Origin of the sequence: Streptomyces sp. NPDC029674 (assembly GCF_044903205.1) — a bacterium.
Taxonomy (GTDB): domain Bacteria; phylum Actinomycetota; class Actinomycetes; order Streptomycetales; family Streptomycetaceae; genus Streptomyces.
Genome location: NZ_JBJDPY010000001.1, coordinates 186,253 through 874,841, shown reverse-complemented (window position 1 = coordinate 874,841; position 688,589 = coordinate 186,253). Strand labels below are relative to the sequence as shown.

The 688,589-nt window shown below is 71.4% G+C and carries 606 protein-coding genes, 15 tRNA genes, 2 pseudogenes and 2 riboswitches (1 of these 625 running past the window's edge); of the genes and pseudogenes, 318 read left to right on the top strand and 305 right to left on the bottom strand.

All coding sequences use genetic code 11. The annotated features are described in order from the left end of the window. From ACI2L3_RS03900 to ACI2L3_RS03890, 3 genes are all read right to left on the bottom strand, one after another. Positions 1 to 1,314 (bottom strand): S8 family serine peptidase (locus ACI2L3_RS03900; protein WP_404750715.1); only part of this gene is annotated, 1,314 nt, incomplete at its 3' end. A 278-nt stretch (positions 1,315 to 1,592) separates the two neighbouring features. Then, positions 1,593 to 1,664 (bottom strand) — tRNA-Cys (locus ACI2L3_RS03895). 105 nt (positions 1,665 to 1,769) lie between these two features. Next, complete coding sequence (locus ACI2L3_RS03890; protein ID WP_404750666.1) at positions 1,770 to 3,197, bottom strand: FAD/NAD(P)-binding protein; 1,428 nt, start codon at positions 3,195 to 3,197, stop codon at positions 1,770 to 1,772. 173 nt (positions 3,198 to 3,370) lie between these two features. On the opposite strand from ACI2L3_RS03890, the gene ACI2L3_RS03885 reads away from it, so the two are divergent. Both ACI2L3_RS03885 and ACI2L3_RS03880 read left to right on the top strand, forming a co-directional pair. Next, positions 3,371 to 4,465: a LuxR C-terminal-related transcriptional regulator gene (locus ACI2L3_RS03885; RefSeq protein ID WP_404750665.1), complete on the top strand. Its 1,095-nt coding sequence runs from the start codon at positions 3,371 to 3,373 to the stop codon at positions 4,463 to 4,465. A gap of 190 nt (positions 4,466 to 4,655) precedes the next feature. Next, positions 4,656 to 5,390, top strand: coding sequence for a dienelactone hydrolase family protein (locus tag ACI2L3_RS03880; RefSeq protein ID WP_404750664.1), 735 nt, complete (start codon positions 4,656 to 4,658; stop codon positions 5,388 to 5,390). A 16-nt stretch (positions 5,391 to 5,406) separates the two neighbouring features. On the opposite strand, the gene ACI2L3_RS03875 is transcribed toward ACI2L3_RS03880, so the two are convergent. Then, positions 5,407 to 5,610 carry a hypothetical protein gene (locus ACI2L3_RS03875; RefSeq protein ID WP_404750663.1) on the bottom strand — a complete coding sequence of 68 codons (204 nt, stop codon included), beginning with the start codon at positions 5,608 to 5,610 and terminating at the stop codon, positions 5,407 to 5,409. Positions 5,611 to 5,725: 115 nt separating this feature from the next. On the opposite strand from ACI2L3_RS03875, the gene ACI2L3_RS03870 reads away from it, so the two are divergent. Then, the gene (locus ACI2L3_RS03870) at positions 5,726 to 6,271 is read left to right on the top strand and encodes a DinB family protein (protein ID WP_404750662.1); all 546 of its coding nucleotides are present in this window, start codon (positions 5,726 to 5,728) and stop codon (positions 6,269 to 6,271) included. On the opposite strand, the gene ACI2L3_RS03865 is transcribed toward ACI2L3_RS03870, so the two are convergent. Continuing rightward, the gene (locus tag ACI2L3_RS03865) at positions 6,258 to 6,818 is read right to left on the bottom strand and encodes a TetR/AcrR family transcriptional regulator (RefSeq protein WP_404750661.1); all 561 of its coding nucleotides are present in this window, start codon (positions 6,816 to 6,818) and stop codon (positions 6,258 to 6,260) included. The genes ACI2L3_RS03870 and ACI2L3_RS03865 overlap by 14 nt on opposite strands. A 128-nt stretch (positions 6,819 to 6,946) precedes the next feature. On the opposite strand from ACI2L3_RS03865, the gene ACI2L3_RS03860 reads away from it, so the two are divergent. Beyond that, positions 6,947 to 7,969 carry an NADP-dependent oxidoreductase gene (locus ACI2L3_RS03860; protein ID WP_404750660.1) on the top strand — a complete coding sequence of 341 codons (1,023 nt, stop codon included), beginning with the start codon at positions 6,947 to 6,949 and terminating at the stop codon, positions 7,967 to 7,969. A 137-nt stretch (positions 7,970 to 8,106) separates the two neighbouring features. Here ACI2L3_RS03860 and ACI2L3_RS03855 read toward each other — a convergent pair whose 3' ends face one another. The 5 genes from ACI2L3_RS03855 to ACI2L3_RS03835 form a co-directional block, all read right to left on the bottom strand. Beyond that, positions 8,107 to 8,748 (bottom strand): helix-turn-helix domain-containing protein, encoded by a 642-nt coding sequence (locus tag ACI2L3_RS03855; protein ID WP_362987159.1) that lies wholly within the window; start codon positions 8,746 to 8,748, stop codon positions 8,107 to 8,109. 347 nt (positions 8,749 to 9,095) lie between these two features. After that, positions 9,096 to 10,895, bottom strand: a complete 1,800-nt coding sequence (locus ACI2L3_RS03850; RefSeq protein ID WP_404750659.1) for a DEAD/DEAH box helicase — start codon at positions 10,893 to 10,895, stop codon at positions 9,096 to 9,098. Between the two features lie 449 nt (positions 10,896 to 11,344). Then, complete coding sequence (locus ACI2L3_RS03845) at positions 11,345 to 12,895, bottom strand: MFS transporter (protein WP_404750658.1); 1,551 nt, start codon at positions 12,893 to 12,895, stop codon at positions 11,345 to 11,347. A gap of 80 nt (positions 12,896 to 12,975) precedes the next feature. After that, complete coding sequence (locus tag ACI2L3_RS03840) at positions 12,976 to 13,185, bottom strand: DUF397 domain-containing protein (RefSeq protein ID WP_404750657.1); 210 nt, start codon at positions 13,183 to 13,185, stop codon at positions 12,976 to 12,978. Further along, the gene (locus ACI2L3_RS03835; RefSeq protein WP_404750656.1) at positions 13,182 to 14,036 is read right to left on the bottom strand and encodes a helix-turn-helix transcriptional regulator; all 855 of its coding nucleotides are present in this window, start codon (positions 14,034 to 14,036) and stop codon (positions 13,182 to 13,184) included. The genes ACI2L3_RS03840 and ACI2L3_RS03835 overlap by 4 nt, the downstream gene beginning before the upstream one ends. A gap of 157 nt (positions 14,037 to 14,193) precedes the next feature. Between ACI2L3_RS03835 and ACI2L3_RS03830 the strand changes: the two genes are divergently transcribed. After that, entirely contained in the window at positions 14,194 to 14,640 is a 447-nt protein-coding gene (locus ACI2L3_RS03830; RefSeq protein ID WP_404750655.1) for an ATP-binding protein, read from the top strand. Positions 14,641 to 15,504: 864 nt separating this feature from the next. Further along, the gene (locus ACI2L3_RS03825) at positions 15,505 to 16,260 is read left to right on the top strand and encodes a S16 family serine protease (RefSeq protein ID WP_404750654.1); all 756 of its coding nucleotides are present in this window, start codon (positions 15,505 to 15,507) and stop codon (positions 16,258 to 16,260) included. Between the two features lie 152 nt (positions 16,261 to 16,412). Here the strand turns inward: ACI2L3_RS03825 and ACI2L3_RS03820 are convergent, their stop codons facing one another. The 6 genes from ACI2L3_RS03820 to ACI2L3_RS03795 all read right to left on the bottom strand — a co-directional run bounded on the left by ACI2L3_RS03820 (position 16,413) and on the right by ACI2L3_RS03795 (position 21,406). Continuing rightward, positions 16,413 to 17,018: an ArsR/SmtB family transcription factor gene (locus ACI2L3_RS03820; protein WP_404750653.1), complete on the bottom strand. Its 606-nt coding sequence runs from the start codon at positions 17,016 to 17,018 to the stop codon at positions 16,413 to 16,415. 75 nt (positions 17,019 to 17,093) lie between these two features. Further along, positions 17,094 to 18,062 carry a glycine betaine ABC transporter substrate-binding protein gene (locus ACI2L3_RS03815; protein ID WP_404750652.1) on the bottom strand — a complete coding sequence of 323 codons (969 nt, stop codon included), beginning with the start codon at positions 18,060 to 18,062 and terminating at the stop codon, positions 17,094 to 17,096. Beyond that, positions 18,059 to 18,931 (bottom strand): ABC transporter permease, encoded by an 873-nt coding sequence (locus tag ACI2L3_RS03810; RefSeq protein ID WP_404750714.1) that lies wholly within the window; start codon positions 18,929 to 18,931, stop codon positions 18,059 to 18,061. The genes ACI2L3_RS03815 and ACI2L3_RS03810 overlap by 4 nt, the downstream gene beginning before the upstream one ends. Positions 18,932 to 18,957: 26 nt before the next feature. Then, the gene (locus ACI2L3_RS03805) at positions 18,958 to 20,235 is read right to left on the bottom strand and encodes a betaine/proline/choline family ABC transporter ATP-binding protein (RefSeq protein ID WP_404750651.1); all 1,278 of its coding nucleotides are present in this window, start codon (positions 20,233 to 20,235) and stop codon (positions 18,958 to 18,960) included. Beyond that, positions 20,228 to 20,875 (bottom strand): ABC transporter permease, encoded by a 648-nt coding sequence (locus ACI2L3_RS03800; RefSeq protein ID WP_404750713.1) that lies wholly within the window; start codon positions 20,873 to 20,875, stop codon positions 20,228 to 20,230. The genes ACI2L3_RS03805 and ACI2L3_RS03800 overlap by 8 nt, the downstream gene beginning before the upstream one ends. Before the next feature lie 60 nt (positions 20,876 to 20,935). Next, entirely contained in the window at positions 20,936 to 21,406 is a 471-nt protein-coding gene (locus tag ACI2L3_RS03795) for an Lrp/AsnC family transcriptional regulator (protein WP_030794967.1), read from the bottom strand. A 121-nt stretch (positions 21,407 to 21,527) separates the two neighbouring features. Between ACI2L3_RS03795 and hppD the strand changes: the two genes are divergently transcribed. Then, positions 21,528 to 22,676: a 4-hydroxyphenylpyruvate dioxygenase gene (gene hppD / locus ACI2L3_RS03790; protein ID WP_404750650.1), complete on the top strand. Its 1,149-nt coding sequence runs from the start codon at positions 21,528 to 21,530 to the stop codon at positions 22,674 to 22,676. 128 nt (positions 22,677 to 22,804) lie between these two features. Here hppD and ACI2L3_RS03785 read toward each other — a convergent pair whose 3' ends face one another. Together ACI2L3_RS03785 and ACI2L3_RS03780 are read right to left on the bottom strand one after the other, a co-directional pair. Beyond that, positions 22,805 to 23,692, bottom strand: coding sequence for an alpha/beta hydrolase fold domain-containing protein (locus ACI2L3_RS03785; RefSeq protein ID WP_404750649.1), 888 nt, complete (start codon positions 23,690 to 23,692; stop codon positions 22,805 to 22,807). After that, the gene (locus tag ACI2L3_RS03780; protein ID WP_404750648.1) at positions 23,689 to 24,246 is read right to left on the bottom strand and encodes a quercetin 2,3-dioxygenase; all 558 of its coding nucleotides are present in this window, start codon (positions 24,244 to 24,246) and stop codon (positions 23,689 to 23,691) included. Before ACI2L3_RS03780 ends, ACI2L3_RS03785 begins: the two co-directional genes overlap by 4 nt. 80 nt (positions 24,247 to 24,326) lie before the next feature. On the opposite strand from ACI2L3_RS03780, the gene ACI2L3_RS03775 reads away from it, so the two are divergent. Continuing rightward, positions 24,327 to 24,782, top strand: coding sequence for a MarR family winged helix-turn-helix transcriptional regulator (locus tag ACI2L3_RS03775; protein ID WP_404750647.1), 456 nt, complete (start codon positions 24,327 to 24,329; stop codon positions 24,780 to 24,782). On the opposite strand, the gene ACI2L3_RS03770 is transcribed toward ACI2L3_RS03775, so the two are convergent. Further along, positions 24,768 to 26,237, bottom strand: a complete 1,470-nt coding sequence (locus ACI2L3_RS03770; RefSeq protein WP_404750646.1) for a tetratricopeptide repeat protein — start codon at positions 26,235 to 26,237, stop codon at positions 24,768 to 24,770. The genes ACI2L3_RS03775 and ACI2L3_RS03770 overlap by 15 nt on opposite strands. A gap of 108 nt (positions 26,238 to 26,345) precedes the next feature. On the opposite strand from ACI2L3_RS03770, the gene ACI2L3_RS03765 reads away from it, so the two are divergent. After that, positions 26,346 to 27,716 carry an FAD-binding oxidoreductase gene (locus ACI2L3_RS03765; RefSeq protein ID WP_404750645.1) on the top strand — a complete coding sequence of 457 codons (1,371 nt, stop codon included), beginning with the start codon at positions 26,346 to 26,348 and terminating at the stop codon, positions 27,714 to 27,716. Positions 27,717 to 27,758: 42 nt separating this feature from the next. Here the strand turns inward: ACI2L3_RS03765 and ACI2L3_RS03760 are convergent, their stop codons facing one another. Then, complete coding sequence (locus tag ACI2L3_RS03760; protein ID WP_404750644.1) at positions 27,759 to 28,244, bottom strand: SsgA family sporulation/cell division regulator; 486 nt, start codon at positions 28,242 to 28,244, stop codon at positions 27,759 to 27,761. Positions 28,245 to 28,500: 256 nt separating this feature from the next. On the opposite strand from ACI2L3_RS03760, the gene ACI2L3_RS03755 reads away from it, so the two are divergent. Together ACI2L3_RS03755 and ACI2L3_RS03750 are read left to right on the top strand one after the other, a co-directional pair. Next, positions 28,501 to 30,324 (top strand): RDD family protein, encoded by a 1,824-nt coding sequence (locus ACI2L3_RS03755; RefSeq protein WP_404750643.1) that lies wholly within the window; start codon positions 28,501 to 28,503, stop codon positions 30,322 to 30,324. Between the two features lie 69 nt (positions 30,325 to 30,393). Further along, positions 30,394 to 31,044, top strand: a complete 651-nt coding sequence (locus ACI2L3_RS03750) for an RDD family protein (protein ID WP_404750642.1) — start codon at positions 30,394 to 30,396, stop codon at positions 31,042 to 31,044. Here the strand turns inward: ACI2L3_RS03750 and ACI2L3_RS03745 are convergent. Next, complete coding sequence (locus ACI2L3_RS03745; RefSeq protein ID WP_404750641.1) at positions 31,034 to 31,306, bottom strand: hypothetical protein; 273 nt, start codon at positions 31,304 to 31,306, stop codon at positions 31,034 to 31,036. The two genes, ACI2L3_RS03750 and ACI2L3_RS03745, sit on opposite strands and share 11 nt — an antisense overlap. A gap of 540 nt (positions 31,307 to 31,846) precedes the next feature. Here ACI2L3_RS03745 and ACI2L3_RS03740 point away from each other — a divergent pair. Together ACI2L3_RS03740 and ACI2L3_RS03735 are read left to right on the top strand one after the other, a co-directional pair. Then, positions 31,847 to 34,222, top strand: a complete 2,376-nt coding sequence (locus ACI2L3_RS03740; protein WP_404750712.1) for an immune inhibitor A domain-containing protein — start codon at positions 31,847 to 31,849, stop codon at positions 34,220 to 34,222. A 135-nt stretch (positions 34,223 to 34,357) separates the two neighbouring features. Next, complete coding sequence (locus ACI2L3_RS03735; protein WP_404750640.1) at positions 34,358 to 34,702, top strand: hypothetical protein; 345 nt, start codon at positions 34,358 to 34,360, stop codon at positions 34,700 to 34,702. 129 nt (positions 34,703 to 34,831) lie between these two features. Here ACI2L3_RS03735 and ACI2L3_RS03730 read toward each other — a convergent pair whose 3' ends face one another. Both ACI2L3_RS03730 and ACI2L3_RS03725 read right to left on the bottom strand, forming a co-directional pair. Then, the gene (locus ACI2L3_RS03730; protein ID WP_404750639.1) at positions 34,832 to 35,416 is read right to left on the bottom strand and encodes an isochorismatase family protein; all 585 of its coding nucleotides are present in this window, start codon (positions 35,414 to 35,416) and stop codon (positions 34,832 to 34,834) included. A gap of 89 nt (positions 35,417 to 35,505) precedes the next feature. After that, the gene (locus ACI2L3_RS03725) at positions 35,506 to 36,834 is read right to left on the bottom strand and encodes a nicotinate phosphoribosyltransferase (RefSeq protein WP_404750638.1); all 1,329 of its coding nucleotides are present in this window, start codon (positions 36,832 to 36,834) and stop codon (positions 35,506 to 35,508) included. Positions 36,835 to 36,926: 92 nt separating this feature from the next. Between ACI2L3_RS03725 and clpS the strand changes: the two genes are divergently transcribed. The 10 genes from clpS to ACI2L3_RS03675 all read left to right on the top strand — a co-directional run bounded on the left by clpS (position 36,927) and on the right by ACI2L3_RS03675 (position 44,784). After that, a complete protein-coding gene (clpS, locus tag ACI2L3_RS03720) occupies positions 36,927 to 37,241 on the top strand; it encodes an ATP-dependent Clp protease adapter ClpS (RefSeq protein WP_404750637.1) in 315 nt (104 codons plus the stop codon). Positions 37,242 to 37,280: 39 nt separating this feature from the next. Beyond that, positions 37,281 to 37,883, top strand: coding sequence for a DUF2017 domain-containing protein (locus tag ACI2L3_RS03715; protein WP_404750636.1), 603 nt, complete (start codon positions 37,281 to 37,283; stop codon positions 37,881 to 37,883). A gap of 372 nt (positions 37,884 to 38,255) precedes the next feature. Then, complete coding sequence (locus ACI2L3_RS03710; protein WP_404750635.1) at positions 38,256 to 39,749, top strand: amino acid permease; 1,494 nt, start codon at positions 38,256 to 38,258, stop codon at positions 39,747 to 39,749. An 86-nt stretch (positions 39,750 to 39,835) separates the two neighbouring features. Further along, positions 39,836 to 40,258 carry a M67 family metallopeptidase gene (locus ACI2L3_RS03705; protein ID WP_362987207.1) on the top strand — a complete coding sequence of 141 codons (423 nt, stop codon included), beginning with the start codon at positions 39,836 to 39,838 and terminating at the stop codon, positions 40,256 to 40,258. Next, positions 40,231 to 40,381: riboswitch (cobalamin riboswitch) on the top strand. It overlaps the preceding gene by 28 nt. A gap of 43 nt (positions 40,382 to 40,424) precedes the next feature. After that, positions 40,425 to 41,387 carry an ABC transporter substrate-binding protein gene (locus ACI2L3_RS03700; protein WP_404750634.1) on the top strand — a complete coding sequence of 321 codons (963 nt, stop codon included), beginning with the start codon at positions 40,425 to 40,427 and terminating at the stop codon, positions 41,385 to 41,387. Then, on the top strand, positions 41,384 to 42,415 hold the full coding sequence (locus ACI2L3_RS03695) for a FecCD family ABC transporter permease (RefSeq protein WP_404750633.1): 1,032 nt from the start codon (positions 41,384 to 41,386) through the stop codon (positions 42,413 to 42,415). Before ACI2L3_RS03700 ends, ACI2L3_RS03695 begins: the two co-directional genes overlap by 4 nt. Next, positions 42,412 to 43,218 (top strand): ABC transporter ATP-binding protein, encoded by an 807-nt coding sequence (locus ACI2L3_RS03690; protein WP_404750632.1) that lies wholly within the window; start codon positions 42,412 to 42,414, stop codon positions 43,216 to 43,218. The genes ACI2L3_RS03695 and ACI2L3_RS03690 overlap by 4 nt, the downstream gene beginning before the upstream one ends. A gap of 66 nt (positions 43,219 to 43,284) precedes the next feature. Continuing rightward, on the top strand, positions 43,285 to 43,395 hold the full coding sequence (locus ACI2L3_RS03685) for a putative leader peptide (protein WP_362987213.1): 111 nt from the start codon (positions 43,285 to 43,287) through the stop codon (positions 43,393 to 43,395). Between the two features lie 144 nt (positions 43,396 to 43,539). Beyond that, a complete protein-coding gene (locus ACI2L3_RS03680) occupies positions 43,540 to 43,818 on the top strand; it encodes a MoaD/ThiS family protein (RefSeq protein WP_404750631.1) in 279 nt (92 codons plus the stop codon). A 12-nt stretch (positions 43,819 to 43,830) separates the two neighbouring features. Then, the gene (locus ACI2L3_RS03675) at positions 43,831 to 44,784 is read left to right on the top strand and encodes a PLP-dependent cysteine synthase family protein (protein WP_404750630.1); all 954 of its coding nucleotides are present in this window, start codon (positions 43,831 to 43,833) and stop codon (positions 44,782 to 44,784) included. 84 nt (positions 44,785 to 44,868) lie between these two features. Here the strand turns inward: ACI2L3_RS03675 and ACI2L3_RS03670 are convergent, their stop codons facing one another. Beyond that, positions 44,869 to 45,330 (bottom strand): type II toxin-antitoxin system PemK/MazF family toxin, encoded by a 462-nt coding sequence (locus ACI2L3_RS03670; RefSeq protein WP_404750629.1) that lies wholly within the window; start codon positions 45,328 to 45,330, stop codon positions 44,869 to 44,871. Positions 45,331 to 45,526: 196 nt separating this feature from the next. On the opposite strand from ACI2L3_RS03670, the gene ACI2L3_RS03665 reads away from it, so the two are divergent. Further along, a complete protein-coding gene (locus tag ACI2L3_RS03665; RefSeq protein WP_404750628.1) occupies positions 45,527 to 46,279 on the top strand; it encodes an MBL fold metallo-hydrolase in 753 nt (250 codons plus the stop codon). Between the two features lie 54 nt (positions 46,280 to 46,333). Here the strand turns inward: ACI2L3_RS03665 and ACI2L3_RS03660 are convergent, their stop codons facing one another. Then, entirely contained in the window at positions 46,334 to 47,611 is a 1,278-nt protein-coding gene (locus ACI2L3_RS03660; protein ID WP_404750627.1) for a PTS transporter subunit EIIC, read from the bottom strand. A 223-nt stretch (positions 47,612 to 47,834) separates the two neighbouring features. Next, positions 47,835 to 49,148: a PTS transporter subunit EIIC gene (locus ACI2L3_RS03655; protein WP_404750626.1), complete on the bottom strand. Its 1,314-nt coding sequence runs from the start codon at positions 49,146 to 49,148 to the stop codon at positions 47,835 to 47,837. Between the two features lie 145 nt (positions 49,149 to 49,293). Here ACI2L3_RS03655 and ACI2L3_RS03650 point away from each other — a divergent pair, with 145 nt between their 5' ends. From ACI2L3_RS03650 to rdgB, 4 genes are all read left to right on the top strand, one after another. After that, positions 49,294 to 49,593, top strand: a complete 300-nt coding sequence (locus ACI2L3_RS03650; protein ID WP_268771441.1) for a PTS glucose/sucrose transporter subunit IIB — start codon at positions 49,294 to 49,296, stop codon at positions 49,591 to 49,593. A gap of 84 nt (positions 49,594 to 49,677) precedes the next feature. Beyond that, positions 49,678 to 50,409, top strand: coding sequence for a ribonuclease PH (gene rph / locus ACI2L3_RS03645; RefSeq protein WP_404750625.1), 732 nt, complete (start codon positions 49,678 to 49,680; stop codon positions 50,407 to 50,409). A gap of 136 nt (positions 50,410 to 50,545) precedes the next feature. Beyond that, on the top strand, positions 50,546 to 50,941 hold the full coding sequence (locus tag ACI2L3_RS03640) for a hypothetical protein (protein WP_404750624.1): 396 nt from the start codon (positions 50,546 to 50,548) through the stop codon (positions 50,939 to 50,941). A gap of 59 nt (positions 50,942 to 51,000) precedes the next feature. Beyond that, positions 51,001 to 51,603, top strand: a complete 603-nt coding sequence (rdgB, locus tag ACI2L3_RS03635) for an RdgB/HAM1 family non-canonical purine NTP pyrophosphatase (protein ID WP_404750623.1) — start codon at positions 51,001 to 51,003, stop codon at positions 51,601 to 51,603. A gap of 51 nt (positions 51,604 to 51,654) precedes the next feature. Here rdgB and ACI2L3_RS03630 read toward each other — a convergent pair. The 5 genes from ACI2L3_RS03630 to bcp form a co-directional block, all read right to left on the bottom strand. Next, positions 51,655 to 51,730: transfer RNA gene (locus tag ACI2L3_RS03630), tRNA-Leu, on the bottom strand. An 11-nt stretch (positions 51,731 to 51,741) separates the two neighbouring features. Further along, positions 51,742 to 52,584 carry an HNH endonuclease signature motif containing protein gene (locus ACI2L3_RS03625; protein WP_404750622.1) on the bottom strand — a complete coding sequence of 281 codons (843 nt, stop codon included), beginning with the start codon at positions 52,582 to 52,584 and terminating at the stop codon, positions 51,742 to 51,744. After that, positions 52,581 to 53,201 carry an HNH endonuclease gene (locus ACI2L3_RS03620; RefSeq protein ID WP_404750621.1) on the bottom strand — a complete coding sequence of 207 codons (621 nt, stop codon included), beginning with the start codon at positions 53,199 to 53,201 and terminating at the stop codon, positions 52,581 to 52,583. The genes ACI2L3_RS03625 and ACI2L3_RS03620 overlap by 4 nt, the downstream gene beginning before the upstream one ends. A 141-nt stretch (positions 53,202 to 53,342) precedes the next feature. Further along, entirely contained in the window at positions 53,343 to 54,845 is a 1,503-nt protein-coding gene (proP, locus tag ACI2L3_RS03615; protein ID WP_404750620.1) for a glycine betaine/L-proline transporter ProP, read from the bottom strand. A 152-nt stretch (positions 54,846 to 54,997) separates the two neighbouring features. Continuing rightward, complete coding sequence (gene bcp, locus ACI2L3_RS03610) at positions 54,998 to 55,465, bottom strand: thioredoxin-dependent thiol peroxidase (RefSeq protein ID WP_362987235.1); 468 nt, start codon at positions 55,463 to 55,465, stop codon at positions 54,998 to 55,000. Between the two features lie 155 nt (positions 55,466 to 55,620). Between bcp and ACI2L3_RS03605 the strand changes: the two genes are divergently transcribed. From ACI2L3_RS03605 to ACI2L3_RS03595, 3 genes are all read left to right on the top strand, one after another. Beyond that, the gene (locus tag ACI2L3_RS03605) at positions 55,621 to 55,938 is read left to right on the top strand and encodes a DUF3618 domain-containing protein (RefSeq protein ID WP_398298213.1); all 318 of its coding nucleotides are present in this window, start codon (positions 55,621 to 55,623) and stop codon (positions 55,936 to 55,938) included. Positions 55,939 to 56,040: 102 nt separating this feature from the next. Beyond that, entirely contained in the window at positions 56,041 to 56,343 is a 303-nt protein-coding gene (locus tag ACI2L3_RS03600) for a co-chaperone GroES (protein ID WP_055568690.1), read from the top strand. A 74-nt stretch (positions 56,344 to 56,417) separates the two neighbouring features. Further along, a riboswitch (guanidine-III (ykkC-III) riboswitch) is annotated at positions 56,418 to 56,479 on the top strand. 47 nt (positions 56,480 to 56,526) lie between these two features. Then, positions 56,527 to 56,847, top strand: a complete 321-nt coding sequence (locus ACI2L3_RS03595) for a multidrug efflux SMR transporter (RefSeq protein WP_361166116.1) — start codon at positions 56,527 to 56,529, stop codon at positions 56,845 to 56,847. A 29-nt stretch (positions 56,848 to 56,876) separates the two neighbouring features. Here the strand turns inward: ACI2L3_RS03595 and ACI2L3_RS03590 are convergent, their stop codons facing one another. After that, positions 56,877 to 59,438: a transglycosylase domain-containing protein gene (locus tag ACI2L3_RS03590; RefSeq protein WP_404750619.1), complete on the bottom strand. Its 2,562-nt coding sequence runs from the start codon at positions 59,436 to 59,438 to the stop codon at positions 56,877 to 56,879. Between the two features lie 208 nt (positions 59,439 to 59,646). On the opposite strand from ACI2L3_RS03590, the gene ACI2L3_RS03585 reads away from it, so the two are divergent. From ACI2L3_RS03585 to ACI2L3_RS03570, 4 genes are read left to right on the top strand one after another with little or no spacing between them, the layout of a single operon-like run. Further along, positions 59,647 to 60,468, top strand: coding sequence for an ABC transporter permease (locus ACI2L3_RS03585; RefSeq protein ID WP_404750618.1), 822 nt, complete (start codon positions 59,647 to 59,649; stop codon positions 60,466 to 60,468). Positions 60,469 to 60,517: 49 nt separating this feature from the next. After that, a complete protein-coding gene (locus ACI2L3_RS03580) occupies positions 60,518 to 61,282 on the top strand; it encodes an ABC transporter permease (protein WP_404750711.1) in 765 nt (254 codons plus the stop codon). 8 nt (positions 61,283 to 61,290) lie between these two features. Further along, positions 61,291 to 62,262 (top strand): ATP-binding cassette domain-containing protein, encoded by a 972-nt coding sequence (locus ACI2L3_RS03575; protein WP_404750617.1) that lies wholly within the window; start codon positions 61,291 to 61,293, stop codon positions 62,260 to 62,262. A gap of 9 nt (positions 62,263 to 62,271) precedes the next feature. After that, entirely contained in the window at positions 62,272 to 63,000 is a 729-nt protein-coding gene (locus ACI2L3_RS03570; RefSeq protein WP_404750616.1) for a DUF1707 domain-containing protein, read from the top strand. A gap of 146 nt (positions 63,001 to 63,146) precedes the next feature. On the opposite strand, the gene ACI2L3_RS03565 is transcribed toward ACI2L3_RS03570, so the two are convergent. Beyond that, positions 63,147 to 64,469 (bottom strand): SGNH/GDSL hydrolase family protein, encoded by a 1,323-nt coding sequence (locus ACI2L3_RS03565; protein ID WP_404750615.1) that lies wholly within the window; start codon positions 64,467 to 64,469, stop codon positions 63,147 to 63,149. Positions 64,470 to 64,772: 303 nt separating this feature from the next. On the opposite strand from ACI2L3_RS03565, the gene ACI2L3_RS03560 reads away from it, so the two are divergent. The 4 genes from ACI2L3_RS03560 to ACI2L3_RS03545 all read left to right on the top strand — a co-directional run bounded on the left by ACI2L3_RS03560 (position 64,773) and on the right by ACI2L3_RS03545 (position 69,167). Further along, on the top strand, positions 64,773 to 66,044 hold the full coding sequence (locus ACI2L3_RS03560) for a DUF445 domain-containing protein (protein ID WP_404750614.1): 1,272 nt from the start codon (positions 64,773 to 64,775) through the stop codon (positions 66,042 to 66,044). A gap of 190 nt (positions 66,045 to 66,234) precedes the next feature. Beyond that, the gene (locus ACI2L3_RS03555; RefSeq protein WP_404750613.1) at positions 66,235 to 67,701 is read left to right on the top strand and encodes an MFS transporter; all 1,467 of its coding nucleotides are present in this window, start codon (positions 66,235 to 66,237) and stop codon (positions 67,699 to 67,701) included. A gap of 50 nt (positions 67,702 to 67,751) precedes the next feature. Then, positions 67,752 to 68,684 carry a GlxA family transcriptional regulator gene (locus ACI2L3_RS03550; protein WP_404750710.1) on the top strand — a complete coding sequence of 311 codons (933 nt, stop codon included), beginning with the start codon at positions 67,752 to 67,754 and terminating at the stop codon, positions 68,682 to 68,684. A 51-nt stretch (positions 68,685 to 68,735) separates the two neighbouring features. Then, on the top strand, positions 68,736 to 69,167 hold the full coding sequence (locus ACI2L3_RS03545; RefSeq protein ID WP_404750612.1) for a hypothetical protein: 432 nt from the start codon (positions 68,736 to 68,738) through the stop codon (positions 69,165 to 69,167). Positions 69,168 to 69,225: 58 nt separating this feature from the next. Here the strand turns inward: ACI2L3_RS03545 and ACI2L3_RS03540 are convergent, their stop codons facing one another. The 4 genes from ACI2L3_RS03540 to ACI2L3_RS03525 all read right to left on the bottom strand — a co-directional run bounded on the left by ACI2L3_RS03540 (position 69,226) and on the right by ACI2L3_RS03525 (position 71,314). Next, positions 69,226 to 69,528, bottom strand: coding sequence for a hypothetical protein (locus tag ACI2L3_RS03540; protein ID WP_404750611.1), 303 nt, complete (start codon positions 69,526 to 69,528; stop codon positions 69,226 to 69,228). 85 nt (positions 69,529 to 69,613) lie between these two features. Continuing rightward, positions 69,614 to 70,129, bottom strand: coding sequence for a nucleoside deaminase (locus ACI2L3_RS03535; protein ID WP_404750610.1), 516 nt, complete (start codon positions 70,127 to 70,129; stop codon positions 69,614 to 69,616). 133 nt (positions 70,130 to 70,262) lie between these two features. Then, complete coding sequence (locus ACI2L3_RS03530) at positions 70,263 to 70,469, bottom strand: DUF397 domain-containing protein (protein WP_404750609.1); 207 nt, start codon at positions 70,467 to 70,469, stop codon at positions 70,263 to 70,265. Continuing rightward, on the bottom strand, positions 70,469 to 71,314 hold the full coding sequence (locus tag ACI2L3_RS03525; protein ID WP_404750608.1) for a helix-turn-helix domain-containing protein: 846 nt from the start codon (positions 71,312 to 71,314) through the stop codon (positions 70,469 to 70,471). The genes ACI2L3_RS03530 and ACI2L3_RS03525 overlap by 1 nt, the downstream gene beginning before the upstream one ends. Positions 71,315 to 71,527: 213 nt before the next feature. Here ACI2L3_RS03525 and ACI2L3_RS03520 point away from each other — a divergent pair, with 213 nt between their 5' ends. Continuing rightward, positions 71,528 to 72,157 carry an ATP-binding protein gene (locus ACI2L3_RS03520; protein ID WP_404750607.1) on the top strand — a complete coding sequence of 210 codons (630 nt, stop codon included), beginning with the start codon at positions 71,528 to 71,530 and terminating at the stop codon, positions 72,155 to 72,157. Here the strand turns inward: ACI2L3_RS03520 and ACI2L3_RS03515 are convergent. Continuing rightward, positions 72,130 to 72,900 carry an HNH endonuclease gene (locus tag ACI2L3_RS03515; protein WP_404750606.1) on the bottom strand — a complete coding sequence of 257 codons (771 nt, stop codon included), beginning with the start codon at positions 72,898 to 72,900 and terminating at the stop codon, positions 72,130 to 72,132. The genes ACI2L3_RS03520 and ACI2L3_RS03515 overlap by 28 nt on opposite strands. 161 nt (positions 72,901 to 73,061) lie before the next feature. Between ACI2L3_RS03515 and ACI2L3_RS03510 the strand changes: the two genes are divergently transcribed. Further along, positions 73,062 to 74,252: a DNA cytosine methyltransferase gene (locus tag ACI2L3_RS03510; protein ID WP_404750605.1), complete on the top strand. Its 1,191-nt coding sequence runs from the start codon at positions 73,062 to 73,064 to the stop codon at positions 74,250 to 74,252. On the opposite strand, the gene ACI2L3_RS03505 is transcribed toward ACI2L3_RS03510, so the two are convergent. The 8 genes from ACI2L3_RS03505 to ACI2L3_RS03470 form a co-directional block, all read right to left on the bottom strand. Next, positions 74,253 to 74,723, bottom strand: coding sequence for a very short patch repair endonuclease (locus tag ACI2L3_RS03505; protein WP_404750604.1), 471 nt, complete (start codon positions 74,721 to 74,723; stop codon positions 74,253 to 74,255). It abuts the gene before it with no gap. Positions 74,724 to 74,742: 19 nt separating this feature from the next. Next, positions 74,743 to 75,720 (bottom strand): hypothetical protein, encoded by a 978-nt coding sequence (locus tag ACI2L3_RS03500; protein WP_404750603.1) that lies wholly within the window; start codon positions 75,718 to 75,720, stop codon positions 74,743 to 74,745. A gap of 48 nt (positions 75,721 to 75,768) precedes the next feature. Continuing rightward, positions 75,769 to 76,737 (bottom strand): NaeI family type II restriction endonuclease, encoded by a 969-nt coding sequence (locus ACI2L3_RS03495; RefSeq protein WP_404750602.1) that lies wholly within the window; start codon positions 76,735 to 76,737, stop codon positions 75,769 to 75,771. Positions 76,738 to 76,770: 33 nt separating this feature from the next. Continuing rightward, a complete protein-coding gene (locus tag ACI2L3_RS03490) occupies positions 76,771 to 79,728 on the bottom strand; it encodes a Z1 domain-containing protein (RefSeq protein ID WP_404750601.1) in 2,958 nt (985 codons plus the stop codon). A gap of 16 nt (positions 79,729 to 79,744) precedes the next feature. Continuing rightward, a complete protein-coding gene (locus ACI2L3_RS03485; RefSeq protein ID WP_404750600.1) occupies positions 79,745 to 80,719 on the bottom strand; it encodes a PD-(D/E)XK motif protein in 975 nt (324 codons plus the stop codon). Further along, positions 80,712 to 82,244, bottom strand: coding sequence for an ATP-binding protein (locus ACI2L3_RS03480; protein ID WP_404750599.1), 1,533 nt, complete (start codon positions 82,242 to 82,244; stop codon positions 80,712 to 80,714). Before ACI2L3_RS03480 ends, ACI2L3_RS03485 begins: the two co-directional genes overlap by 8 nt. A gap of 123 nt (positions 82,245 to 82,367) precedes the next feature. Further along, complete coding sequence (locus tag ACI2L3_RS03475; protein WP_404750709.1) at positions 82,368 to 82,790, bottom strand: very short patch repair endonuclease; 423 nt, start codon at positions 82,788 to 82,790, stop codon at positions 82,368 to 82,370. 96 nt (positions 82,791 to 82,886) lie between these two features. Continuing rightward, the gene (locus tag ACI2L3_RS03470; protein WP_404750598.1) at positions 82,887 to 83,924 is read right to left on the bottom strand and encodes a hypothetical protein; all 1,038 of its coding nucleotides are present in this window, start codon (positions 83,922 to 83,924) and stop codon (positions 82,887 to 82,889) included. 257 nt (positions 83,925 to 84,181) lie between these two features. Between ACI2L3_RS03470 and ACI2L3_RS03465 the strand changes: the two genes are divergently transcribed. The 9 genes from ACI2L3_RS03465 (at position 84,182) to ACI2L3_RS03425 (ending at position 92,529) form a co-directional block, all read left to right on the top strand. Further along, positions 84,182 to 85,027, top strand: a complete 846-nt coding sequence (locus ACI2L3_RS03465; protein WP_404750597.1) for a class E sortase — start codon at positions 84,182 to 84,184, stop codon at positions 85,025 to 85,027. A gap of 11 nt (positions 85,028 to 85,038) precedes the next feature. Continuing rightward, entirely contained in the window at positions 85,039 to 85,290 is a 252-nt protein-coding gene (locus ACI2L3_RS03460; protein ID WP_404750596.1) for a DUF3311 domain-containing protein, read from the top strand. Further along, complete coding sequence (locus tag ACI2L3_RS03455; protein WP_404750595.1) at positions 85,283 to 86,782, top strand: sodium:solute symporter; 1,500 nt, start codon at positions 85,283 to 85,285, stop codon at positions 86,780 to 86,782. Before ACI2L3_RS03460 ends, ACI2L3_RS03455 begins: the two co-directional genes overlap by 8 nt. 80 nt (positions 86,783 to 86,862) lie before the next feature. Next, positions 86,863 to 87,174: a DUF6412 domain-containing protein gene (locus ACI2L3_RS03450; RefSeq protein ID WP_404750594.1), complete on the top strand. Its 312-nt coding sequence runs from the start codon at positions 86,863 to 86,865 to the stop codon at positions 87,172 to 87,174. Positions 87,175 to 87,311: 137 nt separating this feature from the next. Then, positions 87,312 to 88,073, top strand: a complete 762-nt coding sequence (locus ACI2L3_RS03445) for a YidC/Oxa1 family membrane protein insertase (RefSeq protein WP_404750708.1) — start codon at positions 87,312 to 87,314, stop codon at positions 88,071 to 88,073. A 125-nt stretch (positions 88,074 to 88,198) separates the two neighbouring features. Further along, on the top strand, positions 88,199 to 89,056 hold the full coding sequence (locus tag ACI2L3_RS03440; protein ID WP_404750593.1) for a fumarylacetoacetate hydrolase family protein: 858 nt from the start codon (positions 88,199 to 88,201) through the stop codon (positions 89,054 to 89,056). 115 nt (positions 89,057 to 89,171) lie between these two features. Further along, positions 89,172 to 89,774, top strand: a complete 603-nt coding sequence (locus tag ACI2L3_RS03435) for a hypothetical protein (RefSeq protein WP_404750592.1) — start codon at positions 89,172 to 89,174, stop codon at positions 89,772 to 89,774. 128 nt (positions 89,775 to 89,902) lie between these two features. Beyond that, positions 89,903 to 90,736 (top strand): hypothetical protein, encoded by an 834-nt coding sequence (locus tag ACI2L3_RS03430; RefSeq protein ID WP_404750591.1) that lies wholly within the window; start codon positions 89,903 to 89,905, stop codon positions 90,734 to 90,736. Positions 90,737 to 90,831: 95 nt separating this feature from the next. Next, entirely contained in the window at positions 90,832 to 92,529 is a 1,698-nt protein-coding gene (locus ACI2L3_RS03425; protein WP_404750590.1) for a hypothetical protein, read from the top strand. Positions 92,530 to 92,542: 13 nt separating this feature from the next. Here the strand turns inward: ACI2L3_RS03425 and ACI2L3_RS03420 are convergent, their stop codons facing one another. From ACI2L3_RS03420 to ACI2L3_RS03405, 4 genes are all read right to left on the bottom strand, one after another. Then, on the bottom strand, positions 92,543 to 92,953 hold the full coding sequence (locus ACI2L3_RS03420; protein WP_404750589.1) for an NUDIX hydrolase: 411 nt from the start codon (positions 92,951 to 92,953) through the stop codon (positions 92,543 to 92,545). A gap of 10 nt (positions 92,954 to 92,963) precedes the next feature. Next, a complete protein-coding gene (locus ACI2L3_RS03415; protein WP_404750588.1) occupies positions 92,964 to 93,851 on the bottom strand; it encodes a radical SAM protein in 888 nt (295 codons plus the stop codon). Between the two features lie 91 nt (positions 93,852 to 93,942). Further along, the gene (locus ACI2L3_RS03410; RefSeq protein WP_404750587.1) at positions 93,943 to 94,422 is read right to left on the bottom strand and encodes a heme-degrading domain-containing protein; all 480 of its coding nucleotides are present in this window, start codon (positions 94,420 to 94,422) and stop codon (positions 93,943 to 93,945) included. Next, positions 94,419 to 95,516, bottom strand: a complete 1,098-nt coding sequence (locus ACI2L3_RS03405; RefSeq protein WP_404750707.1) for a Gfo/Idh/MocA family oxidoreductase — start codon at positions 95,514 to 95,516, stop codon at positions 94,419 to 94,421. The genes ACI2L3_RS03410 and ACI2L3_RS03405 overlap by 4 nt, the downstream gene beginning before the upstream one ends. 80 nt (positions 95,517 to 95,596) lie before the next feature. On the opposite strand from ACI2L3_RS03405, the gene ACI2L3_RS03400 reads away from it, so the two are divergent. From ACI2L3_RS03400 to ACI2L3_RS03345, 12 genes are all read left to right on the top strand, one after another. Then, complete coding sequence (locus ACI2L3_RS03400; RefSeq protein ID WP_404750586.1) at positions 95,597 to 97,063, top strand: ROK family protein; 1,467 nt, start codon at positions 95,597 to 95,599, stop codon at positions 97,061 to 97,063. 237 nt (positions 97,064 to 97,300) lie between these two features. Next, positions 97,301 to 98,128, top strand: coding sequence for a hypothetical protein (locus ACI2L3_RS03395; protein WP_404750585.1), 828 nt, complete (start codon positions 97,301 to 97,303; stop codon positions 98,126 to 98,128). A gap of 54 nt (positions 98,129 to 98,182) precedes the next feature. Beyond that, on the top strand, positions 98,183 to 98,968 hold the full coding sequence (locus tag ACI2L3_RS03390) for a GntR family transcriptional regulator (protein WP_404750584.1): 786 nt from the start codon (positions 98,183 to 98,185) through the stop codon (positions 98,966 to 98,968). A gap of 133 nt (positions 98,969 to 99,101) precedes the next feature. Continuing rightward, positions 99,102 to 100,226, top strand: a complete 1,125-nt coding sequence (locus ACI2L3_RS03385) for a TIGR03364 family FAD-dependent oxidoreductase (RefSeq protein WP_404750583.1) — start codon at positions 99,102 to 99,104, stop codon at positions 100,224 to 100,226. 23 nt (positions 100,227 to 100,249) lie between these two features. Then, positions 100,250 to 100,945: an HAD family hydrolase gene (locus ACI2L3_RS03380; protein ID WP_404750582.1), complete on the top strand. Its 696-nt coding sequence runs from the start codon at positions 100,250 to 100,252 to the stop codon at positions 100,943 to 100,945. Next, positions 100,945 to 101,997, top strand: coding sequence for an ABC transporter ATP-binding protein (locus ACI2L3_RS03375; protein ID WP_404750581.1), 1,053 nt, complete (start codon positions 100,945 to 100,947; stop codon positions 101,995 to 101,997). Before ACI2L3_RS03380 ends, ACI2L3_RS03375 begins: the two co-directional genes overlap by 1 nt. 100 nt (positions 101,998 to 102,097) lie before the next feature. After that, positions 102,098 to 102,973, top strand: coding sequence for a 2-aminoethylphosphonate ABC transporter permease subunit (locus ACI2L3_RS03370; RefSeq protein WP_404750580.1), 876 nt, complete (start codon positions 102,098 to 102,100; stop codon positions 102,971 to 102,973). Beyond that, positions 102,960 to 103,757: an ABC transporter permease gene (locus ACI2L3_RS03365; RefSeq protein WP_404750579.1), complete on the top strand. Its 798-nt coding sequence runs from the start codon at positions 102,960 to 102,962 to the stop codon at positions 103,755 to 103,757. The genes ACI2L3_RS03370 and ACI2L3_RS03365 overlap by 14 nt, the downstream gene beginning before the upstream one ends. 37 nt (positions 103,758 to 103,794) lie before the next feature. Continuing rightward, positions 103,795 to 104,877 (top strand): 2-aminoethylphosphonate ABC transporter substrate-binding protein, encoded by a 1,083-nt coding sequence (locus ACI2L3_RS03360; protein ID WP_404750578.1) that lies wholly within the window; start codon positions 103,795 to 103,797, stop codon positions 104,875 to 104,877. Between the two features lie 140 nt (positions 104,878 to 105,017). Further along, positions 105,018 to 105,797 carry an HAD-IIA family hydrolase gene (locus ACI2L3_RS03355; RefSeq protein WP_404750577.1) on the top strand — a complete coding sequence of 260 codons (780 nt, stop codon included), beginning with the start codon at positions 105,018 to 105,020 and terminating at the stop codon, positions 105,795 to 105,797. Between the two features lie 68 nt (positions 105,798 to 105,865). Further along, the gene (locus tag ACI2L3_RS03350; RefSeq protein WP_404750576.1) at positions 105,866 to 106,408 is read left to right on the top strand and encodes a hypothetical protein; all 543 of its coding nucleotides are present in this window, start codon (positions 105,866 to 105,868) and stop codon (positions 106,406 to 106,408) included. Positions 106,409 to 106,423: 15 nt separating this feature from the next. Next, entirely contained in the window at positions 106,424 to 107,089 is a 666-nt protein-coding gene (locus tag ACI2L3_RS03345) for a class F sortase (RefSeq protein ID WP_404750575.1), read from the top strand. Between the two features lie 308 nt (positions 107,090 to 107,397). Here ACI2L3_RS03345 and ACI2L3_RS03340 read toward each other — a convergent pair whose 3' ends face one another. Beyond that, positions 107,398 to 108,171 (bottom strand): ANTAR domain-containing protein, encoded by a 774-nt coding sequence (locus tag ACI2L3_RS03340; protein ID WP_404750574.1) that lies wholly within the window; start codon positions 108,169 to 108,171, stop codon positions 107,398 to 107,400. Positions 108,172 to 108,328: 157 nt separating this feature from the next. Between ACI2L3_RS03340 and ACI2L3_RS03335 the strand changes: the two genes are divergently transcribed. Continuing rightward, entirely contained in the window at positions 108,329 to 109,357 is a 1,029-nt protein-coding gene (locus ACI2L3_RS03335; RefSeq protein WP_404750573.1) for a glycoside hydrolase family 6 protein, read from the top strand. A 162-nt stretch (positions 109,358 to 109,519) separates the two neighbouring features. On the opposite strand, the gene ACI2L3_RS03330 is transcribed toward ACI2L3_RS03335, so the two are convergent. The 4 genes from ACI2L3_RS03330 to ACI2L3_RS03315 all read right to left on the bottom strand — a co-directional run bounded on the left by ACI2L3_RS03330 (position 109,520) and on the right by ACI2L3_RS03315 (position 114,584). Next, positions 109,520 to 111,460 carry a galactose oxidase-like domain-containing protein gene (locus tag ACI2L3_RS03330; RefSeq protein ID WP_404750572.1) on the bottom strand — a complete coding sequence of 647 codons (1,941 nt, stop codon included), beginning with the start codon at positions 111,458 to 111,460 and terminating at the stop codon, positions 109,520 to 109,522. Next, positions 111,457 to 113,424 (bottom strand): glycosyltransferase family 2 protein, encoded by a 1,968-nt coding sequence (locus tag ACI2L3_RS03325; protein ID WP_404750571.1) that lies wholly within the window; start codon positions 113,422 to 113,424, stop codon positions 111,457 to 111,459. Before ACI2L3_RS03325 ends, ACI2L3_RS03330 begins: the two co-directional genes overlap by 4 nt. A gap of 304 nt (positions 113,425 to 113,728) precedes the next feature. After that, positions 113,729 to 114,442: a FadR/GntR family transcriptional regulator gene (locus ACI2L3_RS03320; protein WP_404750570.1), complete on the bottom strand. Its 714-nt coding sequence runs from the start codon at positions 114,440 to 114,442 to the stop codon at positions 113,729 to 113,731. Between the two features lie 68 nt (positions 114,443 to 114,510). Beyond that, positions 114,511 to 114,584, bottom strand: a tRNA-Lys gene (locus ACI2L3_RS03315). A 165-nt stretch (positions 114,585 to 114,749) separates the two neighbouring features. Here ACI2L3_RS03315 and ACI2L3_RS03310 point away from each other — a divergent pair. The 6 genes from ACI2L3_RS03310 to ACI2L3_RS03285 all read left to right on the top strand — a co-directional run bounded on the left by ACI2L3_RS03310 (position 114,750) and on the right by ACI2L3_RS03285 (position 121,332). Then, positions 114,750 to 115,853: an SPFH domain-containing protein gene (locus ACI2L3_RS03310; protein WP_404750569.1), complete on the top strand. Its 1,104-nt coding sequence runs from the start codon at positions 114,750 to 114,752 to the stop codon at positions 115,851 to 115,853. Between the two features lie 197 nt (positions 115,854 to 116,050). Next, positions 116,051 to 116,653: a lytic polysaccharide monooxygenase gene (locus ACI2L3_RS03305; RefSeq protein ID WP_404750568.1), complete on the top strand. Its 603-nt coding sequence runs from the start codon at positions 116,051 to 116,053 to the stop codon at positions 116,651 to 116,653. A 114-nt stretch (positions 116,654 to 116,767) separates the two neighbouring features. Beyond that, positions 116,768 to 118,429: an AMP-binding protein gene (locus ACI2L3_RS03300; RefSeq protein ID WP_404750567.1), complete on the top strand. Its 1,662-nt coding sequence runs from the start codon at positions 116,768 to 116,770 to the stop codon at positions 118,427 to 118,429. A 558-nt stretch (positions 118,430 to 118,987) separates the two neighbouring features. Next, positions 118,988 to 120,286: a sensor histidine kinase gene (locus ACI2L3_RS03295; RefSeq protein ID WP_404750566.1), complete on the top strand. Its 1,299-nt coding sequence runs from the start codon at positions 118,988 to 118,990 to the stop codon at positions 120,284 to 120,286. Further along, entirely contained in the window at positions 120,268 to 120,924 is a 657-nt protein-coding gene (locus tag ACI2L3_RS03290) for a LuxR C-terminal-related transcriptional regulator (protein ID WP_404750565.1), read from the top strand. Before ACI2L3_RS03295 ends, ACI2L3_RS03290 begins: the two co-directional genes overlap by 19 nt. Before the next feature lie 93 nt (positions 120,925 to 121,017). Then, complete coding sequence (locus ACI2L3_RS03285; RefSeq protein WP_404750564.1) at positions 121,018 to 121,332, top strand: hypothetical protein; 315 nt, start codon at positions 121,018 to 121,020, stop codon at positions 121,330 to 121,332. On the opposite strand, the gene ACI2L3_RS03280 is transcribed toward ACI2L3_RS03285, so the two are convergent. The 12 genes from ACI2L3_RS03280 to ehuB all read right to left on the bottom strand — a co-directional run bounded on the left by ACI2L3_RS03280 (position 121,307) and on the right by ehuB (position 132,382). Beyond that, positions 121,307 to 123,415 carry an MMPL family transporter gene (locus ACI2L3_RS03280; RefSeq protein ID WP_404750563.1) on the bottom strand — a complete coding sequence of 703 codons (2,109 nt, stop codon included), beginning with the start codon at positions 123,413 to 123,415 and terminating at the stop codon, positions 121,307 to 121,309. The two genes, ACI2L3_RS03285 and ACI2L3_RS03280, sit on opposite strands and share 26 nt — an antisense overlap. 166 nt (positions 123,416 to 123,581) lie before the next feature. Beyond that, positions 123,582 to 124,289: a response regulator gene (locus ACI2L3_RS03275; RefSeq protein ID WP_404750562.1), complete on the bottom strand. Its 708-nt coding sequence runs from the start codon at positions 124,287 to 124,289 to the stop codon at positions 123,582 to 123,584. Continuing rightward, entirely contained in the window at positions 124,183 to 125,463 is a 1,281-nt protein-coding gene (locus ACI2L3_RS03270; protein ID WP_404750706.1) for a sensor histidine kinase, read from the bottom strand. Before ACI2L3_RS03270 ends, ACI2L3_RS03275 begins: the two co-directional genes overlap by 107 nt. A gap of 106 nt (positions 125,464 to 125,569) precedes the next feature. Continuing rightward, on the bottom strand, positions 125,570 to 126,214 hold the full coding sequence (locus tag ACI2L3_RS03265) for a response regulator (protein WP_398298080.1): 645 nt from the start codon (positions 126,212 to 126,214) through the stop codon (positions 125,570 to 125,572). Further along, positions 126,205 to 127,347 carry a sensor histidine kinase gene (locus ACI2L3_RS03260; protein ID WP_404750561.1) on the bottom strand — a complete coding sequence of 381 codons (1,143 nt, stop codon included), beginning with the start codon at positions 127,345 to 127,347 and terminating at the stop codon, positions 126,205 to 126,207. Before ACI2L3_RS03260 ends, ACI2L3_RS03265 begins: the two co-directional genes overlap by 10 nt. A 22-nt stretch (positions 127,348 to 127,369) precedes the next feature. Next, positions 127,370 to 128,056, bottom strand: coding sequence for a DedA family protein (locus ACI2L3_RS03255; protein WP_404750560.1), 687 nt, complete (start codon positions 128,054 to 128,056; stop codon positions 127,370 to 127,372). 141 nt (positions 128,057 to 128,197) lie between these two features. Continuing rightward, positions 128,198 to 128,271: transfer RNA gene (locus ACI2L3_RS03250), tRNA-Lys, on the bottom strand. Positions 128,272 to 128,332: 61 nt separating this feature from the next. Beyond that, complete coding sequence (locus ACI2L3_RS03245; RefSeq protein ID WP_404750559.1) at positions 128,333 to 129,100, bottom strand: IclR family transcriptional regulator; 768 nt, start codon at positions 129,098 to 129,100, stop codon at positions 128,333 to 128,335. A gap of 169 nt (positions 129,101 to 129,269) precedes the next feature. Beyond that, positions 129,270 to 130,085 carry an ectoine/hydroxyectoine ABC transporter ATP-binding protein EhuA gene (gene ehuA / locus ACI2L3_RS03240; RefSeq protein WP_404750558.1) on the bottom strand — a complete coding sequence of 272 codons (816 nt, stop codon included), beginning with the start codon at positions 130,083 to 130,085 and terminating at the stop codon, positions 129,270 to 129,272. Then, positions 130,075 to 130,722 carry an ectoine/hydroxyectoine ABC transporter permease subunit EhuD gene (gene ehuD / locus ACI2L3_RS03235; RefSeq protein WP_404750557.1) on the bottom strand — a complete coding sequence of 216 codons (648 nt, stop codon included), beginning with the start codon at positions 130,720 to 130,722 and terminating at the stop codon, positions 130,075 to 130,077. The genes ehuA and ehuD overlap by 11 nt, the downstream gene beginning before the upstream one ends. Further along, positions 130,719 to 131,450 carry an ectoine/hydroxyectoine ABC transporter permease subunit EhuC gene (gene ehuC, locus ACI2L3_RS03230; RefSeq protein ID WP_404750705.1) on the bottom strand — a complete coding sequence of 244 codons (732 nt, stop codon included), beginning with the start codon at positions 131,448 to 131,450 and terminating at the stop codon, positions 130,719 to 130,721. The genes ehuD and ehuC overlap by 4 nt, the downstream gene beginning before the upstream one ends. Continuing rightward, positions 131,450 to 132,382, bottom strand: a complete 933-nt coding sequence (gene ehuB / locus ACI2L3_RS03225; protein WP_404750556.1) for an ectoine/hydroxyectoine ABC transporter substrate-binding protein EhuB — start codon at positions 132,380 to 132,382, stop codon at positions 131,450 to 131,452. Before ehuB ends, ehuC begins: the two co-directional genes overlap by 1 nt. A gap of 109 nt (positions 132,383 to 132,491) precedes the next feature. Here ehuB and ACI2L3_RS03220 point away from each other — a divergent pair, with 109 nt between their 5' ends. Then, positions 132,492 to 132,992, top strand: a complete 501-nt coding sequence (locus ACI2L3_RS03220) for a DUF3830 family protein (RefSeq protein WP_404750555.1) — start codon at positions 132,492 to 132,494, stop codon at positions 132,990 to 132,992. Here the strand turns inward: ACI2L3_RS03220 and ACI2L3_RS03215 are convergent. Together ACI2L3_RS03215 and ACI2L3_RS03210 are read right to left on the bottom strand one after the other, a co-directional pair. Then, positions 132,979 to 134,397: an amidase gene (locus ACI2L3_RS03215; RefSeq protein ID WP_404750554.1), complete on the bottom strand. Its 1,419-nt coding sequence runs from the start codon at positions 134,395 to 134,397 to the stop codon at positions 132,979 to 132,981. The two genes, ACI2L3_RS03220 and ACI2L3_RS03215, sit on opposite strands and share 14 nt — an antisense overlap. Positions 134,398 to 134,467: 70 nt before the next feature. After that, positions 134,468 to 135,445 (bottom strand): D-2-hydroxyacid dehydrogenase, encoded by a 978-nt coding sequence (locus tag ACI2L3_RS03210; RefSeq protein ID WP_404750553.1) that lies wholly within the window; start codon positions 135,443 to 135,445, stop codon positions 134,468 to 134,470. Positions 135,446 to 135,731: 286 nt separating this feature from the next. On the opposite strand from ACI2L3_RS03210, the gene ACI2L3_RS03205 reads away from it, so the two are divergent. Continuing rightward, the gene (locus tag ACI2L3_RS03205; protein WP_404750552.1) at positions 135,732 to 136,565 is read left to right on the top strand and encodes a decarboxylase; all 834 of its coding nucleotides are present in this window, start codon (positions 135,732 to 135,734) and stop codon (positions 136,563 to 136,565) included. Next, entirely contained in the window at positions 136,562 to 137,299 is a 738-nt protein-coding gene (locus ACI2L3_RS03200) for an aspartate/glutamate racemase family protein (RefSeq protein ID WP_404750551.1), read from the top strand. The genes ACI2L3_RS03205 and ACI2L3_RS03200 overlap by 4 nt, the downstream gene beginning before the upstream one ends. On the opposite strand, the gene ACI2L3_RS03195 is transcribed toward ACI2L3_RS03200, so the two are convergent. Both ACI2L3_RS03195 and ACI2L3_RS03190 read right to left on the bottom strand, forming a co-directional pair. Further along, entirely contained in the window at positions 137,289 to 137,480 is a 192-nt protein-coding gene (locus tag ACI2L3_RS03195; protein ID WP_362987714.1) for a hypothetical protein, read from the bottom strand. The two genes, ACI2L3_RS03200 and ACI2L3_RS03195, sit on opposite strands and share 11 nt — an antisense overlap. Positions 137,481 to 137,545: 65 nt before the next feature. Then, entirely contained in the window at positions 137,546 to 137,794 is a 249-nt protein-coding gene (locus ACI2L3_RS03190) for a hypothetical protein (protein WP_404750550.1), read from the bottom strand. Between the two features lie 94 nt (positions 137,795 to 137,888). Here ACI2L3_RS03190 and ACI2L3_RS03185 point away from each other — a divergent pair, with 94 nt between their 5' ends. Further along, positions 137,889 to 139,004: an LLM class flavin-dependent oxidoreductase gene (locus tag ACI2L3_RS03185; protein WP_404750549.1), complete on the top strand. Its 1,116-nt coding sequence runs from the start codon at positions 137,889 to 137,891 to the stop codon at positions 139,002 to 139,004. A gap of 19 nt (positions 139,005 to 139,023) precedes the next feature. Here ACI2L3_RS03185 and ACI2L3_RS03180 read toward each other — a convergent pair whose 3' ends face one another. The 4 genes from ACI2L3_RS03180 to ACI2L3_RS03165 all read right to left on the bottom strand — a co-directional run bounded on the left by ACI2L3_RS03180 (position 139,024) and on the right by ACI2L3_RS03165 (position 145,562). Further along, positions 139,024 to 140,502: an APC family permease gene (locus tag ACI2L3_RS03180; protein WP_404750548.1), complete on the bottom strand. Its 1,479-nt coding sequence runs from the start codon at positions 140,500 to 140,502 to the stop codon at positions 139,024 to 139,026. Then, a complete protein-coding gene (locus tag ACI2L3_RS03175) occupies positions 140,499 to 142,067 on the bottom strand; it encodes a GMC family oxidoreductase (protein ID WP_404750547.1) in 1,569 nt (522 codons plus the stop codon). The genes ACI2L3_RS03180 and ACI2L3_RS03175 overlap by 4 nt, the downstream gene beginning before the upstream one ends. Before the next feature lie 39 nt (positions 142,068 to 142,106). Continuing rightward, on the bottom strand, positions 142,107 to 143,573 hold the full coding sequence (locus tag ACI2L3_RS03170) for an aldehyde dehydrogenase family protein (RefSeq protein WP_404750546.1): 1,467 nt from the start codon (positions 143,571 to 143,573) through the stop codon (positions 142,107 to 142,109). A 174-nt stretch (positions 143,574 to 143,747) separates the two neighbouring features. Then, positions 143,748 to 145,562 (bottom strand): putative bifunctional diguanylate cyclase/phosphodiesterase, encoded by a 1,815-nt coding sequence (locus ACI2L3_RS03165; RefSeq protein WP_404750545.1) that lies wholly within the window; start codon positions 145,560 to 145,562, stop codon positions 143,748 to 143,750. A gap of 328 nt (positions 145,563 to 145,890) precedes the next feature. Between ACI2L3_RS03165 and ACI2L3_RS03160 the strand changes: the two genes are divergently transcribed. Then, positions 145,891 to 147,171, top strand: a complete 1,281-nt coding sequence (locus ACI2L3_RS03160; RefSeq protein WP_404750544.1) for a M6 family metalloprotease domain-containing protein — start codon at positions 145,891 to 145,893, stop codon at positions 147,169 to 147,171. Positions 147,172 to 147,228: 57 nt separating this feature from the next. Here the strand turns inward: ACI2L3_RS03160 and ACI2L3_RS03155 are convergent. From ACI2L3_RS03155 to ACI2L3_RS03125, 7 genes and pseudogenes are all read right to left on the bottom strand, one after another. Further along, positions 147,229 to 147,302: transfer RNA gene (locus ACI2L3_RS03155), tRNA-Lys, on the bottom strand. Beyond that, a pseudogene (locus ACI2L3_RS03150) lies at positions 147,293 to 147,929 on the bottom strand (bifunctional DNA primase/polymerase). The gene ACI2L3_RS03155 and the pseudogene ACI2L3_RS03150 overlap by 10 nt, the downstream one beginning before the upstream one ends. Before the next feature lie 147 nt (positions 147,930 to 148,076). Next, positions 148,077 to 148,451, bottom strand: a complete 375-nt coding sequence (locus tag ACI2L3_RS03145; protein WP_404750543.1) for a hypothetical protein — start codon at positions 148,449 to 148,451, stop codon at positions 148,077 to 148,079. Between the two features lie 629 nt (positions 148,452 to 149,080). Further along, positions 149,081 to 150,442 (bottom strand): AAA domain-containing protein, encoded by a 1,362-nt coding sequence (locus ACI2L3_RS03140; protein ID WP_404750542.1) that lies wholly within the window; start codon positions 150,440 to 150,442, stop codon positions 149,081 to 149,083. Beyond that, complete coding sequence (locus ACI2L3_RS03135) at positions 150,442 to 152,043, bottom strand: hypothetical protein (protein WP_404750541.1); 1,602 nt, start codon at positions 152,041 to 152,043, stop codon at positions 150,442 to 150,444. Before ACI2L3_RS03135 ends, ACI2L3_RS03140 begins: the two co-directional genes overlap by 1 nt. Before the next feature lie 382 nt (positions 152,044 to 152,425). After that, on the bottom strand, positions 152,426 to 153,544 hold the full coding sequence (locus ACI2L3_RS03130; protein WP_404750704.1) for a hypothetical protein: 1,119 nt from the start codon (positions 153,542 to 153,544) through the stop codon (positions 152,426 to 152,428). After that, a complete protein-coding gene (locus ACI2L3_RS03125) occupies positions 153,516 to 154,526 on the bottom strand; it encodes a phosphatase PAP2 family protein (protein ID WP_404750540.1) in 1,011 nt (336 codons plus the stop codon). The genes ACI2L3_RS03130 and ACI2L3_RS03125 overlap by 29 nt, the downstream gene beginning before the upstream one ends. Positions 154,527 to 154,781: 255 nt before the next feature. On the opposite strand from ACI2L3_RS03125, the gene ACI2L3_RS03120 reads away from it, so the two are divergent. Next, complete coding sequence (locus tag ACI2L3_RS03120; RefSeq protein ID WP_404750539.1) at positions 154,782 to 155,375, top strand: histidine phosphatase family protein; 594 nt, start codon at positions 154,782 to 154,784, stop codon at positions 155,373 to 155,375. A gap of 17 nt (positions 155,376 to 155,392) precedes the next feature. Here the strand turns inward: ACI2L3_RS03120 and ACI2L3_RS03115 are convergent, their stop codons facing one another. Further along, positions 155,393 to 156,817: a tetratricopeptide repeat protein gene (locus tag ACI2L3_RS03115; RefSeq protein WP_404750538.1), complete on the bottom strand. Its 1,425-nt coding sequence runs from the start codon at positions 156,815 to 156,817 to the stop codon at positions 155,393 to 155,395. Positions 156,818 to 157,108: 291 nt separating this feature from the next. Between ACI2L3_RS03115 and ACI2L3_RS03110 the strand changes: the two genes are divergently transcribed. Both ACI2L3_RS03110 and ACI2L3_RS03105 read left to right on the top strand, forming a co-directional pair. After that, the gene (locus ACI2L3_RS03110) at positions 157,109 to 157,636 is read left to right on the top strand and encodes a hypothetical protein (RefSeq protein WP_404750537.1); all 528 of its coding nucleotides are present in this window, start codon (positions 157,109 to 157,111) and stop codon (positions 157,634 to 157,636) included. A gap of 62 nt (positions 157,637 to 157,698) precedes the next feature. Continuing rightward, complete coding sequence (locus ACI2L3_RS03105; RefSeq protein ID WP_404750536.1) at positions 157,699 to 158,559, top strand: spermidine synthase; 861 nt, start codon at positions 157,699 to 157,701, stop codon at positions 158,557 to 158,559. A gap of 28 nt (positions 158,560 to 158,587) precedes the next feature. Here ACI2L3_RS03105 and ACI2L3_RS03100 read toward each other — a convergent pair whose 3' ends face one another. Continuing rightward, positions 158,588 to 159,151 (bottom strand): hypothetical protein, encoded by a 564-nt coding sequence (locus ACI2L3_RS03100; RefSeq protein WP_404750535.1) that lies wholly within the window; start codon positions 159,149 to 159,151, stop codon positions 158,588 to 158,590. A gap of 99 nt (positions 159,152 to 159,250) precedes the next feature. Between ACI2L3_RS03100 and ACI2L3_RS03095 the strand changes: the two genes are divergently transcribed. Next, positions 159,251 to 159,955 carry a response regulator transcription factor gene (locus ACI2L3_RS03095; RefSeq protein WP_404750534.1) on the top strand — a complete coding sequence of 235 codons (705 nt, stop codon included), beginning with the start codon at positions 159,251 to 159,253 and terminating at the stop codon, positions 159,953 to 159,955. Beyond that, positions 159,952 to 161,349, top strand: a complete 1,398-nt coding sequence (locus tag ACI2L3_RS03090; RefSeq protein ID WP_404750533.1) for a sensor histidine kinase — start codon at positions 159,952 to 159,954, stop codon at positions 161,347 to 161,349. Before ACI2L3_RS03095 ends, ACI2L3_RS03090 begins: the two co-directional genes overlap by 4 nt. 32 nt (positions 161,350 to 161,381) lie before the next feature. Here ACI2L3_RS03090 and ACI2L3_RS03085 read toward each other — a convergent pair whose 3' ends face one another. Further along, positions 161,382 to 161,600 (bottom strand): hypothetical protein, encoded by a 219-nt coding sequence (locus tag ACI2L3_RS03085; protein WP_404750532.1) that lies wholly within the window; start codon positions 161,598 to 161,600, stop codon positions 161,382 to 161,384. A 272-nt stretch (positions 161,601 to 161,872) separates the two neighbouring features. On the opposite strand from ACI2L3_RS03085, the gene ACI2L3_RS03080 reads away from it, so the two are divergent. After that, positions 161,873 to 162,886, top strand: a complete 1,014-nt coding sequence (locus ACI2L3_RS03080; protein ID WP_404750531.1) for a hypothetical protein — start codon at positions 161,873 to 161,875, stop codon at positions 162,884 to 162,886. A 2-nt stretch (positions 162,887 to 162,888) separates the two neighbouring features. Here the strand turns inward: ACI2L3_RS03080 and ACI2L3_RS03075 are convergent, their stop codons facing one another. Then, on the bottom strand, positions 162,889 to 163,365 hold the full coding sequence (locus tag ACI2L3_RS03075) for a CAP domain-containing protein (protein ID WP_404750530.1): 477 nt from the start codon (positions 163,363 to 163,365) through the stop codon (positions 162,889 to 162,891). A 196-nt stretch (positions 163,366 to 163,561) separates the two neighbouring features. Here ACI2L3_RS03075 and ACI2L3_RS03070 point away from each other — a divergent pair, with 196 nt between their 5' ends. Next, entirely contained in the window at positions 163,562 to 163,804 is a 243-nt protein-coding gene (locus ACI2L3_RS03070) for a hypothetical protein (protein WP_404750529.1), read from the top strand. Between the two features lie 59 nt (positions 163,805 to 163,863). Here ACI2L3_RS03070 and ACI2L3_RS03065 read toward each other — a convergent pair whose 3' ends face one another. The 3 genes from ACI2L3_RS03065 to ACI2L3_RS03055 all read right to left on the bottom strand — a co-directional run bounded on the left by ACI2L3_RS03065 (position 163,864) and on the right by ACI2L3_RS03055 (position 166,680). Beyond that, entirely contained in the window at positions 163,864 to 164,625 is a 762-nt protein-coding gene (locus ACI2L3_RS03065; protein ID WP_404750528.1) for an ABC transporter permease, read from the bottom strand. Then, on the bottom strand, positions 164,622 to 165,527 hold the full coding sequence (locus tag ACI2L3_RS03060; RefSeq protein ID WP_404750527.1) for an ABC transporter ATP-binding protein: 906 nt from the start codon (positions 165,525 to 165,527) through the stop codon (positions 164,622 to 164,624). Before ACI2L3_RS03060 ends, ACI2L3_RS03065 begins: the two co-directional genes overlap by 4 nt. 109 nt (positions 165,528 to 165,636) lie before the next feature. After that, positions 165,637 to 166,680 (bottom strand): polyprenyl synthetase family protein, encoded by a 1,044-nt coding sequence (locus ACI2L3_RS03055; protein WP_404750526.1) that lies wholly within the window; start codon positions 166,678 to 166,680, stop codon positions 165,637 to 165,639. A gap of 343 nt (positions 166,681 to 167,023) precedes the next feature. Between ACI2L3_RS03055 and ACI2L3_RS03050 the strand changes: the two genes are divergently transcribed. Further along, entirely contained in the window at positions 167,024 to 168,076 is a 1,053-nt protein-coding gene (locus ACI2L3_RS03050; RefSeq protein WP_404750525.1) for a chitinase, read from the top strand. Positions 168,077 to 168,088: 12 nt separating this feature from the next. Here ACI2L3_RS03050 and ACI2L3_RS03045 read toward each other — a convergent pair whose 3' ends face one another. The 4 genes from ACI2L3_RS03045 to ACI2L3_RS03030 form a co-directional block, all read right to left on the bottom strand. Further along, positions 168,089 to 169,510 carry a GH1 family beta-glucosidase gene (locus tag ACI2L3_RS03045; RefSeq protein WP_404750524.1) on the bottom strand — a complete coding sequence of 474 codons (1,422 nt, stop codon included), beginning with the start codon at positions 169,508 to 169,510 and terminating at the stop codon, positions 168,089 to 168,091. 132 nt (positions 169,511 to 169,642) lie between these two features. Then, the gene (locus ACI2L3_RS03040; protein ID WP_404750703.1) at positions 169,643 to 170,455 is read right to left on the bottom strand and encodes a carbohydrate ABC transporter permease; all 813 of its coding nucleotides are present in this window, start codon (positions 170,453 to 170,455) and stop codon (positions 169,643 to 169,645) included. A 119-nt stretch (positions 170,456 to 170,574) separates the two neighbouring features. Further along, positions 170,575 to 171,579: a carbohydrate ABC transporter permease gene (locus ACI2L3_RS03035; RefSeq protein ID WP_404750523.1), complete on the bottom strand. Its 1,005-nt coding sequence runs from the start codon at positions 171,577 to 171,579 to the stop codon at positions 170,575 to 170,577. 5 nt (positions 171,580 to 171,584) lie between these two features. Then, positions 171,585 to 172,898: an extracellular solute-binding protein gene (locus ACI2L3_RS03030; RefSeq protein WP_404750522.1), complete on the bottom strand. Its 1,314-nt coding sequence runs from the start codon at positions 172,896 to 172,898 to the stop codon at positions 171,585 to 171,587. A 323-nt stretch (positions 172,899 to 173,221) separates the two neighbouring features. On the opposite strand from ACI2L3_RS03030, the gene ACI2L3_RS03025 reads away from it, so the two are divergent. After that, positions 173,222 to 174,277 (top strand): LacI family DNA-binding transcriptional regulator, encoded by a 1,056-nt coding sequence (locus tag ACI2L3_RS03025; RefSeq protein WP_404750521.1) that lies wholly within the window; start codon positions 173,222 to 173,224, stop codon positions 174,275 to 174,277. Between the two features lie 79 nt (positions 174,278 to 174,356). Here the strand turns inward: ACI2L3_RS03025 and ACI2L3_RS03020 are convergent. From ACI2L3_RS03020 to ACI2L3_RS03005, 4 genes are all read right to left on the bottom strand, one after another. After that, positions 174,357 to 174,429: transfer RNA gene (locus ACI2L3_RS03020), tRNA-His, on the bottom strand. Positions 174,430 to 174,540: 111 nt separating this feature from the next. Next, positions 174,541 to 175,143, bottom strand: a complete 603-nt coding sequence (orn, locus tag ACI2L3_RS03015; RefSeq protein WP_404750520.1) for an oligoribonuclease — start codon at positions 175,141 to 175,143, stop codon at positions 174,541 to 174,543. 10 nt (positions 175,144 to 175,153) lie between these two features. Continuing rightward, positions 175,154 to 176,383 carry a helix-turn-helix domain-containing protein gene (locus ACI2L3_RS03010; protein WP_404750519.1) on the bottom strand — a complete coding sequence of 410 codons (1,230 nt, stop codon included), beginning with the start codon at positions 176,381 to 176,383 and terminating at the stop codon, positions 175,154 to 175,156. Between the two features lie 414 nt (positions 176,384 to 176,797). Next, positions 176,798 to 177,217 carry a hypothetical protein gene (locus tag ACI2L3_RS03005; protein ID WP_404750518.1) on the bottom strand — a complete coding sequence of 140 codons (420 nt, stop codon included), beginning with the start codon at positions 177,215 to 177,217 and terminating at the stop codon, positions 176,798 to 176,800. Positions 177,218 to 177,596: 379 nt separating this feature from the next. Between ACI2L3_RS03005 and ACI2L3_RS03000 the strand changes: the two genes are divergently transcribed. Further along, entirely contained in the window at positions 177,597 to 178,121 is a 525-nt protein-coding gene (locus tag ACI2L3_RS03000; protein WP_404750517.1) for a universal stress protein, read from the top strand. A gap of 174 nt (positions 178,122 to 178,295) precedes the next feature. Here ACI2L3_RS03000 and glmS read toward each other — a convergent pair whose 3' ends face one another. The 3 genes from glmS to ACI2L3_RS02985 form a co-directional block, all read right to left on the bottom strand. Beyond that, positions 178,296 to 180,113: a glutamine--fructose-6-phosphate transaminase (isomerizing) gene (gene glmS, locus ACI2L3_RS02995; RefSeq protein WP_404750516.1), complete on the bottom strand. Its 1,818-nt coding sequence runs from the start codon at positions 180,111 to 180,113 to the stop codon at positions 178,296 to 178,298. A gap of 10 nt (positions 180,114 to 180,123) precedes the next feature. Then, positions 180,124 to 180,381, bottom strand: a complete 258-nt coding sequence (locus ACI2L3_RS02990; RefSeq protein WP_404750515.1) for a hypothetical protein — start codon at positions 180,379 to 180,381, stop codon at positions 180,124 to 180,126. Between the two features lie 66 nt (positions 180,382 to 180,447). Continuing rightward, the gene (locus ACI2L3_RS02985; RefSeq protein WP_404750514.1) at positions 180,448 to 181,329 is read right to left on the bottom strand and encodes a DUF4429 domain-containing protein; all 882 of its coding nucleotides are present in this window, start codon (positions 181,327 to 181,329) and stop codon (positions 180,448 to 180,450) included. Positions 181,330 to 181,411: 82 nt separating this feature from the next. Between ACI2L3_RS02985 and ACI2L3_RS02980 the strand changes: the two genes are divergently transcribed. Next, positions 181,412 to 183,088, top strand: a complete 1,677-nt coding sequence (locus ACI2L3_RS02980) for a beta-N-acetylhexosaminidase (RefSeq protein WP_404750513.1) — start codon at positions 181,412 to 181,414, stop codon at positions 183,086 to 183,088. Between the two features lie 21 nt (positions 183,089 to 183,109). Here ACI2L3_RS02980 and ACI2L3_RS02975 read toward each other — a convergent pair whose 3' ends face one another. The 7 genes from ACI2L3_RS02975 to ACI2L3_RS02945 all read right to left on the bottom strand — a co-directional run bounded on the left by ACI2L3_RS02975 (position 183,110) and on the right by ACI2L3_RS02945 (position 191,847). Beyond that, positions 183,110 to 183,400 (bottom strand): GNAT family N-acetyltransferase, encoded by a 291-nt coding sequence (locus tag ACI2L3_RS02975; RefSeq protein ID WP_404750512.1) that lies wholly within the window; start codon positions 183,398 to 183,400, stop codon positions 183,110 to 183,112. Beyond that, positions 183,384 to 184,751: a pyridoxal phosphate-dependent decarboxylase family protein gene (locus ACI2L3_RS02970; protein ID WP_404750511.1), complete on the bottom strand. Its 1,368-nt coding sequence runs from the start codon at positions 184,749 to 184,751 to the stop codon at positions 183,384 to 183,386. The genes ACI2L3_RS02975 and ACI2L3_RS02970 overlap by 17 nt, the downstream gene beginning before the upstream one ends. 154 nt (positions 184,752 to 184,905) lie before the next feature. Next, a complete protein-coding gene (locus ACI2L3_RS02965; protein WP_404750510.1) occupies positions 184,906 to 185,955 on the bottom strand; it encodes an ABC transporter substrate-binding protein in 1,050 nt (349 codons plus the stop codon). A gap of 129 nt (positions 185,956 to 186,084) precedes the next feature. Further along, positions 186,085 to 187,239 (bottom strand): acyl-CoA dehydrogenase family protein, encoded by a 1,155-nt coding sequence (locus ACI2L3_RS02960; protein WP_404750509.1) that lies wholly within the window; start codon positions 187,237 to 187,239, stop codon positions 186,085 to 186,087. A 6-nt stretch (positions 187,240 to 187,245) separates the two neighbouring features. Continuing rightward, positions 187,246 to 188,268, bottom strand: a complete 1,023-nt coding sequence (locus ACI2L3_RS02955; RefSeq protein WP_404750508.1) for a hydroxymethylglutaryl-CoA lyase — start codon at positions 188,266 to 188,268, stop codon at positions 187,246 to 187,248. Next, positions 188,265 to 190,202: an acetyl/propionyl/methylcrotonyl-CoA carboxylase subunit alpha gene (locus ACI2L3_RS02950; RefSeq protein ID WP_404750702.1), complete on the bottom strand. Its 1,938-nt coding sequence runs from the start codon at positions 190,200 to 190,202 to the stop codon at positions 188,265 to 188,267. Before ACI2L3_RS02950 ends, ACI2L3_RS02955 begins: the two co-directional genes overlap by 4 nt. Positions 190,203 to 190,215: 13 nt before the next feature. Then, positions 190,216 to 191,847, bottom strand: coding sequence for a carboxyl transferase domain-containing protein (locus ACI2L3_RS02945; RefSeq protein ID WP_404750507.1), 1,632 nt, complete (start codon positions 191,845 to 191,847; stop codon positions 190,216 to 190,218). 120 nt (positions 191,848 to 191,967) lie between these two features. Between ACI2L3_RS02945 and ACI2L3_RS02940 the strand changes: the two genes are divergently transcribed. The 4 genes from ACI2L3_RS02940 to ACI2L3_RS02925 all read left to right on the top strand — a co-directional run bounded on the left by ACI2L3_RS02940 (position 191,968) and on the right by ACI2L3_RS02925 (position 195,714). Next, positions 191,968 to 192,558: a TetR/AcrR family transcriptional regulator gene (locus ACI2L3_RS02940; protein WP_404750506.1), complete on the top strand. Its 591-nt coding sequence runs from the start codon at positions 191,968 to 191,970 to the stop codon at positions 192,556 to 192,558. A 94-nt stretch (positions 192,559 to 192,652) separates the two neighbouring features. Further along, positions 192,653 to 193,810: an acyl-CoA dehydrogenase family protein gene (locus tag ACI2L3_RS02935; protein WP_404750505.1), complete on the top strand. Its 1,158-nt coding sequence runs from the start codon at positions 192,653 to 192,655 to the stop codon at positions 193,808 to 193,810. 21 nt (positions 193,811 to 193,831) lie between these two features. After that, complete coding sequence (locus ACI2L3_RS02930) at positions 193,832 to 194,692, top strand: acyl-CoA thioesterase (protein ID WP_404750504.1); 861 nt, start codon at positions 193,832 to 193,834, stop codon at positions 194,690 to 194,692. Between the two features lie 20 nt (positions 194,693 to 194,712). Continuing rightward, complete coding sequence (locus ACI2L3_RS02925; protein ID WP_404750503.1) at positions 194,713 to 195,714, top strand: cation diffusion facilitator family transporter; 1,002 nt, start codon at positions 194,713 to 194,715, stop codon at positions 195,712 to 195,714. On the opposite strand, the gene ACI2L3_RS02920 is transcribed toward ACI2L3_RS02925, so the two are convergent. Continuing rightward, the gene (locus ACI2L3_RS02920; protein WP_404750502.1) at positions 195,675 to 196,463 is read right to left on the bottom strand and encodes a phosphatase; all 789 of its coding nucleotides are present in this window, start codon (positions 196,461 to 196,463) and stop codon (positions 195,675 to 195,677) included. The two genes, ACI2L3_RS02925 and ACI2L3_RS02920, sit on opposite strands and share 40 nt — an antisense overlap. A 79-nt stretch (positions 196,464 to 196,542) precedes the next feature. Then, positions 196,543 to 198,030, bottom strand: a complete 1,488-nt coding sequence (locus ACI2L3_RS02915) for a PucR family transcriptional regulator (protein WP_404750501.1) — start codon at positions 198,028 to 198,030, stop codon at positions 196,543 to 196,545. Between the two features lie 178 nt (positions 198,031 to 198,208). Between ACI2L3_RS02915 and ACI2L3_RS02910 the strand changes: the two genes are divergently transcribed. The 7 genes from ACI2L3_RS02910 to ACI2L3_RS02880 all read left to right on the top strand — a co-directional run bounded on the left by ACI2L3_RS02910 (position 198,209) and on the right by ACI2L3_RS02880 (position 209,374). Continuing rightward, the gene (locus ACI2L3_RS02910) at positions 198,209 to 199,678 is read left to right on the top strand and encodes a sodium:solute symporter (protein ID WP_404750500.1); all 1,470 of its coding nucleotides are present in this window, start codon (positions 198,209 to 198,211) and stop codon (positions 199,676 to 199,678) included. Positions 199,679 to 199,734: 56 nt separating this feature from the next. Continuing rightward, the gene (speB, locus tag ACI2L3_RS02905; protein ID WP_404750499.1) at positions 199,735 to 200,727 is read left to right on the top strand and encodes an agmatinase; all 993 of its coding nucleotides are present in this window, start codon (positions 199,735 to 199,737) and stop codon (positions 200,725 to 200,727) included. Next, positions 200,724 to 202,412: a thiamine pyrophosphate-binding protein gene (locus ACI2L3_RS02900; protein ID WP_404750498.1), complete on the top strand. Its 1,689-nt coding sequence runs from the start codon at positions 200,724 to 200,726 to the stop codon at positions 202,410 to 202,412. The genes speB and ACI2L3_RS02900 overlap by 4 nt, the downstream gene beginning before the upstream one ends. A 122-nt stretch (positions 202,413 to 202,534) precedes the next feature. After that, on the top strand, positions 202,535 to 203,473 hold the full coding sequence (locus ACI2L3_RS02895; protein ID WP_404750497.1) for a serine hydrolase: 939 nt from the start codon (positions 202,535 to 202,537) through the stop codon (positions 203,471 to 203,473). Positions 203,474 to 203,550: 77 nt separating this feature from the next. After that, positions 203,551 to 207,312, top strand: a complete 3,762-nt coding sequence (locus ACI2L3_RS02890; protein ID WP_404750496.1) for an ABC transporter ATP-binding protein — start codon at positions 203,551 to 203,553, stop codon at positions 207,310 to 207,312. 107 nt (positions 207,313 to 207,419) lie between these two features. After that, a complete protein-coding gene (locus tag ACI2L3_RS02885) occupies positions 207,420 to 207,839 on the top strand; it encodes a hypothetical protein (RefSeq protein WP_404750495.1) in 420 nt (139 codons plus the stop codon). An 86-nt stretch (positions 207,840 to 207,925) separates the two neighbouring features. Beyond that, complete coding sequence (locus ACI2L3_RS02880) at positions 207,926 to 209,374, top strand: aminopeptidase (RefSeq protein WP_404750494.1); 1,449 nt, start codon at positions 207,926 to 207,928, stop codon at positions 209,372 to 209,374. 54 nt (positions 209,375 to 209,428) lie between these two features. Here ACI2L3_RS02880 and ACI2L3_RS02875 read toward each other — a convergent pair whose 3' ends face one another. The 3 genes from ACI2L3_RS02875 to ACI2L3_RS02865 all read right to left on the bottom strand — a co-directional run bounded on the left by ACI2L3_RS02875 (position 209,429) and on the right by ACI2L3_RS02865 (position 213,200). Beyond that, a complete protein-coding gene (locus ACI2L3_RS02875) occupies positions 209,429 to 210,082 on the bottom strand; it encodes a hypothetical protein (RefSeq protein WP_404750493.1) in 654 nt (217 codons plus the stop codon). 114 nt (positions 210,083 to 210,196) lie between these two features. Further along, complete coding sequence (locus ACI2L3_RS02870) at positions 210,197 to 211,963, bottom strand: glycoside hydrolase family 3 protein (RefSeq protein ID WP_404750701.1); 1,767 nt, start codon at positions 211,961 to 211,963, stop codon at positions 210,197 to 210,199. 316 nt (positions 211,964 to 212,279) lie between these two features. Beyond that, positions 212,280 to 213,200: a LysR family transcriptional regulator gene (locus tag ACI2L3_RS02865; protein ID WP_404750492.1), complete on the bottom strand. Its 921-nt coding sequence runs from the start codon at positions 213,198 to 213,200 to the stop codon at positions 212,280 to 212,282. A gap of 100 nt (positions 213,201 to 213,300) precedes the next feature. On the opposite strand from ACI2L3_RS02865, the gene ACI2L3_RS02860 reads away from it, so the two are divergent. Beyond that, positions 213,301 to 214,308 (top strand): EamA family transporter, encoded by a 1,008-nt coding sequence (locus ACI2L3_RS02860; RefSeq protein WP_404750491.1) that lies wholly within the window; start codon positions 213,301 to 213,303, stop codon positions 214,306 to 214,308. Here ACI2L3_RS02860 and ACI2L3_RS02855 read toward each other — a convergent pair. From ACI2L3_RS02855 to ACI2L3_RS02845, 3 genes and pseudogenes are all read right to left on the bottom strand, one after another. Continuing rightward, positions 214,289 to 214,975, bottom strand: a pseudogene (locus ACI2L3_RS02855) (sugar phosphate isomerase/epimerase family protein); the annotation flags it as partial. The gene ACI2L3_RS02860 and the pseudogene ACI2L3_RS02855 sit on opposite strands and share 20 nt — an antisense overlap. Before the next feature lie 54 nt (positions 214,976 to 215,029). Continuing rightward, a complete protein-coding gene (locus ACI2L3_RS02850) occupies positions 215,030 to 216,022 on the bottom strand; it encodes a GNAT family N-acetyltransferase (RefSeq protein WP_404750490.1) in 993 nt (330 codons plus the stop codon). A gap of 121 nt (positions 216,023 to 216,143) precedes the next feature. Beyond that, on the bottom strand, positions 216,144 to 216,743 hold the full coding sequence (locus ACI2L3_RS02845) for a LysE family translocator (protein WP_404750489.1): 600 nt from the start codon (positions 216,741 to 216,743) through the stop codon (positions 216,144 to 216,146). A gap of 28 nt (positions 216,744 to 216,771) precedes the next feature. Here ACI2L3_RS02845 and ACI2L3_RS02840 point away from each other — a divergent pair, with 28 nt between their 5' ends. Then, positions 216,772 to 218,295 (top strand): PLP-dependent aminotransferase family protein, encoded by a 1,524-nt coding sequence (locus ACI2L3_RS02840; protein ID WP_404750488.1) that lies wholly within the window; start codon positions 216,772 to 216,774, stop codon positions 218,293 to 218,295. A gap of 253 nt (positions 218,296 to 218,548) precedes the next feature. Here the strand turns inward: ACI2L3_RS02840 and ACI2L3_RS02835 are convergent, their stop codons facing one another. Further along, entirely contained in the window at positions 218,549 to 219,595 is a 1,047-nt protein-coding gene (locus tag ACI2L3_RS02835; RefSeq protein ID WP_404750487.1) for a LacI family DNA-binding transcriptional regulator, read from the bottom strand. Positions 219,596 to 219,889: 294 nt separating this feature from the next. Between ACI2L3_RS02835 and ACI2L3_RS02830 the strand changes: the two genes are divergently transcribed. The 3 genes from ACI2L3_RS02830 to ACI2L3_RS02820 are packed head-to-tail and all read left to right on the top strand — an operon-like array spanning position 219,890 to position 223,079. After that, a complete protein-coding gene (locus ACI2L3_RS02830; RefSeq protein ID WP_404750486.1) occupies positions 219,890 to 221,047 on the top strand; it encodes a Gfo/Idh/MocA family protein in 1,158 nt (385 codons plus the stop codon). Next, entirely contained in the window at positions 221,044 to 222,225 is a 1,182-nt protein-coding gene (locus ACI2L3_RS02825) for a dihydrodipicolinate synthase family protein (RefSeq protein WP_404750485.1), read from the top strand. Before ACI2L3_RS02830 ends, ACI2L3_RS02825 begins: the two co-directional genes overlap by 4 nt. Continuing rightward, the gene (locus tag ACI2L3_RS02820) at positions 222,222 to 223,079 is read left to right on the top strand and encodes a sugar phosphate isomerase/epimerase family protein (RefSeq protein WP_404750484.1); all 858 of its coding nucleotides are present in this window, start codon (positions 222,222 to 222,224) and stop codon (positions 223,077 to 223,079) included. The genes ACI2L3_RS02825 and ACI2L3_RS02820 overlap by 4 nt, the downstream gene beginning before the upstream one ends. A 24-nt stretch (positions 223,080 to 223,103) precedes the next feature. Here the strand turns inward: ACI2L3_RS02820 and ACI2L3_RS02815 are convergent, their stop codons facing one another. Continuing rightward, on the bottom strand, positions 223,104 to 223,301 hold the full coding sequence (locus ACI2L3_RS02815) for a hypothetical protein (protein WP_404750483.1): 198 nt from the start codon (positions 223,299 to 223,301) through the stop codon (positions 223,104 to 223,106). A 352-nt stretch (positions 223,302 to 223,653) separates the two neighbouring features. On the opposite strand from ACI2L3_RS02815, the gene ACI2L3_RS02810 reads away from it, so the two are divergent. Beyond that, on the top strand, positions 223,654 to 225,885 hold the full coding sequence (locus tag ACI2L3_RS02810; RefSeq protein ID WP_404750700.1) for an ATP-dependent RecD-like DNA helicase: 2,232 nt from the start codon (positions 223,654 to 223,656) through the stop codon (positions 225,883 to 225,885). A gap of 197 nt (positions 225,886 to 226,082) precedes the next feature. Next, positions 226,083 to 227,381: a citrate synthase gene (locus ACI2L3_RS02805; protein WP_191094959.1), complete on the top strand. Its 1,299-nt coding sequence runs from the start codon at positions 226,083 to 226,085 to the stop codon at positions 227,379 to 227,381. Between the two features lie 414 nt (positions 227,382 to 227,795). Here the strand turns inward: ACI2L3_RS02805 and ACI2L3_RS02800 are convergent, their stop codons facing one another. From ACI2L3_RS02800 to ACI2L3_RS02785, 4 genes are all read right to left on the bottom strand, one after another. Next, positions 227,796 to 230,060 (bottom strand): heavy metal translocating P-type ATPase, encoded by a 2,265-nt coding sequence (locus tag ACI2L3_RS02800; protein ID WP_404750482.1) that lies wholly within the window; start codon positions 230,058 to 230,060, stop codon positions 227,796 to 227,798. A 91-nt stretch (positions 230,061 to 230,151) separates the two neighbouring features. Beyond that, positions 230,152 to 230,475, bottom strand: a complete 324-nt coding sequence (locus ACI2L3_RS02795; RefSeq protein WP_404750481.1) for a heavy-metal-associated domain-containing protein — start codon at positions 230,473 to 230,475, stop codon at positions 230,152 to 230,154. 155 nt (positions 230,476 to 230,630) lie between these two features. Beyond that, the gene (locus tag ACI2L3_RS02790) at positions 230,631 to 230,828 is read right to left on the bottom strand and encodes a MarR family transcriptional regulator (protein ID WP_404750480.1); all 198 of its coding nucleotides are present in this window, start codon (positions 230,826 to 230,828) and stop codon (positions 230,631 to 230,633) included. A 216-nt stretch (positions 230,829 to 231,044) separates the two neighbouring features. After that, entirely contained in the window at positions 231,045 to 231,944 is a 900-nt protein-coding gene (locus tag ACI2L3_RS02785) for a sugar phosphate isomerase/epimerase family protein (protein WP_404750479.1), read from the bottom strand. Positions 231,945 to 232,108: 164 nt separating this feature from the next. Between ACI2L3_RS02785 and iolC the strand changes: the two genes are divergently transcribed. The 7 genes from iolC to ACI2L3_RS02750 all read left to right on the top strand — a co-directional run bounded on the left by iolC (position 232,109) and on the right by ACI2L3_RS02750 (position 240,494). Beyond that, the gene (iolC, locus tag ACI2L3_RS02780) at positions 232,109 to 233,038 is read left to right on the top strand and encodes a 5-dehydro-2-deoxygluconokinase (protein WP_404750699.1); all 930 of its coding nucleotides are present in this window, start codon (positions 232,109 to 232,111) and stop codon (positions 233,036 to 233,038) included. A 65-nt stretch (positions 233,039 to 233,103) separates the two neighbouring features. After that, positions 233,104 to 233,991 carry a deoxyribose-phosphate aldolase gene (locus ACI2L3_RS02775; protein WP_404750698.1) on the top strand — a complete coding sequence of 296 codons (888 nt, stop codon included), beginning with the start codon at positions 233,104 to 233,106 and terminating at the stop codon, positions 233,989 to 233,991. 49 nt (positions 233,992 to 234,040) lie between these two features. Continuing rightward, the gene (iolB, locus tag ACI2L3_RS02770; protein WP_404750478.1) at positions 234,041 to 234,853 is read left to right on the top strand and encodes a 5-deoxy-glucuronate isomerase; all 813 of its coding nucleotides are present in this window, start codon (positions 234,041 to 234,043) and stop codon (positions 234,851 to 234,853) included. Next, complete coding sequence (gene iolD / locus ACI2L3_RS02765; protein WP_404750477.1) at positions 234,850 to 236,727, top strand: 3D-(3,5/4)-trihydroxycyclohexane-1,2-dione acylhydrolase (decyclizing); 1,878 nt, start codon at positions 234,850 to 234,852, stop codon at positions 236,725 to 236,727. Before iolB ends, iolD begins: the two co-directional genes overlap by 4 nt. A gap of 17 nt (positions 236,728 to 236,744) precedes the next feature. Further along, a complete protein-coding gene (mmsA, locus tag ACI2L3_RS02760) occupies positions 236,745 to 238,247 on the top strand; it encodes a CoA-acylating methylmalonate-semialdehyde dehydrogenase (RefSeq protein ID WP_404750476.1) in 1,503 nt (500 codons plus the stop codon). 68 nt (positions 238,248 to 238,315) lie between these two features. Then, positions 238,316 to 238,660 (top strand): 5-carboxymethyl-2-hydroxymuconate delta isomerase, encoded by a 345-nt coding sequence (locus tag ACI2L3_RS02755; RefSeq protein WP_404750697.1) that lies wholly within the window; start codon positions 238,316 to 238,318, stop codon positions 238,658 to 238,660. A gap of 400 nt (positions 238,661 to 239,060) precedes the next feature. Then, the gene (locus tag ACI2L3_RS02750; RefSeq protein ID WP_404750475.1) at positions 239,061 to 240,494 is read left to right on the top strand and encodes an APC family permease; all 1,434 of its coding nucleotides are present in this window, start codon (positions 239,061 to 239,063) and stop codon (positions 240,492 to 240,494) included. 22 nt (positions 240,495 to 240,516) lie between these two features. Here the strand turns inward: ACI2L3_RS02750 and ACI2L3_RS02745 are convergent, their stop codons facing one another. The 3 genes from ACI2L3_RS02745 to ACI2L3_RS02735 are packed head-to-tail and all read right to left on the bottom strand — an operon-like array spanning position 240,517 to position 243,674. After that, entirely contained in the window at positions 240,517 to 241,746 is a 1,230-nt protein-coding gene (locus ACI2L3_RS02745; RefSeq protein WP_404750474.1) for a pyridoxal-phosphate dependent enzyme, read from the bottom strand. Between the two features lie 15 nt (positions 241,747 to 241,761). Next, a complete protein-coding gene (locus ACI2L3_RS02740) occupies positions 241,762 to 242,421 on the bottom strand; it encodes a response regulator (protein WP_404750473.1) in 660 nt (219 codons plus the stop codon). Continuing rightward, positions 242,406 to 243,674 (bottom strand): sensor histidine kinase, encoded by a 1,269-nt coding sequence (locus tag ACI2L3_RS02735; RefSeq protein WP_404750472.1) that lies wholly within the window; start codon positions 243,672 to 243,674, stop codon positions 242,406 to 242,408. The genes ACI2L3_RS02740 and ACI2L3_RS02735 overlap by 16 nt, the downstream gene beginning before the upstream one ends. A 150-nt stretch (positions 243,675 to 243,824) precedes the next feature. Here ACI2L3_RS02735 and ACI2L3_RS02730 point away from each other — a divergent pair, with 150 nt between their 5' ends. The 3 genes from ACI2L3_RS02730 to ACI2L3_RS02720 all read left to right on the top strand — a co-directional run bounded on the left by ACI2L3_RS02730 (position 243,825) and on the right by ACI2L3_RS02720 (position 247,835). Continuing rightward, positions 243,825 to 244,205 carry a hypothetical protein gene (locus tag ACI2L3_RS02730; RefSeq protein WP_404750471.1) on the top strand — a complete coding sequence of 127 codons (381 nt, stop codon included), beginning with the start codon at positions 243,825 to 243,827 and terminating at the stop codon, positions 244,203 to 244,205. A 115-nt stretch (positions 244,206 to 244,320) separates the two neighbouring features. Beyond that, complete coding sequence (locus tag ACI2L3_RS02725) at positions 244,321 to 246,972, top strand: alpha/beta fold hydrolase (protein ID WP_404750470.1); 2,652 nt, start codon at positions 244,321 to 244,323, stop codon at positions 246,970 to 246,972. Beyond that, complete coding sequence (locus ACI2L3_RS02720) at positions 246,969 to 247,835, top strand: ABC transporter permease (RefSeq protein ID WP_404750469.1); 867 nt, start codon at positions 246,969 to 246,971, stop codon at positions 247,833 to 247,835. The genes ACI2L3_RS02725 and ACI2L3_RS02720 overlap by 4 nt, the downstream gene beginning before the upstream one ends. Before the next feature lie 53 nt (positions 247,836 to 247,888). On the opposite strand, the gene ACI2L3_RS02715 is transcribed toward ACI2L3_RS02720, so the two are convergent. Together ACI2L3_RS02715 and ACI2L3_RS02710 are read right to left on the bottom strand one after the other, a co-directional pair. Next, positions 247,889 to 248,083, bottom strand: a complete 195-nt coding sequence (locus ACI2L3_RS02715; protein ID WP_404750468.1) for a DUF397 domain-containing protein — start codon at positions 248,081 to 248,083, stop codon at positions 247,889 to 247,891. A gap of 11 nt (positions 248,084 to 248,094) precedes the next feature. Further along, entirely contained in the window at positions 248,095 to 248,946 is an 852-nt protein-coding gene (locus ACI2L3_RS02710; protein WP_404750467.1) for a helix-turn-helix domain-containing protein, read from the bottom strand. Positions 248,947 to 249,167: 221 nt separating this feature from the next. Between ACI2L3_RS02710 and ACI2L3_RS02705 the strand changes: the two genes are divergently transcribed. Further along, a complete protein-coding gene (locus tag ACI2L3_RS02705; RefSeq protein ID WP_404750466.1) occupies positions 249,168 to 249,641 on the top strand; it encodes an ATP-binding protein in 474 nt (157 codons plus the stop codon). A 103-nt stretch (positions 249,642 to 249,744) separates the two neighbouring features. Next, complete coding sequence (locus ACI2L3_RS02700; RefSeq protein WP_404750465.1) at positions 249,745 to 251,391, top strand: von Willebrand factor type A domain-containing protein; 1,647 nt, start codon at positions 249,745 to 249,747, stop codon at positions 251,389 to 251,391. Between the two features lie 37 nt (positions 251,392 to 251,428). On the opposite strand, the gene ACI2L3_RS02695 is transcribed toward ACI2L3_RS02700, so the two are convergent. Both ACI2L3_RS02695 and ACI2L3_RS02690 read right to left on the bottom strand, forming a co-directional pair. Continuing rightward, positions 251,429 to 253,171, bottom strand: a complete 1,743-nt coding sequence (locus ACI2L3_RS02695; RefSeq protein ID WP_404750464.1) for a hypothetical protein — start codon at positions 253,169 to 253,171, stop codon at positions 251,429 to 251,431. 70 nt (positions 253,172 to 253,241) lie between these two features. Next, a complete protein-coding gene (locus tag ACI2L3_RS02690; RefSeq protein ID WP_404750463.1) occupies positions 253,242 to 253,712 on the bottom strand; it encodes an SCP2 sterol-binding domain-containing protein in 471 nt (156 codons plus the stop codon). Between the two features lie 159 nt (positions 253,713 to 253,871). Here ACI2L3_RS02690 and ACI2L3_RS02685 point away from each other — a divergent pair, with 159 nt between their 5' ends. Beyond that, positions 253,872 to 255,794 (top strand): AMP-dependent synthetase/ligase, encoded by a 1,923-nt coding sequence (locus ACI2L3_RS02685; protein WP_404750462.1) that lies wholly within the window; start codon positions 253,872 to 253,874, stop codon positions 255,792 to 255,794. A gap of 656 nt (positions 255,795 to 256,450) precedes the next feature. Continuing rightward, entirely contained in the window at positions 256,451 to 256,786 is a 336-nt protein-coding gene (locus ACI2L3_RS02680) for a MerR family transcriptional regulator (RefSeq protein ID WP_404750461.1), read from the top strand. A 205-nt stretch (positions 256,787 to 256,991) separates the two neighbouring features. On the opposite strand, the gene ACI2L3_RS02675 is transcribed toward ACI2L3_RS02680, so the two are convergent. From ACI2L3_RS02675 to ACI2L3_RS02655, 5 genes are all read right to left on the bottom strand, one after another. Then, the gene (locus ACI2L3_RS02675) at positions 256,992 to 257,333 is read right to left on the bottom strand and encodes an SCO5918 family protein (protein WP_404750460.1); all 342 of its coding nucleotides are present in this window, start codon (positions 257,331 to 257,333) and stop codon (positions 256,992 to 256,994) included. Positions 257,334 to 257,391: 58 nt separating this feature from the next. Beyond that, the gene (locus ACI2L3_RS02670; protein ID WP_404750459.1) at positions 257,392 to 257,640 is read right to left on the bottom strand and encodes a CBS domain-containing protein; all 249 of its coding nucleotides are present in this window, start codon (positions 257,638 to 257,640) and stop codon (positions 257,392 to 257,394) included. A 54-nt stretch (positions 257,641 to 257,694) separates the two neighbouring features. Continuing rightward, positions 257,695 to 259,167, bottom strand: a complete 1,473-nt coding sequence (locus ACI2L3_RS02665; protein WP_404750458.1) for a DEAD/DEAH box helicase — start codon at positions 259,165 to 259,167, stop codon at positions 257,695 to 257,697. A gap of 323 nt (positions 259,168 to 259,490) precedes the next feature. After that, on the bottom strand, positions 259,491 to 259,694 hold the full coding sequence (locus tag ACI2L3_RS02660) for a cold-shock protein (RefSeq protein WP_404750457.1): 204 nt from the start codon (positions 259,692 to 259,694) through the stop codon (positions 259,491 to 259,493). 407 nt (positions 259,695 to 260,101) lie between these two features. Further along, a tRNA-Arg gene (locus ACI2L3_RS02655) sits at positions 260,102 to 260,174 on the bottom strand. A 270-nt stretch (positions 260,175 to 260,444) separates the two neighbouring features. Here ACI2L3_RS02655 and ACI2L3_RS02650 point away from each other — a divergent pair. From ACI2L3_RS02650 to ACI2L3_RS02620, 7 genes are all read left to right on the top strand, one after another. Continuing rightward, positions 260,445 to 262,136 carry a dynamin family protein gene (locus ACI2L3_RS02650; protein WP_404750456.1) on the top strand — a complete coding sequence of 564 codons (1,692 nt, stop codon included), beginning with the start codon at positions 260,445 to 260,447 and terminating at the stop codon, positions 262,134 to 262,136. A 5-nt stretch (positions 262,137 to 262,141) separates the two neighbouring features. After that, positions 262,142 to 264,037: a GTPase gene (locus ACI2L3_RS02645; protein ID WP_404750455.1), complete on the top strand. Its 1,896-nt coding sequence runs from the start codon at positions 262,142 to 262,144 to the stop codon at positions 264,035 to 264,037. A gap of 182 nt (positions 264,038 to 264,219) precedes the next feature. After that, complete coding sequence (locus tag ACI2L3_RS02640; protein WP_404750454.1) at positions 264,220 to 264,663, top strand: single-stranded DNA-binding protein; 444 nt, start codon at positions 264,220 to 264,222, stop codon at positions 264,661 to 264,663. Positions 264,664 to 264,983: 320 nt separating this feature from the next. Beyond that, positions 264,984 to 266,387 carry a Cys-Gln thioester bond-forming surface protein gene (locus ACI2L3_RS02635; protein WP_404750696.1) on the top strand — a complete coding sequence of 468 codons (1,404 nt, stop codon included), beginning with the start codon at positions 264,984 to 264,986 and terminating at the stop codon, positions 266,385 to 266,387. A gap of 147 nt (positions 266,388 to 266,534) precedes the next feature. After that, positions 266,535 to 268,199 (top strand): energy-dependent translational throttle protein EttA, encoded by a 1,665-nt coding sequence (ettA, locus tag ACI2L3_RS02630; protein ID WP_404750453.1) that lies wholly within the window; start codon positions 266,535 to 266,537, stop codon positions 268,197 to 268,199. 7 nt (positions 268,200 to 268,206) lie between these two features. Further along, positions 268,207 to 268,656 (top strand): acyl-CoA thioesterase, encoded by a 450-nt coding sequence (locus ACI2L3_RS02625; RefSeq protein ID WP_404750452.1) that lies wholly within the window; start codon positions 268,207 to 268,209, stop codon positions 268,654 to 268,656. Further along, the gene (locus ACI2L3_RS02620) at positions 268,653 to 269,339 is read left to right on the top strand and encodes a hypothetical protein (RefSeq protein ID WP_404750451.1); all 687 of its coding nucleotides are present in this window, start codon (positions 268,653 to 268,655) and stop codon (positions 269,337 to 269,339) included. Before ACI2L3_RS02625 ends, ACI2L3_RS02620 begins: the two co-directional genes overlap by 4 nt. Positions 269,340 to 269,387: 48 nt before the next feature. Here ACI2L3_RS02620 and ACI2L3_RS02615 read toward each other — a convergent pair whose 3' ends face one another. Further along, on the bottom strand, positions 269,388 to 269,801 hold the full coding sequence (locus tag ACI2L3_RS02615; protein ID WP_404750450.1) for a globin: 414 nt from the start codon (positions 269,799 to 269,801) through the stop codon (positions 269,388 to 269,390). 81 nt (positions 269,802 to 269,882) lie between these two features. Between ACI2L3_RS02615 and ACI2L3_RS02610 the strand changes: the two genes are divergently transcribed. Beyond that, entirely contained in the window at positions 269,883 to 270,842 is a 960-nt protein-coding gene (locus tag ACI2L3_RS02610; protein WP_404750449.1) for a methyltransferase domain-containing protein, read from the top strand. 33 nt (positions 270,843 to 270,875) lie between these two features. Here ACI2L3_RS02610 and ACI2L3_RS02605 read toward each other — a convergent pair whose 3' ends face one another. From ACI2L3_RS02605 to ACI2L3_RS02540, 14 genes are all read right to left on the bottom strand, one after another. Then, complete coding sequence (locus ACI2L3_RS02605; RefSeq protein ID WP_404750448.1) at positions 270,876 to 272,297, bottom strand: FHA domain-containing protein; 1,422 nt, start codon at positions 272,295 to 272,297, stop codon at positions 270,876 to 270,878. A gap of 78 nt (positions 272,298 to 272,375) precedes the next feature. Then, complete coding sequence (locus ACI2L3_RS02600) at positions 272,376 to 273,731, bottom strand: VWA domain-containing protein (RefSeq protein WP_404750447.1); 1,356 nt, start codon at positions 273,729 to 273,731, stop codon at positions 272,376 to 272,378. Positions 273,732 to 273,821: 90 nt separating this feature from the next. Beyond that, the gene (locus ACI2L3_RS02595; protein WP_404750446.1) at positions 273,822 to 275,102 is read right to left on the bottom strand and encodes a PP2C family protein-serine/threonine phosphatase; all 1,281 of its coding nucleotides are present in this window, start codon (positions 275,100 to 275,102) and stop codon (positions 273,822 to 273,824) included. A 2-nt stretch (positions 275,103 to 275,104) separates the two neighbouring features. Then, positions 275,105 to 277,654: a tetratricopeptide repeat protein gene (locus ACI2L3_RS02590; protein WP_404750445.1), complete on the bottom strand. Its 2,550-nt coding sequence runs from the start codon at positions 277,652 to 277,654 to the stop codon at positions 275,105 to 275,107. Beyond that, positions 277,651 to 278,970, bottom strand: coding sequence for a hypothetical protein (locus ACI2L3_RS02585; RefSeq protein WP_404750444.1), 1,320 nt, complete (start codon positions 278,968 to 278,970; stop codon positions 277,651 to 277,653). Before ACI2L3_RS02585 ends, ACI2L3_RS02590 begins: the two co-directional genes overlap by 4 nt. A gap of 76 nt (positions 278,971 to 279,046) precedes the next feature. Then, positions 279,047 to 280,057, bottom strand: coding sequence for a glutamate ABC transporter substrate-binding protein (locus ACI2L3_RS02580; protein WP_404750443.1), 1,011 nt, complete (start codon positions 280,055 to 280,057; stop codon positions 279,047 to 279,049). A 32-nt stretch (positions 280,058 to 280,089) separates the two neighbouring features. Next, positions 280,090 to 281,619 carry a hypothetical protein gene (locus ACI2L3_RS02575; RefSeq protein WP_404750442.1) on the bottom strand — a complete coding sequence of 510 codons (1,530 nt, stop codon included), beginning with the start codon at positions 281,617 to 281,619 and terminating at the stop codon, positions 280,090 to 280,092. Between the two features lie 195 nt (positions 281,620 to 281,814). Further along, on the bottom strand, positions 281,815 to 282,810 hold the full coding sequence (locus ACI2L3_RS02570) for an N-acetylglucosamine kinase (RefSeq protein WP_404750441.1): 996 nt from the start codon (positions 282,808 to 282,810) through the stop codon (positions 281,815 to 281,817). Beyond that, complete coding sequence (locus ACI2L3_RS02565; RefSeq protein ID WP_404750440.1) at positions 282,801 to 284,066, bottom strand: 6-phospho-beta-glucosidase; 1,266 nt, start codon at positions 284,064 to 284,066, stop codon at positions 282,801 to 282,803. The genes ACI2L3_RS02570 and ACI2L3_RS02565 overlap by 10 nt, the downstream gene beginning before the upstream one ends. An 8-nt stretch (positions 284,067 to 284,074) precedes the next feature. Beyond that, entirely contained in the window at positions 284,075 to 284,986 is a 912-nt protein-coding gene (locus tag ACI2L3_RS02560; RefSeq protein WP_404750439.1) for a carbohydrate ABC transporter permease, read from the bottom strand. A gap of 22 nt (positions 284,987 to 285,008) precedes the next feature. Continuing rightward, on the bottom strand, positions 285,009 to 285,944 hold the full coding sequence (locus tag ACI2L3_RS02555) for a carbohydrate ABC transporter permease (RefSeq protein ID WP_404750438.1): 936 nt from the start codon (positions 285,942 to 285,944) through the stop codon (positions 285,009 to 285,011). Positions 285,945 to 285,971: 27 nt separating this feature from the next. Then, positions 285,972 to 287,321 carry an extracellular solute-binding protein gene (locus ACI2L3_RS02550; protein ID WP_404750437.1) on the bottom strand — a complete coding sequence of 450 codons (1,350 nt, stop codon included), beginning with the start codon at positions 287,319 to 287,321 and terminating at the stop codon, positions 285,972 to 285,974. Positions 287,322 to 287,376: 55 nt separating this feature from the next. Further along, positions 287,377 to 288,555, bottom strand: a complete 1,179-nt coding sequence (locus ACI2L3_RS02545) for an ROK family protein (protein WP_404750436.1) — start codon at positions 288,553 to 288,555, stop codon at positions 287,377 to 287,379. Between the two features lie 811 nt (positions 288,556 to 289,366). Then, positions 289,367 to 290,503 (bottom strand): mechanosensitive ion channel family protein, encoded by a 1,137-nt coding sequence (locus tag ACI2L3_RS02540; RefSeq protein WP_404750435.1) that lies wholly within the window; start codon positions 290,501 to 290,503, stop codon positions 289,367 to 289,369. A 274-nt stretch (positions 290,504 to 290,777) separates the two neighbouring features. On the opposite strand from ACI2L3_RS02540, the gene ACI2L3_RS02535 reads away from it, so the two are divergent. Then, the gene (locus ACI2L3_RS02535; RefSeq protein ID WP_150184145.1) at positions 290,778 to 291,314 is read left to right on the top strand and encodes an HNH endonuclease; all 537 of its coding nucleotides are present in this window, start codon (positions 290,778 to 290,780) and stop codon (positions 291,312 to 291,314) included. 48 nt (positions 291,315 to 291,362) lie between these two features. Here the strand turns inward: ACI2L3_RS02535 and ACI2L3_RS02530 are convergent, their stop codons facing one another. After that, the gene (locus ACI2L3_RS02530) at positions 291,363 to 294,335 is read right to left on the bottom strand and encodes a beta-N-acetylglucosaminidase domain-containing protein (RefSeq protein WP_404750434.1); all 2,973 of its coding nucleotides are present in this window, start codon (positions 294,333 to 294,335) and stop codon (positions 291,363 to 291,365) included. 355 nt (positions 294,336 to 294,690) lie between these two features. Between ACI2L3_RS02530 and ACI2L3_RS02525 the strand changes: the two genes are divergently transcribed. Genes ACI2L3_RS02525 through ACI2L3_RS02515 form a run of 3 tightly spaced genes read left to right on the top strand, consistent with a single transcriptional unit; the run spans position 294,691 to position 297,331 of the window. Beyond that, positions 294,691 to 294,927: a hypothetical protein gene (locus ACI2L3_RS02525; protein ID WP_404750433.1), complete on the top strand. Its 237-nt coding sequence runs from the start codon at positions 294,691 to 294,693 to the stop codon at positions 294,925 to 294,927. Next, positions 294,927 to 297,071, top strand: a complete 2,145-nt coding sequence (malQ, locus tag ACI2L3_RS02520) for a 4-alpha-glucanotransferase (protein ID WP_404750432.1) — start codon at positions 294,927 to 294,929, stop codon at positions 297,069 to 297,071. The genes ACI2L3_RS02525 and malQ overlap by 1 nt, the downstream gene beginning before the upstream one ends. 20 nt (positions 297,072 to 297,091) lie before the next feature. Continuing rightward, positions 297,092 to 297,331, top strand: coding sequence for a hypothetical protein (locus tag ACI2L3_RS02515; RefSeq protein WP_150167792.1), 240 nt, complete (start codon positions 297,092 to 297,094; stop codon positions 297,329 to 297,331). Positions 297,332 to 297,413: 82 nt separating this feature from the next. Here the strand turns inward: ACI2L3_RS02515 and ACI2L3_RS02510 are convergent, their stop codons facing one another. After that, positions 297,414 to 297,983: a TetR family transcriptional regulator gene (locus ACI2L3_RS02510; RefSeq protein ID WP_404750431.1), complete on the bottom strand. Its 570-nt coding sequence runs from the start codon at positions 297,981 to 297,983 to the stop codon at positions 297,414 to 297,416. Between the two features lie 99 nt (positions 297,984 to 298,082). On the opposite strand from ACI2L3_RS02510, the gene ACI2L3_RS02505 reads away from it, so the two are divergent. From ACI2L3_RS02505 to ACI2L3_RS02495, 3 genes are all read left to right on the top strand, one after another. After that, complete coding sequence (locus ACI2L3_RS02505; protein WP_404750430.1) at positions 298,083 to 299,579, top strand: FAD-dependent monooxygenase; 1,497 nt, start codon at positions 298,083 to 298,085, stop codon at positions 299,577 to 299,579. A gap of 166 nt (positions 299,580 to 299,745) precedes the next feature. After that, entirely contained in the window at positions 299,746 to 300,675 is a 930-nt protein-coding gene (locus tag ACI2L3_RS02500) for a DMT family transporter (RefSeq protein ID WP_404750429.1), read from the top strand. 29 nt (positions 300,676 to 300,704) lie between these two features. Beyond that, positions 300,705 to 301,616: a LysR substrate-binding domain-containing protein gene (locus tag ACI2L3_RS02495; protein ID WP_404750428.1), complete on the top strand. Its 912-nt coding sequence runs from the start codon at positions 300,705 to 300,707 to the stop codon at positions 301,614 to 301,616. A 309-nt stretch (positions 301,617 to 301,925) separates the two neighbouring features. On the opposite strand, the gene pepN (ACI2L3_RS02490) is transcribed toward ACI2L3_RS02495, so the two are convergent. Further along, positions 301,926 to 304,493, bottom strand: coding sequence for an aminopeptidase N (gene pepN / locus ACI2L3_RS02490; protein ID WP_404750427.1), 2,568 nt, complete (start codon positions 304,491 to 304,493; stop codon positions 301,926 to 301,928). Positions 304,494 to 304,747: 254 nt separating this feature from the next. On the opposite strand from pepN (ACI2L3_RS02490), the gene ACI2L3_RS02485 reads away from it, so the two are divergent. Next, positions 304,748 to 306,046 (top strand): flavin-dependent oxidoreductase, encoded by a 1,299-nt coding sequence (locus ACI2L3_RS02485; RefSeq protein ID WP_404750426.1) that lies wholly within the window; start codon positions 304,748 to 304,750, stop codon positions 306,044 to 306,046. 103 nt (positions 306,047 to 306,149) lie between these two features. Continuing rightward, on the top strand, positions 306,150 to 306,686 hold the full coding sequence (locus ACI2L3_RS02480) for a DUF1203 domain-containing protein (protein ID WP_404750425.1): 537 nt from the start codon (positions 306,150 to 306,152) through the stop codon (positions 306,684 to 306,686). A 19-nt stretch (positions 306,687 to 306,705) separates the two neighbouring features. On the opposite strand, the gene ACI2L3_RS02475 is transcribed toward ACI2L3_RS02480, so the two are convergent. Further along, on the bottom strand, positions 306,706 to 307,584 hold the full coding sequence (locus ACI2L3_RS02475) for a LysR family transcriptional regulator (protein WP_404750424.1): 879 nt from the start codon (positions 307,582 to 307,584) through the stop codon (positions 306,706 to 306,708). A 124-nt stretch (positions 307,585 to 307,708) separates the two neighbouring features. Between ACI2L3_RS02475 and ACI2L3_RS02470 the strand changes: the two genes are divergently transcribed. After that, complete coding sequence (locus tag ACI2L3_RS02470) at positions 307,709 to 308,938, top strand: MFS transporter (protein ID WP_404750423.1); 1,230 nt, start codon at positions 307,709 to 307,711, stop codon at positions 308,936 to 308,938. Between the two features lie 26 nt (positions 308,939 to 308,964). Here the strand turns inward: ACI2L3_RS02470 and ACI2L3_RS02465 are convergent, their stop codons facing one another. After that, positions 308,965 to 309,981: an aspartate-semialdehyde dehydrogenase gene (locus ACI2L3_RS02465; RefSeq protein WP_404750422.1), complete on the bottom strand. Its 1,017-nt coding sequence runs from the start codon at positions 309,979 to 309,981 to the stop codon at positions 308,965 to 308,967. Positions 309,982 to 310,178: 197 nt separating this feature from the next. Between ACI2L3_RS02465 and ACI2L3_RS02460 the strand changes: the two genes are divergently transcribed. Then, on the top strand, positions 310,179 to 310,712 hold the full coding sequence (locus tag ACI2L3_RS02460) for an RNA polymerase sigma factor (RefSeq protein ID WP_404750421.1): 534 nt from the start codon (positions 310,179 to 310,181) through the stop codon (positions 310,710 to 310,712). A gap of 2 nt (positions 310,713 to 310,714) precedes the next feature. Continuing rightward, the gene (locus ACI2L3_RS02455; protein ID WP_404750420.1) at positions 310,715 to 311,410 is read left to right on the top strand and encodes a hypothetical protein; all 696 of its coding nucleotides are present in this window, start codon (positions 310,715 to 310,717) and stop codon (positions 311,408 to 311,410) included. Positions 311,411 to 311,465: 55 nt separating this feature from the next. Here the strand turns inward: ACI2L3_RS02455 and ACI2L3_RS02450 are convergent, their stop codons facing one another. Beyond that, a complete protein-coding gene (locus ACI2L3_RS02450; protein WP_404750419.1) occupies positions 311,466 to 314,765 on the bottom strand; it encodes a S8 family serine peptidase in 3,300 nt (1,099 codons plus the stop codon). Between the two features lie 220 nt (positions 314,766 to 314,985). Next, positions 314,986 to 315,525: a CGNR zinc finger domain-containing protein gene (locus tag ACI2L3_RS02445; protein ID WP_404750418.1), complete on the bottom strand. Its 540-nt coding sequence runs from the start codon at positions 315,523 to 315,525 to the stop codon at positions 314,986 to 314,988. 146 nt (positions 315,526 to 315,671) lie between these two features. Here ACI2L3_RS02445 and ACI2L3_RS02440 point away from each other — a divergent pair, with 146 nt between their 5' ends. The 5 genes from ACI2L3_RS02440 (at position 315,672) to ACI2L3_RS02420 (ending at position 321,000) form a co-directional block, all read left to right on the top strand. Further along, positions 315,672 to 316,127 carry a VOC family protein gene (locus ACI2L3_RS02440; protein WP_404750417.1) on the top strand — a complete coding sequence of 152 codons (456 nt, stop codon included), beginning with the start codon at positions 315,672 to 315,674 and terminating at the stop codon, positions 316,125 to 316,127. 13 nt (positions 316,128 to 316,140) lie between these two features. Beyond that, positions 316,141 to 317,040 (top strand): pyridoxamine 5'-phosphate oxidase family protein, encoded by a 900-nt coding sequence (locus ACI2L3_RS02435; protein ID WP_404750416.1) that lies wholly within the window; start codon positions 316,141 to 316,143, stop codon positions 317,038 to 317,040. A gap of 9 nt (positions 317,041 to 317,049) precedes the next feature. After that, positions 317,050 to 317,514 carry an NUDIX hydrolase gene (locus ACI2L3_RS02430; protein WP_404750415.1) on the top strand — a complete coding sequence of 155 codons (465 nt, stop codon included), beginning with the start codon at positions 317,050 to 317,052 and terminating at the stop codon, positions 317,512 to 317,514. Between the two features lie 253 nt (positions 317,515 to 317,767). Continuing rightward, on the top strand, positions 317,768 to 319,630 hold the full coding sequence (locus ACI2L3_RS02425) for a TIGR03767 family metallophosphoesterase (protein ID WP_404750414.1): 1,863 nt from the start codon (positions 317,768 to 317,770) through the stop codon (positions 319,628 to 319,630). A gap of 104 nt (positions 319,631 to 319,734) precedes the next feature. Beyond that, positions 319,735 to 321,000, top strand: a complete 1,266-nt coding sequence (locus tag ACI2L3_RS02420; RefSeq protein ID WP_404750413.1) for a serine hydrolase domain-containing protein — start codon at positions 319,735 to 319,737, stop codon at positions 320,998 to 321,000. A gap of 3 nt (positions 321,001 to 321,003) precedes the next feature. Here the strand turns inward: ACI2L3_RS02420 and ACI2L3_RS02415 are convergent, their stop codons facing one another. Together ACI2L3_RS02415 and pepN (ACI2L3_RS02410) are read right to left on the bottom strand one after the other, a co-directional pair. Continuing rightward, on the bottom strand, positions 321,004 to 322,059 hold the full coding sequence (locus ACI2L3_RS02415) for a hypothetical protein (protein WP_404750412.1): 1,056 nt from the start codon (positions 322,057 to 322,059) through the stop codon (positions 321,004 to 321,006). 146 nt (positions 322,060 to 322,205) lie between these two features. Continuing rightward, positions 322,206 to 324,782: an aminopeptidase N gene (gene pepN / locus ACI2L3_RS02410; protein ID WP_404750411.1), complete on the bottom strand. Its 2,577-nt coding sequence runs from the start codon at positions 324,780 to 324,782 to the stop codon at positions 322,206 to 322,208. Positions 324,783 to 324,941: 159 nt separating this feature from the next. Here pepN (ACI2L3_RS02410) and ACI2L3_RS02405 point away from each other — a divergent pair, with 159 nt between their 5' ends. Beyond that, complete coding sequence (locus ACI2L3_RS02405; RefSeq protein WP_404750410.1) at positions 324,942 to 325,583, top strand: DsbA family protein; 642 nt, start codon at positions 324,942 to 324,944, stop codon at positions 325,581 to 325,583. Positions 325,584 to 325,594: 11 nt separating this feature from the next. Here the strand turns inward: ACI2L3_RS02405 and ACI2L3_RS02400 are convergent, their stop codons facing one another. From ACI2L3_RS02400 to ACI2L3_RS02385, 4 genes are all read right to left on the bottom strand, one after another. Further along, positions 325,595 to 325,801, bottom strand: coding sequence for a hypothetical protein (locus tag ACI2L3_RS02400; RefSeq protein WP_404750409.1), 207 nt, complete (start codon positions 325,799 to 325,801; stop codon positions 325,595 to 325,597). Between the two features lie 162 nt (positions 325,802 to 325,963). Beyond that, the gene (locus ACI2L3_RS02395; protein WP_362339562.1) at positions 325,964 to 326,614 is read right to left on the bottom strand and encodes a superoxide dismutase; all 651 of its coding nucleotides are present in this window, start codon (positions 326,612 to 326,614) and stop codon (positions 325,964 to 325,966) included. Between the two features lie 214 nt (positions 326,615 to 326,828). After that, positions 326,829 to 328,253: an amino acid permease gene (locus ACI2L3_RS02390; RefSeq protein ID WP_404750408.1), complete on the bottom strand. Its 1,425-nt coding sequence runs from the start codon at positions 328,251 to 328,253 to the stop codon at positions 326,829 to 326,831. Positions 328,254 to 328,388: 135 nt separating this feature from the next. After that, positions 328,389 to 329,705 carry an amino acid permease gene (locus ACI2L3_RS02385; protein WP_404750407.1) on the bottom strand — a complete coding sequence of 439 codons (1,317 nt, stop codon included), beginning with the start codon at positions 329,703 to 329,705 and terminating at the stop codon, positions 328,389 to 328,391. Positions 329,706 to 330,150: 445 nt separating this feature from the next. On the opposite strand from ACI2L3_RS02385, the gene ACI2L3_RS02380 reads away from it, so the two are divergent. Then, complete coding sequence (locus ACI2L3_RS02380; RefSeq protein WP_362987642.1) at positions 330,151 to 330,729, top strand: biotin transporter BioY; 579 nt, start codon at positions 330,151 to 330,153, stop codon at positions 330,727 to 330,729. 112 nt (positions 330,730 to 330,841) lie between these two features. Here ACI2L3_RS02380 and ACI2L3_RS02375 read toward each other — a convergent pair whose 3' ends face one another. Further along, positions 330,842 to 332,287 (bottom strand): amino acid permease, encoded by a 1,446-nt coding sequence (locus tag ACI2L3_RS02375; protein WP_404750406.1) that lies wholly within the window; start codon positions 332,285 to 332,287, stop codon positions 330,842 to 330,844. Between the two features lie 180 nt (positions 332,288 to 332,467). Between ACI2L3_RS02375 and ACI2L3_RS02370 the strand changes: the two genes are divergently transcribed. From ACI2L3_RS02370 to ACI2L3_RS02360, 3 genes are all read left to right on the top strand, one after another. Then, entirely contained in the window at positions 332,468 to 332,953 is a 486-nt protein-coding gene (locus ACI2L3_RS02370) for a ribose-5-phosphate isomerase (RefSeq protein WP_404750405.1), read from the top strand. Between the two features lie 98 nt (positions 332,954 to 333,051). Beyond that, positions 333,052 to 333,864, top strand: coding sequence for an Fpg/Nei family DNA glycosylase (locus ACI2L3_RS02365; RefSeq protein ID WP_404750404.1), 813 nt, complete (start codon positions 333,052 to 333,054; stop codon positions 333,862 to 333,864). 62 nt (positions 333,865 to 333,926) lie between these two features. Next, complete coding sequence (locus ACI2L3_RS02360) at positions 333,927 to 334,154, top strand: superinfection immunity protein (protein ID WP_404750403.1); 228 nt, start codon at positions 333,927 to 333,929, stop codon at positions 334,152 to 334,154. 261 nt (positions 334,155 to 334,415) lie between these two features. Here the strand turns inward: ACI2L3_RS02360 and ACI2L3_RS02355 are convergent, their stop codons facing one another. Beyond that, positions 334,416 to 335,645, bottom strand: coding sequence for a GNAT family N-acetyltransferase (locus ACI2L3_RS02355; protein WP_404750402.1), 1,230 nt, complete (start codon positions 335,643 to 335,645; stop codon positions 334,416 to 334,418). Between the two features lie 129 nt (positions 335,646 to 335,774). Here ACI2L3_RS02355 and ACI2L3_RS02350 point away from each other — a divergent pair, with 129 nt between their 5' ends. Next, on the top strand, positions 335,775 to 336,959 hold the full coding sequence (locus ACI2L3_RS02350) for a PP2C family protein-serine/threonine phosphatase (RefSeq protein WP_404750401.1): 1,185 nt from the start codon (positions 335,775 to 335,777) through the stop codon (positions 336,957 to 336,959). A 19-nt stretch (positions 336,960 to 336,978) separates the two neighbouring features. On the opposite strand, the gene ACI2L3_RS02345 is transcribed toward ACI2L3_RS02350, so the two are convergent. Continuing rightward, positions 336,979 to 338,154 carry a cation:proton antiporter gene (locus ACI2L3_RS02345; RefSeq protein WP_404750400.1) on the bottom strand — a complete coding sequence of 392 codons (1,176 nt, stop codon included), beginning with the start codon at positions 338,152 to 338,154 and terminating at the stop codon, positions 336,979 to 336,981. A 235-nt stretch (positions 338,155 to 338,389) separates the two neighbouring features. Here ACI2L3_RS02345 and ACI2L3_RS02340 point away from each other — a divergent pair, with 235 nt between their 5' ends. The 3 genes from ACI2L3_RS02340 to ACI2L3_RS02330 are packed head-to-tail and all read left to right on the top strand — an operon-like array spanning position 338,390 to position 342,101. Further along, the gene (locus ACI2L3_RS02340; RefSeq protein ID WP_404750399.1) at positions 338,390 to 339,208 is read left to right on the top strand and encodes an ABC transporter ATP-binding protein; all 819 of its coding nucleotides are present in this window, start codon (positions 338,390 to 338,392) and stop codon (positions 339,206 to 339,208) included. Continuing rightward, positions 339,208 to 341,667: an ABC transporter permease gene (locus ACI2L3_RS02335; RefSeq protein WP_404750398.1), complete on the top strand. Its 2,460-nt coding sequence runs from the start codon at positions 339,208 to 339,210 to the stop codon at positions 341,665 to 341,667. The genes ACI2L3_RS02340 and ACI2L3_RS02335 overlap by 1 nt, the downstream gene beginning before the upstream one ends. Continuing rightward, positions 341,667 to 342,101 (top strand): HD domain-containing protein, encoded by a 435-nt coding sequence (locus tag ACI2L3_RS02330; protein ID WP_404750695.1) that lies wholly within the window; start codon positions 341,667 to 341,669, stop codon positions 342,099 to 342,101. The genes ACI2L3_RS02335 and ACI2L3_RS02330 overlap by 1 nt, the downstream gene beginning before the upstream one ends. Positions 342,102 to 342,108: 7 nt before the next feature. Here ACI2L3_RS02330 and ACI2L3_RS02325 read toward each other — a convergent pair whose 3' ends face one another. Further along, positions 342,109 to 343,317, bottom strand: coding sequence for an acyltransferase family protein (locus ACI2L3_RS02325; protein ID WP_404750397.1), 1,209 nt, complete (start codon positions 343,315 to 343,317; stop codon positions 342,109 to 342,111). 554 nt (positions 343,318 to 343,871) lie between these two features. On the opposite strand from ACI2L3_RS02325, the gene ACI2L3_RS02320 reads away from it, so the two are divergent. Then, on the top strand, positions 343,872 to 344,066 hold the full coding sequence (locus ACI2L3_RS02320) for a hypothetical protein (RefSeq protein WP_055570088.1): 195 nt from the start codon (positions 343,872 to 343,874) through the stop codon (positions 344,064 to 344,066). A 62-nt stretch (positions 344,067 to 344,128) separates the two neighbouring features. Here ACI2L3_RS02320 and ACI2L3_RS02315 read toward each other — a convergent pair. Beyond that, positions 344,129 to 344,199 (bottom strand) — tRNA-Gly (locus tag ACI2L3_RS02315). Between the two features lie 164 nt (positions 344,200 to 344,363). Between ACI2L3_RS02315 and ACI2L3_RS02310 the strand changes: the two genes are divergently transcribed. From ACI2L3_RS02310 to clpX, 5 genes are all read left to right on the top strand, one after another. Further along, a tRNA-Pro gene (locus ACI2L3_RS02310) sits at positions 344,364 to 344,440 on the top strand. 138 nt (positions 344,441 to 344,578) lie between these two features. Beyond that, positions 344,579 to 345,955 carry a trigger factor gene (gene tig, locus ACI2L3_RS02305; RefSeq protein WP_404750396.1) on the top strand — a complete coding sequence of 459 codons (1,377 nt, stop codon included), beginning with the start codon at positions 344,579 to 344,581 and terminating at the stop codon, positions 345,953 to 345,955. A 426-nt stretch (positions 345,956 to 346,381) separates the two neighbouring features. After that, a complete protein-coding gene (locus tag ACI2L3_RS02300; protein WP_190329594.1) occupies positions 346,382 to 346,987 on the top strand; it encodes an ATP-dependent Clp protease proteolytic subunit in 606 nt (201 codons plus the stop codon). Between the two features lie 61 nt (positions 346,988 to 347,048). Beyond that, positions 347,049 to 347,744, top strand: a complete 696-nt coding sequence (locus ACI2L3_RS02295) for an ATP-dependent Clp protease proteolytic subunit (protein WP_362987667.1) — start codon at positions 347,049 to 347,051, stop codon at positions 347,742 to 347,744. A 167-nt stretch (positions 347,745 to 347,911) separates the two neighbouring features. Continuing rightward, the gene (gene clpX, locus ACI2L3_RS02290) at positions 347,912 to 349,198 is read left to right on the top strand and encodes an ATP-dependent Clp protease ATP-binding subunit ClpX (RefSeq protein WP_404750395.1); all 1,287 of its coding nucleotides are present in this window, start codon (positions 347,912 to 347,914) and stop codon (positions 349,196 to 349,198) included. Between the two features lie 78 nt (positions 349,199 to 349,276). On the opposite strand, the gene ACI2L3_RS02285 is transcribed toward clpX, so the two are convergent. The 4 genes from ACI2L3_RS02285 to ACI2L3_RS02270 form a co-directional block, all read right to left on the bottom strand. Further along, positions 349,277 to 350,137, bottom strand: coding sequence for a hypothetical protein (locus ACI2L3_RS02285; protein ID WP_404750394.1), 861 nt, complete (start codon positions 350,135 to 350,137; stop codon positions 349,277 to 349,279). 67 nt (positions 350,138 to 350,204) lie between these two features. Then, complete coding sequence (locus tag ACI2L3_RS02280; protein ID WP_404750393.1) at positions 350,205 to 351,227, bottom strand: hypothetical protein; 1,023 nt, start codon at positions 351,225 to 351,227, stop codon at positions 350,205 to 350,207. 92 nt (positions 351,228 to 351,319) lie between these two features. Beyond that, on the bottom strand, positions 351,320 to 352,336 hold the full coding sequence (locus ACI2L3_RS02275) for a hypothetical protein (protein ID WP_404750392.1): 1,017 nt from the start codon (positions 352,334 to 352,336) through the stop codon (positions 351,320 to 351,322). A 202-nt stretch (positions 352,337 to 352,538) separates the two neighbouring features. Next, positions 352,539 to 353,531: a hypothetical protein gene (locus ACI2L3_RS02270; protein ID WP_404750391.1), complete on the bottom strand. Its 993-nt coding sequence runs from the start codon at positions 353,529 to 353,531 to the stop codon at positions 352,539 to 352,541. 136 nt (positions 353,532 to 353,667) lie between these two features. On the opposite strand from ACI2L3_RS02270, the gene ACI2L3_RS02265 reads away from it, so the two are divergent. Then, positions 353,668 to 356,292: a valine--tRNA ligase gene (locus tag ACI2L3_RS02265; protein WP_404750390.1), complete on the top strand. Its 2,625-nt coding sequence runs from the start codon at positions 353,668 to 353,670 to the stop codon at positions 356,290 to 356,292. Between the two features lie 67 nt (positions 356,293 to 356,359). Here ACI2L3_RS02265 and ACI2L3_RS02260 read toward each other — a convergent pair whose 3' ends face one another. Next, the gene (locus ACI2L3_RS02260; protein ID WP_404750389.1) at positions 356,360 to 357,028 is read right to left on the bottom strand and encodes a hypothetical protein; all 669 of its coding nucleotides are present in this window, start codon (positions 357,026 to 357,028) and stop codon (positions 356,360 to 356,362) included. A 146-nt stretch (positions 357,029 to 357,174) separates the two neighbouring features. Here ACI2L3_RS02260 and ACI2L3_RS02255 point away from each other — a divergent pair, with 146 nt between their 5' ends. Beyond that, positions 357,175 to 358,338, top strand: coding sequence for a histidine kinase (locus tag ACI2L3_RS02255; RefSeq protein ID WP_404750388.1), 1,164 nt, complete (start codon positions 357,175 to 357,177; stop codon positions 358,336 to 358,338). 171 nt (positions 358,339 to 358,509) lie between these two features. On the opposite strand, the gene ACI2L3_RS02250 is transcribed toward ACI2L3_RS02255, so the two are convergent. Then, entirely contained in the window at positions 358,510 to 359,526 is a 1,017-nt protein-coding gene (locus ACI2L3_RS02250) for a rod shape-determining protein (RefSeq protein ID WP_404750387.1), read from the bottom strand. A gap of 144 nt (positions 359,527 to 359,670) precedes the next feature. Here ACI2L3_RS02250 and ACI2L3_RS02245 point away from each other — a divergent pair, with 144 nt between their 5' ends. From ACI2L3_RS02245 to obgE, 18 genes are all read left to right on the top strand, one after another. Beyond that, positions 359,671 to 361,200 (top strand): bifunctional folylpolyglutamate synthase/dihydrofolate synthase, encoded by a 1,530-nt coding sequence (locus tag ACI2L3_RS02245; RefSeq protein WP_404750386.1) that lies wholly within the window; start codon positions 359,671 to 359,673, stop codon positions 361,198 to 361,200. 6 nt (positions 361,201 to 361,206) lie between these two features. Next, positions 361,207 to 361,584, top strand: a complete 378-nt coding sequence (locus tag ACI2L3_RS02240; RefSeq protein WP_404750385.1) for a DUF4233 domain-containing protein — start codon at positions 361,207 to 361,209, stop codon at positions 361,582 to 361,584. Between the two features lie 61 nt (positions 361,585 to 361,645). Then, on the top strand, positions 361,646 to 362,059 hold the full coding sequence (gene ndk, locus ACI2L3_RS02235) for a nucleoside-diphosphate kinase (RefSeq protein WP_127911807.1): 414 nt from the start codon (positions 361,646 to 361,648) through the stop codon (positions 362,057 to 362,059). A gap of 305 nt (positions 362,060 to 362,364) precedes the next feature. Then, positions 362,365 to 363,384: a rod shape-determining protein gene (locus tag ACI2L3_RS02230; protein WP_365364984.1), complete on the top strand. Its 1,020-nt coding sequence runs from the start codon at positions 362,365 to 362,367 to the stop codon at positions 363,382 to 363,384. A 163-nt stretch (positions 363,385 to 363,547) separates the two neighbouring features. Next, positions 363,548 to 364,498, top strand: coding sequence for a rod shape-determining protein MreC (gene mreC, locus ACI2L3_RS02225; RefSeq protein ID WP_404750384.1), 951 nt, complete (start codon positions 363,548 to 363,550; stop codon positions 364,496 to 364,498). Positions 364,499 to 364,510: 12 nt separating this feature from the next. Beyond that, the gene (mreD, locus tag ACI2L3_RS02220) at positions 364,511 to 365,185 is read left to right on the top strand and encodes a rod shape-determining protein MreD (protein ID WP_404750383.1); all 675 of its coding nucleotides are present in this window, start codon (positions 364,511 to 364,513) and stop codon (positions 365,183 to 365,185) included. Beyond that, positions 365,182 to 367,359, top strand: a complete 2,178-nt coding sequence (mrdA, locus tag ACI2L3_RS02215; RefSeq protein WP_404750382.1) for a penicillin-binding protein 2 — start codon at positions 365,182 to 365,184, stop codon at positions 367,357 to 367,359. Before mreD ends, mrdA begins: the two co-directional genes overlap by 4 nt. Further along, positions 367,359 to 368,552 carry a rod shape-determining protein RodA gene (gene rodA / locus ACI2L3_RS02210; protein WP_404750381.1) on the top strand — a complete coding sequence of 398 codons (1,194 nt, stop codon included), beginning with the start codon at positions 367,359 to 367,361 and terminating at the stop codon, positions 368,550 to 368,552. The genes mrdA and rodA overlap by 1 nt, the downstream gene beginning before the upstream one ends. Before the next feature lie 63 nt (positions 368,553 to 368,615). Further along, a complete protein-coding gene (locus tag ACI2L3_RS02205; protein ID WP_404750380.1) occupies positions 368,616 to 370,223 on the top strand; it encodes a CHAD domain-containing protein in 1,608 nt (535 codons plus the stop codon). Positions 370,224 to 370,273: 50 nt separating this feature from the next. Continuing rightward, complete coding sequence (locus ACI2L3_RS02200; protein ID WP_404750379.1) at positions 370,274 to 372,199, top strand: TIGR03960 family B12-binding radical SAM protein; 1,926 nt, start codon at positions 370,274 to 370,276, stop codon at positions 372,197 to 372,199. Between the two features lie 6 nt (positions 372,200 to 372,205). Beyond that, positions 372,206 to 372,751: a GNAT family N-acetyltransferase gene (locus tag ACI2L3_RS02195; RefSeq protein ID WP_404750378.1), complete on the top strand. Its 546-nt coding sequence runs from the start codon at positions 372,206 to 372,208 to the stop codon at positions 372,749 to 372,751. A 6-nt stretch (positions 372,752 to 372,757) separates the two neighbouring features. Then, complete coding sequence (locus ACI2L3_RS02190; RefSeq protein WP_404750377.1) at positions 372,758 to 373,948, top strand: hypothetical protein; 1,191 nt, start codon at positions 372,758 to 372,760, stop codon at positions 373,946 to 373,948. Positions 373,949 to 373,995: 47 nt separating this feature from the next. Then, a complete protein-coding gene (locus tag ACI2L3_RS02185) occupies positions 373,996 to 374,793 on the top strand; it encodes a TIGR03936 family radical SAM-associated protein (protein WP_404750376.1) in 798 nt (265 codons plus the stop codon). A 232-nt stretch (positions 374,794 to 375,025) separates the two neighbouring features. Further along, entirely contained in the window at positions 375,026 to 379,621 is a 4,596-nt protein-coding gene (locus ACI2L3_RS02180; RefSeq protein ID WP_404750375.1) for a ribonuclease E/G, read from the top strand. A gap of 220 nt (positions 379,622 to 379,841) precedes the next feature. Beyond that, on the top strand, positions 379,842 to 381,194 hold the full coding sequence (locus ACI2L3_RS02175) for a phospholipase D-like domain-containing protein (RefSeq protein ID WP_404750374.1): 1,353 nt from the start codon (positions 379,842 to 379,844) through the stop codon (positions 381,192 to 381,194). A 194-nt stretch (positions 381,195 to 381,388) separates the two neighbouring features. Further along, positions 381,389 to 381,709 (top strand): 50S ribosomal protein L21, encoded by a 321-nt coding sequence (gene rplU / locus ACI2L3_RS02170; RefSeq protein ID WP_055566950.1) that lies wholly within the window; start codon positions 381,389 to 381,391, stop codon positions 381,707 to 381,709. A gap of 14 nt (positions 381,710 to 381,723) precedes the next feature. Then, the gene (rpmA, locus tag ACI2L3_RS02165; RefSeq protein WP_362995775.1) at positions 381,724 to 381,978 is read left to right on the top strand and encodes a 50S ribosomal protein L27; all 255 of its coding nucleotides are present in this window, start codon (positions 381,724 to 381,726) and stop codon (positions 381,976 to 381,978) included. 122 nt (positions 381,979 to 382,100) lie between these two features. Continuing rightward, entirely contained in the window at positions 382,101 to 383,549 is a 1,449-nt protein-coding gene (gene obgE / locus ACI2L3_RS02160) for a GTPase ObgE (RefSeq protein WP_404750373.1), read from the top strand. 84 nt (positions 383,550 to 383,633) lie between these two features. Here obgE and ACI2L3_RS02155 read toward each other — a convergent pair whose 3' ends face one another. Beyond that, positions 383,634 to 385,733 (bottom strand): hypothetical protein, encoded by a 2,100-nt coding sequence (locus tag ACI2L3_RS02155; protein ID WP_404750372.1) that lies wholly within the window; start codon positions 385,731 to 385,733, stop codon positions 383,634 to 383,636. Between the two features lie 270 nt (positions 385,734 to 386,003). Here ACI2L3_RS02155 and proB point away from each other — a divergent pair, with 270 nt between their 5' ends. The 5 genes from proB to ACI2L3_RS02130 all read left to right on the top strand — a co-directional run bounded on the left by proB (position 386,004) and on the right by ACI2L3_RS02130 (position 391,015). Further along, a complete protein-coding gene (gene proB, locus ACI2L3_RS02150; RefSeq protein WP_404750371.1) occupies positions 386,004 to 387,110 on the top strand; it encodes a glutamate 5-kinase in 1,107 nt (368 codons plus the stop codon). A 224-nt stretch (positions 387,111 to 387,334) separates the two neighbouring features. Further along, entirely contained in the window at positions 387,335 to 387,814 is a 480-nt protein-coding gene (locus tag ACI2L3_RS02145; RefSeq protein ID WP_404750694.1) for a hypothetical protein, read from the top strand. Between the two features lie 91 nt (positions 387,815 to 387,905). Continuing rightward, entirely contained in the window at positions 387,906 to 389,198 is a 1,293-nt protein-coding gene (locus ACI2L3_RS02140) for a glutamate-5-semialdehyde dehydrogenase (RefSeq protein ID WP_404750370.1), read from the top strand. Between the two features lie 50 nt (positions 389,199 to 389,248). Next, positions 389,249 to 389,863, top strand: a complete 615-nt coding sequence (locus ACI2L3_RS02135; protein WP_404750369.1) for a hypothetical protein — start codon at positions 389,249 to 389,251, stop codon at positions 389,861 to 389,863. 66 nt (positions 389,864 to 389,929) lie between these two features. Continuing rightward, positions 389,930 to 391,015, top strand: coding sequence for a hypothetical protein (locus ACI2L3_RS02130; RefSeq protein WP_404750368.1), 1,086 nt, complete (start codon positions 389,930 to 389,932; stop codon positions 391,013 to 391,015). Positions 391,016 to 391,024: 9 nt separating this feature from the next. Here ACI2L3_RS02130 and ACI2L3_RS02125 read toward each other — a convergent pair whose 3' ends face one another. Continuing rightward, positions 391,025 to 392,134, bottom strand: a complete 1,110-nt coding sequence (locus tag ACI2L3_RS02125) for a M48 family metallopeptidase (RefSeq protein WP_404750367.1) — start codon at positions 392,132 to 392,134, stop codon at positions 391,025 to 391,027. 99 nt (positions 392,135 to 392,233) lie between these two features. Here ACI2L3_RS02125 and ACI2L3_RS02120 point away from each other — a divergent pair, with 99 nt between their 5' ends. From ACI2L3_RS02120 to ACI2L3_RS02090, 7 genes are all read left to right on the top strand, one after another. After that, positions 392,234 to 392,488, top strand: a complete 255-nt coding sequence (locus ACI2L3_RS02120) for a hypothetical protein (RefSeq protein ID WP_404750716.1) — start codon at positions 392,234 to 392,236, stop codon at positions 392,486 to 392,488. A gap of 86 nt (positions 392,489 to 392,574) precedes the next feature. Next, the gene (locus ACI2L3_RS02115) at positions 392,575 to 392,739 is read left to right on the top strand and encodes a hypothetical protein (RefSeq protein ID WP_404750366.1); all 165 of its coding nucleotides are present in this window, start codon (positions 392,575 to 392,577) and stop codon (positions 392,737 to 392,739) included. A gap of 56 nt (positions 392,740 to 392,795) precedes the next feature. Further along, positions 392,796 to 393,422, top strand: a complete 627-nt coding sequence (nadD, locus tag ACI2L3_RS02110) for a nicotinate-nucleotide adenylyltransferase (protein ID WP_356262450.1) — start codon at positions 392,796 to 392,798, stop codon at positions 393,420 to 393,422. Between the two features lie 16 nt (positions 393,423 to 393,438). Next, on the top strand, positions 393,439 to 395,103 hold the full coding sequence (locus ACI2L3_RS02105; RefSeq protein ID WP_404750365.1) for an LCP family protein: 1,665 nt from the start codon (positions 393,439 to 393,441) through the stop codon (positions 395,101 to 395,103). 132 nt (positions 395,104 to 395,235) lie between these two features. After that, positions 395,236 to 395,679 (top strand): ribosome silencing factor, encoded by a 444-nt coding sequence (rsfS, locus tag ACI2L3_RS02100; protein WP_404750364.1) that lies wholly within the window; start codon positions 395,236 to 395,238, stop codon positions 395,677 to 395,679. Next, complete coding sequence (locus tag ACI2L3_RS02095) at positions 395,676 to 396,317, top strand: histidine phosphatase family protein (RefSeq protein ID WP_404750363.1); 642 nt, start codon at positions 395,676 to 395,678, stop codon at positions 396,315 to 396,317. Before rsfS ends, ACI2L3_RS02095 begins: the two co-directional genes overlap by 4 nt. A 93-nt stretch (positions 396,318 to 396,410) precedes the next feature. Continuing rightward, positions 396,411 to 396,483 (top strand) — tRNA-Ala (locus ACI2L3_RS02090). A 23-nt stretch (positions 396,484 to 396,506) separates the two neighbouring features. Here ACI2L3_RS02090 and ACI2L3_RS02085 read toward each other — a convergent pair. After that, entirely contained in the window at positions 396,507 to 397,424 is a 918-nt protein-coding gene (locus ACI2L3_RS02085; RefSeq protein ID WP_404750693.1) for a helix-turn-helix transcriptional regulator, read from the bottom strand. 110 nt (positions 397,425 to 397,534) lie between these two features. Between ACI2L3_RS02085 and ACI2L3_RS02080 the strand changes: the two genes are divergently transcribed. The 3 genes from ACI2L3_RS02080 to ACI2L3_RS02070 all read left to right on the top strand — a co-directional run bounded on the left by ACI2L3_RS02080 (position 397,535) and on the right by ACI2L3_RS02070 (position 399,491). After that, a complete protein-coding gene (locus ACI2L3_RS02080) occupies positions 397,535 to 399,001 on the top strand; it encodes an MFS transporter (protein ID WP_404750362.1) in 1,467 nt (488 codons plus the stop codon). Positions 399,002 to 399,071: 70 nt separating this feature from the next. After that, positions 399,072 to 399,254, top strand: a complete 183-nt coding sequence (locus ACI2L3_RS02075; protein WP_404750361.1) for a hypothetical protein — start codon at positions 399,072 to 399,074, stop codon at positions 399,252 to 399,254. 3 nt (positions 399,255 to 399,257) lie between these two features. Beyond that, entirely contained in the window at positions 399,258 to 399,491 is a 234-nt protein-coding gene (locus tag ACI2L3_RS02070; RefSeq protein WP_306334254.1) for a hypothetical protein, read from the top strand. Here ACI2L3_RS02070 and ACI2L3_RS02065 read toward each other — a convergent pair. Beyond that, the gene (locus ACI2L3_RS02065; RefSeq protein WP_404750360.1) at positions 399,460 to 400,683 is read right to left on the bottom strand and encodes a glycosyltransferase 87 family protein; all 1,224 of its coding nucleotides are present in this window, start codon (positions 400,681 to 400,683) and stop codon (positions 399,460 to 399,462) included. The genes ACI2L3_RS02070 and ACI2L3_RS02065 overlap by 32 nt on opposite strands. 121 nt (positions 400,684 to 400,804) lie before the next feature. Here ACI2L3_RS02065 and ACI2L3_RS02060 point away from each other — a divergent pair. Further along, positions 400,805 to 400,877: transfer RNA gene (locus tag ACI2L3_RS02060), tRNA-Ala, on the top strand. Positions 400,878 to 400,925: 48 nt separating this feature from the next. Here ACI2L3_RS02060 and ACI2L3_RS02055 read toward each other — a convergent pair. Both ACI2L3_RS02055 and ACI2L3_RS02050 read right to left on the bottom strand, forming a co-directional pair. Further along, positions 400,926 to 402,518: a ferredoxin gene (locus ACI2L3_RS02055; RefSeq protein WP_404750359.1), complete on the bottom strand. Its 1,593-nt coding sequence runs from the start codon at positions 402,516 to 402,518 to the stop codon at positions 400,926 to 400,928. Next, the gene (locus ACI2L3_RS02050) at positions 402,515 to 403,561 is read right to left on the bottom strand and encodes a hypothetical protein (RefSeq protein ID WP_404750358.1); all 1,047 of its coding nucleotides are present in this window, start codon (positions 403,559 to 403,561) and stop codon (positions 402,515 to 402,517) included. The genes ACI2L3_RS02055 and ACI2L3_RS02050 overlap by 4 nt, the downstream gene beginning before the upstream one ends. 407 nt (positions 403,562 to 403,968) lie before the next feature. Here ACI2L3_RS02050 and leuS point away from each other — a divergent pair, with 407 nt between their 5' ends. From leuS to ACI2L3_RS02020, 6 genes are all read left to right on the top strand, one after another. Next, positions 403,969 to 406,869 (top strand): leucine--tRNA ligase, encoded by a 2,901-nt coding sequence (gene leuS / locus ACI2L3_RS02045; RefSeq protein WP_404750357.1) that lies wholly within the window; start codon positions 403,969 to 403,971, stop codon positions 406,867 to 406,869. Positions 406,870 to 406,985: 116 nt separating this feature from the next. Continuing rightward, positions 406,986 to 407,675: a hypothetical protein gene (locus tag ACI2L3_RS02040; protein ID WP_404750356.1), complete on the top strand. Its 690-nt coding sequence runs from the start codon at positions 406,986 to 406,988 to the stop codon at positions 407,673 to 407,675. Between the two features lie 89 nt (positions 407,676 to 407,764). Continuing rightward, positions 407,765 to 408,610 (top strand): DegV family protein, encoded by an 846-nt coding sequence (locus ACI2L3_RS02035; protein WP_404750355.1) that lies wholly within the window; start codon positions 407,765 to 407,767, stop codon positions 408,608 to 408,610. Between the two features lie 121 nt (positions 408,611 to 408,731). Beyond that, entirely contained in the window at positions 408,732 to 409,796 is a 1,065-nt protein-coding gene (locus ACI2L3_RS02030) for a helix-hairpin-helix domain-containing protein (protein WP_404750354.1), read from the top strand. After that, positions 409,793 to 412,393 carry a ComEC/Rec2 family competence protein gene (locus tag ACI2L3_RS02025; protein WP_404750353.1) on the top strand — a complete coding sequence of 867 codons (2,601 nt, stop codon included), beginning with the start codon at positions 409,793 to 409,795 and terminating at the stop codon, positions 412,391 to 412,393. Before ACI2L3_RS02030 ends, ACI2L3_RS02025 begins: the two co-directional genes overlap by 4 nt. Positions 412,394 to 412,653: 260 nt before the next feature. Then, positions 412,654 to 413,538: a YceI family protein gene (locus ACI2L3_RS02020; RefSeq protein ID WP_404750692.1), complete on the top strand. Its 885-nt coding sequence runs from the start codon at positions 412,654 to 412,656 to the stop codon at positions 413,536 to 413,538. Positions 413,539 to 413,566: 28 nt separating this feature from the next. Here the strand turns inward: ACI2L3_RS02020 and ACI2L3_RS02015 are convergent, their stop codons facing one another. Continuing rightward, on the bottom strand, positions 413,567 to 413,812 hold the full coding sequence (locus ACI2L3_RS02015) for a hypothetical protein (RefSeq protein WP_398297690.1): 246 nt from the start codon (positions 413,810 to 413,812) through the stop codon (positions 413,567 to 413,569). Between the two features lie 71 nt (positions 413,813 to 413,883). Between ACI2L3_RS02015 and holA the strand changes: the two genes are divergently transcribed. Next, entirely contained in the window at positions 413,884 to 414,879 is a 996-nt protein-coding gene (gene holA, locus ACI2L3_RS02010; RefSeq protein ID WP_404750352.1) for a DNA polymerase III subunit delta, read from the top strand. Between the two features lie 378 nt (positions 414,880 to 415,257). Here holA and rpsT read toward each other — a convergent pair whose 3' ends face one another. Next, positions 415,258 to 415,524: a 30S ribosomal protein S20 gene (gene rpsT, locus ACI2L3_RS02005; RefSeq protein WP_362995727.1), complete on the bottom strand. Its 267-nt coding sequence runs from the start codon at positions 415,522 to 415,524 to the stop codon at positions 415,258 to 415,260. 217 nt (positions 415,525 to 415,741) lie between these two features. On the opposite strand from rpsT, the gene lepA reads away from it, so the two are divergent. Then, complete coding sequence (gene lepA / locus ACI2L3_RS02000; protein WP_362995725.1) at positions 415,742 to 417,613, top strand: translation elongation factor 4; 1,872 nt, start codon at positions 415,742 to 415,744, stop codon at positions 417,611 to 417,613. 261 nt (positions 417,614 to 417,874) lie between these two features. Then, complete coding sequence (locus ACI2L3_RS01995) at positions 417,875 to 419,764, top strand: AMP-dependent synthetase/ligase (protein ID WP_404750351.1); 1,890 nt, start codon at positions 417,875 to 417,877, stop codon at positions 419,762 to 419,764. A gap of 57 nt (positions 419,765 to 419,821) precedes the next feature. Here the strand turns inward: ACI2L3_RS01995 and ACI2L3_RS01990 are convergent, their stop codons facing one another. Both ACI2L3_RS01990 and ACI2L3_RS01985 read right to left on the bottom strand, forming a co-directional pair. Further along, complete coding sequence (locus tag ACI2L3_RS01990) at positions 419,822 to 420,406, bottom strand: two-component system response regulator (protein ID WP_404750350.1); 585 nt, start codon at positions 420,404 to 420,406, stop codon at positions 419,822 to 419,824. 12 nt (positions 420,407 to 420,418) lie between these two features. Then, on the bottom strand, positions 420,419 to 424,513 hold the full coding sequence (locus ACI2L3_RS01985) for a HAMP domain-containing protein (protein WP_404750691.1): 4,095 nt from the start codon (positions 424,511 to 424,513) through the stop codon (positions 420,419 to 420,421). A gap of 219 nt (positions 424,514 to 424,732) precedes the next feature. On the opposite strand from ACI2L3_RS01985, the gene ACI2L3_RS01980 reads away from it, so the two are divergent. Then, positions 424,733 to 426,691, top strand: coding sequence for a SpoIIE family protein phosphatase (locus ACI2L3_RS01980; RefSeq protein WP_404750349.1), 1,959 nt, complete (start codon positions 424,733 to 424,735; stop codon positions 426,689 to 426,691). 97 nt (positions 426,692 to 426,788) lie between these two features. Next, positions 426,789 to 428,021, top strand: coding sequence for a radical SAM family heme chaperone HemW (gene hemW / locus ACI2L3_RS01975; RefSeq protein WP_404750348.1), 1,233 nt, complete (start codon positions 426,789 to 426,791; stop codon positions 428,019 to 428,021). Between the two features lie 287 nt (positions 428,022 to 428,308). On the opposite strand, the gene ACI2L3_RS01970 is transcribed toward hemW, so the two are convergent. Next, the gene (locus ACI2L3_RS01970; protein WP_404750347.1) at positions 428,309 to 429,127 is read right to left on the bottom strand and encodes a DUF3097 domain-containing protein; all 819 of its coding nucleotides are present in this window, start codon (positions 429,125 to 429,127) and stop codon (positions 428,309 to 428,311) included. A 35-nt stretch (positions 429,128 to 429,162) separates the two neighbouring features. Further along, positions 429,163 to 429,897 carry an MBL fold metallo-hydrolase gene (locus tag ACI2L3_RS01965; RefSeq protein ID WP_404750690.1) on the bottom strand — a complete coding sequence of 245 codons (735 nt, stop codon included), beginning with the start codon at positions 429,895 to 429,897 and terminating at the stop codon, positions 429,163 to 429,165. A 155-nt stretch (positions 429,898 to 430,052) separates the two neighbouring features. On the opposite strand from ACI2L3_RS01965, the gene hrcA reads away from it, so the two are divergent. The 16 genes from hrcA (at position 430,053) to ACI2L3_RS01885 (ending at position 447,939) form a co-directional block, all read left to right on the top strand. Then, positions 430,053 to 431,069: a heat-inducible transcriptional repressor HrcA gene (gene hrcA / locus ACI2L3_RS01960; RefSeq protein ID WP_362995715.1), complete on the top strand. Its 1,017-nt coding sequence runs from the start codon at positions 430,053 to 430,055 to the stop codon at positions 431,067 to 431,069. Further along, positions 431,070 to 432,209, top strand: coding sequence for a molecular chaperone DnaJ (dnaJ, locus tag ACI2L3_RS01955; protein WP_362995713.1), 1,140 nt, complete (start codon positions 431,070 to 431,072; stop codon positions 432,207 to 432,209). It begins immediately after the preceding gene. A 231-nt stretch (positions 432,210 to 432,440) separates the two neighbouring features. Beyond that, complete coding sequence (locus ACI2L3_RS01950) at positions 432,441 to 433,514, top strand: nitronate monooxygenase (protein ID WP_404750346.1); 1,074 nt, start codon at positions 432,441 to 432,443, stop codon at positions 433,512 to 433,514. After that, entirely contained in the window at positions 433,511 to 434,251 is a 741-nt protein-coding gene (locus tag ACI2L3_RS01945; protein ID WP_404750345.1) for a 16S rRNA (uracil(1498)-N(3))-methyltransferase, read from the top strand. Before ACI2L3_RS01950 ends, ACI2L3_RS01945 begins: the two co-directional genes overlap by 4 nt. 96 nt (positions 434,252 to 434,347) lie before the next feature. Further along, positions 434,348 to 434,959 carry a hypothetical protein gene (locus tag ACI2L3_RS01940; RefSeq protein WP_404750344.1) on the top strand — a complete coding sequence of 204 codons (612 nt, stop codon included), beginning with the start codon at positions 434,348 to 434,350 and terminating at the stop codon, positions 434,957 to 434,959. Between the two features lie 46 nt (positions 434,960 to 435,005). After that, positions 435,006 to 438,248 carry a S41 family peptidase gene (locus ACI2L3_RS01935; protein WP_404750343.1) on the top strand — a complete coding sequence of 1,081 codons (3,243 nt, stop codon included), beginning with the start codon at positions 435,006 to 435,008 and terminating at the stop codon, positions 438,246 to 438,248. A 74-nt stretch (positions 438,249 to 438,322) separates the two neighbouring features. Next, positions 438,323 to 438,676, top strand: coding sequence for a histidine triad nucleotide-binding protein (locus ACI2L3_RS01930; RefSeq protein WP_404750342.1), 354 nt, complete (start codon positions 438,323 to 438,325; stop codon positions 438,674 to 438,676). A gap of 15 nt (positions 438,677 to 438,691) precedes the next feature. Beyond that, positions 438,692 to 439,597, top strand: coding sequence for a ribonuclease Z (locus ACI2L3_RS01925; protein WP_404750341.1), 906 nt, complete (start codon positions 438,692 to 438,694; stop codon positions 439,595 to 439,597). A 29-nt stretch (positions 439,598 to 439,626) separates the two neighbouring features. Continuing rightward, a complete protein-coding gene (locus tag ACI2L3_RS01920) occupies positions 439,627 to 440,628 on the top strand; it encodes an adenosine deaminase (RefSeq protein ID WP_404750340.1) in 1,002 nt (333 codons plus the stop codon). Between the two features lie 157 nt (positions 440,629 to 440,785). Next, a complete protein-coding gene (locus tag ACI2L3_RS01915) occupies positions 440,786 to 441,976 on the top strand; it encodes a macrolide family glycosyltransferase (protein ID WP_404750339.1) in 1,191 nt (396 codons plus the stop codon). A gap of 179 nt (positions 441,977 to 442,155) precedes the next feature. After that, the gene (locus tag ACI2L3_RS01910) at positions 442,156 to 443,469 is read left to right on the top strand and encodes a glucarate dehydratase family protein (protein ID WP_404750338.1); all 1,314 of its coding nucleotides are present in this window, start codon (positions 442,156 to 442,158) and stop codon (positions 443,467 to 443,469) included. Positions 443,470 to 443,493: 24 nt separating this feature from the next. After that, a complete protein-coding gene (locus ACI2L3_RS01905) occupies positions 443,494 to 444,597 on the top strand; it encodes a carbohydrate kinase family protein (protein ID WP_404750337.1) in 1,104 nt (367 codons plus the stop codon). Positions 444,598 to 444,741: 144 nt separating this feature from the next. Beyond that, entirely contained in the window at positions 444,742 to 445,758 is a 1,017-nt protein-coding gene (locus tag ACI2L3_RS01900) for a PhoH family protein (RefSeq protein ID WP_404750336.1), read from the top strand. 12 nt (positions 445,759 to 445,770) lie between these two features. Then, positions 445,771 to 446,268 (top strand): rRNA maturation RNase YbeY, encoded by a 498-nt coding sequence (gene ybeY / locus ACI2L3_RS01895; protein ID WP_362995691.1) that lies wholly within the window; start codon positions 445,771 to 445,773, stop codon positions 446,266 to 446,268. A gap of 4 nt (positions 446,269 to 446,272) precedes the next feature. Continuing rightward, a complete protein-coding gene (locus ACI2L3_RS01890) occupies positions 446,273 to 447,586 on the top strand; it encodes a hemolysin family protein (protein ID WP_404750335.1) in 1,314 nt (437 codons plus the stop codon). Continuing rightward, a complete protein-coding gene (locus tag ACI2L3_RS01885) occupies positions 447,583 to 447,939 on the top strand; it encodes an MmcQ/YjbR family DNA-binding protein (protein ID WP_404750334.1) in 357 nt (118 codons plus the stop codon). Before ACI2L3_RS01890 ends, ACI2L3_RS01885 begins: the two co-directional genes overlap by 4 nt. 208 nt (positions 447,940 to 448,147) lie before the next feature. Here the strand turns inward: ACI2L3_RS01885 and ACI2L3_RS01880 are convergent, their stop codons facing one another. Then, on the bottom strand, positions 448,148 to 448,276 hold the full coding sequence (locus ACI2L3_RS01880) for a hypothetical protein (protein ID WP_404750333.1): 129 nt from the start codon (positions 448,274 to 448,276) through the stop codon (positions 448,148 to 448,150). A 466-nt stretch (positions 448,277 to 448,742) separates the two neighbouring features. Between ACI2L3_RS01880 and ACI2L3_RS01875 the strand changes: the two genes are divergently transcribed. Beyond that, positions 448,743 to 449,654: a helix-turn-helix domain-containing protein gene (locus tag ACI2L3_RS01875; protein WP_404750332.1), complete on the top strand. Its 912-nt coding sequence runs from the start codon at positions 448,743 to 448,745 to the stop codon at positions 449,652 to 449,654. Between the two features lie 168 nt (positions 449,655 to 449,822). Further along, positions 449,823 to 450,020: a DUF397 domain-containing protein gene (locus ACI2L3_RS01870; protein WP_404750331.1), complete on the top strand. Its 198-nt coding sequence runs from the start codon at positions 449,823 to 449,825 to the stop codon at positions 450,018 to 450,020. Positions 450,021 to 450,044: 24 nt separating this feature from the next. Here ACI2L3_RS01870 and ACI2L3_RS01865 read toward each other — a convergent pair whose 3' ends face one another. Beyond that, entirely contained in the window at positions 450,045 to 451,478 is a 1,434-nt protein-coding gene (locus ACI2L3_RS01865) for an MFS transporter (RefSeq protein WP_404750330.1), read from the bottom strand. A gap of 91 nt (positions 451,479 to 451,569) precedes the next feature. Here ACI2L3_RS01865 and ACI2L3_RS01860 point away from each other — a divergent pair, with 91 nt between their 5' ends. The 3 genes from ACI2L3_RS01860 (at position 451,570) to era (ending at position 453,903) form a co-directional block, all read left to right on the top strand. Then, on the top strand, positions 451,570 to 452,475 hold the full coding sequence (locus ACI2L3_RS01860; protein ID WP_404750329.1) for a helix-turn-helix transcriptional regulator: 906 nt from the start codon (positions 451,570 to 451,572) through the stop codon (positions 452,473 to 452,475). Between the two features lie 50 nt (positions 452,476 to 452,525). Then, on the top strand, positions 452,526 to 452,879 hold the full coding sequence (locus tag ACI2L3_RS01855; protein WP_404750328.1) for a cytidine deaminase: 354 nt from the start codon (positions 452,526 to 452,528) through the stop codon (positions 452,877 to 452,879). A gap of 61 nt (positions 452,880 to 452,940) precedes the next feature. Beyond that, positions 452,941 to 453,903, top strand: a complete 963-nt coding sequence (era, locus tag ACI2L3_RS01850) for a GTPase Era (protein ID WP_404750327.1) — start codon at positions 452,941 to 452,943, stop codon at positions 453,901 to 453,903. A gap of 12 nt (positions 453,904 to 453,915) precedes the next feature. Here the strand turns inward: era and ACI2L3_RS01845 are convergent, their stop codons facing one another. The 4 genes from ACI2L3_RS01845 to ACI2L3_RS01830 all read right to left on the bottom strand — a co-directional run bounded on the left by ACI2L3_RS01845 (position 453,916) and on the right by ACI2L3_RS01830 (position 457,999). Beyond that, the gene (locus ACI2L3_RS01845; protein WP_404750326.1) at positions 453,916 to 455,154 is read right to left on the bottom strand and encodes an MFS transporter; all 1,239 of its coding nucleotides are present in this window, start codon (positions 455,152 to 455,154) and stop codon (positions 453,916 to 453,918) included. Continuing rightward, positions 455,151 to 456,518: a GH1 family beta-glucosidase gene (locus ACI2L3_RS01840; protein ID WP_404750325.1), complete on the bottom strand. Its 1,368-nt coding sequence runs from the start codon at positions 456,516 to 456,518 to the stop codon at positions 455,151 to 455,153. The genes ACI2L3_RS01845 and ACI2L3_RS01840 overlap by 4 nt, the downstream gene beginning before the upstream one ends. A gap of 86 nt (positions 456,519 to 456,604) precedes the next feature. Further along, positions 456,605 to 456,871 carry a protealysin inhibitor emfourin gene (locus tag ACI2L3_RS01835; RefSeq protein ID WP_404750324.1) on the bottom strand — a complete coding sequence of 89 codons (267 nt, stop codon included), beginning with the start codon at positions 456,869 to 456,871 and terminating at the stop codon, positions 456,605 to 456,607. A gap of 51 nt (positions 456,872 to 456,922) precedes the next feature. Then, the gene (locus tag ACI2L3_RS01830; RefSeq protein WP_404750323.1) at positions 456,923 to 457,999 is read right to left on the bottom strand and encodes a M4 family metallopeptidase; all 1,077 of its coding nucleotides are present in this window, start codon (positions 457,997 to 457,999) and stop codon (positions 456,923 to 456,925) included. Positions 458,000 to 458,290: 291 nt separating this feature from the next. Here ACI2L3_RS01830 and leuA point away from each other — a divergent pair, with 291 nt between their 5' ends. From leuA to ACI2L3_RS01800, 6 genes are all read left to right on the top strand, one after another. Then, positions 458,291 to 460,012 carry a 2-isopropylmalate synthase gene (gene leuA, locus ACI2L3_RS01825; RefSeq protein WP_404750322.1) on the top strand — a complete coding sequence of 574 codons (1,722 nt, stop codon included), beginning with the start codon at positions 458,291 to 458,293 and terminating at the stop codon, positions 460,010 to 460,012. A 171-nt stretch (positions 460,013 to 460,183) separates the two neighbouring features. Further along, on the top strand, positions 460,184 to 460,936 hold the full coding sequence (locus ACI2L3_RS01820) for a TerB family tellurite resistance protein (RefSeq protein WP_404750321.1): 753 nt from the start codon (positions 460,184 to 460,186) through the stop codon (positions 460,934 to 460,936). 79 nt (positions 460,937 to 461,015) lie between these two features. Further along, positions 461,016 to 465,026, top strand: coding sequence for an FxSxx-COOH system tetratricopeptide repeat protein (gene fxsT / locus ACI2L3_RS01815; protein WP_404750320.1), 4,011 nt, complete (start codon positions 461,016 to 461,018; stop codon positions 465,024 to 465,026). A 120-nt stretch (positions 465,027 to 465,146) separates the two neighbouring features. Continuing rightward, the gene (locus ACI2L3_RS01810; protein WP_404750319.1) at positions 465,147 to 467,246 is read left to right on the top strand and encodes an MMPL family transporter; all 2,100 of its coding nucleotides are present in this window, start codon (positions 465,147 to 465,149) and stop codon (positions 467,244 to 467,246) included. 62 nt (positions 467,247 to 467,308) lie between these two features. Next, positions 467,309 to 468,565, top strand: coding sequence for a sensor histidine kinase (locus ACI2L3_RS01805; RefSeq protein WP_404750318.1), 1,257 nt, complete (start codon positions 467,309 to 467,311; stop codon positions 468,563 to 468,565). Then, complete coding sequence (locus ACI2L3_RS01800; protein ID WP_404750317.1) at positions 468,562 to 469,254, top strand: response regulator; 693 nt, start codon at positions 468,562 to 468,564, stop codon at positions 469,252 to 469,254. Before ACI2L3_RS01805 ends, ACI2L3_RS01800 begins: the two co-directional genes overlap by 4 nt. A gap of 11 nt (positions 469,255 to 469,265) precedes the next feature. Here the strand turns inward: ACI2L3_RS01800 and ACI2L3_RS01795 are convergent, their stop codons facing one another. The 6 genes from ACI2L3_RS01795 to ACI2L3_RS01770 form a co-directional block, all read right to left on the bottom strand. Further along, positions 469,266 to 470,201, bottom strand: coding sequence for a dihydrodipicolinate synthase family protein (locus ACI2L3_RS01795; protein ID WP_404750316.1), 936 nt, complete (start codon positions 470,199 to 470,201; stop codon positions 469,266 to 469,268). Beyond that, the gene (locus ACI2L3_RS01790; protein ID WP_404750315.1) at positions 470,198 to 471,235 is read right to left on the bottom strand and encodes an oligopeptide/dipeptide ABC transporter ATP-binding protein; all 1,038 of its coding nucleotides are present in this window, start codon (positions 471,233 to 471,235) and stop codon (positions 470,198 to 470,200) included. The genes ACI2L3_RS01795 and ACI2L3_RS01790 overlap by 4 nt, the downstream gene beginning before the upstream one ends. Positions 471,236 to 471,241: 6 nt before the next feature. Next, positions 471,242 to 473,263 carry a dipeptide/oligopeptide/nickel ABC transporter permease/ATP-binding protein gene (locus ACI2L3_RS01785; protein ID WP_404750314.1) on the bottom strand — a complete coding sequence of 674 codons (2,022 nt, stop codon included), beginning with the start codon at positions 473,261 to 473,263 and terminating at the stop codon, positions 471,242 to 471,244. Further along, a complete protein-coding gene (locus ACI2L3_RS01780; protein WP_404750313.1) occupies positions 473,263 to 474,222 on the bottom strand; it encodes an ABC transporter permease in 960 nt (319 codons plus the stop codon). Before ACI2L3_RS01780 ends, ACI2L3_RS01785 begins: the two co-directional genes overlap by 1 nt. 28 nt (positions 474,223 to 474,250) lie before the next feature. Continuing rightward, on the bottom strand, positions 474,251 to 475,891 hold the full coding sequence (locus ACI2L3_RS01775) for an ABC transporter substrate-binding protein (protein WP_404750312.1): 1,641 nt from the start codon (positions 475,889 to 475,891) through the stop codon (positions 474,251 to 474,253). Between the two features lie 142 nt (positions 475,892 to 476,033). After that, positions 476,034 to 476,993, bottom strand: coding sequence for a LysR substrate-binding domain-containing protein (locus ACI2L3_RS01770; RefSeq protein WP_404750311.1), 960 nt, complete (start codon positions 476,991 to 476,993; stop codon positions 476,034 to 476,036). A 102-nt stretch (positions 476,994 to 477,095) separates the two neighbouring features. Here ACI2L3_RS01770 and ACI2L3_RS01765 point away from each other — a divergent pair, with 102 nt between their 5' ends. Both ACI2L3_RS01765 and ACI2L3_RS01760 read left to right on the top strand, forming a co-directional pair. Continuing rightward, complete coding sequence (locus tag ACI2L3_RS01765; RefSeq protein WP_404750310.1) at positions 477,096 to 478,388, top strand: MFS transporter; 1,293 nt, start codon at positions 477,096 to 477,098, stop codon at positions 478,386 to 478,388. Between the two features lie 262 nt (positions 478,389 to 478,650). Continuing rightward, on the top strand, positions 478,651 to 479,949 hold the full coding sequence (locus ACI2L3_RS01760; RefSeq protein WP_404750309.1) for an aminotransferase class I/II-fold pyridoxal phosphate-dependent enzyme: 1,299 nt from the start codon (positions 478,651 to 478,653) through the stop codon (positions 479,947 to 479,949). Between the two features lie 3 nt (positions 479,950 to 479,952). Here the strand turns inward: ACI2L3_RS01760 and ACI2L3_RS01755 are convergent, their stop codons facing one another. From ACI2L3_RS01755 to ACI2L3_RS01745, 3 genes are all read right to left on the bottom strand, one after another. Further along, complete coding sequence (locus tag ACI2L3_RS01755; protein WP_404750689.1) at positions 479,953 to 481,437, bottom strand: PH domain-containing protein; 1,485 nt, start codon at positions 481,435 to 481,437, stop codon at positions 479,953 to 479,955. 71 nt (positions 481,438 to 481,508) lie between these two features. After that, positions 481,509 to 482,024, bottom strand: coding sequence for a PH domain-containing protein (locus ACI2L3_RS01750; RefSeq protein WP_404750308.1), 516 nt, complete (start codon positions 482,022 to 482,024; stop codon positions 481,509 to 481,511). A gap of 76 nt (positions 482,025 to 482,100) precedes the next feature. Next, positions 482,101 to 482,778, bottom strand: coding sequence for an AIM24 family protein (locus tag ACI2L3_RS01745; protein ID WP_404750307.1), 678 nt, complete (start codon positions 482,776 to 482,778; stop codon positions 482,101 to 482,103). A 53-nt stretch (positions 482,779 to 482,831) separates the two neighbouring features. Here ACI2L3_RS01745 and ACI2L3_RS01740 point away from each other — a divergent pair, with 53 nt between their 5' ends. Continuing rightward, positions 482,832 to 483,617, top strand: a complete 786-nt coding sequence (locus tag ACI2L3_RS01740; protein WP_404750306.1) for an isocitrate lyase/phosphoenolpyruvate mutase family protein — start codon at positions 482,832 to 482,834, stop codon at positions 483,615 to 483,617. 10 nt (positions 483,618 to 483,627) lie between these two features. Then, a complete protein-coding gene (locus ACI2L3_RS01735; RefSeq protein WP_404750305.1) occupies positions 483,628 to 485,100 on the top strand; it encodes a membrane-associated oxidoreductase in 1,473 nt (490 codons plus the stop codon). On the opposite strand, the gene ACI2L3_RS01730 is transcribed toward ACI2L3_RS01735, so the two are convergent. Together ACI2L3_RS01730 and ACI2L3_RS01725 are read right to left on the bottom strand one after the other, a co-directional pair. Next, positions 485,087 to 485,368 (bottom strand): DUF397 domain-containing protein, encoded by a 282-nt coding sequence (locus tag ACI2L3_RS01730; protein ID WP_404750304.1) that lies wholly within the window; start codon positions 485,366 to 485,368, stop codon positions 485,087 to 485,089. The genes ACI2L3_RS01735 and ACI2L3_RS01730 overlap by 14 nt on opposite strands. Next, positions 485,350 to 486,183, bottom strand: coding sequence for a helix-turn-helix domain-containing protein (locus ACI2L3_RS01725; RefSeq protein ID WP_404750303.1), 834 nt, complete (start codon positions 486,181 to 486,183; stop codon positions 485,350 to 485,352). Before ACI2L3_RS01725 ends, ACI2L3_RS01730 begins: the two co-directional genes overlap by 19 nt. Positions 486,184 to 486,519: 336 nt before the next feature. On the opposite strand from ACI2L3_RS01725, the gene ACI2L3_RS01720 reads away from it, so the two are divergent. Then, positions 486,520 to 486,747 (top strand): hypothetical protein, encoded by a 228-nt coding sequence (locus ACI2L3_RS01720; RefSeq protein ID WP_404750302.1) that lies wholly within the window; start codon positions 486,520 to 486,522, stop codon positions 486,745 to 486,747. A gap of 65 nt (positions 486,748 to 486,812) precedes the next feature. Here the strand turns inward: ACI2L3_RS01720 and ACI2L3_RS01715 are convergent, their stop codons facing one another. Then, positions 486,813 to 487,160, bottom strand: coding sequence for a hypothetical protein (locus ACI2L3_RS01715; protein WP_404750301.1), 348 nt, complete (start codon positions 487,158 to 487,160; stop codon positions 486,813 to 486,815). Between the two features lie 137 nt (positions 487,161 to 487,297). Between ACI2L3_RS01715 and recO the strand changes: the two genes are divergently transcribed. Continuing rightward, positions 487,298 to 488,050: a DNA repair protein RecO gene (recO, locus tag ACI2L3_RS01710; protein WP_404750300.1), complete on the top strand. Its 753-nt coding sequence runs from the start codon at positions 487,298 to 487,300 to the stop codon at positions 488,048 to 488,050. A gap of 41 nt (positions 488,051 to 488,091) precedes the next feature. Next, positions 488,092 to 488,913, top strand: a complete 822-nt coding sequence (locus tag ACI2L3_RS01705; protein WP_404750299.1) for an isoprenyl transferase — start codon at positions 488,092 to 488,094, stop codon at positions 488,911 to 488,913. A 94-nt stretch (positions 488,914 to 489,007) separates the two neighbouring features. Here the strand turns inward: ACI2L3_RS01705 and ACI2L3_RS01700 are convergent, their stop codons facing one another. The 4 genes from ACI2L3_RS01700 to ACI2L3_RS01685 form a co-directional block, all read right to left on the bottom strand. After that, entirely contained in the window at positions 489,008 to 489,409 is a 402-nt protein-coding gene (locus ACI2L3_RS01700) for a Fur family transcriptional regulator (protein WP_404750298.1), read from the bottom strand. 71 nt (positions 489,410 to 489,480) lie between these two features. Beyond that, the gene (locus tag ACI2L3_RS01695; protein ID WP_404750297.1) at positions 489,481 to 490,371 is read right to left on the bottom strand and encodes a metal ABC transporter permease; all 891 of its coding nucleotides are present in this window, start codon (positions 490,369 to 490,371) and stop codon (positions 489,481 to 489,483) included. Positions 490,372 to 490,384: 13 nt separating this feature from the next. Then, the gene (locus tag ACI2L3_RS01690; RefSeq protein WP_404750296.1) at positions 490,385 to 491,167 is read right to left on the bottom strand and encodes a metal ABC transporter ATP-binding protein; all 783 of its coding nucleotides are present in this window, start codon (positions 491,165 to 491,167) and stop codon (positions 490,385 to 490,387) included. A 29-nt stretch (positions 491,168 to 491,196) separates the two neighbouring features. Then, the gene (locus tag ACI2L3_RS01685; protein WP_404750295.1) at positions 491,197 to 492,174 is read right to left on the bottom strand and encodes a metal ABC transporter substrate-binding protein; all 978 of its coding nucleotides are present in this window, start codon (positions 492,172 to 492,174) and stop codon (positions 491,197 to 491,199) included. 174 nt (positions 492,175 to 492,348) lie between these two features. Here ACI2L3_RS01685 and ACI2L3_RS01680 point away from each other — a divergent pair, with 174 nt between their 5' ends. Together ACI2L3_RS01680 and ACI2L3_RS01675 are read left to right on the top strand one after the other, a co-directional pair. After that, positions 492,349 to 493,731 carry a glycine--tRNA ligase gene (locus tag ACI2L3_RS01680; RefSeq protein WP_362999753.1) on the top strand — a complete coding sequence of 461 codons (1,383 nt, stop codon included), beginning with the start codon at positions 492,349 to 492,351 and terminating at the stop codon, positions 493,729 to 493,731. 92 nt (positions 493,732 to 493,823) lie between these two features. Further along, positions 493,824 to 494,039, top strand: a complete 216-nt coding sequence (locus ACI2L3_RS01675) for a hypothetical protein (RefSeq protein WP_404750294.1) — start codon at positions 493,824 to 493,826, stop codon at positions 494,037 to 494,039. Here the strand turns inward: ACI2L3_RS01675 and ACI2L3_RS01670 are convergent. Beyond that, positions 493,972 to 494,871 carry a helix-turn-helix domain-containing protein gene (locus ACI2L3_RS01670; protein WP_404750293.1) on the bottom strand — a complete coding sequence of 300 codons (900 nt, stop codon included), beginning with the start codon at positions 494,869 to 494,871 and terminating at the stop codon, positions 493,972 to 493,974. The genes ACI2L3_RS01675 and ACI2L3_RS01670 overlap by 68 nt on opposite strands. 78 nt (positions 494,872 to 494,949) lie before the next feature. Here ACI2L3_RS01670 and ACI2L3_RS01665 point away from each other — a divergent pair, with 78 nt between their 5' ends. Then, positions 494,950 to 495,378 carry a hypothetical protein gene (locus ACI2L3_RS01665; RefSeq protein ID WP_404750292.1) on the top strand — a complete coding sequence of 143 codons (429 nt, stop codon included), beginning with the start codon at positions 494,950 to 494,952 and terminating at the stop codon, positions 495,376 to 495,378. On the opposite strand, the gene ACI2L3_RS01660 is transcribed toward ACI2L3_RS01665, so the two are convergent. After that, positions 495,335 to 495,958 carry a TetR/AcrR family transcriptional regulator gene (locus ACI2L3_RS01660; protein ID WP_404750291.1) on the bottom strand — a complete coding sequence of 208 codons (624 nt, stop codon included), beginning with the start codon at positions 495,956 to 495,958 and terminating at the stop codon, positions 495,335 to 495,337. The two genes, ACI2L3_RS01665 and ACI2L3_RS01660, sit on opposite strands and share 44 nt — an antisense overlap. A gap of 104 nt (positions 495,959 to 496,062) precedes the next feature. On the opposite strand from ACI2L3_RS01660, the gene ACI2L3_RS01655 reads away from it, so the two are divergent. Further along, positions 496,063 to 496,755 carry a nitroreductase gene (locus tag ACI2L3_RS01655; protein WP_404750290.1) on the top strand — a complete coding sequence of 231 codons (693 nt, stop codon included), beginning with the start codon at positions 496,063 to 496,065 and terminating at the stop codon, positions 496,753 to 496,755. Between the two features lie 55 nt (positions 496,756 to 496,810). Next, positions 496,811 to 497,452, top strand: coding sequence for a class I SAM-dependent DNA methyltransferase (locus tag ACI2L3_RS01650; protein WP_404750289.1), 642 nt, complete (start codon positions 496,811 to 496,813; stop codon positions 497,450 to 497,452). Between the two features lie 94 nt (positions 497,453 to 497,546). Here the strand turns inward: ACI2L3_RS01650 and ACI2L3_RS01645 are convergent, their stop codons facing one another. The 6 genes from ACI2L3_RS01645 to ACI2L3_RS01620 all read right to left on the bottom strand — a co-directional run bounded on the left by ACI2L3_RS01645 (position 497,547) and on the right by ACI2L3_RS01620 (position 504,742). After that, positions 497,547 to 498,893, bottom strand: coding sequence for a VanZ family protein (locus tag ACI2L3_RS01645; protein ID WP_404750288.1), 1,347 nt, complete (start codon positions 498,891 to 498,893; stop codon positions 497,547 to 497,549). Between the two features lie 81 nt (positions 498,894 to 498,974). After that, positions 498,975 to 499,490: a hypothetical protein gene (locus ACI2L3_RS01640; protein ID WP_404750287.1), complete on the bottom strand. Its 516-nt coding sequence runs from the start codon at positions 499,488 to 499,490 to the stop codon at positions 498,975 to 498,977. Positions 499,491 to 500,023: 533 nt separating this feature from the next. Further along, positions 500,024 to 500,611: a TetR family transcriptional regulator gene (locus ACI2L3_RS01635; RefSeq protein WP_404750286.1), complete on the bottom strand. Its 588-nt coding sequence runs from the start codon at positions 500,609 to 500,611 to the stop codon at positions 500,024 to 500,026. Positions 500,612 to 500,635: 24 nt separating this feature from the next. Then, positions 500,636 to 501,652, bottom strand: coding sequence for an aldo/keto reductase (locus ACI2L3_RS01630; RefSeq protein WP_404750285.1), 1,017 nt, complete (start codon positions 501,650 to 501,652; stop codon positions 500,636 to 500,638). An 81-nt stretch (positions 501,653 to 501,733) separates the two neighbouring features. Beyond that, on the bottom strand, positions 501,734 to 503,209 hold the full coding sequence (locus ACI2L3_RS01625; protein ID WP_404750284.1) for an MFS transporter: 1,476 nt from the start codon (positions 503,207 to 503,209) through the stop codon (positions 501,734 to 501,736). A gap of 78 nt (positions 503,210 to 503,287) precedes the next feature. Next, positions 503,288 to 504,742, bottom strand: coding sequence for an MFS transporter (locus tag ACI2L3_RS01620; RefSeq protein ID WP_404750283.1), 1,455 nt, complete (start codon positions 504,740 to 504,742; stop codon positions 503,288 to 503,290). A 101-nt stretch (positions 504,743 to 504,843) separates the two neighbouring features. Here ACI2L3_RS01620 and ACI2L3_RS01615 point away from each other — a divergent pair, with 101 nt between their 5' ends. After that, positions 504,844 to 505,734, top strand: a complete 891-nt coding sequence (locus tag ACI2L3_RS01615; protein ID WP_404750282.1) for a helix-turn-helix transcriptional regulator — start codon at positions 504,844 to 504,846, stop codon at positions 505,732 to 505,734. Between the two features lie 72 nt (positions 505,735 to 505,806). Continuing rightward, positions 505,807 to 506,946 carry a tRNA dihydrouridine synthase DusB gene (dusB, locus tag ACI2L3_RS01610; RefSeq protein WP_404750281.1) on the top strand — a complete coding sequence of 380 codons (1,140 nt, stop codon included), beginning with the start codon at positions 505,807 to 505,809 and terminating at the stop codon, positions 506,944 to 506,946. A gap of 6 nt (positions 506,947 to 506,952) precedes the next feature. Here the strand turns inward: dusB and ACI2L3_RS01605 are convergent, their stop codons facing one another. After that, positions 506,953 to 508,290, bottom strand: coding sequence for a cytochrome P450 (locus tag ACI2L3_RS01605; RefSeq protein ID WP_404750280.1), 1,338 nt, complete (start codon positions 508,288 to 508,290; stop codon positions 506,953 to 506,955). Next, a complete protein-coding gene (locus tag ACI2L3_RS01600; RefSeq protein WP_404750279.1) occupies positions 508,274 to 509,659 on the bottom strand; it encodes a glutamine synthetase family protein in 1,386 nt (461 codons plus the stop codon). The genes ACI2L3_RS01605 and ACI2L3_RS01600 overlap by 17 nt, the downstream gene beginning before the upstream one ends. Before the next feature lie 561 nt (positions 509,660 to 510,220). Here ACI2L3_RS01600 and ACI2L3_RS01595 point away from each other — a divergent pair. Together ACI2L3_RS01595 and ACI2L3_RS01590 are read left to right on the top strand one after the other, a co-directional pair. After that, on the top strand, positions 510,221 to 511,015 hold the full coding sequence (locus ACI2L3_RS01595; RefSeq protein ID WP_404750278.1) for an acetoacetate decarboxylase family protein: 795 nt from the start codon (positions 510,221 to 510,223) through the stop codon (positions 511,013 to 511,015). Between the two features lie 57 nt (positions 511,016 to 511,072). After that, positions 511,073 to 511,657, top strand: a complete 585-nt coding sequence (locus tag ACI2L3_RS01590; RefSeq protein ID WP_404750277.1) for a MarR family winged helix-turn-helix transcriptional regulator — start codon at positions 511,073 to 511,075, stop codon at positions 511,655 to 511,657. Positions 511,658 to 511,927: 270 nt separating this feature from the next. On the opposite strand, the gene ACI2L3_RS01585 is transcribed toward ACI2L3_RS01590, so the two are convergent. Next, positions 511,928 to 512,695: a gamma-glutamyl-gamma-aminobutyrate hydrolase family protein gene (locus ACI2L3_RS01585; RefSeq protein ID WP_404750276.1), complete on the bottom strand. Its 768-nt coding sequence runs from the start codon at positions 512,693 to 512,695 to the stop codon at positions 511,928 to 511,930. A 160-nt stretch (positions 512,696 to 512,855) separates the two neighbouring features. Here ACI2L3_RS01585 and ACI2L3_RS01580 point away from each other — a divergent pair, with 160 nt between their 5' ends. Genes ACI2L3_RS01580 through ACI2L3_RS01560 form a run of 5 tightly spaced genes read left to right on the top strand, consistent with a single transcriptional unit; the run spans position 512,856 to position 517,677 of the window. Continuing rightward, positions 512,856 to 514,394 carry an aldehyde dehydrogenase gene (locus tag ACI2L3_RS01580; RefSeq protein ID WP_404750275.1) on the top strand — a complete coding sequence of 513 codons (1,539 nt, stop codon included), beginning with the start codon at positions 512,856 to 512,858 and terminating at the stop codon, positions 514,392 to 514,394. A 19-nt stretch (positions 514,395 to 514,413) separates the two neighbouring features. Beyond that, positions 514,414 to 515,370, top strand: a complete 957-nt coding sequence (locus ACI2L3_RS01575; protein WP_404750274.1) for a 3,4-dihydroxyphenylacetate 2,3-dioxygenase — start codon at positions 514,414 to 514,416, stop codon at positions 515,368 to 515,370. Continuing rightward, the gene (locus tag ACI2L3_RS01570) at positions 515,367 to 516,227 is read left to right on the top strand and encodes a fumarylacetoacetate hydrolase family protein (protein ID WP_404750273.1); all 861 of its coding nucleotides are present in this window, start codon (positions 515,367 to 515,369) and stop codon (positions 516,225 to 516,227) included. Before ACI2L3_RS01575 ends, ACI2L3_RS01570 begins: the two co-directional genes overlap by 4 nt. Before the next feature lie 27 nt (positions 516,228 to 516,254). Beyond that, on the top strand, positions 516,255 to 516,446 hold the full coding sequence (locus ACI2L3_RS01565; protein WP_404750272.1) for a ferredoxin: 192 nt from the start codon (positions 516,255 to 516,257) through the stop codon (positions 516,444 to 516,446). A gap of 10 nt (positions 516,447 to 516,456) precedes the next feature. Next, positions 516,457 to 517,677 carry an NAD(P)/FAD-dependent oxidoreductase gene (locus ACI2L3_RS01560; RefSeq protein ID WP_404750271.1) on the top strand — a complete coding sequence of 407 codons (1,221 nt, stop codon included), beginning with the start codon at positions 516,457 to 516,459 and terminating at the stop codon, positions 517,675 to 517,677. Positions 517,678 to 517,732: 55 nt separating this feature from the next. Here the strand turns inward: ACI2L3_RS01560 and ACI2L3_RS01555 are convergent, their stop codons facing one another. Continuing rightward, a complete protein-coding gene (locus ACI2L3_RS01555; RefSeq protein WP_404750270.1) occupies positions 517,733 to 518,998 on the bottom strand; it encodes a PucR family transcriptional regulator in 1,266 nt (421 codons plus the stop codon). Positions 518,999 to 519,288: 290 nt separating this feature from the next. On the opposite strand from ACI2L3_RS01555, the gene ACI2L3_RS01550 reads away from it, so the two are divergent. After that, positions 519,289 to 520,167 (top strand): DUF4394 domain-containing protein, encoded by an 879-nt coding sequence (locus ACI2L3_RS01550; RefSeq protein WP_404750269.1) that lies wholly within the window; start codon positions 519,289 to 519,291, stop codon positions 520,165 to 520,167. Between the two features lie 163 nt (positions 520,168 to 520,330). Here ACI2L3_RS01550 and ppdK read toward each other — a convergent pair whose 3' ends face one another. From ppdK to ACI2L3_RS01525, 5 genes are all read right to left on the bottom strand, one after another. After that, a complete protein-coding gene (gene ppdK, locus ACI2L3_RS01545; RefSeq protein WP_404750268.1) occupies positions 520,331 to 523,069 on the bottom strand; it encodes a pyruvate, phosphate dikinase in 2,739 nt (912 codons plus the stop codon). Between the two features lie 637 nt (positions 523,070 to 523,706). Next, positions 523,707 to 523,922: a hypothetical protein gene (locus tag ACI2L3_RS01540; RefSeq protein ID WP_404750267.1), complete on the bottom strand. Its 216-nt coding sequence runs from the start codon at positions 523,920 to 523,922 to the stop codon at positions 523,707 to 523,709. A gap of 65 nt (positions 523,923 to 523,987) precedes the next feature. Beyond that, on the bottom strand, positions 523,988 to 524,824 hold the full coding sequence (locus ACI2L3_RS01535) for a carbohydrate ABC transporter permease (protein WP_404750688.1): 837 nt from the start codon (positions 524,822 to 524,824) through the stop codon (positions 523,988 to 523,990). Positions 524,825 to 524,853: 29 nt separating this feature from the next. Continuing rightward, on the bottom strand, positions 524,854 to 525,813 hold the full coding sequence (locus tag ACI2L3_RS01530; RefSeq protein WP_404750266.1) for a carbohydrate ABC transporter permease: 960 nt from the start codon (positions 525,811 to 525,813) through the stop codon (positions 524,854 to 524,856). Next, on the bottom strand, positions 525,810 to 527,075 hold the full coding sequence (locus ACI2L3_RS01525) for an ABC transporter substrate-binding protein (RefSeq protein ID WP_404750265.1): 1,266 nt from the start codon (positions 527,073 to 527,075) through the stop codon (positions 525,810 to 525,812). The genes ACI2L3_RS01530 and ACI2L3_RS01525 overlap by 4 nt, the downstream gene beginning before the upstream one ends. A 229-nt stretch (positions 527,076 to 527,304) precedes the next feature. Between ACI2L3_RS01525 and ACI2L3_RS01520 the strand changes: the two genes are divergently transcribed. Further along, complete coding sequence (locus tag ACI2L3_RS01520; protein ID WP_404750264.1) at positions 527,305 to 527,913, top strand: hypothetical protein; 609 nt, start codon at positions 527,305 to 527,307, stop codon at positions 527,911 to 527,913. 61 nt (positions 527,914 to 527,974) lie between these two features. Then, positions 527,975 to 528,412: a group III truncated hemoglobin gene (locus ACI2L3_RS01515; protein WP_404750263.1), complete on the top strand. Its 438-nt coding sequence runs from the start codon at positions 527,975 to 527,977 to the stop codon at positions 528,410 to 528,412. Positions 528,413 to 528,424: 12 nt separating this feature from the next. Here ACI2L3_RS01515 and ACI2L3_RS01510 read toward each other — a convergent pair whose 3' ends face one another. From ACI2L3_RS01510 to ACI2L3_RS01490, 5 genes are all read right to left on the bottom strand, one after another. Continuing rightward, complete coding sequence (locus ACI2L3_RS01510; protein WP_404750262.1) at positions 528,425 to 529,204, bottom strand: SDR family NAD(P)-dependent oxidoreductase; 780 nt, start codon at positions 529,202 to 529,204, stop codon at positions 528,425 to 528,427. An 89-nt stretch (positions 529,205 to 529,293) separates the two neighbouring features. Continuing rightward, the gene (locus ACI2L3_RS01505) at positions 529,294 to 529,878 is read right to left on the bottom strand and encodes a TetR/AcrR family transcriptional regulator (RefSeq protein WP_404750261.1); all 585 of its coding nucleotides are present in this window, start codon (positions 529,876 to 529,878) and stop codon (positions 529,294 to 529,296) included. A 41-nt stretch (positions 529,879 to 529,919) separates the two neighbouring features. Then, positions 529,920 to 530,261 (bottom strand): nitrite reductase small subunit NirD, encoded by a 342-nt coding sequence (nirD, locus tag ACI2L3_RS01500; RefSeq protein WP_404750260.1) that lies wholly within the window; start codon positions 530,259 to 530,261, stop codon positions 529,920 to 529,922. Next, complete coding sequence (nirB, locus tag ACI2L3_RS01495) at positions 530,258 to 532,819, bottom strand: nitrite reductase large subunit NirB (protein WP_404750259.1); 2,562 nt, start codon at positions 532,817 to 532,819, stop codon at positions 530,258 to 530,260. Before nirB ends, nirD begins: the two co-directional genes overlap by 4 nt. Position 532,820: 1 nt before the next feature. Beyond that, the gene (locus tag ACI2L3_RS01490) at positions 532,821 to 534,062 is read right to left on the bottom strand and encodes an NAD(P)/FAD-dependent oxidoreductase (protein WP_404750258.1); all 1,242 of its coding nucleotides are present in this window, start codon (positions 534,060 to 534,062) and stop codon (positions 532,821 to 532,823) included. Positions 534,063 to 534,345: 283 nt separating this feature from the next. On the opposite strand from ACI2L3_RS01490, the gene ACI2L3_RS01485 reads away from it, so the two are divergent. Further along, positions 534,346 to 535,677, top strand: coding sequence for a ferric reductase-like transmembrane domain-containing protein (locus ACI2L3_RS01485; protein WP_404750257.1), 1,332 nt, complete (start codon positions 534,346 to 534,348; stop codon positions 535,675 to 535,677). A gap of 71 nt (positions 535,678 to 535,748) precedes the next feature. Beyond that, entirely contained in the window at positions 535,749 to 535,958 is a 210-nt protein-coding gene (locus tag ACI2L3_RS01480) for a hypothetical protein (protein ID WP_404750256.1), read from the top strand. On the opposite strand, the gene ACI2L3_RS01475 is transcribed toward ACI2L3_RS01480, so the two are convergent. The 3 genes from ACI2L3_RS01475 to ACI2L3_RS01465 are packed head-to-tail and all read right to left on the bottom strand — an operon-like array spanning position 535,942 to position 537,773. Continuing rightward, positions 535,942 to 536,598 carry a hypothetical protein gene (locus ACI2L3_RS01475; protein WP_404750255.1) on the bottom strand — a complete coding sequence of 219 codons (657 nt, stop codon included), beginning with the start codon at positions 536,596 to 536,598 and terminating at the stop codon, positions 535,942 to 535,944. The genes ACI2L3_RS01480 and ACI2L3_RS01475 overlap by 17 nt on opposite strands. A 31-nt stretch (positions 536,599 to 536,629) precedes the next feature. Continuing rightward, the gene (locus tag ACI2L3_RS01470; RefSeq protein ID WP_404750254.1) at positions 536,630 to 537,181 is read right to left on the bottom strand and encodes an RICIN domain-containing protein; all 552 of its coding nucleotides are present in this window, start codon (positions 537,179 to 537,181) and stop codon (positions 536,630 to 536,632) included. A gap of 22 nt (positions 537,182 to 537,203) precedes the next feature. Continuing rightward, positions 537,204 to 537,773 (bottom strand): RICIN domain-containing protein, encoded by a 570-nt coding sequence (locus ACI2L3_RS01465; RefSeq protein ID WP_404750253.1) that lies wholly within the window; start codon positions 537,771 to 537,773, stop codon positions 537,204 to 537,206. A 307-nt stretch (positions 537,774 to 538,080) separates the two neighbouring features. On the opposite strand from ACI2L3_RS01465, the gene ACI2L3_RS01460 reads away from it, so the two are divergent. Next, positions 538,081 to 542,004, top strand: coding sequence for a helix-turn-helix domain-containing protein (locus ACI2L3_RS01460; protein WP_404750252.1), 3,924 nt, complete (start codon positions 538,081 to 538,083; stop codon positions 542,002 to 542,004). Between the two features lie 68 nt (positions 542,005 to 542,072). Then, positions 542,073 to 542,855: a sulfite exporter TauE/SafE family protein gene (locus ACI2L3_RS01455; RefSeq protein ID WP_404750251.1), complete on the top strand. Its 783-nt coding sequence runs from the start codon at positions 542,073 to 542,075 to the stop codon at positions 542,853 to 542,855. 26 nt (positions 542,856 to 542,881) lie between these two features. Here ACI2L3_RS01455 and ACI2L3_RS01450 read toward each other — a convergent pair whose 3' ends face one another. The 3 genes from ACI2L3_RS01450 to soxR form a co-directional block, all read right to left on the bottom strand. After that, complete coding sequence (locus ACI2L3_RS01450) at positions 542,882 to 543,622, bottom strand: class F sortase (RefSeq protein WP_404750250.1); 741 nt, start codon at positions 543,620 to 543,622, stop codon at positions 542,882 to 542,884. 117 nt (positions 543,623 to 543,739) lie between these two features. Further along, positions 543,740 to 544,309, bottom strand: a complete 570-nt coding sequence (locus tag ACI2L3_RS01445) for a hypothetical protein (RefSeq protein WP_404750249.1) — start codon at positions 544,307 to 544,309, stop codon at positions 543,740 to 543,742. 318 nt (positions 544,310 to 544,627) lie between these two features. Further along, positions 544,628 to 545,155 (bottom strand): redox-sensitive transcriptional activator SoxR, encoded by a 528-nt coding sequence (gene soxR, locus ACI2L3_RS01440; protein ID WP_404750248.1) that lies wholly within the window; start codon positions 545,153 to 545,155, stop codon positions 544,628 to 544,630. A gap of 87 nt (positions 545,156 to 545,242) precedes the next feature. Here soxR and cutA point away from each other — a divergent pair, with 87 nt between their 5' ends. The 3 genes from cutA (at position 545,243) to ACI2L3_RS01425 (ending at position 546,508) form a co-directional block, all read left to right on the top strand. Continuing rightward, the gene (cutA, locus tag ACI2L3_RS01435) at positions 545,243 to 545,578 is read left to right on the top strand and encodes a divalent-cation tolerance protein CutA (RefSeq protein ID WP_404750247.1); all 336 of its coding nucleotides are present in this window, start codon (positions 545,243 to 545,245) and stop codon (positions 545,576 to 545,578) included. Next, positions 545,575 to 546,018 (top strand): gamma-glutamylcyclotransferase family protein, encoded by a 444-nt coding sequence (locus ACI2L3_RS01430; RefSeq protein WP_404750246.1) that lies wholly within the window; start codon positions 545,575 to 545,577, stop codon positions 546,016 to 546,018. Before cutA ends, ACI2L3_RS01430 begins: the two co-directional genes overlap by 4 nt. 199 nt (positions 546,019 to 546,217) lie before the next feature. Next, complete coding sequence (locus tag ACI2L3_RS01425) at positions 546,218 to 546,508, top strand: DUF6355 family natural product biosynthesis protein (protein WP_404750245.1); 291 nt, start codon at positions 546,218 to 546,220, stop codon at positions 546,506 to 546,508. 60 nt (positions 546,509 to 546,568) lie between these two features. On the opposite strand, the gene ACI2L3_RS01420 is transcribed toward ACI2L3_RS01425, so the two are convergent. Both ACI2L3_RS01420 and ACI2L3_RS01415 read right to left on the bottom strand, forming a co-directional pair. Continuing rightward, complete coding sequence (locus ACI2L3_RS01420; protein ID WP_404750244.1) at positions 546,569 to 548,656, bottom strand: molybdopterin oxidoreductase family protein; 2,088 nt, start codon at positions 548,654 to 548,656, stop codon at positions 546,569 to 546,571. Between the two features lie 197 nt (positions 548,657 to 548,853). Next, positions 548,854 to 549,465, bottom strand: a complete 612-nt coding sequence (locus tag ACI2L3_RS01415; protein WP_404750687.1) for a vancomycin high temperature exclusion protein — start codon at positions 549,463 to 549,465, stop codon at positions 548,854 to 548,856. A 366-nt stretch (positions 549,466 to 549,831) separates the two neighbouring features. Here ACI2L3_RS01415 and ACI2L3_RS01410 point away from each other — a divergent pair, with 366 nt between their 5' ends. From ACI2L3_RS01410 to ACI2L3_RS01390, 5 genes are all read left to right on the top strand, one after another. Then, positions 549,832 to 550,758, top strand: a complete 927-nt coding sequence (locus ACI2L3_RS01410) for a sirohydrochlorin chelatase (protein ID WP_404750243.1) — start codon at positions 549,832 to 549,834, stop codon at positions 550,756 to 550,758. Positions 550,759 to 550,844: 86 nt separating this feature from the next. Continuing rightward, positions 550,845 to 552,182, top strand: coding sequence for a deoxyguanosinetriphosphate triphosphohydrolase (locus tag ACI2L3_RS01405; RefSeq protein WP_404750242.1), 1,338 nt, complete (start codon positions 550,845 to 550,847; stop codon positions 552,180 to 552,182). A gap of 180 nt (positions 552,183 to 552,362) precedes the next feature. Continuing rightward, the gene (locus ACI2L3_RS01400) at positions 552,363 to 553,625 is read left to right on the top strand and encodes an NAD(P)/FAD-dependent oxidoreductase (protein WP_404750241.1); all 1,263 of its coding nucleotides are present in this window, start codon (positions 552,363 to 552,365) and stop codon (positions 553,623 to 553,625) included. A gap of 43 nt (positions 553,626 to 553,668) precedes the next feature. After that, the gene (dnaG, locus tag ACI2L3_RS01395; RefSeq protein WP_404750240.1) at positions 553,669 to 555,567 is read left to right on the top strand and encodes a DNA primase; all 1,899 of its coding nucleotides are present in this window, start codon (positions 553,669 to 553,671) and stop codon (positions 555,565 to 555,567) included. Positions 555,568 to 555,707: 140 nt separating this feature from the next. Then, positions 555,708 to 557,000, top strand: coding sequence for an RNA polymerase sigma factor (locus ACI2L3_RS01390; protein ID WP_404750239.1), 1,293 nt, complete (start codon positions 555,708 to 555,710; stop codon positions 556,998 to 557,000). A 31-nt stretch (positions 557,001 to 557,031) separates the two neighbouring features. Here ACI2L3_RS01390 and ACI2L3_RS01385 read toward each other — a convergent pair whose 3' ends face one another. The 4 genes from ACI2L3_RS01385 to ACI2L3_RS01370 form a co-directional block, all read right to left on the bottom strand. Beyond that, positions 557,032 to 558,930: an ABC transporter ATP-binding protein gene (locus ACI2L3_RS01385; RefSeq protein ID WP_404750238.1), complete on the bottom strand. Its 1,899-nt coding sequence runs from the start codon at positions 558,928 to 558,930 to the stop codon at positions 557,032 to 557,034. Between the two features lie 26 nt (positions 558,931 to 558,956). After that, positions 558,957 to 560,690 carry an ABC transporter ATP-binding protein gene (locus tag ACI2L3_RS01380; protein WP_404750237.1) on the bottom strand — a complete coding sequence of 578 codons (1,734 nt, stop codon included), beginning with the start codon at positions 560,688 to 560,690 and terminating at the stop codon, positions 558,957 to 558,959. A gap of 183 nt (positions 560,691 to 560,873) precedes the next feature. Further along, on the bottom strand, positions 560,874 to 562,301 hold the full coding sequence (locus ACI2L3_RS01375; protein ID WP_404750236.1) for an FGGY-family carbohydrate kinase: 1,428 nt from the start codon (positions 562,299 to 562,301) through the stop codon (positions 560,874 to 560,876). Between the two features lie 66 nt (positions 562,302 to 562,367). Then, positions 562,368 to 562,670, bottom strand: coding sequence for a YtxH domain-containing protein (locus ACI2L3_RS01370; RefSeq protein ID WP_404750235.1), 303 nt, complete (start codon positions 562,668 to 562,670; stop codon positions 562,368 to 562,370). A gap of 182 nt (positions 562,671 to 562,852) precedes the next feature. Between ACI2L3_RS01370 and ACI2L3_RS01365 the strand changes: the two genes are divergently transcribed. The 3 genes from ACI2L3_RS01365 to ACI2L3_RS01355 all read left to right on the top strand — a co-directional run bounded on the left by ACI2L3_RS01365 (position 562,853) and on the right by ACI2L3_RS01355 (position 563,264). After that, positions 562,853 to 562,925 (top strand) — tRNA-Asn (locus ACI2L3_RS01365). A 5-nt stretch (positions 562,926 to 562,930) separates the two neighbouring features. Beyond that, a tRNA-Asn gene (locus tag ACI2L3_RS01360) sits at positions 562,931 to 563,003 on the top strand. Between the two features lie 187 nt (positions 563,004 to 563,190). Then, positions 563,191 to 563,264 (top strand) — tRNA-Ile (locus ACI2L3_RS01355). Between the two features lie 83 nt (positions 563,265 to 563,347). On the opposite strand, the gene ACI2L3_RS01350 is transcribed toward ACI2L3_RS01355, so the two are convergent. Continuing rightward, positions 563,348 to 564,475, bottom strand: a complete 1,128-nt coding sequence (locus tag ACI2L3_RS01350; protein ID WP_404750234.1) for a YihY/virulence factor BrkB family protein — start codon at positions 564,473 to 564,475, stop codon at positions 563,348 to 563,350. Between the two features lie 171 nt (positions 564,476 to 564,646). On the opposite strand from ACI2L3_RS01350, the gene ACI2L3_RS01345 reads away from it, so the two are divergent. The 3 genes from ACI2L3_RS01345 to ACI2L3_RS01335 all read left to right on the top strand — a co-directional run bounded on the left by ACI2L3_RS01345 (position 564,647) and on the right by ACI2L3_RS01335 (position 567,988). After that, positions 564,647 to 565,048 carry a molybdopterin-binding protein gene (locus tag ACI2L3_RS01345; protein WP_404750233.1) on the top strand — a complete coding sequence of 134 codons (402 nt, stop codon included), beginning with the start codon at positions 564,647 to 564,649 and terminating at the stop codon, positions 565,046 to 565,048. Between the two features lie 109 nt (positions 565,049 to 565,157). Beyond that, positions 565,158 to 565,958: a molybdate ABC transporter substrate-binding protein gene (gene modA, locus ACI2L3_RS01340; RefSeq protein WP_404750232.1), complete on the top strand. Its 801-nt coding sequence runs from the start codon at positions 565,158 to 565,160 to the stop codon at positions 565,956 to 565,958. 17 nt (positions 565,959 to 565,975) lie between these two features. Beyond that, positions 565,976 to 567,988 (top strand): ABC transporter permease, encoded by a 2,013-nt coding sequence (locus ACI2L3_RS01335; protein ID WP_404750231.1) that lies wholly within the window; start codon positions 565,976 to 565,978, stop codon positions 567,986 to 567,988. 21 nt (positions 567,989 to 568,009) lie between these two features. On the opposite strand, the gene ACI2L3_RS01330 is transcribed toward ACI2L3_RS01335, so the two are convergent. Further along, complete coding sequence (locus ACI2L3_RS01330; RefSeq protein ID WP_404750686.1) at positions 568,010 to 570,013, bottom strand: GAF domain-containing protein; 2,004 nt, start codon at positions 570,011 to 570,013, stop codon at positions 568,010 to 568,012. A gap of 85 nt (positions 570,014 to 570,098) precedes the next feature. After that, positions 570,099 to 571,136, bottom strand: coding sequence for a rod shape-determining protein (locus ACI2L3_RS01325; RefSeq protein ID WP_404750230.1), 1,038 nt, complete (start codon positions 571,134 to 571,136; stop codon positions 570,099 to 570,101). 373 nt (positions 571,137 to 571,509) lie between these two features. Between ACI2L3_RS01325 and ACI2L3_RS01320 the strand changes: the two genes are divergently transcribed. After that, positions 571,510 to 575,205 (top strand): S8 family serine peptidase, encoded by a 3,696-nt coding sequence (locus ACI2L3_RS01320; RefSeq protein ID WP_404750229.1) that lies wholly within the window; start codon positions 571,510 to 571,512, stop codon positions 575,203 to 575,205. Between the two features lie 7 nt (positions 575,206 to 575,212). On the opposite strand, the gene ACI2L3_RS01315 is transcribed toward ACI2L3_RS01320, so the two are convergent. Next, positions 575,213 to 575,683, bottom strand: coding sequence for a nitroreductase family deazaflavin-dependent oxidoreductase (locus ACI2L3_RS01315; protein ID WP_404750228.1), 471 nt, complete (start codon positions 575,681 to 575,683; stop codon positions 575,213 to 575,215). 112 nt (positions 575,684 to 575,795) lie between these two features. Next, entirely contained in the window at positions 575,796 to 577,247 is a 1,452-nt protein-coding gene (locus ACI2L3_RS01310) for an acyl-CoA synthetase (protein WP_404750227.1), read from the bottom strand. Positions 577,248 to 577,553: 306 nt separating this feature from the next. Between ACI2L3_RS01310 and ACI2L3_RS01305 the strand changes: the two genes are divergently transcribed. The 3 genes from ACI2L3_RS01305 to ACI2L3_RS01295 all read left to right on the top strand — a co-directional run bounded on the left by ACI2L3_RS01305 (position 577,554) and on the right by ACI2L3_RS01295 (position 582,611). Beyond that, positions 577,554 to 579,869 (top strand): glycosyltransferase, encoded by a 2,316-nt coding sequence (locus ACI2L3_RS01305; RefSeq protein WP_404750226.1) that lies wholly within the window; start codon positions 577,554 to 577,556, stop codon positions 579,867 to 579,869. Further along, entirely contained in the window at positions 579,866 to 581,110 is a 1,245-nt protein-coding gene (locus ACI2L3_RS01300) for an acyltransferase family protein (protein WP_404750225.1), read from the top strand. The genes ACI2L3_RS01305 and ACI2L3_RS01300 overlap by 4 nt, the downstream gene beginning before the upstream one ends. Positions 581,111 to 581,546: 436 nt before the next feature. Continuing rightward, positions 581,547 to 582,611 (top strand): esterase-like activity of phytase family protein, encoded by a 1,065-nt coding sequence (locus ACI2L3_RS01295; RefSeq protein WP_404750224.1) that lies wholly within the window; start codon positions 581,547 to 581,549, stop codon positions 582,609 to 582,611. 10 nt (positions 582,612 to 582,621) lie between these two features. Here ACI2L3_RS01295 and ACI2L3_RS01290 read toward each other — a convergent pair whose 3' ends face one another. The 3 genes from ACI2L3_RS01290 to ACI2L3_RS01280 form a co-directional block, all read right to left on the bottom strand. Further along, positions 582,622 to 583,710 carry a YeiH family protein gene (locus ACI2L3_RS01290; protein WP_404750223.1) on the bottom strand — a complete coding sequence of 363 codons (1,089 nt, stop codon included), beginning with the start codon at positions 583,708 to 583,710 and terminating at the stop codon, positions 582,622 to 582,624. Then, positions 583,710 to 584,279, bottom strand: coding sequence for a cysteine dioxygenase (locus tag ACI2L3_RS01285; protein WP_404750222.1), 570 nt, complete (start codon positions 584,277 to 584,279; stop codon positions 583,710 to 583,712). The genes ACI2L3_RS01290 and ACI2L3_RS01285 overlap by 1 nt, the downstream gene beginning before the upstream one ends. A 101-nt stretch (positions 584,280 to 584,380) precedes the next feature. Further along, complete coding sequence (locus ACI2L3_RS01280) at positions 584,381 to 585,286, bottom strand: LysR family transcriptional regulator (protein WP_404750221.1); 906 nt, start codon at positions 585,284 to 585,286, stop codon at positions 584,381 to 584,383. A gap of 148 nt (positions 585,287 to 585,434) precedes the next feature. Here ACI2L3_RS01280 and ACI2L3_RS01275 point away from each other — a divergent pair, with 148 nt between their 5' ends. After that, positions 585,435 to 586,307, top strand: coding sequence for a RimK family alpha-L-glutamate ligase (locus ACI2L3_RS01275; protein WP_404750220.1), 873 nt, complete (start codon positions 585,435 to 585,437; stop codon positions 586,305 to 586,307). Positions 586,308 to 586,326: 19 nt separating this feature from the next. Here ACI2L3_RS01275 and ACI2L3_RS01270 read toward each other — a convergent pair whose 3' ends face one another. The 13 genes from ACI2L3_RS01270 to ACI2L3_RS01210 form a co-directional block, all read right to left on the bottom strand. Beyond that, a complete protein-coding gene (locus ACI2L3_RS01270; RefSeq protein ID WP_404750219.1) occupies positions 586,327 to 587,166 on the bottom strand; it encodes an alpha/beta fold hydrolase in 840 nt (279 codons plus the stop codon). 28 nt (positions 587,167 to 587,194) lie between these two features. Then, a complete protein-coding gene (locus ACI2L3_RS01265; RefSeq protein ID WP_404750218.1) occupies positions 587,195 to 588,436 on the bottom strand; it encodes a beta-ketoacyl-[acyl-carrier-protein] synthase family protein in 1,242 nt (413 codons plus the stop codon). Then, positions 588,433 to 588,669, bottom strand: coding sequence for a phosphopantetheine-binding protein (locus tag ACI2L3_RS01260; RefSeq protein ID WP_404750217.1), 237 nt, complete (start codon positions 588,667 to 588,669; stop codon positions 588,433 to 588,435). Before ACI2L3_RS01260 ends, ACI2L3_RS01265 begins: the two co-directional genes overlap by 4 nt. A 117-nt stretch (positions 588,670 to 588,786) precedes the next feature. Next, positions 588,787 to 589,386, bottom strand: a complete 600-nt coding sequence (locus tag ACI2L3_RS01255; protein WP_404750216.1) for a hypothetical protein — start codon at positions 589,384 to 589,386, stop codon at positions 588,787 to 588,789. Next, positions 589,367 to 590,179, bottom strand: coding sequence for an FkbM family methyltransferase (locus tag ACI2L3_RS01250; protein ID WP_404750215.1), 813 nt, complete (start codon positions 590,177 to 590,179; stop codon positions 589,367 to 589,369). Before ACI2L3_RS01250 ends, ACI2L3_RS01255 begins: the two co-directional genes overlap by 20 nt. Positions 590,180 to 590,192: 13 nt before the next feature. Further along, a complete protein-coding gene (locus tag ACI2L3_RS01245) occupies positions 590,193 to 590,420 on the bottom strand; it encodes a Trm112 family protein (RefSeq protein WP_404750214.1) in 228 nt (75 codons plus the stop codon). Next, positions 590,417 to 591,325: a hypothetical protein gene (locus tag ACI2L3_RS01240; protein WP_404750213.1), complete on the bottom strand. Its 909-nt coding sequence runs from the start codon at positions 591,323 to 591,325 to the stop codon at positions 590,417 to 590,419. Before ACI2L3_RS01240 ends, ACI2L3_RS01245 begins: the two co-directional genes overlap by 4 nt. A 14-nt stretch (positions 591,326 to 591,339) precedes the next feature. Beyond that, positions 591,340 to 592,077 (bottom strand): class I SAM-dependent methyltransferase, encoded by a 738-nt coding sequence (locus tag ACI2L3_RS01235; protein WP_404750212.1) that lies wholly within the window; start codon positions 592,075 to 592,077, stop codon positions 591,340 to 591,342. Beyond that, positions 592,074 to 593,471, bottom strand: coding sequence for a condensation protein (locus ACI2L3_RS01230; protein ID WP_404750211.1), 1,398 nt, complete (start codon positions 593,469 to 593,471; stop codon positions 592,074 to 592,076). The genes ACI2L3_RS01235 and ACI2L3_RS01230 overlap by 4 nt, the downstream gene beginning before the upstream one ends. Further along, positions 593,468 to 597,859 carry a DUF3367 domain-containing protein gene (locus ACI2L3_RS01225; protein WP_404750210.1) on the bottom strand — a complete coding sequence of 1,464 codons (4,392 nt, stop codon included), beginning with the start codon at positions 597,857 to 597,859 and terminating at the stop codon, positions 593,468 to 593,470. Before ACI2L3_RS01225 ends, ACI2L3_RS01230 begins: the two co-directional genes overlap by 4 nt. Then, the gene (locus ACI2L3_RS01220) at positions 597,856 to 598,575 is read right to left on the bottom strand and encodes a class I SAM-dependent methyltransferase (RefSeq protein WP_404750209.1); all 720 of its coding nucleotides are present in this window, start codon (positions 598,573 to 598,575) and stop codon (positions 597,856 to 597,858) included. Before ACI2L3_RS01220 ends, ACI2L3_RS01225 begins: the two co-directional genes overlap by 4 nt. Then, the gene (locus tag ACI2L3_RS01215) at positions 598,572 to 599,771 is read right to left on the bottom strand and encodes a glycosyltransferase family 4 protein (protein WP_404750208.1); all 1,200 of its coding nucleotides are present in this window, start codon (positions 599,769 to 599,771) and stop codon (positions 598,572 to 598,574) included. The genes ACI2L3_RS01220 and ACI2L3_RS01215 overlap by 4 nt, the downstream gene beginning before the upstream one ends. A gap of 226 nt (positions 599,772 to 599,997) precedes the next feature. Beyond that, the gene (locus ACI2L3_RS01210) at positions 599,998 to 601,032 is read right to left on the bottom strand and encodes a DUF3068 domain-containing protein (RefSeq protein ID WP_404750207.1); all 1,035 of its coding nucleotides are present in this window, start codon (positions 601,030 to 601,032) and stop codon (positions 599,998 to 600,000) included. A 226-nt stretch (positions 601,033 to 601,258) separates the two neighbouring features. Between ACI2L3_RS01210 and ACI2L3_RS01205 the strand changes: the two genes are divergently transcribed. The 3 genes from ACI2L3_RS01205 to ACI2L3_RS01195 all read left to right on the top strand — a co-directional run bounded on the left by ACI2L3_RS01205 (position 601,259) and on the right by ACI2L3_RS01195 (position 603,820). Then, a complete protein-coding gene (locus ACI2L3_RS01205; RefSeq protein ID WP_404750206.1) occupies positions 601,259 to 601,411 on the top strand; it encodes a hypothetical protein in 153 nt (50 codons plus the stop codon). 216 nt (positions 601,412 to 601,627) lie between these two features. Continuing rightward, positions 601,628 to 602,869, top strand: a complete 1,242-nt coding sequence (locus tag ACI2L3_RS01200; RefSeq protein ID WP_404750685.1) for a helix-turn-helix domain-containing protein — start codon at positions 601,628 to 601,630, stop codon at positions 602,867 to 602,869. A 201-nt stretch (positions 602,870 to 603,070) separates the two neighbouring features. Beyond that, positions 603,071 to 603,820 (top strand): hypothetical protein, encoded by a 750-nt coding sequence (locus ACI2L3_RS01195; protein ID WP_404750205.1) that lies wholly within the window; start codon positions 603,071 to 603,073, stop codon positions 603,818 to 603,820. Positions 603,821 to 603,893: 73 nt separating this feature from the next. Here the strand turns inward: ACI2L3_RS01195 and ACI2L3_RS01190 are convergent, their stop codons facing one another. Continuing rightward, complete coding sequence (locus ACI2L3_RS01190; RefSeq protein WP_404750204.1) at positions 603,894 to 604,355, bottom strand: ATP-binding protein; 462 nt, start codon at positions 604,353 to 604,355, stop codon at positions 603,894 to 603,896. 339 nt (positions 604,356 to 604,694) lie between these two features. Between ACI2L3_RS01190 and ACI2L3_RS01185 the strand changes: the two genes are divergently transcribed. Next, complete coding sequence (locus ACI2L3_RS01185; protein WP_404750203.1) at positions 604,695 to 605,486, top strand: DUF5753 domain-containing protein; 792 nt, start codon at positions 604,695 to 604,697, stop codon at positions 605,484 to 605,486. Between the two features lie 11 nt (positions 605,487 to 605,497). Then, positions 605,498 to 605,707: a DUF397 domain-containing protein gene (locus tag ACI2L3_RS01180; RefSeq protein WP_404750202.1), complete on the top strand. Its 210-nt coding sequence runs from the start codon at positions 605,498 to 605,500 to the stop codon at positions 605,705 to 605,707. A 6-nt stretch (positions 605,708 to 605,713) separates the two neighbouring features. On the opposite strand, the gene ACI2L3_RS01175 is transcribed toward ACI2L3_RS01180, so the two are convergent. Next, complete coding sequence (locus ACI2L3_RS01175; protein ID WP_404750201.1) at positions 605,714 to 606,166, bottom strand: MarR family winged helix-turn-helix transcriptional regulator; 453 nt, start codon at positions 606,164 to 606,166, stop codon at positions 605,714 to 605,716. A gap of 130 nt (positions 606,167 to 606,296) precedes the next feature. Between ACI2L3_RS01175 and ACI2L3_RS01170 the strand changes: the two genes are divergently transcribed. Together ACI2L3_RS01170 and ACI2L3_RS01165 are read left to right on the top strand one after the other, a co-directional pair. Further along, positions 606,297 to 607,328: an NADP-dependent oxidoreductase gene (locus ACI2L3_RS01170; protein ID WP_404750200.1), complete on the top strand. Its 1,032-nt coding sequence runs from the start codon at positions 606,297 to 606,299 to the stop codon at positions 607,326 to 607,328. A gap of 81 nt (positions 607,329 to 607,409) precedes the next feature. Next, entirely contained in the window at positions 607,410 to 607,838 is a 429-nt protein-coding gene (locus ACI2L3_RS01165) for an organic hydroperoxide resistance protein (protein ID WP_404750199.1), read from the top strand. Between the two features lie 66 nt (positions 607,839 to 607,904). On the opposite strand, the gene ACI2L3_RS01160 is transcribed toward ACI2L3_RS01165, so the two are convergent. After that, positions 607,905 to 609,065 carry a serine hydrolase domain-containing protein gene (locus tag ACI2L3_RS01160; protein WP_404750198.1) on the bottom strand — a complete coding sequence of 387 codons (1,161 nt, stop codon included), beginning with the start codon at positions 609,063 to 609,065 and terminating at the stop codon, positions 607,905 to 607,907. Positions 609,066 to 609,152: 87 nt separating this feature from the next. Further along, a complete protein-coding gene (locus ACI2L3_RS01155) occupies positions 609,153 to 611,741 on the bottom strand; it encodes a M14 family zinc carboxypeptidase (protein ID WP_404750197.1) in 2,589 nt (862 codons plus the stop codon). Between the two features lie 150 nt (positions 611,742 to 611,891). Here ACI2L3_RS01155 and ACI2L3_RS01150 point away from each other — a divergent pair, with 150 nt between their 5' ends. After that, a complete protein-coding gene (locus tag ACI2L3_RS01150) occupies positions 611,892 to 612,713 on the top strand; it encodes an EI24 domain-containing protein (RefSeq protein WP_404750196.1) in 822 nt (273 codons plus the stop codon). On the opposite strand, the gene ACI2L3_RS01145 is transcribed toward ACI2L3_RS01150, so the two are convergent. Beyond that, the gene (locus tag ACI2L3_RS01145; RefSeq protein ID WP_404750195.1) at positions 612,671 to 613,930 is read right to left on the bottom strand and encodes a pyroglutamyl peptidase; all 1,260 of its coding nucleotides are present in this window, start codon (positions 613,928 to 613,930) and stop codon (positions 612,671 to 612,673) included. The genes ACI2L3_RS01150 and ACI2L3_RS01145 overlap by 43 nt on opposite strands. A gap of 68 nt (positions 613,931 to 613,998) precedes the next feature. Then, positions 613,999 to 614,280 (bottom strand): hypothetical protein, encoded by a 282-nt coding sequence (locus ACI2L3_RS01140; RefSeq protein WP_404750194.1) that lies wholly within the window; start codon positions 614,278 to 614,280, stop codon positions 613,999 to 614,001. A 126-nt stretch (positions 614,281 to 614,406) separates the two neighbouring features. Here ACI2L3_RS01140 and ACI2L3_RS01135 point away from each other — a divergent pair, with 126 nt between their 5' ends. Continuing rightward, positions 614,407 to 615,003 (top strand): TetR/AcrR family transcriptional regulator, encoded by a 597-nt coding sequence (locus tag ACI2L3_RS01135; protein WP_404750193.1) that lies wholly within the window; start codon positions 614,407 to 614,409, stop codon positions 615,001 to 615,003. 222 nt (positions 615,004 to 615,225) lie between these two features. Here ACI2L3_RS01135 and ACI2L3_RS01130 read toward each other — a convergent pair whose 3' ends face one another. The 3 genes from ACI2L3_RS01130 to ACI2L3_RS01120 all read right to left on the bottom strand — a co-directional run bounded on the left by ACI2L3_RS01130 (position 615,226) and on the right by ACI2L3_RS01120 (position 620,201). After that, positions 615,226 to 616,107, bottom strand: coding sequence for an aminoglycoside phosphotransferase family protein (locus ACI2L3_RS01130; RefSeq protein ID WP_404750684.1), 882 nt, complete (start codon positions 616,105 to 616,107; stop codon positions 615,226 to 615,228). Positions 616,108 to 616,201: 94 nt separating this feature from the next. Further along, positions 616,202 to 619,063 carry a beta-L-arabinofuranosidase domain-containing protein gene (locus tag ACI2L3_RS01125; protein WP_404750192.1) on the bottom strand — a complete coding sequence of 954 codons (2,862 nt, stop codon included), beginning with the start codon at positions 619,061 to 619,063 and terminating at the stop codon, positions 616,202 to 616,204. A 145-nt stretch (positions 619,064 to 619,208) separates the two neighbouring features. Next, positions 619,209 to 620,201, bottom strand: a complete 993-nt coding sequence (locus ACI2L3_RS01120) for a LysR family transcriptional regulator (protein ID WP_404750191.1) — start codon at positions 620,199 to 620,201, stop codon at positions 619,209 to 619,211. A gap of 58 nt (positions 620,202 to 620,259) precedes the next feature. Here ACI2L3_RS01120 and ACI2L3_RS01115 point away from each other — a divergent pair, with 58 nt between their 5' ends. Both ACI2L3_RS01115 and ACI2L3_RS01110 read left to right on the top strand, forming a co-directional pair. Beyond that, positions 620,260 to 621,078, top strand: coding sequence for an NAD(P)-dependent oxidoreductase (locus tag ACI2L3_RS01115; RefSeq protein ID WP_404750190.1), 819 nt, complete (start codon positions 620,260 to 620,262; stop codon positions 621,076 to 621,078). 46 nt (positions 621,079 to 621,124) lie between these two features. Next, a complete protein-coding gene (locus ACI2L3_RS01110) occupies positions 621,125 to 621,514 on the top strand; it encodes a RidA family protein (RefSeq protein ID WP_404750189.1) in 390 nt (129 codons plus the stop codon). 134 nt (positions 621,515 to 621,648) lie between these two features. Here ACI2L3_RS01110 and ACI2L3_RS01105 read toward each other — a convergent pair whose 3' ends face one another. Then, the gene (locus tag ACI2L3_RS01105; protein WP_404750188.1) at positions 621,649 to 622,638 is read right to left on the bottom strand and encodes an aldose epimerase family protein; all 990 of its coding nucleotides are present in this window, start codon (positions 622,636 to 622,638) and stop codon (positions 621,649 to 621,651) included. A 24-nt stretch (positions 622,639 to 622,662) separates the two neighbouring features. Beyond that, positions 622,663 to 623,571 (bottom strand): SGNH/GDSL hydrolase family protein, encoded by a 909-nt coding sequence (locus ACI2L3_RS01100; protein ID WP_404750187.1) that lies wholly within the window; start codon positions 623,569 to 623,571, stop codon positions 622,663 to 622,665. 341 nt (positions 623,572 to 623,912) lie between these two features. Between ACI2L3_RS01100 and ACI2L3_RS01095 the strand changes: the two genes are divergently transcribed. After that, the gene (locus ACI2L3_RS01095; RefSeq protein WP_404750186.1) at positions 623,913 to 624,407 is read left to right on the top strand and encodes a DUF3145 domain-containing protein; all 495 of its coding nucleotides are present in this window, start codon (positions 623,913 to 623,915) and stop codon (positions 624,405 to 624,407) included. Between the two features lie 65 nt (positions 624,408 to 624,472). Here the strand turns inward: ACI2L3_RS01095 and fabF are convergent, their stop codons facing one another. From fabF to fasR, 5 genes are all read right to left on the bottom strand, one after another. After that, positions 624,473 to 625,735: a beta-ketoacyl-ACP synthase II gene (fabF, locus tag ACI2L3_RS01090; RefSeq protein WP_404750185.1), complete on the bottom strand. Its 1,263-nt coding sequence runs from the start codon at positions 625,733 to 625,735 to the stop codon at positions 624,473 to 624,475. Positions 625,736 to 625,805: 70 nt separating this feature from the next. Next, positions 625,806 to 626,054, bottom strand: coding sequence for an acyl carrier protein (locus tag ACI2L3_RS01085; RefSeq protein WP_361714808.1), 249 nt, complete (start codon positions 626,052 to 626,054; stop codon positions 625,806 to 625,808). A gap of 71 nt (positions 626,055 to 626,125) precedes the next feature. Beyond that, positions 626,126 to 627,130, bottom strand: a complete 1,005-nt coding sequence (locus ACI2L3_RS01080; RefSeq protein ID WP_404750184.1) for a ketoacyl-ACP synthase III — start codon at positions 627,128 to 627,130, stop codon at positions 626,126 to 626,128. 28 nt (positions 627,131 to 627,158) lie between these two features. After that, positions 627,159 to 628,070 carry an ACP S-malonyltransferase gene (locus ACI2L3_RS01075; protein ID WP_404750183.1) on the bottom strand — a complete coding sequence of 304 codons (912 nt, stop codon included), beginning with the start codon at positions 628,068 to 628,070 and terminating at the stop codon, positions 627,159 to 627,161. Between the two features lie 89 nt (positions 628,071 to 628,159). Continuing rightward, complete coding sequence (gene fasR, locus ACI2L3_RS01070; RefSeq protein ID WP_404750683.1) at positions 628,160 to 629,299, bottom strand: fatty acid biosynthesis transcriptional regulator FasR; 1,140 nt, start codon at positions 629,297 to 629,299, stop codon at positions 628,160 to 628,162. Positions 629,300 to 629,462: 163 nt separating this feature from the next. Between fasR and ACI2L3_RS01065 the strand changes: the two genes are divergently transcribed. Then, positions 629,463 to 630,125 (top strand): pirin family protein, encoded by a 663-nt coding sequence (locus ACI2L3_RS01065; protein ID WP_404750182.1) that lies wholly within the window; start codon positions 629,463 to 629,465, stop codon positions 630,123 to 630,125. A 23-nt stretch (positions 630,126 to 630,148) separates the two neighbouring features. Here the strand turns inward: ACI2L3_RS01065 and ACI2L3_RS01060 are convergent, their stop codons facing one another. Both ACI2L3_RS01060 and ACI2L3_RS01055 read right to left on the bottom strand, forming a co-directional pair. Continuing rightward, positions 630,149 to 630,964 (bottom strand): serine hydrolase domain-containing protein, encoded by an 816-nt coding sequence (locus ACI2L3_RS01060; protein WP_404750181.1) that lies wholly within the window; start codon positions 630,962 to 630,964, stop codon positions 630,149 to 630,151. 18 nt (positions 630,965 to 630,982) lie between these two features. Continuing rightward, on the bottom strand, positions 630,983 to 631,480 hold the full coding sequence (locus ACI2L3_RS01055; protein WP_404750180.1) for a GNAT family N-acetyltransferase: 498 nt from the start codon (positions 631,478 to 631,480) through the stop codon (positions 630,983 to 630,985). A gap of 109 nt (positions 631,481 to 631,589) precedes the next feature. Here ACI2L3_RS01055 and ACI2L3_RS01050 point away from each other — a divergent pair, with 109 nt between their 5' ends. Both ACI2L3_RS01050 and ACI2L3_RS01045 read left to right on the top strand, forming a co-directional pair. Beyond that, on the top strand, positions 631,590 to 632,012 hold the full coding sequence (locus ACI2L3_RS01050; RefSeq protein ID WP_404750179.1) for a MerR family transcriptional regulator: 423 nt from the start codon (positions 631,590 to 631,592) through the stop codon (positions 632,010 to 632,012). 14 nt (positions 632,013 to 632,026) lie between these two features. Further along, positions 632,027 to 633,061, top strand: a complete 1,035-nt coding sequence (locus ACI2L3_RS01045) for an aldo/keto reductase (protein WP_404750682.1) — start codon at positions 632,027 to 632,029, stop codon at positions 633,059 to 633,061. Positions 633,062 to 633,090: 29 nt separating this feature from the next. Here ACI2L3_RS01045 and ACI2L3_RS01040 read toward each other — a convergent pair whose 3' ends face one another. From ACI2L3_RS01040 to ACI2L3_RS01030, 3 genes are all read right to left on the bottom strand, one after another. Further along, complete coding sequence (locus tag ACI2L3_RS01040; RefSeq protein ID WP_404750178.1) at positions 633,091 to 633,972, bottom strand: DUF4429 domain-containing protein; 882 nt, start codon at positions 633,970 to 633,972, stop codon at positions 633,091 to 633,093. Positions 633,973 to 634,047: 75 nt separating this feature from the next. Then, positions 634,048 to 635,262: an alpha/beta hydrolase gene (locus tag ACI2L3_RS01035; RefSeq protein WP_404750177.1), complete on the bottom strand. Its 1,215-nt coding sequence runs from the start codon at positions 635,260 to 635,262 to the stop codon at positions 634,048 to 634,050. A gap of 192 nt (positions 635,263 to 635,454) precedes the next feature. After that, complete coding sequence (locus ACI2L3_RS01030; protein WP_404750176.1) at positions 635,455 to 636,105, bottom strand: TetR/AcrR family transcriptional regulator; 651 nt, start codon at positions 636,103 to 636,105, stop codon at positions 635,455 to 635,457. A gap of 116 nt (positions 636,106 to 636,221) precedes the next feature. On the opposite strand from ACI2L3_RS01030, the gene ACI2L3_RS01025 reads away from it, so the two are divergent. From ACI2L3_RS01025 to ACI2L3_RS01015, 3 genes are all read left to right on the top strand, one after another. Continuing rightward, positions 636,222 to 637,832, top strand: coding sequence for an MFS transporter (locus ACI2L3_RS01025; RefSeq protein ID WP_404750175.1), 1,611 nt, complete (start codon positions 636,222 to 636,224; stop codon positions 637,830 to 637,832). A 157-nt stretch (positions 637,833 to 637,989) separates the two neighbouring features. Then, positions 637,990 to 638,388, top strand: coding sequence for a peptidase inhibitor family I36 protein (locus tag ACI2L3_RS01020; protein WP_404750174.1), 399 nt, complete (start codon positions 637,990 to 637,992; stop codon positions 638,386 to 638,388). Between the two features lie 48 nt (positions 638,389 to 638,436). Continuing rightward, positions 638,437 to 638,742, top strand: coding sequence for a small hydrophobic protein (locus ACI2L3_RS01015; RefSeq protein WP_404750681.1), 306 nt, complete (start codon positions 638,437 to 638,439; stop codon positions 638,740 to 638,742). A gap of 51 nt (positions 638,743 to 638,793) precedes the next feature. On the opposite strand, the gene ACI2L3_RS01010 is transcribed toward ACI2L3_RS01015, so the two are convergent. Further along, positions 638,794 to 639,564 (bottom strand): potassium channel family protein, encoded by a 771-nt coding sequence (locus ACI2L3_RS01010; protein WP_404750173.1) that lies wholly within the window; start codon positions 639,562 to 639,564, stop codon positions 638,794 to 638,796. A gap of 83 nt (positions 639,565 to 639,647) precedes the next feature. Beyond that, the gene (aceE, locus tag ACI2L3_RS01005; protein WP_404750172.1) at positions 639,648 to 642,380 is read right to left on the bottom strand and encodes a pyruvate dehydrogenase (acetyl-transferring), homodimeric type; all 2,733 of its coding nucleotides are present in this window, start codon (positions 642,378 to 642,380) and stop codon (positions 639,648 to 639,650) included. 368 nt (positions 642,381 to 642,748) lie between these two features. Between aceE and ACI2L3_RS01000 the strand changes: the two genes are divergently transcribed. From ACI2L3_RS01000 to ACI2L3_RS00975, 6 genes are all read left to right on the top strand, one after another. Further along, positions 642,749 to 643,180 (top strand): DUF3052 domain-containing protein, encoded by a 432-nt coding sequence (locus ACI2L3_RS01000; protein ID WP_404750171.1) that lies wholly within the window; start codon positions 642,749 to 642,751, stop codon positions 643,178 to 643,180. A 147-nt stretch (positions 643,181 to 643,327) separates the two neighbouring features. After that, positions 643,328 to 643,786, top strand: a complete 459-nt coding sequence (locus tag ACI2L3_RS00995) for a peroxiredoxin (RefSeq protein WP_404750170.1) — start codon at positions 643,328 to 643,330, stop codon at positions 643,784 to 643,786. A 113-nt stretch (positions 643,787 to 643,899) separates the two neighbouring features. Next, on the top strand, positions 643,900 to 644,475 hold the full coding sequence (locus tag ACI2L3_RS00990) for a TerD family protein (protein ID WP_362994506.1): 576 nt from the start codon (positions 643,900 to 643,902) through the stop codon (positions 644,473 to 644,475). Between the two features lie 131 nt (positions 644,476 to 644,606). Continuing rightward, positions 644,607 to 645,182 carry a TerD family protein gene (locus ACI2L3_RS00985; RefSeq protein ID WP_404750169.1) on the top strand — a complete coding sequence of 192 codons (576 nt, stop codon included), beginning with the start codon at positions 644,607 to 644,609 and terminating at the stop codon, positions 645,180 to 645,182. Between the two features lie 64 nt (positions 645,183 to 645,246). After that, on the top strand, positions 645,247 to 646,389 hold the full coding sequence (locus ACI2L3_RS00980) for a DUF475 domain-containing protein (RefSeq protein WP_404750168.1): 1,143 nt from the start codon (positions 645,247 to 645,249) through the stop codon (positions 646,387 to 646,389). A 186-nt stretch (positions 646,390 to 646,575) separates the two neighbouring features. After that, on the top strand, positions 646,576 to 647,316 hold the full coding sequence (locus tag ACI2L3_RS00975) for a Tellurium resistance (RefSeq protein ID WP_404750167.1): 741 nt from the start codon (positions 646,576 to 646,578) through the stop codon (positions 647,314 to 647,316). Between the two features lie 53 nt (positions 647,317 to 647,369). On the opposite strand, the gene ACI2L3_RS00970 is transcribed toward ACI2L3_RS00975, so the two are convergent. Beyond that, complete coding sequence (locus ACI2L3_RS00970; protein ID WP_404750166.1) at positions 647,370 to 648,257, bottom strand: TerD family protein; 888 nt, start codon at positions 648,255 to 648,257, stop codon at positions 647,370 to 647,372. Positions 648,258 to 648,504: 247 nt separating this feature from the next. Between ACI2L3_RS00970 and ACI2L3_RS00965 the strand changes: the two genes are divergently transcribed. The 4 genes from ACI2L3_RS00965 to ACI2L3_RS00950 are packed head-to-tail and all read left to right on the top strand — an operon-like array spanning position 648,505 to position 653,376. Further along, positions 648,505 to 649,689 carry an HpcH/HpaI aldolase/citrate lyase family protein gene (locus ACI2L3_RS00965; protein ID WP_404750165.1) on the top strand — a complete coding sequence of 395 codons (1,185 nt, stop codon included), beginning with the start codon at positions 648,505 to 648,507 and terminating at the stop codon, positions 649,687 to 649,689. 54 nt (positions 649,690 to 649,743) lie between these two features. Beyond that, on the top strand, positions 649,744 to 652,326 hold the full coding sequence (locus tag ACI2L3_RS00960) for a phosphoribosyltransferase (protein ID WP_404750164.1): 2,583 nt from the start codon (positions 649,744 to 649,746) through the stop codon (positions 652,324 to 652,326). Between the two features lie 5 nt (positions 652,327 to 652,331). Then, positions 652,332 to 653,135, top strand: a complete 804-nt coding sequence (locus ACI2L3_RS00955; protein ID WP_404750680.1) for an HAD family hydrolase — start codon at positions 652,332 to 652,334, stop codon at positions 653,133 to 653,135. Positions 653,136 to 653,151: 16 nt separating this feature from the next. Next, the gene (locus ACI2L3_RS00950) at positions 653,152 to 653,376 is read left to right on the top strand and encodes a zinc ribbon domain-containing protein (RefSeq protein ID WP_404750163.1); all 225 of its coding nucleotides are present in this window, start codon (positions 653,152 to 653,154) and stop codon (positions 653,374 to 653,376) included. Positions 653,377 to 653,679: 303 nt separating this feature from the next. Here the strand turns inward: ACI2L3_RS00950 and ACI2L3_RS00945 are convergent, their stop codons facing one another. The 4 genes from ACI2L3_RS00945 to ACI2L3_RS00930 form a co-directional block, all read right to left on the bottom strand. Beyond that, positions 653,680 to 654,651, bottom strand: a complete 972-nt coding sequence (locus ACI2L3_RS00945) for a sugar kinase (protein WP_404750162.1) — start codon at positions 654,649 to 654,651, stop codon at positions 653,680 to 653,682. After that, positions 654,648 to 655,292: a bifunctional 4-hydroxy-2-oxoglutarate aldolase/2-dehydro-3-deoxy-phosphogluconate aldolase gene (locus ACI2L3_RS00940; RefSeq protein WP_404750161.1), complete on the bottom strand. Its 645-nt coding sequence runs from the start codon at positions 655,290 to 655,292 to the stop codon at positions 654,648 to 654,650. The genes ACI2L3_RS00945 and ACI2L3_RS00940 overlap by 4 nt, the downstream gene beginning before the upstream one ends. Positions 655,293 to 655,329: 37 nt before the next feature. Further along, positions 655,330 to 656,826 carry a hypothetical protein gene (locus ACI2L3_RS00935; protein ID WP_404750160.1) on the bottom strand — a complete coding sequence of 499 codons (1,497 nt, stop codon included), beginning with the start codon at positions 656,824 to 656,826 and terminating at the stop codon, positions 655,330 to 655,332. 77 nt (positions 656,827 to 656,903) lie between these two features. Then, positions 656,904 to 657,707, bottom strand: a complete 804-nt coding sequence (locus tag ACI2L3_RS00930) for a DUF4097 family beta strand repeat-containing protein (protein ID WP_404750159.1) — start codon at positions 657,705 to 657,707, stop codon at positions 656,904 to 656,906. A 175-nt stretch (positions 657,708 to 657,882) separates the two neighbouring features. Between ACI2L3_RS00930 and ACI2L3_RS00925 the strand changes: the two genes are divergently transcribed. The 3 genes from ACI2L3_RS00925 (at position 657,883) to ACI2L3_RS00915 (ending at position 659,591) form a co-directional block, all read left to right on the top strand. After that, a tRNA-Val gene (locus ACI2L3_RS00925) sits at positions 657,883 to 657,954 on the top strand. A gap of 213 nt (positions 657,955 to 658,167) precedes the next feature. Beyond that, complete coding sequence (locus ACI2L3_RS00920; protein WP_404750158.1) at positions 658,168 to 658,410, top strand: chaplin; 243 nt, start codon at positions 658,168 to 658,170, stop codon at positions 658,408 to 658,410. Between the two features lie 299 nt (positions 658,411 to 658,709). Next, positions 658,710 to 659,591, top strand: a complete 882-nt coding sequence (locus ACI2L3_RS00915; protein WP_404750157.1) for a DUF2382 domain-containing protein — start codon at positions 658,710 to 658,712, stop codon at positions 659,589 to 659,591. Between the two features lie 161 nt (positions 659,592 to 659,752). Here ACI2L3_RS00915 and ACI2L3_RS00910 read toward each other — a convergent pair whose 3' ends face one another. Together ACI2L3_RS00910 and ACI2L3_RS00905 are read right to left on the bottom strand one after the other, a co-directional pair. Further along, entirely contained in the window at positions 659,753 to 660,052 is a 300-nt protein-coding gene (locus ACI2L3_RS00910; protein ID WP_404750156.1) for a hypothetical protein, read from the bottom strand. A 74-nt stretch (positions 660,053 to 660,126) separates the two neighbouring features. Then, positions 660,127 to 660,486 (bottom strand): hypothetical protein, encoded by a 360-nt coding sequence (locus ACI2L3_RS00905; protein ID WP_404750155.1) that lies wholly within the window; start codon positions 660,484 to 660,486, stop codon positions 660,127 to 660,129. A 105-nt stretch (positions 660,487 to 660,591) separates the two neighbouring features. On the opposite strand from ACI2L3_RS00905, the gene ACI2L3_RS00900 reads away from it, so the two are divergent. Then, positions 660,592 to 660,813, top strand: a complete 222-nt coding sequence (locus tag ACI2L3_RS00900) for a DUF2277 domain-containing protein (protein ID WP_404750154.1) — start codon at positions 660,592 to 660,594, stop codon at positions 660,811 to 660,813. Positions 660,814 to 661,251: 438 nt separating this feature from the next. Here ACI2L3_RS00900 and ACI2L3_RS00895 read toward each other — a convergent pair whose 3' ends face one another. Then, positions 661,252 to 661,875: a DedA family protein gene (locus ACI2L3_RS00895; RefSeq protein ID WP_404750153.1), complete on the bottom strand. Its 624-nt coding sequence runs from the start codon at positions 661,873 to 661,875 to the stop codon at positions 661,252 to 661,254. A gap of 283 nt (positions 661,876 to 662,158) precedes the next feature. On the opposite strand from ACI2L3_RS00895, the gene ACI2L3_RS00890 reads away from it, so the two are divergent. Beyond that, the gene (locus tag ACI2L3_RS00890; protein ID WP_404750152.1) at positions 662,159 to 662,755 is read left to right on the top strand and encodes a superoxide dismutase family protein; all 597 of its coding nucleotides are present in this window, start codon (positions 662,159 to 662,161) and stop codon (positions 662,753 to 662,755) included. Between the two features lie 103 nt (positions 662,756 to 662,858). On the opposite strand, the gene ACI2L3_RS00885 is transcribed toward ACI2L3_RS00890, so the two are convergent. The 4 genes from ACI2L3_RS00885 to ACI2L3_RS00870 form a co-directional block, all read right to left on the bottom strand. Next, positions 662,859 to 663,326, bottom strand: a complete 468-nt coding sequence (locus tag ACI2L3_RS00885; RefSeq protein WP_404750151.1) for a DoxX family protein — start codon at positions 663,324 to 663,326, stop codon at positions 662,859 to 662,861. 79 nt (positions 663,327 to 663,405) lie between these two features. Beyond that, entirely contained in the window at positions 663,406 to 665,364 is a 1,959-nt protein-coding gene (locus tag ACI2L3_RS00880) for an FAD/NAD(P)-binding protein (protein WP_404750150.1), read from the bottom strand. Positions 665,365 to 665,470: 106 nt separating this feature from the next. Then, positions 665,471 to 667,123, bottom strand: coding sequence for an alkaline phosphatase D family protein (locus ACI2L3_RS00875; protein WP_404750149.1), 1,653 nt, complete (start codon positions 667,121 to 667,123; stop codon positions 665,471 to 665,473). A gap of 112 nt (positions 667,124 to 667,235) precedes the next feature. Further along, complete coding sequence (locus tag ACI2L3_RS00870; RefSeq protein ID WP_404750148.1) at positions 667,236 to 667,889, bottom strand: HNH endonuclease family protein; 654 nt, start codon at positions 667,887 to 667,889, stop codon at positions 667,236 to 667,238. Positions 667,890 to 668,398: 509 nt separating this feature from the next. Here ACI2L3_RS00870 and ACI2L3_RS00865 point away from each other — a divergent pair. After that, the gene (locus ACI2L3_RS00865; protein ID WP_404750147.1) at positions 668,399 to 668,977 is read left to right on the top strand and encodes a TMEM165/GDT1 family protein; all 579 of its coding nucleotides are present in this window, start codon (positions 668,399 to 668,401) and stop codon (positions 668,975 to 668,977) included. Between the two features lie 209 nt (positions 668,978 to 669,186). Then, positions 669,187 to 669,873, top strand: coding sequence for an HAD-IA family hydrolase (locus ACI2L3_RS00860; RefSeq protein WP_404750146.1), 687 nt, complete (start codon positions 669,187 to 669,189; stop codon positions 669,871 to 669,873). 63 nt (positions 669,874 to 669,936) lie between these two features. Here ACI2L3_RS00860 and ACI2L3_RS00855 read toward each other — a convergent pair whose 3' ends face one another. Next, on the bottom strand, positions 669,937 to 670,704 hold the full coding sequence (locus tag ACI2L3_RS00855; protein WP_404750145.1) for a peptidoglycan-binding protein: 768 nt from the start codon (positions 670,702 to 670,704) through the stop codon (positions 669,937 to 669,939). Positions 670,705 to 671,107: 403 nt separating this feature from the next. Here ACI2L3_RS00855 and ACI2L3_RS00850 point away from each other — a divergent pair, with 403 nt between their 5' ends. Next, positions 671,108 to 673,174 carry a DHA2 family efflux MFS transporter permease subunit gene (locus tag ACI2L3_RS00850; RefSeq protein ID WP_404750144.1) on the top strand — a complete coding sequence of 689 codons (2,067 nt, stop codon included), beginning with the start codon at positions 671,108 to 671,110 and terminating at the stop codon, positions 673,172 to 673,174. Between the two features lie 27 nt (positions 673,175 to 673,201). Here ACI2L3_RS00850 and ACI2L3_RS00845 read toward each other — a convergent pair whose 3' ends face one another. The 4 genes from ACI2L3_RS00845 to ACI2L3_RS00830 all read right to left on the bottom strand — a co-directional run bounded on the left by ACI2L3_RS00845 (position 673,202) and on the right by ACI2L3_RS00830 (position 677,522). Next, positions 673,202 to 676,000, bottom strand: a complete 2,799-nt coding sequence (locus ACI2L3_RS00845) for a hypothetical protein (protein ID WP_404750143.1) — start codon at positions 675,998 to 676,000, stop codon at positions 673,202 to 673,204. A 108-nt stretch (positions 676,001 to 676,108) separates the two neighbouring features. After that, the gene (locus ACI2L3_RS00840) at positions 676,109 to 676,426 is read right to left on the bottom strand and encodes an antibiotic biosynthesis monooxygenase family protein (protein ID WP_404750142.1); all 318 of its coding nucleotides are present in this window, start codon (positions 676,424 to 676,426) and stop codon (positions 676,109 to 676,111) included. Between the two features lie 30 nt (positions 676,427 to 676,456). Beyond that, positions 676,457 to 676,867 carry a hypothetical protein gene (locus ACI2L3_RS00835; protein WP_404750141.1) on the bottom strand — a complete coding sequence of 137 codons (411 nt, stop codon included), beginning with the start codon at positions 676,865 to 676,867 and terminating at the stop codon, positions 676,457 to 676,459. Next, on the bottom strand, positions 676,860 to 677,522 hold the full coding sequence (locus ACI2L3_RS00830; RefSeq protein ID WP_404750140.1) for a hypothetical protein: 663 nt from the start codon (positions 677,520 to 677,522) through the stop codon (positions 676,860 to 676,862). The genes ACI2L3_RS00835 and ACI2L3_RS00830 overlap by 8 nt, the downstream gene beginning before the upstream one ends. A 263-nt stretch (positions 677,523 to 677,785) precedes the next feature. Between ACI2L3_RS00830 and ACI2L3_RS00825 the strand changes: the two genes are divergently transcribed. Then, positions 677,786 to 678,178 (top strand): hypothetical protein, encoded by a 393-nt coding sequence (locus ACI2L3_RS00825; protein ID WP_404750139.1) that lies wholly within the window; start codon positions 677,786 to 677,788, stop codon positions 678,176 to 678,178. 17 nt (positions 678,179 to 678,195) lie between these two features. Here the strand turns inward: ACI2L3_RS00825 and ACI2L3_RS00820 are convergent, their stop codons facing one another. Continuing rightward, positions 678,196 to 678,861 (bottom strand): O-methyltransferase, encoded by a 666-nt coding sequence (locus ACI2L3_RS00820; RefSeq protein WP_404750138.1) that lies wholly within the window; start codon positions 678,859 to 678,861, stop codon positions 678,196 to 678,198. Between the two features lie 74 nt (positions 678,862 to 678,935). Here ACI2L3_RS00820 and ACI2L3_RS00815 point away from each other — a divergent pair, with 74 nt between their 5' ends. Further along, positions 678,936 to 680,138 (top strand): serpin family protein, encoded by a 1,203-nt coding sequence (locus ACI2L3_RS00815; protein WP_404750137.1) that lies wholly within the window; start codon positions 678,936 to 678,938, stop codon positions 680,136 to 680,138. Positions 680,139 to 680,492: 354 nt separating this feature from the next. Here ACI2L3_RS00815 and proP (ACI2L3_RS00810) read toward each other — a convergent pair whose 3' ends face one another. Beyond that, positions 680,493 to 681,890, bottom strand: a complete 1,398-nt coding sequence (gene proP, locus ACI2L3_RS00810; RefSeq protein WP_404750679.1) for a glycine betaine/L-proline transporter ProP — start codon at positions 681,888 to 681,890, stop codon at positions 680,493 to 680,495. Positions 681,891 to 682,356: 466 nt separating this feature from the next. On the opposite strand from proP (ACI2L3_RS00810), the gene ACI2L3_RS00805 reads away from it, so the two are divergent. Further along, on the top strand, positions 682,357 to 684,417 hold the full coding sequence (locus ACI2L3_RS00805) for a bifunctional glycosyltransferase 87/phosphatase PAP2 family protein (RefSeq protein ID WP_404750136.1): 2,061 nt from the start codon (positions 682,357 to 682,359) through the stop codon (positions 684,415 to 684,417). On the opposite strand, the gene ACI2L3_RS00800 is transcribed toward ACI2L3_RS00805, so the two are convergent. Next, positions 684,368 to 685,999: a hypothetical protein gene (locus ACI2L3_RS00800; RefSeq protein ID WP_404750135.1), complete on the bottom strand. Its 1,632-nt coding sequence runs from the start codon at positions 685,997 to 685,999 to the stop codon at positions 684,368 to 684,370. The genes ACI2L3_RS00805 and ACI2L3_RS00800 overlap by 50 nt on opposite strands. A 118-nt stretch (positions 686,000 to 686,117) precedes the next feature. Beyond that, positions 686,118 to 687,377 (bottom strand): cytochrome P450, encoded by a 1,260-nt coding sequence (locus tag ACI2L3_RS00795; protein WP_404750134.1) that lies wholly within the window; start codon positions 687,375 to 687,377, stop codon positions 686,118 to 686,120. A gap of 265 nt (positions 687,378 to 687,642) precedes the next feature. Between ACI2L3_RS00795 and ACI2L3_RS00790 the strand changes: the two genes are divergently transcribed. Further along, positions 687,643 to 688,589, top strand: partial view of a steroid 3-ketoacyl-CoA thiolase gene (locus ACI2L3_RS00790; protein WP_404750133.1) — the 5' portion only. 223 nt of this gene lie beyond the right edge of the window; 947 of the gene's 1,170 nt are visible here — the first part of the coding sequence; it begins with the start codon at positions 687,643 to 687,645; the stop codon falls past the right edge of the window.

Sequence of the window (688,589 nt, the reverse complement as noted above, 5' to 3'; positions counted from 1 at the left end):
CAGGGCGGCGGCGCCCGCGACGTGCGGGGCGGCCATCGACGTACCGGAGATCGTCAGATAGCCCTCGGGGCTCTGGCCGACCTCCTTCTCGATGATGGAGCCGGGCGCGGCGGCGGCCGTGATGTCCACGCCGGGCGCGGTCACGTCGGGCTTGATCGCACCGTCGCCGACCCGCGGGCCCTGGCTGGAGAAGTCCGCCAGCTTGTCGTTGTCGTCGACCGCGCCGACGGTCAGCGCGGCGTCCGCGGTGCCCGGCGAACCGACCGTCTCCGGTGCGCCCTCGTTCCCCGCCGAGATGGCGAAGAGGATGCCTTTGCCGGCGGAGAGTTTGTTCACGGTGGCTTCGAGGGGGTCGACGCCGGGGCTGTCGTAACCGCCGAGGCTGAGGTTGACGACATCGGCCCCCTCGGCGGCCGCCCACTCCATGCCGGCGATGACCCCGGAGTCCTCGCCCTCACCCTCGTCGCCGAGGACCTTGCCGTTGAGGAGCTTGGCGCCGGGTGCGACGCCCTTGAGCTTCCCGCCGGACTTGGCGCCCGTGCCCGCCGCGGTGGACGCGACGTGCGTGCCGTGGCCGTAGCGGTCCTCGGCGTCCGGAGAGCCCGAGAAGTTCTTCTCGGCGAGGATCTGCCCCTTGAGGTCGGGATGATCCGCGTCCACGCCCGAGTCGAGCACGGCGATCTTGACGCCCTTGCCGTCGTATCCGGCGGCCCAGGCCTTGTCGGCGCCGATCTGCTTGACGCTCTTGTCGAGGGTCGCCTTGCGGATGCCGTCCAGCCAGACGTGGCTGATGCCGGAGGCCGCGGTGCGGGCGCCGTCCTTGCCGCTGGTGAGGGCGGCCCACAGGTCGACCGCGTCCTGCTTGGGCGTGCTGACGGCGTCGGCGTTCAGCGACTTCAGCGTCCTGCGGACGGTGGTGTCACCGGCGCCGCGGACCTCGGCCTTGGCGGCGGAGGCGGCTCCCTTGTAGCCGACGATGAGCCTGAGACCCTTCTGCTGGGCGGCCGTACGGTACGCCTGCTCCTTCAACTCCACGACGTCGAACAACCGTTGGTCCACCGTGCCGTCGGCTATCAGGCGCTGGGCGTCGGCGGGCAGGACGAGGGTGTGGCCGTTGGGCAGGCGCTGGGTCCGTACGGGTATGCGTTCACGGCCCTTCGCGGGCCGGAATCCGGTGACGCGGCCGTCGCGGTCGACGGTGACGCGGTCGCCGGTGAGGAGCGTGAGATGGGTGACGCGGGTGTCGGCCCCGGCCGGGGCCCGGGTCGGTGGCGTGGCCGACGCGGGGCCGGTCGAGCCCGCTGCGAGGGCCATGGCGGCGGCCGCGGCGACGGTGGCCGCGCCCGCTCTTCTGGCGTGGTGGCGCAAGTCTTCCCCCTGGAGTCGTGGTCCGAGGTGCTGTCCGGCGAGTATGCAGACCGCCGGGGCGCGGGCTGAACTCCGTTACCTGATCGGGTAGTTGGGGTTACATGGCTGTGTGGTTCCCATGAGATTTTGAGAGATGGTTCACGGGAACCCCCCCCCACCCGGAACCCGCCGGGAACGCGAAAGGGGTGGTCCCCTTGAGGACCACCCCTTCGGTTGGGCGAAAGAGGCCGTGGCGGGAATCGAACCCGCGTTACTGGATTTGCAGTCCAGCCCCTCAGCCACTCGGGCACACGGCCAAGTCGTCGATGTGACTTCTTCGACCTGACTTCTCGAACGTAGCCGTGCCCGGTCGACGGCCTCAAGGGATCACGGGGTGGTGCAACGGGACTGCCATATGGCGTTCATGAAAGGCGGGCACACAGGGCCTGGGCCGTGCGGGAAGACTGGGCCGCGATGCCGGGGATGCCCGAGGTGATGAACGGGCCACCACCGGCCAGGTCGCCGACCACGTGCACGCGCGGGTCGGTGGGGACCAGCCCGCCTGCGGGGTGGAGCGCGGCCAGGCCGGTGGCGACCAGGGAGTCGACCAGGTGCCGGGCGGTGGCGGGTATCGCTTGCGGGGGTGGGTTCACGGCGTTGATGACGTACCGTCCGTCGACCCGCTCGATCCGTTGGACGCCGGAAGTGATGGTGAGCTGACCGGTGTCCAGCAGCCGCATCAGGACGGACGCATTCACCGGGACCATGGGCGAGGCCATGGCGGTGACCGTGCGGAGGTGGCGCCGCAGGCGCGCGCGGTCGGATTCGGGCAGCAGCCGCCACGCGTACGGGCCGACGGTGTGCGCCGCCTCCTGGAGCATGCGGCGGCCGATCCGGGGGTCGTCGACGGCGTCGAGCTGCTGCCGGAGCCGCCGGGCCGGGTCGGCGGCCACGGTCCCCAGGAGCTCGGCCGCGAGCCCGTCGAAGTCCTCCCCGGCGTCGGTGAGTTCCCGGCGCGACAGGTCGACGAGGTCGTCGAGGGTGACGGTTCCGTGCGCGGTGTGCAGGGCCGCCACGCGTTCGGCGGTCAGGTGGAGCGGGCGCCGGTCGACGGGGCGCTGCCAGACGTACGGCAGCACGCCGGTTCGGGAGAGCAGTGTGATCGGGCCCCGGTGGCCGCGTGCGGCGAGTGACACGACGACGTCCACGGCGGTCAGGCCGCTCCCGATGACGGCCACCTCGCTTCCGGCCGGGATGCGGTCGAGCGTGCCGGCCAGCGGGTAGGGGTCGGCCGTGTACTCCGAACTGCCCGCGAGGCCGTACAGGTCCGGAGGGCTGCCCGCACCGACGCACAGCGCCACCCGCGTCGCGGCGTGCTCCCGGCCCTCGTCGGTGCGCAGGATCAGGTGGGCACCGGAGCGGTCGGTCCCGGTCACGCGGTCGGCCCCGGTCACGCGGTCGGGCACGACGCGGACGGACCACCCCCGTTCGGCCAGCGCGGCCATCGCCTTCTCGGCGGTGTGGGTCAGGTACTCGCCGTAGAGCGCCCGGGGGACGAGGGGGCGGCCGAGGAGTTCGTCCAGGTGGTCGGTGGCCCGTTCGCCGAGCCAGGTCGCGTAGTGGTCCAGGTCGCCGTGGCGGATGGACATGATGGCGGGCGGCGCGTTCACCAGGACCGAGTCGAGGTCCGGGCCGTACGGCCGGCCCCGCCACAGGTTCGGCGACGGCTCGAAGACGGTGATGGTGCCGGGGCCGGCAGGGCCGACGGGGCCGGCGGGGCTGGGGGCGGTGGTCAGGGCGTCCAGCAGGCCGACGGCTGCGGCGCCCCCTCCGACGATGGCGATGTCCATGCTCAACCTCCGAGGTGTCCGGGTGGGATCGCCGTCGACTCTCGTCGGGTGCGCCCGAGAACCCCATCCCCCGCCTGTGGGTGATCGGACAGGGCCGACCCCCTCGGATGAGGGGTTGGTGCCGCGCGTGGGACCGTGCAAGCTGAGCGGGGCAAGGAGGGGGAGAGCCGCGCATGAACGATCCACGCCGACGGGTGCTCGCCGGGGCCGAACGCGCCGCGAGCGCGGTCGAGTTGTTCGAGCGGGCGTCGGCCGGCCTGCGCCGCCTCGTGCCGTTCGACTCGGCCGTGTGGCGGGCCACGGACCCGGAGACGGGGTTGATCACGGCGCCGATGCTGGTGGAGAACCTGGGCCGGGGCGAGGGCTGTGCCGCGTACTGGGAGAACGAGCTCCTGGAGGAGACCGTCCTGCCGTACCGCGAGCTGGCCCGCGCGGCCGTCCCCGCGGCCGGACTGCGCGACGCCACCGGCGACCTGCCCGCCCGCAGCACCCGCTACCGGCGCCTCCTGCGCGGGTGGGGCGTGCACGACGAACTGCGGGCCGTGCTGCGGGTCGGCGACCGGCCATGGGGCCTGGTCAGCCTGTTCCGCCACGAGGAGGCGTTCCGCCCGGACGAGATCGCGCTGGTCGCCGACCAGTCCCGCCCGCTGGCGACGCTGCTACGAGGGTTCGCCCGGCCGCCCGCGCCCGTACCCCGGGCCGGCGCGCCCGCGCCCGGCCTGATCCTCTTCGACGGTTCCGGCGAGGCGATGTCGATCAACGAGGAGGCGCGGCAGCACCTCGCGTCGCTCCCCACGGGCCCCTCCTTCCCGTCCCCTCTGGGCGTGCGGCTGCCGATCTGGGTGATCGGCACGGCACTCCAGGCGCGGGCGGTCGCCGACGGCCACGACCACGGCGACGCCCGCGTGCGCATCCGGACCACCGAGGGCAGGTGGCTGGTCTGTCACGCGTCGTGCCTCACGGGCCCCGGCGGGCAGCCGGGCCCGGTGGCTCTCGTCATCGAGCCGCCGGCCCCCGCCGACCTGGCGGTCCTGATCGCGGAGTCGTACGGGCTGACGCCGCGCGAGCTGGAGGTCACCCAGCTCATCGCGCGCGGGACGACGACCGCGGAGATCGCCTCGACGCTGTTCATCACCCCGCACACGGTCCGCGACCGCATCAAGACCCTCTTCGCCAAGGTGGGCGTCTCCAGCCGGGGAGAACTGGTGGCCCGCCTCTTCACCGAGCACTACTGGGCGGCCTCGCACCCGCCCGGCCGGGCCCGGTGACGTGCCGGTGTGCGGATATCCGTTGGCGGCGCGGTTGCGGCCCCTGCTACGTTTCCGTCGGCCGTGCAGGAGAGCGAGGAGGTGGTACCCGTGAACGTATCGACGTGGGTGCTCCCCTCCGGGGTCACGGTCGGGCGATAGACAGGTCGCCCGGGAGCGCCGTTCAAGCGCACTCCCGAAAGGCACGACCATGGCCCTTCACTTCACTTCCGAAAAGCGCCTCGACGACGGCATCCTCGAACGCGAATTCACCCTCGGTCAGATCCCCGGCATCCTGTGGACGCCCGCATCCGCACCGGCGCCGCTGATCCTGCTCGGTCACCCCCCGCTCGGACTGCACAAGATGTACCCCCGACTGGTGGCCCGAGCTCGGGCCTGCTCAGCGGCCGGCTTCGCCACGGCCACCATCGAGCTCCCCGGAAGCGGCGACCGGCCCCGTTGGCCCGCCGCCGAGGAGGCCCGCGCTGACCTGCGCCGGGCGATGGAGGCCGGCGAGCCGGTCAGCGACGAGATCGTCGACGCCCTCATCCTCCCACTGGTCGACAAGGCGGTTCCCGAATGGCAGGCCGCCCTGGACGCCCTCCTGTCGCTGCCCGGGGTCGGCGGTCCGGTCGGGTACTCGGGTGGAGTGATCTCCATCGGGACCCGGCTGGCGGTGGTCGAGCCGCGGATATCGGCCGCCGTTCTGTTCGCCGGGAGTTTCGTCCCCCGGGCCATGTTCGAGGAGGCCCGCCGGGTCACCATCCCGCTGCACGTCCTGCTGCAGTGGGACGACGAAGGGAACGACCGGCAGGCGGCCCTGGACCTGTTCGACGCCTTCGGGTCCGAGGAGAAGACGCTGCACGCCAGCATGGGCGGGCACACCGGCGTCCCGCAGTCCGCAGGCGACGAAGCAGGCCGATTTCTTGCCCGGCACCTGAAGTGACGCCGGGCTTACCGGGTCAGGCCGTGGGCGCGCGGCTTCCGTCGCGCGCCTCGGCGCGTCGTCCGGACCGCTGCTCGGCTCGCCGCTCCGCGCGTCGGGCGAGCGTTTCGACGATGCGCTGCCAGGCCGGGGACGCCTCGGAGACCCGGGACGCGACCAGCTTCACGTACCGCGGACGGGCGCCGTCCAGGTTCCAACCCTGACGCAGGGGCAGGGTCAACCCGGGCCGGGGAGGCGGCCGTTCTGTCGCTCCGCCAACTAGGTCACGATCCGGCCTAGTTGGCGCCTAACGTCGTCCACGACCGACAGAGCGGTACCTACGGAAGGCGGCGGCCATGCCCGACATCACCACCCACGACGAGACGACGACCGTCACCGGCGAGCGCGCCGACCTGCTCGACACGCTCGCCCAGCACCGGACGATGCTGCGCTACACCACCCGCGACCTCACCGACGAGCAGGCGGGTCTGCGCACCACCGAGAGCGCGCTGTGCCTGGGCGGCATCATCAAGCACGTCACCTCGGTCGAGAGGGTGTGGGCCGCGTTCATCGTGGACGGCCTCGCGGCCCTGGGGGACGTGACCGACATGACCGACGAGGACTGGGCCGAGCGCGCCGAGGAGTTCCGGATGCTGCCCGGTGAGACGCTCGCGGGGGTACTGGACCGGTACGCCGAAGTCGCGCGCGCCACCGACGCGTTGATGCGCGGGCTGCCCGACCTCGACGTCTCCCACCCGCTCCCGGAGGCGCCGTGGTTCGAGGCCGGCGGGCGGTGGACGGCCCGCCGGACCCTGCTGCACATCATCGGCGAGACCGCCCAGCACGCGGGCCACGCGGACATCATCCGGGAGTCCCTGGACGGCGCCCTCAGTATGGGCTGACCGTGCTCGTCAGGACCGCGCTGGAGACGACGTCGAGGAGGTGGTCGGCGCGTGGCGCGAGCGAGGGCTGATCGCCGGCCCAGGCGACCATGGCCACCAGCGCGAACAGGTCGGCGCCGTCGATGTCGCCGCGCGCCGCGCCCGCTTCCTGGGCGCGGGCGAGGAGCCGCGCCCCGGCCGCGCGCAGGGTCACGCACGACGCGTGGAGCGCGGACTCGGTGTCCTCGATGGCGGCCGCCATCAGCACGGTCGCGCCCCGGTACTCCGTCGTCCACGCGACGGCGTCACGCAGCCACGAGACGAGCGCGTCCCCCGGCGCGCCCGACGTCTCCAGCGCGCACGCCTTCGCCGTCAGTTCGTCGAAGCCCGTGCGGAGCAGGGCGTCGAGCAGCGCCTCGCGCGTGGGGAAGTGCCGCAGCAGCGTGGCGAGCCCGACATCGGCTCTGCGCGCGATGTCGCGCAGGGCCACGTCGACGCCCTGCTCGGCGATGGCGGTGCCCGCTACGGCGAGCAGGTGGTCGCGGTTCTTCCTGGCGTCGGCCCGCATTCGTCCCTCTTGCTTGCTTACTTGATTGACTAACCGGATCGCTGATCCGTATATTCGGATCAGTGATCCGCTTATGTGGATCGCTGGTCCGGATGAGCGTAACCCGCGGCGCGAGCAGGAGAGAAGCGATGGCAATCCCCACGATGAAGGCGATCCGGCTGCACGAGTTCGGCGGCCCGGAAGCCCTGCGCCACGAGGACGTGCCGATTCCCGAGCCGGGGCCGGGGGAGGTGCTCGTCCGTGTGCATGCCGTCGGGCTCAATCCGCCCGACTGGTACGCGCGTGAAGGGATGCCCGACGTACCTCCCGAGCTCAAGCCCCCGTTCCACCTCCCCCTCATCCCCGGGACCGACGTCTCGGGCGTCGTGGAAGCCCTCGGCCCCGGCACCGCCGCCGACCGCTTCTCGGTCGGGGACGAGGTGATCGGCCTGCTGCGCTTCCCGGCGGCCCTCCAGGGCAGCGCGTACGCCGAGTACGTCACCGCTCCGGCGGCCGACCTCGCCCGCAAGCCGGCCACCGTCGACCACGCGCACGCCGCCGGCCTCCCCATGTCCGGGCTGACGGCGTGGCAGTACCTGATCGAGCTGGGGCACGACCATCCCTCGCCGTTCCAGGAAGCCCGGCACCGCCCGGTCGCTCTCGACAGCGACACCACGGTTCTCGTGAACGGCGCCGCGGGCGGCGTGGGGCACCTCGCCCTCCAGCTGGCCAAGTGGAAGGGCGCCCGAGTCATCGCCGTCGCCTCGGGCACCCACGAGGCCTTCCTGCGCGACCTCGGCGCCGACGAGTTCATCGACTACACCAAGGAGCGGCCCGAGGACGTCGTCCGTGACGTCGACCTCGTCCTGGACACGGTCGGAGGCCCCCACAGCAGGCGCTTCCTGCGCACACTCAAGCGCGGCGGCTCCCTCTTCCCTGTGTACTTCGGCGACTTCGACGACGCGGAGAACGCGGAGCTCGGCATCACGGTCACGCTCACCCAGGTCCGGTCGAGCGGCGCGCAACTCGCCGAGCTCGTCCGGCTGGTCGACGCGGGTGCGGTACGGGTGGCGCTCGACGGTACGTATCCGCTTGCGGGTGCGCGGGCGGCGCATGAGCGGGCCGCCCGGGGGCACATCCAGGGCAAGCTCGTGCTTACGGTCGCGCGCTGAACACGAGCACAGGCATATCCAGCCCGTCCGGCACTGGAGGGCGAGCGCAGGCATATCCAGCCCGTCCGGCGTTTGAGGACGAGCTCGGCGCAGCCGGCGATCGACCGCGCCCCGTGACTCCGCTCGCCCGCGCGGCCTCAGCGCAACGCATCGGAGACCTCCCGAGCCGCATCCACCACCCGGGGCCCCACCCTCTCCGGCACCGAATCCGCGAGCATGACCACACCCACGCTGCCCTCGAGACCGGTGACGCCCACCAGGGGGGCCGCCGCCCCGCTGGCCCCCGCCTCCAGTTCCCCGTGCGTGAGCGCGTACCCGGGGTCCGTCACGAGCCCCTGCCGCGCCGCGAGTATCGCTCGGCCCGCCGCACCCCGGTCGAGCGGGTGCCGGAACCCCGTGCGGTACGCGACGTGGTAGTCCGTCCACGTGGGCTCGACCACCGCGACCGCGAGGGCCTCCGAGCCGTCGACGAGGGTGAGGTGGGCCGTCGCGCCTATGTCCTCCGCGAGGGAGCGCAGCGCGGGCAGCGCGGCCTCCCGTACCAGCGGATGCACCTGGCGGCCGAGCCGGAGCACGCCGAGGCCGACGCGGGCCCGGCCGCCCAGGTCCCGTCGTACCAGCGCATGCTGTTCGAGCGTGGCGAGCAGGCGGTACACCACGGTGCGGTTCACGCCGAGCTTGTTGGAGAGCTCGGTGACCGTGAGGCCATGGTCGGTGTCGGCCAGCAGCTTGAGGACGCGCAGTCCTCTGTCGAGCGTCTGGGAAGTCTCCGCGGTCACGACGCCCACTCCTTAGGTGAGGGTCGGCGGCCCCCTTACGCGGCGGTTGCGCCGCCGGTCCCGTGGGCGACGCGCGTCAGAGGCCGCCGGTCGGAACACCGGCTGCGCTCCGCGGCGGCGCTGCCACGGGGCGTGTGCGTTGCGGGGACAGTAGCGAGGCCGTCCCGCTCAGCGGAAGACTTCGTCCAGAATCCGGGCACCGGGGCGCCCCTAGCGCCCGCATCTGCCCCGTTACGCGGGGCGCCCCCGGCGAGCCGCGCGCGCGACATTCACACAAGCCCTCCGCACTCGGAACGCCCCGCTCCTTACTCGAACGTCACCTCATGACGTACTCGCGTACTCGAACGTCACTTCATGCGGGTGGCCCACTCCTGGACCTTCTCGATCCGCTGCCGCAGCTGCCCGGCCGTGGCCTCCGCGCTGGGCGGCCCGCCGCAGGTGCGCCGCAGCTCGGTGTGGATCACGCCGTGCGGCTTCCCGCTCTGATGGACGTACGCGCCGACCATCGTGTTGAGCTGCTTCCGCAGCCCGAGCAGCTCCTTGTGGGAGACCACGGGCCGCCGCTCGGCGGGCAGTTCGAGGAGGTCGGCCTCCTCGTCGGGCTTCTTCCTGCTGTGGGCGATCTGCCGGGCCTGCCGCTTCTGGAGCAGCATCTGCACCTGATCGGGTTCGAGGAGGCCGGGGATGCCCAGATAGTCCTGCTCCTCCTCGCTCCCCGGGTGCGCCTGCATGCCGAACTCGGCGCCGTCGAAGAGCACCCGGTCGAAGACGGCCTCCGACTCCAGTGCCTCGAAGGAGAACTGCTCCTGCTCCCCGGTGTCCTCGTCCTCCTGCTTGTTCGCCTCGTCCATCTCCTTCTCGGACTCGGCGTAGGGGTCTTCCTCCCCCTCCTTCTTCGGCTTGTCGAGGGCGTGGTCGCGCTCGACCTCCATCTCGTTGGCGAAGGTGAGCAGGTCGGGGACGGTGGGCAGGAAGACGGACGCGGTCTCGCCGCGCCGCCGGGACCGTACGAAACGGCCGACGGCCTGCGCGAAGAAGAGCGGCGTGGAGATCGTGGTCGCGTACACGCCCACCGCGAGGCGCGGCACGTCGACGCCTTCGGACACCATGCGGACCGCGACCATCCAGCGGTCGGTACTGGCACTGAAGTCGTCGATCCGCTGGGACGCCCCGGTGTCGTCGGAGAGGACGACGGTCGCCTTCGCGCCCGTGATCTCCCGGATCAGCTTGGCGTAGGCGCGGGCGGAGTCCTGGTCGGAGGCGATGACGAGGCCGCCCGCGTCGGGGATGGCCTTCCTGACCTCGGTGAGCCGCTTGTCGGCGGCCTTGAGGACGTTCGGCATCCACTCGCCGCGCGGGTCGAGCGCGGTTCGCCAGGCCTGGCTGACGGCGTCCTTGGTCATCGGCTCACCGAGCCGCGCGGCGATCTCGTCGCCCGCCTTCGTGCGCCACCGCATGTTGCCGGAGTACGAGAGGAAGATGACGGGCCGCACGACGCCGTCGCCGAGCGCGCTGCCGTAGCCGTACGTGTAGTCGGCGGAGGAGCGCCGGATGCCGTCGTTCCCCTCCTCGTACGTGACGAAGGGGATCGGGTTCGTGTCGGACCGGAACGGCGTACCGGTGAGCGCGAGGCGCCGCGTGGCCGGCTCGAAGGCTTCGAGGCACGCCTCACCCCAGGACTTGCTGTCTCCCGCGTGGTGGATCTCGTCGAGGATCACGAGGGTCTTGCGCTGCTCGGAGCGGTTGCGGTGCAGCATCGGGCGTACGCCGACGCCCGCGTACGTCACGGCGACGCCGTGGTACTCCTTGCTGAGCGGTCCTGCGCTGTACTCGGGGTCCAGCTTGATGCCTATACGGGCGGCGGCCTCCGCCCACTGCTTCTTCAGGTGCTCGGTGGGCGCGACCACGGTGACCTGCTGCACGACATGGTGGTGCAGCAGCCAGGACGCGAGCGTGAGCGCGAAGGTCGTCTTGCCGGCGCCGGGGGTGGCGACGGCCAGGAAGTCTCGCGGCTGCTCCTGGATGTACTTCTCCATCGCACCCTGCTGCCAGGCTCGCAGCTTGTTGGCGGTGCCCCAGGGGGCGCGGCCGGGGAAGGCGGGAGAGAGGTGGTGGGAGGAGTTGGCGGCGGCGCTGGTGGTAGTCACGGTCTCCGGGTTCGCAAGGTCGGCGGCACGTATGACAACCGGGCCACCTTACCGGTGATGCGGGGGCGTTCCACTGGGGGCGAGGCGGGGTGGGGGTCGGGTGGGACGGGTCTCACACGAGCGCGCGGGGCGCGGGGGTGCCGGTACGCGCGTCCCCCTGCACGTTGCCGCGCAGGTCCCCGTGTCTTGCCCCACCGGGCCCCCGTGGGGTACCCCGCACGTCCGCCCGCGGGGCCGAGGCGGAGACCGCCCGGCTGGCCGCCGCAGGCTGAGGTGCCGCTCGCCTTGCCGTCCGTCCGTGGGGCCGAGGCGGTGCCCGCCCGGCCGTCCCCCGCAGGACCGAGCGGTGCCGCCCAGCCGCCCGTCCGCCCGTAGGACCGGGGCCGCCCCAGCCGCCCGCCCGCAGGACCGGGGCCGCCCCAGCCGTGCGCCCGTAGGACCGAGGCCGCCTAGCCGTCCGCCCGTGCGTCCGATGTCGTCTCCGGAGCGGCGTCCGACAGGACGTCCATGCGTACGTCCGTCACCACGTCGGTGACCACGACCCCCGTCTCGTCCGCCGCCGGAACCGGTGCCGGATTCCCTTCCGGCACCTTCGGGCCCTGCAGGCGCGTCGCCACCCAAGCCCCGGCCAGGGCGACCGCCGCCATCGGCAGGAAGACGGCGACGAAGGCCGCCGGATGGGACCCGCCGGCCCCGGCCGCCGCCCCGTGCGCTTCGCCCACCGCGCCCCCGCCGAGCGCGGCGAACGCGGCGCCCCCGGCGGCGAGGAGGATGACGTTCGAGAGGCCGTCGGATATCTGCAGCGCCGCCGAGTTCGAGCCCGCGTCCGCGGGCGGCGAGAGCCGCAGCAGCAGCACGCTGGTCGAGGCGATGACCGTGCCCATGCCGTAGCACCCGAAGGCCCACGCGACGGCGACGACCCACACGGGCACGGACTCGATGAGGACGGTGGGCGCCGCGAGGATCGCGGCAGCGACGATCACCATGCCGCCTGCTGCGAGCCGCGTGCGGTGGGGCTCCATGCGGGGACGCGACTGGACGTACGAGCCGAGCGCCCAGGTCGCCCCGCCCACGGCGAGCGAGAGCCCCGCCATGGTGGGGCTCAGCCCGCGCTGCGTGACCAGCATCAGCGGCACGAACGACTCGGCCGCGATGAACGACCCCGCCGCGACGCCGCGCAGCAGCACGACAGAGGGCAGCCCCCGGGCCGCCCGGTACGTCCCCTTGGGCAGCAGCCCGAGCACCGCCGGCACGAGGATCGCCGCGCCGAGCGTGGCGGGTACGAGTGAGAGCCAGCGCAGGTCCTGGCCCGCGTACTGGAGGAGTCCCGCCCCCGACGAGATCCCCAGCGCGAGGCGGATGCGGCGGCGGTCGAAGGCGGCCACCGGCGCCTCCGGGTCCACCGGCCCGGACGCCGTCCGCCGTATCGCGGGCAGCGCGAGGGCGAGCGGCGCGACGACGAGGACGGGGATGCCGACGAACACCCACCGCCACCCGAGGTGCTCGGTGACCGTCCCCGCGACCAGCGGCCCCACCACGGACGGCACGACCCAGCTCGCCGCGAACGCCGCCATGATCGACGGCCGCAGGTGCTCCGGGTAGGCCCGGCTCACGACGACGTACAACGCGACGATGACCAGTCCGCCGCCGAGCCCCTGCACGGCCCGCCCCGCGATGAACAGCCACATGCCCCCGGCGGTGCCGCTCAGCAGCAGCCCCGCCGCGAAGAGCGCGATGCCGGTGGCGAGCGGGCCCAGCGGGCCGCGCCGGTCGGCCCACTGACCGCTCAGCACCATGCCGAAGAGGCTCGTCGTGAAGTACGCGGAGAAGGCGAAGGCGTACAGTTCCACGCCGTCCAGCTCCCGGGCCGCGACGGGCATCGCCGTGCCGACGGCGGTCGCCTCGAAGGCGATGAGCAGGACGACGGAGACGATGCCGATGCTCAGGGCGCGGTAGGGGGCGCGCAGGACTCCGCCGGTGCCGGGGGCGATGTTGGTCATGCCCGTCAGGGTAAGAGGCGTGGTGTTGTTATGCCCCTGTCCCTGGGTGGGGAATTAGTGGGTCCTTGGTCGTACGTCTCTCAGGCGCGTGAGGCGTATGTGAGGAAGTCGGACCAGGCGGTGGGGGTGAGGTCGAGGTGGGGGCCGTCGGTGACCTTTGAGTCGCGGATGTGGATGGTGTGGGGGGTGGCGGCTATCTCGACACAGTCCTCGCCGTTACTGCTGTCGCTGTAGCTGCTCTTGAACCACTCCAGCCTGGAGGCGTCCCCGGCAGAAGCCTTGCGGATCATGTCTCTCCCAGCACTTGCTCGATGAAGGCCCGAGACTCCCGTGGCGAGAGAGCCTGGGCCCGGATGATGCCATACCGCAGTTCGAGAATACGGAGCTGCCTCGGGTCGGAGACCGGACGGCCTGCGAACTCGTCGTCGGTACGTCCCATAGCTGTACCGTCTCCGAACTTCAGCACCTGGATCCGACCGCCCATCCCGGGGTGATCGCTACAGGCCGTCGGCATCACCTGGACCTCGACGTTCCGCAACTCCCCCAACTCCAACAGGCGTTCGAGCTGTCGACGCAAGGCCATTGTCCCCCCGATGGGCCGCCGCAGCGTCACCTCTTCTTGGACGAAGCTGAACTCCGGCGCCGGCATACGCTCGAAGACCGACCGCCGCGCCAAACGTGCCGATACCAGGCGCTCCAGCGCCTCATCCGTGTAGGCGGGCCGTCGGGTTCCGAGCAACGCCCGCGCGTACTCCTCCGTCTGCAGCAGGCCGTGAATGTTGTGGTTGCTGTACATCCCCAGCTCGACCGCCCGCTCCTCCAACTTCGCCAGTTCCCGAACCCGCTTCGGATACCGTGCCTCCCTCATCTCCTTCTTCATCGCGGAGACGAGCCCGCGTGCGTCGACCACCTCCTCCACTTTGTCCAGGTACTCGGGGCGGGGGATGCGCGCCCCGCGCTCGATCTTGCGGATCAAGTCCTCCCCGTACCCGATCGCTTCCCCGAACTCCGCCACCCGGAAGCCCGCGGCCTCGCGCCACCGCTTCAGCTGATGGCCGACCATCTCGACCACCGCACTGATCTCGTCCTCGGGGTCGACGTCCCAACCGGGTTCGTCCACACCATCGTTACGTTCTTCCACCGCGCCCACCTCCGACGTACCGTCCAAGCCCAACGCGCACACGTACCCGGACGTCACCCAAGACAGGCGGGACAAGCCGGGACAACGACCGGACAGACTCCGTACGCACAGCGCGCCCCGCTACCCACGCCACGCACGGGCGGCCACGCTGAGTGACGTGAACCAAGAAACCACCCGGGCTCAAACCCCCACACCCGTACAGCAGTTCACGATCCTGCTCTCCGCGACGCGCAGAGGCGCACGACTGGCCCGGCTCCTCACGAGGGAGCAACTGCACAGCTGGGGACGGCCGACCGAGACGGCCGAGCAGATCGTCGCCGAGCTGGCGAACAACGCCGTGCTGCACGGCCACGTGCCCGGCAGAAGCTTCCGGCTGGGGCTGACGATCACCGTCGCGAAAACACTCCGTATCGAAGTGACAGACGCGCGGGCGGACCGCAGCCCGCCGCTCCACCCGCGCCGCCCCTCCCCCGAGGCGGAGTCGGGGCGGGGCCTGCTCCTGATCGAGGCGCTCGCGGACCGCTGGGGCACGGATCTGGGACCGCTCCCGCTCCGCCCGTGCAAAACGATCTGGGCGGAGCTTGACGCGCCGCGCGAGCCGTAGCCGCGGCTTTGGTGGGCCGGTGCCTTTGATGGGTACCGGGGCCGCCCGGTTTTTTGCGGAGTGTGGCGGTTCCGGGCCGCCAGTAAAGGGCGCTCCTGCGTCGCGTCGGCTCCGCCGATTCCGCTTCGCTCCACCCTTGACTGCCGTCCCTCCACCGCACGCAGACGTTGACCCGGACGGCCAGGGGTGGGGTCTACGGGGACCTGGGGATGGGGCATCCCCTTTCACTGCCGGGTGCGGACCGGCTCATCGTGAGTCCCCGTCACGGTCGAAGCGGCGCCCCGGCTTCTCCGCTCGGGCCACCCCCTCTCGCGGCCGCGTGCGGACCGGCCCAACGTGAGCGCCCGCTACGGTCAAGGCGCCCCCGCTTCTCCGCTCGGGTCATCAGCTCTCGCCGCCGAGTGCAGACCGGTGGCCCATCATGGGTGCCCGTTACGGTCTGGGCTCGGCCAGCCGCCCCGGTCGGGGACCTACTTTGGGAAAGTTGCGAATCGGGTCGGCGCGCGCCCCCTTGCCGCGCCCCGCGCGCCGTCGCGCATGCCTGTCCGGCCCGGGAATGGGGCATAGCGGGCCCGCGTGCCGGGGGCGTACTGGTCGTGTAGGGGGGCGTGCGGCGCACGCATTCGCAACTTTCCCGAAGTAGGTGCCGCCGAGCGGCGAAGGCGGGGCGGCCGGCCGAGCCCGGACCGTAACGGGCACCCACGAGGGGCCGGATATGCCTGTGCTCGCCCTTGGGTGACGGACGGCTTGCGATCCGGTACTCCTCCGCTCAGGCCAGGGGCCCGCTCACGTTAGATTGATCCCGTGTTCTCGTTTTCTCGTCTCACGCGCCCCCAGGCCCTCGCCGTCTGCGCTCTGCCCGTCGTGGCCCTGCTCGCCGTCGCGGGGCTCGCGCCGTTGCCGTTTGCCGTGGCGCAGCCGGGGGGGACGGCCAACGTGCTCGGGGAGCATGAGGGGAAGCCCGTCCTGACGGTTTCCGGCGTGCCTACGCGGGAGACCAAGGGGGAGCTTCGGATGACCACGATTGTCGCGACCGGGCCACAGATGGATGTCTATCTGGGTGACGTTGTCGACGGGTGGTTCCGGAGTGATCGGGCCGTGATGCCCAAGGAAGCCGTCTATCCCGTCGGGGACGACGTGAAGGAAGTCGAGAAGCACAATCTCGGTGACATGAAGAAGTCGCAGGACGCCGCCACGGACGCCGCGCTGCGGTATCTGAAGGCGAACGGCGTGGACGGTACCGACAAGGTGAAGGTCAAGGCCGACCTCGGCAAGATCGGTGGGCCGAGCGCCGGGCTGTTCCTCACGCTCGGCATCATCGACAAGGTGGACGGCAACGGCAGCGGCGGTGACCTCACCGGTGGCCGCAAGATCGCCGGCACCGGCACGATCACGGCCGACGGCAAGGTCGGGCCGGTCGGCGGCGTCGCCCTGAAGACGCAGGCCGCCGCGCGCGACGGCGCCACCGTCTTCCTCGTGCCGAAGGACGAGTGCTCGGACGCCGAGGCGGAGCTGCCGAAGGGGCTGCGGCTCGTTCCGATCACGACGCTGACGGGAACGGTCGACGCGTTGCGTGCCCTGGAAAAGGGCGGGAAGGGCGCGAAGGTTCCGAGCTGCTGATCAGGCGTAGGCCCAATTCGACTAGAGTCCAGCCGAGTTGAGCGCGGAGTTGGGGGCGCGGGTCTCGTGCGGGGGCTGCTGCTCGCCGTAATTCCTCGGCGCGGGCGTTGTGCAGGATCAGGTGTACGTCGGGGTGCATGGGCTCGTTCCTCTCAGGCGGTGTCGCTGTCGCCGATCGGTCGGGTCGGGAAGATGGTGGAGTGGATGCGCACCTTTGCCGCGTTCGGGGTGCCTTCCTCCGGCGCCAACGGCCGGTAGCCCTCCACGAGTTCGTGGATCTTTCGGCTCAGCTCGGAAGCCTGCGCCGGTGTCAGGTCCAGGGCGAAGTCGCTGAGGTCCGAGGCCTCCTGCCAGTCCTGCGGCCACTCGTTCCGCGTGGCGATCCAGGTGGACACCTCTTGTGCGCGCTGCGTCGCGTACTCGTGCAGGATGGTGCTCAACGCCCCCCGCACTTCCGGGTTCTCGTCGAGCATGAGGGCCGCATCGGTGTGGATGCCCTGCTGAGCGGGGCGCCACCAGCGTTCCCGCCCCTTGCCGCGGTCGGGATCGTCCTCCACGAACCCGTACTCCGCGAGCTGGCGCAGGTGGTAGCTGGTCGCGCCGCTCGACTCGCCCAGGCGTGCCGCGAGTTGGGAGGCGGTCGCCGGTCCGTCGATGCCCAGCGAGGAGAGCAGCCGCATCCGCAAGGGGTGAGCGAGGCCGCGCAGTGTGCGCGCGTCGAGCTTGCGGACCTTGTGCGGCTTCGGCTGTTCCGTCATGCAGCGAGCGTAGAGGTGCAAAGACTCCGTTGCAACGGGTTCTTTGCAACGGAGTCTTTGTAACTATGGCCGAACCTACTCCTTGACGAAGCCCTCCTCGATCAGCCAGTCCTTCGCCACCTCATGCGGGTCCTGACCCTCCACGTCCACCTTGGAGTTGAGCTCCCGCGCCACCTTGTTATTCAGCCTCTTGGTGATGGGGGACAGCACTTCCGCCATCTCCGGGTGTTCCTTCAAGGACTTGCTGTTGATTTCGGGGGCCGCGTTGTAGTTGGGGAAGAAGTGCTTGTCGTCCTCCATCGTCGTCAGGTTCATCGCCTTGATGCGGCCGTCCGTCGTGAAGACCTCGCCGTACGTGCACGTCCCCTTGGACGCCTGGGTGTAAATGATCCCGGTGTCCATCTTGGTGATGCTGGAGGAGGGGACGTGCATCCCGTACTTCTTCTGCATGCCGGGCAGTCCGTCCTCCCGCGACGCGAACTCGCTCTCCACGCAGAGCGATACGGCCTTCGGGTTCGACTTCGACAGCTTCGCCACGTCCGAGAGGGTTTTCGTCTTGTACTTCGCGGCGTTCCGACGGTTCATCGCCAGGGCGTACGTGTTGTTGAGGGTGGCGGGCGGCAGCCACGTGACGCCATTCTTCAGGTCCGCGTCGTGCACCGCCTGCCACTGCTTCCGCGGGTCGGTGATCGGTTCGGTGTTGCCCTGGTACGTGATCCAGGCCGTGCCCGTGTACTCGTACATGGCGTCCGCGTCGCCGCCCTTGACCGCCTCACGTGCGCCGATCGAGCCCTGGATGCCCGTGCGGTCGAGCACGTCCGCGCCGGCCGCCTGGAACGCGATGCCCATGATCGCGCCGAGGATGAGCTGCTCGGTGAACTCCTTGGACGTGACGGTGAGGTCGGCGCCCTTCAGGGGCAGGCCCTTGCCGATGGAGCCGGGCTTGACGTCGTCGACCATCGGGCTGCCGCTGGTCAGGCCGCAGCCGGCGAGCAGTGACCCGCCCAGGACGGCGACGACGGTGGTGCGAGCCGTGATCCTCATGCGTCCACCTCCAGGCCCCTCGGGCGCATGAACAGTTCGGCCAGCGACGCCAGCCAGTCCACGAGGAGCGCCAGCGCGATCGTCAGGATCGAGCCGAGCATGAGGACCGGCATCCGCTGGTTGGTCATGCCCGTCGTGATCAGGTCGCCTAGGCCGCCGCCACCGCCGAACGTGGCGAGGGTCGCCGTGCCGACGTTGAGGACGAGCGCCGTGCGGACGCCCGCGAGGATCAGCGGGACGGCGAGGGGGAGTTCGACCTTCGACAGGACGCCGAGCGGTGACATGCCGATGCCGCGCGCCGCCTCCAGGAGCGTCGGGTCGTTCGCCTTCAGGCCCGCGATCGTGTTGGAGAGGACCGGCAGGACGGCATAGATGATGATGCCGATCAGCGCGGCCTTCTCGCCGATGCCGAGCCAGATCACCAGGAGCGCGAGGAGGCCGATCGCGGGGGTCGCCTGGCCGATGTTGGCCAGGGCCATCGCGACCGGGGCGCCTTTGCGCAGCCGCTTGCGGGTCAGCAGGATGCCGAGCGGGATGGCGATGATGAGGACGAAGAACGTCGAGATCGCCGTGAGCTCGATGTGCTGGCGCAGCCGGAGCCAGACGTTTCCGTCGGCCAGCGCGTTCTTGGAGATCGAGTCGAGGTCGGCCTGCTGGAACCACACCCAAGTGGCCAGCAGGATCACGGCGAGGACGGCGGGCAGGAAGGTCAGCTTCTGCCAGGTGACCTTGCGCGGCTGCCGGGCGGCCAGTGCGGTGGGCGGGGCCTCCAGTTCGGCCTCTCCCTCGTCGCGGAAGGCGAGGCCCTTCACCTCGTGCTCGCCCTCGGGGCGGGATGCTTCCCTGGGTGACGGCTTGTGGTCAGGGATGCGGGGCGTACCCCCGGGGACTCCGTTCACGCCTTCGCCTCCCCGCCGGCGCCCTCCTGCTCGAAGCGGGTCAGCTGCGCCCGCTTCTCCAGCAGTTCGTGCTGGTGCTCGACGGCTTCCAGGCGGTCGGCCTCCAGCATCTCGTGGACGGAGTTCATCAGCGTCTCCATGTCGACGACGCCCGTGTACTCGCCGCGCCGCCCCGTCACCGCGACCCGGCCGGAGCTGTCCGTGAGGACCGCTTCGAGCGCGTCGCGCAGGGTGGCGTCGCGGGTCACCGTGTCGTGGACGAGGGTGCCCGCGCGGGCCAGCGAACCCTTGGCGCGCATCAGGTCGCCGCGCCGCAGCCACTTGTAGGGTCGGCGGCGCTTGTCGAGCAGGAGCAGTTCGTTGGTGCCGCTGTCGCGCAGCTTGTCGAAGATGTCCTGGAGCGGGTCGTCGACGGTCACCGTCGGGATGTCGGCGATCTCGACGTCGCGTACGCGGGTCAGGTTGAGGCGCTTCAGCGCCGCGCCCGCCCCGACGAAGCCCGACACGAAGTCGTCCGCCGGGTTGGTGAGGATGGCTTCCGGGGTGTCGAACTGCGCGATGTGGGACCGCTCCCGCAGGACGGCGATGCGGTCGCCGAGCTTGATGGCCTCGTCGAAGTCGTGCGTCACGAAGACGATCGTCTTGTGCAGCTCGTGCTGGAGCCTGATCAGCTCGTCCTGGAGGTGGTCGCGGGTGATCGGGTCGACGGCACCGAACGGCTCATCCATGAGGAGGACGGGCGGGTCCGCCGCCAACGCCCGCGCGACGCCGACGCGTTGCTGCTGGCCGCCGGAGAGCTGGCGCGGGTAGCGGTTGTGGAACTCGCCCGGGTCGAGCCCCACCAGGTCGAGCATCTCCTCGACCCGGGACTTGACCCGCGACTTGCCCCAGCCGACCATCTTCGGCACCAACGCGATGTTCTGGGCGACGGTCATGTGCGGGAAGAGGCCGGAGGACTGGATCGCGTAACCGACCTTGCGGCGCAGCTTCACCGGGTCGATGTCGGTGACGTCCTCGCCGTTGATGCGGATGCGTCCGCCGGTCGGCTCGATGAGCCGGTTGATCATCTTCAGGGTGGTCGACTTGCCGCAGCCGGAGGGCCCCACGAAGATGACGGTCTCGCCCGCCTTGATCTCCATGTTCACGCTGTCCACGGCCGGTTCGCCGCTGCCCGCGTAGCGCTTGGTGAGGTTCTCCAGCTCGATCGTCGCCCCGGAGGTGGCGCTCGCCCCGGATGTGGCGCTCGCTCCGGAGGTTGCGGTGGTCTCAGACACGGATCCCCCTCGAAATGGTCAGCCTGCCGATCACGACGTACGCGGCGTCGAAGAGCAGCGCCAGGATGACGATCCCGAGCGTGCCCGCGAGTACCTGGTTGAGCGCGTTCTTGCTGCCGAGCGAGCCGATGCCGCGGAAGATCTCGTTGCCGAGCCCCGGGCCTGAGGCGTACGCGGCGATGGCCGCGATGCCCATCAGCATCTGTGTGGAGACCCGGATGCCGGTGAGGATGGGCGGCCAGGCGATCGGCAGCTCCACCTTGAAGAGCCGGGCGAGCCGGGACATCCCGATGCCCTTCGCGGCGTCGACCAGCGACGGGTCGACGCCGCGCAGCCCGACGATGGCGTTGCGCACGATCGGCAGCAGCCCGTACAGGGTCAGCGCGACCACGGTCGGCGCGACGCCCAGCCCCACGACGGGGATCAGCAGGCCGATCATGGCGAGGGAGGGGACGGTGAGGATGGTGGACGTGACGGTCGTGGCGAGGTTGCCCGCCCATTCGCTGCGGTACGTGAGGACGCCGATCAGTACGCCGATGACGGTGGCGACGACCATGCACTGGAAGACGGCGCTCGCGTGTTGATACGCGTCCGTCAGCAGTTGCTGGTGGCGGTTGCCGAGGTAGTCCCAGAAATTCACTGAAGTGCTCACCTCGTCTTTCCGAAGGAACTCACGGTCGGTGACTCTTGGGTCGGTGACTCAGGGGTCTTCGGACGCCTGCTCCACCAGCGGGATGATCCGCAGCGGAACGGGGTTTTCCATGACGATCGCCGTGGAAGCCCGGACGATGCCATCAAAGCCCACGACCCGGTCGATCACACGTTGGAGATCGGCGTTCGAGCGGGCCACGAGGCGGCAGAGCATATCGCCGTGGCCCGTGATGGTGTGCAGCTCCAGCACCTCGGCGACGGTCGCCAGATGCGCCCGTACGTCCGCGCCCTGGCCCTGTTTGATCTCCAGCGTCGCGAACGCCGTGACGGGGTAGCCGAGCGCCGCCGGATCGACCTCGGGACCGAAGCCGCGGATGACTCCATTGGACTGAAGCCGGTCCATCCGCGCCTGCACCGTGCCGCGCGCGACGCCGAGCCTGCGGGACGCCTCAAGAACCCCGATACGCGGCTCCCGTGCCAGCAGCACGATGAGTCTGCCGTCCAGATGATCGATCGCCATGACGCCTCCACGGTGGTCACGATGTACAGATAGCCCGCCCATCCTGGCCAGTCACTGGACAGATTGACCACTGAAAACGCGAACTATTGCGCACCTTGCGGTTCGGCGGGAGCCTCAGCACATGACTGAGACCACCACTCACACCAGCCCCGAAACCGCGCGCGAGGCCGACCCCTTCCCGGTCAAGGGAATGGACGCGGTCGTCTTCGCCGTGGGCAACGCCAAGCAGGCCGCGCACTACTACTCCACGGCGTTCGGCATGAAGCTGGTCGCCTACTCCGGACCGGAGAACGGCAGCCGCGAGACCGCGAGTTACGTGCTCACCAACGGCGGTGCGCGTTTCGTCTTCACCTCCGTCATCAAGCCCTCCACGGACTGGGGACAGTTCCTCACCTCCCACGTGGCCGAGCACGGCGACGGCGTCATCGACCTCGCCATCGAGGTGCCGGACGCGCGCGCCGCGTACGCCTACGCCGTCGAGCACGGCGCGCGCGGCATCACGGAGCCGTACGAGGTCAAGGACGAGAACGGCAAGGTCGTCCTCGCCGCCATCGCCACCTACGGCAAGACGCGCCACACCCTGGTGGAGCGCGTCGACTACGACGGCCCGTACCTGCCCGGTTTCGTCGCCGCGAACCCGATCGTCGAGCCGCCGGCCAAGCGCACCTTCCAGGCGATCGACCACTGCGTCGGCAACGTCGAGCTCGGCAGGATGAACGAGTGGGTCGGCTTCTACAACAAGGTCATGGGCTTCACGAACATGAAGGAGTTCGTGGGCGACGACATCGCGACCGAGTACTCGGCGCTGATGTCCAAGGTGGTCGCGGACGGCACCCTCAAGGTGAAGTTCCCGATCAACGAGCCCGCCATCGCCAAGAAGAAGTCGCAGATCGACGAGTACCTGGAGTTCTACGGCGGCGCGGGCGTCCAGCACATCGCGCTCGCCACGAACGACATCGTGGAGACCGTGCGCACGATGCGCGCGGCGGGCGTCCAGTTCCTCGACACGCCGGACTCGTACTACGACACGCTCGGCGAGTGGGCCGGTGAGACCCGCGTCCCCGTCGAGACCCTGCGCGAGCTGAAGATCCTCGTCGACCGCGACGAGGACGGCTACCTGCTCCAGATCTTCACCAAGCCGGTCCAGGACCGCCCGACCGTCTTCTTCGAGATGATCGAGCGGCACGGCTCGATGGGCTTCGGCAAGGGCAACTTCAAGGCGCTCTTCGAGGCGATCGAGCGGGAGCAGGAGAAGCGGGGCAATCTTTAGGCGCCGTCTGTCGCGGGCTGCGCCCGGCTCGTCCTCGATCGCCGGACGGGCTCCATCACCTCGGCCCGGCTCGTGACCGCTCGCCGGACAGGCCCGCATTCCGCGGGCCCGTCCGGCGAGCGCGTTTCTCAGAGCCCCGCGCTGCCGCGCGCGAACTCCAGCGAGCGCCTGAACACGCGCTCGACCTCCGCGTCGGCCACGCCGTGCCAGCCGTGGTCCGCGCCCGGCACCGTCCACAGCTCCGCCGGTACCCCGGCCGCCGTCAGGGCGGCGGCGAGGGACGCGCTGTGGGGGTGGTCCACCATCGTGTCCGCGTCGCCGTGCACGAGGAGGAACGGCGGTGCGTCCGGGTGTACTTGGGACAGCGGGCTGCCCGCCCGCGCCCGCTCCGGGACGGTCGCCGGGGCCGCGCCGAGCAGGAGGGCCTCAGGGGTGGCGGGGTCATCCGGGGTGAAGTGGCCGCGCGCGGCGGTCAGATCGCTCGGGCCGTACCAGATCACGGCGCCGGCGAGAGGCCGCTCCTCCTCGGTCAGGGCGAGCAGCGAGGCGAGGTGGCCGCCCGCCGACTCGCCCCACACCACGGTCCGTTCGGTGTCGACGCCCAGCTCCGCGCCGCGCAGGGTGAGCCAGTGCAGCGCCGACCGCACGTCGTCGAGCGGGGCGGGGAAGGCCGCCTCGCCGCTGAGCCGGTAGTCGACGCAGGCCACGGCGAGACCTTCGGCGGCGATCCGCGCGAACGGGCCCGGCGACCAGTGCCGGGTGCGCATGCCCATGTCGTCGCGGCGTCCCTGGAGCCAGGCGCCGCCGTGCACGAAGAGCACCAGTGGCGCCGGGCCTGCCTCGGGAGTGGTCCCTGGCAGCCACAGGTCGAGTTCCAGAGGGCGGCTGCCCGGCTCCTGACGGTAGGGCACGCCGCGCAGTTCGCGTACGCCGGGCGCGCGCACCGCTGCGGGCGGCAGGGGAGCGACGTCGGGGTGGGGCGAGGCGATCAGCTCGCGGAGCGCGGGCCCCGTCACCGGGTGCGCCACTGGTGGTCGGGCAGGAAGTTCACGTCGTACTGCTGGGGGACGGTGCCGAACTTGTGGGGTTCGGGGATCAGCGGCCGGTGCGGCAGGCCGTGCTCCTCCGCGGGCGCGCCCAGGTTCTCGAAGAAGCGCTCGAACGTGCCGCCGGGGCCCGCGGCGACGCCGACGACCTGGCTGTGGTGGCGCTCCATGCGGTAGGCGTGCGTGCAGTTCTTCGGTACGAAGCCGAAGTCGCCGGGGGTGAGCAGCTTCTCCTGCTGGAGGCCCTCGGTGTCCTCGACGAAGAGGCGGACCGCGCCCTGGGTGACGTAGAAGACCTCGTGCGTGTCGGCGTGCACGTGGGCCGGTATGAGGTCGCCCTTGGGGCCCTCGACGGTGAAGAAGTTGAAGGTGTTCTCGGTCTGCTCGCCGCCCGCGTAGACGGTGATCAGGTCACCGAACAGGTGGGCGCGGTCGCCCTCGCCCTTCTCGATGAAGTAGGGCTTGCCCGGCTCCGGGGGGATGTGGGAGGCGCGGCGGTAGCGGGTGGCGTACTCGATGGTCATGGGCGGGGGCTCCCAGGGACTCGTGTCGGCTGCCGAACGGCAGGTGCCGTGTCGGGAGAGTGTCAGGTAGCCTGACATTCATGACCGAGAGTACCGCTCGACGCAATTTGCCCCAACTCCTCGGCGAAGCCCGCCGCTGGTTCGAGGAAGGGCTCCTCGCCGCCATGGAGGCGGCCGGCACGCCGGCCGTCTCCCCGACCCAGGTGCAGCTCTTCGCCGTCCTCGACGAAGGCGGCACCACCACCTCCGAACTCGCGCGCCGCATGGGTGTCACCCGGCAGACCGCGCACCAGGCCGTGCACGGCCTCGTCGGGGTCGGGCTCCTGGAACAGGTCCCCGACCCCGCCTCCGCCCGGCAGCTGCTCATCCGCCGCACTCCGCAGGGCGAGCGCGCCCACCGCGACGCCGGCGCCGCCCTCGCACGCCTGGAGGACCTGCTCGCCGAGCGCATCGGCGCGGCACAGGCTGACGCCCTGCGCGCGGCCCTCGAAGCGCCGTGGGGGCCGGTGCCGGGGCCGGACTCAGTCGCGGGGTGACGGCTGGGCCTGCGGCTGCTTGCGCGGCGTCGTCTGCCGGGGCCGGGGCCGGGGCCGGGGCAGCGGCGGGGCCACCTCCCCGATCGGCGCGTACACCTGCTCGGGCCCGCCCTCCGGCGGCTCGCCCAGCGCCTCCAGCGCCCTCTTCGCCGCGGGCACGCCGAGCGGCGAGAAGTACGGGTTGACGCGCATCGCCTCCTGCAAGTGGCGGCGCGCGGCGCCGTAGTAACCCAGCTCCCGCTCGATCTGCCCCCGGTGGAAGGCGAAGAGGGCGCTGCGGGGCCCCTTGTCCATCGCCTTCGTGACCAGCTTCAGACCCGCCTCGCCGTCCCCCGACTTGTGCAGCGCCCAGCCCAGCGCGTCCGCCGTCTCGGGGCTGCCGTGCCGCTTGTACTCCGCGGTGAGCCGCCTCACCGCCGCGTCCGCGTCACCGTGGTCCGCCTCGAAGAGCCCCAGGATCCGCTGGTTGTTGACGCCGTCCGTGCTCGCCTCCTTCACCCGGGCCCGCAGCACGTCGTACTGCGCACGCGCCGCCGGACGCAGCTTCAGCGACTCGTACAACTCACCCAGCTCCAGGGCGTACTCGGGCAGCGGCTGCTTCATGAGCGCCGACCGGTAGGCCTGCAGCGCCTCCGAGGGGCGGCCCAGCGCGGCAAGCGCGCGGCCCCGGCCCGCGAGCGACGGATGGTGGTCGGTCTCGGCGGCGAGCGCCGCGTCGTAGTAGCGCAGCGCCACCGCCGGCTCGCCCCGCTCCCACGCGAGCTCCCCGACGCGGTGCAGCGCCGCCGCCTTCTCCGCCGGAGCCTCCGCGAGCGCCGCCGCGTCGGTCAGCGCGGAGTTCGCGTCCTCGCGCCAGCCGCGGTTGCGGTAGACCTGCCCGGTCCGCGTCAGGACCGCGGCGCCCGAACCCAGCTTCTGCAAGGACTCCAGGGCCTTCTGCGCGCCCTTCGTGTCCCCGAGACCGCTGTACGCGTCGATCAGCGGGGGATACGACGTCCACCGCTTCGGCGCCTGCTTCACCGCGAGCTCGCCCCACTTCCGGGCGGCGCGGAAGTCGCGCCGGGCGTTCGCCAGCGCGGCAAGACCCGTCAGCGCCTCCGGGTTCCCCTCGGGCCGCGTCCTGAGCGACGTGCGCAGCGCGCTCTCCGCCTTCGGATAGTTCGCGAAGTCCGCCGTCCGCACGCCCTGCGCCACATACGCCGAGCCGAGCACCGCCCAGGACTGCTCGTCACCCGGATGGGCCCGCAGATGCGCCTCACGCTCACCGATCAACGCCGCCAGATCCGGCAGTGCGGCGGGCGTCCCCGCCCCCACGGCCACCATCGCCCGCCCGGCCGGGCCGAGCGCGGGCGGCGCCGGTTTCCCGCCGTCCTGCGGCACCAGCACGTACGCACCGCCGATCACCACGCTCCCCGCGACCGCGCCGACCAGCACACGCTTCACCGAAGGCTTCATGACGCTCACTCTGCGCCACTGCCGTCCATACGAAGAGCACATCCCGGGCCCGCGGAACGGCGTCGCACACGGGTTCACACCGATGGCCCCGAGTGCGAGGCTGTGATCATGAGCCGCACCCTCATCGACCTCCTTCAGGAGGGTCTCCCGGCCGAGGCGGTCCTCACCGACCCGGACGTGACCTCCTCGTACTCCCACGACATGGCGAGCTTCTGCGACGCGGGCACCCCGGCCGTCGTGGTCCTGCCGCGCACCGTCGAGCAGGTCCAGCACGTCATGCGCACCGCCACCGAACTGCGCGTCCCCGTCGTCCCGCAGGGCGCCCGCACCGGCCTGTCCGGCGCCGCCAACGCCCACGACGGCTGCATCGTCCTGTCCCTCGTCAAGATGGACCGCATCCTGGAGATCAGCCCCGTCGACCGCATCGCCGTCGTCGAGCCGGGCGTCATCAACGCCACGCTGTCCCGCGCGGTCGGCGAACACGGCCTGTACTACCCGCCGGACCCCTCCAGCTGGGAGATGTGCACCATCGGCGGGAACATCGGCACCGCCTCCGGCGGTCTGTGCTGCGTGAAGTACGGCGTCACCGCGGAGTACGTCCTCGGGCTCGACGTCGTCCTCGCCGACGGGCGGCTCATGAGCACCGGCCGCCGCACCGCCAAGGGCGTCGCCGGATACGACCTGACGCGGCTCTTCGTCGGCTCCGAGGGCAGCCTAGGCATCGTCGTCCGCGCCGTCCTCGCCCTGCGCCCCCAGCCGCCCCAACAGCTCGTCCTCGCCGCCGAGTTCCCCTCGACGCGGGCCGCCTGCGACGCCGTCTGCACGATCATGGAGGGCGGCCACGGCCCCTCGCTCCTCGAGCTGATGGACCGTACGACGGTGAAGGCCGTCAACGCGCTCGCCCACATGGGCCTGCCCGAGACCACCGAGGCGCTCCTCCTCGCCGCCTTCGACACCCCGGACCCGGCGGCCGACCTCGCCGCGGTCGGCGCGCTCTGCGAGGCCGCGGGCGCCACCCAGGTCGTCCCGGCCGAGGACGCCGCCGAGTCCGAACTCCTCCTGCAGGCACGGCGGTTGTCCCTCACCGCGCTCGAAGCCGTCAAGGGCACCACGATGATCGACGACGTGTGCGTGCCCCGCTCCCGGCTCGCCGAGATGCTCGACGGCGTCGAGCGCATCGGCGAGAAGTACGGCCTCACCATCGGGGTCTGCGCGCACGCGGGCGACGGCAACACCCACCCCACCGTCTGCTTCGACGCGGCGGACCCCGACGAGGGCCGGCGCGCCCGCGAGTCCTTCGACGAGATCATGGCCCTCGGCCTCGAACTCGGCGGCACCATCACCGGCGAGCACGGCGTCGGCATCCTGAAGAAGGAGTGGCTGGCGCGGGAGATCGGCCCGGTGGGAGTGGAGATGCAGCGGGCCGTCAAGGCGGCCTTCGACCCGCACGCACTCCTCAACCCGGGCAAGTTGTTCTGACTTTGTGGCGGCTCCACTGCCCCCTCCCCGTGGCGGCGGAGCTCACTCACCGTCCTTGGACTCGTCCGACGGCCACGGGTCGCGCAGCCACAGCTCGTCGAGGCGGCCGCGGCCCGAGGCGGGCGCCAGCAGCTCGGCGAGGCCGTCGTCGATGCCGAGCCGCTCGGCCTCGGAGCCGGGCGGGACCGCCCGCAGCGTCCGCTCCAGCCAGGCCGACACGGCCGCGGCCGGCGCCTCCAGGAGTGCGTCGCCGTCCGGCGAACTGAGCGCCATCAGGACGACGCTGCGGCCCTCCACCTTCGTCGGCCACACCCGCACGTCGCCGTGCCCGCATGCCCTGAACACCCCCTCCACCATCAGCTCCCGGGCGAACGTCCAGTGCACCGGGTGGTCCGAGCCGATGTGGAAGGCGATGTGGACGGCGTAGGGGTCGTCGGTGCGGTAGGTGAGGCGGGCCGGGACGGGGACGGCCCGCTCCGGCGAGAGAACCAGTTTGAGCTCCAGCTCGCGTTCCACCACGGAGTGCATGTCGATGCCCTTCTCTCCTCGTAGGGGTCCTGGGAGCGGACCCGTACGAGTGGAGAGCGCGAGATCCCCCGAGCATTACGCGGGTTACGGAAACTTTCTTCTCACGCGGCGGATGTGCGGGGGGATGTGACGGGGGATATGTGGGGGGAGCGTGCCCGGAAAGTGGTCCGTAGGGCGGGAGCCGCCCGGTGGGACACGGAGGTCTGATAGATGTGGAGCCCCCAAAAGACCCCCGAGCAGATACGGGACGACGGACATGAGCGCCCCAACTCCGGCCCCAGGCGACGAACGGCCACGCGAAGGCTACTATCCCGACCCGTCCATTCCCGGATATGTCCGGTACTGGAACGGTGCGGCCTGGGTGCCCGGTACGAGCCGCCCCGCCCCGTCCGACGGCGAGCCCCTCCCGCCTCCGCCCGGGGTGTCCCCCGCGCCCGCGCCCGCCCCCGCCCCCGCGTCCGCGTCCGCGTCCGCGGAGGAGACCGGCCCGGTCTTCTTCGACGAGAACCCGCAGGCGGGCCAGTCGGAGCCGGGGCCGGCCGAGACGGGAGCGATCGGGACGGGGGTGTCGGCGTGGGGCCGGTCCGAGTCGCAGGAGTCTCCTGGCGCGGATCAGCACGGGGCCCGGCCCGAGCCCGCGTCCGCCTGGCAGGCCGATGCCGGACGGCAGACCGGGCTCGGCGGCGAGCCGGATCGCAGGGTGTCCTGGGGCGGTGGCCCGGGACAGAGCGATCCGCGCGTGCCGAGTGAGGGCGCACCCCGCGCGGAGGGCACGGGTGATGACGGCCGGTCCGCGCAGGCGCAGCCACAGGTACAGCCCGACGCGTCGCACGACGACAGCAATCCCGGCACCGTCACGATCCGGGCCGTCAAGCCGGGTGCAGCCAAGCCGACCGCGGGCGAGGGCACGGTGACGTTCCGCCGGCCGACCGGGCCCGTGCCGCCCGCTCCGTCGCCCGGTACCGACGGGACCATGGCGATCCGCGCGATCCGCCCCAAGTCCGGTCGACGGAACGACGCCACGACGGGCGCTCCGCAGCCCTCCGTACCGCAGCAGGGAACGGCGTCCCCGCAGTCGGCCACGCCTCAGCAGGCCTCGCAGGCACAGTCGGTCCAGCCGGCGCAGTCCCCCGTACCGCAGCAGGGGACGGCGAATCCGCAGGCAGCTACGCCGCAACAGGCCCCGCATGCCCCGCAGGCACAGTCGGTCCAGCCGGCGCAGCCCCCCGTACCGCAGCAGGGGACGGCGTCTCCGCAGGCGGCTACGCCGCAACAGGCCCCGCACGCCCCGCAGGCGCAGTCGGCTCAGCCGAACCAGTCCTCCGTACCGCAGCAGGGGACCGCGTCCCCGCAGTCGGCCACGCCTCAGCAGGCCCACCAGTCCCCGCAGGCCCAGCCGGCCCAGGCCTCCGTGCCGCAGCAGGCCGCCGTGCCCACGCCCGTCACCTCCGGGGACGGTGGCGGCTCGCCGTCCTGGGCTCAGCAGGTGCACCAGCTCGCGCAGGCGCCGGCCGTCCAGCAGGACGAGGGGCAGCCCGTCGTGCCGTGGAAGCCCGTGGCGGCGGACCCGTTCCTGGCGGTCGCGCAGGCGCAGGCCGCGGCACGGCCCGCGGGGCTTGGGAGGCGTTTCGCGGCGCGGCTCGTCGACACCGCCGTCCTCGCCGTCGTCACCGGCGCCGCCGCGCTGCCGCTCGGCACCAAGGCCGCCGACCACATCGACAGCAAGATCGACGCGGCGAAGCTCTCCGGCGAGAAGACCACGGTGTGGCTGCTCGACGGCACCACCGCGGGCTACCTCGGCATGATCCTCGCCGTCCTGCTGCTCTTCGGCGTCGTGTACGAGGCGCTGCCCACCGCCAAGTGGGGCCGCACCCTCGGCAAGAAGGTGTGCGGCATCGAGGTGCGGGACATCGAGGAGCACGAGGCGCCGACGTTCGGGGCGGCGCTGAAGCGCTGGCTGGTGTACAGCGTGCCGGGGGTGCTGGTGATCGGGGTCGTGGGCGTGCTGTGGTGCCTCTTCGACCGGCCGTGGCGCCAGTGCTGGCACGACAAGGCGGCGAACACCTTCGTAGCGGGGTGAGAACCGGGGCATAACCCGGTCGGCCGCTCGCCGGATGCGGAGCCGGGACCGGCACGGTCGACTCGGGCCATGAGCACCGAACCGCCGCAGTACCCGTCACCGGACGACGACCCGTTCAAGAAGCGGCCGCCGCAGGAGCCGGGGCCGCCGCCGCCGGGAGCGGGCGGCGGTTCGCCCTACGGCGCGCCGCCCCCGCCGTACGACGGAGACCCGTACGGCGGCGACCCGTACGGTGGCGGATCCGGTGGCTACGGCGGGCAGGACCCCCTCGCCGGAATGCCTCCGCTCGCCGACAGCGGCAAGCGTGTGCTCGCCCGCATCATCGACATGGTTCTGGTGGGCATCGTCGTCGGCCTGCTGTCGTGGCTCTTCGGCACGGCGGAGTACGACATCGACCCGGACGAGGTGAACACGGGCAAGTCGTTCGGCCAGTCGCTGCTGGCCGCCGTGCTCTACATCGCGTACGACACCTTCATGATCTCCAAGACGGGGCAGACCCTGGGCAAGAAGTGGCTGGGGATGCGGGTCGCCAACCTCAACGACGGTGCCACGCCGACCGTGCAGACCGCACTGGCCCGCGCGGCCGTCCTCTGGCTGCCGTTCGCGTTCTGCTGCGCCTGCGTCTGGACGGTGATCTGCGGCGGCTGGAGCTTCTTCGACAAGCCCTACAAGCAGGGCCTGCACGACAAGGCCGCCAAGACGGTGGTGGTCAGCGCCTAGGCACCGCGGCCTGCCGCGCCGGTACACACGCCTCGGCGGGGGCGGGTGCCGGCGCCGTGCGCGTGAGGGGCGCCGAAGGTTTCTCGGGACGCCTCGGCAGCGGGACCGTCATGGCGACCAGTAAGCCGAGGCCGAGCGCGGCCATGGCTATCACCGCGACGCCGATTCCCGAGGAGGTCCGGGAGAGCAGCAGCATCGCGAGGGTCGAGAAGACGACGGTCACCGAACCGTAGGTGATCTGTGCGGTGGTCGGACGTGGCATGGGACGAGGCATGACGTGATCCGTCCTCGGCAGTGATCCCCCCACGTCTTTTGGCCATGGGGGCGGATGCGGGTGTGTGAACGGCTGTTTACGAATCAAAGGGGGCCCGACGGCGGCGACTTGGGTTGTGCCGCCTCGCGCGGTAGCGCACCGTCGATTGACTCTATGACGCTCCATGCCCGACGGGAACGGGCGGTAAGCGTGACCTAACCCACGGTGCCGCAGCACAGGGGGCGCACGGGTTCATGGCGTCCATCAAGTGGACGGTGCGGCGCGCCCGTTGATATTTCGCGTGGAGCAGTGCCCCGTGTCCGGATAGCGGTGCCCGGCGTCTGCATAGTGCACTTGGCCTGTTCAAGTCAAGGTCTGTCTTTTCTCCCGTACTTCCGGTCGAATGTCGTCACTTGTGACGCGTACATCGCGCGCGGACCCCCTCCGACCGGGAATTTCGGTCCGCCATTTTCGCGCGGGCGCGGGGGAGGACAACATCAAGTGACAGTCAGGACACGGACGTTCAGAGCCACCGCGGTGGCCGTGGCGATGGCCGCGGCCGCCGCGACGTTCTCGGCGGTGACGGCGGCGACGGCTTCGGCCGAGGACGGCACCTCGGGCGGGGCGCCGGCCATCGACCGGCAGGACCCGTCGCACCCGAAGGCACACGTCGACCACGATCTGGACGGACCGTTCAGCAAGCAGCAGGCGCAGCAGCGCAAGGCCGCCCTGCAGCAGGTCGTCGAGGGCGACGCCAAGGTCCAGAAGCGGGGCGCCTCCAAGGTCGTCAAGCTCGACGACAAGAAGTACGTCGAGCTGGGCCGCGAGAAGACCGACAAGATCTTCACGATCCTGGTGGAGTTCGGGGACAAGGTCGACGACACGACCATGTACGACCCGGACGGCCCCGAGGGTCCGGAGCAGCCCGTCAAGAAGTACGGGGGCAAGCCAGGACCGCTGCACAACAAGATAGCCAAGCCGGACCGTGCGAAGGACAACAGCACGGCCTGGCAGAAGGACTACGACAAGAAGCACTTCGAGGACCTCTACTTCGGTGAGGGCAAGGACTCGAAGGGCAAGACCAAGCACTCGCTGAAGACCTACTACGAGAAGACCTCCTCGGGCCGTTACTCGGTCGACGGCGCGGTCTCCGACTGGGTCAAGGTCGACTACAACGAGGCCCGTTACGGCTCGAACTACTGCGGCGACACCAACTGCGCCAACGTCTGGGACGCGGTCAAGGACGGCGTGACCGCCTGGACCAAGGCGCAGAAGGCCCAGGGTCGCACGGACGCGCAGATCAAGGCGGACCTGGCCAAGTACGACCTCTGGGACCGCTACGACTTCGACAACGACGGCGACTTCAACGAGTCCGACGGTTACATCGACCACTTCCAGATCGTCCACGCGGGCGAGGACGAGTCGGCCGGCGGCGGCGCCGAGGGCGAGAACGCCCTGTGGGCGCACCGCTGGTACGCGTACGGCAACGACGCGGGCAACACCGGTCCGGCCAACAACAAGGCCGGCGGCACCCAGATCGGCGACTCGGGCATCTGGGTCGGCGACTACACGATGCAGCCGGAGAACGGCGGCCTCGGCGTCTTCGCCCACGAGTACGGCCACGACCTCGGTCTGCCGGACCTGTACGACACCACGGGCAAGGGCGAGAACTCGGTCGGCTTCTGGTCGCTGATGTCGGCCGGTTCCTGGCTCGGCACCGGCAAGGACTCGATCGGTGACCTGCCGGGCGACATGACCGCCTGGGACAAGTTCCAGCTGGGCTGGCTCGACTACGCCAAGGCCAAGGCGGCCACGACCTCCGAGCACAAGCTGGGCGTCGCCGAGTACAACACCCGGCACCGCCAGGCGCTCCTCGTCGACCTGCCGAAGAAGGCCGTGAAGACCACCGTCGTGAAGCCCGCCGAGGGCTCCAAGCAGTGGTGGAGCGACCAGGGCGACGACCTCAAGAACACCCTGACGCGCTCCGTCGACCTGACCGGCAAGTCCAAGGCCGAGCTCTCGCTGAACGGCTGGTGGGACATCGAGGCCAACTACGACTACCTCTACACCGAGGTGTCGACGGACGGCGGCGCCAACTACACGCCGGTCGACGGCACCGCGGACGGCAAGCCGATCACCCGTGACGCCGGCGACAAGCCCGCGCTGACCGGTGTCTCCGGCGCGTACAAGAAGCTCGTCTTCCCGCTCGACGCCTACGCCGGCAAGAAGATCGACATCCGCTTCCGCTACGCCACGGACGGCGGCGCGGGCGGCAAGGGCTTCGCGGCCGACGCGCTCGCCGTCACCGCGGACGGCGCCAAGCTGTTCGAGGACGGCGCCGAGGGCGACGACAACGGCTGGACGTCGAAGGGCTTCTCGCGCATCGGTGAGTCCTTCACCAAGAAGTACGACCAGTACTACCTCGCCGAGAACCGCCAGTACGTGTCGTACGACAAGACCCTGAAGGTCGGCCCGTACAACTTCGGCTTCTCGCAGTCCCGTCCCGACTGGGTCGAGCACTACCCGTACCAGACCGGCCTGATGGTCTGGCAGTGGGACACCTCGCAGAAGGACAACAACACCAGCCAGCACCCCGGCCAGGGCCTGATCCTGCCGGTCGACGCGCACGCCAAGCCGCTGAAGTGGAAGAACGGCGACGTCCTGCGCAACAAGATCCAGCCGTTCGACGCGCCCTTCAGCAAGTACGCGACCGACAAGCTCACGCTGCACAACGCGGACGTCGCGCTGAAGATCAAGTCCCAGAAGGGCGTCTCGGTCTTCGACGACCGCAAGGGCACCTACTGGTACGCCTCGAACCCGACGGGAAGTGTCAAGGTCACTGACACCAACACCAAGATCAAGATCATCAAGCAGCCCAAGGATGGCTCGACGATCACGGTCCAGGTCGGTCCCTCGACGAAGTAATTAGCGTTTCCGCAGGTCAAGCCATGATCGGCCGTCGCCCCCTAGCGGGCGGCGGCCGATCGTGTTTAGGTGCGTCCTGTGGTTGTCTTATTGACGCGAGTGTTGACGCGATGTTTCACGGGGGTGTGACAGAGCATGTCCGCAGGTGGTTTCTGCAAGCTGCCCAACGGCAGCGTGGTGGTGGCGCTGACCCTGCCGAGCCCGACGCCGGGCGGTGGCACGGTCAGGATGATCGTGCACGCCGTGAACCGCGCGAGGGCCCTGACGCGGCTGCGGAACCTCGGCCTGCGGGCGGTCTACCTCCGGGGCAACGCGGAGCCGCCCACGCCGGACGAGGTCACGGCGGTCCTGCACCATCCGGACGGCCTCATATGGCGCACGGCGCCCGACACGCTGAACGAGCTCTGGCACCCGATCAGAGCCCTCCGCAGACAGAGCCGGGGCGCGCCGCGCTCCAGCGGGTCCGGGGTCCCGACCTGATCTTGTCTGCGGGCGCGTCGTGGCTGGTCGCGCAGTTCCCCGCGCCCCTGACGGCACCTCCGGCCGGGCGCGAGATGGACTACCCAGGGGCGCGGGGAACTGCGCGACCAGCCCCCACCGGGCGGTCCGTCACACGACGGGCTTGCCGATGAGTTCCACGTCGGCCGAGCGCAGCTCGGCGATCGCCGCCTCCGTGGTCGCGCCGCCGACCCCCGCGGTGAGGTCGAGGAGCACCGTCGTCCGGAAGCCCTCCCGCGCCGCGTCCAGCGCCGTCGCCCGCACGCAGTGGTCCGTCGCGATGCCGACCACGTCGACCTCCGTGATGCCCCGCTCCCGCAGCCAGTCCGCCAGCGCGACCCCGTTCTCGTCGACGCCCTCGAAGCCGCTGTACGCCGCGGAGTAGGCGCCCTTGTCGAAGACCGCGTCGATGCCGCCGGAGGCGACCGCGGGCGCGAAGTTCGGGTGGAAGCCGATGCCCTCCGTGCCGGCCACGCAGTGCGGCGGCCAGGAGTCGACGTAGTCCGGCCGGTCGGAGAAGTGGGCGCCGGGATCGATGTGGTGGTCGCGGGTGGCGACCACGTGGCGGTACCCCGCCGGGGCCTGGCCGATCAGCTCGGTGATCCCGGCGGCCACGTCCGCGCCGCCGGCGACCGCGAGGCTGCCGCCTTCGCAGAAGTCGTTCTGCACGTCTACGACGATCAGTGCGCGGCGCATGGCGGGTGTCCTTCTGCTGGGGGACTACGAGCGTAGAGACTTCGGTCGAGTTGTGGGAGGGGGCAGCCCCCGAAGCACGGGACGCGACGTCACGCGTACTCGGTCGGAATGACCGCTTCGCCCCGCGACAGCTGCGTCGCCGACAGGGGAAGCCCGGCGCGCGCGGCGGCATGCCGGTCGCGGACCGCGTCCAGCGGCTCGCGGGCCACCACCTGGCCGCCCTTGACCAGCTCGACCAGGAGCTGCCGGTCGACGAGCTCGGTCGGCACGGGACCGGTGCCGACGACCTCGGCCTCGGCGACCCCGTACTCGTCGAGGCGCCGCGCGGCCCACTTGCGGCCGCCCACCGACGACTTGGCGCCGAGCGACTTCTTCGCCACCGGCTCCAGCGGGGCCTTCGGGTCCGCCGAGTGGGCGCGGGCCACCAGTTTGTAGACCATCGAGGCGGTGGGGTGCCCGGAGCCGGTGACGAGCTGCGTGCCCACCCCGTACGCGTCGACGGGCGCCGCCCGCAGCGAGGCGATGGCGTACTCGTCGAGGTCGGAGGTCACAACGATCTTCGTGTCGGTCGCGCCGAGCTCGTCCAGCTGCTGCCGCACCCGGTGCGCGACGAGCAGCAGGTCGCCGGAGTCGATGCGGACGGCGCCGAGCTCGGGCCCGGCGACCTCGACGGCCATCCGGACGGCCTCGGTCACGTCGTAGGTGTCCACGAGGAGGGTCGTGCCGCGGCCGAGGGAGTCGACCTGGGCGCGGAAGGCGTCGCGCTCGCTGTCGTGCAGCAGGGTGAAGGCGTGGGCGCTGGTGCCGACGGTCGGGATGCCGTAGCGGAAGCCGGCGGCCAGGTCCGAGGTGGTCGCGAAGCCGCCGACGTACGCGGCGCGGGACGCGGCGACGGCGGCCAGCTCGTGGGTGCGGCGGGCGCCCATCTCGATCAGCGGGCGCTCACCGGCGGCCGAGGACATCCGGGAGGCGGCGGCCGCGATGGCCGAGTCGTGGTTGAGGATGGAGAGGATCACGGTCTCCAGGAGCACGCACTCCGCGAAGGAGCCCTCGACGCGCAGGATCGGCGAGCCGGGGAAGTAGACCTCGCCCTCGGGGTAGCCCCAGATGTCGCCCTGGAAGCGGTAGCCGGAGAGCCATTCGAGGGTCGCCTCGTCGACGATGGCGCGCTCGCGCAGGAAGCCGAGGACGTCGGCGTCGAAGCGGAAGTTCTCCACGGCGTCCAGGACGCGGCCGGTGCCGGCCACCACGCCGTAGCGCCGCCCCTCGGGCAGTCTGCGGGTGAACACCTCGAAGACCGAACGCCGGTCGCCGGTGCCGGCCCGCAACGCGGCCTGCAGCATCGTCAGCTCGTACTGGTCCGTGAAGAGCGCCGTCGACGGAACATCCACCGGCAGCCCAAGGTCCGCTGTGTTCATATGACGGATGCTACCCCCAATCTCGTCACTCTGACGATTTCAAAGCCCGGGCGGGGAGGCCATTTGTGCGAGGGCCCGTCAGGGGTGGCAGCATGGGGCAGGTGAGTACGGCTCCCGCAGAAATCACACGCCCGGAATCGGCCGAGGAGACATTCGTCGTCCCCGAACCGGACGTCCCCTGGATCACGCTCGTCCACAACGACCCGGTCAACCTGATGAGCTACGTGACGTACGTGTTCCAGACGTACTTCGGGTACTCGAAGGAGAAGGCCACGAAGCTGATGATGGACGTGCACCAGAAGGGCCGCGCGGTCGTCTCCAGTGGCACTCGCGAGGAGATGGAGCGCGACGTACAGGCCATGCACGGGTACGGGCTGTGGGCCACCCTCCAGCAGGACCGCAAGTAGCGGACCGGACGCAGCGGACCGGAAGTAGCGACGCATCTGATGCCAGGACAATTCGAAGCGATTCCAGGGGGCGGCGCCGCCGTCGCGCTCGACGAGGTCGAGATCTCCATCATCCGCTCCCTCGCCGTGCAGCTCCTGGAGCTCATCGGTCCGGGGCCGGGCGGCGAGGTCTCCGACGACCCGCTCGCGGAGCTCTTCGCCGAGGGGCCCAGCGAGCCGCCGTCCGACCCGGTGATGCAGCGGCTGCTGCCCGACGCGTACGGCGGCCCGGGGAGCGAGGACAGCGCGGCCGACGCGGACGAACTCCGGGCGTATTCGGCGGAATTCCGCCGCTTCACGGAGAACGACCTGCGGGCCAAGAAGCGCGACGACGCCCTGGCCGTGATCCGTTCGCTCGACTCGATGACGTCGTCCGGCGAGGGCGGAGCTGTCCTGAAACTGTCGGTCGAGGAGTCCCGGCACTGGCTGGGAGCCCTCAACGACCTCCGCCTGGCGATCGGCACGCGCCTGGAGGTCAGCGACGAAGACGACGCCGATCTGCTCTACCGGCTGCCGGACTCCGACCCCCGCAAGCCGATGGTGATGGCCTACCTCTGGCTCGGCGGACTGCAGGAGACGCTGGTCGGGACGTTGCTGGACTGATTCCGGGCAGAAATCCGTGCAGACGACAGCGAAATTTGTTGTAGTGGACAGGTTCTGTTCATCCGACGGACTGTTCGCTCAGCGGATCCTCAAATCCGGATAACGATCCCGTCACTTCATTGTCCGCTTTTGCGGCTTCGGGTGAAGTTTGTCCGCTTCTTCTTGTGGCGTGTGCCACAGGTGGCTCATTCCCTCACTGTTGCCACCGTGATAAATCTTCACGACCACTCGGCTACGCCACCCATGTCGCCGAGGGCGCTCGAGCCGGCAGACCGCCGGTAGCACTCCATTCGTATCCGGGGGGATCAGGACCTGATCCGCAGCCACAACGCAGATGTGCGGGCGCGGATCAGCATGGAGAAAGGCGTCACCATGACCTCAGTGCAGGTCGAAGAGCACCACGACGAGCACGGCGGCAACGGTGTCGCGCAGGACGGCTCGTCCGGCGAGGGCTACCAGCGCGGGCTCGGAGCCCGGCAGATCCAGATGATCGCGATCGGCGGTGCCATCGGCACCGGCCTGTTCCTCGGCGCGGGCAAGGCCATTCACAAGGCCGGCCCCAGCCTCATCCTGGCGTACGCCATCGCGGGCCTCGTCATCTTCTTCATCATGCGGGCGCTCGGCGAGCTCCTCATGTACCGGCCCGTGTCCGGCTCCTTCTCGGAGTACGCCCGTGAGTTCATGGGCCCCTTCTTCGGGTTCGTGACCGGCTGGACGTACTGGCTCTTCTGGGTCGTCACCGGCATCACGGAAGTGACAGCGGCCGCCCAGTACATGCAGTACTGGACACACGGCTCCGTACCGCAATGGGCGTACGCGCTGGTCTTCACCGTCATCCTGTACGGCGCGAACCTCATCTCCGTGAAGCTCTTCGGTGAGCTGGAGTTCTGGTTCTCGATGGTCAAGGTCACCGCCATCATCGGCATGATCCTGATCTGCGTCGGCATCCTCACCATCGGCTTCTCCGACGCCGGTGACACCGCCACCGTGGCCCACCTGTGGAACCAGGGCGGCTTCTTCCCGAACGGCATCGGCTCCACGCTGATGACGCTCCAGATCGTGATGTTCGCCTTCCTCGCCGTCGAGCTCGTCGGCGTCACCGCGGGCGAGTCCAAGGACCCGAAGACCGTCCTGCCCAAGGCCATCAACACCGTGCCGTGGCGCATCGCCGTCTTCTACGTCGGCGCGCTGATCATGATCCTGTCGGTCGTGCCGTGGACGCACTTCCAGCCCGGCGTCTCGCCGTTCGTCGCCGCCTTCGAGAAGATGGGCCTCGGCGTCGGCGCCGCGATCGTCAACTTCGTGGTCCTCACCGCCGCCCTCTCCTCCTGCAACTCCGGCATGTACTCCACCGGCCGCATGCTGCGCGACCTCGCGCTCAACGGCCAGGGCCCGAAGTTCTTCACCAAGCTCACGAAGAACGGCCTGCCGCTGATCGGCACCACGGCCTCCGCCGCGTTCATGCTGGTCGGCGTCTGGATCAACTACCAGTGGCCGGGCGAGGCGTTCAACTACGTCGTCTCCTTCGCCACCATCTCCGGCATGTGGGCCTGGATCATGATCCTGGCCTGCCAGATCCGCTACCGCCGCAAGGCCGACCGCGGCGAGCTGCCGCAGTCCACCTTCCGGGCCCCGGGCGCCCCGTACACCAGCTGGTTCGCCCTGCTCTTCATCGGCATGGTCATCGTGATGATGGGCGTCGACAAGGACGCGCGGATCTCGCTGTACGCCGCTCCGGTGTGGGCCGCGATCCTCGGTATCTCCTACCTGGTCCTGAAGAGCCGCAACCCGCAGGCCGCGGCCTTCAACAAGCGGAAGATCGGCCTCTCCGAGGAGAGCGCCGGCGACCGCGTCTCCAAGGACTGACCGGCTCCCCAAGGCCGCTGTCCAGCATTCGGGCACGTACGTACCACATTCCGGTACGTACGTGCCCCTCTGCTTATCCTGACGCCATGCTGACCATCACCCAGGCCCTCCACGACCAGATCGTCGCGCACGCGCGCCAGGACCACCCCGACGAGGCGTGCGGCATGGTCGCGGGCCCGGCGGGCACCGGCCGCCCCGAGCGGTTCATCCCGATGCTGAACGCCGCGCGCTCGCCCACGTTCTACGAGTTCGACTCGGGCGACCTGCTCAAGCTCTACCGCGATCTCGACGACCGCGACGAGGAGCCGGTGATCATCTACCACTCGCACACCGCGACCGAGGCCTACCCCTCGCGCACCGACATCACGTACGCCAACGAGCCCGGCGCCCACTACGTCCTGGTCTCCACGGCCGACACCGACGACGCGGGCCCCTTCCAGTTCCGCTCGTACCGGATCGTCGACGGCGAGGTCACCGAGGAAGAGGTAAAGGTCGTACAGGCATACTGAGCTTTACTCATGAAGGCGGCAGGACCCAGGAAGCCGGTGCGAACCCGGCACGGTCCCGCCACTGTGACCCCACCCCGGCCGGGGCGGGGGAGTCAGGAACTGACCTGCCGCCTTCCTCCACACGACGCAGGGGACGCGGAAATCCCCTGGAGGAGGCAGCTCAGCCATGTCCCGCCCGATACGTGTCCTGGCCGCCGCGGCCCTGCTCGTCCCGCTCGCCGCGTGCTCCTCGACGGACTCCGGCGGTGACGCGAAGCCCGCCGCCAAGGCCGCCGGATTCCCGTACACCGTCACCAACTGCGGCGTGAAGACGACGTACGACGCACCGCCGAAGCGCGCCGTCACCATGAACCAGCACACCACCGAAGTGATGCTGGAACTCGGCCTCAAGGACCACATCGCGGGCACCGCCTACCTCGACGACAAGGTCCTCCCGAAGTATGAGAAGGCCTACGACTCGATCCCCGTGCTCGCCAAGGAGTACCCCTCCTACGAGAAGCTGCTCTCCGCCAACCCCGACTTCGTCTACGGCGGATACGCCAGCGCCTTCCTCGCCGGCGACGGCCGCAGCCGCTCCGCGCTCGCCAAGTCCGGCATCGACAGCCGCCTCAACGTAGAGGGCTGCGCCAAGAAGTCCGTCTCCATGGACGACGTCTACCGGGAGGTCCGCGAGGTCGGCTCCACCTTCGGCGTGCGCGGGCGCGCCGAGAAGTGGGTGAGCGGGGCGAAGCGCGAACTGGCCGCCACAGCGAAGAAGGCGAAGGGCCGGAAGCCGCTCTCCGTCTTCGTCTACGACAGCGGCGACAAGACGGCCTTCACGGCGGGCGGCCGCGGCATCGGCAACGACATCATCGCGCGGGCGGGCGGCCGCAACGTCTTCGGCGACGTGGACAAGTCCTTCAGCGACGCGTCCTGGGAGAAGGTCGTCGAGCGCAAGCCCGACACCATCCTGATCCTCGACTACGGCGCCACGACGGTCGCCCAGAAGAAGAAGCGCCTCCTGGAGGACCCGGCCCTCCAGGACGTCCCGGCCGTCAAGAACAAGCGCTTCGCGGTCCTGCCGCTCTCCGACATGGTCACGGGAGTACGAGCACCCGAGGCGGTGAGGAAGCTGGCGGCGCAGCTGTGAAGCGCCTGCGCCGCGCCACGCTCGTGGCCACGCTCTGTGCGGCACTCGCGGTCGCGCTCGTGGCCGGTCTCGCCCTCGGCTCCGTCCGCATCCCCACGGCCGACGTCCTGCAGATCCTGACGGGGCGGGCGGAACCCTCCCCGTTCCGGACGATCGTCCTCGACGTCCGCCTGCCCAGGGTCCTGCTCGGGGCGACCGTGGGGGCCGGACTCGCGGTCATCGGCACCGTCCTCCAGGCCCTCGTCCGCAACCCCCTCGCCGACCCGTTCCTCCTCGGCGTCTCCTCGGGCGCCTCCGTCGGCGCGGTCTGCGCGATCGTCCTCGGCGGCGTCTTCGGCCTCGGCGCGGCCCTGTCCACCACCGTCACGATCCCGGCCGCCTCCTTCGCGGGCGCGCTGCTCTCCCTGATCCTCGTCTACACCCTGGCCCGCAGCGGTGGCGGCGGTTTCGCCACCGGGCGCCTGATCCTCGCGGGCGTCGCCGTCTCGTACATCCTGACCGCGCTGACCAGCCTCATCCTGGTCACCGCCGACAGCGCGGACCACCTCCAAGAAGTCCTCTACTGGACGCTCGGCGGCCTCGGCAGCGCCCGCTGGGACATGCTCGCCCTGCCCTGCGCCACCCTCGTCCTCGGCACGGCCCTCCTGATGACCATGGCCCGCCCCCTCGACCTGCTCCTCGCCGGCGAGGAGGGCGCCACCGTCCTCGGCCTGGACGCCACGCGTTTCCGCGCCGGCGTCTTCGTCCTCGCCTCGCTCCTGACCGGCGTCCTCGTCGCGTACAGCGGAGCCATCGGCTTCGTCGGCCTGATGGTGCCGCACGCCGCCCGCATGCTCGTCGGCGCCGCGCACCGGGCGCTGCTCCCCGTGGTGGCGCTGATGGGAGCGGTGTTCCTGGTCGTCGCCGACCTCGCCGCACGCACCGTCGCCGCGCCGCAGGACATCCCCGTCGGCGTGCTCACCGCGCTGACCGGCGGCCCGTTCTTCCTGTGGCTGCTGCGGCGGCGCACCGAAGGAGTATCCGCGTGAACCCTCGCGTGAACCCCGCCCCTCCCGTCGGCGAGCTGCGCACGGAAGGCCTCTCGTACGAGGTCGACGGCAGGCTCCTCGTGGACGCCGTCGACCTCACCGCCGCCCCCGGCGAGACCGTCGGCGTCGTCGGCCCCAACGGCAGCGGCAAGACGACGCTGCTCCGCTGCGTGTACGGCACGCTGCGCCCCACCGCGGGCCGCGCCCTCCTCGACGGCGACGATCTGCACGCCATGACCCCGAAGGCGCGTGCCCGGCGCCTCGCCACGGTCCCGCAGGACGGGCAGGCGGCGTTCGAGCTGACCGTCCGGCAGGTCGTCGCGATGGGCCGCTCCCCGCACAAGCGGTTCTGGGAGGCGGACACGGCGGCCGACGAGGAGCTCGTCACGGCGGCCCTCGCCCGGGTCGGCGTCGAAGGGCTGGCCGACCGCGCGTTCCCCTCCCTCTCCGGCGGCGAGCGCCAGCGCGCCCTGGTGGCCCGCGCCCTCGTGCAGCAGCCCACCCTCGTCGTCCTCGACGAGCCCACCAACCACCTCGACATTCGCTACCAGCTCGAAATCCTCTCCTTCGTACGGGACTTGGGCACGACCAACCTCCTTGCCCTGCACGACCTGAACCTCGCCGCGTACTACTGCGACCGCCTCCACGTCCTCGACGGCGGCCGCCTCGTCGCCTCCGGGGCGCCGAAGGAGGTCCTCACCGCCGAGCTGTTCGCCACCGTGTACGGCGTGACGGCCGAGGTCAGCACGCATCCGGTGACCGGCGCCCCGACCGTGATCTATCTGCCGCCGCCCGCATCCTGAACGGATTCCGTCCACCAGGTGAGATCACATTCCGGGATCCGGACCGGGAATCGATACGATGACCGCATGGTTCCCCATGACGTGAGCGAAGAGACGCCGAGCGCACCCCCCGTGCTGCTTGTCGCGCGGCTGCACGTCGACCTGTGCCGCCTCGCCAGCGCGATCTGTTCCCGCTGAACCGATCCGCCGCCCGGCCGTGGGCCGCGGCGCCGCACCCCGTACCCGGGCGCACCCCGCGTACGCCGACGCACCACACTCAGCACAGCGCCGCCGCGCGCGCCCACCACCCGCACTTCTCGAACCCGACAGGAGCCCTCAGCCATGGCCATCGAGGTCCGCATCCCGACCATCCTCCGCACCTACACCGACGACGCCAAGGCCGTCGAAGGCAGCGGGGACACCCTCGCCGAGCTCTTCACGGACCTCGACTCGCGGCACCCGGGCATCGCCGACCGCATCGTCGACGACGGCAAGCTCCGCCGCTTCGTGAACGTGTACCTGAACGACGAGGACGTCCGTTTCCTCGACGGCATCTCCACGAAGCTCGCCGACGGCGACAGCGTCACGATCCTGCCGGCCGTCGCCGGCGGCATGGTCTAGGCCCGATCCCGGATGCCTCGCTACGACTCCCCGCTCGCCGCGGTCGGCAACACACCGCTCGTACGCCTGCCGCGCCTGTCACCCTCCGACGAGGTCCGCATCTGGGCCAAGCTCGAGGACCGCAACCCGACCGGCTCCATCAAGGACCGGCCGGCCCTGCACATGGTCGAACAGGCCGAGAAGGACGGCCGGTTGACGCCCGGCTGCACGATCCTGGAGCCGACCTCCGGCAACACCGGCATCTCGCTCGCCATGGCGGCCAGGCTCAAGGGCTACCGCATCGTGTGCGTCATGCCGGAGAACACCTCGCAGGAGCGGCGGGATCTGCTCGCCATGTGGGGCGCCGAGATCATCTCCTCCCCGGCCGCGGGCGGCTCCAACACCGCCGTCCGCGTCGCCAAGGAACTGGCCGCCGAGCACCCGGACTGGGTCATGCTCTACCAGTACGGCAACCCGGACAACGCGGGCGCCCACTACGCCACGACGGGCCCCGAGGTCCTCGCCGACCTCCCCTCGATCACCCACTTCGTGGCGGGCCTCGGCACCACCGGCACCCTCATGGGCGTCGGCCGCTACCTGCGTGAGCAGAAGCCCGACATCAAGATCGTCGCCGCCGAGCCGCGCTACGACGACCTCGTCTACGGCCTCCGCAACCTCGACGAGGGCTTCGTCCCCGAGCTCTACGACGCCTCCGTCCTCACCACCCGCTTCTCCGTCGGCTCGGCCGACGCGGTGACCCGCACCCGGGAGCTCCTCCAGCAGGAGGGCATCTTCGCGGGCGTCTCCACCGGCGCGGCGCTGCACGCGGCGATCGGCGTCGGCAAGAAGGCGGTCGCCGCGGGGGAGCAGGCCGACATCGTCTTCGTCGTCGCCGACGGCGGCTGGAAGTACCTGTCGACGGGCGTCTACACGGCCCCGACCACGGAGGCGGCGATCGAGACGCTGCAGGGGCAGCTCTGGGCGTAGACTTCAAACGCCGGAGGGGGAAAACCCAGCCCCTCCGGCGTTTGAGGAGCGGGGTCCGGGGCGGAGCCCCGTGGGAACGGCGGGTCAGCCCGCCAAGTACTTCACCTGATCCCACAGCACCGGGTCCACCATCCCGGCCCGCCTTCGAAAGTCCCCGAGGGATACGTCCCGCAGCTCATCGGTCTCCAGGAAACTGGGCCGCCCGTGCGCGTCACCCACCGAACCCGGCGGCAGCGGAATCACGCCCGCCCGCTCCTCGTGGTACTTGCTGGTGATCTTCGCGACCCGGGCCCGCCGCCCCCGCACGGACAGCACCAGACACGGCCGGTCCTTGCCGCCGGGCCCGTCCTCGTACGGCACCCGCGCCCACCAGATCTCGGCCGGCCGCGGCGCGGGCAGCCGCTGCCGCGGACCCCTCGGCGGCCGCGCCGGACCCGCCGGCCGGCTGCTCCGCTTCCGCGGCCCGCGACCCCAGGCGTCCACCAGCGTGACGACGAGCGCCAGCACCACCACGGCTGCCAGCGCCAGCCACCACGACGTGTCCATACGCACGACGGTACCGGCGGTGATCCCGCACCGCCTACCGCTTCCCCCCGGTCCCACAAGCCCCCCGAACCGGTGACAGCGCAGGTGAGTTCCCCCACAACGGCCGGTGACGGAGGAGCGACCAGGGCTTTTGCGCCTTACGCTCGATCCACCGCACACTCCCCAGCTCTCCTGCCAGCGCGGAGGTTCCAGCTTCATGAAGCTCACCGTCGTCGGCTGCTCGGGGTCGTTTCCGTCCGCGGACTCGGCCTGCTCGAGCTACCTCGTCGAGGCCGACGGCTTCCGGTTGCTGCTCGACATGGGCAACGGCGCCCTCGGCGAGCTGCAGCGCCACATCGGTCTGTACGACCTCGACGCGGTCTTCCTCAGCCATCTGCACGCCGATCACTGCATCGACATGTGCGCGTATTTCGTGGCCCGCTACTACCGGCACGAGGGCGGCCGCTGCGCCCCCATCCCGGTCTTCGGCCCCGAAGGCACCGAGCAGCGGCTGACCACCGCGTACGCCGACACGCCCTCCGCCTCCTCGATGAGCGAGGTCTTCGACTTCCACACGGTCAAGCCGGGCTCCTTCGACATCGGCCCGTTCGCCGTGCGCACCGAGAAGATGTGCCACCCCGTGGAGGCGTACGCCATCCGGGTCGAGCACGCCGGGAAGTCCCTCACATACTCCGGGGACACCGGACCCTGCGAACCCCTGGACGAACTCGCCGCGGGCACCGACCTGTTCCTGTGCGAGGCGGCCTTCACGTACGGCAAGGAGAACATCCCCGACCTGCACCTGAACGGCCGCGAGGCGGGCGAGTCCGCCCGGCGCGCGGGTGCAGGAAGGTTGCTGCTCACCCACATCCCGCCGTGGACGGACCCCCAGGTGAACCTCGCGGACGCGCGCGCGGTGTACGAGGGGCCGACGGCGCTGGCGGCGCCGGGGGCGACGTACGAGATCTGAAAGAGCCCCCGCCGTCGGTGACGGCGGGGGCTCTCTGCTCAAGCCGGGCGGAGGCTACTTCCCCTCGGCCTTCTGGAGCTCGGCGAGCTCCTCGTCGGACTCGCGGCCCGGCGTCGGCAGGTTGAACTTGGTGATCGCGAAGCGGAAGATCACGTAGTAGACCGCCGCGAAGCAGAGGCCGACCAGGGCCAGGCCCCACGGGTTCTTCGCGATGCCCAGGTTGAGCAGGAAGTCGACCGCGCCGGCCGAGAAGCCGAAGCCGTCCTTCATGCCGAGCGCCCAGGTCAGCGCCATGGAGACACCGGTGAGCACCGCGTGGATCGCGTACAGGACCGGCGCGATGAACATGAAGGTGAACTCGATCGGCTCGGTCACACCGGTCACGAAGGCGGTGAGCGCGAGCGAGAACATCATGCCGCCGACGACCTTGCGGCGCTCGGGACGGGCGCAGTGCACGATCGCGAGGCAGGCCGCCGGGAGGGCGAACATCATGATCGGGAAGAAGCCGGTCATGAACTGGCCCGCGGAGGGGTCGTGGTGCAGGAAGCGCGCGATGTCGCCGTGGTAGTCCACGCCGCCGTCGTTGTACGTGCCCGCCTGGAACCAGGGGAAGGAGTTCAGGAGGTGGTGCATGCCCACGGGGATCAGCGCGCGGTTGGCGACACCGAAGACACCCGCGCCCACGGCGCCCGAACCGACCAGCCACTCACTGAAGTTGTGGATGCCGGTGCCGAGGACCGGCCAGATCAGACCGAAGACGATGCCGGCGACCAGACCCGCGAAGGCGGACAGGATCGGCACGAGACGGCGGCCACCGAAGAAGCCCGCCCAGTCGGGCAGCTTGGTCCGGTAGAACTTCTGGTAGAGCAGCGCGACGATGATGCCCATGACGACGCCGCCGAGCACACCGGCGTTGACCGGCGCCTCGTTCATGACGATCTTGCCGTCGACGACGGAGGCGACCTTCGGCAGGTTCTTGTCCGTGAAGGTGGCGAGCACCTTCTGGAAGACGAGGTAGCCCGTCACGGCCGCGAGGGCCGTCGAGCCGTCCGACTTCTTCGCGAAGCCGATCGCGATGCCGACGCAGAACAGCAGCGCCATGTTGTCGAGCAGTGCGCCACCGCCGGCCGCCATGTAGCTCGCGAGCTTGTTGACGAAGGTCGGGAAGGACTCCTTGCCGAGCATGTCGTCCTGGCCGAAACGGACCAGGAGGGCTGCTGCGGGCAGCACGGCGACCGGCAGCATGAGGCTGCGGCCGATGCGCTGCATGACAGCCATCACGCCGGCGCCCTTCTTCTTCTCGGCCGCGGGAGCGGAACTGGCCGTGGACACAACTTCCTCCAGTGGGCAAGGCGCCGCCTGGGGACATGGAAGTGGGGGACGGCGGCGTCTCCGGGGGACGCGGCCAGAACGGCCGCGTGGTCTACACCATTAGTGGTGTAGACCTGTTGTAGCACGGTGAAGGTGGCGTAAGGAACCTGCGATTCCTGTTACCTGGGCCATATCCGGAAATGCCGGAGGAAAGCGCCGCCCGCGGGGAGTCACACCCTGGTGGTCACGCCTTGGTCTGCTCCCTGTCCTGCGCCTCCGCCTCCTCCTCCGGTTCACGCCCGGGAGTATGCAGATCGAACTTCGTGATGACGAAGCGGAACAGCGCGTAGTACACGACGGCGAAGCAGAGACCGATCGGAATGATCAGCCACGGCTTCGTCGCCAGACTCCAGTTGATCACGTAGTCGATCAGCCCCGCGGAGAAGCTGAAGCCGTCCTTCACGCCCAGCGCCCACGTCACCGCCATCGAGACACCGGTGAGCACCGCGTGGATCGCGTACAGCACCGGCGCGATGAAGAGGAACGAGTACTCGATGGGCTCGGTGATGCCCGTGACGAACGACGTCAGACCGACCGAGAGCATCAGGCCTCCGACCACCTTGCGGCGCTCGGGGCGCGCGCAGTGGGTGATCGCGAGAGCCGCCGCGGGCAGCGCGAACATCATGATCGGGAAGAAGCCCGAGGTGAACTGGCCCGCCGTCGGATCGCCCGCGAGGAACCGGTTGATGTCACCGTGCACCATCGTGCCGTCCGGCTTCTCGTAGTCGCCGAACTGGAACCACACGAAGGTGTTCAGGAACTGGTGCAGGCCCACGGTGAGCAGCGCGCGGTTGGCGACGCCGAAGATGCCCGAGCCCAGCCAGCCGAGGTCGACGAGCCATTTGGAGAAGCTGGTCAGCGCGTCCCCGATGGGCGGCCAGATCCAGACGCAGAGACCGGCGAAGACCAGCCCGACGAAGGCCATGATGATCGGCACGAGACGGCGGCCGTTGAAGAAGCCGAGCCAGTCGACCAGCTTCACGCGGTGGTAGCGCTGCCAGAACCAGGCGGCGAGCAGGCCCATCACGATGCCGCCGAAGACCCCCGGATTCTGGTACGCGGCCTGCGCCACCGTCCCGTCCTCCGCCACGCACACCCCGCTCCACATGCCCGCGGCGCCGAAGGTGGTGTCCGTGGGGCAGTCGTCGGGGAAGGCGCGCAGCACCCCGTAGTAGACGAGGAACCCGGCAACCGCGGCGAGCGCCGTGGAGCCGTCCGCCTTCTTCGCCATGCCGATCGCGACACCGATGCAGAACAGCAGCGGCAGGCCGAGCGTGGAGTCGAGCAGCGAGCCGCCCGCCGCCGCGAAGACCTTGGCGACGTTCGTCCAGCCGAGGCCCTCGTCGCCGAACACGTCGGGCTGCCCGAGGCGGTTCAGGATGCCGGCGGCGGGCAGCACCGCGATGGGCAGCTGGAGGCTGCGGCCCATCTTCTGCAGGCCCTGGAACAGGCCGTTCCACCACTTCTTCTGCGGCACCGCCGCGGCTGCGGAACTCATCGGCGTCCCTCCCGGAACAAGCCAGGTTTGGCGGTCGTTGGAAACTGGTGTAGACCAGTCGCGGAACGTGTGGGAGCGCCGCCCGGCGAGGGATCGGCACCTTGATCGTCATCATTGGGCACGACCGACGTAACCGCCCAAGAAGATGGTCCAACCGTGCGTTACCGTGGCAAAGCGGTCCCCCGGCCGCGAGAAACACAGGGAGAAACACATGGCCAGCAAGGCTGAGAAGATCGTCGCCGGGCTCGGCGGCATCGACAACATCGAAGAGGTCGAGGGCTGCATCACCCGTCTGCGCACCGAGGTCAAGGACCCGGCCCTGGTCGACGACGCCGCCCTCAAGGCCGCCGGCGCCCACGGCGTCGTCAAGATGGGCACCGCGATCCAGGTCGTCATCGGCACCGACGCGGACCCGATCGCCGCGGACATCGAAGACATGATGTGAGTTCCTGAACCCACCGCCGAGGGCCCCGTCCGGACGACCGGACGGGGCCCTCGCGCATGGCCGCTCTGCGGCTAGGCTCCTCACATGTCTCGAATCGACGGCCGCACCCCCGAACAGCTCCGCCCCGTCACCATCGAACGTGGCTGGAGCAAGCACGCCGAGGGCTCCGTCCTCATCTCCTTCGGCGACACCAAGGTCTTCTGCACCGCCTCCGTCACCGAAGGCGTCCCCCGCTGGCGCAAGGGCAGCGGCGAGGGCTGGGTGACCGCCGAGTACTCCATGCTTCCCCGCTCCACCAACACCCGCGGCGACCGCGAGTCCGTCCGCGGCAAGATCGGCGGCCGCACCCACGAGATCAGCCGCCTCATCGGCCGCTCGCTCCGCGCCGTCATCGACTACAAGGCCCTCGGCGAGAACACCATCGTCCTCGACTGCGACGTCCTCCAGGCCGACGGCGGCACCCGTACCGCCGCCATCACCGGCGCGTACGTGGCGCTGGCCGACGCCGTCGCCTGGGCCCAGGGCAAGAAGATCGTCAAGGCCGGCCGCAAGCCCCTCACCGACACCGTCTCCGCCGTCTCCGTCGGCATCGTCGGCGGCGTACCGCTCCTCGACCTCTGCTACGAGGAGGACGTCAAGGCCGACACCGACATGAACGTCGTCTGCACCGGCGACGGACGCTTCGTCGAGGTCCAGGGCACCGCCGAGGCCGAGCCCTTCGCCCGCAAGGAGCTCAACGCGCTCCTCGACCTCGCGGTCGGCGGCTGCGAGGACCTCGCCGCCTTCCAGCGCGAGGCGCTCGAGGCGACGCGCTAGACGCCGTACTGGCGACGACGCGCAGGCGAGTTGTCGGTCACGCAAGCAACCAACAACCCCCTGCCGGGCGTTGTTACGAGTACGGGCGCGCGGGCAAAGCCGCGCGCCCGTCCACACCCTGGGGAGGGACCGAACCATGGCCGCGCGCCACCGACGTATCGCCACCGCCGTCGTCACAGCCCTGATCGTCATCCCGGCCGGTGCCGGCCTCGTCGGCTGCGACGCCGTCTCGAAGGCACTGGACTGCGTCCAGACCGCCGACACGATCGCCGACAGCGTCACCGACCTGCAGACGGCCGTCGAGAACGCCGGGGACAACCCGGCCGAGGCGGACAAGGCACTCGACGACATCGGCAAGAACCTCGACAAGATCGGCGACAAGACCGACAACACCGACGTCAACAAGGCCGTCGACGACCTCGACAAGGCGGTCGACAACGTCCGCGACGCCATCGACAAGGGCGACGCCACGCCCGACGTCTCCGGGGTCACCGACGCGGCCGGCGAACTGACGAAGGTCTGCACGCCGTAAGGGGGACCGGGCGCTCCCCGAGAGACTCCGGCTACCGGAGACTCGGGATACTGGGGAGCATGACCCGCCTCATCCTCGCCACCCGCAACACCGGCAAGATCACGGAACTCAGGGCGATCCTCGCCGACGCAGGCCTCACTCACGAGCTCGTCGGCGCGGACGCCTACCCGGAGATCCCCGACGTCAAGGAAACCGGCGTCACCTTCGCCGAGAACGCCCTCCTCAAGGCCCACGCCCTCGCCAAGGCCACCGGCCTGCCCGCCGTCGCCGACGACTCCGGCCTCTGCGTCGACGTCCTCGGCGGCGCCCCCGGCATCTTCTCCGCCCGCTGGGCAGGCCGCCACGGCGACGACACCGCGAACCTGAACCTGCTCCTGGCCCAGCTCTCCGACATCTCCGCCCCCCACCGCACCGCCCACTTCGCCTGCGCGGCGGCACTCGCCCTCCCCGACGGCACGGAACGAGTGGTCGAGGGCCAACTCCGCGGAACCCTCCGCACGACTCCCGCCGGTTCCGGTGGCTTCGGCTACGACCCGATCCTCCAGCCGGACGGCGAGACCCGCACGTGCGCGGAACTGACGGCGGCAGAGAAGAACGCGATCAGCCATCGGGGGAAAGCGTTCCGGGCGTTGGCGCCGGTGGTGGGGGAGTTGCTGGGCTGAGGCTGGGTACGGCAAAGGGCGCGACATGATGTGTCGCGCCCTTTCGTCGCGTGGGCCCGGTGGGACTCGAACCCACGACACACCGGACCTAAACCGGCGCCCTCTAGGCCAGCTGGGGTACGGACCCGCCGGATCACTCTACTGTGTCGTCCGGCGTCGGTTCGAGAAGGTTCCGGTCTGGCTGTGGCAGGAAGGACAGAGGTACCGCAGGTTCTCCCGGCGGTTGTCCAGACGGTCGCCGTTGATGTGGTCGATCTCCAGGACGAGGCGTTTACCCTGCCAGAGCTCACCCAACCCGCATGCTCCGCACGCGCGTGGCGTGCGGACCTCGTCGAGAGCCCGGCGCAGCAGGACGGTACGGGTACGGCATGCGTCCGAACCGAGCAGGACCAGGATGTCGGCAGCACTCTTGCGGTTCGCTCCGGGACGCCCCGCGTTGTGGCCCTGCCCGACGAAGTGAGCGGTCGAGAGCCCGTATGCCTTGATGCTGCGCAGCGCCCTGGCACGCCCGGCCCCGCCGAACGGTGGCAGGCCCAGGGCCCGCAGCACCGCGGCGAGTCCACGCGACTCGGCGACGGCACGCGTGAGCTCCTCGCGTGGGAAGAGGGCATCCGTGGCTTTGCCTCGCTGCCACGTGAAGTGACTCGTGTCGATCCCGAATCGGTCCAGCTTCTTCCTGACGTGCCAGTACGGGCCGTCCTCCGGTGGGATACCCATGTGCACGAACATGTCCCGGATGCTGAAGGAGTGGGCGGCGGCATCCGCCAGGATTTCCTTCGTGTAGGAACGGGCGGGGCGTTCCGGCAGCGGTTCCTCACGGAAATGAGTGGTGTCGATGCCGTAGTGCCGAAGACGATCACGCAGATATCGGCGCGGTCCCGAACCCATTGGCGTCCCCAGGCGACGCATCATGTCCACCAGACTGGAGCAAGAGGGGGCCATGCGGGCCAGTGTCTCCCGCGGATACTTGATCCTGCTCATGCCGCGCTCCGCTTGCGGCCGCGGTAAGTGTCCGTCACCGCGTGGCAGTTGGGGCACATGAGCCGAAGATTTTCGGGGCGGTTGTCCCACCACTCGCCGTTGATGTGGTCGACCTCGAGCCGGAGCGGTTTCCCGTTCCATTCGGTCCCGGTACCGCATTCCGCACACACCTCGGGCACGCCTGTCTGAAGCAGTGCTCGGCGGAGTCGCGTGCCAGGGGTTCTTCCGCCCTCCGGAGATCTCAGCGCGAGCACGGGCCCCAGAGACCCTTTGGGGCCGCCACGTGGAGTGACGAAGTGCGAGGTGTCGATGCCGAGAGCGGCGATCCGGCGGCTGATGTGCGCGTGATTGCCGCCCACGTTGCTGATGCCGAGATGCCGTACCACTTCCCTGAAGTTGGTGGACTGCGCCACGGCCGCACGGAGTCGCTGCTCGGTGTGACGCACTCCCGGCCGAGGGAAGTGAGACGTATCGATTCCCTCCGAGGCCATCTTCCGGCGCAGGTAGTACTGGCTTGCCGACGTCGGCTCACCCCCACACCACCGCACCGCCTCATCCCACGTCCCGGTCTCCCGCGCCGCTTCCTCAAGCAGCTCACGTGTGTAGCGAATCGCCATGTCACCCCTCCGTTCCCGGCCACGCGTTCGCAGCCCATACAGCCCAACGAACCGAAAATCGGACCGTCACGCCCGATATGCGGAACGGCCCGCCCCACTTGGAGTGGAGCGGGCCGTTCCGAAAAGGAGGGGGAGCGGAGGTCAGAACCTCGGCGCCGTAGCCTGTGCCTCCACCATTTCCGCTGCCTCCTCCTTCGTCTCCACCGAAGGCGGGGAGCCCGACAGCGGTTTCTGGGCCGTTTCCTTCATGCAGGCCACCGCGATGACACCGACCAGGGCCGCCGCCATCGAGTAGTACGCCGGGACCATGTCCGTGCCCGTGATGCTGATCAGGGACGTGATCACCAGGGGGGCCGTGCCGCCGAAGAGGGAGGCGGAGAGGTTGTAGCCGACGGAGAGGGAGCCGTAGCGGACCGAGGTGGGGAAGAGGGCGGGCAGGGTCGCCGACATCGTGCCGAGGAGGCAGACCAGGGAGAGGCCGAGCAGGAGCATGCCCGCGGAGACCGCCAGGAGGCTGCCCTGCTTGATGAGCAGGAACGCCGGGACCGACAGGACCAGGAAGCTCAGCATGCCCGTCATGAGGAGGGGCTTGCGGCCGAAGCGGTCCGAGAGTTTGCCGACCTGGTTCATGATCAGCATCAGGATGATCATCGTGCCGATGAGGATCAGCAGGCCGTGCGAGTCGTCGTAGCCCAGCTCGTCGGAGAGGTACGTCGGCATGTAGGACAGGAGCATGTAGTCCGTGACGTTGTACGCGCCGACCAGCGCGATGCAGAGGATCAGCGTCGGCCAGTAGTCGCGGAAGATCTTCGCCAGGTCGCCCTTGGCCGTGGTCTCCACCGTGGAGGCGCCCTCCGATGCCGCGTGGAAGGTCGCGTCCTCCATCTTCTGGAAGGCCGGGGTCTCGTCGAGCTTCAGCCGGAGGTAGAGGCCGACGAGGCCGAGCGGGCCCGCGACGAGGAACGGGATGCGCCAGCCCCACGACTCCATGGCGTCCGAGCCGAGGGTGGTATTGAGGATGAGGACCAGGCCCGCCGCGCCCGTGTAGCCGGCGAGCGTGCCGAGCTCCAGGAAGCTGCCGAAGTAGCCGCGCCGCTTGTCGGGGGCGTACTCGGCGATGAAGGTCGAGGCGCCGCCGTACTCGCCGCCCGTCGAGAAGCCCTGGACCAGGCGGAAGAAGATCAGCAGGACCGGCGCCCAGAAGCCGATCGTCGCGTAGGACGGGATCAGGCCGATGGCGAGCGTGCCGATCGCCATCATGATCATCGTCAGCGCGAGGACCTTCTTGCGGCCGATCTTGTCGCCCATCGGGCCGAAGACCATGCCGCCGATGGGGCGGACCAGGAAGGAGACCGCGAAGGTGGCGAAGGACGAGATCAGCTGGGCCGTGTCGTTCCCGGAAGGGAAGAACACGTGGCCGATGGTGACGGCCAGGTAGCTGTAGATGCCGAAGTCGAACCATTCCATGGCGTTGCCGAGCGAGGCCGCTTTGACGGCCCGCTTGACCGCTGCTTCGTCCGTGACCGTGATGTCGGTACGGCGCAGAGGAGGGTTCCTGCGGCGTTTCACGGCCCGGAACAGGGTCCGGTGGCGTCTCATCGCCTCGGGGTCGGCCTCGGCTTCGAGCTCTTCGTGGGCCGCCATGGAGTGGTTCCTTTCGTTCTTCGTACAAGTCCCCCGGGAGATCACTTGCTCGAAGATGGCCGTTGCAAACGGAAGCCCCCCGCGAACGCGTAGGGGGGCTTCGTCACATCAGGCCGGTCACATCAGGCCCAGGAGACCGGAGCGGCTCAGGCTCAGACGCCGAGATCCTTGATGATCTTGGCCACGTGGCCCGTCGCCTTCACGTTGTAGAACGCGTGCTCGACCTTCCCCTGCTCGTCGACCACCACGGTCGAGCGGATCACGCCGGTCACCGTCTTGCCGTACAGCTTCTTCTCGCCGAAGGCGCCGTACGCCTCCAGGGTCTCCTTGGACGGGTCGCCGACCAGCGTGACCTTGAGGTTCTCCTGCTCGCGGAACTTCGCGAGCTTCTCCGGCTTGTCCGGCGACACGCCGATCACGTCGTAACCGGCGGCGGCCAGCACGTCGAGGTTGTCCGTGAAGTCGCAGGCCTGCTTGGTGCAGCCGGGGGTCAGGGCGGCCGGGTAGAAGTAGACGATGACCTTGCGGCCCTTGTGGTCGGCCAGCGAGACGTCCTTGCCGTCGGCGTCCGGCAGGGTGAAGGCGGGGGCGGTGTCGCCGGGCTGCAGTCGCTCGCTCATGGTCGTCTCCTCGTACGGGTGCTTCACAAAGGGTGTGGTGACGGAGTCGAGCGTAATAGGGGTGCCGTGGGGTGCGGTGAGCGCGAAGCTGACAGACTGTGGTCAGAGCTTCAGAGTTCACGTCCCATCATCGATACGACCACGGAGGCAGCGCGGTGTCGGATGCCAGGACCCCTGCGCAGATCGAGGCGGACATCAAGCGCCGGCGCGACCAGCTGGCCGAGACCCTCGACGAGATCGGGGTGCGCGTCCACCCGAAGACGATCGTCGGCGACGCCAAGGCGAAGGTCGTCTCGAGCGTGGACAACTCCCTCGGCCGGGCGTACGTCGGGGCGAACCGCATCGTCTCGGACGTGCGGGGCCAGCTCGTCTCGGCGGACGGTTCGCCGCGCATCGAGCGGATCGTGCCGGTCGCCCTGGTGGCGGTGGGCCTCGTCGGGCTGCTCGTGGTGAGCTCGCGCCGCCGTAAGTGAGTACGGACCCGGGAGCCCATGGCGGCCACCGGGCCAGGTAGGTTCGGGGGCGTGAGCGAGAAGACCTCCCAGAGCCCCCACGACGACAAGCTGCCCATTCGCATGCTGCACGACCGCGTGCTCGTGCGGCAGGACACCAGCGAGGGCGAGCGGCGCTCCGGCGGCGGCATCCTGATCCCCGCGACCGCTGCCGTGGGCAAGCGGCTCGCCTGGGCCGAGGTGGTCGCGGTCGGGCAGAACGTCCGGACGGTCGAGCCGGGCGACCGGGTCCTGTACGACCCGGAGGACCGCGCCGAGGTCGAGGTGCGGGGCGTGGCCTACGTCCTGATGCGGGAGCGCGACCTGCACGCGGTGGCCGCCGACCGGTTCGAGGGGTCGGAGGACTCGACGGGCCTTTACCTGTAGCCCGGTTACCTGTAGCCAGGTATATGTGCCCAGAGGGCTGGTGACCATCGTCACCAGCCCTTATCCATGGGTTTTGCTACCTTGGAAGGACCCCGACGAGACGCGCCGTACCGGGTTATCGCAAAGACGACGCACCCCCATCAGGTAACGCGCTGAGCGTTTCTACTCGTCGGAGGTGCCGTCATGGCCTGGGTTCTGTTGATCGTCGCCGGTCTGCTCGAAGTGGGCTGGTCGATCGGGATGAAGTACACGGACGGTTTCACGCGACTGTGGCCCAGCCTGTTCACGGGCGTGGGCATCGTCGCGAGCATGATGCTCCTGTCGCAGGCCGCCAAGACGCTGCCCATCGGTACGGCGTACGGCGTGTGGGTCGGCATCGGCGCGGCCGGTGCGGCGGTGCTCGGCATGGTGATCCTGGGTGAGCCGGTCACCGCCGCCCGGATCTTCTTCGTCTGTCTGCTGCTGGTGGCCGTGGTCGGCCTGAAGGCGACCTCGGGGCACTAAGCCGCCGCACCGATCCAAAAGACAGGGCCCTAGCCCTCCGGGAAGCCGATCCCGCCCCCGTCGTCCATGCCGCCGTCGACCACCCCTCCGCCCGCGTCGGTGCCGCCGTCCGTCGGCCCGCCCTGGACGCCGCCGTCGGTCGGTCCGCCGTCGGCGGCGCCCCCGTCGGCGGCTCCGCCCGGGTCCTGGCCGCCGGCCGGTTCACCCGTCTGGCCGCCGTCCTGGCCGCCGGTCTGGCCGCCCGTCTGGCCGCCCCCGGTGTCCTGGTTCCCCGTGGTGGCGCCGCCGCCGGTGTCCTGGCCGCCGGTCTCGGTGCCGCCGCCGTCCTGTCCGCCGCCGGTCTCGGTGCCGCCGTCCGTGGTGGTGGCGGTGCCGGGCTCGTCGACGCCGCCCGTCGTCGGGTCGGGCACCTCGGGCACGTCGGCGCCCTGCTCGAGCTCCAGGTCGAAGTCCTTGACGGGCTTGCCCTCCAGGGCGTCCTTGGTGAACTCGGCCCAGACGCGGGCCGGGTAGCCGCCGCCGTTGATGCGGGCCTCGCCGAGCGCGCCGTACAGCGGGGTGTGGGCCCCGGTGTCGGGGTCCTGGCCCATCACCGCGACGACCGTGGCGAGGTCGGGGGTGTAGCCGGCGAACCAGGCCGCCGTGTCGTTCTCCGCGGTGCCCGTCTTGCCCGCGGCCGGGCGGCCCGCGCCCTGCGCCGCCGTGCCGGTGCCGCCCTGGACGACGCTCTGCAGGATCGAGGTGGTGGTGTCGGCGGCCTCGCGGGACACGGCCTGCCCGGTCTTCGGCTCGGGCAGCGTGATCTCGTCGCCGCCCTTGGTGATCTTCTCGACGAGCGTGTACGTGGCCTGCTTGCCGTGGTTCGCCAGCGTCGCGTACGCCTCGGTCATGTCGAGGACGCTCGCGGTGGACGGGCCGAGCGCGATCGACGGGGACGCGGTCAGGTCGGGCGTGTTCTCGGGGACGCCGAGGGCGACGGCGGTGTCCTTGACCTTGTCGGAGCCGACGTCGACGGCCATCTGCGCGTACACCGAGTTCACGGACTTGTCGGTGGCGGTGCGGACGGTGATGTCGCCGTAGTTGACGTGGTCCTCGTTCTCGGGGGCGTACGTGCCGCCGCTCCAGCCCTGCACGGGGCGCTTGTTGGTGCCGTCGTAGACGGTGTTCGGGGTGATCGGGCGGCCGTCCTGGGTGACCGAGCCGTTCTCCACCGCGGAGGTGAAGACGAACGGCTTGAACGTGGAGCCGACCTGGTAGTCGCGCCGCGTGGCGTTGTTGACGTACTGCTTGGTGTAGTCGATGCCGCCGTACATCGCGACGACCTTGCCGGTGGCCGGGTCGATGGAGGCGCCGCCCGCGCGGACGTTCCGGTCGACCTTGCGGGCGCCCTTGTCGACCTTCGACATGACCTCCTCGTCGACGGCCTTCTTGAAGGCGTCCTGACGGTCCTTCTGGAGGGTCGTGGTGATGCGGTAGCCGCCCTTGGCGAGGGTGTCCTCATCGATGATCTTGTTGGCCGTGAGGTAGTCCTCGACGGCCTTGACGACATAGCCGCGCTGCCCGGACAGGCCCGCCGCGCCCTTCGCCTCGTCGGGCATCGGGAACTTCGTCTTCGCCCGCTCGGACCGGCTCAGCCAGCCCTCCTTGACCATGCCGTCCAGGACGTAGTTCCAGCGGCCGGCGGCGCGCTGCTTGTTCTCCGGGTGCGTGGCGACGTCGTACGCGTTGGGGGAGTTGAGGAGGGTCGCGAGGTAGGCGCCCTGGGCCACGGAGAGGTCCTCGACGTCCTCGCCGTAGTACGCCTGGGCGGCGGCCTGCACGCCGTACGCGTTGCGGCCGAAGTAGCTGGTGTTGAGGTAGCCCTCGAGGATGTCGTTCTTGCTCACCTCGCGGTCCAGCTTGATCGAGATGAAGAACTCCTTCACCTTGCGGGTGACCGTCTGCTCCTGGCCCAGGTAGTAGTTCTTCACGTACTGCTGGGTGATCGTGGAGCCGGACTGCTTGCCCTTGCCGGTGACGGTGTTCCAGGCGGCGCGGATCATCGCCTTCGGGTCGACCGCGGACTCGCCGTAGAAGTCGCGGTCCTCGGCGGCGAGCACGGCGTGCTGGACGGTGAGCGGGACCTGCTTGAGCGGTACCTTCTCGCGGTTGACCTCGCCGTCGCGGGCGATCTGGGTGCCGTCGGAGTACAGGTAGACGTTGCTCTGCTTGGTGGCCGCGGCGTTCGCCGGCGGGATGTCGACCAGCATGTAGCCCGCCATGAAGCCGCCGACACACAGCAGGACGATCAGGATGAACCCGCCGAGGACCATGCGCCAGGTCGGGAAGATCCGCCGCCAGCCCTTGCGCTTGGGCCGCTTGGGCTTCTTGCCCTTCTTGCCGCCCGCGGAAGCCTCCGGAGCATCCGCGGCCGCCCCTGAAGTGACCGCGGCCGCTTCCGGAGCGTCCGCCGCCGCCCCCGGGGCCTCCTCGGCGGGACCCGAAGCCTTCCCGGCCGGGCCGGCCGGGGTGCCGGCGGGCGGGTCCTGCGGCTCCCTGGGCTCCCAGCCCTGGCGTCCGGCAGGACCCTGCTGCTGCGGCTCGTCACTCATGTCTTGCGGAACTCCCGGTTAGCGTCGTACATCCAGCACGCCTCTTAAACCCCATGGCAACCCCATTGCAACCCCATTGCACACCCTCGTCACACGCGTTCGTGACCAGGCACGCGCCCCCACGCCGAAAATGCCTGGCACGAGCGACCCCGATCGCACTAGGCTCCAGCGCTTTGGCCCGGTAAGGGCGAAGCTCACTCTGGAAGGGATGCACGTGCGTACAGGACGGTTCCGTATGTACGCGGTCGTTACCAGGGGAAGCTTCCGCAGGTACGCCACGTACCGGGTGGCGACCGCGGCCGGAGTCTTCACCAACACCGTCTTCGGTCTGATCCTCGCCTACACCTACCTGGCGCTCTGGGACGAGCGGCCGGGCCTCGGCGGCTACGACCAGTCGCAGGCGCTCACCTACGTCTGGCTTGGCCAGGGGATGTTGACCGCGATGGCGCTGATGGGCGGCGGCTTCGAGAACGAGCTGATCGAGCGGATCCGCACCGGGGACATCGCCGTCGACCTCTACCGGCCCGCTGACCTCCAGGCCTGGTGGCTCGCCACCGACCTGGGCCGGGCCGCGTTCCAGCTGCTCGGACGCGGGATCGTGCCGATGATCTTCGGGGCGCTGGTCTTCGATCTGACGCTGCCGCCGGACGCGGGGCGCTGGCTGGCGTTCCTCGTCGCCGTCGTGCTCGGCACGGTGGTGAGCTTCGCGATCCGCTTCCTGGTGGCGCTCTCCGCGTTCTGGCTCCTCGACGGCGCGGGCACCACCCAGGTGGCGATGCTCGCGGGCACCTTCTTCTCCGGGATGCTGCTCCCGCTGAACGTCTTCCCCGGCGCGCTCGGCGACTTCGCCAGGGCGCTGCCCTGGTCGGCGCTGCTGCAGCTGCCCGCCGACGTGTTCCTCGGGGAGTCCTCGGGCACCGGGCTGCTGCGGACGTACGCGTTCCAGGTCGGCTGGGCGGCGGCGCTGCTCACGGCGGGACGGCTGCTGCAGGGCGCGGCGACGCGCAGGGTGGTGGTGCAGGGTGGCTGACCTGCGACAGGTGGGCGAGGGACTGCGCGCCTACCGGCTGATCTCCGCCATGTGGATCCGCTCCCTCATGGCCTACCGTGTGTCGTTCGCGTTGACGGCGCTCGGCAACTTCGCGGTGACCGCGTTCGACTTCGTCGCCATCCTCCTGATGTTCTCGCAGGTGGACCGGCTCGGCGGGTACTCGCTCGCCGAGATCGCCTTCCTGTACGGCGCCTCGTGCACCGCGTTCGGCCTGGCCGACCTCGCGCTCGGCTCCATGGACCGGCTCGGCAGGCGGGTGCGGGACGGCACGCTCGACACGCTCCTGGTGCGGCCCGCCCCGGTCATCGCGCAGGTCGCCGCCGACCGCTTCGGGCTGCACAGGATCGGCCGGCTCACGCAGGGCGCGCTCGTCCTCACGTACGCGCTGGTGGTCCTGGACATCGACTGGACGCCGCTGAAGGTCCTGATGGTGCCGCTGATGCTGCTGTGCGGGGCGGCCATCTTCGGGGCGGTGTTCGTGGTGGGCGGGGCCTTCCAGTTCCTGGCGCAGGACGCCGCCGAGGTGCAGAACGCCTTCACGTACGGCGGTACGACGCTGCTCCAGTACCCGCCGACGGTGTTCGCCAAGGACCTGGTGCGCGGCGTCACCTTCGTCCTGCCGCTCGCCTTCGTGAACTGGCTGCCCGCGCTGTACGTCCTCGGGCGGCCCTATCCGCTGGACCTGCCGACGTGGGTGGCGTTCACGCCACCGCTGGTCGCCGCGGGGTGCCTCGCGCTCGCGGGCCTCGTCTGGCGCGCCGGTCTCCGTTCGTACCGCAGCACAGGGAGCTGAACCGAAACATGGCGGAACCCCTCATCGAGCTGGACGGCGTGGAGAAGGTCTTCGACGTCCGCAGGAAGACCGGCTTCCTGCGGCGCGAACGGCACGAGGTGCGCGCCGTCGACGGGATCTCCTTCACCGTGCCGCGCGGCGAGATGGTCGGCTACATCGGCCCGAACGGCGCGGGCAAGTCGACGACGATCAAGATGCTGACGGGCATCCTCACCCCGAGCGGCGGCCGGCTGCGGGTGGCGGGCATCGACCCCGCACGGGAGCGGACGAAACTCGCCCGCCGCATCGGCGTGGTCTTCGGCCAGCGCACGACGCTCTGGTGGGACCTGCCGCTGATCGACTCGTACCGTCTGATGCACCGCATGTACCGCATCCCGGACGCCCGCTTCCGCGACAACCTGGACCGCTGCGTCGAACTCCTCGAACTGGCCGACCTGTTGCCCGTCCCCGTGCGCCAGCTCTCCCTCGGCCAGCGGATGCGCGGCGACATCGCGGCGGCGCTGCTGCACGATCCCGAGGTGCTGTACCTGGACGAGCCGACGATCGGCCTGGACGTGATCAGCAAGGCGAAGGTCCGTGGTTTCCTGCGGGACTTGAACCAGGAGGCGGGGACGACGGTCCTCCTCACCACCCACGACCTGACCGACATCGAGCAGCTCTGCAAGCGGGTGATGGTGATCGACCACGGGCGCCTGATGTACGACGGGGCGCTCGCGGGCCTGCACGAGGTGGGCGAGAGCGAGCGCACGCTGGTGGTCGACTTCGACCGCGAACTCCCCCCGGTCGACCCGGGCTTCGGGTCGGCGCGGGTGGTGAAGGTGGAGGGGCCGCGGCAGTGGCTCGCCTTCCCGGCGGCTGAGTCGGCGGCGCCGCTCGTCGCGCGGATCGCGGACCGTTACCCGCTGGCCGACCTCTCGGTCAGGGAGCCGGACATCGAGGCGGTCATCGCGAAGATGTACGCGGAGAAGCCGACCTCGTAGGCTTTGGGCATGAGTGACGAACTCCCCGACCTCACCCGCCTCCCCGAGAGCCCCGCCCTCCCCGACCTGCGGGCATCGGACGCCGACCGGGAGCGGGTCGCCGAGCAGCTCAGGGACGCGATGGCCGAGGGCCGCCTCGACATGACGGAGTTCGAGGAGCGCCTCGACGCGACGTACAAGGCCCGTACGTACGGGGAGTTGGAGCCCCTCACCCGTGACCTGCCGTCGCACGGCGCGAAGGTGTCGATGGTGAAGCGGCCGGTGAGCGACAACCCCGCCGCCATCGACTGGGACGAGCGGATGACGACCGGCGAACCGTCGTCGACCGTCGGCGTCGCCATCTGGAGCGGGTTCAGCCGCAAGGGCGGCTGGGTGGTCGGCCGGCAGTTCACCGGCTTCGCGCTGTGGGGCGGCGGCGAGATCGACCTGCGCGAGGCGCGGTTCACCTCGCGGGACGTCGAGATCCGCTGCTTCACGATCATGGGCGGCATGCAGGTCACGGTGCCCCCCGAAATGACCGTCGTCGTCAAGGGCTTCGGCATCATGGGCGGCTTCGACGACCGCGCGACGGGCGAGGGCACGGTGGACTCCCCGCGCGTCGTGGTCAAGGGCTTCGCCCTCATGGGCGGCGTGGGCGTGGACCGCAAGATCCGCAAAATGGAGAAACTCCGCCTCAAGGAGGAACGCCGCCGCGAAAAGCTGGAACGCAGAGAGTCCCGCCGGGAGGGCTCCGGATAGCCCCAGGGGCGCGGGGAACTGCGCAAAACTCCAGCCCCGGGGGACCCGCAGGGCAGGTGCGGGCGGGCCCCGGGTAGCCCAGGGGCGCGGGGAACTGCGCAGAACCTCAGCCACGGGCGACCCGCAGGGGAACGCGAGGCACAGGATCAGAGCTCGGCCGCGGCCGACCCCTTGAGGTGGGAGAGGTTGAACGTCTCCGCCATCCGGCGATACCCCGCGTCAGAGGGGTGCAGATGGTCCCCCGAGTCGTACAGCCCCCGCAGCTTCCGCGGATCGTAAGGATCCCGAAGCGCCCGGTCGAAGTCGACGACCTCGTCGAAGACCGCCCCGGAGCGGATCTCCTCGTTGACGGCCTGCCGGACGTCCTCGAGCCCGGGCTCGTACCCCCGGTGCCCCCCGAACGGCATGAGCGTCGCCCCGACCACCCGCAGCCCGCGCGTATGCGCCTGCCGGGTGAGCTCGCGGAGCCCTTCGACGATGCGGTCGGGATCGTTCTGGTGCGGGTTGCGCAGGATGTCGTTGACGCCGAGCGCGATGACCACGGCCTTGACGCCCGTCCGGTCCAGCACGTCCCGGTCGAACCGGGAGAGCCCGCTGGGGTTCACGGCGGGGTTGCCGTTGCCGTCGGAGAGGATGCGGTTGCCGCTGATGCCCTGGTTGACGACGCCGTAGCGGGGCGCGCCCGACTCGGTGCGCAGCCGGTCGGCGAGGACGTCGGTCCAGCGCCGGTTGGCGCCCATCGTGGACGAGATGCCGTCGGTGATGGAGTCGCCGAAGACGACGACCGTGCCGTCGGTCTCGTTGCTGAGGACGTCCACCGCGGAGAGGTAGCGCCAGTACGGGCTCTGCTCCGTGTACGCGTCGCCGAGCTGGTCCTCGGTGCGGTCACCCTCGGCGACGTAGTTGATCTGGCGCGCGTGCGGGTGGTACGTGACCGGGCCCGACGGCGTCGGCGAGTACGTCGTGACCAGCAGGTCCGCGTCGTGCGGCACGCGCAGCCGCGCCGCGTCGCTCATCACCTGGGCGCCCGGCGGGATCACCACCGACGTGTTGCCGCTGAAGGTGAGCCTGCGCAGCGTGCCGGCCGCCGCGGCGGGGCTGTTCGACGCGGAGGCGAGGGCGATCGAGGCGTGCGTGATGCTGAGCGGCGTGGTGCCGTACAGGTTGGAGAGGGTGATGCGGGCGCTGGTGCCGCCGACACTCGTGTGCACGACGTTGCGGATCGAGCGGCCGGCGAACCCCTTCTGTGCCGTGCCGGGTTCGGACCCGGCGGGCGAGGCGGACCAGGAGCCGACCCAGACGCCGGAGGAGGCGGGGGCGGCGGAGTTGCGGGGGTTGCGGCCACCGGCGCTGATGGTGTCGTGCGAACCGTCGTCCGTGCCGGAGACGCCGATGTATATGGCGCCTGAAATCACCACTATGACCGCGAGAACCGCGGCGAGAAGGGCATAACCGTGTCGCTTGGTCATGCGGGCTCTTTCTCCTCGGGCAGGGGGAGCCCCGAGGCTCCGGTGTGATCACCCCATGATGCGGCATGGGCCGGGAGACGGCCGACACTGCCCCCCTCCGCTCTTATCAGACGCCGGGAACTTGTCGTCCGTTCCAGGAGTAGGTGAGAAGGGACGGAGAACACAGGGCATGGGGACAATCAGGGCAGGACACGAACGGGCCGGGTGGAGTGAGTGGAACGCGCACATGCGGAGGATTCGACTGAGGCGGGCGGCGCTTTGAGTGCCGACAGCCCCACGAACGGCCCAAAGGGGGCAGGGCCCATGAGGGGCGGTCTGGCCTTCAGCCCCGCCGACGAGGAGAAGCGCCGCGGCGTCCGCCGCATGAAGATCACGGCGACGGGACTCCTCGTCCTGGTCGCCGTCGTCTACGTACTGGCGAAGTGGGCGCAGCACTCCGGCGCAGGACCCTGGGCGGGGTATGTCGCCGCGGCCGCCGAGGCGGGCATGGTCGGCGCGCTCGCCGACTGGTTCGCGGTGACGGCGCTCTTCCGTCACCCGCTCGGCCTGCCCATCCCGCACACGGCGATCATCCCGAACAAGAAGGATCAGCTGGGCGCCTCCCTGGGCGACTTCGTGGGGGAGAACTTCCTCTCCGCCGATGTCGTACGGGGCCGCCTGCACGCGGTCGGCATCGGTAGCCGCCTCGGCAGCTGGCTCGCCGACCCCGAACACGCCGACCGGGTGACGGCCGAGCTCGCCACGGCCCTGCGCGGCGCCCTCACCGTGCTGCGCGACTCCGACGTGCAGGCCGTCGTCGGCGAGGCCATCACGCGGCGGGCCGACGCCCAGGAGATCGCCCCGGGCATGGGCAAGATGCTGGAGAAGGTCGTCGCGGACGGCGGCCACAAGCGGGTCGTGGACCTCGTCTGCGTACGCGCGCACGACTGGCTCGTCGAGCACGGCGACTCGGTGATGGACGCGGTGCAGGGCGGGGCGCCCGGCTGGACCCCGCGCTTCGTCGACAAGCGGGTCGGCGAGCGGGTCTACAAGGAACTGCTCCGCTTCGTCACCGAGATGCGGGACATGCCCGCACACCCCGCGCGGGGCGCCGTCGACCGGTTCCTCGCCGACTTCGCCGCCGACCTCCAGTCCGACTCGGACACGCGGGAGCGCGTGGAGCGCCTGAAGCGGGACATCCTCGCGCGCGGCGAGGTGCAGGACCTCATCGCCTCCGCCTGGTCGGCCGTGCGGGCGATGATCGTGGCCGCGGCGGAGGACGAGCGCAGCGAGCTGCGGCTGCGCGTGCGGGCCTCGCTGCTTTCGCTCGGCGCGCGGATGGCGAAGGACGGGCGGCTCCAGCAGAAGGTCGACGGCTGGGTGGAGGGCGCGGCGGTGTACGTGGTGACGACGTACCGCGACGAGATCACCTCGCTCATCACCGACACGGTGGCGGGCTGGGACGCCGAGCACACCTCGAAGAAGATCGAGGCGCACATCGGCCGTGACCTGCAGTTCATCCGGATCAACGGCACGGTGGTCGGCTCCCTGGCGGGGCTCGCGATCTATACGGTGTCGCGGCTGCTGGGGGCGTAGGGGCGCCGCGTACGGGTTTCTTCGTACGGGTTTCTTCGTACGGGGTTCTTCGGTGTGAGTGGCACCGCGGGGCGGCGCTCCGGCACGCAGCCGCCCCGCGTACGGCTGTCTTCGGCGGGCGTGAGTGCCCGTGGGCTGGGCACTCTGGAGTAACCCCTGGTGAGGTGCCACGGGGATGCCGGGAGGTGTCATGACCGCTGCCGATGATGCGACCGTCACCACGGCCGTGCCCGCCCGCCTGGACCGGCTGCCCTGGTCCCGCTGGCACTGGATGATCGTGATCGGCCTCGGCACGGTCTGGATCCTGGACGGCCTCGAGGTCACCACCGTCGGCAACATCGCGAGCCGCCTCTCCGAGGAAGGCAGCGGCCTGGCGATCAGTTCGGCCCAGGTCACCGGCCTGGCGGCGGCCCTCTACGTGGCGGGCGCCTGCGCCGGCGCGCTGTTCTTCGGCCGCCTCACCGACAAGTACGGCCGCAAGAAGCTCTTCATGGTGACCCTCGCCGTCTACCTCGGCGCCACCGCCCTGACGGCCCTCTCCTTCGACGCCTGGTGGTTCTTCCTCTTCCGGTTCCTGACCGGTTTCGGCATCGGCGGGGAGTACGCGGCCATCAACTCGGCGATCGACGAGCTGATCCCGTCCAAGTACCGCGGCCGCGTCGACCTGATCATCAACGGCAGCTACTGGCTGGGCGCGATCGGCGGCTCGCTGCTCTCCGTCCTCATGCTCAACACGAGCATCTTCCCGAAGGACCTGGGCTGGCGCCTCACCTTCGCCCTCGGCGTCGTCCTCGGCCTGGCGATCCTGCTCGTACGCCGCCACGTACCGGAGAGCCCGCGCTGGCAGTTCATCCACGGCCACGAGGAGGCGGCGGAGCGACTGGTCACGTCGGTGGAACGCGAGATCGAGGAGGAGAAGGGCGAACGCCTCCCACCCCCCGACCGCGAGATCACCATCCACCAGCGCAAGAGCATCGGCTTCGGCCTGATCGCCAAGACGGTGTTCCGCGACTACCCGAAGCGCGCGACCCTCGGCCTGTCCCTCTTCATCGGCCAGGCGTTCCTCTACAACGCGATCACGTTCGGCTTCGGCGCGATCCTCACCAAGTTCTTCGACGTCCCGTCGGGCAGCACGGGCTACTACTTCGCCGTCATCGCGGCGGGCAACTTCCTCGGCCCGCTCTTCCTCGGCAAGCTCTTCGACACGGTCGGCCGCCGCATCATGATCTCCTCGACGTACATCGTGTCGGGTGTTCTGCTCTTCGCCACGGCCTGGCTCTTCGACCGCGGCTCGCTCAGCGCCGTGACGCTCACGGCCTGCTGGTGCGTGGTCCTGTTCTTCGCGTCGGCGGGCGCGAGCAGCGCGTACCTCACGGTCTCGGAGATCTTCCCAATGGAGACGCGCGCCATGGCCATCGCCTTCTTCTACGCGGTGGGCACGGCGGCCGGCGGCATCAGCGGCCCGCTGATCTTCGCCGAGCTGACCGAGTCGGGCGTCGTCGGGGACACGGTCCTGGCCTTCCAGATCGGCGCGGGCCTGATGTGCGCGGCGGGCCTGGTCGCGGCGGCGCTGGTGGTGAAGGCGGAGCGGAGGTCGCTGGAGGACATCGCGACACCGCTTTCATCGACGGCGGCGACGACGGCGACGGCGAAGTGAGGGACAGCTCACACGGGGTGGCGGTACTCGTACGGGACGGCGTCCTGCCGATGGAACTGGGCCTGGTGCACCAGTTGTTCGGCGGCGCGCGGGGCCCGGCGGGGGAGCGGCTGTACGAGGTGCGGACGTGCGCGGTGACGGGTCCGGGCATGATCCGCACGGACGCGGACTTCCCGATCGGCGCGCCGCACGGCCCGGAGGCGCTGGCCTGGGCGGACACGGTGATCGTGCCCGCCTCGCACGAGGAGGACGAGTCACTCACCCCGGACGGCCTGCCGCCCTCGCTGGCGCGGGCGCTGGAATCCGCCGGGGCCGCCCGCCTGGCCTCAATCTGCACCGGAGCCTTCGTACTGGCGGCGGCGGGCCTGCTCGACGGCCGCAGGGCGACGACGCACTGGCTGTCGACGGACCTGTTCGCCCGTACGTTCCCCTCCGTGACGGTCGACCCCGACGTCCTGTACGTGGACGAGGGCACGATCCTGACGTCGGCGGGCGAGGCGGCGGGCGTGGACCTGTGCTTGCACCTGATCCGCAGGGACCACGGAGCGGCGGTGGCGGCGGACGTGGCACGCCGCACGGTGGTGCCGCCGCACAGGGAGGGCGGCCAGTCCCAATACATCCAACGCCCGGTGCCAGTCGATCAGTTGACGTCGACGGGCGCGGCACGCTCCTGGGCGGAAGCCCGCCTGCATGAACCCCTCACACTCCGCCAGCTGGCCGACCGGGCATCGATGAGCGTCCGCACGTTCAGCCGCCGCTTCCGCGAGGAGACGGGCCTGACGCCGATGCAGTGGCTGACGCAGCGCCGCGTGGACCGCGCCCGCGAACTCCTCGAATCGACGGACCACACGGTGGACAGGGTGGCGACGGAGACGGGCTTCGGCACGGCCACGTCGCTGAGGGCGCACTTCGCGGCGGGGGTGGGGGTGTCGCCGGCGGCGTACCGGACGACGTTCCGCGGCTCGGGCCCGCCGCCCCGGTAATGAGTACGCGTACTCTGTCGGGCCGCCCCACCGGACGGCACCGTCGTACACATGAAGGTGACGCTGATACCGCTACGGCAGACCGCACCGCTCCCCAGGTACGCGACCCGCCTCCTGGGCGCGGCGCTCGCGGCCACGGCATACGTGACGTGCCTCCCCTGGGACCTGCGCAACCGCCCGGAGACCCCGGACGCGCTCCACGTGACCTCACCGGTGACGACGTCAGGTGTGGCACTCCTGGCCCTGGCTCTCCTGTCCCTCTCCGCCTACTTCGGCATAAGGGACCGCCTGGCATGGACGCTGCTGGTGGTCGCGGCCCCACCGTCGACGCTGATGTACGTCTCCTTCGACTCACACCCCGCGCAGGACGGACAGATATTTCCTTTTCCTCTGGTGTGGGCGTTCTTCACGCTGGTGATGGGTGTGGGGGCCTTGGCGGCGGCGGTGGTGGCGAGGGGCGCGACGCGGCGCAGCGACGCGTGACGTGACCGGGCGGAGCTGCGTCCGCGACCCCGCGCCCCGCTTCCCTTCCTCGCCCCAGCTACCTACGGCGGTCGGCGAGGACCCAGGACGCGACCCCGACCCCACCCGCGACGCTGAAGACGGCGGGCCAGGCGCCCACCTTCTTGGCGAGGGGATGCGACCCGGCGAACCCGGCGACGTAAGCCGCGCTGAGCGCGGCCGCGGTCTTCCCACCGGCCGCCTCCCGCCACTGCCGAGCCGCAACGACCCCGGCAGCGGCGAGCACGACCCCGCCGAGGGGCCGCTTCTTGGTGACCCGCGCGGTGGCATAGCCCCCGACCAGCCCGCTCGCGGCCACCATTGCCGCCGGAATCCTCGCCATGATTGCTCCACCTCTCGGTGATACGTCCCGGTTATGTCCTTTGGCCCGAGGCTAACGCGCGGCAATCACGGCCCAACGCCCGGGCTCAGAGTTTGGCCTCCACGGGCTCAGGCTGCGCATCGGCCCACGCGGCAAGAACACGCACCGCGGCCGCCCGCGTCTCCCCTCCGACAGGCACCTCATCGAGCAACCGCCGCTCGGCGTTCGGCAGGGCCAGCTCCCGATAGAACTGCAAATCCTCATGCCCATGGACGGCGGCGTCACGACTGTTCGCGCCATACACAAGCCGCGGAATCCCGGCCCAGTAACAGGCGACGAGACACATGGGACAGGGCTCACTGCTCGAATACAGCGTGCAGTCGTCCAGGAGATAGGTCCCGAGCCGCCGCCCCGCGTCGCGCAGGGCGACGACCTCGGCATGAGCGGTCGGATCACACGCCTCAACGACGGAGTTGCTCCCGGACCCCACGACTTCCCCACCACGTACGACGACGGCGCCGAAGGGCTTCTTGGTACTGCCGTCTTCGAGTGAGCACCGGGAGTTGGCGACGGCCATCTCGAGAAACGTACGGTCGTGGTCCTGCTCGGGGGCGTAAGGCAAGGGGTCCTCCTCCTACGGTGTCGCGGCGTGCCGCCCATGTGGGTACATGGTTGACGGCTGAGCCGGTCTCACACACGACCGTGCCGCACGAGGGCCGAGAACTGTGTCACCGCCACGGACCGACCACCGACCATCAGAGCCGCTCGGCGGTGCCCGCGACGAACCGGGCCCAGGCAGTGGACGAGACGAGGAGGCGAGGCCCGTCGGCGCGCTTGGAGTCGCGTATGAGGACACCGCCGGGGAGAAAAGCGGTCTCCACGCACTCGGTGGTGTTGCCTCCGCTATAGGAGGACTTGTACCAGGTGAGGACCGGGGCAGAACAGGGCGTAACGGCAGACATTACAACTCCTTGCGGACGCGTTGAATCATGGAGGAGGAGGCTTCCATGTCCAACGCTTGTGCGCGGAGGTAGTCGAACGCAAGCCGGTATCGCTCCAGTTCCTCGTCCTTCTCCAGGAAGAGCGACCCGGTGTGGAGGTCGACGTACACGACGTCCAGCGTGGGTTCGGTGCCGCCGAGGATCACGAAGCTGCCCAGGGCGGCGCAGTGGGCCCCTTTGGAGAAGGGCAGGACTTGAAGCGTGATGCCAGGTGACTCGTTCGCTTCGAGGAGACGGCCGAGTTGTTCTTTCATGGCCGCCGGAGAGCCGACGACGCGCCGGATGACGGACTCGTCGAGGACCGCCCACAGGTGCGGGGCGGTCGGGCGGGTCAGGACTTCCTGGCGCTTCATGCGGATGTCTACGAGGCGCTCGATCTCAGCCGGGGCGAGGCGTACCTCGTTGGCTTGCTGGACTGCGGTGCTGTAGGCGCGGGTCTGCAGCAGTCCGGGGACGTAGACGCATGAGAAGTGGTCTTCACGTACCGCCTCGTCCTCCAGTGTGAGCAGAAGGTTCATGCTCTCGGGGATCGAGTCGGTGAAGGAGCTCCACCACCCTTGCTGCTTGGCATCCCTGGCGAGCGCCACAACCGCCCGGCGCTCGGCATCGGTTGCCGCGTACTCCCGGCAGAGGGCGTCGACCACGAGCCACTTGACCGGCCCGGCCTGCGTCTCGTACCGGCTGACCGTCGCCTTGGACACCCCGACGAGGGTGCCGGCCTCCTCAAGAGTCATGCCCCTCCGGGCACGTAGCTTCCGCATCATGGCGCCGAGCTGGCGTCGGCGAGTGGTGGTCCGTAGTGACATGTGGCTCCTCCTCGGAGGCCGGGCGTCCGGCCTGGGGCCGCAATCAGGCTATGCGGCCGGGCAGTTGGCCTTCCAGCGCGTTCACTCGAAGGATTCCCGTGAGAAGTTACACAGCGAGACTTCTCTGTGCCATGCTCGCAGCAGTTCACTACGCGGTGTAGCCGTACGGACACGGCAGGCGCAGCGCTGCGTGGCCTGAGAGGGAGTCTCTCCATGCCTGTTTACGACGAGGGCGAACGGCGGCTGCGCTGCGTCCTGCCATTTGAGGCCGCGCCGGCCGAACTACACCTGCTCCGCAAGGCGGTGAAGCACAACTTGGAGCACTGGGGTGCGCTGGGCGTCACCGATGAGGTTGCACTGATCGCGACAGAGCTGGCGACGAACGTCATCCAGCACGTCGGTGAGGGCGCGCCGGCGACGCTGGTACTCGAACCCCGCGGCGACCGCCTCCGCGTGGAGGTACACGACGGAAGCCGTGCCGTGCCGACGCTGAGCGCCGTGTGCGCCGAGGAGGAATGCGGGCGGGGCCTTCACCTCCTGGCTTCCCTGTGCGAGGAGTGGGGGACGCTCCTGACGGGGGCCGGGAAGGCGGTGTGGTGCGAGATCTCGCTGGGCCCTGCTCAGCAGTGCGCGCGAATCCAGCGTGCAACAGCGGTACTGGATGAGTACTGCAGGCTGGCCGGTCCTGGCCTGATGGCCGGGCCGGGGCGGGTGGTTCCGGAGGCGCTGGCTCCAGAGGTCATCGCTGACCTCCTGCACTGGCTCGCAGCGCAGGGCGGGGACCCGGATGAAGTGCTCGATCAGGCGCTGGTCCGCTATGAGTCGGCGGCAGGGGCGGCGTGAGGGCCGAGAGATGCCGTACTGCGAATCAGGGTCCTCAGCGCGTCGGGAGTGCGCCAGGATTCCCCCCGGCGGTTCTTGTGGCACATGCGGTGACAGTTGGCGCACAAGCAGGCAAGGTCGTCGAGCCTGGTGTTTCTGGGACCGGATATGTGGAGGGGGGTGACGTGGTGCACCTCGATGTATCCCTCGCCAAGTGCGCCGTATGTGCGCGCGAAGTCGAAGTCGCAGACTTCACAGCGCAACGGACGACCGTTCTGCCGCGCTTGCTTGATCTTCAGCTTGCGGAGTTTCGGGTCCCGCTCGCGGGCGAGCGCCTGACGGACGAGAAGCCGGCCCTCGATGGCTGTGGAGCCGGAGTCGTCGATCTCACCGGGCTGAGGTGGGATGAGCTGCAGCTGCCCCGAGCCGATTCCGTCCTCGATCGACCGGGCGGCCTCGAGCATCTCGGCCTCCCGGTCGATGAAAGCCTTGATCATCAAGCGCGTGGGCTCCCCGCATCGGGTGCCTCTACCGCTGTAGGCGGGGTGGTTCGTCGCGAAGTCGCTGGTCTTGCGGCTGACGCTGTCTGGAGACCGGAACCCAGGGATGGCATGGGCTTCCGCGGGATGAATGGGCAGCGACTGGAGCAACTCGGAAAGTTCTTGGACCTCTGGATCTCCGGTTCGCAGCTCACGCCAGCCGTTCTTTACGACGCGCGCTCCGGCCAGCACCAGCTCATCCTCAGTCCACGCAGGGATCCGCATGGGCAATATCGTATGAGTGTTCGTCGTGACGGAGGGTGTGTTCAGCGAACTATGGAACGTGCTGCACACTTGGGTAGGTCTCGTTGTCAGTGGGGTCTGTCACCCTCTGTGATGGTGGTGCGCGCTGTGTGCCCGCCGCTGCGCATCGGTAAGGAGGGGGCATGACCCACATGAATGAGCTTGAGTACACCTCTGTGGAGATCTGTGCTGGAGCAGGTGGGCAGGCCATCGGTCTGCATCAGGCTGGTTTCAGACATCTCGCGTTGGTGGAGATCGACCCGCATGCGGCCAAGACGCTCCGCGAGAACGTCACCAAGCGCGACGGATGGGACTGGGAGAGAGAGCACTGCGACGTCCTCTCGGCAGATGTCAAGGACTTCAAGCCCTTCGAGGACCTGGAGAAGAGCGGCGGGCTGCTCCGAACCCAGGGTCTTGACCTCCTTGCGGGCGGTGTCCCGTGTCCCCCCTTCTCCCACGCCGGTAAGCAACTCGGCAGAGACGATGAGCGTGACCTCTTCCCGCGCATGCTGGAACTGGTCAAGGAGCTCAACCCGCGTGCGGTGATGATCGAGAACGTCCGCGGGATCATGGACCCGAAGTTCGCTGACTACCGGGACTGGATCAAGGCCAGGCTTCAGGGAGGCACGTACCTGGAGGAGAACGGCGAGCAGGCTCACGACCAGGGACTCGGCTACACCGTCTGCAAGTGGGGTGTCCTGGAGGCCAGCGACTTCGGCGTCCCTCAGCTCCGCCCGCGCGCCGTCCTCGTAGCCATCCGGAACGATGTGCTGAAGGACGTCAAGTACGAATGGCCGACGCCGACACACGAGGACCCGGTCAGTGTCGCCGTAAGCCTCCAGCCGACCATGCACGAGCGGTACGAGCGGTACTTCGAGGGGGAGCACGCAGAGCGAGCCCGGGCTGCCTACGAACGGTGGCTGAAGAAGGCCGAAGAGCGTGACGCCGAACTCAAGGGCAAGGGCGGCGGCATCGCCCCTACTCTCGTCGGCGGATCGAAGAAGCATGGCGGAGCGGACCTGGGGCCCAGCCGGGCAAAAGCCGCCTGGAAGCAACTGGGTGTCTCGGGGCTTGGCGTCGCCAATGATGCCGACAAATGCAAGGAGAAGGGGACCGAGGACCGGGACCTCTTTGGACCGGACGGCCCTATGCTCACGGTGGAGCAGGCTGCAATCATCCAGGGGTTCCCGCGAAAATGGGATTTCACTGGTGGTAAGACTGCGCAGTACCGGCAGGTGGGAAATGCATTCCCGCCTCCCGTGGCGAAGGCGGTCGGGGAATCGATTCTGGACGTCCTTAAGGCTGCGCGCGAGCGCGACCGGAAGAAGAGCTGATCAGACGTCCTGACCGTCACCCGGGCTTCGGTTCCGGCGCCTCTCGACCTCTGCGGTGATCCGCGCCGCGCAATCCTCGGCTGGCTCGTGCTCCCAGAATCGGAGCACGAGCCAGCCTGCGTCGGTGAGGCGCTGGTCGGTGTCCCGGTCGCGGGTCACATTCCGGAGAACTTTGTCCGACCAGTAGCCGGAATTCGTCTTCGGCGGCACGTAGTGCTCAGGGCAGCCATGCCAATAACACCCATCGATGAACACGGCGATCCGTGCCGGACGGAATACCATGTCCGCGGTCCGACGCAGGCCTGGAAGAGGCTTGGCGGCAACCCGATAGCGCAATCCTTGCGCGTGCACGAGTCGCCGGATCAGCCTTTCAGGTTTCGTGTCTCGGCTCCGGATGGCCTGCATATTCCGGCGGCGCGCGGCGGATGAGGCCCACGAACCGACAGGTGGTTCCCAATCATCATCGGGCACGGTGTGCTCCCCGGTCTTGCTACAGGATGTCGCCACTGTTTTTCAGGTCGCTCACCAGCACGTCGAGTCCATGCAGGGTGAGAGCTTCCGCTCGGAAAATCCCTTCCTGGCGCAGTGAAGCCAGGTCCGGCCAGCGATCTTGGGCCAGGGTGCCTGCTGGCAGTTCGTTTACGGACATCCATGCACCAGCCCAACCAGGGCACAAATGATAGGTCCGGTCCTCGATGCTCTCGCGGGCAACGCTTGCAGCACGCGGGAACTCGGCAGTCGCCATTGCGTACGGAACATCTGGCCTGTACCGCGTAAGGGGAACCATCTGGGCGGCTTCGGTACCTCGATCGGAACGCCAGGTCCACTTGGACGAGAGAGCCGCGACGAGCCGGTTGCCACTGTCGATGATGAGAATGTCGCTCTTGCGGTCTCCCACATCCCTGCGCATGTGCAGGCCGCGGATATGCGTGAGAGGGACCTCGTGGCGGACCTGCCAGCCGGAAGGAAGGCTACGCTCCAAAAAGTAGATCAGCAGGTCCCTGAAGAGAGCTCCTCGTGTCCCTCCAGACTGGTGAGGCGGTCTGGCGATGTGGATCTCCCTGGTGGCCACCACATCCGTCCAGATGGCGAGCACGGCGAGTTCGGCCGAGGTGCGGCGTCGGAAGCCGTGACCGTGGGCTGTATCGGAAACCTTGTCATCCAAGCGGCACGTCCGCACCACAGGACTCCACCTGACGGGCCCGGCCGTGTGGGCTCCGGCATCTTCCAGCGCCGTGCCGGCGGAGTCATATGCAGTGAAGCCTGCGTCGGTAAGCCAAGTGGGATTCCAGCCTAGTTCAAGACGCTCGCTGGCTTGAACTAGGGTCTCAGACTGCTTGATTTCGATATTCGCAGAGTGGGCGAGCGCAGACTCGTTCCAGCACAGCCCCATGAGAACCGCACTGATGGCTTCATGGTCACTCAAGTGCTGTTCGACTAGGGACTTATGGTCATCATTCAGCGGCATTGGTTCTCTCGGTGCTTTCGAAGCGCATTGTTGCTGGGCGAAGTTGGCCTAGGCGCGGGAGGCAGGTGACGGTAGCGTCGGAGCCATCTCCGGCGGATCTTCAGCCGTCGCAATCACCCAGTCCTGGCCGTCAATGGATGCTCTAGGTAGATTGCTGTGGTGTGACTGGGCGGTCGCGACGCGTACGCTTACGAACTCGCCTTCGCGAGATGGAGGGAGGCCCAACCTCTCAGCGATTCTCCGGTGGCTTTCGTAGTCCCCCATGATGATGATGCCTGCAGGCCGGAGGGCCGAGCGTGAACCCCCGTTACCGCGGACGCGTTTCATGTAGTCCTTCTGCTGCGCGACCGTTCGTACAACATTGCGCCCTATGCGTCGCCGCTGCACTCGCCGGAAGAGCTCATTCAGGCGCTGTTGCCCGGACTTGGAAGCGAAGACGATCTCCCGGTCGGCGGGGTCCATGTGAAGTAGTACATTCTCCGGGAGGTCCGCGTTATGCCAAAGCCACATGATCCGGTTCCGGTGCTCGGCCTTCACCGTGAGCTTTGAGTCACGGTTTCCGCCGTGGTTGAGCCACTCGTCACGCACTCGGAAGAGCCCGGCACTCCACCTGCTTTTGTAGTCGTCGGCCCAGACGAGGAGGCAAATGTGTCCCATTGCCTCAGGCGGGATCATCCAGCCGCCGAACTGCTGGGAGTACTTGCAGTCGACCTCGATGTCCGCGATGCGGTAGTCCATCGCCTGACCGTCCGAGAACTTGAACTCACGTTGCAGATTGATCTCGACGAGGGTTCCTGCATGTGTCTTCTCGGTCTTGAACAGGGTCTTCCAGTCGTACCGGCCCGTGGCTTCGCCGTTGAGAAGCTGATCAATGGTGTCGCGGAGCACACTGGCGAATCGGTCCCCCGTCGGGTCGACACGACGCAGATACTCATGAACTGCCGCGAGGTCAGGATCGTCATGCGACGCCTCGCGGCTGGCGATGCTGGTTGCGGCCGAGAAGTCCAGAGGTAACAAAAGTAGCCGTCCTTCAGTTGTGTCGGCTTAGGTTTATTCCGCATTCGGAATAATCGCCTCGCCGTATTGACTGGAATCTTTGGTGCGGAATCGGACAAGTTGGCGGCCGGAGTCGATCGCGCTCTTCGGCGGGATAAGAGTGAAGGCCATGATGACGCGGGAAGGGTCAGCCGCGCCATCAGCGGCAGCGGCTCGGACCTCTGCCTCGCTGTCCGCCTCTACCACGGGATAGAGCAGAACAACTCCCCTGTGGGGCCCCACGAGTGGCTGGAGACCCCCGTCCGTGGGTGAGTTTCCGGCGCCGACCAGGTCCAGGGCAGCCGAGCGATGCTCAAGTCCCGCGATACGGCCGAAGGACACCTTGCCCTGCTGGCGGCGCCTTCGGACGAGTGACAGCGGGACGGATCCGAGGATGGAAGCCTCAACCCTGCCGACGGAGGAGAGCTGGGGCGCGACGATAAGCCAGTCGTCGACCCGGGCCAGCGTGCCGTCCAGCTGGCTCAAATACGTGAGGTGGGGCGCGAAGTGGCCGGGGCGTTCCCACTCGAGTGTGCCCAGGAGCGAGACCAGTTCCCCGTGGCTGACCACACCGGTACGGCCTTGGAAGGTCCGTACTCGTGAGCCGTCCCTGCCCGGCTGGGTGGTGAACGCGGAGGGAGGGGCGCCGAGAGAGTCGAGAAGGGGACGCCAGCGCTCGGTATTGCGTTTGATGGCGGCCGCCTTGGTCGGATAGGCGGCGGGCTCGATGGGCTTGCCGGGGGAACGGATCTCCAACAGCTCCGCGTTGTACATCTTGTTCGCACTTGCGGGCTTCAGCCATGACAGATGCTGTGAGACGAGCGGTGGCACCTGGGCCGGAGTCACCTGGGGTTTGCCGTCGACCAGTTCGGCATATTGTTGGAGCTGTTCACGGAACGTCTCTTCGTCCAGGCAGATCGCCTCGAACGCCTCGTACAGATCGATGTCCTTCTTGCCCATCGTCTCCTCACGCCCCAGGTAGAGGCGGACGAGGTCCTGGTAGCCCTTGCGGAAGCCGAACCAGCGGCCCATCTGCATCAGGGTGGAGGCGTTGTTGGTGCGACGGCGGTAGTAGGTGACAGTGAGGCCCTCCACCGTGAACCCACGGGCGAGCTTCTGGCCGCCGATCAGGATCTTCCAGATCGAGCGTTTATCGAAGTCGGCCTCGCCGGTCTCGATGTCTTTGTCGCCGTTCACGACGATGATCGGCTGATCGTCGCCTCCGATACGCATGGCAGCCGCGCCGATATAGGGAGCCAGCTCGTCGTACGAGGGTGGGGTCGCGTAGCCGTCGGCGCGGACGTGCGAGACGGGGGCGAGGTCGGTCTCGAAGAGTTCGCGCAGGCGTTCACGGCCGGAGGGACCCGCGTAGCCGGAGTTCCACCACAACCGAGTGACGCGCCCGAGGAGTTCACGGTGCTCCGCAGTGCGCACCGATTCGTGGATGAGCATGGTGTGGTGCTGGAAGTAGCGGTCCCCGAGACCGTTGGCCTCACGGTAGAGCTTCATCGCGGCTGTCAGGACGAACATGTCCATGGCCTGCTGCAGCGCTGTGTCGTCCTCGTCGGAGGAGAGGTGGATGTCGCGCACGTGCGCCCGCTCGTTGGAGTTGGCGTAGGTGCGCTCCTCGGAAGGCAGGGGCGAGTCGAGGTCGTGGAAGTCCTGTACCCCCATGTACCCCGTAGGCCGGGGGAGCGAGACGATGAAGTCCTTGGGGAAGATGTCCGCCGTGTCGCTGGGGTCGATGAAGACGTTGGCGAAGGGGGTCGCCGTGTAGCCGACGTACTGCGCGCGCGGGAGCATGCTCAGGAGCTCGGAGATCTTCTGGTTGATGGCAGTGCGCTCGGCGTCCGGCTTGTTCGGGTTGGCCGTGTTGACCGACGCCTCGTCGGATTCGTCGTCAATGATCAGGACGGGGATCTCCGACAGCGGCGTCTTGATCTTGTTCAGGTCCTTCACCAGCTTGGTGAGGACGGACTTGTTCTTCTTCACGACCATCAGCCGGGCCGAGGAGCGGTGCAGGTTCCGCGGGTCGTGGAGGGGAAGCGCGGGCTCCTGCTTCTCGAACTCCAGGGCCACGATGCCCTGGAGGAGGCTCTTGTAGTCGTTGTCCCGCGTCGTCATCCGTACGATGTCGAACCCGCCCAGGGCGGAGGGCAGTCCACCATGGGTGAGGAACTTGCCCTTGGACCAGGCCGGGTCGTCCGCGTAGTCCGACTCGTACTCGGCGGCTCCGCGCAGGATGTTCTCCCGGCCCACGAGTTCCATGTCCAGACGCCGTTGGGTCTGCGCGCGCAGCAGGTTGAGGGTGCCGCCGAGGACGATGACCAGCCGGTAGCCGGCGTCGATGGCCTTGGCGATGACACCGGTGAAGTTCGCGGTCTTGCCCGACTGCACATAGCCGACGACGAGGCCCTTGGACTGATAGGCCTCCTCGGAGGTCGGGTCGGCGAGGTGCGCGACCACGCTGTCGGTGGCCGCGTCCAAGCTCGCGATCCCGGGCCAGTCCTTGTCCGTGAGCAGTCGCCGATAGGCGGGCCAGTACCAAGTGCGGCCCTGCTGGGACTGCGGCGTGTACCAGGGGGTGTGCTCTGTGGCGATGACCACGTGTCCGGCCGTCCGTGGCACCGGCACCAGCTCGACGAGCCGCTTCTTGGTCTCCTCGCCCAGCCTCAGCAGGTCGAGGACTGCGGCCCGGCGTTCGTCGGTACGGGGCTCGGTGTCGGTCCAGCCGGGGCTCTCCGCGTAGTCCCACTGAGTGAGCTGCTTGCGCCAGAGCTCGACCAGTTGGTCTGTCGAATGCGAGGTGTAGAGGACATCCTGAAAATCCTCCTCGGTCGCGTGCGCGACTGCCTCCGGGACGTCTTCTTCCGCCTGGTACGCGAGGGCGCGGGCCAGACTCTTCGGGCGGGCCTGCATGCCTGCGAGAGCCGACTCGTGCAGGGTGAGCCGGATGGCTGCGGGGTTGGTCATCGGAGGTCCTCGGACTTTACGGAAGCCGGAAGTCGGCCAGGGCGGGCAGGGGCTGCGGCGAGGGCGGCAGGTTCGTGACGTCGATCGCGTACTGGACGGACGAGATCCGCTCTCGTGTTCCGGCGGGCAGCACGGAAAGGTCGATCCGGGGCAGCGTGGTGGCGTCGAGTACGAGGAGCGGAGTGCGGGGTGTCCAACGCTCGTCGTCGGCGGACCCCTCGGACCAGCCGGAAGCGGTCAGGCGCCGGTCCAGGGTGCTCAGAGTTGCGGGCGCATGCTCGGCCACCTCATGGCGTATGACCCGTGCGCAGTCGCCAAGGGTCCGTCCGTCGGCACCGCCGCGTGTGAGCTGGAGCGAGGCGAACCACAGAGGGCGGCCGGGAGCGGGATCGAGCTGGGTGAGTCCGTGAATGGTGTGGCGGCGCTGCTCCGAGGAAGTGGTCTTCACTTCCAGGTCGCATCCGGGCAGACCGAAGTCGTGCTCTTCACCGTCGGGGCCGGTCCAGGCTTCGACGGCAGTGGCCCAGCCGTACTCCCCGGCGAGCGAACGGAGCGCGGCAAGCTCGCCGATAAGGCCGATGCGCCTTTCCAGGCTGAGCGCGGGCGGTCTGCTGAGCAAAGCGGCCCAGGCCCTGACCGTTTCCGCGTAGGCCTGGTCGAGAGTGCGGCCATGAGCGACGATCCGGTCGGCGACCGCGCAGAGGAAATCGTGGAAGTCGCGGATCAAGGACGGCTGGGTGGTGCGTATTCGGGCGAAGCGGCCGCCCCGGTCGGCGAGTTGATCGATGCGGATGGTCGGAAGGGTGGCCTGCGGTGGACGCCCTTTGCTGTCCAGGCCGACGTGGAGCGCGATGTCTCTTCCGCCGTGCTCGACGACGTACGACACCTGTGGGTGGTCACCGGGACGGGAGAGCGGGAAGGTCGTTGCCTGCCCGGACCCCAGGTACTCCTCGACCTGCCCCCAGGGAACATGTGCGTTCAGGTCAGTCATCGTCGCCCACGCGATCAAGCTCTGCTCGAGCGGCGGACACCAGGATCGACTGCCACAGCTGGAGGTTGTCCTTCTCGCGGCTGCCGCTGTACTCCTTTTCGAAGACCTGGTGAAGCAGGACGTACAGCAGGGATTTGAGGACCGGGGCGTCGTTGAGACCCCCTCGGCGGCCGCCGAGGATCGCGGCCCGGTAGTGCTGATTGAGGACGACCGTGCGGTTGTCCCGGTCGATGTCGAAGAACAGGCTGTTGTCGAGCTTCAGCCAGCGGAACGAGATCGGGTCTTCGAGCGGGATGGCCGGCAGCTCGTCCGTGATCGTCTCCCGAACCGACGGGTCGATGCCCTTGCCCGGTGGGATCACCGCCTTGCGCGTGGTGCCGGAGCGCTTGCGGGCCTCGCGGTAGACGGTGTCGGCGTCGGCCAGGTACCGGAGGAAGTCGCGCCCCTCGCCGTCCGTCGCCTTCTCCAGGGCTGAGGTGAACTCCGGGGAGGCCTCGACGCCGGCCTTCTTCACGGTCAGGCGGAAGACATCGGCGGGGGCCTCGGGCAGGTCGACGGCGACGCGCGCCAGGGAGAGGTGCTGCTCGGGCTGGCGGAAGTTGTTCCAGCCGCCCGCCTGCACCAGGCGGTCGTGGCGGTAGAAGTAGAAGCCCTGGCGGTCGAGGACGGAGCCGACCGCCTTGTACTCGTCGACGTTGGACTTCGGGGTCCAGATGTGGGCATCGAGTACGACGTCGCCGACCGAGGGAAGCGCGACGGTGAATTTGCGTGGGTAGTCGGCGTGGCCGCTGACCGGGTAGCCGAACGGGTCCAGCGGCTCGACGCCGAAGTTCAGGTACTCCGTGCCGCTCCGCACGTCCTCCACCGCGATGGTGATGTTGAAGTCGTCGCGGGCCAGGAAGCGGTGCAGGTAGAGGCCGAGGTGCAGGCCCAGTTTGTTGATCGTCCGGTGGAGGTAGCGGTCCGTCTGGCCGCCCCCGCCGTGCTTTGGGAAGTCCTTGACCCCGTCCCAGCGCACGACCGTGCCCTGCCAGAGGATCGGCCGGTCGGCATACCGGTCGACGAGGTTCTGGGCGTAGTCCGGATCGACGATGTCGCACTGGAAGCCGGTGACGGCGCGCTCCATCAGCCATCGGCGTCCGGCTGTCCGGGTCCGCTTGGTCGTGCTGACCACCGTGACGGAGGAGGCGTGGCTGAGCGACGCGGACTTCAGTCCTGTACCGAACATGCCGAGGGCGCGCTTGCTGTAGTCGCGGCGACCGCCCACGGTCATGGCGACATCCAGTTCCTCGTCGCTCATTCCCTTGCCGTCGTCCACGACCAGGAGACTTACGAGCTGGTCCCCGTCCCGGAGGAAATGGATGACCACATCCTTGGCCCCGGCGTCGATGGAGTTGTCGACGAGGTCGGCGATGGCCACCTCGAATCCGTAACCCTGGCTGCTGAGCGCCTCCATGTACCGCGCGTCCGGCGGGAGGTGCTTGCTCCCTGCGGTGGGCACGTCGAACTGCCAGTCGGTGGTCATTTCCTCGCCTCGGGATCACGGCCGATAAATATGATCAATGGTGACCGTAGTGCAGAGGTCGGACAAGGGGTGGAAGTCTTGTGAATTGCCACAGTTGCTGATGCCGCCGCTATGGCAGAACTCCTAGTGGTGCCCGTGGCGGTGGGAGTCGGCGCACGACTCGGTCTTCGCGGAGCGGGCGGCTTTCCTGGCGCGGGTGATGGCCTCCGCGACAGCCTCCGGTCGCTCGTGCTCCCAGAAACGCAGCACCGTCCAGCCCGCAGTCTCCAAGTGCCGTGATGTCTCCCGGTCGCGCGTCATGTTCTTGTCGAGCTTGGCGCGCCACCACTCGGCGTTCGCCTTCGGACTGGTCGCGTGTTCCGGGCAGCCGTGCCAAAAGCAGCCGTCCATGAAGACGGCGATCTTGGCCTTGCCGAAGGCGATGTCGATGGTGCGTCGCGGCATGCCGGGCACCGGGACGTTTAGGCGGTAGCGCAACCCGGAGGCATGCAGCAGGCGTCGCACCGCGACCTCTGGGGCGGTGTCACGGGACACCTGCCTGCTCATGCGGGCGGAAACGGCGGGTGAGGACGGGACTGCGTCGGGCACATAAATATTGTGCCGGAGGGCGGCTGGGGGCCTCGTGAAAACCGGCCGAGGAGTTCAGGCGCTCGCGCCGTGGCACCCGTCGTAAGTGACTCCCGACCCACACCAACACTCCGCCCCCCGCTCCGGCGGCCAAGAAACCGCCCGCCCCCGCGCCGCCAGCGTCGTCGCGTACTGGGGGAGCAGGGACGCGTCCTCCGGAGACGTTGCCTCTGAGGCGGCGAAGGCCTCGTAGGACGGGACCGTGCCCGTGACGATGCCCAGGTTCGGGGTGCCGGAGGCGGAGAGTTCGCGGAGGGAGGACTCTATGGTCGAGAGGTGGGCCTCGTGGGAGGGGTATTCCGAGGTCAGGGACGGGTACGCCGTCAGGAGTTCGGTCAGTTCGGCGGACGGCCAGTGCAGGATCGCCACCGGGAACGGGCGGGACAGCGCCTCGCGGTACGAGCCCAACTCCGCCTGGATGCGGGCGATCTCGGCACGGAGTTCCGCGGGGTTCTCCGAGCCCAGGGACCAGACCCGCTTCGGGTCGTGGAGTTCGTCCAGGGAGACCGGGGCCGTGGAGACGCGGTCCGCCAGCGCGTCCCAGTCGTCGTGCTCCGCGCCCATGAGGCGGCGTACCCGGTGGCGGCCGAAGAGGAGGGGGTGCGTGGCGTACGGGGGGTCCGTCGTCGTGACGGGGACCAGGAGTGACACCGCCTCCGTGAACGTCGCCTGCGCCTGTTCCAGCTCGTCGTGCGACTCCAGGGACTCCGCCACGATCACCCACGGCGCCGGGTCCCGGGGCGACGCCGCGCGGACTCCGTCGATGATCGCGCGGGCCTCGGCCTCGTGGCCGTACTCCCAGAGATTCGACGCCTTCAGGGCGCGGATCAGGAGGGGCGCGGACGGCGGGTGCGGCGCGGAGGGTGACAGCAGGCGGTCGTAGAGCGCCGTCGCGCGGTCGCGGGCGCCGGCCAGTTCGAGGTGGGCCGCGGCCTGGAGGAGGAGCTGTTCGGCGTCCTCCGGGTACAGGTCGGCCGTGCGTTCCAGGCGCGCGGCTTCGGCGATGTGGTCGACGTCGACGTGGTCGGCGGCAGCAGGCTTCTCGGGGCGCATACGGGACACCGTACTGCCGAGTGCGCCTCCCGCAGGAGGGGCTGGGAGGACGACGGGGGGTGGTGCGGGCGTCGCTCCCGGGTTCCTCCCGGGTTCCCTCCCGGGTTCCCTCCCGGGTTCCTCTCGGGTTCCTCTCGGGTTCCCCCCCGGGTTCCTCTCCGGTTCCCTCCCCGTTCTGCCATGGATTGTTGCCGGGGCAGCGCCTATCCTCCGGGCGGCCGAAGGGGGAAAGGGAGGGGGAGGGGGAGGACGTGGGTGTGCGGGATCGTGTGCCGGTTGTTCAGCAGGGGCGCCGCCCGCGGCGCTCCTTCGGCCTGCGGCTGCTCTGGAACGGGGCCGAAGTCGCCGTCACCCTCGGGCTCGTCCTGCTCCTCCTCGTCGCCCATCAGCTCTGGTGGACCAACCGGCAGGCCCGCGCCGCCGCCGAGCGGAAGGTCGAGGCCCTTGAGGAGGAGTGGGGAGCGGCGGCTGCTTCTGCGGGGCCTCCTGGTTCGGATGCTGCCGAGGGCTCTTCCGGACGGCCTTCTGGAGGGGCTTCCGGACGGTCCTCCGGGGCGTCTTCGAGCGGTGACCGGGCGCCGCGCGATGGCCGCCCGTCCGCCGGGACCGCCGATGGCCCAGCCACACCCCGGCCCCGCTGGGACCAGGCCTATGCCGTCCTCCGCATCCCCCGCATCGGCATCCGCGTCCCCGTCGGCGAAGGCGTGAGCAAGGGTGCCGTGCTCAATCAGGGGTACGCCGGGCACTATCCCCGCACCGCCCAGCCCGGCCAGGCCGGGAACTTCGCTCTCGCCGGGCACCGCAACACCCACGGCGAGCCCTTCCGGTACATCGACCGGCTGCGGCGCGGGGACGAGATCGAGGTCCGGACCGCGGACGCCCTCTACACGTACGTCGTCGACAAGACCCTGGCGCGGACCTCCGCCCGCGACAGCGGCGTCATCCGGAGCGTGCCTCGCAGCGATGTGCGTGCCGGATACGGGTATCGCGACGCCGGGTACTACATCACGCTCACCACCTGTACCCCCGAGTACACCTCCAAGTACCGGCTCGTCGTCTGGGGGAAGCTGCGATCCATGCGGCCCGGACAGGGGCCCGGATAGGGTCGACTCTCGTGATCGCTCGCCGCCCCCACCTGGCCCGCCCCCACCTGGCCCGCCCCCACCTCCTCTGGCTTCTCGGGCCCTTCGTGCTTTACCTCGGAGCCCTTCCCCTCGCCAACCGCGTCCGGCCCGTCGTCCTCGGGCTGCCCTTCCTCTTCTTCTGGCTGCTCTGCGCGACCCTCCTCACGCCTGTGTGCGTGTGGCTGACCTACCGAGGGGATCGAAAAAGCCGGAAGCGGACGGAGGCGGGCGCTCATGAGTGACGGAGCCGTCGCCACCCTCGTCTTCGGCGTCTTCATGGCCGGCACCGTCGCCCTCGGGCTCGCCGCCGTCCGCGGGCGCGGGCAGCAGGGCGGGATCGCCGAGTGGTCCGTGGGCGGGCGCAGTCTCGGGGCCGTGTTCATCTGGGTGCTGATGGCGGGGGAGGGGTACACCAGCTTCAGCTATCTGGGGGCCGCGGGCTGGGGGTACAACTTCGGGGCGCCGGTTCTCTACGTCGTCGCGTACATGTCCTGCGGTTACGCCGTGGGGTACGTCGTCGGGCCCATGCTGTGGGCGTACGCCCGGCGGCACGGGCTCGTCAGCATCTCCGACATGGTCGCCCACCGGTACGGGCGGCCCTGGCTCGGAGCCGGTGTCGCGCTGCTCGCCACCGTCTTCCTGCTTCCCTACATCCAGCTGCAGATCACCGGCATGGGCGTCGTCGTCTCCACCATTTCCTACGGCGCCATCAGCCTCAACTGGGCCTATTTCATCGGCTTCGCCGTCACCACCGGGTTCGTGGTGGTGAGCGGGCTGCGCGGCAGCGCCTGGGTGTCCGTCCTCAAGGACGTGCTGGTGGTCGGGACTCTCGCCTTCCTCGCCGTCTACGTACCCCTGCACTACTTCGACGGGTACGGGCCTTTCCTCGACCGGATCGTGAGCGAGAAGAGGGACTGGCTGACGCTGCCGGGGAGCGGCGGGAGTGAGTACGGGCAAGCGTGGTTCGCCACGACCTCGCTGCTCAACGCGCTCACCGTCGTCATCTTCCCCACCACCGTCGCCGGATACCTCGGCGCCCGCAGCGCGGACGGGCTGCGGCGCAATGCCATCTGGCTGCCCGCCTACAACGTGCTGCTCTTCGTGCCCATGCTGCTCGGCATGGCAGCGCTCTTCGTCGTGCCCGGGCTCGTCGGCGCCGAGTCCAATCTCGCGCTCTTCAAGCTGGTGGTCGACTCGCTGCCCGCGTGGGCCGTCGGCCTCATCGGGGTCGCGGCCGCGCTCTCCTCCATCGTGCCCATGGCCGTGTTCATGCTGGTCATCGGGACGATGTGGGGCAGCAGCGTGCTGTCGCTGCTGCCCCGGTGGCGCACCCCGCAGCGGCAGAAGCTCGCCTCCCAGGGCGTGGTCGTCGTCGCGGGCGCGCTCGCCCTCGCCCTGACCTATGGGGCGCCCAACACCCTCGTACGGCTGTCTCTCATCTCTTACGAGGGGATGGCCCAGCTGGTGCCCATGCTGCTTCTCGGGCTCGTGTGGCGGAAGTTGTCCTTGGCCGGGGTGGTGAGCGGGCTCGTCGTGGGGGTCGGGATCGTGTGCGCGCTCGTCTTCAGCGAGCACGATCCGGTCTTCGGGGTCAACGCGGGGATCGTCGCGCTCGCCGTGAACCTGGTGGTCGCGCTCTTGGTGACGTACCTCGGGCCGGCCGACCGGCCGGACGCACGGCCCGATGCGGAGGTCCTGGCGAGCGATCCCCTCGACGACCGGGTTCCTGTATAGGCGACCTGGTTCCTGTATAACGGCAGTACGAAATAATGTTCGTACGAACTGTGAGGGGAGGAGGGCCGACCATGCACCGCATGATCCGAAGCTGGCGCGCTGCCGCCCGGCCCGCCCTGCTCCTCCTCTTCCTCCTCGTCGAGGTCGTCCTCGTCGACACCGGAGGCCTCGCCTCCGCCGTCGCGCTCGCCGCGACCGCCGCCGCGGGGTCCGCGCTCGCCGCCTGCTCCGTGATCGCCGCGCGCTGCGCACCCGCCGTGCCCCGCACCAGAGTGCGCACGGCCATCCGCGACCGTGAGATGCGCACCGCCTTCCTGCCCCAACGCGACCCCGACGCCCGGGGCCGCAGGCGCCCCCGAGCACCCGGCCGTCCCCTCCTGACGGCCGCGTAGGGGTTCCGTACCGCAACACCTCGCCCAACCAGCCCCTCGCGGGTCGTCACGCCGACGCGACGTCTTCCGTCGCTTCCTCTCCCGGCACGACGAAACCCTCGGAGGGCTTCTCCATGTCCGCGTTCCTGTCCAGTTCCCTGTCTTCCTTCATGTCCCTGTTCGCCGGGCTGGTCGAGCACATCGCCGACCTGCTCGACCCGTTCTTCCACGGTTCGGCGACCGCCGCCGCGATCGTCGTGTTCACCGCCTGCGTACGACTCCTCGTACACCCCCTCTCACGCGCCGCGGCCCGCGGGCAGAAGGCGCGCGCCAAGCTCTCGCCGCAGATCGCGGCGTTGCGGAAGAAGCACGGCAAGAACCCCGAGAAGTTGCAGCAGGCGGTGCTTGAACTGCACCGGAAGGAGCAGGTGTCGCCGCTCTCCGGCTGTCTGCCCAGCCTCTTCCAGCTGCCGGCCTTCTTCCTCCTGTACCACCTCTTCTCCAACTCCAGCATCGGCGGCGAGGCGAACGCGCTCCTCGGTCACACCCTCTTCGCCGCGCCGCTCGGCGGCCGGTGGACGGACGCGCTGGCCGAGGGTGGAGTCTTCGGGGCGCAGGGTCTGGTCTACGTGGCGCTGTTCGCGCTCGTCGCCGCCGTCGCCACCTTCAACTACCGGCGGGCCAAGGCGCAGCTGGCGGCCAACCCGCTGCCGCAGGCCGGGGACCAGCAGGTGCCCGGCATGGGCGGGATCGCGAAGGTCATGCCGCTGATGTCGTTCATGACTCTGTTCACGGTGGCCGTGGTGCCGCTCGCCGCCGCGCTGTACGTGGTGACCAGCACGACGTGGAGCGCGGTCGAGCGGGCCGTGCTGTACCGGGACATGCCGGGCGGGGCGGGGGCGCTGGCTACCGCCGGGTAACGGTCCAGTACGTGAACCGGGTATTGCATACGGCACAGGGACCTTGGACGATCGACCAAACCTCCGATGGCCGCACCCCATCGGCCGGGCCATGCTCGACCACGCTCGACCAAGGGAGACTGACCATGAAACTGCTGCGAGTCGGTACGGCGGGGGCGGAGCGCCCCGCGCTGCTGGACGCCGACGGGACCCTCAGGGACCTGTCGGGGGTAGTCGCCGACCTCGACGGCAGCGTGCTCGCCGACGCCGCCGCGCTCGGCCGGATCAGGGCCGCCGCCGACGCGGGTGACCTGCCCGTTCTCGCGGCCGAGGGGCTCCGCGTCGGACCGCCGGTGGCGCGCGTCGGCAAGGTCGTCTGCATCGGTCTCAACTACCACGACCACGCCCGCGAGACCGGTGCGGAGCCGCCCGCCGAACCCGTCGTCTTCTTCAAGGCGGCGGACACGGTGGTCGGCCCGGACGACACCGTCCTGGTGCCGCGCCGCTCGGTCAAGACGGACTGGGAGGTCGAGCTCGCCGTGGTCATCGGACGTACGGCGCGCTACCTGGAGTCGCACGAGGAGGCGCTGGCGCACGTCGCGGGGTACGCGGTGGCGCACGACGTCTCCGAGCGGGAGTTCCAGATCGAGCGCGGCGGCACCTGGGACAAGGGCAAGAACTGCGAGACGTTCAACCCGCTGGGCCCCTGGCTGGTCACCGCGGACGAGGTGCCGGACCCGCAGGCGCTCTCCCTGAAGCTCTGGGTCAACGGCGAGCTGAAGCAGGACGGCACGACCGCCGACCAGATCTTCCCCGTCGCGGAGGTCGTACGTTACGTAAGCCAGTTCATGACGCTCTACCCGGGCGACGTCATCAACACGGGTACGCCGGCGGGCGTCGCGATGGGACAGCCCGAGCCGAAGCCGTACCTGCGGGCGGGCGATGTGGTGGAGCTGGAGATCGATGGTCTTGGGCGGCAGCGGCAGGAGCTCAAGGACGCGTGATGCCCCGCTCAGGCACGTGATGCCCCGCTCAGGCACGTGATGCCCCGCTCAGGCACGTGACGCGAGTCCGGCGTCCCCGGTTCACCGGGCGGCGCCGGCCCGTCATCATGACGAGGTGCGACTGACAGCGGTCCAAGCCGCGCTCACCGGCACGACGCTGGGTGCCCTCGCCACCTTCTCCAGCGCCTGGCTCATCCAGCGCGCCACCACCCGACGCGAACGTGAGAACCGCGTGTGGGACCGGCGGATGGCCGTCTACGACGAAGTGATGATCGTCGTCAGGCGGATGGCGGACCTCAGGGAGGCCGTCCGGCGGACCGGCGCCTTCCCCGAACGGCGGACCGGAGAGACGGGCCCCGCCGACGACATGTCACCGCTCCTGGCCCGCCTGGAGATCTACGGCAGCGACGCGCTGCTCGCCGCCTGCAAGCACGCCTTCGCCGCGCGCCGGCGATGGAAACTCGCCTGGGGAAAATGGCACACCCAGCGGGAGAACAACCCCCGGATCAGCGACAACGACGAATTCTGGATCGAGTTCAAGAAGGCCGTGAAGAAATCCAGGAAAGCCGACCGGCGTGTGCTCGCCCTGCTGCGCGCGGAGGTCCACGTGGAAAGGATCTCCTGGCGGCGGAAGTTGTCGATGCGGCTGGTGCGGCTGGTGCGGCTGACGAGGTTCAGGTTTCGCATTCCGTGGCGGAGACGCTCCATCGGCCCCTGACCGAATATCCCTTGGATTCCCGTCGGATGTGCCACGGGCCCATTCCACGGCAACCAATTCTGGCTACCATGGCGTCTTCCGGGCGACAGCGGGGGTTCGCTCAGGGGATCCGGACGGGGGGCTGGTCCGTGGTGTACGACGAGCACTTCATCGAGATCTTCCGGAGCGGCTGCCGGCAGGGCGGCGAGTGCCGGCGGGGCGACGACTGCCGGCGGGACGAGGGGCTCGGGCAGGACGAGAGCTGCCGCCGGGGCTCGGGCGTGCGGCTCACCCGGGAGTTCGCCCTCACCGCCGCGCACTGCCTCAAGGCCCGTGAACTCAAGGGCCTCGACCCCCTCATGCTCCGGCTCTCGGGCGGCAAGCAGGTCACGGGCGGCGTGCTGGACTACGACCGGCGGTCCGACCTCGCGCTGCTCAACCTCACCTTCGCCGAGGGCGAGGACGTCCAGCTCCCGGGAGTCTGCTTCGACGACGCCCGGCAGGACGAGGTGTGGAAGGCGACCCACCAGCCCCCGGAGAGCGACGACGTGCTGACCGGCAGCGTCGCCGACGTCTCCTACGAGTACGGCGAGCCGCAGAAGGGCGTGAAGATCTGTGCGCTGCGGCTCAACTGCCATGCGGGGCCCGAGGATTACGGCAGGTACGCGGGGAGCCCGGTGGAGCGCGGCGACCCCTACCGGCCGACGTCGGTCCTTGGCCTCATCGTCGAGCGGCGCCCGGGCGCGGGGACGGCGGGCGACACGGTCTTCGCCGGCACCATCCGCGAAGCCGTTCGGCAGTTCGACCGCTTCCGGTTCCGGATCGAGGACCTGGCCAGGGAGCAGTGGCCGCTGGCCGTCCGGCCGCACTCGGTGGAGGCGACCGAGACGGAGCAGAAGCTCCGGGTCAGCGCCGCGGTGGCCGAGGCTCTCAAGAAATCGGGCCACGACTCCGTGGTGACGGTGCACTGGATACGCCGCTGACCAGCACAGCCGCTGACCAGCACACGCCGCTGCCTCAGCACACGCCGCTGACCCAGCGCACCGGCACGTGGGCCGGCGACAACCCGGGAGGGACCATGACGACGACCATGCGGTACCTCGACGACGCCATAGCCGTCGCCGAAGAGATGCTCCTGGCGCCCGCCGGGCCGCGCCGGCAGGACAAGGGCCGTCTGGCGGCCTATGTGAAACACGTCCGCAGGCCCGACCCCGCCGACGGGTTCCAGCAGTTACGGGCGGGCCAGCTCATCCATCTGGCCAAGCTGCTGAGCGCCCTCGGTATGAAGACGCTGTCCCTGTCGGTGGCCGACATGACGCTGCGGCACATGGAGATCGTGGAGGCGGACCGCGAGGTGTACGCGGCGTCCGTCTGGAACGAGCTGGGCTCGCTGCTCGCCGAGCACGGCGAACTGGAACGGGCCAGGCTCGTCCTCGGCCGCGCCCTGAGCAGGGCCGAGCGGGGCAGCCGGGTTCCCGAGCGGGGCCGGATCCTCGCCAACCTGAGCGCAGTCAGCCTGCGCAGGGGCGACCTGGGCGACGCCGACTTCTGGGCCGACAAGGCGCTGGAGGAGATGGACACGCGGCCCGGCGACGACCCCGACGCGCGGCTGACCGCGGACCTGGTGCGGCTGGAGGTCGCGAGGTCCGGCAAGGACATCGACCGCATCCAAGACACCCTGCAGAAGTTCGACAGGTCCGCGGAGCACTCCATCGCCCTCAAGGGCGGCGACCATCCGGCGTCCATCGCCGCCCGGCGGGCCCTGGCCACGGCGACGTTCGAGGCGGCCTCGGCCTGGCACGACGTGGAGCTCAGCGAGCGGCAGCTGACCGAGCTGGAGATCGTGAAGCTGAACGCCTCCGCGTTCCTGGGGGCGACCCACCGCGAGACCATCGTGGCCCAAGCGGCGCTCGCCGTCGCCGAGTTCGAGGCGGCGGGCGGCGGCAGCGGGAGCCTGCTGCGCCGGCGGCGGGCCGTGGTGCTGCTGGAGTCCGCCGAGGAGATGGCCGTCGAGGCGCTCGGCCGGGAGCACGACCAGACCCTCGCGATACGGGAGGCGCTCGCCCATCTGCGGGCGGCCACGGTGCAGACCGACGACCTGCCGTACCGGATCGACCGCACGTATACGCCGCAGGAGAACGACGTCCGCAACACCGCGAAGAAGAAGGCGATCGACGCGGAGCGGAACGTGATCCGGCTGACCGCGCACGCGGGCGCCTCGTATTTCCTCGCCGACCTGGACATCTTCTACTGGCAGATTCACCGCGCCCTGGAGCGCGGCACCTATTTCCACGTCATTCTGAGCAGCCCTTGGAACAATCTCGCGATCTTCATGCAGCACGGCGCGGACTCGGAGCCGGTGAGTCACCAGAACATCGTGGACCGGGTGCGGGCGAGCACGTATTACCAGGAGACGTTCCTGCCGGTCATCGACTCCTACAAGGATCTGCGCGACCAGTTCCCCGACCACATCGAACTGAAGCTGACGCCCACCGACATCTCCGGCTCGACGCTGCTCACGTCGGAGGCGGGATTCTTCGAGCCGTACATCACGATGAATCCGCTGCAGCGCACCCGCAGGGGCCTCAGCGTCTTCGAGCACCAGTTCCTGAAGGACAGCAAGTACTACGAGGACAGCCTGGCGGCGTTCCGTACGCAGTGGGAACTGACCAGCACCTGGGAGCAGTTCGGGATGCACGAGGAGAAGCACAAGGAGCGGCTGCGGGCGCTGATGACGACCCAGTCCGACGACCGGTGGAGCAAGAGCCAGACGTAGCTCAGGGGCAGACTCATGGGCAGTGCAGGGCGCCGTCCCTGACGCTCCTCAGGACCTGTGCCGAGCCGACGAAGAGCGCGTCGGGCAGCGCGTCCAGGGGCCAGAACTGCCAGCGCACACAGCGGTCGGGCTCGCGTACGCGGATGTCGCCGGTGTAGTCGACGACCTCGACGCCGACCTGCATGTGGTGGTTGGCCGCCGGGTCCGGGTCGGTCACACAGGCGACGCGCAGGTCGAGGGCGCGGATGCCGGTCTCCTCCGCCAACTCCCTGCGGGCGGCGCCCGTCAGGGACTCGCCCACCTCCAGGTGGCCGCCGGGCAGGCCCCAGGTGCCCGCGCCGAAGCAGTTGGCCCGCAGGCCGAGCAGGACGTCGCCGCCGAGGCGGACGACCGCCTGGACACCAACGCGTACGTGCGCTGTCATCGGGATCTCCTCACAGGGCTGGTGCGTCGTCCGGTTCCGGATAGGTGCCGGCGAAATTCTCGACGTTCCTGGCAGGGGTGATGACCTCGGCGGGCCGGAGCGTACGGTCCGCGAGCTTCTCGAAAAGATTCCCGATCCGCCGTTCCTCACCCTCGTCGACGACGACGATCTCGCAGTCCGGGTCGATGAAGAAGTAGCTGCCGGTGCGGGTGCGGTTCCGGTACACCCGAAGCGGAACCTCGTGCTCCTGGGCGGCCGCCTCGCACTCCTTCACCACGTCCTCGAACTCCTCGTCGCCGAGCGAGAGCCAGTCCCGGTTGTCCGCGCCGTAGTTGGTCTCCGACATCTGGTAGACCTTCCACACGTCCGGCCTGGACCGCTCGTCGATCAGGTCCAGGACGCGCGGTGCGCCCTTGACGTTGAGGCGGGTGACGACGGTGCCCAGCTTCACCTGGACGTGCCGGTGGTTTTTGCGCACCTCCCTGAGCAGGCCGAGGACCCGGTCGCGGTGCGGTGCCGGGCTGCCGGTGCGCAGCAGACCGTGCTCCCCCGCGTCCCGGGACTCCAGCGGCAGGGCGATCCAGGAGAGGTGGGGGAGGATGCGGTGCATGGTCTTGAGAGGGGCGAGGCCGTTGGTGCTGAGGACGACGCGGGGCGGCCGCCCGGACGGCAGCGGCCGGCTCAACTCCCCGGCCAGATCGGCGAGATACGGCAGCAGTGTCGGTTCTCCACCGGAGATGACGACGCCTTGCACCCCTCCGTCCCGGAGGACTCCGACCACGTCCAGAGCTGTGTCCCAGGACATGGATGGGACCTCGTGACGGGGTCCGAAACAGAAGGGGCAGCTGAGGTTGCAACGGCCGATGGGGCGCAGATCCACGAATGCGGGCAGTTGCATGCAGGACACTATGGGGCGTCAGGGGAAGCGGTGTGCCGCTTCCCCTGCTTCAGCGAGTGGGTTTTCACTCTTTGCGTTGAACAATCCCGGTTCAGGCTGCGACGAACCGCTCCAGCGCCGACACCACCAGCGCGTGATCCTCCACCTGAGGCAGCCCCGACACCACCACCGTGCCGACCACCCCCGCGCCCTCCACCGCGATCGGGAACGCGCCGCCGTGGGCCGCGTACACGTCGGGGTCGAGGCGGGAGGAGTCCTCGAACGTCGTGCCCTTGGCGCGGAAGCGGGAGCCGACGAGGTACGAGGAGCAGTGGTACCGCTCGACGACGCGGCGTTTGCGGTCGATCCACGCGTCGTTGTCGGGGGTCGAGCCGGGCAGCGCCGCGTGGAAGAGCTGCTGGCCGCCGCGGCGGATGTCGATCGCCACGGGTGCGCCGCGCTCGCGGGCCAGCTCCACCAGGAGCGTGCCGAGCGCCCACGCGTCGTCGTACGTGAAGTGGGGCAGGACGAGGCGGCGCTCCTGGGCCTCCAGCTCGTCGATGGCCGGCGGGGTCACCTGGGGCGCGGTCACAGCGTCACCGCCACGCCGTCGCGGGCCGAGCGGCGGGCCGCCTCAAGGACGTCCAGGGCCGCGGCGGCCTCGTGCGCGGTGACGGGGTTCTCACCGGTGCCGCGCAGGGCGTTCGCCACCGCCTCGTAGTACGCGGGGTAGTCGCCCGGCAGCGTCGGCAGCGGGGTGCCGCCGCCGGTCGGCGGGGACTCGCCGGCTCCGACCGTCCCCCACATCGACTCCGGCTCAACGCCCCACGGGTCCTCCGTAGCCGTGGTCGGGCGCTTGCCCTCGCGCAGGGCCGCCTCCTGCGGGTCGAGGCCGTACTTCACGTAACCGGCCTGCGAGCCCAGGACCCGGAAGCGCGGGCCCAGCTGGGCGGTGGTGGCGCTGACGTAGAGGTGCGAGCGGACGCCGTTGGCGTGGGTGAGCGCGAGGAACGTGTCGTCGTCGGCCTCCGCGCCCGGGCGCCGGACGTCCGACTCCGCGTACACGCTCACGACCGGTCCGAAGAGCACCAGGGCCTGGTCGACGACGTGGCTGCCCAGGTCGTAGAGGAGACCGCCGATCTCCTCCGGGTTCCCCGACTCGCGCCAGCCGCCCTTCGGCTTCGGCCGCCACCGCTCGAAACGGGACTCGAAGCGCCATACGTCGCCGAGCCCGCCGTCGTCGAGCAGCTTGCGCAGCGTACGGAAGTCGTTGTCCCAGCGGCGGTTCTGGAAGACGGAGAGGAGCAGTCCGCGCTCGTCGGCGAGGGCCGCGAGCTCGCGCGCCTCGGCGGCCGTGCCCGCGACCGGCTTGTCCACGACGGCCGGCAGGCCCGCCTTCAGGGCGGCGGTGGCGAGCGCCACGTGCGTCTTGTTCGGGGACGCGATGACGATCAGGTCGAGCTCGTCCGCCCGCTCCCACAGCTCGTCGGCCGAGGCCGCGCAGCGCAGTCCGTCGCCGAACTCGGCGCGGGCCTGCGCCTGCCGCTCCGGGTTGGACGTGACGACCGTGTCGAGGACGAGGCCGTCGGTGGCGGCGATCAGCGGGGCGTGGAAGACGGAACCCGCGAGGCCGTATCCGACGAGCCCGACGCGGAGGGGGGAGCCTGAGGTGCCTGTGCCGGTCATCTTGGAGCCTGTACCAGTCATGTCCTCCACTTAAGCAACGGTGTTGCCAAAGTGCAAGCGGGCGGGACAATGGCCCTGTGATGTCGTACGTGAACAGGGGAAACCCCGGAGTGAACCTGCCGGTGCTGCGCGGGCACAACGCCGCGCTCGTGCTCGATCTGCTGCGCGCGGCGGGCGAGGAGGGCATCAGCCGCCTCGAACTCGCCGAGCGCACCGGGCTCACCCCGCAGGCCGTCAGCAAGATCACCGCGCGGCTGCGGGCCGAGGGTCTGGCCGCGGAGGCGGGCCGCCGCGCCTCGACGGGCGGCAAGCCCCGCACCGTGCTGCGCCTCGTCCCCGCCGCGGGCCACGCCGTCGGCCTCCACCTGGACCGCGACGAGCTGACGGCGGTCCTCGTCGACCTCACCGGCACGGTCGTCGCCGAACGCCGCGCTCCGCTCGCCTTCGGCGCGGGCGCGGAGGCGGTGGTGGAGGTGGCGGTGGGGGAAGTGCGGGGGTTGCTCGCGGCAGGGGCGAGCGGTGTCGCCGGCACCGGCGACGGTACCGGCGCTGTCACCGGCTCTGGCTCTGGCACTGGCGACGGCGCTGGCGCTGGCACCGGCTTCGGCACCGGCGACGGCACGGGCACTGGCGCTGGCGCTGTCAGCGGCACTGGCTCTGGCGCTGGCATCGGCGACGGCACCGATACCGGCTCTGGCACTGGCACTGGCACTGGCACCGGCGACGGCGACGGCACCGGCTTCGGCACTGGCACCGGCTTCGGCACTGGCACTGGCACCGGCTTCGGCGCTGGCACCGGCTTCGGCGACGGCATCGGAGACGGCGACGGCGTCGTCGCCGGGGGCAGTGGTGGCGGGGGCTTCGACGGCGGCAGCGTCTCCGGGGTCGGGGTCGCGCTGCCCGGGCCGCTCGACCACGCGGCGGGCGTGCTGCACCGCGTCACCGGGTTCCCGGAGTGGGACGGGTTCGCGCTGCGGGACGTGCTCTCGGAGCGGCTCGGGCTGCCCGTCGTGGTCGACAAGGACACCAACGCCGCGGCGCTGGGCCTCGCCCTCGCGGGCGCCGCCGACTCCTTCGCCTACCTCCATCTGGGCACGGGGCTCGGCGCCGGGCTCGTGCTCGGTGGCGCGCTGCACCGCGGGGCCCGTACCGGCGCGGGGGAGTTCGGCCACCAGGTGCTCCAGCTGGACGGGCCGCCCTGCGAGTGCGGGGACCGGGGCTGCGTCGAGGCGCTCTGCCTCGCGGCCGTCGCCCGTGGCGACCTCGACGAGGCGGCGCGGGTCCTCGGCACGGCCGCGGGCAACCTCGTCGGCCTCCTCGACATCGACCGCGTCGTGCTCGGCGGGCGGACCGTCTTCGCCGCCGAGGATCTCTTCGTACGGGGGGTCGGCACGGTCGTCGCGGAACGCGTCCGGCGCGGGGGCGGGACCCTCCGGGTGCCGGTGAGTCTCGCGCCCGGAGGAGAGCGGGGGGTGGCGGAAGGAGCGGCCCAACTGGTGCTGGCGCCGTTGTTCGGGCGTGCGGAGGTGGTGTTTCCGGCGCGTTGAGGGCGAGTTGCCGGGGGTGGGGGCGCGGGCACCGGTGTTATGCGCGGGCGGGGAGTTCTCGCCTGATCGTGGGGCTTGGGCAGGCCGATCGGTCCTATCCGCGGGCGGTGCGGTGGCCGGGGCGCGGGCGCGTGGCAGGGTCGGAAGCGGTGTTGACGCCCGGGCCCCGGCCCCCGGCCCGGGCGCATCCGTCGCCACCCGTCCGTCGGCTGCTCAGCAGAGGTTCTGAGGTTCTCCATGGCCTTTCGCAGTTCTCTCGTCCTTGGCGTCACCGCTGCGGCCGCCGCCCTCCTGTCCACCGTGGCCATGGCGCCCGCGGTGGCCGCCGCGGACGGCGAGGGTGTGGGGGAACGGCGGCGGGACGAGTCCGGCGTTCCGGCGTACCGGGGGCGTCCCACCTGCGCGGACGAGGACCGGGCCGAGTTCCCCATCGACACCCGCATCCGCCGCGGCCCCGCCGCCTACCGGCCTGGCGGCGGTCCTCAGGAGTGGACGGTCGACCTCACCAACGCCACCGACGAGCCCTGCGGCAACATCCACCCGGTCCTCGTCCTCGTGGACGCGGAGCGGACGCTGACGCCCGAGCAGGTGCGGCTGCGGTTCGAGGACGGGAAGCGGTGGCGGCCCGTGCCGTTCGAGAAGACCGTCAAGGGGGAGAACGTCGGCGTCTTCGACGACGGCTTCGCAGGCTTCACGGTCGCGCCGGGCCGGACCGTCAGCGTCAAGGTCCGGCTCGCCTTCACGGCCGGCGCCGGGCCCAACCACGTCGTGGCGTCCGCCGCGCTCGTCCAGCGCAGGGACGGCGACGGCGACTGGGTCGGCACCTCCAACGACTACTCGTTCGACGTCACCACGGGCAGCTCCGAGGAACCGTTCCAGGCGCTGCCGCGGCTTCCGGAGCTCGCGGACACCGGCCGGCGCACCCCGATCGCCCCGGTGCTCGCCGCCGCGGCCGCCGCTGTCATCGGGGGCTGCGCTCTCATGCTCGGAGCCCGACGTCTGCGAACGGGACGCCCGCGGACCGGACGCCCGCGAGCCGGACGCCCGCGGACCCGACGCCGCTGACGGCGACGTCGGGGACGTCGGCGCCCGTTCACGTACGTCTGCGAACATCCCCGGGTGGACAACCCGAACACCGCGCACCTCCCCGCCCACCTGCTCGACCAGGCGCCGGGCGCCCCCGTCCGCTCCGGCATCCCGGAGCACGGCCGCATCCCGAAGTACTACGCCGTGAAGGCGAGAATCGCCGCGCTCATCGAGGAGTTGGGGGACGGGCAGCCGCTGCCCACCGAGCGGGACCTCGCCGAGCGGTACGAGGTGGCGCGCGAGACCGTGCGGCAGGCGCTGCGCGAACTGCTCCTGGAGGGGCGGCTGCGCAGGCAGGGGCGGGGGACGGTGGTGGCGGGGCCGAAGCTGGAGCAGCCGCTGTCGCTCGCGAGTTACACCGAGGGCGTGCGGCGGCAGGGGCGCACCCCGGGACGCAACCTCATCTCCCTCGACCGGTTCCCGTGCCCGCCCGCGCTCGCCCGCGAGATCGGCGGCGACGTGGGCGAGCCCGTCTGGCACATGGAGCGCGTGCTGCTCGCCGACGAGGAGCGTGTCGGCCTGGAGAGCACGTACGTCTCGGTGGCCCGCGTGCCGCGGCTCGACGAGGAGTTCGAGCCGGACTCCTCCTTCTACGCGTACCTCCGCGACCGCCTCGGCATCTCCTTCGGGGACGCCGACGAACGGATCGAGACGGTCCTCGCCACCCCGCGCGAGGCGCTGCTCATCGGGACGCCGCCCGCACTGCCCATGCTGCTGATCCACCGCCTGTCGCGCGACACGTCCGGCCGCCCGCTGGAGCGGGTGCGCACCCTCTACCGGGGCGACCGGTTCTCCTTCACCACGCATCTGGGCGGCTGAGTCCGCGCACCCCGCGCACCCGCCCCGTAGATAACGGAAACATAACGGGTCTAGGCCAACCTTGGGTGGCCGTTCACCGTCCCGTTGCCGCCCGGCCCCGCGCGGGACACCACCCGCCACGAGCGTTGCCGCCGTGAGAGTCATCGTCGTAGGAGCCGGCGTGGTGGGCACCATGCACGCCTGGCATGCAGTGGAACGCGGCCACGAGGTCGTACAGATCGAGCGCGAGAGCGAGGCCCGCGGGGCGTCCCTGCGCAACTTCGGGCAGATATGGGTGAGCGGCAGGGCGGGCGGCGAGGAGCTCGACACGGCCCTGCGCGCCCGCGAGCTGTGGGAGGGCATCGGCGAGCGCGTCCCGGGCCTCGGCTTCCGGGCCAACGGCTCCCTCACCCTCGTGCGCAACGAACGCGAGCACGCCGTCGCCGAGGCCGCCCTCGCCCGCCCGGACGCGGCGGCCCGCGGCTACAAGCTGCTCACCGCGGGGGAGGCCCGTGCCCTCAACCCGGCCCTGCGCGGCGAGTTCGGCGCGGCCCTGTGGTGCGAGCGGGACGCGGCGGTGGAGCCGCGCACCGCTCAACTGCGGCTGCGGGAAGCCCTGTCGGCCAACCCCCGCTACACCTTCCTGCCCGGGCGCGAGGTCCGTGAGGTCGTCGGCGCGGGCAGCGTCCGCGACGACCACGGCGACGTGCACACCGGCGACGCCGTCGTCCTCGCCACCGGCGCCTGGCTCGGCGGCCTCGTCCGCGAGCTGGCGGGACCCGACCTGCCCGTGCGCCGCGTACGCCTTCAGATGATGCAGACGGAGCCGCTCGGCGAGGCGCTCACCACCTCCGTCGCCGACGCCGACAGCTTCCGCTACTACCCCGCGTACAAGTCGGACGCTCTCGACGAGCTCAACGCCGGCCAGGCGCAGACACCGACCGCCGCCGAGCACAAGATGCAGCTGCTCATGGTGCAGCGCGCGGACGGCGGGCTGACCATCGGCGACACCCACGAGTACGAGCACCCCTTCGCGTTCGACACCGTCGAGGACCCCTACGACCACCTCACCGAGGTCGTCGAGGGCTTCCTCGGCCGCCCGCTGCCGAAGATCAGGCGGCGCTGGGCCGGGGTGTACGCGCAGTGCGTCGACACGAGCCGCGTCGTGCACCGGCAGCAGGTGCGCGACGGCGTGTGGCTGGTCACCGGGCCCGGCGGGCGCGGTATGACCTGCTCGCCCGCGATCGCCGAGCAGACCGCGAACGAACTGGGATGGTGAGGGAGTCGGTGAGGGAGTCGACCGTGAAGACGCAGGGCCGCACCGGTCTCGTCGTACTCGACATGGCGGGCACCACCGTCGCCGACGGCGGCCTCGTCGAGCAGGCCTTCGCCGCCGCCGCGCGGGAGCTCGGCGTCGAGCCGGACTCCGCGGACCACGCCGCGAAACTGGAGTACGTCCGCGCCACGATGGGCGAGTCCAAGATCTCCGTCTTCCGGCACCTGTTCGGCGAGGAAGAGCTTGCGCAACGGGCCAACGCCGCCTTCGAGAAGGCGTACGGGACGCTCGTCGACGGCGGCCGCATCGCGCCGGTCGCCGGGGCGCGCGAAGCCATCGAGGAGCTGACGGAGGACGGCCGCACCGTCGTCCTCACCACCGGATTCGCCCGCGTCACCCAGGACGCCATCCTCGACGCGCTGGGCTGGCGGGGCCTCGTCCCGCTCACCCTGTGCCCCGCCGACGCGGGCGGCCGCGGGCGCCCCTACCCCGACATGGTGCTCAGCGCGTTCCTGCGCACCGGCGCCGTGGACGGCGTCCAGGACGTCGCGGTCGCGGGCGACACGGCGTACGACATGCTCAGCGGCGTACGGTCGGGCGCCTCCGTCGTCGCCGGGGTGCTGACCGGCGCCCACGGTGACGCCGCGCTCCGCGAGGCCGGCGCCACCCACGTGCTTGGCTCCGTCGCCGAACTGCCCGCGCTGCTCCGGGGGGCCGGCTGATGGGCAGCGGCATCCGCTTCGACGGGGTCTCCGTCGCGTACGACGGGAACACCGTCCTCGACTCCCTCGACCTGACCGTCGAGCCCGGGGAGGTCATGGCCCTGCTCGGACCCTCGGGGTCCGGCAAGACCACCGCGCTGCGGGCCGTCGCCGGGTTCGTGCGGCCCGTGTCCGGGCGGGTCCTCATCGGTGACCGCGACGTCACCGCGCTGCCGCCGCACCAGCGGGGCATCGGCATGGTCGTCCAGCAGTACGCGCTCTTCCCGCACATGCGGGTCGCGGACAACGTCGCGTTCGGCCTGAAGGCGCAACGGGTGGCGAAGAGCGAGATCCCCGGGCGGGTCACCGAGGCCCTGGAGATGACGGGCATGGCCGCGTACGCGAAGCGGTTCCCGCGCGAGCTGTCCGGCGGGCAGCAGCAGCGGGTCGCCATCGCGCGGGCGCTCGCCATCCGGCCCGGCGTGCTGCTCCTCGACGAGCCGCTGTCCGCGCTGGACGCGCAGCTGCGCTCCGGAATGCTGGCCGAACTCGCCCGGCTGCACCGGGAGTTGCCCGACGTGTCGATCCTGTACGTCACCCACGACCAGGTCGAGGCGCTGACCCTGGCCGACCGGATCGCCGTCATGGACCGGGCGCGGCTGCGGGACTGCGGGACGCCGCAGGAGCTGTACCGGGCTCCGCGGACGGAGTTCACCGCGTCGTTCGTCGGCAACGCGAATCTCCTCGCGGTGACGGTGGGGGAGGGGGTGGTGTCCTTCGGTGGGGTGTCGCTGAAGGTCGACACGGGGGGTGTCGCCTCTGGGGTGACCGCCACGTTGTGTGTACGGCCGCATCTGGTCGGGCTCGGGGAGGGCCCGAACTCCCTGCGGGGCAGGGTCGCCGAAGTCCAATGGCGGGGCGCCATTCACCGGTTGTACGTCGACGTGGCCGGGGAGCGGGTGAAGGCGGATGTCCGTGAACTCCGGGATCCGCCCGCTATCGGCGACGTGGTCACCCTGCACTTCGCGCCCGAAGACGCGGTGCTCCTCTCCGGAGGGGTGACCGATGGGTAGTCCTGCTGAGCGCTTGCTGAAAGGTGACCCGGCACCGGGGGCTGTGCCCACCCTCCCCCAATCTCTCGACTCCGCTCGATCAGGGGGGACCCCCATCGCCGTGCGGAACGCCTGCCCACAGCGGGAGCGGCAGCAGTCCGGGGCTCGGCGGGGGTGGCGTCTGCCCTCGTTCGTCTGGGCCCTGCCGCCCGTCGTCCTCCTCTCGCTCTTCTTTCTCTACCCCCTCTTCCTCGTCGTTCAGCAGTCCCTGCAACCCGACACCGGCGGGACCTCCCTCCAGCCGTATTCCGACGTGTTCGCGTCCGAGGCGTTTCGGGAGGCGCTCGGGACCACCGTGTGGTTGGCGGGCGGGGCGACGGTGGGATGTCTCGTGCTGGGGTTCGCGCTCGCGCTGGTCATCGCGTTCGTGCCGTTTCCCGGCGGGAAGGCCGTCGCGAAGTTCATCGACGTGTTTCTTTCCTTCCCGTCCTTCCTGATCACTCTCGCCCTGCTCTTCATCTACGGGACGAAGGGCATGGCCAACGGGGTGTGGACGGACGCGACCGGCACCGCCGAGGGGCCGTTCCAGTTCCTGACCACCCCGTGGGGCGTGCTGCTCGCCGAGATCACGTACTTCACGCCGTTCGTGATGCGGCCGCTGCTCGCCGCGTTCTCGCAGATCGACACCGCGCAGATCGAGGTCGCCTCCAGCCTGGGGGCCAGGCCCGCCCGCATCGTGCGGCGCGTCATCCTGCCCGAGGCGCTGCCCGCGCTCGCCGCCGGCGGCAGCCTCGTCCTCGTCATGTGCCTGAACGAGTTCGGGATCGTCCTCTTCACCGGGGCGAAAGGCGTCACGACCCTCCCGATGCTCGTCTACAGCAAGGCCATCCTCGAATCCGACTATCCGGCGGCGTGCGTCGTCGCCGTCGTCAACATCGCGATCTCCGTGGGCCTCTACGGCCTCTACCGGGTGGTGAGCCGTCGTGTTGGTGCATAGCCGCACAGGGAAGTGGGCGACCTGGGTCCTCTTCGCCGTCTTCTTCCTTCCTCTCTTCGCGCTGCCGCTGCTGGTGATCCTCACGGCGTCGTTCTCCGAGCACTGGTCGGGGGCCTTCCCGTCCGGTCTCACCGGCGAGCACTACGCGGCGGCGACCCGCGGCGAGTCGCTCCAGGCCCTCACCACCAGCCTGGTCACCGCCCTCGGTGCCAGTCTGCTCGCGCTGGCCGTCGGCTCCTGGGCCGCGCTCGCCGCCGCCTCGCTGAAGAAGGGCGGCAAGAGGGCCCTCGACGCGCTGTTCGTGCTGCCCGTCGCCGTGCCGTCCGTGGTCGTCGGGCTCGCGGTCCTCGTCGCGTTCTCCAAGCCGCCGATGATCCTCAACGGGACGCGGTGGATCGTAATCCTGGCGCACGCCCTGCTCGTCACGGCGTTCGCCTACCAGTCCGTCTCGGCCGCCCTCGTGCGGCTCGACCCGGCGTACGAACAGGCCGCCGCGTCGCTGGGCGCCCGGCCCTCGTACGTCCTGTGGAAGGTGAAGCTGCCGCTCCTGCTGCCGTCACTGAACGCGGCCGCCGGACTGTGCTTCGCGCTCTCCATGGGCGAGTTGAGCGCCACGATGATGCTCTACCCGCCGGACTGGATGCCGCTCCCCGTGCGGATCTACGCGGCCACCGACCGCGGGTCCACCTTCACCGGCGCCGCCCTCGCGGTGGTCCTCATGGCGGCCACGCTCCTCGTCCTGCTCGCCGTCTCCCGCATCCGCACCCGCGCCTCCTACCGCTGACCTCCCCGCCTCCCTGTCCCAAGGAGTACGAAACGTCATGTCGCGTCACCCCCGCATCCGCGTCCGAGCGCTCGCCGCCGTCACCGGCAGCCTCGTCCTCGCCGGCTCCCTCACCGCGTGCGGCGGCAGCTCGGCCGCGTCCGACGACAAGGTCGTCACCGTCTACAGCGCCGACGGCCTCAAGGGCGAGAACGGCGACGGCTGGTACGACCGGGTCTTCGAGGACTTCGAGAAGAAGACCGGCATCAAGGTGAACTACGTCGAGGGCGGCTCCGGCGAGATGGTGCAGCGCGCCGTCCGCGAGAAGTCCAACACGCAGGCCGATGTCATCATCACCCTGCCGCCGTTCATCCAGCAGGCCGACGAGAAGGGCCTGTTGGAGTCGTACGAGCCCAAGGGGTCGGAGCAGGTCGACGGCGCCGACAAGGCCGCCGACGGCAAGTGGACCTCCGTGGTGAAGAACTACTTCGGCTTCATCTACAACAAGAAGGAACTCGCGGGCGGCAAGGCGCCCAGGACGTGGGAGGAGCTCACCGACGCCTCGTACAAGAACAAGGTGCAGTACTCCACGCCGGGCGTCGCGGGCGACGGGACCGCCGTGCTCATCAAGGCGATGCACGACTTCGGCGGCAAGGAGCCGGCGATGGCGTACCTGAAGAAGCTGCAGACCAACAACGTCGGCCCGTCCGCCTCCACCGGCAAGCTCGCGCCCAAGGTCGACAAGGGCGAACTCCTCGCAGCCAACGGCGACGTCCAGATGAACTACGCGCAGTCCAAGGACATGCCGAACCTCGGCATCTGGTTCCCCGCGACCGCGAAGAACCCGGAGAGGCGCACCACGTTCGCGCTGCCCTACGCGGCCGGCCTGGTCAGCAAGGCCCCGCACAGCGCCAACGCGAAGAAGTTCCTCGACCACCTCCTCGGCGAGCAGGCCCAGCGTCAGGTCAGCGAGATCGGCGGCGGCTTCCCGGCCCGCGGGGACATCAAGGCCACCGACGCCAACGCCGTCGCCCTCGGCAAGATCGTCGACGGCGTGGAGGTCTTCGAGCCGGACTGGGCGGACATCTCCGAGAACCTCCAGTCGTACGTGGCGGACTGGAAGTCGGCGACGGGCAGCTGAATCGTCACGCTCGAACCGTCACGCCCAGGCCCTGCGTGATCGACCGGGTCAAGATCACGGCATCCTGATTAGGCTGTGGGGTGTCGGCACAGCGCTGTCCCGGCGCCCCAGCCACCTCGTACACCGCAGGAGTGCACCGCATGGCAGAGCGCAAGCCCATCGAATCGTGGCTCACCGACATGGACGGCGTGCTCATCCACGAAGGCGTGCCGATCCCCGGCGCCGACGCCTTCATCAAGAGGCTGCGCGAGTCCGGCAGGCCCTTCCTGGTCCTGACGAACAACTCCATCTACACCGCGCGCGACCTCCAGGCCCGGCTGAACCGCATGGGCCTGGACGTGCCGGTGGAGAACATCTGGACCTCCGCGCTCGCCACCGCCAAGTTCCTCGACGACCAGCGCCCCGGCGGCACCGCGTACGTCATCGGCGAGGCGGGCCTGACCACCGCCCTGCACGACATCGGGTACGTGCTCACCGACCACGACCCGGACTACGTGGTCCTCGGCGAGACCCGCACGTATTCCTTCGAGGCCATGACCAAGGCCGTCCGCCTCATCAACGGCGGGGCCCGCTTCATCTGCACCAACCCCGACGAGACGGGCCCCTCCATGGAGGGGCCGCTGCCCGCCACCGGGGCCGTCGCGGCGCTCATCACCAAGGCGACCGGCAAGCACCCGTACTTCGCGGGCAAGCCGAACCCACTGATGATGCGGACAGGTCTGAACGCGATCGGCGCGCACTCGGAGACCAGCGCGATGATCGGGGACCGCATGGACACCGACATCCTCGCCGGTCTCGAAGCCGGGATGGAGACGTTCCTGGTGCTCACCGGGCTGACCTCGCGGGCCGACATCGACCGGCACCCCTTCCGGCCCTCGAACATCGTCGACTCCATCGCCGACCTCGTGGACCGCGTCTGACCGGTCCGGACCTCCGCCGAGATGCGGAGTCGTCCGGGGCGGGTGAACCTCGTAGGTGGAGGTTCACGATGCGTATACGTTCCCTGGCGCTGCGTGGAGCCGGGGTGGCCGTCGTCCTGGCGGCCGCCCTGCCCGCCGGCGCCGCCCAGGCCCACGACAAAGAGTCCGTCCGGGCCACCGTCACCCCGTCCGACGCCGCGCCCGGCGCCGCCGTGGAGGTGAGCGTCTCCGGCTGCGGCGGCACCACCGGTACGGCAGGGTCCGGGGCTTTCGAGGGCGACGCCGAGCTCACCGGCCGCGACGGCGGCGAGTACAAGCTCAGCGGCAGCGCCAAGATCAGGGGCGGCGTCTCCGGCACCTTCGACGTCACCGTCACCTGCGACGGCCACCCCCACCAGGGCGTCGGCACGGTCCAGGTGGCCGGGCGCGACCGGGCCCCGGTCTCCCCGGTACGGGCAGGCGGCGGCGGCACCGCGCCGGTGACCACGGCCGCCGCCGAGGCCGAGGAGGCGGGGCCGGGCACCTGGCACGCCGTGATCGGCCTGGTCCTCGCCGGGGTCGCCGCCGTCGCCGTCGCGTTCCGCAGCGTCCGCCGGCGACGCTCCGAGTGACGGGCGGGCAGAACCGTGTCCAGCGGTGGACGCGCGACCGGCTCGGGACGGCTGCTGACCGGCGTCGCCTGGGCGGTCCTCCTGGTCGCCCTCTGGCTCTGGGGCAGCGACATCACCGGGCTGCGCGGCGGTCTTTCCGCGCCCGCCACCGGTGACGTGGCCGCGGTCGGCCGCCCCCTCGGCGTCGAACTGCCGCCCGCGCACGAGCCGTTGGAGCCCGCCCGCCCGGCCCGCGTCGACGTGCCGTCACTGGAGGTGCGGGCCCCCGTCATCGCCCGCGGCCTGGACGCCGAGGGCGCGATCGACCCGCCGTCCTTCGCGCAGGCCGACACCGTCGGCTGGTACGCGGGCGGCGCCCGGCCCGGTGCCGCCGGCGCGGCCCTCTTCGTCGGGCACGTCGACACGGAGACCGAACCCGCCGTCTTCTACGACCTGAGCGCGCTGCGTGCCGGCGAAGAGATCAGGGTGGCGCGCGACGACGGCACCGTCGCGGAGTTCACGGTGGACGACGTACAGGTCGTCGGCCGCGACCGCTTCGACGCGGAGAAGGCGTACGGCCAGCACGAGAAGGGCCGCGCGGAGCTACGCCTGATCACCTGCGGCGGCGTCTTCGACAAGGCCGCCCGCACCTACTCCGCGAACGTGATCGTCTCGGCCTACCTCACGGGCGTGCGGTCCTAGGGCCTGTACCGGCACCCGGCAACTGGCACCTGGCCCGGTCGGCGGCCCGCTCCCCCCGGAGCCGCCGACCGGGCTGGTCCTCGACCGCGCGCGCACGGGTTGCGGGAGAAACCCGGCGCCGGCGCGGGAGGTACGGGACCATTTCCGCGTCGCGGAATGGTCGACCAGGCCGGGGGCTCGGGCCTGCAACCGACTTTAGAACGGATGAGCGCGCTGGCCTAGAGGGCGTTCGGGGCGGAATGACGCCAAGTCGCCGACTCCTCTCCCTCTGTGATCACCGCAGGTGGAAGCGGTCCTCGGAGCGGTCCTCAGATAGGTCCGGACCTGCCGTGGCGGAGCGCTTCGGCGTCGATCAGTCCCTTGATCACCTGGGCGGCCACCAGGTCGACGACCTGCTGTTCCCTGCGTGCGTGGCTCCGCATCGCCTCGAACGCCTCGTCCATGCCGGTCTGCCACCGCTCGGCCAGTATCCCCTTGGCCTGTTCGACACGGATGCGGCTGTCCAGCGCCGTCTGGAGCTGCTCGGAGAGCACCCGGCACGCGAAGTGGGTGCGGTGATTGTGCAGACCGGTCGCCGCGGCGTTGGCGAGGGCCTGCGCGATCCCCACCCCGAGGTCGGACGCGGGCCCGCTCTCGGCACCCACCGCCGGACGCGCCGCCACGAACACGTTGAGCGCGCCCAGCACCGTGTCGTGCCGCCGGATCGGCACCGCGTACGTCTCCGCGATGCCGTACCGGCAGGCCCGCTCGGCGAACGCCGGCCAACGGGCCCCCGCGCCACGGGAGTCGATCCGCACCGGCGCCACGGGCTCGCCGCTGCCGAAGCTCTCCACGCACGGCCCGCCGAGGTGCTGGATCTCCAACAGCTGCCGCACGGCACGTGGTTGACGGCCGCCGGCGGCGATGAGGACCTCGCTGCCGCCGCCGGTATACATCACCCCGGCGCCCCGGACGCCGAGCAGCTCCACGCAGCGGTCGGCGAGCCACCTCAGGTAGCGGCCGAGATCGAAGTCGTCGGTCAGGGTGTCCACGGTTTCCACCAGGACGTCCGCAAGCCGCAGTCCGCTGTCGCGGTCTCGCATGCCCCATGCACCTCCACTCCCCGCGGACTGCGCCTACCCCGCTGGGGCGTGCTGTAACAGCTCACCTACAGCTCCCTGCCCACGACGGGCGGACCTCGTGGGCGGCAAGTACGTGTGCCACGATTGAGAGAAGGACAGTGCGCCCAAGGGGGAGTGGATGTACCGCAAATACACCGGCCGCGGACATGGTTTCGCGGCCAGGGGAGTGCGGACGGGAGTGGCGCTCGCGGGGGCCGCACTGCTCCTCGCCGGGTGCTCCTCCGGCGGTGGCCAGGACGACGACCCGCCGAGCGGGCCGGTGAAGCAGCAGCCCAAGGAGAAGGACCCTTACTGGGTCAACCCGGACGGGAACGCCGCCAAACAGGTCGCCTCGTACGCCGAGGACGGCAAGAAGGACGACGCCGACCTGATCCGGAAGATCGCCGAGCAGCCGGTCGCCGAGTGGATCGTCCCGGAGAACGCGGAGGACCAGGCGCGCGGCTTCACGGAGGCCGCGGAGAAGGCCGACCGCGACGCCCTGCTCGTCGTCTACAACATCCCGCACCGCGACTGCGGCCAGTACTCGGGCGGCGGCGCCGCCGACGGCAACGCGTACCGCGCCTTCATCGACCAGGTCGCCAAGGGCATCGGCGACCGGCACGCCACGGTGATCCTGGAGCCCGACGCGGTCCTCCACCTGGTCGACAACTGCACGCCGAAGGAGTTCCACGAGGAGCGCTACGACCTCCTCAAGGGCGCCATCGAGAAGCTCAAGTCCCTGAAGAACACGAAGGTGTACCTGGACGCGGGCAACGCGGGCTGGCAGAACCCCGACGCGCTCTGGGAGCCCTTGCAGCGGTCCGGCGTCGAGCGGGCCGACGGCTTCGCCGTGAACGTCTCCAACTTCCAGACCACCGAGGCCAGCACGGAGTTCGGCAAGAAGCTGTCGGCGAAGATCGGCGACAAGCCGTTCGTCATCGACACGGGGCGCAACGGCAACGGGCCCTACACCAAGGGCAAGGACCCTTGGTGCAATCCGCCGGGGCGGGCCCTGGGCGAGGCCCCCACCACCAAGACGTCCGACCCGCTCGTCGACGCGTACCTCTGGGTCAAGCGGCCCGGTGAGTCCGACGGCACGTGCCGGGGCGGCCCGAAGGCCGGCGAATGGTGGCCGGAGTATGCGTTGGGCCTCGCGAAGGCTGACTAGGGGCGCGGGGCTGTATCGATTTGCGGCTCCGCCGCGTGGGCGCGAGCAACCACAACAAAGCCGCAGTCGCGTCTGCTCGGTAACTCGGCAGACGCGACTGCGGCTTTTCGTGGGCTGAGCGCGCAGTTCCCCGCGCCCCTTAAGTGCGCCCCTGCGGGGCACTTAAGGCACTCGGACCCAGCGCGCCTTGCTCGGCGTGCCCTGGTCGTCGGTCACGAAGAGCATGTACCAGCCGGACTCGACCAGAGACCGGTTCTTCGGGACCGTCACCGTGACGGAGCCCTTCTCCTTCTTCAGGTCGAGCGCGATCGACGTCTGGTCGATGTCGGTCACGTGCGTCGACGCACTCGGCTTGATGAGGCGGGCCGTCTTGATGGACGAGGCGTGCTTCGTGGGGAACGTCCCCGACCCGCCCCGTGCGATCGTCTTCGGCCCCGCGCCGAGCGACGGCTGTGAGCCGCGGTAGAGGTACGGCGGCGTGTAGATCTCGATGCGCTGCTCGAAGACGCCGGGCTTGGTGTTGGCCTTGTCGCCGTAGAGCGAGTCGGAGCCGAAGAACATCACGCGCCCGTCGGGCAGCAGCACCGAACCGGAGTGGTAGTTGCGGCCGACCTCGGGGTCGGCGACCCGCCGCATCTCACCGGTCTTCGCGTCGTAGATCCGCGCCTGGTGGATGTTGGAGTCGCTGCGCCCGCGGTAGTCCTCGGAGCCGCCGGAGATCAGCACGGTGTCGTCGGGCAGCGTGGAGATCTGCGGGTAGCGGGTGCCCTTCTCCAGGGAGGGGCCGTCGACGAAGCGCGGCTTGTCCGCCTTCAGGTCGACGATGCGGGTCTTCTCGCTGGACTCCTTGGACTCGCCGACGCCACCGCCGCCGACGACCATGTACTTCTGGTCCTGGGCGGGCGGCAGCTCGACCGTGCCGGAGGTCTCCAGGAGCTTCTGGTCGCTCAGGCCGGGAATGCCCTGCCATTTGTTGGTCTGCAGGTCCCAGATGCCGGGCTTGCGGCCGACGTCGTCCGGGCCGTATCCCGCGTTGGAACCGGAGTAGAAGAGCTTGCCGTCGGCCAGCTGGAAGATCGCCGGGTACGTCGGGAACTGGCGGATCCCCTTCGTGTACGTCCACTTCTTCGTCTTCGGGTCGTACACCTCGTTCTTGCCCGGCACGAGCTGGCCGATCTCGTCGAGGCCCGACGTGGAGAGGATCTTCCCGTCGGTGAGCGTGGTCAGCGTGGGGTACCAGCGCGCCTCGTTCATCGGGTCGACCTTGATGTACCGCTCCGCGACCGGGTCGAACTCGAAGGTGTCCTTGATCCCCTGGAAGTCCTTCTTGTCCAGGGCGAGCTTCTGCGCCATGCCGTAGACGTTGCGTGTGTCGGAGCCCTTCAGGCCCTGGATGCGGTAGTTGTCCTGGGTGCCCGTCTCGTACTTGGCGCCGCTCCTGGCCGCCTCCACGTAGACCCGGCCGAGGCCCGGCTCGGTGCGCAGGAACCGGCCGGTCTGCTTGTCGAAGATTTTCTTCGCCTTCTCGACCAGGACGCTGTCCTGGGAGACGAACGTCTTGCCGTTCTTCTTCCCCGTGAACTTGGTGCCCGCGGGGATCGTCTTCGGCTCGTCCGGGTCCTCGTTGTGGACGATCATCAGGCCGCCGGCCTTGGTGATGTCGCCCTTCAGCTTCTCGTAGCGCTGGGTGCCGCCCGCGATCAGCAGATTGCCGTTGCCCAGCTGGGTGTGGCCCGTGCAGAACAGGTCGGTGGGCGTCGGGATCTTCTTGATGGTGTTCTTGACCGGGTCCCAGAGCCGGGTGTCGAACTTCTTCGCGTCGAAGTTCTTCTGGTTGTTGCCCGACCCGGCGACCAGCAGGACCTTGCCCGTGTGCAGGAGCGCCGCGTGGATGGTGTTCTGGCGGTACTCCTCGGGGAAGTCGAGCACGTCCCAGTGGCCGTTGGCCGCCTTGTACTCCGGCTTGTTGATCTTGTAGTCGTGGTACTTCTCGGAGCCCACGCGCCACAGCCACGGGCCGTTCATCCCCGCCAGCGCGAGGACGACCGCCGTGCCTATCGCGATGCGGCGGGCGCGGCGGCGGTGGCCGGCACGGTCTTTCATTTCTTACGTCCCCCAAGGGATATCTGCATGGTCTGGTCGGGCGCGGCGGCCCAGCTGGGCTTCTGCTGCGGGGCATGCGGCGCGTGCGGGGCGTGCGGCGCGGGTGCCGCGTACGGAAGGGGCGCCGTGGCGTCGCGCTGCTGCGGAACGGTCGCGTCCGGCGCGGGCGGCGGCTTGGGCTTCTTCTTGTCCTGCCGCATGCCCCAGCGCCACGCGAAGATCGGCGCGGCCGTGATCAGCAGGGCGAACGAGGCCCAGACGATCATCGCGGGGTGGGAGTGCCCGTACACGAAGGAGGCGGCCATCGAGGCGCCGAAGACCAGGATGAAGAACAGGTGTATCCGGAAGGTGCCGAACAGCGTGTCCGGGCTCGCCGAGTCACCCTTGGGGGTCACCACGAACTTGCTCTTGCGGCGCAGCGCCGCGTCGAGCAGCGAGCGCGCGTAGATCGGCGCGGAGAGCGCCGACATCACCATGCCCGCCACGCCGCCGGAGCCCTCGGGCTCGTGCGGGGAGACGTTGTGCCTGCGGTTCCAGATGTAGAGGCCGATCTGGAGCGCGGAGGCGTTGCCGTACAGCATCAGCCAGATGGTCGGGTCGATGTTCACGCCGGACGCGCCGAGGCCCAGGAACAGCGCGCAGCTGAGCGCGGCCAGGATCCAGTTCATGGCGGACATCGGGTAGAAGATGACCATCATCGTGTAGTTGAAGAGGCGGCCAGGGGGCAGCGAGAACGGTGCCTTCCAGAACTGCTTGAGGATCGTCTCGTACGTCCCGCGCGACCAGCGCAGCTGCTGTGTGAAGAAGTCCGTCCAGGCGTTGGGGCCCTCGCCGACCGCGAGCACGTCCGGGGTGTAGACCGACTTCCACTTCTTGCCGGTCGCCGGGTTCGTGGCCCGGTGGATCTCGAAGCCGGTCGCCATGTCCTCGGTGATCGAGTCGTACAGGCCGCCGATCTGCTTCAGCGCCTTGATGCGTACGGCGTTGGAGGTACCGACGAACATCGGGGCGCCGTAGGCGTTGCCCGCCCGCTGGATCAGCGCGTGGAAGAGGAACTGCTGCGACTCGGCGGCCTTGGTGACGAAATTGTCGTAGTTGCCGTAGACCTGGGGGCCGATGACGAAGCCGACGTTCTCGTCACGGAAGAAGCCGAGCATCCGCTCCAGGTAGTTCGGCATCGGTATGTGGTCGGTGTCGACCGAGGCGAAGTAGTCGTAGTCGTCGCCGTGCGCGTCCAGCCAGGCGTTGTAGTTGCCGTGCTTGGTCTTGGCGCGGTGCGGGCCCTTCGTCATGTTCCACTTCGCCACGCCCTTGCGGGAGAAGTGGTGGACGCCGAGCCGCCGGCAGACCTCCTTGACCTCCGGGTCGTCACCCTCGTCGAGGAGCCATACGTGCATCGGGCCGCGGTGCCGGATCTTGACCGCGGCCTCCAGGGTCTTCGTCACCATCTCGATCGGCTCCTTGCCGGGCACGAAGGAGGTGAGGAAGGCGACTCTGGTCCCCGTCTCGGGGACCACGGGTATGGGGTCGCGGGCGACGAGCGTGGCGTGCGCGTTCGACAGCACGTTCATGCAGCGGAAGAACTCGATCAGACCGATCGATATGAGCATGACGATGTCGAGGACCGGCAGCCAGTCGTTCGCGACGTAGTCCCGCTCCGTCCAGTGCTCGGGCTGGAGCAGCCAGCCGAGCAGCACGAGCGAGAGCAGCGGGGCCGCGCCCAGCATCAGCGCGGCCCGTATCTTGTGCGGCTCCTGCGAGAGCAGTGAGCGGTACTTCACCTGGTAGGGCTTGCTCGGATCGGGCTGGGTCAGTGGCCCGGCGAGCCGGCTGTAGTGCTCGTAGTCGTACCGCGGCAGGGTCTTCTTGATTCTGCGGAATCCGCCCGTTCTGTGCGACGGCACCCGGAGCTGGGTCGTCTCTGACGGGTCGTTCTGTCGGGCGCCCGTCGGCGTCGACGTCATGAGTCATCCCCCCGCACGCGGGCAGCCGCGTGTTCGTTGGTCCTTCCGTCCGCTTCGGGCACCCTCGACCGTCACGGACGCATCAATGGCAGGCCACCGTCCTCTTAGACATGGAAAGGCGACCTTCCGGTTGCATGATGCCCCCCTCGGCATCGCTTCACGAACGGGACCCCCGTCCCCTGTCCCGCCGCGGGCGCGTCGGGCCCCCAACCACCCCGTACCGCCCGCCTCGTGAAAGCCAATGGCTCCAGGACAGGGTTCTACGCCTTACGGCATGATCGCAAGAGCGATAGACGCAAGGGGTTTACCGGTCATACAAGCGATTTGTGGCGTCTGCTGGGGCCGGTGAGCTCAACCGGGTACGGATGTTACCGAAGTGCTCGCGTATGGCCTGCTCAGCGCGGAGTACGTCGCCCGAGCGGACCGCCGCCAGGATTTCCCGGTGCTGGCGGCAGGTGACCCGGGGATCCAGCGGCACGTCCACCAGGTCCGTACGAACCTTGTGGAAAGCATCCCAAAACGCCTCCAGAACCTCACCGAGCAGCAGGTTTCCCAGCCCCCGGTAGAGGGTGGCGTGAAACGCTCGGTCCGTCTCGGCGTGCACGGCGCCCTCCGGGGACGCCGCCTCGGCCTCCATCCGCTCCACCAGCGCGTCCAGTTCCGCCAGGTCGGCGGCCGGGACGCGGCCCGCGAGGCGCGCGATGAGCCCGGTCTCCACGGCCTCGCGCAGTTCCAGGAGCTGGAGCAGGCTGTCCTCGCCCCGGTAGTGGCCCGCGACCGTGCGGAACGCCAGGCCCTCGATCATCGGCGCGACGGACATCGGACCGACATACGTCCCGAAACCGTGCCGGATCTCCACGATCCCCATCGCCTGGAGCGCCTTCAGGGCCTCCCGCACGGAGTTCCTGCTGACGCCGAGGCGCTCCATCAGCTCGGGCTCCGTCGGCAGCGAGGCCCCGGAGGGCAGCCTCGAATCGATGATCAGCTTCTTGATCCGCTCCTGGATGTCTCGCGCCATGGCGACACGGTAGCGGTACGTGAGCACGACGAAGGCCCTCCGCGTGAACGGAGGGCCTTCGCTGTCTGTGCGCCGCCAGGGACTCGAACCCCGGACCCGCTGATTAAGAGTCAGCTGCTCTAACCAACTGAGCTAGCGGCGCCTGCTGACCTGCGTAACTCTACCGGATGTCGAGACGTGGTCCCGACCACCCGGGCCCGGCGGGGGAGGCCCCCGGGGCGGCCGGGGGAGGGCCCGGGGGCGGGGCCGATCCGTCATTCGGACCGTCAACATGCGGTATGCCGGGTCAGTTGCGAAACTGACGGACGTGCAGACGCGCGAAGATCCTTTTCCGGGGTGTGACGGGAATCGCACGCAGGCGGCCGCCCGGCGGCCCGGCGGGGCGCCCGGGTGGCCGGGCGTCGCGCGGCTGCCGCGGGTGATCCGGACCGAGGCCACCACCGAGATCCCCGTCCACCTCCTCTTCCGCGACGACCCGGACGACGCGCCGCGCCGCTCCGGGACGACGCCCCTCGCCACGCCGGCCGCGCGCCCCGTGCCCGACATCGACCCGGCTCTCGTGGAGCGCCGGGCGCGCGTGCTGCCCGGCCTCGCCGGGGTGCTCGGCGGCTGCGCGGGCGTCGCGGGGTGCGCGCTCTCGCTGTGGTGGGCGGGCGTGCTGCCCGACGTCGCGCTGCGGATGACGGTGCTTCCCCGGTACGAGGGGGCCGGGCTCGGCGCCGCGCAGTGGGCGTCGCTCGCCGGGTCCGGGACGCTCGGCCTCTTCGGGTTCGGCGGGCTGGCCCGGGGGCGGGCCGGCCGGGCCTGGGTGCTGAGCCTCTTCGGCCGCTACCGGGGCACCGTCCGCCGCACCGGCCTGATGTGGGTGAACCCGCTGCTCCTACGCCGCCGGGTCGACGTACGGCTGCGGTACTGGCGGAGCGAGCCGATGACGGCCGTCGACCGCGGCGGTGTCGCCCTGCGCGTCGCGCTCCTCGTCGTATGGCGGGTGAAGGACCCGGCGCGGGCGACGCTCGCGGTCGAGGACCACCAGGAGTACCTGCGGGAGTGCCTGGAGGCGGCCACGGCCCGGATTCTGTCGCGGCTGCCCGCCGACGCGTTCCACGAGGCGGCGCCCGCGCTGCGCGACGCCGAGGCCGTCGGCGCCGCGCTGACCCGGGCCCTGGCCGTGGACGCGGCGGCGGTCGGCGTCGAGATCTTCTCGGTGCAGCCGGCCCGTGTCGAGCACGCCCCCGAGGTGGCCGAGGCGATGCGGCGCCGCCGGGTCGCCGCGTCGGTGGTCGACTCGGTCGAGGACACGGTGACGCGGCTGACCGCGCGGGGCCTCGTGCAGCTGGACGACTGCGAGCGCAAGGCGCTGGTGAAGGAGCTGACGGTGGCGTTCTGTGCGGGGCATGGGGAGCAGCGCTGACGGCTGAATCGACAACTGGCGTTCGCGGGGCGGCAGTTGGTGGGGTGAACCCGTGGCGAACGGTGCGGGGGCGATGCGGACGGATCCTCTCCGCGATTGGTATGGACATGTTCAACTAACGGCAATAATCTGAACTTGGTCTAGACCGCAGTGCGCGCACGTCCCACGGATCTCCCCACGTTCGGCAGGAGCGGCACATGCGAAACAAGAAGATGTACGCGGCCCTGGTCGGCCTCGGCACGGTCGGCGCGTTCGCGCTCTCCTCCGGTGGTGCCAGCAGCCACGGCTACACGGATCTGCCGGCCAGCCGGCAGATCAACTGCGCCAAGGGTGTGGTGGCCAACTGCGGCTCCATACAGTACGAACCACAGAGCGTCGAGGGCCTGAAGGGCTTCCCCGCCGGGGGCCCGGCCGACGGCAAGATCTGCTCGGCGGGCGTCGCGGGCTTCAGCCAGCTCGACTCGCCCAAGACGCCGAACGGCGCGGCCTGGCCGACGACGAAGGTCAGCGGCGGCCAGAACTACACGTTCCGCTGGCAGTTCACCGCGCGCCACCGCACCACCGATTTCAAGTACTACATCACCAAGCAGGGCTGGGACGACAGCAAGGCGGTGACCAGGTCTGCCCTGGACACCACGCCGTTCCTCAGCGTTCCCTACAACAGCCAGCAGCCGCCCGCGACCCTGTCGCACAGCGGCACCATCCCCGGCGGCCGCAGCGGGCACCACGTGATCGTCGCGGTCTGGACGGTCGCGGACACGGCGAACGCGTTCTACGCCTGCTCGGACGTCCAGTTCTGACGCGGTCCCCGTAGGTTCCGTGCACGCCGTGCCGACCATACGGCGTGCACGGGGCCGCACATGGGCAGACGCCGGTCTCGCCATGTGACGCCCCATCAATTACCGTGCGCGGCCATGAAGAGCACCGGCACCACGGTCGCGGAACTCGTACAGGCGCGGTGGGGCGACCACCGCACCGGCCTGCGCCACGCGGGCGGCCGGCTGAGCCACCACCAGGTGACGGCGGGCGCGGCGGCGCGGGCCGCGCTCCTCGCCGACCTGCTGCCACGGCACGGCGAGCCGAACATCGGTGTCCTGCTCGACAACACCCCCGAGTTCCCCCTGTGGCTGAGTGCGGCGGCGCTCGCCGGGGCGGCGGTGGCGGGCATCAACCCCACGCGGCGCGGCGCGGAGCTGGCCCGCGACATCCTGCACACCGAGTGCGCGGTCCTCGTGACGGAACGGGCGCACCTGCCGCTCCTCGACGGCATCGAACTCCCGGGCGTACGCGTCCTCGTGACCGACACCGAGGCCTACACCGAAATGCTGGCCCCGTACGCCGACGCGAAACCGGAGATCGCACGGACCGTGCGCCCCGACAGCCGCATGCTCCTCTACTTCACCTCCGGTTCGACCGGCGCGCCCAAAGCGGCGATCTGCAGCCAGGGCCGCCTCGCCGCGGCGGGCCGCTCCCTCGTCGACCACTTCGGGGTCCGGCCCTCCGACACCCACTACATCTGCATGCCCATGTTCCACGGCAACGCCGTGATCGCGGACTGGGCGCCGGCGCTGGCCGCGGGGGCGGGCGTGGCGCTGCGCAGCCGCTTCTCCGCGTCCAACTTCCTCTCCGACGTACGTGACTTCGGCGCGACGTACTTCACCTACGTGGGCCGGGCGGTCCAGTACATCCTGGCCACGCCCGAGCGGCCCGACGACCGGGAGAACCCGCTGCGGGTCGGCTTCGGCACCGAGGCGGGGGCGGTGGACGCGGCACGCTTCGAGGAACGGTTCGGCGTACGGCTCGTCGAGGGCTACGGCTCCTCCGAGGGCGGCGCGGCCATCCAGCGCACCCCCGGCACACCGGCCGGGGCGATCGGCCGTGCGGCACCCGGGGACGACCTCGCGGTGGTGGACCCGCGGACGCGGCGCGAGTGCGAGCCGGCCCGCTTCTCTCCGGACGGCCGCCTCCTGAACGGTACGTCCGCCATCGGCGAGCTGGTCAACCGCGGCCCGAACCCCTTCGAGGGCTACTGGCGCAACGAGGCCGCCGAGGCGGAACGCCGCCGCGACGGCTGGTACTGGACCGGCGACCTCTTCTACCGCGACGCCGCCGGCCACCTCTACTTCGCGGGCCGTACGGACGACCGGCTGCGGGTCGACAGCGAGAACCTGGCGGCGGCGATGATCGAGAACATTCTCGCCCGGTACGAGGGGGTGGTGGCGGTGGCCGTGTACGCGGTGCCGGATCCCGTGGCGGGGGACCAGGTCATGGCGGCCCTGGCGCTCCCGCGGGACGTGCCCTTCGACCCCCGCTCCTTCGCCCGGTTCCTCCTCTCCCAACCGGACCTGGGGACGAAGATGGCCCCTCGCTATGTCCGGGTGGTCCGGCGGATGCCGACGACCGCGACGAACAAGGTGGCGCGGGGGCTGTTGCGGGGGGAGGCGTTCCTGTGCGGGGATCCCGTCTGGTGGCGTCCTGCGGGGGCCTCGTCCTACCGCCGCCTGACACCCGCCGACGTGGCGTCCCTCCGCGCGGCCTATCGCGCCCACGGCCGCGACACTCTCCTACCCCCGTAACGAGCCTGCGGCTCCGCGGCGGATCTCCCGCCCGCCCGTTCACCCTGCAACGCCCTGCCGGGGTAGGAGCACCGTGCCCGCCGCTGCGCGGCGGATGCCCCCACCCACCCGCCCGTTCACCCCGCAACGCCCTGCCGGGGTAGGAGCACCGTGCCCGCCGCTGCGCGGCGGATGCCTCCCACCCGCCCGCCCGTTCGCCCCGCAACGCCCTGCCGGGGTAGGAGCACCGTGCCCGCCGCTTCGCGGCGGATGCCTCCCGCCCACCCGCCCGTTTGCCCCGCGACGCCCTGCCGGGGTAGGAGCACCGTGCCCGCCGCTTCGCGGCGGATGCCTCCCGCCCACCCGCCCGCCCGTTCACCCCGCAACGCAGCTCCCTGGTACGTACCCTCCGCGGCCCTGCCCCTACTCCCGCTGGACGTTGCGGGGCAAACGGGTGGGTGGGTGGGATACATCCGCCGCGCAGCGGCGGGCCTGTTCGTGCGTGAGGAGGCGCCGGGGGGCGCCATCGTGCGGGCATGTGGGGCCGCTCAAGGTGACCCGCCGGATTACCGTGGCCCCATGACCCGGGGGAGCGTCTCGCGTGCGGTGCGGAAGTCGAGTTACTTGGGGAGCACCGCGCCGTGGCGCAGTGCCGCGTATCTGTTGGGAGGGAGTCTGCTCGGGGCCGGGATTCTCGTCCTCGGGGTCGTTCTCGCTGCCGTGGGGGTCCTGCTCACCCCCGTACTCATCGGCATCCCCCTCCTCGCCGCCCTCGCCCTCTCCGGCATCCCCGTCGCCGCCCTCGAACGCCGTCGCGTGCCGCTGGTCGAGCCGGCCCGGGCCCCCGGGCCCTCCCCGCACCGGACGCCGGCCGCCCCCGGCGTCCCCGCCTGGTTCCGCCTGCGGGTGAGGGAGCAGGCGACCTGGCGCGAGCTCGCGTACGCCGTGCTGTTCGCCGTCGTCCTGTGGCCGCTCGACCTCCTCGTCCTCGCCTGTGCCGCGGCCGCGCCCGGGCTGCTCCTCGCCGCCCCCGCCCACCTCGCCGTGAGCGGCGGTCCGGGGGCAGGAGGGGTGCGTCCCGGCAAGCTGTGGCTCGTGGAGACGTATCCGGCGGCCTGGGGCACCGCGCTCCTCGGCCTCGTTCTCCTCCTCGGCCTCGCGTATCCGCTGGGCGCGTACGCCGCCGCCCGTGCCGCGTTCACCCGGTTCCTGCTCGCCCCGCGCGAGGCGGAGGCCGCGGACGCCCTGGCGGAGGTCACCCGTTCGCGGGCCCGCCTGGTCGACGCCTTCGAGGCCGAACGCCGCCGTATCGAGCGGGACTTGCACGACGGGGCGCAGCAGCGTCTCGTCGCGCTCACCATGACCCTCGGGCTGGCCAGGCTCGACGCGCCCGCGGGCAGTCCGCTCGCCGGGCGGCTCGCCACCGCGCACGACGAGGCGGGCCGCGTCCTCACCGAGCTCCGCGAGCTGATCCGCGGCATCCACCCGCAGGTCCTCGCCGACTACGGCCTCACCGCGGCCATCGAGGACGCCGCCGACCGCTCGGCCGTGCCGACGGAGGTGGGTGCGCCACCCCGACTGCCCCGGCTGCCCGAAGCCGTCGAGTCCGCCGCGTACTTCGCCGTCCGCGAGGCCCTCACCAACATCGGCAAGCACAGCGGTGCCACCCGGGCCCGCATCACCGCCGCCCACACGGACGGCGTCCTCCGCATAGACGTGCGCGACGACGGCCGCGGCGGCGTCGACCCGTCCCGCGGCACGGGGCTCACCGGCCTCGCGGACCGCCTCGCCGTCCTCGATGGCACACTGACGGTCACCGGCCCGCCGGGCGGTCCGACCACCTTGTCCGTGGAGATCCCTTGCCAAGCAGAAGACTGAGAGTCGTCCTCGCCGAGGACAGCGTGCTGTTGCGGGAGGGGCTGGTCGGCGTGCTGGCCCGGTTCGGGCACGAGACGGTCGCCGCGGTGGGCGACGCGAACGCGCTGCGGGACGCCGTGTCGGCGTACGACCCGGACATCGTCGTGACGGACGTACGGATGCCGCCGGGCTTTCAGGACGAGGGGCTGCGCGCGGCAGTCGCGCTCCGGGCGCTGCGGCCGACCCTGCCCGTGCTCGTGCTGAGCCAGTACGTCCAACGGGCCTACGCGGCCGAGCTGTTGGACACCGGTGACGGCACGGGCGTCGGCTACCTGCTGAAGGACCGGGTGGGCCAGGTCGAGCAGTTCATCGACGGGCTGATGACGGTGGCGGAGGGCGGCACGGTCGTCGACCCGGAGGTCGTACGGCAGTTGCTGCGCCGCCGCCGCGACCCGCTGGAGCAGCTGACGCCGCGCGAGCGCGAGGTGCTCGGCCTCGTCGCCGAGGGCAGGTCGAACGCGGCCATCGCCGCCGAACTCGTCGTCTCAGAGGCGGCGGTGGGCAAGCACATCGGCAACATCCTCGGGAAACTGGACCTGCCGCCTGCGGACGGCACGCACCGCAGGGTGCTCGCGGTCCTCGCGTATCTCCGGGCGTGAAAGGGGCATAGCGAGAGACCCGTCGTGAGGGATCCGTGGTGAAGGAATACAAGTCGGTAAAACCGCTCGCATGACCGATTACGATCCACGTACATGAGCGCGCCCGACCAGACCGCCCCGGCCCCCGACGACCACCCCGTCACCGCCACCGCCCCCACCCCCGCCGCCCGCGCCCGACGCGCCCGCATCGCCGCGGCGTCGCTGCTGATGGCCGCGGCGGCGGTGGTCCTCGCGCTGCGGCTGGCGAGCCGGTCCTCCGTGCTCGTCGTCGGGGTCTACGGCCTGCTGCTCATCCTCTGCGGCGGAGTGATCGAGCTGAGCCGCCGCGGCCGCACCAGGCTCGGCACCTGGCTGCTGGCCGCGGGGCTCGCGGCGGCGCTGTTCATGGACGGGTTCGTACTGTCGTAGCCTCCCGCTCGCGGGCGAACTCCCGTACGCCATAACGCTCGTGGAGGCGGCGCAGTGGTCCCGGTGCCCACCAGGCACGGCGCCCGAGCAGCGCCATCGTCGCCGGGACGAGGAACATGCGGACCACGGTGGCGTCGATGAGGACGGCCAGCGTCAGACCGAGCCCGATCTGCAGGATCGGTGCGAAGCCCCCGGTCATGAACCCGGCGAAGACGATGGCCAGGAGCAGCGCCGCGCAGCTGACCACGCGCCCGGAGCGGCGCAGGCCCTCGACGACCGCGGTGCGGTGGTCGCCGGTCTCCGTCCAGCTCTCCCGCATCCGGGACAGGATGAACAGCTCGTAGTCCATGGCCAGCCCGAACGCGATGGCGATGATGAGCGGCGGCGCCGTCAGGCTCAGCGCGCCGAGCCCCTCGCCGCCGAGCAGCGAGGCCCCGTGCCCGTGCTGGAAGACCCAGGTGACGACGCCGAGCGCGGCGCCGAGGCTGAGCAGCGTGGTGGTGAGGGTGCGCAGGGGGATGAGGACGGACCCGGTGAAGGCGAAGAGCAGGCTGAACAGGCCGGCAAGAACGGTCAGTACGGCCCAGGGGGCGCGCTCGGCGAGCATCGAGCGGAAGTCGACCAGGCGGGCGGCGTTGCCGGTGACCTGGACCGGCTCGGCGCCGCGCAGGTCGCGGACGCGCTCGACGAGGCCGGTCGCGGTCGGGCCGTCGACGGAGCCCTTCGGGGTGAGTTCGAGCAGGACCGTGCCGTCGGAGAGGCGTTGGCGTTCGACTGCCGCGATGCCGGGCAGCGCGCGGATCTCGCGCTCGCAGTCTGCGGGGGCGCCGGGCCGGAGGAGGACGCCGACGGGGTCGGTGCCGGTCTCCGGCGGATAGTGCTCGCGCACGGTGTCGTAGAGCTGCCGGGCCTCGGTGCCGTGCGGCAGCTGCCGGGCGTCGCCGATGCCGATGCGCATCCCGAAGGCGGGCACGGCGAGGACGATGAGAGTGGCCCCCACCAGCACGAGCACGGCGACCGCCCGACCGGCGGCGAACCGCCCCACCCGCGCGAAGACCTCCCCGCTCCGCCCCGCCTCCGCGGCCGCGATCCTCCCCCCGAAGCGGGCCAGCAGCGCCGGGAGCAGCGTCAGCGCCGCCAGCATGTCGACGACCACCACGGCTCCGGCCGCGAGACCCATGCTGCGGAGGAACGGGCTGGGGAACCAGAGCAGGCCCGACAGGCTGATGGCGACCGTCAGGCCGGAGAAGAGGACGGTGCGCCCGGCGCGGGCCACCGTCGCGTGCACGGCCGCGGCCACGTCCGCCGTCCGGGCCCGCTCCTCGCGGAAGCGGACGACCATCAACAGGGCGTAGTCCACGGCGAGTCCGAGCCCGAGCATGGTGACGATCTGGACGGCGTAGACGGAGATGTCGGTGACCAGGCTGAATCCGTACAGGATCAGGAAGGCCCCGGCGACGCCGCTGACCGTCACGAGGAGCGGCAGCCCTGCCGCGCGCAGCCCGCCGAAGATGAGCAGCAGGACCAGCAGCACGGCGGGGAGGGTGATCAACTCCGCCTTCGCGACGTCCTCCTGGGCCCGCGTCCCCATCTGCTCCCCGAGCAGCGGCCCGCCGCTGACGGCCACATCGGCCGTGTCGATCCGCCGGAGCCGGTCGGCCGCGTCGCCGACCGTCTCGTCCTCGGCGTCGTCGTCGAGGCCGCCCTTGAGGGTGACGGGGATGAGCAGCGCCCGGGTGTCGTCCGCGACCAGGCCGCGCGTGGCGTACGGGTCGGGCACCTCCGCGACACCGGGCAGCCGGCGCACGTCCGCGACGGCCCGGCCGACCTCGGCGCGCAGGCCGGGCCGGTCGACCGCGCCGCCGCCCGAGACGACGGCGGTGACGGTGGCGCCGGACGGGTCGAGGCCGTCGAGGAGTTCGTCGGCGACGACGGACTCGCTGCCCGGCACGTCCTCCACGGTCGACGTGAGGTCCCCGAACACCCGGCTGCCGAAGCCGAGTCCGAGGACGAGCAGGCAGACCCAGACGGCGATCACGGTGAACGGGCGGCGGGTCGCCGCCCGGGCGAAGGTGGCGAGCATGACGGCTCCTTGGGGTTTGCCGGAAGTACGCGGCTGCCGGGCGTACTCCGCTGCCGGAAGTACGCGACTCAGCGTCGTCCCGGAACACCGACCGCGGATCGCCGCGCGGAGCGGTCCTGCCGCCTCCCCCGCACGAGCGAGCCCTCCCCCTCCCGAGGGACCCCGCTCAGTAGCCCTCGCCCTCGCCCTCGCCTTCTCCCGCGACGACGAGCCCCGTCTCATACGCGCAGATGACCGCCTGCACCCGGTCCCGCAGCGCCAGCTTCGAGAGGACGTTGCTGACGTGCGTCTTCACGGTGTGCTCGCTGACCACGAAGGAAGCGGCGATCTCCGCGTTCGTCAGACCGCGGGCCAGCAGCCGCAGCGTCTCCTCCTCGCGGGCGGTGAGCGCGGAGAGGCGGGCGGAGAGACGGGCGGCGGGCGCCCCGGCCCGTACGCCGTGGGCGGTCCGCCCGCGCCGCACGATGTCCGCGATCAGGCGCCGCGTCACCGTCGGCGCGAGCAGCGACTCACCGGCCGCGACGACCCGCACCGCGTGCACCAGGTCGTCCCTGCGGACGTCCTTGAGGAGGAACCCGCTGGCGCCCGCGTACAGCGCGTCGTACACGTACTCGTCCAGGTCGAAGGTGGTCAGCATGACGACCCGGCAGCCGGACGCCGAACAGACCCGGCGGGCCGCCTCGATGCCGTCCATGCCGGGCATGCGGATGTCCAGGAGCAGCACGTCGGGGGCGTGCAATCGCACCGCGGCGACCGCTTCCGCGCCGTCACCCGCCTCCGCGACCACCTCGATGTCCGGCTGCGCGTCCAGGATCATCGAGAAGCCGCTGCGCACCAGCTCCTGATCGTCGGCGACCACCACCCGGATGCTCATCCCCCAAGGATGCCGTGGGCAGCCGCGCGACGACACGGAATCCACCACCGGGGGCGGGCCCGGCCTCCGCGCGCCCTCCGCACGCGGCGGCCCGCTCACGAACCCCGACGAGTCCGTGCCCGCCACCGTCACCACCGCTGTCACCTTCACCGTGCCCGTCATCGGTCACCGTGACGAGCAACTCTCCCGCTCGCCACTCCAGTTGCACGCACACCCGCGTCGCCCGCGCGTGCTTCACCGTGTTCGTCAGCGCCTCCTGGACGATGCGGTACGCCGCGACCTCGACGTCCGCGCTCAGCGTGTGCGGCACCCCGGCGACCACCAACTCGCCCTCCAGGCCCGCCAGTCGGACCTGCTCGACCAGGCCGGGCAGGGCGTCGAGGGAGGGTTGCGGGCTGCGTTCACCGGATGCCCTCGGTACCGGCTCCCTGAGCACGCCCAGGATGCGGCGCAGCTGGACCATCGCGTCGCGTCCCGCCGAGGCGATCGCGTCGAACGCCGCCTCCGCGCGCGGCGGATCGGTGCGCACCACCACGGGCCCTGCCTCGGCCTGCACCACCATCAGGCTCACCGCGTGGGCGAGGATGTCGTGCATGTCCCGTGCGATGGTGGCCCGTTCGAGGGCGACGGCCCGTGCGGTCTCGCTCGCCCGCTCCCGTTCCAGGCGCCGCGCCCGGTCCTCGAGGGCGGCGGTGTACGCGCGCTGTACGCGGGCCAGGGACCCGAGGGCGTACGCGCTGACGAGGCTCAGCAGGTGGAAGGGGTACTCGTAGGGCTCCGCGCGCTCGTGGAACGCCATCGTGACCGTCGTGCCGACCAGCCACCCGGCGAGCATGACGCGCCGCTGCCAGGGCCGGGCGAGGGCGGCCACGGTGTACAGCGCGACGAGCCCGCCGTACACGATGTCCGGCGGCGGCCGGTGGTGCACCGCCATGGCGGGCGTGCAGCAGGTGACGGCGCACGCGACGAGGAAGGGCGCGCGGCGCCGCCACACCAGCGGCACGGCGGTGCCCGCGCCGAGCAGGTAGCCGGCCGGGGAGAGCGCGTCGCCGCCCTCGTCGGGGAAGAGGAACTGCAGCGAGACGGCGAACAGGACGACGGCGGCCAGCGCCGTGTCGACGGCCCACGGCGGAGCGGCCCGCGCCCGCGCGGCGAACCGGGCGACCCCGGACATACGCATACGGCGGCTCCTCAGGTGGGAGAGCCGCCAGTATCACCGCGCCCGCCCGCCACCGTCCTCACCGGCGAGAGGGATATCCGCCCCCGGACTCACCAGCACCTCACGACTCCAGATACCGCAGCACCGCAAGCACCCGCCGGCTGTACCCCGTCGTCTGGGAGAGTCCCAGCTTGTCGAAGATCGCGGCGAGGTTCTTCTCGACCGCGCTCAGCGAGATGTGCAGCTTCTGCCCGATGGCCGCGTTGGTGTGGCCCTCGGCCAGCGCCTCGAGGACGGTGCGTTCCCGTGGCGTGAGCCGGGTCAGCGGGTCGGCGTGGGTGGTGCGGATGAGCAGCTGCCGTACGACTTCGGGGTCGATGGCGGCGCCCCCGGCATGGACCCGCTCCAGCGCGTCGAGGAACTCCTCGACCTGCGCGACCCGGTCCTTGAGGAGGTAGCCGACGCGCTCGGCGCTCGACGTGAGCAGCTGCGCCGCGTAGTTGCGCTCCACGTACTGGGAGAGGACGACCACGCCGATCTCCGGGCGCAGCTCGCGGATCCGTACCGCGGCGCGCAGGCCTTCGTCGGTGTGGTCCGGCGGCATCCGGATGTCGGTGACGACGACGTCCGGCTCGTGCGCCGCGACCTCGCGCAGCAGCGCGTCGGCGTCGCCCACGGCGGCGAGGACCTCGTGGCCCTCCTCGGCGAGCAGCCTGACCAGGCCCTCCCGCAGCAGGGTCGAGTCCTCGGCGAGGATTACGCGCACGGCAGCTCCGCGGTGATCGTGGTGGGTCCCCCGAGGGGGCTGTCGACGTGCAGTGTCCCGTCGAGCGCGGCGACGCGGCTGAACAGTCCGGTGAGGCCGCTGCCCGTGGGGTCGGCGCCGCCGGTCCCGGTGTCGCGGACGACGACGGACACGTACCCGCCCCGCTGTCGTATGCCGACGAAGACCTCATCGGCCGCCGAGTGCTTGGCGGCGTTGTTCACGGCCTCCGACACGACGAAGTAGGCGGCCGTCTCGACGGCGGAGGGCAGCGGGTCCGGTACGTCGTACTCCATGCGTACGGGGATCGCGCACCGCTCCGACACCCCGCCGAGCGCCTCGCGCAGGCCGAGGCCGTCGAGCGCGGTGGGGTAGACCCGCCAGGCCACCTCGCGCAGCTCGGTGAGGACTTCCTGGGCTTCCTTGTGGGCCTGCTCGAGGAGGGCGTCGGCCCGCTCGGGGGTGCGGCCGCGGCGGGCCCTGCCGAGCAGCATGGCGAGCGCGACGAGCCGCTGCTGGACGCCGTCGTGCAGATCGCGCTCGACGCGGCGCCGCTCCACGTCGACCGCCCTGACCACCGCGGCGCGGCTGGTGGCCAGCTCGTCGATGCGGCGCTGGAGGAGCTCCCGCTCGGAGGGGCCGAAGCACTCGCGGGCGAGCCGGGCGTCCTGTTCGGTCAGGGCGCGCAGCCCCTGCACTGCGAGGAAGAGCAGCGTGCCGCCGAGGACGACCTGGCTCAGCAGGTCCACCCAGGTCATCGACGACCTGGCGAGGGACACGGCGAAGATCCCCGCGAGGACGGCCCCGAAGTCGACGAGTCCGACGACGACGGCGCAGAGCAGCCCGGAGTACGTGCGGGCCGCGAGGTAGCGCAGGATCTGCTGGTCGGAGGCGCGGTGCTCGGGGAACGCGTCGTGGAAGAAGAGGGACCGGCGCCACCGCTCGACGACGGTGAGCCTGCGGGCGCCCGCGGCGAGCAGGGCGTGGGCGCGGCGGCGGGTGCGGGGCCAGAGCAGGAAGGCGCCGAGGGCCGCGCCGGCGACGACGAAGTACAGCAGCCCGAGGAGGGCGGTCAGGCACCCGACGAGCACCCCGGAGACCCGCATGAGCAACGGCGCGGCAACGGGTTCCCTCACATCGCCCGACATTAGCCGAGCCCTAGTGGGTGCGGCGGTGGCGGGCCTCGGACCCGGACCCGGACCTGGGCCGGTTGCGGGACCGTACGCGTACCGCCACGTACACCGCTACGGCCCCGACGACCAGGACCAGGACGGCCTTGGAGAGGAGCCCCACATACGCCTCGACGACGTCCCACTGGTCGCCGAGCCAGTAGCCGGCCAGGACGAGCACCGAGTTCCAGACCAGGCTGCCCAGCGTGGTGAGGGCGAGGAAGACGGGCAGCCGCATGCGTTCCACGCCGGCCGGTACCGAGATCAGGCTGCGGAAGATCGGCACCATCCGGCCGAGGAGGACGGCCTTGGTGCCGTGCTTGGCGAACCACGCCTCGGTGCGCTCCAGGTCGGAGATCTTGACCAGCGGCAGCTTCGCCCACAGGGCGTGCATGCGCTCGCGCCCGAACCAGACGCCGATGCCGTAGAGGGCGGCCGCGCCGACCACCGAGCCGAGCGTGGTCCAGAACAGCGCGGAGGCCAGGCTGATGACTCCCTGCCCGGCGGCGAAGCCGGTGAGCGGCAGGATCACCTCGCTGGGCAGCGGCGGGAAGAGGTTCTCCAGGGCGATGGCGAGCCCCGCGCCGGGGCCGCCCAGGGTGTCCACGAGGTCGGCGGCCCATCCTGCGATGCCGCCGGCGGGTTCCTGGGGGAGGGCGAGAGTCATGAGGTCCATGGATGCCACGCTAGAAATTGCAGGTCAGCGGCGGTATGGGGGTTGCCGTCGGATGGGGGTGCGGAAAACCGCACCCTGCCGGTGGGGGGTATGCGAAAGGGCGTCCCCGGAGACCGGGAACGCCCTTTCGGCATTCGCAAGTGCGCCGCCAGGGACTCGAACCCCGGACCCGCTGATTAAGAGTCAGCTGCTCTAACCAACTGAGCTAGCGGCGCCTGCTGACGAGTAAATAATACCTGGTCCCCAGGGGTGCTCAGGACACGCTTCCGGAGGGGTCTAGATCGCCAGGGACAGCAGCACAGGCGCCGCCCGGCGGTTAAGCGTGTCCGCGGCCTCGCGCAAGCGATGCGCGTGCTCCACCGGCAAGGACAGGGCGAGGCACCCCACCGAGGCCCCCGCGGTGATCGGAACCGCGGCACACACCGTGCCGACCGCGTACTCCTGGAGGTCGAGGACCGGGACCGTGGCGGGCTGGGTGGCGAGGCGGTTCAGCAGCACGCGCTCGTTGGTGATGGTCCGCGACGTGAGCCGCGCCATCTTGTGCCGGGAGAGATGGTCACGGCGGCCGTCCACGTCGAGCTGGGTGAGCAGGCTCTTGCCGATCGCGCTGGCGTGGGCGGAGGAGCGGAAGTCGACCCATTCGTTGACCGCGGGGGTGCGGGGGCCCGCCGCGCAGTCGGTGACGCGGATCTCGCCGTCCACGTACCGGCTGATGTAGACGGCGGCGCCGATGGAGTCGCGCAGTCCGTCCAGCGTGCGCCGGAGCTTCTCGCGGAGCGCCTCGGCGCGGTCCTCGGTCGAGCCGAGGCGGTCTAGGGTCTCCCCGGCGACGTACGCCCCGGTCGCGTCGTCGGTGAGCTGCTCCACGTACCCCTCACTGCACAGCATGCGCAGCAGCGGTGTCAGCCGGTCGACGGGCAGTCCGGTGTCGCGGGCGATACGGGCGGCGGTCACTCCGCTGCTGTGCCGGGCGACGGTCTCGAGGACCCGCAGGGCGCTCTGTACGGAGCGGTGCGGCGTGATCGCCTCGTGCTGCAACGCCACGGCATCCCCCTGCGTGCAACGGTTCCGGACAGCTGGGCCTCGTACCAAGATAGCGGTCAAGTGACGTATTGGGAGCGTCTGTTGGGGGGATTGGTGGCGCGCTCCTTCCCTGTACGCAGGAACGCGCCACTCTGGCATATGCCTCAGTCATGCCCCAATCCTGGTTCGGTCACAGCACCGCGCTGAGGAACTCCCGGGTGCGGTCGTGTTCGGGTTCGGTGAAGATCTTCTCCGGCGTCCCGGACTCGATGACCCGGCCCGAGTCGAACATGAGCACCTGGTCCGAGATGTCCCTGGCGAAGTTCATCTCGTGGGTCACGCAGAGCATCGTGATGTCGGTGGTGTGCGCGATGTCGCGGAGCACGTCGAGGACGCCCGCCACCAGCTCCGGGTCGAGCGCGGACGTGACCTCGTCGAGCAGCAGCACCTGCGGGCGCATCGCCAGGGCCCGCGCGATGGCGACCCGCTGCTGCTGGCCGCCGGAGAGCTGCGTCGGGTAGGCGTCGCAGCGGTCGCCGAGCCCCACCAGGTCGAGCAGTTCGCGGGCCCGCACGTCGGCCTCGTCCTTGGACAGGCCGAGCACGGAGACCGGCGCCTCGGTGATGTTCCGCAGCACCTTCATGTTCGGGAAGAGGTTGAACTGCTGGAACACCATCCCGATGTTCTTGCGGACCTCGCGGACGTGCTTCTCGCCCGCGGGGACGAGCTTGCCGTTCTTCTCCTCGTGGGTGAGGTACTTGCCGCCCACCTTGATCGTGCCCTGCTCCGGCTTCACCAGCGTCATCAGGAGCCGCAGGATGGTGGTCTTGCCGGAGCCGGAGGGGCCGATCAGCGTCACGTGCTTGCCGGACGCGACGGAGAAGTCCAGCTCGTCGAGGACGACGTTGGAGCCGTAGCGCTTGACGACCTTGTCGAAGCGGATCAGTTCGCTGCCGTCGACGGCCGGGTTGGCGATTTCCTGGGAAGTGCTGCTGTCAGCGGACAAGGCGACGCTCCAAAACTCGCAGAAGAAGAGAGGCCGGGTAGGCGATGACGATGAAGGCGACGCCGACCACGCTGATCGCCTCGTAGGTGAAGGTCGTCTGGCTGTAGCCCTGGGCCTGGCCCAGCATGTCGAGCGCGCCGATGGCCGCCATCTGCGGCGACTCCTTCAGCATGACGATCACGTAGTTGCCGAGCGCGGGGATCACCCGGCGCACCGCCTGCGGCAGGATCACGGACGTCCAGGTGCGGCGCTTGGAGAGGCTGAGCGCGGTCGCCGCCTCCCACTGACCGGCCGGCACACCCTCGATGCCCGCCCGGTAGACCTCCGAGGTGTACGTCGAGTAGTGCAGCCCGAGGCCGACGATGCCCGTGGTGAGCGGGGACATCGAGGGGCCCCACTCCGGCACCACGTAGAACAGGAAGAACAGCTGCACCAGGAGCGGGGTGTTCCGGATGAACTCGGTGACGACCGTGACCGGCCACCGGATCCACTTCTTCTCCGACCGCTGGGCGACCGCCCAGACCAGACCGAGCGAGAAGGCGATCAGGGTGCCGAAGAACAGCGCCTTGAGGGTGAGCTCCAGGCCGTCCCAGAAGAGCGGCATGAAGTCGTCGACGTGCGACCAGTTCCAGTTCACTTGGCACCCCCCGTACCGGCGACGACGTCGATCGACGACTTGGCGCGCATCCCGCTGAACAGGCCCGTCTTCTCGGGCGCCTGGCCCACCCGTTTCTTGGCGTGCCGCTCCAGGAGCCGCATGCCGCGGGTCAGGATGAACGCGAGGACGAAGTACAGGGCGAGCAGCAGCGTGTAGATCGGCGCGCTCTCGTTCTTGACCAGCCGCAGCAGGTCACCGGCGAAGGTCATGTCGGCCACCGCGATGAGGGAGACCAGTGACGTGCCCTTGAGCAGCTCGATCAGCAGGTTGTTGAAGGGCGGGATCATCTCCGGCCAGGCCTGCGGCAGTTCGATGCGGCGCAGCCGCTGCAGCGGCGTGAAGTTCAGGGCGATGCCCGCCTCGCGCTGCGCGGGTGGCACCGCGGCGAGCGCCCCGCGCACGATTTCGGAGGCGTACGCGCCGTAGGTGATGCCGAGGGCGAGTACGCCCGCGAACATCGGCTGGAAACTGATGTTGAAGACCGGCGGCACGGTGAACGCGATCCAGAACATGAAGACCAGCGACGACGTGCTGCGGAAGATCTCGAAGTAGGCCCCGGCGAGGAACCGCACGATCCAGAGCCGGTTGGTGCGCAGCACGCCGATCGGGAAGGCGATCACGAAGGCGAGGGCGGCGCTGTAGAACGTGACCTGGACGGTGATCCAGATGCCGGGCAGGAACCAGTTCCCGAAGAACTCCGACGACATCATGAGGAGACGCCCTTCGCCGGGGGACACAGCTTCCGCAGGGTCAGATCCGTCATCTCCGCCGCGGTGAAGCCGAACGGCTTGACGATGCGCAGGAGTTCGCCGCTCTCCTTGAGCTTGTGCAGCTCCTTGTTGAAGGCGTCCCGCAGGTTCTTCTCGGAGAGCCGGAAGGCGAAACCGCCCGCGCCGTACGCCTCTTTGCCGTCGACCATGGGCTGGAACGGTTCCGTCGCCTCGACCCGCTGGTTCCCCTTGATCACCGTGCGCACGGTGACGTTGGTGCCGGCGAAGGCGTCGACGCGGCCCTGGGCCACGGCGTCGAGCCCCGCCACCTGGTCGGGCAGGACGAGGACGGACTTCACACCGGCGGCCTTGGCGTAGTCGATCTCCGCGTAGGCGGTGCCGCTCGCCAGCTTCAGGCCCTTTTTGGCGATGTCGTCGTAGTCCTTGATGCCGTGCGGGTTGCCCTTCTTCACGATGAAGGAGTCGAGCATGAGGTAGTCGGGGTCCGAGAAGAGGACCTGCTCGCACCGCGTCGGGTTGATGTACATGCCCGCCGACACCACGTCGAACTGCCGGGCCTGTGTGAGCCCGGGGATCAGCGCACCGAACTTGGTGGGCACCGCCTTGACCTTCGGCACGCCGAGACGGGGAAAAATGACCTTGGCGATGGCCGGGGCCTCGCCGGTGACCTCGCCGTTCTCGTCGATGTAGCCGAACGGGACCTCGCCCGCGACACCGATCCTGACCGTACCGCTGTCGCGCAGGCGGTCCAGCAGATCGCCCCCCTCAACCTTCCCCTCCTCCGGAACCCGGCTGCACGCCGAGACCCCGAATGTGCCCAGAGCCGCCCCGCCCGCTCCGGCGAGCAGGGCGCGGCGGCGAACCGCTCTGCCGATGAAACCCTCGTTGTTCCCAAGTGGTGGAGCCATGGGCGCGCGGCTACCCGACTCGAAGCGAGATATGCCGACGAATTCAGGCCCCTGATGCAATCGTTGTGCTCTTGACCAAGGGAGTGAACCAGGGAGGAGCATGGGGCACATGGCAGAGCGATTCATCGAAGTCTCCCTCGCGAAGCGGGGAGTCCAGTGCACGGCCGAACTGCTCGACGACCGGGCCCCGGTGACCTGCGCGGCGGTGTGGGAGGCACTCCCGCTCGGCTCGGACGTCTACCACGCGAAGTACGCGCGCAATGAGATCTACGCCCTCTTCCCGGCGTTCGCGGACCGCGAGCCGCCCCTGGAGAACCCGACAGTCACCCCCATCCCGGGAGATCTCTGTTATTTCTCCTTCTCCGGTACGGAACTGGGCACCCAGGCGTACGGATACGAGGCGGAGGCCGACGTGAAGGCGGGCACCACCGTCGTCGACCTCGCCCTCTTCTACGAACGGAACAATCTGCTCCTGAACGGCGACGTCGGCTGGGTCCCCGGCATCGTCTGGGGCCGGATCGTCGAAGGCCTCGACCGGATGGCCGAGGCCTGCAACGACCTGTGGCGCACGGGCGCGCAGGGCGAGACGCTGAACTTCAGGAGGCTGTAGCCCCGGCCCGCGGGGGCGGTGCGATCCCGCCGGCCCCCGCCTCGTACAGCGCGTGCGCCGCACGGAGCACCACCGGGTCCGCGTGGCGCGCGGCCACCAGCTGCACGCCCACGGGCAACCCGTCCTCGTCCACCCCGCAGGGCACCGTCGCCGCGGGCTGCTGCGTCAGGTTGAAGGGGTACGTGAACGGGGTCCACCCCGTCCAGCGCCGGTGCCCGGACCCCTTCGGCACCTCGGCTCCCGCCTCGAACGCGGTGACCGGCAGCGTCGGCGTGACCAGCAGGTCGTACGTCGAGTGGAACTGCCCCATGCGGCGCCCGAGATCCATCCGGACGTCGACCGCCTCCAGGTAGTCCAGCGCGCTGTACCGCGCCCCCTGCGCGCAGATCTCCCGCAGCCCCGGATCCAGCAACTCACGCTGCTCGGGCGAGAGATGGTGCACGACGCGCGCCGCCCCGCTGAACCACAGCGTGTGGAACGCCTCCACCGGCTCCGTGAAGTCGGGGTCGGCCTCCTCGACGTACGCGCCCTGCGCCGCCAGCGACTCCACCGCCCTCCGCACGGCCGCCGCGACGGCCGGCCGCACCGCGACCTGCCCGCCGAGCGAGGCCGAGTAGGCGACGCGCAGACCGTGCACGCCATCGCCCAGGCTGTCCCTGAAACTCCCGCCGAGCGCGCCGAGTTGGGACCAGTCGCGGACGTCGGGGCCCGTGATCACGTCCATCATCAGCGCCGCGTCCGCCGCGTCCCGCGTCATCGGCCCCACATGGGCGAGCGTCCCGAAGGGGCTCGCGGGATACAGCGGCACCCGCCCGTACGTCGGCTTCAGCGCGAAGATCCCGCAGAACGCCGCCGGGATCCGCACCGAACCACCGCCGTCCGTACCGAGCGACAGCGGGCCCGCGCCGACCGCCACGGCGACCGCGCTGCCCCCGCTGGAACCGCCGGAGGTGCGCGACGGATCGTACGGATTGCGGGTGATGCCGCTCTGCGGGCTGTCCGTCACGCCCTTCCACCCGAACTCCGGGGTCGTCGTGCGGCCGACGAACACGGCGCCGTGCTCGCGCAGCCGGGCCACCGAGGGCGCGTCCTCGTTCCACTTCCCCTCCGGACGCACCGTCCGCGAGCCGCGCAGCGTCGGCCCGCCGCGCAGCAGAAGCAGATCCTTCACCGACACCGGCACGCCGTCCACCAGACCCTGCGGCTCGCCCCGCCGCCACCGCTCCGCACTGGCCTCGGCCTGCGCCAGCGCCCGCTCCGCCTCGATCCGCACGAACGCGTTCACCGCCGGCTGTGTCTCCTCGGCCCGGCGCAGCACCGCCCGTACCGCGTCGACCGGGCTGAATCGGCCCTTGCGATAGCCGTCGACGAGTTGTACCGCGGTGAGATCCGTGAGCTCGGTCATGCAGGCTCCTCAGAAGCAGACGGGGCGATCGGAGGGAGAGGCGGGGCTGTCAGGGGGAGGGACCGGGTGATCAATGACCTGGGACATACCCACGTTCTTTGTCGACCACGTTCGTCAGCGGCCGGCCCGCCGCCCACTCCTCGTACAGCCCGACGAACTGCGCGCCGAGCTCGTCGCGCCAGCCCACCGTGTCGCCGCTCATGTGCGGGGAGACGAGCAGGCCCGGCGCCGTCCACAGCGGGCTGTCCGCGGGCAGCGGCTCGTGCTCGAACACGTCGAGGGCGGCGCCCGCGATCCACCGTTTGGACAGGGCCTCCACCAGGTCGGCCTCGACGACGAGGAGCCCGCGCCCGATGTTGATGAACCGCGCAGAGGGCTGCATGACGCCGAAGCGCCGGGCGTCGAACATGCCGCGCGTGTCGTCCGTGAGCGGCGCCGCGCACACCACCCAGTCGGCCCGCGCCATCAGCCGGTCGAGCTCGTCGGCGCCGTGCACCCCGGGCCGCGCCGTGCGGCCCACCAGGGCGGTGATGATGCCGAGCCCCTTCAGCATCCGCACGATGGCCCGCCCGATGGGCCCGGAGCCGACCACGCACGCGCGCGTGCCCGCGATCCGCTGGGTCTCGCGGTGGCGCCAGGAACGCTCCCGTTGCAGCTCGAGCGTGTGCGGCAGGTCCTTGGCCATGGCGAGCACCAGCGCGGCCACGTACTCGGCGATGGGCCGGTCGAAGACACCGCGGGCGTTCGTCACCACCGTGTCGGACGCGGCGAGTTCGGGACACATCAGGTGGTCGACGCCCGCGCTCGCGGTGTGCACCCAGCGCGGCCGCGGCCCCTCGCCCGGCCAGACCCGGCGCACCGCGTCGGAGGTGAAGTCCCACACCAACAGCACGTCGGCCAGCGGGAGTCGGCCGGCCAGCGTGGTCGCGTCGGCGTGCTCGACCCGGGCCTTCCCCGCCAGGCTCCCGAGGCGCGGCGGCGGGGTCGGTGGGGCGGCGTCAAGGACGAGGACGGTCGTTTCGGAAACCGACGGGACACCGTTTCGCAATGAGATTCCGCTTCCCTGTTCGGAGGTACGGCTCAGCCGCGTCCAAAACCGGGCTCAGCCGTCTGAGATGTGCGGATTGACCACGCTCGCACCCGAACCTACCTTCGTCAACAGAGGCACTGCTGTACCGGCAGTGCAAAGAACCAGTACTCTCCGTGCAGCCCGCTCACACGCTCCGTGGCAGCGCGCGGATCTCCCCGTCCCGACGTCCCGGCACGTCGCCGGCATCGCTCGTCCCCGGCCCTGGGCCGGTCCCTGAATACACGCACGAACTTGGGGACTGCACATGGACGTCTCTTTCCTCGGCGGACCGCACCCGCAACGTGGTGTCGGTGTCGTCGCCCCCTTCGACTTCGTCCTCGACCGCGAACTCTGGCGCTGGATCCCCGACGAGGTCTCCCTCCATCTGACCCGTACGCCGTACGTGCCCGTCGAGGTCAGCCTCGACCTGGCACGCCTCGTCAGCGAGCACGAGACACTCGCCGAGGCGGTCCGCGCGCTGACCGCCGCCGAGCCCGAAGTCCTCGCGTACGCCTGTACGTCGGGCAGTTTCGTCGGCGGCACCGCGGGCGAGCGCGCGATGTGCGAGGCCATGACGCGCGAGGGCGCGGTCGCCTCGGTGACCACGTCGGGCGCGCTCCTGGAAGCCATCGAAGAACTGGGCGCCCGGCGCATCGCGCTCGTCACGCCCTACACCTGGTCGGTCACCAAGGCACTGGAGGAGTACCTGGCGGCGGCGGAGGTGGCCGTCACGGGGCGCGCCTATCTCGGCCTCACCCGGCACATCTGGAAGGTTCCCTACCGGGACGTGGCCGACATGGCGCGCCGCGCGGTCCTGGGCAGCGACGGCGGTGTCGACCTGCTCTTCATCAGCTGCACGAACCTGCCGACGTACGACGTCATCCCGCAGCTGGAGGCGGAGCTGCGGATGCCGGTGATCTCCGCGAACCAGGTGACGATGTGGTCCGCGCTGCGTCGGCTGGGTACCCGTGCGGTAGGGCCCTATCAGGCACTGATCGATCCGACGGCACGGCCGGGCGCGAGCAGCCCGCTGAATCCGCCGGCACCGCCGCAGGGCCTGCCCGAAGGACCACCCGCAGAAGGAGGAGGCTGGACGTGACGGCACTCGGATTTCTCTACCCGGGGCACTCGGCCGAGGACGAATACCCCCGCATGGAGCAGATGCTCGGCAGCGACATCCGGCTGCAGCTCGTCCACACCGACATCGGCGAGGACGCCCACCGGGTCGACGCGCTCCTCGAGATGGGGTCGGCCGCGCGGCTCGCCGCGGGCGTCGAGGAGCTGCGGCTCTCCGGCGCCGAGGCGGTGGTGTGGGCGTGCACCAGCGGCAGCTTCGTCCTCGGCTGGGACGGCGCCCACGACCAGGTCCGCAAGCTGGCCATGACGGCGGGCCTGCCCGCCTCCTCGACCTCGTTCGCCTTCGCCCACGCCGCGCGTGAGGTGGGGGCGGCCCGGGTCGCGGTCGCGGCGACGTATCCCGAGGACGTGGCCGGGCTCTTCTCGGCGTTCCTGAAGGACGCGGGCGTGGAGGTCGTGTCGGCCCGGGGGAGCGGCATCGTCACGGCGGCGGAGGTCGGCACGTGGGGCCGCGACGAGGTCTTCGCGCTGGCCCGCGCGGGCGACCACCCGGACGCCCAGGCGGTGCTCCTGCCGGACACGGCCCTGCACACGGCGGCGTACGTCCGCGACCTGGAGGCCGAGCTCGGCAAGCCGGTCCTGACGGCGAACCAGGTCACCGTCTGGGAGGCGCTGCGCCTGGCCCAGCGCAGGGTGAACGCGCCGGCGCTGGGCTTCCTGTTCACGAAGGAGCCGCTGGTCCAGGTCACGGGCTGAGGATCAGTCTGACCACCGTTAACGTCTGGACCGATCCGGAGACGTAGTACAGGACTATGGCGCCGTCGACCGTGGCCTCCCTGCGGTCGGGGTCGTCCCTGACGGGCGTGGAGCCGTGCCCGTACGGGTCGCGGCCCACGGTCCGCGCGAGGGTGGCGCGGAAGGCGTCGGCGTCGCCCATCTTGGTGAGGGTGTCGTCGGCGGGCGGCGCGTAGGTGACGCGGTGGCTCTTGCGGTGGCGCGGGCTCACGACGTGCCCCGCCTCTCCGCCTCGTCGGACGCGAGCCGGACGAGCCGGGCCTCGGCCTCGGGGTCGGGCACGGCCTCCAGCATCCAGTGCCGCATCACCGAGTGGATCTCGTCGACGCCGGCCGCGTTGATGGCCCGGTCGAACTCCGCGCGCCGTTCCCGTGGCAGGGCGGCGCGGATGTCCGGGATGGTGTTGGGCACTTCGACCTCGACTCCGTCGACGAGGGTCTTCAGGGGATCAGCCATGGCCAGCACCGTAGCGGGGAATAAAACGGAGTGAGCCTCCTGTTGCTGGTTCCGTACCCACGTGACGTATGTACGCAGTGCAGGAGGCACCCCAGTGACAGTGGACCCGACCGGCGAAGGCACCCGCGAAGACGGCATCCGCGGCGAGCGGCACGGCACCGCGCCCGTCCCCCTGTCCGTGCTCGACCTCGTCACCGTCGGCGCCGGACGCACCGCCACCGACGCGCTGCGCACCAGCGTCGAGATCGCCAAGCTCGCCGAGGCCCGCGGCTACCACCGCTACTGGGTCGCCGAGCACCACTCCATGCCCGGCGTCGCCTCCTCGTCGCCGGCCGTGATCCTCGCCCACCTGGCCGCCCACACCGACCGCATCCGGCTCGGCTCCGGCGGCGTCATGCTGCCCAACCACGCACCGCTCGTCATCGCCGAACAGTTCGGCACCCTGGAGGCGATGGCCCCGGGCCGCGTCGACCTCGGCCTCGGCCGCGCGCCCGGCACCGACGGCGCGACGGCGGCCGCACTGCGCAGGACGGACCGCCTCAACGAAGGCGCCGACGACTTCCCCCAGCAGCTCGCCGAGCTCACCCGCTTCCTCGACGACGACTTCCCCGACGGGCACCCCTACGCCCGCATCCACGCCGTCCCGGGACCGGTCCAGGCGACCTCGCCCGGCGGCGTCCAGTCCCCGCACCGGCCCCCGCTCTGGCTGCTCGGCTCCTCCGGCTTCAGCGCCCGCCTCGCCGGCACCCTCGGCCTGCCGTTCGCCTTCGCGCACCACTTCTCCGCGCAGAACACGATCCCGGCCCTCGACCTCTACCGCGAGACGTTCCGGCCCTCCGCCGTCCTCGACGCCCCGTACGCCCTCATCGGCGTCTCGGCGCTCGCGACCGACGACGAGAAGGAGGCCCGCCGCCAGGTCATGGCCGCCGCGCTGAACATGGTCCGCCTGCGCACCGGCCGCCCCGGCCTCGTACCCACCCCCGAGGAGGCGGAGGCGTACGCCTTCAGCGAGATGGAGCGGGACTTCATCACCAGCTGGAACGCCAACGTCATCCATGGCACCGCCGACGAGGTCCGCACCGGCCTCGACGACCTCGCCAAGCGCACCGGCGCCGACGAACTGATGATCACGGGCAACGCGCACAGCGGCGACATCCGGCTGCGCTCCTACGAACTGATCGCGGACGCGTACGGCCTGCCGAAGGCGTAGCCGGTAACCCCGCCACCTCCTACGGCCGGGCGTCGTCCGGGTCGGGCACCGCGTTGTCCGACGGGGCGTCGCTGCGGCCGTAGTGGTGCGTCGTGAACATGTAGACCAGCCCGGCGAGCACCACGATGCCGCCGCTGAGCAGCACGATCCAGTTGTCGTACCAGGCGGCTTCGGGGGTGCGGGGCCAGGCGATGTTGACGATGGCGAAGATCCCGTAGGCGAGCGCCCCGAAGTTGACGACCATGCCCCAGCGGCCGAGCCGGTACTCGCCGCTCGGCTTCCACCCCTTGAGGCGGGCCCGCAGCGCGGCCAGGACGACCATCTGGAACGACGCGTAGATGCCGAGGATCGCGAAGGACACGATCTTCGTCAGGGCGTTCTCCGAGATCAGCGAGCCGACGGCGATCAGCGCGGGCAGGACCGCCGCGATCAGCAGCGCGTACGGGGGGACCGCGCGCGCCTCCGAGAACTTCCGCAGCACCCGGTGCCCGATGATCATCTCGTCGCGGGCGTAGGAGTAGATCAGCCGCCCGGCCGCGGCCTGGAGGCTGATGGTGCAGGACAGGAACGAGATGAGCACGACGGCCATCACCGTCCGCGCGCCCGCCTCACCGAGGGCGTCGAAGAGGACCCTGACCACCGGATCGGTGTCCTCCCCGGAGATCACCGCCCGGTAGTCGACGACGGCGAGGAGCAGCGTCAGACAGGTGAACGTCGCCGCCGCCCCGCCCACGTAGATGGTGCGGCGCATCGCCTTGGGGATCACCTTGCCGGGGTGCTTGACCTCCTCGGCGACGTCCCCGCACGCCTCGAAACCGTAGTACTGGTAGAAGCCGATGATCGCCGCGCCGAGGAAGACCGGCAGGTAGGAGCCGTCACCGGCCGCGCCGAAGTCGTCGAAGAGAACGCCGAGGCCGTGGAAGCGGTGCGTGGTCAGCAGGATGATGCCGACGACGAGCGCACCGAGCAGCTCCGCGCTGAAGCCGATAAGGGCAGCCCACGAAAGGGCCTTCGTGCCCGCGTAGTTGATGAGCACGGAGATCACGATCAGCGCGATCGTGCAGAGCACGGTGGTGTGCACGGTGGGATCGAAGCCGAGCAGGATCGCGATGTAGGGCCCGGCGCCGTACGCGACGCTGGTGATCGTGACGAGCAGCGCCCACATGTAGACCCAGCCGGTCATCCACGCCCAGCGCTTGCCCCACAGCCGCCGCGCCCACGGGTAGACGCCGCCCGCGACCGGGTACTGCGCGACGACCTCGCCGAAGACCAGCGCCACGAGGAACTGCCCGCAGCCCGCCATGACGAAGGCCCAGATCATCGGGGGCCCGCCGTCGGCGAGCGCCGTGCCGAAGAGGGTGTACGTGCTCACCACGGGCGAGAGGTACGTGAAGCCGAGGGCGAAGTTCGCCCACGGTCCCATGTCCTTGCGGAACTCCGACTTCTCTTCCCCGGGAGCCGTCTGCCCGGCGGCGTCCGGTGGGCCGGGGGCGGTCACTGGACGGGTCCTTCCCCGGCGGCCTGCCCCGGAGCTGGGCGGGCCATGATGAGGTCCGCCGCGCGTTCGGCGGCGAGCAGCACGGTGACCATCGGGTTGATGGACGGCATGGTCGGGAAGATCGACGCGTCCACGATGCGCAGCCCGTCGTGCCCGCGCAGCCGCAGCTGCGGGTCGACCACCGCCATCGGGTCGTCCTCGGCGCCCATCCGGCAGGTGCCCGCCGGGTGGTAGACGGTGTGCGCGGCCCGCCGCCCGTACTCCGACAGGTCCGCGTCCGACGTGACGTCCGGCCCCGGCGCCACCTCGCGCAGCAGCCAGTCGCTGAGCGGAGCCGTGGCCGCCACCTCGCGGGCGATCCGCAGCCCGTCGAGGATCGTGCGCTCGTCGTGCCCCTCCGGATCGGTGAAGTACCGGAAGTCCAGGGCGGGCTTGACGGTCGGATCCGAGCTGCGCAGCCACATGCGGCCGATGGAGCGGGCGCGCGGCACGTTCGGCGTCATGCAGACGCCGTGCTCGGGGACGGGGTAGCCGAGACGTTCCGTGTTGACGGTGAACGGCACCTGGTAGAAGTGGAACATCAGGTCGGGCCGCGGGCCGCCCGCCTCGTCCCTGCGCAGGAAGAGACCGGCGTCGGAGTCCATCGCCGAGTTCGGCGGCAGCGGGCCGCGGGTCTCCCACACCATCACCGACTCGGGGTGGTCGAGCAGGTTCTCGCCGATCCCCGGCAGGTCCGCGTGGACCTCGATGCCCAGGTCGCGCAGCTGGTCGGCGGGGCCGATGCCGGAGAGCATGAGCAGCCGCGGCGTGTCGATGGCCCCGGCGCAGAGCAGTACCTCCGCCTCGGCCTCCAGCGTCGACACCGACCCGTCGGGGTTGCGCACCTGCACCCGGGTGAAGCGCCCCTCCTCGTCCTGCAACAGGCGGTACGCCCAGGTCTCCAGACGCAGCGTCAGGTTCGGCCGGTCCATGATCGGATGCAGATACGCGACCGACGCCGATGACCGGTTGTTGGTCTGCGGGTCGTACGCGAGCGAGAAGAAACCGGCGCCGTCGGTGAAGGGACGGGCGTTGAAGTCCTCGACGACGGGGACGCCGAGCCGGGTGGCCGCCGCCGTGACGAAGTCCTGGGCGATGGCGTTACGGTCGGCGGCGCCGACGGGCACGATGGTGTTCTGCAGCCGCGACCGGTACGGCAGGATCGTCTCGGGACCCCACCCCTCGCAGCCGCTCGCCACCCACTCGTCGAGGTCCTGCGGGAACGGCAGGAAGCTGATCAGGGTGTTGTGCGAGGAGCAGCCGCCGAGCACCCGGGCCCGCGAGTGCAGGATGTGGGAGTTGCCGTTCGGCTGCTCCTCGGTGGTGTAGCCGTAGTCCAGCTCGCCGCCGAGCAGGTTGATCCAGTTGCGGAGCTTCAGGACGCGGTCGTCGCCGACGTCGCTGGGCCCGCCCTCCACCACGCACACCCGGGAGGCCGGGTCCTCGCTCAGCCGGGCGGCCAGTACGGAGCCCGCCGTACCGCCGCCGATGACCAGGTAGTCGTAGGTCGTCGTCTCGTCGTCCATGCCGTCGCCCTCTCTCTCGCCCCGCCTCGCCCTGTCCGCTCAGCCCTTGAACCAGCCGGAGGGGCCCGGCCGCAGGTTCTGGTAGATGTGCTTGGCCTCCTGGTACTCGCGCAGGCCGGTGGGCCCGAGCTCCCGGCCGAACCCGGAGCGGCCGAAGCCGCCCCACTCCGCCTGCGGCACGTACGGGTGGAAGTCGTTGATCCAGACCGTGCCGTGCCGCAGCCGGGCCGCGACCCGCTGGGCGCGGCTCGCGTCGCTCGTCCAGACGCCGCCCGCCAGGCCGTACCGCGTGTCGTTGGCCAGCTCCACGGCCTCGTCCTCGGAGCGGAACCGCTCCACCGTGACCACCGGGCCGAAGACCTCCTCCTGCACGATCCGCATGGAACGGTCGCAGTCGGCGTAGATCGTCGGCAGCAGGAAGAAGCCGCGCGACAGCTCGGGGTCGTCCGGGCGGCGGCCGCCGCAGACGAGACGGGCACCCTCGTCGCGGGCGATCTCCAGATAGCTTTCGACCTTCTCGCGGTGCTCCGCCGAGCTGAGCGGCCCGCTCTCGGTCTGCGGGTCCATGCCGTTGCCGAGCCGGATGGCGCTCGCACGGGCGGCGAGCCGCTCCACGAACCGGTCGTGCAGGGAGTCTTCCACCAAGAGCCGCGACCCGGCCGAGCAGACCTGCCCCGAGTGCAGGAACGACGCCTCCAGGGCGTGGTCGACGGCGGCCTCGAAGTCGCAGTCCGCGAAGACCACGTTCGGGTTCTTGCCCCCGAGCTCCAGCGCGAGGTTCTTCACGCCCGGCGCGCACGCCTCCATGATCCGGCGCCCGGTGGCGAGACCGCCGGTGAAGGAGACCAGGTCCACGTCGGAGTGCGCGGACATGGCCGCGCCGACGGTGGCACCCGGGCCGAGGACGAGGTTCGCGACGCCGGCCGGAGCACCCGCCTCGGCGATCAGCCGCATCATGTGGATCGTGGAGAGCGGCGTCGTCTCGCTCGGCTTCAGCACGAAGGTGTTGCCCGCGGCCAGCGCGGGAGCGACCTTCCAGGAGGCCTGGAGCAGCGGGTAGTTCCACGGCGCGATCAGCGCGCAGACCCCGATCGGGTGGTACGTGACCCGGCTCAGCACGTCCGGGCCGACGTCCACGACCCGGCCGCCGTCCTTGTCGGCGATCTCGGCGAAGTAGCGGAACGCGTTCGACACGTCCTCGACGTCGATCCGCGCCTCGGCGAGCGTCTTGCCCGTGTCGAGCGACTCGACGTGCGCGATCTCCTCCTGGTCCCGCAGCAGGAACCGCGCCACCCTCAGCAGCACGTCGGCCCGCTCCCGGGTGGGCGCGGCCGGCCAGTCACCGCGGTCGAAGGCGCGCCGGGCGGCCTGTACGGCGAGGTCGACATCCGTCTCGTCGGCGTCGTCGACCTGCTGGATGACGGAGGCGTCGAACGGATTGACCACCTCCCGCCGCCCGCCCTGGACGGCCCCGGTCCACTCGCCGTCGACAAACAGTTCCGGCATCGTGGGCTCCCTAGCTCTCGTCCTCGTCAGGTGCCGAGGTCACCCACCGGCACGCACACCGGGCACCAACATCGTCCGATCGGCGCGCACCGGCCACGGGGACGCACCGGCCGGGGGAGGGTTGGCCGCAGATGTGACCTGGTTGGGCTAGGGAGAGAGCCCGGCGGGTCGGGGCTAGGCGACCCCGCCCAGCAGTACGGAGATACGATCCGCCGGAACCGGCCGGGAGTAGAGCCACCCCTGCCCCGTGTCGCACCCGATCCGCCGCAGCCGCGCCGCCTGCGCCGCGGTCTCCACGCACTCCGCGGTCACCGTCAGCCCCAGCCGGTGCGCGAGCTGCACCATCGCCTCGACGATGACCTCGTCGGCGGGGTTGGTGTGCTGCTCGCCCTCCTCGTACTGGAATCCCCGTACGAAGGAACCGTCCAGCTTCAGGACGGAGACCGGGAGCCGGCTCAGGTACGCGAGGTTCGAGTACCCCGTGCCGAAGTCGTCGATGGCGATCCGCACGCCCATGTCGCTGAGCGCCTGCAAGGCCTGGAGCGGCCGCCCGGCCGATCCCATGACGGCGGACTCGGTGAGTTCAAGCTGCAACAGGTGGGCGGAGAGGCCGGTCTCGGTGAGGATCTCCGCGACGTCGGCGACCAGGTCCGAGTCCCACACCTGACGCACGGCCACGTTGACGCTGACGAAGACCGGGTCACGGTCGGGGTGGTCGAGCTGCCAGCGCCGGGCCTGCCGGCAGGCGCTCCGCAGCACCCAGCGGCCGAGCTGCACGATCGACCCGTCCTCTTCCGCCAATCCGATGAACCGATTCGGCGTGAGGAGGCCGAACTGCGGATGCTGCCACCGCACCAGCGCCTCGACGCCGTGCAGACCCTCGTCGTCGAGCCCCACCAGCGGCTGGTACTCCAGGACGAACTCGTCGCGGTCCACGGCGGGCCGCAGCGAGCTGGAGAGCGCCTGGCGGGTCATGCGGTGGGCGTTGCGCTCGGGGTCGAAGAGGGTCCAGCGGGCCTTGCCGTCCGTCTTCGCCCAGTACAGCGTGGTGTCGGCGGCCTGCATGAGCCCCGTCGTGGTGGTGCCCGCGGCGCGCCGCTCGACGACGCCGATGGACGCGGAGACGGCGAGCCGCTGCCCGGACAGGTCGAACGGTTCCTGGAGCGCCCGCAACGTCGTCTCGGCGAGGTCCGCCAGCTGGTCCGTGCCGGTCGAGTCCTCCACGAGCAGCGCGAACTCGTCGCCGCCGAGCCGGGCGACGAGGGGCGCCGCCGCCCTGCCGTACCCGGCGCGGTCGGCGCAGCGCGTGAGCCGCTCCGCGACGGCGGCGAGCAGCCGGTCCCCGACCCGGTGGCCGAGGGTGTCGTTGACCGCCTTGAACCCGTCGAGGTCGAGGTAGCAGAGCCCGATCCGGCCGGTGCTCGTGTCGTCGTACGTCCCCGCTTCGAGGGCGGACGCGAGGCGCTCGAAGAAGAGGTTCCTGTTGGGCAGCCGGGTCACCGGGTCGTGCATCTGCACATGGCGCAGGCGGGCCTGGAGTTCGCGGCGCGCGCTGATGTCGGCGGCGGCGAGGAGGACGGTGCCGCCGTCGTTCCTGCCACCGCCCCCCGGCATCGGCGAGACCGTGACCTGCACCCACAGGGAGTGCCCGTCGGGGTGCTTCAGGCGCCGGGTGCAGCGCAGCCGGGCCTGCCGGCCGCGGAGCACCTCGAGGTACGTGTGCCAGGTGCGGGCGTCGGACGCCAGGTCGATCAGGTCGGCGGCGACCCGGCCCGCGAGCGCGCCGGGGGCCTCGCCGAACAGATCGGCCAGCGCGTCGTTGGCGCTGACGACGAAGCCCTCGCCGTCGACGACCGCGAGGGCCAATGGGGCGGCCGCGAAGGCGGCGCGGTAGTCGGACCGCTCCTTTCGGCGACGCTCCGTGACATCGGGGCGGGTCCGGCCGGGTGCTGTGGCCGTGGGGGTGGGCCCTTCGGACGTTCCGTTCACCGCTTGCTCCCGCAGTGCAGTTTGTTCTCGAACAGGTCTCGTCGGGCGGCGGGCAGGTGGCGGGTGGTGGTGTGGGGACCGGGCCCGCGCAGGAAAGTGTGCCGATCATAGAGGTTGGCCCGATGACCGTTCCAGCCGTGCCGCCCGGCCGGACCGGGCCCGCCGCCGTCGGCAGATCGTTTCTGCTCGGCACTGAACTGCTTCCGTTACGACCCGATCGCTTGTGACGTTCCGTGAGCGGTCGGAGTGTCGTCCCCCGGCCGCGTACTCACTCGGAAGGGCCAGACAAACAGGGCGAAGGTCAACAAAGCGTCACAAGGTGGGTGGGGTGTCCCGCATTCCGCACCCGGAGGTCGACGTGCCGCGTCAGCTCCCCTATTGGGGACTCACCCGTGGAGGGGAGAAATCCCGCCTGCGCAGCACCGCCGCCTTCATCACCTCACTGTCCGCGCTGGCCGCCACCTCACTCGTCGCGGGCCCCGCCACCGCCGAGTCCACCGCGGGACCGTGCGCCCTGCGCCGCACCGCCGCGCACCACTCGGAGGGCCTCGACACCTGGAACACCGCCTACCCGCGCCCGTCCAGGACCCTGGACGCGGCGCTGGTGTTCCTGTCCTTCCCGGACTCCCCGCCGCTGACCACCCCCGGGGAACTGGCCGCCGACCACTTCCCCGCCACCAGCCGCTTCTTCGAAAGCGCCTCGTACGGCAAGTTCACGCTCGCCCCGCACCCGCAGCGCGAGTGGGTCGGAATGCCGCACGACTCCCTCTCGTACGCCATACAGCGCGACTGGAACCCCAAGCGCCGCGCCGCCTACCTGCGCGACGCGGTGGCCGCGGCCGACCCGCACGTGGACTTCTCGCGGTACGACATCGTGTACTTCATCGCCGACCCGGACGCGCCCGGCGTCGACTCGGACGCCACGAAGGTGGTCAACTTCGACCGGCCGATGCGGGCCGACGGCACGGAGCTCCGGCGCATCGTCACCGTCTTCGAACGGCACCCCCCGGACCGCAACGTGCTGGCCCACGAGACGGGCCACGTCTTCGACCTCCCCGACCTGTACCACCGGCCCACCGACGGCAAGGGCGACTGGGACACCCACGTCGGCGACTGGGACGTCATGGGCAGCCAGTTCGGTCTCGCCCCCGACCTCTTCGGCTGGCACAAGTGGAAGCTGGGCTGGCTGGAGCCGCGGCAGGTGCGGTGCGTGGGCGCGGGGACGGAGCGGCTGACCCTGGAACCGCTGTCGGCGGCCCCGGCGCCCGGCGCCCTCGGCGGCACCAGGCTCGCGGTCGTCCGCACGGGCCGGGACGCGGTGCTCGCCCTGGAGGCCCGCGGCCCCGTGGGCAACGACCACGCCACGTGCACGGAGGGCGTGCTCCTCTACGAGGTGCGCAACGGCACGGCGTCGGGCAGCGGCCCCGTCGAGGTCGTCGACGCCCACCCGGAGACCGAGTCCTGCTGGGGGGACTCGGTCTATCCCCAGCTGGCGGACGCTCCGGTACGGGTCGGCGAGAGCTTCACGGTGCCGGGCCACGGAGTGCGCGTGGAGGTGGTGGGGCGGACGGCCTCGGGCGCGTGGACGGTGAACGTCACGACGGGCTGAAGTCCGGCCGCACACGTGAGAAGCCCCCCGCTTCCGCGAGGGGCTTCTCACCGTCTGTGCGCCGCCAGGGACTCGAACCCCGGACCCGCTGATTAAGAGTCAGCTGCTCTAACCAACTGAGCTAGCGGCGCCTGCTGACGTCGTAGACCTTAGCACTCTGATCGCCGCCAGGAAAAATCGATACGCGGGCGGCCGGGTCGGTGCAGGACCCCGCCCCGGGCCGCCCGCACGCAGGCCCACAGGAACACGTCGGGGCCCGGCAGCCAGGGATGACGGGTGCCCGGGGCCACCAGCCAGCGGGATCCGAGACGCCCGCCGGACGGGGCCCGCGGGTCGGCGACGGCCGCGAGGGGCGGCACGGTGACCGCGTCGCCCGTGCCGTGACAGAGCACGGGCGGGACCGCGGAGCTGCCCCACTCCTCCCACTCCAGGAGGGCGGGCAGGCGCTGGGCGGTACCGGGGGAGGCGAAGAGCAGCACGCGGCCGCGGTGCGCGGCGACCGGGCCGGAGCCCGGACCCTCCTCCCACAACCGGTCGAGCATCCGGCGGCCGAAGACCGCGGGGACGCTCACCACGTCGAACGCGGAACCGCAGGGAAGCACGGCCGGGGCGGCGGGCCGGCTCCGCCAGAGGGCGAGAGCGCTGCGCGGATACGTTTCGGCGGAGGCAAGCCAGGCGGCGCCCTCGTCGGTGACGTCACAGGCGCCGTGGGTGACATCACAGGCGCCGTGAAGGGGAGTGCTGCGCGTACTGCTCATACCAGGTACGTCTACCGAAGGCGAGGTCTCAGTCTCCGGGACTTCCCGGAAACGGGGACAGCGAGGGGGGTGGGGGAGTACCTTGCCTGGGCGCATATGCCACGCGACCTTGATCGCATGGCCGGCCGGATCCGGCGCGACCACGCCTCAGCGCTTCTCGATCCCGCCCCGCATCAGATCCCGGCCGAACTCCACCATCTTCTTCGCGTAGTCCTCGGTCCACTCCGCCCGCTCCGCGATCAGCGCGGGCGTCAGCCGGTCGAAGCGGCGCGGGTCGGCGAGCTGGGCGGCCGCCACGGCCTGGAACTCGACGGACCGGTCCGTCGCGGCGCGGAACGCGTGCGTCAGCTCGGTGGCGCGGTCCAGGAGCTCCCGCGGGTCCTCGATCGACTCCAGGTCGAAGAAATGCTCCGGATCGGCCGTCGCTTCCGCCGGCTCGAAGAGCAGCGGCGCGGGCCGCATGCGCTGCTCGGCGCGCTGTTCGGTGCGCTGTTCGGTCCGGGCCCGCTCGGGCTCCGCCATGGTTGTTCCTCCTCGTACGGTGCGCGCCGTCCGTCCGGTGCCGGCCGACTCCTATTCTCCCTTGCCGCGCAAGTGGGCCGCCGGGGGCTGCGTGGGGGCGCGCCCGGCCTGCGGCGGGCCGCGGACGCGTCTGCCGGGTTCTCGGCGGGTGCGGCTGCGTGTGTTCTGTGGTTGCTCGCGCAGTTCCTCGCGCCCCTGACGGGGGCCCAGAGTGTGTTGCGGGGTGCTGTGTAGGGGCGCGGGGAACTGCGCGCTCAGCCCGTGGCGGGCCGCAGACGCGTATGCGGGGATCTCGGCAGACGCGGCTGCGGGTGTTCTGTGGTTGCTCGCGCAGTTCCTCGCGCCCCTGACGGGGGCCCAGCGTGTGCTGCGGGGTGCTGTGCAGGGGCGCGGGGAACTGCGCGCTCAGCCCGTGGCGGGCCGCAGACGCGTATGCGGAGATCGCGGCAGACGCGGCTGCGGGTGTTTTGTGGTTGCTCGCGCAGTTCCTCGCGCCCCTGAGGGGGCCGCGGGTGTGTTGCGGGGTGCTGTGTAGGGGCGCGGGGAACTGCGCGCTCAGCCCCTGGCGGGCCGCAGACGCGTACGCGGGGATCTCGGCAGACGCGGCTGCGGCGGGTTCGGGGGGCGGCCTAACGGGGCCACGTCACCCGGTGCTCCGCGAGGCGTGCGAGCACCGCATGGTTCGCCTCCCAGCCGTCGGGGAACTTGACCGTGACCCCGAGCTGGACCGGCTCCGTGGACGGGTGATCGTCGAGGAGGGCGCTGACGCCCGCGCGGCAGACGACGATGCAGGCGTGCCGGTGGCGGGAGGCCAGGACGCAGAGGCGTCCCGTCTCCAGGTGGAACGCCGTGGCGTCGGGGCGGCCCGAGAGCGGGTGCAGGACGACCGTCACGTCGTACTCCCGGCCCTGGAGGCGATTGGCCGTGTCCACCGTGACGTCGGGGACGCCGAGGCCCGCGAGGGCGGCGCGGACCGCCGCGGCCTGGTCGCGATGCGCGGTGCCGACGGCGATCCGGTCGGCGGTGAGCGGGGCGGGGCCGGGCCCGCGCTCGGAGGTCGCCGCGCCGCCCCGGTCCAGGAGGCGGCGGACGACCTGCGCCAGCGCGTGAACGGCCTCCGGATCCGTGCGCGGCGTGTTCCGCGCGGGCAGCTCCAGCAGGCCCCACCCGGACTCCGCCGCCTCGTCGATCACTCGGTCCGGGGCCGAACCGTCCGACGGCACCGCGAAGTTCAGCACCCGGTCCCCGTACCCCGTACCGCTGCGGAACGGCGTGTACGGGTAGAACGCGTCCGAGACGAGCGGCGCCGCCGACGCGGGCAGCCGCCAGGACACCGGCAGGCGGTGCTGCGGCAGCTCCGGATTGTGGGCGAGCAGCGTCGTCACGGCGGACGCCGACGGGTCGTACGACAGACCCGCCCACTGCTCCGCGCCGACGATGGAGAACGGGTCCAACTGCCCCGGATCGCCCACGAACAGCGCCCGTTCGAAGAGCCCCGCCACGGCGAGCAGCGCGTCCGACCGCATCTGGTACGCCTCGTCGACGATCGCGTGCCCCCACGGCGCGTCGAGCTGGTCGGCCTTGACGTGCGCCCACTTCGCGGCCGTCGAGATGACGATGTCGAGGCCCGCCAGCTCTCCCGCCTTCGTCGACTTGCGGACGTTCGCCAGGTCGTCGAGCGCCTTGTCGTACGGGTCGGGGTCGCTGCTGTGCAGACGGCCGACCGGAAGCTCCGGGTCCTTCTCGGCGAGGCGCAGGACCAGGTCGTCCACCTGCGCGTTCGTCTGCGCGATGACCATCAGGGGGCGGCCCGCCGCGGCCAGTTCGCGGGCCGCGCGGACCACGAGTGTCGACTTTCCGGCGCCGGGCGGGGAGTCGACGACGACGCCGCGGTGGGTGCCGTGCAGCGTGTCATGGAGGATCGCCTCCGTGGCGCGCGCGGCCTCGGCGCCGGGATCGAAGGTGCCACCCGCGGGCGGGGCGAGCTGCATCACAGGGTGTCCTCCGCGGTCACGGGATCGGGACTCTCCGCGGCGTCCGACGGCGGACCGCCGTGGGTCCACGGGGTGGCTTCCGGGTCGGGCAGCTTGGGCCCGCCGCGCTGCTCGTGCTCGAAGAGGGTCCAGCAGATCCGGTCGCCCTTCTGGGGAACGGAGCCGGACTCGGGCTCCTTGCCGCGCCCCATCTTGTCGGTGATGCGCAGCACGACGGCCTCCTTGCCGCCCCCGCTCTCGCTCTCGTACGCCACGAACTCCGCGGTCTGCGGCTTGTCCCCGAGCGCGCGGTACACCTTCGTGCGCTCGCCGAGGTGCGGGTGGTCCTCCGTGCGGACGGTGACCAGGGGGCGCGGCCGCGGGCTCTTCCCTTCGCTGTACGCCATGACGACCTCCGTCACCTCGCCGACGAAGGCCTCGCCCGCGAGGCGGCGGCCCGCCATGACCAGCGGGTCGTCGAGGGCCTCCTGGGCGTCCAGGCGGGCCTGCTCGCGCTCGCGCGTCGCCAGTTTGTTCGCCGCGGTGACCGCGTCGTCGACGCGCGGCTGCGGTGGCTCGCCCGCCGTCACCCGGTCGCGGTGGCCGGTGAACGACCAGCGGTCGCGGGTCCACCGGTCGGCGGCGTGCGCGGCCTCGGGGAGCGTGCACAGGACGTCGAGGCCGCGCCACACGGCGTCCCAGGTGGGCCGGGTCCTGCTGTCGATCAGTGCGTGGATCTCCCGCTCGGCGGCGGTCAGGAGCGCGAGCCGCTGGTCCGCCTCGACCCCGTCCTCGGCGGCCGCCAGGGCGGTGCGGGCGCGGTCGTAGCGCTCGATGGCGGGGGCCAGCAGGTCGTTGTCGAACGCGGGGTCGGTGGCGGGGCCGGCGGGCGGACACAGCAGCTGGCCGTCCTTGTCCCGGGCCAGCTCGGCGCGGAGCGCGGCCTCGGCGCCCGAGGTGCCCTCCGGGGCCTCGATCCAGGCGAGCAGGGCGCCCAGGTGCTGGTCCTCCAGGCTGGACTGGCCCGTCGCCCAGTGCCGGGAGAGCAGCTCGGTCATGGCGACGAGCAGGGACGACCCGGGGACGCGGGCGCGCTCCCCGAAGTGCGTCAGCCAGCGGCCGAAGAGGGGGACGCGGGGCGGGGCGGGGTAGGGCGCGTCGGGGTCCTGCTCGGCGGTCCGGCGAAAGCGCATGGAACGGCCGAGGAGCCGGACGAACTCGATGCCCGCACGGCTCGGCACGATCAGCTGCGGCGCGTCGGTGCAGAGCTCGACCTCCACCTTGACCCGCTTGCCGGTCTCCGGATCGGTCTCGTTGCGCTCGGCGGCCTCGACGTCCTGCGCGAAGCTGTCCACGTACGGCAGGACGATCTCGGCGAGCTCGGCGAGGAACGCGAAGCGGAGGTCGCGGTCCCGGGGCTGCGGCACGACGAGCAGCCGCGGCGACGTACGCTCCGTCCCGACCAGCGCCCCGAGCGGAGCCCCGGCCTCACCCGCAGTGATGAGCGGAACCACCACGAGCGGCCGCTGAGAAACATGCCGGTGCCGAACAGTGGCCCGAGCCTGAGCCCGCCCCGACCTGACCGCCTCCAGCCGCCCAAGACTGTCGATCAACGACACGGTAGCCCCCTCTCAGGCTGCGGATCATAACCACCGAACACCGCCCGGGCCCGAAACCCGCGCCCGCCCGCCCCAGCGCCGCCGGGCCTGCGCCCACCAGCCTCGCCACGCGACCCACCGCCGTGGGGCCTGACGCCACCAGAACCGGCAGCGCCCGCCCAGCTTTCCGGCTCGCGACCGCCTGCCTCGTTGCCGCCCCGCCTGCGGTCGCCGGGCTTGCCCGGCTGAGCGTCGCCGGGCCCGGCGCCACCGGACCGGCCGCGCGGCCCGCCGCTCCCCTCCAGACCGCAGCGCAGCGAGCCGTCCCCGCCACCCGACCCCGGCACCCGCCGGGGAAAGGGCGGGCGGGTGGGGAGGTGACGTCCCGGCGACAGGGCGGCGCTCAGCACGGGGCACCGCCCAAGGCGCCCCCGCCGGCAACCGCCTCGGAGCGCAGCCGAGCCGCCCTCCGCAGCGCCGCCACCGCCGGGTCGTCCGGGTCGCCCGTCGTGCCCGTGGCCGCGGCGAGGACCTCGCCGATGGTGGTCAGGCCGCCGAGTTCGCCGCGGATGGAGCGGCCCAGGGAGGTCACCTCGCCGGTCGCGCGGGCGCGGTCGCGGCAGTGGAAGGCGAGCTCGCAGGTGGACAGGCACTCGGGGGCGTACGTCGCGGGGACCGCTTCGACCGCTGCCGTCAGCTCCTCCGCGGGGCGTCGTACGTCGAAGGTCGTGCCTTCCGGGAGCTCCGCCGCGATGTCCTCGACGCGGGTGAGGCGGGCCAGCTGGCGGCGGGTCACCGACAGCTGTTTGCGGACGTCGATCGCGGAGGCCGTCGGCAGGTTCGAGAAGTCCTTGGGGCAGACCAGGAGGACGTGGTGCCGGACGGAGGGCGCCGGCTCCATGCGCTCCGCCACCCGCTCCAGCGCCAGCGCGTACACCGCGGACTGGCGCGCGGCCGCGCCCACCTTCGCCGCGTCCGCCGCACCGTCGATCATCGGGAAGGACTTGATCTCGACGACTGTCCAGCTGCCGTCGGGGTGGACCACCACCGCGTCCGGCTCCAGGAAGGCCGGTGTCCCCGCGACGTCGAGGACCAGCATGGGATGGTCGAGGAGCGTCCAGCCGCCCGCACCGGTGGCCTCCCGCAGCGCGAGCGCCGTCCGGGCCGCGCGGCCCTCGGGGCCCGCCGCCGACAGGTCGGGGACGGCCGACTCACCCGGCACCGGCTCCGGACCGCCGCCCACGCGCGCGTGCGTCAGGCGCAGCAGCTCCGCGCCGCCGTCGGCCTTGACCCGCGCCTCGAAGGCATTGCCCCGCATGAACGCGAACTGGGACTGGCCGAACCCCGAGGGGGAGCCGAGGGACTGGGCGAGCGCCGTCTTGTCGACGCCCGCGCCGTCGAGCAGCGCGCGCCGCCTGCACCCCGGGTTGGCCGCGAGCGCGGCCAGCGCCCGGGCGTCCAGCGGCCGCGCGGGAAGGTCCGCGCCGCGCAGCTCAGCGAGCCTTCCCCACACTCTCGGCAGCGCCCGAGTAGGGGAGGTCCCAGTCCGGGGCGTCTTCCCCCGCGTCGGCGGGTCGGTCGACGTCTGCGGGGCGGGCACTCGACTCGGCGCCGGCGACGACACTCTGCTTGCGCTGTCGGGGAATTCGCTCACCCGTCGAAGTCTGGCATCCGGCACTGACAATCGAGGGCTCTGTGGCGGACGAGGTCGCCGAGGGCCGAAGGAAACGGGCCCGCAGCCGGTTCATCACGGGTTCCGAGAGCCGCTGCACGGGCCGCACGAGCAGCAGCCCGACACCCATCACCGCGGCGCCCGCGAGCGCGTCGAAGAGGTAGTGGTTGGCGGTGCCCATCACCACGATCGTGGTGATGAGGGGGTAGGCGACGGCGGCCACCTTGGTCAGCGGCGTGCGCCCGCACCGCCACAGCATCACGCCGCACCACAGCGCCCACCCCACGTGCAGGCTGGGCATCGCCGCGTACTGGTTGGTCATCCCGCCGAGCCCGCGGGGCGCGCTCGCCTCGCCGCCCCACCAGCCGTAGGTGCTGTACTGCGCCATGGTGTCGACGAATCCGTACCCCTTGCTGAGCAGCCGGGGCGGGCAGGTCGGCAGGAGCGTGAAGCCGATCAGGCCGATCATGGTGGAGATCATCAGCCACGCGCGTGCGGCGCGATAGCGGACCGCCCGGCTGCGGAACAGCCAGACCAGGACGGCGGGCGTCACGAGGTAGTGCAGTGAGGCGTACCAGAAGTCCGCGGGGACGCCGATCCAGGCGTTGGCGGTGAAGAGACGGTTCAGCGGGGTCTCGGCGTCGATGCGCAGGAACTGCTCGGCCTTCAGGATCCCCACGCCGTGGTCGATCGCGCTGGCGACATCGCCTCGGACGATCAGCCGGCCCGCCGAGTACGCGGCGTACACCAGGACGATCAGCGGCAGCTCCGTCCACCAGCGCAGCCGGGGCCCGGTTATGCCCATGGGGCCCGGCACGTCGGTCTTCGGCATCCGATAGATCCCCCATCGTCTCTGTTCACGCGGCGGATGCCGCGGCCACACTTTACGGCGTACGCGAAGGCCGTCGAGGTGTGTCCCCGGCCGTCTAAGACGCAGAGATCGGCGACCGGGTTGCCCGGCCGGGCGGGGGCTGGATCACAGGTGGGTGATGATGGAGGGGGCAGGCGCGCCCTGTCCGTAAAAAGCATCAAAAGTGCCGTCGGCGCTCATGGCCCGACGGACATGTGTACGACTTGGAGAGATCCCATGGCCCCCCGCATCCTGCTGGCCCGGCACGGACAGACGGAATGGTCCCTGTCCGGGAAGCACACCGGCAGGACCGACATCCCCCTCCTGGAGGAGGGCCGACGCGGCGCCAAGCTGCTCGGCGAGCGGCTGCACCGCGCGCCCTACGAAGGCCTCCCGGACGTGGAGGTGCGCACCAGCCCGCTCTCCCGCGCGCGGGAGACCTGCGAGATCGCCGGCTTCGGAGACCGCGCCACCACCTGGGACGCGCTCATGGAGTTCGACTACGGGGCGTACGACGGCATGACCCCCGCCGACATCCAGGCGATCCGGCCCGGCTGGCTCATCTGGCGCGACGGCGTCCCCGAGGGCGAGACGCTGGAGCAGGTCGCCGCGCGCGCGGACGAGGTCGTGGAGTGGGCGAGGAGCGCCGACCGCGACGTGCTGGTCTTCGCGCACGGCCACATCCTGCGGGTCATCGGCGCGCGCTGGCTCGGCCTCGGCATCGAGTTCGCCGCCCGCATCCGCCTCAACCCGACGTCCCTGTCGGTGCTCGGCTGGGCCTACGGAGAGCCCGCCGTCGAGTCGTGGAACGAGACGGGCCACCTGGCGTAGCGCTTGACGGCCGGTGCTCAGACCGCGCGCGGCAGGCCGGCGTGCTTCTCCAGGAAGTCGCTCACCCCCGAGGTGCTGCGGTGCGGCAGGAGCACCCGCGCCGTCGTGGCGAGCATCGACTGGATGCGCGAGGACTGCACCTCGCCGAGGAGCGCGAGGACTTCGAGCCCGGCCGCGGCGGCCTCGTCGGGGCGGCCCGCGCGGGCCAGGTCGTCGGCGAGCTCGGCGGTGTAGAGCGCGATGTTCCGGGTGAACTGCGGGGTCTGCGAGGAGGCGGTGTCCGCGGCGAGCCGGGCGTGCCCGGTGGCCCGCTCCCACTCGCCGAGGGCCGACCAGCACTGCGCCTCCAGGCCCGCAAGCTCGGCGGGGCCGTAGAAGCTCATCCACTCCGGGTCCTCGGCGCGGGCCCCGCGGTCGAAGAGGCTGTGGGCGCGGGCCAGCGCCTGCTCGCAGCCCGACCGGTCGCCGAGCCCCGCCCAGCCCCCGGCCTCCCGCAGCGCGATGAGCGAGAGCAGCCGGTGCGAGCCGAGGTGGCGGGCGGCGCGGGTGGCCGCCTGGGCCGCCCGCACCGCCTCGCGGGGCCGTCCCGCGTCGCGCGCGAGGAAGGCCGTGTTGCAGAAGGCGTGTGCCTCCAAAGCCGCGTCTCCGGAGACGCGGGCCGTCGCGAGGGCCTCCGCGTAGTGCGAGCGGGCGTCGTCGAAGCGGCCCGAGTCGTGAGCCAGCCAGCCGACGGAGATCGCCAGCTCACCGGCGCCCGCGTGCAGCCGGTCCGAGGTGGCCTGCCGGGTGGTGGTCCCCGCGTCGAGCAGGGTGTAGGCGGTGCGCAGCGGGGCGGCCGCGCGCCGGTAGAGCCCGTCGGCGCCGTGCCGGTCGTCGAGCAGCCTGATCTTGCGCACGGCCTCCTCGACCGCAACGGCCTCGGCGTCACCGACCCTGCGGCCGCGCAGGGTGGCGGCCTCTGCCGGACCGCCCAGGGTGAGGCCGATGGGCCCCAGGGCGGTGGCCACGGTGGCCGTGGAGCCGGTCATGAACGCGCGACGCCGCACGTCGCTCTCCTCGGGGATCTGGACCGCGTACGGATCGCAGGCGCGGGGACCGGACCCGGACGGCTGGGACTCGTACGACTGGATCGTGGTCGGTTCTTCGGTGCGTGCCGCCCGTCCGCGCACCAGTGCGCGGGGGGCGAACCCCAGGTCCGTCAGCGTCCGGCCCGGGAACATGTGGAGGAACACCCGCTCGTACGCGTAGTTGGGGCAGCGGATCTCGCCCGCCTCCACGCGCCCGATGTAGCGGGCGTCGCAGCTGACCCGCTCGCCGATCTCGCGGGCGGAGCGTCGGACGGCCGCCGCGAACTCGCCGGGTGAGCGCTGTCCGCGGAGCTGTCGGAATGCGAGGTTCGGTCGTGGGGACTGAGTTGACGATGCCATCGGTGACGACGCCATGGCCGGACCCTCTCGTGCGGATCGTGCCGGACCGTGCACACGTTCGCGCACTGGACGCCGTACCCGCGCTCCGGATCTCGCGGGCCTGCCCTGTTCCGGCGGAGCACGAACGTACCGGCTGTCATGGGTACGCCACGCGGTGTTTGGCTACAAACCGGATATCTCACCCGGGATCCGCCATGAACTGCCATCCTTTGCGGCGGCGTGCCGCAGTGCCTGTTGACGCTTTCCCGCGTTGAACCATGAGGAGCGGGAGCCGGGCGGCTGCCGCACTGGCGAGGAGGGGTTTCCTTGTTGGAGATCGGCATGGAGAACGGCGACTCCCGTACGGGCAACGGCACGCCCCCGGCGTCACTGACGACGGCGCGGCACCGGCCCACCCAGGACCGCAGCGCTCCGCCCCCCGGCCCGGCACCCTGCGAGGACGAGTGCTGCGACCTCGTGACGGTGCCCGCCAGGCAGGGCCTCGAGGCGGTCGACATCCTGCGCCGCGGCGCGGGCGACACGATCGGCCCGGTGCTGCACGACGGCGGCTGCGACACCCTCGGCTTCCTCGTGCCGCCGGGCACCGCCGACTGCTGGGACCTGCCGGGCAGCGCCTGTACGCAGACCTTCGGACGCGGCACGAGCGTGTACACGGGCCCCGGCACCGGACAGCCGGGCCCCGCCGAGCCCGTCATCCCCGACCCGCCCGTCGCGGGCACCGGCTGGCTGCTCCCGCCGGGCAACGAGACGGACCCCGTCACCGACCCGGCCGTCCTGCGCGCCGCACTCGGCCAGGCCGCCCGCACGATCGAAGCAGCCGACAACTGCCGCTGAGCCCAGCTCCCGCCCCCGCCCGCCGGCAGGCCGCGCCCTCCCCGTGGACGGATAATGGCCGGATGGCTAGGAACAAGCGGGCCCGGGAAGCGCGGGAGGCGGTCGTCGAGAAAGTGGACGGCGGGCTCGCCGAAATCATGCCGGACCGGGACAGGCCGCGCGCCTGGACGCTGCTCGTGGACGGCGCCCCGCAGTCCCACGTCGACCTCGAGGACCCCGCGTACCTCGACTTCGAGTACCAGCGCAGGATCGGCCACATCGCCGACCTCGTCGCCCCGCCCGGCAAACCGGTCCACGCCGTGCACCTCGGCGGCGGCGCCTTCACCCTCGCCCGCTACATAGCCGCGACCCGCCCCCGCTCCACCCAGCAGGTGGTCGAGCGCGACACCGCCCTCGTACAACTCGTCCGGCGAGAGCTGCCCTTGGTCCCGCAGAGTCGCATACGGGTGCGCGGCACCGACGCACGCGAGGGCCTGGCCAAGATCGCCGACGGCTGGGCGGACCTCGTCATAGCCGACGTCTTCAGCGGGGCACGTACCCCCGCCCACCTCACCAGCACGGAATTCCTCACCGACGTACGCAGGGTCCTGAAGCCCGGCGGCTACTACACCGCCAACCTCGCCGACGGCCCGCCACTCGCCCACCTGCGCGGCCAGCTCGCCACCGCCGCCGTGCTCTTCCCCGAACTCGCCCTCGCCGCCGACCCCGCCGTGCTCCGCGGCAAACGCTTCGGCAACGCCGTGCTGCTCGCCTCCGACCGGGAACTGCCCGTCGCCGAGCTCACCCGGCGCTGCGCGGGCGACCCGCACCCCGGCAGGGTCGAACACGGGCGCGGGCTCAGGGACTTCGGCGGCGGAGCGGCGGCCGTCACCGACGAAGGCGCGGTCGCCTCGCCGGCGCCACCGCCGTCGGTCTTCCGCTGACGCCGGCCCTTCCCGGGGCCCGCGAGGGTCAGGACTTGTCGATCTCCACGCGTGGCGCCGTGTCGTGCCACGTGCAGAACACCGAGACCCGGGCCGCGCCCCCAATAAACTCCACGCGGATCCATTTGTCCTGCTTCCACGTCTGCACCGACCAGCCCGCCGCCGGTGTCGCCGAGACCAGCGTCGCGGAGTCCTTGCCGAGGTCGAAGACGACTCGGCCGCCGTCGGTGCTGTAGCTCTTCACCGTGCCGGTGCCCGAGCTGGTGGGCGGGGGCGGCGAGGGCTTGCGGGAGGACGTTCCGGACGGTTCGCCGGACTTCGGTGGCTTCGGTGTGTTCGGCGATGCCTTCGGTGAATTCCCCGGCTTGCGGGACTTGTCGGGCTTCTTGGCCGACGCGGACTCGGGGCGGTGCGTCGAGGACGACAGCGGCTCCGCGCGGCCCGCGCCGCCGTCGTCGCCCGCCAGGGGCAGGGCGCGCGGCGGGTCGTAGGCCGTGCCCGCCATCACCGTGTGGACGCCCCACCAGGACAGCGTGACCGCCGCGCCCGTGGCGAGCGACCAGGCGATTCCGTGTACGAGTCCTCTGCGCATCGCGGGCCATACTGCACCACGCGTCGCGCGTCCGTCCCCTGGGGGAGGGGGCACCCGTGGGCGGGACCGCGTTCCCCCGTATGGCGTACGGTGCCGCCCATGGCAAGTGTGCTCGTCGTCGAGGATGACCAGTTCGTACGCTCCGCCCTCATCCGGCATCTGACCGAGGCAGCGCACACCGTGCGCAGCGTCGGCACCGCCCTGGAGGCGCTGCGTGAGGTCGCCCATTTCCGCTTTGACGTGGTGATCCTGGATCTCGGCCTGCCCGACCTCGACGGGTCGGAGGCGCTGAAGATGCTCCGCGGCATCACGGACGTCCCCGTGATCATCGCGACCGCGCGGGACGACGAGACGGAGATCGTGCGGCTCCTGAACGACGGCGCCGACGACTACCTCACCAAGCCGTTCTCCGTCGAGCACCTCTCCGCGCGCATGGCCGCCGTGCTGCGCCGCGCGCGCGTCCCGGCCGGCGAGGCACCGCCCGGCAACGTGCTCCAGGTCGGCGGGCTCTCCATCGATCCGCTGCGCCGCCAGGCCGAGTTGGACGGGGCGCGGCTCGACCTGACCCGCCGCGAGTTCGACCTGCTCGCCTTCCTCGCCGGGCGCCCCGGTGTCGTCGTGCCGCGCAAGGAACTGCTCGCCGAGGTGTGGCAGCAGTCGTACGGCGACGACCAGACCATCGACGTACACCTGTCGTGGCTGCGGCGGAAGCTGGGCGAGACGGCCGCCCGGCCGCGTTACCTCCACACCCTGCGCGGGGTCGGCGTGAAGCTGGAGCCGCCGCTGCCGGAGCCCGCGCCGTGAGATGGGCCCTCGTCAAGGTCTGCCTGGCCGTCACGACGATGGTCGTGGTGGCCTTCGCGGTGCCGCTCGGTCTCGTCGTCAAGGAGATGGCCAGGGACCGCGCCATCTCGAACGCGGAACGGCACGGCGCGGGCATGGGCCCCACGCTCTCCATCACCACCGACCGCGAGGAGCTCACCCGGGCCGTCGCCTCGTCCGAGGCGGGCGGCGACGGCCGGATGGCCGTGTACGTGCCGGCCGTCGACGGCGCCGAGGCCTTCGAGGTCGGCGACCCGCGCGCCGGGTCGCGGGCCGTCGAGGCGACCCGCAAGGAGGGCCGGGCCAGGACCACCGGGGTGCCCGGCGGCTTCGTGGTGCTCCAGCCGACGGCGCTCAGTTCGGGCACGGCGGTCGTGGAGATTTACGTCCCCGAGGCCGAGGTCAGCAATGGTGTGACCACGGCGTGGCTGGTGCTCGCGGGCGTCGGCATCGCGCTCGTCATCGGCTCGGTGGCGGTCGCGGACCGGCTCGGCGTACGCATGGTCCAGCCCGCCAAGCGGCTGGTGGGCGCCGCGCACGACCTCGGCGAGGGGAAGCTGGGGGCGCGGGTGCCCGAGGAGGGGCCGAAGGAGCTGCGGCTCGCCGCCGTGGCGTTCAACTCGATGGCGGACCAGGTGGTGCGGCTCCTCGCCAACGAGCGGGAGCTGGCGGCCGACCTGTCGCACCGGCTGCGTACGCCGTTGACCGTGCTCCGGCTGAACGCGGCCTCGCTCGGCGAAGGACCCGCAGCGGAGCAGACCCGCACGGCGGTCGAGACGCTGGAGCGCGAGGTCGACACCATCATCCGCACCGCGCGCGACGCGAAGCCGCAGACCGCGACGGCCGGGCCAGGCGCGGGCTGCGACGCCGCCGAGGTGATCAGGGAGCGGATGGCGTTCTGGTCGGCGCTCGCCGAGGACGAGGGGCGCGAGGTGCGGGTGGCGGGCGTCGAGCGGCCGGTCCGCATCCCGGTGGCCCGCCCCGAACTGGTCGCCGCCCTCGACGCGCTGCTCGGCAACGTCTTCCGGCACACGCGCGAAGGCACCGCCTTCTCGGTGGACGTGCACAGCGGCGAGGACGCCGTGATCGTCCTCGTCTCCGACGCGGGCCCCGGCATCGCCGACCCGGAGGCCGCGCTCGCCAGGGGCGCGGGCTCCGGCGAGGACGGCTCCACGGGCCTGGGCCTCGACATCGTGCGCCGCCTCGCCGAGTCGACGGGCGGCGACGTCCGCATCGGCAGCTCCGTCCTCGGCGGCACGGAGGTCCGCATCTGGATCCAGCTGGACGCCCGCCGCCCGGGGGAGGGGCGGCGGGGCCACCGGGGAGCCGCCGTACGCGGCCGCAAGCGCGTCCCGGGCCCGAGCCGGACGGCGTGACGGCGTGATGGCGTGATGGCGGCCGGAGGTCGTTACTTCCTGGGGAACATCGCCTGACTGGCCGCGTCGACGAACGGCGCCGCCATGTTGACGAAGGCGGAGGCGCCCTGCTCGAACGGCGCGAGCGGGTTGACCGTGGACGATTTGGGGGCCGGGGGCTTGTGCCCGTCGGCGACGGCGGTCGCACCGCCCTGGAGGGCGAGCAGGGCCACGAGGAGGACGGCGGCACGGTGATACGTACGGAATCGCATGCCTGCTACAACGACGCGAATTCCCGCCGGTCACAGGGGTCGCTGTAAGTGTGATCTCAAGGTCACCACCACGGCGTGGGGTCAACGGGTCATTCTCCGCCATTCCTTCGGAGGACGTGACCGTTCCCCGGGCCTGCCTCATCGAATTCACGGCGCACGGTCCCAGATGATCGTGGATTCCCTCTACCATTCGCCGGAAGGTTTGTGTCGCCGTGAAAAACCGACTGTCCGAAGTGGAACTGCCGCCTCTTTTCTGTCCATTGGAATCCGCCGTGCACCCGCACGTGCGGCAGGTCCACGAACAGGCCGTGGAATGGATCGGCGACAGCGGCATGTGCGCGTCGGACCGGGAGAAGGCGTGGGTCGTGGCGACGCACAGCGCCGACTTCTTCGGCCGGTTCGCCCCGGTGGCCGACGACGAGCGGCTGCTGGCGGCGGCCCTCTGGGTGTACTGGGGCTTCGCCTTCGACGACGCCCGCTGCGACAGCGGGCCGCTCAGCAGCAGGCCCGCACAGTTCAACGCCCTGGCGGGACAGGTGCAGCGGGCCTGCGAGACCGGCACGGCGACGCCCGACGACCGGTACGCCGGCGCTCTGCAGGACATCATGCGCCGCTTCCGCTCCTTCGCGCCGCCCACGCAGGTCATCCGCTTCGTCCACGCCCACCGGGCGTGGCTGTCGGGGGTGGCCTGGCAGATCGGCAACCAGGCCGTGGGCCGGATGCCGGGTCTCGACGAGTTCCTGGTGATGCGGCTGCTGGCGGGGGGTGGCTTCCCCACGTTCGCGCTGCTGGAACTGGCCACCGGGGCGGAGGTTCCCGACCGGGAGATGCACCGGCCCGCCGTGCAGGCGCTGACCGAGATGGCGGTCATGGTGGCCTCCCTCGACAACGACCGGCACTCGCTGCACAAGGAGCTGGCCAAGGGGCAGGCGGACCAGAACATCTACACCGTCCTGATGGCCGAGCGCGACCTCCCGCTGCAAGAGGCCGTCCACCAGGCCAACGCGCTGCGCGACCGCATCCTGTGGCGGTTCCTGCAACTCCACGACCAGGTCAGGCCGACCGCCGGCGCGGACCTCGCGACGTACCTCCAGGGCCTGCGGTACGGACTGCGCGGCAACAACGAGTGGGGCATGCGGGTGCCCCGCTACCTCAGCCAGGGGCACTGGCCCGACGACATGGACGACGCGCTCCTGACGTACGCCGATGAGCCGTCCGACACCCGGCCCGGTCCGGTGGAGGGCGCGCCCGGCGTCGCCTGGTGGTGGCACGCCGATCTCGCCTGAGGTCAGCGCCCGGCGGCCAGGTCCAGCGTCCACCAGGGGCCGCCGGGGCCGTCCGCCACGCCCACGCCCGCGTCCGTGTAGTCGCAGGTCAGGACGATGGTCCGGTGTGACGGGCTGTCCATCCACATCGAGACGGCGCCCCTCGGGGTGCCGGGCCCGGCAGCGATGACCTCGCCGGCCGGTCCGGGGCGGTACCCGGCGTCCCGCATCCGGCCGGCCGGGCGGCTGCCGTCGGTCCCGGCGTGGCTGAGATGGTCGTGACGGGACATGTCGGCGCTGTGCCGCTGCGCGGCCCGGTTGAGGGCGTCGCGCAACCGTACGGGAGGGCAGCCGGCGTCGGCCCGGTGCCGGTTGACCGCGTCGACCATGTCGGCCGACGGGGACGCCGGGGGCACGGCCCACGCGGGCTGGGGGAGAGCCAGCAGCGCGGCGAGGAGTACGAAAGGCCGGGCGAGGGTCCTTCTGCTCGTTCCTGTCATGCCGCTCGTTCCTTTCATGGTTCCTTTTCGCTCATTCTATTTGATTTCTATTTGCTGCAATGGTGCGTGGGTCACGCTTTTCCCGCATTGTGTGACGCGCGTCGCCCCGCGGACCGCTAGGCTGAAATCGCCGATTCCCATTCCCCGTACGCACATCTCTTGCAGGAGGATTTTCATGTCATTGCGGTTTCGCCGTATGGCCGTCGTGTCATTCGCTGCCGTCGCGGTGATGGCGGGTGGCGTGACAGCGGCCGCCGCCTCGGCGCGGTCGGACCACAACCCGGTCTACCCGGGCCCCGAGGTCTCGGGCCCGTACGACCACGAGCCCCGCGACCACCACGACCACGACGACCGCGACCACCCCCTGCACGTCGGCCCGTTCGACGTCCCGCGGGACGGCACCGTCTCCAGTGGCTTCTCCTGGAGCCTGCGGGACTGACGTCCGCGACGGAGCGAGGGTGGGAGCCGTCCCCTGACGGCTCCCACCCTCTTCTCGTCTCAGCGCTTGAGCGTGGCGGCGCTGGCCACGAGGACCAGGATCACGCACCCCAGGATCAGCAGCGCGTCCCGGATGAAGATCCCGGTGATGCCGGGGTGGTTGGCGGCCTCACCGGCGGCCTGGACGGCGTACGTCATCGGCATCAGCTTGGCCGCGGCCGCCAGCGCGCCCTGCATCTCGTCCCGCGGCACGAAGAGGCCGCACACCAGGAACTGCGGCAGGACGCCCGCCGGCAGGAACTGCACCGCCTGGAACTCGTTGCGCGCGAAGGCGCTCACCAGCAGCCCGAGGGCGAGCCCGAGGAGGGCCCCCAGCATGGCGATGACCATGAGCAGGTAGGCGGGCCCCTCGATGTCGAGGCCCAGCGGGCCGACCGACAGGAGGGTGGAGAGCACCGCCTGCAGCAGGGCGAGGAAGGTGAAGGCGAGGCTGTAGCCGAGCACGATGTCGAGCCGCCGCACCGGCATGGTGAGCAGCCGTTCCGCGGTGCCTGTGGTGCGTTCGCGGAGCGTCGACACGGACGCCACCAGGTACATCACGATGACCGGGAAGACGCCGAAGACCTGGGGGCCGACGCGTTGGAGCGTGCTGTCCGAGCCGTGGAACATCAGCTTGAGCAGCACCATGAGCATGCAGGGGATGCCCAGGAGCAGGGCGGTGCTGCCCTTGTCGCGGGAGACCTGCTGCAGGACCCTGACGGCGGTGGCGCCGGTGATGGTGGGGGAGAAGGGCAGCCGGTCGGCCAGTCGGGAAGTGTTCACGACCGGACGTCCGTGGCGAAGAAGGAGCGCTCGGCCTCGGGTGCGGACGGCTGGTCGAGCAGGCCGGGCAGATCGGGGAACAGGTGCTGCGACGCGGCCCGTTGGCGGGCCCGCGCCTCCGCCGCCGTCGCCGCCTCGACCAGGTGCATGAATGCCTCTTCCACATCGGTACAGCCCGTGTGCTGGAGCAGCGCTTCCCGGTCGGCGCCGGCGAGCAGCCGGCCGGAGCGCATCAGCAGCAGCCGGTCGCAGCGGTCGGCCTCGTCCATCACGTGGCTGGAGATCATCAGGGTGGCGCCCTCCACGGCGAGGCGCCGGAAGACGAGCCAGAGCTCCCGGCGCACCATCGGGTCGAGGCCGACGGTCGGTTCGTCCATCACCAGCAGGTCGGGCTTGTTCAGGAGGGCCACGGCCAGTGAGACCCGGGAGTACTGGCCGCCGGACAGCTGGGTGACGAGCTTGTCCGCGTAGCCGGCGAGGTCGACCTCCTTGACCACGCGGACCACCGCGTCCTCCCGGCGCCAGCCCCGCATGCCGAGGGCGGCGGCGAAGTAGCGCAGGTTCTCCAGGACGGTCAGGTCCGCGTAGACCGAGGGGGCCTGGGTGACGTACCCGACCCGGGTCTTCAACTGGTGGGCGCCCGCGCCGTACCCGAGGACCTGGACGTGTCCCGAGGTGGCCTCCTGTACGCCGACCACGGACCGCAGCAGCGTCGTCTTGCCGCAGCCGCTCGGGCCGAGCAGGCCCACGATGCAGCCGCGGGGGATGGTGAAGGTGACGTTCGACAGGACCGTGTGGCTGCCGCGGTCCACCCGAAGTCCATAGGCGGACACGGCCGGGACATCGCCCGGGAGGGCCTCACCGGGTTCGGTCTGCTGCACTACTCCACTGCGTTTCGTCACGAAGAGTTCCCGTTCGGGCGATGGCGGAACCTTCGACACGTTTTGTGAATGTCCACCGCACGGTCAACGGCCCACCGGGGCCGAAGTCACGCCCGCGGGCCGACCGCTGTCAGGAATCCCGCTGGATCATCGTCGCGGCGATCTCCTGCAACTGCCGGTACGCGTCCGCCGTCGGCCGGGCGCACGACAGGGCCCGCAGCGCGGCCGACAGCTGCCGCCTGGCCTCCTCCTCGGCGGCCTGGCGTCCGCCGGCCTTCTCCACCAACTCCGCGGCAAGGCGCACCTCCTCGGGGCCCAGCGGGTCCGGCGCCTCGTACAGGGAGCGCAGGTGTTCCGCGGCGGAGCAGCCGCCCGCGAGCGCCGCCACGACCGGGAAGGACTTCTTGCGGGCCGCCAGATCGGCCCCGACCGGCTTGCCGCTGCGTGCCGTACGGCCCCAGATGCCCATGAGGTCGTCGGCGCACTGGAAGGCGACGCCGAGCCGGCGGCCGAACTCCCGCAGCCCGCGCACCCGCTCGGCGTCCGCCCCGGCGAGGACGCCGCCCAGGGCGCAGGCGCACCCCATCAGGGACCCCGTCTTGCCCTCCGCCATGGCCAGGTACTGCGCCGCCGACACCTCGGCGGTCCTCTCGAACGCCATGTCGAGGCTCTGCCCCTCGACCAGGTCGAGCAGGGCGCGGACCAGTTCCTGCACCGCGGCGGCCGCGAACTCCGCGGGGGCATGGGCGACTTCCCGCATCGCCGCGGCCAGCAGGGCGTCACCGGTCAGCACCGCCGACGCCGTGCCGAACGCCGACCAGACCGCCGGGCGGTGGCGGCGCAGCGCGTCGCCGTCCATCACGTCGTCGTGCAACAGCGTGAAGTCATGGACCAGTTCCACGGCCACCGCGCCCCGCAGCACGTTCTCCGGGGAGCCGCCGACCGCCACCGCGGAGAGCAGGGTCAGGGCCGGTCTGACGGTCTTGCCCCGGCCGGCCACCGCCGTCAGCGGCGTGCCGTCGGCCTCGCACCAGCCGCGGTGGTAGCCCGCGGCCCTGCGCTCCGTCGCGGGCAGGGCCGCCACGGCCGTCCGGAGCGCGGGCAGGACCAGCTCGTTCACCCAGTCCAGACGGGGAAAGACAGCGCCGGGGGCCGGACCGGTGATCTGCGACATGCACGACTCCTCACACCACGACGGGGAGCGGCGCGCCGGCTGGATCGGCCACACCGCGTTCGGCGTCAGTCAAGCGGTGTCGTCCGGTGCGGGAGAAGCCGCGGCGCCCCGCGCGGCTAAATGATCACTGGGGCGGCCCAGCCCTCATACGGTGGGCTCAGCCGAAAGTCACAGTCCGCCCGCCGGGACCGCGTCCCGGCACGCGATCTTTAATCGGCCCCCATCCCTTCCTTAAGCGCACCCTAAGATCCCCAACCCGTGCCCGGGCTGGGCGTTTTGTCGTTTCTCGCGCGGCTAGCGTGCTGCCGCACCCCCACCCCCGTACAGCTAAGGCAGGCACGCGATGAGCAGCACGCACCGGCGCACGATGAGCACCCGGTCCAAGGTCGTGGGCGGACTCGTCGCCGCGTCACTCGTGGGCGGCGGCGCCTTCCTCTTCTCCGGGACGGCGCTCGCGACGAAGACACCGGCGAAGACGCCCGCCGAGAAGCCCGCGGAGAAGGCCGCCGCCAAGTTCGCGCCCTTCGTCGACACCTCCCTCGCCCCCGCCTACGACCTCGTCGACACCGCCGAGAAGACCGGCGTCAAGGAGTTCAACCTCGCCTTCATCACCTCCGGCGGCGGCTGCGAGCCGCTGTGGGGCGGCGCCACCGGGCTCGGTGACGACAAGGTGGCCGCACAGATCGACGGCCTGCGGGCCGAGGGCGGCGACGTCCGCGTCTCCTTCGGCGGCGCGGCGGGCTCGGAGCTGGGCCTCAAGTGCGACAGCGCCGACGCCCTCGCCGGGGCGTACGGCAAGGTCGTCGACGCGTACGACCTGACCAAGGTCGACTTCGACATCGAGGGCGCAGCGCTGCCGGACACCGCCGCCAACACCCGCCGTGCCCAGGCGATCGCCCGGCTCCAGGAGCGGCACCCGGATCTGGACGTGTCGTTCACCCTGCCCGTGATGCCCGAGGGTCTGACGGGGCCCGGCGTCGACCTGCTCACCGACGCGAAGAAGAACGGCGTGCGGATCGACGCGGTCAACATCATGGCCATGGACTACGGGCCCGCCTACAGCGGCGACATGGGCGAGTACGCCGTCCAGGCCGCCACCGCCACCCAGAAGCAGCTGAAGTCCGCGCTCGGCCTCTCCGACAAGGCCGCGTGGCAGACCGTCGCCGTCACCCCGATGATCGGCGTGAACGACGTCACCACCGAGATCTTCAAGGTCGACGACGCCGCACAACTCGTCGAGTTCGCGAAGGCCAAGGGCATCGGACAGCTGTCGATGTGGTCCTCGACCCGCGACAAGGCCTGCCCGGGCGGCGCCTCCGGCTCGGCGCAGCCGACGTGCTCGTCCATAGAGCAGCAGCCGCTCGCCTTCACGAAGGCGTTCGCCGCGTACGAGTGACGACCGCGCCGGTCAGCCCACGACCGACTCCGCGGGCAGCGCGCCCGCCGCGGCGACCGTCGCGTACCAGTGCGCACTCGACTTCGGGGTGCGGGCCTGCGTCTCGTAGTCGACGTAGACCGCGCCGAAGCGCTTGCCGTAGCCGTACGACCACTCGAAGTTGTCCAGGAGCGACCAGAGGTAGTAGCCGCGGACGTCGGCCCCGTCGGCGATGGCGCGGCGGACGGCGCCCAGGTGGCCGTGCAGGTAGGCGATGCGCTCCGGGTCGTGGACGCGGCCGTCCGGGTCGGGCTTGTCGTCGTAGGCCGCGCCGTTCTCGGTGATGTACATCGGGAGTCCGGGCACCTCCCGCGCGTACCGCATGATCAGCTCGTGCAGCCCCGTCGGGTCGATGGTCCAGCCCATCTCGGTGCGGTCGCCCGGCGTCTGGTGGAAGGCGACGTCGTCGGAGCCGGGCCACGGGGAGTGTTCGCTCGCCCCGTGGCCGTCGGCGCGCCGGGTCGCGGTGCCGTCGGGGGCGGCCGAGACCAGCGCGGGCGTGTAGTAGTTGAGGCCGAGCGCGTCCAGCGGCTGGTGGATGGCGGCCAGGTCGCCGTCCTGGACGCAGGACCAGTCGGTGATCCGGGCCGTGTCCGCGAACAGGTCCTCGGGGTAGGCACCGTGCAGCATCGGGCCGTGGAAGACGCCGTTGGCGAGGTTGTCGATGCGGCGCCGGGCGTCGTGATCCTGCGGGGCGTCCGAAACCGCCCTGACGACCGCCGAGTTGAGGCTCACCGCGACACCGGCGCGGGCGGGCAGGGCGGCACGCAGCGCCTGCGTGCCCAGGCCGTGCGCGAGGTTGAGGTGGTGGGCGGCGTGCAGGGCGGCCGCCGGGTCGGTGCGGCCGGGGGCGTGCACGCCGGAGCCGTAGCCCAGGAAGGCGCTGCACCACGGCTCGTTGAGCGTGATCCAGGACGACACGCGGTCGCCGAGCGCCTCACCGACGATGCCCGCGTACTCGGCGAACCGGTACGCCGTCTCACGCGCCGGCCAGCCGCCCGCGTCCTCCAGCTCCTGCGGCAGGTCCCAGTGGTAGAGGGTCACGGCGGGCTGGATGCCCCGGCCGAGCAGTTCGTCGACCAGGCGCCGGTAGAAGTCCAGGCCCCGCTGGACGGCGGGGCCGCGCCCGGTGGGCTGCACCCGCGACCAGGAGACGGAGAACCGGTAGGCGTTCAGGCCCAGGTCCGCCATGAGCTCCACGTCGTCGCGGTAGCGGTGGTAGTGCTCGACGGCGACGTCACCGGTGTCGCCGCCGGCCGTCCGGCCCGGGGTGTGGCTGAAGGTGTCCCAGATGGAGGGGGTGCGGCCGTCCTCGCGCACGGCGCCCTCGATCTGGTACGCCGAGGTCGCGGTGCCCCAGAGGAAACCGGCCGGAAAGCTGAGGGATTCAGGCATGGAAGCGCTCCCATGAGAAGAGAGAGGGAAGAAGAGAGAGGGAAGAAGAGAGAGAAGACAGAAGGGGTACGGGAAGGGCGGGGGTACGGGAGGGGCGGGGGAAGCCCGGGAGCCGCGAGGGCTCCCGGAGAGTCAGCCCTTGACCGCGCCCTGCATGATGCCGCTCACGATCTGCTTGCCGAACAGGACGAACGCCAGCAGCAGCGGCAGCGTGCCGAGCAGCGCGCCCGCCATGATCACCGCCCGGTCGGGGATGTACCCCGTACCCAGGGAGTTGAGCGCCACCTGGACGGTCGGGTTCGACTGGTTGAGCGCGATGATCGGCCACAGGAAGTCGTTCCACGCCATGACGAACGTGAGGAGTCCGAGGACGGCCATCGCGGGCCGCGCCGCCGGGAACACCACGTGCCAGATGATCCGCAGACTGCTGGCGCCGTCCATCCGCGCCGCCTCGATCAGCTCGCTCGGCAGCGCCTGCAGCAGGTACTGCCGCATGAAGAAGACCCCGAAGGCGCTCACGAACGTCGGCAGGATCACCGCCTGGAGCTGGTTGGTCCACTGCAGGTCGGCGACCCACAGATAGAGCGGTACGACGCTGAGCTGCGGCGGCACCATCATCGTGCCGATGGTCAGCATGAGCAGCGCGCTGCTGAACCTGAACTTCAGCTTGGCGAAGGCGAACCCGGCGATGGTGGAGAACAGGACCGTGCCGATGGTGATGCTGCCCGCCACGATCGTGGTGTTGAGCATCGCGTCGCCGAGGCTCGCCTCGGTCCAGGCCCGTTCCAGGTTCTTGAAGAGGTTCCCGCCGAACCAGAGGGGCGGCGGGGTCTGGGCGAGCCGTCCGCTCGTCCGGGAGGCCGCGATCGCCGTCCAGATCAGCGGTGCGAGGGAGACGGCCGTGAACAGCGCGAGGACGAGGTAGGTCACGGGCCCCGCGTGCATCGTGCGGCCGGCCTTCGGACCCAGCCGCCGTCCGCGGCCGCCCGGTTTCCGGTCCGCGGGGCGGTCGTCGGTCCGTGTGTCCTCGGGCCGGCCGTCCGCCAGGTCCACCGTGCGGGCCTTCATCGGTCCTTCCTCAGTCGTCGGGCGATCAGCAGATTGACCGCGGCGATGAGCAGCAGGATCACGAGCATCAGCCAGGCGACGGCCGAGGCCCGGCCCAGGTGGCCGTTGATCCAGCCCTGGTCGTACAGGTAGAGGCCCAGCGTCTGGAACTGGTGGTCGGCGCCGCCCTTGGACCCGGCCGTGCCGCCGAACAGCAGCGGCTCGCCGAAGAGCTGGGTCGCCCCGATGGTGGAGACGACCACCGTGAACAGGATCGTGGGCCGCAGCATCGGGATCGTCACGTGCCGGAACTGCTGCCAGCGCGAGGCGCCGTCCAGCGAGGCCGACTCGTACAGGTCGTGCGGGACGGCCTGCATCGCCGCGAGGTAGATCAGCGCGTTGTACCCGGTCCACCGCCAGATGACGATCGAGGAAACCGCGAACTGCGAACCCCAGGACGACTCGCGCCAGTTGACGGGGTCGATGCCCACCGACCCGATCATCCAGTTGACCATGCCGCCGTCCCACGCGAACAGCAGCGTGAAGACCAGCGAGGCGCTGGCGACCGAGGTGGCGTACGGAGCGAGCATCGCCACGCGCCACAGCGTGGAGCCGCGCAGCTTGTAGTTGAGCAGGTGCGCGATGCCGAGGGCGACGGCCAGCTGGGGGACGGTGGAGATGACACCGATGGTGAAGGTGTTGCCCAGCGCGTTCCAGAAGTAGTCGCTCTGCAACAGGTTGGTGTAGTTCTCCAGGCCGATCCAGGTGCTGTCGTCGAGGTTGGTCAGCGACAGGCGGTGCATCGACGCCCAGCCGGTGTAGAGCAGCGGGAAGAGGCCGAAGGCACCGAAGAAGAGGAAGAAGGGCGCGACGAAGACGTACGGCGACGCCTTTATGTCCCAGCGGTACAGACGGCTGCGCCACGAGGACGTGGGGGAGGCCTTGCGGCTTCCGGACGCGGCCGGGGCCGCGCCCCCCTCACCGGGGGACGCGGTCTCGGCGTACTCAGCGGTCTCGGACATGGGCGTCACTGTCCCAGAACGTCCTTGATCTCTTCCTGCGCGGCCTTCCAGCCCTCCGCCGGGGACTTGCCCTGTTGCTCCACCTGGAGCACACCGATGTCGGTGATGGACTGGCCGATCTGGGCGTCCTTCAGGCCGTAGACGGCCGAAGGGGTGTTCTTCGCGATGTCGGCGAAGATCTCCGTGATGGGCGCGTCATTGAAGTACGCCTTGGTCGCCGGGGACGGCTTCAGCGTGTCGTACGCCGACGGGGTGGACGGGAAGCTGGCCTGCTTGGCGAAGATCTTCGCGAGCTGCTCGGGCTGGGTCAGCCAGACGGCGAGCTCGGTCGCCTCCTTCTTGTGCTTGCCCGCGCTCGGCACTCCGAGGAACGTGCCGCCCCAGTTGCCGTCCGTGGGCGCCTTGGCCATGTCCCACTGGCCCTTGCCCTCGGGGCCCGTCTTCTCCTGGATGTACCCGGCCATCCACGCGGGGCAGGCCACGGTCGCGAACTTGGCGTTGGCGAAGCCCTGGTCCCACGTCGGGTCGAACTGCTTGAGCTTGGACGACATGTCGCCCTGCGCGACCTTCATCGCCGCGTCCCAGGCGTCCTTGCGGCCCTGGCTGTCCTCGTAGATCTCCTTGCCGCCCTTGTCGTAGTAACGCTCCTTCGCACCGGCGAAGACGGCGTTGTAGACACTGGCGGCGGAGTCGACGAACTTGCTGCCCCCGGGCGCCTTCTTCATGTACTTCTCGCCCATGGCGACGTACTTGTCCCAGTCGCCGGCCCACTCCTCGGCGAGCTTCTCGCGGTCGGTGGGCAGACCGGCCTTCTCGAAGAGGTCCTTGCGGTAACAGAGTGCCGTCGGGCCGATGTCGACGCCGAGGCCGATCGTCTTGCCGTCCTCGGTCGTGGCCTGCTGCCACTTCCAGTCGAGATACGTGGACTTCTGAACGCCCTCGGCCTTGCCCAGGTCCTCGAACTTGGCGCCCTGGGTCTGCACGACCTCGGTGATGTTGCTGACCTCTATGGCCGCGACGTCGTTGACGCCCGCGCCGGACTGCAGCTGGGTGAGGAGCTTCGGGTAGTAGGCGTCGTTCCGCTCGATGACGTTCTCTTTGATCTCGATGTTCGGGTGCGACTTCTCGTACTCCTCATAGAGCCCTGCCTGCTTCAGGCCCAGTACGCCGAACGTGCCGACATTGAGCGTGACCTTGCCGTCGCCGCCTGCCGAGCCACTGTCGTCGTCGCTCGAACATGCGGTCAGCAGACCCGTGGCCAGCGCGGTCGCTGCCGCGTAAGCCACCAGCCGTCGGGACCGGCGGTAATTGGTGCGCATGACGTCCTCCTGTTGCCTGACGTGCCGACCCCCCGGCCAACTGCACTGCTGGGCCCGTTGGTTCACGCTGCGGCTCGGGCGGGGAACGTGCGGGTTGTGTACGTGTCAGGTAGTGTGGGAGCGCTCCCACAGGTGATGAGTTGAAGACTCGTGGCTGCGGCCGGGGGTGTCAAGGGACCGGACAGTGAGTTACGCCTTCGGTTATCGGGCCGTTACGGGAAGGCCCGCGTCGGGCCCGGGTCCGGATCGGGTTCGGCCCGGCGGCCCGGCAAAGATCGGGCTGTTACATTCCTCGCCGGGGGAAGTGTGACGGGAGGCGGACAATGGCAGCTCACGCAGCGCGCGGCCGCAGTGGCGGACGGCCCACTCTGGAACAGGTCGCCGCGCGGGCGGGGGTCGGCCGGGGGACGGTGTCCCGCGTGATCAACGGCTCGCCGCGGGTGAGCGAGGCGACCCGCACGGCCGTCGAGGCCGCCGTCGCGGAGCTGGGGTACGTCCCGAACACCGCGGCCCGCGCCCTCGCCGCCAACCGCACGGACGCCATCGCCCTTGTCGTGCCCGAGCCCGAGACCCGCTTCTTCTCCGAGCCGTACTTCTCCGACGTCCTGCGCGGCGTCGGCGCCGAGCTCAGCGAGACCGAGATGCAGCTGCTGCTGATCTTCGCGGGCAACGACCAGCGGCGCCAGCGCCTGGCCCAGTACCTGGCGGCCCACCGGGTCGACGGGGTGCTCCTCGTCTCGGTGCACGCCGACGACCCGCTGCCCGACCTGCTCTCCCAGCTGGAGATCCCCGCGGTGATCAGCGGCCGCCGCTCCGCCGAGGAGGCGCTGCCCTCCGTCGACTCCGACAACTTCGCCGGGGCGTGCTCGGCGGTCGAGCACCTGCTGGCCCGCGGCCGTACGTCCATAGCCACCATCACGGGACGCCTCGACGTGTACGGCGCCCAGCGCCGCCTCGACGGCTACCGCGCCGCCCTGCGGGACGCGGGCCGCGCGGTGGACGAGCGCATGATCGTGCCGGGCGACTTCACGGAGGAGGGCGGCCGGCGGGCGATGCGGGAGCTCCTCGCCGCCTGCCCCGAGGTGGACGCGGTCTTCGCGGGCTCCGACGTGATGGCGGCGGGCGCCCGGCAGGCGCTGCGCGAGGCGGGCCGCCGCATACCCGACGACGTGGCGCTGGTCGGCTTCGACGACTCGGCGATCGCCCGGCACATGGACCCGCCGCTGACGAGCGTGCGGCAGCCGATCGAGGAGATGGGGCGGGCGATGATCGACCTGCTGCTCGCCGAGATCGCGGACAGCCGCCCCGCGGCCGCCCGGCGCCTGGAGCGGCGCCAGCTGGTGCTTCCGACGGAACTGGTGGAGCGGGACTCTTCCTGAGAACCGGGAGCGGCTTCTCCCGAAAGGCCCGGAACAGCGGAAGGGCCCCGGTTCTCTCGAACCGGGGCCCTTCCTTCAGGGTGAGTGACGGGACTTGAACCCGCGGCCACCTGGACCACAACCAGGTGCTCTACCAACTGAGCTACACCCACCATGTCCGGTCTTTTGTCGTTCTTCCGACCGGCCGAGAAAAAGTGTACAGGGTCCGAAGGGGTGCTCGCGCCCACGTTTCCCGGACCCCGTACACAGGGCTCCTTCTGCGGCTATTCCGCAGGCAGGACGTGCTTGGCCGCGATCGACTTCGCGGTGTCCGAGTCGGGTCCCGGCTGCGGCACGAAGATCGCCTCGCGGTAGTAGCGCAGCTCGGCGATGGACTCGCGGATGTCGGCGAGCGCGCGGTGGTTGCCGTTCTTGTCCGGGCTGTTGAAGTACGTCCTCGGATACCAGCGCCGGGCCAGCTCCTTGATCGAGGAGACGTCGACGATCCGGTAGTGGAGGTACTCCTCCAGCGTCGCCATGTCCCGCAGCAGGAAGCCGCGGTCGGTGCCGACCGAGTTTCCGCACAGCGGAGCCTTCCGCGGCTCCTTGACGTGCTCACGTACGTACGCCAGGACCTGCTCCTCGGCGTCGGCCAGCGTGGTGCCGCCGGCCAGCTCGTCGAGGAGTCCCGAGGCGGTGTGCATGGCGCGCACCACCTCGGGCATGGTCTCCAGCGCCGCGTCCGGCGGGCGGATCACGATGTCCACACCTTCGCCGAGCACGTTCAGTTCCGAGTCGGTGACCAGTGCGGCCACCTCGATAAGTGCGTCATCCGTCAACGAGAGCCCGGTCATCTCGCAGTCGATCCACACCATGCGATCGTTCATGCCCCCAACCCTACGGCGCGCTCCTCTGGCCGGGCAGGGGAGCACGTCCCGGCGCATACGCGTCCGAGTTCGGCTTGCCGCTCTCGGTCGGCACCGAGGTCGAGGGGCCGAGCGCGCTGGCGGCCGCCGTGCGCCGGGTCTGGGTCGGCACCGGGCCGGCCTCGACCAGCGTGGGCACGGTCTGCGCCGTCGCCGACACCGGCTCGAGCACGCGCTCGCCCTGCGGCCTGCGGGCGCGGTACGCGGCCCGGTAGGCGGCGGGGGACGAGCCCAGCTGGCGCCGGAAGTGACCCCGCAGCGCGACCGGCGACCGGAAGCCGCAGCGGCCCGCGACCTCGTCGACGGAGTAGTCGGAGGTTTCGAGCAGCCGCTGTGCCTGCAGCACCCGCTGGGTGATGAGCCACTGCAGCGGCGCGCTGCCGGTGAGCGAGCGGAACCTGCGGTCGAAGGTGCGCCTGCTCATGTACGCGCGCGCGGCCAGGGTCTCCACGTCGAACTGCTCGTGGAGGTGCTCCAGCGCCCAGGCGACGACCTCGGCGAGCGGGTCGGCGCCGATCTCCTCGGGTAAAGACCTGTCGAGATAGCGCTCCTGGCCGCCGGCCCGGCGCGGCGGCACGACGAGCCTGCGGGCGAGCGCGCCCGCCGCTTCGTTGCCGTGGTCCGTGCGCACGATGTGCAGACAGAGATCAATTCCGGCCGCGGTGCCGGCGCTCGTCAGGACGTCCCCGTCGTCGACGAACAGCTCGCGCGGGTCCACGTGGACGGACGGATAGCGCTTCGCGAGCGTCGGCGCGTACATCCAGTGGGTGGTCGCCGGGCGCCCGTCGAGCAGCCCCGCCGCGGCGAGGACGAACGCGCCCGTGCACAGACCGACGATGCGGGCGCCCTCCTCGTGCGCGCGGCGCAGCGCTTCGAGCGCCTCCGGCGGCGGCGGTGAGGTGATCGACCGCCAGGCCGGTACGACGACGGTGCCGGCCCGGCCGATGGCCTCGAGGCCGTGCGGCGCGGTGAGTTCGAGTCCGCCGGTGGTCCGCAGCGGGCCCTCCTCGCCGGCGCAGACCAGCAGCCGGTAGCGGGGGACCCCCGCGTCCTGCCGGTCGATGCCGAATACGGAGAGCGGTATGGAACTCTCGAAGATGGGACCGCCGCTGAAGAGCAGCACCGCTACGATCTCCCGGCGGCGGCGCCCCGAGAGTTTCCGAGCCGCGGCCTCCGGCGCGGCAATGGAGTCGTGGCTCATGGTGCTAAACCCCCCTCGGGCGTCGCGGCTCCCTGTTCTTGACGCTCTTGACGTGCTTGACGCGCTTGCCTGGCTTGTCGCTGCTGCACGTTTCCCCTCGGTCCTCCACCAGTCCCCCGCCGTAATACAGTCAAGATCGAATCTACTGCGTCCCGTGCTGCCGGGGTGACCAGTTCATCACTCGGCAGATTGTCGACATGGCAACTTGGCGTGAAGCATTCGATCACGAAGCGTTGCACTCGGGCGGCTTGCTGGGAAGTGCGCCTTGGCTCCATGGCCGGTCCCCGTAGGGTGCGCGCGGCTTGAGCGCGCCTTTCAGCCCTGGTCGGACGGGGGTTGAGGGGGCGTTCGGCCAAGGAATCGACGGCCCCCGGAAGTTGGCTGAAAAGCTACGGGCGCGTGTGTGTGAATCGGTCAGTCGACCGGCGCACTGTCGGCACTGTGACGAGTGCCCCTGTGCGCCCCCGAGCCCGTCCTGCCGTGCCGTCCCCGGTGCCCGTTGTTCTGTTCTGCAAGCAGTCGCGCGGCGCCCCGTTCGGACTGCCGCAGGAGGATCCGGCAGACCCCGGTGACGGCCACGAGGCCGAGCGCCGCGCCGGCGGCGCCGGCCAGCGAGCCGCCGTATCCGACGAGGACCACGGGGACCAGTACGCAGCTGAACGCCGCCCAGCGGACGACGTCGCTCACCGAGTCCCCCGGGGGCGCGTCCCGTGGCTCGCGCGTGCGCGGCGCGGGCAGCGCGGCGGCGTGACGCTCGTGCGCGCCCGGCCGTCCTTGCTCGGGTGAAGGCGGGAAGAGGGTGGAAGGTGAGGACGCGGGCGAAGGTCCAGGCACGGCGTGCTCCCTGTGGCGGTGGGCGTACGGAGGTCCGGCGCTGTCCAACGTCTGGCCTCCCGGCGGGTCACTGGGGAGGCCGCCGGGTGGCGCCGGACGGGTGGGCAAACCGCCTGTAGGAGGCAGCAACCATTGCCATACGGGCGGCGCTCATGCATGCTCCGGTGAACGCCGGGCGGCCCTGTGCAGGCCCGGCGCGGCCTCCGCGCGGGGCTCTTCGCGGGCTCTGAGCAGGCTCTGGGCAGGAGAGGAGTGCCGCCGTACCCTTGGGGGTATGGGGTTGGGAAGATGATTCCCGGACGACCTTCCAGGTCCTGCACTTTCGCACCACCCGAAAAAAGCCGACCCTCCCACAGAGGACTCCTTCGCCGAGACACCGATGGCCGGTCACGAATCCTTCGAACCTGCGGACCGCAAGCGGCAGGTCGCCGATCCGACAGCGACCCCCCGAGCGGCGGAAGAACCGCGTCAGTCCTGCGATCCCGCCTTCAGGCACGGTGTCGTCGTCGGTTTCGACGGCTCGACCTCCAGTGAGCGGGCCCTCTCGTACGCCATCGGGATGGCCCACCGCTCCGGCTCCGGTCTGATCATCGTCCATGTCGCCAACCGGCTGCCCACCACGGTGTGGGCGGGGTGCGAGCCGCCGGTCTTCGTCGACGTGCCGGACCACCGCACGGAAGTGCTCGGTCTGGAGCTGGCCTGCGCGGACTATCTGGCCGAGGTGCCGTGGATCCTGGTCGAGCGCGGCGGCGACATCTGCCACGAGCTGGAGGAGGTCGGCCGCGAGTACAGCGCGGACGCGATCGTCGTCGGCTCCACGCATGGCATCGTGGGCCGCATCTTCGGCTCCGTCGCGGGACGGCTGGCGCGCCGTGCTCAGCGCCCGGTCGTCGTCATTCCGTAACGCGAACGGCCCCCGCCGGACCGGGAAATGAACGACCCCCTGTGCGTGCCACCAGCACACAGGGGGTCGTTCCCCAAGGGTCGGGGTCGCCCATTACCCCGACCCGCGTCGACGGCCGTTATGTACCCTTCACAAGGGCGCAAACCACCTCTACGCACGAGTAGATTTATCTGGCTACTCCACGGTGACCGACTTCGCGAGGTTGCGCGGCTTGTCGATGTCCCGGCCGAGCGCGAGTGCCGTGTGGTAGGCGAGGAGCTGGAGCGGGATGCCCATCAGGATCGGGTCCAGCTCGTTCTCGTTCTTCGGGACGAGAATGGTCTGGTCGGCCTTCTCCTGCTCCTGGTGCGCGACCGCGAGGATCTTGCCGCTGCGGGCCTTGATCTCCTCGAGGGCGGCGCGGTTCTTCTCCAGGAGGTCGTCGTCCGGGACGATCGCGACCGTCGGCAGGGCGGGCTCGATGAGGGCGAGCGGGCCGTGCTTCAGCTCGGAGGCGGGGTAGGCCTCGGCGTGGATGTACGAGACCTCCTTGAGCTTGAGGGACGCCTCGCGGGCGACGGGGTAGCCGCGTACGCGACCGATGAAGAGCATCGAACGGGCATCCGCATAGCTCTTGGCGATCTTCTTGATCTCGTCCTCCTGCTTGAGGATCTCCGAGATCTGGCCGGGCAGCTTGCGCAGGCCCTCGATGATCCGCTTGCCGTCGGAGACCGACAGGTCACGGATGCGGCCGAGGTGCAGGGCGAGCAGGCCGAAGGCGACCGTGGTGTTGGTGAAGCACTTGGTGGAGACGACGCAGACCTCCGGGCCCGCGTGGACGTACACGCCCGCGTCGGCCTCCCGGGCGATCGCCGAGCCGACGACGTTCACGACGCCGAGGACGCGGGCGCCCTTGCGCTTCAGCTCCTGGACGGCGGCGAGGACGTCGTACGTCTCGCCGGACTGGGAGACCGCGATGTAGAGGGTGTCGGGGTCCACGACCGGGTTGCGGTAGCGGAACTCGGACGCCGGCTCCGCGTCGGCGGGGATGCGGGCCAGCTCCTCGATCATCTGGGCGCCGATCATGCCCGCGTGGTACGAGGTGCCGCAGCCGAGGATCTTGACGCGGCGCACCTTGCGGGCGTCGTGGGCGTCGAGGTTGAGGCCGCCGAGGTGCACGGTGGAGAAGCGGTCGTCGATGCGGCCGCGCAGGACGCGGTCGACCGCGTCGGGCTGCTCGAAGATCTCCTTGTGCATGTACGTGTCGTGGCCGCCCATGTCGTACGACTCGGCCTCCCACTCCACGGTGGTCGGCGAGGCCGTCGTGCGCGAGCCCTCGGTGGTGTACGTGCGGTAGTCGTCGGCCTTGATGGTGGCCATCTCGCCGTCGTCGAGGGTGACGACCTGGCGGGTGTGCGAGACGAGCGCGGCGACGTCCGAGGCGACGAACATCTCCTTCTCGCCGATGCCGAGGACGACGGGGGAGCCGTTGCGGGCGACGACGATGCGGTCGTTGAAGTCGGCGTGCAGGACGGCGATGCCGTAGGTGCCCTCGATGTGGCGCAGCGCCTCGCGCACCTTCTCTTCGAGGGTGTCCGCCTGGGAGCGGGCGATGAGGTGGGTGAGGACCTCGGTGTCCGTCTCGGAGAGGAACTCGACGCCGTCGGCGGTGAGCTTGGCGCGCAGCTCGGAGGCGTTGTCGATGATGCCGTTGTGGACGACGGCGACCTTCTCGTCCTGCGACAGGTGCGGGTGGGCGTTCTCGTCGGAGGGCGCGCCGTGGGTGGCCCAGCGGGTGTGGGCGATGCCGGTGGTGCCCTTGAAGCGGGCGGGGACCCTGGCCTCCAGGTCGCGGACGCGGCCCTTGGCCTTGACCGTCTTCAGGCCCGACGCCTTGGGGCTGGTGACGGCGATGCCCGCCGAGTCGTAGCCGCGGTACTCCAGGCGCTGCAGGCCTTCGAGGAGCAGCGGGGCGACGTCACGCTTGCCGATGTAACCGACGATTCCGCACATAGAGGGATTCCTAGCCGTAGACGATGCGGCGCAGCTGGCGGAGCGTGAGCTCCGGCGGCGCGACCGCGCGGTATGCGAGTTCCGCCGAGATCCGTTCGAAGATCGCCGCGTTCAGCAGGCCCTGACCCTGCAGCTCGCGGTGGCGGCGACGGACGAACTCCTCGGTCGTCTCGTCGAAGTAGGCGAGCACGTCCTGGACGACCCGCAGCGCTTCGCCCCGCTGGAGCGGGGTGCTGCGGGTGAGGTGATCCACCAGGTCGTCGTGCATTCGTTGATCCTGGGGTATCGCATGCCCTTTCGCAAGAATCCTGCCCGGAATCGGGCAGGATCGTGTTCACATGCGGCGCAGGACCGCCTGCTTGGCCGTCGCGAACTCCTCGTCCGTGAGGATTCCGCCCTGGTGCAGCTCGCCCAGTTCGCGCAGCCGGCGCAGCAGCACGTCGTGGTCGTCGGCCGCGGGCGGCGGGGCGAGGCTCTTGCCGACGGCGGGCGGCGCGCCCTCCGGGACCGCGGGGGCCGACGGGTGCGGCAGGCGGGCCTGGACCGCGGCGGCGACCAGCGCCATCAGCGGGTCCTTCTTGAAGCCCCACAGCTCCACCGAGTTCGGGTCGTACTTCGGCGGGGCCTTGGTCGGCGCGTTCCGCACGGTGAACCGCAGGCAGCCGTTCTCCAGGCCGACCGCCGGCTGCCACTCCACCGCCGCGATGTCGGCGAGCGCCAGCGACCGCGTCCCCGACGCCGACTTCGCCTCCTCCGTCTTCCAGTTCCACTCCAGGCGTACGCGCTCCCCGTCGAAGCTCGCCGTACCGTCCCCCGCGGAGACGGACAGCGGCACGGACGGGCCGGGCAGGAGATACGCGTCGCAGGGCGAGCTCGGCACCTGTTCGAGCAGATGGGCGTTGCGGACCTCGTCCACCAGGTACTCCGCGACCCCGTACCGGTCCGGCTCGACCGTCAGCTGGTACGGGTCGGAGGAGTCCGGCAGCTGCCCGCCCGTCGCCTGGAGCAGCGGGTCGGCGCCGTCCCGCAGCCGCAGCCGCAACCGGCCCGACTTCTTGCCCTGCTCGAAGGCGATGCCCGCCAACGCGCCCAGCGGCACGGCCAGTTCGCCCAGCGCCGCGCGCAACAGCGGTACGTTCTTGTCGCGTCCGGGGACGAGGCGCAGCGTCTCCCCGTCGAAGGTCCAGGTCCCGTCGCGCTGGATGATTTCCGCCATGCGGCGATTCTCGCACCGAGCACACGGACAGCTGGTGTACACCCTCTACACCCCTTGACCCCTTATGAGGGCCGGACTACCAATGAGGACCGTTCGATTGCGACGCACGGCCCGCCGAAGGGACCCGCTTGTGACATCGCACAGAGGAACGAACAGTAGAACGGCACGCGTACTCGGCTCGCTGCTGCTCGTGGCGGCCGCCGGAATCTCCTCGTTCGCCGCCGCGCCCTCCTCCGACGGGGCAAGGGCCCCCGCCGTCACCCCGCTCGGCGCCGTCGTGCCCGCGCCGCTGGCGGCCGAGGCGGACGGCGCCGGATACCGGATCACCGCCAAGACCCGCATCCGCGTGGGCGAGGGCAACCCCGAGGAACGGCGCGTCGGCGAGTACCTCGCCAAGGTGCTGCGCCCCTCCACCGGCTACCGGCTGCCCATCACCACCGGCGAGGGCGACGACGGCATCCGGCTGCGCATCAGCGCCGAACCGGCGAACAAGGTCCTCGGCAACGAGGGCTACCGCGTCATCTCCGCGCGCGGCTCCCTCACCATCACCTCCTGGTCCGGCGCCGGCCTCTTCCACGGCGTACAGACCGTCCGCCAGCAACTGCCCGCCGCCGTCGAGAAGAAGACGGAGCAGCCGGGACCCTGGCGCGTCGCGGGCGGCACCGTCAGGGACATGCCGCGCTACGGCTACCGCTCCACGATGCTCGACGTGTCCCGGCACTTCTTCACCGTCGACCAGGTCAAGCGCTACATCGACCAGGCCGCCCTCTACAAGATGAACAAGCTGCACCTGCACCTCAGCGACGACCAGGGCTGGCGCATCGCCATCGACTCCTGGCCGCGCCTCGCCACGTACGGCGGCTCCACGCAGGTCGGCGGCGGCAAGGGCGGCTATTACACGAAGGCGCAGTACAAGGAGATCGTCGACTACGCCGCCTCGCGGTACCTGGAGGTCGTCCCGGAGATAGACATGCCGGGGCACACCAACGCCGCGCTCGCCTCGTACGCCGAGCTGAACTGCGACGGCGTCGCCCCGCCCCTCTACACCGGCACCGCGGTCGGCTTCAGCTCGCTGTGCGTGAAGAAGGACGTGACGTACGACTTCGTGGACGACGTGATCCGCGAGCTCGCCGCGATGACGCCCGGCAAGTACCTCCACATCGGCGGCGACGAGGCGCACTCCACGAGCCACGAGGACTTCGTCGCCTTCATGGACAAGGTGCAGCCGGTCGTCGCCAAGTACGGCAAGACGGTGATGGGCTGGCACCAGCTGACCGGCGCGAAGCCCGCGGAGGGCGCCGTCGCGCAGTACTGGGGCTACGACAGGACCGGCGCCGCCGAGCGCGAGCAGGTCGTGAACGCCGCGAAGAACGGCACCAAACTGGTCCTCTCGCCGGCCGACCGCTCCTACCTCGACCACAAATACACGAAGGACACGCCGCTCGGTCTGTCCTGGGCGGGCTACGTCGAGGTGCGACGCTCCTACGACTGGGACCCGGCCACGTACCTCCAGGGCGCGCCCGCGGATTCGATCCTCGGCGTCGAGGCGCCGCTGTGGACGGAGACCCTGTCGACCTCCGCGCACCTGGACTACATGGCGTTCCCCCGGCTGCCCGGCATCGCCGAGCTCGGCTGGTCGCCCGCGGCCACGCACGACTGGGAGACGTACAAGGTGCGGCTCGCCGCGCAGGCCCCGCGCTGGGACGCGCTGGGCATCGGCTACTACAGGTCGCCGCAGGTGCCTTGGCCCGCCAAGTAGGCGGGGGGGAGCCCCGCCCGGTCAGGGGGCCGTTAGCGCCCGCAGGTCGTACCACTCCAGAAGGAACGACGGCACGCCCTCGCGCAGGCCGAGGTAGGCCTCGCGGTGGTGGGAGGCGGCGATCGCCATGTAGGCGCGCTCGACGTCCGTCAGGGTGGCGTCCCGGAGCATCCAGTGCTCCGCCCGGGGGTGCGTCACCCAGGTGTGCACCAGCTCGGAGTCGGTCAGAGGGTCGAGGGTCCGGAGCGTGAAGTCGGCGCTGCCGCGGTCGAGGCGGTCGGTGGGCAGGCGGAGGTCAGCAAGCGCGGTCAAGGTGCTCTCCCAAGTACTGCTCGGCGTGGCCGGCGATCAGGTCGAGGACGGCCGTGATGTCCGCGGTGGTCGTCTCGGGGTCTAGGAGCGTGATCTTCAGGAACTGGCGGCCGCCCACCTCGGTGCCCGCCACCACCGCGTCCCCTGCGGCGAACAGGGCCTTGCGCGCGTACAGGTTGGTGCGGTCGATCACGGAGGGGGCGCAGATCTCCGCGGGGATGTAGCGGAAGACGAGCGTGGACAGCTGCGGTTCGGCCACCACGTCGAAGCGCGGGTCGGCGACGAGCAGTCTCCAGCCACGGGTGGCCAGCTCGCAGACCTCGTCGAAGAGGTCGCCGATGCCGTCCGCGCCCATCACGCGCAGCGTCATCCACAGTTTGAGGGCGTCGAAGCGCCGGCCGGTGGTCCGCGGCGGCATGCCGGCCCGGTCGCGCACCAGGACCGCCGACGAACCCACCGGCTGGAAGAAGGACTTGTGGTAGTCCACGGTCACGGAGTCGGCGCGCTCGATGCCGTCGAGGAGGTGCCGGTTCCGGCGCGAGGCGAGCAGTCCGCAGCCGTACGCGGCGTCGACGTGCAGCCAGGTGCCGTACTGCGCGCAGAGCCGGGCGATCTCCGGCAGCGGGTCGATGGAGCCGAAGTCGGCGGTGCCCGCGGTGGCGACGACCGCCATGGGGGAGAGGTCGTCGCGCGCACAGAGCTCCAGCGCCCGGGCGAGGGCCACGGTCTGCATGCGCCGGCTCCGGTCGGTGCGGACCGCCACGACGGCTTCTTCGCCGAGGCCGAGCAGCCGGGCCGTCCGCCGCACGCCGGGGGCGGCGGCGTCGGAGGTGAGGATCCGCAGGGCGGCGGGGTCGCGGTCACCGGCCGCCTCGCGGGCGAGCAGCAGCGCCTCCAGGTCGGACTGGGCGGTGCCGCCGGTGAACATCCCGTCGGCGGCGGGCCCGAGGCCGATCCGTTCGGCGGTCCAGTCGATGACACGGCGCTCGATGAGCGTGGCGCCGGCCGGCTCGTCCCGGGTGTCGAGCGGGGAGTTGACGGCGGAGAGCACGGCCTCGCCCAGGACGGCGGGGATGACGGCCGGGGCGTGGCGGCGGGCGAGGTGGCGGGGGTGGTGGGGGAGCATCGCGTCGCGCAGGTACAGCTCGTCGAGTTCGTCGAGGGCGGCGATGGTGTCGTGCAGGGGCTCGTCCAGGTCGACGGCGCCGACCTGGCGGGCGAGGTCGTCCGCGGCGTTTTCGCCGGACGGACGGGAGGCGGTGCCGAGCCGGGCGGCCACCCGCTCGACGCCTTCGGTCACGGAGCTGCGGTACCGCTCCGCGGTGGTGCCGTTGAGCAGGTGCGAGCGCATGAACTGTCCTCCAGGTCCGGGACTTGACTTAGGTAAGCCTAACCTAACTTCACCTCCCTTGGGGTCCGCGTCCGGGGCCGGGTCGGGAAAGCGAAACCGCCCCCTCCGTGAGCGAAGGGGGCGGCGGCGCGAAGGAAGTGCCGGGCAGCGGGCGCTACTTCAGCTTCTTCGCCTTCTCGATCGCGTCGGCGAGGTCCTCGAGGATCGGCGCGCACTTGTCGTACGAGAAGATCGGCTCCGTCACGCGGGAGATGACCTGCCCGGCCTTGACCGCGGGCAGCTTCTTCCAGGTCGGCTTGGACTTGTCGAGGTCGGCCGGCTGGATCGCGGAGGTGCGGTTGTCCATCATGATGATGTCCGCGTCGTACTTGTCGACGTTCTCCCAGCTGAGGTTCTCGAACCAGCCGCCGGACTCCTTCTTGGCCTTCTCCGGCGGCTCGATGAAGTTCACGCCGAGCGCCTTGAAGTACTCCAGGTCGACCGAGAGGTTCGTGCCGGAGACGTAGAACAGCTCCTGGCTCGCGGAGCCGACGAGGACCTTGATGTCCTTGTTCGCCTTCGCCACCTTGCGCAGCCGCTCCGACGCGTCCTCGAAGCGCTTCTTCGCCTTGACGACCTTGTCGGCCTTCACGTCCGCGCCCAGCGACTCGGCGAGCGCCTGGATGCGCTGCAGGGGGTGGGGGAGCTGGCGGTCGTAGACGCTGATGCCGACGCTCGGGGCGAGCTTGAGGATCTTGTCCTTGCTCTCCTCGGGGACGTACCAGAGGGTGCCCTGACCGTCGAACATGGTGGAGATCAGCACGTCGGGCGCGAGGCTCGCGTACTTCTCGATCTTGAACTGACCCCATTCGTTGCCGATGATCGTCAGCTTGCTGATGTCCATGTCGCCGGCCTGGACGTCCGGCTTGCCGTCCTTGGTCTCCGTCGGGCCGAAGACGCCCTTGACCTGGATGCCGTAGTCGAACAGTGCCGCGGCGACACCCGTGAACGCCACGATGTTCTTCGGCGTCGCGTCCTTCTTCACCGTCTCGCCGCGGTCGTCCTTGAAGCTCCAGGGGCCGGACTTGCCCGCGCCGCCCTCGGTCTTGCTCGACCCGTCCTTCTTGTCGTCGCCGCAGGCCGCCAGGACGGCGGTGAGGCCGAGGGCGCCGCCGGCGGCGAGGATGCCGCGGCGGGAAGGCAGGGGGAGACGGGGCTGGGACATGTGGGTCTCTGCTTTCGTGACGGGACGGCGGTGGGGCCGCTGGCCGGAATCGTAGCTTAGGTTAACCTAAGCTAACTCTGGCCCCGGCGACCCCTCGCCTCTCCGTCCTCTCCGTATGCCGGAGTCGCCTCAGCTCGCGAAACCCAGCTCCCGGGCGATCAGCATCCGCTGCACCTCGCTCGTGCCCTCGCCGATCTCCAGGATCTTCGAGTCCCGCCACATGCGGGCGACCGGGTACTCGTTCATGAAGCCGTACCCGCCGTGGATCTGCGTCGCCTCGCGGGCGTTGTCCACCGCGACCGTCGACGAGTAGAGCTTGGCGATGGCGGCCTCCTTCTTGAAGGGCTCGCCCGCGACCAGCCGGGACGCCGCGTCGTACCAGCCGACGCGGGCCATGTGCGCCCGCGTCTCCATGTCGGCGATCTTGAACTGGATGGCCTGGTTGGCGCCGATCGGCTTCCCGAAGGCGTGCCGCTCCTTGGCGTACTTCACGGATTCGTCGACGCAGCCCTGCGCGAGCCCGGTGGCGAGCGCGGAGATCGCGATCCGGCCCTCGTCGAGGATGCGCAGGAACTGGGCGTACCCCCGGCCCTCCTCGCCAAGGAGGTTCGCGGCGGGCACGCGGACGTCGGTGAAGGAGAGCTCACGGGTGTCCGAGGCGTTCCACCCCACCTTCGAGTAGGGCGCGGCCACAGTGAAGCCGGGCGTCCCGGACGGCACGATGATCGAGGAGATCAGCGGGCGCCCGTCGTCCTTGCGGCCGGTGACGGCGGTGACCGTGACCAGACCCGTGATGTCCGTGCCGGAGTTGGTGATGAAGCACTTGGAGCCGTTGATCACCCAGTCGTCGCCGTCGCGCACCGCCGTCGTGCGCGTGCCGCCCGCGTCCGAGCCGCCGTCCGGCTCGGTCAGGCCGAACGCGCCGAGCATCTCGCCCGCGCACAGCCGCGGCAGCCACTCGCGCTTCTGCTCCTCCGTGCCGAAGAGGTGCAGCGGCATCGCGCCGAGCGAGACGCCCGCCTCCAGGGTGATCGCCACGGACGAGTCGACGCGGGCGAGCTCTTCAAGGGCGATGCCCAGCGCGAAGTAGTCACCGCCCATCCCGCCGTACTCCTCGGGGAAGGGCAGGCCGAACAGGCCCATGCGGCCCATCTCGCGGACGATCTCGTAGGGGAACTCGTGGCGCTCGTAGAGGTCGCCGATCTTGGGGGCGACGACGTCGTGCGCGAACGCCTCTACCGTGCGGCGCAGTTCCTCGTGCTCGGGGCTCAGACGGTGGTCCATCGTTCTTCACTGCTCCTGGTGGGAGGCGGTCGCGGTCTGCTCGTCGTGGGAGCGGGCCGTGAGGGCGCGGACGGTGCGGGACGGGCTGGGCCGGCCCAGCTGGTCGGCCATCCAGGCGCTGGTGGCGCTGAGACGGACGAGGTCGACCCCGGTGTCGATGCCGAGGCCGTGCAGCATCCACACGAGGTCCTCGGTGGCGAGGTTCCCGGTGGCGCTCTTCGCGTACGGGCAGCCGCCGAGGCCGCCCGCGGAGGCGTCCACCGTCGTCACGCCGTGCTGCAGGGCGGCGAGGGTGTTGGTGAGCGCCTGGCCGTACGTGTCGTGGAAGTGGACGCCGATGCGGTCGGTCGGCACCTGCACTCCGTTGAGCGCGGCGAGCATCGCGGAGACGTGGCCCGGCGTGGCCACGCCGATGGTGTCGCCGAGGCTCAGCTCGTCGCAGCCCATGTCGATCAGGGCGCGGGCGACGCGGACGACCTTGGAGATGGGCACGGCTCCCTCCCAGGGGTCGCCGAAGCACATCGAGAGGTAGCCGCGGACGTGCACGCCCTGCTCGCGCGCGCGGGCGACCACCGGCGCGAACATCGCGAGGGCCTCGTCCACCGTGCGGTTGAGATTGGCCCGGGAGAACGACTCGGTGGCGCTGGCGAACACCCCGACGCGGTGCGCGCCGAGTGCGAGGGCGCGGTCCAGGCCGCGTTCGTTCGGCACCAGGACCGGCAGGTGGACGCCCTGGAGGTCGCCGAGGAGCGGGAACAGCTGCTCGGCGTCGGCCAGTTGGGGCACCCACTTGGGGTGCACGAAGCTGGTCGCCTCGACGGTCGTCAGGCCCGCGTCGGCGAGGCGGTGGATGAACTCCGCCTTGATGTCCGTGGGGACGACCGAGCTCTCGTTCTGCAGGCCGTCGCGGGCGCCGACCTCGTGGATGCGGACGTGGGACGGCAGGCCGCGGGCCGGGACGACCATGGGGAGCGGCGCCTCCGCCAGCTCCGGCGGATCGGGCTCGGAGGCCGGGTCGGTGCTGGTCATTCCTGCTCCTCCTCGGGGGCGACGACGGCGAGGACCTGGTCCATGGCGACGGTCGTGCCCGGGGTGACGTCGAGCTCGGTGACGGTGCCGGCGTGCGGGGCGGAGATGACGTGCTCCATCTTCATCGCCTCGACGACCAGCAGGCTCTGGCCCGCGTCCACCCGGTCGCCGGGGGAGACCTTCACGACGGTGACGGTGCCGGGCATGGGGGCGGTGAGGGCGTCCGCCCCGGCGTGCGCGGCGCCGGTGAGGGAGGCCGCGACGGGGTCGTGGTCCTGGATGTGCCAGGCGTCGCCTTCTCGTCCCAGCCAGTCGGCGGCGCGGTGGAAGGTGTGCCGGGTGCCGTCGACGGTGACGTGCACGCGGTCGGGGGTGACCGTGCGGTCGGTGCCCCGCAGGCGGTGGGTGACGGGTTCGAGTCCCGCCGCCTTGAGCCAGTGCGTCACGGGTGTCGGGGTGCCGCCGAGCCGCCAGCCGCTCGGCACGGAGAAGGGGTCGGTCCAGCCGTCGGCCGCGGGCCGGAGCGCGGCCTCGCGCACCGCGGCCGCCGCCTCGTACACCTCGTCGGGCACGCCGTCCGGGACGAGTCCGTCCGCCTCGCGCTCCACGAGGCCGGTGTCCAGCTCGCCCGCGACCACGGAGGGGTGGGCGAGGAGCCTGCGCAGGAAGCCCGCGTTGGTCGGGACGCCGAGGGTGACCGTGTCCGCGAGGGCGGCGCGCAGCTTGCGCAGGGCCGTCGCGCGGTCGGGGCCGTACGCGATGACCTTCGACAGCATCGGGTCGTAGAGGCTGCCGACCTCGGTGCCCTCGCTGAGGCCGGAGTCGGTGCGCACGTCGTCGCCCTGCGGCTCGTGCAGGGCGAGGACCGTGCCGCCGGAGGGCAGGAATCCGCGCGAGGGGTCTTCGGCGCAGACACGGGCCTCCACAGCGTGCCCGGTGAGGGTGATGTCGTCCTGGGTGAAGGGCAGTTCCTCGCCTGCCGCCACCCGCAGCTGCCACTCCACCAGGTCGAGTCCGGTGACGAGCTCCGTGACCGGGTGCTCCACCTGGAGGCGGGTGTTCATCTCCATGAAGTAGTACGAGGAGGGGTCCTTGCCCGGCACGATGAACTCCACCGTGCCCGCGCCGGAGTACCCGCACGAGCGGGCCGCCTGGACCGCGGCCTCGCCCATCGCCGCGCGCGTGGCCTCGTCCAGGAGGACGCTGGGCGCCTCCTCGATGATCTTCTGGTGGCGGCGCTGGAGGGAGCACTCGCGCTCCCCGAGGTGCACCACGCCGCCCTGGCCGTCCGCGAGGACCTGGATCTCGATGTGCCGGGGGCGGTCGACCCAGCGCTCCACGAGCAGGGTGTCGTCGCCGAAGGAGGCGCGGGCCTCGCGGCGGGCCGCGGCGATCTCGTCGGCGAGGAGCGCCTCGTCCCTGACCAGGCGCATGCCCTTGCCGCCGCCGCCCGCGCTGGGCTTGAGCAGCACGGGGGTGCCGATCTCGCGTGCCGCGTCGACCAGTTGGGCGTCGCTCAGGCCGCTGCCGGAGGAGCCGGGGACGACCGGCACGCCGGCCGCCTCGACGGTCTCCTTGGCGCGGATCTTGTCGCCCATGAGGGAGATGGCGGCGGCGGGCGGGCCGATGAAGGTGAGCCCGGCGTCGGCGCAGGCCTGCGCGAACTCCGCGTTCTCCGCGAGGAAGCCGTAGCCCGGATGGACCGCCTGGGCGCCGGACTTCGCGGCCGCCTCCAGGATGCGGTCCACGCGCAGATAGCTCTCGGTGGCGGGCGCCGGGCCGATCCGTACCGCCGTGTCGGCCTCGCGCACGTGCCGTGCGTCCGCGTCCGCGTCGCTGAAGACGGCGACCGAGCGGACGCCGAGCGTCCGCAGCGTGCGGATGACGCGGACCGCGATCTCGCCCCGGTTGGCGACCAGGACCGTGTCGAACATCGTCATTCGTTCCTCACATCCGGAAGACGCCGAAGGCGGGCGCCGCGGGGTCCTTTTGGGGAAGCGGTGCGTTCGCGCACGCCGTCAGGGCCAGGCCGAGGACCTGCCGGGTCTCCAGAGGGTCGATCACGCCGTCGTCCCAGAGGCGGGCCGTGGCGTAGTACGCGCTCCCCTGCTCCTCGTACTGCGCGCGGATCGGGTCCTTGAAGGCCTCCTCGTCCTCGGCGGTCCACTGCTCGCCGCGCGCCTCCAGCTGGTCGCGCTTGACGGTGGCGAGGACGGAGGCGGCCTGCTCGCCGCCCATCACGGAGATCTTGGCGTTCGGCCACATCCACAGGAAGCGGGGGCTGTAGGCCCGGCCGCACATGGAGTAGTTGCCCGCGCCGTACGAACCGCCGACGACGACCGTCAGCTTCGGCACGCGCGTGCACGCCACGGCCGTCACCATCTTGGCGCCGTGCTTGGCGATGCCACCTGCTTCGTAGTCCCTGCCGACCATGAAGCCGGAGATGTTCTGCAGGAACACCAGCGGGATGCCGCGCTGGTCGCAGAGCTCGATGAAGTGGGCGCCCTTCTGGGCGGACTCGGAGAACAGGATGCCGTTGTTCGCGACGATGCCGACCGGGTGGCCGTGGATGTGGGCGAAGCCGGTGACCAGCGTCGTGCCGTACTCCGCCTTGAACTCGGCGAAGCGGGAACCGTCGACCACGCGCGCGATGACCTCGCGGACGTCGTACGGAGTGCGGGAGTCCGTCGGCACCGCGCCGTACAACCCCAGGGGATCGACCTTCGGCTCCTCCACCGGCCGCACGGTCCACGGCAGCGGGCCGCGCTCGGGGAGCGTGGAGACGATGGTGCGCACGATGCGCAAGGCGTGGGCGTCGTCCTCGGCGAGGTGGTCGGTCACCCCGGAGGTCCGCGAGTGGACCTCGCCGCCGCCGAGCTCCTCGGCGGTGACGACCTCTCCGGTGGCGGCCTTCACCAGCGGCGGGCCGCCGAGGAAGATCGTGCCCTGATTGCGGACGATCACCGCCTCGTCGCTCATCGCCGGGACATACGCCCCGCCGGCCGTGCAGGAGCCGAGGACGGCGGCGATCTGCGGGATGCCTGCGCCCGACATCCGCGCCTGGTTGTAGAAGATCCGCCCGAAGTGCTCGCGGTCGGGGAAGACGTCGTCCTGCATCGGCAGGAAGGCGCCGCCCGAGTCCACCAGGTACAGGCACGGGAGGCGGTTCTCCAGGGCCACCTCCTGGGCGCGCAGGTGCTTCTTCACCGTCATGGGGTAGTACGTGCCGCCCTTGACGGTGGCGTCATTGGCGACGATCACGCACTCGCGGCCCGAGACCCGGCCGATGCCGGCGATGACACCGGCCGCCGGAGCGCCTCCCCCGTACAGCCCGTCGGCCGCGAGGGGAGCCAGTTCCAGGAAGGGCGAGCCGGGGTCGAGGAGCGTGTCCACCCGGTCGCGGGGCAGCAGCTTGCCGCGCGCCACATGGCGGTCCCGCGCCCGCTCGCCGCCGCCGAGCGCGGCCGCCGCGAGCTTGGCCCGCAGCTCGTCGACGAGGGCGGTGTGCGCCGTCTCGTTCGCCCGCCATGCCTCGGACGCGGGGTCAGCCGCGCTCGTCAGCACTGGTGCCTGCCGCATCAGTCGAGCCCCCTTGCTCGGTCCACTCGGTTCACTCGGTCGACCTCTGATCGGTTAATGAGCGTTAACGCGTTTCGTTCAGGTTAACGACCGCTAACCGGCCTGTCTAGAATCAATTCCATGGCCACCAGAACCGACGCCCCCACCCGTCGCGAGCAGATCCTCAAGGAAGCCGCCCGGCTCTTCGCCGAGCGGGGCTTCCACGGGGTCGGCGTGGATGAGATAGGAGCCGCCGTCGGCATCAGCGGGCCCGGTCTCTACCGGCACTTCGCGGGCAAGGACGCGATGCTCGCCGAACTGCTCGTGGGCATCAGCGGGCAGCTCCTGACGGGCGGCAAGCACTGCGTGGCCGACGTGGACGGATCGCCCGAGCGGGTCCTCGACGCGCTGATCCAGGGGCACATCGACTTCGCGCTCGACGACCGCTCCCTGATCACCCTGCACGACCGCGAGCTGGACCGCCTGCGGGACAGCGACCGCAAGCTGGTCCGCCAGCTCCAGCGGCAGTACGTGGAGATCTGGGTCGACGTCGTCCGCAAGGTCTATCCGGACCTCGCGGAGAACGCGGCGCGGGTGTCCGTGCACGCCGTCTTCGGCCTGCTGAACTCCACGCCGCACCTGAGCCGCCGCGACGCGCTGCCCAGCAGGGCGGCCATGGCGGAACTCCTGCACCGGCTGGCCCGGGGGGCATTCGCGGCCGCCGCGGAGTGACACGCGTCTCTGGACGCTCTGGTGACCGCCGGGTAACCTTCCTCTGAGCAAGCGCTTAGTCGATGCAGGCAGCTGTTGGCAGAGGGAGTTCTCCGTGCGCCGTACCGTTTTCAATGAGGACCACGAGGCGTTCCGGGAGACCCTGCGCGCCTTCATCGAGGCCGAGGTCGTCCCCGTCCACGAGGAGTGGTTCGCCGCCGGCCAGGTGCCGCGCGAGTTCTACTACAAGCTCGCCGAGCTGGGCCTCTTCGGCATCAACGTCCCCGAGGAGTTCGGCGGCGCCGGCCTGGACACGCACAAGTTCGAGGCCGTCCAGTACGAGGAGACCGCCCGCGCGGGCGTCAGCTTCGGCGGCTCCGGCGTCCACGTGCTGCTCGCCCTGCCGTACATCAAGATGCTCGCCACCGACGAGCAGAAGAAGCGCTACCTGGAGAAGTTCGTCTCCGCCGAGGAGATGTGGGCCCTCGCGATGACCGAGCCGGGCACCGGCTCCGACCTCGCGGGCATGAAGACCACCGCCAAGCTCTCCGAGGACGGCACCCACTACGTCCTCAACGGCTCCAAGACCTTCATCACCGGCGGTGTCCACGCCGACCGCGTGATCGTCTGCGCCCGCACCGCCGCGCCCACCGCCGAGGACCGCCGCTTCGGCATCTCGCTCTTCGCCGTCGACACCAAGTCCGAGGGCTACTCCATCGGCCGCAAGCTCGACAAGCTGGGCCTGAAGACCTCCGACACCGCCGAGCTGGCGTTCGTCGACGTCAAGGTCCCCGTCGAGGACCTCCTCGGCGAGGAGAACAAGGGCTTCTACTACCTCGGCAGCAACCTCCCCTCCGAGCGCTGGGGCATCGCCTACGGAGCGTACGCACAGGCCAAGGCCGCCGTCCGGTTCGCCAAGGAGTACGTCCAGGACCGCACGGTCTTCGGCAAGCCCGTCGCCTCGTTCCAGAACACCAAGTTCGAACTGGCCGCCTGCCAGGCCGAGGTGGACGCCGCCGAGGCCGTCGTCGACCGCGCCCTGGAGGCCCTTGACGCCGGTGAGCTGACCGCCGCCGAGGCCGCCTCCGCGAAGCTCTTCACCACCGAGGTCGCGCACCGCGTCATCGACAAGTGCCTCCAGCTGCACGGCGGCTACGGCTTCATGAACGAGTACCCCATCGCCCGCCTGTACGCGGACAACCGCGTCAACCGCATCTACGGCGGCACCAGCGAGGTCATGAAGATGATCATCGCGAAGAACATGGGCCTGTAGAACGCCTGTAGAACTGTCTTCATGAACCAGGCACTTGACGACCTCCTCGTTCTGCTCGACCTGGAGCAGATCGAGGAGGACATCTTCCGGGGCGTGAGCCGCTCGGCGCTCGTGCCCCGCGTCTTCGGCGGCCAGGTCGCCGCACAGGCGCTGGTCGCCGCCGGACGCACCGTCCCCGACGACCGTCCCGCACACTCCCTGCACGCGTACTTCCTGCGCCCCGGGGACCCCGGCGCCCCGATCGTGTACTCCGTGGACCGCATCCGCGACGGCCGCTCCTTCACCACGCGCCGCGTCGTCGCCGTCCAGCACGGGCAGCCGATCTTCCACCTCTCCGCGTCCTTCCAGACGTACGAGGAAGGCCTGGAGCACCAGGCAGGGATGCCGCCCGCGCCCGCCCCGGAGACGCTCCCCACCGCCGCCGAGACGCTCCCGCGCCACCTGCCGCCCGAGGTCGCGGACCGGCTCCTGGAGACCCGCGCCGCCGTCGACCTGCGCTACGTCGACGAGCCGCCCTGGGCCACCGTCGGAAAGCCGCGCGAGCCGCGCTCCCAGGTGTGGTTCCGCACCGACGGCAAGCTCGCGGACGACTCCCTGCTGCACGTCTGCCTCGCCACGTACGTCTCCGACATGACGCTGCTCGACTCCGTGCTGCTCGCGCACGGCCGGGGCGGCTGGGCCGTCGGCGACGTCGTCGGCGCCTCCCTCGACCACGCCATGTGGTTCCACCGGCCCTTCCGCGCGGACGAATGGCTGCTGTACGACCAGGAGTCGCCGTCGTCCTCCGGCGGGCGCGGGCTCGGCCAGGCGCGGATCTGGACGCAGGACGGGCGGCTCGCGGTGACGGTCATCCAGGAGGGTGTCGTTCGCGTTCCCCGCTGATCGGACATACCGTCCGATACATGTCGGAGCAAGTGGAACAGCAGGGCAACGGCGCGAGTGGCGAGAGCGGCGAGAGTGGCGAAAGCACCTTCACCGTCATCGTCGCCGCCGTCGCCAACCTCGGGATCGCGCTGGCCAAGGCCGTCGCGGGCGTCATCAGCGGCTCCAGCGCCATGCTCTCCGAAGCGGCGCACTCCGTGGCCGACACCGTCACCGAGCTGATGCTGCTCGTCTCCCTGAAGGCCAGTGACAGACCCGCCGACGAGGAGCATCCGCTCGGCTACGGAGGCGCCCGCTACATCTGGGCGCTGCTCGCCTCCGTCGCCACCTTCGTCGGCGGCGGCGTCTTCGCCGTCTACGACGGCATCCACACCCTCACCCACGGCGAGGACCCCGGCGACCCGCTCATCTCGTACATCGTGCTCGCCATCGCCTTCCTCCTGGAGGGCTACTCGCTGCGCACCGGCCTCAAGCAGGCGCGCGGCGAGGCGGCCCGCTTCGGAGTCCACCTCAAGCGCTATCTGCGCCACACTCCGGACACCGCGGTCAAGGCCGTCGTGATGGAGGACTCGGCGGCGCTGGCGGGCCTCGTGCTCGCCGCGGCCGGACTGCTCGGCGGGCAGCTCACCGGGTCCGGCGTGTGGGACGGCGTCGCCTCGCTCTGCATCGGCGTCCTGCTCGTGTACGTCGCCTGGGTCCTCGGGCACGCCAACTCCGAGCTGCTCATCGGGCGTCCGCTGCCGCCCGAGATGCGGGCCGCCGTCCGTGCCGAACTGCTCGCCGACCCGCACGTGGTGGACGTACTGGAGCTGACCACGCTCCTCCAGGGCCCCAAGGAGGCCCTGGTCGCCGCGAAGGTCGACTTCCGGGACGTGTCGACGGCCGGGGACATCGAGCGGGCCTGCGACCGGATGGCGCAGCGCCTCCAGGAGCGCTTCCCCGCGGTCCGGCGCGTCTACCTGGACCCGACACCCGGCCCGGCTCAGGACGCGGGCGTCAGCCCCGCCGCGTCGAGCAGGTAGGCCGTCAGCGGGTCGTAGTGGCGCGGGCTCAGGACGTGGTCGTCGAGCGGCACGGTCACCTGCACGGTGCCCTCGGCCTCGCCGATGAACAGCGCCGGGTCGTTGCAGTCCGCGTACCCCATGGAGTCCAGGCCGCGCTGGCCCGCGCGCCCCGCCCAGCCGTGGTCGGCGACGACGAGGTCCGGCTGCGGGCGGCCCTCGCGCTCCAGGCCGTCCAGGATGGCGTTCATCGGCTCGGGGGAGTGCGTGTGCCACAGCGTCGCGCCGCGTTCGAGGACCGCCACGTCCGCGAACTGGAAGACCATGCCCTCGTCGGCCGTCAGACCCTCCGGGATCACCACGATCTCGCAGCCCGCCGCGCGCAGGGCCGCGGCCGTCGCGCGGTGCACGTCGAGCAGCCCTCCGGGGTGACCGGTCGCGAAAAGCACGCTCTCCTTGCTTGCGGCCGCCTTGCGCAGGCGTGCCGCCATCCGCTCCAGGGCGTCGACCGTCAGCTCCGGGTCGATGGTGTCCTGGCCGTGCCGGTGCTGCGGGTCGTCGATGACGCCGCAGCGCTCCGCCATCACCGCGAGGACGTCCTGCTCGTCGGTCCACCGGTCGCCGAGCTCCAGACCGAGCCAGTAGTGGCGGTCGCCGTTCGCGAGCTTCCTGTAGTGGCTGAGGTTGTTGTCGCGGGGCGTGGCGACGTCACCCGCGATACGGGTGCGGACTAGGTGGTCGACGAGCGCGGCACGGGTGGGTATCGGCATGCGTCCCATTCTGCCGTCGGTGACGCTCCGGCGGTGGGCTGTCCCGAACCCCGGACCTGTGACCTCTGCCCCTTCGGCCTCAGGAGGTGCGGCTCAGCGCGAACCACAGCTCCATGCGGACGTCCGGGTCGTTCAGGTCGGAGCCGAGGAGGGCCTCGCAGCGGGCGATGCGCTGGCGGACCGTGTTGCGGTGCACCCTGAGTGCCACCGCCGTGCGGTCCCAACTGCCGTGCAGGGAGAGCCAGGTGCGCAGGGTAGTGGTCAGGGCGTCGTTGCCGGCCAGCGGGGCGAGCAGCACGCGCGCGTGGGTGTCGGCCTCCTGCGGGGCGATCAGGGCGGCGAGACCGTTCTCGTGGTGGCGTACGAGGGGCTGCCGGGTGGCCTCCGCGCGGCGCAGGGCGCGGGCCGCCTGCGCGTCGGCGGCGGACAGGTCGCCGGGGGGTGCGGGGGCGGAGGCGCCCAGGGTCCAGCCGTCCGTCGCGGTGACCTCGCGGTCGGCGGGGAGGAGGAGGCGTACGGCGTCTTCGGAGCCGCGCGGGTCCACCAGACCGGTGCCCAGCGCCGCGGCGAGGGCGGACGCGGACAGCGGGGTGCGCTCCCCGCGCGCGTGCACCACGGTCCACAGGTCGCTCCCGAGGAGAGGGCCGATCTCCTCCGGGGGCGCCCCGAGGAGCAGCCGCACCAGCGCCGCCGAGCGGGCCGCCTCGGAGGCGCCCTGGTGTTCGCCGGTGAGCAGCGAGAGCAGCACGACGGCCGCCCCCGCGATGGTGTGGTCGCCCGGTTCGCGGCGCTCCGTGGCGATCCCGAGCGCGAAGCCGCGGCCGCCGCCGAGGGCGTAGGCGGCCAGGTGCGTGGTCCCTGCGGAGTCGGCGGCGGACGCCGGGGCCGTGGGCGCGGGGCGGCGTACGACCTCGGTCAGCTCCCGCAGCGCGCCGCGCGCGGCGTCCCGAACCCGCCCCGCCGCCTGGAGCTCCGCCCCGTCCGGCCCGTACAGCACCGCCGCCCCGCCGAGCCGGGCCGCGAGCTGGCGCAGTACGGCCGGGACCGGGTCGGGGCGTGCGGCGGCCGTGGCGAGGCCCTGCTGCGCCTCCGTGACGCGGCGCAGCTCCGCGTGCCGGGCCTCGGCCATCAGCCGCCACACGGCCCGTGCGACGCCGCTGAAGGTGGTGCGGGGCGGGACCTCGACGAGCGGCAGGCCGTACCGGTCGCAGGCCGCCACGAGGGCGGGCGGCACCGTGTCGTGCACGGGCGCGACGCCGAAGCCGAGGGCCGCGCCGCCCGCCGCGACGATCCGGGACACGTAGGCGTCGAGGTAGGCGCCCGAGTCCGCCGGGTCGGTGATGTGCACGCCCGCGGTGAGGAGCAGCTCGCCGCCGAGCAGGTACGGGTACGGGTCTGCCATCTCCGAGGTGTGCACCCACTGCACGGCCGGGCCGGCCGCCCGCGCGTCGGGGCCCGCGAGCTGGCGCAGGCCGAGATCCTCGCGGGCGAGCAGCGCGGCGAGCGGGACGGGCGGGGTGGGGGGAACCGTGGGGGGAGCCGTGGGGAGAGCCGTGGGGTCGGCCATGGTGGACATTCCATCCGTCCGAGTCGCGGAGAGTGGAGGAAACGTACACTTCAGCGTTGCTTTCCGGCCACCTAAGGTCGTGCCGACCACAGGCCGCGGGTACGGGCGGATGTCCCCGCGGCCGGTCCTCACTCCATCTGCACGACACGCCACCGAGGTGCGCGAAGGAGGCCCCCTTATGGCCGTCGACTACACAGTGATCGTCGTCTATCTCGCCGGGATGCTGGCCATGGGCTGGTGGGGCATGCGCCGCGCCAAGTCCAAGAGCGAGTTCCTGGTGGCCGGGCGCCGCCTCGGGCCGTGGATGTACTCCGGGACCATGGCCGCCATCGTCCTCGGCGGCGCGTCCACCATCGGGGGCGTGGGCCTCGGCTACCAGTACGGGCTCTCCGGCGCCTGGATGGTCTTCACCATCGGCCTCGGGCTCCTCGCGCTGAGCGTGTTCTTCTCCGCCCGCATCGCGCGCCTGAAGGTGTACACCGTCTCCGAGATGCTCGACCTGCGCTACGGAGGGCGCGCGGGCGTCATCTCCGGAGTGGTCATGTGGGCGTACACGCTGATGCTCGCGGTCACCTCGACCATCGCGTACGCCACGATCTTCGACGTCCTCTTCGACCTGAACCGCACCGTGGCGATCGTCCTCGGCGGCTCGATCGTCGTCGCCTACTCCACGCTCGGCGGCATGTGGTCCATCACCCTCACCGACATGGTGCAGTTCGTGGTGAAGACCATCGGCGTGCTGCTCCTGCTCCTGCCCATCGCGGTCGTCAAGGCCGGCGGCTTCGGCGAGATGAAGGCGAAGCTGCCCACCGAGTACTTCGACCCGCTGGGCGTCGGCGGCGAGACGATCTTCACGTACGTGCTGATCTATACCTTCGGCATGCTCATCGGGCAGGACATCTGGCAGCGCGTCTTCACCGCCCGCAGCGACAAGGTCGCCCGCTACGGAGGCACCGTCGCGGGCACCTACTGCCTCGTCTACGCGATCGCGGGCGCCGTCATCGGCACCGCCGCCAAGGTCATGTACCCGAAGCTGCCGAGCGCCGACGCGGCCTTCGCGACCATCGTCAAGGACGAACTCCCCATGGGCGTACGGGGACTGGTCCTCGCGGCCGCCCTCGCCGCCGTGATGTCGACGTCCTCCGGAGCGCTCATCGCCTGCGCGACGGTCGCCAACAACGACATCTGGTCGCGGCTGCGGGGCGCCGTCGGAAAGCGGAACGACGAGCCGCACGACGAGGTCAAGGGCAACCGCGCCTTCATCCTCGTCATGGGCGTCGGCGTGATCCTCATCGCCATCGCGCTCAACGACGTCGTCGAGGCCCTGACCGTCGCCTACAACCTGCTCGTCGCCGGTCTGCTCGTGCCGATCCTCGGCGGGCTGCTGTGGCGCCGCGGCACCGCGGCCGGCGCGCTCGCCGCCGTCGCCGCGGGCGGCCTGTCCGTCATCGGGCTCATGTGGGGGTACGGGATCCTCGCCAACGAGCCCGTCTACTACGGGCTGCTGATCTCACTCGGCGTCTACGTAGTGGCCTCTTTCGCCACGAAGCCCACCGACCCGGCGGTCCTCGCCGCCTGGCGCGAACGCCTCGCCGGGCGCGGCGCCGACCCCGAGCCCACGGCCGAACCGGCCCCCGTACCTCAGTAAAGTCAGAAAGCGCCCACAAAGCGCATCGAAGCGTAAAAAGGAAGGCACTCCCCACCATGAGCAGCAACGAGACGCCCCGCGGCCCCGTCGACTCCTCCCGCATCCCCCGGTACGCGGGCCCGGCGACGTACGCCCGGCTGCCCCGCCTCGACGAGGTCGGCGGCAAGACGGACGTCGCGGTGGTCGGTGTGCCGTTCGACTCCGGCGTCTCGTACCGCCCCGGCGCCCGCTTCGGCGGCAACGCGATCCGCGAGGCCTCCCGCCTCCTGCGCCCCTACAACCCGGCGCAGGACGCCTCGCCCTTCGCGCTCGCGCAGGTCGCCGACGCGGGCGACATAGCGGCCAACCCGTTCAACATCAACGAGGCCGTCGAGACCATCGAGGCCGCCGCCGACGACCTCCTCGGCTCCGGCGCCCGCATGATGACTCTCGGCGGCGACCACACCATCGCGCTTCCGCTGCTCCGCTCGGTCGCCAAGAAGCATGGCCCGGTCGCGCTGCTCCACTTCGACGCGCACCTGGACACCTGGGACACCTACTTCGGCGCTGAGTACACGCACGGCACGCCGTTCCGCCGCGCCGTCGAGGAGGGCATCCTCGACACCGAGGCGCTCTCCCACGTCGGCACGCGCGGCCCGCTGTACGGCAAGAAGGACCTCACCGACGACGAGAAGATGGGCTTCGGCATCGTCACCTCGGCGGACATCTACCGCCGCGGCGCCGACGAGGTCGCCGACCAGCTCCGCCAGCGCATCGGCGACCGCCCGCTCTACATCTCCATCGACATCGACTGCCTCGACCCGGCGCACGCCCCGGGCACCGGCACGCCGGAGGCCGGCGGCATGACCTCCCGCGAGCTCCTGGAGATCCTGCGCGGCCTCGCCTCCTGCAACCTCGTCTCCGCCGACGTCGTCGAGGTCGCCCCGGCCTACGACCACGCCGAGATCACGGCCGTCGCGGCCTCCCACACGGCGTACGAGCTGACGACGATCATGTCCCGCCAGATCGCGGAGGCCCGCCTGCCCCGCCAGGCGGTGAGCGAGCGGTGAGCCACGACCACGACGTAGTCCTGCGGCCCACCGCCGCCCAGACCGAGGCCGCCCTGAACCCGCCCCCCGGGCGCAACGGCGGCGACCTCGTCGTCGAGACGCTCGCCGGGCTCGGCGCGACCACCGTCTTCGGACTCCCGGGCCAGCACGCGCTCGGCATGTTCGACGCGCTGCGGCGCTCCTCGCTCTCGTACGTCGGGTTCCGCGTCGAGAACAACACGGGGTTCGCGGCGGACGCGTACGGCCGGATCACCGGCGAGGTCGCCCCGCTGCTGCTCTCCACCGGGCCCGGCGCGCTCACCTCGCTCGCCGCGCTCCAGGAGGCGGCGGCGGGGTCGTCGCCGGTCCTGGCGATCGGCAGCCAGGTCCCGGTGGCCGGGCTCGGCGGCGGCCGCCACGGCTACCTGCACGAGCTCCGCGACCAGCAGGCGTCCTTCCGTGACGTGGTCAAATCTGTGCACACGGTCCGTACGGCCTCGCAGATCCCGTCCGCCATCGCCGCGGCCTGGGAGTCGGCGCTCACCGCGCCGCACGGCCCGGTCTGGGTCGAGATCCCGCAGGACGTGCTGCTCGCCGAGACGACGCTGCCCGTCGTGACGGCGATGGACGCGACCCCGGAGGAGGTCGTGCCGCGCCCCGAGCTGACCGCGGTGGCCGCCGATCTGCTGTCGCGGGCCGAGCGGCCCGCGATCATCGCGGGCGGCGGCGTCGTGCGCTCGGACGCCTCCGGCAAGCTCCGCGCGCTCGCCGAGCTGGTGAACGCCCCCGTCGTCACGACCTTCGGCGGCAAGGGCGCCTTCCCTTGGCAGCACCCGCTCTCGCTCCAGTCGTGGCTGGAGGACCGGCACACCACGGACTTCCTGGAGGACGCGGACGTCCTGCTCGTCGTCGGCTCGGGCCTCGGCGAGCTCTCCTCGAACTACCACACCTTCAAGCCGCGCGGCCGGGTGATCCAGATCGAGGCGGACGCCGGGAAGCTGGAGTCCAACCACCCCGGGCTCGGCATCCACGCGGACGCGCGGATCGCCCTCTCCGCGCTCCTGGAGACCATCGAGACGCCCAGGGAGGACGCGGAGGCCCCCGAGCGGGTGCGGGCGGTGCTCGACCGCGTCCGCGAGCGGATCGCCGCGCAGGACCTCACCCTGGAGCAGCAGGTCCTCGCCGCTGTCCGCGACGCCCTGCCGGACGCGTCACCGTCCTTCTGGGACATGACGATCCTCGCGTACTGGGCGTGGTCGGCGTTCGACGCGCGGCGCCCGAACACCATGCACTCGGCGCAGGGCGCGGGCGGCCTCGGCTACGGCTTTCCGGCGGCGCTCGGCGCGGCGGTGGCCGACCCCTCCCACCCGGTGCTCGCCGTCTCCGGCGACGGCGGCGCGATGTACTCGATCGCGGAGCTGGCCACGGCGAAGCAGTACGACCTGCCGGTGACCTGGCTGATCGTCGACGACGGCGGCTACGGCATCCTGCGCGAGTACATGTCCGACGCCTTCGGCGAGGCGACCGGCACGGAGCTGGCGCGGCCCGACTTCGTCAGGCTCGCGGAGTCCTTCGGGGTGCCGGGGGTGCGGTCCTCTCCGGAGACGCTCAGGGACGACCTGGCGAAGGCGCTGGGCGAACCGGGGCCCTCCGTAGTGGTGCTTCCGGCGGTCCTGAAGATGTTCGCCCCGACACATCTGGGCTGATCATCACTTCTTCGTACAACCATCATCGGTACCGGTGGGTCATGTGAAGTGAGTGCGTCGGGGGACGCACTTGTACGGGCCCCGTGGGTCTTGTACGGACCCAAGGGGATGGGAAGACTTCCATGACTCACCCGGTAACCGGGATGTCCCGGCGTGCCCGCATACTCTCGGCGGGACTCGCCGCCGGAGTGCTCGTGCCGCTCGGCACCGCCGCGACCGCGACGCCCGCCGCCGCCGCGCCGGCGCCCACGGTCACCTGCAGCTCCGCGCAGGCCGGCCTGGCCGCCAAGCTCACCAAGGACATCACCGCCGCGCTGAAGAACCGCAAGGGCACCGTCGCGGTGGGCCTCCACGACCGCACCACCAAGACCACCTGCACCCTGCGCGCGGGCACCGCCTTCGACTCGGCGAGCGTCGTCAAGGTGACCGTCCTCGCGGCGCTCCTGTGGGACGCCAAGAAGACCGAGCGGAAGCTGTCCGAGCGCGAGTCGGACCTCGCGTACGCGATGATCACCAAGTCGGACAACGCGGCGACCAGCACGCTCTGGCGCCAGCTCGGCACGGGGAAGATCAAGGAGTTCCTCAAGGCCGCGAAGATGACGAAGACGGTGCCGGGGTCCGGCGGCTACTGGGGCCTGACCCGGATCAACGCGGCGGACGAGCAGAAGCTCCTTGCGCTGGTCACCGCCCAGAACTCCGTCCTGAGCGACAACGCGCGCGCCTACATCCTCAAGCTGATGGGCAAGGTCGTCTCCTCGCAGCGCTGGGGCACCCCGGCGGGCGCGCCGTCCGGCGTCAAGATCCACGTCAAGAACGGCTGGCTGCAGCGGTCCACCCACGGCTGGCGGGTGCACAGCGTCGGCGCGTTCAAGGGCGGCGGCCACGACTACACGATCTCCGTGCTCACGCACGGCAACAGCACGATGAACTATGGCGTCGCCACGATTCAGGGCGTGGCCAAGGCCATCCACAAGGACCTCACGCCCCGTGCGGCGGCGGCGAGCAGGTACGTGCCGACGGACACGCCCCGTGAGGCCTTCGTGGCGGTGCCCGGCGACTGACATTTGTTGCGGCGGGATGAAATCCGCGTCCCGCCGCGTTGGGCCTCTCGGCAGGTCAGGTCGACGGGAGGCAGCACGTGGCGCAGCAACGGGGTGGGGCCGGGCCGGAGAAATCCGGCTGGGCCAAGCGGCTCACCGGGTACGCGTGGCGGTATCCGAAGGACGTCGTGCTCGCGCTCGGGTCCTCGCTCGGCGGCATGGCCGTCATGGCCCTCGTCCCGCTGATCACCAAGGTGATCATCGACGACGTCATCGGGCAGGACGGCCAGGGCGGCGGCCGGTCCATGGGGCCCTGGGCCGGCGCGCTCATCGGCGCCGCCGTCGTCGTCTACGTCCTCACCTACATCCGCCGCTACTACGGCGGCCGCCTCGCCCTCGACGTCCAGCACGACCTGCGGACCGAGATGTACGGGACGATCACGAAGCTCGACGGGCGGCGGCAGGACGAGCTGTCCACCGGGCAGGTCGTCGGACGCGCCACCAGCGACCTCCAGCTCATCCAGGGCCTGCTCTTCATGCTGCCGATGACCATCGGCAACATCCTGCTCTTCGTGATCTCCCTCGTGATCATGGCGTGGCTCTCCCTGCCGCTCACCCTCGTCGCCCTCGCCGTCGCCCCCGCCCTCTGGTTCATCGCCCGCCGCTCCCGCTCCCGGCTGCACCCCGCCACCTGGTACGCGCAGGCCCAGGCCGCCGCCGTCGCCGGAGTGGTCGACGGCGCCGTCAGCGGCGTACGCGTCGTGAAGGGGTTCGGGCAGGAGGACCAGGAGACCGGCAAGCTCAGGGAGGTCGGGCGCAAGCTCTTCGCCGGACGGCTGCGGACCATCCGCCTCAACGCCCGCTACACGCCCGCCCTCCAGGCCGTCCCGATGCTCGGCCAGGTCGCCATGCTCGCCGTCGGCGGCTGGCTCGCGGTCGAGGGGGACATCACCCTCGGCACGTTCGTCGCCTTCTCCACCTACCTCGCCCAGCTCGTCGGACCCGTGCGCATGCTCGCCATGGTCCTCACCGTCGGACAGCAGGCCCGCGCGGGCGTCGAGCGCGTCCTCGAACTCATCGACACCGAGCCGAGCATGGCGGACGGCACCAAGGAGCTGCCCGCCGACGCCCCCGCCACCGTCGAGTTCGACGACGTCGGGTTCGCCTACGAGGACGACCGGCCCGTCCTCAGCGGTCTCTCCTTCGAGATCCGGCCGGGTGAGACCCTCGCCGTCGTCGGCTCCTCCGGCAGCGGCAAGTCCACCGTCTCGCTGCTCCTGCCGCGCTTCTATGACGTGTCGCACGGCGCCGTCCTCATCGGCGGCCACGACGTGCGTGAGCTGACCCTCGACTCCCTGCGGTCCGCCATCGGGCTCGTCCCCGAGGACTCCTTCCTCTTCTCCGACACCGTGGGCGCCAACATCGCCTACGGCCACCCGGAGGCCACCCGCGAGGAGATCGAGACCGCCGCCCGCGCCGCCCAGGCCCACGGCTTCATATCCGACCTGCCCGAGGGGTACGACACCAAGGTCGGCGAGCAGGGCCTCACCCTCTCCGGCGGCCAGCGCCAGCGCATCGCGCTCGCCCGCGCCATCCTCACCGACCCCCGCCTCCTCGTCCTCGACGACGCCACATCGGCCGTCGACGCGCGCGTGGAGCACGAGATCCACGAGGCGCTGCGGGGTGTGATGGCGGGGCGTACGACGCTTCTCATCGCTCACCGCCGCTCCACCCTCAACCTCGCCGACCGCATCGCCGTTCTCGACGAGGGACGCCTCGCCGACCTCGGCACCCACGACGAGCTGGAGGAGCGCTCCGCCCTCTACCGGCGGCTGCTCACCGACCCCGACGAGCTCGGCGGCGTCTCGCCGGGCCACGCACTCCCCGCCGACCTGCCCGACCGGCCCGAGGACACCTCCGTACGCGACGAGCTCGACGCCGAGTTCGACGCGGAGCGCGGCATCACGCCCGCCCTGTGGACCGGCGACCGGGAGCCGAAGGACACCTCCCTCGCCGGGATGCCGTCCACGCCCGAACTGCTCGCCCAGGTCGAGGCGCTGCCCCCGGCCGCCGACACCCCCGGCATCGACGAGGCACGGGCCGTCACGCCCGAGGAGTCGTACGGCCTGCGCAGACTGCTCGGCGGGTTCGGGGTGCCGCTCCTGTTCAGCCTGCTGCTCGTCGCCGTCGACGCGGGCATGGGGCTGCTGCTGCCCGTCCTGATCCGGCACGGCATCGACGAGGGCGTCAACGAGCTGGCGCTGGGCGCCGTCTGGGCCGCGGCCGGGCTCGCGCTCGCCGCCGTCGCCGTGCAGTGGGTGGCGCAGACCGGCGAGATGCGGATGACCGGACGGACCGGCGAGCGGGTGCTCTACTCGCTCCGGCTGAAGATCTTCTCGCAGCTCCAGCGGCTCGGACTCGACTACTACGAACGCGAGTTGACCGGGCGCATCATGACCAGGATGACGACCGACGTCGACGCGCTGTCCACGTTCCTGCAGACCGGACTCGTCACCGCGTTCGTCTCCGTCGTCACCTTCTTCGGCATCATGGCCGCCCTGCTCGTCATCGACGTGGAGCTCGCCCTCGTCGTCTTCGCGACGCTGCCGCTGCTGATCGTCGGCACGTACTTCTTCCGCAAGGCCAGCGTGAAGGCGTACGAACTGGCCCGTGAGCGGGTGTCCGTCGTCAACGCCGACCTCCAGGAGTCCGTCGCCGGGCTGCGCATCGTGCAGGCCTTCCGGCGCGAGCGCGCGGGCGCCGAGCGGTTCGCGGAGAACAGCGACAGCTACCGGCAGGCCCGCATCCGCGGCCAGTGGCTGATCTCCGTGTACTTCCCGTTCGTGCAGTTCCTGTCGTCCGTCGCCGTCGTCGCCGTACTCATCGTCGGCGCGGGCCGCGTCGAGGCGGGCACGCTCACGACCGGCGCGCTCGTCGCCTATCTCCTCTACATCGACCTGTTCTTCGCGCCCGTGCAGCAGCTGTCGCAGGTCTTCGACGGCTACCAGCAGGCGTCCGTCTCGCTGGGCCGCATCCAGGAACTCCTCCAGGAGCCCACGTCGACGCAGGCCGCGAAGGAGCCGATGGAGGTGCTCTCGCTGCGCGGCGAGATCGCCTTCGAGGACGTCGACTTCGCGTACGCGGCCACCGGCGAGGGCGACCCCGAGGAGGCGCTCAGCGGCGTACGCCTGCGGATACCCGCCGGGCAGACCGTCGCCTTCGTCGGCGAGACCGGCGCGGGCAAGTCGACGCTCGTGAAGCTCGTCGCCCGCTTCTACGACCCCACGGGCGGCCGCGTCACGGTCGACGGCACGGACCTCCGCTCCCTCGACCTCACCTCGTACCGTCACCGCCTCGGCGTCGTGCCGCAGGAGGCGTACCTCTTCGCCGGCACGGTCCGCGACGCCATCGCCTACGGCCGTCCCGACGCCACCGACGCCGAGGTCGAGGCGGCCGCCCGCGCGGTCGGCGCGCACGAGATGATCGCCACCCTGGAGGGCGGCTACCTCCACGAGGTGAGCGAGCGGGGCCGCAACCTCTCCGCAGGACAGCGCCAGCTCATCGCGCTGGCCCGCGCCGAACTCGTCGACCCCGACATCCTGCTCCTCGACGAGGCGACGGCCGCGCTCGACCTCGCCACGGAGGCGCAGGTCAACCAGGCCACCGACCGCATCGCCGGCAAGCGCACGACACTCGTCGTCGCCCACCGGCTGACCACGGCGGCCCGCGCCGACCGCGTCGTCGTGATGGACCACGGCCGGGTCGCGGAGGACGGCACGCACGAGGAGCTCCTCGCGCTGGACGGCCGGTACGCGCGGCTGTGGCGGACATTCGTGGGCGAGCCGGTCGAAGCGGCCTGAGGGGGCGGAAGGGTCACGGGAAAAGGCGGGGCGACCCGCAACCGCGGGTGGGGTGGGCTGCGTCCGTACATCAGTACGCTGAGGCAGGAGTGGCGGGAGGGGCAACCGTGAGCGGTGGGCGGAGCAGCGGGCGGAGCTGTGGTCGGATACGACGGCGGCTGACGCTCGGCACCGCCGTGCTCGCCGCCGCCGTGCTGCTCGCCCTCGCGGGCCCCGGCACCGCATCCGCGGAGGCCGTCACCGGCCTCTGCGCCGGCCGCAAGGTGCGCACGCTCCCCTTCAGCACCGGCCGGGTCGACGTCTTCAAGACCCGCGGCTACGTCTGCGCCGTGGCCTTCGCCAAAAACACCAGGGTCCGCAAGACGATGTCCGTCAGCGTCCAGGCCCGCGGCAGCCGGCCCGCGCGTGACAAGGGCCGGTACAGCCACCACGCGGGCCCGGTGACGGTCCACGCGGGCCACCGCTGCGTGTGGGTGAAGGGGAAGATCGGCGGGCACGGGGTCAGTTCCGGCTGGATCCTCTGCTGAGCGAACTGCTGAGCGAACTCCCCCTGGTGTGGACCCAGTTGCTCCGTTAGGTTCCGGGGCATTGCTGTGTCGACAGGGGAGGGTGCATGCGCAAGACGCTCAGATGGGTGCTGTCGCTCGTGGTGCTGATAGGCACGGTGGGCGCGGCCGGAGCGACGTCCGGAGCGGCCACCGCTGCAGAACCGGGCCTAACGGATGGCACGAACAGTGCCAGTGCCGATATCAGCGACATCAAGGACAGGCTGCTCGCCATACCCGGCATGAGCCTGATCGAAGAAAAGCCGTATCCCGGCTACCGCTTCTTCGTACTCAACTACACCCAGCCGGTGGACCACCGGCGCCCGTCCAAGGGCACCTTCAAGCAGCGCCTCACCGTGCTGCACAAGGACACCAGCCGCCCCACGGTCTACTACACCAGCGGCTACAGCGTCTCCACGAACCCCAGCCGCCGCGAGCCGACACAGATCGTCGACGGCAACCAGGTCTCCATGGAGTACCGCTTCTTCACGCCATCGCGCCCCGATCCCGCCGACTGGTCGAAGCTCGACATCTGGCAGGCCGCCACGGACCAGCACCGCATCTACCAGGCGCTCAAGCCGATCTACGGCAAGAAGTGGCTGGCCACCGGCATCTCGAAGGGCGGCATGACGGCGACGTACTACGAGCGCTTCTATCCGCGCGACATGGCGGGAATCGTCTCCTACGTAGCGCCCAATGACGTCGTCGACAAGGAGGACTCGGCCTACGACGAGTTCTTCGAGGGCGTCGGCACCAAGGAGTGCCGCGAAAGCATCCAGGCGGTGCAGCGCGAGGCGCTCGTACGCAGGGAGCCGCTGTCGGCGAAGCTCGCGGCCCTCGCCGAGGCGGAGGGCTACACCTTCAAGACCGTCGGCACGCTGGACAAGGCCTTCGAAGCCGTCGTCATGGACCTGGTGTGGGGCTTCTGGCAGTACCAGCCCGCCGCCACCGCCTGCGGGCAGATCCCGGACGCGGCCACCATGACCGACCAGGCCCTCTTCGACTACGTCGACTCGGTGGGCGGCTGGTCCTCCTACACCGACCAGGGCCTCACCCCGTACACGCCGTACTACTACCAGGCGGGCACCGAGCTCGGCGCGCCCACCATCGAGCAGCCCTGGCTCGGCGACCTGAGCCGGTACGGCTATCAGCCGCCGCGGAACTTCGTGCCGCGCGACATCCCGATGACGTTCGAGCCGCACGCGATGCGGGACGTCGACCGCTGGGTGCGGCACAACGCGCACCGGATGATGTACGTGTACGGCGAGTATGACCCGTGGGGCGCCGAGCGGTTCCGTCCCGCGCGCGGCGCCAAGCACGACAGCCACGTCTTCACGGCGCCCGGCGCGAACCACGGCGCGAGCGTCTCGCAGCTCGTCGCGGACGAGAAGGCGAAGGCGACGGAGCGGATCCAGACGTGGGCCGGGGTGCCCTCGGACTCCGGCAAGCCGCTGGCCGCGTACGACAAGAAGCTCGACCGGCGTGACGTGCGGAAGGAGCAGACGCTGCGGCCGTAGTACGGCCGGCCGTCTCGCGTCTCGCGACAGGGGCCGACGCACCGCGTCGGCCCCTTACAGCCGTACCGCGCACCCCACCGGGCGTTTCCCGTCCAGGGTCACGTAGAGCCGCGTGGCGGCGGGGCACGCGGCGCGGTCCGGTACCGCCGACGTCACCCGGTACTCCGGACGCCGTTCGCCGGAGCCGTCGCAGGCCGTCTCCCGCACCTCGCCGCGCCCCGCGCCGTACACGCAGTCCCCGACGACGGTCCGCGGACCGCCGCCGCCACCGGGGTCGCCGGGGTGTGGCGGCTCCAGATTCCGCATGCAGGCGTAGCCCCGCGGGACCTCGCCGTCGCCGTCCTCGTCGACGGCGGGCCTGCTCTCGCTGATGTGCAGCACGAAGTCCGTGTGGGCCGGGCAGGCGGGGCCCTGCCGTACGGTCCCGTCGTAGCGCGCGACGACCCGCGCCGCCGCCCGCTCACTGGTGCACGAGACCTCCGTGAACGTCGCGCGGCCCCGCGTACTGCACTCGTCGACGGCGAGGAAGACGGGGAAGGAACCGGTGGGATCGGAGCCGGTGGGATCGGAACCGGGGGGATCGGAGCGGTCGGGCTTCTGACACCCGGTCAGTGCGACCAGCGCGACCAGCGCGACCAGGACAGCCAGCACGGCCAGGACCAGCCCCACAGCCGCCGCCCGCGGCCGTGCCCTGTCGCAGGCAACCATGGCCATCCCCCCGATACGCGCACCCCAGCGTGGCCCGCCGGAGCGGGCGCACGCCAGGCGCGCGGGGGGCTTTGGGCCGCTTGGGGGTGGCGTGCGGGTGGCGCGGCGTACGGCTCAGTACGTCAGGCCGTACCCGATCGGGTACAGCACCTGCGCCGGGTCGTCCGCCCGCCGCACCGGCACGGGCAGCCGCCCCCGGGGAGCGGCCCGGCCCGCGATGACCCGGGCGGCGGCGCGCAGTTCGACGTCCGTCCAGGAGTACGAGGCGAGGGCGGCGTCGACGGGCGGCTGATGGGCCACGTCGTACGGGTTGCGGACGGCGAGGGTGATGACGGGGACGCCGGTGGCCTTGAGGGCGGCGACGAGGGTGGCCTGGCTGGTGTCGTCGGGGCTGTCCGTCGCCCGGTGGGCTCGGGCGTGCGTGTTGTCCAGGGTCGTGTTCGCCGCCTGGGTGTTGTCCCTCGTGGTGGCATGCGTGGTGATGTTGTACGTCGTCACGAGGACGGCGTCCTGGCCGCCCTGTGCCGCCGCCACGGCCTTCTCGATCGCCGCTTCGTCGGGCGCGGTTCCGGTGGGCAGGGCCGTCGCCTGAAAGCCCAGGGCGTTGAGTGCGTCCGCGAGGACCGCGGTCGGCGGGCCCGTGGTCCCGGACGGCGAACGGGGGTCGGCGCCGACCACGAGGACGCGGGGGCGCGTGGCGGGTGACAGGGGGAGGAGCCCGTCGGTGTTGACCAGGAGGGTCGTGGTGGCTTCGGCGATGCGGTCGGCGGCGGCCAGGTGGGCGGGGGCGCCGACGGTAGAGAGTGTGGGGGTGGGGGTGGGGGTGGGGGTGGGCTCCTCGCCGTCCAGGAGGCCGACCCTCGCCTTCATGCGCAGTACGCGCAGGACCGACTCGTCGATCCGGGCCTCCGTCAGCTCGCCGCTCCTGACCGCGTCGATCACCGCGTGCCACGCGACGTCCGGGCGCGGCGGGTTCAGGAGCTGGTCGGCGCCCGCCTTGAGCGCGAGCACGGCCACGCGGTCGTCGCCGTACTTCGTACGGACGCCGCGCATCGCGAGCGAGTCCGTGGCGATCACGCCGTCGAAGCCGAGCTCCTCGCGCAGGATGCCGGTCAGGATCGGGTGGGAGAGCGTCGCCGGGTCACCCGACGGGTCGAGGGCGGGCACCACGATGTGCGCGGTCATGACGGAGTCGACGCCCGCGGCGATCGCGGCGCGGAACGGGGGCGCGTCGTAGCGCTCCCACTCCTCGCGGGTGTGGTGGATGTGCGGCAGCTCGGTGTGGCTGTCGTCCGTCGTGTCGCCGTGCCCCGGGAAGTGTTTGGCGGCGGTCGCGATGCCCGCGCTCCGGTAGCCCTCGACCTGCGCGGTCACGAATCCGGCGACGGCTTCGGGGTCGGCGCCGAAGGAGCGTACGCCGATGACGGGGTTGGCCGGGTCCACGTTCACGTCGGCGTCCGGGGCGTAGTCCTGCCGGATGCCGAGGGCGCGCAGCTCGGTGCCGGCGATCCGGGCGGCCTCGCGGGCGTGGTCGTACGAGCCGGACGCGCCGAGGGCCATGGCGCCGGGGAGCAGCGTGGCGGGGGCGCCGACGCGGGCGACGGCGCCGTGTTCCTGGTCGACGGAGATGAGGACGGGGACGCCGGGGGCCGCCTCCTGGATGCCGCGGGAGAGCTCGGCGATCTGGTGGGGGTCGCGGGTGTTGTGGGCCCAGCCGAAGTAGATGACGCCGCCGAGACGGTAGCGGGCGATCAGCTCGGCGGCGTCGCGCACGCCGAGCTCCCGGAGGTTCGTGTCGACGTCGTCCTGGTCGGGGTCGGTCGCGCGGTGGCCGTACACGTGCATGACGAAGAGCTGGCCGACCTTGTCCTCCAGGGACATGGAGCCGACGAGTTCGCGGAGCCTGCGGTCGCTGTCGTCGGGCTGCTGCACGTGGGCTCCCGCGGTTCGGAGGAAACTTTCAGGAGTTACGGATATCCCGAAGATTTCTGCCGGTCAAGGGAGGAGCGCGGGGCCGTCACCGGCGCTGTTGAAGGGGGGGCGCACCGGTGACGGCGGGCTGCCGGGCCGCAGGCGGCGGAGAGGGTGGTCAGCGTTCGCAGCCAGCAGCGATGCCGACACCGCCTTGCGGAGACTCACCGGCAGCGTGCCGGTTGGACGGCTGGGGGAGCGGTACGGTTCCCGACCGGCCGAAGATTTACGGAAGTTGGGGTGAGGGTGGGCTCGGTTGCCAGTGCGCCTGAAGGGTGCGGACCGTCTCCGCGATGGCGGGGCGGCGGGAGGCCCCCGTCCGCCACAGGGCGTAGAGCCGGCGGACCGGCACCGGGTCGAGGGAGACCGTGACCGCGCCGGCCGGGACGGGGCCGCGGCCCAGGCGGGGGATGAGCGCGATGCCGAGCCCCGCGGCGACGAGCGCGACGAGGGTCGGGTTCTCCTCGGCCTGGTGGGCGATGTCCGGCTCGCACCCCGCCTCGCGGAGCGTGCGGATCAGCCAGTCGTGGCAGACGAGCCCCGGAGGCTGCGTGATCCAGCGTTCGTTCTTCAGCTCCTCGCGGCGTACGGACGCGCGCCCCGCGAGCCGGTGCCCGTCGGGGACCACGAGGTCGCAGAAGTCGTCCCCGATGACGGCCTGTTCGACGCCGGGCGGCGTGGGGAGCGGCGCGATGTCCCAGTCGTGGACGACGGCCACGTCGACCGCGCCCTTGGCCACGAGGTCGACGGAGAGGTGCGGGTCGATCTCCGACATGCGGGTGTCAAGGGCGGGGTGGCGGCGCGCCAGATCGGCGAGGACGGAGGGGAGGAGGCCCCGCGCCGCCGAGGCGAACGCGGCGATGGTGAGGCGCCCGGCCGGCACCCCGCGCCGTTCCTCCAGTTCGGTCTCGGCGCGTTCCACGATGGCCATCAACTGGCGGGCCGTCTCGGCGAGATGGAGGGCTTCCTCGGTGAGGGCGACGCCTCTGCCGCGCCGTTCGAGGAGCGTCGTGCGGGTCTCCCGTTCCAGCTTGGCTATCTGCTGGGAGACCGCGGAGGGCGTGTAGCCGAGCGCGGTGGCGGCCGCGCCCACCGTGCCGTGCACGGAGACGGCGTGCAGGGCGCGGAGCCGGGCGAGATCGAGCACGGGCCCTCCCCATTCATCAGCGACTCGTAAGCGTCGCTTCATCCAATCATGCAGAGATCCGTGCTGGTGCTACATGGTCGGAGCGGGTGATCCTCGACGCATGCGACCTGCACACATCTGTCTGGCTGTCCTCGTTGCCGCCGTCTGGGGCGTCAACTTCGTGGTGATCGAGGTGGGTCTCGGTCACTTCCCGCCGCTGCTCTTCTCCGCGCTGCGTTTCCTCGTGGCGGCGCTGCCCGCCGTCTTCTTCGTGGGGCGGCCGAAGGTGGCGTGGAAGGCTGTGGTCGGGGTGGGGCTCGTGCTCGGCGTGGCCAAGTTCGGGCTGCTCTTCATCGGGATGGACGCCGGGATGCCCGCCGGTCTTTCCTCGCTCGTGCTGCAGGTGCAGGCCGTGTTCACCGCCCTGTTCGCCTTCGTGCTGCTGGGGGAACGGCCCGGCCGGGTACGGGTGGCGGGCATGGTCGTCGCCCTCGCGGGGATCGCGGTCGCGGCCGTCGACGAGGGCGGCACCGGGCCGCTGACCGCCTTCGCCCTGCTGATGGGCGCCGCGGCCTGCTGGGGCGTCTCCAACATCCTGACCCGCAAGGCGTCCCCGCCGGACGCCCTGAACTTCATGGTGTGGGTGAGCGCGGTCCCGGTGCTGCCGCTGCTCGCGCTCTCCCTGCTCTTCGAGGGGCCGTCCCGGGACCTGGACGCCCTGCGCGGCCTCGACTGGTCGGGCGCGGGCATCATCGTCTACGTCGCCTGGGTGACGACGGTCTTCGGCTTCGGTGCGTGGGGATACCTGCTGCGGCGCCACCCGGCGTCCACGGTCGCCCCGTTCTCCCTGCTCGTGCCGGTCTTCGGGATGTCGTCGGCCGCCCTGGTCCTCGGCGAGTCGGTGAGCGGGCTGCGGTGGTGCGCGGCGGCCCTGCTGGTGGGCGGCGTCGCGCTGACCTCGTTCACGGGGGCGGGCGGCCCGGCCCGCCCCCGGGTCAGCCGGAGCGGGTCGCCAGACGGGACAGGAGTTCACGTCCCGGCCCCAGCAGCTCCGGCAGCGGCGCCGCCCCTTCGTACCAGCGCTTCTCGTACTCCCAGCACAGCCACCCCTCCCACTGCTCCGCGCTGAGCAGCGCCACGCACTCGGCGAGCGGCAGCGCGCCGGCGCCGAGGGCCAGGGGCGTCGTGTCGTCCGCCGACGCGATGTCCTTCACCTGGACGTAGCCGAGGTAGGGGGAGAGCGCGGCGAAGGTGTCGGTGACGGATTCGCCGCCGAGCCAGGTGTGCATGACGTCCCACAGGGCGCCGACCTGGCGGTGTCCGACGGTGCCGAGGACGCGGGTGGCGTCGGCGCCCGTGCGGTGCGAGTCGTGGGTCTCCAGGAGGATGCGTACGCCGGCGTCGGCGGCGTGCCGGGCGGCGGTGCCGAGCCGCCGCGCGGCGGTCGCGTCGGCCTCCGCCGCGCTCTGTTCGGTGCCGCCGCCGGGGAAGACGCGGACGAAGGGGGCGCCCAGGTCGCGGGCGAGGTCGACGAGGGACCGTATCTCGTCGAGGACGGGGCCGTCCTCGCCGGGCGCCGCCACGCGCGCGTACCCGGCGATTCCGAGGGTCTCGACTCCGGCCGCCTTGAACTCGGCCGCCACGTCGGCCCGTTCGACGAGCCCGAGCCCGGGGTGCACCGGCTCCTCGGGGTGCGCGCGCAGCTCGACACCGTGGTAGCCGTGTTCCGTGGCGAGCCGCAGCACGTCGGGGACGGGCAGGCCGGGCACGCCGAGGGTGGAGAAGGCGAATTTCATGGTCCCGACAGTAGGCGGCGTGCGGGCGCGGTCAACCCCGCCCCGGCGGGCGGCTCACGCGGGCCGCCCGTGCAGCGGAAGCCGCCAGTCCTGTCCCACGAGGTCGACGCCGAAGGAGCGGTGCGGCTTCTCGGCGACGAGGGCGAAGCCGTGGCGCAGATAGATCCCGCGGGCCGACGCGAGCACGTCGTTGGTCCACAGGGTCAGCTCGCGGTACCCGACGCCGCGCGCGAACTCGATACAGGCCGTGACCAGTTGGTCCCCGATGCCGAGGCCCCGCGCGTCGGGCTCGACGAGCAGGAGCCGCAGCCGGGCGGTGCCCGGCGCGTCGTCCCGTACGCACATCACGCACCCCACGGGCCGCCCGTCGAGCTCGGCGATCCACACGCGCTCCAGATGGGGGTCGTGGTCCTCGGCGAAGTCGGCGACGATGCGGGCGACCAGGCCTTCGTACTCGGTGTTCCAGCCGAACTCGGCGGCGTACACGGCGGCGTTGCGCTGCACGATCCACCCGAGGTCGCCCGGCCCCGGCTCCCTGAGCAGGACGTCCTCGCGCCTCCCGCGGCGGCGGAGCCGCCCGCGACCGCCCCCGAGGATCTCCCGCACCGTGCGCATGGCCGCCGCGAGCCGGTGCCGGTCCGCCGCGGGCACCTCGGAGAGCAGCGAGCCGACCGCCTCGCGCGACCGCTCGTCGAGCAGCTCGGCGGCGTCGCGCCCGCGCGCGGTGAGCGTGATCCGCTGGCGTCGCGGATCGGCCGCGGAGGGCGCCCGCTCGACCAGCCCGTCCCGCTCGAACTTGGCGAGCAGCCGGCTCAAGTACCCCGCGTCGAGGGAGAGTTCCGCCCGCAGGTCGGCCGCGTCGGTCCGCGCCGAGTGCGCCAGTTCGTACAGGACGCGGGACTCGGTGAGGGTGTACGGGACGTACAGGTGGCGGCTGTAGTCCAGCGCGCCGATGAGGTTCGTGTAGAACCGGTTGAAGGCGCGCATCTCGTGGATGGGGGCGCCCGGCGCGATGCGTGCCGGGGCTTCATGAGGGGTCTTCGTCATACGGATCACTCCGGTTTACCTTTGACTGAGTCAACGGTACGCCGGGGTGGCGGGGCTGGGAAGCCCTGGATGGGCCGAACGGCTCATCCCACGGGCGCCCCTCAGAGGGATGCCGACCGCCTCACATGAACGCCAGCCGCGCCCCCAGCGCCGCGAACGCCACGGCGAAGGTGCGGCGGAGCCAGGCCACCACGTGCGGGCGGGAGATGACGTGGCTGCGCATGGCCGCGGCGAACCGGCCGTACACCGCGAAGACCAGGAACGTGATCAGCATGAAGTAGGCGCTCAGCTCCGTCATGCGCAGGGCCGCGTACGGCTCGTCGGTGCTCACGAACTGCGGCAGGAACGCGAAGAAGAACAGGGTCAGCTTCGGATTGAGGATGTTGATGAGCACGCCCGTCAGGATCGTGCGGCCCGCCGAACGCGGCTCGCTCTCCCCGCCGGCGGTGAGCTCGCTCTTGTCCCGCAGCGTGCTCCACGCCATGTACAGGAGGTAGGCCACACCCAGGTACTTGAGCGTCTGGAAGGCGACGGCGCTGGTGTTCAGGAGCGCCGCGAGACCGGTGATCGCGGCCACCATGTGCGGGACGACGCCCAGCGTGCAGCCGACCGCCGCGATCAACGCGGCGCGGGTGCCGCGCGAGAGGCCGGCCGCGATGGTGAACAGGGCGCCGGTGCCGGGCGTCACGCAGACGACGAGGGAGGTGAGGAAGAATTCCATGCCTCGACCCTGGCGCCACAATGGCTCCATGAACAGGTCCATTGGATCTCCACTCGACAGGTCCATAAGTCCGGGCGGGGCCTCCGACTTCCTCCAGCTCGACGCCGGGGACGCACCCCGCGGCGGGCTCTCCGACTGGCTGGCGCGGCGGATCCGGAGCGCGATCGCCGACGGCCGCCTCGCCGTCGGCAGCAGACTCCCCGCCACCCGTACGCTCGCCGCCGACCTGCGCGTGTCCCGCGGCGTCGTCACCGAGGCCTACCGGCGGCTCACCGAGGACGGACATGTCGCGGGGCGGGGGCGCGGCGGCACGGTGGTGGTCGCCGTACCGCACGCGCCGATACGGCCAAGTCCCTTACCGGGCAGGGACGGTGGGGCGTCGCCCGAGGGCCTCTTCACCACCCCACCCGACCTCGGCGTCTTCGACGCCATCCGTTCCGCGCCCGCCCGCATCGACCTGTCGCCCGGCCTGCCGGACCTCGCCGCCTTCCCGCGCGCGGCCTGGCTGCGCGCCGAACGCTCCGTCCTCGCAGGGCTCTCCCCTGCGGACTTCGGGTACGGGGATCCGCGCGGCACCCCGGCCCTGCGCCGGGCCGTCGCGCACTGGCTCTCGCGCAACCGCGGGATCCCCGCCGACCCCGACGACGTGATGATCGTCAACGGCACGGCCCAGGCGCTGCGGATGCTCGTCGACGTCCTGCGCGCCGACGGGATCACCGACGTGGCGGTGGAGGAACCGGGATCGCTCGGCGTACGCCAGCACCTGCGGCCGCTCGGCACCCCGCCCGTCCCGGTCGACGCCCACGGCATCCGCGTCGACGCGCTGCGCGCCACGGGGGCGCCGGCCGTACTGCTCACGCCCGCCCATCAGTTCCCCACCGGAGTCGTCCTCGGCGGCGAACGGCGCCGCGAGCTGATGGACTGGGCCCGCGACGGCGGCCTCGTCATCGAGGACGACTACGACGCCGAACACCGTTACGACCGGCCCGCCGTCCCCGCGCTGCGCGCCCTGCTCCCCGAACACGTCTGCTACGCGGGCAGCGTCTCCAAGCTCCTCGCGCCCGCCCTGCGCCTGGGCTGGCTGCTGGCACCGCCCGCGTACCGGGACGCACTCGTCGACGCCAAACGCCTCATCGACCTCGGCAGCCCGGCACTGCCCCAGCTGGTCCTCGCCCACCTCATGGAATCGGGCGACCTGGAACGCCACCTGCGCCTCATCCGCAGACACCACCGCAGGCGCAGGGACGCGATGATCGGGGCGATCCGTGAACACCTGCCCGGGGCGGTGGTGCACGGCGCGGCGGCGGGCCTGCACCTGATGATTACGTTCGGTACGGAGGCGCGCGGAGGCCCTTACGGCGTACTCCCCGACGCCGAGCTGGCCACCGCGGCCCTCGCCCACGGCGTCAAGGTCCACCCCTTGTCCTGGCACACCCAACGGCCCCAACCTCCGGGCCTGGTCCTCGGGTACGCGGCGACGGGCACGGCGGAGATCGCGGAGGGGGTGGGGGTGGTGGGGCGGTTGGTGCGCGGCGAGGGGCCGTCGGTGTGAGGGGGCGTGGGTCCGCGTCCGGGGTGGGGGTGGTGGGGCGGTTGCGGTGGTGCGGGTGCCGCCGGTGATGGGGGCGCGGTGAGCGCGGGAGGACGGCTGCGGTGGTGGGGATGGGCGCGGCGATGCGGGCGCCCGCGGCGGTGCGGCGGCCGGGATGGTGCGGCGCCCTCGGTGGTGCAGGTGACCGCGGTGGTGGGGGCGCCCGCGGCGATGGGAGCGCCCCCGGCAGGGGAAGTGCCCGCGACGGCGAGGGCTACCGCGGCCCCGCCGTGGACCCCCGCACCATCAGCTCCCCGTGCACCGTCGCCACCCCGCCCGGCGGAGCCTTCTCCTTGCCCATCGCGATGCGGCCCGCGCGGGCGCCCGCCTCGTGGAGGGGGAGGCGGACCGTCGTCAGGGCGGGCACGGCGTCGATGCTGAACGGGAGGTCGTCGAAGCCCGCCACCGAGACGTCGTCGGGGATGCGCAGGCCCTTGTCGCGCAGGGCCGCGCACGCGCCGAGTGCCACCGTGTCGTTGGCGGCGACGACGGCCGTCAGGTCGGGGGCGCGGCGCAGGAGTTCGGCCGTGGCGTCGTAGCCGGAGCGGCGGTCGTACGGGCCGTGGACCGTCAGCGCCGGGTCGTCGGGGATGCCGCGCGCGGCGAGGGCGGCGCGGTGGCCCTCCAGGCGGTGCCGGGTGGTCGTGCGCTCCTCCGGGCCCGCGATGTAGCCGACGCGGCGGTGGCCGAGGCCCAGCAGGTGTTCCGTCAGCTGCCGACCGCCGCCACGGTTGTCGAAGGTGAGCGCCACCGCGTCGGTGTCCGGCGAGGGCGGCCGGCCGCACAGCACCACCCGCGTGCCCGCCTCCGAAAGCCGCCGCAGCTTCCCGGCGATCGCGGCGGCGTGTGCGGCGTCCTCGATCGCCCCGCCCGTGAGGACCACCGCGGCGGCGCGCTGGCGCTGAAGGAGCGTGAGATAGGTGAGTTCGCGCTCCGGAGAGCCGCCCGTGTTGCAGACGACGGCCATCCGCTCGCCGCCCGCGCGGCCACCGGGCCCGCCGATCTCGGACTGCACGGCGCCCGCCATGATCCCGAAGAAGGGGTCGGCGATGTCGTTGACGAGGATGCCGACCAGGTCGGAGGTGGCCGCGGCGAGCGCGCTCGCGGGACCGTTCAGGACGTAGTCGAGGTCGTCCACGGCGCGCAGGACGCGCTCGCGCGTGGCGGCCGCCACGGGGTAGTTGCCGTTCAGGACGCGGGAGACGGTGGCCGGCGAGACCTGCGCGCGGGCCGCCACGTCCGCCAGGGTCACGGCCGTCATGTCGTACTCCTCAGGTCACCGATCACACGAGCCTCCCGGCAGCCACCACGTCCGCCAGCATCAGCCGTCACGTCCGCCTCCCGTCACCCATCACGTCCGCCTCCCGTCACCCATCACGTCCGCCTCCATCAGCCGCCACGTCCGCCCCCGGTCACCCATCGCGTCCGCCCCCGGTCACCCGTTCGTCCCCGCCCGGCCGCCGCTCCCGACCGGAACCCTTGTCCGAACCTTGTCCGGCAGGCTAGCTTGCCCCTGAATAGAAAGCGCTTGCTACGCTCCTACGGAGGGACTTCCGTGACACGCAAGACGGTGCGCATCGCCATGAACGGCGTCACCGGACGCATGGGCCACCGCCAGCACCTCGTCCGTTCCATCCTCGCCCTCCGCGAACAGGGCGGCCTCGATCTGGGCGACGGCACCGTGCTGTGGCCGGAACCCGTGCTGGTCGGCCGCAGGGAGCACGCGCTGCGCGCACTCGCCGACCGGCACGGCCTGGAGCACGTCTCGACGGACCTCGACGCGGTCCTCGCCGACCCGACCGTCGACATCTACTTCGACGCGCAGGTCACCTCCGCGCGCGAGGACGCCATCAAGCGGGCCATCGCCGCGGGCAAGCACGTCTACACCGAGAAGCCGACCGCCACCGGACTCGACGCCGCCCTGGGCCTCGCCCGCCTCGCCGAGGACGCCGGCATCAAGCACGGCGTCGTCCAGGACAAGCTCTTTCTGCCGGGGCTGCTGAAGCTGAAGCGGCTCATCGACGGGGGGTTCTTCGGCCGGATCCTGTCCATCCGAGGGGAGTTCGGATACTGGGTCTTCGAGGGGGACTGGCAGCCCGCCCAGCGCCCCTCCTGGAACTACCGCGCGGAGGACGGCGGCGGCATCGTCGTCGACATGTTCCCGCACTGGGAGTACGTCCTGCACGAGCTGTTCGGCCGCGTGCGCACCGTCCAGGCGCTCACCGCCACCCACATCCCGCAGCGCTGGGACGAGCGCGACAAGCCCTACGACGCCACCGCCGACGACGCCGCGTACGGCATCTTCGAGCTGGAGGGCGGCGCCGTCGCGCAGATCAACTCCTCCTGGACGGTGCGCGTCAACCGCGACGAGCTCGTGGAGTTCCAGGTCGACGGCACGGAGGGGTCGGCGGTCGCCGGGCTGCGCAACTGCCGCGTACAGCACCGGAGTACGACGCCGAAGCCGGTCTGGAATCCGGACCTGCCCGTCACCCACTCCTTCCGCGACCAGTGGCAGGAGGTGCCCGACAACGAGGCCGACGGGTTCGACAACGGCTTCAAGGCGCAGTGGGAGCTCTTCCTCAAGCACGTGTACGCCGACGCGCCCTACCACTGGGACCTCCTCGCGGGCGCGCGCGGCGTGCAACTCGCCGAACTGGGCCTGAAGTCCTCCGCCGAGGGCCGCCGCATCGACGTACCGGAGATCGCGCTGTGACCGGGCCCCGCCAGGTGCTGCTGCCCGCCGCGGGAGGCGGCACGCGCGCGTACACCCCGCGCGAGGAGCCGCCGCGCACGACCGCGGGCGGCCCCCCGCTCACCTCACGCACCGTCTTCTCGGCCGCCCACGTGGTCGCCGACCCCTACGCGGACGTGTCGCCGGACGGCCCCGCCGCCGTCGACTGGGACGCCACGCTCGCCTTCCGCCGCCACCTCTGGGCGCACGGCCTGGGCGTCGCCGAGGCCATGGACACCGCCCAGCGCGGCATGGGCCTGGACTGGGCGGGAGCGGCCGAGCTGATCCGCAGGTCGGCCGCGGAGGCGAAGGCGACCGGCGGCCGCATCGCGTGCGGGGTCGGCACCGACCAACTGACCGCCCCCGCGACCGCCCCGGCGAGCCTTCCGCAGGTCAGAGGCGCGTACGAGGAGCAGCTCGCCCTCGTCGAGTCGGCCGGCGCCCAGCCGATCCTCATGGCGTCCCGCGCCCTGGCCGCCGCTGCCGCCTCGCCGGACGACTATCTGGAGACGTACGGCCACCTCCTGCGCCAGGCCGGCGAGCCGGTGATCCTGCACTGGCTCGGCCCCATGTTCGACCCCGCGCTGGAGGGCTACTGGGGCTCGGCCGACCTGGACACCGCCACGGACACCTTCCTGGAGGTGATCGCCGCCCACCCCGACAAGGTCGACGGCATCAAGGTCTCCCTCCTGGACGCCGACCGCGAGATCGCCCTGCGCCGCCGCCTGCCCGACGGCGTCCGCTGCTACACCGGCGACGACTTCCACTACCCCGAGCTGATCGCCGGCGACGACCACGGCTTCAGCCACGCCCTGCTCGGCATCTTCGACCCGCTGGGGCCCCTCGCCGCGGAGGCCGTGCGGATCCTGGACACCGGCGACGTGAAGCGCTTCCGCGCCCTGCTCGACCCCACCGTCGAGCTGTCCCGCCATCTCTTCCAGACCCCGACCCGCTACTACAAGACCGGTGTCGTCCTGCTGGCCTGGCTGGCCGGACACCAGACGCACTTCACCATGGTCGGCGGCCTCCAGTCGGCCCGCTCGCTGCCCCACCTGGCCCGCGCCTACGAACTCGCCGACGGCCTCGGCCTGTTCCCCGACCCGGACCTGGCCGCCACCCGCATGCGATCCCTGCTCACCGTCCACGGAGTCCCGCAATGAGCCCCGAGCCCGCCCCCGCCCTCGCGCCGCTGTCGCTGTCACGGCTGAGCGTGAACCAGGAGACGATCAAGCAGTGGTCGCTCCCCGAACTCGCCGAGGGCTGCGTCAAGGAGGGCATCGGGGCGGTCGGCCTGTGGCGCGCGCCCGTCCAGGAGTACGGGGTCGAGCGCACCGCCCGCCTGATGCGGGACGCAGGCCTCACGGTGACGAGCCTGTGCCGGGGCGGCTTCCTCACGGACATCGAGGAGGCGGCACGCGCGCGTGCCCTCGACGACAACCGCGCGGCGGTCGACGAGGCGGCGGCCCTCGGCACGGACACCCTGGTCCTGGTCTCGGGCGGCCTGCCGGCCGGCAGCAAGGACCTGGCCGGCGCGCGCGAGCGCGTCGCGGACGCGCTCGCCGTTCTGGGGCCCTACGCCGAGGAGCGGGGCGTGCGCCTCGCCATCGAGCCGCTGCACCCGATGTTCGCCTCCGACCGCTGCGTGGTCTCCACCCTCGGCCAGGCCCTCGACCTCGCGGAACGCTTCCCCGCCGACCAGGTCGGCGTGGTCGTGGACACGTACCACGTGTGGTGGGACGACCTGGTGCCCGACCAGATCGCGCGGGCGGGCGCGGCGGGCCGGCTGCACGCCTTCCAACTGGCGGACTGGATCACACCGTTGCCCGCGGGCGTGCTGCTGGGGCGCGGTCAACTGGGCGACGGCAGCGTCGACTTCAGGGCCTTCCGCGGGCTCGTCGAGGCCGCCGGATACCGCGGCCCGATCGAGGTGGAGATCTTCAACGAGGAGCTGTGGGAACGGGACGGGAGCGAGGTGCTGAGGGAGACGGCGGCACGCTTCCGCGCGCACGCGTAGCGGTCTGCTTCCCGCGGCCCCGGTCTACTTCCCGCGGCCCCTGCCCGTGGGGCCCGCGCCACCCTTGCCCTTCGTGCGCGCGGCCCGCTTGGAGAGCACGGTCAGGACCACAGGAATGGCCACCTCGATCGCACGCGTGACCGTCGGCGCGGGAATGCCGGTCTTCTTGGAGACCGCCTTGGCCACCGGCTTGCTCAACTTCGCGAGGACACCGAACATCATTCCTCCTCACTCATGCGTCAAACGCTACCTATGCCCCGCATTGTCAGCACCTGGAAGCCCGCTGAAAACTTTTGGGCAACACCGTGCAACCCTTCGGGCACGACGCGTGTCGTATATGGCGTCAGGGCTTCTGAGGGGGGAAATCCAGGATCTGGGGGGATCCGGGGGATCCGGGGGGATCGCGAGGTTCTGGCAGGGGAGGGGAAACCCGAAGGGGTCTGGTCCACGGGACCAGGCCCCTTCGAAGTCGCCGGCCACCCGGAGTTGTCCACAGGCCCGAAGTTGTCCACAGGCCCGCCGCGTTGTCGGTGCCGGGCGGTAGCGTCGGATCATGTCGAGTCCAGCTGCAGCGATGGCGGTGCTCGAGGGGGTCCTCGAGCGCATCACGTACGCCAATGAGGAGACCGGGTACACGGTCGCGCGTGTCGACACCGGCCGCGGCGCCGGTGACCTGCTCACCGTCGTCGGCGCGCTGCTCGGCGCGCAGGTCGGCGAGTCGCTGCGGATGCACGGCCGCTGGGGCTCCCACCCGCAGTACGGCAAGCAGTTCACGGTGGAGAACTACACGACCGTGCTGCCCGCCACCATCCAGGGCATCCGCCGCTATCTCGGCTCCGGCCTCATCAAGGGCATCGGCCCGGTGATGGCCGACCGGATCACCACCCACTTCGGCGTGGACACCCTCGACATCATCGAGACCGAGCCGAAGCGGCTGGTGGAGGTCCCCGGGCTCGGGCCCAAGCGGACGAAGATGATCGCCGCCGCCTGGGAGGAGCAGAAGGCCATCAAGGAGGTCATGGTCTTCCTCCAGGGAGTCGGCGTCTCCACCTCCATCGCCGTCCGCATTTATAAGAAGTACGGGGACGCGTCGATCTCCGTCGTCAAGAACGAGCCCTATCGCCTCGCCGCCGACGTCTGGGGCATCGGCTTCCTCACCGCCGACCGCATCGCCCAGTCCGTCGGCATCCCGCACGACAGCCCCGAGCGCGTCAAGGCGGGCCTCCAGTACGCCCTTTCGCAATCCACCGACCAGGGCAACTGCTATCTGCCCGAGGAGCGCCTCATCGCCGACGCGGTGAAGCTGCTCCAGGTCGACACGGGCCTCGTCATCGACTGCCTCGCCGAGCTGGCCGGGGAGGAGGAGGGCGTCGTCCGCGAATCCCTGCCCGACCCGGACGGCGGCGACGACATCGCGGCCGTCTACCTGGTCCCCTTCCACCGTGCCGAATTGTCCGTCGCCGGACAGCTGTTGCGGCTCCTGAAGACTTCCGACGACTGCCTGCCCGCCTTCCGGGACGTCGCCTGGGACAAGGCCCTCGCCTGGCTCGCGGACCGCACCGGCGCCGAGCTCGCCCCCGAGCAGCAGGAGGCGGTCCGGCTCGCGCTGACCCAGAAGGTCGCCGTCCTGACCGGCGGCCCCGGCTGCGGCAAGTCCTTCACGGTCCGCTCCGTCGTCGAGCTGGCCCGCGCCAAGAAGGCCAAGGTCGTCCTCGCCGCCCCCACAGGGCGAGCCGCCAAGCGTCTCGCCGAGCTCACCGGCGCGGAGGCCTCCACCGTCCACCGCCTCCTCGAACTGAAGCCCGGCGGCGACGCGGCGTACGACAAGGACCGGCCGCTCGACGCCGACCTCGTCGTCGTCGACGAGGCCTCGATGCTCGACCTGCTGCTCGCCAACAAGCTGGTGAAGGCCGTGCCGCCCGGCGCCCACCTGCTCTTCGTGGGCGACGTGGACCAGTTGCCGAGCGTCGGCGCCGGAGAGGTGCTGCGGGACATGCTCAGCGAGGAGAGCCCGATCCCCGCCGTCCGCCTGACCCGCATCTTCCGGCAGGCCCAGGAGTCGGGCGTCGTCACCAACGCCCACCGCATCAACTCCGGCGTGCCGCCCATCACCCAGGGCATGAAGGACTTCTTCCTCTTCGTCGAGGAGGAGACCGAGGACGCGGGCCGCGTGACGGTGGACGTCGCCGCGCACCGCATCCCGAAGAAGTTCGGCCTCGACCCGCGCCGCGACGTGCAGGTGCTCGCCCCCATGCACCGCGGCCCGGCCGGCGCGGGCAATCTCAACGGCCTGCTCCAGCAGGCCATCACCCCCGCCAGGCCCGACCTGCCGGAGAAGCGGTTCGGCGGCCGGGTCTTCCGCGTCGGCGACAAGGTCACCCAGATCCGCAACAACTACGACAAGGGGCAGAACGGCGTCTTCAACGGCACGGTGGGCGTCGTCACCGCCCTCGACACCGACGAGCAGCGGCTCACCGTTCGCACCGACGAGGACGAGGAAGTCCCGTACGACTTCGACGAACTGGACGAGCTCGCCCATGCCTACGCCGTGACGATCCACCGCTCCCAGGGCAGCGAATATCCCGCCGTGGTGATCCCGGTCACCACCGGGGCCTGGATGATGCTCCAGCGCAATCTGCTCTACACCGCCGTGACACGCGCCAAGAGGCTGGTCGTCCTCGTCGGTTCGCGCAAGGCTCTGGGACAGGCAGTGCGCACGGTCTCCGCGGGAAGGCGCTGTACGGCCCTGGATTTCAGGCTTTCGGGCCGTCCGGGACGCCGCGGAGAGGGTCCTGGAACATTTTGATCGATCAAACGAGTAGGAAACCTCACACAGCACTTCCGGAACCGGGGCGAAGGGGGCAGGATGAGCAGGTTGGCGGCACTGAGTGCCGCCAATAGGCCCAATGGTCGACCCCGAGTGCACTCTCCAGGGCCAAATGGGGGATGGTAGAGACAGTCAGGGCACCTCGAAGAAGAGGCACAACGTCGGTGAGGGATGACGTGAGCGAGAACGCTAACAACGGTGTAGTACTGCGGTACGGCGACGGCGAGTACACCTACCCGGTGATCGAGTCGACCGTCGGCGACAAGGGCTTCGACATCGGGAAGCTCCGCGCCCAGACCGGTCTGGTGACCCTGGACAGCGGCTACGGCAACACCGCCGCCTATAAATCCGCCATCACCTATCTCGACGGTGAACAGGGCATCCTCCGGTACCGCGGCTACCCGATCGAGCAGCTGGCCGAGCGCTCCACCTTCACCGAGGTGGCGTACCTCCTGATCAACGGCGAACTGCCGAAGGTCGACGAGCTGGCCACCTTCAAGAACGAGATCACGCAGCACACGCTGCTGCACGAGGACGTCAAGCGGTTCTACGACGGCTTCCCGCGTGACGCGCACCCGATGGCGATGCTGTCCTCCGTGGTCAGCGCGCTGTCCACGTTCTACCAGGACAGCCACAACCCGTTCGACGAGAAGCAGCGTCACCTCTCGACGATCCGCCTGCTCGCCAAGCTTCCGACGATCGCGGCCTACGCGTACAAGAAGTCGCAGGGCCACCCGGTCGTCTACCCGCGCAACGACCTCGGCTACGTCGAGAACTTCCTGCGCATGACCTTCTCGGTGCCCGCCGCCGAGTACGAGCTGGACCCGGTCGTGGTCAACGCGCTCGACAAGCTCCTGATCCTGCACGCGGACCACGAGCAGAACTGTTCGACCTCCACCGTGCGTCTGGTCGGCTCCTCGCAGGCGAACATGTTCGCCTCGATCTCCGCCGGCATCTCGGCCCTGTGGGGACCGCTGCACGGTGGCGCCAACCAGTCGGTCCTGGAGATGCTGGAAGGCATCCAGGCCTCGGGCGGCGACGTCGACACCTTCATCCGCAAGGTGAAGAACAAGGAAGACGGCGTGAAGCTCATGGGCTTCGGGCACCGCGTCTACAAGAACTTCGACCCCCGGGCGAAGATCATCAAGGCGGCGGCGCACGACGTCCTCTCGGCGCTCGGCAAGTCCGACGAGCTGCTCGACATCGCGCTGAAGCTGGAAGAGCACGCGCTGGCCGACGACTACTTCGTCGAGCGCAAGCTCTACCCGAACGTGGACTTCTACACGGGCCTCATCTACCGCGCGATGGGCTTCCCGACCGAGATGTTCACCGTGCTCTTCGCGCTCGGCCGGCTGCCCGGCTGGATCGCCCAGTGGCACGAGATGATCAAGGAGCCGGGTTCGCGCATCGGCCGCCCGCGCCAGATCTACACGGGCGAGGTCCTTCGCGACTTCGTCCCGGTCGAGGGTCGCTGACCCCCGGGCGAACAAGCGGAAAGCGCCCCGCCGCCGATCCCCCCACGGGTCGACGGTCGGGGCGCTTCCCTTTTTCCCGGTGCGGATTCCCCCCACGGGATCCGGCCGGGCGTCTGTGGCTGCCCTGCGGTCTGCCGGGACGCGTACGTACGGGAGGGCCGCTCAAAGCTCCCCGGTGCACGTGCCCCGGCAACGCAATTTCCAGGAAACATCCCCCAAGATGTCCCCTGATGCCGGACGACGTCCCCCAAGACATCTTCCTGCATCGCACCATTAGACTCTCGACCCCCCTCAATGGTTACGTTCGGATCACTGTGATCTGCGTCTCTTGCATATGTCCAGTACATGCGCAAGAGGCCCGATATGGGGATCTGGCGGCAGTGGTGAGGATGCTGAAACGGCCTTGTGAAGGGGTTATGTGAACGTCCTCAGGCGGAGACTGTTCGTGACCACGAAGACCGAGGAGAACGCCATCGCGGCGCCCGCGATCATCGGGTTCAGCAGACCGGCCGCCGCGAGCGGCAGCGCGGCCACGTTGTAGCCGAAGGCCCAGAACAGATTGCCCTTGATGGTGGCGAGGGTTTTCCGGGAGAGCCTGATGGCGTCGGCCGCGACCCGCAAGTCCCCGCGCACCAGTGTCAGGTCGCTCGCCTCGATCGCCGCGTCCGTGCCGGTGCCCATCGCGAGCCCCAGATCGGCGGTGGCCAGCGCGGCCGCGTCGTTCACCCCGTCCCCGACCATCGCCACGACCTTGCCCTCGCCCTGGAGCCGTCGTACGACATCGACCTTGTCCTGCGGCAGGACCTCCGCGTACACGGACTCGGGCGCGATGCCCACCGCGCGGGCGACCGTGTCGGCGACGGCCTTGTTGTCACCGGTCAGCAGCACCGGCGTCAGACCGAGCGCGCGCAGGTCGCGCACCGCTTCCGCGCTGGTCTCCTTCAGGGCGTCCGCCACCGCGAGGACACCGCGCGCGGCGCCGTCCCAGGCGACGAGGACCGCCGTGCGCCCGGCCGCCTCCGCGTCGTCCCGCAGCTTGGCCACCGCCTCCAGGCCGGTCACCCCCGCGTCCGCCAGGAGCCGCTCCCGGCCGACGAGCACCTCGTGCCCGTCCACCGTGCCGCGCACCCCGGACCCCGCGACGTTCTCGAACCGCTCCGGCACCGGCAGCTCGCCGGCCCCGATGCCGAGCCGCCCGGCGGCACCGGCCGCGACGGCGCGGGCGACCGGATGCTCCGAGGCGTGCTCCACGGCGCCCGCGAGCCGGAGCAGCAGCTCCTCCCCGGTGTCCCCGGCGACGTGCACGTCCGTCAGCTCCATGCGGCCCGTCGTCACCGTGCCCGTCTTGTCGAGGACGACGGTGTCGACGCGGCGCGTGGACTCCAGGACCTCGGGCCCCTTGATGAGGATGCCGAGCTGGGCGCCGCGCCCGGTGCCGACCATCAGGGCCGTCGGGGTCGCGAGGCCGAGCGCGCAGGGGCAGGCGATGATCAGGACGGCGACGGCCGCGGTGAACGCGGCGGTCACGTCGCCGGTGGCGCCGAGCCAGCCGCCGAGCGTGCCGGTCGCGATGAGCAGCACCGCGGGCACGAAGATCCCGGCGATCCGGTCGGCGAGCCGCTGCACCTGCGCCTTGCCGGTCTGCGCGTCCTCGACGAGCCGCGCCATCCGCGCGAGCGAGGTGTCCGAGCCGACGCGCGTGGCCCGCACCACGACGCGCCCGGAGACGTTCACGGTGCCGCCGGTCACGACGGCACCGGCCGCCACGTCGACCGGCACGGACTCGCCGGTCAGCATGGAGGCGTCGATCGCGGACGCGCCCTCGACGACGGTGCCGTCGGCCGCGACGGTCTCCCCGGGGCGTACGACGAAGCGGTCCCCGACGGCCAGCTGCCCGACCGGCACCCGCTTCTCCGTGCCGTCCCGCAGCACCGCCACGTCCTTGGCGCCCAGTTCGAGCAGGGCGCGCAGCGCCGATCCTGCCCTGCGCTTCGAGCGGGCCTCCAGCCAGCGCCCGAGCAGGATGAACGTGATGACGCCCGCGGCGACCTCCAGATAGATCGTCGAGGCGCCGTCACCGGGTGAGGCCGTGAACGTGAAGCCGTGCCGCATCCCCGGCATCCCGGCGTCCCCGACGAACAGCGCCCACAGCGACCAGCCGAAGGCGGCGAGCGTACCGACGGAGACGAGGGTGTCCATGGTCGCGGCCGCGTGCCGCAGATTGGTGAACGCCGCCCGGTGGAAGGGGAGGCCGCCCCAGACGACGACGGGGGCGGCCAGCGTCAGCGAGAGCCACTGCCAGTTCTCGAACTGGAAGGCGGGGACCATCGCGAGCAGCACCACGGGCAGGGACAGCACGGCGGAGACGATCAGGCGCTGGCGCAGGGTGTCGGGCTCGGCGATGTCGGCGGTGGTGGGGGCCGGGGCGCCGCCGGCGGCGGGCTCGGGGGGTTCCGGCGGGGGCGGCACGATCTCCTCGGCCGTGTAGCCCAGCTTCTCGACCAGGGCGATGAGCTGGTCGACCGCGACGCCTTCGTCCTCCTCGTACGAGACCTTCGCCTTCTCCGTGGCGAGATTGACCGTCGCGGTCACGCCCTCCATGCGGTTCAGCTTCTTCTCGATGCGCGAGGAGCAGGAGGCGCAGGTCATTCCGCCGACGGCGAGTTCGACTTCGGTCATGACTCTTTCGTACTACTTCCGGGTCGGGATACGACGGCGGGCCCTGTGGTGCCGGCGTCCGGCACCACAGGGCCCCGCGGCTTGGCCGGGCTCAGGCCTTGGTGCCGACGAGCTCGTAACCCGCCTCGTCGACGGCGGCGCGCACGGCGGCCTCGTCGAGCGGCGCGTCGGAGATCACGGTGACCAGGCCGGTGGCGGCGACGGCCTTGACGGAGCTGACGCCCGCGATCTGGGAGATCTCCTCGGACACAGCTCCCTCGCAGTGCCCGCAGGTCATCCCCGTCACCTCGTACTCGGTGGTGACGGCGCCGTTCCGCGGCGTCTCGGCGGCGTCGGAGTGGCAGGAACCGCTGGGGGAGCAGCAGGACCCGGTCGTCTCGGACTCGGCCTGCGGGAGCTCGGTCTGGGCGCTCATGTCGTTCTCCTCGGGAGGGATGTGTACGTATGCGGCGTAGCGTGCTGGAGGGGGCCCGGGAGCCCCGGCGACCTCCTCACACACCGAAGACTATACCCCTAGGGGGTATTACTCAACGAGGCGGGGGCGCGGCGGACGGGCTCGGGTCCGGCGGGTCAGCCCCTGCGGCCCCGGTTGCCGGGCCGGGCGGCCACCCACGCGCGGACGGTGTCCGCGTACCAGTAGGGCTTGCCGCTCTCCACGTGGTCGGGGTCGGGCAGCAGTCCGTGCTTGCGGTAGGAGCGCACGGTGTCGGGCTGCACACGGATGTGCGCGGCGATCTCCTTGTACGACCAGAGTCTGCGGTCGGTCATGGTGGCACCTCCCTGCGCACGCCCAGGGCGGCCCGAGAGGCCGACGGGGGAACTGGACGTGACGCGTGGCGATCACTCAGCCTGTGCCCCGTGCAACGACGCAGGGTGACCACAGGGGGGCGACTGTCGACCGCCTGTGACGCAAGCCCCGCGTACGCGAGACATGTGTGACAGGACGGGAGTGTTTGTGACAGAAGAGACGCAATGAGGCTGCCGCTACGCGCCGCACGACCGCAGATAGGAGCGGGTGCGGCGGGCGACCGGCAGCGGCCGGTCCGGCTCGCACGGGTACATGTCCTGCTCCACGATGGCGAAGAGCTCGACGCCCAGCTTCTGCGCCGCGGCGAGCACGGGCCGCAGGGCGGGCACCCCGGCGGGCGGCTCGCACATCACGCCGCGCGCCACCGCGGGGCCGAACGGCACCTCGTCCGCGCGCACGGTGGCGAGGATCTCCGGGTCGACCTGCTTGAGGTGCAGATAGCCGATGCGTTCGCCGTACGTCTCGATGAGCTTGACGCTGTCGCCGCCGCAGTAGGCGTAGTGGCCGGTGTCCAGGCAGAGCGAGACGAGGTCCGGGTCGGTCGCGTCGAGGAAACGGGTGACGTTCTCCTCGGTGTCGATGTGCGTGTCCGCGTGCGGGTGGACCACGACGCGCAGGCCGTACCGCTCGCGGACCTCGTGGGCCAGGCGCTCGGTCTGGGTGGTCAGTTCGCGCCATTGTGCGGGCGTGAGAACGCGGTCCTCCAGGACCGTGCCGGTCTTGTCGTCGCGCCAGAAGGAGGGGATGACCACCAGGTGCTCGGCGCCCATGGCCTGCGCGAGCGCGGCGTTGTCCGCGACGTGGGCCCAGGTCTTCTCCCAGACGGCGGGCCCGTGGTGCAGGCCGGTGAAGACCGTGCCAGCCGAGACCTTGAGGCCGCGGCGGGCCGTCTCCGCGGTCAGTTCGGCCGGGTCGGTGGGCAGATAGCCGTACGGGCCGAGCTCGATCCACTCGTACCCGGCCTCCGCGACCTCGTCGAGGAAGCGCCGCCAGGGGACCTGCCGAGGGTCCTCGGGAAACCAGACGCCCCACGAGTCGGGCGCCGAACCGATCCGGATGCGGGACAGCGTCGTCATGGCCGCCAGACTCCAGGCCGTCCCGGAAGAGTGTCAAGCAGTGGTCCGAATGTAAGGACAAAATGTTGACAGGGTTCCTCGGGCGGGATTAGACCTGGGGGCACACGATCGTCGGGTCGGGCGAAGGGACGCACAGGGTGAGTGATCCGTACGACGTCATCACGATGGGCCGGATCGGGGTGGACCTGTATCCCCTGCAATCCGGGGTGTCCCTCGCCGAGGTGACCGAATTCGGGAAGTTCCTCGGCGGCTCGGCCAGCAACGTCGCCGTCGCGGCGGCCCGCCTCGGCCGCCGCGTCGCCGTCGTCACCCGCACCGGCGAGGACCCCTTCGGCACGTATCTGCACACCGCGCTGCGGGAGTTCGGCGTCGACGACCGCTGGGTGAGCCCCGTCGCGGGCCTGCCGACGCCGGTCACCTTCTGCGAGATCTTCCCGCCCGACGACTTCCCGCTCTACTTCTACCGGCTGCCGAAGGCGCCCGACCTCGAGATCCACGCGCACGAGCTCGACCTCGACGCGATCCGGGCGGCACGGATCTTCTGGATGACGGGGACGGGGCTCTGCGCGGAGCCGAGCCGCGCGGCCACGGTGGCGGCGCTCGCCCACCGCGCGCGGTCGGGGATCACCGTCTTCGACCTGGACTGGCGGCCCATGTTCTGGGACCGGCCCGAGGAGGCCAGAGCGCCCTATGCCGAGGCGCTCGCCCACGCCACCGTCGCCGTCGGCAACCTCGACGAGGTCGAGATCGCCACGGGGGTGCGCGAACCCGGCGCGGCGGCGCGGGCGTTGCTCGACGCGGGCGTCGAACTCGCCGTCGTCAAGCAGGGGCCCGCCGGCGTCCTCGCGATGAACCGCGCGGGCGAGTCGGCCCAGGTGCCGCCGCTCCCGGTGAAGGTCCTCAACGGACTCGGCGCGGGCGACGCGTTCGGCGGGGCGCTCTGCCACGGGCTGCTCGAAGGGTGGGGGCTGGAGCGGATCATGCGGTACGCCAACGCGGCGGGGGCGATCGTCGCCTCCCGCCTGGAGTGTTCCTCCGCCATGCCGTTTCCTGGCGAGGTCGCCCTGGCGGTGGACGAGGGAGCCGTCACGTGAACGCCGCACCGGGGCGCCGCGCACGGGGCTCCGCCCCGGACCCCGCTCCTCAAACGCCGGAGGGGCTGAATTCCCTCATCCCCGTTGACGTCGCCGCCCTTGCGCGGACCCGGGCCCGGCACCCCGAAGCCATCGCCGAAGCCGCCGCCCGGCGGGTGCGGCGGGAGCTGCTCCGTGCGGACGGGCGGCTGATGATCGTCGCCGCCGACCACCCCGCCCGGGGCTCGCTCGGGGTGGGGCGGGACCCGCTCGCCATGGCCAACCGGGCCGACCTCCTCGAACGGCTCTGCCTCGCGCTGTCGCGGCCCGGCGTCGACGGGGTGCTCGCCAGCGCCGACGTCCTCGACGACCTGCTGCTCCTCGGCGTGCTCGACGGCAAGGTCGTCATGGGGTCGATGAACCGTGGCGGTCTCGCCGGGGCGTCCTTCGAGATGGACGACCGGTTCACGGGGTACCGGCCCGAGGACCTCGAACGGCTCGGCTTCGACGCGGGCAAGCTGCTGCTGCGCGTCGACCACGACGACCCGGGCTCGCTCCGCACCCTGCACTCCGCCGCGCGCGTCGTCGACGCGATGGCGGAGCGGCGGCTGCCCGTCTTCGTCGAGCCGTTCCTCACCGGACGCGACGGCACGGGGCCGCCCCGCAACGACCTGAGCGCCGACGCCGTCACCCGCTCCATCGCCATCGCCTCCGGACTCGGCGGCACCTCCGCGTACACCTGGCTGAAGATCCCCGTCACCGAGAACCCCGACGACATGGCCCGCGTCATGGAGGCCTCGACGCTGCCCGCTGTCCTGCTCGGCGGTGACGTGGGGGGAGACGCCGCGTACGAGAAGTGGCGCGGCGCCCTGCAATTGCCCACCGTGCAGGGGCTCGTCGTGGGCCGGGCGCTGCTCTATCCGCCCGACGGGGACGTGACGGCGGCGGTCGACACGGCCGTAGGACTGCTGTAGCAGGGGATACGGGCAGGGCAGGCTGGGCGCACAGGCTGAGGAGGCTCACATGACGTACGTACCGAAAGGGAGTGCGGCCGACGGTCCGTACGCCCTCGACATCGACCCGAAAAAGGCCGGTTGGGCCTACTCGTACCTGCGCGTCGTCGAGCTGGAACCGGGCGGGCGGCACTCCTTCTCCACCGGCGAGAGTGAATGGATCGTGCTCCCGCTGACCGGCCGCTGTACGGTGCAGACAGCAGACGGGATCATCGAACTGCTGGGCCGCGAGAGCGTGTTCAGCGGAGTCTCCGACTTCGCTTACGTGCCCCGTGACGCCCGGATCCAGATCGCCTCCGGCGCGGGAGGCCGCTTCGCCCTGGCAGGAGCGAAGTGCGAGCGTCGACTCCCCGCCCGCTACGGCTCCGCGCCGGAGGTACCCGTCGAGAGCCGCGGCAGCGGCACCTGCGCCCGCGAGGTGCGGAACTTCGCCTCGGCGGACGCCTTCGACTGCGACCGGCTGATCGCCGTCGAGGTGATCACGCCCGGCGGCAACTGGTCCTCGTACCCGCCGCACAAGCACGACGAGCACCGCCCCGGCGTCGAGGCGGAGCTCGAGGAGATCTACTACTTCGAGATCGAGGCGCCGGGCGGCCGCGAGGGCTTCGGGTATCAGCGGGTCTTCCCGTCCCGCGAAGGCGGCACCGACGTCCTCGCCGAGGTCCGCACCGGCGACGCCGTCCTCGTGCCGGACGGCTGGCACGGCCCGTCCGTCGCCCAGCCGGGGCACGCGATGTACTACCTGAACGTGATGGCGGGTCCGGGCGCGGAACGGGAGTGGCGGATCTGCTTCCACCCCGACCACACGGAGGTATACCGATGAACCGGCTGACCAGGCTGACCACGGCCCAGGCCCTTGTCCGCTTCCTGTCCCGGCAGTTCACCGAGCGGGACGGCACCCGGCAGCGGCTGATCGGCGCGACCTGGGGCATCTTCGGGCACGGCAACGTGGCCGGCATCGGCCAGGCGCTCGTCGAGTACGCCGAGGAGATGCCCTTCCACCAGGGCCGGAACGAGCAGGCCATGGTGCACGCAGCCGTCGGGTACGCCCGTCAGCGCGGCCGGCTCGCCACCCACGCCGTCACCACCTCCATCGGCCCCGGCGCCACCAACCTCGTCACCGGCGCCGCGCTCGCCACCGTCAACCGGCTGCCCGTCCTCCTGCTGCCCGGCGACACCTTCGCGGCCCGCCCCGCCGACCCCGTGCTCCAGCAGCTCGAAGTGGCGTACGCGGGCGACGTGTCGGTCAACGACTGCCTGCGGCCCGTGTCGAAGTACTTCGACCGCGTGACCCGCCCCGAGGCGCTGATCCCCGCCGCGCTCGGCGCGATGCGCGTGCTCACCGACCCTGCGGAGACCGGCGCCGTCACGCTCGCCCTGCCGCAGGACGTGCAGGCGGAGGCGTACGACTGGCCGGACGAGTTCTTCGCGGAGCGGACGTGGACCGTCCGGCGGCCGGCCCCCGACCCGCGCGAACTGTCCACCGCGGCGGCGCTGGTGCGCGAGGCCCGGCGCCCCCTGGTCGTCGCGGGCGGCGGCGTCCACCACAGCGCCGCCGAGGACGCCCTGCGGGACTTCGCCGACGCCACCGGCATCCCCGTCGCCGCCACCCAGGCAGGCAAGGGCTCCCTGCGCCACGACCACCCGGCGGACGTCGGCGGCATCGGCCACACCGGCACCGCCACCGCCGACGGACTCGCCCGCACCGCCGACCTGGTGATCGGCGTCGGCACCCGCTACAGCGACTTCACCACCGCGTCCGGCACCCTCTTCGAAGCGGCCGGGGTGCGGTTCCTCAACCTCAACATCGCGCCCTTCGACGGCCACAAGATGGCGGCCGACACCCTGATCGCCGACGCCCGCGCCGGACTCGAAGCGCTCACGGAGGCGCTGCACGGCCATCGCGTCGAACCCGCGTATGCCGTCGAGTACGCGGACGGCAAGGAGCGCTGGGAGCGGCGCGTCGACGCCGCGTTCCGGGCGGACGAACCGGACGTACGGCCGACGCAGGCCCAAGTCGTCGGTCTGCTCGACGAGTTGGTGACGGACGACGACGTGATCATCAACGCCGCCGGGTCGCTCCCCGGCGACCTGCACAAGCTGTGGCGGGCCCGGTCGCCGCGGCAGTACCACGTCGAGTACGGCTACTCCTGCATGGGATACGAGATCCCCGCCGCCATCGGCGTCGCCCTCGCCGCGCCGGAGCGGCCCGTGTGGGCGCTGGTCGGCGACGGCACGTATCTGATGAACCCGACCGAGATCGTCACGGCCGTCCAGGAGAACCTGCCCATCAAGGTCGTCATCCTGCAGAACCACGGCTACGCCTCCATCGGCGGCCTCTCGGAGTCCGTGGGCGGCGAGCGGTTCGGCACCGCCTACCGCTTCCGGGCGCCGGACGGGACGTACACCGGGGGCCCGCTGCCCGTCGATCTCGCGGCGAACGCGGCCTCGCTCGGCATGCGGGTCCTGCGCGCCGGGACCGTCGGCGAGCTGCGCGAGGCGCTGCGCGAAGCCCGCGGGGCAGACCGTCCCACATGTGTCTATGTGGAGACGGAAACGGCAGACACAGTGTCGGGCCCGCCCCCGGCACAGGCGTGGTGGGATGTGCCCGTGGCCGAGACCGCGACCCGGATGTCCGCGGTCAAGGCCAGGGAAGAGTACGACCGGCACGTCGCAGCCCGACGCCGCCACCTGTGAGAGTAGGGATGCTTGTCATGACGAAGACCGTCAACCACTGGATCGGTGGCAAGACTGTCGAGGGCGCGTCCGGAACGTACGGTCCGGTCACCGACCCGGCGACCGGCGCCGTCACCACACAGGTCGCCTTCGCGAACGTGGACGAGGTGGACGCCGCCGTCGCCGCCGCCCGCGAGGCCTTCGCGACCTGGGGCACCTCCTCGCTCGCCCAGCGCACCAAGGTCCTCTTCAAGTTCCGCGCGCTGCTCGACGCCAACCGCGACGCGATCGCCGAGCTCATCGTCGCCGAGCACGGCAAGGTGCACTCGGACGCGCTCGGCGAGGTCGCCCGCGGCCTGGAGATCGTCGACCTGGCCTGCGGCATCACGGTGCAGCTGAAGGGCGAGCTGTCGACGGAGGTCGCCAGCCGGGTGGACGTGGCGTCCATCCGCCAGCCGCTGGGCGTCGTCGCGGGCATCACGCCGTTCAACTTCCCGGCCATGGTGCCGATGTGGATGTTCCCGCTGGCCATCGCGTGCGGCAACACCTTCGTCCTGAAGCCGTCGGAGAAGGACCCGTCCGCGTCGATGAAGATCGCTGAGCTGCTGAGCGAGGCCGGGCTGCCCGACGGCGTCTTCAACGTGCTGCACGGTGACAAGGTCGCCGTGGACCGCCTCCTGGAGCACCCGGACGTCGCGGCCGTCTCCTTCGTCGGCTCCACGCCGATCGCCCGCCACATCCACGCCACCGCCTCCGCCAACGGCAAGCGCGTGCAGGCGCTCGGCGGCGCCAAGAACCACATGCTGGTCCTGCCGGACGCCGACCTGGACGCGGCCGCCGACGCCGCCGTCTCGGCCGCGTACGGCTCCGCGGGCGAGCGCTGCATGGCCATCTCGGCGGTCGTCGCGGTCGGCGCGATCGCCGACGAGCTGGTCGCCAAGATCAAGGAGCGCGCCGAGAAGATCAAGATCGGTCCCGGCAACGACCCGGCGTCCGAGATGGGACCGCTCATCACGGCCGCCCACCGCGACAAGGTCGCCTCGTACGTCACGGGCGCCGCGGCCGAGGGCTGCGAGGTCGTCCTCGACGGCACCGGCTACACGGTGAAGGGCCATGAGGACGGCCACTGGATCGGCCTCTCCCTGCTCGACCGCGTCCCGACCACCGCCAAGGCCTACCAGGACGAGATCTTCGGCCCGGTCCTGTGCGTGCTGCGCGTCGACACGTACGACGAGGGCGTGGCGCTCATGAACGCCTCGCCGTTCGGCAACGGCACGGCGATCTTCACCCGCGACGGCGGCGCGGCCCGCCGCTTCCAGCTGGAGATCGAGGCGGGCATGGTCGGCGTGAACGTGCCGATCCCGGTGCCGGTGGGCTACCACTCCTTCGGCGGCTGGAAGGACTCCCTCTTCGGCGACCACCACATCTACGGCAACGACGGCACGCACTTCTACACGCGCGGCAAGGTCGTCACCACGCGCTGGCCGGACCCGTCGGACGCGCCGACCGGGGTGGACCTGGGGTTCCCGCGCAACCACTGAGACCCGCCCGTCGGGGCGGGAGGGGTGCGGCTCTACGATGCGTGTGCACTGCATGAAAGGCCGTGAGCATGCCGCACATCGACATCGACTACGCCGACACCCTGTCCGGCGTGCTGGATCTGCCCGCCCTGGTGGCTGAGCTGCATCCGCTGGTCGTGGAGCGGGTGGACTCGGTCGGGGTCGGCAAGACGTTCTGCCGCTCCTCGGAGGCCTTCGTCGACGGCAGGCCCGACGCGCCGTTCGTGCACGTCACCGTGGGGCTGCTGCCGGGGCGGGGGCCCGCCGTGAAGGCGGAGCTCTCCGACGACGTGCTCGCGCTGCTCGGCAAGCACCTGTCGGGGGTCGAGGGCGCGACGTACTCGGCGGAGGTCCGCGACCTCGATCCGTCCTACCGGCTCCATCCGACGCACTGACCGGAATTGTTCGGTGACAGTACGTACAGCAGGGCCGTCCGGATTCCGGACGGCCCTGATTCTTTTTTGACGCTCTCCTTGCGGTTCCCGTGCACAGGGCGCAATTCGGGCAGCTAAAGCCCCCATGTTCATACGCCTGCAATATGAAGGTCATCTTCGGTGGCGGCATGTTCATTGAGGCCCGTCTCGGCAAACTCTTGGGAATGCGAGGCGACTTGGAGTGTGACCGTGCTGCGGATTCCGTAGGTAAGTGACCGTTGACGTTCCGGTTGTCGCCGGGGTTCGATGACGCGCCGGGAGCCACCGAAACACGCAGCTCAACCAGCCTTCGGAGGCGATAGGGCTCCCGTCGCATCGTTCACCGCACTCCTGCCGTACGAGTCGATCGGAACCGCGCTCCATGACCGATACGCTTCGCCCGCTCCAGTCCGCCACCCCCGACGCCCCGCCGGCGCCGGTGGCCGTGCCTGGCGATCCCCAGAAGCTCAAGCGTTCCATCGGCGTCGTCGGCGGCACCCTCCTCACGCTGTCGTGCGTGACGCCCGCCTCCACGCTCTTCGTCGTCGTCCCCGACCTCTTCTCCTCGCTCGGCACCGCCACCGCCCTCACCATCGCGATCGGCTCGCTGCTCTGCGTGGGCGTCGCGTTCTGCTACTCCGAGCTGGGCACCCTCATCCCCAGCGCGGGCGGCGAGTACGCGATGGTCTCCACGATGGCGGGCCGCCTCGCCGGCTGGCTCGTCTTCGTCCTGTCCCTGCTCGTCGTGATGATCGTGCCGCCCGTCATCGCCATGGGCACGGCCGACTACCTGGCCCCGGTCGTCCACCTCGACCCGTCCTACGCGGGCGCGGGCGTCATGATCTGCGCGACCCTCGCGGGCCTCCTCGACCTGCGCGCCAACGCGTGGATCACCGGCATCTTCCTGGTGCTCGAAGTCGTCGCGGCGGGCGTCGTGGCCGTCCTCGGCTTCGCGCACGCCGAGCGGGGGCCGGGCAGCCTGGTGGACCTGTCGGTGGCCTCCGGCTCAGGCTCGGGCGGTTCCGGCGGCGTCGACACCGTCACCGCGATGCTTATCGTCTCCGGCCTCGCCATCGCCCTCTTCGTCACGCAGGGCTTCTCCACGGCCGTCTACCTCTCCGAGGAGATGGAGAACCCGCGCCGCAACGTCGCGCGTACCGTCCTCGCCACCCTCGCCATCTCCGCCGTGATCATCCTGGTGCCGGTCATCGCCATCACCATGGGCGCGGAGAGCCTCACCGCGCTGACCGAGGGCGACATCAGCGCCATGGTCGCGGCCTGGTCCAACTCGGCCGTCGGCACGTTCGTCAGCCTCTGCGTCGCCCTCGCGATCATCAACGCGGGCATCGTCATGGTCATCCAGAACTCCCGCGTCCTCTTCGCCTCGGCCCGCGACAAGGCCTGGCCCTCGCCGGTCAACAAGGCGCTGTCCAAGCTCGGCGCGTCCGGCGCCCCCTGGATCGCCACGCTGCTCGTCGGCGTCCCCGGCGCGCTCCTCTGCTTCGTCAACCTGGACACGCTGTACGGCGTCACCGGCGTCTCCGTGACCGGCATGTACCTGCTGGTCGCCGTCGCCGCGCTGCTGGCCCGCCGCGGCTCGCACGGCCACGCGGCGGCCTGGCGGATGCCGCTGTGGCCGGCGGTGCCGGTGGTACTGATCGCGGTCCTCGCGTACGTCCTGAGCCAGCAGGAACTGGCGTACCTCGGCTGGACCGGCGGCATCGTCGTGGCCGCCACCCTGTACTGGGCGCTGTACCTGCGGCCGCGGCGGGACACGCGGTGGCTGGTGAGCGTGCCGGAGGACGGGCAGGGCTGAGCGGCCCGGCCGTCCCACCCGCTCATCCACCCACCCGCCGCTCCACCTCCGCCCAGTCCGCCGGGTCCAGCTCGACGGAGCCCGCGGCGGCCGGCAGGTCACGGTCCTTGAACCCGCTGGACGTCGACACGCACACCACGGGACCGTCCACCGCGTCGGCACCCAGCTGCCGGTACCCCGCGAGCCCCGCCGCGGCGGACAGCTCGGGCCACAGCCCGCCCCGCGCCAGCTCGTCCCGCGCCGCGACCATCTCCGCGTCCGTGACGAGCAGCGCCGCACCCCCGCTCTCGCGCACGGCGACGATGCCCCGGTAGCCGCCCACCGACGAGCTGATCGCGTACGCCGCCGTCTCGCCGACCGGCACCTGCGTCGCGGGCACCCCGTCCCGCAGCGCGGCGGCGAGCGGGCCGCCGACCGCCGGCTCGCATGAGTACAGGTGCGGCACCCGGTCGGTCACGCCGAGCGCGACCAGCTCCGCGAAGCCCTTCCAGACGCCGAAGAGGAGTTCGCCGTACCCGGTGGGCAGGAACACCGCGCCGGGCACGCCGAGTTCGGCGTAAATCTCGTACGCGAGGGTCTTGTAGCCCTCGGGTCCGAACGCGTGCCCGGTGTGCGTCGGCGTCACGTTGCTGACGGGGTGGTAGCCGAACCGCTCCACGATCCGCCGCAGCAGCGGCCACCGCGCGTCCACGGGCACCGGCAGCACCACGGCGCCGTACGCCCGCAGGAACGCGTCGACCGCGGGCGGCGTGTCCGCCGAGGTGAGCACGGCGCAGCGCAGCCCGGCCCGCGCCGCGTACGCCGCCGCCGAGGCCCCGTGGTTGCCGGACGAGGCGACGACGACGCCCTCCGCGCCCGCGCCGACCGCCGCGCTCACGGTGACGCGGTTGATGCGGTCCTTGTGGCTCCACGTCGGGTTGCGGGACTCGTCCTTGATCCAGAGGCCGTCGCCGAAGGGCACGAGGGGCGTGCCGCCCTCGCCGAGCCCGGGCGCGTGCAGCGGCGGCAGGAGAGGGGCCCACCGGTCGTGGCCGTGCGGGCGGCCGGGCGCGGTGGTGAACAGGCCGGCGGGGACCTTGTCGTAGGCGTAGTCGACCTCGACCGGGTACGACACGGTGTCCGTACTGGTGACCGGGCACCCGGCGGTGAGCGGCGGCCACAGCGGGAAGCGGACGGCCGGATCGCCCAGGGAGCGCTGGCCGGTGGCGAGAGAGCCGAGGGAGTCGAGAGAGGCGGAATCCCGGGATGTCATGACGGGAGACTCTATTCAGGCGGGCGGCGAGGACTCGTTGAGGTAGGTCAGGACGGCCAGGACGCGGCGGTTGCTGTCGTCGTCGTCACTGATGCCGAGCTTGCCGAACATGGAGGTCGTGTACTTGCTGATCGCGCTCTCGCTGAGGAACAGGCGGCGCCCGATGGCCTGGTTGGACAGCCCTTCGGCCATGAGGGCGAGGACGGAGTGCTCGCGTTCGGTGAGCCGGTCGAGGCCCCGCCCCGCGGACCCGGCGGAGAGCAGTTTCGCGATGACGGCCGGGTCCATGGCGGTCCCGCCGCCCGCGACGCGCTCCAGGGCGCCGATGAACTGGTCGGCGTCGAACACGCTCTCCTTGAGGAGGTAGCCGACGGCGCCCGAGCCGTCGGCCAGCAACTCCCGCGCGTACAACTGCTCGACGTGCTGGGAGAGGACGAGCACCGGCAGACCCGGCATCTCATGGCGGGCGGCGAGGGCCGCCCGCAGCCCTTCGTCCGACTGCGTCGGCGGCATGCGGACGTCGATGACGGCCACATCGGGGCGGAACGTCCGCAGCGCGTCGAGCGTCTCGGGCCCGGTGGCCGCCGTCGCCACCACCTCGTGCCCGCACGCCTCGATCAGGCGGACCATCCCGTCCCGCAGCAGATAGAGGTCTTCGGCTACGACGATTCGCATGGCACCGCCATCCTCACACGCGTCGGGCCGCCCGCGGGACTGCTGATCTCCAGAGCGCCGTCGAACACCGCGAGGCGGCGGCGCAGGCCCGCGAGTCCGCCGCCGTCCCGCGCACCGGCCCCGCCCCGGCCGTCGTCCTCGACCTCGGCGACGACGCCGGTGCCGTCCCGGGTCAGGGTGACGCGTGCCCGGGACGCGGCGGCGTGCCGGACCGCGTTGGTGACCAGCTCGGCGACGCCGAAGTAGACGGCGGCCTCGACCGGCGGGTCCAGGCGCAGCCCGTCGTCGGCGGTGACGGTCACGTCGAGCGGGACGTCGAGGGCGAGCGCGCGGACGGCGTCGACGAGCCCCCGCTCGGTCAGCACCGGCGGGCTGATCCCCCGTACCAGCTCGCGCAGTTCGGCCAGCGAGGCCGCGGCGCCGGCCCGCGCCTCCCGCATCAGCGCCCTGGCCTGCTCGGGATCGGTCGCCATCAGCTTCTCCGCGGTCGCGAGGGAGAGCCCGAGGCCCACGAGGCGGGCCTGCGCCCCGTCGTGCAGGTCCCGTTCGATGCGGCGGATCTCGGCGGCCTGCGCGACGGTCGTGTCCGCGCGCTGGGCGGTCAGCTCGGCGACGCGGTCGGCCAGCGCCCTCGCGGGCGACGGGCGCAGGAGGCGGACGGCCACCGGTTCCAGGGGGCGCCAGGCGTACGGGGCCGCGGCGACCGCCACCACCAGACCGAGCGCCCCGACGACACGCGCCCCGGCCCCGGCCGCGCCGAGCCCGACGACCGCCGCGGCCGCACCTGCCGGCGGCACACAGGCGACCAGCCCCGCGGTGAACGGCACGAGCAACGTGAAGCGCAGGTCGCGCCGGTTGGCGGGATCGGCCCACCGGACCCGCCACTTCTGGTCCATGAGGGCGTCGCGCCTGGTCCGCTCGTAGCCGAAGCCGTTCCACCAGTACCCGGTGGACATCCGCGTCACCGGCCCCGCCTGCCGGTATCCGGCGGGGAGCTCCGTGCCCGTCCACCGCGCGACGAGGTGCCGTACCGCGCGGCAGACCGGACGGGCCAGCGCGAGCGTGCCCCCGCAGACCAGCACGAGCGGCGCGAGCCACGACCACGGGTTCGACGCTCCCCACCGGATCCCCAGCACCACGGCGGCCGCCCACACGGACGGCACCAGCATGCTGACGACCGCCACGGCGCACGCTCGCACGAATCCCGTGCCGACGCGCGCCCCGAACGCCCTCCACTTACTCAGCTGACGCATGTTCTTCCTTCGCCTTCCGTCCCGGTGCTCCCACTCTGCACCGGACGCAGGCCGCGGCCTCCCCGATCGACCGGAGAGTGGGTCTGGCCCCACCCACCCGTGCGTCCAGACGGATACTCCGCAGGTCACGCGCTCCCTAGCGTCGACGGCATGGAATCCCTCACGCACACCTTCCGGACGATCCGGCTCCTCGTCACCCTCTACGGCGCGCTGAGCACCGCGCTCCTCGGCACGGTCGCCGTGCTCGCGGCGACCGGGCACCCGGTCAACACGTTCATGTGGGTGCGGGCGGTGCTGCTGCCCCTGGTCGCCGTGGTGATCCACCGGCTGACCGGCTCCGCCTCCCGCGGCTCCCGCCGGGCCTTCGAGCGCGTGCGGACCCTCGCCGTCGTCATGCCGATCGCGGTCATCGGCGTCGACCTGATCCCCGGCGTCTGCCCGCCGTGGTACGCGGTGACGCAGTCCGTCTGCATGCTGCCCGTCATCGGGATCGCGTTCCTCACCCGGCGTTCCGCGCCGAGTGCGGGCTGATCCCCGCGTACCACCACCGCGGTACGGGCGGCGCGGAGTCTACTCCCCGGGGAGGCCGCGGGGTTCAGACCGGCGGCTGCCGACGTTGTCGGCGGGCGCCCGTACCTTTGACGGTATGGATCTACGACTGCCAAGGGCCAGGTTCCCCGTGCCGCGCGGTCCGCGCCGGCTGTTCGCCACCGTGGCCGCCGTCGCGGTGCTCGCAGGCGTGGGCACGTGGTCGGCGGTCGCCTCGGACGACGGCCCCGCCGTGCGCAGGGCGGACCGGATGGTCGACACCGGCGGCGCCCGGATCGACACCTCGTACTTCACGGCGGGCGACCCGGACGAGAAGCGCCCCGCCGTCCTCATCGGGCACGGCTTCGGCGGCAGCAAGAGCGACGTGCGCGAGCAGGCGGAAGACCTCGCCGAGGACGGGTACGCCGTCCTGACGTGGTCCGCCCGCGGCTTCGGCAGGTCCACCGGCAAGATCGGGCTCAACGACCCGAAGGGCGAGGTCGCCGACGTCTCCAAGCTGATCGACTGGCTGGCGACCCGCCCCGAGGTGCGGCTCGACAAGGACGGCGACCCGCGCGTGGGCGTCACCGGCTCCTCCTACGGCGGGGCGGTGTCGCTGCTCGCCGCCGGGCACGACAAGCGGGTCGACGCGATCGCCCCGCAGATCACGTACTGGAACCTCGCGGACGCGCTGTTCCCCGACGACGTCTTCAAGAAGCTCTGGACCGGCGTCTTCATCAACACCGGTGGCGGCTGCGAGCGGTTCGAGAAGCGGCTGTGCGCCATGTACGAGCGGGTCGCCGTGTCCGGGAAGCCCGACGCCGAGGCGCGCGAACTGCTCGCCGAACGCAGCCCGGTGGCCGTCGGCGACCGCATCAAGGTGCCGACGTTCCTCGCCCAGGGACAGACCGACTCCCTCTTCCCGCTCTCCCAGGGCGACGCCATCGCCAAGGCGGTCCGCGCCAACCACGCGCCCGTGTCCGTCGACTGGATCGCCGGCGGCCACGACGGCGGTGACCGCGAGCGCGACCGCGTGGAGAAGCGCATCGGCACGTGGTTCGACCGCTATCTGAAGGACGACAAGGGCGTCGACACGGGCCCCGCGTTCCGCGTCACCCGCACCGGAGGGATGGACTCCACCGACGGTGCCGCGCGGCAGCGGGGCGCGAGCGACGACCGCTACCCGGGCCTGCGGAACGGGCCGCGCGCGGTGCCGCTCGGCGGCCGCGAGCAGACCTTCGACAACCCGGCGGGCGCCAGTCCGCCCGCGATCTCCGGGCTCCCCGGCGTCGGCTCGCTCTCCCGGCTGTCCTCCCTGGGCGTCGGCGTATCCCTGGAATTCCCGGGGCAGTTCGCCAAATTCGACTCGAAGCCGCTCGACAAGGACCTCCGCATCACCGGCACGCCGACCGTGCGCGCCCACGTGAAGTCCTCCAGCGGTGACGCGGTGCTGTTCGGGAAGGTGTACGACGTCGGGCCCGACGGCAAGCAGCAGGTCCTGCCCTCCCAACTCGTCGCCCCCATAAGGGTGACGGACGCGAAGGACGGCAAGGACGTCGAGCTGACCCTGCCCGCCGTCGACCACGAGGTGCAGAAGGGCCACCGCCTCCGCCTCGCCCTCTCCTCCACCGACCTCGGCTACGCGTCACCCGCCGAACCCGCCAAGTACACCGTCTCCCTCAAGAGCGACCTGAAGGTGCCGACCGCGCCCGGCGTGGAGACCGCCGCCGCGCCGCTGCCCGCCTGGGTGTGGTGGCTGCCCGCCGCCGCGGCCGTCCTCGCCCTCGGCCTGCTCGCCACCGCGCGCAGGCGCACCACGGCACCGGCGCCCGATCCCGGCCTCGCCGAAGTGCCGCTCCAGATCACGGATCTGAGCAAGCGGTACGCCAGGTCCAGCGACCGGTACGCGGTCCGCGACGTCTCCTTCACCGTGGAGAAGGGCCAGGTCCTCGGCCTCCTCGGGCCGAACGGCGCGGGCAAGACCACCACCCTGCGCATGCTCATGGGCCTCATCCGCCCCGACGCGGGCGAGATCCGCGTCTTCGGCCACGCGATCCGGCCGGGCGCGCCCGTCCTCTCCCGCGTCGGCGCGTTCGTCGAGGGCGCCGGATTCCTGCCCCACCTGTCCGGCCGGGAGAACCTGGAGCTGTACTGGAAGGCCACAGGACGGCCTGCCGAGGACGCCCACCTCGCCGAGGCGCTGGAGATCGCAGGCCTCGGCGACGCGCTGGCTCGCGCCGTGCGGACGTACTCCCAGGGCATGCGGCAGCGCCTCGCCATCGCCCAGGCCATGCTCGGCCTCCCGGACCTGCTGATCCTCGACGAACCGACCAACGGCCTCGACCCGCCGCAGATCCGCGAGATGCGGGAGGTCATGATCCGGTACGCGCGCGGCGGCCGCACCGTCATCGTCTCCAGCCACCTCCTCGCCGAGGTCGAGCAGTCCTGCACGCACCTCGTCGTCATGGACCGCGGCCGCCTCGTCCAGGCGGGCCCGGTCGCCGAGATCGTGGGCTCCGGAGACACGCTCCTCGTCGGCCTCGCGACGGACATCCCCGATCCACTCGTCGAGAAGGTCGCCGCGCTGCCCGGCGTCGCGTCGGCGGTGCGCGCCGACGACGGCATCCTGATCCGGCTCGACGGCACCGAGGACGCGAGTGCCGTACGCCTCCTGCCCGAACTGGTGCGCCTGGACGTGCCCGTGGAGTCCATGGGCCCGCACCGCCGCCTCGAAGACGCGTTCCTGACCCTGATCGGAGGCACCGCATGAGCGCCCCCACCCTGGAGCGCCCCACCGCGCCCGGCTACCGCGCGGGCCGCACCCTGCCCCTGCGGGTCGAGGCCGTCCGCCAGCTCAAGCGGCGCCGCACGCTCGTGATGGGCGGCATCATGGCGCTGCTCCCCGTCGTGCTGGTCATCGCGTTCGCCGTCGCGGGCGGCTCACCGGGCTCCCGCAGCGGCGAGGTGACGCTGATGGACACGGCGACGGCGTCCGCCACGAACTTCGCCGCGACGTGCCTGTTCGTGTCGGCGGGCTTCCTGCTCGTCATCCCCGTCGCACTGTTCTGCGGGGACACCGTCGCCTCCGAGGCGAGCTGGTCCTCCCTGCGCTACCTCCTCGCGGCCCCCGTGCCGCGGGCCCGGCTGCTCTGGTCCAAGATGGCCGTCGCGCTCGGCATGAGCGCCGCCGCGATGGTGCTCCTGCCGCTGGTCGCACTGGCGGTCGGCGCGCTGGCGTACGGGTGGGGGCCGCTGGAGATCCCGACCGGCGGCGCCCTCCCCGCGGGCACGGCGACCCGGCGCCTCCTGATCGTCGTCGCGTACGTCTTCGTGTCCCAACTGGTCACCGCGGGCCTCGCGTTCTGGCTCTCCACGAAGACCGACGCCCCGCTCGGCGCGGTCGGCGGCGCGGTCGGCCTGACGATCGTCGGGAACGTCCTGGACGCGGTGACGGCCCTCGGCGACTGGCGCGACTTCCTGCCCGCGCACTGGCAGTTCGCCTGGGCCGACGCGCTCCAGCCGCACGCCGAGTGGGGCGGCATGATCCAGGGCTCGGCGATCTCGGTGTCGTACGCGCTGGTGCTGTTCGCGCTGGCGTTCCGGGGGTTCGCGCGGAAGGACGTGGTGAGCTGAGGGGGGCTTGTGGGGCTTGGATGCCTGGAGTCCCGGTGCTCCGGGCCCAGGCGTCAGCGGCCTTCGGTGCGTATCTTCACGCTGCGTATGAGTGCGGCGAGCTGGGCGGGGGAGGTGGCCAGCTCTGTGTCGGGGGCTTCGCTTTCGCGGAGGCGGATGGTTCCGGCGGTTGCGGTGAGCTCCACGCAGTCGGGGGCGTCTCCGCCGCCGGAGAACGAGGATTTCTGCCATGCGGTGTCCTGCGCCATGTCCGTACCTTTCACATGGTCTGTGCCAGTCGGTGGATGAACTGCCGTGACTCTATGACTCCCAATGCGGCCTCCTCCACCTGGCGAAGGGCCTGGCGGTAGCGCGCCAACTGCGCTTCGGCGTCCAGAAACGCCCCGCCGTGCGGGCCTTCGACCATGACCGTATCCAGCTGCGGGACAGGGCCACCGGCGTGCACGAGTGGATGGGCGATTCCGGAGAACCCGTCCACCTCGAACGGAATGACCCGCACAGTCACCTGAGGAAGTTCGGACCGCTCCAGGATGTGCAACAGCTGCCGCCGGGCCGCCTTGCTGTCCGCTGCCTTTATCCGGAGCGCTGCTTCGTGGATCAAAGCTCGGTAGGGCACGGCCTGATCTGCCCCCAATGTCTCTTGGCGCCGCAGACGGAACTCGGTGCGCCGCTCGATCTGCTCCTCTGAGAGTTTCGGTACTGAAGCGCCGAAGACGGCTTGGATGTGCTCCTCTGTCTGCAACAGGCCTGGCACATGCATGGTCTGGAACGTGCTCAAGTGCGCTGCCTTGTTTTCCAGTTCGGCGAGGTCCAGATAGCCGGACGGCACCAGTCCGCGGTACTCCTCCCACCACCCGTGCCCTCGCTCGTCCGCCATTGCGACCAGCGCATCGATGAGGGCCGTGTCGTCACAGGCGTACTGGCCGGCCAGGTATCGGACGCGCTCCCCGCTGACTCCCACGCGCGCACTTTCCACGGCGGAGATCCTGGTCTCGGCGAACCCCATACCCCGGGCTGCCTCTCGCCCGGACAAGCCGGCCCGTTCCCGCAGTTTTCGCAACTCGGTACCGAGCCGTGCCTGGCGTGCCGTGATGATGCTCCGTGCCGACATTTACCCCTGCTTTCGCGCGAGTTGAGAAGGCTGAGTATCCCAGTAGCGCTTGACGAGGTTCAACTGAACCCCGTACTGTCCGTGACGTAACGCACACGCTTCGAGATCGCCGGGATATCGGAAGCGCACCACTCCGTCCTGCCATGACGGACGTGACATTGCCACCGTCCCGCTGCCCATCGCGGCGCCCCCACCCCCCTCACCCCACCCGGAGTTCCGCCATGCCGAAAGCACCGGAAGACCAGGCTCCCGAACCCGAACCCGAACCCGAACCCGAACTCGAACACGGAACCGAGCCCGAGCCCTGGGAGTACACCCTCTACATCCCCCACGACCTCCGCGCCGTCACGATCTGCCGCCGTACCCTCCGCCTGGTCCTCGCCGCGCACGGCCTGCCCCACTTCTCCGAAGTCGCCGAACTCCTGGCCGCCGAATTGGTCAGCAACGCCCTGTGCCACACCAAGGGCCCCGCCGCGCTGCGTCTGCGCTGGACGGGCGGGCTGCTCCGTGTCGGCGTGTGGGACACCGACCCGAGACCACCGGCCCCGGTCCCCGCCCCGCACATCGCCCCGGATGCCGAACAGGGCCGCGGCCTCGCCCTCGTGCGCAGCTGTGCAGATGGGTGGGGTTGGTATCCGCTGACAGCCACCGGGGACACCGGCAAGTACGTGTGGTGTGAACTGTCCGCCGCATAGCCGCGTATCCGCATCGCAACCCTTCCGCAACGTCCCGGGACGATCGTTCGAGGCCTCCTCCGCGTCACAGTCAGGAAAGCCGACGACGACGCGAGGGGGAGAGATGCGGACCCGGACGGAACGACACGGGCTGCTCGCCGCGGCCATGGTGGGCGGCCTGCTGATCACCGGCTGCACCGGTGGCGGCGGTCACGACAGCACCGCCACGGACGGCAGGAGCAAGCAGCGCGGCTCCTCGGCGCTGCCCGCCCCCGCGCCCGGCACCGGCGGGGAGGACGGGCACGAGGACAGCGGGCGGGACGCCGCGCCCCCGCCCGACTACCTCTCCACCTTCGCCCTGGACGTCGACACCGCCTCGTACGGCTACGCGCGCCGCACCCTCGCCGAAGGGCGGCTGCCCGACCCGGCGACGGTCCGCCCGGAGGAATTCGTCAACAGCTTCCGGCAGGACTACCCGCGGCCCGACGGCGACGGGTTCAGCGTGAGCGTCGACGGGGCGCGCACCGGCGACGACGGCTGGTCGCTCCTCCGCGTCGGCCTCGCCACCCGAGGCGAGCCGGACCCGGACGAGCGCCCGCCCGCCGCCCTCACCTTCGTCATCGACGTATCGGGATCCATGGCCGAACCGGGCCGCCTCGACCTCGTGAAGAGGTCGCTCGGGACCATGACCGATCAGCTGCGGCCCGACGACTCCATCGCGCTCGTCACCTTCAGCGACACCGCGGAGACGGTCCTGCCGATGACCCGCCTCGGTGAGTCCCGCACCGGGGACGGCCGCGGCCGCGCGCACGACGCGATCGAAGCGCTGGAGCCCACCCAGTCCACCAACCTCGAAGCGGGCGTCACCACGGGCTACGACACCGCGGTGCGCGGCAGGAAGGAGGGCGCCACCAACCGGGTCGTGCTGCTCTCCGACGCCCTCGCCAACACCGGCGACACCAGCGCCGACGGCATCCTCGAACGGATCTCCGACGCCCGCCGCGAGCACGGCATCACCCTCTTCGGCGTCGGCGTCGGCAGCGACTACGGAGACGCCCTCATGGAGCGGCTCGCCGACAAGGGCGACGGCCACACCACGTACGTGTCGAACGACGAGGACGCCCGCGACGTGTTCTGCGAGAAGCTCCCCGCCAACATCGGCCTGCGGGCCCGCGAGGCGAAGGCGCAGGTCGCGTTCGACCCGGAGACCGTCGAGCGGTTCCGGCTCATCGGGTACGAGAACCGCGAGGTCGCCGACGACGACTTCCGCGACGACTCCGTGGACGGCGGCGAGGTCGGCCCCGGCCACACGGTGACGGCGCTGTACGCGGTGCGGACCGAGCCGGGCGCGGACGGGCATCTCGCCACGGCGAGCGTGCGCTGGCTCGACCCCGACGGCCGCGCGCCGCACGAGGAGTCGGGCCGGATCGAGAGCGCCGACCTGGACGACTCATTGCGGGACGCGGACGAGGGCCTGCAGGTCGCGGCGACGGCCGCCTACTTCGCGGACGGCCTGCGCGCGGCAGCCCCGGCCGGCCGCTCCGACCGGGACCGCGCCGACCGGCTCCCCGCCACACCGTCCCTGCGCGAACTGTCCGGGTGGGCGCGCGCGTTGCCGACCCGCGACAAGCAGGCGCGCGAACTGACCGAGGCCATCGACCGGGCCGTGCGCCTCACCGGCAACGGCACCGGCGGCCCGGCCGAGGACGAGGGCGCCACCACCGGCCCGCCGCGCGGCGAGATCCGGCCCGCCGACGCCCTCGCCGGCTGACCGGCGAGACCGGCCAGGACGGCGAGCCCCGCCGCCCCTACCTCCCCCCGCCGCACAGCTCCCGCTCCGCGCGTACCGGATCGCTCGGGAACCGGAAGGAGGTGAGGTCGGCGGCTCCCGTCAGATTCCGCCAGAACCGCCCCACCGTGAGGGGCGCGCGCGTGGCAGCCCGCAGCTCCTGGAACGGAGCGCAGCGCAGCGCCCGCCGGGCGGCGTCGACGCGGGCGGGGTCCATCCCGGCGGGCAGCTCGCCGGGGACACCGCGCTCGGCGACGATCCACTCGTCGGGGAGCCGTTTGTCGTGCCCCACGCGGCCGATGAAGCCCTCGGAGTGGGCCGCCAGCGGGTAGGCGAGCCCGATCGGGTCGAGGGCGGCACCGGACAGCGGGATCACGGTGCCGCTGAAGCCGAGCGTGTTGTAGACGCCGGTCACACCGGGCTGCCGGGCCCCGACCGGCGTCCTGGCCAGCAGCAGCGTGCCCGCGCCGTCCCGCGCCCTGTCCCGCACGAGCCCGGCGTACGCCCTGTTGCCGGGGTGGCCGGCGAAGTCGTGGTGGAGCGGGTGCGGCGCCGCGTTCTGCTGTACGTAGACCCCGCGTTCGTCCGCGACACCGCTCCGCCCGATGTGCCCCTCGTACGGCACCCGCAACGCACTCGCGCACACCGCGGCCCACACCCCGACCGCCACGGCGACGACGCTCCACGCGCGCGTGACGGGCACGAGGAAGACGGGCAGCAGCATCAGGAGCAGCCCGGGCAGGAACATCCGCCCGTGCATGAAGTCACCGCCCACTTTGATGACGTACGCCCAGCAGAGGGCGCCCGCGAGGAGGGGCGCGACGAGCGGAACCCTGCCCGGAGGGAGCGCTTCGCCGCGCCGCCCGGCGACCAGAGCGGCGTACACGGCGCCCCCGACGACGGCAACCAACGGCACCCACAGCGCGTACGGCCCGACGAAGTCCGAGAGGTAGCCGAGCCCCCGCCCCCACAGACTCCGCGAGGCCTCCTTCGTGACGCCGGGCAGCGGCATCAGATGCCCGTAGTACCCCATGCGGAAGATCTCGTACGAGACCGGCAGCGCACCCGCGACCCCGGCCCCCGCGAGCACCCCGCGCCACGTGGGCCGCACGGTCACCCACTGGGCGGCGAGGAAGACGGCCGACACCAGGGCGAGGTCGGGCCGTACGAGAGGGCCGAGCCCCAAAAGCGCACAGGTCATCAGCGAGCGCGGCCGCGCGACGAGGGCGAGCCAGGACCCCGCGATCCAGCAGGTGGCGAGGCCGGTCTCCAGACCGGAGGTGGCGAAGTCCCAGACGGGCGGCAGCGCGAGCAGCACGAGGGCGCCGCAGGGCAGCAGGAAGCCGTTCCCGCGGCGGAGCGGCAGGGTTCCGTGGAGCCGGCGGGCCCCGAGCGAGGCGAGCGCGAACCCGGCGACGGTGAGCAGCAGCCCCCCGTACATCGCCAGGGTCGCGATGTCGGCCCCCGTCGCCCCGCCGGCGACGAGCAGCCACTGCCACAGGGTGCCGGTGGACGATTCGGCGCGTTCCCCGGGGTTGAAGACGGGACCGTTGCCCGCCAGCACCTGCCGGACCGTGCGGACGTAGATGTGGCCGTCATCGGACATCCACCGCCGCTGGAACCCGGCGACGCCGATGACGAGCGCCGGCAGCAGACAGACGGCGAGCCGGACGCGGCCCCGCCATCGCCGGGGCGCCGCTCCGGGCGACGGCCCGGCGACGGTTTCGGGACCACGGACGGCTGAGTACGCAGAGGTCGTCATGACCGCTACATCGGCGCAGGTCAGCGAGGGCTTGAGCCACGTACACCAGTCCGCCTGCGGAGCCGCGGCCTCACGCCTTCGGGATGTCGAAGTACCGCGTGAGCGCGGCGGCGAGGGCCACATCGCCCGCGAGCTTGACCTTGCGCAGCATGAAGAGGGTGACGGGGCTGGCGTTGCCGGAGACGAGCTTGAGGAACTCCGCGTCGGCCATGACGAGCGTGAGCCGGGGCTCCCCGTCCGAGCGCCCCTCGCGCACCGCACACGTGCCGTCGGCGATCTCCGTCTCGTACACGACGTCTTCATTGCCGCCGCTGCCCGTGACCTTCCAGCGGATGAGCGCCTCCAGCGCCCCCGCGGCCGCCGGCTTGAACTGCCGCTCCATGCGCCCGAAGACCTCCTTCAGGACGCGCCCGCGCAACTCGCCGTCCTCGGCGATCCGGCTGATCTGCTTGCCGGAGAGCCCCTTCACGATCCGCGCGAACTCCTCGGGCGTGACGCGCGCGAAGTCGAGCTCGGCGATCCTGCTGATGTCGTCCGCCACGACAATCTCCTTGCTGCACCATTGAATTTTTCTTACGGGTCAGTAAGTTGACCGTTGAGTAAGCGACGGTACAAAGCCAAGCACACGCCGACCACTTGCACATCCGCCTGCACATCCGCCTGCACATCCGCTGAGAACCGGAAGCCGGGGAGCCGCGTCATGGGCGTACGCAAGGACCTGAAAAGGGCACAGCGCCGCAGCGACCTGGCGGACCGTGCCGAAGTCGAACTCATCAGGGACGAACACGGCACCGTGCGCGAGGCCCGCACCGCCCCGCTCGTGGCGCCCGCCACCGCGGGCAGCACCGCCGACATCCCGTACACCAACGCCGTCGAGGCCCCCGACGCCGTGGTCCTGCGCCGCAAGGAGAGCGGTCAGTGGCGCCCGGTGACGGCCGCGGCCTTCGCCCGCGAAGTGACCGACGCGGCCAAGGGTTTGATCGCGGACGGCCTCGAACCGGGCGGCCGCGTGGCGCTGATGTCCCGCACCCGTTACGAGTGGGCGGTCCTGGACTTCGCGATCTGGGCGGCGGGCGGCCAGACCGTACCCATCTACGCCACGTCCTCGACGGAACAGATCGAGTGGATCATGCGCGACTCGGGCGCGCGCTTCCTCATCGCCGAGACCGCGGAGAACGCGGCGACGGCCGAGCAGGCACTGGCCGCCCTCGACGACCCGCCGCGCATCCGGCACCTCGACGGCGGCGCGATGGCGGAACTGACGGCCCTCGGCGGGGAATTGTCGGACGAGGAAGTGACCAAACGCAGGTCGGCGCTCACCCCGGACTCCATCGCGACGCTCGTCTACACCTCGGGCACCACGGGCCGCCCCAAGGGCTGCGTCCTCACGCACGGCAACCTGCACGCGGAGGCGGCGAACACCGTCGACCTCCTCCACCCCGTCTTCAAGGAGATCACGGGGCAGGTCGCCGCCACGCTCCTCTTCCTGCCGCTCGCGCACATCCTGGGCCGCAGCATCCAGATCGCCTGCATGCTCGCCCGCATCGAGCTCGGCCACTGCCCCGGCATCAAGCCCGAGGAACTCCGCCCGGAGCTGCGGGCGTTCAAACCGACCTTCATCGTCGGCGTCCCGTACCTCTTCGAGAAGATCCACGAAACCGGCCGGGCGACCGCCGAGAAGATGGGCCGCGCCTCCTCCTTCGACCGCGCGGAGCGGATCGCGGTGCGCTTCGGAGAGGCGTATCTGAACAAGTTCCTGGACAAGAAGGGCCCGGGCCCGTCCCCGGCCCTCTACGCCGGCTGGGGGCTCTACGAACTCCTCGTCTACCGGCGCATCCGCAAGGAGGCCGGCGGCCGGCTGCGGTACGCGATCAGCGGCGGCTCACCCCTGGACCGGGACCTCAACCTCTTCTTCTACGCCGCCGGAATCATCATCTACGAGGGGTACGGCCTGACGGAGACCACGGCCGCCGCCACCATCACCCCACCGCTCAGGCCCCGCCCCGGCACGGTCGGGCTGCCCGTCCCCGGCACGGCGGTACGCATCGCGGACGACGGGGAGGTGCTGATCAAGGGCGGCATCGTCTTCGGCTCGTACTGGAACAACCCGGCCGCGACGGACGCCGTACTCACGAACGAGTGGCTCGCCACCGGCGACCTCGGCGCGCTGGACGACCACGGCTATCTCACGATCACGGGCCGCAAGAAGGACATCATCGTCACCTCCGGAGGCAAGAACGTCTCACCCGCCGTCCTGGAGGACCGCCTGCGCAGCCGCGCCCCGGTCGGCCAGTGCATCGTCGTCGGCGACAACCGTTCGTACGTGGCCGCACTCGTCACCCTGGACCCCGAGGCGGTGCACCACTGGCTCACCGTCCGCAAACGCCCGGCGGACACACCACTCGCGGAGCTCGCCCACGACCCGCAGATGATCGCGGAGATCCAGAAGGCGGTGGACCACGCGAACTCGGCGGTCTCCAGGGCCGAATCGATCCGTAAGTTCGCGATCGTGGAAGGCGAGTTCACGGAGGACAACGGCCTGCTGACCCCGTCCCTCAAGATCAAACGCCACGCGGTGACGGCGGCCTACGCGGCCGAGATCGAGGCTCTCTACGGCAGCTGAAACCCACAAAGCTGGCGAGGCCGGCGGCGCCGCCGGCCTCACAGGGGCGGCGGCCCGCGGTGACGGGAGCCGGCCGGGCTGCTGTCGGCGCTCGGTAGCGACAACCCCACTCCCGGACACACGGAAATCTATTCCGACGGAGGTAGACATTCGGCTGTGCTGTGGGTACGGTTTCTCTCGTAGCTGAGATCGAGCTGGGCCCGGCAGACACGAACTGCCGGGCGGTAGTACGCAGGACGGTGCGGCGGTGGAGTCTCGAAGCCAGAGCGTTGCAGGACGGCGACGGGGCTGACGGCCGGACCGGGTGGCCCGCAGTGATCAGGGGCCGCCGTGAGCAGGACCCAGCAGTACCCAGCAGTACGCAGTACGCATCACCAGGTAGTAAGTAAGTAGTTGATCAAGAGGGAAGAACGGAGGAGCTGAAAGCCATCAGGATCGCCCGGGCGGGAAGTCGGCCCGGGTACCGCAGGACATCGTTAGTGAGGTGGTCTCCGGTCACGCAACCGCGATCCCCGCAGTGCCCATCCCCTCCGGGCTGGTCATGCGGACACAGAAGGCCGGCGCAGCACTAGGGCCGGCAGATGGTGTAGCAGTTCCTTCGGGGCCCGGGTGCCAGTACGGCACCCGGGCCCCCCGACGTGTGCCAGAGAGGCGTGATGACAGCAGACGATTCCTTCGGCCGTCTCGATGACGATGATTACCCCGCCTACACAATGGGCCGGGCCGCCGCCATGCTCGGCACCAGCCAGAGCTTCCTGCGCGCCATCGGCGAAGCCCGCCTGATCACCCCGCTGCGATCCGAGGGCGGCCACCGCCGCTACTCCCGCTACCAGCTGCGCATCGCCGCCCGCGCCCGGGAACTCGTCGACCGCGGCACCCCCATCGAGGCTGCCTGCCGCATCATCATCCTCGAGGACCAGCTCGAGGAAGCCCAGCGCATCAACGCCGAGTACCGCCGCGCCGCCGAGACGTCCCCGTCAGCCGCGGTCTGAGGCGACAGTGGTCTGAGGCGGTAGTGGTCTGAGGCGACAGCGAGCCGCGCGGACCATGCGCGCCGTCCTCCCGCTTCGACTGTTGACCCGCCGGTTCGGCTCGGCTCGGAACGGCCCAGCGCCTGGCACGCAGTGAGGCCCGACCGGTACACACCGGTCGGGCCTCACTGCTGTTTCCGGCGCGGCTCGCGCCGGGCTTCGCCGATCAGGCGGACACGGGGGCGCCGCCCAGCATGACGGAAGCCCGCTGGAGCGGACTGATGGCGACCGAGGACGCAGACGCGGACGCCGGCGCGGACACAGGCCCGGCCGCGGGAGGGGTCCGGCAGGTGAAGCCGAGCTGGATCATGGCCCGGAGGACTTCGCCCGCGCTGAAATCACGGCGATCCTGGCGGGTGATGACCTGGCCGACCTGTTTGACGGGGTAGTGGCGCCGCCCGATGATCACGGACTGGCCGGTGACCGGCTCGGGCTTGACGCCCTTCATCGTTTCCAGCACCCCGCTCTTGGTGAGGTCGAACGGGAAGCGGGCGATGACACAGCGCATGAGACCTCGCATGGGGAGGGGCGGGGAGGGAGATCGGGGCGGCCCGTGGCGGGCTGGTTCAGTGGACGGGGGCGGCGGCGATGTCCCGCAGGCGCATCAGGTCCGTATAGCCGGAGCCGTCACGGACAGCCGTGAGCCGGGCCCTGGTGACCAGACCGGTGCGCCGGCCGTCCTCGTCGCAGACGAGGAGGTGCCCGACGCGGGCGCCGACCATGACGGACAGCGCCACCTCGACGGTCATGTCGTCCCAGACCCGCGGTCCGGCCTCGATGTCCACCGGGCGCGAATACGTCTGAACCAGCGTCAAAGGTCCTCCTAGAAGCGGGGTTGATGTCCGGAGCGCGCCGGGGGCGCGAAGGAGTTACGCCGCGGTGTCGACGGCGGACCGCTGCGCGGAGACGCGTCGGGCCGCGGAAGCGGGGCGGCGACGGCCGCGCGAAGCGCCGCCGCGCTTGGGGCGCTCGGTGACCGGCGCGGTGATGACGACCGGGATGCCCGAGGGGGCCTGGGCGCCGGTGATCCGGCTGAGCGCCTCCTCGCCGGAGCGGACCTGGGTGATCTGCGGGCTGATGCCGGCGTCCGACATGAGGCGGACCATGCCGCGGCGCTGGTTCGGGGTGACCAGGGTGACGACGCTGCCGGACTCACCGGCACGGGCGGTGCGGCCGCCGCGGTGCAGGTAGTCCTTGTGGTCGGTCGGCGGGTCCACGTTCACGACGAGGTCGAGGTTGTCGACGTGGATGCCGCGGGCGGCGACGTTGGTGGCCACGAGGACGGTGACGTGCCCCGTCTTGAACTGCGTCAGGGTGCGGGTGCGCTGGGGCTGCGACTTGCCGCCGTGCAGCGCGGCGGCCCGTACACCGCTGTTGAGCAGGTCCTGGGTCAGCCGGTCGACGGCGTGCTTGGTGTCCAGGAACATGATCACGCGGCCGTCGCGGGCGGCGATCTCGGTGGTGGCCGTGTGCTTGTCGGCGCCGTGGACGTGCAGCACGTGGTGTTCCATCGTGGTGACCGCGCCGGCCGAGGGGTCGACCGAGTGGACGACGGGGTCGGTCAGGTAGCGGCGCACCAGCAGGTCGACGTTGCGGTCCAGGGTGGCGGAGAACAGCATCCGCTGTCCCTCGGGCCGCACCTGGTCCAGGAGCGCGGTGACCTGCGGCATGAACCCCATGTCGGCCATCTGGTCGGCCTCGTCGAGCACGGTGATGGCCACCTGGTTCAGGCGGCAGTCGCCACGGTCGATGAGGTCCTTGAGCCGGCCCGGGGTCGCCACGACGATCTCGCTCCCGGTGCGCAGCGCGCCGGCCTGCCGGCCGATGGACATGCCGCCCACGACCGTGGCAAGGCGCAGCCGGACGGCACGGGCGTACGGAGTCAGCGCGTCGGTCACCTGCTGGGCGAGCTCACGGGTGGGGACCAGGATCAGGCCCAGCGGCTGGCGGGGCTCGGCGCGCTGGCCGGCGGTCCGGGAGAGCAGGGCGAGGCCGAAGGCGAGGGTCTTGCCGGAGCCGGTGCGCCCGCGGCCCAGGACGTCACGGCCCGCGAGGGAGTTCGGCAGCGTCGCTCCCTGGATCGGGAAGGGCACGGCCACCCCCTGCCTGCCGAGTTCGGCGAGCAGCGGCGCGGGCATGTCGAGATCGGCGAAGCCTTCCACGGCGGGCAGCGCCGGGGTGATCGTCTTGGGGAGAGCGAACTCACCCTGCACGGCGGCGGGCCGACGGCTGTACCCACCGGATCGGCGCGGGGCCGCTGCCCCGAAGCGGCTACCGCTCTTACCGGCGTCACCGCCATTGCGGGTGCGGGAGAATCGGTCGTTCGTACGTGTGCGGTTCATGCGGAACCTTCCTCGATGCGGCGCATATCAAGGAATTCTTCCGGCGATGAGCGGCACAGAGAATTACAAGAATGGACCGATGGTTAAAGCGAAAGCGGAACTGGCCGACGGGTGAATCCATACGGGCGCAGGCGCTGAAATTGGGTGACCGGTGACGCGAAGAAAGAATGTCACCTGGAGTGTCGACCGGAGCGTCGACTGTGTATATGAGCGGGCGGGGCGTTATCCGATTCGCCCGCAGGTGGAATCGCTCCGGAAAATGCCTGCAGCTGGGGCCCGCACCCCGAAGGATGCGGGCCCCAGCTGCAAAGTGCGCGTCAGTGTCAGGCGGGAACGATGTTCTCGGCCGTCGGGCCCTTCTGGCCCTGCGCGATGTCGAACTGCACCTTCTGGCCTTCGAGCAGCTCGCGGAAGCCCTGGGCGGCGATGTTCGAGTAGTGGGCGAACACGTCAGCGCCGCCACCGTCCTGCTCGATGAAGCCGAAACCCTTTTCCGCGTTGAACCACTTCACGGTGCCAGTAGCCATGTCAATCTCCTTTGGGGCAGTACATCGGAATCCGCACTGTGCGGATACCGTGTCGCCGCGATGATTACCCCGCCCGGAAATGACCGGTAATACAAAAGCGCCCCCACCGCAGTGTGCGGCCAGGAGCACTTGAAGTTTTCGGGAACCACAACTGCAACTGAGACGACAGTAGCACGCCATGGCGGCCTGTGGGCATGAAAGAATTTCGCTCCGCTCATTGCGCTAAAAACTCTCCGCGCCCGGATCGTTAAACCCTCACTTCGCGAACACAGACATTGGTTCGCCGAGCGCAGCGTTTCGGGAGATGCCGACGCGTAGTCACGCGGGGCGGGAGCGGCGGGAGGGGCCATGCCCGACCAGGGAAGGCGCCCTCTCCGAGGGAGAGTGGAACACCGTGCGAACAGAAGCGCCCCCGGCAGGACTCGAACCTGCGGCCAAGCGCTTAGAAGGCGCCTGCTCTATCCACTGAGCTACGGGGGCCGGGTGTGGCCGGGTGGCAGGGGGTTCGGATGTGGGGGTGATCCGTGACCTTGCCGGGGACAAGGATAGGGCTCCCGGGGCCTTGTCCCTGGTGCTTCGCCTCCGCGCCGCGATGTGGAGGTTCGGTGAAGCGGTCCTGATAATCGCAGGCAGGTGCGAATCTCGCATCGCTTTTGGCGCCTCGCGCCCCGGGTGTTGTGCACTCGTTATGCCTGCGCCCCAGTCGCCCCTTCCATCCCCTGTGTCCGATCGGCGCGCAGGAACGGCCATATGCTTCAGAAAGCCGCCAAAATTGGGCATTCTTCGCATGTGGTGACCTTGGACGTACGGCCTCAATTGCTTGACGCACTCTCCGCCCTGCGCGAGCGTGTCGCTGCCGCACGCTTTCCGCTCCCCCTGCCGGGGGCGCCACGCGCGCGTGCCAACCGGGACGAGTTGCTGGCACAGCTCGATGACTATCTGGTGCCCCGGCTCAGGGCGCCCGAAGCGCCCCTGCTCGCCGTCATCGGCGGATCCACCGGCGCCGGCAAGTCGACCCTCGTGAACTCCCTCGTGGGACGGCAGGTCAGCGAGGCGGGTGTGCTGCGGCCCACCACGCGTACGCCGGTGCTCGTCTGCCATCCGGACGATCACCACTGGTTCTCGGGGATGCGGATCCTGCCCGACCTCACGCGCGTGTGGGTGCCCCGGCAGGATCCCGGAGAGAGCGGTGAGGGGGACGACGACGGCGACGGCGAAGAAGACGTACAGGCGCTCGTCGGCGAGGACGAGCGGGCCCTGCGGATCGAGACCGCGTCCAGCCTGCCGCGTGGCCTCGCCCTCCTCGACGCCCCCGACGTCGACTCGCTCATCGCCGACAACCGCGTACTGGCCGCCGAGCTGATCTCCGCGGCCGACGTATGGGTCATGGTCACCACCGCCTCCCGGTACGCCGACGCCGTCCCCTGGCATCTGCTGCGTACCGCCAAGGAGCACGACGCCACCCTCGTCACGGTCCTCGACCGGGTGCCCCACCAGGTGGTGACCGAGGTGTCACGCCAGTACGGGGCGCTGCTCGCCAAGGCCGGACTCGGCGACGTGCCGCGCTTCACCGTGCCCGAGCTGCCCGAGTCGGCGGGCGGCGGCGGCCTGCTCCCCGCCACCGCCGTCGCGCCCCTGCGCGCCTGGCTCACCCACCGCGTCCAGGAACCCGCGGCCCGCGCCCAGGCCGTCGCCCGCACCGCGCAGGGCGTCATCCGGTCCCTCGACTCCCGGCTGCCGGAACTCGCGAGCGCCGTCGCCGCCCAGCACGCCGCCGCGCTGCGGCTCACCTCCGCCGTCGACGACGCGTACGAGAACGAGCACGCGCGCGTGCACAGACGTCTGCAGGCGGGCGGCGTACTTGCCGGGGGCGCCCTGAAGCGGTGGCGCAGCTATCCGCTCGACTGCGGGGCCGGCGAACTGCTCGACGCCATCGCCGAGAGCCTGGAGGCGCTGCTGCTGTGCGCCGTCACGGCCGCCGACGAGCGCATCGACGAGGCCTGGCGCCGCGAGCCCGCGGCGGGCGCTCCAGGGCTCGCCGACCGCGACCCGGAGGTGGAGAGCGCCGAGCACCGCATCGGGATGGCCGTCCGCAGATGGCGGCGCGTCCTGGAGGAGTACGCCGAGGACGAGGTGCGCGGGCTGGAGAGGGTCGACAAGAACGCCCTGCCCGACCCCGAAGTCGTCGCCGCGCTGCTCGCCACGGCGCTGCTCGGCGGGCGCCGGGCACGTTCGGCCGGGGAGGTCCTCGCCGAGCGGATCGGCGCCCAGGGGGCGGTCCGGCTGCTCGACCGGGGTGGGCGCCTGCTGACCGAGTACCTGGAGAAGGTCCTCGCCGCCGAACGGGAGCGGAGGCTCGCCCCCCTGGACGCCCTCGAAGTGCACCCCGAACCCCAGGCCGAGCTGATCGCCGCCCTGTCCGTACTGCAGAAGGAGAGGTGACCGCGGTGACCGCCGTCACTGATCACGCCGATCACCCCAAGCACAGCGACCGGAGCGACCGGAGCGACCGAGACAAACGCGCTGAGCGTGACAAGCGCGGCAAGCGGGGCGAGAGCGACGAGCGGGTCGGCAGCGGCTCCGAAAGGGCCTGGGACGACGGGCTCATCGCGCGGCGCGTCGCCGGCGGACCGCGCGGCTCCGGAACTGGCTCCGGCACGAGCACCGGCTCCGGCACGGGTACCGCCACCGGCACGGACACGGGAGTCCGCTCGTACGCCCCCTCAAGAACCCCCACTTCTTATGAAGGGCCCCTGCGCACCCGGCTCGACGCGCTGCGCGAACTCGTCGGGCTCTCCCGCACCCGCCTCGACAGCGGCACGCTCGCCGAGGCCGGGCGGATCCTGGACGAGGCCGCCGCCCGGCGCAGGCTCTCCGAACGGCACACCGTCGTCGCCATCGCGGGCGCCACCGGAAGCGGCAAGTCGACGCTCTTCAACTCGCTCGCCGGCGTGATGATCTCGGACACCGGCGTGCGCAGACCGACCACGGCAGCGCCCATCGGATGCAGCTGGACGGACGGCGCGGCGGGGCTCCTCGACCGGCTAGGGATCCCCGGGCGACTGCGCCGCCGGCCGCTCCAGGGACCCGGCGCCGACGAACTCCAGGGGCTCGTCCTCATCGACCTGCCCGACCACGACTCGGCGGTCGGCGAGCACCGCGAGCACGTCGACCGCATCCTGGCCCTCGTCGACGCCGTCATCTGGGTCGTCGACCCGGAGAAGTACGCCGACGCGATGCTCCACGAACGCTATCTGCGGCCCATGGCCGGGCACGCCGAAGTCACCTTCGTAGTGCTCAACCAGATCGACCGGCTCCCCGGAGACGCCGCCGACCAGGTCCTCGACGATCTGCGGCGGCTCCTCGACGAGGACGGCGTCGCGCTCGGCGAACACGGGGAACCGGGCGCCACAGTGCTCGCGATCTCCGCCCTGACCGGCGAGGGAATGGGTGAACTGCGCGAGACGCTCGGCCAGTTCACCCAGGAGCGGGGCGCCGCGGCCCGCCGCATCTCCGCCGACCTGGACGCCACCGCGGAACGGTTGCGTCCGGTGTACGTCACGGATGCGCGCGGCGGCCGGAACCGCGGGCGGATCGGGCTCAGCGAGGAGGCGCGCGACGAGTTCGCCGACCGGCTCGCGGAGGCGGTCGGCGCGACCGCCGCGGGGGAAGCGGCGGAGCGTGCCTGGCGCAGGCACGCGGGCAAGGCGTGCGGCGACCCCTGGCTGCGGCTGTGGCGCTGGTACGAGGGCAGGCGCTCCTCGCAGGGCGTCCTGACGCCGACCAACCACATCCCCACCGACGTGGAGGCGACGGCACGTCAGCGCGTGGAGCAGGCCGTGCGCACGGTCGCCGACCAGGCGGCGACGGGTCTGCCCGCGCCCTGGGGCCAGGCGGTGCGGGAGGCGGCCGTACGCGGTGCCCGAGGGCTGCCCGAGGCGCTCGACGAGCTGGCGGTGACGGCGGGGGTGCCCATGGGGCGGCCGCCGCGGCCCAGCTGGTGGCCGGTCGCGGTCCTCACCCAGGCGGCGATGACGCTGCTCCAGATCATGGGCGGGCTGTGGCTGGTGGGACAGATCATCGGAATCGCCACACCGAACCTGGGCGTGCCGGTGCTGCTGATGCTGGCGGGGATCGTGGGCGGCCCGTGTGTGGAGTGGACGAGCAGGATGGCGGCGCGCGGGCCCGCGCGGCGGTACGGATACGAAGCGGAACGACGGCTGCGGGACGCGGCCGCCGGGTGCGGACGGGCGAGGGTCCTGGATCCGGTGGCGGCGGAGCTGCTGCGGTATCGCGAGGTCAGGGAGCAGTATGTGCGGGTGACGGGGCGTGTCTCCCGGTGAGGTGGCGGGGCGCGTTCCGAGGTGAGGAGACGGGGCGCGTTCCTCGATCGGGTGACGGAGTTTTCCACAACCTGAGGGTTGCCCACAGGGCTCAGCGGGATCGGCGCGACCGGTGCAGTCTGGGTTCGCGGCCGTGGACAGCGCGGCGGCGGACACGGACGAAGCGGGGGAGGGGTTCGACGATGAACGAGACCTTGGTGACGGTGGTGGGGAACGTGGCGACGACGCCGGTGTACCGGGAGCTGCCGTCGGGACCGGTGGCGCGGTTCCGGCTCGCGGTGACATCGCGGTACTACGACGCCGCGAAGAACGCGTGGAACGACGGACACACCAATTTCTTCACGGTCTGGGCCTGGCGCGCGCTCGGTACGAACGTACAGGGATCGGTGTCCGTGGGCGAACCGGTCATCGTGCAGGGCCGGTTGAAGGTCCGGGACGAGGAGCGGGGCGGGCAGCACTGGACGTCGGCGGACATCGAGGCGCTGGCCATCGGGCACGATCTGTCGCGCGGTACCGCGGCGTTCCGCCGGGTGGGCAGGGCCAACCCGGCGCTGACGGAACCGGTGGCCGAGCGGGAGGAAAGTGCCGCCGGGACAAGGGAGAAGGAGCCGGCGCCGGTGGGGTGACGGGGCATCAGTCCGGCTCGCGAAGAGGGAGCCGAAGTGCGGCATATCGGCGAATCGATGCCGTTGATTTGTCGATAAGCCCAGCTCGGAGCCGTTGTTGGCGATAACGATTCCGAGTCGGATCCGGCGTCCGATGGGATGCGTGGGGCTCGCGATGCGCCGCTTCCTTAGGATGCCGGACGTAGCTCACGGGGCAGTTGGCAGGAGATGCCATGCAGGTGGCAGGTGATCCTGCCCCTTTCAGTCTGCTGGCGGGACCACCCCCCAACGTTGTGAACGGGTCCCGCCCGGAGGGGAATTCAGTGTTTTCTGCGTTGTCCATACGTAGCCGAGGCGCCGCCCGGTTCGCCGCGGTGACCGTGGCGGCGGGCCTGGCCGTGGCGGGCGGAGTGACCGTCGCGGGCCCGGCCGCGGCCGAAGAGGCGCCACAGCACCGGGGCGGCGCGATCGCGACGCTGGGCGGGCTGCAGACGTACGACCAGGCCGTCATCCGTGACAACGGCAGCTCGCAGCAGGTGCCCGCGGGACTCTTCGAGATGTCCGTGGAGGGCGGCGGCACCCTCCAGACGTACTGCATCGACATCCTCAACCCCACGCAGAAGGACGCCAAGTACCAGGAGACCCCCTGGAGCGGCACCTCGCTGAACGGCAACCGTGACGCGGGCAAGATCCGCTGGATCCTGCAGCACTCCTACCCGCAGGTGAACGACCTCGCGGCGCTGGCCCGCAAGGCGGGCGTGCGCTCCCTCACCGAGCAGACCGCCGCGGCCGGCACCCAGGTGGCGATCTGGCGCTACTCCGACGGAGCGGAGGTCGACGCCGTCGCCCCGGAGGCCGAGAAGCTCGCCGACTACCTGTACAAGAGCGCGCGCGGCAGCGCGGAGCCCAAGGCGTCGCTGACGCTGGAGCCGCCCGCCGTGTCGGGCCGGGCGGGGGAGCGGCTCGGTCCTGTCACCGTGCGGACCGACGCCGAGTCGGTGACGGTGACGCAGACCGGCGACTCCGCGGCGAACGGCGTGAAGATCGTCGCCAAGAACGGCAAGGCCCTGAAGACCGCGGGCGACGGCAGCCACCTCTACTTCGACGTGCCGAAGGACGCACTGGACGGTTCGGCCGCGCTCTCCGTGCAGGCGTCGACCACCGTGCCGGTCGGCCGGGCCTTCGCGTCCGAGACCAGGAGCCAGACGCAGATACTCGCCGGCTCCAGCGAGTCGACCGTGTCGGCGACGGCGACCGCCGACTGGGCCGCGAAGGGAGCGCTGCCCGCGCTCTCGGCGGAGAAGAACTGCGCCAAGAGCGGTATCGACATCACCGCGGTCAACAACGGCGACAAGCCCTTCACCTTCCGGCTGATGGAGTTCAAGCACACCATCAAGGCGGGCACCTCACAGACGGTGACGATCCCGCTCCAGGAGGACCAGCCCTACGACTTCACGATCACCGGGCCGAACGGCGTCGAGAACCGCTTCAAGGGCGTACTCGACTGCCGCACCGCGGGCGACACCATAGGCACCAAGACCCAGCCCGTCTCCGAACCGAGCCCCGCGTCCGCGGGCGGCACCTCAGGCGGCGGCGACCTGGCCGAGACCGGCAGCTCCAGCAACACCCCGCTGATCGTCGGCATCGCGGTGGCGTTCGTCGTCCTCGGCGGCACGACGGTCTTCCTCCTGCGCAAGAAGGACGACACCCCGGCGCGGACGGCCGACGCGTCCACCGAGGAGTAGGCACCCCGACCCGCAGCGTGGGGTGACCGCACGGCTACCCCACGCGAGCCACCGCCCCGGCGGGAAACAATCCGGTTTCCTCCGGGGGGTGGCCGTCAGGCAAGATGGGGTGTATCTGCCCACTCACTGATTGCCGGACGGTTTCTCTTGGCTGAGTACATCTACACCATGCGCAAGACGCGCAAGGCGCACGGCGACAAGGTGATCCTCGACGATGTCACCTTGAGCTTCCTTCCTGGCGCGAAGATCGGTGTCGTGGGCCCCAACGGCGCCGGTAAGTCCACGGTGCTGAAGATCATGGCCGGCCTGGAGCAGCCGTCGAACGGCGACGCGTTCCTCTCGCCGGGGTACACCGTCGGCATCCTCATGCAGGAGCCGCAGCTCGACGAGTCGAAGACCGTTCTGGAGAACGTCCAGGACGGCGCCGCCGAGATCATGGGCAAGCTCAAGCGCTTCAACGAGGTCGCGGAGCTCATGGCGACCGACTACTCGGACGAGCTCATGGAGGAGATGGGCAAGCTCCAGGAGGACCTGGACCACGCCAACGCGTGGGACCTGGACGCCCAGCTCGAGCAGGCCATGGACGCGCTCGGCTGCCCGCCCGGCGACTGGCCCGTCACCACCCTCTCCGGTGGTGAGAAGCGCCGCGTCGCGCTCTGCAAGCTCCTCATCGAGGCGCCCGACCTGCTCCTCCTCGACGAGCCCACCAACCACCTCGACGCCGAGTCGGTGAACTGGCTGGAGCAGCACCTCGCGAAGTACGCGGGTTGCGTCATCGCCGTCACCCACGACCGGTACTTCCTGGACAACGTCGCCGAGTGGATCCTGGAGCTCGACCGCGGCCGCGCCATCGCCTACGAGGGCAACTACTCCACGTACCTGGAGAAGAAGCAGTCCCGTCTCAAGGTCGAGGGCCAGAAGGACGCCAAGCGCGCCAAGCGGCTCAAGGAAGAGCTCGAGTGGGTGCGGTCGAACGCCAAGGGGCGGCAGGCCAAGTCCAAGGCGCGTCTGGCGCGTTACGAGGAGATGGCCGCCGAGGCGGACAAGATGCGGAAGCTGGACTTCGAGGAGATCCAGATCCCGCCGGGCCCGCGACTGGGTTCGATCGTCGTCGAGGTCGAGAATCTTTCGAAGGCCTTCGGTGACAAGGTCCTCGTCGACGACCTCAGCTTCTCGCTGCCGCGCAACGGCATCGTCGGCATCATCGGTCCGAACGGCGCGGGCAAGACCACGCTGTTCAAGATGATCCAGGGCCTGGAGCAGCCGGACTCCGGCAAGATCAAGATCGGTGACACGGTCAAGGTCAGCTACGTCGACCAGGGCCGCGCCAACATCGACCCGAAGAAGACCCTCTGGGCCGTGGTGAGCGACGAGCTCGACTACATCAACGTCGGCCAGGTCGAGATGCCCTCGCGGGCGTACGTCTCCGCCTTTGGCTTCAAGGGCCCGGACCAGCAGAAGCCGGCCGGGGTGCTCTCCGGCGGTGAGCGCAACCGCCTCAACCTGGCGCTGACCCTCAAGGAGGGCGGCAACCTGCTCCTCCTCGACGAGCCGACGAACGACCTGGACGTCGAGACCCTGTCGTCGCTCGAGAACGCGCTGCTCGAGTTCCCCGGTGCGGCTGTGGTCATCTCCCACGACCGGTGGTTCCTCGACCGGGTCGCGACCCACATCCTCGCCTACGAGGGTGACTCCAAGTGGTACTGGTTCGAGGGCAACTTCGAGTCGTACGAGAAGAACAAGATCGAGCGCCTGGGCGCCGACGCGGCCCGTCCGCACCGCGCCACCTACAAGAAGCTCACGCGAGGCTGAGGCGGCTGTGGCTCGACACATATACCAATGCCCGCTGCGCTGGTCGGACATGGACGCCTTCGGGCACGTCAACAACGTCGTCTTCCTCCGGTACTTGGAGGAGGCGCGCATCGACTTCATGTTCCGGCTCGCGCCCGGTGACGGGTCGCCGTCGTTCTCCGGCGGTTCGGTCGTGGCCCGGCACGAGATCGACTACGTGCGGCCGTTGGTGCACCGGCACGAGCCGGTCACCGTCGAGTCGTGGGTGACGAAGATCGGTGCGGCGTCGCTGACCATCGCGTACGAGATCAAGGACGCGGACCAGGTGTATGTGCGGGCCTCGACCGTGGTCGTGCCCTTCGACCTGGAGGCGCAGCGGCCGCGGCGGATCTCCGCCGAGGAGCGGTCGTTCCTCCAGGAGTACGTCGACGACAGCGCCGGCGGTGCCGACAGTGGCTCGGGGGCGCTTGCCGCATGACCGCGCGGCTGCACTTCGCCGATGCCGGGGAGGCGGCCGACCTCGCCGCCTTCCTGGCCCGGCTGATCCACTACGACAAGGCAGCCGCCGTGCGGCTGCAGGCCGCCGGGGACACGCTCGCCGTGTTCGGGCGGCCGCCGTCGTTCGAGGTGCTCGTCGTCCGGACGGCCCGCCTCGCCAAGCCGTACGAACACGGGCTCGACACCGCGCTGGACGTCACGGTCTCGGCCGGTGAGTTCCTGGAGCGCGTCGGTGAGGCGGCGGAATCCGCGGAGACGGCGGGGATCGCCGGCGTCCCGGAGGCCGTTACCGGGCCGCCGTGGGCGGGCGTCCTGCCGCCGCGCGGTGGCTGGCGGCCGGAGCCGGGGCTTCCGGCTCCGGACGCGGTGCGGTCCCTGGTCAAACAGGCCGTGGCCGAATTCCGGTCCCGCGTCGAGGAGTTGCCCGCCGAGCGGCGGGTGCGGGCCGAGCTCGACCGGGTGGGGCGGGAGATCTGGTCCCGGCCCGTCGGCGACACGGAGCTGCCCGTGCGGGCCGCGCACGCGGCGCAGACCCTGGGATTCCTGCGGGGCGACACGCTGGCCCTGCTGTCGTCCGGGGCGTGGCTGCGGCTGCGTACGGCCTATGGATCCGTCGCGGTGCGCCGGGCGGGTGCTTCGGGGCTCTCCGTCACACCCGCCTAGCCGCGCTTCCCGGACCGGCGGCCAGAGCCTGTGTCATGACACAGGCTCTCAGCCCTCGGAGTTGACCATGGACGCCGCCGCGTACGTCAGGTAGTTCCACAGCGTGCGCTCGTGCTCCTCGGAGAGGCCGAGCTCGTCCACCGCCGCGCGCATGTGCTTCAGCCAGGCGTCGTGCGCGGCCCTGTCGACCGTGAACGGCGCGTGCCGCATGCGCAGCCGGGGATGGCCTCGGTTGTCGCTGTACGTGCGGGGGCCGCCCCAGTACTGCATCAAAAAGAGCGCCAGGCGCTCCTCGGCCGGGCCCAGGTCCTCCTCCGGGTACATCGGCCGCAGCAGCGGGTCCTCCGCGACCCCCTGGTAGAAGAGGTGCACCAGGCGCCGGAAGGTCTCCTCGCCGCCGACCTGTTCGTAGTAGGTCTGCTCCTGAAGCGTGCCGCGTGGGATGTCGTTCACGCGTTCCATGGTCTCAGACGGGACGGCCGAGTACGGAAGGCTTAGGACCATCGCCTCGCATCCGCGGCGAAGGCGCAGCACAGTGGATGTATGGAACCCGATCCTGTGCTGCTCACCGAGGCCCGGAACGCCCTCGTGCGCGAGATCGAGGCGAGCGGGGCCTGGCGGGACGATCCCGGCTGGCGGGAGGCGTTCAGGGCCGTGCCGCGGCATTTGTTCGTGCCCTACTACTACCTGGGCGTGGTCGGCGGGTACGAGCGGCTGTGGGGCGAGGACCCCGACGACCGGCGCCGTACGCGCTGGCTGCGCGGCGCCTACGCGGACGCCCCGCTGGCCACCCGGGTGCGCGACGGGGAACTCGTCTCGTCCAGCAGTCAGCCGTCCCTGATGGCGAAGATGCTCGTCGAACTGGACGTACGCGAAGGCGACCGCGTACTGGAGATCGGCGCCGGCACCGGCTACAACGCCGCGCTGCTCGCCCACCGGCTCGGCGACGACCACGTCACGACCGTCGACCTCGACCCGGAGATCACGGAGTCCGCACGGAGGCACCTGACGGCCGCCGGGTACCGCCCGGCCGTGGTGACCGGCGACGGCGCGGCCGGCTGCCCCGAGCGCGCACCCTACGACCGGATCATCGCCACCTGCACCCTGAGCTCGGTGCCGGGGACGTGGCTCGGACAGTGCCGCCCCGGCGCCCGGATCCTCACGCCCCTGGCCACCGGGCTGATCGCGCTGACCGTGCGGGACGCGGAGCACGCCGAGGGGCGCTTCCTGCACACGCCCGCCTACTTCGTGCCGTTGCGCGGTGGCGGCGCGCGGGTCCCGCAGGAGCAGGACATCGGCGGACTGCCGCGCAAGGCACTGCAGAACGAGCTCTTCCGCTTCCTCCTCGAGCTGACCGCGGGCAGCCTCGACCCGCACGAAGCGCTCGCGCTGTGGCAGCGCGAGGGCCGGCCGGTGCGCGAGCGCTTCGGGATCACGGTGAGCGGGTCGCACGAGTGGGCCTGGCTGGACGATCCCGAGGGGCCGTACGTCTGGCCGCTGTGACGGGCCGCTGTGAACGGCCCGTCGTGAAGCGTCTCAGTCGCGGCGGATCGTGATCGTCGTCCAGGCGCCCACGTGCACCTGGTCGCCGTCCTGGAGCGGCACGGGGACGAACGGCTGGATGGGCTCCTCGCCGCCGTTGACCGTGGTGCCGTTCGTCGAGTTCTGGTCGACGACCGCCCAGCTGCCGTCCGGCTGCTGGACCAGGACCGCGTGCTGGTGCGAGACGCCCGGGTCCTCCGGCGGCACCGACAGGTCGATGTCCGGGGTGTCGCCCGTGGAGTGCCTGCGGCGGCCGATGCTGATCTGGTTACCGGCCAGCGGGCGCTGCTGCTCCGGCGAGTACGCGGGCAGGTTGAGCCCCGAGGCCTCGGGGCCGCTGCGCTGCATCATCGCCATGAAGTACTCGCGGTCGGGCCCGATCGTCACCGTCCAGGTGCCGGGGCCCTGCGGAGCCTGCTGCTGCGCGGGGCCCTGCTGGAACGGGTCCTGCTGGAAGGACTCCTGCTGGAAGGACTCCTGCTGGGACGGGGCCGAGGAGGGCGGCGAGAGCACCCAGTCGTCGTCTCCACCACCGAAGGAGGGGCCGCCGGGACCGTTGGGACCACTGGGGCCGTTGGGACCGCCGGGGCCGGGAGGCGGCGGGGGCGGACCCTGCCGGCCACCCGTCTCCTGCGGGAACGCCGGCGGCGCGGGCGGACCCGGCTGCTGGAACGCCTGGGGCGCGCCGGGCGGCGCCTGACCGGGCCGGCCGGGCTGGTGACCGGGCTGAGGCTGATGACCGGGCTGCCCCGGTTGCACTTGCCCTTGCGGACCCGGCTGCCCCGGGATCGGCTGGCCGGGACCCTGGGGGCCCGGGCCCTGCTGGCCGGGACCCTGCGGACCCGGACCCTGCGGACCCGGACCCTGCGGGCCGCCACCGCCACCACCGTTACCGTTGCCGAACGGCGGGATCGGCTCCGCGGGCCGGTTCACCTGCGAGGGGCGCGAGCCCTGGTACTCGTACCCGGGCGGCGGCTGCTGCTGGAACTGCTGCGGCGGGTTCGGACCCGGCGGCATTCCGGGGCCGGCGCCCGGACCGGGCCGGGGAGCGGGGCCGGGGCCTCCGTGCGTGGCCGGCAGCGGCGGGTTCGGCGCGGCGGGCGTGTACGACGTCGCCGTGTTCGTCAGGAAGTTCCACCGGCACTCCTCGCAGAACGGCGCGTTCGCCTCGCGGGGCGTGCGGCACTGCGGGCACAGCTGCGCCTCGGGCGCCGGGTCCGGCACGGCGGCCAGATGCGGGCGCCCGGGCGCGGGCTGCGGGAAGCCGGGGTCCTGGCCGGGCGGCGGCGGAGGGTAGCCGTACCCGGCCGGGGGCGGCGGCGGGGGAGGGGGCGGTACGGCACCGGCCATGCGGTGACCGCAGACCTCGCACCAGTCATCGGAACCCGACTGGTGTCCGTTCGGGCAGGTCGGCATGTCGGCGCTTCCCCCTCTCCTTCTCCGGCCCGAGGGCCGTACGTGTGGTTTCCTCGCGAATGCTGTTGCCTCGCGAAGCTACTGCTTCTTCACGCGAACAGTTTTCGTCGACCGGGTCTCGAGTGTCATCTCGTCGGCCTCGGCGACCTTCGCCTTCAATCGAACAGTACCTTCCGCGGCATCCACGACGTCCACCACCTTCGAAAGCAGTTTCGCCGTATCCTCGTTGCCCGATGCGGCGGCGAGCTGGACGGCCCGGCCCAGTTTCGCGGTCGCCCCGTCGACATCTCCCGATTTACGGGCGTCGAGGCCCTGCTGGATGACCTGGGCCAGCTCGGCCTGGCCCGTATAGTGCGCGACCTGCGGATTGATGCTGGTGGACGCCGCCATGTCGTCCGTCCACACCGCCCGCACGAGGCCCTGCGACAGCGTCTGCGCGCTGCCGTCCCCCTGTGGTACGACCAGGGAGACGCGGGCCGCGAGCATCTCCCGGCCCAGCTCGGCGCCCGGCACCTGCACGCAGATGTGGTAGTCGCGGGACTCGTCGCCCCAGGACCCCGTGGGGTAGTCCCCGGCGCGTGGCCCCGCCTCCGTACGGCGGTCCGTCAACTCCTCGACGCGGGGCGCCACTTGCTTGACGAACTTGATCTCCACGCCCATCGGCGTCCACAGCCGCAGGCTGACGTCGGCGACCTCCTTGCCCATCGCCGCCTCCATCATCCGCGTGAAGTCGGCGGCGAGCCCGGCCGGGTCGGCGACGATGTCGGCGGTGCCGAGCAGCGCGGAGGCTATCCCTGTGACCTCCTTCACCTCCCAGTCCGTGCCGACGCCCCGGGCGTCGCAGGTGAAGCGGCCCGCGCAGGAGTCGAGCGCGGCCTTGAGGTCGTCCGGCGACTCGTGTTCGTTGCGGCCGTCGGTGAGCAGGATGCCGTGCCGCACCGCGGACGGGGCGAGGTCGGCGGAGGCCAGCAGACGGTCGGCGAGGCGCAGCCAGGTGCCGATCGCCGTGCCACCGCCCGCGCTCAGCCTGCGCAGCGCCTGCTTGGCCTGCTCACGGGTCTGCGGTCCTGCCACCGCGAGGCGGCCGCCGCCCGGATAGACCTCCTTGGCGATGTGCGTGCCGCCGATCACCGCGAAGTGCACGCCGTCGCGGAGCGCGTCGATGGCGGCGGCCGTCGCGTCCCGCGCGCCCCGCATCTTCGTCGGCGGATAGTCCATCGAGCCGGAACAGTCGACCATGATCGCCACGGCGGCGTCCGGGCTCTGCCCCGCCGCGTACAGGTGCGGCGCGCGCACCGCGGATCCGATCGTCCCGCCACCGGTCGAGGTGACCGTGGCGATGGCGTTGACCTCCCGGCCGCCCTCCGGGAGGTACTCGTTCTGGTAGACCTCCACCGAGAACTGCGGCACGTTCGGTTTCGAGAAATTGGCCATGGAACTGCTCCCCCTCAGATCCTGAAAACCACACGACCTCACGAGCCGGTACGGCCCCCCGCCCGGCTCCGGGTCGCTCCTGCCTTCTGTCTAGGCCGATCCTGCCCCTTGCGGCACGAACGGGAACGGGACGACGGCCACTGTTACGTTGTCGTGGCCCCCGCCGTCCAGTGCGTGGCCGACGAGGACCTGGGCGCTGTGCAGTGGCCGGTCCGCGGCGTCGGCGGGCACCGCGTCCGCCATCTCCTCGACGGCTTCGGCGTAGTTCCACAGCCCGTCCGTGCACACCACCACTACACCCGCACGGTCCGGCTTGAAGGAAGCGGTGTGCGGCTCCAGTTCGTACGCGTCCGCGCCGAGCCAGCCCGTGATGGCGTGCGCGCGCTCGTCCGCGTACGCCTCGGCCTCGTTCATCAGCCCCGCCGCGACCATCTGCGCGGCCCACGAGTCGTCCTCGGTCAGCCGGACGGTGGGGCCGCTGCGGTCGTCCGGGACCCAGTAGGCGCGGCTGTCGCCGACCCAGCCGACGACGAGCAGACCGCCCGCCACGACCGCGCCGACCAGCGTGCAGGCGGGTGCGTTCTGGTGGGGGCTGTGCTCGCGGGCCGAAGCGGGCTCGGCGGCGAGCGCGTTGACGGCGTCGGCCGCGGCCAGGATCGCCTCGTGCATCGCCTGCTGCGGGTGGGTGCCGCGCGGCAGCGCCGTCAGCAGCGACTCGTTGGCGGCGCGGGACGCGGCGAGCGAGGCCTCGTCCGGGCGGGTCGCCGAGGAGACGCCGTCGCAGACGATCGCGACGACGGCGGGGGAGCCGTCGGCCAGCGCCGCCGCGGAGATCGCGAAGGCGTCCTCGTTGCGGTGGTGGCGCAGGCCGCGGTCGCTGACCGCGGCGACCGCTTCGAGCTCCTGCTCCATGTGGTCGCGCTCGCGCGGCTGGGCGTGTCCGCAGTTCTCGCAGTACCCGTCGGGGTCGACCCGGCCCGAACGGCAGGCCACGCAGAGCTTGGCGCCGGCGGGGGCGGGGTCCGGGGCGGGGAGGGGGTACTCGTCCGGCTCTGCGAGGCCATCGGAGTTCGCGGGGCTCTCGGAGTTCGCGGGGTTCTCGGACGCCACGACGTCCGGGTCGGCCGGCAGTTCGCCGCCCGCCGAGTCCGTACCCGGCAGGTCCGTCGGCAGGTGCGCCGGCACCGGCGTGTCGGAGCTGTCCACCTCCGGCGCGACGGGCCAGGCGCCCGCCGGCTCACCGTTGGGCGAGACGTCCGGCCGCGGCGGCACCGCCGACAGGTCGAACCCGCACGCACCGCAAAACAGGTCACCCGACTCCAGCGGCTCCTCACAGCTGGGGCAGGCAGACAGCTGGGGCATCTGCGACATACTCACACCCACGTCCGGGGGCGGAAACGGTTGGCCCGTTCCACCAGTTCGATCCTCTCCTCGCCACCCTGTGCGAGCCGGGCCAGTGTCCGGTACGAACGCTCCAGACCGAACCGGAGACCGCGCTCGTCCAGGTCGCTGCCGAGCAGTACGGTCCGCGCCCCGGCGGTGGCCGGTGGAGCGGAGACGTGACCAGGGTGCCTACCGGAGAGTACCCAGTCGAGCGCCGTCCCCAGAACCTCGGTCGACAGACGCTCCCTGCGCACCGCGTCGAGCCCGAACCCGGCGAGCGCCTCGATCTGGTCGGCGGCCGCCGTCAGGTCGTCCAGGAGAGCGGTGTCCGACGCGGCCGCCGTGTCCGGCGCCACCCGCTGCCGCAGCCGCGCCCGCACCGCCGCGACCCGGGCCGCGGTGAAGTGGATGGACGACTCCGGCACCGACTCCAGCGTGCGCACGGCGCCCACCCTGTCGCCGGCGGCGAGCTGCACCCTGGCCAGGCCGAACGCGGCGCTCACATAGCTCGGGTCGGTCGACCACACCAGGCGGTAGTACTCCGCGGCGTTGTCCAGCTGGCCGAGGACCTCCGCGCAGACGCCGAGCGCCAGCTTCGGCGCGGGCTCGCCGGGGAACGCGTCGTAGACCGCGTCGAAGGAGAGCGCCGCGCTCTCGAAGTCGCCGGTCGCCAGGGCCGCGACGCCCCGGTACCAGACCACCCGCCAGTCGTCCGGGTGCTGGAGCTCAAGCTCGGCCAGGGCCTGGGCGGCGGGCGCCAGTTCACCCATGGCGAGCCGGGCGCGCAGGCCGCGCAGCCGCAGCTCCAGGGAGTCGGCGGGCGCCGCGCCGAGCGCGGTGATCAGCTCGGCGGGCGCGGACGCGATGAGGCCGGCGAGGAACCCGGCGTTCGGGTCGTTCGGATCCACCAGGGGTACGGGCAGCGCGAGGGCCGTCGCGGTGGCGTCGAGGGCCCGCACGATGCCGGTGGCGCCGGCGCCCTCCGGCAGGGCCCTGCCGCTGTCCGGGCCGGTGGATTCGGCGCGGGCCCCCAGCCGCGACACCTCCCCGGTCAGCTCCGCGAACAGCTCCGTGTCCGGCACCTTCACCTCGGGCCCGAACAGCGTGGAGAGCGCGGGCCGCGGCCGCCCCGTCTGCAGCGCCACGACCTCCCGCAGCACGCCCGTGAGCTGCTCGGCCATCTCCTGCGCGGAGGCGAAGCGGCGGGCCGGGTCCGGGTCGGTGGCGCGGACCAGGAGGCGGTAGAAGGACTCGTACTTGCGGAACACCTCGATGTTGTCGGGGTCGGGCAGGGAGTCCACGAACACGTTCGTGTAGCCCTGGAAGTCGAAGGTCAGGACCGCGAGCGTGCGCGCCACCGTGTAGAGGTCGGAGGCCACCGAGGGCCCCGCCTCGGCGACTTCGGGGGCCTGGTAGCCGACCGTGCCGTAGATCGCGGACTCGTCGTCGTCCATCCTGCGGACCGCGCCCATGTCGATGACCTTGAGCTGGCCCTCGGTCTGGATGGCGTTGTCGACCTTGAAGTCGCAGTACAGGAGGTTCCGGCTGTGCAGATGGCCGAGGGCTTCGAGGGCCTCGATGCCGTACGCGCACGCCTGCTCGACCGGCAGCGGGTCCCGCCTGCCGTCCGGCGTGCGGCGGCCGTTGGCGATCTCCTTCAGGGACTTGCCGCCGACGTACTCCATGACGATGTAGCCGTCCATGGAGCCGGTGCGCTGGTCGAGGTGCTCGACGAAGTTGTAGATGCGGACGATGTTGGAGTGCTCGATCTCGGCGAGGAAGCGGCGCTCGGAGATCGCGGCGGCCATCGCGTCCTGGTCGCCCGTGTCGAGGAGACCCTTGAGGACCACCCAGCGGTCGGACACCGCGCGGTCGATGGCGAGGTAGACCCAGCCGAGGCCGCCGTGCGCCAGGCAGCCGACGACCTCGTACTGGCCGTGCACGATGTCGCCGGTGTTCAGCTTCGGCACGAAGGAGTACGGGTGGCCGCACTTGGTGCAGAACCCCTCCGTGCGGCCGGGCCGGTCCCCGCGCGCGCGGCCCACCGGCGCCCCGCAGTCCGAGCGCGAGCAGAATCGCTTCCGCTCGGGCACCTCGGGGTTCTTCTGCACCGCCTCGCGCGGGTCGGGGCGCGGCACGTCCGGCACGCTGACCAGGCCGACGCCGAGCCGCCCGCGGGACGAGGAGGACGAGGCCGCAGAGCCGGAGCTGCGCACCGACACCGAACGGGACGTCGAACCGCCCGACAGGGAACGCGAGAGCCGCCCCGAGACCGACCTGCGGGACGACTGCGAGCGGGACGAGCGCGAGGACGACCTCGAAGACGATCTCGAAGACGAGCGGGACGAGGAGCGGGCGCTGGAGCTGCCGCTGCCCCGCGACCCCTTGCCGCCGGCGGTGATGCCGGTCGGCGGCGACCCGACCATGCCGTTCGGAGCGACCACCGGGGCGAGCCCGCAGGCGTCGCAGTACAGCTCACCGCCGCCGAAGTCCTCGTAGCTGCCGGTGCATGCGGGCCGTTGGCACTGACGCTGGCTCACGATTCCCCCGTCCGGTCGGCGGGCCCGCCCTGCTGCGGGACCCTCGGCGCGAGCACTTCGGCGGCGGCCTGCTGATAGCGCAGGACCGCCTGCTCCGCCACGCGCAAATCGCAGGGCGCGCTCCACAGCATCCGGCGCGCCGCGTCGTACCGCTCGATGAGCAGCGGGTCCTCCGCGTGGCCGTGCCGGGCGACCTTCGCCTTGTACGCGTCGAGGCGGCCGCGCAGTTCGGCGCGGACCGCGAGCGGCGCCGTGACGGCGCCCAACGACTCGCGGGCGCGCAGCAGTTCGTCCTCGGCCTTGCGCTCCAGGGACTCCAGGAGGGGTGAGAGGCGGTGCCACTGGCCGTGCCTGCGGTACTCGGCGGCGGTCGCCAGCTGTTCCTGCAGGGCGGTCGGCGGGCCGCTGACGGCGGGCACTTCGGAGGCGGCGATCTTCGCGAGGACCTCGCCGCGCGCGGAGCGTGCCTCGGCGAGGGTGCGGTCCGCGCGGGACAGCACGTCGCGCAGCCTGCCGAGGCGGGCCTCCGCGTCCTGGCGGACGGTGAGCACCGCCTCGATCTCGCGGCGCACGTCCTCCAGGGCGCGGGCCTCGCGGTCGTAGCGGTCGGTCGCCGGGCGGCCGCCGCCGGGCGCCGAACTCCCCTGCGCGGGCCGCCAGAAGGCGAGCGGATCGGAGACCACCTGTTCGCGCAGCGCGGTCAGGCTGCGCGTGATGCGCTCCAGGTCGTCGCCCGAGGGGTGCTCCCCGGGCCGTACGCCCACGGAGTGCGCGAGCTGGCGGGTGCGGGACAGCTCGGCGGCGAGCAGGTCGATGCGGGCGGGCAGCGCGGACCACACGGCGTCGGCGGCGACGACCATGTCGAGGGAGTGCGCGTACAGGTCGTTCATCCGGGTCACGAGCTCTTCGAGCGTGAAGCGCTCGGTGAGCCTGGCGGGGCCGGTGATCGACGAGGACGCGCCGGACGAGGTGCCGCCCGCGACGGTCACGGACTCGCCGCGCAGCAGCTCGGTCAGCTCGGCGAGGTCGTCCCTGCTGGGCCAGCGCCTGCGCTCCCGCACCTCGTGCGCCGTGCGCAGGGCGCCCGCGTACGCGTCGAAGTAGGCCCAGAGCAGCGTGATCCGGCTCTCGGTGGCCGCCCAGCGCTCCTCGGTGACGCCGGTGAGCCGGGCGCCTTCGAGGAGGCGGCGGCCCGCGTGGTCCTGGAGGGCGAGGAGCGAGGTCTCGATCGCCTCGTGCTCGGCGTCGAGCCGCGCCAGCGCACGGTCCACCTCGTCCCGGTCCATCACCGGACCGGGGGGTCCCGTGACGCTCATCGATCACCTCTCCGCTGTGCGTGGCCTTGGCTCTTGGTAACTCGTCAGTCGTACCAGGTCGGTTGTCGGCTCCGGGTCAGTCCCGGTACTCGGGGGCCGGCGGGCCGGGCGACTTGCCGAGGCCGCCCTTGAGCCACTTGTCGTAGGACTTCTCCCAGCCGTGATCCTTGTCCTTGCGGTAGTCGTCGAGGACCTTGTTGACCCGGCGGACCAAGTCGTCCGAGCCCTTCTTCATCGCCACGCCGTAGTGCTCGGTGGTGAACGGCTCCTCGCCCTTGAGCTCGACCGTCGGGTCCTGCGCGGCCTGGCCCGCGGCGAGCGCGCTGTCGGTCACCACCGCGTCCACCTCGCCCAGTTGGAGCCTGACCAGACAGTCGAGCTGGTTGGGCACCGTGGTGGAGATGTCGGCACCGAAGCTCTCCTTCTTGAGCTCCTCCTCGGCGATGGAGCCCGCGGCCGAACAGATCTTCTTGCCCTTGAGCGACTCGTCGTAGCCGGTGATGTCCTCGGCTTTCCTCGGCGCGAGCACCTGCTGGCCCGTCTCGAAGTACCCGGTGGAGAAGTCGACGTCCTTCAGCCGGTCGCAGTTGATCGTCATCGTACGGACGACCATGTCGACCTGACCGCTCTGGATGGCCGGTATCCGCTGGTTGGTGGGGATGGCGCGGAAGACGATGGCGTCGCGGTCGCCGAAGATCTCCTCGGCGATCTCCCGCGCGAGGTCGATGTCGAAGCCTTCGAGCTTGCCGCCCGCCTTGTTCGGGTCGCGGTAGCCCCAGCGGTAGCTGTTCTGGTCGACGCCGACGATGAGCTTCTTGACCTTGCGGTTCTTGATGGCCTCTATCGTCGGGCCGTCCGCGCTCTCCGGGCGCAGGCTGCGGTCGTTGCAGTCGTCGGCGTCGGCCCGCACGGGCGCGGCCACGGTGGCGCCGGGGCCGCCGCGGTCCGCACTGCTGTCACCCCGGTCCGGAAGGGCCAGGACGAGCGAGCCCGCCAGGGTGCAGGCGAGGCCCATCGCGCCCACACCGCCCCAGCCGCGCAGCCTGGCCGTGCCGCGCAGCCCCGCCGTGCCGGGTCGTGTACGCATCCTCCGCGCGCCCCCTTCCACCTCTGGGCCCATCACCGGTACTCCGAAAGCCTGCGGCCGATGCCGAGCACGGCGCCCGCCGCGGCGATGACCGCGAGGACGGCGGCACCGACCGCGAGGCCGTCCATGGCGCCCCTGCCGTCCTTCGCCGCCTGCTTGAACTCGCGCTGCTCGTGCGCGAGCGCACGGTCCAGGGCCGCGTCCACGTTGTCGAAGCACTCGCCGGTCGGTTCGTCGTCCTTGGCGCCGATGACCTTGTCGAGCGCTCCCTTGTAGTCACCGGAGTCGTCGCTGGAGCGAGCCACTTTGTGGCGGTCCTTCCAGACGCCCACGTTCTTCGCGGCCTCGGCGACCGGGTTCCCGCCGGCGTCGTCGTCGGCGAGCTCGGCCGCCTTGCCGAGGAGACCGCTCTCGGCGCCGCCCAGCTGCTTCATCTGTGCGCGGTACGCGACGTCGAACTTGTCCTCCGTCTCGCCGTCCACCTCGGTGGTCTCGGCGCCGCGGCTGACCAGGGTGAGGTTCTCGTTGCCGCGGGCCTTCAGGGAGCTGATCCGGGCGTCGTTGAGGACGTTCAGGGACCGCACCCCGTCGTCGTACGACTCGTTGAGCCCCGCGCGCGCGACGGTGTGGCCGACGACGAGCCAGAGCAGTACGACGGTGGCGGCCGCGGTCGCGGCGAGCAGGCCCTGGTTGAACACCCGGTTCGTACGGCGGTAGTTGCGGCGCTGGGCCCAGCCGAGCGCGGCGAGGGCGAGGACGCCGAGGGCGATGGCGAACCAGGGGTACGGCTTGGCGCTGTCGTAGTCCGAGCTCAGCCGCTCGTTCTCCGCCTTGTAGAGCTTCTCGGCGGCCGGGAGCATCTGGGTCTGCATCTTGTCGTTCGCGTACCGCAGATAGGCGCCGCCCAGCGGGAGGCCCTGGCGGTTGTTGGCGCGGGCGCGCTCGATGAGGCCCGTGTACTCGGGGAGGAGCTTGTTCAGCTTGCCCACGGAGGTCGCGGCCGACGAGCCCGGGCCCGCGCTCGACGCGGCGGTCGCCAGCTTCTCGGAGGCCCTCTTGATGTCGCGCTCGTACCGTGCGCGGACGGCGGCGGGCTCCTGGCCGCCCGCGAGGAAGCCGCTGGACGCCGCGGTGTTGGCGTCCGCCAGCGAGCGGTAGATGGCGGCGGCGTCGGCGCTCAGCGGCTGGCTGCGGTGCAGCACGTCGTCCGCGGCGGCCGACCGCTCCGTCATCTGCCAGGTGGTGACCGCTCCGAACGCGACGACGAGCAGGGCCAGTACGGCACCGATGATGCGCAGCTTGCCCGGCTCCGTGGTCGCGGCGGCGCGGAGGCGGTCGACGCCCTCGGACCAGGCGGTGCGGCGGCGGGCGGGCGGTGCGGTGGCGGCGGCGGGCGGTGCGGGCGGCGTGCCCGGTGCCTGTGGCGGCACGCCCGGCACCTGCGGCGGCAGACCCGGTGCCGACGGCGGCACGGTGGGCATCGTCGGCGCGGGCGGGCCCGGCGGCACCGGGCCGCCGTTCGGCGGATGTGTCACCTTGACCTCGACCTCCCCCTCGGTCATCGGACGGTTGTCTCCGCCCGGCACGCGCGGAGCGGGAAGAAGTGCTCGGCCGCAAGTATTGCCGCAGGGACGGACATCCGCACAGGCCTTGACTCGATCTTGTGCGGATCCCTGCCGCGGAACCCCCCTGCCCTGGAACACGAGATTGAGGCGTGTTCGGTTCCCGCCCGCGTGCACGGCGCGGACGGAACGCACTCAGTGGCCGCTCGCGCCCCCCTCGTAATGCGTCCGCACGCGCGCGTGCACCTCGGTCGGGGCCCCCACCCGGTCGAGCCCCAGCAGCGCCGCGCCGAGCACGGGACGGGCGACGACCACCCGGGGCACCGCCTTGGGCGCCCGCACGGTCAGCAACTCACGCACCCGGTCGTCGAGTTGCGGATGGCGCGCGGCGAGGACACTGCCGCCGAGCAGCACCGGCGCCTCCTCGTCGAGCAGCCCGAGCCGCTCCAGGGCCACGGCCGCCATCGCCACGACCTCGTCGGCCATCCGGTCCACCAGCGACCGCGCCACGGCGTCCCCCGCCGCCGCGGTGGCGAACAGGACCGGTGTCAGCTCGTGCCGGCGCGCCGGGGCGACGCGCCCCAGGTGCAGGGCCTCGATCAGCGCGTACATGGACCCCAGGCCGAAGTGCGCGGGCAGCGTCTCGCGCAGCGCGGTCGCCGGGCCGCGGCCGTCCTCGGCGCGCGCCGCGTGCCACAGCGCCTCCTCGGCGAGTCCGCCGCCCCCGCCCCAGTCGCCGGAGATGCGGCCGATGGCGGGGAAGCGGGCGGTGCGCCCGTCCGGCAGCATGCCGACGCAGTTGATGCCCGCGCCGCACACCACGGCGACACCGCGCGGCTCGGCGTCCTCCAGGAGTCCGGCGCGCAGGACGGCGAAGGTGTCGTTGCGCACGTCGACGGAGGCACCCCACGCGCGTCGCCGCAGCGCCTCCGCCAACTCCCGCTCCTCCACGGGAAGATCGGCGTTCGCGAGACACGCGGACACGTGCCCCACGGCGTCGACGCCGGCCTCGGCGAACGCCCGCGTCACCGCGTCCGCGAGCACGTCCACCGCGGTCTCGACGCCCACCCGCGGCGGCTGGAACCCGCCGCCGCGCGCCGCGCCGACGATGCGCCCGTCGGCCGCGACCACCGCGACGTCGGTCTTGCTGTTGCCCGCGTCGATCGAGAGCACGCTCGTGCCTACGCCCACGCCAGGTGCTCCCGGTTGTGCGCGATCAGGCTGTCGGTGAGCTGCTCGGCGTACGCGTACTGGCCGACCAGCGGATGGGCGAGCAGCGCCTTGAAGACGCGCTCGCGGCCGCCGTGCAGCGCGGCCCGCAGGGCGAGGTCCTCGTACGCGGTGACGTTCGCGACGAGCCCCGCGTACAGCGGGTCGAGCTCCGGCACGGCGAGCGGCTTGGCACCCGTGCCGTCCACCGCCGCCTGCACCTCGATGACCGCGTCGTCCGGCAGGAACGGCAGCGTGCCGTTGTTGACGGTGTTGACCACCTGGTAGGGGCTGCCGCCGTTGCCGAGCAGCGACGCCGCGAGGTCGACGGCGGCCTCCGAGTAGAAGGCGCCGCCGCGCTTGGCGAGCAGCTCCGGCTTCTCGTCGAGCGCCGGGTCGCCGTACATCTCCAGCAACTGCTTCTCCATGGCCGCGACTTCGGCGGCGCGCGACGGCTTCGTCCGCAGCTCGTCGACCACGGCGTCGTGCCGGTAGTAGTAGCGCAGGTAGTACGAGGGGACGACGCCGAGCCGGTCGACGATCGCGCGCGGCATGCGCAGGTCCTCGGCGACCGCGTCCCCGTGCTCGGCGAGCAGCTCGGGCAGGATGTCGTCGCCGCCGGGACCCCCGAGACGTACGCCCGTCTCCCACGTCAGGTGGTTGAGCCCCACGTGGTCGAGGTGCACCTCGCCCGGCGCGACACCGAGCAGCTTCGCGAACTTCCGCTGGAATCCGATCGCCACGTTGCACAGGCCGACGGCCTTGTGCCCGGCCTGGAGCAGTGCGCGCGTGACGATGCCGACGGGGTTGGTGAAGTCGATGATCCAGGCGTTCGGGTTGGTCCTGCGCACCCGCTCGGCGATGTCGAGGACGACGGGCACCGTGCGCAGGGCCTTCGCCAGGCCGCCCGCGCCGGTGGTCTCCTGGCCGACGCAGCCGCACTCCAGGGGCCACGTCTCGTCCTGCTGACGTGCCGCCTGCCCGCCGACGCGCAGCTGGAGCAGCACGGCGTCGGCGTCCGCGACGCCCGCGTCCACGTCGGAGGTGGTGACGATGCGGCCCGGGTGCCCCTGCTTGGCGAAGATGCGCCGCGCGAGGCCGCCCACCAGCTCCAGACGGTCGGCCGCCGGGTCCACGAGGACGAGCTCCTCGATCGGCAGGGTGTCCCTCAACCGCGCGAATCCGTCGATGAGTTCGGGTGTGTAGGTCGACCCTCCGCCGACCACTGCGAGCTTCATATCGGTTCTCAGCCCTTTACTCCGGTGAGGGTGACGCCTTCGACGAAGGCCTTTTGTGCGAAGAAGAAAACGATGATGACGGGTGCCATGACGAGCAGGGTCGCGGCCATCGTCATGTTCCAGTTGACCGCGTGGGCGCTCTTGAACGATTCGAGGCCGTAGCTCAGTGTCCAGGCGCCGGGGTTCTGCGCGGCGTATATCTGCGGTCCGAAGTAGTCGTTCCAGCAGTAGAAGAACTGGAAGAGCGCGATGGCGGCGATGCCGGGCTTGGCCATCGGCACCACGATCTTCACCATGGTGCGGAATTCACCGCAGCCGTCGACCTTCGCCGACTCGATGTACTCCTTGGGAATGGTGAGCAGGAACTGCCGAAGGAGGAAGATCGAGTACGCGTCGCCGAACGCCATCGGAATGATGAGCGGCCACAGCGTGCCCGACAGGTGGAACTGCTGGGCCCACACCAGATACATCGGAATGACGATGACCTGCGGCGGCAGCATCATCGTCGAGATGACGAGCAGCATCGCCGTGCGCCGGCCGCGGAAGCGGAACTTCGCGAGCGCGTACGCCACGGGGATCGCCGAGCAGACGGTGAAGAGGGTGCCGAGTCCCGCGTACAGGAGCGAGTTGCGCCACCAGTCCAGGAAGCCCGGCGTCTCGAACACGGCCTTGTAGTTCGACCAGTGCCAGGAGTCGGGCCACAGGTCGCCGCTCATCGCCTGCGAGTCGCTCATCACCGACGTCAGGAAGACGAAGACGAACGGCAGGACGAACAGCAGCGCGACGGCTATGGCGACGCTGTGCACGGCGATCCAGTGCAGGATGCGCTTGCGGCGGGCGCGGGCGGCGGCGGGTCCCCGCCGCGGGCCGGTCCGTTCGACGGATGTCGATGCGGGCGCGCTGAGAGTCGTGGATGTCATCGAAAGCCTCAGTCCTCAGTTCTCAGTCCTCGGCCGCGAGCAGCCCGGAGCGCTTGCGCATCAGGAGCATCGTCACGGACATGGCGATGGCGAAGAGCACGAGGGAGAGCACGCACGCCGCACCGGTGTTGAAGTTCTGGAAGCCCATTTGGTAGACGAGCTGGGGGACCGTGAGGGTCGAATGGTCCGGGTAGCCCGGCTGGATGACCGACCCCGGCCCGATGTTGACGCCGGAGGCGACCTTCCCCGCGACCAGGGCCTGCGTGTAGTACTGCATGGTCTGCACGACGCCCGTGACCACCGCGAACATCACGATCGGCGTGATCGACGGCCACGTCACGTAGCGGAACTTGGCGAACGCCCCCGCGCCGTCCAGGTCGGCCGCCTCGTACTGCTCCTTCGGTACGTCGAGCAGCGCGGCCATGAAGATCACCATCAGGTCGCCGATGCCCCACAGGGAGAGCAGCACGAGTGAGGGCTTGGCGGTGTCCGGGTCGTTGAACCAGTTGGGCCCGGAGATGCCGACCGCGCCGAGGACCTCGTTCACCGGCCCCGTGCCCGGGTTCAGCAGGAAGACGAAGGCGACGGTGGCGGCCACCGGCGGCGCGAGATACGGAATATAGAAGGCGGTACGGAAGAACCCGACCCCCGTCTTGATCTTCGTGATCAGCAGCCCGAGCGAGAGCCCGAAGACCACCCGCAGCGCCACCATGATCACGACCAGCCAGAGGGTGTTCCACAGGGCGGGACCGAACAGGGGCATCTGCTCGAACACGTACTTCCAGTTCCGCAGCCCCACGAAGGTGGGCTCCTTGATCTGGTTGTAGTGCATGAACGAGAAGTAGACGGTGGCGATCAGCGGATACGCGAAGAAGACGCTGAAGCCGACCAGCCAGGGGGAGAGGAAACCGAGCGTGCGCAGTCTGCGGCGCGCGGGGTTGGAGAGGGTGATGGCCATGGCGGAGTCCTTAACCTCTTCAGCTCTTCAGCTCTTCGACTGGAGGGTGTCGGCGTCGATCTGCTCGTCGAGCTTCTTCAGCCCCTTGCGCAGATCGGGGACGCGCCCGGCCTCCACGGAGTACGCGAAGTCCATCAGCGAGACGACGTAGGCGCCGCCATTGACGGAGGGCGGCAGGGCCTTGCTGTGCTTGTTCTCCAGGATGTCGAAGAAGGCCCGGAAGGTCGGGTCCGCGTCCAGGTCGGGGGACTTGAGCGCCGCGAATGTGGAGGGCACATTGTGGATCGCGTTCGCGAAGCTCACGACCTGCTTCGTATCGGCGGTCAGGAACCGCACCAGCTCCCAGGCGGCGTTCTGGTGCTTGCTGCTGTGCGCGATGCCGGCGACGGTGCCGGTGATGAAACCGCGGCCGTACGTATCGGCCTGGTCGTCCGGGACGGGCAGCGGCGCGACGCCCCAATTGAACTTGGCCTTCGCCTCGTTCAGCATCAGCCCGCGCCACTCGCCGTCCAGAAGCATGGCGACTTTCCCGGTGAGGAAGGCGTTCTGACTGGACATCTCGTCACCGAAGGTGAGCCGGAACTTCTCCAGATCACGGAACCCGCCCTGCGCGGCCGCGAGTTCGCGGGTGGTCTTGAAGTAGTCGTACGTCGCGGGCTCCTCGGCGAGCCGCGAATCGCCCTCGCCGTCGAAATACTTCGGCCCCCACTGCGCGAAGAGCCGGTCCGGGCTGTTCTGGTAGAAGCGGAAGCTGGGCATGTACCCGACCCGCTTGTACGAGCCCTTGCCGTCGCTGCCGGCCCGCACGGTCAGTTTCTCGGCGGCCTTCTTGAACTCGGACATGGTGCGGGGCGCCCGCTTGATGCCGGCTTCGGCGTAGGCGTCCTTGTTGTAGTACATCCCGAAGGCGTCGGCGAGCAGCGGCAGGGCGCACTGGGTGCCCCGGTAACTGGTGTAGTCGATCAGCGTCTTGGGGAAGGTCTTGTGCTTGTCAAGACCCGTCTTCTTCATGAACGGGTCGAGGTCCGCCCACATCCCGGATTCGCAGTACTGGCCCACGTTGTTGGTGGTGAACGAGGACACCACGTCCGGGGCCTTGTCGCCGCCCGCGCGCAGGGCCTGGTTGACGGTCTCGTCGGAGACGTTCCCGGTGGCCTTCACGTCGATGTTCGGGTGCAGTTTCTCGAACCGGTCGATGCTGTCGTTGACGGCCTTGACCTCGCCGGGCGTCGACCAGCCGTGCCAGAACTTCAGGGTGACCGGCTTGGTCGGGTCGTCGTTCGCGCTGCCGACGCTCGGGTTGGCGCAGCCGGCGAGCAACAGACCGGCTGCGGCGAGCGCCGCGGACGCGCAGGTGGGCATGCGCCATCGCGGCATGGCGGACTTCCTTTGCAGGGAGGGGAGTTGGGGGCTGTCAGTGCTTGCCGGGAGCTCAGGCCGTGTCGAACACCTGGTCGCGGGCCTGGGTGAGGGCGGAGCGGAGGGCGCCGGTGAGGATCGGGTCGCCGTCGAGTTCGCTGATGCGGATCTCCGGGCGGGGCAGGGCGAGCCCCGTCAGCTCCTCCTCGACCTTGGCGCGCAGCTTGTCGCCGCCCGCCTGGGCCACGGAGCCGGAGAGCACGACGAGTTCGGGGTCCACGACGGCGACGACGGCGGCGATGCCGGTGGCGATGCGCCGCGCGACCTCGCCGAGCGCGTCATCGTCGGCCATGACGTCCGCCAACGAGGCGCCCTCGCCCCCGAGTTCCCGTACGACGTACGCGGAGACGAGACTCTCGAACCCCCCGTCACCACCACCGTTGCCCTCCGCGCCTCTCCGTACGAGCGGGGCGCCCGGCAGCGGCATGTAGCCGATCTCGCCCGCGCCGCCGGTCGCGCCGCGCAGCAGCGTGCCGCCGAGCACGATGGCGGCGCCGACGCCTTCGTCGAGCCAGGTCAGCACGTAGTTGTCGTAGTCCTGGGCGGCGCCCTCGTACTGCTCCGCGACGGCGGCCAGGTTCACGTCGTTCTCGATGTCGACGGGCGTGCCGAGGACGGCGGCGAGATCGTCGCGCAGCGTCCGCGAGTGCCAGCCCGGCAGGTGCGGGGCGTAGCGGAGCTGGCCGGTGTGCGGGTCGATGGCGCCGGGGGTGCCGATGACGGCGGCCCGCAGGTCCTCGTGACCGAGCGCCGCCTGCCGCAGGGCGCCGTCGACGGCCTCCGCGACCAGCTGGGCGGTGCGGTGGCGCACGTCCTCGGCGACGGCGTCGGCCTCCACGCGGGCCTGGCCCAGCACGTTGCCGGTGATGTCGGCGACGAGGGCGGTGATGCCGGTCGGGTCGGCGGACAGCGCGGCGACGTGCCCGGCGCGCGGGTCGATCTCGTACAGCTGGGCGTTGGGGCCCGGGCGTCCGCTGAGGCTGCCGGTGGTGTGCACGAGGCCGGCGGCTTCGAGCCGGCCCAGGAGCTGGGAGGTGGTGGGCTTCGACAGGCCGGTCAGTTCGCCGATGCGGGTGCGGGTGAGGGGGCCGTGGGCGACGAGGAGGTCGAGGACGGCTCGGTCGTTCATGGCGCGGAGGACGCGGGGCGTGCCTGGGGTACCCGGTGAGCCCGGGGTGCTGCCTGCTGCCATGACGCCCACCTGCCTGCCTGTCGGCCTTAACTGTTAGGAAACTTTCCAATTGGTGGGACCGTACGGCTGGCGTGAATAGGGCGTCAATAGTGGACGCCGTCGCGGCAACCAAGTCGTTACCTGTGGGCCTTCGGTGACTTCGGTGGGCCTGCGTCTTCGATGGTCACCGTGCGCCCCCCTCACGACACCAATACGCCCCGGCATGCGGGCCCGCTATGCCCCATTCCCCGCCCGGGTGGGCATGCGCGACAGGCGCGCGGGGCGTGGCAGGGGGGCGCGCGCCGACCTGATTCGCAACTTTCCCAAAGTAGGTCCCCGACCGGGCCAGCCACACGAGAGCACACGAAAGACCGCGCCCCGACCATGCCCCGCACTCACGATGGACCGGTCCGCACGCGGCGGCGAGAGCCGATGAGCCGAGCGGAGAGGCCGGGCGGGTGACCGAGCCCAGACCGTGACGGGCACCCACGTTGGGCCGGGCCGCACCCGGCGGCGAGAGGGGATGACCCGAGCGGCGAAGCCGGGGGCGGTGCCTCGACGGTGACGGGGACTCACGTTGGGCCGGTCCGCACCCGGCAGTGAAAGGGGATGGCCCGAGCAGAGGAGTCCGTCGCCCCACCCCTGGCCGTCCGGGTCAAAGTCAACCTGCGGTGGAGGGACGGCAGTCAAGGGTGGAGCGGAGCGGAATCGGCGGAGCCGACGCGACGTAGGAGCGCCCTTTACTGGTGGCCCGGAGGCGCCACACTCCGCTAAAAGCCGGGCGGCCCCGGTGACCGTCGAAGGCTCAGGCCCACCGAAGTCGCCGACCGGTTTACTTCGACAGGTTCGGCGGAGGCGGCGGTATCGGGGAGGCCGCCAGGGACTGGGGGGACGTTGCGGAGGCGTAGGCGGAGGGGGCCGCGACGGCGGCGGACGGGTCGGGGGTGCCGTCCTCGGGTATCGCCAGCGGCAGGCCGCCCACGATGCGGATGCCCGCCTCGTCGAACGCCTGCTTGATGCGCCAGCGCAGCTCCCGCTCGACCCCCAGGGACTGCCCCGGCATCGTCTTGGCCGAGACGCGGACGACCATCGAGTCGAGGAGGACGCTGTCCAGGCCGAGGACCTCCACGGGGCCCCACAGCTTCTCGTTCCAGGGCTCGTCCTTCGCCATGGTCTCGCCGACCTCCGCCAGCGTCGCCTTCACCTTGTCGAGGTCCTCGTCCGGGCGGACCGTCACGTCGACGCCCGCCGTGGACCAGCCCTGGGAGAGGTTGCCGATGCGCTTGACCTCGCCGTTGCGGACGTACCAGATCTCGCCGTTGTCGCCGCGCAGCTTCGTGACGCGCAGGCCGACCTCGATCACCTCTCCGGAGGCCACGCCCGCGTCGATCGAGTCGCCCACGCCGTACTGGTCCTCGAGGATCATGAAGACGCCGGAGAGGAAGTCCGTCACGAGGTTGCGCGCGCCGAAGCCGATCGCGACGCCCGCCACACCGGCGGAGGCCAGCAGCGGCGCCAGGTTGATCTCGAACGTGCTGAGGACCATCAGCCCGGCCGTGCCGAGGATCAGGAACGAGGCGACCGAGCGCAGCACCGAGCCGATCGCCTGCGAGCGCTGGCGGCGGCGCTCCACGTTGACCAGGAGGCCGCCGAGCGCCGTGCCGTCCACGGCCTGCGCCGTGCGGTTCATGCGGTCTATCAGCTTGGTGATGGCGCGGCGCACCAGGACGCGCAGGACGACGGCGATCGTGACGATGAGCACGATGCGCAGACCGATGCCGAGCCACGTGGACCAGTTCTGCTCGACCCAGCTGGCCGCGTTCGTGGCGCTCTCCTGGGCGTCCTCGAACGTGGGCGGCTTGGTCGTTGGCGTGTCGTCCGGGTCCGTTCCGGCTGTCGACAGGACGGACAAGAACACGGCGGGTACCTCCAGGTATCGCGGCCTGCCCGGCGCACGGAGAACCGCCATCGAAGCGGAACCGGCGGAGTGGGGGGAGCCGGGCAGACACACCACACTAACGGGGCATCGTGTGTGGATCGTTGTCATGTTCGAGGGAGAGACGGTGCTCACTCGGGAAGAACCAGGGAGGAGAAGAGAGAGACGTCCGGCGCGTCCGCTGTGGTCGAAAACACTTCAAGGCCGTTACGAGTACATGCTGGCGCTTCGACCAGGCATGAGGGGAGACTGGCTTGCAGATCGTCCCGGCGCGAGCCACGCGCCGCCGGCGTACAAGGAGGCATCCGTGCCGCATGTCCTGGTCCTCAACGCGTCGTACGAGCCCCTCGGCGTCGTACCGCTCCGCCGCGCGCTCGTCCTCGTCCTGGAGAACAAGGCTCTCTGCCTCGAGGAATCCGGCGCCTTCATGCACAGCGCAACGCGCACCGTCCCCGCACCCAGCGTGGTCCGCCTCAAGCGGTTCGTCCGGGTCCCTTACAGGGGGCCCGTTCCTCTGACCAGGCGGGCGCTCTTCGCCCGCGACGGCGGTCGGTGCATGTACTGCGGTGGCGTCGCAACCAGCGTCGACCACGTCATTCCGAAGAGCCGAGGCGGCCAGCACGCCTGGGACAACGTGGTGGCTTCCTGCCGCCGCTGCAACCACGTCAAGGCCGACCGGCATCTCATGGAGCTCGGCTGGCGGCTGCGGCACAAACCCGCGCCGCCCTCGGGCCTCGCGTGGCGCATCATCGGGACCGGACATAGGGATCCGCGCTGGCTGCCGTACTTGCAGCCGTTCGGCGCGGACGACGCGATGGCTCGGATCGACGGCATTTCCGCCTAGCAATCGATCCGGGCCTTTGCTGTGTTTCCGGAGGCGTACGCAGCGTCGTCAGTCGTCGGCGACCGCGTACGCCTCCACGGACCACAGCGAGTAGCCGAAGCGCGTCGCCCGCTTGTCGCCCTGCACGCGGATGTAGCGGGTGCCGGGCGCGTCCATGCGGACCGCCTCACGGCCGCCCTTGCCGTCCCGCACGGTCGCCGCCGTGCGCCAGGTCCGGCCGTCGGCGGAGGTCTGCACGCGGTAGCCCGCCGCGTACGCGTCCTGCCAGCGCAGCACGACCTGGCCGAGCCTGACCGGCTCCGCGAGCTCCACCTGCCACCACGCGCCGTCCTCCGCAGGGGACGACCAGCGGGTCTCCGGGTCGCCGTCGACGGCGCCCGACGCGGGGAAGTCCTTCGTCTCGTCGCCCGACGACGACGCCTTCGCGCCGCGCGCCAGGTCGGGACCGGCGGTGCGGGGGAAGGCGCGGACCGAGACCGTGCGGGTCTCGCCGCCGAAGGCCAGCTCGACCTCGTACGTTCCCGCGCGCGTGCCCGCAGGGACCGTGATGTCGACCGGCACGTCGACCTCCGTGCCGCGCGGCAGGGTGGATCTTTCGGGGACCTTCACCGCGATGCCCTTGGGAGCCTTCGCGCGGAGCCGTCCGCTGACGTCGCCGGGGCGCAGCGAGAGCAGCTTGGCGGAGAGCCGCAGCGGGCCGCCGCCGATCTCCGCGTCGGCCTCGGCGCGGGACAGCGAGAAGCGGGCGGCGGGGGTGTCGGCGTACCAGGGGACGAGGTGGCGGACGGTGCCGTCGGCGGCCACGGCCCGGACGGCGTCGGCGCGCACGCCCGCGCCCGTTCCGCCGCCCTCGCCCTTCGTGAGGTCGAGCTCGGTGAAGCCGCTCTTCGACAGGGCGCCGATCCGCTGCCAGCCCTTGCCGGGGATGTGGGCCTCGACGGTGCCGTTCGTGCCGGGATCGGTCAGGGCCGTCACGGCGGCGAGCGTGCGGTTCCGGCCGAGCCGGGCGGCCGCGCCGTCCGAGGCCCCCTTGCCCGAGGTCCCCGCCCATGTCGCGTACGCCTTCTGCGCGCGCGCCAGGAACGGGTCCAGTACGCCTTCGCCGACGGTGACGCCGCTGTGCCCCAGCTCCTTGCGGAGCTTCGTCAGGGCGCGCGAGCCGCGCCAGGCCGCCGCGCCGTCGCCGGCGGACTGGGCGGTCAGCAGGTCGACCGCGGTCTCACCCGCCTTGCCGTAGCGGGCCAACTGCTCGATCCAGGGGCGCACCTCGTCGTCGAGCGCGCTGTCGGCGAGGCGTTCGGGCGCCTCCCGCATCACGGTGAAGGCGGCGCGCAGGCTCTTCGCGGCACGCGCGTTCCGCGCCCGGTCCGTCGTCGTACGGGCGCGCCAGAACTCGCTCATGAGCGGCCGCAGGTACGCCGACTCGTCGGCGCCCAGCACGGACGAGGCGTCGTTGCCCGCGAGGGCCCGCAGCGCGCCCCGCGCCTTCGCGTCGCCGCCCGCGAGGTCGTCGATGGCGGCGAGCCAGGACTCGTGGGGGCGGTAGGCGCGCGGGTTCCACGCGTAGTCGGCGGCGGTGAAGAGGGGGATGCGGGAGGCGGACGGCTGCTCCATGGCGTTGCCGAGGAGGGCGGCCGAACCGGTGGCGACGGCGGGTTCGCGGCCGGTGTAGGGGCCGAGGAAGATACGGTCCTGCGCGAAGTCGTTGACGGGGTAGTTGTCCATCGTGACCAGCGGGTGCGCGCCGAACGCCTCGCGGGCGCCCGTCAGTTCGCGCCCGGTGATGGTCCGGGGCACCACGCCGACGCCCGTCCAGGCCACCTCGACGCGCTGGTCCAGGGCGCGGGAGAGGGCCGCGCGGTACTCGGTCGTCCCCTTCTGGAAGTACTCCGTCGGCATCAGGGAGAGCGGCTTCGCGCCCGGGTGGCGCGCGGCGAGGTGCGCGGCGACCGCGTTGGCGACCCGCGCCTGCGCCTTCGCGGCGGCCTCCGGGCCCGACCCGAAGGTCTCGGAGTCCTGCTCGCAGTGCCACTCGCTGTAGCTGACGTTCTGGAACTGCAGCTGGAAGGCGCGCACCCCGAGGGCCCACATGGCGTCGATCTTGCGGGTGAGGTCCTTGACGTCGCGGTCGGACGACAGGCACATCGCCTGGCCCGGCGAGACGGCCCAGGCGAGCGTGACGTGGTTGGCGCGGGCGCGCTCCGCCAGGGCGCGGAAGTCGGCCCGCTGGTCCGCCGGGTAGGGCTCGCGCCAGCGTGCCTGGCGGTAGAGGTCGTCGCCGGGGGCGTAGAGGTACCGGTTCTGCTTGGTGCGGCCCATGAAGTCGAGCTGCGCGAGGCGCTGCTCGCGGGTCCAGGGCGTGCCGTAGAACCCCTCGGTCATGCCGCGCACGGCAGTGCCGGGCCAGTCCCTGATCCGTACGCCGGGGACGAGGCGGGTGCCGTTCGCGCCGCCGGTGATCTGCCGCAGGGTCTGCACGCCGTGGAAGAGGCCGTCCTCGCCGGCTCCGGCGAGGGCGATGGTGTCCCTGCCGTCGACGCGGCCGACAGCCAGCCGGTAGCCGCCCGCCGGCAGGTCGCCGCGCTCGCGGGCGCCGAGGGAGCGCAGCGCCCGGTCGGCGCCGGTGCCGCCGGCCCGGACGACGAGGGTGCCGCCCGCGGGCAGCGGGTCGCCGTCGCGCGCCTCGGTGATCCGCCGGGCGCCCGCGTCGCGGAGGAGGGCGCGGAGGGCTTCCAGGGCGTACGGGTCGGAGTCGGCGCCGTCCGCGGTGACGAGTACGACGTCGTCGCCGACGGTGACGGTGGTTCCGGCGGCACTCATCGACTGGGGGCGCGGCCAGACGGACGGAAGGCCGGAGTCGCTCTTGCGGCCGGCCTTGGCGTCGTCGTCGGGGGAGGTGGCGGGGACGCCGGGCCGGCCGGGTGCTCCGGGGGCCGCGAGGGCGCCCGGCGCGCCGCCGAGCGTGCCCGCGATCACGGCGACCGCGATGGCGGCCGCGCCCTTCCTGCGCCGCAACTGCACGGCCCTCGCCCCTGTCCTCGTCCCCGGGGTCCCGGCGGGGTCCCCTGTGCCACATGTGGCAGTGAGCCCACCACTGAGGCGGCTGGGGTGTCAACGGGGACAGGTACCGGGCGGGGGATTCTTCGCGGAACCCGCCCGATTTCCGGCAACGGTGACTAGTGGGGGCCGAGGGCGGACATCTTCCCGGGAGAAGGCGGGCCGGAGCCTGTTCTTCCGGGGCGGGGCGTGCCTCGGGGAACAACTTCCGTGCCGGGAAAGGGATGTGACCAGGGTCACGTTGTGGCAACGTATACGTCTGCGAGCCCGCGCACTGGGTAGGGCTGCCGAGACCTGCCCCCTGAAAAGGAGCTCCCACGTGGCCGCTTCCGCAAATCTCCTGCTGTCCGCGCTCTCCAAACAGGTCTCCCACCCCGACTCGGGCCTCGACGGCTCCTTCTCCTGCGGCTGCATCGAGCCGCCCCTCACCAGCGAGCCCCCGCTCGCCGACGCCGCGCCGCTGACCAGCGAACCGCCCCTCGCCGACGCCGCGCCGCTGACCAGCGAGCCCACAGCCACCGGCATGGCCTCGGGCCTGGACTCCATGGCGGTCTGATGCCCCTTTCCCGGCTGGCCGCTTCGTACGGCGTGGCCACCTCCTACTCCCCGTCCCCCGGGCGCACCATCCCGGCCGCCGACGCCGCGGTGATCGCCGCCCTGGCCGCCCTGGGTGTGGACGCGAGCACCCCGGAAGCGGCCGCGGCCGCACTGGCCGCGCGCGAGGCGGAACTGTCGGCGCGACCGGTGCCGCCGACGGTGGTGCTGTGGGCGGACGGACCCCTGCCCCCACCCCTCGCGGCGCTGCCGCAGGGGTCGCGGGTGGGGGTGGAGCTGGAGGAGGGCGGCACGGTCGAGTGGACCGCTCCCGGCACGGAGAGGAGCGAAGGCCCCGAGCCCCTGCCCCTCGGCGTGCACCGGCTCCGCGTGCGCACCCCCGACGGTCGGCACGCCGAAGCGCACCTCGTCGTCGCGCCGCGGCGGATCAGGACTCCCGGGCGGCGCACGCACGGGCTCCTCGTCCAGCTCTACTCCCTGCTGTCCCGTCGCTCGTGGGGCATGGGTGACCTCGGAGACCTGGGGGAGCTCGCCGCGTGGGCCGGGCGCGTCCTCGGCACGGGCTTCGTCCAGGTCAATCCGCTGCACGCGGCCGTGCCGAGCCCTCCGGAGGGGCCGGGCGGCGATCCCTCCCCGTACCGGCCCTCGTCCCGTCGTTTCCCCGATCCCGTGCACCTGCGGGTCGAGGCGGTACCGGAGTTCGCGTATCTGCGGGGGGAGGCGCGGGAGCGGGCCGAGGAGCTGTGCCGGAAGGCCGGCCGGCTGCGGGAAGGGGTCCTCGGACAGGACGAGCTGATCGACCGTGACGCCGTCTGGGCGCTCAAGCGGGCAGCTCTCGAACTGCTGCACGACGTCCCGCTCGGTCCCGGCCGCCGCGCCGCCTACAACGCCTTCCTCGCCGAACAGGGCCCCGCCCTGGAGGACCACGCCACCTGGTCGGCGCTGGCCGAGATCCACGGCCCCGACTGGCACTCCTGGCCCGCGGAGCTGCGCGACCCGGACTCGCCGGGCACGGCCCGCGCCCGCCGTGAGGCGATGGACCGCGTCGACTTCCACAGCCGCCTCGCCTGGCTCACCGACAGTCAGCTGGGCGCCGCCCAGCGCGCCGCCCGCGAGGCCGGCATGGACATCGGCCTCGTGCACGACCTCGCGGTGGGCGTGCATCCGGGCGGCGCCGACGCCTGGGCGCAGCAGCGGTACTTCGCCCCGGGCATGTCGGTCGGCGCCCCGCCGGACGCCTTCAACGCGCGCGGCCAGGACTGGGGCCTGCCGCCCTGGCGCCCCGACCGCCTCGCCGAGTCCGGCTATGCGCCCTACCGTGCCCTCCTGCGCGGCCTGCTCCGGAACGCGGGCGCGCTCCGCATCGACCACGTCATGGGCCTGTTCCGCCTCTGGTGGGTCCCGGAGGGCCGCGAGCCCACCGAGGGGACGTACGTGCGGTACGACGCCGAGGCGATGCTCGCCGTCCTCGCCCTGGAGGCGCACCGCGCGGACGCCCTCGTCATCGGCGAGGACCTCGGCACGGTGGAGCCGGGCGTCCGCGAGACCCTGCGCGAGCACGGCGTGCTCGGCACCTCGGTGCTCTGGTTCGAGCGGGACTGGGAGGGCACCGGCCGCCCGCTGCCCGCCGACGCCTGGCGCGCCGACTGCGTGGCCACCGCCACCACGCACGACCTGCCGCCGACCGCCGCCCGTCTGACGGGGGAGCATGTCCGACTCCGCCACGACCTGGGCCTGTTGACCCGCCCCCTTGCGCAGGAGCAGGCCGAGGCCCGCCGGGACGTGCGCGAGTGGCTCGGGCTGCTCTGCCGGCTCGGCATGCTGCCCGGCGGCGCCGGCTGCGAGGAGGACGAGATCCGTGCCGTGCACCGGTTCCTCCTGGCCACCCCGGCCCGCATGATCGGCATCTGGCTCCCGGACGCGGTCGGCGACCGCAGGCCGCAGAACCTGCCCGGCACCTGGGACCAGTACCCCAACTGGCGCCTGCCCGTCGCCGACGCCACCGGACACCCCGTCACCCTGGAGCAACTCGCCGCCTCACCCCGTCTGCACGCCCTCATGGCGGTCTTCCGCGAGGAGGAGGGCCGGGGGAGCGGGCGGGGCGGAAGCCCTCGTACGGCACCCCCGGGCGCGCACCCCGTTTAGGAGTTCGCTACGTTGGCACCGTGGACAAGAAGAACGCACTGCGCGCCGGCGCCCTGGCCTCCGGCACGACGCTGATGATGCTGCTCATGTCGTCCCCCGCCCTCGCGGCCGTGCGCGACGACGGTGACGACCCGGGCCCCGGCCTGAGCGTCATCGACACGCTCGGCCTGTACGTCGCCGCGCCCATCGTGCTGTTCCTGGTGATCGCGGGTCTCGTGATGGTCGGCGACAAGTCCCGCAAGCAGCAGAAGCAGGGCTGACCCGCAGCTTCCGGGCTCTTTACGCCGAGGGCGCCTTCCGGCGACGTACTACAGACGTCGCCGGAAGGCGCCCTCGGCGTGCTCACGGCCGTTCGGCCGTCAGATAGCGCTGGAGCGTCGGCGCCAGCCACTCCGTGATCTCCTCGCGCGTCAGCGCCGCCGCCGGCGGGAACCGCAGGACGTACCGCGTCATGGCGAGACCCAGCACCTGCGCGGCACAGAGCGCCGCCCGCGTCGGCGCCTCGGCCGGGTCGGGGCAGACCTGGCGCGCGACCGGCAGCAGCTGCTCCCCGAAGATGGTCCGCATGCGCTCGGCGCCCGCCTCGTTGGTGATGCCCACGCGCAGCAGCGCGGTGAGCACCTCGTCGCCCTCCCAGATGGTGAGGAAGTGCGTCACGAGCACCCTTCCCACGTCCTCCCTGGGCACCGGCGTGAAGTCCGGCAGCCGCAGGTCGACCGAGGTGGCGGCGGCGAAGAGGCCCTCCTTGTTGCCGTAGTAGCGCATCACCATGGAGGGGTCGATGCGGGCGTCCTTGGCGATGGCGCGGATCGTCGCGCGTTCGTACCCGTCCGCGGCGAAGCGTTCGCGGGCCGCCGCGAGGATGCCGGCACGGGTCGCGTCGGAGCGGCGGGCAGCGGTGGTTTCGGTCATGCCAACAAACGTAGGCCAACAAGCGTTGACAGTCCATGGGCGCGGTCGTACGTTGGCCAACAAGCGTTGACCAACAAGTGTTGGCATCAGGAGGCGGCCATGAACGGCACGACCGGCGACACGAATACGAAGCGGAACGCGAACACGAAGAAGAACGCGAACCCCACCGACGGCACCCACACCGTCGTGGTGGTCGGCGCGGGACCCACCGGGCTGCTGCTCGCCGGGGACCTCGCCACCGCGGGCGTCCCCGTCACCCTCGTGGAGAAGCGGGCGCACGGCATCAGTAACCTCTCGCGCGCGATGGTCCTGCACGCCCGCACCCTGGAGCAGCTGGACGCGCGAGGCCTCGCCGACGAGCTGGAGGCCAAGGGCGAGCCGCTCGCCAAGCTGCGCCTCTTCGACCGCCTCTCGCTGGATCTCGGCCGGCTGCCCTCCCGCTACCGGCACGTCCTCGTCCTCCCGCAGTATGAGGTCGAGCGCGTCCTGGAGCGGCGCGCCATCGAGGCGGGGGTGCACTTCGCGTACGAGAGCGAAGTGACCGGGCTGACGCAGGACGAGGACGGCGTGACGCTCCGGCTCCACGGCCCCGGCGACGAATCGAGCACCCTGCGCGCCGCCTACGTGGTCGGCGCGGACGGCCTGCACAGCGGCGTGCGCGGGGCGGTCGGGCTGCCCTTCCCCGGCAGGTCCGTCATCCGCTCGCTCGTCCTCGCCGACGTCAAACTCGCCGAGCGGCCGGAGACGCTGCTCACCGTCAACGCCGTCGGCGACGCCTTCGCCTTCATCGCGCCCTTCGCCGACGGCTACCACCGCGTCATCGGCTGGAACCGGTCACGCGACGTCCCCGACAGCGAGCCGCTCGACCTCGAAGAGGTCAAGGACATCGTCCGGCAGGCGCTCGGCCGCGACTTCGGGATGCACGACGCGCGCTGGATGTCCCGCTTCCACAGCGACGAGCGGCAGGCGCCCGCCTACCGCGCGGGCCGCGTCTTCCTCGCCGGGGACGCCGCGCACGTCCACTCGCCGGCCGGCGGTCAGGGCATGAACACCGGGCTCCAGGACGCCGCGAACCTGAGCTGGAAACTGGCCGCCGCGGTCGACGGCCGCGCCCCGCGAGGCCTCCTGGACACCTACGAGTCCGAGCGGCACCCGGTCGGCAGGACGGTGCTGCGCAGCAGCGGCGGGCTCGTCCGGCTCGCGATGGCCAAGCGCCCGTGGACGCGCGCGGCACGCGCCGCCCTCGCCGCCTTCGTCACCCACGTGCCCGTGGTGCGCGCCAAGGCGGCGGGCCAGGTCACCGGCGTCGGCATCGCGTACCGGACACCGAAGGGCGCCCACCGCCTCGTCGGGCGGCGGGTCCCCGATGTCGCGCTCGAAGAGGGGCGGCTCTACGAGGCCCTGCGCGCGGGCGAGTTCGTGCTCATCACGCCGAAGGACGAGAAGTGCGGGACGGGCCGCGCCGTGTCCGCCCATTGGTCGAGCGACCGCCGCGCGACGGTCCTGGTCAGGCCCGATGGATACGTGGCGTGGGCGGCGGAGGACGCGGGGGTGGGGGCGGTGGCGGCGGCGCTGGAGGAGTGGGGCGCCGCGTAGACCGGAGTGCCGCGTAGACCGGGGCCAACCCTTCAGTTTTCCTTCAAAGAATCGGCGTAAAGATTCGATGGACCTGATGGGTGTACGGGTGTCACGGTGGTCCCCGCACCACACCAAGCGACCCCGTACACCCCGCCACCGCGGGGAGAAAGACAAGGGATACCCCGTGGCAGTCCTGGACCGGACCCCCGCTCACACCGCACCGGCCGCCGCGCAGGCGGCCAGGCACCCCATCGGCGTCGGCCTCGCCCTCGCGGCCCTCGCCACGGTCGTCTGGTCGGGCAGCTTCGTCACCTCCCGGGCGCTGCACGACACCGTGCCGCCCGTCCAGCACGCGTTCTGGCGCTGGATCATCGCCATCGTGGCGGTCGCGCCGTTCGCGGCGCGCCAGACGTGGCGGCAGCGCCAACTGCTCCGCGAACACGCGAAGTTCCTGCTCCTCGCCTCCCTGCTGGGCGTCACCGTCTACAACACCCTGGTGAACCAGGCGGGCATGACGACCACCGCGGGCAACATGGGCATGATCATGGCCGCGTCGCCGGTCCTGATGGCCGTGTACGAACGCCTCGGCGGTACACGGCTCGGCGCGCGCCGGGTCACCGGCATGCTCGTCGCCTGCGCCGGAGTCCTCCTGCTCGTCAGCAAGGGCTCGCTCGCGACGGACTTCGCGATCGGTGACCTCTGGGTGATCGCGGCGGCACTGTCCTTCGGCTCGTACAGCGCACTGCTCAGGCGCAGGCCCGCGGAGATCGGCGGACTGCCCTTCCTCTTCTCGACGTTCGTGCTGGGCGCCCTGATGCTGCTCCCGGTCTTCATTGCCAGCTACGCACTCCAAGGCGGCTTCGCGCCCACCGTCGGAACGGTCTCCCCGCTCCTCTACGTCGGCGTGGTCTCCTCGGCGGTCGCCTTCTTCGCCTGGAACAAGGCGATCTCGATCATCGGCGCCGCCCGCGCCGGAGTCGTCTACTACCTCCAGCCGGTCTGCGTCGCCCTGCTCTCCTTCGCGGTCCTCGGCGAGGCGATGGGGTGGCTGCAGGTGCTGTGCATGGGGCTGATCCTGGGCGGTGTCGTGCTCGGCGCGGCCCGCACCAAGTGATGCTTCTGACCAGTCGGTACGTTGGGCTCATGAGCGAGTGGGACATCAAGAAGCTGCAGATCCTGCGGACGTTGAGCGAACGGGGCACCGTGACCGCGACGGCGCAGGCGTTGCGGATGACGCCGTCGGCGGTCTCGCAGCAGCTGTCCAACCTCGCCAAGCAGCTGGGCGTACCGCTCCTGGAGGCGCACGGGCGGCGGGTCCGCCTCACCGACGCCGCGCATCTCGTGCTGCGGCACGCGGAGTCGGTCTTCGCCCAACTGGAGCGGGCCGACGCGGAATTGGCGGCGTATGTGCAGGGGGAGGCGGGAGAGGTGCGGGTCGGGGCGTTCTCGACCGCGGTGCCCGCGCTCGTCGTGCCCGCCGTGCGGGCGCTGCGGGAGGCGGCGCCCGGCATCTCCGTACGGGTGCGGGAGACCGAGGCGGCCCAGGCGTACGAACTCCTCGCGGCCGGTGAGGTCGACATCGCCCTGTCCCTGGCCGTCCAGGCACCCGCCGAAGGCGACGCGGACACGCGCTTCACCCGTGAATCGCTGCTCGCCGACCCGCTGGACGTGGCGCTGCCCGGCGGCCACCGGCTGGCGTCGGCGCCCGGGCTCCGGCTCGCCGACCTGGCCGCCGAACCGTGGATCTTCGGCGGCAGCGGTCCCTGGTCCGAGATCACCCGCGCGGCGTGCGAGGGCGCGGGCTTCAATCCGCGGCAGGCGCACTCGGCGTCCGGCTGGACGGCGATCCTTGCGATGGTGGAGGCGGGGATGGGGGTGGCGCTGGTGCCTCGCATGGCTGCGGTGAGTCGCGCCGGTGTGGCCATGCGCGCGCTCTCCGATGACCATCCCACTCGGCATGTCGTCGCCGCGGTGCGGCGGGGGGCGGCGGGGGGTGCGGCGGTGACTCGCGTCCTTGACGCCCTGCGGGCGGCGGTCCCCGTGCGGGGGGCGTGACCGTTCTCGCCTGCGGGCCGTGCGTGGCTGGTCGCGCAGTTCCCCGCGCCCCTGAAGCGTCGCCTTCGCCGTTTTCTGGTGCCGGTTGTGTGTGGTTGCTCGCGCAGTTCCCCGCGCCCCTTGAAAGCGTCGCCTCCGCTCGCCGCGTCCCTGGGGAGCCCCGTCGGCCCCCCATGGGACCGGCAGACGGAGGACGGCGGGGGTATTTCAGGGGCGCGGGGAACTGCGCGACCAGCCACTGACGGCCCGCAGAGGGACGCGGTGAGAGGGGCCGGGCAGAGGGCGGAGCCCCTGCCCGGCGAGGGCGAGCTAGAGGTCCGCCGCGCGCGCCCGCAGGGCGCGTTCGACGCCCGCCCGGGACTCCGTGATCAGACGACGCAGCGCCGCCGACGGCTCGGCGGACGCCAACCACGCGTCCGTCGCGTCCAGCGTCTCCTGGGAGATCTGCAGCGACGGATAGAGCCCCGTGGCGATCTGCTGGGCCATCTCGTGGGAGCGGGACTCCCACGCCCCCTTGACCGAGGCGAAGAACTTCTCCGCGTAGGGCGCGAGGAGTTCGCGCTGGTCGGTCTGGACGAAGCCGCCGATCACCGCCTCCTGGATGGCGTTGGGGAGGGAGTCGGACTCGACGACGGAGGCCCACGCCGCCGCCTTCGCCTCCGGCGTCGGCAGCGCCGCCCGGGCGGCGGCGGCGTGCCGTTCGCCCGCCGCCGTCCTGTCCCGCTCGAGCTCCGCCGCGATGCCCGCCTCGTCGAGGCGGCCCGTCGCCGCGAGCCGCGCCACGAACGCCCAGCGCAGCTCGGTGTCCACGGCAAGGCCGTCGATCGACTCCGAGCCGTCGAGCAGGCGCTCGAGGAGGGACAGGTCCGCTTCCGTGCGGGCCGTCGCGGCGAAGGCGCGGGCCCACGCCAGCTGGTGGTCGCTGCCGGGTTCGGCCGCCCGCAGGTGCTCCAGCGCCGCCTCGGTCCAGCGGGCCAGCGCCGCGTCCCGGCCGGCCGGGGCCGCGTACAGGTCGAGGGCCAGCTTCACCTGGCGGTGCAGTGACTGCACGACGCCGATGTCGGACTCCTTGCCGATGCCGGAGAGGACGAGGGAGAGATACTCGCGGGTGGGGAGCTCCGCGTCCCGCGTCATGTCCCACGCCGACGCCCAGCACAGCGCCCTCGGCAGCGACGCCTCGAAGTCGCCGATGTGGCCGGTGACGAAGGCGAGGGACTCGGTGTCCAGGCGGACCTTCGCGTACGACAGGTCGTCGTCGTTGAGGAGGATCACCGCGGGGCGGGCCTTGCCCACCAGCGCGTCGACGGCCGTGAGTTCGCCGTCTACGTCCAGTTCGACGCGGTCGGTGCGCAGCAGCTTGCCGGACGCCTCATCCAAGTCGTAGAGGCCGATCGCGATCCGGTGCGGACGGAGCGTCGGCTCGCCCATCGCGCCCTCGGGGAGCGCCGGCGCCTCCTGCTTGACGGCGAAGGAGGTGATGACCCCGGACGTGTCGACGTCCACGACCGGCCGCAGGACGTTGATGCCCGCCGTCTCCAGCCACTTCTTCGACCAGGTCCTCAGGTCGCGGCCGCTGGTCTCCTCCAGGGCGCCGAGCAGATCGGAGAGGCGCGTATTGCCGAACGCGTGGCGCTTGAAGTACGCCTGCACGCCCTGGAAGAACTCGTCCTCACCCACGTACGCGACGAGCTGCTTCAGGACGCTCGCGCCCTTCGCGTACGTGATGCCGTCGAAGTTGACGAGGACGTCGTCCAGGTCGCGGATGTCCGCCATGATCGGGTGGGTGGACGGCAGCTGGTCCTGGCGGTACGCCCACGTCTTCATGGAGTTGGCGAACGTGGTCCAGGAGTGCGGCCACTTCGAGTCCGGCGCGTACGCCTGGCAGGCGGCCTCGGCGTACGTGGCGAACGACTCGTTCAGCCACAGGTCGTTCCACCACTCCATGGTGACGAGGTCGCCGAACCACATGTGGGCGAGCTCGTGCAGGATCGTCGCGGCCCGCACCTCGTACGCCGCGTCCGTCACCTTCGAACGGAACACGTACTGGTCGCGGATGGTCACCGCGCCCGCGTTCTCCATCGCGCCCGCGTTGAACTCCGGCACGAAGAGCTGGTCGTACTTGGCGAAGGGGTACGCGTAGTCGAACTTCTCCTGGAACCAGTCGAAGCCCTGCCGCGTCACCTCGAAGATCGCGTCCGAGTCGAGGAACTCGGCGAGCGAGGGACGGCAGTAGATGCCGAGCGGCACGGACTGGCCGCCGGGACCCTCGTACGACGAGTGGACGGAGTGGTACGGGCCGACGATCAGGGCCGTGACGTACGTCGACATGCGGGGCGTCGGCTCGAAGGACCAGATGTCGTCCTTCGGCTCGGGGGTGGGGGAGTTGGAGATCACCGTCCAGCCGCTCGGTGCCTTCACCGTGAACTGGAACGTGGCCTTCAGGTCCGGCTGCTCGAAGGAGGCGAAGACGCGGCGCGCGTCCGGCACCTCGAACTGCGTGTAGAGGTAGGCCTGTTGGTCGACGGGGTCGACGAAACGGTGCAGGCCCTCACCGGTGTTGGTGTAGTCGCAGTCGGCGACGACCCGCAGCTCGTTCGGACCGGCGTGCAGGTGCCGCAGCGCGATCCGCGAGTCGCGGAACACCGCCGCCACGTCCAGCGCGTGGCCGTTCAGGACGACCTCGTGGACCGCGGGGGCCACCAGGTCGATGAAGGTCTCGGCGCCCGCCTCCGCGGAGTCGAAGCGCACCGTGGTCACGGACCGGTAGGTGCCGCCCTCCTGCGCGCCGGAGAGGTCGAGATCGACCTCGTACGAGTCAACGGTGAGCAGCTTCGCCCGCTGCTGCGCCTCTTCGCGGGTCAGATTGGTCCCGGGCACGCGGTCATCTCCTCGTACGACGTGTCGCGTCTTCGTGGGTGCGACTTGCGGTGTTTCCGGCCATCCTTCCATGCCCCTCCGGATGGCCGCCCGGACCATTGTTCTCCCGCTGCCGTGCCGTTACGCTCCGCGCGTCCGCACCGGTCCCGGCAGGCCGCAGACCACGGCCAGGGGACGGTCAGGAACCACAGGGGGACGCGGAAGATGCTGGGGACCGAGAGACCGGCCGCCACCGGCCGGACCGCACGACGGCCATGACCGACGTACTCGTGGCGGGGGCGGGCATCGGCGGGCTCACCGCCGCGCTCAGCCTGCACGCGGCGGGCATCGGCGTCCGCGTGGTCGACGCCACCGACCAGCTGCGCCCCGTGGGCGTGGGAATCAACCTGCTGCCGCACGCGGTGCGGGAGCTGACCGAGCTCGGACTCGGCGACGTGCTCGCCGCGAACGCCGTCGCACCCGACGCGATGGCCCACTACGACCGGCACGGCAACCGCATCTGGGCCGAGCCGCGCGGCCTCGCGCTCGGCTACCGGTGGCCCCAGTACTCCATCCACCGCGGCACCCTCCAGCTGCTCCTCCTCGACGCGGTCCGCGACCGCCTCGGGGACCACGCGGTCCGCACCGGCACCGCGTTCGTGCGGCTCGCCGAGCACGAGGGCGGCGCGCTGCGGGTGATCCTGCGGGACATGGCGCGCGCCAGGGAGTACGCCGTGCGCGTACGGGCCCTGATCGGCGCCGACGGGCTGCACTCGGCGGTACGGGCCGTACTGCACCCCGGCGAGGGGCCGCCGCTGTGGAACGGCATCCGGATGTGGCGCGGCATCGCCGAGTGGCACCCGGTGCTCGGCGGGCGGACCGTCGCGGTGGCGGGCAGCAACGCCACCGCGAAACTCGTCGTCTACCCGATCTCGCGGCGGGCCATGGAGCGCGGCAGGGCGCTGCTCAACTGGGTGGCGGAGGTGCGGTTTCCGCCGACGCACCACCACGGGATGCCGGGGCCCGCCGACTGGAACCGCTCCGGGCGGCTCTCCGATGTCCTGCCGCACTACGCGGGATGGCGCATCGGCGACCTCGACGTGCCCGCGCTGCTCGCCGCCACGCGGCACATCCTGGAGTACCCGATGGTCGACCGCGACCCGCTGGCCCAGTGGGGCCGCGGCCCGGTCACCCTGCTCGGCGACGCGGCCCACCCGATGTACCCGGTGGGGTCGAACGGCGGCTCCCAGGCGATCCTCGACGCCCGCGTCCTCGCCCGCTGCCTCGCCCACACAGCGCCGGACAGGGAGGCGGGGCTGCGGGCGTACGAGGAGGTGCGCCGCGAGGCCGCCAACGCGATCGTCCTCGCCAACCGCGACATGCCGGCCGACCGCATCCTCCAGACCGTCGCGGAACGCGCCCCGGAAGGCTTCGACCGCGTGGAGGACGTCCTGACCCGGGAGGAACTGGCCGAACTGGACGCGGCGTACCGCAGAACGACGGGTGTGGACGTGGCGGAGCTGAACGGGCGCGGGTCGTGGGGGGTGGGGTGGTGGGCAGGTGAGGGTCAGTAGGAAGGTGAGGGGTCAGTAGGAGCGCCCTGCAGGCGCCTTCGGGCGCAACGTGACGTCCGGAATCCGCCAGCCCCCGCCCGCCCCCACGCGCGAGGCTCGCCCCATGACCACGCACACGGGCACCACGCGCACCACACCTACGACCTACACCCCGCTGCCCATCACCCCCGAAGCCCTCGCCGGCCTCCGTGACGTCGACGACGCCGGGCAGCCCTGCGTCCCGTACACCGACGAGGAGGGCGGCTACCCGCTGCGCTGCTGTCTGCGGGCCAGTGCCCCCGGCGAGCGCATCGCCCTCGTCTCGTACGCGCCGCTGCGGCGTTGGGCCGCCGGCACCGGGGCGGCTCCCGGCGCCTACGACGAGCAGGGGCCCGTCTTCATCCACGCCGACCCCTGCGAGGGGCCGGGGGAGGAGCGCGCCGGGTACCCGTTCTCGCGGGCCGGGGCGCTGCGGACCGTGCGCCGCTACAGCGCCGAGGGCCGCATCGTCGGGGGGCGCCTGATGGAGATTCCGGACGACGAGGAGGCCGGGTTCGACGCCGCGTTCGCCGAGGCCTTCGCCGATCCGCGGGTCGCCCTCGTGCACGTCCGCGCCGTGGAGTACGGCTGCTTCCACTTCGAGGTGCGCCGACCGGCCTGACGGACAGACCACCTGACGGTCAGGACATACCCACCCGCACCGCCCGCGCGAACTCCCGTACCCGCTCCGTCTCCCCGTCCCGGTGCCACACCATCCCGAGCACCGAGTCGGGCAACCCGTCGACCGGTACGAAAGCGACGTCCTTGCGGCCGTGGTACTCCGCCGTAGGGCGGCAGAGCAGCATCGCGCCCCGGTCCGCCGCGACCAGCGTCAGCCCCTCCTGGAGCGTGCGGACCGCGGGGGCGGGCGCGCCGCCCGACGGGGCGTGGGCCTCCCGCCAGTACGCGGGCGCCGGCGCGGTCGCCGCGATCAGGGGCGTGCCCGCGAGCTCCGCCGCCGCGAGCGACTCCCGCCCGGCGAAGGCGTGCCGCACCGACACCGCGACGGTCTGCCGCTCGCTGGAGAAGACGGGGCCGAGGACGAGGTCCGGCTCGTCGACCGGCAGCAGCACGATCGCCGCGTCCACGGCGCCCTGCCGCACCGCCCCGAACGGGTCGGAGAACGGGATCTCCACGATCTCCGTGTCACAGGAGGGGTGCCGCTCCTGGAAGGCCGCGATGGCCCCCATCAGGCGGTCGTCCGCGGTCCCCTGGAAGCCGATCCGCAGCGTGCCCTCGACGCCCCGCGCCGCCGCCCTGGCCCGCCCCACAACCGATGCCAACTCGTCGTACGACGGACGGAGTTCGGCCAGGAAACGTTCCCCTAGTGTGGTCAGGGCGACCCGGCGGCTCGTACGCTCCAGCAGGCGCGCCCCGATCCGCCGCTCCAGGGCGGCGAGCAGTTGGCTGACGCGGCTCTGCGAGACGTACAGCCGCTCGCCGGCCCGCCCGAAATGCAGCTCTTCGGCAAGCACCAGGAAACACTCCAGTTCCCGGATCTCCAGCCCGTTCCCGCCCATGGCGCGCGGCCCCTTTTCCTTGATCGTCGCGGTCCTCGATCATCCCTGACCGATGAATCCGGCTCATACAAGGATGAGATCTTCCGCGTTGTTCCCCGGCGGGACCCCCCACAGGGTGGATGCCATGTCACAGACCACACCACAACTCACCACACAACTCACCGCTCCACCTGCCGCGTTGGAGTCGCAGCGCGGCGGTCCTGCCGCCGTCCTCGCCGTCGCCGCAGCCACCTTCTCCGTCGTCACCACGGAGATGCTCCCCGTCGGACTCCTCACCTCCATCGGCTCAGGACTGCACGTCTCGGACGGCACCGCCGGCCTCGCCGTCACCCTGCCCGGCATCGTCGCGGCGCTCGCCGCCCTGCTGCTGCCCGTCGCGGTGCGCCGCGCGGACCGGCGCACGGTCCTGGCCGCCCTGATGGCGCTGCTCGCCGCCGCCAACGTGGCCTCCGCGCTCGCGCCCGCCTTCGGTGTCCTGCTCGCCGCCCGCGTCCTGGTGGGCGTCTGCATCGGCGGCGTGTGGGCCATCGCCGCCGGGCTCGGCGTGCGGCTCGTACGGGAGGAGAGCGCGGGCCGGGCCACCGCGGTGATCTTCAGCGGGATCGCGGTGGCGTCCGTGCTCGGCGTGCCCGCGGGCACCCTCCTCGGCGAACTGGCGGGCTGGCGCACGGGCTTCGCGGCCCTCGCCGTGGTCGCACTCGGCGTCGCCGGGCTGCTCGCCACGGTGCTGCCCCGGCTCCCCGCGGGCGAGGGGATCGGGCTCGGCGCGTTCGCCGGTCTGCTGCGGATCGGCGCGCTGCGGGCCGGCCTCCTCGCCGTCACCCTCCTCGTCACCGGCCACTTCGCCGCGTACACGTACATCCGGCCCGTCCTGGAACGGGTGCCCGGCATCGGTGCGGGCCTGGTCAGCGGGCTGCTCCTGGCCTACGGGACGGCCGGCATCGTCGGCAACTTCGCGGGCGGCGCCGTGGCGGCCCGCGACCCGCGCCGCGCGCTGCTGTGGATCTGCGCCGGGCTCGGCGCCGTGGTGCTGCTCATGGTGCCCGCGGGCGGCTCGCTCGCCGCGTCGGTGGCGCTGCTCCTGGCGTGGGGGCTTGCGTACGGCGGGGTCTCGGTCTCCGCCCAGAACTGGGTGATGGCCGCGGCCCCGCACGCCCGCGAGGCGGCTTCGGCGCTCTTCGCGGGGGTCTTCAACGTGGCGATCGCGCTCGGCGCCTTCGCGGGCGGGCGGGTCGCGGACAGCCGCGGGGCCGGCGGCGTGCTGTGGCTGGGCGCCGGGCTGGCCGGGCTCGCGCTGGTGGCGGTGGCGTGCGCGAAAGGGACGGCGAAGGGGGCGGCCACCCGCGAAGGGTGACCGCCCCCTGCGGGACGTACGCGCGGTCAGCCCTTGAGCTCCGCCGCGACCAGCTCCGCGATCTGGACGGCGTTCAGCGCCGCGCCCTTGCGGAGGTTGTCGTCGGAGATGAAGAACGCCAGGCCGTTCTCGACGGTCTCGTCGCGCCGGATGCGGCCCACGAACGAGTCGTCCTTGCCCGCGGCGACCAGCGGCGTCGGCACCTCGGTGACGACGACGCCCTCGGCCTGCTCCAGGATCTCGATGGCGCGCTCGGGGCTCAGCGGACGCGCGAAGCGCGCGTTGACCTGGAGGGAGTGGCCGGTGAAGACGGGCACGCGCACGCAGGTGCCGGAGACCTTGAGCTCGGGGATCTCCAGGATCTTGCGGGACTCGTGGCGCAGCTTCTGCTCCTCGTCGGTCTCGTTCAGACCGTCGTCGACGACGGAGCCCGCCATCGGCAGGACGTTGTACGCGATCGGCGCGACGTACTTGTCGGGCTCGGGGAACTCGACCGCCGAGCCGTCGTGGGTCAGCTTCGGGGCGTCCTCGCCGACCTTCTTGATCTGCTCGAACAGCTCGTCCACCCCGGCGAGACCGGAGCCGGACACCGCCTGGTAGGTGGCGACGACCAGCGCTTCGAGGCCCGCCTCGGCGTGCAGCGGCTTGAGGACCGGCATCGCGGCCATCGTCGTGCAGTTCGGGTTGGCGATGATGCCCTTGGGGCGGTCCTTGATCGCGTGCGGGTTCACCTCGGAGACGACGAGGGGGACCTCGGGGTGCCGGCGCCAGGCCGACGAGTTGTCGATCACGACGGCGCCCTGCGAGGCGACCTTCTCGGCGAGGGCCTTCGAGGTGGCGCCGCCCGCGGAGAACAGGACGATGTCCAGGCCCGTGTAGTCGGCCGTGGAGGCGTCCTCGACGGTCACGCCGTCGATGACCTTGCCCGCGCTGCGGGCCGAGGCGAAGAGGCGCAGCTCGTCGGCCGGGAACTTACGCTCGGCGAGGATCTTGCGCATGACCTTGCCGACCTGACCGGTGGCTCCGACGATTCCGACCTTCACAGGGACTTCCTCCGTATGTGCGTGCGGCCTCGTGACCTCGGCCGGTCTGTGGGGGGTGACTCAATGATGCGTCTGTCCAGGGCCGCCTTGTCCAATCCATTGTCCGAGGTGCGGGACGCCACATTCGAGGCGCGTCACCGTGAACCTTTCGGACGCCCCGGGCGTCGTAGGGGAAACGCGGGGAGGGGAGGGGCACGTTGCTGCGCAGAAAAACGCGCCGCGCGCAGGCGGGGGCCGGGGGAGCGGACCCGCTGGACGCGGCCCAGGAGGACCGGGTCCGGGCCGTGCTCGCGCTCGGCGGGGTGCCGCACGCCGATCTGCCCGACGGGGTGCAGCAGGTGCGGCTGAAGCTCCTGGAGCGGGCCGCGGACGGGCGTGAGGCGCCGCGTGACGTGTCCGCGTGGGCCGCCGTCGTGGCGTCCAACCTGGCCATGGACTGGCACCGGGCCCGGCGCAGGCAGGAGCGGCTCGGTGAGCGGCTCGCCGTCCTGTGGCGGGAGGCCACCGACGAGGACGGCGCGGAGGCGCGGGCCACCTCGCTGGCGGTCGCGCAGGGCCTCGGCGAGCTGCCGGACGCCCAGCGGCAGGTCCTGGTCCTGCGCTTCTACGCCGATCTGCCGGTCCGGGCCATCGCCGACGAGCTGGGCATCCCGGAGGGCACGGTCAAGAGCAGACTGCACACGGCGGTACGGCTCCTGCGGGCGCGGCTGCACGAAGGGGAGGTGGTGTGACGGTGCCGGAGCAGGAATTCGACGCGCTGATGTTCGCGATCACGGACGATCCCGTGCCCGGGGAGGCGCTGCGCGACCCCGACTTCGCGGCCGAGCACGCGGCGGCCGTCGCGGACGTCGCCCTCCTGAGGGAGCGGCTCGGAAATGTGGGCGAGGCGCTCGCGGCTTCGGCCAAGCCTGTGGAGTCGGTCGTTCCGCTGAGGCCGCGCGCGGCCCGCCGCCGCGCCACCGTCGCGCTCGGCGCGGTGGCCGCCACGGTGGCCGCCGCCATGCTCGGCGGGCTCGCCTGGCTCGCGGTGGACGCCGGTCCCGGCGCCGCCGACAACGACGCGGCGGCGGGCAGCGCGAAGGACGCGGCGCCGGAGGGCAAACTCAGCCCCGAGGGCTTCGTCGCGTGCTCGCGGGTCATCGTGGAGGGCACGGTCACGGCGGTCGACGCGGTGCCCGGCGCCGCCCGGCACCGCGTCTCGCTCGACGTCACCCGCTACTACAAACCGAGGTCCGGGGACGGGACGATCACCTTCCCCATGGCCGACGACGTGGACCCCCGCCTGAAGAAGGGCGACCGCGTCCTGATCACCATCCCCGTGGGGGACGCCCACCCCGACAACTGGGCCATGGGCAAGGACCGCGACAGCCTGCGCCGCACGGTCGTCGAGGCCCTGCCGGGTGCGGCGAAGATCCGGTGCGCGAAATGAAGAGCGCCGGACGGGCTCGACCGAGCCCGTCCGGCGCCTGTTCAAAAGAACACCGTTACGGCGTGACCTTCTCGACCTTCACGCTGCCGCTGCCCGCGACCGTGCCGCCCGCGTTGAGCAGGGACACCTCGCCGAACAGCTCACGGCCCGCGGCGGCCGGGGCCTTCGCCTCGACCTTGGCCTCGACCTGAGCCGAGTCGCCGTTGCCGAGCTTGACCGTCTTCGACTCGTCGACGGTCACCTGGCCGAGCGCGTCCGAGAAGAAGACGTCCCGGTAGTCGTACGCGGTCGAGCCGGACGGCACCGAGTAGCCCGTCACCTCGATCGTGTACGTACCGGCGGCCGGCTTCTTCAGGCTGACGCTTTCCTCCGAGTCGCCCTCCGCCGAGGAGCCCACGACCTGGCCGTCCTTCTTCACGGCGAGGTCCAGGTCGGCGGCGACGTCCGCGGGGGAGCCGATGGCGACGTCGAGACGCTCCGCGCCCGCGGGCACGACGACCTCGGTGGTCTGCGTCTCGTTCTGCTTGATGCTGGGCCGCGTCGACTTGGACGAGCCGAGCGAGCCGCCCTTCAGCTTGCCGTCGACGGCCGCGAAGTTGTTCGTGGCCTTCCAGGAGACGGGCGCCGGCGTGCCGACCTTCGCCTCCGGGAGCGTCTGCACGGCCGGGTCGAAGTCGACACCGAGCGCGGCGACGTTCACCTTGTACGGGTTGTCGAGCAGCGGCGACGTGCGGCGCGACTCGACCTCGATCTCCCAGACACCGGCCTGCGGCTGCGCGTACGAACGCAGGTCGGGGCGGCAGGTGTTGGCCGGGTTCTCGTAGTTCGGGTAGCAGACGATCGACGAGGTCGAGTCGACCGGGACGCCGTACGGGTGGATCGCTATGAAGCGGGTCTGGCTCTTGTCCTTCAGGCCGCTGAGGGAGACCTCGAGGGACTTGGCGCCCTTGGGGACCGTCACGAAGTAGGACTTCGGGGCGCTGCGCTGCACCGAGTCCTCGGCGGAGAAGGTGAACGACGGCTTGGCGAGCGGCGCCGAGACGACGACGGTCGACATGATCTGCTGGTCGATGCCCTCGGAGCGCTCGTCGTCGACGGTGAGGATCGCGCTGTGCAGCCCGGCGGACTTGGCCTTCGCCTGGACCTTGACGGTGACCGGCTTGTTCAGCGGCAGCGTGACGTCGCCGTCGCCGAGCAGACGGAACGTCTTCTCGTGGTTGTTGACGAGGTCCAGCTCGTGGCGGACGCCGCGGTCCGGGCCCGAGGTGCGGGTGATCGTGACGTCGTACGTCCGCTTCTGGCCGGTCTTCAGGCCGCCCTCGCGGTCGTAGATGCCGGTGCCGGGCTTCTTGAGCTCCTGCTCAAGGGCGGTGTCGACCGGGGCCTTCACCGTGTACGTGTGGGCCTTCGCGTCGTCCTCGATGGCGTTCCACGCGTCGACGACGTTGATGCGGCCGGTGCCCTGCGCGTACGCCTGCTCACCGCGGATGCGGTCCGCGGTCGAGGTGAGCGCGGTGCGCAGCTTCGCCGGGGTGAGGTCGACCTTCTCCCGCTTCGCGGCGGAGAGGAGCAGCGCCGAGGCGCCCGCGGCCTGCGGGGACGCCATCGAGGTGCCCTGCAGCATCGAGTAGCCGGCCGGGAGCTTGTAGCCCGCCTCGGCGACCGGGGAGCCCGGCAGCCAGGTCTGGGTGGTGTTGATGGCCGCGCCGGGCGCCGAGATGATCGGCGCGAAGCCGCCGTCCTCACGCGGGCCGCGCGAGGAGAACGGCATCATCGCGTACGGGCGCTCCACCTGGGAGCCGTAGTTGGCGGCCCAGGTCTCCTTGGAGATGGCGGCGCCGACCGAGATGACCTTGTCGGCCAGGCTCGGGTCGCCGATGGTGTTGGCGCCGGGGCCCGAGTTGCCCGCGGAGATCACCAGCTGCACGCCGTAGGTGTCGATGAGGCGCGTGTAGAGCTCGGCGCGCGCGTTGTTGCCGTCGTTGAGGGCCGGCAGGCCGCCGATCGACATGTTGACGATGTCGACGCCGCGCTCGGTGACGAGGTCGATCATGCCCTCGGTGAGCGCGACGTTGGTGCAGCCGCCGGTCCAGGTGCAGGCGCGCGAGGAGACCAGCTTGGCGCCGGGCGCCGCGCCGTTCATCTTGCCGCCGAACAGGCCGTTGGCCGCGGTGATGCCCGCGACGTGCGTGCCGTGCTCGGACTCGATGACGCCGATGTTGACGAAGTCGGCCTTCTTGCCGACCCAGTCGCCGCCGTACGGGTCGGTCGGCACGTCCTTGCGGATCTCGACGACGAAGGGGACGCGCTCGACGACGTCGGTCGCCGGGTCGTCCTTGCCGAAGTAGGCGACCTGGTGGCCGTCCTTGTACGGCTTCATCACCTCGTCGTCGGTGAAGTCCTTGTTGTTGTTCAGGTCGACACGGACGGTGCCCGCGGCCGGGTCGTAGAGCATGCCCCAGCTGTCGGTGGTGTCGCCGTCGCGGTTGATGTCGCCCTTGGCGTCGCCGCCGGTGGTGGCCGACTCACGGAAGCGGTTGACCTGGAAGGAGCCCGCCGGGGCCTGCCACGTCTCGCCGTCCCAGGTGAAGGTGGGGCCGTTGACCGGGTTGGTCATGCGGCGCCAGGTGCCGTCCGCGTCCACGATCGGGTCGGTCGCCGTCACCCAGTCGGTGATCTTGCGCTCGCCGGTGGTGGTCTTCTTCAGCGCCGGGTGGCCGAGGTCGACGCCGGAGTCGAGGATGCCGATGGTGGTGCCGCGGCCGTCCGCCTTCGGGTGCTTCTTCACGAAGTCGACGGCGCCCGTCTCGGCGGCCGGGTTGTACGGGTTGTCCGCCGGGGTGTTCTTGTCCGGGCCCGGGTACGTGCCCTGGGCGGCGGTCTTGGCGCCCTTGGCGCGGTCGGCGGCCGGGGTCGGGTCGTCCAGTTCGATCTCGTGGCGCAGATCGATGGCGTGCACCGACGAAAGCTTCGCGGCCGACTTGATCGCCGCGTCGGCCTTGCCGGTCGGCACGGTCGCGCGGACGTAGCCGAGCTTGTCGTAGGTGCGGCCGACCGAGCCGCCCTTGACGGCGTCGAGCTGGTCGGCGACCTGCTCGGTGGCGCCGGGCGCGGTGGCCACCATCATCGTGACGGTCTTCTCGCCCTCCGCCTTGGCGTCGGCGAGCAGGTCGGCGTCGGCAGGACCGAGCTTGCCGCCCGCGGACTTGGGGGCGGGAACGGGTATCTCGTCCGCCGCGAAGGCGAGGGGCGCGGCCCCGGTCGCGCAGAGCGCGGCGGTGAGACCGACGGCTATCGCGAGGCGGACCGAGTCTCTTGAGGCCTTGGGTCTCGCGCTGGAACTGGATCTGGGCATCGGCATCCCTGTGCGTGAAGGTCGGGAAGGAGGGTCGATCCAGCCCCTGATTTTCGGAGAGTTCCGGAATCCGGGGCCGGATGACCGCTCAGCCTTACGCAAGTGACAGCTGTTTGGGGAGAGTTGTCCGAGCTGTGATCAGGGCGTGACGCAATTCCGCCATACGCCATGGCGGACAAGGCGGCGTATAGGGGGACTTGCCCCCGTCAGGCCTCGCGTGTCAGGCCTCGCGTGAGCGTGCGTAGTGCCGCGACGCCTTCGCGCGGTTGCCGCAGGCCGCCATGGAGCACCAGCGGCGCGTGCCGTTCCGTGAGGTGTCGAAGAAGTGCAGGACGCACGCCTCGTGGGCGCAGCCGCGGATCCGGCCGGGGGCGGTGGCCAGGAGGTGCAGGTAGTCGCGGGCGGCGAGCCAGGCGGGGCCCCACGCCGGGTCCTTGAACTCGGGCTCCTCGCCCGGTCCGTCGGCGGTCAGCGTCGCGCGGATGCGGCCGTGCCGGAGGACCTTGTCGACGCGGGCGACGCCGGCCCGGTCGCCGGGGCTGGCCACGAGGGAGGCGAGCGCGTCGCGGGCGCGCAGCACGTGGTCGAGGGTCGGCCCGTCGGCGGCGAAGCGCCCGTCGAGCCCGTTCGCCGCCAGCCAGACCGCGAGCCCTTCGGTGCCGGTCAGCAGGTCCTGGGGTGCGCCGTCGTGCATCCAGCGGGTGTTGAGCAGGTCGAGGGAGAGCGGTTCGCCGGTGAGGGGGCGGGGGTCGTGCGGCATGGGGCGGGCTCCCTTCGGTACCGACCGGCCTTCTGCGCTAACCACTCAAGGCTACGTGACTGGTTGACGCGCCGGGCATCTAACCCCTAACGTCACTTTCAACGGTTAGCCGACATCGAGTCGGCCGACAGACCTGGGGGAGAGCCATGACCACGTCCACCGCTCCGCGCACCGGCCACATCGGCCTCAACGTCACCGACCTGGAGCGCTCGCTCGCCTTCTACCGGGACGTCATCGGGTACGGCGTGATCGGTGAGGGCAAGGAGGAGGGCCGCCGCTTCGCCTTCCTCGGGGACGGCACCCGCCCGGTGCTGACGCTCTGGCAGCAGGCCGACACCGCGTACTCCGCGGGGAGCGCGGGCCTGCACCACCTCGCGATCGAGGTCGACACCATCGAGCGGGTCAGGGAGTACGAGAGCGCGCTGCGGGCGTACGGCGTGGAGTTCGCGTACGACGGCGTCGTGCCGCACGGCGAGGGCGCGGCGTCCGGCGGCATCTTCTTCCACGACCCGGACGGGACGCGCCTGGAGATCTTCGCGGCCGATGGGGCCGAGGGCGCCGCCGCACCGGTGGAGTCCGCGCCGACCTGCGGCTTCTTCTAGAGAGGGCGCCCCCGTGGCCACGTACGACCTCCGGAGCCCCTACCACCGGGGCTCCCGCACCGTGCAGGACAAGGCCGGCGTGCGCGAACTCGCCGACCACGTGGGCCGCTCCATCGGCCAGGGCATCCGCCCCGTCGCCGCCGCCTTCCTGGAGATCCAGCCCATGCTGGTGCTCGGCGGCGCCGACCCGGCGGGCGCCGTCTGGGCCTCACCGCTCACCGGCGACCCCGGCTTCGTACGGGCCACGGGACCCCGCCGGATCTCCCTCACCGGCGCCCCGCGCGCCGACGACCCCCTCGCCACCGCGCTCACCCGCGAGGGCACCCCCGTCGGCACCATCGCCCTCGACCCGCGCACCCGGCGCCGCATGCGCCTGAACGGCAGGGCGCGGCCCACACCCCGCGGCCTGGCCGTCGAAGCCGACCAGGTCTTCTCCAACTGCCCCAAGTACCTGCAGAAACGGCAGCTGTTGGCGGGGCGGCGGCCGGAGGCACCCGGTGCGCCCCGCCGCGGCACGCGACTCACTGATCAGCAGCGGGAGTTCGTCGCCGCCGCCGACACCTTCTTCCTCGCCACGGTCCACGCGCGCGGCGCCGACGCGAGCCACCGCGGCGGCAACCCCGGCTTCGTGCGCGTCCCATCCCCGTACGTGCTCGAATGGGACGACTTTCCGGGCAACTCCATGTTCCTGACCCTCGGCAACCTCGCCGAGGACCCCCGCGCCGGCCTCCTCTTCCTCGACTGGACGACCGGCACCGCCCTCCAGCTCACCGGCGAGGCCCGCACCCTGTACGACGGCGGCTCCCGCACGGTCCGTTTCACGCTCACCCAGGCGCTGGAGACCCCGGCCGCGAGCCCGTGGCGTTGGTCCGACCCTGAGTTCTCCCCTGCCAATCCCAGGAACGGCGACTAGCGTCGGTCTGTGCAGAAAGAGCTCCGGGTGGCGGCCTACGCCGTATGCGTACGCGACGGGCAGGTGTTGCTGGCCCGCTGGGTGGCGGGCGACGGCAGCAAACGCTGGACGCTGCCCGGCGGCGGCATGGACCACGGCGAGGACCCGTACGACACCGTGATCCGCGAGGCCGACGAGGAGACCGGCTACGTCGTCGAGCCCGTCACCCTCCTCGGCATCGACTCGCTGCGCCGCCGCTACCCGCGCAGGCTCGGCGCCGTCGCCGACTTCCACGGACTGCGGATCGTGTACGAGGGGCGCGTCACCGGCGGCGAACTGCGCCACGAGACCGGCGGATCCACGGACCTGGCGGCCTGGCACCCCCTGGAGAACGTGCCGGATCTCGACCGCGTCGGGCTCGTCGACATCGGCCTGGAGCTGTGGCGCAACCGCCCCGCCGATGGGCGCGGCCGTGCCGGGGGGTTGGTGCGCTGACCCCTCTTCCGGCCTTCCCTTCCCCGCGAGGTGAACGCGGAGTGACCGCTTCCTCTCCGGCCGGGGAGGGGTGGATGACCGCGTAGGGTACCGGGTGATCCACGTACGGTGATCGGCGCTGCCCGTTGCCGTCTCGTTCACGCACAGGCCATTCCCGATGCCAACGATCCAGTACGAGCGGGATTTCGCAGGCCGCAGTCAGGCCGGGGCGCCCGCGACCACTGCCGACGCGTTCGCACCGGGGAGACCGCGCATGCCGCGCATACGCTCTGTCGCCACCGCCAAAGTCACCGCGCCCACCGCGACCACCGCCGCCACCGCGGGTGACGGGGCCGGCGCCGTCACCGCGACGGCCCGCGCGGCCTCCGCCGTGGCCGGCGCCGCCGCCCGCCTCGACCGCCGCGCGTTCCTCGCCGCCACCGGAGCGGTCACCCTCTCCGCCGGACTCGGCTACGCGTTCGGCCCCGGCGCCGGGGCCGGAAACGCCGCCCCCGCGGGCCACGCCACCGTCCCGCGCTCCCGGTCGGCGCCCGCCGCGCCCCTCATGCCGTACAAGAACGGCACCACCCTCCTCACCGTCGCCGCCCCGCACGGCACCACCGGCTACCGGCGGCTCGGCGACGGGCCCGCCTGGCCGCGCGTCGTCCGCGGCGACCTCGCGGCGGCCAAGAACGGCCGCGAGGGGCGGCGGACCGCGCTCGCCGCCTTCGTGCAATTCACCGACCTGCACATCGTCGACGTACAACACCCGCTCCGCTACGAGTACTTGCGCGCGCAGACCGCGAGCGCCTGGCGGCCCCACGAGTCCCTGTCCGTGGCGGGCGCCGTCGCCCTCGTCGAACGCGTCAACGCGCTGCGCGGCGCGCCCGCCACCGGCGCGCCCCTGCACTGCGTCGTGACGACCGGCGACAACACCGACAACAACTCCCGGGCCGAACTGGACTGGTACCTCAAGGTGATGAACGGCGGCCGCGTCACCCCCAACACGGGCGACCCGCGCCACTACGAAGGCGTGCAGGCCAGCGGCCTCAAGCTGTACTGGCACCCGGACGACACCCTGCGCGACGCCGACAAACAGTTCGGCTTCCCGCACCTGCACGGGTTCCTCGACGCCGCGATCCGCGAGGTCAACAGCCCCGGCCTCGGCCTGCCCTGGTACTCCACGGTCGGCAACCACGACGCCCTGCCCGGCGGCTGCTGGGCGCCCGAGGACCCGTACTTCACCGAGTTCGCCGTCGGCGGGCAGAAGCTCATGTCGCTGGACGCGTCGCGCGGAGCCGCCCTCTGGAAGGCGGTCAAGAAGGGCCGTGACCCCAAGGGCGCGCACTTCAAGGAGCTGCTGCGGAGCGAGAAGCGCCGCATGCGGTCCGTCACGCCGGACCCGGCACGGGCACCCTTCACCCCCGTCGAGTACCTCCAGGCGCACCTCGACCCCGCCCACACGGGCCCCGGCCCGCACGGCCACGGCTACACCCAGGAGAACCTCGCCGCCGCCACCCAGTACTACTCCTTCCGCATCAGCGACGACGTGCTCGGCATCAGCCTGGACACCACCGACCCCGGCGGCCACTACGAAGGCTCGCTCGGCACCGCCCAACTGCGCTGGCTGGAACGCGAACTCGAGGCCAACGAGCGGCGCGACGGCGGCCCGTCGTACGTGGTCGTTTTCAGCCACCACACCAGCAGGACCATGCGCAACCTCCGCCACGACCCGGCCCGCCCCGGCGAGGCCCGGCACGGCGGCGACGAGATCGTCTCGCTGCTGGGCCGGCACCGCTCCGTCCTCGCCTGGGTCAACGGCCACAGCCACAAGAACAGGATCACCCCGCACCGCACCCCGCACGGCTCCTTCTGGGAGGTCTCCACCGCCTCGCACATCGACTTCCCGCAGCTCGCGCGGGTGGTGGAGATCACCGACAACCACGACGGCACGGTCTCCCTCTTCACCACGCTCATCGAATCCGCCGCCCCGCACCGCACCGACTTCGCCGACCTCTCGCAGACCGGCCTGGCCGCGCTGTACCGCGAGCTCTCCTTCAACGCCCCCGGCGCGAAGCCCGCCCTGGGCGGCGAGAACAGCGACCGAAATACTGAACTGGTGCTGCGGAAGGGCTGAATCCGGCCCCGCCGCAACGAACTTCACGCGGCACTCAACCCCACACCCGGCACGCGTGTCCCTCCGCCCGACGGCAGTCGTGACCGGAAGGGACGGACAGAGACATGGCGGCAGCGAGCAGGCGACGGACGGGTGCGGCGGCGTGGGCCGTCGCGGTGGCGGCGACGGTGGCGATGGCGGTGACGGCGGGCGGTGCCGCGGCCCCCGCGTCCGCCGCGACGCACAGGGCGGACAGGACGGACGGGGCGGGCGGGACGCACAGGACGGACACGGCGGATACGGCGGACACAGCGGACAAGGGGTCGCACCGCGCGACCCGGCGGGCCATGGAGGCCGGTCTGAACGACGACGTCGTCGGCGTGACCGCGCGGGCCGTGGACCGCCACGGCCCCTGGAACGCCGCCGCGGGCATCGGCGACCTGGAGCGGGGCACACCGCGCGGGGCCCACGACCACTACCGCGTCGGCAGCATCACCAAGACCTTCGTCGCGACGGTCCTCCTTCAGCTGGAGGCCGAGGGCGAACTCTCCCTGGACGACACGGTCGGGCGGTGGCTGCCGGGCGTCGTCGAGGGCAACGGCCACGACGGCGACCGGATCACTGTGCGCCAACTCCTCAACCACACCAGCGGGATCTTCAACATCTCGGACGATCCGGAGTTCAGGCAGAAGGTGTTCACCGAGGACTTCCTCCGCCACCGTTACGACACCTGGACCGCCGGGCAGCAGGTCGCGATGGCCGTGCGCCACGAGCCGGACTTCGCGCCCGGCACCGCCTGGAAGTACTCCAACACCAACTACGTCGTCGCCGGCCTGATCATCGAGAAGGTCACCGGAGCGCCCTACGCGCAGGAGATCCGCCGGCGCGTCATCGAGCCGCTCGGCCTGCGCGACACCACTCTGCCTGGCACCGACCCCACCGTGCCGCACCCCAGCTCCCGCGCCTACACCAGGCTCTCCGACGCCCCCGGCGCCAAGAACCACGACGTCACGGAGATGAACCCGTCCGTGGGCGGCGCGGCCGGCGAGATGATCTCCGACTCGGCCGACCTGACCCGCTTCTACAGCGCCCTGCTCCGCGGCAAGCTGCTGCCGAAACGGCAGCTCGCCGCGATGAAGACCACCGTGCCGAAGGGCGCCGACCGGCCCGGCCAGCGGTACGGGCTCGGCCTGGAACCCTTCAGGACCGACTGCGGCACGGTCGTCTGGGGCCACGGCGGCGACATGCACGGCTCGTCGTCCGCGGCCGGTGCCACGGCGGACGGCCGCCACGCGCTGGCACTCAACTTCAACGGCCCCACTGACGCGGGGGCGGCGGTCCTCAACGCGGAGTTCTGCGGCAAGGACCAGCTCCGTGGCAAGAACTGGTGAGCGCTACCTGGGCAGCACCACCACATACGCCGCCGGCTCGCGGTCGGCCGATGCCATCAGCGCCGTCCGCACCACGGTGGCCTGCTGCTCCAGCGAGTCCCTGAGCTTGCGCGGGGTGATGTGGACGACGGTGATGCCCAGCCGCTCCAGGTGCTCGCGCTTGCGGACGTACTCGGACCACAGCGCGTCGTCGTCCTGCCGGAGGCCCTGGCGGGGCGCCCGCGTGTCGAGCTCCACGGCCACGGCCTGGTCGGGCCAGTAGGCGTCGACGCCGCCGAGGGGTGGGCCGCCGGGCAGGCGCAGGTCGACGTTCCACAACGGGGCGGGCAGGCCGTGCTCCTCGACCATCCGGTACAGCCGGTCCTCGGCGATGGCCCGCCCCTCGGCGAGCAGCGAGTCGACGGCGTCCACGACATGCGGCCGGTTCAGCAGCCTGGCCAGGCTCAACTCACGGACGACCGCGGCAGCTTCGCAGTGCCCGCCGCGCACCGCCTCGGTGAGCAGCCGCCGCACGGCACCCGCTTCGGAGAGCTGCGCCACGGCGTCGGCGAGGGCGCGCGGCACCGGGGCGACCGGAACTCCCGTGACCTGCTGCGAAGTCGGCATCACCGGCGTGCGCACAAGCCGCGCGAAGCCGACCGAACGCAGGCGCCGGGTGCGGGGCACCAGGACGTCGATGCGGTCCAGGGAGAGCAGCGGGGGAGCGGACGAGAAGCGGTGCAGGGCCAGTGCGGCGAGACCGGTGATCATCGCGTCCGCGTACGGGGCGTGCGGCTCGCCCGCGCTGGGCTGGGCGGGCACGGCCCCTACCTGCCGGGCCGGCGGCCGCCCCGCGTACAGCAGGGCGCCGTGCAGCCGTTCCTCGCTGGTCGGCGGCCCCGGGTGCAACAGGCAGACCCCCGGCAGCAGTTGCTGCCAGGGGCCGCCGGGCCGGCAGTGGGCGCCCGCGTCCGCCGCGGAGACACCGTGCTCGCCGAGCTGGGCGGTGCTCATGACGCGGGGCCGGGCGTCCGCGAGGTGCTGGAGGGGGAGGGGGGAGAGCGGGGTGTCGTGGTTCATGCCCCGGTCGTTCCCTCGCCCGGTCACCCCGCTAACCGCTGTTACAAGCCCGTCGACAAACCCGGACAAGCTCGCCCTAAAGCACGGGCGTTCGACAGCCGATGAGTCCCCGCGCCGAGCGCCCCTCCCTGATCTGGCCGCAGAGCCTAGGCCGCCGCCCCCGCGTCGCACGCCTGTGCCCGCAGCGAGCGGAACAGGTCGTCGCGGGCCTCCAGGACCAGGCGGCGCAGGGCCGGCGCGGACGCCTCGTGGGAGGCGAGCCACTCGTCCGCCGCCGCGAGCGTCGCCGCGTCCCCCTGCAAGTGCGGGAAGAGGCCCCGCACCACGTCCATGCCGATCTGGATGGACCGCTCCGCCCACACCCGCTCGATGGCGGCGAAGTACTTGGGCACGTACGGCGCGGTGAGCTCCCGCTGCGAGGGCTGCGTGAACCCCGAGATGGTCGCCTCCACCAGCGCGTTGGACAGCGTGTCGGACTCCACCACGGAGGCCCACGCCTGCGCCTTGACCGCCGCCGAGGGCCGCGCCGCCAGGCACCGCACCTGGTGCCGCTTGCCGGACGCCGTGTCGTCCCTGGCCAGCTCGGCGGCGAGGGTCTCCTCGTCGGCGACGCCGTGCGCGGCCAGCGGGCCCAGGAACGCCCAGCGCAGCTCCTGGTCGACCTCCAGGCCGTCGATCTTCGCGCTGCCCGCCAACAGGCCCTGCAACAGCTGCAGGTCGGCCGCCGACGACGCCACCGCGGCGAAGAACCGCGCCCACGTCAGCTGGTGCTGGCTGCCCGGCGCCGCGATCCGCAGCTCCCGCAGCGCGCCCTCGGCGAGCGCCCGGCCGCCCTCCTCGCGCCACTGCGGCGCGGCGTAGTGCGTGAGGGCGGACCGCACCCACGCGTGGAGCATCTGCAGCACGCCGATGTCGCTCTCGCGCCCGGCGAAGCGGAGCACGAGCCCGATGAAGTCGCGCGCGGGCATCAGCCCGTCCCGCGTGAGGTTCCACAGCGCCGACCAGCACAGGGCGCGGGCCAGCGGGTCGGTGATGTCGCCGAGGTGGTCCCGCAGGGTGGCGAGGGAGTTCTCGTCGAAGCGGATCTTGCAGTACGTCAGGTCGTCGTCGTTGACCAGGACCAGCTCGGGCGCGGCCTCGCCGGCCAGCTCGGCCACAACGGTGCGCGGCCCGTCGACGTCGATCTCCGCGCGGGCGTACCGCTCCAGGTCGCCGTCGGGCGTGCGGCGGTAGAGGCCCACGGCCACGCGGTGCGGGCGGAGTTCGGGGTGGGACTCGGCGGCCTCCTGGAGCACCGACAGCTCGGTGATCCGGCCCTCCGCGTTCAGGATGACCTGCGGGGTCAGGGAGTTGACGCCGGCGGTCTGCAGCCACGAGCGGGCCCAGGAGCCCATGTCGCGCCCGGACGTCTCCTCCAGGACGGAGAGCAGGTCACCGAGGACCGTGTTGCCGTACGCGTGCCGCTTGAAGTAGCGCCGGGCGCCTTCCAGGAACGCGTCACGCCCCACGTACGCGACGAGCTGCTTGAGGACCGAGGCGCCCTTCGCGTAGGTGATCCCGTCGAAGTTGAGCTTGGCGTCCTCCAAGTCGCGGATGTCGGCCGTGACCGGGTGGGTGGAGGGCAGCTGGTCGGCGCGGTAGGCCCACGCCTTGCGGTTGTTGGCGAAGGTGATCCAGCCGTTGGCGAAGCGGGTCGCCTCCACCATCGAGAAGGAGCCCATGAAGTCGGCGAAGGACTCCTTGAGCCACAGGTCGTCCCACCAGCGCATGGTGACGAGGTCGCCGAACCACATGTGGGCCATCTCGTGGAGGATGACGTTGGCCCGGCGCTCGTACGACGCCTGGGTCACCTTGCCGCGGAAGATGAACTCCTCGCGGAAGGTCACCAGGCCCGGGTTCTCCATCGCGCCGAGGTTGTACTCGGGGACGAACGCCTGGTCGTACTTCCCGAAGGGGTACGGACAGTCGAAGTTGTCGTGGAAGAAGTCCAGGCCCTGCTTGGTGACGAGGAAGACGTCGTCGGCGTCGAAGTGCGGGGCGAGGCCCTTGCGGCACATCGCGCCGAGCGGGATCTCCAGACGCGTGCCGTCGTCCAGGACGCGGGAGTAGGAGTCAGTGACGTAGTGATAGGGGCCCGCGACGACCGCCGTGATGTAGGTCGAGATCGGCTTCGTCTCGGCGAACCGCCAGACGCCGTCGGCCAGCTCACCCACGCCGTTCGACCACGCGGTCCAGCCCTCCGGGGCCTGCACCGAGAAGCGGTAGGGCGCCTTCAGGTCGGGCTGCTCGAAGTTGGCGAAGACGCGGCGGGAGTCCGCGGGCTCGTACTGCGTGTACAGATAGACCTCGCCGTCCTCCGGGTCGACGAAGCGGTGCATGCCCTCACCGGTGCGGCTGTAGGCGCACTGGGCGTCCACCACCAGTTCGTTCTCCTCGGCGAGGTCCTCCAGGGTGATCCTGGTGCCGTCGAAGACCTCGGAGGGGTCCAGGTCCTTGCCGTTGAGCGAGAGCGCCGTGACGCTCGGCGCGATCAGGTCCGCGAAGGTCGCGGCGCCCGGCTCGGCGCTGCGGAAGCGGATCGTGGTGACCGAGCGGAACGTGCGCGGCTCCTGACCGCTCTCGCCGACCGCCGACCTGAGGTCGAGGAAGACCTCGTAACCATCGACGGAGAGCAGCGCGGCCCTCTCGCGGGCCTCGTCGCGGGACAGATTCTCACCGGGCACGGGCGGCACTCCCTTGTGACTCGCATGGCTGTGATTCGCCTGACTCGTACGAATGTCTACGATCCTCGCATGTGCCGTCTGCGGCCGACATCCGGGAATGCCCCGGTGCGCCACTGACGTTTCCCCGGCCAGATGCGAACGGATTCCCTAGGGAGAGACATGTCCGAGAACGGCAGCAAGACCCCCGTCGACTTCTGGTTCGACCCGCTGTGCCCCTGGGCCTGGATGACGTCGCGCTGGATGCTCGAGGTCGAGAAGGTCCGTGACGTGACGGTGCGCTGGCACGTGATGAGCCTCGCCGTCCTCAACGAGGACAAGCTCGACGAGCTGCCCGAGGAGTACCGCGAGATGCTGGAGACGCAGGCCTGGGGCCCGGTCCGGGTCGTCATCGCGGCCCAGCAGAAGCACGGCGACGAGGTCGTCGGCGACCTCTACACCGCGCTCGGCACCCGCTTCCACAACCGCGGCGAGGGCCCCACGCGCGAGGCCGTCGTCGGCGCCCTGGAGGACGTCGGCCTGCCCGCCGACCTCGTCGAGTACATGGAATCGGACGCGTACGACACGGAGCTGCGCGCCTCGCACAAGGAAGGCATCGACAAGGTCGGCCAGGAGGTCGGCACGCCCGTCATCGCGGTCCCCGGCGCCGACGGCGACCAGGTCGCCTTCTTCGGCCCCGTCGTCACTCCCGCTCCCAAGGGCGAGGCCGCGGCGAAGCTCTGGGACGGCACGCTGCTCGTGGCGTCGACGCCGGGCTTCTACGAGATCAAGCGGACCCGCACCCAGGGCCCGATCTTCGACTGAGGCGGGCGGCGTCAGCCGAAGCTCTCCCCGGGGAGCTCGAACCCCCTGCTCTGCACGTGATAGGGCTGCACCCACAGGCAGCCCGGGTTGGTGCAGCGCCAGAATCCCCGGGCGTGCGCGCGGCCGGCGGTCGCGGCGATGTGGTCCTCCTCGGCCGGGGTGACCCGGCGGAACAGGTGCAGTTCGCGGCACGTGGGGCAGTGCTTCTCGTCCACCATGCCGCCACAGTGTCCCGGAACCGGGCATACCGAAAGGCCCCCGTGAGTCACGTCCTCACGGGGGCCTTTCCTTTATCGGCCCGCCTCGGTGAAGGTTGAGAAGACGATCACGAGGCAGGACCCTGCTGGGCTGTCACCGGGGGAGCGGACGACAGCCCTGGCTCACGGGGCCAGCAGCAGGCTGTTGACCCGCTCCTTGGCGGCGGCGTAACGCTTCGCCACGTCCTGCCAGTTGACGACCTGCCACATGGCCTCGATGAAGTCGACCTTCTGGTTCTTGTACTGCAGGTAGAAGGCGTGCTCCCAGGCGTCGAAGACCAGGATCGGCGTGGAGCCCTGGCCGACGTTGCCCTGGTGGTCGTAGACCTGCTCGACGATGAGGCGGCCGCTGAGCGGCTCGTAGGCGAGCACACCCCAGCCGGAGCCCTGCGTCGTCGCCGAGGCCTTGGTCAGCTGGGCCTTGAACTTGGCGAAGGAGCCGAAGGACTCGGTGATGGCGTCCGCGAGGTCACCGACACCGTCGGCGGCCAGCGGCTCGCCGCCGCCGCCGTCCTTCGGGCTGTTCATGTTGTGCCAGTAGATGCTGTGCAGGATGTGGCCGGAGAGGTGGAAGGCCAGGTTCTTCTCCAGGCCGTTGATGGCGCCCCACGTCTCCTTGTCGCGAGCCTCCTCCAGCTGCTCCAGGGTGTCGTTCGCGCCCTTCACGTACGCCGCGTGGTGCTTGTCGTGGTGCAGCTCGATGATCTGCGGGTTGATGACAGGTTCGAGCGCCGCGTAGTCGTACGGAAGTTCAGGAAGCGTGTAAATGGCCATGAGTCCGAGCCCTCCGACTGCTGCTCTGCATGTGGTGCGCTGTTGTGTTGCTCAACTTATTGCAACTCTCTCGCAAGTGCAGGCTAGCAGCAGGAGGCCGGGGAAGTTGATCAGCCCTTGGACCTAGGTCCGCACGGGAAGACCGCGGGCCGCCCGCGGCCCGCGCGCACGAAAAAGCCCCGGACCGCCAGGTCCGGGGCTTCTCCGTGAGTTCTCAGACGGACGTCGCCGCCCGCTTCTCCGCCATCTTCTGCCGCACGAACCCGATCACCGCGAGCCCCAGCGTCAGCGCGCCCGTGGCGAGCAGCTGCTTGCGCGTGTCCGGCTGATCGGTCATCAGGTAGAAGACGTACGCCATCGCGGCCAGCGCCACCCACGTCAGGAACGGGAAGCCCCACATCTTCACGACCAGCGTCTCCGGAGCCTCGCGCTCCGTCCTGCGGCGCAGGATCAGCTGCGAGACGGCGATGAAGATCCAGACGACCAGGATCATCGCGCCGATCATGTTGAGCAGCCACGGGAAGACGTCGTCGGGGCGCCAGTAGCTGAGCAGCACGCAGACGAAGCCGAAGACCGAGGAGGCGAGGACGGCGAGGCGCGGCACGCCGCTGTACACGCGGCCGAGCGCCTTCGGGCCCTGGCCGCGCTCGATCAGGGAGTACGACATGCGGGAGGCGCCGTAGATGTTGGCGTTCATCGCGGAGAGCAGGGCGATCAGGACGATGACGTTCATGATCTCGCCGGCGCCGGGGATGCCCAGGTGGTCGAGCGTGGCGACGTAGGGGCCCTTGGCGACGACTTCCTTGTTGTCCCACGGCAGCAGCGTGACGACGACGAGCATCGAGCCGACGTAGAAGACGGCGATGCGCCACATCGCCGTGCGCACGGCCTTGGCGACGCTCTTGACCGGGTTCTCGGACTCGGCGGCGGCGATCGTGACGGTCTCCAGGCCGCCGTACGCGAAGACGGAGGCGAGGAGGCCGATGATCAGGCCGTCCGTGCCGTTCGGCATGAACCCGCCCTCGCCGCTGAGGTTCTCCAGGCCGGGGGCCGGGGCGTCCGAGCCGGGCAGGATGCCGAGGATCGCGAGGGCGCCGATGCCGAGGAAGAGCGTGATCGCGCCGACCTTGAGGGCGGCGAACCAGAACTCGAACTCGCCGAAGTTCTTCACGGCCGTCAGGTTCGCGCCGCAGAACACCAGCATGAAGAGGGCGACCCACGCCCACTCCGGGCTGTCGGGGAACCAGCCGACCATGATCTTCGCGGCGCCGATGCCCTCCAGGCCGACGGCGACACAGAGCAGGAACCAGAAGCCCCAGCCCGCGGTGAAGCCCGCCCACGGGCCGATGGCCCGCTCGGCGTGGACCGAGAAGGAGCCCGACGCCGGGTTCGCGGCCGACATCTCGCCGAGCATGCGCATCACGAGCATGACGAGCGCGCCGGATATCGCGTAGGCGAGGACGATCGAGGGACCGGCCGCGGCGATGCCCGCCCCGGAGCCGACGAAGAGACCGGCCCCGATCACGCCACCGAGGGCGATCATGGAAAGATGCCGCTGCTTGAGGCCGTGCACGAGCGGCGAGTCGGCCTTGGGGATCTCTTCGGGTGCTGCGTCCTGCTGGGTGGACGTCCGAGACATGGGCGTGCCCTGTTCAGTAGCCGAGACGGGGGAGCGAGCGGCCCACAGTTTGAGCTCCGGTACCGCTGACAGGGAACACTTGACCGCTATACGGACACGACGCTCACACGTTGTGAAGAAATGCGCACATCAAGTTCATCTGTTCTTCACACGTGCCGCGTGCCACTCCCGCAGCCCCGCGATCACGAGCACAAGCCCCGTCGCCCCCGCCGACCACAGCAGCTGCGGCCGCGCCCCCTCGTCCGTCACCATCAGCCCCAGTACGGCGGCCATCGCCGCCAGCGCCGCCCACGTCAGATACGGGAACGCCCACATCCGCAGCACGAGCCGCTCCGGGGCCTCCCGCTCGATGCGCCGGCGCAGCCGCAGCTGCGAGACCGCGATCAGCGCCCAGACGAAGAGGAGCACCGCGCCGACGGAGTTGAGCATGTAGAGGAAGACGGAGTCCGGCCACTTCAGATTGAGGACGACGGACACGAAGCCGAAGGCGACGGACGCGAGGACCGCGCGGCGCGGCACCCCGCCGCCGGACACCTTCAGGAGGGCCTTCGGTGCCTCGCCGCGCTCGGCCAGCGAGAAGACCATGCGGGACGACCCGTAGAGGTTGGCGTTCAGCGCGGAGAGCAGCGCCACGAACACCACGATGTTCATGAGGGTCCCGGCCGACGGCACCCCGACCGAGTCGAGCACCGTCACGTACGGGCTGGCCCCCGCCTTCTGCACCGTCCAGGGCAGCACGGTCACGATGACGAGCATCGACCCGACGTAGAAGAAGAGGATGCGGTAGACCGCGCTGCGCACCGCGCGGGCGACCGAGCGCACCGGGTCGTCGGACTCGGCGGCCGCGATCGTCACGACCTCCAGGCCGCCGAACGCGAAGACGACGGCGAGGACGCCCGAGACGACGCCCTCCCAGCCGTTCGGCAGGAAGCCGCCCTGCCCGGTGAGGTTGGTGAGGCCCACCGGGTCCGTGTCGGGCAGCACCCCGAAGACCGCGAGCAGGCCGAGGACCAGGAACGCGACGATCGCGAAGACCTTCAGGGCCGCGAACCAGAACTCGAACTCGCCGAAGTTCTTCACCGAGGCCAGGTTGGCGGCGGTGAAGACCAGCATGAAGATCAGCACCCACGCCCACTGCGGCACCGCGGGCGCCCAGCCGTGCGCGATCTGCGCGGCGCCGGTCGCCTCCACGGCGAGCACCACCACCAGCAGGAACCAGTAGAGCCAGCCGACGCTGAACCCCGCCCAGCGGCCCAGCGCGCGCTCCGCGTGCACGGAGAACGAGCCCGAGGCGGGCATCGCGGCCGACATCTCACCGAGCATCCGCATCACGCACATCGCGAGCGCGCCCGCGATCAGATACGAGACGACGATGCCGGGGCCCGCGACGGAGATCCCGGCCCCCGACCCCACGAACAGCCCGGCGCCGATCACGCCACCGAGCCCGAGCATGGTGAGGTGCCGCTGCTTGAGACCGCCCCCTAGGGGTTCGGGCTCCGTTGCTGTTGTGGGCAGGCGTCCCGCACGGCGAGTGGGGCCTCCCCTGCCCGAGCGCAGTCGAGAGCTTGGGGAAGGGTGGGCACAACCCCCGGTGCCGGGTGCCGTCTCGTCGGGCGGCAATTGGTCGTGCATGGCGTTCAGCTTGCTCTCAGGGTGCTCAGTGGTTTAGCGGGAACCTACAGTCTCCCCGGGCGGCAGCCCCTCGCGCAAAACGGGGCACCCGCCCGCCGACCTCCGTGACGAGCGTCACGCCGCCCGAGGTGTACGGGTGCCCCTTTGTGCGGAGCCCACCAAGGCCCCGCCCCGGGGTTGTCGGCCGGTGACCGTGTTCCCGCGCGGCCGCCTGGGATAGCGTCAACGCGTTCCCCACCTGCCCACGTCCCCCCGCGGAGTCCCGATGAGCATCGCCGCTGCCACCACCCGTCCCGGCCAGGTCCTCGCCGACCTGCTGCCCGCGTCCCGCGTGAAGGACGCGGCGCTCGTGCTCGGCGGCGCCGCGCTCACCGGGATCGCCGCCCAGATCGCGGTGCCCGTGCCTGGCTCCCCGGTGCCGGTGACCGGCCAGACCTTCGCCGCGCTGCTCGTCGGCACGTCGCTCGGCGCCCGCCGCGGCTTCCTCTCGCTCGCGGTGTACGCCCTCGTGGGCATGGCGGGCATGCCGTGGTTCGCCCAGGCGGGCTCCGGCGTCGCGGCCCCGTCCCTCGGCTACGTCCTCGGCATGCTGCTCGCCGCCACGGTGGTGGGCGCGCTGGCCCGCCGCGGCGGCGACCGCTCGGTGCTGCGCACGGCGGGCACGATGGTCCTCGGCTCCGCGATCATCTACGCGGTCGGCGTCCCGTACCTGGCCGCCGCCACCGGCATGTCGCTGACCCAGGCCGTCGCCGCCGGGCTCACGCCCTTCCTGATCGGCGACGCCCTGAAGGCCGCGCTCGCGATGGGCGCGCTGCCCACGGCGTGGAAGCTCCTGGACCGCTGACGCGAACACCCCAGTCACGCCTGAAGAGGCTCGCCGGGCCGTATGTGGCCTTACTCGGCGAGCCTCTTCAGTGTTTCCGGGGCGTACGGGTCCGTCAGTCGTGCGGGTTCCGTCAGGCGTTCGCCCGCGGCCGCACCTTCTCCCGTACGAGGGAGAAGACGACCACGAAGGCGGCGGCGAGGAGCGAGAGCAGCACCGGCTTGCGGCCGGTCTCGTCGGTCAGCATGTAGACGAGCACGAACGAGATCATCGCGATCGTGACCCACGTCAGGTACGGGAAGAGCCACATCTTCACGACGAGCTTCTCCGGCTCCTCGCGCAGGATGATGCCGCGCATCCGCAGCTGCGTGAAGCTGATGATCAGCCACACGAAGAGGGCCACCGCGCCCGACGAGTTGAGCAGGAAGTCGAAGACGGTGTCCTTCCACTGGTAGTTGAACCAGACGGCGACGAAACCGAAGACGACGGAGCCGAGGATCGCGGCCATCGGCACGCCCCGCGCGTTGGTGCGCGCGAAGGACTTGGGCGCGTCACCGCGCTGGCCGAGCGAGAAGGCCATGCGGGATGCGGTGTAGAGGCCGGAGTTGAGGCAGGAGAGCACGGCCGTCAGGACGATGACGTTCATGACCTGACCGGCGTGCGGGATGCCGATCGAGTTCAGCGCGGCCACGTAACTGCCGTGCTCGGTGATCGACTTGTCGTTCCACGGCAGGAGTGTGATGACGACGAAGATCGAGCCCAGGTAGAAGACGCCGATGCGCCAGATGACGCTGTTCGTCGCCTTGGTGACGGCGCGCTGCGGGTCCTCGGACTCGCCGGCGGCCAGCGTGACGATCTCGCTGCCCATGAAGGAGAAGACGACCATCAGCACACCGGTGAGGATGGCGCCCGCGCCCTTGGGCATGAAGCCGCCCGCGTCGGTGAGGTGCGCGAATCCGGCGCCGGGGTTGTCGGAGCCGGGCAGCAGGCCGAAGACGGCGAGCAGGCCGATGACGACGAAGCCGCCGATGGCGACGACCTTGATCCCGGCGAACCAGAACTCGAACTCGCCGTAGGAGCCGACCGAGACCAGGTTGGTCGCGGTGAGCACCACCATCACGATGAGCGCCCAGCCCCACTGCGGGACGGCGGGTATCCAGCCGTTGAGGATCACGGCGCCCGCGGTGGCCTCCACCGCGAGCACGACGACCCAGAAGAACCAGTAGAGCCAGCCGATGGAGAAGCCGGCCCAGCGGCCGAGCGCCTGGTCCGCGTAGGTGGAGAAGGAGCCGGAGGCGGGCCGGGCGGCGGCCATCTCGCCGAGCATCCGCATCACGAGGACGACCATCGTGCCGACGAGGGCGTACGAGATGAGGATCGCGGGCCCGGCGGCGGCGATGCCGGAGCTGGAGCCGACGAAGAGACCGGCGCCGATCACGCCGCCGATGGCGATCATGGAGAGGTGGCGGTTCTTCAGACCCGCCTTGAGGCCGTCGGTGTCACCACTGTGGCCAGACTGCGGATCCCCGGGGGATGAGGGGTTGCTGTCTGCCTTCGCAAGGGAGGGTTGCGAGGTCATGGACGAATCCTTAAGTTCTCGGGTCACGAGCCCCCGCATTCAAACTCAGGGGTGAACGGGACGGAAGTCCTGACTCCGGATCGTTGTATTCCGGCCAATGGCCTGGACCAAGGTCCCGGTCGGCCTGGACCAAGGTCCCGGTCGCGGCTACCCGCCGCGCGACATGCCACACTCGGACCCATGCGCGTGTACCTCGGCTCGGATCATGCCGGCTACGAACTCAAGAACCACCTGGTCGAATGGCTCAAGAGCCACGGCCACGAGCCCGTCGACTGCGGGCCCCACATCTATGACGCCCAGGACGACTACCCGCCGTTCTGCCTGCGCGCCGCGGAGAGGACCGCCGCGGACCCGGAGGCCCTCGGCATCGTCATCGGCGGCTCCGGGAACGGCGAGCAGATCGCCGCGAACAAGGTGAAGGGCGTGCGGGCGGCCCTGGCCTGGAGCGAGCAGACCGCGGCGCTCGGCCGCGAGCACAACGACGCGAACGTCATCTCGATCGGCGGCCGCATGCACACCCAGGAAGAGGCGACGAAGTTCGTCGAGATCTTCCTGAGCACGCCGTACTCCGGCGAGGAGCGGCATACGCGCCGCATCGACATGCTGTCGCGGTACGAGGAGACGGGCGAGCTGCCCGCGATCCCGGCGCACCACCCCCAGCCGTAGCCGAATCGTCGCCGGGCGGCGCTGGTCTTCAGCCCGTCCGGCGTTTGAGGACGAGCCCTTAAGGCGATTTCTCGCCCCATCACCCCCGGAGGGACACCGTGCCTGAGGGGCACACCATTCACCGGCTCGCCGCGGATCACCGGGACCGGTTCCAGGGCCGAGTCGTCCGGGCGACCAGCCCGCAGGGCAAGTTCTCCGACAGCGCCGCCCTCGTCACCGGACAGGTCCTCGACACCGCCGAGGCGCACGGCAAGCACCTCTTCCTCGGCTTCGCCGGGACCGGCTGGGTCCACATCCACCTGGGGCTCTTCGGCAAGTACGCCCTCGGCGAGGTCCCCGCGCCGCCCCCCACGGACACCGTCCGCCTGCGCCTGCTCAACGAGTCGTACTACTCCGACCTCCGCGGCCCCACCACCTGCGCCCTCATCACGGACGAGGAGAAGCGGGCGATACACGACCGGCTCGGCCCCGACCCGCTCAGGGAAGCGGACGACCCCGACAAGGCCTACCACCGCATCTCCCGCAGCCGCACCACCGTCGCCGCCCTCCTCATGGACCAGAAGGTCATCGCGGGCGTCGGCAACGTCTATCGCGCGGAGGTCCTCTTCCGGCACGGCATCGACCCGTACATTCAGGGCAAGGACCTCACCGAGGCCCGGTGGAACGCGATCTGGACGGACCTCGTGGAGCTCATGCGCGAAGGCGTCCGGCTCAACCGCATCGACACCGTCAGGCCCGAGCACACCCCCGAGGCGATGGGCCGCCCGCCGCGCGTCGACGACCACGGCGGCGAGGTGTACGTCTACCGCAGGGCGAACCAGCCCTGTCACCTCTGCGGCACCGTGATCCGCACCGCGGACCTCGCCGCCCGCAACCTCTTCTGGTGCCCCACCTGCCAGCGCCCGGCCTGACCAGGGCCCCCGCCCCCTTAAGATCAACTGACCGATTTCACCAGCTCAACGGGGGCTTCCGCATGTTCGGCACCACTTGGATCGACGGGCCGATCGCCATCGCGATAGGCGTGCTCTTCGTCGCCTTCTTCCTCCTCCCGTCCCTCATCGCCTTCAACCGGGACGCCGACCACCGCTGGCTGGTCCTCGTCATCAACCTCGCCTTCGGCGCCTCGGTCATCGGCTGGCTGATCGCCCTCTACCTCGCCACCCGCCCGCCGAAGACGTCCCCCGTGCCCCGAGCCGCCTAGGGCCTGTCCGGCGGATCATGCCGCGGGGCGCGGGGTCTGGCACTTCCCCAAGCTCTCGGCTTCGCTCGAGCAGGGGAGACCCCAACCCTGCGGCGTTGTCGTCGGTTGTCAACTCCCCCGAGCTCTCGGCTTCGCTCGAGCAGGGGGCACCCCCATCGCGTTGCCGCCCTCCTCCGCCTTGCATCTCGACGCACCAGACCCCGCTCACCTGCACCCAAACGCGACCGCCACCCGACCGCGACCTGATCCGCCGGACAGGCCCTAGAACCCGTGCGGCAGCCACGGCGCCACGTCGGAGCCGAAGGCCACCGAGGCCTCGGTCAGGGCGCCCTGTCGCAGCTCCCGCACCCGGCCTGCGCCCGCGAGCGACGTGAGGGACGTCCCGCCGAGATATACGGTGCCCAACTCGCGTATGGACAGGGCGAGATCGGCCGCGTCGTCCGTGCGCGCGCACGAGGCGCCCTTCGCGTCGCCGGTGAGCCGCCAACGCCCCGCGTTCCAGGGGCAGAAGGCGTCCTCGACCTCGAACACCACGTCCAGCGGCGTCTGGTACGTACGTGCCTCCAGCGCCGCGCCCACCTCCACGAGCCGTACGTACAGCGAGTCGCCCACCCGCAGGTCGCACCGGCGCACGTCCGAGACGAGCTGGAGCAGCGGGTCGTCCACCGGACGGTTGCGGGCCACGACCGACGAGGTCAGGTCGATGTCGAAGAGGAACCGCCACAGCGCCGCGTACGCCGCGGGGTCGAGCGCCTCGACGTCGCGCACCTTCACCACGCCCCGGGGACCCTTCGTGTCCCACTCCGGGTTGATGGCGTACCGCACGTAACCGACGAGTTCGCCCGCGCGCTCGGCGACCACGCACTGCAGCGGTGACGCGCCTTCCCGGTTCTCCTTCGGGTCGAGCAGCCCGAGCCGCTCCCAGCCCGGCTGCCGGGCGAGCATTCCCGGACGCCCGGTGACCCGGCGTGCGTACAGCGCCTCGCACGCGTCGTGGACGTCGGCGGGCTTCGCGTACCGGAGAAGTACGTCATCGGTACCGGCGGGGACGGACAGCCGCACCCGGGTCGTATCGATGTCGGCCCGCATCTGCTGGGTGGCCGCGCCGTACCCGAAGCGGCCGTAGATGACCGGCTCCGAGGCGGTGAGCACGGCCAGCGCCTCGCCCCGCGCGCGCACGTCGTCGAGCTGCCGCCGCATCATCGACGTCAGGATTCCGCGCCGCCGGTGCGTGGCCGCGACGCCCACCATCGTCACGCCCGCGGTGTCCACCAGCGCGCCACCCGGCACGGAGAGCCGGAAGGAGAACGCCCCGGCCGTCCCGACGCAGGCGTCCCCGTCCCAGACACCGATCGACCGGTCGAACTCGGTGAGCGCCCGCCACAGCTCCAGCTCCTCCGAGGACTCCCGCAGACCGCCGAACGCGACCTCCAACGTCCCGTACCAGGTGTCCCATTGGGCCTTCTCGAGCACGCGCAAGTCTGTCGTCATATGCCATGCCTACCAGGGCGATACCGCCCGGTGCGACAGGATTTCCACGCTCCGCGACGCGCCTCCGACGGGGGACAACCGGGACCTCCCGTGCGAAGTACGCGGCCCGCTGGATAAGGTCCACGAGCAATGGTGGTACGACGAGCAGGGCGCGCACGCCGCGTACGACGCGAACGGCGTGCGGAAGCCGAGACGTTCACGGCCCGGATGAAGAAGAGGCTGCACCGGGCCCGTATCGCGCTGCGCAAATCCGGGGTCGACTACTTCCGCGGTGACGGCTCGGACTGGGTGGCGCTGGCCGGCCTGCTCCTGACCGTCCCGGTGATCACCTTCTGCACGATCGTCGACAACGTGTGGTTCTCCCCGGCCGCGCTCGTGCTGCCCATCGTCGCGGGCGGTCTGCTGCTGCGCCCCGCCAGCCTGCTCGGTCTGTACGCGGCGTCGGCGGTGGCCCTCATCGTGGAGTCCGTCCAGCTCGGCCCGTACACGGAGGGCCCCTCCCGCGTCACTCCGGGCGTCGTCCTGGTGGTCGCGGCCTGCGGCTTCTTCGGCCTGCTCATCGCCCAGTTCCGCAGCCGGGTCGGCGTGCCCTGGCGCGGCGGCGGCACCATGCTCTTCGACCTGCGCGAACGCATCCGCGTGCAGAGCAAGCTGCCGAAGCTGCCGCGCGGCTGGCACCGGGAGATGGCGCTGCGGCCGGCCGGCGGCCAGTCCTTCTCCGGCGACTTCGTGGTCGCGGCCCGTACGAACGGCGGCCGCACCCTGGAGGCCGTCCTCACCGACGTCTCGGGCAAGGGCATGGACGCGGGTTCGCGCGCGCTGCTCCTGTCCGGCGCGTTCGGCGGCCTGCTCGGCTCGCTGCCCCCGCACGCCTTCCTGCCCGCCGCCAACGGCTACCTGCTCCGCCAGGACTGGGACGAGGGTTTCGCGACCTCCATCCACCTCGTCCTCGACCTGGAGACCGGCGACTACGAACTGTTCTCCGCGGGCCACCCGCCGGGCCTCCAGCTCAGCGCGGGCAGCGGCCGCTGGGAGGAGAAGACCGGCCAGGGCCCGCTCCTCGGCGTCTACGACGGCGCGCAGTTCGACCCCGTCAAAGGCGTCCTGCGCCCCGGCGACGTCCTGATGCTCTTCACGGACGGCCTCGTCGAGACCTCCGACCGCGACATCGCCGAGGGCATGGACCGCCTGACGGGCGAGGCCGACCGCTATGTGGCCGGCGGCTTCCACGGCGCGGCCTGGCACCTGATCGAGGCGGTCGCGAAGGACGTGAACGACGACAGGGCGCTGCTGCTGATCTGCCGGGAGGCGTGAACCGCCCCCGATCCGGGACCTAGGGCACGGCTGAACCCGTCTTCACCGCCGCGTGGTCCCGGCCGCCCGGCAGCACCCGCGCCAGCCACTCCGACCGCCCCGCGGCCAGCGGGCCGAGGACCGCGAGCAGGAGCACGTACCCCGCGATGAAGGGGGAGAGGCGTTCGTCGAGGCCCGCGCCCGCCGCCATCGTGGCGAGGATCAGGGCGAACTCGCCGCGGGCGAGCAGCGTCGTGGAGATGTTCGCCGCGGGGCCGGGACCGAAGCCGTACACGCGTGCCGCGCCGAGTCCGGCGAGGACGTTCATCAGGAGCGTGACCGCGACCGCCGCGAGGACCGGCCACAGCACCACCGGCAGGTCGCCGGGGTCGATGGAGAGGCCGAACGCGAAGAAGAAGATCGCGCCGAACGCGTCGCGCAGCGGATGGACGAGCTTGCGGATGCGGTCGCCGGAGGCCGTGCTGCCCAGCATCAGGCCGACCATGAACGCGCCGATCGCGTCGGCGACGCCGAACCACTCGGAGACGCCCGCGACGAAGACGGCCGCGCCGAGGAAGGAGATGACGAGGAGTTCGTCGTCCCGGGTGTCCATCAGCCGTCCCACGGCCTTCGTGCCGAAGCGGGCCGCGAGCGCGAGGAGGAGCAGGAAGCCGAAGGCCTTGCCGCCGTCGAGGACGGCCGCCGCGAGGCTGTCCGCGCCGGACAGGATGGGCTGCAGCGCCGCGAGGTAGAGGGCCAGGAAGATGTCCTCGACGACGATGATGCCGAGGATCGGCTTGGTCTCCGGGTTGCCGAGCCTGCCGGTGTCGACCAGGACCTTCGTGACGATCGCGGAGGACGAGATGCCGAGGACCCCGGCGAGGACCAGCGCTTCGGAGGTGCCCCAGCCGAGCGCGAATCCGAAGCCCAGGCCGGCGCCGACGTTCAGGGCGAGGTAGGTGCCGCCGGCGACGGCCATCCTGCGGCCGCCGGTCTTGAGGTCGTCCAGGTGGAACTCGAGGCCCAGGTAGAAGAGGAGCAGGACCAGGCCGAGCGCCGAGAGCATCTCCAGGTCGTGGGGGTCGGAGACCAGGACCACGCCGGGGGTGTGGGGGCCGAGGAGGATCCCGGCCAGGATGAAGAGGGGGATGGTGGGGAGTCCGATGCGGCCGCCGAGGCGGGCGAGGACGGCGGCGGCCAGAAAGGCACCGCCCATGGCTATCAGGGTGTCTGCGTGTCCGATGGGCCCGCTCCTTCGAGTCGATACTCTGGTCAAGGGTTCGTAAAGAACGCGTCAATAGTTAGCTTACCAAAGGGTTTCTCGGGGGTGCGGGTGAGCCGAGGGGTGGGGTTTGCCCTACCTGGCATCGGCCAGCAGCCGTCATGGTCCACGACACCCCCTTCTCCGTACGTTCGAGAGGTCGAATTCGTACGGAGAGGTGGACAGGGACATGGGGCTGCGGCGGAAGAAGAACCGGGTCGTCGAGGAGGACGTACGCGTCATCGGCGCGCCGGCACACGGCGACTTGGCCGTCGAACTCCGGGGCGTCCGGCGCCAGTACGGCCGCGGCTCCGGCGCCGTGCACGCCCTCGCCGGCATCGACCTCGCCCTGCCCCGCGGCAGCTTCACCGCCGTCATGGGACCCTCCGGGTCGGGCAAGTCCACCTTCCTGCAGTGCGCCGCGGGCCTCGACCGGCCGAGCTCCGGCACCGTCCACCTCGGCGGCACCGAGATCACCGGCATGAGCGAGAACAAGCTCACCGCGCTGCGCCGCACCCGCCTCGGCTTCGTCTTCCAGGCCTTCAACCTGCTGCCGTCGCTGACCGTCGAGCAGAACGTCGTCCTGCCGATGCGCCTCGCAGGACACCGCCCCGACCGCCGCAAGGCCGCCGAGATGCTCACCCGCGTAGGCCTCGGCGACAAGGGACGCCGCCGCCCCGGCCAGCTCTCCGGCGGCCAGCAGCAGCGCGTCGCCATCGCCCGCGCCCTGGTCACCCAGCCCGACGTGATCTTCGCCGACGAGCCGACCGGTGCCCTGGACACCACCACCGCCACCGAGATCCTCGGCCTGCTGCGCTCCGCCGTCGACGGCATGGGCGCCACCGTCGTCATGGTCACCCACGACCCCGCCGCCGCGGCCCACGCCGACCGCGTCCTCTTCCTCGCCGACGGCTCCCTCGTCGACCGCCTGGAGCGCGCCTCCGCCGCACAGATCGCGGCCCGCATGACGAGCCTCACCGCTCCGTCGTACGCGGGGGTGGCCGCGTAATGGCGTACGTGCCCAACGGCCTCGCCCGCGCCGCCGTCCGCTTCAAACCCGCCGCCTTCGCCGGCACCTTCGTCGCCCTCATGATGGCCTCGCTGATCGTCGCCGCCTGCGGAATCCTCCTGGAGACGGGGCTGCGCGCCTCCGTGCCGACCGAGCGTTACGCGGGCGCCCCCGTGGTGGCCGCCGCCGACCAGTCCGTCCACTTCGTCGCCGGCAGCGGCGACAGCAAGTCCGAGTCCGACACCCCGCTGCCCGACCAGGCACGGCTCGACGACTCCCTCGTGAGCAAGGCCGGTTCGGTGCCCGGCGCCCGTGCCGCCGTCCCCGACGTCACCTTCCCCGTGCACTCCGGCGGCAAGGACGTCACCGCACACGGCTGGGGCTCCACCGCCTTCACCGGCGAGAAGCTGACCGCGGGCCGCGCCCCGCACCTCGGCGAGGTCGTCCTCGCCGCGCCCGGCGCCTCCGTCGGCGACCGCACCACGCTCACCACCGCCGACGGCCCGCGCGACTTCCGCGTCTCCGGCACCGTCAAGACCGGACCGTCCGCCCGCACCGCCTGGTTCGCCGACTCCGAGGCCGTCCGCATCTCCGGACACCCCGGCCGCGTCGACGCCATCGCCGTACTGCCCAAGGAAGGCGTCCCCGCCGACACCCTCAAGTCGCAGGTCGCGCACGCCCTCGGCAAAAAGGCCGACGTCCACACCGGCGACGACCGCAGCGCGGCCGAGGGCTCCGAACTCGCCTACGCCAAGGAACTGCTCACCGCACTCGGCGGCTCCTTCGGCGGCATCGCCGCGCTGACCGCCGTCTTCACCGCGGCCGGCACCGTCGCCCTCTCGGTGGGCCAGCGCGCCCGCGAATACGCGCTGCTGCGCGCCATCGGCACCACCCCGCGCCAGATCCGCCGCACCATCGCCACCGAGACCCTGCTCGTCGCGCCGCTCGCCGCGGCGGTCGGCGTCCTGCCCGGCATTGCCCTGGCCACCTGGTGGTTCGGGCAGCTGAAGGAGAAGGGCGCGGTCCCCGACGCCGTCGACCTGTCCGTCTCCTTCATCCCGCTCGTCTCAGCCGTCGGCGTCGCCGTCCTCACCGCGCTCGGCGCCGGATACATGGCCGCCCGCCGTCCCTCCCGCATCAAGCCGGGACAGGCCCTCAGCGAGGCCTCCGTGGAACGGGTGCCGCTCGGCTGGATCCGCACGCCGCTGGGCATCGCCGCCGCGGCCGGCGGCGCCGTCTTCGCGGGCTTCGCCGCCAACAACAGCGGCGACGACGCGGCCAACGCGGCGCTCGGCGTCGTCATGCTCTTCATGCTCGCCGTGGCCCTGCTCGGCCCGCTGGTGGCCCGCGGCTGCGCGGCCCTCTTCGGCCTCCCGCTGCGCGGCGCCGGAGCCCCCGCCGCGCTCGCGGCCGCCAACTCCCGCAGCAACGCCCGCCGCCTGGCCTCCGCGATCACCCCCATCGTGCTCGCCATGGCCTTCTCCTCCGTCCTCGTCTTCATGCACACCAGCGAGGACCGGGTCGCCGCCGACCAGCAGCGCGCCGGCATCACCGCCGACCACATCGTCACCTCCTCCGGGACGGGCCTCGCCCCGGACGCCGTGACGAAGGCCGCCGACGCCGAAGGCGTCACCTCCGCCGTCGGCCTCCTCAAGACCTCCGTGCTCGTCCCCGTCGGCTCCGGCGCCGACCGCTGGCTGGAGTCCGCGTCGACGCAGGGCATCACCGGCACCGCCGCCGACCTCGCGAAGGTGCAGGACCTGAAGGTCGAGACGGGCGCCCTGAAACTCGGCAGGGGCCAGATCGCGATCGACGCCAACCTCGCCCGCTCCGCACACGTGAAGACCGGCGACCGCCTCGACATCCGGCTGCCCGACGGCACCAGGGCCGCGCCGAAGGTCGTGGCGACGTACGGCAGGGGCCTCGGCCTCTCCCAGGCCACCATGCCCGCCGCCGACCTGAAGCGGCACGTCACCTCGGCCTTCACCACCGAGGTCTGGACGAAGGGCGGCTCCGAGCAGGCGCTCTCCGGTCTCGGCACCCTCCAGGACCGCGACGGCTACACCACCGCCCAGTCCATGGACCGCGAGCTCAACGCCTGGGCCAACACCACCATGGCGGCCGTACTCGGCGGCTTCGCGGCCGTCGCCGCGGTCAACACCCTGGTGATGACGGTCCTCGACCGCCGCCGCGAACTCGGCACGCTGCGCCTGATCGGCTCCACACGCCGCCAGGTGATGCGGATGATCCGCTGGGAGGCGCTGCTCGTCTCCTGCGCGGGCATCGTCATCGGCTCGGCGATCGCGTTCGCCACCCTCGTCCCGATGATGAAGGGCCTGACCGGCGAATCCCCGTACATCCCGCCGCTGGTGTACGGCTCCTTCGTGGCCGCCGTGCTGGCCCTGGGCCTGGCCGCCACGACGATCCCGGCGCGAGCCGCACTAAAGTCCACCGCATGATGTCCCTCCCCGAGGTGGAAGCCCTCGCCCGCGAGGCCCACGCCGGCCAGACCGACAAGGCGGGCCGCCCCTATGCCGAACATCTCCGGGCCGTGGCCGAGGGTGTGCGGGCCAGGGGCGGCGACGACGAGCAGATCGCCGCGGCCTGGCTGCACGACGCCGTCGAGGACGACGCCCTGTCGGAGCGGTGGCTGCTCGAGGCGCCCCTCTCCGCGCGCACGAAGGACATCGTCCTGGCGCTCACCAAGCGCCCGGGGGAGGCGAAGGAGTCGTACGCGGAACGCATTCTCACCACCCCCGGCGCCCGCCTCGTGAAGGAGGCGGACCTCGCCCACAACGCGGACCCGGCCCGCCTCGCGGTCCTCGACGCAACGACAAGGGCGCGCCTGACGGCGAAGTACGCCACCATGCGCGCCCTGTTGGGGCTCCGCTGAGGGCCCGCTAGCCGGACCTGCCCCGCTCCCGGGCGAGCTGCGCCGCGTCACGCTTGAAGGCCCACTCCATCTTGGGCTCCATCGCGAAACGGAACATGCGCTGCACCGGCGGCGTGCACAGCAGGGTCACCACGGACGCGGCGACCACCGTCACGAAGATCTCGCCGAGCGGCTTGTGCAGCCACTCGTACTCCTCGAACCAGCCCCAGAAGCGGGAGCCCTTGGCGAGGAAGCCGTGCAGCAGATAGCCGTACAGCGTGCCGGCGCCGAGGATCGTGAACCACATCTTGCGGCGCGGCACCCACGCGAAGAAGCACGCGGTGAGGACGACGGAGCAGCCGAAGAGCGCCAGCGTCATCACGATGCCGACCCACCACGGCACGCCGAGCTCCTGCGAGCTGTCGCGGCGGTAGAACCACACGGAGGTCATCCGGGGCGCGGCCCAGTAGGCGAGGAGCACCGCGGCGGCGAAGACCGGCACCGACAGGATCCGCACCTCACGGCGGCGCACCAGCTGGAAGTACTCGGGCTTCATGAAGAGGCCGAGCACGAAGAACGGCATGAACTGCAGTACGCGCTGCAGGTCGAGGTCGTCGCCGATGTCGGGTGAGATCACGGCGAGCATGGCGATGGCCAGCGCGAGCGGCACCGGCCAGCGCACGATCTTCCACAGCGGCACGGTGAGCCGCCACACGAAGAGCGCGACCAGGAACCAGGTGAGGTACCAGGGGTCGAGCAGGCTGATCGGATGGCCGGGATCGTCGTCGGCCCAGCGCTTGAAGAGGCTGTACGCGACCTCGAAGATGACGTACGGCACGGCGACACCGGTCACGAGCCGCTTCAGGCGGTCGGGACGCATGTCGAAACTGCGCGAGAAGTAGCCGGAGATCACGATGAACGCCGGCATGTGGAAGGTGTAGACGGTCATGTACAGCGCCTCGGCGGCGCGGCTGTGATCCGTCAGCGGTTCCCATGCGTGGGCCATCGCCACGAGGACGATCGCCAGGTACTTGGCGTTGTCGAAGAACGCGTCCCGCTGCTTGGCGGGCTTTGACGCGCTCTGGGCGGTGCTGCGGCCGACCGGGGTGGGGGGAGCTGTGGGGGCGGCCTGCGGGGTCGGGTGGTGGGCGCGGGGGATGGTGACTCCGGCCGTCGGCACCTGGGCCGGGGGGAGCGGCGCCCGGTGGCGTCCGTGCGGGTGCACCGAGTTGGTCACAGGCCCTCCCACCAAGAGCTCGGGGAGACGATCCGGGACCGCACTGCGCCTGCGGGGGTGGTGGCAGCGTGGAACATCTGAGGCACCCTAGCGTCGCCGCGGTGTATTCGTAAAACCCCCGTCACTTTCCTCGACTCAATCCCCGGGAATCGGTTGAGCTCACAAAGAGAGTCGACAAAGAGATGTGGCAGTATGCGCGTGCGTTGCGTCCGGTACGTCACATCTCATCCGGTTTAAATGGTGCATAACACCCCCGGGCGACTCCGGTGGAATGTCCGGTTGGCCGAATTGGAATTTCTTGCGAACACCGTGTGTGGCGATGGCAACGATCACGTCGAATTCACGTTGCCCGCAGACTGTCGAATTGCTGTGCGACGGTGCGCCGCGCATGCCCCCGTAGGGCGCCCCCGCGCGCCGGGGCCGCAAAGCGTTGGCCGACGATGTGTCACCGGCCGCATGGAGGGCGCCCGTTGGTGGCACGATGGTTTCTGGCGGGGGTGTGCGGGGCCGTACCCCCCGGGCCGGGAGAGCGACCGACCTAGGGTGTGATCAGTGTGGCCATTTCGCTGTCAGTGGTGCTGCTGTTGGCGATCATCCTTGTGGTGCTGATCCGCGGGGGGTCGCTCAAGGCGGGCCCCGCGATCGTCGCGGTGCTCTTCGGCTTCTTCCTCGCCTCCACGGGCATGGCTCCGTCCATAAACCGCTTTCTCAACGAAGTGGCGGAGACCATCAACTCGATCAGCTTCTGAGTCCGGACGGCCGGGGAACGCAGAAACCCCAGACCGTCACCGGCCTGGGGTTCCTCCAGAAGAGCGGGCGACGGGAATCGAACCCGCGTAGCTAGTTTGGAAGACTAGGGCTCTACCATTGAGCTACGCCCGCACGGATCGCGCCACGAGTGGAAGCCGCGGCACGACAGGCATCGTAGCGGGTCCCGGGGCCCGGCCGCACGCGCCCCCCTCGCATCCCGCCGCATCTCGCCGTATCCCGCCCGTTTAACCGGGAGCCGCACTGCCTGCGGGCATGTACCCTACGTGTCGCACCGACGGGGTGTGGCGCAGCTTGGTAGCGCGTCCGCTTTGGGAGCGGAAGGCCGTGGGTTCAAATCCCGCCACCCCGACCACCTTGTTCCTCTCCGCGATGCTCCGCCGAAGATCGCATTGTGGCTCGGCTCCCGCTTGCCGTTACTATGCAAGTTGTGTGCCCGTGTGTCTCTGAGCCGGGCAGAATCCCAAGAAGTCAGCCCCAAGGAGACCGAACCGTGAAGAGCGCCGTGGAGACCCTGAACCCGACTCGGGTTCGGCTCACTGTTGAGGTGCCCTTCGAGGAGCTCAAGGACAGCCTCGACGCGGCCTACAAGAAGATCAACCAGCAGGTCACGGTGAAGGGCTTCCGCAAGGGCAAGATCCCGGCCCGAGTCATCGACCAGCGGTTCGGCCGCGGCGCCGTCCTCGAAGAGGCCGTCAACGACGCGCTCCCGAAGTTCTACACCGAGGCCGTGAACGAGGCCGAGCTCAACGTCCTGGGCCAGCCCGAGGTCGACATCACCGAGCTGAAGGACAACGAGACCCTCAACTTCACCGCTGAGGTCGACGTCCGCCCCACCATCGAGATCCCGGACTACTCCGGCATCGAGGTCGAGGTCGACGCCGTCGAGGTCAGCGACGAGGACGTCGACAAGGCCGTCGAGGAGCTGCGCGAGCGCTTCGCCTCCACGTCCCCGGTCGAGCGTGCCGCCGAGGACGGCGACGTCGTGACGATCGACCTGCAGGCCAAGGTCGAGGGTGAGGTCCTGGAGGACGGCGTCGCGTCCGGCGTCTCCTACACCATCGGCTCCGGCGAGCTCCTCGAGGGCATCGACGACGCCGTGAAGGGCCTGGAGGCCGGTGGCGAGGCCACCTTCACCTCCGAGCTCAAGGGCGGCTCGGCCGCCGGCAAGGAGTCCGAGGTCACCGTCAAGGTCACCCAGGTCGCCAAGCGCGAACTGCCTGAGCTCGACGACGACTTCGCGCAGCTCGCCTCCGAGTTCGACACCCTCGACGAGCTCAAGGCCGACAGCCGCAAGCGCCTCGAGAACATGAAGCAGTACGACCAGGCCACGCAGGCCCAGGAGCGCGTCCTGGAGAAGCTGCTCGAGCTGGTCGAGGTCCCCGTCCCGGAGAAGCTCCTCGAGGACGAGATCCAGACCCGCAAGCACAACCTGGTGAACCACCAGCTCGGCCAGATGGGCCTCGACCTCGCGAAGTACCTGGAGATCCAGGGCAAGACCGAGGGAGAGTTCGACGCCGAGACCAAGGAGCAGGCGGAGAAGGGCATCAAGACGCAGTTCGTCCTGGACGAGCTCGTCAACAAGGAGAAGCTGAACGTGAACCAGGAGGAGCTCACCGAGCACCTCATGCGCCGCGCGCAGTCCTCCGGCATGTCCCCCGACCAGTTCGCCCAGGCCGTCGTCGAGGGCGGCCAGGTCCCGATGCTCGTCGGCGAGGTCGCCCGCGGCAAGGCCCTCGCGGTCGTCGTCGAGGCCGCGACGGTCAAGGACACGAACGGTGAGGTCGTCGACCTCGACGACGAGGACGAGACGGCCGAGACCGTCGAGGCCTCCTCGGACGAGGCTGCCGAGGAGAAGACCGAGGCGTGACCGCTGCGCTCGGCTGAACGCATACCGGGGCCCCCAGGACTTAACGGTCCCGGGGGCCCCGGTGCCGTTAAGGGGCGCGGGGAACTGCGCGAGCAACCACGGCCAAGCCGCACCCGCCGTGGAACCTGCCGCGGCAGACGCGACCGCGCCCCCGGTGGGGGCTGAGCGCGCAGTTCCCCGCGCCCCTGACGGGGCGCACCCGGCACCGTTTGAGGCGCCCCCGCCAGAACCTGCGCTCACAGCGAACAGTCAGGCCTCCGGGATTCCCGGAGACCCCTTGCGCGTTAGGGTCCATGAATACGAGGGCAGGGGAGTCCCCGACGCCGCCCCGGAGCGGCGTCGCACGCGGGCCCCCGCGCCCCAGCTGAAGACGTGAGACGGCCCGGCGCCGTCGTAAGACGAGCAGGTGGATACGTGACGAATCTGATGCCCTCCGCCGCCGGCGACCCCTCCATCGGTGGTGGCCTCGGCGACCAGGTCTACAACCGACTGCTCGGCGAGCGGATCATCTTCCTCGGCCAGCCGGTCGACGACGACATTGCCAACAAGATCACCGCACAGCTGCTGCTCCTTGCCTCCGATCCGGACAAGGACATCTACCTCTACATCAACAGCCCCGGCGGCTCGATCACGGCCGGCATGGCGATCTACGACACCATGCAGTACATCAAGAACGACGTGGTGACGATCGCGATGGGCATGGCCGCCTCCATGGGCCAGTTCCTGCTCAGCGCCGGTACGCCGGGCAAGCGCTTCGCCCTGCCGAACGCCGAGATCCTGATCCACCAGCCGTCCGCGGGCCTCGCGGGCTCCGCGTCGGACATCAAGATCCACGCCGAGCGTCTCCTTCTCACCAAGAAGAAGATGGCCGAGCTCACGGCGTTCCACACCGGCCAGACCGTCGAGCAGGTCACGCGCGACTCGGACCGCGACCGCTGGTTCGACCCGCAGGAGGCCAAGGAGTACGGCCTCATCGACGACATCATGTCCAGCGCCGCCGGCATGCCGGGTGGGGGCGGCACCGGAGCCTGAGCCCCGTGCTCAGCGCCCCGAAGCCGACACCCGAGCCCCTCCCTTCTCAGGAGAATCAGAGATGAACCACTTCCCCGGCAGCGGCCTCCTTGGGCGTGCGCAGGCCGAGAGCGGCCAGGCCGAGTTCACCGGCGCCAGCGCCGAGTCCCGTTACGTCATCCCGCGCTTCGTCGAGCGCACCTCGCAGGGCGTGCGCGAGTACGACCCGTACGCGAAGCTCTTCGAGGAGCGCGTGATCTTCCTCGGCGTGCAGATCGACGACGCGTCCGCCAACGACGTCATGGCGCAGCTCCTGTGCCTGGAGTCGATGGACCCGGACCGCGACATCTCGATCTACATCAACAGCCCGGGCGGTTCGTTCACGGCCCTCACGGCCATCTACGACACGATGCAGTTCGTGAAGCCCGACGTGCAGACCGTCTGCATGGGCCAGGCCGCGTCCGCCGCCGCCGTGCTCCTCGCGGCCGGTACGCCGGGCAAGCGCATGGCTCTGCCGAACGCGCGGATCCTGATCCACCAGCCCTACAGCGAGACCGGCCGCGGTCAGGTCTCCGACCTGGAGATCGCCGCCAACGAAATCCTCCGGATGCGTGCGCAGCTGGAGGAGATGCTGGCCAAGCACTCCACGACGCCGATCGAGAAGATCCGCGACGACATCGAGCGCGACAAGATCCTCACGGCCGAGGACGCGCTCGCGTACGGCCTGGTCGACCAGATCATCTCCACCCGGAAGATGAACAATTCGTCGGTCGCCTGACGTGGCGCTGTAGCATCTGCCGCTCCTGGGCACGGTTCGCGCACGACTCGCGTCGAAGTGAACCGTGCCAAGGGGGGCCCGAACGGGGGGCCCGGCAAGGTACCGTCGGATATGAGGCACCAGGAGCCGCTGAACGTGGCGTCTCCCAGGCGAAGGGGAAGCACCTCGTGGCACGCATCGGTGACGGCGGCGATCTGCTCAAGTGCTCGTTCTGCGGAAAGAGTCAGAAGCAGGTCAAGAAGCTCATCGCAGGCCCCGGTGTGTACATCTGCGACGAGTGCATCGACCTCTGTAACGAGATCATCGAGGAAGAGCTCGCGGAGACGAGCGAGGTGCGCTGGGAGGAACTCCCCAAGCCTCGCGAGATCTACGAATTCCTTGAGGGCTACGTCGTGGGCCAGGAGCCCGCGAAGAAGGCCCTCTCGGTAGCGGTGTACAACCACTACAAGCGGGTCCAGGCCGGAGAGAACGGCGGCGCGCAGGGCCGTGACGACGCGATCGAACTCGCGAAGTCCAACATCCTGCTGCTCGGCCCGACCGGCTCCGGCAAGACGCTCCTCGCGCAGACGCTCGCCCGCATGCTGAACGTGCCGTTCGCCATCGCGGACGCGACGGCGCTGACGGAGGCGGGCTATGTCGGCGAGGACGTCGAGAACATCCTCCTGAAGCTCATCCAGGCCGCTGACTACGACGTCAAGAAGGCCGAGACCGGGATCATCTACATCGACGAGATCGACAAGGTGGCCCGCAAGAGCGAGAACCCGTCGATCACGCGCGACGTGAGCGGCGAGGGCGTCCAGCAGGCCCTGCTGAAGATCCTGGAGGGCACCACGGCCTCCGTGCCTCCGCAGGGCGGCCGGAAACACCCGCACCAGGAGTTCATCCAGATCGACACGACGAACGTGCTCTTCATCGTGGGCGGCGCCTTCGCCGGCCTCGAGAAGATCATCGAGTCGCGGGCGGGCGCGAAGGGCATCGGCTTCGGCGCCACCATCCGCTCCAAGCGCGAGATGGAGGAGAAGGACCAGTTCGAGGACATCATGCCGGAGGACCTGGTGAAGTTCGGGATGATCCCCGAGTTCATCGGCCGCCTCCCCGTGATCACCTCGGTCCACAACCTCGACCGCGAGGCCCTGCTCCAGATCCTCGTCGAGCCGCGCAACGCGCTGGTGAAGCAGTACCAGCGCCTGTTCGAACTCGACGGTGTGGAGCTGGAGTTCGAGCGCGAGGCGCTGGAGGCCATCGCGGACCAGGCGATCCTGCGGCAGACCGGCGCCCGAGGGCTCCGCGCCATCATGGAGGAAGTCCTCCAGTCGGTGATGTACGAGGTGCCGTCCCGCAAGGACGTGGCCCGCGTCGTCATCACGTCGGACGTCGTCCGCTCGAACGTGAACCCGACGCTGGTGCCGCGTGAGGCGCGCGGTCCCGGGGCCGGGGAGCAGAAGTCCGCGTAGGCATCACACGCACGGAGAGGGGCGCCCGGCGATTCGATCGCCGGGCGCCCCTCTCCGTGTACTGCCTCTGCCTGCCGTCTACTTGACCTCTACGCGGACGTCGTCGCGCAGGTTCGCGACCTGGGTGGCGACGTTGTCCAGGGAGATCTCCGCGCCGCTGCCGGTCGCGGCGGCGTCCGAGTAGCTGGCGTACGCGACCGTGCTGTGGTCGCCCCAGACGCACATCGGCGTCTGGAAGCTGTTCGGCACGCCCTCGTCGCCCGCGCCGGTCTCACCCATCTTGAACTCGGCCTTCTGGCATTTCATGACGCCGTTCCCGAAGCCGTCCGGGGTGAATTCCTCCGGGCTGCCGATGAGCTTCAGGCCGCCTTCGGTCTTGGCCGAGTCCTTCTTCATCTCGGCGAACATGGCATCGACGACCTTCTCCGGGTCGTCGATCTCGCCGTACACGCCGGAGTAGTTGAGGGACTTCATCGCCGCGCCCTTGCCGTAGTTGTACGCGGCGTGGGCGTCCTTCGGGTTCTTGACGCCCTTCTTCTCCAGGTCCGCGAGGTCGCTCGACGACATCCCGCCGGCGTCACCGGCCGACGTGTCCTTCTTGTAGCTGCCCAGCACCGTCTCGGGCGCCGTCAGCTTGTACGTCTTGCCGTCGTCGGAGACGGAGGAGCCGTCGCTCTTGGCGAAGACGAAGTACCCACCGGCAGCGAGCGCGGCCACCACGACCACGGCGCCTATGACGAGCCCGGTCTTCTTCTTGCCGCCGCCCTGGGGAGGGCCGGGGTACTGGCCGTAGGGGGCCTGCGGGGGCTGCCCGTAGGGGGCCGGCTGCTGGGGCTGGCCGTAGGGCTGCTGTCCATAGGGCTGCTGCTGCGGCGGCTGCCCGTACGGGGCGGGCTGCTGCGGCTGTCCGCCGTACGGGCCGGGCTGGTTGTAGCTCACTGCGTGGGGTTCCCCTCGTTGGCTGTGCGGTGTCGCGGTGCTGCGGTGTGCCGTGGTGCGTGCCGTGTCAGGACTTGACGCGGACTTCCTTGCGGACCTTGAGCGTGGTGGCCGAGGCGTCGCTGAGCGACACCTTGCCCGCCATGGCGTCGGCTATCGCGAGCGGAACCACGACACCGACGGTGCTGTGGTCGCCCCAGATGCAGACCGGCATGCGGATCTCCTTGGGGCCCGATGCCGAGCCGCTGCTCGGGTTGTCGTTCTTGATCACGGACTCCTGGCACTTGAGGACGGCGTCGCCGGTGCTGAAGTCCTTGGGGCTGCCGACCAGTTCGCCGGTCTCGGAGCCGCTCGTCTGGGAGTCCTTCTTGACCTTGGTGAACATGTCGTCGACGACGTTCTCCGGGTCCTTGATCTCGCCGTAGACGCCCATGAACTGGATCGCCTTCTGCGCCAGGGGGTTGCTCTCGTCCCCGGACTTGTAGCCGGCGTCGACGTCCTGGGGGTCCTTCACACCCGCCTTCTCGGCGGCCGCGAGATCGCTGGAGTTGAAGCCGCCGGTCTGGCCGGCGTCCTTCTTGTACTCGCCGAGCAGCAGGGCGGGGGTGGTCAGCGTGTGCGGGCCGTCGTCCTTGATGCCGGCGTCTTCACCGCCGCCGCCCGCGACGCTCGAGGAGCCGCCCTTCTTGCCGTCCTTGTCGTCGCCGCCCGCGAGGACGAAGTAGCCGCCGACGGCGGCCGCGACGACCACGGCGACGGCGGCGATGATGAGCCCGGTCTTCTTGCCGCTGCCACCGCCCGGCGGCGGGGGCGGAACTTGGCCGTACGGCGGCTGCTGGCCGTAGGGAGCCTGCGGCGGCTGGCCGTACGGGCCCGGCTGCTGGGGCTGGCTGTAGCCGCCCTGCTGCGGGTAGCCGTAACCGGGCTGGGCCTGGGGCTGCGGCGGGGGAGCCTGCTGGGGGTAGCCGTAGCCGGGCTGGGGCGCCTGCGGCGGCTGGCCGTAGGGGCCCGGCTGCTGCGGCGGCTGGCCGTACGGCCCGGGCTGCTGGGGCTGCTGCCCGCCGTACGGGCCCGGCTGGTTGTAGCTCATGGGGGTTCCCCTCCGAAAACGCTTGGGTGTTGCCGACATCCTGACGCAACCGGGCCCGGCCGAATGACCGGGCCCGGCCGCGTGACCGGGCGTCAGATCTTGACGCGGATCTCCCCGCGGAACTTGGCCGTGGTGGTCGCGGACTCGTCGAGGTCGGCGGAGGTGCCGGATATCGCGCTCGCGACGTCCGTGGTGACCACGTAGCCGAGGGTGCTGTGGTCGCCCCAGATGCAGGTGGCGGCGGACATCTCGCTCGGTCCCGAGGAACCGGCCGTGGAACCGGACGTGCCCGCGCCGCTGCCCAGGTCGATCTTCATCTCCTGGCACTTCATGACGGCGCCGTCGAGCTCGGCGGGCTTGTACTCCTTGGGCTCGCCGACCAGCGTGACGCTCCCGCCGGTGCCCGTCGAGTCCCCGCTCTTCCTCTTGGCGTTCGTGAACATGTAATCCACGACGCCCTCCGGGTCTTCGATGTCCCCGTAGACACCGCCGAAGCTCAGGACCTTCTGCGCCATCGGGTTGTCCTTGCTGCCCGACTGGTACTGGCCCTGCACGTCCTTGGGGTTCTTCACCCCGGCCGCCTCGGCCTTGTCGAGGTCGATGCTGTTGAGACCGCTGGACCGGGCCTCGTCCTTCTTGTAGTCGTTCAGGACGACCGCCGGCGTCGTCAGCTTGTGCGGGCCGTCGTCCTTGATGCCGGACTCGTCCCCGCCGCCACCCGCCACGTTCGACGAGTCGTTCTTCTTGCCGTCCTTGTCGTCGTCGCCGCCCGCGAGGACGAAGTAGCCGCCGACGGCGGCCGCGACGACCACGGCGACGGCGGCGACGATGAGGCCGGTCTTCTTGCCGCCGCCACCGCCCGACGGCGGGGGCGGGGGCGGGACCTGCCCGTAGGGGGCCTGCTGCCCGTAGGGGCCGGGCTGCTGGGGCTGGCTGTAGGCGTCGTGCTGCGGAGCCTGCTGGGGGTACCCGTAGCCGGGCTGGGGCGCCTGCGGCGGCTGGCCGTAGGGGCCGGGCTGCTGCGGAGCCTGCTGGCCGTACGGCCCCGGCTGCTGGGGCGGCTGCTGGGGCTGCTGGCCGCCGTACGGGCCCGGCTGGTTGTAGCTCATCGCTGGCGTTCCCTCCCGATGCTTATGTGTTCCGAACATCCTGGCGGATCCGCGTACGGGGTCGGGACCTCGGACCGGATCGATGCGGAGTTGTTGAAGGGCTGTTCCAGAGGGCGGACGTGCGAAGGCCCGGGGCGGCCGAACCGTCCCGGGCCTTTGCACGGTGTATGCCGCGGATGCCGTGGATGCGGCGGACGCTCCGCTACGCCTTCACGCGCGCGGCCTCGCGCAGGTCGGCCGCGAACCCGGCGACCTGGTCCGTGGGCATGCCGTCGCCGCCCTTCAGCATCGCGGTCACGTCGATGCCGAAGACGATGCCGTACGTGCTGTGGTCAGCCCAGATGCAGATCGGCAGCTTCGTCGTCCGGCCGTCCTCCTCGAAGCTCGCGGTCTGGCACTTCATGACGGCGTTGCCGAGTCCGTCGGGCTCGACGGTCTCGGGGCTGCCGACGAGCTCGACCTGCTCCTCGTCGCCGGTGTTGTCGCCCGACTCTTTCTTCGCGTTCTCCTCGGCCTTGGCGAAGCCGTCGTCGACGGCCTTCTCCGGGTCGTCGATCTCGCCGTACATCCCCTGGAAGCTCATCTGCTTCCCCTTGAGGGCTTCACCGGATTCGTACGAGGCCGCCACATTCTGCGGGTTCTTGATGCCGATGTCCTCGGCGTTCTTCTTGCTGCCGGAGCCGAGCGGGCCTTCGTCGGGGGAGCGGGAGTCGTCGCCCTTCTTGAACTCGCCCACCGATGCGGGCGGCACGAGCTTGTGGGGCCCGTCGTCCTCCACCGACGTCGAGTCGCTGCCGCCGAAGACGAAGTAGGCTCCGACGCCGAGCGCGGCGACCACCGCGACCGCGCCGATGACGAGCCCGGTCTTCTTCTTGCCGCCGCCGCCCGGGGGAGGCGGGGGCGGGACCTGCCCGTAGGGGCCCGGCTGCTGCGGCTGGCTGTAGCCGCCCTGCTGGGGCGGCTGGGGCGGGGGCTGCTGCGGGAAGCCGTAGCCCGGCTGGGGCTGCTGCTGGGGCGGCTGCCCGTACGGGCCGGGCTGGGGCTGCCCGTAGGGACCGGGCTGCTGCGGCTGCCCTCCGTACGGCCCCGGCTGCTGCTGCTCGCCACCCCCGTACGGGCCAGGCTGCTGCGGCTGCTGTCCGCCGTACGGCCCCGGCTGCTGCCCGCCGTACGGGCCTGGCTCGTTGTGGCTCATTGCGTGGATCCCCCTCCGAACGCCGACGTGTCCCGGACATCGTGAACGAAGTTCAGGCCCAGTGGCGGCCCCCGCCATAAGCGATGTCGAACATTCCGGTTTCGGGACCGCTCCACGACCCCTCTAAACTGGCCGCGTGACCGAGAACGCTCAGCAGCAGCCCCCAGCGACCACTCCCGAACTGCCGACCCAGTACGCGCCGGCCGAGGTAGAGGGGCCGCTGTACGAGCGCTGGGTAGAACGGGGTTACTTCTCGGCCGACGAGAAGAGCGAGAAGCCTCCGTACACCGTCGTCATCCCCCCGCCGAACGTCACGGGCGCGCTCCACCTGGGCCACGCCTTCGAGCACACGCTCATCGACGCCCTCACCCGCCGCAAGCGCATGCAGGGCTTCGAGACGCTCTGGCAGCCCGGCATGGACCACGCCGGCATCGCCACGCAGAACGTCGTGGAGCGCGAGCTCGGCAAGGAGGGCAAGTCCCGCCACGACCTCGGGCGCGAGGCGTTCATCGAGCGCGTCTGGAAGTGGAAGGCGGAGTCCGGCGGCCAGATCTCCGGCCAGATGCGCCGCCTCGGCGACGGCGTCGACTGGGAGCGCGAGCGCTTCACCATGGACGAGGGCCTCTCGCAGGCCGTCCAGACCATCTTCAAGAAGCTCTACGACGACGAGCTGATCTACCGCGCCGAGCGCATCATCAACTGGTGCCCGCGCTGTCTGACGGCGATCTCCGACATCGAGGTCGAGTACCAGGACGACGACGGCGAGCTCGTCTCGATCAAGTACGGCGAGGGGGACGAGACGCTCGTCGTCGCCACCACCCGCGCCGAGACGATGCTCGGTGACACCGCCGTCGCGGTCCACCCCGAGGACGAGCGGTACAAGCACCTCGTCGGCAAGCAGATCAAGCTGCCGCTGACCGACCGCACGATCCCGGTCGTCGCGGACGAGCACGTCGACCCCGAGTTCGGCACCGGCGCCGTCAAGGTGACCCCGGCGCACGACCCGAACGACTTCGAGATCGGCCGGCGCCACGACCTGCCGAACATCGCGGTCATGGACGAGCACGCGGTCATCACCGCGCACGGCCCCTTCCAGGGCCTGGACCGCCTGGAGGCCCGCTCCGCCATCGTCGGCGCGCTGCGCGCCGAGGGCCGCATCGTCGCCGAGAAGCGTCCGTACACGCACTCCGTCGGCCACTGCTCGCGCTGCAAGACCACCATCGAGCCGCGCCTGTCGATGCAGTGGTGGGTCAAGGTCGGCCCGCTCGCGAAGGCCGCCGGTGACGCGGTCCGCGACGGCAAGGTCAAGATCCACCCGCAGGAGATGGAGAAGCGGTACTTCGACTGGGTCGACAACCTCCACGACTGGTGCATCTCGCGCCAGCTCTGGTGGGGCCACCGCATCCCGGTCTGGTACGGCCCGAACGGCGAGGTCGTCTGCGTCGGACCCGACGACGAGGCCCCGACGGGCGAGGGCTGGACGCAGGACAACGACGTGCTGGACACGTGGTTCTCCTCCGGCCTGTGGCCGTTCTCCACGCTGGGCTGGCCCGAGCAGACCGAGTCGCTCGCGAAGTTCTACCCGAACTCCGTCCTGGTCACCGGCTACGACATCCTCTTCTTCTGGGTCGCCCGGATGATGATGTTCGGCCTGTACGCGATGGACGGCACCCCGCCGTTCCACACGATCGTGCTGCACGGCATGGTCCGCGACCAGTTCGGCAAGAAGATGTCGAAGTCCTTCGGCAACGCGGTCAACCCGCTGGACTGGATGGACAAGTACGGCTCGGACGCCCTCCGCTTCACCCTCGCCCGCGGCGCCAACCCGGGCACGGACGTGCCGATCGGCGAGGACTGGGTCCAGGGCTCCCGCAACTTCGCCAACAAGATCTGGAACGCCACGCGCTTCGCGATGATGAACGGCGCCACGATCGAGGGCGACCTGCCCCCGGCCGAGCAGCTGTCCGCCACCGACCGCTGGGTGCTCTCCCGCCTCAACGCGACCGTGGCCGAAGTCGACGCGCTCTACGACGACTTCCAGTTCGCCAAGCTCTCGGACGCCCTCTTCCACTTCGCGTGGGACGAGGTCTTCGACTGGTACGTCGAGCTGTCCAAGACGACGTTCATGGCGGGCGGCGAGGGCGCGAAGGTCTCGGCCCGCGTCCTGGGCGAGGTCCTCGACGTCACGCTGCGGCTGCTGCACCCGATCGTGCCGTTCGTGACCGAGACGCTCTGGACCGCGCTGACCGGCGGCGAGTCGCTCGTCATCGCCGACTGGCCCTCGGACAGCGGCTTCCGCGACACGGCCGCCGAGCGGGAGATCGAGACGCTCCAGCAGGTCATCACCGAGGTCCGCCGCTTCCGCGCCGACCAGGGCCTCCAGCCGGGCCAGAAGGTCCCGGCCCGCCTCACCCTGGACGGCACCGCGCTCGCCCCGCACGAGGCCGCCATCCGCCAGCTGCTCCGCCTCCAGCCGGAGGGCGACGCCTTCACGGCGACGGCGACGCTGCCGGTCTCGGGCGCCACCGTCGCGCTGGACCTGTCCGGCACGATCGACGTCGAGGCCGAGCGCAAGCGTCTGGCCAAGGACCTCGCGTCCGCCGAGAAGGAGAAGGTGCAGGCCACGGCGAAGCTCGGCAACGAAGCGTTCCTGGCGAAGGCCCCCGACCAGGTCGTGGACAAGATCCGCGGCCGCCTCACCAAGGCGGAGGCCGACATCGCCCGCCTGCAGGCGCAGATCGAGGCGCTGCCGGCCGCGTAACGGCGTAGCTGCGTAGGTAGTCGAAGGCCCCGGGACCGACGTCGGTCCCGGGGCCTTCGTGCACGTCCTAGGCCTCGGTGGCCACCGGGCCGGTGACGGTCTCGGTGGCCTGGGCCGGGACCGGGCGGCTCTGGGTGCCGTAGCCGTAGCCGTGGCTGTAGCCGTAGCCCGCGCGGGGCGGCGCGAGGTCGAGGCCGAGCCGTTCCAGCTCCGCCGCGGCCAGCGCGTCCAGCGTCTCCGGGTCGCCGTGCCGCCAGCCCCAGGCGAGGCTGCCGGGCGTCGCGTCCGGGATCTCCGAGGCGGTGAAGGCCACCTCGTGGAGCGGCCGCAGCAGCGAGCGCAGGGCGAGCAGTTCGCGGCCGTCGTCGGTGGCGGCGAGGTCCCGGGCAGCGCCCGCCTGCCGGATCCAGCGCAGCCGGCGCGGCAGCCAGGTGCCCAGGAGGAGGCCGACGGGCACGACGAAGAGGGCGACGGCGCCCACGGCCACGGCGGTCCTGACGGCCACCGGGTCCATCGCGTCGACGGCGCCCGCGACGCGCCGCAGCGCGAGGTCGACCCGGCCGCCGACCAGCGGCAGCGGCGCGCTGTGTTCCTGGAGGGCGCGGGGGAGGGCGAGCGCGCAGGTCAGCCGGTACGCGATGACGGCCGCGGCGGCCCACAGCGCGGTCCACAGGAGGACCCCGGCGTCACCGGCGAGCTGATGGGTCCTCTTGGCGGGATTCTGGGCATACCACATGGTCCGATTTGACCCCCGGCGCAAGCCGGGATCGGGCAGCCGCGCCGGAAATACACCCTCCTGGGGTGTCTTGAGGTGCGGCAAATCACCGAAACAAGGACGTAAGGCCGGTGAAACGGGCCGAAAGACCTTGGATGATGGAGAGCATGCGCACCCTGCCCGCCGCCCAGGCGATCCGCCAGGCGGCGGCCACGGCCGGCCGCCTCTGCGGGCGCTGGGCGCAGGCACCGCGCGCCCTCGACGTACTCGCGGCGCTGAGCGCGTTCGCGCTGATGAGCCTGGACATCCCGGGACTCGCCGAGGCGGAGGACAACGGGCTCAATGGCCCGCTCGCCGCCCTCGCCCTGGTGGGCGGCGCGTCCTCACTGCTGCTGCGCCGCAGATGGCCCTGGCTGACGTACGCGGTCTCGCTGCTCTTCCTGGGCTGGCTGCACGAGCTGACGCTGGCCCAGTTCGCGCTCTACTCCCTCGGCCGCTACCGGGGCCGCGCGGCGGGGGCGCTGGGCGTCATCGGCTACGTGTCGTTCGCGTACGTGATGTTCAACCTGCCGGGCTGGCCGGTGCACCGCGGCGACACGCTCAGCTCGTTCCTCAGCCTCGTCGTGCCGATCGGGGTGCTCGCGGCGGGCGTCGGCGTCGCCGCGAACCGGCAGGACCTGGTCCGCGCCCTGGAGGCGCAGCGCGCGGAGACGCAGACGCTGCACGCCGTCCAGCAGGAGCGCACCCGCATCGCGCGGGACGTGCACGACTTCGTCGGCCGGGAGCTGACGCTGCTGAGCGTGCGCTCGCAGGTCCTCGCGCGCAGGGCCGAGGGCAGCCCTTTCGAGGACGGCTTCGAGGAGCTCTCGGAGACGGCGCGCAGCGCGCACCGGATGCTGAACGAGATCATCGTGCAGCGCGGCACGGACGGCGCTCCGACCCCGGGCCTGGACGCGCTGCCCGAACTCGCCGAGCGCAGCGGGCGCGTGGGCAGCCCCGTGGACCTCACGGTCGACGGCGCGGCCCACCGCCTCTCGCCGCTGCGTCAGGCGGCGGTGCACCGGGTGGTCCAGGAGTGCCTGACGAACGCGGCGAAGCACGCGCCGGGCGAGCGGGTCACGGTCCGCGTGGCCCTGCGGGGGCCCCGCCTGGAGATCACGGTCCGCAACCCGCTCCCCACGAAGGCCCCGTCCGCCGCTCCCGTCTCCTCCGGCACGGGCACGACGGGCATGGCGGAGCGGATCCGTGCGGTGGGCGGCACGTTCACCGCGGGGCGGCGGGGGGACGTGTACGAGGTCCGGGCGACCCTCTCGCCGGGCGAACTGGCATAGGCCTGACGGCGCCGTCGCCTGCTGCGGGCCGGTGGGGGCTGGTCGCGCAGTTCCCCGCGCCCCTTTGGCGGCACCTTCGGCATCCGGCGTGGGAGGACCACCCAGGGGCGCGGGGAACTGCGCGAGCAACCCCCACCGGCCCGCGGACGAAGCACCGGACGCGCCGCAGGCTCACGCCGCCGTCATCACCCGCTCCAGCCCGTCGAAGTCCTCCACGCACTTCCCGCACCCCATGGCGACGCTGTTCAGCGGGTCGTCGGCGACGAAGACGGGGATGCCCGTCCCGGAGGCGATCCGCAGGTCGAGTCCCGGCAGCAGCGCACCGCCGCCGGTCAGCACGATGCCGTGCTCCATGATGTCGCCGGACAGCTCCGGCGGGCACTCCTCCAGGGTCGTCTTCACCGCGGCGATGATCTGCTCGACGGGCTCGTCCAGCGCGGCCCGCACCTCACGCGCCGTCAGGTCCACGGTCTTCGGCAGCCCGCCGACCTTCTCCCGGCCCCGCACGGTGAACGTCCGCATCTCCAGGGCCTCCTCGCCCGGCACCGGCCACGCGGAGCCGATGGCGACCTTGATGTCCTCGGCGGTGCGCTCCCCGATGAGCAGCGTGTGCTCCTTGCGGACGAAGTCCGTGATGGCCGTGTCGAGCCGGTCGCCGCCGACCCGCAGCGACTGGGCCGTGACGATCCCGCCGAGCGAGATCACGGCGACCTCCGTGGTCCCGCCGCCGATGTCGACGACCATCGACCCGCGGGGCTCGGAGACCGGCAGGCCCGCCCCGATGGCCGCCGCCATCGGCTCCTCGATCAGGTGGACGGCGCGCGCCCCGGCCCGCTGCGAGGCGTGCACGATCGCGCGCCGCTCGACGGGCGTGACGCCGCTCGGCACGCACACGACCATGCGCGTGCGGGGGCGGCGCCCCGGCAGGGCCTTGCGGACGAAGTGCCGGATCAGCTCCTCGGCGGCTTCGTAGTCACTGATCACGCCGTCCCGCAGCGGACGGATGGCGGTGATGGACCCGGGTGTCCGCCCGATGGTCTCCTTGGCCTCCGCCCCCACGGCGAGCACCCCGCTCTTGCCGCCCTTGTCCGCCCGCACGGCGACCACGGACGGCTCGTTGAGCACGATCCCCTTGCCGCGCACGTAGAGGAGGGTGTTCGCAGTGCCGAGGTCGATACCTATGTCCATGATCGCCAAGTTTGCCCGGCGGCCGCGCGAAGCGGAGGGACCAAAGTCCCGAATCGGACGGGTCCAAAGTCCCGACGAGGCGGACCGAACCCCTCCGGCCGGTCCGGACGCGGAGTGTCGCTGCCGCTCCGTAGACTGGCGTGCGTGAGTGACCTCCCCCCGCGCGACGAGCAAGCAGACTTTCCCGCCGATGACGCCGACGACGCCTTCGAGAGCATCGTGGGCGCCGAGACCGACCGCGACCCCGACCTCGCGGTGATCGAGGCCGGCAGCCGCACTCTCCGCGCTCAGGGGGGCCCGCCGCAGGGCGACGTCCCCGCGCGCCCCGCCGACCCGGAGGTGGACCGGGCGCTGCGCGAGGTGGAGACGGAGCTGGCGACCCGCTGGGGCGAGACGAAGCTGGAGCCCTCCGTCAGCCGCATCGCCGCCCTCATGGACGTCCTGGGCGAGCCCCAGCGCGCGTACCCCTCGATCCACATCACGGGGACGAACGGCAAGACGTCCACGGCCCGCATGATCGAGGCGCTGCTCTCCGCCTTCGAGCTGCGCACCGGCCGGTACACCTCGCCCCACGTCCAGTCGATCACCGAGCGCATCAGCCTGGACGGCGCCCCCGTCGAGGCCGAGCGCTTCATCGAGACGTACCACGACATCAAGCCCTACGTGGAGATGGTCGACGCCCGGCAGGAGTACCGCCTCTCCTTCTTCGAGGTCCTCACCGGCATGGCGTACGCGGCCTTCGCGGACGCCCCGGTCGACGTGGCCGTCGTCGAGGTCGGCATGGGCGGCAGCTGGGACGCGACGAACGTGATCGACGGCTCGGTCGCCGTCGTCACCCCCATCGACCTGGACCACACGGACCGCCTGGGCTCCACGCCCGGCGAGATCGCCAAGGAGAAGGCCGGCATCATCAAGCCGGACGCGACGGTGATCATGGCCCAGCAGCCGGTGGACGCCGCGCAGGTGCTCCTGAAGAAGGCCGTCGAGGCCGACGCGACGGTGGCCCGCGAGGGCCTGGAGTTCGGCGTCGTCGCCCGCCAGGTCGCGGTCGGCGGCCAGCTCCTGACGCTGCGCGGCCTCGGCGGGGAGTACGAGGAGGTCTTCCTGCCGCTGCACGGCGAGTACCAGGCGCACAACGCCGCGGTGGCGCTCGCCGCCGTCGAGGCGTTCTTCGGCGTCGGCTCGCAGCACTCGCGCACGCTGGACATCGACACCATCCGGAAGGCCTTCGCCTCGGTCTCGTCGCCGGGCCGCCTGGAAGTGGTGCGCCGCTCGCCCACGGTCGTCCTGGACGCCGCGCACAACCCGGCGGGCGCCCGCGCCACCGCCGCCGCGATCAGCGAGGTCTTCGACTTCAGCCGACTGATCGGCGTGGTCGGCGCGAGCGACGACAAGGACGTGAAGGGGCTCCTCGAAGCCTTCGAGCCGCTCTTCACCGAGGTCGTCGTCACGCAGAACTCCAGCCACCGCGCGATGGACGCCGACACGCTCGCAGGGCACGCCGTGGAGGTCTTCGGCGACGACCGCGTGCAGGTCGAGCCGCGCCTGGACGACGCGCTGGAGGCGGCGATCACCCTCGCCGAGGAGGAGGGGGAGTACGCCGGCGCCGGCGTACTCGTCGTTGGTTCCGTCATCACGGTCGGCGAGGCCCGACTGCTTCTGGGGAGAGGCTGATTTCCTGTGCGTACGCTCTGCGCCTCGACGCTGATCGGCGAGTTCTTCGTCATCGGCTTCGCGGGTCTGGTCGCCATGAAGGACGACGACCTGTCCATGGGCACGGTCTGGACGGTCTGCGGCATCGCGATGGTGGTGAGCCTCCTGCTCTGCGGCATGCTCACCCGGCCCGGCGGCGTCCAGCTCGGCTGGGCCCTGCAGATCGCGCTGATCGCCAGCGGTTTCGTGGTGCCGACGATGTTCTTCCTGGGTGCGATCTTCGCCGCTCTGTGGTGGGCGTCGGTCCACTTCGGGCGGCAGATCGACGAGGCGAAGGCGCGCTTCGCGGCCATGGCGGAGAGCCAGGCCGGGGAGCAGGCGGAGGCCGGAGGTAACGCCGCGTAGCCGTCCCCGGTATCGTGCGGCCCAATCCCCGTGATCGTAAGAACACCTCTTGGAGCCGCACATGAGCCAGCGCACCCTCGTCCTGCTGAAGCCCGACGCCGTCCGTCGTGGTCTGATCGGAGAGATCATCGGCCGCATCGAGCGCAAGGCGGGCTGGACGATCTCCGCGCTGGAGCTGCGCTCGCTGGACCAGGAGACCCTGGAGCAGCACTACGGCGAGCACAAGGGCAAGCCCTTCTACGAGCCGCTGGTCGCCTTCATGTCGTCCGGTCCCGTCGTCGCGCTCGTCGTCGAGGGCGAGCGGGTCATCGAGGGCGTGCGCGCGCTCGCGGGGCCGACCGACCCGATCGCCGCCGCGCCCGGTTCGATCCGCGGTGACTTCGGCACCATCGTCCGGGAGAACCTGATCCACGCCTCGGACTCGGAGGAGTCCGCCGAGCGCGAGCTCAAGATCTTCTTCCCGGGCGTCGCCTAGTACGGACACCGGATGCTTCTCTGACCCCGCGTCAGCAGCGCGCCGCCCGCGCCTGGACGGCCGAAGGAATTCGGCCGTCCTTTGGCATATGCGCCCCGATCGGGGGAACCCGTGCCTCCGATGGCACGTCTCCAAAGGCGAGGCGGCACATCATCTGCTGACAATGGCGAAGACCCTCGCGCCGTCTTCGCGCGGCCGAGACTACGATGGAAGCCTCCACTGCCACTCAGCACCCACCTCGCCTACCTAAAAAGCCATCACAAGCTCCAATAGGGAAGGCCAGACGCATCCTCATGGGGAACAACATGTCGTTCATCGGCCGTGACATGGCTGTCGACCTCGGGACCGCCAACACGCTGGTGTACGTCAGGGGTCGGGGGATCGTTCTCAACGAGCCGTCCGTCGTCGCGATCAACACCAACACCGGTGGCATCCTCGCGGTCGGCTCCGAAGCGAAGAAGATGATCGGTCGCACGCCCGGCAACATCGTCGCGGTGCGTCCGCTGAAGGACGGCGTCATCGCCGACTTCGAGATCACCGAGCGGATGCTCCGCTACTTCATCCTGAAGATCCACAAGCGGCGCTACCTCGCCCGTCCGCGCGTCGTCGTCTGCGTGCCCTCCGGCATCACGGGCGTCGAGCGCCGCGCCGTCATCGAGGCCTCCTCGCAGGCCGGCGCGCGCCAGGTGCACATCATCGAGGAGCCCATGGCCGCGGCCATCGGCTCCGGCCTGCCGGTCCATGAGGCCACGGGCAACATGGTGGTCGACATCGGCGGCGGCACCACCGAGGTCGCCGTCATCTCGCTCGGCGGAATCGTCACGGCACAGTCGATCCGGGTCGCCGGCGACGAGCTGGACAACGCGATCATCCAGCACATCAAGAAGGAGTACTCCCTCCTCCTCGGCGAGCGCACCGCCGAACAGATCAAGATCACCATCGGTTCGGCGTACGACATGGACGCCGACGAGCACACCGAGATCCGCGGCCGGGACCTGGTCTCCGGGCTGCCCAAGACCGTCGTCATCTCCGCCGCCGAGGTCCGCAAGGCCATCGAGGAGCCGGTCAACGCGATCGTGGACGCGGTCAAGACGACCCTCGACAAGTGCCCGCCCGAGCTGTCGGGCGACGTCATGGACCGCGGCATCGTCCTGACGGGCGGCGGCGCCCTGCTGCGCGGCCTGGACGAGCGGCTGCGCCGCGAGACCGGTATGCCGATCCACATCGCCGAGGACCCGCTGGACAGCGTGGCGCTCGGCTCCGGAAAGTGTGTCGAGGAGTTCGAGGCGTTGCAGCAGGTGCTCGACGCCCAGCCGCGCAGATGAACTGACGCGAGAAGATCCGCCGTACGAGTGCCTGCCACTTCGTGCGGCGGATCGTTGATATAGAGGCAAGACACACAATTCCCGCAAGGCACGACAATTCCCCAGAACCTCGTGGAACCCGCAGTTTCCACGGAATCCGATTGAGGAAGGCACGCCGCCGCACGTGAGGGACACACGAGAGAGCCGGCTGCTTCTTGTGCTGCTGGTCGCCATCGCGTTCGCTTTGATCACGGTGGACATCCGCGGTGGTGAGGACTCGCCAGTCGACGGTGCCCGCCGGGCCGCCGCCACGGTGTTCGGTCCGGTCGAGGAGGGCATGTCCTCCGCCGTCGACCCGGTCGGCAACGCCATCGGCGCGGTCCGCGACTCCGGCGAGCGCCACAACCGCATCGCCGAACTGGAGCGCCAGAACGCCGCGTTGAAGGCCAAGCTCGGCAGCGACGACCGCAACCGCAGCCGCGTGCGCCAGCTCGACGGCATGCTCAAGACGGCGGGCGCCGGACAGTACGGCATCAAGGGCGCCGAGGTCATCGGCATAGGAGCGGCCCAGGGCTTCTCCTGGACCGTCACCATCGACGCCGGCGCGAAGGACGGCATCAAGCGCGACATGACCGTCCTCAACAGCGACGGCCTCGTCGGCCGCGTCACCACGGTCGGCCCGAGCACCGCGACCGTCCTGCTCGCCAACGACCCCGACTTCACCGTCGGCACCCGCATGGAGAAGACCGACGAGCTCGGCTTCGCCACCGGACAGGGCGACCGTCCGCTCTCCGTCCAGCTGCTCAACGGCAAGGCCAAGGTCAAGAAGGGCGACCGCCTGGTGACCTTCGGCTCGCGCAAGGACAAGCCGTTCGTGCCCGGCGTCCCGGTCGGCGAGGTCGTCCGCGTCGACCCCTCGGGCGGCGACCTCACCCGCAGGGTGTACGTGCGGCCGTACGCCGGATTCACCAGGCTCGACATCGTCGGTGTCGTCGTCGAGGCGCCCCGCGAGGACCCGCGCGACACGGTCCTGCCGAAGAAGCCAGCAAAGCCCAAGCCGACGCCGACGGTGACCGTGACGGCCACCCCGCCGGGACAGCCCCCGGCCGACGGCGCCGCCGCCGACGAGCAGTAGGAGACCGGACCCATGCGCTTCAACCGAATCCTGCTCTCCGCCACGCTGGTCGTCGTCGCCCTGGTGATCCAGGTCAGCGTCCTGGCCCGGCTCCAGCTGCCGGGCGCCGTGCCCGACCTGGTGCTCCTCACCGTCCTCGGCCTCGCCCTCGTCTACGGCCACGTCGGCGGCGCCCTCGTCGGCTTCGGCGCGGGCCTCCTCGCCGACCTGGCCCCGCCCGCCGACCACGCCGCCGGGCGGTACGCCCTGGTGCTCTGCGTCATCGGCTACCTCGCGGGCCTCGCCAAGCCCGACGGCGGCAGACTCCGCTCCGCCACCGGACCGCTCGTCGTGGTCGTCACCGCCGCCATCGGATCGACGCTGCTGTACGCGGGCGTCGGCTCCCTCGTCGGGGACACCGCCGCACGCCATGTGGGCCTGGTCGGGCTGCTGTTCACCGCCGCGCTCTACGACCTGCTGCTCGCGCCCTTCACGGTGCCGCTGATCATCGCGCTCGCCCGGCGCGCCGACAACGACCCGCTGGGGGAGAACGGACCCGCCAACAAGGCGGCCGACGTCTCCTCCGGCTGGCTCGCGTCCGGCACCGGCCTGAGCATCGGCAACCAGCGCGGCGGCGGCCTGCGCGCGAAGGCGGCCAAGGCCCGCGTCGCCCGCGCCGGACGCATCAAGGGGGTCAAGCGCCTGTGACCAACATTCCCGAGACGGGGCGCACGCCCCGCGTGCAGATCCGTCTCGTCATCATCCAGATCCTCGTCGTCTCGCTCCTGCTGACCCTCGGCGGCCGCCTCTGGTACCTCCAGGTCCGCAACGGCGACGAGTACGCCGAGGAGGCCTCCGGCAACCACGTCCAGCAGGTCGTCCAGCCCGCCGTGCGCGGCTCGATCCTGGACGCCCGCGGTGTGCCGATCGCCGACAACGAGACCCGCCTCGTCGTCTCCGCGTCCCGCACCGACCTGATGAAGATGAAGGACGACGGCAAGGCGGTCCTCGCCAAGCTCGCCGACGTGCTGGACATGCGGCCCAAGGACGTCGCCGACAAGGTCCGCCTCTGCGACGCCAAGACGCCGCAGCCCTGCTGGAACGGCTCGCCGTACCAGCCCATCCCGATCACCGACGAGGCGACGCCCAAGCAGGCCCTGCAGATCCGCGAGCGCTCCGAGGACTTCCCCGGCATCACCGCCGAACCCACCGCCGTGCGCCGCTACGCCGCACCCGGCAAGTCCAACACCGCCCAGGTCCTCGGCTACCTCTCGCCCGTCACCGACGAAGAGATCAAGAAGGCCGAGAACACCGACTCGCCGTTCCTCCGCTCCGACCAGGTGGGCCGCTCCGGCCTGGAGCGGACGTACGACAAGCAGCTGCGCGGCAAGGCCGGCGTGACCCGCTACGAGGTCGACAACCTCGGCCGCGTCATCGGCAAGGCCAAGTCCGACCGGGCCGAGCCCGGCGCCAACGTCGTCACCAGCATCGACGCGCGCGTGCAGGCCGTCTCCGAGTACTGGCTGAACGACGCGATGAAGAAGGCCCGCCAGGAGTTCGACAAGAACACCGGCGAGAACTACAAGGCCGACGCGGGCGCCGTCGTCGTCATGGAGAACAAGACGGGACGCGTCGTCTCCATGGCCTCCAACCCGACGTACGACCCGAACGCCTGGGTCGGCGGCATCTCCGGCAAGGACTACACCAAGCTCACCGGCAAGAAGTCCAACTACCCGCTGCTCAACCGCGCCATCCAGGGCCAGGCGGCCCCCGGCTCCATCTTCAAGGTGATCCCGACGGCCGCGGCGGTCAACGCGGGCTACGACTTCAACGGCCGCTACCCGTGCCCCAGTTCGTACTCGATCGGCGGCCAGACCTTCAAGAACTTCGAGTCCAAGGGCCACGGCTCCATCACCCTCGGCCAGGCCCTCGAGGTCTCCTGCGACACCGTCTTCTACAAGCTGTCGCACGACCAGTGGGCCAAGGACGGCGGGAACAAGCCGAAGAAGGACGCCAAGGACTGGTTCTACAAGACCGCCCACCAGTTCGGCCTCGGCAAGGAGACCGGCATCGACCTGCCCAACGAGGTCACCGGACGCGTCCCCGACCGCCAGTGGAAGAAGGACTACTGGAAGGCCAACAAGGACGCCTGGTGCAAGCAGGGCAAGAAGAGCGGCGACTACGCCGAACGCATCGCGTACGAGAACTGCCTCGAAGGCATGAAGATGCGCGCCGGTGACTCCGTCAACTACTCCATCGGACAGGGCGACACCCTCGTCACGCCGATACAGATGGCGACGATCTACAGCGCCATCGCCAACGGCGGCACCATGTACGACCCCACCGTCGGCAAGGCGATCATCAGCGCCGACGGCAAGCGGATCGAGGAGATCAAGCCGAAGTCGCACGGCAAGCTGCCGATGGACGCCGAGCTCCGCAAGGACATAGACGGTGCCCTCGCGGACGTCGCGACGCGCGGTACGGCCGCCTGGCGGTTCCAGGGCTGGCCGCAGGACAAGATCCCCATGCACGCCAAGACGGGTACCGCCGAGGTCTACGGCAAGCAGACCACCTCGTGGTTCGCGACGTACACCAAGGACTACACGATCATCATGACGATCTCCCAGGGCGGCACGGGCTCCGGCGCATCCGGACCCGCCGTCCGCAAGATCTACGACGCGATCTACGGCCTGGACGACGACGGCAAGCAGAACCTCAAGAAGGCGCTCCTGCCCCAGCCGCAGAAGAGCCTGCCGAAGATCGAGACCGACGGCTCCATCGACGCCCCGAAGATCAAGCCGTACAAGCCCGAGGCGCCCAAGCCGCCCGCCGAGCAGCAGGAGCTGGCCGGTGCCCCGGTGGCGGACTGGAGGCGGGACTGATGACCGGCAGCGGCTTCTCCGTCTCCGGATACGGACCCGAGCGCTCCGGCATGTCGCGGCTGCTCGCCCGCGACTCGATGGTGCGCAGGCTCGACTGGGTGATACTGCTCTGCGCCCTCGCGCTGTCCGTGATCGGGTCCGCGCTCGTCTACTCGGCGACCCGCAACCGCACGGAACTCGTCGGCGACGACCCGTATGCCTTCCTGCTCAAGCACGTCATGAACATCGGCATCGGGCTCGCCCTGATGGCCGGCACGGTCTGGCTCGGCCACCGCACCCTGCGCACGGCCGTGCCGATCCTCTACGGCATCTCGGTCTTCCTGGTGCTGCTCGTCCTCACGCCGCTCGGCGCCACCATCAACGGCGCCCACGCGTGGCTCGTGATCGGGGGCTTCTCGCTCCAGCCCTCCGAGTTCGTGAAGATCACGATCATCCTCGGCATGGCGATGCTGCTCGCCGCCCGTGTCGACGCGGGCGACCGGGAGCACCCCGACCACCGCACGGTGGTGCAGGCCCTCGGCCTCGCGGCCGTGCCGATCGCCATCGTCATGCTGATGCCCGACCTGGGCTCGGTCATGGTCATGGTGATGATCGTGCTCGGCGTCCTGCTCGCCTCCGGCGCCTCCAACCGCTGGGTGTTCGGGCTGCTCGGCACGGGCGTCGCCGGTGGCGTCGCCATATGGCAGCTCGGCGTCCTCGACGACTACCAGATCGCCCGGTTCGCCGCCTTCGCCAACCCCGCCCTCGACCCGGCGGGCGTCGGCTACAACACCAACCAGGCGCGCATCGCCATCGGCTCCGGCGGCCTCACCGGCACCGGACTGACCAAGGGCTCCCAGACCACCGGACAGTTCGTCCCCGAACAGCAGACGGACTTCGTCTTCACCGTCGCGGGCGAGGAGCTCGGCTTCGTCGGCGCGGGCGCGATCCTCGTCCTGCTCGGCGTCGTCCTGTGGCGCGCCTGCCGCATCGCCCGCGAGACGACCGAGCTGTACGGCACGATCGTCGCCGCCGGCATCATCGCCTGGTTCGCCTTCCAGGCCTTCGAGAACATCGGGATGACCCTCGGCATCATGCCGGTCGCGGGCCTTCCGCTGCCCTTCGTCAGTTACGGAGGCTCGTCGATGTTCGCGGTCTGGGTGGCCGTCGGACTACTCCAGTCGATCAAGGTGCAGCGGCCGATGTCCGCCTAGGTCCGTGCCGGAAGTCCCGTCGCAGGCATGTTTGGCCTCGCGTTTCGCGTCTAGATTCAGTTCATGGCGGAGACGAAGCGCGAGATCGAGCGGAAGTACGACGTCGGGGCGGGCGCGGTGCTGCCCGACCTGTCCGGCGTCGCCGGGGTCGAGGACGTCGTCGACAGAGGCGTCGTCGAGCTGGACGCCGTCTACTGGGACACCCCCGACCAGCGCCTCGCCGCGGGCTCGATCACGCTGCGGCGGCGCACCGGCGGCGACGACGCGGGCTGGCACCTGAAACTGCCGGTGTCCCTCGCCGAGGGCGTACGCGACGAGATCCACGCGCCGCTCTCGGACGGGGTGCCGCGCGCCCTCTCCGGCCTCGTGCGCTCCCGGGTGCGCGAGGCCGAACTGGTCCCGGTCGTCCGGCTGCGCTCGGCCAGGAACCTGCGCCACCTCCTCGACGCCGAAGGCGCCCTGCTCGCCGAGGTCAGCATCGACGGGGTGCGGGCCGAACGGCTCGACGGCGGCACCGGCACCTGCACCGCCGAATGGGCCGAGGCCGAGGTGGAGCTGGCGGACGGCGGTGACCCCGCGCTCCTCGACAAGGTCGAGAAGAAGCTGAAGAAGGCCGGCGCGCGTCGCTCGTCGGCGCCGTCGAAGCTGGCCAGAGCACTCGCCGAGACCGCGCCGAAGAGCGGGACCGAGGCGGCCAGGACCGAGCCGGCGACCCGCAGCGGCAAGAAGGCCGGCAAGAGCGAGGCCGTCGCCGAGACGGTCCGCGAAGCCGTCGGCGAAGGCCCGGGAACCGCGGGCGACCACATCGTCGCCTACCTCCGCGCCCAGCGCGACGCGATCGTCTCCCTCGACCCCGCCGTCCGCCGCGACCTGCCCGACTCCGTGCACCAGATGCGGGTTGCCACCCGCCGGATGCGCAGCGCCCTCAAGTCGTACCGGAAGCTCCTCGACCGGACCGTCACCGACCCCGTCGGCGACGAGCTCAAGTGGCTCGCGGGCGAGCTCGGCGTCGACCGCGACCAGGAAGTCCTCACCGAACGGCTCACCACCCGCATCGACGCACTGCCCAGGACCCTCCTCCTCGGCCCCGTCCGGGGCCGGCTCCGCATCTGGAGCGTCGCCCGCCGCGCCGGTTCCCGGCGCCGGACGGTCGTCGTCCTCGACAGCAAGCGCTACCTCACGCTCCTGGACACCCTCGACGCCCTGCTCGCCGCGCCCCCGCTGCGCCCCGCCGCCTCCGCACCGCCCGAGAAGGCGCTCCCCAAGGCCGCCCTCAAGGACTACGCCCGGCTCGCCGCCCGCGTCGAGCACGCCCTGCAACTGCCCCCGGGCAAGCAGCGCGATCTCGCCCTGCACGACGCCCGCAAGGCCGCCAAGCGCGCCAGGTACACGGGCGAGGCCGCGGTCCCCGCGCTCGGCAAGCCCGCCAAGCGGTTCGCCAAGCAGATGAAGGCCGTGCAGAGCGTGCTCGGCGACCACCAGGACAGCGTCGTCGCCCGCGAGGCCCTGCGCGCCCTCGCGATCCAGGCGCATCTGGCGGGGGAGTCCGCGTTCACCTGGGGCCTGCTGTACGGGCAGGAGGAGGCGGCGGGCGCCGACCGCGAGCGCGAGCTGCCGGAGGTGTGGGCCGAGGCGTCCCGGGAGAAAACGCGGGCGGCGCTGGGCGGCTGAACGCCGGGGTACGCTTGATGGTCACCCCTGCCCGCTCATGAAGGTTCGCGATGTCTGCCGAGTCGGTCTTCCCACAGCTCGAAGCTCTGCTCCCGCATGTGCAGAAGCCCATCCAGTACGTCGGCGGTGAGCTGAACAGCACCGTCAAGCCGTGGGAATCCTGCGACGTCCGCTGGGCGCTCATGTACCCGGACGCGTACGAGGTGGGCCTGCCCAACCAGGGCGTCATGATCCTCTACGAGGTCCTGAACGAACGCGAGGGCGTGCTCGCCGAGCGCACCTACAGCGTCTGGCCCGACCTGGAGGCCCTGATGCGCGAGCACCAGGTGCCCCAGTTCACCGTCGACTCGCACCGCCCCGTGGGCGCCTTCGACGTCTTCGGTCTGAGCTTCTCCACCGAGCTCGGGTACACGAACATGCTCACGGCCCTGGACCTCGCGGGCATCCCGCTGGAGTCCAAGGACCGCACCGTCGACCACCCGATCGTGCTCGCCGGCGGCCACGCCGCCTTCAACCCCGAGCCGATCGCCGACTTCATCGACGCCGCGATCATCGGCGACGGCGAGCAGGCCGTCCTCGACATGACCGAGATCATCCGCGCCTGGAAGGCCGAGGGCCGCCCCGGCGGCCGCGAAGAGGTCCTCTTCCGCCTCGCCAAAACCGGCTCGGTCTACATCCCGGCGTTCTACGACGTCGAGTACCTCCCGGACGGCCGCATCGGCCGCGTCGTCCCCAACCGCAGCGGCGTGCCGTGGCGCGTGTCCAAGCACACCGTCATGGACCTCGACGAGTGGCCCTACCCCAAGCAGCCCCTCGTCCCGCTCGCCGAGACCGTCCACGAGCGCATGTCCGTGGAGATCTTCCGCGGCTGCACCCGCGGCTGCCGTTTCTGCCAGGCCGGCATGATCACGCGCCCCGTGCGGGAGCGAAGCATCACCGGCATCGGCGACATGGTCGAAAAGGGTCTCAAGGCGACCGGCTTCGAAGAGGTCGGCCTCCTGTCGCTCTCCTCCGCCGACCACAGCGAGATCGCCGACGTCGCCAAGGGCCTCGCCGACCGGTACGAGGAGGACAAGATCGGCCTGTCCCTCCCCTCGACCCGCGTCGACGCCTTCAACGTGGACCTCGCCAACGAGCTGACCAGGAACGGCCGCAGGTCGGGCCTGACCTTCGCCCCCGAGGGCGGCTCCGAGCGCATGCGCAAGGTCATCAACAAGATGGTGTCCGAGGAAGACCTCATCCGCACCGTCTCCACCGCGTACGGCAACGGCTGGCGCCAGGTGAAGCTGTACTTCATGTGCGGCCTGCCCACCGAGACCGACGACGACGTCCTGCAGATCGCCGACATGGCGACGAAGGTCATCCAGAAGGGCCGCGAGGTCTCCGGCTCGAACGACATCCGCTGCACGGTGTCGATCGGCGGCTTCGTGCCCAAGCCGCACACCCCCTTCCAGTGGGCCCCGCAGCTCTCCTCCGAGGAGACCGACGCCCGCCTGGAGAAGCTCCGCGACAAGATCCGCGGCGACAAGAAGTACGGCCGCTCGATCGGCTTCCGCTACCACGACGGCAAGCCCGGCATCGTCGAGGGCCTCCTCTCGCGCGGTGACCGCCGCATCGGCGCCGTCATCCGCGCCGTCTACGAAGAGGGCGGCCGCTTCGACGGCTGGCGCGAGCACTTCTCGTACGAGCGCTGGATGCGGTGCGCCGAGAAGACGCTGCCCGAGATGGGCGTCGACGTCGACTGGTACACCACGCGTGAGCGTACGTACGAAGAGGTCCTGCCCTGGGACCACCTGGACTCCGGTCTCGACAAGGACTGGCTCTGGGAGGACTGGCAGGACTCGCTCGACGAGACCGAGGTCGAGGACTGCCGCTGGACCCCGTGCTTCGACTGCGGCGTCTGCCCGCAGATGGACACGCACATCCAGATCGGCCCCACCGGCAAGAAGCTCCTGCCGCTCACGGTCGTGAAGTAGCCGTACGTGCCGCGACTCGCCCCGCCCACCGGCCTGGTGCACCAGTCCTTCATCGCCGCGATGGAGGAGTTCCGGGCCGAGGGGCAGGGCGGGCCCGACGACGACACGACGCTCGGCCGCGCCCTGCGCGACTACGGCGACAAGTGGCACGACCCCGCGGTCTTCGAGCGGTACGTGACCGAGGTGAGCGCCGCGGTCCACCCCGCCGACCCGTACTCGGTCCCCGTCACCACCCTCTGGTACGTCGACGGCGCCGACTATCTCGGCCGGCTCGCCATCCGGCACACCATCGCCACCCGCTTCCTCCGCGAGTACGGCGGCCACATCGGCTACGACGTCCGCCCCACCGCCCGCCGCCGCGGCCACGCCACGGCGATGCTGTTCGGCTGCCTCCCGTACGCCGCTGAACTCGGCCTGGAATCCGTCCTGGTGACCTGCGACACCGACAACACCGGCTCGCGCAAGGTCATCGAGGCGGCGGGCGGCACGTTCGAGGACGAACGGGGCGGGAAGCTGCGGTACTGGATCCGAACCGGGCTCTCACGCGTCTAGGACGACATGGACCTGGAAAAACGACCTCCCCACGAGGCTGCCCCGCAGCCCTTGCCGGGGCAGGCCGACCGGCAGCCCCCGCAGGCCGAGGGCTGCCTCGCCGTCGCGATCCGCATCCCGGTGCGGATCGTCGTGCTCGTGCTCGTCGTCCCCGTGCGCCTGCTCTGGGACGCGCTCGCCGTCTGCGGCAACTTCGTGTACCGCAACGCCCTGCGGCCCGTCGGCCGCGCCATCGGCACCCTGCTGACGTGGGTGTTCAAGGCCGTCTTCGTGTGGCCGTGGGTGGGTCTGTGGCGGTACGTGGTCGTGCCGGTCGGTAAGGGGCTCGGCTGGCTGGGGCACGTCCTGCTCGTGGTGCCCGCGGTGTGGCTGTACGCGCGCGTGCTGACGCCGATCGGGCACGGCATCGCCTGGCTCGGCCGGGTCCTGGTCGTCGTCCCCGCCGACTGGCTCTACGCGCGCGTGCTGACCCCGATCGGGCACGCGCTCACCTGGCTGGCGCGCGGTCTCGGCGCCGGGGTCGCCGCTGCCGGACGCGGCATCGGCGCCGTCCTGGTGTGGCTCTTCAAGGCGGTCTTCGTGTGGCCGTGGGTGGGTCTGTGGCGGTACGTGGTCGTGCCGGTGGGCGTCGCGGTCGCCTGGCTGGCGCGGACGCTGATCGTGGTACCGGCTGTGTGGCTGTACCGGTACGTGCTCACACCGGTCGGGCACGGCATCGCCACGCTGCTCCGCTGGATCTTCGTCGTGCCCGCCGTCGCCCTGTGGCGCTGGGTCCTCGCCCCGGTCGGCCGGGCGATCGCCGTCGTCGCGCGCGAGATCGGCGACGCGTTCGGACACGCCTGGCGCATCGCAGGGCACATCTCCCTCGCCGTCGGCCGCTTCCTCGGCAAGCTCCTGCGGTGGATCTTCGTCGAGCCGGTGCGCTGGGCGTACCGCTCGATCCTCACCCCCGTCGGACACGCCGTCCGCGACGCGGTGTGGCGGCCCGCCGCCCGGGCCGCCCGCAGCGTCGGCCGCGCGACCCGGCAGGCCCTCACGTCCGCGCGGGACAGCGTGCGCCAGGCACGGGCCGATGTACGGCGCATGCTCTTCGGGGCGCCGAGGGAGCCGGTACCCGTACCGGTGGCCCGGCGGGAACCCGAGACGCCTGAGACACGTACTCTAGGTAGCAGTACGACGGCACTCATGAAGGACTGACGACACTGGGCAAGCGACAGCCCGTAGGCCCGCCGCCCGCACCCGCGGTGCAGCGCATCCGACTGCGCTACACCAAGCGCGGCCGCCTCCGGTTCACCAGCCACCGCGATTTCCAGCGCGCTTTCGAGCGTGCGCTGCGCCGCGCCGAGGTACCCATGGCGTACTCGGCGGGGTTCACCCCGCACCCGAAGGTGTCGTACGCCAATGCCGCACCCACCGGCACGGGCAGTGAGGCCGAGTACCTGGAGATCGCGCTCACCGCGCCGCGCGACCCCGACAAGCTCCGTGAGCTCCTCGACGAGTCGATGCCCGCCGGGCTCGACATCATCGACGCCGTCGAGTCCCGCACCTCGGGACTCGCCGACCGCCTCACGGCCTCCGTCTGGGAGCTGCGCCTCGTCGGCGTGGAGCCCGCGGAGGCGGAGCGCGCCGCCGCACTCTTCGCGGCGGCGGAGAAGGTCGAGGTCCAGCGCCGTACGAAGAACGGCATGCGGACCTTCGACGCGCGCGAAGCCGTCGTGAGCCTGTCGCTCGCCGACGGCGAAGCAGTCGCCGAGCACGCTGATAGGCCGACCGACAAGCCCTGTGCGATACTGCGGCTGGTTGTTCGGCACGTGACACCTGCCGTACGACCTGACGACGTCCTGTCCGGTCTCCGAGCTGTGGCCGACCTGGCGCCGCCGGTCCCCGCAGCGGTGACCAGGCTGGCGCAGGGGCTTTTCGATGAAGAGACCGGCACGGTGACCGACCCGCTCGCGCCCGACCGCGAGGCAGACACGGCCGCCCCACCCACGGCCGCCGTACCTGCCGCCGCGAAGGCGCCGGTGCCGGAAGGCCCCCGTTAGGGACGTACGTCAACGCGCAGCCCTCGTACTCGGGAGCCACCTGGGTCGGGCAGCGCACTGACCGAGACTTTCGCCAGGCCGTCCGCACATGGGCGTACGGAACCGGCGAGACAAGACATAGAGCTCCCGTGCGGCGCCCACGCCCCCGGATGGCGGCCCCGCGCACAGCGCGAGCCGCGGACATCACCGGACCAGGCGCGGCGCCCGGGAGCGTGACGGGAGAACCGCCCGCATGCTTGAGCCGAACGACCCCAACGAGGGTTCGCAGAACAACACCCCCAGCGACACTCTGCCGCCGCGCCGCAGGCGCCGTGCCGCATCGCGTCCGGCGGGTCCGCCGACCGGCGCCCCCGAGGCCGCGGCCCCGGCCATAGCGGCCGCCCCCGCCGCCGAGGAGGACCCCACGGCCGTCGAGGACGAGGAGACCGAAGAGACGACCGAGGCCGCCGAGGCCCCGGCGCCGGTCGCCGAGCCGGAGCCCGAGACGGCGCCGGCCGCGCGCCCCCGCCGTCGCGCCACCCGCCGCGCCTCCGCACCGGCCGGTGCGCCGCAGGCCGCCGAGGTGACGGAGCCCGTCGCCGAGGCCCCCGCGCCCGCCGCGGCGGAGCAGGAGACCGCCGAGGAGCCCGCCCCGGCCGCGCGCCCGCGCCGCCGTGCGACCCGCCGCGCCTCCGCGCCCGCCGGTGCGCCGCAGGCCGCCCAGGAGGCGGCTGCCGCCGTCGAGGAGGCCCCCGCGCAGGCCGAGCCGGTCGCCGAGGAGGACGCTCCGAAGGGGCGTACGCGTCGCCGTGCCACGCGCACTGCTTCCGCGCCGCAGGCCGTCGAGGAGGCGGCTGCTGCTGTGGAGGAGGCTCCCGCGCAGGCTGAGCCGGTCGCGGTCGCTGAGGAGGATGCTCCGAAGGGCCGTACGCGTCGCCGTGCCACCCGCACTGCTTCCGCGCCGCAGCCCGTCGAGGAGGCTCCCGCGGAGGCCGAGCCGGTCGCCGAGGAGGACGCTCCGAAGGGGCGTACGCGTCGCCGTGCCACGCGCACCGCTTCCGCGCCGCAGGCCGTCGAGGAGACGGCTGCTGCTGTGGAGGAGGCTCCCGCGCAGGCTGAGCCAGTCGCGGTCGCTGAGGAGGATGCTCCGAAGGGCCGTACGCGTCGCCGTGCCACCCGCACTGCTTCCGCGCCGCAGCCCGTCGAGGAGGCTCCCGCGGAGGCCGAGCCGGTCGCCGAGGAGGACGCTCCGAAGGGGCGTACGCGTCGCCGTGCCACGCGCACCGCTTCCGCGCCGCAGGCCGTCGAGGAGACGGCTGCTGTTGCCGAGGAGGCTCCCGCGCAGGCCGAGCCGGTCGCAGAGGAGGACGCCCCGAAGGGCCGTACGCGCCGCCGCGCCACCCGCACCGCTTCCGCGCCCGCCGGAGCACCGCAGGCAGCCGAGAAGGAGGTGGCCGCCAAGCTCGCCGAGCAGCCGGCCGCCGCCGAGAAGGCTCCGGCTCCGGTCGAGGAAGCCGCCGACACCGCCGACGACGACGCGCCCCGTGGGCGCCGCCGCCGCGCCACCCGTAAGACCGCGGCCACCGGATTCTCCGCGCCGTCCGGTCACAAGGCCCGCAGGGCCCAGCGTGCCGAGGAGTCCGGCGAGGACGGCGGGCGCAAGCCCCGCCCGGCCGTCGCCGTCTTCCAGGCGCCGGTGTTCGCCGAGCCGATGTTCCAGACCCCGGAGCGCGCCGCCGCGGCGGCCGCCGCCGAGGCCGCGGAGGAGACCGCCGAGCCCGCCCCCGTGGCGGAGGAGGAGCCGACGCCGCGCCGGCGCCGCCGCCGTCGGGCCGCCGACGAGCAGCCCGCCGTCGAGGAGCGCGAGCCCGCCGCCGAGCAGCCCGCCGACGAGCCCGAGGACGCCGCCGAGCAGGTCGACCAGGCCGACTCCGACGACGACACGGAGGAGTCCGGCGAGCGCCAGGGCCGCCGGCGCCGTCGCGGTGGCCGCCGCCGTCGCCGCGGTGACTCCGCCGACCAGGACATCGAGCAGCACGAGTCCGCGCGCCACGCCCAGGACCCCGACGACTCCCACGACGTCGACGACACCGCCGCCGCCGAGCAGGCGGAGCAGGACGCCGAGGACAGCGCGGAGCAGGAGGCGGAGGACGCCGAGGAGTCGGAGTCCAACGGTTCGGGCTCCAGCAGCAGCCGTCGCCGTCGCCGGCGCCGTCGTCGCGCCGGGGACTCCGCCGAGGGCGAGCCGGCCGACGGTGACCCCGAGCGCACCGTCGTGAAGGTCCGCGAGCCGCGTGAGCGGCGCGCGAAGGACACCGAGCGCGAGCTGGGCACCGGCGCCGACGAGGTCCAGTCCATCAAGGGCTCGACGCGCCTGGAGGCCAAGAAGCAGCGCCGCCGCGAAGGCCGCGAGCAGGGCCGCCGCCGCGTGCCGATCATCACCGAGGCCGAGTTCCTGGCGCGCCGCGAGGCCGTCGAGCGCGTCATGGTCGTCCGCCAGAACGGCGAGCGCACCCAGATCGGCGTCCTCGAGGACAACGTGCTCGTCGAGCACTACGTCAACAAGGAGCAGGCCACCTCGTACGTCGGCAACGTCTACCTGGGCAAGGTCCAGAACGTACTGCCGTCCATGGAGGCCGCGTTCATCGACATCGGCAAGGGCCGCAACGCGGTCCTGTACGCCGGTGAGGTCAACTTCGAGGCGCTCGGCATGGCCAACGGGCCGCGCCGCATCGAGTCCGCCCTGAAGTCCGGCCAGTCGGTCCTCGTGCAGGTCACGAAGGACCCGATCGGCCACAAGGGTGCCCGCCTGACCAGCCAGGTCTCGCTGCCCGGCCGCTACCTGGTCTACGTGCCCGAGGGCTCGATGACCGGCATCAGCCGCAAGCTGCCCGACACCGAGCGCGCGCGCCTGAAGACCATCCTCAAGAAGATCGTCCCCGAGGACGCGGGCGTCATCGTGCGCACCGCAGCCGAGGGCGCGAGCGAGGACGAGCTGCGCCGCGACGTCGAGCGGCTCCAGGGTCAGTGGGAGGAGATCCAGAAGAAGGCGAAGGCGATCTCCACGAGCTCGCCGAGCCTGCTGTACGGCGAGCCGGACATGACCGTCCGCGTCGTCCGCGACATCTTCAACGAGGACTTCTCCAAGGTCATCGTCAGCGGCGACGAGGCGTGGGAGACCATCCACGGCTACGTGTCGCACGTGGCGCCCGACCTGGCGGACCGCCTCTCCCGGTGGACGTCCGAGGTCGACGTCTTCGCGACGTACCGCATCGACGAGCAGCTCGCGAAGGCCCTGGACCGCAAGGTCTGGCTGCCCAGCGGCGGCTCGCTGGTGATCGACAAGACCGAGGCGATGATCGTCGTCGACGTCAACACCGGCAAGTTCACCGGCCAGGGCGGCAACCTCGAAGAGACCGTGACGAGGAACAACCTCGAAGCGGCCGAGGAGATCGTGCGCCAGCTCCGGCTGCGCGACCTGGGCGGCATCGTCGTCATCGACTTCATCGACATGGTCCTGGAGTCCAACCGGGACCTGGTCCTGCGGCGCCTGCTCGAATGCCTCGGGCGGGACCGCACGAAGCACCAGGTCGCCGAGGTCACCTCGCTGGGCCTGGTCCAGATGACCCGCAAGCGCGTCGGCCAGGGCCTCCTGGAGTCCTTCTCCGAGACCTGTGTGCACTGCAACGGCCGCGGCGTCATCGTGCACATGGAGCAGCCGACCTCCGTGGGCGGCGGCGGCAAGCGCAAGAAGCGCGGCCGCGGTGGTGCGGACCAGCAGGACCACGGTCACGAGCACACCCACGAGCACGAGGCCGACGCTCCGGAGAGCGCGGAGACCGAGGCCGAGGTCGCGGCCGAGGTGGCCGTTCCGGTGGCGCTGCCCGAGCCCGAGTTCGTCGCGGACGAGGAGCTGTACAGCAGCGCGGCCGAGGCCGAGGCTGCCGCTTCGCGCGGCCGTTCGCGGCGCCGTGCCACGCGGCGTGCTTCGGCCCCGGCGGGCGCTCCCCGCGCGGAGGCCGCTCCGGAGGAGGAGGCCCCGCAGGCGGACGCCGTGCAGGCCGATGCTCCCAAGGCCGCCAAGAAGTCCGGCAAGCGGGCGGCCAAGGCCGCCGAGCGTGCTGAGCGGGCCGAGCGGGCCGCACAGGCCGAGGCGGCGCGCACGGTGGCGCCGGCCGTCGAGGACCCGATCGTGGGCAGCCCCGAGGCCGTCGAGGCGGCGCAGGAGGCCCACGCGGAGGCCACGGAGGCCCCTGCCGAGGCTCCCGCGGCCGCCGTGGACGACGCCGCGCCGAAGGGACGTACGCGCCGTCGTGCGGTCCGCAAGGCGACGTCGCCCGCCGGTTCGCCGAAGACCGCGGAGGGCGCCGAGCCCGCCGAGGTCGTCGTCGAGGCCCCCAAGGCCGAGGCGCCCAAGGCCGAGCCGGTCGCCGAGCCCGTGGCGGAGCCCGCAGCGGAGGCGCCCGTCGCCGACGCCGCGCCGCCGCGTCCGCGCCGTCGTGCGGTGCGCAGGGCCACCGCGCCGACCACGTCCCCCGAGGCGGCCGTCATGGTCGTCCCGGCGGCGGAGAAGCCCGCTGAGGCGCCTGCGGAGAAGCCTGTGACGGAGGCCGAGGCGGCCCCCGCCGAGGAAGCCGCTCCGGCCAAGAAGACGGCGCGCAAGGCGGCCAAGAAGGCGCCCGCCAAGAAGACGGCGGCCACCAAGACCGCCGCCAAGAAGACCGCGGCCAAGAAGACGGCCGCAAAGAAGACGACGGCCAAGAAGGCGTCGAAGGCGACGGCGAAGAAGGCCGCGGCGGCTGAGCAGACGCCGTCCGGTGTCTCCGCGAGCGCCACCAGCGAGGACTGACCTCTTCGCACCCCGGTGCCCCCCGCACGGCGAGAACGCCGGGCGGGGGGCACCGCTGTGTCAGGGAAACGGCGTCACTCAGCCCGAAAGCGTGAAGTGGGACGGCCGTTCTTGGAGCTCCGGGGGGATACCTGTAAAACTCATGCGGTCTGATGAACGAACAGGGACGTGTGCGCGCTTTTGGGGAGACTGCGCGCCTTCGTCAGGGGAGGGATGACACATGGCGCACGGGCGCCTGCGAGGCACGGGACGGCACCGTGCGGTGAAACCGGTCAAGGGCGGCCGCCAGGCGGTGGCGCTGGCCACGGTCCTGTCGGCGGCGGGGATCCAGGCCGCGGGTTCCGTGGGGACCGCGTCGGCGGACCCGCTGCCCACCTGGACCGAGGGGCCGATCTTCAACGATCCCAAGGGCTCCGTCGACCAGCAGCACGCCATCAGGACCCGGCTGATCGAGCTGACGAACTCCGCCGTGCGCGGCTCGACGATCAAGGTCGCGGTCTACCACGTCTGGGAGGCCCCGGTCGTCGACGCGCTCGTGGCCGCCAAGAGGCGCGGCGTGCGCGTCCAGGTCCTGCTCGACGAGACCAGCAGGAGCGACCGCCCGACGAACACCTCGTACAACACGCTGAAGTCGGCGCTCGGCACGGACAAGACCAAGTCGTCGTTCGTGGCCCTCTGCCCGACCGGGAAGTCCTGCCTGGGCAACCCCCAGTACGGCAAGTCGATCATGCACAACAAGTTCTGGCTGTTCTCGGAGGTCGAGGGCGCCAGGGACGTGGTCGTGCAGACCACGTCGAACTCGACGCCGTCGGCGCACACGAAGTTCTTCAACGACGCGCTGCTGCTGCCGAACAACCCGGCCATGTACGACGCGTACGCGGACTACTTCACCGACATGCTCGGCAAACGCTGGGCCGACTGGGACTACCGCACGGTCAGCAGCGGCCGCTACAAGGCGTACTTCTTCCCGCGCAACGGCACGGTCAACGAGACCGACACCATGTACTCGGTCCTGAACAACGTGAAGTGCACGTACAAGGACTCGGCGGGTGTGACGCAGCACACGAAGGTCCGCGCCGCCATATTCAAGATCACGCGCAAGCAGATCGCCGACAAGCTCGTCTCGCTGAAGAAGGCCGGCTGCTCGGTGAGCATCCTGTACGCGGAGACGGACAGCGCCAAGAGCCAGGGCGGCACCCCCGGCACCTGGGAGCAGCTGCACACGTCGGGCGGCCCCTCCGTGCGCTGCTACAACGACGACCGAGACCCGCTGCACCCCGGCTCCCGCCTCACCACGCCGTACATCATCCACTCGAAGTACCTGCTGATCGACGGCATGTACGACGGCCGGCGGAACAAGGTGTCCTTCACGGGCTCGCAGAACTACACGGCGCCCGCGCTGCGCGAGAACGACGAGGCGATCGTCAAGATAGACGACGACTCGGTGCACGACACCTACCGCTCGCACTTCGACCGCACGCGCGCGGTGGCCTGGCCGGGCAGCGCCGACAAGACGGACCTGTGCAAGGGCGTCAAGCCGCTGCCGCCGGACGGTGAGAAGCCGGTCACGTGAGCGGGGATGCGGGGCCGGTTTGACCCTTCCGGACCGGCCCCGTAACCTTGACCGTCGGCGTGTTCCTATGCACCGCCACCCCCTGTAAACCTTTTTCCTCCCGTTTCGTGGGCACTGTTCCGGGCCGGGAGAGGCCGTCCGCCTGCGGGCGGCTGGACTGCGGGGGCACCGTTCCGAGCGAGAGAGAGATCCGCGTGTACGCCATCGTGCGCAGCGGTGGTCGCCAGCACAAGGTTGCTGTCGACGACATCGTTGAGGTTGACAAGATTTCCACTGCCAAGGTTGGCGACACGGTCGAGCTCTCGACCCTGCTCGTGGTCGACGGCGACGCCGTGACGAGCGACCCGTGGGTCCTCGCCGGCATCAAGGTCCAGGCCGAGGTCGTGGACCACCACAAGGGCGCGAAGATCGACATCCTTCGCTACAAGAACAAGACCGGTTACCGCCGTCGTCAGGGTCACCGTCAGCAGTACACGGCGATCAAGATCACCGGTATCCCCACGGCTGCGAAGTAAGGGACTGAGACAAGATGGCACACAAGAAGGGCGCATCGTCCACTCGGAACGGTCGCGACTCCAATGCTCAGCGGCTCGGCGTGAAGCGCTTCGGCGGTCAGGTCGTCAACGCCGGTGAGATCCTGGTCCGCCAGCGCGGCACGCACTTCCACCCGGGCGCGAGCGTCGGCCGCGGTAAGGACGACACCCTGTTCGCGCTGGCCCCCGGTGCGGTGGAGTTCGGTACCCACCGCGGCCGCAAGGTCGTCAACGTCGTTCCGGTCGCCTGACCCAGGCTCCCGTAGAACACGTTCTTCGCGAGGGCGGACCTCTCTTCCCGGTTTCGGGAAGCAGGTCCGCCTTTCGCGTGTTAGACGTAAGACATTTCCGTACGTTTCTGGAGGCACCCACCATGACCACCTTCGTGGACCGCGTCGAGCTGTACGCCGCCGCGGGTAGCGGAGGCCACGGCTGTGCCTCCGTCCACCGTGAGAAGTTCAAGCCGCTCGGCGGCCCGGACGGCGGCAACGGCGGCCGTGGCGGCGACGTGATCCTGGTCGTCGACCAGGACGTCACGACGCTCCTCGACTACCACCACAGCCCGCACCGCAAGGCCACCAACGGCCAGCCCGGCGCCGGCGACCACCGCTCCGGCAAGGACGGCCAGGACCTGGTCCTGCCCGTCCCGGACGGCACGGTCGTCCTCGACAAGCAGGGCAACGTCCTGGCGGACATGGTCGGCCAGGGCACCACCTTCGTCGCCGGCCAGGGCGGCCGCGGCGGCCTCGGTAACGCGGCGCTGGCCTCCGCCCGCCGCAAGGCCCCCGGCTTCGCGCTGCTCGGCGAGCCCGGCGAGTCCCGGGACGTCGTCCTGGAGCTCAAGACCGTCGCCGACGTCGCCCTCGTGGGATACCCGAGCGCGGGCAAGTCCTCGCTGATCTCCGTGCTGAGCGCCGCGAAGCCGAAGATCGCGGACTACCCGTTCACGACGCTCGTCCCCAACCTCGGCGTGGTGACGGCCGGCTCGACCGTCTACACCGTCGCGGACGTGCCCGGCCTCATCCCCGGCGCCAGCCAGGGCCGCGGCCTCGGCCTGGAGTTCCTGCGCCACGTCGAGCGGTGCAGCGTGCTCGTCCACGTACTGGACACGGCGACCCTGGAGTCCGACCGCGACCCCGTCTCCGACCTCGACGTCATCGAGGCCGAGCTGCGGGAGTACGGCGCGGGCCTGGAGAACCGGCCGCGCATCGTCGTCCTGAACAAGATCGACGTACCGGACGGACAGGACCTCGCCGAGCTGGTCAGGCCCGACCTGGAGGAGCGCGGCTACCGCGTCTTCGAGGTGTCGGCCGTCGCCCACAAGGGCCTCAAGGAGCTCTCCTTCGCCCTGGCCGAGCTGGTCGGTGAGGCGCGTGCCGCGAAGCCGAAGGAGGAGGCGACCCGCATCGTCATCCGTCCCAAGGCCGTCGACGACACCGGCTTCACGGTCACCCGCGAGGAGGTCGGCGGCGAGCCGCTGTACCGCGTGCGCGGCGAGAAGCCGGAGCGCTGGGTGCGCCAGACCGACTTCCAGAACGACGAGGCCGTCGGCTATCTCGCGGACCGCCTCAGCCGCCTCGGCGTCGAGGAGGCCCTGATGAAGGCGGGCGCGCGCAACGGCGACGGCGTCGCCATCGGCCCCGAGGACAACGCGGTCGTCTTCGACTGGGAGCCGACGATGATGGCGGGCGCGGAGATGCTCGGCCGCCGTGGCGAGGACCACCGTCTGGAAGCGCCCCGGCCGGCCGCCCAGCGCCGCAGGGACCGTGACGCGGAGCGGGACGAGGCGCAGAAGGAGTACGACGACTTCAAGCCCTTCTAGCACTTGGGGGCAGGGCGCGTACGACAACGAGAAGGGCCCCGGAGCTGGAAAGCTCCGGGGCCCTTCTCGTTGTCGCTCAGGCGGTCACGCCGTGACCGAGTCCTCCGCGCCGTTCGGCTCGTTCGACTCGTTCGGGTCCTGCTCCGTCTCCTCCGCCGCTTCCTCCGCGACGCGCTGGCCCGGGATGTCCGCGTCGATGCGGGACGACATGCGGGCGCGGCGGGCGTCGGCCTTGGCGCTCAGGGCGAGGGCCGCGGCGTTGAAGCGGACCAGGGAAGGCGGGTCCGAGGGGCCCAGGAGGTGCTCCTTGAGCTCCGCGCGCGCCTCGGCGTGCGGGTCGAGCTCCGGGGCGCGCACGGCCTTCAGGAGGCCCGCCACGCCGTCCGCCTCGGGCGTGAGGATCGTCGCCGCGGACGCCGTCGGGAAGCTCGCGCGGAACTCCGCCTCGGCCATGCCCGCCGTGTTGGCGACGGCGTACGGCTTCTCGCTGCTCAGCCAGTCCGAGACGACCGAGGAGACATCGCTGATCAGCAGGTCGGCCTGGTTGAAGCAGGCGAAGATCGCCGGGCGGGCCGAGGTGATGATCTGGTGCTCCCACTCGGGGAAGGACGCCCAGAACGCGGTCTCCCACGCGGCCGTCGCCGCGGCCACGGCGGCCTGCGCGTCGCCGTCCGGAGCGCCCTGGAGCATCATCCGCTCCTGTTCGTCCGCGCTCTTGCGGAAGCGCCGCGCGGTGAGCCGGTCCAGCTCCTCGGTGCGCCGGGCCAGCTCGGCCGCGGCCTCCGGGCCGGGCCGGGCGCCGGAGCGCTTCGCGTTCGCCGCGAGGATCATCGCCTTGATGCGCTCGTTGGCGGCGCCCGCGCGCGGGTCCTGCGAGCCCGTCATCGGGTGCGGCTTGTAGAGGAGGCGTACGCCCGGGTCCGCGAGGAGCTCACGGACGATGTTCTCGCCGGCCAGGACCACCGAGGTGTTGCCGGGGTTGCCGTCCCAGCCCTCCCAGGTGGGGGCGTACAGAACGGTCGTGTACGGACCGGTGGGCGCGCCGGAGAACGGGCGGATCGGGGACAGCTGCGGACGGCCGACCTCGACCACGTCCTTGTCGTCCACGCCGATGTCCGCGAGCTGGTAGCGGTCGCGGGCCGCGGGTCCCGCCACCCACACCTCGTCGTACGCCTTCGCGTAGGGGTTGCAGGAGGAGAGCTTGTCGCTCTCGCCGTGGTTGATGAAGGCGTGCTTGATCGTGGGGATGCGCAGGACCTGGGAGGTCTTCGCGGCGTTCGCCGGGTGCAGCATCATCTTCAGCGTCGACGTCTCCAGGGAGAACATCGTGGCGACCTTCGGGAAGCAGATGATCGGGACGTCGGTCGCGTCGATCTTCTGCACCATGAACCGCTCGCGCAGCACGATCAGCGGCTTGCCGTCGAGCGCGGCGAGCGTGGAGAGCCACATGTTCGCCTGGTACGCGGACGTGGTGCCGCCGGAGAAGTACATGGCGACGGTCGGCTTGTACTCCGCCAGCCACGCGTCGAGCCACTCGATGACCTTCTGGTCGTTCTTCGCCCGCTTCTTCGGCAGCAGCCAGGTGGCGAGGTAGAGCGCGCCGACGCCGATCAGCGCGATGGAGACGGCGAGCCCGATGCCACCCCAGTACGCGTCGGTGGTGCCCGCGGTGAGCAGCAGACCGACCGTCGTCGGGACGGAGAAGGTCAGCAGGCGGTGGGCCTGGCGGCGGTAGAGGAGCCGCGGCGGCGCCGCGGTCAGGTGCAGGTCCGACGCGTCGATGTTGCGGGTGACGATCGGCAGCGAGCGGGTACGGCGCACGAGCACGGCGACGGCCTGGCAGCCGAAGTGCAGCGCGTAGAAGGAGAGCAGCGCGATGGTCAGCGGCGACTGCTCGGCCAGCGGCTCTATGCCGTCGATGCGCAGCAGCCCGACGAGGATCAGCATGTCGCGCAGGAGCTGGCGCACCGTGACGTCGAAGCGGATCTTGCCAAGGAGGGAGAGGAGGCCCGGCTGCTTGTACTGCAGATAGATGTCGAGCGCGAGATTCGCGGCGGCCGCGGCGATGAACACCGGGACGATGGGGATCAGCGCGGTCGCGAGCTGTGTCGCGAAAAGCGCGAACATCGCGAACAGCGCTGACAGCTGCACGATGCGTCGGGGGGCGAGTCCGGCAGAGGGCACGGGCTTTGGCTCCTGGCGGGGATGAAGGGGGATGAAGGGAAACTGGGGGGAAGTCGACCACTGACCGTATGACGCGCAGTGGCCCCCTAGCAATCTTCCGTGACATCAATCACCGGATAAAGGGGCAAAGAAGACTGAACCCCGAGCCTGTTTTTCGCCTCTGACTCGAATACCCTTCCCCGCGCCACGTAGATTGCAGGTCCGGAGATCGTAGTTCCGGAGCACCGGTTCATCGGGTTGGGGAAGAGCGTGGCAGCGGCAAGGCAGTCAGTGGCAGAGGCCCGGCGGGTCGTCGTCAAGGTCGGGTCGTCGTCCCTGACCACCGCGGCGGGAGGCCTGGACGCCGACCGTGTCGACGCCCTCGTCGACTCGCTGGCGAAGAGCAGGAGCAGCGGCGAGCGCGAGATCGTCCTCGTCTCGTCCGGCGCCATCGCCGCCGGACTCGCCCCGCTGGGGCTGGCCCGGCGCCCCAAGGACCTCGCCCGCCAGCAGGCCGCCGCCAGCGTGGGCCAGGGCCTCCTCGTGGCCCGCTACACGGCGTCCTTCGCGCGCTACGGCGTACGGGTCGGACAGGTGCTCCTCACCTCCGACGACATGGCCCGCAGGGCCCACCACCGCAACGCCTCGCGCACCCTCGACCAGCTGCTCGCGATGGGCGCGCTGCCCGTCGTGAACGAGAACGACACCGTGGCGACCGACGAGATCCGCTTCGGCGACAACGACCGGCTCGCCGCCCTCGTCGCCCACCTCGTCCGCGCCGACCTCCTCGTCCTCCTCTCGGACGTCGACGGCCTCTACGACGGCGACCCCGCGAAGCCGGGCACCTCCCGCCTCGACGAGGTCACAGGACCCGCCGACATGGCGCACGTCGAGATCGGCAGCGCGGGCAAGGCGGGCGTCGGCACCGGCGGCATGGTCACCAAGGTCGAGGCGGCGCGGATCGCCGCGGCCGCCGGCATCCCCGTCGTGCTGACCTCCGCGAGCCAGGCAGGCGACGCCCTCGCGGGCCGCGCCACCGGCACGTACTTCCACCGCACGGGACGCCGCTCCGCCGACCGCCTCCTGTGGCTGCAGCACGCCTCCGAGCCGCGCGGCGCGCTCACCCTCGACGAGGGCGCGGTGCGCGCGGTCGTCGAGGGCCGCAAGTCGCTGCTGCCGGCCGGTATCGCGGCCGTGGAGGGCGACTTCACGGCGGGCGATCCGGTCGAGCTGCGGGACGCCGCGGGCCGGGCGGTGGCGCGCGGCCTGGTGAACTTCGACGCCAAGGAGATCCCGATGCTCATCGGCCGCTCCACCCGGGATCTGGCGCGCGAACTCGGACCTGCGTACGAGCGGGAGGTCGTGCACCGGGACGACCTCGTCCTGCTGCCCGGATAGCTCTCGGAAAGCCCCAGGTCGCGTCGGACGGTCCGTCCCGCCCTCCTCACGTGCCCCGGCCGAAAACCGTCGCGGGCGGCCCCGGCCGACCGGTCCGTGGAAGGTGAAACTCCCCAAAACCGCCCCGCGGGACTGCTTGGCCTGCTCAACTTTGTTGAAGACAGTTCTGCACGACCGTTGCGTATCGGCACCACCATTGCGTAAAGGAGGCCGTCGTGAGACGAGTGCGCCCAGGGGCGGCGTCCCGCGGCTCGGCTGAGCGGACGCTGACGAGCGTCGCCGCGGGGACGGCGTACGAGAGCGAGCAGCACGGCGCGCGGGAGAGCGACGCGAGCCGGAGCCGGGACGGCGAGAGCGCCGAGGCGCCCCGCCTCTGGCACGTCACGCTGAGCGTCTCCGGCGCCGAGGCCCCGCTCGACGAGCTCCGCCGCGGACTCGAGCAGCTCGCCCACGACCACCCCTTTCTGCTCACCAGCAGGTACGCGCCGGACCACGCCGAGATCCGCTACTGGGAAGAGGCCCGCGATCTGCACGACGCGGCCGCCGTCGCGCTGCGGCTGTGGGGCGAGCACCGGCAGAGCGCACAGCTGCCGCAGTGGGAGATCGTGGGGCTCGAAGTGATCGACCGCGACACGTATCACCAACGGATCGCGGAGGGTTACGGACCGTTACCGGCCACGCCCGTCGGCGTGCACCCCTTTTGAGCCGTCGTTCCACGGGGGCAGCGCGCCGCCGCCGGTCTCGGGGACTGGAACAGCGGGTGGATTCGCCGCGCGCGGGGATTACCCTGCGGTCATGACGTCGCTCTCTCCCGTCTCGCCCTACGACAACCTCTCGCCGGTCGCCCAGGCCGCCTACCGCGCCCGCGGCGCGGCCGCCACGCTCGCCCCGCTGCCGCGCTCCGCCAAGGACGACGCGCTGCTCGCGATCGCCGACGCCCTCGAAGTGCGGACCGCCGAGATCGTCGAGGCCAACGGCAAGGACACCGAGCGCGCCCGCGAGGCCGGGACCAGCGAGTCCATCGTCGACCGCCTCACCCTCACCCCGGAGCGGGTCCGCGCCATCGCCGCCGACGTGCGCGACGTGGCCGCCCTGCCCGACCCGGTCGGCGAGGTCGTCCGCGGCTCCACCCTGCCCAACGGCATCGACCTGCGCCAGGTCCGCGTCCCCCTCGGCGTCGTCGGGATCATCTACGAAGCCCGCCCGAACGTCACCGTGGACGCGGCGGCCCTCTGCCTGAAGTCCGGCAACGCCGTACTGCTCCGCGGCTCGTCATCGGCGTACGCCTCCAACACCGCCCTTGTGCGCGTCCTGCGCGACGCCGTGCACGGCGCGGGACTGCCCGCCGACGCCGTCCAGCTCGTCCCGGGCGAGAACCGCGACTCCGTGCGCGAGCTGATGTGCGCCCGCGGCCTCGTCGACGTGCTCATCCCGCGCGGCGGCGCCGCACTGATCAAGACGGTCGTCGAGGAGTCCACGGTCCCCGTCATCGAGACCGGCACCGGCAACTGCCACGTCTACGTGGACGCCGCCGCCGACATCGACATGGCCGTCGACATCCTCATCAACTCCAAGGCCCAGCGCCCCAGCGTCTGCAACGCCGCCGAGACGCTGCTCGTGCACCGCGACATCGCCGACGCGTTCCTGCCCCGCGCCCTCGACGCCCTCGCGGAGGCCGGCGTGACCGTGCACGCCGACGAGCGCGCCCTCACCTACGCGGCGGGCTCCAAGGCCACCGTCGTGCCCGCGACCACCGAGGACTGGGAGACCGAGTACCTCTCGTACGACATCGCGGCCGCCGTCGTCGACACGCTGGAGCAGGCCGTCGAGCACATCCGGCTGTGGACCTCCGGGCACACCGAGGCCATCGTCACCACCTCGCAGCAGGCCGCGCGCCGCTTCACCCAGCTCGTCGACTCCACGACGGTCGCCGTGAACGCGTCGACGCGCTTCACCGACGGCGGCCAGTTCGGCTTCGGCGCCGAGATCGGCATCTCCACGCAGAAGCTGCACGCGCGCGGCCCGATGGGCCTGCCCGAGCTGACCTCGACCAAGTACATCGTGACGGGCGACGGCCACATCCGCTGAATTCCCTTACCGGCTGCCCAAATTGCCCTTTCCGGGGCTACGCTGGAGGGGTGCCGGAGGACGTGGGGGGCACGCCGTCGTTCCCTGACGGCTGGGAGCCCGACGACGACCGCGACCGCGGGGGTGCGGACGAAGAGTTCGCCTCCGTGGTCTTCGACGAGGACTTCGTGCGGGCCGCGGAGATACACGAACCGACCGCCGTGGAGCGGCTGTTGGCGGCCGCCCAGGCGCGCGCCGAGGCCTCCGAGGCCGAGGCCCGCAGGGCCCGCACCCGGGGCCGCGCCCACGACGCGGCGGACGACGAGTTTCCGGACGACGGCTTCGGCCCCGACGACGGCAGCGACTTCGGCCGCGACGACGACTTCGACGACGCCTACGAACGCGACGCCCTCGGCGAGCGGTACGGCCGCCCGGGCCGCCACCCCGGCCAGGTCCGCTGGCACCGCCCCATCGCCTGGATGCTCGCCCTCCTGATGGGCGTCGGCATGGTCGCCCTCGCCTTCACCGCCGTCTACCGCGGAGCGTCGTCCGGCCGCCAGGACCAGGTGCCCGCGCCCGCCTCCACCGAGGTCGGACAGAGCGCCGAGAAAGGCGCGTCGCCCAGCCCCTCCGTCTCGGCCGAGTTCAGCCGGTCGGCGGCGCCCGCGGTCCCGCGCACCCCTTGAAGAGTTGACCGAACTTGTCGTGTACCAGGGCGTTTACCTGGGGTCCCGGAGACCTACTCTGAAGGTATGGGCGGGCCAGGAGACCCACCCGCAGGGACACCCGAGGGCGCTCCCGGCGGTGGCGACGACGAGTACCGGTCGGTTGTCTTCGACGAATCCTTCGTGCGGGCTGCCCGCCTCCAGGAGTTCTCCGCACAGGAGCGCCTGGGCGACCACACGCGCGCCGTGCGCCGCCGCCCCGGACCCCACCGGTCCCTCTCCCGCCAGCTCGTGGTCCTCGCCGTACTGATCGCGGTCGCCTTCGGCACGGCGATCTACATGGGCGTACGACACCCGAACCAGCCCTCGGCGGCCAAGCGCCCCGAGCCGCTGCGCATGACGGTGATTCCGCTCGCCCCGGCCGGCCGCGTGCCCGGCTCGACGAGCGTCGCCGACCTGTACGCGCGCAGCCCGGCCGCACAGCTCCGGACGGGCGCCGCCGGCATCAACCTGCCCGCCGTGCGCCGCACTTCACACTTCTCGGACAGCCAGGTGATGGCCGCGCTGGTCACCGCCAAGGACTACCTCGTCACGTCCTCGCTCGCCCCGGCCGTCCTCACCGGCGGCTCCGCGCGCTCCGTGCGGATCCTGCTCGACCCCCACCAACTGGCCCAGTTCGACCGGAGCTTCGCCCACCCGGCGGCCGACGGGCGGCACGCGGCCACCGGCTGGCTCGTGCGGTTCGACCCGGCGAGGACCGCGCTCGCCGACGAGCGGGTCAGGACCGAGGGCACGCTGCGCGTCGAGGAGGCCGGCAAGAACGCCCTCGAGGTGACCTCGGACCACACGTTCGTGTACGCGCTGCGGCCCGTCGGCAAAGCCGCCGACGGAGGCCGGGCCGAGGCGTCCCTGTTCACCGTCCGCCGCGAGCTGCGTTTCCGCTTCGACCGCGACGACCTGCGGATGCACCGGGCCGAGCTGGTCACCTCCGTCACCCAGGCAGGGCCCCTCGCGTGCGGCGGCGAGTCGGCGAACCACCTGCGGCCGCTGCTCGCCGGGCAGAAGGCGAAGGCGGCGGGGCCCGCGGGCACCGATCCGTACGCGACGGGGGGCGCGACGGCGCTCTGCGGATCGCTGGCGGCCTCGGCCCAGCCCTCGCTCTCCCCGTCGTGACCTTGGCTGTTACGGCTGCTTGTCGTCGCCCGGGGAGCCGGTGCCGGAGCCGCCGCTCTGTCCACCCTGTCCGCTCTGGCCGGTGAACTTCCCGCGCAGCTTGCCGCCCAGGTCGCCCGCGCCGCCCGCGATGTCGTTGACCAGCTTCATCAGCGGGTCCTTGCTGTTGCGCACGTCGTCGGCGTAGGCGGAGGCCGACTGGCGGAACGAGTCGGAGACCGAGGTGTCCCTGTCCTCGTCGCGGCGGGGGTAGTGGCCGTCCATGATCCGCTGGTAGTCGCGGGATTCGGCCCACTTCTTCAGCTCGGCGGCGCGGACCGTGGCGAAGGGGTGCGTGCGCGGCAGGACGTTCAGGATCTTCAGGACGGAGTCGCGCAGGTCGCCCCCGGCCTCGTACTCCTCGGCCTGCTCCAGGAACGCGTCCACGTTCATCTCGTGCAGGTGGTTGCCACCCGCGAGCTTCATCAGGCCGCGCATCGACGCCTTCAGGTCCTGGCCGACCAGCAGGCCCGCACGGTCCGCCGACAGCTCGGACTTGCGGAACCACTCGCGCAGCGCCGTCACGATCGCCATGATCGCGACATTGCCGAGCGGGATCCACGCGACCTTCAGCGCGAGGTTGGTGAGGAACAGCAGGATCGTGCGGTAGACCGAGTGGCCGGAGAGGGCGTGGCCCACCTCGTGGCCGACGACCGCCCGCATCTCCTCCTCGTCGAGCAGCTCGACGAGGCCCGTCGTCACGACGATGATCGGCTCGTCCAGGCCGATGCACATCGCGTTCGGATTCGGGTCCTGGTTCACGTACATCGGCGGGACCTTCTCCAGGTCCAGGATGTAACAGGCGTCCCGCAGCATGGTGTTGAGGTGCGCGAACTGCGCGTCGGACACGCGCACGGAGTCCGAGAGGAACAGGAGCCTGAGGCTCCGCTCGGGCAGCAGGCCGCTGAGCGCCTTGAAGACCGTGTCGAAGCCGGTCAGCTTGCGCAGGGCCACCAGGGCCGAGCGGTCCGCCGGGTGCTCGTAGGCCCGCGACGAGATGCCGGGAAAGCGCCTGCGCTGCCGGCTCGGCACCCGCTCGTGGCCCTCGCCGCCCCCGCCGTGGTGGTTGTCGTCGGTCATGCCGCATCCCCCATGTCTCGTCCTCACGTGCCCCCGAGGTGGGGTCCAGCCTAGGCGGAGATACCGTGACAGGGCAGCACACAGAAGGAGTCTTCCGTCATGGAGCACAGTCAGCACACGCCCGGGGTCGCCTGGCTCACGGAGGCGGCCAAGGCCGCGGAGCAGCAGGGGCCGGGCAATCTGCTGCGGATCGTGCTGATCGTCATGGTCGTCGGATGCGTACTGGTCGGCTGGTTCCTGTTGCGCGGATACCGCCAGGGCGCGGAACGTACCCCTCCAGAGAGCACCGAAGAAAGCACCGAAGAAAGCACCAGAGGTACGACCGACAAGGGCGCCGACGACCGCAACGGCTGAGTCGGCGTGAGCCGGAGCGAGGCCCCCGCTTACGATGGGCCGGAAATCTTTATGTCCATCCCACCTCCGGATAGGTCCTGCCTGAGATGAGCCTCCACAGCAACGCCGCCCAGCTGGTCACTCTCGCCTCCGAGGGCGGCGAGCACGGCGGCAACCACGAAAGCCTCAGCCCTCTCCTCACCGGTGGCGGCGCCTTCGTCGCCCTCATGCTCCTCCTGTGGATCACCACCCTCTTCAACCGGGACCGCTAGGACAGGGCCCAGGACCGGAGCAGGGCCCCTCGACCGGGCCGGTAGGGTCTGCACGCATGGGAGAGCAGGACATGCCTACCGGTCCGGTGAGCAACGGCAAGCGCCGCCTGGGCGTCATGGGCGGAACGTTTGATCCGATCCACCACGGACACCTCGTGGCGGCCAGTGAGGTCGCCGCGCAGTTCCACCTCGACGAGGTGGTGTTCGTGCCGACCGGCCAGCCGTGGCAGAAGAGCGACAAGCAGGTGTCACCTGCCGAGGACCGCTATCTGATGACGGTCATCGCGACCGCGGAGAACCCGCAGTTCTCGGTCAGCCGCATCGACATCGACCGCGGCGGAGCGACGTACACCACGGACACGCTGCGCGATCTGCGTGCCCTCAACCCCGACACGGACCTCTTCTTCATCACGGGCGCCGACGCTCTCGGCCAGATCCTCACCTGGCGGGACACGGAAGAGCTGTTCTCCCTCGCGCACTTCATCGGGGTCACCCGGCCCGGCCACACGCTGGCCGACCCCGGGCTGCCCAAGGGCGGTGTCTCCCTGGTGGAGGTGCCGGCCCTGGCCATCTCGTCCACGGACTGCCGCGCCCGGGTCGCCAAGGGAGACCCGGTCTGGTATCTGGTGCCCGACGGTGTGGTGCGTTATATCGACAAGCGTGAGCTGTACCGCGGCGAATGAGCCGAGAGGGGCACCGGTGAACGACCGACAGTACGACCCTTATGCGGGCAGCGATCCGTATGCGGGCGAGTACGCGGGTGAGTACACGGCCGACCAGTACCAGGTCGTCGGGTACGACGAGTACGGGCAGCCGGTGTACCAGCTGGTGCAGCAGCAGCAGCCCGCCCAGCCGCAGGTGCCTCAGCAGTACCAGGGGTACGGGTACGACCCGTATGCCGGTGGGCAGCAGCAGGGGTACGGCGCGCAGGGGTACGAGGCGCAGGGATACGACGCTCAGGGCGCCGCCGCGACTTCGTACGACACCGCCTGGGTCCCTCAGCAGCAGCAACCGCAGCCTGAGCAGCGCCCCCGGCCCCGTGTGGCGGAACCCGTACCGGGGCCGCGCGCGCCGGAGCCCGAGCCGGGCACGCCGCAGCCCGAGTACAAGACCGAGCAGTTCTCCTTCATCGAGGAGCCGGACGAGGACTCCGAAGACGTCATCGACTGGCTGAAGTTCACCGAGAGCCGCACCGAGCGGCGCGAGGAGGCCAAGCGGCGCGGCCGCTCCCGGGTCGTCGCGCTCGTCGTGGCCCTCGCGCTGGTGATCGCGGGCGGCGTCGGCTACCTGTGGTACGCGGACATGCTGCCGGGCCGGTCGGGCGGCGAGGACGGCGCGGCCGCGGCCGCGGGACCGCAGAAGCGCGACGTGATCGTCCTGCACCTGCACAACACCAAGAGCAAGAACACCTCCACCGCGCTCCTCGTGAACAACACCACGACCAAGCAGGGCGCCACCGTCCTGCTGCCCAACTCGCTCGCCGTGACGGACGACAACGGCACGGCGACGACGCTCGGCAAGTCCGTCGACGACGACGGCTCGACCGGCACCCGCGAGTCGATCGACACGGTGCTCGGCACCGAGGTCGAGGGCACCTGGCGCCTTGACACGCCGTACCTGGAGAACCTCGTCGAGCTCGTCGGCAACATCGACATCGACACCGACACCGATGTGCCCGACCCCGAGGCGAAGAAGGGCGAGGCGCCCCTCGTGAAGAAGGGCGAGCAGCAGACGCTGAGCGGGCCGATGGCCGTCGCGTACGCCACCTACCGCGCGTCCGGCGAGACGGAGACCGACCAGCTGAACCGCTTCGGCGCGGTCATGCAGGGCATCCTGCGCAAGCTCTCCTCGGACCCGCAGGCGGCGACGACCACCGTGCAGTCCCTCGCGCAGATCCTCGACCCCTCGCTGGAGGACAAGGACCTCGGCGCCTTCCTCGCCAAGCTCGCCGACCGTGCCAAGGGCGGCGACTACAAGACGTCGCTGCTGCCGGTTCGGGCGGACGGCACGCTGTCCGAGCAGGCCGGCGACACCGTGGTCAAGGACGTGCTCGGCGGCGCGGTGCGGAGCCCGGAGAAGGGCGCGGCCGTGCGGGTCGGCGTGCAGAACGCCTCGGGGAAGAAGGCCGCGGGGCAGGACGCCCGGGTCTCCCTGGTCAACGGCGGCTACACCTTCATCGACGGCGGCACGGGCGCCGCGGCCCGGCCCACCTCGCAGGTCACCTACGCCGACGCGGGCAAGAAGGCGCAGGCCACCGAGGTCGCCAAGACCCTCGGCCTGCCCGCGAGCGCGGTCCGCAAGGGCAAGACGGCGTCCAACGCCGACGTCTCCGTAGTGCTCGGACAGGACTACCGGACCGGCTAGGAAGCGGCTGGACAGACAGCGCTGACCGGCTGGACAGGCAGCGCCCCGAGGCGGTGACGTAATCGTCTGGGGCGCTGTCGGCGGTCCGTGAGACCCTTGGGGTGTATCCACCAGCCGAAGGAAAGCTCTCTAGTGACCGCCACGGACCGCTCCACCGAGCTCATCAACGTCGCCGCCCAGGCGGCTGCCGACAAGCTCGCGCACGACATCATCGCGTACGACGTCAGCGACGTGCTGTCGATCACGGACGCGTTCCTGCTCGCCTCCGCTCCCAACGACCGCCAGGTCAAGTCGATCGTCGACGAGATCGAGGAGCAGCTGAACAAGCAGCTCGGCGCCAAGCCGGTCCGCCGCGAGGGGGACCGCGACGCCCGCTGGATCCTCCTCGACTACGTGGACATCGTGGTGCACGTCCAGCACAGCGAGGAGCGTGTCTTCTACGCCCTCGAGCGCCTGTGGAAGGACTGCCCCGAGATGGGCCTGCCCGAGGACGCCAAGGCCACCCGCGGCAAGGCCGCCGAGCACGCCGAGCAGCGGGCCGCGGAGGAGGCCGACCTGGACGGGGAACTGCGGTGAGCAACCGCGGTTGCCGGATCATCCTGTGGCGGCACGGCCAGACGGCCTGGAACCTGGAGCGCCGCTTCCAGGGCTCCACGGACATCGAGCTGACCGAGACGGGCGTCGCCCAGGCCAAGCGCGCCGCCCGGCTGCTCGCCTCCCTGAAGCCGGACGCCATCGTCGCCTCCGACCTCAGGCGCGCGGCGGCCACGGCCGCCGAGCTCTCCGCGATCACCGGCCTCACCGTCACGCACGAGGAGTCCCTCCGGGAGACGTACGCCGGTGACTGGCAGGGCCTGACGCACGACGAGATCATCGCCCGCTTCGGCGAGCAGTACACCGCGTGGAAGCGCGGCGAGGCGGTGCGCAGGGGCGGCGGCGAGCTGGAGACCGAGGTGGCCGACCGGGCCGCGCCGGTCGTCCTGCGCCATGCCGAGAAGCTGCCCGAGAATGGCACGCTGGTCGTGGTCAGCCACGGCGGCACGATCCGCACCACCATCGGCCGCCTCCTGGGCCTGGAGCCCCACCACTGGGAGGGGCTCGGCGGCCTCACCAACTGCTGCTGGTCGGTCCTCGGCCAGGGCGCGCGAGGCTGGCGCCTGCTCGAGCACAACGCCGGCACGCTGCCGGAACCGGTGCTCGGCGACGACGACTGAGCGCTCCGGCGGGCCGTCCGACCCGGATTTCACATTCGGGCTGGTCGCAGGCTAAAGTTCTTCTTGTTCGCCCGCCGAGCGGGAAGAACGCAAGGGGCTATAGCTCAGTTGGTAGAGCGCCTGCATGGCATGCAGGAGGTCAGGAGTTCAATTCTCCTTAGCTCCACAGTCCCGGAAATCCCGTCCCCGTCAGGGGGCGGGATTTTCTGCTGTCGCCGACATTTCCGCCGCTGTTCCCGCCGCCGTTCCCGTCGCCTTTCTCAGCCGGTGCAGCTCCGCGGTGTGCCGGCTGCTCTCCTCGTCGTCCGGGGTGTAGACGACGATCCGGCATTCCGGCATGCCGTTGACGCTCAGCGAGACCGACGTCATGCGCAGCTCACCGATGGCCCGGTGCCGGAACGTCTTCACGCGGGGCCCCGGCGGTATCACGTCGCCGCTCTCCCAGAGTCGCGCGAAGTGCGGGCTGGCGGCCGACAGCCGGCTGACGAAGCCCTCCCAGGCCGGCTCGCCCACATGGCGGCCGTACGCGCTGCGCAGGGTCGCGACCATCACCGGCAGCTCGGAGTCGCGGAAGACCAGCGGGCAGTCGTCCGCGGGCACCGTGAACAGCGACCACAGCGCGTTCGGGACGCCGGTGCCGGGGGCCTGGGGGAGGAGGAAGAGGTCGCGGTAGGCGGGGTTGGTGGCGAGGATGTCGTACCGCGTGTTGTAGACCACCGCCGGGCGCGGGTCCATGGCGTCGATGATGCCCTGGATCTCCGGGCCGACCGCCTCCGCCGAGGCCTCGCGGTCCGGGGCGTACGGCACCTCGGCCAGGTGGTACAGATGCTCGCGCTCCGGCTGGTCGAGGCGCAGGGTGCGCGCCACGGCGTCCAGGACCTGGGGTGACGCGTTGATCGGCCGGCCCTGCTCCAGCCACGTGTACCAGGTGACGCCGACGCCGGAGAGCTGGGCCACCTCCTCGCGGCGCAGGCCCGGGGTGCGGCGGCGCAGGCCCGGGGCCATGCCCACGTCGGCCGGGGTCACCCGGGCCCTGCGGCCGCGCAGGAAGGCGGCGAGCTCCGGTCTGCGGCGCTGCGTCGGGGTCTGCCCCCGTGCCGTCGTCATCGTCGTCACGCCCCCATCCTGCGCGTCCGCCGAGGGTGCTGACAGGTGCTGTCAGTACCAGCATCAGCGGACTCTCGTTACCCGTACCGGACCGCCCCCACGCTCATGGCATGACGACGACCACCCCACCTGTTCCGGCAGGTTCAACTCCCGCACCCAGTAAAGCGCCCGGCACTGACAAACGCTCCCGTCGGCTGCTCGCGGTCGTGCTGGCCGCCCAGTTCATGGCGCTGCTCGACGTCTTCATCGTCAATGTCGCGGCCCCCACGATCCGGGCCGAACTGCACGCGTCCGGTGGCGGGTTGCAGCTGGTGATCGCCGGCTACACCCTCACGTACGCCGTGCTCCTGATCACCGGCGCGCGGCTCGGCGACCGCTTCGGTCAACGCCGGGTCTACCTCGCGGGGCTCGCCGTCTTCACCGCGGCCTCGCTGGCCTGCGGACTCGCCCAGGGGACCGCCGGGTTGGTCGCCTTCCGGCTGGTGCAGGGCGCGGGCTCCGCCGTCCTCATCCCGCAGGTGCTCGGCCTCATCCAGCGCAACTTCGCGGGTGAGGCGCGGGTGAAGGCGCTCGGGGCGTACGCGGCGGTCCTCGCGACCGGCGCCGCGGCCGGGCAGGTGCTCGGCGGGGTGCTCGTCGGCGCCGATCTGTTCGGCACCGGCTGGCGTCCGGTGTTCCTGGTCAACGTGCCGGTCGGGGCGGTCTTGCTGGCGCTGGCGGTCCGCGTGCTGCCGCGCGACGACGACACGGAGCCGGGGGCGGGGCGGGCGCGTGAGCTCGACCTGCCCGGACTCGTGCTGCTCGGCGCGGCCGTCTCGCTGTTCACCGTGCCGCTGGTGCTCGGGCAGGAGGAGGGCTGGCCGCTGTGGTCCTGGCTCTCGTTGGCCGCCGCCGGAATCTGCTTCGCGCTCTTCTGCGTGTACGAGTCGAGGCTGGCCCGGCGGGGCGGGGCGCCGCTGATCGCGCCCCGGGTCCTGCGCACCCCGGGCATGGCCCTCGCGATCTTCCGGATCGCCGCCGTGATGGCCCTCAACGGAGGCTTCCTGTTCGCGCTCACCCTGCACGTCCAGGGCGGCATGGGCTACAGCGCGCTGCGGGCCGGCCTGACCTTCGCGCCGACCGCCGTGGTCTTCGGCCTGGTCGGGCTGGTGTGGCGGCGCTGGCCGCAGGCGGTTCAACGGCCGCTGATTCCCGTCGGCTTCGCGCTGACCGCGGTGTCGACGGCCGCCGTGGGGCTGCTGCTGCGCGACGGCGGTGACGGTGGTCTCTGGCTCTACGCGGCCTTCGCAGGCGTGGGCACGGGGCTCTCCCTCGGTTTCAGTCCGACACTGACCCGGGCGCTCGCCACGGTGCGCGCCGAGGACGCGGCGGACGCCAGCGGGCTGCTCGCGACGGTCACCCAGCTCGGTCAGCTGACCGGTGTCGCCGGCTTCGGCGCGCTTTTCCTGAACCGGCTTGAGTCGGGTGGGGCCCCGGGTGCGTACTCCTCGGCGGACGCGTTCTTGACGTGCGCCTGCGCGCTGGCCGCGGTGGCCGCACTGGGGGCCGTGTCCGGACTGGTACGAAGGCGTCGCTGACCGGGTCGCTCGCGCCGTGGCAGAATCAAACGGCCGGAAGGGGACGCAGCCCGACGGGAGGGAGAGCGCGATGCCTGCGAGCATCCTCGGAGAGGTCGACCGCCTCTCCGAAGCGGCGGCCGTACGGGAACGGTCCGTGCCCCGTACACTCCTCGACTGCCCTTCCTGCGGCTCGTCCCACGTCGCTCAAGTGCTCGGTGACAACGGCGGAATCTCGTACGTGTGCACCGCCTGCGGCCACAGCTGGAGCTGATCGATGGGTGCACACAGGCGGAAATGCGACTGGTGCGGCAGTGGCACGCCGATCGTCCGCGACATGGAACCGGTCAACCAGGAGTATCAGTACTGGTGCGAGGAATGTGCACGGGCGCTGATCATAAAAGGCGACCCCATCGAGACGTACCGCGAACTCGAAGGGGAGCCGATCTACGGTCGGCTGCTGGACGAACACTGCACGCTCAAACGGTTCTACTCGTTCGCGACGGCGTGACGGCCACCGCTGCCACCAGGAGAAACGCGAAAGCGGTCACTACGTAGAGGGCCGACAGCGTCATCTGGCCATAATCCTGGGCGAGTTCCGGCCGCCCTGCTCCGTGCGGCACCCACCACAGGGCGTACGAGCAGAAGACCAGGGCGGCGGCACCGGTGACCGCCCACAGCCGTCGGCCGCCCCGGCGCCTCGCCTCCGCTCCCAGGAGCAGCACCATCGGCACGCACCAGACCCAGTGGTGCGACCACGACACGGGGCTCACCAGGAGCGCGGTCGCCGCGCAGGCGAGGGCGGCCCACGCGCGTTCGCCGCCCAGTGCGGCGGCCACCGCGACCGCGAGGCCCAGCGCCCCGGCGACGGCGGCGGCCAGGGCCCAGGCGGCGCCGGGCTCCCCGGTGTGCAGGAGCCGGGCCACGACGCCGCGCAGCGACTGGTTCGCGGTCTCCTCGGCGAACCCGACCCGCCCCGCCTCGAAGACCATCCGGGTCCAGAAGCGCCACGAGTCGTACGGCAGGACGGCGGCCGCGAGGGCCGTCGCGCCGGTGAAGGAGACGGCCGCCACGCACGCGTGCCGCACGGCCGGGCGCCACGGCCCGCGCCGCAGGGCCTCGACGGCCCCCGTCAGCAACAGGAACGTCGCGAAGAGCGCGGGCGTGAGCTTGATCGCCGCCGCCACACCGATGCCCACGCCCGCCCAGCGGTGACCGGGGCGCCGGGTCAGGTCCCACAGGACGAGGACGGCGAGCAGCAGGTTGATCTGTCCGTAGCGCAGCGTCGTCCACACCGGCTCGCACCAGACGGCGAGGGCGGCCGCCCACAGGACGCTCTCCACGCGCGCGTGCCGCTCGCCGTGGACCAGCCGCAGGGAGAGGTGCACGAAGGCGATCAGGAGCAGCAGGTTGGCCGGCGCCGCGAGTGCGCGCATGTCCGCCGTGTCCAGCAGCGTCAGCGGCGTGAAGAGCAGCGTGGCGAACGGCGGGTACGTCGTGGGCAGATGGGCCTCGGTGAAGAGCGACGCGTAGAGGTCGCCGCCCGCGCGCACGGTCGCGCCCTCGGCCCGGTAGACCATCAGGTCGATCATCGAGACGTCGGCGGCGCGCTGCGCGAGCCAGAAGGCCGTGAAGGAGAGCAGGCAGCCACCGGCGGCCAGGGGCACACGGCGGCGGGCGGCGGCGAGCGCGATCACGGTCACGAAGGCTGACAGTACCGGGCGTATCGGCTGGTATCGGGCCAGACCGGAAACGATTTGGTGGAGCACGGGTATGACCGTGTAATGTTGGCGGAGCCGCCGGGGAAACCGGGCGGACAAGCAAGGGGCTATAGCTCAGTTGGTAGAGCGCCTGCATGGCATGCAGGAGGTCAGGAGTTCAATTCTCCTTAGCTCCACAGAATATGAGCGGGCCACCCGGATCGGGTGGCCCGCTCTTTCGTTGCCTACTGCCTTCCGCTGCCGAGCGCCCGGCGTCCCCGGCCCGGTGGGAGCGCGGCCGGTAGCGTCCGGCGGGCCGGAAGCGCCGCCTGCGGGGCCTCCTCGATGCGCAGCGCGAGCGCCGGACAGCGGCGCACGGCGCGGGTGGCACGCGCTTCGGAGTAGCGCGGTACGGACGCTTCCGCCACCGAGGGGAAGCCGTCCGGGCCCAGTTGGATGAGCTCCGGGACGATGTCCGCGCACAGGCCGTGGCCCTGGCAGAGCGTCCAGTCGACGGCCAGCGTGCGGCCGGTGGGCGCCTCCGCCTGGGGCACGTCTTCCTGTAGCGGCAGGACTCCCTCGACGGGACGGCCGCAGCCGCCGCCCAGGACGTGTGCGGCGAGGTCGTCCGTGAACGCCGAGATCGACGACTCCAGGAACGCCGCCGAGCCGTCCGGGTGCTTGCACGCGCCGCGCCGCTTCACGGCCCGGGTCACCTCGCGCAGCGCTTCCAGAGCGGTCGGCCCGCCGCCCTCCAGGACGTCGGCGAGGCCGCGGGCCGCCGCGGGAAGGCCGAGGTAGCAGGGGCCGCACTGCCCCGAGCTCTCGGCGGCCAGCCAGTGCGCGACCCGCAGCGACTCTCCCAGCGGGCAGGTGCCCTCGCCGATCGGCAGGATCGCGCCCGCGCCGAGCGCGCCCCCGCAGGCGTCCAGGGAGGCGCGCGAGACGACCGCGTCGTGTGCCGTCACGCCGTCGAGCCACTTGCCGTGATAGCCGCCCGTCAGCACGCCCTGCGGGAGCGCGGGCGCGCCGGCGAGCTGGAGGACGTACCGCAGGGGCACTCCGGTGGGAACCTCGACGACCATCGGCCGCGCGACCGCTCCGGAGAGGGTCAGCAGGACGGTGCCCGGCTCGTCGCGCAGGCCGGTGCGGCAGTAGCGGTCGGCGCCGGCCCGGGCGGCGACGGCGAGCTGGGCGAACGTCTCCGCGTTGGAGAGCAGGGTCGGGGCGCCGCCCACTCCGGAGTCGGACGTCCGCACCTTGCGGCCCGGTGGCAGGGGCGGGCCGCCGTCCGCCGAGCGGACGAGGGCGGAGGACTCTCCGGTGACCATGCGCACCGGATTGCGCTGCACGCGCGCGCGGAGGGCCGGACCGCGCCGGTTGCCGAGGCCACGCTCGGCCAGCGCGGTGCGCATCGAGGCCTCGGTGGAGTCGCGGGTCACGCCGACGACCAGGGTGCGGGCTCCGAGGGCCTCGGCGGCGAGCAGGGCGCCGTCCAGGATGAGGTGCGGGGCACGGTTGATCAGGACGGTGTCCTTGCGGCAGGCGGGCTCGTCCTCGCTGCCGTTGACGACGACCACGGGGCGTACGCCGCGACGTATCGCCGCGTCCGCGACGGCCCGCAGCTTCCGGGCGAAGGGGAAGCCCGCGCCGCCCCGGCCGCGCAGCGCGATGTGCTCGGCGAGGCGGGCGAGGGGTTCGCCCGCCATCGGTTCCAGCGGACCGTGGACCTTCAGGTGCATGGCGAGGTCGAGGCGTTCGACGAGGTCGAAGCCGGAGGTGAGCAGGGGCAGGCCGACGACGCGGACTTCCGGGACGTCGGGCAGTGAGGCGTTCACGGATGGCCTCCGGTGGCGGCGTTCCAGGGCTCGCCCGAGCTGGGGGCATGAAAGGGCCGGGGCAGCGGTTCGGTGGCGGGGCCGCTGTCGTACGCGGGGTCGAGGGGCGCGTCGTACGAAGGGTCGTAGACGGGCTGGGGGATGGTGTCGTACGTGGGCGGGGGCGCGATGTAGGGCGATTCGGCGGGTGGTGGCGGGGAGGGCGCGGGCCAGCGGCCGGTGGGGTCGGTGCGGGGCGGGGGCACGGTGGGGGTCAGTGCCCGGTAGGCCGCGGAGATGCCGACGACCGGCTCCGGAGAGGGGGTGGGGGCGGTCGTGCCGGGCAGCGGGGCGGAGGCGGTGTCCCGCGCGGGTGGCCGCTCCCGGGGTGAGGCGTCCCGTTCCGGTTCGAGCAGGGCGAGGATCCGGGCGGCGACCTTCCGCTTGACCGGACGTGGCGCCGCGCGCAGCGCCACGGCACCGGCGACCCCGACCAGGCACAGCGCGTACAGCGCGATCACCCAGGAGGCGGGTGGGCGGCCCGCGTACAGGCCGTGGATCAGCCCCGCGCACCAGGCGGGATAGGCGAGCATGTGCAGCGCCCGCCAGCGGGAGGCGACCCGCGCCGGGGAAGCGAAGGCGCTGCGCAGGGCGCCGGTGACGGCTGTGGCGATCATGAGGAGGCCCGCGAGCGAGCCGAGGCCGATGAGTCCGGCGCTGCCTGCGACGCCGAGCCCGAACGGCATGAGGGCGCCGAACAGCGACACGTGGTCGAGCGCGACCTTGGCGGTGCCGTGCAGCAGCAGGAAGCCGACGGAGGCGGCCGCGGTGGTGCGGTGCACGGCCTGGGCGAGCAGGCGCTGGCGCGGATGGAGGAACAGCCGGTCGGTGGCGACCAGACCCCAGACGACGGCGGCGGTCAGACAGACCAGGGACAGGACGCCGGCGGTGAAGTCGATGGCGGCCCGCAGGCCGTCGCTGCCCGCGAAGACGAGCAGGGGTATCAGCAGCAGGGCTCCGGTACCGAGCAGAGCACTCTTGCGGTGGAGGTGCGGAGAGTTCATGGGGGCGGCTCCGAAATGGTTCGGTCCCGCCGCATGCTAAGTCGCTCCATACCGGTGGGTACGGGATTTGAGTTATTGCGTTGTTATCAAAGTGCGACACGATCTTGGTGTTGCCCCGATAGTGGGCGGTACGCGGAGTAACCCATGGCCAAGGGTCGGGAACCGGCCGGGTTCCCGGACGCCCGGGCGGCATGGGCACAAGCTCGTCGCGGGCCCCGGGAGGGCTGCGGTACCCTGACGCCATGCGTGCCGTACGCCTTCTGCTTAGCGGGCCGCGCTGATCAGTCCCGACCGCCGGTGAATCGCGGTCGGAATCGGCGCGGCGTCCCCTCCTGTGCGAGGGGCTTTTTCATTTGGCCAGCAGGCCAATTCCGTAGGCAGAGACGATCGATGGAGCTTTGAGGATCATGAGCGAGACGAATTCTGCTGCCGCCTCCGAGGTGGCCGCGCCGCACCGCTATACGGCCGCTCTGGCCGCCGAGATCGAGGCACGCTGGCAGGACTTCTGGGACGCCGACGGCACCTACGAGGCGCCGAACCCGAGCGGCGACATGGCCGCGCGGGACGAAGCCGAGGCCGCCCTGGTCGGCAGGCCCAAGAAGTTCATCATGGACATGTTCCCGTACCCCTCCGGAGCGGGCCTGCACGTCGGCCACCCCCTGGGCTACATCGCCACGGACGTCTACGCGCGCTACCAGCGCATGACCGGACACAACGTCCTGCACACCCTGGGTTTCGACGCCTTCGGCCTGCCCGCCGAGCAGTACGCCGTGCAGACGGGCACCCACCCGCGGGTCTCCACCGAGGCCAACATCGAGAACATGAAGGCGCAGCTGCGCGCGCTGGGCCTGGGGCACGACAAGCGACGCTCGTTCGCGACGATCGACCCCGAGTACTACAAGTGGACCCAGTGGATCTTCGTCCAGATCTTCAACTCCTGGTACGACACCGACGCCAAGAAGGCCCGCCCGATCGCCGACCTGGTCGCGCAGTTCGAGAGCGGTGACCGCGCCGTACCGGGCTCCACGCGCGCGTGGAGCGAGCTGGACGCCGCCGAGCGCGCCGACGTACTGAGCCAGTACCGCCTGGCCTACGCCTCCGACGCGCCCGTCAACTGGTGCCCCGGCCTGGGCACCGTCCTGGCCAACGAGGAAGTCACCGCCGACGGCCGCTCCGAGCGCGGCAACTTCCCCGTCTTCAAGGCCAAGCTGCGCCAGTGGAACATGCGCATCACGGCGTACGCCGACCGCCTGCTGGACGACCTGGACGCGCTGGACTGGCCCGACGCCATCAAGCTGCAGCAGCGCAACTGGATCGGCCGCTCCGAAGGCGCCCGCGTGAAATTCCCCGTGGGCACCGAGGGCGACGCGATCACCGTCTTCACCACCCGCCAGGACACCCTGTTCGGCTCCACCTACATGGTGCTGGCGCCCGAGCACGACCTGGTCGACAAGGTCGTGCCCGCGGCCTGGCCCGAGGGCACCCACGAGGTGTGGACCGGCGGACACGCCACACCGGCCGAGGCCGTCGCCAAGTACCGCGCCTTCGCCGCGTCCAAGTCCGACGTGGAGCGCCAGGCCGACGCCAAGGAGAAGACCGGCGTCTTCACCGGCGTCTACGCCACCAACCCGGTCAGCGGCGAGCAGGTCCCCGTCTTCATCGCCGACTACGTACTGATGGGCTACGGCACCGGCGCCATCATGGCCGTCCCGGCGCACGACAACCGCGACTTCGCCTTCGCGCGCGCCTTCCACCTGCCGATGCGCTGCGTGGTCGAACCGTCCGACGGCCGGGGCACCGACACCCGTACGTGGGACGACGCCTTCGTCTCGTACGAGGCGAAGCTGATCAACTCCTCGAACGAGGAAATCACCCTGGACGGCCTGGACGTCGTCGGCGCCAAGGCCCGCATCACCGGCTGGCTGGCCACCCGCGGCATCGGCGAGGGCACCGTCAACTTCCGCCTGCGCGACTGGCTGTTCAGCCGCCAGCGGTACTGGGGCGAGCCTTTCCCCATCGTCTACGACGAGGACGGCATCGCCCACGCGCTGCCCGAGTCGATGCTGCCCCTGGAGCTGCCGGAGGTCGACGACTACTCCCCGCGCACCTTCGACCCGGACGACGCGGACACCTCTCCGGAGACGCCGCTGTCCCGCAACGAGGACTGGGTCAACGTCACCCTGGACCTGGGCGAAGGACCCAAGCGGTACCGCCGTGAGACCAACACCATGCCCAACTGGGCGGGCTCCTGCTGGTACGAGCTGCGCTACCTGGACCCGCGCAACGACCAGCAGCTGGTCGACCCCGCCGTCGAGCAGTACTGGATGGGGCCGCGCGAGGGGCAGCCGACGGGGGGCGTCGACCTGTACGTGGGCGGCGCCGAGCACGCCGTGCTGCACCTGCTGTACGCGCGCTTCTGGTCGAAGGTCCTGTTCGACCTGGGCCACATCTCGTCCTCCGAGCCGTTCCACAAGCTGTACAACCAGGGCATGATCCAGGCCTACGTCTACCGGGACAGCCGCGGCTTCCCGGTGCCGGCCGCCGAGGTCGAGGAGCGCGACGGCAAGTTCTTCTTCGAGGGCGAGCCGGTCAAGCGCGAGCTGGGCAAGATGGGCAAGTCCCTGAAGAACGCGGTCACGCCGGACGAGATCTGCGACGAGTACGGCGCGGACACCCTGCGCCTGTACGAGATGGCGATGGGCCCCCTGGACGTGTCGCGTCCCTGGGACACGCGCGCGGTCGTCGGCCAGTACCGCCTGCTGCAGCGGCTGTGGCGCCTGATCGTCGACGAGTCGACCGGTGAGGTCACCGTCGCGGACGTCGCCGAGGCCGACATCGACGAGGGCACCCTGCGCGCCCTGCACAAGGCGATCGACGGCGTGCGCCAGGACCTGGACGGCATGCGGTTCAACACCGCCATCGCCAAGATCACCGAGCTGAACAACCACCTGACGAAGGTGGGCGGCACGGTGCCGAGGTCCGTCGCGGAGCGCCTGGTGCTGCTGATCGCGCCGCTGGCCCCGCACGTCGCCGAAGAGCTGTGGCGCAAGCTGGGCCACACCGACTCGGTCGTCCACCAGGACTTCCCTGTCGCCGACCCGGCGTACGTCGTGGACGAGTCAGTGACCTGCGTCGTGCAGATCAAGGGCAAGGTCAAGGCGCGCCTGGAGGTCTCCCCGTCGATCTCCGACGCGGAGCTGGAGAAGGTGGCGCTGGCCGACGAGAAGGTCGTGGCCGCGCTGGCCGGCGCGGGCATCCGCAAGGTGATCGTGCGGGCGCCGAAGCTGGTGAACATCGTTCCCGCGTAGCGGCATAGGGGTCTTCCCCTACGGGCAGGTTGGGGGTTCCGTTGGAACCTCCGGCCTGCCTTCTCCGTTTACCGTGGAGGAGTCGCTGGAGCTGTCTGAACGCGGAGAGGAGCGTCATGGGATCCGTGGGCGCGATCGTGGCGCTGCTTGTCGTGCTGTTCATGGTGCTGGGCGTCTATCTGACGGTGAAGGCGGTCCGGGCGGCCAAGCGGGGCGTGGACCGCACCATCCTGGAGGCCCGCCGGACGGTCGAGGACACCACGCTCCGGGCGAAGAGCTTCGCCCAGGTCGGCACCGCGGCCGAACTGGCGCAGCTGCGCCTCTCCTTGCGCACGTCCATGCGGGCCACCCAGGACGTCCTGCAAGCGGGTGCCGCCGACGACGCCTCGCTGAAGGAGACTTTGCAGCTCTTCGACCGGCTCAGCGTCCACGGGCACGAGCTGGACGACGAGCTGCGCCGCCTGGAGCGCGACCCCGACAAGGCCGCGCTGGCCGAGCGGCTCCCGGGGCTGCGGGAGCGCACGGAGCAGATCACGAAGGCGGCCGATTCCCTGCGCTGGTCGGCGCGCGACCGGGCCCGCCGGTTCGCCGACGACGACCTGGACTCGCTGAGCACGCAGATCGACATGGAGGCGGGCGCCCTGCGGCACTGGACGACGGAGCCGTCGCCCGCCCAGACTCCCGCCGCGTGGCCCGAGCCCGCGACGGACGACGCCGAGCGGACGACGCGACAGGCGATCACCCCGCCCACCGCCAGGCCGACGTATCCCTGGGAGAAGAAGACCAAGCCCGAGAGCACGACCTGATCCACCCGGTGGCCGAGGGAACTTCCGCGGAACCGGGCCGGCAGGGGCCGGGCTGCCACCCGACGGCGCAGACAGGTAATCTCCAGCTCATGTCCCGCCATGTCGCGATCGTCACGGATTCAACGGCCTACCTGCCGCAGCCGATGATGGACCGGCACGGCATCACGGCGGTGCCCCTGACCGTGGTCCTGGGTGACCAGGCACTGGAGGAAGGCACCGAGATCTCGTCCCGCTCGCTCGCCCTGGCGCTGCAGAAGCGGAAGTCGGTGACGACCTCCCGGCCCAGCCCCCAGCTCTTCGCGGAGACGTACCGGAAGCTCGCCGAGGCGGGCGCCACGGCCATCGTCTCGCTGCATCTGGGCGCCGAGTTCTCCGGCACGTACGACGCCGCGGTCCTCGCCGCGCAGGAAGCGCCGGTGCCCGTGCGGGTGGTGGACACCGGCATGGTCGCGATGGCCCTCGGCTTCTGCGCCCTCTCGGCGGCCCAGGCCGCGGAGGCGGGCGACTCGGTGGAGGAGGCGGTGGCGGCCGCGGAGAAGCGGGCCGCCGGCACGTCCGCGTACTTCTACGTCGACACCCTCGACTATCTGCGCAGGGGCGGCCGCATCGGCGCCGCACAGGCGCTGCTGGGCTCCGCGCTCGCCGTCAAGCCGCTGCTGAAGCTGGACGGCGGCCGCATCGACATGCTGGAGAAGGTACGGACGGCGTCGAAGGCGATCGCCCGGCTCGAGGAGATCGTGGTCGAGCGCGCCGGCAGCGGCCGGGTCGACATCGCGGTGCACCACCTGGCGGCGCCGGAGCGGGCGTCGGTCCTCGCCGACCGGCTCAGGGACCGGGTGCCGGGCCTCGCCGACTTGCACGTCAGCGAGGTCGGCGCGGTGATCGGGGCGCACACCGGGCCGGGGCTGCTGGGGGCTGTGGTCTCGCCGCGCTGAGGTTCCGCCTCGGGGCCCGGGTTACCGCGTGTGGGTGACGGAGATATCCACAACCGCCGAGTAATCCACGGAAATTGATCAAGATCAACAACTTTCCGCCGCGATGCCTAGCGTCGTCGGCATGGCACTTCGATCACTTTCCAGGACAGCTTCCGCGACGAGCGGGCCCGGTCGCGCCCCCGCATCCGACGGCCGCGCGAGCAGCCGCCACGCACGCGGGCAGGCCCGGCGCAGACGTGCCGGTGCCCGTGCCGACGTCTCGGCGGAGGCGGTGCGGGTGCGGGCGGAGAGCCTTTTCGCCGAGCCGCAGCCGCCCCCGCCTCGTGTGCCCGTGCCCGGGTGGGCGCGGGAAGCGGAGGTGGGGATGGAGGGGGAGGAGCCACCTGCCAAGGACGTGGAGGCGCGGCCGGGCCCCTCGCGACGCGAGCGCATGGGGCTGGCCCTGCGGGAGCGGCTGCCTGTGTGGCTGCAGTCGCGGTGCGGTCTCGAACGGCGCGGCGTGGTCGCGCTCGTCGTGGTCCTCGCCGTCGCCGCGGTGTTCGCGGCGCAGCACTTCTGGTCGGGCCGGACCCAGCCCGTGCGGCCACCCGAAGTGGTGCGTGCCGCGGGTGCCGTCCCTGACCGGGGTCCGGAGCCTGCTCCGTCGCCGGGGCCTCCGGCGCAGGCGGGGCGGGCGGCGGAGAGCGGAGGGGTTGCGGGCGGCCCGGGCGGTGCGGCGGCCGCCGGGGGCGCGATCGTCGTGGACGTCAGCGGGAAGGTCCGCCGCCCCGGGGTGCACCGGCTGCCCGCCGGATCCCGGGTGGCCGACGCGTTGCGGGCGGCCGGTGGGGTGCGGCCCGGCACGGAGACGGACGGCCTCAACCGGGCACGGTTCCTCGTGGACGGCGAACAGGTGGTGGTGGGCGGGGCTGCGGCGGCCGCCGGGGCCGGTGGAGTCGGTGCCGGTGTCGGAGGCGGTGCAGGCATCGGAGGGGCGGGAGGCGCGGTTGCCGCCGGTCCGGTCGGGCTGAACACGGCGACGGCGGAGCAGCTCGACCAACTTCCGGGCGTCGGCCCCGTGTTGGCGCAGCACATCATCGACTACCGCGCGGAGCACGGCGGTTTCCGCTCCGTCGAAGAGCTCCGTGAGGTCAACGGCATCGGGGACCGGCGCTTCGCCGATCTCCAGGATCTCGTACGGCCATGACCCGCGCGGCAGTTCACCTCGCGTCGGGACACCGGCTCGGTGCCTCGAACCCCCGGCAGGAGGGCCCGGCCGACCTCCGGCTGGTGCCGCCCGCGCTCGCGGCATGGGCGTCGGCGGCACTGATGCTGGACGCCCCGCCCCGGTGGGCGATCGCCACGGTGGCGGTCTGCGTGCTGGTGGCCGGAGCGCTGATGGTGACGTGGACGGCCCGGGGGAGACGGGGGCGCGGCGGACAGGGACGGGGCGCCGGCAGGCTCGGGCAGCCGGCGGGCCGGTGGCAGTGGCGAAGGCTCTCGGTGGCCGCCGTCCTGCTCTGCACCGCCGGTTCGACGGCGTCCGCGGCCCTGCACGGCGCGGATCTGCACCGCGGCCCCGTTCCCGCGCTGGCGAGTGAGTACGCGGAAGTGGAGGCGGAGCTGGAGGTGACGTCCGACCCGCGCCGCTCCAGGCCGCGTGTCGCCCGTGCGCAGACGATGCCGCCCGCGGTCGTCCTGGACGCCGATGTCGTACGCGTCAGGGAGGCGGACGGCACGTCGACCGTGACGCGCACGCCGGTCCTGGTGGTCGTGCGGACGGAGGGCGCGGACGCGGATGCCACCGAGGGGCCCGGGCCCGGTGACGCCTGGCTCGGGTTGTTGCCGTCGACTCGGGTGCGCGTGCAGGCCCGGCTCGCTCCGCCGCTGCCGGAGGGGGACCGGGTCGCGGCGGTGCTGCGGGTGTCGGGGGAGCGGGCGCCGCGGGTGGTCGGGGCGCCATCCGGGGCGCAGCGGTTGGCGGGGAGGCTGCGGGGTGGACTGCGTGAGGCCACGGACGGGCTGCCTGCCGACGCCCGGGCGCTGCTTCCCGGGCTTGTCATCGGGGACACCTCGCGCGTGCCGGCCGAGCTGGACCAGGCATTCCGGGCGACCGACCTCACGCACCTGCTTGCCGTGAGCGGTGCGAACCTCACGATCGTTCTGGTCCTGCTCATCGGGCCGCAGGGCACGGCCCAGCGGGTCGAGCGGCGCGGCCTTGCGCCGAAGTTGGGCATTCCGTTGCGGGCGACGGCGGTGCTCGGCGGGGCGCTCACCCTCGGATTCGTCATCGTCTGCCGACCGGACCCGAGCGTGCTGCGGGCCGCGGCCTGCGGGCTGATCGCGCTCCTCGCGATCGCCACCGGGCGGCGCAGGTCCCTCGTCCCGGCGCTGGCCGCGGCGGTCCTGTTGCTGGTCCTGTATGACCCGTGGCTGGCCCGGAGTTACGGGTTCCTGCTCTCCGTTCTGGCCACCGGCGCCCTGCTCACGCTCGCGCCGCGCTGGGGAGCCGCACTGCGCGACCGAGGCGTTCCGGCGCGGCTGGCGGACGCGCTGGCCGCCGCGGCCGCGGCGCAGGCGGTGTGTGCGCCCGTCGTCGCCGTCCTCGCGGCGCGGGTGAGCCTGGTCGCGGTGCCGTGCAATCTCCTCGCGGAGTTCGCGGTCGCGCCCGCCACCGTGCTCGGCTTCGCGGCGCTCGCCGCGGCGCCGGTGGCGATGCCCGTCGCCGAGGCGGCGGCGTGGGGCGCGAGTTGGCCGACCGAGTGGATCGCGGGCATCGCCCGCACCGGGGCGGCGCTCCCAGGGAGCGGGGTCGATTGGCCGGGTGGCTGGCGCGGCGGACTCCTCCTCGCGGTGGCCACCGTCGTCCTCGTTCTGGTGGGGCGCAGGATCGTGCGGCACCCGTGGCCGGCCGCGGCCTGCGCCGCGCTCCTCTTCCTCGTGATCGTCCAGCCGCCGCCCGTCACCCGGGTCATCGCGGGTTGGCCGCCGCCGGGGTGGCGCCTGGTGATGTGCGATGTCGGGCAGGGCGATGCCACGGTGCTCGCGGCGGGGGACGGCGCGGGGGTGGTGGTCGACGCGGGGCCCGACCCGGTGGCGGTCGACCGCTGTCTGCGTTCGCTCGGGATCACGCGTGTGCCGCTCGTCCTGCTCACGCACTTCCACGCGGACCACGTCGCGGGGCTGCCGGGGGTGCTGCGGGGGCGTGAGGTGGGGGAGATCCAGACGACGGGGTTCGAGGAGCCGCCGGAGCAGGCCGCGTTCGTGCGGGAGCAGGCCGCGGCGGCGCGCGTCGCGGTGGTCCCGGCCGTGGCGGGGGAGCGGCGTCGCGCGGGGCCGCTGGACTGGCAGGTGCTGTGGCCCACGGCGGGGCCGGTGCCACGCCCCGACGGACCGAACGACGCGAGCGTCACCCTGCTCGTGCGGACGGGAGGTCTGACCCTGTTGCTCCTCGGGGACCTGGAACCGCCGGCCCAGCGGGCCCTGCTGCGCACCCCGGCCGCCGCGTCGCTCGGCTCCGTGGACGTGCTCAAGGTCGCCCATCATGGGTCGGCCCAGCAAGATCCGGAGCTGCTGCGCAGGGCGGCGCCGCGGCTGGCCCTGATCTCCTGCGGCGCCGACAACTCGTACGGGCATCCGTCGCCCGTCACCCTGGCGGCGCTGCGGGCCGGGGGAGCGCAGGTGCTGCGCACGGACACGGATGGGGCGATCGCGGTGGTGGGGTCGGGCCCGGGAGCGGAGTCGGGGTCCGGGTCGGCGCCCCGGTCGGCGCCCCGGCTCGCGGTGGCCACCCGGCCTCCTTGACCGCGACCGGCACGGAGACCGGCAACCGGCACCTGCGCCCGCCGTCCCCGACGGGCTACCGCCGGGAACCCCGTCGTGAGCTGGCAAGACATGGAGAACGGAGGGCCAATTCGGGCGGTCGCGACACTTCGCGGCGCATCGGCAGCATTCCCGTGATCTGGGTCCGTGTTGCATCGAAAGCCGCAACGGTGATCGAATGCCTCTTCGCTGCAGTTTGCAGGTGTTGTGGTGTTGTCAAGGAAGGCGGGGGTGTGTCGCGCGTGTTCGGCCGTTGGCTGGGAAACCGTACGAATCTGGCTGGACGGACGGGACCCTTGTCGGCGCTCAGGGTTCCGCCGAGCGCGGGGGTGCTCAGCTGCCGGGTGCTCGACCCGGTCAACGAACCCGTGCGGAACGCGGAGTTCGCTGTCAGTGACGCGATGGGGCGCAAGGTCGTCAGTGGGGGCACGGACCCGTTCGGTTCGTTCGTCACGGCTGTTCCGGCCGGGGACTACCGCCTCGCGGTCTCGGCGGAGGGGTTCACTCCGTACCGGGCGAGCGCCACCGTGGCGGAGGACGCGCACGCCTCGATCGGTGATGTCACGCTCCAGGTCGCCCAGCCGCCCGCGCTGCCCGAGCCCGGGGACTGGGAGGTCGACCCGCTGCACTCCTCGGTCGGCTTCACCGCGCGGCACATCGGTCTCGCCCGCATTCACGGGCGGTTCAACAGCTTCGCGGGTGCGATCCGGATGGGCGAGCGGATGGAGGAGTCCGCGATGCACGTCGTCATCGACGCGGCGTCCATCGACACCGGGGTGCAGATGCGGGACGACCATCTGCGTTCGGGCGACTTCCTCGACGTGGGGCGTTTCCCGACGATGGAGTTCTACAGCGACCGTTTCGTGCACAAGGGCGGCAGCCGCTGGGCGATATCCGGCGGCCTCACGCTGCACGGCGTGACGCGCACGGTCACGCTCGACACGGAGTACCTCGGGATCGGCAAGGGCCTCGAGGGCGAGACCCGTGCCGCCTGCCGCGCCACCACCGAGCTGCACCGCGACGACTTCACGATCACCTGGCAGACGATGCTCGCGCGCGGTATCGCCGCCGTCGGGCACAGCATCACGATCGACCTCGACATCCAGGTCGTCCCCAAGACCGGCTGACCGGCCCGATCGGCTGACTTCCCCGGCGCTACGGGGCCTCCAGCCAGCCCTCGTGCTCGGCGGCCAGTTCGTCGAGTGCCGCGGGGTCGAGCCGGGCCGCGGGGTCCTCGACGACCACCAGCCACTGGGCGTCCTCGGCGTCGTCCTCGCCGGCCAGGGCGTCACGGACGAGCTGGGGTTCCTCGGTCACGCCGAAACGGTCGGGGAGCTCTTCGGCCACCGTCTCCGCGGCATCGCGGTCGGGCAGCACCAGGACATGTCGTACGTCGGTCACCAGCCCATTCTCCGACAAGGGCCGGGCGGCTCGGAGCCGGGTGTCAGTGCCGCGTGGGATGCTTGACCGCGATGGCCAGGAAGACAGATACCGCCGACATGTCAGATCCGCTCGCCCCTCTCACGCTCGCCGTGGGGCAGGAGGACCTGCTCCTCGACCGTGCCGTGCAGCAGGTGGTCGCGGCCGCCCGCGCGGCCGACGCGGACACGGACGTGCGCGACCTCACCCCCGACCAGCTGCAGCCCGGCACGCTCGCCGAGCTGACCAGCCCGTCGCTCTTCGCCGAGCGCAAGGTCGTCGTCGTGCGGAACGCGCAGGATCTGTCGGCGGACACGATCAAGGACGTCAAGGCGTATCTCTCGTCGCCCGCCGAGGAGATCACCCTCGTCCTGCTGCACGCGGGCGGCGCGAAGGGCAAGGGTCTGCTCGACGCCGCGCGCAAGGTGGGCGCGCGCGAGGTCGCCTGCCCCAAGATGACCAGGCCCGCGGACCGGCTGTCGTTCGTGCGGAGCGAGTTCCGGACCCTGGGGCGTTCGGCGACGTCGGAGGCGTGCCAGGCGCTCGTGGACTCGATCGGCAGCGATCTGCGGGAGCTCGCCTCCGCGGTCTCGCAGCTGGCGGCGGACGTCGAGGGCACGATCGACGAGGCGGTCGTCGGGCGGTACTACACGGGGCGCGCGGAGGCCTCCAGCTTCACGGTGGCCGACCGGGCCGTCGAGGGCCGGGCCGCCGAGGCGCTCGAAGCGTTGCGCTGGTCGCTCGCGACCGGTGTCGCCCCCGTCATGATCACCAGTGCCCTCGCGCAGGGGGTCCGGGCGATCGGCAAGCTCTCCTCCGCGCGCGGTGGCCGTCCCGCGGAGCTCGCCCGTGAGCTGGGCATGCCGCCCTGGAAGATCGATCGCGTGCGGCAGCAGATGCGGGGGTGGACCCCGGACGGGGTGGCCGTCGCGATCGCCGCTGTCGCGGCGGCCGACGCGGGGGTCAAGGGTGGCGGTGACGATCCGGAGTACGCGCTGGAGAAGGCCGTGGTGGCTGTCGCCCGGGCGGCTCGGTCGGGGCGCCGCTGAGGCCTTGCCGGCCGGGGAGCGGGCTCTCTGCGGGTAGCTCTTGGCTGGTCGCGCAGTTCCCCGCGCCCCTGTCGGGGTCCTGCTGTGGTCTGGTCTCTGCGGGTAGCTCTTGGCTGGTCGCGCAGTTCCCCGCGCCCCTGAAAAGACCCCCGGCGCCCCTGAAGAGACGCCCTGGCGCCCGCGCGCCCCTGAAAAAGACCACCCAGCGCCCCCAGAACCCGAACACCCCTGGACACAGCAATGCCCCCGAAGTGGGTCCGGGGGCACTGTCGCAGCGTGGCGTACTGCGTGGTCTGTCCGCGATTCGAGGTAGAGGGCTCGAATTACCCTCGCGGGAGGATTGATCATCACCCCGGCGGATTAGCCGGGGAAGAGGCTTCAGCCCTTGAGAGCCGCGGCCTTCGTCGCAAGCGCCGACTTCTTGTTGGCGGCCTGGTTCTTGTGGATGACACCCTTGGAGACGGCCTTGTCGAGCTGGCGCGTGGCCTCACGCGTGAGCTCGGCGGCCTTCTGGGCGTCACCGGCGGCAACGGCCTCGCGGGCCTTGCGGATCGCGGTCTTCAGCGAAGACTTGACCGCCTTGTTGCGCTGACGCGCCTTCTCGTTGGTCTTGATCCGCTTGATCTGGGACTTGATGTTCGCCACGAAAGAGCCTTTTCAGGTTCAGGTACTGCAGAGGTACTGCAGATGAGTTGTATGACACGCGCCTCGATGCTTGAGAGGGCTACGAGACACAGCTGTCCACGGTACCAGGCGCCCTCCGACCGGCCCAAACCGAGCGCAGTGCGCCACCCATGGGACGATGGAAGCTACGTATAGATCCGACCCGAGGCTACAGGCGCCTCAAGAGACAGGACCCTGCGTGCCCGCGACCCCTAACAATGTGCCCGAGCCGAGCCGTACCGACCCGGCTCTGATCCGCAATTTCTGCATCATCGCGCACATCGACCACGGCAAGTCCACGCTCGCCGACCGCATGCTCCAGCTCACCGGGGTGGTGGAGCAGCGGCAGATGCGTGCTCAGTACCTCGACCGGATGGACATCGAGCGCGAGCGCGGCATCACGATCAAGTCCCAGGCGGTGCGTCTGCCCTGGGCCCCGAACGAGGGCCCGGACCAGGGCAGTACGCACATCCTCAACATGATCGACACCCCGGGCCACGTCGACTTCACGTATGAGGTCTCGCGTTCGCTCGCGGCGTGTGAGGGCACGATCCTCCTCGTCGACGCGGCCCAGGGCATCGAGGCGCAGACTCTCGCCAACCTCTACCTGGCGATGGAGAACGACCTCAAGATCATCCCGGTTCTCAATAAGATCGATCTGCCGGCCGCCCAGCCGGAGAAGTTCTCCGAGGAGCTCGCCAATCTCATCGGCTGCGACCCCGCGGACGTGCTGAAGGTCTCCGCCAAGACCGGCATGGGCGTCGAGGCGCTGCTCGACAAGGTCGTCGCCGAGATCCCGCCGCCGGTCGGCGTCGCGGACGCGCCCGCCCGCGCGATGATCTTCGACTCGGTCTACGACTCCTACCGCGGCGTCGTGACGTACGTACGAGTCGTCGACGGTCAGCTCAACAAGCGTGAGCGGATCCGGATGATGTCCACCGGTGCCACGCACGAGCTCCTCGAGATCGGCGTCTCGTCGCCGGAGATGACCTCGGCCGACGGCATCGGCGTCGGTGAGGTGGGCTACATCATCACCGGCGTGAAGGACGTCCGTCAGTCCAAGGTCGGTGACACGATCACCTCGCTGCACAAGGGCGCGACCGAGGCGCTCGGCGGCTACAAGGACCCGAAGCCGATGGTCTTCTCGGGTCTGTATCCGCTGGACGGGTCCGAGTACCCGGACCTGCGCGAGGCCCTCGACAAGCTGCAGCTCAACGACGCCGCGCTGGTGTACGAGCCGGAGACCTCGGCCGCTCTCGGGTTCGGCTTCCGTGTCGGGTTCCTGGGGCTGCTGCACCTCGATGTGATCCGTGAGCGGCTCGAGCGCGAGTTCGGGCTCGACCTGATCGCCACCGCTCCGAACGTGGTCTACCGCGTGATCATGGAGGACGGCACCGAGCACACGGTCACCAACCCGAGTGAATTCCCCGAGGGCAAGATCGACGAGGTGTACGAGCCCGTCGTACGCGCCACGATCCTCGCGCCCAGCGAGTTCATCGGCTCGATCATGGAGCTGTGCCAGAACCGGCGCGGCGTCATGCTCGGCATGGACTACCTCTCCGAGGACCGCGTCGAGATCCGCTACACGCTGCCCCTCGCCGAGATCGTCTTCGACTTCTTCGACCAGCTGAAGTCCAAGACGCGCGGTTACGCCTCGCTGGACTACGAGCCCACGGGCGAGCAGTCCGCGCAGCTCGTCAAGGTCGACATCCTGCTGCACGGCGACAAGGTCGACGCGTTCTCCGCCGTCACGCACAAGGACGCGGCGTACGCGTACGGCGTGCGGCTCGTCGCCAAGCTGCGCGAGCTCATCCCGCGCCAGGCGTTCGAGGTGCCCGTGCAGGCGGCGATCGGCTCCCGGGTCATCGCCCGCGAGACCATCCGCGCCATCCGCAAGGACGTCCTCGCCAAGTGCTACGGCGGTGACATCTCCCGTAAGCGGAAGCTGCTCGAGAAGCAGAAGGAGGGCAAGAAGCGCATGAAGATGGTCGGCTCCGTCGAGGTGCCGCAGGAAGCCTTCATCGCCGTGCTCTCCAGCGACGACAGCGGCCCCGGCAAGGCCAAGAAGTAGTCACACCGGTCGCGGCCGGGCGGCTGCCACGCGGGCCCCGTGCGCACACGCACGGGGCCCGCGGCGCGTTGCGGCGGGCCTGCCCGTTCCGGTTGGGTGTCTGTAGGAAGTGACAGGCAGCTGCCCCTTACGCACCGGGCGTCGGCGCTCTACTCTGATCACCACTCGTAGGTTACTCGCAAGTTAAACAAGTAGCCGGCAGGGACGTAAGAAGCAGCCAACCAGCCAGTTCGCCGCACTGACGTGGGCCCGGAGGATGTCGTGAGCGACACACAGACCTTGATCGAGAACCGTCCGCCCTCCGTGGCGCATCTCTTCCTGGAGCGCGTGGCGGCCACGCCGGATGCCGAGGCCTACCGCTATCCGGTTCCGGCGGCCTCCGGCGAGGGCCCCGACGAGTGGAAGACGCTCAGCTGGGCGCAGGCCGCCGACCGCGTCGACGCCATCGCGGCGGGCCTGATCGAGCTCGGTCTGCGGTCGGAGGACCGCGTCGCCCTCGCCTCGTCCACGCGTGTCGAGTGGATCCTCTGCGACCTCGGCATCATGTGCGCGGGCGCGGCCACCACGACCGTCTACCCGCAGACCAACGCCGAGGAGTCGGCGTACATCCTGGCCGACTCCGACAGCCGGGTGCTGATCGCCGAGGACGCCGCGCAGCTCGCCAAGGCACGTGAGAAGCGCGCCGACCTGCCCGAGCTGCGGCACGTCGTGGTGCTCGACGCGGACGGCGTGGAGCCAGCCGCGGACGACCCCGAGGGCTGGGTGCTCACGCTCGCCGACCTGGAGGCCCGCGGCGCCGCGCACCTGGAGAAGAACCCGGGACTCATCAAGGAGCGGATCGCGGCGATCACCGCCGACCAGCTCGCCACGATCATCTACACCTCCGGCACCACGGGCCGCCCCAAGGGCGTGCGCCTGCCGCAGGACAACTGGTCGTACATGGCCAAGGCCATCGCGGCGACCGGCCTGCTCGGCCCGGACGACGTGCAGTACCTGTGGCTGCCGCTCGCGCACGTCTTCGGCAAGGTGCTGACCTCCGGGCAGATCGAGCTCGGGCACGTCACCGCCGTCGACGGCCGCGTCGACAAGATCATCGAGAATCTGCCGGTGGTGCAGCCCACCTACATGGCGGCCGTGCCCCGCATCTTCGAGAAGGTCTACAACGGCGTCGCGGCCAAGGCGCGGGCCGGCGGCGGCGCCAAGTACAAGATCTTCCTGTGGGCCGCCGAGGTCGCCCGCGAGTACGCGAAGGTCAGCCAGGACAACTTCCGCAGGACCGGCACCGCCTCCGTGCCCTTCGGGCTGCGCGCCAAGCACAAGGCCGCCGACACCCTCGTCTACTCCAAGCTGCGCGAGGCCTTCGGCGGGCGGCTGCGCGCCGCCGTCTCCGGCTCCGCCGCGCTCGCGCCCGACATCGGCTACTTCTTCGCGGGCGCCGGCATCCACATCCTGGAGGGGTACGGCCTGACCGAGTCCTCCGCCGCCTCCTTCGTGAACCCCGGCGAGGCCTACCGCACCGGCACCGTCGGCAAGCCGCTGCCCGGCACCGAGGTGCGCATCGCGGACGACGGCGAGATCCTGCTGCGCGGCCCCGGCATCATGGAGGGCTACCACGGCCTCCCCGACAAGACCGCGGAGGTCCTGGAGTCCGACGGGTGGTTCCACACCGGGGACATCGGTGAGCTGTCCGTCGACGGCTATCTGCGGATCACCGACCGCAAGAAGGACCTGATCAAAACCTCCGGCGGCAAGTACATCGCGCCCGCCGAGGTCGAGGGCCAGTTCAAGGCCGTGTGTCCGTACGTCTCGAACATCCTGGTGCACGGCGCCGACCGGAACTTCTGCACCGCGCTGATCTCCCTCGACGAGCCCGCCATCCTGGGCTGGGCCGAGGAGAACGGCCTGGGCGGCAAGTCCTACGCCGAGGTGGTCGCCGCGCCCGCCACGGTCGAGCTCGTCGACGGCTATGTGCGGGAGCTCAACGAAGGCCTGCAGCGCTGGCAGACCATCAAGAAGTTCCGGCTCCTGCCGCGCGACCTGGACGTCGAGCACGGCGAGCTGACGCCCAGCCTCAAGCTGAAGCGCCCGGTGGTCGAGCGGGAGTACAAGCACCTGATCGAGGAGATGTACGCGGGTTCGCGCGAGGCCTGAGCGCAGGCCATCGGCCCCGGGGTCCGGGGGGCTGCTCGTACGCGGCCGGAGTGTCCCTCAGACGCTCCGGCCGCGCCGCATCTCCTGCACGAGCTCTTCCATGTGCGTCACATGGCGGCGCAGTTCGAGCACGTCCTTGAGGCTGCTCGCGGCCATATGGGTCTCGATCGCCGTCAGCCGCGCGGCCAGCTCGTCGAACTGGCGCTGCTCACGAGCCAGTATCCGCTCCAACTGCCGGTTCTTCCGGTGCAGTTCCAGGAAGACGGTGACTTTGGAGCGCAGGACCCACGGGTCGAACGGCTTGGTCAGGTAGTCCGCCGCACCCGTCGCGTAGCCACGGAAGGCGTAGCCCGCGTCGTTGTCGGTGCCCGTCAGGAAGATGATGGGCACGTCCTTGGTCTGGTCGAGCCGTTTGATGTTCGACGCGGTCTCGAAGCCGTCCATGCCGGGCATGCGGACGTCCAGGAGGATCACGGCGAATCGTTGTCTCAGAATCGCCTTCATGGCCTCCTCGCCCGAACGGGCCCGCACCAGCGGCTCGTTCAGTGACCCGAGGACGGCTTCGAGCGCCATCAGGTTGTCCTCCATGTCGTCGACCAGGAGGATGCTCGCGCGGTTGTCGGTAGCGGCCTCTGCACTCATGATCACGGTGCCTCACTCGGTTGCCGGCGGAGCAGCGCTATCTCCCTGAGCGCTGTGCTGCTCCGGAGCGACGGTCTCTGGTCGGGGGGAGGCGGACTGCTCGGCGGCTGCCGCTCCTGCGGGGTCCAGGAGGGCACAGACGACGCCGAGCAGCTGGTCCACGTCCACTGGTTTCGGTACGTAGTCGGTGGCGCCCCGGGCGATGGCCTTCTCGCGGTCCCCGGGCATGGCCTTGGCGGTGAGGGCGACGATGGGCAGGCCCCGCCAGCGCGGGCTGCGACGGATCGCGGCCATGGTTTCGTAGCCGTCCATCTCCGGCATCATGATGTCCATCAGGACGATGTCGACGTCCGGATTGCGTTCCAGCGTCTCGATGCCCTCGCGGCCGTTCTCCGCGTACAGGACGGGCATGCCGACGCGGCTCAGTACATGGGTGAGCGCGAAGACGTTGCGGATGTCGTCGTCGACGATGAGCACCCTGCGGCCCGGCAGTATGCGGCCCGCGTGCCCTTCCTTCCACTCCTCCAGCTTGGTGGGCGTGGGCCAGCTGTCGTCGGGTTCGAGGGCGGTGTGCGGCCGCAGGGCGGCCTGTTCGATGGGCTCCGGCATGTGCTGCGTGTGGGTCGCGGCGTACGCGATCGCCGCAGCGCCGTGGCCCGGGTGCACCACGGGAACGTACAGCGAGAAGGTCGAACCCTCGCCGGGTGTGCTCTCCGCGGTGATGCGGCCGCCGAGCAGGCCCGCGATCTCGCGGCTGATGGAGAGGCCGAGGCCGGTGCCGCCGTATTTGCGGTTGGTGGTGCCGTCGGCCTGCTGGAACGCCTCGAAGATCACCGGGAGTTGCTCGGGCGGGATGCCGATGCCGGTGTCCTTGACCTCGAAGCAGAGCAGGTCGTCGTTGTCGTGGACCAGCCGGTCGTGGGCGGTCTCCTTGACGCGGCTGACCCGCAGCTCGACGCTGCCGGCCGAGGTGAACTTCACCGCGTTCGACAGGAGGTTGCGCAGGATCTGCTGGAGGCGCTGCTCGTCCGAGAACATCTCGCGCGGCACGTCCTCGCCCACCGACACGTCGAAGGCGAGGCCGCGGTCGAGGGTGAGCGGGCGGAACGTCGCGTGGACGTAGTCGAGGACCTTGATCAGCGGCAGCTTCTTCGGGCGTACGTCCATCCGGCCTGCCTCGATCTTCGACAGGTCCAGGATGTCGTTGATGAGCTGGAGGAGGTCGGAGCCCGAGCGGTGGATGGTCGTCGCGAACTGCACCTCCTGGTCGGAGAGGTGGTCGTCGGGGTTGTCGGAGAGCAGCCGGGCCAGGATCAGCAGCGAGTTGAGCGGGGTGCGCAGCTCGTGCGACATGTTCGCCAGGAACTCCGACTTGTACTGGGAGCTCGTGGCGAGCAGGGCCGCCTTCTCCTCGAGCGCGGCGTTCGAGCGGCGCAACTCGCCCTGTTGGCGCTGGAGTTCGTCCGAGCGCTCCTGGAGCTGGGTGGCAAGGCGCTGCGACTCGCCGAGCAGCGACTCGGTGCGGGAGTTGGCGATGATGGTGTTGATCGCGACGCCGATGGTGTTCACGAACTGGTCGAAGAAGGCCAGGTGGACATCGGAGAAGCGGGAGAACGTGGCGAGCTCGATGACGCCGAGCAGCTTGTCCTCGAAGAGGATCGGGATGATCACGACGGTGGCGGGGGCCGCGTCGCCGAGCCCCGAATGGATCTTGATGTAGTCCGGCGGGACCTCCTCGACCAGGATGCGCTTCTTCTCCAGCGCGGCCTGGCGCACCAGGCCCTGCGCGGGCATCCCGCCGGTGTCGACGACCGAGCCCTGCGCCGCGCCGTACCCCGCGATGAACGCGAGGCCCTTCGCGGTGACCTGGGTGGGCGCCGGGCTCTCGGCGGTGTCCGGGTCGGCGAGGAAGAACGCGCCGTACTGCGCGTTCACCAGTGGCGTCAGCTCGCGCAGGATCAGGTCGGCGACCTCCATCAGGTCGCGGTGGCCCTGCATCAGGCCCGCCAGGCGGGCCAGGTTGGACTCCAGCCAGTCCTTCGCGCGGGTGGTCTCGCGGAGGTTGGACACCATGAGGTTGATGTTGTCCTTGAGGTCGGTGACCTCGCCGCGCGTCTCCACGGTGATGGCGCGGGTCATGTCGCCCTGGGCCACGGCGGAGGCGACCTCGGCGATGGCGCGGACCTGGGTGGTCAGGTTCAGCGCCAGCTCGTTCACGTTCGTCGTCAGGCGCTTCCAGGTGCCGTACACGCCCTCGACCCGGGCCTGCCCGCCGAGCTGACCCTCGGAGCCGACCTCGCGGGCCACGCGGGTGACCTCGGAGGAGAACGAGGACAGCGTGTCCACCATGGTGTTGATGGTGGTCTTCAGCTCCAGGATCTCGCCGCGCGCGTCCACGTCGATCTTCTTGGACAGGTCGCCCTGCGCCACGGCCGTCGCGACCTGCGCGATGTTGCGGACCTGCCCGGTGAGGTTGTCCGCCATGTAGTTGACGTTGTCGGTGAGGTCCTTCCACACCCCGGACACACCGAGGACCTGCGCGCGGCCCCCAAGCCTGCCGTCCGTGCCGACCTCGCGGGCGACGCGGGTCACCTCGTCGGCGAAGGCACGCAGCTGCTCCACCATCGTGTTGACGGTGTCCTTCAGCTCCAGGATCTCGCCGCGCGCCGTGACCGTGATCATCTTGGAGAGGTCGCCGTTGGCGACGGCGGTGGTGACCTGGGCGATGTTGCGGACCTGGGAGGTGAGGTTCGACGCCATGAAGTTGACGTTGTCCGTGAGGTCCTTCCACACGCCCGAGACGCCCCGCACCTGCGCCTGACCGCCGAGGTTGCCCTCGGTGCCGACCTCGCGGGCGACACGGGTGACCTCGTCGGCGAAGGCGGACAGCTGGTCGACCATCGTGTTGATCGTCGACTTCAGCTCCAGGATCTCGCCCTTCGCCTCGACCGTGATCTTCTTCCCGAGGTCGCCCTGGGCCACGGCCGTCGACACGAGCGCGATGTTCCGCACCTGGGAGGTGAGGTTGTCGGCCATGAAGTTGACGTTGTCGGTGAGGTCCTTCCATACGCCGGATACGCCCCGCACCTGGGCCCGCCCGCCGAGGTTGCCCTCGGTGCCGACCTCGCGGGCCACACGCGTCACCTCGTCGGCGAAGGCGGAGAGCTGATCCACCATCGTGTTCACCGTCGACTTCAGCTCCAGGATCTCGCCCCGGGCGTCGACGGTGATCTTCTGGCTCAGGTCGCCGTTGGCGACGGCGGTGGTCACCTGGGCGATGTTGCGGACCTGGGAGGTGAGGTTCGACGCCATGAAGTTGACGTTGTCGGTGAGGTCCTTCCACACGCCGGACACCCCGCGCGCCTGCGCGCGGCCGCCCAACTGGCCCTCCGTACCGACCTCGCGCGCCACCCGCGTCACCTCGGCGGCGAACGCGGAGAGCTGCTCCACCATCGTGTTCACGGTCAGCTTCAGTTCGAGCAGCTCGCCCGTGGCCTCCACGGTCACCGTGCGGGTCAGATCGCCCTGCGCCACCGCCGTGGTGACGAGGGCGATGTCCCGCACCTGCGCGGTGAGCCGGGACGCCATCGTGTTGACGGCCTCCGTCACGTCCCGCCAGCTGCCCGAGAGCCCGCGCACCTTGGCACGCCCGCCCAGCCGCCCCTCCGTGCCGACCTCACGGGCGACACGCGTGACTTCACCCGTGAAGAGGGACAGCTGATCGACCATCGTGTTGACGGCACGCCCCAGACGGCGTAAATCACCCCGCAGCTCACGCGTGCCGTCGTGCAGGTCGACGCGCTGCGTCAGGTCGCCGCCGGCCACCGCGTTCAGCACCCGGGTGGCGTTCGCCGCCGGCGCGACCAGCGCGTCCAGCAGCGTGTTGACCTCCGAGACGCGCGCCGCCCAGCGGCCCTGCCCCGGGCTCGCGCCGAACCGCTCGTCCAGGCGGCCGTGCCGTATGATCTCGCGGCGCACGCGGACCAGTTCGCCGTCGAAGTGCAGCGACCGGTCGAGCATCTCGTTGAAGACCGTGTACAGCTCGGCGGTGATGCCCTCGCCGACCGGTGCGACCTTGTTGAAGTCCCCGTCCCGCGCGGCGCGCATGGCGGCGAGAAGCGGGCGCAGCTGACAGGCGACCGATTCCGTGCCGGCGTCGGACTTCTGCGCGGGGACCGTGACCAGGTCCCGACCGAGCGCAGGCATAGCACTGTTCTCACTCATAACGGCCCACTTCAGTGACTCGGCGCTTATGGGCGTAGCCAGTCTGTCACTCTGTCGGTGTCGCCTGAGGCGCATTTGCCCGAACTGCTCAGGAGCCGCACCGTGGGGTCCATTCCGATGCAACGGAAGAACCATTTCCGTGCCTCCGCCACGGACCCGGACCTCCCCGGGCCGCCGGCGGTGGTGCGCACATCACTGCCCGGAAACCCGCTGGCGCCCGCCGCCGCGCGCAGGTTCGTGCGTGCGGCGCTCGCCGACTGGACCGAGCTCGGCGTGCCCGCCGCCGCGGGAATCACCGACCGGCTGGCCGACGACTCCGTGCTGCTCGTCAGCGAACTGGTGACCAACGCCGTCGTGCACGCGGGCACCGCCGTCGAGCTGATGTGCCGGCTCGACGAGGCGCTGCCCGAGGAGAGCACGGACGAGGCCCTCGTCATCGAGGTCTCCGACCACCACCCCTCCCGCTCCGTCCGCAGCGAGCCGGGCCCGCCACCGTCCTGCGGCACCCCGGAGTACGGCCGTGGCCTGCAACTCGTCGCGACCCTCTCCGAGTCGTGGGGCATCACCTACCGCACGGGCACCAAGACGGTCTGGGCCCGGCTGCCCTTCGAAGGCGTCCAGGCCGCCCAGGACACCGAGACGTACGCGCACGGCCAGGCGCTGCAACGCGGCCTGCGCGCCGCGGAGATCCTCGCGCCGCTGCCCAAGCGGACCTCGCACGACACGGAATGGGTCAACAGGGGCGCCCTCACCTTCCTCGCCGAGGCGTCCGACCTGCTGGCCGGACAGTTCGACGAGGACCTGGTCGCCGCCCTCGCCGGACAGCTGCTCGTGCCGCGCCTCGCCGACTGGTGCGCCGTGTGGCTGGAGGACGCCTCGGAAGCGTCCTCACGCGGCGGCATGGGAGCGCCGGGGGCGCGCCTCGCCCGCGTGTGGCACACCAGCGAGCACCGCATAGAGGAGCTGCGCCGCGTCCTGGAGAAGGAGCCGCCCCGGCTGCCCGAAGTCGCAGGATCGGGCGCCTTCCCCGTCCCCTGGCCCGGCGAGGCGCTGGCCGGCGGGGTGTCCGGGACGTCCGTCGGGGTCGTCGGGTCGAGCGGATCCGGCGCGGCACTGGCGTACCGGCTGACCGCGGGCGGGCGCGCGCTGGGCACGCTCGTCATCGGCCGGGCCGGTCTCGTCCGGTTCCCCGACGAGGTCACAGGGCTCGTCGAGGACTTCAGCCGCCGGGTCGCGCTGGCGATCAGCACCGCCCGCCGCTACCAGCGCCAGGCCAACATCAGCCAGGTCCTCCAGCGCGGGCTGCTCCCCAGCACGGTCGCGCAGATCCCCGGCGTGGAGAGCGGCCTCGTCTACGAGCCGCGGGACAAGGGCGGCCCCGGCGGCGACTTCTACGACGTGTTCCAGGCGGGCGAGGGCCGCTGGTGCTTCGCGCTCGGCGACGTCCAGGGCAAGGGGCCGGAGGCGGCCGTCGTCATCGGCCTGGCCCGGCCCTGGCTGCGGCTCCTCGCCCGCGAGGGGTACCAGGTCGCGGAGGTCATGGACCGCCTCAACCAGCTGCTCCTCGACGACGCGACCGAGGCGGCGGACGCGGCGGCCGCCGTCGTCGCGGTCGCCGGCGGCCAGGGCGTGCCGCCCGACGGCCCCACCTCCCGCTTCCTCTCCCTCCTGTACGGCGAGCTCGTCCCGTACGAAGGGGGCGTGCGCTGCACCATCGCGTGCGCCGGGCATCCGCTGCCGCTCCTCCTCTCCCCGGAGGGGGAGGTGCGGGAGGCGGCCACCCCGCAGGTGCTGCTGGGTGTCGTCGACGACGAGACCTACACCAGCGAGACCTTCGAGCTGCGCACCGGCGAGACGCTGCTGTGCGTCACGGACGGCGTGACCGAGCGCCGCGCGGGACGCCACCAGTTCGACGACGGCGACGGACTCGCGAAGGCGCTGGCCGGCTGCGCGGGGCTCGACGCGGCGCTCGTGGCGGAGCGGATCCGACGACTCGTGCACGAGTTCTCCGAGCGGCCGCCGGATGATGATCTGGCGTTGCTGGTGTTGCGGGCGGGGTGAGGGGTGGGCGGTGTGAGGGGCGGGTGGGGTGAGGGGTGGGTGGCTGGGGTGAGCAGGGTGAGCAGGGTGAGTGCCAGGGTGCGGGACACTGGTAGGTATGCCTTCCGCACTGCCCGATGGTGAGCCCATGCCCGAGGACGGGGCGCTGCCCGCGTCCGCCCTGGACGGCGCGGCCTCCCGCCCGCTCGGCTTCTACCTGCACGTCCCGTACTGCGCCACGCGCTGCGGCTACTGCGACTTCAACACGTACACCGCCACCGAGCTGCGCGGCTCCGGTGGCGTGCTCGCCTCCCGGGACAACTACGCGGACACCCTCGCCGACGAGGTACGGCTCGCCAGGAAGGTCCTCGGGGACGACCCGCGGCCCGTACGGACCGTATTCGTCGGAGGCGGTACGCCGACACTGCTCGCCGCCGGGGATCTCGTGCGGATGCTGGGCGCCGTGCGGGACGAGTTCGGGCTCGCGGACGACGCCGAGATCACGACCGAGGCCAATCCGGAGTCCGTCGACGCGGCGTATCTGAGCGAGCTGCGGGAGGGCGGGTTCAACCGGGTCTCCTTCGGCATGCAGAGCGCCAAGCAGCACGTCCTGAAGGTGCTCGACCGTACGCATACGCCCGGGCGGCCCGAGGCGTGCGTCGCCGAGGCGCGGGCGGCGGGGTTCGACCACGTGAACCTGGACCTGATCTACGGCACGCCGGGCGAGACCGACGACGACTGGCGGGCCACCCTCGACGCGGCGATCGGCGCCGGGCCCGACCACGTCAGCGCCTACGCGCTGATCGTCGAGGAGGGCACGCAGCTCGCGCGGCGGATCCGGCGCGGGGAGGTGCCGATGACCGACGACGACGTGCACGCGGACCGGTACCTCATCGCCGACGAGGTGCTGGGAAGTGCGGGCTTCGACTGGTACGAGGTGTCCAACTGGGCCACGTCCGAGGCCGGGCGGTGCCTCCACAACGAGCTGTACTGGCGGGGCGCCGACTGGTGGGGCGCCGGGCCCGGCGCGCACAGCCACGTGGGGGGCGTGCGGTGGTGGAACGTCAAGCATCCCGGGGCGTATGCGGGGGCGCTGGCGGGGGGTGGGTCGCCCGGGGCCGGGCGGGAGGTGCTCTCTGCCGAGGATCGGCGGGTGGAGCGGATTCTGTTGGAGCTGAGGTTGCGGGAGGGGTGTCCGTTGTCGCTGCTGCGGTCGGCCGGGCTCGCGGCGTCCGCGCGTGCACGGGACGAAGGGCTGCTCGAGGTCGCCCCCTATGAGGAGGGGCGGGCTGTGCTTACTCTTCGGGGGCGGTTGTTGGCTGATGCGGTGGTGCGGGACCTGGTGGATTAGGGCTGGGGTCTGCGCCTGTTCTTCGGTTGTGGGGCGGGGGCGCGGGGGTATGTGCGTACTCGCTATCCCTGCGTCGCGCCTCAAGTCCAAAGGCGCCAGAGTGTGCTCGGTGCTCCGTTCGCACATACCCCCACACCCCCTCGGGCGCGTGTGCGCCTGCGCCCCGGTGGGGCGACTCGCTCCTACTCCCACTGGGCGTCGCGGGGCGAACGGGCGGGTGGGTGGGATGCGTCCGCCGCGAAGCGGCGGGCTCGGTGCTCCTACCCCGATGGGCGGCGCGGGGGCGCTCAGGGGAGTGTGACGAAGTCGATCAGTTCTTCTACTCGGCCCAGGAGCGGGGGCTCCAGGTCCTTGTAGGAGTGGACCGAGTTCAGGATGCGCTGCCAGGCCGCCCCCGTGTTCTCGGGCCAGCCGAGCGCCCGGCAGACGCCCGTCTTCCAGTCCTGGCCGCGGGGGACGCGGGGCCAGCCGGGGATGCCGACCGAGGAGGGCTTCACCGCCTCCCAGACGTCGATGTAGGGGTGGCCGACGACGAGGGCGTGCGCGCTGGTGACCTCCGCCGCGATGCGGGACTCCTTGGAGCCGGGGACCAGGTGGTCCACGAGGACGCCCAGGCGCGCGTCGGGACCGGGGGCGAACTCGGCGACGATCGAGGGGAGGTCGTCGATGCCCTCCAGGTACTCGACGACGACGCCCTCGATGCGGAGGTCGTCACCCCAGACACGCTCGACCAGTTCGGCGTCGTGCCGGCCCTCTACGTAGATGCGTCCCGCCCGGGCGACCCGGGCCCGCGCCCCGGGGACGGCCACCGAACCGGAGGCGGTGCGGGAGGGACGTACGGGAGCAGAGGCCTGGGTGGGGCGGACCAGGGTCACCGGGCGGCCTTCCAGGAGGAAGCCGCGGGGTTCCATCGGGAACACGCGGTGCTTGCCGAAGCGGTCCTCCAGCGTCACCGTCGGACCCTGCGCCGTCTTCTCGCAGCGGATCACCGCCCCGCAGAACCCGGTGCTCAGCTCCTCGACCACGAGGCCGGCGTCCGCCGCCACCTCGGGTACGGGCTTCGGCTTCTTCCACGGGGGCGTGAGGTCGGCGGAGTACTGGCGCATTCTGCTGACGATAGGAAGAGCGGCGCCCGTTGGGGTTACGACACGCCGTGGCGGGCTGCCAGTGTGGCGCGTTGGGCGTGGACAAATGCCGCATTGACCGTCGCGCCGTGGCCGGGGACGTACAGCGCGTCCTCGCCGCCCAGCTCCAGGAGGCGGTCCAGCGCGGCCGGCCAGCGGGCCGGTACCGCGTCCGGGCCCGCCTGCGGTTCGCCCGACTCCTCGACGAGGTCGCCGCAGAACACGATCTCCGGGCCGCCGTCGGTGCCGGGCACGAGGACCGCGAGGTCGTGGCCCGAGTGGCCGGGGCCGATGTTGGCGAGCAGCACCTGGACGCCGCCCAGGTCGAGCGTCCACTCCCCGCACACCAGGTGGTGCGGGTGGACCAGGAGGTCGGCCGCCTCCGCCGCCGCGTCCGGGTCCAGGCCGTGGCGTACCGCGTCCGCACGCAGCTCTTCGCGGCCCTTGGCGAAGACCGTGTCGATGCCCACCGCCCCGTACACCTCCACACCGGAGAAGGCGGCCGCCCCGAAGACGTGGTCGAAGTGGGGGTGGGTGAGTGCGAGGTGGGTCACTCTGCGGCCGCCGCCGAGGATGCGCTGGGCCCGGGTCCGCAGGGCCGCGCCCTCGGCCAGGCTCGAACCGGAGTCGACCATGAGGGCCGCGTCGTCCCCGACGACGAGCCCCGCCGTGCAGTCCCAGACGGGCAGACGGCACCGCCCCACGCGCGGCGCGAGCCGCTCCCAGCCCACCGCTTCCCATGCCGGCGTCACGTTCATACGGTGACGCTATCCGCACGCGCGGTGTTCGGCAGCCGCTGTCTTGCCCGGCCCGTACCCGACGGCCGTACACTGACCCTTTGAAAGGCTGGCACTCGCCCGCGGTGAGTGCCAGTCGGGGCTCACGGAGACAGCTGGAGGTGTGCGCGATGCTCAATGAACGCAGGCTCGAAGTGCTGCGCGCCATCGTCCATGACTATGTGGGGACGGAGGAGCCCGTCGGCTCCAAGGCGCTCACCGAGCGGCACCGTCTGGGGGTCTCCCCGGCCACCGTCCGCAACGACATGGCGGCGCTGGAGGAGGAAGGGTTCATCGCCCAGCCGCACACCAGCGCGGGGCGCATCCCGACCGACAAGGGTTACCGCCTCTTCGTCGACAAGCTCGCCGGCGTCAAGCCGATGACCGCTCCCGAGCGGCGGGCCATCCAGAACTTCCTCGACGGTGCCGTGGACCTCGACGATGTCGTGGGGCGTACGGTGCGGCTGCTCGCGCAGCTGACCCGGCAGGTCGCCGTCGTGCAGTACCCGTCGCTCACCAGGTCGACGGTGCGGCACGTGGAGCTGCTCTCGCTGGCTCCGGCCCGGCTCATGCTCGTACTGATCACCGACACGGGACGCGTCGAGCAGCGCATGATCGACTGCCCGGCGCCGTTCGGCGAGAGCGCGCTCGCGGATCTGCGGGCCCGGCTGAACAGCCGGGTCGCGGGGCGGCGGTTCGCGGATGTGCCACAGTTGGTGCAGGACCTGCCCGAGGCCTTCGAGACCGAGGACCGCGGCACCGTCGCGACCGTCCTCTCCACCCTCCTCGAAACGCTCGTGGAGGAGACCGAAGAACGGCTGATGATCGGCGGCACCGCCAATCTCACCCGATTCGGACATGACTTTCCCCTCACCATCCGGCCCGTTCTCGAAGCCCTCGAGGAGCAGGTCGTGCTCCTCAAGTTGCTTGGTGAGGTGCAGGATTCGGGCATGGCCGTACGGATCGGTCACGAGAACGCCCATGAGGGGCTCAGCTCCACGTCCGTGGTCTCGGTCGGCTACGGTTCGGGAAGCGAGGCAGTCGCCAAGCTCGGCGTGGTCGGACCGACCCGCATGGACTATCCGGGAACGATGGGAGCAGTACGCGCAGTGGCACGTTACGTCGGACAGATCCTGGCGGAGTCGTAAGTGGCCACGGACTACTACGCCGTACTCGGCGTGCGCCGCGACGCTTCCCAGGACGAGATCAAGAAGGCCTTCCGGAGGCTGGCTCGTGAGCTTCACCCGGATGTGAATCCGGACCCGAAGACTCAGGAGCGCTTCAAGGAGATCAACGCCGCGTACGAGGTGTTGTCGGACCCGCAGAAGAAGCAGGTCTACGACCTCGGCGGAGACCCGCTCTCCCAGGCGGGCGGCGGCGGAGGCGCGGGCGGCTTCGGCGCCGGTGGCTTCGGCAACTTCTCCGACATCATGGACGCGTTCTTCGGGACGGCGTCGCAGCGCGGCCCCCGGTCGCGCACGCGCCGCGGCCAGGACGCCATGATCCGGCTCGAGATCGACCTCGAAGAGGCCGCCTTCGGGACCACCAAGGACATCCAGGTCGACACCGCTGTGGTGTGTACGACCTGTAGTGGTGAAGGTGCCGCGCCGGGGACGTCGGCGCAGACGTGTGACATGTGCCGCGGTCGCGGTGAGGTGTCCCAGGTCACGCGGTCCTTCCTCGGGCAGGTCATGACCTCGCGGCCGTGCCCGCAGTGTCAGGGCTTCGGCACCGTCGTGCCGACGCCGTGCCCGGAGTGCGCCGGTGACGGCCGCATCCGGTCGCGCCGGACGCTGACCGTGAAGATTCCCGCCGGTGTCGACAACGGAACCCGGATCCAGCTCGCGGGCGAGGGCGAGGTCGGGCCCGGCGGCGGTCCCGCCGGTGACCTCTACGTCGAGATCCACGAGCTGCCGCACGCCGTCTTCCAGCGGCGCGGCGACGACCTGCACTGCACGGTGACGATCCCGATGACGGCGGCGTCGCTCGGCACGAAGGTGCCGCTGGAGACGCTGGACGGCCTCGAGGAGATCGACATCCGGCCCGGCACGCAGTCGGGGCAGTCCGTCCCGCTGCACGGGCGCGGCATCACGCACCTGCGCGGCGGCGGGCGCGGCGACCTCATCGTCCACGTCGAGGTCCTCACGCCGACGAAGCTCGACCCCGAGCAGGAGCGGCTGCTGCGGGAGCTGGCCCAGCTGCGCGGGGAGGAGCGGCCCACGGGGCAGTTTCAGCCGGGGCAGCAGGGGTTGTTCTCCCGCCTCAAGGATGCGTTCAACGGGCGGTAGCGCCTGGAGCGGTGCGCGTTGTTCGTCGTCTGCGGGTCGTGGGGGCTGGTCGCGCAGTTCCCCGCGCCCCTAAAAACAACCGTCCCGCGCCCCTTCAGGGGCGCGGGGAACTGCGCGAGCAACCCGAGACGGCCGGTAGCCGCCGGCGGGGCGCCGTGGGCAGACGGGGGCGCGTACGCCGGGTGCGGGGTGCGATTCGGTGCGGCTCAGAGAGCGTGGCACGATGCGTGCATGTCCTCCGTGCTGACCGATCTCCGTCGCTGTCCGATCGTGCAGGCCCCCATGGCGGGCGGCGCCTCGGGGCCGCAGCTGGCCGCGGCCGTCGCCGAGGCGGGCGGGCTCGGGTTCCTCGCCGCCGGGTACAAGACGGCCGACGGGATGTACCAGGAGATCAAACAGCTGCGGGGGCTGACCTCGCGGCCCTTCGGCGTCAACCTCTTCATGCCGCAGCCCGACACCGCGGACGCCGCGGCCGTCGAGGTCTACCGCAGCCAGCTCGCCGGCGAGGCCACCTGGTACGAGACGGAGCTCGGCGACCCGGACAGCGGGCGTGACGACGGGTACGACGCCAAGCTCGCGATCCTCCTCGACGACCCGGTGCCGGTCGTCTCCTTCACCTTCGGCTGCCCCACCCGCGACGTCCTGGACGCCTTCGCGCGCGTCGGCACCGTGACCGTCGTCACCGTCACCACGGCGGAGGAGGCCCAGGCCGCCCAGTGGGCCGGCGCCGACGCCGTGTGCGTGCAGGGCGTCGAGGCGGGAGGACACCAGGGCACGCACAAGGACAACCCCGAGACGGACGGCTGCGGGATCGGGCTGCTCTCCCTCATCACCCAGGTCCGCGAGACCGTGCAGATCCCGATCGTCGCGGCCGGCGGCCTGATGCGCGGCGCGCAGATCGCCGCGGTGCTCGCGGCGGGCGCGGACGCGGCGCAGCTCGGCACGGCGTTCCTCGTCACCCCCGAGTCGGGCGCCAACCCCCTGCACAAGCAGGCCATGACCAACCCGCTGTTCGTACGGACGGAGCTGACCCGGGCGTTCTCCGGGCGGCCCGCCCGCGGCCTCGTCAACCGCTTCATGCGCGAGCACGGGCCGTACGCCCCCGCCGCCTACCCCCAGGTCCACCACCTCACCAGCGGTCTGCGCAAGGCCGCGGCGAAGGCCGGTGACGCGCAGGCCATGGCGCTCTGGGCCGGGCAGGGCCACCGGCTCGCCCGGGAGCTGCCCGCCGGGCAGCTCGTGGAGGTCCTGGCCGCCGAACTCGCCGAGGCCAAGGCCTCGTTGACGTCGGAGGGCGCCGCGTGACCGCCCCCGTGTTCGTCGTCGATGACTTCACCGCGGGCGCCGACGGACGGTACGTACTGGACGGGCCCGAAGGACGGCACGCCGTCTCCGTGAAGCGGCTGCACGCCGGTGAGGACGTCGTCCTGACCGACGGCGCCGGACGGTGGGCGCAGTGCGTGGTCCTCGACACCGAGGGCAAGGACCGGCTCGTCGTGACGTTGGGGGCCGTGGCCGAGGAGCCCGCGGAGTCGCCGCGGATCACCGTCGTACAGGCGCTGCCCAAGGGCGACCGCGGTGAACTCGCCGTCGAGACCATGACGGAGACCGGCGTCGACGCCGTCGTGCCGTGGACCGCCGCGCGCTGCATCACGCAGTGGAAGGGCGACCGCGGCCTCAAGGCCCTCGCCAAGTGGCGGGCCACCGCGCGCGAGGCGGGCAAGCAGTCGCGGCGGGTCCGCTTCCCCGAGATCGCCGACGCCGCGTCGACCAAGCAGGTCGCGGCGCTCCTCGCGGACGCCGACTTCGCGGCCGTCCTCCACGAGGAGGGCAGCGAGCCGCTGGCCACCGCGGAGCTCCCGGCGGCCGGGCACATCGTGCTGGTGGTCGGGCCCGAGGGCGGCGTCTCCCCGGCCGAGCTGACGGCGTTCGCCGAGGCGGGCGCGCGGCCGTACCGGCTGGGGCGCAGCGTGCTGCGCACGTCGACCGCCGGGACCGCGGCGACGGCGCTGCTGCTGGGGCGCACGGGGCGCTGGTCCTGACCGCGGCTGGACAGATGGCCGCAAGCGGTCTACCGCACCGGCGTGCGCGGTGGCACTCTGCCGCCTATGGGGGCATTGAGACGGTTACGTGATCGAGTGCTGGGCAAGCGGAAGCGGCGTCCGACGATTCTGTACGCCGTCGGGCTCGCCGGTGCCGCCGCGCTGGGGGTCACCGCGTGCGACCCCGTGGACGGAGAGCTGAACACCTCCGCGGTCGCGCTCACCACCGACGAGATGGGCACCAAGGAGCTGGAGCGGCAGAAGGCCGACGTGGCGTGGCTCAGCTGCACCGCCGGCTTCGACGACAGGGTCACCCCGCGCGGCAGGTCCGCGTCGGCGGACGCGGTGGTCAACGTGGACTGCCAGGGCGAGACCGACGACGGCAAGGACATCACCATCAAGGGCAAGGTGCGCTCCGTCGTCGACGGCGGCTGCGTACGCGGCGACCTCACCGCCGAGGTCGACGGCAAGCAGTGGTTCCGCGTCGACGTGCTGGGCAACTGCGAGGCGGGCGACGGCGAAGGGGATGGGGATGGGGGCGGTCAGCCTTCCGAGCAGCCCTCCGACCAACCCTCCGATCCGCCCGACTCCCACCAGCCGCCGCCCTCCCACGACCCGCCCGACCCCGCGCCCACCACCACCGTCACCGTGACCGTCACCCCGGACCCGCCGCCCCGTCCGACCTGCAACTGCGTCCCCGGCAAGTGATCCATACCCCTGTCGGCCCGCCGGGAGGCTGCCTAGGCTGGTCGGTGTGACAGAGGCAGCGCAGTCCGCGTATCTCCGGTTCCCGCACATCCACGGCGAGTTGATCACCTGCACGGCTGAGGACGACGTCTGGGTCGCGCCCCTCGACGGGGGCCGCGCCTGGCGGGTCAGCGCCGACAACATGCCCGTGAACCACCCCCGGATCTCTCCGGACGGCACGACCGTCGCCTGGACCTCCACCCGCGACGGGGCCCCCGAGGTGCACATCGCGCCCCTCGACGGCGGGCCGTCCAAGCGCCTTACGTACTGGGGGAGCGGGAAGACCTCCGTGCGCGGCTGGACCCCCGACGGGCGGGTCCTCGCGGTCAGCGCGGCCGGGCAGGCCTCGCTGCGGCGCAGCTGGGCGCGGGCCGTGCCGCTCGACGGCGGGCCTGCGGCCACCCTGCCGTACGGCATCGTCGGCGACGTCGCGCACGGCCCCGACGGGCAGGTCCTGCTGCTCTCCGCCCCGATGGGCCGCGAGGCCGCCTGGTGGAAGCGGTACCGGGGCGGTACGGCGGGCAAGCTGTGGATCCGGCGGCCCGCCGAGGGCAGCGACGCGGACAGCGGTGACAGCGGTGACCCCTTCGTACGCGTACACGAAGAGCTCGACGGGAACATCGAGTACCCGCTCTGGGTCGGCGACCGCATCGCCTTCCTCTCCGACCACGAAGGTGTGGGGGCGCTCTACTCCTCGCTGCCCGACGGCTCCGACCTGCGCCGCCACACCCCGCTCGAAGGCGGCTTCTACGCACGGCACGCCGCCACCGACGGCGCCCGCGTCATCTACATGTCCGCCGGCGAACTCTGGGTCCTGGACGACCTGTCGGACGCCGAGCCGCGCCGCGTCGGCCTCCGTCTCGGCGGGCAGCGCACCGACCTGCAGCCGCACCCCGTCTCCGCCGCCCGCTGGTTCGGGGCCGCCGCGCCCGACCACACCGGACGCGGCAGCGCCGTCTCCGTGCGCGGCTCCGTGCACTGGGTCACGCACCGCGAGGGCCCCGCCCGCGCGCTCGCCGCCGAGCACGGGGTGCGCGCCAGGCTGCCCCGCACCTTCCGCGTCCAGGGCGAGGAGCACGTGGTGTGGGTGACGGACGCGGAGGGCGACGAGGCGCTCGAATTCGCGCCGGCCACCGGCCCCGCCCCCGGCACCACCCCGCGCAGGCTCGCCGCCGGACAGCTCGGCCGGGTCCTCGGGCTCGCCATGGCGCCGGACGGCTCCCGGGCCGCCGTCGCCTCGCACGACGGCCGGGTGCTGCTCGTCGAGCGGGAGAGCGGCGAGGTCCGCGAGGTCGACCGCAGCGAGGACGGCGAGGTCACCGGGCTCGTCTTCTCGCCCGACTCGTCCTGGCTCGCCTGGTCGCACCCCGGCCCGAGCCCGCTGCGGCAGCTGAAGCTCGCCAACACCGCGGACCTGTCGGTCGCCGAGGCGACCCCGCTGCGCTTCCGCGACTACGCGCCCGCGTTCACCCTCGACGGCAAGCACCTCGCGTTCCTCTCCGCGCGCGCCTTCGACCCGGTCTACGACGAGCACGTCTTCGACCTCGCCTTCGTCGGCGGCTCCCGCCCGCACCTGCTCACGCTCGCCGCGACCACGCCGTCCCCCTTCGGGCCGCAGCGGCACGGCAGGCCCTTCGAGGCGCAGGACGGCACCGAGACACCCGACAGCGAGGGCGCCCCCGTCACCCGCATCGACTTCGACGGGCTCGCCGACCGCATCGTGCCGTTCCCCGTCGAGGCCGCCCGCTACACCACGCTGCGGGCCGCCAAGGACGGCCTGCTCTGGCTGCGCCACCCGGTGCGCGGCGTGCTCGGCGCCTCCCGCGCCACCCCGCGGGACCCGGACCCCAAGACGGAGCTGGAGCGGTACGACCTCGCACAGCACCGCGTCGAGGAACTGGCCGCGGACGCCGACCACTTCGCGGTCACCGGTGACGGCAAGCGGGTCCTGCTGTGGACCGACGGCAAGCTGAAGGTGGTGCCCAGCGACCGCCGTGCCTCCGGCGACGAGGACAGCGACTCGAACATCACCGTCGACCTGTCCCGGGTCCGCCACACCGTCGACCCGGCCGCCGAGTGGCGCCAGATGTACGAGGAGACGGGCCGCCTCATGCGGGACAACTTCTGGCGGCCCGACATGGGCGGCGTCGACTGGGACGCCGTACTGGACCGCTACCGCCCCGTCCTCGCCCGCCTCGCCACCCACGACGACCTCGTCGACCTGCTGTGGGAGGTCCACGGCGAGCTCGGCACCTCCCACGCGTACGTCGTCCCGGGCGGCTCGGGCGGCACGCCCCGGCAGGGGCTCCTCGGCGCCGACCTCTCGCGCGGCGAGGACGGCCTGTGGCGCATCGACCGGATCCTGCCGTCCGAGACCTCCGACCCGGCCGCCCGCTCCCCGCTCGCCGCGCCCGGCGTCGCGGCCCGCCCCGGTGACGCGCTCATCGAGATCAACGGCCGGCCCGTCGACCCGGTCGCGGGCCCCGGACCGCTGCTCGTCGGCACCGCGGGCAAGCCGGTCGAGCTGACCGTCTCGCCGTCCGGCGGCGGCGACCCGCGGCACGCCGTGGTGATCCCCGTCGACGACGAGGAGCCGCTGCGCTACCACGCCTGGGTCACCGACCGGCGGGCGTACGTCCACGAGCGCTCGGGCGGCCGGCTCGGCTACCTCCACGTGCCCGACATGCAGGCGCCCGGCTGGGCGCAGATCCACCGTGACCTGCGCGTCGAGGTCACCCGTGAGGGCCTGGTCGTGGACGTGCGGGAGAACCGCGGCGGGCACACCTCGCAGCTCGTCGTGGAGAAGCTGGCGCGCCGGGTCGTCGGCTGGGACCTGCCCCGCGGGTCCCGCCCGTTCAGCTACCCCATGGACGCGCCGCGCGGCCCCGTCGTCGCCGTCGCCAACGAGTTCTCCGGCTCGGACGGGGACATCGTCAACGCCGCGATCAGGGCGCTCGGCATCGGCCCCGTGGTGGGCACGCGCACGTGGGGCGGCGTCGTCGGCATCGACAGCCGCTACCACCTGGTCGACGGGACGCTGGTGACACAGCCGAAGTACGCGTTCTGGCTGGAGGGCCACGAGTGGGGCGTCGAGAACCACGGCGTCGACCCGGACGTGGAGGTCGTCACCGCCCCGGACGACCATGTCGCGGGCCGCGACCCGCAGTTGGACGAGGCGGTCCGCATCGCGCTGGCCGCGCTGGCGGAGAACCCGGCGAAGACCCCGCCGCCGCTGCCCGGCGGGGAATGACCTTGCCCCGGTCCCCGGGCAGGTGGCCGATAGCATGCCGAACGTACTGATCATTCCGTTCCAGGAGGCGGCCCATGGCGGGCGAAGCGCAAGACGACTGCTTGTTCTGCAAGATCGTCGCGGGTGAGGTGCCCGCGACCGTCGTCCGGGAGACCGAGACGACCGTGGCCTTCCGCGACATCAACCCGCAGGCGCCCACCCACGTCCTGGTGATCCCCAAGGCGCACTACCCGGACGCCGCCTCGCTCGCCGCAGCCGAGCCGCAGATGGCCGCGGACGTCCTGCGCGAGGCGGGCGAGGTCGCCGCGCAGGAGAAGGCGGAGAGCTACCGCATCGTCTTCAACACCGGGGCGGGCGCGGGCCAGACCGTCTTCCACACGCACGCGCACGTCCTGGGCGGCCGAGGCCTCCAGTGGCCTCCCGGATAACGGGGGCCCCGCTCCTTGTCCGTACGTGAACTGGTGGTGCTCGGCACCGCCAGCCAAGTTCCCACCCGGCACCGCAACCACAACGGCTACGTCCTGCTCTGGGACGGCCAGGGCATCATGTTCGACCCCGGCGAGGGCACGCAGCGGCAAATGCTGCGCGCCGGGGTCGCCGCCCACGACCTGCACCGGATCTGCGTCACGCACTTCCACGGCGACCACTCCCTCGGCCTCGCCGGGGTCATCCAGCGCATCAACCTCGACCGGGTCCCGCATCCCGTCACCGCCCACTACCCGGCGTCGGGGCAGCGCTTCTTCGACCGCCTGCGGTACGCGACGGCCTACCGCGAGACGGTGCAGCTCGGCGAGGAGCCGGTCGCCGCCGACGGGCCGCTGGCCGTCACCCCCTCGTACACCCTCGACGCGATCAAGCTCTCCCACCCCGTCGAGTCGTACGGCTACCGCCTCACCGAGCCCGACGGGCGCCGGATGCTGCCCGCGCTGCTCGCCGAGCGCGGCATCAAGGGGCCCGACGTCGGGCGGCTGCAGAAGGAGGGCAGCCTCGGCGGTGTGACCCTCGACGAGGTCAGCGAGGTGCGGCGCGGGCAGCGGTTCGCCTTCGTGATGGACACCCGCCTCTGCGACGGCGTGCACGCGCTCGCGGAGGGCTGCGACATGCTCGTCATCGAGTCGACGTTCCTCGACGAGGACGAGATGCTGGCCACCGACCACGGCCATCTGACCGCGGGGCAGGCGGCGCGGGTGGCGGTCGAGGCGGGCGTGCGCCACCTCGTCCTGACCCACTTCAGCCAGCGCTACCCCGACCCGAACGTCTATGAACAGCAGGCCCGCGCCGCCGGGTACGAAGGCGAACTCACCATCGCCCGCGACCTGCTGCGCGTACCCCTCCCCAAACGAACCTGAACCACCCCCGAACTGAGCGAGACCGCACCATGCCGATCCCCAAGGCCGAACTCCACCTCCACATCGAAGGCACCCTCGAACCCGAGCTCGCCTTCGCCCTCGCCGCGCGCAACGGCGTCGAACTGCCCTACGCCGACACCGAAGAGCTCCGCAAGGCCTACCTCTTCGACGACCTCCAGTCGTTCCTGGACCTCTACTACAGCCTCATGGCCGTCCTGCGCACCGAGGCCGACTTCGAGGAGCTCGCGGACGCCTACCTCGCCCGCGCCGCCGAACAGGGCGTCCGGCACGCGGAGATCTTCTTCGACCCGCAGGCGCACACGGCGCGCGGCGTCCCCATCGGCACCGTCATCGAAGGCCTGTCCCGCGCCCTGGACCGCAGCGAGGAGCGGCACGGCGTCTCCACGCGGCTCATCATGTGCTTCCTGCGCGACCAGCCCGCCGACTCCGCCCTCGAGACCCTGACGGCCGCCGAGCCCCACCTCGACCGGATCATCGGCATCGGCCTCGACTCGGCCGAGGTCGGCCACCCGCCGGCCAAGTTCAAGGAGGTGTACGAGGCCGCCGCCGCCCGCGGACTGCGGCTCGTCGCCCACGCGGGCGAGGAGGGCCCGCCCGCGTACATCACGGAGGCCCTCGACGTGCTGCGCGTCGAGCGCGTCGACCACGGGCTGCGCTGCATGGAGGACCCGCAGCTCGTGGAGCGCCTGGTCCGCGACCGCGTGCCGCTCACGCTCTGCCCGCTCTCCAACGTCCGGCTGCGCGCCATCGACGTCCTGGAGGACCACCCGCTGCCGCGGATGCTGGACGCCGGGCTGATGTGCACGGTCAACTCCGACGACCCCGCCTACTTCGGCGGGTACGTCGACGACACCTTCCACGCCGTGCGCGAGGCGCTCGGACTCGACCAGGAGCGGTTGCGCACGCTCGCGCGGAACTCCTTCGAGGCGGCCTTCCTGGACCGCGACGCGGCGGACGAGGCGCTGCGCGCGCGGTACCTCGCCGAGGTCGAGGCTTATTCGTTCGACTGACCGCCGGCGCCGGGCTACGGTCATCGGCATGGACTCCATCGCGCAGATCTACGGCTGACACGGCCCTTCCGGCCCTCCGCCCGCCCCCTGAGGGGCCGAGGCGGAGGGCCGCCGTGTCCCCGTCCGATCCGCAGTTCTCCGTACGCGAAGGAATCCCATGTCACCCCGACGACTCTCCCGTCGCCCTGCCCACATCGCCATGATCGGCGTCCCGATGGTCAGCCACGTGCTGCCGGGCCTGGAGATCATCCGTGAGCTGGTGGCCCGCGGCCACCGCGTGACGTACGCCAACGACCCGGCCGCCGCGGGCCTCATCGAGCCCACCGGCGCCGAGCTTGTCGCCTACGAGTCGACGCTCCCGCACCGCGACAACATCTGGCCCGACGACCCGATCGAGGCGAGCTCGCTCTTCCTCGACGACGCGATGGCGGTGCTCCCGCAGCTCCACGCGGCGTACGACGACGACCCCGCCGACCTGTACCTGTACGACATAGGCGCGTACGTCGCCCGTGCGCTCGCCGAGGCGCAGGGGCGGCCGCTCGTGCAGCTGTCGCCGACCTTCGTGGCCTGGGGCAGCTACCAGGAGGAGGTCGGCGCCCACCTCGCCCGGCTCCCCGGCGCCGACGTCCTGGAGGCCCGCTTCAAGGAGTGGCTCGCCGGGTGCGGGGCCACCACGCTGGACGTCGCCGAGTTCTCCGGAGTGCCGCCGCGGGGCATCGCCACGATCCCGCGCGCCATGCAGCCGCACGCCGACACCGTCGACCCCGGGCGGATCGACTTCGTCGGGCCCTGCCTCGGCGACCGCGCCGAGCGGGAGAGCTGGACGCGGCCCGCGGGCGCGGAGAAGGTGCTCCTGGTCTCGCTCGGCTCGGCGTACACCGTGCAGCCGGAGTTCTACCGGCAGTGCGTGGCCGCGTTCGGGGACCTGCCGGGGTGGCATGTCGTCCTCCAGATCGGCAAGCACGTGGACCCCGCGGAGCTGGGCGGTGACGTTCCCGGCAACGTCGAAGTCCGTTCCTGGGTACCGCAGTTGGCCGTCCTGGAGCAGGCCGACGCGTTCGTCACCCATGCGGGGATGGGGAGCAGCGGGGAAGGGCTCCACTGCGGGGTGCCGATGATCGCTGTTCCGCAGGGGGCGGAGCAGCCGATGAACGCGGACCGGCTCGTGGAGATCGGTGTCGCGCGGCGCCTGGACACGTCGGAGGCGACCGCTGGAGCGCTGCGAGCCGCGCTGCTGGAGCTGACCTCCGACCCCGAAGTCGCGCGCAGGTGCGCGGAGTTGCGGGAAGAGGTCCGCGCCGAGGGGGGTGCCGCGCGGGCGGCCGACCTGATCGAGGCGGATCTCTAGCGCTCCGCTGGTAGGCGGCGGATCTGATGCTGCGGGTCCGTCGTGGCTGGTCGCGCCCGCGCGGCGGAGCCGCATATGTCACTGCCTCGCGCCCCTTTCGCAGTTCCCCGAGCCCCTTGTCGGGGCTCGGGGAACTGCCCCATTGACGGCCGCTGTTCCCATATCTAGTCTCCGTTCTCATGTATGGACACCGTTCCGGCAGTCTCGTCATCACGGACGTCCGCCTCACTCCCGTCCTCGTCGCCGACCCGCCGCTGCTCAACACTCAGGGCGTGCACCAGCCCTACACGCCCCGCCTGATCATCGAGGTGGTCACCACGGGCGGAGTGACCGGCATAGGGGAGACCTACGGGGATGCGAAGTATCTGGAGATCGCGCGGCCGTTCGCCGGGCGGCTCGTCGGGCGGGACGTGTCCGATCTGAACGGGCTGTTCACACTCGCGGACGACGTGGCCGTCGGCGCCGCCCGCGTCGACGGCTCCGTGGACGTCGGCGGGCTGCGCGGCGTGCAGACCGCCGACAAGCTGCGGCTCTCCGTCGTCTCCGGGTTCGAGGTGGCGTGCCTGGACGCGCTCGGCAAGACGCTCGGGCTTCCCGTGCACGCGCTGCTCGGCGGCAAGGTGCGCGACGCCGTCGAGTACAGCGCGTACCTCTTCTACAAGTGGGCCGAGCACCCGGCGGGGATCGCGAGCGAGCGGGACGAGGGATGGGGCGCCGCGCTCGACCCGGCCGGGATCGTCGCCCAGGCCCGCCTCTTCACCGAGCGGTACGGCTTCTCCTCCTTCAAGCTCAAGGGCGGTGTCTTCCCGCCGGACGAGGAGGCCGCCGCGATCCGCGCGCTGGCCGAGGCGTTCCCCGGCCGCCCGCTCCGGCTCGACCCGAACGGGGCGTGGTCCGTGGAGACCGCGCTCAAGGTGGCGGCCGAACTCGGAGACGTACTCGAATACCTGGAGGACCCCGCGCTCGGCACGCCCGCCATGGCGGAGGTCGCCGCGCGCACACCGGTGCCGCTCGCCACGAACATGTGCGTGACGACCTTCGAGGAGATACCGGAGGCCTTCGCGAAGAAGGCCGTGCAAGTGGTCCTCTCCGACCACCACTACTGGGGCGGGCTGCGGCGGACCCGTGAACTGGCCGCCGTCTGCCGGACCTTCGGCGTCAGCGTGTCCATGCACTCCAACACGCACCTCGGCATCAGCCTCGCCGCGATGACGCACGTGGCGGCGACCGTGCCCGGCCTCGACCACGCCTGCGACTCGCACTACCCGTGGCAGGCCGAGGACGTGCTCACCTCGCGGCTGCGGTTCACCGGCGGGAAGGTCGCCGTCACCGACACCCCCGGCCTCGGCGTCGAGCTCGACCGGGACAGGCTCGCCGCCCTGCACGCGCGCTGGCTCGACGACGGCTTCCGGGAGATGCGGGAACGGGACGACGCGGCGGCGATGCGGGTGGCCGACCCGGCGTGGACGACCCCGGCCGTGCCGCGCTGGTAGCCCTCCGTCCGTTACGTTGCCTGCATGGTCGTACCCGTAGAGCCCACCGTCGACCCGCTGAAGGCGGCCCGCAGAGCCGGGGATCCGGACTGCGACGTCTACCTCACCGGCACGGTCTTCCTCGACATCATCTTCACCGGCCTCGACTCCGCGCCCGTGCGCGGCACCGAGTCCTGGGCGCGCGGCATGGGGTCGAGCCCCGGCGGCGTCGCCAACATGGCGACCGCGCTCGCCCGGCTCGGCCTGCACACCTCACTGGCCGCCGCCTTCGGGGACGACCACTACGGGGAGTACTGCTGGGACGCCCTCGAACAGGGCGAGGGCATCGACCTCACCACGTCACGCACCGTGCCCGGCTGGCACTCGCCGGTGACGGTCTCCATGGCGTACGAGGGCGAACGCACCATGGTGAGCCACGGCCACGAGCCACCCCCGGACGCCGACGCCCCCGACGGAGGCGCCCCGTCCTGCCCGCCCCGCGCGCGTGCCGCCGTCGCCTCCCTCACCCCCGGCACCCACGCCCCCTGGATCGCCCAGGCCGCCCGCAGCGGCACCCGCATCTTCGCCGACGTCGGCTGGGACGACACCGGGCGCTGGGACCTCGCGGGCCTTCCCGACCTGGAGCACTGTGAGGCGTTCCTGCCGAACGCGGAAGAGGCGATGCGGTACACCCGCACGTCGTGCCCCCGCGCCGCGGCCCGGGCACTCACCAAGTACGTGCCGCTCGCGGTGGTGACGCTGGGCGCGGAGGGCGCGTACGCGGTGGACGGGCGGACCGGCGAGACGGCGGAGGTCCCCGCCATCGAGGTCGAGGCGCTCGACCCCACCGGGGCGGGGGACGTCTTCGTCGCCGGTTTCGTCACCGGCACACTCGCGGACTGGCCCCTCGCCGACCGGCTCGCCTTCGCGGGCCTGACGGCAGCGCTCTCCGTCCAGGAGTTCGGCGGCTCCCTCTCCGCGCCGGGCTGGGCGGAGGTCGGCGCGTGGTGGAGCCGGGTCCGCGAGCTGGACGGCCAGGACCCGGTGGCGCTGCGCCGGTACGCGTTCCTGGAGGGCCTGCTGCCGGCGGCGACGCGCCCGTGGCCCCTGCGGCGGGCGGTGCCGACGATCGGGTTCAGGTCGGCGTAGCAGGGGTCACGGAGAGAGGTGTGGCGGACGGGGGAAAAGGCCTACGGCCTTGGGCGTGGCGCGTCGTACTCTTGGCAGTGCAAGGCTGTCGAGCGGCCACCGAGCCCCGCATGAGGAGGATGAGCAGGCCTTCAGAGCCGGCCCATGACTCAGACACCCACGACTCACACCGATGCCCAGGGCCAGTCCCGAGCGCACTTCACCGTTCCGGCGAGCCATCCGATGGTGACCGTCCTCGGTTCCGGCGACGCCCTGCTGCGGGTGATCGAGAAGGCCTTCCCGGCGGCCGACATCCACGTCCGGGGCAACGAGATCAGCGCCGTGGGCGCGGCCCCCGAAGTCGCCCTCATCCAGCGTTTGTTCGACCAGATGATGCTGGTGCTCCGCACCGGTCAGCCGATGACGGAGGACGCAGTGGAACGCTCGATCGCCATGCTGAGGGCGGACGAGAACGGCGACGGCGCGGAGGAGACCCCCGCCGAGGTCCTCACGCAGAACATCCTCTCGTCCCGCGGCCGCACCATCCGCCCCAAGACGCTGAACCAGAAGCGGTACGTCGACGCGATCGACAAGCACACCATCGTCTTCGGCATCGGCCCGGCCGGTACGGGCAAGACGTACCTCGCCATGGCCAAGGCCGTGCAGGCGCTCCAGTCCAAGCAGGTCAACCGCATCATCCTGACCCGCCCCGCGGTCGAGGCGGGCGAGCGGCTCGGCTTCCTGCCCGGCACCCTGTACGAGAAGATCGACCCGTACCTGCGCCCCCTCTACGACGCCCTGCACGACATGCTCGACCCGGATTCCATTCCGCGGCTGATGGCAGCGGGGACCATCGAGGTGGCGCCGCTGGCGTACATGCGTGGGCGCACGTTGAATGACGCGTTCATCATCCTCGACGAGGCGCAGAACACCAGCGCCGAGCAGATGAAGATGTTCCTCACCCGCCTCGGCTTCGACTCGAAGATCGTCATCACCGGTGACATCACCCAGGTCGACCTGCCGGGCGGCACCAAGAGCGGGCTGCGCGAGGTGCAGCAGATCCTCGACGGGGTGGAGGACATCCACTTCTCGCGGCTCACGTCCCACGACGTGGTCCGGCACAAGCTGGTCGGCCGTATCGTCGACGCGTACGAGCAGCACGACAGCCGAAACGGGAAGTAGACCAGCACCACCATGTCGATCGACGTCAACAACGAGTCCGGAACCGAGGTCGACGAGCAGGCGATCCTCGACATCGCCCGCTATGCCCTCGCGCGGATGCGCATCCACCCGCTCTCCGAGCTCTCGGTGATCGTCGTGGACGCCGACGCCATGGAGCAGCTGCACATGCAGTGGATGGACCTGCCGGGGCCGACGGACGTCATGTCCTTCCCGATGGACGAGCTGCGGCCGCCCATGAAGGACGACGGCGAGCTCCCGCAGGGCCTCCTCGGCGACATCGTGCTCTGCCCCGAGGTCGCCACGCAGCAGGGCAAGGACGCCCCGACGCAGCACTCCATGGACGAGGAGCTCCAGCTCCTCACCGTCCACGGGGTGCTTCACCTGCTCGGGTACGACCACGAGGAGCCCGACGAGAAGGCCGAGATGTTCGGTCTGCAGGCCGCGATCGTCGACGGCTGGCGTGCCGAGAAGGGCCTCACCGGCCCGTCTCCGGCGCCCACCGTCTCGTAGCGCCATGAGTCTCCAGCTGATCGTCGGAGCCGTCGCGCTCGTCGTCGTGGCCTGGCTCGCGGCGTGCGCGGAAGCCGGCATCGCCCGGGTCTCCAGTTTCCGCGCGGACGAAGCGGTCCGCTCGGGGCGGCGCGGCAGCGCGAAGCTCGCGCAGGTCGCCGCCGACCCGACCCGCTATCTCAATGTGGCGCTGCTCGTGCGGGTGGTGTGCGAGATGGCCGCGGCGGCCCTGGTGACGTACGCCTGTCTGCAGGAGTTCGCCGAGACCTGGCAGGCCCTCGCGGTCGCCATCGGCGTGATGGTCCTCGTCAGCTACGTCGCCGTGGGCGTCTCCCCGCGCACCATCGGCCGCCAGCACCCGCTGAACACGGCGACCGCGTCGGCGTACGTCCTGCTGCCGCTGGCCCGTGTCATGGGCCCGATCCCGCCGCTGCTCATCCTCATCGGCAACGCGCTCACGCCCGGCAAGGGCTTCCGGCGCGGCCCGTTCGCCTCCGAGGCCGAACTGCGCGCGATGGTCGACCTCGCCGAGAAGGAGTCCCTGATCGAGGACGAGGAGCGCCGCATGGTGCACTCCGTCTTCGAGTTGGGCGACACCCTGGTGCGCGAGGTGATGGTGCCGCGCACCGACCTGGTCGCCATCGAAAGGTTCAAGACGATCCGCCAGGCCCTCACGCTCGCGCTGCGCTCAGGGTTCTCGCGCATACCCGTGACGGGTGAGAGCGAGGACGACGTCGTCGGCATGGTGTACCTGAAGGACCTGGCGCGGAAGACGCACATCAACCGCGACAGCGAGTCCGAGCTGGTGTCGACGGCGATGCGCCCGGCCACCTTCGTCCCCGACACGAAGAACGCGGGCGATCTGCTGCGCGAGATGCAGCAGGAGCGCAACCACGTGGCGGTGGTCATCGACGAGTACGGCGGGACGGCCGGCATCGTCACCATCGAGGACATCCTCGAGGAGATCGTCGGCGAGATCACCGACGAGTACGACCGCGAGCTGCCGCCGGTGGAGGAGCTGGCCGACGGCTGCTACCGCGTGACGGCGCGGCTCGACATCGGTGACCTGGGGGAGCTCTTCGGCTTCGACGAGTTCGACGACGAGGACGTGGAGACCGTCGGCGGCCTGCTCGCCAAGCGGCTGGGCCGGGTCCCGATCGCGGGCGCCTCGGCGGTGGTGCCGCTGCCGGACGGGCGGGGTCTGAAGCTCACCGCGGAGTCCGCGGCGGGCCGCCGGAACCGGATCATGACGGTCCTCGTGGAGCCCGCCACGGCCGACGACGGAGGCGGCGCGGTGCGGGCGGGGGAGTCCGGATGACGCCCGAGGGCCTGCGCGCGTTCTGTCTGTCCTTCAACGGGGCGGTGGAGGACTTCCCCTTCTCGCCGGAGATCTCGGTCTTCAAGGTGGCGGGGAAGATGTTCGCGCTCACGGCGCTCGACGGGAGCCCGCTCACCGTCAACCTCAAGTGTGAGCCGGACATCGCCGTCCGGCTGCGCGCCGAGCACCCGGAGATCGTGCCGGGCTGGCACATGAACAAGCGCCACTGGAACACGGTGACGGTCGACGGCGGGCTCGACGACCGGCAGGTCAGGGAGCTCGTCGAGGACTCGTACGACTTGGTGGTGGCGGGTCTGCCGCGGGCGGAGCGGCTGCGGCTCGACCGCCCCTGAGGGGCGTACGCGACCCGGGGCGCTCCGCGCAGAGTGTCCCGACAGCCCCTCGCCATCGGGGTGGTGGGGCAGGCAGAATGGAGTGACGGCCGGATCCGAAACGCTCCCACTCCGGGCTGCCGGCCAAGGGAACTCGGAGTGGAAACGTCAGTGCGATGGCGTCCGCCGTGTCTGGCCTCGGCCCTCTCGGGTCGGGGCCGGCTCTGTGTCACACGTGGGGCAGTACCCACCTCTCCAGGCACTCGGCGAGTGCGAGGAGAAGGCTGGCCCACGGAGCCGCGTGTGCGGCCCAGTCGGTCCACGTGCCGGCGCGACGCCCCTCAGGCTTGTCAGCCATGGGGCTTGTTCTCCTTCCTGGTCCCACATCTCTGTCGTGGATACCGCGGCGCTCCACGAACGGGTGGCGGCAGGAAGGGGGAATCGGATCAGTCGGCGGACCAGCGAACCGGGCGGCCGGCCACACTCGTTGGAGTGAGTTCCCCGCTGGTCTTCTTGATGTCCAACCTCCTTCCCCTGTCGGGCGGTTGAAGCAAGCTACCCCTCCGCACCAGCGTAGCCCGGACATCGCCACGTGGGTAGTGCCATACGGGTACCTGGCGGAGGTACGAGTGCGATTACACAGCTCGCTGAATGCGATATAGCTTTCCGGGAGCTGTCGACCGGACAGCCCTCTGCGGTTGCCGCTGCGGGGAATCTCAGGTCTCCTGACAGTGGCGTGAACTGTCGTCCCGGAAGGTCTCGATGAGTAAGCTGCTAGTCTGCTATGTTGCACCTCGCACGGTCCGGTTGGGGGTGGAGCCATCATGAACGTGCCAAATGCGGCACTTCAGCGGCTGCGGCTGCGCACCGAGCTCCGAAAGGCGCGGACCGCCGCCGAGCTGACGCAGCGTCAGGTCGCGGCCAAGATGGAGTGGAGCCCCTCCAAGCTGATCCGCATCGAGGCCGGTGAAGTCGGCATCTCCGTCAACGACTTGCGGCCTCTGCTGGATACGTACGGGATCCGCGACCGGCGCAAGATCGACGAGCTGCTCGATCTGGCCCGCGGCAGCCGGAGGATGCCCTACAGCGAGTACCGCGACCTCTATCGCAAGGAGTTCCTGGAGTTCCTCTCCCTGGAGTCCTCGGCGTCGATCATCCGGCACTACGGGGCTCTGGTGGTGCCGGGGCCGCTGCAGACGGAGGAGTACGCGCGCGCCATCATGCTCTCCTACAACAAGAGCATCTCCGACGAGCGCCTCGAGCGCGGTGTCGAAGTCCGGCTCGCCCGGCAGGATTTGCTGACATCGGGCGGTCGGGAACTCTTCTACGTACTGGATGAGGCCGTCGTGCGCCGCCACGTCGGCGGGCGCGGTGTGATGCGGGCCCAGCTGGAGCGGCTCGCCGAACTGTCGACCAGGCCCGGCGTCACCATCCAGATCCTGCCCTTCAGTATCGGCGCCCATGCGGGCATCCAAGGGCCCTTCAGTCACTTCGAGTTCGATGCGGACGAAATGCCGGACTCGCTCTATCTGGAGAACCCGCGCGGTGACTCCTACACCACCAATGCCGCGGAGGAGACAGTCCGCTACCTGGAGAGGTTCTGGGAGCTGGAGGACCTCGCCATCAAGGATGACGTCGCCGATCTGCTGAGGGCGCTCGCCGCCCGGGTGGAGGAGGGCAGCGACGACTTGGAGGTGCTGCTCCGGGCCCCTGAGGGGGGCGTCGCGCCGGAGTGACGGCGTCGGCTCCGTGAGCCAACTCCGCCTGGGGCGCGGGACCTTGGCGAGAAACGGGTTGTTCATATTCGAAAGGGCCCCCGTTATTCTGGAAGAGGTGCTGCGTGTCCCTGCGCCAGCCGCACGGGGGAGCGATTCGGTCTTCCGCACCCGGGGTGGAGGAGAAGCGTGGGCAGCTCATGGACGTGGCGCAAGAGCAGTGCGAGCGATACCCAGGACGAGTCGTGCGTCGAGACTGCCTGGACCGGCGAGTCGGTCCTTGTGCGTGACTCCACCCGTCCTCAGGGGGCCGTGCTCGTCTTCCGGCCGTACGCCTGGTCGGCCTTCCTCGTCCTGCCGCGGAACGCACCGACGGCCCGTCTCTGAGGGAGGCCGGGCCGTCGCCGCGCGTCAGGCGTGGACGGCGGCGCGGCGGCGCAGGCCCAGGGCGACCAGTGCCGCCGTCGCCAGGACCACCGCCGCGTCGATCGCGAGGACCGTCCGCGTACCCGTGAGCAGGTCGGGGGCGGTCGTCGCGAGGACCCCGAGCAGCGGGATGCCGATGGTGATGCCGACCTGCTGCGTGGAGGTGACCAGGCCCGTCGCCAGGCCCTGCTCCTCGTCCGGAACGCCCGACGTGACCGTCAGGCCGTACGAGATGATCGCGCCCAGGTGGCACATGCTCGCCAGCGACACCGCGGCCGTGGCGAGCCAGACCGACCAGCCGCCCGCACCGATGCCGAGCAGCGCCGCGCCCAGCACGCCCTGACCGGCCAGCGAGCCCACCAGGACGCGGCGGGCGCCGAACCGGCCGATGACCTTCGGCGCGTACACGCCGGCGACCACCGAGGCGACCCCCTGTACGCCGAAGACGAGCCCGGTCTCGAAGGCGGAGAGGCGCAGCACTTCCTGGAGGTAGAGGGTCAGCACGAAGACGACCGTCGACATCATCGAGAACGTGACCAGGCCGCCGACATTGCCCCATGCCACCGTGCGGCGGCGCAGCATCGGCAGCGAGACGAGCGGTGAGGCGGCGCGCGACTCGACGTACCCGAAGGCCGCCAGCAGGGCGACGCCCGCGACCAGAGTGACGATGACGTCCGTGCCGCCGAAGCCGCGCTCGGCCGCCGTGGAGAGGGCGTAGATCAGGGAGAGCAGACCGCCGGTGACCGTCACGGCGCCCGGGATGTCCAGGCGGGGGCGGTCCGGGGTGCGGGACTCCGGCAGCAGTCCGGGGGCCAGCGGCAGCACGATCAGCGCGAAGAGCGTCAGCAGGCCCATGGTGGAGCGCCAGCCGAGCGTGTCGGTCAGTACGCCGCCGAGCACCATGCCGACCGTGAAGCCGAGCGAGAGCAGCGTGCCGGAGATGCCGAGCGCCCGGTCGCGCTGCGGGCCCTCGGGGAACGTCGTCGTCAGCAGCGACATGCCGGTCGGCACGATGGCCGCCGCGCCGATGCCCTGCAGGGCACGGGCCGTCAGGAACGACGCCGGGTCCCACGCGAACGTGGCGAGCAGCGAGGCGAGGCCGAAGAGCGCGAGGCCCGAGAGGAACAGCTTGCGGCGCCCGAAGAGGTCACCGGTCCTGCCGAAGAGGAGCAGGAAACCTCCCGAGGGCAGTGCGAAGGCGGTCACCGCCCACTGCAGCGCGGAGTGGCTCATGCCGAGGTCGGCGCCGAGCACGGGCAGCGCCACGTTCAGCACGGAGAAGTCGAGCGCGACCATGAACTGCGCGGCGCAGAGCACGAAGAGGACGAGTTTGTCGCGGGCGGAGAGCTTGGGGTTCTCCGGGACCGGCGCCGGTGGCGCGGTCTGGGGAGACGGGGCAGTGGTGGTGTCGATCGCCATGGTCACGAGCTTGCGGCGGCCGGAATAGACGTGGGGAGCGGGAACTTATGCTGGTGGTCGGAACACCAGTCAGGGCTTGGGGGAGCGCCACATGGCAACACCGTCGGTCGCGGAGTCGGGCACGGACGCGTCGAAGGCACGCCGCCTCGGGGAGCTGCGGGAGTTCCTGATGAGCCGCCGCGCGCGGATCAGCCCCACGGAGGCCGGACTCCCGGACGGCGGGGCCCGCAGGCGCACGCCCGGCCTGCGCCGCGAGGAGGTCGCCGTCCTCGCCGGGGTCGGGGCGTCCTGGTACCAGTGGCTGGAGCAGGGCCGCGACATCTCCGTGTCGCCGCAGGTCCTGGACTCCGTGGCGCGCGTCCTGAAGCTGACCGGCGCCGAGCGGCGGCATCTGTACGTCCTCGCCGGGCTCAACCCGCCGCGCCCCGAGGTCGCCAGGGACGACGCGGACATGTGCGAGGGGCTGCACCGGCTCATCGACACGTGGATGCCGCAGCCCGCGCACATCATGGACGCGTACTGGAACTGCGTCATGTACAACGACGCGGCCGCGTCGGTGCTCGGCATGCGCTCGGAGACCGCCGAGAACTGCCTGCTCACCTTCTTCACCGACCCCATCTACCGGGCCCGGGCGCGGAGCTGGGAGCGGAACGCCCCGCAGGTCGTGGCGATGTACCGGGCCGCGTGCTCGGAGCACCCCGACGACGACGGCTTCGCCGCGGTGATCGCCGAGGCGAAGTCGGTGAGCCCCGAGTTCGCGGAGCTGTGGGAGCGGCGGGACATCCTGCCCGGCGGGCAGGTCGCCAAGGAGATCCAGCACCCGGTGGTGGGCGCGCTCTTCCTGGAGTCGACGCAGCTGAAGGTGCCGGCCAGGCCCGACCTCACCATCGTGCTGCACACGCCGATGCCGCACGCCGAGGTGGACACGGCGGGCAAGCTGGCGTGGCTCGCCTCGCCCGAGGGGCGCCGGGGATCGATCCATCCGGTGGCGATGTGACCGGTCCGGCCGGTGGCGGTGCGGCGGGGCGTGCTCCGTATGCTCGGGGCATGACTGAGAGCGCCGCGCTTGACCCCGAGGACCGCAAGATCGTCACCCTGGCCCGCTCGGCCCGGGCCCGCAACGGTGTGCCCGAGGGGGCGGCCGTGCGGGACGAGACCGGTCGGACGTACGTCGCCGGGACGGTGGCTCTCGACTCGCTCCAGCTGTCCGCGCTGCGGACGGCGGTCGCCATGGCGGTCGCGTCCGGCGCGGAGTCCCTCGAGGCGGCGGCGGTCGTCTCCGGGGCGGAGAAGGTCTCCGACGAGGACCTGGCCGCGGTGCGGGACCTGGGCGGGGCCGGGACGCCGGTGTTCCTGGCGGGGCCCGACGGCGAGGTCCGGGAGCGGGCCGAAGCGGGCTGAGGCCGCCGGCTTTCCCTCCTCCGGGCCGGGCGGTGCGGCGGGGCTCCGGGGATCAGGGACAATGGGCGCCATGAGCGTTCGTACCCCGTCATCAGCCGAGCCGTCCGAGGCCGTCCACCGCGCCGGCTTCGCCTGCTTCGTCGGCCGCCCCAACGCGGGCAAGTCCACCCTCACGAACGCTCTGGTCGGCAAGAAGGTGGCGATCACCGCCAACCAGCCGCAGACGACGCGGCACACGGTGCGCGGCATCGTGCACCGGCCCGACGCGCAGATGATCCTGGTGGACACGCCGGGGCTGCACAAGCCGCGCACGCTGCTCGGCGAGCGGCTCAACGACGTCGTGCGCACGACGTGGGCCGAGGTCGACGTGATCGGCTTCTGCCTGCCCGCGAACGAGAAGCTCGGCCCCGGCGACCGGTTCATCGCCAAGGAACTCGCCTCCATCAAGAAGACGCCGAAGATCGCGATCGTCACGAAGACGGACCTGGTCGACAGCAAGACGCTCGCCGAGCAGCTCATCGCCATCGACCAGCTCGGCAAGGAGCTCGGCTTCGAGTGGGCGGAGATCGTGCCGGTGTCGGCCGTCGCCGACCAGCAGGTCGGGCTGCTCGCCGACCTCATCGTGCCGATGCTGCCCGAGGGCCCTCCGCTCTACCCCGAGGGCGACCTCACCGACGAGCCCGAGCAGGTCATGGTCGCCGAGCTGATCCGCGAGGCGGCGCTGGAGGGCGTGCGCGACGAGCTGCCGCACTCCATCGCGGTCGTGGTGGAGGAGATGCTGCCGCGCGAGGACCGGCCCGCCGACAAGCCGCTCCTCGACATCCACGCGTTCGTCTACATCGAGCGGCCCAGCCAGAAGGGGATCATCATCGGCCCCAAGGGCAAGCGGCTGAAGGAAGTCGGCGTGAAGTCCCGCAAGCAGATCGAGGCGCTCCTGGGTACGCCGGTCTTCCTCGACCTGCACGTCAAGGTCGCCAAGGACTGGCAGCGGGATCCGCGTCAGCTGCGCAAGCTGGGGTTCTAGGGTGGGGCGCGGTCAGCGCACCCCTCTGATCCGCGTCACCAGCATCGCCCCCGCAAGCCCGACCACGGCCGCCGTCAGGTACAGCACCCGGTAGCCGCCCAGATGGGTGACTATCGGGGCCGCCAGGGCCGGGGCCGCCACCTGGGGGAGCGAATTGGCGATGTTGATGATGCCGAGGTCCTTGCCGCGGTCCGCGGTCGTGGGCAGGACGTCCGTCATCAGGGCGAAGTCCACCGAGGTGAAGACGCCGAAGCCGATGCCGAGGACCGCCGCCGCGACGATCGCGCCCGGCCACGTCTGCCAGAGGGCGAGCAGTCCCGTCGCCACCGCCATCAGCGCCCCCGACCAGAGCACGAACGGTTTGCGGCGGCCCACCCGGTCCGACCAGGCGCCGCCCACCACGACCGTGGCGAGCATCGTCGCGCCGTTCACGGCCGTCAGGATCAGTACGCCCCGCTCCGGGTCGGCGTACTCCAGCCGGTCCCGCAGGAAGTAGAGAAGGTAGAGCAGCACCAGCGCGTTGCTGACGTTGATCAGGAAGCGGGTCAGCCAGGCCCAGGCCAGGTCGGGGTGGCGGCGCGGGCTCAGCCGGAAGCCGGCGAGGAAGTCGCGCCGGTTCCACGGTGGGCGGTCGGCCGGTGACAGGCGCAGGTCACGGTGGCGTACGACGTAGGGGAGCACGCCCGCCACGGTGAAGACCGCGCACGCCGCGTACCCCGCGACCGTCCCGCCCGCCACCGTCGCGAGGCCGGTTCCGACGACCACGCCGAGCAGCTGGGCCGCGCCCAGCCAGCCGCCCACCCAGCCGCGCTGGAGGCGCGGCACGCGGTCCGGCACCGCCGCCGTCACCGCGGCGAACGCGGCGTTCAGGGCGAGTTGCACCAGGCACCAGCCCGCCGCCATCCACCACACCGAGCCCGCAGCGGAGAGCAGGAGGAGCGCGGCGGCGCCGCCCGCCGTGCCCGCCACGATCCACGGCGTGCGCCGGCCCCGGCGGGACGTCGTGCGGTCCGAGAGCGCGCCGAAGAGCGGGTTCGCGGCGAGGGAGACGACCGCGCCGATGCCCGTGACCCAGGCCAGGACCGTCTCCTTGGACGTGCCCGCCGGGGCGAGGTCCTCCGCCTGGACGGCCAGCAGGATCTGCAGCGGGCCGTACCAGCCCACCCAGATCGCGCCGTTGGCGAGCGACAGGGAAGCCGTCCAACCGCGGCCGACCCGCTCGGTCGGCTCCCGCAGCGCGGTGGCGGTCACGGGCGGCGCGCCCGCAGCGCCTCGCGCAGCCAGTGGTACGACGCCTTCGGGGTGCGCTTCTGCGTGGCGTGGTCGACGTGGACGAGGCCGAAGCGCTGCCGGTAGCCCTCCGCCCACTCGAAGTTGTCGATCAGGGACCAGACGAAGTAGCCGCGCACGTCGACGCCCGCCTCCAACGCGCGGTGCAGGGCGCGCAGATGACCGTCGAGGTAGGTGATGCGGTCCTGGTCGTCCAGTCCGTCGTACGAGCAGCCGTTCTCCGTGATGACGAGGGGCGGGAGACGGTCGCCGTAGCGGTCGTGGAAGGCGGTGAGGAGTTCGGTGAGGGCGTCGGGGGCGACGGGCCAGCCGAAGTCTGTGCGCGGGTAGCCCTCGATCTCCCGGGGAGAGAAGGGGAGTTCGGGCGGGAGCGTGACGCCGGAGAACTCGGCGGCCGTGCCGTCGGGGAGCGGGGCGCCCACCTTCGTCGGCTGGTAGAAGTTGATTCCGTACCAGTCGAGGGGCTCGGAGATCACTTTCAGGTCCGCCGCGAGATCCTCCGAGGGCATCAGTTCGCCGATGCCCTCCGGGTAGCGGCCGAGGAGCAGCGGGTCCGCGAAGAGGCGGTTGAGGAGCACGTCGTAGAAGTCCGCGGCGGCCGTGTCCTCCGCGGTGGCGGAGGCGGGCCAGGTCGGGCCGTGCGAGTTGGCGATGCCGATGTCGTCGGCGCCCGCCGCGCGCAGCGCACGGACGGCCAGGCCGTGGGCGAGGAGCTGGTGGTGGGCGACGGGCAGCGCGTCGAAGAGGAGCCGTTCACCGGGGGCGTGCTGGCCGAGGGCGTGGCCGAGGAGGGTGTGTTCCGCCGGTTCGTTGAGGGTGATCCACTTCGTGACGCGGTCGCCGATGCGGGCCGCGACCACGGCCGCGTAGTCGGCGAACCGCTCGGCGGTGCGCCGGTTCAGCCAGCCGCCCGCCTCCTGTACGACCAGTGGGGTGTCCCAGTGGAACAGGGTGGGGACGGGGCGTACGCCCGCCGCGCACAGCTCGTCGACGAGCCGGTCGTAGAAGTCGAGGCCCGCCGGGTTGACCGCGCCCGCGCCGGTGGGCAGCACGCGCGGCCAGGAGACCGAGAAGCGGTAGGCGTCCACGCCGAGGTCGCGGACGAGCGCCACGTCCTCGCGGTAGCGGTGGTAGTGGTCGCAGGCGACCGCGGCGGTCGTGCCGTCCTTCACGTTCCCCGGCACGGCCGTGAACGCGTCCCAGACGGAGGCGCCGCGCTCGTCGGCGGCGCCCTCGATCTGGTGGGCCGATGTGGAGACGCCCCACAGGAAGTCGCGGGGGAACTCAGGGAACGGTGGTCTCGCCGGTGCCGCGCTCGCTGCCATGGGCGGGATCTTCCGTACCGGCGAGTACGGAAGTCAATGGGCGTGCACGGAAAAGGTGAACAAGGCTCAGCTTTTCCCGGGTTCCGCTACGAACCCTCCTTCAGCACCCGCGAGATCAGCTTCCGCTGCGGCTCCGTCAGCCGCGGGTCCGCGCAGTACACCGTCCGCCCGTCTACCGTCAGCTGGTAACTGAAGCCGTCCGGCACCCCTATCGGCGGGGTGTCCCGTCCCTCGGCCACGGCCTGTTCGGCCAGGGCGTGCCATTCCGGGGCATCGGCCAGCTGCGAGGTGTCCACCTCGGCATGCCGGTCGATGCCCGCGAATCCTCCGGTCCGCTTCACCTGGATACGCATGGGTCCTGTCTACTCCACCGGGCGGGCGGCCGGTAGCGCGCCGTCAGGCCGTCACTCGCTCGTCGGCACCTTCACCGTCGACCATGCGTCGACGACGGCCTTGAGCTCGTCGCCGTCGCCGAACTTCTGGCGCGCGGCGGCCACCGTCAGCTTGGCGAAGTCGGTGAAGGACGCGTCCTGCGCCAGCTCGCCGCCGGTCAGGACGGTGTACCAGATCTGTCCGGCCCGCTCCCACGAGTGCCCGCCGAGGGCGTCGGCGACCAGGTAGAACGCGCGGTTGGGGATGCCGGAGTTGATGTGCACGCCGCCGTTGTCACGGCCCGTGCGGACGTAGTGCTCCATGTCCGCGGGCTGCGGGTCCTTGCCGAGCACGTCGTCGTCGTACGCCGTGCCGGGCTCCTTCATGGAGCGCAGGGCCTTGCCGGTGACGCGCGGGGCGAGCAGGCCCGCGCCGATCAGCCAGTCGGCCTCGGCGGCGGTCTGGCCCAGTGTGTACTGCTTGATCATCGAGCCGAAGACGTCCGCCATCGACTCGTTCAGGGCGCCCGGCTGGCCGAAGTACGTCAGGTTCGCCGTGTACTGGACGACGCCGTGGGTGAGCTCGTGGCCGATGACGTCCACGGGGATGGTGAAGTCGAGGAAGATCTCGTTGTCCCCGTCGCCGAACACCATCTGTTCGCCGTTCCAGAACGCGTTCCCGTAGTCCTCGCCGTAGTGGACCGTCGCGTTCAGCGGCAGGCCGTTGCCGTCGATGGAGTTGCGCTCGTAGGACTTCTGGAAGAGCTCGAAGGTCGCGCCGAGGCCCGCGTACGCCCGGTTGACCGTGGCGTCCTTGCCCGGCTTGTCGCCCTCGCCGCGCACCTTGCGGCCCGGCAGCTCGGTGCGGTGCTTGGCGTCGTAGATCGTGCGGTGCGGCTTGCCGGCCGCGGCTTCCTTGGGCGTGGCGACCGAGGGCGCGCCGATGACGGTCGTCAGCCGGCGGTGGGTGCGCTCGATGGAGTCCCGCTCCAGGGTGCGGCGGGCGGGTGCGGCGAGCGCGGGGTCCTGGCTCTGGGCGAGGGTGTCCAGGACGTGGGGCGGCACGATGGTGCAGAAGACGGGCTCGAAGCCCGTCGGGTTGGCGGTCATGGCGGCAATGTGGCACTGGGTCATGCCACTGTCACTACCTGCGACCATGATTGCTGAAATAGAGGGATAGATCACCACTGAGGGTTTATCCGGCCACGGTCCCGCATACTGATACGGGCCCGCGCGCTGAGCGCGGCTCGGCTAGGCTGCGGCACATCATGCGATTCGGGCTGCTTCTCCTTAGCTGCCGCGGCGAGGGCCTGTAGTCGAGGCCGACCCCCTCCCCGCGGAGTTCGGCGTTGCGCTAAGACCGTCGGCCGTCCTTCAGGACACTTCCGAGGAGCCCCGCACATGCCGAACTTCCAGCGCCCCACTTCCATGCCGGTCCACAAGTACGGGCAGTACGAGCAGGTCGACATCCCCGACCGCACGTGGCCGGACAAGCGGATCACGGTCGCTCCCCGCTGGCTCTCCACGGACCTGCGCGACGGCAACCAGGCGCTGATCGACCCGATGTCGCCGGCCCGCAAGCGCGCCATGTTCGACCTGCTGGTGCGCATGGGCTACAAGGAGATCGAGGTCGGCTTCCCCTCCTCGGGCCAGACCGACTTCGATTTCGTACGGTCGATCATCGAGGACGAGGACGCGATCCCCGAGGACGTGACGATCTCCGTCCTGACCCAGGCGCGCGAGGAGCTCATCGAGCGCACGGTCGAATCCCTGAAGGGCGCCCGGCGCGCGACGGTCCACCTGTACAACGCGACTGCTCCCGTCTGGCGCGATGTGGTCTTCCGCGGCTCGCGCGACGCCGTGAAGCAGATCGCCGTGGACGGCACGCGCCTGGTCATGGAGTACGCCGACAAGCTGCTGGACGACCGTACGACGTTCGGATACCAGTACAGCCCCGAGATCTTCACCGACACCGAGCTGGACTTCGCCCTGGAGGTCTGCGAGGGCGTCATGGACGTCTGGCAGCCCGACGCCGAGCGCGAGATCATCCTCAACCTGCCCGCCACCGTGGAGCGTTCGACGCCCTCCACGCACGCGGACCGCTTCGAGTGGATGTCCCGCAACCTGTCCCGGCGCGAGTTCGTCTGCCTCTCCATCCACCCGCACAACGACCGCGGCACCGCCGTCGCCGCCGCCGAGCTGGCCGTCATGGCCGGCGGCGACCGCGTCGAGGGCTGCCTGTTCGGCCAGGGCGAGCGCACCGGCAACGTCGACCTGGTCACCCTGGGCATGAACCTCTTCTCGCAGGGCGTCGACCCGCAGATCGACTTCTCGGACATCGACGAGATCCGCCGCGTGTACGAGTACTGCAACCAGATGGAGGTCCACCCCCGCCACCCGTACGCGGGCGACCTCGTCTACACCGCCTTCTCCGGCTCCCACCAGGACGCCATCAAGAAGGGCTTCGACGCGATGGAGACCCGGGCGGCGGCACAGGGCAAGACGGTCGACGACATCGAGTGGGCCGTGCCGTACCTGCCCATCGACCCCAAGGACGTCGGCCGCTCCTACGAGGCCGTCATCCGCGTCAACTCGCAGTCCGGCAAGGGCGGCATCGCGTACGTCCTGCAGAACGACCACAAGCTGGACCTGCCGCGCCGCATGCAGGTCGAGTTCTCGAAGATCATCCAGGCGAAGACGGACGCCGAGGGCGGCGAGGTCACGCCCGACGCGATCTGGAGCGTCTTCCGCGACGAGTACCTGCCGAACCCCGAGAACCCCTGGGGTCGGATTCAGGTCAAGAACGGCCAGACGACGACCGACACCGACGGCGTCGACACCCTCACCGTCGAGGCCACCCTGGACGGCGCGGACACCGTCCTGACCGGCTCCGGCAACGGTCCGATCTCCGCGTTCTTCGACGCGCTGCAGCGCATCGGCATCGACGTACGCCTGCTGGACTACCAGGAGCACACGATGAGCGAGGGCGCGTCCGCGCAGGCCGCCTCGTACATCGAGTGCGCGATCGGCGACAAGGTGCTGTGGGGCATCGGCATCGACGCCAACACGACGCGCGCCTCCCTGAAGGCCGCCGTCTCCGCCGTCAACCGCGCGGCGCGCTAGTCCCCCGAGCTGTTTCCGCCCGGCCCCGTCCGCCCCTCCGGCGGGCGGGGCCGCGTCATCTCCCGGCCATGTCGGGATCGCTCTCCTGTACGAGATGCTGACGCCGCATCATCGATGTGGCTAACATCACGCCAACACGGCAATGCAGCCGGGGAGTTACGGAGGTGCGTGATGCTGCCAGATCGGGGACGAAACGGCCGGAATTCCCGCATCCCCGCCACGCCGGTCTCACGTGGGCGAGCGCTGTGCCGGCGCGTGGTCGGCATGCACACCGCCTGGGACACTGTCGGCGACGGCGAGTTCTTCTGTCCGGCCTGCGGCGGCGACCGCAACTACCAGCGGCTCACCGGACGGCGCCGCTTCGTCCTGCTCGGCCTGCCCGTCGTGCCGCGCGGCACCCGCGGCCCCGTCATCCAGTGCGCCGCCTGCCAGGACCTGTTCGACCCGGACGTCCTGGACCACCCCACCACCAACCGCCTCTCCGCGATGCTCCGCGACGCCGTGCGCGCGATCGTCCTCGCGGTCCTCTCCACGGGCGGCACCGGCTCCCGCACGGTCCTCGAAACGGCCGTCTGCGCGCTGAACGGCGCCGGGTGCGACGACTGCTCCGAGGAACAGCTCGTCACCCTCGTCGACACCCTCGCCCTCGACGCCGGACACGCCACCGACTCCGACTCCGACTCCGACTGCCGGCCCGGCCTCCCCGGCCTCGCCATCGAACTCCACGAGGCGCTCGGCCCGCTGGCCCCCCACCTGGCCCCCGCGGGCCGCGACGCACTCCTCCTCCAGGGCGCCCGCATCGCCCTCGCCGACGGCCCGTACACCCCCGCCGAGCGTGACGTGCTGACCACGGCGGGCTGCGCGCTCACGATCTGCTCGGAGGACGTGACGCGGCTCCTGGCGACGGCGCGAACGCCGTCCTGACGGAGTGAACTCGTCCTCACGGGGCGGGTATCTCCGGGCGGGGTCCCCCGAGAGGCGTCGTCCGGGACAATGTGCGGGTATGAGGGACGGTGTGCGCTGGGCGACGGTGATCGCCTTCAACATCCTCGCGTACGCCGGGGTGTTCATCCTCTTCTACGCCGTCGAGGCGCCGCTGCTGCCCTCGGCCGAGGAGGGCCGGGTCGCCGTCGGGGTCGCCGCGGCGACCGTCGTGGCGACGATCGGGGGGACGGCGGGGGCGTCGTGGGTGACGCGGCCGGGCGTACGGACACGGACGCCGGTACCGGTGGTGCCGGACGAGCCCGCCCCGGACGGGCCCGCCCCGGACCGGGGCACCGACGTGCTCGTGCGGACGGGGGAACTGCCCCTGCGACCCAAGGGGTTCCAGCCCCGCACGGATCTGCTCGCAGGTCTCGTACGCGCCGCGGACGAGCCCGGACTCACCGTCGTGCACGCCGTCACCGGCGCGCGCGGCGTCGGCAAGACACAGCTCGCCGCGGCCTACGCGCGCCAGCGCATCGTCGACGGCTGGCCCGTCGTCGCCTGGATCGCCGCCGAGAGCGGCGGCCGCCTCGCCGCGGGCCTCGCCGGACTCGCCGACGAGCTCGGCGTGCGCGGTCCCGAGGACGACGTCGCCGACGCGGCACGGGCCGCCCTCGGCTGGATCGGCCGCAACCCCGACGTGCCGTGCCTGATCGTCGTCGACAACGCCACCGACCCTGACGAGGTCGCCGCCTGGCTGCCGGTGGCCGGGCGGGCGCAGGTCGTCGTGACGACGACGGTGCGCTCGTTCGGGAACATCGCGGGCGCTCAGGTCGACGTCGACGTGTTCACCCAGGAGGAGGCGCTGGACTTCCTGGCCAAGCGGTCGGGGTGCGGGACGGAGGCCGACGGGGCCGCCGAAGTCGCCGCCGAACTCGGCCACCTGCCGCTCGCCCTCGCCCAGGCCGCCGAGGTCATCCGGGGGCGGGGCGGCGGCTACCGGGGCTACCTGGAGCGGCTGCGGGCCTACCCCGTGCACGAGGTGCTGGCGAAGGTGCCGGGGGAGCGGTACCCGCACCGGGTGGCGGAGGCGATCCTGCTGGCGGTGGAGGAGGTGGAGGGGCGGCCCGGCGAGGAGGGCGCGCTCGTACGGCCGCTCCTGGACATGCTGGCCGTGCTCTCGCCCGACGGTGTGCCGCGCGAACTGCTGACCGGGGCCGTGGAGCTGGAGGCCGTGCGCGCCGGGACACCGGCCGACAGTGCACTCGGCGCTCTCGTTGACGCATCGCTCATCACACGCGTCGGCGACGACGCGGTGGCCGTGCACCGGCTCGTGCAGCGGGTGCTGCGGGAGAGGGCGCGGCAGGAGGGGGCGCTTGACGCGGTGGCGGACCTGCTCGTGCGGCACCTCGGCGACCTGTTGGTGCCGTTGGAGGACGCGTGGTCCCTGCGCGAGCGAGGCCGCCAACTGGTCGACCAGATCGAGGCGTTGTGGAGCGCGCTGCGCCCCGAGGTCGAGGAGCGGGGCGCGCGGGCCATGGAACCACTGCTGGATCTGCGGCGCCGGGCGGCCGCGGGGCACCTCGTCGAGACGGGGGACCTGACGCGGGCACTGGGCGTGGCCAGGGAGATCGTGGCCGTGTGCGACGCCGCGCCGGACGGCGCCGGACCGGTCCTCGTCTCCGCCCTGGGTTCCCTGGGCGACATCTGCATGCGGGCGGGCCGGGTCACGGAGGCCGTCACCGTCCGCCGCCGGCGCCTGGAACTGCTGGAGGGTGCGCGGGAGGGCGCGGACGAAGCCCTGGACGAAGCCGCCGAGCACGCCGTCCACCTGGCGCGTGAGGACCTGGCCGACGCCTGCCAGGCGGCCGGCAGGTTCGATCTGTCGCTGCCCCTGTACGAGACCGTGGTGCGCGACGCCGAGCGGCTGCACGGGGCCCAGCACGCCGGCACCCTCGCGTCCCGCGGCCGTCTCGCGAGCTCCTACGCCACCGCGGGCCGCCTCGACGAGGCCGTCGCCCTCTCGGAACGCATGCGCACCGAGCTCACGGAACGGGTGCGCGCCGGTGCGACGCCGGGAGCCGCGCCCGACAGCGCTCAGGAGCTGTGGCCCTGGCGGACGCTCGCGGACGCCTACGGGTCGGCGGGCAGGGCGGAGGAAGGTGTCGCGCTGCTGCGGCAGTTCCTCGCCGAGCGGGTGCGGGCCGCGGGGGAGGACGCACCCGAGGCGATCCACGCCCGGCACGCCCTCGCCCTGAACTGTCTCTCCGCCGGCCTGTACGACGAGGCCCTCGCGGCCGCCCGGCGGGCCGAGGCGGACGCCGCCCGGGTCTTCGGCGACATCGCCGAGGACACGGCGGACATCCGGGACGCCGTGGCGCTCTGTCTGCTGCGGATGGACCACGACGACGAGTCGATCGGCCTGCACCGGCGGATCGTGGCCGACCTGACCGAACTGCACGGCCCGGACCATCCGGGCACCCTCTCCGCCCGGGTCAATCTCGCACGGGCCCTGGAGAAGGGACTGCGGGAGAGCGAGGCCTACGAGGTCCACCGTGACGTACTCGCCGACTACGCCCGCCTGTTGGGGCCCGACCACCCGGACACGCTGAATGCGCGGGCGCAGTACATCGGCTGCTGCGCGTCGGCGGGGCGCCTGGAGGAGGCGGCCGACACGGCGCGGGAGGTGCTCGCCGACGCGGAAGCGGTCTACGGACCCACCCACCGCCGCGCCCTGGCGATCCGCATCGACCTCGCCATGGTGCTCCTGGAGCAGGGGCGGGCCGAGGAGGCCGCCGAACTGTCGGCGCGGGCCCTGGAGGACACCACGGTGACTCTCGGGGCCGGTCACCCGCGGACGCTGCGGGTGCGCGAGAACCTCGCCAGGACCCTGAGCGCGCTGGGCCGCTGGGACGAGGCCTGCGTACTGCAGGAGCAGAACGTCGCCGAGTTCGCGCGGCTGTACGGCGAGCGCCACATCGAGACGGTCCGCGCGCGCGGGACCCTGGCCGTCTCCTGCGGCATGTGCGGACGGTACGAAGAGGCCCTGGCGCTCCGCAGGCGGGCGCTGGACGACATGACCCGGCTGCACGGCACCGACCACGCCGACACCCTCACCGCGCGGCGCGTACTGGCGTGGACCCACGGCACACTGCACCGCTACCGCGAACAGCTGGAGCTCTCCGAGCAGTCGCTCGCCGAGTGCGTCCGCGTGTACGGCCCCGTCCACCCGGTGACGCTCGCCGTCCGGAGCGAGTACGCGGTGGCCCTCGGGCGCATGGCCCGCTGGCGTCGAGTGCGGCGCGTCGAGTCGCAGTTGTACGCGGACTACCGCCGGCTCCTCGGCCCCGGCCACCTGTACACCGTCAACGCGCTGAGCAGGACGGCGTACCCCCTGCGCAGACGGCAGCGCCGGATCAAGGCGCTCGGCATCCGCAAACGGGTCCTCGCCGAGACCGAACGCCGCACGGGCCCCCTGAGCGAGGAGACGGTCGATGCCCGGCGCCGACTCGGCGCCGCCTATGTCTCCGTCGGCCTGGTGTGGAAGAACGTGGCCGTCCAGCGGCGCCTGCTCCACGACCTCACCGAGGCGTTCGGCCCCGACCACCGCTGGACCCTGACGCAGCGGAACTGGTGGGCGACCAGCGCCCTGCGCTACTGCGGCCGCTGGCGCGAGGCGCTCACGGTGCTGCGGGAGCTCGCCGCCGACTGCGAGCGGCTGCACGGCCCCGATCACCCCTGGACCCTCGACGCCCGCCTGGAAGCGGGCAGGCTCGCCCGCCGCACCGGCCGCGGCCGGACCGCCGTGCGGGAGTTCGCCGCCCTCGCCGCCGACCACGAGCGGCTGCACGGGCCCGACCACGCCTGGACGTGGCTGGCCCGCGTCGGCCACGCGTACGCCCTGCTGTGGGCCCTCCACCCGTACCGCTCGGCCGCCCGTTACGACACGCTCCTCCGGGACGCCGCCCGGACCTTCGGCCCCCGCAGCCGCCAGGTCCGGGCCATCGGGAGGCGTCACGCCCTCCTCTGCCTGGGCATCGGCCGCTGGCACCGCCTCCCGGAGATTCTGCGCGTACTCCGCGGGGAGTAGTCCCGGCCCCCCGCCTCCCCGCGCCGTACCCGCCAACTCGCCCCTCAGCCCGACGGTTTGCCGGGCGCGCCCCGGCAGGGTTGTCCCCGAACATGTCACCCCTGCCGAAGGAGGCCCGTCATGGGGGCCGCACAGACCACTGCCGCGCCGCGACGGCGACGGCGCGCCGTGCCCTGGGTGTTCCTGGGGCTCTGGGTCGTCGTGATCGCGCTGGCCTCGCCGTTCGCGGCCAAGCTCGCCGACGTGCAGAAGGACCGGGCCGTCGACTACCTGCCGGCGAGCGCCGGGTCCACCGAAGTCGCGAAGATCCAGGAGCGGTTGCCGGGCGGCGAGGCCACCGAGCTGGTGCTCGTCTACCACCGCGACGGCGGGCTCACCGCCGCCGACCGGGCGGCCGCCGGGGAACAGGTCGCCGAGGTCGCGGCGGCCCACCGGCTCGTCGCGAAGCCCGAAGCCGTGCCCTCCGAGGACGGCACCGCGCTCATGTACCCGATCGCCACCACCGAGCCGGGGCAGGACGAGGAGAAGCGGGACGCCCTCGTCGAGGACGTCAGGGAGACCGCACGCGGCGAGGGCGGGCTGAGCGTGGACGTCGGCGGGGCGGGGGCCCTCGACACCGACGCGAGCGAGGTCTACAACTCGCTCGGCGGTCCTCTGCTCTACACCACCGCAGGCGTCGTCGCCCTGCTGCTCATCCTCATCTACCGCAGCCCCTTCCTGTGGCTCGTGCCGCTCGCCGTCGCGGGCGTCGCCGACTACCTCGCGATGGGCGTCGCGTACGGGCTGAACCAGGCCTTCGACACCTCCGTCACCGGGCAGAGCTCCGGCATCATGACCATCCTCGTGTTCGGCGCCGGGACGGACTACGCGCTGCTGCTCGTCGCCCGGTACCGGGAGGAGCTGAGGAGGATCGAGCAGCCCTACGACGCCATGGTCGCCGCCCTGCGCGGCTGCGGGCCCGCCGTCCTCGCCTCCTCCGGGACCGTCGCCGCCGGACTGCTCTGCCTGCTCGCCGCCGACCTCAACAGCAGCCGCGGCATGGGACCGCTCGGCACCGTCGGCGTGCTCTGCGCCCTCGTGACGATGCTGACGCTGCTGCCCGCCGTGCTCGTGCTGCTGGGGCGGCGCGTGTTCTGGCCGCTCGTGCCCGCGTTCGGGAGCACCCCGAAGCAGCGGCGGAGCCTTTTCGCCGCGATGGGCGGTTCGGCGGAGCGCAGGCCGCTCACCGTCCTCGCGAGCGGGGCCGTGCTGCTCGGCGCGCTCGCCCTGGGCGCGCTCAACCTGCCCGGCGCCCTTAAGCAGGAGGACTCCTTCACCAAGACACCGGAATCCGTGTCCGCCATGGAGACCCTCGCCACCGCCTACCCCGAACGCGGCACCCAGCCCATCACCGTCATGACCCCCGCCGGCCGCGCCGACGCCTCCCTGGCCGAGATCCGCGACACGAAGGGCGTCGGCGGCGCCGAGCGGGGACGTACCGCCGAAGGCTGGACCGAGATCTCCGTCACCGCGACGGCCGCACCCGAGTCGGCGGGGGAGACCGCGACCATCGAGGCGCTCCGCGACGGCCTCGAAGCCTCCTACGTGGGCGGTGCGAGCGCGCAGCAACTCGACCTGAAGGACACCAACGCCCGCGACCGCAACATCGTCGTGCCGCTCGTCCTCGGCGCCGTCCTGCTGGTCCTCGTCGCCCTGCTGCGCAGCCTCGTCGCGCCGCTGCTGCTGCTCGCCGCGGTCGTCGCCGTGTGGGGCGCCTCGCTCGGCATCGCGGGCCTCGTCTTCGAACCGCTCTTCGGGTTCGAGGGCACCGACCCGGGGCTCGGGCTGCTCTCCTTCGTCTTCCTCGTCGCACTCGGCGTGGACTACGGCATCTTCCTGATGCACCGCATGCGCGAGGAGTGCCTGAACGGCGCCGAACCGGGGGCGGCCGCCCTCACCGCGCTGCGCACCACCGGCGGCGTCATCGCCTCCGCGGGGCTCGTCCTCGCCGCGACGTTCGCCGTGCTGACCAACATGCCGCTGGTCCAACTCGTCGAACTGGGCTTCGTCATCGCCGTCGGCGTACTCCTCGACACCTTCCTCGTCCGTACGTACCTGGTGACGAGCGCGAGCGTGGCGCTCGGCAGGAAGGTGTGGTGGCCGGGACCGCTCTCCAAGGCACCTGCCGTGGGCGCCCCGCCGGCCCGCGAGGCCGAGCCCGCCCGGGTCCCCTCGCCTTGAGCCGGAACTTCCGGGCGCCCCTCCCCTCCCGGAGGGGCGCCCGCGTGCCGGAGGATGGGGCGGTGGAATCACACACGGGGGCGGGCACGGTGGCGCGGGGCACCGCCCGCAACAACCTCATCGAGCGGGTGCTCGGACCGGCCGCTCCCGGTGAACGCCTGCGCACCGACGCCCTGTTCGCGCTCGCCATGGCGGCGAGCGCCGTCGTCATCGTGCGGGTCGTGCGGGACAACGGCCAGCCTCCCGACGCCCTCGGCTGGCTGCTGCTGGCCGCCGCGCACGTCGTCATCGTGTGGCGGCGGCGCGCCCCCATGCGCGTCATGGTCGCCATGATGGCGATCCTGCTGACCTACCACTCCCTGGACAACAACCACACCGCGCCCATGGCGGCGTCGATGGCCTCCCTCTTCACCGTGGCCTCCCGGTCCCGGCCCCGGCACACCGTCCTCGTCGGCGTCGCGGGCATGGGCGCCATGCTGGGCGTGAAGTTCCACCAGGGCATGGCCGAGGGCGCCCAGTCGCTCCGCATCTCCGGCTGGATCGTCGCCTTCCTGCTGCTCGGCGTGTACGTGCGCATCCACCGCCAGTACGTCGCCTCCGTGGTGGAGCGGGCCGAGCGCGCCGAGCGCACCCGCGAGGAGGAGGCGCGCCGCCGGGTCGCCGAGGAGCGGCTGCGGGTCGCCCGCGACCTGCACGACCTGCTCGCGCACAGCATCACGCTCGTCGGCGTCCAGACGTCCGTCGCCGCGCACGTGCTCGCCGCCGACCCGGACCGCCTCGACCGCGCGGCCGTCGCCAAGGCCCTCGACGACGTCGCCGACACCTGCCGCGCCGCACGCGGTGAACTCCGCGCCACCTTGCAGGTGTTGAGGTCCGGCACCGAGGACGACGCCGACGAGGCACGGGAGCCGCTGCCCGGCCTCGACGGCCTGCCCGGCCTCGCCGACGCGGCCCGCACCGCGGGCGCCCGCGTCGAGCTGGCGGTGGCGGAGTGCCGGGCACCGGCCGCCGTGGGCGCCGCGGCCTACCGCATCGTGCAGGAGGCGCTCACCAACGTGGTGCGGCACGCCGGACCCGGCATCACCGTCCGGGTGTCGGTGCGCACGCAGGACGCGGCGCTGTGCGTACGCGTCGCGGACGACGGCACCGGCGGCCGGGACCTCGAGGCCGGCCACGCGCCGGGGTTCGGGCTCGTCGGGATGCGGGAGCGGGCCCGCACGGTCGGCGGCACCCTGGACGCGGGCCCGCGTCCGGAGGGGGGTTTCATGGTGTCCGCGGTGCTGCCCCTCGCACCCGTCTCCCTGGGAGGTCTGTCATGACGGTACCCATCCGCGTACTGCTCGCCGACGACCAGACGCTGGTGCGTGCCGCGTTCGCGATGCTCGTCGACTCGGCGCCCGACATGGAGGTCGTGGGGCAGGCGGGCACCGGTCGTTCGGCGGTCGACCTGGCCCGCTCCGAGCGCGCCGACCTCGTCGTGATGGACATCCGCATGCCCGACCTCGACGGCATCGGCGCGACGCGGCTGCTCGCGGCCGACGAGGACCTGGCGGGCGTGAAGGTCCTGATGCTGACGACGTACGACACGGACGAGCACGTCGTCGACGCGCTCCGCGCGGGCGCGTCCGGCTTCCTGGTCAAGGACACCAAGCCCGCCGAACTCCTCGACGCCATCCGCACGGTGGCGGCCGGCGACTCCCTCCTCTCACCAGGACCCACGGCCCGCCTCATCGCCCGCGTGCTGCGGGCGCCGGACACCGCACTGCCCGTCACCGGCGGGCCCGAGGGCCTCTCCGAGCGGGAGCGGCAGGTCCTCCGGCTCGTCGCGCGCGGCCTCAACAACCAGGAGATCGCCGACACGCTGGGCCTGAGCCCGCTCACCGCGAAGACCCACGTCAGCCGCATCATGGGCAAGGTCAGCGCCCGCGACAGGGCCCAACTGGTGATCATGGCCTACGAGTCGGGCCTGGTCGCGCCGGGGGCGGTGGGGGCGGTGGGCTCACCCTGACCCCGGCCGGGTCACAGCAGCCCGGCCGTTGCCACGTACTTGCCGACCCGTTCCGTCTCCGCCGCCGACAGCGGGATCTGCGGCTCCGCCGTCGCCGCGCAGTCGATCACCCCGCGCAGCCGCAGCGCCGCCTTGAACGCGCCGAGCGCCGACGAACTGCCGCCCATCCGCACCGGATCCCCGGCCGTCACCATCCCGAAGAGACCGCACAGCCGCTCCTGCTCGCCCCGCGCCCACGCCCAGTCGCCCTCCCGGCAGGCGCGGTACAGGCGCGCGTACCCGTCGGGGTCCACGTTCCCGAGGCCCGGCACCACACCGTCCGCGCCCATCGCGAGCGCCGAGTCGACCGTCACCTCCGACCCGGTGAGGACGCTGAACCCGGCGAGCCCCGGCTCGGCCCGCTTGCCCAGGACGACGCTCCGGAACGCCCCCTCGTCACCGCTGGAGTCCTTCAGGCCCGCCAGCACACCCTCCTTGGCCAGCTCGAGGACCAGCCCCGGGCCCAGCTTGGAGTGCACCGCCATCGGCAGGTCGTACGCGAAGACCGGCGCCCCGCAGCCCTCCGCGACAAGCCGGAAGTGGCGGGCGATCTCCGCCGGATGGGTCCGCGTGTAGAAGGGCGCGGTCACCACGACCGCGTCCGCGCCCGCCCGGGCGACGGCCCGCGCGTGGTCCAGGACGCGGGGCGTGGTCATGTCGATCGCCCCGGCCAGGACGGGCAGCCGGCCCGCCACGTGCCGGACGACGGTGTCGACGACGAGCGCGCGCTGCGGGTCGGTCAGATACGCGACCTCCGAGGTCGAGCCGAGCACGAACAGGCCGTCGACACCACCGGCGACCAGATGGTCGACGAGCCGGGTGAGGGAGGGGACGTCCACCTCGCGGTCCGGTGTCAGGGGGGTGCAGACGGGCGGGACGACACCGGTCAGCGGAGTGGGAAGGGTCATGGCTGCTCCCTGGGGGTGGCGGAGGCCGTGGCGGCGGCCTGGACGACGAGTTCGTGTGTTGGCTGTCCCTCGTCGACGGGATGGAAACAGCGGAACCCGTGCCCCGCGCCCGCCGAACGGGTGTCCGGCATGGCGGTCGCGCACACCTCGTCGGCCTTCCAGCAGCGGGTGCGGAACGGACAGCCGCTCGGCGGCCGCGTCGCCGACGGCACGGGGCCCGCCAGCGGGATCGGGTCGATGGGGTCGAGCAGCCCGGGCGTCGCGGAGAACAGGGCACGGGTGTACGGGTGCCGGGCGCGGTCCAGGATTTCCGCGGCCGGAGCCTCCTCGACGATCCGGCCGAGGTACATCGTGACGACGCGGTCGCTCATCCTCCGTACCGTCTGGATGTCGTGCGACACGAACACGAGGGCGAGGCCCAGGCGCTCCTTCAGGTCGAGGAGCAGATTGAGGATCTGCGCGCGGACGGACACGTCGAGGGCGCTCGTCGGCTCGTCGGCGACGAGGAGGTCGGGTTCGAGCGCGAGGGCGCGGGCGATCGCCACGCGCTGTCGCTGGCCGCCGGAGAGCTGTCCGGGCAGCCCGTCCGCGAGGGCCGTTGGCAGACCGACGAGGGCCATCAACTCCCGTACGCGTTCCTCCCGTTCCTTCGGCGTTCCTCGCTTGTGCACGTCGAGAGGGTCACGGAGTATCCGGCCGACCGGGAGCCTGCGGTTCAGGGCGGTCGAGGGGTCCTGGAAGATCATGCCCGTGTGGGAGCCGATGGAACTCCGCCTTTCGGCGGGTGTCATCTTCCACAGGTCGTGGGCGCGGAATGAGACTGTGCCGGTGGTGGGGCGTTGGGCGCCGACGAGGACCTTGGCGAGGGTTGATTTGCCGCAGCCCGACTCTCCTACGATGCCGACGGTTTCGCCGGGGGCGACGGTGAGGGTGGCGGCGGTCAGGGCGTAGACCCTGTCCCGGGAGAACAGGCCGCCGGACCTGGCCTTGTGCACGACGTGGACGTCGTCCAACTCGACGAGGGGGGTTGTCATTTCGGGTCACGCTCCGTCGTGGCTGGTCGCGCAGTTCCCCGCGCCCCTGGGAGGCGCCCCTGCGGGGCGCTCCCCGCAGGGCGCGTCCGCCGGGTGGTGGCAGGCCGTCGAGTGGGCCGGTGTGCCCGCCAGCTCCGGTGTCGTCGTACGGCACACCTCGCTCGCCAGCGGGCATCTGTCCGCGAACCTGCACCCCGGCGGGAAGTCCGCCGGGGACGGCACCACGCCCTTGATCTGGGTGAGGCGCTGGGCCGCCGACTCGAGGGAGAGGACCGAGCCGAGCAGGCCGCGCGTGTAGTGGTGGGCGGGCGACTCGACGAGGTCGGCGGTCACGCCCGTCTCGACGATCTGTCCGCCGTACATCACCACCACCCGGTCGGTGACGTCCGCGACGAGCGCCAGGTCGTGGGAGACGAGGATCAGCGCGAAGCCCAGCTCCTCGCGCAGCCGCAGGAGGAGCTGGATGATCTGGGCCTGCACGGTGACGTCGAGGGCGGTCGTCGGTTCGTCGGCGACGATCAGTTTCGGGTCGCGGGAGAGGGCCATGGCGATCAGGACGCGCTGGCGCTGGCCGCCGGAGAGTTCGTGCGGGTAGCTGCGCAGGGTGCGGTCGGGGTCGAGGCCGACGAGTTCGAGGAGTTCGACGGCCGTCCGGCGGCCACCCCTCCGTACGACCTGTTTGAGCTGGGAGCGGACCGTCATCGCCGGGTTCAGGGAGGACAGGGCGTCCTGGTAGATCATCGCCATGTCGTGGCCGAGCAGCCGGCGCCGGGCCCGCATGGGCAGGCCCGTCAGCTCCTGCCCGGCGAAGGTGACGCGGCCGCCGACCCGGGCGCCCTTCGGTTCCAGGCCCATCACCGTCAGCGCGGTCAGCGACTTGCCGCAGCCCGACTCGCCGACCAGGCCGAGCACTTCACCGGGGCGTACGTCGAAGCTGATGCCGTCGACGATGTCCACGCCCGCGTGGCGCTCGGGGAAGGAGATGGTCAGGTCGGTCACGGAGAGGACCGGCTCGCCCGTGGGGAGGGGGCGGGCGCGGGAGCGTAGGCGGTGGGCGGCTTCGGTGAGGCCGGGGAGTTCGAGGACGCGGCCGCTGCCGGGCTCGGGGGTCTCCAGGCGGTCCTGGGTGCGGGCCGGGCCCGCGACGTCCCGTCCTGAAGGGGCCGCCCAGGCGTCCGACACGCCCTCGGAGAGGATGTTGAGGGCGAGGACGGTGAGCAGCATCAGGAGTCCGGGGAAGACCGTCGCCCACCAGCCGCCGATCAGGACCATGTTCTTGCCGTCGGCGATGACGCTGCCCCAGGACGGGTCGGGCGGCCGCACCCCGGCGCCGATGAAGGAGAGCGAGGCCTCGAAGACGATGGCTTCGGCGACCTGCACGGTGCAGAAGACCAGGACGGGCGCCGCGCAGTTCACGGCGACGTGGCGGATCAGGATGTGCGGGGTGCGGGCGCCCAGGACGCGTTCGGCGACGACGTAGTCCTCGCCGTACTGGTCGAGGACGTTGGCCCGTACGACGCGGGCGATGGGCGGGGTGAAGAGGAACGCGATGGCGCAGATCAGGACGAGGATGCCACCGCCGAACACCGCGACGAGCACGGCGGCGAGCGCGATCCCCGGGAACGCCATGACGACGTCCAGGCAGCGCATCAGGGTCTCGTCGACGGCCTTGCGGGAGGTCGCCGCGACCGCGCCGATGAGGGCGCCGGCGACGAGGGCGAGCAGGGTGGCGCCGAGCCCGATGGCCAGCGACCAGCGCGCCCCGTACATGAGCCTGCTGAGGATGTCGCGGCCCAGGCTGTCCTGGCCCATCCAGTGGTCGGCGGAGGGGTGTCCGGTGCCGTCGGTCTGGGGCTGCTGGTCGAGCGGGTCGTGCGGGGCGATGAGCGGGGCGAAGGCCGCCACCAGGACGACGAGTCCTACGACGCCGACCGCGATGCGGGACAGGACGGGGAGTTTGCGGAAGGAGCGGATCCGTAGACCGGGCACGGAGAGGCGCTCGGCCAGCGCCGCACGCGAGGTGAACATCAACTCGACCCCCTCAGCCGCGGGTTGACCAGTAGGTGGAGGACGTCGATGACGAGGTTGACGATCACGAAGCCGACGGCGGTGGTGATGACGACGCCCTGGACGACGGCGGGGTCGCCGTTCTTCACGGCGTCGATCATCAGCTTCCCCATGCCGGGCAGCGAGAAGATCGTCTCGATGACGACCGCGCCGCCGAGCAGGTAGCCGACGCGCAGGCCGAGGACGGTGAGCGGGTTGATGAGGGCGTTGCGCAGGACGTTGCGGCCGACGACGACCACCGGGGGCAGGCCGTTGCCGATGGCCGTCCGTACGTAGTCCTTGTCGAGCTCCTCGACCACGGCGGTGCGGATGATGCGGGTGAGGCCCGCGGCGACCGGCAGGGAGAGTGCGAGGGCGGGCAGCGTCATGGTCTTCAGCCAGCCGGTGAGGGAGTCGGCGGGGTTGATGTAGCCGCCGGTCGGGAACCAGCCGAGGTCCACGGCCAGGTACTGGATCATCAGCAGCGCCAGCCAGAAGCCGGGAGCCGCGACACCGGTCAGGGAGATGACGCGGATGATCTGGTCGGGCAGCCGGTCGCGGTAGATCGCGGCGGTGACGCCGAGGGTGAGGGAGAGGACGACCGCGATGCCGAGCCCGAGGAAGGTGAGCTGCACGGTGAGCGGCAGGGCGGTGGTGACCTGGTCGAGGACGGGGGAGCGGTTGAGGACGCTGATGCCCATGTCGCCGTGGAGCAGGTCGCCGACGAACGCGACGTAGCGGACGGGCAGCGGGTCGAGGAGCCCGTTCTCCTCGCGGAACTGGTGCAGTTGCTCGGGTGTCGGGTTGGCGCCCTGGAAGAACGCGGACGCCGGGTCGACGTCCGAGAAGCGCATCACGAGGAACACGAAGAGCACGATGCCGAGCAGCAGCGGGACGAGCAGGGCGACGCGGCGGGCCAGGATTCTGAGGACTGCGGTCACGGCGTACGACTCCTCGACTGGGCCTGGGTCACACCCACTTGGCCTGGAGCAGATTGATCCCGGGGTATGGCTGCGCCTGGACACCGGTGACCTTCTTCGGGTCCCAGGCGGTCATGAGTTCGTTGTGGACGACCGGGTAGAGGACGGCCTGTTCGGCCACGGTGTCGATGTACGCCTGGATCATGGTCTTCTTCCGCCCGGCCTCGGGTTCGCGGGTGGCGGCGGCCATGTCCTTGAAGAGCTTCTTGGCGACGGCGTCGTCGGCCCAGCGCGCGTACCCCATCCACAGGTTCTCGGGGCCGTAGTTGTAGTGCATGATCAGGTCGGCGTCGAGCCCGAACTGGTTGGGGTTCGAGGCGGCCGCGACGACCTGGAAGTCCTTCTTCTGGTCCAGCTTGGTGAAGACGGCGGTGGTCTCCTGCGGGTCGAGGGTGACCTCGACGCCGAGCTTCTCCCAGCCGTCCTGGATGGTCGGCAGGCAGTCCACGATCCAGCTCACGTTGACGGCCATGAGGTTGACCTTCAGCGAGCCGACCCCCGCCTCCTTCAGCAGCTTCTTCGCCTTCGCGAGGTCGTATCCGTAGACCGTCTTGGCGGGCCGGTAGGAGGGGTTGGCCTCGTTGAGGAAGGACGTCGACGCCTTGCCGTGGCCCTTGAGGGCGGCCTCGATCATCTTGTCGCGGTCGATGGCGTAGTGCAGGGCCTGCCGGACGCGGACGTCGTCGAACGGCTTGTGGGCGGTGTTGAAGAGCAGGAAGAGGTTGTTCATCCCGGCCCCGCCCTCGACGGTCATCCCGCCCTTCTTCAGCTGCCCGATGTTGGCGTACGGGATGTTGTCGGCGATCTCCGCGTCCGCGCTGCCGCCGGAGATCTTCGCGACGCGCGGCGCGGCGTCCACGATGGTCAGCCAGTTCATCTTCTTGAAGGCGGCCTTGCGCGGCCCGTTGTAGTCGCCGAAGGCCTCGAAGGTCGTGTTCGACTTGGGGTGGTGCGAGGCCTGCTTGTACGGTCCCGACCCCACCGCCTTCCCCTTGGTCGCGTCGTCCCACGCGCCCGGCTTGCCGAACACGTGCTTCGGCATGATCTTGGCGAGGGAGAGCCGGGCGGCACCGTCGGGGAACGGGAACTTCAGGATCAGCTCGACGGAGGTCGCGTCGACCTTCCTGACCTCCTTCAGCCAGCTCGCGAAGAAGCCCTTGGCGAGGGTCTGGGTCTTCGGGTCGAGGATCCGGTCGAAGACGAACACGACGTCGTCGGCGGTGACGGGCTTCCCGTCGTGCCACTTCGCGCCCGGCCGCAGGGTGAACTTCCACGTCGTCGCCTCGAGATCGTTCGGGATCTCCGTGGCGAGCGCGGCATACGGTTCACGGCTGATCGGATCGGTCCCGAGCAGCCCCTCGTAAATGTGCTCATTGCCGGCCATCGCGAAGGCGGACGCGGTCTGGGTCGGGTCCCAGCTCCCGTCGTTCCCGTACCCGATGACGGCCGTGAGCGTCGAGTCGCCGCCCTGCCCGCCGCCCCCGGTCTCGTTGGTGGACTCGGGCCCCGAGCAGGCGGAGAGCGTGGTCGTGACGGCGGCGGCCGCGCTCAGCGCACCCGAGTACTTGAGGAAGGCCCGGCGGTCCGGCAGGACGGCGCGGCGCGTGGTCGGAGAGGGCAGATCGGTCACTGTGTCTCCCTTGCCTACCTAAGAGGTCCCACGTCCTACGTCATGGGTGGCGTGGCGACGATAGGAGGGGCGAGGGGGCCGGTCAAGGTCTCCGGCAACGCGGCCCCGCGTCGTTGGGCAGGGCGGGTGACACGGCCGGTGGTCAGGGGGTTCGGTGGTCAGGGGGTGCGGGGCAGCCATTGATGGTGGGGCCCAGCTCGCGGGCCAGGGTCAGCGCGAGGGCGCGGAAGATGCGCACCTCGGGGTTCTCCTCGTCCGCGCGCACCGCGAGGTAGCTGCTCTCCCACGGGGCGTCGAGGATCGGGACGAAGGCCGCGCCCGGCCAGGCGTAGTAGCGGGCGAAGGACTTCAGGCCCGAACCCGCGGTCCGGCCGGTGACCACACCGGTGAGCACCTCCTGCGGGGTCACCGCGCAGTCCGTGCTGCGGTGCCGGGCCTCCTCGCCGAAGTAGAGGTAGTCGGTGAAGGTGCGCGGGGTGTGGCCGGGGACGCGGAAGAACGGCAGGCCCGCGATGTCCGCGACCGTCGCGCCCGTCAGCCGGGCCTCCGCCAGCGGGGAGCGGTCCGGGACGACGACGATGCGCTGCTCCGTCGTCAGGACGTCGGCGGCCACCCGCTCGTCGTCGGGGCCCGGCCGCACGAAGGCCACGTCCACGCGGTCCTCCGTCAGCGCCGTCACATGCTCGGTGAAGTCCAACTGGCGGATCTCCACGCGCACTTCGGGGCGGGCGCGCCGGTAGGCGTTGATCGTGGCGGGAGTGAGCTCCGCCGAGCCGTGGCCCATGATGCCGACCCGCAGCGGGCGGCCCGCCGGGGCGGCGCCCGGGCGGGCGGCGTCGGCCATGTCGTCCAGGGCGGCGTTCGACGCGGCGAGCAGCACGCGCGCGTGACCGGCCAGCCGCACCCCCGCCGGGGTGGGCACCACCGGGTTCGCGCGCCGGTCGAGGAGGAGCGTGCCCAGCTCCGTCTCCAGGCGGCGCACGTGCTGCGTGACGGCGGGCGGCGACAGGAAGAGCCGGGCCGCGGCCCGCCCGAAGTGACCCTCTTCCACCACCGCGAGGAACGACGACAGAAGTCGCAGATCGAGCGGTGCGGAAGACATGCGTACCAGCGTAGACCCGGAGGTCAGCGAGGTGCGCGCCGTCTTCACGAATCGTGAACGCGGGCGGCGGGACCGGTTGCGGCGCGTCTAGAACTGGGCGTCATGAGCACCACCACACCCACGTCCGCGGAACCCGTTCCCGGCCCCGTTTCCGGCTCTCCCGGCCCTGTTCCCGACACCGCTCCCGTCCCGCCCCGCCGGCACGGGGTGCGAGCCGCCTGGATCATGATGGCCTCCGGCTGGAGCGCCAATCAGTTCTCCGCGCTCCTCGGCGCCTACCGCTCCGAGCTCGGCCTCTCCGAGTCCGCCGTCACCGGCCTCTTCGCCCTGTACGTCATCGGGCTCATACCCGGCCTCCTGGTGGGCGGCCCCCTCGCCGACCGCGTCGGACGCCGCCCGGTCGCGCTGACGGCCCTCGCGCTGAACCTGGTCTCGACCGGGGTGCTGATGCTGGGGGCGGGGGCCACGGGGTGGCTGTGGCCGGGGAGGTTCGTGACGGGGTTCAGCGCGGGGGCGCTGCTCGCGGCGGGCAGCGCGTGGATCAAGGAGCTGTCGTCGGCTCCGCATGTTCCCGCCGGAAGCGGGACGGCCTCGACGGCGTCGCGGCGGGCGGGCCTGTTCGTCTCGGCGGGCTTCGCCTCGGGCGGCCTCGTGGCGGCGCTGATCGCCCGGTGGGCACCGGCGCCGATGGTCACGGCGTACATCCCGCACGCACTGCTGGCGGTGGGGGCGGGGCTACTGGCGCTGAAGGCCCCCGAGACGGTGACGCCTCCCACTGAGGGCGACCGGGCCGGCTCCGGCGCGCTCACGGTGCCGGGCGCGGGCGGGCGCGGTGCGGGCAGGCTGTTCCGGCGCCGGGTGCTGCCCGTGGCGCCCTGGGTCTTCGCCGCCCCCAGCGTGGGGTTCGTGACGCTGCCCGGCCTCGTGCACGGAGGCCTCGTCTACGCGGGAGTCGCCACCGCCGTCGTACCCGGCTCGGGCCTGCTCGTGCAGCCGCTCGCCCGCCGCGTGGCGCCCCGGCACCGGCTCGCGACCGCCGTCGCCGGGCTGCTCACGGTGACCGTCGGCTTCGGCGCCGCCGCGTTCGCCGCCTCGCTCGGCACCGGGAGCGGCGGCCTCGTCCTCGCCCTCGTCGCCGCCGCGATCCTCGGCGCCGGCTACGGCTTCGTGCTGACGTACGCCCTCACCGAGGTCACCGCCATGGCCCCGCCCCACCGGCTCGCCCGCCTCACCGCGTACTTCTGGACGGCGGCGTACGTCGGGATGCTCGCGCCGTACGCCGTCACGCTCCTGTCCGGCGTGGTGCGCCCACCGGCCCTCCTCACCGGGGCCGCCGCCCTCGCGGCCCTCTCCTGCGCCCTCCTGACCGCCCTCCACGCCCGCGAAAGGAGCTAGGGCGAGTCTTTCGGATCAGCCCGGGCCCGCGACGCCTGGCACGGCGCCTCGCGGCGTTGTCGCATCACCCACGGACACCCAGTGCACCGCACCAGACGCCGCGGGCTGTCCGGACCGATCCAGAAGACACGCCCTAGGCGCCCGGTCTCGCGGTGCGGGCGTTCCGGTGGTCACCGCGCGCCGGTTTGTATCCTCGGCACGCTCAGTCCACCGTCCGCCCGCCCGTCGAACCGTCGAGGCGGCACCTGCGAGAGGCAACACCATGACCACCGAGCTCAGCCCCGACGCCCCGGCCCCCGACGTCCCGGACCTCGCCGGGCTGCTCGCGCGGGCGCGGCGGGAGTACGAGGAACTCGCCGGGCGCGGGCTCTCCCTCGACCTGACGCGGGGCAAGCCCGCGCCGGAGCAGCTCGATCTCGCCGAGGACCTGCTGAGCCTGCCCGGCGGGCGGCACACCGCCGCCGACGGGACCGACGTGCGCAACTACGGCGGGCTCCAGGGCCTGCCCGAGCTGCGGGAAATCTTCGCCGAGCTGCTCCAGGTGCCCGCCGGGCAGCTGCTCGCGCTCGGCAACTCCAGCCTGGAGCTGATGCACGACTGCCTCGTGCACGCCCTCCTCGGCGTGCTGCCCGGCGCCGAGTCGCGCTGGGTGGACCAGGAGCGCATCGCGTTCCTCTGCCCGGTGCCCGGCTACGACCGGCACTTCGCGCTCTGCGAGCGGTTCGGCATCGACATGATCCCCGTGCCGATGACGGCCGCAGGACCCGACATGGACGAGGTCGAGCGGCTCGTCGCCGGGGACCCGGCGGTCAAGGGCATCTGGTGCGTGCCGAAGTACAGCAACCCCGACGGCGTCGTCTACAGCGACGAGACCGTGGCCCGCCTCGCCGCGATGCCCACCGCCGCCCCGGACTTCCGGATCTTCTGGGACAACGCGTACGCCGCCCACCACCTCACCGACGAGCCCGCCGAGATCGCCGACCTGCTCGCCGCCTGCGCCGCGGCCGGGCACGAGGACCGCGCCTTCGTCTTCGGCTCCACCTCGAAGATCACCGCGGCGGGCGCGGGCGTCGCCTTCTTCGGCTCGTCGCCCGCCAACGTGAAGTGGCTGCTCGCCAACAACCAGAAGCGGTCCATCGGCCCCGACAAGGTCAACCAGCTGCGGCACGTGATGTTCCTGAAGGACGCGGACGGCGTACGCGCCCACATGGAGCGCCAGCGCGCCCTGCTGCAGCCCAAGTTCGAGACGGTCGCCCGGATCCTGGACGCGGAGCTCGGCGGTACGGGCCTCGCCACGTGGACGTCGCCCAAGGGCGGCTACTTCGTGACCCTCGAAGTCCCGGACGGCTGCGCCAAGGAGGTCGTGCGGCGGGCCGCCGAGGCGGGGATCGTCCTGACCCCGGCCGGGGCGACGCACCCGTACGGGGACGACCCGCGCGACGCGACCATCCGCGTGGCGCCCAGCTACCCGGGCCTCGCGGAGCTGGAGCAGGCGATCGAGGGGCTGGCGGTGTGTGTGCGTCTCGTGGGTTACGAGCAGCGGGCCCGGACGGCCGGCTGAGCCTCAGGGGGCCTGGCGTTCCAGGAACGGTCCCAGCAGCCCCGGCACCGTCTCCTCCGCGAACGCCAGCCCCTCCGCTTCGTCCACGTCGTACGCCGCGTACGCCTGCGCGCCCGCCGCCGTCGTCGCGCTCAGGGTGACCAGGCCCGCCCGGCGCTGGAGCACGGACTGCTTGACGCTCCAGCCGATGACGCCGCCGCGGCGCAGCGCCACCGTGGAGCGTCGCAGGGTTCCGGAGCGTACGACCAGGTAGTCGGCGGTGAGGGCGTGCCCCAGGCTGCGGTACGCGTCGCGGGCGAGCGCCACCGCGACCGGCACAAGCACCACAGCGACGCCCGCCCCGGCGTACGCCAGGACCGGCACCTCCAGGAGAGCCCCGAGCAGCAGCAGGACCAGTGCCGGGGCCAGCGCCGCCGACACCGCCCACCGGATCCGTCGGGCCCGCGCCGCCCGCGGGTGCGCCGTGAGCTTCGCGGCGGTGGGCGTCACCGGCTCCCGCAGGACGCGCGCCGCCACGTCGTCGGCGAGCCGGCGCGGCGCGGCGGGCAGCAGGGTGCTCGGGCCCGCGTGGTCCTCCTCGTCCCGGCGGGAGAGCCCCGTGGCGACCGCGTCCACGCGGGCCGCGCCCGACAGCCGCAGGCCCAGCGGCTCGACGACGTCGACACCGCGCAGCCTCGCCTCCTCCAGGGAGACCGAGCGCGTCGTGAGGAGCCCGCGCCGCACCCGCAGCGTTCCGCCGGGCTCCCGGTCGAGCCGGTAGTTCCACCACATCGCGGTCCACAGCCCGAGCGCCCCCACCGACCCGGCGGCCAGCGCCCCCGCGACGAGGGCGAGCACGATACCCGGCACGGACATCCCGCGGAACGCGTCGCCCACCCGCTCGATGACCTCTTCCTGCACCCCGAACCACTCGCTGACCTGCATCACCGCACCGCCCGTCGCGGCGGCGAGCGCGGAGGTGACGAAGGAGAGCGGGGCGTACCGGATCCAGCGGAGGTCGAGGGCGGCGATCGTGCCCTCCGCGTCGGACGCGGCGTCGGGGCCCGCCCGGCCGAGCAGTTCGCGCCGCAGCCGTTCGCCCTCCGCCCTGCGGACGGGGCGGAGTTCGAGCGTGGCCTCCTGGGCCGAGCTCTGCTCACCGGTGCCGATCCGGACCTCGACCAGGCCGAGGAGGCGCAGGAGCGGGTGGGCGACGAGGTCGACGGAGCGTATGCGCTCCCGGCTCAGGTGGCGGTGCTTGGCGAAGAGGATGCCGCTGCGCAGCTCGGCCCGCTCGGGCCCGACGCGGTAGCGGCTGTGCCGCAGCCGCAGCGCGTCGAGCCCGACGCCGCCCGCGATCACCAGCAGACCCAGCCCCACCGCCCACGCGATCACGGGCCCCATGTCCACCCAGCCCTGGAAGCTGAGGGTGACCGGCAGCCCGGCGGCGGTCACCACACCACCGGTCATCTGCACGGTGACGAGCAGCGAACGCCGGTCGAGCGGCAGCCAGCCGGAGTCCTGCCGTGGTCCGGAGTCCTGCCGCGGTCCGGAGTCCTCGGAGGCCTCCGCGAGTTCGCTCACGTCGCGTCCCCGGGCGTCGCCTGGGTGACAAGGGCGAGCCGCTCCGCCAGCTCGGCGGCGGTCGCGTGGTCGAGGCCCTTGACCTTCAGGGCGCCCTTGGCGGACGCCGTGGTGACGGTCACCGTGGTGAGCCCGAAGATCCGCTGGACGGGCCCACGCATCGTGTCGACGGTCTGGAGCCGCGACATCGGCGCGATCCGGCCCTCCATCCAGAAGAACCCCGTCCGCACGTACACCGCGTCGTCCGTGACCTCCCAGCGGTGGACCTCGTACCACCACAGCGGCAGCAGCACCCCGGCGAGCACCCCCGGCACCGCGATGACCGCGGCGGGCAGCAGGAGCCAGGAGCGGGCCGGCGCGACGAGTGCGGCGAGCAGGACCAGGACGCCCACCGGGGCGGCCGTCGCCAGCAGCAGTTGCGTACGCCACCAGGCGACGGCGCGGCGGTCCAGGGGGTGGCGCGGCGGCCGCAGCCGCACGCCCGCCCTGTCGTCTCCTCGGTCAACAACCATGAGCCGAAAGGTACTTGCTTTCTCAAGCATCCGGCTCGCCGCCTGTAGCCGCACCGGGCCGGATATCGACCACGGGTCAGTGCTGCTGCGCCTTCTGCGGCGTCACCTCGCTCGGCCGCACGATGACGTGCCCCTCGCCCTCCAGCTTCAGCTGCACGGCCTCGCCCGAACCGCCGCGGATCATCGAGCCGATGGACTGCGACCGGTGCAGGGACGTGCCGAGAGCGGCGGTCCAGCCGACCACCGCGTCCGTGTCGACGTACACGGGCTGCTGTGGCGACACGGGGATCACCAGCGGATTCCCGTCGCAGACCAGGCCGAGCCGCCCGCTGCCGGTGAAGACGCTGTTGAAGAGCCCGCCCCCGGCGATCCCCGACCCCTTCACGGTCTTGATCTCGTACGAGAGGGTCGCGTCGAAGCAGAGGACGTTGCGGCCGTTGACCGTGAGGACGTCGCCGGGCTCGAGGTCGACGACGAAGCAGTTCTGCGCCTCGTGCGCGAACCACGCCTCGCCCTGCCCGCGCACCGCCATCAGCGGCAGCCCCTCACCGGTCATGGCGCGCTTGAGCATGCCGCCGACGCCCTGCCCCTTGCGTTCGAACTGCAGGTCGCCCCGGTAGGCGATCATGGCGCCCTGCCGGGCGAACATCTCACCGCTCACCGCGTACTTGATGGATTTGGCGTTCTGGAGCGTCATGCCGGGGGCGTGGGCCGGCTGGGCCATGTGGTCGCTGGAGAACAAGTCACTCTTCATAGGCACATTTTGAGCTACGCGAGGTGCGAAACGTCACCCCCTACCGTCGAGGTATGACACTCCACTACGAAAAGTTCCGCGACCTGCACCGCGCCGGTGAGCCCCTGCTGCTGCCCAACGCCTGGGACCACGCGTCGGCCGCCGCGTTCGCCGCCGCCGGATTCCGGGCCGTCGGCACGACCAGCCTGGGCGTGGCGGCCTCGGCGGGCCTGCCCGACGGGACGGGCGCCACGCGCGAGGAGACCGTCCGCCTGGCCCACGGCCTGGCCCGCCTCGACGTGCCGGTCAGCGTCGACATCGAGGGCGGCTTCAGCGACCGGCCCGATGAAGTCGCTGATCTCGTCCGGCAGTTGGCCGAGGCCGGGATCGCCGGCGTCAACATCGAGGACGGCCGCGCGGACGGCACGCTGCGGGACCTCACGCACCAGTGCGAGATCATCCATGCCGTACGGGAGTCCGTGCACGGCCGTGTCTTCGTCAATGCCCGCACGGACACGTACTGGTTGCCGGGCGCGGGGCAGGCCCCGGAGACCGGGGAGCGACTGGACGCGTACCGCCGGGCGGGCGCGGACGGGGTGTTCGTGCCCGGCCTGCGCGACCTGAGCGTCATCTCCGAGCTGACCTCGGGCCTCGAAGGCACCCCGCTCAACATCCTCCACACTCCCGGCGGCCCCGCCCTCCCGGAACTCGCCGAGGCGGGCGTACGCCGGGTCAGCTGCGGCTCGCTCCTGTTCCGCGCGGCGCTGGGCGCGGCGGTGGCGGCGGCGCGGGACCTGTCGGTGAGCGGCGACGTCCCCTCGTACGCCGAGACGCAGACGCTGTCCGAGGCGTTCGCCTAAAGTCCCGCCAGTGGAGATCAGTGAACTGACCGATGCCGAAAGGCTGGTGTGGGAGGCGTTTCCGCTCGGGCGGACCGTGAACTTCCGCACGGCGGGCGACGAGGGCCCGGAGGCCGGCGCGGGCTGGGGCCCCGAGCGCACCGTCCGCGCCGAGGTGCTGCGGGCGCTGCTCCTGGAAGGGCCCCGGCGCGACGGGGAGACCCCGGTGCTCCGGGTCACCGGGGCCCGGATCAGCGGAAGGCTGGACCTCCAGTACGCGGACGTCGCGTGGCCCGTCCACATCTGGGCCTGCTACTTCGACGACGTACCCGACCTGTACGGGGCGCAGCTTCGCCAGCTCAACCTGAGCCGCTCCGTCCTGCCCGGCCTGCACGCCATCGCGCTCCGCGTCGACGGCTCACTGCGCATGTCCAAGAGCCGGGTGCGCGGCCCCGTCCGGCTCGGTGGCGCGCGGATATCGGGGGCGGTCTTCCTCAACGGGGCGCACGTGGGGGAGGAGGGCATCGCGTACGACGAGCCCGTCCTCGCGCTCAACCGCGTGACCGTGGACGACGACTTCCAGGCCGACGGCGGCTTCCGGGCGGACGGCCTGGTCCGCCTCGCGGGCGCGGTCATCGCCGGGAACATCTCCTTCGACGACGCGGTGCTCAGCAATCCGGGCGGTACGGCGCTGCACGCCGCGAACCTGAGCGGCGGGACGGATCTGCACGCGATGCGGCTCAGGGCGTACGGGCGGCTGAACCTGCCCGGCGCCCGCCTGGGCGGGCGGCTCAACCTGGACGGCGCCCGGCTCTCCAACCCCGGCGGCATGGCCCTGCGCGCCAGCGGTCTCGTCGCGACCGCGCTCTACCTGGACAGGTCCGCGCCCATCGAGGGCGACGTCACGCTGCGCAGCTGTCAGCTCGAACTCCTGCACGTCCCCCCGGGCAGCTGGCCGGACCGGGTCCGCCTCGACGGTCTCACGTACACGAGAATCGGCCCGCGCGAGCCGGCCGAGCGGTGGCTGCGCGTCCTGGAACGGGACACCGAGGGCTACGTCCCCTACGCCTACGAGCAGTTGACCGCCGCGTACCGCCGCAGCGGGGACGACGCGGCCGCGCGCACCGTGCAGCTGGCGAAGGAGCGCCGTCACCGGGCCACCCTCGCGCGGCCCGCGCGGGCCTGGGGCCACCTCCAGGACGTGACCGTCGGCTACGGGTTTCGGCCCACGCGGGCGGCGGCCTGGCTGCTGTCGCTGCTGCTCGCCGGTTCCGTCACGTTCGCGCTGCGCGAGCCGCGCGCACTGAAGCGGGACGAGTCGCCGGACTTCAACGCGCTCTTCTACACGCTGGACCTGCTGCTGCCGATCGTCGACTTCGGCCAGGAGCGGGCGTATGCGGCGGAGGGGGCGTACCAGTGGTTCGGGTACGCCCTGGTGGTCCTGGGCTGGACCCTGGCGACGACGATCGCGGCGGGCGTCACGAGGGCGATCAGTCGTCAGTAGGGGCGACCATCGCCACGAACGCGGTCCAGGCACCGGCGCCGATCACCAGGGCGGGGCCCTGGGGGACCTTGCTGTCCCGTACGGGGACGACGCCGGCGACTCCGTCGGCGACCTCGACGCAGTTGCCGCCTTCGCCGTTGCTGTAGCTGCTCTTGCGCCAGCGGGCGGCGCCCACGAAGTCGTGGGCGACCTCGACGCATTCGCCGCTGTCGCCGCCGCTGTACGTGCTCTTGCGCCAGCGGGCGGTGCTCAGGTCGTACTCGCGCATTGTCTGTAGTCCTCCACCGCCGACTCGATCAAGGCCAGGGACGCCTCCGGTGACAGCGCGGCGGCCCTGAGCAGATCGTATGTCGCCTGCATCTGCTTCACCATTGCCGGGTCGTCCAGCAAGTTTCCCGAAAGCACGCCTTCTGTATAGGCAGTTGGTGGTGCGTCTTCGAACTCCATGAGCTTCAGCATCTTGCCCATGTTCGGGTACGCCCCAGCGGAGAACGGCAGTACCTGCACCATCGCCGTGCGCTCACGCATCATGGCGGTGACGTGGTCCAGTTGCTGAGCCATCACGTCCGGGCTGCCGACCGGGGTGCACAGCACGCCCTCATGCAGGATCGCCCAGTACGTGGGGCGGGTGGCGTCCTTGAGGATCGGCGCCCGGTCCATACGAGCCCTTACCCTCTCCTCGACGTACTCGTCCGTCGCGAACGGATGAGTCGCCAAAAACACGGCGCGGGCGTAGTCCCCGGTTTGCAGCAGCCCCGGAACCACCGCCGGGGCGAAGTCGCAGATCTCCGTGGCGAGCTGCTCCAGCTCGGCCACGTGCGCGAAATACTCCGCGTAGCGGGTCTCTTTGATCAGCTTCCGGCACATCCGCTCGAAAAAGCCGCCGGTTTGCAGCACCTCATCAATACGCTGCGCCACATCCAGCTGAGGTTTTCGAATGGCCTGCTCGAACTGGCCGATGTATCCCCCGGATACGAATACCCGTACCCCTAGTGCCGACTGGCTGAGCCCCGCGTCCTCGCGGCGCCGCTTCAGCTCCGCGCCGAAGAACTCCCAGGCCGCTTGCCGCGAACCATTGGCCATGGCCAACCGCCTTCCACTGCCCCGCAGTTGTAGGAGACAGACTGCTGCCGAGTGTAGGCGGGGTGCGTCACTGTGGGGGTGAGAAGAGTGAAATCCGAAGGCAAAGGGGAGCCACGTGAAGGTGGACGGAAAGCAGCACGCGATGGCATGTATCGAACAGGCGGAGGAAACCGTGCAGGAATTGCGCGCCGTACTCGCACGAGTGGGAATTACCTTGCCGTCATTGAGGATCGACCCCGCGTCCATCGCGCGGGAAGCCCCGTGTCCGCGGGTCGAATTGGGTGGCTGCTCGGCGGACGTGGCGGCGCGCCTCGCGGCGGTGCTGAGGAGTGCGCCATGAACTTCCCGGCGAACCTCCCGGTGGGCGCGTACGTCGTCGACACGAGCAGTGGCCGCGTGGGGAGGGTGATGGGCCACGAGGGCCCGTACGTCCAGCTGCGCCCCTACGGAGGGGGCCGCGAGTGGGACTGCGCCCCGGAGACGCTCCGTACGGCGACGACGGCGGAACGGCTGCGCGCGGCGACGGCGTACGCGAACGCCCGGAGCCGGGGCGAGGTGCCTTGACGATCAGCCGTACGCAGACCGCCTTCCCGGTCTGTGGGCCTGCCGACGACGACCGAGTCAGTCGGTCACAGACCGGCCTCCGCTTCCGCGGCGTCCCGGATGCGGCGAATCTCGGCGATGGCGTCCGTCGGGTCCTGCTCCGCCGCGTTCACCAGTCGTTCCAGTTCGCGCAGGCGGGCCGCGCGCTGAGGACGGCGCTCGATCGCGACGAAGACGGCCCACGAGTGGACGAAGGCGCGAAGGGGAGCCAGGCTCTGCGTCTGCTGGGCGTTCGTCGTCGCCTCGAACAGGTGCTGGGTGAGCGCGGGGACCCGGCTGGGCGCGATCCGGGACACCGCGGCGCGCAGCGCGTCGGGCGTCAGCTCGGGCATCGGGATCAGCGGCCCGTAGGGCTCGTCGGGCTGTGCGCTCACGGGGGCCTCCGGTGCGGATGAGACAGCTCTTCGTACGCTACCTCTCCGGCGCGGGACGCAGAGGGCGTACGCGGCGAACCGGCCCCGGTCGGCCACCCGGGCCCGGCGACCCCCTGGCGTACGCGAGAATGGACCCCATGAGTCTGTTCCGCGACGACGGCATCGTGCTGCGCACCCAGAAGCTGGGTGAGGCGGACAGGATCATTACGCTGCTCACGCGCGGTCACGGACGCGTACGCGCCGTCGCCCGCGGTGTGCGGCGGACCAAGTCGAAGTTCGGGGCCCGGCTTGAGCCCTTCTCCCACGTCGACGTGCAGTTCTTCGCGCGCGGGAGCGAGCTCGTCGGGCGCGGGCTGCCGCTGTGCACGCAGAGCGAGACCATCGCCCCGTACGGTAGCGGGATCGTCACGGACTACGCCCGGTACACCGCCGGGACGGCCATGCTGGAGACCGCCGAGCGGTTCACGGATCATGAGGGTGAGCCCGCGGTGCAGCAGTATCTGCTGCTCGTCGGCGCGCTGCGCGTCCTGTCGCGCGGCGAGCACGAGCCCCACCTGGTGCTCGACGCCTTCCTGCTGCGCTCGCTCGCCGTGAACGGCTACGCGCCGAGCTTCACCGACTGCGCCAAGTGCGGCATGCCGGGGCCGAATCGCTTCTTCTCGGTCGCGGCGGGCGGATCGATTTGCGTCGACTGCCGGGTGCCCGGCAGCGTCGTACCGTCGGCGGAGACGCTCACGCTGCTCGGCGCGCTGCTCACCGGCGACTGGGAGACGGCGGACGCGTGCGAGGCGCGGCACGCCAGGGAGGGCAGCGGGCTTGTTTCCGCCTATCTGCACTGGCATCTGGAGCGCGGACTGCGCTCCTTGCGGTACGTAGAGAAAGGCACGTGAGCAGTCACGTGCAGGACAGCTAGGTAGGAGAGAGAGCCCCCATGGCACGACGCGGAATCCTCGGACGGTCCCGCCGTGAGTACCAGCCGCCCGAGCCGCACCCCTCGGGCGCGCGACCGCCGAAGATCCCCGGCGAGCTGGTCCCGCAGCACGTGGCGATCGTCATGGACGGCAACGGACGCTGGGCGAAGGACCGCGGCCTGCCGCGCACCGAGGGGCACAAGGTCGGCGCCGAGCGCGTCCTCGACGTGCTGCAGGGCGCCATCGAGCAGGGCGTCGGCGCGATCTCGCTCTACGCCTTCTCCACGGAGAACTGGAAGCGGTCCCCGGACGAGGTGAAGTTCCTGATGAACTTCAACCGCGACTTCATCCGCAAGACCCGTGACCAGCTGGACGACCTCGGGGTGCGGGTGCGCTGGGTGGGCCGGATGCCCAAGCTGTGGAAGTCGGTCGCCAGGGAGCTGGAGATCTCCCAGGAGCAGACCAAGGACAACGACAAGCTGACCCTGTACTTCTGCATGAACTACGGCGGCCGCGCCGAGATCGCGGACGCGGCCCAGGCCATCGCGGAGGACGTGAAGGCGGGCCGGCTCAACCCGTCCAAGATCAACGAGAAGACGTTCGCGAAGTACCTGTACTACCCGGACATGCCGGACGTCGACCTCTTCCTCCGCCCCAGCGGCGAGCAGCGCACCTCCAACTACCTTCTCTGGCAGAGCGCCTACGCCGAGATGGTCTTCCAGGACGTCCTGTGGCCGGACTTCGACCGCCGCGACCTGTGGCGCGCCTGCCTCGAATACGCCTCCCGCGACCGCCGCTTCGGCGGCGCGATCCCGAACGAGGAGCAGATCGCCAACAGCTAGCCCGCGGATGGCGCAACAGTCGGCCCGCGAACGGCGAAGGGGCCCGCACCGTCGGATCACCGACGGTACGGGCCCCTTCGCCGCGTACGTACCGCTACGCGCTCGCGCACTCCCGGCACGTGCCGAAGATCTCCACCGTGTGCGCCACGTTCACGAAGCCGTGCTCCGAGGCGATCGCCTCGGCCCACTTCTCGACCGCGGGGCCCTCGACCTCGACGGCCTTGCCGCAGACGCGGCAGACGAGATGGTGGTGGTGGTCGCCGGTCGAGCAGCGGCGGTAGACCGTCTCGCCCTCGTTGGTGCGCAGGGCGTCGACCTCACCGGCGTCGGCGAGGGACTGGAGGGTGCGGTAGACCGTGGTCAGACCGACCGAGTCGCCCTTGTGCTTGAGCATGTCGTGCAGCTCCTGGGCGCTGCGGAACTCGTCCACGTCGTCGAGCGCCGCGGCCACCGCCGCACGCTGGCGGGTCGACCTGCCTCGAACCGGGGCTCCCACGGTTGCCTCCTCGCGTCACGCTCTGGTCTGGGCCTTGCCGGGCCATTGTGCCAGGTCGGCCCGGACCGCAGTCAGGCCTTGGCCACCGGCTCACCCATTACCGAGCACTCCGCGGGATCGCCGGCCGCCTCCGCGGCGGCCGCGGCCCGCGCTCTGCGCCTGGCCAGCGGCGTCGCGAGCACCGTCAGGACGACGAAGGCCCCGATGGTGAGGAGCACGATCGTCGCGCCGGGCGGCACGTCCTGGTAGTACGAGGTGACGGTGCCGCCGAGCGTCACCGCGACGCCGATGGCCACCGCGACCACGAAGGTCACCGCGAAACTCTTGGTCAGCTGCTGTGCGGCCGCCACCGGCACCACCATCAGCGCGGAGACCAGGAGCAGGCCCACGACGCGCATGGCGACGGTGACGGTGACCGCCGCGGTGACGGCGGTGAGCAGGTTCAGCGCCCGCACCGGCAGACCCGTGACGCGTGCGAACTCCTCGTCCTGGCTGACCGCGAAGAGCTGCCGGCGCAGCCCGACCGTGACGAGAACCACAAAACCGGCGAGCAGGCAGATCGCCGAGACGTCCTCCTCGGACACCGTCGAGAGGGAGCCGAAGAGGTACGACTGGAGGTTCGCGTTCGAGCCGCCGGGGGCGAGGTTGATGAACATGACGCCGCCCGCCATGCCGCCGTAGAACAGCATCGCGAGGGCGATGTCGCCGCGCGTCTTGCCGTACCAGCGGATCAGCTCCATGACGACGGCGCCGACGATCGCGACCGCCGTCGCCATCCACACGGGAGAGGTCGACAGCAGGAAGCCGAGGCCGACGCCGGTCATCGCGACGTGCCCGATGCCGTCGCCCATCAGGGCCTGGCGGCGCTGGACGAGGTAGATGCCGACGGCGGGTGCGGTGATGCCGACGAGGACCGCGGCGAGCAGGGCCCGCTGCATGAAGGCGTAATCGAGGAGTTCCATGGCTCTTGCGTCCTCAGGTGAGCAGGCCGGTACGGACCGGCTCCGCGTCGGCGGTGTGCGGGTGGACGTGGTCGTGGCCGGGCAGCGCGTGCTGGCCGACGGCGCGCGGGGGCGGTCCGTCGTGCATCACGCAGCCGTCGCGCAGCACCACGGCGCGGTCGATCAGCGGCTCCAGGGGGCCGAGCTCGTGCAGGACGAGGAGGACGGAGGTGCCGGCCGCGACCTGCCGGCGCAGGGTCGCCGCGAGGACGTCCTGGCTGGCGAGGTCGACGCCCGCCATCGGCTCGTCCATGATCAGCAGCTCGGGCTCGGAGGCCAGCGCGCGGGCGATGAGGACCCGCTGGTGCTGGCCGCCGGAGAGCGCGTTGACGGAGTCCTTGGCGCGGTCGGTGAGGCCCACGAGGTCGATGGCGCGGGCGACGGCCGCGCGGTCGGCCTTGCGCAGGACGCCGAAGCGGGCGCGGGAGAGCCGCCCGGAGGCGACGACCTCGGTGATCGTGGCGGGCACGCCGCCCGCGGCGGTGGTGCGCTGCGGCACGTACCCGACGCGGGCCCAGTCGCGGAAGCGGCGGCGCGGGGTGCCGAAGATCTCGACGTCACCGCCGGTGACGGGGACCTGCCCGATGACCGTGCGGACGGCGGTGGACTTGCCCGAGCCGTTGGCGCCGAGCAGGGCGACGACCTCGCCGCGGCGCACGGTGAGGTCGATGCCGCGCAGCACGGGGCGCGAGCCGAGCTCGGCCGTCACCTTGCGCAGGGATATGACGGCTTCGCCAGTGTCGTCGTGGGTGCTCATGGCTCGTGCCTCCGTAACCACAGGGGGTGTCACTTGGCGCCCAGAGCCTTCTGCAGGGCCTTGAGGTTGGACTCCATGACCTGGATGTAGTCGTCGCCCCTGGACTTGCCGGTGATGCCCTCGACGGGGTCGAGCACGTCCGTCTTCAGACCGGTGTCCTTGGCGAGGGTCTTCGCCGTCTCGTCGCTGACGAGCGTCTCGTAGAAGACCGTGGTGACCCCGTCGTCCTTCGCCATCTTCTGGAGGTCCTTGACGCGCTTGGCGCTGGGCTCGCCCTCGGGGTCGAGGCCGCTGATGGCCTCCTCGGTGAGGCCGTACCGCTCCGCGAGGTAGCCGAAGGCGGCGTGGGTGGTGATGAACACCTTGTTGTCGGTGTTCTTCAGGCCTTCCTCGAAGGACTTGTCCAGGCCACCGAGCTTCTTCACGAGCTTCGCGGTGTTCTTCTCGTACGTCGCTGCGTTGTCCGGGTCGGCCTTCCGCAGGGCCTTGCCGACGCCCTCGGCGACCTCGGCGTACTTCACGGGGTCGAGCCAGATGTGGGGGTCGGCGCCTTCGTGGGAGTGCTCGTGGCCGTGCCCTTCGTGGCCCTCTTCCTCGTGACCCTTTTCCTCATGCCCGCCGACCTCGTTGCCGTGCTTCTCCGTGCTGGTCAGGGAGGCGGCGTCGACCTTGGTCTTGATCCCGGACTGGTCGATCGCGTCGTCGACGGCGGGCTGGAGGCCCTTGAGGTACAGGGCGACGTCGGACTCTTCGAGCTCACCGCGCTGCTTGGCGGAGACGTCGAGGTCGTGCGGCTCCTGGCCGGGCTCGGTGAGGGTGGTGACGGAGACGTGGTCGCCGCCTATCTGCTCCGCGAGGTACTGCATGGGGTAGAACGACGCCACGACGTCCAGCTTGCCGTCCTTGTCGTCCGCGGCGGAGGTGGAGCAGGCGGTCAGCGCCGTGAGGCCGAGGACCGTGGCGGAGGCGAGGGCGGCGGTGGGTATCAGACGTCGTCGTACGTTCATGACACTCATTTTCAACAAATGTGGAAACGATTGTCAACAAGGCCCCTGTGGGGACGGGTATGGGGAACCGATTTGATTAGGGGGGTAAGGCCGCCGGTAACCTGAAGCATTCGCTCCCGAAGCCGCTGCTCCGGCAGTCATCGCTTCGTCCGCCGTCGTAATGAAGAGAGCACCGTGGCCGCCGACAAGATCGACACCATCGTCAGCCTCAGCAAGCGCCGTGGCTTCGTTTTCCCCTGCAGTGAGATCTACGGCGGACAGCGCGCCGCCTGGGACTACGGCCCGCTCGGCGTCGAGCTGAAGGAGAACCTCAAGCGCCAGTGGTGGCGCTACATGGTCACCTCGCGCGAGGACGTCGTCGGCATCGACTCGTCGGTGATCCTGGCGAGCGAGGTCTGGCAGGCCTCCGGCCACGTCGCGACCTTCTCCGACCCGCTCACCGAGTGCCTCTCCTGTCACAAGCGCCACCGCGCCGACCACCTGGAAGAGGCTTACGAGGCCAAGCACAACCGCCCGCCGGCCAACGGCCTCGCGGACATCAACTGCCCCAACTGCGGCACCAAGGGCCAGTTCACCGAGCCCAAGCAGTTCTCCGGCATGCTCGCCACGCACCTCGGCCCGACCCAGGACAGCGGCTCCGTCGCCTACCTGCGCCCCGAGACCGCGCAGGGCATCTTCACCAACTTCGGCCAGGTCCAGCAGACCTCGCGCCGGAAGCCGCCCTTCGGCATCGCGCAGATGGGCAAGTCCTTCCGCAACGAGATCACGCCCGGCAACTTCATCTTCCGCACCCGCGAGTTCGAGCAGATGGAGATGGAGTTCTTCGTCAAGCCGGGCGAGGACGAGAAGTGGCAGGAGTACTGGATGGAGCAGCGCTGGAACTGGTACACCGGCCTGGGCCTGCGCGAGGAGAACATGCGGTGGTACGAGCACCCGAAGGAGAAGCTCTCCCACTACTCCAAGCGCACCGCTGACATCGAGTACCGCTTCCAGTTCGGCGGCAGCGAGTGGGGCGAGCTCGAGGGCGTCGCCAACCGCACCGACTACGACCTGACCGCGCACTCCAAGGCCTCCGGCCAGGACCTCTCCTACTTCGACCAGGAGGCCGGCGAGCGCTGGACTCCGTACGTCATCGAGCCCGCGGCGGGCGTCGGCCGCACGATGCTGGCGTTCCTCCTCGACTCCTACATCGAGGACGAGGCGCCGAACGCCAAGGGCAAGCTGGAGAAGCGGACGGTCATGCGCTTCGACCACCGCATCGCGCCGGTCAAGGTCGCGGTGCTCCCCCTTTCCCGTAACCCGGAGCTCTCCCCGAAGGCCAAGGGCCTGGCCACCGCCCTCCGCCAGAACTGGAACATCGAGTTCGACGACGCGGGCGCCATCGGCCGCCGCTACCGCCGCCAGGACGAGATCGGCACGCCGTACTGCGTGACGGTCGACTTCGACACGCTCGACGACAACGCGGTGACGGTGCGGGAGCGCGACACGATGAAGCAGGAGCGGGTGTCCCTCGACCAGATCGAGGGCTACCTCGCGACGCGTCTCGTGGGCTGCTGACGCACCGACTGACATTGATCGGCTGACATCGGCTGTGGGAAGCCCCCGGTTCCGGGTTATGGAACCGGGGGCTTCCGTGCACACTGAGGCGCATGCCTACCCCCACGACCACGAGCCGCGTACGACGATGGGACCAACACGGGCGAGAGCACGTCGTCGAGGTCCAGAAGGCGGGCATGCAGCGGCAGTTGAGCTGCGTGACCTGCGGATGGCGCACGAAGGCGCAGTTCCTGCCGTGGCTCAAGGCCGAGGAACACCTGACGCGGGAGCATCAGGCGACGGTGGATCCGTCGGCTCCGGCGTCGTAGGGGTCTTGGGGGCCTTGGGGGTCATCACGAGGATGGTGGTGTCCTGGGGCTGCGGGGTGAGCAGCAGGTTCATGGCGTAGGGGCGGGGCGTGGGGCCGTTTTGCCGCGTGATCTCGACGGTCGCGGTCGCGGTCGCGGTCACGGTCACGGTCCTTGGGGCGAAGTCCCCGACGGAGCGGCAGGCCCACCAGTCGTCCAGGTCAGGCCGCGCCGACCGCAGCCGGCCGGTGAGCCGCCGGAAGCCCTCGTCCTCGGGGCGGCGGTCCGCGCGGGTGCGCAGGTGCCGATAGAGATCCATGGCGACGGACTCCCAGCCGGGCAGCACCCGCTGGTGCCGCTCGTCGCCGACGAGCAGGAGCAGCAAATTCCGCCGCTCATCGGGGAGTTCGGCGGGATCGGGCCATACGTCGGCGTACGCGCGGTTCCGGGCGAGGATGTCGAGGGCGGGACCGAGGAGCAGAGCCGGACTGTCGGGCCAACTGTCGAGCAGGGCGCGGAGGTTCGGATCGTACGAGGTGTACGGGCCCGCTGCCCTGGGGGCGAACCCGGCGAGGGCGAGCGCATGCCGGTGGGAGGCGTCGTCGAGGCGCAGGGCGCGGGCGACGGCGTCGAGCACCTGCCGGGAGGCGTCCACGCGCCCCTGCTCCAGCCAGGTGTACCAGGCGACGGAGACGCCGGACAGCGCGGCGACCTCCTCGCGTCGGAGCCCCGGGGTGCGGCGGCGCGCGGTGTGCGGCAGCCCGACGTCACCGGGGGAGAGCCGCTCGCGGTGGGCACGCAGAAACCCCCCAAGTTCCTTGCTGAGGCGCATGGTTGCCGTGGTGGTCGCCATACGCCCAGCGTATGACCTGAAGTCACCCCCATGAACGCCTGTCTGGCTGCGGTGCCGAGCGGGCCCGAACCTGAACCCATGACGAAGACGACCCCCACCATGTGGCGCCACCGCAACGACTCCTCCGACCTGACCGCACCCCGCCCCTTCATCCGCGTCTATACGGCCCCCGGCACGCTGGACGCGCTCGCGTCGTCCTACGAGCGCCTGCTCGGCACGGAACGGGACATGTGGTTCGCGTACCCCGAGAAGGGGCTGAACCTGGCGGTGGTCGGCGCCTTCCTCCTGATCGAGGGCACGGCGGAAACTCTGGCCCCCTTCCGCGCCGTTGACGGCACACTGCTCGTGGACTCGGCCCAGGCGTACCTGACCCGCCTGGCGGCGGAGGGCGCGGAGATCACGGCCCCCCTGACCAAGGTCCCCACGGGCTCGGGTTTCACGGCCCGCCACCGGGACGGCACGGTCATCGAATACGTGGAGCACAGGCCGACGGAGGAGGGGCTGTAAGGGCGTTGTCCAGAAGGACCTCAGCCGCCGCCCGCGCGTGCCGCCCGTAGTCCGCGTCACCCAGCACCATGGCGCGGCTGGCGGCCCCGTCCGCGAGAGTGACGAGCTGTTCGGCCAGCGCGGCGGGCTCGCGGCAGCCCAACTCCGTCACCAGTGCGGTCACCAGCCGCACCATCAGCAGCTTCTGTTCGCGGGCGTAGGAGTGGACCGCGCTCTGCGGATCGGGGAACTCGGCCGCGGCGTCGATGAACGGGCACCCGCGTACTGGGGCGACCGCGTCCGCCGCGGGCAGGACGAACAGCGCGAGGATCCGCTCTCTCGCCGGGATGTCCTCGCGCGTCAGCGCGCTCTCCAGGGTGCCGCCGGACGAGGCAAGGTCCTGGAGGTGGGCGATGACCAGGTCGCTCTTGGTCCGGAAGTGCGCGTAGAGGGTCCGCTTGGACACGGGCGCCTGCTCCGCGACCTGCTCCATGCCGGTCGCGTTGATCCCTTGGGCCGCGAACAGCTGGGCGGCGGCGGCGAGGATGCGCTCGCGTCCGCCGCGTCCCTGCCGCCGAGCGGCCGTCGTCACCGTACTCATGAGGGAAGTATACGTTCCCGTTTACTTCGGAGGGGAGCGATGGCTACAGTGGCGCCGCAAGTAAACGCATACGTTTACTTAATTAGCGTCGTGAGGAGAGTTCTATGAGCGGGCTGGTGGTTCCCACCGAGTTGAGCGACTACGCGGAGAAGCTGATACGGGGCCGTCACGCGACCCGCGCGTTCCGCCCCGAAGCCGTGCCGGACGACACGATGCGCGCGATCTTCTCTCTCGCCGGCACGGCGCCGTCCAACTCCAACGCGCAGCCGTGGCGGGTCGAGGTGGTCAGCGGCGCGAAGCGTGAACGCCTGGCGGACGCGTTGCGGGCGGCCCACGCCGAACAGCGCACCTCGACAGACTTCCCGTACTCGGAGGGCATGTACGCCCCCGTCCACCAGGAGAGGCGGGCGGCGTTCGGCGCGGGCCTGTACGGCGCCCTGGGCATCGGCCCCGACGACCACGCGGCACGCGCGGCCTACGACGCGGAGAGCCTGCGCTTCTACGGGGCACCACATGCCGCGTTCCTGTTCGTCACCGGCGTCGGCGGCCCGCGACTGGCCGCCGACGTCGGCGCCTACCTGCAGACGCTGCTCCTGGCCATGGCGGCATACGGGGTGGACAGCTGCCCGCAGGGCTTGCTCAGCTTCTACGCCGACACGGTGCGGGCCGAACTCGACGTCGCTGAGGGGCGGTTGCTGGTGGGCGTCTCCTTCGGCTACGGGGACGAGAGCGCGCCGGTGAACCGAGTCACGACGGAGCGAGCCGCTCTAGATACGACCACGGCGTTCCACGCCTAGTCCCCTCCGTGCCGCCTGCGCTGAATGTCAGAGGGAGGCCCTAAGGTCCTCCCTCGTGACTGAATCCTCCACCCACCTCAGTACGACGGCGGACGCCTACGACGCCATCGCCACCGTGTACGCGGGGCTGACCCGCGACGACCTCCGTAGCCCCTCCCTGGACCACGCGATGCTCACGGCGTTCGCCGGCCAGGTGCGGACCGAAGGCGTGGGTCCGGTCGCGGAGTTGGGCTGCGGCCCCGGCCCGGTCGCCGCCCTCCTCCGTGACCTGGGCCTGGACGCCTTCGGCATCGACCTGTCCCCGGTGATGATCGACCTGGCCCGTGAGGCCTACCCGGACATACGGTTCGAGGTCGGCTCCATGGACGCGCTCACCCTGCCCGACGGCGAGCTGCGCGGAGTGGTGTCCTGGTACTCACTGATCCACGCCCCCGAGCAGGATGTGGCCACGTACCTGGCGGAGTTCCACCGAGTCCTCGCCCGGGGCGGCCACCTCCTCCTCGCCTTCTTCGAGTCGGAGGGCGCCCCGCTGACCCCCTTCGACCACAAGGTGACAACGGCGTACCGCTGGCCGATCGACGCCCTCGCCGACCTCGCCCGCAAGGCCGGCTTCACCGAAGTGGGCCGCATGCTGCGGGAGCCGGGGGAGGGGGAGCGGTTCCGGCGAGGGTGCTTGTTGATGCGCAAAGAAGCTTGAGGCGCATGGCGAAGGGCCGGGCAGCCGCTCCTCAGCGGCCGCCCGGCCCTTCGCCGGTTGTGCTGGGGGAGGCCGGCACCTCCATCAGCAGCTCTCACTGCGGGGGGTCCTCGTGCAGTTGTCCGGTGTGTGCGTCCACGAAGTAGTCGGTGTAGTCCTTCGAGCCGTCGTCCTCCGCACCCTTCACCATGGCTTGGACGATGTACTCAGGGTTCCACCGGCCGTCGCGGCGAGTCGCCTTGATGACGTTCGCGTGGAACTCGAAGGCCTCCGGGTGGCTCACGGACTTCCTGACCGTATCCATCGCCCGGCCACGACTGACCTCGACCGACGGCAAGTCGTCGAAGTGTGACGGCCCCCGGGACGCGTTCAGTTGACTGACGCCCCCCACCGTGTTGATCTGCACATCCAGCATGGCCGGCATGAGCACCTTGTGCTCGACGGTCCGCCATGAAACGAGCCACCCGAGTCGCCCGCCCGCGACAGGAACCGCCGTCACATTGGTCGCATTCTTCACCCATGGGTAGTGGGCCACCGCGTACCGGGTCGCCAGCTTCTTCGCTTCGCCGCGCGTGAGATTCGGATGCTCCCGCCCGTCGATGGGGAAGGAGCGGTTCGTGGGCGTGTCGCTGTACTCCAGTGAGGCTGTGAACGACAGCTTCGACGGCCAGGATATTTCGGCGTCGACCTTGTCGTTCGAGAAGTGCACTGTGCCCCGTCCGCCTGTGCCCTCCATGGGTGTGTACTGGAGTTTGCCATCGGAGACGGATGTGTAGCCGTCTCCGAACGCCTCGTCGAGCGCGGCGCGCATGGCGTTCGCCTGTTGGCTTGAGCCCGCCTGAATGCTGGTCGCGTCGACGGCTGTGAACGCGATTCCCGGAACTGTCATCCCGATTCCGATGACGCCGACTGCCGCTGTCGCCACGGCCGGGATGCGTTCGTCGGTGTACGACCGGAACTCAATGCCCGATCTGCGTGCGACCAGCCAGGCGCATCCCATGCCGACCAAGCCGCCGAGGATGTTCATCTCCGCGTCGGAGCTGTCACATATCCGAGAGAACGCATTGACCGTAGCCTGCGACAGCTCGATCAGACAGGGGCCGAGGATGACTCCCGCGAGGGTGAGCAGGCGACGCCGTGAGGCCATCAAGCCAAGAAATCCGAGGGGGACCGTCATCAGGCCGTTGAGCAGGCCCTGGGTGGTACGGAACGGCTCCGCGATCTGACGGTTTACCGTGCACTCATGACTGGCCGATCCGCTACCCGGAAGAAATAGGGTCACCCCTACGACCACTACGAGGCAAGCGACAAATGCGCTGGGCATCAATGCGGGCCGTCGCCGCTGCTTCAGCCAGGTGAAAGTGCCAAGGGAAAGCACTGCGGCAGTAATGGCCAGAAGGGCGACCCACTGTCCCTTGCCCTGGAATATCGCTTGAAACACGTCGTTACCTTCACTGAGGACAAGCCCCTGCCCGGCCCGTCCGAGGGGGCGGGCAGGAGCTTCCCTCGCTGGTACTGCGGATCAGCAGTGTGCGGACGGCGTCTGGAAGGTGCCCTGTCCTGAGACGGACATGATGCCGACGGTCGAGGAGCAGATACCGTCGTAGCTGGTCGTCCACGTCTTGCTCTTGGTGGTGCCCGAGGTCTGCCTCACCGCAGCGCCATAATGAGTGGTGCCACCCTTGTTGTAACCGAGCTTGACCGTGATCGCGCTGCCCCCGGTCTTCTTGTACCAGGTCCTGATGGCGCCGTTGTTGGCGTTCGGGTGGTACTTGGAGTGGAACAGGGCCCCGCTGGTGAGCGAGGTGCAGCGGGAGTTCGCGCTACCGCTGTAGCCGTCACCGGGGCAACCTGCCGAACGAAGCATCACGGGACCATCCGCGGCAGCCTCCGGCGTGACGGAACCGTCCTCGATGTTCACCGCCACGGTCGTTTCATCGGCCGTCGGCTCCGCGTCGGCCTGGGCAGGACCTGCGGTGCCCCAGAGCGCGAGACATGCCGCAGGGACAGCCAGGGCCTTGGTCAGGGTGGAGCGCATTTATTCATCCCTCGAATATAAGGGAGGCGAAAGTCGTTGCCATCCACGGTTTATGGCGTGGATGGCAAACGAACAGGCCCCCCTGTTGTTCATGTTGTTGTTCACGGGCCTTCCGTGGCCCGACCTCATGATCATAAACAGACCTTACCCACCTCCTACAAATTCACTTTCGGAGACCGGGGCGCCAGAAAGCAGCTGCGCAAATACCGCTAAGAGGAATGCGGAGACGCTGAGGTTCCCTATGTGAAGCTACAGAAACCAGATTGTGACTTATGATCGCTGACCGTAGTGTTCCAGCCCAAGGGCTCCCAAAGCGGACAATCAAACGCTTCACCTCAACCTGCCTGCAAAGTGGGTCACTTGGGCAGAGAAGGGGGCTGTGGAGGCCTCTGTGTGTCAGCGCAGGGCAAGGGGGGCCGTAAACGCACCGTGATGGTTCGGCTCTTCGCGTACCCGCCGAAGTCGCTGCCTTCGAGGGGGATCGAGCCCGTCTCGTCCCTACTTGGGTCTGGCCGATGAGCCCTGCTGGGCGGTCAGGCGCGCAAACCTCGTAGCGTGAGGTCCAGGACCGCCGTGAATGCGGTCTCGATGCCCGGGCGGGACCAGTGCGTCGCGTACGCCGGGTCGTGGAAGCGGGCCGTTGCGTCGAAGACGGCGCGGGCCGACAGGGTGGGGTCGGGGGACGTGAAGTCGCCTCGGTCCACGCCCTCTTGGATGATCGTGGTGAGTTGGGACGTCAGGTCGGCGATGTGGTCGTCGACGACGTCGCTGTTCTCGTCCACCAGTACCGAGTACGTGGCGAAGAGTTCCGGGTCGTCGCCGGCCTTGTGCTGCTTCGCCTCGAAGAGGGCCGCCAGCCAGTGGCGGAGTTTCGCCTCGGGGGCTTCGGTGCCGGTGACGATCGTGGAGAGGGTCTGCGACGTACGGTCCAGCCAGCGTCGCGTCACCGCGCCGCGCAGCTCCGTCTTCGTACGGAAGTGGCGGTACACCGTGCCGTGGCTCACCCCCAGCGCGCGGGCCACGTCGACGACCGTGGCCCTGGCCGCGCCGTGCCTGCGCAGCACCTCCTCGGTCGCTTCGAGGATGCGCTCGGGGGTCAGGGGAGCCGCGGTTGCTGCCATGGCTAGACCGTACCCGGGGACGGATCAGTGCTCGCTGTCGAGGTGTGCCATCTGGGAGTCCGGGTAGCGGGCTCCCGCCGCCGCGTCCGCAGGGATGGCCTCCTCGATCGCGGCCAGGTCGGTGGCGTTGAGTGTTACGTCCAGGGCCGTGAGCGCCTCGTCCAGGCGGGTGCGCGTACGGGCGCCCACCAGCGGGACGATCGACGCCCCGTGCCGCGGGCCCTGTGCGAGTACCCACGCGATCGCGGTCTGCGCGACGCTCACGCCCTTCTGGTCGGCGATCTTCCGCAGGGCGTCCACCAGGTCGAGGTTGCGGTCGAGGTTCTCGCCCTGGAAGCGGGGGCTCATCGCGCGGAAGTCGTTCGCGGCCAGCTTGCGGTCGCGGGTGAAGTGGCCGGAGATCAGGCCGCGGGACAGGACCCCGTACGCCGTCACGCCGATGCCCAGTTCGGCGACCGTCGGCAGGATTTCGGACTCGATACCGCGCGAGATCAGCGAGTACTCGATCTGGAGGTCCGAGATGGGGGCCGTCGCCGCCGCCCGGCGGATCGTCGCGGCGCCGACCTCGGAGAGGCCGATGTGCCGCACGTACCCCTTCTCGACCAGCTCTGCGATGGCGCCCACCGTCTCCTCGACCGGGACGTCGGGGTCGACGCGGGCGATGCGGTAGACGTCGATGTGGTCGACGCCCAGGCGCTGGAGCGAGTACGCGGCGAAGTTCTTGACCGCTGACGGGCGGCCGTCGTAACCCGACCAGCCGCCGTCCGGGTCCCGCAGGGCGCCGAACTTGACGCTGGTGAGGGCCTGTTCGCGGTGCGCGGGGGGCGCGGTGCGCAGGGCCTCGCCGATCAGTAGTTCGTTGTGGCCCATCGCGTAGAAGTCGCCGGTGTCGAGGAGCGTGATGCCCGCTTCCAGGGCGGCGTGGATCGTCGCGATGGACTCCGTGCGGTCCGCCTCCCCGTAGAGCGCGGACATGCCCATGCAGCCGAGGCCGAGGGCGGAGGTCTGGGGGCCGGTCGTGCCGAGAGTGAGAGTACGCATGCGTCCACCATGGCATGACGAATGACAGATTTCAATATCTGTTATCTGTTACCTGTCATCCGTGCCTGTGCCTGTGCTCTGTCATCTGGCGGTTGTCAGTTGTTCCGCCGTCCTCCGTGCCGACTCCCGCGCCCGCCGCCCGCTCGTCACCGCCCCCAGCACCAGCACCGCCAGGCCGCAGCCCGCGATGATCCACCAGGCGGGGCGGCTCGCCGCCGTGAAGTCCTTCGCGTACGAAGAAGACGCGACGCCCGACGCCAGGACCGCGCCGATCACCGCTACGCCGAGCGTCGTGCCGATCTGGCGGCTCGTGGAGGCGACCGCCGCGGCTACGCCCGCCTGGGCGCGCGGCATTCCGGAGACGGCCGTGTTGGTGATCGGCGCGTTCACGAAGCCGAAACCGAGGCCGAAGAGGACGTAGCCGATCAGGCGAGGACCGCTGGAGTTCTCCGCCTCGAACGCGGCGAAGAGGATGCCCGAGGCCGTCATCGTCATCCCCGCGATCAGCAGCGGGACGCGCGGGCCGCGGCTGCCCACCAGGCGGCCCGAGAGCGGGCCGCAGACCAGTGCCATGGCCGCGATCGGCAGCATCCACAGGCCGGCGTGCAGCGCGTCCAGGCCGAGTACGTCCTGGAGGTAGAGCGTCGAGAGGAAGAGGAAGCCGCTGAGGGAGGCGAAGGCGCAGACCGCGATCACCGTCGCGCCGCTGAACGGCGCCGAGCGGAAGAAGCGCAGGTCGATGAGGGGCTGGGCGCGGCGCGGCTCGTAGCGGAGCAGTCCGGCGAGGCCGGCCGCCGCGACGCCCGCGGAGCCGAGGATCAGCGGTGACGTCCAGCCGGCGCGCGGCGCCTCGATGATCGCGAACGTCAGCGCGCCGAGCAGCACGATCACCAGGAGCTGTCCGACCGGGTCCGGGCGGCGCGGGCTGGGGGCGCGCGACTCGGGGACGTACCGCAGGGTGAGGAGGAGCGCGGCGAGGCCCACCGGCAGGTTGACCAGGAAGATCGAGCGCCAGCCGACCGTGTCCACGAGCACGCCGCCGACCAGCGGGCCCGCCGCCATGGAGATGCCCGCGACGCCGCCCCAGACGCCGATGGCCCGGGCCCGCTCGCGCGGGTCGGTGAACGTATTGGTGATGATCGACATCGCCACCGGGTTCAGCATGGAGCCGCCGACCGCCTGCACCATGCGGAAGACCACGAGCAGTTCGAGGCTGGGCGCCAGTGAGCAGAGCGCCGAGCCGAGGGTGAAGACGACCAGGCCCGTCACGAAGACCTTGCGGCGGCCGATCCGGTCGGCGGTCGAGCCCGCCAGCATGAGGAGCGAGGCGAGGACGAGCGTGTACGCGTCGACCGTCCACTGCATGCCCGAGACGCTCGCGTCGAACTCCTTCTGCAGGGTGGGCAGCGCGACGTTCAGGACCGTGTTGTCGAGGGTGACGATCAGCAGGCTCGTGCAGCAGATCGCCAGGACGAGCATGCGCCGGCGGTGGGGGAGGTCGTCGCGGTGGCTCTGAGGGAGTTCGTCGCGATGGCCGCGGGTGAGTTCATCGGGCATCTTTCGACGGTACGGCGGCAGGGTGGCACGGCGGTACGGCGGTACGGCGAGGTGGCACCCACCGGACCGCCCCGACCGTCAGGCCAACCGCCCCGGCAACCGCAGGCTGAGCAGCGCCAGCCCGAGCAACCCCGCCAACTGCACCCCGAGCGCCGTCACGAACGCATTCCGTATGCCGATGTCGGGGATCAGCGCCAGGAAGAGCGAGCCGATCGTCGCCACGCCCACCGCCAGGCACGACTGCTGGACCGTCGCCGCGAGTCCGCTGCCCGCGCCCGCCCGCGCGGCAGGTACGGCCGCGAGCGCGACGCGGTAGTAGAGGGCGAGCTGGACGCCCTGGCCGGCGCCGCACAGGAGCAGTCCCGGAGCGAGGGCCAACGGGTTCAGGCCGGGCCACGGAGCCCACAGCACCGTCGCCGCGAGCACCGCGAGGCCCGTGGCGTGGACCAGGGCGGCCCGGGTCATCGCGCGAGTGCCCCAGCGGTGCGCCAGGCGCGGTACGAGCATCGACGCCGGGATCTGCGTGAGGCCCATCGGGATCACGGTCAGGCCCGCCTTCAGCGCTCCGTACCCCAGCCCCTGCTGGAGGATGATCGCGAATCCGAACATGAAGCCGCTGAAGCCGATGAAGATCGGCAGGCCGAGGACGAGGCTTCTGCGCACGGCAGGCTCGCGCAGCAGTGACGGCGGGAGCAGCGGGCTGCCGCCGGTGCGTTCGGCGCGGCTCTCCACCGCGCCGAACGCCCAGCCGAGCAGCGGCGCCGCGACCAGCAGGAGCACCGACCACAGCGGCCAGCCCGTCGCGCGGCCCTCCGTCAGGGGCAGCAGGAACGCGGTCAGCGCGCCGGCGAACAGGACGGTGCCGAGGACGTCACCCCGTACGGGCCGCTCGGCGCGGCTGTCCGGCACCGCTCGTACTCCGACGAGCAGGGCCACCACCGCGATCGGCACGTTGACGAGGAACACCGCGCGCCAGCCCGTGCCGCCCAGGTCCGCGGCGACCAGGGCACCGCCGAGGGCCTGCCCGAGCAGACCCGCGACGCCGCTCACCGCGCCGTACAGCGCGACGGTCCTGGCCCGCCGCTCGCCGCTCGTCGTCGCGTGGATCGTGCCGAGTACCTGCGGCAGCATCAGCGCGGACGCGGCGCCCTGCGCCACGCGTGCCCCCACCAGCCACCACGCGCCGGGCGCGAGCCCGCAGGCCAGCGAGGTCAGGCCGAAGGCGGCCACGCCCCACAGGAAGAGCTTCCGGCGCCCGTACGTGTCGCCGAGCCGGCCGCCCAGGACGAGCAGTACGGCGTACGCCACCGCGTAACCGGCGACGACCATCTCCAGCGTGGCGGGGGAGGCGTGCAGGTCCCGTTCGATGCTGGGCAGGGCGATGTTGACGATGAAGAAGTCGATGCTGGAGAGGGAGGCGCCGAGGAGGACGGTGAGGAGGCCGAGGGAGGTGAGGGGGGTCAAGGGGGAGGGCGCGGGGGAAGCGGCCGCGCCGCTGGCGCGGGACTTGTCGGTGTTGGTCGTGAGAGTCACGGATACGACGATGTTCCGGCCCTCAGAGGGGTACCAGAGTGTCCTTATCCTGGTACCAGGCGAACCTGGAAACAGGCTGCGGGATGGCGCAGCCTGGACAGGTGACCGTTACCGCACCCGGACCCGCCGCCGCACCCGCACCCGCCGCCGCCGACATCCGCCGCCAAGAGCTCGCCGCCTTCCTCCGCAGCCGCCGCGAACGCGTCACACCCGAGCAGGTCGGCCTGCCCCGCGGCGCCCGCCGCCGCACGCCGGGCCTGCGCCGCGAGGAGGTCGCGCAGCTGGCCTGCGTGGGCGTCACCTGGTACACGTGGCTGGAGCAGGCGCGCTCCATCAAGGTGTCCGCGCAGGTCATCGACGCCATCGCGCGGGCGCTCCTGATGGACCCCAGCGAGCGCGCCCACCTCTTCGCGCTCGCGGGCGCCGTCGACCCGCGCCCCGAGGCCGAGTGCACAGCGCTCTCCGCGGAGGTACGACGGCTGATGCGCCGCCTCGGCCCCTACCCGGCCAACGTGCAGAACGGCCGCTACGACGTCCTCGCGTACAACCGCTCCTGGACCCACGTCTTCGGGGACTTCGACGCGATGGAGCCGCGCGACCGCAACTGCCTGTGGCTCCTCGCCACCAGCCGGAGCTGGCGGGAGACCTTCCTCGACCGGGACGAGATGCTGCGCGACCTGGTCGCGAAGTTCCGCGGTGCCATGGCCGAGCACGGCGCCGAACCCGCCTGGAAGGAGCTGCGCGACCGGCTGGCCGGGGCGTCCGCCGAGTTCCGCGAGCTGTGGGAGCGGCACGAGGTGGCGACCATGGCGCCGCACGTCAAGCGCTATCAGCACCCCCAGGTCGGCCTGCTCAGGCTGGAGCACCGGATGCTGTGGATGGCCCCGCTCACGCACGCGTACCGCCTCATCGCGTACGTCCCCGCCGACGACGAGACGGAAGAGCGCCTGGAACGCCTGGAGCGCCTTGCGGAGCCCTCCGCGGAGGCCTGAAAGACGCGGGGGACGGCCGCCTGAGGAGTGAGGGACAATAGAGGGTCCCGTCGTCCGTCCCGGAGATCATCCATGCCGTCCCTGCCGCAGCCCCTGTCGATCGGCCCGCACACCGTGCAGCCGCCCGTCGTGCTCGCCCCCATGGCGGGCATCACGAACGCGCCGTTCCGGACGCTCTGCCGGGAGTTCAGCGGCGGCAAGGGCCTCTTCGTCAGCGAGATGATCACCACCCGCGCCCTGGTGGAGCGCAACGAGAAGACGATGCAGCTGATCCACTTCGACGAGACGGAGAAGCCGCGCTCCATCCAGCTGTACGGCGTCGACCCCGCGACCGTCGGCAAGGCCGTCCGCATGATCGCGGAGGAGGACCTGGCCGACCACATCGACCTGAACTTCGGCTGCCCCGTCCCCAAGGTCACCCGCAAGGGCGGCGGCTCCGCGCTCCCGTACAAGCGCCCGCTGCTCCGCGCCATCCTGCGCGAGGCCGTCAGCGGCGCCGGGGACCTGCCCGTCACCATGAAGATGCGCAAGGGCATCAACGACGACCACATCACCTTCCTCGACGCGGGCCGCATCGCGGTCGAGGAGGGCGTCACGGCCATCGCGCTGCACGGCAGGACCGCTGCCCAGCACTACGGCGGCACGGCCGACTGGGACGCCATCGCCCGCCTCAAGGAGTACGTCCCCGAGATCCCCGTGCTCGGCAACGGCGACATCTGGTCGGCCGCCGACGCGGTCCGCATGATGAACGAGACCGGCTGCGACGGCGTCGTCGTGGGCCGCGGCTGCCTCGGCCGCCCCTGGCTCTTCGGCGACCTGGTCGCCGCCTTCGAGGGCACGGGCGCGCCCAAGGCCCCGACCCTGCGCGAAGTCTCCGCCGTCATGCTGCGCCATGCCACGCTCCTCGGCGAGTGGATCGGCGACGAGTCGCGCGGCGTCATCGACTTCCGCAAGCACGTGGCGTGGTACCTGAAGGGTTTCGCGGTCGGCTCCGAGATGCGCAAGCGCCTCGCGGTCACGTCGTCGCTCGCCGAACTGGAGGACGGGCTCGGCGAGTTGGACCTCGACCAGGAGTGGCCGGCGGGCGCGGACGGTCCGCGCGGCCGCACGTCAGGCAACAACCGCGTGGTGCTGCCGGACGGCTGGCTGAAGGACCCGTACGACTGCGCGGGCATCAGCGAGGAAGCGGAACTGGACACCTCGGGCGGCTGACACGCCCTAGACGAGCGTCACCGTGACCGGCAGCTCCTTGATCCCGTTGACGAAGTTGGACCGCACGCGCCGCACCTCGCCGGCGACCCGGATGTCCGCGAGCCGCGGCAGCAGCTCCTCGAACATGACCCGCATCTCCAGGCGGGCGAGGGAGTTGCCGAGGCAGAAGTGCGGGCTGCCCTTGCCGAAGGTGACGTGGTCGTTGTTCTCGCGGGTGACGTCGAAGCGGTACGGATCCGGGAAGACGTCCTCGTCGCGGTTGCCGGAGGCGAACCACATGACGACCTTGTCGCCCGCCTTGATCAGCTTCCCGCCGAGCTCGACGTCGCACGTCGCCGTCCGCCGGAAGTGGTAGACGGGCGAGGCCCATCGCAGGCACTCCTCGACGGCGTTCGGTATGAGCGAGGGATCGCGGACGAGCCGCGCGCGCTCCTCCGGGTGCTCGATGAGGGCGAGCATGGAGTGTGAGATGGCGTGCCGGGTGGTCTCGTTCCCGGCGACGACGAGCAGCAGAAAGTAGTTGTCGAAGTCGGTGGGGGAGAGCGGAACCCCGTCCTTGGGTGAGCTGTTCACCAGGGCGCTCACGAGGTCACCCCCGCTGCCGCCCCGCCGCCGGGCGGCCAACTCCCTCCCGTACGCGAAGACTTCAAGCGCGGCGGGCGACCGAAACGGCAGGTTCCGATACCGCTCGCTCTCCTCGCTCTCCAGCAGTACGTCCGCGTAGTCGGGATCGGTGTTGCCGATGATGCGGTTGCCCCAGTCGATGAGCCGCTGCGTGTCCTCCTCCGGCACGTCGAGCATGCGCGCGAGCACGTTGATGGGGAAGTCGGCGGATATCTCCCGCACGAAGTCGAAGGTGCCCTTGGGCAGGGCGGCGTCGAGCGTGCAGGCCGTGAGCCCGCGCAGGAACGTCTCGTACGTCGCGACGGCGCGCGGCGTGAACCGCTTCTGCAGGATGAGCCGCATGGCGCGGTGCCGCAGACCGTCGGTCTCCAGCAATGAACGGCGCAGGGCAATGTAATCCTCGTCGACTTCCTCGAGATTCGTGAACCTCTCGGAGGTGAACGTCTCGGGATCACGGTCGACCCGCACGATGTCGGCGTGCCGGGTGACCGCCCAGAAACCGGCGTTGGGCGGGGGCTCGGGCTGCCAGTGGACGGGATCCTCGCGGCGCAGTACGTCGAACATCCGCCAGGGCAGCGCGCGGTCGGTGAACCGGTCGTTGTCGGCGAGGTCGACATCGGCGAGGGCGAGAGGCGGTACGTCGTCGACTGCCGTCGGGGCCGATGGGACCGGCGGGGCCGGCGGGGCCGACGGGAGGGGTCGGTCAGATGAGAAATGCATATTCTCCGAACTCCCAGTCAGTCACGGCCTGTTGGTACCTTTCGACCTCATTGCGCTTGTACGTGAGGAAGGCGCGGACGAAGCCTTCGCCCAGGAGCCCGACGAGCGCCTCGTCGGCTTCCAGCGCGTGGAGCGCTTCGGTGAGCGTGGCGGGCAGCCGGGTCGCCGAGGTCTCGTCGTATCCGTAACCCTCCAACGGGGCGGGCGGTTCGGTCTTCTCCCGCAGCCCGAGAAGGACCGCGGCGACGGTGCCCGCGACGAGGAGATAGGGATTGGCGGACGCGTCACCGAGACGCAGCTCCAGTCTGGTGCCGGCGCCGCGCTCGGGCGGTATGCGGACCATGGCGCTGCGGTTGTCCAGGCCCCAGTCGATCAGCCAGGGGGCGAGGGTGTCGGGTCCGAAACGCTTGTAGGAGTTGACGGTCGGGTTGAGCAGGGCGGCGAGCGCGGGCGCGTGCCGCAGTACGCCGCCGACGGCGTGCCGGGCGGTGGCGGAGATTCCGCCCTCGGCCCGCGGATCGTCGAAGACGTTGCGCCCGTCGCAGTCGACCAGTGACAGGTGCGCGTGGAATCCGGAACCGCCGAGGCCGTTGAAAGGTTTGGCCATGAAGGTCGCGAGCCGCCCTTCATGGCGGGCGGCCTCCTTGACGGCGGCCTTGAAGAAGAAGGCGCGGTCGGCGGCGTCCAGGGCGCCCGAGTGGTCGAGGTTGATCTCGAACTGGCCGCCGTCGAACTCGTGGTTCCCCGCGATGACGCCGATGCCCAGTGCGTCCAACTGCCGTAGCGTCCGCAGTAGATGGCCGTCCGGGTCGCCGCGCCGGCCGGCGCTGTATACGTTTCCGGTGGCGCCGCCGTAGGGGACCCAGCCGGAGGCGGTGGTGGGGGAGGCGTCGCAGAGGAAGTACTCCAGTTCGGGGCCGATGATGGGGGAGATCCCGTGGTCGCCCCCGTACTCATCCGTCCGGTCGAGGACCCGGCGCAGCAGGGCGCGGGGCGACTCGGGTACGGGCACTCCCGTGAGCGGATCGAGACTGTCGCCCAGGCACCAGGCGACCCCTGGCTCCCACGGCAGCGGTTTGAGCGTGCGCAGATCCGGTTGTACGCAGATGTCGGGGAGCCCCGCGTCGAGTCCCCCCGCGACGGGGACGACGTCGCCCCTGGGGCTGGTGTGGTAGACGGCCCGGCAGAAGGTGAGCCCGTGCCCGCAGGCGCTCGGCAACTGTCCGACCAGGACGTCGCGTCCGCGGTCGGCTCCTATGAGGTCGGGGTAGACGACGCGGACGACGTCGGTGCCGGTGGCGCGCAGCGCTTCGACGGTTTCCGTGACGTGGGTGTCCCGGTCCCGGGACCGTGCGCTCGCTTCACTCACCCGTGGCCCAGCCTTTCGGGGTGCGGCGGCTTTTTGTTTGACCTCAAACGTTATGCACGGTGGGGCACCCCCGCAAGGGGGCGCGGGCCCACTCAACGTGGGGTGGGTGGCGCCTCGTTGTTCTCCGTGGCACCCCGGTGGGGGGACTGTCCCGCCGCTTCGCGGCGGATGTATCCCACCCACCCGCCCGTGCGCCCTGCGCCGTCCTGCCGGGGTAGGAGCACCGAGCCCGCCGCTTCGCGGCGGATGCATCCCACCCGCCCGCCCGTGCACCCCGCGACGCCCAGCGGGAGTAGGAGCGAGTCGCCTCACCGGGCCGCAGGCGCAAGCGCTCGCGAGGGGGTGTGGGGGTATGTGCGAACGGAGCACTGAGCACACTGTGGCGTCTTTGGACTTGAGGCGCGACGCAGGGATAGCGAGTACGCACATACCCCCGCGCCCCCGCCCCACAGACGGGCGGCCCGCGCGACCCGCACCCCGCGAAGCGACCCCGCCCCAGTGACAGCCCCACCCGCCCCGGCGTACCGTACGGGGTCAAACGAGGCGTGGGAGGGGCTGGTCATGGTCGGAGGACTCAGGGGATTCTTGCCGCCCAAGAGCGCCACCGGCCGGTCCGCCATCGTGCCGCCACCCCCCTGGCACTACTCCGGCGACCTCCTCACAGTGGAATACCGCACCGACCCGGCCCGCGTCCGCGAACTCCTCCCCGCCCCCCTCGACCCCGCCCCCGACGACCCCGGCGCGGTCGCCCTCATCTGGGCCGACTGGCAGTCCTGCGGCGCCGACGGGAGTGAACTCGTCGACCCCGTCCGCGCCCAGTACAAGGAGTGCTTCGCGGTCGTCCGCTGCGCCTACCGCGACCGTACGTACTCCCGCTGCGTGTACATCTGGGTCGACAAGGACTTCGCCGTCGCCCGCGGCAACCACCAGGGCTACCCGAAGAAGCTCGGCTCCATCCACCTCACCCGCCCCCACCCCTACGGCCCCGCCCCCCGCATCGAACCCGGCGCCGTCTTCGGCGCCACCCTCGCCGCCGCCGACCGCCGCCTCGCCCAGGCGGTGGTCACCCTGCGCGCCCCCTCACCCACCAACGGCTTCGTCAACGCCCACCCCATGGCCCACCACCGCCAACTCCCGTCCATCGACGGCAAGGGCCTCGCCCTGGACGAGCTGATCGAGTCGGGCGCCGCGGCCTTCGAGGGCGGCCAGGCGTGGGCGGGCGAGGCCGAGCTCGACCTTTTCGAGGCGCCCACGGAGGAACTGGCCGCGCTCGCCGTCGAGGAGCCGATCGGTGCGTACTACCGTCAGGTGGGCGTCACCTGGAACGGCGGGACACTGTTGGAGCGCGAGCTGTAGACCCCGGCCGCCCCCACCCCCTTATTACTTGCCAGCCACACCACGAGGAGCCACTGAGTGACGGGCCACCGCACCATCCGCGAGACCGAGAAGGCGGTCCGGGCCAAGCTCGGCGACACGGGTACGCGTGTCCAGTACGAGCAGATGGCCGCCGTCTCGAACATCTACCGCGCGGCGGCGGCCGTACGGCAGCACTTCGAGAACTCCGTGCTCCGGGGTGCCGAACTGACGTGGACGTCCTTCGTGGTTCTCTACGTCATCTGGATCTGGGGCGAGACGGAGACGCGGTACGTCGCCGAGGAGGCGGGCATCTCCAAGGGCACGCTCACCGGGGTCGCCCGCACCCTCATGGGGCGCGGCCTCGTCGAGCGCCGCGGTCACCCCGACGACGGCCGGCTCGTCCTGCTCCGCCTCACGGATGAGGGGGAGCGGCTGATGGGTGAGGTCTTTCCCGCCTTCAACGCGGAGGAGGCGTTCGTCACCGGGGGGCTGACGGATGAGGAGTGCGAGACGTTGGCGGATCTGCTGCGGAGGATCGTCGTGCGGACGGAGGAGCGGGGGGATGAGCGGCGGCAGCGGTTGCTGAATGGGGCGGAGCCGGTGCGGAGGCGTAGTGGGCGGAGGGCCAGGCGGTCCGCGTAGCGGGCTTTTCCGAGGCGCGTGCCTCGTGGGTGCACTGCGGGGCGGTGGGGGTTGGCCGCGCAGTTCCCCGCGCCCCTGGGGGTGTTTCGCGTGTGGGTTCGCTGCGGGCCTGTGGGGGTTGGCCGCGCAGTTCCCCGCGCCCCTGGAAGGGGGCGCTCTGGTCGGTGTTCGCTGCGGGGTGGTGGGGGCTGGTCGCGCAGTTCCCCGCGCCCCTAACCACCCTCCGGCGCCCCTACCCCCCAAGGCGCCCCTCACCCATCCCCGGGTCCCTCACCCACCCCCCTCAACGGCCGCCCGAACCAACGCCCCGAACAGACCCTGCTGGCCCCGGTCCGTCGCCGCCGTGTCCTCCGGATGCCACTGCACCGCGGTGAACCAGCCGGCCGCGTCCGCGAGTTCCAGGGCCTCGATCGTTCCGTCGGTCGACCAGGCGGTGGGGGTGAGGCCCTGTCCGAGGCGGTCTACGCACTGGTGGTGGTAGCAGGAGACCGCTACCTCCTCCGTGCCCTCCTCGCTCGGGGCTCCGCCCACACCCATCGCCCGCGCCACCGTTGACCCGGTCGCCAGCCGTACGGGGTGGACCACATGGCGGTGATCCGTGCCGGGGCCGCCCATGTCCTGGCGCAACGTGCCGCCGAGTGCGACGTTCACCGCCTGTAGTCCGCGGCACACCGCCAGGGTCGGCAGGCCGGTGGACAGCGCACAGTGCGTGAGGGCGAGGTCGAAGTCGTCCTGTGCGTCGTCGACGTCGTACACGGAGCGGTGTACGCCTCCCGCCCCTGTCCCGTCGGCCCCCGCTCCCACCCCGTACCGCCAAGGCGCGAGATCCCCGCCTCCAGGCAGCAGCAGTCCTGCGCAGCGCGACAGTCGGTCGGCGGTCTCGTCCGGCGGGCCGGGAAGCATCATGAACGGCTCGCCGCCCGCGCGGAACACCGCCTCGGCGAGGGCGCGGGCGGTGACGACGGCGGCGTAGCGGAGGGCGGAGGTCGTCGCGGCGTACCGCTGGGGGAGGGCGATCAGGGGTCGACGGCTCGGCATCGGAACCTCCCGGGCCGGTCGGCAACAGACGCAGGCTGAAGCGGGGTCGTCGTTTGAGCCCGAACGGTAGTCGAAGTACCGGACCCCTGCGAGGGGTTGACCCCCTGCCGCCCCCGCTCGTACGTTGTTTGGGGTCAAACGAACCGGGGCGGTGATGGTTATGGATCAAGCTCCACTCACGGCGACAGCTGCGTTGCGCGCAACGGTCGCCAGCGTCGAAGGCGTACCCGTCGACACCCGCCACTGGATCAACGGCACCCGCTCAGCCACCGTCACGGGCACCGCCACCCCCACCCCCACCCCCGCCTTCACCGACCACTCACCCATCGACGGCACCCCTCTCGCCGCCATCGCACGTGGCGGCCCCGGCGAGGCACGCGCCGCCGTGGTCGCCGCCCGTAACGCGTTCGCCGGGTGGGCGGCGACGCCGGCCGCCGAGCGGGCCCGGCTGCTGCGCGCCGTCGCCGACGGCGTCGACGCCCGCGCCGAGGAGCTCGCGGCGGTCGAGACCGCCGACAACGGCGCACTCCTGCGCTCGAACCGCCGCGGCGTCATGCCGCGCGTCGCCCACAACTTCCGCTACTTCGCCGACCGGCTCCTCGCTCTCGGCCACGAGGACTTCGACACGCGGGGGCACACGAACCACGTCAGCTGGGACCCGGCGGGGCCCGCCGTCCTCATCACCCCGTGGAACGCCCCGCTGATGCTCGCCAGTTGGAAGATCGCGCCGGCGCTCGCGGCGGGCTCCACCGTCGTGCTCAAGCCCTCCGAGTGGACCCCGCTGACCGCCTCGCTCCTCGCCGACATCACGCATGAGGCGGGGCTGCCGCCCGGAGTCTTCAACGTCGTGCAGGGGTACGGCGCCGAGGCCGGGGCGCCCCTCACCGCCGACCCCGACGTGCGCCGCATCAGCTTCACCGGCTCCGTGCCCACCGCCCGCCGCATCGCCGAGGCCGCCGCCGCCCACCTCGTGCCGTGCAGCTTCGAGCTCGGCGGCAAGTCGCCGCTGCTCGTCCTCGCCGACGCCGACCTGGAGCTGGCCGCCGACCTCGCCGTGGAGCAGTACGACAACGCCGGGCAGGTCTGTCTCGCCGCCACCCGCCTCCTCGTCGAAGAGCCCGTGCGCGACGCCTTCCTCGGGCACTTCCTCGACCGGGTGACGAAGCTGACCCAGGGGGACCCGCGCGACGAGGCCACCGGCATCGGGCCCAACATCCATCCCCGGCACGTGGAGCGCGTCGACGGGTTCGTCCGCCGCGCCCTCGAAGCGGGCGCGAAGGCCGTCACCGGCGGCGGCCGCAACCCGGAGCTGGGCGGCAACTACTACCTCCCCACCCTCCTCACCGACGTCGCCCAGGACTCCGAGATCGTCCAGGAGGAGGTCTTCGGTCCTGTCCTCACCCTCCAGACCTTCCCCGAAGGGGACGACGACGAGGCCGTGCGCCTCGCCAACGGCACCCGCTTCGGCCTCGCCGCCACCCTCGTCGCCGGTGACCGCGAGCGCGCCGCGCGGATCAGCGGGCGGCTCGTGGCGGGCACGGTCTGGGTCAACTGCTTCTTCGTGCGCGACCTCTCCGCCCCCTTCGGCGGATCGCGCAGTTCCGGTGTCGGGCGCGAGGGCGGCGACTGGTCCTTCGACTTCTACTGCGACCTCAAGAACACCGTGACCGCACCGAAAGGGTGGGCCCGTCATGGATAGGGCCAGGGGTGGGCCCGTCATGGATGAGGCCAGGGGCGAGATCGTCGGGGCCGGCCTCCTCGCCCACGTACCCACCATCGTGCTGCCGGAGCAGACCCGCAAAGAGCTCAACGAAGGCCGCGAGATCAGCCTCGTGCCCGGCCTGCGCAAGCTGCGCGCCGACGTCTTCGAGGCGCTCGACTACGACACCGTCGTCGTCCTCGACTCGCACTGGGCGACCACCGTCGAGTTCGTGGTCTCCGCGCACACCCGCCGCGCCGGTCTCTTCACCTCCGAAGAACTGCCGCGCGGCATGTGCCGCATGCCGTACGACTACCCGGGCGACCCCGAACTCGCCCACTCCATCGCACGGTTCGCGGACGCGCACGGCACCTGGATCACCCCGATCGACGACCCCTTCCTGCCCGTGTACTACGCCACGATCAACCTGTGGACGTACCTGGGCCACGGCCTCCCCGAGAAGAAGTGGGTCTCGATCGGGGTCTGTCAGACCGGTGACGCCGAGGACCATCTGCGGCTCGGCCGTGCGCTCGCCGACGGCATCGGCGCGCTGCCCGGCCGCAGGGTCCTGCTCATCGCGTCCGGCGCCCTCTCCCACACGTTCTGGCCGCTGCGCGAGCTGCGCGCCCACGAGTCCAGCGACCCGTCCCACATCCGTACGCCCGAAGCCCGCGCCGCCGACCACGCACGCATCGAGTGGCTCGAACGCGGCGACCACGCCCAAGTCCTGCGCACCATGCCGGAGTTCCTCACGTACAAGCCGGAAGCACGGTTCGGGCACTACCTCATGATGGTCGGCGCCCTCGGCGAAGAGCGCTGCACCGCCCCCGGGCGCGCCTACAGCGCGTACGAGAACTCCATCGGCACCGGACAGATGCACCTCTGGTTCGACCGCCCGGCCGACGGCTGGACCGGCACCAGGACCGGCACCAGGACCGGCACCGGCACCGACCCGAGTGAGGGGGAAGCCGCATGAGCGCGGCGAGCACCATCGAGTACCGCCGCGTCCTGCTCGACGGGGCCGCCGTCCAGGTCGTGTGCGAGGGCGACGAGCTCGTGGCGCCGGACGGCCGCCGCGTCAAGGCGGCCGAAGCGCACCACCTCCCTCCCGTACGGCCTTCCAAAGTGATCGCCGTGCACCTCAACCACCGCAGCAGGGTGGCGGAGTTCGGAGTCGCGCTGCCGTCCGCGCCCACCTATTTCCACAAGCCCGTCTCCGCCCTCAACGCCCACGGCGGCGCGGTCGTACGCCCCGAGGGATGCCAGTACCTCAACTACGAGGGCGAGATCGGCATCGTCATCGGCCGCCCCTGCCGCAACATCGCCCCCACGGACGCCCCTTCCCACATCGCGGGCTTCACCGTCGCCAACGACTTCGGCCTGCACGACTTCCGCGACACCGACGCCGGTTCGATGCTCCGCGTCAAGGGCTCCGACACGCTCTGCCCGCTCGGCCCCGGCCTCGTCACGGGCTGGGACTTCCGCGGCAAGTACCTGCGCACGTACGTCAACGGCACGCTCGTCCAGGACGGTTCGACGGACGAGATGGAGTGGGACATGCACTACCTCGTCGCCGACATCGCCCGCACGATCACCCTGGAACCGGGCGACGTACTGCTCTCCGGAACACCCGCGGGGTCGCGGCCGGTCCGCCCCGGGGACGTCGTCGAGGTCGAGGCCGAGGGCCTCGGACGGCTCACCAACCACATCGTCACCGGGCCGACGGCGGTCCGCACCGACGTCGGAGCCCAGCCCACCGCGTCGGAGGAGGTCCTCTCCACGGCGCTCGGCGGTGACTGGGAGTTCCGAGGCGTACGTCCGCCGCGTCGCTGAACAATCCATTGAACCGAAGGAGTTGGAATGGTCCGAGTCATCGTCGACCTGGACGTCTGCCAGGATCACGGGCAGTGCGTGTTCGCCGCGCCGGACATCTTCCGGCTGGACGGCGAAGGGCACCTCGCGTACGTCGGCTCGCCCGACGAGTCGCTGCGTGCGGACGCCGAGGACGCCGCCGACGTCTGCCCGTTGCAGGCCATCCGGGTCGAGGGTTGAGGGCCGAGCCATGCGGACAGCGGCTGCGGCGGTGACAGCGGTGGGCATCGCCGTCGTAGGCGCCTCGCTGGGCGGGTTACGCGCGGCGGAGCAGCTGCGGGCCGCGGGCTGGCGGGGTGCGATCACGGTCTTCGGTGACGAGCCGCATCTCCCGTACAACAGGCCGCCGTTGTCCAAGGAGGTCCTCGCGGGCGAGGTGCCCGCCGGTACCACCCGATTGCGCCGCCGCTCCAGCGTCGAGGACGTCGAATGGCGTCTGGGCGCGGCGGTAGCGTCCGCCGATCTGGTCGCGCGCAGGCTGACGCTGGCCGATGGTTCGGCGTACGTGTACGAGGGTCTGGTGGCCGCGACGGGGGTGCGGCCACGCAGGCTCCCGATGCCCGGGGGCCCGCCCCGGCACGTCCTCCGCACGCTGGAGGACTCGGCGGCTCTGGCCGCCGGGCTGGTGGCGGGCGCCCGGGTGCTGGTGATCGGCTCCGGCTTCATCGGCTGCGAGGTGGCGGCCACCGCGCGGACGGCGGGCTGCGCGGTGACCGTCGTGGCGCCGGAGCCGGAACCGATGGTGCTCGCGCTCGGCCCGCATCTGGCGCGGGCGCTGCGCCTGCGCCACGAGGCGCGGGGAGTACGGTTCCTCATGGGGCGTCTGGCGACGGAACTCACGCCGGAGGGCTGCGTCCTGGACGACGGTACGGAACTACGGGCGGACCTGCTCGTCGAAGCGATCGGTTCGCTCGCCAACACGGAATGGCTGGCGGCGACGCCGGGGCTGGACCTGACCGACGGCATCCTCTGCGACGCCCACCTGCGTATCGGTGGCCTCCCGCACGCGGTGGCGGTCGGCGACGTGGCCCGCTTCCCGAACCCGCGCTACGGCCCCGTGCCGCGCCGCGTCGAACACTGGTCGGTCCCCGGCGACACGGCCCGCCACGCGGCCCGCACGCTGGTCGCGGCCCTGACCGGCACGCCCCGCGACCCGGCCCCCTGCGCCCCGCTCCCCTCCTTCTGGAGTGACCAGTACACCCTTCGCCTCCAGTCCTTCGGCCAGCCCGCCCTGGCCGACCGCTGCGAACTCCTGGAAGGCGACCCGACCGCCTCCGAGGGAGACCTCCTCTACGCCTACTACCAGGGCACCCGCCTCATCGGCGTGGCCGCGCTGGGCGGCCCGACGGCAACCGCCGCGGCAGCCCGCCACCGCGCCCGCCTCATGACGCTGCCGGAGCCGGTGGCCTGACGGGCGGGGGACGGTCCACCCGTCGACGACGTCCAAGACGGTGCCCAGCGTGCGATCACCGCCACGCTTCCGACAAGCGCCGCGTGACGACCGAGCTGAAAATGCGCACGCCGCGCGTCGAGCAGGGATCGATGCCGGTGAGCTCCCGCACCCGGCGGAGGCGATAGTCCAGGGTGCGCGGGTGGATGATGAGGGCTGCCGCCGTGGCGCCGCGGTGCATGTCGTGGCGGTAGTACGCGTCAAGGGTGACAACGAGGTCCGGGCCGGGCCGCAGGCTCCGGTCCACGGCGTGGAGCCATGCGTCGACGAACGGCGCGTCGGCAAGGGCGAGTTCCACGAACACGTCCGACACGGTGTGCGGCCGCGGCCGGGAAGACGCCCGTCGCAGCGGCGCCGCCCTGCTGATCCGCCGCGCCAAGTCGAGGGCGTCGGCAACCTCGGACAGCGATGAGGCGGCGGTGCCGGCGGCGCAGGGGCGGCCCAGGGCCTCGGCGAAGTCCCGTACGAGATCGGATACCACGTCGGGCAGGGGGCCGGCGGAAAGGTCGGGCACGGTGTGCGGCTGTACGGTCCCGGCCGTACGGGACCCCGGAGACGCCGGGGGTGCGGCGGGACGCAACGGAACCAAGGCGATCAGCTCACCGCTCCTGCTTCCCTTGCCGGGCCACCACGTGATCGGCGCGTGGTGTGTTTTCACCAGCACCTCGATCTCGCTTTCCAGGTCGCTGTCGCCGTCGGGACGGTCCGGTACCCGGATCACCACCACCGCGCAGCGTTCGGGCAGTTCTATGCCCAGAGCCGAGGCGAGCCCCGCCGATATGGGGTCTCCTTTCAGCAACGACCTGGCCAGCAGGGCAGCCTGCTCGACGTACGGCAGACGGTGTTGCAGCGCCGCCACGAATCCCTGACTGTAGGCACGTATACCGCGTTCTCCCTGTGGGGCGAACCAGTGCATCATCCGCATGAGTTCGCCGACTTCGACGCCGCGCTGGGCTTCGGTCGCTTCGTTGATCTCCCGCAGCATGAGCGAGGTGTGCAGTCGCAGGACCCGCTGCCGTGTGTCCAGCGACATCCCCGCCGCGGCCCGTGACTCGCCGATCGCCGCGATGTAGCCGAGGTCGTCGTCGCTCAACTCGCAGTTGTCCGGGGAGAGTTCGACCGTACGGCGGCGCAACCACAACGAGTACTCCAGCGTCTCGGCCCGTGCCCGGGAGTTCGTGTCCAGGAACCCGAACTCCGCGATCTCGCGCGCGTACGCCTCGACCTCCCGGCGCGCGTTGGCCGACGCCTGCCGGGCCAACTCGGCGAAAAATCTCCCCATGGGCGCGAGCATGCCATTCCGGTCGAAGAACCGCACAGGAGAAATCCAGACGGCATTCATCACTCCGCGCACATCTGGGACGACCACGTCTGGGGCGCTTTGTCACAGTGCGCAAAATTTCTTGATCGGGGCATTCCCGTCGCCTGTTCTCCTTGTGAAGGCAGTGCGGGCCAGCCTTAATTGGAACCGCGTACCAGCCCGCGGGGTAACACCACAGCATTCATTCCGGCCGCTACTTCGGATCAATAATCGGGAGGGAAACACCGATGGAAACACCGATGAAAGCAGGAATGAGAAAGAGAATCGCGGCGGCGGTAGCGGTCATGGCCACGTCGACAGCGCTCATGCTGAGTGCGCCGGGCAGCGGCTCGGCCGCTCCCGCCGCCGCTCCCAGCCTCCGCGCGTTCGGGATCACAGGTGACGGCACCCAGATGGCCACGTTCACCACCGACCGGCCGAACGTGCTCGACTGGGTCAGGGACATCGTCGGCCTCAGCGGCGACACGGCCCTGATCGGCATCGACTTCCGAGTGCAGAACGGCCTGATGTACGGCGTCGGCGACAAGGGCGGCATCTACACGATCAAGACGCCGCCGGCCACCGCGGACGTCGTGATCACCAAGGTGTCCCAGCTCCAGTACGCGCTGCACGGCACGAACTTCGGCGTCGACTTCAACCCGGCCGCCGACCGGCTGCGCGTGGTCAGCGACAACGGCCAGAACCTGCGGCACAACCTCAACGACCACACGACCGTCCAGGACCTGAACCTCACCACCCCGCCGGTCGAGGGCACCACCAAGGGCGTCTCCGCCGCCGCCTACACGAACAACGACCTCAACGGAGCCACCGGGACCACGCTCTTCGACGTGAACACGGCCGGCGACCAGATCGTCATCCAGTCACCGGCCAACAACGGCACGCTGGCACCGACCGGCAGCCTCGGCATCGACGCGCAGACCAACGCGGGCCTGGACATCTTCAGCAGCCCGTCGGGCGGCAAGACGGTCAGCAACGCCGCCTACGCCACTCTCACCGCCTCCGGCGCCGCCAGGCCCTCCCTCTACAGCGTCAACCTCTTCACCGGCGAGGCCACGCTCGTGTCCGACGCCCTCGGATCCAGGTTCCCCCTGAACATCACGGACCTGGCCATCTCCCTCACCGGCAGCTGAGCCCCTCCCGGAAGACCGGCCCGCGAGCAACGCCGGAAGGGGCGGCACCCCCGCACAGGGTGCCGCCCCTTCATCGCGAACCGGAACCGCCGCCGCATCGGTACTGAGGGTCGGGGACGCGGCGGCGGTCCCGGGGTCTTTTCGAGCCCGGTGACCGAGGGGGCTACCGGTGGTCGCTGCCCGTCGAGTGGGAGGCCGCGCGGCCGGCCTCCAGGCGGGCCACGGGGATCCGGAACGGGGAGCAGGAGACGTAGTCCAGGCCCACCTCGTGGAAGAAGTGCACGGACTCCGGGTCGCCGCCGTGCTCGCCGCAGACGCCGAGCTTGAGGTCGGGGCGGGTGGCGCGGCCGGCCTGCACCGCGTCCTTCACCAGCTTGCCCACGCCGTCCTTGTCGATGGTCTCGAAGGGCGAGACCCCGAAGATGCCCTTCTCCAGGTACGCCGTGAAGAAGCTCGCCTCCACGTCGTCCCGGGAGAAGCCCCAGACGGTCTGCGTCAGGTCGTTCGTGCCGAAGGAGAAGAACTCCGCGGCCTCCGCGATCTGGTCCGCGGTGAGCGCGGCGCGCGGCAGCTCGATCATCGTGCCGAGCGCCAGCTTCAGCTCGACGCCGGTGGTCTCCTGCACCTCCGCGATGACCTGCTCGGCCTCCTCGCGGACGATCTCCAGCTCCTGGACGGTGCCGACGAGCGGAATCATGATCTCCGCGCGCGGGTCGCCCTTGGCGGTCTTCCGCTCGGCCGCGGCCTCGGCGATCGCCCGTACCTGCATGGTGAACAGGCCCGGGATGACGAGGCCGAGGCGTACGCCGCGCAGGCCCAGCATCGGGTTCTGCTCGTGCAGGCGGTGCACGGCCTGGAGGAGGCGCAGGTCGTTCTCGTTGGCGTCCTTGCGGGACTCGGCGAGGGCGACGCGGACGGAGAGTTCCGTGATGTCGGGGAGGAACTCGTGCAGGGGCGGGTCCAGCAGACGGACCGTGACCGGCAGGCCGTCCATCGCCTCGAAGAGCTCCACGAAGTCGCGCTTCTGCAGCGGCAGGAGCTCCTTCAGGGCGTCCTCGCGCTCCTCGTCGGCGTCGGCGAGGATCAGCCGCTCGACCATCTCGCGGCGCTCACCGAGGAACATGTGCTCGGTGCGGCACAGGCCGATGCCCTGCGCGCCGAAGCGGCGGGCCCGCAGCGCGTCCTCGGCGTTGTCCGCGTTGGCACGGACGCGGAGGCGGCGCACCCGGTCCGCGTACGCCATGATCCGGTGCACGGCGGCGACCAGCTCGTCCGCGTCGTCGGCGCCGGCGTGCATGCGGCCCTCGAAGTACTCGACGACGGGGGAGGGGACCACCGGCACCTCGCCGAGGTAGACCTTGCCCGTCGAGCCGTCGATGGAGACGGTGTCGCCCTCCTCGACGACCACGCCGCCCGGCGCGGTGAGGCAGCGCCGCTTGGTGTCGACCTCCAGTTCCTCGGCGCCGCAGACACAGGTCTTGCCCATGCCGCGCGCCACGACCGCCGCGTGGGAGGTCTTGCCGCCGCGCGAGGTCAGGATGCCCTCGGCGGCGATCATGCCGTCGAGGTCGTCGGGGTTGGTCTCGCGGCGGATGAGGATGACCTTCTCGCCCGAACGCGACCACTTGATGGCCGTGTACGAGTCGAAGACGGCCTTGCCGACCGCGGCGCCGGGCGACGCGGCGATGCCCCGGCCCAGCTGATCGACCTTGGCGCTCTCGTCGAAGCGGGGGAACATCAGCTGCGCGAGCTGCGCGCCGTTGACGCGCTGGAGCGCCTCGGCCTCGTCGATCAGGCCCTGGTCGACAAGCTGCGTCGCGATGCGGAAGGCGGCACCGGCGGTGCGCTTGCCGACGCGGGTCTGGAGCATCCACAGCTGCCCGCGCTCGATGGTGAACTCGATGTCGCACAGGTCCTTGTAGTGCGTCTCGAGGGTCTCCATGATCTGCATGAGCTGGTCGTACGACTTCTTGTCGATCTGCTCCAGATCGGCGAGCGGCACGGTGTTGCGGATGCCCGCCACGACGTCCTCGCCCTGCGCGTTCTGCAGGTAGTCGCCGTACACGCCCTGGTGGCCGCTGGCCGGGTCGCGGGTGAACGCGACGCCCGTGCCGGAGTCGGGGCCGAGGTTGCCGAAGACCATCGAGCAGACGTTGACGGCCGTGCCGAGGTCGTGCGGGATGCGCTCCTGGCGGCGGTAGAGCTTGGCGCGGTCGGTGTTCCACGACTCGAAGACCGAACGGATCGCGAGGTCCATCTGCTCGCGCGGGTCCTGCGGGAAGTCCCGCCCGGCCTCCGTCTTGACGATCTTCTTGAACTTGGTGACGAGTTTCTTCAGGTCGGCCGCTTCAAGGTCCGTGTCGACCGCGACCTTCTTCGCCTTCTTGGCGGCCTCCAGCGCGTCCTCGAAGAGGTCGCCGTCGACGCCGAGGACGGTCTTGCCGAACATCTGGATGAGCCGGCGGTACGAGTCCCACGCGAAGCGGTCGTCGCCGGACTGCTTGGCGAGGCCCGTCACGGACTTGTCGGAGAGCCCGATGTTCAGGACGGTGTCCATCATGCCGGGCATCGAGAACTTGGCGCCCGAGCGCACCGAGACGAGCAGCGGGTCGTCGGCCTGGCCGAGCTTCTTGCCCATCTTCTTCTCGAGGGCGTCGAGGTGCGCACTCACCTCGTCACGCAGCTCGGCCGGCTCCTCGCCGCTGTCGAGGTACGTCTTGCAGGCCTCGGTGGTGATGGTGAAGCCCGGGGGCACGGGCAGCCCGAGGTTCGTCATCTCGGCGAGGTTCGCGCCCTTCCCGCCGAGGAGGTCCTTGAGGTCCTTGTTGCCTTCTGTGAAGTCGTAAACGAACTTAACGCCCTCACTCGTGTGAGCTACGTGGGGATCTTTGTTTTCCGACACGGGTCTCGGCTCCTCGAGGACTCGGTGGCTGCCCTGACGGCGAGGAACATACCCAGATCGAAGGCACCTGGGTACGTCCACTTGCGCGTCATACGGCCGTAACCACCCGTCCGCCACTAGATCGAAAGTGACTCAGCGGTAGCAAGGCCGTCCCGCCTGCCTTCAACTCTTGAACACTCAACCCCCGTAGACCCCATAAAACGCTCAGATGAGCATGTCATTCTCAGATGTGAGTTCACCTCGTGAATGATCGAGCAGTGGCACTGAGTGCCACTCATTGGAGAAGTGCAGTCGCGCGGTGAGCTGCTCATCTGAGCGACGCACCTATCAGGCGTGGCGAGAATCACGCCGTTTGAGGCGGCCGAATGTCAGCATCCGGACGCTCCGCGGACGAGATTCGCCGGAGGTCCGCAGGTGGAGGCGCTCATGGGTGGCGCTCGCGAGTGACATGGAGGCGGGGCGTTCCCGCCAGATCTTGGGCCTCGGTCGGAATGTCCGGGTGCGGGCGCGGATTACGCGCGGCTGAGCGTCCTGTCCGGTCCGCTCCACTGCCCGCTCCGGGATCTCTACGGCGGGAGCGAGTGGCGTGCGCGTGCCCTCGGCCCGTTTTGGCACCGGGTGCCGTCGAGGCCGTCGATCATCCGATCCAGGTCTGGAACCGCATGCGCTCCTCGCCGCAACCGCCCGACTGCCCGGTGTGCTGGGCAGCGGACGGGACGTAGTGGGATCCGTAGGGTTCGGACGACAGTGTGCACCCGGCCTTCACGGGAGACAGGGCGAGGACCCCGAAGCCGATCAGAGCCAGGACGGTCAGCACCCAGGCAGACTTCGCGCGGACCACGTGAACACCCATACGCCGATCATATGACGCCATCCGGAACGTCCGGTTCCGCCGTGTTCAGCCCGTTCGGCCGGTCCCTAGTCGTCGATCCCCGACCTCTCCACCCCCGCCACGATCCACCGCTGGAAGAACAGGAACACCACGAGCAGCGGCACGATCGATACCGCCGCCGCGACGAACAGTTCGTGGAGGCGGATGACCTGGGAGGTCGTGAAGGTGGCCAGGGCCACCTGGACCGTCCACGCGTCGCGGTCCTGGCCGATGACCAGGGGCCACAGGAAGGAGTTCCACGCGCCGATGAACACGATCGTGCCGACGGCCGCGAAGACGGGGCGGGAGTTGGGGACGACGACGCGCCAGTACGTGCGCCAGTAGCCGAGCCCGTCCACCCGTGCCGCGTCCTCCAGCTCGCGGGGGAAGCCCAGGAAGTACTGGCGGAAGACGAAGCAGGCGAAGGCGGAGAACAGGGTCGGGACGATCAGGCCGCGCAGGGTGGAGACCCAGCCGAGCGACGAGACCAGGACGAAGCTCGGGACGAAGGTGACGGCGGCCGGGACCATCATCGTGCCGAGGATCGCGTAGAAGACCTTGTCGGCGTGGCGGTAGGGGATGCGGGCCAGACCGTATCCGGCGAGGGAGGCCAGGACGAGGGTGCCGAGGGTCGTCGCGACGGCGATCAGCGAGGAGTTGAGCAGGGCGCGGGCCATCGGGACGGCCGGGTCGGCGAAGAGCTCGGAGAGGTTCGACCAGTGCAGCGTCGAGGGGAAGAACGTCCAGTCGGGGGACGTGATGTCGTCCTCGGACGCGAGACCGTTGCGTACGAGGAGGTAGAAGGGGATCAGGAAGAGCAGGGCGAGAGCGACGAGCAGCACGGCTCGCAGCGCGCGGCCCACCCGGACGAGCGCGTCGTCCAAGGGGCGCTTCAGGGGTGCGGTCACCGTCCTCAGTCCTCCTTCCCGCCCAGGCCGAACCAGCGTGCCTGGCCGACCGTCACCACCGCGATGATCAGCGCGAGAAGCACCGCGCCCGCGCTGCCGAGGCCGAGGTTCTGCTCCCGGCCGAGTGCCGTGTAGTAGAGGTAGACGAGCGGCGGGCGGGCGTGGGGCGGGTAGCCGCTGGAGGTCGAGAGCAGGTTGTAGAACTCGTCGAAGGCCTGGAAGGCGTTGATGACGAGGAGCAGCGTGACGGCGACCGACGTCGCGCGCAGCTGCGGCAGCGTGATGTGGCGCAGGACCTGCCAGCCGGGCCGCGCCCCGTCCACGGCGGCCGCCTCGTAGAGGGTGGGGGAGATGCGTTGCAGGCCCGCGAGGAACAGGATCATGTAGAAACCCGCCTGCAGCCAGAGCCGCACGGTGACGATGACCAGCCAGTACCAGGGCGGATCGGTGGTCGACAGCCAGGCGATCTGCTCGGCGCCGAACCAGTCGAGGACGGTGTTGGCGAGCCCGAACCGCACCCCGTTGAAGATCGACAGCTTCCAGATCAGCGCCGCCACGACGTAACTGCACGCCGCCGGGAGGAAGAAGACGGACCGGAAGAACGCCTGCGCACGGCGTATCCGGTTCACCATCAGGGCGAGCGCGAGCGACAGCACGAAGGTCGTCGGCACGATGAACGCCGAGAAGACCGCGAAGGTGACGAGGCTGTCGGTGAACGCCTCGTTCCGCAGCATCGACGTGTAGTTGTCGAAGCCGACGAAGTCGTCCGGCGAGACGGTGTTGTGGGCGTCGAAGAAGCTGAGATACACGCTCCAGGCGAGCGGGACGTACGTGAAGAGGACCAGGCCGAGTGTGAAGGGGCCGACGAACACCCAGAACCACAGGGTGCGGTTCTGGGTGCCCAGGAGCCGGCTCCTTGCGGGGGCGCGGTCGACGGGGGCGCGGTCCACGGGGGCGCGGCTCACGACTTCTTCTTGACCCGGTCCAGCTCCGCCCGCACCTTCCGTACGACGGACTTGAGCTCGCTCTCCGGGTTCGCGCCGGACTTGATGATGCGGCTCAGCGCGTCCTGATACGCGGTGCGGCTCGCCGGCGTCCACAGCAGCGGCTCGGAGTAGCCGTACTCGGTGGAGTAGCGCACGGCGTCCGCCGCCGGGCCCTCCTTCAGCTTGTCGGCCTTCTTCGCCAGGGAGAGCCTGGCCGGGATGTGGAAGCCGTAGGAGAGCGCGAAGTCCTCCTGGTACTCCGTCCTGTCGATCCACAGCCACTTCAGGAAGTCCTTCGCCTCCTCCTTGTGGTCGCTGCGGGCGCTCACCGCCGCGCCGTACGACCCGACGGGCAGCGCCGCCTTGCCGCCGGAGCCGTCGGCGGGCAGCGCGAGGACGCCGAAGTCGTCGCCCAGCTCCTTCTTCACGGCGGGCAGCGCCCACAGGCCGCACCACTGCATGGCGGTCAGCTCCTGCACGAACGCCGACGGGTCCGACCAGTCCGCGGGCGCGCCGAGCAGCAGCGACTTGTCGGCGTACAGCTGGCGCAGCTTGCCGAGCGTGCGGGCGGCCGCCGGGTCGTCGAAGCCGACCTCGCCGTCCTCGGTCACGGAGGAGAGCCCCGCCGCGTACAGGGGCGTGACGCCGAGGGCGCCCGCGCCGCCGTCGTTGCCGAGGAAGAGGCCCTTCACGTCCTTCGTGGTGAGCGCCTTCGCCGCGTCGACCAGCTCGTCCAGGCTCTCCGGCGGCCGCACCCCGGCGTCGTCGAGCAGGCTCTTGCGGTAGTAGAGCAGGTGCATGTCGACGACCTGCGGGATCGCCCAGATCTTCCCGTCGTACGTCTTGGGGGCGAGCACGGCCGGATTGAAGTCGTCCTTCACGCCGTCGAACAGGCCGGTGAGGTCGACGACCTGGCCGCCCCGGATCTGGTCCAGGGACGGGCCGTTGACCTCGAAGACGTCCGGGCCGGAGTCCGTGAGCAGCGCGGCGGCGGTCTGCTCGTCGTAGTTGCCGGGGCGCCACTGGACGCTGACGTCCGCCTTCTTGTACGCGGCGGCGTACCGCTTCACGGCCTGCTCGGTGCCCGGCTCGCCGTACTGGTGGTACCACTGCGCGAGCCGTGGGCCCTTGCCGCCCGGTCCGCCGCCGTCGCGCCCTGTGTTGGACCCGCACGCGGTGAGCAGCCCGAGCGCCGCGCCTGTCGCGCCTGTCCCGAGGAGTGTCCTGCGGCTGATGGCCATGCCGGTCGTCCCCCTGCCTGACGTAGGTGTGTGCCGGGCCCAACGATCAACCATGCAGAGGGATTACGACAGGGGTGTTGCAGCCGAGTGTCACCCTTCGGACACGCTGCGGCAGCACGTGCGGAATGGGGCGTGCCGCGTCAGCGTGGCGTCAAGGCGGGGCCGTCGCGTGTATGCGGCACGTCAACGGCGACGACGCGGGCCGGCGTACCGTCGTACCGTGCCGAACATGGGACACAACAGGACGAGACGGGGCGTCGCGCGGCCGGCCGGGACGCGGGACGGGGCGGCGGGTGCGCATGGCGCGACGGGGGAGCCCTACGGGCCGGGGACCCCGTACGCGACCGTGGCGGACCGGGGCTGGGCGGCCGAGGTGCGCAGCGCCGTCCTCTGCGCGGTCGGGCTCTTCGGGCTCGTCCTCCTCATCGACTGGGCCAACGGCACGCTCGACGTCGTCCGCGCCTGCCTGTGGGCCCCGCTCTCCGCACTGCTCTACCTGGTGCTGCATCCCGTACGGGTGACCGCGGGCCCCGGCTGGCTTGCGGTACGGGGCCTCGGACGCCGCAAGCACGTCTGCACCAACCTGCTCACCGCCGTACGGCACAGCGAGGGCGTCGCCGCCCGCCTCGTCCTGTGCGACTCGCTCGGCAACCGCGTCGAGCTCGACCCGCGGATCCTCGTCGACAACCCGCTGCTCCTGCACCGCCTCGACACCGGCGCCCGCGCCGCGCGCGACGCCGGGCTGCTCAGGACGGGCTGCGCCGAGCTGCGGCGGCTCACCGAGCGCGCGGACGGCGCGGCGGCGAAGGCGGTGTTCGAGGCGTCGGACCTGAGCTGAGGCCCTGCGGGAACCTTCGGCGCTGGACATCCCACCCACCCCCCGTGGCACAGTCGTGGGTGTGGACATCGCATCGCGCGCCGACCTGGACGTGCTCCTCCGCCGCTTCTACACGGCGGCTTTCGCCGACCCGCTGATCGGCCCCTTCTTCACGGAGATCGCCGGCACCGACCTCGACGCGCACCTTCCGCGGATCACCGACTTCTGGGAGCGGGCGCTCTTCCGCGCCGCCGAGTACCGGCGCGACGCGTTCGGCCCGCACGCCGCGCTGCACACCGCGCGCCCGCTCACCGCCGAGCACTTCGGCCGCTGGGTCCAGCTGTGGCACGCCTCCGTCGACGGACTGCACCGGGGTCCGGTCGCCGACCGCGCGAAGGCGCAGGGGGAGCGGATCGCGCTCGCCATGCTGCGGCGCCTCGGCGGCAAGGACGCGTCGATCGCCGGTGACGGACCCGGCTTCATCCCGCTGGCGACGCTGGAGCTGCGCAGAGCGGCGTGAAACCTACGCTGCTCACGCCGAGGCGCCGCCGTCGATCACCAGGTCCGCGCCGACCACCGAGCCGGACTCGTCGGACGCCAGGTAGAGGACGGCCGCGGCGACCTCCTCGGTCGTCGACACGCGGCCCAGCGGCGTCGACTCCTTCATGCGGGCCGCCCGGCCGGCCTCGGTCTCGCCCGGCTGGAGCGACATGGAGGTCTCGGAGGCGCCCGGGCTGACGGTGTTGATGCGGACGCCGTCCCGGATGTGCTCTGCGGCGGCCGCGCGGCTCAGGGCGGAGACGGCGGCCTTGGTCGCTCCGTAGGCGGCCGTGCCCGGCGCGCTGGTGTGCGCGCCGAGGGTGGAGCCGATGTTCACGATGGCGCCGCCGCCGGGCTGCGTGCGCATCTGCTTCACCTCGACCTGGAGGGCGAGCAGTACGCCGGTGACGTTGATGTCGAGCATCGTGCGCCAGTCCTCCTCGGGCAGCTCGGCGACGGGCTGTCCCGCGCGCAGGACGCCCGCGTTGTTCACGGCGACGTCCAGGGAGCCGAAGCGGTCGACGGTGGCGGCGACGAGCGCGGCGAGGTCGGCGGAGCGGGAGACGTCGGCGGTGACGGCGAGGGCGGTGCCGCCCGCGGCCTCGATGAGGCGGACGGTCTCCTTCAGCGGGCCCTCGGAGCGCCCGGCGACGACGACGTCGGCGCCCTCGGCGGCGAACGCGAGGGCCGTCGCCCTGCCGAGTCCGGAGCCGCCGCCGGTGACGAGCGCGGTGCGGCCGGCGAAGCGGGAGCGGGTGGCGGTAGCAGTCATGACAGACTCTTTTCTTGACCGATCGGTTCAATATGAGGGCAGAACAAAAAGGGACGCGGCGTACATGAAAAAGAGGGGGTGGCCGGCCCTCAGTCGAGCAGGGACAGTGCCTGCTCCACCGCGTCCCGCACCCGCGCGGGATCCTTCGTCGCCTTGCCGACCACCCGTACGCCCTGCATCAGGACGAGCAGCATGCGGGCGAGGGTCAGCGGATCGCGGTCCTCCGGCAGCTCGCCCTGCGCCTGCGCGCGGACGAGCGCGGAGTGCAGCAGGGTCTCGATGTGGTCCCAGCTGCGCTCGACGCAGCGGGCGGCCGCCGGGTCGTGCGGGGCCAGCTCGGCCGCCGTGTTGGTGATGAAACACCCGGTCAGGCGGCCGTCCTCGGCCACGGACTCGGCGCCGAAGCGGCGCACCACGCCGCGCACGGCGGGCAGGGCGGGGCCCGGCTGCGCCAGCTCGCCGAGCAGCAGCGGCTGCTGGATCTCGCCGTACCGCTCCAGTGCCTTCAGGTACAGGTCGTGCTTGTTCCCGAAGGTCGCGTAGATGCTGGCGCGCCCGATGCCGAGCGCCTCGACGAGGTCCGCCATCGACGTCGCCTCGTAGCCACGCCGCCAGAACAGCTCCAGGGCCGACTGCAGCGCGGCGTCCGGATCGAATTCCTTGGTCCTGGCCACGAGGGGAACGTTATGTCTTTCTGGAACGACCGGTCAAGAGGTTAAGCGACCCGAACGGGGTGCACCTCGACCGACACCTCCTCGTCGTCCAGGCACCGCCCCGTCTCCAGGTCGAACCGCTGCTTCAGGAGCGGCGAGGCGACGAACGGCCGCCCCCGCTCCGTCCCGAGCAGCCCCCGCGAGAGCACCGCGGCGCCCGTGAACGGGTCGCGGTTGTCGATCGCGTACGTACGGCCCTCGCGGTCGAGGAAGAGCGCCGCCTGGCGCCCGTCCGGCAGCAGGGCGGCGAGGCCCCGGCCCGGCATCAGCTGCGTACGGTCGCAGACCGGCAACCAGGCGTCTTCCAGGCGCAGTTGCACGCGCGCGGGGGTCGAGTCGCTCATCGTGAGGCTCCTTCCAGGGGGCGGGGGCTGATGGACAGCAGGGGGAGGTCCGGCTTGATCTGGTCGCGCTCAGGGACGAAGCCGACCGTGGGGTCCGGCACGCCCGGCGCGTTCACGAAGGACACGAAGCGCGCGAGCCGCTCCGGGTCGTCGAGGGTCTCGGCCCACTCGTCGCGGTAGTGCGTGACGTGGGCGGCCATCAGCGACTCCAGCTCGTCGCAGATGCCCAGCGAGTCGTGGACGACGACGTCGCGCACGTGGTCGAGGCCGCCGTCGATCCGGTCCAGCCAGGCGGCGGTGCGCTCCAGGCGGTCGGCGGTGCGGATGTAGAACATCAGGAACCGGTCGATGAGGCGCACCAGTTCGGCGTCGCTCAGGTCCTGGGCGAGCAGGTCCGCGTGGCGCGGGGTGGCGCCGCCGTTGCCGCCGACGTACAGGTTCCAGCCGCTCGCCGTGGCGATCACGCCGAAGTCCTTGGACTGGGCCTCGGCGCACTCGCGGGCGCAGCCGGAGACCGCCGACTTCAGCTTGTGCGGGGCGCGCAGGCCGCGGTAGCGCAGTTCGAGGTCGATGGCCATGCGGACGGAGTCCTGCACGCCGTACCGGCACCAGGTCTGTCCGACGCAGGACTTCACGGTGCGCAGCGCCTTGCCGTAGGCGTGGCCCGACTCGAAGCCGGCGTCCACCAAGCGCGCCCAGATGACAGGAAGTTGCTCGACGCGCGCGCCGAACATATCGATGCGCTGGCCACCGGTGATCTTCGTATAGAGGCCGAAGTCCCGGGCCACCTCGCCGATGACGATCAGCTTCTCGGGGGTGATCTCGCCGCCGGGGATGCGGGGCACCACCGAATAGGAGCCGTTCTTCTGGAGGTTGGCGAGGAAGTGGTCGTTGGTGTCCTGGAGCGCGGCCTGCTCGCCGTCGAGGACGTAGCCGCCGGCGCCGATCGTCGGGGCCAGCGACGCGATGATCGAGCCGACCGCCGGCTTGCACTCGTCGCAGCCCTCGCCGCCGCGCGCCTCTTCGCGGCCGTGGGCGTCGAGGAGTTCGCGGAAGGAGGTGATGCGCAGGGCGTGGATGATCTCGTACAGCTCCTGGCGGGTCTGCCCGAAGCAGCCGCACAGTCCGCCGTCACCGCTCTTCGGCAGGAGCTGCCCGATCACCTTCAGGCAACTGCCGCAGCCCGTACCGGCCTTGGTGCACTTCTTCACCTCGGGCAGCGAGGAGCAGGCACAGATCTGGTCCTTGGTGACGTTGTGGCAGTTGCAGATCACCGCCGAGCCGGGCAGCGCCTCCGGGCCGAGCTGGACGGGGGCGCCCGCGCCCGCGGGCAGCACCAACTGCTCGGCGGGCACCGGCGGTACGGACCCGGTGAGCGGCCGCAGCAGCCCGTACGCGTCCGCGTCACCGACCAGGATGCCGCCGAGCAGCTCGCCGCCGGGCGCCATCACCAGCTTCTTGTACGTCCCCGAGCGCGAGTCCGTGTAGACGACGTCGAGGCAGCCCTCCGCCGTGCCGTGCGCGTCGCCGAACGACGCCACGTCGACACCGAGCAGCTTCAGCTTGGTCGACAGGTCGGCGCCGGTGAAGCTCGCCTCCTGGGAGGCGATGGCGGCGGCCGCCGTCTGCGCCATCTCGTAGCCGGGCGCGACGAGGCCGTACACGCGGCCGTCGGCCGCGAGCGCGCACTCGCCGATGGCGTACACGTGCGGGTCGCTGGTGCGGCACTGCTCGTCGACCGTGATGCCGCCGCGCTCGCCGACCGTCAGACCGTGCTCGCGGGCGAGCTGGTCGCGCGGCCGGACGCCCGCGGAGAACACCACCAGATCCGTGGCGACCTCGCTGCCGTCGGACAGCTTCATGCCGGTCACGGCGCCGTCCTCGCCCGTCAGGATCTCCTGCGTGCCGGTGCCGGTGTGCACGGTCAGACCCATGCCGGTGATGGTCCGCAGGAGCGCGGCGCCACCGCCCTCGTCGACCTGCACCGGCATCAGCCGCGGCGCGAACTCCACGACGTGCGTGGCCAGTCCGAGGCCCTTCAGGGCGCCCGCCGCCTCCAGGCCGAGCAGCCCGCCGCCGACGACCGCGCCGGTGGTGGCGCGTCGCTTCGCGTACTCCTCGATGGCGAGCAGGTCCTCGATGGTGCGGTAGACGAAACAGCCCGTCGCGTCCTTGCCGGGCACCGGCGGCACGAAGGGGTAGGAGCCGGTCGCGAGCACGAGGGTGTCGTACGCGAAGACGGCGCCCGAGCGCGCGGTGACCGTCCTGGCCTCGCGGTCGAAGCTCTCCGCCGCGTCGCCGACGTACAGCTCGATGCCGTGCTCGTCGAGGAACTCCCGGTCGGTCATGGAGAGTTCGTCGGGCGTGCGGCCCGAGAAGTACGAGGTGAGCTGCACCCGGTCGTAGGCGGGGCGCGGCTCCTCGCACAGGACGACGATCCGGTGGGACGCCGTGAGGCCCTGCTCGGCGGCGGCTTCGAGGAAGCGCTGGCCGACCATGCCGTGCCCGACGAGTACGAGGGTGGGGCGGGGGTGCGGGGTCTGTGCGGGCGTGGGCATCTCAGCGGCCTCCGTCAGAAGTGAGCAGGTGGAGCAGGGGGCTGTCGTCGTCGGGCAGCGGGTCGTCGGCCTCCCAGGCACGGGCCAGCGCACCCACGGCCGCGAGCTCGCCGAGCAGCACACCGCCGACGAGGCGGCCGCCACGGACGACGACCTTGCGGTACGTGCCGCGGGTGGCGTCGGCCAGCTGGATGACGTCGTCGTCGGGGCGCGGCTCCGGGTCGCCGAAGGCCGCGAGGTCCAGCGGGCCCGGGCCCGGCAGAGTGAGGCGGGTGAGGGTGCGGGTGCCGGTGTAGGGGCGGGCGGCGTCCCGGCCGGCCGGTTCGCGGGCCAGCGCCGCGGCGAGCGCGTCGGCCTGCTCCACGGCGGGCGTCGCCAGGCCGTACACCCGCCCCGCGTGCTCCGCGCAGTCGCCGACCGCCCGGATGTGCGGGTCGGACGTCCGCAGCAGGTCGTCCACGACGATCCCGCGGCGCACGTCGAGACCGGCGGCCTGCGCCAGACCCGTGCGGGGACGCACACCGCAGGCGAGGACGGTCAGCTCGGTGTCCAGCAGGAACCCGTCGGCGAGCTCCACGCGGCGTACGGCGCCTTCGGTGACGCCGACCCCGCGCACCCGGCACTCGGTGTGCACCTCCACGCCGAGCTCCGTGAGGTGCCGGCGCACCAGCTCCGACGAGGCCGGGTCGAGGTGGCGCTCCATGAGCCGCTCGGCCTGCTGGGTCAGGACGACCTGGGCGCCGCGCACGGCGAGCGCCCGGGCCGCCGAGACGCCGAGCAGGCCGCCGCCGATGACGACGACGCGGACCCCGGGCGTCACGGCCCCGGACAGGGCGAGGCAGTCGTCCATGGTCCGGAAGGCGTGCACGCCGCCCGGCAGTTCCCGGGCGCCCGGCGCGAACAGTCCGCGCAGCGGCGGCAGGACCGGGTTGGAGCCCGTCGCGAGGACGAGCGTGCCGTACGGGACGACGCTGCCGTCAGCGCAGTGCACCCGCCGCTCGGCGCGGTCCACGCGGACCACGCGAGTGCGGAGCACGGGGCCCGGCGGGCTCGGCAGGGTGATCACGTCCGGCCCGTACCGGCCCGCGAGGACCTCGGCGAGCAGCACGCGGTTGTACGGGGCGTGCTCCTCCTCGCCGATCAGCACGGTGCCGGCGCCGAGGCGCTGCGCCACGCGGGTGCCGGCCAGGCCCGCGCCGATCACCACGACGGCGGTGGCTGGCGGTTGTGCTGATGAGGTCATGTGCCGAGCGTGCGGGGCGGGTGTTACCCGGCCGGGGCCGGGTTGTTTCCCGGGGGGAACGGTGTGCTCAGCGGCAGCCTCCGGCGTGTGTGAGGGGTCGTCCCGGCCTGCCGCTTCGCGGCGGATTCCTCCCACCCACCCGCCCGTTTGCCCCGCGCCGCATCCGTCCCGCAGGAGCCCCTTGCTTAACCGCCCTTGAGGTGATCCTCAAGAGCGCCTTAAGGATCTCGGATACGCCGCTGACCAGCCGTTTCCCGTGCTCGTCGGCGCCTAGTGTGCCGCCGTGACCCCCGAGGCAGCCGCACCCCCTCTCCGTATCGCCCCCCGAGCCCTCCGCACCGGCATCACCGGCGGCGGCGTCGCCGTCGGCGCGCTGTGGGCCGTACAGCTGGAGCCGTCCGCGCGGCTCGACGTGCTGTTCGCCACCGGGGCGCACCTGACCGGGCTGCTCGCCGGGTACGGGGTCCTCGTCATGCTGTTCCTGATGGCCCGCGTCCCCGCCGTCGAGCACGGCGTCGGCGCCGACCGGCTCGCGCGGCGCCACGCGGCCGGCGGGCGGTACGTACTGAGCCTCTGCGCGGCCCACGCCCTCCTCGCCCTCTGCGGCTACGCCGTCCACACCGGCACCGACCTGCTCCGCACCACCCTCGACCTGCTCGGCTACCCGGGCCTCGCCGCCGCCACCGCGGGCACCGCCCTGCTCGCCGCCGTCGGCGTCACCTCCGCACGCGCCGTGCGCCACCGCGTCCCGCACGAGACCTGGCGCGCCGTCCACCTGCTCACCTACCTCGGCGCCGCCCTCGCCTTCGTCCACCAGCTCGCCGGGCCGGACGTCGCGGGCAGCGTCGTCACCCTGTGGCTCTGGTCGCTGGCGCACGCCGGCGTCGCCGTCCTCCTCGTCTGGTACCGCCTCGTCGTGCCCGTACGGCAGGCGCTGCGGCACAGCCTGCGCGTCATCGACGTACGCGGTGAGGGACCCGGCGTCGTCTCCGTGGTCGTACAGGGCATCGGCGTCGACCGGCTGCGCGCCGAACCGGGGCAGTTCTTCCGGTGGCGTTTCCTGCGGCGCGGGCTCTGGCACACCGCGCTGCCCTTCTCGCTCTCCGCACCCGTCCGCGACGACACGCTGCGCATCACCGTCAAGGCGGCCGGCGACCACACCCGCCGGATACGGCGGCTGCGGCCCGGCACGCGCGTCCTGGCCACCGGCCCCTTCGGCGCGCTCACCGCGCACCGGCGCACGCGCCGCAAGGTGCTGCTGCTGGCGGGCGGCGTCGGCATCACGCCGATGCGGGCCCTGTTCGAGACGCTGCCGGGCGGCCCCGGCGACCTCACCCTGCTCTACCGGGCGAGCAGCGCCGAACAGCTCGTCCTGCGGGACGAACTGGAGGCCATCGCGGCGAGCCGGCAGGCCGGCCTGCACTACCTGCTCGGCCCCTCCGGCGCCGCGTTCGACCCCCTCGCCCCCCAGTCCCTGCGCAACCTCGTCCCCGACCTCGCCGACCACGACGTCTACCTGTGCGGGCCGCCGGGCATGTCCGCCGCGGCGACGACCGCCCTCGTACGCGCGGGAGTCCCGGAGGACCGCATTCACGCGGAGTGCTTCACGTTCTGACCGAGTGCCGAACCGCCACACCGCCCCGCTCACGAACTCACGAACCTCCCCAACTCACAAGAAAGCTGGTCATGGGACGCCACCGCAGACCCGTCGCCTCCGCCCCGGGCCCCACCCGCCAGGCCCGCCGCAGGCTCGCCGCGGGCCTGGCCGGGGCGAGTGCGCTCGTCGCCACGGTCCTCACTCTCACCGTCGACCCGTCGGCGCCCCCGGCCCCCGACCGTCCCGCCGCTGACGCATCCGTCGGCGAGACCCTCGGCTCTCTCAGTCGCCGTCGATGATCTGATACAGGTAGATGACGTGGGACTCGTCGTCCGGCATCGCGTTCACGTCGTCGGACTCGCCGTCGATCCGGAAGTAGAACTCGGGGGCCTTGGGGCCGTCGAGCTCGCCGCTGTCCTGCATCTCCGCGAGCTGCTCGACGAACGTGTCGGCGTCCGGCGTCCTGGTGCCCAGCTCGCTCGCGAGCGTGCCGCCCACGACCACCTCGAGGTGACTGTCGTCGAGGAGCACGTTCGTCGCGGCCCCGGTGGCGCTGGTCGGTTTGAAGACGGGGCCCTCCGCGCCGCACTCGTACTGGCCGAGGACGAGCCCCATCGTCGTATTGGGGGCCTCGCCGCCGAAGTCGACGGACTTGATCACCCCGTACGGACCCTGCCCGCCGTTGTCGCAGATCGACCCCTTGGGCGGGGTCTGCCGGTCCGCATACTCGTACGTGCCGTCCTCGGTGGCCGAACCACCGGTGGCCGTACCACCGGTGTCGGAGCCGCCCGGCCGCTCCGGGGCGCTCGCGGACGGGCTCGTCGTCCTGCCGTCGGCTTTCCCGTCGGCCTCGCCCGGCTCGCAGGCCGTGGTGGTCAGGGCCGCCGCGACGGCCACTGCCAGGGCGTACGTCTTCATGGTGTTGCGGGTGACGCGCATGTGAAGATCCCCCGTGTTGGTAGGTCGTACATCAACGCAGGTGGAAGCGCTGGTTCTTGACGTTCTTGCACTTCCACAGGATGAGCCGGGCGCCGTTGCTCCTGCTGCCGCCCTCCACGTCCAGGCACTGGGTGCCCACCTGGATGGAGAAGGTGTTGCCGCCGCGCGGGATGACGCTCCAGGCCTGGTTCAGGCTGCTCTTGCAGCGCCACTGCAGGACCTTGACGCCCTTGCTCATGTCCGCGCCGTCGAGGCACTTGTTGCTGGACTCGGATTTGATCCAGTGCCGTACCGAGTTCTCCATGAAGTTCCAGCGCTGGTTGCGCTGGCCCTGACACGTCCACTGGTTGATCTTCGCCCGGGTGGAGGTGTCCCAGGCGTGCGCGGTGACGCACTTGCCCGGTGCGTGGGCCGGCTGGATGTAGTGGACACCGGTGATCCCCCGTGCGGCCGCCGCAGAGGATGTGGCGGATGTGGCGGACGTACGCACCGGAGCCTCTGCGGCCGAGACGGCGGGTGACGTCATGCTCAGCAGGCCGGCCCCGGCCAGCGTGACTCCGAGAAGTGCCTTGGTCTTCATCATGGTGTCGTCTCTCCCCGGGGTCTCAGGCACGGACCATCTTGAACTGCTGGTTGCCGACGTTCTTGCACTTCCAGAGCACCAGCTGCTTGTTGTTGGCCTGCGAGGCGCCGGGGACGTCCAGGCACTTGGTCGCGATGTGCTTGGGCTTCAGGGCCACGTGGCCCGAGAGGTTCCTGACGTGGAACCGCTGGTTGTTCCGGCTGTTGCAGTCCCACTGGATGATCTTGGCGCCGCTTGCCTTGCTGCCGCCCTGTACGTCCAGGCACTTGCCGCTGTGCTCGTTGATGACGTACGCGATGCCCCACTGGTCGGTGTACATCACCCGCCAGCGCTGGTTCGCCCGGTTCAGGCACGTGTACTGGTCGACCGCGGCGCCCCTGCCGGTGCTGGCCCCGTGAACGGTGAGGCACTTTCCGCTGTGCTTGGCCTTGAAGTACCACACCCCGTCGCGCGCCGTCTGCTCAGCTCCCGCGGCCGTCCGGTCCGATCCGTCGCCGGACCGGGCACTCGCCATGGTCGGGCTCGCCGGCCCGATGAGCGTGGCCGCCCCCAGGGCTGCCGCAATGACACCCATCACCGCGTACCTGCTCATGTACCGCATGTCTCTCCTTCGCCTCACGGGCACGGCTCGTGCCCACGGCGGCACGCACTCCGGATCCCCGGGGCGTGCCGTTCGGTCGGTTCGGTACCGAGTTCAGCGGGCCGGGGGTTGTTGCACAGCCGTGTCCCGGGCGTGAAACAAAGCAGGTCACAGCCTCCGGGTCGGCGAGAAGCATTCGAGAAGCTATTCGAGAAGGTGTGTCACGGCGGCGGGTGCGTGTTGGGATGGGGCGCCGCTGCTGATCACGCGGTGCGGCCGCTGCTGATCACGCGGTGCGAAGACGGGGGAAGGAAGCGGCATGGGGCGTCCGGAGGCCGAACTCGATCCGGGGCAGGGGCCGGTCCAGCGGTTCGCGTTCGAGTTGCGCAAGCTGCGGCAGGAAGCGGGCGGCATCACCTATCGCCGGATGGCCCGGCAGGTGGAGGTCTCGGTCTCCACCCTGTCGAGAGCGGCCGCGGGGGAGCAACTGCCCTCACTTCCGGTGGCCCTGGCCTATGTGCGGGCGTGCGCCGGCGACGCGGAGGAGTGGGAGCGGCGCTGGCGTGAGGCAGCCACCGAACAGGCCCGCGCGGCCGACCTCGTCGCGGACGACACGGTCCCTTCCCCCTACCGTGGCCTGGCCCGGTTCGGCGTGGGCGACGCGGAACTCTTCTTCGGCCGGGACGAGCTGACCGACGCGTTGGTCCGCACGGTGACGGAGCACCGGGTCGTCGCGGTCTTCGGGCCGTCCGGCAGCGGCAAGTCGTCCCTGCTGCGGGCGGGGCTCGTTCCCCGCCTGCGCGGCCTCGACGGAGCGCGGCGGCCGGCGGCGGTGCGGATCCTCACCCCGGGCGAGCACCCGCTGCGCACCCACGACGCCGTGTGCGTACCGGCGCCGGGCGAGGGGGACACCTGGCTGGTCGTGGATCAGTTCGAGGAGGTCTTCACGCTCTGCCGCGACACCGGCGAGCGGGCCGGCTTCCTCGCCCGCCTGCTGGCCGCCGCCGAGCCCGGCAGCCGGCTGCGCGTCGTCCTCGGCGTGCGCGCCGACTTCTACGCCCACTGCCTGGCCCACCCCGAACTGGCCGAAGCCGTACGGGAGTCCACGGTGCCGGTGGGACCCATGGGCGCCGACGCGCTGCGCGCGGTGATCGTCAAACCGGCCCAGGCGCACGGGCTGATCGTGGAACGCGCCCTGACCGCCCGGCTGACCGAGCAGGCGGCGGGGGAGCCGGGCGGTCTGCCGCTGCTCTCACACGCTCTGCTGGAGACCTGGCGCCGCCGCAGAGGCCGCACGCTGACCCTGGAGGCCTACGAGGCGACCGGCGGCATCCACGCGGCCGTCGCCCAGACCGCCGAGGAGCTGTACGGGCGGCTGTCCCCGGACCGGTGCCTGCTCGTCCGGCGCATCCTGCTGCGCCTGATCACCCCGGGGGAGGGGGCGCCGGACACCCGGCGTCCCGTCGAACGCGCGGAACTGGATCTCGGCGACCCGGACGGCGTCGCCCGCGTCCTGGCCGACCTCGCCGCCGCCCGCCTGGTCACCCTGGACGACGACAGGGTCGACCTCGCCCACGAGTCGCTGATCTCCTCGTGGCCGCGCTTCCGGCAGTGGGTCGAGGAGGACCGTGAGCTGCTGCGGGCCCACCGGCAGTTGACGGAGGCGGCCCGGACGTGGGACGACCTGGGGTGTGACCAGGGGGCCGTGTACCGGGGAGCCCGACTCGACACGGCCGACGAACTGTTCGCCGCGCCCGAACGCGCGGCCGCCCTCACCTCGCTGGAACGAAGCTTCCTGGCCGCGAGCCGTGCGGCCCGCACCGGTGAGAGGCGGCGTCGGCACGGGCTGATCGGCGCCCTCAGCCTCCTGGTCGTCCTGTCCCTCGTCGCCGGGGCCGTCGCCTGGCAGCAGGGGCGCACGAGCGACCGGCGGCACGCGGAGGCCGAGGCGCGGCGGATCGCGGCGGTCGCGGAGAACATGCGGTACTCCGATCCGGTCCTCGCGATGCGGCTGAGCGTGGCGGCGTGGCGGTTGGCGGAGACGACGGAGACGCGGTCGGCGCTGCTGGGCGCGGTGACGCAGCGGGAGGAGGACACGTTCGCGGTGCCGGGCGCCGAGACCGCGTCCCAGGACACCGACCTGACGACCGGGCGGCATCTCGTCGACGGCGGCCGGACCCTGGTGTCGGTCGCGCCCGACCGGATCACGACATGGGACGTGCGCACCCATCGGCGTACGCACGCGGCTCCGGGGCTGGGACGTCTGAACGGCGCGGGCACGGTGGCGGTCGGGCCGGACGGCCGTCGGCTCGCGGTGGCGACGTACGACGGGGTCGTGCTGTGGGACGTCCGGGCCGGGCGGGTCACGGACACACTTCCCACGGGGCCCGCGGACACCGCCCTGTTCGGCCCCGGCGGGCGCACCCTCGTCGTGGATCCCGGGGGCGCCGTGGAGGGCGACGGCCCGCGGGACGTGCAGGTGTGGGACCTGCGGACCGACCGGGCCCTGCTGCGCGTCCCGCTGAAGGCCGGCGAGACCGTGCGGACCGCGCTCAGCGCGGACGGCCGGTGGCTGGCGCTGTGCACGGACCGGCGGCCGCTGGAGATCAGGGACGTCACCGGCCGGCGGAAGTCCCCCCTGCCCCGGCCCGCCGGGGTGAGCCGCCACAGGTGTGACGGGGACAGGGCCGGATTGGCCTTCGGCCCGGACAACCGGACCCTGGCCTTCCTGACGGGGTCCGGCATACGCCGGGTGGACCTCCGCTCCGGCAAGGAGCTCCCGAAGATCGACGAGCGTGGCCTGACCGGGCTCCGGTTCAGCGCGGACGGCCGGTTCCTCGCGGCGACCGGCCTCCGCGGACTCCTGCTGTGGCGGCTGTCGGACCCCGCCGACCCGGTCTTCCGGCAGCCGCTGCCCGCCGAGGCGTCCACCCGGACCGCCGAGTTCGAACTCGACCCGGACACCCGCGTGGCGCGCTACCTCAACGCGCCCACGACGGTGGTCCGGTCGCTGAACCTGGGCCCTGTGGCCACGGCACGCTGGACGGAACACGTGGTCGACGAGGCATACCCGGCCCCGGACGGCAGAACCCTGGCTGTCCTCCGGTACTCGGGGAGCCCGGGGGCGGGATACCGGCTGCTGGACACCCGCAGCGGCCGCGTCCGCCACGAGCCGCGGGAGAAGCCCTGCCCGGAGCACGGCATGGAGCAGGATCCGTCGTCGGACGATCCGTCGTCGGACGACATGCCGAGGGACGACCTCGCGCTCTGCGTCGATCTCATGGCGTTCAGCGGGGACGGCAGGTTCTTCGCCCACGGACGGGGCTGGTCCGCGTCGAAGCGCGGCACGGCGACACGGCAGCGGGTCACCGTCCGGGACGTCAGGACCGGGCGCGAGCACGCCGTCATCGATCTGCCGGGCGGCGACGAGGAGGCGGTCCAGAGCATCGCGCTCAGCCACGACGGCAGCGTCATGGCGGCGTTCCGGACCGCCACGGGTGACGCCGTCGACGTGTGGGACGTGCGCACCGGCCGACGCGTCGAGAAGCTGCGCCGCGACAACCTCGCACCCGGCCAGGAGATGGGCTCCGAGGGCGGAGGTTTCGGGTTGCAGGGGCAGCGGCCGGTCCTGAGCCCGGACGCGGACACCGCCGTGGCTCCGGACGGCGTGGTCGCCGACCTCTCCTCCGGACGGGTCGGCCGGCGCTCGCTCGGCGACGACCTGGCCACGGCGCTGGCCTTCAGCCCGGACGGCGACCGGCTGGCCGTGGGCGACGCCTCGGGGCGCGTCGCGCTCTGGGACGGAGCGGTCGACAACCGGCTCGGCCAGCTGTCCGGTACGCACCTCACCGCGTACGAGGGCGGTGACGTCGTCGACGACGGGATCGCCGCCCTCGCCTACTCGGCCGACGGCCGCACCCTCGCGGTCGGCGGAGCCTCCGGCACCGTCCAGCTCTGGGACGTCCCGTCCAACCGGCCCCTCGGCTCCGCCCTGCTCACCCCGGGCGGCCCGCTGCGCGCCCTCTCCTTCAGCGCGGACGGCGGCACGCTGTACGCGTCCAGCGCGCACATGCCCCTGCAGAAGTACGCGCTGGCCCCGGACCGGCTCGCCGAGCAGAGCTGCGCACGCGCCGGGGGCGGCCTGACCGAGGCGGACTGGAAGACGTACCTGCCGGATATGCCGTACCGGCAGACGTGCGGGCCTCAGAAGCACCGACCTCAGAAGCACCGACCTCAGAAGTAGCTCAACTCTCACCGCGTCACACCGATTTCCGTGGACGGCGGCACGACCGCGTCCATAGGGTCGCGATCATGCCTGACATATCGCTGACCACGGTCGTCGTCCTCTGTGTCGCCGCTCTGGCGGCCGGGTGGATCGACGCCGTAGTCGGCGGGGGCGGACTGCTGCTGCTCCCCGCCCTGCTGCTCGGCCTGCCGGGCGGCACCCCCGCCGCACACGCCCTCGGCACGAACAAGGCCGTCGCCATCGTCGGGACGGCGGGCGCCGCCGTGACCTACGTCAGGAAGACGCCCGTCGACGTGCCGACCGCCGTGCGGATCGGTCTCGCCGCGCTCGCCGGGTCGATGGGCGGCGCCTTCTTCGCGGCCGGCATGAGCACCGAGGTGCTGAAGCCCGTGATCATGGTGGTGCTGCTCGCCGTCGCCGCCTTCGTGATCCTCAGGCCCGCGTTCGGCACCGCGCCCGCCGCCGGGCCCGCGTCCCCGAAGCGGATCCTCGCCGCGATCGGCCTCGCGGGCCTCGGCATCGGCTTCTACGACGGGCTCATCGGGCCCGGCACCGGCACGTTCCTCGTCCTCGCCCTGACCGCCGTGCTCCACCTCGACCTCGTCTCGGCCTCCGCCACCGCCAAGATCGTCAACTGCTGCACCAACGCGGGCGCCCTCGCGATGTTCGCCTGGCAGGGCGCCGTCCTGTGGCAGCTGGCCGGACTCATGGCCGTCTTCAACCTCGCGGGCGGCATGTTCGGCGCGCGCACGGCCCTCAAGAAGGGCAGCGGCTTCGTCCGGGTCGTGCTCCTGACCACCGTCTTCGGACTCGTCCTGAAGATGGCGTACGAGCAGTGGGTGGCGTAGGGCTCGGCGGCCCGGTGCCGTAGCGCTCAGCGCACCGACGTCAGGTGGGCGAAGACCACCACGTTGCCCTGGTAGCCGGTCTGTCTCGAGTACTTGCCGCCGCAGGTGATGACCCGCAGCTCCGGCCGGGCCGCCGCGCCGTACACCTTCTGGTCCGGGAAGTCCTTGGCGTCGTAGACCTCGTTCGCGTCGACCGTGAAGACGGCCACGCTGCCGTCCCTGCGCTCCACCTCGATCGTGCGGCCCTTCTGCAGCGCGCCCAGCTCGTAGAAGACGGCGGGCCCCTCCTGGTTGTCGACGTGGCCCGCCACGATGGCGGTGCCGCGCTCGCCGGGCGTGGTGCCCGCCTCGTACCAGCCCGCGAGGTTCTTGCGCTCCGGCGGCGGTACGTCGAGGCTGCCCTGCCGGGTCAGGCCAAGGCCCATGAGGGGGGTGTCGACGCCGATCGAGGGGATCCGCACGCGGTCGGGCGGGGAGGGCGGGAGCGGTGCGGTGCCGGGGGCGCGGGAGGCGGCGGGCTCGTGGTGGCGGGCGGCGGGGCCGGGGCCGATCGAAGCGGCCTGCGCGGCGGAGGGCTGGGGCGGCGGCTGCGGTCCGCCGCCACCGCTCAGCAGCCACGCCCCGGCGCAGAGCGCCACGGCGGTGACAACGGCTATGACGGCGTTGCCGGTCTTCCTGCCCGCACCGAGCCGCGTACGAAGTCGCGCACCGAGCTTCGTACGAAGTCGCGTACGACGTCGTGTGCGGAGTCGCGTACCGGTGTTCATACGGCATTCCCCCTCGGGGTCGGGCGGTCCTGGCCCCCGTCCCCCTCCCGGCCCGCGGGGGAGCACGGGCCGGGAGGGGCAGGGCCGGCGGTACCGGTGGACAGCGGAGGGTGTCCGTCAGATCCTGTCGCCTCTCGCGCGGCGGTGCAGGAGCCAGGTACCGCCCGCGGCGGCGACGGCCAGGGCCGCCACTCCCGCCGCGGTCTGCACGGGGTCGGGACCGAGCGCGCCGCCGACCCCCGTCTTCACGTGTCCCTTCGGAGGCTGGTGGGGCCGCTCGCCGGCGGCCGCGGTGGAGGTGATCGTGACGACGAGGTCACCCGCGACCCGCTTGTCCTTCGTGCCGGAGCCGCCGGACCCGGAGCAGGTCGCGACGATCTCGTACGTGCCCGGCTGGGCGGACGGCGGCACCTCGAACCGTCCGGCCGCGGCCTCGCCGCCCTCCTTCTGCGTGCCGGGCGCCAGCGCGAACCTGCCCGCCCCCACCGCGCTCGCGTCGCCCGCCGCGGTCCCGCCCGGGCCGCAGGCGGTGGTGTGCACGGCGACGGTGGTACCAGGGGTGACGGTGGCCGGCCGGATCTCCAGGCCTCCGGCGGGCGGGCCGGGAGCGGCGGAGACGGGGGCGGCGGCCAGGGCGCCCGTGGCCATGGCGAGGGCGGTGACGGTCAGCAGGCGGGCGTTGCGCATGTGCTCGTTCCTCCGAGGGGCCTACGCGCGAGAACGGCCCGCGGCACCCCCAAGTGCCGCTGCGTCGGTCGAACCCCGCTCTACCGAGGTAAGTGGCACTCGGCGGCGCACGCCTCCTGATGAAGCATCAGAAAGTGCGCGACGGGGCGGTTCCTGACGCCGTGAAGGTTACGTTCCAGCAGGTCACCGGCGTATCCGCGGAAAGGGCCCGAAGAGCGCGGGCGGCGCCTGTGAATGGGTGACCCTGGCCGCCGGACGGGTGTCCGAGCGCTCGGGGTGGTGCGGGACGGAAGTGCGCCGGGGCGGTGCGCCGGGCTGTCAGGCGGACACGTCTTCCTGGTCCTCCGCGGCGGCCCCGGCCTCGCAGGACCCGGTGGCGCACGGCACCTTCTCCTCCACCAGACGACGCGGGCCCGGACCGCGCGAGCCGAGCGCGTCCAACGTGTTGGACAGCGCGCACCGGGACAGCGAGAGGCAACCGCAGCCGATGCAGTCGGTGAGGTTGTCGCGCAGCCGCTGGAGAGTCCGGATGCGGGTGTCGAGGTCGTCGCGCCAGCACTCGGAGATCCTGGCCCAGTCCGCACGGGTCGGGGTGCGGTCGTCGGGGAGCAGGGCGAGCACCTCGCGGATCGTGGCGAGCGGCATGCCGAGCTGCTGCGACGTACGGATGAAGGCGACCCGGCGCAGGGTGTCGCGGCTGTAACGGCGCTGGTTGCCCGTGGTGCGGCGGGACGTGATGAGCCCCTCGCTCTCGTAGAACCGCAGGGCGGAGGGGGCGACTCCGCTGCGCTGGGCGAGCTCGCCGATGGTGGCTTCCTTGGCTATCGGTGCGAGGCGCTGGGTCATGCGGTCAGCGTAGTCTCCACGTAGTCGCCCAACGGCCGTACTCCATACAGCCGTTCGCTCCTGGACGCCGCCGTGCACAATCGGCGTATGGATGACGAACCGAAGGTGCGGGTGCTGACCGTGCTGACGACGACGGACGCCGAGGACAAGGCGCGGGACCTCGCGGGCGGCGCGGTGCGGGCGCGCGTCGCGGCCTGCGCGCAGATCACCGGACCCGTCACGTCCGTGTACCGGTGGGAGGGCGACATCGAGACCGCCCGCGAATGGCAGGTGCTGTTCAAGACCACGGCCGCCCGCTACGCCGCCCTGGAGGCATGGCTCCACGCCGCCCACGACTACGACACCCCGGAGATCATCGCGACACCGGTGGTGCGGGGCAGCGCGGCCTACCTGGAGTGGGTCGAGCGGGAGACCGCCGAGTGACCCGACGCGTCGCGGCCCGGCTGCCGTTCTTCGTGTACGGGACGCTGCTCCCGGGGGAGCGGTACCACGCCGCCCACCTCGGCGGCCGCATCGCCGCGCACGAACCGGCCCGGCTCCCGGACGCGGTCCTCTACGAGGGCCCCGGCTACCCCTATCTCGTCGAGGAGCCCGGCAGCGGCGGCCCGGTGTACGGCGAGCTGGTGACCGCGCTGCCCACCGCCTACGACCGGCTCCTCGTACTCCTCGACACCCTCGAGGAGTACAGCCCCGGCGACCCCCGCAACCTCTACGAGCGCGTCGCACGCGACGTACTCCGTTCCGACGGGTCGCCGGTGCGCGCCTGGGTCTACGTCGCGGCCCCGCGCATCGCCCTCGGGCTGCGGGCGACCGGGACGGTGATAGGGGGCGGGGACTGGGCCGCGCACCGCCTCGGGCGATAACTCCCGCCCCACGGCACGGCGTTGGCCCCACCAGGGCGAAATCGCAGCTCAAACGCGTATGCACCCGAACCGGTGATACGAATCACTCGTGCGAGCGAGTTGGCGCGACTACGCTCCGTGAGCACCGCCAAGCTCTCCGTGTGCACCTCCTGGTGCGCGAGGCGGTGCGCGAGCACCCTGTCCCAGAAGGAATCGCCCTATGCGAGTTCGCCGTTCCCTGCCGGCCCTCATCGGCGCCGTGGCCCTCGGCCTCGGAATGTCCCTGGCGTCCTCGGCCTCCGCCTCCCCGGCGGCCGTCATGAACCCCTGCGGGTTCTACGAGACCCACACCGACGCCTACTACAACCACTGCACGAGCGACGGCTCGAAGATCCTGATCGAGATCGACGACTGGGGCCCCAACACGACCAGGTGCGTGGGCCCGGGCGTCACCTGGATCGGCAAGGCCGGTGACGTGGACGGCGCCTGGTACATCGGACGCACCTGCTGATCCCGGCCCCCTCGTACGACCGCGGGCCCGGGACCTCGTTCCCGGGCCCGCTCCGCGACCTCACCCCTGCTCCACCCGCTCCAGCCGCACCGCGCACACCTTGAACTCCGGCATCCGCGACACGGGATCCAGCGCCGGATTCGTCAGGGTGTTGGCCCGCCCCTCGCCCGGCCAGTGGAACGGCATGAAGACCGTGTCGGCGCGGATCGCCGTCGTGACCCGCGCCGGAGCCACCGCGCGGCCACGCCGCGAGACGACGGCGACCGGATCGTCCTCCCCGACCCCCAGACGCGCGGCGAGCCTCGGATGCAGCTCCACGAAGGGCCCCGGAGCTGCCGCGTTGAGCTCGTCGACGCGCCGCGTCTGGGCCCCGGACTGGTACTGCGCGAGCACCCGCCCCGTGGTCAGCAGCACCGGATACTCCGCGTCCGGCTCCTCCGCCGTATCCCGGTGCACCACCGGCACGAAACGCGCCCGCCCGTCCTCGGTCGCGAACCGGTCGAGAAACAGCCGCGGCGTCCCCTCGGCCTCCGGGCCCTCCGGGCACGGCCAGAACACTCCCTCCCCGTCGTTCTCCCGCAACCGCTCGTAACTGATCCCCGAGTAGTCCGCGGCCCCGCCCGCGCTCGCCCGGCGCAACTCCTCGAAGACCTCCTCCGGTTCGGTGGGGAAGCCCTTCCCGTGGCCCAGCCGCTCCGCGATCCCGTGCAGCACGTCCAGGTCGCTGCGCACCCCGTCCGGCGCCGACACGGCCTGCCGCCGCAGCAGCACCCTCCCCTCCAGGTTCGTCACCGTCCCCGTCTCCTCGGCCCACTGCGTCACCGGCAGCACCACGTCCGCCAGCTGCGCCGTCTCCGACATCACCACGTCCGCCACCGCGAGGAAGTCGAGGGACCGCAGCCGCTCCTCCACGTGCGCGGCCCGCGGCGCGGAGACGACCGGGTTGGAACCCATCAGGAGCAGCGTCTTGATGTCCCCGCCCAACGCGTCGAGCAGTTCGTAAGCCGACCTGCCGGGCCCCGGCAGAGAGTCCGGGTCCACGCCCCACACCCCCGCCACATGGGCCCGCGCCGCCGGGTCCGTCAGCTTGCGGTAGCCGGGCAACTGGTCCGCCTTCTGCCCGTGTTCGCGCCCACCCTGGCCGTTGCCCTGCCCCGTCAGGCAGCCGTACCCGGACAGCGGCCGCCCGGCACGGCCCGTGGCGAGACACAGGTTGATCCACGCCCCCACCGTGTCCGTGCCCTTGGACTGCTGCTCGGGCCCGCGCGCGGTGAGCACCATCGCGTTGTCGGCGTCGCAGAAGAGACGCACGGCCTCCCGCAGCTCGGGCACCGCCACGCCCGTGATCCGCTCGACGTGCTCCGGCCAGTGCGCCATTGCCGCCGCCCGCGCCTCCTCCCATCCGCTCGTCCGCTCCTCGATGTACGCCTCGTCCGTCCGCCCTTCCGCCACGACCAGGTGCAGCAGCCCGAGCGCCAGGGCGAGGTCCGTGCCGGGCCGCGGCGCCAGGTGCAGGTCGGCCTGGTCGGCGGTCCTGGTCCGGCGGGGGTCCACGACGATCAGCGTGCCGCCGTTCGCCTTGAGCTCCGTCAGGTACCGCAGGGCGGGCGGCATCGTCTCCGCGAGGTTCGACCCGACGAGGATCACGCAGCCGGTGCGCGGGATGTCCTCCAGCGGGAAGGGCAGCCCCCGGTCGAGCCCGAACGCCCGCTGCCCCGCGGCCGCCGCCGACGACATGCAGAACCGTCCGTTGTAGTCGATCTGCGACGTGCCGAGCGCCACCCTCGCGAACTTGCCCAGCGCGTACGCCTTCTCGTTGGTCAGGCCGCCCCCGCCGAACACCCCGCACGCGTCCGCGCCGTGCTCCGCACGCGTGCGGGAGAGCTCGTCGGCGATCCGGTCCAGGGCCTCCTCCCAGGTGGCCGGCGTGAGCCTGCCCGTGGCGTGGGATCGGATGAACGGCTCTGTCAGACGCACCCGGGAGGAGAGCACGGCGGGGGCGGTGCGGCCCTTGCCGCACAGTGCTCCTTTATTGACGGGGAAGCCCGGCCGCTCGACGACCTCCACGCCTTGGGGGCCCCGGATGAGGTCCATTCCGCATTGCAGTGCGCAGTACGGGCAGTGGGTGGGTGTCGCCGTGGAGTGCATGCGGGTCAGCGTGCGCTGGGCTTGTTACGTGTCCTGCGTCCTCGTGTTACGCGTGCGGTAACCCCGCCTCAGTCGTTCCCGCGCCCTGCGGTGAGGCCTGTCCCCCCTGGATTTTGTGGTTGCCGGGTGCGGGTTGTCTTTGGCTGGTCGCGCAGTTCCCCGCGCCCCTTGGGTGGTCCTCGGCGCCCCGCAAGGGCTCAGCGGGGGGACTTCAGTGCTTGAGGCACTCCGGGCTCCTGGGGGCCCAGGAAGCGGGGAGCCGGGTGGAAGGTTGCGTCCAGTGCCGCCTTGCCTGCCGCGAATATCTCCCGGGCGCCGCCGTAGTACCAGGTCGTGTCGTGTTTGGCGTCCACCGCCACCCCGTACGAGGAGACGCCCGCCGCGTCGCAGAGCGCGACCGCTCTGCGTATGTGGAAGCCCTGGCTGATCAGCACCGCCCGGTCCACGCCGAAGATCTTCTTGGCGCGGACGCAGGAGTCCCACGTGTCGAAGCCGGCGTAGTCGCTCACTATGCGGCGACCCGGCACGCCGTGCTTCTTCAGATAGGCGCGCATGGCGTCCGGCTCGTCGTACTCCTCGCGGCTGTTGTCCCCGGTGACGAGCACGACCTCTATTCGCCCCGTGCGGTACAACTCCGCCGCCGCGTCGAGCCGGTGTGCCAGATACGGCGACGGCTCGCCCTTCCACAGCCCGGCGCCGAAGACCACCGCGACCCGGGTGCGCGGCGCGTCGGCGACCGAGCCCACCTTGTCCTCCGTCGTCACGAACAGCCAGGTCGCGGGCAGCAGCGCGAGCACGCACAGGGCCATGACCGCCTGCACGGCACGCCGCTGTCCCCGCCGCGAGCGTGGCAGCCGCAGCCGCGGCCATTGAGGCTTGCGCAGCCGCGGTCGGAGGCGGCCTGTCCATCGAGCCGACCCGTCCCCGCTCCTGGCCCCGTCCCCATGTCTTTCCATCGCTGGTCCGCCCCCGTGCCCGCCGGATCCCCCCGATCCGATCAATGCCACAACCGTAGACCGCCCCACCGGCGACGTCAGTGGCCCGTGCCCCTGAAACACCCCCGAGAACACCCCGACCCACCCCTGACAGCGCCCCGCCGCCCACCGTGAGCCCGTTGAAAACAGTCGTCACGGCCGCGCAACGCGCCCGCAATATCCCCCCGCCATCCTCGGTTCATGACGCCGTCGACCGCTCTTCACGACGAGTCCGGCAGCACTCACCTCGACAGTACGGCGCAGATCATGGACCGCATCACCAGCCAGCTCGGCACCCAGCTCAGCCTCGTCTCGCCCGACGGCAGCCGCCGTCACGCCCCGCGTCACGCCCCGCGTCCCACCCCGCGTCCCACCCCGCGTCCCGACCCCCGCCCCACGCTCGTCCTCGTCGCCCACGGCAGCCGTGACCCGCGCGCCCTCACCACCGTCACGGCCCTCGCCGAGCGGGTCCGCGAGCAGCGCCCCGGACTCGCCGTCCGCCTGGGCCACATCGAGCTGAACGAGCCGCTGCTCACCGAGACCCTCGCCGCGCAGCGGACCGGCTCCGCCGTGCTCGTGCCGCTGCTCCTCGGCCGCGGCCAGCACGTCAAGCGCGACCTGCCCGCGGCCGCCGCGGGCGCGCCCCACCTCGACACCCGTGTCGCCGCCCCGCTCGGCCCCCACCCGCTGCTCGCCGAGGCGCTGCACGCCCGCCTCGTCCAGGCCGGCTGGCCCGAGCGTCCGCGGCGCGGGCACGGTGTGGTGCTCGCCGCCGCGGGCTCCCGCGACCCGGAGTCGGCCGCCGACACGGAGACCGCCGCCGGGCTGCTCGCCGAACGGCTCGGCGTCCCCGTCGTGCCCGCCTACGCCGCGCCCACCGCGGCCTGCGCCCGCACCGTGCCGGAAGCGCTCGAACTCCTGGCCGCACAAGGGCGGACGCGCACCGCCGTCGCTGCCTACTTCACCGCGCCGGGCCGCTTCGCCACCCAGAGCGCGGCCGCCGCACCCTGGATCGCCGCGGCTCCCCTCGGCCCACACGCGGCCCTCGCCCGTCTCGTCCTGCACCGCTACGACCAGGCACGCACCGCGCCGGCACCGGCCCGACAGCGCCGCCTGACCAGCGTCTGACGGAGGGGACGCGGAGGGCGGACGCAGCAGGCCGAATCCAAGGGGCCAGATCCCTGTTTGTCACTGCTTGCGTCTACTGTCGGTGCATGGAAGGCACAGCACCGAACGCGCGACCTGAGGCCTGCACCGGCCACCACGCCGACGACGTCTACGGCGCCTACGACGAGGCCGCCGTCGAGCGGTGGGCCGCCGAGCCGGACAAGCGGCCGGGGCGCACGGCTTTCCAGCGGGACCGCGCGCGCGTGCTGCACTCGGCGGCGCTGCGCCGCCTCGCCGGGAAGACCCAGGTCGTCACGCCCGGCACCAGGAGCCAGGCCTGGGACGCCAGCGCCCGCACCCGGCTGACGCACTCCCTGGAGTGCGCCCAGGTGGGCCGCGAGCTGGGCGCCGCCCTGGGCTGCGACCCCGACCTGGTGGAGATGGCGTGCCTCTCCCACGACCTCGGCCACCCCCCGTTCGGGCACAACGGCGAGCAGGCGCTGAACGAAGTGGCGGCGGACTGCGGCGGCTTCGAGGGCAACGCCCAGTCGCTCAGGCTCCTCACCCGCATCGAGCCGAAGCGGTTCATCCGCTCCGAGTCCACCGGCGAACTCGTCAGCGTGGGCCTCAACCTCACCCGGGCCGCCCTCGACGCCGCCACCAAGTACCCCTGGCCGCGCGGCGCCCACCCCGCCGACCCGGCGTCCCCCAAGTTCGGTGTCTACGAAGACGACAGGCCCGTCTTCGACTGGGTCCGCAAGGAGGCCCCGGGCCAGCGCATCTGTTTCGAGGCGCAGATCATGGACTGGTCCGACGACGTCGCGTACTCGGTCCACGACTTCGAAGACGGCCTGCACGCCGGCCACATCGATCCGAACGCACTGCACGCCGAGCCGGAGCGGCAGGACATCTACGCCGTGGCGCTCGGGCGGTACGTCCCCGAGGACACCGACCCCGAAGAGCTCGCCCAAGCTCTCGACCGCCTCCTGGAGCAGGAGTGGTGGCCGCACGGGTACGACGGGACGGCCGTCGCCCAGGCCCGGTTGAAGGACGCCACCAGCCAGCTCATCGGCCGCTTCTGCCTGGCCGCGGAGACCGCCACGCGCGCGCGGTACGGCACGGGTCCCCTCACGCGGTACACCGCCGAGCTCGTCGTCCCGCGCGCGGCACGGCACGAATGCGCCGTACTCAAAGCCGTCGCCGATCGCTACGTGATGCAGCGCCCCGCCCAGGAGCGGCTCCGCGCGGACCAGCGCGTCGTCGTCGCCGAGCTCGCCGAAGCGCTCACCGCCCGCGCCCCCGAAGGGCTGGATCCGCAGTTCCGCGCGCTGTACGACGCGGCGTCCGACGACCGCGTGGCCCAGCGCGTCGTGGTCGACCAGATCGCGTCCCTCACTGACGCGGCGGCCCGCGCGCTGCACACCCGGCTGACGGCGAGACTCTGATGAAACAACGGTAAGTGACCATGGAGTGACCACGGGGCGTGACGAAATGTGGCCAGTCGAGGCCACGCCCCCTTCCCGCATCACGCTCTGTGCGGGACGCTCCCTGTTGCGGCGAGGCCGAGTGGCAACGCTGTGTTCTTCCGGGGGACACCCCCGGTACCCCGGGCAAGGAGGCATCAAGTGGTCGACGCGGATCAGACGTTCGTCATTGTCGGAGGAGGGCTGGCCGGCGCCAAGGCGGCCGAAACGCTCCGCTCCGAAGGGTTCACCGGCCGGGTGATCCTCATCGGCGACGAGCGGGACCACCCCTACGAGCGCCCGCCCCTGTCCAAGGGATATCTCCTCGGCAAGGAGGAGCGCGACAGCGTCTTCGTGCACGAACCGGGGTGGTACGCGCAAGCGGACGTCGAACTGCACCTGGGCCAGACCGTCGTCGCCGTCGACCGCGAGGCGAAGGCCGTGCGCCTGGGCGAGGGCACCGTCATCCGCTACGACAAACTGCTCCTTGTCACCGGCGCCGAGCCGCGCCGCCTCGACGTCCCGGGCACCGACCTGGCGGGCGTCCACCACCTGCGCCGCCTCGCGCACGCCGACCGGCTCCGCCACGTCCTCGCCGCCCTGGGCAGGGACAACGGCCACCTGGTGATCGCGGGCGCCGGCTGGATCGGCCTGGAGATCGCGGCGGCCGCCCGGGAGTACGGCGCGGAGGTCACCGTCGTCGAGCCCGAGCCGACCCCGCTGCACGCCGTCCTCGGCCCCGAGGTCGGCCAGATGTTCGCCGACCTGCACGCCGAGCACGGCGTCCGCTTCCACTTCGGGGCCCGCCTCACCGAGATCGTCGGCCAGGACGGCATGGTCCTCGCCGCCCGCACCGACGACGGTGAGGAGCACCCCGCGCACGACGTGCTCGCCGCGATCGGCGCGGCCCCGCGCACGGCCCTCGCCGAAGCCGCAGGACTCGATCTGGTCGACCGCGCCGAAGGGGGCGGCATCGCCGTCGACGCGTCGCTGCGCACCTCCGACCCCGACATCTACGCGGCGGGCGACGTGGCCGCCGTCCGCCACGCGCTCTTCGACACGAGGCTCCGCGTGGAGCACTGGGCCAACGCCCTCAACGGCGGCCCCGCGGCGGCCCGCGCGATGCTCGGCCAGGACGTCACGTACGACCGCGTGCCCTACTTCTTCTCCGACCAGTACGACGTGGGCCTGGAGTACTCGGGCTGGGCGCCCCCGGGCACGTACGACCAAGTGGTGGTCCGCGGCGACACCGGCAAGCGCGAGTTCGTCTCCTTCTGGCTGCGCGACGGGCGGGTCCTCGCGGGCATGAACGTGAATGTGTGGGACGTCACGGAGCCGATCCAGCAGCTCATCGTGCGGGGCGTCCGCCCGGACCCCGACGCCCTCGCGGACCCGTCGACCCCCCTGGCGTCGCTCCTGACGTGACCGGCCGGGCGGGAGTGTCACAGGCGCGCCGTAGTATTCGTACGTGGCAGGCAGGATCAATGACGAGGACGTGAAGGCGGTTCGGGACGCGGTCCCGATCGACGCCGTGGTCTCCGACTACCTCCAGCTGCGCAACGCGGGGGGTGGAAACCTCAAGGGTCTGTGCCCCTTCCACGACGAGAAGTCACCGTCCTTCCAGGTCAGCCCGAGCAAGGGTCTCTTCCACTGCTTCGGCTGCCAGGAAGGCGGCGACACGATCGCCTTCGTGATGAAGATCGACCACCTCACGTTCTCCGAGACGGTCGAGCGCCTCGCCGCCCAGGCGGGCATCACACTGCGTTACGAAGAGGGTGGGTACAACCCCTCGCACCAGCGCGGCGAGCGCATCCGCCTCGTCGAGGCCCACAAGATCGCCGCCCAGTTCTACGTGGACCAGCTGGAGAGCGCCGAGGCCGAGATCGGCCGCAAGTTCCTCGCCGAGCGCGGCTTCGACCAGGCGGCGGCCGCGCACTTCGGCGTGGGCTACAGCCCCGCGGGCTGGGACCACCTCACCCGCTATCTGCGCGGCAAGGGCTTCAGCGACAAGGAGCTGACCCTCTCCGGCCTCTCCCAGGAGGGCCGCCGCGGCCCCATCGACCGCTTCCGCGGCCGCCTCATGTGGCCGATCCGCGACATCGGCGGCGAAGTGGTCGGCTTCGGCGCCCGCAAGCTCCGCGACGACGACAACGGCCCGAAGTACCTGAACACCCCCGAGACGCCGATCTACAAGAAGTCCCAGGTCCTGTACGGAATCGATCTCGCCAAAAAGGAGATCGCCAAGTCCAGCCGCGCCGTCGTCGTCGAGGGCTACACGGACGTGATGGCCTGCCACCTCGCGGGCATCACCACCGCCATCGCGACCTGCGGCACGGCCTTCGGCGGCGACCACATCAAGATCCTCCGCCGCCTCCTGATGGACAACGGCTCGGCGCGGGTGATCTTCACCTTCGACGGTGACGCGGCCGGCCAGAAGGCGGCCCTGCGCGCCTTCGAGGACGACCAGAAGTTCGCCGCCGAGACGTACATCGCGATCGCCCCCGACGGCATGGACCCCTGCGACCTGCGCCTCGCCAAGGGCGACGCGGCCGTTGCCGACCTGGTCGAACCCCGCACGCCGCTCTTCGAGTTCGCCCTCCGCCAGATCGTCTCCCGCTACGACCTGGAGACCCCCGCGGGCCGCGCCGCCGCCTTGGACGAGGCCGCCCCCGTGGTGGCCCGCATCAAGAACAGCGGCGCGCAGCACGAGGTCGCCGTGCAGCTCGCCGGCATGCTCGGCATCCTCGACACGCAGTTCGTCGTCAAGCGCGTCGCGCAGCTGGCCCGCTGGGCCCGCGACCGCGGCGGCCGGGGCCCCGCCCCGGCCCCGCAGCGCTCCTCCCCGGCGTACGAGGCCGCGCCGCAGGGCTTCAGCGGCCCCGCGCTCAACCTGCGCAGCCCCGCCCACCGCACCGAGCGCGAGCTGCTCAAACTGGCCCTGCAGTACCCGCAGTTGGTCTCCCCGGCCTTCGACGCGTACGGCCTGGACGAGTTCACCGCCCCGCCCTACGCCGCGGTGCGCCGCGCCATCGAGGAGGCGGGCGGCGCCGAGCAGGGCGCGCTGGACCCGCAGGAGTACCTCGTCCGCGTCCGGGACGCCGCGCCCGACGACGCGGTCCGCTCCATGGTCACCGAGCTCGCCGTCGAGGCGATCCTGCGCAAGACCGTCGACGAGATGTACGCGGGCATGCAGCTGGTCCAGGTCCGGCTGCGCGCCGTCGACCGCCGCATCCGGGACGTCCAGGGCAGCCTCGCCCGGCTCGGCGCGGGCGGCGACCCGCAGCACCTGGCCGCGGTGCAGGGCGAGTTGTGGGTCCTCCAGCAGTACGGGCAGGCGCTGCGCGAGCGGGGCGCCGAAGCGCTCTGAGGCCATCCCGGGGGCTGCTGGGGGTTCATCTCCGCGGCTGAGGGTTACCCGTCGGGTAACCACGCGATTACGGACCGGACTCAAAAAGTCACCGCACGCCCCTCGTGGCGGCCGTGTGTCGTGCCCCACACTGGGTTCCGGTGCCTGAGTCCTCGGAGCGCGGCCGACCCGCAGACAGCGGGTCCGACACCCCCGCGGTTCCACACATCGTGTCCGGGACGGACAGCGGCGAGGCCGTCGTCCCTCTCCCGTTGCCGCACGCCTCAGCAGCGATCACCCTGGAGGTCGCCCCCGTGCAGACCCAGACCCTCACCCAGACCGACACCGCCGCGCGCGCGGATGCGGATACGAACGTCCTGGAGTCGGTCCCGCCGCAGAGCCGAGCCACCCGGCACCCGGAGGTGCAGGGCGAACCGGAAGCGGCGGAACCCCAGGCGGCACAGGAAGTCCCGGAGGCCCCCGAGGCCCTGGAGCCCGAGACCCTCGACCTCCCCGCCCCCCGCAGCCGCGCCGACACCGGCGGCCCCTCGTCCGACCTGTTCCGCCAGTACCTGCGCGAGATCGGGCGGATACCGCTGCTCACCGCGGCGGAGGAAGTGGAGCTCGCCCGCGCCGTCGAGGCCGGTCTCTTCGCCGAGGAGAAGCTGAGCAACACCCCCGACCTGGACTCCCAACTCGCCCTGGACCTCGACAAACTGGTCGTCATGGGCCGGATGGCCAAGCGCCGCCTCATCGAGGCCAACCTCCGCCTGGTCGTCTCCGTCGCCAAGCGGTACGTGGGCCGCGGCCTCACCATGCTCGACCTCGTCCAGGAGGGGAACCTCGGCCTGATCAGGGCGGTGGAGAAGTTCGACTACGCCCGGGGCTACAAGTTCTCCACGTACGCGACCTGGTGGATCCGCCAGGCCATGTCCCGCGCCCTCGCGGACCAGGCGCGCACGATCCGCGTGCCGGTGCACGTCGTGGAGCTCATCAACCGTGTCGTACGCGTCCAGCGCCGCATGCTCCAGGAGCGGGGGTACGAGCCCACGCCCGAAGAGGTCGCCGCCCAACTGGACCTTCCGCACGAGCGCGTCAGCGAAGTCCTGCGCCTGGCGCAGGAACCCGTGTCGCTGCACGCCCCCGTCGGCGAGGAGGACGACGTCGCGCTCGGCGACCTCATCGAGGACGGCGACGCCACGAGCCCCGTGGAGTCGGCGGCGTTCCTCCTCCTGCGCGAGCACCTGGAAGCGGTGCTCTCCACGCTCGGCGAGCGCGAACGCAAGGTCGTGCAGCTGCGCTACGGCCTCGCGGACGGCCGGCCCCGCACCCTGGAGGAGATCGGCCGCATCTTCGGCGTGACCCGCGAACGCATCCGCCAGATCGAGTCCAAGACCCTCAACAAGCTGCGGGACCACGCGTTCGCGGACCAGTTGAGGGGCTACCTGGACTGAGGCAGCCCCTCGGGGGGCGTCGGGACAGGCCCTAGTCCACCTCGGCCACGGCCTGCGCGAACTGAGCCGCGTACAGCCGCGCGTACGCCCCGTCCGCCGCCAGCAGGGCATCATGCGTGCCCTGCTCCACGATCGACCCGTTCTCCATGACCAGAATCGTGTCGGCGTCACGGATCGTGGAGAGCCGATGCGCGATGACAAAAGAAGTGCGCCCGTGTGCGAGGCGTGCCATCGCCTTCTGGATGAGCACCTCCGTCCTCGTGTCGACGGAGCTCGTCGCCTCGTCGAGCACCAGGATCACCGGGTCGGAGAGGAACGCCCGCGCGATGGTGATGAGCTGCTTCTCGCCCGCGCTCACGCCCGTGCCGTCGTCGTCGATGACCGTGTCGTAGCCGTCGGGGAGCGTCCGCACGAAGCGGTCCGCGTGGGCCGCGCGCGCCGCCTCCTCGATCTCCTCGCGCGTGACGTCCTTCGCCGCTCCGTACGCGATGTTCTCCGCGATGGTGCCGCCGAACAGCCAGGTGTCCTGGAGCACCATGCCGATCCCGGACCGCAGTTCGTCCCGCGACATCCTCGCCACGTCGACGCCGTCGAGGGTGATGCGCCCGCCTGTCACTTCGTAGAACCGCATCAGCAGGTTGACCAGCGTCGTCTTGCCGGCGCCGGTCGGTCCGACGATGGCGACCGTGTGGCCCGGCTCGACGACCAGGGAGAGGTCCTCGATGAGCGGCTTGTCCTCCTCGTAGCGGAACGACACGTGGTCCATCTCGACGCGCCCGCGCAGCTTCTCGGGCCGCTCGCCGGGCACCGGGTCGGTCTCCTGCTCCGCCGCGTCGAGGATCTCGAAGACCCGCTCGGCGGACGCCACACCGGACTGCACGAGGTTCGCCATCGAGGCGACCTGCGTGAGCGGCATCGAGAACTGCCGCGAGTACTGGATGAAGGCCTGCACGTCACCGATGGACAGCGACCCGGAGGCCACCCGAAGACCGCCCACCACGGCGACAAGGACGTAGTTCAGGTTCGAGATGAAGAACATCAGCGGCTGCATGACGCCGCTGTTGAACTGCGCCTTGAAACCGGCCTCGTACAGCTGCTCGTTCTGCTCGGCGAACGCCTTCGCCGACTCCTCCTGCCGCCCGAAGACCTTCACCAGGGTGTGCCCGGTGTACATCTCCTCGACGTGCGCGTTCAGCGCGCCGGTGGTCTTCCACTGCTGCACGAACTGCGGCTGCGACCGCTTGCCGACCTTTGTCGCCACGAAGAACGACAGCGGCACCGTGACCAGCGCCACCAGCGCGAGCAGCGGCGACACCCAGAACATCATCACCAGCACGCCGATGATGGTCAGCAGCGAGTTGATGAGCTGGCCCATCGTCTGCTGCAGCGTCTGGTTGATGTTGTCGAGGTCGTTCGTGGCGCGGCTCAGGACCTCGCCGCGCTGCCGCTTGTCGAAGTACGCCAGCGGGAGCCGGGACAGCTTCGCCTGTACGTCGCCGCGCAGCCGGAAGACGGTCCGGTTGATGGCGCGGTTGGAGAGCCGCGTCGCCACGGCCATCAGCAGGCCCGCCACCACGAACGTGCCGAGGGCGAGCAGCAGGACCTCGCCCACCGCGCCGAAGTCGATGCCCTCGCCGGGCGTGAAGTCGACGCCGGAGAGCATGTCGGCCATGCCGCCCTCGCCCTTGGCGCGCAGACCGTCGAGTGCCTGTTCCTTCGTCGTGCCGTCGGGCATGTCACGGCCGACGATGCCCGCGAAGAGCAGGTCGGTCGCGCGGCCGAGGATCTTCGGGCCGAGCACGGAGAGCGCGACGCTCAGGACGCCGGCCGCGAGCATCCCGTACATCGTGGCCCGCTCGGGCCTGAACTGCGACAGCAGCCGCTTGCCCGAGCCCTTGAAGTCCATGGACCGGGAGTCAGGACCCATCATCGGTCCACCGATGCCACCAGGGGGCATTACGCGGCCTCCGCTTCCGTCAGCTGGGAGAGCACGATCTCCCGGTAGGTCTGATTGCTCTCCATCAGCTCGTGATGGCGGCCCGTGCCCACGACCCGGCCCTCGTCGAGGACCACGATGCGGTCGGCGTCCCGGATGGTCGACACGCGCTGGGCGACGATGACGACGGTCGCCCCGGCGGTCTCCTGGCCGAGCGCGGACCGCAGCGCCGCGTCGGTGGCGTAGTCGAGCGCGGAGAACGAGTCGTCGAAGAGGTAGATCTCCGGGCGCTGCACGAGGGTGCGCGCGATGGACAGGCGCTGGCGCTGACCGCCGGACACGTTGGTGCCGCCCTGCGCGATCGGCGCGTCGAGCCCTTCCTCGAGGCCCTCGACGAACTCCTTGGCCTGGGCGACCTCCAGGGCGTGCCAGAGCTCCTCGTCGGTGGCGTCCGGGTTGCCGTAGCGCAGATTGCTCGCGACGGTCCCGGCGAAGAGATACGGCTTCTGGGGGACGAGGCTCACGGTCTTCGCGAGCAGCGCGGGTTCGACGGTGCCCACGTCCACGCCGCCGACCAGGACCTCGCCCTCGGTCGCGTCGATCAGTCGCGGTACGAGGCTGAGCAGCGTCGACTTGCCGCTGCCGGTCGACCCGATGACGGCGGTCGTCTCGCCGGGCCGGGCCACCAGGTGCACGGATCTGAGGACGGGCTCCTCGGCGCCGGGGTAGCGGAATCCGGCGTCCCGGATCTCCAGGTGGCCGTGGCTGCGCAGTTCGCGCACCGGGGCGGCCGGGGGCACCACGCTGCTGTCGGTGTCCAGGACCTCCTCGATGCGCTCGGCGCAGACCTCCGCGCGCGGCACCATCATGAACATGAAGGTGGCCATCATCACGGACATCACGATCTGCATGAGATAGGCGAGGAACGCGGTGAGCGCGCCGATCTGCATGCCGCCGCTGTCGATGCGGTGCGCGCCGAACCACACGACCGCGATCGAGGAGATGTTCACGACGGTCATGACGATCGGGAACATCAGCGCGAGCAGCCTGCCGGTGCCGAGCGAGACGTCGGTCAGATCGGCGTTGGCCTTCCGGAAGCGCTCCTTCTCGTACGCGTCCCTGACGAAGGCGCGGATGACGCGGTTGCCGGTGATCTGCTCCCGAAGGACCCGGTTCACCGTGTCGAGCCGCTCCTGCATGGTGCGGAAGAGCGGCCGGAGTCGCCGCACGATGAGGCTGACGCTGATGCCGAGGACGGGCACGACGGCGACGAGGACGCCGGAGAGCGGCACGTCCAGGCCGAGCGCCATCACGATGCCGCCGACGCACATGATGGGCGCCGACACCATCAGCGTGAACGACATCAGGACCAGCATCTGCACCTGCTGGACGTCGTTGGTGGTCCGCGTGATCAGCGTCGGAGCGCCGAACTGGCCCACTTCGCGCGCCGAGAAGGACTGCACCCGGTCGAAGACGGCGGCGCGCACGTCGCGGCCGAGGGCGGCGGCGGTCCGGGCGCCGTAGAAGACGGCGCCGATGTTGCAGACCATCTGCACGACGGTGACGGCGATCATGATGCCGCCGAAGGCGAGGATGTAGCCCGTGTCGCCCTGGACGACACCGTTGTCAATGATGTCGGCGTTCAGGCTGGGCAGGTAGAGAGCGGCGCAGGTCTGCAGGAACTGCAGCAGCACCAGCAGGGCGATGGGTTTCTGGTACGGACGCAGGTACGTCCGCAGGAGTCGTATGAGCACGCTCGGTCTCTCGAGGAGTCGGGTGTCGGCAAGTTGGGCGAGGTCGCCCCCATCCTCCGACACCCGACCCGGGGCCGTGCAACCGATTAACCCATGACCGGGTCAAATTTCAGCCCGGGTCAAGAACTGGGCTCACTCAAGAGCCGGTGGGCCCATCAAGAGGGGCCCGTCAAGAGGGGCCCATCAGGAGGAGAAGGCGCCGGGATGCGTCTGCTCCCGTACCGTCGCGTGCTGCTGACGCACCGCCTGCCCCACCGGGAGCTCCTCGCCGGGCTCGAATATCTGGGCCGCCGCCCCCTGCCAGTACGGCAGTTGACCGGTGAGCGCCCACGCCGCCTGCCGTGCCGCGCCGATCGCCGCGTAGTCCGCGGGCTGCGGCACCACGACCTGCGTACCGAACAGCATCGGCGCGGCGGCCTGCACGGCGGGCAGCTCGGCCGCGGCGCCCAGCAGGAACACCCGCCGGACCTCCACCCCGCGCGCCCGCAGTACGTCGAGCGCGTCCCCGAGCCCGCACAGCATGCCCTCGAAGGCCGCCCGCGCCAGGTGCTCCGGCTTCATCGACTCGCGCCGCAGCCCGGTCAGCGTGCCCGCCGCGTGCGGCAGGTTCGGCGTCCGCTCGCCTTCCAGGTAGGGGAGGAGCACCAGACCGTGCGCGCCCGGCGTCGACTTCATGGCGAGCGCGGAGAGCTCCTCCAGGTCGGTGAGACCGAGCATCTCGGCGGTGCCGCGCAGCACGCGCACGGCGTTCGACGTGTGGACGACCGGCAGATGCATCCCGGTCGCGTCGGCGAGCGAGGTGATGATCCCGCGGGCGTCGGTCAGCGCCTCGTGGTGGACGGCCATCACCGAGCCGGAGGCGCCGAGCGACACCACGGCGTCGCCCTGCTGCACCCCGAGCCCGAAGGCCGCCGCCATCGTCTCGCCGGTGCCGGCGGATATCAGCAGGCCCTCGGGCGTCGTCCCGGCGGCCTCGGCGGGCCCGATCACCTCGGGCAGCATCGCCTGGTGGCCCAGGGCCAGTTCGACGAGGTCCGGGCGGTACGCGCCGGTCGCCGCCGACCAGTAGCCGGTGCCCGAGGCGCCGCCGCGGTCGGTCGTGCGCCGGGCGGGCCGACCGAGGAGCTGCCACACCAGCCAGTCGGGCGCCTGGAGGAGACCGGCCACGTGCCGAGCCGCCTCCGGTTCCGTCCTGGCCAGCCAGCGCAGCTTCGTCACCGGCTGCGCGGCCTGGGGCACGCACCCCACGGCCTGCGCCCAGGCCTCGCGGCCGCCGAGCCGGTCGATGAGGTCGACGGCCGCCACCTGCGCCCGCCGGTCATTGCCGACGAGCGCGGGTCGCACGGTGTTCCCGTGCTGGTCGAGCGGTACGAGCGCGTTCTGCTGGGCGGACACGCCGATGGCCTGCACGCCTTCGAGGAGCCCGCCCCCGGCGGCTTCGCCGAGGGAGAGCAGCCAGGCCTGCGGATCGACATCGGAGGGCCGACCGCTCTCGGCGCTCTCCAGCGGATGAGGGGCGTACCCCTGCTTGAGCACGGCGCCCGTGTCCGTGTCACAGACCACGATGCGCGTGAAATCGGGCGAACTGTCCAACCCTGCGACTATCCCCATGCCTGGAATTCTGCCGCACCGCGGGACGTGTCCCGTACCCGTGTTCGCTCGCCGTGCTCCCTGCCGCTAGGTGTTGCTGGTGCCCCAGTCGTCCTCGGCGCCGCCAGGCCCGCGCTCGCGCAGGGAGCGGACCCGGTCGGCGACCGACTCGGGCACCTTGTCCCCGACCTTCTCGGAGACCGTGTGGAAGGCCTTGCCCGCCACCTCGCGCCCCTGCTGGGTCGCGGACTCCACGGTGTTGCGCACGGCGGGGTTCTGCGAGATCTCCCGGGCGGATTTCTTCAACTGCTCGTAACGCTCGCGTCCGGCCCGGGTCCCGAGCACGTACCCGAGGGCCAGTCCCGCCACGAAAGTGAGCCGGTACCGCATGGCTGCCACCCTTTCCCTTGCGTCGGCTTCGCACGTCTGTCACTCGTCTGTCGCTCGCCTGCTGATCGCCCGAGGGATACCGATTGGCGGAGCACCCCCCTGCTTGCGCTAATGTATGTGTCGCAGCGAGCGCGCGCCGCCCGGAGAGTTCCCAGCTAGGTGCGTTCGATGCAACGAGACGATCCCCTGTAGCTCAATTGGCAGAGCAGCCGGCTGTTAACCGGCAGGTTACTGGTTCGAGTCCAGTCGGGGGAGCTCGGTCTCCTGTAGCTCAATTGGCAGAGCAGCCGGCTGTTAACCGGCAGGTTACTGGTTCGAGTCCAGTCGGGAGAGCTGTGACGAAGGACCCTCGAGATGTCTCTCGGGGGTCCTTTTTCCTGCTCGTTCCGTGCCCGGCGGAACCACGCGGGCAGCCCTGCGGTCCTCATGGTCGAGCGATGCCGACCATCCGAAGCAGGAGATCGTATGAGCGGCTATGCTGCGGCAGACGGCGCGCACAAATGTGCGCGACGCGCCGTTAGGGGCGGTAGCTCAGCCGGTTAGAGCAGCGGACTCATAATCCGTCGGCCGTGGGTTCGAGTCCCACCCGCCCCACCTGGGCTCGTCAGTGAAGAAACGATCTGACCTGCCAGAACGTAACAGCGAGGGCCGTCACGTAAACCGTGGCGGCCCTCGTTTCACTCACTCGGCAGGACCGGGCGGCCCTTGCGGCGGCGGGGCCACTTACGGGTGTCCCGGGGTTCCACATAGGGCTCCTCCTCCGGGGGCATTCCGCCGGAGATCGCGCGCTGGCGGGCCAGCTCCGCGTCGAATTCGAGGCCGAGCAGGATGGCCAGGTTCGACAGCCAGAGCCAGATGAGGAAGACGACGACACCGGCGAGGGTTCCGTACGTCTTGTTGTACGACGCGAAATTGGCGACGTAGAGCGCGAAGCCGCCGGAGGCGATCAGCCAGAGCAGGACCGCGAGGGCGCTGCCGGGGCTCAGCCAGCGGAAGCCGGGGCCGCGGACGTTCGGGGCGCGCCAGAAGAGCAGGCCGATCATGATGATCACGAGGACCAGCAGGACCGGCCACTTGGCGATGGACCAGGCGGTCAGCGCCGCGTCGCCCACGCCGATCGCGTCCCCGGCCCGCTCGGCCAGCGGGCCCGTGAAGACCACGATCACCGCGCTGACGGCGAGCAGGATCATCAGGACCACGGTCAGGGCGACGCGGAGCGGGGTCAGTTTCCAGACCGGACGGCCTTCGGGGAGGTCGTAGACGGCGTTGGAGGTGCGGATGAACGCCGCCACGTAACCGGAGGCCGACCAGACCGCGAGCACCAGGCTCACGATCGCCATCACGCCGCTGGTGCCGCCGCTGTCCCCGAGCTGCCGCACCGCGTCGCCGAGCAGATCGCGCACCGGGCCGGGGGCCAGCTTCTGGAGGTTGTCGAGGACCGTGCGCGTCGCCGATTCGCCGATCACGCCCAGGAGCGAGACGAGGACCAGCAGCGCGGGGAAGAGGGAGAGGACGCCGTAGTAGGTCAGGGCGGCGGCCCGGTCGGGCAGGTCGTCGTCCATGAACTCCTTGCCGGTGCGCCGCAGCACCGCCCACCAGGAGCGTGCGGGCAGCTCCGTGGGCTCGTCCGGGGCGGCCCGCTCGACCTCCGGGTCCGGGCCGGTGCCGATGGCCGGCTCGCTGTCGCCGTGAGCCGGATCGCTGTGGCCACGGGCCGGATCGCTGTGGCTGTGGGCCGGCTCGCTGTGGCCCTGGACCGGCTCGCTCTCGCCTTGCGCGTGTTTGTCCTTGCCGAAGAGTGCCATGAGGCGGCGAGTTGACCGGTTCGGGCGGCGTATGCGTGCTCGTTGCCGACGGTGTGGGCACGGCGGCCGGCTTGGAGGTTTCTCCAGGGCGGGGGCTGCGCGGACGCATCTGCCATGGATATCCGTATCAACTTTTACAAATGCGAGCCGATCGCGCTTATCTTGTCGCACATGCAGTCCTACACGATCGGACAGGCCGCGCGTCTTCTCGGAGTCAGCCCCGACACCGCCCGCCGCTGGGCGGACGCCGGCCGGGTCGCCACGCACCGCGACGAGGGCGGGCGGCGGCTCATCGACGGCCGCGACCTCGCCGCGTTCTCCGTCGAGGTCGCGCAGAGCGGCGCCGCGGCCGCCGAGGACGACGCCTCGTACACCACCGCACGCAACGCCTTTCCCGGCATCGTCACCGCCGTGAAGCTCGGTGACGTGGCCGCCCAGGTGGAGATACAGGCGGGCCCGCACCGCCTCGTGTCCCTGCTCACCAGGGAGGCGGTGGAGGAGCTCGGCCTGGAGGTCGGGGTGGAGGCCACCGCTCGGGTGAAGTCCACCAGCGTTCACATCGACCGGACGTAGGACGCCTGGTCCTGCCCGGTTCTGCCCGGTTCTGCCTGGTCCCGTCCGGGGCCTGCCCCGTGCCGTCTCTCGCCGCCCGCCGCTCGGCCTTCCGTAAGGAGCCTGTCCCATGCCCGCCGCATTCCCCGCACGTCGCACCGTCCGCCGTACCGCAGCCGCCGCCGTGACCGCCGCGCTGCTCCTCCCGCTCGCCGCCTGCGGCAGCGACGACGACAGCGGGAGCGGGAAGGACGGCGGCGGCAAGGACGTGAAGCTCACGGTCCTCGCCGCCTCCTCCCTCACCGATGTCTTCGCCACCGCCGAGAAGGCGTACGAGAAGGAGCACCCCGGCACCGACCTGACGGTCTCCGCGGCCGGGTCGCAGGAGCTTGCCGCACAGGTCAAGCAGGGCGCGCCCGCCGACGTACTGGTCACCGCCGACACCAAGACCATGGACGGGCTGAAGGGGGAGACCGGCGAGCCCACCGTCATCGCCAGGAACCGGCTCGTCATCGCCACCCGCGAAGGCAACCCGGACAAGGTCAAGGGGCTCAAGGACCTCGGCGACAGCAAGCTGAAAGTCGTCCTCGCCGACGACACCGTGCCGGTCGGGCGCTACAGCAAGCAGGTCCTCGACAAGCAGGGCGTCGACGTGAAGCCGGTCTCCAAGGAGCCCAACGTCCGCTCCGTGCTGAGCAAGGTCGAGCTCGGCGAGGCCGACGCGGGCATCGTCTACCGGACGGACGCCGCCACCGCGCCCGGCAAGGTCGACGCCATCGAGATCCCGGACGCTCAGAATGCCGTCGCCGCCTACCCGGCCGCGACCCTCAAGAGTTCTGAGAACAGTGAGGCGGCGGCCGCGTTCGTGAAGTGGCTCAGCACGCCTGGGGCGCAGAAGATCCTGCGGGGCGCCGGCTTCCAGAAGCCGTGACCCGTACGCCGGCCGCCATGTCCCGCATCCGTCCGCGCACCCGCACCCGTCCGCCGCTCACGCTGGCCCTTCCCGCGCTGCTCGCCGTCGCCTTCCTGCTGATGCCGCTCGTCGGCATCCTCGCCCGGACCGAGTGGGACCAGCTCGGCACTCATCTGACCACTCCCGGGGTCACCCAGGCCCTGCGGCTCTCGCTGCTCGTGTCGTTCTGGGCGCTGGGGCTCTCGCTGCTGCTCGGGGTGCCGCTGGCCTGGCTGCTCGCGCGCGTGGAGTTCCCGGGCAAGGCACTCGTACGCTCCCTCGTGCTGCTGCCGATGGTGCTGCCGCCCACCGTCGGCGGCGTCGCGCTGCTGCTCGGGTTCGGGCGGCGCGGGCTGCTCGGGCCGTGGCTCGAGGACACCTTCGGCATCGTGCTGCCCTTCCACACGTCGGGTGCGGTGGTCGCGGCGACCTTCGTCGCCATGCCGTTCCTCGTCATCAGCCTGGAGGGCGCGCTGGGCGGGCTGCGGCCCGGGTTCGAGGAGACGGCGGCCTCGCTGGGCGCTTCTCCGGTACGGGTGTTCCTCACCGTCACCCTGCCGATGGTCGCCCCCGGGCTCGCCGCGGGGGCCGCGCTGACCTGGGCGCGGGCGCTCGGCGAGTTCGGCGCGACGATCACTTTCGCGGGCAACCTGCCGGGCACGACCCAGACCCTGCCGCTCCAGGTGTATCTGCTGCTCCAGGACTCCCCGGCGGCCGCGACGTCCCTGTCGCTGCTGCTGCTCGCCATCGCGATGGCCGTACTCGTCGGGCTGCGGGGGCGGTGGACGGCGGGGGCGGTGGGAGCCTCGGGGCGCGTGCGGGAGCCGGTGCGCGGCGAGCCGGACGCGGGTGACGAGCCGGGGGAGGGGGGCGAGCGAGACCTCAAGACGGCAGAGACGGCAGAGACGGCAGAGACGGCAGAGACGGGAGAGACGGGAGAGCAGGACCTCAAGACGGCAGAGGTGGGGGAGAAGTGGGCCCTGCACGCCGACGTCACCGGCTACAACGAACTCACCCTCGACGCCGGACCCGGCACCACCATCGCCGTCGTCGGGCCCAACGGCGCGGGCAAGACCACGCTCCTGCGCGCTCTCCTCGGTCTCACCCCGCGGGCCCACGCACGGCTGCGGCTCGGTGAGCGGGACGTCACCGCGCTGCCGCCGCACCGGCGCGGGGTCGCCTGGGTGCCCCAGGACGGAGCGCTCTTCCCGCATCTGAACGCGCTCGGCAACACCGCTTACGGGCTGCGCGCGCAGGGCGTTCCGCGGGGCGAGGCCCGCCGTGCGGCGCAGACGTGGCTGGACCGGCTCGGGGTCGGGCACCTCGCGCACCGCAGGCCCGCCCAGCTCTCCGGAGGGCAGGCCCAGCGCGTGGCCCTGGCGCGGGCGTTGGCGGCCAGGCCCCGGCTGCTGCTCCTCGACGAACCGCTCGCCGCGCTCGACCAGACCACCCGCGGCCACGTCCGGCACACCCTGCGCCGCCACCTCGACGGGTTCGGCGGGGTCTGCCTCATCGTCACGCACGACCCCGTCGAGGCGGTCTCGCTGGCCGACCGGGTGCTCGTGCTCGACGAGGGCCGTACGTTGCAGGACGCGCCGCCCGCCGAGGTCACCCGGCACCCGCGCTCGCCCTGGGTGGCCCGCATGCTCGGCCGCAACGCCTGGCCCGGTACCGCGGCCGCCGACGGCACGCTCGCGCTGGCGGGGGAGGGGCGCCTGGTCGTCGCCGATCCGCCGGCGGCCGGGACGCGGGCGCTCGCCGTCATCGCGCCGGAGGCGGTGTCCGTGCACCGCGAGAAGCCGCAGGGCAGCCCTCGCAACGTATGGCCGGGGACGGTACGGGAGATCACCACCGCCGGAAGCCGGCTGCGCGTCCTCATCACGTCGCGCGCGGCGCCCGACCTGGTCGCCGAGATCACTCCGCAGGCGGCCCTTGAGCTCGGGCTCGTGGACGGGGCGGAGGTCTGGACGAGTGTGAAGGCGACGGAGGTGTCGGTGGTCGCGCTCTGACGTCCTGACGCCCCGTTACGGCTACAGGGGCGCCTGCCACGTCACCGTCGTGCCCGCCTCCACGCCGTCCGTGTCCCCGTCGTCGTACACCGTCAGGCGGACGCCCTTGCGGCCGTCGGGCAGCGTCGCCCGTACGTCGACCGTCACGTCGACGCGGGTGACGCCGGTACGGCGCGACGCGGCGGCCAGGGCGCGGCGCAGCGCCGCCAGGAGGTGGCCGGCCGCCGGCTCCGTGACGTGGGTGTCGACGGCGCCGGCGAAGTGCACCGACGGCTGGATCCCGAGGACCGCGGCGGCGCCGGCCGTCTCGCGCAGGACCTTGCCGCGGAAGGTGGCGGGGGCGTCGGCGGGCGGCTGCTGGAGCGCGAAGATCGCCGTGCGGACTTCCTGAATGGTGGATTCCAGCTCGTCGACGGCGTGGTCGAGGGTGGACTCGACCTTGGTCGACCGGGCCCTGCGGCGGGTCGACTCCAGCATCATGCCGGTGGCGAAGAGACGCTGGACGACGAGGTCGTGCAGGTCACGGGCGATGCGGTCGCGGTCCTCGAAGACGGCGAGACGCTCCCGGCTCTGCTGGGCGTCGGCCAGCACGAGGGCGAGCGCGGCCTGCGAGGCGAACTGTGTGGCGAGGAGCCGTTCGGCCTGGGTGTAGGCGGGCGCGCCGCGGCGGCGGGGCAGCGCGAGCGTACCGATGAGCCGGCCCCCCGCCTGCAGCGGCAGCATCATGCTGGGCCCGAAGCGGGCGCGGACGTGGGTCGTCATACGGGGATCGGTCGCCGAGTCCTCGACGAACACGGGCTCACCCCCGAGCAGCTGCGCGAGCACGGCGCTACCGGGCTCGATGGTGGTGCCGATGAGGTCGTTGGGGTGCGAGTGGGGGGAGCGGTCGTGGGCCGCTGTCCCCCCGCCCGCCGCGACACGGCTCGGCCTGCGGCCGGTTCCGGTGGGGGCCTGGACGGGGGGTGGGGCTGGGGCCGGAGCCGGAGCCGAGTCTGGGGCCGAAGCCGGAGCTGAGGCCGGAGCCGGAGCCGGAGCCGGAGCCGAATCCGGGGCCGAAGCCGAGTCTGGGACCGCAGCCGCAGCCGCAGCCGCAGCCGCAGCCGCAGCCGGGGCCAGGGCCGAGTCCGAGGCTGGAGCTGGTTTTGGAGCCGGGGCCGAGTCCGAGGCCGGAGTCGGATCCGGGGCCGAAGCCGGGGCCGGAGCCGAAGCCGGGGCTGAGTCCGAGACCGAGTCCGAGGCTGGAGCTGGAGCTGGAGCTGGAGCTGGAGCTGGAGCCGATGCCGGAGCTGAAGCCGGGGCCGGGGCCGAGTCCGAGGCGGGCGCCGAAGCCGAAGCCGAAGCCGGGGCCGAGTTCGAGGCCGGAGCCGAAGCCGCGGTCGCGGTCGAGGTCGAGGTCGAGGTCGAGTCCAGGGTTGAGGCTGAGGCGCCCCACCCGTGGGGTTCGCCGTCCGTCGTGGCGGCGACGATTCGCATGCCGCCCGTCTCCGTGGGCTGCAGGATCACGCCCGCTGCCGCGCCCGCGAGGATGCGTGCCCGGTCGGCGACCGTCATCAGCGCGTCGGACGCGGCCTCGCCGGTGAGGAGGGCCGTGGTGACGGCGGCCGCGCCCTCGATCCAGCGTTCACGTTGGCGGGCGGCCTCGAACAGGCGGGCGTTGCCGATGGAGATGCCCGCCTGGCTCGCCAGGACCTTCAGGAGCTGGCGGTCCTCGTCGGTGAAGGGGGCGTCGTCCGCCTTGTGGGCGAGCAGAAGCGTGCCGAACGGCTCGTCGTGGACGCGGATCGGCACGTGGACGACGGTGCCGTCCGGCTGTGGGCGCACCGTCGGTACGCCGTCGGGGTGGCGGCCGGGGCCGCCCGCCACGAAGACTTCGGCCGGCCCCCCGGGACCGGCGGCCGCGTCGACGGTGAGCGTGCCGAGGCCCGCCCCGGTCAGCCGCGCCGCGCCGTCCACGATGTGCTGGAGCGTGGCGCGGAGTTCGAGGTCCGTGCCGACGCTGAGGACCGCCTCCAGGATCGGCTGCATCGGGGGCGGCGGCGCGTCCGCTCCTTCGGGCGTCTCGGTCACGTACGGCGTACTCCGTGGTCGGTGGCGGCGGAGCGGGGCCCGATCAGCCGGCGAGCGGATTCAGGACCAGGGGCTGGATCTTGCCCTCCAGCATCGCACCGAGCCCGAGAACGGCACACACATCGGGCCGTTCCGCGATTTGTACCGGCATTCCGGTCGCGTCCCGCAGCATCTGGTCGAGCCCGGGAAGCAGCGCGCTGCCGCCGACCAGCATGATGCCGCGGTCCGCGAGGTCGGCCACCAGGTCCGGCGGGCAGTCGCGCAGCACCTTGCCGATGCCGTCGAGGACGGCGGTGAGCGGGGTGTGGATCGCCTCGCGGACCGCGGCCGTGTCCACCTGGACCGAGCGGGCCACGCCCGTCGCGACGTCCCTGCCGTGGATCTCCGTGGACTCCGGCCCTTGCGGGGTGAGGCCGTTGCCGCGCAGGGCGAGCTGGAGGGGGCGTACGGACTGCGAGGGGAGCATCAGTTCGTGCTGGTGGCGCAGGTGCTGCACGATCGCGTTGTCGATGGCCTCGCCGCCCACGGGAACGCGTTCCGCGGTCACGATGGAGCCGAGCGAGAGGACCGCGACCTGGGTGGTGGCGGCGCCGCAGACGAGGATCATCGTCGCCTCGGGGCGCTCCACGGGCAGGCCGCAGCCGACGGCCGCCGCGATGAGCGTGTCCACCAGTTCCACGCGGCGCGCGCCGAGCCCGACCATCGTCTCGACGGCGGCGCGCTGCGCCAGCGGGTCCGCGTCGTGCGGCGTGCAGGCGGCGGCGCGCAGCCGGGGCTTGCGGCGCAGGGTGCGGCGGAGCTTCTCGCCGATCAGGTGGCGCAGCATGCGCTGGGCCATCTCGATGTCGACGACGGTGCCGCCGGAGACGGGGCGGACCACGCGGATGTATCCGGGTGTGCGCCCCGTCATCTGCTCGGCGAAGTGGCCGACCGCGATGAGCGCGCCCGTCCGGGTGTTGACGGCGGCGGCGCTCGGCTCGTCGACGACGAGCCCGGCGCCCTTCACGAACACCCGGGTCCTCGCGGCACCCAGGTCGACGGCGATGTGGCAGCGGCGCAACTGCTCCAGACTGACGGTCATGGCAGAGCCTCCCGAGAGCGCAGACCGTACGGACCGTCGGTCGCCGGTCCTGTCTCGCATCGTGCGGCGGACGCGTGCGGCGCGCGCGCTGGACTGAGCCGGGCGGGGTGCCGCCGCACGGGTGGTCTTCGAGGCGTCGCGGGCAGTGCGGTTGTTCCGATGGGCCCGGAGGTCTCGCCGGGCGACCTCACCGTGCTGGGGCCGGAGCGGCATGCCGTTCCGTGGAGGAGTGCCGGCGCCCACTGGCGGATACATGCCCTGGCGGCTTCCCGCCACCTCCCTCCAACTCCCCTGTAACACAAGGTCGCTGACACTTCTCGCAGCACTCGGGCACCACCCCCTGGCCCGGGTCCGGAGAAGAGAGGCAGCCCCCATGACCAGAGCACCCGTGCGGCGGAGAGCCGCGCTCGTGGCCGCCGCCGGTCTCGCGTTCGCCCTGCTTCCCGCCGGGCAGGGCGGCGCCGTGGCCGCCGACGCCCGCGAGGCCGCGGCAACCCGTGCCGCCCGTACTCCCACAGCTACCCACACCGTCACCCTGATCACGGGCGACAAGGTCACCGTCACCCGGCTTCCCGGCGGCCGGCAGGCCGTCACCGTGGACCGGCCCGCCGGGGCCAGTGGGGCGGTGCGCAGCCGGATCGCGGACGGGCGCGTCACCGTCGTACCGGACGAGGCGCGGCCGTATCTGCGCTCCGGTGTCCTCGACGAGCGGCTGTTCGACGTGACCGGGCTGATCCGGCAGGGGCTCGCGTCGGCGGAGCCGGGGAAGGCCGGCGCCGGGCGGCTGCCTCTCATCGTGACGTACGAGAAGAAGGGACGCGGCGCGCGCGAGTTGCCGCGCGGGGTGGAGAAGGTGCGCTCCCTGGAGAGTGTCGGGGGCGTCGCGGTCGTCGCGGAGGAGCCGGGCGCGCTCTGGCGTTCCGTGCGCGGGAAGGCGTCCGGCATCGGCAAGGTGTGGCTCGACGGGCGCGTCGAGGCCGACATGGCGCGCAGCAACGAGCAGATCGGCACCCCGAAGGCCTGGGAGGCGGGGCTCACCGGCAAGGGCGTCAAGGTCGCCGTCCTCGACACCGGGTACGACGCCGGGCACCCGGATCTCGCGGGACGTGTCGGGGAGTCCAGGAGCTTCATACCGGGCGAGGAGGTCGCCGACCGCAACGGGCACGGGACGCATGTCGCCTCCACCGTCGGCGGCAGCGGCGCCGCGTCCGAGGGCGAGAAGGAGAAGGGCGTCGCGCCCGGCGCCTCCCTCGCCGTCGGCAAGGTGCTCAGCGACGAGGGCTTCGGCAGCGAGTCGGAGATCATCGCGGGCATGGAGTGGGCGGCCGAGGACGTCGACGCCAGGATCGTGTCCATGAGCCTCGGCTCGCAGGAGGCGAGCGACGGCACCGACCCGATGGCCGCCGCCGTGAACTCCCTCTCCGAGCGGACCGGCGCCCTCTTCGTCGTCGCCGCGGGGAACACGGGCGCGCCCTCCTCCATCGGCTCGCCCGGCGCCGCCGACGCGGCGCTGACCATCGGCGCCGTCGACTCCGCCGACGAGGCCGCGTACTTCACGAGCCGGGGCCCGCGCGCCGGCGACCACGCCCTGAAGCCCGACCTGTCGGCACCCGGCGTCGACATCCTCGCCGCCCGTTCCCGGCTCACGGAGGGCGAGGGCTTCTACACCGAGATGAGCGGTACGTCGATGGCGACGCCGCACGTCGCGGGCGCCGCCGCCCTGCTCGCCGAGCGGCACCCCGACTGGACGGGCAGGCAGCTCAAGGACGCCCTCATGTCCAGCTCGAAGCAACTGGACGGCGGGGCCTATGTGTTGGGGGCGGGGCGGGTCAGTGTGTCCGATGCCGTCGACGCGCGGGTCACCGCGACCGGCAGCGTCGACCTCGGCTTCTACGGCTGGCCCTATGAGAGCAATGAGCCGGTGGACAGGGTCATCACCTACACCAACTCCTCCGACGCCGACGTGGAGTTGAGCCTCTCCGTGCAGGGCGCCGCCGACGGCGTCGTCACGCTCGCCGACTCCACCCTCACCGTCCCGGCCCACGGCACCGCGTCGACCACCGTCACCGGGGACGGCGCGAAGGCGCCCGTCGGGAACACCAGTGGAGCGATCGTCGCGACCGCCGGCGGGAAGAAGGCGGCGCACACCGCGTTCGGTCTTGTCAAGGAGGAGGAGCGGTACACGCTCACCGTCCACGTCAAGGACCGCGAGGGCGCCGCGGCCGCCGCCGACCTCGTGGTGCGGCGGCTCGCCGGGGGCACCGAGCCGTTCCCGGCCGCCGTCGGCGGCTCCGGCACCCTGAAGCTGCGCCTGGAGCCGGGCACGTACGCCCTCTCGACCTTCCTCGACGTGCGCGGCGCCAAGGGCGCGGACTCCCTCGGCCTCGGCTTCCTCGCCGACCCGCAGATCCGCCTCGACCGGGACCGCACGGTCACCCTGGACGGGCGGAAGCTGCGCGAGATCAAGGCCGACGTGGACCGGCGCACCGAGACCAGGCAGCTGCTGATGGAGTACGACAGGAAGGCCGGCGGCGCCGAACTGGCGGGCGCCGTCCAGGTGCCCGTGAAGTACGACAGCGTCTTCGCCGCGCCGACCGAGAAGGTCACCGAGGGCAGCTTCGAGTACCGCACCGTGTGGCGGCTCGGGAAGCCGATGGTGGCGGTGAAGGGGTTGCGCGAGGCCGTCGCCCAGCCCGGCGGGACGATCGCCGAGGGGCGGCGGAAGTGGGCGCTGGTGGACGCGGGTGACGGCACCCCGGCCGCGTACGAGGGCAAGGACGTCCGCGGCAAGGCCGTCGTCGTGCGCCGCACGGACGCGGTCGCCCCGGAGCGGCTGGGGCAGGCCGCGCAGGACGCGGGGGCCGCGGCGCTGTTCGTCACGGACGACCGGGCGGGCCGGCTGAACGCCTGGTTCGGCACGGACGACAACGGCGACCGGCCACTGCAGATCGCCACGGTCGACGCCGCCGACGGGGCCCGGCTCCTCGCGGCGGCGAAGGCGGGCAGGACGATCGAGAGCACCGGCACCCGCAACACGCCCTACGTGTACGACCTTTCCGAGGGCCACGAGGGGGCCGTCCCCAAGGGCGACCTCACGTATGAGCCGGGGAAACGTGAACTCGCCGTGCTGAGCACGAAGTTCCACGCGGTGAAGCCCGCGGCGGGTGGCGAGTACCGGTACTCGATCACCGACACGTTTCCCGTCGGCTTCGGCTTCCAGGAGAAGATCGACTATCCGGCCGAGCGGACCGAGTACGTCTCCACGGGCAGGGGCCAGCTGTGGCACGAGTCCGTCTCCACCGGCCCCGGGGCGCTGGAGGAGCGCAGCGGCCTGGTCGCCTACAAGGGCGGCAAGCGCACCGGCCTCGACTGGTTCAAGCCGGTGCTGCACCCCTGGCTCGGCACCGGACTCGGCTGGGGCCAGACCCGCACCGGCAACGACCTGGCCTTCAATGTGCCCGGCTGGGGCGACTCAGGACCCGACCACACCGGCTTCGGCGACGTCTGGAGCGAGGAATCGATGACGCAGGTCAGCGAGGTCTTCGTGGACGGCGTGAGCGCCGACCGGCGCAAGAGCTCGGGCGTGTACGTGTGGGACGCGGACCCCGCCGAGCACACCTACAAGGTCGTGACCGACACGACGCTCGACCCCGGGCGGTGGCACCTCGCGACGAAGGGGCACGCGGAGTGGACGTTCCGGTCCAAGGAGACCCCGGCGGGCAGGAAGACGTTCCTGCCGCTCCTGAACCTCGGGTTCGACGTCGACACGTCCCTGGCGGGTGACGTGCGGGGCGGGCGGACCGTGCCGGTGGGGATCTTCGCGGAGTACGTCGAGGGGGCGGCGGACACCGGCACCATCGGGCGCGGGAAGCTGGCCGTCTCGTACGACGAGGGCGCGACGTGGCGCAACGTCGCCCTGGAGTCGGTGAGGAGCGGCGGGAAGGCGTCGTGGGAAGGGAAGTTGAAGATTCCCGGAGACGCCGGGTCCGTGTCCTTGCGGGCGTCCGCCGGCGACGACCGGGGCGGGTCGGTGACCCAGGAGATCATTCGGGCGGTGGGGGTGGAGTAACCGGAGGTCAGGGGGTGACGGACCGCGGCCCGGCCGGGGGCTCGGGTTCGAGCACGAAGACCGGGATCACGCGGTCCGTCTTCTCCTGGTACTCGGCGTACGGCGGATACGCGGCGACCGCGCGCCGCCACCACTGGGTCCTCTCGTCCGCGGTGAGCTCGCGGGCCGTCATGGTCTGTCGGTCGGGGCCGTCCTGGAGATCGACCCGCGGGTTGGCCTGCAGGTTGCGGTACCAGACCGGGTGGCGCGGGAAGCCGCCCTTCGAGGCCACCGCCGCGTACCGCCCCTCGTGTTCCACGCGCATCAGCGGAACCTTGCGGATCCTGCCGCTCTTCGCGCCGCGCATCGTGACGATGACGACCGGCAGGCCCGTGTCCCAAAGGGTCGTGCCCTGTGTGCCGCCCGAACTCTCGTACAGCTCGACCTGTTCGCGTATCCACCGCGCCGGACTCGGGTCGTACTCGCCCTCGAGAGACATCGCATCCGCCCCACTGTCGCGTACGGAAAGAGATGGGAACAGTCCAGCACAAGCCTGGCGCGAAGGGCAGATGGATGTCGGGCAAGGGGCAAGGGGGAGGGCGGGGCCCGCGTCAGGACCCGGGCAGCGACCGCTTCATGATCTTGCCCATGTCGTTGCGCGGCAGCGCCTCCAGGTAGCGCACCACACGCGGCCGCTTGTGCGGGGCCAGGCCGGAAGCCACGTGGTCCGCCAGCTCTTCGGCGGACGGGGGCGCCTGGGGGTCGGCGGGGACCACCCAGGCAACGATCCGCTCGCCCAGGTCGGGGTCCGGCTCGCCGGTGACGGCCGCCTCGCGCACCCCCTCGTGTTCGAGGAGCGCGTTCTCGATCTCGCCCGCGCCGATCTTGTAGCCGCCGCTCTTGATGAGGTCGGTGGCCTTGCGGCCGACGATGCGGACGTAACCGTCGGCGTCCCGTACGGCCATGTCGCCGGTGCGGAACCAGCCGCCGGGCGCGAAGGCCGAGGCGGTCGCGTCGGGGCGGTTCAGGTACTCCGTGAACAGGTTGGGGCCGCGCACCTGGATCTCGCCGACCGCCTCGGGGCCGTCCGCCGCGATCTCGTCGTTCGCCTCGTCGACCAGGCGCAGTTCGACGCCCGGCAGCGGGACGCCGACCGCGCCCGCGCGGGGCTCGCCGTCGGCCCGCACGCTCGTGTTCATGAGGGTCTCCGTCATGCCGTACCGCTCGATGACGCGGCGGCCCGTGGCGGCCGCGATGCGCTCGTGGTCGTGCACGGGGAGCGCCGCCGAGCCGGACACCAGGAGCCGCGCCCCGGCCAGCGCCTTCGCCAGCTCCGGGTCGTCCGGCAGCGCCTCCGCGATCCGGTGGTACATCGTCGGCACCCCGAACAGCATGGTCGCCCCGGCACCGAGCTCGCGTGCCACGCCCTCGGTGGTGAAGCGGCCGAGGTGCCGCACGGAGCCGCCGCGCCGCAGCGGGCCGAGCGCGCCGAGGATCAGGCCGTGCACGTGGAAGAGCGGCAGGCCGTGCACGAGGACGTCGTCGGCGGTCCACTGCCAGGCGTCCTCCAGCGCGTCCAGCGTGGCGGCGATCGCGCGGCGCGGCAGGACGGCGCCCTTCGGCGGGCCCGTGGTGCCGGAGGTGTAGACGATCAGGGCGGGGGACTCGGGGTCGTCCGGCTCGGTGCCCGCGGCCGCCGGAGTGCCGGTGGTGTCGCGTACGTCCACGTCGAGGCGGTCCAAGCCGCCGAGCGCGGGCGGCAGTTCGGCGCCCGGCTCGGTGAGCACCAGGGACGGCGCGCTGTCCGACACGATGTGCGCCAGCTCGCGCGCGCCCGACTTCGGGTTGAGCGGCACCGCGGGAACCCCGGCCAGCAGCGCGGCGACCACGGCGACGGCCGTCTCCAGGGACGGCGTCGCCCAGACGGCGACCCGGCCCGCGTCGCGCAGCCGCAGCGCCAACGAGCCCGCGACGGACGCCAGTTCGGGGTAGGTCAGCGAGCGGTCGCCGAACCGGAGGGCCTCGCCGCGCGCGGCGGTCAGGGCCGGGAAGAGGGGATCCACGTGTCGTACTCCTCGAAGTCCGTCGGGATGGTCCGTGCAGAGCATGTGCAGTCTCTGCACCGGGGCGTAATGAGAGTGTTACGCCCCTGAAGGTGCGGTGTCACAGTGATCACTGAGGCTGATGTGGCTGTCCGTCACTATCCAGTCACCTACGACCACCTCGGTAATCCGGTCCTCCCCCCACAATCCGAACAGGATGGGACCACCTTGACCACCTTCATGTCCGATGCCCTGAGGCGCCCCGACGCCTCGCCCCACTCACACAGCGAATCTCACGCCCAACCCCAGTCTCACCACCGCCCCCACGTGCTCGCGGTCGGCGACCCCGGCCCCGGCCGGGAGCAGCTCACCCGCATCCTCCGCCTCACGGGTCACGAGGTCACGCACGCCGTCCCCGGCGATGTGCGCCGCCTCGTCAGGCAGGTGCCGCCCGACGCGATCGTCGCCCTGGACGACGGCCCGGACGGGCGCCGGCAGGGCCGCGACGTCATACGGGAGGTACGCGCCGACCCGGCGGGCCAGGCCCTCCCCCTGGTCATGGTGACCGCGGCCCGCACCCCCGCGACGGTCGCCGAACTCCTGCGGCACGGCGCCGACGACTGCGTGTCGGAGGCGTCCGACCCGGACGAGCTGTCCGCCCGCATCGCGGCCAAGCTGCACCGGGTCCCCGTCCCCGTCGACCAGTTGCTCCTCGACCCGCGCACCGGCCTGTACTCGGCGCCGCACTTCATGGCCGAACTCGACCGCGAACTCCAGCGGCCCGCCGCCGCCCGCCGCGGTGGCGTGCTCGCCGTGGTCCGGGTCGCCGAGACGGAGGCACTGGAGACCCGGCTCGGACCGCGCGTGCGGCGCGAGGTCGCCGAGCGGCTCGCCCAGGTGGGAGAGCGCCTCGGCAGCGTGTGCGACCGGCTCGGGTGGGACGAGGAGGGCCGTCTCCTCGTCCTGATGCCGGGCGTCGGCGAGGAGACGGCGACCGCGGGCCTGCGGGAGTTCGCGTCGTCCGTGGCGGGCACCCGGTTCGTCGTCGCCGACGAGAACGTCCGGCTCACCCCGGCCGTCGGCTGGGTTCCGCTCTCCGCCTGCACCGGCGAGGGCGCGAGCGCGCGCGCCGCCGAGCAGGCGCGGGACGCCGCCGAGGAGGCGCTGCGCCACCGCGACCTGCGGCCCGTGCGCTACGAACCGTGGATGCGGACCGCCGCCGCACCCGGTCACCGCCGCGCACGCCCCGGCCTGCGCGGCCTGCTCGGGGCCGTGACCCCGCTGCTCTCACCCGTCCTGATGCTGGTCCTCGGCGTGGGCGTGCCGTTCGCCCTCTACCAACAGGCGTACGCCATGGGCTGGGACGCGGCGTCCTTCGCGTACTGGGTGGTCGTCGCGGGCCTCGTCGCGTCCGCCCTGCTCATCGTCCTCGAATGCCTTTTCTCGCTCGACGCGAAGCCCCGCCCGGAGGCCCCAGGGCAGCCGTACCCGGTGGCGAGCGCGGTCATCGCGGCGTACCTGCCGAACGAGGCGGCGACGATCGTCGACACCGTCGAGTCGTTCCTGCGCCTCGACTATCCGAACGAGCTGGAGATCGTCCTCGCGTACAACACCCCGCACCCGCTGCCCGTCGAGGAGACGCTGCGGGAGATCGCGCGGCGCGATCCGCGCCTCGTGCTGCTGCCGGTGGCGGGCAGCACGTCCAAGGCGCAGAACCTCAACGCGGCGGTGACGCGGGTGCGCGGCGAGTTCGTCGGCATCTTCGACGCCGACCACCATCCGGCGCCCGACGCGTTCCGGCACGCCTGGGACTGGCTGTCGAACGGCTACGACGTGGTGCAGGGCCACTGCGTCATACGCAACGGCGAGAGCTCGTGGGTCGCCGAGCTGGTGGCCGTCGAGTTCGAGGCGATCTACGCGGTCAGCCACCCCGGCCGCACCCGGCTCTACGGCTTCGGCGTGTTCGGCGGCTCCAACGGCTTCTGGCGCACCGACCTGCTCGCCCGGACGCGGATGCACGGCTCGATGCTGACCGAGGACATCGACTCCACCATGCGGGCCCTCGGCGAGGGCGCCCGCATCGCCACGGACCGCACGATCGTCTCGCGCGAGCTCGCCCCGACGATGCTGAAGCCCCTGTGGAACCAGCGCTCGCGCTGGGCGCAGGGCTGGCTCCAGGTGTCGCTCAAACACCTGTGGCGCGGGCTGCGCTCGCCGGTGTTCACGCGCCGCCAGAAGACCGGCCTGTTCGTGCTGCTCGGCTGGCGCGAGGTCCAGCCGTGGCTGACGCTCCAGATCCTGCCGGTCCTGCTGCACGCGGCCTGGCGCGCGGGCGGCGCCGACCGGCTCGACTGGGCGGTGCCCGTCTGTCTGGTCGCGGCGGCGGTCACGATGTCGGCGGGCCTGGTGCAGGCGGCGTTCGCGTGGCGGCTCGCGGTGCCCGAACTCCGCCGCCGCAAGGCCTGGTTCTGGCGCTACCTGCTCGTGACGACGGTCTTCTACACCCACTTCAAGAACATGGTGGCGCGCGCCGCCCATCTGAAGGAGGTGCTCGGCGACCGGCAGTGGCGGGTCACGCCACGCGCCACCGCCACGACCGCCGCCACCGCCGCCGAGCCGGCCGGTACGGGAGGCGGTTCGTGACCTCGCTCATCGCCCCCGAGACCACGGCACCGCCCCGCACCCCGGACGGCCGTGCGGCGCCGAAGCGCGGCCGCGCGCTCGAACTCCAGGGCTTCCGGGGCCTGGCCGCGCTCAGCACGGTCGTCTTCCACGTCTGGCAGCAGTACTACACGTACGACGCGGCGGGCTCGCACCCGCCGGTCGACAACCCGTACGTCGGGGCGCTGCTCTCCCTCGAAGTGATCGACCTGTTCTTCGTGATGTCGGCGTACCTGCTCACGCTGTCGTACGCACGGGCCGCCATCGACGGCGAGGAGGGCGCGGTCAGGCCGGGCCGGGTCTTCCTCTTCCGGCGCGCGATCCGCATCCTGCCGCTGTACTTCCTGGCGGTCCTGGTCGTGTGGTCGACGCGCAATCCGACGCTGCCGGGCGACTGGCGGGACCTGGTCGAACACCTCACGTTCACGCACGTCTTCGACCGGGAGCGGATCTTCTACACGCTCGGCCCGAGCTGGTCGCTGTCGCTGGAGGTCGCCTTCTACCTGGTCCTGGTGGCGCTCGGCCCGCTCGCGGTGCGGGCCTGCCGGAAGCTGCGGACCCGGCGGGCCCGGGTGGCGCTGTGCGCGTCGGGGTGCGCGGTCCTCTTCGCGGTGCCGCTCGTCTGGATCTCCTGCGCGCGGTACGCCTACGACGTGCCGCACACCGACTGGCCCGTGTACTTCGGCCCGCAGGCCCGCTTCGGCGGCTTCGCGGCGGGCATGGCGCTCGCGGTGCTCCTGACGGCACTCGGCGACGACCGGGGCAGGCTGCGGGCCCGCTGGGCGACCGCCCTGTCGGCCGCGGCACTGGCCGGCCTGCTCACCCTGTCGTACCGCTCCGCCCCGGAGAACTTCGCGCACACCTTCTACCACCCGCTCGCCTCCGTCCTGTGGTGCGCGCTGCTGTACGCGACCCTGCACATCCGGCGCGACGCGCGCGAACGAGTGCGCTGGCACGGCGTGTTGAAAGCCCGCTGGGTCACGGCGGTGGGGCTGATCAGCTACAGCCTCTACATCTGGCACGAGCCGGTGATGCTCCTGCTCGGCCGGTCGGGGCTGCTGCCGTCGTCGCAGGCCGGCTTCCCGGTCGCGGTGCTCGTCGTGGTGCTCGTGGCGCTGGCGGCCGGGACGGCGAGCTACTGGCTCGTGGAGTATCCGGCGGGGCTGCTGGGCAAGGCGAAGGACGCGCGGGGGCGGGAGCGGGACTACTACCCGAAGCCCTGAGACGGCGACCGGCACGGCGACTGGACACGGCGACGCCGCCTCCCCGTGGGACGGGGGGAGGCGGCGTCGCTGCGGATCGGTGCGGGTGACGTCAGACCAGCCAGCCCAGGAAGTGGGCGAGACCGGCGACGACGTCAGTGATGAGGTTCATGGTGGTGCTTCTCCTTGTGGGACTTTCAGGAAGGCCGGACCCGGCACTTCGGGCCAACACCCCGATCCCGTATGGGACATGGACCGGGGGCGCGGTCACGGTCTGCAGCCCGTCGCTCGCGCACCGTAAGCATCGTCAATCACAGCTGTCGCGCGCAATTCCTGGCGCGACGATCACCTGTTCCAGGGAACAACTGCCCAGTCGTTCGCTTCCGTTGTTCGCATCTTCGCCCGGCACTGCTGTACTGACGCTCTGTCAACGCCCGCTCGCAGACAGGGGAAAGCCATGAAATTGCGCGCGACAGTGAGCCTCGCCGCCAGTGCCGCACTGCTGGCCTCGGGCACGACCGCGGCGAACGCCGCCGCCGCTCCGGCGGGCGGCGGTTCCTGCTCGCCCCGGGTCTCCGTCGCCCGGTACTCCGACGCGCTGAACAAGGCGGAGGTCGACGGCCGGCCCGTCGGCGGCCTCTCCGCGCTCGCCGTCGAACGCGACGGCTCGGTGAGCGCCCTCTCCGACCGCTCGGCGCTCTACAGGATCGACGTACGCGGAAAGCAGCCGCGCGCCACGGCCCGTACGCCCCTCGCAGACGCGACAGGTGCCGCGCTCGACTCGGAGGGCCTGGCCGTCGAGCACGACGGCAGCCGGCTGGTGTCGGACGAACGGGGGCCCGCCGTCCACAGATACGGCCGGGACGGTGCTCTGCTGGGCGGGCTGCCGGTGCCGCAGCCGCTGCGGGTCGCCCCCGCGGGCCGCGCCCGGACGAACCAGACCTTCGAGGGCCTCACCCTGCTCCCCGGCGGACGCACCCTCGTCGCCGGGATGGAAGGGCCGCTGGCGGGCGACGGGGCGGACGCGGCGGGCCGGGGCCTGCACCGCGTACAGACATGGCAACGGCACGTTTCCCGCGAGGAGTTCTCCCTCGGCCGGCAGTACGCGTATCCCGTCGACCTCGGCCTGTCACTCGTCGAGCTGGCGCCGACGGGGGACGGCCGGCTCCTCGTCCTGGAGCGGGGGTTCACCCCGGACTTCCTCATCGACGTACGGCTGTACGTCGTGGACCCGCGCGGCGCCGAGGACGTGAGCGCGGTGGAGAACCTCGGCACCGGCACGCGCGCCCTGCGCAAGACCCTGCTGGCCGACCTCTCCGACTGCCCGCCGATGGGAGCGCCCTCGAACCTGCCGCCCGGCAACAACCCGCTGATCGACAACATCGAGGGCATGACGGTGACGGGCCGCCCGCAAGGGCCGGGACGCGACCGGCTGCGGCTGCTCCTCGTCAGCGACGACAACGAGCTGCCGCAGCAGATCACGCGCCTGTACGACGTACGGGTCACGCTGCCACGCCGCTAGGGTCCAGGCCCTAGTACGTCAGCACCACACCCGCGTACGACACCCCCGCGATCACCACCCACGAGACGAGCCCGAGCGCCGCGACCCGGCCGCCCGTGCGGGTCAGGGTCGGCAGGTCGACCGCGCTGCCGAGGCCGAACAGGGCGGCGGCAAGCAGGAGTTCCTGTGCCGTCTGCGCCACGTCGATCGCTGCGCCGGGCAGCCAGCCGGTGGTGCGCAGGGCCACCATGGCGAGGAAGCCGGCGACGAAGAGCGGCACCAGCGGCGGCCGCTTGGCGCTCGCGGCCCCGCCGGCCGCCGCGGCCCCCTCGGCGGACCCGCGCCCCTGCCGGCGCGCCCGTACCGAGAGGGCCACCGCCGCGACGAGCGGCGCGAGCAGCGCGACCCGCATCAGCTTGACGAGGACCGCGTCGCCGAGCGCCCCCGCGCCCGCGGTCTGCGCGGTCGCCACGACCTGCCCCACGTCGTGCACGCTCGCGCCGACCCAGCGCCCGAACTCCGCGTCGCTGAGCCCCAACGGGTGTTGCAGCAGGGGGAGTACGGCGATCGCGAGCGTGCCGCACAGGGTCACCAGCGCCACCGACGTGGCCGTGTCCCGTTCGTCGCTCTCGGACACCTCGCTGACCGCGCCGATGGCGGAGGCGCCGCAGATCGAGTAGCCGGTGGCGATCAGCAGCGGCTGGTCGCCGCGCAGCCCCATGCGGCGGCCCAGCCACCAGGTGCCGAAGAAGGTCACCGCGACGACGCAGAGCACCATCGCGACCGAGGCCCAGCCGAGCCCGAGCACGTCGTCCAGGCTCAGCTTCAGGCCGAGCAGCACGATGCCGACCCGCATCAGCCGCTTCCCCGCGAACGTCAGCCCGGCCTTGCCCGGGCCGCGTACGAACCGGTGCGCCGCGCCCGGCACGTGGGCCGCCGCGATGCCGAGGACCACGGCGGCGGTGAGCATCGGGACGCCGGGCACGAGCCGGTGCACGCCCCACGCCACGGCGACGCCCAGCACGGCGAGCGTCAGACCGGGCAGCTTGCCGGGCGGGCGGGCCGTGAGTGGGGCGACCGGCGCCGTACGGGACTTGGGGCGTTCGCCGAGCAGTGCCATTACCGGTCGGCCGGGAGCTCGTACACCCGGCGGACGCTGCTGCCCAGGCGGGCGATGTCCGCGCCGTAGATGTGGATCGATATCGCGCGGCTGCCGCAGGCGTTCCACACCCGGTGGATGTCGCCGGGCGGCGCGAAGCCGCAGACGGAGCCCTGCGGGTTGACGACGTCCTCGGTGGCGACGAGGCGGGCGGCGCCGCCGTTCTCCGCCGCGGGCACCAACCGGTAGCGGCGCTCCTGCTCCTCGCCCTCGTGGACGCCCGTGACGCACCACGACACGTGGTCGTGGACGGAGGTCCGCTGCCCCGGCAGCCAGACGAGCGCCACGATCGAGAAGCTGCCGTCGTGCTCGGCGTGCAGCACGTGCTGGCGGTAGCGGTCGGGGTCGCCCTCGCACTGCTCGTCGGTGAGCAGGTCGGCGGTGCCGAGGTGCGGGGCGAGCCGCTCGCCGACCAGGTACGCGGTCAGGTCGGGAGGCAGGCCGCGCCCCACGGCCTCGCGCACGTCGGCGACGAGGGTGTCGAGGCGCTCTGTGGTCCGGGCGGCCCGGTACGCGGTCGGAGTGCTCATACGGGCAGCGTCGCGCCGCCCGATCCATCACGTCCAACGACAGTTTCTTGGCAACCCCCCAACTTCCGCTTATGGAAGGTGCGCGGCGGACGGCCGGACGATCAGCAGCCGACGCGGTTGGCGGCCACGGTCCGCAGCTCGTCGAGGACCAGAGCCGTGGCAGGTATGCGCAGATGGTCCTTGAGGACGTACGCCGACACCTGGCGCCGCGAGGCGGGGTCGAGGGCGCGGCCCGTCACCTTGCGGTGGCAGAGGAAGTTCAGGACGAGCCCCGGCATCATCGCGATGCCGAGCCCCTCGGCGACCAGGCTCTGCACCACCAGGTTGTCGTCGGTGGTGAAGGCGATCTCGGGCGCGAAGCCGAGCTCGGCGCACTCGTGGAGGAAGTTGGCGCGGCAGCGCGGGCAGCCCGCTATCCACCGCTCCTCCGCCAGCTCGGCGAGTTTGACCGACCGCTGGCGCGCCATCCGGTGCCCGGTGGGCAGCAGCACGGTCAGCTGGTCCTCCATGAGCGGGATCTCCGCCAGCTCCTCCGGCACCTCGTCGTGCAGGCCGGGATAGGTGAAGGCGAGCGTGATGTCGCACTCGCCGCGCACCACGCGCCGCAGCGACTCGGGCGGCTCGTCCTCCAGGAGCTCCACGCGCACGCCCGGGTGCCCGGAGGCGAGCCGGGCCAGCGCCTCAGGGATGAGGGTCGCGTTGGCGCTCGGGAAGGCGCAGACCCGCACCCGGCCCGAGCGCAGCCGCGTGATCGCGTTCATCTGCTGCTGGGCGGCGGAGATGTCGTCCAGGATGATCCCCGCGTGCCGGGACAGCGCCTCGCCCGCCTCCGTCAGCCGCATGCGGCGGCCGACGCGGGTGAACAGCGGGGTGCCGACGGACCGTTCGAGCGCCTTCATCTGCTGGGTGATCGCCGGCTGCGTATAGCCGAGGGAGCGGGCGGCCGCCGAGTACGAACCGGCCCGGACCACCTCGTGGAACGTCTTGATGTGCCGCGAATCGAACACCGCTGAATCATAAGCAGATGTTGGAGTGGGCGAACAAGGCCGGGACCCGGCTTTTGCCTCCGGGGCACGCCTCTGCTGCCTCGGAGGCGCGTGGGGCGCGGTTGTTAGCCTGCGGTGGCCGTGACCGCGTACGAACAAGGAGTCCCCCGTGGCAAGCCCCCGCATAGCCCTGGTCACCCGCCGGCCGGCGCCCGAGCACGATCACGACCTGCCGTCCCTCGCGCGGGCCCTCGGGGAAGCGGGGGCCGAGGTCCGGGTCGTCGGCTGGGACGATCCGGATGTCGACTGGGCCGGATTCGACCTCGCGGTGATCAGGTCCACCTGGGACTACAGCTGGCGCGGCGAGGAGTACGTGGCGTGGGCCGAGCGGTGCGCCCGGCTCACGCGGCTCGCCAACCCCGCCGACGTCGTCCGGTGGAACACCGACAAGCGCTACCTCGGCGAGCTGGCCGCGGCCGGCGTGCCCGTCGTCCCGACGTACTACCGCGCGCCCGGCGACGGGACGGAACTCCCCGAAGCGGGGGAGGAGTTCGTGGTCAAGCCGACCTCCGGGGCCGGGGCCCGGTACGCCGCCCGTTACCGCGCGGACGAGCGGGAGGCGGCGCTGGCGCACCTGGCCCGCATGCACGAGGAGGGTTTCACCGCCATGGTGCAGCCCTACATGCGGCGCATAGACGTCACCGGCGAGCGCGCCCTCGTCTTCTGCGGCGGGCAGTTCCTGCACGCCGTCCAGAAGGGTGCGGTGCTCGCGCCCGGCACGGCGTACGACGCCGCCAAGACCGCGCACCCCGACCTGCGCCCCTGGCGGCCCACCGAGGCCGAACTCGACGTGGCCGCACGCGCCCTGGCCGCCGTGCCGGGCAGCCCCGACCTGCTGTACGCGCGCGTGGACCTCGTGGACGGTGCCGACGGCGGCCCGCACGTCATGGAGCTCGAACTCGTCGAGCCCAACCTCTTCCTCGCCGTGCACCCCGGCTCGCTGTCCCGCGTCGCCGAGCTGATCTACAAGGCGGCGGCGTAGCACTCCTTACGCGGCCTCGTCACGTGGCCTCGGCCATGAGGAAGGAGGCCACCAGGGAGGTGACCGCTTCCGGGCGCTGCAACGGCAGCATGTGGTCGCAGTCCGGGAACGTCACGAACCGGCTGTCGTCGATCGTCGCGGCGAAGGCCTCTTGCGCCTCGGGGGTGTGGAGGTGGTCGTGCGCACCGCTGAAGACCGTGGTGGGCACCCCCTTCAGGCCCACTGCCGGGGCATGCCGCTGGCTGGTCAGGGCGGTCGCCAGCAGGTCGACCTTGCGCGGCACGCGGGCGGTGTTGCGCATGAGGCGCCGCACGTATCCGAGGGTCAGGTCGCGGCGGTGGACGTGGTGGCTCTCGTCGAGGCAGAGCAGGGCGGCGGCCATCAGCTCGGCGAAGCCGTCCGCGTCGCCCGCCCGCGCCCGGTCGGTGGCCTGCCGCAGGGGCGCCACGAGCTCCGCGGTGATCCGGCCGGGGGGCACGCCCCCGAGGAGCAGACGCGCGACGCGCTCGGGGTGGCGCTGCGCGTACTGGTACATGACGGCGGCCCCCAGGGAGTAGCCGTAGAGATTGACGCGGGCGGCCCCGAGATCGTCGATGACGCCTTCGAGCCCGGTGCAGAGTGCGTCGACGTTGTCCCGTTCCTCGCCCTGGAACGCGGCCGGGTCGAGGCCGGGCAGGTCCACGGTGACCAGGCTCGTCCGGGAGAGGACGGTTCCCTCCAGGTAGGCCCAGTCATGCATGCCCTCGAGTACTCCGCCCATCGCGATCACGGGCTCGACCTCGGGGGCCGGGTGCCGCAGCGTCCGGTAGGTGTACGACGCCCCTTGCACGGTCAGGGTGCGGATGTGCTCCTCGGACATGTTCCTTCTCGATTCATTCGTGGACGGTTCATTCGTGGGCGAGGACGAGCACGGAGTTGTGCCCGCCGAAGCCGAGGGAGGTCGTCACCGCACAGTCCAGGCGGGTGCTCGTGGTGGTCCGGGCGACCTCCACGGGGACGAGCGGGTCCTGGGTCGTGAGATTGACCGTCGCCGGGACCAGCTGGTCCTCCAGGGCGAGGACGGTGAAGGCCGCCTCGATGCCGCCCGCCGCGCCCAGCGTGTGCCCGGTCATGGACTTGGTGGACGTCACCAGCGGTCCTTCGCCGAGGACCCGGTGCAGCACGGCGGCTTCCATCTGGTCGTTCATGACGGTGGACGTGCCGTGCGCGTTGACGTGTCCGACATCGCCGGGGGCCACCCCGGCGTCGGCCAGTGCGGCACGCAGCGCCAGCTCGATGCCGGCTTCGCTCGCGACGACGGGGGAGGACGCCTCGCTGGAGGTGGCCGCCCCGTACCCGCGCAGGGACGCCCGGGACCTGGCGCCGCGGGCGCGGGCGTGTTCCGCGCGCTCCAGCACCAGGACGCCGGCGCCTTCCCCTACGACGAAGCCGTCCCGGTCGGCGTCGAACGGGCGGCAGGCGGTGTCGGGGTCCGTGGTGCGGGTGGACAGTGCCTTCGCGTTGCACGTGCCGGCGAAGAGCGCCCGGGCGCACATGGACTCCGCGCCGCCCGCGACGGCGATGTCGCAGGCCCCGGCGCGCAGCAGGTGCAGAGCGGTGCCGATCGCGTCGGTGCCGGAGGAGCAGGCGGTGGCCACCGCGAGGCTGGGCCCGCGGGTGCCGAGGTCCCTGGCGACGCTGCCGGCGGCTCCGTTGACGACGCTCAGCGGCGCGAGCCTCGGCGACACCCGGCGCGGGCCGCGCTCGGTGAGCGTGTCGTGCTGCTCGACGTAGAAGTCGAGGCCGCCGTGGGCCGAGCCGATGACCACCGCGACACGCGCGCTGTCCCAGACGTCCGGGCCGAGCCCCGCGTCCGCCACGGCCTCCCGGGCCGCGACCACGGCCAGTTGCGCGAAGCGGTCCATCAGCCGGTGGCTGGCCACGCCGAGCTCGGCGTCGACGTCGAGATCCTGGACCGTGTACATGAAGTCGCAGGGCAGGTCCCGCAGCGCGGGCAGCCGCCGCACTCCGCGGGGGGCGGTGGCGTGGGTGACCTGGTGCCAGGTGTCCTTCACGCCGATGCCCGCGGCGGTCACCAGGCCGATGCCCGTCACGGCGGCCGCCACGGGCTCCCGGGCCGGCGCCGTCATGCCGTCACAGCCTTCTGGCGCACGGCGGACAGCAGCGTGCCGACGGTGTCGCGGGAGTTGAGGGTGAGATCGGCCAGGTCGACGCCGCACTCGTCCTCGATCAGCAGGAGGAGCTCCTCCAGCGCGAGGGAGTCGATGGACAGTTGGTACAGGGGGGCGTCGGGGGACACGGCATCGAGACGCACCCCGAATTTCTGCCGCAAGAGAATCGTTACACGCTCAGTGACTTCCACTTCGGTACCGCTCCTTGTTTCGCGATGGTCAAGTGGGGAACGCGTCACCGCGCGGCAAGTCACGGTTGCCTGTGGGTACCGACCGCACTTCGTCGGGGCGCCGGGAGAAGTCGATCTCTAAGGGAACGCCACTCGTTGGAGAAGGCCCCAGGTGAACTCGGCGACGCAGCGGCGCCGTTCGCCATCCGCGTCCGGCGCCTCGAACGCGAGGCCCCACCGGGTGGGCGCCGTCCCCTCCATGGGCCGCGCCGGCGCGAAGGCGCGCGCCGCCTCGTCGACCGTGCAGGACCAGGGCGTGAGGTCGTCGACCGTGCGCAGCTCGGGCACCGGCGCCCCCGGCGCGCGTACGAGCCAGTCGTTCCAGACCGCGCCGTTCGGCGCGAGCAGCACCTCGAAGCGCAGGTCGGGCCAGAGCGGCACCGGCCAGCGCAGCGCCTCGCACTCCAGATCGCCGATCCGGCGGCGGACGGTGGATTCCGGGGGCCCGAAGACCGAGCGGTAGCGGGCGGCGGCGCCCCGGGAGCGGGCGGAGCGGGTCATGGCCTGCCAGCGTCGGTTGGCCTCCCGCATGTCCGCGGCGGAGGCGCCCAGTTCGTGCCGGGCGCGCTCCACCAGGTCGGCGTTGTGGTCGGCCATCCGGCGCAGCAGGACCAGCTGGAAGTCGAGTGCGGTGAACGGGCCTGGGGCGGCGGAAGAGCTAGCGGGCATGCACCCCATCGTCGCGCACCGTGAGCGCTCCCGGGCGGTGCCCGTCGGGCAGGAACAGCACCGAGTTGACGTACCGCACGTACCGCGGGTGTCTCGGCGTGAGCACCCGGCGCAGCAGGCCCTGCGAGACGACGTGCGACGTGCCGGACTGGTGCTCCTCCAGGTCGAACGCGGCCAGCGGCACCCAGGTGTCGTGCGGCAGCACCCAGCCCCGGTAGCCGTGGTGGCGGGTCAGGAGCTCCACGATGGGGGCGATCGGCTGGATGCGGGACTCCAGCTCGATGAAGATCGCCGGGTGGTCGCGGGTGATCAGTTCGTGGGCGCCGCGCAGCACCGGCAGCTCGTTGCCGTCCACGTCGATCTTGACGAAGTGCACGTTCCGCAGGCCGAGCCCGTCCAGGGTCACGCACGGCACGTCCACGGCGACGTCGTGGATGTCGCGGCGGACCAGGGACGACACGCCCCGCTCGCCCCGGTCGCCGCGCGGCAGCCAGAGCCGGGCCGTGCCCGGGCGGTCCGTCGCCGCGGCCTGGATCACCCGGACGTTGCCGGGCGTGCTGGCGGAGAGCAGCCGCGCCAGGTGCGGCACCGGCTCGACGGTCACCACGCGGTGCGCGCGCGAGGCGAGCCGCCGCGACCACGGGCCGTACCAGCCGCCGACGTCCACGGCGGTGCCGCAGCCCGGCGGGCAGAGGTCGGCGAGCCGTCCCAGCTCCGGTTCGAAGCGGGGGTAGACCAGCCGGGCCACGGCGGCGATCAGCCGGTCGGGGACGTAGGGCGCCAGGCGGGCGGCGAAAGTCATGGGCACCCTCTCGTCACGGGGACATTCGTTTGAGCAGCTGTTCGTGCTCGTCCTCGGGGACCTGCTCGCCGGAGGAGGGCAGCAGCTGCGGTATGCCGTCGATGACGGGATAGCGGCGCCGCAGCCGGGGGTTGTACAGCGACTCCTCCGGTACGAGGGGCTCCTCCGGGGACAGCAGGTGCAGCGGGCCCTTGTCGAGCGGGCACGCGAGGATCTTCAGCAGCGGGTCGTCGGGGTTCATCCGCTGGTCAACTCCTTGGGGGCGGTCGAGGGTCGGGGAGTGGTGCCGTCGTGCTTCGGCATGGCGATGAGCACGGACACGGCGAGGACGGTGCCCGCGATTCGCAGGGTGAGGCGCACCGGTTCGTGCGGCAGCGCCTCCCCGAACGCGAGCGTGCCGAGCACCGCCGTGAACAGCGATGTCACCGTCGTGCACACGGGGACGATCAGTGACGCCCGGCAGCGCTGCAGGGCGGCCTGCGACATGACCAGGCCGAACGCGCCGGTGAACAGCAGCAGGTAGGGGTAGGGCGAGCGGAGCAGGCCGCCGAGCGCGCCGGCGATGTCGTCCGTCGTCAGATAGCTGGAGACGCCCTTGATGGCCAGCGAGCTCACGCCGTACAGCAGCCCCACGGCGACGCCGTACTCGACGCCCGCCGTCGGCATCCGGTGCCGGTGTCTGGCACGGCGCTCCGCGGAGCCGTACAGCCAGACGCCCGCCGCGAGCGACGGCAGGCACACCGTGAGGATGAGCGCCACGGGCGCGCCGCGGCCGACCGTGTCGCTCTCCTCGCTGAGCGACAGGACCACCATGAGCAGGGCGAGCAGGATCGCGCCGACCGCGTACCGCTCGCGGCCCGAGGTCCGCTCGCCGAGCAGGACGGAGGAGAGCAGCAGGAGGAGGACGAGGCCGGAGACGAAGATGCCCTGGGCGGCGGCGATGGGCAGCGTGCGGTAGACGGCGAGCTGGGCGGCGAAGCCCGCGGCGAGGGCCAGCGAACCGCCGATCCACAGCCAGCTCCCGAGCACCTGCTTCAGGAGCTGCGCGGGCTTGCGGACGCTGACCGACGGCATGGCCGTCAGCGCCCGTTTCTCCAGGACGAAGCCGGTGCTGTAGAGCAGGTTCGCGAACAGCGCCGCAACCACGCCCCACCACATGGTCAGGCCTTTCGGGCGTGCAGCAGGAGGATCGACGCGGCGCTGGGCACGGCGCAGGCCAGCCGGTCGAGGGCGCGCAGCGGGCGTGGCACGCCGTGGAAGGGCGCCCCGGACAGGCGTACGACCTCGAAGCCGGAGGCGGCGACGAACTCGCGCAGGGCGCGGGCCGTGTACAGCCGCAGGTGGCCCACGACCTCCTTGCCCGGGCGGCCGTGGATGGCGCGCAGGCTGACCTCGGAGAAGACGGGCTGTACGCCGGCGAGAAGCAGGCCGCGGTTGTACCAGGCGGCGAGGTTGGGGGTGGAGAGCATGAGGTGCCCGCCCGGCCGCAGCACCCTTCGCAGCTCGTCGAGGGCGCTGTCCGGGTCGACGAGGTGTTCGACGACCTCGCTGAACAGCACGGCGTCGGCCGCCCCGTCCGCGAACGGCAGCCCGCCGTCGGAGAGTTCGCCGCGTACGACGTACGGAATGCGGGCGTGCGCGCGCTTCAGGGCGTCCTGCGACCAGTCGACGCCGATGACGCGGTGGCCCGCGAGTATCGGTGCGGCGGTCGCCGCGGCCGTGCCGTCGCCGCAGCCGATGTCGAGGACGGTGGCGGTGCGGGCGGTGGCGGGGCCGAGTGCGGCGGCGAGGAGGCGGGCCTGGCGCAGGCTGCGGGCGTCGCCGGACGCGACGGGGACGGCCGGGTTCTCGTAGAAGTCCCGGAGTCCGGCGGGGCGTTTGGTGGTCGTGATGGTCACTTGGGCCCCTCCTCCTTCTTCGCGGAGGGCTCGCCGGACTCGGTGTGCTCCGTCGCGTGCAGGTAGTGCTCGAAGAGGTCGCGCAGGTGTGCGCCGTCGCCGTGGCTGAGCAGCGTCCTCGACCAGCGCAGGGCGAGGTGCAGGCGGCCCGCCGTCGACGCCGTGGTGACGGTGAGGCCGCGGGGCAGCCGGGCGGGCGCGGAGAACCACACGGCGTGCGCGCGGCCCGCGTCGCCGAAGTCCAGGGTGTACGGGACGCGGCCGATGTTGCTCAGGAGCGTCGTCGACGTCCAGGGCCCGGCGGCTCTGCGCAGGCCGCGGGTGGCGGCGGCCCTGAGGGTGACGGGCAGGACCGGCGCGGTCAGGAGCGTGGCGCCGCGGCCGAGCTGGGGGCGGGGCAGGGCCTTGAGGGCGCGGGTGCGCTCGGAGGTGCGGCGGAGCAGGTCGCGGGTGGCCTCCGGGGTCCACTCGCGGGACGCCAATTCGTCGGCGCCGAACGGGACTTCGACAAGGCGGGTGCCGTTGCCGATCGGCATGGTGGCGTCACGGGGGCGGTCGTCGACGGGCATGGTGATGCGGAAGGGGCGGGGCCGGGCGCCGTGTTCGCGGTTCCAGTGGGCGATCATCAGCGCGGTGGCGACCATGAGCTGGTCGTTCACGGTGAAGGGGGAGCCCTTGGGGCGGCGCGGCACCGGGAGCTCCGCGACGAGCATGCCGTTGCCGGGGGAGGGCTCGGGCGAGCCCTTCGCGACCCGGGCCGGGGGCGACCACCCCGACGGGGCGTCGGGCGGCGGCTGCTCCTGTGCCGCCTGCGGTCCGGCGGGCGTACGGGACGGGGGCGCGGCCGGTGAGTTGTCCCGGCCGCCGTAGAGCTCGGCGGCCGTCGCGAGGACCCGGAGGCAGGCCGGCCCGTCGAGGGCGGTGTGGTTGATGGTGAGGAAGAGGACGGAGCCCCGGCTGGCGGCGGCGGGGGTGCCGTCGGTGGGGGACGGCGTCACCACTTCCAGGCGGATCGGGGGCGAGGAGGTCAGCGGGGGCGCATCGGCCAGGGCGCGTTCGCGGGCCCGTTTGAGGGCGTCGGGTTCGGCGGGCGGGAACGTCACGACCTCCACGTCCGGGTCCGCCGTCAGCTCCCACTCGTAGCGGCGGCGGTACCAGGGGCCCCGCGCCTCCCGCATCAGGATGCGCGGGTGGCGGCGCAGGGCCTCGCCGAAGGCGGCCCGGAGGCGGTCCGGGTCCGGGGTGCCCGGCAGGTGCACCTCGATGTGCACGGTCTCCGGCTCCTCCTCCTGGAGGCAGTGCCGGGAGACCTCGTCGACGACGGGGAACGGCACGCGTGCGGGCGGCCGCCCGGGGCCGTCCGCGCGCCGTGCCGGGTGTTCCAGTGCGGTCATCGCTGGGTGCCTTCTCCTGTCGTGGACTTTCGCCTGCGGCGCGAGAGGCGCATCGCCCTGCGGCCGGGCGGCGCGGGCTCCGGCTGGGCCGATGCGGGGCCGCGGGCCGAGACGGTCGGGCCCGCGTCGTGGCGGGGCGCTTCCGGTGCGGTGTCCGGGCCGCCGCGCTTGCGGCGGGGCAGCGGGGGCGTCGCGGGGGCGGTGCCGGGCGCGGGCGGGTAGGGCGGGGTCGGGCCGTACTCCAACGTATCCGTGGCGCGCTGCCGTGTCTCCCTCACCGTCACCAGCGCCGCGAACAGCGCTAGGAGAGCGAGGAGTTGGGCCGTGTGGCCGAACGCCCCCTCGTCGGCCGAGACGGTGTCGCCCGCGCCCGTCGCCGCCACGACGCCCGCTCCCGCCATCGCCAGGAACGCGACCGGCACCAGGAGCGCGTGCCGCCACCGGGCGAGGAGTGCGAGTGCCGGGACCAGCAGGGCGAAGGGGCCCGCGATCACGGCGGCCACCAGGGTGAGCGCCACCGTGCCGAGGACGATGCCCGGGGCGGGTGGCGGTCCGGCCGGGAGGTCCGTGTCGGTGTCGCGGCGCCGCCACAGGACCACGACGAGGACCGCAAGGGCGAGGACGCCGACGCCGGCCAGGATCAGCCCGATCTCGTAGATCTGCGACGGCTCGTAGGTCAGCTTGACCGTGCCGCCCTCGCCGTTCGGCACCAGCCAGCCCTGCTGCCAGCCGTCGAGCCGCACCGAGGTGAGCTCCTTGCCGTTGAGGGTCGCCTTCCAGCCGTCGTTCACGTTCTCGTACGTGGTGAGGTACGAGGCCGCTCCCGAGCCGACCGTCACCTCGCGGCGGTCGCCCAGCCAGTCCTTGATCTCCAGCTCGCGGGCTGTCGTGTCGGGGGCGTCCGGCGTGCCGCGGGTCAACGACGCGTCCATGACGGCGAGCGGTCCGGCGTCGCCGGTCTCCACGCTGTGCGCGCCCGCGCCGAGCCGGATCGCCGGGGACTTCTCGCCCTCCTGGCAGAGGGTGATGTCGACCGGGCGCCGGTCGGTGAGGTCACGGACCTTGCCCTTGGCGCTCGTCTCGTACAGCTCGCCGTCGATCGCCATCACCGGGCCCTGGCCGCAGGGCAGCGAGAAGCGGTCCGCGGGGTCGGGCTGCTTGGTGCGGTACTCGTCGAGCGCCGGTACGTACACCTCGGTGAGGCCCACGGGCAGCTGGAGGTCGTTGTCCGCCACCGGGTTGTGGACCGTCAGCGGGGCGGTCTCCGTGATGGTGATGTCCATCTCGTCGGTGGTGATCGGCGCGAAGCGGGCGTTGCCGTTCTCGTCGACGCCCGCGGTCGCCGCGCCGTCCGGCGAGCTGATCTCGATCTTGACGGGACGGGTGGACAGACCGCCGGCGGCGGGCAGCACGATCTCGCCCACCGGCTGCTTGCCCGGCCACTTGAGGTGGATCACGGGACGGTCGGCGGAGCCCGCGATCCACCCCGTCGTCAGGTCACCGTCGGTGAGGTTGCGGGGCGAAAGACCGCTGCCCAGCTTCGCCGTCGAGTCCGCGGTGGCGATGATCTGCCGCTCCTGCTCCGGCGCCACCTTGTAGAGCAGCTCGTCCAGTTCGGCGCCCGGCACGGCGACCGCGCTCGCCTTGAAGTCGTACGCGGCCTCGCCCGTCGTCGTGAAGCGGCGGTGCAGCCCGGCCTCGACGTTCACCGGCGACAGGGCGCCGGGGTCCGAGGAGCGGTGCATGGAGTACGTCGTCGCCTTGGCGTCGGTGGACTTCTCCGCGTCCGTGGGCATCTGGAGGAGCTTGGTGACGCGCACGTCCGGGATGCTGATCTCCGAGAAGCCCGCGCCGGTCAGTCCGGGGCGGCCCTCCTCGGTGTCCAGGATGGTGATCTTGATCCAGTCGGTGGAGCCCGCGCGGGCCTTGATCCGCTGGGCCGTGCCGTTCGGCCGGAGGTCGCTGGTGACGCTGCCCCGCTCGGTCTCCACGCGCACCCGCGTGGGCGCGGAGCGGACGCCGTCCTGCGGCAGCGGCGTGACGCGGAAGGAGGCGGGGACCGTGACCTTCGAGCGGAACTCGGCCTTGATCCACTCGCCGTCCGCCGAGCCCGCGTTGCCCTCGGCCCAGGCCGTGGCCGGGTTTCCGTCGAAGGCGTTCACCGGGTCGTACTGCGGCAGGTGGAAGAGCCAGTTGCCGTAGCTGGACGCCGAGACGGACTTGGCGCCGCGCAGCTCCGCCGTCGTCTGGTGCTCGATGCCCTTGGTCGGCAGGATCTGGTGCGGCTTCTTGCCCGGGTCCTGCACGGCGTCGACGGCGTTCCGCTCGTCGCGGCCGTACGTGTAGGAGGTGTTGGAGTTGACCAGGCCGAAGCGGGTGTCGGCGCGGCGCAGGCCGTCGCCGACCGCTTGCAGGGCCGGCGCCCCGACGCCCGGGTGGTTGTCGCCGGTCAGGACGGCCGGGCGGTCCCGCATCGACGGGTCGGCGGAGAGTGGAAGCAGGGCTTCCGGGCCGCCGCTGACGACCGCCGTGTTGGAGACCGGCTTCAGGCCCGCCTGGCCGGGGCGCTCGGCGCCCTTGCCGGGAGCGTAGATCTCGACCGCGCGCTGGCGCGGATAGAGCCCCTCGACCTGGATCGGGGTGTCGTCCTCGATCTTCCCGCCGGTCGTCGTCGGGCCGAGGCCCGTGACGCGGCGGAAGCCCGACTCCTCCAGGGTGCGCTTCACGGTCGAGGAGGGGACGTGGCCGACCTGGTCGGGGTCGAGGTCGTTGCGTACGACGACGTAGTAGAGACCGGCGCGCGTCAAGTAGTCGCGCAGGCCCGGCACTTGGCCGCCGGTCATCAGCGCCTGCTCGACCGCGTCCATCGCGCGGCGGTTGCCCGGCGTGCCGAACGGCACGTAGTCGCGCTGCGCCCAGCGCGAGTCGGCGAGCACGTCCAGGGGCTGGTCGATGGGCGAGCCCCAGGTGTAGATGCCGTGCGCGGTCGCAGGGACGACGAGGGCACGGGAGTCGGGGGAGTACTTCTCCAGCCAGTCGGCCGTCGCCTGCCAGTACGTCGGCAGCTTCTGGAACGAACCGGGCTGCAGGATCGAGCCGTTGAGGTACGGCCAGGCGAGGCCGGGCAGCACGAGGACGGCGGCGATCAGTGGCGCGTACCGCCGCCCGCGCACCGGCCTGGCACCGCGCGCCAGGGAGGCCACGCCCACCAGATGCATCAGCCCGAAGACCAGCGCGAGCGCGAGGCCCGTCTGGAACTTGTAGATGTTGCGGAACGGCACGAGGCCGCCGTTCAGCCAGGACTGGACGGTGTCGTGGAAGGGCGCGCCGAACGCGCCGCCGTACCCGGCCAGCGTGATCAGGGCGACGGAAAGGACCGTCAGGACCAGCCAGCGCCGCTCCGGCAGATCGCGCCGCGCCAGGCCCGCGAGGCCGAGCGCCGCCGCGAGCGCCGAGCAGACGATCGTCACGACGGCCGTCGCCACCGTCCACCCCGCGGGCAGCCAGGCCTCGCCGAAGTGCAGATACGCCACCCAGTTCCCGGCGCCGCGCAGCGTCTCGGTCGCCGACATCGTGCCGGTCGTGGTGGCCGAATTCTCCACGTAGGGCAGGAAGTTCTCGCCGTAGATGCCGAGCATCAGCAGCGGTACGACCCACCAGGCCGTGGCCAGGATGACGCCCGGCACCCACCAGGTGATCAGCTTCCGCTTGCGCGGGCCGTTCGGCCGGGAGAGGAGATAGAGACCCACGGGCAGCAGCGAGGCGAGCGTCGCCGCCGCGTTCACGCCGCCCATGAACGGGATGATCAGCGCCGAGCGGCACGCGGCGAGCCGCGCGCTGATCCGCTCGTCGGCGAGCGGCAGCAGCACCCACGGCAGCACCGCGCCGGGCAGCGCGGCCGCCGACGTCGACCCGACCACGACGGTGAACGTCGGCCACAGCGCGTACACCACCGCGCCGAGCAGCCTGCTGGGCCGGCTGCCGATGCCGAGCCGCTCGGCGAGCCGCAGCGCGCCCCAGAACGCCGCCGCCACGATCAGCGACAGCCACAGCCGCTCGGCCAGCCACACCGGCAGCTGCACCAGATCGGCCAGACCGTAGAACGGCAGCATCGGGAAGACGTAGCCGACGTACTGGTCCTGGATGCCGCCGAAGCCGCCCCGGTCGTGCCAGAGCTGTCCCAGGTCGGAGAGGAACTGCCAGGGGTCGACGGCGACACCGAGCTTGGTGTCGAACGTCATCCGCCCCGGTTTCACCGCGAGGAACAGCACGAACACCACGGCCCAGAACCCGAGCAGCCAGCGCCGCGAACGCGGCCCCCGCGAGGGTTCAGGGGCATCGGTCGTGGGTCTCGCGGCCGCCGGGGGTGGGGCCTGGACCGTGGTCATGGACACCGCCTGAGAATGAGAAGGAGATTCCAGGTCGCGATCTCGCGCACACCCGGCACCTTGGTGATCGCCCCGGCCAGGAAGGGCCAGTAGCGCGAGCGCGCCGACACGATGTCCACGTCGTCGCGGCCGCGCACCTGGCGCAGGGTCGTGCCGACGTGATGGGCGAAGAGGTTCTCGCCGAGCGTGTGCTTCGCGGCCTTACCGGTACGCCGTTCATAGCGGGCGCGGGCCCGGTCGGCGCCCAGATAGTGCCAGGGCGCCCACTCGTGCCCGCCCCACGGGGAGAGCCAGTTGGTGAACGAGACATAGATCAGTCCGCCGGGCCTGGTGACCCGGACCATCTCGCTCAGAAATGTCTGCGGGTCGTCGACGTGCTCAAGGACGTTCGAGGAGAACGTCACGTCGGCGACGCCGTCCGCCAGCGGCAGCAGATACCCGTCGGCCACCACCGAACCCTCCGGCGGCTTGGCCCCCAGCTCGGCCGGGTCCGGCTCGAAGAGGAAGCACCGCGCGCCGCGCCGCCGGAACTCCTCGGTGAAGTAGCCGCCCCCGCCGCCGATGTCGACGACGACGCGGTCCTTCACCGGTACGTACGCCTCGACCTGGTCGGCGGCGTCCCGGGCGAGGAGGGTGTAGCACCGCTCGGGCTCCCGCTGCTCGCGCAGGAAGGCCCGGAAGAGGGTGGCGGAACGGCGCAGCGAGGGGTCCTTCACGCAGACCCCTGGGGTATTCCGGCCGCGGGTCCCTGGGGCATTCCGGGGGCGTGGTGGGCGGCGACCGCCTCGGCCGCCACCGCCTGGAACTGCCGCACCGTGTTGCCCCAGCGGAACTGCGTGGCCCGCTCACCGGCGGCCTTGCCGAGGGATCTGCGGCGCTCGGCGCTGAGGGCAAGGGTGCACCAGGCGGCGGCGAAGGAGCTCTCGCCGCGGGCGAGGAGCCCGGTCACGCCGTCCTCGACGGAGTCCCGCACCCCCGGCACGTCGAAGCCGATCGAGGGTGTCGAGCGGGTCGCCGCCTCGGTGATGACGAGACCCCAGCCCTCCACCGCCGACGGGTGGAGCAGCATCCAAGCCTCACAGAGCAGCCGGTGCTTCTCGGCCTCGGAGACGTGCCCCTTGAACTCCACGCCAGGACCGGCGAGTTGTTCGAGGCGGGCGCGCTCGGGACCGTCGCCCACGATCACGAGACGGCCGCCCGTGACGGGTCTGACCCGTTCCCAGAGCCGCAGCAGGAGATCGATGCGCTTGTACTCGACGAGCCGTCCCATCGCGAGGAACAGCGGTTCGTCGGAGCGGGCGTGCAGCGGGCCCGGCTCCTCGACGCCGTTGTGCACGATGCGGATGCGCTCGCGCTCGACACCGATCGCCCGCAGCGCCGTGGCGGTCGACGGCGACACGGCCACCAGGAGGTTTCCGCGCTGGGCGCCGGACAGCGCCCAGTGCTCCAGCCTCCGGCCGAGCCGCGCCGCGGGGGCGAGGGCGCCCTGGAAGCGCATCCCCCACAGATCGGTGTGGACGTGGTTGACCAGGCAGAGGGTGGGCCCGTGGTGCCACAGCGGCGCCAGGTACGGCATGCCGTTGCAGACCTCGACGAGCAGGTCGCAGTCGCCGACCTGCCGGGTGAACGCCGAGCGGGCCCGTACGTAGTGGCCGAGGTCGCTGCCGGCGGACACCACGCGGTAGTCGCGGTACGCGGCGGGCCCGCCGCACAGCAGGGTCACCTGGTGGCCCAGCTTGCTGAGCCCGTCGGCGAGCCGGTCGACGAGGAGTTCGGAGCCCCCCGCGGCCGGATTGCCGAGGTCGCGGTGGGCGAGGAAGACGATCCGGCGCGGCTGTGGGGGAGGCGCCGGAATCCGCTCCGCGCGGCGTGGGGTGGCCGCGCGCAGCGAGGACGGTACGTGCTGGGGCATGCGTGCTCCAACTCGTCTCAGGGTGCGGAACTGTGGGGGGTCCGGTCGGGCGGAACGGTCCTGCTGGTTCTGCGAGGGTCATACGGGGGGCGTGCGGGGTGGTGCGGGGCTGTGCTCGGGCGGTGCGGGGCTGTGCGTGGGTGGGGGTGGATAGTTTTCGCCGCCCCGTACCGCGCGGCTACTCACCGAAGTGACAATTTTTGCGCTTTCAAGGGCTGACGTCTCATCACATCGTGGTGGGTTGCAGGGCGGTCGGTGACGCGTCCGGATTCGGACTCTCGGGCTCCGCCGATTCACCGTGCCTTCCGGGACCGTTCGCCCCGTCGTCACGCCGCCGTCCCCGCGCGACGAGCACGACACCCGCCACCGCGAGTACCCCGCCAAGGACGCCCGCACCGAGCGGAAGCGTCTCGCCGACCAGTTCCAGACGGCTGCTGTCGTCGTCCGCGAGCTTCACCTGGGCCTTCTGCGTGGCCGGCGTGAACGCGATCCGCTCGCTGTCGAGCAGCACCGTCGCGTCCTTGTCCGAGCCCGGCGCGCGCAGCGTCTTGCGGGGCCCGATCGCGGCGTAGATGATCCGGCCGGTGCGCCGGTCCGCGACGAGCTCGATGCCGTGGTTGGCGTAGTACTCGTCCGCGATGACCTGGCTCTTCCTCGGCTGACCGACCATCCGCCCCGGCACCTGGCGCGTGCCGGTCTTGGTGGCCTTCACGGTGGCCGTGAAGCGGTAACCCTCGTATCCCTGGATCTTCTTCGTGCCCCGGTAGGTGAGCGGCACGGTCGCGCCCAGCGTGTTGTCCCACCAGCGGTAGGACCGCTTCTCGACGTCGAAGGGGAACTTCAGATAGGCCTCGCCCTCGAAGTACGGCTCCTCGTCGCAGCAGTGCACGGGCCTGTTGGTCTTCCGGTCGGTGACCCAGCGTTCCTTGGTCCACTGGAGCGCGTCGTGCGGGCTGGCGGCGGGCAGCGACTTGTCCGGGTCGACGGATGTCACCACGTCCCAGACGGCCCGGTCGCTGTCGCTGTCCGCGACATCGCCGCGGACCTGCCGGGTGATGGTGAGGTTCTTGTCATGAACGGTCTTGATTTTTCCGGTGTCGAAGTAACTCCCCTTGCCCTTGAAGACCGTGACGGTGTCGATGTCCACGGGCGTACGTTTCGCGCGCGGCTCGACGTACCAGGCCAGCATCGGCGCGAGGACCAGAAGAAACGCGCCGAGCCCGAGAAGGATCAGCGACAGAGGTGAGGCGGTGCGGCGCATGAGGTCACTCCTGGGCTGAGGCGGGAGAAGTGTTACTGAGCCGTATGGGCCGGGAACCGTAGGCGCACCCTTGACGAAGTGTCAATGCATTGATGACACTGAGCACTTGCCGGACGGGGCCGGCACGGGCTGTGCGACCAGGACTTCGTGGCCGGAGCTTCACGACCGGCCGACGGCCTGCGCCCCGGGGTGGGGACGACCTCCGACAGAGAGGCTGACCCTCGCAATGCACCGACTGCTCGCCGCTTCACTCACCGTCGCCGCCGCGGCGCTCCTCGCCGTGGGCGCGGCGCTCGGCATCGTCGCGCTCCTCGGCGCCACACCGGACCAGCCCAACACGCCGCTCGTGCATTACGAGACACCGGCGCGGGGGCAGTGAGCGACGGTGGCCGTGACCCGCGCTCAGCCGTCCGGCGACCGGACGGCCGACGACAGCTTCCCGGACGACCGGACTCCGGATACGGCGGCCGGGCCACCGGCTGAGACGCCGCTGCCCGACGCCCCCCTGCCGGAGCCCACTCCTCCGTCCCCGTCCCCGTCCCCGTCCCCGTCCCCGTCTCCGTCCCCCTCCCCGCACCGCTCGGCCTGGCGCGACGTGCCGCCCCGGCAGGTGCGGGAGTTCGCCGCCCTCGCCCTGGAGGAGGTGCCCGCCCTCGCCCAGGACATCCTGCGCGAGATCCGCGCCGAATACCCCGGCCTGCCCGTCGTCCTCGACGACTCGGGCGAGCCGATGGCGCTGGTCGGCATCCGCCGCGCCCTGGAGGGCTTCGTCCAGCAACTGGCATCCCAGGAGGGCCGGCCGCGCTACCACCTGGAGGTCTTCCAGGAGTTCGGCCGCGGCGAGGGCCTGCACGGCCGCAGCCTCGACTCGCTCCAGGCGATCTACCGCCTGGGCGTACGGCTGGCCTGGCGCCGCCTCGCCGAGATCGGCCAGCAGATAGAGATCCCGCCCCCGGCCATGTACGAACTCGCCGAGTCGGGCTTCGAGTACCTGGACGGACTGGTCGACCAGTCCGTACGCGGATACGCGGAGGCCGCGGCCCGCGAGGCGGGCGAACGGCTTCGGCTGCAACGCAAGTTGATGGAGCTGCTGCTGAGCGAGCGCCGCTCCGACAGCACGGCGAGCCTCTCGCACGGGCCCGGCTCCGGTCCGGCGTCCGGCGGCAAGACCGCACCCCTCGGCAACGCCCTCGGTGAGCGCGCCGCCCGCGTCGGCTGGCAGCTCCCCGAACGCGTCGCCGTCGGCGTCCTGCTGCGCCCCGCCCGGGAGGCCGTCGCCCCCGCCGTCGGCGAGGGCGTCCTGCTCGACATGGAGGCCGAGCAGCCCCGCATGGTGGTGCCCGACCCCGACGCGGCGGGCCGGCCCGAACTCCTGCGCCGCGCCATGACCGGCTGGTCCGGCGCCATCGGCCCGCCCGTCGCCCTGGCCGACGCCGCGAAGTCGCTGCGCTGGGCGGAGGCGGCGGTGCGCCTGATGGAGCGCGGACTGCTGCCCTCCGGTGAGGTGCTGCACTGCACGGAGCACACCGAGGCGCTGGTGCTGCTGCAGCCCGAGGAGCTCATCGAGGACCTGGCCCGCCGCTGTCTGGCCCCCCTGGAACACTGCGGCCCCGCGCACGGCCGCCGCCTCGCCGAGACCCTCCTGGCCTGGCTGGAGACCCGCGGCGGCGCCCCCGAGGTGGCCGCACGCCTGGGAGTCCACCCGCAGACGGTCCGCTACCGCCTCCGCCAGATAAGGGAACTCTGGGGCGACGAGGTGGACGACCCGGACCGCCGCTTCGAACTGGAACTGGTGCTGCGGGCACGCAGGCTGAGGGGGCAGCTGGGGCGGGGCTAGGGCGTGTCTTTCGGATCAGCCCGGCGTGGCGGGCCCTCCAGCCGGCCTGATCCGGACGAGTGGCCCCAGGCGCCCATACTCCCGGCTCCGGACGCCGCCATCACCCGGCAAGGCCGCCACGCCGGAGTTGTATATTCCGCACACAACTTTCACAGTGGCGGGTTTCGCAGTCACCCGGACGGCGCCTAGCCTCCAAGCCTCATGGACTACTGCCACCCGTGCCGCAGGCACCTCAACGGAGCCCTCGCCTGCCCGGGGTGCGGGACTCCGGCCGAAGCGGGCCGGGAGTACACGCGGTCGCTCACCGCCGAAGATGGCCCTGATGGCCGGGACGGCGGCGCGTACGACGAGGATTCGGATGCGCCCCGAGACGGGGGCCGGACCGGAGGCCGTGCCCGCGGTCGCACCCGCCGCAGGGAGCGCGGTCGCGCCGCACACCGGCGCAGGCGCCGCACGCTCCTCCTCGTCACCGCGGGCGTCGCGCTCGCGGCCGGTGGCCTGAGCCTCGCCGAACTGGGCACCGCGGGCCCGTCGGAGCAGCCCACGGCCGCGTCCGCCCCCGATGGCGACCCGGGGGAGAGCGCGTCCGTGACGGGCACCGCGGCGCCGGGCGGCAGCGCGTCGGCGACAGATGCGGTGGCCACGGGGACGGCCCCGGCGAGCGAGAGCGAGCAGGCGAAGGACGCCGAGAGGGAGAAGCGGAAGAAGGCCCGCGAGAGCGGCGCGGGCGAGGGCGGGGACGAGGACGACGGCGAGGACGGGGCGGGGCAGGCCGGGGAGGCCGGCGACGGGCGGCCGGCGCAGCCCTCGGCGACCCCGCCCCCGGCGGGCACCCCGGACGCACCACGTCCGACCGCGGCCCCGCCCGCCACCGAGGCCCCGAAGCCCACCCCGACCCCGGAGCCGTCCCCGACGAGGGAGTGCGACCGCTTCCTGTGGTGGTGCACCTAGGGCGTGTCTTTTGGATCGGTCCGGGCCCGCGACGCCTGGCGCCAATTCCGTGGCGCCAATTCCATGGCGCCGATTACGTCCGCAGTTCGAACCAGACCCCCTTGCCCGTCCGGGCGCCCCCACCCCCGAAGGGCGCCCCGGGCCCGCTCCCCCAGCGCCCCCCACTCATGGCATCGACGAGCCAGAGCCCACGCCCGGACTCGGCGTCGTAGCCCTCGCGCATGACCGGCAGGTCGTCGGGCGCCCCGTCGTACACGGTGACGCGCACGCCCGACGCCACGACGGAGAGCCACACCAGCGACCCCACGCCCACGGCGTGCACGCAGGCGTTGGTGACCAGTTCGGACGTGCAGAGGGCAGCGGAGTCGACGAGGCCGTCGAGCCGCCGGGAGCGAAGGACGGAGGCGACGAAGTCGCGGGCGATGCGGGGAGAGGTCTCCAGGGGCGGACAGAAGAGGGTGTACGTGTACGGGGCGACCTGGGGGTCGGGGGGCCAGGCGGGGGTGAGCGGGGCGGTGGGGAGGGTTTTGGGCATGGCAGGTCAACTCCGTCAGGGGTGCGGGGGTGGGGCCGCCAGCAGGTGGCAATGCCCGCAGGTCGCGGGACCGCGGGTGCGCTTCCAACTCGCGTGGGGCCTGGGTGAGTTCGAGGCAGCGCGGGGCCGCCCTCACCCAGGGTGTCGAGTGCGCTACTGAAGGTAAGGCGTAAGGTAGTGACGGCACAAGGTAATGACGCCTCTTCCCCTCTTTCCGGTGACTCGCCCGCAGCAGGCGCGGCATACTCGTTCAGCCGATCAACCTGGGAGTAAGTGCCAATGCCGCCAAGGAGTTCCCCCACCGCCCGGCAGGAGCGCCTGGGAAGGGAGCTGCGCAAGATGCGCGAACACGCGGGCGTCACGGCCCGTGCGGCCGCCGCGCTGCTCGGCTCGAATCCGATGCAGCAGAGTGCCGTGGAGACCGGGCGCAGCGGCATCAGCGAGGAACGGATCCGGCAACTGGCCGCGCACTGCGCCTGCCAAGACGGTGCGTACGTCGACGCATTGGTCGCCATGTCCTTGGAGCGCGGCAAAGGCTGGTGGGAGAAGTACCGCGAGGTTGTGGCCCCCACCGGTCTCGACCTGGCGGAGCTGGAGCATCATGCCTCCAGGCTCCAGACCTTCGAAGTGGCGCACATCCCCGGCCTGTTGCAGACCGAGGGCCATATGCGGGCCGCATTCCGGTACGTGCTGCCGACCCGGCCCAGCGAGGGGCAGGAAGCCCACGTAGCCTTCCGCACGGCACGTCAGCAAGTCATCTCGGGCCCATCCCCGACCCCGTACGAAGCGGTGATTCACGAGGCCGCGCTACGCATCAGGGTTGGTGGCCGCAAAACGGCCCGCGCGCAGTTGGAGCACATCCTCGACCGTTCCGAATCGGACCACGTGACCGTGTGCGTCGTACCTTTCGCCAGCGAGGACTTCGCCGGCGCGGGGTACTCGATGCTGTATGCGCACGGTCCGGTCCCGCAGCTGGACACGGTGCAGATCGACACCGCGCATGGCGCGCAATTCCTGGATGGGGAGGCAAGGATGACGCGGTACCAGGCGCGCTACGCACGTGTCGCGGGCAGCGCGCTCACCCCCGAGTCCTCGCGGGACTTCATCACCCGCATCATCCGCGAACTGTGAAAGGTGCCACCGTGCCCAACGCCCTCAACTGGCAGAAGTCGACATTCTCCGGCGGAGGCGACGGCGACAACTGCGTCGAACTCGCCGCCACGACGACAGCGATACACCTCCGCGAAAGCGACGCTCCCACCACTGCCCTCAGTACAGGCGCACCGCAACTCCACGCCCTCCTGGCTGCCCTCAAAGGCGGCCACGTCACACCCGCCCGTCGGGCCTGCTGAGGTCCTCTAGCCCTCCGTGCCCAGCATCCTCCGCAGCAGTTCCCGCAGGGTCTCCCGCTCCTCGTGGGAGAGGCGGCCCAGCGGCTCGCGGGCGAAGTTCAGGGAGTCGCGCAGGCCGCGCGCCACCACGGTGCCCTCGGCCGTGGGTGCCGCCAGCTTCACGCGGCGGTCGGCCGGGTCGGGGCGCCGCTCCACCAGGCCACGCGCCTCCAGCCGGTCCACGATCCCCGTGATGTTGGACGGCTCGCACTTCAGCTTCTGCGCGATGCGCCGCATGGGCATAGGTTCGAGGGAGAGCAGCCCCAGGACGCGCGCCTGCGCCCCGGTCAGTGCGTGCCCGGCGGCCGCCTCCTCGTATTCCTCGTGGTAGCGAGCCACAACCGTGCCGATGAGCTCGACGACTTCGAGTGTCAGCGGGTCGGCGCGGGGGACGCGAGGAGGGGGACTCTGGTCGGCCATGGCGACCAGGCTACCGGGTTACTTGACATCGTGAAATATTCAGGAGCATGGTTGTTTAACAACCTCAAGCATTTCCGCGACGCGTTTCGCAGCGCGGCGGTCCGTACGACGCAGTAGGAGGACGCCCCACATGTCCGTCACCCCCGACCAGCTCCCCTCCGTCAGCCGCGAATGGCACCTCGTGCGGCGCCCGTCCGGCTGGCCGGTCCCGGAGGACTTCGCGCTGCGCGAGGCCCCCGTCGAGGCCCCGGCCGAGGGCCGCGTCCTGGTCCGCAACCTGCACTTCTCCGTGGACCCGTACATGCGGGGCCGGATGAACGACGTGAAGTCGTACGTCCCGCCGTTCCAGCTCGACCGCCCCATGGAGGGCGGCGCGGTCGGCGAGGTCATCGCCTCGAACGCCGAGGGCTTCGCCGTCGGCGACCACGTCCTGCACTTCGCGGGCTGGCGCGAGTACGCCTCCGTACCGGCCCAGCACGCCACGAAGGTCGACCCGGAGGCCGCCCCGCTCTCCGCCTACCTCGGCGTGCTCGGTATGCCGGGCATGACCGCGTACGCCGGGCTGCTCGAAGTGGCCTCCTTCAAGGAGGGCGACGCCGTCTTCGTCTCGGGCGCGGCCGGTGCCGTGGGCAGCCAGGTCGGCCAGATCGCCAAGCTCAAGGGCGCCTCGCGCGTCATCGGCTCGGCGGGCTCCGACGACAAGGTGAAGCTCCTCGTCGAGGAGTACGGCTTCGACGCCGCCTTCAACTACAAGGACGACAAGCCGGTCGCCGAGCAGCTCAAGGACGCCGCCCCCGACGGCATCGACGTCTACTTCGACAACGTCGGCGGCGAGCACCTGGAGGCCGCCATCAGCCGCCTGAACGTGCACGGCCGCGTCACCATCTGCGGCATGATCTCCAGCTACAACGACAAGGAGCCGAACCCGGCCCCGCGCAACCTCGCCCTGGTCATCGGCAAGCGCCTGCGGCTGACGGGCATGCTCGTGCAGGACCACAACGACCTCCAGCCCCAGTTCGTCCGCGAGGTCGGCGGCTGGATCCGCTCCGGCGAGCTCAAGTACCGCGAGACGGTCGTCGAGGGCGTCGAGAACGGTGTGGACGCGTTCCTCGGCATGCTCCGCGGCGAGAACACCGGAAAGATGATCGTCTCCCTCGCGTGATTTCCGGCATCCGATAAAGTGATTCCAGAAACCGTGGTTGTGGGCGCGCGCCACGTCACATCTCAGGAGGAATGAGCAGGTATGTCCATCCAGAAGATCGACGTCAAGTACACCGCCGTAGCCACCGCGGAGAACGGCCGCGACGGCCGTGTGGCCAGCGACGACGGCAAGCTCGACGTCGTCGTGAACCCGCCGAAGGAGATGGGCGGCAGCGGCGCGGGCACCAACCCCGAGCAGCTCTTCGCGGCCGGCTACAGCGCCTGCTTCCAGGGCGCCCTCGGCGTGGTCGCCCGCAAGGAGAACGCCGACATCTCCGGCTCCACCGTGACCGCCAAGGTCGGCATCGGCCAGAACGAGTCCGGCGGCTTCGGCCTGGAGGTCGCGATCACCGCCTCCATCCCGAACGTGGACGCGGCCACCGCGCAGTCCCTGGTCGAGAAGGCGCACCAGGTGTGCCCGTACTCGAACGCCACGCGCGGCAACATCAAGGTCGAGCTCGAGGTCGCCTGACCTCTCCGGGCCGTATGTGAGGGCCGCACCCCTGACCAGGGGTGCGGCCCTCCGTCGTATCCCTGTTCAGCCGGTGGCCAGCGCCGCCTCGTGCAGAGCCCGCACGAGCCGCTCGTTCTCGGCGGCGGGGCCGCCCGGGAACGCGAACCGCCGCCGCGTGTACCCGTACGCGAGCCCGCCGCGCGGATCGGCGAACGCCTGGGAGCCGCCCGCGCCGCTGTGCCCGATGGTCCCGGCGCCCAGGAACGGGTACACGGCCACGGACGTCGCCTGGAAGCCGACCGCGAACGCCTTGAAGGCGCCGGCCACCAGGTCGTGCCCGACCGACTGGACCTGCCCGAACTCGGCGACCGTGTCCGCCCGCAGCAGCGGCTCCCGGCCGTCGACGCCGAAGACCGCCGCCGCGTACATCCCGGCGAGGCCGCGCGCGGACGCCACACCGCCGATCGAAGCGGGCCCCTGGGCGCGCAGGAGACGGGAGTTGGGCACCGACTCCAGGTCGGTGGGCTCGGGGGCGTTGCGGTTGAAGGCGATGGCGGCGAGGGTCTGCGGCTGTGGCGGCGCCGCGTCGAGCAGCGCCGCCTGCTCGGCCGTGGGCGCCATCGGCTGCACGGAGCGGAACCGCCCCTCGTGCTCCTCGGGCAGACCCAGGAAGAAGTCGAGCCCGTACGGGGCGCGCACTCGTTCCTCGTACACCTCCTTCAGGGTCCGTCCGGTGGCGCGGAACACGACTTCCCCGGCGAGGGCCCCGATGGAGAACGCGTGGTAGCCGAAGGCGGTCCCCGGGCGCCAGAAGGGGCGCTGCGCGGCCAGGCGCGCGGCGACCGCCCGGTCGTCGGCGAGCTCCTCCGGAGAGAAGCCGGCGGAGGCGCCCACCACGCCCACCCGGTGCGCGAGCAGCTCCCGCAGGGTCACCGCGCCCTTGCCCTCGGCGGCGAACTCCGGCCAGTACGCGGCGACCGGCCGGTCCAGCTCCAGGACCCCGTCCTGGACGAGCAGGGCCACGACGAGGTGCGCGGCGCCCTTGGTGGAGGAGTAGACGCCGTAGAGGCTCTCGCCCGTGACGTCCGGGCCCACCCAGAGGTCGACGACCGTGCGTCCCCGCACGGAGGCAGCCAGCTGGCCCTCGTACCCGGGCAGCTCGTTGGCGAGTACGGCGGTGAACTCCTCGCGCACCGCCTCGTATCCGTCGGCGACCGTGCCCTCTACTCGGATCTCACGGGTCATGGCGGCGGAACCTCCAGGGGTGCGGCGGCAGACTGGTCGGTGCGGCATCGACCTGATCAACCGCCGCGCCCCGCAAGCGCATTCCCGCTATCCGCCGACGCTCAGCAGCGCCCGGCCGACCTGCGGGAAGACCCCCTTCGGATGGTCCCGGAAGAGCGGCTCGGTACCGAAGAGCACCACCTCCGAGGCCCCGTCCCGCCCGCTGACGACGGCGGCGCGGCCCGCGGCGTCCGCGGGTCCTCCGGTGCCGTCCTCCAGCGCCCGCCAGTGCCCGGAGACGAGGGGGTTGCCGCTGCCGTACTTCTGCTCCACGCGCACACCGGGGCCGAGGTCGGTGAACCACGACGGCGAGTAGACGAAGCTGTGGTCCGGCGCCCCGCCGGTGACCGTGCCGCCCGCGTTGGCCACCCGGACCACGCCGTTGGCGTCGCCGTTGCCCTCGACGGCCTTCACGGCGAGCAGCCCGGCGTCGGCGTTGAGCGCGGCTCCCGCCGCACCCCGCCCGACCAGGCCGCCGCCCCCGGCGAGGAACCGGCCGAGGCCGGTCCTGGCCGCCTGATTCAGCTTGTCGTGGTCGAGTCCGGCCGACACGAAGAGTACGTCCGCCCTCTTCCAGTCGAAGCCGGAGTTGAGCACGGCCGTCGACACGGGCACGACGTCGAAGCCCATCTCCCGCAGCGCGAACAGCTCGCCCGGCGTGACGGCCGCCGCGACCCGCGTACGGTGCAGCGCGGCGCCGCCCTCGGCCTTCGTGGCGTCGAAGGCCACGTCGTACTTCTTCGCGACGGCGGTCGCGGCACGCCGCGCGGGCGACGGCAGGACGGCGCTCCCGTCACGATCCCGGCGTACCGAAACACCCTGCTCCAGGAGGGAGTTGAGGGCCGCCACCTCGCGCGGGTCGTCTAGCCGCAGCCGCAGGTTCCCGCGGGGCGCCACATACCCGACCCGGGCAGCGGCACGCACCTCGCGCGTGTGCACGCCGTCCAGATCACCGCTCTTGACGGCGTCCACGCTCGCGCCCCACAGCCGGCCGAGGCTCCACCCCGAGATGTCGTACATGGTCGACACCTTGTCGCTGATGTCCCGCCCGTCGGCCAGCATCACATTGGCCAGGCCGCGCTTGGGCTGGTGCATGTCGACGACGTACGAGCCCTTCGGGTACGTCCGCCCGCCGAGCCGGAAGCCGTGGCGCGCACGCTCCACGCGCACGTCGTTGGCGACCAGATGATCGACGAGGCGCGCCGCCGCCGTCGCGGACCGCTGCCCGCGCCCGCCCGCGGAACCGCCCGCTGGGATGACGTACGCGCGCGGGAACTCGGTCGTGTACACGTCCTCGGGCCCGATCCCCGGCACCCCAGGCACCGTCTCCTCCGAGACCGGCACCTGCTCCGCGCCCGTCGCGCCGCGCCGGAAGACCTCGATCTGGTCGGCGATCAGCGAGGCGCGGCGGCTGTCGGCGAAGTCGATGGCCGCCCGCATCGCCGCGCCCGCGATGTCCACGTTGACGGCGGCCCTGCGGCGCAGCTCCGGGACCGGCTGCTTGTCGTACTCCGCGTTGTTCACCTGCATCGGGAACTCGATGGTGTGCGTCGCGACCGCGCCGTGGAACGGCATGTACTGCGGAGTGAAGATCGGCGGCCAGTCGTCCCAGCCCTCCTCCTGGTCGCGGAAGGGGATGACCGCGGGCAGCACGCCGTCCTTCTCCTCGGTGTAGCCGAGGCCGTTGACGGCGGCCTCCATGTCGAGGGCGTTGGCGTAGGAATTCTTGAGGAAGAGGTCGTACTCGTAGTTCTCGCCGTGCGGGGGAGTGGTCGGCTCGATCAGCGTGCCGTTCACGTACCCGTGCAGGTCGAGCATGACCGCGGGCTGCTTGGCGACGGCGATCTGCCGGACGGCGCGGGTCTCGGGCTGCGAGGCGGTGATGAAGTCGCGGTTGAGGTCGAAGCCGTTGGCGTTGGCGCGGGTGCCCGCGATGCGGCCGTCGGGGTTGGCGGTGATGTTGAAGTAGAGGCGGTTGTGCGCGAGCAGGGACCGGCTCTTCCCGTCCTTCGCCTTCGCCAGTCTCTCGATGAGCTTCAGGGCGGCGTCGGTGCCCTCCCACTCGTTGCCGTGGATGTTGTTGTTGATGAAGACGGGCGTCTTGTACGAGGACTTGATCGTCTTGTCCTCGGCGGCGGCCGCGGGGAAGTCCTCTATTCGCTCCCGCATCCGCTCCTGCCGTGCCGTCTCGCGCGCGGACTCGGGCGCGGTGACCGTCACCAGGTAGAGCTGGTGTCCGCCCGCGGAACGGCCCGCGATCTCCACGCTCACGCGGTCGCCGACGCGCTGCAGGGCGTTCAGCTTCGGGGCTATGCCGTGGTACGGCGTGAGCCCCAGCTTTATCGACTTGTCGGCCGGATTCTCCGGAGGTGCGGTGAGCTTCCGCTCGCGCGGGTATCCGCCGCGGCCCTTGTCGCTGCCGAGGTGCGGGGCCGGGGTGCCCTCCAGGGCGCGTTCCGCGGCTCCCTCCGGCGCCTCGGCGGCCCGGTCGGCGCCGAGCGGCGAGCCCTCGCGGACGGCGGGGCGCGGCGTCGGGTCCGCGGTCGCGCTGCCCGGGGCGAGCGCGGTGAGGACCAGCGCGCCCGCGGTGGCGGCGGTGGTGAGCAGAACGGGTCTGGATGGCCGGGATATACCCATACGTACCTCCGGGAGATCGGTAAGCGAGGTCTTACCGGTTCAACTCCCGTTCAACAAGAGGGCCTTGTTCCACAGCTGTGCACCACCTGTGACAGTCCTGCCGACCGCCGCCGGACAAACCCCCGCCCACCTGCGGCTAAGGTGTGCCGCATGCGCGATCTGGGTCTGGGCTTCGGCTACTTGATGAAGGGGCAGCGCTGGGTCGCCCAGCACGGCAAGCAGTACGGATGGGGGCTGCTGCCCGGCCTCATCACACTCGTCCTCTACGCGGGCGCACTCGTGTCGCTCGCCCTGTGGGGCGGCGACCTCGTCGGCTGGGCCACGCCGTTCGCCGACGACTGGTCCTCGCCCTGGTCCGGCCTGTTCCGCGGCTTCCTGACGGCCCTGCTCTTCGCCCTCGCGCTGCTGCTCTCCGTCCTCACCTTCACCGCGGTGACGCTGCTCATCGGCGACCCCTTCTACGAGAAGCTCTCCGAGCAGGTCGACATCTCCGAGTGCGGCCACGCCCCCGAGTCGGGCCTGCCGCTCTGGCGTGACCTGTGGATCTCGGCGAGGGACAGCCTGCGCATCGTCGTGCGCGCGCTGTGCTGGGGCGTACTGCTCTTCGCGCTCGGCTTCATCCCGGTCGCCGGCCAGACCGTCGTCCCCGTGATCGGCTTCTGCGTGACCGGCTTCTTCCTGGTCGAGGAGCTCACCGCGGTCGCCATGCAGCGCCGAGGCATCGAACTCCGCGACCGGCTCGCCCTGTTGCGCTCCCGCAAGAGCCTCGCCTGGGGCTTCGGGACGCCGCTCGCCGTCGCCTTCCTGGTGCCGTTCGTCGCGGTGTTCCTGATGCCGGGCGCGGTCGCGGGCGCGACGCTGATGGCACGGGACCTGCTGGGCGAGAACGGCGGGAACGGCGACGGCTCACGTGCCGGCGCGGCCGGTGGTCAGGACGACGAGGCGGCCGCCCGCAGGATCCCCCGCACCTGAGCGATGATGTCGAGCCGGTTCCGCACGAACTCGGGATCGGTGACGGCACCCGTCGCCGGGTCGGTGTTCCCCGCCCCGAATTGCAGGACCGGCGTGTGCACATGGCCGCCGGGCAGCCGGTCGCGCAGCCCGAGGCGGTCCCGCAGCAGCGTCGCGCGGTAGGCGATCTCGTTCGACAGGTAGTCCCCGCCGCCGCCCGCCCGCGCCGTCGACCCCTCGGTGGGCCCGTCCGGCCGGACCACGGGCTCGCCGCCGCCCGCCGGTATCTCGGTCACCGACGTGTTGTCGTACACGGGGAAACGGCCGGTCTCCGCGGCCACGATCTCCTTGTACGGGAGCGTCGTCGACGTCCACTGGGGCTGCGTGGCGGGGTCGCGCACCGGGACGGTCCCGGTCCGCGACAGGTTCTCGTTGTCGGGGAAGCCGCCGCGCCAGGCGCCGTTGGTCCGCTCGATGTCGAACCGTCCCACGCGGCCCTGGCTGATGGTGGTGAAGAGGTCGACGCGCGGCAGATGCGGGCGGAGCGCCTTCTCCACGGCCCCGTCCGCGAAGTCCTCCCAGCGGACCGGGAAGACCACCGCCTCGACGCGCGCGGGCCCGTCGGCGGTCCGGATCGTCGTGCCGTCCAGGGCGAGCGCGGCGGCGCCCGACGGGTTGCTGATCCGGACGTCACGGTCGAGCGTGAACGGGTCGAAGCCGGTGACGAGGACGCGCTTGATGTGCTGCCCCGCGGGGTGGCGGACGGTGTCCTGCCCGCGTGAACTCCGCTCCAACCCGCCCATCAGAGCAGCCCGTTGGCCTTCACTCAGCCGGAAGCGGGCGGGCTCCCACTGCCGCAGCTCCCGCGTCATCCCGAGCCGAGCCCAGTACAGCGGTCGGTCGTCGTCCTTGCTGAGGCCCGCCGTCCGTCCCTTGCCCTGCGCCCGGTCGACCGCCCGCCGCCACAGCGACTGCCCTTCGCGTACGACCAGACGCCGGGCCTGGTCGTAGGAGCGGGCCCGGCCCAGCGCCGCGGCGAACTCCGGCGCCACCGCGTCGAATCCGCTGCGTCGCAGGATCTCCTGGGGGGCGGCGCGGCCGAGCCGGGCCTCTTCGGCGGTGGGGGCGGCCCGCCCCGCGGATGTGGGGGCGGCGGATGCGGGGGCCGGGGCCGCGGTGAGCCCGGCCAGCAGGGCGGCGACGCCGAGGGCGCCGAAGGTGCCGAAACGTGAGAGCACGCGAGTCCTTCCGTGACGGGTGAGGTGGCGGAAGTATCGCGGGGCGTGTGGGGCGAGCGCTACGGTGCCTACGGTGCCTTGCGCATCAGGCGGACGCGGGCCGCCGCCGCGAGGAGCGCGCAGCCGGCCGCGCCGACCACCAGGTCGGTCCAGCCCGGCGCGCCGGCCTTCCGCAGCACGGCGGAGACGCCGAACGAGGTGTCCCACGCCGACTCCGTGATCGCGGAGCCGAATCCCTGCACGAGCAGGATGACCCCGAAGAGGGCGAGGAGCCCCGCGGTGCCGGTGTGCTTCCCGGTGCTCTTCCCGCTTGTCGTCTTCTGGTTCTGGCTGGACCTCTGGCTGGACATGTGTGGCTCATCTCCCCGAATGCGGCGCCTCCGCGGCACCGCTTTTTCCGATGCGGTCGCATCAGATCATGCCTGGGCGCGGGATATGATGCAACCGCATCGGTCCCGAGGAGAGGCGCCCGCACCATGCCCAAGCAGGTCGACTACGAGGACCGCCGCGCCCGTATCGCCGAGGCGGTCTGCGTCCTGATCGCCCGCTCCGGGATGGAGGCCGTCAGCCTGCGTGATGTGGCGACCGAGGCGGGGGTGTCGATGGGGGCGGTCCAGCGCTGTTTCCGGACGAAGGACGAGATGCTGCTCTTCGCCCTGGAGGGCATCTCGCAGCGGATCGGCGACCGCGCGAAGGCGCGCATCGCGGCGTCCGGCACCCCGCAGTCGGCCGTGACCCTGCTGGACCGCACGCTGTCGGCGATGGCGCTCGTCGAGCCGGAGGACGCGGCGGAGGCGCGGGTCTGGGGGGCGTTCGTCGCACACGCGGCGGTGAGCGGGGAGCTGGCGACGGTGCTGCGCGACACGTACGCGAAACTCCACGAACTCCTGGTCTGGCTGATCGGCTACGGCCAGGACACGGGCGAGCTGCGCCCCGGCCTCGACCCGTCCACGGAGGCCCACACCCTGGTGGCCCTGACGGACGGCCTCACCGCACAGGTCCTGGCGGGCCACCACACGGCGGGGTCGGCGCGGGGGGTGCTGAGGAGGTACGCGGAGGGGTTGGCGGTGTAGGACGGGAGGGTTGCGCGACTGCGGCCCGGTGGGGGCTCCCGGCCCTGCCCACTGCTCCTACCTGGCAGTTGCGTCGCGGGGCGAACGGGTGGGTGGGTGGGATACATCCGCCGCGGAGCGGCGGGCTTGGTGGTCCTGCCCCGACGGGGCGTCGTGAGGCTGGTGGGTCGGCTGCTCATGTTCGGGGAGCGGCACGGGAACGTGCCGCTCGGACTCCGGTCCTCAGGGGGACTTCGTCAGGCGGGCCACGACCCGGCGCGCGGTGCTCGCCATCACCGGGTTCGTCTCCCGGTAGTACGCGAGTTCCGTGGCGGCGATCGTCAGGGCCCAGCCCCGGCCGCGCGCCCACATGGCGTCGTCGGCGGCAGGCCCGAGCGCGGTGCGGAAGGCGTGCCGCGCCTCGGTGTCCATCAGGTACCACGCGGCGATCAGGTCGACCGCGGGATCGGCCGTGCCCATGCAGCCGAAGTCGATGACGGCGCCGAGGCGGCCGCCGTCGACCAGGACGTTGCCCGGCTGCAGATCACCGTGCACCCACACGCCGGGCCCCTCCCACGCCGGGGCACGCACCGCGTCCTCCCACACGGCGGTCGCCGCCCGCTGGTCCACGAGCCCGGCCGGCCCGGCGAGCACCGCCCGCGTGTCGGCGTCGCGCCCGGCGAGCGGGTCGCTGCGGTAGGCGGCGGGCGCCCCGGCCGTACTCACCTCACGCAGCGCGGTCACGAACTCCGCGACGTCCTTCGCGAACAGGGCGGGCTCCGCGAGGGGCCGCCCCGGGTCGGGCGTCGCGCCGTCCAGCCACCGGAACACCGACCAGGGGTACGGGTATCCCGCCCCCGGCCGCCCCTTCCCCAGCGGCACCGGCACGGCGACGGGCAGCGCGGACGCGAGCCGGGGCAGCCACACCTGCTCCCGCTCCACGTCCTCCGCGGCGCCCGCGATCCGCGGCAGCCGCACCACCATGTCCGCGCCGAGCCGGTACATGGCGTTGGACGTCCCGGCCGAGTCGACGCGCTCCACGGAGAGCCCGGCCCACGCGGGGAACTGTCCTGCGACCAGCCGCCGCACCAGCCCCTCGTCGATGTCCGCTTCGTCGGCGTGCATCTTCCCGCTGCTCACATGTCTCCCTCGTCGGCCCGGACCCGCATGGAAGCGGGCATGCGAGCCCCGGGTCAACCCGATTCATGGACGCACCGATTCACCGCACGTAGGTGGCCCGTCGCGCCGTCCCGATCACCGTCGTCCGGTCGGCGGCACTCAGCAGCCCGTCGGCCACCCATTTCTTCGTCGTGGCCCCTACGTGCGCGACCAGCGCACCCTTGTCGCGGAACGGCGCGGCGGCCCAGACCTCGTCGAGCAGGGTGCGGCCGCCGGTCCTGGCGGGGTTGGCGACGCCGGAGTCCAGGCCGCCGAAGACCACGCGCGGCTCGTCCCGCCGGAAGTAGACGTGGGTCGGGTGCTCCGTCCCTTCGGCGAAGGGGGCGAACTCGATCTCGCCGAGGGCGAAGTGGAGCGGTCGGCCCGGGACGGGGGTGAACGTGGGCAGCAGGTCGCCGGAGAGCGCGGTGTTGCGGTGCAGGCCCATCCGGAGCAGCTCCTTGCGGGCGTCGCGGGCCGCCAGCGCCACCGGACCGTGGAACAGGGTCTGGACGCGCGGGTCGTCGGGGGCCTGTTCGGTGCGCAGCCGGAAGGGGACCGCGACGCGCACGGTGTCGCCGTCCCGCCAGGTGCGGGTGACGGAGAAGTAGCCGCCGGGGCGCGCATCGCCCGTCACCGGCCGCCCGTTGACCTCGACCGTGAAGCCGTCGGCCGACCAGGAGGGCACCCGCAGGCGCAGCTCGAAGGCGGCGGCCCGGCCCCGGACGGTGAGCGTCGTGCCCTGTTCGTACGGGTAGCCGGTGGTCTGCGTGACGGTGACGCCCCGCTCCGCCCAGGTCAGCTTCGACGGCATGTAGAGATTGACGTAGAGAGCGCCCCGGCCGTCACCGTCACCGGCCGTCGTCGTGAAGTACACCGAGTCCTGGTACTTGGTGGCGCTCTCCATCCCCGTGCCCTCGCAGCAGGTGGTGCCCGCCTTGGGCGTGTAGTCGCGCACGTGCCCGGGTGCCAGCCCGACGAAGTACGTGACCAGCGGCTTCTCCGCGTCGGCCGCGTCCTGCTTGGAGCCGAGGACCTGGTTGTAGAGGGCACGTTCGTAGTAGTCCATGTACTGCGGCCGCTGGTCGTGGAAGAAGAGCGTCCGGCTGAGCTTGAGCAGGTTGTACGCGCAGCACGTCTCGGCGTTGGCGTCGCCGAGGGTGCCCGCGACGGCCTCCCGCTCGCCCCAGAACTCCCGGTCGCTGGTGCCCCCGATGGCGTACATGCGGGGTGGCACGACCATCTCCCAGAAGTTGCGGGCCGCGTCGAGGTAGCGGCGCTCGCCCGTCTCGTCGTACAGCCGCAGCAGTCCCGTGAAGACGGGTATGTGCTGGTTGGCGTGGAGCCCCTTGAGTACGTCCTCGCCGGCGGCGCAGGCGTCGATGAGCTTGTCGAGGTCGAACAGGCGGGCCAGCGCGAGGTGTTCCGGGTTCCCGCTGAGCGCGTGGAGGTCGCAGATCGCCTCCACGATGCCGCCGAACTCGCCGCTGGAGAAGAGCGCCCACATCCGCTGGCGGGTGGCTTCGGGCAGCGGGGACAGGCGGGAGTGCATCCAGTCGCACATGCCCTCGGCGAGGTCGAGGGCGCGGGCGTCACCGGTCGCGAGATGCGCGTCGAGCAGCCCGCGCAGGATCTTGTGGGCGGTGTAGTACGGCGCCCACACCACCGTGTAGTCGCTGCTGGTCATCGACTCCAGGGTGATGAACTGCGTCTCCGGGTACGCCGCGAGGAACCCGGGATGGCTCGGCCCGCCCCAGGTGCGCCGCAGAGTGGCGTGGCGGGCACGGCCGGAGGCGTCGGCGAACGTGCCGCCCTCGGTCTCGTCGAAGGCGTACGCGGCCAGGTTCCCCGCACCGGCGGCGGTCTCGGCGGCGGGGCGCCGGCGCAGTTCGGCGACGGCGTCCGGGGCGAGGGCCTCGTCCCACAGGTGGACCTCGTCGAAGGCGCCCGCGAAGGTGGGGTCCGCGGCGTAGTGGGAACGGCCGAGCCAGTGGTCGCGCAGGGTGCCGAGGGCGGCCGGGGTGAGGGACATCGCGGTGTTCCGCGCGGCCTCGACGCCGTCGACGTAGAGGGTGCCGGTGCCGCCGGCAAGGGTCACGGCGAGGTGGCTCCACTCGCCGACGGGCAGCGCCGCCGCGCCCTCCAGGACCTGCTCGCCGCCCGCGCCCGACGTGGTGATCGCGAAACGGGGGCGGCCCTTCGCGCCCCGCGCCGCCAGGTAGAGGTAGCGGGTGGTGTCGTCGCCGAAGTCGAAGACCCGCGCCCAGTCGTCGGCGTGCTCGGGCCTGACCCACGCGGCGAAGGTCAACTCGGCGGCGCCGTCCAGGACATCGCCGGGCAGATCGACGTACCGGTAGGAGCCGCGCACGTGCGACGCGGCGGTCGAGCCGGGGAACCAGCCCGGAACGCTGAGCACCGCCGGGTCCTCGCGCAGCGCCGCGCGCACGTCGTGCAGCGCCCCGACCATGGTGCGGATCTTCTTCGCGTACGCCTCGTCGCCCGTACTGGCGTGGGCCTGGGCGAGCATGCTGAGGAAATGCCCGGTGAAATGGCCGCGCAGGTTTCCGTTCGCCTCGCCGTCCAGGCCCTCCCAGCCGCCCGGGGCGACCGCGCCGCCCGTGCCGAGGCCGGCGTTGGCGCGGAACACCTGGACGAGCCGGTTCTCGTCGTAACCGCGCGCGAAGTCGAGCATGAGGCGTCGCTTGTCGGCGAAGACGCCCGCGCCGAGGGCCACTTCGCCGAGCCCGAAGGGCCGCACGGTCCAGGCGGCGGGGACGGGGACGGCGGGAGCCGTGGGGGCGGTCGGGGCGGCGGTGACGTGCCGGGGCGCGGCGCCCGCCGCACCGGGGGTGAACGCCGCCACCGTGCCCAGGAGCGCGGCGCCGAGGACGGTTCGTCTGGCGGGGGCGGGGCCGGATGCCATACGGGACCTCATTCTGTTCGAGATTTCGAAAGCAGTTCGGGAAGTCGACCAGAATTTAGGTTCGGCACCGCAACTCGTCAATGATTCCGGCACACTTGGCCTCATCCGTCACGTGGACGTCGTGGACGACGCGGACGGTGAAGAGCTAGGACGAGCCTGTCCGGGCCGCAGCCTCCCGGAGCGCCCGCAGGAACGGCCCCGTCGCCGGTGCCGGAGCGCGGTCCCGGGCCGTCGCCGCGTACACCCTGCGCGGGGGCGCCCCTTCGTCCCGTATCGGGACCAGTGCGATGTCCGGCCGTACGCCCTCCGCCGCGAGCGCGGGCACGAGTGCCACGCCGAGGCCCGCCGCCACGTACCCCTGCTTCGCCGTCCACTCGGCGACGACGTGTGCGACGTGCGGCCGGAAGCCGTGGCGGAGGGCCGGTTCCAGGAGGGAGCCCTCGACGCGTGGGCTCCCGGAGATCCAGTCCTCCGCGGCGAGCCGGGGAAGCCGCAGCTCGGGCTCGCCCGCCAGCGCGTGCCCCGCCGGCAGTGCGACGTACAGCGTCTCGTCGAGCAGATGGTGCAGTTCGTACGCCTCACCGGGCAGTGCGCCGCCCGTTGTCGACACCACCGCCAGGTCGAGCTCGCCCTCCGCGAGCCGGGACAGGAGCGCGGGCGTCAGGCCCTCCTCGCGGGAGAGGGCCACCCCGGGGTGCCGCGCGCGGAACGCCGCGATCGCCCGCGGCACGAGCCCCGCGTCCGCCGTCGCGAACGCCCCGAACCGCAGCAGTCCGCCCGCCGCGTCCCGGAGCGCGGTCAACTCCCGCCCCAGTGAGAGGAGTCTGGACAGCAGTTCCTCCGCGTGCGGCAGCAGCGTCCGGCCGTGCGCCGTCGGTCGCACCCCGCGCGGCAGCCGGTCGAAGAGCGGCTCCCCGCCGAGTGCCGCCTCCAGCGCCGCGATCTGCCGCGAGACGGCGGACTGCGTCCACCCGAGCTCCCGGGCGGCCACCGTGAACGAGCCGTGCCGGGCCACCTCCACGAAGGTCCGGAGCCAGCCGGTCGAAAGGTCGGGCGGGAGGTCGGGCGGGAGGCCGGACGGGAGCGGCGCTGCTGGGCCCTGCGCGGCACCGGTATCACCGGTATGCGGGTTCGGCATGGCTCGCATGCTAGACATTCGCTTGTCGCATCCCGTGGCCGGGCCTAGCGTCGGACCCATGGAAAAGATCGCATTCCTCGGTCTCGGCCACATGGGCGAGCCGATGGCGCGTCAACTGCTGCGTGCCGGACATTCGTTGACCGTCTGGAACCGCACACCGGCGAAGACGGGCGCCCTCGTCGCGGAGGGTGCCGTGGCCGCCGCGTCCCCCGCCGACGCCGTCCGCCAGGCCGACGTCGTCATCACGATGCTCGCGGGACCCGAGGCCGTGCGCGAGGTCGCCGACGCCATCGTCCCCGCCCTGCGCCCCGGTACCCACTGGGTGGAGATGTCGACCGTCGGGCCGGACACCGTGAACGAGCTGGCGGGCCGCGTCCCGGACGGCGTCACCCTCGTCGACGCCCCCGTCATGGGCAGCACCGACAAGGCCGCCGCCGGGCGGCTCGGCATCCTCGCGGGCGGCGACGCGGCGGCCGTCGAACACGTCCTCGCCCGCTTCGGCCCGGTCACCCGCACCGGCGCCCTCGGCACCGGCGCCGCGCTCAAGCTCGTCGTCAACACCGCCGTCATCGGCGGGGTCGCCCTGGTCGCCGAGGCCATGAAGCTCGCCGACGCGCTCGGCCTGGCCGAGGACACCGCCAAGGACGCCCTCGCCACCGGGCCGCTCGCCGGCGCCGTCGCCCGCGCCTTCGCGACCGACGTGCACTTCGGCAGCGACCTCGCCGTCAAGGACATCGCTCTCGCGACGGAGGCGGCACGACTGCCCGCCATGGAAGCCGTGCTGGGCCACTTCGAGGCGGCTGCCGCCGACCCGGACGTGGTCCACGAGGACATCGCCCGCGCCGTCACCCACATCCGCACCAGGCGCGACACCTGACGCACCCCGCCCCACTCCACCCCACCCCGCACAAGGAGCCCGCACCGTGCAGATCACCATCGGCAACCCCGCCGCAGGCCCGCAGCCCTTCGGCCCCTACTCGCAGGTCGCCCGCGTCGAACACCCCGACGGCGGCGTCCTGTTGTACGTCTCCGGCCAGTGCGCCGAGGGCGACGGCATGGCGGCCCAGACCCGCGGCGTCTTCGAGGCGCTGGAGCTCCTGCTCGGGGCCCACGGCGCGGGGCTCGGCGACATCATCAACATCCGCACGTTCCTGACCGACATGGACGGCTTCGCCGACTACGCGGCCGTGCGCAAGGAGTTCCTCACCGGGACCCCGCCCACCAGCACCACCGTCGCGGTCGCGCGCCTCGTCCCGCCGCGGGCGCTGGTCGAGGTCGAGGTCGTCGCCGCCGTCGCCGGAACCCCCGCCTGAACACCCCACTGAGGGCCTGACAAAAAGGGGGACAGCCCGGCGGTGCCGTTGAGGGGCGCGGGGAACTGCGCGATCAGCCCGCACACGCCCGCAGACGAACAGACGACCCCGCCCCGCCAGACACAGCGTCAGCGTCACCGCACAGCGAAGCCGTACACAGTCTCCGACGCATACACCTCACCGGGCCGCAGCACCGCAGCAGGAAAGTGCGTCCGCCGCGGCGAGTCGGGAAACCGCTGGGTCTCCAGCGCGATCCCGTCGCCGGGCGCGAAGGGCAACTCCGCGGCGAAGTGGTCCGCCGTATAGAGCTGAAGCCCCGGCTCCGTCGTCGCGACGGTCAGGACGCGGCCCGAAACGGGGTCACACAGCTCGGCCACCTCCACCGGCTCCGCCGTGACCCCCTTGTCCAGCACATAGTTGTGGTCGTAGCCGGGGCCCGCCCCGCGCCCCGCACGGAAGTCGAACCGCGTCCCCGCCACGTCCTCGTACACCCCGGTCGGAATCCCGTCCCCGTCCACCGGAGTGATCCGGGAGGCCGCGATCCGCAGCTCGTGCCCGAGCGCGCTCCCCGTCCCCACGCCCGCCAGGTTCCAGTACGTGTGGTTGGTGAGGTTCACGACGGTCGGCGCGTCCGTCGTCGCCTCGTACGCGATGCGCAGCGCCCCCGCCCCGTCCAGCGTGTACGTCGCGGAGACCGCGAGCCGCCCGGGGTAGCCCTCCTCGCCGTCGGGGGAGACCCGCGAGAGCCGCACCCCGTGCGCGCCCGCGGGCTCCGCGTCCCAGACGTGCTTGTCGAAGCCGCGCTCGCCACCGTGCAGCGCGTTGGGCCCGTTGTTCCGCGCCAGGTGGTACGTCCGCCCGTCGAGGACGAAGGAGCCGCCCGCGATCCGGTTCGCGTACCGACCCACCAGCGCCCCGAAGTAGGGCCCCGGATGCCGCAGATAGCCGTCGAGCTCCTCGAAACCGAGCGCCACCGGGGCCGTCCGCCCCTGCCGCCCGGGGGCCTCGACCGACTGCACGATCCCGCCGTACGTCAGGACGCACACCCGCACCCCACCCCTCTCCAGGGTCCACCGGTGGACAGGGCTGCCGTCGGGAAGCGTCCCGAAGAGTTCACTGCGCATGATCGAGACCCTACGCGGAGCCCGTCACACCACGGGCTTCCTCGACGTCACCTGCCGGTAGGCGATCTCGGCGAGCCGCGCCTGGCCGTTCTTGCTGGGGTGGAACCAGTCCCAATGGCTCAACTGGTCACCGTCGAAGCGGTAGTCGAAGACCGCCCCGCCGTCGTGCCGGCACCGCCGGTCCTTCTCGCACACCTCTTCGAGCACTTCGTTGTACGCGACCACGCGGTCCCGCACCGCGTCACGCCGCTCCGTCGCCCGCACGTCCAGGTCGTCCGGATCGGCCAGCATGGAGGCGCAGATGCCCAGCTTCCACACCTGCTTGCCCAGCGCGTTGGTCCGCCCCTGGGACCAGAGCCGCTTCAGGTCCGGCACGGACGCCACGTACACCTGCGCCTTCGGCAGCTCCCGGCGCAGGGTGCGCATCGCCTCCTGGAAGTCGGCGCGGAACTGCGCGACCGGCGTCATCGCGGCGACCGACGAGCGGCAGGCGTCGTTGGCGCCCGTCATCACCGTGACCAGCTCCGGGCGCTCGGCGGCGGCCTCCTCGACCTGCCCGGTCAGATCCGCCATGCGGGCGCCGGTCTTCGCGTGGTTCCAACTGTGCGTTGCGGCGCGGTTCTTCCCGAGCAGCCGGGTCGCGAGGCTGTTGATCTCGGTGTCGGTGCCGGTCGCCCAGGACGCCTCCGGGCAGTCGGAGAGCACCGAGCAGGCGTCGAAGCCGCGGGTGATGGAGTCCCCGACGGCGGCCAGCGAGCGCGGCGAGGTGTCCCACGACGGGGTCGGTTTCGGCGACGGCCTGTGGGCGGACGAGCCGCCCGGCGCCCCGGAGTTGCCGCCCTGCGCGTCGCACGCGGTGAGCGCCCCGCCGCAAAGAAGGGCCGTCGTCGCGAGGGCGACGACGGCACGCGAGCGGCGCCTGCGGTTCCGCATCCCCTGCTCCCCTCTGTCGTTCAACGTGACGTCATGCGCGTGGCCGGGGTTGCGCCCCGCCGGGTGAAAGGTCGGAGTTTCCTGGCCTTCGGACCGACGGTACGTCACACTCCTTGCGCCGCCGCACGGTAGCCTCGGCCCGTAGCCGCCGGGCCACTGCTGTCACGGCAGCGACAGGCGGGTGGTCCACCCGGTGGCGCTCCGCTGCGGTGGTTCCGCTAAATTACATCACGTCACATCTGTCCCCTTTTCCCAGGTTTATCTAGTATTTGGGGAAAACTGCTCGGCACGGGCGCGAGGCCGCTGGGGAAGGCGAACCTCGACCCACACTGGAGGTCCCGGTGACGACACGTGGAGTTCTGTACGTGCACTCCGCTCCGCGCGCGCTGTGCCCACACGTCGAGTGGGCTGTCGCGGGCGTGCTCGGTGCGCGTGTGAGCCTCGACTGGATCAGGCAGCCCGCGGCGCCGGGCACCTGGAGATCCGAATTCTCCTGGCAGGGCTCGGCGGGCACCGCCTCCAAGCTCGCCTCCGCCCTGCGCGGCTGGGATCTGCTGCGCTTCGAAGTCACGGCGGAGCCCTGCGCGAGCGCCGAGGGCGAGCGCTACAGCGCCACGCCCGAGCTCGGCATCTACCACGCCGTGACCGGCATCCACGGCGACATCCTGGTCCCCGAGGACCGGCTCCGCGCCGCGCTGGCCCGCTCGCAGCGCGGCGAGAGCAACCTGGAGGCGGAGCTCGCCAAGCTCCTCGGCAAGCCCTGGGACGACGAACTGGAACCCTTCAGGTACGCGGGCGAGGGGGCACCTGTGCGGTGGCTGCACCAAGTGGTCTGACCTACGTGAAGGGGCCCCACCGAATGGTGGGGCCCCTTCACGTAGGTACAGCAGGTACAGCAGGCTCAGACGCTGCGGAACGCCAGGACCACGTTGTGGCCGCCGAAGCCGAACGAGTCGTTCAGCGCCGCGATCGTGCCCTCGGGCAGCGGACGGGCCTCGCCGCGGACGATGTCCGCGTCGACCTCGGGGTCGAGGTTGTCGATGTTGATCGTCGGCGGGGCGACACGGTGCTTGAGCGCGAGGACCGTGGCCACGGTCTCCACGCCGCCCGCGCCACCGAGCAGGTGACCCGTCATCGACTTGGTGCTGGAGATCGCCATGTGGTCCACGTCGTCGCCGAACGCCTTGCGCAGCGCCTTGATCTCCGCGACGTCACCCTGCGGCGTCGAGGTCGCGTGCGCGTTCACGTGCACGATCTCGGCGGGCTTGAGGTCCGTCGTGTCGACCAGGTTCTGCAGCGCCGCGGCGATGCCGTTGCCGGACGGCTCGGGCTGCGTGATGTGGTGGGCGTCGGCCGAGATGCCCTGGCCGACGGCCTCCGCGTAGATCTTCGCGCCGCGGGCCTTGGCGTGCTCCTCGGACTCCAGGACGATCACACCGGCGCCCTCGCCGAGCACGAAGCCGTTGCGGTCCGCGTCGTAGGGACGCGAGGCGCCCTCGGGGTCGTCGTTGTTCTTGGACATCGCCATCATGTTGCCGAACGCGACGATCGGCAGCGGGTGGATCGCCGCCTCCGTGCCGCCCGCGACGACGACGTCGGCGCGGCCGGTACGGATCATCTCGATCGCGTAGCCGATGGCCTCCGCACCAGAGGCGCAGGCCGACACCGGGGTGTGGACGCCCGACTGGGCGCCCAGCTCGATGCCGACGTTGGCCGCCGGGGAGTTGGGCATCAGCATCGGCACGGTGTGCGGGGAGACACGGCGTACGCCCTTCTCCTTCAGCACGTCGTACTGGTCGAGAAGCGTGGTCACGCCGCCGATGCCGGAGGCGATGACCGCGCCGAGACGGTGCGGGTCCACCGAGGTGTCCTCGCCCGCCTTGGCGGTGTAGCCGGCGTCCGCCCAGGCCTCCTTGGCCGCGATCAGCGCGAACTGCGCCGACCGGTCCAGCTTGCGGGCCTGCGGGCGGGGGATGACCTCGCCCGGCTCCACGGCGATCTGACCGGCGATACGGACCGGCAGCTCGGCCGCCCAGTCCTGCTGCAGCGTGCTGACGCCGGAGCGGCCCGCGAGCAGGCCCTCCCACGTCGAGGCTGCGTCGCCACCCAGCGGTGTGGTTGCGCCGATACCGGTGACGACCACGGTGCGATTGGTCGAGTTCACAGGAAAATTCTCCACGGTGTTGAGGGGATCAGCGGCGCCACCGCCGGGTGGCGACTGAGCACGAACTGGGTCAGTTCTGGTGCTCGAGGATGTACTTGGTCGCGTCGCCGACCGTCTTGAGGTTCTTGACGTCGTCGTCCGGGATCTTGACGTCGAAGCGCTCTTCGGCGGCGACGACGACCTCGACCATGGACAGCGAGTCGACGTCAAGGTCGTCGGTGAAGGACTTGTCCAGCTGGACGTCCTCGACCGGGATGCCGGCGATCTCGTTCACGATCTCCGCGAGACCGTCAACGATCTCCTTCTCAGTGGCGGCCATGTTGGCGCTCCTTCTTGTGGATCCAGAGGGTGTGGCGGCATCCGCGCGGATCCGAAGATCCCTGCGGGTGCCTAGGGGAGGGTAACGACCGTTGCGGCGTACACGAGACCCGCCCCGAAGCCGATGACGAGCGCGGTGTCGCCGCTCTTCGCCTCGCCGGTCGCCAGGAGCCGCTCCATCGCGAGCGGGATCGAGGCGGCCGAGGTGTTGCCGGTGGTGCGCACGTCACGGGCGACCATGACGTGTTCGGGCAGTTTCAGAGTCTTCACCATCGAGTCGATGATCCGCTCGTTGGCCTGGTGCGGAATGAAGACATCCAGGTCGTCCGCGGTGATTCCGGCCGCGTCCAGCGCCTGCTGGGCGACCTTCGCCATCTCGAACACGGCCCAGCGGAAGACCGCCTGGCCCTCCTGCGTGATCGCAGGGTACTTGGCAGGCGCACCGCCGTTGCGGTACACGTCCCAGGGCTCGGTCTGCTTGATCGTCTCGGCCTTGTCGCCCTCCGAGCCCCAGACCGTCGGGCCGATCATCGGCTCCTTGGCGGGGCCCACGATCACGGCGCCCGCGCCGTCACCGAAGAGGAACGCCGTCGCACGGTCGTGCAGGTCGGTGAGGTCGCTCAGCCGCTCCACGCCGATGACGAGGACGTACTCGGCGGAACCGTCGACGACCATGCCCTTGGCCAGCGTCAGGCCGTAGCCGAAGCCGGCGCAGCCCGCGGAGATGTCGAACGCGGCGGGCTTGCCCGCGCCGATCTTGTCCGCGATCTCGGTCGCGATGGCCGGGGTCTGCTTGAAGTGCGAGACGGTGGAGACGATCACGGCACCGATCTGCTCCGGCGTGATGCCGGCGTCCGCGATCGCCTTGCCCGACGCCTCGACGGACATCGCGGCCACGGTCTCCTCGTCGGAGGCCCAGTGGCGGGTCGCGATGCCGGAGCGCGAACGGATCCATTCGTCGGACGAGTCGATCGTCTCGAGAATGACCTCGTTCGGCACGACGCGGGTGGGACGGTAGCCGCCGACGCCCATGATCCGCGCGTACGGATGGCCCTTGCCGGCCTTGATCTTCGACATGCGCTACGGCTCCTTGTCTGTCGTCGGCTCAGGAATGCTCGGCGACGAGCGCGCGGGCCGCGTCGAGGTCATCGGGGGTCTTCACGGCGAGCGTCTTGACGCCCGGCAGGGCACGCTTGGCCAGCCCGGTCAGGGTGCCGCCGGGGCACACCTCGACCAGCGCCGTCACACCGAGCTCCTTGAAGGTCTCCATGCACAGGTCCCAGCGGACCGGGTTGGCGACCTGGCCGACCAGGCGGGAGATCACATCGGCGCCGGTGCCGACCGTGGCGCCGTCGCGGTTCGAGACGTACGGAAGCGTCGGGTCGGCGACGGTGAGACCGGCCGCGGCCTGCTCCAGCTTCGCCACGGCCGGGGCCATGTGCTCGGTGTGGAACGCGCCCGCGACCTTGAGGGCGATGACCTTGCGGACACCTTCGGGCTTGTCGGCCTGCAAGGCGTCGAGCTGCTCAAGGGTACCCGCGGCAACGATCTGACCTGCGCCGTTCACATTGGCCGGGGTCAGGCCGAGCTTCTCCAGGTGCGGGACGGTGACCTCGGGGTCGCCGCCGAGGAGCGCCGCCATGCCGGTCCGCGTGACCGCGGCGGCCTCCGCCATCGCCAGGCCGCGGGTGCGGACGAAGCCGAGGGCGGCGTCGTCGGTGAGCACACCGGCGTACGCGGCCGCGGTGATCTCGCCGACGCTGTGTCCGGCGACGGCGCCCGGCGTGATGTCACCGAGTGCCGCGGCGGAGAGCAGTCCGGCGGCCACGAGCAGCGGCTGGGCCACGGCCGTGTCACGGATCGCGTCCGCGTCGGCCTGGGTGCCGTAGTGGGCGAGGTCGAGCCCGATGGCGTCGGACCAGGCGGCGATGCGGTCTGCGGCGCCGGGAAGGTCGAGCCAGGGGGTCAGGAAGCCGGGCGTCTGAGCGCCTTGGCCGGGAGCGACGAGTACGAGCACTCTTACACTCTCTCTTGTGGACGGCCGGGGCCGCCCGTGGGGACAGGGACGAAGAACCGCTGGGGGAATTGTAGGAGCCCGACAAAACCCTACGATTGAGGATCTCCGTCGGCCAGACGTCCCAGGATCAGCGCGATCCGCAGCGTGAACGCGGACCGTACGTCGGAAGGTGACCACCCGGTGACGTCAGTCACACGTCGGAGCCGGTAGCGCACTGTGTTGGGGTGAACAAAGAGCATCCGCGCCGCCCCTTCGAGGCTGCTCGCCTGCTCCAGATAGACGGCCAGCGTCTCCAGGAGCGCGGAGCCCGCTTCCTCCAACGGTCTGTAGATCTCCTCCACCAGCTGCTCGCGGGCCGCCGGATCCCCCGCCATGGCGCGCTCGGGCAGCAGATCGTCCGCGAGGACGGGCCGCGGGGCGTCCTGCCAGGCCGCGGAGGCCTTGAGTCCGGCGGCCGCGGCCTGCGCGGAGCGGGTCGCGGCGAGCAGGTCGGGCACGATCGGCCCGGCCACCACAGGACCGGCCGCGTACGGCCCGATCAGGGCCTTCGCCACCTGCAGCGGATTGTCGTTGCCGCCCGCGATGACGACGAGGCGGGTGCCGAGGACACCGGTCAGGACCTGCAGTTTCGCGTGCCGGGCGGCCCGGCGGATGGCCTCGACCGTGAGCTCGCTGTCGCCGTCCGGTGCGGTGCCGAGCACCACGCAGACATGGTCGGGGGAGTTCCAGCCCAGGGCGGCGGCGCGCGAGACGGCGCCCTCGTCGGCCTCGCCGGACAGCACCGCGTTCACGACCAGCGACTCCAGGCGGGCGTCCCAGGCACCGCGTGCCTCGGCGGCCTGTGCGTACACCTGTGCGGTGGCGAAGGCGATCTCCCGGGCGTAGACGAGCAGCGCCTCACGGAGCACGGACTCGTCACCGGGGGCCGCGACCTCGTCGATCGCGGACTCCATCACCTCGATCGTCGTACGCACCATCTCCACGGTCTGGCGCAGGGTGATCGCCCTGGTCAGCTCGCGGGGAGCGGTGCCGAAGACATCGGTGGAGATGGCCTGGGGGGCGTCCGGGTGCCGGAACCACTCGGTGAACGCGGCGATACCGGCCTGCGCCACCAGACCGATCCAGGACCGGTTCTCCGGCGGCATCGCCCGGTACCAGGACAGCGTCTCGTCCATCCGCGCGATGGCCTGCGCCGCGAGGCTCCCGGACGACTTCTCCAGACGCTTCAGGGTCGCGGTGTGGGCGTGGGCGGACCTGCGGGCGTCCTGGCCGGACTCCGGTCCGGACTCCGGGCGGGACTCCTGATGGGCTTCGTTCGCTGAGGGTTCGGGCACGGGACAAGACTGCCTTATCGGGGCGGGGACGTGCGGTGCCGGGGCTACGGTGGGATGCGTGATTGATGTACGGCGCTCCGGCGACCGGTACCGCGGCGGGGAGACCGCGGCCGGCATCGAGTCCTTCCACGCCTTCTCCTTCGGGCCTCACTACGACCCCGACAACCTCCGCTTCGGCGCGATCCTGGCCTGCAACGAAGAGCGCCTCGCACCCGGCGCCGGCTTCGACGAACACCCCCACAGCCACACCGAGATCGTGACCTGGGTCGTCGAGGGCGAGCTCACCCACCGGGACTCCACGGGTCACGCGTCAGTGGTCCGCCCCGGCGACGTGCAGCACCTGTCCGCCGCGGCCGGCGTCCGCCACGTGGAACGCAACGACGGCCCGGCGCCCCTCGTCTTCGTCCAGATGTGGCTCGCGCCGCTCACCCCCGGCGGGGACCCGTCCTACGAAGTGGTGCACGGAATCGCCGACTCGACGCCGTACGCGGTGCCCGGCGCGGGGGCGCTGCTCCACGTACGACGCCTGACGACGGGCGAGCGACTGGCCCTCCCGGCCGCGCCGTTCGTGTACGTCCACGTGGTGCGCGGGGAGGTGGAGCTGGCCGGCCACCGGCTGGGCCCGGGGGACTCGGCGCGGATCACCGGGGAGTTGGACCCGGAAGACGTGCGGGCAGCAGCCGCCACGGAGCTGCTGATCTGGGAAATGTCCGCGAACTAGCGACTGGGTACGGGTGAGAGCTCTCAGAGCTCGGAGAGCACCGCGTCCGTGAACGGGGGCCACACCTCGACGGCCCACGGCCCGAAGGGCCGGTCGGTGAGTGCGACGCACGCCGCCCCAGCGTCCGGGTCGATCCACAGGAACGTGCCTGCCTGCCCGAAGTGGCCGAACGTCCGAGGAGAGGACGAATTCCCCGTCCAGTGGGGGGACTTGCCGTCCCGGATCTCGAACCCGAGCCCCCAGTCGTTCGGATTCTGGTGCCCGTACCCCGGCAGAACACCCTTCAGCCCCGGGTACGTCACCGTCATCGCCGCCGCCACGGTCCGCGCGTCCAGCAACCGCGGTGCCTGCACCTCGGCGGCGAACCTGACCAGGTCGTCGACGGTGGACACCCCGTCCTTGGCGGGCGAACCGTCACCCTCCAGCGCCGTCGCGGTCATCCCGAGCGGCTCAAGGACCGCCTGCCGCAGATACTCCCCGAACGGAATGTCCGTCGCCTTGGCGATGTGCTCACCCAGCACCTCGAACCCGGCGTTCGAGTACAGCCGCCGCGTCCCCGGCGTCGACGTCACCCGGTGCTCGTCGAACGCGAGCCCACTGGTGTGCGCCAGCAGATGCCGCACCGTCGACCCCTCGGGCCCGGCGGGTTCGTCGAGCTCGACCGCCCCCTCCTCGTACGCGACGAGCACCGCGTACGCCGCCAGGGGCTTGGTGACCGAGGCGAGGGCGAAACGCCGGTCCGTGGGGCCGCGCGTCCCGACGACGCTGCCGTCCGCACGGACGACGGCCGCGGCAGCGGTGGGGACCGGCCAGTTCTCGATCAACGCCAGGCTCTGCATGCCCCGAGCCTAAGGGCCCTACAGGTTGAGCCGCATCGAGGGGTCCGGCTTGCGGACGAAGCCGAGCGATGCGTACAGCGGCTCCGCCTCCGCCGACGCGTTGAGGTCCACGCTGGCCGCCCCCTGCTCGCGGAACCAGTCGAGCAGCGCCTCCATGCACGCCCGCGCGTACCCCTTCCGCCGCTGGTCCGGGTCGGTCGCCACACTGAAGACCTGGCCGGCCCGGCCGTGCGGATTGCCCGCCCGCCCGATCCGGTACTCGAGCGTCCCGACGGCCAGCGCCGCGAGTCCGCCCAGCCGCTCCGGATGGTCGACGACGAACGCCACGAAGTTCCCGTCGGTCTCCCCGAGCCGGCGCCGCACGGTCGGCACGGACTCCGCGTGCCAACTGGTGTCGGATCCACTGGTGTCGGACCCGCTCCCCGAGCGGTCCGTGAAGACCGAGTCGATCATCACCTGCCGCAGCCTGAGCAGTTCCTCGGCATCCTCTGGCGTCGCACGACGTACAAGACTCATGCCCGGGACCGTACTGACCACGAGGCGAGAAGTCCCTCGAATTTCCCCCGAACCATTTCTCCCGTATCCGCTTGCTTGGAGCGCACTCCAAGGTTCTAGCGTGAGGGACATGACGGTGATGGAGACCAGGAGCGCACCAGCCCGCCCGAACAGTGAGGACCGCTACACGATCAGCGAAGTCGCCGCCCGTACCGGCCTCAGCGCCTACACCCTGCGGTGGTACGAGCGGATCGGCCTGATGCCGCACATCGACCGCTCCCACACGGGCCAGCGCCGCTACAGCAGCCGTGACCTGGACTGGCTGGACTTCGTCGGCAAGCTGCGCCTGACCGGGATGCCCGTGGCGGACATGGTCCGGTACGCGGAGCTGGTGCGCGAGGGCGAGCACACCTTTCCCGAGCGCCAGCAACTCCTGGAGCAGACCCGACGCGACGTCCGCACCCGCATCGCGGAGCTGCAGGACACCCTCGCCGTCCTCGACTACAAGATCGACAAATACGCGGGCGCCCGGCGGGCGTCGGAAAGGCCCTGACACCGATGACGGACATGAACATCGCGACGGACATGAACACCGAGAAGGTACGGAAGGTGCGACTCGGCGCCGAGGGGCCCGAGGTCGGCGTCCAGGGCCTCGGCTGCATGGGCATGAGCTTCGCCTACGGCCCCACGGACACCGACCAGGCCAGAGCCACCCTGGACCGCGCCCTGGAACTGGGCGTCACCCTCTACGACACCGCCGACGTCTACGGCATGGGCGAGAACGAGAAGTTCCTGGCCCCCTTCGTCAAGGCACACCGGGACGAGATCGTCCTCGCCACCAAGTTCGCCCTGGCCATCGACCCGGCCGAGCCGACGAAGCGGCGCATCGACAACTCTCCGGAGTACATCCGCTCCAGCATCGACGCCAGCCTGCGCCGCCTGGACACGGACGTCATCGACCTCTACTACATGCACCGCCGCGACGTGGCCGTGCCCATCGAGGAGACGGTCGGCGTACTGTCCGAGCTCGTCGCCGCGGGCAAGGTCAAGCACATCGGCCTGAGCGAGGTCACCGGCGCCGAGCTGCGCGCCGCCCACGCCGTCCACCCCATCGCCGCCGTCCAGTCCGAGTGGTCGCTCTTCAGCCGCGACATCGAACGGAGCGTGGTCCCCACCGCCGCCGGCCTGGGCGTGGCCCTCGTGCCGTACTCCCCGCTCGGCCGCGGCTTCCTCACCGGCTCCTTCACCCATGCGGACAAGGAGCTCGACGAGGACGACTTCCGCCGCCGGCAGCCCCGCTTCACCGGCACCAACGCCACCGCGAACGCCGCCCTCCTGGCCCCCGTCCGCTCCGTCGCCGACGCCCACGGAGCGAGCCTCGGGCAGATCGCCCTGGCCTGGGTCCAGCAGCAGGCCGCGGTCCACGGCCTCCCCGTCGTCCCGATCCCCGGCACCCGCAGGCCGGCCCGCGTCGAGGAGAACACCGCGGCCACCCGCATCACCCTCACCGACGACGACCTCGCCCTGCTGAACCCGATCGCCGCCGACGTCGCGGGCAACCGCTACGCCGACATGTCCTTCACCTCGGCGGGCCGGGAGTAGCCGGGAGCGGCCGGTGGCAGGCCGCCCGGTCAGAGCTCCGCCAGCAGCTCGGCCTTCTTCGTCGTGAACTCGTCGTCGGTGATCAGCCCCGCCTGGTGCAGGTCGCCGAGGTGCCGGATGCGGTCCGCGATGTCCGCCGGATCCCGGCGGACGGCCCGTGCCGCGGAGGCGCCCGTACCGACGCCGTCGGACAGCGGGGCCGGGCCAGACGCCCGGACCGCCGCGAGGACCGACGCGGCGAACGGCAGCGACTCGTGGACCGGGCCGTAGCCGAGGCCGAAGACGACGGCCGCCGGGTCCTGGTCGGCCTGGCCGGGCTGCTCCACCGGGGTCTCGCGGCGCAGCAGCCGCAGGTGGCCCTCGAAGACCTCCGGTGAGCGCCACTCGATGCCGCTCAGGTCCGTGACGAGGAAGCTCTGGTCCCCGGCCTTCCACTTCGCCGACGACGCGCCCGTCCAGAACCAGCGGAAGGACACCAGCTTGCCGTCGAAGGACGCCTTCCCGTCGTACGCCTTGAACTGCAGGGGCGCCTCGGGCGCGGCCACCAGGAAGCGGTCCGCGGGCTCACCGTCGTCCGGCGCGAGCTGTGCCCGCAGCTCGTCCGCGTAGTACTCGGCGAGGGTCTCCCGCTCCGCGGGGAGCACCAGACGGTACGGGTCGCAGCCTTCCTTGAGCTGGCCCGCCGCGGCTTCCATCAGCGGATCGGCGCCCGGTCTCGGCACGGCATGCAGGACCACGGTCCCGCGTTTGCCGGGGGAGAGCGTCACCGCCGCGATCGCCTCAAGGGGGATGCGCCGTTCACCGAGAGCCTGGAAGAGCTTCGGCGTGCGGATTCCCCGTTCGAAGCGGATGAGCACAGAGTCGGACTCGAACTCCCAGGCGGCATGAAATCCGGCCAGAACATCACCCATGCGGCTCATCGTAGGCGGCACGAGCGCCTCCGTCCCTCCTGCGGCGGGCCGCTGTTTCATCGATTTCTACGCGCGTCAGGCCGCTGCCGTGCCGGAAATACCCTTCCGGCAGGCGTCGTCGTCGTCGTTCGCGCACCGCACCGAGCGGTACGCACCGGTGCCGATTTCCGCGAAGTTGCGGAGGCTCTCCGTGCCCGGCTCGAAATAGCCGGCGTGGCCCCGTGCGCCGGCCGCGGAGAGAAGCCGCGCGCCGAAGCCGACGGCCACCGGGTCGGCGCCGTGGCCGAGCCCGCCGAACTCCATGTTCGGTACATCCTGAATCCAGTCGTCGCTGTCCCGGGTGGCCCAGATCCGGGCCCTCGTACCCAACTGTGAAGCCGTGTCGGCGCGCATGCCGGGGCTGCCCGCCACCGTGATGTCCGTGACGCGCGGGGGGAGCTTCCGCGCGGCCACCCCGCACACCACGGAGCCGTAGCTGTGGCAGTACAGAGCGACCGGTGTGCGGCCGGGCAGGCCGCGCACCAAGGAGTCGAGGCGCGTGGCCCCGTCCTCCGCGCGCATCGCCGTCGCCGCGTCCACGCCGATCCCGACGGGCGCGGTGTAGTCGGCCCAGGCGATCACGGCGGTACGCGCGCGGGGGTTCACCGCCCGCTCCTCGCGGTAGAGCGCCTTCGCCATGCCCACCGGTGCGGAGTACTTGCGGAACGTCCGTTCGAAGGTCAGTACGTTGGTGTCGACACCGGGCACGACCACGGACACGCGGCGGGCCTTGGCCATGTCTCCGAAGACCTCGGCCATGCGTCCGGAGCCCATGGGATCGAAGGCGAGGACCTGGCGCCCCGGTCGCATCATGACCCCGAAGCGCTTCATTCTGCGCTCGGCCTCCTGCTTCCCCAGGGGGGAGAGGCGGTTGTCGTGCATGCGGTCACGCTCGACCTTGCGGGCCTGCCCCAGCGCGATGCGGTTGGCGCGATACCGGAGCTCGGCGGGCGCGCCGTTCATGTTGCCGACCGCGAGCGGATAGCGGGCGGCGAGCCTGTTGCGCTGCGGCACGTCGAGCGAGGCGAAGAAACGGGCGAGCCGACCGGCGGAGCCGTCCGGGTCCGGCAGGGCGCGTCCGTCGATGCTGCCCTTCTCCCACGCGGTGAGGGCGGCCTTGAGAGGCGACGCGTCGCCTCTGTTGTGGCGCACGGCGGTCCAGCCGGTGGTCGCGAGCATGACGAACACGACGGCGAGCGCGAGCAGGGCGCGCCAGGCGTTGAGTTGAGGGGAGGAGTCGAAGGAAGTCACTACGGAACACCCTAGGAGAACCGTGATGTTTACCGTGCATCGCGTGAGGCAGATCACGTTTCTGTAGGGGTAATTGAGGCAAAGCCGACACGCCGAGCGACCCAGGGTGTATGGGCGGCTGCTCAACGTAGAAGCGGAACCCGCTGGTTGAACGGCTGGCCGGGCAGCCGGCCGGGCGGCCGTCGAACGCCCTCAGAGGGTGCGCCACTCCTCGGCCAAGGCGGGCCCCAGGTGATCCAGATACGTCTCCGTGAGAGCGCGGATCGACTCCGGACTGGTGTCCTCACCGGCGCCCCACAGTCGCCCCGTGACGCGCATGACGCCACTGAAGGCGGCCACCGCCACGCGCGGGCGCGGGTCACTGTCCACGTCGAGGCCCTCGCGCTCGGCGATCACGCGGGCGATCTCGTCCTCCATCTCGATGGAGCGGCGCAGGTGGACGGCGAGCAGGGCGGGCGTCGACTCGATCATCTGGTAGGTGCGCATGTGGAGTTCGACCGGGACGACTTCCTCGATGGACTGGCCCATCGCCTCCCAGGCGCCGAGGACGGCGCCGCGCAGGGCCACCAGCGGGGCTTCGCGGGCGGGGCGGTCGCGCAGGGCCTGGACGAAGCGCGCCTCCACCATCTCCTGGACCGCGAAGGCGGCCTCCTGCTTGTTGGCGAAGTAGCGGAAGAACGTGCGCTGGGAGACGTCGACGGCCTCGGTGATCTCGTCGACGGTCGTCTCTTCGTACCCCTTGGTGGTGAAGAGCTCGAGCGCCACGCGCAGGAGGGCGTCCCGGGTGCGCTGTTTCTTGCGCTCGCGCAGCCCCGGCCTGGAGCTCTCCGCGGTCGTCTTCACGCCATGGTCCTCTTTCCGGCCGTTTGCCCAGTTCACCTTACCTGTGAGCCACGTGACAGTTACCGACTTGTGAAATGGTTTGTCAACTGTCAGCCGCTGTCACTAACCTCGAAAGCATGACTAGTCAGACCACCGTCGAGAAGGCGGACGAGGCGCCGGAGCCCGTGCCCGGTCCGTCCCTGGCCAAGGGGCTCCGCGGCCACCCCTGGCTGACGCTCTTCGCCGTCGCGATCGGCGTGATGATGGTCGCCCTGGACGGCACCATCGTGGCGATCGCCAATCCGGCCATCCAGAAGGACCTGGGCGCCACCTTCGCGGAGGTGCAGTGGATCACCAACGGCTACTTCCTCGCCCTCGCCGTCGCGCTGATCACCGCGGGCAAGCTGGGTGACCGCTTCGGTCACCGCCAGACCTTCCTCATAGGCGTGATCGGCTTCGCCGCCGCGTCGGGGGCCATCGGCCTCTCCGACACCATTCCGCTGGTGGTCGCCTTCCGCGTGCTCCAGGGACTCTTCGGCGCCCTGCTGATGCCCGCCGCGCTCGGACTGCTCCGCGCCACGTTCCCGGCCGAGAAGCTCAACATGGCCATTGGCATCTGGGGCATGGTGATCGGCGCCTCCACGGCCGGCGGCCCGATCCTCGGCGGCCTTCTCGTCCAGCACGTCAGCTGGCAGTCCGTCTTCTTCATCAACGTGCCGGTCGGCATCATCGCCGTCGTGATCGGCGTGGTCATCCTCAAGGACCACCGGGCCGAGAACGCGCCGAAGTCCTTCGACGTCCCCGGCATCGCACTGCTCTCGGCGGCCATGTTCTGTCTGGTCTGGGCGCTCATCAAGGCCCCTGAGTGGGGTTGGGGCTCCGGCACGACCTGGCTCTTCATCGGCGCCTCGGTGCTGAGCTTCGCGCTCTTCGCGGCCTGGGAGTCGAAGGTCGCGGAACCGCTCATCCCGCTGGCCCTGTTCCGCTCCGTGCCGCTCTCCGCGGGCGTGGTCCTGATGGTGCTCATGGCCATCGCCTTCATGGGCGGACTCTTCTTCGTCACCTTCTACCTGCAGAACGTGCACGGGATGAGCCCCGTCGACAGCGGTCTGCACCTGCTGCCGCTCACCAGCATGATGATCGTGGGCTCGCCGCTGGCGGGCGCGATGATCACCAAGATGGGCCCGCGCATCCCGTTGGCGGGCGGCATGCTCTTCACCGCCGTCGCCATGTACGGCATGTCCACGCTGGAGGCGGGCACGGGCAGCGGTCCCATGTCGATCTGGTTCGCGCTCCTCGGTCTCGGCCTCGCGCCGGTGATGGTCGGCGCGACGGAGGTCATCGTGGGCAACGCGCCGATGGAGCTCTCCGGTGTCGCCGGCGGTCTCCAGCAGGCCGCGATGCAGATCGGCGGCAGCCTCGGCACGGCCGTCCTCGGCGCCGTCATGGCGTCGAAGGTCGACAGCGACCTGCCCGACAACTGGGCGGAGGCGAAGCTCCCGCCGCTCAGCGAGGCCCAGCTCGACAAGGCCGCGGAGGCCGTCCAGGTGGGTGTGGCGCCGGTGCCGCCGAAGGCTCCGCCGTCGATCGCCGACCAGATCACCTCGGTCGCCCACGACACGTTCATGTCGGGCATGGGCCTGGCCTGCCTGGTCGCCACCGGGGTCGCCGTGGCCGCGATCTTCGTCGCGTTCCTGACCAAGCGCGGCGCCAACGCCGAGGCGGGCGCGGGAGTGGGCCACATCTGAGGCCCGGGTCACCGACGTATCGGGGAAAGCCCCTCAGGGAGAACCTGGGGGGCTTTCGCCTATCAGGGTGACGCACATTCGTACCCCTTCCGACGGCCGAGCTCGCGGGGCCACAGTGCAGACAGAAGATCCGCGCAGCACACGGGGGTTGGAACACATGCGTACGACCACACTCGCGACCACACTCACGACCACACTCGCGACCGTCACGGCAGCCGCACTCGCCGCGGTCGTCCTCACGCCCACGTACGCCGGGGCCACCGCCCCGCCGACACTGCGCGGCTGCGGTGCCGGCGAGCTCTGTCTCTGGGAGAAGGCGGGGTTCAAGGGCGCCCGCCACACGTACGAACTGGCGGACATCGACATCGAGAGCTGCACCGCGCTGCCGGAGGGGGGCAGCGCGGAGGCGATCGCGAACCGCACGGGACGGCCCGTGACCGTGTACCAGTCGGGGGAGTGCGGCGAGACCGGTGAGTTCAACACCTATCCGGGCAGCGGCACCTGGGCGCCCGAATCCCCTTACCGCGTAAGGGCGTTCAAGGTCTGGGAGAGCTGAATGGGGGTACCCGCCATGACAAGCCCGAACAGATCGACTCAGGGAGTGATGATGGCGGGCTTCGGACACACCACGCGCAAGCGCCCCGGCTCACGCGGCCGAACGTGGTCGCGGAGTCGGCCGGATCGCGCGACGCTCGGGATCATAGGAGTCATCTGCGCGATCGCTGGGTTCTTCGTGCTGGGGATCGTCCTCGGCCCGACAGCGATCGTCTGCGGCTGGCTCGCCATGGGCCGCAGTTGGGCCGGTGCCCGCCCGGTACCGGCGCTGGTGGCCCTGGTCCTGGGTGTGATCGACACCGTCCTCGCACTCATATGGATAGCGGGGACGACCACCACGAACGGCATGCTCTGAGCTGGAGCGGCACGTTCTGACAGTTGAGCCTCGGGGAGCGTTCAGCCCCGCTCACCGGGACGGGAGGCCCGGCTCACCGCCGGGCTTCTCCGCCCCCGACAGAGCCGTGACCTGCGCGCGCAGCGCCTTCACCTCGGCCGTCAGCGCCTCGATCGCGGCTGTCTGGCGCCGCTCCTCGGCGTCGTCCTTCTCGAAGCGGGAGATGAACCACGCCGCGATGTTCGCGGTGACGACACCGAGGAGGGCGATGCCCGACAGCATCAGTCCGACCGCGAGCACCCTGCCGAGCCCCGTCGTCGGCGCGTGATCGCCGTAGCCGACGGTCGTCATCGTGGTGAAGGACCACCACACCGCGTCGCCGAGCGTCTTGATGTTCCCGTCCGGCGCGTCCCGCTCCACGGAGAGCACGGCCAGGGAACCGAACATCAACAGGCCCACCACCGACCCCACGACATACGTCGTCAGCCTGATCTGCGACGCCATCCGGGCCCGTCGGCCGACGAGAGTCAGCGTCGCGACCAGCCGCAGCAACCGCAGCGGCTGGATCATCGGAAGGAGCACGGCACACAGGTCCAGCCAGTGGCTGCGGACGAACCGTCCGCGGTGTTCGGTGAGGAGCAGACGCACGGCGTAGTCGACGGCGAACGCACCCCAGACGAGCCATTCCACCATCGAGCAGGCCCTCGTCACGGCCCTGTCGGCGTCGGGCACCACGATCGGCACGGCGTAGGCGACGGCGAACGCCACCGCGAGCGCGAGGAGCGGGCGTTGGGTGCGCCGTTCCCAGCGGATCTGTGCGGGCTGTGCCGGTTCTTCCTTCATGGGCGCATCGTAGAAAACGCCGAAGGGCGACGGGACCCATGGCCCGCCGCCCGTCGCCCTCCGCTCGGAGCGCGCCCTTGGTGCTACGCGTCGCCCCCGGCCGCGCCCGGGTCGGCGGCCGTGACGTCGAGGAGCTGGTAGCGGTCGATCGCCTGCTTCAGGACGGAGCGGTCGACCTTGCCCTCGCGGGCCAGTTCGGTCAGCACGCCGACCACGATCGACTGCGCGTCGATGTGGAAGTAGCGGCGGGCCGCACCGCGGGTGTCGGCGAAGCCGAAGCCGTCCGCGCCCAGCGACTGGTACGTGCCGGGCACCCAGCGGGAGATCTGGTCGGGGACGCTCCGCATCCAGTCGGAGACGGCCACGAACGGGCCTTCGGCACCGGACAGCTTCTGCGTGACGTAGGGGACGCGCTGCTCCTCGTCGGGGTGCAGGAAGTTGTGGCGCTCCACGTCCACGGCCTCGCGGCGCAGTTCGTTCCAGGAGGTCGCCGACCAGACGTCCGCCTTGACGTTCCACTCCGAGGCGAGGATCTGCTGGGCCTCGACCGCCCACGGCACCGCGACGCCGGACGCGATGATCTGGGCCGGAATGGCGCCCTGCTCACCGGTCTTGAAGCGGTAGATGCCCTTGACGATGCCGTCGACGTCCACGTCGGCCGGCTCGGCCGGGTGCTGGATCGGCTCGTTGTAGACGGTGAGGTAGTAGAAGACGTCCTCGCTCTCGGGGCCGTACATCCGGCGCAGGCCGTCCCTGACGATGTGCGCGATCTCGTAGCCGAAGGCCGGGTCGTAGGCGACGCAGCCCGGGTTCGTGGAGGCGAGCAGCTGCGAGTGGCCGTCCGCGTGCTGCAGGCCCTCGCCGGTCAGGGTCGTGCGGCCGGCGGTCGCGCCGAGGACGAAACCGCGCGCGAGCTGGTCGGCCATCTGCCAGAACTGGTCGCCGGTGCGCTGGAAACCGAACATCGAGTAGAAGACGTAGACCGGGATCAGCGGCTCGCCGTGGGTGGCGTAGGCCGAACCGGCGGCGATGAGGGACGCCGTGCAGCCCGCCTCGGAGATGCCGTCGTGCAGCATCTGGCCCGTGGGGGACTCCTTGTAGGCGAGGAGGAGTTCGCGGTCCACGGCCTCGTACTGCTGGCCGAGCGGGTTGTAGATCTTCGCGCTCGGGAAGAACGCGTCCATGCCGAAGGTGCGGTACTCGTCGGGGGCGATCAGCACGAAGCGCTTGCCGATCTCCTTGTCCCGCATGAGGTCCTTCAGGATGCGGACGAACGCCATGGTGGTGGCGATCGACTGCTGGCCCGAGCCCTTCTTCGCGGCCGCGTACGCCTTGTCGTCGGGGAGCTGGAGGGGCTTGGCGCGGACCACGCGGGTCGGGACGTAGCCGCCCAGGCCCTTGCGGCGGTCGTGCATGTACTGGATCTCTTCGGAGTCCCGGCCCGGGTGGTAGTACGGCGGGGCGCCGTCCTCCAGCTGCTTGTCCGTGATCGGGATGTGCAGCCGGTCGCGGAAGCCCTTGAGGTCGTCGACCGTGAGCTTCTTCATCTGGTGCGTGGCGTTGCGGCCCTCGAAGTTCGGGCCGAGGGTCCAGCCCTTGACCGTCTGGGCGAGGATCACCGTCGGCTGGCCCTTGTGGGCCTTGGCCGCCGAGAACGCCGCGAAGATCTTCTTGTGGTCGTGACCGCCGCGGCCCAGGTGCAGGATCTGGTCGTCGGTCATGTTCTCGACCATGGCGCGCAGCCGGTGGTCGTCGCCGAAGAAGTGGTCGCGGATGTACGCGCCGGTCTCGGTGGCGTACGTCTGGAACTGGCCGTCGGGCGTCGTGTTCAGCTTGTTGACCAGGATGCCGTCGCGGTCCTGCGCGAGCAGCGGGTCCCAGCTGCGGTCCCAGACCAGCTTGATGACGTTCCAGCCGGCGCCGCGGAACTGCGACTCCAGCTCCTGGATGATCTTGCCGTTGCCGCGCACCGGGCCGTCCAGGCGCTGCAGGTTGCAGTTGACGACGAAGGTGAGGTTGTCCAGGCCCTCGCGGGCGGCGATGGAGAGCTGGCCGAGCGACTCGGGCTCGTCCATCTCGCCGTCGCCGAGGAACGCCCAGACATGCGACTTGGAGGTGTCCGCGATGGAGCGCGCCTCCATGTAGCGGTTCATCCGGGCCTGGAAGATCGCGCCGAGCGGGCCGAGGCCCATGGACACGGTCGGGAACTCCCAGAAGTCCGGCATGAGCCGCGGGTGCGGGTACGACGAGAGGCCGTGCGGCGCCTTGGACTTCTCCTGGCGGAACGCGTCGAGCTGCGACTCGGAGAGCCGGTCCAGGAGGAAGGCGCGGGCGTAGATACCGGGGGAGGCGTGCCCCTGGAAGAAGATCTGGTCGCCGCCGTCGCCCTCGTCCTTGCCGCGGAAGAAGTGGTTGAAGCCCACGTCGTAGAGCGAGGCGGAGGAGGCGAAGGTGGCGATGTGGCCGCCGACACCGATGCCGGGACGCTGGGCGCGGGAGACCATCACCGCGGCGTTCCAGCGGGTCGCGTTCAGGACCTTGCGCTCGACTTCCTCGTTGCCGGGGAAGAACGGTTCGTCCTTGGTGGCGATCGTGTTGACGTAGTCCGTGCTGCGCATCTCGGGCACGGCGACGCGCTTCTCGCGCGCGCGTTCGATCAGCCGGAGCATCAGGTAGCGGGCCCGCTCACGGCCGCGTTCGTCGACCGCGGCATCGAGGGAGTCGAGCCATTCCTGGGTCTCTTCGGGATCGAAGTCCGGGACCTGGCTCGGCAGGCCGCCAATGATGATCGGGTTGCGATCGGATCCGGAAGCCACGCTGTTCCTTCGCTGTTGGGGCTCTCGCCTGGGGGTGTGCCTGGCCGTGCACCGCTTCCCATCGTGTACCTCGCGGACGCAAACGTCATGTCTACCGATTGGTAACCGAGACGCTGATCCGGCCACCCTGGGGTAGGCTCGGCCCAAATCGCAACGATACGCCCATCCAGTTCAGCCGCTTCGCAGAGCCGTTCGGTCAGTACGGATGGGGCGGCAGTTGCGGCGACACGGTCGGGAACGTCACCGTTTCGGCGGTCTCGACGGCCGGGTACTTGCGCGATCCGTCCCGCCCGTGTGGACTACGGCCAACGCCCCGCGCACGCGCGTGGCTGACAGGCATTCCCAAAAACATGATCAGGAGGCAATCCGTGAGCGCGACCGCGGACCACGCGGAGACGAACCTTGCCGTAAGGCTTGGTTTCCAGCCCGACCAGGTGGTCCAGGAGATCGGCTACGACGACGACGTCGACCAGGAGCTCCGCGAGGCCATCGAGCAGGCCACAGGCACAGAGCTCGTCGACGAGGAGTACGACGACGTGGCCGACGCCGTGGTGCTCTGGTTCCGTGAGGACGACGGGGACCTGACTGATGCGCTGGTGGATGCCATCGCGTACGTGGAGGAGGGCGGCTCGATTCTGCTGCTGACTCCGAAGACCGGTCGTGACGGTTACGTCGAGCCGAGCGAGATCGGCGAGGCGGCCACCACCGCGGGCCTGTCGGCGACCAAGAGCGTCAACGCCGGCAAGGACTGGAGCGGCAGCCGCCTGAACACGCCCAAGGCGGCAGCCAAGAAGCGCTAGCCACGCGCGCGCCGAGCCGCGACCCAGCAGAGCAGTACGTGAGGCCCCCGCCGACGACCATCCGTCGGCGGGGGCCTCATGCATACGTAGGGTGGGGATCACCCGAACGGCCCCACCCGAGGGGCCCCGTCGAAGGGATGCGTATTCATGGCGATCGAGGTGGGCACCAAGGCCCCGGAGTTCGAGCTGAAGGACAACCACGGCCGGTCCGTGAAGCTCTCCGACTTCCGCGGCGAGAAGAACGTGGTGCTGCTCTTCTACCCGTTCGCGTTCACCGGCGTCTGCACCGGCGAGCTCTGCGCGCTCCGCGACGAGCTGCCGAAGTTCGTCAACGACGACACCCAGCTGCTCGCCGTCTCCAACGACTCCATCCACACGCTGCGCGTCTTCGCCGAGCAGGAGGGCCTGGAGTACCCGCTGGTCTCCGACTTCTGGCCGCACGGCGAGGTCTCGCGCGCGTACGGCGTATTCGACGAGGAGAAGGGCTGCGCGGTGCGCGGCACCTTCATCATCGACAAGGAGGGCGTCGTGCGCTGGAGCGTCGTCAACGGGCTGCCGGACGCGCGTGACCTGAATGAGTACGTCAAGGCCCTCGAAACGCTCTGAGCAAGCCCCGTTTTCGCTCGCGGCCGGGAACCGGTCACTAGGATCCACACGTTGATCCGATGGCAACGCAACGCTTGGGGCTCCCCGCCCCTGGACACCAATTGGGAGGACTCGTGGGAGTCAGCCTCAGCAAGGGCGGCAACGTATCGCTGAGCAAGGAGGCGCCGGGCCTGACCGCGGTTCTGGTCGGCCTCGGCTGGGACGTCCGCACCACCACCGGTACGGACTTCGACCTCGACGCCAGCGCGATCCTGACGAACGCGGAGGGGAAGGTCAGCAGCGACCAGAACTTCGTGTTCTTCAACAACCTCAAGAGCCCCGACGGCTCCGTCGAGCACACCGGTGACAACACCACCGGTGAGGGCGAGGGCGACGACGAGGTGATCAAGGTCGACCTGGCTGCGGTCCCCGCCGACGTGGAGAAGGTCGTCTTCCCGGTCTCGATCTACGACGCCGAGAACCGCCAGCAGTCGTTCGGCCAGGTCCGCAACGCGTTCATCCGCGTCGTGAACCAGGCGGGCGGTGCCGAGATCGCGCGGTACGACCTCTCCGAGGACGCCTCGACCGAGACCGCCATGGTCTTCGGCGAGCTGTACCGGCACGGCGCCGAGTGGAAGTTCCGCGCGGTCGGCCAGGGCTACGCCTCGGGCCTGCGCGGCATCGCGCAGGACTTCGGCGTCAACGTCTGAGCCGAGCACATCCCCGCGTCATCCGTCCGGCGCCGCACAGGCACGAGGTGCGGCGCCGGACGTGCTCAACCACCTCGTGCGCCCGGCACCACGGGCGCGCGGCTCTCGTCATCCCGGGGAGGACCATCACCATGGGCGTCACGCTCGCCAAGGGAGGCAATGTCTCCCTCTCCAAGGCCGCACCCGATCTCACCCAGGTCCTCGTCGGCCTCGGCTGGGACGCGCGATCCACCACCGGCGCCCCCTTCGACCTCGATGCCAGCGCGCTGCTGTGCAACGCGGGCAGGGTCCTCGGCGACGAGTGGTTCATCTTCTACAACAATCTGAAGAGCCCCGACGGCTCCGTCGAGCACACCGGTGACAACCTCACGGGTGAGGGTGACGGCGACGACGAGTCGGTGCTGATCGACCTCTCCAAGGTGCCGGCCGACTGCGACAAGATCATCTTCCCGGTCTCGATCCATGACGCGGACAACAGGGGCCAGACGTTCGGCCAGGTCAGCAACGCGTTCATCCGCGTCGTCAACCAGGCGGACGGCCAGGAGCTCGCGCGCTACGACCTCAGCGAGGACGCCTCCACGGAGACGGCGATGATCTTCGGCGAGGTGTACCGATACGGCGGAGAGTGGAAGTTCCGCGCGGTCGGGCAGGGGTACGCGTCTGGCCTGCGTGGTATCGCTCTAGACTTCGGGGTCAACGTTTCGTAAAGCAGGGGACCGGCGCGGGGGAGACCGCTAAACGGGAGCCCGTACACACACGATTGGGTAACCAGTGATTCTGAAAACCTTCGGCTGGTCGTTCGCGGTGACCGCGCTCGGCCTGGTCGCCGCGGTGTTCTACGGGGGGTGGACAGGCTTCGGCGTCGTGGCGATCCTGTCGATCCTCGAGATCTCGCTGTCCTTCGACAACGCGGTGGTCAACGCCGGAATCCTGAAGAAGATGAGTGCCTTCTGGCAGAAGATCTTCCTCACCATCGGTGTCCTGATCGCGGTCTTCGGTATGCGACTGGTCTTCCCCGTCGTGATCGTGGCCATCAGCGCCAAGGTCGGCCCGATCGAGGCGGTCCGCCTCGCCCTCAACGAGAAGGACCAGTACCAGCAGCTGGTCACCGACGCGCACCCGTCGATCGCCGCCTTCGGTGGCATGTTCCTGCTGATGATCTTCCTGGACTTCATCTTCGAGGACCGGGACATCAAGTGGCTGGGCTGGATCGAGCGTCCGCTCGCCAAGCTCGGCAAGGTCGACATGCTGTCGGTCTGCATCGCGCTCGTCGTGCTCATGATCACCGCGATGACCTTCGCCACCCAGGCCCACCAGCACGGTGGAGCGCATGTGGACAAGGCGCAGACCGTCCTCATCTCCGGCATCGCGGGCCTGATCACGTACCTCATCGTCGGCGGGCTCTCCGGCTACTTCGAGAACAAGCTCGAGGAGGAAGAGGAGCGCGAGCACGAGCAGGAGGAAGAGGCCAAGCGGTCCGGCAAGAAGGTTCCTGCCGTCGTGATGGCCGGCAAGGCCGCGTTCTTCATGTTCCTCTACCTCGAGGTCCTGGACGCGTCCTTCTCCTTCGACGGTGTCATCGGCGCCTTCGCCGTCACCAACGACATCGTGCTGATGGCGCTGGGTCTCGGCATCGGCGCCATGTACGTCCGGTCCCTCACCGTCTACCTGGTCCGCCAGGGCACCCTCGACGACTACGTCTACCTGGAGCACGGCGCGCACTACGCGATCGGCGCCCTCGCGGTGATCCTCCTGATCACCATCCAGTACGAGATCCACGAGGTCATCACCGGCTCCGTCGGTGTCATCCTCATCGCCTGGTCCTTCGTCTCGTCCGTGCTGCGCAACCGGAGGCTGGCGGCGGCCGAGGGGAATTCGAGCGGGGACAAGACCCAGGTGTCGTCAGGGGTCTGAGACTGACTGATTCGCTCACCGAGCTGTCCGATTCCGGTTTCCGGAGTGTGATGACGGCCCGGGTGAGGAACGCTCTGTGCGGGGCGGCCGTCGAGGAGATGTCCTCACGGCCGCCCCGTCGGTTTCGTGGGCAGCACACGGGCACACGGACACACGGACACACAAGGGCACTTGGGGGTGGGCGGAATGTCCTTCTGGGACGGTCTGTGGCGTGGGCGTTCGATGGACTTCGAATCGGGCAGCGCCGCCAGCAACTCCATCGAACTGACCAAACGGCACCCGACGGTCTCGCTCTCCAAACAGGGCGCGGCCACCGGCAATCTGCGCGTCAACCTGTCCTGGCAGATGCGTACGTCCGACCTCATCGGCAAGCCGCCCCGGAGCGGCGGTCTGCTGCGGCACCCGTTCAAGCTGTTCCAGCCCGAGGTGGTGCAGGCGCACACCCAGGGTGTGGTCAACGTCGACCTCGACATCGGCTGCCTGTACGAGCTGATGGACGGCACCAAGGGCGTCGTACAGCCCCTCGGCAGCTTCTTCGGGGATCTGAACGGCCCGCCGTTCGTGAAGCTCAGCGGCGACGACCGGTTCGGCTCGCCGTCCGGGGAGACGATCTACGTCAACCTCGACCACCGCGAGTCCATCAAGCGGCTCCTGGTGTTCGCGTACATCTACGACCAGACGCCCGCCTTCGACCGTACGCAGGCGAAGGTCACGCTCTACCCCAGCAACGGCCCGCGCATCGAGATCGACCTGGACGAGCGGCAGCCGCAGGCCCGCTCATGCGCGGTGGTCTCCATCGAGAACGTGAAGGACGAGCTGATCGTGCGCCGCGAGGTGAAGTTCGTCTACGGATTCCAGGCGGAGCTCGACCGGCTGTACGGCTGGGGACTGCAGTGGGGTCGGGGCTACAAGACCAAGGTGGGCTGAGTTCCGTGCGCGCGCCGCTGAGCCGCGTGCGCCCGCAGGACCGGGGCGCCTCCTCAGCGGGGCAGGAACTGCGGCCCCTGCGGCGGCAGCCGGAAGTTCGGGTCCGGCATCGGCGTCACCGGCTGCGGATAGCCGTACGACGGCTGGGCGACCGGGGGCGGCGGCGCGATCGGGGCGGGCTGGGTGGCCGCCGCCGGTGGATAGCCGTACGCGGGCTGGGGCGCCGGGTGGCGGGGCGGCTCGGGCGGATAGCCGTACGCGGGCTGCGGGGGCGTCTGCGGGGCCGGCTGGGCGACGGACGGCTGGGCGGCGGGCTGTTGCGGCAGGGGCTGCTGGGGCGGCAGCGGGAAGGACGTCGAGGAGGCGGGTGCGGGTGCGGGCTCCGGGGCGGCGGAATCCGAGTCGTCCACGGAGATCCCGAAGTCGGACGCGAGCCCCTCAAGACCGTTGGAGTACCCCTCGCCCAGCGCGCGGAACTTCCACCCCTCACCGCGGCGGTAGAGCTCCCCGCAGATCAGCGCGGTCTCCTCGCCGGTCTGCGGAGTGATGTCGAAGTAGGCGAGCGGCTCGCCGTCGGCCACCACGGCGTCGAAGAGCAGGATGCGCAGCGCGGGGACGTGCTCGAAGGAGACGCCTTCGGCCGACGCGGCGAGGAGCACGCGGTCCACGGCCGGATCCAGGCCCGCCAGATCCGTCTGGATCGTGTCGGTCAGCCCTTCGGCGACCCGCTTCTTGCCGAGCCGCCAGACCTTGCCGCCGGGGTGACGGGGCTGGTTGTAGAAGACGAAGTCCTCGTCGGAGCGGACCCGGCCGTCGCCGCCCAGGAGCAGCGCCGACGCGTCGACGTCGGGGACACCCTGGCCCGGTGCCCAGCGCAGCACGGCGCGGACGGACGAGGCTTCGAGAGGGACGTTCGACCCCTTCAACATCGCGTGCGTCATACGGTCATCCTGCCTTCCCCCGCACGAGTGGGACAACGCGGGGGGCCGAAGCTCCCGGCCGCGCCACCAGGCCCCTGACCTGCGGGTGCTGCGAACGTGCGACGGTGGTGTGGTGAGCATGTGTGACATGGCCGGGTTACCTGAAGTTCATGCCCGCAGGGAACCCCCGGCACCCGTCTCTACGTACTATTACCGGCCACATCCAAACGGCCCACGTCGACGAAACAGGCGATAGCAGGGGAATCACATGCGTCATTTCGGGCACATCGCCCCAGAGGTGCGTCAGCGTCTCTTCCACCGGGAGCCGTGTGCCTTCACCGCGGACTCCCCGCCCCACCTGCTCGCGCCCGCCCTGGGCGCCACGCTCTACAGCCCGGCCACCCGCCCCCGCCTCGCGGACGACATCATGAAGCAGGCCGGCCGCGGCGTGATCTCCATGGTGGTCTGCCTGGAGGATTCCATCGACGACGCCGAGGTCGACGACGCCGAGGAGAACCTGGTCCGGCAGTTCGCCGACCTGGCGGAGCGGGACGCGGAGCCGCCGCTGCTCTTCATCCGGGTCCGCAACCCCGGGCAGATAACCGACCTCGTCCGCAGGCTCGGGGCAAGCGTCCGGCTGTTGTCCGGATTCGTACTGCCCAAGTTCACCGAGGAACGGGGCGTTCCGTTCCTGGAGGCCGTGGCGGCCGCGGAGGCGGAGCTGCCCGTGGGGCCGACGGGCGCGGGCCGGCGGCTCTTCGCCATGCCCGTCCTGGAGTCGCCCGAGCTGCTGCACCTGGAGAGCCGCGCGGAGACCCTCGCCGGTATCGCCCGCACCGTCGACAAGTACCGCGACCGGGTCCTCGCGCTGCGCCTCGGCGTCACCGACTTCTGCTCGGCGTACGGACTGCGCAGGCCGCCGGACATGACCGCGTACGACGTGCAGATCGTCGCCTCCGTCATCGCCGACGTGGTCAACGTGCTGGGCAGGGCCGACGGCACGGGCTTCACCGTGACCGGGCCCGTGTGGGAGTACTTCCGCGTCCAGGAGCGCATGTTCAAGCCGCAGCTGCGCCGCAGCCCCTTCATGGAGAGCCGCGCCGAAGCGCTGCGCCAGGCCCTCATCGAGCACGACATGGACGGGCTGCTCCGCGAGATCGAGCTCGACCGCGCCAACGGCCTGCTCGGCAAGACCTGCATCCACCCCTCGCACGTGCTGCCCGTGCACGCGCTCTCCGTGGTCAGCCACGAGGAGTTCAGCGACGCCGAGGACATCCTCCGGCCCGAGCGGGGCGGCGGCGGGGTGCTGCGCTCCTCGTACACGAACAAGATGAACGAGGTGAAGCCGCACCGCGCCTGGGCCGAGCGGACCCTGCGGCGCGCCGAGGTCTTCGGCGTCGCCAAGGCCGACATCGGCTTCGTGGAGCTGCTCACCGCCGGACTTCCCGCCTGAACGGCGGGCCTTCCGCCCCCCCACCGCCGGGTTTCCCGGCAATGACGTAAGGACATGACGTACGTGACTGAAGACGCGATACCGGAGTCGACGGTGTGGTCGGGGAGCTGGGTCGCCGAGCGGCTCGGGGTCGGGCTCGACGGCGACGCGTCGCTGCGCGGCCTGCTCGGCCTCGCCCTGCGCCGCAACCCCAAGCGGGCGCACCTCCTGGTGTCGAACGTCCTGGGCAAGCACGTGCCCCAGCGCCCCTCGGTCGTGTACGCGGCCGGGCACGGCCTCGGCGTCCGGGTGCGGGAGCTGCTCGGCGACGAGGAGGCACGGCGCGCCGTCGTCCTCGGCTACGCGGAGACCGCGACGGGCCTCGGTCACGCGGTCGCCGACGGCGTCGGCCTCGCGCCCTACCTGCACTCCACCCGGCGACCCGTCGAGGGCGTCGAGCGGGCGGGCGGCTTCGAGGAGTCCCACTCGCACGCCACCTCGCACCTGCTGCTGCCCGAGGACCCGGGGCTGCTCGCCGGGGCGGGACCGCTGGTCCTCGTCGACGACGAGTTCTCCACCGGCAACACCGTCCTCAACACCGTCCGCGCCCTGCACGAGCGCTTCCCGCGCGAGCGGTACGTGATCGTGGCGCTGGTCGACATGCGCTCGCCCGAGGACCGGGGGCGGCTCGCCGACTTCGCCCGCGAGATCGGCGCCCGCGTCGACCTCGTCGCGACGGCGTCCGGCACGGTGCGGCTGCCCGACGGCGTGCTGGAGAAGGGGCAGGCGCTGGTCGCGGAGTACGAGAACGAGGCGCGTCCCGTCGCGCCACCCGGTGGGGGACACGGTCCCGTCACGCGTGTCGAGCTCGGCTGGCCCGCGGGCGTGCCCGACGGCGGCCGGCACGGCTTCACGCCCGCGCACCGGGCCGCCCTCGACGCGGCGCTGCCCGACATGGCGGCCGAGATCGAGAAGGCCCTGCCGGACGGCGCGCGCCGCGTGCTCGTCCTCGGTTTCGAGGAGCTGATGTACGCGCCGCTGGCGCTGGGCGTGGAGCTGGAGCGCAGGGTCGGTGGCGGGGCGCGGGCCGACGGCGGGGCGCGGGCCGGTGATGGAGTGCGGGCCGGCGGCGAGGTCCAGGCCGGCGCCGCTGGGCGGACCGGCGCCGCTGGGGGGACCGGCATCGAGGTGCGGACCGGCATCGAGGTGCGGTTCTCCACCACGACCCGCTCGCCCGTGCTCGCCGTGGACGATCCCGGCTACGCGATACGCACCCGCCTCGCCTTCCCCGCGCACGACGACCCCGCCGACGGTCCGGGGACGCGGTACGCGTACAACGTCGCGGGCGGCGGTTTCGACGCGGTCGTCGCCGTCGTGGACTCGGCCGCGGACACGCCTCAACTGCACGCTCCCGACGGGCTGTTGGCCCAGCTCTCCGCACACACTGGGCACGTCCTGCTGGCCACCGTGCCCTCGTACGTCCCTGAAAGGTCCCGCATGCTCCCCGAGCCCCTTCGTGGCCCCGCCTTCTCCTCGTACGCGCCCGACGACGTCGGCTGGCTGCTCCAGGACCTCTCGGACGTGACGCTCGAAGCCCCCACGGAGGAGCGCGAGGAGGCGATACAGAGCGGTGGCGCGCACTACGCCGAGTCGCTGCCCGTCGAGTACCAGCCGAGCGAGCGCTACCAGGAGTTGTTCCGCGCCGCGCTCGACACGTCCGCCGCCCGCATCGCGCAGGCCGTCGGCACCGTCACCGAGACCGTCCTCGCCGAGCGGTCGCCGCGCCCGGTCCTGGTCTCCCTCGCCCGCGCGGGCACCCCCGTCGGCGTCCTGATGCGCCGCTGGGCCGCCCACCGGCACGGCCTCGACCTGCCGCACTACGCCGTGTCGATCGTCCGCGGCCGCGGCATCGACGCCAACGCGCTGCGCTGGCTCGCCGCCCACCACGACCCGGCCGACGTCGTCTTCGTCGACGGCTGGACCGGTAAGGGCGCGATAACCCGCGAACTCGCGGAAGCGGTGCGGGAGTTCGAGGCTTCGGGCGGCCCCGCGGGCTTCGATCCGGAGATCGCCGTGCTCGCCGACCCCGGTTCGTGCGTCCGCACCTACGGCACCCGCGAGGACTTCCTCATCCCCTCCGCCTGCCTCAACTCCACGGTGTCCGGGCTGATCTCGCGCACCGTGCTCCGCGCCGACCTCGTCGGCCCGGACGACTTCCACGGCGCGAAGTTCTACCGCGAACTCGCGGACGCCGACGTGTCCGGCGACTTCGTCGACGCGGTCGCGGCCCGCTTCGCGGAGGTCTCCGACGCGGTGGACGCGCAGGTCAAGGAGGCACTGTCCGCCGACAGGGCGCCGACCTGGGAAGGCTGGGCCGCCGTCGAGCGCATCAGCGAGGAGTACGGCATCCACGACGTGAACCTCGTCAAGCCGGGCGTCGGCGAGACGACCCGCGTGCTGCTGCGCCGCGTGCCCTGGAAGATCCTGGCCCGCGCGGGCGCGGGGGCCGACCTCGACCACGTACGGCTGCTCGCCGAGCAGCGGGGCGTGCCCGTCGAGGAGGTCGGTGAACTCCCGTACACCTGCGTCGGGTTGATCCACCCCAAGTACACGCGCGGGGCGACGGGCGCGGACGGCAGGACGGTGACCGCCAAGTGAGCACCATGGTGATCGCCAGCGACCTCGACCGCACCCTCATCTACTCCACCGCCGCGCTCGGCCTTGCCATGCCCGACGCGGAGGCGCCGCGCCTGCTGTGCGTCGAGGTGTACGAGGGCAAGCCGCTGTCGTACGTCACCGAGACCGCCGCCGGGCTCCTCGACGAGCTGGCCCGCACCGCCGTCTTCGTGCCGACCACGACCAGGACCCGCGAACAGTACGGGCGCATCCACCTCCCGGGCCCCGCGCCGAAGTTCGCGATCTGCGCCAACGGTGGACACCTGCTCGTCGACGGCGTCTCCGACCCCGACTGGCAGAAGGTGGTCGCCCGCCGACTCGCCGCCGAGTGCGCCACGCTCGACGAGGTCCGCGCCCACCTGGTGCGGACCGCCGACCCGGCCTGGCTGCTCAAGGAGCGCGTCGCCGAGGACCTCTTCGCGTACCTCGTCGTCGAGCGCGCGCTGCTGCCCGACGAGTGGGTGAAGGAGCTCGCCGGCTGGGCCGAGGAGCGCGGCTGGACCGTCTCGTTGCAGGGCCGCAAGCTCTACGCCGTGCCGAAGCCGCTCACCAAGAGCGCGGCGGTACGGGAGGTCGCGCGGCGGGCCGGCGCGGAGGAGGTCCTCGCCGCGGGGGACTCGCTGCTCGACGCCGACCTGCTGCTCGCGGCGGACCGCTCCTGGCGGCCCGGCCACGGGGAGCTCGCCGACACGGGGTTCGTCGCGCCGGGCCTCACGGTGCTTCCTCATCGCGGGGTCGCGGCCGGGGAGGAGATCCTCAGGGCGTTCCTCGGAGCGGTGGCGCGAGGCTAGCGGCTAGCCTTGGCGCATGCCTCGATACGAATACCGGTGCCGGTCCTGTGGTGAGACTTTCGAGCTGAGCCGTCCCATGGCGGAGTCGGCCGACCCGGCGGTGTGCCCCGGCGGGCACGAGGACACGGTGAAGCTGTTGTCCACCGTGGCCGTCGGGGGGTCGGCCGCCGCGCCTGCGGCTCGCGGGGGCGGTGGGGGCGGTGGCGGTGGCGGCTGCTGTGGTGGGGGCTGCTGCGGCTGAGGGCGCGCGCCGTTGGGGCCCGGTGGGGGTTTGTCTGCGGGCCCGTCGTGGCTGGTCGCGCAGTTCCCCGCGCCCCTGAAAGCTGCCCTGGCGGGCGCTTTCCCGGGGTGGGCGGGTTTTGTCTGCGGGGCGGGTGTGGCTGGTCGCGCAGTTCCCCGCGCCCCTGGAAGCTGCCCTGGCGGGCGCTTTCCCCAGGGCGTGCGGGTTTTGTCTGCGGGTCCGGTGTGGCTGGGCGCGCAGTTCCCCGCGCCCCTGGAAGGCGCCCTGGCGGGCGCTTTCCCCCGGGTGGCTTCCCGGTAGGGGCTAGCGGAGCACTGTTCCCCCGGCTGCTCCCAGCAGGCCCAGCTCCGTTCGCGTCGGTGCGCCCTCCCAGTCGCCGTGTGTCGCCACCGCGAACGCGCCCGTGGTGATGGCGCGGTCGAGGCGGGTCGCGATGTCCGCGTCGTCGAGCAGTGCCGACAGGTAGCCGGCCACGAACGCGTCGCCCGCGCCGACCGCGTCCACGGCGCGTACCTCGCGGGCGGGGGAGTGGAGTTCGCCCTCGGCGGTGTGGGCCGTGGCGCCGGCCGCGCCGAGTTTGGTCACGACCTCGCGGACGCCCCGGTCGAGGAGGAACTTTTCCGGGGCCGTGGCCGCGGCGGTGTGCGGCGGCAGGCAGAGCGGCAGTTCGTCGTCGGAGGCGATGAGGACGTCGACGTACGGGATCCACTCGCGCAGCTCCGTCGCCGCCTGCTCCGTACTCCACAGGCGGGAGCGGAAGTTCACGTCCAGGCACACCTGTGTGCCGTGGTCACGGGCGAGGCGGAGGGCGCGTCGGCACGACTCGGCCGCAGTGGGGCCCAGGGCCGGGGTGATGCCGGTCAGGTGCAGGACACGTGGGGGCGGGGCGGTGGTGAAGGCCGCCTCGACCGCGGCGGGGGTGAGGCGCGAACCCGCCGAACCCGCGCGGTAGTAGTGCACCCGCGTCACGTCCGGCAGCCGCGGCTCGAAGAGGAGCAGGCCCGTCGGGGCCCCCGGGTCGCGCGTGGCCGCGGTGACGTCGACGCCCTCCGCGCGCAGCGTGCGCAGGACCAGCTCTCCGGCCTCGTCGTCGCCGACCGCGCCCGCCCAGCGGACGGTGTGGCCGAGCCGGGACAGGCCGATGGCGACGTTGCTCTCGGCGCCCGCGACCGACACCTCCATCGAGCCGCCCAGCTTGAGGGGGCCACTGCCGCGCAGGGCGACCATGGTCTCGCCGAGGGTGAGTACGTGGCAGGGCGCCGGTGTCGCGCTCATCGGCCCACGACCGCTGTCGCCGCCGTGACCTGTACGAACTCCGCCGCCCGCGCCCGCAGCGCGCCGAGGTCGCCGCCGTCCGCCGCGTCGCCGATCAGGGGTGAGCCGACGCCCACCGCGACCGCGCCGAGCGCCAGATACTGCTCTGCGGCCGCCGCGTCCACACCGCCGACCGGTACGAAGGGCGTGTCCGGGAAGGGGCCGCGCAGCGCCTTGAGGTATGCGGGGCCGCCCATCGCCGACGCGGGGAAGATCTTCAGCGCCGTCACGCCCGCCGTCCCGGCCGCGATCACGTCGGTGGGCGTGAGGACGCCGCCGAGCACCGGAAGCCCGAGGCGCACCGCCTCGTCGACGCCCGCGCCAAGCCCTGGCGTGACAATGAGGTTGGCCCCGGAATCGGCGGCCCGGCGCGCGTCGTCCGCGGTGAGGACCGTGCCCGCGCCGAGCCAGGCGTCCGGGCCCAACTCGGCCCGCGCCCGGCGCAGTACGCCCAGGGCGTCCACCCCGCTGAGGGAGACCTCGACCAGCGGAACGCCGGACTCCACGAGCGTCATGACCGTACGGAAGGAGGCGTCGGGATCGGTGCCGCGCACGATGGCGACGAGGCGCCGCGCCCGGAGATCCGTGGGGAAGTCACGCATCCCCTCACATTCGCACAGCGGTTCACGACGGGACCCGTCAGGCCCCGTGTCCCCGCTCCTCCCGTATCTGCGCGACCACGCGCGCCACGGTCGTGCGGACCGCCTCCGTCTCGGTCAGGAAGTGCCAGTAGTCGGGGTGGCGGCCCTCCAGGGAGGCCACCGCGCGGTCCAGGCGGGCCACGGAGTCGTCCAGCGGGCGGGCGTGGCGCGGCTCGGGGGTCTGCCGGCCCGCCATCGCCAGGCGCTGCGCGTCCCGGATCGCGAAGCGCGTGCGGTCGATCTCCTGCTGCGGGTCCTTCGACACCGCGTTCAGCCGCTGGAGGCGGTCACCGGCCGCCGAGACCGCCTCGTCCGTCGAGTTCAGCAGCGCTCGCACCGTGGAGAGCCGCGCGGTGGCGTCCGGCCAGCGCTGCTCCTCGCGGGCCTGCCGCGCCTCCGCCAGCTTGGCCTCGGCCTGCCGCACGTTCTCCGCGGCCTGGTCGGGGACGTGCTGGAGGTCCTGCCAGCAGGCGGCGGAGAACCGGCGCCGCAGCTCACTGAGGACCGGCTCGACCTGACCGCTGCGGGTCGTCAGCGCCTGCGCGCGCGTGCGCAGCGTCACGAGCCGCCGGTCGATCTCGGCGGCCCGCTCGGGCAGCCGCTCGGCCTCGGCGCGCACGGCCTCGGCATCGCGCAGGACGCGGTCGGCGCGCTGCAGCGTCTCCGGCACGCCGTGCCGGCCCGCGCCCTGGTTGAGCTTGGTCAGCTCGGGGCCGAGGGCGGCCAGGCGGGCGGCGAGGTCGTCGGCCTTGAGGCCCGCGGCGCGCACGGAATCAAGAGCGTTGCTCGCGGCGAGCAGCGTCTGGCGGGCCCGCTCCACGGCGGGGGCGAGCCGCGCCAGCTGGGTCTCCGCCTTGTCGAGCAGCGGGCCGAGGCCCTGCTGGAAGCGCTCCAGGTCCTGCTTGGTCCTGCCCAGCTCGGTCCTGGCGGCGGTGAGCTCGGTCCTGGCGCGGGCCGCGACCGACGAATCCAGGTCGTCCCGGTCGAGGTCGTGGGCGTCCACCGCGCTGATGTACTGGTGGCTGACCTCGTCGATGCGCCGCCCGATCGCCTCGAAGTCCGAGACGGCGCGCTGGGCCGCGGGCGAGGAGTCGACGGCCACGATCGTCTCTATGGAGATGCGCAGGTCGCGCTGGGCGGTGTCCAGTTCGTAGAAGGCGGCGGCAGCGGCGTCCTTCGCGGCCTGCGCCTCGGCGCGCAGGCTCTCGCCGCGGCCGCCGAACCACCGGCGGGTGCCGCCGCCCGCGAACGCGGCCGGCGCGGCGGCGGCGAGCAGCGGCAGGGAGAGGGTGACGACGGTGACCAGGGTGAGGGCGTCACGGAGGGGGCCGCCGCGGCGCGCGCTCCCGCGGGGCCGACCGGCGGCGACGTGCTGAGTGCGAGCCGTACCGGCCGCGTCTCCGGTCGTTGCGGGAGTGCCCTCTGACGTCGCTGCTGTGGTGCTCTCGGCCTCGGTTCTGTCCGGTGTGTACGGCTGCGAAGGTGTCGCCGTCACTATCCCTCTCCCGTGCTGTCATCCGCCCTGCCCGGTGTCACATTCTCCCACCGGTTAAGGACGAATACACGGGCCGGTTAGTTCGCGCTGCGCACAGTGACTTTGCCGTCGGCGCTGCGGACGGACAGGTGGTGGGGGCTGTTGTCGTCGCGCGGCACGGACACGTCGACGGAGCCGTCGGAGACCTCGGTCCGCACGTCGTACGCGACCTTCGCACCGCCCTTCTTCTCGGGCACCGCTATGTCGACGGAGCCGTCCTTGCTCCGGGCGTCGACGCGGTCGGGCACGGCGGCCAGTTCGAGCCGCACGGAGCCGTCCTTGGAGTCGACGGCCACCTGCCGAGACGTGATGTGGCGCGCGGTGACGGAGCCGTCGGCGCTGCGCAGGTCGAGTGGTCCTTCGGCACCGTCGACGGTGACGGAGCCGTCCTTCGTACGTACCGTCAGCGCGTCCCGGAACCCGCTCGCGGTGACCCGCCCGTCCTTGTTCTCGACCTTCACCGCGACCCCGCGCGGCACCTCGACCCGGTGCTTGGCCGAGCAGTTGGTGATGACTCCGGAGCACTGCATGTCGAGCGTGAGCCGGTCCCCGTCCATCTCCCACGTCACCTTGGGGTCGCCGCCCAGCACGGTCTCGCCGCTGAACCACCGGGTCACCTTCACGCCCTTGGCGTCGCCGCCGGCGGGGACCAGTTCGAGCGTGGCGTCGCTCGACTCGACGGTCAGCGTCTTTCCGGCCAGCGCGAACGTCCGGTGCTCCGGTTCGGTGTCGTCCTTGGCGTCGGTTCCGCACGCGCCGACCAGCAGGACCACGGCCGCGGTCCCGCCGACGGCGGCGAGTGCGCGGGCGGTGCGCGGACGGCGACGGATGCGGACGTTCATGACGGGCTCCCCCTGAAGTGATCTTGTACTGCCGGGTCAGACTTTACGGAGCCGCCCGGGCCGCGAGGATCCCGCCGGCCACCGGATCAGGGGTGGGGTTAACCCCCGGCCGCCCGGGGACAAGAAGGGGTTTGCGGGGCACTGCCTGCGGCAAGGTAGGCTGTCCACTCGTCCCGGGCGCGTAGCTCAGGGGTAGAGCGCCTCCCTTACAAGGAGGATGTCGGCGGTTCGAAACCGTCCGCGCCCACCGGGTATGACCGGCCGGAGCCCCTTACCGATCTCGGTAAGGGGCTCCGGCCGTTCGGCTCCGCGGCTGACCCGCACTCTGACCCGTCCCCCCCGTATCCGACCCCGAATGGGCGAATCCGTTCCGGCAGACGGGTCACAATCGTTTTTCCCGTATGCCATACCGGTGAGGCCTGGTGCTCGGAAGACCAGTTTCCGCACTAGGAGGCACACCATGCGTATGCGCACCATCCTCACCGCCGGCGCCCTTGCCGGCGTGATCGTCACCGGCGGGGCCGGCACCGCCATGGCCAACCCCGACCCCGGCGCCGACGCCAAGGTGCACAACTCGCCCGGCATCCTCAGCGGCAACGCCGTCCAGGTGCCCGTCGACCTCGGCCTCAACGTCTGCGGCAACACGATCGACGTCCTCGGGCTGTTGAACCCCGCGGACGGAAACAAGTGCAAGGCCGACTGACCTGATCGGCCTGTCCCGTTGTCCCGTCGCTCACGGAGCGGCGGGACCTTTCCGTTCTCCGCCTGGTGCCCGCACCGCCCGGGGTAACCCGAATGGGCTAATCGTCGGGTGGTGGGCCCAGATCGGCCCGATCGCCTCAGGCGTGCCGCTGAGCGGCTTCCGGCGGGCTGTGCGCGTACGTTGCGTGACTTTCCTGGTTGCGGCGCGCCGCCGCGCGGAGCGCGATGGAGGGGAGGCGTGCGTCCTCCGAGGCGAATGACGATTTTCGCCTGTCGCGCGCTCCAAGGGAGTGATCACCCATGACGCAGGGCGAGGCCTTCACCAACCCCGACGGGCTCGCGGGCCTGACGGCCTACGACCGGACCGGCGAGAAGATCGGCAGTGTCGAGCAGGTCTATCTCGACGACCGCAGTGGCCGCCCCGAGTGGGTCACCGTCAAGACCGGTCTCTTCGGTATGAAGCAGAGCTTCGTCCCGCTGGCCGGAGCCCGCCGTCAGGGGGACCAGCTGCACGTGGCGACGACGAAGGAGGCCGTCAAGGACGCCCCCCGTATCGATGCCGACCAGCACATCGAACCGGGCGAGGAGCACGAGCTCTACGCCCACTACGGGCTCGCCCGGCCCGAGGCGGCCGCGGGTGGCATGGCGGGCGGCAACCAGACGCGTACCGCGACCGGCACGGGCATGGGTGACCGCGCGGGCATGGCGGGGACCCGTTCCCCCGGCGCGCGTGAGTTCGCGACCCGGTCGGGCGCGGCGGACACCGGCAAGGCCGAGGACATGGTGCGCTCCGAGGAGCGGCTGCGGGTGGGCACGGAAGAGGAAGTGGTCGGGCAGGCCCGGCTGCGGAAGGTGGTCGTCACCGAGGACGTGAAGACGTCCGTACCCGTCTCGCACGAGGAGGTTCGCGTGGTCCGCGAACCCATCCGCGAGGGCGACCGGACCCGCGCCGACATCGGCGAGGCCGAGACCGAGGTGACCCTGCACGCCGAGCACGCGGTGGTCAGCAAGGAGTCGGTGCCGGTCGAGCGCGTGCGGCTGGAGACCGAGAAGGTCACCGAGACGCAGGAGGTCTCCGACTCCGTGCGCAAGGAGCAGATCGAGTTCGACCGCGCCAAGGGCGAGCGCGGGCACGGGAAGGGCGACGACTGGCGTGACCGGAAGCAGGGTCCGCGCCACTGACGCGGTACCTCACGCGGTACCCGGCGCCACGCGGTACGTGGCGCCGAACGGTCGTCGAGCGTGCGCAGGCCCCCCGCCGGTGTCGGCGGGGGGCCTGCTTTATGGCGCTGTCCTGGGTGTCCAGGGGGCTGGACTTCCCCTCTGTGCTCCGCCTCGGCGCCTCAGCGGCCGGAGCCGGGATGCGTCCTGCGGTAACGGCGGTCCCAGCGTTCCTGGCGTTCCTTGCGGATGCGGTAGTCGCGGTAGGTCTTGGGGTAACCGCCCCCACCTGCGCCGCCTCCGCCTCCTGAACCGCCTCCGCCACCTGCGCCGCTACCGGAACTGCTCTTCTTGTCGGCGGAACCGCCCTCGTAGAAGCGCACCAGGTAGAAGGCGAGTGCCGCTGCGGCCAGCCACAGCAGTGGCTGATTGAAGCCCAGGCCGAAGAGGGCCAGGATCGCGACGACTATCAGGACGTTCATGGCTGCACCTCCGTGGCTCGAAGGGGGCTCTTGTGCGCGGCTGGTAGGGAGTCAACGCCCGCCGTCCGCGGGTGTCAATGGCTTTGGGGCAGGGAGTCGTCCGGCGTCTCGTGGGCGTGCTTGAGGCGGGCACGCGCGGCGACGACGTCCGGGCCCGAGACCTGTTCCCAGTAGCGGTGGCAGCTCACGAAGACCGCCAACTCCCTCTCCCTGGTACGGAGTTTCTCGACCTCGGCCTGTTCGTCCGGGGTCCAGCCCGGGGAAGCGGGGCGCTCCACTTTGCGCCAGCCGCCCGTGTCGCTGAAGCCGTCCAGGGGCTCTACCGACCAGGGCAGGCGTTTGAGCAGCGCCAGGAGCGTGGAGCGGACCTGGTGCAGTTCCTCCTGGCCGGCGAGGAGGTCGCTCGGGAAGTCATGGGCTGGGGTGGCGGGCACGCCGTAATGGTACTCCTGTTCGAATTACGTGTGCGAGTGCTCCGGCGATCGGAAGTGATCCGGCGATCCGGGTGGACTGTCACACCCCGGTGGCAAGCTGGAAGCATGTGCCGAAGCATCAAGACGCTCCGTCCGCCCGCCATCCCCGAGGACGCCACCGAGGAGGAGATCCGGGCCGCCGCGCTCCAGTACGTACGAAAGATCTCCGGCTTCCGCGCCCCGGCCGCACACAACCGCGAGGTGTTCGACCGCGCGGTTGACGCGGTGGCGGAGGCGACGGCGGAGCTCCTGGCGGACCTGGAAGTGCGGGGGGCGCGCGCTTCGTAGCGCGTGCCGCCGCGCCTGTCACTCGCCGTGTGGCCCTTGTCCGCGCGCCGGGCGTCCATGCGCGTGCCCGGGTGCGTTGCCTGGGCCGGGCCGAGCGCGCCTTAGCGGCTATGCGGGTGCTGGCCGTACGGCGGCGGTGATGTGATCACCTGAGAGCTGGCGCGTGGGGCGTGGGGCGTGGGGCGTGGTGGCGCGGTCAGGGCGGGGTGGCTGGTCGCCGGGTGCGAGCTTGTGCTCGCGCAGGCCGGGCCGGCGGGCTCGGCGCTCCGCAGTTCTCCGACTCCCCGCCCCTGGCCCCCGGCCCTCCGGCTCCCGCGCTGTCACGGGTGGCGTGCGTGCTCAGCGATCAGTCCACCGGGGCGGGCGAACGAGGTGACAGGAACGGCCAGAGTTTCCGGGACCTCCCGGGCTTCCCGGCGAGTCCTGCGTACTGCCGCCCTACGCCTTTGCCGTGTCCGGGCCCGGGCGCCGTACCAAGAACGCCGCGCCCGCCCCCGCCGCGAACAGCGCGAGGAGTGAGACGCCCGTGGCGAGCCAGGTCGCGCCCAGCCACTGGGCGCCGAAGTAGCCGAGGGCGACGCTGTAGCCGGCCCAGGCCACGCCGGCCAGGGCGGACCACGGGAGGAACTCGCGCAGCTTGCGGTGGGCCGCGCCCGCGCCGAGGGAGACGATCGAGCGGCCCGCGGGTGCGAAGCGCGCGATGACGACGAGGATGCCGCCGCCCCGCGCGAGCGCCGTGCCGAGTCGTTCCTGTGCGGTGGTCAGGCGCCGGGAGCGGGCGATCGCGCGGTCGAGGCGTTCGCCGCCGCGCCAGGCGAGGCGGAAGGCCACCATGTCGCCGAGTACGGAGGCGGTCGCCGCGCAGAGGGTGAGCACCAGGATGTCGGGGACGCCGTGCGGCACATGCCCCGCACCGGTTCCGGCGGCCGCGGCCGCCGTGGCCGACATGATGACCAGGACCCCGCTCGGCAGCACCGGCACGAAGACATCGAACAGGACGGACAGGGCAACGACCGCGTAAATCCACGGACTGCCGGTCAACGCCCCCACACTCTCAAGCACCGTAACTCCCCGTTACTCCCCGATCGGCAGCGCGTTGCCGCTGTGTCGGGGAAGAACGGCAGGGGCGGCCTGGTGACAGCTGTACAGCGTACGCCGCGCGGCGGGCGAGAGATCCACTGGGGGTTTAGATGTTCCCTACGTCACGTTCACCCGGCTGCCTCCTCCGATGCGGCGTACGCCACCGAAGTCCCGTACGAACGAGTCAGCGCCCGAGCGGGACGTGAGCGACGTGAGCGACGTGAGGGACGGAGTGGCGATGGTGGCAGGGGTATTGGTTCGTTCCGTGGCAGCCGCGGTCGCGGTTGCAGCTGTAGAGGCAGCCGCCCTGGTCACGGGCAGCGGCCCCGCCGGTGCCGTCGCGGGGACGTCTCTGGTGCGGGTCGAGGGGCGGTTCGCTCCGCCCTCCGCCTTCATCCCCTCGCCCGCGGTGACGTACGACCAGAAGCTGGTCCCCGCGGCGTCGTGGATCGAGGTCGTGCAGCACGGCGTCGGGCACGGTGCCGGAGGCGGGAGTGGGACGGCCGTCGGTCTTCGGGTCAGGGGCATGAAGCCCGGGCATTCGTACGGCGTGCACGTGCACCAGAAGCCCTGCGGTGTGGAACCGGAGGCGTCGGGCGGCCATTACCAGCACCGCGTCGACCCGGTGCAGCCGTCGAAGGACCCCGCCTACCTCAACCCGGCCAACGAGGTCTGGCTGGACTTCACCGCCGGAGCGGACGGCTCCGGATCGGCGAGTGCGGAACACGGCTGGGGATTCCGGCCCGGCGAGGCCGCCTCCGTGGTCCTGCACGACGAGCCGGGCGGCGCGGGCGACCGGTCCGCGTGCTTCACGGTGCCGTTCGTGCCCCAGTCGCACGCCCGGCCCGGCCGCAGCGCCTAGACGGAGAACAGCGCCCCTTACCTCGTACCGGAACGTACGAGGTAAGGGGCGCCGCCACCCGTGCGGTGCAGGCCCAGGTCACGTCACGAACCGGACCGCGGGATCAGGCCGCGACCGGCGCGCGCTTCGAGCCCGCGTCCTTCCCGTCGTCCCCGTCCGCCCCGCTCTCGCCCCGCGAGGCGAAGAGCCGGTCCAGGCCGAACGCGCCGGAGCCGGTGAAGACGAGGAGCAGCATCGTCCAGCAGAAGATCGCCGAGGCCTCGCCGCCGTTCTCCATGGGCCACAGGGCCTCCGGCTGGTGGACCTTGAAGTAGGCGTAGGCCATCGAACCGGACGAGACGAACGCGGCGGCCCGGGTGCCGAGGCCCAGCAGGACCAGCGTGCCGCCGACGAGCTGGATGACGGCCGCGTACCAGCCGGGCCAGGTGCCGGCGTCGATCGTGCCGCCGCCGGCCGCGCCGCCGAGGACGCCGAAGAGCGAGGCCGCTCCGTGGCAGGCGAAGAGCAGGCCGATCACTATGCGGAACAGCCCGAGGGCGTAGGGCTGGGCGCTGTTGAGACGTCCAGTCATGGTGGGGGACTCCTTCGGTTTGGGGACGGTAACCGAGCGGAGGCCCAAGATTAGGCGAACCTAATTAGTGCTTGCAAGTTCAACATTCGGTCAGTCGTGGATTCCGCTTCGGCTCCGCCCGGGGGCAGGAGAGCGACTCGCCGGGGCCGGCGGCCGTACGCAACGCGGCCCGCGCCACCGCGTCCGCGTCCGACAGCGTGACCGAGTCGACGCCGGGCCTGGCACCGGCCGCGGTCACCCAATGGACCCCTTCCGTGGGCACCCCGAACGCGAACCTCCGTACGTGAACACGACCCTGACGGCCGATCAGACGGTAGGGGCGCGGCGTCACGTCCAGGCCTCCGGTTTCGTAGCCGTCGACCACGTGCGGTCGGCAGCCGCCGTCCGCGAGGAGCTGTCCGAGCAGCGCGTCGCCGGTGCGGCGCAGGTCCGGCTCGGGCAGCCGGGCCTCGATCAGCGTGGTGACGCGCACGGCGGAGTCCGGCACCTCGGGGGAGTGCGCGAGGAACGCCCCGCCGACGGGCCGCACGGTCGTGCGCGGGCCGAGCACCTCCAGGACGCCCGCCTCGATCAGGGCCGCCATCTCCTCGATGCGGCGGCGCGGCGGACCGATGGAGAGGAAGGCGTTGAGCGGCGTGTACCAGCGGTCGAGGTGATCGCGGCGCGAGGTGCCGGAGAGGCCGCCGTGGTCGACGATGGCGCGGAGCTCGTTGCGCAGGTCGCGGAGCACGTCGAGCGCCGCTTTCAGCGGGCCCGCGACGTTGCCGAGCGCGGCCTGCGCGGCGTCCTCGCGCAGCCGGTCCAGGAGCCAGGCGCGGTGGGCGCGCGCGGAGGCGAAGGGGCGGTCAGGGTGCGGCCGGGAGAGCCGGTCCCAGCACCATCGGTCTGCGTCCGCGAAGCCGAACTCGGCGATTAGCAAAGCCTCTTGAGGGGTTCGGTGGCCGGTGGCGAGAAACCGCCCGCGGAAGTCGTTCACCGCCGTCGGGCCGCCGCCCCGGCTCGCCAGCAGCGCCGCGTAGTAGACCGTCTCGACCTCCTTCGCGATCAGCGGCCATATCTCGTCGAGGAAGTCGGGGGCGTCGCCGTTCTCCGCGCGCTTGCGGAACCGGGCCACGACATCGCCCGTCAGGACGGCGGGTTCGTGCCGCCCGTACGGGCCCTTGGCGTTGTCGCCGCGCGCCTGGTGCGGGACGCCGCGCCGCGAGCCCGCGTACAGCCGCGGCTCACGGCCCGAGGGCGCGTAACGCAGCGGGCCGCCGGGCGTCCGCACGTACCGGCCGCCGCGGCCTTCGGTCAGCAGCGCCATGTGGTCGAAGAAGTTGAGGCCGAGCCCGCGCAGCAGCACCCGCTCGCCGGGGGCGATGGCGGAAAGGTCCAGGTCGGCGGGGTTGGCGGGCGGGAAGTGGCGCAGGCCGTGCCGCGCCGCGTAATCCGTCAGGCGCCGCTGCCCGGGGTCGCCGGCCGTCGGCAGGTGGCCCTGCGCGAGCACGACCGCCGCGAGACCGGACAGTTCGAGGCCGTCGTCCAGTACGAGGGTCTGCAGCCCGTCGGCCGTCTCGTCCAGGCGCACCGCGCGCGCCGCGTGCACCTGGACGCGGACCGCGTCGGGGGCGCCGCGCACCACTTCGGCGAAGACCCACTCCAGGTAGCGGCCGTAGCAGGCGCGGGTCGGATAGTCGTCGGGTCCGAGCCCCGGCACGCGCCCGGCGGCCGCCCACTCGTACAGGCTCGGGCCCGGTCGTATCGGCCCCGAGCAGTCGACGCTCTCGTCCGTGAAGAGGGTCACCTGTGACGCGACGGTGTTCATCAGGAGCTCCGCCGGCTGCGCCGTGCGCCAGACGTGGCCCGCGCCCGGCGGGGCGGGGTCCACGACGTGGACCGTCAGCCGTGCCCCCGGCGTCGTGAGGAGTTCGTCCGCCGACGCGCAGAGCCGTTCGAGCACGCTGGTGCCGCGGGGGCCGGCGCCGACGAGGGCGAGGGCGGGCGCGCCGGACTCCTCAGCGGGGAGACGTTGCGGCGCGGGTACAGATGCGGACAAAGGCGTGACTCCCGGGGCATAGAGAACACTGGAACCGGACGGTCCGCATCATCATGCCGTCGGGGGCCCCGCTGTCGAACCCCCGTTCACAAGACCCGAACCGCCCTCACGAAAGCCGCGTCGACTCCGCCGTCTCCAGGCGTACGCTCCCGCCGCGCACCGCCCGTGCCTGATCGAGCCGCAGCAGGGCCGAACGGCCGCGCAGCGTCAGGGTCATGAGCTGGTTGCCGAACCAGGGGCCGCCCGTCCTGCGCCAGTCGATGCCCGCCTGCGTCACCCCGCCGTGCCGCGCGAAGCGCCGTCCGAGGGCGCGTCCCACCCGGCTCCAGCCGAAGCGGAAGCCGAGCTTTATGGAGGCGGGGATGGAGTTGTGCACGGGGGAGCAGGTGAGCTGGAGGACGCGGGCCCGCGGCCCCTCGCCCGCGGGCCAGCTCGGCTCGGCGATGTAGGCATGGTGGACGTCGCCGGAGAGCACGCACACCGTCGCGGGGGCCGCCGGACCCGAACCCGCCTCCGTGATCAGCGCGGTGAGCGCTTCGAAGGAGGCGGGGAACGCGGCCCAGTGCTCCAGGTCCGAGCGTCTTCGCAGGTTCTCGCCGAAGCGGGCCCAGCGGTCGCCGCGCTCACCGCGGCACAGCGCCGCGTTCCACCCCTCGGCGTCATGGATGAGGTGGGGGAGGAGCCAGGGCAGGGAGGTGCCGATGAGGAGATGGTCGTACGCGCCGGGATCCGCGAGCGCCTGCTCGCGGAGCCAGTCGGCCTCGGCGGCGTCGAGCATGGCGCGCTCGCCCTCCTCCAGGACGCGGGCCGCGCGGGTGTCGACCATCAGCAGGCGTACGCGGCCGAAGTCCCGCCGGTAGCTCCAGCGCGCGGTGCCCGGGTCCGTATCGGCCTCGGCGGCGAAGGCGCGCAGCGCGTCCGTGCCGTCGGGGGTCGCGCACACGGAGGCGTAGACGGCGTCGTCCGCCAGTTCCTCGGGCCGCAGATTGCCGAGGTGCTGGTGGACCCAGTACGACATCAGGCCGCTCAGGACGCGCTCGCGCCACCAGGGCGTGGCCCGCATCTCGGCGAGCCAGGCCGCACTGGTGTTCCAGTCGTCGATCACGTCGTGATCGTCGAAGATCATGCAACTGGGAACGGTCGAAAGCAGCCAGCGGACCTCCGGGTCGAGCCAGGATTCGTAGTAGAGGTGGGTGTACTCCTCGTAGTCCGCGACCTGCGCGCCCGGCGGCTCGGAGAGCTCGCGGCGGGCGGCGAGCCAGCGCTGGGTGGCCTTGGAGGTCTGGTCCGCGTACACCTGGTCGCCCAGGAGCAGCAGGACGTCCGGGCGCTCGGCGGCCGGGTCGGCGGCGATGCGGGCGGCGAGGGTGTCCAGGGCGTCGGGCCCCACGGGGTCGTGCTCGCCGGACGGCGGCGCGGCCCACCGGCAGGAGCCGAAGGTGACGCGCAGCTCGTCGTGGCCGTTCGCCGCCGGGGTGCGGATGGTGCTCGCCGGGAAGGGCGAGCCGGGCAGCGGCCAGACGGCGGCCCCCGCGCCGTCGCCGAGCCGCACCTCGTACGCCGTCTCCGTGCCGGGGGTCAGGCCGGTCACCGGGACGAGCGCGTAGTGGTGGCCGCCGACCTGGAAGGTCCGCGCGGAACCGCCCGCGCCGTCCGCGCACCGCACCTCGGCGGTGCAGGGCCGGTCGGCCTCGACCCAGACGGTCGCCGTGGAACCGTCGACGTATCTCAGCAGTGGACCCAGGCGCAGCCGTGCCACAGATGATCACCCTCCTCCGTCGCCCCGTACGGTACGGAACGACGGAGGAGGGCGGGCCGGTTCCGGGACAACCCGTCGGACCCGGCCCGCCCGCAGGCGGTCAGGAATCGTTTCAGCAGCGGTTGAGCAGGGAGGAGAGGGCGCTCTTCTCCTCGGTGTTCACCGACAGCTTGTAGTGGTGCTTCACGTCCACCCACATCCGGGCGTAGAAGCAGTGGTACGAGGTGGTGGGCGGCAGCCACTCCGCCGGGTCCTGGTCGCCCTTGGCCTGGTTGACGTTGTCGGTGACGGCGATCAGCTGGGGCTGGGCCAGGTCGTTGGCGAAGCCCTCGCGCTGCGCGGTGGTCCAGCCGCTCGCGCCGGACTTCCACGCCTCGGAGAGCGGCACGACGTGGTCGATGTCGACGTCGGAGGCGGCGGTCCAGGTGCCGCCGTCGTAGGGGGACTTCCAGGTGCCGGAGGTGGCGGCGCAGCTGGCGTCCTGCTGGACGTTGGTGCCGTCGCGCTTGAGGACGACCTCGCGGGTGTTGCAGGCGCCGGACTGCGTCTTCCAGTGCGGGAACTTGTCGCGGCTGTAGCCGTCGGAGGAGCCCTCGGCCTTGACGGTGAGCTCGCCGAGGTAGGTGCGGGCCGTGGCGGCGCTGACCGGGGCCGGCGGGGCGGCCTCGGCGGAGGTGCCGGTGAGGAGGGTGGCGGCGGCGGCCAGGGCGACGGCCGCGGCGGCGAAGGCGGGCCGGGTGCTTTGACGCGCGTAGACAGTGGGCATGCGAACTCCCTTGATGTGGGGGGGCTGTTGACCGGTGGGGCGGTCAGAGTCGCGGGTCGCGGTTACGGATGGATGTGCGTCTAGTGACAGGGTCGCGTCAAAGAGGTGCCGACTTCAAGGGTTCTGGCGCGGCGTCAAGTGGCTTGCGGGGGACGGAAGTTGCGTACCAGCGCATTTCCCCGCTTCTTCGTGATCCAGGTCACTCCGGCGCGGGCCGGAAGTCCCTGGTCGCGACCCGTGCGCCGTCCCGTACGATGGATCGCGCAGAAGGGGAGTAGCTCTTCGCCGGACCGTCGACATACTGCTCAGCTCGTCTGAGCCGGCGCCCGGAGGCAGGCCCCACGGGGCAGGCCAGCGAGACCTTCGGCAAAGCAGTGCCAGACGTACGCACCCCGTGTACGTCCAGACGTCCACACCCGTGTACGTCCGTGTGCGCTGCCGTGCCGAGGTGTCGTACGCGAAACGGTGGAACACTCTCGGTGGGGCGGCCCCGACCGATTGAGGAACCCTTGATCAGCTTCAGCGTGATGGCGCTCGTCTTCGGCGTCGTCTTCCTGGCCGAGCTGCCGGACAAGACGGCGCTCGCCGGACTCGTCCTCGGCACGCGCTACCGCGCCTCCTACGTATTCGCCGGCGTCGCCGCCGCCTTCGCCGTCCACGTCGTGCTCGCCGTCGCGGCCGGCAGCGTCCTGACCCTGCTGCCGCAGCAGCTCGTCCACGCGCTGACGGGCGTCCTCTTCCTCGGCGGCGCGGCGGTGCTGCTCCTGAAGGGCGGCGACGAGGAGGAAGAGGTCAGGCAGCCCGAGGACCAGAGCTTCTGGAAGGTCTCCGGGGCGGGCTTCATGCTCATCCTGGTCGCCGAGTTCGGCGATCTGACGCAGATCATGACCGCGAACATGGCGGCCCGCTACGACGACCCGCTCTCCGTCGGCCTCGGCGCGGTGCTCGCGCTCTGGGCGGTCGCGGGGCTCGGCATCGTGGGCGGGAAGGCGCTGATGAAGCGGGTGCCGTTGGCGCTCATCACGAAGATCGCGGCGTTGCTGATGCTGGGGCTCGGGGTGTGGAGTCTTTACGAGGCGATCGCATAAGGCGTGCCTCTTTCTGCAGCGGCAGCCCTCACCCTTCCCTCCCCGCTGGCGGTCCTTTTTGCGGGGGTTGACCGGTCTGACCTGCGGCGTTGGCTTTTGCGGCTCACGTTTTGTACCGTGCAGGAACAAAGTGGCTCCGCCCGTACTCCCTGACCGGCGGGCGGGGCTGCCTTGATCTTCCGCTGCCTCTGCGCTCTGGAGCACTCCCGATGACGGAAACGACCGCCGACCCTGTCGCACCCGTTCTGACCACCCGGGCCGTACTCCTCGACATGGACGGCACCCTCGTGAACTCCGACGCCGTCGTCGAGCGCTGCTGGCGGCGCTGGGCCGTGCGGCACGGGCTCGACTTCGACGAGGTCATCAAGGTCGTCCACGGGCGGCAGGGGTACGCCTCCATGGCGGTGCTGCTGCCGGAGCGGCCCATGGAGGAGAACTACGCGGAGAACCGCGAGATGCTCGCCGCGGAGACCGCCGACATGGACGGCGTCGTGCCGGTGCCGGGCGCGCCCGCGTTCATGGCCTCACTGACCGCCCTCCGCCTGCCGCACGCACTCGTGACCTCCGCCGACGTGCCCCTGTCCACCGGGCGGATGGCCGCGGCGGGTCTCGCGCTGCCGGACGTGCGGGTGACCGCGGAGAGCGTGGGCGCGAGCAAGCCGGACCCCGAGGGGTTCCTCAAGGGGGCGGCGACGCTCGGTTTCGCACCGGCGGACTGCGTGGTCTTCGAGGACTCCGAGGCGGGGATACGGGCGGGGCGGGCGGCCGGCATGCGGGTCGTGGGCGTCGGCCCGCGGGCCGCGCGGTTCGAGCCGACGGTGCATGTCGATGACCTGACGGGTGTGGGGGTCGCGGACGCGGGGGACGGGTCGATCCGGCTGACGTTCGGCCGCTGATACGCGCCCTGAGCACCAAGGCGCCCGGGTCCCGCCCGGCTCACGCCCAACTCCCGCCCAGTTTCACGGCTCCCTCGTCTCCGACTCCAGGCTGCGGCGGGTCTCGCGGCCGTACTCGCCGCGAGCGTCGTCCGTGAGGCCTCGGGCCCACTGGTAGCGGGCCACCGCGTCGGTGACCCGGGACGTGTAGGTGCCGTCCCGGTCACCCACGTACAGGTAGAGCTGCGCGAGCCGGTCCTGCAGTTCGGCGACGCGTGCTCCCCTGTCGCCCTCCCGCAACGTCGCGTCGGCCGACTCACGGCGGCGCGGCGGGGACGTCGGGGATGCCGACGGTCCGACCGTTCCCGTCGCGCCGACTGTCGGCGTAGGGGACGGCGCCGAGCGCGTGGGTGTGGGTGAGGGCGGCGGTGCCACGTTCCGTGCGCTCGGTGTGCGCGGTACGACGGAGGGCGTGCCCGGGGGAGACACGGACCCGGACCGCTTCGCCGACGGTGGCGCCGGCTTCGTCGGGTCCGCGTACGCCGACGCCGGGTCGCCCGGCAGCGCCCGGTCCCGGGCCGGCCCGTCCACGGCCGAGGAGAGAAGCCCCATCGCGAACACGGTGACGGCTGCCACGGCCGCCACCGCACCCGCCCCGACGGCCAGCGCGAGGCGGCGGTTGCGGCCCGGCTCCTCGGGTGGGGTGAGCTCGGGCGCAGGGTCCGTTCCCGCGTCCCCGTCCCCGCCCGCGTCGGTGCCCGTGTGCGTATGCGGGGGCGGCACGGGCGCCCCGCCCACCACGCCCTCAGCGAGCGCCGCGGACCCGTCCGCATCAGGATCCGGCAGCGACACATAGGGCCGTATCCGTAGCGGATCGAAATCCTCCGTGGCGGCGGCCGCAACCGACCGTGCGCGAGTCCGGTCGGCGCCAGCGTCGGCCCCCGCCGCGCAACCGCACGCCGGGGCGGCCCCCGGTCCACGCGACGCAGCCTCACGGGCCCCGCAGGCCCCGCACCGCCCGTCGTGTTCCCGCTCGCCCCGTCGTCGTCCCCCGCGCCCTTCGTCCTGTCCGGCCACCGGCCGTTCCTCCCCTCCTGCGCCGGGCGTCCCGCCCGCCCCGAGAGCTTCAGCGATTATGCAGAGCCTCGCTTCAACAGGCCATAACGGGAGACACGGACCACGATGGAAAGGGAAGGCCGTACCGGAGCCAGGAACGCGTCGCGGTGCGGCCCCGACGGACCCCCAGGAGGTGTCCATGTCGCAGGACGTCAGCGCCCGCCCTGCAGGGGAGGGACCCCGCCCCGTCCCGGCCCACGGCGGCAACGGGCATCCCCCCGGCAACGTACTGGTCTCCATCGGCGCACTGCTGCTCGGCATGCTCCTCGCGGCCCTCGACCAGACCATCGTCTCCACGGCTCTGCCGACGATCGTCAGCGAGCTCGGGGGCATGGACCACCTGTCGTGGGTCGTCACCGCGTACATGCTGGCGGCGACCGCCGCGACCCCGCTCTGGGGCAAACTCGGCGACCAGTACGGCCGCAAGAAGCTGTTCCAGACCGCGATCGTGATCTTCCTGGTCGGCTCGGCGCTGTGCGGCATGGCGCAGAACATGCCGCAGCTCATCGGCTTCCGCGCGCTCCAGGGCCTCGGCGGCGGCGGGCTGATGGTGCTGTCGATGGCGATCGTCGGAGACCTCGTGTCGCCGCGCGAACGCGGCAAGTACCAAGGGCTCTTCGGTGCCGTCTTCGGCGCGACCAGCGTCCTCGGCCCGCTGCTCGGCGGACTCTTCACCGAGCACCTCAGCTGGCGCTGGGTCTTCTACATCAACCTGCCCATCGGCGTGATCGCACTCGCCGTCATCGCCACCACGCTGCACATCCCGGTGCGCGCGACCCGGCACACCATCGACTACCTCGGCACGTTCCTCATCGCGTCCGTCGCCACCTGCCTCGTCCTGGTCGCCTCGCTCGGCGGCACCACGTGGGCCTGGGGATCCCCGCAGATCATCGGGCTCGCGGTGCTCGGCGTGATCCTGGCGGTGGCCTTCGTGGCGGTGGAGCGCAGGGCCGCGGAACCGGTGATCCCGCTGAAGCTGTTCCGGATCCGCACCTTCACGCTCTCCGCCGTCATCAGCTTCATCGTGGGCTTCGCGATGTTCGGGGCGATGACCTATCTGCCGACGTTCTTGCAGGTCGTGCAGGGTGTCTCGCCGACGATGTCGGGCGTGCACATGCTGCCGATGGTGGCCGGCATGCTCCTGTCGACGACCGCGTCCGGCCAGATCGTCAGCCGTACGGGCCGCTGGAAGGTCTTCCCGATCGCCGGTACGGCCATCACCACGCTCGGACTGCTCCTGCTCCACCAGCTCGACGAGAACAGCGGCACCGCCGAGATGAGCGCGTACTTCTTCGTCTTCGGCCTGGGCCTCGGCCTGGTCATGCAGGTCCTCGTCCTCATCGTGCAGAACGCCGTCAGCTACGAGGACCTGGGCGTCGCCACGTCCGGCGCGACGTTCTTCCGCTCCATCGGCGCGTCCTTCGGCGTCGCCATCTTCGGCACGGTCTTCACCAACCGGCTCGGCGACAAACTCACCGACGCCCTCGCCGGACAGCAGCTGCCGCCCGGCCTGAGCGTGAGCACCCTGGAGGCCGACCCGCGCGGCATCGCGCGGCTCCCCGCCGACCTCCGCCCCAGCGCCCTGCACGCGTACGCCTCGTCGATCACGGACGTCTTCCTGTACGCGGCGCCGGTCGCCCTGGCGGCCTTCCTCCTCGCCTGGTTCCTGCGCGAGGACAAGCTGCGCGCCTCGGTGACGGCACCCGACCCGACACAGACGCTGGCCAGCAACCCCGTGGAACGCACGTCGTACGAGGAGTGCGCGCGGGCACTCTCGGTGCTCGGCACGCGCGAGGGCCGGCGCGCGGTCTACCAACGGATCACGGAGCGGGCGGGCTACGACCTGCTGCCCGCGTCGAGCTGGCTGCTCCTGCGCGTCGCCCGGCACGGCTCGGTGGAGCCAGGCGTACTCGCCGAGCGCACGACGGTGCCGCTGACCGTCATCACGGCCGCCGCCCGCCAGGTCGAGGAGCGCCGCCTGGCGGAACGGCAGGGCCTGGAGATGATCCTCACCGACCGCGGCCGCGAGGTGGCGGCCGGACTGGCCAAGGCCCGCGAGGAGTCCCTGTGCGAGCTGCTCGGCGACTGGTGGACCCCCGACCGCCCGACCGACCTGGCCCAGCTGGTCAAGGAACTCAGCTCCGAACTGTGCGGCTCGGAGTCGGAGCGCCCGCACAACGGGGCGACAGTGGTGCGGGCGGCGTGACGTGATCACCGAGCGCTCCGGTCGGAGTCAGAGGGCGGCGAGGCCCCACGCGGCGCGGACGTCGGAGATGATGACGCGGGCGCTCTCCGGCGAGATGGACAGCTCCTGGCGCGCTTCGGCGAGCGGCTGCACGCCGTCCCTCCGCGGTGACCTGCCGTCCGCCTCGGCCTTGCGGCGGGTGAACTCGGGAGACGCGAAGATGTCCAGGAGGGTCAGCCCGAAGTAGACGTACGCGCTGGCTTCTTCGAGGAGCGCGAGGGTCGCGTCCGACAGCTCCGGGCTCGCGGGCCACGGCTGGGCGCCGTCGACGGTCCACTGCCGCATGGGCCGCACACGGCGGCAGGCGAAGTCGGTCATGAGCACCTGGGCGTTGTTCCTGTTGGAGAGCGTCGCCCCGGGGTGCTCGGCGCTGTCCGCCGACAGGAGCTTTTCGAGTTCGCCGATGTGGAGCAGCACGGCGGCGGTCCCGGCCGTCCAGCCCGGCTCGTCGGCCAGGAGAACGCGAGTGCTGGCCAGAGCTTCCGCCACCTCGTCGGAAATCATTTCCCGGGCGAGCTGCGCCATTTCGTAGACGTTGGTCTCCTGCTGCACTTCGTCCAGGCGGCGGCCGTACCGGATGAGGTCCCGCGGCACACCCCCGGAGAGTGCGTGGGAGAGACAGGCGTACGGCGCTGTCAGACCCGGGACCCTCTCCTTCAGAATGGCCGCCGATTCGGCGAGCGTGCAGGGGCGCATGTGCAGCACATCGTCGAGTGAGCTCTCGGTGACGTCACGGTGCGGGAGCCCCCGGCGGACGAAAGCGGCACCGACATCCTCGGCGACGGAGATCAGATAGCAGACCCCACGAATGCCGAACACGGCTTTCACCTCGCGGAGAAAGGCGAGAGCCTGCTCCTCGGTCCCCACGCGGTCCAGCTCGTCGATCGCGATGACGACCTTGGCCCGGCGGCGGTAAGACCCGGCCTGCCCGAACCCCGATCCGTACTCCAAGGCGATGTCGCCCAGAATCCGCCGGAATTCGGACACCAGCTCCGGATACGTCAGCGGGGCGAGGGAAAGTGATGTGGTCTGCGAGGCGCCGAGCTTGTCGGGCATTCCCAGACTGACCATGGCGGTGGCGTTCTGGAGGGTGCGCAGCCGGTACAGGTGCTGTTGGCAGCGACGTACGAGATCCGGCGCCCGCCGCCTGTTGCGCTTGTAGGTGAGACGGGACAGGCCCATGCCGACGCAGACGAGAGCGATGCGCGCGGCGTTGTCGTCGTCGAAGAGGAGGGAAACGAGCTCCTCCTGGTCGGTCACCCATTTCACGCCGACGGCACAGCAGATGGCGAGGAGACCGAACCAGAGGAGCGCCTTGATGTCCTCGGAGTCGGAGTCCCGGCCCGCCCTTTCCACAAAGGGTTCTCCTTGTTTCCGCCAGATGATGCGGGCGAGGACGGGGAGGGCGACGAATACGGCGAACAAGTTCGTCAGGCCCGCGTCTTCGTAGAGTTGAGCGGCATTGCGCTGTATGTCCCGGTCGTAGAAGAGCGAGAACACCGAGAGGCCGACCAGGGCGAGGGCCGCGAGCCGGAGCACGATACGTGCCGCACGGACGGCGCCCCTGCGGAACCCCGGCGACTTGCGGCACGACCAGAAGAAAATGCCGGCGACCGTGAGCACCAACGCCGCCACGGGCCGCTCGCCTCGCCAGATCTGCTCCCCGTAGGCGAAGATGCGCTCCCCCTGGTCAGTGATCGTCCGACGCAGACCGGGCCCGTGCTCGGTGACCTTGGTGTCGAACTCCCGCGCCAGAGCGAGCACCAGAAGACCGGCCGAGACGGCGGCGAAGACGAGCCGGCGGACCAGCCGACGCGTCGCCTGCCGTGCGAAGCGCAGCGGGTGTCGGAGCAGGCCCAGCGACGTGAACTCCGGGACCGGGTAACCGTGGCCGTCGATGTAGTCCTCGCAGACCTTCGCGGACAGGTTGAGCAGGAAATCGTGCGGCGTGTACGTCGCGGGAACCTGGACGAGGACGGAGAACGCGGCGTCGTTGGCGGCCTCTTCGAGCAGAGTCGTCTTACCGGTGCCGCGCGGACCGCAGATGGCGATGGTGCCGTCGTCGATCTGGTCGATCTTCCGCTTCAACTGCGCGGAGGCGGCCGAGTCGACGACATAGTCGCGGCTCCGGGCCGAGTAGAGGCCTTGCTTGCTCGTCGGCAGGTACAAGCTGTCCTGGTCCTCGCCGAGGAGTTCCTCGACGATGTCCACGACCATGGGCAGGGTGGCGGTCCGCATCCGCAGCGCCACGGCTCGCCCACGGCTCTCCATGACCGTGTGCGCCCACCGCAGTTCCGTCCAGCGTTTCGCCAGCACGAGCCAGTTGTCGGCGCATGCACGTGCGTCGGAGGAGGTCACGGCGAGCGCGAGACTGAGCAACGTCACGCCGAAAAGCGCCCAGACAACGGCCGACGAGGAGCCGAGGAAGGTATAGAGCAGAAACCAGCCGCAGGCGACCACGGCGCATATCAGACGCCAGTCCCGCAGAGGACGCGCCAGGGCCTCGCTGAGCCCTTCGTCGGCATCCGCCCGGTGTCGCACGGCCTCCCGGTACAGGGAGAGCTGAGAGCCGCACCGACTCAGGACGGCGGACACCCGGGGCGGATGGACGGCGGCACGGCGCACGTTGTACGTACTGGCCGAGGGCCGCTTGTCGACCTTCTTCGAGACCTCCGGACTGGCCAGGGCATGGTCGACGGCATCGGTGTAGAGGGAGCGCTCGGCATCATTGAGCAGCGGGCCGGACCGCAGCGTCTGGCGGTGCGCGTTCCATGCGGGTGCGTTCATTGGCGGCACCCTAACGACGCCGTGCCCCGCACCTGGAACGAATCCAGATGCGGGGCACGCCTGCCGCGGGCCGGGGCGACGACTGTCCCGGCAACGTTCGTACGGGTGCTATTCGCTCTTGGGCGCCGCCTGCTGGACGACCTCGAAGGACCACACCGTGGACCCGCTGGCCGCAGGCTTCGGGCGGTCGCCGCCGCCCTGGTGGGCCGACTTCATCGGGCCCTCCATCCACGCCTGGAACGACTCCTCGTCGCGCCACCGCGTGTAGACCAGGTAGTCGTCGGTGCCCTCGATCGGGCGCAGGAGTTCGAACCACTCGAAGCCGTCGGAGTTCTCGACGGCGCCGGCGCGGGACGCGAAGCGCTTCTCGAGGGTTTCCCGCTGTTCGGCGGGAACGGTCAGTACGTTGATCTTGACTACGCTCATGGGGCCATCCTGCCGCAGTCGCGCCGCGTGTCAGAGGCGGAGCAGGCGCTCCGCCGTCTCGCGGTAGTCGCGCAGGGCCAGGCGGAGCTGTTCCGTGTCGCCGGTCGGGGTGTCGCCGGTGGGGGTGTGGGAGCCGGTGGCGGGCGGGGTGGCGTCGAGGGAGGAGGAAGGGGAGGAAGGGGAGGAAGGGGAGGGCTTGCCTGCGGTGCCTCCGGTGCCTTCCGCCGGGAGGGACTGCCAGCTCGTGCGGAGGGTGCGGCGGCGCTCCGCGAGGGTGTGGGTCAGGTCCGCGATCGTCTCCTCCAGGATGCGGTCGGCGGCCTCGACGGCGGTTCGCGGCTCGTCGACGAAGCCGTTGACGGCGTTCTGGAGGCGCAGCGTCAGCTTGTCGCGTGCGTCGGGCGGGAAGAGAGCGGTGCCGGTGCCGGTGCCGTCAGCCATGCTGAACTCCCTTGTGGGTGATGCCGGTCGAGCGCTTGTGGGTGCCGTGCCTGCCCGAGTGGGCGGCGTCGGCGTCGGCGTGCTGCTCCGACACGAGGGCGTCGAAGAGCGCCCGCGCCTCGATCATGGCCGCGCGCAGTTCCTCGGTGCCGGTGGTGTGGTGGGCGTCGGTGCTGTTCGGCTCCGTGCCCGGCGTGTCGAGCGCCGCGCGGTGCACCTTGCGGTAGCCGTGGACGTGGTGGGCGTGGTGCACGGAGAGCGCGTCGACCTGCTCCTCGTAGTGGCCCGCGTCGGGGAAACCGCGGGCTCCGGCCACCTCGGCGATGAGCCGGTCGGCCTCGATCACGGCCTCGCGGGGGGAGTCGACGAAGCGTTCCTGGGCGACGGTCCAACGTGCCGTGTACTGCTCACGCGCGGCGGGCTCCAGCGGCCGCGTGCGCAGCGAACCGTGCCGCTTCACGCGCTCGCCGAGATCGCGCTCGGCGGCCTTCGTGTCGCCGTCGTGCCGGGCGACCGCGCGGTCGTACTCGGGTCCGAAGCGGCGCCTGAGGCCGCGCCCGCCCGCACCCTGCCGCTTGCGGCTCAGCACGGCGAAGGCGGCGGCGACGAGGACGACGGCGACCACGATCAGAACGATGATCATGACTGTGGACATGGGTGGGTGCCCTTTTCGGCTCGGGGATCGGCCTGGGGCGCGAGGCCCAGGGGGCCTCGACACCCGTTCCTCGAGTCGAGTTGCCCGAAAACGGGCCACCAAACGGTCGGTCCCGGTGCCGCTCCCGCCAGTCGCGGTGGCCCCATTGTCATAGGAGGGCCGTGCGTCCGCCCGGGGAGACGCTTAGGATGCGGCAGCGCGACACACCGGCCGTGTCACACCAACCACGGTCGCGGCGCCCCGAGTCGAAGGAGCGTACCTACGTGCTGGAGCTGACCATGGCCTCGGTGTCCGGGGCGGACGCGGGCGCGACCGCAGGCATGCTCATGGCGGAGGCGCCGAGCGAGCCGGGTGCGGTGCTGCGGGTGGGACGGGACAGGAACGTGTGCCGTCTGGTGACGCCCGACGACTGGCTGTTCGTGTCCCGTACGCATCTGGAGTTCCGGTGCGGGCCCGACGGGGCCTGGTCCGTCAGCTGGCTGCGCGGCTCGAACCCCGATCCGGCCTCCGAGGTGCGGGTGGTGTCGGAGGGCGCGGCGCGGCTGCTCGCGTACGGAGGGGCGGCGGCGCTGTCCCGGGGCGGCTCGGGGGAGATCGTCATCCAGGACAGGGCGGGACCGCGGAGCGTGAACATCGGCTACTACCACGAGGGCTGAGCCGCGGAGGCCGGGCGTCAGGCCAGCACGCGGGCCAGCGCGAAGCCGTCGTATCCCTTGACGCCCACCGTCTGCACCGCCGTGCCGCTCAGCTTCGGGTGCTCGGCGATGAGCCGCAGTGCCTCTCGGGTGCCCAGCACGTTCGGGTCGGTGCTGGAGGAGTCGGTGACGGCGCCGCCCCGTACGACGTTGTCGAGGATGATCAGGCTGCCGGGGCGGGTGAGCCGGAGCGAATGCTCCACGTACCGCGCGTTGTTGACCTTGTCCGCGTCGATGAAGACGAGGTCGAAGGGCTCGGGGCGCGCGGCGAGCGCCGCGAGTGAGTCCAGGGCGGGGCCGACGCGGACCTCGACGAGCTTGTCGAGTCCGGCGCGGGCGAGGTTGCCGCGGGCCACGGTGGCATGCTCGGGCCGGTGTTCGAGGGTGACGAGCCGGCCGTCGGCGGGCAGGGCGCGGGCCAGCCAGATGGTGCTGTAGCCGCCGAGGGTGCCGATCTCCAGGATGCGGCGGGCGCCGTGGACCTGGGCGAGGAGGTGGAGCAGCTTGCCCTGGTTCGGGGCGACGTTGATCCGCGGCAGGCCGGCCGCGTCGCTGTCGCGCAGGGCGGCGGTCAGGGCCTCGTCGGCGGGGGCGAGGAGGCCGGTGAAGTAGTCGTCGACGGAGTCCCACTGCTGCTGGTTCATGTGACTCGCACGTTCCCTTCGGCTGTGTCTGTACGACCGTTTGACTCTCGCATACTGGGAGTCGTGGATCAGGGATGAGAGATCCGGGATCAGCGGGTTCCGGTGACGGGGGAGATGTCGTGGTGTACGGGGGAGCGGTGCGGGGGTTCGCCGAGCGGTGGCTGCCCGAGATGGTGCAGAGCGCCGAGTCCGCCGACGGACCGGGCGACTTCGTGTGCTCGCCCGCCGGTATGTGGCTCGCGCTGGCGTCCGTCGCGGCGGGCGCCCGGGGCGAAACCGCCGACGAGCTGCGGGAGTTGCTGGGCGTCGCCGGGACCGAGGCCGCCCGTGCCGTGACGGACGGCGCGCGGGACCTCGCGGGCACGGATGCGGTGGGCGTCGCCACGCGCGTGTGGAGCCGGGTGCCGGTTCTGCGGGAGTACGAGGAGGCGCTGCCGGGCATCGGGTTCGGCACCATGGGCGTGGACGCTCCCGAAGCGGCGGACGCGTGGGTGCGGAAGGTCACCGAGGGCATGATCGACCGCCTGCCCGTGGTCGTCACGCCGGGCACGCTCCTTTTGTTGGTCAACGCGCTGGCTTTGAAAGCGCGTTGGGAGGACCCCTTCGAGGGGGCGGCCACGCGGGATGCCCTCTTCACGGACGCGGCGGGCGTCGCGCATCGGGTGCCGACCATGCGGCGGGGAGTGGCGTCGGGGGATGCGTGGGTGGTGGACGCGGGCGGGGGCCGAGACGGGGACCTGGGCATGGGCGTCGGTACGGGTGTGGGTGCGCGCGTCGTCGAGATGCGGTGTGCGCGTGCCTCGGGTGACGGGCTGCCTCCCGTACGGGTCCGCTTCGTCCTCGGGGAGCCGGGGGCCGGCCCGGCCGCCGTGCTGCCGCTCGCCTGGGCGCCCCGCGAGCGGCGGTCGGCGATCGACGCCGAGCAGATCTCCATGGCCCTGCCCCGCTTCGCACTGCGCACGCGCACCGAGGCGACCGACCAGCTGGCCGCGCTCGGCGTGCGGTGGGCCATGAGCGACGCGGCCGACTTCTCCGGGATGTCACCGGAGCGGCTCGCGATATCCCAGGTGGTGCAGGAGGCGGTCGTGAAGGTCGCGGAGCGGGGGGTCGAGGCGGCGGCGGTGACGGCTGTGCCGATGCGGCCGGGGGCGGCGTACCGTCCGCGGCGGGTCGAGCGGGTCGCCTTTGACCGGCCCTTTGGGGTTGTCGTGCTCGACGGGGTGGGGGAGGTGCCGTTGTTCGTGGGGTGGCAGGCGGGGGTGCCGGGTGGGGCGTAGGGGGGCCTCCGGCGGTGTCTTCCCCAATCCCGCCCCTTCCCGAAACCGGGGCTCCGCCCCGGACCCCGGCACGTGGCTCGGTGCCCTGGGGCTCCGCCCCAGACCCCGCTCCTCAAACGCCGGAGGGGCTGAATTCCCAAGCCCCCGGCGCCTCGCCGCAGCCGGGGCTCTGCTCCAGACCCCGCTCCTCAAACGCCGGAGGGGCTGAATTCCCAAGCCCCTGGCGCCTCGCGCAGCCGGGGGGCTGAATTTCCCAAGCCCCCGGCGCCTCGCGCAGCCGGGGCTCCGCCCCAGACCCCGCTCCTCAAACGCCGGAGGGGCTGGAATTGCACACCGGAGGGGCTGAGATCCCGCCTACTTCGAACCCCTCAGCGCCCTCGCCTCCTCCTCCGTCTCCACCGCCGGCGGCGACCCCGGCAGCGGGCTGCGGGCCGATTCCGTCATGTACCAGACGGCGATGCCGCCCACCACGGCCGCCGCCATCATGTAGTACGCGGGCATCATCTTGTCGCCCGTCGCGCCGATCAGTGCCGTCACGACCAGGGGGGTCGTGCCGCCGAAGACCGAGACGGAGATGTTGAAGCCGATGGAGAGGGAGCCGTAGCGGACCTTGGTGGGGAAGAGGGCCGGGAGGGCCGACGGCATGGAGGCCGTGAAGCAGACCAGGAGCATGCCGAGGGCGCCGAGGCCGAGGGCGATCGCCCACAGGGAGCCGTCGCGGATCAGGAGCAGGGCGGGGACGGAGAGCAGGAGGAAGCCGGCGCAGCCCGCGGCGATGACCGGGCGGCGGCCCACGCGGTCCGTGAGCGCTCCCATGAACGGCTGGGCGCACATCATGAGCGCCATGACGGCCAGGATGACGAGGAGGCCGTGCGTCTCGTCGTACTTGAGCTCGCTGGTCAGGTAGCTCGGCATGTACGACAGCAGCATGTAGTCGGTGACGTTGAAGACCAGGACGAGGCCCATGCAGAGGAGGAGGGCCTTCCACTGGCCCGTGACCATGTCGCGCAGGCGTACCTTCGCGCGGGTCTGCTCGTCCTTGTGGGCCTTCTCCAGTTCGGCGGCGAACGCCGGGGTCTCCTCCAGCTTCATGCGGAGGTAGAGGCCGATCAGGCCCATCGGGCCCGCGATCAGGAACGGGATGCGCCAGCCCCAGGAGAGCAGGTCGTCGGAGGAGAGCAGGGCTGTCATGAGGGTGACGAGGCCCGCGCCGCCTATGTAGCCCGCCAGCGTGCCGAACTCCAGCCAGCTGCCGAGGAAGCCGCGCTTCTTGTCGGGGGCGTACTCGGCGATGAAGGTGGAGGCGCCCGCGTACTCGCCGCCCGTGGAGAAGCCCTGCACCAGGCGGGCCGCGAGGAGCAGCACCGGTGCCCAGACGCCGATCGACGCGTAGGAAGGGATCAGGCCGATCGCGAAGGTGCCCGCCGCCATCATGATCATGGTGAGGGCCAGCACCTTCTGGCGGCCCACGCGGTCGCCCAGCGGGCCGAAGATCATGCCGCCCAGCGGCCGGATCAGGAAGGCCGCGGCGAAGGCGCCGAAGGTGGAGAGCAGCTGGGCCGTCGGGTTGCCCGAGGGGAAGAAGACCTTGCCGAGGGTGACGGCGATGTAGCTGTAGACACCGAAGTCGAACCACTCCATCGCGTTGCCGAGGGCGGCCGCCTTCACCGCGCGCTTGACCATCGCGGGGTCGGTGACGGTGACGGCGGTGACGGAGCCGTCCTGGGCCGCTCCCTCCCGGGGCTCGGGCAGACGGCCCGACCGGCGTACTGCGACGGGTGTGGCGCTCGCCAAGGGTTCGCTCGCCTCTTTCGGTCGACGACAAGGACAAGGCCGCACCCGGTAGCCGGGGCGGCCCGAAAAGCGACCATAGGTGCATGGGGCACCATTACGGTGGGTGTCCGGGTGGCCGCACACCGCACGGAAAGTGCTGTTATCCAGGTCAAACGTGTTTTCGCCCGGTAGGGGAGACTGGGCCTGTATGTGATCTATGTCGCCGCTCCGGGGTGCAACCGGAGGCGCGGCGCCGGAGAGGCGGAGACGGAAATCCGGGAGAAGCCGGGAGAAACCGATGTGGCTGTCAGGTGACATGGTGGTTGCGTGCGTCTCACATGAGGGGTCCGGACTCCCGGGCCGTCAGCCGGCCCTGTTGACAGGGCCGCAGGCGTGTTTGACAGGTCCGCAGACATGACGAGTGGGGCGGGAGGGTCGACGGGGCGTGGCGAACGTTGAACACAGGGGGCCGGGAAACGCCCTGGGAACAGGGCCGGCCGGTGGACCCGAGGCGCGGATCGGAGCGATCCGTGTCGTCCTCTGGCTGATCGCCGCCGTCCTCGCGATCCGGCAGGTGGCCGTCGTCCTGCGAACGCCGGAGGGCGACCGCCTCACCGATCTGGAGACCTGGATCGGTCCTGAGGGCGTCCTGCACGTGAAGGGCTCCTTCTACGACGCGGACAAGTTCACCGGCACCCCCTTCGCGGGCCTCGTCCTCAAGCCGCTCGCGCGCTCGGGAGAGCAGGCGCTCGGCTGGGCCTGGACCTTCGGCACGCTCGGCCTCGTCGTCGTGCTCGGCCTGGTCGCCGCCCGCGCCCTGCCGCAGCCCGTCGCCCGGCGCACCTCCCTGCTCGCCGCCCCCGTGGCGATCAGCCTGCTCATCCTGTCGCTGCCGGTCCGCAACACCCTGCACCTCGGCCAGACCAGCATCCTCCCCGTGCTGCTCGTCCTGCTCGGTCTCTTCGCGGTCCGCGGTGAACGGGCCGGCGGCGTCCTGATCGGCGTCGGCGCGGCCCTGCAGCCGACCATGCTGCTCTTCGCCGCGCTGCTCTGGTTCACCGGCCGCAGGAAGGGCGCCGCGGCCACCGCCGCGGGCTTCGCCGCCTGTACCGCGCTCGCCTGGGCCGCGATGCCGCGCGATTCGTCGACGTACTGGTTCCACCACCTGGGGGGCGCGGGCCTCGGCGCGAACCCGGACGGCAACGCCAACCAGTCGCTGCACGGCATGCTGCTCCGCCTCGGCTTCGAAGGGCCGCTGGAGACCGGGCTCTTCCTGGCCCTCGGCGCGGCCGTCGTCTACGTCGGGCTGCGCCGTGCCGTGCGGTACGCGCGGGACGGGCAGCTGCTCCTCGCGGTCGCGATCACCGGGTGTGTGGCCGTCGCGGTGTCGCCCACGACCTGGCAGCACCAGCTGCTGTGGGTGCTCTTCGCGGTGGTCGGCCGGGTCGGCAAGCGCCAGTCCGACCGCTACATGTGGCCGGTGGCCGTCGTCCTCGTGTCGACGCTGCCCGCCAAGATGATGCTGCCGAACATGCCGGTGACCGAGCCGATCCGGGACAACCTCGTGCTGATCGCGGCGCTCGCCGCGGCCACCGTCGTGCCCTTCCTGTCGCGCACGCACCCGCAGTACCGCAGCCCGATCCCCACGGACTACGCCGCGCCCGTCCCGGCGCGCTGGAAGCGGGTGCCGCTCGTCCCGTTCTGGCGGCGCGTCGTGACCCGCCCGAACCTGCTGCTCGAACTGCTTCTCATCCGCGTCGGCTACTCCGCGTACCAGCAGGTCAGGCTCGCGGCGACGGGCGGCACGATCTCCGGGGGCCGGGCCACCGCCGAGCAGCACGGCGAGCAGGTGCACGCGATCGAGCAGTTCTTCTTCATCGACATCGAGCGCTGGTTCAACCACCTGACGGCGCGGACCGGCTGGATGGAGGAGTTCTTCAACTTCTACTACACGTCGTTCCACTTCCTGGTGCCGCTGAGCGTCCTCGCGGTGCTGTACGCGCGCCGTCCCGCCGACTACCGCTGGGCCCGCTCGGCGCTCGGCTTCGCGACGGTCCTCGCGCTCATCGGCTTCTGGGCCTATCCGCTCGCCCCGCCGCGCCTGATGCCGGAGCTCGGCTTCGTCGACACGGTGCACGGCGTGCAGGACTTCACCCAGCCCGACTACGGGACGCTGACCGCGCTCACCAACCAGTACGCGGCGATGCCCTCGCTGCACTTCGGCTGGTCGCTCTGGTGCGGCCTGGTCATCGCCGTCATCGCACCCCGCTGGTGGATGAAGGCGCTCGGCCTGCTGCACCCGTTCTTCACGGTCTGCGCGATCGTCGGCACCGGCAACCACTGGATCCTGGACGCGGTGGGCGGCGCGGCCGTCGTGGGGGCGGGCTTCGGCTTCACCTATCTGCTGTCCGGGCCCCGGGTGCGGCAGCCGCGGGAGGTGCCCGGGACGAGGCCGTTCACCGGCACGTCGAAGGACGGCTCCGCGAAGGACCGTAGCCCGAGCTGATCTCGTAGGTGCCGGGGCGGGGCACCGACAGGCGCGTGAACTCGCCGTGCCGTTGCAGGCAGGCGCCCTCCGCCCGCAGCCACGGCGAGTACACGAGGCGCACCGTCACCGAGCCCCGCTCGGGCACCCGCACCACCACGTTCGAGCCGGTGGAGCGGACGACGGCCGCGGGCTTCGACACCAGCGGCACCGGGTCCTTCACCCGGAAGATCCGCCAGTGCGCGTCCTTCCACACCGGTTCCAGCCACTTCGGGCCGCTCGCCACCAGCGCCGCCTCGTCCTCGGCGAAGCCGTCCGGCTTGCCCGCGGGCAGCACGACGTAGCCGACGGCCCACTTGTCGAGCCACTTGCGGTAGCTGGCCGCCGAGAACGACCCGTCGTAGAAGAGGCGGCCGCGCTCGATGTCGAGCTGGCGGTTCCACCCGCGCGCCATGTTCACGTACGGGGCGAGCGCGGTGGCCTCGCGGTGGTTGCGGGTCGGCACGACCTCGACGCGGGTGCGGTTGGCCTCCAGGCGTTCCAGCTCCCGCACCACGCCGTGGGTGTCGACTGCCCACTTCGGCACCTTCGTGGAGACCCTGAGATCATCGAGGGTCTTCTGCGCCACCCAGGCGGAGGACAGCACGAGCGCCACCGCCAGGGTGATCCGGCGGGCCCGGGTCAGGCCGGGGGCGAGCAGCGCGGCGAGCAGCACGGCGGGGCCGACCAGCTCCGCGAGCCGCTCGACGTTGGTGCCGATGGGGGAGGGGATGAGATACGTGAGGACGGTGCCGGCCGCGTAGACGCCGGCGCCCCATCGCAGCACCCGCCAGTCGCGCGGCCCCGCCACGATGAGGGCCAGGCTGAACAGCACGGGCGGGAAGATCCGGTCGAAGGGCATCAGGTGCTCGCCGGTGAACGGGAAGAGCACCGTGGTCGCCGCGACGACCAGGAACGGCGGCAGGATCAGCGCCGCGGAGCGCACCCAGTCGCGTACGAAGAAGTAGCCGGCGCCCGCCACCACGAGGAAGAGCCCCGCGACCGGGGACCCCATGGTGGCGAGGGCCGCGCAGGCCACCGCGACGACCGTGCGCCGGCGGCCCACCAGGGCGAGGCAGGCGGCGAGGCCGAAGGCGAGGCCGAGGGCGAACGTCGTCCGCCCGGAGGCGACGTTGCACCACACCGCGAGCGAGGCGAGCACCGCGGGCCACAGCGGTCTGCGGATGCCGGTGCGCTCGATCAGGACGGCGACCAGCCAGGCGCCCGCGATGCCCGACACCGCCGTCACGGTCTTCACGCCGAGCGCGGCCATCAGATAGGGCGAGATCAGGCTGTAGTTGGCGGTGTGCATGCCGCCGTACCAGAAGAGGTTGTACGCGGCCGTGCCGTGCTCGGAGGCGAACCGCGCCCAGGCCTCCTGCGCCGCCAGGTCGCCGCCGCCCGTCGCGAGGAACGCCACCCACACGGCGTACAGGGGAAGGGTGGGGACGGTGGCCAGGAGCGGGACGCGGTAGCGCCGGAGTAGTTGCCGGAGCGGGGTGTTCCGGCCGGTGGACGCAGTGCCGGACGGGGCGAGCGAGACGTCGGCAGAGACCACGGTCACCGTTTCCGTTCGTGTCCTGGGAAGCCAAGGTTCACTTCTCAAGACGCTTCATGCAACGGAAACGTTGGTTCCGTAAATGTAATTGACCTGATAGGTCGTCTTATGGCGCTCTATCGGCTCACGGGCGGGCGGTGCGGCCGGTGCTGACCTGGAGCTCCTTGACTCCGTTGAGCCAGGCCGAGCGGAGCCTGCGCGGGTCGCCGGTCAGGTGCAGGCCGGGCATGGCGTCGGCGATCGCGTTGAAGATGAGGTTGATCTCCAGGACGGCGAGGGACTTGCCGAGGCAGAAGTGCGGGCCGCCGCCGCCGAAGCCGAGGTGCGGGTTCGGGTCGCGGCTGATGTCGAACTTCTCCGGCGACTCGAACACGTCGGGGTCGTGGTTGGCCGAGGAGTAGAAGATGCCGACCCGGTCGCCCTTCTTGATCCGCGCGCCGCCGAGCTCCGTGTCCTGGGTGGCCGTGCGCTGGAAGGAGATGACCGGGGTCGCCCAGCGCACGATCTCCTCCGCCGTCGTGGCGGGGCGCTCGCGCTTGTAGAGCTCCCACTGGTCCGGGTGGGTGAGGAAGGCGTGCATGCCGTGGGTGATGGCGTTGCGGGTGGTCTCGTTGCCGGCCACCGCGAGCAGGATCACGAAGAAGCCGAACTCGTCGCCGGAGAGGTTGCCCTCGTCCTCGGCGGCCACCAGCTGGCTGACGATGTCCTTGGCGGGGCACTCCTTGCGGGCCGCGGCGAGGTTCATCGCGTACGCGACGATCTCCATGGCCGCCTCGGCGCCGATCTCCTCGGTGATGGCGTACTCCGGATCGTCGTACGCCGCCATCTTGTTGGACCAGTCGAAGATCTTGGAGCGGTCCTCCTGGGGCACGCCGATCAGCTCGGCGATGGCCTGCAGCGGGAGCTCGGACGCAACGTTCGTCACGAAGTCGAAGGAGCCGTCGTCGCCCGCGGTCGCGAGCGCCGTCTCGACGATGGAGCCGGCACGGGCGCGCAGCGCGTCCTCCAGGGAGCGGATGGCGCGGGGCGTGAAGCCGCGCTGCACGATCTGGCGGACCCGGGTGTGCTCGGGCGGGTCCATATTGATCATGATCAGCTTCTGGACCTCGATGCGGTCGCGGTCCATCGACTCGTTGAAACGGATGATCGCGGTGTTGACGTTGGTGGAGAACAGCTCCGGGTGCGTGGAGACGTACTTGACGTCCTCGTGCCGCGTGACGGCCCAGTAGCCCGTGTCGTCGTAGCCGGAGGCGCGGTACGGCTGGGTTATCCAGTGCACCGGTTCCGTCCGCCGCAGCTGTGCGAACTCCGGCAGCGGTACGCGGTCTTGGATCAGGTCGGGGTCGGTGAAGTCGAACCCGTCGGGCAGCGCTGGGCAGGACATCGGCCACTCCAGGCGTGAGCTGAGATCTGGCGATCTGTTCCTGACGGTCCATCAGGAGACTTGCCCGGCAAGGTAATAACGGGTTCTACAAGTCGCAAGGGCCAGAGCGGGCCCGATTGCGCGCGGATCCGGGCAAGGTGCGTGCAGGACCCTTGCGGTACGGGGGGCGTGCTCAGCAGACTGCACAACAGAACTAGAACGCGTACTAGTTCCACTCGCGAGCCGCCGGGACGGCTCGCGGGACGTGGAGAGGGAGGACGAGCCCATGGCCGCGGAACCCGTCATCGTCGAAGCAGTACGCACGCCCATCGGCAAGCGCTCAGGCGCGCTCGCCAATCTCCACCCCGCCTACCTGCTCGGCGAGACCTACCGCGAACTCCTCGGCCGCACCGGCATCCACGCCGACTGCGTCGAGCAGATCGTCGGCGGCACGGTGACGCACGCCGGGGAGCAGTCCATGAACCCGGCGCGCACGGCCTGGCTCACCATGGGACTGCCGTACGAGACCGCCGCCACCACCGTCGACTGCCAGTGCGGGTCGTCGCAGCAGGCGAGCCACATGGTCGCCAACATGGTCGCGGCCGGCGTCATCGACGTCGGCATCAGCTGCGGCGTCGAGGCGATGTCGCGGGTGCCGCTCGGCTCCGGCTCCAAGCACGGCCCCGGCAAGCCGTTCCCCGACGAGTGGAACGTCGACCTGCCCAACCAGTTCGAGGCCGCCGAGCGCATCGCCCGCAAGCGCGGTCTCACCCGCGAGAACGTGGACTCGCTCGGCCTCATCTCGCAGGAGCGGGCGGCCGTCGCCTGGGCCGAGGAGCGCTTCAAACGCGAGACGTTCGCCGTGCAGGTGCCCACCACGGAGGAGGAACAGGCCGCCGGGCAGGGCATGTGGCGGCTCGTGGACCGCGACGAGGGGCTGCGCGACACCACGATGGAGGCCCTCGGCGGCCTCAAGCCGGTCATGCCGACCGCCGTGCACACCGCGGGCAACTCCTCGCAGATATCGGACGGCGCGGCCGCCCTCATGTGGGCGTCCAAGCGGATGGCGCGGGCCCTGAAGCTGAAGCCGAGGGCCCGCATCGTCGCGCAGGCCCTCGTCGGCGCCGACCCGCACTTCCACCTGGACGGGCCGATCGACGCGACGCGCGCGGTGCTCGGCAAGGCCGGGATGTCCCTGAAGGACATCGACATCGTCGAGGTCAACGAGGCGTT

Bases quoted from the DNA above. Each gene is read 5' to 3' on its own strand.
- ACI2L3_RS03890 (WP_404750666.1), bottom strand. From the start codon at position 3,197: ATGGACATCGCCATCGTCGGAGGGGGCGCCGCAGCCGTCGGCCTGCTG.
- ACI2L3_RS03885 (WP_404750665.1), top strand. From the start codon at position 3,371: ATGAACGATCCACGCCGACGGGTGCTCGCCGGGGCCGAACGCGCCGCG.
- ACI2L3_RS03880 (WP_404750664.1), top strand. From the start codon at position 4,656: ATGGCCCTTCACTTCACTTCCGAAAAGCGCCTCGACGACGGCATCCTC.
- ACI2L3_RS03870 (WP_404750662.1), top strand. From the start codon at position 5,726: ATGCCCGACATCACCACCCACGACGAGACGACGACCGTCACCGGCGAG.
- ACI2L3_RS03865 (WP_404750661.1), bottom strand. From the start codon at position 6,818: ATGCGGGCCGACGCCAGGAAGAACCGCGACCACCTGCTCGCCGTAGCG.
- ACI2L3_RS03860 (WP_404750660.1), top strand. From the start codon at position 6,947: ATGGCAATCCCCACGATGAAGGCGATCCGGCTGCACGAGTTCGGCGGC.
- ACI2L3_RS03845 (WP_404750658.1), bottom strand. From the start codon at position 12,895: ATGACCAACATCGCCCCCGGCACCGGCGGAGTCCTGCGCGCCCCCTAC.
- ACI2L3_RS03840 (WP_404750657.1), bottom strand. From the start codon at position 13,185: ATGATCCGCAAGGCTTCTGCCGGGGACGCCTCCAGGCTGGAGTGGTTC.
- ACI2L3_RS03820 (WP_404750653.1), bottom strand. From the start codon at position 17,018: ATGACGGAACAGCCGAAGCCGCACAAGGTCCGCAAGCTCGACGCGCGC.
- ACI2L3_RS03815 (WP_404750652.1), bottom strand. From the start codon at position 18,062: ATGAGGATCACGGCTCGCACCACCGTCGTCGCCGTCCTGGGCGGGTCA.
- ACI2L3_RS03795 (WP_030794967.1), bottom strand. From the start codon at position 21,406: ATGGCGATCGATCATCTGGACGGCAGACTCATCGTGCTGCTGGCACGG.
- hppD (WP_404750650.1), top strand. From the start codon at position 21,528: ATGACTGAGACCACCACTCACACCAGCCCCGAAACCGCGCGCGAGGCC.
- ACI2L3_RS03780 (WP_404750648.1), bottom strand. From the start codon at position 24,246: ATGACCATCGAGTACGCCACCCGCTACCGCCGCGCCTCCCACATCCCC.
- ACI2L3_RS03775 (WP_404750647.1), top strand. From the start codon at position 24,327: ATGACCGAGAGTACCGCTCGACGCAATTTGCCCCAACTCCTCGGCGAA.
- ACI2L3_RS03770 (WP_404750646.1), bottom strand. From the start codon at position 26,237: ATGAAGCCTTCGGTGAAGCGTGTGCTGGTCGGCGCGGTCGCGGGGAGC.
- ACI2L3_RS03765 (WP_404750645.1), top strand. From the start codon at position 26,346: ATGAGCCGCACCCTCATCGACCTCCTTCAGGAGGGTCTCCCGGCCGAG.
- ACI2L3_RS03760 (WP_404750644.1), bottom strand. From the start codon at position 28,244: ATGCACTCCGTGGTGGAACGCGAGCTGGAGCTCAAACTGGTTCTCTCG.
- ACI2L3_RS03755 (WP_404750643.1), top strand. From the start codon at position 28,501: ATGAGCGCCCCAACTCCGGCCCCAGGCGACGAACGGCCACGCGAAGGC.
- ACI2L3_RS03750 (WP_404750642.1), top strand. From the start codon at position 30,394: ATGAGCACCGAACCGCCGCAGTACCCGTCACCGGACGACGACCCGTTC.
- ACI2L3_RS03745 (WP_404750641.1), bottom strand. From the start codon at position 31,306: ATGCCACGTCCGACCACCGCACAGATCACCTACGGTTCGGTGACCGTC.
- ACI2L3_RS03740 (WP_404750712.1), top strand. From the start codon at position 31,847: ATGGCCGCGGCCGCCGCGACGTTCTCGGCGGTGACGGCGGCGACGGCT.
- ACI2L3_RS03735 (WP_404750640.1), top strand. From the start codon at position 34,358: ATGTCCGCAGGTGGTTTCTGCAAGCTGCCCAACGGCAGCGTGGTGGTG.
- ACI2L3_RS03730 (WP_404750639.1), bottom strand. From the start codon at position 35,416: ATGCGCCGCGCACTGATCGTCGTAGACGTGCAGAACGACTTCTGCGAA.
- ACI2L3_RS03725 (WP_404750638.1), bottom strand. From the start codon at position 36,834: ATGAACACAGCGGACCTTGGGCTGCCGGTGGATGTTCCGTCGACGGCG.
- clpS (WP_404750637.1), top strand. From the start codon at position 36,927: ATGGGGCAGGTGAGTACGGCTCCCGCAGAAATCACACGCCCGGAATCG.
- ACI2L3_RS03715 (WP_404750636.1), top strand. From the start codon at position 37,281: ATGCCAGGACAATTCGAAGCGATTCCAGGGGGCGGCGCCGCCGTCGCG.
- ACI2L3_RS03710 (WP_404750635.1), top strand. From the start codon at position 38,256: ATGACCTCAGTGCAGGTCGAAGAGCACCACGACGAGCACGGCGGCAAC.
- ACI2L3_RS03705 (WP_362987207.1), top strand. From the start codon at position 39,836: ATGCTGACCATCACCCAGGCCCTCCACGACCAGATCGTCGCGCACGCG.
- ACI2L3_RS03700 (WP_404750634.1), top strand. From the start codon at position 40,425: ATGTCCCGCCCGATACGTGTCCTGGCCGCCGCGGCCCTGCTCGTCCCG.
- ACI2L3_RS03685 (WP_362987213.1), top strand. From the start codon at position 43,285: ATGGTTCCCCATGACGTGAGCGAAGAGACGCCGAGCGCACCCCCCGTG.
- ACI2L3_RS03680 (WP_404750631.1), top strand. From the start codon at position 43,540: ATGGCCATCGAGGTCCGCATCCCGACCATCCTCCGCACCTACACCGAC.
- ACI2L3_RS03675 (WP_404750630.1), top strand. From the start codon at position 43,831: ATGCCTCGCTACGACTCCCCGCTCGCCGCGGTCGGCAACACACCGCTC.
- ACI2L3_RS03670 (WP_404750629.1), bottom strand. From the start codon at position 45,330: ATGGACACGTCGTGGTGGCTGGCGCTGGCAGCCGTGGTGGTGCTGGCG.
- ACI2L3_RS03665 (WP_404750628.1), top strand. From the start codon at position 45,527: ATGAAGCTCACCGTCGTCGGCTGCTCGGGGTCGTTTCCGTCCGCGGAC.
- ACI2L3_RS03655 (WP_404750626.1), bottom strand. From the start codon at position 49,148: ATGAGTTCCGCAGCCGCGGCGGTGCCGCAGAAGAAGTGGTGGAACGGC.
- ACI2L3_RS03650 (WP_268771441.1), top strand. From the start codon at position 49,294: ATGGTCCAACCGTGCGTTACCGTGGCAAAGCGGTCCCCCGGCCGCGAG.
- rph (WP_404750625.1), top strand. From the start codon at position 49,678: ATGTCTCGAATCGACGGCCGCACCCCCGAACAGCTCCGCCCCGTCACC.
- ACI2L3_RS03640 (WP_404750624.1), top strand. From the start codon at position 50,546: ATGGCCGCGCGCCACCGACGTATCGCCACCGCCGTCGTCACAGCCCTG.
- rdgB (WP_404750623.1), top strand. From the start codon at position 51,001: ATGACCCGCCTCATCCTCGCCACCCGCAACACCGGCAAGATCACGGAA.
- ACI2L3_RS03625 (WP_404750622.1), bottom strand. From the start codon at position 52,584: ATGAGCAGGATCAAGTATCCGCGGGAGACACTGGCCCGCATGGCCCCC.
- ACI2L3_RS03620 (WP_404750621.1), bottom strand. From the start codon at position 53,201: ATGGCGATTCGCTACACACGTGAGCTGCTTGAGGAAGCGGCGCGGGAG.
- proP (WP_404750620.1), bottom strand. From the start codon at position 54,845: ATGGCGGCCCACGAAGAGCTCGAAGCCGAGGCCGACCCCGAGGCGATG.
- bcp (WP_362987235.1), bottom strand. From the start codon at position 55,465: ATGAGCGAGCGACTGCAGCCCGGCGACACCGCCCCCGCCTTCACCCTG.
- ACI2L3_RS03600 (WP_055568690.1), top strand. From the start codon at position 56,041: ATGCTGCACGACCGCGTGCTCGTGCGGCAGGACACCAGCGAGGGCGAG.
- ACI2L3_RS03595 (WP_361166116.1), top strand. From the start codon at position 56,527: ATGGCCTGGGTTCTGTTGATCGTCGCCGGTCTGCTCGAAGTGGGCTGG.
- ACI2L3_RS03590 (WP_404750619.1), bottom strand. From the start codon at position 59,438: ATGAGTGACGAGCCGCAGCAGCAGGGTCCTGCCGGACGCCAGGGCTGG.
- ACI2L3_RS03585 (WP_404750618.1), top strand. From the start codon at position 59,647: ATGCACGTGCGTACAGGACGGTTCCGTATGTACGCGGTCGTTACCAGG.
- ACI2L3_RS03580 (WP_404750711.1), top strand. From the start codon at position 60,518: ATGTGGATCCGCTCCCTCATGGCCTACCGTGTGTCGTTCGCGTTGACG.
- ACI2L3_RS03575 (WP_404750617.1), top strand. From the start codon at position 61,291: ATGGCGGAACCCCTCATCGAGCTGGACGGCGTGGAGAAGGTCTTCGAC.
- ACI2L3_RS03570 (WP_404750616.1), top strand. From the start codon at position 62,272: ATGAGTGACGAACTCCCCGACCTCACCCGCCTCCCCGAGAGCCCCGCC.
- ACI2L3_RS03565 (WP_404750615.1), bottom strand. From the start codon at position 64,469: ATGACCAAGCGACACGGTTATGCCCTTCTCGCCGCGGTTCTCGCGGTC.
- ACI2L3_RS03560 (WP_404750614.1), top strand. From the start codon at position 64,773: ATGAGGGGCGGTCTGGCCTTCAGCCCCGCCGACGAGGAGAAGCGCCGC.
- ACI2L3_RS03555 (WP_404750613.1), top strand. From the start codon at position 66,235: ATGACCGCTGCCGATGATGCGACCGTCACCACGGCCGTGCCCGCCCGC.
- ACI2L3_RS03550 (WP_404750710.1), top strand. From the start codon at position 67,752: ATGGAACTGGGCCTGGTGCACCAGTTGTTCGGCGGCGCGCGGGGCCCG.
- ACI2L3_RS03545 (WP_404750612.1), top strand. From the start codon at position 68,736: ATGAAGGTGACGCTGATACCGCTACGGCAGACCGCACCGCTCCCCAGG.
- ACI2L3_RS03540 (WP_404750611.1), bottom strand. From the start codon at position 69,528: ATGGCGAGGATTCCGGCGGCAATGGTGGCCGCGAGCGGGCTGGTCGGG.
- ACI2L3_RS03530 (WP_404750609.1), bottom strand. From the start codon at position 70,469: ATGTCTGCCGTTACGCCCTGTTCTGCCCCGGTCCTCACCTGGTACAAG.
- ACI2L3_RS03525 (WP_404750608.1), bottom strand. From the start codon at position 71,314: ATGTCACTACGGACCACCACTCGCCGACGCCAGCTCGGCGCCATGATG.
- ACI2L3_RS03520 (WP_404750607.1), top strand. From the start codon at position 71,528: ATGCCTGTTTACGACGAGGGCGAACGGCGGCTGCGCTGCGTCCTGCCA.
- ACI2L3_RS03515 (WP_404750606.1), bottom strand. From the start codon at position 72,900: ATGCGGATCCCTGCGTGGACTGAGGATGAGCTGGTGCTGGCCGGAGCG.
- ACI2L3_RS03510 (WP_404750605.1), top strand. From the start codon at position 73,062: ATGACCCACATGAATGAGCTTGAGTACACCTCTGTGGAGATCTGTGCT.
- ACI2L3_RS03500 (WP_404750603.1), bottom strand. From the start codon at position 75,720: ATGCCGCTGAATGATGACCATAAGTCCCTAGTCGAACAGCACTTGAGT.
- ACI2L3_RS03490 (WP_404750601.1), bottom strand. From the start codon at position 79,728: ATGACCAACCCCGCAGCCATCCGGCTCACCCTGCACGAGTCGGCTCTC.
- ACI2L3_RS03485 (WP_404750600.1), bottom strand. From the start codon at position 80,719: ATGACTGACCTGAACGCACATGTTCCCTGGGGGCAGGTCGAGGAGTAC.
- ACI2L3_RS03480 (WP_404750599.1), bottom strand. From the start codon at position 82,244: ATGACCACCGACTGGCAGTTCGACGTGCCCACCGCAGGGAGCAAGCAC.
- ACI2L3_RS03475 (WP_404750709.1), bottom strand. From the start codon at position 82,790: ATGAGCAGGCAGGTGTCCCGTGACACCGCCCCAGAGGTCGCGGTGCGA.
- ACI2L3_RS03470 (WP_404750598.1), bottom strand. From the start codon at position 83,924: ATGCGCCCCGAGAAGCCTGCTGCCGCCGACCACGTCGACGTCGACCAC.
- ACI2L3_RS03455 (WP_404750595.1), top strand. From the start codon at position 85,283: ATGAGTGACGGAGCCGTCGCCACCCTCGTCTTCGGCGTCTTCATGGCC.
- ACI2L3_RS03450 (WP_404750594.1), top strand. From the start codon at position 86,863: ATGATCCGAAGCTGGCGCGCTGCCGCCCGGCCCGCCCTGCTCCTCCTC.
- ACI2L3_RS03440 (WP_404750593.1), top strand. From the start codon at position 88,199: ATGAAACTGCTGCGAGTCGGTACGGCGGGGGCGGAGCGCCCCGCGCTG.
- ACI2L3_RS03425 (WP_404750590.1), top strand. From the start codon at position 90,832: ATGACGACGACCATGCGGTACCTCGACGACGCCATAGCCGTCGCCGAA.
- ACI2L3_RS03420 (WP_404750589.1), bottom strand. From the start codon at position 92,953: ATGACAGCGCACGTACGCGTTGGTGTCCAGGCGGTCGTCCGCCTCGGC.
- ACI2L3_RS03415 (WP_404750588.1), bottom strand. From the start codon at position 93,851: ATGCAACTGCCCGCATTCGTGGATCTGCGCCCCATCGGCCGTTGCAAC.
- ACI2L3_RS03405 (WP_404750707.1), bottom strand. From the start codon at position 95,516: ATGACCGGCACAGGCACCTCAGGCTCCCCCCTCCGCGTCGGGCTCGTC.
- ACI2L3_RS03400 (WP_404750586.1), top strand. From the start codon at position 95,597: ATGTCGTACGTGAACAGGGGAAACCCCGGAGTGAACCTGCCGGTGCTG.
- ACI2L3_RS03395 (WP_404750585.1), top strand. From the start codon at position 97,301: ATGGCCTTTCGCAGTTCTCTCGTCCTTGGCGTCACCGCTGCGGCCGCC.
- ACI2L3_RS03375 (WP_404750581.1), top strand. From the start codon at position 100,945: ATGGGCAGCGGCATCCGCTTCGACGGGGTCTCCGTCGCGTACGACGGG.
- ACI2L3_RS03360 (WP_404750578.1), top strand. From the start codon at position 103,795: ATGTCGCGTCACCCCCGCATCCGCGTCCGAGCGCTCGCCGCCGTCACC.
- ACI2L3_RS03355 (WP_404750577.1), top strand. From the start codon at position 105,018: ATGGCAGAGCGCAAGCCCATCGAATCGTGGCTCACCGACATGGACGGC.
- ACI2L3_RS03350 (WP_404750576.1), top strand. From the start codon at position 105,866: ATGCGTATACGTTCCCTGGCGCTGCGTGGAGCCGGGGTGGCCGTCGTC.
- ACI2L3_RS03340 (WP_404750574.1), bottom strand. From the start codon at position 108,171: ATGCGAGACCGCGACAGCGGACTGCGGCTTGCGGACGTCCTGGTGGAA.
- ACI2L3_RS03335 (WP_404750573.1), top strand. From the start codon at position 108,329: ATGTACCGCAAATACACCGGCCGCGGACATGGTTTCGCGGCCAGGGGA.
- ACI2L3_RS03330 (WP_404750572.1), bottom strand. From the start codon at position 111,460: ATGAAAGACCGTGCCGGCCACCGCCGCCGCGCCCGCCGCATCGCGATA.
- ACI2L3_RS03325 (WP_404750571.1), bottom strand. From the start codon at position 113,424: ATGACGTCGACGCCGACGGGCGCCCGACAGAACGACCCGTCAGAGACG.
- ACI2L3_RS03320 (WP_404750570.1), bottom strand. From the start codon at position 114,442: ATGGCGCGAGACATCCAGGAGCGGATCAAGAAGCTGATCATCGATTCG.
- ACI2L3_RS03305 (WP_404750568.1), top strand. From the start codon at position 116,051: ATGCGAAACAAGAAGATGTACGCGGCCCTGGTCGGCCTCGGCACGGTC.
- ACI2L3_RS03300 (WP_404750567.1), top strand. From the start codon at position 116,768: ATGAAGAGCACCGGCACCACGGTCGCGGAACTCGTACAGGCGCGGTGG.
- ACI2L3_RS03295 (WP_404750566.1), top strand. From the start codon at position 118,988: ATGACCCGGGGGAGCGTCTCGCGTGCGGTGCGGAAGTCGAGTTACTTG.
- ACI2L3_RS03285 (WP_404750564.1), top strand. From the start codon at position 121,018: ATGAGCGCGCCCGACCAGACCGCCCCGGCCCCCGACGACCACCCCGTC.
- ACI2L3_RS03280 (WP_404750563.1), bottom strand. From the start codon at position 123,415: ATGCTCGCCACCTTCGCCCGGGCGGCGACCCGCCGCCCGTTCACCGTG.
- ACI2L3_RS03275 (WP_404750562.1), bottom strand. From the start codon at position 124,289: ATGAGCATCCGGGTGGTGGTCGCCGACGATCAGGAGCTGGTGCGCAGC.
- ACI2L3_RS03270 (WP_404750706.1), bottom strand. From the start codon at position 125,463: ATGTCCGGGGTCGCCCGGTTCGCCGCGCGGGCGCGGGCCGCTCCGCCG.
- ACI2L3_RS03255 (WP_404750560.1), bottom strand. From the start codon at position 128,056: ATGGACCTCATGACTCTCGCCCTCCCCCAGGAACCCGCCGGCGGCATC.
- ehuC (WP_404750705.1), bottom strand. From the start codon at position 131,450: ATGTCGTCGGAGTTCTTCGGGAACTGGTTCCTGCCCGGCATCTGGATC.
- ehuB (WP_404750556.1), bottom strand. From the start codon at position 132,382: ATGGCTCCACCACTTGGGAACAACGAGGGTTTCATCGGCAGAGCGGTT.
- ACI2L3_RS03220 (WP_404750555.1), top strand. From the start codon at position 132,492: ATGGCAGAGCGATTCATCGAAGTCTCCCTCGCGAAGCGGGGAGTCCAG.
- ACI2L3_RS03215 (WP_404750554.1), bottom strand. From the start codon at position 134,397: ATGACCGAGCTCACGGATCTCACCGCGGTACAACTCGTCGACGGCTAT.
- ACI2L3_RS03205 (WP_404750552.1), top strand. From the start codon at position 135,732: ATGGACGTCTCTTTCCTCGGCGGACCGCACCCGCAACGTGGTGTCGGT.
- ACI2L3_RS03195 (WP_362987714.1), bottom strand. From the start codon at position 137,480: ATGGGCGACGCCGACGCCTTCCGCGCCACCCTCGCGCGGACCGTGGGC.
- ACI2L3_RS03190 (WP_404750550.1), bottom strand. From the start codon at position 137,794: ATGGCTGATCCCCTGAAGACCCTCGTCGACGGAGTCGAGGTCGAAGTG.
- ACI2L3_RS03175 (WP_404750547.1), bottom strand. From the start codon at position 142,067: ATGGACGACGAGACGACGACCTACGACTACCTGGTCATCGGCGGCGGT.
- ACI2L3_RS03170 (WP_404750546.1), bottom strand. From the start codon at position 143,573: ATGCCGGAACTGTTTGTCGACGGCGAGTGGACCGGGGCCGTCCAGGGC.
- ACI2L3_RS03145 (WP_404750543.1), bottom strand. From the start codon at position 148,451: ATGGCGGAGCCCGAGCGGGCCCGGACCGAACAGCGCACCGAACAGCGC.
- ACI2L3_RS03140 (WP_404750542.1), bottom strand. From the start codon at position 150,442: ATGCAGCTCGCCCCGCCCGCGGGTGGCACCTTCGATCCCGGCGCCGAG.
- ACI2L3_RS03125 (WP_404750540.1), bottom strand. From the start codon at position 154,526: ATGCCGAAGACCGACGTGCCGGGCCCCATGGGCATAACCGGGCCCCGG.
- ACI2L3_RS03120 (WP_404750539.1), top strand. From the start codon at position 154,782: ATGGCCCCCCGCATCCTGCTGGCCCGGCACGGACAGACGGAATGGTCC.
- ACI2L3_RS03115 (WP_404750538.1), bottom strand. From the start codon at position 156,817: ATGGCGTCGTCACCGATGGCATCGTCAACTCAGTCCCCACGACCGAAC.
- ACI2L3_RS03105 (WP_404750536.1), top strand. From the start codon at position 157,699: ATGGCTAGGAACAAGCGGGCCCGGGAAGCGCGGGAGGCGGTCGTCGAG.
- ACI2L3_RS03100 (WP_404750535.1), bottom strand. From the start codon at position 159,151: ATGCGCAGAGGACTCGTACACGGAATCGCCTGGTCGCTCGCCACGGGC.
- ACI2L3_RS03095 (WP_404750534.1), top strand. From the start codon at position 159,251: ATGGCAAGTGTGCTCGTCGTCGAGGATGACCAGTTCGTACGCTCCGCC.
- ACI2L3_RS03085 (WP_404750532.1), bottom strand. From the start codon at position 161,600: ATGCGATTCCGTACGTATCACCGTGCCGCCGTCCTCCTCGTGGCCCTG.
- ACI2L3_RS03075 (WP_404750530.1), bottom strand. From the start codon at position 163,365: ATGACAGGAACGAGCAGAAGGACCCTCGCCCGGCCTTTCGTACTCCTC.
- ACI2L3_RS03070 (WP_404750529.1), top strand. From the start codon at position 163,562: ATGGCCGTCGTGTCATTCGCTGCCGTCGCGGTGATGGCGGGTGGCGTG.
- ACI2L3_RS03055 (WP_404750526.1), bottom strand. From the start codon at position 166,680: ATGTCGCAGATCACCGGTCCGGCCCCCGGCGCTGTCTTTCCCCGTCTG.
- ACI2L3_RS03050 (WP_404750525.1), top strand. From the start codon at position 167,024: ATGAGCAGCACGCACCGGCGCACGATGAGCACCCGGTCCAAGGTCGTG.
- ACI2L3_RS03045 (WP_404750524.1), bottom strand. From the start codon at position 169,510: ATGCCTGAATCCCTCAGCTTTCCGGCCGGTTTCCTCTGGGGCACCGCG.
- ACI2L3_RS03040 (WP_404750703.1), bottom strand. From the start codon at position 170,455: ATGCACGCGGGGCCCGTGACCTACCTCGTCCTCGCGCTGTTCACGGCC.
- ACI2L3_RS03035 (WP_404750523.1), bottom strand. From the start codon at position 171,579: ATGTCCGAGACCGCTGAGTACGCCGAGACCGCGTCCCCCGGTGAGGGG.
- ACI2L3_RS03030 (WP_404750522.1), bottom strand. From the start codon at position 172,898: ATGCGCACCAATTACCGCCGGTCCCGACGGCTGGTGGCTTACGCGGCA.
- ACI2L3_RS03025 (WP_404750521.1), top strand. From the start codon at position 173,222: ATGGCAGCTCACGCAGCGCGCGGCCGCAGTGGCGGACGGCCCACTCTG.
- orn (WP_404750520.1), bottom strand. From the start codon at position 175,143: ATGAACGATCGCATGGTGTGGATCGACTGCGAGATGACCGGGCTCTCG.
- ACI2L3_RS03010 (WP_404750519.1), bottom strand. From the start codon at position 176,383: ATGAGCCACGACTCCATTGCCGCGCCGGAGGCCGCGGCTCGGAAACTC.
- ACI2L3_RS03000 (WP_404750517.1), top strand. From the start codon at position 177,597: ATGGCCGGTCACGAATCCTTCGAACCTGCGGACCGCAAGCGGCAGGTC.
- glmS (WP_404750516.1), bottom strand. From the start codon at position 180,113: ATGTGCGGAATCGTCGGTTACATCGGCAAGCGTGACGTCGCCCCGCTG.
- ACI2L3_RS02990 (WP_404750515.1), bottom strand. From the start codon at position 180,381: ATGCACGACGACCTGGTGGATCACCTCACCCGCAGCACCCCGCTCCAG.
- ACI2L3_RS02985 (WP_404750514.1), bottom strand. From the start codon at position 181,329: ATGGCGGAAATCATCCAGCGCGACGGGACCTGGACCTTCGACGGGGAG.
- ACI2L3_RS02980 (WP_404750513.1), top strand. From the start codon at position 181,412: ATGAGGACCGTTCGATTGCGACGCACGGCCCGCCGAAGGGACCCGCTT.
- ACI2L3_RS02970 (WP_404750511.1), bottom strand. From the start codon at position 184,751: ATGCGCTCGCACCTGCTCAACGGCACCACCGCGGAGCGGTACCGCAGC.
- ACI2L3_RS02965 (WP_404750510.1), bottom strand. From the start codon at position 185,955: ATGTCCCAGCCCCGTCTCCCCCTGCCTTCCCGCCGCGGCATCCTCGCC.
- ACI2L3_RS02960 (WP_404750509.1), bottom strand. From the start codon at position 187,239: ATGGACCACCGTCTGAGCCCCGAGCACGAGGAACTGCGCCGCACGGTA.
- ACI2L3_RS02955 (WP_404750508.1), bottom strand. From the start codon at position 188,268: ATGACCAGCACCGACCCGGCCTCCGAGCCCGATCCGCCGGAGCTGGCG.
- ACI2L3_RS02950 (WP_404750702.1), bottom strand. From the start codon at position 190,202: ATGTTCGACACGGTCCTGGTCGCCAACCGGGGCGAGATCGCGGTCCGC.
- ACI2L3_RS02945 (WP_404750507.1), bottom strand. From the start codon at position 191,847: ATGCGGCAGGCACCAGTGCTGACGAGCGCGGCTGACCCCGCGTCCGAG.
- ACI2L3_RS02940 (WP_404750506.1), top strand. From the start codon at position 191,968: ATGGCCACCAGAACCGACGCCCCCACCCGTCGCGAGCAGATCCTCAAG.
- ACI2L3_RS02930 (WP_404750504.1), top strand. From the start codon at position 193,832: ATGAACCAGGCACTTGACGACCTCCTCGTTCTGCTCGACCTGGAGCAG.
- ACI2L3_RS02925 (WP_404750503.1), top strand. From the start codon at position 194,713: ATGTCGGAGCAAGTGGAACAGCAGGGCAACGGCGCGAGTGGCGAGAGC.
- ACI2L3_RS02920 (WP_404750502.1), bottom strand. From the start codon at position 196,463: ATGCCGATACCCACCCGTGCCGCGCTCGTCGACCACCTAGTCCGCACC.
- ACI2L3_RS02915 (WP_404750501.1), bottom strand. From the start codon at position 198,030: ATGGCCGACCCCACGGCTCTCCCCACGGCTCCCCCCACGGTTCCCCCC.
- ACI2L3_RS02910 (WP_404750500.1), top strand. From the start codon at position 198,209: ATGGCCGTCGACTACACAGTGATCGTCGTCTATCTCGCCGGGATGCTG.
- speB (WP_404750499.1), top strand. From the start codon at position 199,735: ATGAGCAGCAACGAGACGCCCCGCGGCCCCGTCGACTCCTCCCGCATC.
- ACI2L3_RS02895 (WP_404750497.1), top strand. From the start codon at position 202,535: ATGACTCACCCGGTAACCGGGATGTCCCGGCGTGCCCGCATACTCTCG.
- ACI2L3_RS02880 (WP_404750494.1), top strand. From the start codon at position 207,926: ATGCGCAAGACGCTCAGATGGGTGCTGTCGCTCGTGGTGCTGATAGGC.
- ACI2L3_RS02875 (WP_404750493.1), bottom strand. From the start codon at position 210,082: ATGGTTGCCTGCGACAGGGCACGGCCGCGGGCGGCGGCTGTGGGGCTG.
- ACI2L3_RS02870 (WP_404750701.1), bottom strand. From the start codon at position 211,963: ATGTCCCTGGAGGACAAGGTCGGCCAGCTCTTCGTCATGCACGTGTAC.
- ACI2L3_RS02860 (WP_404750491.1), top strand. From the start codon at position 213,301: ATGCGACCTGCACACATCTGTCTGGCTGTCCTCGTTGCCGCCGTCTGG.
- ACI2L3_RS02850 (WP_404750490.1), bottom strand. From the start codon at position 216,022: ATGACGAAGACCCCTCATGAAGCCCCGGCACGCATCGCGCCGGGCGCC.
- ACI2L3_RS02845 (WP_404750489.1), bottom strand. From the start codon at position 216,743: ATGGAATTCTTCCTCACCTCCCTCGTCGTCTGCGTGACGCCCGGCACC.
- ACI2L3_RS02840 (WP_404750488.1), top strand. From the start codon at position 216,772: ATGAACAGGTCCATTGGATCTCCACTCGACAGGTCCATAAGTCCGGGC.
- ACI2L3_RS02835 (WP_404750487.1), bottom strand. From the start codon at position 219,595: ATGACGGCCGTGACCCTGGCGGACGTGGCGGCCCGCGCGCAGGTCTCG.
- ACI2L3_RS02820 (WP_404750484.1), top strand. From the start codon at position 222,222: ATGAGCCCCGAGCCCGCCCCCGCCCTCGCGCCGCTGTCGCTGTCACGG.
- ACI2L3_RS02815 (WP_404750483.1), bottom strand. From the start codon at position 223,301: ATGATGTTCGGTGTCCTCGCGAAGTTGAGCAAGCCGGTGGCCAAGGCG.
- ACI2L3_RS02810 (WP_404750700.1), top strand. From the start codon at position 223,654: ATGGCGGTGCTCGAGGGGGTCCTCGAGCGCATCACGTACGCCAATGAG.
- ACI2L3_RS02800 (WP_404750482.1), bottom strand. From the start codon at position 230,060: ATGACCGAAGTCGAACTCGCCGTCGGCGGAATGACCTGCGCCTCCTGC.
- ACI2L3_RS02795 (WP_404750481.1), bottom strand. From the start codon at position 230,475: ATGAGCGCCCAGACCGAGCTCCCGCAGGCCGAGTCCGAGACGACCGGG.
- ACI2L3_RS02790 (WP_404750480.1), bottom strand. From the start codon at position 230,828: ATGACCGACCGCAGACTCTGGTCGTACAAGGAGATCGCCGCGCACATC.
- ACI2L3_RS02785 (WP_404750479.1), bottom strand. From the start codon at position 231,944: ATGACGACGCTGTCCCGCATCCGGATCGGTTCGGCGCCCGACTCGTGG.
- iolC (WP_404750699.1), top strand. From the start codon at position 232,109: ATGGGCCGGATCGGGGTGGACCTGTATCCCCTGCAATCCGGGGTGTCC.
- iolB (WP_404750478.1), top strand. From the start codon at position 234,041: ATGACGTACGTACCGAAAGGGAGTGCGGCCGACGGTCCGTACGCCCTC.
- iolD (WP_404750477.1), top strand. From the start codon at position 234,850: ATGAACCGGCTGACCAGGCTGACCACGGCCCAGGCCCTTGTCCGCTTC.
- mmsA (WP_404750476.1), top strand. From the start codon at position 236,745: ATGACGAAGACCGTCAACCACTGGATCGGTGGCAAGACTGTCGAGGGC.
- ACI2L3_RS02755 (WP_404750697.1), top strand. From the start codon at position 238,316: ATGCCGCACATCGACATCGACTACGCCGACACCCTGTCCGGCGTGCTG.
- ACI2L3_RS02750 (WP_404750475.1), top strand. From the start codon at position 239,061: ATGACCGATACGCTTCGCCCGCTCCAGTCCGCCACCCCCGACGCCCCG.
- ACI2L3_RS02745 (WP_404750474.1), bottom strand. From the start codon at position 241,746: ATGACATCCCGGGATTCCGCCTCTCTCGACTCCCTCGGCTCTCTCGCC.
- ACI2L3_RS02740 (WP_404750473.1), bottom strand. From the start codon at position 242,421: ATGCGAATCGTCGTAGCCGAAGACCTCTATCTGCTGCGGGACGGGATG.
- ACI2L3_RS02735 (WP_404750472.1), bottom strand. From the start codon at position 243,674: ATGCGTCAGCTGAGTAAGTGGAGGGCGTTCGGGGCGCGCGTCGGCACG.
- ACI2L3_RS02730 (WP_404750471.1), top strand. From the start codon at position 243,825: ATGGAATCCCTCACGCACACCTTCCGGACGATCCGGCTCCTCGTCACC.
- ACI2L3_RS02725 (WP_404750470.1), top strand. From the start codon at position 244,321: ATGGATCTACGACTGCCAAGGGCCAGGTTCCCCGTGCCGCGCGGTCCG.
- ACI2L3_RS02720 (WP_404750469.1), top strand. From the start codon at position 246,969: ATGAGCGCCCCCACCCTGGAGCGCCCCACCGCGCCCGGCTACCGCGCG.
- ACI2L3_RS02715 (WP_404750468.1), bottom strand. From the start codon at position 248,083: ATGGCGCAGGACACCGCATGGCAGAAATCCTCGTTCTCCGGCGGCGGA.
- ACI2L3_RS02710 (WP_404750467.1), bottom strand. From the start codon at position 248,946: ATGTCGGCACGGAGCATCATCACGGCACGCCAGGCACGGCTCGGTACC.
- ACI2L3_RS02705 (WP_404750466.1), top strand. From the start codon at position 249,168: ATGCCGAAAGCACCGGAAGACCAGGCTCCCGAACCCGAACCCGAACCC.
- ACI2L3_RS02700 (WP_404750465.1), top strand. From the start codon at position 249,745: ATGCGGACCCGGACGGAACGACACGGGCTGCTCGCCGCGGCCATGGTG.
- ACI2L3_RS02695 (WP_404750464.1), bottom strand. From the start codon at position 253,171: ATGACGACCTCTGCGTACTCAGCCGTCCGTGGTCCCGAAACCGTCGCC.
- ACI2L3_RS02685 (WP_404750462.1), top strand. From the start codon at position 253,872: ATGGGCGTACGCAAGGACCTGAAAAGGGCACAGCGCCGCAGCGACCTG.
- ACI2L3_RS02680 (WP_404750461.1), top strand. From the start codon at position 256,451: ATGACAGCAGACGATTCCTTCGGCCGTCTCGATGACGATGATTACCCC.
- ACI2L3_RS02675 (WP_404750460.1), bottom strand. From the start codon at position 257,333: ATGCGCTGTGTCATCGCCCGCTTCCCGTTCGACCTCACCAAGAGCGGG.
- ACI2L3_RS02665 (WP_404750458.1), bottom strand. From the start codon at position 259,167: ATGAACCGCACACGTACGAACGACCGATTCTCCCGCACCCGCAATGGC.
- ACI2L3_RS02660 (WP_404750457.1), bottom strand. From the start codon at position 259,694: ATGGCTACTGGCACCGTGAAGTGGTTCAACGCGGAAAAGGGTTTCGGC.
- ACI2L3_RS02650 (WP_404750456.1), top strand. From the start codon at position 260,445: ATGCTTCAGAAAGCCGCCAAAATTGGGCATTCTTCGCATGTGGTGACC.
- ACI2L3_RS02640 (WP_404750454.1), top strand. From the start codon at position 264,220: ATGAACGAGACCTTGGTGACGGTGGTGGGGAACGTGGCGACGACGCCG.
- ACI2L3_RS02620 (WP_404750451.1), top strand. From the start codon at position 268,653: ATGACCGCGCGGCTGCACTTCGCCGATGCCGGGGAGGCGGCCGACCTC.
- ACI2L3_RS02615 (WP_404750450.1), bottom strand. From the start codon at position 269,801: ATGGAACGCGTGAACGACATCCCACGCGGCACGCTTCAGGAGCAGACC.
- ACI2L3_RS02610 (WP_404750449.1), top strand. From the start codon at position 269,883: ATGGAACCCGATCCTGTGCTGCTCACCGAGGCCCGGAACGCCCTCGTG.
- ACI2L3_RS02605 (WP_404750448.1), bottom strand. From the start codon at position 272,297: ATGCCGACCTGCCCGAACGGACACCAGTCGGGTTCCGATGACTGGTGC.
- ACI2L3_RS02600 (WP_404750447.1), bottom strand. From the start codon at position 273,731: ATGGCCAATTTCTCGAAACCGAACGTGCCGCAGTTCTCGGTGGAGGTC.
- ACI2L3_RS02595 (WP_404750446.1), bottom strand. From the start codon at position 275,102: ATGTCGCAGATGCCCCAGCTGTCTGCCTGCCCCAGCTGTGAGGAGCCG.
- ACI2L3_RS02585 (WP_404750444.1), bottom strand. From the start codon at position 278,970: ATGAGCGTCACGGGACCCCCCGGTCCGGTGATGGACCGGGACGAGGTG.
- ACI2L3_RS02580 (WP_404750443.1), bottom strand. From the start codon at position 280,057: ATGCGTACACGACCCGGCACGGCGGGGCTGCGCGGCACGGCCAGGCTG.
- ACI2L3_RS02575 (WP_404750442.1), bottom strand. From the start codon at position 281,619: ATGACCGAGGGGGAGGTCGAGGTCAAGGTGACACATCCGCCGAACGGC.
- ACI2L3_RS02565 (WP_404750440.1), bottom strand. From the start codon at position 284,066: ATGAAGCTCGCAGTGGTCGGCGGAGGGTCGACCTACACACCCGAACTC.
- ACI2L3_RS02560 (WP_404750439.1), bottom strand. From the start codon at position 284,986: ATGACATCCACGACTCTCAGCGCGCCCGCATCGACATCCGTCGAACGG.
- ACI2L3_RS02555 (WP_404750438.1), bottom strand. From the start codon at position 285,944: ATGGCCATCACCCTCTCCAACCCCGCGCGCCGCAGACTGCGCACGCTC.
- ACI2L3_RS02550 (WP_404750437.1), bottom strand. From the start codon at position 287,321: ATGCCGCGATGGCGCATGCCCACCTGCGCGTCCGCGGCGCTCGCCGCA.
- ACI2L3_RS02545 (WP_404750436.1), bottom strand. From the start codon at position 288,555: ATGGCAGCAGGCAGCACCCCGGGCTCACCGGGTACCCCAGGCACGCCC.
- ACI2L3_RS02540 (WP_404750435.1), bottom strand. From the start codon at position 290,503: ATGGCGGTTCTCCGTGCGCCGGGCAGGCCGCGATACCTGGAGGTACCC.
- malQ (WP_404750432.1), top strand. From the start codon at position 294,927: ATGCCCCTTTCCCGGCTGGCCGCTTCGTACGGCGTGGCCACCTCCTAC.
- ACI2L3_RS02510 (WP_404750431.1), bottom strand. From the start codon at position 297,983: ATGACCGAAACCACCGCTGCCCGCCGCTCCGACGCGACCCGTGCCGGC.
- ACI2L3_RS02505 (WP_404750430.1), top strand. From the start codon at position 298,083: ATGAACGGCACGACCGGCGACACGAATACGAAGCGGAACGCGAACACG.
- ACI2L3_RS02495 (WP_404750428.1), top strand. From the start codon at position 300,705: ATGAGCGAGTGGGACATCAAGAAGCTGCAGATCCTGCGGACGTTGAGC.
- ACI2L3_RS02485 (WP_404750426.1), top strand. From the start codon at position 304,748: ATGACCGACGTACTCGTGGCGGGGGCGGGCATCGGCGGGCTCACCGCC.
- ACI2L3_RS02480 (WP_404750425.1), top strand. From the start codon at position 306,150: ATGACCACGCACACGGGCACCACGCGCACCACACCTACGACCTACACC.
- ACI2L3_RS02475 (WP_404750424.1), bottom strand. From the start codon at position 307,584: ATGGGCGGGAACGGGCTGGAGATCCGGGAACTGGAGTGTTTCCTGGTG.
- ACI2L3_RS02470 (WP_404750423.1), top strand. From the start codon at position 307,709: ATGTCACAGACCACACCACAACTCACCACACAACTCACCGCTCCACCT.
- ACI2L3_RS02450 (WP_404750419.1), bottom strand. From the start codon at position 314,765: ATGCCCAGATCCAGTTCCAGCGCGAGACCCAAGGCCTCAAGAGACTCG.
- ACI2L3_RS02445 (WP_404750418.1), bottom strand. From the start codon at position 315,525: ATGCCGCACGACCCCCGCCCCCTCACCGGCGAACCGCTCTCCCTCGAC.
- ACI2L3_RS02440 (WP_404750417.1), top strand. From the start codon at position 315,672: ATGACCACGTCCACCGCTCCGCGCACCGGCCACATCGGCCTCAACGTC.
- ACI2L3_RS02425 (WP_404750414.1), top strand. From the start codon at position 317,768: ATGCCGCGCATACGCTCTGTCGCCACCGCCAAAGTCACCGCGCCCACC.
- ACI2L3_RS02420 (WP_404750413.1), top strand. From the start codon at position 319,735: ATGGCGGCAGCGAGCAGGCGACGGACGGGTGCGGCGGCGTGGGCCGTC.
- ACI2L3_RS02415 (WP_404750412.1), bottom strand. From the start codon at position 322,059: ATGAACCACGACACCCCGCTCTCCCCCCTCCCCCTCCAGCACCTCGCG.
- ACI2L3_RS02405 (WP_404750410.1), top strand. From the start codon at position 324,942: ATGTCCGAGAACGGCAGCAAGACCCCCGTCGACTTCTGGTTCGACCCG.
- ACI2L3_RS02400 (WP_404750409.1), bottom strand. From the start codon at position 325,801: ATGGTGGACGAGAAGCACTGCCCCACGTGCCGCGAACTGCACCTGTTC.
- ACI2L3_RS02395 (WP_362339562.1), bottom strand. From the start codon at position 326,614: ATGGCCATTTACACGCTTCCTGAACTTCCGTACGACTACGCGGCGCTC.
- ACI2L3_RS02390 (WP_404750408.1), bottom strand. From the start codon at position 328,253: ATGTCTCGGACGTCCACCCAGCAGGACGCAGCACCCGAAGAGATCCCC.
- ACI2L3_RS02385 (WP_404750407.1), bottom strand. From the start codon at position 329,705: ATGCTCGGGCTCGGTGGCGTGATCGGCGCCGGGCTGTTCGTGGGGTCG.
- ACI2L3_RS02380 (WP_362987642.1), top strand. From the start codon at position 330,151: ATGAGCATCGCCGCTGCCACCACCCGTCCCGGCCAGGTCCTCGCCGAC.
- ACI2L3_RS02375 (WP_404750406.1), bottom strand. From the start codon at position 332,287: ATGACCTCGCAACCCTCCCTTGCGAAGGCAGACAGCAACCCCTCATCC.
- ACI2L3_RS02370 (WP_404750405.1), top strand. From the start codon at position 332,468: ATGCGCGTGTACCTCGGCTCGGATCATGCCGGCTACGAACTCAAGAAC.
- ACI2L3_RS02360 (WP_404750403.1), top strand. From the start codon at position 333,927: ATGTTCGGCACCACTTGGATCGACGGGCCGATCGCCATCGCGATAGGC.
- ACI2L3_RS02355 (WP_404750402.1), bottom strand. From the start codon at position 335,645: ATGACGACAGACTTGCGCGTGCTCGAGAAGGCCCAATGGGACACCTGG.
- ACI2L3_RS02350 (WP_404750401.1), top strand. From the start codon at position 335,775: ATGGTGGTACGACGAGCAGGGCGCGCACGCCGCGTACGACGCGAACGG.
- ACI2L3_RS02345 (WP_404750400.1), bottom strand. From the start codon at position 338,154: ATGGGCGGTGCCTTTCTGGCCGCCGCCGTCCTCGCCCGCCTCGGCGGC.
- ACI2L3_RS02340 (WP_404750399.1), top strand. From the start codon at position 338,390: ATGGGGCTGCGGCGGAAGAAGAACCGGGTCGTCGAGGAGGACGTACGC.
- ACI2L3_RS02335 (WP_404750398.1), top strand. From the start codon at position 339,208: ATGGCGTACGTGCCCAACGGCCTCGCCCGCGCCGCCGTCCGCTTCAAA.
- ACI2L3_RS02330 (WP_404750695.1), top strand. From the start codon at position 341,667: ATGTCCCTCCCCGAGGTGGAAGCCCTCGCCCGCGAGGCCCACGCCGGC.
- ACI2L3_RS02300 (WP_190329594.1), top strand. From the start codon at position 346,382: ATGCCCTCCGCCGCCGGCGACCCCTCCATCGGTGGTGGCCTCGGCGAC.
- ACI2L3_RS02295 (WP_362987667.1), top strand. From the start codon at position 347,049: ATGAACCACTTCCCCGGCAGCGGCCTCCTTGGGCGTGCGCAGGCCGAG.
- ACI2L3_RS02280 (WP_404750393.1), bottom strand. From the start codon at position 351,227: ATGAGCTACAACCAGCCGGGCCCGTACGGCGGGCAGCAGCCCCAGCAG.
- ACI2L3_RS02275 (WP_404750392.1), bottom strand. From the start codon at position 352,336: ATGAGCTACAACCAGCCGGGCCCGTACGGCGGCCAGCAGCCCCAGCAG.
- ACI2L3_RS02270 (WP_404750391.1), bottom strand. From the start codon at position 353,531: ATGAGCCACAACGAGCCAGGCCCGTACGGCGGGCAGCAGCCGGGGCCG.
- ACI2L3_RS02260 (WP_404750389.1), bottom strand. From the start codon at position 357,028: ATGTGGTATGCCCAGAATCCCGCCAAGAGGACCCATCAGCTCGCCGGT.
- ACI2L3_RS02255 (WP_404750388.1), top strand. From the start codon at position 357,175: ATGCGCACCCTGCCCGCCGCCCAGGCGATCCGCCAGGCGGCGGCCACG.
- ACI2L3_RS02250 (WP_404750387.1), bottom strand. From the start codon at position 359,526: ATGGACATAGGTATCGACCTCGGCACTGCGAACACCCTCCTCTACGTG.
- ndk (WP_127911807.1), top strand. From the start codon at position 361,646: ATGAGCCAGCGCACCCTCGTCCTGCTGAAGCCCGACGCCGTCCGTCGT.
- ACI2L3_RS02230 (WP_365364984.1), top strand. From the start codon at position 362,365: ATGTCGTTCATCGGCCGTGACATGGCTGTCGACCTCGGGACCGCCAAC.
- mreD (WP_404750383.1), top strand. From the start codon at position 364,511: ATGCGCTTCAACCGAATCCTGCTCTCCGCCACGCTGGTCGTCGTCGCC.
- rodA (WP_404750381.1), top strand. From the start codon at position 367,359: ATGACCGGCAGCGGCTTCTCCGTCTCCGGATACGGACCCGAGCGCTCC.
- ACI2L3_RS02205 (WP_404750380.1), top strand. From the start codon at position 368,616: ATGGCGGAGACGAAGCGCGAGATCGAGCGGAAGTACGACGTCGGGGCG.
- ACI2L3_RS02200 (WP_404750379.1), top strand. From the start codon at position 370,274: ATGTCTGCCGAGTCGGTCTTCCCACAGCTCGAAGCTCTGCTCCCGCAT.
- ACI2L3_RS02190 (WP_404750377.1), top strand. From the start codon at position 372,758: ATGGACCTGGAAAAACGACCTCCCCACGAGGCTGCCCCGCAGCCCTTG.
- ACI2L3_RS02180 (WP_404750375.1), top strand. From the start codon at position 375,026: ATGCTTGAGCCGAACGACCCCAACGAGGGTTCGCAGAACAACACCCCC.
- ACI2L3_RS02175 (WP_404750374.1), top strand. From the start codon at position 379,842: ATGGCGCACGGGCGCCTGCGAGGCACGGGACGGCACCGTGCGGTGAAA.
- rpmA (WP_362995775.1), top strand. From the start codon at position 381,724: ATGGCACACAAGAAGGGCGCATCGTCCACTCGGAACGGTCGCGACTCC.
- obgE (WP_404750373.1), top strand. From the start codon at position 382,101: ATGACCACCTTCGTGGACCGCGTCGAGCTGTACGCCGCCGCGGGTAGC.
- ACI2L3_RS02140 (WP_404750370.1), top strand. From the start codon at position 387,906: ATGACGTCGCTCTCTCCCGTCTCGCCCTACGACAACCTCTCGCCGGTC.
- ACI2L3_RS02130 (WP_404750368.1), top strand. From the start codon at position 389,930: ATGGGCGGGCCAGGAGACCCACCCGCAGGGACACCCGAGGGCGCTCCC.
- ACI2L3_RS02125 (WP_404750367.1), bottom strand. From the start codon at position 392,134: ATGACCGACGACAACCACCACGGCGGGGGCGGCGAGGGCCACGAGCGG.
- ACI2L3_RS02120 (WP_404750716.1), top strand. From the start codon at position 392,234: ATGGAGCACAGTCAGCACACGCCCGGGGTCGCCTGGCTCACGGAGGCG.
- ACI2L3_RS02115 (WP_404750366.1), top strand. From the start codon at position 392,575: ATGAGCCTCCACAGCAACGCCGCCCAGCTGGTCACTCTCGCCTCCGAG.
- nadD (WP_356262450.1), top strand. From the start codon at position 392,796: ATGGGAGAGCAGGACATGCCTACCGGTCCGGTGAGCAACGGCAAGCGC.
- ACI2L3_RS02085 (WP_404750693.1), bottom strand. From the start codon at position 397,424: ATGACGACGGCACGGGGGCAGACCCCGACGCAGCGCCGCAGACCGGAG.
- ACI2L3_RS02080 (WP_404750362.1), top strand. From the start codon at position 397,535: ATGACGACGACCACCCCACCTGTTCCGGCAGGTTCAACTCCCGCACCC.
- ACI2L3_RS02075 (WP_404750361.1), top strand. From the start codon at position 399,072: ATGCCTGCGAGCATCCTCGGAGAGGTCGACCGCCTCTCCGAAGCGGCG.
- ACI2L3_RS02070 (WP_306334254.1), top strand. From the start codon at position 399,258: ATGGGTGCACACAGGCGGAAATGCGACTGGTGCGGCAGTGGCACGCCG.
- ACI2L3_RS02050 (WP_404750358.1), bottom strand. From the start codon at position 403,561: ATGAACTCTCCGCACCTCCACCGCAAGAGTGCTCTGCTCGGTACCGGA.
- leuS (WP_404750357.1), top strand. From the start codon at position 403,969: ATGAGCGAGACGAATTCTGCTGCCGCCTCCGAGGTGGCCGCGCCGCAC.
- ACI2L3_RS02040 (WP_404750356.1), top strand. From the start codon at position 406,986: ATGGGATCCGTGGGCGCGATCGTGGCGCTGCTTGTCGTGCTGTTCATG.
- ACI2L3_RS02035 (WP_404750355.1), top strand. From the start codon at position 407,765: ATGTCCCGCCATGTCGCGATCGTCACGGATTCAACGGCCTACCTGCCG.
- ACI2L3_RS02030 (WP_404750354.1), top strand. From the start codon at position 408,732: ATGGCACTTCGATCACTTTCCAGGACAGCTTCCGCGACGAGCGGGCCC.
- ACI2L3_RS02025 (WP_404750353.1), top strand. From the start codon at position 409,793: ATGACCCGCGCGGCAGTTCACCTCGCGTCGGGACACCGGCTCGGTGCC.
- holA (WP_404750352.1), top strand. From the start codon at position 413,884: ATGGCCAGGAAGACAGATACCGCCGACATGTCAGATCCGCTCGCCCCT.
- ACI2L3_RS01990 (WP_404750350.1), bottom strand. From the start codon at position 420,406: ATGAGTGCAGAGGCCGCTACCGACAACCGCGCGAGCATCCTCCTGGTC.
- ACI2L3_RS01985 (WP_404750691.1), bottom strand. From the start codon at position 424,513: ATGCGCGCCGCGCGGGACGGGGACTTCAACAAGGTCGCACCGGTCGGC.
- hemW (WP_404750348.1), top strand. From the start codon at position 426,789: ATGCCTTCCGCACTGCCCGATGGTGAGCCCATGCCCGAGGACGGGGCG.
- ACI2L3_RS01970 (WP_404750347.1), bottom strand. From the start codon at position 429,127: ATGCGCCAGTACTCCGCCGACCTCACGCCCCCGTGGAAGAAGCCGAAG.
- hrcA (WP_362995715.1), top strand. From the start codon at position 430,053: ATGCTCAATGAACGCAGGCTCGAAGTGCTGCGCGCCATCGTCCATGAC.
- ACI2L3_RS01950 (WP_404750346.1), top strand. From the start codon at position 432,441: ATGTCCTCCGTGCTGACCGATCTCCGTCGCTGTCCGATCGTGCAGGCC.
- ACI2L3_RS01930 (WP_404750342.1), top strand. From the start codon at position 438,323: ATGGCGGGCGAAGCGCAAGACGACTGCTTGTTCTGCAAGATCGTCGCG.
- ACI2L3_RS01920 (WP_404750340.1), top strand. From the start codon at position 439,627: ATGCCGATCCCCAAGGCCGAACTCCACCTCCACATCGAAGGCACCCTC.
- ACI2L3_RS01915 (WP_404750339.1), top strand. From the start codon at position 440,786: ATGTCACCCCGACGACTCTCCCGTCGCCCTGCCCACATCGCCATGATC.
- ACI2L3_RS01910 (WP_404750338.1), top strand. From the start codon at position 442,156: ATGTATGGACACCGTTCCGGCAGTCTCGTCATCACGGACGTCCGCCTC.
- ACI2L3_RS01905 (WP_404750337.1), top strand. From the start codon at position 443,494: ATGGTCGTACCCGTAGAGCCCACCGTCGACCCGCTGAAGGCGGCCCGC.
- ACI2L3_RS01900 (WP_404750336.1), top strand. From the start codon at position 444,742: ATGACTCAGACACCCACGACTCACACCGATGCCCAGGGCCAGTCCCGA.
- ybeY (WP_362995691.1), top strand. From the start codon at position 445,771: ATGTCGATCGACGTCAACAACGAGTCCGGAACCGAGGTCGACGAGCAG.
- ACI2L3_RS01890 (WP_404750335.1), top strand. From the start codon at position 446,273: ATGAGTCTCCAGCTGATCGTCGGAGCCGTCGCGCTCGTCGTCGTGGCC.
- ACI2L3_RS01885 (WP_404750334.1), top strand. From the start codon at position 447,583: ATGACGCCCGAGGGCCTGCGCGCGTTCTGTCTGTCCTTCAACGGGGCG.
- ACI2L3_RS01880 (WP_404750333.1), bottom strand. From the start codon at position 448,276: ATGGCTGACAAGCCTGAGGGGCGTCGCGCCGGCACGTGGACCGACTGG.
- ACI2L3_RS01875 (WP_404750332.1), top strand. From the start codon at position 448,743: ATGAACGTGCCAAATGCGGCACTTCAGCGGCTGCGGCTGCGCACCGAG.
- ACI2L3_RS01865 (WP_404750330.1), bottom strand. From the start codon at position 451,478: ATGGCGATCGACACCACCACTGCCCCGTCTCCCCAGACCGCGCCACCG.
- ACI2L3_RS01860 (WP_404750329.1), top strand. From the start codon at position 451,570: ATGGCAACACCGTCGGTCGCGGAGTCGGGCACGGACGCGTCGAAGGCA.
- ACI2L3_RS01855 (WP_404750328.1), top strand. From the start codon at position 452,526: ATGACTGAGAGCGCCGCGCTTGACCCCGAGGACCGCAAGATCGTCACC.
- era (WP_404750327.1), top strand. From the start codon at position 452,941: ATGGGCGCCATGAGCGTTCGTACCCCGTCATCAGCCGAGCCGTCCGAG.
- ACI2L3_RS01840 (WP_404750325.1), bottom strand. From the start codon at position 456,518: ATGGCAGCGAGCGCGGCACCGGCGAGACCACCGTTCCCTGAGTTCCCC.
- ACI2L3_RS01835 (WP_404750324.1), bottom strand. From the start codon at position 456,871: ATGCGTATCCAGGTGAAGCGGACCGGAGGATTCGCGGGCATCGACCGG.
- ACI2L3_RS01830 (WP_404750323.1), bottom strand. From the start codon at position 457,999: ATGACCGCCAACCCGACGGGCTTCGAGCCCGTCTTCTGCACCATCGTG.
- leuA (WP_404750322.1), top strand. From the start codon at position 458,291: ATGCCGAACTTCCAGCGCCCCACTTCCATGCCGGTCCACAAGTACGGG.
- ACI2L3_RS01820 (WP_404750321.1), top strand. From the start codon at position 460,184: ATGCTGCCAGATCGGGGACGAAACGGCCGGAATTCCCGCATCCCCGCC.
- fxsT (WP_404750320.1), top strand. From the start codon at position 461,016: ATGAGGGACGGTGTGCGCTGGGCGACGGTGATCGCCTTCAACATCCTC.
- ACI2L3_RS01810 (WP_404750319.1), top strand. From the start codon at position 465,147: ATGGGGGCCGCACAGACCACTGCCGCGCCGCGACGGCGACGGCGCGCC.
- ACI2L3_RS01800 (WP_404750317.1), top strand. From the start codon at position 468,562: ATGACGGTACCCATCCGCGTACTGCTCGCCGACGACCAGACGCTGGTG.
- ACI2L3_RS01795 (WP_404750316.1), bottom strand. From the start codon at position 470,201: ATGACCCTTCCCACTCCGCTGACCGGTGTCGTCCCGCCCGTCTGCACC.
- ACI2L3_RS01790 (WP_404750315.1), bottom strand. From the start codon at position 471,235: ATGACAACCCCCCTCGTCGAGTTGGACGACGTCCACGTCGTGCACAAG.
- ACI2L3_RS01785 (WP_404750314.1), bottom strand. From the start codon at position 473,263: ATGTTCACCTCGCGTGCGGCGCTGGCCGAGCGCCTCTCCGTGCCCGGT.
- ACI2L3_RS01770 (WP_404750311.1), bottom strand. From the start codon at position 476,993: ATGTCTTCCGCACCGCTCGATCTGCGACTTCTGTCGTCGTTCCTCGCG.
- ACI2L3_RS01765 (WP_404750310.1), top strand. From the start codon at position 477,096: ATGAGCACCACCACACCCACGTCCGCGGAACCCGTTCCCGGCCCCGTT.
- ACI2L3_RS01760 (WP_404750309.1), top strand. From the start codon at position 478,651: ATGACCACCGAGCTCAGCCCCGACGCCCCGGCCCCCGACGTCCCGGAC.
- ACI2L3_RS01750 (WP_404750308.1), bottom strand. From the start codon at position 482,024: ATGGTTGTTGACCGAGGAGACGACAGGGCGGGCGTGCGGCTGCGGCCG.
- ACI2L3_RS01745 (WP_404750307.1), bottom strand. From the start codon at position 482,778: ATGAAGAGTGACTTGTTCTCCAGCGACCACATGGCCCAGCCGGCCCAC.
- ACI2L3_RS01740 (WP_404750306.1), top strand. From the start codon at position 482,832: ATGACACTCCACTACGAAAAGTTCCGCGACCTGCACCGCGCCGGTGAG.
- ACI2L3_RS01730 (WP_404750304.1), bottom strand. From the start codon at position 485,368: ATGCGCGAGTACGACCTGAGCACCGCCCGCTGGCGCAAGAGCACGTAC.
- ACI2L3_RS01725 (WP_404750303.1), bottom strand. From the start codon at position 486,183: ATGGCCAATGGTTCGCGGCAAGCGGCCTGGGAGTTCTTCGGCGCGGAG.
- ACI2L3_RS01720 (WP_404750302.1), top strand. From the start codon at position 486,520: ATGAACTTCCCGGCGAACCTCCCGGTGGGCGCGTACGTCGTCGACACG.
- recO (WP_404750300.1), top strand. From the start codon at position 487,298: ATGAGTCTGTTCCGCGACGACGGCATCGTGCTGCGCACCCAGAAGCTG.
- ACI2L3_RS01705 (WP_404750299.1), top strand. From the start codon at position 488,092: ATGGCACGACGCGGAATCCTCGGACGGTCCCGCCGTGAGTACCAGCCG.
- ACI2L3_RS01695 (WP_404750297.1), bottom strand. From the start codon at position 490,371: ATGGAACTCCTCGATTACGCCTTCATGCAGCGGGCCCTGCTCGCCGCG.
- ACI2L3_RS01690 (WP_404750296.1), bottom strand. From the start codon at position 491,167: ATGAGCACCCACGACGACACTGGCGAAGCCGTCATATCCCTGCGCAAG.
- ACI2L3_RS01685 (WP_404750295.1), bottom strand. From the start codon at position 492,174: ATGAACGTACGACGACGTCTGATACCCACCGCCGCCCTCGCCTCCGCC.
- ACI2L3_RS01675 (WP_404750294.1), top strand. From the start codon at position 493,824: ATGCCTACCCCCACGACCACGAGCCGCGTACGACGATGGGACCAACAC.
- ACI2L3_RS01670 (WP_404750293.1), bottom strand. From the start codon at position 494,871: ATGGCGACCACCACGGCAACCATGCGCCTCAGCAAGGAACTTGGGGGG.
- ACI2L3_RS01665 (WP_404750292.1), top strand. From the start codon at position 494,950: ATGACGAAGACGACCCCCACCATGTGGCGCCACCGCAACGACTCCTCC.
- ACI2L3_RS01660 (WP_404750291.1), bottom strand. From the start codon at position 495,958: ATGAGTACGGTGACGACGGCCGCTCGGCGGCAGGGACGCGGCGGACGC.
- ACI2L3_RS01655 (WP_404750290.1), top strand. From the start codon at position 496,063: ATGAGCGGGCTGGTGGTTCCCACCGAGTTGAGCGACTACGCGGAGAAG.
- ACI2L3_RS01640 (WP_404750287.1), bottom strand. From the start codon at position 499,490: ATGCGCTCCACCCTGACCAAGGCCCTGGCTGTCCCTGCGGCATGTCTC.
- ACI2L3_RS01635 (WP_404750286.1), bottom strand. From the start codon at position 500,611: ATGGCAGCAACCGCGGCTCCCCTGACCCCCGAGCGCATCCTCGAAGCG.
- ACI2L3_RS01630 (WP_404750285.1), bottom strand. From the start codon at position 501,652: ATGCGTACTCTCACTCTCGGCACGACCGGCCCCCAGACCTCCGCCCTC.
- ACI2L3_RS01625 (WP_404750284.1), bottom strand. From the start codon at position 503,209: ATGCCCGATGAACTCACCCGCGGCCATCGCGACGAACTCCCTCAGAGC.
- dusB (WP_404750281.1), top strand. From the start codon at position 505,807: ATGCCGTCCCTGCCGCAGCCCCTGTCGATCGGCCCGCACACCGTGCAG.
- ACI2L3_RS01605 (WP_404750280.1), bottom strand. From the start codon at position 508,290: ATGCATTTCTCATCTGACCGACCCCTCCCGTCGGCCCCGCCGGCCCCG.
- ACI2L3_RS01595 (WP_404750278.1), top strand. From the start codon at position 510,221: ATGGTCGGAGGACTCAGGGGATTCTTGCCGCCCAAGAGCGCCACCGGC.
- ACI2L3_RS01585 (WP_404750276.1), bottom strand. From the start codon at position 512,695: ATGCCGAGCCGTCGACCCCTGATCGCCCTCCCCCAGCGGTACGCCGCG.
- ACI2L3_RS01580 (WP_404750275.1), top strand. From the start codon at position 512,856: ATGGATCAAGCTCCACTCACGGCGACAGCTGCGTTGCGCGCAACGGTC.
- ACI2L3_RS01575 (WP_404750274.1), top strand. From the start codon at position 514,414: ATGGATGAGGCCAGGGGCGAGATCGTCGGGGCCGGCCTCCTCGCCCAC.
- ACI2L3_RS01570 (WP_404750273.1), top strand. From the start codon at position 515,367: ATGAGCGCGGCGAGCACCATCGAGTACCGCCGCGTCCTGCTCGACGGG.
- ACI2L3_RS01565 (WP_404750272.1), top strand. From the start codon at position 516,255: ATGGTCCGAGTCATCGTCGACCTGGACGTCTGCCAGGATCACGGGCAG.
- ACI2L3_RS01560 (WP_404750271.1), top strand. From the start codon at position 516,457: ATGCGGACAGCGGCTGCGGCGGTGACAGCGGTGGGCATCGCCGTCGTA.
- ACI2L3_RS01555 (WP_404750270.1), bottom strand. From the start codon at position 518,998: ATGGGGAGATTTTTCGCCGAGTTGGCCCGGCAGGCGTCGGCCAACGCG.
- ACI2L3_RS01550 (WP_404750269.1), top strand. From the start codon at position 519,289: ATGAGAAAGAGAATCGCGGCGGCGGTAGCGGTCATGGCCACGTCGACA.
- ACI2L3_RS01540 (WP_404750267.1), bottom strand. From the start codon at position 523,922: ATGGGTGTTCACGTGGTCCGCGCGAAGTCTGCCTGGGTGCTGACCGTC.
- ACI2L3_RS01525 (WP_404750265.1), bottom strand. From the start codon at position 527,075: ATGGCCATCAGCCGCAGGACACTCCTCGGGACAGGCGCGACAGGCGCG.
- ACI2L3_RS01520 (WP_404750264.1), top strand. From the start codon at position 527,305: ATGGGACACAACAGGACGAGACGGGGCGTCGCGCGGCCGGCCGGGACG.
- ACI2L3_RS01510 (WP_404750262.1), bottom strand. From the start codon at position 529,204: ATGACTGCTACCGCCACCCGCTCCCGCTTCGCCGGCCGCACCGCGCTC.
- nirD (WP_404750260.1), bottom strand. From the start codon at position 530,261: ATGAGCGACTCGACCCCCGCGCGCGTGCAACTGCGCCTGGAAGACGCC.
- nirB (WP_404750259.1), bottom strand. From the start codon at position 532,819: ATGCCCACGCCCGCACAGACCCCGCACCCCCGCCCCACCCTCGTACTC.
- ACI2L3_RS01490 (WP_404750258.1), bottom strand. From the start codon at position 534,062: ATGACCTCATCAGCACAACCGCCAGCCACCGCCGTCGTGGTGATCGGC.
- ACI2L3_RS01480 (WP_404750256.1), top strand. From the start codon at position 535,749: ATGGGACGCCACCGCAGACCCGTCGCCTCCGCCCCGGGCCCCACCCGC.
- ACI2L3_RS01475 (WP_404750255.1), bottom strand. From the start codon at position 536,598: ATGCGCGTCACCCGCAACACCATGAAGACGTACGCCCTGGCAGTGGCC.
- ACI2L3_RS01470 (WP_404750254.1), bottom strand. From the start codon at position 537,181: ATGATGAAGACCAAGGCACTTCTCGGAGTCACGCTGGCCGGGGCCGGC.
- ACI2L3_RS01465 (WP_404750253.1), bottom strand. From the start codon at position 537,773: ATGAGCAGGTACGCGGTGATGGGTGTCATTGCGGCAGCCCTGGGGGCG.
- ACI2L3_RS01460 (WP_404750252.1), top strand. From the start codon at position 538,081: ATGGGGCGTCCGGAGGCCGAACTCGATCCGGGGCAGGGGCCGGTCCAG.
- ACI2L3_RS01455 (WP_404750251.1), top strand. From the start codon at position 542,073: ATGCCTGACATATCGCTGACCACGGTCGTCGTCCTCTGTGTCGCCGCT.
- ACI2L3_RS01450 (WP_404750250.1), bottom strand. From the start codon at position 543,622: ATGAACACCGGTACGCGACTCCGCACACGACGTCGTACGCGACTTCGT.
- ACI2L3_RS01445 (WP_404750249.1), bottom strand. From the start codon at position 544,309: ATGCGCAACGCCCGCCTGCTGACCGTCACCGCCCTCGCCATGGCCACG.
- soxR (WP_404750248.1), bottom strand. From the start codon at position 545,155: ATGACCCAGCGCCTCGCACCGATAGCCAAGGAAGCCACCATCGGCGAG.
- cutA (WP_404750247.1), top strand. From the start codon at position 545,243: ATGGATGACGAACCGAAGGTGCGGGTGCTGACCGTGCTGACGACGACG.
- ACI2L3_RS01425 (WP_404750245.1), top strand. From the start codon at position 546,218: ATGCGAGTTCGCCGTTCCCTGCCGGCCCTCATCGGCGCCGTGGCCCTC.
- ACI2L3_RS01420 (WP_404750244.1), bottom strand. From the start codon at position 548,656: ATGCACTCCACGGCGACACCCACCCACTGCCCGTACTGCGCACTGCAA.
- ACI2L3_RS01415 (WP_404750687.1), bottom strand. From the start codon at position 549,465: ATGGCCCTGTGCGTGCTCGCGCTGCTGCCCGCGACCTGGCTGTTCGTG.
- ACI2L3_RS01410 (WP_404750243.1), top strand. From the start codon at position 549,832: ATGACGCCGTCGACCGCTCTTCACGACGAGTCCGGCAGCACTCACCTC.
- ACI2L3_RS01405 (WP_404750242.1), top strand. From the start codon at position 550,845: ATGGAAGGCACAGCACCGAACGCGCGACCTGAGGCCTGCACCGGCCAC.
- ACI2L3_RS01385 (WP_404750238.1), bottom strand. From the start codon at position 558,930: ATGATGGGTCCTGACTCCCGGTCCATGGACTTCAAGGGCTCGGGCAAG.
- ACI2L3_RS01375 (WP_404750236.1), bottom strand. From the start codon at position 562,301: ATGGGGATAGTCGCAGGGTTGGACAGTTCGCCCGATTTCACGCGCATC.
- ACI2L3_RS01370 (WP_404750235.1), bottom strand. From the start codon at position 562,670: ATGCGGTACCGGCTCACTTTCGTGGCGGGACTGGCCCTCGGGTACGTG.
- ACI2L3_RS01350 (WP_404750234.1), bottom strand. From the start codon at position 564,475: ATGGCACTCTTCGGCAAGGACAAACACGCGCAAGGCGAGAGCGAGCCG.
- ACI2L3_RS01345 (WP_404750233.1), top strand. From the start codon at position 564,647: ATGCAGTCCTACACGATCGGACAGGCCGCGCGTCTTCTCGGAGTCAGC.
- modA (WP_404750232.1), top strand. From the start codon at position 565,158: ATGCCCGCCGCATTCCCCGCACGTCGCACCGTCCGCCGTACCGCAGCC.
- ACI2L3_RS01335 (WP_404750231.1), top strand. From the start codon at position 565,976: ATGTCCCGCATCCGTCCGCGCACCCGCACCCGTCCGCCGCTCACGCTG.
- ACI2L3_RS01330 (WP_404750686.1), bottom strand. From the start codon at position 570,013: ATGCAGCCGATCCTGGAGGCGGTCCTCAGCGTCGGCACGGACCTCGAA.
- ACI2L3_RS01325 (WP_404750230.1), bottom strand. From the start codon at position 571,136: ATGACCGTCAGTCTGGAGCAGTTGCGCCGCTGCCACATCGCCGTCGAC.
- ACI2L3_RS01320 (WP_404750229.1), top strand. From the start codon at position 571,510: ATGACCAGAGCACCCGTGCGGCGGAGAGCCGCGCTCGTGGCCGCCGCC.
- ACI2L3_RS01315 (WP_404750228.1), bottom strand. From the start codon at position 575,683: ATGTCTCTCGAGGGCGAGTACGACCCGAGTCCGGCGCGGTGGATACGC.
- ACI2L3_RS01295 (WP_404750224.1), top strand. From the start codon at position 581,547: ATGAAATTGCGCGCGACAGTGAGCCTCGCCGCCAGTGCCGCACTGCTG.
- ACI2L3_RS01290 (WP_404750223.1), bottom strand. From the start codon at position 583,710: ATGGCACTGCTCGGCGAACGCCCCAAGTCCCGTACGGCGCCGGTCGCC.
- ACI2L3_RS01285 (WP_404750222.1), bottom strand. From the start codon at position 584,279: ATGAGCACTCCGACCGCGTACCGGGCCGCCCGGACCACAGAGCGCCTC.
- ACI2L3_RS01270 (WP_404750219.1), bottom strand. From the start codon at position 587,166: ATGTCCGAGGAGCACATCCGCACCCTGACCGTGCAAGGGGCGTCGTAC.
- ACI2L3_RS01265 (WP_404750218.1), bottom strand. From the start codon at position 588,436: ATGACGGCGCCGGCCCGGGAGCCCGTGGCGGCCGCCGTGACGGGCATC.
- ACI2L3_RS01255 (WP_404750216.1), bottom strand. From the start codon at position 589,386: ATGGGGTGCATGCCCGCTAGCTCTTCCGCCGCCCCAGGCCCGTTCACC.
- ACI2L3_RS01250 (WP_404750215.1), bottom strand. From the start codon at position 590,179: ATGACTTTCGCCGCCCGCCTGGCGCCCTACGTCCCCGACCGGCTGATC.
- ACI2L3_RS01245 (WP_404750214.1), bottom strand. From the start codon at position 590,420: ATGAACCCCGACGACCCGCTGCTGAAGATCCTCGCGTGCCCGCTCGAC.
- ACI2L3_RS01230 (WP_404750211.1), bottom strand. From the start codon at position 593,471: ATGACCGCACTGGAACACCCGGCACGGCGCGCGGACGGCCCCGGGCGG.
- ACI2L3_RS01225 (WP_404750210.1), bottom strand. From the start codon at position 597,859: ATGACCACGGTCCAGGCCCCACCCCCGGCGGCCGCGAGACCCACGACC.
- ACI2L3_RS01215 (WP_404750208.1), bottom strand. From the start codon at position 599,771: ATGCCCCAGCACGTACCGTCCTCGCTGCGCGCGGCCACCCCACGCCGC.
- ACI2L3_RS01210 (WP_404750207.1), bottom strand. From the start codon at position 601,032: ATGCGCCGCACCGCCTCACCTCTGTCGCTGATCCTTCTCGGGCTCGGC.
- ACI2L3_RS01205 (WP_404750206.1), top strand. From the start codon at position 601,259: ATGCACCGACTGCTCGCCGCTTCACTCACCGTCGCCGCCGCGGCGCTC.
- ACI2L3_RS01195 (WP_404750205.1), top strand. From the start codon at position 603,071: ATGGACTACTGCCACCCGTGCCGCAGGCACCTCAACGGAGCCCTCGCC.
- ACI2L3_RS01190 (WP_404750204.1), bottom strand. From the start codon at position 604,355: ATGCCCAAAACCCTCCCCACCGCCCCGCTCACCCCCGCCTGGCCCCCC.
- ACI2L3_RS01185 (WP_404750203.1), top strand. From the start codon at position 604,695: ATGCGCGAACACGCGGGCGTCACGGCCCGTGCGGCCGCCGCGCTGCTC.
- ACI2L3_RS01175 (WP_404750201.1), bottom strand. From the start codon at position 606,166: ATGGCCGACCAGAGTCCCCCTCCTCGCGTCCCCCGCGCCGACCCGCTG.
- ACI2L3_RS01170 (WP_404750200.1), top strand. From the start codon at position 606,297: ATGTCCGTCACCCCCGACCAGCTCCCCTCCGTCAGCCGCGAATGGCAC.
- ACI2L3_RS01165 (WP_404750199.1), top strand. From the start codon at position 607,410: ATGTCCATCCAGAAGATCGACGTCAAGTACACCGCCGTAGCCACCGCG.
- ACI2L3_RS01160 (WP_404750198.1), bottom strand. From the start codon at position 609,065: ATGACCCGTGAGATCCGAGTAGAGGGCACGGTCGCCGACGGATACGAG.
- ACI2L3_RS01155 (WP_404750197.1), bottom strand. From the start codon at position 611,741: ATGGGTATATCCCGGCCATCCAGACCCGTTCTGCTCACCACCGCCGCC.
- ACI2L3_RS01150 (WP_404750196.1), top strand. From the start codon at position 611,892: ATGCGCGATCTGGGTCTGGGCTTCGGCTACTTGATGAAGGGGCAGCGC.
- ACI2L3_RS01140 (WP_404750194.1), bottom strand. From the start codon at position 614,280: ATGTCCAGCCAGAGGTCCAGCCAGAACCAGAAGACGACAAGCGGGAAG.
- ACI2L3_RS01135 (WP_404750193.1), top strand. From the start codon at position 614,407: ATGCCCAAGCAGGTCGACTACGAGGACCGCCGCGCCCGTATCGCCGAG.
- ACI2L3_RS01130 (WP_404750684.1), bottom strand. From the start codon at position 616,107: ATGCACGCCGACGAAGCGGACATCGACGAGGGGCTGGTGCGGCGGCTG.
- ACI2L3_RS01125 (WP_404750192.1), bottom strand. From the start codon at position 619,063: ATGGCATCCGGCCCCGCCCCCGCCAGACGAACCGTCCTCGGCGCCGCG.
- ACI2L3_RS01120 (WP_404750191.1), bottom strand. From the start codon at position 620,201: ATGCCGAACCCGCATACCGGTGATACCGGTGCCGCGCAGGGCCCAGCA.
- ACI2L3_RS01115 (WP_404750190.1), top strand. From the start codon at position 620,260: ATGGAAAAGATCGCATTCCTCGGTCTCGGCCACATGGGCGAGCCGATG.
- ACI2L3_RS01105 (WP_404750188.1), bottom strand. From the start codon at position 622,638: ATGCGCAGTGAACTCTTCGGGACGCTTCCCGACGGCAGCCCTGTCCAC.
- ACI2L3_RS01100 (WP_404750187.1), bottom strand. From the start codon at position 623,571: ATGCGGAACCGCAGGCGCCGCTCGCGTGCCGTCGTCGCCCTCGCGACG.
- ACI2L3_RS01085 (WP_361714808.1), bottom strand. From the start codon at position 626,054: ATGGCCGCCACTGAGAAGGAGATCGTTGACGGTCTCGCGGAGATCGTG.
- ACI2L3_RS01080 (WP_404750184.1), bottom strand. From the start codon at position 627,130: ATGTCGAAGATCAAGGCCGGCAAGGGCCATCCGTACGCGCGGATCATG.
- ACI2L3_RS01060 (WP_404750181.1), bottom strand. From the start codon at position 630,964: ATGCAGAGCCTGGCGTTGATCGAGAACTGGCCGGTCCCCACCGCTGCC.
- ACI2L3_RS01055 (WP_404750180.1), bottom strand. From the start codon at position 631,480: ATGAGTCTTGTACGTCGTGCGACGCCAGAGGATGCCGAGGAACTGCTC.
- ACI2L3_RS01050 (WP_404750179.1), top strand. From the start codon at position 631,590: ATGACGGTGATGGAGACCAGGAGCGCACCAGCCCGCCCGAACAGTGAG.
- ACI2L3_RS01045 (WP_404750682.1), top strand. From the start codon at position 632,027: ATGAACATCGCGACGGACATGAACACCGAGAAGGTACGGAAGGTGCGA.
- ACI2L3_RS01040 (WP_404750178.1), bottom strand. From the start codon at position 633,972: ATGGGTGATGTTCTGGCCGGATTTCATGCCGCCTGGGAGTTCGAGTCC.
- ACI2L3_RS01025 (WP_404750175.1), top strand. From the start codon at position 636,222: ATGACTAGTCAGACCACCGTCGAGAAGGCGGACGAGGCGCCGGAGCCC.
- ACI2L3_RS01020 (WP_404750174.1), top strand. From the start codon at position 637,990: ATGCGTACGACCACACTCGCGACCACACTCACGACCACACTCGCGACC.
- ACI2L3_RS01015 (WP_404750681.1), top strand. From the start codon at position 638,437: ATGATGGCGGGCTTCGGACACACCACGCGCAAGCGCCCCGGCTCACGC.
- ACI2L3_RS01010 (WP_404750173.1), bottom strand. From the start codon at position 639,564: ATGAAGGAAGAACCGGCACAGCCCGCACAGATCCGCTGGGAACGGCGC.
- ACI2L3_RS00995 (WP_404750170.1), top strand. From the start codon at position 643,328: ATGGCGATCGAGGTGGGCACCAAGGCCCCGGAGTTCGAGCTGAAGGAC.
- ACI2L3_RS00985 (WP_404750169.1), top strand. From the start codon at position 644,607: ATGGGCGTCACGCTCGCCAAGGGAGGCAATGTCTCCCTCTCCAAGGCC.
- ACI2L3_RS00975 (WP_404750167.1), top strand. From the start codon at position 646,576: ATGTCCTTCTGGGACGGTCTGTGGCGTGGGCGTTCGATGGACTTCGAA.
- ACI2L3_RS00970 (WP_404750166.1), bottom strand. From the start codon at position 648,257: ATGACGCACGCGATGTTGAAGGGGTCGAACGTCCCTCTCGAAGCCTCG.
- ACI2L3_RS00965 (WP_404750165.1), top strand. From the start codon at position 648,505: ATGCGTCATTTCGGGCACATCGCCCCAGAGGTGCGTCAGCGTCTCTTC.
- ACI2L3_RS00960 (WP_404750164.1), top strand. From the start codon at position 649,744: ATGACGTACGTGACTGAAGACGCGATACCGGAGTCGACGGTGTGGTCG.
- ACI2L3_RS00955 (WP_404750680.1), top strand. From the start codon at position 652,332: ATGGTGATCGCCAGCGACCTCGACCGCACCCTCATCTACTCCACCGCC.
- ACI2L3_RS00950 (WP_404750163.1), top strand. From the start codon at position 653,152: ATGCCTCGATACGAATACCGGTGCCGGTCCTGTGGTGAGACTTTCGAG.
- ACI2L3_RS00945 (WP_404750162.1), bottom strand. From the start codon at position 654,651: ATGAGCGCGACACCGGCGCCCTGCCACGTACTCACCCTCGGCGAGACC.
- ACI2L3_RS00940 (WP_404750161.1), bottom strand. From the start codon at position 655,292: ATGCGTGACTTCCCCACGGATCTCCGGGCGCGGCGCCTCGTCGCCATC.
- ACI2L3_RS00930 (WP_404750159.1), bottom strand. From the start codon at position 657,707: ATGAACGTCCGCATCCGTCGCCGTCCGCGCACCGCCCGCGCACTCGCC.
- ACI2L3_RS00920 (WP_404750158.1), top strand. From the start codon at position 658,168: ATGCGTATGCGCACCATCCTCACCGCCGGCGCCCTTGCCGGCGTGATC.
- ACI2L3_RS00915 (WP_404750157.1), top strand. From the start codon at position 658,710: ATGACGCAGGGCGAGGCCTTCACCAACCCCGACGGGCTCGCGGGCCTG.
- ACI2L3_RS00910 (WP_404750156.1), bottom strand. From the start codon at position 660,052: ATGAACGTCCTGATAGTCGTCGCGATCCTGGCCCTCTTCGGCCTGGGC.
- ACI2L3_RS00900 (WP_404750154.1), top strand. From the start codon at position 660,592: ATGTGCCGAAGCATCAAGACGCTCCGTCCGCCCGCCATCCCCGAGGAC.
- ACI2L3_RS00885 (WP_404750151.1), bottom strand. From the start codon at position 663,326: ATGACTGGACGTCTCAACAGCGCCCAGCCCTACGCCCTCGGGCTGTTC.
- ACI2L3_RS00870 (WP_404750148.1), bottom strand. From the start codon at position 667,889: ATGCCCACTGTCTACGCGCGTCAAAGCACCCGGCCCGCCTTCGCCGCC.
- ACI2L3_RS00860 (WP_404750146.1), top strand. From the start codon at position 669,187: ATGACGGAAACGACCGCCGACCCTGTCGCACCCGTTCTGACCACCCGG.
- ACI2L3_RS00850 (WP_404750144.1), top strand. From the start codon at position 671,108: ATGTCGCAGGACGTCAGCGCCCGCCCTGCAGGGGAGGGACCCCGCCCC.
- ACI2L3_RS00845 (WP_404750143.1), bottom strand. From the start codon at position 676,000: ATGAACGCACCCGCATGGAACGCGCACCGCCAGACGCTGCGGTCCGGC.
- ACI2L3_RS00840 (WP_404750142.1), bottom strand. From the start codon at position 676,426: ATGAGCGTAGTCAAGATCAACGTACTGACCGTTCCCGCCGAACAGCGG.
- ACI2L3_RS00835 (WP_404750141.1), bottom strand. From the start codon at position 676,867: ATGGCTGACGGCACCGGCACCGGCACCGCTCTCTTCCCGCCCGACGCA.
- ACI2L3_RS00830 (WP_404750140.1), bottom strand. From the start codon at position 677,522: ATGTCCACAGTCATGATCATCGTTCTGATCGTGGTCGCCGTCGTCCTC.
- ACI2L3_RS00820 (WP_404750138.1), bottom strand. From the start codon at position 678,861: ATGAACCAGCAGCAGTGGGACTCCGTCGACGACTACTTCACCGGCCTC.
- ACI2L3_RS00815 (WP_404750137.1), top strand. From the start codon at position 678,936: ATGAGAGATCCGGGATCAGCGGGTTCCGGTGACGGGGGAGATGTCGTG.
- ACI2L3_RS00795 (WP_404750134.1), bottom strand. From the start codon at position 687,377: ATGTCCTGCCCAGCGCTGCCCGACGGGTTCGACTTCACCGACCCCGAC.